We start from the raw sequence: 815,065 nt of genomic DNA, 5'->3' as shown, positions 1-815,065 counted from the left end.
GGTGCCCCACTCTATTTAAGTTATATGAAATGACCGCTAATTTTACCTGTTGATAAGTCAGATCACCAGCAATTGATCACAGATCCAGTGAATAAGATCCAAGTTATTCACAATAAATAGTGCAAAACTGGATGGATCCACACATCTTGCCCCTACTTTACTCACACAACGATCCACTTATGCCCGGATCCTTGCTAGTTATCCCCAAATCGAGAATACGATCTGGTTATGGTTAATAACATCTGGTTATTTATTCTATTGAGCATTTTCCCAGTAACATCCAACCCTATAAATATAAGGAGTTACCAAATGAATAACTGGATTAAGGCTGCAATTGCGGCTATCGCACTCTCTGCTGCTACTGTTCAAGCCGCGACTGAAGTTAAAGTCGGCATGTCTGGTCGCTACTTCCCATTTACGTTCGTTAAACAAGACCAACTACAAGGTTTTGAAGTGGATTTATGGGATGAGATCGGTAAACGTAATGACTATAGCGTTGAATACGTAACGGCAAACTTCTCTGGTCTGTTTGGTCTTCTTGAAACGGGTCGAATCGATACCATTTCAAACCAAATTACAATAACGGATGCACGTAAAGCGAAATACCTATTCGCAGACCCTTACGTAGTAGACGGCGCACAAATTGCCGTTCGTAAAGGTAATGACAGCATTAAAGGTATCGAAGACCTAGATGGTAAGACGGTTGCGGTAAACCTTGGCTCAAACTTTGAGCAACTGCTGCGCAGCTACGACAAAGAAGGCAAAATCAATGTCAAAACCTACGATACCGGTATTGAACATGATGTCGCTCTTGGTCGTGCCGACGCATTCGTAATGGATCGCCTATCAGCACTAGAGCTTATCAAGAAGACTGGTCTACCATTACAGCTAGCAGGACAACCATTCGAGACAATCGAAAATGCTTGGCCTTTCGTAAACAATGACAACGGTCAAAAACTGCAAGCAGAAGTAAACGAAGCATTAGCAGCAATGCGCGCAGATGGTACGCTAGAAAGTATCTCTCAGAAATGGTTTGGTGCGGACATTACTCAGAAGTAACGACTCACTTTCCCATTTAAGGCCCACTGCTTTACACAGCGGTGGGCTTTTTGCTTTTGTGCACTGATTAAAAAGCCTGATATAACAGTATTTCCAAACAATACTTCCAATAAAAATATGAGATAGATTATGGGATTTGACTTTAATTACATGCTAGGTCTGTTGCCAATACTGCTGAAGTATTTAGGCACCACTATGGAGATGGCAATCTGGGGCTTATTTTTCGCCCTAATTCTATCTTTGATACTGGCGAACATTCGTGTATTCAAAATCCCAGTACTCGACCAGCTTAGCCAGCTGTATATTAGCTTCTTCCGAGGCACGCCACTGCTGGTGCAACTGTTTCTTCTATACTATGGCCTACCACAAGTGTTTCCGTGGATGGTTGGACTTGATGCGTTTGGCGCCGCGGTTATCGGCTTAACCTTACACTTTGCTGCTTACATGGCTGAAAGTATTCGTGCCGCGATTATCGGTATCGATCGTAGCCAAATGGAAGCAAGCCTATCAGTCGGTATGACAACCAGCCAAGCCATGCGTCGAGTGATCTTGCCGCAAGCGACACGTGTGGCACTGCCTTCTTTAATGAACTATTTCATCGACATGATTAAGTCGACTTCACTTGCATTCACCCTAGGTGTAGCCGAAATCATGGCTAAAGCTCAGATGGAAGCTTCTTCAAGTTTCCGCTTCTTCGAAGCTTTTTTAGCAGTCGCGCTGATTTACTGGGGCGTGGTGGTTATCCTCACTCGTATTCAAATTTGGGCCGAAGTGAAACTGAATAAGGCGTATGTACGATGATCAAATTACAAAATATCCACAAGCAGTTTGGTGACACCGAAGTATTGAAAGGGATCGACCTCGAAATCAAGCAAGGTGAGATAATTGTCATCATAGGTTCAAGTGGTACGGGTAAGTCTACCCTGCTGCGTTGTGTGAATTTTCTAGAGCAAGCCGATCAAGGTACGATTTCAATTGATGATATCAAGGTTGATACTCAGAAACACACTAAAGCAGAGGTGCTTGCACTGCGCCGTAAGACCGGTTTTGTGTTCCAAAACTATGCACTGTTCGCTCACCAAACGGCAAGGCAGAATATTGCCGAAGGTTTGATTACCGTTCGTGGTTGGAAAAAGCAGCAAGCTCATGAAAAAGCACAACAAATACTCGATGATATTGGCCTAGGAGAAAAAACAGATAGCTATCCAGCAGCGCTCTCTGGTGGCCAGCAGCAGCGTGTTGGTATTGGCCGTGCGATGGCTCTACAACCAGAGCTTTTATTGTTTGATGAGCCTACTTCAGCGCTCGATCCTGAGTGGGTTGGCGAAGTGCTTAACTTAATGAAAAAACTGGCAAATCAGCATCAAACCATGCTGGTGGTTACCCATGAAATGCAGTTCGCTAGAGAGGTCGCAGACCGAGTGATCTTCATGGCTGATGGTCACATTGTCGAACAGGGATCTCCACAGGATATTTTTGGTAATCCACAGGATCCTAAATTAAAGAAATTCTTAAATAAGGTCGGGATCGAATAAGGATCCTTGTGATTTTAGTTATTCTACGTATAATCCCCCGACCGGAATTTTAGTTAACCCAATCATTGACACTTTTTGTGACAGTGATTACAATTCCGCCTCTTTGTTGAGAGGCGTCGGTTTTCCTTTCTTATATAAAGAAGAGAAAAAATGCCCACGCCGGGTTTAACAAAAACCTAAAACTACTGATCAGTAAGGTAATTACAATGAAACGCACTTTTCAACCTACAGTTCTAAAGCGTAAGCGTACTCACGGTTTCCGTGCTCGCATGGCTACTAAGAACGGTCGCGCAACAATCAATGCACGTCGTGCAAAAGGCCGTAAGCGTCTTTCTAAGTAATCTTTGATTATTTTGAATAAGCTAGCCTTCGGTCGGGAGTTACGCTTGTTAACTCCCGAACATTATCAGAATGTCTTCAAGCAAGCTCATCGAGCAGGCTCCCCTCATTTCACCATCATTGCCCGAAATAACTCTCTTTCAAATCCTCGCCTTGGATTAGCTGTTCCGAAAAAGCAGATTAAAACCGCCGTGGGTCGTAACCGATTCAAGCGTCTTACTCGTGAAAGCTTTCGTAACACTCAACACAAACTTCCTAACAAAGATTTTGTTGTAATCGCTAAGAAGAGCGCGCAAGATTTAAGCAATGAAGAAATGTTCAAGCTACTCGACAAATTATGGCTTCGCCTGTCTCGCCCTTCGCGTGGATAGCGCTAATACCCATCTATTTTTATAGATGGTTTATTAGTCCACTCATCGGCCCACGCTGCCGATTTACTCCAACCTGCTCTTTATATGCGATAGAAGCGTTGAAAGCTCACGGTTTTGTAAAAGGGTGTTGGTTATCAGGCAAACGTCTATTAAAATGCCATCCTTTGAACGAAGGGGGCTTTGACCCCGTTCCACCAGTCCAAAAACAAGACAGAGATAAATAACGATGGATTCTCAACGTAATATCCTGTTAATCGCATTGGCTTTGGTTTCTTTCCTACTGTTCCAACAATGGAACGTAGCTCAGAACCCAGCTCCACAAGCGATTGAGCAGGCACAATCTGGCAGCACCCTACCAGCGCCATCTTATGCAGATGACTTAGACCCAGCTCCGGGCCAACAAGTCGCTTCTGCAAAAACTATCACAGTAACAACTGATGTACTGACTCTGTCAATTGATACGGTTGGTGGTGATGTCGTTCAAGCAAACCTAAATGATTACTCTGCTGAGTTTGATTCTGAAGATACGTTTGTTCTTCTTAAGAACGAACCTGGTCACCAATTTATCGCGCAAAGCGGTCTAGTTGGCCCTCAAGGTATCGATTTAAGCAGCACTAACCGCCCTAGCTACTCGGTTTCAGCAGACAGCTTCACGCTTGCTGATGGTCAGGATGAACTACGCATCCCGATGACTTACCAAGCGAACGGCCTTGATTACACGAAAACATTCGTCCTTAAGCGTGGCAGCTACGCAATGGATGTTGAATACGATGTAGTCAACAACTCTGGTACTAACGCGACATTCGGCATGTACGCTCACCTACGTCAAAATGTTATGGATGACGGCGGTAGCTTAACAATGCCAACTTACCGTGGTGGTGCTTACTCTACGGAAGATACGCGTTACAAAAAATACAGCTTCGACGACATGCAAGATCGCAACCTGTCTCTTAACCTAGCCAATGGTCAAGGTTGGGCAGCGATGATTCAGCACTACTTTGCAAGTGCATGGATCCCACGCGACGAAGCAGGCAGCAACCTTTACACTCGTGTAATCGGTAACCTTGGCGACATTGGTGTTCGCATGCCGAACAAAACCATCGCTACTGGCGACGAAGCAAGCTTTAAAGCAACGCTTTGGGTTGGTCCTAAACTTCAAGACCAAATGGCTGCTGTAGCACCAAACCTAGACCTAGTAGTTGACTACGGTTGGTTATGGTTCATTGCTAAACCACTTCATACTCTGCTTTCGTTCATTCAAGGCATCGTTGTGAACTGGGGTCTAGCAATCATCTGTCTAACGTTTATCGTTCGTGGTGCTATGTACCCACTAACGAAAGCTCAGTACACGTCTATGGCGAAAATGCGTATGCTTCAGCCTAAGCTGACTGCAATGCGTGAGCGTATTGGCGACGACCGTCAACGTATGAGCCAAGAAATGATGGAGCTGTACAAGAAAGAGAAAGTAAACCCACTTGGTGGCTGTTTACCTATCATCTTGCAAATGCCTATCTTCATTTCGCTATACTGGGCACTAATGGAATCTGTTGAACTGCGTCACTCACCGTTCTTCGGTTGGATTACTGACCTTTCAGCACAAGACCCATACTACATCTTGCCACTTCTGATGGGTGCTTCAATGTTCCTAATCCAGAAGATGAGCCCAACAACTGTAACGGATCCAATGCAGCAGAAGATCATGACCTTTATGCCGGTTATGTTTACATTCTTCTTCCTGTTCTTCCCTTCAGGTCTGGTTCTTTACTGGCTAGTATCGAACATCGTAACTCTGATTCAGCAAACGCTTATCTACCGCGCGCTGGAAAAGAAAGGCTTACATTCTAAGTAAGTTCGATAATAGAAAGAGATAAAGAAAGGCGACCAAAAGGTCGCCTTTTTGTTTTTAGCTGATTACAATTCAGCTAATTGATTAATCGTGAACGCCCCTTTTTGGCTCTCACATGCTAGCAGGCACAACTATGACTACAGATACGATTGTTGCTCAAGCGACCGCGCCCGGCCGTGGTGGCGTCGGTATTATCCGCGTTTCCGGCCCATTGGCGACTCAGGTTGCCCTAGAAGTAACAGGAAAAACACTCAAGCCTCGCTACGCTGAGTACCTACCGTTTAAATCTGACGATGGCATCGAACTCGATCAAGGCATCGCGCTTTACTTCCCTAACCCGCACTCGTTTACTGGCGAAGACGTATTAGAGTTGCAAGGCCACGGCGGCCCAGTGGTTATGGATATGCTAATCAAACGCATCCTAGCCATTTCAGGCGTACGTGCAGCGCGTCCAGGTGAGTTTTCAGAACGTGCCTTTTTGAACGATAAGATGGATTTAACTCAAGCCGAAGCGATTGCTGACTTAATTGATGCCAGCTCAGAAGAAGCAGCAAAATCGGCGCTTCAATCGCTACAAGGCGAATTCTCTAAACGCATTAATACGCTTGTAGATTCTCTTATTTACTTAAGAATCTACGTTGAAGCAGCGATCGATTTCCCAGAAGAAGAAATTGATTTTCTTGCTGACGGTAAAGTCAGTACTGACTTACAGGCTATCATCGATAACCTCGAGGCTGTACGCCAAGAAGCGAATCAAGGTGCGATCATGCGTGAAGGCATGAAGGTCGTGATTGCAGGTCGCCCAAATGCCGGTAAATCGAGCCTATTGAATGCGCTGTCTGGCAAAGAATCTGCGATTGTGACCGATATTGCCGGCACCACACGTGATGTATTGCGTGAACATATCCATATTGACGGTATGCCACTGCACATTATCGATACCGCAGGTCTGCGTGATGCCTCTGATGAAGTAGAAAAAATCGGTATTGAACGCGCTTGGGAAGAAATTGCTCAGGCAGACCGAGTTTTATTTATGGTTGATGGCACGACAACAGACGCAACAGACCCGAAAGATATCTGGCCAGATTTCGTTGATCGTCTACCAGACAACATCGGAATGACGGTAATTCGTAATAAAGCGGATCAAACCAGTGAAGAGTTAGGCATTTGTCATGTTAACGATCCAACCCTGATTCGCTTATCAGCAAAAACAGGCCAAGGTGTCGACGCTCTGCGTAGCCATCTCAAGGATTGCATGGGCTTTGCTGGTGGTCATGAAGGTGGCTTTATGGCGCGCCGCCGCCACTTGGATGCACTAGAACGCGCATCGGAACACCTTGATATTGGGCAACAGCAGCTTGAAGGCTACATGGCCGGAGAGATATTAGCAGAAGAGCTTCGTATCACCCAACAGCACCTCAATGAGATCACAGGCGAGTTCAGTTCCGATGATCTTTTAGGTCGAATCTTCTCTTCATTCTGTATCGGTAAATAACATAAAGGCTGGCTTACGCTGGCCTTTTCTTTTGTAAGGACAGCTTAATGATCCACATTATTACAGGCAGCACCTTAGGTGGCGCTGAATACGTTGGCGATCACCTTAACGATCTTCTAGAGGCTCAAGGGCACGAGATAGAACTTCATAATCAGCCTGAATACAATAATATTCCTCAGCAAGATACTTGGTTAGTGGTGACATCAACACATGGTGCGGGCGATTTTCCTGATAATATCCAACCGTTGATCAACGCATTGACTCAAGAATCTCCAGATTTAAGTGCTATTCGTTATGCTGTTATCGCACTTGGTGATTCAAGTTACGATACCTTCTGTTCTGCGGGAAAATCAGTCCACAGCCAACTGAAAAAACTCGGTGCACAGCCTATTTCAGACTGCTTTACCATCGATGTATTGGAAACTCCGGTACCTGAGGATGCAGCTGAAGAGTGGTTTAACGATCATAGTGACCAGTTCTAGTCCCTCAATTTCCCCAAAAAGCGGCTTATGCCGCTTTTTTTGTCTCTGAATATCGTGATTGTGAATAACTTTTTTGAAAAAAATTTGAAAATTAAAGCAAAAACCTCAATTTTCTCTGTGGATAAGATCATACATATACGGTGATTAACCTATAGTTATCCAAATAACAACTTTCAAGCCAATTATCCCCTGTGAATAAGTAGCCATTTTGATCCCAGCTAATCCTCATCATGATCAAAGTTAGATCACATGCTTTGATCCAAAAAAGATCTATGATCTTGTTGATCATTTTTGACTTATCCACAGACACCCTCGATCCTAATAATAGATATAATAAAAGATCTCTATAAAGATCTTATCTATATTAATTAAAAACAGCTTTATCGAAAAATCCCAAAAACGTTTTCTCAAGCTATGAAAACAGGTAGAATATCGCTCCTTTTTATCAATCTAGAAAACGTTTGAATACCCGAGGTCGGTTCATGCTTTATCACGAAAAATTTGACGTCATCGTTGTTGGTGGTGGCCATGCAGGAACGGAAGCCGCACTCGCATCTGCACGTACTGGTCAAAGTACGTTACTACTCACTCATAATATCGATACGTTGGGACAAATGTCTTGCAACCCTGCTATTGGCGGGATCGGTAAGGGCCACTTGGTAAAAGAGGTCGATGCAATGGGTGGATTAATGGCGCAAGCTATTGATCATGCAGGTATTCAGTTCAGAACATTAAACGCATCAAAAGGTCCTGCGGTACGTGCAACTCGTGCACAAGCTGACCGCGCGCTTTACAAAGCCTTTGTTCGAAATGTTCTTGAAAACACGCCAAACCTAACTCTGTTTCAACAATCGGTTGATGACTTGATCGTTGAACAGGATCAAGTGGTGGGTGTTGTTACACAGATGGGCCTTAAGTTCCGCGCTAACGCTGTGGTACTGACGGTCGGTACATTTCTAGGTGGAAAGATCCATATTGGTATGGAAAGTTCTTCAGGTGGTCGTGCTGGTGATCCACCATCGATCGCACTGGCTGACCGTCTTCGTGATCTTCCATTCCGAGTTGATCGCCTGAAAACGGGTACACCTCCTCGTATCGATGCACGTAGCGTTGATTTTTCAGAGTTAGAGGTTCAGCACGGTGATAACCCAACACCTGTATTCTCGTTCATGGGTAGCCGAGCTCAACAGCCTCGCCAAATTCCATGCTACATCACGCATACCAACGAAAATACGCATGACGTTATTCGCGCCAATCTCGATCGCAGCCCAATGTACGCAGGCGTGATTGAAGGTATTGGCCCGCGCTACTGTCCATCGATTGAAGACAAAGTGATGCGTTTTGCTGACAAGAACAGTCACCAGATTTTCATTGAACCTGAAGGTTTGACGACCCATGAGCTATACCCGAATGGTATCTCTACAAGTCTGCCATTTGATGTTCAGGTAAAAATCGTTCACTCAATGAAAGGTTTTGAAAATGCTCATATCGTCCGCCCAGGCTATGCGATCGAGTATGATTTCTTTGATCCTCGAGACCTTAAGCTGACTTACGAAACGAAGTTTATTAAGGGTCTATTCTTTGCCGGTCAAATCAACGGTACCACTGGTTACGAAGAAGCGGCTGCACAAGGCTTGATGGCCGGTCTGAATGCAAGTTTGTTTACGCAAGGCAAGGAAGGCTGGAGCCCGCGTCGTGACCAAGCTTACATGGGCGTTCTTATTGATGACTTGTCGACGATGGGTACCAAAGAACCTTACCGTATGTTCACGTCTCGTGCGGAATACCGTTTGTTACTTCGTGAAGACAACGCTGATATCCGCTTGACTGAGAAGTCGCGTGAGCTTGGCTTGGTGGATGATGCTCGTTGGGCTCGATTCAACGAGAAAGTAGAAAATATGGAGAAGGAACGTCAACGTCTAAAAGAAACGTGGATTAATCCCAAATCTGAAGATGTTGATCAACTGAACCAAATTCTAAAAACACCTATGTCTCGTGAAGCAAGCGGTGAAGATCTTCTTCGTCGCCCTGAAATGACTTATTCACAGCTAACGGCATTGGATCGTTTTGGTCCGGCATTGGAAGATCAACAAGCATCCGAGCAAGTTGAGATCCAAGTGAAGTACGATGGTTATATCCAGCGTCAACAAGACGAAATTGAAAAATCACTGCGTCATGAAAATACCAAATTGCCTGCTGATATCGATTACAGCAAGGTGAAAGGACTTTCTAACGAAGTGGTTCTTAAACTAACGACTGCTAAGCCTGACTCAATTGGTATTGCTTCTCGAATTTCAGGTATTACGCCTGCAGCAATCTCAATTCTGTTGGTTTATTTGAAAAAACACGGCCTGCTGAAAAAAGGTGAGGAAGCATCATGAGCGCATTACGCGAAAAACTGGATCACCTGATTGGCCAGACTGAACTTGAAGTATCTGAAAAGCAACGTGGCCAATTGGTTGGCTACGTTGAGTTACTGAACAAGTGGAACAAGGCTTACAACTTAACGTCAGTTCGTGACCCGCAAGAAATGATGGTGAAACATATCTTAGATAGCATTATTGTTAGCACTCACTTACAAGGCAAGCGCTTTATTGATGTAGGTACAGGCCCTGGTCTTCCTGGGATTCCGCTCTCAATCATGAACCCTGACTGCGAGTTTTACTTGCTCGATAGCCTAGGTAAGCGTATTCGTTTTATTAAACAAGTGATTCATGAATTGGGTATCGACAACGTGGTACCGGTTCAAAGTCGTGTTGAAGAGTTTCAACCCGAAGAAAAGTTTGATGCCGTGCTCAGTCGCGCATTTGCGTCAATGACAGACATGGTAGAGTGGTGTCACCATTTACCTAAAGAGCAATCCGGTGTATTTTTGGCTCTTAAGGGACAACATCCTAGAGACGAAATCGACCTGTTACCTGAATGGTGTTCAGTGACAGACATTAAAGCTTTGCAAGTGCCAGAGCTTGATGGAGAGCGTCATCTAGTTACTTTATCGCGTCAGGGATAATCAGCGAGGCCATAGTGGGTAAAATCGTAGCAATTGCCAACCAGAAGGGCGGCGTAGGAAAAACAACAACTTGCATTAATTTGGCAGCATCAATGGCGGCAACAAAACGCAAGATATTGGTTGTTGACCTCGATCCTCAAGGTAATGCCACTATGGCGAGCGGTGTCGACAAGTATCAAGTTGAAGCAACTGCTTACGATTTGCTGGTTGAAGACACCCCATTTGATGAGGTAGTTTGCCGAAGTACATCTGGCAATTATGACCTCATCGCCGCAAACGGTGATGTGACTGCGGCAGAAATCAAGTTAATGGAAGTATTTGCTCGTGAAGTTCGTTTAAAAAACGCACTCGAATCCATTCGCGACAACTATGATTTCATCTTTATTGATTGCCCACCTTCATTAAACCTTCTTACAATCAACGCGATGGCTGCGGCCGATTCCGTATTGGTTCCTATGCAATGTGAATATTTTGCTTTGGAAGGTTTGACTGCGTTGATGGATACCATCAGTAAGCTCGCTGCGGTAGTAAACGAGAATCTGAAGATCGAAGGTCTTCTTCGTACAATGTATGATCCTCGTAACCGCTTATCGAATGAAGTCTCTGATCAACTCAAAAAACACTTCGGTAGCAAAGTTTACCGAACTGTGATCCCTCGAAATGTACGTTTGGCAGAAGCGCCGAGTCATGGCAAGCCAGCAATGTACTACGACAAGTATTCCGCAGGTGCTAAGGCATATCTTGCTCTTGCAGGCGAAATGTTGCGTCGTGAAGAAGTCCCAGTATAGGTCTAACCAAAGGAATTCGCTCAATGTCTAAGCGTGGTTTAGGAAAAGGGTTAGATGCATTGCTTGCAACTAGCTCATTGGCTCGTGAAAAACAACAAGTTGCTTCTCATAGTCAGGCTTTGTCTGCAGAAGGTGAGTTCACAGAGATTGCTATCGGTAGCTTGAAGCCAGGTGTATATCAACCGCGTAAGGATATGGCGCCAGAAGCGCTAGAAGAGCTGGCCGCATCTATTCAATCTCAAGGTATTATCCAACCTATCGTCGTGCGTCCTTTAGCGTATGGTCAATATGAGATTATCGCTGGTGAGCGCCGTTGGAGAGCTGCTCGTCAAGCTGGCTTAAAACAGGTGCCGTGCTTGGTCAAGAAGGTTGAAGACAAAGCTGCGATTGCGATGGCATTGATTGAGAACATTCAGCGTGAAGACTTGAATGTTATCGAAGAAGCACAAGCGCTAGAGCGCTTACAGAACGAATTCGAGCTGACACATCAACAAGTCGCCGAAGTGATCGGTAAATCGAGAGCAACGGTTAGTAACTTATTACGTCTAAATCAGCTAGAAAATGAAGTAAAAGGTTTAGTTTCCAATAAACAACTGGAAATGGGTCATGCTCGAGCATTGCTTGCGCTTGAAGGTGATACCCAGATTGAAGCAGCAAACACTGCGGCAACCAAAAAAATGACCGTGCGTCAAACTGAGCTGCTTGTCAAAAAGTGCTTAAAACCAGACGTTGAACCAGAATCGAAGCCTGAAGACACAGAAGCTATCGAACTTTCACGAAGACTCACGGAAAAATTGCAAGCAAACGTTTCAGTTACTCGTTCTGTTAGCGGTAAGTCAAAAGTGACGATTACTCTTGATGAGCCTCACAAATTAGAGCAACTTATTGCTAAACTAGAGTACTAAATGAGATAATTGATTTAGGTCAATTATGTAATAAACAAGTAATTTCGTACAAAAGTTGTCGGTTTGTATGCAAAAATGTAAAAGATTGCTGCATTGTGATTGCAATCAATTTGGCTGAACGTATAATTTTCGCCAATTTCTCAGCACGCTTATAAGCGAGTGGTAAAGTGGGCTTAAAGAGGAACGAATACATGGTAGCGGCGTTAGCAAGACCAGGACGAGTGCTTGCAAAGCAAATGTTATTGATCGAGCTTAGCGCGGTTATATTAGTGGCGATAGGGTTAGGTTTAGCTGTTAATCCTGATTGGGGTTTTGCTGCATTAATCGGTGGCGGTATTTTTGTCATCGCGAATGTGGTTTTTTGTGTGTGTGCTTTCCTATTTTGTGGAGCTCGTGCAACTAAGTTAGTTGCGGCGTCGTTCTATGCTGGCGAAGTGCTCAAAATCTTAATCACAGTTTTACTATTCTCTATTGTCTACATGTATATGCAGGTGGAATTAATTCCCCTCAAACTGACCTATTTACTGGTTCTAGGTATTAATATCTTTGCGCCAGTGCTTTTCATTAACAATAAAAAATAGGATGAGTTATGGCTGCGCCAACAGCATCCGGATACATTGAACACCATTTACAAAACCTTTCTTTAGCTAAGTTTGGTCTTGTAGAGGAAACAAGTTTCTGGAACGTACATATAGACAGTCTGTTTTTTTCTGTGCTGACAGGGGTGTTATTCCTTTGGGTTTTTCGCTCAGTCGCTAAGAAAGCAACAGTAGGTGTACCTGGTAAGCTTCAGTGTTTTGTTGAAATGGTAGTGGAATTCGTTGGCGACAACGTTAAAGAAACTTTCCATGGCCGCAATCCTCTGGTAGCTCCATTAGCACTGACTATATTCTGCTGGATTATCATAATGAACTTGATGGACTTAGTGCCTATCGATTTCTTACCGTATCCTGCAGAGCATTGGCTAGGTATCCCTTACTTGAAAGTGGTTCCTACAGCTGATGTAAATATAACAATGGCAATGGCTTTAGGTGTTTTTGCTCTGATGATCTACTACAGCATCAAAGTAAAAGGCTTAGGCGGATTTGCTAAAGAATTGGCACTGCATCCATTTAATCACCCAATCATGATTCCATTTAACTTGGTACTTGAGGTAATTTCGCTATTAGCGAAGCCACTATCTCTAGGTATGCGTTTATTTGGTAATATGTTTGCGGGTGAGGTGGTGTTTATTCTTATCGCGGCAATGCTACCGTGGTACTTACAATGGGTAGGTGCACTACCTTGGGCTATCTTCCATATCTTGGTTATTTTGATTCAAGCGTTTGTTTTCATGATGTTGACAATCGTTTACCTATCAATGGCCCATGAAGATAGTGATCACTAAAAAAATTTTTAAGCTTTATTCTAACTATTAATGTTAATCGGAGAACGTAAATGGAAACTGTACTAAGTTTTTCAGCAATCGCTGTTGCTATCATTGTTGGTCTTTGTGCCGTAGGTACTGCAATTGGTTTTGCTATTCTTGGTGGTAAATTCCTAGAAGGCGCTGCGCGTCAACCTGAAATGGCTCCAATGCTACAAGTTAAGATGTTCATCATCGCTGGTCTACTGGATGCTGTTCCAATGATCGGTATCGTAATCGCACTACTATTCACGTTTGCTAACCCATTTGTAAGTCAGCTAGCAGGCTAATTAACTCTTAATAGTTAATTAAATTTTTGTAGTTGATTCTTAACGAGGAGTAGCTGTTGTGAATATGAACGCAACTCTGTTAGGTCAAGCAATTGCTTTTTCGCTGTTTGTTTGGTTCTGCATGAAATATGTATGGCCACCAATCATGCAAGCAATTGAAGAACGTCAGAAGAAAATTGCTGACGGTCTTGTAGCCGCTGAACGCGCTGCTAAAGACTTGAACCTGGCACAAGCCAACGCTTCTGAGCAAATGAAGGAAGCGAAGCGCACTGCAACTGAGGTTATTGATCAGGCAAACAAACGTAAAGCTCAAATTATTGATGAAGCTCGCGAAGAGGCTCAGGCAGAACGCCAGAAGATCCTAACGCAAGCTGAAGCTGAAATTGAAGCTGAACGCACACGTGCCCGTGATGACCTGCGCAAACAAGTCGCAACTCTGGCTATAGCTGGTGCTGAGAAAATCCTTGAGCGTACAATCGATAAAGATGTACACAATGATCTTCTTAACAACATTACTGCAAAACTTTAAAGCAAGGGGCTGTATATGTCTGATTTGACTACAATCGCACGCCCCTATGCTAAAGCAGCGTTTGACTTTGCGGTAGATAAAGGTGAGCTAGACCAATGGGGTCAAATGCTTACTTTTGCTGCCGAAGTGGCACAAAATGATGATGTTCATAATTTATTAAGCAGTTCAATGACTGCTGAAAAGTTAGCTGAAATATTCATTGTAATTTGTGGCGAACAATTTGATGAATTCGGCCAGAACTTAATTAAAGTGATGGCAGAGAATGGTCGTTTAATGGCCTTTCCTGATGTTTGTAAACAGTTCTTATTGCTTAAACAAGAGCACGAGAAAGAAATCGACGTTGACGTTACTTCAGCGGTTGAACTTTCTGAAGAACAGCGCACAAGCATCATCAGCAAATTGGAACTGCGCCTAGCGCGCAAAGTTCAGCTGAATTGCAGTATAGATGAGACTCTACTTAGTGGAGTTATTATTCGAGCCGGAGACCTAGTCATCGATAACTCAGCGCGCAGTCGTTTAGACCGCCTGAGCGATGCATTGCAGTCTTAATGGGGATTGGAGCATGCAACTTAATTCCACTGAAATTAGCGATCTAATTAAACAACGTATTGAATCTTTCGACGTTGTTAGTGAAGCTCGCAATGAAGGTACTATCGTTTCTGTAAGCGATGGCATTCTTAGCATCCACGGCCTAGCGGACGTGATGCAAGGTGAAATGATCGAACTACCGGGTGGCCGTTACGCGCTAGCACTAAACTTGAACCGTGATTCGGTTGGTGCTGTTGTAATGGGCCCGTATGCTGACCTACAGGAAGGCATGAAAGTTACAGGTACTGGTCGTATTCTTGAAGTACCAGTAGGTCCTGAAATGCTTGGTCGTGTTGTAAACACGCTAGGTGAGCCAATTGATGGTAAAGGTCCTATCGAAGCGAAACTAACTTCGCCTGTAGAAATTATCGCACCAGGTGTAATCGACCGTAAATCGGTAGATCAACCTGTTCAAACTGGTTACAAGTCAGTTGACTCAATGATCCCTATCGGTCGTGGTCAACGTGAACTAGTAATCGGTGACCGTCAGACTGGTAAAACAGCAATGGCGATCGATGCGATTATCAACCAGAAAGACTCTGGTATTTTCTCTATCTACGTAGCTATCGGCCAAAAAGCGTCGACTATTGCTAACGTAGTTCGCAAACTAGAAGAGCACGGCGCACTGGCTAACACTGTTGTTGTTGTTGCATCTGCTTCTGAATCTGCTGCGCTGCAATACCTTGCACCGTATGCTGGTTGTGCGATGGGTGAATACTTCCGTGATCGCGGCGAAGATGCACTGATTGTTTATGATGATCTATCTAAGCAAGCGGTAGCTTACCGTCAAATTTCACTACTACTTAAGCGTCCACCTGGCCGTGAAGCGTTCCCTGGTGATGTTTTCTACCTTCACTCTCGTCTACTAGAGCGTGCTGCTCGTGTAAGCGAAGCATACGTAGAAAAGTTCACTAACGGTGAAGTGACAGGCAAGACTGGTTCTTTAACTGCTCTTCCTATCATCGAAACGCAAGCTGGTGACGTATCTGCATTCGTACCAACGAACGTAATCTCGATTACTGATGGTCAGATCTTCCTACAAACTGAACTATTCAACGCGGGCGTACGTCCAGCTGTTGACCCTGGTATCTCAGTTTCTCGTGTAGGTGGTTCGGCGCAGACTAAAATCATCAAGAAGCTATCTGGCGGTATCCGTACTGCTCTAGCTCAATACCGTGAACTTGCAGCATTTGCACAGTTCTCATCGGATCTTGATGAAGCGACCAAAAAGCAACTAGACCACGGTCAAAAAGTTACAGAACTGATGAAGCAGAAACAATATGCTCCTATGTCTGTATTTGACCAAGCTCTAGTAATCTTCGCTGCAGAGCGTGGATACCTTCAAGACGTAGAACTGTCAAAAGTTCTAGATTTTGAAGCTGCTTTACTGTCGTTTGCTCGTGGTCAATACGCTGATCTAGCAACACAGATCGACGCAACGGGTGCTTTCAACAAAGAAATCGAAGCTGAGCTGAAGAAGCTTGTTGACGATTTCAAGGCAACCCAGACCTGGTAATTGGTAGGTGGTCTTAGGGCCACCTCATACCATTAACGGAGAGTAACGATGGCCGGCGCAAAAGAGATACGTAATAAAATCGGTAGTGTTAAAAGCACACAGAAGATTACGAAAGCAATGGAAATGGTAGCAGCTTCGAAAATGCGTCGTTCTCAAGACGCAATGGAAGCTACTCGTCCATATGCAGAAACAATGCGTAAAGTGATCGGTCATTTGGCTAATGGTAGCCTCGAGTATAAGCATCCTTATCTTGAGGAACGTGAAGCCAAACGTGTTGGTTACATCATCGTTTCTACAGACCGTGGTCTTTGTGGTGGTTTGAACATTAACTTGTTCAAAAAAGCTATGAACGACATGAAAGATTGGTCTGAGAAAGGTGCTGATGTAGAGCTTGCAATTGTAGGTTCTAAAGCAACAGCATTTTTCAATAACAGCGGCGCGAAAGTAGCAGCTCAAGTTTCTGGTCTGGGCGATCGTCCAAGCCTTGAAGACTTGATTGGCTCTGTAAGCGTTATGCTGAAGAAATATGATGAAGGTGAATTGGATCGCCTGTTCGTAGTGTTTAACAGATTTGAAAACACTATGGTTCAAGAACCAACGATCGATCAATTACTTCCTTTGCCTAAATCAGACAGCGAAGAAATGAAACGCAGTCATTCTTGGGACTACATTTATGAGCCCGAGCCAAAACCACTACTAGATGCACTATTAGTTCGATACGTCGAATCTCAAGTGTATCAAGGTGTGGTCGAGAATCTTGCTTGTGAGCAAGCAGCTCGAATGATTGCAATGAAATCAGCAACAGATAACGCTGGTGACATTATTGATGACTTAGAACTTGTGTATAACAAAGCCCGTCAATCGGCGATTACACAAGAACTTTCTGAGATAGTTTCAGGCGCAGCTGCGGTTTAAGCTTAGGTAAAACTAAATAGTTAGAGGATTAACGATGGCTACAGGTAAGATCGTACAGATCATTGGTGCGGTAGTCGACGTAGAGTTCCCACAGGGCGAAGTACCTCGTGTATACGATGCTCTGAATGTTAATGAAGTGACAGAACGTCTAGTTCTTGAAGTTCAGCAACAACTTGGCGGTGGCGTAGTACGCGCAATCGTAATGGGTAGCTCTGATGGTTTACGTCGTGGTTTGACAGTTGAAAATACTGGCGCTCCAATCTCGGTACCAGTAGGTACTAAGACACTTGGTCGTATCATGAACGTCCTAGGTGACGCAATTGATGAGTGTGGTGAAATCGGTGCTGAAGAGCATTACGCAATTCACCGCGAAGCTCCAAGCTACGAAGAGCAGTCTAACGAGACTTCTCTTCTAGAAACTGGTGTTAAAGTAATCGACTTGATTTGTCCATTCGCTAAGGGTGGTAAAATAGGTCTATTCGGTGGTGCTGGTGTAGGTAAGACCGTTAACATGATGGAACTTATCAACAACATCGCACTTCAACACTCAGGCCTATCTGTATTTGCAGGTGTAGGTGAGCGTACTCGTGAAGGTAACGATTTCTACTTTGAGATGCAGGAAGCAGGTGTTGTAAACATCGAAAACCCTGAAGAATCAAAAGTAGCGATGGTTTACGGTCAGATGAACGAGCCACCAGGTAACCGTCTACGTGTTGCACTGACTGGTCTAACAATGGCAGAACGCTTCCGTGACGAAGGTCGTGACGTTCTACTGTTCGTTGATAACATCTACCGTTACACACTAGCAGGTACTGAAGTATCAGCACTTCTAGGTCGTATGCCTTCTGCGGTAGGTTACCAACCTACGCTAGCTGAAGAAATGGGTGTTCTACAAGAGCGTATCACGTCAACTAAAGCTGGTTCTATCACGTCTGTACAGGCGGTATATGTACCTGCGGATGACTTGACTGACCCGTCTCCAGCAACAACGTTCGCTCACTTAGATGCAACGGTAGTACTTAACCGTAATATCGCATCTATGGGTCTATACCCAGCGATCGACCCGCTAGATTCTACTTCACGTCAACTGGATCCATTGGTAGTTGGACAAGAGCACTACGACATCGCTCGTGGCGTTCAGTCTACTCTTCAGCGCTATAAAGAGCTGAAAGATATCATTGCTATCCTAGGTATGGATGAGCTATCTGAAGAAGATAAGCAAGTTGTATCTCGTGCTCGTAAGATTGAGAAGTTCCTAACTCAGCCTTACCACGTAGCGGAAGTATTTACAGGTGACCCAGGCGTTTACGTACCTCTTAAAGAGACTCTACGTGGCTTCCAAGGTCTTCTATCTGGTGAATACGATGACATTCCAGAGCAAGCGTTCATGTACTGTGGTGCAATTGACGAAGCTATTGAGAATGCTAAGAAGCTATAAGGCTAACTAGGAGGCGATATGGCAGCAATAACCTTTCACCTAGACGTTGTAAGTGCAGAGAAACAAATTTTCTCAGGCCTTGTTGAGACGTTTCAGGTGACCGGTAGTGAGGGTGAGCTTGGTATTTTCCATGGTCACACTCCACTGCTGACCGCTATCAAGCCTGGTATGGTGCGTATTGTTAAGCAGCACGGCCACGAAGAAATTATTTATGTTTCTGGTGGTATGGTAGAAGTTCAACCTGGTACAGCGACTGTACTGGCTGATACGGCTATCCGTGGTGAAGAACTAGACGCAGCAAAGGCGGAAGAAGCTAAACGCAAGGCTGTGGAGAATATCCAAAATCAGCATGGCGACATAGACTTCGCACAAGCGGCCGGTGAACTGGCTAAAGCCATTGCTCAGTTACGAGTTATCGAACTGACAAAACAGCGTCGTTAATCTTTTATAAGATTACTGACTCTGAGATAAAGGCGACCTAAGGGTCGCCTTTTTGCATTTTTAGGTTATCCCGCCCTGAAATGTGTTTACACATTGAGGACTAATGATGACCCTTTTACGTATCAGTACTGGTTAAATAGCTATTACAATTTAATTTGTTAACTAAAAACGGTTACAATATCGGCTTAATAAAAATAATGTTGGATAGGTTTACAATGAAGTTTAGTGCGGTAATTCTCGCAGCGGGCAAAGGCACTCGCATGTATTCAAACACACCAAAGGTTCTGCACACGCTTGCAGGTAAGCCAATGGTGAAGCATGTTATCGATACATGTAATGGTCTTGGTGCTCAAAACATCAACTTGGTTTACGGTCACGGTGGTGATCAGATGAAGGCTACTTTAGCTGAAGAATCGGTAAACTGGGCACTGCAAGCTGAGCAGTTGGGTACTGGCCACGCTGTGGATCAGGCATCTGCACATTTCGCTGATGATGAAAAAGTACTAGTGCTATACGGTGATGTTCCATTGATTTCACCTCAAACCATTGAAAACCTATTAGACGCTCAACCAAATGGTGGCATCGCGCTACTTACGGTCGTGTTAGACAACCCAATGGGCTACGGTCGCATTATTCGTCGTAATGGTCCTGTTGTCGCTATCGTTGAACAAAAAGACGCAACGGATGAGCAGAAGCTTATCAAAGAGATCAACACTGGCGTTATGGTGGCGACTGGTGGCGATCTGAAGCGTTGGTTGTCTGGCTTAAGCAACGATAACGCACAAGGTGAATACTACCTGACTGACGTTATTGCAGCGGCTCACGATGAAGGTCGTGCTGTAGAAGCTGTACACCCAGTAAGCCCAATTGAAGTTGAAGGCGTGAACGACCGCTCTCAACTGGCTCGTTTAGAGCGCGCTTACCAAGCAGAGCAAGCCGACAAACTATTGAAGCAAGGCGTTATGCTACGCGACCCAAGCCGCTTTGATCTACGCGGTGAATTGCAGTGCGGTATGGATGTTGAGATTGATACTAACGTTATCATTGAAGGTAGCGTAAGCATTGGCGACAACGTGGTTATCGGCACCGGTTGTGTATTGAAAGACTGTGAGATCGATGACAACACCATCGTGCGTCCATACAGTGTAATTGAAGGTGCAACGGTCGGTGAAGACTGTACAGTTGGTCCTTTCACTCGTCTACGTCCTGGTGCTGACATGCGTAATAACTCGCACGTTGGTAACTTTGTCGAAATGAAGAATACTCGCCTTGGTGAAGGCTCTAAAGCGAATCACCTTACTTACCTAGGTGATGCTGAGATCGGTCAACGTGTAAATGTGGGTGCGGGTGCGATTACTTGTAACTACGACGGTGCGAACAAATTTAAGACCATCATTGGCGATGACGTATTCGTTGGCTCAGATAGTCAATTAATTGCTCCAGTTACTATTGGTAATGGCGCTACCGTTGGTGCTGGCTCTACAGTAACTCGTGATGTTTCTGAAAATGAGTTAGTTATCAGCCGTGCTAAAGAACGTAAGATTGCTGATTGGAAACGTCCAACTAAGAAGTAAGTACTAATGTCCAAAAGATATTCTGATACAAGCCAGTCGCAATGCTACTGGCTGCTTTCTAAATAACTTTAGATATAAAAAAAGAGCGAGATTACTCGCTCTTTTTTGTTTTCGTTAAACGAGAAACTAGTCTTGTTTATCGTCAGCAACTACTCGAGAGTTATCCGGTGTTGCGAAGTGTTCAGAAAGCTCTTTATTCGAAACAATATAGCCAACCCACAGTGCACCTAAACAAATTACTACCGCGATACCTGTTGCGCTTAGTGCTTGGCTTGCCATTGCTGCAACCAATGCACTTGCTAGGCCACTAATACTGATTTGCAGGCTGTTTTGTAAGCCAGCCGCTGTCGCAGGGCTCTGTTTCGCGCTTGATAGAGCACGGTTTACTACGATTGGGTAAAGTGCGCCATTCGCTACGGCAATTAGACAGAAAGGTGCCAGTAGAGGCCAGATTGAAGTCAGTTCCCATTGTGATGCAATGAAAATTAGTAATGCGGCAACACTAAACAAACCAATAAGATTTCTTAGTACGACACCATCGCCATACTTCTTCACAGCCTGTTTACCGAAGTAACCACCCGCCATAAATGCAATGGTTTGTGGGATAAAGCTCAAGCCGATATCTTTTGCTTCATAACCCAGTTGGGCCATGATCTCTGGCATACCGGTTAGGTAAGCGAAGAACGCTGCTGACGCTGAAGCAAACATCAACACATTACCCATGTAAGGCTTTGAATGAAGCAGTGCTTTGATATCGGTTTTGATCGACGTTTGTTTTACTTCTGGCGCTTCTTTTGGTTGAGCCATGGTCGTTGCGATCAACAATGCGCCCATTAGCGTCAGTGTGATAAAGATACTGTGCCAACCAAAGCTGTCTGCTAGCAACACACCCAGTTGCGGTGCTAATGCTGGAGATAGTGCTACTAGAGGCATGATAGTCGCAAAAATTTGCTGGCTGCTGCTTTGAGAGTAACGCTTAATAACCATTGCTTGCCAGATTACCGCAGGCGCACACACACCGATCGCTTGAATGAAGCGCAGCGTTAGTAGGTGCCATACTTCGGTACTGAATGCTAAGCCGAATGAAGCTGCAGTAAAGATAACAAGACCAACCGCTAGCGTATTACGGTGACCATACTTGTCACTCGCCAGACCCCAAAGAAGCTGACCCATTGCCATACCACCAAGGAATACGGTTAGAGACAGAGCAATCTGCTCTGGACCAGTTGCAAAATCGACTTCCATTGCCTTAAATGCAGGAAGGTACATATCGGTCGCAATAAAGCCAAGCATGGAAAGAACTGCAAGGTAGACCAATTGAAATTTAGAGATATTCATAAGATGCCATTAAGCTAAAGGTAGTGATGTTTTTATCATCAAAAAAATTGTTAGATACTCAGGAGTAAGAACCCCTGTTTATTTATGCTGACATTCTATTTTTCAGAGCTGATAAAATAAAACGCTAAAATATGTAGTTATCAATCAAAAAATTTGAAGGCTTATGTTCTCTAAATCCTCGTTAGAAATGCTTGATACCGTTGCTCGCTTGGGCAGCTTCACTGCGGCTGCAGAGCAATTGCACAAAGTGCCATCGGCGATCAGCTATGGGGTTAGGCAGGTAGAGCAAGAGCTTGATGTTCTACTTTTCAGACGCTTACCAAGAAAAGTAGAGCTGACGCCTGCTGGGGAGTTGTTTATTGAAGAGGCTCGTCAACTGCTGAGACAGATGGAAGAACTCAGTGCACAAACTCGCCGAGCTGCGCGTGGTTGGAAGAAAACCTTACGTCTAACCCTTGATAACGTGGTTAAGCTCGACAAGATGAAGCCTATGATTGAAGAGTTTTATCAAACCTTTGAGTTCGCTGAGCTGCAGATCAACATGGAAGTGTTTAATGGTTCTTGGGAAGCCATTGCACAGGGTAGGGCCGATGTCGTCATTGGCGCCACTTCGGCGATTCCGGTTGGCGGTGACTTTGAAGTTAAGGATATGGGGCGGTTAGATTGGGCATTTGTAATGTCACCCAGTCATCCGTGTGTGCGAGAGCAAAACCTTAATGAAGCCTTTGTTAGCCAGTATCCTGCGATCTGCTTGGATGATACCTCTAGCGTACTGCCAAAGCGTCACACTGGCCATTATGCGAGTCAGAGACGTCTTCTATTACCTAATTGGTACAGTGCGATAGAGTGCCTCAAGAATGGTGTTGGGGTGGGTTACATGCCAAGGCATATTGCCGCGCCTATTATCGAACAAGGCTTGCTGGTGGAAAAAATATTACCAGAGCCTAGCCCACAGAGTCACTGTTGTTTGGTGTGGCGAAAAGACGATAACCATAAATTGATCGAATGGATGGTTAAATATCTAGGATCAAGTGAACAGCTTCACCAAGATTGGTTAGATCATCGTAAAGCACTTTAATGATCTATTTGAAATAAGATCGTGTGAGGTTTATCGGAAACGCTCAAATAAAAAGAGCGAGTTAATACTCGCTCTTTTTGGTTCGATAGCTTAACTCTTAAGACAAGAAGAACTTGTAGGAAGGGTTGTCTGTTTCATCTTTGCACTGGTAGCCAAGTTCTTCTAAGTGTGTAGAGAACTGAGCTAAATCGTCATCACCGAGCTCGAAGCCACACAGCACACGACCGTAGTCGGCACCGTGGTTACGATAGTTGAACAGGCTGATATTCCAGTGAGTACCTAAGGTATCAAGGAATTTAATCAATGCACCTGGGTATTCTGGGAACTCAAAGCTGTATAGGCGTTCTTTCAGAGGTTTCGATGGTTTACCGCCAATCATGTAGCGAATGTGCAGTTTTGCCATCTCATCATCTGAGAGATCGACAACCGGGTAGCCGCCTTCACGTAGGTCATTGATGATGTGCTCGAGCTCTTCTTGTCCACCTTGTAGACGTACACCAACGAAGATATTCGCCAGGCTTTCGTCGTTGTGGCGGTAGTTAAACTCAGTCACCGCTCGACCACCAATAATGTTACAGAACTCTAGGAACGCACCTTGTCGCTCTGGAATCGTCACTGCAAGTAGACCTTCTCGCTTCTCACCCAATTCACAACGTTCAGAGACATAACGCAGACCGTGGAAGTTGGTGTTCGCACCAGACAGTACCGTTGCTAGTTGCTTATTTTGCAGTTGGTTTTGTTCTGCAAACTTCTTCAAGCCAGCCAGAGCAAGCGCTCCTGAAGGCTCTGCAATTGCACGGGTATCTTCAAAGATGTCCTTTACCGCAGAGCAAATTTCATCGCTGGAGACGGTAATATGACCATCAATGTACTGTTGGCAAAGACGGAAGGTTTCTTCACCAATGCGTTTAACCGCAACACCATCAGCAAACATGCTGACCTGATCCAGTACCACTGGTTCACCCGCATCCAGTGCTGCTTTCAAGCAAGCCGAGTCTTCAGGCTCTACCGCAATCACTTTAATCTCTGGCATCAGCTGTTTGATTAGCACTGCAACACCAGCGGCTAAGCCACCACCACCAACCGGTACAAAGATATAATCCATGTGACCGTTTTGCTGCAGCATCTCCATGCCCATCGTACCTTGCCCTGCAATCACGAGTGGGTGATCAAAAGGAGGAACAAAGGTGAAGCCATGTTCAGCTGATAGGCGTTCCGCTTCCGCTTTTGCTTCATCGAAATTACTGCCGTGCAGAACCACTTTGCCGCCAAACCCGCGTACCGCATCTACTTTGATATCCGGCGTCGTTTTAGGCATCACGATCGTGGTTTGAATACCCAGCTTAGAGCCAGATAACGCCATTCCTTGTGCGTGATTCCCTGCGGATGCTGCGATAACACCGGCTGCTTTCTGTTGTTCAGAAAGGCTTGAAACCATGTTGTAAGCACCGCGCAGCTTAAACGAGTGTACCGGCTGACGGTCTTCTCGTTTTAGCTGAACCTGATTACCGATACGAGCGCTTAAGCGTGGCATATCTTGCAGAGGTGTCACGATTGCCGCTTCGTAAACCGGCGCTCTCAGGATCTGGCGCAGATAATCTGCGCCACTTTGTTTTTTGGGGCTGGAGGTGTCATCACTCATAGTTAGCCCTCAAGCTTAGACTTATCACGCACAGCGCCTTTGTCGGCGCTGGTCGCCATACTTGCGTAAGCTTTCAGTGCGAAAGACACTTCACGTTGACGGTTTTCTGGTTTCCAGCCTAGAGCATCTTGCTTAACACGACGCGCTTCTAGTTCTGCTTCTGGAACATCAAGCGTGATTGAGCGGCTAGGGATATCGATAGTGATGATATCGCCTGTGTTCACTAGACCAATTACACCACCGCTTGCTGCTTCTGGAGAAGCGTGACCGATAGACAGACCTGATGTACCACCAGAGAAACGACCATCGGTTAGAAGAGCACAAGACTTGCCTAGACCCATCGATTTTAGGTAAGTCGTTGGGTAGAGCATTTCTTGCATACCCGGGCCGCCTTTAGGACCTTCGTAACGAATGACAACCACTTCGCCTGCTTTTACTTTACCCGCTAAGATGCCTTCTACTGCCGTATCTTGGCTTTCGAATACGATTGCAGGACCTTGGAATTTAAGGTTTTCTTCATCAACACCCGCAGTCTTAACGATACAACCATCAACCGCGATGTTACCTGAAAGTACCGCTAGGCCACCTTCTTGGCTGAATGCGTTTTCTTTGGTACGAATACAACCTTCTTTGCGGTCGTCATCTAGACGATCCCAACGGCAATCTTGTGAGAAGGCTTTGGTGGTACGGATGCCTGCAGGACCTGCACGGAAGAACTTAAGCACGGCTTCGTCTTCTGTTTGCATGATGTCGTATTGAGCGAGCTGCTCTTGCATGCTTAAGCCAAGTACGGTGCGAGTTTGATTATTCAGTAGACCAGCACGATCAAGCTCACCTAGGATGGCCATTACGCCACCAGCACGGTGAACGTCTTCCATGTGGTATTTAGGTGTTGAAGGTGCCACTTTACATAGGTGTGGAACACGGCGAGACATCGCATCGATATCATCCATATCGAAATCAATGTCGCCTTCTTGAGCGGCCGCTAAAAGGTGAAGTACTGTGTTACTTGAGCCGCCCATTGCGATATCAAGCGCCATCGCATTATCAAAGGCTGCGCGATTTGCGATGTTGCGTGGCAGTGCTGATTCGTCGTCTTGCTCGTAGTAGCGCTTGGTTAGATCAACGATGCGCTTACCGGCATTGATGAACAGTTCTTCACGGTCTGCGTGCGTCGCTAGCATAGAACCGTTACCAGGCTGAGATAGGCCAAGTGCTTCTGTTAGACAGTTCATGGAGTTAGCTGTGAACATACCTGAACATGAACCACATGTTGGACATGCAGAACGTTCTACTTGCTCACTTTGCTCATCTGAAATCGTTGGATCGGCACCTTGGATCATTGCATCAACAAGGTCGAGCTTGATGATTTGATCTGAAAGCTTGGTTTTACCTGCTTCCATTGGGCCGCCTGATACAAAGATCACTGGGATGTTAAGGCGCATTGCAGCCATCATCATTCCCGGAGTGATTTTGTCACAGTTAGAGATACACACCATTGCGTCCGCACAGTGTGCATTGACCATGTATTCTACTGAGTCTGCAATAAGCTCACGTGATGGCAGTGAGTACAGCATGCCGCCGTGGCCCATTGCGATACCATCATCGACTGCGATGGTGTTGAATTCTTTAGCGATACCGCCCGCTTTCTCTATTTCACCCGCAACCAGCTGACCCATATCTTTAAGGTGAACGTGGCCTGGAACAAATTGAGTGAAAGAGTTTACAACCGCGATGATCGGCTTACCGAAGTCATCGTCTTTTACGCCAGTTGCACGCCATAAAGCGCGCGCACCAGCCATGTTGCGTCCGTGGGTTGTCGTTGCTGAACGATAGATTGGCATTGTTTAAATCCTTATAAAATATTTGGCTGTTGCTTACTTATTTGTTTGTGTTTGGCTTGCTGACGCATGGTCTGCTGGATAAACGTAGTCTAACCAGCCCCACTTATCTTCAGTGGTTCCATTGAATAAACCAAAGTAAGCTGCTTGAACTTTTTCAGTGATAGGACCGCGTTTGCCTTCACCTACTGTAATTTTGTCTACACTGCGAACCGGAACGATCTCTGCAGCTGTGCCTGTCATGAATACTTCATCGGCAAGGTATAGCGCTTCACGAGCAATGTTCTCTTCACGGATTTCGTAACCCATGTCTTTTGCTAGTGTCATGATTGAATCACGGGTGATGCCCGGTAGAATCGCGCTGGTTGCTGGTGGCGTTGATAACACACCGTTACGAATCACAAAGATGTTCTCGCCAGCACCTTCTGAAAGGTAACCATCGACGCTCAGTGCGATACCTTCATCGTAACCATGACGACGAGCTTCACCACCAACCAGTAATGAAGATAGGTAGTTACCACCAGCTTTCGCAGCGGTAGGGATAGTATTTGGAGCGGCACGATTCCAGCTTGAAATCATCGCATCTACACCATTCTCTAGCGCTTCTTCACCTAGGTAAGAACCCCAAGGGAACGCAGCGATGATCAGATCCATCTCAGTATTTTCTGGCGGACACACACCCAAACCAACATTACCTACAAAGCCCAGTGGACGTATGTACGCAGACTGTAGCTTATTTTGGCGTAGCGTTTCGCGAGTCGCTTCCATAATTTCTTCCTCAGTAAAAGGAATAGGAAAGCGGTAGATTTTTGCTGAGTCTTTTAGGCGTCTTGCATGCTCTGGGTGACGGAAGATTACCGGCCCTTTTGGCGTGTTGTAACAACGAACGCCTTCAAACACAGAAGTACCGTAGTGCATTGCGTGAGTCAGGACGTGAACGTTCGCCTCTGCCCAAGGAACCATTTCACCGTTAAACCAAATATAGTCTGCTGTTTTAGCTGTCATGTTTGCGGTTCCTTATGCGTTTATCTTTTGCTGTAAGTTGTTATTTGGCAATTCATTACGACTGATAGAGATAACGTCAACGGAACGTACATCCCACAGCTTTTCGATTTGGTTTACCAAAAAAGAGATTGGACGGTCACTGTCGACAATGATCTCTACACTCGCCACTTTGCTTTCGTGGTTTTGAGTGCCCGCGACTTGCTTAACAATGAAGCCACGGTGACGAATAACACGAAGAACACGCTCTAGTAGTACTGGCTTATCATCGGCTTTGATGTCTAATAGGTATCTTTTCATGTTATGTGTTCTCCAACATCTCACTGTTTGAAGCACCTGGCGGTACTAGTGGCCATACGTTTTCTTCTTCATCGATAAGAACATGAAGTAGGTAAGCGGTTTTGCTTTCTAGCATCTCTTTCAATGCTGGCTCTACTTCTTCTTTACGCGTGATGGTTTTGCCCGGGATATCAAATGCTTTCGCGAGCATGACGAAATCAGGGTTGTCATCCAAGATGGTTTCACTGTGTCGGCCATCAAAGAACAGAGATTGCCATTGGCGAACCATGCCCAAGCGAGAGTTATTCAGAAGCACCATCTTCACTGGGATCTGACGACGCTTTAGCGTGCCAAGCTCTTGTATGTTCATCATGAATGAACCATCACCAGAGATAAGAATCGATTGGTCATCAGGACGGCCAACCGATGCACCCATAGCAGCTGGTAAACCAAAGCCCATAGTGCCTAAACCGGCTGAGGTGATGAAGTTTTGTGGATCGCGAGGCTGAATGTGCTGAGCGGCCCACATCTGATGTTGGCCAACATCCGTCGAAATGATAGAGCTTGCTGGCATCATGTCTGATAGCTGCTTTAGTAGTAGTGGAGCAAAGATCAGATCACCAGGGTGGTCGTAGCGCCACTTGAATGAGCTACGAAGGCCTTCTGAGTGGTGAACCCAAGATGAGATGTCTTGGCTCAGTTCTAGTTGAGGCAGGATCTTGTTGATGTCACCACGAATTGGCGCATCAGCAAGGCGCAGTTTACTGAACTCTGCCGCATCGATATCGATATGGATAACTTTTGCGTGAGGAGCAAAAGTATCAAGCTTGCCTGTTACTCGGTCATCAAAACGAGCGCCAACAACAATCAACAGGTCACTTTCTTGAACCACTAGGTTAGCGGCTTTAGTGCCGTGCATACCAAGCATGCCAAGGTAGTGCGGGTCGTCACGCTCGATAGTGCCTAAGCCTTTCAGTGTGCTTACGGCCGGCATTGGGTTAAGGCGTAAAAACTCGCGAACTGCATCGGTTGCTTTCGCCAGTTGAACGCCACCACCTACGTATAAAACAGGGCGAGTCGCTTGAGACAAGAAGTACTGAGCTTGTTCAATAGCATCCGTTGTCACAACAGGAATAGCTGGTGGTGTAAATTCAGGAAGAATTTTTACAGGGGATTCGGCTAGTTGAACATCTTTAGCGATATCGACAATAACCGGACCGGGACGCCCTGCTTTTGCAACGATAAATGCTTCAGCTAATGTTGGTGCAAGATCTTCAATATCGGTAACGAGGTAGCTGTGTTTAGTACATGACAGAGACATACCAATCACATCCATTTCTTGGAATGCATCGGTACCGATGTGGGAGCTAGCAACTTGACCTGTGATAGCGACGAGTGGGATGGAGTCCATAAAAGCATCAGCAAGACCAGTTACTAGGTTAGTCGCGCCTGGGCCTGAGGTTGCCATACAAACAGCCACGTCTTGTGTTGCACGCGCCATACCAATGGCAGCCATTGCAGCACCTTGTTCATGGCGACAAAGGATGTGTTCAACACCGCCGTCATAAAGTGCATCGTAGATTGGCATGATGGCACCACCTGGGTAACCAAATACGGTCTCAATGCCTTGTTGCTTGAGTGCGGATACGACTAGTTCTGCGCCTTTCATCGTAATCCCTCCGTATTACCTTTATTTTGGTCATTGTTTCCGTTGTCTTTGCACATCTTGTGCTCCCATTCTTCCTGTAAATCGGCAAGGCCGAAAATAATAAAAATTATAAAAATCGAATCGCTAAATTAGAAAAAACCCCCGGACTTTTCAGTGCGGGGGTTTTTTCTAATTCGTGGTTACTTTCTTCCCACTCGCCCCCGCGCAGTCTTAATAATGACTACGATAATCAGGTTAATCAGTGCGTAAATGCGAGCGTTAAAAATCATAATATTCGAGGTTTCTCGTTTATTGTCTTCAGTAAAAGTCTACATCTCTAGTGTTATCACACAAATCTGCAGTATGACAAGGAAAATGTCATTCTTTTTTCACATTAAAACACCATTCCACCAAGCTATATAACAACCTTATCGCTTTGGTGAGCAACGAATACCCAGAGCGAATACTTTTAAATCAAAGACAAAGGAAAGTTATGGGACTCGCGATAATTCACAGTCGGGCTAGTGTGGGAGTAGAGGCACCAGAAGTGACTGTTGAAGTGCATATAAGCAACGGTATGCCTGGGTTTACATTGGTGGGGCTACCTGAAACGACGGTCAAGGAATCTAAAGATCGAGTCAGGAGTGCCATCATCAATTCTCGCTTTGAATTTCCATCGAAAAGGATCACGGTCAACCTCGCGCCTGCTGATTTACCCAAGGAGGGAGGACGCTTCGATCTGCCAATCGCGCTTGGGATTTTGGTGGCGTCAGATCAACTTCCGACATCAAAAATAGCTCAACATGAATTTATCGGTGAGTTGGCATTGTCAGGAGAATTGCGCTCGGTAAAGGGCGTTCTGCCTGCGACTTTAGCCGCCGATAGTGTCGAACGATACTTAGTGGTTCCACACCACAATGGTGATCAGGCGGCCTTAGTCGGCAAGGGGGCCCATAAATCAGCGCAAACCTTGCTAGAGGTTTGTGCAGATATGTGTGGCCAGGCTCAGCTTGGTCTATATCGAACCGAACATCATCATGTCGATGTGTCTGATAATCGTGACTTACAAGATATTATTGGCCAGCAGCAAGGTAAGCGAGCACTGGAGATCGCCGCAGCAGGCAACCATAACCTACTTTTTCTCGGCCCGCCTGGAACTGGGAAAACCATGTTGGCTTCTCGATTGCGCGATTTGTTGCCTGAAATGAGTGACGACGAGGCGATGGAAACCGCTTCGGTAGCCTCTTTAACGCAACAAGAGATCAATCAATACAACTGGAAACAACGACCTTTCCGTTCCCCACACCATTCGAGTTCGATGGCAGCATTGGTCGGTGGTGGCTCGATACCTCGCCCCGGTGAGATATCTTTGGCGCATAATGGCTTATTGTTTCTTGATGAGATGCCAGAGTTTGAGCGTAAGGTACTTGATTCACTGCGAGAGCCGCTAGAGTCGGGTGAAATCATTATCTCCCGTGTCGCGGGTAAGACGCGTTTTCCGGCGCGCTTTCAATTAGTCGGTGCGCTTAACCCAAGCCCAACAGGATATTACGAGGGCAATCAAGCTCGAGCGAACCCGCAAATTATCCTGCGTTACCTCAACCGCTTATCTGGGCCATTGTTGGATAGATTCGATATGTCATTAGAGATCCCACTACTCCCAAAAGGTATGCTAGCCGAAGGAGGCGATCGTGGAGAAACCACTCAAGTCGTGAAGCAACGAGTTAAACAAGCGCGTCAGTTGATGTTATCTCGAAACCATAAGTCGAACGCACTGTTAGGTAGTCGAGAAATTGAAAAGTATTGCCCATTGCGACGTGAAGATGCGGAGTTTCTCGAGACCGCACTGCATCGATTGGGTTTATCGATCCGTGCCTATCATCGCATTATTAAGGTAGCGCGAACCATTGCAGACCTTGACGGTAATGAGCAGATTGAAAAGAAGCACTTATCAGAGGCACTTGGCTACCGAGCGATGGATCGACTGTTGAAACAACTCACGGCTCAAGCGGTGTAGTCATGCCAATCGTAGTAAATAACGGGTCACTTATTTACTGTGATTGGTATACAAACAAGAAAGCCTGCTTTTTACGCAGGCTTTCGTTGTTATGAACTAATGGCTATGAGCAAGCAGTGATGCCTAACTAGAACTTGTAGTTTAGGCCGACTGAGACGATGTATTGCGATTCATCGTAGAAGGTTATATTCGAGTCGCTGGTGCCATAACCCGCAAGAGAAACAAACGACCAGTTTTCCCAATCCATAAATCGGTCATATTCATACGCGGCAAACAGGTTGATGTTGTCATCACTGCGTTTTTTGTCGTAGATCGGGTTGCTGGCATCGTAAGAACGTTGGTTGTAGCCCGCCGTTAGTGCGTATTGATGGCGACCCATGCCACCAAATAAGCTGACTTCACCACCAAATTGGTCGTAAGACTCAGCGTTACCGTCGGCATCTCTTGTTTGATAAATGATCGATGGGATAAGCATCATGGTGCGACTCAATGGAACGCGGTATTGGCCTTTCAGGTAGAAAGTTTCGGCATCACGCTGTAGAACTTCTTCAACTCGATCATCTTTCACCTCTTTAGTCGCATAGGCCATGTCTAGCGAGAATGCAGAACCTGCGATGCTACTTAATTTCAAACGAAAGGCATTGCCGGTTTCATCGGTTTTGCTTCGAGCAACGCCTTCTGCGTATGGATTCGCCCAAGTTTCACCTGACATAATGGTTGGCAGGAGTGATGCGTCGATAGTCATGCCAGACTCTAGTTGGTATTTATAACCAACCTCCAGCACGACAGTACCGGTTGCCACATCATCACGAGCGGTACCAGTGTACACCTGGTGATTTAGCTTTTCACCAAAGGTGTAAGCGACACTGCCTAAAGGTGCGACAAGAAATGAGCTTTCAGATGAGGCTTTCTGTTTATTTGACGAGAGGGTGCTATCAGCATCGGTATTAAAATTTGAGGAGGAAGAGGTTACCCCGGTATTGATAGAGATTTCACCACTGAAACCTTGTTCGTCTGCAAGTTTGGCAAAGGCTGGCGAAGTAACAACGCTTAATGCGAGAAGTGTGATTTTTATTTTCATTTAAGGGCTCCTTGCCCACCGGTTCTTAGGACGGGTTATTAATACCAGTAAAGCTCTGAGTTTTATGGCTGATTATTTATCAATGATGATTTTTGAACTAGGAAAAAAAAGGAAGCCGAAGCTTCCTTTAATCATTACCTTACTTCTTTAACAAGAAGTTAACCAGCTCGAAGTACTCATCGAGAGAGTTAATACCTTGAGCGTCAATCAGGTAGCGGTTGTTTACTACAACAGCTGGAACGCCTGACAAGCCGCTGTCTTTGAATGCTTTGTCGAAGCGACGAACCATCGAATCTACTGCAAAGCCGTTGTATGCCGCATCGAATTTCTTAGCATCAACGCCTTCATCTAGGAAGATTTGACGCAGTTCTGCTTCATCGCGTGGTGGCTTGTTCATGGTGTGGATGCGGTTAAACATCACTGGCACCATTTTATCTTCAATTTTCAGTGCAATCATGGTCGCGTAAGCTTTGCTCATTGGCAGGCCCATGTTGCCACCCATGAATGAAACATGGTTCTTCTGTAGCTTAGCGTCTTTAGGTAGCTGTTGTTTTAGCTGCTGGATGATTGGCTCAAAGCTATTACAGTGTGGGCAGTAAAAAGAGAAGAACTCTGTCACCATTGGTTTTTTTGATGCTTCTAGATCGAGAACTTTGTAGTGTTCACCTTCGTTAAATTTCGCAGCGTGAGCTGAAAGGCTCAACATGATCAATGAGAAAAATGCGAATAGCTTTTTCATTTATCCAATCTCCATTATGTTTGAATTTTTATCTAGTTGTATGTTGCGATTGCTGTTACCACTGAGGCATTAACGAAAGTGGTGGCTCTTGCAGGGTAGCAATTTGCTCTTTACAAGCAAGTACTTGTTGCTCCCAATATTTCGGATCATTAAACCACGGGAAGGCCAAAGGAAACGCCGGATCGTGCCATCGTTTCGCCAACCATGCCATGTAATGCACCATACGTAGACCGCGCAGAGGTTCGATTAGTTTCAGTTGCGCGGTATTAAAATCGCAAAACTCTTGATAACTCTCTAGCAGAATATCCAGTTGCATCATTTTATCTTGGCGTTCGCCGTTAAGCAGCATCCACAGATCTTGAACAGCAGGACCATTACGCGCGTCATCAAGATCGACGAACATTGGCCCGTCGCGCCACAAGATATTGCCCGGGTGACAGTCGCCATGGAGACGAATGTTGTCAATGTTACTCGGCCACTGGCTCTCTAGTTCTTTGATCAGAAGGTCGACGTCATTGAAGAACGCGTTCTCTAGGTGCGTTGGGATAAACTGAGAGTTCTCTAGAATCTTACGTGGCTGATAAAGGTATTCATCTAAGCTGATGGTCGGGCGATGCTGAAATGTTCTTCCAGCACTGGCTTTATGAATACGACCAAGGAAGCGTCCAACGCCTTCCAATTGATCTAGATTGTCGACTTCATATTGCCTGCCACCGACGCTTTCAAACAGTGCAAATAGATAGCCTTGATATTCATGCAAGGTTGCGCCGTTGATTCGCATAGGTGGAGCAACCGGTAACTCTTGTTCGATCAGCTCTAACGCGAAGTCGTGCTCTTCTTGGATCTGTGCGGTGTTCCAACGCTGCGGACGATAAAACTTAACGACGTAGCGTTTACGGTCTTCATCGGTGAATTGATACACCCGGTTTTCGTAGCTGTTGAGAGCGAGAAGCCCGGATTCAGCACGAACTCCAATGCTCTCCAGTGCGTACCACATGAAGTCAGGAGTCAGGTTATCAAAGTTAAAGGCTTGCATCGTCATAGAATAAAAAAGGCTCATTACTGAGCCTTTTTCCATTTATTGGGGTGTTATACCAAGCACTAAGGTGGCTGGTATCAGAGCTTCTTGATAAAGCGGCTTTCGACTTCCATCGTAAACTCTTCATTATCCGAGAGTATAAACTGAATTGTCGAAACTGGTGAGCTCAGTTTTTCTGGATCGACGCCTAAGCTGATAGGAAGGTTTAAAACCTCACCTGGGTCTACGGTAATCGTTTGTTTACCGTACCAGATAGAATCTGGTAGCCCGCTGACATCAAGCTTGTACTCTTGCTCTTGCTGAGTTTTGTTGATGACTTTCAAGTTGTAAGTATTTTCGACAAGCCCTTGGCTATTGATTCTAAATAGCTGGTTTCTATCTCGTAGAACACTTAAGCCTGCAGGATCAACACTCGCTATCTGTGCGAAGAACAAACCCAGCATGACGATCAATATAGCGCCATAACCTAGCAGCTTAGGACGCATCACCTTAGTTGTGTGACCATCGAGCCTGTGCTCGGTGGTGTAGTTGATCAGGCCTTTGTCATAACCCATACGTTCCATGGTGTTGTCGCAGGCATCAATACACGCGCCACAGTTAATACACTCGTATTGTAGGCCGTCACGGATATCGATACCCGTTGGGCACACTTGAACACATAAATTACAGTCAATACAGTCGCCTAGACCAAGTTCTTTTGGATCGGCTTTACGAGAGCGAGGGCCGCGGCTTTCACCTCGTTTAGTGTCGTAACCCACGATGAAGGTATCTTTATCGAACATTGCCGATTGGAAACGCGCGTAAGGACACATGTGCAGACAAACAATAGAACGCATCCACCCGGCATTCGCATAAGTACACCCAGCAAAGAACAATACCCAAAACACCGGCCAGAAAGTCGAGTTCAAGGTAAAGAAGCCAACCACCAGCTCTTTGATTGGGATGAAATAACCGACAAAGGTTAAGCCCGTCGCAATCGCAATCGCCCACCACGCGATGTGTTTGATGGTTTTTCTGAGAATTAAATTGCTCGTCAGTTTGCCCGAGTCTTGTTTTCTTCGCTTATTGGCAGCACCTTCCAGTTTCTCTTCGAACCAGATGTACATAAAGGTCCAGACGGTTTGCGGGCATAAATAACCACACCAGACTCGCCCTAAGAAGGTGGTTATGAAGAATAAGCCAAACGCAGCAATCATAAATAGGATGGCGAGTAGGGTCAGATCTTGTGGGTATAGGGTTGTACCAAAGAAGTTGAACTGTTGGCTGCCGATATCGAGCAAGATCGCTTGTCGCTCGCCAAATGGGATCCATGGGATAAGCGCAAAAAGTAAAAGTAAGAACCAACCGCCGTAACGACGAAGTTGTTGGAATTTACCTTTGCTTTCTCGAACATAGATTCGGTTACTTGGGTTAAATCGATCTCCATTACCTTTATGTGTTTTTGGGTTAAAGGTTTTAGGAGTCACATCTTTGATGTCGATTTTATCCTGACTCATGGACTATCCTTTTTGTGGCTTGTTTGCCCGGTTAAGTCGGGCATGACGACATTACTTGAAAGTATGGTTTAGAGAACCTGTAGAAATTGAGCTTGGTGCATTTGTTGGTATCGCACTCACTCTTATTATTTTAGAAGATTCTTATGGATGGCGATTATAACGACAATCTTGTTCTCATTTCTTTAACGCTATCAACCTTTAACAACAAAAGTCATAACAGTTGTGACGAAAAAATAGCGAACAGAAACAAAAAAGCGACCGAGTGGTCGCTTTTCGAAATTGATTGTTTTATTTATACGGCCATTGAGTTCTAACCAAATAGGCAATTAAAGAAGGCCACGCGCTTTTAGAATTGCCGTTTTGAAATCATCTTCTTGGTCTTTTTTAAGACCTGGGATCATTTCATCTTTTTCGCTGTTACGCATTTTTAGATGGTAGATAAGAACATCGTCAGTCAGCTCTTCAAGCTTGCCTTGATAGCCAGCTTCGTTTGATAGCTTAATGATGAACTCTAATAGGTTAAGCTCTTGATCTTTCTGCCACTCAGGCTCCATCAGTTCAAGCAGTTCTTCAATGCGGTGACACTTCATACTTTACTTCTCCACAAATTTTATAATGATTTGTGGTTAAGGTATCAAATCGGGTAGGGAATACCAATGTGTAAAGGCATTTCAAGATGGGACCGGGCAAGAAAAAAGCGCAGTAAAAACTGCGCTTTTCGTTAAGCGGCTTTAATTACTTTTGTTGCAGTCGGTGCTAATAAAGCAGTCTTCTGAACGAGAGTCATTGTAGGAGCCAATTTCTTAGCCGTTGGAGCAGCAACAAAGCCACTACGACGACGCATCGCACTACGGTTGGTGTGCGAGAACCTGACAGCTGTTGGGCGCATTAATTTACCTAACGGTCAGGCATATCCATTGCCAATCTAATGGCCTGACTTATCATGAGCTTCGCTTCAATTACTTGAAGAGTCACTCGTCTGGCTTTCGCCAATCCGAAAAATAAATCAGGATAATGATATGCATGCATATCAAGGCTTAGATTATCACTATCTAAGTTATCGATCGACGCCTGAGTGATAATTAAACGATATTAGAGCTAAAATAGTGTGAGCAGTATATTTGAGTTTGAACCTCTTTCAGGCTTAAGATGATGCTTTAAAGGAGGTGCATATGTCGTTCTTAAAGAAAACGTTAGCTAGTTTTGGTATTGGATCTGCCAAGGTGGATTCTGTATTGCAACAGGAAGTGCTTTACCCAGGCAAGAAGGCGAGCATTATTGTGCATGTCTATGGTGGCGCTCAGCCACAAGAAATCGACAACATTGATCTCAACTTGTGCTGTCGTTACGTCAAAGAAGTCACCATGAACTCGCAAAGGCAAGAGGGCGGTCATAAACGCCGAATGCATCAGACGTACTCGTTGGCTAAATGGAGCCTGCCGTATGCCTTTGTGATTCAGCCGGGAGAAACCCGTGACTTTGAATGTGAGTTTGATGTACCGCTGAATACACCCGTCACGATTGGTGATTCAAAGGTGTGGCTGGAAACCGGGTTGGACATTGCGATGGCGATTGACCCATCGGATAAAGATACCTTAACGGTTCGTCCTGATGCACTCCTCGATGGCATCTTTAACGAACTTGAAGCTCAAGGGCTGCGGATACGCCAAGTGGAATGTGAAGCGGTGGATGGCTTTGAACTGCCGTTTGTCCAAGAGTTTGAGTTCGTTCCTACTACTGGCCCTTATCATGGTCGCTGGCGTGAGCTTGAGGTTGTTGCTCATCGTGGTGAGACAGAACTTAAGTTGTGGTTTGAGATAGACCGCAATCGCGATGGCGCAAAAGGCATGTTGGCGAGTTTGCTGGGAATTGGTCAGCTACAGCGCCAATTGAGTGTCCCGCTTGATACCTCACCAGAAGACGCCGGTAAGATGGTGGTCGAGTATTTAGAAAGCGCATCTTAGCTGAATCGAGCATTTTATAAGTCATTTTGTCATAAAAATTTAAGCTTACACGTGTAAGCTTAATGTGTAATACTGGGTCAATCGAACATTTACTCTAGTAGGATACTCATGTCTGCATCATCAGCCAGCGAATACAGTGACATAGAAGAACGCGCTAATGCGATAACCCATGGTTTGGGCGTCGTACTTGGCGTAGTGGGCCTGATCCTGTTACTGATTCGTGCGTTTGATTACCAAGCCGATATGCTTACTGTTGCCAGTATGGCGGTGTATGGCAGCAGTATTATTCTGCTCTTTCTTGCTTCCACGTTGTACCACTCGATCACCACTGAGAAAACCAAGCGCTTACTCAAAACGCTCGATCACTGTGCGATTTATTTGTTGATTGCGGGCAGTTACACGCCGTTTCTCTTGGTGGGCTTAAGAACCCCATTAGCGATGGGCTTGATGGCGGTGATCTGGGGAATTGCGCTGGTGGGCATCATCATGAAGATTGCCTTTGTATACCGATTCAAGCGCTTATCGTTATTCATTTACTTAGCGATGGGTTGGCTATCTTTGATTGTTGTTTATCAATTAGCGATGAACATCGATATAGGTGGTTTGGTGTTACTGGCGGTTGGCGGGGTGATTTACTCGCTGGGTGTGATTTTCTATGTGGCAAAACGCATCCCTTATAACCATGCCATCTGGCACCTGTTTGTGTTGGCGGGCTGCGCTTGCCATTTCTTCGCTATCTATCTGTTCGTGACACCAGTTTAGCGGGCAACGACTTCGATAATCTCGGCTTTAATCTGATATTCAGGGTGCTCTGCTAGGTCGAGTTCTATCAACTTACCTTCTTCAGCTGTCTTTGGTCGCAGGTAAGTGTCGGCCATTCGTTTGATTGATTTCCAGACTGCGACTTCTTGTTGTGCCAGTAGCTCACCTTCTGCGGTAAATACGCTGATGTTAAGTGATACAAAAATGACAGCTTGAGTGCCTTGGTTGGTGATGGCTGTCGGAATGATAAGCTCGCCACCTTCATAGCGGCTCGCGCCTAATACGACATCGACTCCTGATTGAGACAGTTGCAAGCTTGGCTTTTTACTATTAACCACAATCGTAGTACCACGCGTACTCGTTGCTACTGGGACAGCGACAACGGGTACTGCTGCGACTGGCGCCGTCGCTACCGCTGAAGTTATCTCTGTCGTTGTTGTTTCTTCTGTTTTATTTTCTGCCACATACAGCCAAGTAAAATCGTCTTTTAGTAACACTTGCTTGCCATCAGGCAATGTGACCATTTGATCAGCAAAGGCAGAGCTTACGAATACTGAGTTTGCGAGCAATGCGCTAGCGAGAAGTACGTATGATTTCATCTGTGTTTCCTTAAATATTCGCGTAATTAGCGTCGCCAAAAGGCAGGGAAAAATAGAACAATTAGCGTCAGTATCTCAAGTCGGCCCATCAACATACCTAAACTTAATAACCATTTAGCGGCGTCTGGCAGTGGTGCAAAGTTACCCGTTGGACCGATCACGTTACCCATGCCTGGGCCCACGTTGGCAACGGCTGTGATAGCGCCAGATATACTGGTTACAGGATCAAGCCCCATCGCGCTCAAGCCGCCTGCAATTAAGATAATCGTGATAAAGAACATCAAACCAAATGCCACGAGTGAACGCACAATATCGTCATTCACAGGTCGCTGATTGTAGCGTTGAACAAACACGCCCGATGGGTGAATTAGCTTCATCATTTGTTTGTGGAGCATGGTCATCGCGATCTGGAAACGGAATATTTTAATACCGCCAGAGGTTGAACCCGAGCAAGCTCCCGCCATCATTAGGAATGCAAACAAGGTCGTTGGCAGTGCACCCCACGCGGTGAAGTCTTCTAAGCCAAAACCGGTTGTGGTGACGACTGATACGATGTTGAACATCGAAACACGCATCGCATCCATAACAGTGTAGCCATCTCTAACCACCAACCATGTTGATATTACGGCGCTGGTGACCAAGAACAGGTATGTAAAACCTCTCACTTGCGCGTCTTTGTAGAGGATTGAGAGTTTTCGGCCTCGCAGTGCGCTAACAAACAATAAGAACGGCAGTCCACCAAGGAACATGAACAGTGTTCCCACCCAGTGAGCACTGTTGGAGAAGTGGTTCATCGATCCATCTGAGGTTGAGTAACCCCCCGTCGACAGTGTTGTGAACGCGTGATTGATCGCGTCAAAGATACCCATGCCTGCAAACAAATAGCTAATGATGCATAAACCAGTCAGAACCAGATAAACCGCTACGATGTTCTTCGCGACGGTTTTTGCTCGTGGGCTGCTTTTATCTGACCAATCGGATGATTCGGTTTGGAACAGGCGCATACCACCAACGTTGAGCATTGGTAGAACTGCTACCGCCATCACGATAAAGCCGATGCCGCCTAACCATTGCAGTATAGAACGCCACAACAGAATGCTTGGTGCCATGCTATCTAAGCCGCTTAATACGGTTGAGCCTGTCGTGGTGATACCTGACATGGTTTCGAAGTAGGCGTCAGTGAAGCTGATGTGGTTAATGAAGACAAATGGCAGGGCGGCAAAGGCGCTGGCAATTGTCCAAACCAAAGAGGTGATAAGGAACATGTCCCGCACCCCAAGTCGGAACTTAGCGGAGCGGCCCAAGCTCAAGCAGATGAACGCCACAATGTGCGTGATCACTACCGATTGACCAAACTCGAGGAAGCCACCGGTGCCAGTAAAAAAGGCAACCAATGTGGGGATGTACATGAAAAGGGCGAGTTTTGATAACACTAACCCTATCACTAATAATATCGGACGAAAGTTGACCATAGCTTAATAGACCATAGCTTTAATTGATTACAGCTTTGTGCCGGAGCGTCCTTCTCACAAAAAGAAAGTTGCGAGAAGAAGCTTACGAGAACAAGGCTATAAGAAGAACGGGCTCGGTTGGAATAGAGACTCAACATCAGGTACGTATTTCTTGTCCACTAGGAACATCACTACGTGGTCATCCTGTTCGATTACGGTTCTATCGTGCGCGATAAGCACCTCTTCTCCGCGAACAATCGCACCAATAGTAGTGCCCGGTGGCAGTTTGATGTCGCCAATCGCTCGGCCAACGACTTTAGAGGTGGTCTCGTCACCGTGAGCAATGGCTTCAATCGCCTCTGCAGCGCCGCGACGTAGAGAGGATACGTTAACAATATCAGCACGACGAACGTGAGTAAGCAGCGCAGAAATCGTCGCTTGCTGTGGAGAGATCGCAATATCAATCACGCCACCTTGAACAAGGTCGACATAAGCGCCACGCTGAATCAGCACCATTACTTTCTTGGCACCCATTCGCTTCGCCAGCATCGCTGACATGATGTTGGTTTCATCTTCATTGGTTAGAGCGATGAACACATCAACTTGATCGATGTTCTCTTCGGTCAGCAGTTCTTGGTCGGCAGCATCACCACAGAATACGATGGTGTTTTCTAATTCTTCAGATAGCTTCTCGGCGCGAGTGTAGCTGCGCTCGATAAGCTTGATGCTGTAGCTTTGCTCAAGGCGTTTTGCCAAGCTTGCACCAATGTTACCACCGCCAACAATCATGATGCGACGATACGGTTTCTCTAGACGCTGAAGCTCACTCATTACTGAGCGGATATGATTACTCGCTGCCACAAAGAAAACCTCATCATCGGCTTCAATGATGGTAGTACCTTGTGGGCGAATAGGGCGACCTTGACGGAAGATAGCGGCAACACGAGTATCAATGTGCGGCATGTGCTCACGCAAAGCAGACAGTGCGTTACCGACCAGTGGGCCACCGTAGTAGGCTTTTACCGCTACTAGGCTAACTTTCTGTTCAGCAAAGCTCACAACCTGCAATGCACCTGGATATTGAATCAGGCGCTCGATGTAGCTGGTGACGAGTTCTTCTGGGGCAATTAAATGATCAACTGGAATCGCCCCTGATTTGAAGAGTGCTTCTTTCTCTTCTAAATACTGTGGAGAGCGGATTCGGGCAATTCGGTTTGGCGTATTAAACAGAGAGAAGGCAACCTGACATGCGGCCATGTTGGTTTCATCCATGTTGGTTACGGCAACCAACATGTCGGCATCTTGCGCGCCCGCTTCACGTAGTGTGTTCGGGTGGCTGGCATAACCGTTTACAACCCTAAGGTCGTATTTGTCCTGAAGTTCACGAAGTCGGTCGGCATTACGGTCGACGATCGTGATGTCATTGTTTTCACCCACTAGGTTTTCAGCAAGGGTACCGCCAACTTGTCCAGCACCTAGAATAATGATCTTCATAGCCTTTCTCTTATTTTTTGCCGTTGTAATTCTAGTGATCTCTTTTCGCTTTGATAATGCACTAGAAAGAAACAGCGGCTAAGAAATAAATTCTTAGCCGCTGTTAGTTGTTATGCCTGTTTTACTAGAACTGCGTAGTAGAAGCCATCCATATCTTCTTCACCAGGTAGTATTTGACGACCCGGTTTTTCGATATCAGACCCAACCAGCGTTGCGTTCTCGGTACGCTCTAAGAATGCTTTCACTTGCAGCACGTTTTCTTGCGGCGTGATAGAACATGTCGCATAAACCATGGTGCCGCCTTCTTTTAGCTGGCGCCACATTGCATCCAAGATCTCGCTTTGCAGCTCTGCTAGTGCATCAATATCAGATGCACGGCGTAGCCACTTAATGTCAGGGTGACGGCGGATTACACCCGTCGCTGAACACGGAGCATCAAGTAGGATGCGGTCAAACTGACTGCCTGTCCACCACTCTTCAGGGTAGCGAGCATCACCACAGATTACGTCGGCACGCAGTTGTAGGCGTTCAAGGTTATCGTAAACGCGGTCTAGGCGTTTAATATCACTGTCGATTGCAACCACTTCAGTGTCTTGAGTATGTTCAAGAATGTGTGCAGTTTTACCACCAGGTGCTGCGCAGCAATCTAGGATTAGCTCACCATTTTTTGGTGTTAGGAAATCAACGGACAACTGAGCTGCAGCATCTTGTACCGATACCCAGCCTCTGTCGAAGCCAGGAAGCAAAGTAACGTCACAAGGTGAGGCTAATTTTATGGCATCAGCTGCTTCAGGGTGCAGTGTGTATTCAATGTTTTCGTTTTTAAGCAGTTCAACATACTCGTCACGAGTGTGGTGTTGGCGGTTTACGCGCAGCCACATTGGTGCCTTGTTATTGTTTGCTTCAACCAATTGCTCCCACTGATCTGGGTAGCTCTCTTGAAGCATTTTTAGAATCCAGCTTGGATGGCTGTATTTACCAGCATTGTGGCTAACGGCTTTCTCGTCTAGTTCTTCTTGATCGCGCAGATAGCTGCGAAGTACGGCATTGATCAAACCACTCAGGCTTGGGCCGCGCAGTGTTTTGGTTGCTTCAACTGTTTCAGCAACGGCGGCATGCGAAGGAATTCGCATAAAGCCCAACTGATAAATGCCTACTAAGATCAGGTGATGGAAGACGCGCTTTTTACCTTTAAGCGAGTTTTCCATCAGTTCGTTAGCGATTGACTCTAAGCGAGGCAGGTAACGAAGTGCGCCGTAGCAAATCTCTTGCAGTAGAGCATGGTCTCGCGGACGGATCGTTTTTTGAGCCGCAGGGAGAGCGTGTGAAAGAGAGTGGCCTTTATCGACAACTTGGAATAGGACATTTGCAGCAGCAGCGCGAACATTCATGAGGGGTACCGAATATTTATTTGAATACATGAGGGCATCTCTGCCCTCGTAAAGGTTTTCTAAACTGTGTTTTTATAAGCTACACATTTCTAAGTTCATATTGAGTAGCTTTAAAGCGGTTAAGAAAGTTGAGTACCAACTTCAAACCAGCTTGCACGTGAGTTCAAGATGTCTTGAACTGACATGGCTTTTTTACCTGGAACTTGCAGTTGTTCCAAAACCAGTACTTTGTCGCCAGTCGCAACATAGATACCCGTTTTATCTGCTTTGATGATTGAACCAGTTGGCGCAGACGTTGATTCTTGGTCAACACGTGTCTGCCAAACTTTAATGCTTTTTTCATCATTAGAGCTGCTATCAACAACCGCAAAGTGGCTCATTGGCCATGGATTGAAAGCGCGCACACAACGTTCGATGTGTTCTGCACTGTCATTCCAATCAATTTTAGCTTCGTCTTTGCTCAGTTTCTTCGCGTAGTTAGCAAGTTCGTCATCTTGCTTTTCAGCAACGGCTTTACCAGAAGCGATGTCAGCTAAACATTCAACAAGAGCATCAGGGCCAAGGCCAGCTAACTTCTCGTACATTGACGCACTCGTATCTGTCGCTTCGATTGGCAGCGTTGCGATGCTTAGCATATCACCGGTATCTAGGCCGATATCCATCTGCATGATCGTCACGCCTGTCTCTTTATCACCCGCCCAGATAGAGCGTTGAATCGGAGCAGCGCCACGCCAGCGTGGCAGGATTGAACCATGCACGTTGATACAACCTAAGCGAGGTGTATCTAATACAGCTTGTGGAAGAAGCAAGCCGTAAGCGACAACAACCATGATGTCAGCATTCAAATCTGCTAGCTCTTGCTTAGCTTCATCTGACTTGAAATTTTCTGGTTGGTAAACCGGAATATTGTTTTCAAGTGCGATGTTTTTTACTGGGCTCGCTGTCAGTTTTTTACCGCGGCCTGCTGGACGATCTGGCTGTGTGTAAACAGCAATAACTTCATGCTCCGAAGACAACAACGCCGCCAAATGACGGGCGGCGAAATCCGGAGTACCTGCGAAGACAATTCTTAAAGATTGACTCAAGGTAGACTTCCTTCTTAATTTAGTAATAGCAGCGGTTATTAACCTTGTTTCTCGTTGAAACGTTTAATCTTCGCTAGCTTATCTTGAATACGTTTGCGCTTTAGTGGCGATAGGTAATCAACAAACAACTTGCCTTCTAGGTGGTCAAGTTCGTGCTGAACACAGATAGCCAGAAGATCGTCAGCGTCGAATGTGAATTCGTTGCCTTCACGGTCTAATGCTTTAACCGTTACTTCTGCAGCGCGAGGGACTAGAGCTCGAGCGCCTGGTACAGATAGACAGCCTTCTTCGATACCATCTTCGCCACGTTTGTCGGTAATTTCAGGGTTGATCAGAACCATAGGCTCGTCACGTGTTTCTGAAATATCGATAACAACGATGCGCTGGTGGAAATCTACTTGCGTTGCAGCAAGGCCGATACCTTCTTCGTCGTACATGGTTTCAATCATGTCATCAACGAACTTTTGAATCTCTGGGGTAACTTCTTTTACCGGTTTCGCCACGGTACGTAGACGATCATCTGGTAATGTTAATACTTGTAATACAGACATATACACTCGAAATATTGAACTGTGCCGAAACAGCTTAAACCTTGTTGGCTCAATTCTAGACATTTTAGAGGTCAAATGACAGCATCCTGAAGTTAATTCTCTAATCAGATGTCATATATTCAGACCAAGGAACCTAGGTCATGCGTCATTTTTCTCCCACTTTTTCTCTTATTTGTGCCTCGCTTTCGTTCGTCGTTATGGCTGAAAATAGTGAGCAACCTTTAACCATTAAACAAGGCGCACCCGAGGCGTATGTGGTGGTTAAGGGGGATACCTTATGGGATATCTCCGCGATGTATCTCGATAGCCCTTGGTTGTGGCCAAGGCTATGGCAGGTAAACCCTGAAATAGAAAACCCTCACCTTATTTACCCCGGAGATAAATTGTCTCTGGTTTGGATTAATGGCGAGCCTGTGTTGAGCCTCAAACCCGTCATAAAGCTAAGCCCTAAGATTCGTGTATCAGAGAAGAAAGCAGTACCTACCGTGAATGAGGGGCTTGTTCTACCGTATCTACAATCTGATCGCTTGGTTGAACAGCAAGATATTCAATCGGCGCAACGAGTATTGGGGACGAGTGATGGCAAGCGTTTCTTATCAGGTGAAGACCGATTGTTTATTTCTGGGAACCAGCAGCATCAAAAATGGGGTATCTACCGTGCCGTCGAGACTTATCAAAGGCAACAACCTCAAGCGAGTATTACCTCTTTGCGTTTGGTCGCCACGGCGCGCTTGAAAGAGGTGGATGCTGAGTTCAGTAGTTTACAGATAGAGACTCAACTGCAAGAGGTGTTACTTAATGACCTCGTGTTACCTGAACTTGGCGTTGATCAGGTGAAGCTCTCAACCACATTTTATCCAGCGCCTAGTGCTGCGGGGCAGTTTGCTAATATCTTGGGTTCATTAGATGGCAGCCAATACAGTGCAAAGAATCAAGTGGTCGTTATTAATAAAGGCTCACAGGACAATCTTCGCCAAGGCTCTATGTTTACCCTCAGTGAAAGCGGCGCTGTGGTGTTTGGTAAGCAAGGTGAATACAGCTACAAAGAGTCTGCAGCGAGCGATAAGGTGCAGCTGCCAAGTACCTCACTTGGTAGTTTGATGGTCATTCGTCCTTATGAGTATTTTAGCTTGGCCTTGATCACTCAGAGCTCAAAACCGGTTAGTAATGATATTCTGGCGGTATCACCTTTGGATCTGGCTTTGAAGGAAGAAGCTAAGGGCACCGAGTGAATGAGCAACAACTGAGTGCTTGGTTAACTCTAAGTTTTGTTCCGCAATTGGGTGGCAAGCGCCTTTCTCGACTGCTGAGTATTGATTCTCCTTTGAATATTGTTGGTTACTCAAGTCAGCAACTGCAAGCGCTTGGTTTGTCTGCCAAGCAAATTGCCTATCTAAGAGAGCAAGCCCCAAGAGAAGTGGAGGCTTGCCTAGAGTGGCAAGCAAGACAACCCAACCATCACATCATTACCCCGAATTGCTCGCATTATCCCAAATTGCTGAATGAGACCGCCTCCGCGCCAAGCGTGCTTTTCGTTAAAGGTCACGTTGAAAAACTGATTGAGCCTCAAATCGCTATGGTCGGCAGTCGCAATGCCAGTCTCGAAGGGTTGCAAACCGCGAAGTCCTTCGCCAAAGAGTTCGTCCAAAACGGTTTGATTGTCACCAGTGGCTTAGCACTCGGTATCGATGGCTATGCTCATGATGGTGCTCTAGATAAAGGAGGGGAAACTTTTGCTGTATTGGGTTCTGGATTGGATTCCATTTATCCTGCGCGACACAGAAATTTAGCCGATAGGATCTGTGAAAATGGTGCGTTGATTTCAGAGTTTCGCCCAAGTGCCAAACCACGACCTGAACATTTCCCTCGCCGTAACCGTATTATAAGTGGGTTATCGCTCGGAACCTTGGTGGTTGAAGCGGCTGAGAAGAGTGGTTCTTTGATTACAGCTCGCTATGCCATGGAGCAAGGCCGAGAGGTGTTTGCGCTTCCTGGCTCTATTCATAACCCAACCAGCCGTGGCGGTAATAGCTTAATCAAAGCTGGAGCATGCTTGGTACAGAGTGCACAAGATGTTCTGATTGAAATAAAGAGTCTGTTAGACTGGTCTATCGATCAGCAACCCAGCTTGTTCGAACCTACGCCCAGTATGGGGGAAAATGAACAATTGCCATTTCCACAGCTGTTAGCTAACGTAGGGTTAGAGGCGACACCCGTTGATATTTTGGCACAGAGAACCCATATACCTGTGCATGAGGTCATGATGCAGCTTTTAGAGCTTGAGCTCTCAGGGCATGTTGTTGCAGTTTCCGGTGGCTATATTCGAAAGGGGAGAGGCTAAGCTATGATGATGGACATACTGATGTACTTGTTTGAAACCTACATCCATAGCGATTCTGAATTGCAGGTGGATCAAGATGAGCTGGAAGATGAGCTTCTTCGAGCAGGGTTTCACCAAGATGATATTTATAAGGCCCTCCATTGGTTAGAAGATCTTGCGGCATTGCAAGATACTGAGAATCAAGCGGCGATTACTATGTGTTCCAATACCTCGATGCGTATTTATACCAGTCGAGAGATTTCACGTATTAATATGGAGTGCCGAGGTTTCTTATTGTTCCTTGAACAGATCAACGTACTCACGACAGAGATTCGTGAAATGGTGATTGATCGTGTGATGGGGCTTGAGACGAGCGAATTTGAATTGGATGATCTGAAATGGATTATCTTAATGGTGCTATTTAATGTGCCGGGTAATGAAAGTGCTTACACGCAAATGGAAGAGCTGTTGTACACCAAAGAGCAAGGTATATTGCATTAATACAGGCTTGTCATGAGTAGTAAGATTGATAATCAGCTTTTTTCGGCACATGAACATGCATTAGAGCATGAACCATGTCCACAGTGTGGTGGAGAGCTTCAGCTTCGCCATGGTAAGCACGGCCCATTTTTAGGCTGTAAGCAGTATCCTAGCTGTGATTACATCAAGCCTCTGCATCAGAACGATGGCCACGTAGTGAAAGAGCTGGGTGTACCGTGTCCTAAATGCCAAAACGAATTGGTATTAAGGCAAGGTCGCTTTGGTATGTTCATTGGTTGTAGTAGCTACCCAACGTGTAATCACATCGAATCTTTGGACCAACCAAAAGAACAACCTGAAGAGCAGCCACTTGTTGCTTGTCCTGAGTGTGGCAGAGGCCATTTGGTTGAGCGTAAATCTCGCTATGGCAAAACCTTCTATGCGTGCGATAACTACCCTAAGTGTAAGTTCGCCGTTAATCAGCCACCTGTTATAGGTCGTTGTGAAGAGTGTCAGTTCCCGCTGTTGCTGGAGAAGAAAACGGCCAGTGGCACTAAGAAGCAATGTGCTGATCGCAAGTGTCATCACATTCAATCTCAATAACTTGATGTTATAGACAAAAAACGGCGCTCAATGAGCGCCGTTTCTATATCCAATAAACGTTCTATATTCATCAAGCAATGTAGATTTACTTCATCTGCTCAGCAAATTCATGCACAGCAGGGTAGGCTTGCTTATCGAGAATGTCTGCCAGTGAGCATAGCGCTCTTTGCAGCTCTGCGTTGTAGTCAGCGCTCACGTTAATGTGGCCCATCTTACGACCTGCACGCTTCTCTTTACCATACCAATGAACATGACAACCACCTTGAGCAAGAATTGCTTCAGGTAGGGTATCTTCACCAAGGATGTTGATCATTGCGGTTGGACGAATCAGCTTAGTGCTGCCTAATGGCATCCCACATACGGCACGTAGATGGTTCTCAAACTGACAAGTTTCAGCGCCTTGTTGTGTCCAGTGGCCAGAGTTATGAACACGTGGTGCAATCTCATTCACCAGCAGTGAACCTTGAACATCAAAGAACTCTAGCGCGAGTACGCCAACGTAATCTAAGCGTTCAGCAATGGCAGTGAACATGGCTTTCGCTTGCTCTTGCAGTTCAATGTCATCAATCGCTGTCGATAAGCTCAACACGCCATCGGTGTGAACATTTTCAGCCAGTGGGTACACTTGAATCTCGCCATTGGTACCACGAGCACCAACCAGTGATACTTCGCGGTCAAACGGAACAAACTCTTCAGCCACAATGGCTTGGTTGTCTGTTGCGGCAATGCACTCGGCCATTTCTGTCCAAGTCGCGTCAACATTGTCTAATGTCTTTAAGCGCCATTGACCTTTGCCATCGTAACCACCAAGTGTACTCTTCAATACCATTGGTAAGCCAACGTGAGCGATCGCAATGTCAAAGTCTTCGCGAGAGTTAATCACGTAGTATTTGGCATTTTTCACATTTGCTTCGTCTAACAGGGCTTTTTCAAGACGACGGTCACCGCCGGCTTTAATTGCTTCTGTTGTCGGTAAGAACTTACCGCTGCGCTCACATACCTCAAGAACATCGTGAGGGATATGTTCGAATTCAGCGGTAATGACGTCCGCACGCTCAATCGCATTGTCTAAGCCGCTGCCTAGAATCGCTTGCGTTAATGGGTGAACAATATTTTTGCTGCCAACATCAAAAGCAGAAATTTCAATATTCAGCGGCGCCCCAGCTAGGGACATCATGCGAGCAAGTTGGCCCGCGCCTAACACAAGAACATGCATGGGAATTAGTCCTCTGCAGGGTTTGGATTAGCCAGAACCGTTTCTGTTTGCTCAGAGCGGAAAGCTTCTACTTTTGCCATCACTTCTTCATTGTGAGTACCAATGATTTGGGCTGCTAGGATACCAGCATTGGCAGCGCCAGCTTCACCTATAGCCAAAGTACCTACCGCAATGCCTTTTGGCATCTGTACGATAGAAAGCAGAGAATCCATGCCCTTCAGTGCTTTAGACTGAACAGGAACACCTAAAACAGGTACGCTTGTGAAAGCTGCAGCCATGCCCGGAAGGTGAGCTGCACCGCCAGCACCAGCAATAATCACTTTAATACCGCGCTCTTTCGCACTGGTTGCGTAGTCTGCTAGCAACTGAGGTGTGCGGTGAGCAGAAACCACTTTTGTTTCGTACGCCACGCCAAACTGATCCAACATTTCTGCAGCTAGCTTCATTGTTGGCCAATCAGATTTAGAACCCATGATAATACCGACAGTCATCTCAAACTCCTTCAGGTACGATTTAATTAGTGATTAGATATTTTGCGCGCATTATACGGGTAAAATTGCTTAAGGAAAACGTTTGCGTCAGTCTAAGTTGTTAATTGATACATTTTATAAACAAATAGCTTTAGTCACAGTGAATGATAATTTGTACACTTAGCGAGTTCGATAACAGAATTAATGAGGCAACCCTTGGATAACTTTCAACATACTTTGCAGGCATTACAACAAGGTGAAGTCATTGCTTACCCGACTGAAGGCGTTTTTGGGGTCGGTTGTGATCCCGATAATCCACAAGCCATTAAGAAATTGCTCGATTTAAAACAGCGGCCGATGGAGAAAGGGTTGATCCTAATTGCTGCGAGTTACGAGCAGTTACTGCCCTATATTGACGAAAGCCAGTTGACGGAAGCGCAGTTAGCGACCGTAAAAGCAACATGGCCGGGACCAGTGACTTGGATAATGCCAACCAGCAGTAAAGTAACTGACTGGGTCAGTGGCCAATTTGAATCCATCGCGGTGCGAGTGACGGATCACCCTTTAGTTCAAAGAATGTGTAATGAATTCGGTAAGCCGTTAACCTCGACCAGTGCTAACCTGACAGGTGAACCGCCTTGTATGACGACTGAAGAAGTTCAACAGCAACTTGGCCAACATTTGGTGGCTATTTTAGAAGGTCAAACGGGTGGTCGTGAGAAGCCAAGCGAAATTAGAGATGCAAAAACGTCGAAAATATTAAGACAGGGTTAAACCCTGCAGAGGAAGAAAGATGTCAGCAATTGATAAAGAAGCAGTAAAACAGTTTTTACTGAGCCTACAAGATTCGATTTGCCAGCAGCTTGAGCAAGCTGATGGTACTGCACTGTTTGAAGAGGATGCATGGGAGCGTGAACCTGGCGAGCGCCTTGGTGGCGGTGGTCGAACTCGTGTGATGACCAACGGTGCGGTATTTGAACAAGGTGGGGTTAACTTCTCTCACGTAGCGGGTAAGGCGATGCCAGCCTCAGCCACCGCTCATCGCCCTGAATTAGCCGGACGCAAGTTTGAGGCGATGGGGGTATCATTAGTTATCCACCCTAAAAACCCATATATCCCTACCTCACACGCGAACGTTCGATTCTTCATAGCAGAAAAAGAAGGGGAAGACCCGATTTGGTGGTTTGGTGGTGGTTTTGACTTAACGCCATTTTATCCTGTCGACGAAGACTGCCAATCTTGGCATCAAACAGCCAAAGATCTTTGTGCGCCATTTGGTGATGATGTTTATCAAGAGCACAAAGAATGGTGTGATAAGTACTTCTATCTGCCTCACCGAGACGAAACACGTGGTGTGGGTGGTCTGTTCTTTGATGATCTTAACGAGTGGGGCTTTGAAAAGAGCTTTGCTTATATGCAGGCGGTCGGTGAAGGTTTTGCAGCCGCATACTTACCAATTGTAGAACGACGCAAAGAGACGCCTTATGGTGAGCGCGAGCGTGATTTCCAACTTTATCGTCGTGGTCGCTATGTTGAATTTAACTTAGTGTATGACCGTGGCACCCTATTTGGTCTACAAAGCGGTGGTCGTACAGAGTCTATATTGATGTCGATGCCGCCATTGGCTCGCTGGGAATACCGCTACGAACCACAAGCGGGTTCACCAGAAGCTCTGCTTTATAGCGACTACCTAAAGCCTCGAGTTTGGTAGTTCTTCCTTCCTTATAGGGATAGTGATAGGGTCATCTATATAGATGACCCTTTTTTATTTCTGTTAGGTAAGGATATGACACAGCAAGTAGATCGTTATGCCGTTTTCGGTAACCCTATTGGGCAAAGCAAATCGCCATTCATTCACACATTATTTGCTCGCCAAACCAGCCAACAACTTACCTATACAGCATTACAGCCAGAGCATGGTGAATTTATCACTGCTGCCAAAGCCTTTTTCAGCGAAGGTGGTCGAGGATGTAACGTAACAGCACCTTTTAAAGAAGATGCCTATCAGTTTGCTAATCGCCTAACTGAGAGGGCTGAACTGGCCGGTGCCGTAAATACCCTTAAGAAGTTAGATGATGGAGAGATCATTGGTGATAACACCGATGGTGAGGGTTTAGTTCAAGACCTACTTCAACATCAAGTCACGCTAAAAGGAGCACGTGTTCTTCTTCTTGGCGCTGGTGGTGCTGCGAGAGGAGTGATTCAACCTCTTCTCGACCAAAAGCCAAAACAGCTGGTGGTCGCTAATCGAACTAGCTCCAAGGCAGAACTATTGGCTGAGATGTTTTCGTCGCATGGCAACATCAAGGGGATGGGGTTAAGTGATGTAAGTGATGGCTTTGATGTCATTATTAACTCGACTTCGTCTGGTCTAAGCGGGCAGCTTCCTGAAGTGTCTGATGCTATTTTCAATTCTACTAGCGCCGTTTATGACATGGTTTATGGATCGGGAACCACAGTATTCAATCAATGGGCATTAGATAATAGTGTTCATGCTGCTTATGATGGTTTGGGTATGTTGGTGGGGCAGGCAGCAGAGAGTTTTATGCTTTGGCGTGGTCTTCGTCCGGGAACAAAACAGATTTTAAGAGAACTACGTAAAAACCTAGAGATGTAATGAGGTATTTATAAAAAATGAATCAATCAATCCTATTTCCTGATATCCAAGATTGGGATGAAGAAAATCAATCAATCATATTCCCAGCACAGCAGTCTGGCGCACTAATTGAGTGTGTTATGTCTATTGAAGAGCTGTCTCGATTGGCAGGTAAAGATATAGAAGAAGGCGATCAAGCTTTAGTTATCTTTTCAGAGTTACGTTTTGATATTGAAGAACTAGCTGAAGAGTTAATAGAAGAAGAGGAGTATGACTCCTCTAATCGGATTCAAATCAAAATGCTTTAGACTGGCAGCACAGAGTCTAGATAGTCGTTTTTATTCTGAACATAGTTGTCAGCTGACTTCTGTAAAAAGGCACGCTCTTTATCATTTAATGGGCGTGCTTGTTTTACTGGGCTTCCTACATATAGATAACCGCTTTCAAGTACCTTATTAGGTGGAACCAAGCTACCAGCACCAATCATCACTTCTTCTTTAATAATCACGCCATCAAGCACGATAGCTCCCATGCCAACAAGTACGCGATCTTCAATAGTACAGCCATGCAGCATTACTTTATGTCCGATAGTGACATCATTACCTATTAGTAGAGGATAACCTTCAGGGTTGTCAGCATTCTTATGGGTGACGTGCAAAATGCTGCCGTCTTGGATATTCGTTCTATCTCCAATATGAATGTGGTTCACATCTCCTCGAGCTGCAACCAAAGGCCACACGCTAGAGTCGTCACCGATTTTGATATCACCAACCAGTACCGAACTTGTATCTATATAGACACCTTGTCCAATCTGAGGGGATATTCCTTTATAACTGCGTATTGAACTCATAAGTCCTCCTTTATATAGGTACCTTAAGCCCTTAATTAAGGGGAATACTAGTGATAATGAGGTGTTTTGAACAAAAAACGCTCGAACAATCAAAAAAGTAAGAAAAACTTCAAAAAGGGCTTGCCAGTGTGATCGAAATCTCTATAATGCGACCTCGTTGAAACGGGAAGGCTTCGTAAGAAACCAAAACGAATCAGCAGGTCAAATTAGCCAAGCTAAGCGCTTGAAAAAAGTTTTGAAAATAGTGGTTGACACTAAAACTTAAATCGCTAAAATGGCCGTCCGATTTGAGCGAAGCTCAAAAAGGAAAAGCTCTTTAACAATTTAAACCTATCAATCTGTGTGGGCACTCGTTGATGAATATCAAAACGTTATTACTTAGGTAATAGCAGTTACTTCGGTAACGAAATTGATTTCAATGAACTGAGTGACCAATACGTTTAACGACTTTCTCTTGTAGAAAGAAATTATTCGGCACAGTCAATTCATTACCATTCTGTTGGAATGGTAATAGCTTTAAAATTACATAGTAGTTTTGAAGTCAGTATTCGTTGAGTCACAAAATCTTAAATTGAAGAGTTTGATCATGGCTCAGATTGAACGCTGGCGGCAGGCCTAACACATGCAAGTCGAGCGGAAACGACACTAACAATCCTTCGGGTGCGTTAATGGGCGTCGAGCGGCGGACGGGTGAGTAATGCCTAGGAAATTGCCTTGGTGTGGGGGATAACCATTGGAAACGATGGCTAATACCGCATAATGCCTACGGGCCAAAGAGGGGGACCTTCGGGCCTCTCGCGTCAAGATATGCCTAGGTGGGATTAGCTAGTTGGTGAGGTAATGGCTCACCAAGGCGACGATCCCTAGCTGGTCTGAGAGGATGATCAGCCACACTGGAACTGAGACACGGTCCAGACTCCTACGGGAGGCAGCAGTGGGGAATATTGCACAATGGGCGAAAGCCTGATGCAGCCATGCCGCGTGTATGAAGAAGGCCTTCGGGTTGTAAAGTACTTTCAGTTGTGAGGAAGGGTGTGTAGTTAATAGCTGCACATCTTGACGTTAGCAACAGAAGAAGCACCGGCTAACTCCGTGCCAGCAGCCGCGGTAATACGGAGGGTGCGAGCGTTAATCGGAATTACTGGGCGTAAAGCGCATGCAGGTGGTTCATTAAGTCAGATGTGAAAGCCCGGGGCTCAACCTCGGAACTGCATTTGAAACTGGTGAACTAGAGTGCTGTAGAGGGGGGTAGAATTTCAGGTGTAGCGGTGAAATGCGTAGAGATCTGAAGGAATACCAGTGGCGAAGGCGGCCCCCTGGACAGACACTGACACTCAGATGCGAAAGCGTGGGGAGCAAACAGGATTAGATACCCTGGTAGTCCACGCCGTAAACGATGTCTACTTGGAGGTTGTGGCCTTGAGCCGTGGCTTTCGGAGCTAACGCGTTAAGTAGACCGCCTGGGGAGTACGGTCGCAAGATTAAAACTCAAATGAATTGACGGGGGCCCGCACAAGCGGTGGAGCATGTGGTTTAATTCGATGCAACGCGAAGAACCTTACCTACTCTTGACATCCAGAGAAGCCAGCGGAGACGCAGGTGTGCCTTCGGGAGCTCTGAGACAGGTGCTGCATGGCTGTCGTCAGCTCGTGTTGTGAAATGTTGGGTTAAGTCCCGCAACGAGCGCAACCCTTATCCTTGTTTGCCAGCGAGTAATGTCGGGAACTCCAGGGAGACTGCCGGTGATAAACCGGAGGAAGGTGGGGACGACGTCAAGTCATCATGGCCCTTACGAGTAGGGCTACACACGTGCTACAATGGCGCATACAGAGGGCAGCAAGCTAGCGATAGTGAGCGAATCCCAAAAAGTGCGTCGTAGTCCGGATTGGAGTCTGCAACTCGACTCCATGAAGTCGGAATCGCTAGTAATCGTGAATCAGAATGTCACGGTGAATACGTTCCCGGGCCTTGTACACACCGCCCGTCACACCATGGGAGTGGGCTGCAAAAGAAGTGGGTAGTTTAACCTTTCGGGGAGGACGCTCACCACTTTGTGGTTCATGACTGGGGTGAAGTCGTAACAAGGTAGCCCTAGGGGAACCTGGGGCTGGATCACCTCCTTATACGAAGATACTTACGATGAGTGTCCACACAGATTGATTAGGTTTAGAAAAGTAAAGAGACGAAGAACTCCCAAGTTCTTCAATATCCAGTGTCCCGTTCGTCTAGAGGCCTAGGACACCGCCCTTTCACGGCGGTAACAGGGGTTCGACTCCCCTACGGGATACCATTGGGTCGTTAGCTCAGTTGGTAGAGCAGTTGACTTTTAATCAATTGGTCGCAGGTTCGAATCCTGCACGACCCACCATTCTTTCTCCGCGAAGGAATTAAAACTATCGTGGGCGATTAGCTCAGTTGGGAGAGCACCTGCCTTACAAGCAGGGGGTCACTGGTTCGAGCCCGGTATCGCCCACCATTCTCTAAAAATTCTTGGTTATATTCATATCCAAACCACTTCTTTTGTCGTTGGTTGGTATGTTTGACCCTGAGAGTCTTTAGAAAATGTGAATTTTAGAACACTGGTTCTTAAAGTCTCATGCTCTTTAACAATTTGGAAAGCTGACTGATTTGATTACTTACGAGTAATTCAAATCAAATTTAAAAGTTCTCAATGTTTATCTTTCATTAGATAAACACAACAAACACATTCAAGTGTCTTGTATTCGAATCAAATTTATTTGATTCACAATTGAGTCCGGCAAACAGTCATTGAGAATTAACCCTTCTTAATGACAACCAAAAACCTTGGTTAGTTGCCATACGCTAAGACCCTTTCGGGTTGTATGGTTAAGTGACTAAGCGTACACGGTGGATGCCTTGGCAGTCAGAGGCGATGAAAGGCGTAATAACTTGCGATAAGCCCAGATTAGGTAGTAATAACCTTTTGAGTCTGGGATTCCTGAATGGGGAAACCCACTTGCATAAGCAAGTATCCTGTTGTGAATACATAGCAACAGGAGGCAAACCGGGGGAACTGAAACATCTAAGTACCCCGAGGAAGAGAAATCAACCGAGATTCCGAAAGTAGCGGCGAGCGAAATTGGATTAGCCCTTAAGCTTTTAATGAGACAGACGAAGGCTCTGGAAAGTGCCGCAGTAAAGGGTGATAGCCCCGTAGTCGACATCTCATAATCAGTGAAAACGAGTAGGGCGGGACACGTGATATCCTGTCTGAATATGGGGGGACCATCCTCCAAGGCTAAATACTACTGACTGACCGATAGTGAACCAGTACCGTGAGGGAAAGGCGAAAAGAACCCCTGTGAGGGGAGTGAAATAGAACCTGAAACCGTGTACGTACAAGCAGTAGGAGCACCTTCGTGGTGTGACTGCGTACCTTTTGTATAATGGGTCAGCGACTTAATTTTAGTAGCAAGGTTAACCGTTTAGGGGAGCCGTAGGGAAACCGAGTCTTAACTGGGCGTACAGTTGCTAGGATTAGACCCGAAACCAGGTGATCTAGCCATGGGCAGGTTGAAGGTTGAGTAACATCAACTGGAGGACCGAACCGACTAATGTTGAAAAATTAGCGGATGACTTGTGGCTAGGGGTGAAAGGCCAATCAAACCTGGAGATAGCTGGTTCTCCCCGAAAGCTATTTAGGTAGCGCCTCGGACGAATACTACTGGGGGTAGAGCACTGTTAAGGCTAGGGGGTCATCCCGACTTACCAACCCTTTGCAAACTCCGAATACCAGTAAGTACTATCCGGGAGACACACGGCGGGTGCTAACGTCCGTCGTGGAGAGGGAAACAACCCAGACCGCCAGCTAAGGTCCCAAAGTATAGCTAAGTGGGAAACGATGTGGGAAGGCTCAGACAGCCAGGATGTTGGCTTAGAAGCAGCCATCATTTAAAGAAAGCGTAATAGCTCACTGGTCGAGTCGGCCTGCGCGGAAGATGTAACGGGGCTAAGCTATACACCGAAGCTGCGGCTACGTACCTTAGGGTATGTGGGGTAGGGGAGCGTTCTGTAAGCCGTTGAAGGTGGTCTGTAAGGGCTGCTGGAGGTATCAGAAGTGCGAATGCTGACATGAGTAACGATAAAGGGAGTGAAAAACTCCCTCGCCGGAAGACCAAGGGTTCCTGTCCAACGTTAATCGGGGCAGGGTAAGTCGACTCCTAAGGCGAGGCCGAAAGGCGTAGTCGATGGGAAACGGGTTAATATTCCCGTACTTCTTACAATTGCGATGGGGGGACGGAGAAGGCTAGGTGGGCCTGGCGACGGTTGTCCAGGTTCAAGTACGTAGGCGGAAAGTTTAGGTAAATCCGGACTTTCTTAACGCTGAGATACGATGTCGAGCTACTACGGTAGTGAAGTCATTGATGCCATGCTTCCAGGAAAAGCCTCTAAGCTTCAGATTGTAAGGAATCGTACCCCAAACCGACACAGGTGGTCGGGTAGAGAATACCAAGGCGCTTGAGAGAACTCGGGTGAAGGAACTAGGCAAAATGGTACCGTAACTTCGGGAGAAGGTACGCTCTTATCAGTGAAGTCCCTTGCGGATGGAGCAGACGAGAGTCGCAGATACCAGGTGGCTGCAACTGTTTATTAAAAACACAGCACTGTGCAAAATCGTAAGATGACGTATACGGTGTGACGCCTGCCCGGTGCCGGAAGGTTAATTGATGGGGTTAGTCTTCGGACGAAGCTCTTGATCGAAGCCCCGGTAAACGGCGGCCGTAACTATAACGGTCCTAAGGTAGCGAAATTCCTTGTCGGGTAAGTTCCGACCTGCACGAATGGCGTAATGATGGCCACGCTGTCTCCACCCGAGACTCAGTGAAATTGAAATCGCTGTGAAGATGCAGTGTACCCGCGGCTAGACGGAAAGACCCCGTGAACCTTTACTACAGCTTGGCACTGAACATTGAACCTACATGTGTAGGATAGGTGGGAGACTATGAAATTGCGTCGCTAGATGTGATGGAGTCGTCCTTGAAATACCACCCTTGTAGTTTTGATGTTCTAACGTTGGTCCCTGAATCGGGATTACGGACAGTGCCTGGTGGGTAGTTTGACTGGGGCGGTCTCCTCCCAAAGAGTAACGGAGGAGCACGAAGGTGGGCTAAACACGGTTGGACATCGTGTGGTTAGTGCAATGGCATAAGCCCGCTTGACTGCGAGAATGACAATTCGAGCAGGTGCGAAAGCAGGTCATAGTGATCCGGTGGTTCTGAATGGAAGGGCCATCGCTCAACGGATAAAAGGTACTCCGGGGATAACAGGCTGATACCGCCCAAGAGTTCATATCGACGGCGGTGTTTGGCACCTCGATGTCGGCTCATCACATCCTGGGGCTGAAGTCGGTCCCAAGGGTATGGCTGTTCGCCATTTAAAGTGGTACGCGAGCTGGGTTTAGAACGTCGTGAGACAGTTCGGTCCCTATCTGCCGTGGGCGTTGGAAAATTGAAAGGGGCTGCTCCTAGTACGAGAGGACCGGAGTGGACGAACCTCTGGTGTTCGGGTTGTCATGCCAATGGCATTGCCCGGTAGCTAAGTTCGGAATCGATAACCGCTGAAAGCATCTAAGCGGGAAGCGAGCCTTGAGATGAGTTTTCCCTGGCACTATAAGTGTCCTAAAGGGTTGTCGTAGACTACGACGTTGATAGGCAGGGTGTGTAAGTGCTGCGAGGCATTGAGCTAACCTGTACTAATTGCCCGTGAGGCTTAACCATACAACACCCAAGGGGTTTTGTGGACTCAGATGTACCAGACCTTGAATGAGTTTGAAGAGAAATACTTTTAGATAAGCTTTCCGAATTTTAAAATTTGCTTGGCGACCATAGCATTGTGGACCCACCTGATTCCATGCCGAACTCAGAAGTGAAACACAATAGCGCCGATGGTAGTGTGGGGTTTCCCCATGTGAGAGTAGGACATCGCCAGGCTTTAAATTAAATCTTTAGGTTGACCGACCTGGAGATATGGACGCTCACTTAGTGAGTTGACCACTGCGGAGTGGTAGTTCAGTTGGTTAGAATACCGGCCTGTCACGCCGGGGGTCGCGGGTTCGAGTCCCGTCCACTCCGCCACTTATTCGATAACCTCGCCTAGTGCGAGGTTTTTTCGAATCTGACGTAGTAAAAAGTTTTAGGGGTGTAGCTCCAATTGGCAGAGCAGCGGATTCCAAATCCGCGTGTTGGGAGTTCGAATCTCTCCACCCCTGCCATATTTAAGGCTCTAGCAGAAATGCTAGAGCCTTTTTGCTTTCTGAATCTAATATATACGCCATTAGCAAAGTAGCGGATTCTCCGACTTACCAAAATAGAGCTTGTTGGGAGTCGAAACCTCCACCCTGCCATATCAATGCCTCAGCAGAAGTTCTGTTTTTTCACTTTATATTTGTTCGATTTTTAGTCGACAATTCCTGCTTTTAATAAAACCTAGCCTTAAAAGTGTAAGTGCTTACTTATCCCAGCCTCTTTTATAAACAATCAACAGCACAATCCCCACTTCTTTATGAGAATTATTCTCAATATTTTGTTACATTTTGGTCGTTATTACTAAAAGGCAACAAATATGGATATCTCCCGTCGTAAGTTTATTCAATCATCTCTCGCTATATCAGCACTCACTGTACTGCCCGCTTGCTCAATTAAACGGTTGGTTGATGAACAAGGAAAGTATGTTTACGACCTAACGGCAGAGCCTTCAACCGCTGAACTAGTAACGGGATTTGAGACTAATATTCTAGGCTTTAATGGCCAGATTCCAGCGCCAACGATTCGATGTCGACAGGGTGAAAAGGTCACGATCCGCTTTACGAATAAGCTATCAGAGCCGACGACTATTCATTGGCATGGTTTAAGAATTCCTATCGAAATGGATGGGGTTCCCTTCTTAAGTCAGCCACCAATCATGCCAGGTGAAACATTCATTTATGAGTTTACGCCGCCAGATGCCGGTACGTTTTGGTATCACCCACACATGAATAGCGTGAAGCAGCTTGGTATGGGCTTAGTTGGTCTTATTATCGTAGAAGAGAGCAATCCAGTACGGTTCGATGAAGAACACGCATTGATGCTTAAGCATTGGCACATCGACAAGCAGGGTCAATGGAAAGATTTAATGATCCCACGACTCAGTGCTCGTATGGGCACTCCTGGGGAGTGGAGTAGTGTTAATGGAGTCCATGAACCCGTATATCAGTTGAAGCAGTATGCAGCGACTAGACTGCGTATTGCTAATGTCGATAATACGATCACTTACCCTATTGCTGTCGAAGGGGCTGAAGCATGGGTTATAGCCATCGATGGTAATCCTGTAAAAACGCCTTATAAACTGACTCAACATAAAATTGGTCCGGGTATGCGTGTTGATATCGGACTGATCGCTCCTAAAGCTGGTGAGCGAGTTAACGTTCTCCATATGAAGGGGCGTTTCCCATTTTCTTTGTGTGAATTTGAAGTCGTAGATTCAGCATTTGCTCAAGGACGTTCGTTGCCATTACTACCATTGAATCCAGTGCCCAACCTAGATCTTGCTAATGCTGAAGAGATCGACTTTTTATTTGAATGGGAAGGGGCTGTTTCTCCAGTATCCAAAGATGGAAAATCGATGCCTAAGTTTTGGCTAACAAATAAAAGAGCATGGGAAGGAATGAGCAAAGACAATATTCCTGAACCGTTGGCGACTTTAGAGTTGGGTAAGACTTACATATTCGATCTTAAGAACGTCACTCAATATCATCACCCGATTCATATTCATGGTCATACATTTACTGTATTGGAACTTGATGGTAAAAAAATTGAAGAGCCTTTCCATACCGATACAGTGTTACTTGGAAAAAATGGCCGAGCTAAAGCTGCATTTGTTGCAGACAACCCAGGACGCTGGATGTACCACTGTCATGTAATTGAGCACATGAAAACAGGATTGATGGGATATATTGAAGTTAAGTGACACCTGTAACGTTTAATATTTGCGCATGCATTCTTAGTTTCTACCCTCGCTTTTATCGACGGTAAAGCTAGAATATAGGGACTATTGTTTGGGAGGATTCATGAGTCAGTTATCTATTTTAGGTTTTATTGCCATTGGTGGCGCATTTGGTGCTTGTTCGCGTTATTTGATTTCAGAGTTATGTGTGGTGATGCTAGGACGTGGTTTCCCTTACGGTACACTGACAGTTAACGTAATTGGCTCTTTAATTATGGGTTTGCTCATCGCAGCGTTTGAGAATGAGATGGTTGCGACAGAACCATGGAGGCAGATCATCGGTCTTGGTTTCCTTGGAGCATTGACTACATTTTCTACATTTTCGATGGATAACGTGCTTCTTATGCAGCAGGGTGCTTTCTTTAAGATGGGACTCAATGTGCTACTCAACGTGGTTCTCAGCATCTCAGCAGCATGGATCGGCTTCCAACTTTTGATAAAGTCTTAAAACTTTCTTACGATTTGTTAACAACTCGGCTTGGTTTATCCAAGCCGTTTTTATATACTCGATCGAACTTGTCGGAGTGCCATATGGCTGAGACCGTTAACTCGGGATCCGTTGAACCTGATCAGGCTAATACCTGCGAAGGGAACAAGAGTAGATATCTAACTAGAATCCTTCTAGAGATCTATCTCCAGATCACAACTGTATTTTCTTGTTGTGATCCCTCTTGTAGCATCAAATCCGTCAAGCATTTTTATCCCTATAAATAATGGCTAAAAGCCAAGGAAAAATGCTATGTCGAGTCGTAAACAAGCAAGACTGGAAGCGAAGAATTTCATTGATTCTTTATCCGTACAACCTTACCCAAATTCGAAAAAGGCTTACATCCAAGGATCTCGAGAGGACATTCAAGTCCCTGTACGAGAAATATCACTCGCTGATAGCCTAGTTGGTGGCAGCAAAAAAGAGCCTGTATTCGAACCTAATGCACCCATTCAAGTTTACGATACCTCCGGTGTTTACACAGATCCTACACACGAAATAGACCTGTATAGCGGTCTTCCTAAGTTGCGAGAGCAATGGATTGAAGAGCGTGGTGATACGGAACTGTTAGACGATGTAAGCTCTGTTTACACCAAAGAACGTTTACAAGATGAAACCCTAGACGACCTTCGCTACGGCAACCTACCTAGAATTCGTCGCGCGACTGGCGATCAATGTGTTACTCAGCTGCACTATGCTCGTCAGGGGATTATTACTCCTGAGATGGAGTACATTGCGATACGTGAGAACATGGGACGTCAGAAATTCGCTGATGAGCAGCTGAACCACCAACACCCTGGCCATAACTTTGGCGCAAACCTGCCGAAAGAGATCACCCCTGAGTTCGTACGTAAAGAAGTCGCTGAAGGCCGAGCTATCATCCCGTCGAACATCAACCACCCAGAATCAGAACCGATGATTATTGGTCGTAACTTCTTAGTGAAGGTCAACGCTAATATCGGTAACTCTTCAGTAAGCTCTTCGATTGAAGAAGAAGTTGAGAAGCTAGTTTGGTCAACTCGTTGGGGGGGCGATACCGTAATGGACCTCTCAACTGGCCGTAATATCCACGAGACTCGCGAGTGGATTCTGCGTAACAGTCCAGTGCCGATTGGTACGGTTCCTATGTATCAAGCGCTTGAAAAAGTGAATGGCGTAGCCGAAGACCTTAACTGGGAAGTGATGCGTGATACCTTGATTGAACAAGCAGAGCAGGGTGTTGATTACTTCACTATCCATGCTGGTTTGTTGCTTCGCTACGTTCCGATGACGGCTAAACGTGTGACCGGTATTGTTTCTCGTGGTGGTTCTATTATCGCGAAATGGTGTCTTGCTCATCACCAAGAAAGTTTCCTTTATACCCACTTCCGAGAGATCTGTGAGATCTGTGCGAAGTACGATGTTGCACTGTCATTGGGTGACGGCCTACGTCCTGGTTCTATTGCAGATGCCAATGATGAGGCTCAGTTCTCGGAGTTACGTACTCTAGGTGAGTTGACTAAAGTAGCTTGGGAATATGATGTTCAGGTGATCATTGAAGGCCCTGGACATGTGCCAATGCACTTAATCAAAGAGAACATGGACGAGCAGTTAGAACACTGCCATGAAGCGCCTTTCTATACTTTAGGTCCACTGACGACAGATATTGCCCCTGGTTACGATCATATTACTTCAGGTATTGGTGCTGCCATGATTGGTTGGTACGGCTGTGCGATGCTCTGTTATGTCACCCCTAAAGAGCACCTAGGCTTACCAAACAAAGAAGATGTGAAGACTGGCCTGATTACTTACAAGCTAGCAGCACACGCAGCGGACCTCGCTAAAGGACATCCGGGCGCACAAATCCGAGATAATGCATTATCAAAGGCACGTTTTGAATTCCGTTGGGAAGACCAATTTAATCTAGCTTTAGATCCTGAAACCGCGCGTTCTTTCCATGATGAAACTCTGCCACAAGAGTCGGGCAAGGTTGCTCACTTCTGCTCAATGTGTGGACCTAAATTCTGCTCGATGAAGATTTCTCAAGAAGTTCGAGAGTATGCGAAAGACACCGAACAAGTAGCTGCGGATCAGGCTATCGAGATTAAGATGCTGGATAACCCGTTGGAAGGGATGCGTCAAAAATCACAAGAGTTCCGTGATACTGGCTCTGAACTTTACCACCCTGCAGTCGGTGCAAAAGAAGCTCAATTAGAGGAATAATGACAGTGGAGATTCTCATCCCATCTCAAAATATTGAGTTAACGGGAGAGGTGCAGAACTGTCTATTGGTTGCTAAGCGACAAGGCTTAGCAACCGGTGCAGTTGAGTTGGGTGTAAGCCCAACTCAATACTTCTCTATCGTTGATTCTCAGCAGGCGTTATCTATTGGCTTCGCTCATGATGTTGATTCATTGGCGAAGTGTCAGCTAGCGGAATTGAACCATGTTGTTGATTACAGTAATTCAGCCGCGCTAACTGACGTTTGTGATGCCTTTACACAAACTCCGAATACCATTTATATCGGTGTCTTAGATGATTCAGTTGTACTTGATATCTGGTCACATTTGGATACTAATCGTGCTATCAAGAGTGAAACTACAGCTCATCAGGAGTTAGATAATCGCGGCCACTTTGCTTGGTTACTTACTTTGTTGGCGCTGGAATTACCATTAGAAGACGCACTGGTTTTAGCTCGCGCAGCGTCCAATGTTTCACGTGGAACATGGCCAGCACATTACCAAAACTTTCCAATTCCAGTTCTGGAAGATGAGCGACTGGATATTAGTGTTGGTTGGGCGCACCAAGGAACATCACTTTCGTTCCCTGAATTGATTAAGAGTAGCTTAGGGTTATACCCAGTGGTTGACAATGTCGAGTGGATCGAAAGGTTGCTCAAGCTTGGCATCAACACTGTTCAACTACGTATTAAAAACCCGCAGCAAGCGGACTTAGAACAACAAATCGAACGATCAATCGACCTTGGTCGAGAGCATAACGCTCAAGTTTTTATCAACGATTATTGGCAGCTTGCACTCAAGCATGGTGCTTTTGGTGTTCATTTAGGGCAAGAGGATATTGAAGAATCAAACCTCTCACAGTTGAGCCAAGCGGGTATAAAGATCGGTCTCTCGACTCATGGCTATTACGAGTTGCTGCGCATTGTTCAAATCAACCCAAGCTATATTGCGCTGGGGCATATCTTCCCAACAACAACTAAACAGATGCCATCGAAGCCTCAAGGTTTAGTTCGTTTATCTCTGTATCAACAGCTGATTGATACTATCCCATACACAGAACAACTCACCGGTTATCCGACGGTTGCTATTGGCGGTATTGATCAATCGACAGCTGGGCAGGTGTGGGAGTGTGGGGTGTCGAGTTTAGCGGTGGTACGTGCGATTACATTGGCGGAAGACCCACAAAAAGTGATCGAATTTTTCGAAAAACTGATGGCGTCTAAACCTCCAGCTCTCAAAGAAGAGGTTATGCAGGAGCCTAGCTATGCTGAGTGACTTTGAATTTATTCGTTATCAACGACAAATTGCGTTACCTGAAGTCGGTGAACAAGGACAACGAAACCTATTAAATAGCCATGTGTTAGTGATTGGTTGTGGTGGCTTAGGTAATGCTGCGGCTCTTTACCTTGCAGCTTCTGGTGTTGGAAAGATCGTGTTGGTTGATGATGACTGTGTGGATTCATCTAACCTGCAACGACAGGTCGCGTTCAAAGAAATTCAGTTAGGTTCGCCTAAAGTCGAAGCTTTGAAGCAACAACTGAGCGAGCTCAATAGTCGTAGCCAAGTTAGAACCATCAATCAGCGAATGAGTGACAGTCAGCTTGAACTTGAAGTGATGCTCGCTGATTTAGTGTTGGATTGTACTGACAACTTTGAGTCACGCCAACAGGTTAACCAAGCATGCTTCGGTAGCAATACACCTTTGATTTCCGGTTCTGCAATTGGTTGGAAAGGCCAGTTTATTGTCTTTGATTATCAGAATCGGAAAGGGTGCTATCACTGTTTGTTTCCGTTCAGTCATCATCCACAAACGACTCGTTGTAGTGATAGCGGCATCATAGGCCCGGTTGTTGGCACTATAGGTAACCTTCAAGCTTTGGCTGCTATTCAACGCTTAACTCGTGGTGAGTTTCAGGTAGCAACACACCAGCTCAAACTGTTCGATGGCCAAGCGATGAATTGGCAAAACTTAATGGTCACTCAAGATAGTGAATGTCCCGTGTGCAGTGCGTCTGCAGTTAAGCATTTAGAAGAAGAAATCCAATGAGTCATATAACGATCTCGATAAACGAGCAACCAGAACAGGTCGCGCACTTATCGTCTCTCGCGGACATTATCCAGGCTCTGTCACTACCTGATCTGGGTTGTGTCTTTGCAATCAATAATGCGGTTGTCCCACGAAGTCAGTGGCAAAAAACTGTCGTCAATGAAGGCGACGCTATTTCTCTTTTCCAAGCTATAGCAGGAGGCTAACCATGTTAACTATCGCTGATAAAACGTTTCAATCGCGACTCTTCACAGGAACCGGCAAGTTCGCAAACAAGCATTTGATGGCGAGTGCTATTGAAGCTTCAGGTTCGCAACTGGCAACCATGGCGTTGAAGAGAGTCGATATTCGCTCTGAGCAAGACGACATTTTACAACCAATCATTGATGCTGGCGTGAACTTGCTACCGAATACCTCTGGGGCGAAGAGTGCAAAAGATGCCGTCTTTGCTGCGCATTTGGCTCGTGAAGCGCTAGGCACAAACTGGCTTAAACTGGAAATTCACCCAGATCCAAAGTACTTGATGCCAGACCCAATTGAGACGCTTAAAGCTTCTGAGCAACTGGTTAAAGATGGTTTTGTTGTGTTGCCTTACTGCCATGCCGATCCAGTATTGTGTAAACGCTTGGAAGAGGTGGGTTGCGCTGCAGTTATGCCGCTGGGTGCGCCGATTGGTTCAAATAAGGGTATTGCGTCTGCAGACTTCTTAGAGATCATTATCGACCAAGCGAATGTCCCTGTGATTGTTGATGCGGGCATTGGTGCACCATCTCATGCTGCTCGTGCAATGGAAATGGGCGCAGACGCTGTGTTAGTGAATACGGCTATAGCTGCGTCGCAACAGCCTGTTGATATGGCGATTGCTTTTAAGTTGGCGGTTGAGGCGGGTCGAATGGCTTACCTTGCTGGACTTGCAGGAAAAGTATCTCACGCGGTTGCTTCGAGCCCGTTAACTTCATTCCTAGACGAGTAGTATTGCTATGACGTTTGTTGAACGATTTAAACAGCTCAACTGGGATGACATTGGTATGTCTATCTTCAGTAAAACGGCAGCGGATGTTGAACGTGCTCTGAGTAAACCCAAACGTGACTTAGAAGACTTTAAGGCTCTGATCTCTCCGGCGGCAGAACCTTACTTAGAGCAGATGGCACAACAATCGTTGGCGTTAACTCGCAAGCGGTTTGGCAATACGATGTCGCTTTATATTCCTTTGTACCTCTCGAATCTATGCGCTAATGCGTGCACGTATTGTGGCTTCTCAATGGAGAACCGTATCAAGCGCCGCACGCTTACTTTGGATGAAATTGATGCCGAAAGTGCGGCTATTAAAAAGATGAAGTTCGATAGCGTTTTGTTGGTTACCGGTGAACATGAAACTAAGGTCGGGATGAATTACTTTCGACAGGTGTTGCCGAATATAAAAAAGCAATTTAACTACCTTGCGATGGAAGTGCAGCCGCTGGATCAAAATGATTACGCAGAGCTTAAAACTCTCGGCCTAGATGCTGTTATGGTTTACCAAGAGACTTATCAGCCAAGAACTTACGCTGAGCACCATCTACGTGGCAACAAAATGGATTTTGAGTATCGTCTTGAAACCCCCGATCGCTTGGCAAAGGCGGGAATCGATAAGATCGGTATTGGTGCCCTGATTGGTTTGGAGGATTGGAGAACCGACTGCTTCTTTGTTGCTGCTCACTTAGATTACCTCGAGCGTACTTATTGGCAGACTCGCTATTCAATTTCATTCCCACGTCTTCGTCCGTGTGAGGGGGGAGACTCTAGTGGAGGTTTGCAACCTAAGTCGATTATGAGTGATAAGCAGTTGGTACAACTTATCTGTGCTTATCGACTATTAAACCCTGAGGTCGAGTTGTCTCTATCTACTCGTGAGTCTGCAACCTTCCGCGACAATGTGTTGCCATTGGGAATCACCAGTATGTCGGCGGCTTCTAAAACCCAGCCTGGTGGTTATGCTTCGGGTGAGGAAGAGCTTGAGCAGTTTGAGATCAGTGACGAGAGAAGTGCGGCAGATGTTGAGTCGATGATTCGTCAGCGTGGTTTCGACCCAGTGTGGCGTGATTGGCACAGTGCCTATTCTGGTTAATCAATGTTTGGTTTATGTTCCACGTGAAACATCAATAATGTGAAATCGACAAACAAAAACGGCTACCTAAGGGTAGCCGTCTTAATATCTAACTGAGCCAACTAATTTTGGTTCAGTTATCTGTCTAGCAAGGCATTAAGCGTGAGCAAGTGGTGTTGTTGATTGGCGTAGCCATTCCAGCGTATCACCTTCAACTAATGGGCTAACATCGTTCCATACTTTCTGATGGTAGTCGTTCAGCCACGCCAGTTCAGGTCGTGTTAGCAAATCAACATTGATGTTGCGCTTATCGATAGGGCAACGTGTTAGCGATTCAAACGTCAATACTGCGAAGTCACCTTGAGTTGGCAGTTCAACAACCAGTTCTAGGTTCTCGATACGGATACCAAATTCATCAGCACGGTAGTAACCCGGCTCGTTTGATAACACCATACCTTCAACAAGAGGTACGTCGATCAGCTTCTTAGAGATGCTTTGCGGTCCTTCATGAACACTTAGGAAGTGACCCACACCATGGCCAGTACCGTGGTCGTAATCGAAGCCTTCTGCCCAAAGGTGCTGACGCGCTAGGATATCCAGTTGGAAACCACGAGTGCCTTGTGGGAAACGAGCTCGTGCTATGCCGATATGACCTTTCAGTGCGAGAGTGAACTGCTGAATCATTTCGTCACTTGGTTGGCCAATCGCGATAGTACGAGTGATGTCGGTTGTACCATCTAGATACTGGCCACCTGAATCGACTAGGTACAGAGTATTCAGTTCTAGCTGACCTGGTTCAGGTTGGTTCTCATGGTTGTAGTGACACATAGCTGCGTTACCACCTGCAGCTGAAATCGTGTCAAAACTTAGATCCATCAGTGTTGGGTCTTGTTCACGGAATGATTGTACTTTGTCAGCCAATACTGCTTCGTTGTGTAGATTACCTTGTGCGACTTCCGCATCAATCCAAGACAAGAATTTGGCCATCGCAACACCATCACGAATGTGACACGCTTTCATGCCCGCGATTTCAGTTGCGTTTTTAGCGGCCTTTGGCATTAGGCATGGGTCTGCTGCTTCAATGATATGAGCGCCAGCGTTTTGTAGAACAAGCGTGTACCAAGCATTGCTCGTGCCTGAATCGACAGACACATTGTTACCTTCTAGAGACTGAAGGCGCGCTTCAAGCTCTGATGGGTGAGAAACGCGAATACCATTACCCACGTGTGCTTCAAAGCCCGCCGGGATGCGTGCTGGGTCTAGGAAGAAGTCGACGCTTTCATCGGTGTGGATGATCGCGTTGGATAACACAACAGGTAGGCGAGATACGTCTAAACCACGAATGTTAAGCAACCAACAGATTGAGTCTAGCTCGGTAAGGATAGCGGCGTCCGCACCTTTTGCTTTTAGCAAGCCAGCAATCTCAGCGCGCTTACTCTCGCTTGATTGACCAACGGCGTCTGTTGCCATTAGGCGAACATCAGACACGACAGGCTCAGGGCGATCAGACCAAAGTTCATCAATTGGATTAGAAGAGAGTGTCGTTAGCTCAACTTTCTCTGCCAGTTTTGCTTGTGCGCCTTTCAACCAAGCTGCGGTGTGCATGCGTGGGTCGAATGCAACCTTACTGCCTTGTGGCAATGAATTTATGATCCAATCTAAAGCCGGTTCTTCAATAAGGTGGCGATACTCAAATAACTCTGCTGGTACTTGCTTACGAACCTGAACGGTGTAGCGACCATCAACAAAAATAGCAGCAGTTTCACGAGTAATAACAGCGGCACCTGCAGAGCCAGTGAAACCTGTTAACCAGTGAAGTCGCTCGTTATGAGCTGGAACGTATTCACCTAGATATTCGTCTTCATGTGGAATGATAACGGCATCTAGGTTGTTTGTTTCGAGCCAAGCTCGAACCGCAGTAACGCGTCCCGCAGTGATATTGTGCATCTGTGTTTATCCTTATTGTTAGGGTCCTTGTTAGCACTCACTGTAGATATACATGTGAGGGGACTTATTAGGTCAATAAGCTAGCGCTTTTGTTCGTTTGCTGCAAACGCTGTACGCCATTTTTATCTAAGGTGCAGAGTTTTTTCTTTGATGATATCTCGTAGCCAAGTTAACGCTGGGTCGTTTTCTCTGTCACGGTGCCAAAACAGAGTGTATGCCATCGGCGGGAATTCCATCGGTAAAGGGACAACCACTAAGTCGAGTTGTTTAGCGACGAGGTAAGTAAAGTGGCTTGGTGCGGTAAACACAAAGTCGGTATAGGTACACAAGCTTGCTGCACTATTGAAGTCTGGAACAGAAATAGCGATATCTCGCTGATGACCAAGATCAGCCAGTTTGTAGTCGAGCAGCCATCGATCGTTCCCATCACATCTTACTTGTACATGACGCTGCGCAAGGTAGGTTCCCAAATCCCATTTACCACTTAGAGCAGGGTGGTTACGCCTTAATACACACATCTGTGCATCACGGTAGATCTCTTGTTCGCAGATGTCGTCTGGCGGCAGCATGGTTAAGCGCGCGTCGTTGATGTCGATGTCTTTGCCTGTGAGTCCGATATCTAACTCACCAAGCTGTAGCTTCTTAAAGGTTTGTTCGGTCCACGCATGGGTGTTGATATTAACCTTAGGTGCTTGTCGAAATATCGCCGGTAAGAAGTGAGGAAGAATCAGCGGGTAAACACTCTCAACGGCAGCAATGTGAAAGCTGTGGTCGCTATTGTTGGGAATGAATGTCTCAGGTTGAGTGAGAACATCAAGTTGGTTGATCAACGTTTCTAACCGAGGCTTTAGGAAAACAGCTTTCGGTGTTGGTCGTAGGCCATGAGCACTTCGTGTGAAAAGGGGGTCATTAAATTGTTCACGAAGCTTGGCTAGCGACTTACTCACAGCCGATTGGCTCAAGCATAATCGATGTGCGGTGCGAGTGACACTCAGCTCTTCCATCAGCACCTGTAAGCAAACCAATAGATTGAGGTCGAGGCGTGATAGTTTCTCGATATTCATGTGAGTTTCCTATTTGGAATAATGCTAATGAGTATATGCCATTTTTGTTCATATCTTTAGTTGGTTATTATGCACCTAAATTAACTCATTCGGAGAATCTTGTGCCTTCTAACGCGCTTCCAACCCCTAGTAAACTGCAGGTTGCTTTATTGGCAATGCTGGTTCTATTTAGCCCTCTGGCTATAGATATTTATCTTCCAGCTCTGCCACAAATTTCAACAGCGTTTCACGTGGAACACGCACTAGCACAAGATACGATTACTTGGTTTTTATTCGCCATGGGTGTCGGGCAATTATTTGCAGGCCCTTTGGCTGATAAGTTAGGACGTCGAACCGTTGCATTGGGAGGTGTTAGTATCTATGCATTGAGTGCTTGCTTGGCGTGGGCAGCTCAATCGATTGATATGATGCTAATAGCTCGGCTGCTACAAGGCTTAGGAGCTTGTGCGACTTCTGTAGCAGCCTTTGCGACGGTTCGCGATCTATTTGGCCCGGAGAAAAGTGGCCGTATGATCAGTTACCTCAATGGTGCAATTTGCTTTATTCCTGCACTAGCACCGATTCTGGGTGCTTGGTTAACTCAACAGTTTGGCTGGCGCTCGAACTTTAGCTTTATGGCTGTGTTCGCTGTCGTGGTTGGCACCATTCTGTTTTTCCAAATGAAAGAGTCTAATCCGGCTACAGAAAAGGTCGCGGTGTTCAAACTTGAGCGTTACTGGTCGGTATTGAAAACACCATCATTCATCTTCCATGCAACCTTATGCTTGATGGCGATGGCGGTCATTCTTGCTTACGTTACCTCTGCACCTGTTGTGCTGATGGAAAACCTAGGTTTGACGATGAATGAGTTTACGTTCTGGTTTGGTATCAACGCGGTTATCAACATCACGGCGGCATTCACTGCGCCGAAGTTTATGGACCGTTTTGGTACTTACAAAGCATTGGTTGTCGGTATTTCAACGCTTGGCTTAGCGGGTGTGGTTATGTTGGTGCTTGCTGAGCATGCTAGCGCGATCGCATTCATGCTGCCGATTTTTCTATCTTCAGTTGGCTTCGCTTGGATTCTTGGTGCTGCAGCCGGTAAGGCACTTGAACCTTTTGGTGACCGTGCGGGTACCGCAGCTGCGTTGCTTGGCTTGTTCCAAATGAGCGGTTCTGGACTGCTTGTTGGTACGATGCAACGTCTTGATTTAACGTCTCAAGTGATGATTGCGCTGCAAATGTTCCTTATTGTTCCTGCATTGTTAGTGCTTGCGAGCAAAGCGGGTAAGTCATGGCACACGACGTTTGCTAAGGCATAAGTCTCAAGGATGACAAAATATACAAATGGCGGTTTGCGAAACGTTAAAACATGGTATATTTGTCACTCATTGAAACGTTAGTCCCCAACGGAAAATACTGTAATGTCATTAACAACCTACGAAATGGCGCGCATCTTAGAACAAATGGAAGATGCACCTGAAAAGGTCATGTTTGGTAAATTGCTTAAAGAGCTAGGAAACCAAAGTGAAGAGCGTATTCGCAGTGCGGCAAAACAAGTTCCAATTGATACTTTGCGAGATATCATTTACCAATTTCAACGCGTGGTTGAATCTCGTAAAGGTGAACAAGTTCAGCTACTAGCAAAAGAGCTAGCCGAGCAAGGTATCTCTGCTGAAGAGCTACAAGCTTTTCTAAACAAGTAGTTTATTCCAGATAAAAAGAAACCACTCAATTGAGTGGTTTTTTGCGTTTTGGACCTATGTAAATTTAGAGACCATGGAAAAGAGGTTTAGTTTTTGAACTGCGCTTTTAAGATTCTATCAAGTGAAAATGGTCCAGCTCCCCATACCACGACGATAAGAATCATTAATCCCCAAAGCTGATGATCATAGAAGCCTTGTGCCCACAATACAGGGTATGACACGACGGCCATGATATTGAAAACGAACAGCACTGCAGCCATTGGTCGGGTTAACAAGCCAAGCGCTAAGAATACCGGCAGAATCAATTCAGCTGCGGTACCCATGTAAGCGGCCAATTCCCAAGGCAAAATAGGCACTTGGTATTCCAATTCAAACAAGTAAAGGGTGCTATCCCAAGTGGCTATTTTGGTGAGTCCTGAATTAAAGAAGACCCACGCCACCCATAGGCGACAAAACAGAAGTAGTACGGGAACAAAAAGTGCCTGTGATTTCTCAATCAAACTGTCGTATTGAGCCATCATGCTCGTGACTGTGTTGTTATCCATATTATGTCTCCAATTCGGCATTGATTGAAAAGCCTGAGATGACGTTCAGTGTCATGACAGTATTCAGATGTTGTAGTAGTAAAGGGTCTATCGCTGAGAGCGTTTGACCCGATTGTAATTCGGTTAATAGTTGGTGGCTTTCTTGCGTCAAACGATGGCTCTCAATCTGTGAATTTTCCGCTCGGATTAACACCCCAAATTCAGGTTGGTTGATGTCTAACCCATCGAGTTGTTGCTGATAGATAGCCTGCTCAAGCGCGATAATCGTATAGCTAGAATTAATTAGCGTTATTGAATCTTTGAGATGAAAGACTAAAGCGCCTTGTTGTTCTTGCGGTACATCAGCTAAACGAGAAAGAGGACGTTGGTCGACATGTGATTCTGAAACGCATCTCACCAAGCTATCTTTTCGCCATTCATACAAAGCTACTTCAGCGAGATAAGGTGCAGCCTCGATAACAGCAGGAAAGGCTTGGATAGTTTGTTCAAAGTGTTCACCGTAACCACTGACGTCACCAGAGGTTGATGGATAACTTAAGACATGTAGACGAGCCATTTGTTGGAAGCACTCTTCACCAACCAACATTTCAGTCAGTGGATACGTAGCAGCCAGTACTTCACTCAAGCTAATCACAAAGTTATTTCGGTAGATCTGGATGCGCTGTTCATCGGAAAAGTGGTCGCTCACTATGTCGCAGTGCTCACCATTGTTTTGATAGCGTAGGGCGTTAGCAAGCTCCGATTGCACATTAGCTAAAGAGTGGCTCATGATGCGCGACTCCTTTGGTTGAACTTGTCGTGTTGATACAAAATATCACTGGCTTTGGCCGCTTCAGCCAATAAAATTTGTGGCTCTGGGATATCTAAATCCCACTCTATCAAGGTATGGCGCGAACCATGTTGTTCTATCCATTGCGTGTAGAGTTGCCACACTTCGTCACAGACAGGCTTGCTGTGGGTGTCTATCCAGATCTCACCTTGTTCGAGTTTCTTTTTGGTAAAACCTGCCAAGTGAATCTCTTCCACTTTGTCTGCTGGTATTCCATTGAGATACTCTTCACAGCTGAAACCGTGATTAAAAGATGAGACAAAAATATTATTGAAATCGAGCAGTAGTCGACACTCGGTACGCTTTTGTACCTCGGCTAAAAATTCCCACTCTGGGATGGTTGAATGTTTGAAGGCAAGGTAGCTCGATGGATTTTCAATCAGCATAGGGCGTTGCAGGCCGTCTTGAACCTCGATGACATTGCGGCAGAAGACTTCTAACGCCTCTTCGGTATAAGGCAGCGGTAACAAGTCATTGAAGTAGTGACCGCCTGTCTGACTCCAGCTGAGATGATCAGAAACCAAGAAGGGCTCGATATCATCAATCAGGTCTTTTAACTGCATCAGATGATGTTGATTGATGCGCTCAACAGAACCTAGCGACAATCCAACGCCGTGACAACTGATGCTGTGTGCGTGACGAATCTCTCTCAGTTGTTGACGTTGCGGTGATTTCGCTAAAAAGTAGTTCTCGCTGTGCACCTCTAACCAACTCACTAAAGCTGGGTTTTGGCTAAAGAAGTCCAAGTGCGGTGTTCTAAGGCCAACCCCTGTATTGGGGTGAAGAGTTTGAGTCACAACGATTCTCCTAATAGGAAGTGGAGGTGAGCTGGATATCAGCTCACCATACTTATCAGCTCAATTATGATGATTGAGTGTTACCACCTGATAATTTGCCACACAGTCCTTTAGGAACGACCACGAATGCATCGGATTGGTTGTCTTCTTTGGCTGTACCCGCACATGAACTTGTTTTGGTTGCACAATCATTTTGGCCAGCTTTTGCAACGCCGTAGCATTTCTCTTTTGCTGCTGCTTCCGCAGGTGCTGATGTAAGAACTGCACCGCCGAACGCTAGTACACTTGTGATTGCAGCTGTAACAGCAAGATTAGAATTTTTCATAGTCATTCCCTCTAGGACTTAATAGTATTTTTATATCGCAGGTTAATAAGTTGTTAACTTGCTTACTAAAAAGGATAGGAAGAACTCGGAAATAATTTCACTGCATTATAAAAAATATCAATATTAATGATGTGTTAGCTATTAAGTTGCTGATTATATGATGTTATTTTTTGATTATATTTTCTTCTTATTATCCTAAACGCAGCCTAGTGTTTAGGTTATAATCAGCTTTTATGTATAAATACCCAGTAGTGAGCATGTCCAATGATAGATCCTTCGCTTTTACTCGATGGCCTAAACGATAAACAACGTGAGGCGGTCGCAGCACCTTTAGAAAACCTACTTATTCTGGCAGGTGCTGGCAGTGGTAAAACGCGAGTGTTGGTGCATCGCATCGCTTGGCTGCAAAGCGTAGAGCAAGCATCGCCGTTCTCTATCATGTCGGTTACCTTCACCAACAAAGCGGCAGCAGAGATGCGTGGTCGTATTGAAGAGTTGATGATGGGTAGCTCGTCAGGCATGTGGAACGGTACCTTCCACGGTATTTGTCACCGCATCCTTCGTGCTCACTACCTAGATGCAAAACTGCCAGAAGATTTCCAGATCATTGATTCAGATGATCAGATTCGTTTGCTACGCCGCTTAATCAAGGCGCAAAACCTTGATGAAAAGCAGTGGCCTGCAAAACAAGCTTCTTGGTGGATCAATGGCAAGAAAGACGAAGGGCTACGCCCAAGTCACATTGATGCCTACCATGATCCAATAACTCAAACGTGGTTAAAAATCTACTCTGCTTACCAAGAAGCCTGTGACCGTGCTGGCTTGGTCGACTTTGCGGAAATCTTATTGAGATCGCATGAACTATTGCGCGATAAGAAACACATCCGCGAGCACTACCAAGCTCGCTTCAAGCATATCCTTGTCGACGAATTTCAAGATACCAACAACATCCAGTACGCTTGGCTGCGCATGATGGCTGGCCCGGATTGTCGCGTGATGATCGTAGGCGATGATGACCAATCTATCTATGGCTGGCGTGGCGCGAAGATCGAAAATATTCAGAAGTTCTTGGATGAATTCCCAGGCGCTTCAACGGTTCGACTCGAACAGAACTACCGTTCAACCAAAACCATTCTGCAGGCATCTAACGAGCTTATCTCGAATAATACCGAGCGTATGGGTAAAGAGTTATGGACCGACGGCAACGATGGCGAGCCAATCTCTGTGTATTCGGCTTACAACGAGCTCGATGAAGCGCGTTTCACAGTCAGCAAAATCAAAGAGTGGCAAGAGAAAGGCGGTGCGCTAGAAGATACCGCGATGCTGTATCGTAATAACGCCCAATCTCGTGTTCTTGAAGAAGCTTTGATTCAAGGTGGCCTGCCTTACCGAATCTATGGCGGCATGCGATTCTTCGAGCGTCAAGAAATCAGAGATGCCTTGAGCTACCTGCGCTTAATGAGTAACCGCAGCAATGATGCGGCATTCGAACGTGTCGTCAATACGCCGACTCGTGGCTTGGGCGATAAAACGTTAGAAACGATTCGTCTTGCAGCGCGTGATCGTGGTGCAACCATGTGGGAAGCCAGTGTTGCTCTGATAGAAGAACAAGTGTTACCAGGCCGTGCTGCGGGTGCTTTGAGCCGCTTTATTGAACTTATCAATGCGCTTGAAGATGACACCATAGAACTGAGGCTTCATGAGCAAACCGACCACGTGATCAAATCGTCGGGCTTGTTTGCGATGTACGAGCAAGAGAAGGGCGAGAAGTCGAAGGCACGTATTGAGAACTTGGAAGAATTAGTAACGGCAACGCGTCAGTTTGAAAAACCAGAAGAAGCGGATGAAATGAGCATGCTAACAGCATTCTTAACTCATGCGGCTTTGGAAGCGGGTGAAGGCCAAGCTGATGAGTTTGATGATGCGGTTCAGCTCATGACCCTGCACAGTGCCAAAGGCCTAGAGTTCCCAATGGTATTCATGGTGGGTGTGGAAGAAGGTATGTTCCCAAGCCAGATGTCTGCAGAAGAAGCAGGGCGCTTAGAAGAAGAGCGTCGTCTGTGTTACGTCGGCATGACCCGTGCGATGGAGAAGCTCTACATCACTTACGCTGAAATGCGTCGTTTGTACGGTCAAGACAAGTATCACAAGCCATCTCGTTTTATTCGTGAGCTACCAGAGACATGTCTGGATGAAGTGCGTATGAAAGCGCAAGTGAGTCGCCCTGCAAGCAGTGGTCGCTTTAGCCAAACCGCCGTGAAAGAGAACTTCAATGAAACAGGCTTTAGTTTGGGCTCTCGCGTTAAACACCCTAAGTTTGGTGAAGGTACCATCATCAACTTCGAAGGAAGTGGCCCACAAAGCCGAGTTCAAGTTGCGTTCAATGGTGAAGGCATCAAGTGGTTAGTAACGGCTTACGCTCGATTAGAGCAGCTTTAATCTGCTACTTCGGCATCTAAAAATCGTTCATTATTAAAAACTAAAAGAGCAGCCAATGGCTGCTCTTTTTATTGCTTTGTACCGACCTAAATTAGGTTAATACAAGCTGAAGACATTGCTGCCTCAAAGTGAGACTTACAGTGCTGCAAGTGCCGCTTCGTAGTTTGGTTCTTCAGTGATCTCTGCAACCAGCTCGCTGTGTGTTACCACACCTTTTTCATCAACAACGACAACTGCGCGTGTTGTTAGGCCTGATAGTGGGCCTTCAGCGATCGCTACGCCGTAGTCTGATGCGAATGCAGGAGAACGGAAAGTTGAGGCGTGTTGAACGCCTTCAATGCCTTCTAGTTCGCAGAAGCGACCCGCAGCAAACGGTAGGTCAGCAGAAATACATACAACAACCGTGTTCTCAAGCTCTGCCGCTTTTGCGTTGAACGTGCGTACGCTCGTTGCACAAGTGGCTGTGTCGATGCTTGGGAAGATGTTTAGAACTACTTTCTTGCCTTCAAGAGAAGCAAGAGTCAGTTCAGAAAGATCGCCTGCAGTCAGTGCAAAGCTTGGTGACTTTTCACCTGTTTGTGGGAATGTGCCCGTTAGCGGTACAGCAGCGCCTTTGAAGGTAACGTGTGACATGAATTTGTCCTTAGTTTAATTATGGTTATGAAACTAGTTGAGCCTAGTTCGACTTACGTTACTCGGAAGTGGTTAAGAAGTGAATGCTTTAAATGTCAGAATTGTAATCAAAGGTCTTTGATTTATTTGTTTGAGAGGGGAATAAATGAAACGACAGATAAAGAAAAACCCCGAGAGCTTGCGCTCATCGGGGTCTATAGTCTTACTCGCAGCAATCCGGCTACTAAGTGTGCTCCATGCATCAAATCCATGATAGTGTGCTGTTATCCTTCAGCGTATTCCTTTCGTCGCCTTCCTAGCGGTGTCCTTGATCTTATCCTGATCTGCCAACAATCCTCGTTAGCGCGCGTCACTTGTTCCTTGAGCGGTGTCCTTTACATCATCCTGATGTTCAGTCCTTTCCTCGTCCAGAGGTGTCCATTGTCTTTCCTTAGTAGCAACCATCCTAGTTACTATTGCGTCCATTCAATGTCCATTTCGCTATCCATGCCGATTATTCATCCTGAGTAATCGAATCTTCATCCTGAAGATAACCAAGTCCTTGGCGTTTCCTGTTCCGTGTCAGCATCCTTCCGACACCATTCATATTACCGATTCCTTATTTATCAGCAATGGTGCATAAGCGAATTTCTATATAATTATTTGAATGATAAATGTACGTATATTTTAATTTCAATTGGTTACGGCGTTATTGTGACTGATTTCGTCATTAAATATCGATATTTACTCACTGCCTTGTGAGAGATCTCGCACAAGGCAGTGAGTAAAAAGGGAGGGTTATTTCCTACTGACCAATGGCTGCACCTTCACGACGAGGGTCTGCAGCACCTTCTAAGCCGTCTTTTGTGATACGAATCGCGTGTAAACCGGAGTTAAGATCGCGAACGTTGACCTCAAATCCCATCTTTTCTAGCTCAGGTTTGAAGCTTTCCGCCGATGTTCCTTTTTCCAAATCTAAGGTACCGAAACGGTTTAGGAAGTGTGGTTGGTTGATCGCTTGTTGAATATCCATGTCCCATTGGGTATGCGCAATGATCGCTTGTGCCACATAACCTATGATACGGCTGCCACCGGGAGAGCCAATCGCCATGTAAGGTTTATCGTCTTGCATGATGATAGTGGGTGCCATTGAAGAACGTGGACGCTTACCCGGCTCAAGTCGGTTAGCGATAGGCTTACCATCGTTGTGGGTCTTGAATGAGAAGTCGGTCAGTTCGTTATTGAGTAGGAAGCCTCTCACCATCAAACGTGAGCCAAAGGCATTCTCAATGGTGGTGGTCATCGAAACGACATTGCCATCGCTATCGACGATATTGAAGTGGCTGGTGGACGGCAATTCAATAGAAACATCTTGGCTTCGCAGCATGGCGTGATCCCATGGTGGGGTGCCTGATGGCGCACTGTCTAATGCCTTACCTACGGTAATTAGCTGAGCACGTTCCTGCAAATAGTCAGTATTCACTAACCCTTGGGTTGGCATCGGTACGTAATCTTGATCTGCCATGTACATACCACGGTCTGAAAAGGCTAGGCGAGAAGCGTCTGCTAACACTTGCCAAGACTTTGCGTCGTTTGGTCCCCATGATTTAAGATCAAACTGCTCGGTCATCGCTAAGATCTGCCCAACGGTTAATGCGCCTGAACTCGGTGGGCCCATTCCGCACACTTGGTAGCTTTCATAAGCAGAACAAACCGGGTCGCGCTGCTTGATCGAATAAGCGTCGAAATCTTTCTGTGCCAATACGCCAGGGTTGCCTTTCGCGGTTTGCACGGTATTGATTATGTCGGTAGAGATCTCACCTTGGTAAAAGGCCTTAGCACCGTTCTTAGAAATAGCGTTTAACGTTGCCGCGTACTCTGGGTTCTTAAGTTGCGTGCCAGCGGCTTTCGGGCTGCCATCAGCATTGAAGAAGTAGGCTTTGGTAGTGGCAAAGCGGCTTAGTCGCTCTTGGTCATTCTCAATCAAGGTGGCTAAGCGTGGGCTGATGGTAAAACCTTTTTCAGCCAGTTGAGCAATGGGCTTAATCAGTGATGCCCATTCGAGCTTGCCGTACTTCTGGTGAGTGTCCCACAGTAATTGCACCGTGCCTGGCGTGCCAACAGAACGACCGCCAACCACGGCATCATAGAATTTAAGCGGTTGGCCGTTTTCGTCTTGGAATAGACGTGGTGTGGCATCAAGTGGTGCAGTTTCACGGCCATCGTAGGTTTTGAGTTGCTTGTCCTTGCCATCAAAATAAACAAGGAACGCGCCGCCCCCAATACCTGAAGACTGAGGTTCCACTAAGCCAAGCATAAGCTGCACAGCAACCATGGCGTCTATCGCGTTACCACCACGAGCAAGTACATCAGCACCGGCTTGTGTGGCAAGAGGGTTGGCCGCGGTGACCATCCAATCGTTGGCTTTAACGAGCTGTTTGGTTTCTAAACCACTACTTTGTTCGGGTGCGACGGAATCGGCAGCTTGATTTGCCCAACTGACGTGAGAGGCAAAAAGTAGGGTAGAAGTGGCGAGGGTTGTTAGTTTTGTTTTCCACTGCATGATCTTCTCCTTTTAATATGCAGAGCTAGATTGGCAGTGGAAAGATGAGATAGCCAGAGTGTTGTTAACGAATTGTAATCTTGATTCGAATTTAAGCGATTAAACCGGACAGCGACTGCCAAAGAATACTCACGCCAATAAGGCTGAATACCACGCCACATAAGCCATCGATGTATACCGTTGCTTCGCTGAGTTTCTTTTGCAATGCCTTAGTCGAAAGCATCCACGCCAGTAGTGAGAACCAAAACAGAGACAGACCAAATAGGATGATAAGCGCAAAGCCTTTACCTGACAGAGACATGTCGGCAGGCACTAGGCTCGACATCAAGCTGATAAAGAACACCAAAGCCTTTGGGTTGAGAATATTGGTCGCAAACCCTTTCGAAAATGCCTGACGCTTATTGGTCAGAATCAGATCGTTGGAATTGACGGTATCGGCATCATCATCGTGGTTCTGAATGATTTGCCAGGTTGCTTTAAGTGCTCCGTAACCTAAGTACAGTAAGTAGCTACCGCCGGCTAGTTGGATAATGGCAAATAATGTGGGTTGTTGGTGGACTAGGTAACTGATTCCCGTCAGGCTCAGCAATGAGTGCAGCAAGATCCCGCAAGATAAACCAAGCGCAATGTACAAGCCTGTCTGGCGTCCGTGACGCGTCGCATTTTGCACGACTAACGCAAAATCAGGGCCGGGGCTCATCAAAGCGATGAAGTGGATAGAGGCTAGGGTGATCAGTATGGTGACTTCGTTCATCGTCAGTTCTCAATAACGTGGCCGCTATTTTTAAATAAGTAATCGTATTGAGCGTAGCTTACCGTGATTTGAAATCGAGCAATTGTAAATTATCAACACTTAGTTGATTTGTGAGGGTGGTACGCCGAACGTGGTTTTGAAAGCCTTAGAGAAGTGTGCTTGATCATAGAAGCCTACTTGGTGCGCGACCTTGGTACCACATATCCCAGACTTAATCAGACGCATGCTCTGTTCCATACGTAAACGGCTCAGCCATGCATAAGGCGTAATGCCCATTCTGTTTTTAAAATGGCGTTGGAATTGAGTCGTGGTTAAACCACACAACTCAGACAGTTGTTCTAATCGCACTGGTTGATCCAAATTCGCCATCAAATAGTCTTTTAGCGTATCAATCGATTGATTACCCAGTTTGATGTCGCTTTTCGATCCAAATTTCGCATAACGATCGACAATCGTCGAGAATCCTTCAAAAGGTAAGCAATCTTGAGCGAGTTGGCTGATGTTTTGATGGATTAACAGGCCATGTAAGTTACGTAATTGTGAAAATGCAGCTTGATCGGAGAGGATCAACTCAGAAAAGCCTAATGTGTGACCATTTTTCTTGGGATCGGCAAGATCTTGAAACCATTGGGGAGAAACGGCAAATACACTGACTTGATAACCCGAATCGAGTTTGGAGTGCCCATCATGCAGCTCATCGGGTGGCATGATAACAACTTGGCCAGCACCAACATTATGGCTCGTCCCTTTATAGACGAATTTCTGCTGTCCTCGGGTAATTAAACCAATGTGAAAGTCCAAATGATAGTGGCGCTGAAAAGCAAACTCTTGGTATTGAGCTTGGATCAGGCTGATATCTTCTGTTGGGGTAGAGTAATAGTGGACTTTATCCATGGTACAAAAAAGCTTGGTCAAATAGTCATCAATTCAACCAAGCTTATCTTCGTATTAAGGGATTGTCTTGTAAAAAACGATCAGTGTTACTGCTTAGCGCGTTTGTTCTTTCTGTTGTTACGCAGACCGTCAAAGCTGAATATCACCAACGCTCCCCAAATAAAGGCGAAGGTAATCGCTTTGTCACTGGTAAACGCTTCGCCATAAATCAGCACCGCTAACAAGAACATTAAGCTTGGTCCAATGTACTGGAAGAAGCCGAGGGTCGATAGCTTCAAGCGTGTTGCAGCGCCAGTAAAGCACAGCAGTGGAATGGTGGTAATAACACCAGCCGCAACCAATAATAGATTGAGTTGCATCGGGTTCATTGAGAAGTCCGAGGTTGGGCTATCAGCAATAAACAGTAGGTACGTTGCTGCGAAAGGCAACATAACCAAGGTTTCGATGAACAAACCGGTTTGCGCTTCTAAGCTCACCTTTTTACGCAGTAAGCCATAAAAACCGAAGCTAAAGGCTAGGGCAATGGCGACGATCGGCACTGAACCGAAGGCAATTAATTGGATTAATACGCCAATCGCAGCAAGAGCCACTGCAAACCATTGCAGCTTACGTAAGCGTTCGCCGAGGAAGAGCATCCCGAGCAACACGTTAATCAGTGGGTTGATGTAATACCCCAAGCTGGCATCAAGCATGTGATTGGAATTCACCGCCCAAATAAAAATAAGCCAGTTAGCGCCCACCAAAATAGACGTCGCCACCAAATAGAGCATTTTTGGTTTCGAGGTCAGGGTGTCGTGGACTTTACGCCAGCTGCGGCCAATGTGCAGTAAGAAAGCGAGTAGGAAAAAGGACCATACTACACGGTGGCTAAGGATCTCTAACGGGGAAACATCACTTAAAGATTTGAAATATATAGGGGCGATCCCCCACATGGTGTAGGCGCCGACGGCAAGCAAAACTCCCTGGCGCGTACGTTGTTGTTCTTCCTGTGTCATGCATCTTTCTCTAGCACAGAGTGCTTATTAATAAGATTTATAAGAGAGTTGGTCAGTATAGGAGCGATAACCCTTTTCACCTAACAATTTGCGGTTTAATTCGCCAGCGTTCCCCTCTACAATGTGCGACTTGCTTGCCGAAGATGCTTGCTGATTTCATACCTCGATTAGGAACCATAATGACCGCCACTCTGATTGCTGAGCAAATACCAACTCCCGCGAATGATGCGCAAACCATCTTGCAAGATGTGTTCGGCTATCAAAGCTTTCGCGATGGTCAGCAAGAGGTCATTGATTTGGCCGTTGAGGGCAAAGACAGCTTGGTGATTATGCCAACCGGTGGCGGTAAATCCCTGTGTTACCAAATCCCGGCTTTGGTTCGTGAAGGGCTGACTCTGGTTATCTCACCGCTGATTTCGTTGATGAAAGACCAGGTTGATCAGCTGAAAGCTAACGGTGTCGCGGCAGAGTGCATTAACTCGTCGATGCCGCGAGAGAACCTGATCTCGGTCTTTAATCGTATGAACTCAGGTCAGCTGAAAATGGTGTATGTCTCGCCAGAGCGCGTGTTGATGCGTGACTTTATCGAGCGTCTACAAGGCTTACCGCTTTCGATGATTGCGGTCGATGAAGCGCACTGTATCTCTCAGTGGGGACACGATTTCCGCCCTGAATATGCATCATTAGGTCAGCTTAAACAGTATTTCCCACATGTACCTTACATGGCGCTAACGGCAACCGCTGATGATGCGACGCGCAAAGATATTATCTCTCGTTTGCAGTTGGTGGATCCGCATACGCATTTAGGTAGCTTCGATCGCCCTAATATTCGTTACAACTTGGTTGAGAAGCATAAGCCCGTGTCACAGGTGGTTCGCTACCTAGAAACACAGAAAGGCAATTGCGGCATCATCTACTGTGGTAGCCGCAAGAAAGTGGAGATGGTGACCGAGAAGCTGTGCAATAACGGTATTCGCGCTGCGGGTTACCATGCTGGCATGGATACCGACGAACGTGCTTACGTTCAAGAAGCTTTCCAGCGTGATGATATTCAGATCGTGGTAGCGACTGTGGCGTTTGGTATGGGCATCAATAAACCCAACGTGCGCTTTGTGGTGCACTTTGATATTCCACGCAATATCGAATCTTACTATCAAGAGACAGGCCGTGCAGGTCGTGATGGCTTGCCTGCTGAAGCGATGATGTTGTTTGACCCAGCGGATATGGGTTGGCTGCGTCGCATGCTGGATGAGAAAGAAGAAGGTCCACAGAAACAAGTCGAGATGCACAAGCTGAACGCGATGAGTGCCTTTGCCGAAGCGCAAACGTGTCGTCGTCAGGTTCTGTTGAACTACTTTGGCGAATATCGCGAGAAGCAATGTGGCAACTGCGATATCTGTCTCGACCCACCTAAGCATTTTGATGCGACCCAAGAGGCACAGAAGGCGTTGTCTTGTGTGTATCGTGTCAATCAGTCGTTTGGTATGGGCTACGTGGTCGAAGTGATGCGCGGTATGCAGAACATTCGTGTCCGTGATAATGGCCACGATAAACTGTCTACCTACGGTATTGGCCGTGACCATAGCCACGATTACTGGATCAGTATCTTCCGTCAGCTGATTCACAAGGGCTTGTTGTTCCAGAACATCACTCGTAACTCGACGTTACAGTTAACCGAAGAAGCACGTCCGTTACTGCGCGGAGAGATGTCTTTGGAGCTGGCTGTGCCTCGTTTAGATACAGCAGTGCGTAATGCGAAGTCCGATAAACTGAGCAGTAAGAACTACGATAAGAAGCTGTTTGCCAAACTGCGTAAGCTGCGTAAGTCGATTGCTGATGAAGATGGCTTGCCACCATACGTGGTATTCAGTGATGCGACGCTGATTGATATGGCTGAAATCCTACCCACATCTTATGGCGAAATGCTGGCTGTGAATGGTGTCGGTCAACGCAAACTCGATAAGTACGCTGATCCATTCTTAGATTTGATTCAAGAACACATCACCACACACGGCTAATTGGCTGATTGCTAGTTTTCAGAAGCGTTTAGCTTATAAGAACGGTTAGTTCATAGAAAAAGAATAAGGTTGATAGGGACATGACAACACCAACAGAATTTGGCTTAAGAGAATATTTGGCTGAGGAAGGACGTTTATTGATTACGTCTCCAAGTTTTGATTTTGATTCTTATGAAGTGCTAGGTGAAAAGCTGGTGGCGTTGCTGTCAGCTTCTGTTGTTGAAAAACAATGGGACGCTGACATGCACTCTTGGTTGATTGATTTTGAAGACTGTCGAATGTTCTTAAAGTCTGAGCATTACAGCGAATCAATTTGGTTTGAGTCGTTAAACGCTGAAGAAAGCCGAGAAGAGTTCGATTATCTCGCGACGCTTTTCAAGCGTGGCTTCTAACTTCAAGCATGGTTTCTAACGTTTAGCATAGCTTCTAAAAATATCGCTTTAAAAAACAGATCTTCTAGTGTCATTCACTAATTAAAGTGAGGATAAACGTTTGCGTTTGTTCTCACCATTGCAGCCAATATTGATTAATGTATAATCGCCCGCCGCTCAATAGAGCAAATTATAGAAACATTTTTAATTCACATTATTGGTAAGAGCTTTCTTAGTTTATTTGAAGAAATGACTCGATTTGGGTTCCCTCACCCCCAAACCAAACTAAAAAGGTACAGCATGAGTAACTTTACCCCTGCGCAACAGCGCAAAGCCCTAGCACTATTAGTTTTGTTCCATTTGGTGATTATTGCGTCAAGCAACTATCTGGTTCAGCTACCTTTTACCGTCTTCGGTATGCACACCACTTGGGGTGCTTTCACTTTCCCGTTTATCTTCCTAGCGACCGATCTCACAGTACGCATTTTTGGCGCGCAGCTTGCTCGTAAAATCATTTTCTTAGTGATGTTGCCTGCACTGGCCGTTTCTTATTTATTGTCTGTTGTGTTCTTTGAAGGTTCATTCCAAGGCTTTAGTCAACTAGGCGAGTTCAACCTGTTTGTAGCACGCATCGCAGCGGCAAGCTTCATGGCTTATTTGCTCGGTCAGATTTTGGATGTGCATGTGTTCAACCGCTTACGCCAAATGAAGCAATGGTGGGTTGCGCCAACGTGTTCGACACTTTTTGGTAATGCCATTGATACCATCGCGTTCTTTGCGATTGCCTTCTACCAAAGCCCAGATCCATTCATGGCTGAGCACTGGACTGAGATTGCGTTGGTTGATTACGGATTCAAACTCATCATTAGCTTAGGTTTGTTCGTGCCTATGTACGGTGTGCTTCTTAATTACGTGGTTAAGAAGTTAACCGCAGTGAACCCTGATTTTAAAGCGACAGGTGTTAACGCTTAAGTTTGAGATTTGTAACGCAAAGCATTAATGCAGCGATAAGAAAAAGCCCAAGTTAGTCTACTAACTTGGGCTTTTTTAATTTCTAGCATCAGATACTAATATCAGAGGCATTCAATATTCAATGGCCAGCCAATATCGGTTTGTCTATTCGACTCGATCTCTAGCTCAGCAGCTGTCAGCGGATTGTCTGCTAGCCATTGCTTAGAAAGCGTCAAGGTCAGGTTGTTACCATCAGTTGCAAGCTTAAAATCAGGCTCTAGCGCTGGATTGCGACGGTGGGTCAGCAAAATAGCTAAACGCAGAATTCGTAAAATACGCTTGCTGCTGGTGCCTGAGATTGCATGTTGCTCTGGCAATGAGGTTAACTGTTCACGGTAGCGACGAGTTAACTCACCCAAGTAGTGCTTTTGCGCTCGAGTAAAGCCTGGCAGGTCTAAGTTCTGCAGTAGGTAAGCGCTGTGCTCGCCGCCTTTTTTGAAATCGATGGTTAAACCAATCTCATGAAGCTTAGCTGCGGTTTGCAATAGCACGCCAGCTTGAGGCTCTGAAACCCACTCTTCGGCGCCCGCTTGCTCTAACAGAGTTTGTGCGACTACAGCAACTTGTTCACCGTAGCTTACGTCCATTTGATAGCGTGATTGCACGCTCTTGACGGTACGCGCTCGAATATCTTCTTGGCGAAGTTCATCCACCATCTCGTAGGCTAGGCCTTCACGGAGTGCACCGCCTGCGAGTGTCATTGAATCAATTTCAAGTAGCTCAAAAATAGCGATAAGAATAGAAAGGCCACTTGGGAACACTAATGCACGCTCTAGTGTTAATCCTTCTATTTCTAGCTCTTCCAAGCGCTCGGTAATCATGGCTTGTTTCTGTAGACGCTTAAGCTTGGCATGAGTAATGACTTCATCCATGCCTTGCGCCAACATGATTTCTTGCAGTGCTTGAACGGTACCACTGGCACCAACACACACATCCCATCCAATATCCGTGTAGCTATCTAGAATAGGAGCCAACATAGACTTAGCCGCTTCAATGGCATTGTTAAAGTTGGTTGCGGTTAATTGGCGATCTTTAAAGTGGCGCTCAAGCCAGGTAACACAGCCCATCTTCAGGCTAGTTAGTGCTTTCGCTGAGAAGCCTTCACCTATGATCATTTCGGTGCTTGCGCCACCAATATCAACCACTAGTCGGCGGCCGCTGCCACCAGAAGTGTGTGCTACGCCTTTATAGATAGTCGCAGCTTCTTCTTCACCAGAGATAACATTGATGTCGTAACCAAGGATCTGGTTCGCTTTCTCTAGAAATATATCCACATTGATAGCGGTACGTAGGGTCGCTGTACCCACAATGCGGATATTTTCTTTCGGAATATCTTGCAGTCGCTCTGCAAAGAGACTCAAACAGTCCCAGCCGCGCTGCATAGCTTCTGTACTAAGCGCATTATTTTCATTTAAGCCTGCTGCTAAACGCACTTTACGCTTAATCTTAGCCATGGTTTGTACGCTGCCATCGATGTGACGCACAACGAGCATATGAAAACTGTTCGACCCGAGGTCGATTGCAGCATAAAGCGGGGGTGAAACTGTTTGACTCATAAGCGACTAAGCTTCCTTGTTATGACGCGGTTGGCGTGGGCGACGGTTCTGGTTTGGTTTACGGTTACCGTTGCGTGGGCCATTGTTGTTCGAGCGGCGTTGTTGCGGGTTACGTGTACGTAAGCGCATCGGTGCTGGCAGATCTTCTAGTAGTGCAGAAGCATCGTAGTCAGACATTGGGATAGCATGCTCAATGTATTCTTCGATTGGTGGCAAGTTGATTGCGTAATCTTCACAAGCAAAGCTGATCGAGTGACCGCTTTCACCAGCACGACCTGTACGACCGATACGGTGAACGTAATCTTCGCAATCATCAGGTAGGTCGAAGTTGAATACGTGTGTTACTTGAGGAATGTGTAGGCCACGAGCTGCAACATCAGTTGCGACAAGAAGGTCAACATCACCTTTGGTGAACTGCTCAAGAATCTTTTCACGTTTTTTCTGAGGAACATCACCCGTTAGCAGGCCTACACGGTGACCATCGGCAGCCAAGTGGCCCCAAACTGATTCACATTTGTGCTTCGTGTTAGCGAAGATGATTGCGCGATCTGGCCATTCTTCTTCGATTAACGTTTGTAGAAGAGCCATCTTATGTTCGTTAGAAGGGTAGAACAGCTCTTCTTGAATGCGGTGACCTGTTTTACGCTCAGGCTCAACAACCACGTGCTCTGGGTTGTGCATGTGCTCGAACGCTAGCTCTTGTACGCGGTAAGACAGCGTCGCAGAGAACAGCATGTTCAGGCGATCTTTTGGCTCAGGCATACGGCGGAACAAGAAGCGAATGTCTTTAATAAAGCCCAGATCAAACATGCGATCGGCTTCATCAAGCACAACAGCTTGAATGTGGTTAAGGTTAAATACCTTTTGCTTGTAGAAATCGATGATACGGCCAGTCGTACCAATTAAGATATCTGCGCCTTCTTCGATCTTACCTAGCTGCTTGTCGTAGCTTTCGCCACCGTAAGCGAGTGCTGCTTTGATACCCGTGCTTTCAACCAGAGAGTCAGCATCGTTGTAGATCTGAATCGCGAGTTCACGCGTTGGTGCCATAATAATTGCACGTGGCTGGTTAGGCTTACGTCCTTCATGCTCAGGTGTTTTTAGCAGGTGGTTAAAAGTAGCAGTTAGAAACGCAAGCGTTTTACCAGTACCCGTTTGGGCCTGGCCTGCAATGTCTTGGCCGGTGAGCAGTACCGGGAGCGCCAAGGCTTGGATAGGGGTACAATAATCGAACCCTTTTTTCTCCAATCCTTCAATGACTTGAGGAAGTAAATCCAAGTCGGCGAACTTTTGCTCTGTGATATGCGTCTTTTTCATTGCTATAGAATATCAGCTTAAGCTTGCAATACGAAAGTAAATACATTCCAATAGGGCATCTATTTACTGGTTATCATCCAACCAGTTCTAAAAAATACATTGGAGTGGAAGATGAGTGATAAGATTTTGCAGCTAACTGATGACGGTTTTGATAACGATGTAATCAATGCTGCAGGCCCTGTTCTTGTTGATTTTTGGGCAGAATGGTGTGGTCCATGTAAAATGATTGCGCCGATTCTTGATGAAATCGCAAACGAGTACGAAGGCAAGCTCACAATCGGTAAATTAAATATCGACCAAAATGCTGGAACTCCACCAAAATTTGGTATTCGTGGCATTCCAACGCTGCTTCTTTTCAAAGATGGCGGCGTAGCAGCAACTAAAGTTGGTGCATTGTCTAAAACTCAACTTAAAGAGTTCCTAGACGCCAACCTTTAATTAGGTGAGCCTTTGAAAAGAAACCGCGCAGTTAACAAATGCGCGGTTTTGTTTTTTCTAAGCTATGGACTACTCTTAGTTTTAGTGCTAATTTATCGCACGTTAATTGAACGAATTTCTCTTCTTGGTCGATCCTGTGACCAACTCCTTCTTAACTTAAGAAAACAGATCCTATTTTGACTAAACAAACTTCCACCACTATGAATCTTACTGAACTGAAGAACAGACCTGTGTCTGAACTTGTTAAACTTAGCGAAAGCCTAGGTCTTGAAAATCAAGCTCGCCTAAGAAAACAAGACATTATCTTCTCCATCCTTAAAGCGCATGCAAAAAGTGGTGAAGACATCTTTGGTGATGGTGTTCTAGAAATTCTTCAAGACGGTTTTGGTTTCCTGCGTAGCGGCGACAGTTCGTACCTTGCTGGGCCAGATGATATTTACGTATCACCAAGCCAGATTCGTCGTTTTAACCTTCGCACCGGTGACTCGATTGGCGGTAAAATCCGCCCACCTAAAGATGGCGAACGTTACTTTGCACTGCTTAAAGTAAACACGGTTAACTACGACAAGCCAGACAACGCTCGTAACAAAATCCTTTTTGAAAACCTGACTCCTCTTCACGCCAACGAACGTATGGTGATGGAAGCGGGTAATGGTGCGACTGAAGATATCACAGCTCGAATTCTTGACCTTGCTTCACCTATAGGTAAAGGTCAGCGTGGTCTGATTGTTGCTCCGCCTAAAGCAGGTAAAACAATGCTTCTGCAAAATATTGCACAAAGCATTGCACGCAACCATCCTGAGTGTGAACTAATGGTTCTACTTATCGATGAGCGTCCAGAAGAAGTAACAGAAATGCAGCGCCTAGTTAAAGGCGAAGTAATCGCATCGACTTTCGATGAGCCAGCATCTCGCCACGTACAAGTAGCAGAAATGGTAATCGAGAAGGCGAAGCGTCTTGTTGAACACAAGAAAGATGTGGTTATCCTACTGGACTCAATCACTCGTCTAGCTCGTGCTTACAACACTGTTATTCCTTCATCAGGTAAAGTTCTTACTGGTGGTGTTGATGCGAATGCTCTACATCGTCCAAAGCGTTTCTTCGGTGCGGCACGTAACGTAGAAGAAGGCGGTAGCTTAACTATCATCGCAACAGCACTGGTTGATACTGGTTCTAAGATGGATGAAGTAATCTACGAAGAATTCAAAGGTACAGGTAACATGGAACTGCACCTTAACCGTAAGATTGCTGAAAAGCGCGTATTCCCAGCGATTGATTTCAACCGCTCTGGTACTCGTCGTGAAGAGCTTCTTACTAAGAGCGATGAATTACAGAAGATGTGGATCCTGCGTAAGATTGTTCACCCTATGGGCGAAACTGATGCAATGGAATTCCTTATCGACAAGTTAGCAATGACTAAAACGAACGATGAGTTCTTTGACGCAATGCGTCGTCAGTAATTTTGATTAGCTGATAGTTATTAATAAGCGCTGCCTTCGGGTGGCGCTTTTTATTTGCATTTTATAGCGACAGCTTGCAGAATGAGCAAAAGTGTTAAAAGGAAGTTAAAATGCAACATGGACTGTTGTCATCATTACTCCTGTCTACTTCACTGTTACTTTCCCCGGTTGGCATGAGCTATGCCACCGAGATGTCTCCACTTACAGTAGAGTCTTGGCTTGAGAATGATCAAGTAAAACTGAAAACTGCTGAATTACTCGAGCTTGTCGTGCGTGACGAAGTCAATTCGCTACGTTTTGCGCTTGAGCGTCTGACATTTCCCCAACAAGAAGTGGCTCGTTACCAACTCTTGAAGAAGCTCGAACAGCAAAAAATTGTACTCACCCCCAAGATGTCTATCTTTATTGAGCAGCAACTCGCTATCACGCCAACTTACCAAGTTTTAGAGCGTGGCGATGGTTATGAGTTTACGGTACCTGCCTTTAATTACCCTTCGATTGCCAACCGGCTCATCAAACAGTGGCGCCAAGACCAGAAGACGCTGGTGTTTGTGTTAGATGCAGAGAAACAAGAACTCGACCTAAAAGAGTGGTTATCTGGATCTGATCATCAAGTTCAAACACGAGAAGCATTGTTAATCAGAGAGCTAGACAGTTTGTCTCCTGAAGCGGTTGATTATCTGACTAAGCAACTCACGGCCTCCTCTATTGTTAGCTGGCTACCTTCTACTGAGGTGGTGGTTCGATTAGCGCAAGTGAGCGAAGACCCAGAGGTCTACAAGATTCTATGGCGAATGAAGGCCGATTATCATAGCCAAGCTGAGCTAGTCCGCCTTGCTGAAACCAAACAAGCGTTCGCACTTGAACAAGTAATGGCTGCGACTAAGAATCCTCGTTTGAAAGATGAAGCGATTACTTTGCTTACCAAGGTTAACCCGCTATCAGAAGAGGTGAAGGAGTTTCTTGTCTCTAGGATGGCGATTGCCGATGAAGCGCCATTAGTCGCCCGTGAATTAGCCAAACAGGGTCATACGCGATGGTTGCAAGATCTTGTGAATGATAACCCTCAGGTGAAGAGCTCTTTGATCGAGCAAGCATTACCGTAAAGTGGATTTTGCCTCTCAATAACCACACTAAAAAGGGGGATCTCAGCTTCACCCTTTTTGATATACTGAGCGCAGAATAATCAGCATGTAGAAGTCCTATGAGTTTTAAAGATTTACGTGATTTTATCGACCATCTTGAAAGTATTGGTCAGTTGAAACGCATTTCTCACCCAGTCGATCCAGACTATGAAATGACCGAGATTAGCGACCGTACTCTACGTGCTGGTGGCCCGGCTCTTTTGTTTGAAAACCCAATAGGCTATGACATGCCTGTTTTAACCAATCTATTTGGTACACCTAATCGTGTGGCTATTGGTATGGGTCGTCAGGAAGTGAAAGAACTGCGTGAAGTGGGTAAGTTGTTAGCTTACCTAAAGGAACCTGAGCCACCAAAAGGCTTTAAAGATGCTCTTGATAAACTGCCGGTGTTTAAGCAAGTCTTAAATATGCCAGCTAAACGTCTTCGTAAAGCGGCATGCCAACAAGTGATATGGCAGGGTGATGACGTCGACCTTGATAAAATTCCCGTGATGAGCTGTTGGGCCGACGATGTCGCGCCGTTGCTAACATGGGGATTAACGGTTACTCGCGGCCCTAATAAGAAACGCCAAAACTTAGGCATCTATCGCCAGCAAAAAATCGGCAAGAATAAGGTCATTATGCGTTGGTTAGCCCACCGTGGTGGAGCGCTTGATCTGCGTGATTGGATGGAAACTAACCCAGGTAAACCATTCCCAGTTTCTGTAGCGTTTGGAGCCGATCCTGCCACCATTCTTGGTGCGGTTACGCCAGTGCCGGATACTTTATCGGAATACGCGTTTGCAGGCTTACTACGCGGTAGTAAAACTGAGGTTGTTAAATCAATCAGCAATGATTTAGACGTTCCTGCAAGTGCGGAAATCGTGATGGAAGGTTACATCGACCCGAATGAGTTCGCGGACGAAGGGCCTTACGGAGATCATACTGGTTACTACAACGAGAAAGAAAAGCACCATGTGTTCACTATTACTCATGTAACCATGCGCGAAAACCCTATCTACCACAGCACCTATACTGGCCGTCCACCTGATGAGCCTGCGGTATTGGGTGTTGCGCTCAATGAAGTGTTTGTTCCTATTCTTCAAAAGCAGTTTCCAGAGATTGAAGACTTCTATCTACCGCCTGAAGGTTGTTCATACCGAATGGCTGTAGTGACCATGAAGAAGCAATACCCAGGTCACGCTAAGCGAGTGATGATGGGTGTATGGTCTTTCTTACGCCAATTCATGTACACCAAGTTTGTATTGGTGTGCGATGAAGATGTGAATGCACGAGACTGGTCTCAAGTGACCGCTGCTATGTGTGAACATATGGATCCGTCACGCGATAGCCTGATGATAGAGAACACGCCGATCGATTCATTGGATTTTGCATCACCTGTGGTTGGGTTAGGTTCTAAGATGGGCCTAGACATCACTAAGAAGTGGGATGCAGAGTTAGCACTATCGCCAGATGTCGAATCAGCACCTGTAAATAGTGAACATATAGAGGGCAGCTTAGCTGAGTTAACCAAGACTCAACCTGAAATTATTGATATTCACCTGCAAAACGATAATGCCAACATGGTTGTGGTGTCTATTGATAAGCAAGCTGCAGGTAATGGTAAGAAAATCATGGAAGCTGTTTGGTCTCAATTTGATGAGAACAAGTTTGTTATCGTGTGTGACGGCGATGTCAACGTGAGTGATTGGAATGACATTATTTGGGCGGTGACCACAAGAATGGATCCGGCCAGAGATACGTTGTTCCTACAGAATGAAACAGGACACTCAAAAATGGGTCTAGATGCGACCAATAAGTGGGAAGGCGAATGCCTGCGTGAGTGGGGTGTTCCAATCACAAAAGATCCTGATGTCGTTAAAAAGATTGATAGCATCTGGGAACAGCTAGGAATTTCATGAGCTACCAAGTAGTCTTATACCCAGAAAACATCAGTTTTACCGTAGAAAAAGGGCAAACGGTCTTGGATGCTGCGCTCAACAGCGATATCTATTTCCCAAACCGTTGCCAAGTCGGCGCATGCGCGATGTGTATGTGCAGAAAATTAGAAGGGCAAGTGAGTTACCATCTTGAACCCATGCTTACAGAGAAAGAGCAGCAACAAGGTTGGATTTTTGCTTGCCAAGCATTTGCAGAAAGTAATTTAGTTCTAACCTTTGCCGATTAAGGGTTAGTAAGAGGAAGAACATGACTATTAAATGTAAAGTGAAGTCTATCGAGCCTTTGGCTTGCAATACTTACCAAATCCTACTTCACCCAGAAACACCGGTCGCTTTTAAAGCGGGCCAATATCTGATGGTTGAAATGGGCGAGAAAGATAAGCGTCCATTTTCGATTGCAAGCAGCCCTTGTCGCCATGAAGGCGAGCTTGAGTTACACATTGGTGCAGCTGAGCACAATGCTTACGCTTCAGAAGTCGTTGAGGCAATGAAGAAAGCGCAAGCTGAAGGTGGCGATATAGCTATTGATGCTCCGCACGGTGATGCGTGGGTTAAAGAAGAAAGCGATCGTCCTCTGTTACTCATTGCTGGTGGTACTGGCTTTAGCTACGTGCGCTCTATTCTCGATCACTGCATCGCGCAGAACAGTAAAAAAGAGATTCATCTATACTGGGGCGCAAAAGATGAGTGTCAGCTGTATGCGAAAGAAGAGCTTGTCGACATTGCAGCAAAACACAGCAATGTACATTTTGTACCAGTAGTAGAAGAAGCGCCTGAAGTTTGGCACGGTCAAACGGGTAATGTACTTGAAGCAATCACGCAAAGTTTCGAATCATTAGCTGATTTCGATATCTACATTGCGGGTCGTTTCGAAATGGCAGGTGCCGCAAGAGACTTGTTTACTCAGAATAAAGAAGCAAAGCGTGACCATATGTACGCAGATGCTTACGCATTTATCTAAGAATTCTTTTGGATTTTGAGCGAAAAGAGAGCAGAAATGTTCTCTTTTTTCTGTTTAGGTGAACTATTAGGCAGTTAACCCCTATTTATTCATTTTTTATGAAAAAGTAGTTGCTAAGCTGAGTGGGTTCCCTATAATGCGACACCACTGAGACGGCAGACGCCACAAGGCTTCAGCAACAATCAGTCAGACGGAAAGCGACAAAAAATTAATTTTCAAAAAGTGTTTGACACTGAATGTTAATTCGCTAGAATGGCCGTCCACTTAGAGAGGCTCCTTACTTAAAAAGGAACGCTCAACAAGTGAAGCTCTTTAACAATTTAAACCTATCAATCTGTGTGGGCACTCGTTGATGAATATCAAAACGTTTTATCCTTTGGATAAAACAGTTACTTCGGTAACAAAATTGATTTCAATGAACTGAGTGACCAATACGTTTAACTACTTGTAGTTATTCGGCACAGTCAATTCATTACCATTCTGTTGGAATGGTAATAGCTTTAGAATTACATGTTCATCAATCTTTTTCGAAAGAGCGAATGAATATTAGTTTTGAAGTCAGTATTCGTTGAGTCACAAAATCTTAAATTGAAGAGTTTGATCATGGCTCAGATTGAACGCTGGCGGCAGGCCTAACACATGCAAGTCGAGCGGAAACGACACTAACAATCCTTCGGGTGCGTTAATGGGCGTCGAGCGGCGGACGGGTGAGTAATGCCTAGGAAATTGCCTTGATGTGGGGGATAACCATTGGAAACGATGGCTAATACCGCATAATGCCTACGGGCCAAAGAGGGGGACCTTCGGGCCTCTCGCGTCAAGATATGCCTAGGTGGGATTAGCTAGTTGGTGAGGTAATGGCTCACCAAGGCGACGATCCCTAGCTGGTCTGAGAGGATGATCAGCCACACTGGAACTGAGACACGGTCCAGACTCCTACGGGAGGCAGCAGTGGGGAATATTGCACAATGGGCGAAAGCCTGATGCAGCCATGCCGCGTGTATGAAGAAGGCCTTCGGGTTGTAAAGTACTTTCAGTTGTGAGGAAGGGTGTGTAGTTAATAGCTGCGCATCTTGACGTTAGCAACAGAAGAAGCACCGGCTAACTCCGTGCCAGCAGCCGCGGTAATACGGAGGGTGCGAGCGTTAATCGGAATTACTGGGCGTAAAGCGCATGCAGGTGGTTCATTAAGTCAGATGTGAAAGCCCGGGGCTCAACCTCGGAACTGCATTTGAAACTGGTGAACTAGAGTGCTGTAGAGGGGGGTAGAATTTCAGGTGTAGCGGTGAAATGCGTAGAGATCTGAAGGAATACCAGTGGCGAAGGCGGCCCCCTGGACAGACACTGACACTCAGATGCGAAAGCGTGGGGAGCAAACAGGATTAGATACCCTGGTAGTCCACGCCGTAAACGATGTCTACTTGGAGGTTGTGGCCTTGAGCCGTGGCTTTCGGAGCTAACGCGTTAAGTAGACCGCCTGGGGAGTACGGTCGCAAGATTAAAACTCAAATGAATTGACGGGGGCCCGCACAAGCGGTGGAGCATGTGGTTTAATTCGATGCAACGCGAAGAACCTTACCTACTCTTGACATCCAGAGAAGCCAGCGGAGACGCAGGTGTGCCTTCGGGAACTCTGAGACAGGTGCTGCATGGCTGTCGTCAGCTCGTGTTGTGAAATGTTGGGTTAAGTCCCGCAACGAGCGCAACCCTTATCCTTGTTTGCCAGCGAGTAATGTCGGGAACTCCAGGGAGACTGCCGGTGATAAACCGGAGGAAGGTGGGGACGACGTCAAGTCATCATGGCCCTTACGAGTAGGGCTACACACGTGCTACAATGGCGCATACAGAGGGCAGCAAGCTAGCGATAGTGAGCGAATCCCAAAAAGTGCGTCGTAGTCCGGATTGGAGTCTGCAACTCGACTCCATGAAGTCGGAATCGCTAGTAATCGTGAATCAGAATGTCACGGTGAATACGTTCCCGGGCCTTGTACACACCGCCCGTCACACCATGGGAGTGGGCTGCAAAAGAAGTGGGTAGTTTAACCTTTCGGGGAGGACGCTCACCACTTTGTGGTTCATGACTGGGGTGAAGTCGTAACAAGGTAGCCCTAGGGGAACCTGGGGCTGGATCACCTCCTTATACGAAGATACTTACGATGAGTGTCCACACAGATTGATGGTTTAGATTTAGTTAAAGCCAGAGCTTTAATTAATAACGTAAGTTATTGATTAAAGCTTTTTGCTTTATGCTCTTTAACAATTTGGAAAGCTGACTGATTTGATTACTTACGAGTAATTCAAATCAAATTTAAAAGTTCTCAATGTTTATCTGCTCTTATTCAATAAGAACGGTATAAACACAACAAACACATTCAAGTGTCTTGTATTCGAATCAAACTTTAGTTTGATTCACAATTGAGTCCGGCAAACAGTCATCAAGAATTAACCCTTCTTGATGACAACCAAAAACCTTGGTTAGTTGCCATACGCTAAGACCCTTTCGGGTTGTATGGTTAAGTGACTAAGCGTACACGGTGGATGCCTTGGCAGTCAGAGGCGATGAAAGGCGTAATAACTTGCGATAAGCCCAGATTAGGTAGTAATAACCTTTTGAGTCTGGGATTCCTGAATGGGGAAACCCACTTGCATAAGCAAGTATCCTGTTGTGAATACATAGCAACAGGAGGCAAACCGGGGGAACTGAAACATCTAAGTACCCCGAGGAAGAGAAATCAACCGAGATTCCGAAAGTAGCGGCGAGCGAAATTGGATTAGCCCTTAAGCTTTTAATGATGCAGGTGAAGAGTCTGGAAAGTCTCGCAATAAAGGGTGATAGCCCCGTAACCGACACATCATAATCAGTGAAAACGAGTAGGGCGGGACACGTGATATCCTGTCTGAATATGGGGGGACCATCCTCCAAGGCTAAATACTACTGACTGACCGATAGTGAACCAGTACCGTGAGGGAAAGGCGAAAAGAACCCCTGTGAGGGGAGTGAAATAGAACCTGAAACCGTGTACGTACAAGCAGTAGGAGCACCTTCGTGGTGTGACTGCGTACCTTTTGTATAATGGGTCAGCGACTTAATTTTAGTAGCAAGGTTAACCGTTTAGGGGAGCCGTAGGGAAACCGAGTCTTAACTGGGCGTACAGTTGCTAGGATTAGACCCGAAACCAGGTGATCTAGCCATGGGCAGGTTGAAGGTTGAGTAACATCAACTGGAGGACCGAACCGACTAATGTTGAAAAATTAGCGGATGACTTGTGGCTAGGGGTGAAAGGCCAATCAAACCTGGAGATAGCTGGTTCTCCCCGAAAGCTATTTAGGTAGCGCCTCGGACGAATACTACTGGGGGTAGAGCACTGTTAAGGCTAGGGGGTCATCCCGACTTACCAACCCTTTGCAAACTCCGAATACCAGTAAGTACTATCCGGGAGACACACGGCGGGTGCTAACGTCCGTCGTGGAGAGGGAAACAACCCAGACCGCCAGCTAAGGTCCCAAAGTATAGCTAAGTGGGAAACGATGTGGGAAGGCTCAGACAGCCAGGATGTTGGCTTAGAAGCAGCCATCATTTAAAGAAAGCGTAATAGCTCACTGGTCGAGTCGGCCTGCGCGGAAGATGTAACGGGGCTAAGCTATACACCGAAGCTGCGGCTACGTACCTTAGGGTATGTGGGGTAGGGGAGCGTTCTGTAAGCCGTTGAAGGTGGTCTGTAAGGGCTGCTGGAGGTATCAGAAGTGCGAATGCTGACATGAGTAACGATAAAGGGAGTGAAAAACTCCCTCGCCGGAAGACCAAGGGTTCCTGTCCAACGTTAATCGGGGCAGGGTAAGTCGACTCCTAAGGCGAGGCCGAAAGGCGTAGTCGATGGGAAACGGGTTAATATTCCCGTACTTCTTACAATTGCGATGGGGGGACGGAGAAGGCTAGGTGGGCCTGGCGACGGTTGTCCAGGTTCAAGTATGTAGGCGGGTGGTTTAGGTAAATCCGGACCACTACTAACGCTGAGATACGATGTCGAGCTACTACGGTAGTGAAGTCATTGATGCCATGCTTCCAGGAAAAGCCTCTAAGCTTCAGATTGTAAGGAATCGTACCCCAAACCGACACAGGTGGTCGGGTAGAGAATACCAAGGCGCTTGAGAGAACTCGGGTGAAGGAACTAGGCAAAATGGTACCGTAACTTCGGGAGAAGGTACGCTCTTATCAGTGAAGTCCCTTGCGGATGGAGCAGACGAGAGTCGCAGATACCAGGTGGCTGCAACTGTTTATTAAAAACACAGCACTGTGCAAAATCGTAAGATGACGTATACGGTGTGACGCCTGCCCGGTGCCGGAAGGTTAATTGATGGGGTTAGACTTCGGTCGAAGCTCTTGATCGAAGCCCCGGTAAACGGCGGCCGTAACTATAACGGTCCTAAGGTAGCGAAATTCCTTGTCGGGTAAGTTCCGACCTGCACGAATGGCGTAATGATGGCCACGCTGTCTCCACCCGAGACTCAGTGAAATTGAAATCGCTGTGAAGATGCAGTGTACCCGCGGCTAGACGGAAAGACCCCGTGAACCTTTACTACAGCTTGGCACTGAACATTGAACCTACATGTGTAGGATAGGTGGGAGACTATGAAATTGCGTCGCTAGATGTGATGGAGTCGTCCTTGAAATACCACCCTTGTAGTTTTGATGTTCTAACGTTGGTCCCTGAATCGGGATTACGGACAGTGCCTGGTGGGTAGTTTGACTGGGGCGGTCTCCTCCCAAAGAGTAACGGAGGAGCACGAAGGTGGGCTAAACACGGTTGGACATCGTGTGGTTAGTGCAATGGCATAAGCCCGCTTGACTGCGAGAATGACAATTCGAGCAGGTGCGAAAGCAGGTCATAGTGATCCGGTGGTTCTGAATGGAAGGGCCATCGCTCAACGGATAAAAGGTACTCCGGGGATAACAGGCTGATACCGCCCAAGAGTTCATATCGACGGCGGTGTTTGGCACCTCGATGTCGGCTCATCACATCCTGGGGCTGAAGTCGGTCCCAAGGGTATGGCTGTTCGCCATTTAAAGTGGTACGCGAGCTGGGTTTAGAACGTCGTGAGACAGTTCGGTCCCTATCTGCCGTGGGCGTTGGAAAATTGAAAGGGGCTGCTCCTAGTACGAGAGGACCGGAGTGGACGAACCTCTGGTGTTCGGGTTGTCATGCCAATGGCATTGCCCGGTAGCTAAGTTCGGAATCGATAACCGCTGAAAGCATCTAAGCGGGAAGCGAGCCTTGAGATGAGTTTTCCCTGGCACTATAAGTGTCCTAAAGGGTTGTCGTAGACTACGACGTTGATAGGCAGGGTGTGTAAGTGCTGCGAGGCATTGAGCTAACCTGTACTAATTGCCCGTGAGGCTTAACCATACAACACCCAAGGGGTTTTGTGGACTCAGAAGTACCAGACCTTGAATGCGTTTGAAGAGAAATAACTTTTAGATAAGCTTTCCGAATTTTAAAATTTGCTTGGCGACCATAGCATTGTGGACCCACCTGATTCCATGCCGAACTCAGAAGTGAAACACAATAGCGCCGATGGTAGTGTGGGGTTTCCCCATGTGAGAGTAGGACATCGCCAGGCTTTAAATTCGACTTTGTCTATTTAATAGACAAGTCACCATAGAGTTCTAAGTTTCTTAGAGTTTTATGTTGACTTTCAAAGTGGAAAGCGTATTATACGCGTCCTGCTTAAGTGCTAAGGCACTGAAAGCAAAGCTCTTTAACAATTTAAACCTATCAATCTGTGTGGGCACTCGTTGATGAATATCAAAACGTTTTATCCTTTGGATAAAACAGTTACTTCGGTAACAAAATTGATTTCAATGAACTGAGTGACCAATACAAAGTTAAGTTTACTTAATTTTGGCACAGTCAATTCATTACCATTCTGTTGGAATGGTAATAGCTTTAGAATTACATGTTCATGTTTACATGAATATTAGTTTTGAAGTCAGTATTCGTTGAGTCACAAAATCTTAAATTGAAGAGTTTGATCATGGCTCAGATTGAACGCTGGCGGCAGGCCTAACACATGCAAGTCGAGCGGAAACGACACTAACAATCCTTCGGGTGCGTTAATGGGCGTCGAGCGGCGGACGGGTGAGTAATGCCTAGGAAATTGCCTTGATGTGGGGGATAACCATTGGAAACGATGGCTAATACCGCATAATGCCTACGGGCCAAAGAGGGGGACCTTCGGGCCTCTCGCGTCAAGATATGCCTAGGTGGGATTAGCTAGTTGGTGAGGTAATGGCTCACCAAGGCGACGATCCCTAGCTGGTCTGAGAGGATGATCAGCCACACTGGAACTGAGACACGGTCCAGACTCCTACGGGAGGCAGCAGTGGGGAATATTGCACAATGGGCGAAAGCCTGATGCAGCCATGCCGCGTGTATGAAGAAGGCCTTCGGGTTGTAAAGTACTTTCAGTTGTGAGGAAGGGTGTGTAGTTAATAGCTGCGCATCTTGACGTTAGCAACAGAAGAAGCACCGGCTAACTCCGTGCCAGCAGCCGCGGTAATACGGAGGGTGCGAGCGTTAATCGGAATTACTGGGCGTAAAGCGCATGCAGGTGGTTCATTAAGTCAGATGTGAAAGCCCGGGGCTCAACCTCGGAACTGCATTTGAAACTGGTGAACTAGAGTGCTGTAGAGGGGGGTAGAATTTCAGGTGTAGCGGTGAAATGCGTAGAGATCTGAAGGAATACCAGTGGCGAAGGCGGCCCCCTGGACAGACACTGACACTCAGATGCGAAAGCGTGGGGAGCAAACAGGATTAGATACCCTGGTAGTCCACGCCGTAAACGATGTCTACTTGGAGGTTGTGGCCTTGAGCCGTGGCTTTCGGAGCTAACGCGTTAAGTAGACCGCCTGGGGAGTACGGTCGCAAGATTAAAACTCAAATGAATTGACGGGGGCCCGCACAAGCGGTGGAGCATGTGGTTTAATTCGATGCAACGCGAAGAACCTTACCTACTCTTGACATCCAGAGAAGCCAGCGGAGACGCAGGTGTGCCTTCGGGAACTCTGAGACAGGTGCTGCATGGCTGTCGTCAGCTCGTGTTGTGAAATGTTGGGTTAAGTCCCGCAACGAGCGCAACCCTTATCCTTGTTTGCCAGCGAGTAATGTCGGGAACTCCAGGGAGACTGCCGGTGATAAACCGGAGGAAGGTGGGGACGACGTCAAGTCATCATGGCCCTTACGAGTAGGGCTACACACGTGCTACAATGGCGCATACAGAGGGCAGCAAGCTAGCGATAGTGAGCGAATCCCAAAAAGTGCGTCGTAGTCCGGATTGGAGTCTGCAACTCGACTCCATGAAGTCGGAATCGCTAGTAATCGTGAATCAGAATGTCACGGTGAATACGTTCCCGGGCCTTGTACACACCGCCCGTCACACCATGGGAGTGGGCTGCAAAAGAAGTGGGTAGTTTAACCTTTCGGGGAGGACGCTCACCACTTTGTGGTTCATGACTGGGGTGAAGTCGTAACAAGGTAGCCCTAGGGGAACCTGGGGCTGGATCACCTCCTTATACGAAGATATTTACGATGAGTGTCCACACAGATTGATTAGGTTTAGAAAGTAAAAGAGACGATATTGGGTCTGTAGCTCAGCTGGTTAGAGCGCTCGCCTGATAAGCGGGAGGTCGGTGGTTCGAGTCCACTCAGACCCACCAATATCGACTAGATACAAAGATGGGGCTATAGCTCAGCTGGGAGAGCGCCTGCCTTGCACGCAGGAGGTCTGCGGTTCGATCCCGCATAGCTCCACCATCTTTAAGTGTTTTTATCTGAAAATATTTAAAAATGGTTTCGAAAGAAATCTAGCTCTTTAACAATTTGGAAAGCTGACTGATTTGATTACTTACGAGTAATTCAATCAAATTTAAAAGTTCTCAATGTTTATCTTTCATTAGATAAACACAACAAACACATTCAAGTGTCTTGTATTCGAATCAATGTTTACATTGATTCACAATTGAGTCCGGCAAACAGTCATCAAGAATTAACCCTTCTTGATGACAACCAAAAACCTTGGTTAGTTGCCATACACTAAGACCCTTTCGGGTTGTATGGTTAAGTGACTAAGCGTACACGGTGGATGCCTTGGCAGTCAGAGGCGATGAAAGGCGTAATAACTTGCGATAAGCCCAGATTAGGTAGTAATAACCTTTTGAGTCTGGGATTCCTGAATGGGGAAACCCACTTACATAAGTAAGTATCCTGTTGTGAATACATAGCAACAGGAGGCAAACCGGGGGAACTGAAACATCTAAGTACCCCGAGGAAGAGAAATCAACCGAGATTCCGAAAGTAGCGGCGAGCGAAATTGGATTAGCCCTTAAGCTTTTAATGATGCAGGTGAAGAGTCTGGAAAGTCTCGCAGTAAAGGGTGATAGCCCCGTAACCGACACATCATAATCAGTGAAAACGAGTAGGGCGGGACACGTGATATCCTGTCTGAATATGGGGGGACCATCCTCCAAGGCTAAATACTACTGACTGACCGATAGTGAACCAGTACCGTGAGGGAAAGGCGAAAAGAACCCCTGTGAGGGGAGTGAAATAGAACCTGAAACCGTGTACGTACAAGCAGTAGGAGCACCTTCGTGGTGTGACTGCGTACCTTTTGTATAATGGGTCAGCGACTTAATTTTAGTAGCAAGGTTAACCGTTTAGGGGAGCCGTAGGGAAACCGAGTCTTAACTGGGCGTACAGTTGCTAGGATTAGACCCGAAACCAGGTGATCTAGCCATGGGCAGGTTGAAGGTTGAGTAACATCAACTGGAGGACCGAACCGACTAATGTTGAAAAATTAGCGGATGACTTGTGGCTAGGGGTGAAAGGCCAATCAAACCTGGAGATAGCTGGTTCTCCCCGAAAGCTATTTAGGTAGCGCCTCGGACGAATACTACTGGGGGTAGAGCACTGTTAAGGCTAGGGGGTCATCCCGACTTACCAACCCTTTGCAAACTCCGAATACCAGTAAGTACTATCCGGGAGACACACGGCGGGTGCTAACGTCCGTCGTGGAGAGGGAAACAACCCAGACCGCCAGCTAAGGTCCCAAAGTATAGCTAAGTGGGAAACGATGTGGGAAGGCTCAGACAGCCAGGATGTTGGCTTAGAAGCAGCCATCATTTAAAGAAAGCGTAATAGCTCACTGGTCGAGTCGGCCTGCGCGGAAGATGTAACGGGGCTAAGCTATACACCGAAGCTGCGGCTACGTACCTTAGGGTATGTGGGGTAGGGGAGCGTTCTGTAAGCCGTTGAAGGTGGTCTGTAAGGGCTGCTGGAGGTATCAGAAGTGCGAATGCTGACATGAGTAACGATAAAGGGAGTGAAAAACTCCCTCGCCGGAAGACCAAGGGTTCCTGTCCAACGTTAATCGGGGCAGGGTAAGTCGACTCCTAAGGCGAGGCCGAAAGGCGTAGTCGATGGGAAACGGGTTAATATTCCCGTACTTCTTACAATTGCGATGGGGGGACGGAGAAGGCTAGGTGGGCCTGGCGACGGTTGTCCAGGTTCAAGTATGTAGGCGGGTGGTTTAGGTAAATCCGGACCACTACTAACGCTGAGATACGATGTCGAGCTACTACGGTAGTGAAGTCATTGATGCCATGCTTCCAGGAAAAGCCTCTAAGCTTCAGATTGTAAGGAATCGTACCCCAAACCGACACAGGTGGTCGGGTAGAGAATACCAAGGCGCTTGAGAGAACTCGGGTGAAGGAACTAGGCAAAATGGTACCGTAACTTCGGGAGAAGGTACGCTCTTATCAGTGAAGTCCCTTGCGGATGGAGCAGACGAGAGTCGCAGATACCAGGTGGCTGCAACTGTTTATTAAAAACACAGCACTGTGCAAAATCGTAAGATGACGTATACGGTGTGACGCCTGCCCGGTGCCGGAAGGTTAATTGATGGGGTTAGACTTCGGTCGAAGCTCTTGATCGAAGCCCCGGTAAACGGCGGCCGTAACTATAACGGTCCTAAGGTAGCGAAATTCCTTGTCGGGTAAGTTCCGACCTGCACGAATGGCGTAATGATGGCCACGCTGTCTCCACCCGAGACTCAGTGAAATTGAAATCGCTGTGAAGATGCAGTGTACCCGCGGCTAGACGGAAAGACCCCGTGAACCTTTACTACAGCTTGGCACTGAACATTGAACCTACATGTGTAGGATAGGTGGGAGACTATGAAATTGCGTCGCTAGATGTGATGGAGTCGTCCTTGAAATACCACCCTTGTAGTTTTGATGTTCTAACGTTGGTCCCTGAATCGGGATTACGGACAGTGCCTGGTGGGTAGTTTGACTGGGGCGGTCTCCTCCCAAAGAGTAACGGAGGAGCACGAAGGTGGGCTAAACACGGTTGGACATCGTGTGGTTAGTGCAATGGCATAAGCCCGCTTGACTGCGAGAATGACAATTCGAGCAGGTGCGAAAGCAGGTCATAGTGATCCGGTGGTTCTGAATGGAAGGGCCATCGCTCAACGGATAAAAGGTACTCCGGGGATAACAGGCTGATACCGCCCAAGAGTTCATATCGACGGCGGTGTTTGGCACCTCGATGTCGGCTCATCACATCCTGGGGCTGAAGTCGGTCCCAAGGGTATGGCTGTTCGCCATTTAAAGTGGTACGCGAGCTGGGTTTAGAACGTCGTGAGACAGTTCGGTCCCTATCTGCCGTGGGCGTTGGAAAATTGAAAGGGGCTGCTCCTAGTACGAGAGGACCGGAGTGGACGAACCTCTGGTGTTCGGGTTGTCATGCCAATGGCATTGCCCGGTAGCTAAGTTCGGAATCGATAACCGCTGAAAGCATCTAAGCGGGAAGCGAGCCTTGAGATGAGTTTTCCCTGGCACTATAAGTGTCCTAAAGGGTTGTCGTAGACTACGACGTTGATAGGCAGGGTGTGTAAGTGCTGCGAGGCATTGAGCTAACCTGTACTAATTGCCCGTGAGGCTTAACCATACAACACCCAAGGGGTTTTGTGGACTCAGATGTACCAGACCTTGAATGAGTTTGAAGAGAAATACTTTTAGATAAGCTTTCCGAATTTTAAAATTTGCTTGGCGACCATAGCATTGTGGACCCACCTGATTCCATGCCGAACTCAGAAGTGAAACACAATAGCGCCGATGGTAGTGTGGGGTTTCCCCATGTGAGAGTAGGACATCGCCAGGCTTTAAATTAAATCTTTAGGTTGACCGACCTGGAGATATGGACGCTCACTTAGTGAGTTGACCACTGCGGAGTGGTAGTTCAGTTGGTTAGAATACCGGCCTGTCACGCCGGGGGTCGCGGGTTCGAGTCCCGTCCACTCCGCCACTTATTAGAAAAGCCCTGCTAGAAATAGCAGGGCTTTTTTACATCTCAAGAAAGGTGTTTTGCCCTTCGGCCGAATGAGCCCTGCAAAGGGGTTGCCTGAAGTCCGCAACCCGGCCATTCCGCTACTTATTAGAAAGCCTAGTCTGACGACTAGGCTTTCGTCGTTTCTGGGGTATGTGTTTTAACTCTTGGCTTTGGCTTCCGTAAAAGGTTGTTTTGGCTAGTAATCGTTGAATCGACGATTGATTAGAAAGCTGTGCTAGCAATAGCAGGGCTTTGTGTTTATGGGCTCTAACATGACAAATTATTTTTAATCAATAAGTTAGTAGGGGGGGGCTAAATAGCTGTGGCTTCTTAATTACTTCTGCTGAGCGCGCTTTAAACTTCGGAGTTTTTCTGTGTCTCAGAATTGATTTCGTCTAGAGTCTGAAACTCCGCTGCTATACATTCACTTCTTCAATCTTAAACCAATAGGTTGGTTACGGAGGTAGGCCGGATTTACGAGCTCCAATACTTGGAGGTACATTACTGAAGTGTAATTTTCATCTAATGATTCCAGTTGCTAAACCCACTCTAATCTAGAGTTAATCTCTATCAAATGACAACTATTGCGAAATGTCTTTTCTTTCGGTACAAATCCAACCAAGTTATCTGATCATTATTCCTTCCAAAATCTATATAAAGGTTGTCAGTCAGCTCAAATGGATTCTAAACAGCTTGTTTTATAGTTTGCTAAAACTACATACGGATAGATCTAACGTATCCCTTAGGGTTTTTTAGGAAACCTTGCGGGGGATTTCATGAAGATTTAACCTCATGACTTAAAATCAGTTCTTATAAAGCATTAATAGCATTTGAAAACCCATGATCAAGATGTGTGACTTATGGATTGTTCCAAACTAGGTAGGTCTTATTAAAAATGGAAGGTGCTTCGGTCAGCAATAAGCGGGGTGTGGAGAATGGATTTGGATTGAACACCTTTACCATCGTCCCTAGTGTTTGCTTATTCGTACTGAGCAAGTTACTTAAGGTAAACAGTAGATACAAAAAAGCCGATGCTAGGCATCGGCTTCATGTTAGTTGTATCCGTTTAAGCTGGTTGAACGAGAGCGAGTGCCTTACGAGATACTTCGTGCGCTGCCTTCGTTAAGTTTTGCTTTTCTAGTGCATCAGATAGGTATCCGTAATCTGATACGTTTGAGCGAAGTGCTAGTGCTTTCTCGAAGTGGGTTTGTGCTTCTGCCCACTTCTGTTCTCTTAAGTAGAACTGAGCCAATGCGCTGTGTGCTTCGGCATTGCCACCATCTTTACTGATGGCGCGCTCTAGCATCACAACGACTGGGTGGTGATCGGCAAGGTTAAGCTCTGGAAGCAACATGTAGAGCTCATTTGAACCACTCTTCGCAATGTTCTCTTTGATCACAGTGAAGGCTTCTGAGTCAGCTTTACGAGCGATCAGTTGCTTCACAAAGCAGGAAACAAGGTGAGAGCTTTGTTTCTGCTTTCTTGAAAGCTTGTTCCAATGGCTGATTAAACCTTCGCTACCTTGCTGCTGTGCCACATCGTGAAGCAAGCCGCATTGTGCTTTTTGTTCTAACTCAACTTGCTCATCAGCCGTAAGAAGCTTGTTTTTAGCTAGCTTAGGCGTTAACTCTAGTAATGGCTGCCAGAGTTTAAGCTGCATGTAGGTGGCTTTTAATAGGCCAAGTACAGCAGTGTTATTAGGATATGTACCTTTTAAGGTCGAAAGTGTGTCGAATGCGGCTTCGTAGTTCGACTCACTGATCTGTTGTTTTGCTTTAGTTAGCTCAACGGCCAGTAGAGAGTCCTCTTGTTGGCTAGCAAGCTCGATGTACTTATCACGCTCACTCGTATTACCTTGTTCATGAGCAGCTTGAGAAGCGACTAAATAACAAAGCAGAGGCATGTCGTGATGATTAGCCCAACGAGTTACTTTCCTCTCTGCGCCTTTCCAATCACCTTCAAGAAGCTTGATGATGCCTTCATTGGTATAACGACGAGAGCGTTTTAGTTTACGAACACTGAACCAGTTCCAAGTCGTTGAGCTTGCGTACATAAGCTTTTTGAATAGGTACTCCAAGCCGAATAGAGCAGCTAGAAGAGCAATGACAAATATAACCAGTGTTGTCACACTCATCTCAATGGTCTTATTTGCTATCGAGATCAGGACATAACCTTGTTGACCTGAGAACTGGGTACCGACAACTAATCCGGCACCTAGAACGAGAAAAAGAAAAATCCAGCGAATCATTATTTCTCCTCCGTGGTCATAACTGTCACTTCACGACGTAGGCGCTCGCGTATAACATCTGACAACTCATTTTGAGACTCAAGTTTTACAAGGTATTTCACTGAGATATTCTGCTCACTTAACTGTTTAATCGCCTTCTCAAATTCAATCACTGAGTTGTTATCTTGGTTTAGGTACGCTTTCGACCACTCACTAGCGGTATTAAGTGCTGCACTGTAGACATCACCTTGCTCTTTGTAGACAGCGCGAATTGCGGTCTCTAATTTGCCCTTAATATTCTCACGTAGGTAGAAGTGTTGCTCAGGAGAGAGTAGAGGGATGACTTCACCATCACGACTACGGAAGGTGATGAAGTTTTCTGAGAAGTCTTTCATCGACGTCATCAGGTTGTTCTGCCAATCATTAATATCTTTCGATACCGCTTTTTTCTCAACAACTGCAGCTTCTGGAAGAATTGCATTGGCAAGCGGTAGCGTATCGACTTGCTGTTGTAGGCTTGTGATGCGTAAAACTAAGCCATCGCGGTCGATAAGAGGGATAGTGCGAAGCTTAGTAATGTCATTGGTCATTGATTGGCGCAGTGATACTAAGCTTGGGTCATTTAGTGCGGCGATACGTTGATCGGCGCTTTCCATTAGTTTGGTTGCGCTAACGGCATCATGCTCAAGGAACAATTTACGACCTGCTAGTTTTACTAGGTAATCGGCTTCAGCAAGCAACCAGTCATTTGGTCGACGGCCTTTAACGTCAGCTACTGCTAACTGCAGGCTTTGAATACTCTTTTGTTGCTGGGATTGTACGACCTGAGTTTTCTCCACTGCGTGAGAAGCTTCTTGGATAGTCTCTTGCTTGATGGTTTGCAGGTCTTTATTTACTGCAGATTGGGTATTTTGCAGTTGTGTTTGAAGAGCAGCGATTTGAGTTGAGTACTCAGCGCTCTTTTGCTGCATTTGAAATGCGATGCCGCCACTGAAAATAATAGAAATAGCGATCGCAATAGCGCCTAGTTTGACACCGCGCTTACCTTGCTTTTCTGCTTTCTCGATTTGTTCTTTATGCTCAGCTTGAGGCTGTTCACTTTGAACCGTATTTGACGCAGAGGCATCAAGTTTTTTTTCAGGCTGTTTTGTCTCTGTAGATTCAGCTTTTTCGTTTTCAACAACTACTGGCTGAGTGTCTTGTTTCTTTTCAGGTTCAATATGCTCATCATTTTTTTTGCTTGTCATGCTTATTTCCTGTTTCTAGCTAGGGCCGGAGAGCAGCCAGTAATATTTGGTTCGTAGCACTGTGAGTATTGGTCACGTTCGAGAAACCGAGTTGTTGTGCTCGTTCTACTATGCGCTGGCTTGGGACAAATAGTTGTCTCGTTGAAAGCCAAGCCAAATACTCATCAGGGGTAATTGAGCAGAGATACTCCAATTGTTCCTGACTAGTGATGACAACTTTGGACGTTTTTTTGTTTATCCATGTTTGATAGATATTGTGATCGTTAATGGGAATATATTCTCTACGGTAGGTCTCACAATAGGAGACTTGCGCACCTCGATTGAGTAAAGAATCTCTAATGAGCTCACGCCCACCATTTCCACGCAGTATCAAAATGGATTTATTATCTACGCCATTAAGTTCAGTAAGTTTGAGAAGATGCTCACTATCACTCACTTGGGGATAGTTTACTTTTTGTTTACTAACTTTGCTTAAAACGTGCGCAGTTTTTTGACCAACGCCAAGATAAAGCGGCGAAGTTGGCCAAATAGATGAAGTTTTCGAAAGGATGTTTTGGGCAGCGGTCACAGCGTGGTGACTGACTGCAATAATGATATCGCTGTTATTAAGCTGGGTGCTTAAATCCGATGAGTGTGGATTATCAACGATACGAATAAGCGGATGATGGATTGCTTGAATCCCTTCATCCGCTAGTTGTTGGCAAAGCGATTGTCCCTCTGAGCCGGGACGTGTCACCAACACTGTCATGATTATTCTTGGTCAGCGTAGAGCTTGGTTAAGATTTCTCTCGCGCCATCATCCAGCAATTGATTTGCCAGAGTAACGCCAAGCGCTTCTGCATCTTTGCGAAGGCCAGAGATCTCACCACGAACCATTTTAGAACCATCTGGTTCGCCTACTAATGCACGTAGCCAGATATTATCGCCATCTAATGATGAGTAGCTGCCGATAGGAACCTGACAACCACCTTCTAGGGTAAGGTTCATTGCACGTTCGCACAGTACACGATCAGCCGTGTCTTTATGATTCAGTGGTTCAAGGAGTTTTATCAGACGCTCGTCATCAAGGCGACACTCAATACCAACAGCGCCTTGGCCAACAGCAGGGAGAGACTGCTCTGGTTCGATGAAGCTACGAATACGCTCTTCTAGCTCTAGACGTTTAAGACCTGCAGCAGCGAGTACGATCGCATCGTATTGACCATCGTCGAGTTTACCTAGACGAGTACCAACATTGCCGCGCAGTTCTTTGATGATGAGATCTGGGCGGTATTCTAGCAACTGACATTGACGACGCAGGCTACATGTACCCACGACAGCACCTTGTGGTAGCTCGTCGATGTTGTTGTAAGTGTTTGAAACAAAAGCATCACGAGGGTCTTCACGTTCACAGATAGTTACTAGACCTAGACCTTCAGGGAAGTCGACCGGTACATCTTTCATTGAGTGAACGGCTAGGTCAGCACGACCTTCTAGCATGGCGACTTCGAGTTCTTTAACGAACAACCCTTTACCACCCACTTTAGCCAGCGGGGTATCTAGGATGATGTCACCTTTGGTCACCATAGTTACCAACTCAACCTCTAAACCAGGGTGAGCAGCTTGCAGCGCATCCCTTACAAAGTATGCCTGCCAAAGGGCAAGAGGGCTTTTTCTGGTCGCGATACGGATTGGTGCTGAATTTGTCATGGTGTTTCCGATATAGGTTCTGTAATAGGCTAATCCTACCATTGTGAGGCGAAAATTCTTACTGTTTGATCATTCCATGCTTTGATAGCTGAGGGATTTTCATGAGTTCACCAAAATAGTGTGATTGGTATCTCATTTGAAACATGGGCTATTATTAGAAATAGGTAATAAAGAGGACACTACGGCGCCGTGAGTTTAACTTTTTGTCATCAAGGCATTGGCCAGTATGACAGGTTCCTTTGCTTTACCATTAAGGGTAAAAGTGTTAAATTGATCACGTTTTGTTGCTCCTTTCGTTCAGTAACTAAACAGAAGTGCATTTAATCTCAAACCAAGGACTTACCTTGCAGGCTTACACTCAGACTTTGATTCAACGATTAGACAATCTTAATCAGCAGCGCATTGATCGTGCGTTGGCGTTGATGAATGTCCAAGGCCAGCGAGTTTTCAACCTTATTCCTGCACTACTTCACTTCAATCATCCCATGATGCCTGGTTATTATGACCAACAAGTTCCTTTTGGAATTCGTAGCTTCACGCCTAATGAATTCCAAAAGCAATTTGTCTCTGATACCGAATTAACGCTGGGTGGAAAACTCACCGAGGCTGCTGAACCGGCAATCCTGGGCTTGTACACCATGGGCAGTACTTCTTCTATTGGCCAAAGCACTTCAAGTGATCTCGATATCTGGGTGTGTGTTTCTCCGGATATGGATGGCGCATCTCGCGACAGCCTGACCAACAAATGTTTGTTGATTACCGACTGGGCTGAAACCTTAGGGGTTGAAGCTAACTTCTTCTTGATGGATGAACAGCGTTTCCGCTCAAACCATTCTGAAGAGATGACCGGTGATAACTGTGGTTCTTCACAGCACTTATTACTGCTTGATGAGTTCTATCGCTCTGCCGTTCGTTTGGCTGGCCAGCGTTTGTTGTGGCAAATAATTCCGCCAGAAATGGAAGAGTGTTACGACGAGTATGTCCAAGGCCTGTGTCAGGATGGTTATCTTGATTGCTCGCAGTGGATCGATTTCGGCAAGCTGAACCGCATCCCTGCTGAAGAGTACTTTGGTTCAAACCTATGGCAGCTCTATAAGAGTATCGACTCACCGTATAAATCGGTTTTGAAGGCGATCCTGTTAGAAGCTTATTCATGGGAATACCCAAACACCCAACTGCTGAGTATTGATACCAAGCGTCGCTTCTTCGCGGATGAACCGGATCTGTATGGCATGGATAGCTACTATCTGATGCTCGAGAAGGTAACGCGCTATCTAGAACGCATTAACGACCACACTCGATTGGACTTGGTGAGACGCTGTTTCTACCTTAAGACCCACGAGAAGTTGTCACGAGATGCGGGCATTGGTTCTGTTGCGTGGCGTCGTGAAGCCTTAACTGAGATGACTAAGTCTTGGAATTGGGGACATGAAACCATTGCTGAGCTCGATAACCGCCGTAACTGGAAGGTAGAGCAAGTTAAAGTGGTACACCATGCATTACTTGATGCCTTGATGCTGAGCTACCGCAATCTGATTCAATTTGCGCGTCGTAACGACATCACTTCGGCAATCAGCCCACAAGATATCAGTATCTTGGCTCGTAAGCTTTACGCTGCGTTTGAAGTGTTGCCGGGTAAAGTGACACTACTGAACCCACAAATCTCTCCTGATCTTCATGAACCAGACTTGAGCTTCATCGAAGTTCGTCAGGGTCAGTCGAATAAAGCCGGTTGGTACTTGTATAAGCAGCCACTGGTAGCGCATCGTATTCTTGGTCAGCCTTCTCTGGAACACCATGAGTACTTGAGTAAGTTGGTTGCTTGGTCGTTTTTTAATGGCTTGATTACCGAGTCGACGCGTTTGCACTCTGTGGTACGTGACGCTCAGATTGATATCGATAAGTTCTACCAAATGGTGAGCGACCTGCGTAATACCTTCTCTTTACGTAAGCGCCGCCCGAGTATGCAAGCACTGGCGAGCCCGTGTGAAATAAGCCAACTGGCGATGTTCATCAATTTTGAAAGTGACCCAACTTCTGAATTAAGTGGTCGTGCGTTGAAGGTTGATCTTAAGAACGCCGATATCTTCAGTTTTGGTGAAGAGGGTAAGAGTTTAGTCGGCAGTGTTGATCTGGTTTATCGTAACTCTTGGCATGAAGTACGTACGCTTCATTTCCAAGGTGATACTGCAATGCTCGACGCGTTGAAGACGGTACTTGGTAAAATGCACCAAGATGCTTTACCGCCAGAATCGGTCGATGTGTTCTGTTACAGCAAAAACCTGCGTGGTGTGATGCGTAATATGGTGTATCAACTGCTTGCTGAGTGTATCGACTTACGATTGAAACCGATTGAGCCGGAGAAGCGCCGCCGCTTCAAGGCTATTCGTCTGGCAAACAAGATGTTTGGCCTGTTCTTTGAACGTCGTGGCGTTTCGGTGCAGATGCTGGAAAACTCGGTCGATTTCTATCGTAGTATCTCGACGAATAAGCTGAAGGGCTCACCTTTACTGATGCTCGATAAAGAGCAAGAGTATCAGTTACCAGAAGTGGTTGATGGTTTTGCGAGTGAAGGTTTAATTCAGTTTTTCTTTGAGGATACCGACAAAGGTTTCAATATTTATGTATTGGACGAGTCGAATCAAGTTGAGGTGTATCACCAATACAGCGGTGAAAAAGATGAGATGATCGCGAGCGTGAATTCTTTCTACACTTCAGTAAAAGATGAGTCGAAGGTGTCATCTAAGTTGATTAATTTCAATCTACCTCAGTACTACCAAATTGTTCATCCTGAAGAAGGTAACTCTTACGTGGTGCCTTACCGTAATGATGCGACTTTAGCTTCTCGGAGCTCAAAGATAGTCAACATCTAGGCTTATTCTCGATAATTGATATTAAGAAAGGAGTGATTGATTCACTCCTTTTTGTTTTTTACCAATAATTAGATCCAATTGATCTCTTCATCTGCGTGTTTTTCGCATTCTTCTTTGACCATCTCAAACAATTCCATACCCGTCTTTGAGCATGTCCATTTGTCATCAACTAGCTTGAAGTGAAAACCACCAGATTTAGACGCTAACCAGATTTCTTTCATTGGTTCTTGGCGGTTGATAATGATTTGGCTGCGGTTCTCAAACTCCAGCGTCATTACGTTACCAGTCACTTCGTAATCAATATCTGCCTCTGATTCATCGATAGCTTCTTCGATGTTTTGCATCTGTATATCGACCAGTTGATGAAATTCAGTCTCGTTCATCCTTTCTATCCTATTGCTTTTCCTGAGTGTGGTGCGATTATAGGGGGCATTGAGTTAATAATCACGATATGCAAAATGAAAAAATTAATTACCGCTCTGTTTATGGTGTCCGTTATTGGACTTTCTGGTTGTGGTCAAACGGGTCCTTTGTACGATCCTGATGAAGTTCAGCAGACTGAACAATCACAATAAGTGAAAACACGCAGAAATCGTTATTTATAAGGGATAAGAACTTTGGATTACTTCAACTATCAGGAAGATGGCCAGCTTTGGGCTGAGGACGTCGCACTTTCACAACTAGCAGAGCAATATGGTACTCCGTTGTACGTATATTCTCGTGCAACATTAGAACGCCACTGGAATGCGTTTGATTCATCGGTTGGTGAGCATCCACACTTGGTGTGTTATGCCGTTAAAGCTAACTCGAACCTTGGCGTGTTGAATACTTTGGCTCGCTTGGGCTCTGGCTTCGACATCGTTTCTGGCGGTGAGCTAGAGCGTGTAGTTGCTGCCGGTGGCGATCCAGCAAAAGTTGTTTTCTCTGGTGTCGGCAAAACAGCCGCTGAAATGAAGCGTGCGCTTGAGTTGAACATAAAATGTTTTAACGTAGAGTCTGAGCCAGAATTGGAGCGACTGAATAAAGTGGCTGGTGAGCTTGGTGTTAAAGCGCCGATTTCACTGCGTATTAACCCAGATGTTGATGCGAACACTCACCCTTACATTTCTACGGGTCTGCGTGATAACAAATTCGGCATTGCCTTCGACCGTGCTCCTGCAGTTTATGCGTTTGCAAAAACACTCGATAACTTGTCTATCCATGGTATTGATTGCCACATCGGTTCTCAGTTAACGGATATCGAACCTTTCATCGATGCCACTGACCGCCTGCTTGCACTGATTGACCAACTACGTGCGAATGACATCAACATCAAACACCTTGATGTAGGTGGCGGTTTGGGCGTGGTTTACCGAGATGAATTACCACCACAACCTTCAGATTACGCGAAGGCTTTGTTGGCTCGTTTAGACAATCATTCTGATCTAGAGTTGATTTTCGAGCCTGGAAGAGCGATTGCTGCGAACGCTGGTGTATTATTAACGAAAGTTGAGTTCCTGAAGCCAACAGAGCATAAAAACTTTGCCATCATCGATGCGGCAATGAACGATCTAATGCGCCCGGCACTTTACCAAGCTTGGCAGGATATTGTGCCAGTGAGCCCGCGTCAGGGTGAAGCGGTGACTTACGACTTGGTTGGCCCTATCTGTGAGACGGGTGACTTCCTAGGTAAAGACCGTGACCTTGTTCTTGAAGAAGGCGACCTACTGGCCGTTCGTTCTGCTGGTGCTTATGGCTTCGCTATGTCATCTAACTACAACACTCGTTCGCGTGCGGCTGAAGTGATGGTTGATGGCGATAAAACTCACTTGGTTCGTCAGCGTGAAGAGCTTACGAGTCTGTGGGAACTTGAAAACATTCTTCCGGAGTAATTTTAAGCGTTATGCACTTCCACTTTTCTAAAATGCATGGTTTGGGCAATGATTTCATGGTCGTGGACTGCATTACTCAAAATATTTTCTTTTCTCCAGATTTGATCCGTCGTTTGGCGGATCGTCACACTGGTGTGGGCTTTGATCAGCTACTTGTGGTCGAGGCTCCCTATGATCCAGAAACCGACTTCCATTACCGCATATTCAATGCGGATGGCAGTGAGGTGGAGCAGTGTGGTAATGGTGCGCGTTGTTTTGCTCGATTTGTTCGCATGAAAGGCTTAACGAATAAGTACAGCATCAACGTGAGCACCAAGAAAGGTAAAATGGTTCTCAAGATTGAAGACAATGACCAGATCACTGTCAACATGGGCATTCCTGAGTTTGAACCTGGCAAAATCCCATTCAAGGCAAAGCAGCCTGAGAAGACGTATATCTTAAGAACGGATGTACATACCTTGTTCTGTGGTGCCGTAAGCATGGGTAACCCGCATGTGGTTACCGTTGTTGATGATGTCGATACTGCAGATGTGGAGACCTTAGGTCCGCTTCTTGAATCACATGAACGTTTCCCTGAGCGTGTTAATGCTGGCTTTATGCAAGTGATTAACCGTGAAGAAGTTCGCTTACGTGTTTATGAACGCGGTGCGGGTGAAACTCAGGCGTGTGGTAGCGGTGCATGTGGTGCAGTTGCGGTTGGTATCAATCAAGGCTTGCTGGCTGAGAACGTGAAAGTTCGTCTACCTGGTGGTGATTTGCAGATTAGTTGGCAAGGTCCGGGTAAACCTCTGTTTATGACTGGCCCGGCAACCCATGTGTTTGATGGTCAGCTTTCTTGCTAATAAACATTCATAACCAATAGATTCATAAAAATAAAGGATAGGTTTTGTCTTACGTTCAAGCCGACGCACTCACCGCAGAAGTGGTCGCGGAATATTTACGTGATAACCCAGATTTTTTCCAAGACAGGAAAGGTTTGGTTGATCGCCTTGCTATCAATAACTTTGAGCAGGGCGCTGTATCTCTGGTGGAAGTTCAGCTTAAACGCCAACGCCATCGAATCGAAGAGCTAGAGGAAGAGATCACTGGCTTGATGTCGTTGGCAGCGAATAACGATAAAACCTTCTATGAATTTATGGATCTGCAAGCTCACGTGCTGAAATGCAGTGACTTTATGCAGGTTATCAAGGCTGTTGAACAAAAAGCGTTAGATTTAGGGTTGAAAGCTCATGTACGAATTCTCTCGCAACCTGGCTTTTATACGCTGAGTGAAGAGCGCTATTCGAAGTTTTCGCTCAACCACTTCAATGGTAAAGATGCTTATCTAGGACGCTTGAGAAAAGCTGACAGACACGATTTGTTTGGTGATTTCCAAGTTCCAGAGCTAGGCTCTTATGTAGTACTACCACTTGCTAAGCAGTCTCCGTTGGGTTTGCTTGCCTTTTCTAGTGAAGATGGCGGACATTTCCAACCTCATATGGATACGCTATTTTTACGCCATTTAGCACTTGTTGTGTCTCATTTGGCGGACACCTTACCTTGGCAGATAAATAATGAGCCTAGAGCCCAAAATACCTCTTCCTAACAGCCTTCAAAAGCCACTTTCTCGCTTCTATGAATATCTCAGAAGCGAGAAGGGACTCAGCCTGCACACCCAACGTAATTACAAACAACAACTTGAAACTATGGCTTCTCATTTGGTCACACTTGGACTGAAAGATTGGGGCCAAGTAGACGCGGCGTGGGTAAGACAACTTGCCAGTAAAGGCATGCGTGAAGGAATGAAAGCGAGCAGTATTGCGACGCGCTTATCTTCATTACGCAGCTTCTTTGATTTCCTTGTGTTACGTGGCGAAATGACCGCAAACCCAGCCAAAGGGGTTTCTGCACCTCGCAAACAACGTCCTTTACCTAAAAATCTCGATGTCGATGAAGTCGGACAGTTGCTTGACGTGAATGAAGACGACCCATTATCGATTCGTGATCGAGCGATGATGGAGGTGATGTATGGTGCAGGTTTACGTCTCGCTGAACTGGTTGGCATCAATCTTAAAGATGTGCTGGGCCGGCAAGGCGAAATCCGAGTGATTGGTAAGGGCGACAAAGAACGCAAAGCACCGTTTTCAGGACTGGCTAAAGAGTGGGTCGATAAATGGCTCAAAGTGCGCGGTGATCTTGCTTCTCCGGGAGAAAAGGCCCTGTTTGTGTCCAAGTTAGGGACCCGGATCTCTCATCGCAGTGTGCAAAAGCGCATGGAAGAGTGGGGTAAGAAGCAATCCGTCGCGAGTCATATTAGCCCGCATAAACTGCGTCACTCCTTTGCAACGCACGTGCTTGAATCGAGCCAGAATCTTCGTGCTGTCCAAGAGTTGTTGGGGCACGAAAACATCTCGACAACCCAAATTTATACTCACTTGGACTTCCAGCACTTAGCTCAAGCGTACGATCAGGCTCACCCTCGAGCACGTAAGAAGAATAAAGATTAGATTAAAGGTTTTACTATGCGAATTTATCGAGGGTTGAAGCCCATCAAAGCCATGACCTTTGACTTGGATGACACCCTGTATGACAACTGGCCTGTGATCATGAAGGTAGAAAAAGAGATGGCGCAGTGGCTTTACCAAAAGCACCCGGTGTCGGCTTCTTTATCGCTTGAAGAGTGGCAGGGCATTAAGCAGCAAGTCGCCTCTGAAAACCCAGCTTTAAAGCATGATGTTACCGTTTGGCGTGAAACACAGATTAAGAGTGGCTTACTGCAGTTGGGCTACTCTCAGCAGCAAGCTGAACAGGCGGCTCGTGAGGGGATAGAACATGCTTTGTGGTTGCGCAATCAAGTCGATGTCCCTCAAGAAACGCATCGAGTGATGGCAGAACTTAGCCAACGCATTCCTCTGGTTGCGATTACCAATGGCAATGTCGATCCACATAAAATTGGTTTAGGGCAGTATTTTCAACTAATCCTTAAAGCTGGCCCAAACGGTAGAGCAAAACCTTACCCAGATATGTTTGATAAAGCGCAACAATACTTAGATGTTGATGCCATCAACATTCTTCATGTCGGCGATCACCTTAGAACGGATGTTTACGGAGCTAAGCAAAATGGCTTCCAAGCATGCTGGTTTAATGACACTGGTTCCAATTTATACCACTCTCCGAAGGCGAGCGTGCTTCCTGATGTTGAAATAGACCAACTTAGCGATCTTATGCGACTAATTTAATGGCTCAGTAAGCTTATTGTGTCGCATTTATGATAGTGAATTGTTACATTAGTCGCCTATAAAAGCCTGATTAGGCTAGGATAATTGGCGACTACTTTTTAGCGATTCATTTCAGTCATAGCAGTGGTTGTAGGTTATTACTTCACTCGATTTTGAACAAGGGTTGGCATGCAAACATTTACATTTCTCGCAAATACTGAGGCGTTATTTAGATCTCAATTTGATCAGCGAGAATGGTGTGACAGCAAACAGTACCTTATTCAAATTTTCTCTGCTCAATCTTCAGATCTAGCTCGTCAAATCGCGAGTGTTGCCCTCAATCGTTTAAGCAATGCGACGCTAATCGGTCAGAGTGCTCGTCATGTTATCTGTGACAACTGTCTTGAGAGTACATGTACTTTAGTCATCATTAGTGAGTTTAATGAAACCCGTTTAACCTCCGCGGTTCAGCCGTTTACTGGCAACCCAAATCAAGACAGCCAAGATCTCGCTTCTCAACTGGGCCTTACAGAAGACACCAAAACGGTTATCAGCTTGTGTGATCAGGTTGAAGGGCGTGATTACCCTATCTATAGCGCTTTTGAGAATTTACCTTACGCCTTGCCGATTGCAGGTGGACTGTGTCATGAGAATGAGTTTGGCCGTTGGGTTATGTATAACGAGCAAACCTACCAGCATGCCTGTGTTGCTGTGGCTCTGACTAACCCAAGATTGAAGGTTTGGTCGGATGCGTACTCTGAGTGGAACCCGATTGGGATGAAACTGCGAGTCACACATGCGGTCGGAAATCGCTTATACGCGTTGAATGACAAGCCGGCGATTGAAGTATTCAAACATTACCTTGCGGATGGCAAAGACCTTCCTTTTAGCCAACTGATGAGCTTTCCACTTTATCGAGAACTTGGCAGAAAGAAGGGTATTTCAACACCTCTACGCATTAATGATGATGGCAGTATCGAGTTTGATAGCCCTTGGCATGTCGGTGAAGAGGCGCAGTTTTGTTATAATCACCCCTCTTTGACCGCGGAAAAGGTGCGTCACGGTGCCGAGATGCTAGCCATGCATCAGCCTGAATCGGTGATCATCTATAACTGTGTATCTCGACTTGAGTTTATCGACAGTAAACTTGAGCTTAAGCCATTTGAAGGGATAGTGAATACATGTGGTGCCTACTGCATGGGTGAGCTATACCGCAATGAAGACCGCCAAGAGATACTACACCACAGCCTGACTTATATCGCTATGCGCGAGTCTGACGAGGTTAAAGAGTTTCGTTGTGAAGATTTTCAGTGTAGCTCAACAGTGTCGCCATTGCTTAACTTGGTCAGAAATGCAGTGGCTGATCTCGACAGTATGAACACGCAGATGGAGAAAAAACTTCATCAACAGGCGCGTCGTTTAACCGAAAGCTACCGTATTGATTCTCGCACCGGGCTACCCAACCGTATCGTATTAAAAGAGCGCCTCAATACGATTCTCTTCAGTGAGCACTTACTGACGTTAAAGCTGACTAATTTCCATCAAGTTAACGAGAAGTATGGTTACCAAGTGGGTGACCAGTTGTTACTTGATTTATCTAATCATTTTGTCGAGCGATTACACCTTAGTGTGGCTAAGGAAGCTCAGGTGAAAGTAGAGCTGTTCAGCATTGGTGTCGGCGAATGGGCGATCATTTTTAACGCCAATGTTGGCTGCGATAAGATAGAGCAACGTTTCGTTGAGTTTGCTGACGATATTGAGCACATCAATTTTGAGCCGTATGGCTTGGCTGATATTGATTATCTGTCAGTTTCTCTGTGTGGCGGCTTCGCTAGTCGTTGCGACTTCCTAACTGATAGTGGTGATGAGATCTTATTGAAAGCGATCGAAGCTCGACGTTATGGGGTCAGGAATAACACTCACATCACCAATGCTAAAGACATTCAGGTGAGTGAAGAAGATCGTAAAGAGCAACTCGGCTGGCTGAGCTGTGTAAGTCGTGCGATTTTAGATCAGAACATCATCACTTATTCCCAGCCAATTGTGGCGTCCGGTACTCACGAAATGATTGGCCAAGAGTGCCTGGTCAGAATCATGGAGTCAGACGGTACCATTGTGCCACCAGGTAAGTTCTTGCCTATCATTGCCGACACGCACCTTTACACTCGCCTCAGCCGACACATGATTAAGAACACCATTGGTTATATGGCGGATAAGCAAAGCTCATTTTCTATCAATCTATCCCCACAAGATTTGTTGAGCGACAAGACGCTTGAGGTACTCGAGACCGCCATCAGTGCTATGAACGATCCCACTCGACTTGGCCTAGAGGTTCTTGAGTCTGAGCAGATTAAAGATTACGGTCGTATGATTGAGGTGTGTGATCACTTCCGTGCTCTTGGGGCGAGAATCATTGTTGATGACTTTGGGTCTGGCTATTCCAATATTGATGAGATCATTAAGCTTGAGCCGCAGATTATCAAGCTCGACGGTAGTCTGATTCGCAACATCGACAAAGACCAAAAGCAAAGAAATATCGCCTCTCAGCTGGTTCGCTTATGTCAGGTGTTTAATGCGCAAACCGTCGCTGAATTTGTCCATAACCAACAGGTTTGTGAGATAGCAGAGCAAATGGGTGTCGATTATCTGCAAGGTTATTACTTTGGTGAGCCTAAGCGACTGTTTTAGTTGTTAAAGCTTTCCGTATCCTATTGTGACTTGCTTTAAAAAGTGTTCTGCCGCTATTGGTGACTGTTTTGGGTGGAATCAATGATGTCTAACTAACGTCACATTATTTATAAGACGATCGTAAGTATTCCGTGCAAGCCTTATCTATAATAAGCACAATAACCAATCATTAACGTAACGATTAATGTGAATATGCAATCGACCTCTCTCCTGATACAAGATATAGAGCAAACCCAGCGTGAATTGCAAAAGATAGATTTTCATCAACATGAAGACCTACTGATTCAGGTGTTTTCTTCTTTCGAGAAAGGTTCGGTTTTGGCTGCCTGCCAAGTGATTCAAGCGACTTTCCCTAATGCTAGGCTGATTGGCTGTAGTGCAAACCACTACATCAGCCAAGGTGTCATCCTGCATCAAGGTCTCTATCTTATTGTCACTCGCTTCGATGCGACCTCTTATACTTGTGGCGTTGTCGAATACAGCAATCAACCACTCTTAGATAGTCAATCGATGTGGCAGCAGCTTGAGTGCAATACCAATACTCAAAGTATCATCTGTTTCGCCGATCGTTTGCAGATAAACAACCGCGACTTATTTTCAGCGTTTGAACAATCGAGATATTCATTACCGATCTGCGGAGGTGCATCGACCATCACAGATAATGGGCGATGGGTAATGCTAGACGGCATTTGCTATGAGAATGCTTATGTGATGTTGGCGTTGCACAGTGTCGAGCTCGCAACCACCAAGGGTTATTACACCGAGTGGAACCCTATTGGCCGCACCTTCCGTGTTACTGGTGCTCAAGATAACCGGTTAGCTGAATTGGATGGTATGCCTGTTCGCGATCTTTATAATCGCTACCTTGCTGATGGCCTCGAAGTACCTTTCGAGCAACTGCATAATTTCCCCTTGATGGTCGGCGACCCGAAAGAGCAAAACATTCACTTGCCACTCAAGGTGAGAGAATGTGGAGAGATAGAATTTAGTGGTCATTTTCAGATTGGTGATGAGGTCAGGTTTTGTTACGACCATCCTTCACTGACCTTGGAGCAGGTCCGACTCGGTGTACAACAGATTGCCTCTCATAAACCGGAGCAGTTTTTTATCTACAACTGCACCTCCCGTATCGATTTTATTGATGGTAACCAAGAAGTAGAGGTCTTCCAGACGCTCGCAGACACCTATGGAGTGTACTGCATGGGAGAACTCTATCAAGATCGTGGCCAACAACGAATCCTGCATCATAGCCTCACTTATCTCGCGCTTAGAGAAGGTGAAGGCAAGGCTGTACAGCCATTAGAGACACAACCCACGACCAACATATCGCCTCTGTTTTCATTGATTCGAAATGCACTGCTTGATGTTGATGACATGAACAATAGCATGGCGAGTAAGATTCAGCAGCAAGCGACCGCATTGACGGCGAGCTACCGAATTGATCGTCGCACTGGGTTACCCAATAGAAGTGTACTGCGTGAGAAGCTGTCACAAATGAGCTCTGACAGTCATTTGTTGGCTTTGAAGGTCACCACATTTGGTCAAATCAATGAGAAGTATGGTTATCGAGTAGGTGACAAACTTCTGCATGATCTGAGTGAGTACTTTCAGAAAGCACTGTGGCAGTTTTTTGATGAGGGTTGCCAGCTCTACAGTATTGGTATTGGTGAGTGGGCGGTGGTGTTTGATAGTTGGGCCAGCCAAGAACACATTCATCATCGTTTCTCTGAATTTTCAGATCAAACCGAGCATGTTAATTTTGAGCCGATGGGGCTACCCGATATCGATTATCTTTCGGTTTCGGTCTGCGCAGGTGTCGCGAGTCGTCGCGATTTCCCTACGACCTCCATTGATGATTTATTACTGAAAGCGATTGAAGCTCGACGCAGCGCGGTGAGTCAGAATAAACATCTGGTGAGTGCCAAGGCGTTAATCCAATTAGAGAAGCATCGCCAAGAACAACTCGGTTGGCTATCGTGTGTCAGCCGCGCGGTGCTCAACCAAAATATTGTTGCTTGCTCGCAACCTATTGTATCGGCGCATAGCCATCAGGTAGAAAGTTATGAGTGCTTAGTTCGAATTGAAGAGGATGGTCAGTTGATTGCGCCGGGTAAGTTCTTGCCAATCATTGAAGGAACTCATCTCTATACGCGTTTAAGTCGCCAAATGATAACGCGTACCTTTGATTTTATGAGTCAGCGAACCGATTCGTTCTCAATTAACTTAGCACCACAAGATTTCAACAATGAGAAAACCATTCTTCACCTTGAACAAGCCATCAAAAAAATCAGTCACCCACAGCGTATTGGCTTAGAGGTGTTAGAAACGGAACAAATTCAGGATTACGGTCGCTTGATCGAGGTGTGTAATCACTTCCGAGATCTTGGTGTGAATATTATTGTCGATGACTTTGGTTCAGGCTATTCGAACATTGATGAGATCTTGAAACTGGAACCACAAGTGATAAAGCTTGATGGCAGTTTAATTCGCAATATCGATAAGGATAAAAAGCAACGCAAGATAGCGCAACAGCTGGTGAGCTTATGTCAGATTCTGAATGCTAAGACGGTGGCTGAATTTGTTCATAACGAACAGGTGTGTCGAATCGCAGAGGATATGGGTGTCGATTACCTGCAGGGTTACTACTTCGGCCAACCTCAGCGCTTATTCTGATAGGGAGAGTAAAATCTCTTTTCAGCGAACAGCCAGCGTGTGCGTTTCACGTGAAACACTAAATGGTTCAATAGATTAAAGTACGATGTGAAAAGGGTGAGCTTACGGCTCACCCTTTTTGTTTTTAGTATCTGTCCCGCCCTGAAATGTGCTTATTGCCTTCCTACGCTCCTGCTTGATCTATTTGAGAGCGTGGCCACATTTGTCGGCGTGGAATACTTTTAGATACTGTTGGTAGTAGTCATCAATCAGTTTGGCAGGTTCGCTTTCACCTAAAGACTTGAGTAACTCAATGCCCACTTCGCAAGTACACAGATGGCCCCTGTCTTGATTGCGGCGCAAGGTGTAAGAGGATTCGCTGGTGATGTCGAGGTGAACTTGTGGGACAGCTTGTAACCACGAGCTCTTGTTAAGCATCTTCTTCGCTTCTTGCCATGTGCCATCCAAGATGATGAATAACGGCTTACGATTCTGGGCTTGGGTCATTACAGCTTGCTGGCACTCAATGCTTTTACTACTCGGGAATAAAAGAAACGGTTGTCGTGTTTCATCTTCAAGCAGTGCCATTAGCTCAGCTGGTGGTGTTTTCCTTTGCCATATCAAGGACTGACACTGCTCAAGGGATTGCTCAAGCAACTTTCCGGTGTTGGTGTCTCGCGAAAGCTCATTCTCATGAGTCAGTAGTACAAGATCGGTTTGGCTTTCAACTGTAGGTATTAGATGACAAACGCACTGGTGAGTGAAGCCACAACCATGGCAAGCTTGTTGGTTACTCATCTTTACAGCTTAACTCCACTTTGTGTAGGTGATACACCATCAGCAAACAAAACCACATCGCTGATATCAGCATCATCTGCAATTGGAGCAACACTTGGGTTGAGTGGGTAGCTCACACCAGAGTATGACAATGTGTGTTTCGCAGGTGTTGCACCGCCGCCGCTGACATTGAAGATCAGATCTTGCCAACCGTGGTTTTGTGATTTACCTAAGCGTATGTCGCCCTTAACCAATGTCACTCGACTATTGAAGCGCCAGTTATCTTGATGATTTTCAAAAATAAGCAGTGTACAGCCACCAGAGCCACACCAATCGAGCAGGGCAAACAGTTCTTCCTTACCATCGCCATTTAAGTCGTAGGTTAACCAGCGGTACTTGGTATCGTCAGGTGAGCTGTTGTTGATCTTAAAATACTCACGGATCGCTTGGTCGACTTTTTGATCAAGTTGATCACTGGAGTTCACCTGCTTTGCGGTTAGATCAACGTTAGCGGTGGTGTTGACTTGCGCTTGTGCATTCTTAGCTTCGAATAGCACCAGACCGCCATTGGCAATCGGGTAGACAACGTTGCCCACTTTCTCTTTTTCAGCGACCAGCTTGCCGTTATCGAGCGTGAAGATGCGCTCGGAGATTAAATACTGTTGCTGGTGGCGAGTCATAACCACTTGTACCTGATTTTGGTTCAGTTGCTGCCAGAAGCCTTGTTCAACAATAGAGGGGTCTCCATTGCTGTACGAGTATGTCGTAATGGCGCTGTGGTCATCGTTGAGCTCAAGGTTGATAGAGAATCCAGTGTTCTGCGTTGAGCTAGCGAAGTAGAGTCCGCTCCAGTCCAATGTTGGATCTTGGTTAGAGACCGTTGCACAGCCATTATAGTTACTGTCATTGAGGTTAAGCTTGGCATGCCATCCATAGATAGAATCGCTCATGCCGTCGCTGCAACTCTCTTTTGTAAGGTTGAGTTTGCCTTGCGCTGCTTTACCTTCTAATTGGTAATCACGACTGCTTGGTGTGGTGCGGCTTGATTCAATATCGAGGATCTGTGGCTGCTCGCCCATCTTAGTGTATTTGAGCTGGTCCTTATCGAAGTTTGCTGACCAGAAAGGTTCATTGCCGAATACACGTGTTGAACGCAGGGGTTGGTCACAACGATCAGGGTTTTCTGCGGTGAGGATATTCACTTGATCAACCACGAAACGTGCCGTGAAATCTGCGTTATACCCTGTTTGGCTCGGTACGGTTAGATGACCAATCAGCTCGCCGTATAAGGCTTGGTAAGGTCTCGTTGAGAGCCCTTGAGCTTCTAATGCGAGTTCTGGCGTTAAATCTAACCAGTATTGTTGTTGGCTACCGCAAGGTGTGAAGGTTCGGCTTTCATGGCCAACCACCACCTGGCCACGCATGATGAAGGTTTGCGGTTGAATGCTTAGTGGCTCATCCAAGGTTGCTGGTGGTAGTTCTGGCTTTTGGGGGGAATCTGGTGCTGTGACACAGCCTTGTAGAGCGAATGCGACTAGCCATGTCACTGGGTTTTTCATTACCTTCATGTTATATCTTCCTCGGAGCAACCGTTAATTGGATTTATTATGGCATATTGGTTATTTAAAACAGAACCTGACACCTTCTCTATTCAGACTCTGAGAGTACAAAAAACCTCTTGTTGGGAGGGTGTACGCAACTATCAGGCTCGAAACATGATGCGCGATGACGTTAAGCTTGGAGATCTGGTGATGATATACCATTCATCATGCAAAAAAGTTGGCGTAGCAGGGATCGCTAAGGTAACCAGAGAAGCCTATCCAGATCATTTTCAATTCGACCCAGAAAGTGATTACTATGATGCTAAATCTTCGCCAGAGAATTCGCGTTGGATAATGGTTGATGTCGAATTTGTGCGAGTGACTGAGCGCTTAATTCCTTTGGCAACGCTTAAAGCGATGCCTGAGCTAGCAGAAATGCCGTTGGTTAAACGGGGCAATCGCTTATCCATCATGCCAGTTACAGAGCAAGAGTGGCAGGCGATCTTAAGCAAAGAAGTGCTAGGTTCTCGTTAGCGTTAGAGAGAGCTTTTTACGTAAGGTTCAAAAAAGGCAGCCATTGGCTGCCTTTTTATTTATTCAGATCTCTTCGACGAGATTAGAGCAGGTGCTTTTCTAGGTAGTGAGCAACGGCGTCGTCTGCGCTGCTGCCAATCACTTCATTGTCTGGCAAAGCTTTAAATACTTTCTCATGCGATGTACCCATCACTAAGCCTTTGCCTGCCATAGCCAGCATCTCGGCATCGTTCATTCCGTCACCAAAGGCAATACAGTTATCCAGTGTCAGGTTGAGTGACTTCGCAACAGCGTCTAAGGCATGGCCTTTAGAAACTTCAGCGGCCATTACTTCTAAACACCAAGGCGTTGAAAAGGCGATGTTCAGCTTGTCGCCAAAAGTATCTCTTAGCTTTTGTTCAAACGTGACGAGATATTCGTGGTCCTGTTCTGGGTGAGTGAAAAAGACTTTCGCAATACCTTCGCTTGGTGCATTTTCTGCTTCAAAGCGCTTGTAGCTAAAGCCAGACTCACTGTGGAATTTTGCCAGCATTTCGTCTTCACGATCCAGTAGCCAATCTTCATTCTGGTACATGTGAATAAAGAGATTTGGATCTTGGCGAACAATATCGATAACAGGTTGAACGAGTTCCTGAGGCACGTTCTGGCTATACATCAGTTGATCGTTCTGGTCATGCACGCGTGCACCGTTTGAAGTGATCATGTACGCCGGAATACCTGCGATCTGACGAATACCCGCCACATCGACGTGGTGACGACCCGTAGCGAAGATAAAGGTATAACCTTGGTCGTGTAATTTCTTAAGTGTTAGCTTGGTAAAGTCGCTTAGCTGATGGTTGGGAGCCAAAAGCGTACCATCTAAATCAGAAGCAACAATTTTCACGGAATCTTTTAGTGCAGGAATACTCATTTAACCCTCATTGCAAAAATGCTTAACCAATATCGACGCTAGCCAACGCTAGAATCGTTTTAACTACAATATCTCTAGGTAGAAATTGTATGCCAATTTCATGCAAGAAAAGAGGGCAAAGCTCACTTACTTCTCTTCCTCTTTAGCACTTATGTTCTTGGTCGGTTACTCAGCTTATTCGCTTATTCGCTTATTAGTTTATTAGCTCTAGGCAAAAAACTGATTGATAGCATTCAGTGTTTGATTGCGATATTCGTCTTTCTCAAACAGCACCTCATGCTTAGACCCTTCAATGGCCTTAAACTGGCAGGCTGAGTTGGTTTTCCTCAGTTTATTGATGAACTTCACTTGAGCGCTGTTGCTGACAATCTTCTCTTCTCCAGCTTGAATCAATAACAGTGGGATCTTGATTTGACGAGTTTGTTGTATCGCCTGCTTCGCTGCCATTAACCCTTGCCATACCCAGCGAGTGCTTGGTCCGCCAACCTGCAAAGAAGGGGACCCGTCATACAAGCAACGGAACCAGTGATAGCGTACCTTGCTGTGGCTGAGTAAGTTATTTTCGAAGGGCTTAGAGTAGTACGCTTGCTGCCCCGGGGCATAAGTCGGCTTAGCATAGAAAGCGGTGAGTACTTGCCCAACAACCATCGCGATGGGCTTGAAGTACCATTCAGTCTTAATCCCAAACATCGGAGCGCACAGAGTAACTTTGTCAAACGGGTGATCGGGGTGAGTTTGTAGATAGCGAGTAGCTATGGTGCTGCCCATTGAATGTGCCAGTAGGTAGCGATTGGAGTATCGGCTTAGGTCAAAACTGGCAATGACGTCAGACATGTCTGAGGCGTAATCATCAAACTCATGAATGTGACCAATGTCAGAGTCTGTTACCATACGTTCCGACTGGCCTTGACCTTGGTGGTCAAATGAATAAACGTCATAGCCTTGCTGATAAAAATCATAAAAGAGTTCTTGGTATTTCAAGCAACACTCAATGCGGCCATTTGAAATAACAATGGCTTTGGTGTGCATTGGTGAGGTTAGGCTACACCAGTACAGCTTCTTTTTACCTGATGATGTGACATACCCATCTTTACGTTGTTGCCAAAGGGCAGGGATCGGGTGTTTAATCGCTTGCTCGAACTCAGGTTCTTGCGTGTACGAAAATGGGGCGGCACTGTGGTTTTCCATGGGAAATTACCTGAACTGATGCATGTGAGAGCTTTATCGCTACTAATGTTGTTAGATTAAAGAACTAGTAAGGAAATGCAAATGGATACTCATGTTTGGCTTGCTTATGTCGTCACGGCGATATTGTTTAGTTTGGCTCCGGGCTCAGGTACCGTTAACTCAATCAGCAATGGGCTAAGTTATGGCACCAAGAAGTCACTTGCGTCGATCGCCGGCTTACAGCTCGGTCTTGCATTCCACATCATGCTGGTGGGTGCAGGTATTGGTGCTCTGGTGGCTCAATCTGCGTTGGCGTTCACCATCATCAAATGGGTAGGTGTGGTTTACCTTGTGTGGTTGGGTATTCAAAAATGGCGTGATAATTCTAGCTTGGTGGCTTCAGAAGAAAGCTCAACGCTATCGAGTGGTAAGCTGCTTAGAAATGCCGTGCTTATCAATCTAACTAACCCAAAATCTATCGTGTTTTTGGTGGCTCTGTTTCCTCAATTTATCGATCCTACACAACCGCAAGCACCGCAGTTATTAGTGTTAGGAGTTACAACAGTATTCATTGATAGTGTTGTTATGTTGGGCTACACCTCATTAGCTTCACAAATGGGACGTTTTATTCGTTCTGATCGTATAATGGGTAAGATAAATAAAATATTTGGTGGTATGTTCATGGGTTGCGGTGCCTTGCTTGCTGCCGCTAAAGCTTAGTAAAGCAATACAGTTATAGATAAATCAATAGAGTTATAGATAAATGACCGCTACCTACGTTGCTCGACAACCTATCTTAAACCGTAACAAGAACACGCTTGGTTATGAGCTGTTGTTTCGCGACGGAGAAAGGAATGCCTACCCAGCGCATATTGAGTCTAATCGAGCAACGTACCGTCTGATTGTTGAGAACTTCTTATCGGTTGGGCATAACCCTTCGATTCCATCTTCGCGCTGTTTTATTAATTTCCCTCATCAAAGCTTGATTCGTCGGCTTCCTTTAGGCTTGCCGAAAGACAAGGTTGTGGTCGAGATTCTTGAAACCTGCCAACCGACGGATGAGCTGTTAGAGGCGGTCAAAGAGCTCTATCAAGCGGGGTACATGATTGCCCTAGATGACTTTACCTCTACGCCAGAATGGGAACGATTCCTTAAATACACGCATATTGTTAAGCTCGATATCATGCAAATGGGCTTGGATGAAGCGTGTGATTTGGTAAGAGCTCATCAAGGGAAGAAGTTTAGCTTTCTGGCTGAACGAGTCGAAACTGAACAAGAGTTTAAGCAAGCGAAAGAGGCGGGTTTTAAGTTCTTCCAAGGGTACTTCTTCAGCAAACCTGAAATCATCAAGACCAAGTACATTAGCCCTGAGCAAGTAATTGCGATGGAGCTGTTCCAAGAAGTGTGTAAGCCGGAAGTCAACTTCCAACGTGTCGAAAGCATCGTCGCGAAAGATGTCGCCTTATCGTATAAGTTACTGCGTTTTGTGAATACCATGTCACCTCGCCTTGAGGTCACCATCTCTTCGTTCCGCCAGGCTTTGGTTTATCTGGGGCAAGAGAAGCTGAAAATGTTTGTCTCGTTGGCAGTGGCGTCTTATGTCTCTGATAAAAAGCCAAAAGAGCTATATGGCTTATCGCTTCAGCGAGCTCAGTTCTGCCAACGTATGTCTCGTTATCAGGCATTTGAAGGGCATGCCGAGCAAGCCTTTATGATTGGTTTGTTCTCGTTGCTTGATGCGCTGCTCGACTTGTCGTTAGAGAATTTAGTTGAGCAACTGCCTTTGTGTAAAAGTATCAAGGTGGCTCTGTTACGTAGAGAAGGGCCATATGGAACCTTGCTGGCCCTTGAAGAGAGCTTTGAACATGCCGATTGGCAGCAGATGGATGAGCACTGTGCTCATTTAGGATTGAGTGTGGAACAGGTTAAAACTGAGCTCACCGAAGCTCGACGCTGGAGTCATAACGTAACCAATCAGCTCTGATTTATCTTCGTTAAACTTTTATGACAATTATAACGCACGCCTTGACGTGCGTTTTTTTACACCTATCATATATGCATATCCATATATGAGTATGTAGTTATGCTTCCTCACCAATTTTTTAAATTACTGTCCGATGAAACGCGAGTGCGTTGCTTAATGTTGATAGTTCGCAATGAGTGCTTATCGGTTGGTGAGTTGACTCAGGCATTGCAAGAAAGTCAGCCAAAGGTTTCACGCCATCTTGCGCAGTTGCGTTCAAACGGCATTTTGACTGATGTTCGCCAGGGGCAGTGGGTGTTTTACCGCCTGTCACAAGATTTACCAGGTTGGATGCTAAAGTTAATTGACGACCTTATCGCATCGAACTGTTTGAAAACTGAATACCAGCAAGATATTGAGCGCTTAGAAGCCATGACTTCACGCCCTCAATGTTGCGTTTAAATACATTAAAACTTATTGCGAAATAGTTGGAGTTGCAGCTAGGCGACAAGTGAACTTATCCCTATGAGCATAGATGTCCTATGTGATTAGGGTAAGTGAACGCAGTCAACAACGCTGCGGCTTCAAATATGAAAGCAATTAACTGAGAGAACAGAAAATGACAGTCAAAGTAGGTATTAATGGTTTTGGTCGTATCGGCCGTCTAGCACTTCGCGCAGCTTTCGATTGGGAAGAGCTAGAGTTTGTTCAAATTAACGATGTTGCTGGCGACACAGCAACATTGGCTCACCTTCTTGAGTTTGATTCGGTTCAAGGTCGTTGGAATCACGAAGTGGCTGTTGAAGGCGATGAGATGATCATCAACGGTCAACGCATCAAAACCACAAAAGAGCGCGACATTGATGCGATCGATTGGTCTGGTTGTGATGTGGTTATCGAAGCGACAGGTGTTCACCGTAAGACCTCTTTCCTAAACAAATACCTAGAGCAAGGTGTGAAGCGCGTTGTGGTATCGGCTCCTGTGAAAGAAGAAGGCATCGCAAACATTGTTGTCGGTGTGAACGACAATATCTTCGATCCTGCGGTACATAAAATCGTAACGGCAGCGTCTTGTACAACGAACTGTCTCGCGCCAGTGGTTAAGGTGATCAACGAGAAGCTTGGTATCGAGAACGCAGCTTTCACCACTATTCATGATCTAACTAACACGCAAACGATTCTTGATGCGCCCCACAAAGACTTACGCCGTGCACGAGCATGTGGCATGAGCCTTATCCCAACAACAACGGGCAGCGCTAAGGCGATTGTTGAGATCTTCCCAGAGCTTGAAAACCGTATCAACGGCCACGCGGTTCGTGTACCACTAGCGAATGCTTCTCTGACAGACATCATCTTCGAAGTGAAGCAAGACACCACAGCAGAAGAAGTCAATGCGATGCTGAAAGAAGCGTCTGAGAATGAACTGAAAGGCATTCTTGGCTTTGAAGAGCGTCCACTGGTTTCTATCGATTACAAAGGCGACCAACGCTCAACAATCGTGGATGCACTATCAACGATGTTGGTAGGTAAGCGCATGGTTAAGATCTACGCTTGGTATGACAACGAGATGGGCTACGCGACACGTACCGCTGAGCTGGTTCGCACAGTCGGGTTAGCATAAGCCTGCGTACTTAAGAAATAGTAGAATCTGGAGATTACACAATGACACATCCAACATGGCAACTAGACCTAGAGCAAGGTGCGCTAGTGCTTACTCCGTGCCCAGGCACTAAAGACGCTGATCTAGATGCATCATTAATACAACTGAGAGCACAAGGCGTTGAAGCTATCGTGACAGCACTTGATGACCATGAGCTTGCAAGTAAAGACGTGGCGGCACTTGGAGAAAAAACACGTGTGCTAGGCATGCAATGGTTCCAGATCGAAATTGAAGACGACTGTGCACCGGGTGCTGATTTTGCTGCGAAATGGCAAGCGGCTAGCCCTGCGTTGCATCAAGTGGTTGATAACGGCGGCAAGGTAGCAATGCACTGTATGGGCGGTTCTGGCCGCACTGGCTTGCTGGCTGCACACCTGCTGTTAGAGAAGAGCTGGGACATGAGAAAGATTGTTCAAGAGGTGCAGGCACTGCGTCCGGGCGCATTTACTAAGCCCATTCAGGTTGAATACATTAATGGCGTAGCGAACAGCTAATAAGCCATTGTTGTTATACAAGGAGCTTTTGATATCTGGAGTGTTGAACTCATCATGATCCAAAAGCTCTTTTTGTTTAGATTGCAGAGATAGCGTTATGTTTTCAAATCTAAGTAAGAGCGTTCGCCAATACATGTTGGTGACTTTCAACTACTGGAACTTCACCATTACTGATGGTGCACTTCGTATGCTGGTGGTTCTGTATTTTTACGACCTTGGCTACAGTTCACTAGAAATCGCCTCACTGTTCCTTTTCTATGAATTCTTTGGTGTGGTGACCAACCTAATCGGTGGCTGGTTAGGGGCGCGTCTTGGGCTCAATAAGACCATGAACATCGGGTTAGGGATGCAAGTCGTCGCCTTGGGTATGCTCGCGGTGCCAAGCGCAATGTTGACTATTCCTTGGGTCATGGCGGCGCAGGCGTTGTCTGGTATTGCTAAAGACCTCAATAAGATGAGTGCCAAGAGCTCAATCAAAACCTTGGTTCCGGATGAGCAGCAAGGTGCACTTTATAAGTGGATTGCAATTCTGACCGGATCTAAGAATGCACTGAAAGGTGCTGGGTTCTTTATCGGTGGCTTACTGCTTTCGACGATTGGTTTCCAATACGCAGTGCTAGCGATGGCTGTTGTGCTGACATTGGTGTTCATTGGCAGTTTGGTGAGCTTAGAAGCGGACATGGGCAAAGCGAAAACCAAACCTAAGTTTAAACAAATCTTCTCTAAGTCTGAATCCATCAATATCTTGTCGGCTGCGCGTATGTTCCTGTTTGGTGCTCGTGATGTGTGGTTTGTGATTGCTTTGCCGATTTACCTCGGCAGTGTGTTTGGTTGGGATCACTCATGGGTGGGTGGTTTCTTAGCAGCTTGGACAATTGCTTATGGCTTTGTACAGGGCATAGCGCCGAAGATTACCGGTAAAGCCCAAGGCAAGGTGCCTGATGGACATGCAGCGCTATTATGGGCGGGTGCGTTGGCTATCGTGACTGCCTGTATTGCCTATGCGGTGCAAATTGGCTGGCAACCCGAGTTCGTTATTATCGGTGGCTTGATGGTGTTTGGTGCCATCTTTGCGGTGAACTCATCGCTGCACTCATATTTGATTGTGAGTTATGCGAAAGGCGATGGCGTTTCTCTTGATGTCGGTTTCTATTACATGGCAAACGCGATGGGTCGCTTGATTGGCACGATATTGTCGGGCTTGGTATTCCAAATGGCCGGTTTGTCTGCGTGTCTGTGGGTATCTTTTGCGTTCTTAGCGATAACGACGGTGATCTCTCTGCGTTTACCTAAAGTGCCGCAAATCTCAGCAGCATAAGCTTCAGCCGCACGAACTAAATTCACACGAACTAAATTCACACGAGCTAAATTCGCGATAAGCCTCTCCTTTAACACTAAGCTGACTTGGTATTTATTCCGGTCAGCTTTTTTATTGCTATAGTAGAATGATTGAATATTAATCAGGCATTTACATGAAGCAGCGAATTCTCTTTTTTGATTTAGCACGATGTGTCGCGGCCATAGCAGTTATCGCGATTCATGTTTTGGCGCCTTATCGGAATGAATTAGGCACCATTCCTTTCGGTGAGTGGCTGACCGCCATTACGGTGAACGGTTTCAGTCGTTGGGCGGTGCCGGTGTTCATCTTGATTACTGGTGCTCTGATGCTGAGTGATCAGCGCCCGTTTGACGCCAAGTACTACCTCAAGCGTCGTCTGGGTAAGGTGCTGATCCCTTTCATTGTCTGGTCGCTTTTCTATACCTACCTATCGGGTTGGTCTGCGATGGGCTTTGATGCTGACGTTAGTTGGGATGTGCTACTCAATAGCTATCATCACTATACCTACTATCACCTTGGCTTCTTTTATTACTTTATCCCACTCTACTTTGTTATTCCGTTCTTGCAGATCATGGTCAGAAAGTACGGTGATAGATCTGTCTATGCCTTTACGGCGGTATGGTTGTTCACTACGTTATTGTTCTTATTGAAAATCGATGGCCCTTGGAGTCACGAATTGTGGTTGTACACCGGTTACTTACCATTGGGTTACTTGCTGTATAAGATTGTGCCACTTAACAAGATGACAGTTGGCGTGAGTGTGTTACTGGGTGGGCTAGCGTTACTAACCACGGTTTACATGGTGGTTGATGCAAGCTTGGTGGCAGAAGAGTACACGGTAGGGCGCTGGCTATCTTACAAAACGTTGAATACCGTATTAGCAGCGAGCATGGTGTTCATGGTATGTCGTTATTATGGTGAAGGCTTGTCTGAGAAGAGCAATCAAGTGGTTGGTTTTATCAGTAAGCACAGCTTAGGTATTTACCTGCTGCACCCGATTTTCTTATGGCCAATGAAAGAGTTCGGTTGGTACCAAGGACACCCTGCTTGGGTTATTCCATTATGGATCGTGATCAGCGGAGCAGGCGCGTTATGGATGAGCTGGTTGGTCTCTAAGTCAGAGAGAACGCGTTGGTTATTGCCTTAGCGGTGGGTGCTAAGGCTTTCTGATGGATTGCTTAGAAGAGAAAGTTGAGGCGGCTAGGGTTAGCGCTTCAACGCAAAGTGTAAGAACTTATCGCCTTGGTAGGTTAAGGTTCCTTTGTCGCCAGGGTTAAGGGCGTGGAAGTAGTGGATGCCGACTTGGAATTCTCGCTTCGGACCAACCACACCACGTTGAACGTAAATCCAGTACTCTTGATCTTCTTGGCCAGGTTCTGCGTCAGGAAGGTCGATGGATTGTTTGTCTAACACCGTGACATTCACTTTCTTTTCTGGCGCATTTTCACCTTGCGAGTGTTTTCGATAGAAACCAATAAATACCCAAGCCGCTAGACCAGCAAGTGCAAAGATGGCAAAAAAGAGTGAATTAGGCATATAACCTCCATGTAGTCGTGATGGTTATTCTAGTCTTTCAAGCAATAGGGATATGTGTTTAAAGCTGTTATTCGTGAACTGTTGTAAGCCAAGCTGATTATTTTTCGGCAGACATCACATTTAGTGGCTTGTTTGGGATAAAGCATTGTTATTTATTGTCTCTTTCTCACGTAAATATCAGTAAATTTGTATAAAAATAAGGGAATGCTCGACTAGAATTATAGTGTGGAGTGGGAGGGCCAAGATGACCGATATTGAAAAAGTGGTGACAAGAACTCGCAATATAGAGAAGTTATTGAGGCTTCAATATCATGCCGAAGGCGAAGGATTGCATGAGCTTGTAACAAGCTGTGAAGAAAGGCTACCGCACGATATGGTGAGCAAGCTGCGTTATATCGCAACGTGTCGTAATAAGGTAGTCAATGAACATGAGGCTAAGTTGGAAGACCAACATAAGTTCATCATGATGTGTAACGACTGTGAGAAGGAGCTGACTCCACGTAGTGGTCGCTTTATCTGGCGAGTTGCGATCTTACTGATGATGGCAATGACTTTAGCAGCCGCGGGTTTCTATTATGCGAACTGGGATGTGCTAACACTGCATCTGTTTTCGAAGTGAAAAAATTGAACAAAAAAAGGGACGCTCATGGCGTCCCTTTTTTTATTTGTAACTTGCTTAGTACATCATCGGTAGTGTCATTAGACCTACAACTACCGCGATCATTACAAGTCCTTGTCTTTGCGAAGATGAAATCATAACACTACTCCTAAAATTGGTTGTCTCTCGCTATGTTTTAAAGAATAGCACTACTTATAGGTTTAGATCAAGAATTACTTTCGAAAGCTTTAAAAGTAGTAGAAAACTATTAGTTTTTGGCTTGTTTGGGTGTGTTTAACTGTGTCTTTTGGTGTGTTCTTATTTTATACGTTGTGCTTCATGTTTATCCGTTTTTGATTTAAGTTATTGTTTTATAATGGTCATTTTGTGTAATTTATATTGTTAAAGGTTGTTAAACTGTATTAATAGGGGTTGGTGGTTTCTGGCTTTGATTTTGTTCTGTTTTAAATTTTTCGGATTGGTTTTTGTGGGAATTTTTACAGAGGACTTGAAAAAACCTGACAAAGTTGGGTTTTAAGAAAGCAAGCCACTTACTTTGTAAGTCTAGAGTGATTTGGTGTTTCCATTCCCCTATTAATTCTGGATTTGTTTGTTTAAGTCATTGTTATAATTTATCTTAATTGCAGTGTTTTTAAATTTTCAAGTGTGGTATTTGATGATATATGGGGGTTTTATAAGGAGTCTATAGGTTAGAAGTGACTAAAATTCAAGTCTGGACGCTCTAATGCCAATTTAAATAAGTTTGTCGACGAATCGCTCTAGTTTTAAAAGAATAGCCATAGTCATCATAGTCATCATAGTAATTGTTACGACTTCAATCTAAAGAGGCTCTTTTTAGTGGAAGCGTAATCAAGATCCAATTTTGAGGGGCTTAGGCTTTACATCAACACTCGTGTGCCTAGACTGGCGACGTTTTAAAGCAATAGGGCAATGGGTATGTGGAGTTGGTTAGCGGTTTCTTTATCTGGTATCGGAGCGATAGCAGGGACGAAACATGGACATATCGGTCAGGCCTTAGTGTACAAGGTGTTTACCTTTGTTTTGTTGGCGGTAGTGGCGGTCACTCAATCGATCGTTGCTGAATATACTTATTGGATTGTCGCTGGCTTAGCTATCTCGGCTGTGGCTGATGTTCTACATACGGTGACTCAAAAACGACCACTTCATTTTGTCTGTTTTTTATTGGCTCAACTTTGTTATAGCAAGGCATTTTGGTTACAGCTCTCAGGAGAGATGGTTTGGTGGTTGTTTGCATTATTGTTGGCTGCCTGCGTTGTCGCTTTCTTCTTACTTCTTCCGCGCCTAGATAGATTGGTTTTTCCCGTGGTCATTATGGGCATTGTGCTTATCCAGCTGGCTTGGGCCTCTGGTGAGGTTTGGTTGCTTGAGCCTCAGCTATCACACGCGGTTGGTTTTGCTGGCTGTAGCGTGCTGCTGCTTTCTGCACTGGCGTATGCTCTCAATTGCTATCGTAGTCCAATCAAGGGCGCTTATCTTTGGGTGACGGGCAGTTACTTTCTCGCGCACGCTCTCATTGTTGCTTCCCTTACCATTTAGGGTAGAGCTAGCTTAATTCTGAGCTACATCAAGGCAGCTAAGATGAAAGTAGGTACTCTACGTCTACTTCATTAAACATGAGATAGAGTTATGACTACCGAAATTCATGCACACAACGTTTTAAACCTACTGAGTGAAAAGCCCCTGACTCGTGAAGAGTTGACGCAAGAGCTCGCTCAAACATATGGTGCAGAAACTCGCTTCCATACGTGTAAGCTAAATGGTCTGGATTTGGATGGCCTGCTGAAATTTTTTCTGAAGATGGAAAAGGTCGTGGTTGTTGATGACAAACTTTGCACCAATCGCGAACGTGTGTGTAACCACTAATCTCGAGTAACAACTGGTTTTTTGAGCCTTTTGACTTTTATATAAGATGAGTGGATGCGATGTTTTCGGCTCCACTCTTTAAATTATCTCTTCTAGCTTTCTATCTGCTCTCGCAAAATTCCCGTCTAATTACGTAAGTTAATCCTTTTATTACTGCGTTCGAAAATCAATGTTGAGGCTGCTATACTCCGCGCACTTACGCTTTTCGAGACAAACTTATGGAAATTTTATCTGCAGCGACCATGCTGTTTCTTATTATGGATCCGCTTGGCAATCTACCAATCGTGCTCTCTATCCTTAAGCATATTGATCCGAAGCGTCGCCGTATTGTTCTTGTTCGTGAACTGATGTTTGCGCTGATTATCCTGCTGTTGTTCTTGTTTGCCGGTCAAAGCATCATGAACTTCCTGCACGTGCAGCCTGAAACCTTGAGCATTTCTGGCGGTATTATTCTGTTCATCATCGCGATTAAGATGATTTTCCCAAGTGCGGGCAGTATTACCGGCCTAGCGGCGGGTGAAGAACCGTTTATCGTGCCGATGGCGATCCCTATGATTGCAGGCCCGTCGGTGATTGCTGCATTGATTCTGTTGTCGACACAGCACCCTGACAACATGTTAGAGCTTTCAGGTGCAGTGATGCTGGCTTGGGGCGCGACCTTCTTTATTCTGATGTTTAATGGTTTCTTCCTGCGAGTGCTGGGTGAGCGAGGCCTTAAAGCCATCGAACGCTTGATGGGCTTGTTGTTGGTTATGTTGTCGACGCAAATGTTCCTAGATGGTGTAAAAGGCTACATGGGCTAACATCAGTATCATTGCTGAATAAAAAAAACGCCGCTCAAATGAGCGGCGTTTTTGTATCTGAGCTTAAGTTTTATTACATCATGTGTTTGCGTCTGATATCGAGGAGAGCAAAGACTCCGAAAATCAATATTGACCACTTCTCCCAACGTGACATTTCGATCTTATCGCCAAAAGCACCGATGAAAATCAGCATCTGCAGGCCGTGCATGAAGAACAAGAATGCTGTCATGATATAAAGCGCAATCGCAGCATTACCTGGGAATGGGTAGAAAATATTTACGATTAAGATAAACCAAACAAAGGCGATGGCTACTTTTGCTAGTGGAAGTAAGAACTTCATTCAATAACTCCTATTCTTCAGTGGTTCGATTAAACAGTCGGTAGCTAGACTGGCCAGTGGTCTTATCGCGATGCAATTCCCAGTTCTCTGGCATAGCCTCAAGCTGCAGCTCTTTTTCTGTCTCTACGTAAATGATGGCGTTGTCTGCCAACCAGCCATTGCTCTCAAGCAGTTGTACAGTTTCTGCAAGTAAGCCTTTACGAAATGGTGGATCTAGGAAAACCATATCGTAAGGAGTACCTGGCTTCTTAAGGAAAGAGATAGCATCAGTATTCACGACACTGATGTTGTCTGCTTTGAGCTCTTTCGCGTTATCAGAAAGCTGTTTGGCTGCCTTTTGATTCATTTCGAGCAGTGTCACCATTTTTGCTTGGCGAGAAGCTGCTTCAAAACCTAGACCGCCAGAACCGGCAAATACATCCAAGCAAGTTGAATGTGGGATATCTTGAGCCACCCAGTTAAAGAGTGTCTCTTTTACTCGGTCAATGGTTGGGCGTAATCCTTCTAAATCATGAACAGGCAGCTTTCTACCTCTCCATGAGCCACTAATAATTCGAACAAAGCCTCCGGATGGCTTTTTTTGTGATGTGTTTTGCTGGCGACGTCTTACCATAGATTTTTTGACCGCTAATAAAGTGATACTATACCGAGCCCAATTTAAGTGGGTTCGAGTATTAAATAAATTTGCAATGACAAAGTGTATCAAGCTAAAAGCAAACTTATCACTGCTTTGTCATTTTTCTTTACTATTCGTTTGTACAAGCTTGTATTGTATAACAATAGCAAAGAGTCGACGTGTATTAAGTCAATACAGCTAATTAGTAGATCTAGGAAACTCCTCTGATGACGGAAAAAAAGAAGCGCGGATTATTATCGTGGCTTGGTTTTGGTGACGAAGAACAAAGCCCAAAAACTCAGAATGAAGCGAACGTAGAAAACGTTGAAGATCAAACTGAAGTTGAATCACAAGTCGAGGTTGAACAAGCCGAGTCTGAACTAGAGGTAACTACGCCAGTTGAATCTAAGCCAGTTGATTCAGAGCAAGCGCTTGAAGACATTCAGCAAGAGCAGCAGCCTGTCGTAGCAGAAGCAGAAGCAGAAGCAGAAGCAGAAGCAGAACAGGAAGAAGTTGCTGTTCCTCAAGCTCAGGTTGAAGAAGTTCAAGATAAGCCGACAGAAAGTTTCTTTGCGCGCCTTAAGCGTAGCCTTAGCCGCACTAAAGCAAACATCGGTGCTGGCTTCTTTGGCTTGTTCAAGGGTAAACAAATCGATGAAGATCTGTTTGAAGAACTAGAAGAGCAACTTCTGATTGCAGACGTGGGTATGAATACCACGGTTAAGATCATTGAAAATCTGACAGAAAAAGCATCTCGTAATGACCTAAAAGACGGTGAAGCTCTATATGGTCTGCTCAAAGAAGAGATGGCAGATATCTTAAGCCAAGTGGAACAGCCACTGGTTGTTGATACGACTAAAACACCTTACGTTATTTTAATGGTGGGTGTGAACGGTGTCGGTAAGACAACCACCATCGGTAAGCTGGCTAAACAATTCCAAAGTGAAGGCAAGAAAGTGATGTTGGCGGCGGGTGATACCTTCCGTGCGGCAGCAGTTGAACAACTTCAGGTTTGGGGCCAACGTAATAATGTTCCAGTGATTGCTCAGCACACAGGTGCCGATAGCGCATCTGTTATCTACGATGCGATTGAAGCGGCGAAAGCGCGTGGCGTTGATGTTGTGATTGCTGATACTGCAGGTCGTTTGCAGAACAAGAGCAACTTGATGGAAGAGCTGCGTAAGATTGTTCGTGTAATGAAGAAAATTGATGACTCTGCACCGCACGAAATCATGTTAACGCTCGATGCAGGTACCGGTCAGAATGCTATCAGTCAAGCGAAGCTGTTCAGTGACGTGGCACCAGTAACGGGTATTACGCTCACTAAGCTAGATGGTACGGCGAAAGGCGGCGTGATTTTCTCAATTGCTGACCAGTTCCAGATTCCAATCCGCTACATTGGTGTGGGTGAAGGCATTGATGACCTGCGTCCATTTGAGTCTAAAGACTTTATTGAAGCACTATTTAGCCGCGAAGAGTAACGCGAGTAGCAAAGTGGTTTATCCTTAACCTGCTACCGTTTTAAATTTGATATGAGTGATCGTAAGAGGAATTTTCGGTGATCAAATTTCAGCAAGTGAGCAAAGCCTACCGAGGCGGACGACAAGCGCTCCAAAAAGTGGACTTTCACCTTAAACGTGGAGAGATGGCTTTTTTGGGTGGGCACTCTGGCGCTGGTAAAAGTACCTTGCTGAAGTTGATCTGCGCCATCGAGCGTCCAACTGACGGACGTGTTTGGTTTAACGATCACGATATCACTCGTATTCCAGCTAAAGACATTCCCTTCTTACGTCGTAACATCGGGATTGTCTTTCAAGACCATCGCCTACTGATGGATCGCTCTATCTTTGATAACGTCGCACTGCCTATGCGTATTGAATCTATTTCTGAAAATGAAATAAAACGCCGAGTCAGTGCTGCGTTGGATAAAACCGGCTTACTAGACAAAGCCCGTTGTTTGCCAAGCCAGCTTTCTGGTGGTGAGCAGCAACGCGTGGGTATCGCTCGCGCTGTGGTTAACCGTCCAACTCTGCTTTTAGCGGATGAGCCGACCGGTAACCTCGATCCTGAATTATCTAACCGTGTATTACGTTTGTTTGAAGAGTTCAACCGCGCGGGTGTTACGATCATCCTAGCGACGCACGATATCGGGTTAGTGAACACTCGCCCTCAGTACCGTCATCTTGAGTTAAACCAAGGCTTTTTGAGTGAGGTTGAAGACTATGGCCGCGAATAAGCGCATCAAGAAACCTCAATCCAATCGAGCAGCAAACCGGGCTTCAAGCGACGGTTTCTTTGTTGTTCATTGGAAGCAAGCTAAGTCATCGTTCTCGCAAATGTGGCAACGTCCGTTGGGCAACTTGTTGACCCTTGCGGTGATCTCAATGGCTTTGGCGATGCCAGCTTGTTTGTACCTACTGGGTAAGAATGTTGGTGAAGTGGCTCAAGATGTCACCAGCCCGTCACAAATAAGTGCTTATGTAGAGGATGGCATTCCTGAGCCGAGAGTAATGGTGCTTAAGGATGAAATTGAAAGTTGGGATCAAGTCGAACTGGTGGAATACATTTCACCGCAACAAGGGCTTGCGGATCTAAGCCAGTATTCTGGTTTTGAAGATGCCCTGACTATCCTAGATGATTATTCGTTGCCAGGTGTGTTGGTGATTACGCCAAGCGTGCACAGTGATGTCTTAATCAAAGAATTAGCAAGCAACGTTAAAAAGCAAGAGCTAGTGACCGATGTTCGTTTAGACGAAGATTGGTTAGCTCGATTAGATGCGATCAAAGCATTAGCAGCGGTAATCGTGATTACTCTAACGGTATTGATGTTGGGCGCGGTATTTTTGATTATTGGCAATACATTACGCTTTAATGTGTTGGCGCATAAAGACGAGATTCAAACCATGAAGCTGATTGGTGCCACCGACAGCTACATTCTTCGACCATACCTTTATGCTGGGATGTGGTTTGGCGTTTTAGGTTCGATTAGTGCTTGGGTTATGACGGCATTGATTACCGTTTTGCTCAACAGTGCAGTGGATGATTTGGCTCAGCTTTATGATAGCCATTTCCGCTTAATTGGCCTGAGTTGGGATGAGTCTTTATTACTTTTGATCGTCGGAACCCTGCTTGGTAGTGTGGCTGCGAAGCTTTCTGCACAGCGTCACCTAAAAGAAATTGAACCAGTTTAGGTGAATAGAGTCATATTTATACGAAAAATAGGCAGTTCTTAACCAGTTTTTGCCTTGTATAGACGAATTGATTATGCATAATTACTTCCCCCTCCTTGAAACCTGTTCATTTTAGGTTCAAGATTGTCGGGTTTTAATAGATGTATTACTCCAGATCAGAGATTGATGAGGAACCGAATGGCAAACCAAGCGTATCAAATGGCTTTAGTCACACAAGATAGTTTAGATAGCTATATCCGCTCAGCGAACAGCTACCCTATGCTGACTCCTGAAGAGGAACGTGGACTTGCAGAGCGATTACATTACAAAGGTGAGATCGACGCTGCGAAAGGCTTGATCCTTTCCCACCTAAGATTCGTGGTACACGTTGCAAGAGGATATTCTGGCTACGGGTTACCAATGGCTGATCTTGTCCAAGAAGGTAACATCGGCTTGATGAAGGCTGTTAAGCGCTTCAATCCAGAAGTTGGTGTTCGTCTAGTCTCTTTTGCTGTTCACTGGATCAAAGCTGAGATTCATGAGTACGTTTTGCGTAACTGGCGTATCGTTAAGATCGCAACAACGAAAGCACAACGTAAATTGTTCTTTAACCTTCGTAAGTCTAAAAAGCGTTTAGGTTGGTTCAATAACGGCGAAGTTGAGACGGTTGCACGTGAGTTGGGTGTTGAGCCTTCAGAAGTTCGTGAGATGGAATCACGCTTAGCGGCACAAGACGCTACGTTTGAAGCCCCGATGGATGACGATGACGGGGGTTCTGCTTACACGGCTCCAGTTTACTACCTAGAAGACAAAGCATCAGACGTTGCTGAAACGGTTGAAGCGGCGAACTGGGAATCACACACCAACAATCGCCTAGGACTCGCATTGAAGAGCTTAGACGAACGCAGCCAGCACATTGTGCGCTCACGTTGGTTAGATGATAATAAGTCGACACTGCAAGACTTAGCGGATACCTACAGCATTTCTGCAGAGCGTGTTCGCCAGTTAGAAAAGAATGCGATGAAGAAATTGAAACAAGCCGTTGGCGATTTCTAATAGCATCTAGCATCTAGCTTCTATCTAATAGTAGAGCTAACAAATAGCTGAATTTTGAAAAGGCCGAGATCGAGAGATCTCGGCCTTTTTGTTTTGGATCGATTTCTCAATTTTTGCGATCGAAATTTGCAAAGTGATTTTGTGGATAACTCTGTGAGAAGTTTATTCGTCAGCTGTCTAAAAGCAGGGTGTAGTAAGGCTTTGAAGGGGTTTTTCGAGTGGGGATATGTTTCAGTTAACCCACAGTTAGATCAGGATCATTACTACATGTTGTGGATCCATTTTAAAAAAAGCACTTTATTCACGCAATTCACAGGTTTATCCACAAATGGTGTAAAAGTGATCGCTGGTGGATAACCTTATTAAGTGGATGTGATTGTTAGCCTTGGGATAGGTTACAATGGCAGCAAAGTAAATCAGTATAAAAGAGAAAGTCATGGACCAGTTTAAACATATTGATGTTAAAGGTGCTCAAGCCCTTATTGAACAAGGCGAAGCTCGACTTGTCGATATACGTGACCCGCAGTCTTTTGCGGTAGCTCACTCAAAAACCGCTTACCATCTTACTAACGATACCATGGTGTCGTTCATGGATGAGGTGGAGTTCGAACAGCCAATCTTAGTGATGTGTTATCACGGTATTAGTAGCCAAGGTGCGGCACAATATTTAGTGAACCAAGGCTTTGAAGAGGTATATAGTGTTGATGGTGGATTTGAAGCTTGGCATCGTGCTGAACTTCCAGTGATCGCGGGTTAATAGCCTTTATCACTTGAACCGCTTCAAGCATCTCTCATAGCATGAATAGGAAGTAACAATGATTAGATTGATGGTGTTAGACAATCCACGTCTTGCTCAAGCGTTTATTGATTATATGGCCTCTCGTCAGATCCCTATTCAGATGTCACCTGAGGGAGAAGGGCGTTTTGCTCTTTGGCTTCTTGAGGGTCAATATCAGGTTGAAACCGAGGCCGAGCTCAATCGTTTCCTGTCGGAACCCAATCATAAGCGCTATCAAGCAGCATCTTGGGACATGGCAGAGACAAGAAAGAGCAACTTTCATTATCACACGCCAAGTTTTATGGGCATGATAAAAGCCAAAGCGGGCCCCGTGACACTCAGCCTGATGTTGGTGTGTGTGGTGATTTTTGCACTGCAGCAAGTCGGTTTTGGTCAAGCTATTTTCAACGCCCTACATTTCCCTGCGGTTGACGGACAACAATGGCAATTGTGGCGTTGGTTAAGCCATGCTGTTCTGCACTTCTCTGTTATGCATATCGCATTTAATATTTTGTGGTGGTGGCAGTTAGGTGGGGATATTGAGAAAAAACTAGGTAGCCTCAAGCTACTTCAGATCTTTGCTGTCTCTTCTGCGCTTTCAGGTGCTGGGCAGTATTGGGTTGAAGGGGCGAATTTCGGTGGTTTGTCTGGTGTTGTGTATGCCTTGGTTGGCTATCTATGGGTGGTGGGTGCAAAAGCCCCTCAGCTTGGCTTAGGCATTCCAAGACAGATCGTCGGCTTTATGTTGGTGTGGCTAGTGCTTGGTTACATGCAACCGTTCATGGCCATTGCAAACACCGCTCATTTGGCTGGCCTAGCCGCTGGTGTCATTATTGGTTGGATTGATGCTATGAAAGCACCGAGTTCAGCACGAAGCGAGTAGATGCTTTTTGGCAGTAGCTAAATAATAGAGACAAAAAAGCGGCCAGATGAGCCGCTTTTTTATTTGGATTCGTTTTTACATCATTATTACTGATAAAGGTATTTGGTAAACAGTAGGTCAGCAATGAGGGTTTTGCCTGTTTCAGGAAGCAATACCTTGTTGAGATGTTCAACTAAGGTTTTTCTTAAATCTTCACGACCAGATAGAGACTTAATGGTTTCTTCGTTTTGTTTACCGAGCAATTCAATCACCGCATCACGAATCAGTGGTTGGTGGTGCTCAATGGCTGCCAAGTCGTTACTATTCGCAACCATAATATCGAGGCGAACCTGAATGTAGCCCAGTTTTTTACCTTTAGTGTAAAAATTGGTGGTCAGGTCAGGCTCTAGCGTGAAGTAGGCTAGTTTGGGTGCCGATTCCTCTTCAGCGAAACTTGATGCTGAAAAGAGTAGGGTAATCGCAAGAAATATTTGGGCTACATAACGTTTGTGCATATTTGTGACTTTTCTTTAGTTTATTCGCGATATTCGAAACGCATTAGTCTTGTTACAATGAGCGGTCTAAATCTAAATACGTTTACAATTCGAAGAACGCTTTAATTTTGTTCGAAAGTTGAAGCTTTATTGTACGTGTAAAGTCACCTATTGAATACTAGTATGAATCAGCCAATATCGCTGTATCTTAATTCGTTAATGAATGTAGATTGGCAAAGTACAGAAACATTTGATTTTCCTAATAAAATCACCAGAGAGTGGCTTTTGGAGCAAGGTTCTCTTTCCCGCAAGTTGGGCAAGAGCTGTCAGCACCTGTCTGTTGAGTTGCTTCATAATCAAGTTGTAGAGCGCTCAATGCTACAACAGGACGAGGAACTTCTTTTATCATCGTTTGATTGCTTACTGCGTAAAGTGATTTTGAAGGGTGATGATGAGCCGTGGGTGTTAGGGCGAACCTTGATTCCTCGAGTCACATTAGAGGATCATCAGCACTCTGACCTTTCTCAACAAGGTAATGTCCCACTTGGTTTAACCGTGTTCAGCGCTGAGAACGTGGAGCGAGATGCGCTGCAAGTCGGTTGGGTTATCGCTGGCGATGAGCGACTGCTCGCGCGTCGTTCTCGATTATGGATGAACCATAAACCGATGCTTGTGGCAGAACTATTTTTGCCAACATCACCCATTTACTCTAAGGAGAGTGTGTAAATGTTTGCCACCAAAGCGAAGGCGTATTGGCAATTAACGCGAATGAATCGCCCGATTGGTACTCTATTACTCCTTTGGCCGACCTTATGGTCTCTGATTATCGCCGCGAAAGGCATGCCTGATTTTGATGTCTTGGTTGTTTTCGTACTTGGCGTGATATTGATGCGTTCAGCTGGCTGTGTGATCAATGATTTTGCTGACCGTAAAGTGGATGGCCATGTAAAACGAACCAAGCAGCGCCCATTACCTTCAGGTTTGGTTTCCAGTAAGGAAGCTATTCTGCTCTTTTTAGTGCTAGCCATGGTTTCATTCTTACTGGTGCTAACCATGAATCCGCTGACGATTAAGCTTTCTGTTATCGGTGTTGGCTTAGCCTTCATTTATCCTTTTATGAAGCGTTTTACGCACCTTCCACAGTTGTTCCTCGGCTTAGCGTTTAGTTGGGCTATCCCAATGGCTTGGGCGGCGCAAACTAATGAGCTACCTAATGTGGTCTGGTTTATTTTCATTATCAATGCGCTGTGGACGATTGCCTACGACACGCAATATGCAATGGTTGACCGAGATGATGACTTAAAAATTGGCATCAAATCGACGGCTATTCTATTTGGTCGTTTCGACAAGCTCATTGTTGGCTTCTTACAGCTAGTAACACTGGCGATGCTAATAGCGTTAGGCATGCATTACCAATTAGGAGATACCTTTTATTGGGCACTGCTGGTTGCGGGGGGCTTGTTTGTGTATCAACAACATCTGATGCGCCACCGTGATCGAGACTTATGTTTCCAAGCTTTCCTAAACAACAATTATGTTGGAATGGCAGTGACAGCAGGTTTATTCATTACCTTCTGGTAAGCACGAGTTTTTTGCTAAACGAACGCTCAATAAAAAGGCACCCAATGGGTGCCTTTTTTGATCGTGTTCAGTCTAGTGATTAAAGCAATTGCTAACCAAGCGATTACTCTGCTTGGTGGATACTCTCTTGAATCGTCAGACGGACCTCTGGGTAAAGCATTGAGTAAAGAAGCTTAGCGAATTGCTGAGTCTTTTCTAAATCGCAGTTACCATCGTTATCCAAATATTGCTGCTGTTTCAAAGTTGCGAACATCGACGCAAACACGCCTTTATCGAAGAACTCTGGTGCATTAATGCCTTGTAGGCGTCCCAGTCGCTGTGCGATGTCTTGGCTCTTCTGCTCAAGATCAGATTTATCCAAATCAGGGTTTTCTGCCAATAGGTTCAAAGCAATAGAGTAGCGCTGTAGCGTTTCTGAAATCGTACGGCCTAACAGCATCAGTGCTTGGCTGTTTGACTGGTTGATGGTGACTTGGTTGTCCGACACCACAAGCATACCTTGGCCAACGAGCTCTTCAATGATGTTCGCTACCACGCTTTCAAGCTGATCTTCGTCGTAGCTTAAGAATAACTCTTTCTTCAAGAACGGGTAGATAGCAGCAACGTTCTCTTGAATTGCGTCAATGGTTAGGCCGTGCTGACGAATTGTCATCTGAGCAATTAACGATGGTAGAGCAAACAAATGAATGATGTTATTACGGTAGTAGGTCATCAGAATTGACTGGTGACGGTCTAGCGAAATGATGTCGCCCATTGAGTCTGATTCAATTAGGAACTTGTTCAGCGATTCAGCGTGTTTTACCAGATCTTCAGCGCTGTCTTTTGGTACCGTAAATGTATCAGAGTAAGGTACGTTCTTAAGCAGAGACAGGTAACAGTTGATCTGATAAACCAAAGAATCACGAGACAATGCACGCTGTCTTGAAGCCAGTAACGCCGTTGCACAAAGTGTTAGTGCGTTGGTCGCTGCTGCATCGTTAATGTGCGTCATCATTTTGGTTGCCAGGTCATTGACCACTGGACTCATCCATTGTGGCTTGCTGGTTCCCATTGGATCGATATCTTTAGTCCACTCTGGAGCGTGCTCGTTCAGATATTGGTTAAGCTGAATCGGCTCACCAAAGTTGACGTAGCCTTTACCAAAATTGCGCAGTTTACGGAGCGTACGAATCACTAGGCTCGCATTTTCTTTTTCTTTGCGCTTACCACGAAGTTCTTTTGCGTAGGTCGCCACTTCCATTACGTGCTCATAGCCAATGTACACAGGTACTAACGTCACTGGACGGTTCATGCCGCGCAGCATAGCCTGAATAGTCATCGCCAACATGCCGGTTTTAGCTTGTAGCAGGCGACCTGTACGAGAGCGACCACCTTCACTGAAATACTCGACCGAGTAACCTTTGGCGAACAATTCCGCCAGATATTCACGGAAAATAGTCGAGTACAGCTTGTTGCCTTTGAAGCTACGACGAATAAAGAACGCACCACCATGACGGAAAATAGGACCGGCAGGGAAGAAGTTCAGATTGATACCCGCAGCGATATGCGGTGGCACCATGCCTTCGTGGTAAAGCACGTAAGAAAGCAGTAAGTAATCCATGTGACTGCGATGACAAGGCACATAAACAATCTCGTGACCATCTTGAGCCAGCTTACGAACGGTTGAAGCGTTGCTGATATGCAGGCCTTGATACAACTTATTCCACAACCAACCAAGAATCTTCTCACCGCGTTTGATTAGCGAGTAAGAGAAGTTCGCAGCAATCTCGTCCATGATGTCTTGAGCTTCTTTGCTCGCTTTCTCGATCGAGATGTTCTTTGCTTGTGCTTCATCTTCAATCGCTTTCTTGATCGCTTCAGATTTTAGTAGGCGGTCAAACAGAGCTTGGCGACTTGGCAGGTTAGGACCTGATGCCGCCAATTTTTGGCGAGAAAAGTGAATACGTGCCACGCGCGCCAGTTTGTGTGCGATGGTATTGTCGGTGCCGTGTGAGTTAGCCATGTAACGTAGAGAAACCACAGGACTAAAGCGAACCAAGCAGTCACGACCTGCCAGTAATACCGCTTTTGATTTCTCTAAGCCGTTCATTGCTTGTAGGTAAGGTTTCTGGTTATTCTCTTTACCAGGCTTACGCCCCCACAATACAGTGGCAGGGATAACTTGAACGTCAAGATCAGAGTCTTCAGCATGCAGTGAAAGCAGCTCAGAGAAGACTTCAATTGATGAGCTTGGTACATAATCATCGTCTTGCAGTAGAGTTTTGCGAGAAGAGATAAAAACGTAGCGTTGCAGTGATTTGCCATTGATTTCAAGCTTGCTCAACGGATCAGGTAACCCTAATTCAAGTGCATGTTTTTGCAATGTAAGAATGTCTACACTTGAGCGAAACGGTAAGGCGTATACAATCGGTTTGCTCAAATCAATGTTCAAATCCTCAACAGGGTTTGAAGGAATTGATGTGCCCTTTACCAATACGGATAAAGGTAGCTTCATTAATGAACGTGAAAAAGATTGTCCAGAAGACATATAGGTTCACTGCCTCAATAGTTATTTCAATGTGCTCAAGCGTATCTCTATTTCTATGATGAAAAGGATAAATCCTGTGAGTGAAATAGGGATAAGCCTAGGCGTAAATTTAATCGATGCAAGAATACCAGAAACTGGTCTAACCTTTTAATGGAAATAGTCATATTGCCGTTAAGTTTGTGGAAAATCATTCATCGACTGATTGAGTATAGGGTTAAAAATGACCAAAAAATCAAACACCGGATTCAAACGTATCGTGAAAGCGGCGGGCTTTTCATGGCAAGGCATCACGAGCTCGTTTAAAAACGAGGCGGCATTTCGACAAGAAGTCTTCATGGCCGCAGTGCTTATTCCGTTGGCGTTTTACTTAGATGTAAGCCAAGTTGAGAGAATCTTGATGATTTCAGCAGTCGTGTTGGTGATGGTTGTCGAGTTGATCAATACCGCGATTGAAGCGGTCGTTGACCGAATCGGTAGTGAACATCATGAGCTTTCTGGGATGGCGAAAGATGTTGGCTCAGCTGCAGTTTTTATCTGTTTAGTATTAGCGGGTTACGTGTGGCTAGAGATCTTGTTTTTGTAATTCGCTAAAAATGAACTAAAAACAACCAATTGCTTTGCTTTTGTTCAGTTACTGGATATACTCACAGTCAACTGTATAAAAAGACAGGTGAATCATGAAGCCGTTAACGCCCCGCCAGCAACAAGTTTTTGACCTTATCAAAAGTAAGATCGAAGATTTCGGTATGCCACCGACACGTGCAGAAATCGCGCGCGAACTTGGCTTCCGTTCTGCTAATGCTGCAGAAGAACATTTAAAAGCTCTTGCTCGTAAAGAAGCGATTGAGATTATCCCGGGTGCGTCTCGTGGTATTCGTATTTTGCTTGAAGATGCAGCGAATGAAGAGCAAGGTTTACCACTAATCGGTCAGGTTGCCGCTGGTGAGCCTATTTTGGCTCAAGAGCATGTAGAAATGCATTATCAAGTTGATCCAGGCATGTTTAAACCACAAGCTGACTTCTTACTTCGTGTAAATGGCGAAAGTATGAAAGACATCGGTATTATGGACGGTGATCTATTAGCTGTTCATAAAACACAAGATGTCCGCGATGGTCAGGTTGTCGTGGCTCGTGTCGATGATGATGTAACGGTAAAACGCCTAGAACGTAAAGGTTCAACGGTGCTGTTACACGCTGAAAATGAAGAGTTTTCTCCAATCCATGTCGATCTAGAATCTCAACACTTGTCTATTGAAGGGCTGGCTGTTGGTATTATTCGTAACACGGACTGGATGTAGTCATTACAAGCAGCTTATTGATATTTATTCTCAATAACTTGTTATTGTAATTGATATTCATTATCATCTTCTTTGTCGAGATACAAGGAAGATGATGATGCCAAACCCAACCAAACCTCAAATGAAGCCGCTTGTTCGTAAGCCGCGCTCCTCTGATCAAAAGGCTTCTTCTGATCGAGGGTCTGCACATCAAGAATTTCAAGTTCCGACCAATCTCGTTCAACACCTTTGGTTTCGCAGTCGCGAAAGTCTTGCCGATGATGGTTTAGTTTATGACCCTATTGCAGCTCAAGCCTGCAAGCGTTGCCAACTAGCACCGGAATGTCTTACCGGTGAACTCGACCAACAACAACTTCTCTACGCAACATTGACTCAGCTTTGCGATTCTCAGGTACAGCAGTTTTTATCTCATAACCCAGATGCTTGGATCATTAATGTTGGTGCCGGGCTTGATACGCGTTTCTACCGTTTAGATAATGGCCGTTGTCATTGGGTTGAATTGGATGTCACAGAGAACTTAGTTTGGCGCCAACGCTTGTTCCACAAAAATGAACGCTATCGTTTGGAGTGTGGCTCGGTTGACGATCTAACGTGGCTCGATGAATTGAACATTCCAGAGCAAGCCTCAGTGATGGTGGTGTGTGAACACGCTCTGCTTGATTGCAACGAACAGCAGACGGCACATTTTATTCAGTCTCTCAGTCGTTATTTTACTCATGCCCACGCCTGCTTAGTATTGGCTGGAGATAAGAGCTCAAGTACGTTGGGGCAAAAGCTAGGATCTGGTGAATATGCTCACGGGTTGTCTTCACCAATAGACAGTGTTCTTAATTGGTTGCCATGGGCGCAATGGGTTAAGTCATTTTCACCATTAGAGCAGCAATGTAATCGTTGGAAGTTGTGGCAACGATTATTGTGTAAAATTTCTCAGCTTAAAAAGCGTTTAACTCCTCAATTAGTACTCGTTAAATGGTAGCGCTAGCTTCTTCTATCAACAGATAGTTTGGAAAAAGCTAACCAATATACAAAGTACACAACATAGTGAAAGCACACTCACTAGGTTAAACTATCGCCTCTAATCAAAGAGGTGATCGTGAAGCTATTTAATCCCCAAACTATTTTTCAAACGCTATCCAATCAGGCGATGCACAAAAAAGTGTTGTTGCTCGCGATCCCGATGGTTCTTTCCAATATTACGGTTCCTCTACTGGGTTTAGTCGATGCTGCGGTTATCGGTCACTTAGAGCATTCTTGGTATTTAGGTGGTGTCGCTTTGGGTGGCACTATGATCAGCGTGACCTTTTGGTTGCTTGGTTTCCTACGAATGTCGACGACTGGACTGGCCGCGCAATCTTATGGGGCGAACGATGGCAAGCAACTTGGTTTAGTCTTTGTGCAAGGCGTGACCATGGCACTAGGGTTTGCTGGTGTCTTTTTGCTATTGCATAGCTTTGTTGCGGATGCGGTTTTCTCATTGAGCAGTGCCAGCGATCAAGTCAAACATTATGGCCTGCAGTACTTCTCTATCCGTGCCTGGAGTGCGCCTGCTGCCCTAACTAACTTTGTAATTTTAGGTTGGTTGCTCGGAACCCAAAATGCTAAAGCGCCAATGTGGATGGTGATTATCACTAATATCACCAACATCGTTTTGGATATCGTTTTTGTGATTGGCCTTGGATGGCAAGTTGAAGGTGCGGCATTGGCATCGGTGATAGCAGATTATGCCGGGCTAACGTTTGGCTTGGTTTGTGTTTATCGAATCTGGACAAAGAAGCAGTTACCATCGCCATGGGATCTGCTTAAGAAAACCAGCCAAGGTTTGAGTCGTTTCGTGAAACTGAATCGCGATATCTTTCTGCGCTCGCTTTGTCTGCAAGCGACTTTCACTTTTATGACCTTCCAAGGTGCAAGCTTTGGTGATGATGTGGTGGCGGCCAATGCGGTATTGATGAGCTTCTTGATGATCATCTCTTATGGGATGGATGGTTTTGCTTATGCAATGGAAGCTATGGTCGGAAAGGCGATTGGCGCGAGAGATAAAGAAGAGTTAAATCAGTCTTTGATTGGCACTTTCTTCTGGAGCTTCAATATTTGTTTGGTACTGACCATAGCGTTCGCGATTGTTGGGTCTAGTTTGATTAATATGATTACTACAATTCCAGAGGTTAAGAGTCAGGCTGAGGTATATCTGCCATGGCTGATTGCGATGCCGCTAGTTTCTATGTGGTGCTTCTTGCTAGACGGTATTTTCGTGGGCGCTACCAAAGGCAAAGATATGCGTAACAGTATGTTTGTGGCCACCTGCAGTTTCTTTGCGATTTTCTACTTAGCATCAGGTTTAGAGAACCATGCGCTGTGGCTAGCAATGTTGAGCTTTATGGCAATGCGCGGCATTGGTCTTGGTGTTCTATTTATCTCTCAGTGGAAGAAAGGTGAGTTTCTCGCTTAGCTTAGCTTAGATAGATTAGATAGATTAGATAGATTAGTTCAGGGAGCGAAAAAGAGAAGCTGTGCAGGTAAAGTGGCATTTGGAACATCATGAACTAATTGCTAGCATGACTATATAATTCAGTAGTTTAAATAAAAACAGCAAGCTCATGGCTTGCTGTTTATGTATTTGGCCTACAGGTGGTCAAATAGTCCTATTGGTTCTTTGTTTAGAACAAACGGTTAAGTCCGTTCAGCGCTGCGACGCGATAAGCTTCGGCCATTGTTGGATAGTTGAAGGTCGTATTCACAAAGTACTCGATGGTATTTGCTTCGCCTTTCTGTTCCATGATTGCCTGACCGATGTGGATGATCTCAGCAGCACGCTCACCAAACACGTGGATACCTAAAATCTCTTTAGTTTCACGATGGAAAAGTATCTTCAAGCTACCAATATCTTTACCTGCGATTTGAGCACGAGCTAAGTGCTTGAATGAAGATCGTCCCACTTCATAAGGTACTTTAGCCGCGGTAAGCTCTTGTTCTGTTTTTCCGACAGAGCTGATCTCAGGAATAGTATAGATACCTGTTGGGATGTCTTCGATAAGGTGTCGTTCTGCTTCACCTTTCACCACGGCTTGAGCCACGAATCGACCTTGGTCATAAGCAGCACTTGCTAGGCTAGGATAACCAATCACATCACCAACAGCGTAAACATGTTCAACACTGGTTTGGTAGTTGCTGTTGACTGATACTTGTCCTCGAGAGTCCGCTTCTAAGCCAACGGCACCAAGATTCAACTTGTCAGTATTACCCGTTCGGCCATTGGCATACAGTAGACAGTCGGCACGCATTTTCTTACCAGACTCTAAGTGAATGATCACGCCATCGTCAGTACCTTCAATTTTCTCAAAGGTTTCATCGTTACGAATAACAACGCCGCTGTTCCAGAAGTGATAAGACAGAGCATCCGAGGTTTCATTGTCTAAGAATGACAACAGGCGATCGCGAGTATTAATAAGATCGGTTTTAACGCCTAAACCACGGAAGATTGAAGCGTATTCACAACCAATAACGCCAGCACCATAGATGATGATGTGTTGAGGGTCGTGTTTAAGAGAAAGAATCGAGTCGCTGTCGTAGATACGTTCATGCAGAAAGTCGACGTTGTCTGGCTGATAAGGGCGAGAACCTGTTGCGATAACAAATTTGTCTGCGCTGTAATGTTCTTCAGTACCATCGCTCTGCATGACAGAGATGGTGTTGGTATCGATAAAACGCGCAGTACCAAACACTAATGTGCACTGGTTACGGTCGTAGAAGCCTTGACGCAATCGAGTCTGTTTGTCGATGACTGACTTAGCATGCCCCAGAATGTTGGAGAACGTTGAGTGAATGCTTTTATTATTCTGACAAAACAGCGGGTTGCTATTGAATTCAATGATGCGGCTTACTGCATGACGTAGCGCTTTTGAAGGAATCGTTCCCCAGTGGGTGCAACCACCACCAACGCTGCTCTCTTTTTCAATGATTGCAACGTTCAACCCGGCTTTGGTTAATCCCATCGCTGCCCCTTCTCCTCCGGGGCCACTACCAATTACGATTACATCAAAGTGGTTGGAGTGCGGCATAGATATCTTCCTTGTTATATTTGATTAACATTGCTTTAGCGAGATTTTAACTGATTCTGTTCTTGGGTACATGAAAAGGGCATCAGAGAGTCGGTGGGATCACGCAGTGTTATCGAAAAAATAATATTTGGTATGTCGTATGTCTCCAAATGACAGTGTGGATATTGAAATTTTTTCTTCGAACGTATTTACTTCGGTACGTGAACAAAGAGGTGTGTTTAGTGTCTTATATAACCAGAGTGCCTTATATAAATATGTGATTCGCGTTATATTGAACAGAGTATTAGGCATGCCTGTTTAGGCTGTAAAAGAAGAGTTTGATAAAGTATGAAACCAATGGGCATTCGCGCGCAGCAAAAAGAAAAAACTCGTCGCAGCTTAATCGACGCAGCATTTAGCCAGCTCAGTGCCGATCGTAGCTTTTCCAACCTAAGCTTGAGAGAAGTTGCTCGTGAGGCTGGAATAGCGCCGACTTCCTTTTATCGTCATTTCAAAGACATGGATGAGCTTGGCTTAACCATGGTTGATGAAGGTGGCTTACTGTTGCGTCAGCTAATGCGTCAAGCTAGGCAACGCATAGTAAAAGAAGGCAGTGTGATTCGTACCTCGGTTGAAACCTTTATGGAGTTCATTGAAAGCAGCCCAAACGTATTCAGACTGTTATTGCGAGAGCGCTCAGGAACCTCTTTTGAGTTTCGTGCTGCGGTAGCTCGTGAGATACAGCACTTCTCTGCTGAGTTAACCGAATATTTGATAACGACTGGCATGACACGAGATGAAGCTTTTACTCAAGCTGAAGCCTCCGTCATTTTGGTCTTCAACTCAGGGGCAGAAGCATTAGATTTAGATCGACGTCAGCGAGATGAATTGGCTGATCGCTTGATCATGCAATTGCGAATGATGGCCAAAGGTGCTTTTTGGTATCGTAAAGAACGTGAACGTAACCGATTAAAAGGCGGGATTGAATAATGTCGAATGAAAAAAATACTGTAAACCGTGGTTCTGAAAGAAAGACACTCGTACTTGCTGTTGTTGCAGGTGTGTGTGGTGATGCACTGTTATCTTGGGTAACAATGAGCGAAGTGGGCTTCTCTATTTTCCCACTGATTGCGTTAGTTTTGGCTGTACAAGCGCTTTACCAAGAATACCTCACGAATCCAGTATCTGAAGATATTCCATTAGTGGGTTTAGCTTGTTTCTTTGTAGGTGCATTTGGCCACTCGGCTTTTGTGAAAGCACAACACCCTGATGCAGGTTCAAACTTCTTTGCGATTATTGTCGCTATGCTGCTACTCGCTTGGGTAGGTAAGAAGCTAGGCTTTATCGGTAAAACCGCTTAAACCAACGTATAAATAAAAAAACGAGCCAATTGGCTCGTTTTTTTGTATCTGCTGTGCGACCTAGAGAGCGATATTTACGCTTTACGCTCAAGGAATACACCGGCTTCCATGTGGTGCGTGTAAGGGAACTGGTCAAATAGAGCAAAACGAGTGATGTCGTGTGTTTCGCTTAGGATGTCTAGGTTCTCTTTCAATGTCTCAGGGTTACAAGAGATGTACATGATACGCTCGTAGCCTTGCACCATCTTACAAGTATCAACATCCATACCTGAGCGCGGTGGATCAACAAAGATAGTGTTGCAGTTGTAGCTCTTCAGATCGATGTTCGCCTGTTGCAGACGGCGGAATTCACGCTTACCTTCCATTGCTACGGTAAAATCTTCCGCAGACATACGAATGATCTGAACATTATCAATCTTGTTCGCCGCAATGTTGTACTGAGCAGATTCAACAGATGGCTTCGCTAGTTCAGTTGCTAGTACACGCTCAAAGTTTTGTGCCAGTGCTAATGAGAAATTACCGTTACCACAGTAAAGTTCTAGCAAGTCACCTTTGCTGTCTTGAGTACAGTCGACAGCCCATTCCAGCATTTTCTCTGCTACTTTACCGTTTGGTTGAGTAAAGCTGTTTTCTACTTGTTGGTAGATGTAGCTGTCACCATTCACGTCTAGCTTTTCTATTACGTAGTCGCGGTCTAGTACGATTTTCATCTTACGCGCACGGCCAATCAGGTTTAGGTTAAAACCTTCATCGTTCAATTGCTGTTTTAGCGCTTTAGCATCTTGAATCCATTGCTCACCCAACTGACGGTGGTAAAGCAGTGACACCAAAATCTCGCCGCTTAGTGTAGAAAGGAAATCTACTTGGAATAGCTTGTGGCGTAGAGAGTGGTTCTCTTTCATTGCATCTGTTAGTAGAGGCATTAAGTCGTTGATAAGACGGCTAGCTGCTGGAAACTGGTCTACACGGTATTTTTCTTTGGTCTCTTGATTGAACATGACGTAATACATATCGTCACCTTCATGCCACACACGAAATTCAGCACGCATGCGGTAGTGTTGTTCTGGAGATTCATACACTTCCAACTCAGGCACATCGTATTGTGAGAACATTTCAGTAAGACGCTCAGTCTTTTCTGCTAGTTGTTCTTGGTAGCGTTGCGGGTTTACATCTAAATTCGCCATTGTTATGCCTTTTTGCTGTCGTGCTTTTAAATCAAGAGCGCAGATTTTATTCAATCACAGGCGCTTGTCCAGTGTTGAGAGCCATTCAATGTAAATCGAGCATGAAAACTATAGCTTATAACTATCTTAGACTAGACAAATGATTCATAGGTTAATACTATCTCCCGCAAGCTGGTGCCATTTGGATGTATAGATGGCTGAAGAGGGAATCTGGTGTGAATCCAGAACTGACGCGCAGCGGTAAAAGAGAACGAATATTCATAAGACACTGCAAATAGCTTTTTGTGGGAAGTCGAATATTAGGTAACCATAAGGTTGTGCTCTTGAGTCCGAATACCTGCCAGTAGCTAAACCATACAATGTGGTTTGGTAGGAATTTACGCGATTTAGGATCACAACATGAACAAATCCCTTTTAGCGGTTGCTGTAGCATCGCTGCTTTCACCTATCTCCAATTTACACGCCCAAGAAGCATCTACTGACGAAACCATGGTAGTAACGGCTAACCGTTTTGAGCAGTCTGCCACTGCGACATTAACTGATGTTGAAGTTGTTACTCGCCAAGATTTTCAAAGAACACAAGCTAAAACAATCCCAGAGGTGTTGAGAAGATTAACAGGGATCCAGATTACTCAAAATGGTGGTAGAGGACAGCTCGCTTCTATATTTGTTCGCGGAACAAGTTCTGATCAAGTCCTCGTTTTAGTTGATGGTGTTCGTTTTGCTCGTGCAGCAAAAGGTGCAGTAGATTTCAACCAGATCCCATTGAGTTATGTTCAGAGAATCGAGTATGTACGAGGAGCTAGAGCTTCTTTATACGGTTCTGAAGCAATTGGTGGTGTAATCAACATTATTACGATTGCTCGTGCGACGGATGAGTCAACAACATTGAGTGCTGGTTTGGGTAGCTTAGATTATCAAGAACTTAGTCTAGCATCCGGCGTTGCGACTTCTGAAAATGGTCAGTTAAACCTTGCTATTAGCCATGAGAGCGATGAAGGCTACAATGTTAAGCCCGTACCTGGCTTAAATGATGGCGACCGCCATGGCTTTGAAACGTTGAATGGTTTGATTGGTTATACTCATAAGTTGAATGAACAATTCAGTGTATTTGGTAATGTTCGTGCTTATGAGAATATTTACCAATATGACAATACATATAGTACACGTAGCTATATGGAGTCTGAAAAAGACGATTTATCAGTGTCTATTGGTGGTACTTATCAAGGCAGCCAATTACACTCTGAGATGCAAGCAACAGTACAAAGCCAAGATTCTTGGAATTATCAATTTGGTGAAAGCAAAACTTCTGGAACTCAAGACGAATTAGAACAAAACAATGTTCAGTGGGTCAATAGCTATAAATTGAACAAGAATGTTGTGTTAGCTGGTGGCGTTGATTGGCGCGATGAGTCATATGTAGATAAGAATGCGAATAAAACATTCGACCGTTCTAACTTGGCAGTATTCGGCCTATCTTCAGTCACTGTTGATTCTGCAACTTTAGAAGCAAGTGCAAGAGTCGATGACAATGAAGAATTTGGTACAGAAACGACATATAACGTCGGGGCTGGTTATCAATTTATTCCAGAATTTGGTATGAAAGCTTCATACGGTACAGCTTTTAAAGCTCCAAACCTTTACCAACAGTATGATCCGTCTTACGGAACTCAAGATCTTAAGCCAGAAGAGTCTGATGCGATTGAGGTGGGCTTCTATGGTCTAGTGAAAGACGTATATTGGACATTAACTGGATACGATTACAAGATCACCAATCTAATCGATTACCACCCAACAACATATAAGTACATCAACGTTGACGGTGAGACGCATATTCAAGGTGTAGAGCTGACTGCCGAGTTTGATACGGGCATTGTGCAACACCAGTTGAGTGCTGATTATAAAGATGCAGAAGGTGATGATGGTAAACAGCTGCAGCGACGAGCAAAAGAACTGTATAAGTGGAATGCATTGGTGGCATTTGACGTTGTCGATTGGTCTATAAGCTATCAATATGTAGGTAAGCGACCTGATGTTGATTACGGGACATGGCCATATAGTGATGTAACTCTCCCATCTTATTCATTGGTTGACACTGCTGTTAGCTATTATGCTAATGAGAACACTACGATCAGTGCTCGTGTTGATAACTTACTTGATGAAGACTACGAAACGGCTTTAGGGTACCCAGCCGCAGAGCGTGCTTACTACTTGAACGTAGCTTACCAATTCTAATTTACACCTAAACCGCCTCCGGGCGGTTTTTTCTTATTGGGTATATCAATGAAAAAGAAAGTCGTCATAAGTTGGTCGTCAGGTAAAGACTCGACATTAACGCTAGAGCGTCTACTTGAAAGCTCCGAATATGAAGTTGTCGCTCTATACACGACATATGTTGGAGATGAAGTTCCTTTCCAAGTGACTCCCATTGATGTGGTTGCCATGCAGGCGCAATTAGTCGGTTTGCCACTCATCACGATTGAGCTCCCGGAAGTGTTTCCTAGTAATGAGATTTATCAAAGTACCATTGTCTCCGCACTTAAAGGTTCTGGCTTATCAATCGATGCGGTCGCGTTTGGAGACATGTTTTGTAATGGCATTGCCGATTATCGAAGAAGCTATATAGAACCCACTGGTTGGGAGTGTGTGTTCCCTCTCATGGGAGAGAGCAGTCAGGCACTTGCGAGTGAAATAATAGACAGAGGAATCGAAACCTTTCTCGTCACGGTCGATAGCGATGCATTAGACATGAGCTATTGCGGGAAAAAATACACGCTTGAACTAATAGACAGTTTACCGAGTCATGTCGATCCATGTGGCGAAGATGGTGAGTTCCATACCTTAGTGATGTCAGCGCCATGCTTTAAAGGTAAGCTCAAGATAGATCTAGAAAATGTAGAGCAAGGTGAGCGCTTTGTTCATCAACGTTATCAAGCTTGCATTATATAGAGTGAGGATTGGCGAAAACTAAGCGAAGGAGTATCATTGCAGCGAAACTTATTATAGGTAATCGTTGTGTCGGATAGTCTACAAAAAAATATATTGGTCTTTGATTCTGGAGTGGGTGGCCTATCTGTATATAAGGAGATAAGCCAGTTACTACCGAATCATAACTATACTTATGTATTCGATAACGAGGCTTACCCATACGGTGAACTCGATCAACAAGTTCTTGTCCGCAGAGTCCAAAGTATCGTCGCTAGCTTTGTGGCTAGCCACGCTATTGATATCGTAGTAATAGCCTGCAATACCGCAAGTACGATTGTCTTACCTACACTGCGTGCTAATAATCTAATCCCAATTGTTGGCGTTGTTCCGGCAATCAAACCTGCATCCCTACTGGCCAATAAAGCGGTGGGTCTTATTGCTACTCCCGCAACGATTACTCGTGAATACACACACGAGCTCATCAAAAACTTCTCGAGTAATAAAAGAGTCGAACTGTTAGGTTCTACTCGGCTGGTGGATATGGCCGAAGATAAACTCAGGGGGGAGACGATTGACCTTGAAGAGCTGCAACTCATCCTTCAACCGATGATCAATACAATTGATGTAGCCGTTTTAGGATGCACACATTTCCCGCTGATAAAATCAGAGATTCAACAAGTCTTAGGTAAGAGTGTTTTATTGATTGATTCTGGTAAAGCGATTGCGAAGCGAGTTCAAGATTTATTGGATTTGGAAAGTAGTGATAAAGAAGTGGGAGTGCGTGAGGTTTTTTGTAGTGCACTTCCTAAGAAAGAAAGTGCACTAAATAGCATGTTAAAGCAGTTAGGATTTAGCTCAGTTCAGCTTCGTCCGTTTCTGGATGTTTAGGATCATTTGCAACTCGCACTTTTAAAGTTCGTTGCATGTAATCTTTATCGTTAAGTTCTGAAATAGCATGATTCACATCATTGCTAGCCATTACAACAAATCCAAAGCCTCTTCTTTTACCAGTACGTTTGTCTTTCATTAAGCGTACTGCAAATACCTCACCATACTCTGAGAATAATTCACGTACGTGTGACTCATTCGCTTTGTATGGAAGGTTACCTACATAAAGTGTTTTTGTTGATGCCTTAGGTTCTGAATCTGATTTTGAGTCGGTGCTTGAAAAGTTAACAACAAAAGCGGAAGTCAAGACACCAAGGATAAAGGTAATTGCAGGCGATATATCTACCTGAGAGAAAACAATGCCACCTAGAACAGCTAGTGCGACAATTAACAACATCGATTTTTTTGAGTTCATATCGGAATACTACATATTAATAAACGAAATAGACGCATCTACTCTTAACAAAATAGATACATGAATCTTACGTTCATGGTTTCCATTTTGCCAATGTATTGCTGTGATACGTCTCAAATGTTTAGTTTTTATTCGAAAAATGCGGATCTGGTGGCTTTTTAGGCGAACGAAACTTTTATTCAAAAAAGCCCTTGTGCTCTATGTCGATCTCTCTATAATGCCGCCTCACCGACACGGAGTGAGACGAAAGTCACACAGCGAAATCGGTAGAGAAAAAGGAGTTGAAAATAACCCTTGACTCTCTAAGTGGTGCAGGTATAGTACGCACCCCTAGCGACTGAGATGTAAATCACAAAACGCTAGCGCTCTTTAACAATTTAAACCTATCAATCTGTGTGGGCACTCGTTGATGAATATCAAAACGTTTTATCCTTTGGATAAAACAGTTACTTCGGTAACAAAATTGATTTCAATGAACTGAGTGACCAATACGTTTAACTACTTGTAGTTATTCGGCACAGTCAATTCATTACCATTCTGTTGGAATGGTAATAGCTTTAGAATTACATGTTCATCAATCTTTTTCGAAAGAGCGAATGAATATTAGTTTTGAAGTCAGTATTCGTTGAGTCACAAAATCTTAAATTGAAGAGTTTGATCATGGCTCAGATTGAACGCTGGCGGCAGGCCTAACACATGCAAGTCGAGCGGAAACGACACTAACAATCCTTCGGGTGCGTTAATGGGCGTCGAGCGGCGGACGGGTGAGTAATGCCTAGGAAATTGCCTTGATGTGGGGGATAACCATTGGAAACGATGGCTAATACCGCATAATGCCTACGGGCCAAAGAGGGGGACCTTCGGGCCTCTCGCGTCAAGATATGCCTAGGTGGGATTAGCTAGTTGGTGAGGTAATGGCTCACCAAGGCGACGATCCCTAGCTGGTCTGAGAGGATGATCAGCCACACTGGAACTGAGACACGGTCCAGACTCCTACGGGAGGCAGCAGTGGGGAATATTGCACAATGGGCGAAAGCCTGATGCAGCCATGCCGCGTGTATGAAGAAGGCCTTCGGGTTGTAAAGTACTTTCAGTTGTGAGGAAGGGTGTGTAGTTAATAGCTGCGCATCTTGACGTTAGCAACAGAAGAAGCACCGGCTAACTCCGTGCCAGCAGCCGCGGTAATACGGAGGGTGCGAGCGTTAATCGGAATTACTGGGCGTAAAGCGCATGCAGGTGGTTCATTAAGTCAGATGTGAAAGCCCGGGGCTCAACCTCGGAACTGCATTTGAAACTGGTGAACTAGAGTGCTGTAGAGGGGGGTAGAATTTCAGGTGTAGCGGTGAAATGCGTAGAGATCTGAAGGAATACCAGTGGCGAAGGCGGCCCCCTGGACAGACACTGACACTCAGATGCGAAAGCGTGGGGAGCAAACAGGATTAGATACCCTGGTAGTCCACGCCGTAAACGATGTCTACTTGGAGGTTGTGGCCTTGAGCCGTGGCTTTCGGAGCTAACGCGTTAAGTAGACCGCCTGGGGAGTACGGTCGCAAGATTAAAACTCAAATGAATTGACGGGGGCCCGCACAAGCGGTGGAGCATGTGGTTTAATTCGATGCAACGCGAAGAACCTTACCTACTCTTGACATCCAGAGAAGCCAGCGGAGACGCAGGTGTGCCTTCGGGAGCTCTGAGACAGGTGCTGCATGGCTGTCGTCAGCTCGTGTTGTGAAATGTTGGGTTAAGTCCCGCAACGAGCGCAACCCTTATCCTTGTTTGCCAGCGAGTAATGTCGGGAACTCCAGGGAGACTGCCGGTGATAAACCGGAGGAAGGTGGGGACGACGTCAAGTCATCATGGCCCTTACGAGTAGGGCTACACACGTGCTACAATGGCGCATACAGAGGGCAGCAAGCTAGCGATAGTGAGCGAATCCCAAAAAGTGCGTCGTAGTCCGGATTGGAGTCTGCAACTCGACTCCATGAAGTCGGAATCGCTAGTAATCGTGAATCAGAATGTCACGGTGAATACGTTCCCGGGCCTTGTACACACCGCCCGTCACACCATGGGAGTGGGCTGCAAAAGAAGTGGGTAGTTTAACCTTTCGGGGAGGACGCTCACCACTTTGTGGTTCATGACTGGGGTGAAGTCGTAACAAGGTAGCCCTAGGGGAACCTGGGGCTGGATCACCTCCTTATACGAAGATACTTACGATGAGTGTCCACACAGATTGATGGTTTAGATTTAGTTAAAGCCAGAGCTTTAATTAATAACGTAAGTTATTGATTAAAGCTTTTTGCTTTATGCTCTTTAACAATTTGGAAAGCTGACTGATTGATTACTTACGAGTAATTCAATCAAATTTAAAAGTTCTCAATGTTTATCTTTCATTAGATAAACACAACAAACACATTCAAGTGTCTTGTATTCGAATCAAATTTATTTGATTCACAATTGAGTCCGGCAAACAGTTATCAAGAATTAACCCTTCTTGATGACAACCAAAAACCTTGGTTAGTTGCCATACGCTTATTTGTCTTCACTTTTTAAGGTGAAAACAAATAGAAACCCTTTCGGGTTGTATGGTTAAGTGACTAAGCGTACACGGTGGATGCCTTGGCAGTCAGAGGCGATGAAAGGCGTAATAACTTGCGATAAGCCCAGATTAGGTAGTAATAACCTTTTGAGTCTGGGATTCCTGAATGGGGAAACCCACTTGCATAAGCAAGTATCCTGTTGTGAATACATAGCAACAGGAGGCAAACCGGGGGAACTGAAACATCTAAGTACCCCGAGGAAGAGAAATCAACCGAGATTCCGAAAGTAGCGGCGAGCGAAATTGGATTAGCCCTTAAGCTTTTAATGAGACAGACGAAGGCTCTGGAAAGTGCCGCAGTAAAGGGTGATAGCCCCGTAGTCGACATCTCATAATCAGTGAAAACGAGTAGGGCGGGACACGTGATATCCTGTCTGAATATGGGGGGACCATCCTCCAAGGCTAAATACTACTGACTGACCGATAGTGAACCAGTACCGTGAGGGAAAGGCGAAAAGAACCCCTGTGAGGGGAGTGAAATAGAACCTGAAACCGTGTACGTACAAGCAGTAGGAGCACCTTCGTGGTGTGACTGCGTACCTTTTGTATAATGGGTCAGCGACTTAATTTTAGTAGCAAGGTTAACCGTTTAGGGGAGCCGTAGGGAAACCGAGTCTTAACTGGGCGTACAGTTGCTAGGATTAGACCCGAAACCAGGTGATCTAGCCATGGGCAGGTTGAAGGTTGAGTAACATCAACTGGAGGACCGAACCGACTAATGTTGAAAAATTAGCGGATGACTTGTGGCTAGGGGTGAAAGGCCAATCAAACCTGGAGATAGCTGGTTCTCCCCGAAAGCTATTTAGGTAGCGCCTCGGACGAATACTACTGGGGGTAGAGCACTGTTAAGGCTAGGGGGTCATCCCGACTTACCAACCCTTTGCAAACTCCGAATACCAGTAAGTACTATCCGGGAGACACACGGCGGGTGCTAACGTCCGTCGTGGAGAGGGAAACAACCCAGACCGCCAGCTAAGGTCCCAAAGTATAGCTAAGTGGGAAACGATGTGGGAAGGCTCAGACAGCCAGGATGTTGGCTTAGAAGCAGCCATCATTTAAAGAAAGCGTAATAGCTCACTGGTCGAGTCGGCCTGCGCGGAAGATGTAACGGGGCTAAGCTATACACCGAAGCTGCGGCTACGTACCTTAGGGTGTGTGGGGTAGGGGAGCGTTCTGTAAGCCGTTGAAGGTGTGCTGTAAGGCATGCTGGAGGTATCAGAAGTGCGAATGCTGACATGAGTAACGATAAAGGGAGTGAAAAACTCCCTCGCCGGAAGACCAAGGGTTCCTGTCCAACGTTAATCGGGGCAGGGTAAGTCGACTCCTAAGGCGAGGCCGAAAGGCGTAGTCGATGGGAAACGGGTTAATATTCCCGTACTTCTTACAATTGCGATGGGGGGACGGAGAAGGCTAGGTGGGCCTGGCGACGGTTGTCCAGGTTCAAGTACGTAGGCGGAAAGTTTAGGTAAATCCGGACTTTTATTAACGCTGAGATACGATGTCGAGCTACTACGGTAGTGAAGTCATTGATGCCATGCTTCCAGGAAAAGCCTCTAAGCTTCAGATTGTAAGGAATCGTACCCCAAACCGACACAGGTGGTCGGGTAGAGAATACCAAGGCGCTTGAGAGAACTCGGGTGAAGGAACTAGGCAAAATGGTACCGTAACTTCGGGAGAAGGTACGCTCTTATCAGTGAAGTCCCTTGCGGATGGAGCAGACGAGAGTCGCAGATACCAGGTGGCTGCAACTGTTTATTAAAAACACAGCACTGTGCAAAATCGTAAGATGACGTATACGGTGTGACGCCTGCCCGGTGCCGGAAGGTTAATTGATGGGGTTAGACTTCGGTCGAAGCTCTTGATCGAAGCCCCGGTAAACGGCGGCCGTAACTATAACGGTCCTAAGGTAGCGAAATTCCTTGTCGGGTAAGTTCCGACCTGCACGAATGGCGTAATGATGGCCACGCTGTCTCCACCCGAGACTCAGTGAAATTGAAATCGCTGTGAAGATGCAGTGTACCCGCGGCTAGACGGAAAGACCCCGTGAACCTTTACTACAGCTTGGCACTGAACATTGAACCTACATGTGTAGGATAGGTGGGAGACTATGAAATTGCGTCGCTAGATGTGATGGAGTCGTCCTTGAAATACCACCCTTGTAGTTTTGATGTTCTAACGTTGGTCCCTGAATCGGGATTACGGACAGTGCCTGGTGGGTAGTTTGACTGGGGCGGTCTCCTCCCAAAGAGTAACGGAGGAGCACGAAGGTGGGCTAAACACGGTTGGACATCGTGTGGTTAGTGCAATGGCATAAGCCCGCTTGACTGCGAGAATGACAATTCGAGCAGGTGCGAAAGCAGGTCATAGTGATCCGGTGGTTCTGAATGGAAGGGCCATCGCTCAACGGATAAAAGGTACTCCGGGGATAACAGGCTGATACCGCCCAAGAGTTCATATCGACGGCGGTGTTTGGCACCTCGATGTCGGCTCATCACATCCTGGGGCTGAAGTCGGTCCCAAGGGTATGGCTGTTCGCCATTTAAAGTGGTACGCGAGCTGGGTTTAGAACGTCGTGAGACAGTTCGGTCCCTATCTGCCGTGGGCGTTGGAAAATTGAAAGGGGCTGCTCCTAGTACGAGAGGACCGGAGTGGACGAACCTCTGGTGTTCGGGTTGTCATGCCAATGGCATTGCCCGGTAGCTAAGTTCGGAATCGATAACCGCTGAAAGCATCTAAGCGGGAAGCGAGCCTTGAGATGAGTTTTCCCTGGCACTATAAGTGTCCTAAAGGGTTGTCGTAGACTACGACGTTGATAGGCAGGGTGTGTAAGTGCTGCGAGGCATTGAGCTAACCTGTACTAATTGCCCGTGAGGCTTAACCATACAACACCCAAGGGGTTTTGTGGACTCAGAAGTACCAGACCTTGAATGCGTTTGAAGAGAAATAACTTTTAGATAAGCTTTCCGAATTTTAAAATTTGCTTGGCGACCATAGCATTGTGGACCCACCTGATTCCATGCCGAACTCAGAAGTGAAACACAATAGCGCCGATGGTAGTGTGGGGTTTCCCCATGTGAGAGTAGGACATCGCCAGGCTTTAAATTCGACTTTGTCTATTTAATAGACAAGTCACCATAGAGTTCTAAGTTTCTTAGAGTTTTATGTTGACTTTCAAAGTGGAAAGCGTATTATACGCGTCCTGCTTAAGTGCTAAGGCACTGAAAGCAAAGCTCTTTAACAATTTAAACCTATCAATCTGTGTGGGCACTCGTTGATGAATATCAAAACGTTTTATCCTTTGGATAAAACAGTTACTTCGGTAACAAATTGATTTCAATGAACTGAGTGACCAATACGTTTAACGACTTTCTCTTGTAGAAAGAAATTATTCGGCACAGTCAATTCATTATCATTCTGTTGGAATGGTAATAGCTTTAAAATTACACTCTTTATTTATAAAGAATAGTTTTGAAGTCAGTATTCGTTGAGTCACAAAATCTTAAATTGAAGAGTTTGATCATGGCTCAGATTGAACGCTGGCGGCAGGCCTAACACATGCAAGTCGAGCGGAAACGACAACATTGAATCTTCGGAGGATTTGTTGGGCGTCGAGCGGCGGACGGGTGAGTAATGCCTAGGAAATTGCCTTGATGTGGGGGATAACCATTGGAAACGATGGCTAATACCGCATAATGCCTACGGGCCAAAGAGGGGGATCTTCGGACCTCTCGCGTCAAGATATGCCTAGGTGGGATTAGCTAGTTGGTGAGGTAATGGCTCACCAAGGCGACGATCCCTAGCTGGTCTGAGAGGATGATCAGCCACACTGGAACTGAGACACGGTCCAGACTCCTACGGGAGGCAGCAGTGGGGAATATTGCACAATGGGCGAAAGCCTGATGCAGCCATGCCGCGTGTATGAAGAAGGCCTTCGGGTTGTAAAGTACTTTCAGTTGTGAGGAAGGGTGTGTAGTTAATAGCTGCGCATCTTGACGTTAGCAACAGAAGAAGCACCGGCTAACTCCGTGCCAGCAGCCGCGGTAATACGGAGGGTGCGAGCGTTAATCGGAATTACTGGGCGTAAAGCGCATGCAGGTGGTTCATTAAGTCAGATGTGAAAGCCCGGGGCTCAACCTCGGAACTGCATTTGAAACTGGTGAACTAGAGTGCTGTAGAGGGGGGTAGAATTTCAGGTGTAGCGGTGAAATGCGTAGAGATCTGAAGGAATACCAGTGGCGAAGGCGGCCCCCTGGACAGACACTGACACTCAGATGCGAAAGCGTGGGGAGCAAACAGGATTAGATACCCTGGTAGTCCACGCCGTAAACGATGTCTACTTGGAGGTTGTGGCCTTGAGCCGTGGCTTTCGGAGCTAACGCGTTAAGTAGACCGCCTGGGGAGTACGGTCGCAAGATTAAAACTCAAATGAATTGACGGGGGCCCGCACAAGCGGTGGAGCATGTGGTTTAATTCGATGCAACGCGAAGAACCTTACCTACTCTTGACATCCAGAGAAGCCAGCGGAGACGCAGGTGTGCCTTCGGGAGCTCTGAGACAGGTGCTGCATGGCTGTCGTCAGCTCGTGTTGTGAAATGTTGGGTTAAGTCCCGCAACGAGCGCAACCCTTATCCTTGTTTGCCAGCGAGTAATGTCGGGAACTCCAGGGAGACTGCCGGTGATAAACCGGAGGAAGGTGGGGACGACGTCAAGTCATCATGGCCCTTACGAGTAGGGCTACACACGTGCTACAATGGCGCATACAGAGGGCAGCAAGCTAGCGATAGTGAGCGAATCCCAAAAAGTGCGTCGTAGTCCGGATTGGAGTCTGCAACTCGACTCCATGAAGTCGGAATCGCTAGTAATCGTGAATCAGAATGTCACGGTGAATACGTTCCCGGGCCTTGTACACACCGCCCGTCACACCATGGGAGTGGGCTGCAAAAGAAGTGGGTAGTTTAACCTTTCGGGGAGGACGCTCACCACTTTGTGGTTCATGACTGGGGTGAAGTCGTAACAAGGTAGCCCTAGGGGAACCTGGGGCTGGATCACCTCCTTATACGAAGATACTTACGATGAGTGTCCACACAGATTGATGGTTTAGATTTAGTTAAAGCCAGAGCTTTAATTAATAACGTAAGTTATTGATTAAAGCTTTTTGCTTTATGCTCTTTAACAATTTGGAAAGCTGACTGATTGATTACTTACGAGTAATTCAATCAAATTTAAAAGTTCTCAATGTTTATCTTTCATTAGATAAACACAACAAACACATTCAAGTGTCTTGTATTCGAATGATCAGAAATGATTGTTCATTTTTTGATTCTACTTTTTTTAAAAGTGGAAACAAAAAGTAAATTGAGTCCGGCAAACAGTCATCAAGAATTAACCCTTCTTGATGACAACCAAAAACCTTGGTTAGTTGCCATACGCTAAGACCCTTTCGGGTTGTATGGTTAAGTGACTAAGCGTACACGGTGGATGCCTTGGCAGTCAGAGGCGATGAAAGGCGTAATAACTTGCGATAAGCCCAGATTAGGTAGTAATAACCTTTTGAGTCTGGGATTCCTGAATGGGGAAACCCACTTGCATAAGCAAGTATCCTGTTGTGAATACATAGCAACAGGAGGCAAACCGGGGGAACTGAAACATCTAAGTACCCCGAGGAAGAGAAATCAACCGAGATTCCGAAAGTAGCGGCGAGCGAAATTGGATTAGCCCTTAAGCTTTTAATGAGACAGACGAAGGCTCTGGAAAGTGCCGCAGTAAAGGGTGATAGCCCCGTAGTCGACATCTCATAATCAGTGAAAACGAGTAGGGCGGGACACGTGATATCCTGTCTGAATATGGGGGGACCATCCTCCAAGGCTAAATACTACTGACTGACCGATAGTGAACCAGTACCGTGAGGGAAAGGCGAAAAGAACCCCTGTGAGGGGAGTGAAATAGAACCTGAAACCGTGTACGTACAAGCAGTAGGAGCACCTTCGTGGTGTGACTGCGTACCTTTTGTATAATGGGTCAGCGACTTAATTTTAGTAGCAAGGTTAACCGTTTAGGGGAGCCGTAGGGAAACCGAGTCTTAACTGGGCGTACAGTTGCTAGGATTAGACCCGAAACCAGGTGATCTAGCCATGGGCAGGTTGAAGGTTGAGTAACATCAACTGGAGGACCGAACCGACTAATGTTGAAAAATTAGCGGATGACTTGTGGCTAGGGGTGAAAGGCCAATCAAACCTGGAGATAGCTGGTTCTCCCCGAAAGCTATTTAGGTAGCGCCTCGGACGAATACTACTGGGGGTAGAGCACTGTTAAGGCTAGGGGGTCATCCCGACTTACCAACCCTTTGCAAACTCCGAATACCAGTAAGTACTATCCGGGAGACACACGGCGGGTGCTAACGTCCGTCGTGGAGAGGGAAACAACCCAGACCGCCAGCTAAGGTCCCAAAGTATAGCTAAGTGGGAAACGATGTGGGAAGGCTCAGACAGCCAGGATGTTGGCTTAGAAGCAGCCATCATTTAAAGAAAGCGTAATAGCTCACTGGTCGAGTCGGCCTGCGCGGAAGATGTAACGGGGCTAAGCTATACACCGAAGCTGCGGCTACGTACCTTAGGGTATGTGGGGTAGGGGAGCGTTCTGTAAGCCGTTGAAGGTGTGCTGTAAGGCATGCTGGAGGTATCAGAAGTGCGAATGCTGACATGAGTAACGATAAAGGGAGTGAAAAACTCCCTCGCCGGAAGACCAAGGGTTCCTGTCCAACGTTAATCGGGGCAGGGTAAGTCGACTCCTAAGGCGAGGCCGAAAGGCGTAGTCGATGGGAAACGGGTTAATATTCCCGTACTTCTTACAATTGCGATGGGGGGACGGAGAAGGCTAGGTGGGCCTGGCGACGGTTGTCCAGGTTCAAGTATGTAGGCGGGTGGTTTAGGTAAATCCGGACCACTACTAACGCTGAGATACGATGTCGAGCTACTACGGTAGTGAAGTCATTGATGCCATGCTTCCAGGAAAAGCCTCTAAGCTTCAGATTGTAAGGAATCGTACCCCAAACCGACACAGGTGGTCGGGTAGAGAATACCAAGGCGCTTGAGAGAACTCGGGTGAAGGAACTAGGCAAAATGGTACCGTAACTTCGGGAGAAGGTACGCTCTTATCAGTGAAGTCCCTTGCGGATGGAGCAGACGAGAGTCGCAGATACCAGGTGGCTGCAACTGTTTATTAAAAACACAGCACTGTGCAAAATCGTAAGATGACGTATACGGTGTGACGCCTGCCCGGTGCCGGAAGGTTAATTGATGGGGTTAGACTTCGGTCGAAGCTCTTGATCGAAGCCCCGGTAAACGGCGGCCGTAACTATAACGGTCCTAAGGTAGCGAAATTCCTTGTCGGGTAAGTTCCGACCTGCACGAATGGCGTAATGATGGCCACGCTGTCTCCACCCGAGACTCAGTGAAATTGAAATCGCTGTGAAGATGCAGTGTACCCGCGGCTAGACGGAAAGACCCCGTGAACCTTTACTACAGCTTGGCACTGAACATTGAACCTACATGTGTAGGATAGGTGGGAGACTATGAAATTGCGTCGCTAGATGTGATGGAGTCGTCCTTGAAATACCACCCTTGTAGTTTTGATGTTCTAACGTTGGTCCCTGAATCGGGATTACGGACAGTGCCTGGTGGGTAGTTTGACTGGGGCGGTCTCCTCCCAAAGAGTAACGGAGGAGCACGAAGGTGGGCTAAACACGGTTGGACATCGTGTGGTTAGTGCAATGGCATAAGCCCGCTTGACTGCGAGAATGACAATTCGAGCAGGTGCGAAAGCAGGTCATAGTGATCCGGTGGTTCTGAATGGAAGGGCCATCGCTCAACGGATAAAAGGTACTCCGGGGATAACAGGCTGATACCGCCCAAGAGTTCATATCGACGGCGGTGTTTGGCACCTCGATGTCGGCTCATCACATCCTGGGGCTGAAGTCGGTCCCAAGGGTATGGCTGTTCGCCATTTAAAGTGGTACGCGAGCTGGGTTTAGAACGTCGTGAGACAGTTCGGTCCCTATCTGCCGTGGGCGTTGGAAAATTGAAAGGGGCTGCTCCTAGTACGAGAGGACCGGAGTGGACGAACCTCTGGTGTTCGGGTTGTCATGCCAATGGCATTGCCCGGTAGCTAAGTTCGGAATCGATAACCGCTGAAAGCATCTAAGCGGGAAGCGAGCCTTGAGATGAGTTTTCCCTGGCACTATAAGTGCCCTAAAGGGTTGTCGTAGACTACGACGTTGATAGGCAGGGTGTGTAAGTGCTGCGAGGCATTGAGCTAACCTGTACTAATTGCCCGTGAGGCTTAACCATACAACACCCAAGGGGTTTTGTGGACTCAGATGTACCAGACCTTGAATGCGTTTGAAGAGAAATACTTTTAGATAAGCTTTCCGAATTTTAAAATTTGCTTGGCGACCATAGCATTGTGGACCCACCTGATTCCATGCCGAACTCAGAAGTGAAACACAATAGCGCCGATGGTAGTGTGGGGTTTCCCCATGTGAGAGTAGGACATCGCCAGGCTTTAATTTCGACTTTGTCTAGTTTCTAGACAAGTCACCATAGAGTTCTAAGTTTTCTTAGTATTTTATGTTGACTTTCAAAGTGGAAAGCGTATTATACGCGTCCTGCTTAAGTGCTAAGGCACTGAAAGCAAAGCTCTTTAACAATTTAAACCTATCAATCTGTGTGGGCACTCGTTGATGAATATCAAAACGTTTTATCCTTTGGATAAAACAGTTACTTCGGTAACAAAATTGATTTCAATGAACTGAGTGACCAATACAAAGTTAAGTTTACTTAATTTTGGCACAGTCAATTCATTACCATTCTGTTGGAATGGTAATAGCTTTAGAATTACATGTTCATGTTTACATGAATATTAGTTTTGAAGTCAGTATTCGTTGAGTCACAAAATCTTAAATTGAAGAGTTTGATCATGGCTCAGATTGAACGCTGGCGGCAGGCCTAACACATGCAAGTCGAGCGGAAACGACACTAACAATCCTTCGGGTGCGTTAATGGGCGTCGAGCGGCGGACGGGTGAGTAATGCCTAGGAAATTGCCTTGATGTGGGGGATAACCATTGGAAACGATGGCTAATACCGCATAATGCCTACGGGCCAAAGAGGGGGATCTTCGGACCTCTCGCGTCAAGATATGCCTAGGTGGGATTAGCTAGTTGGTGAGGTAATGGCTCACCAAGGCGACGATCCCTAGCTGGTCTGAGAGGATGATCAGCCACACTGGAACTGAGACACGGTCCAGACTCCTACGGGAGGCAGCAGTGGGGAATATTGCACAATGGGCGAAAGCCTGATGCAGCCATGCCGCGTGTATGAAGAAGGCCTTCGGGTTGTAAAGTACTTTCAGTTGTGAGGAAGGGTGTGTAGTTAATAGCTGCGCATCTTGACGTTAGCAACAGAAGAAGCACCGGCTAACTCCGTGCCAGCAGCCGCGGTAATACGGAGGGTGCGAGCGTTAATCGGAATTACTGGGCGTAAAGCGCATGCAGGTGGTTCATTAAGTCAGATGTGAAAGCCCGGGGCTCAACCTCGGAACTGCATTTGAAACTGGTGAACTAGAGTGCTGTAGAGGGGGGTAGAATTTCAGGTGTAGCGGTGAAATGCGTAGAGATCTGAAGGAATACCAGTGGCGAAGGCGGCCCCCTGGACAGACACTGACACTCAGATGCGAAAGCGTGGGGAGCAAACAGGATTAGATACCCTGGTAGTCCACGCCGTAAACGATGTCTACTTGGAGGTTGTGGCCTTGAGCCGTGGCTTTCGGAGCTAACGCGTTAAGTAGACCGCCTGGGGAGTACGGTCGCAAGATTAAAACTCAAATGAATTGACGGGGGCCCGCACAAGCGGTGGAGCATGTGGTTTAATTCGATGCAACGCGAAGAACCTTACCTACTCTTGACATCCAGAGAAGCCAGCGGAGACGCAGGTGTGCCTTCGGGAACTCTGAGACAGGTGCTGCATGGCTGTCGTCAGCTCGTGTTGTGAAATGTTGGGTTAAGTCCCGCAACGAGCGCAACCCTTATCCTTGTTTGCCAGCGAGTAATGTCGGGAACTCCAGGGAGACTGCCGGTGATAAACCGGAGGAAGGTGGGGACGACGTCAAGTCATCATGGCCCTTACGAGTAGGGCTACACACGTGCTACAATGGCGCATACAGAGGGCAGCAAGCTAGCGATAGTGAGCGAATCCCAAAAAGTGCGTCGTAGTCCGGATTGGAGTCTGCAACTCGACTCCATGAAGTCGGAATCGCTAGTAATCGTGAATCAGAATGTCACGGTGAATACGTTCCCGGGCCTTGTACACACCGCCCGTCACACCATGGGAGTGGGCTGCAAAAGAAGTGGGTAGTTTAACCTTTCGGGGAGGACGCTCACCACTTTGTGGTTCATGACTGGGGTGAAGTCGTAACAAGGTAGCCCTAGGGGAACCTGGGGCTGGATCACCTCCTTATACGAAGATATTTACGATGAGTGTCCACACAGATTGATTAGGTTTAGAAAGTAAAAGAGACGATATTGGGTCTGTAGCTCAGCTGGTTAGAGCGCTCGCCTGATAAGCGGGAGGTCGGTGGTTCGAGTCCACTCAGACCCACCAATATCGACTAGATACAAAGATGGGGCTATAGCTCAGCTGGGAGAGCGCCTGCCTTGCACGCAGGAGGTCTGCGGTTCGATCCCGCATAGCTCCACCATCTTTAAGTGTTTTTATCTGAAAATATTTAAAAATGGTTTCGAAAGAAATCTAGCTCTTTAACAATTTGGAAAGCTGACTGATTTGATTACTTACGAGTAATTCAATCAAATTTAAAAGTTCTCAATGTTTATCTTTCATTAGATAAACACAACAAACACATTCAAGTGTCTTGTATTCGAATCAATGTTTACATTGATTCACAATTGAGTCCGGCAAACAGTCATCAAGAATTAACCCTTCTTGATGACAACCAAAAACCTTGGTTAGTTGCCATACACTAAGACCCTTTCGGGTTGTATGGTTAAGTGACTAAGCGTACACGGTGGATGCCTTGGCAGTCAGAGGCGATGAAAGGCGTAATAACTTGCGATAAGCCCAGATTAGGTAGTAATAACCTTTTGAGTCTGGGATTCCTGAATGGGGAAACCCACTTACATAAGTAAGTATCCTGTTGTGAATACATAGCAACAGGAGGCAAACCGGGGGAACTGAAACATCTAAGTACCCCGAGGAAGAGAAATCAACCGAGATTCCGAAAGTAGCGGCGAGCGAAATTGGATTAGCCCTTAAGCTTTTAATGATGCAGGTGAAGAGTCTGGAAAGTCTCGCAGTAAAGGGTGATAGCCCCGTAACCGACACATCATAATCAGTGAAAACGAGTAGGGCGGGACACGTGATATCCTGTCTGAATATGGGGGGACCATCCTCCAAGGCTAAATACTACTGACTGACCGATAGTGAACCAGTACCGTGAGGGAAAGGCGAAAAGAACCCCTGTGAGGGGAGTGAAATAGAACCTGAAACCGTGTACGTACAAGCAGTAGGAGCACCTTCGTGGTGTGACTGCGTACCTTTTGTATAATGGGTCAGCGACTTAATTTTAGTAGCAAGGTTAACCGTTTAGGGGAGCCGTAGGGAAACCGAGTCTTAACTGGGCGTACAGTTGCTAGGATTAGACCCGAAACCAGGTGATCTAGCCATGGGCAGGTTGAAGGTTGAGTAACATCAACTGGAGGACCGAACCGACTAATGTTGAAAAATTAGCGGATGACTTGTGGCTAGGGGTGAAAGGCCAATCAAACCTGGAGATAGCTGGTTCTCCCCGAAAGCTATTTAGGTAGCGCCTCGGACGAATACTACTGGGGGTAGAGCACTGTTAAGGCTAGGGGGTCATCCCGACTTACCAACCCTTTGCAAACTCCGAATACCAGTAAGTACTATCCGGGAGACACACGGCGGGTGCTAACGTCCGTCGTGGAGAGGGAAACAACCCAGACCGCCAGCTAAGGTCCCAAAGTATAGCTAAGTGGGAAACGATGTGGGAAGGCTCAGACAGCCAGGATGTTGGCTTAGAAGCAGCCATCATTTAAAGAAAGCGTAATAGCTCACTGGTCGAGTCGGCCTGCGCGGAAGATGTAACGGGGCTAAGCTATACACCGAAGCTGCGGCTACGTACCTTAGGGTATGTGGGGTAGGGGAGCGTTCTGTAAGCCGTTGAAGGTGTGCTGTAAGGCATGCTGGAGGTATCAGAAGTGCGAATGCTGACATGAGTAACGATAAAGGGAGTGAAAAACTCCCTCGCCGGAAGACCAAGGGTTCCTGTCCAACGTTAATCGGGGCAGGGTAAGTCGACTCCTAAGGCGAGGCCGAAAGGCGTAGTCGATGGGAAACGGGTTAATATTCCCGTACTTCTTACAATTGCGATGGGGGGACGGAGAAGGCTAGGTGGGCCTGGCGACGGTTGTCCAGGTTCAAGTATGTAGGCGGGTGGTTTAGGTAAATCCGGACCACTACTAACGCTGAGATACGATGTCGAGCTACTACGGTAGTGAAGTCATTGATGCCATGCTTCCAGGAAAAGCCTCTAAGCTTCAGATTGTAAGGAATCGTACCCCAAACCGACACAGGTGGTCGGGTAGAGAATACCAAGGCGCTTGAGAGAACTCGGGTGAAGGAACTAGGCAAAATGGTACCGTAACTTCGGGAGAAGGTACGCTCTTATCAGTGAAGTCCCTTGCGGATGGAGCAGACGAGAGTCGCAGATACCAGGTGGCTGCAACTGTTTATTAAAAACACAGCACTGTGCAAAATCGTAAGATGACGTATACGGTGTGACGCCTGCCCGGTGCCGGAAGGTTAATTGATGGGGTTAGACTTCGGTCGAAGCTCTTGATCGAAGCCCCGGTAAACGGCGGCCGTAACTATAACGGTCCTAAGGTAGCGAAATTCCTTGTCGGGTAAGTTCCGACCTGCACGAATGGCGTAATGATGGCCACGCTGTCTCCACCCGAGACTCAGTGAAATTGAAATCGCTGTGAAGATGCAGTGTACCCGCGGCTAGACGGAAAGACCCCGTGAACCTTTACTACAGCTTGGCACTGAACATTGAACCTACATGTGTAGGATAGGTGGGAGACTATGAAATTGCGTCGCTAGATGTGATGGAGTCGTCCTTGAAATACCACCCTTGTAGTTTTGATGTTCTAACGTTGGTCCCTGAATCGGGATTACGGACAGTGCCTGGTGGGTAGTTTGACTGGGGCGGTCTCCTCCCAAAGAGTAACGGAGGAGCACGAAGGTGGGCTAAACACGGTTGGACATCGTGTGGTTAGTGCAATGGCATAAGCCCGCTTGACTGCGAGAATGACAATTCGAGCAGGTGCGAAAGCAGGTCATAGTGATCCGGTGGTTCTGAATGGAAGGGCCATCGCTCAACGGATAAAAGGTACTCCGGGGATAACAGGCTGATACCGCCCAAGAGTTCATATCGACGGCGGTGTTTGGCACCTCGATGTCGGCTCATCACATCCTGGGGCTGAAGTCGGTCCCAAGGGTATGGCTGTTCGCCATTTAAAGTGGTACGCGAGCTGGGTTTAGAACGTCGTGAGACAGTTCGGTCCCTATCTGCCGTGGGCGTTGGAAAATTGAAAGGGGCTGCTCCTAGTACGAGAGGACCGGAGTGGACGAACCTCTGGTGTTCGGGTTGTCATGCCAATGGCATTGCCCGGTAGCTAAGTTCGGAATCGATAACCGCTGAAAGCATCTAAGCGGGAAGCGAGCCTTGAGATGAGTTTTCCCTGGCACTATAAGTGTCCTAAAGGGTTGTCGTAGACTACGACGTTGATAGGCAGGGTGTGTAAGTGCTGCGAGGCATTGAGCTAACCTGTACTAATTGCCCGTGAGGCTTAACCATACAACACCCAAGGGGTTTTGTGGACTCAGATGTACCAGACCTTGAATGAGTTTGAAGAGAAATAACTTTTAAATCAGTTTTCCGAATTTTAAAATTTGCTTGGCGACCATAGCATTGTGGACCCACCTGATTCCATGCCGAACTCAGAAGTGAAACACAATAGCGCCGATGGTAGTGTGGGGTTTCCCCATGTGAGAGTAGGACATCGCCAGGCTTTAATTTCGACTTTGTCTATTTAATAGACAAGTCACCATAGAGTTCTAAGTTTCTTAGAGTTTTATGTTGACTTTCAAAGTGGAAAGCGTATTATACGCGTCCTGCTTAAGTGCTAAGGCACTGAAAGCAAAGCTCTTTAACAATTTAAACCTATCAATCTGTGTGGGCACTCGTTGATGAATATCAAAACGTTTTATCCTTTGGATAAAACAGTTACTTCGGTAACAAAATTGATTTCAATGAACTGAGTGACCAATACAAAGTTAAGTTTACTTAATTTTGGCACAGTCAATTCATTACCATTCTGTTGGAATGGTAATAGCTTTAGAATTACATGTTCATGTTTACATGAATATTAGTTTTGAAGTCAGTATTCGTTGAGTCACAAAATCTTAAATTGAAGAGTTTGATCATGGCTCAGATTGAACGCTGGCGGCAGGCCTAACACATGCAAGTCGAGCGGAAACGACACTAACAATCCTTCGGGTGCGTTAATGGGCGTCGAGCGGCGGACGGGTGAGTAATGCCTAGGAAATTGCCTTGATGTGGGGGATAACCATTGGAAACGATGGCTAATACCGCATAATGCCTACGGGCCAAAGAGGGGGATCTTCGGACCTCTCGCGTCAAGATATGCCTAGGTGGGATTAGCTAGTTGGTGAGGTAATGGCTCACCAAGGCGACGATCCCTAGCTGGTCTGAGAGGATGATCAGCCACACTGGAACTGAGACACGGTCCAGACTCCTACGGGAGGCAGCAGTGGGGAATATTGCACAATGGGCGAAAGCCTGATGCAGCCATGCCGCGTGTATGAAGAAGGCCTTCGGGTTGTAAAGTACTTTCAGTTGTGAGGAAGGGTGTGTAGTTAATAGCTGCGCATCTTGACGTTAGCAACAGAAGAAGCACCGGCTAACTCCGTGCCAGCAGCCGCGGTAATACGGAGGGTGCGAGCGTTAATCGGAATTACTGGGCGTAAAGCGCATGCAGGTGGTTCATTAAGTCAGATGTGAAAGCCCGGGGCTCAACCTCGGAACTGCATTTGAAACTGGTGAACTAGAGTGCTGTAGAGGGGGGTAGAATTTCAGGTGTAGCGGTGAAATGCGTAGAGATCTGAAGGAATACCAGTGGCGAAGGCGGCCCCCTGGACAGACACTGACACTCAGATGCGAAAGCGTGGGGAGCAAACAGGATTAGATACCCTGGTAGTCCACGCCGTAAACGATGTCTACTTGGAGGTTGTGGCCTTGAGCCGTGGCTTTCGGAGCTAACGCGTTAAGTAGACCGCCTGGGGAGTACGGTCGCAAGATTAAAACTCAAATGAATTGACGGGGGCCCGCACAAGCGGTGGAGCATGTGGTTTAATTCGATGCAACGCGAAGAACCTTACCTACTCTTGACATCCAGAGAAGCCAGCGGAGACGCAGGTGTGCCTTCGGGAACTCTGAGACAGGTGCTGCATGGCTGTCGTCAGCTCGTGTTGTGAAATGTTGGGTTAAGTCCCGCAACGAGCGCAACCCTTATCCTTGTTTGCCAGCGAGTAATGTCGGGAACTCCAGGGAGACTGCCGGTGATAAACCGGAGGAAGGTGGGGACGACGTCAAGTCATCATGGCCCTTACGAGTAGGGCTACACACGTGCTACAATGGCGCATACAGAGGGCAGCAAGCTAGCGATAGTGAGCGAATCCCAAAAAGTGCGTCGTAGTCCGGATTGGAGTCTGCAACTCGACTCCATGAAGTCGGAATCGCTAGTAATCGTGAATCAGAATGTCACGGTGAATACGTTCCCGGGCCTTGTACACACCGCCCGTCACACCATGGGAGTGGGCTGCAAAAGAAGTGGGTAGTTTAACCTTTCGGGGAGGACGCTCACCACTTTGTGGTTCATGACTGGGGTGAAGTCGTAACAAGGTAGCCCTAGGGGAACCTGGGGCTGGATCACCTCCTTATACGAAGATACTTACGATGAGTGTCCACACAGATTGATTAGGTTTAGAAAAGTAAAGAGACGAAGAACTCCCAAGTTCTTCAATATCCAGTGTCCCGTTCGTCTAGAGGCCTAGGACACCGCCCTTTCACGGCGGTAACAGGGGTTCGACTCCCCTACGGGATACCATTGGGTCGTTAGCTCAGTTGGTAGAGCAGTTGACTTTTAATCAATTGGTCGCAGGTTCGAATCCTGCACGACCCACCATTCTTTCTCCGCGAAGGAATTAAAACTATCGTGGGCGATTAGCTCAGTTGGGAGAGCACCTGCCTTACAAGCAGGGGGTCACTGGTTCGAGCCCGGTATCGCCCACCATTCTCTAAAAATTCTTGGTTATATTCATATCCAAACCACTTCTTTTGTCGTTGGTTGGTATGTTTGACCCTGAGAGTCTTTAGAAAATGTGAATTTTAGAACACTGGTTCTTAAAGTCTCATGCTCTTTAACAATTTGGAAAGCTGACTGATTGATTACTTACGAGTAATTCAATCAAATTTAAAAGTTCTCAATGTTTATCTTTCATTAGATAAACACAACAAACACATTCAAGTGTCTTGTATTCGAATCAAATTTATTTGATTCACAATTGAGTCCGGCAAACAGTCATCAAGAATTAACCCTTCTTGATAACAACCAAAAACCTTGGTTAGTTGCCATACGCTTATTTGTCTTCACTTTTTAAAGTGAAAGCAAATAGAAACCCTTTCGGGTTGTATGGTTAAGTGACTAAGCGTACACGGTGGATGCCTTGGCAGTCAGAGGCGATGAAAGGCGTAATAACTTGCGATAAGCCCAGATTAGGTAGTAATAACCTTTTGAGTCTGGGATTCCTGAATGGGGAAACCCACTTGCATAAGCAAGTATCCTGTTGTGAATACATAGCAACAGGAGGCAAACCGGGGGAACTGAAACATCTAAGTACCCCGAGGAAGAGAAATCAACCGAGATTCCGAAAGTAGCGGCGAGCGAAATTGGATTAGCCCTTAAGCTTTTAATGAGACAGACGAAGGCTCTGGAAAGTGCCGCAGTAAAGGGTGATAGCCCCGTAGTCGACATCTCATAATCAGTGAAAACGAGTAGGGCGGGACACGTGATATCCTGTCTGAATATGGGGGGACCATCCTCCAAGGCTAAATACTACTGACTGACCGATAGTGAACCAGTACCGTGAGGGAAAGGCGAAAAGAACCCCTGTGAGGGGAGTGAAATAGAACCTGAAACCGTGTACGTACAAGCAGTAGGAGCACCTTCGTGGTGTGACTGCGTACCTTTTGTATAATGGGTCAGCGACTTAATTTTAGTAGCAAGGTTAACCGTTTAGGGGAGCCGTAGGGAAACCGAGTCTTAACTGGGCGTACAGTTGCTAGGATTAGACCCGAAACCAGGTGATCTAGCCATGGGCAGGTTGAAGGTTGAGTAACATCAACTGGAGGACCGAACCGACTAATGTTGAAAAATTAGCGGATGACTTGTGGCTAGGGGTGAAAGGCCAATCAAACCTGGAGATAGCTGGTTCTCCCCGAAAGCTATTTAGGTAGCGCCTCGGACGAATACTACTGGGGGTAGAGCACTGTTAAGGCTAGGGGGTCATCCCGACTTACCAACCCTTTGCAAACTCCGAATACCAGTAAGTACTATCCGGGAGACACACGGCGGGTGCTAACGTCCGTCGTGGAGAGGGAAACAACCCAGACCGCCAGCTAAGGTCCCAAAGTATAGCTAAGTGGGAAACGATGTGGGAAGGCTCAGACAGCCAGGATGTTGGCTTAGAAGCAGCCATCATTTAAAGAAAGCGTAATAGCTCACTGGTCGAGTCGGCCTGCGCGGAAGATGTAACGGGGCTAAGCTATACACCGAAGCTGCGGCTACGTACCTTAGGGTATGTGGGGTAGGGGAGCGTTCTGTAAGCCGTTGAAGGTGGTCTGTAAGGGCTGCTGGAGGTATCAGAAGTGCGAATGCTGACATGAGTAACGATAAAGGGAGTGAAAAACTCCCTCGCCGGAAGACCAAGGGTTCCTGTCCAACGTTAATCGGGGCAGGGTAAGTCGACTCCTAAGGCGAGGCCGAAAGGCGTAGTCGATGGGAAACGGGTTAATATTCCCGTACTTCTTACAATTGCGATGGGGGGACGGAGAAGGCTAGGTGGGCCTGGCGACGGTTGTCCAGGTTCAAGTATGTAGGCGGGTGGTTTAGGTAAATCCGGACCACTACTAACGTTGAGATACGATGTCGAGCTACTACGGTAGTGAAGTCATTGATGCCATGCTTCCAGGAAAAGCCTCTAAGCTTCAGATTGTAAGGAATCGTACCCCAAACCGACACAGGTGGTCGGGTAGAGAATACCAAGGCGCTTGAGAGAACTCGGGTGAAGGAACTAGGCAAAATGGTACCGTAACTTCGGGAGAAGGTACGCTCTTATCAGTGAAGTCCCTTGCGGATGGAGCAGACGAGAGTCGCAGATACCAGGTGGCTGCAACTGTTTATTAAAAACACAGCACTGTGCAAAATCGTAAGATGACGTATACGGTGTGACGCCTGCCCGGTGCCGGAAGGTTAATTGATGGGGTTAGACTTCGGTCGAAGCTCTTGATCGAAGCCCCGGTAAACGGCGGCCGTAACTATAACGGTCCTAAGGTAGCGAAATTCCTTGTCGGGTAAGTTCCGACCTGCACGAATGGCGTAATGATGGCCACGCTGTCTCCACCCGAGACTCAGTGAAATTGAAATCGCTGTGAAGATGCAGTGTACCCGCGGCTAGACGGAAAGACCCCGTGAACCTTTACTACAGCTTGGCACTGAACATTGAACCTACATGTGTAGGATAGGTGGGAGACTATGAAACCGCGTCGCTAGATGTGGTGGAGTCGTCCTTGAAATACCACCCTTGTAGTTTTGATGTTCTAACGTTGGTCCCTGAATCGGGATTACGGACAGTGCCTGGTGGGTAGTTTGACTGGGGCGGTCTCCTCCCAAAGAGTAACGGAGGAGCACGAAGGTGGGCTAAACACGGTTGGACATCGTGTGGTTAGTGCAATGGCATAAGCCCGCTTGACTGCGAGAATGACAATTCGAGCAGGTGCGAAAGCAGGTCATAGTGATCCGGTGGTTCTGAATGGAAGGGCCATCGCTCAACGGATAAAAGGTACTCCGGGGATAACAGGCTGATACCGCCCAAGAGTTCATATCGACGGCGGTGTTTGGCACCTCGATGTCGGCTCATCACATCCTGGGGCTGAAGTCGGTCCCAAGGGTATGGCTGTTCGCCATTTAAAGTGGTACGCGAGCTGGGTTTAGAACGTCGTGAGACAGTTCGGTCCCTATCTGCCGTGGGCGTTGGAAAATTGAAAGGGGCTGCTCCTAGTACGAGAGGACCGGAGTGGACGAACCTCTGGTGTTCGGGTTGTCATGCCAATGGCATTGCCCGGTAGCTAAGTTCGGAATCGATAACCGCTGAAAGCATCTAAGCGGGAAGCGAGCCTTGAGATGAGTTTTCCCTGGCACTATAAGTGTCCTAAAGGGTTGTCGTAGACTACGACGTTGATAGGCAGGGTGTGTAAGTGCTGCGAGGCATTGAGCTAACCTGTACTAATTGCCCGTGAGGCTTAACCATACAACACCCAAGGGGTTTTGTGGACTCAGAAGTACCAGACCTTGAATGCGTTTGAAGAGAAATAACTTTTAGATAAGCTTTCCGAATTTTAAAATTTGCTTGGCGACCATAGCATTGTGGACCCACCTGATTCCATGCCGAACTCAGAAGTGAAACACAATAGCGCCGATGGTAGTGTGGGGTTTCCCCATGTGAGAGTAGGACATCGCCAGGCTTTAAATTAAATCTTTAGGTTGACCGACCTGGAGATATGGACGCTCACTTAGTGAGTTGACCACTGCGGAGTGGTAGTTCAGTTGGTTAGAATACCGGCCTGTCACGCCGGGGGTCGCGGGTTCGAGTCCCGTCCACTCCGCCACTTATTAAAAAAGCCCTGCTAGAAATAGCAGGGCTTTTTTACATCTCAAGAAAAGTGTTTTGCCCTTCGGTCGAATGAGTCCCACAAAGGGATTGCCTGAAGTCCGCAACCCCGTCCATTCCGCTACTTATCAGAAAGCCTAGTCTGACGACTAGGCTTTCGTCGTTTCTGGCGTATGTGTTTTGGAGTTTGGCTGCAGATCATTATCACTACCTATGAGGTATCTCTCTCGGCGTCGGGAGGTGCAGTTTGGTTCTTAAATCTGACGAATCGAAATAGTTCTTTCTAACTATTTTTTAGCTAAGCCAAGTAGAACTGAGCATCAAATTAGACTAATCTGAGCACAAGTGAGCTATCACGCTAGTTCCTCGTTGTAAGGAGTGGCGATTAGGATATAGAAAGTAATTGTCGATTGAGTTGGTATCTTACTTGGTTGTTATTTGTGTCTGATAGCCTTAATTATTAGGCTGACTAGAAAGGTAGATACTTGGAGATTTAGGCGTTGGCATTAGTCTTGAGTAAATAGAGAAATTACAACAAACAAACTTATCTCGCAGATACAAAAACGCCTAGCGTTTGCTAGGCGTTGATAAATAATGTTTCTAATACATCGACTACAATATTTGTTTAAGGACTCTATCGGCTTTGACACGAGTGATCTTACGAATCAACTTCTGAACCTCCATCGGATAGCTCTCAATCTTGTCCAATTGCTTATAAGTGCAGATTAGCTGTGTGTGTTGAACAATATTATCAACCTCAGCTTGGAATTTATCCGTTAGATGATGATAGTTATCTTGGATGAATATGCCATTTTCTAAGTCCAACTTCCATGCGCGTGGGTTTAGGTTATTACCTGTGAGTAGCATGTAGCGTTTATCAACCCAAATGCCCTTCAAATGGAAGCTGTTGGAATCGTGTTGCCAAAGTCGGATAGACAGGTTACGACTTGCTATATTCGCTTCATTTGCCTTCGCAAATCGACGCAGGTTCAATTCGTATAAGTAAGGCAAGCCACCAATCGTTTTAAACTCTTCCTCTGGTGAGATAAAGAAGTCATTGGCTGTCTTATCGCCGACAACAATCGTTACCTTTACGCCACGCTTAAGTGCTCTCTTCACTTCTTTCGCTAGGCTAGGCGGAAAATTGAAATATGGCGTACAAATGAAAATTTCATCTTTAGCTTGAGCAACCAGTTGGTTAATTCCCTGATTTAGGCGGTTACGTCTCTTACCTATACCAACTAAAGGAGTTACGGCCACTTGTTCTGCGGAGACATCTTGAGAGTCGAACTTGTATTGAGAGCGTGCTAACGATGCTCTGAATTGACGGATTGCTGGCTTTAACTCTTTAGTTAGCGGTTTGTTCTTATCAGCAAGATCATAAACAGCGATGTCTGAGATCATTTGTTCTTGGACATAGGAGAACATTGAGTCAGCAAGTGTTGCGTTGTTTAAAACATGGTAGCGATCGAAACGGTAACGATCATGATAACTTAAATAGATATTGTTAAGGCTTGCACCGCTGTATATCACGCTGTCATCGACGATAAAGCCTTTTAAGTGCAATACGCCAAAGACTTCTTTGCCGCGAACTGGAATGCCATAAACAGGTACAGAGTGCTGATATTTTTCCGCAAACTCTTTATACATGGCTGCATTGCCTTCAGAAGACTCCGCGCCAATCAATCCACGTTGAGCTCTGTGCCAATCGACACACACACTCACATCTAATTCTGGATTCTTTTGCTTTGCTTCATATAAGGCAGTTAGGATCTCACGGCCAGCCTCATCATCTTCAAGATACAAAGCGACTAAACTAATACGAGTTGTTGCGCGAGATATCTCATCAAGTAAGCGAGCTCTAAACTCTTGCGCTGATAGTAGTACTTCAAACTTGTCAGGATTCTGCGCTATGGTTGGCAACTGTATGAATGGATTCCTACTGGCAATCATATTGACTGTTTTACCTTAAAAATATGCAAAATTGCGAACCTTTAATTTTACCAAAGGGATAGCATCAAATACTAGATAATCGAGGCATTCTCTAACAATTTTGCTGATAATGCATAGGAATGAGATCTTTTCCGCTATTCGAATAGCGCTCGTACAAAACTCTTAGGCCATTAGGAAGATCTGTCGGGTCTACTTGCATGAACTTGTGTCGAGAGTAAAAGTTGGTGAGATGAGCATAAGCAAAGCAATAATCGCTTGCTGTTAGCGTATGTTTCACACAATAGTCCATAAGCAGAGAGCCTAATTGCTTACCACGATGTTGTTTTGATATCGCCATACCAGTAAGTAAGCGATTATCTTCAATGGTGCGAAAACGCACGACACCACAAAGCTCGTTATCTAGTAATAACGAATAGATCAGTTCACTCTTGTTCGCTTTTCCCGTTGGATAATGTTCCTTATAGAAACGTTTAACTAGGGGAACCTTTACTGGGTCTAATTGAGTAATGATGACATTGTTCATTCAGTCACTGCGCCATTGGTTTATCTGCTGTAGAATGATGGCAGTGTAAGTTAATTGAATATCGCCATGCAATTCCATCTCAATGCTAGTTTAAAAAATGTTCATACTTTTTCTATCGATCAGACCTGTGATGCGTTGGTTGAAGTAACTACGATCGACGAACTGATTTCGGTTTATAGGAATCCTAAATGGTCAACTTCACCTAAGTTAATTCTGGGTAAGGGCAGCAATATGCTTTTTACCAAGCATTTCGCTGGTTTGATCATTGTCAATAAATTAGCTGGGATTGAGATGACCGAGACGGACCGTCATCACCTTCTGCATGTGAGTGGTGGTGAGGATTGGCCAAGCTTGGTTGAGTGGAGTGTTGATAAAGGTCTGGGTGGTCTAGAAAACCTCGCAATGATACCTGGTTGTTCAGGTTCTGCTCCTATTCAGAATATTGGTGCGTATGGTGTTGAACTGCAAGACGTATGCGAATATGTTGATATTCTGTATCTGGATACTTATACAGTTAAGCGGTTAAGCAAAGAGGAATGTCTCTTTGGCTACCGAGATTCTATTTTTAAGCACGCTCTCTATGGCAAAGCGATTGTTGTTGCGATTGGTTTGACCCTACCTAAAGAGTGGAAACCATGTAATCACTATGGTCCGTTAAAAAGCCTACTGGCTGAAACTCTCTCACCTCGTACTATATTTGATGAAGTATGCGCTATCCGTTCAAGTAAGTTGCCAGATCCTAGAGTCCAAGGCAATGCGGGTAGCTTCTTCAAAAACCCTGTGATCACCAAAGATCATTTTGATCGGCTGTCTGCGTTATACCCAAACATTGTCGGTTATGAGAATAACGACATGATCAAAGTCGCCGCTGGGTGGCTCATTGATCAATGCCAGTTTAAAGGTGTGATTGAAGGTGGTGCTCAAATTCATCCAAATCAAGCTTTGGTTATCATCAATTATGATGAAGCGTCTGCTACGGATATCCTCAGACTTGCAGCGCGAGTACGTCAAGCTGTCCTAGACAAGTTCGACATATTATTGGAACACGAAGTTCGCTTCATGGGTCAAGACAGTGAGACAAACTTAGACAAGGCTTTGGAGGCCATGGCATGAGAGAACACAGTACCAAGCTTGCGCTATTGAGATGCCTTGCTGACGGTGAGTTTCATTCTGGGGAAGATCTGGGTGAAGTGATGGGTGTGTCGAGAGCGGCTATCAGTAAGCATATTAAAGGTATCCAAGAGTGGGGTTTGGATATCTATCGAGTGCAAGGTAAGGGATATAAGTTAGCCAGTCGTTTGGATATGCTCGATCAGGAGAGGTTGTCTGCTGTCAGCAGTGACGCTTCTCTGGAGTTGATTCCAATCATAGGTTCAACAAACCAACACCTGTTAGAGCGTACCAGCACCCTTGAGTCAGGTTCGGTCTGTATTGCTGAATATCAAGCTGCAGGTCGTGGACGTCGTGGAAGAGATTGGGTATCGCCATTTGGTGCCAATCTATACCTTTCAATGTACTGGAGACTCGATGCCGGTATGGCTGCCGCTATGGGGCTGAGTCTTGTGGTTGGTGTCGCCGTTGTCGAGGCGTTGGAGGATATGGGAGTTGAAGGCGTTAAACTAAAGTGGCCGAACGACCTTTATCATAATGATAAGAAGCTCGCAGGCATCTTGGTAGAGCTGTCAGGGCAATCTGGTGGCGCTGCTCATATTGTGATTGGTTTGGGACTAAACCTGTCCATGGACCCGACAACATCAGGTATTGGTCAGCCGTGGACCTCTCTCAAAGAAGTGTGTGATGGGAAAGTGCCAGATCGTAATGATTTAGCTCAGGCTTTGATTAATGCTTGGGACAAATCACTCGTCGACTATGAGTTGAAAGGGATGTCGAATTTTGTCGAACGCTGGAATCGTTTAGATAACTTCTTAGGTCGCAACGTTAGACTGATCATTGGACCTAGAGAAATAGAAGGTGTTGTACAGGGTATCGATGAACAAGGTGCCGTGTTACTCAAAACTGAGAACGGTGTTGAGAGTTATATCGGTGGAGAGATATCCCTAAGAAAAGGGGACTAAGAGGTTACTACTTTCTTAGTAACACTTCCTCAACCATATGATCAGCGCCTTTGCGTAAAATCAGGTGAGCCCTTTCTCTGGTCGGAAGGATATTCTGCTCTAGGTTTAAACCATTGATTGATTGCCAAATACCTTCTGCTTTTTCCTTAGCGGCTAGATCTGATAATTTAGTGTAGTGCCCGAAGTATGACCCTGGTTTAGCGAAGGCACCTTCACGAAACTTCATAAAACGATTTACATACCATTGTTGAATTTGAGCGCTTTCAGCATCGACATATAATGAGAAGTCGAGGAAGTCTGAAATAAAGACTCTATGAGGCTCATGTGGGTAATTCATACCGCTTTGTAGAACGTTGAGTCCTTCAATAATAAGCACATCTGGTAAGTCGACCTCTTTTACTTCATTGGTAATGTTGTAGGTGAGGTGAGAGTACACAGGTGCTGTCACATTACGCTTGCATGCCTTCACGTCTGATACAAAATTGACTAGCGCTTTAATATCATAAGACTCAGGGAACCCTTTTTTACTCATTAAGCCTTTTTCTTCCAGTATTTCATTGGGGTATAAGAAGCCATCTGTCGTAACCAGTTCAACTTTAGGATGGTTTTCCCAACGAGATAGCAACGCTTTCAGTAGACGAGCTGTTGTACTTTTCCCTACCGCAACACTGCCAGCGATACCAATAATGAATGGTGGCGCAGTTTCTTTCTTATCCAGAAATTGATGGAGCACTGAGTTTCTATTTTGTCGAGCAGCCACATAGAGGTTCAACAGGCGCGATAACGGTAGATAAATCTCTACGGCTTCTTCCATTGTCAGCTTTTCATTGATGCCTTGAAGCTCTTTCAAATCGCTCTCAGAAAGTGTCATTGGAACTAAATTCCTTAGTTCAGACCACTGCGCGCGGTCAAATGACATAAATGGGCTCATACAAAACTCTATAGTGGATAACAAAACAAGTGCATGGAAAATACATCAAGCGATAGATAAATTAAATATCTTCCTTTACTAGATGCGGATTAAAGGCAGAAACCTTGAGCTAAATAACCGTATATAGGAATTTGATAAGAGAATTTTACACTTTTTTGCAATTTACTATTGCAAGGTGGAAAATCATTCAATAAAATGCGCCCCACTTGTGCCGACTTAGCTCAGTAGGTAGAGCAACTGACTTGTAATCAGTAGGTCACCAGTTCGACTCCGGTAGTCGGCACCACTTTCTCCCTTCTATTTATAGAGAGCGAGAGAAAGATCAAAATTTGGAGGGGTTCCCGAGTGGCCAAAGGGAGCAGACTGTAAATCTGCCGGCACTGCCTTCGATGGTTCGAATCCGTCTCCCTCCACCATATTCTAAAGGTTAAATAGCTCAAAAGAGTTACGTGTTGCGTGCATCGTATAATGGCTATTACCTCAGCCTTCCAAGCTGATGATGCGGGTTCGATTCCCGCTGCACGCTCCAACTCATTTTTGTGTGCTGATATAGCTCAGTCGGTAGAGCGCACCCTTGGTAAGGGTGAGGCCCCCAGTTCGACTCTGGGTATTAGCACCAGTCTAAAGCTTCTTCTCCTTTAATAAAAAAAACCATTTTTTTTGGTTGCGTGGTCTTATTTTAAGCCACCTAATCCGTACCTAGAGGGACACCCCATGTCTAAAGAAAAATTTGAACGTACGAAACCGCACGTAAACGTTGGTACTATCGGCCACGTTGACCACGGTAAAACAACTCTAACTGCTGCTATCTGTACTACACTTGCAAAAGTGTACGGCGGTGTTGCTAAAGATTTCGCATCTATCGATAACGCTCCAGAAGAGCGCGAGCGCGGTATCACAATCGCAACTTCTCACGTTGAGTACGATACTCCTGAACGTCACTACGCACACGTAGACTGTCCTGGACACGCCGATTATGTTAAAAACATGATCACTGGTGCTGCTCAAATGGACGGCGGTATCCTAGTTGTTGCTGCTACAGATGGCCCTATGCCACAAACTCGTGAGCACATCCTACTTGGTCGTCAAGTTGGTATCCCTTACATCATCGTATTCATGAACAAATGTGACATGGTTGATGACGAAGAGCTACTTGAGCTAGTAGAAATGGAAGTACGTGAACTTCTTTCTGAGTACGAGTACCCAGGAGACGACCTTCCAGTAATTCAAGGTTCTGCACTTGGCGCTCTAAACGGCGAAAAGCAGTGGGAAGACAAGATTGTTGAGCTTGCAGAAGCACTAGATTCTTACATTCCACTTCCAGAGCGTGCTGTTGACCTACCGTTCCTACTTCCTATTGAAGATGTATTCTCAATCCAAGGTCGTGGTACTGTTGTTACTGGTCGTATCGAGCGCGGTATCCTACGTGTAGGTGACGAAGTAGAAATCGTTGGTATCAAAGAAACTACTCTTACTACTTGTACTGGTGTTGAAATGTTCCGTAAGCTGCTTGACGAAGGTCGTGCAGGTGAGAACGTTGGTGCACTTCTACGTGGTACTAAGCGTGATGACGTTGAACGTGGCCAAGTACTTTCTGCTAAAGGTTCAATCAACCCACACACTAAGTTTGAGTCTGAAGTATACGTACTTTCTAAAGACGAAGGCGGCCGTCACACTCCTTTCTTCAAAGGTTACCGTCCACAGTTCTACTTCCGTACAACTGACGTAACAGGCGATATCACTCTACCAGAAGGCGTAGAAATGGTAATGCCAGGTGACAACGTTCAAATGACTGTTGAGCTAATCGCTCCAATCGCAATGGACGAAGGTCTACGTTTCGCAATCCGCGAAGGTGGCCGTACAGTTGGTGCTGGTGTTGTAGCTAAAATCTTTGCATAAGATTTGACGAACCACTAGTAAAAAGGGCATCATTTGATGCCCTTTTTCTTCGCTGAAAAAAGAGTTGGATGTTTTGGCATCAATTTTAGCTCTTAGCAAAGAATTAAACGGTCTTTTTGACTAAAATGACTGTTAGATGTGTTGTTTTGCAACGCAAAGGAATGTGCCCTGCAACAGCGGGGTTATTGTCGTCTATATTTAAGACTTATCACAGGTTGGTTTTATGAAAGCAAACGCTGAAACTCCTGATAGCTCAGGTGCAGCAGATACAATGAAGTGGGTAGTCGCTTTTGTACTGTTGGCTGCTGCTGTTGTGGGTAATTACCTGTATGGTGAATTGTCTGTTGTAATTCGCGCTGCAGGTGTAGTTGTGCTGATTGCTGCCGCACTAGGCGTTGCAGCAACAACAGTTAAAGGTAAAGCTGCGATCGATTTTGCAAAAGAATCTCGTATGGAGATTCGTAAAGTTGTTTGGCCTACTCGCCAAGAAACTATGCAAACTACATTGATCGTTTTAGCTGTATGTATTGTTATGTCTCTAGTGCTTTGGGGAATTGACGGCATTATGGTCCGTTTAGTTTCTCTAGCGACTGGGGTGTAGAGGGTTCTGATTCATGAGTGAAGCTCCAAAAAAACGTTGGTATGTAGTTCAAGCCTTTTCTGGCTATGAAGGTCGTGTATCTCAATCGCTACGCGAACATATTAAAATGCACGACATGGAAGAGTTCTTTGGTGACGTTTTAGTACCTACTGAAGAAGTAGTGGAAATGCGTGCAGGTCAACGCCGTAAAAGCGAACGTAAGTTCTTCCCTGGCTACGTATTAGTGCAAATGATCATGAATGATGAATCATGGCACTTAGTGCGCAGTATCCCTCGTGTTATGGGCTTCATTGGTGGTACCTCTGATCGTCCTGCACCAATCACTGACAAAGAAGCTGATGCTATCTTGAACCGTCTAGAGAAAGCGAGCGAGTCTCCACGTCCTAAGACAATGTTCGAAGCGGGTGAAGTGGTTCGTGTGAACGATGGTCCGTTTGCTGATTTCAACGGTACAGTTGAAGAAGTAGATTACGAGAAAAGCCGCATTAAGGTATCTGTATCGATCTTTGGTCGTGCAACACCGGTTGAGCTTGAATTTGGTCAAGTTGAAAAGCTAGACTAAAACTCTAATCTTTGAACAAGCTGTGGATAAATACTTCATAAGTTGTTCAAAATAAAAGAGTATAAAAAACCACCTTTTTAGGGTTGTTAAAGGCGCGAATTATGATTATAATTTCGCGCCTTTTTGCTTCTATCGAAGTAAGAAAGAGTTAATTGAAATTAAGGGGAGCTTGCCTTTAGGCTAGCGCATGTACCCAAAAATTAGGAAATATCATGGCTAAGAAAGTTGAAGCTTATATCAAACTGCAAGTTGCAGCTGGTATGGCAAACCCAAGTCCACCGGTTGGTCCTGCTCTAGGTCAACACGGCGTGAACATCATGGAATTCTGTAAAGCGTTCAACGCAAAAACAGAATCTGTTGAGAAAGGTCTACCTACTCCAGTAGTTATTACTGTTTACAACGACCGTTCTTTCACGTTCGTAACTAAGACTCCACCTGCTGCTGTTCTTCTTAAGAAAGCTGCTGGCGTTAAGTCTGGTTCAGGTCGTCCAAACACTGAGAAAGTTGGTACTGTAACTGACGCTCAAGTTCAGGAAATCGCAGAAACTAAAGCTGCTGATATGACTGGTGCTGACATCGAAGCAATGAAGCGTTCTATTGCTGGTACTGCTCGTTCAATGGGCCTAGTGGTAGAGGGATAAGATCATGGCAAAACTTACTAAGCGTATGCGCGTAATCCGCGACAAAGTTGAAGTAACTAAAGAATACGAAATCAACGAAGCTGTTGCTCTTCTTAAAGAACTAGCGACTGCTAAATTCGTTGAGTCTGTAGATGTTGCTGTTAACCTAGGCATCGATGCTCGTAAATCTGACCAAAACGTACGTGGCGCAACTGTGCTACCTCACGGTACTGGCCGTGAAATCCGCGTTGCTGTGTTCACTCAAGGTGCAAACGCAGAAGCAGCTAAAGCAGCTGGCGCAGATATCGTTGGTATGGAAGATCTTGCTGAGCAAGTGAAAAAAGGTGTAATGGACTTTGACGTTGTTGTTGCTTCTCCTGATGCAATGCGCGTTGTTGGTCAACTAGGTACAATCCTAGGTCCACGCGGTCTAATGCCAAACCCTAAAGTTGGTACTGTAACTCCTAACGTTGCTGAAGCGGTTAAGAACGCTAAAGCTGGTCAGGTTCGTTACCGTAACGACAAGAACGGTATCATCCACACTACTATCGGCAAAGCGTCTTTCGAAGCTAACCAGCTTCAAGAGAACCTAGAAGCACTTCTAGTTGCTCTTAAGAAAGCTAAGCCTTCTTCAGCGAAAGGTACTTTCCTGAAGAAAGTAAGCATCTCTACTACGATGGGTGCTGGTGTTACTGTTGATCAAGCTAGTCTTGACACTCAAGCAAACTAATTTGCTTTGGCGCAGATTTAGTGTATACTTCTGCGCCTAATATTTGTGGTTGGGTGGTTTTTGAAGCAATTCATAACTGTCTATCCCAAGACCGTAGGCGCTGAACCTTTTAAGGTGAAGCTTAATAAAACCTACGTAGGCGATGTTGTCGTTTGAAATGAATTTATTCATTTTTGAATAACATCGTAAACGCTCAATGTATTTTATATTGAGTGCTGTAATCACAACCAGAGGTTAATCCAAATGGCTTTAAATCTTCAAGACAAAAAAGCAATTGTTGCTGAAGTCAACGAAGCAGCCAGTGGTGCACTTTCTGCAGTTGTAGCTGACTCTCGTGGCGTTACTGTTGGCGCGATGACTTCTCTACGTAAACAAGCTCGCGAAGCGGGTGTTTACATGAGAGTTGTTCGTAACACACTAGCACGCCGTGCAGTAGAAGGTACTGAGTATGAGTGTCTACAAGACACATTTACTGGTCCTAGCCTACTTGCGTTCTCTAACGAGCACCCTGGTGCTGCAGCGCGTCTTTTCAAAGACTTCGCTAAAGAGAACAAAACATTCGAGATCAAAGCTGCTGCATTTGAAGGCGCAGTTACTGATGCTGATGTACTAGCGACACTACCAACTTACGACGAAGCTATCGCACGCCTAATGATGTGCATGAAAGAAGCTTCTGCTGGCAAGCTGGTTCGTACTATCGCTGCTGTTCGCGACCAAAAAGAAGAAGCTGCGGCATAAGCCTTGCTTTTCACTGGTTGCTATTTAAACTTATTGTTGACTTAAAAGAGAATTGTTATGTCTATTACTAACGAGCAAATCCTAGACGCAGTTGCAGAAATGTCTGTAATGCAAGTTGTTGAGCTTATCGAAGCTATGGAAGAAAAATTCGGTGTTACTGCTGCTGCTGCAGTTGTAGCTGGTGGTGCTTCTGCTGAAGCTGCTGCTGAGCAAACTGAATTCGACGTTATCCTTACTGCTGCTGGCGCTAACAAAGTACAAGTTATCAAAGCTGTACGTGGCGCAACTGGCCTAGGTCTTAAAGAAGCTAAAGGTCTTGTAGACTCAGCTCCTGCAGCGCTTAAAGAAGGCGTTGACAAAGCTGAAGCTGAAGCTCTTAAAGCACAGCTAGAAGAAGTTGGCGCTTCTGTTGAAATCAAGTAATTATTACTTAATTTCCTAGCCGCAAGGCTATTGGCTGGTGGTTTATTAACCACCGGCCTTTTTGCGCTGTAGGGCTATGACTAATTTCCCGCTGTTTAACCGTCATAATCTGAGCAAAAAAACAGTCATTTTTTCGAAATGATTGTTCAACTACAGTAAACAGCTGTTTGTCACCGCCCCCTCTGAAGAGTGTTTTGGGTGGTTTGGGTCACTTATCAGCGAGCTGAGGAACCCCATGGTTTACTCTTATACCGAGAAAAAGCGCATCCGTAAGGATTTTGGTACTCGTCCACAAGTTTTGGACATTCCATACCTGTTATCGATCCAGCTTGATTCTTTCGATAAATTCATCGAACAGGATCCAGAAGGTCAATACGGTCTTGAAGCTGCTTTCCGTTCTGTATTTCCAATTCAGAGCTACAACGGCAATTCTGAGCTGCAATACGTTAGCTACCGTCTTGGTGAGCCAGTTTTTGACGTTAAAGAATGTCAAATCCGCGGTGTAACTTACTCAAAGCCACTACGCGTAAAACTACGTCTAGTTATCTTTGATCGAGACGCACCAGCAGGCACTGTAAAAGACATTAAAGAACAAGAAGTCTACATGGGCGAAATTCCGCTTATGACAGACAATGGTACTTTCGTAATTAATGGTACCGAGAGGGTTATCGTATCCCAGCTGCACCGAAGCCCAGGCGTGTTCTTCGACAGTGATAAGGGTAAGACCCACTCATCAGGTAAAGTTCTTTATAACGCACGTGTAATTCCTTACCGTGGCTCATGGTTAGACTTTGAGTTCGATCCTAAGGATAACTTATTCGTACGTATCGACCGTCGTCGTAAGCTACCAGCATCGATTATTCTTCGTGCACTTGGTAAATCGACTGAAGAGATCCTAGATCTGTTCTTCGACAAGGTGAACTTCGAAGTTAAAGACCAAACTCTACTTATGGAGTTGGTTCCTGATCGTCTACGTGGTGAAACTGCGTCATTCGACATCGAATCAAACGGTAAAACTTACGTTGAGACTGGTCGTCGTGTTACTGCTCGCCATATCCGTCAACTTGAAAAAGATGGCGTTGAGCACATCGAAGTACCAGTAGAGTACATCGTTGAAAAGATTGCTGCGAAAGATTACATCAACGAAGCAACTGGCGAGATCATCGTTGGCGCAAACCAAGAGATTAGCCTAGAAGCACTTGCTAACCTGTCTCAAGCAGGTCACAAGACTCTAGAAGTGCTGTTCACGAATGACCTAGACCATGGTCCATTCATGTCAGACACTCTACGTGCGGATAGCACAGTAGATCGCATCTCTGCATTGGTAGAAATCTACCGCATGATGCGCCCTGGCGAGCCACCAACGAAAGAAGCTGCAGAATCATTGTTCGAAAGCCTATTCTTCTCTGAAGATCGTTACGACCTATCAACTGTAGGCCGTATGAAATTCAACAGCTCTATCGAGCGTGAAGAAGAAGAAGAGCGCGGTACTCTGGATGAATCAGACATCATCGAAGTGATGAAGAAACTGATCGGCATCCGTAACGGTATTGGTGAAGTGGACGATATCGACCACCTTGGCAACCGTCGTATCCGTTCTGTAGGTGAAATGGCAGAAAACCAATTCCGTGTTGGTCTAGTTCGTGTAGAACGTGCCGTTAAAGAGCGCCTAAGCCTTGGTGACCTTGATGCAATCATGCCTCAAGATCTTATCAACGCTAAGCCGATCTCTGCTGCAGTTAAAGAATTCTTTGGCTCTTCACAGCTTTCACAGTTTATGGACCAAAACAACCCATTGTCAGAAGTTACGCACAAACGTCGTATCTCTGCTTTAGGTCCTGGTGGTCTTACTCGTGAGCGCGCAGGCTTCGAAGTACGTGACGTTCACGTAACTCACTACGGTCGTCTATGTCCGATCGAAACGCCTGAAGGTCCAAACATCGGTCTAATTAACTCGCTATCTGCGTTTGCACGTTGTAACGATTACGGTTTCCTAGAAACTCCGTACCGTCGTGTAGTAGATGGTGTAGTAACAGAAGAAGTTGATTACCTGTCTGCAATCCAGGAAGGTCAATTCGTAATCGCGCAAGCAAACACTATTCTTACAGAAGAAGGTACGTTTGCAGATGAGCTAATCACAGCTCGTCAAAAAGGTGAATCTGGTCTTCACCCACGCGAGCACGTTGACTACATGGACGTTGCGACAAACCAAGTAGTATCTATCGCTGCTTCGCTTATCCCGTTCCTAGAACACGATGATGCGAACCGTGCATTGATGGGTGCCAACATGCAACGTCAAGCGGTACCAACACTTAGAGCTGATAAGCCTCTAGTAGGTACTGGTATTGAACGTAACATCGCAGTTGACTCTGGTGTTACAGCGGTTGCTAAACGTGGTGGTCAAGTTCAGTCTGTAGACGCTTCTCGTATCGTAGTTAAGGTTAACGAAGATGAATTGGTACCTGGCGAAGCTGGTATCGATATCTACAACCTAACTAAGTACACGCGTTCGAACCAAAACACATGTATTAACCAACGTCCAACTGTACTTCCTGGTGAACCAGTTGCACGCGGTGATGTTCTTGCTGATGGTCCTTCAACTGACCTTGGTGAACTTGCTCTTGGCCAAAACATGCGTATCGCATTTATGCCTTGGAACGGTTACAACTTCGAAGACTCGATCTTAGTATCTGAGCGCGTAGTTCAAGAAGACCGTTTCACGACAATCCACATTCAAGAACTATCTTGTGTGGCTCGTGATACTAAGCTGGGTTCTGAAGAGATCACAGCTGATATTCCAAACGTAGGTGAGTCTGCTCTGTCTAAACTAGACGAGTCAGGTATCGTTTACATTGGTGCTGAAGTTAAGGGTGGCGACATCCTAGTTGGTAAAGTAACCCCTAAAGGTGAAACTCAACTGACTCCTGAAGAGAAGCTACTACGTGCTATCTTCGGTGAGAAAGCATCTGATGTTAAAGATACTTCTCTACGTGTACCAAACTCTGTTTCGGGTACTATCATCGATGTACAAGTCTTCACTCGCGATGGCGTAGAGAAAGACAAACGTGCACTTGAAATCGAACAGATGCAGCTTAAAGAAGCTAAGAAAGATCTAACTGAAGAGTTCCAAATTCTTGAGGGTGGTCTTCTTAACCGTGTTAAAGCTGTACTTCTGTCTGGTGGTTACTCTGAAGCTAAGCTTGATACTATCGGTCGTAAGCAATGGCTAGAGCAAGTTCTAGAAGACGATGCGCTACAAACACAGCTTGAGCAACTTGCTGAGCAGTGGGATGAGCTAAAAGCAGACTTCGATAAGAAGTTTGAAACTAAGCGTCGTAAAATCACTCAAGGTGATGATCTAGCGCCTGGCGTTCTTAAGATTGTTAAAGTTTACCTAGCGGTTAAACGTCGTATCCAGCCTGGTGATAAGATGGCCGGTCGTCACGGTAACAAAGGTGTAATCTCTAAGATTAACCCTGTTGAAGACATGCCATACGATGAGAAAGGTCAGCCTGTAGACATCGTACTTAACCCGCTGGGTGTACCATCGCGTATGAACATCGGTCAGATCCTAGAAGTTCACTTAGGTTTGGCTGCGAAAGGTATCGGTGACAAGATCAACCAAATGGTTAAGGAACAACAAGAACTGCATAAGTTCCGTGAGTTCCTACAGAAGGTTTATGATCTTGGTGATACTCGTCAGAAAGTTGATATTGCTGAACTGTCTGATGATCAAGTTCGTACACTGATTAAGAACCTACGTGGCGGTCTACCGATTGCTACTCCTGTGTTCGACGGTGCTTCTGAGTCTCTAATCAAAGAACTACTTAAACTGGGTGATCTGCCAGAATCTGGTCAGCTTAAACTGTTTGATGGTCGTACTGGTGATTCGTTTGAGCGTCCTGTAACTGTTGGTTACATGTACATGCTGAAACTGAACCACTTGGTTGATGACAAGATGCATGCTCGTTCAACTGGTTCTTACAGCCTAGTAACTCAGCAACCACTTGGTGGTAAAGCTCAGTTCGGTGGTCAGCGTTTCGGTGAGATGGAAGTATGGGCACTAGAAGCATACGGTGCTGCATATACTCTACAAGAAATGCTAACAGTTAAGTCGGATGACGTTAACGGCCGTACTAAGATGTATAAGAACATCGTAGATGGCAACCATAGCATGGAACCTGGCATGCCAGAGTCGTTCAACGTACTGTTGAAAGAGATTCGCTCGCTAGGTATCAACATCGAGCTAGAAGACGAAGAGTAATCCCTCTTTTTTATAAAGAAGATTGGATTACTTGGTAAAGGGGGCTCACTTTAGTCGGTGAGCTCCTTTAACTCCTTACAGGAGCTGAACGTGAAAGACTTATTAAACTTTCTAAAAGCACAGCATAAGACCGAAGAATTTGATGCAATCAAAATCGGTCTATCTTCACCAGACACGATCCGTTCGTGGTCTTTTGGTGAAGTTAAAAAGCCAGAAACAATTAACTATCGTACGTTCAAACCTGAACGTGATGGTCTGTTCTGTGCACGTATTTTTGGTCCAGTTAAAGACTACGAATGTCTTTGTGGCAAATACAAGCGCCTGAAGCACCGTGGTGTTATCTGTGAGAAGTGTGGCGTTGAAGTTACACAAACTAAAGTTCGTCGTGACCGTATGGGCCACATCGAGCTTGCTTCACCAGTTGCTCACATCTGGTTCCTAAAATCACTACCGTCTCGTATCGGTCTACTAATGGATATCCCTCTGCGTGATATCGAACGTGTTCTTTACTTCGAAATGTACGTAGTAACTGAACCGGGTATGACTGATCTAGAAAAATCTCAGATGCTTACTGAAGAAGAGTACCTGGATCGTCTAGAAGAGTGGGGTGACGAATTCACTGCTAAGATGGGTGCTGAAGCGATCAAAGATCTGCTTTCAACAATGGACCTTCATCAAGAAGTGGAAGAAATGCGCGAAGAGTTGGAAACAACTAACTCTGAAACTAAGCGTAAGAAAGTTACTAAGCGTTTGAAGCTAGTTGAAGCGTTCATCTCGTCAGGCAACAAGCCTGAGTGGATGATCCTAACTGTACTTCCAGTGCTACCGCCAGATCTTCGTCCTCTAGTTCCTCTAGATGGCGGTCGTTTTGCGACTTCAGATCTGAACGACCTTTACCGTCGTGTGATCAACCGTAACAACCGTTTGAAGCGTCTTCTAGAGCTAGCGGCTCCAGACATCATCGTACGTAACGAAAAGCGTATGTTGCAAGAGTCTGTTGATGCCCTTCTAGATAACGGTCGTCGCGGCCGTGCGATCACGGGTTCTAACAAGCGTCCTCTGAAATCTCTTGCTGATATGATCAAGGGTAAACAAGGTCGTTTCCGTCAGAACCTTCTAGGTAAACGTGTAGACTACTCTGGCCGTTCTGTAATCACAGTAGGTCCATACCTTCGTCTACATCAGTGTGGTCTTCCTAAGAAGATGGCACTTGAGCTATTTAAGCCGTTCATCTACAGCAAGCTAGAGACTCGTGGCATGGCTACGACAATCAAAGCTGCTAAGAAAATGGTAGAGCGCGAAGAAGCGATCGTTTGGGATATCCTAGACGAAGTTATCCGTGAACACCCAGTACTGCTTAACCGTGCACCTACACTTCACCGTCTAGGTATCCAAGCGTTTGAACCAGTACTAATCGAAGGTAAAGCGATTCAGCTTCACCCACTAGTGTGTGCGGCATACAACGCCGACTTCGATGGTGACCAAATGGCTGTACACGTGCCTCTAACTCTAGAAGCACAGCTTGAAGCTCGTACCCTAATGATGTCGACGAATAACATTCTGTCGCCAGCATCAGGTGATCCGATCATCGTACCTTCTCAGGACGTTGTATTGGGTCTTTACTACATGACACGTGACAAGATCAACGTGAAAGGTGAAGGTATGTACCTTGCTGGCCCTGCTGAGGCTGAAAAGGCATACCGTACTAAGACTGCTGAGCTACATGCTCGCGTTAAAGTACGTATCACTGAAACAGTAGTAGACGAAGACGGCAATAGCACAACGAATACTGGCCTAGTAGATACGACTGTAGGTCGTGCAATGCTATGGCAGATCGTTCCTAAAGGCCTTCCGTACAGCATCGTTAACCAAAAGTTAGGTAAGAAGCAGATCTCTACTCTTCTTAACGAGTGTTACCGTAAGCTTGGTCTAAAAGATACAGTAGTATTTGCTGACCAAATCATGTACGCAGGTTTCGCATACGCGGCACTTTCTGGTGTTTCTGTAGGTATCAACGATATGGTTGTTCCTCAAGCGAAATACGACGAGATTGAATCTGCTGAAGAAGAAGTTCGCGAAATCCAAGAGCAATTCCAATCTGGTCTTGTTACTGCGGGTGAGCGTTACAACAAAGTTATCGATATCTGGGCATCTACGAATGACCGCGTTGCGAAAGCAATGATGGATAACCTGTCTTCTGAAACAGTTATTAACCGTGACGGCGAAGAAGAACAGCAAGAATCGTTCAACAGCATCTACATGATGGCCGACTCGGGCGCACGTGGTTCTGCAGCTCAGATTCGTCAGCTAGCAGGTATGCGTGGTCTGATGGCGCGTCCAGATGGTTCAATCATCGAAACGCCGATCACTGCGAACTTTAAAGAAGGTCTAAACGTCCTTCAGTACTTTATCTCAACGCACGGTGCTCGTAAGGGTCTTGCGGATACAGCACTGAAAACAGCAAACTCGGGTTACCTAACTCGTCGTCTAGTAGACGTTGCTCAAGACGTTGTAGTACACGAGCATGACTGTGGCACGCATGAAGGTATCGACATGATGCCTCACATCGAAGGTGGTGACGTTAAAGTTGCACTTTCTGAGCTTGCTCTTGGTCGTGTTGTTGCTGAAGATGTTCTTAAGCCTGGTACTGAAGATGTACTGATTCCACGTAATACTCTGATTGATGAGAAGTGGTGTCAAATCATGGAAGACAACTCAGTAGATAGCATGAAAGTGCGCTCTGTTGTTACCTGTGATGCAGACTTCGGTTGTTGTGCACAGTGTTACGGTCGTGACCTAGCACGTGGTCACCTAGTGAACCAAGGTGAAGCAGTTGGTGTTATCGCTGCACAATCTATCGGTGAACCGGGTACACAGCTAACGATGCGTACGTTCCACATCGGTGGTGCGGCATCTACTGCAGCAGCAGAGAACAGCATCCAAGCTAAGACAACTGGTACTGTGAAGCTTCACAATGCTAAGTTCGTAATTAACAAAGATAAGAAACTGGTTATCACTTCTCGTGCATCTGAGATGACGATTATTGATGAATTCGGCCGTACGAAAGAGAAGCACAAACTTCCTTACGGTTCGATGCTAACCAAAGGCGACAACGCAGCAGTTACTGCTGGTGAAGTTGTAGCTAACTGGGAAGCGCATACCATGCCAATCATCACTGAAGTGGCAGGTCGTATCCAATTCGTAGATATGATCGATGGTATTACAGTTTCTCGTAACACTGACGATCTAACGGGTCTTTCTTCAAGTGAAGTTACAGACGCAGCAGCTCGCCCAGCAGCAGGTAAAGATATGCGTCCAGCTATCAAACTTGTTGATGAGCAAGGTAACGACGTAATGATCCCTGGTACTGATATGCCAGCTCACTACTTCCTACCTGGCAAAGCGATTGTAAACATCGAAGATGGCGCTGAAGTTGGCATTGGTGACACACTATCTCGTATCCCTCAAAAATCGAGCGGAAACAAAGATATCACCGGTGGTCTACCACGCGTAGCTGACCTATTCGAAGCTCGTAAGCCTAAAGAGCCTGCGATCCTTGCTGAGCACACAGGTACTGTGTCTTTCGGTAAAGAAACGAAAGGTAAGCGTCGTCTAGTAATCACTCGTGAAGGCGGTGACGCTTACGAAGAGATGATTCCTAAGCATCGTCAATTGAACGTGTTCGAAGGTGAGAAGATTGAACGTGGTGATGTAATCGCCGACGGTCCTGAAACTCCACACGATATCCTGCGTCTACGTGGTATCCACGCAGTAACTCAGTACATCGCGAACGAAGTTCAAGAAGTTTACCGCTTACAAGGCGTAAAGATTAACGATAAGCACATTGAGACTATCGTTCGTCAAATGCTACGTAAGTGTACAATCACTCATTCTGGTGACTCTCCGTTCCTACCTGGCGAACAAGTTGAGTACCACAATGTTAAGATTGCTAACCGTAAGCTAGAAGCTGAAGGTAAAGAACTAGTACGTTTCGAACGTGATCTACTAGGTATTACTAAAGCATCTCTTGCAACTGAGTCATTCATCTCAGCTGCATCGTTCCAAGAAACGACTCGCGTACTAACAGAAGCTGCGGTTTCTGGTAAGCGTGATGACCTTCGCGGTCTGAAAGAGAACGTAATTGTTGGTCGTCTGATCCCAGCTGGTACTGGTTTCGCATACCACCAAGAGCGTCAAAAGCAACGTGAAGAAGAGCAAGAAGGTCCTTCAGCTGAACAAGCTACTGACAATCTAGCAGCACTTCTAAACGCTGGTTTCTCTTCAGAAGAGTAAGCTCTACGAGTAGTCTCTAAGAGATAAGAAAAGGCACCTTCGGGTGCCTTTTTTGTATCTGGCGTATAGGTGTTTAACGAGAGGCTTATAGATTAGAAGTTGGTAGGTATGCTTGTCGATTGCTTGGCTGGTGGACGTAGTCGATAGTACTTTCTCGAAGGCAGCTTGCGTGTTTACAGGGAGGCGCTGAGGATGAAACCGGTGAGAAGTGTTACGTCGGGTTATCGCAAAACATCAGACTAGGGACGAACCGATAGGCTCTGGTAAAAGAGTTGGATGTGTTAGGTAACGCTACAGACAAAACAAAAAGCTTGCACAGAGGCAAGCTTAGAAGATGTTAAGCCATTAAGCTCCTGGTGGAACCGCTAGGCTGTCGGCAATTTGTTGTATCAGCTGGTCTTCAACCGCAAACCTAGCCTCAAGAATCTCACCTATAAGTGACAGCTCACTATCAAAGCTTTCTAATGTATCACTAGCTTCAATGGCGGCGTACTTATCGGTGAAGTTGAGCAGAGGGTCCGTGGTAAGGACGATATGACCATAAGACTGGTTGATTTCGTCTGTTGCTTTGAAGCCAGTAGACTGCCATTTGTCCATCACCATGTCATAGATTTTGAAATGACCTTCGGAGATGTAATCAACAAGGTGTTGGCTGAATTTTTGGAGTTCTTCTGGAGAAGGCAGTTCGGTGATTGCCGTTGCTTTCGACGATGAAGGCTGTAGAGCGGCAAGCTTACAATACTCAACGATTAGAGACTGTCGAGTTTCGAGCCAATGATCGATGACCTCATTAGAGCCACCCCATTGTTCTTGTATTTGTTTGAATTTATTTAGCATGACCATGTCCTCATGATCTGATCACAACCTTGTGATCATGGTAATTGCCTAAGCAAGGTCCGTTTATTGGTAACTACTAAAAGTAATAGCTTGAAATATTCTCTGCTACAACTCTAGTATGAAATTAGATTGCCAGTAAAATGAACGAACTGCAAGCAATGAGGCATAGGGATGTTAAAAAAAAGTGATAACAAAATGACAGAGCAAGCTTATTGGTGCGTCGTTTCAGGTAGTGATATTTGGGTTAATAATGATCAGTTTCCTTATGGCTCAGCAGAGGAGCTAGGGCTGAGTGTCGAGCATGCAATCTGTATTGGTCAGCATCAAGGTCGTAAGGTGTATTGGCTCAACGACTGTGATGTTGAGAGTGAGTTGACCATGATAAACCTACGTGAGTTATTACACTGGCCTGAATCGAGTTTTCTGACAGCAAGCAAAGCTATCCAGTATGGGCACATGACGCAAAGTATGCGTTTTTGTCCTCAGTGTGGCGGTCGTAATCACCTCAATCATAATCAGGTGGCGATGCAATGCGGAGATTGCCGAACGCTTCATTATCCTCGTATCTTCCCGTGCATCATTGTCGCTGTACGTAACGACAACAAGATATTGCTTGCACAGCACCCAAGGCATAAAACTGGTATGTATACCGTGATAGCGGGCTTCCTAGAGGTCGGAGAAACCTTAGAGCAGTGTGTGGCAAGAGAAGTCAAAGAGGAAACTGGTATCGATGTTGCTAATATTCGTTACTTTGGCAGCCAGCCATGGGCGTTTCCGTCGAGTATGATGATGGCCTTTCTGGCTGACTATGCTGGTGGAACGCTTAAACCAGATTATAGTGAATTGTCGGATGCCCAATGGTTTGATGTAACAAGCCTGCCTGATGTTGCACCAGTAGGAACGATTGCGAGACAATTGATTGAGAAAACTGTGGGTGACGTGGCGAAAGATGATGTGACGGAGCAGACGATAGAGTACTAATTTACCTATGATAGTATTTGGCCTATAGGTGGTCAAAAGCTAAAAAAAACCCTCCACAAGTGGAGGGGGTAAGTAAGATGTCGTTATGAGATGCTGAGTAGTGACTACTCAGATGTTATAATTGTAATTTTCGCTAGCGAACAAATTTTTAACATGCGCCTGCAATTGGGTGCAAATTAAGCATTGATTTAAAAGTTAATAACTTGATCTAGGTTGCAAAGCACACAGCTTTTACCCCTCAATCAGTGTTAGAATACTTGCCATCAAAACTAGACAAGATTGAATTGGAATTGAACGGAATGACCGAATTAAAAAATGATCGCTATTTACGCGCACTTTTAAAGCAGCCTGTTGATTGCACTCCAGTATGGATGATGCGCCAAGCGGGTCGCTATCTTCCTGAATACAAAGCAACGCGCGCTGAAGCGGGCGATTTCATGTCTTTGTGCAAGAACGCGGAACTAGCATCAGAAGTAACACTTCAGCCTTTGCGTCGTTTCCCGCTTGATGCGGCAATCTTGTTCTCTGACATCCTAACTATCCCAGATGCAATGGGTTTAGGTTTGTACTTCGAAACAGGTGAAGGCCCTAAATTTGAGCGTCCGATTACTTGTAAAGCTGACGTAGAGAAGATTGGCCTACCTGATCCAGAAGGTGAGCTTCAATACGTAATGAACGCTGTTCGTCAGATCCGTAAAGATCTGAAAGGCGAAGTACCACTGATTGGTTTCTCTGGTAGCCCTTGGACATTGGCGACTTACATGGTTGAAGGCAGCAGCTCGAAGGCATTTACTAAAATCAAGAAGATGATGTATGCAGAGCCACAAACGCTGCACTTACTTCTCGATAAGCTTGCTGACACTGTTATTGAATACCTGAACGCGCAAATTAAAGCGGGTGCTCAATCGGTAATGGTATTCGATACATGGGGTGGTGTACTTACTCCGCGTGACTACAACCTGTTCTCACTGCAGTACATGCACAAAATTGTCGATGGCCTAATCCGTGAAAACGAAGGTCGCCGTGTACCGGTTACTCTGTTCACTAAGAACGGTGGCATGTGGCTAGAATCTATCGCAGCGACAGGCTGTGATGCAGTTGGCCTAGACTGGACAATCAATATTGCTGATGCAAAAGCACGTATTGGCGATAAAGTGGCTCTACAAGGCAACATGGATCCATCAGTACTTTACGCACAACCTGAGCGTATTCGTGAAGAAGTCGGCACTATCCTTGAAGGTTTTGGTGACGGCGGTACTGGCCACGTATTTAACCTTGGCCATGGTATTCACCTAGATGTGCCACCAGAAAATGCTGGTGTATTTGTGGACGCAGTTCATGACCTATCTAAGCCATACCACAAGTAATTCAGTATGTGTTTTTAGAAAAAGCGCTGTCGAGAAATCGGCAGCGCTTTTTTATTATCTTTTTATCCGCACCCAATATCGGCTTGATCATCATTGATGTGCAGCTAATTAGGCATTTGGATCATGGTAGGCCAAATGCTCCGAGATGTGCTTTTGGATGTAAGGAATAACGTCACTTTCAAACCAAGGGTTCTTCTTGAGCCAGATATTATTGCGTGACGAAGGGTGAGGTAGAGGCAAAAACTCAGGCGCCCACCTTTGCCAATCACGCACGGTTTCTGTCAGCGTGCTGGTGGTTTTGTTTGTAAGGTAATGGTTTTGTGCGTACTGACCAATCAGCAGTGTCATTTGGACGTTAGGCAGTGATTGCAGCACTTTGTTATGCCAAAGCTCCGCACACTCTTTACGTGGTGGGAGATCGCCACTCTTTCCCTTTCCCGGATAACAAAGTCCCATAGGAACAATCGCGACTTTTTGTTCGTCATAAAACGTATCGCTATCTATCCCTAACCATTCTCTTAATCGTTCGCCACTGGCATCATTCCAAGGGATCGATGACTCATGAACCTTGATGCCGGGTGCTTGCCCAATGATAAGCAAGCGCGCGTTTGGATGCGCTTGAATCACCGGGTTAGCACCGTGTGATAGGTGAGGCTCACAAGCTCGGCATTGTCGAATCTCTTTGAGTAACGGTGAGGGCATCAGTAACCTTTATCAAAATCGATGACATGGTTAAGTTTAAAGCCATCTCGCCACTGTTGGTAATTCTCGGCGAAGAGCTCTACCACCTGCCTTGGCTCACTCAGCGCTGCAATGTGCGGGGTGATGGTCACTTGCGGCAATGTCCAGAAAGGGTGTTCCTGCGAGAGGGGCTCACTTTCAAACACATCCAAGAAAGCGTGCTCAACCCATTTATTCTTAATCGCAAGCAGCAAGGCTTTGTTATCTAAGCTCTCTCCTCTGCCAACATTAAAGAGCAGCACATTCGAGCAGTAACTTAAGGTCGTTTGATTGAGTAATTGATAGGTTTCAGCTGTTGATGGCAAGGTGTTGACCACAATATCCGCTTGCTTAAGGGCAGCCTCTATCTCATTGATGTGGAAAATGTCTTTAAAGGTCTCTTGCTTTGATGGGATGCCGGTACGGTTGACTCCAATGGTATGAATACCAAAGGCAGCTGCGGTTTTCGCTAAATGACTTCCGATTGAACCTGTCCCTAAAATCACCATGGTTTTGTCAGTTAGGCTAGTATATAGCTGTGGTTGCCAGCTTCGTTGTGCTTGTTGCTGGTGGTAATGAGTGAAATGTCTAAAGTGGCTGATTGTGTAACCCAATACGTATTCGGCAATGGCAGGGCCGAAGATGCCTTTGACGTTAGTCAACGTGTAGTCCTGACGTAAATTCGGTTGGGTTAATTTGTTGATCCCTGCATAGGTACTTTGCACCCAATCCAGATGCTTAAACTCATCAAGACGCTCTGCGATCAGCGGAGGAGAGGCCAAGACGATCTCCGCTAACTCGGGGTTTGAGGTGATTTCTAGGTCAGGTAAATCTCGGTTTACAATCAGTTGCGTGTAAGTATCGTCATGCTCGGTAAGAATATAGAGCTTATTCGTAAAATTGTTCATCGGCCTACCTTTTCCATCCTAGGTTTATCAAGTACACTTTCGCTGTCTTTTTCTGCAATTATTGAGTGACTATGCTTCAGAATCCACTGCAGGTTCGTCTAGAAAAGTTAGAACCTTGGCAACAAATTACCTTTATGGCGTGTCTATGTGAGCGTATGTACCCTAACTATGCCATGTTTTGTGAGAATACAGAATTTGCGGAAGCTCGAATCTATCGTGATGTTTTGGATAGCATTTGGGAGATCCTAACCGTTAAAACGGCAAAGGTGAATTTTGAGCGTCAACTTGAGAAAGTCGAAGAGCTATTCCCAAGTGGAGATGATTTTGATTTTTACGGTGTTTACCCTGCGATGGACGCGTGCCAAGGCTTGGCAACGTTAATTCATGGCTTACTTGATCGTGAACATCTGCTTGAAACTGTCATTAAAGTGAGTCAACAATCGGTGAAGACGGTTGCTGAGCTTGAGTTTGCTCAAGGCGCTGAAGAAGTGACAAACGAAAATCAGAAAGAAAACGAAGCGGTGTGTGAAGAGTGGGACGTTCAGTGGGCCATCTTCCGACCTCTACGTGAAACGACTGAGCGTGACCTAGATCTGATCAAAGATCTACGCCACGAACTGCGTGAAGACCCAGTAAGTAATATTGGTGTAGCGTTATAATTCGCTATCGCACCAAAGTACGAATAAAAACAAAGGCTCCCTAGGGAGCCTTTGTTGTATCTGACGGTATCAAATTGAGATTAAGCGTCTTTTTTGTCTTCTTTTTGAACCTTGTCTTCATCCGCTGACTTTGAGTCTGAGGTGTCGTTGTCTGTTAGAGTTTTTTCCTCTAGCTCGTCCTCTTCATCGCGGTTTTCGATAACACCGTGTGTTTCTTTCCATTGTTCCCAACGTTGAAATGCCAGTTCTTGCATGTCAGTTGTCTTATCTGCCTCGTCGACGATCTCTTCGCCCACTAGGTGCTCAAAGATATCTTCTAGGGTGATGATGCCCTGAATCGTACCGTACTCGTCAACCACTAAAGAAAGCTGCAGGCGGTTTGCCATCATTTGGTCAAAGGCTTTAGCCAAGCCCATATTGTTCAGCAACACGTGGATAGGGCGCATTACTTCACCCAGAGCTTTCTCGCCACAACCCGCTTGTTGTAATCTAAACAGCTCCAGACGGTGTACAAAACCAATGATGTTGTCAGTTTGCTCGCTGTAAACCAATGGGCGCGAGAATGGTGTGTCTTTGTGTTGCTCTAGGAACGTATTCACGCTCATTTCGGCATCGACGCGGAATACAACAGGGCGCGGCGTCATTACTTGAGTCACGGGCACATCTTGAATGCCTAATAGGTTGCTCAGAATTTTTGATTCGCCTTCAGCAAACTCACCACTCTCTTTTGCCAAAATAGCCATTGCGGACAGCTCATCACGCATTTTTGGTGCTTGGTGGCCACGAGCAAGACGTTTGGTGATCTGTTCTGAGAACCAGACAAACGGTGTTAGAAAGAAAACCATCCAGCGAAGTACGTTTGATGATGCTGGAGCAAGTTGGCGCCAGTAGGTTGCACCAATGGTTTTTGGAACAATCTCAGACAAAACCAAAATACCCAAAGTCAGTACGGCAGAGAATACACCTAACCATTGGCTACCAAAAACCACAGCCGCTTGTGCACCTGCCGTCGCAGCACCGATTGTGTGCGCGATGGTGTTGAGCGTTAAAATTGACGCGAGCGGGCGGTCAATGTCTGTTTTCAGTTTGTCTAAAGACTCTGCTGCAGGGTGCCCATTTTGTTTTAGTTGAGCAATATAGCTCGGACTAATACTCAAAAGTACAGCTTCTAAAACAGAACAAATGAAAGAAACTCCAATAGCAATGGAGACGTAAATAGTTAGCAGCAGCATGTTTGCCCTTAAATTAAATTGTACGCTTTAGCAGCGATTCAGCGTGGATTATAGAGATAAAGTAGTGGCTAGGTCATCATTAATTTGCCTCTCAGCCCCTTTTAAACAAGGGCTTGCTCAATAAAATCAGTAACAAATTGTGAGTTATTACTCATATTATGGCTAAAACTACGGCATTAGAGCTAAAGATCGACGACAAACCTTTGCCAGATGGGGCATTTATGTTTTAGAGTAAATTGAATTCAAAAATACAAAGAAGGGAAACCTAAAATGAACAAGACTCAATTAATCGACTTTATTGCTGAAAAAGCGGACCTTTCTAAAGCACAAGCTAAAGCTGCTCTAGAAGCGACTCTTGGCGGTGTTACAGATGCTCTTAAAGATGGCGATCAAGTTCAGCTAATTGGTTTTGGTACTTTTAAAGTAAACCACCGTGCAGCTCGCACTGGTCGTAACCCAAAAACTGGTGATGAGATCCAAATCGCTGCTGCAAATGTTCCAGCATTTGTTGCAGGTAAAGCGCTGAAAGATTCAGTGAAATAATCTAAACTGTACCGAGGTAGTCGTATTCCACCTCGGTACAGGTTTTTATGAAAAAAGCATTTCTTCTCGTTTCACTATTATCTACATTCCTCATTGGCTGTTCATCAACCAGCCCCAGCAAAAACCTAGAGCAATTTGAAACTCACACCGGCGGCCAAGTCATGGGCGACGCGACAAGTTTCTACTGGGTCACCAACAAGCTAACACAACCTCATACTTCTGCTGACTATGTCACCATGGGCGATTACGGCTGGTACAAAACTGACTATGTTTGGTCGGAAGATGTGCTTCGTGAATTTGTACGTGAAGGTGAGCTACGCGATGATTCACTGGCGTTGGTTCCATATCGTGTACATGTGCGCTTTAATCAGTCTGGTGAGGCTGTGTATCAACAGTATCGTATTGGTAAAAAAGTATTACCGTTACAGTCGGTTCAACTCGACAGATATAAACAGGAAGCGACATCCGTACTCGATGTTACCGAGAAGCAAAATGATGAAGGGTTAGAACTTTTGCAGGGCTATTGGAATGGCAAAACGTTTCAGACTTGTTCTGGTAAACAGTTTGATGACTTTGAGTTCAACCAAACATTGCCTAATTTTGTGATTAACCGTTTATCGTCTGTAGAGAGCTATGGTGCTTTTGTCGGTAAAGCGTCTTTGAGAAAATTGTCGGTTGCTGAGTTTTTGATATTGGCAGATGAAAATCATGAGTGTGTATCAAGGCCCTCATTGCTGAAAGAATAGAGATCGCTTGAACAGTATCAGAGCATTTGGCCTACTATAGGCTAAGTGCTTATTTGTCTGTACAGGTACGAATAAGCAATAAAAAGGCGCCTATCGAGGCGCCTTTTCTTTTTATTCAGTTGCAGTCATTCAGTTACTGCCATTTGAATCTAGCGAATGATACTGATTACTGCTCTTGCTCGCGCGCAATCGCACGGTAACCAATGTCATTGCGGTGGAACATACCATTCCAGCTAACTTGCTTAGTTAACGCGTAAGCGCGCTCTTGAGCCTCAGAAACCGTATTGCCCAGTGCTGTTGCACAAAGTACACGACCGCCGTTTGTCACCACATCGCCAGCTTCGTTATTTGTCGTACCTGCATGGAAAACCTTTTGGCCTTCAACTTCGCTTGTTGGTAGTGAAATAACGTCACCTTTTGCGTAGTCAGCAGGGTAACCACCAGCCGCAAGAACAACACCGATAGAAGCGCGTGGATCCCACTTCGATTCTGCTTCGTCGAGCTTCTCGTCGATAGCCATTAGGCAAAGTTCAACAAGGTCTGACTCCATACGCATCATGATAGGTTGCGTTTCTGGATCGCCGAAGCGGCAGTTGTATTCGATAACTTTAGGTGTGCCGTCAGCATCGATCATTAGGCCAGCGTAAAGGAAACCTGTGTAAGGTGCGCCTTCCGCGTCCATGCCACGTACCGTTGGGTAGATAACTTCTTCAAGGATACGGTTGTGGATTTCTGGAGTTACAACCGGCGCAGGAGAGTAAGCACCCATGCCGCCCGTGTTAGGCCCTGTGTCTTTGTCGCCAACACGTTTGTGATCTTGGCTGGTGGCCATAGGAAGTACGCTAGAACCGTCAACCATTACGATGAAGCTTGCTTCTTCGCCTTCAAGGAACTCTTCGATAACCACGCGGCTGCCAGCTTCGCCAAAGGCGTTGCCCGCTAGCATGTCTTTGATTGCGTCTTCTGCTTCTTCAAGGGTCATCGCAACGATAACTCCTTTACCCGCAGCAAGACCGTCAGCTTTCACTACGATTGGAGCACCTTGCTCGCGAACGTAAGCGATAGCTGGCTCAATCTCAGTGAAGTTTGAGTAGTAACCTGTTGGGATCTCATGACGAGCTAGGAAGTCTTTAGTGAATGCTTTAGAGCCTTCAAGCTGTGCTGCGGCTTGAGTAGGGCCAAAGATTGGCAAACCTACTTCGCGGAATGCATCAACCACACCGATAACCAATGGTGCTTCAGGGCCCACGATAGTCAGTTCGATTTTCTTCTCTTGAGCAAACGCGACTAAACCAGCGATGTCTTCAACGCCAATCTTTACGTTTTCAAGTTTAGGCTCTAGCGCAGTGCCTGCGTTGCCTGGAGCAATGAATACTGTTTCAACGTTTGGGTTTTGTGCCGCTTTCCAACCCAAAGCATGTTCTCTACCGCCAGCACCGATGATTAATACGTTCATGTTTCAATCCTTAAGTCTTTAATTCTTAAAAGCCCCTCAAAATTGAGAGGCTCGATAGCTACTAATTGTTTAGGTGAACTAAATATTAGTGGCGGAAGTGACGCATGCCAGTAAAGATCATCGCCATGCCGTGTTCGTCTGCTGCTGCGATAACTTCGTCATCACGCATAGAGCCACCCGGTTGGATAACACACTTGATACCCGCTTCAGCTGCCGCGTCGATACCGTCACGGAATGGGAAGAATGCATCTGATGCCATTGCACATCCTTCAACAACCAAACCTTCGTCAGCAGCTTTGATGCCTGCGATTTTCGCAGAGTAAACGCGGCTCATTTGGCCAGCGCCGACACCAATCGTCATGTCGCCTTTCGAATAAACGATAGCGTTAGATTTAACGTACTTCGCTACTTTCCAGCAGAATAACGCATCTTTCAGCTCTTCAGCGGTTGGTTGACGCTTAGAAACTACTTTCAGGTCGTCTTCTGACACCATGCCTTGGTCGCGATCTTGAACTAATAGGCCGCCGTTAACGCGTTTCACGTCAAAACCTGTTGTCTTAGTTGTCCACTCACCACACTCAAGCAGGCGAAGGTTTTTCTTAGCCGCTACGATTGCTACTGCTTCAGCAGAAACAGATGGTGCAATGATAACTTCAACGAATTGACGCTCAGTGATAGCTGTTGCTGTTGCCGCGTCTAGTTCACGGTTGAATGCGATGATGCCGCCAAATGCAGACGTTGGGTCTGTTTTGAATGCGCGGTCGTAAGCTTCTAGGATATCTGTACCTAATGCTACACCACATGGGTTAGCGTGCTTAACGATCACACATGCTGGCTCGTTGAACTCTTTCACACACTCAAGCGCTGCGTCAGTGTCAGCGATGTTGTTGTAAGAAAGGGCTTTACCTTGAATTTGGCGAGCAGTCGATACTGATGCTTCTTCAGGGTTCGCTTCAACGTAGAATGCTGCTGCTTGGTGGCTGTTCTCACCGTAGCGCATGTCTTGCTTCTTCTCGAACTGTTGGTTGAACGTGCGAGGGAACTTACTCTCTTCATCGCCTTCCTTGTTCGCGCCGTAGCTAGGAACCATAGTGCCGAAGTAGTTAGCGATCATGCCGTCGTAAGAAGCCGTGTGCTCAAATGCCGCGATAGCGAGGTCGAAGCGAGTCTCTAGGGTTAGAGATTGCTCGTTAGCGTCCATTTCAGTGACAACGCGCTCGTAGTCGTGTGCGTTTACAACGATCGTTACGTCTTTGTGGTTTTTCGCTGCAGAGCGAACCATTGTAGGGCCACCGATGTCGATGTTCTCAACAGCGTCAGCAAGGGTACAATCTTCTTTAGCAACGGTTTCTGCGAATGGGTATAGGTTTACAACAACCATATCGATAGGGTTGATACCGTGAGTTTCCATCACGTCATCATCTTGGCCACGACGGCCTAGAACACCACCATGAACTTTAGGGTGCAGAGTCTTAACACGGCCATCCATCATTTCTGGGAAACCAGTGTAGTCAGATACTTCTGTAACAGAGATGCCTTTTTCAGCAAGCAGGCGAGCAGTGCCACCGGTAGATAGGATATCTACACCACGGTTAGCAAGAGCTTGTGCAAATTCAACGATACCAGTTTTGTCTGATACGCTGATGAGAGCGCGGCGAATTGGACGAGCGTTATTCATGCTTCCATCTTCCTCAAATTCATGGGGTTAAAATAAAGATATTTGCCAAAAAAGAACTTGTTTCTATCTTCTTAGCGTGGATTATCTTAGATACCAGTAAGAGATAAAATATTGGCCAGTTTTGGTAAAGACCTTTTGGGTTAGTCTTATGATTAAGCTATAAGATAACCAACTCCAAATTTGATGGCGCAGATTCTAACTAATTTATTACAAAAAAGCTCGCGCAATCGTTTGGCATCTCAAAATTAATTATGAAAAGTGCCATTTCAGCCTGAAAAGTAACGATAAGGTTAATTGTGGAATGGACGGAACAGTAGGAAAAAACATGTTTCAGATAGGTGAATTAGCGAAACGATGTGGTGTGACAGCCGATACCTTACGATTTTATGAGAAGAATAACCTGATTGCGCCAGCCAGTCGCAGTGAGTCGGGTTATCGTCTATATGATGAAAATAACCAGAAACAGGTGACGTTTATTCTCAAATCTAAAGCGTTGGGACTGAGTCTGGACGAGATTAAAGAATTGCTTGAGATTCGTCTCGAAGCCACACAGCACAGTTGCGCCGAAGTGAAATCAATTACCTCAGCAAAACTAGAGATGATCGATGAGAAGATTTCCGAGTTAACCAAGATTCGCACGGCGCTTAAAAAGATTAATGATGCGTGTTGTGGCCACGTAGACGACGATGCAAGCCATTGTTCTATTCTGGCAGCCTTGGATTCAGCAAACGTTGATAAAGAGCGCTGCTGTCGCACTGGAGAGTAATCAGCCACCTATTACGGTTCGACAAGCCAAAAAAAAGCCAAACTCAAAAAATGAGCTTGGCTTTCCATTCAATAAATTACGAAAGAACGATTAGTTCATGCCGTATTTTTTAAGTTTCTTGCGAAGAGTACCGCGGTTAATACCCATCATGGTTGCTGCGCGAGTTTGGTTACCGCGAGTGTACTGCATGATAGTGTCTAGTAGTGGCTGTTCAACTTCAGCTAATACTAATTCGTATAACTCGCTGACTTCTTGACCGTTTAATTGAGCAAGGTAATTTTTCAATGATGCTTTAACTGAGTCACGTAGTGGTTTCTGCGTGATTTGGTCTTGTGATGTAACTGTAGTTACTGTCAATGCTTCTGAAGTCAGATTTTGTTCGAACATATTCGGTCTAGCTCTTCTCGTAATTATGGTGCAACGTTATCAAAAAAACCTTCTAGCGCTTCAAGCTGCAGATCACCTGCTTCGAATGCGTTGAAGGTACGGCGAAACTCACTCGCTTGTTCATGTTCTTTTAGGTACCAACCCACATGCTTACGAGCAATTCGGGGGCCTAAAAACTCGCCATAAAACTCATGTAGAGCGTTCACATGACCAAGCATGATGTCTTTCACTTCCGAAATCGGGAGCGGGTCCATCGTGGTGCCGTTTTCCAAATAGTGTAGGATTTCGTTAAAAATCCAAGGACGTCCTTGGGCAGGTCGACCTATCATTAAAGCATCAGCACCGGTGTACTCCAGCACAAACTTCGCTTTTTCCGGGCTATCGATATCACCGTTAGCGATAACCGGAATAGATACTGCTTGTTTCGCTGCTTTAATGTGTTTGTACTCTGCCTCACCTTTGTACATACAAGCGCGAGTTCTCCCATGAAGGGCAAGAGCTTGTATGCCGCAGTCTTCGGCTATTTTCGCGATTTGAACACAGTTTCTGTTGTCTGTGTCCCAGCCTGTGCGCGTTTTCAACGTTACTGGAACGTCGACAGCATTTACCACCGCTTTCAGAATGTCTTCAATGAGTTCTGGATGCTGCAGTAGGGCTGAGCCCGCAAGCTTCTTATTCACTTTTTTGGCTGGACACCCCATGTTGATATCGATGATTTGCGCACCGTTATCGACATTAAATTGAGCAGCCTCGGCCATAAGCTGTGGATCTGCACCAGCGATTTGTACTGAACGAATGCCCGATTCGCCTTCATGTACCATACGCTGCTGAGACTTTGACGTTTTCCAAACTTTAGGATTGGAGGACATCATTTCACTGACTGCCATCCCCGCACCGTAACGAAGACACAACTCACGGAATGGTCTATCCGTTACGCCAGCCATAGGAGCGACGATTAGATTGTTCTTAAGTTGATAATTTCCGATTTTCAAAAATGTCATCACAGTTCTGTACCAGCAAGGGCGCGCATTTTACGCATTTTTTCGCTGCGTGAAAAGACTAATATTTGAGCATTTACAATTTGTTTTTGTAATTTGTTTAAATTTCAGTCAATTAGCGCTCAAAGTCTTACCTAGCCTTGCTTCTGACCTGAGATTCGACACCATTCTTGTTGTTCAATGATCGGATCAATGTGAAGCTCATCACGATAATAAGTCGCAACATCTTCCGCTTGTGTATCTAAAACACCCGACATCGCAAGTACACCATTTGGCTTAATTAGGCCTTTGATGATGCCTGAAAGGTCGCGTAATGGACCTGCAAGGATGTTGGCAACAACAACGTCAGCTAGCAAACCTTCCGGTTGATCTTGTGGTAGGAACACCTCTAGCTGCTCAGCAACACCATTGCGTTGTGCGTTGTCTTTTGAAGCAAGCAGAGCTTGAGGATCAATGTCGATCCCGATAACTTTTTCCGCGCCTAGTTTGATCGCAGCGATAGCTAAGATGCCTGAGCCACAACCGAAGTCGATCACGGTTTTGCCTGTCAGGTCTAAGCCTTCAAGCCACTCAAGACACAATGCTGTTGTTGGGTGAGTACCTGTACCAAATGCAAGACCAGGGTCTAGCATTACGTTTACAGCGTCAGGTTCAGGGATATCGCGCCAGCTCGGGCAGATCCATAAACGCTCACCAAACTTCATTGGGTGGAAGTTGTCCATCCATTCACGTTCCCAATCCTTGTCTTCAATTTGCTCTACTTTATGAGCAAAGTCTGCAGGGAACATGTTGCTTGCTTTAATCTGCGCTAGAACGACACCAGTATCAGTCTCAGCGTCGTAAAGCGCGAGAATGTCAGTATCACCCCAAAGGCGAGTTTCACCCGGCAGAGGCTCAAATACAGGGGTATCTTGTGCATCCAGGAAAGTTACGGAAAGAGCACCAGTCTCTTCCATTAACATGTCGCCGATTTGTTCGGCATTTTCATTGGTCGCATTAAGCTTGATTTGAATCCAAGGCATGGCTGCATCTTCTATATGAGAAAAATTGGATGGGGAGTCTAGCAGAAAATATGAGCAAATTCATCAAAACCCCACGCATTATCATGGGGATTTTAGCTTGCCTTTTCCGGAGCACTAAAAACAAAAATGCTCACCGAAGTGAGCATTTTTTAGTGTTCTATAGCGAACTCATTACGGAAGGCTAGCTTCTATTGTAGACCAAGCTTCTTCTCAAGATAGTGGATGTTTGCACCACCGTGTTGGAAGTTTTCGTCGTTCATAATAGCCAATTGAAGTTCAGTATTAACGTTAATACCTTCAACAATCATCTCACCCAATGCGTTCTTCATACGAGCGATAGCGACATCACGGTTTTCACCGTAAGTGATCAGCTTACCAATCATTGAATCGTAGTGTGGTGGTACTGTGTAGCCAGTATAGATGTGAGATTCCCAACGAACACCCATACCACCTGGAGCATGGAAGCGCGTGATCTTACCTGGAGATGGTAGGAAACGAACTGGATCTTCCGCGTTGATACGACATTCGATTGAGTGGCCGCGCAGCTTAATATCATCCTGTGTGAATGATAGAGGCTGACCAGCAGCAATGCGAAGTTGCTCTTTCACTAGGTCGATACCCGTTACCATTTCAGTAATCGTGTGCTCAACCTGGATACGAGTGTTCATTTCGATGAAGTAGAACTCACCGTTCTCGTATAGGAATTCAAATGTACCTGCGCCGCGGTAACCAATCTCAAGACATGCACGAGTACAACGGTCACCGATGTACTTACGCATCTCTTCAGTGATACCTGGTGCTGGCGCTTCTTCCACAACTTTCTGGTGACGACGCTGCATTGAACAGTCACGCTCACCTAGGTGGATAGCATTGCCTTGGCCATCTGCAAGCACTTGTACTTCAATGTGACGTGGGTTTTCTAGGAATTTTTCCATGTAAACCATGTCGTTATTGAAACATGCTTTTGCTTCAGCACGAGTCATTGCGATAGCTTCTGTTAGTTCTTTTTCAGTACGAACAACACGCATACCACGACCGCCGCCGCCGCCAGATGCCTTGATGATTACAGGGAAACCAATGCGCTTAGCGTGCGCTTTGTTTTTCACTTCATCATCATCAAGAGGGCCGTCAGAGCCCGGTACACAAGGTACGCCAGCTTTCTTCATTGACGTGATAGCTGACACTTTGTCACCCATCATGCGAATGGTTTCAGCTTTAGGGCCAACGAAGATAAAACCACTGCGCTCTACCTGTTCTGCAAAATCTGCATTTTCAGATAGGAAGCCGTAGCCAGGGTGGATAGCGACTGCACCCGTTACTTCAGCAGCGCTGATGATACGAGGGATGTTTAGGTAGCTATCGATACCACGAGCTGGACCGATACAAATGGTTTCGTCTGCAAGCAGTACGTGCTTAAGATCGCGGTCAGCTGTTGAGTGAACAGCTACTGTTTTGATGCCAAGCTCTTTACATGCTCGCAGAATACGCAGTGCAATTTCACCACGGTTCGCGATTACTAATTTATCTAACATAATGAGTGCTCTCTATTATTCGATAATTACTAGAGCTTGGTCGAATTCTACTGGTTGACCGTCTTCAACTAGGATAGCCGTTACAACACCAGATTTATCAGCTTCGATTTGGTTCATCATTTTCATTGCTTCAACGATACATAGCGTTTCGCCAGCAGTTACAGATTGACCAACCTTAACGAATGGTTTTGCATCTGGGCTTGGAGCGCCGTAGAAAGTACCAACCATTGGAGAAAGAACTTGGTGACCAGCTGGAACTGCAGGAGCTGCTGCTTCTGCTGCTACAGGTGCCGCCGCAGGTGCTGCCGCTACAGGAGCTGGAGCCGCTGCATATTGAATCGGTGCTGCAGATACAGGGCTGTTACGACTGATTCGTACTGACTCTTCACCTTCAGAGATTTCTAGCTCAGAAATACCAGACTCTTCAACCAATTCGATTAGCTTTTTGATTTTGCGAATATCCATTGTTTCTTTCTCTTTATCTGTTGATTGAACTTACTCTTTGACTGAGTAGGTTAGTAATAGTTCGTTGTTTTTATTTACTTTGCGTTGAGCTTGTTGAGCGCAGCCGTCAAAGCAAATTGATAACCTTGGGCACCTAAGCCACAAATCACACCTTCTGCTTTATCAGATAGGTAAGAGTGGTGACGGAATGGTTCACGTGCGTGAACATTCGATAGGTGAACCTCAATAAATGGGATAGCAACACCAAGTAGTGCATCACGCAACGCCACACTGGTGTGTGTAAAGGCCGCTGGGTTGATAATAATGAAATCAACATTTTGATAAGCACTATGGATAGCTTCAATCAGTTCATACTCACGATTTGACTGTAAGTGAGACAGCTCAACATCTTGTGTTTTCGCTTGCTCGGTCAATGAGCTAATAATCTGGTCAAGTGTTTGAGAACCGTAGTGTGCAGGCTCTCTAAGGCCTAACAGGTTAAGGTTTGGGCCATTTAAAACTAGAATGCGAAACTTTGTAGACATTGTGGGGCTATCTTCCTTTATCGTGTTTACGAATGTGAATGTTGCCATTTTATTGAAAATTTGGGGTTAATTTCCAGTAAGAAAAACCCAAATTTAAAAATTAGAACCAGATTATAGCTAATTCAGCGCAAATCGCAGCAATTTACTGGTCTAATCTCCTATAAGTACAGCATGGAATTGTTATCAACTTAACAAAAAACCACGATTGCTTTAATTTTATCGAAGATATTTGAGATCAAGATCGGCCATAAAAAAACCGCCACATAGGTGACGGTTTCATTATGGTCTGTTTTAAACAGTGATTAGCTAATGTGATGGGTTGCTTATGCCAGTTCAGCTTTCTCTGCAATCAGTTTATCAACCACACTTGGGTCGGCCAGCGTCGAGGTATCACCTAGGTTTCCAGTATCGCCGGTGGCAATTTTACGCAGGATACGACGCATGATCTTACCCGAACGAGTTTTTGGCAGAGAGTCTGTCCAATGCAGGACATCTGGCGTTGCGATAGGACCAATCTCTTTACGTACCCAGTCTTTCACTTCTTTATGAAGCTCTGCAGTTGGGAACTCACCATCATTCAACGTGATGTAAGCGTAAATGGCTTGGCCTTTAATATCATGAGGAATACCGACAATAGCGGCCTCAGCAATCTTATCAAACGCCACTAGAGCGGATTCAATCTCAGCGGTACCCATACGGTGACCTGATACGTTAAGCACGTCATCCACACGGCCCGTAATCCAGTAATAACCGTCTTCATCACGACGAGCACCATCACTCGTAAAGTACATGCCTTTAAAGGTTGAGAAGTAAGTCTGTTCAAAACGGTCATGATCGCCATGTACGGTACGCATTTGGCCTGGCCAAGAGTCAAGAATCACAAGGTTGCCGTCTGTTGCACCCTCAATGATGTTACCCATGTTATCAACCAGCGCGGGCTGTACACCGAAGAATGGGCGAGTCGCTGACCCCGGTTTTAGGTCTGTTGCGCCCGGCAGTGGTGAGATTAAGATACCGCCCGTTTCTGTTTGCCACCATGTATCGACAATCGGAGACTGCTCATTACCAATTGTTTTGTAATACCACTCCCACGCTTCAGGGTTGATAGGCTCACCTACCGAACCCATGACTCTTAGGCTGTCACGAGAAGTACCTTCAACCGCTTCATTGCCTTTTGCCATTAGGGCACGAATCGCCGTTGGTGCAGTATAAAGAATATTAACTTGATGCTTATCGACCACTTCACTCATGCGGCTTGTGTTCGGGTAATTCGGCACGCCTTCAAACAGAATGGTTTTTGCACCATTGGCAAGTGGACCGTAGACAAGGTAAGTGTGACCAGTAATCCAGCCCACATCTGCTGTACACCAGAAGGTTTCGCCTTCTTGGTAGTCGAATACGTATTTGAAGGTCATGGCTGCATAAACAAGGTAGCCACCTGTGGTGTGCATAACACCTTTCGGTTTACCTGTAGAGCCTGACGTATAAAGGATGAATAGTGGGTCTTCTGCGTTCATCTCTTCTGGTGGGCAATCTGCCGATACATTTGCGATAGCATCATGCCACCACACATCGCGGTGTTCGTGCCAAGCAACATCACCGCCGGTGCGTTTGAATACAACAACCTTCTCGATGTTCTTCACTTCAGGGTTAGTCAGTGCTTCATCGACGTTTTTCTTCAGTGGAACAGCACGGCCGCCACGCACGCCTTCATCGGCAGTGATAACGACTTTAGAATTTGAATCGATAATACGACCAGACAGAGCTTCTGGTGAGAAACCACCAAATACGACTGTGTGAACCGCACCGATACGGGTACATGCCAGCATGGCTACTGCAGCTTCTGGTACCATTGGCATGTATAAACAAACCACATCACCTTTGCGTACACCTTGCTCTTTTAGAGCATTTGAAAACAGGCACACTTCTTTGTGTAGTTCATTAAAAGTTAGCGTTTTGTCATCAGCCGGGTCATCGCCTTCCCAGATAATCGCGACTTCATCACCGCGCTCAGCAAGGTGGCGGTCGATACAGTTGGCTGAAACGTTAAGCGTGCCATCTTCAAACCAGCGAATGTCAATGTGGCCAGGGTCGAAAGAGGTGTTTTTTACCTGTGTGAAAGGCTTAATCCAATCAACGATTTTTCCGTGTTCACCCCAAAAGCCTTCAGGGTCAGAAACAGATTGCTGGTACATGGCTAGGTAAGTGTCATTATCCGCGTGTGTGGTTGATTTAATATTTTCTTTTACCGGATAAACGTGGGCTTCACTCATTGCATCTCTCCTTGTGCCTACATTCCTAATGAACTGGCAACTTCCTTTGTGTTCAGTTTCTAGGTCTATTACAGAACCGTCGTTGTGCTATCACTCTCGGCTAGGACGGCGATTTCCACAATTAGACTTTAGGATGAGACGCCGCTTTTCACTTAAAAAATAGCGAGTTAAGTTCATTTTTGAGAGATTGCTCTCTATGTGGAAAGGCAGTAGTTGAATTAGGTATACGAAGAGTTGAAGCGCGGTAAGTCGCCGTGCTTTAGGCGAACAAAAATCAGCGCAGCGGAGATAGCATCTTGTAATGCATCATGTTTATTGACCGGGATAGGTAAATCGAGCTGACGACAGATGGCATCGATACTGAGGTCAAAATAGGCATTGGGTAGCTGCCTTTCGAGTTTGTCTTGGTAGAGCTGGCTCACTTCGACTAATCGGTTAGGCAGTGGAAATCCCAGCTGTTTTAAACAGGCACGGTCGAGAATCTTTTTATCATAGCGGATGTGATAGCCGACTAAAGGACGATTTCCGATGAAGTTCAGTAGCTCAATTAGAGCTTGTTTCTCTTCTATACCGTGCTTTAGATCTTGATGGCGAATGCGGTGGATTTTGATGGAATTACAATCGAGTGACTGAGGGGCTCTGAGTCGAACTTCAAAAGGTTGGCTGGTAATGATTCGGTTACCGATGATCTTTGTCGCGGCAATAGTGACTAATTCCGCCTGATTAGGGTCGAGGCTGGTGGTTTCACAATCGAGCGATACATATTCATTATGCGTAGGCGTAGCAAACAGAGGCTGATAATGAGAGCCTTTGAGCTTGTGATGCCAGTAATAACGAACCAATCTATTCATCGTTCAGCCGCCTAATCTCTTATCTGATAGTGGTAACCTAGCCATTGCTTGAATTTCTTCACCACATGTAGGCTATGACGAAGCAGATCTCTGTCTGCTCGCTCCATCAGTTTGACGTTGATCTTGTTGCTGCTGTGCTGCTGAGAAAGCCTTTGGGCTAAGCGCCACTTAAAGAATTGTTTGAGAGCTTCACTGAGATTGTCTGCGGTGCTTTGCTCTAATACCTTCTTGCTGACCAGCTGCTCAATGCGTTCGAAGGTGTTGTTGACCGTGACACCATGCTCAAGACAGAGCGCTCTCACACCATGCACAATAGGGAAAATGCCGCCTTGTTTGATATCGAGCCCTGATTTGGATTTTTTTACATTACCAAACAGGGTGAGGGGAACCGAGAAGTTCAGAGCAGGGCGGCAGAATTCAGTCAGAATCAATTCCTGTCCGAGCATCAAATCACTGAGGTGTTGTTTTACTGGTTTTAATAACTCTCTGTTACCCGCAACGGCGTGTGCATCCGCCATGATAGCAATATCCATCACGGTGTCTGGCGTGGCTTTTTTTACCCAACGGGTGAGCGTTTGTTTCCACTCTTTTTCTGAATGTACCCATTTCGGGTTGTTGACCATCACATTGCCCGGGCACAGTGGATAGCCCAATTGCTGCAGTGTGTGGGTGAGATCGTTCATGGCACTTTGGCATTGATGCCACTCCAAGCCATCTTGAATTATTAGCGCGTTGTCTTGATCGGTTTTGAGAATTTGTTCTCCACGGCCTTCGGAACCCAACACGATTAGGCAGCAATGATTATGCAGTGCAGGTGGGATCACCAACTCAAAAGCCTTCTCTATGATCTGTTCATTAACCGCAGAAATCAGCTCCATGATAAAGCGTGTGCGAATCCCGTTACTGAGCAAGCTCTCGACCAGTTGACGCTGTTTGTTAGAAGCCATTGCCAATTCTTCAACGCTGGTGGCGCGAGCAATACGCAAAGTGAGAACGTGAGAGTGAGTGGAGAATGCACTGAGGATCTGTGTCATATCCACCATGCCAACCGCATTTAGACCATCACAAACCATCAACCTTTTTACCCGATTTCTGGTCATGGTAATCATGGCGTTAAATAAGAAGTCGCCTTGATTTACGTGCATCACCGGAAACGTAGCGATCTTGCCGACGGGCGAATCCAGTGGGAAATTATCGAGCATCACAGCATGTAATAAATTGGTTCGAGTGACGATTCCATACGATAAGGAACATGATGATCCAAAAGCTTTTGGATCATCATGTTCCAAATAAACAAGAGCTGAGTCCAACCCTCGTTCTTTAAGGGTTTGAGTAACTTGGTTGATAGGTTGGTTCGGTTCAAGTATCAGTGGTGGGTGATAGATAGAGTCATCCACTTTGGTCAATATGAACTCGGCTAGATTCTGCTGTTGTTGGGCGGCTTCGATCAGTGCTTTACGTGTTGATAGGTTACTATCAAAGTAGGCGGCGAATTGGCCATTGGCGTGGTAAAGCTCGAGAAAAATATCAGTGGGCAGCAGATAACTTAATGTATCTTCGAGCGCGATATATTGGTGTTTGGTGTGAGGTTCAAATTGGCTGCGCACATCAAAAATATCGTCATTGGCATAGTGTGCGTAAATCTCGCCATCACTGCTCGCACGCTCTTCAACCGCTCCTTTGATCAAAATGTGCAGGTGTCGGCTCGGCCTATCGGCTTCCAGTATTACTTCTTGAGAGCGGTAATACACCACGTCTAATGAAGAGCGCAGCTTCAACTGTTCGGTGTCGGACAGGCTATCGAAGGGTGGGTGCTGCATATTAAATTTGTCAGGCATAAGCATCACAAGAAGAAATGGGAGTCTTTAATCAGTCTGACAAAATACCAGCGAAGCTCCAGACGACTTTAGTCTAAATGAGAGTATGGGTATTGATGAGCCTGAGATATCTCGTTGAAATGCGATATCCAAGTAAATTGAATATAGGAATAGCATCCCAGTAATAATTCCCTTTTTCATCGTATGCGAGATAGGCATAATTGGTGCTGCCTTTTTCCGCACACTTTATAGGTTATTTATGTTTAGCCCTTCACCCTATGGCTGGATCTCTCAGTATTTTCTTGGTTTCTTTTTTGCGTATGGCGTGTACTTGCCATTTTGGGCGTTGTGGTTTGAAGACCAAGGCGTGTCTGCTGGTGATATTGGTGTATTGATTGGTATCGGCTTTGCGACGCGTTGTGTGGCCAACCTAGTGATTACGCCACGTATCCATAAAGTTGAACACTTGATGCCAGCTTTACGCTGTTTGAGTTTCGCCGCGCTGTTGTTTGTAGGCTTCCACTTTTTCACGGGTGGCAGTTTTATACTGATGTTGCTGGCAACGGTACTGTTTAACCTGTGTTGTGGGCCGATTATTCCTCTTTCTGACGCAATGGCTAACCATTACAGTCGTCTTAAGATGCTCGACTACGGCCGAACTCGCCTATGGGGTTCGGTTGCTTTTATCGCGGGTTCAACCGTGGTTGGTTATCTAGTGGCTGAATTCGGCACTGACATGATTTTGTATACTGCGCTTGCCGGTGTGTTGTTGTCGTTGATTCTTGCGATGAGAAATCCCAATGTGATGCCAGTAACACAATCTGAGCAACAAGCGGTGCGACCAAAACTAGGTGAGTTACTGCGCGAGTCATCAGTGGTGAAATTTTTAGCCTTGATGGCACTGTTGCAAGGTAGCCATGCGGCTTACTACAGCTTTAGTGCAATTTATTGGAAAGAAGCCGGTCACTCAGAAGCGATCATCGGTTATTTGTGGAGCCTTGGTGTTGTCGCTGAGGTGGCCGTATTTGCGTTAAGTAAGCGCTTATTCTCTGGTTGGTCACTGCGTACTCTGTTCGTAGTAGCGGCAATTGGGGTGATGGCTCGTTGGGGTATTACCGCTTCTACCACAGCGATTTTCGCACTGGTTATGGTGCAACTGCTGCATGGTGTGACGTTTGCTATGGCACACATCGCAGCGATTCAATACATCCAATCTGAAGAACAGAACAAGATGGTTGCGCTACAAGCTCTCTATAATGCGATTCCATTGGGTGCATTTATCGCACTAATGACCACCTTAAGTGGTTGGGGATATGAGCTTTGGGGTGCGAATATTTTCTGGGGTATGGCCGCAATGGGAGCACTTGCCTTGTTTATTAAGGTCGATGAAAGAAGCTCAGTGGTTGAGGTTAATCAAACAGCCTCAGCTCAATCTGATGCTCAGAATTAAAGCCTAAAGCACAGAATTTAAGCGATGCGATTGAGTTAAACACACTTCCCTAGTTAAATGAAACCTCTCCCTTATGGAGAGGTTTTTTTATGGATGAAAAAGGGTTTTTAATGCAAGGATGGATAGTAATTCCAGTCTCTTTAGCCTATTTGGGCGTGTTGTTTTTGATCGCTTGGTATGGAGACAGGCAAGTTCGTTGGCTATCACGCTGGCGTCCATGGATATATAGCCTTTCTATTGCGGTGTATTGTACTTCTTGGACCTTCTATGGAACGGTCGGGCAGGCCAGTAACAATCCTTGGTCATTCTTACCCATCTACCTCGCCCCTATTTTAGTTTTCACGTTGGGGTGGCGGATCTTAGCTCGGCTGATCCTTATCGCGAAGCGTGAACACATCACCTCTATTGCCGACTTTATCGCGGCTCGTTATGGAAAATCTCAAGGCTTAGCGGTGGCGGTGACCATTATCGCTGTGGTTGGCATTCTTCCTTATATCGCCCTGCAATTGCGCGGTATTACCATGGGCTTAGATATTGTTGCGCCAAACCTAGCCACTGATTTTGGTTATCAGGACTATCACGTCTCTTGGTTTGTGGTCGGTGCATTGGCCATTTTTACGATGTTGTTTGGCACGCGACACATCGATAACACTGAACACCACCGTGGCATGATGATGGCTGTAGCGTTTGAATCCATCGTTAAGCTCGCGGCATTTTTGATTGTTGGCTTGTTCATCATGTACCTTGCGGTGAGCAGTGACAAAATTGACTTACTTGATGTGGCGGCTTCCACCTACGAATCGCCGAATATTCCGACCTTAATTATTCATACCGTTTTAACCATGTTGGCGATTGTCTGTCTGCCGCGCCAATTCCACACCATGGTGGTTGAGAACGAACGTCCTCAAGATCTGCATACTGCTCGCTGGCTGTTTCCGCTTTACCTGATTTTGATGGGACTGTTCGTGCTGCCAATTGCTTGGGCAGGACAAGGGTTGCTCACTGACATGCCGGCTGATACTTACGTTATCAGTGTGCCAATGGCAGAAGGTGCTAATCACATTGCTTTGTTAGCATTCCTCGGAGGTACTTCGGCGGCGAGTGGCATGGTGATTGTATCGACCATCGCATTAGCGATCATGGTTTCGAATGATTTAGTGATGCCATTGCTGCTGCGCCGTATGCGTCTAACCCAAAGAACACATCGACATTTTTCTGGCCTGTTACTGGTGATTCGACGCGGGTTAATTTTGCTGCTGTTACTTGGTGCTTGGTTGTTTTATCAGGCCCTCGATACTATCCATTCATTGTCGGCTATTGGCTTTCTTTCTTTTGCTGCGATTGCTCAGTTCGCTCCTGCATTAATTGGTGGATTGTACTGGCGTCCCGGAAACCGTAAGGGTGTTTATGTCGGTTTGCTTGTCGGTTCGGTGATCTGGCTGATTACCCTGATGAGTCAAACCAGCATGCTAGCGGGCGATAGCGAAAGTAACTTACTGCTGTGGATTATCACGCCGCCAGAACTGCTGAGAAGTTGGGATGTTAGCAGCTCAAATTGGGGCATAGTGCTGAGTATTTTACTCAATACCTTGTGCTATGCCGTGGTCTCGATGACGACCAGACCAAGCCTAAGTGAGCGCTTACAATCGGCAGCATTTGTTGGTACACCACTGCCTGAAAATGAGAACATCAGTCTCTATCAGAACCGTGTGACAGTCGCAGAATTAGAGATGTTGGCATCGCGTTTTGTGGGTCGAAAGCGAGCGAAAAGCGCCTTACACAGCTATTGGCAACAACACGGCCAGCCGTTACTTCCTAATCAACAAGCACCTGCAAGCCTGATTAGACACGCAGAGCGCGTGCTTGCTGGGGTGTTTGGTGCTTCGTCTGCTAAGTTAGTACTCACTTCTGCTTTACAAGGCAGAAACATGCAGCTTGAAGAGGTTGCGACTATCGTTGATGAAGCCTCTGAGCTGTACGACTTCAGTCGTGGTTTACTGCAAGGTGCGATTGAACATATTGGCCAAGGTATTGCAGTAATCGACAAACAAATGAGGCTGGTGGCGTGGAATCAACGTTACTTAGAACTGTTTGAGTTCCCTGCTGGCTTGATTCAGGTTGGTCGACCCATTTCAGATGTGATTCGCCATAATGCTGAGCAAGGTTTGTGTGGTCCTGGCGACCCGGAAGATCACGTACGCCGCCGTGTTTATCACCTTGAACAAGGCACCCGACATACTTCTTCTCGTATTCGTCCTGATGGTCGAGTGATTGAAGTGCAAGGTAACCCGATGCCAAGCGGTGGCTTTGTGATGAGCTTTACCGACATCACGGTATTCAGACAAGCAGAGCAAGCGCTAAAAGATGCCAATGAAAGCTTGGAATCGAGAGTGCATGAGCGTACTCAAGAGCTAGAAAAACTGAATCATCGCTTGGTAAAGGCGACGCAAATCTCTGACCAAGAATCACAATCCAAGAGTCGTTTTCTTGCGGCTGTGAGTCACGATTTGATGCAGCCATTAAATGCTGCTCGCTTGTTTGCTTCTTCGTTATCTGAGGTCGCCAAAGAACAAGAGGTCAAACAGCTTTCTTCTCATATCGAAAGCGCGCTTGGTGCGGCTGAAGATCTGATTGGTGATTTATTGGATATCTCGCGCTTGGAATCCGGCAAGTTAGAAACCAACATTCATGCGATTGCCGTGCATGATGTACTAACCAATTTGAATGCGGAATTTAGCGCTTTAGCGATACAACAAAAAATCCAGTTTCAAATGATCCCGTCGTCATTGTTCATTCATTCTGATCCTAAGTTATTAAGACGTGTGATTCAGAACTTTTTAACTAATGCGTTTCGCTATAACCCTGAAGGAAAAGTGGTCCTCGGTGCGAGACGAGTAAATGGTCAGGTTCGAATCGATGTGTGGGATAACGGAACCGGTATCGATGAAGACAAGCAACAAGAGATCTTCGAAGAATTTACTCGTGGTAGCCAAGTGCGTGCTGATCAGGGATTAGGGCTAGGATTAGCCATCTCCAAAGGTATTGCCCATGTGCTTGGTCATCAAATATCGATGCGTTCATGGCCGGGTCAAGGCAGTGTCTTTTCCATCACCTTAGCGAGAGCTGAAAAGGTGGCTCCGGTTGTGCAAGCTTCAGCGCCAATGGCGACCAGCGACATCGAGCATCTGAAAATACTGTGTGTCGACAATGAGCGAGAAATTTTGGTCGGTATGGAGAACTTGATAGGACGATGGGGCTGTGAGGTTAAGACCGCCGTTGATCTAGTTGAAAGCTTGAAGTGTCTCGATGATGGTTGGCAACCGGATGTGATTTTCTCTGATTATCGTTTGGATAATGGTCGAACTGGACTCGAAGTCCTGCAGCAGTGTCGTTTACGTCTTGGGGACTCTTTTGAAGGGGTCATCATCAGTGCTGATAGAACCGATGACATGCTGGCAGCGATAAAAGCCAATAGCTTCAGCTTTATCGCTAAACCCGTCAAGCCGCTAAAACTCAGAGCGGTCTTAAATCGGGTGAGCTAATTAATGAACGGATGTAGAAAAGGCCTCGGATGAGGCCTTTTTTGTTTCAGTAAGGATTGTTAATGCCTATTCGCTTTTTAACTAACTAGATAGATAACTAGCTAACCAGCAATTCCACCCTGCGTCAGTGTGGTTGGATCAAGAAGCTTGCTGAGTTCTTCTCGGCTAAGGTCGGTTTCTCTTTCCGCAACATCAAGAATCGGTAAGCCTTCTTTGTAGGCCTTCTTGGCAATATCCGCCGCTTTGAAGTAACCAATTACAGGGTTTAGGGCTGTCACGAGAATTGGGTTCTTTGACAGCGCCAAGTCGAGATTGTCTTGGCGCACGGTGAAGGTAGCTATTGCTTTATCAGCCAGTGCGACTGAGCTGTTTGCTAACAACTCTATGCTTTCTAGAACGTTATGAGCAATAACCGGCAGCATCACATTCAATTGGAAGTTACCCGATTGGCCAGCAATCGTGATCGTGGTGTCATTACCAATCACTTGCGCCGCCGCCATGGCTGCAGCCTCTGGAATCACAGGGTTGACCTTTCCTGGCATGATAGACGAGCCCGGTTGCAGCGCTTGTAACTCAATTTCCCCTAAGCCAGCCAACGGACCTGAGTTCATCCAGCGAAGATCGTTTGAGATCTTGAGGATCGCAACTGCTGCAGTTTTAAGCTGACCAGAAAACGCAACGATCGCGTCTTGACTACTGAGGTTAAAAAAGAAGTTTTCACTGGAGGTAAAACGGGTCTTTGTCGATTGAGACAGGTTGCTTGCAAACTTATCGGCAAAGCGTGGGTCGGCATTGATCCCCGTACCTACCGCTGTGCCACCTTGAGCAAGCGCCTTGATTGCTGGCAAGCTGCTTTCAATGGCTTGCTTAGCGTGTTCAATCTGGAACTTCCAACCACCAAGCTCTTGAGCAAAGGTAATCGGCATCGCATCCATTAGGTGAGTACGACCTGTTTTTACTACCTCAGCAAGCTCTTGTTGTTTAACGGTAAGTGCTGCAGAAAGGTGAGTTAATGCAGGCAACAATTTGTTTTCTGTCATCAAAGCAACGCTCACTTGGATCGCCGTTGGCACGACATCGTTACTGCTTTGACCCATGTTGACGTGATCATTGGGGTTCACGTCGCCTTGCAGGCTTCTTGAAGCGAGTGTGGCAATGACTTCATTGGCATTCATGTTGGAGCTGGTGCCAGAACCCGTTTGGTAAACATCAATAGGGAATTGCTCGAGGTGTTTACCTTCAATGATCTCTTGGCTGGCTTCGGCAATTGCGTTCGCAATATCACCTTCTAATAAGCCTAATTGAGCGTTGGTATCGGCGGCGGCTTGCTTAATTAACGCCAGTGCTTGAATAAAGCTGGTTGGCATCTTGTGCGAACTAAACGCGAAGTTATCCGCGGCACGTTGAGTTTGTGCCTGGTATAGCGCATCGGCAGGGACTTTAACTTCGCCCATGCTGTCTTTCTCAATCCGAAATTCTTGGGTCATGTTCTATCCTTGTTAGCCAAGTGGGGCTTGGACTTGTTGTAGTGTCTGGCTGATATTCAAAAAACGCGCTTGGCCGTGCGGTTGCTGGCGGTAGTGGCGTTTTAAATAAAATAGTGGAGAGTGAATAGAGTCTAGGCAGATATGACGAAAGGCGAAACTGTGGTCAGGAGACTCAATCGCTTCAATTAAATGAAAGAAAACTTGGCGCAGGTACAGTTCACACAACAAGATATTTTCTTGAGCGGCATGCTTTTCATAGTAAGCCGACAGCGTGAGTGCGCATTCGATATAGTCTCGAATCACAAACGGTTCGTTACCTTGAACTTGCTCTAATGAAGCAAAGCGATCCTGTGCTTTGTAAAATCTTGAATAGAGAACCTGCTGCTCTTTCATCATCATTTGCATCTCTTTAATGGATGTTAATGATAATTATTATCAAATGAAAGTTTAAAAACAACCCTTTCTTTAGTCTTTTTATAAAATATCAGGGAAAAAGAAAAAGCCGATACATAAAGTATCGGCTTTCTTGAGTCAGTACCTAATCCCTACAATGTAAGTACTGATTCATTTTCTAAGTGCTTCTTATCCTAGTCACTAAGTCGCGAGCTTCTTAGTGGTCGTGAGCTTCACCAGCACCTTTAGGATAACGGATAGACTCAACCATCTCTTGTACATCTTCAGGAACTTCAGCGGTCACTTTGTTCACTGCAATTGATACTACAAAGTTTAGACACATACCTAGCGTACCGATGCCTTCTGGGCTGATACCAAACCACCAATTTTCCGGTGTGCTTGCTGCTGGGTTAATGAACTTGAAGTAGATGATGTAGCTTGCTGTGAAGGCAATACCTGACAACATACCTGCAATAGCGCCTTCCTTGTTCATCTTCTTGTAGAAGATACCTAGGATGATGGCAGGGAAGAAGGATGCTGCGGCTAAGCCGAAGGCAAACGCTACTACCTGAGCTACGAAACCTGGTGGATTAATACCTAAGTAACCAGCACCGACAATCGCGACCATCGCTGCCAAACGAGCGGCTAATAGCTCCTGCTTGTCGGTCATGTTTGGTCTAAAGCCTTTCTTCAACAAGTCATGTGAAATCGACGTTGAGATTACCAGTAGTAGACCCGCGGCTGTTGATAGTGCGGCTGCTAGGCCACCAGCTGCAAGTAGTGCTACAACCCAGTTTGGTAGTTTTGCTAGCTCTGGAGAAGCCAGTACGATGATGTCACGGTTAATCTTCATCTCGTTGCGTTCGTCGCCCGAGTAGAACATTTTGCCATCGCCGTTCTTATCTTCCCAACCAACTAGGCCTGTGCTTTCCCAGTTTTTGTACCAGCTTGGTGCGTCTGCTGCTGCGACACCTTGCATGTCCGGGCCGTTAATCGTTTCGATCATGTTTACACGAGCGAAGGCTGCAACGCCTGGCGCTGTTGTGTATAGCAATGAGATGAACAGTAGTGCCCAACCCGCTGAGATACGAGCATCACGTACTTTTGGTACCGTGAAGAAACGAATGATTACGTGTGGAAGACCGGCAGTACCTACCATTAGAGCTGCACAGATGAAGAATACATCTACCATGCTCTTGTTACCTTCGGTATAGGCGGTAAATCCGAGCTCTTCGGTTAGTCCATCCAGTTTATCAAGTAAGTATACATCTGTACCTGATAGCGTTGAGCCCATACCAACTTGTGGAAGTGGGTTACCTGTCATCATGATTGAGGTAAAGATTGCTGGAACAAGGAAGGCGAAAATGAGGACACAGAATTGAGCTACCTGCGTATAAGTGATGCCTTTCATGCCACCAAGCACTGCGTAGAAGAACACAATACCCATACCAATGATGATGCCTAGGTTAATATCAACTTCTAGGAAACGAGAGAATACAACGCCAACACCACGCATCTGGCCTGCAACGTACGTAAATGATACGAAGATTGCACAGAATACCGCTACCATACGTGCTGTTTTCGAGTAGTAACGTTCACCGATGAAATCAGGAACCGTAAACTGACCGAACTTACGTAGGTAAGGTGCTAAACATAGCGCAAGTAGTACATAACCACCTGTCCAACCCATTAGGTAAACCGCACCGTCGTAACCAACGAATGAGATGATACCAGCCATTGAGATGAATGATGCTGCCGACATCCAGTCAGCGGCTGTTGCCATGCCGTTTGCTACTGGGTGTACGCCGCCGCCAGCAACGTAGAATTCACTCGTTGTTCCAGCACGAGCCCAGATTGCGATGCCGATATAGACTGCGAAAGTAATACCGACGAGAATAAACGTCCAAGTTTGAATATCCATGTTCTAGCCTCTAGTCTTCCTGTACGTTGTATTTTTTGTCCAGCTTATTCATGCGAACAACGTAAATAAATATCAACGCCACGAAGGTATAAATTGAACCTTGTTGAGCGAACCAAAAACCTAGCTTAAACCCGCCAAATTGAATGGTATTTAGGACATCCACAAATAAGATGCCAGCGCCATAAGACACCACAAACCAGACAGCGAGTAGTGTTCCCATTATTCCCAAGTTTTCCTTCCAGTAGGCTTGAGCATGTTCCGTAGATTCGAACGCCATTGCCTTCTCCTTTAATTCCGTTTTCGTAGAAACCGTTTTGTGAAACCGTTTTTGTAAAATAGCGTGTTAACGTAATGTTACGATTTAGAATGTAGCAAGGATAAGTCAAGGGATCTGTGCAACTTTAGTCGGGACGCTATTAGCGCTAATGTCCTGAAATATGGGAGCTAGGAGACAGAACCATAGAAAAACGTGATGTTGCAATGATGTTAAATTAGCCAAAGGTCTAACAAAAAGAGATGAATTAGACTGCGAGTCATAAAATTTAACAACTAAATGACCGAGAAACGGTATTTAGTCCTGCTTATGACACGAAGCGAAACATAAGTTTGTTATAGTAACTACGGCACTTTCACCGACCGTGCCTTGCTAAACGGCAGAAGATCAACAAGCTAGTGGCAAAAGAACAACAGGCTTAAAGCTCGAATTTTATTCTTTGGGGGAACGAATTGGACGCAATAACCATTAACCACTTATTTTTGACTGGTGCCGTACTCATCGCCATCAGTGTACTTTTCTCACAAGTGTCCTCTCGATTGGGCGTTCCGATTCTTTTAATCTTTTTGTTCGTTGGTATGTTGGCGGGCGAAGATGGCCCCGGTGGCATTAATTTCAATGATTACTCGCTGACTTATTTGGTGAGTAACCTTGCGCTTGCCGTGATCCTGCTTGATGGTGGTATGCGAACTAAGGTCGCGAGCTTCAAGGTTGCGTTTTGGCCATCGCTCTCGCTGGCGACGATAGGTGTCGCGTGTACTGCCACTCTTACTGGTTTGATGGCCGCGTGGCTATTCGATTTATCATTGATGCAGGGTATCTTGGTTGGCGCGATTGTCGGCTCGACCGATGCGGCTGCGGTATTTTCTCTGCTGAAAGGGCAGAGCCTCAATGAGCGTGTTGGCTCAACCCTAGAGATCGAATCGGGTACCAACGACCCAATGGCGGTGTTCCTGACGGTGACCTTAATTGCGCTTCTGGGCACGCCTGATGCTGAAATGGGGATGAACTTTCTACTGAAAAGCTTTGCGATGCAGTTTGGTATCGGTACCCTTGTTGGTATTGGTGGAGGTTGGGTTCTATGGAGTCTAATTAACCGAGTGCAACTGGCGGATGGCCTTTACTCTATTTTGGTGCTCAGTGGTGGTGTGGCGCTGTTTGCGTTCTCTAACATGCTGGGCGGCAGCGGTATCTTATCGATCTACCTTGTAGGCCTGTTCATTGGTAATCGTCCGACGCGCTCTCGACACTCTATTCTTAATGTTCTTGATGGTATGACGTGGCTAAGCCAGATCGTGATGTTCTTGGTATTGGGCTTATTGGTGACGCCATCAACGTTGATGGACATTGCTCTGCCTGCGCTAGCGCTGGCCTTCGGTATGATTTTGTTTGCTCGTCCGCTGTCGGTTTGGTTGGGTTTACTGCCGTTCAGAAGCTTTACCACCAAAGAACGTTGGTTTGTTTCTTGGGTAGGTTTACGTGGTGCAGTTCCGATCATTTTGGCGGTTTTCCCGATGATGGCTGGCCTGCCAAATGCTCAGCTGTATTTCAATATCGCCTTCTTCGTGGTTATGGTTTCGTTGATTGTTCAAGGCGGCAGCTTAATGAAAGTCGCAAGACTCGCTAAAGTGACTCTACCGCCAACGCCAACACCGATTTCTCGTACCGGTATCGAGATTTATCCGACCAGTGAATGGGAGATGTTTGTCTACAAGCTGAAAGAGGAAAAGTGGTGTGTCGGTGAACCGCTCAAGCGTTTATCGATGCCTGAAGGGACGCGCATTACCGCACTGTTTCGACAAGATGCCTTGCTTCACCCATCGGGCAGTACCATATTAGAGGCGAACGATATTCTCTGTGTGCTTGGTCAAGATAAAGATCTAGATAGCCTAAGTGAGCTGTTCAGTGAGGCACCTTTGGCAGAAGAAGCCGCTCGATTCTTCGGTGACTTCTTCTTAGATGTTGGGTTATCGGTCGCTGCGGTAAGCGATTGTTATGGTATTGAACTGGGCTCGGAAGAAGAGCGAGAAATGACGCTAAAACAATTGGTTGATCAAGAGCTTGGGGCACACCCGGTATTAGGCGACAGCTTTATGTGGCATGACATTACTTGGGTGGTTGCAGAGATAGATGATCATAAAGTCGTCAGGTTGGGTTTATGTTTACCAAAGACGACTTTAGAAGAGGATATAAGCGAAGTTTAGTTGTGGACTTCTTGTAGCAAGATAACCGCCTGAGTTCGGTTTTTCACATCCAGTTTACGGAAGATGGCTGTCATATGTGCCTTGATAGTCGCTTCCGAAACATTCAATTCATAGGCGATTTGCTTGTTTAGCAGGCCGTCTGAAAGCATCCCTAACACCTTGTATTGCTGGGGCGTCAGTGTGGAAAGCTTTTCCGCAAGGTCGCTACAGGCTGCATTGTTGGTGATAAGGCCTTCAGGAAAGAACGGGTCGCCATTCAGCACTTGATTCAGTGCACTCACCAATTCACGCATATCACTCGACTTAGGAATGAAGCCAAAGGCACCGTGGCTCTTCACTTGAGTGACAACGCTGGCATCCTCGCTGGCTGAGATCACCACAATCGGTAAATCTGGATATTCAGCACGTAGTTGAATTAAGCCCGACATCCCGTTTGCTCCCGGCATTTTAAGGTCGAGAAGTAACAGGTCCGGTTCATCTTCTTTTTTTAGTAGAGTCAGTAAGGCATCGAGAGAATCAGCCTCAAGCAGGTTCGCACCGCTGATAGCCATATGAACTGACTGAAACAGGGCGTTGCGAAAGAGAGGGTGGTCATCAGCAATGATGATGGTATAGGTCGAGTCCATGACGTTCATACTTTTAACAATTTAGTTAATATTTATTATCATCCTGATTGAGTATGTGGACAATATTTATGCATTAAAAGTCTGAACCATATCGACTTTTATCCCCAGAATAAGAAAGCGTTACTCTGAATAGCAAAAAAGCCGCACTGCCATCTCGTTATGGAGGGGCGGTGCGGCTTTCGTTTAGGCGGATATTCCGGTGAATATTGCCGTTATAGCTGGTGGTTTTGCATATGTTTCAAGAATACATCGGCAGGCATAAAGCCCGTCACACGAGCATTTGGAACATGGTTACCCTCGCCATCCCAGAACTCAATTGTTGGTAAGCCGAGTACCTGTAATTGTTTAAGCAGTTCAATATCTTGAGGCATGTTTCTCGTTACGTCAGCCTGAAGCAGGACGAAATCAGAAAGCTTGTTCTCAACATCTGCTTGGTGGAAGGTGTACTTCTCAAACTCTTTACATGCCACACACCAATCGGCGTAGAAATCGAGCATCACTGGCTTACCGAGTTTCTTGGCTTCGATGAGCTGGATTTCTAACTCTTCAACCGTGTTGACGCGTGCAAATTGGATTTGTTGCTCAACCACCACGCTCTTTTCTGCGAACCAGTAATTTAGCGCAGGTTGAGCTGATGCGAACAGGCCAAGCATCGCGATGATACCTACAGCGCTCTGTTTCCAACCACCGAATGGCAGTGCATTCTTGCTGTGGTAAAGCCAACCAAAGGCGATGAACCCAAGACCAGACCAAAGTACCGTTGCCCACAATTCAGGAATAATTCGCTCTAGCAGGAAGATAGGCGCTGCCAGCAAGATAAAGCCGAATACGATCTTCACCTTGTCCATCCAGCTGCCTGCTTTTGGTAGTAGCTTATTACCAAACACCGCAACCAAAATCAGCGGAATACCCATACCCATCGCTAACGCATACAGAGCGATCGCTCCGGTTAATAGGTCGCCACTTTGAGCCACATACAATAACGCGCCTGACAGTGGCGCTGTGGTACAAGGTGAACACACCAAGCCAGAGATAGCGCCCATTGCGAACACGCCCAAGGTATTACCACCTTGTTGTTTGTTGCTTTGGTTATTAAGCCAAGTTTGGATACTGCTTGGCAGTTGTAGGTTATAAACGCCGAACATCGACATCGCCAACGTCACGAACAGAACACTCAGCGCGATTAATACGTAAGGGTGTTGCATCGCAGCTTGGAACTGCATGCCAGCTGAAGCAACCACTAAACCTAATAAGGTGTAGGTCAGCGCCATGCCTTGCACGTAGATGAAGGACAGCATCAGCGCACGACCTTGGCTGAGCTTACCGCCACCTAGCACAATACCCGTTAGAATCGGATACATAGGCAGGACACACGGCGTAAAGGCCAAGCCAACACCGAGTGCGAGGAATAATAATGGCGTCCACCAACTGTCACCCAGCTTATCGGCTAAGCCTGCTTCTTTTGAAACGGGAGCATTGGTTTGTTGAGTGGTATTGCTTGCTGCGTCAGCGGTAGGAGAAGAGGCTTGTACTGAATTGTCAGCTTCACCAGCTGCATCAGAAGAACCTTGTAAAGCACCACTGTTTTGCACATCACTGCTTTTCATATCCCCAGAACTCGTCGCAGTAAACGGTTCAATGTCGATTACTCGGATCTCTGGTGGGTAACAGAAACCAGCATCTGCACAGCCTTGATACTTAACGATCAGCTGTGAGCCATCTTGGTAACTCTGTAGAGGAACTTGCACGAATAACGGCTGAGTATAAATGCTCACCTCACCGAAGAATTCATCTTGGTGTGGTTGGCCATTTTCCATTTCAACATTGCCGATAGTGAGATTTTGGCCAGTGAACGAGAGGCTATGTTGATAGAGGTAGTAGCCCTCTTTTACTTGCCAGTCGAGAAGGACCTTGCCGTCTTGCTGGTAGTAATTGAAAGGGAAAGCTTGGTCTACAGGGACAAAACCGTTGTTATTGCCTCCGAAGCTTGGCTCGGCGTTGTCGTTTCCAAAAAGCGCCCACGCAGGCTGGGTGAACAGGGAAACACAAACAAAAAGTAATGTGGCAAGTCGTCGCATACTATTTAGTCATCAAAATGGAGTTGAAGGTATCTTAACTCAATCAGACCGTAATAGTTTGTGATTAGTTTCATCGGTAGACAAATATCCCCTAAGGCGGGTGGGCTATTTTCTGGGGCAGTCGAGAGAGTGTCAGTCGCTCAACATGAGTTGTCAGCTTTTGCCAATAAGACATTTAAGCCACTCCTAAGCGTGCTCTTACTACTTGTTCGCAAGCATCTATATTCGTGGTGTCTTTCGGAATAATTAACACAGTGTCATTGCCGCCAACCGTACCGATAATCTCGGTATGTGGGTCGATATCAACCAATCTTGCGACCAACTGTGCGCAACCTGGGTTTGTTTTTACGATCACCATTGCTTGGTTGTGAGTAATTAATTCGATTTGTGATGAGATTGACGCATCGACACGTACCGGTGCGCTTTCTACGGTGATGCAGTAAACCTTTTTACCACAGGCGTTCTGAATTTTGACAACACCGAGTTGTGACAAAATGCGAGACACAGTCGACTGGCTAATACCTGTATAGCCAATGTCGACGAGTTTCTCTCGCAGCTGGTTCTGGGTTGAGAAGCTTTGCTGTTGTAGTAAGCGTTTGCACGCTGCAGTCAGTGTTTTATCTTCAGCTGAATACAAGCAACCGTGCTCAGTGATTTGGTTCATGAACAACTCCTTTAAGGCCAACATGTGGATATCGCTTGTCCATAGCGCAGAACGCACTCCCAAAGCCGTAGAGTACGATTGTTAATTAGGGCTTACCGATGAATCCCGAAATTAATAGGAAGGGTATGCGTGATGTATGATCTTCTATTCATTTAGTCTACCACTAAAGAATAGTTATCTTTTTGAAGGCGATCACCAAACAAAATTCTGGTCATTTGCTTTTTTTGTGGAATTTTATTCTTTTGGTAAGTGGATATTTATTCCGGGTTAGGAATAAATATCCATGTAGTTTGAGTGGTTTCTTTTACGAAGGTAAGAGCGCTAAGGGCTAGCGGATTTCACTCATGATCTCGCGAGAGAATACTTTTTCACAATAGTGACATTTTAGTTGTACGTTTTCGTGTTTTAGCTGCACTTTAAAGTTACTTTCAACGGGTTCACCGTGCGAAATACAGTTGCTATTCGGGCAAGTGTACACACTGGTGATTTGGTCTGGCAGCACAAGTGTCAGCTTGTTAACGACCTTGTACTCCTCAATCTGATTCACCGTTGCCTGCGGCGCATACAGAGCCAATTGGTTGGCTTGTTCCTTAGTCAGAAAGATGTTCTCAATCTTGATGAGGTCTTTATTGCCGAGCGCAGATGATGGCAGATTTAATCCCATGGTGATGCGTTGTTCTGTTTTGTGTAGCTTAAACAGTTTAAGGATTTTGATACCAAGATGAGCAGGGATGTGGTCAATCACGCTGCCGTTACGGATCGCTTCTACTTGTAGCTGAGTTTGTTTAACCATGACTGTTTCTCCTGCTTATAAAGTGTCGTTAAGAACTAGGGCCAATAGAGCTTCGCGAGCGTATACACCGTTTTCAGCTTGTTCGAAGTAGTAAGCGTGTGGCGTTTTATCTACGTCGGTTGTGATTTCGTCGACACGTGGTAATGGGTGAAGCACTTTCATGTTTTGGCGTGCCTCTTTCAAGGTATCGGCGGTTAGAATGTAAGCCGACTTCATGTGCGCGTATTCTGACGCATCAAAGCGCTCTTTCTGTACGCGAGTCATGTATAGAACATCCAGCTCAGGCACCACTTCTTCAATGCTGCTGTGGGTACTGTATTGGATCCCCATCTCTTCCAATTCTTCACAGATGTAATCAGGCATCGCTAACACTTCTGGCGCGATAAAGAAGAAACGCACGTTATTGAATTTTGATAGTGCTTGCGTCAATGAGTGTACGGTGCGGCCATATTTTAGGTCGCCGACGAACGCCACATTAAGGTTATCGAGCGTGCCTTGCGTTTCGTAAATCGAGAACAGATCCAATAAGGTTTGCGTTGGGTGTTGGTTGGCACCGTCGCCACCATTCACAATTGGCACACCGTTAGAAAATTCAGAAGCCAAACGTGCTGCGCCCTCTTGTGGGTGACGCATCACAAAAGCATCAACGTAAGAAGAAATAACCTGCACCGAATCGGCAAGTGTTTCGCCTTTTTTCGCTAGCGATGTGTTACCGCCATTATCAAAGCCGATGACGGTGCCGCCAAGGCGTTGAACTGCGGTTTCAAATGAAAGGCGAGTACGAGTTGAAGGCTCAAAGAAGCAGCTCGCAACGACTTTATTTTTCAGCAGCTCAGGGTTTGGTTCAGCCTTGAGCCTTGCTGCAGTATCGACGATAAGCTCCAGTTCATCACGAGATAGCTCTGGAATGGAGATGATGTGCTTGTTAAATAACGAATGCGCCATAACGGGTCTTCCTTCTATGCATACAGTCAAATTGCGGATAAAAAAAAGCCCCCTAAAAATAGGAGGCTTCGAAACGATCAATAGAGAAAAATAAAAATGACACCAACGCCACTTTAGGGCGTGTTGGTTGACAATCATGTGCGACAAAATTGCGGTTCATTTTTTGCTCTCTTAAGACAAATTGCGGAGGATTATACTCAGATAAAAACGCCATGCAATACTTTCTGTAAAGTATTCATTTAATGGATTTTTATGCGAAATAACATCCATTTTGCTCTCCCATTTAAGCCTTTGTTGGAACTGAGAGTTGCAGGCTTTTTCAGGAAATAATCTCTTCAACCACATGAAAAAAAATGCGAGTTTTATTCAAGGTCAAGATCCCAAGAACGCCACCCGCATTTCCCTGTCATTGCACTTAACTTATCAACGTACTTCGAACAAGTGAGTGCTTAGCTTCTTAATTTTTTACTTCTTAACTGCTTAATTTCTTAATTGCTTAGCTGCCTAATGTCGCAACCATTACTGCTTTGATGGTGTGCATGCGGTTTTCTGCTTCATCGAACACGATAGAGTATTCAGACTCAACCACTTCATCTGTTACTTCAACGCCGTCTTTTAGCTGTGGATATTCAGAAGCAAGTTGTTTACCTACTGTTGTATCTTCACCGTGGAAAGCAGGTAGGCAGTGCATGAATTTCACATGTGGGTTGCCCGTTGCTTTGATCATGTCCATGTTGACTTGGTAAGGCATCATTAGATTGATACGCTCAGCCCACGCTTCTTTCGCTTCGCCCATTGATACCCAAACATCGGTGTATAGGAAGTCACAACCTTGCACGCCTTCTTGAACATCTTCTGTTAGTGTAATTTTGCCGCCAGTGTGCTCTGCAATCTCACGACACTCAGCTAATAGCTCTTCTTGTGGCCAGAATTGTTTTGGAGCAACAAGGCGAATATCCATACCCATTTTCGCAGCGCCAACCATTAGAGAGTTACCCATGTTGTTGCGAGCATCACCTAGGTAAGCAAACTTGATTTCATGCAGTTGCTTGCCACGGCCGTATTCCGTCATAGTTAGGAAGTCAGCTAGGATTTGTGTTGGGTGGAATTCGTCAGTCAGGCCATTCCACACAGGAACGCCAGCGTAAGCGCCTAGCTCTTCAACGATTTCTTGACCAAAGCCGCGGTATTCGATGCCATCGTACATACGGCCTAGAACGCGAGCGGTATCTTTCATTGATTCTTTGTGGCCAATTTGAGAGCCAGATGGGCCTAAGTAAGAAACTCGAGCACCTTGGTCGAATGCCGCTACTTCGAATGCACAGCGAGTACGAGTTGAGGTTTTCTCAAAGATAAGCGCAATGTTTTTGCCAGTCAGTGTTGGCTGTTCGTAACCGTTGTACTTCGCTTTTTTTAGCTCCATAGAAAGATCTAACAAGTGTTGAATTTCGCGTGGAGTGAAATCTAGTAGTTTTAGGAAGTTACGATTGCGTAGGTTAAAAGCCATGATGTATTCCTTCTTAGATTTAGGCGCTTCCTTGTTACAGGGAAATAAAATTCAAGAAAGCGCGATTCAATTTTTAAGTTAAAGTTGTTCGGTTTTGTTTGTTTCGTTTAATTCTGTTTTCGCAAGCTTTAAAAGCTCTCAAGACTTAAGGTATAAGATTCTCAAGCTTTAAGTTTTTCAAGATGATAAAGCTCACGAATGCGTTAACCTTTGGTGATATTGGTGCCCGCTTGGCCTTGCAGTATTTGCAAACCATCTTCGAGTGCGCCGATACCAACGACTTTGCCGCCTTGCTGAATGAACTCGCACGATGCTTCAATTTTTGGCCCCATTGAGCCTGCATCGAATTGGAATTGCGCCAGTTCACTTGGTGTGGTGCTACGTAGTGCGTGTTGAGTCGGTTTGCCCCAATCAAGGTAAACAGCGTCCGCATCGGTCAAAATAAGCAGCGCATCCGCATCCAATTGTTTCGCTAAGAAAGCTGCAGACATGTCTTTGTCGATAACTGCTTCAACACCGACTAATTTGCCATTTTCTTTTTTCACTGGGATGCCACCACCGCCAGTACAAATTACGAGGTGACCAGCATCGATAAGTTGAGTGATTGCTTCGTGTTCAACAATGCCGGTAGGTCGTGGGCTTGGCACTACTCGACGGAAGTGTTGGCCGTCTGGTTTTACGATCCAGTGGAATTTCTCCGCTAACTCACGCGCTTCTGCTTCTTCGTAGATCGGGCCAATTGGCTTGGTTGGATCGGCGAATGCAGGATCATTTGGATCAACGGTCATTTGCGTCAACATGCATGAGATGTTGCGGTCAGGCAGGTAGTTTTTGAACTCTTGCATCAGCATGTAGCCGATCATGCCTTGAGTCTCACTGCCCAATACATCCAATGGATACGGGTTTACTTTTTTGTACTCCAAACCTTGTAGAGCAAGTAAGCCAACTTGTGGTCCATTGCCGTGCACTAGAACCACGTTGTACACTTTCGCGATTTCAGAGATAGTTTTAACAGCAGTTTCAATATTACGGCGTTGAACATCGGCTTCTAACGGTTCACCGCGACGAAGTAGGGCGTTCCCACCGAGTGCAACAACAACAGTTTGCTTAGTCATAATTGTGTTCTCTCATTTTGGCCAAGCTGAGATTATTCAAGATTGTTCAACTTGGCCGTTTTCGTCTTAGTGATTAGATACCATCACGCTCAATTGGACAGCTCATGCAGCGTGCGCCACCGCGACCGCGACCAAGCTCATCTCCAGGGATTGGAAGAACCGTGATGCCTGCTTTGTCGTATTTTTCGTTGGTGTATGTGTTGCCTTCGTAGCCAATAACAACGCCAGGTTTAACGGTAAGAACGTTGTTCGCATCGTTCCACTGTTCGCGTTCTGCATGGAAATTGTCGCCACCGGTTGTGATGAGATTTAGCTTGTCTACGCCAAGTGCTTTTTCGATAGCTGTTACGAAGTAGCCTTCTTCTTTCACTTTCACAGCGCCTGATTCATCGCCAGTTAGGTTCCAGCACTGCACGTCTTTACTTACCACTTCAGGGTAAACAGAGAACGTATCTTCGTTCATGTGAGTCATCACGGTGTCTAAGTGCATGCAAGAACGGTGTTTCGGTAGTTGCATTGCGATAACTTGTGTCGCTTGACCGTGTTTGAATAGGCTAGACGCTAAGTGCTCAACACCTTGTGCTGTTGTACGCTCAGACATACCGATAAGTACCGCGCCACGGCCAAGAACAAGAACGTCACCACCTTCGATCGTTGAGTTGTCGTAGTTGATGTTTTCTTCATCGCCGAAGTATTTAATGAAGTCTTCGCCTGCGAATGTTGGGTGCCAGCGGTAAATAGCGCGAACGTGGTTTGTTTCACGTTGACGAGCAGGTTTTGCCATCGGGTTGATAGATACGCCACCGTATACCCAGCAAGATGTGTCGCGTGTAAATAGGTGGTTTGGTAGAGGCTCGATAATGAAGTCAGTTGGTGCGTGCATGCCTTGCATCATTGAAGATGATTTCATTGGCATCTCAGCGTAAGACAAACCGCCCGTTAGAATTTTTGCTAGCTCTAGGTTTGGTAAGTCGCCCAAGTAGCAGCGCACATCATTGGCGAATGTTTTACCCAAACGGTAATCAGATACTTGGCAGCTTAGTAGCCAATCTTTCGCTTCTGACACCGCTAGTGTGTCGGCTAGCAAGTCAGTAAGAAGAAGAACCTCAACACCTTGATCACGTAGCGTTTGAGTAAATGCGTCATGCTCTTTACCTGCACGCTCAACAGCCAGTACGTCATCAAACAGCAAATCGTGACAGTTAGAGGGTGTTAGGTGAGTCAGTGCGCGTCTTGGACGGTGAACTAGAACGCGGCGTAATTGACCTATTTCAGAACCTACATAGAACTTACTCATGATCGTCTCTCTCTTATATATTTGAATTACTTTTATTGCTAAGAGTAATTATTTATTTTCAGTTGAGAAGAATGAATTATTTTATTCATATCTCTTGTCTGGAATTAATATTACGCCTGCTAGTCAGGTATTCTTAGAGATCTATCACAAATCGTTTTTTATCCCGCAGCCCTTTAAAATCAAGGGTTTTAACAAACTTTATGCACTTTCAACTATTGTCAGCCTTTTCTAAATAGTTAACTCCTTGGGAATATTATGCATGCTTTTTTCATTCACCTAGCTAGAATCCAATTTGTGAGGGATTATATGCAAAATGGTTTTATTGATAATAATGAGCTTAGATTGGAAGTATGCAATGTTAGTATTTATATATTTAATTTTGTACGTAAAATTAATTATTCTTTAACAATTTAAATGCGAATAAAGCTATTGTGGTCACACTTTATAATTGGGCTTTTTAAGCCAGTTTTCTATAAAAATCACTACTGTTTCCTCTTTGGTTATTACAGAGTTAATTACTTTAAATATAATTAACGCTAATAAATGACTAAATATTTTTATAAATATAAGAGCGAAGAATAGTTGGCGCTTTATTAGCTTTAACCTTGATGTTTAAACGTTGGCTTACTCTTTGTCGCAAGTGGTTTTTGCTTGTTTAAGCTTTGCTACTGAGATAGGTCATAGAGAGGCGTTAAATGAAGCGTGTGCAGCTCGTGAGGTTGTTTTGGTGAGCGGGTTGGAGTTGGATTCGATAGCGATAGCGATAAAAAAAGCCGCTAAGAAAGCGGCTTTGGATGAGAACGGAGTGAAGTGCTTTAAGTTAGATAAGCGCACCAATACTTAGTACAACGATGCAGAACACCATCAAGATACCGATTAATGGCATTACCCATTTAACCCAGCGCACGTAAGGGACGCGAGCAATCGCCAAGCCACCCATTACTACCGCAGAGGTCGGTGTGATTAAGTTCACCAAGCCAGAAGCGGATTGGTAAGCGGTGATAACAAGGTCACGACCTACGCCAGCAAAATCGGCCAACGGAGCCATGATTGGCATAGTCAGCACCGCTAACCCTGACGTTGATGGTACTAAGAATGACAATAGAATCTCTAAGAAGAACATTACGTTAATAAAGATAACTGAAGAAAGCCCCGTCACCATTTGTTCTGCAGAGAACAGAATCGTATCGGTGATCATACCGCGGTCCATCACGACCACGATACCACGCGCGATACCTATGATAAGCGCTACACCAAGTAGGTCGCGGGCACCATCAATGAAGCTAGTCGTAAACTCTTCTTCGCTCATGCGAGCCACAATACCGACAATGATTGTCGCTGCTAGGAACATCGCTGAGATCTCTGCCATCCACCAGCCAGCAACCGATACACCGTAAATCATCACAGCGAAAGAGCCACCGAAAATAGTGAGGATTAATTTACGCGTTGTGGTGAAATCAAGTTTTTCGTCGCTCGCGTTACCAAGGAAGTGCGCTTTGTTCTCTTCGTATTTGTCGTAGACAATCGAAGTTGTTGGGTCAGCTTGAACCATTCTTGCGTAACGCATGACGTAGGCAACACAAATTATCCAACCAATAACGAGCATGGCAATACGCAGCACGATACCGTCAGTAAATGGGATACCAGAGGCGTTGGCAGCGATCACGGTTGCGAATGGGTTAATCGTTGACCCTAGCACCCCAATCCCTGCGCCAAGCAGTACGGTCGCAGCGGCAACAAGAGGGTCAAAGCGAGCGGCCATCATTACAGGTACTAGCAGCGTATAGAATGGCAGTGATTCTTCCGCCATGCCGTAGACGGTACCGCCAGCAGCAAACAATGCCATCAGTATCGGTATCATCAACTCTTCTCGCCCTTCTAAGCGGGCGGTGACACGTTCGATACCGGCATCAATAGCGCCAGTTTTGGTTACTAGCCCTAAGAAGCCACCAATGATTAAGATGAACAGCGAAACGTCGATTGCTGCAGCTTCATAGCTATTGTGGTCGTAGAAACCGTCAATGGGCGCGAGTAGTACGTCAATCACACCTTGAGGGTTACCTTCTACGGCTTGATAGGTTCCGGTTACGGGAACTTCTCGACCTAGCTCTTCATTCATTGCTCGGTCGTATTGGCCTGCTGGAACAACCCAGGTAAGCAGGGCTACGAATGCAATTAGAATAAATAGAATGGTGTAGGCAGAAGGGAATTTAAAGTTGGCAAAGAAGCCGCCCTTTTTTTTCTCGCTTGGTATCGTCTGAGTCGTCATGGCTATCTCCTTACATCATCCTAAATAGAATTGACGTGAATTAGCGACTAATGTTTATAGATTGTAAATACAGTGATATTTATAAATCATTCAACGATATGAAATTATTGCCCTTATAGAGCGGTCATCTATATGACGTTGCCGACTTTAAATATAAGTATCTTTATATTTATATATCCAAATGAATTAAGATTTAATTTAACTGCGGTTATTTTATTCCTTACGCCGCCATTTAATTTTGGTATTGTTCACAAAAATAGTGACCAATGAATAGGCTGAAAAACGTTAGAAAAAGAGCAAGGTTTTTTGGTTAGTTAGCTTGGATTAATATTCGATGTAAATTAGATAGAAACAAGGGGTGGTTGCGTTGGCAGGCATTGTTAATGAATGGCGTGAATATTCTTGGAATTTTATTCAAACGTTATTTTTGTTCGGGTTTTTAAGTTTATAATGTTTATTTGATACGTATCAAATAAACACATTGTTCAGAAAAGAAAAAAGGAAGCCGAAGCTTCCTTTTAGGTTTGGTTTTTCAGCGAGTGTTAGATAAATAGACCGCCGAATGCGAAGCCGAGTGCTACCGCTGTACTGATTGTTGCCACACCAGGAATGAAGAATGGGTGGTTAAATACGTACTTACCAATACGCGTTGAACCTGTGTCATCCATCTCAACCGCTGCCAGTAGCGTAGGGTAAGTTGGAAGTACGAACAGTGCACTTACCGCAGCAAAAGAAGCTACGGCTGTTAGTGGTGCTACGCCAATCGCTAGAGCTGCAGGCATCAGTGCAACCGTTGTTGCACCTTGAGAGTAAAGCAGCATAGAAGCGAAGAACAGAACAAGAGCCAGCATCCATGGGTAGTCAGCCAGTAGAGCACCAGCAACGTCTTTGATTTCAGCAACGTGTGCATTCACAAACGTTGAACCTAACCAAGCCACACCCAGTACACAAACACACGCTGTCATACCTGAACGGAATGTTGGAGCCGAAGAAATCTTCGCTGCATCAATCTTAGTGAACATCACGATTGCCGCTGCTGCTGCCAGCATCACAGACATGATCGCTTCGTTACGGCCCAGTGCTGGGTTTTCAATTAGGCCAACAGAGCTAGAGATAGCGGCTGCGTAGCAAACAACAAAACCAATCGCCGCAAGGAAGATGTAAGTCGCTTTCTTCGCTGTTGGTAGAATTTCGCGTTTCTCTTCTGTTGCTAGCTTGATTAGACCTTTCTCTAGACGTTCTTGGTAAATTGGATCGTCTTTCAGTTCACTGCCCATGTAGTTCGCGACAACCGCACCAACCATACAAGCGATGAAGGTTGTTGGAATACAAACCATCAATAGCGTTAGGTAATCGACACCAAAGGGTGCAAGCATCGCTGCGAAAGCCACAACTGCTGCCGAAATAGGCGAAGCTGTGATCGCAATTTGAGAGGCTACAACTGCGATAGACAGTGGACGAGAAGGACGAACACCTTGGCCTTTTGCTACTTCTGCAATAACAGGCAGCGTAGAGAATGCTGTGTGACCAGTACCCGCCATTAGTGTCATTACAAAGGTCACAATCGGCGCGTAAAAGGTGATGCGTTCAGGGTGTTTACGCAAGAAGTTTTCTGCAATTTGTACCAACCAGTCCATACCGCCAGCAACCTGCATTGCTGCAATTGCGGTGATAACCGACATGATGATCAAAATTACATCGACCGGGATAAAAGATTGGCTTGTTGGAACACCAAGAATTAATGAAAGGGCAATAACACCAGCACCACCGGCAAAACCAATACCGATACCGCCAATTCTGGCCCCCAAAAAGATAAAGAGCAGGACGACAAATAGTTCTACTGCAATCATAAGTAACACCTCATTTTAGATTTTATTATGTGAACATTCGCCACTGGAATGTTCACATAATAGTTCTATGGTTTAGGTCTAATTAAGCAAAAACGCAACTAACGGAAATCCACAAGAACAGCAGGGTTAACCGTATTGGAGCCTAAAAAAGGGCTCCGTTTGGAGCCCTTTCTCGCTACCGTTATTCGTAGCGTTTAGCTTTATACTGAGGATGCATCAGATTTTCAACAGAGAAAATGTCATCAAGTTCTTCTTCGCTCAATAAACCGCGCTCTAGAACCACATCACGAACACTCTTACCTGTTTCAGCACAAATCTTACCTACAATGTCACCCTCGTGGTGGCCAATGTATGGGTTTAGGTAAGTAACGATACCGATAGAGTTAAATACGTGAGATTCACATACTTCTTTGTTCACAGTAATGCCGTCTACACACTTGTCGCGTAGGTTCACACATGCGTTTGTTAGGATGTCTAAAGACTCAAACATGCTTTGTGCGATAACAGGTTCCATTACGTTCAATTGAAGCTGACCGCCTTCTGCTGCGAAAGAAACTGTGTTGTCGTTACCTAAAACTTTAAAGCAAACTTGGTTTACTACTTCAGGTACAACTGGGTTTACTTTAGCAGGCATGATTGAAGAACCCGCTTGCAGTTCAGGTAGGTTTAGCTCGTTGAAGCCAGTACGTGGACCTGAAGAAAGAAGACGTAAGTCGTTACAGATCTTAGACAGTTTAACCGCTAGACGTTTAAGTGCACCGTGCGTCATTACGTATGCGCCACAGTCAGACGTTGCTTCGATAAGATCTTCAGCCGCTACACATTCTAGGCCAGTTACTTCTGCTAGGTGCTTAACTGCTAGGCCTTGGTAACCCGGTGCTGCGTTCAGACCAGTACCGATAGCCGTTGCGCCTAGGTTAACTTCAAGCAGTAGTTTTGAAGTGTATTCTAGGTTTTTGATTTCTTCGTTGATGGTTACAGCCCAAGCGTGGAACTCTTGGCCAACCGTCATAGGCACAGCATCTTGAAGTTGTGTACGACCCATCTTCAGGATTGTGTTGAATTCTTGGCTCTTAAGCTCGAATGCACCTTTTAGGTATTCGATAGCATCGATCAGTTTACGAACGCTGTTGTAAACAGAGATACGGAAACCAGTTGGGTAAGCACAGTTTGTAGATTGGCTGCGGTTTACATGGTCATTTGGGTTGATGAACTCGTATTGGCCTTTTTCTTTGCCCATAAGTTCAAGTGCCACGTTCGCCACAACTTCGTTCGCGTTCATGTTTACAGAAGTACCAGCACCACCTTGGAAAACGTCCGATGGGAACTGATCCATGCACTTACCAGTGTCTAGAATGAGGTCACAAGCTTCGATGATGTATTTAGCCACTTCGCTTGGAATTACACCTAACTCTTTGTTTGCTAAAGCCGCTGCTTTCTTTGTCATCACCATACCGCGAACGAATTCAGGTACATCTGAGATCGTTACATTTGAGATGTTGAAGTTTTCAACTGCGCGTAGAGTGTGAATGCCGTAGTAAGCATCAGCCGGAACATGACGTTGACCTAGTAGATCTTCTTCGAGACGAGTAGCTTGAGGAGCTTCAACTTGAGCTTCTGATAGATTAGCCATAACAGGATCCTTAGAGAATTATTCTGATTATATAGTTAGTTATTAGCCTATTCTGTGTGCAAATACTCCGTTCGCTAGAATATTGGGCTGATAAATCCGTCCTGACTTATGTGGCACATGATACTGTACTTAGCGCATAAAAATATTAAGTTGATCACCTTTTTCGTTTTTGTTTCGTCAATATTTAGCAAACTTATTCCGGGTCAATAAACACGCTTATTTACAGGATAAATTTGAGATTGGTAGGGCTTTCAGCGTAAACTGGACGTAACAAAGGAGGGCGTGTGTTTCCTATCTTATTATTACTCTTTATCTTCGTACCCATCATTGAGATTGGGCTATTTATTCAAGTTGGTGGCTTCTTAGGATTGTGGCCAACTATCGCGTTGGTTTTGATCACTGCATTTGTGGGTGCATCGCTGGTTCGTAGCCAAGGCATTCAGACACTTATGTCTGTTCAAGGTCGGTTGCAACAAGGCGAAATGCCAGCACAACAGATTCTTGAAGGCGTGATGCTTGCTGTTGCAGGCGTATTGCTGCTGACTCCGGGCTTTATGACGGACGCACTCGGTATGTTGGTATTGTTACCAGCACCAAGAGCGATAATTGCTAAGAAAATGATGGAAAAAATGGTGGTGACCAATATGTCTGGTGGTTTCCATGCGGGTGGACAAGCTGGTTTTGGCCAGAGCCCATTTGGACAAGACCCATTCAATTCTGGTCCATCTGACCAATCAAAAGACGGCAACACCTTTGAGGGTGAGTTTGAGAAGAAAGACGACGACAACGATCGTAACCGCTTAAATTAATGGTTTCTCTCTTTATATAGAGAGACAAACAGGAAAGGCTCTTACCTTTATCCTTCGCAAGAAAGAGATAATGGTAAGAGCCTTTTTTATTGCATGTTACCTGCTATTTACGATTGCTAGCAGGAACAGATAACAGGCCGTGTGAACAGTTATTTACTGAGATTAATTTACTGAGATTGGGTTATACCGCGCCTTCAAAACCCATTTGTCGCCAAGCTTCGAACGCAATAATGGCCACTGCGTTAGACAGGTTCAAGCTACGTGCTTCTGGCATCATTGGAATACGAATGCGTTGCTCCATTGGCATGCTTTCGATGAACTCAGCAGGCAGACCGCGAGACTCTGGGCCAAACATCAGTACATCACCTTGTTGGAATTTCGCATCAACGTGGTGGCCAGTGGTCTTGGTCGTACAAGCAAAGATACGGTAGTCACCCTCACGTTCATTCTCTAGATACTCAAGGAAGGCTTCTAGATTCTTGTGACGCTTTACTCGTGCGAGGTCGTGATAATCTAAACCCGCACGACGAACTTTCTTCTCTTCGAAATCAAAACCAAGCGGCTCGATAAGGTGCAGGTTTGCGCCGCAGTTAGCTGATAGGCGGATGATGTTACCCGTATTGGGCGCGATTTCTGGTTCATATAGAGCGATATCAAACATGTTGGTTCACAAGAATAATCAAAGATAGCCAGAGTATACGGTGGCAAGCTGAGTGAGTACAGTTCGCCACCCTCAGCTTAGGCCTGGTTCGCTAGTGCCTGCGCGTAGTTTTCAGATACCGCATTCCAATTCACTACGTTCCACCATGCATTGATGTAATCAGGACGACGGTTTTGGTAGCTGATGTAGTAGGCGTGTTCCCAAACATCGAGTGCAAGGATGGGCTCGCCATTACTGGCAACCGTATCCATCCACGGATTGTCTTGGTTCGAAGTCGAGATGATCTTCAGTTGTCCTTCTTCAACCACTAGCCAAGCGAAGCCTGAACCAAAGGTATTGATTGCCGCTTGAGCGAACTGATCTTGGAATGTCTCGAAATCTCCGAAAGTACTTTTGATAGCCTCGCCAAGCTCGCCCGTGGGTTCACCACCACCGTCTTGCGACATGCAGTTCCAATACAAGATGTGGTTGTAGTAACCGCCACCATTGTTACGAACCGCTGGGCTGTGCTGAGAAATGTTAGCGAAGATCTCGGTCAGAGACTGTTGCTCTAGCTCGCTGCCAGAAATAGCCGCAACAAACTTATCGTAGTAGGTTCTATGGTGCTTGCTGTAATGCATTTCCATCGTCTTAGCATCAATGTAAGGTTCTAGGGCGTCGTAAGCGTAGGGTAAAGTAGGGAAAGTGTGTGACATGGTAAATCCTCCTTAATTAGAGGATTTACCATGATGATAATAACAATCATTATCAACTGTGATCTTTGTGGGGGTATTATACCGGCAAGATTGGTAGGGTGATTTCGAGTTGTAATCCACCGAGCTGGCTACGGCTTGCAGTGATGGTTCCGCTGTGTTGGCGAATCGCACTTTCTGTAATGGTGAGGCCAAGCCCTGTGCCACCTGAATTACGATCGCGTGCCGTTGAAACTCGGTAGAAAGGTCTGAAGATAGAATCCAGTTCATCCTCCGGTACACCATCACCGTTGTCATTGACGCAAATCGTCAGCTGATCTTGGACAACATGGAATTGCACATCGACTTGGTCTTTACCGTAGTAGATAGCATTGCGCGTAATATTGTCTAAGGCACTCATCAGCAGCTTAGGATTACCTGAAATAGAACGTTCTGGGATCTCTGAAAACGTCAGTAATTTACCCATCTGTTCAGCTTCAAACTCTGCATCTTTTAAGATCTCTTCCCATAAGCTCGAGATAGGTTGCACCTCGCGAGTGATGTGGCTGTCGACCTGCATACGAGACAGCGTCAGTAGCTCACTGATCATTTGTTCCAAACGCTGCGCTTCGGTATCAATACGTTCTAATTCTTGGCTCTCACCTTGCTTACGAATTGCCAGTGCATTGGCCATACGTAGACGAGTCAATGGCGAGCGCAGTTCGTGTGAGATATCAGAAAGTAGTCGCTGTTGCCCTGAAATCATCTGGTTTACCGCTTCCACCATTTGGTTAAAGCTTTCACCCGCTTGTCTGAATTCTGAGGTGCCTTTTTCAAGTTGAGGGTCGACCTCAAACTGACCTTTTGCTACACGTTGCGCTGCGCGTTCAAGCCTGCGAGCCGGTTGGCTCAATGCCCAAGCTAACCAAAGCAAGAGCGGGGTGCTTGCTAGCATTACCGCGAGCAACAGCTGTAAAGGTCTATCAAACAGTCGTAGCAAAAATGGCGGTGGTTGGTTCCACTTTACTCCGGCATACATCAGTAATTCTTCACCAGCGAGTGTGATAGGTACTGGCCCTGCCACCATGTAGTGTCCGTATAGTTTCTGTTTTGGTACTTCAGGGTTATCAATCGAGGTAACAAAGTTGCGAATCGCCTTAAGTTTATAGTCCGAATGTCTTTTCGACGTAAGGACAGCACCTTCAAGGTCGGTTAAATAGATGCGAGCTCGAGAATCCTTGCGGCTACGTGGTGCCTCAAGTTGGAAAACAATTTTGCCTAGATTAGGTTCTTTGGCGTAGCGTTTCTCTGTGATTTTAGCGATACGCTCCAATTTATTTAGATGATCCGCGGGCACATCACGTGCTACACGTGGATCTAAATGAGGAAGTGATAGCACCGACAAAAGCACCAGTAACATGGTGAACCAAAAGATAGCAAAGATACGTCCATATAAGCTGGTGATTTTAGGGATACGCATTAATCTTCCTCTACCAATAAGTAGCCACGGCCTCGTAAGGTTTTGATGCGAGATTTGCCGTCGCTGCGCTCAGGAATCTTTTTACGCAGATTGGAGATGTGCATATCAATTGCGCGGTCAAACGCCGCAAGCCTTTTTCCTAACACATCTAAGCTCAATGCTTCTTTGGTGATCACTTGCCCTGGATTTTGGATAAGGTGACTCAGTAGTGCGAACTCGGTTGTGGTGAGGTCGATAATCTGTCCATTACAGTAAGCCTCTTGTTTGCCAGGGAATACTTCGATGTCTTGGTATTGAATGGTGTCGCTGGCTGATTTAGGCGCGGTGTTAGTCTGTGTTCGACGTAAGATGGCACGAATACGAGCGAGCAGTTCTCGGTCACTGAACGGCTTTGGCAAGTAATCATCTGCACCAAGTTCAAGGCCAATAACACGGTCGATCTCTTCGCCTTTGGCAGTCAGCATCAATACTGGTGTTTCCCAATTTTCTCTCAGTTTCTTTAGCGTTTCCATACCGTTAAGGCGCGGCATCATCACATCCAAAAGAATCAGATCAATCTCATCATTGATAGCGTCAAGTCCCGCATAGCCATCATTGGCTTCTGAAACAGTGAAGCCCTCAAAGCTCAGAATGTCTTTAAGTAAACTGGTTAACTCGGTGTCGTCATCAATAAGAAGAATGTTCGCCATTGGGAAGCCTTAATTGGTTATTTCACTTTAATAATACTGCTAATTATTCGTCAACTTTCACTCTTTACGATTCTTTACGCTTTCTAAACGTCGCTTTACGAGGGAAAGACTAATCTATATCTAAGCGCTGAGAAACAGACGCAACACATGACTTATTATACCGAATTGAGGCAACAATTATGAAAATGACTAAGAAACTTGTACTAGCAGCTGCGGCACTTCCACTAATGTTAGGTACAGCAAGCGCATTCGCATATGGCGGCGGCGATAAAGGCGACCACAAAGGCATGCACGGTAAATGTGGCGGCTTCGATAAGAAAGTGATGCGTCAACTAGACCTGACGGATGCTCAAAAAACAGAACTAAAAGAGATGCGCGAAGCGAACCGCGCTGAGATGAAAGCAAAACACTCAGGCAACAAAGCAGATAAAATGGCGCAAATGAAAGCGCATCACGAGAAAGTTCAAGATCTAGTTCTCGCGGATACTTTTGATGAAGCTGCAGCAAACGACCTAGCAAGCCAAATGGTTGAGAAGCAAACAGAGCGTCGCGTAGCAATGCTTAAGAAGCAACACCAAATGATGAGCGTACTGACACCTGAGCAAAAGACTCAGCTGAAAGAAATCCAACAAGAGCGCATGGCGAAGTGTGCTGACAAAATGGAAAAACGCATGAACAAAGACAAGTAATTCATGGCTTGAGAAAGCTGAATTGATTGAAAGTGTTTAGAAAGAAGCGGCCTAGTGCCGCTTTTTTGATCTTTAAAAATGAATGTATTACATCATGGCTGTCATATTCAATCGGTTGTTTGCGGGTTATACTTTGTGCTATCAGTCACTTTATAGCCAATTTATGAAACAAGAATACGCACGTTTAGTTACGCTCGCCGCTTGGGCTGCCACCATCATTGCCTCCATATTATTGGTTGTGAAGGTTGCTGCGTGGTGGGTGACAGGTTCAGTCAGTTTATTAGCTTCTGTGGTCGATTCGCTGTTGGATATCGCCGCTTCTGTCGTCAACCTAGTGGTGGTTCGCTACTCTCTTCAGCCTGCCGATAAAGAACATACCTTTGGTCATGGTAAGGCAGAATCTCTTGCTGCATTAGCACAAGCGATGTTTATTTCCGGTTCCGCTTGTTTCCTTATTCTTAATGGTATTGAGCGTTTCTTCCGACCGCATGAGCTGAACTCTCCTGAAATTGGTATTTATGTCAGCTTGTTCGCGATCGTAATGACCTTTGGTTTGGTTCGATTCCAAAAACATGTTGTCAGCAAAACGGGCAGCCAAGCGATAGCCGCCGATTCACTGCATTATCAATCCGACCTTTATATGAATGCAGCGATCATGCTCGCGCTAGCACTGAGCTGGTTTGGCATTGGTCAAGCGGACTCGGTATTCGCGATTGGTATCGGTATCTACATTCTTTACAGTGCCTACCAAATGGCAACAGAAGCCATTCAATCTTTGCTTGATAGAAAGCTGCCAGATGAAGAATTAAAACAGATAAAAGAGACATCGCTGAGTGTGGAAGGTGTGCTTGGCGTGCATCAACTAAGAACGCGTCGTTCAGGGCCTGTTCGGTTCATTCAATTGCATTTAGAACTCGAAGATAATATCCCACTTATTGAAGCGCACCGCATTTCTGACGAAGTAGAAGACAAGCTTATCTCCGTTTTCCCTGATGCTGATGTATTAATTCATCAAGACCCGTATTCGGTCGTATTTGGACCTGAGAAGCAGCAGAAATTTCACTCATGGTAAGCGAGCTAAAAAAGGGTTGGCAAATGGTAAGTAGGTGGCTTTTGAACTAAAGTGAGTAAAAATTACTAATTCTTCGGTGATTCAAAAATCACCTTAGTAACAATTAATGTTGATTCTGATGTGAATCAACAAAGTTACTGAGTAAAACTGTAATACTCTTACAGAAGTAGAAATGTTACATAATTTTACGCGATTTAAGTGCTATTCCTGTTGAGGAAATGTAACATAACGCACAAATATAGATTTAAAATCTTGTTGATATACAATCAGCAAGAATAAGAATTGAATAATAGATTCCCAAAAATCGAGGGTGAGCATGATTAAGAAGATCGGTGTTTTGACCAGTGGTGGTGACGCTCCAGGCATGAACGCAGCAGTTCGTGGTGTAGTTCGTACTGCGCTATCAGTTGGCATTGAAGTTTACGGTATTTACGATGGCTACCAAGGCCTTGTTGAAGACCGTATCGAAAAGCTTGACCGTTCAAGCGTATCTGACGTGATCAACCGTGGTGGTACTTTCTTAGGTTCTGCACGTTTCCCTGAGTTCAAAGACGTTGCTGTTCGTGAGAAAGGCATCGAGAACCTTAAGAAGCACGGTATCGAAGCACTAGTTGTTATCGGTGGTGACGGTTCTTACATGGGTGCTAAGAAACTGACTGAGATGGGTTACCCATGTATCGGTCTTCCAGGCACAATCGATAACGATATCGCGGGTACTGACTACACAATCGGCTACCTAACAGCGCTTAACACTGTTATTGATTCAATCGACCGTCTACGTGACACGTCTTCTTCTCACCAACGTATTTCTATTGTTGAAATCATGGGCCGTCACTGTGGTGACCTTACGCTTATGTCAGCAATCGCGGGTGGCTGTGAGTACATCATCACACCTGAGACTGGCCTAGATAAAGATCAGCTTATCAGCAATATCCAAGATGGTATTGCGAAAGGTAAGAAGCACGCAATCATCGCTCTAACTGAGTTAATGATGGATGCGAATGAACTAGCGAAAGAAATCGAAGCTTCAACAGGTCGTGAAACTCGTGCAACGGTTCTTGGTCACATCCAACGTGGTGGTCGCCCGACTGCATTTGACCGTGTACTGGCTTCTCGCATGGGTAACTACGCTGTTCACCTTCTTCAAGAAGGCCACGGTGGTCGTTGTGTTGGTATCGAGAAAGAAGCGCTTGTTCACCACGACATCATCGACTGTATCGAGAACATGCAGAACCCAGACCGTTCTGAGCTGTTCCGCGTTGCAGAAGAGTTGTTCTAAACCACGCTTAGCATTTGCTTAAAAGTATTAAAAATCGCTGATTTATCAGCGGTTTTTTTGTGCCTGTTGTTTTGAAACCAAATTTCAGGCAATAAAAAAGGCCAACCTAAGTTGACCTTTCATTTAATCTAAACGGTGACGTTTAAATTAAGCTTTTGCTTCAGCTGCTGCTTTAGCGATAGCTGCGAAGCTTTTCGCGTCTAGCGCTGCGCCGCCAACTAGAGCACCGTCGATGTCTGGTTGTGCGAAGTAAGCTGCTGCGTTTTCTGGCTTAACAGAACCGCCGTATTGGATAACAACTTTCTTAGCAACGTCTTCAGATTTCTCTGCGATGTGTGCACGGATTTGAGCGTGGATGCGTTGTGCATCTTCAGCTGTAGCTGCTTTACCAGTACCGATAGCCCAGATTGGTTCGTAAGCGATGATAGCGCCTTCAAGAGCTTCAACACCTTGAGTGTTGATAACAGCGTCAAGTTGACGAGCACATACAGCAACAGTTTCGCCTGCTTCGTTTTGTGCATCAGACTCACCGATACAAAGAACTGGAGTTAGGCCGTTCTCTTTTAGGAATGCGAATTTCTTAGCAACGAATTCGTCAGACTCAGCGTGGTATTCACGACGCTCAGAGTGACCGATGATGATGTGAGATGCGCCGAACTCTTTAAGCATTGCTGGAGACATGTCGCCAGTGAATGCACCGCTGTTGTTTAGGTCAGAGTTTTGAGCACCTAGGATGATCGCGCTGCCCGCTTCAGTAAGCGTACGCTCAGCAAGATCAACGAAAAGTGCTGGTGGAGCAACTGCTACGTCTACGCCTGTTACGCCTTCAAGTTCAGCGTTAAGACCGTTTAGTAGATCAACAACCATTTCTTTGCTGCCGTTTAGTTTCCAGTTACCCATAACTACAGGATGACGCATAGGAATATCTCCAAAGTATTTAAATAAATCGAATGTAAAAAAGTAAACTTTATTACGAAATAATATAACAGAATAATATCAACAGATCATGACTGTGGTCATGACTTTCTTGGATCTTACTCAATGGTCAGAGTAGATTTTGAGCATATATCAGTGATCCGGCAGACAGAATAATAGCTAACTTCTCGGATTTTTCATCGTTAGTTGCTATTAAGGGACAAACGATTGCGTTAACAATAGGAAGTAATAATGCCGAATCTAGTTCTAGAGTACTCAAATTCAGTGGATGAGCGAGTGAATATCCAAGGTTTACTGGAAGACCTTCATCAAGTTACATTAAACTGTGGTTTGTTTGATGTACCTTCTGTGAAGTCTCGTTCACTGCGCTGTCATAACTGGTTGGTCGGTGATGAAGAGGACAATGTGGATTTTGTTCATATTAGCTTTGAGTTACTTTCAGGACGTACCGAAGAACAGAAAAGAGAATTGTCGCGTTTGTTGATGCAAACCTTACAAGAACAGGCAAGCCATATCCGTAGCCTAACGGTCAACATACGAGATATGGATAAAAGTTGCTTTCAGAAAGTGATGAACTAGCTAAAAAGAATCAACTAACTAAAAGTGATTAACTGACTATTTGCTGCTAACTTTTTGGTAGCGTATTAATTTTTTGAGTATTTAAGATGTCGATGAAAGATTTACTGCTCTCTTTCAAGGGGAGAATTGGTCGTAAGACTTACTGGATTTGGAATGTTTTCTACTATGTAGCGATTACTGGTTTTGCTTCCGGTATTTCTGTTCTGTTCCCTGCATATTCCTATATCCTGCTACCAATCTTCCTACTGTTGCTGGTTATCCCAGATCTTGCAATTACCGCTAAACGCTGGCACGACCGCAATAAGTCGAACTACTGGCTGTTGTTGAACGTGCCACTCGTGCTTGGGCGTTTGGCTTCGCCAATGGTAGCAACGACAACAGAGTCGGTATCGCCAGTTCACATGGCAGCAACGGTTGCAGCATTAGTATGTGGTTTATGGATTTTGATTGAATGTGGATTGCTCAAGGGAACTGAAGGCCGTAATGATTACGGTGACGACCCAGTGTAAAGATTGAATGATTGAGAAATAAGAAGGGAGCATTGTGCTCCCTTTTTTTTAAGGCGTTTTTCTTTGAATAGGTTTTTGTCGCTAGTCCATTTCAACGGTTAGTACATTTAAACAGCTAGTACATTTTTGGCTCTGTATTTGGCCTGAAAGGCACGACATTTTCAGGCAGAGATTCTTCAAAATCGCAGCGGCCTTTGAGTGCATCTTGGAATTTACAGACCTGACAGCGCAGCTCTTGCATCAGAACAACATTAGCGTGATGTGGATTCTTGCAGCGGCTGACGACTAAATCGATATGACTTTGTTGAGCGCGAAGCCTGTTTTGCATGGTCTCTGAGGCTGAGCAAATCATCTGTTCGCACATCTCGTGTTTGAATTGATCGAATGCTTTCGGATCGCTTTTCGCGAGTTGGACCAGTTCATCAAAAGGGGGCAGTTTTTGATTGGGCTGTGGATGTGCCATGATTCCTTCCTTAGCATTAAGCATGTTTCATATGCTTTAAGCTTAAGAAAGAAATTTGTACAAATTTTAATCTATTGGTGTTTTCTCAATATTGAGACAGGATCAGTAACTTGGCGTTAGGGTATAAGTACAACGACGCTCGCCAGTAATGATGTGTTCAGTGCGGCTCACATGACATTCATCTTTGAGTAATTCTTTGAAAACATTGAGCTCAGATTGGCACAGGCTAGGGCAGCGAGTTGCAGCTTTGCAGATAGGGCAGTGGTTCTCGATCAAGATGTAGTGATCGTCATGCTCTTGAAGTTCAGCCATGTAGCCTTCGTCTTCACGCAGCTGGGTGAGTTTTTTAAGCTTGCTGCTCAGCGATTCACAATCAGACAGCGCGGTTTGATATTGCTTAAGGGTGTGTTGTTCGCGCTCGGCCGCAACCTTAGCTAACCCCTCTTTACCAAACAGGTTCTCGACAGCATCGATCACTTGAATGGTGAGTTCACCGTGTCGATCTGAAAATTGACCATGGCCTTGTTGAGTCAGGGACCAGTGGCGAGTCGGGCGACCCACTTTTACTTTAACATCATGAAACGCAAGAATACCGTCATCTTCCAGACTTTGCAGATGTTGCCTTGCACCCATTGTCGTCATGCCAAATTCTTCTGACAACTGTTTCGCGGTTACCGCGCCTTGACGCTTAATGGTCTGTAAGATTTTGTCGCTTGTTTTCATACTATCTCTACCTCATGAACCTTACTATTATGAGGCAAGGTGTTTATAAAGCAAACCATTTACTATGGTGCAGGTGAAATGCACAGATTATTGATGACCAATAAAACAAAAGGCTGATACTTGGTATCAGCCTTCGAATGTTCTGCTTGAGCGAGTTTAGGTCTATAGGATGTGACCGATTACTTCTGGGTCTTTACGCTCTAGGTAATGGATAGATTTGATGCGGCGAATCGTACGGCAGCGACCACGGATAAGCAGTGTTTCTGTGGTTGCGATATTACCTGTACGTGTGATGCCCTCTAGAAGGTCACCCTTAGTAATGCCGGTTGCTGAGAATACAACGTTGTCGCTACGAGCCATGTCTTCCATCTTCAACACGATACCCGCTGTTACGCCCATTTCAGCACAACGCTCTAGTTCAAGCTCACCGTGCTTGCGGTTCTCTTCTGTATCACCTTTTACTTCATGGCGAGGAAGCAGACGAGCGTGCATGTCGCCGTCGAGTGCGCGAATAACCGCAGCCGAAACCACGCCTTCAGGCGCGCCGCCGATGCAGTACATTACGTCGACTTCGCTGTCTGGCATGCACGTGAGGATAGAAGCTGCAACATCACCGTCTGGCACTGCGAATACACGAACGCCCATCGCCTGCATGTCGGCAATCACTTGATCATGGCGTGGCTTAGCCAGTGTCGTTACTACCAGTGTATCGAGTGTTTTACCTAGTGCTTTCGCAATGTTTTCTAGGTTTTCTGTCAGCGGCAGTTCTAGGTCAATCACGCCTTTTGCGCCAGGACCAACAACCAATTTTTCCATGTACATGTCAGGTGCTTTTAGGAAGCTACCTTTTTCGCCTGCAGCCAAGACAGCCAATGCATTTGATTGACCCATTGCTGTCATGCGTGTCCCTTCAATTGGGTCAACGGCGATATCTACTGCATCACCGCCAATACCGACGTTTTCACCGATGTATAGCATAGGTGCATCATCGATCTCACCTTCGCCGATAACGATCTCGCCGCTAATTTCGGTTTTGTTCAGTAGGCTACGCATTACTTCTACAGCAGCGCCATCTGCAGCGTTTTTATCGCCGCGGCCAAGCCACTTGTAACCAGCTAGTGCTGCACCTTCAGTGACACGAGAGAATGACATTGCTAAATCGCGTTTCATGCGGACTCCAAAATTTTCAAAAGGGGAATAGAAATTTCGCGGCGAATTTTACCATATCCCAAAGGAAACGTTTGCCTTTTTGTTTTTTGGGGATTGCTCTTGATCAATTTGCGGGTGAAAACAGGTAATATTCATCAAAATAATCAGTCTGTTGTCGCGGTAGTAATAATTCACGTCAATATTCGGTAAAAAGCGCTGTTTTTTTCATCGAATGGCGCAAAATATCGAATATATTGAGTGTTTATCCTTGCTCTGCTGAGTAGAATGGGGAAATAAGTGGAGTAGACCTTCACCATCAAACGGATAACTTAAAGGTAGGCCAGAATGTCTTTTGAAGTACTAGAGCAGCTAGAAGCAAAAATTCAAACAGCAGTAGATACAATTGCACTTCTTCAAATGGAAGTGGAAGAGCTTAAAGAAGAGAAACAAGCACTAGCAACAGAAGCTGGTGAGCTTAAAGAAAGCCGTCACGAGCTAGAGCAAAAAACTCAGCAAATGCAGGAAGAGCATTCAGCGTGGCAAGATCGCATCCGTAACCTTCTTGGTAAAATGGATGACGTAGAGTAATTGACTCTTCAGATTTAAAAAAACGCCCGCTACTGAGTAGCGGGCGTTTTTGTTTGTATTCTTATGCTTCGTGTTCTTATGGTTTGTTTTATTATTTGAAGCTGAGTGAGAGTTACTCGATCTCTTCTTCTTCAACATCCAGATCAAGTTCTACATCTAAAGGCTCTGCCGAAAGAATAATGCCGGTGTTGTCAGCGTAGAGGTAATCTTCCGGTAAGAAGGTTACGCTGCCAAAGTTGACCGGTACGTCCAATTCGCCGACACCTTCTTGGCTCGCACCAACAGGGATAGAAGCCAAAGCCTGAATACCAATGTTCATGTCTTCTAGCTCATCGACTTCACGAACGCAGCCGTAAACCACAATACCTTCCCACTCATTGTCTTCGGCAAGTAGGGCAATCTCAGCATCGATCAGCGCTTTGCGTAGTGAGCCGCCACCATCGATTAACAACACACGTCCCAAGCCATCTTGCTCTAATACGGAGCGAATTAAAGCATTGTCTTCAAAACACTTTAATGTCGTGATCTGTCCTGCGAAGGATGCACGTCCACCGAAGTTGCTGAACATGGGCTCCACGACATCAACTTGATCCAAATATATGTCGCACAGTGCTGAAGTGTTGTATTCCATTAGTATACCTTTTGAACAATGAGCTTACTTTGAGTATATCGGTGCTTGATCCCTTTGCAATGATTAGTCTCATTTAACTCAATAGAGTTTGAGCTACGACAACCCCTGCAAACAATAGGTTAGTGACCAGTGAGCATTTCACAATCACCGGCATCATTGGTGCAATCTGCGCTGGTTTTTCGGTTTCCCAAACGGCCTTGCCATGCTTATAAACAATAATAATGCTCAGTAAAAACGGCAGGCTGATCCAGACTGGCTTTTCTTGAATCAGTAGGTAGATAGCGAAAGATGCAAGGGCGAGCCCAAGCAGTGCAAAATGATAGTGTTTGGCTTTGCGTTGCCCTAGGCGAACCGCCATGGTGCGCTTACCACATTCGCTGTCGTTCTCGATATCACGCATGTTGTTGATGTTGAGTACCGCAACCGCCATTAATCCACAGCCTAAAGCCGGAAGAAATAGGCTTGGCTCAACATGACCAGTGTGTAGGAAGTATGTGCCTGAAACGCCTAACAAACCGAAGAAGATAAATACCGATAAGTCGCCAAGGCCAATATAACCATAAGGTTTATTGCCCACGGTGTAAGCGATGGCAGCCATTATGGCTAATACGCCTAACGCGATGAAAGATAAGATGCTTTCAATCGAGGTTAAGGCATGAAAAATAAGAATCAGCCCAGCGAGCATGGTAAACACGATGTTGAGGATGATCGCTTGTTTCATGGTTTTCGCGGTCACCGCGCCGGATTGCATTGCGCGTGTTGGCCCCAGACGGTTTTCGTTGTCGGTGCCTTTTACTGCGTCGCCATAGTCATTGGCTAGGTTCGACAGAATTTGTAATAAGGTAGCAGTTAAAAAAGCCAGTAGGGCTATTGATAGAGAAAACTGACCGCCGGCGAATGCTAAACTACTTCCTGTAAGAATAGAGACAAGTGCGAGAGGCAGAGTTTTTGGTCGTGCGGCATCAAGCCAAATCAGTAGAGATTGTTTCATCGTAGGTCTAATTCTTTGTAAGTCTTCGTTTCAAACTGTGTTTTGAGTATACGCCCATTTTTCGGGTAATAAAAAGCCCACTCGAAAGTGGGCCTTGAATTCGCTTATTAGCTGCTATTTCTTTGAGATAGAGCAATAAGTTGGAGTTTTGTGTGCTACAGGATGAAGCGACTTAGGTCTTCGTCTTCCACGAGCTCACCAAGCTTAGATATTACATAAGCTTCATCAATCAGCAATTTACTGCCTGCTCGGTCTGTTGCGTCGAATGAAATCTCATCCATTAGGCGCTCCATGACGGTGTGCAGACGACGCGCACCGATGTTTTCAGTAGTTTCGTTCACACGCCATGCTGCGTCAGCAATTTGGTTGATACCATCTTCAGTGAACTCAATGCCGACATCTTCTGTTTTCATCAGGGCAATGTACTGTTCTGTCAGTGACGCCTTTGGTTCAGTAAGAATACGTTTGAAGTCATGTGCTGATAGTGCTTCAAGTTCTACACGGATTGGTAGACGACCTTGTAGTTCAGGGATCAGGTCTGATGGCTTAGCCACTTGGAATGCGCCTGAAGTGATAAACAAGATGTGGTCAGTTTTAACCATGCCGTGCTTCGTTGATACTGTGCTGCCTTCGATTAGAGGCAGTAGGTCGCGCTGAACACCTTCACGAGATACGTCTGGGCCTGAGCTGTCGCCACGCTTACAGATTTTGTCGATCTCATCGATGAATACGATGCCGTTGTTTTCAGCGTTGAAGATCGCGCTCTCTTTTAGCTCTTCTTGGTTCACAAGCTTCGCAGCTTCTTCTTCCGTCAGTGCTTTGAATGCGTCTTTGATTTTCATCTTACGTTTTTTCTTGGTGTCGCCCGCTAGGTTTTGGAACATGCCTTGCAGCTGGTTGGTCATCTCTTCCATACCCGGAGGTGACATGATTTCAACGCCCATTTGCGGTGCGGCTACATCAACTTCGATCTCTTTGTCGTCTAGCTTACCTTCACGCAGTTTCTTGCGGAAAATCTGACGCGTGTTTGAAGATGTGGTGTCTTCCGTTGATTGCTCGTTCTGACCCCAAGCATCACGTGCTGGTGGTAGAAGGGCATCAAGAATGCGTTCTTCAGCTTGTTCTTCAGCGCGGTACTGTACTTTTTCCATCGCTTGTTGGTGCGTCATCTTGATCGCAACGTCCGTTAGATCACGGATGATGGTCTCAACTTCTTTACCAACGTAGCCAACTTCGGTGAACTTAGTCGCTTCTACCTTGATGAATGGCGCATTAGCGAGTTTCGCTAGACGGCGAGCAATTTCAGTTTTACCCACACCCGTTGGGCCAATCATCAGGATGTTTTTTGGCGAAACTTCAACACGCAGGCTTTCTTCAAGCTGCATACGACGCCAGCGGTTACGTAGAGCGATAGCCACTGAACGCTTAGCGTTGTCTTGGCCGATAATGTGGCGATTGAGTTCGTGAACAATTTCGCGAGGAGTCATCTCAGACATGGTTTTTCCTTAATTCTTTAATCACTGTTGAATACAACGTTATTGATGGAAGCGGTCGTTACTCTGGCTTTGGCAGCTCAACGGTGCTTTCTAGTTCTTCAATAGTGTGGTGATGGTTGGTGAATACACAGATATCGCCAGCTATGTTCAGCGACTTTTCTGCGATTTCACGCGCATCTAAATCAGTATTTTCTAATAGTGCAGTCGCTGCTGCTTGAGCGAAGTTACCGCCCGAACCGATCGCAATCAGGTCGTTCTCTGGTTGAACGACGTCACCGTTACCAGTAATGATCAGCGAAGCGGTTTCATCCGCGACTGCTAGCAGTGCTTCTAATTTACGTAGAGCACGGTCGCTACGCCAATCCTTCGCCAGCTCAACGGCAGCTTTGGTTAGGTGGCCTTGGTGCATTTGCAGCTTGCTTTCAAATTTTTCGAATAGCGTGAAAGCATCTGCCGTACCGCCAGCAAAACCTGCCAGTACTTTATTGTTGTATAGGCGACGTACTTTACGGGCATTGCCCTTCATTACAGTATTGCCTAGAGATACTTGTCCATCACCCGCGATGACGACTTTATTATTACGACGTACAGATACAATGGTAGTCACGAGTAGGGCCTCTTAATATTTCTTATCTTTGGGTATAAAAAGTATATGAGGATGGTGCTCGGATAATTCAAGGAAGGGCGAGTGATGTCGCGCAACTTATCGGCGGAAGTTGTAAGGAAAACTGACTAAAGGGAGTAAATAAAAGAAAACCTCCACAATGGGAGGCTTTCGGAGTTTGGTTTTCGGCTTTTGCTAAGATTAAGGCTGCGACTATCGCTAAATCTAATCGGTGTCTTTCCAAATAGCGCAAGGTTCGATTTTCGCCCGTTGCAGCTTATGGCGATCTCGCTCTGCATCTCGCTTCAATTTGTATGGCCCTAGAACCACACGGTACCAGCTACTGCCGTCTTTTTTACGGATTTCACTCGAGATACCTTGGAACGCAATATCTAACTTGCGCGTTTCTGCCTGTGCTGACGTTTTGTAAGCGCCACACTGCATCACGTAAGGGATCTTAGAGATCTCTTGTTCTTTGGCTTTAACTTCAATCTCGCGGCTTGGCAGCGTTTCAACGTAGTCCCACTTCTCTTCAGGAGGTGGTGGAATCACTTTCGCTGGTTTTGGCTTAGGTTTTGGTTTGGTTACCACTGGAGTTGGCGGCTCAGGATCATTACTCAATAAGTAAAGTCCATAACCAAAACCACCGGCAAGGAGGATCGCCAAAAGACCACTGCGCCAAGGTTTACGGCGAGGGGCTTGTTTCTTGGTCGGTTTTTTCGTGCCACGACCGCGCTTTACATAATCTCTATTAGCCACAAGACAATTCAATAGTTGCTGATTCTGTCCTCATGGTAATCCAGATTGCGCGAGGATAATAGTGCAGAAATGGAAGCGGCACATCAAAATGTGCCGCAGATTTATAAGGGTATTTCTGAGGGTTACATTCGAGGTGGTGCGGTGCTGCCTCTAACGACTAATTTAGCTTCAAGCAGACGCGAACCTGCTTGCACATCGTTGCCCTTCAATAGGTCAAGCATCATCAACATCGCTTGGCGTCCAATCTCATAACGAGGCTGAGAAATAGTGGTTAGTGGTGGATCGCAGTATTGAGCGAATTGGATGTCATCAAAGCCAACAATCGATAGGTCTTGAGGAACACGTAAACCTAGCTTCTTCGCTTCTTGAATCGCACCAATCGCCATCGCATCGTTATGACAGAAGATCGCTGTAGGTTGTTCAGGAAGTGCAAGTAATTGACGAACCGCTTGCGCACCCGCTTCAAAGGTGAAATCGCCCACCGTGCTGTAAGCTGGGTTCATTGATACTCCAGCGCGGCGCAATGCTTGTTGGTAGCCTTGTTGACGGAACTTACACAGGGTTGCAGTCGTTGGTCCAGAGATCTGAGCGATGCGCTTATGACCTAACTGAGCGAGGTAATTCACGGCTTCAAATGCAGAGGTTAGGTTGTCGATGTGAACCGTTGGCAGTTCAAGCTCAGGTGCGAATTCACACGCCATAACCATTGGCGGTAAGTTCTTTTGCTCAGGCTTACTGACATCAAATGGATGATCAGTGCCAAGCAGTAGCATACCGTCTGCTTGTTTTGTGAAGACCAAGTTAACAAATGAAGACTCACGCTTCTTTTGTTGACCACTGTCACCCAGTAGAACGAGGTAGTCATTCTCTACAGCGGCATCTTCGATACCACGAATGATTTCGGCGAAGTAAGGGTCACAGATGTCAGGAACGATAGTAATGATGGTTTTTGATTCGTTGCGACGTAAATTTCTAGCTAATGTATTGGGTGAGTATCCAGCTTCAAGTACTGCTGTCTCAACTCGTTTACGAGTCGAAACCGAGACTTTTTCAGGGTTCATCAATGCACGTGATACTGTTGCCGTTGAGACGCCTGCTAGCTGGGCAACATCCTTCATTGTCGCCATAAATTAAACCCTCTTTTAAGTTCCTTTGTCGCCTAAGTATTTAAGGCGTGAATAATTAATACAATCGGATAGATATTATGAAAGTGTTGCTAACACTTTTTTTATTGCAATATTTTATTCGTTTCATCCGTGTAAAGTTACGGCTAGATTAACAAAAATCACATGACTAGTGTGAGGTTGCTCACGAGAAATATGAAATATTTGTGAACAAACTTATCATTAGTTTTAACCCAAGTAGGTTTAGCTCAAATCTTGCGGCTCAATATCGAGTGACCAACGGACTTTTTTCGCAGCAGGTAACATATTAATTGCCGGCTTCGCACTCATTAATAACTTCTGCATTAACGAACGAGTCTGAGTTTGTAGAATCAACTGCCAGCGTGATTTGCCCGCTCGCTTGGCCAGTGGCGCTGGGGTGGGGCCTAGAACCATGCAATATTGGTCAAACAAGGGGTGCGATTCTAATGTATGACGAACCTGACGCAAGAACTCTTCCACCAAATGTGTGTCATTGGCTTCCGCTCTAAATAGAGTCATAAAGGTATAAGGTGGCAGCATCGCTTGTTTACGCTCGGCCAATGCGGTTTGGGCAAAGTGGTTATAGTCTTTGTGCAGCAACGCTTGTAACAAGCCATGTTCTGGATGGTGAGTTTGTAAGATAACCTCACCCGGCTTACTGGCACGGCCTGCTCGACCGGCGACTTGAGTAAACAGTTGCGCCAACCGTTCAGAGGCGCGGAAGTCACTACTATATAAAGAGGCGTCCACATCCAATAACGCCACAAGTGTCACGTCAGGAAAGTGGTGGCCTTTAGCAAGCATCTGTGTACCGATAAGAATTTGGTATTCACCTTTACGAATCGACTCGAGCGCACTTTCTAAGCTGCCTTTGCGGCGGGTGCTGTCTCGGTCAATACGAATGGTTTTGTATTCAGGGAATAGCTGACCAAGTTGAGCCTCTAGCTGTTCGGTACCAACACCCACCGTCACTAAGTTCGCTGAACCACAGCCTTGGCAATTGTGCACGATATGCTGCTGAGAACCACAGTGGTGACAGCGCATCTCATTGCTGTACTGGTGATAGGTGTAGTAGGCATCACAACGCTTACATTCCGCTGTCCAACCACAATCGTGACACATCAATGCGGGAGAGAACCCACGGCGGTTGAGAAACAACATCACTTGGTTGCCCGCTTTGAGGTGTCTTTGCATTTCAGCAATCAACGACGCAGACAAGCCACTTTCTAGATATTCACCCTTCACATCCAACACTTTATTGGTGGTCGGCAGCGCGACACCCGCACGTGAGGTCAGGGTGAGGTAACTGTATTTACCGATCTGAGCGTTGTGCAGCGTTTCAAAGGCCGGAGTCGCCGAGCCTAACACAACCGGAATCTGCGCTTTATGAGCACGCATGATCGCGACATCACGAGCGTGGTAGCGTAGGCTATCTTGCTGCTTATAAGAGGCGTCGTGCTCTTCATCGACAATGATAATTCCCAGATCAGCGAACGGCGTGAACAGAGCCGAGCGCGTACCAATCACAATGCCCGCTATTTTGTCACGTGCTGATAACCAAGCATTCAATCGTTCAGAATCGTTTAATCCAGAGTGAATCACCTCAACAGGCACATTAAAACGACGCTTAAAGCGATTAATCGTTTGTGGAGTGAGGCCTATTTCCGGTACCAAGACTAATGCTTGTTTACCTTGCTTGAGAATCGGCTTGATCATATTGAGGTAGACTTCGGTTTTACCTGAGCCGGTAACCCCCTCTAGCAAGAAGCAACTAAAATCGGTTTGGCTATTTACTGTCGCAATCGCGATCGCTTGTTCAGCATTGAGCTTCGGCTTGTCTTGTTCGTTTTCAAGTTCAACTGGCCATGGCTGGCGCTTTGGCTTTTTCTCTACCGACTCAATCCAACCTTTCTCTTCCAACGTTTTAAGCACTGCGCTGCCTACTTCCTCGTCAATGAATTCTTGATGAGGAACAGGGCCGTGCTCAAGCATGTGCATCACTTTGGCTTGCTTAACCGCACGACCAAAGCCTTGCATCAGTTGATCTCTGCCTGATGGGGTCAATTGCCACTCAACCAGCGTTGCGAAGTCGGCAGCTTTGCCTTTTCGTAAAGCGCTTGGTAGAGCATTAGCCAAGGTTTCACCCAGTGGATACTGATAGAACTGGCTGCACCATACCAAGAGTGAGTAGACCGATTCTGGCCAAACAGGTTGGTTGTCTAATAAGGCTTTAATGGGCTTGAGCTTGTCTAGATCGAATTCAGATTCGTTAACCAGAGCTGTAACAATACCTGTTAAGGTTTGTCGTCCAAAAGGCACAGAGACTCGTCCACCAATAATCGGGAATAGGTGGTTAGGAATCTTGTAATCGAACTGCTTGTCTAGTGGAACAGGCAGTGCCACGCGGGCAATCATTGGACGCATAAAGGGACAGCTTTATCTGAGTTGACGAGAGCGAACAGTCTAATGGATAAGGGCGTTAAATTCGAGGAGCAGTTTGGATGAGAGTATCGAGTTAACGCAGGAAGATAACGAGAGCCCGAAATCTCAGGCCGACAAAGGAAATAAAAGAGGCTATTGGTGAAAAATGTATCAAATCAGTTGATCCTGCCTTATAGATTCATTACTATACTGCGCCTTAAAGGTATGGCTTTATCGCAGTTTAGTGATGCAGCGGTGTCTTTATTTTATTTTTTAACTACGTGTGGTGTACGGCTTAGAATCGTATAGCGACACGGCCTACTTGAGGTTATCCCATGAAAACTGGTATCCACCCAGAATACAAAGCAGTTTCTGCAACTTGTTCTTGCGGCAACACATTTGAGTTCAACTCAACGCTTGCAAAAGAATCTATCCACCTAGACGTATGTGACAAATGTCACCCATTCTACACTGGTAAGCAACGTATCGTAGATACTGGCGGCCGTGTTGATCGCTTCAACAAGCGTTTCGGTGCTCTTTCTAGCAAGAAGTAATTCTCGCTATTTAGACATAAAAAGGACACTTCGGTGTCCTTTTTTGTTGCCTGAAATTTAAGAAAATGCTGAATCATATTCAACCATCAACTTCTCGAAAACGACAGGCAAACCGCTTGAGTTTTGTTTCATAACTTACACCCAATACTCCATTCTCGAAATCCGCTCGAAAGTTCAACAAGCGACAGTAATTTCAACTGCTCACTGGTCTTATTAGTAGTGAAATCTCGTTTTTTAATGAGACAGAGGCTTTAACCACCTAGGAACTTTGAAGTACATCTATTAACATGAACAAGATCCCCCAAATAATAATATCCTAGGAACCTACACCTATGTCTGAAGACAGCCGCCAAGATCAATCCTCTCAAGCGTTATCGCCTCAAGAACAATTCCGTCAGCAAGCTCTTGATTACCATGAGTTCCCAATTCCAGGCAAAATAGCCGTAGCACTGACGAAGCCTGCAAATTCTGCAGAAGACCTAGCACTTGCATACAGCCCAGGCGTGGCTGAGCCTGTTCGCGAGATCGCACAGAACGTTGATAACGTTTATAAGTACACAGGTAAAGGCAACATGGTTGCAGTTATCTCTAACGGTACAGCGATTCTTGGCCTAGGTAACCTTGGCCCTATTGCTTCTAAACCTGTTATGGAAGGTAAAGCGCTATTGTTTAAGCGTTTTGCTGGTTTAGATTCTATCGATATTGAAGTAAAACACCGCACAATCGATGAGTTCGTTGATACGGTTGCGAATATCGCAGATACATTCGGTGGTATTAATCTAGAAGACATCAAAGCACCTGACTGTTTTGAGATTGAGCGTCGCCTGATTGAGCGTTGTGATGTCCCTGTTTTTCACGATGACCAACACGGTACAGCGATTGTAACGGCTGCAGGTATGCTGAACGCGATTGAGCTTCAAGGTAAGAAGCTTGAAGAGTGTAAGATCGTTTGTTTAGGTGCTGGCGCAGCGGCGGTTGCTTGTATGGAACTGCTGATCAAGTGTGGCGCTCAGCGTGAGAAGATTTACATGCTTGACCGTAAAGGTGTAATCCACACTCGTCGTGAAGACCTGAATGAATACAAAGCGCTATTCGCAAATAACACGGACAAGCGCACGCTTGAAGATGTTATCGAAGGCGCTGACTTGTTCTTGGGCGTATCAGGTCCTAACCTGCTACCAGCTAAAGCACTCACGCTGATGGCTGATAAGCCTGTTGTGTTTGCATGTTCAAACCCAGATCCAGAGATCAAGCCAGAGCTTGCTCATGAAGTTCGTTCTGACCTTATCATGGGTACAGGCCGTAGCGATTACCCGAACCAAGTAAACAACGTACTTTGTTTCCCATTCATTTTCCGTGGTGCGCTTGATGTGCGTGCGAGCGAAATCAATGATGAGATGAAGCTGGCTGCGGTTAAAGCGATTCGTGAACTAGCGAAAGAAGAAGTTCCGGCTGAAGTACTCGCCGCTGCAGGTGAGACTGCACTGGAGTTTGGTAAAGGCTACATCATTCCTAAGCCAATGGACCCACGTCTACTTCCTCGCGTAGCAAAAGCGGTTGCAGTAGCGGCCGTTGAATCTGGCGTAGCTCGTATTGAGATGCCTGCTAACTATATGGCTTAATGCTTTAATAATTTAATAGCTTAATAGCTTAATAGCTTAATAGCTTAATAGCTGTTGCTCTATTGAGCGAAAAAGAATAATAAAAAACCGACTCATAGGAGTCGGTTTTTTTTATGTCTATCATTCACAGAGCAGCTACCGATAACGTAGTGGGTGATGTGACAAATAAGGTTCAGCTATAGCGAATCAATATTGAAGGCAGTGACTGAGTTGTTTTTATTCTTCGTCAAACGCTTCGAATTCGATACCCATCTCTGTCATCAGCTTTTTCACTTCAGTCGGGATGTCGTCTGGACGGTCTTTACGGAGATCTTCATCCGTTGGCAGTGGTTGGCCTGTGTACGCATGTAGAAAGGCTTCGCACAGTAGCTCACTGTTTGTTGCATGGCGTAGGTTATTAATCTGGCGGCGAGTGCGCTCGTCAGTAAGAACCTTTAACACTTTTAGAGGGATAGAAACTGTAATTTTTTTTACTTGTTCGCTTTTCTTTCCATGCTCAGCATATGGGCTTATGTATTCACCATTCCAGTCGGCCATTGCGTACCTTCATCACTTTAGTTGTTAGAATAAATTAATAGTGGTGATTTTAGCGGGATTTACTGCCATAAGCAAAGACATATAGACGTCCAGAAGTGTTGACGTCTCACGTTTATGAAAGTAAAGTGAATAACATATATCTAACACAGCCGCAGAATGCCGACAAGCCGCTGTGATTCTCAGACGCAAAACTTGTAAGGAAGCACCTATGAGCAGCCGGAAGCCAGCAACAATCGCAGTACGTACTGGTATCGAGTCAGACACGCAACACCATGCCGTTGTCCCACCTATTTATCTTTCGACTAACTATGGGTTTCCCGCTTTTGGTGAAGTGCCAAAGTACGATTACACCCGTTCTGGTAACCCAAATCGTGGTTTATTAGAAACGGCATTGTTTGAGCTTGAGTCTGGCAAAGGTGCAGTGGTGACTAACTGCGGTACTTCGGCGCTTAACTTATGGGTTTCGGCTTTCTTAGGTGGCGATGATCTTATTATCGCTCCGCACGACTGCTACGGCGGTACTTACCGCCTGTTTAATACCCGCTCGTTAAAAGGTGACTTCAAAGTTTTGTTCGTTGATCAATCGGATCAAGCAGCGTTGGATGCGGCGATCGCGCTCAAGCCAAAGTTGATCTTAATAGAAACGCCATCGAACCCGTTGGTTCGTGTGGTTGATATTGCAGAGACTTGCCGTAAAGCGAAAGAGGTTGGTGCTCTGGTTGCTGTCGATAACACGTTTTTGACGCCGGTGTTCCAAAAGCCTTTAGAGCTGGGTGCTGATTTTGTTATCCACTCAACCACCAAATACATCAACGGACACTCAGATGTTATTGGTGGCGTTGTCGTGACGAAAACTGAAGAGCACGCTGAAGAGCTTGCATGGTGGGGCAACTGTATTGGTGCGACCGGCACACCATTTGATAGTTACATGACTCTACGTGGTATTCGTACGCTAGGTGCACGTATGCGTGTTCACGAAGAGAGTTCACGTGAAATTCTGACAGCGCTGCAACAACAAGATCTGGTGGGCACTATTTACCACCCAAGCCTTCCTGAACACCCAGGTCACGAGATCGCGAAGAAACAGCAGTTGGGCTTTGGTTCCATGCTGAGCTTTGAGTTTGCGGGCTCTTTTGAAGCGCTTAAATATTTTGTCGATAAGTTAGAGCTATTTTCTTTGGCTGAATCACTGGGTGGTGTTGAAAGCCTGATTTGTCACCCTGCGTCGATGACTCACCGTGCGATGGGCGAAGAAGCATTGGCAGAAGCGGGTGTTTCTCAACAATTACTGCGCCTTTCTGTTGGCCTTGAAGATGCGGAAGACCTAATCGACGATCTCAAGCAAGCGTTTGAAAAAACACAACGCTTTATCGCTGAAGGGGAGGCTTAATAATGGCAACCTTTCGCCAGCTACATAAATTTGGTGGCAGCAGTTTAGCGAACCCTGAATGTTACCAACGCGTGGTCAACATTCTTAGAGAATATTCATCAGCGACGGATTTGGTGGTGGTATCGGCCGCAGGTAAAACAACCAACCGCTTAATTGAGTTTGTCGAAGCGCTCGACAAAGATGGTCGTATTGCTCATGAATGCCTGCAAACCCTTCGTCAGTTTCAACTTGAACTGATTGAGGCTCTGCTTGAAGGTGAAGCCGCCTCGCAACTAACGGCAACCATCCAACAAGAATTTACCGCTTTGGGTGAGCTAACGGCTCCCTTGAGTGAAGCACAAAAAGCACAAGTACTGGGTCATGGTGAGGTTTGGTCTTCACGTTTGTTGGCGACGTTGTTGTGCCAGCATGACTTACAAGCAGTTGCTCAAGATGCACGTGCCTTTTTACGTGCAGAAGCGGGTGCTCAACCTGAAGTTGACCGCGCACGCTCTTATCCTCTGATTAAAGAAGCCTTGGCGCAGCATGCACATTGTCGCGTGGTAATTACTGGCTTTATGGCTCAGAACTGCGAAGGCGAAACGGTGCTGCTTGGGCGTAACGGTTCGGATTACTCTGCAACTGTTATTGGTGCTCTAGCTGAAGTTGAACGCGTGACAATCTGGAGTGATGTGGCGGGCGTATACAGCGCAGATCCTCGTTTGGTTTCGGATGCGTGTTTATTACCTCTGCTTCGCCTTGATGAAGCCAGTGAATTAGCTCGTCTTGCGGCTCCAGTGCTACACAGTCGAACGCTACAGCCTGTCGCTCAAAGTGCCATGGATCTCAGCTTGCGCTGCAGCTACCAGCCGGAGGCGGGCTCTACACAGATAGAGCGAGTACTGGCATCGGGGCGCGGTGCAAAAATTATTACCTCTTTGGATGAAGTTCTTATCGTGCAACTGACCTTTGGTCACGGCCATGATTTCGACCGTCTGGAGAGTGAAGTCCTTGAAGGGCTTAAGCGTGCTCAATTAGAGCCGCTTGCTTATGAATTAGAACCCGATCAACACTGCTTGCGCCTTGCTTACACGGAAGAGATCGCTGGTGGTGCATTAGAATATCTACAAGACCACGCGATTGAAGCTGAGATTAAACTGAAAGAAGGTTTTTCTCTGATTGCTGCAGTGGGGGCGGGTGTGACTAAGAACCCGAACCATTGCTACGGTTTCTACCAACAGCTCAAGAGCTCGCCAGTAGAGTTCATCTCAGAAGCGAACTCAGGCTTAAGCTTGGTGGCCGTGATTCGTAAGAGTGAAACATCAAGCCTAGTGAAAGGCATTCATTCTCAACTGTTCCAAGCTCAGAAGCGTGTTGCGATTGCCTTGTGTGGTAAGGGCAATATTGGCTCAAGTTGGTTAAGCCTGTTTTCAGAGCAAAAAGCGGAACTTGAAAAGCGTCGTGGGATGAACTTTGAATTGGTTGCGGTGGTTGATAGCCAAACCTATTGGTTCGACGATCAAGGCATTGATGCGACTTCAGTTGGTAAACGTTTTGATGATGAAGCGATTGCCAACAATGGTAACGACTGGCTAGAGCGTTTAGGTTCTATTCAGGGTTACGATGAAGCGGTAATACTCGATGTAACTGCAAGCCCTGTGCTTGCTGCAAAATACCTACAAATTGCACAACAAGGTATCCACCTGATCTCGGCTAACAAGGTGGCAGGATCTGCATCGAGCGAGTATTACCATCAGGTACAAGATGCTTTCGCTAAGATCAGCCGCCACTGGCTGTACAACGCGACAGTGGGTGCTGGTTTACCTATCAACCACACTGTGCGAGACCTGCGTGAGAGCGGTGACGATATCATTGCGTTATCAGGCATCTTCTCTGGCACTCTATCTTGGTTGTTCCAACAGTTTGATGGCACGGTGCCGTTCAGCGAGTTAGTCGACTTAGCGTGGCAACAAGGCCTGACTGAACCGGACCCGCGTGCTGACCTTGATGGTTCAGACGTCATGCGTAAGCTGGTGATTCTGGCGCGTGAATCCGGTTTGGATATCGAACCTGAAAACGTAAAAGTGGAATCGCTCGTACCTGCAGAGCTGCAAGATCTATCAGTGGATGACTTCTTCGATAAAGCTTCTGTTCTAAGCGAAGAGTTAGCTGAGCGTTTAGAGAAAGCGCACTCTCAACAGAAAGTTCTGCGTTACGTAGCGCGTTTGGAGAAGAATGGTAAAGCAACCGTAGGCGTTGAAGCACTGTCTAAAGAGCACGCTCTGGCGAACTTGTTGCCTTGCGATAATATCTTTGCGATTGAGAGTAAATGGTACAAAGATAATCCATTAGTTATCCGTGGCCCGGGTGCAGGTCGTGAAGTAACAGCGGGCGCAATTCAATCTGATCTAAACAGAATGTCGAGTCTGTTTTGATACTTAGAGCGGTTGGCTTAATAGTCAGAGCGATTGGTTGAATAGTCAGATCAATTGGTTTAATACTCAAATTAATTGGTTTAGTACGTAAATAGCATACTATTCACTAAGATAAATAAGGCTGAAAGCACGATGTGTTTGTCAGCCTTTTTTCTACATTATTTCTGCTTTGCGACCCATCTAACGACTTGAGTTTTACTCACGATCTACTTGAGAAAAATTCATAATGGATCTGTTGACATTAAATCGTATTCAATACATTCTACAGACATATAGACGTCTAAACGTCGTTTAAGGATTTGAGTTTTAGTGGTTGCTTTTGCCACAGGGAGAGTAAGATGGGATACACACACGCTAGTCATATCGACGCTTTAAATCAGAATATCGCTGAGCTTTCTGACAACATCAATGTGTCATTTGAGTTTTTTCCACCAAGCAGTGAGAAGATGGAAGAGACCTTGTGGAACTCTGTTCACCGTCTTAAAACACTTCAACCAAAATTTGTATCGGTAACTTACGGTGCAAACTCGGGTGAACGTGACCGTACCCACTCAATCATTAAAGAAATTAAGAACCAAACTGGCCTAGTGGCAGCACCACACCTAACATGTATTGATGCGAGCCGCGAAGAGCTGATTCAAATTGCCGACGACTACTGGGCAAATGGCATTGAAAGTATTGTTGCGTTGCGTGGTGACATTCCAGCAGGCGGCGGTGCGCCAGAGATGTACGCATCTGATCTAGTCGAGCTACTTAAATCTCGCCACGATTTTGATATCTCAGTAGCGGCATTCCCTGAGGTTCACCCTGAAGCAAAAAGCGCTCAATCTGATCTTATTAACCTAAAGCGTAAAGTGGATGCGGGCGCGAACCGTGCTATTACGCAATTCTTCTTCGATGTAGAAAGCTACCTACGTTTCCGTGACCGTTGTGTAGCGGCAGGTGTGGATGTTGAGATTGTACCGGGTATCTTGCCAGTATCTAACTTCAAGCAAGCGTCTCGTTTCGCTGCGATGAATAACGTAAAAGTACCGGGCTGGATGGCGAAGCAATTCGAAGGCTTGGATGATGATCCAACGACCCGCCAGTTAGTCGGTGCGAGCCAAGCGATCGATATGGTTCGTACGCTGAGCCGTGAAGGTGTGAAAGACTTCCACTTCTACACGCTAAACCGTGCAGAAATGACCTACGCACTTTGCCATACTCTAGGTGTTCGCCCACAAGTTGCTGCGCTGTAATTAAGCTTCAGCCTTGTTAAAGCGCTATTTGCTGTAAATCTCAAGTCCGATAGATACAAAAAAGGCTTGGACTCTAAGAGTTCAAGCCTTTTGCTTTTCTAGCGTCTAGCTTAACTTAAGCAAGAGCACCAAGTTCAAGCAGTACTTCGTCCGCCCAAACAATCCATGCTTCACGGATAAGTAGGTTACGACGAAGCGTTAAACGCTCAAGGCGTGCTTGCTTGTCTAGTGTAGATGGCGTTGCGTAGTAAGCCGCTTCGATTTCTTTGTAGTGAGAAACCAGTTTTCGAGACTCTTCAACTAGCTCAGCAAGTTGTACACGGTAAGCGTCAGCAGGTTGTACAGCACAAGCCATTAGCTTAGCTGAGAACTCGTCACGAACGGTTGGGTGTGCAGTTGGTTGTTCAAACCATTCACCTAGCGCGCTGCGGCCTGCGTCAGTGATAGAGTAAACTTTACGATCAGGTTTGCCTTCTTGAGGCTCAAGCACGCAAGTTACCTGGTCGTTCTGAGCCATTTTATTTAGCTCGCGGTAAACTTGTTGGTGGCTAGCTTTCCAGAAGTAACCAATGCTTGAGGAGAATTCTTTTGTGATATCGTAACCAGTAGCATCGCGTGTACTTAAAACGGTTAGAATTACGTGTGGTAATGACATGTCTGAAATCCAAATGGTAAACAGTAAACAAATACTTAGACAACAAGTGTGCTTCTAATGGCACGTTATATTGGTTATGTCTAAGTAGCACCAACTCGGCGGTTGGTTATGTCACCTTACAAAGCCGTTTATCACCTAGGTTGACCAGTTTATAGGTCAAGTTGCTGCAGATTATTTTGTTGGAGTGTTTCCGCAGCGGAGCAGTAGTATATCTAAATAATAAGCATAAAGTAGAATACATGGACAAAATAACCCAAAAAACTGACAAAATACTTACTAGTGGTTATCTGGTGAAATAAAAAGGCCGCACATGGCGACCTTTTGTTCTTTTTTTAGATGTAAATGCTGATTAGGTTATAGTAGGAATCACTAATTAACCAGTGTTTCGCATACCTGCTGCAATACCTGCAATCGTCACCATTAGTGCTTCTTCTAGCTCTGCTGGTGGTGTTTCACACTTACGAGTACGGTAAAGTAGTTCTGCTTGAAGCATGTTTAGTGGCTCAACATAGATGTTACGTAGGCGAATTGATTCAAGTCCCCACGGGTCGCTTTGCATCAAGTTTTCGTTGTTCTCGACATTCAGTACAGCTTTGATGTCTTTCTGCAGTTGATCACGCAGTAGTTCACCCAGTGGCAGCAGTTCTTTATCAACAAGGCGTTGATCGTAGTACTTAGCGATTTCCATGTTGCACTTCGAGTACACCATTTCCAACATACCTAGACGAGTAGAGAAGAATGGCCATTCACGACACATTTCTTCCAGTAGCGCTTGATGGCCTTGATCTACGGAGTATTGGATTGCTTCACCTGCACCTAACCATGCTGGAAGTACCAAACGGTTTTGGCTCCAAGAGAAGATCCATGGAATCGCACGTAAGCTTTCTACGCCACCGTTCGGGTTACGCTTCGCAGGGCGAGAACCAAGGGGCAATTTGCCGAGCTCTAGCTCTGGCGTAGCTTGACGGAAGTAAGGTACAAATTTCTCTTCGCCACGAACTACGTTGCGGTAAGCCTCACAAGAAACTTGAGAAAGCACTTCCATTAGGTCGCGCCACTCTTGCTTTGGTTCTGGTGGCGGCAGAAGGTTCGCTTCTAAAATCGCACTTGCGTATAGGTTGAAACTGTTTACGGCAACATCTGGCAAGCCAAGTTTAAAGCGGATCATTTCGCCTTGCTCTGTCACACGTAAGCCGCCTTTTAAACTCTTAGGTGGTTGAGAAAGAAGTGCAGCATGCGCAGGAGCACCACCACGACCAACTGTACCGCCACGACCGTGGAATAGAGTCAGTTCAATGCCTTCTTCTTCACAAACCTTAACCAGCTTGTCCATCGCGTCGTATTGCGCCCAACCTGCAGACATTACGCCGGCATCTTTTGCTGAGTCAGAGTATCCGATCATCACCATTTGGTGGTTCTGGATAAAGCCACGGTACAAATCGATGCTCATTAGCTGTTTCATTACTGCTTCTGAGTTGTTCAAGTCGTCCAGCGTTTCGAACAATGGACATACGTCCATGCGGTACGGGCAACCACATTCTTGCAGCAGCAAGTGAACAGCCAGCACATCCGATGCTGTACGAGCCATAGAAATTACGTAAGCACCAAAGGCTTCGCGAGGTTGAGCAGCAACGACCTTACAGGTGTCTAAAACCTCTTTGACCTGTTCAGATGGCTCCCAGTCGCGCGGTAGCAGTGGGCGTTTTGAGCTTAATTCATTGGTTAAGAAAGCAACCTTGTCTTGTTCGCTCCACTGGTCGTAATCGCCAATGCCTAAGTAGCGAGTCAGTTCAGATAGGACATCTGAGTGACGTGTACTTTCTTGACGAACATCGAGACGAACTAAATGCACACCGAATGCTTTCAGGCGACGTAGGGTATCAAGCAGAGAACCATCTGCGATTACGCCCATGCCACATTCGTGCAGCGATTGGTAACACGCGTAAAGTGGTGTCCAAAGTTGGTCGATGTTCTGCAGTGTTTCTTTCTTCGGTACTTCAGCATCATGCAGTTTTGCGTCAAGCACTTCTAGCGTGTTGTTCAGCAGAGTGCGTAGGCTCTTAAGGATTGCACGGTAAGCTTCGTGCTCATCGCCAGCCAATTCACGAACGGCATCATTACACTTCGTCATCGACAGTTCGGTAATCAGCTCGTTCACGTCACCTAGGTACAGATCAGCGGCTTTCCAGCGAGATAGGCGCAGTACTTCTTTGGTGATGGTGTGCGTTACGAATGGGTTACCATCGCGGTCGCCACCCATCCAAGATGAGAAGTGAACTGGGCGTGCATCGATTGGTAGGCCTTCACCAAGGTAACCTTTTAGTCGGCCATCCATATCACGTAGGAAATCAGGCACGGCTTCCCATAGAGAGTTTTCTACAACCGCAAAGCCCCACTTAGCTTCATCAAGTGGTGTCGGGCGTTGCTGACGAATCACATCAGAGTGCCAACCTTGAGCGATAAGCTGCTCTAGACGACGTTCTGTTTTCACGCGTTCTTTGTGTGATAGGTCGCTTAATTCTAATTTAGACAGACACTCGTTGATCTTAACCAGCTTGTTGATCATGGTTCGACGAGTGATTTCTGTTGGGTGAGCGGTCAAAACGAGTTCAATGTTCAGGTCGCGAACGGCTTGAGCCGCGTCTAGCTTGCTGATGTCATTTTGATTTAGTTTAGAAAATAGAGATTGCAGCACGTCTGGTTCGCAAACATGCTCCTCACAGTGGCGAGAGATGGTGTGGTATTGCTCTGCCATGTTGGTGAGGTTGAGAAATTGGTTAAATGCACGAGCAACAGGAGTGAGTTGTTCGTTCGGCAGGTTTTTGATTTCTTCAACTAGGCTGTCACGGTCAGCTTTGTTGCCTGCGCGGGCGGATTTGGAAAGTTTACGGATAGTCTCCACTTTCTCTAAGATAACGTCACCATGTGCATCTTGGATTGTGTTACCTAGCAAGCGTCCCAGCATGCTTACGTTACTCTTGAGAGCGGCGTATTTCTCGTTCATTGTCATCCTGCCTCGTAAAAAAATTACATCCATTGTTCCTTGTTAAGTACACAATCTAGCGAAAAGTGCTGTATCTAGTCAAATAAAGCATTCTAAGTTTGCAATTATTAGGTTTAAAAATGCGGGAGAAGTAAATTTTTCAAAACTTAGAGAAAAAGTGAAATTTAATTACAAGATCAGGCTGTGTCAGGGATAACAGAATAAAAGCCACCTTTTTGGGTGGCTTATATACGAAAATATTGGAAGGGAAGTAATAACTAGAAACAATATTTACGGATCGATTTACTCAGAACATCAATTGTTGGGTCAATAAAATCGAAGCTTAAGAACTCATCCGGTTGGTGAGCTTGGTCAATTGAGCCTGGACCTAACACCAAGGTTGGACATAACTCTTGAAGGAAAGGTGCTTCAGTACAGTAGTTCACGGTTTGAGATTCAGTTTCACACACCGATTCCATTCCACCGATAAATGGATGATCGTGCTGACACTCGTAACCCGGAATAGGTTCGTGTAGTGGAGTAATCTCAATTCTGCCCGGCCATTTTGCTTCTACTTCTTTAAGTGCGCTACGCAGCATGTTATCCAAGCCATCTAAGCTGATACCCGGTAAAGGACGAACATCATAGTGCAGTTCACAACACCCACAGATACGGTTAGCGCTGTCGCCACCGTGAATATGACCAAGGTTTAGAGTAGGGCTTGGAATTGCAAAACCCGGGTGGTGGTACTCCTTGACTAACTTGTCACGCAGCTGCATTAAAGCAAACAGCACTTCATGCATGATCTCGATGGCGTTGACGCCTAATGCAGGATCAGAAGAGTGGCCTGACTTACCCGTGACTCGAACAGCATTAGCGACATGGCCTTTATGACCGCGAATCGGCACGAGGCTGGTTGGCTCACCAATGATGCAGTAGTCCGGTTTAAACGGTGCATTTTCAGTGAAATGACGTGCACCCAGCATGGTGGTTTCTTCGTCACAGGTTGCTAATACATAAAGCGGCTTGGTTTGCTTGCTCCAATCCATCTTCTTCGCGGCTTCATAAACGAAGGCAAAAAAGCCTTTCATATCGGCGGTGCCCAATCCGTAAAAGCGGTTGTTGTGTTCTGTCAGTGCGTGAGGGTCGAAGTTCCAACGTCCTTCATCGAATGGCACGGTGTCGCTGTGTCCTGCAAGCAGTAAGCCCCCTTCGCCAGAACCCATCTTTGCGACCATATTATGCTTGCCGGGTTCGACCTCTACCACCTCAACACTAAAGCCTACGTCTTTAAACCATTGAGCCATTTTTTCGATCACTTTCTCGTTGCCATGATCCCAGCTTGGATCGGTCGAGCTAATGGAGTCGGTGGAAATCAGGCCTTTATAGACCTCAAGAAAACTCGGTAATTGCATAATAACTTCACTTCTACTATTGACAGGAAAACCATAAGTCGGTAAAACACATATTAAATCATATTTAATGCATAAGAAATCAAATAAAGCTAAAAATTAAGTATGAATAGTCAAATTTGAAATGTAACTTACCTCAAGAATGGATGTGTTGAGATGTTGAAAACCACGATCATTGGCGCAAGCGGCTATACCGGAGCAGAACTGGCTCTAATGATAAACAGACACCCTGAGCTCACGCTATCAGGTTTATATGTCTCAGCCAATAGTGTAGACGCAGGTAAACCTATTGCGGCACTGCACGGTAAGTTAGCTGGCTTGATTGATATGCCAGTACAGCCATTAACGAATCCAGAAGAAGTGGCAAAGCAGTCTGATGTGATTTTCTTAGCCACTGCACACGAGGTAAGTCACGACCTAGCGCCAATCTTTCTAGAGAACGATTGCCAAGTGTTCGACCTATCGGGTGCCTTTAGAGTTAAAGGCGAAAACTTCTATCAAGAGTTTTACGGTTTTGAACATCAACACGAACAATGGCTAGACAAAGCGGCTTACGGTTTAGCTGAATGGAACGAACAAGAAATTAAAGAAGCTCAGCTTGTCGCAGTAGCGGGTTGTTACCCAACCGCATCACAACTGGCGATTAAGCCTTTGGTTGAAGCAAAGCTACTTGATACAAACCAATGGCCAGTGATTAACGCGACCAGTGGTGTCACTGGAGCAGGCCGCAAGGCGAGTATGGTCAACAGCTTCTGCGAAGTAAGCCTGCAAGCTTATGGTGTATTCAACCATCGTCATCAACCTGAAATGGCTGCACATCTAGGATGTGATGTGATTTTCACCCCGCACCTAGGCAACTTTAAGCGTGGCATTTTAGCGACCATTACCATGAAACTAGCTGACGGTGTGACAGAACAACAGATACAAGAAGCCTTCGAGCAAGCTTATCAAGGTAAACCAGCTGTGAGATTACTCGAAGAAACATTGCCAAGAATTCAAGATGTAGAACAAACACCTTTCTGCGACTTAGGTTGGAAGGTACAAGGTCAGCACATCATCGTTGTTTCAGCGATTGATAACTTATTAAAGGGTGCATCTAGTCAAGCGATGCAGTGTTTGAATTTACGTTATGGTTTTGCACCATTAACTGCGTTAGTGTAAGGAAATCTAGATATGAGCCTTAATAATCAACCATTAATCATAAAGTTAGGTGGCGCTGCGCTATCTTGTGGTGAAACACTTAGCAAGTTATTTGGTGCGATTTCAGCTTACCAACAGCAGGCACAGCGACCAATCGTGATTGTTCACGGCGGTGGTTACCTTGTTGATGATTTGATGAATAAGTTGAACCTTGAAACCGTTAAGAAAGAAGGGCTACGTGTTACTCCTTATGATCAGATTCCTTTGATCGCTGGTGCGCTAGCGGGCACGGCCAACAAATTGCTTCAAGGTCAGGCGATTAAAGACGGCATCAACGCTGTTGGTTTGAGCCTAGCTGATGGTGGTCTATGTAAAGTCAGCGAGCTGAATCCTGAATTGGGTGCAGTAGGTAACGCTGAGCCGGGCGACTCAACCGTCCTGCAAGCCATTCTTAATGCTGGAGCACTGCCAATCATTAGCTCGATTGGTTTGACTGAGCAAGGCCAACTGATGAACGTCAATGCAGACCAAGCTGCTGTAGCTGTAGCTGGCGCGCTTGATGCTGAACTGGTACTGCTTTCTGATGTCAGTGGTGTATTGGATGGTAAAGGCCACCTGATTCCAAGCCTTAATCAGCAACAAGCCGATGACCTTATTAAAGGTAAAGTGATTACCGATGGCATGATCGTGAAAGTACAAGCTGCACTAGAAGCGGCTAATGACCTCGGACGACCAATTGAAGTTGCAACCTGGCGATACCCAGACAAGCTGACACAACTTTTTGCAGGTAAGAGCATAGGAACACAGTTTTTACCTCAGTAGACCTCACTACGAGTTACTACTAAAGAATTTAGATAAATAAATTAAATATATAATTATTAAAGTGATTTCCAACGCTGACCGCCATGTGCAGTATGGAAACTAGGAGAAAGAAAATGAGCAAAGTTAACGTAAAGAAAGTTGTAGTAGCCTACTCTGGCGGTCTAGACACATCAGTAATCATCCCATGGTTGAAAGAGAACTATGACTGCGAAGTTATCGCATTTGTTGCTGATGTAGGCCAAGGCGATGAAGAGCTGATTGGAATCGAAGAGAAAGCAAAAGCTTCTGGTGCGTCTGAGTGTTACATCGCTGACCTTAAAGAAGAGATGGTGGCAGATTACATCTACCCAACGCTTAAAACAGGTGCTTACTACGAAGGTAAATACTTGTTAGGGACTTCAATGGCTCGTCCAATCATTGCGAAAGCTCAGGTTGAAGTTGCACGTAAAGTAGGTGCAGACGCTCTATGTCACGGCTGTACAGGTAAGGGTAATGACCAAGTTCGTTTTGAAGGTGCATTTGCTGCACTAGCACCAGACCTACACGTAATTGCGCCTTGGCGTGAATGGGATCTAGTAAGTCGTGAAGAGTGTCTAGATTACCTAGCAGAGCGTAACATCCCTTGTACGGCTTCTCTTACCAAGATTTACTCGCGTGATGCAAACGCATGGCATATCTCTACAGAAGGTGGTGTTCTAGAAAACACATGGAACGCACCGGATGAAGATTGCTGGGCTTGGACTGTAGACCCAGAGCAAGCGCCAAACGAATCTGAAACAGTGACGCTTAAAGTTGAAAAAGGTGAAGTGGTTGCGGTTGATGGCGAAACAATGACGCCATACAACGCGCTGGTTTACCTAAACGAGAAGGGTGCTAAACACGGTGTTGGTCGTATCGATATCGTAGAAAACCGTCTTGTTGGCATGAAGTCTCGTGGTTGTTACGAAACTCCAGGTGGCACAATCATGATGGAAGCACTACGTGCAGTAGAGCAATTGGTTCTTGATAAAGCGGCATTCGAATTCCGTGAAGAGCTGGGTGTTAAGGCTTCTCACCTTGTATATGACGGCCGTTGGTTCACTCCGCTATGTAAGTCAATTCTTGCAGCAACAGATGAGTTAGCACAAGACGTGAATGGTGAAGTGGTTATCAAACTTTACAAAGGCCATGCAACGGTGACTCAGAAGCGTTCTGACAACAGCCTGTACTCAGAAGAGTTTGCAACCTTTGGTGAAGATGAAGTATACGACCAAAGCCACGCTGAAGGCTTCATCCGTCTTTACTCGCTATCAAGCCGTATCCGTGCTCTGAATAGCCAAAAGTAATCCGAACAATGAGTTAGTGAGCTAGCCTTTAGCGAAGGGTTGAAGGCCAGTAAACAGACATCATTATGCAAAGCCCATTTACTATTGATTAGTGAGTGGGCTTTTTGCTTGCTGTTTGTTTAATAAATCAGCTTCGGTTTTTACTGTCGAATGGCATATAATTCGCGCTCCAAGCTGAAAATAATCAATGGAATGAACCTCTGGTGAATAAATATGTGAAAATAATGAATTAATACTTTATTTTCATTTTGAATTGCCGTAAGTTTAAACCATCAGAAAAATACTGAATCTTAATCAGAATTATCATTTGCAAAAACAGTGAGCACTGTGCAATTAGGAGATACACAATGGCATTATGGGGCGGTAGATTTACCCAAGCAGCAGACACCCGGTTCAAAGATTTTAACGATTCTCTTCGTTTTGATTACCGATTGGCTGAGCAAGACATTGTGGGCTCTATTGCCTGGTCAAAGGCTCTACAATCGGTCAACGTTCTAACAGAAGAAGAACAGCAAAGACTAGAGCTTGCACTGAACGAGCTAAAACTCGAAGTGATGGAAGACCCTGAACAGATCTTGCGTTCTGATGCAGAAGATATTCACAGCTGGGTTGAGCAACAACTTATCGGCAAAGTCGGTGATTTGGGCAAAAAACTGCATACTGGCCGTTCTCGTAATGACCAAGTAGCGACTGACCTTAAACTATGGTGTCGTCAACAAGGTAATCAACTGCTGTTAGCGCTTGATCGTCTGCAAAGCCAAATGGTGAATGTTGCTTCTCAGCATCAAGAAACCGTGCTTCCTGGCTACACTCACTTGCAACGTGCTCAGCCGGTAACTTTTGCTCACTGGTGCTTGGCTTACGTTGAAATGCTTGAGCGTGATTATTCTCGTTTGAATGATGCGATTAAGCGTCTAGATACATGTCCGCTGGGTTCTGGTGCCCTTGCAGGAACCGCTTACCCGATGGACCGTGAAGAGTTAGCTCACAACTTAGGCTTCCGCCGTGCAACGCGCAACTCTCTAGATTCAGTCTCTGACCGTGATCATGTGATGGAGCTGATGTCGATCGCTTCTATTTCAATGCTTCACCTTTCACGTCTTGCAGAAGATATGATTTTCTACAACTCAGGTGAATCGAACTTCATCGAGTTAGCGGATACCGTGACGTCAGGTTCATCTCTGATGCCACAAAAGAAAAACCCTGATGCGCTCGAACTTATCCGTGGCAAAACTGGCCGTGTTTATGGTTCATTAGCCGCAATGATGATGACAGTGAAAGCCCTGCCTTTGGCGTACAACAAAGACATGCAAGAAGATAAAGAAGGTCTGTTCGACGCTTTAGACACTTGGAATGATTGTATGGAAATGGCTGCTCTTTGTTTTGACGGTATTAAAGTGAACGGCGAACGTACACTTGAAGCAGCGAAACAAGGCTACGCGAACTCAACTGAGCTGGCTGATTACCTAGTAGCGAAAGGCATTCCTTTCCGTGAAGCTCACCATATTGTTGGTGTGACGGTAGTGGCGGCGATTGCTAAAGGCTGTGCATTAGAAGAGTTAACCATCGCAGAGATGAAAGAGTTCTCTGAGGTGATTGAAGAGGATGTGTATGACATCCTGACCATTGAATCGTGTCTTGAAAAACGTAGCGCGCTAGGCGGTGTATCACCACAGCAAGTGGCTTACGCGGTTGACCAAGCTGAGAAGCGTTTATCACAGCGTGACACTTCCATCGTGAAGGTTCGTCCTGCTCGTCTGACGGATATTGAAGCGTTGGAAGGCATGGTGGCCTACTGGGCGAACATGGGTGAAAACCTACCTCGTTCTCGTAATGAACTGGTGCGTGATATTGGCTCGTTTGCTGTCGCAGAACATCATGGTGAGGTGACAGGTTGCGCCTCACTCTATGTGTATGATTCTGGTTTAGCGGAGATTCGCTCGCTCGGTGTTGAGGCTGGGTGGCAAGGTCAAGGGCAGGGTACAGCGATTGTGCAGCACTTGGTTGATAAAGCACGACAAATGGCCATTAAGAAGGTGTTTGTACTGACTCGTACTCCAGAGTTCTTTATGAAGCATGACTTCTTACCGACATCAAAATCTCTGCTGCCTGAGAAGGTGCTGAAAGATTGTGACCAGTGCCCTCGTCAACATGCATGTGATGAAGTGGCCTTGGAAGTGAACTTGGTAGAGCAGATCATCGCTAAGGTTAATGTTGCATAAAGCATTGATTTTATAGCCCCTAAAAAAAAGATCAAAAAATTGATCTTTTTTGGGAACAAATTAAGAAAAGTCCGGTCTATTAAAGTACCACTGCTTTTTCTTAGAATTTTCTAAGAAAGCCCTAGAATCGATTGGTTCTGGGGCTTTTTTCTATCTGCTGTTTGGGAAATGATGATGACTTGCTAAGTCGGGTCATTTTATTGGGTATCTAGCCTTTATTACTTATCTAGCAAAGTCTCTCTGTTAACGCTTTTTGTTCCTTAAAGGCAGCACCACAAACTTCATTATCCAATGTAACGACAGCAAACCACTGAATGCGAAAGCAGCCATCATCAAAGCGATGGCATTGATGGTTTTTGGGTCTTCTTTGAAAAACAACCACCATACTCCCCAACTTAAAATCGACAACACCATCAGCTGATTCATACAGCGCTGACAGCGGCCGAGTTTGTTACGGGTTTTTTCACTTTTATTGCAATGAATGCATGTCATCTTGGGTTTGATTCGCGTTATGCTTGTTGCCTTGATAATAACACGTCACAAGATATTGGATCACGGTGACACAGAGAGAGAAAGTCGATGATTGAGCGCCAAGAAACCAAACAACGCATGAGCCGTATTGTTAAACACAACGGCACTATCTACCTATGTGGCCAAGTGTGTGCTGATGCAACAAAAGACATCACTGAGCAAACACAAACTATGCTGGATAAAGTGGAAGCGCTACTTGAGCAAGCGGGTAGCGACAAAGAACACATGCTGTCAGCAACGATTTACTTGAAAGACATGAAAGACTTCCAAGAAATGAACGCAGTTTGGGATGCATGGGTACCAGAAGGTCACGCTCCAGCTCGCGCATGTGTGACTGGCGACATGGCTCGCGAAGCGCTACTTGTTGAGATCTCTGTGATTGCTGCTGAGAAGTAATCGCTAAGTCTTTAGCGACAAGTAATGGCTTCAAGAGATTCCAGATACCTCGTCCCTCGGTTCTGGAATGACGGTTAAGTTTTGGTTTAACTGATGCGTCACTTTGGTCTGCTTCAGCTTAGATGCGTATTAAAAAGCATCGTTATACTGGTTAGCTTCGGATTGACGGTATAGGAAAATTATCGTCATTCCCGAAAGCGACGAAGGAGCGTAATCGGGAATCTATTATTTGCTCGTGGCCAAAAACAAAAAGGAAAGCCAATGGCTTTCCTTTTTAGTACCTAGTCTCTGTTAATAGACCAAACTGCTAGTTTTGCAACGACCTGAGATTAACAACCAGGGCCACAATCTAGACAGTGTTTCACCATCTCTGGACCAAGGTGCAGTTTCGCATTCAGGTCACGTAGCGCTGTTCGTACACCTTCTTCAATTACTGGGTGGTAAAATGGCATATCCAACATTTCAGAAACCGTCATCTTTTTCTGGTGTGCCCATGCGAGTAAGTGAGCCAAATGTTCTGCGTTTGGTCCCATCATCTCAGCACCAAGGAAACGGCCTGTACCTTGCTCGCCGTAAACGTGCAGAATACCTTTGTTGCGTAGCATCACTCGTGAACGACCTTGGTTCTCGAAAGACACTTCACCTGTTGCGAAACAGCCACAGGTGCCTAAGCGGGTTATGATCTCTTTGTAGGTTTCACCCACCATCGCGATTTGTGGGTCAGAGAATACCGCAGAGATTTTAGAGCGGCGTAAGCCTGCGCGAATCTCAGGGAAGCGACCTGCATTATCACCCGCAATACGTGCTTGGTCTGCTGCTTCATGCAGTAGAGGCAGTTGGTTGCTTGCATCTCCGGCAATAAATACTGATGGCAGTGATGTTTGTAGCGTGTAGTGGTCGGCAATTGGAACACCACGCTCATCAAGCTCAAGAGAGGTATTCTCTAGGCCAAGCTTATCAGTGTTAGGACGACGGCCTGTTGCTGCCAGTACGTATTCAACGACGTTAGTTTCTAGTTCACCTTGCTTATTGATGAACTGGATTTCGACGCGATCTTCACCTGATTCTGTGGTAATACGCTTCATGCTTTCGATTTTCACGTCAGCATCAAGGTAGAACTCTTCATTGAAGGCTTTATCTGCATACGCCATGATTTCTGGGTCGGTTACTGGGCCAACTTGACCACCCAAACCGAACAGTTTGGTCTTCACACCTAAGCGATGCAGTGACTGACCAAGCTCAAGACCAATCACACCAGGGCCAAATACTGCGACTGATTCCGGTAAATCATCCCAGCTGAACACGTCGTCGTTAATGATCAGGCGGTCACCAAGCTCATTCCAAACTGCCGGATATGCAGGGCGAGAGCCGGTCGCGATAACAATACGCTTAGCGGTGACAACCGTGTGGTCATCGATTTGTAGCGTGTTGTCGTCTAAGAACTTTGCGTAGCCAGAAATCTTGTCTTGCTCTGGGATTTCATCAACACCTTCTAAAACAAAACCAACAAAACGGTCACGTTCAAACTTCACTCGGTCCATCACTTCACGGCCGTTAATCACGATATCACCTTGTGGGTGAACGCCAAAAGCCGGAGCTTTCTCGATTTGGTGTACGCTTTCAGCTGCTGCAATAAGCAGTTTAGATGGCATACAACCAACACGAGCACAGGTTGTACCGTAAGGGCCGCCTTCAATCATCACGACACTGTCAGTGTGTGCTTTTGCAGCGCGGTAAGAACCTAGACCTGCTGTACCGCCCCCGATAACTGCTACATCTACATTGACTTGTTTCATAATAATTTTCTCGCAATGGCTAAATTTAGTGTGAACGAACCCCTCCAACTCTGGTGGTTTTTTGAGAGTCAGGATTGCGGGTCAGTTTTGTGATTCTGTTTTATTAGGTTTAGCTTGTGACTCTTAGGTTTGCGAGCTACGAGCTATATTCTTTTCCAAAGCTCAGATAAGAGTGGTTTGGAATAGCTAACCCACAAGAGGGTGGGTTAGCTGGTATTACTAAGCTATTTAATTACTAAGCGTTTATTAGCGACTAAGTGATTAACCTAGGAAAGTTTCTAGTTCTTCGCTACCACCGATGTGTTTGCCACCGATGAATACTTGAGGAACGGTAGTGCGACCAGAGATTGCACGTAGGCTTACTGTTGTTGCGTCTTTACCTAGAACCACTTCTTCGTAGTTTAGACCTTTGTCGATTAGGTTCTGCTTTGCTTTCATACAGAAAGGACAGCCTGGCTTAGTGAATACTGTGATTGACTCTTGCTCTTTGTGTTCAGGAGCAAGGTAGTTAAGCATAGTATCAGCATCAGAAACCTTGAACGGGTCGCCTGGTACGTCTTCTTCGATGAACATTTTTTCTACCACGCCGTTTTTAACCAGCATGCTGTAGCGCCATGAACGTTTGCCAAAGCCGATGTCGTTTTTCTCAACTAGCATACCCATGCCGTCTGTGAAGTCGCCGTTGCCATCTGGGATGAATGTGATTTTTTCAGCTTCTTGGTCTGCTTTCCATGCGTTCATTACGAACGTGTCGTTTACAGAAACACAAAGGATGTCATCAACGCCGTTTTCTTTGAATACAGAGTGCAGCTCGTTGTAACGAGGTAGGTGGCTTGAAGAACATGTTGGTGTAAACGCACCTGGTAGGCTGAATACGATAACTGTCTTGTCTTTGAATAGCTCTTCCGTCGTTACGTTAACCCATGCATCACCTTGGCGAGTTGGGAATGTTACTTGAGGGATTAATTGACCTTCTTTAGATGCAAACATATTGATTTCCTTAAATAGTATTTTAATTTTGTTCTATCAGAGCTTAACGTTTTTCTGTGCTCTGTTTCGTTTCGTTGAGCCCATTATTAGATAAATCCTTTGATAGCTCTAATCGTTTGATGTTATGGTTTTGATAGGTAAATTCTATCAAGAGCATTTTTCTTTTAAATGTTTCTATTAAAACCCTTGTTCTTATTAAAACCTGAGGTAAGAGACTGAGCATGAACATTCGTGACTTTGAATACTTGGTGGCGCTCGCTGAGCACAAACATTTTCGAAAAGCAGCAGAAGCGTGCTTTGTAAGTCAGCCGACATTGAGCGGTCAAATACGCAAACTGGAAGATGAAATTGGACTTCAGTTAACCGAGCGTAGCCCAAGGAAGGTAATATTTACAGAATCAGGTTTACAACTTGTTGAGCAAGCCAAGCGCATTCTCAACGAGGTAAAGACGTTTAAAGATATGGCAAGTGGACACGGTGAAGCGATGACGGGGCCGATGCATATTGGTTTTATCCCGACCGTTGGCCCGTACATTTTGCCTAAGATCATTCCTTATCTAAAAGAGAGTTTCCCCGATCTTGAGCTTTACCTGCACGAAGCGCAGACACATCAGTTAGTGAGCCAGTTAGAAGATGGCAAACTTGATTGCTTGGTGCTGGCTGCGGTAGATGAAACGGCGGCGTTCAAAGAGATTGATGTCTATGACGAGCCATTAAGCGTTGCCGTACCGTGTGATCATGAATGGGCACAGCAGGATGCTGTCGATATGCTGCAGTTAAATGGACAAACCGTACTTGCACTGGGCGATGGTCATTGCTTACGAGACCAAGCCTTGGGCTTCTGTTTTGCTGCGGGTGCAAAAGATGATGAACGCTTTAAAGCGACCAGCTTAGAAACGCTGCGTAACATGGTAGCGGCAGGGGCGGGTATTACCTTGTTACCTCAGTTATCGGTTCCAAAGGAAAAACAGAAAGATGGCGTGTGTTACGTGCCAGCGGTGAATCCAACACCTTCACGTCGCATTGTTGTTGCCTACCGACCGGGCTCTCCGCTAAAGGGGCGTTTTGAGCAACTGGCTGAGGCTATCCGAACTCAATTGGAAAAAGCGGCTTAGCACTCGAGTTTAGAGTTGAGTTCGTTCAGATGTAGATATAAAAAAAGGGTTGATATGAATTCATATCAACCCTTTTTTGTTGGTTCATCTTACTAGGTTCAACAAACCCTAGCTAGAACAGCTCTTCTACTGCTTCGCCTGATGACGTTGAGTAGATGTCATCATTGAAACGTTCAGTGATGTACTCAGTTGGCTCTGTGCCTTTCTCGAAGTACTCGAACATCGATGAGCTATCGAACTTGTTAGTCAGTAAGCCAGTTTCACGGTCGATACGAACACGAACGATGTTCTCCGGAATCTCTTTACGTTCAGCAGGAACGCCCGCTAACGCAGTACCCATGAAATCAACCCATGCAGGTTCTGCTGTTTTAGCGCCCGCTTCGGCACCGGTAATTTGGCTCTTGCCAAGGTTAGAGTTCGCTTTAGTTCGACCTAGGTTACGGTTGTGGTTATCAAAACCAACCCATACCGTTGCCACCATGCCAGGGCCGTAGCCGCTGTACCATGTATCTTTCGAGTCATTGGTTGTACCGGTTTTACCGCCAATGTCACGACGCTTCAACGGCTGAGCTCGCCAACCTGTACCATTCCAACCTGTGCCAGCACTCCAGTCACCGCCGCCCCAGATGTTGCTGTACATCATTTCGCGAACAAGGAATGCGTTTTGCTCAGAGATGACTTGAGGCGCGTATTGCACTTTGGCATCCACATCTTGCTCTGCAAACTCATCGGCCATTGGGTCTGTGGCAACCTTATGATCGCAATTGTCCTTACAAACCACTTTTGGTGTTGCTTCGAATTCAGTCTCACCAAATGGCGTTTCAATGCGGCTGATGTAGAAAGGTTCAACGTAGTAGCCGCCATTAGCGAATACTGAGTAACCTTGAGCTACCTTCATTGGCGTTAAGCTACCCGCACCTAGAGCAATGGTTTCAGAGCGAGGTACTTCGTCAATATCAAAACCAAAACGAGTTAGGTAGTTACGAGTATCATCTAAGCCAACTTCACGCAGCACACGCACAGCCATTACGTTTTTAGATTGAGCTAAGCCAATACGTAAACGCGTAGGACCCACGTAGGTCGGTGGTGAGTTCTTTGGTCGCCATGCGGTACCTTGGCTCTTATCCCATTGATTGATAGGTGCATCGTTGATCAGTGATGCCAACGTTAGGCCTTTATCAATGGCCGCTGAGTAGATAAATGGTTTGATACCAGAACCCACCTGACGAATAGATTGCGTCGCACGGTTGAATTTGTTGTGAACAAAGTTAAAGCCACCCACCATCGACAATACTGCGCCGTTGTTCGGGTTCATTGCAACAAAGGCAGTATTCGCATTGGGTACTTGGCTTAGTCGCCATTCAACAGGTGTTTCTGACTTCGCCTCTGCTGACTCTTCTGTCGGTTCTTCAGATACTTCGTCTCCTGTAATTGCTTCATGGCGAACCCAAACTTGCTCACCAACAGCAAGAATCTCTTTCGCTTGAGAGGGGGCTGGTCCTTGGCGATTATCCGTTAGGAATTTACGTGCCCAGTTCATGCCTTGCCACTCAATAGTGCCTTCGCCTTGGTTTTTAACCCAAACTTGAGCGCTTTTTGAATCAACCGCGGTAACAACAGCAGGGACTAAGTCACCATAGGTTGGTTGAGACTTAAGGTGTTTAACGATTTGTTCCTGATCCCAAGCTGATTGAGCCGTCTGCCACAATACTTTTTCTGCACCACGGTAGCCGTGACGCTCATCGTAGCCAAGTAGGTTCTTAATCGCCGCTTGGTTCGCTGCTTTTTGCAGTTTCGAATCAACGGTCGTGTAAACCTTCATGCCTGATGTATAAGCAGCTTCGCCATAGCGTTCAACCATCCACGCACGTGCTACTTCAGCAACATACGGCGCGCTCAGTTCAATCTCTGCACCGTGGTATTTCGATATCAATGTCTCGCTACGAGCTTCATCGAACTCTGCTTGAGTGATGTATTTCTCGTCTAACATACGACGTAATACCACGTTACGACGGTGAGTCGCGCGCTCAATCGAATAGATAGGGTTCATCGTGGACGGTGCTTTTGGCATACCCGCCAGCGTAGCAATTTCACTCAGGGTGAGCTCGGGGAGATCCTTTCCGAAATAAACACGCGCTGCCGCGCCAAAACCGTACGAGCGGTGACCAAGGAAGATCTTATTTACATAAAGTTCCATGATCTCTTCTTTGCTAAGCAGTTGCTCGATATGGATTGCAATGAAGATCTCTTTGATCTTACGCATGATCTTTTTCTCATTAGATAAGAAGAAGTTACGCGCAAGCTGCTGAGTAATGGTACTCGCCCCTTGTTTGGCTGAACCCGACATAGCAACGACGAGCGCTGCACGGGTGATACCGATTGGGTCAATACCTGGGTGTTCGTAAAAACGGCTATCTTCGGTGGCAATCAGAGCTTCAACTAAGTGGCGAGGAATCTCGTCATAAGTCACTGGGTTGCGACGCTTTTCGCCAAATTGAGAGATCAACTTACCGTCTTGACTGAAGACTTGCATTGGCGTTTGGAGCTTCACGTCACGCAAAGTGGCAACATCAGGCAACTCTGGTTTTACGTAATAATAAAACCCAAAAATTGTACTGACTCCAAGAATCATGCAAATCAATGTAAATATGAATAATCGCTTTATGAACTTCACCGGATAATCCCTGATTAGTTAAGGCTGATAAGCAGCAAACCCTTGTACTCTAGGCTAAAAACTTAGCTTTCGTTTATTAACGCTTATTTAACTAATAATCACAACCCCTAGATAATCAACGAAATGCTTGGCACTTCAGGAGCTAGGTCACATGGGTTCATCATTAATTACAGGTATAGATATAAATCATCACAGCATCAAAGCCGTGGTACTAAAACCCGTGGGGGAGTTGTATGCCCTAGTGGGATACAAAGAGCTGCCGATTTCGGACGACATTTTTACAGCTAACCATACTTTGGAGTATCAGAAAACTGTTAAGAAACTTAAAGAACTTAGGAAAGGTCTGCCTTTTGGCTGTTGCAACGTCGCTATTTCAGTACCTGATAACACGGTGATCAGCAAAGTACTGCAAATAGAAAGTGAGTTAGAAGATAGAGAAAAAGAGTTTTCGATCTATCAAACCTTTGCTCATCAATCTCCCTTTCCGATAGAGGAGCTGAGTTTAGATTTTGTAAAGCTAGAAGACAAACGATTTGGTAAAGGTTCGACAAGCAGTTACCAGGTATACGCCACACGTAAAGAAGTGGTGGATAGCCGAGCGGATGCTTTGACCAAAGCTGGTTTTAAACCTGTGGTGGTAGACACGCAGGCGCATGGACTGCTTAACATCTGGCAAATGGCATCGCGCCTATACCCCGAAAAGAAAAACTGGCTGCTGGTGGATGTGGGAATCGACCAAACGTCGCTAGGCCTTATTCCACAAGGTTTGGCACCGTTTTATAAAGATATCGCTTTTGGTACCAAAGATCTTCGCAGCAGTGGTGCTGCAAGTGATATCGAGAGTGTGTTCGCCACCACTGAAGATACACATCAATTTATTGTTAATTTGATTGAGAAGCTCAAGCGTCAATTACAGCTCTATTCATCAGGAAATGCACAGCAACCTATCTCAGGGATCTGGCTGATGGGCGAGGGCGCCAGCATTCCTATGGTAACCGAAGAGCTAGAACGTCAATTTCAGTTGAGTTGCGAGTCACTGAACCCTTTGTCTCTATTTGAGAATAAGGTGGCGAAGCGACGTCGATTACCAACGAACTGGCAACATTTTGGTATTGCGGCGGGTATGGCGATGAGTGGACTCAAGTGGCAGGGAGAAAAGCATGTTGCATCAAATTAACCTGCTGCCGTGGCGTGATGAGATTCGCGCTCAGCACAAGAAGCGCTTTATTCATCTTATCATTCTTGGTGTCATCATCGCTTTTGCAGGGCAATGGGCGGTTGGTCACTATTTTTACGACCAACAAGCCAAGCAGCAAGCACGTCTTAGTTACCTCAATCGATATATTGCCGAGCTCGACCGACAAATTCAGTCATTAAAGGTCGCGGAGCAGGAGCATAAAGCGATTCTGACCAGGCTTGATGTAGTCGAATCATTGCAGCTTGGTCGCAACAAGACCACCGACTTTATGAACCTGATGCCGAAGCTTATTCCTGAGGGTGTGTATGTCGACAAAATAAAGATGAATGGTCAGGAGATTGAAATGTCGGGCATCAGCGACAGCACCGCTCGTCTTGCTACCATGTTGGACAATCTAGAGCGTTCTGATTCTCTGGAAGGGGTCGAGATGCACTCCATCGTTCATAACCGCAAGCGCTTCAATAAAGAGTTTCAGACCTTCAAGGTCTCTTTTGTGTTTAGCCCTGTTTCTTTAGAAAACACAACCGCAGAGGGCACAACTGCGAACATAAAAGAGAAGGGGGCGAATCATGGCTAACTTTCAAAATAGGATTAGTTGGCAAAATAGGATGAGCTTGCAAGATCTTGATGTTGATGAGATCACCGAATGGCCGTTACTGCCTCAAGTACTGGTGATTCTAGTGTTGGTCATACTTATTCAAGGAGTGGGTACTTGGTTGTATGTGCTGCCTTTGGACGATGAGCTACAGCAGATGAGGCAACAAGAGCAGACCTTAAAAGCGACCTTGAGAATAAAGGCCAATAAGGTTGCGGCCTTACCTAAGCTTCAGAGCCAGCTGGATGAGCTAACTAGCCGTTATGACTATCTATTGGAGCAATTGCCCGTTCAAAAAGAGCTAGCCAGTATGTTGGCCTCTGTGAACGAGCTTGGATTGGATAATAAGCTGACATTTACGCGAATTGACTGGGGGCAGAAACAGAACAAAGAGTTTCTCTATCGTTTACCGCTCAACATCGAGCTGACGGGTGACTACCACGAGATTGGTGATTTCTCTGCGGCCATTGCTAAGCTGCCGCGCATCATCAGCTTTGATGACGTGAATTGGCAGCGAGTCAGTCAAGAAAGTAGCACGCTGCACTTCAGGGTTCGAGCTTATACCTACCAATTTAAATCGGAGGTCAATGATGAAACCCAATAGCGTGTTTTATTCAACATTACTATTGCTTGTGCTCACGGGCTGTAAAGCGAATGAAGATTCGTTAGAAGACTTTGTAGTGCAAGTTGAGGCCAAAGCGAGAAAAGAGGTGGAACAACTGGTTCCTGCGACTGAATTTTTGGCCGCTACTTATCAGCGCCGAGCCTTTCGTCCTCCGTTTGAACTGCCTAAAGAAGCCATCGTGCAAAATCAGCCTTTAGTTAAGAAAGACTGTTGGCAACCTAGCACGCGTTCTCGTAATGGGAAATTAGAGAAGTACCCGTTGAGTAAGCTTCGTTTAAGAGGCGTCATGGGAAGCGGAACAAGTGTGTTTGGGTTAGTGCAAACACCCAAAGGGAACGTGGTAAACGTCAAAAAAGGTCAGTTTATCGGCTTAAACAATGGCCGAGTTACTAAAGTGACGAGCCAGTACGTTCAGATTAATGAAACTCTTCCAGATGGCTTAGGTTGTTGGCATAAGCGCAACGTTAGACTGGCTCTGAAGTAAACCAATGTCACATGATGTGGATATGAGATGTAAATATGATTAAAGGAATAAGTGGATTAGTGAGCAAGGCTCTACAAGGTTTTGCTGTGTCTGTGATGTTGGTCTTTAGTGTGCTCAGTCACGCCGAGAGCTTACCTAATCAATTGGAGAATATTGATTTTAGGGTAAACAAAGATAAAGACGCCGTCATTATTATTGAGCTGGCAACCAGCACCGCTGTGGTGGATGTTCAACGTGCTCAGGAAGGGTTAAGTATCGAATTACTCAATACTCAAGTTAATGACGATAAGCTTTATCTTTTGGATGTGAAGGATTTCGCGACCCTAGTTGAAGGTATTGAAGTATATAAAGAGACGCCCAGCACACGACTGTTGGCGACGATCGCTGGTGACTATCAGTATGAATATAACCTAAAAGGTCGTTTCATAGAGGTGGTGATCAGCAAGCCTGTTATCAATGAAGCGACCAAAGAGAAAAGCGTTTTAGAAAAAGAGGGCAAACTGATATCGATTAACTTCCAAGATATCCCGGTACGAAATGTCCTGCAGCTGATTGCTGACTACAACGATTTCAATCTCGTCGTGTCTGACTCGGTAGCTGGTAACCTAACTTTACGTTTAGATGGCGTACCTTGGCAGCAAGTTCTCGACATTATCTTGCAAGTTAAAGGACTAGATAAGCGCGTTGATGGAAATGTTATTTTGGTGGCGCCAAAAGCAGAACTCGATCTTCGAGAGCAACAAGCGTTAGAGAAATCTCGCTTGGAAGAGGAGTTAGGAGAGCTTAAGTCGGAAATCATCAAGATTAATTTTGCTAAAGCCACCGACATTGCCGACATGATTGGCGGTGAAGGGGCGGTGAGCATGTTGTCCGATCGTGGTTCGATTACCATTGATGAACGCACCAATTCCCTATTGATTCGTGAACTGGAAGAAAACATTGCCGTGATACGAGGCATCATTGATTCTTTGGACATCCCCGTGAAGCAAGTCCAGATTGAGGCGCGCATCGTAACCGTTACCGAGGGTAACCTTGATGAGTTAGGAGTGCGTTGGGGTGTTTCTTCCACCAACGGTAGCTTCAAAGTTGGCGGCTCGATAGAGGGCAACCACCCATCGCAAATTACGCCGTATGACGATAATGGTGGGAATAGTGCGATTGACGATTTCCTCAACGTTAATCTAGGGGCGACATCACCTAATGCATCAAGCATTGCGTTTCAGGTGGCCAAACTGGGTTCAGATACCTTGCTTGATCTTGAATTGTCGGCATTACAACAAGAGTCAAAAGCTGAGATTATTTCAAGCCCACGTTTAATCACTACCAATAAAAAGCCCGCTTATATTGAGCAAGGTACTGAAATTCCTTATTTAGAGTCGTCTTCAAGTGGTGCTACTTCGGTCGCATTTAAGAAAGCAGTGTTGAGTCTTAAGGTGACACCACAAATCACGCCCGACAATCGTTTGGTATTGGATTTAAGCGTGACGCAAGATAGGCCAGGGCAAGTAGTAAAAACGGGAACGGGTGAGGCTGTTGCCATTGATACTCAACGAATAGGTACGCAAGTGCTTGTTAATAATGGTGAAACGGTCGTGCTTGGCGGGATATTTCAGCACAGTGTGAGCAGTACAGTGGACAAAGTTCCTCTGTTAGGAGACCTGCCAGTTTTGGGTGCATTATTCCGTCGTAGCTATGAAAATGTGGGTAAAAGTGAACTACTTATTTTTGTTACACCCAAAGTTGTGATTCAGTAATGAACAATTAGATTAAAAATAAAGTTGCATTAGTGGCACCTAACCTTGATAATTTCGGGTCTTATCACGAATTATCTGTGAGGAATCGGTGCCACGGGCCTTTTAATTTCAGTACTTGTACTGACCTACCTTGTGGCGATGTCATTGAATTAACGTTGTAAATTACTGCTAAAAACATGGCTGAGAAACGCAATATTTTTCTTGTTGGCCCAATGGGCGCCGGCAAAAGTACAATTGGTAGACACCTAGCTTCCCAACTTCATATGGAGTTTCTAGACTCTGACACTGTGATCGAAGAGCGCACTGGCGCAGACATCGCATGGGTTTTTGATGTTGAGGGCGAAGATGGTTTCCGTAAGCGCGAAGAATCTGTAATCAACGATCTGACAGAAGAACAAGGTATTGTTCTTGCGACAGGCGGTGGTTCAGTGCTGAGCAAAGAAAACCGTAACCGTCTATCTGCACGAGGCATTGTTGTATACCTAGAAACAACAATTGAAAAGCAACTTGCTCGCACTAACCGCGACAAGAAACGCCCTCTACTTCAAACAGACAACCCGCGTGATGTGCTAGAAGATCTAGCTGTATCTCGCAACGCACTATACGACGAAGTGGCGGACTACACAGTTCGTACCGACGATCAAAGTGCAAAAGTGGTAGCCAACCAGATCGTAAAAATGCTAGAAGAACGTTAAGTTCATTTTTTCGGAGAGCAAACCCATGGAACGGATTACGGTCAATCTAGCTGAGCGTAGCTACCCTATCTCTATTGGCGCCGGGTTATTTGAAGACCCGGCGTACCTTTCTTTTTTATCAGGCAAACAGAAAGTTGTTGTTATCAGTAATGTGACAGTAGCGCCTCTTTATGCCGATAAAATTTTATCGTTGTTGGATCAAGTAGGCTGTCAAACTTCTCTTTTAGAGTTGCCAGACGGTGAGCAATACAAAACACTTGAAACGTTCAACTCAGTGATGAGCTACATGCTTGAAGGAAATTACAGCCGCGATGTGGTGGTGATTGCTTTGGGTGGTGGTGTTATCGGTGATTTGGTCGGTTTTGCTGCCTCTTGCTACCAGCGCGGTATTGATTTCATTCAAATCCCGACGACCCTTCTTTCTCAAGTGGACTCCTCTGTAGGTGGTAAAACTGCAGTGAACCATCCTCTTGGCAAGAATATGATCGGCGCTTTTTACCAACCAAAATCTGTCATCATCGATACTAACTGCCTATCAACGCTTCCTGAGCGTGAGTTCGCAGCGGGCATTGCTGAGGTGATCAAATACGGCATCATTTACGATGAAGTCTTCTTTGATTGGTTGGAACAGAATCTAGAGAAACTTTATCAACTTGATGAAGATGCACTGATTACCGCGATTGCTCGTTGTTGTGCAATTAAGGCTGAAGTGGTTGCTATAGATGAAAAAGAGTCAGGAATCAGAGCGTTATTGAACCTAGGTCATACATTTGGTCATGCGATCGAAGCAGAACTAGGCTATGGTAATTGGCTACATGGTGAAGCTGTGTCGTCAGGCACTGTAATGGCAGCGAAAACCGCTCAATTACAGGGACTGATCTCTCAGCAGCAACTTGAGCGAATTATTTCTATACTCAAGAATGCGAAACTGCCAATCCATACGCCAGAAAGCATGTCTTTTGAAGACTTTATAAAGCACATGATGCGTGATAAAAAAGTGCTGTCTGGTCAGTTACGTTTGGTATTACCAACAAGTATTGGTACCGCTGAAGTGGTCGCTGATGTGCCTCAAGACATCATTAAACAAGCGATTGATTTCTGCCGTACTCTTTAAATTTGGTTGTGAGGTTGCCTAGCTAAACTCTAGGCAGCTGAAGCGTTTTACTGATCGATCTTATCAGTAGGGATCCCCAATGAGTTTGGCTCATGAATTAAGAGTATTAGAGTTAGAGTCTCAAGTTGAGCTGCTAGAGCGCTTACAGCTTTTGACTAACTTTGGTTCAAACCTTGTAACGGTTGCGGGCAAAGCTGGCTCTGGCCGATCTTGGTTGGCTCAACGTTATCTTGAGGCGTGGTCGACAGAAAAAAATCAGTGCTTACTGCTTTGTCACCCAAGCCAAGACGATCAACAACGTCGCGCGCTTATTCTTAGCCAAATTGTTTCTGATCCCCTGTTTAATCAACATGATTCTTTATCAGATAGCCTCGCAAGGCTACTGGATGGAGAGTCGTGTAATGTGGTTATCGTTGTAGATGATGCCCATCGATTGTCTGAGCTATTGGTATCCGAATTATGGATGTTGGTACTTGAAGCTCAATCAAACCCTCAATGGACGATTAATATCGTTCTCTTCTCGGAAATTGGCCATCTAGACACGCTACTAACACGTCTTAGTTACGGGCAACCACACAAGCCTATCGACCTCGAAATCGATGATCTTTCTCAACCAGAAGCGGAACATTTCTTTGAATCCCTAGTGATTCGATATGTTGATGATGAGTCTGAAACTCGCGTGCGACGTGCGTTTAATAAAGCGCAACCTTTGCCCGGCGAGTTAATGGCTTTAGGAGAATTGAAAGTGGAAAAAAGGATTATTATTCGCTCAATTATTGGCTCACCCATCAATATCGCGATTGTGGTGGCGTTGTTGTTGGTTTTAATTGGTGGTGGCTATTGGTGGATGTTCAGTCAACCAACCCCTGACGATAAAGCGCAATCACTTATCGCTCCCATCGAACAAACCGCTATCCCAACGTTTGAAGTGGAAAGTGGTACCGAGCAAGCCGGAGTCGACGGATCTTCAGATTCTGAAGCCGAAGCTGACATGAGCTATCAAGGTGCTGACGATGACAGTTCATCTTTACCACCGGTTGTGGTGGAAGGTACAGCCAGTGTTGGCGAGGTGAAACAAGAGCAGCAACGTGTGGTGATTACTTCTGATGTGGTTGATGCCTTGCTTGATGACAAGCCGAAAAGTGCCGATACCAGTGCGATTGATGCTGCCGTAGAAGAAAACACAGGTGCCGCGGTTAGCGCGCAACCTGATGCGGCGAAAAACGAGTCACAAGCTTCAGTTGATGAAGATACTGACCTAACGGAATCAACACCGCCGACGAAAAAGATCACCTTCTCATTTGCTCGCGAAGAGTTACAAGCTATCTCGCCACGCGCTTATACCTTACAGTTGAGCGCGATGACGTCATTAGAAGATGTTCAGTCTTTTATTGAAGAATATGACGTCGAGGACAAGGTTCGTATTTACCCAACACTTCGCAATGACACTAAGTGGTTTATTATCACTTATCAAGATTATCCAACGATTCAAGTCGCGCGAGATGCCGTAAGTGCGTTATCAAAACCACTTCAGCAGTTGGAACCTTGGGCAAAATCGATGAATCAAGTGCATCGAGAGATAGAACGTGCGAAATAACCCTGAGCTTAGCCTCAAAATATGTTACATTCCGCAGCCTTATTTTTGAGTTGATAGATAGAGCAGTAAATGAAAAAGCAGCGTGCCTTTCTAAAATGGGCTGGTGGTAAATATGGCCTAGTTGAAGACATCCAACGTCACCTGCCACCTGCTCGTAAATTGGTAGAACCGTTTGTCGGTGCCGGCTCAGTATTTCTGAATACTGATTTTGAACAGTACCTGCTTGCAGATATCAATCCCGATCTTATCAACCTATACAATCTACTTAAAACCGATCCTGAAACCTATATCACTGAAGCGAAGCGTTGGTTCTGTCCGGAGAATAACCGTAGAGAGGTGTTCTTAGATGTTCGCGCTGAGTTCAATGGTACAGATAACGTCATGTATCGCTCGTTAGCTTTCTTGTACATGAACCGATTTGGCTTCAATGGCCTGTGTCGTTACAACAAGAAAGGCGGTTTTAACGTTCCATTTGGTTCTTATAAAAAACCTTACTTTCCAGAAGCTGAGTTGGAGTTTTTTGCTGAGAAAGCGAAGAAAGCGACGTTTGTTTGTGAAGGGTATAGCGAGACTTTTAGCCGCGCCCGTAAAGGCTGTGTGGTTTATTGTGATCCTCCTTATGCGCCATTGTCTAGTACCGCTAACTTTACCTCTTATGCGGGTAATGGCTTCAGCTTAGATGATCAAGCGGCCTTGGCTGATGTTGCAGAAAGAGCGGCAATGGAACGAGGGATCCCTGTCTTGATTTCAAACCATGATACGACCTTAACGCGCCGTTTATATCATGGTGCGGAACTCAACGTGGTCAAGGTTAAGCGCACCATTAGCCGTAATGGCGCAGGGCGTAATAAAGTTGATGAGTTACTGGCACTTTTTCATAAAGAGAAAAACCAGCAACACGCTTCAACAGAATTGTAGTCGTCACCATAACCCTCGAACTCATTAAATTGAGTGACCAACGGGTACTTTCATAAACTAATCTTTCGAACTGCTAGAATCTGCTTAGGTGCTTAGGTAGAATTGCACACCAAATAGTCTTGGGATTGAGTCTTGTATTCGTGTACGAGATGTCACAAGGCGGTGATATTCGCAATTTACTCACTCTTAAGAGGTTTGGTATGAAAGATTTTCTAATCGCTCCATCGATTTTGTCTGCAGATTTTGCTCGTCTTGGTGAAGACGTAGAAAAAGTACTCGCAGCCGGTGCCGACGTTGTGCACTTCGATGTGATGGATAACCACTACGTACCTAACCTGACTTTTGGTGCACCGATCTGTAAAGCGTTGCGCGACTACGGCATCACAGCTCCTATCGATGTTCACCTAATGGTTAAGCCAGTAGACAGCATCGTACCTGAGTTTGCTAAAGCCGGCGCATCAATGATTACCTTCCACGTTGAAGCGTCTGAGCACGTTGACCGTACTCTACAGCTAATCAAAGAACACGGCTGTAAAGCGGGTGTCGTACTTAACCCAGCAACGCCACTTTCTTGCCTTGATTACATCTTAGATAAAGTAGATATGATTCTACTAATGTCTGTGAACCCTGGCTTTGGCGGTCAATCTTTCATTCCTCACACACTCGATAAGCTGCGCGCTGTTCGTAAACTTATTGATGAATCAGGCCGTGATATCCGCCTTGAGATTGATGGCGGCGTGAAGGTAGATAATATCCGTGAAATCGCAGAAGCGGGCGCAGACATGTTTGTTGCAGGTTCCGCTATCTTCAATCAACCAGATTACAAAGAAGTGATTGATGAGATGCGTGCAGAGCTTGCAAAAGTAAACGCATAATCGTAAAACTACAGATAGATTGAATATTAAGGGGCTAATTGGCCCCTTTTTTACGTCTTGGAGCTCAACTCATAAGACGAACATAATAAATAGGAAAGTAAGATGTCATTAAGCTCAATAAAACTGATTGCCTTTGATTTGGATGGAACCTTGTTAGATAGCGTGCCTGATTTGGCTGTCGCCGCTGACCAAGCTTGTCAGGAACTGGGTTTTTCTTCAGTAAGCGAAGAACAAGTTCGCGACTATGTGGGTAATGGTGCTGATGTTCTTATTGGACGTTCATTGAGCCGCAATCTTACGGTTGATCCAAGCCTTGAGCCTGATCTTTTGAAGAAAGCGCGTATCCTGTTTGATGATTTCTACGAGCAGGGCGGCCATAAGCTGAGTCACCTTTATCCATCGGTTAAAGAGACGTTAGCTGAGCTAGACAAAGCGGGCTTCACCATGGCGCTTGTCACCAACAAGCCTTCGAAATTTGTACCAGATGTTCTGGCGCAGCACGGTATCGATAAGTACTTTGTTGATGTGTTGGGTGGCGACTCTTTCCCAGAGAAAAAGCCGAACCCAGTGGCGCTGAACTGGTTGCTGGAAAAGCATAATGTGAAGGCTGAAGAGATGCTGATGGTAGGCGATTCAAGCAACGACATCAAAGCGGCTAAGAACGCAGGCTGCCACTCGTTTGGTCTAACTTACGGCTATAACCACGGTGAGCCGATTTCAGTATCAAACCCTGACTATGTCGCAGACAACATTGCGCAATTACTAGATGTCGTTCTAGTTTCAGCATAAAGCGGACAAAAGTTAGCTAACCTACTAGCAAAATACTTATCAATGAGTACACTGGATGAGCCGTACAGAAGAGCTGTGCGGCTTTTCTATTTTAAAGTTAAGAAGCTAAGCTTTTCAGATACTACGTTAAGAAACTAAGTTAACGAGCTTAGCGAACAAGCAAAGGAATTAAAACCATGAGCAAGCCCATCGTATTGAGTGGTGTTCAACCATCTGGTGAACTAAGTATCGGTAACTACTTGGGTGCTCTACGTCAATGGCAACAGATGCAAGATGATTACGATTGCCAATACTGCGTTGTAGACCTTCACGCAATTACGGTTCGCCAAGATCCGAAAGCACTGCATGAAGCGACTCTAGACGCATTAGCAATCTGTCTTGCTGTCGGTGTTGATCCAAAGAAGAGCACGCTATTTGTTCAGTCACACGTACCAGAGCATGCTCAACTTGGTTGGCTTCTTAACTGTTACACACAAATGGGTGAACTGAGCCGTATGACTCAGTTTAAAGATAAGTCTGCACGTCACTCAAATGACGTAAACGTAGGCCTATACGACTACCCAGTGTTGATGGCTGCAGATATCCTGCTTTACGGTGCTCACCAAGTGCCAGTAGGTAGCGACCAGAAACAACATCTAGAGCTAGCGCGTGATATCGCCAATCGCTTTAACAATATCTACGGTCCTGAAACGCCAATCTTCCAAGTACCAGAACCTTACATTCCAACAGTGAATGCACGTGTGATGAGTCTGCAAGATGCGACTAAGAAGATGTCTAAGTCGGATGACAACCGTAAGAACGTGATTACTCTGTTAGAAGAGCCGAAGTCGATCATCAAGAAGATCAACAAAGCGCAGACTGACGCAGAAACACCACCACGTATTGCCCATGATTGGGAAAACAAAGCGGGTATCTCTAACCTAATGGGTTTGTACTCTGCAGCGACGGGGAAAACGTTTGAAGAGATCGAAGCGCAATACCAAGGCGTTGAGATGTACGGTCCGTTCAAGAAAGATGTAGGCGCAGCATTGGTTGAGATGCTTGAGCCAATCCAAGCTGAATACCATCGTATCCGTGCTGACCGTGCTTATATGGATGCAGTAATGAAAGCGGGTGCAGAAAAAGCCTCTGAGCGCGCTGCCGTGACACTAAAAAAAGCATACGAAGCAGTCGGTTTTGTTACTCGCCCGTAGGGTGAGCTAAAGCCACTCGTTTCAGAATTTAAGCCCAAAGTAGACGCTGTTTACTTTGGGCTTTTTAGTACCAGTTTCATTTACTCCCCAGTAAATCTCTTGTTTGAATTGATGATTTAAGCATTATCTCGCTAACATATTCATAATATTAATGCTGTGCAGACGATCCTATTCCCTCTCCTTAGGGTTTATAAAATCTTGCTTATTTCTATTTATGTTGGAAATACATAACGTGCCAAACAATTGATGATCATTAAGTGATAAGTTCCTCATTTTCTTGCTAACTGACTTATTCCTTTCATAAATAAACCTGATAGTTACCACAAAATACATGACTGCCAATAGACGGCAGTAACTATAAATCGATGAACTCAGGTGAAACGGATGGCTCTTTTACACAAACCTTCATTGCTAGCAGTGGCAATTGGTAGCTTGCTAACAGCAAGTGCACACGCTGATTTGTTTATTTCACAATATGTGGAAGGCGGCAGCTACAACAAAGCGGTTGAGATTGCTAATAACGGCGATAGCAGCATGAATTTAGATGGTTACTCGCTGGCGAAGTCTGCGAATGGCAACGGCTCATGGGGCGCCACTTTACCTTTAGATGGCCACGTTTTAGCGCCTGGTGAGGTACTTGTTGTCGCTCATACGAGTGCGAGTGATGAGATTAAAGCCGTCGCTGACATTCTCAACGCGTCGATTGCTAACCATAACGGTGACGACCCGCTGGCTATCTTGAATTCAGATAACTCGGTACACGATATTGTTGGTTTGATGGGTGATGTGGATTGGGGTAAAGATGTTACTTTGGTTCGAGCGACACAAACTCCTTCGGCAACATTCGATGCTTCACAGTGGGTGTCGTTACCAAAAGACAGCATTGAAGGCTTAGGTTCATTAGACAGTGTTGAACTGCCAGAAGCGTTCACTTGTACACAAGATGGCTCTGACCCAGTATTCACAACCATTCAAGAGATCCAAGGCGAGGGTGCAACATCACCGTTCATTGATGGCTATCCGTACATCACGGACGATGAGTACTTCGTTAAAGGTGTTGTGAGTGCGGTGACAACGGGCATAACCAAAGGTTTCTACCTGCAAGCACTTGAGGATGACTTCAATTCAAGTACTTCTGAAGGTCTATTTATCCACACGAATCAATCGAGCTCAGAACTGGCTGCGGGCGACGTAGTGTGTGTGAAAGGTAAGGTTCAAGAATACTACAGCCATACTCAGCTTAAAGTTGAAAACAACCAATGGCTAAAACAGGGCGAACAACAAGCACCTGAAGCAACGGCGATAGAAGCGCTAGACAGTGATGAGAACTTCGCTGCAACGCTTGAACGCTACGAAGGCATGTTGGTGAAAACGACCGAAGCGCTTGATATGCGTGTGACTCGTACCTTTGGTTATGACTACTCAGGTCGTCGTAACAACATGGTACTGGCACATGAGCGTATTAACATGCAGCCGAACCAGCTTTTCGCAGCAGGTTCTGAAGACGCGAAACAACAAACGGAAGATAACGCAGACCGTCGTCTTTTCGTTGAAACCGATCAAAAAGCGGGTGACGGGCAGGTTCCTTTCTATCCAGACTTCGGCCGTACCGATATTGATCAAGATGGTTCAACAGAAGACTACATTCGTATTGATGACACCATTGTTGGTCTAGAAGGCGTACTTACCTACAGCTACGGTGAGTACCGCTTAGTGACAACTAACCAGATCTCGGCTGAAAACTTCGTTCGTAACGATCCGCGTACCGACAAACCAGACATGGATGAAGGCGACCTTCGCATCGCGACTTTCAATGTTTTGAACTACTTCAACTCTCCATTTGGCGGTGACGTAAACCAACACGGCAACAACCGTGGTGCGAACACCATCACCGAGTTTGAGATGCAGCAAGAGAAGATAGTGAACGCGATTCTTCGCTTAGATGCAGACATCATTGGTTTGATGGAAATTGAGAACAACGGCTTTGGTGAAGGCTCAGCCATTCACCAGCTTGTTAACCAACTGAATGATCGCATTGAGCGTAAGAAAGACCGCTATACCTTTGTAGCTGTCGATTCGAACGAAGATGGCGTGACCGACGAGATGGACTCGATTGGTACCGACGTTATTACAACAGGCGTTATCTACCGCAAGAAAGTAGTTAAGCTTAAAGACAGCCGTGTTATCGCGATGCCAAGCCAACAAGCACCAGAAGTGTTAGACGATTCTGGCAAGGTGATTGAAGACGGTAAGAACTACCAACGTGACTCATTGGCGCCAACCTTTAAAGTTAAAGGCACTAAAGAGAAACTCACCGTTGCGATTAACCACTTTAAATCGAAAGGTTCTAAGTGTTGGGAAGATGCTGCACCGGTCGAGCAGGGCGGTCAAGGTGGCGTTGACGCCGATAAGCAAGGCTCATGTGAGAACTTCCGTGTGGCTGCAGCAGTTGCTCTGGGTGAAGCGCTAGACGGCATCAAAGGCCATAAAGTGATTCTGGGGGATATGAACTCGTACGGCATGGAAGATCCAATGCTGGTGCTTACGGATTACTCTGAAGAGAAATACGGTAAACAAATCAAAGCGGCGCGTAACACTTACATTGACGGCGTCGAGCAGTTTGGTGATAACGGTGCGGTGATTACTAAGAACTACGGCTACATTAATGCTGTGGCTCAAAAGCACCCAGACAGCTGGAGCTACTCATACAATGATGAAGTTGGTGCCTTGGATCATTTGTTGATCAGTGACAGCCTGAAAGATAGGGTTGTCGATGCGACCGATTGGCACATCAATGGTGGTGAGTCGACGTTGTTTGACTACAACGAAGAGTTCAAAGGTGACCTACCTAAGTACCAAGATCACTTCCGTTCATCGGATCATGATCCTGCTGTTCTTGAACTGCGAGTAGGCGGTTCATTTGGCTTCGGTGCTCTGATGTCACTATTTGGTTTAGCAATGTGGCGTCGTCGCAAGTAGCTCAATCACAAATAGATTGGCTTGCTATACAAGCAAGCCAATTCAGATAACTTAAGGCTATCTGTAAACAATTAAGGTCAACTTAGGTTGGCCTTAATTATTGGCGAAATGCAGTTTCCACTTGCCTTTCGCCATGGGTATTGCACAATACCGCCCCTATATCTCCCAATCATTTAGTATTTAGCAAACGATTTCGACCCATGTTACTTATCATCGATAACTACGACTCTTTTACCTATAACTTGTATCAGTATTTCTGTGAGTTAGGGGTCACTGTAAAAGTTGTTCGCAACGATGAGATTGATATTGTCGGTATTGAAGCGCTGAATCCTAGCCATCTAGTTATCTCGCCAGGTCCTTGTACGCCTGATGATGCGGGAATCTCTCTGCAAGTCATTGAACACTTCGTGGGTAAACTGCCGATCTTAGGTGTGTGTCTTGGTCATCAAGCCATCGCTCAAGTGTTTGGTGGTGAAGTAGTACGAGCCAGACAAGTGATGCACGGTAAAACCTCTCCAATACGCCACAATGGTAAGAGCGTTTTTCAAGGGCTTAATAACCCTCTGACTGTGACACGTTACCATTCCCTAGTGGTGAAAAATGGCACGCTTCCTGACTGCTTTGAACTGACGTCTTGGACGGAATTTGAAGATGGCAGCATGGATGAGATCATGGGGTATCAACACAAAACCTTGCCGATTGATGCGGTGCAATTTCACCCTGAGTCGATTAAAACAGAGCAAGGACACCAGCTTCTCGCTAACTTCTTAGCGCGTTGAGTGTTTAAATTTGACCCTTTCTCCGTCTAAATAAGCCAGTTAAACCTGTTAGCCCATTCGTTAAGCGTTTAAATTCGGGCGCTACGCGTCTCTTACTCCTCTGACGCTGATCACTTTTTATAACATTTCTCCCTCTTAAGGCTAAGTTTTTAGCCTATGCAAAATTATTCGCCTTATTTCGTCTCGAACCCAATATACCGCAATGCCAGTAAGGCTTTGCCGTTGCAGGTTATACGTTTAGGTAAAAAAAGCTTCATAAAACAGATTAATTGATGCATAAATAGTCACAGGTAGTGACGTTTAGCTGGTTGTTAGGGATAGCTAAAGAATAATCTACTATTGAAAACGTTAATTAAATGTAAATATAATGCTGCAGCGGGATTATGGCGAGAGAAAATATCTTTGTCTCACTTATGAACCAGTACGCTTATTTGCGAAGCTTGCGGTATCGAAAAGGAATGTACGATGACAGTGGAAAAAAAAGTAGAACGTAGTCTGTTTAATGAGGTGATGGTGCCTTGTTATAACCCAATGGAAATGATCCCGGTAAAAGGGCAAGGCGCACGCGTTTGGGAGCAACAAGGCCGAGAATATATCGACTTTGCTGGTGGTATCGCTGTGAGCTGTTTGGGTCACTGTCACCCAGCAATGGTTAACGCAGTTACTGAGCAAGCAAACAAGATTTGGCATTTAAGTAATGTCATGACCAACGAACCTGCATTGCGTCTAGCGAAGAAGCTAACCGACGTATGTTTTGCAGAAAAAGTATTCTTTGCCAACTCTGGTGCAGAAGCGAACGAAGCTGCATTGAAGCTAGCTCGTCGTTGGGCTGCGGATGTTCACGGTCCTGAGAAATCTGAAATCATTGCATTCAAACAAGGTTTCCACGGTCGCACTTTCTTTACCGTAACGGTGGGTGGTCAAGAGGCTTACTCTGATGGCTTCGGTCCTAAACCGGGCGATGTAACTCACCTGCCTTACAACGATATTGCCGCGCTAGAAGCGCACATCTCAGATCGCACATGTGCAATCATGATGGAACCTCTGCAAGGCGAGGGCGGTATCATATCTCCAACATCTGAGTTCGTGAACACGGTTCGTGAACTGTGTGACAAACACAATGCGCTGCTTATCTTTGATGAAGTGCAAACAGGTAATGGCCGTACGGGTAACTTTTACGCTTACCAAGGCCTAGGTGTGACACCTGATATCCTAAGTACAGCGAAATCACTAGGTGGCGGTTTCCCAATCGGCGCAATGCTAACGACCACCGAACTCGCGACACACCTAAAAGTCGGTACACACGGTTCTACTTACGGCGGCAACCCACTGGCGTGTGCCGTTGCTGAAGCGGTTGTTGATGTCGTTAGCCAACCTGAAACGCTAGCTGGCGTGAAAGAACGTGAAGCAATGTTCCGTGATGGTTTAGCTAAGATTAACGACAAATACCAAATATTCAGTGAAGTTCGCGGTAAAGGCTTATTGCTAGGTGCTGCACTTAATGAAGCATGGCAAGGTCGTGCTCGTGATGTATTAGTAGCAGCAGGCGAACAAGGCTTGATGGTACTGGTTGCGGGTGCAAACGTGGTTCGTTTCACGCCATCATTGGTTATCACTACACAAGAAATTGAAGAAGGTTTATCAAAACTAGACAAAGCAATCGCTACGCTAGTTTAGCCTGAGCGGCGTCATAGGAATGATCGCCATTAGAGCGATCCCATGACGTACTGCTAAAGGCCCAAGATTCTCGTTTTGGGCCTGTTTTGCATCTGGAGGGAATATTGATGCTAGTTGTTCGCCCAATAAAATTATCTGATTACGATGCGTTGCATACCTGCGCGGTTGAATCTGGTCACGGATTCACATCTCTTCCGGTTAACGAAGAACTGTTAACCAACCGTATTACTCACTCTGAATACAGCTTTGCTAAACAAGATGTGACTGAACCCGGCGACGAAGGCTACCTAATGGTTGGCTTCGATACCGAAACCGGAGAAGTCGCGGGTACCACAGGCATCGAAGCCTCAATTGGCTGGGATGTTCCGTTTTACTCTTACCACATCAGCAAAGTGGTTCACTCATCGCAGAAGCTTGGCGTTAATAACGTCGTGAAGCTACTTACTTTCGGCAATAACTACACCGGATGCAGTGAAATCTGCACACTGTTCTTACGTCCTGCTTTCCGTGGTGGATTGAATGGTCGTTTGATGTCTAAGTGTCGCTTCTTGATCATGTCAGAACACCCAGAGCGTTTCTCGAAAACGATTTTTGCTGAGATGCGTGGCGTATCAGATGCAGAAGGTAACTCTCCTTTCTGGAAATGGCTGCAAGAGCATTTCTTCTCGATTGATTTTACGCTCGCTGATTATCTAACGGGTATTGGTAAGAAAGGCTTCATTGCTGACCTAATGCCGAAGTTACCTATCTATGTGAACCTACTGAGCAAAGAAGCTCAGGCAGTAATTGGAGTGGTTCATGACAATACGCGCCCTGCACTTAAGTTGCTGGAACGTGAAGGTTTCACCAACCGTGGCTATGTCGACATCTTTGATGGGGGCCCAACGGTTGAGTGTGATCTAAGAAATATCGAATCAGTGCGTCATGCGATTCGAGCTCAAGTGACAATTGCAGAGCATTCAAGCTCTAAAGACTTCCTAATTGGTAATACCTCGTTTGAGAACTTCCGCGCAGTAGCCGCGAAAGGCGCGTATGACCAAGCTAGCGACACAGTGATTTTATCATCTGAAGTAGCAAGCGCTCTTGAAGTAAAAGAAGGCGAATTCGTTCGCATGTTGGCTCAATAAGAGCGGCGATTATCTGTCGAAGATTTTAAGGATAGAAGTATGACTCAGTGGATAGCAGGACAGTGGGTGGCAGGTCAAGGCGACGCCATGACATCAGTAAGCCCATATAATAATGAAGTCGTGTGGCAAGGCGATAGTGCAACTCCAGCACAGGTTGAATCTGCAGTAGCAGCGGCGCGTGACGCTTTCTTAGTATGGAAAAAGATGAGCTTTGCAGAGCGCGAAGCGATCGTGTTGAACTTTGCTGAGAAGGTAAAAGAGAACAGCGAAGAAATTGCACAGATTATTGCAAAAGAGACGGGTAAACCGATTTGGGAAACTCGCACTGAAGCGGGTGCGATGGCGGGTAAAATCGCTATCTCTATTCGTGCTTACCACGAACGTACGGGTGAAGCTTCACGTGAAGCCGCAGGCAACCAAATCGTACTGCGTCATCGCCCATTAGGCGTAATGGCGGTATTTGGTCCTTACAACTTCCCTGGTCACCTACCTAACGGTCATATTGTTCCGGCACTGCTATCGGGTAATACCGTGGTATTTAAGCCGTCAGAGCAGACACCTTGGACGGGTGAGTTTGCGATGAAGCTATGGCAAGAAGCTGGCCTTCCTGCTGGCGTGATTAACCTAGTGCAAGGCGCTAAAGAGACAGGTATCGCACTGGCTGATGCTAAAGGCCTTGATGGCGTGCTATTCACAGGTAGTGCGAATACTGGTCATATCCTTCACCGTCAATTCGCAGGTCAACCGGGCAAGATGTTAGCGCTAGAGATGGGCGGCAACAACCCTATGGTGATCACTGACCAATTTGGTGATGCTGACGCGACGGTTTATACCATCATTCAATCGGCTTTCATCAGTGCGGGTCAACGTTGTACATGTGCACGTCGCTTGTATGTGCCTGTTGGAGAGAAGGGCGATCAACTGCTGGACAAGCTCGTGGCTGCGACCTTGAAGATTCGTGTCGATCAGCCATTCGCTGAGCCTGCACCATTCATGGGGCCACAAATTTCTGAAGCTGCGGCTAAATTCATTCTGGACGCGCAAGCTAATCTGCAATCGTTAGGTGGTGTAAGCCTAGTCGAAGCAAAGGCGGGTGAAGCGGCGTTTGTTTCTCCGGGTATTATTGATGCAACCAACATTGCTGAATTACCAGATGAAGAGTACTTCGGTCCATTGCTGCAAGTAGTTCGTTACCAATCGCTAGAGCAAGCGGTTGAATTGGCTAATGACACGCGCTTTGGTTTGTCTGCAGGCCTAGTTTCAACAGACGATTCTGAATGGGAATACTTCGTTGACCATATCCGTGCAGGTATTGTTAACCGTAACCGCCAGCTAACAGGCGCAAGTGGTGATGCACCATTTGGTGGCCCAGGTGCTTCAGGCAACCTACGCCCAAGTGCTTACTACGCGGCTGACTACTGTGCTTACCCTATGGCATCAATGGAAGGTGGTGAAACTCAACTGCCAGCGACATTTAGCCCAGGTATTGAGCTTTAGTTTAAGCTCTTAAGCTATAAGTTCATGAATCATAAGCTTATGAGCTCTAGGTTCATGAATAACAGATTCATTCGTTAATTGTGTAATGAGGAAGCGGTGTTATCGCTTCCTTTTTCCATCACGTCCGACACCTAGATTGGGCGGTAGATAATAATAGAACAAGTATGTCACAGGCTGATGGCTGCTGACCCTGTGTCCAGCCTCTCCCTCTCTAATCCAAATTACTAGCTTGCTAGAACCTCTGACAAGGAGTCACCATGACGCCCGATCTACTCTTTAAATCACTATGGGACGATTACATTCACAGGCTTTGCCCATCGGCTGAGAAAGTTCATCATCTGCTTAAAGAAGACGAAGCCCTGATTAATGATCATATTGCACTGCGTACTTTCAATGTTGCACCGCTGGGCATTGAAACACTGGCCAAGCCTTTTCTTGAGCTAGGTTATAAAGCGTGTGGCGATTACTTGTTTGAAAGCAAGAAACTAGTGGCTAAGCACTATGAGCACCCAGACCCAAACCAACCGAAAGTGTTCATTAGTGAGTTGAAGGTAGAAGAGTGTTCAAGTGACTTACAACAGATCGTTGCTAAGTTGGTTGAGCAAGTGGACGTAAGCAAGCTTCAAGGCCATGAGTTCTTGTTTGGTGGTCGCCTTTGGGATCTGAGTTTCGCGGATTTCCAAGTGCTAGCAAAAGAGAGTGAATACGCGTCTTGGCTAGCGGCTCATGGTTACGGTGCCAACCACTTTACGGTGAGTGTGAACCAGCTTAATGAGTTCGATGAAGTACAGACTGTGAATGACTATTTGAGTGATTCAGGTTTCACTATCAATGCATCTGGCGGTCAGGTTAAAGGCTCTCCAGAGGTCTTATTAGAGCAATCATCTACAATGGCAGACAAAGTGCCAGTTTCATTTGTTGAAGGCAATGAGGTGATTCCTGGTGGCTTCTACGAGTTCGCTAAGCGTTATGCGATGGCGAATGGTGAGATTTATACAGGATTTGTTGCAGCATCGGCTGACAAGATCTTTGAGAGCACCAACGGTTAAAGAAAGATACGAGCACGGGCTTTACCCTAAAGATGCGGGTACGCTTCGCTTTGAGAGTGTTTGCGCTTGGACGCGGGAGGTGCTCCATTCGCATCTCGCATCTGCTCTCTAGATCTTTAGAAAACAAAAAAGCCACCAAATTTGCATTTGGTGGCTTTCAAATTTTTGGCTCAGTTAATCGAGATTAACGAGTGCCGTATACCACGATAGTTTTACCGTGTGCAGAAATTAGGTTCTGCTCTTCTAGCATCTTCAAGATACGACCTACTGTCTCACGAGAACAACCAACAATCTGGCCAATCTCTTGACGAGTGATCTTGATTTGCATGCCGTCAGGGTGAGTCATTGCATCTGGCTGTTTCGCTAGGTTAAGTAGCGTTTGAGCGATACGACCTGTTACGTCAAGGAACGCTAAGTCACCAACCTTTTGGCTAGTTACTTGTAGACGGTTTGCCATTTGCGCTGAAAGGCGCATTAGGATATCTGGGTTCACTTGGATAAGTTGACGGAATTTCTTGAAAGAAATTTCAGCTACTTCACAAGGAGATTTTGCACGAACCCATGCAGTACGCTCTTGGTCTTCTTCGAAGAGGCCAAGTTCACCAATGAAGTCACCTTGGTTTAGGTAAGAAAGAATCATTTCCTTACCTTCTTCGTCTTTGATAAGAACTGCCACAGAACCTTTAACGATGTAGTACAAGGTTTCTGCCTTTTCACCAGCATGAATCAAAGTACTTTTTGAAGGGTACTTATGAATATGACAGTGTGAAAGGAACCACTCTAATGTTGGATCGGTTTGGGGTTTACCTAGAACCATAATATCTTACTTCCTCTGCAGGGTATGCTTGCCGCTTTCCGTATTTTAGCTAAGCCTGGATTGACTTGTAGGATAAGAGCACTCGTTGAGCGCTGCAAGCTATCTTGTGTTTCGTTTAAGAATAGTATCCTTTTTCAGGTACTATTTCTTGATTTTAATCGTGACCAAGCTACGATTTTTTACGCAAAATTGTGCACATGATCACGGTATGAAAAGTAATCAACCAGAATGGTGTCTTGTTAACCTATTTTTCCGGTTTCGATGAGCTGTTGTAGGATGGGCCTTACAATGAGCTCCATAGCAAAACTCATCTTGCCGCCTGGCACCACAAGCGTGTTGTGGCGTGACATAAATGAGCCATCTATCATAGCTAGAAGGTAGGGGAAATCGACGTTTTTGATGCCACGCAAACGTATAACCACGAAGCTTTCGTCTAAACTTGGAATCCCTTTAGCGTTCAGTGGATTCGATGTATCTACGGTTGGAACACGCTGAAAGTTGATGTGAGTACGCGAAAATTGTGGGGTGATGTAATTAAGGTAATCATCCATTGAGCGAACAATGGAATCCATTACTGCTTCGCGTGAGTGCCCACGATCGCGTGTGTCACGAACGAATTTTTGGATCCACTCAAGGTTGACGATTGGCACCATACCGATCAGCAAGTCGACGTGCTGTGAGACATTGATGTCGCCATCTACCACGCCACCATGAAGACCTTCGTAGAACATCACATCGGAATTTTCTGGGATCTCTTGCCATGGCGTAAAGGTGCCTGGCATTTGATTGTAAGGCACGGCTTCATCGAAGGTATGTAGGTAACTACGGACTTTACCCGTGCCTTCATTACCGTATTGACGGAAGAACTCTTCTAATGCGCCAAAATCGTTGGCTTGTGGACCAAAGTAGCTGATGTGCTTACCTTGCTCGCGAGCCTTACGGATCTCGACATCCATCTCTGGTCGAGTGAAGCGATGGAAACTATCCCCTTCAACCCAAGCGGCCTTCACGTCCATCATATTGAACATTTTTCGGAAGGCTTCTGAGGTGGTGGTGGTGCCGGCTCCTGATGAACCCGTCACCGCAATAATTGGATGTTTAGCGGACATGACAACCCTTGTCTTTTGAGTAACTTACTTGTTAGCAATCGTTTACCACTATAACACGGCTCCTTTATGAGCGCAGCTTAGAAGCGTTTTGTGACTTGAATATCAACGGTTTCATGCAGCTCAGAAAACACGATGCTGACTTCCTTTGAGGCTAATTGATGTTTCACTTGATCAATCTTGTTTTGCAGTGAAACCTCTACGTCGCCGTAGTCTGTGCCTTCACGCAGCACGAATTCTTTAATGAGGTTTTCCAGTGTTTCTGGCGCAATGTCTTGCCATGGGATGATCATAAATACTTCTCTCTTTTATGTTCATAAATAGGTTTATTGATGTGTTGATTACTGTGTCTAGTGACGTCTACTACTCAGTCCTTAAAAAAGGCTCGGTCATTATGCCGAATCTTGGATACTTTCATAGTAAGCAGGCAACGCTTCTTCTAACCAAAACCTTGGTTTGAGCGTGCTACCGGTAATGAACCCCACATGGCCGCCTTTTTGAAACAGGCGATAGTCGATGTTGTCAGGCAACACGAACTTTGGAATTACGTCGTCTGTCATAAACGGATCGTCTTTGGCATGGATGATCTGAGTCGGTAGTTTAATCTTATTAAGTTTTGGAAGCGCTGAGCACTGAGCATAGTAGTCCTGAGCATTCTTGAACCCGTGCAGAGGCGCAGTAATCCGTTCATCAAACTCATACAGCTTGTCTATCTTCTTAATGGTTTCGGCGGTGATATCGAGCTTTTCTTGCAACAGCTTAATCTTTTTCAAGGCATTCGATTTGAGAGAGTTGAGCAGGTACTTTTTATAGAGCTTAGAGAAACCTCGCTCAATACGACTAGAGCAACAAGCCAGATCAAAAGGTGCAGAGACAATCGTCGCCGCCGACAGCAATGGGTCGTCCGCGTACTCAGCCAAATAGTTCGCCAGCATGTTACCGCCCAAAGAGATACCAACCGCTACCTTAGGGTTATTGGGAAACTGGGCGTGTAGATGTCTTAGGAAAAAGCGCGCATCTTCGACTTCACCTGAATGGTAAGCGCGAGCCAAGCGATTGGGCTTTCCGCTGCAGCCTCTAAAGTGCATCATTACTGATAGCCAGCCATCTTTAGCAAAGGCATTCATCAGTCCGTTGGCATAAGGGCTTTCAAAGCTTCCCTCTAAGCCATGGAATAGAACGAATATCGGCTTGTTACTTCGAGCCTCATTACTTGGGGTGTCACCCTCTGGCGATTCGCTCCAAGCAAGATCGAGAAAGTCACCGTCGGGTGTTTCTAAGGTTTGCCATTGAGGGTCAAACAATGCCTGCTTTCTAATAAATCGTGGCACTAAGGTTTGTAAGTGCGGATTAGATAAACCAGCGGCTGCGGTAAATATTGTCATAAAAACAGTCCATGCTTCTTTTATGGGCTTTGATAAAGTGTTGAGCTTTTAGCGAAACGCCCACGTTTTTATTTGAGCTTGGTTGATTCTCGGTATAAGCGCAAGGGTTTCACTGATACGGGTTACAAAAATAGGATGTAGGTAACTGGTTGAATATTGTCGAGATTGAGCTTCAAACATATTGCCAGTCATGCGCGCCACTCCCGTGTGAAAACGAAGAGCGATACTACCAAGGTAAGCTTGGATCTTGATTGAAGATTAGAGAAAGGAAACGCGTTAGGGTTGGGGTGCTGGTTCAGAAAAAGCGTCGTAGAGGTTTTCTGCCCCTAATAAACGACAGTATTGAAAAGCGAGTGGTGATTGCTGGTTAGCCGTAAGCTGAAGAGAATTAATGCAGTCGACGAGATCAGATTGCTGTTGCTTCTCTAACTGCAGTTCAAATTGGAGAGCTTCACGGTAGAGGGAATCGACGACTTGAGGTTTGAGGTGCTTACGCAGCTCTCGATAGCTATGAAGCAGGGTTTCAGAGCGGCTTAAGCACTGTTGTACCTTGTGCCACTCTTCTTCGGCAAAAGACAATTGCTGCTCATCGAGCCATTTGAGAAGCAGCAGTAGATTGACGTTGCCGTGGAACTGGTTTTGCAAAGCTAGGCACGCATCCTTTACACCGCGCACACTGTAATACTGAAGGCTAAATTGCCATAGTCGTTCCAGTGTTAGTGATATTGGTGCGTGCTCTGGGCTCATAAGCTATCCATATCCTGTTCCATCTGCTCAAGCTCTTCTTGAGTGGACATCCAATCCATTTCAACTTCTTCTAGCTGTGACTTACTGCTCGCTTGGAGAGCGAGTACTTTATTCAGTTTAGCCTTATTTTCAGCTTCATACAGTGAAGTGTCGGATAATTCTTGCTCAGCTTCTTCGAGAGATAGCGTTAACTTATCCATCTGCTTTTCAAATTGAGTCAGCTTTTTACGAAGTGGTGCCGTCAGTTTACGGAACTCGGCTTCTTTACGTTTCTGCTCTTTTTTCGCTGCTGCACTGTTGGCTCCGTCTTTTGCTGGTGCCAATGCTTGTGCTTCTTTGCGCTCAACTTTCTGCTGTTCGGTTAGCCACTTGTAGTAATCGCTTAAGTCACCATCAAACGGTGCCACCTGACGGTCGTGCACAAGGTATAAATCATCAGTAGTCGCACGAAGTAGGTAGCGGTCGTGCGATACGATAACCATCGCGCCTTCAAACGTTTGTAGGGCGAAGGTCAACGCCTGACGCATGTCGAGATCCAAGTGGTTGGTTGGTTCATCGAGTAACAACAGGTTCGGCTTTTGCCATACCAGTAGCGCTAATACTAAACGCGCTTTTTCACCACCCGAGAATGGCGCCACCTTGTCGAGTGCTTTTTCACCTTGGAAGCCAAAGCTACCTAGGTAGTCACGCAGTTGTTGCTCGGTGTGTTTCGGCGCAATTTGCATCATGTGCTGAAGTGGCGTTTCTTCTGGGTGCAACGTCTCCAATTGATGCTGAGCGAAGTAACCCATCTTAACGCCTTGCGAATAGCTCAGCTCACCGCCTTGCTGTTTCAGTTCACCTGAAAGCAGCTTGATTAGCGTTGATTTACCAGCACCATTTCGACCAAGCAGACCAATTCGGCTGCCGGGTACTAGATTAAGGCGAATCTTCTCTAGAATCAGATTGTCATCATAGCCCGCTGATACTTCATCCATCATCATGATTGGATTTGGTAGCGCGTCTGGCTCTCTAAACTCAAAGCTGAATGGATTATCAAACTGAGCGGGCAGCACTTGTTCCATTTTCTCTAGTGCTTTAATACGGCTTTGCGCTTGGCGAGCCTTTGATGCTTTGTAGCGGAAACGGTCAATGTAGCTCTGCATGTGAGACATTTGTTTCTGCTGCTTTTGGAACATTGCCTGCTGCAGGATTAACTTTTGTGCTCGTTGAGTTTCAAACGATGAGTAGTTACCGGTGTATTCATTGAGCTGCTGGTTTTCAACATGCACGATGCGGTTGACGATAGGATCTAAGAAGTCTCTATCGTGCGAGATAAGAACCAGTGTGCCTGGGTAGTTTTGTAACCAACGCTCTAGCCACATTACTGCGTCTAAATCCAAGTGGTTGGTAGGCTCATCGAGTAGCAGTAAGTCACTGCGACATAGAAGGGCTTGCGCTAAGTTCAAACGCATACGCCAACCACCCGAGAACTGGGTTAGGTTCCATGTCATTTGCTCTTGGCGAAAGCCTAGGCCATCCAATAACTCGGCAGCACGTGCTTTGATGCTGTAACCACCAATGGTTTCAACCTTGCCGTGGATCTCTGCGACTAATGTGCCGTTGTCGGCTTGTTCCGCTTTCTCTAGTTGATCTTCAAGGCCACGGTATTCACGGTCGCCATCAATCACGTATTCAATGGCTGTTCTTTCTAATGCTGGTGTTTCTTGAGCAACCCAAGCCATTTCCCAATGAGCTGGTTTACTGAACGAGCCTGCATCAATAGACAGTTCATCCTTGATTAGGGCGAACAGCGTAGATTTACCACAGCCGTTTTTACCAACCAAACCGATCTTGTCGCCAGGATGAAAAGTCGCAGATGCTTGGTCGAGGAGTGGCTTACCACCGCGGAGCAATTGAATATCAGAGAAAGTAATCATAATTGAAATAGCATAGAAATTAGAGGTGAACAGACGCCTGCATAGTAGGCTGAAACCAGATAAAAGTCGATCACAATGCAATTTGCGTTATGATGCCAATAACATATTAATAACTTTTGCTTAAATTCTTGTGGCCTTGCCACCGTTTAGCCCTCAAAGGAATGTTTCAAAGGAATGAGTACTACTCCCTCGACAGACAAAGCCGTGCCAAAGGTGTTAATAATCTACGCACACCCAGAGCCACACACCTCTATTGCTAATCAAATGATGGTTAAAAAGGTCGAGTCGCTCGGTCATGTCAAAATTCACGATCTCTACGCCATCTACCCAGACTTCTTTATCGATGTGCCTTATGAGCATGACTTACTCCTAGAGTACGATGTGATTGTGTTCCAGCATCCTCTGTTTATGTATTCCTGTCCTTCGTTATTGAAGGAGTGGTTTGATCGTGTGTTAGGAAAAGGATTTGCATTCGGTGAGCAGAGTGCGCTTAAAGGCAAACACTGGCGCAGCGTTATTACTACCGGTGGTAAAGAAGAGGCGTTTGGCGCCGCAGGCTATAATAAATATCCATTACAAGAGATCTTGCAACCATTCGAGTTAACCGCTGCTTTGTGTCAGATGCACTGGATATCCCCCTTAGTTTTACACTGGGCGAGAAATGTTTCGGATATGACGCTTTACCAACACGCAGAAGCGTATCGAAATTGGCTGCGAGACCCGCTACAAGATATAGGAGCGAATGATGGCTCTGACTAATGATTTTCTACAAAGTAGCGTTATATTTTTAGCGGCTGCTGTGGTTGCGGTTCCTATCGCGCAGCGAGCTGGCTTAGGTTCAGTACTCGGCTATCTATTAGCTGGCGTGGCGATTGGCCCGTGGGGGCTTGGTTTAATCAGTGATGTAGAGGCGATTCTACACTTCTCCGAATTTGGGGTGGTGCTGCTGCTTTTCTTGATTGGCTTAGAGCTTAACCCTAAAAAACTGTGGCAGATGAGGGCGCCTATTCTCGGACTCGGTGGTGCGCAAGTGCTGATCACCACCTTGATTATTACCGCCATCGCCTGTTTGTTCGGATTAACATGGCAAACCAGCCTCGTGATAGGTATGGGCTTGGCGCTGTCTTCCACTGCGATTGCCTTGCGTGTTATTGAAGAGCGAGAGCTTGGCGGAAAAGAAGCGGGGCAATCCGGCTTTGCAGTACTACTTTTCCAAGATATAGCAGTAATCCCTATGTTGGCGATGCTGCCTTTGCTCGCTGGTAATACGGGCGGCAGTTGGGCTGACATGTTGTGGATGCTAGGTGGTGTCATTGGCTTGCTTGTCGGTGGTCACTTCTTGTTGAGACCACTATTCCGATATGTAGTCATGAGCGGTGTGCGTGAGTTATTCACAGTTGCGGCGCTGTTATTGGTGATTGGTATTGCCGTCATCATGCAGCAGATTGGTTTGTCGATGGCACTCGGTACTTTCTTGGCGGGCGTACTTCTGGCTGAAAGTGAATATCGACATGAGCTTGAAATCGCCATAGACCCATTTAAAGGGTTACTGCTCGGCCTGTTCTTTATTTCGGTGGGTATGGCGGTGAACTTAGGTTTACTGGCAGAAAGTCCATTCGCAATATTGATCGCGGTGTCGTCTCTGGTCGTATTGAAAGGATTGGTGTTGTATGCGCTGGCTCGTATCTTCGGTACTCAAACTAAAGCGCGTAGCCGTATGGCGATGATTCTGAGCCAAGGTGGTGAATTCGCTTTCGTTATTTTTACCGCAGCGAGTGCACAAGGCATCCTAAGTGGTGACCAAGTGTCGTTCTTACTGGTTGTTGTGAGCCTTTCTATGGTGACCACGCCATTGATGCTTAAGCTGCAAGATCGTTTCTTTGCTCGTCAACTCAATCAAATCAGTGAAAGCGCAATGTCTTCGGATGTGGTTGATCGCAGCCCTCGAGTGATTATTGCGGGCTTTGGTCGTTTCGGTCAGATCATTGGGCGTCTAATGTATGCCAACAAGATTCGTATCACCGTTCTTGAAAGTGATGCCAGCCAAATCCATATCCTTAGAAAATTCGGCTACAAGGTATTCTACGGTGACTCAACTCACCTTGAACTATTACGAGCTGCGGGAGCGGATAAGGCTGAAGCCATTGTGCTGTGTACCGATTCTCCCGATGAAATCATGAAGACCGTCGATTTGTGTAAGCAGCATTTCCCGCAGTTGAAGATCTTAGCGCGTGCTCGAAGCCGTGTTGAAGCGTATCAATTACTTAACCATGGTGTGAGCAACTATTCTCGTGAAACTTTCCTTGGGGCTCTAGATTTAGGTCGTCAAACATTGACTGAACTTGGTATGCATCCATATAAAGCGAAGCGAGCAGAAGCACATTTTAGGAAATTGGATAATGGTATGCTCAAAGAGTTGCTTCCTCAGCATAGCGAAGATGCCGAGTTAGCTCAGAGAGCGAAAGAAGCTCGTAAAGAGCTTGAAGAGATCTTTGGACATGAGATGGAAAATGATCACCAATCTAGAAACTATTGGCAATAGCCTGAGCTTAGAACTTAGAACTAATCGCTTGAGCTTAGCTCTATAGTTGTTCTTAAAAACTGTAACTTAAAGAATCAATCTAATAATAAACGCGGTCTCTGCTTAGTCTCGAATAGAGCATGTGGGAAGAACTGCGAATCCAGAGTAGTAAAGGATATGAACGTGAAACAGAAAAAACGCTTTATTGCAGGGGCGAGCTGCCCAAGCTGCAAGACTCAAGACACACTCCGCTGGTGGGTTGAAAATAATATCGAGCTGGTGGAATGCGTCGATTGTGACTTCACTGAGCAGCGTAAACCGAAAACTGTAGAGAAATCTGAACACGCGAATCAAGAAATGATCGGTATTTTTAAGCCAGAATGATTGAGTTTCGTTAATTGATCCCCATAATATCCCGGTACAGAATTTTTCCTAAGCTCAACTGTTCGAGCTTAGTCCAAACCTCCTTGGAGCTCTCATGAAAATTGAAAAGAACGTAGTAGTTAGTGTTGCATATCAAGTGAAACTTGAAGATGGCGTAGTAGTTGACCAATCAACTGCAGAAGCTCCACTAGATTACCTTCACGGTCACAACAACCTAATTACAGGTCTTGAAAAAGAGCTTGAAGGCAAAGTAGCTGGCGACAAGTTCTCAGCAACGGTTACTCCAGAAGACGCTTACGGCGAGCACAACGATGACTTAGTTCAACGTGTTCCTGCAGACGTATTCCAAGGTGTTGAACAAATCGAAGTTGGCATGCGTTTCCTAGCGGATACTGACCAAGGTCCAATCCCAGTTGAAGTTACTGAAGTAGATGGCGACGAAGTTGTTGTTGATGGTAACCACATGCTAGCTGGCCAAACTCTAACGTTTGACGTTGAAGTTGTAGCCGTTCGTGAAGCGACTGAAGAAGAAGTTCAACACGGTCACGTACACCAAGAAGGCGGCTGTGGTAGCCACGGTCACGACCATGATCATGACCACGAAGGCGGTTGCTGTGGTGGCGAAGGCCATGACCACGCTGAAGAGAAAAAAGACGGCTGCTGCGGCGGCGGTAGCTGTGGTTCTCACTAATACCGAATTAGCGGTTTAGTTTAAGAATACTGAAAGCCTCCCTTGCGGAGGCTTTCTTCGTTTAGAAGTCTCGCTTTTTGAGCTGGCTTTTAATCTAGTGCAAATCTAAGTGTCCGCAAATCTAAGCATTCGTAAAAAGTTTGGTTTTCGCTATCAGACATCAAACCTTGGATGTGGTATTGATAGCACAACATTTTAAGACGACGTCAGTGGAGAGTTCGCATGTCACAGCCTTTTTCAATTGCCATTCATGGTGGTGCAGGAACTATCTTGCGAGAGCAAATGAGCGATGAATTAAAAACGGGTATTACCGAGGCTCTGGAGAAGTCGGTTTTGGCTGGCTATCAAGTGTTGCAATCGGGTGGAGATGCGCTGGATGCAGTGGTTGCGTCAGTCAAGGTGATGGAAGACAGCCCGCACTTTAATGCCGGTAAAGGCTCGGTTCTGACTCATGACGAATTTGTTGAGATGGATGCTTCTGTGATGCACGGTCGCGAAATGGATGCGGGTGCTATTGCAGGTGTCCGCCATATCAAAAATCCAATTGAACTTGCGCGTGATGTGATGCTTAAAAGCGACCATGTGCTGCTGATTGGTGAAGGCGCAGAGAAGTTTGCGTTTGAGCATGAGTATATCTTCACCGAGCAAGATTACTTCTTTACTGAGCGTCGTTATGACCAACTTCAGTCGATGAAAGAGAAAGGCATCTTTGCTTTGTCTGAAGCAAAATACGATGAGCAACAAGCTCAAAAATATCCAGATGATAAAAAGTACGGCACGGTTGGCGCAGTAGCATTAGACCAGGCCGGTAACTTAGCTGCAGCGACCAGTACCGGTGGCGTAACCAATAAAAAATACGGTCGTGTGGGAGATTCTCCAATCATCGGTGCAGGCACTGTTGCTGAAAATGGCAACGTGGCCGTATCAACGACAGGTATGGGTGAGTTCTTCCTTAGAAAGATGGTCGCCAGTGATGTGGCGGCAAGAATGCGTTATCTCAAGGAAGATGTGCATACGGCTTGTGAACACATCATTCAAGGTGAACTGAAAACCATGGGTGGCGAAGGCGGCTTGATTGCTATCGATGGCCAAGGTGATATTCACTTCGGTATGAACAGTTCAGGAATGTATCGCGCGAGTGTTGATACTAACGGCTGCGTGGAAGTGAAGATTTATGCCGATGACTAAGCTTATATTGGTTTAACTAGCTTTGGTTGAATTAGCGCAGACTAAACAAACAAAAGGGCGACAGATAAGAATCTGTCGCCCTTTTAGTTTGCATATTTCTAGTGATACACGTCACTAGAATCAATTCGTCATTTTGAACGGCGCTTAATAGTGTGGAGGTGGCGTCTCTTCTGATGCGTCAGCGAGGTTTGAGCCATCCATATTTTTCACTTTACCCACCACGAACTTCATTTGATCTTGCATTCTCGTGATCAACATCTGTTGTTGGCTAAGCGCTTCATTAAGTTCTTCAATGGTTTGTTCTTGGAAAGCCAACTGACATTCTAGGTCATTCACGCGGCTTTCTAGTTGTTCAATTCGCTTTTCTGTCATCGTTCTTAATCCACATTCCAAGCTTGGGCGATGCCCGCAGAGGTGCCCGATATCACACGGTTCTTTTCATCAAAGGCTGCATCATACACTACCGCACGGGGAGGGCGAGCATCTTTTAATGGCTCGGCATCGTGACGAGAAATGCGTTTTCCATCTTGAGTATTCCATACACTCACTTGGCTGGATGGTGTACCCGTCACCAACATACTGCCGTCGTCAGAAAAGCGAGCACTAGAGAATATCAGCTGTCGAGACCAGCTCTGCAATTGCGCTTGAGGTTCACCTGTTTCTAGATCCCAAATCATCGCTTGGTTGCCGCCATCGGAAGTAAAAGCCAATTCTCCATCCCGTTGTAGTGCAACTCGTACTACTCTTTGTTCATGCTCGAAGGTACGTAACACCAAGCCTGATTCGGTATCCCAAAGGTAAGCTTTGTAGTCGTTGCCGCCTGATAATGCGTAGCGGCCATTAGAAGAGAGGGAGACTGAATTAACTTTTTCTCGGTGAGCAAGGAACTCAAGACGGCGTCCGGTGACTAAGTCCACATAGATAGCTTTGCCATTAGACAGGCCAAGTAAGACTTTTTCACCATTGCTGGATATATCGACATCACGAATTAGGCCATCGGAAATAGACCAAAGCCCTTCAGCTTGAGTCCAAGATAAGTCCCAAACGGCGAAATTCATCTGGCTGGCGGTAATGGCGAAGCGGCCGTTGTCCGAGATGCGGATACGCGATACTTGGTTTTCTGATTGATCTTGCGGGCCGAGCTGAGCGAGCTCTTTGTTTTGGTCTAAGTCCCAGAGAAGTAAGTGTTTTTGCTGAGAGTAGAGCAGGGCGAAGCGTCCATCTCTGCTTAGGGCAAAGCTGGTGGCACCATTGGGTTCAATTTCCCAACGTTGCTCATCATCTTGAAAGAAAAAGCAACCATTTAACAAGGTGATGACAATCGTACATAGCAATGAGTGGAAAAATATTCGCATCACATCTAATAATCCGGTTTGTGTCGAAAGACATATGACTAGTATATTGTTATAACTAACGTATTCACACCAATCTAATCATTAGATTTGTGCACAATAACCAATGGCTTGGCCATTAATTGGAGAATTCAATGAAATCAGTTTTAAAAGTATCACTGCTTGCCGCAACGGTTATGCTAGCAGTTGGTTGTCAGAAAGAAGAACCAAAGGCAGAAGCTCCACAGGTAGAAGAAGCTAAAGTTGCAGCAGTAAACTTTAAAACAGAAGATGACAAAGCGGCATACGCAATCGGTGTATCTTTCGCGAACTACCTAAGCACAAGCATTGATAAGCCAAGCGAGCTAGGCATTAACCTAGACAAAGATATGGTTCTTCAAGGTATCGAAGACGTATTCGCAGAGAAAACAGCACTTAACGAAGAAGAAACTCGTGCAGCTCTAGAAGCTCTAGACAAGCGTGTTGCTGAAACAATGCAAGCACAAGCGGCAGAAAAATCTGCAGAAGTGAAGAAAGCCGGTGATGATTTCCGCGCTGAGTTCGCTAAAACTGAAGGCGTTAAGCAAACTGAATCTGGTCTACTTTACCAAGTAATGACGGCTGGTGAAGGTGCTTCTCCAAAAGACACTGATACCGTTCAAGTACACTACAAAGGTACGCTAACAGACGGTACTCAGTTCGACAGCTCTTACGATCGTGGCGAACCAGCAACATTCCCACTAAACCGCGTAATCCCAGGCTGGACTGAAGGCGTACAACTGATGCAAGTTGGTTCTAAGTACAAGTTCGTTATCCCGCCAGAGCTAGCATACGGTGAGCAAGACACACCGACTATCCCTGCTAACTCAACGCTAGTATTCGAAGTTGAACTACTTAAAATTGATAACGCTGAAGCGGCTCCTGCTCAGTAATATCAGCTAAAAGTTTTATTCTAAAATACGTTGATTGAATAAAAAGCCTAACTTTGAGTTAGGCTTTTTTTATGATTTGAAGGTGAGTATTTGATTTTTAAACTTGTTCTAAATCACTAGTTGCAATGTTAGCTAGGTGTGCAATTAAAATTTTCTGATAAACTTACATAAATTTGTTGATTTTTCACACGAAGGTAAGGAATAAGTGACTACTACAGAAACAGTCAATGCAGATGTGTTACTTGAAATGGAATCAGTCCACGTTATGCCATTCAGTGAACACGATAAAATCATTCTAAGATCTTATGAGGCCGTGGTTGACGGTATTGCGAGTCTTATCGGTCCGTTTTGTGAAATCGTTTTACACTCTTTAGAAGACCTCAATACTTCTGCGATTAAAATTGCCAACGGCGAAAATACAGGTCGTCAGGTTGGTTCGCCGATCACCGATCTCGCATTGAAGATGCTGAAAGATATTGAAGGTTCTAAACGTAACTTCTCACGTTCATACTTTACTCGCGCTAAAGGCGGAGTATTGATGAAGTCGATCACGGTTGCGATCCGCAATGGTGAAGACCGAGTGATTGGTTTGTTGTGTATTAACGTAAACTTAGATGCGCCATTCTCACAAGTACTGCAATCTTTCATGCCTACGCAAGATGCGGACGAAGCAGCATCATCAGTCAACTTTGCGAGTGATGTGGAAGAGCTTGTCGACCAGACGGTTGAACGCACCATTGAAGAAATTAATGCCGACAAATCAGTATCGAACAATACTAAGAACCGTCAAATCGTGATGGAGCTTTACGACAAAGGTATTTTCGATATTAAAGACGCGATTAACCGTGTTGCTGAGCGATTGAACATCTCTAAGCACACCGTATACCTATACATCCGACAACGTAAAACAGAGGATGAAGAGGGTTGTTAAGCTATACACTTTTAGTGAATGGACCAGTCTACGGTTCACAGTCGGCAAGAAGTGCTTACCAGTTTGCAGTGGCTCTTATTAATCAGGGCCACAAACTTCACAGTGTATTCTTCTATCAAGATGGCGTCAGTAATGGCTCTGACCTTACCGTACCTGCTAATGATGAATTCGACTTGGCTTCCGCTTGGCAAAAACTGGCGGATGAGAACAATGTTAGCCTTGAAACGTGTGTTGCTGCTGCGCTTAGACGCGGAGTGATCAGCACGGATGAAGCAACGCAACATCAATTGAGTGCATCTAACTTGGCGGCTGGGTTTACCCAAGCTGGGTTAGGGAGCTTATCTGAAGCACTTTTGACGCAAGATAGGGTTGTACAGTTTTGAGTAAATTGGCTTTTGTATTTAACACTTTTCCTCATACGACGGCAGCGGGCAGAGAAGGGCTAGACGCATTGCTAGCGGCTTCAGCCTATAGTGAAGACATTACCGTGTTCTTTGTCGGTAATGGCGTTACACAGCTTCTCAAGGCTCAACAGCCTGATGAATCCCTATCACGTGACTATATTTCTGCATTCAAGCTTATGGACCTCTACGACATCGAGCAAGTTTACGTGTGTCAACATAGCCTCAAGCAGTTTGGTCTCTCGACCGATAACTTACTGATCGATGTGACTGCGCTAGAAGTGAATGAGTTGACGCAGAAGTTAGCTCAGCGCCAAAAAATACTGACTTTCTAGGGAACGTTATGCTTCATATTGTAAAATCAGTAGACAAACTCAAGCTTGCATTGGCGTACTCGCAACAAAAGGATCACATCCTTTTGGTTGAAGATGCGGTGTATGTTTGCCTTCCAAATCATGAGTTATTCAATCAAATCTCAACCGTTGAACATGTGTCGGTATTAAAAACAGATCTCGATAGCCGAGGTTTACAACAACTTGCTTCAAGCACTCTGGATCAAGTGGACTTCGACGGATTCGTCAAACTAACCGTTTTGAACGACAAATCAGTAACTTGGTAGCTGCGTTTTATCAGTATGGTTAAAAAAAGACCATCCTGAGCTCTAGACGGCTAAAAAAGATCTGTATATTTCTTGACACACATCCCACTGCTGAATAGAATTTTGCGTCCCTATTTACACTATGTGTAATAGGGCTAGATTTTTCATCAAGCTTACTTTCAAGTAAATCAGGAGCTAGTTAATGGCAACTATTAACCAGTTGGTACGTACTCCTCGTGTAAAGCAGGTTGTTAAAAGCAACGTGCCTGCACTAGAAGCGTGCCCACAAAAACGTGGTGTATGTACTCGCGTATATACTACTACTCCAAAAAAACCGAACTCAGCACTACGTAAAGTATGTCGTGTTCGTCTAACTAACGGCTTTGAAGTTACTTCATACATCGGCGGCGAAGGTCATAACCTTCAAGAACACAGTGTTGTTCTTATCCGTGGTGGTCGTGTTAAAGATTTACCAGGTGTGCGTTACCACACTGTTCGCGGTGCACTTGACTGTGCAGGCGTTAACGACCGTAAGAAAGGTCGTTCTAAGTATGGTGTGAAACGTCCTAAGTCTTAATGCGTCTTTTTTAAAAAGAAAGCGTTAAGTAAGGCCAAACACTATTTATTTATTATTCTGAAAAGTTTTGGAAAAAACCTGAAGAAGACAACGGAGAAATTCCATGCCACGTCGTCGCGTAATAGGCCAGCGTAAGATCCTTCCAGATCCTAAGTTCAAATCTGAACTGCTGGCAAAATTCGTTAACATCCTTATGGTTGACGGAAAAAAATCTACTGCAGAGAAGATTGTTTACACTGCACTAGAAACTATGGCTGAGAAATCTGGTAAAGATCACTTAGCTGTATTTGAAGAAGCTCTTGAAAATGTTCGCCCAGCGGTAGAAGTTAAATCTCGCCGTGTGGGTGGTTCAACTTACCAAGTACCTGTAGAAGTTCGTCCGGTTCGCCGTAACGCTCTTGCTATGCGTTGGGTAGTTGAAGCTGCGCGTAAGCGTGGTGAAAAATCTATGGCTCAACGCCTAGCTGCTGAAATGCTAGACGCGTCTGAGAACAAAGGTACTGCGGTTAAGAAACGTGAAGACGTTCACCGCATGGCTGACGCAAACAAAGCGTTCGCACATTACCGCTGGTAATACCTTTTTAGTGCTGCAAGGTTCCTTGCAGCACTTCTTTAGTTCCTATGCTTATGCTAGGAACTATTGCTATTTCTAGGGCAAGCACTTTTTAGCGAAGCATCGCTTTTAACGCATAATCTAGACATAGCAATAGTCCCTAAGTCTCTAATAAGAGGATTCAACCGTGGCTCGTAAAACTCCTATAGAGCAATACCGTAATATCGGTATCGTTGCTCACGTAGATGCAGGTAAAACAACCACAAGTGAACGTATTCTGTTCTATACCGGTCTTTCTCACAAAATCGGCGAAGTTCACGATGGTGCAGCAACCATGGACTGGATGGAGCAAGAGCAAGAGCGCGGTATTACGATCACTTCAGCAGCAACGACTACGTTTTGGCGTGGTATGGAAGCTCAGTTCTCGGACCACCGTATCAACATCATCGACACTCCTGGACACGTTGACTTCACAATCGAAGTAGAGCGTTCTCTGCGTGTACTTGATGGTGCAGTTGTTGTGTTCTGTGGCTCATCTGGTGTTGAACCTCAGTCAGAGACAGTATGGCGTCAAGCTGATAAGTACCAAGTTCCGCGTATGGTTTTCGTTAACAAAATGGACCGTACAGGCGCAGATTTCTTGCGCGTAGTTGAACAGATCAAGGACCGCCTAGGCGCAACTCCTGTTCCAATTCAACTGAACATTGGTGCTGAAGAAAACTTCCAAGGTGTTGTCGATCTTATCAAGATGAAGGCAATTAACTGGAACGACGCTGACCAGGGCATGACTTTCACGTACGAAGATATTCCTGCTGACATGCAAGAAATGGCTGAAGAATATCGTACTGAACTTGTTGAAGCTGCTGCGGAAGCAAATGAAGATCTGATGGATAAGTACCTTGAAGAAGGTGAGTTAACAGAAGCTGAAATCAAGCAAGGTCTTCGTATTCGTACCCTTAATAATGAAATCGTACTTGCCACTTGTGGTAGTGCATTCAAAAACAAAGGTGTACAAGCTGTTCTAGATGCAGTGGTTGATTTCCTTCCTTCTCCAGTCGATGTACCAGCAATTAAAGGTGTTGATGACGACGAGAATGAAATTGAGCGTCACGCGGACGACAAAGAACCGTTCTCAGCGCTAGCATTTAAAATTGCAACAGACCCATTTGTTGGTACTTTAACTTTCATCCGTGTTTACTCTGGAGTTGTTGAAAGCGGTAAAACAGCTTACAACTCTGTGAAGAAACAACGTGAACGTTTAGGGCGCATTGTTCAAATGCACTCAAACAAACGTGAAGAAGTAAAAGAAGTACGAGCAGGTGACATCGCAGCCATTATCGGCCTTAAAGATGTTACTACTGGTGAAACTCTATGTGATCAGAACCATAAAATCGTTCTTGAGCGTATGGAATTCCCAGATCCAGTTATTCAGATCGTTGTAGAGCCTCGCTCTCAAGCTGATCAAGATAAAATGACTATCGCTCTAGGTAAACTAGCAGCAGAAGACCCATCATTCCGCGTTGATATGGATGCGGAAACTGGCCAGACACTAATTTCTGGTATGGGCGAACTACACTTAGATATCATCGTTGACCGTATGAAGCGTGAATTTAACGTCAACTGCAACGTTGGTAACCCGCAAGTAGCTTATCGTGAAACGATTCGCGGTACTGCGAAAGCGGAAGGTAAATTTATCCGTGAGCATGGTGGTAAAGGTCAGTACGGTCACGTGTGGCTAAAACTTGAACCATCAGAAGCTGGCGAAGGCTTTGTCTTCGTTGATGAAATTGCCAACGGTATCGTACCTAAAGAGTTTATCGCTTCAGTCGCTAAAGGCATTGAAGAGCAGATGAACAATGGTGTACTTGCTGGCTATCCAGTTTTGGATATCAAAGCTACACTATATGATGGTTCTTACCATGAAGTAGATTCAAGTGAGATGGCGTTTACAATCGCTGCCTCTATGGCTTTCAGATCGGGTGCACTTGAAGCGCAACCGGTTCTGCTTGAGCCTATGATGAAAGTTGAAGTAACTACTCCAGAAGACTGGATGGGTGATGTTGTTGGCGATATTAACCGTCGTCGCGGCATCATCGAAGGTATGGACGAGGGGACAGCTGGCCTGAAGATAATTCGTGCACAAGTTCCGTTGTCTGTCATGTTCGGTTACGCAACTGATTTACGTTCTGCGACACAAGGCCGTGCTTCTTACTCTATGGAGTTTAGTGAGTACGCTGAAGTGCCTAACAATGTTGCAAAAGCAATCATTGCAGAGCGTGGTTAAACAAAAGGGACGCATTTTTTTCATTTTTTGAAAGATCAATGCGTCCAAATATTGCACTAACGAGAGTTGGCGCATAAAATAGCAATTTCTGGCGCGTCTCGCTCAATAATGAACGTGGCGAATCATAACTAGGAAGGAACACGATTGTGTCTAAAGAAAAATTTGAACGTACGAAACCGCACGTAAACGTTGGTACTATCGGCCACGTTGACCACGGTAAAACAACTCTAACTGCTGCTATCTGTACTACACTTGCAAAAGTGTACGGCGGTGTTGCTAAAGATTTCGCATCTATCGATAACGCTCCAGAAGAGCGCGAGCGCGGTATCACAATCGCAACTTCTCACGTTGAGTACGATACTCCTGAACGTCACTACGCACACGTAGACTGTCCTGGACACGCCGATTATGTTAAAAACATGATCACTGGTGCTGCTCAAATGGACGGCGGTATCCTAGTTGTTGCTGCTACAGATGGCCCTATGCCACAAACACGTGAGCACATCCTACTTGGTCGTCAAGTTGGTATCCCTTACATCATCGTATTCATGAACAAATGTGACATGGTTGATGACGAAGAGCTACTTGAGCTAGTAGAAATGGAAGTACGTGAACTTCTTTCTGAGTACGAGTACCCAGGAGACGACCTTCCAGTAATTCAAGGTTCTGCACTTGGCGCTCTAAACGGCGAAAAGCAGTGGGAAGACAAGATTGTTGAGCTTGCAGAAGCACTAGATTCTTACATTCCACTTCCAGAGCGTGCTGTTGACCTACCGTTCCTACTTCCTATTGAAGATGTATTCTCAATCCAAGGTCGTGGTACTGTTGTTACTGGTCGTATCGAGCGCGGTATCCTACGTGTAGGTGACGAAGTAGAAATCGTTGGTATCAAAGAAACTACTCTTACTACTTGTACTGGTGTTGAAATGTTCCGTAAGCTGCTTGACGAAGGTCGTGCAGGTGAGAACGTTGGTGCACTTCTACGTGGTACTAAGCGTGATGACGTTGAACGTGGCCAAGTACTTTCTGCTAAAGGTTCAATCAACCCACACACTAAGTTTGAGTCTGAAGTATACGTACTTTCTAAAGACGAAGGCGGCCGTCACACTCCTTTCTTCAAGGGTTACCGTCCACAGTTCTACTTCCGTACAACTGACGTAACAGGCGATATCACTCTACCAGAAGGCGTAGAAATGGTAATGCCAGGTGACAACGTTCAAATGACTGTTGAGCTAATCGCTCCAATCGCAATGGACGAAGGTCTACGTTTCGCAATCCGCGAAGGTGGCCGTACAGTTGGTGCTGGTGTTGTAGCTAAAATCTTCGCTTAATAGCATTTAGATTTTTGCACACTCTTCATTAGAAGAGCACGCATCTGAAAAGGGAAGCTTCGGCTTCCCTTTTGTTATTTATAGAGAAACATTCCTTTACCGCGCAATACTCCATACCTCCCCAAGTTCCTTTTTCAATATATTCCGATTATTTTCCCAACACTACTTGCATACTAAAACGTGATCTGTATAATGCATCGCACTGGCTAACGCCGGTTTGTGAACCAATGAGCACTGAGGAGTAGGTCTTACCTAGTAATGTATACTCAGCTTATGTTCGCGGTTAATAAAAATAGTAAACTTCGTGTTTACTTCAAAAGTTAACTGACAATGCGTCCTGATTTTGGATGCTACGGTTTCACATAAATCAATCGGCATTCTCTCGTTCTTTCGAGCTTGAGTGGCGATATTGTTTGTGTAATTTTTAATAATTGGAGCTCTGTCTCATGCAGAACCAACGTATTCGTATCCGCCTTAAAGCGTTTGATTACAAGCTAATCGATGCTTCAACTGCGGAAATCGTTGAAACAGCAAAACGTACTGGCGCACAGGTTCGTGGTCCTATTCCACTTCCTACTCGTAAAGAGCGTTTCACTGTTCTTACCTCTCCACACGTCAACAAAGATGCACGTGACCAGTACGAAATTCGTACTCACAAGCGTTTGATCGACATCGTTGAGCCAACAGATAAAACTGTTGATGCTCTAATGCGTCTTGATCTTGCAGCTGGCGTTGATGTTCAAATCAGCCTAGGTTAAGGGAGATAAGAATAATGATTGGTCTAGTCGGACGTAAAGTGGGTATGACCCGCGTATTTACTGAAGAAGGCGTTTCTATCCCAGTAACTGTTGTTGAGGTTGAAGCGAACCGTATTTCTCAAGTTAAAACTCTTGAGACAGACGGCTACGCAGCAATCCAAGTAACTACTGGTGCTAAGAAAGCTAACCGTGTAACTAAACCTGAAGCTGGTCACTTCGCGAAAGCGGGTGTAGAAGCAGGTCGCGGTCTTTGGGAATTCCGTTTAGAAAACGGCGAAGAGTTTGAAGTTGGCGCTGAGCTAAACGTAGAACTTTTCAACGAAATTAAAAAAGTAGACGTTACTGGTACATCTAAAGGTAAAGGCTTCCAAGGCGCTATCAAGCGTTGGAATTTCTCTACTCAAGATATGACTCACGGTAACTCTTTGTCTCACCGCGCACCGGGTTCAATTGGCCAATGTCAAACTCCAGGCCGCGTGTTTAAAGGCAAGAAAATGGCAGGTCACATGGGAGCTGAGCGTGTAACGACTCAAAACCTAGAGATCGTACGTGTTGACGCTGAGCGCAATCTACTCCTTATTAAAGGTGCAGTACCAGGCTCAACAGGCGGTAACGTGATCGTAAAACCTGCTGTTAAAGCATAACGTCTAGGAGTAAGTAATGGAATTGATGGTTAAAGGTGCTGATGCACTAACTGTTTCCGAGACTACTTTCGGACGTGACTTTAACGAAGCTCTAGTACACCAAGTAGTTGTTGCATATGCAGCAGGTGCTCGTCAAGGTACTCGTGCTCAAAAGACTCGTTCTGAAGTATCAGGCGGCGGTGCTAAGCCATGGCGCCAAAAAGGTACTGGCCGTGCACGTGCTGGTACAATTCGTAGCCCAATCTGGCGTACAGGTGGTGTTACTTTTGCTGCGAAACCACAAGATCACAGCCAAAAAGTAAACAAAAAAATGTACCGCGGTGCTATGAAGAGCATTCTGTCTGAGTTGATTCGTCAAGAGCGTCTAATCGTTGTTGATAACTTCTCTGTAGAAGCACCAAAAACAAAAGAACTTGTAGCTAAGCTTAAAGAGCTTGAGCTAAACGACGTTCTGATTGTGACTGGCGAAGTAGATGAAAATCTATTCTTAGCTGCTCGTAACCTATACAAAGTAGATGCACGTGATGTTGCTGGTGTTGATCCAGTATCACTAATCGCTTTCGACAAGGTTCTGATGACTGCTGACGCAGTTAAGCAAGTTGAGGAGATGCTAGCATGATCACTGAAGAGCGTATCTTAAAAGTTCTACGTGCTCCGCACATCTCTGAAAAAGCAACTATGGCAGCTGAGAAAGCGAACACTATCGTTTTCAAAGTAGCTAAAGATGCAACTAAGAAAGAGATCAAAGCAGCTGTAGAAAAGCTATTTGAAGTTGAAGTTAAGTCTGTAAATACTCTTGTATTAAAGGGTAAGACCAAACGTCAAGGTATGCGTGAAGGCCGTCGTTCAGACGTTAAGAAAGCCTACGTTACTTTGAAAGAAGGTCAAGATCTTGACTTCGTTGGCGGCGCGGAATAACAGGAGTAGTAAAAATGGCTATTGTTAAATGTAAGCCGACTTCCCCTGGTCGTCGTCACGTCGTTAAAGTTGTTAACGCTGACCTGCACAAGGGTAAGCCATACGCACCACTTTTAGAGAAAAACTCTAAGAACGGTGGTCGTAACAACAACGGTCGTATTACAGTACGTCACATCGGTGGTGGTCATAAACACCATTACCGTCTGATTGACTTCAAACGTACTAAAGATGGCATCCCAGCGAAAGTTGAGCGTCTAGAATACGATCCAAACCGTAGTGCTAACATCGCTCTAGTTCTGTACGCAGACGGTGAGCGTCGTTACATCATTGCACCTAAAGGTGTTAACGCAGGCGACCAGATTCAATCTGGCGTAGATGCTGCAATCAAAGCAGGTAACACTCTGCCGATGCGCAACATCCCAGTAGGTTCTACTGTACACTGTGTTGAACTTAAGCCTGGTAAAGGTGCACAACTAGCTCGTTCGGCTGGTGCTTATGCTCAAATCATCGCTCGCGATGGTGCATACGTAACTATCCGTCTACGTTCTGGTGAAATGCGCAAAGTACTTTCTGAAGGTCGTGCAACGATCGGTGAAGTTGGTAACTCTGAGCATATGCTACGTGAACTTGGTAAAGCTGGTGCTTCACGCTGGCGCGGCGTACGTCCAACCGTACGTGGTGTAGTAATGAACCCGGTGGATCACCCACATGGTGGTGGTGAAGGCCGCACATCTGGTGGTCGTCACCCAGTATCTCCTTGGGGCGTTCCTACTAAGGGCTTCAAGACTCGTAAGAATAAGCGCACTGACAAGTACATCGTACGTCGTCGCACTAAATAATTTATAAAGAGGAATCGCCATGCCACGTTCTCTCAAGAAAGGTCCTTTTATTGACCTACACTTGCTGAAGAAGGTAGAGAAAGCGGTGGAAAGCGGAGACAAAAAGCCTATTAAGACTTGGTCCCGTCGCTCAATGATCATCCCAACAATGATTGGTTTGACCATCGCTGTCCATAATGGTCGTCAGCACGTCCCTGTTTTCGTTACCGAAGAAATGATCGGTCACAAACTAGGCGAATTTGCACCAACTCGTACTTATCGCGGTCATGCTGCAGATAAGAAAGCTAAGAAGAAATAAGGAGTAGATGATGGAAGCTTTAGCTAAACATAACTTTGCTCGTATTTCTCCACAGAAAGCTCGCTTAGTTGCAGACCAAATTCGCGGTAAGTCGGTAGACCAGGCTCTAGAAATTCTAACTTTCAGCAACAAAAAAGCTGCTGTTTTAGTTAAGAAAGTTCTTGAGTCAGCTATCGCTAACGCGGAACATAACGAAGGTGCAGATATCGACGATCTAAATGTCGCTAAAATCTTCGTAGATGAGGGCCCTATCATGAAGCGTATTATGCCTCGTGCTAAAGGCCGTGCGGATCGTATCTTGAAGCGTTCAAGCCACATCACTATTGTTGTAGCAGATCGCTAAAGACTAGGAGAGTAAGCAATGGGTCAGAAAGTACATCCTAATGGTATTCGTCTTGGCATCGTCAAGCCTTGGAATGCTACATGGTTTGCTAATACCAACGAATTCGCTGACAACCTAGACGGCGACTTCAAGGTACGTCAGTTCCTTACCAAGGAACTACAAAAAGCATCATTATCTCGTATCGTTATCGAGCGTCCAGCGAAGAGCATCCGTGTGACTATTCACACAGCTCGTCCTGGCGTTGTTATCGGTAAGAAAGGTGAAGACGTAGAGAAGCTACGCGCAGCTGTAGCTAAAATCGCAGGTGTACCAGCGCAAATTAACATCGCTGAAGTACGTAAGCCTGAGCTAGATGGTCAGCTTGTAGCTGATAGCATCGCGTCTCAACTAGAGCGTCGTGTTATGTTCCGTCGTGCAATGAAGCGTGCGGTACAAAATGCTATGCGTCTAGGCGCTAAAGGCATCAAAGTACAAGTAGGCGGCCGTCTTGGCGGTGCTGAAATCGCACGTTCAGAGTGGTACCGTGAAGGCCGTGTGCCTCTACACACTCTACGTGCAGACATTGATTACGCAACTTCTTCGGCTCACACTCAATACGGTGTGATCGGCATTAAAGTTTGGATCTTCAAAGGTGAGATTCTAGGCGGTATGCCAGCTGCTAACGCAGTAGAGCCAAAAGGCGATAAGCCTAAGAAGCAGCGTAAAGGCCGTAAGTAAGGAGTCGAACGATGCTACAACCAAAACGTACTAAGTTCCGCAAGGTTATGACTGGTCGTAACCGTGGTCTAGCTAAAGGTACTGAAGTAAGCTTCGGCGAATTCGGTCTTAAAGCTGTTGGCCGTGGTCGTCTGACTGCACGTCAAATCGAAGCGGCACGTCGTGCTATGACACGTCACATTAAGCGTCAAGGTCAAATCTGGATCCGTGTTTTCCCAGACAAACCAATTACTGAAAAGCCTCTTGAAGTTCGTCAAGGTAAAGGTAAAGGTTCAGTTGCGTACTGGGTTGCTCAAATCCAACCAGGCAAAGTTATGTACGAGATGAATGGCGTACCTGAAGAGTTGGCACGTGAAGCGTTCCGCCTAGCGGCGCGTAAACTGCCTGTTAAAACTACTTTTGTAACTAAGCAGGTGATGTGATGAAAGCACAAGATCTACGCGAAAAGAACGTTGAAGAGCTTAACGCTGAGCTATTGAATTTGCTACGTGAACAGTTCAACTTGCGCATGCAAGCTGCAACTGGTCAACTTCAGCAAACTCATACTCTAAAAGCTGTACGCCGTGACATCGCACGTGTGAAAACTGTTTTGACTGAAAAGGCAGGCGCATAATGAGCGAAACTAACCGCATCCAGCAAGGCCGTGTAGTAAGTGACAAGATGGACAAGTCTATCGTTGTTGCTATTGAGCGTACTGTAAAACACCCAATTTACGGTAAGTTCATCAAACGCACGACTAAAGTACACGCACACGACGAAGACAACACTTGTGGCCTAGGCGACAAAGTTGAAATCGCTGAGTGTCGTCCTCTGTCTAAGACTAAGTCTTGGACATTGGTTAAAGTTCTAGAAAAAGCGAAGATTTAATCTTTGTAATTCTATAACTTATAAGCGGCTCCAAATTATTTTTTGGAGCCGCTTGTTTTTTGTCTACCCAATTTAAAAAAAGGGTGGTACAATTCGCGTCCCTTTTAAAGAGGCAGCCCGACCCGAGAGGGTCTAGTTTTAATATTTAGCGGAGCACTAACAATGATCCAGATGCAAAGTACACTTGACGCAGCAGATAACTCTGGCGCGCGCAAGGTAATGTGTATTAAGGTTCTGGGTGGCTCTCACCGCCGTTATGCACATATCGGTGACGTCATCAAGGTTACAGTGAAGGAAGCGATTCCTCGCGGTAAAGTAAAGAAAGGTGATGTTCTGAAGGCGGTAGTAGTGCGCACCCGTAAAGGCGTTCGTCGCCCAGACGGTTCTGTCATTCGCTTCGACAGTAATGCTTGTGTATTGTTAAATGACACTACTGAGCAACCAGTCGGCACACGTATCTTTGGTCCTGTGACTCGTGAACTTCGTAACGCGAAATTCATGAAGATTGTATCACTTGCACCTGAAGTTCTGTAAGGAGCGGCAACATGGCAGCTAAAATCCGTCGTAACGACGAAGTAATCATTCTTGCTGGTAAAGATAAAGGCAAGAAAGGTAAAGTAACTAAGGTTCTGACAACTGGTAAAGTTGTTGTTGAAGGCATCAATCTTGTTAAAAAACACCAAAAGCCGGTTCCGGCTCTAGGTCAACAAGGTGGCATCGTTGAACAAGAAGCAGCTATTGATGCTTCTAACGTTGCAGTCTTTAACGCGGCTACTGGTAAAGCAGACCGTATCGGTTTCCGTATCGAAGATGGCAAGAAAGTTCGTTTCTTCAAATCTAACGGCGAAACTGTTTCTAACTAATTAGAAGTAATTTGGAGTTCTACTATGGCGAAACTGCATGATTACTACAAGTCGTCTGTAGTCGCTGAGCTTACCAAAGAGTTCAGCTACACAAGCGTCATGCAAGTCCCTAGGATTGAGAAAATCACCCTAAACATGGGCGTTGGTGAAGCAATCAACGATAAGAAACTGCTAGAAAACGCAGCATCTGATATGGCAACGATCTCTGGTCAAAAGCCACTTATCACGAAAGCGCGTAAATCTGTAGCTGGTTTCAAAATTCGTGAAGGCTACCCAATTGGTTGTAAAGTAACCTTGCGTGGTGAGCGCATGTGGGAATTTTTAGAGCGTTTAATCTCTATCGCACTTCCACGTGTACGTGATTTCCGTGGTGTTAGCGCTAAGTCTTTTGACGGACGCGGTAACTACAGCATGGGCGTTCGCGAGCAAATCATCTTTCCGGAAATCGACTACGATAAAGTCGATCGTGTCCGCGGTCTTGATATTACTATCACGACATCTGCGGGATCCGATGAGGAAGGCCGAGCTCTGCTGGCTGCCTTTAACTTCCCATTCCGTAAGTAAGGGTAGGGTTACTGTTATGGCTAAACAATCAATGAAAGCACGTGAAGCTAAACGTGCAAAACTAGTAGTTAAGTTCGCTGAAAAGCGTTCTGCGCTAAAAGTTATCATTAGCGATGTAAACGCATCTGAAGAAGATCGTTGGAATGCGGTTCTTAAACTGCAATCTCTTCCACGTGATTCAAGTGCATCACGTCAGCGCAACCGTTGCAACCAAACTGGTCGTCCACACGGTTACCTACGTAAATTCGGTCTAAGCCGCATTAAGGTTCGTGAAGCTTGCATGAAAGGCGAGATTCCGGGTCTTCGTAAGGCTAGCTGGTAATTGCCACTTAATCATTTGGAGTAAATCTTATGAGCATGCAAGATCCGATTTCGGATATGCTGACCCGAGTTCGTAACGGTCAGGCAGCAAATAAAGTTGCTGTAAAAATGCCTTCTTCAAAGCTTAAAGTTGCAATTGCTGCATTACTTAAAGCTGAAGGTTACATCGTAGACTTCGCTGTTGACAGCGAAGTAAAACCTGAGCTAGAAGTTACTCTTAAGTACTTCCAAGCTAAACCTGTAATCGAGCAAATCAAGCGTGTATCACGTCCTGGTCTAAGAGTTTATAAAAATAAAGACTCTTTACCTACAGTGATGGGTGGTCTTGGTATTGCAGTTGTTTCTACTTCCAAGGGTCTGATGTCTGACCGTGCTGCTCGCAAAGCAGGTCTTGGCGGTGAAATCATCTGTTACGTAGCTTAAGGAGTAGATTATGTCTCGTGTTGCTAAAGCACCTGTCGCTATTCCAGCTGGCGTAGAGGTGAAACTAAACGGCCAAGAAGTTACTGTAAAAGGTAGCAAAGGTGAGCTTACTCGCGTTCTTAACAGCGCCGTAGTTATTGCACAGGAAGAAAACAACCTAACTTTCGGTCCGAAAGAAGGTGTTACTAACGCATGGGCACAGGCTGGTACAGCTCGCGCTCTAGTTAATAACATGGTTGTGGGTGTTACTCAGGGCTTCGTTAAGAAGTTAACTCTTAAAGGTGTTGGTTACCGTGCTGCTATCAAAGGCAACTCTGTAGGTCTAACACTAGGCTTTTCTCACCCAGTAGAGCACGCTCTACCTGAAGGTATTAAAGCTGAGTGCCCTAGCCAAACTGAGATCATTATTACTGGTTGCGATAAGCAAGTAGTAGGTCAAGTTGCGGCTGACATTCGTTCTTACCGTGCTCCTGAACCTTATAAAGGTAAAGGTGTTCGTTACGCAGATGAAAATGTGCGTACTAAAGAAGCTAAGAAGAAGTAAGGTATCACTATGGATAAGAAAGCATCTCGCATCCGTCGTGCTACACGTGCACGTCGTAAGATTGCAGAACTTGGCGCAACTCGCTTGGTAGTACACCGTACTCCTCGCCATGTTTACGCTCAAGTTATCTCGGCAAACGGCTCTGAGGTTATCGCAGCTGCTTCTACTGTAGAAAAAGCGATCCGTGAGCAAGTTAAGAACACTAGTAACGTTGATGCAGCTAAAGCAGTTGGTAAAGCTGTTGCTGAGCGCGCTCTTGAAAAAGGCGTAGCTACAGTTGCATTTGATCGTTCTGGTTTCCAATACCACGGTCGAGTAGCGGCGCTAGCAGATTCTGCTCGCGAAGCTGGTCTGAAATTCTAAGGTAGGGTTGGAAGATGGCTAAAGAACAACAACAAGCTAATGATTTGCAAGAAAAGCTGATCGCTGTTAACCGTGTATCTAAGACGGTTAAAGGTGGTCGAATCATGAGCTTCACTGCACTAACAGTAGTTGGTGACGGTAATGGTCGTGTAGGTTTCGGTTACGGCAAAGCTCGTGAAGTACCTGCTGCGATTCAAAAAGCAATGGAAAAAGCGCGTCGTAACATGGTTACTGTTGCGCTTAACGAAGGCACTCTTCACCACCCGGTGAAAGGTCGTCATTCGGGCTCTAAAGTTTACATGCAGCCAGCTGCTGAAGGTACAGGTGTTATTGCCGGTGGTGCAATGCGTGCCGTACTTGAAGTTGCAGGCGTACATAACGTACTTTCTAAAGCATACGGTTCAACGAACCCAATCAACGTTGTTCGCGCAACGATTGGTGCTCTAGTAGACGTTAAGTCACCAGAAATGGTTGCTGCTAAACGTGGTCTAACTGTTGAATCTATTTCGGAGTAAGAACACGATGGCAACTATTAAAGTAACTCAAACTAAAAGCTCAATTGGTCGCCTACCTAAGCACAAAGCGTGTCTTAAAGGTCTAGGTCTTCGTCGCATCAACCATACAGTAGAACTTGAAGATACACCGTGCGTACGCGGTATGATCAACAAGGTTTACTACATGGTTAAGATTGAGGAGTAATCAGAATGCGTTTGAATACTCTATCACCGGCTGCTGGCTCTAAACCTTCTAAGAAGCGTGTAGGTCGTGGTATCGGTTCTGGCCTTGGTAAAACAGGTGGCCGCGGTCACAAAGGTCAAAAGTCACGTTCTGGCGGCTCTGTTCGTCCAGGTTTTGAAGGCGGTCAAATGCCTCTAAAACAACGTCTACCTAAATTCGGTTTCACTTCTCGTAAGAGCCTAGTGTCTGCTGAAGTTCGTCTAGCTGAGCTAGCGAAAGTAACAGGTGACGTAGTTGATCTTAACAGCCTTAAAGCTGCTAACGTTATCACTAAGAACATCGAGTTTGTTAAGATCGTTCTTTCTGGTGACCTAAGCAAAGCTGTGACTGTTAAAGGTCTACGCGTGACTAAAGGCGCTAAAGCTGCAATCGAAGCTGCAGGCGGTAAAATCGAGGAATAATCTCGAGGAACGAGGTACAGATGGCTAAGAAACCAGGAAAAGATTTTCGTAGTGCTCAAAGCGGCTTAAGTGAACTAAAGTCGCGCTTATTATTCGTAATTGGTGCACTTTTAGTATTCCGAGCCGGCTCTTTTGTGCCGATCCCTGGTATTGACGCAGCTGTACTTGCCGATTTGTTCGATCAGCAAAAAGGTACCATCGTAGAAATGTTTAACATGTTCTCCGGTGGTGCTCTTGAGCGTGCATCTATATTAGCATTGGGTATCATGCCGTACATTTCGGCATCGATCGTAGTCCAATTGCTAACTGTAGTTCATCCAGCGTTAGCGGAACTCAAGAAAGAGGGTGAAGCAGGCCGTCGTAAGATAAGCCAATATACACGCTACGGCACGCTTGTACTTGCAACATTCCAAGCTATTGGTATCGCAACAGGCTTACCAAACATGGTCGACAATCTGGTTGTTATCAACCAAACCATGTTTACGCTTATTGCTACCGTGAGTTTAGTAACTGGTACCATGTTTTTGATGTGGTTAGGTGAACAAATCACTGAGCGAGGAATCGGTAATGGTATTTCCATTCTGATTTTTGCAGGTATTGTTGCTGGATTGCCTTCTGCAATCGGTCAAACAATCGAGCAAGCGCGTCAAGGTGAATTGCATGTGCTTCTTCTGTTGTTTATCGCGGTATTGTCTTTTGCTGTAATTTACTTCGTGGTTTTCATGGAGCGTGGTCAACGTCGTATCGTCGTTAACTATGCGAAGCGTCAACAAGGTCGTAAAGTGTTTGCAGCACAAAGTTCTCATTTGCCACTTAAGATTAATATGGCAGGTGTTATACCAGCGATTTTTGCATCAAGTATTATTTTGTTCCCAGGAACATTAGCGCAGTGGTTTGGTCAAAATGGTGAAAGCAGCGCGTTCGGTTGGTTAACTGACGTGTCATTAGCTCTTAGCCCAGGTCAACCGTTGTATGTAATGCTTTATGCAGCAGCTATAATCTTCTTCTGTTTCTTCTATACAGCGTTGGTGTTTAACCCACGTGAAACAGCTGATAACTTGAAGAAGTCTGGTGCATTCGTACCCGGTATCCGCCCAGGTGAGCAGACAGCGAAATATATCGATAAAGTGATGACTAGACTAACCCTTGCGGGCGCTCTATACATTACTTTTATATGTCTGATTCCTGAGTTCATGATGGTCGCGTGGAACGTTCGTTTCTACTTTGGCGGCACTTCCCTACTAATCGTAGTGGTTGTTATCATGGATTTCATGGCACAGGTACAGACTCATCTGATGTCACAACAGTATGATTCTGTGTTAAAGAAAGCGAATCTGAAAGGTTACGGCCGTTAATTCGGTAGTAATTATTTCGATTCCATTTACGGAGTTTAGCAATGAAAGTTCGTGCTTCCGTTAAAAAAATCTGCCGTAACTGTAAAGTTATCAAGCGTAACGGTGTCGTTCGCGTGATTTGCAGTGAGCCAAAGCATAAGCAACGCCAAGGCTAATCAGCAGAAATTTTTACTTGAAATACTAGGTAGAGTCGAGTATATTCCTCGGCCTACCTTTTGCGTGCAAAAGAAGTAGTATGCCGCAGCGTATCCATAACGGGCTTTGCTGCGGATAATTCTTTTATGAACCCCCTTAGGAGTGAATAATGGCCCGTATAGCCGGCATTAACATTCCTGATCATAAGCATTCTGTAATTGCACTTACTGCAATCTACGGTATTGGTAAAACTCGCTCTCAAGCTATTCTAGCTGAAGTGGGTATTGCTGAAGATGCTAAGATCAGTGAACTAACTGAAGAGCAGATCGATCAACTGCGTGATGGTGTAGCTAAATACACTGTAGAAGGTGATCTACGTCGTGAAGTATCGATGAACATCAAGCGTCTTATGGACCTTGGCTGTTACCGCGGTCTTCGTCATCGTCGCAGTCTACCACTACGTGGACAGCGTACTAAAACCAACGCTCGCACCCGTAAGGGTCCGCGCAAGCCGATCAAGAAATAGTCGGATAAGGTAGAGTACAATGGCAAAACAACCAACTCGCGCGCGTAAGCGCGTACGCAAGCAAGTAGCTGATGGCGTAGCGCACATTCATGCTTCTTTCAACAACACAATCGTAACTATCACTGACCGCCAAGGCAACGCTCTTGCATGGGCTACAGCAGGTGGTTCAGGTTTCCGTGGTTCTCGTAAATCTACTCCGTTCGCAGCACAAGTTGCAGCTGAGCGTTGTGGTGAAATGGCTAAAGAATATGGCCTAAAGAACTTGGAAGTTATGGTTAAGGGTCCAGGTCCAGGTCGCGAATCTACTGTTCGTGCACTGAACGCTGCTGGTTTCCGTATCACTAACATTGTTGATGCGACACCAATCCCTCATAACGGTTGTCGTCCACCTAAGAAACGTCGCGTTTAAGTTTCGTTTCTAGGAATATTGGAGAAAGATCATGGCAAGATATTTGGGTCCTAAGCTGAAGCTTAGCCGTCGCGAAGGTACTGACTTATTCCTTAAGTCTGGTGTCCGTGCGATCGATACCAAGTGTAAAATTGATAACGCACCAGGTGTACACGGCGCTCGTCGCGGTCGTCTATCTGAGTATGGCGTTCAGCTTCGTGAGAAGCAAAAAGTTCGTCGTATCTACGGCGTTCTAGAAAAACAATTCCGCAACTACTACAAAGAAGCTGCACGTCTTAAAGGCAACACAGGTGCAAACCTGCTTCAGCTTCTTGAAGGTCGTCTTGATAACGTAGTTTACCGTATGGGTTTTGGCGCTACTCGTGCTGAATCTCGTCAACTAGTTAGCCACAAGTCTGTTCTAGTTAACGGTAAAGTTGTAAACGTTCCTTCTTTCAAAGTAGCGGCTAACGACGTTGTTTCTATCCGCGAGAAAGCTAAACAGCAATCTCGTATTAAAGCGGCTCTAGAAGTTGCTGAACAACGTGAAAAGCCAACTTGGATTGAAGTAGATGCTAGCAAAATGGAAGGTACATTCAAGCGTATGCCTGAGCGTTCTGACCTATCAGCTGACATCAATGAACACTTGATCGTCGAACTTTACTCTAAGTAAGGTTAAAAAAAGAGAGGACACAATGCAGGGTTCTGTAACAGAATTTCTTAAGCCGCGTCTTGTTGACATTGAACAGATCAATACGACACACGCGAAAGTAACTCTTGAGCCATTAGAGCGCGGTTTCGGCCACACTCTAGGTAATGCTCTTCGCCGCATTCTTCTATCTTCTATGCCGGGTTGTGCCGTAACAGAAGTTGAAATTGAAGGTGTGCTACACGAATACAGCACTAAAGAAGGCGTTCAGGAAGATATCCTGGAAATCCTTCTAAACCTTAAAGGTTTAGCTGTACGCGTTGCTGAAGGCAAAGATGAAGTGTTTATTACACTGAACAAATCAGGCTCAGGCCCTGTTGTTGCAGGTGACATCACCCACGATGGTGATGTAGAGATCGCTAACCCTGAGCACGTAATTTGTCACCTAACGGATGACAATGCTGAGATCGCTATGCGTATCAAAGTAGAACGTGGTCGTGGTTACGTTCCAGCTTCAGCTCGTATCCATACTGAAGAAGATGAGCGTCCTATCGGTCGTCTATTAGTTGACGCTACTTACAGCCCGGTTGATAAAATCGCCTATGCTGTAGAAGCGGCACGTGTAGAACAACGTACTGATTTAGACAAGCTTGTTATCGATATGGAAACGAACGGTACTCTAGAACCTGAGGAAGCAATCCGTCGTGCAGCTACTATTTTAGCTGAACAACTGGATGCGTTCGTAGATCTTCGTGATGTACGTGTACCTGAGGAGAAGGAAGAGAAGCCAGAATTCGATCCTATCCTACTACGTCCTGTAGACGATCTTGAACTAACAGTTCGCTCTGCTAACTGTTTGAAAGCAGAAGCGATTCACTACATCGGTGATCTTGTACAGCGCACTGAGGTTGAGCTACTTAAAACGCCAAACCTTGGTAAGAAATCTCTTACAGAGATTAAAGATGTGCTTGCTTCACGTGGTCTTTCTCTAGGCATGCGCCTAGAAAACTGGCCACCAGCGTCAATCGCTGAAGATTAATCGAAAAGTTAGAAGGATTAGGTCATGCGCCATCGTAAAAGTGGTCGTCAACTCAACCGCAACAGCAGTCATCGCAAAGCGATGTTCAGCAACATGGCTAGCTCTCTTGTTCGTCACGAAGTTATTAAAACTACCGTGCCTAAAGCAAAAGAACTACGTCGCGTAATTGAGCCATTGATTACCCTAGCTAAGACAGACAGTGTTGCTAACCGTCGTCTTGCATTTGCTCGCACTCGTGATAACGAAGTTGTGGCAAAACTATTTAATGAACTAGGCCCGCGTTTCGCGGCTCGCCAAGGTGGTTACACTCGCATTCTTAAATGTGGTTTCCGTACTGGTGATAAAGCTCCAATGGCTTACATTGAGCTTGTAGACCGCCCAGCTGCTGAAGAAGCTGCTGAGTAATCTAGACTAGATTCTTAATACAAAAAGCCGAGCATTAGCTCGGCTTTTTTTGTTTCTATCGAATTGAAAAATTGCACCACGATGTTTGGCATTTTTGCTTGCTTGCTTGCTTGCCTGCTCTGCTCTATTTTTCAAAAATATCTCGTATCTCGTATCTCGTATCTCGTATCTCAAATATCTTTTCTTCCACGCACAAAAAAGAGCACCGAAGTGCCCTTACAATATTCTTCAACTAATCGCTAATCGCTAATCGCTAATCGCTAATCGCGATGGCCTACTGCCAAATAGCCGCAAGTGAATCCATAAGGCCACTCGTTGCACCTTGTGATTGAAGTGCCTGAAGAATGATGGGTGCAAATGTCGTAACCATTGACGAATCCATACCTAACCCAGCAAACGCACTTTCAACAGCACCTTGTGAGCTTAGAACTGATGTTAAGCCAGTCGATTCAAGTGAAGACATTCCAGGAATGAGTGATGCGAGTTCTTTATTGTCCGCAGTGCCAAGCGAATTTTGTGCAAGTGCTAGCATTGAACCGATACCGCCAATCGCTTGATCGCTTGTTACAGATGCTTGGTCAGCAACGGTATCAGCAAGTGGTGTTGTTTCGTTTTGTTGAGACCACATATTTACAGCTGCCATCAGGGCAGTTTGTGATAGTTGGGAATAGTTGGTATCTGATGTTGAACCGGTTTGTTCAGAGTCGCTAGTGCTAGCGCAAGAGACTACAGCAAGGCTGCTGAGCATAGTGATGAGTATTTTCTTCATTATTCTTCCTTAAGTAATAAAGTAATCGACCTATTCACTATAAACGAAAAACGGCGATGTAGTCACATCGCCGTTGGATTATTTTAATTTTATTTGCCTATAGTATTTTGTTTTACTAAAGGTTTTTATAAAAATTAAAGGATAGCTAGAAGTTCTACTTCAAATACTAGAGCTGCAAATGGTGGAATTGCAGCACCTGCGCCGCGCTCACCGTATGCTAGATCTTGAGGGATGTATAGCTTCCACTTAGAGCCAACAGGCATCATTTGTAGAGCTTGTACCCAACCTTGAATTACGCCAGTTACTGGGAATTCAGCAGGTTGACCGCGAGATACAGAGCTGTCGAAAACAGTACCGTCAGTTAGTTCACCGTGGTAGTGAACACGTACTTGCTTGTCTGCAGTAGGGATTTCGCCAGTACCTTCAGTTAGTACTTCGTACTGAAGACCAGACTCAAGAACTGTTACTTCTGAACGAAGAGCGTTGTCAGTTAGGAAAGCTTCGCCGTCAGCAGCAGCTGCTTTAGCTAGTTCTTGACGTGCAGCTTCACCACGAGTGTGTAGCTCTTGTAGTGCGTTGTTGATTTCGTCAACTTCGATAGCTGGCATGTCACCAACTAGAGCTGTTGCGATACCAGCAGCGATTGCGTCTACGTTTAGGCCTTCAAGACCAGAACCAGCAAGTTGTTGGCCCATTTGTAGACCGATACCGTAGCTAGCTTTTTGCTCTACAGTTTCAAATTTTACTTCAGACATGAAAAGTCACTCTTTTTGTCAGTACGAAAAGGGTAAGAATACCAGTATTAGCAGCCTGAATAAACGGCTAGCCCCTGATCACTTACGCTTTACCGTGTCCAAATCACAGCTATGTCAATTTTCTTGCTTTGGTCTCTGTTGTAGCGGAAAGATCTATACTGTTGGTACTTTGGTTTTTATACTGTAGTTATTCAATGTATAGGACGCAGTGGCATGAATCGTCGTCAAAAGAAAAAACAGAAAGTAGACCACTTAGCAGAGTTCAAGGATCGACTGAATCAGGTCAAAGATAAATTAAGTTCGATCGATATCAAGAAAATGAAAACCTCAACCGTGCAGGCCTGGGGATCATTGCCAAAATTACACCAGAGACTATTGATGGTGATTTCTCCGATCGTATTGATCTTACTTTTTGTGCCGCTACCAGAACCTAAAGTAGACGCAGCTCCAGCAACATCGCGCGTCGAGCTTGAGATAAACACGGTTGGCTTAAGCGAACAGCTAAATGCCAAGAGCAGTTCATCAGAACCGAGTAACAACAATTGGCAAGAGTATCTTGTGAAGCAAGGGGATACGTTAGCGCAGGTTTTTCGAAATAACGACTTACCGTTGTCTGACTTGAACGCGCTAGTGCGTATTGAAGGGGCAGACAAACCACTTAGTCAGATTCGTAAAGGCCAGCTAGTTCGATTTAAACTCGCCGAGACCGGGAAACTAGACATTCTTCAGCTAGAAAAAGGCAACACTTCGGTGATGTTTTTCCGATTGTCAGACGGTGGCTTTGGCCGTAGTAAATAGCTCAATACTAAGCCTGCGTTAAAGCGCTTCGTCAGATACAGACAGTCGATAGAAAAGAGCTAATGATTAGCTCTTTTTTTTGGTCGCTTGAAAGGTGCAAGCGGTAAGATGATGAGCATAATTCCGATAAAGGTTAACGTATCTGGAATCTCATCAAACCATATCGCGCCTATTATTGCGACAAACACTAAGCCTGAGTATTCAGCCAAGGCAATTTGACTAGAGTGTGCTTTTTGGTAGGCAGCGACCGCAAGTCCGTTGTAGCTTAAAATGAGCGTCGCACTTAATGCTATGTATCCTAAATGCTCCACAGACACCGGCTGCCAGTATAAGAAGCACAGTACTAATGAGGCTGGAATAGAGCATAACGTTGTCCACCACAGCGTAGTAACCACCGTTTGCTCACTAGGAAGCTTTCTTACCAATACATTGAATAGTGCGAGGGTGAGTGCTGTACCCAAAGCAAACAGCGCTGCCCAATGAAATTGTGATGGCCTCAAGACAATCAATGCACCAATAAAACCGATAGTGGTGGCGATAACCTTGCCAAGTGCCGGTTGCTCTTTGAGTAGAAACATAGAGAGAGGTAACATCAACAGGGGCGCGACGTAAAATACTGCGTTGGCGGTAGCTAAAGAAAGGTGGGTGATCGCGACGACCATACATCCGCTGCCGATTAGGATCAGTTGTCCTCGAATAAAGGTCACTTTAGCTTGTTGTAAGCGTCGTTGTTCTTTTTTCTGCTGTAGCCACAAAGGGGTGATGATGAGCAGAGATATCAACTGTCGGAAAAAAATATACTGTAAGGGCGGTACTTCGCCATTCAATAGTTTTACCGCTACGTCGGAAAGCGAGGCAAACAAGTTACCTGCAACCAACAATAGAATACCGACAGTGATATTCGTCATTACTTTTCTAATCTCATGTCTACATGCGGAATATCGTCTTCCAGATACATCTCAGAGATAGTTTCGAACCCGTGGCTCGCATAGAAGTTTTCTAGGTGTTGTTGCGCGCCAATATCGATGGTCTTGTTCGGCCAAAGAGACTCACAGCGTGTTAACGCTTCTTTGATCAATTGATGACCCAAGCCATCACCTCTTGCCGATTGCTTGGTCGCCACTCGGCCGATGCTCGTGTTGTCGTAAGAGGTGCCGGGTGGTAACAAACGTGCACACGCCACTAGCTCTGCATCAGCATAGCCAAGCAAGTGTTCAACACCTGCGAGTGTATCTTTACCATCGAGCTCTGGATAAGGGCAATTTTGCTCAACGACGAACACATCTACTCGTAATTTAAGTAGTTGATAAAGCTGTTGTGTTGAAAGTTCAGAGAAGGGAATTGAGTGCCAAGTGATCATGTTTACATCCAGAGGTTATCGATGCTCTGAATGTACTATGTGCGATGATTGTTGGCATTAACTATTGTTAATTCGACCTTTAATTCTGCTCAGGCTGATGGCGGTTATTCCTAGATAGGCCGCAATTTGATTGTCGTTCAAGCGCTGCTCAAGGTCGGGGTAATGTTCGCAGAAAAGCTGATAGCGTTGCTCTGGAGTATAGAGCAGCATAAAGCGTTCTTTGTTTTCCTTATGCATCAGCTGAGTTTCTAACAGCTTTAAATACAAAGGGTTATTTGCTGCACGCCACTCAATAACCGCATTCATTGGCAGTTCTAACATAGTAATTGGTGTGAGTGTTTCTAGTAGGTAAGGGGACGCTTGGTTCTTTATCAAACTCTCAAAGCCGATGATCCAGTCTTGTTCCCAGTAGAATTCTTTGCTGTATTGCTTACCGTCATTAGTGAGATAACAAGCGTGGCATAAGCCTTCAAGTACAAAGTAGATTGAACTCGCCATCTCACCTTGATTGATCAGGATGTGTCGGGTTGGCAGCTCAAGCGGCTTCGCGACAGCTAATAGAGATTCAACCTGACTCTCAGAGAAGTCAAAGCTTTGTAGTTGTTTGATAAAAGAGGTGTGCATGAAAATAACCTAACCCAAATAAGTGTCGAAATCATCGCACTTATTTGAGTATAGGTACAGAGCAGGCTAAATCAGCGTCGAGCGTGCTGTTCTAGATAATCTTGAGCGAGGTCTCTGCCCATGTATTTGCCTAGGGTTTTCAATGGTACTTTCTTAAGATTAACCACAATCAAGCCATCCAAGGCATCATTAAAAGATGGATCGACGTTAAAGCACACAAGTTTACCGTTCATCCCTAAGTATTGGCGTAGCAGTACCGGTAGGCCTTTCCCTTGCTCCATACGAGCCAACACTTTAGAAAGTAGAGGGACACTCGCCAATGACGATAGCAGGTGATTCTGCCAGAACACATTATTACTGGTATTGAGTGGTGACGAAGGAGAAACCAGGTTCGCCTTTTGTTCATCGTAATGGTGTATGGATAGGGTAGTCGCAATCAACAGACGCGCATTGTGGCTGTAATCATTACTGATACTGACTGGGCCGAATAGATGGGTATATTGGGGGTGACGGTACACAAAAGCCGCGATGCCTTTCCATAATAGCAACAGTGAGTTAAGGCTCTTCTGATAAGGCTTACTCACTACGGAGCGCCCAAGTTCAATACTGTTATCTAGGGTGTCAATGAACTCTTGATTGTAGTTAAACAGGCTACGAGAGTAGAGCTTATCAAGCCCGTGCTCAGCGATGAGCTTGTCGACCATACCAAGTCGGTATGAACCCACTAATTCAGCCTTAGCTTTGTTCCATACAAACAGTTGATGGTAGTAAAGGTCATACTCATCTAAATCACAGGCAAGCCCGCTGCCTTCTCCGACTTCTCGGAAACTCTCTTCTCTAACTCGACCAATTTCGCGCATTAAGTTAGGAATAGATTGGCTTGGCGTACAGTAGACCTCGAAGTCTCCTTGCTCAAGTAACTTCATCTCTTCAGGAAGAGAATCGACCTCTATTGCCAACACTTCTGGTGGAATAGGCGCAATCACTTGGGTGTCAAAAGAGGGCGCGTGGATTGGCGTATTCGGGCTATCTTGTTGACTCATTAGGTAGGTATTGAGTCGTAGGTAGTTGACGATATCCATCTCTTTTTCAAACGATTTGATCTCTGAATACGGAATCGAAGAGCCAATCGAGATAGAGATAGTCGTCGCCTGTTTATTAAGAAGTTCACGGCCAAGTAAAGCCGTTCTCAGTAGTGGGTGAACACGGCCCGCTTGGTAGAAAAGCTCACTGTTCTTGCCATTGATAAAGATAGGCACCGTGGTGGCTTGGTGACGCTTAACAAACTTTGCGACTGATTTGCTCCACTCGATGTCTGTTAGTGTCTTGGCCCCTTTACGGTAACTCGATACTTCGCCAGCAGGGAACACAATCAAGAGTCCACCGTCTGCTAAATGACGATTGGCATCTCGAATAGCTTTAGCATTGGTGCGTTTCGATTCTTTACTGTTAAAGACATCGACCCCAATGAAAAGATCATCCAGTTCAGGCAGTCGCTTGAGCAATTCATTGGCCAACACCTTCACATCCTTCCTTACCGATCCTACGAGATCAGCAAGGATCACGCCTTCAATCGCACCAAGCGGGTGGTTAGCCACAATGACTACTGGCCCTTGTTCGGGAATATTATCAGTGGCGCCTGCTGAAACGGAATAGTCGATATTCAATGCTGACAAGGTGTGATGCATGAATTCAAAGCTAGATAACTCATCAGGTCTATCTTGATAGAGCTTATCTAGCTTAGATAGCCCAGTTGCCCACTCGACAACAGACTCACCTAAACCAAAAGGCGTGTAACGTGGTAAACGAAAAGGACTATCAATCATAATGAAGCTACCTTATTGACTAAAGTTGTTTAGGAAACCGTCTTGATTCTTGAAATCTTTTACACTTAAAAATGCACCGCAAAGCCAGACTAGGCATGCCATGCCAAACAGTAATCCGCCGTCATAACCGACAATTTCACCCGCTGCGTTAAACTCAGGCATTTGAATACCGAGCGGCGTAAACAGATGGAAAAATATCGCGCCACTCATAATCCCCACACTCATGATGGCGCCCAGGCCATGCCAACGAGTAAACAACAAAATGGCCGCAATCAATTCAGCGAACCCAATCAAGTAGCCGCCAAATGAACCGAACCAACTTAAGCCAGACCATGTCGCCAAGGTGCCAAAGATATGCTCAGTCTCGTATGAGCCTGTGAACTTAAAAAACAGCGACTGAACAAATACGAAAGCGATAAATGCCGCAGGAATATGTTTAGCTGGAGTGAATGTCATGGTTATTCCCTTATTTGATCAGTTGCGGCCAAATGGTGTCGGCTTTTTGAATATGTTGTGCTTGGTCTTGTTCCCAACGCTGTTTAATCTCTTGGTCGTAGTTGAGGTAAAGCTTGTTATCAACAATTGTCCATTGATTCGGGTCTCCGGGTGCAAAGTCACTTTTTGCTGAAACAGCCCAAGCGCAATAACCACCATATTGAGGGGCATATTTTTCAGGATTATTAACAAATAAAGTCAGATTCTTTTCAGAAGAGAAATACCAGTCCGCGCCTTTGTACTCGGTGCTGAATTTTTTACTGCCTTCGATGGGCTTACCTGAAGTGAAATAAGCCACAGTATCGTAGCCATCGAGCGCCTTACTGCTAAAGAATCCTGTGTAGATTTCATCGGCGGCAAATACGTATGGGCTAACAAGTAGCATGACCATGGTTAATAGTTTTCTCATGATGGACTCCTATAGATTGATTACGGGTGATAAATCGAAGGTAAAGCGCTGTTGATTTATCTGGCATGGCTTAATGGGTTCACAAGGCGAGCCGGGTGCGTAAAACATCGAGGCTTGGCCGTGTAGATTGCGTAAGTGTGTAAAGCTCACGGTGTGCGCGTCTTCACGATGCATACAGGTCGCTAAATGAGGCTGTTCGCTGTGATGGTGAGAGTGAAATTGAAGTAAGTTCTGCTGATTCTTACCTGTTGTCATAAGCTGATCGTATTTTGCTTGTCGGTAGGCTTGCACTCGCTCTAAATCAACACCGGATGAGAACAGCGGAGAATCGGTGTCGACGATGTGCTGTTGAATACCATCCCACATGTAGGCGATAACCAAACCATTGTTCTGAGTTAAATTCGGCGCGAAAGCCAACAAGGTAAATGGAGCAAAAGTGTGTAGGTCGAGCTGATGAAATGCTTCAGAGAGCTGACTGATGTTACGACTCGATGACAGATTCTTGAGTAACAAACCACGGCTGACTAAAGGTCCAACAGGTACTATGCCTTGATAGTTATTGAGTAGGCATAACGAAAGCCCGAACTCATTGATACTGATCCAGCTACCACCGCCAGTTGGGTCGAGTGGCATGATGATATCGACACCGTTGACTCGATACTGTTTAGGCGGCATCGCTAGTGCTCGCGTCTTTTGTTCGTCACGGTTAAAAAAGACCTGATAACCATTTTCTTCAAGCAGCCAAGATACTGAACACATGATTATTGCTCCCTCAGATAGCTGCTGGTGGTTGGGGCATAACCAAAGGTATTGCATGTTTCGACATCAAGAAAGGTCGTGATCACCTTGATCATCGCATAGTGATGATTGGCATGAAGAGCAGCAAAGGTGACCTCTCTTTCTAACGTAGAAGGCAGGCTGGCGAATACTTGTGTATCCATTGAAACTTCGGTTTGGATCATGATAGGCGCTTCGAGATCTCTGCGGTCTAATCGTTCAAGCCAGTTGATCACATAATGGATCTCTTTTACTGCAATTGAGCGGTCGTATTCGACGGGATGACCACGACGGCGAGTGTTGTAATCAACGGTCGCATTCTCTTTTAAAATTAAAGCGTGAAAAAGATCGAGTGTATGACGAGTATGCTCACCAATAGAGCTTGTGACGTGCGGTTTTGCTCGTGTTAGATAGTCGCTGTCAGATATCGCTAACAAAAACTCTAGACCCTGATTCAATATCTCTACCGCTCCTTTGATACTAGGAGAGAAAGAAGTGAGGGCGCTCGGTTGGGCTATGGAGTTCATTCATGGTCCTCGTACAAAATTAGTCAGTGGTCGGATATTGTTGAACAAGACGTCGCTCTTCTTGCCACGCAGCGAATAAGCTCTTGAAAGAAGGAGTCTTATGGCCTCGTTGTTTTTGCTGAGCGCCAATATCAAAAAGAATGCGGTATTGCAGAAGTAGCGTCGAAAATATCTCTCGCAGCGGTGTGTTGCGATCCCAGATATGCCCAGCCTCACTGCTTGCGCCATTGACCTCAAGGATCGTGAAATCCTCGCCGTTCATTAGGCTGTGCATGTCTTTAAACTTGACGTCGAGTCGGCCAAAATGAAAACCATCGAAGTCATCGAATATCTCGTCTAAACGTTCAGTTAAAGCCTGAGTGATATATTGATTGCCATCTCGGAAGATGCAGCCACGGCTATGGCTGCCTGCAAACGCGAGTTGGAACTCTTCGCCCTCTGCGAGCACTTGATCCAATTTATCTTGATGTCTTGGCAGATAGAGGTGACTGAGCTGCCCTGCACGCGGGCTATTTTCAATTAACTGTTTGAGTGTTGACTTGCCATCACCCATCACCATTGGCGCATATTTGAGTGTGATCGAGATGATCTCGCCTTGCTTTTTGTTTGGGTAACGAACATAGAAAACGCCAGCTTCTGCCTGATAAGGCGCCTTTTCTTGCAGTAGAAAGCGAGCGTTATTTGGGAAAGATTCAACATATTGCTCAAGTTGATCTTGTGTGTTGATCAGCTTAACGCCAACACCTCGACAACCAAGATCAGGTTTAGCCACAATCGGGAAATCAAGATCGGATTGTATGAGTGCGCTGCGTGCATCTTCAGCTTGTTTCTTACCGCTGAGATCCGTTTTGGTGAGGGTGATAAACGGAGAGATCCAACGCTGACTTGAAGATCCGGCAAGGCTTAATATCTCGTGTTTTGATTCGCCTACCATACCGCTTAACTTGATGCTTGGGTTGGCGATGAGCGGCAGTGCCCAGTCAAAGTGCCGTAACCCTTGCATCAGGCTTTGAATCACCACTGGCGTGTAGAAGAACCAAGTTGGAAGAAACTCATAAGGAGAGACGCTGCGCACTGTATCTTTTTCAAGCAAAGGCATGCCTGCATTGATTTGATGTGCGGGAATGATGCGAATATCTTGCGGTGAACTCATGATAATCCTCTAGAGTAGGTTCTATTCATTAATCGATTGCCGATAAACAGCAAAGCGATGGCACACGGGATGATGATCCATTGATATTCAGAGGCTTGCAGCCACGCTGATGTCCCTAAATAGTAGATGGCAGAGAAGACAATGCCAGTCCAGAGCGCAGTGGCACTAATCACGGCAAACAAGAAAGTAGACAGTGGGATGGCGAAAAAGCCACTTAAGGTAAACCCGACGGTGCGAAGCCCTGGAATAAAGCGGATAACAAAAAGGCTGCTGAATGCGTTCTGACGTAATTTGGTACGAAGCGAACGAAAGTATTTATTCGTGAGGGCTTTATATCGAACACCTCGGAAGTAACGTCCTGACTTCCCTAAGTAATAAAGACCGAGATCACCCGTGGCAATACCGATGAAAATAGCAAGCAGCGCATATTGAGGAAGTATTAGACCTTGAGTCGCGATACCTGCCGCCGTAACAATCGCAAGATCTTCAAGCAGGTAAGAAAGCGCGATGATGCCAAGCATCAGCCATAGCAGCGACTCCTCCCCTGAATGTAACCATGCTTGAATGCTCTCGACGGTGCTCATCAAATGTCCTTATCTATCCTATAGATGAATGGCTTAATGACCATTCATTGAGTGTAGTAAATTAAATAGACAGGAGGAGCAGAGAAAAACTTACAGCTGATTAGCGTTTTTTTGTGTTGGATTCATTCAATTAGTGGTTTGAGTCGTGCTGTTTGACTGCTGTTTGACTGCTGTTTTGAAGCTAAAGGCGTGGCATTTGGATACGGGTTTAACGAGAATTTGTCGTTCGAAAATTAGGGCTTTGGACTGAACATTTAGAAGAAAAGAAAAAGGCTGAGTCGTTAAACTCAGCCTTTCAGAATGTTAACTATCTATGGATTACTCAAGCAATCTATTTAGTTAGGTCAATCTGGTAAACAGCAAAACCAACATCGTCAGTCGCAACACGTTTCATCGGGTATTGACCCTTCTCTTTGATGAACTCTGCTGCTTTGTCGCTTGGAGATGTTTCAAAGCGGATATCTAGCTTGTTATCCGTTTTGATTGGTGCAAATGACCAATTGTTATCTGCGCTTGGGCTCACTTGACCTTGCTCTTTGCTTACGCGAGAGATGTAGTTTGCAAGAACAGTACGGTTCTCATCTGGTGCATCAAATGCGATGAAGTCTTCACCTGTGCCTGGGAACTTAGCGCTGTATGCACGGTAGTTGTTGGTTGCGATCAGGAAGTCTTGCTTCATGTCGATTGGCTTACCTTGGTAAGTTAGGCCAACAATACGCTGTGAGTCAGGGTTAACGACTTTACAGTTTGCATCGTATTTCGCAGGTTGAGTTACGTCGATTTGGTAATCAACACCGTCGATAACATCGAAGTTGTAAGTGCGGAAGTTATCCCACTCGATCAACTGTTGTGGTGCTGTTGAGTTAACATCAACTTGGTTGAATTGACCAGCAGAACACTCAAGCCACTCTTTTACTTCGTGACCTGTTACCTTCATCGCAACTAGTGTGTTCGGGTAAAGGTATAAGTCAGCTGCGTTACGGAATGTCAGTTGACCAGATTCAACTTCAGTGAAGTTCGCTGGATCATTCTTACGGCCACCGGCTTTGAATGGTGCAGCTGCTGAAAGCACTGGCGTACCATCTAGGTCAGGGTCACCTTGGATGAACTGTTCAACGTAATCTTTCTGTGCAAGGTTAACGATTTGAACTGTTGGATCGTCTTGTACTAGAGACAAGAAGCTGTACATCACATCGTCTGCTTTACCAATCGGTTGGTTAACAAACTCACGAGTACCAGCGTGGTCTTTTTCTAATGCTGTTACGATACCTTCATCAGCTGCAGCAAGAGATTTCTTCTCGATTTTGTCGTAGATAGGGCGCGCTTCTGATTGGCCTTTAACAACTTCCCACTTACCGTCTTTTTGTGCAAGTGTTAGATCCATAACACCAACGTGGCTACCCCAACGACCAGGCATTACCGCCGCAACGCCGTTCATTGTGCCAGTTTCGTTGTCGATGCCTTGAATGTCATCAAAACCTTTACCTGGGAACACTGCGTGAGAGTGGCCGAATGCGATCGCATCAATGCCGTCTACTTCAGATAGGTAGAAAGTTGAGTTCTCTTCGCCATTTTTGTACGGGTCAGTTGATACGCCTGAGTGAGGGATAGCAACGATAACTTCAGCGCCTTCCGCTTTCATTTGAGGCACTAACTCGTTAGCCGTCTCAATGATATCGCGAGCGATCACTTTACCTTCAAGGTTCTTCTTATCCCACGTCATGATTTGCGGTGGAACAAAACCGATGTAACCCACTTTTACTTCGTGCTCTACGCCAGCAGTATCTTTGAACGTGTGCGTCTTGATGATGTAAGGCGTGAAGTAGTGTTCTTTGGTTTCTGCGTCGTAAACGTTAGCACTGATGTACGGGAAATCAGCGTCGTTGATCGATTCTTCTAGGAACTCAAGACCGTAGTTGAATTCGTGGTTACCTAGGTTTGCAGCGTCGTAGCTTAGTTGGTTCATAGCTTTGTATGCAGGGTGAACTTCGCCCGCTTCGATGCCTTTGTCTGCCATGTAGTCACCCATTGGGCTACCTTGCAGCAAGTCACCGTTATCAACTAATACGCTGTTGGTTACTTCGCTTTGAGCTTCTTTTACTAGAGTTGCAGTACGTGCTAAGCCAATTTTTTTCGATGGCTTGTCTTTGTAGTAGTCGTAATCCATTAGGTTGGTATGGATATCCGTCGTTTCTACGACACGTAATTTAATCACTTCATCGGTATCTGGTGTTGTTGTGCAGCCTGCTAAAGTCAAACCAAGACCCGCAAGTACAGCTAATGACAAAGGTTTCATTGCAACTTTCATTTTGTAGCTCCAAAGTGGATAGTAGAAAATTCGTTGCGTAATGTAACAAAACCGAATGAAACAATGATTACAACGAATGTTAATTCGTGACTTAGATCGATTACTTTATGGTGTTCTGCAAGACGCCTCCCAAAGCTGCTCAATCGATGCGCAACTGATATCGATAATATTAGTCCATTCATTTCACCTGCTTATCGGTAAATCCAATCCCTTATCAGCTTTTCGAATAAAAAATGAAATTTTAGAATTTCCAGTAATATGAGAGGCTCGTCATAATGCCTATATCAAGGACGTATCAGGCAGATGAATAGCAAGGATAGCTCAAAACGAAGCTTCTGTTTTCTTCTAGTGCCAATACTCCCATTCACTCAAGTGGATGAGTTAAATCCCTTGCTTGGCAAGACCAAGTAATGAATTGCTCGTAACGCGAGCCTTAAAGGAAGCACTGAAATGGACCAAGAACGTTTAACCCACCTAAAACAGCTCGAAGCGGAAAGTATTCATATTATCCGTGAAGTAGCGGCTGAGTTTGATAACCCAGTGATGATGTACTCCATCGGAAAAGATTCTTCTGTGATGCTTCATTTAGCTCGCAAAGCGTTTTATCCAGGCAAGATTCCATTCCCGCTATTGCATGTAGATACGGATTGGAAATTCCGCGAGATGATTGAGTTTCGTGATCGTACGGCTAAAAAGTACGGCTTCGACCTTTTAGTACATAAGAACCCAGAAGGTATTGAGATGGGTTGTAGCCCATTTGTACATGGTTCTTCGAAGCACACTGACATCATGAAAACACAGGGCCTTAAGCAGGCGTTAAACAAGTATGGGTTCGATGCGGCTTTTGGTGGTGCGCGTCGTGATGAAGAAAAATCTCGTGCGAAAGAACGTGTTTATTCTTTCCGCGATAAGAACCATACGTGGGATCCAAAAAACCAGCGTCCAGAGCTTTGGCACACCTACAACGGTCAGGTTAATAAGGGCGAAAGCATTCGTGTCTTCCCACTATCTAACTGGACTGAGCTTGATATCTGGCAATACATCTACCTAGAGAGCATCGATATTGTTCCACTTTACCTTTCAGACAAACGCCCTGTGGTTGAGCGTGATGGCATGCTGATCATGGTTGATGATGACCGTATGGAGCTGCAAGAAGGTGAAGTGATTGAAGAGAAAAGCGTTCGTTTTCGTACTTTAGGCTGTTACCCATTAACCGGAGCGGTTGAATCTGAGGCGAATACGCTAACAGGCATTATTGAAGAGATGCTGGTGGCGACGTCTAGTGAGCGTCAAGGTCGAGCGATTGATCATGATCAGTCGGGCTCTATGGAGCTGAAAAAGCGCCAAGGTTATTTCTAAGAATCTAAGGAAAGAAAAATGAATAGTGCAGTAGAAGCCGAATTGGCTGAACTAGGGATTGAAGGTTATCTAAGTCAGCATCAGCATAAATCTATGCTTAGATTTTTAACTTGTGGCTCGGTAGATGACGGTAAAAGTACGTTAATCGGTCGCTTGCTCCATGATACAAAACAGATTTATGAAGATCAGCTAGCAGCGGTTCACTCTGATAGCCAACGAGTGGGTACCACAGGTGAGAAGCCTGATTTAGCACTGCTTGTTGATGGCTTGCAGGCTGAGCGTGAGCAAGGGATTACTATCGATGTGGCTTATCGTTACTTCTCGACTCAAAAGCGTAAATTCATTATTGCTGATACCCCAGGGCATGAGCAGTACACGCGCAACATGGCAACCGGCGCTTCAACGTGTGATCTAGCGGTGATCTTAATTGATGCTCGTAAGGGCGTTCTGGATCAAACACGTCGTCACTCGTTTATTTCTAACCTGCTTGGTTTGAAGCACTTCATCGTCGCAGTCAACAAAATGGATCTCGTCGAGTACTCGCAAGATCGTTTTGAAGAGATTCGCGATCAGTATCTAGAGTTTGCTGAAAACCTAGAAGGCGAAACTAACATTCAAATTCTGCCGGTTTCCGCGCTTGAAGGCATTAACGTTGCAGCGCCAAGTAAAGAGCTTGCATGGTTTGAAGGTCCATCTCTATTAGAAGTGTTAGAGAACGTCGACATTGACCAAAAACGTTCTGCGGGCGAATTCCGTTTCCCTGTGCAGTATGTCAATCGTCCTAACTTAGATTTCCGTGGCTTTGCCGGCACCGTGGCTTCTGGTCGTGTCAGCGTGGGTGATGAAATCAAGGCGTTGCCTTCAGGTAAAACCTCTAAGGTGGCAAGCATTGTGACTTTTGATGGTGAACTTGAATCAGCACAAGCGGGCTTGGCAGTAACACTGACTCTTGAAGATGAAATCGATATCAGCCGTGGTGATTTGATTGTGCTGGAAAATGCTCAAATTGAATCAACTAACCATGTATTGGCTGACATCGTATGGATGACAGAGCAACCACTGCAACCGGGCAAAGCCTACGACATCAAAATCGCAGGCAAGAAAACCGTCGGTCAGGTTGAAACGGTTCGTCACCAATATGACATCAACAACTTGTCGACTTACGCTGTTGATGAGTTGCCACTGAATGGTATTGGTTTGTGTGAATGGTCATTGAACGAGACTGTCGCGCTGGATAAATACCGTGAGAGTGCCGATACCGGTGGTTTCATTGTTATCGACCGCCTAACTAACGTGACGGTTGGTGCTGGTTTGATTCGAGACCGTTTGGACTCTGTTGAACAGCAAGTCGGTAACTTCTCTGCATTTGAACTTGAGTTCAACGCATTGGTACGCAAGCACTTCCCTCATTGGGATGCCAAAGATCTAAGCCAATTACTGAAGTCATAAACGACTAAGTAACAGCTTATTGAATCAGGCGGAAACCCATCGTTTCCGCCATAAAGGACGGGTATATGTGGCAACAAGGATTTGTATTAGCGATTTTGCTCGGCATCATTACTTGCCTGCTCGTTACCCGTATTAAGCCAAGCTTTATCTTTGCTGGCGCGGCGTTTATTGCTTTTATGGCTGGCATGATCGATTTGTCGAGCTTAGCCAATAACTTCACTAACTCCTCGTTACTGACTTTAATTCTTCTTATCCTCGCATCAAGTGCGTTGGAGAAAACTCGCTTAATCAGTTGGGTTAGCCGAAATATCTCTGAAGGTAGGCTAGGTACCGTGGTTGCGAAGTTGGGTATTTCCACAGCGTTACTTTCTTCTTTTACTAATAACACGGCGGTGGTTGTTTCTTTGATCGGGGCGATCAAACGTAATCAACAGCATGCGCCATCTAAACTGCTAATCCCTTTGTCATACGCTGCCATCTTAGGTGGAACGCTGACATTGATCGGCACCTCTACCAACTTGATCATCAATAGCTTTGTTGAAGATGCGGGTTTGCCAAGTTTAAACTTTTTCACACCGACCTTGATCGGTTTAGCGGTGTTGGTCGGTGGTGTGTTGATCCTTATTCCGCTGAGTTACTTCCTACCAAGCTACGATGATGGATCTCAAGATGATCTGCCTTACTTTTTAGAAGCAAGAGTGGAACCTGGTTCTCCTTTAGTTGGCCGCAGCGTTAGCGAGAATAACCTCAGAGCATTGAGAAAACTGTTCTTGGCGGAAGTGATTCGAGACGGTAAAACAACCGCGTCTATTGACCCTGATTTTATTCTTCAAGCTCGTGATCGACTACTGTTTTGTGGTGATGTCGAGAGTGTTGCGACACTGCAAGAGATCCAAGGGCTAACTCTGTTTGGTCAGCACCACCTGAACGGCCAGAGCTTTGTTGAGGTCGTAGTCAGTTCGTCTGCAAGTTTCTGTAATAAAACCCTCAAAACCAGCCAGTTCAGAGATCGCTTCGATGCGGTTGTGGTTGCCATTCGTCGTGGTCATGAACGCCTTGAAGGTGGCCTTGGAAACATCACATTAACCGCTGGCGATACCTTGATTTTGGTTCCAGGAAAACGTTTTGAAGAACAGCGTCAACAACACAATAAAGAGTTTGTGTTGATGAACGACCTAGACTCAAGCGCTAAGCTTGATGCCGATAAATCGACGTTTGTGTTGCTCGGTTTTGCCAGTGTGATTGGGTTATCGCTCGCTGATGTAGTCCCGATTATTAAAGGGCTGGCGGGATTTTTATTATTGCTGGTGGCATTTGGTGTAGTACAACTTGGTGAGCTTCGCCGCCGCTTCCCCGTCGATATTGTCGTGATCGTTGGTTCGGCACTCTCTATTGCTCAACTGATGATTTCATCTGGGTTGTCTGAGCGAATGGGGCTGATGTTTATGGAGGCCTTTAATGGCTGGGGCGTGTTTGGAGCGCTAGTCGCGACCTATTTCATGACGCTGGTCCTGACTGAGTTGGTGACCAATAATGCGGCAGCGGCACTCTCATTTCCCATTGGCTACAGCATGGCCGTCGGCTATGGCGTCGATCCAATGCCGTTTATTATGGCGGTTCTGTTTGGTGCCAGTGCCAGTTTTATTTCGCCATACGGCTACCAAACCAACTTACTTGTTTATAGCGTAGGTAATTACCACCTTACGGATTATCTGCGCATCGGCATCCCAATCTCGATTGTTTATTCGGGTTTGGTGCTGACCCTAATTCCTTATTTTTTCCCATTTTAATGCTGTTTATTTAAAGGACTAATTATGACCGCAGTACTCAAACCAAAAGATGAGAATGTTGTGTGGCATCAACACTCGATTGATAAAACATTCCGCTCTGATCTGAAATCACAAAAGCCAGCCGTGCTCTGGTTCACGGGATTATCTGGTTCTGGGAAGTCGACAGTCGCTGGAGCATTAGAAAATCGCTTGGCACAGCTTGGTTACCATACTTACCTATTGGATGGCGATAATGTGCGTCATGGGTTATGTAGCGACCTTGGCTTCTCTGAGCAGGATCGCCGAGAGAATATCCGTCGTATTGGTGAACTCGCTAAGCTGATGGCAGATGCGGGCTTAATTGTGTTGTCTGCTTTTATTTCCCCACATCAAGCTGAAAGACAGTTAGTGCGAGACTTGCTACCTGAAGGCGAGTTTTTAGAGGTGTTTGTGAACACGCCACTTGAGGTTTGTGAGCAGCGTGATCCTAAAGGCCTGTATAAGAAAGCACGTGCTGGAGAGATCCCGAACTTCACTGGTATTAGTTCAGCTTACGAAGCGCCTCAGAACCCTGAGATTAATTTACCCGCAGGTGAGAAGACACTCGATGAATTGGTCGAGCTGTGTATTGATGCGTTAGAGAAGCGTAATATTTTAGCCAATTGAGATCGTTGGTATGATTAAGGCTGAGCACTTACTTATCTATTGATTTATGACTGATAAGTCGTGCAGCCTTGGTTTACCGAGACAAGAAACCTATCCTCTAGATTCTCTTTATTCCTTTCAATACACTCCACTTTTACACCGTCTATTTTTTGCACCGTCGAGTGTCTAGACGGTGTAATTTACGCTGCTTTTAACTTCTGTCTGAACCGTGAATTTCTGGCTCAATAGCGCAATCAGTTGGTCGTAATATTGCGTGTTTGGCTTGTTGCCAAGCAAGGTACAAAGCTCATTGCCTGTTGGGCTGAATCGATAGTAAACCAGCTTCACGCCTTTTGATAACGGTGCCAGTGACATGCCCTTACCTTGATAAGTTAGGTGTAGAGCTGGGTCGAAATCAATCTCTCCAGATTCTAATTCTGTTCCTAGAATAATCCCGAGTTCAATCAAGTGGAGCAAACTAGAGTAGGGCAGGTTGTGTCCACCAAGGTTGATGGTGTTGGTGGTGTCCCTTTTGCCAAAGCTGAAGATTCCAGCATGGGATTTAAAGCCGAGTAATAGTTTCCTGCTGTTATCACTACCAAAGCTACAACCCAGTGACGCGGCTCTTTGCAGGGTGAGCGCTTCTTTTGGTGTCATGTCTTTTAAGATCTGAAGCGCCTTCATTGACGTCGAGCCTGGGTTGGTGACTTCTCGTTTCAGTACTTGAGCCCATAGCCTCTGCATCGATGTATTGTGGATCTCTTGTGCCATATCGAAGAAGCGGTATAGCCAGTCCTGATCAGGGTCTCCAGCCGCTTCATCCTTACATGAAGAGTGTGCCAACTTTAGAATTTGTTCTAGGTTCTTTTGGCGAAGCTCTCTACGTTTTTTCTCTCGTAATAGTGCCCGTTCGATAAGCGTACTCTCAGCTTTATCGTTTGGCGTTGTACTATGACTAATTAAGGAATCGAGGCCGAAGCTTTGTGCGATGTGCAGCACTCTGCTTGCACTGTCGGTAATATGAGGCTTTTTCTCATGCTTTTGCTGTGTATCGCTAGCATGCTCAATGATCACTGGCTGTTTAGTTTCTGACATAAGAGTACCGTTAGGAGACGACTTAACTGTCTAAAATGTAACTCTTTATCTTATTGGTGGCTAGATTTTGCGTGCAGAGTTGAAGGTTTCAACAAAATTTTACTTTTGCTAATGATAATAAAATGTTAAATTTGTTGTAATTCTCAAGGAGGAGTTATGAATCAAGTCAATGATAACAAGCTGAAGAAACAGCTTAGTATAGGGTTATTACTCGCCACTTATGTCGCTGTTCTAGCGTACTTATCTAATTACATCGCGTAATTTAGAATAAAACAATCGTTATTAAACTGTTATTGAATGATTTCGCTCGTTCAGTGACGGCAGCTCATCCTTGAGCCACCCTTCTAATGACTACATGTCGTCATATTCTTCAATCGCAGTACCTTCAATAAGATAACCAGTTTGCGCCAAGTCATGGCTTATTGACTCGGTTTTCAGCGTACCCACTAAATAGATCACATCCCATAACTGTTGTATTGGTGCACCTTTAGGGAACTTCACGTAGATGATTTGGTTTGGTGGTGGCGGTGGCACGTGAATACATGCGCCAAAGTACGGTACCAGCAGAAACTCAGTGATCATGTTCTCATCGCCTTCTAATGGAATCACAAAGCCAGGAATCTTGACTGTGCTGCCATTCAGCTCTGGGCGAACAGCGCCAAGTGTCGATTGTTGAGGTTTGTCCATACTGTCGTGGTTAACCATCGGCATGCCAAATGAGTCGAGTTGTGCTCGCTCTGACTCTGGAATCAAGTCAATCCAATCGAGTGTTAATACCGATTCGTCAGTCTGAGTGGTTTCAGCGTGAGCTGTGCTGACAAATGGGAACATAAGTAACCCAAGTATCAGTAGGAATTTGCGTTGCATCGTAGGTTCCTATTTTAGATTCGAATAGTCATGCCATCAGACAATGACTGACGGTAAGCCCTGAAAGCGGGAATAAAGCCGATAATGATTCCGGCAACTTGCACCAAAATAAGCAGTTTCCACTCATGAGGTGTGATTGCGGATATCGATATGTTGATACCATAACTTTGTTGCACAATAGGAGCAACTACTGCGATCAGGGCAAACAACACGGCAACACCCAATGTGATACCGAGGAAGGTTAGGGCACTTGCTTCACTGATCAGTAAACCAAACACATGACGAGGCCTTGCTCCCATCGCGCGCAGAATAGCCATCTCTCGACGTCTTTCTTGCAAGCTAGTGAGTAGACTACTCAGCATCCCTAACAGTCCCGCGATTACAACAAACCCTGAAACAATCAGTAGTGCTTGTTCTGCTACTGCCATCATTCCCCATAATTCGTGAAGCGCAATGCCTGGCATAATGGCGCTCAAAGGTTCTTGGCGGTAGTTATTGATCTCTCGTTGCAGTGCAAAGGTTTGGATCTTCGACTTAAGGCCAACCATCATCGCGGTAATCTGCTTCGGTTGGAAGTCACGTTGCTTTAGCGCTTCAGCATTCGGTGTGTGCCCGAGGTTAGCCCCCGATTCCCAACCAACGTGAATCGCTTCAATGGCCTCTAACGAAACATGCACCGTTTTATCTACTGGTGTGCCGGTTGGCGCGAGTATTCCGACAATGGTGAAGGGCAGGTTGTCGTGGCGACTGAAGGCGACATCACTGATACCGTGCGCCAGAATGATGTGATCACCAATCTTGTAATCTAACTTCTTCGCGACATCGGCACCAATCACGACATCAAATAGCTGATTGAACTCTTTGCCTTGCTGAAAAGTAAGTGGTTGCTTACTTCCATAGCGATAATTCTCGAAGTAGCTATGGTTCGTGCCCATTACGCGGAAGCCTTTATGTGAGTCACCCAATGAGATTGGGATCGCCCACTTTACAGCGTTGTGCTGGCTAAATTCTTCATAGCTTTTCCAGTCGATGTTGTTGGTCGCATTACCGATTCTAAATACGGAATAAAGCAGCAGGTTTACCTGACCAGAGCGGCCACCGACGATAAGGTCAGTACCTGAAATCGTATTCGCAAAGCTGCTCTTAGCTTCGGTTCTTACACGTTCCACACCGAGTAATAGAATGACTGACACCGCCACAGTGAGAATAGTTAGAATGGCTGTGGTTTTACGGTTGAGTACGCTTTTTAAGGCTAAGTGAGTAATTACTTTCATACGACAACCTTAGCTTGGTTAACGGTTTTTAAATCTATGGTTCGAGTGAACAGTTTTTCTAATGTTGGATCGTGACTAACAAAGATCAGGGTAGAACCCGCCTGATTCGCTTGTTCTAGCAACAGTTCGATAAAGGCTTCTCGGTTGTCATGATCCAGAGCCGATGTCGGTTCGTCGGCAATAATGATTTTGGGTTGGCCGATCAAAGCACGAGCGGCAGCAACACGTTGTTGTTGACCAATACTCAACTCGGTAACGGGCTTGTCCATTAGAGCTTGAGGTAGCTTTAATCTGAGCAACAACTCTTGAGCGGTTGCTTGCAGGCTGTTCTGACTTTCAGTGACTTGCTGCTTACGAATCTTAGAAAACTGACAAGGAAGCGTCACGTTGTCGATGACTGACAAGTAAGGAAGCAGGTTAAATTGTTGGAATATATAACCAATATGATCGGCTCTGAATTTGTCTCTCTGGCGAGGTGTTAGCTGTGTGAGATCTTGGCCAAGGATAGATACTTCGCCTTGTTCAGCTTGGTTGATTCCGGTCAGTAACCCTAACAATGTTGATTTCCCGCAACCACTAGGCCCTTTGATGAAAAGGTGCTCTTGGGCTTGGATATGCAGTGAGGGGATCTCTAGCGTTGGGGGCAACTCAGGCTTCCAACGAAAGCTGATATTTTCGAGTTTGACGACAAGTGATGAACTGTCAGAAGACATATTAGCTCCAATAATTAAAGCGGTGTATCTACTGGACAGTTATTCGAATAATAAATTCCCAGAGCACACCGATTTGTACAGCCAAGTAAGTGAATACTTACTTGGCTGCTTATCTACGTTTAATTCAATCTAATACTGATTAGAATCGAAAACTAATACGATCTGCGTTAAGCACTTCTTGAATTTGAGCGCTGTCAGTTAGCAGGTTTACCGTCATTGATTTTGTGTTGCTGAACTTAGAGAACCATTGAGTGCTCACCGTATCTAGCTTCGCAATGTCTGAACATTGGTAGTGATACTCAACCGTGAATTCACCGTGGCCACCTTCTGAATGGTCATGGCCTTCGTGGTCATCATGACCGTGTTCTGCATGGTCATGGCCTTCGTGGTCGTCATGATCGTGTTCCGCGTGGTCATGGTCTTTGTGGTCGTCATGATCGTGCTCAGCGTGGTCATGGCCTTCGTGGTCGTCATGTTCGCCTTCCGCGTGGTCATGGCCTTCGTGGTCGTCATGTTCGCCTTCAGCGTGGTCATGGCCTTCATGGTCATCATGATCGTCTTCTAGGGTGTTCGTCACTGACTTGAACTTCAAAGTACAGCTTGCATTGTTGAAACCAAATAGTTCTTCTGGCTTGTTCAGTTGCGCGATAGCTTGTTCAAACACTTTCTTTTGCTCGGCAGTTTCTGGAGCATGTTCAAAGCCAACCACATCAGCGCCGGGAGCTGTTACTTCAACAAGCAGCTCTTGCCCATCTTGAGCGATGTTCACTTCAACTTTACCGTGCACGTGTGCTTCGTGAGAGCGGAATTCTTCGTTAGCTAGAACATTCGTTGAGACAGTCATGCCGATAACAACGGCTAAAATAGTAGGTTTCATGTTTTTTTCCTGAATAAAGGTTAATTAAAAAGTAGTGGTAATTAAGCGATATTTACAGGAGGTGAACGTGCTAAATAAGCGAAATACAGGCGCTGTAACGAAATTACTGACTCTGTAATAGTGGCTGTAAATTCTGAATGGAACTCTGGAACTTGTGGCAGTGAGTGCGCAGTAATGAACTGATTTATCGAAAACAGCTCACAGTGATGCGAAGTGTGGTGATCGGGGTCAATATCCACCATATGTGTTGCCGCTAACACGCTTAACATGAGCATCAGCCCAAGCAAGAAGCCTGTTTTGCGTTTCACATTGTTAGGTGTGTTTTGCCACATGAGTATGATTAACCACAGAATTAAAAAAGGATACTGTTATAATATAACAATATCCTTTGGTCAGGTCTCGAAAAAGACGCGAATATCTTATTAAAGGCTCGCTTTAATCAACTCAATGACTTGAGTGACTTCTGATTCGTTTAATGCCCCTTCTTTAACAAACAAGATTTTACCTTGCTTGTCTTGAACGATAATCGCAGAGCTTTCTTCTTTTAAAGCCCATGATGACGCTACCGTGCCGTCTTCATCTAGCACCATAGAAGACCATGGAAATTCTTCTTTGCTACTTTCTGCTGACGATTTAACAAAAGACCCAGTACCCCAAATCGCATCATCTTGGTTGATGATGGTCGTGGTTTGGTAGCTGTCTTCTGAGAATTTAGATGCTGTAATGGCTGCCATCAGTGGTGCGTTGAGCTCTTTCGAGCTGCTACGGCCTGCAATAGCTTGAACGACGCGAACTTTACCTAGAAGATCATTGGTTGCCCAAGCTTGATATCCGGTATTTCCGTCGTTTAGTACGATTTCACCATAGTTGCTAACATCGACAGCAGGTAGAGTTGTACCTACAGATAGGTTGTGAGCATTGGCGAAGAGTGGAGAGGCTGCGGCTAAAAAAGCCAGTAGAGTTTTGTTTTTCATTATATTTTTGTTCCGCTTATTGGTTTGCTCTGGAAGTATAATATGAAATTTGAAAAATGCCTCTTTAACTTTTTTATCGTACGACGTAGAAATAAGTTGCAGGCTTGTTACCAAAAGGTATAATGCATCAATATCGAGATGAACAATAGATTATCTTGCTGTTTGCTAAAGGAATTAGCGATTGAATGTGCTTTGAATACGTTAGTGTTTAGGTACGTGACTGTAGTACTCAAATGGAATTGAGGTTGTATTATGTTAAGAAAATTTTCTACTTACCGTCCACATCAGGTGGCACGTTTCGTTAAAGTCCTATTCAAAGGCCAGTTTGCTATTGAGGGTATCGGAGAGTTTCGCTTCGACCAAGGCAAAGTGCTTCTTCCTGAAGTTTCAGACAAACAAAAGCTCACTATTTTTAAAGAAGTTAACGGCACGATTGCTGCGCTGCCGGTGTAACTGACTGTTATAGATTGGCATTGCGTAAAATAGATTTCCAATGAAAAAGGGCTTCCTAGCGGATAATGCCGTTCGGATAAGCATTACTGCTTGAACCTAAACGGATATTTGGCTGGAACAAAGAGGACTGAACGTGGAAACGTTCGGTCCTTTCTTTTATCTGGAAGAATGAAGTGACTCAGACTTTCTCTCATCCTTTTAAGTTTGACTGGTAGGGTTCCGTCTGGACTTAAAGCTAACCAACGTAACTGAGCATCTATAAGGTTAATTGCAGCAGTAAAGCTTACCCTAGTCGCTCGAACCCCGGCTTCTGAAGCTATCTTAACCATCTCTAATCGCACTAAGTTATAGGCAAGTAATACGCCCCAAAGCTCTTGCTTCACACCGGCAGAAAAACGACTTCGTAAAGTGACGTGACTTTGCAGTTGAGTCTGTTTAATTTCACCATAACCCTCTTCAATCTCCCAGCGTTGCCAATAAACACGCAGCAGGCTTTCTAGCGAGTATTTGCTAGGGTCTGTAAGTGAAGTAATAAAACCTTTTATCTCACCTTTTGGCTCTTGATATAGGACTAATCTGGCTTCCCAACGTGCGGGTAAATTCGGATTCTGCCGTTGAGCTTGAGGAGAGATAGGCATTGAAATGAGCATGTCGTTTTCCGCATATTTCTCCAACACTTCATAGCGTAGTTTACGTTTTGCAGGCATTAACCAGTGAGTATTTTCCGCACTCTCTTGCCACGACAACAAAAGGTCTGCCGAGAAATAACAACGATCAAGTAAGGTCAATGAGTGTGCGGGGATATCATTGAATAGGCGCTTAGCTAAGGTCGTTTCACCGACATGACAACCATCAAAAGCCGCCCCCATAATCATTCGTGTTTCTGTTGACATCAAAGCGACTAAACGAAGTTGAGGGTAAGGTTTCAATTTTTTAGAGATGAACCCAAATTCTTCAGCGTTCTCTGTGGAATCTTGACATCTAAATGTTGTTCCATCCACAGCAAGTACATTAAGTTCTAAGTCTCTGTCTTGTTGAAGGATATCTCCGTGCCAAGCCTTCACCGTTGTGTTAAATAGAGCTGCTAATGGGCTCTCATCTAGACGTCGACGTGAATCAGTTAGGACACTAGGTGCGACACGAGACCAACTATCTTCAGGTTTAGGCTGAAGCGCAATGTCTAATGAACTGCATACCTCTTTGATAGACATGTTGCGTTGCAACCCCATCCAAATAACTAACCAGACAGCTTGCTGCGCGGGAAGTCGGCGTCGTCTTATGCTCGCTTTATTTGTTTCAAGAAGAGCTTGTTCTATCCACTCAATCTGAATAGCGTCGACGACAGATTCATAATTATCGGCATCTTCAATGGTCTCGTGTGCCATTGCTAATTCTTGTTCAAGCATAAAAAATCCCCATCAACATTGTTGATGAGGATTATCTTCTAACTGCAGGATCGTTCAAGTCTTCTTAAACGATCGGCATTACTTCCTAGCGGAGCCCTTTTTTAATGGATGTTGTTCTAGTTTGTATGCCTAACACACATTATTGCGGAGGGAAGCACACACCCGTACCACCCAACCCACAGTAACCGTTAGGATTTTTGGCTAGGTATTGTTGGTGGTAGGTTTCTGCGAAAAAATATTTTCCAGCAGGCAGAACTTCCGTCGTGATCTCGTTGCCTAATGATTCAGTCATTGCTCGTTGATATTCACGTTTAGAGTGCTCGGCGACGGCTTGTTGCTGTTCGCTGAATGTGTATATCGCGGAGCGGTACTGAGTCCCTAAGTCGTTGCCTTGGCGCATACCTTGGGTTGGGTTATGGCGCTCCCAAAAGGTCTCAAGTATTCGAGCTAAAGATGTTTGTTCGCTATCAAAAATGACACGAACGACTTCGGTATGACCGGTTTGTCCGCTGCATACCTGCTCATAAGTGGGATTGACTGTGTATCCACCAGCGTAGCCAACGGATGTGGAAATAACACCATCAAGTTGCCAAAACAAACGCTCAGCTCCCCAAAAGCATCCCATACCAAGTAGGACTTCTTGTTGGGAACCCATAGGAGCATCGAGCAAGTCAGTTTGATTGACAAAATGGCGCTCAGTGATTCGGATTGGGTCTGCATTTCCCGGTAATGCGGTTGCTGCGGAAACCAGTTGTTGTTTGTTTAGCATGTTATATTCCTTTTCGCATACGTTTACCGCTTAAGTTAACATTAGATCCAGGTTCATATTAACGGCTGGTTCATATTGATTAAGTCTTTAAATTAGACCGTGTTATTCCAAGATTTATTACAGACTCAATGTCTTTTTAGCGGTATTATTTCTTTTCATTTATTAACGTATTGATAACTTCTTCACCAATTAAGCATGATAAGAAAAACTTTACCAGTTCTGATTGGCACTCTATTGTCATCGACGCTCGCTTTCGCTGATGTTTCCCTTGAAATTAAAGGGCTTAATGGAGCGCTTGAGGATAATGTTGATGCTTATCTGAGTGCGATTCCTGAAGAAGAGTACTCGGTTTCATTAAGGTTCCAATCTCGCTTGGAGTCTATGATAAAAGAAGCCCTGAATGCGTTAGGTTACTACCACCCTAATATCACATTTTCTCACCCCGAAGATGATACCGAAATGACCGTTACGGTTGAGCCGGGAGAGCCTGTTGTTATTTATACCTCAGATATCGTTCTGACTGGTGAAGCCAAAGATGATCCTGACTTTTTGGTTTTAATAGCTAGGAGTAAGCTGTCTAAAGGTTCGATTCTGAATCATGGCAATTATGATTCTTTGAAATCATCGATCCGCAACCTTGGATTAGCGAAAGGCTACTTCGATGGGGCGTATGATCTTAGCAAGCTAGAAGTCGCTCCTGAATTAAACCGCGCTTATGTCCGCCTTCATTATAACAGTGGCATCCGCTATCACTTTGGCACAACCACTGTGACGGGCAGTCAAATTGAAGATGACAAAGTGCAATCTCTCAAGCCGTTTGAAGATGGTGAACCTTACTCAATTACCAAAGTCGGCGAGTACAACCAAAACCTGTCCAATACGGATTGGTTCTCCTCGGTATTTGTTGAACCAGATTTAAGTCAGTTAGGCGAAGGCCGAGAAATCCCGATGAAGGTTAGCCTTGCTCCGCAAGCGCGTAACCAAATCGAAACAGGTATCGGTGTATCAACAGACTTGGGCGTGAAAGGCACTCTCAAATGGAAAAAACCTTGGGTTAACGAGAAAGGTCATAGCTTCAATAGTAGTTTGTCGATCTCCAAGCCCGAGCAGACGATTACCGCGGCTTATAAAATCCCATTGGATGACGTGCTTAATGACTACTATCAAATTAAGTACGGTATGAAGAACTTGGATAACCGAGATACCAAAAGTTTGGAGTCAAACCTCGCCTTAGAAAGGTACTGGCGCCTAGATAACGGCTGGCAACGCACGGTGTTCATTCGATACTTGGTCGAAAACTATGAACAAGGTTTACAAGATGACTTGGCACAGTTTGTTTTGCCGGGTTTCTCTTTCTCACGAACTCGAACGCGAGGTGGTTCGATGCCGATGTGGGGCGATAAACAAACCATTATGTTTGAAGCGGCCGATGATACCTTGTTATCCGAAACTAAGGTTGTTCGTTTTCAAGGCCAAACCGCTTGGATTCGAAGCATTGGCGATAACCACCGAGGCCTAACTCGGCTTCAATTTGGCGGTAACTTTGCCGACGAGTTTGAGAAGCTGTCTCCTTCCCTAAGATTCTTTGCCGGTGGTGATAACAGCATTCGTGGTTACGGTTATGAGTCGATCTCTCCTCGCGATAAAAGTGGTGCATTAACGGGTGCGAAATTCATGGCAACCAGCTCGTTTGAATACCAATACCGCTTGGTTGGAAACTGGTGGGGCGCAGCATTCTACGATATTGGTGATGCATTTAATGACAAACCAGAGTGGAAGCACGGCACCGGTGTTGGGGTGCGTTGGGCGTCCCCCGTTGGTCCAGTGAGTCTAGATTTTGCTTGGGGCCTAGATGCAGCAAAAGGTGATGAGTTCCAGTTACACTTTAGTTTAGGGCCAGAATTATGATCAAAGTGATGGGCAAATTCATCAAGTGGACGTCGATCTCATTGACGTCTATTTTGCTGTTGTTGATAGCCCTGCTCGGTTTTGTTTTGTTCACTAACCCGGGGTTGAACACTGTGCTGTGGGGCGCTGAAAAAGCATTACCACAACTTAAAGTGGAAAGTACTAAAGGAGCCCTGTTCCCAAGCTTTACGCTTAATAAGGTTCAGTTTAAAGATGACAGCCTGCATATCGACACCAAGGTTCAAAAGCTGAACTTGGCTATTAACCCTCGTTGTTTGCTTGATCCTAAGCTGTGTGTTGATCGTTTAGCGATTCAAGGGTTGGACTTCGCATTTACTGAACTGCCTCCACCCTCTACAGAAGAAGTAGAACCGACTCCGCCCCTAACATCAGTGAAAACACCATTACCAATAGTGATCAATCGCATCGCTTTATCTGATATCAAACTGAATATCTTGGGTCATGAAATCGAATGGGGTTTGTTCTCAACCGCTCTGAGCATGCAGGGTGAAACGCTGACGGTTTCGCCAACCTTGTTCAATGACCTAAAAATTAAGCTTGCTGAATCGACAGAAGAACCGCAAACAGAAATTGTAGAACCAGAGGCTGCCACTAAAACGGCTATCGAGTTACCTGAAGTCTTAATTCCTTTGCAGGTTGTACTTGAGCGTTTTGACCTAAACCGTTTCACCTTAGAACAAGAAGCGCCAATTATTGTCAACCACCTTGGCCTTGAAGCTACGGCGGGTAAGCACACGGTAGATGTTTCCACTCTAGAGCTTGATATGCCCCAAGCAAGTGCGAATTTAGCGACGAAGGTTGAGCTCAAGGGGGGATATCCGCTAGAACTTTCTTTGGATGCGTTAGTGAAAGAAACCGACCTTGCTGGTCAGAAATTATCACTAAAAGCACAAGGAAGCGTGGCTAAGCTGCACTTAGATTCTCAGTTTTCTGAGCTGATTGAGGCAAAGCTATCTGGGGATATTCAACCCTTAGAGCCTACTCTACCATTTGACCTTCTTTTAGAGGGCGGACAAGCGCAGTGGCCTCTTACCGGAAAAAGCGATTACCAAGCGACAATTGAGCAATTCAAAGCTAATGGCTCACTAGATGGTTTCAATGTTCTACTTAAAGGTGAGGCCGATGGTAAGAAAATCCCTGAGTTAGCCATCGATCTGCAGGGTAAAGGCACGACGGAACAGATTGAGTTCGAGCGTCTAAAGCTGAATACATTAGGTGGTGAGTTGAATGGTGTGGTCAAAGCTAACTGGAAGAGTCTCGTTAACTGGCAAGCTGATGTAACACTTAAAGACATTCAGCCGGGCCTGCAATGGCCAGAAGCCGAGGGTAACATTAGCGGAAGCATCGTCACCTCGGGTGAGTTGACGGAAGCGGGCGGTTGGGCGATTGAATTGCCTAAACTGGATATTGAAGGGATCTTGCGAGAGTACCCTCTGGATATCGAAGGTCAGTTGTCAGCGTCGGATCGCAGCGCGAGCGGTGAACCAAAGCTGAAAACCAGCGGTTTGAGCTTGGCTCATGGTGTTAACTCGATTAAGGCACAGGGGCAACTTGATAAGCAATGGGACATGGGCGTTGAGATCTTCTTCCCTGAGCTTGCAAAAAGTAGTCCTGAGCTGAAAGGTAGAGTGATCGGTAACATCCAACTTAGCGGCCCAACGAAAGAGCCTGAAGTTGATCTCGCTTTAAATGTTGATAAGGTCGATTGGAATAACGAAGCAACACTAGAATCCTTGTCGCTTAATGGCTCTGTGATCCCTCTTCCATTACCTGAGGCTCAAGCCGATCTTGTACTCAAAGCTAAGAACTTAACCTATCAAGATCAAAGCGTGGAAAGCATTGATCTCACGGTCAGTGGTGGCGAGAAGAAACACACAGTGACACTTGATGTGATATCCGACATCGTGTCGACAAGTTTGGCCATCTCTGGTGAGTTGATTCAAAAGCCTTCTATTATTTGGGATGGGTCGTTAGACCGCGTCAAAATAACCACTCAGCAAGGCCCTTGGGTATTAGATCAACCTGTCGCGATAAAGGCGGATGTCGATAAACAGTTTGCCGATGTTCAAGCGCACTGTTGGAAACAATCTGGTTCGAGTGTGTGTTTGGACGAAGACGTTCGTGTCGGAAAATCGGGTGAGGCCAAGGTGGCCATCAATCAATTTGATTTCGAGCAGATTAAAGCCTTTGTGCCAAAAGAGACGCAATTACAGGGCTTAGTCAATGCGACTGCCCATGCTAAGTGGTCTGAACAAGGTGAGCCGGAGGTTACGGTAAGCGTTGATATGCCGAAAGGTCAGGTTGTTCAACAAGTTGGCGAGCCAATCACACTGGGTTGGGAAAGTATTGCATTGAATGCCCAGCTGAAAGATAACAAACTGGATGCCGATTTTAAGTTGGATGTGTCTGATAATGGTGACCTGTCTGGTACGGTGTCGTTACCGGATATTCTTGCCGAAGACAAAATGGTCGATGCCGCAATTAAGCTGACTACGTTCCACCTCGATTTCTTGCAACCAATCCTAGGTGAGTACAGCCTATTGAAAGCCGACCTTGAGAGTGATCTTCAAGTTAAAGGATCTTTGATGCACCCTCAAGTTTTTGGTCAGTTCTCGGTTGATGGTATTCAAGTCAAAGGCGACGTTACGCCTGTTGATGTGAAAGATGGCCGCATCGACCTCGATTTTGATGGTTATAGTGCAAAACTGGATGCGAATGTAGAAACGCCTGACGGTCATCTTGATATTGAGGGAACCGGGGATTGGCAAGATCTTAAAGCATGGCACTCTAACGTTAGAGTTTTTGCCGATGAGTTGATGGTTGATATCCCGCCGATGGTCAAGGTTAAGGTCGTACCTGATATGACTATTGATGTCACGCCCGAGCTGGCAAAAATTACGGGTGACATAGCACTACCATGGGGACGAATTGTGGTAGAAGACTTACCACCGTCAGCGGTTGGTGTGTCTTCCGATCAGGTTATATTGAACAAAGATCTTGAGCCTGAAAGTGAAGATGCGATCCCATTCAATGTGATGACCAATATTAATATCTCCATTGGTGATGACTTTAAATTGTCTGCCTTCGGTCTTGAAGGCGACTTGGTTGGTAAGCTCAATGTAGCTCAAAAAGACCAAGGCCCATTCATCACTGGTGAAGTGAATATCGTCGATGGTACTTACCAATCATTCGGGCAAGACCTCTTGATCGAAGAGGGTAAAATTCTAATGAATGGTCCACCGGATCAGCCATATGTAGCCATCAACGCGATTCGTAATCCTGACAATACTCAGGACGATGTGACCGCCGGCATTCGAGTGACGGGCCCAGCGACTGAGCCGACCATCGAGATTTACTCTGATCCAGCGATGCCGCAAGCCAATGCGCTGTCTTATATTTTGCGTGGCCAAGATATTGATGGCGAGTCGAGCGGTTCGATGACAACAACCTTGATCGGTTTGAGTTTGGCGAAGAGTGGTAAGGTTGTTGGCGAAATCGGTGAAGCCTTTGGTGTACAAGATTTACAACTGGATACAGCAGGCTCTGGGGATGACTCACAAGTAACGGTAAGTGGCTACATTCTGCCTGGTTTACAGGTGAAGTATGGTGTGGGTATCTTTAACTCGTTAGGCGAGTTTACCGTTCGTTATCGATTGATGCAGGATCTCTACGTTGAGGCTGTATCGGGTCTAGACAGTGCTGTGGATCTTCTCTATCAGTTTGAATTCGAGTAACACTTTAAGCGGTGATTGATTAGCGGATGACGAATGCTAGGGAGTGAGCATGCAGCACCTCGTTTTTGTTTATGGAACATTGAGAAAAGACCAATCGAACCACCACTATTTAAAACCGTGTGAGTGTTTAGGAAGGTTTGACACACCTGAGGAATACGCACTTTTTGATTTAGTTGCGTATCCGGCGATGATTTTCGGAAAGAAAAGTGTCGCTGGCGAGGTCTATATCATTAACGACGAAATTTTGGAGTCGCTCGATCGGCTAGAAGATGTTCCTGTTGAGTATCGTCGCGAGCAAATAGAGACTATATTTGGATTAGCATGGGTATATTTGTATCAGCTTGATCTAACAGCTAATAAAGAAATACTTTCGGGTGACTGGTGTAAGCGGAATAACCCGCTCTAGTGAGTGAACTAATGAAAGCATTCTGACGTAATAGCTAACAGTCTCAATGTACAGGCTAGTCTTTTTTCCATCAGGAGGAAATCATGAAATATCTATTATTGGTGCTATCAGTAATGTTATTCGGTTGTGCGCAAATTCCACCACCAACATCATCGAATGCTACTGATTGGCAGAGCTTTGGCGAAGAAATGGCGATGAAAGGCAAAACGAAGCAGACTGAAGCAAGCTTGGCTGAAGCTGCGTCTTCACCATCAATTGATGCCGATTTGTATGCCGCTTATGGGCAAGGTTATGAAGTCGGAAAAACTCAGTATTGTTCTCAAAACCCAAGAGCGTTAGGGCGTCGAGGTGAGACTTACCTTGGGATTTGCGATGACGTTGATAAATGGTTCCGTTTCAACTTTGAACGGGGGGCTGAATCGAAGTATCAGGTTCGATAATCCGGTAAACAATCACTTAGTGAGCACTAAAAAGCCAGCATATAAATGCTGGCTTTTTTAGTGACGTTATTTTGAGAAATAAGCGAGAGAATTAGTCTCGGTTAAGCTCAAGAAACTCTTCTACTTTGCGAACCATGTCTGTTGAGCCAACAAAGAAAGGTACACGTTGGTGTAACTCAGTTGGTTTGATGTCCATGATACGTTGAGCACCGTCTGAAGCGATACCACCCGCTTGTTCCATAAGGAAAGCAATTGGGTTGCACTCGTAAAGTAAACGCAGTTTACCTTGAGGGTGGCTTTGTGTGCTTGGGTATAAGTAGATGCCGCCTTTCAGCAGGTTACGGTGGAAATCTGATACTAGAGAACCGATGTAACGAGAGGTGTAAGGGCGGTTATCACTCGGCTCATCTTCTTGGCAGTACTTGATGTACTTTTTAACACCGGTAGGGAAGCGGAAGTAGTTACCTTCGTTGATCGAGTAGATCTTACCTTCATCAGGGATCATCATGTTTTCATGAGATAGACAGAAGGTACCCAGTGATGGGTCGTAGGTGAAACCATTTACGCCAGCACCTGTTGTGTAAACAAGCATGGTTGAAGAACCGTAAATTACGTAACCAGCTGCGACTTGTTTGTGTCCAGGTTGTAGGAAATCTTCTTGTGTTGGTGGGGTACCAATCGGTGACACTCGGCGGTAGATAGAGAAAATCGTACCAACCGATACATTCACATCGATGTTTGAAGAACCATCAAGTGGATCCATCAGAACAACGTATTTTGCGTTTTTGTTGAGCTCTTTATTGAAGGCAACAGCTTCGTCTTCTTCTTCACTTGCAACGCCACAAACTTGGTCACGAGCTTCTAGAGCCGCTTTAAATTTGTCGTTCGCGTAAAGGTCTAGCTTTTGTTGCTCTTCACCTTGAACGTTGTCTGTACCAACAGCGCCAGTAATGTCGACAAGACCTGCTTTGTTGATTTCACGGTTAACAATTTTTGCAGCAAGACGAATTGATGACAAAAGGGATGATAGATCACCACTTGCATGGGGGAAATCATTTTGTTTTGCAACAATGAACTCACCAAGGGTGCGCATCTCAGACATGTTATTTCCTTAAACTTCTCTCAATATTAGGGGGGATTTGAGCACTGTAGATTAGGCCTCTTGAGTGGGCTTTATTCATCTAGACGCTTACCTAAATTCTAAAGGTTAGATCTTTTTTATGGTAATGAACTAAGCGACACAGATCTCACTTACTATGTCGACTAAATTTGTTTTGCATTGCTGCTCGCTTTTAATCGCCATTTAATGATAATGAGTGCAAGTAGTTTGATTTAGACATGGCTCATTTAGCCAAGCGTTTGGAAGCAATATATGCATATTCACATCTTAGGAATTTGTGGCACCTTCATGGGTGGTGCCGCGGTATTGGCTCGTCAATTAGGTCACAAGGTTACGGGTAGTGACGCGAATGTTTACCCTCCAATGAGCACTTTGTTGGAATCGCAAGGGATTGAAATTATTGAAGGGTTCGACCCTAGTCAATTAGAGCCAAGGCCTGATCTCGTGGTTATCGGTAATGCCATGAGCCGTGGTAACCCGTGTGTTGAGTATGTATTGGATAATAACCTTAGATACACATCAGGCCCGCAATGGTTGCAAGAATTTCTACTGCATGACCGTTGGGTTCTTGCAGTCTCGGGAACGCATGGCAAGACTACTACATCAAGCATGTTGGCTTGGATCTTGGAAGACTGTGGCTATGCACCGGGCTTCTTAGTTGGTGGTGTGTTGGGTAACTTTGGTATATCTGCTCGCCTTGGTGAAAGCATGTTCTTCGTGGTTGAAGCCGACGAATACGATAGTGCTTTTTTCGATAAACGATCTAAGTTCGTTCATTACCACCCAAGAACCTTGGTCATGAATAATCTTGAGTTCGATCATGCGGATATCTTTGATGATCTTGAAGCGATCAAGCGACAGTTTCATCATTTGGTTCGCACTGTGCCAAGTAATGGTCGTATTTTTTCACCGAAGCAAGATACGGCTATTGAAGATGTTCTTTCTCGTGGGTGTTGGAGTGAGACTGAATCGAGCGGCGAACTTGGCGATTGGGATGCCAAGAAACTGGTTAAAGATGGCTCCAAATTTGAGGTCTATTTCCAAGACGAATGTGTTGGAACCGTAGACTGGGATTTGGTTGGCGATCATAACGTAAGTAATGCCTTGATGGCGATTGCGGCGGCAAGACATGTTGGTGTTACACCCGACTTAGGATGTGAATCACTGGCGGCGTTCATTAATACCAAGCGTCGCTTAGAGTTCAAAGGTGAGGTAGTAGGTGTTTCTGTTTATGACGATTTTGCTCATCATCCTACAGCGATTGAACTTACTCTGGGTGGCTTACGTAATAAGGTAGATACGAAAAAAATCATTGCCGTTTTAGAGCCTCGTTCTGCCACCATGAAGCGTGGTGTGCATAAAGAAACCTTGGCTGATTCTCTTAAACAGGCGGATTCTACCTACTTATTCCAACCAGATAACATTGATTGGTCTGTACAAGATGTTGCCGATGCGTGCCATCAACCCGCACATGTAAGTGATGACATGGATACATTCGTTGCTAGAATTGTCTCAGAGGCACAAGCGGGCGACCAAATCTTGGTAATGAGCAATGGTGGCTTTGGTGGTATTCACCAGAAACTGTTGGATGCGTTGGCACTCAAAGGCTAACTGATCCACGATCTTATATTTTGAAGTAATTGAGAACATGACAAAACACGATAAAGCTATAACCCTCGCTTTCACTGGCGCATCAGGTGCGCCTTATGGCCTGCGTTTACTTGAATGCCTTTTGGCGGCGGATTATCAGGTCTATTTACTGATATCGTCGGCTGCGCGAGTGGTGTTGGCGACCGAGCATGAACTTAAGTTACCTGCAGGACCCGATGCAGCGAAACAAGCTTTGGTTAAACACCTTGGGTGTGACCCCGAAAAGCTGGTGGTGTGTGGCAAAGATGATTGGTTCTCACCGGTTGCCTCTGGCTCTGCAGCGCCGAAGCAGATGGTCGTTTGTCCATGTTCAGCGGGAAGCTTGGCTTCAATTGCTCATGGCTTATCGGATAATCTGATTGAGCGTGCTGCAGATGTGGTCATGAAAGAACGAGGCCAACTGTTGTTGGTGGTTCGTGAGACGCCATTCTCGACGCTGCACTTAGAGAACATGCATAAGCTATCGACTATGGGCGTGACGATCATGCCTGCCGCTCCGGGGTTTTATCATCAACCTAAGTCGATTGAAGATCTGGTCGATTTTATGGTGGCGCGCATTTTGGACCATCTTGGCATCGAGCAAGGTTTAGTGCCACGTTGGGGTTACGATCAACGTAATTGATCCAAACTTGATAGCTTATTGTTAAAATTCGAATTACAATTCTGAACACTCATCGGGGAGCGAACCATTCAAATAATGAATGCGAGCTGAGATCAAGCAAGTGCTTGGGACCCGTAAACCTGAACCAGATAATGCTGGCGTAGGAATTGAGTTAGGAACAACTTCTACCGTTCTCCTCCCTCAAACCTGTGCCGCTCAGACCATGGAGAGCGTCCAGTGAAATTTACATTAACAACTCTTGCTGTTACTACAGCCATCTCTTTTTCTGCCTTTGCTGCAGACAATACCCTAACGGTTTATACCTATGACTCTTTTGCTGCGGATTGGGGCCCTCGTCCTGCCGTTGAAAAAGCATTTGAAGAAAAGTGTGGCTGCGATGTGAACTTTGTCGCGCTAGAAGATGGCGTATCTATTCTGAACCGCTTACGTCTTGAAGGTGGTAACAGCAAAGCTGATATCGTGTTAGGCCTAGATAACAATCTGATGGCTGAAGCGAAAGCGACGGGCTTATTGGCTGAGCACAATGTTGATACGTCTTCAGTGACACTTCCTAACGGCTGGGACGACAGCACCTTTGTTCCTTATGATTTTGGTTACTTTGCGTTTATCTATAACAAAGAGAAACTAGCAAACCCACCTAAGAGCTTGAAAGAACTGGTTGAGCAGCGTGACGACCTCAAGGTTATTTACCAAGACCCACGTACATCTACGCCGGGTCAAGGCATGATGCTATGGATGAAGTCAGTATACGGTGATGAAGCGACAGCAGCTTGGAAGAAACTTGCTCAGAAGACGGTTACGGTTACTAAAGGTTGGTCTGAAGCTTACTCTATGTTCTTAAAGGGGGAGTCGGACTTAGTCTTGTCTTACACAACATCTCCTGCTTACCACATCATTGCAGAAAGTGATTCTAAGTATGCAGCTGCAAGCTTTGAAGAAGGTCATTACACTCAAGTGGAAGTGGCTGCGAAAGTTAAAGGCAGCAAAAATGAAAAACTGGCCGATGAGTTTATGGCGTTTATCTTAAGTGATGAATTCCAATCGGCGATGCCAACTGGCAACTGGATGTACCCAGTGACGGGTATCGAGCTACCCAAAGGGTTCGAGCAGTTAACAGTACCGCAGAAAGCTCTGAGTTTTACGCCTGAAGAAATCGCTGCTAAGCGTAAGCCATGGATTCGTGAATGGCAGAGTGCACTTACTTTTTAAAGGATTAGCTTTCTAGCTTAACTTTCTAAAGATGAGTTTCCTAAAGCTCAGCTTTCTAACTTTCTGTATTTAAAGGTTCGTTCGATATTAACTGAGTGAACCACTTACGGTAAAAAATCAATTTATGATAAAGAAAACACCTAAGGTCGGGATCTGGGTTGCGATACTCATTACCGCCTTTGTGGTTTCAGCAGTTGGGGCATTGCTTAGCAATGCCCCTTCTCTTGATATCAGCCAAGTATGGTCCGATCCTTACTATTGGCACGTAACGAAATTCAGTTTTTATCAAGCGACACTCTCAACTGTGCTGAGTGTTGGCTTTGCTATACCTATTGCTCATGCTTTGTGTCGCAGGCAATTTTTTGGGCGAGCTCTGTTGTTAAGGCTGTTCGCGTCGACCTTGGTTTTGCCTGTGTTAGTCGGTGTGTTTGGTTTGCTTGCAATTTATGGCAACAGTGGTTGGTTAGCTAAATTTCTGGCGAACTTCGATATTGAATTACCATTCTCCATCTATGGATTGAATGGCATTTTGCTCGCACATGTCTTTTTTAATCTGCCCTATGCCAGCCGTTTACTTTTACAAGCTTTAGATACCGTGCCTGCCGAGCAGCACAAGCTGTGTGCTCATTTGGGTATGAGTCATTGGAATAAATTTAAATGGGTCGAATGGCCGCGATTGAGACAACAACTGCCTCATGTATGTGGCTTAGTCTTCATGTTGTGCTTTACTAGCTTTGCTACCGTGATGGCGCTAGGTGGAGGTCCGAAATCGACCACTATCGAACTCGCTATTTATCAAGCGATTAAATTCGACTTTGACTTACAGGCTGGTGCCTTGCTCGCGATATGGCAAATGCTGCTGTGTGGAGTGCTCGCGGTGAGTATTCAGCGCCTGTCGAAACCTATTTCAGTGACGGCCAGTCAGTTGTCGGAAGAGAAATATTTGGTTAAGGACTGCTGGTGGTCAAAAGCTTGGGATAGCTTTTGGATCATAGTAGTCTCAATGCTGGTATTGCCGCCATTAGCCATGGTTATCGTCAGTGGTATTAACTCACAAGCACTAACTGTGCTCAGCAGCGAACCGTTTTGGGCTGCGCTAATGACCTCAGTTAAAGTTGCGTCCTTAGCAAGTGTTATTGCCGTCGGTATTGGTATTGCGATACTGCTGACCAGTCGTGCATGGCGTTTGCAGAACAAGAACTTTAGAGCCGATAAAATCGAGCTGATTGGTACCATTATCTTAGTGACACCAGGGTTAGTGATCAGTACGGGACTCTTCTTATTACTGCGTTCATTTACCGATGTATTTAGCTTAGCTTTCTTTATTGTGATTGCAGTAAATAGCTTAATGGCACTGCCTTATGTGATCAAAACCTTAGCCCAACCTATGTTGCATTTATCTCAACAGTATCAATACGTGTGTGCAAGCTTGGGAATGACAGGTTTCACACGTTTTAGGCTGGTGGAGTGGCGCGCACTACGTAAACCAATGGCGCAAGCCTTTTCTATTAGCTTTATGCTGGCGATGGGGGACTTGAGTGCCATTGCCTTGTTTGGTAGCCAAGATTTTAGAACGCTGCCTTTGTATCTATTCCAATTGTTAGGCAGCTATCAAATGGAAGCCGCCGCGGTGGTTTCTGTGAGTTTACTGCTGCTGAGTGTGGGCAGTTTTAGCTTAATAGAATTTTTATTTACTCGAAGCTCAAACCCTAATGCTAAAGAGTTAAGGAACCGATGATGTTAGTGATGAAAGAGGTGGACTACCACTATCACCGAGAGTTGTTTCGCTTTGATTTCCAAGCTGAGCAGGGCGACATTGTCGCGTTGATGGGGCCGAGTGGCGCTGGTAAATCAACGTTGTTGGCGCTAGTTGCGGGATTCATAGAGCCTACATCGGGTGAGATATCAGTGGCAGGACAATCGCTTATTGGTAAAGAAGCGCACCAACGTCCATTGGCGATGTTGTTCCAAGAACACAATCTTTTTGCCCATCTCACCGTACGTGAAAATATTGGTTTAGGGCTGCATCCAGGATTAAAGCTTACAGCAACCCAAAAGCTCAAAGTTGAGCAAGCAGCCGCACAAGTAGGTGTTGCAGAGTATTTAGATAGATTGCCTGAGCATTTATCGGGTGGCCAGCGCCAGCGTGTCGCGTTAGCCCGCTGTTTTGTTCAGCCTCATGATATCTGGTTGCTTGATGAACCTTTCTCTGCGCTTGATCCTTTGCTGCGCGAGGAGATGCTTAGCTTAGTGAAGCGATTAGCGGCAGAACGAAATATTACGGTATTGATGGTGACGCACCATTTAGGTGATGCACGCAGTATCGCGAATAAGTTTATTTTTGTGGCGCTAGGTAAGGTGTTGGTTGAAGACTCGATAGAGGTACTGACCGCTACTCATCCACAGCAAGAATTAAGTTCGTTTGTTAAAGCGGGTGAGTGACGACTGAGTATTGGTCTTGTGGGCTTTGACATTGAGTAAGTCGAAAAAAAAAGACCTAGCATGTGCTAGTAATGCCAGTCAGTTAAGCTGACTGGCATTTTTTCTATTCGTTGCATATTTCTTAGGTTTCAGTTTCACCCAACGAGGATAACTTCTATCTTCTCTTCGAGGTGGTAGGATAAACATCGATATTTGCTGTAGTAGTACTTCATAGTGTTTGGGTAGTTTCCCAGGACTCGTTAAAGGTAAAGCTGCAAAGTATTGAGTCACAGCCATGGCACTACTCGTAAAGCTTAATTGATTCGGCCAGACGCTATCTAACTTGCTCGCTGCCTTTGTCATAACCTGCCTTATAAGGTTATAGGCTAACAAAATCCCCCAGAGCTCCTGTTTGACCATATCTGGGCGCTTACTTCGCAATGTATACTCACTATCAAGCAAGGTTTGCTTCATTTCCCTATAACCTAATTCGATTTCCCAACGGTAGCGATAGAGCTCTACAATGTCTTCACCAGGAAAGTGCAACCCATCACGCATTGATGTAAGCACCTGATATTTCTTTCCTTTGATAATTTTCGACACTAACCGTGCTTCTATTATCTCAGGGAGGTCACTGAATTTCTTTCTTGCTTGAGGTGTCGTTTTTATAGCAACGATAGCGTCACTCTGGCTATATTTATGAACGACTTCATACTGAAAGTCCTTTCTCACAGGGAGCATCCAATGTCTTTCTTGGCCTACTTTATTCCAGCGATTAAGTAGCCCTAGAGAGTAATATCCTTTGTCAAAAATAGTCAGAGAATGATCGGGGGTTTGTTCAATGAGTTCTTCTGCAAGGCGCATTTCGTTGGTTCGATAGTCAGAGAATGCACTATCGATTATCTGATGACTCGTAAGCTCCATCAGACAAACCATACGTACCTTAGGGTAAATATTTTCAGCTGATTGATTGCGCTGTGCTTTAAACTCTTGATGATTTTCAGGTGTATCTGTCGTTCTCCAAACGACACCATCGACGGATAGAAGGTTTAGTCCACACCAAGTTTCGAAGTTAGACGATTGATAGCTATGCGCTGCCATCTTCTTAAAGACTTGCTTAACACCTTCTTCGCCCAATCTCTGTCTCGCCTGAACAACAGCGCTTGGGGCAACAAAACGTTGTTTGTCTGGCAGGACAATATCGAGTTGATTAGCTATATCCCAAACAGATTGTTGTCGAAAAAGACTCATTCCTACAACGGACCAAAGTACAGCCTCTAAAGGTAAACGCCTTCTTCTCACCGTTGCGACCCCCGCTTGTTCGAAGCCTTGCTGAATAAGGTCTGGGCTAAGAATGTCAGAATATCTATCAAAGTGATGAAAGGTGTTACATGATCGAAAAGTATTCGCAAGTTGGCTTTCTAAAGACATAAAAAATCCGATATTAGTTTCCTAATATCGGATTTTGAAGCCTTTTGAGGATCGGTCAAATGATCTCACAAATTTCTTAACTGATCGGCATTACTAGCATGTGCTAGGTCTTTTATTATCTTTCTGAGCAAAGGGAGACTAAGATTAGTCGCCTTGCTTTAGCTCTTTTAAGATTTGGAAGATCTCGCGAGAAGACTTCGCTGGCTTGTTTGCTGATTTCTCTTTGTTAGCTTGGCGAGCTAGCTGACGAAGACGTTGACGGTCTGCTTCAGGGTACATTTCCATAACGTCAGAAATGGCAGCATCGCCTTCTGCAACAACGCGGTCACGCAGTTGTTCTAGTTTGTGTAGTTCAACTGTTGCTTGAGAGTGTTTGTTGCGAATTTTATCTAAAGCCGCTTGAATTGGCTCTGGATCTACATTGCGCATTACTTTACCAATGTATTGAAGCTGACGGCGCTTTGCTTCATTTTTAAAGCGTTGTGCATCTTTAATCGCTTGTGCCAGGTCTTCAGACAAAGGGAACTTATCAAGAATAGAAGGCTTTAGTTCAACAAGCTCTTCTCCCAGCTTTTGCAGGGCATCCATGTCCGTTTTCATTTCTGTCTTACTTACCCAGATGATTTCTTCTTCTGGTTCCCATGGGGCTTTTTGGTTTTTGCGAGCCATCTTTTCTGCCTATGTCACTATCTCAAACGAATATATTGCCTATTTTAGCAAGAATCTTGGGGAGAAAGCGAAATTCTTGTTATCCTACCTAATATTGACCTAAAAAATTAGAATAGATATGGATGTAAAACAGCAAGTCGCCCAGCAAAGAGTTGAGCTAGAAGCCGCAGTAGCTAAAGCGTTGGATATGGCATCAGTGAGTGCAGACGCAGCTGAGGTCGCTATTACTAAGTCAACGGGTTTAAGTGTTTCAACACGTATGTGTGAAGTGGAAAACGTTGAATTTAATAGTGATGGTGCTCTAGGTATTACTGTTTACCGCGGCCAGAAAAAAGGCAGCGCATCCACATCTGATCTAAGTGAAAAGGCGATTGCTCAAACTGTCGCTGCTGCATTGGATATTGCTCAATACACCTCTGAAGATCCGTTTGCAGGTCCAGCCGCAAAAGAATACATGGTGAAAGAAATTCCAGATTTGGATCTTTTTCATCCTGATGAACCAAATCCTGACTATGCCGCTGAGATAGCGATTGCTGCTGAGAGACAAGCGTTAGCTTATAGCGACAAGATCAAACAAAGTGATGGCGCAAGCTATGACAGCCATTATGGCGTTAAGGTTTATGGTAATAGTCACGGTTTACTCGCGAGCTACGCCTCAAGTCGCCATAGCACGAGCTGTTGTGTGATTGGTCAAGGCGCTAACGGTGAAATGGAACGAGACTACAGCTACACAGTTGCACGCCATCGTGATGAGCTATGGACACCTGAACGTGTCGGTCAAGAAGCTGCAGAAAAGACTGTCAGCCGTTTGGATGCTAAAAAGCTACCAACAGGCCAATACCCAATTATGTTCGCTAACGATGTCGCTACAGGCCTCATTGGTCACCTTGTGATGGCGATTAGTGGTGGCAACCTTTACCGTAAATCATCTTTCTTGTTAGATCACTTAGGTCAGAAAATTCTACCTGATTGGTTCAATATCTCAGAGCGTCCACATCTCTTACGTGGTTTGGCTTCGAGCCCATTTGATAGTGAAGGTGTTTACACTCAAGACCGTGAAATCATCACCGATGGTGTGTTAGCAACTTACCTACTAACCAGCTACGCTGCACGTAAAATGGATATGACACCAACAGGCCATGCTGGTGGTATTCATAACTGGTTCGTTAACTCGACCGGACAAAATTTTGAGCAGATGCTAAAAGAACTCGGCACTGGTTTTCTTGTTACTGAAGTCATGGGGCAAGGCGTGAATACCGTTACTGGCGATTACTCTCGTGGCGCTGCGGGTTTCTGGGTTGAAAACGGAGAGATCCAATACCCAGTATCGGAAGTGACGATCGCGGGCAATCTCAAAGATATGTTCACTCAGATTGTAGCGGTAGGTAACGACGTTGAAACTCGTTCGCAAATTCAAACCGGTTCTATCTTGCTTGAGTCGATGAAAGTCGCAGGCGAGTAATTCAATTAAAGCTAATCTGATGAATTAAAAAGGGAGCTGATAGCTCCCTTTTTGTTTTTCGCCAAAAGTTGGCTATCTGTTCATGTTCGCTAGATCAGTATGGTCGCTAAGCCTAAGAACACCGATAGGCCAATTACATCGGTCACCGTGGTGAGAGCCATACCGCCTGCAAGGGCAGGGTCGATATTCATCTTCTTCAGCATCACAGGAATGGTTACACCGGCAATACCCGCGACAATCAAGTTTGTCATCATCGCTGCTGAGATGATACCTCCTAAGATCCAATTGCCTTTCCAAGCAACCACTATACCGCCAATGATAACGGCCCATAGAATGCCGTTAAGGAAGCCGATAGAGGCTTCTTTGAGTAGTAGTTCGCGTTTGTTACTGTCACCAATGTGACCAAGCGCTAAACCACGAATCACTAGAGCGACGGTTTGGTTACCTGCAACACCACCCATGGACGGTACGATAGTCATCAAAACGGCAATCGCGGCCATCTCATTCAGTGTGGCCTCAAACATATTAGACACAGACGCTGCCGCGAGTGCTGCTAAAACGTTTGCGCCTAGCCATACACTACGACGACGAGCGGATTTTACGACCGGTGCGAAGGTATCTTCGTCATCGTCCATACCCGCCATACTCATCATTGAGTGCTCGGCATCTTCACGGATAACATCAACCACATCATCGATCGTGATACGACCTACAAGGTGTTGATTTACATCGACAACAGGAGCTGACACCCAGTTACGACGTTCGAACAGGCTGGCGATATCAGAGGCACTGGTTTCAACGGCGATCGCTTCGTCGGCATCTTCCATCACTTCTGAAACAGACACATCAGGCTGGGTTGTAATCAGTGTGCTGAGCGATAGGTTACCAATGAGGCGTTCGTCGTCATCGATAACATATAACGCATCGGTAGCGTCAGGTAATTCACCACGCATACGTAAATAACGCAGTACGACCTCAACATCGACATCACCGCGGATCGTGATTACGTCGGTGTTCATTAACGCACCCGCTGAATCTTCTGGGTACGAAAGGGCGGTTTCTACTAATGCACGATCGACAGAGTCCATTTGGGAAAGGACTTCTCGAGAAACATCGTCGGGCAGGCTTCGAAGTACGTACGCGACGTCATCGGTTTCCATACCTTCGGTTGCTTCTGCCAAGGTTTCTGGTGCCATTTTTGACACAAGAGCATCTTTGACGTCTTCGTTTAGCTCATCAAGAATTTCACCGTAGTCTTCTGGATCGGTGAGTTGCCAGAGTACGTCACGACTTTTGCGAGGGGAGGCTTCTAAAAGGTGTGCAATATCCTCAGGTTCCATATCCTGAAGTTGTCGGCGTACGTGAACAAATCGGCCGTTTTCTAGGGCTTCGCTGACTTCTTGGAGGGTTTGGTGAGCTTGGTCGAATTCTAATTGCTCTGCCATATTTTCCTCCTATCTCATTATTCTAACAATGCTTGGAATAGTAACTTAATTCTGGGGCTTATTTAAATCATTAACTTAGGTAGAACTAAGAATTAATATTGGTTGATGCGTGGTTTGAGTTTTAGATGTTGTGAGTGAAGCGTTTTTGCTACTCGCCCTCATCAAACCGGTCTTCAATTAGGTGACAAACGGCATCAAGCGCTTGCTGAGAATCGGTGCCTGCGGCTTGGATGGTGATGTGTTGCCCTTGCGCCGACTCCAGCATAAGTAGCCCCATTACACTGTCTGCTGTTGCCGTTTTATCTTCTTCACTATGGATAGTGATGGTTGCATCAAAGCTTTGTGCAAGCTCAACCAATTTTACGGCTGCTCTAGCGTGAAGACCCAAGCGATTTTGGATCAGTACAGTTCGAGTTAATTCCATGGTTAGCCCTGTTGGTGCTTCTCTAGGGAGGCGTGTCTGATTTGAACTTGATGGCCAAGTTGTTCGAAGTATTCACCAATTTTCTGAGTTAGGTAAACCGAGCGGTGTTTACCGCCAGTACAACCAATCGCGACCGTTAGATAACTGCGATTATTCTTCTCTAACATTGGCAACCACTGCTCAACAAAGCCTTGAATTTGCTGCTTGAGTTCAAGAACTTCTGAGTGTTTTTCAAGAAAAGAGTGAATGGGTGCGTCAAGACCCGTTAATGGTCGTAGTGCTGGTTCCCAGTGAGGGTTTGGCAAAAAGCGAACATCAAACACATAGTCAGCATCACTTGGTAGTCCGTATTTGAAACCGAAAGATTGAAAGACAATGATCAGCTCTTGCTTCTCTTTGCCTTCAACTTTAAATCGAACCTTTTCGCTCAATTCGTAGAGGTTGCAGTCACTGCTGTCAATCACAATGCTGGCTTGTTCTGCGAGAGGTGTTAGGAGTGTCTTTTCTAAATCAATCGCTTGCTCAAGAGATAACTTTTCTTGGCCGATCGATAAAGGGTGGATTCTGCGTGTTTCGCTGTAGCGTTTGAGTAGCGTTTGCTTACTTGCGTCTAGGAACAAAACGTTCACATCAATATCAGTGGCGGCTTCTAGTTGTTCTAGTGTCTCTGTAACTAACTGCGGTTCTTTCGGTAGGTTGCGAATATCAATGCTAACAGCGACGTTTTGATTGATCTCGCGTACCGATTCGACGAAGTCGCTTAGCAGGTTTACTGGAAGATTATCCACACAGTAATACCCCAAGTCTTCAAGGACTCGTAACGCAACACTTTTACCGGCCCCAGATTGGCCACTCACAACGATTAATCGCATGTTATTGCTCGCAAGTTGGCACTTGGATCATGATGTCGTAAAGCTCTTGATCGCTTTGAGCATTACGCAACTGTTTAAGAGTCTGCTTGTCGTTAAGTCGTTCTGCCATACATGAAAGGGTTTTTAGATGCTCCTTGCACTGTTCACTTGGAACAAGCAGGGCAAATAGTAGGTCGACAGGACGATTATCAATCGCATCAAATTCGATTGGGTCTTGGCATTGCAGTAATACAGCTATCGCTTTATCACTGACATTCATACGAGCATGAGGAATAGCGATGCCATTACCAATACCAGTACTGCCCATTTTTTCACGGCTCAACATGCACTCAAACAGTTCTGTTGAATCTTGACCACAGCTTTCTGCAGCGATCTGACTGATGAGCTCAAGGGCTCTTTTTTTGCTTGTGCATTGGACTGCACTTTTGGTGCAGTCCAATGAAAGTACTTCGCTTAATTGCATGTTAGTGACTACTTAGCTTTTCTTTGTGCTTGTTGAGTTGGCGGACGAGTTTATCAACCAATGAATCAATTGCGGCATACATGCTTTCATCAGTTGCTGTCGCATGGATTTCCCCCTGATTTATATGCAGGGTAGCTTCCGCGATTTGATTGATTTTCTCAACTTTTAAAACAACCTGAACGCTATTGATATGATCAAAGAAGCGCTCAAGTTTGTCGAATTTAGTGCGAACATAGTCTTGCATTGAATCGGTAAGATCAACGTGATGGCCTTGAATATTGATTTGCATAGACTTTCCTTTTCAGTTGGTTGCCAGGTTATAACCAAATTAATAGTTAACTAAATAGCTAACTAAATTAGCTTATAGCAGGCGTTTACGCTGACTCGATGGGGCAATGCCCAGAGACTCACGGTATTTCGCTATGGTACGTCTAGCTACCTGAATTCCTTGGTCAGCCAGTAAAGCAGCAATCTTACTATCACTTAGAGGCTTCGCGGTATTTTCCGCTGCGACAAGCTTCTTAATCAGTGCGCGAATTGCTGTAGATGAACATTCACCGCCATTGTCAGTGCTGACATGGCTTGAGAAAAAGTATTTGAGTTCGAAGATGCCACGTGGCGTGTGCATGAATTTTTGAGTCGTCACACGAGAGATCGTGGATTCGTGCATATCAACGGCTAACGCAACATCATTCAGAACCATTGGCTTCATCGCTTCTTCGCCATGTTCGAAGAAATCACGCTGATGTTCAACAATGCATCGCGCAACTTTGAGTAGCGTCTCATTTCGGCTTTCTAAGCTTTTGATTAGCCATTTTGCTTCTTGCAAATTTGAGCGAATGAATTGGTTGTCTGCACTGCTGCCCTTGCTACCAAGAGCGGCATATTGCTGATTTACTTTCAGCTTAGGGACACTATCAGGGTTAATGGTGACTAACCACTTTCCAAGATCTTTGAACACCGTTACGTCTGGAACTACATATTCAGTTTCGTCCGGTGTAATCTTACTGCCAGGTCGAGGATCCAGTTGCTGAATCAGTTGCAGAACCTCACGTAGTTCCGCTTCTTTTAGCTTGGTTTCTTTGATGACTAATTTGTAATCGCGGTTACCGAGTTGGTCGATGTGGCTAGTAAGTACTAACTTAGCTTCGTTAAGCCAAGGGGTATCCTGGGGAAAGGTTGCCAGTTGCAGTAACAAGCAATCTTGTAGGTTCACTGAACCGACACCCAGCGGGTCAAACTGCTGAACTCGTTTGCGGACGGCTTCAATCTCATCAAGCTCTACTTCTTCGCTATCGAAGTTTTCAAGGATATCTTCACAAGATACGGTGAGGTAGCCATAGTCATCAATGGCATCAATCAGCGCGAAAGCAATGCTTCGGTCAGTTTCAGAGAATGGTGTTAGGTCGAGTTGCCAAAGTAGGTAGTCGTGTAGGCTTTGAGTCGTTTCGCCTTGATAAACAGGCATGTCGTCATCAATCGCAATACCAGTGTTACCTGTGTTTGCGCTGTAGACATCTTCCCAAGTTGTGTCGATCTCTAGTTCGTTGCCAATTTCTGATTTTTCGATTAAATCTGAGCTATCAGGTAAATCTTGCTCTGTGGCTTCAACTGTTTCTTTCTCGTCACTGCTAGGTTTCTCTTCCGATGTAGGCGTATCTTCATTGCCTTCTTCGACATCGAGTAGTGGATTAGATTCAAGTGCTTCTTGAATCTCTTGCTGCAAATCTAAAGTAGACAGTTGCAACAAACGAATCGCTTGCTGCAATTGAGGAGTCATTGCTAACTGTTGGCCTAGCTTAAGTTGTAATGAGGGTTTCATTCAGTGTGACTTACCTAGTTATTATTCTTAGAACTCTCGATACTCTCTATATAATCATAGACGGAATTGTTCGCCTAGATAAACTTGTTTAACTTGTTCGTTATTGAGAACATCTTCAGGAGTACCCTCAGCGATCAGGTGTCCTTGGCTTACGATGTAAGCTTTTTCACACACATCTAATGTTTCACGAACGTTGTGATCGGTAATCAAAACGCCCAATCCGCGATCACGTAGGTGAACAATGATTTTCTTGATATCGATAACTGAGATCGGGTCAACACCGGCAAACGGTTCATCCAGCAGAATGAATTGCGGGTTTGCTGCTAGAGCTCGAGCAATCTCCACACGACGACGCTCACCACCTGACAGAGCCATACCATTACTGGTGCGGATATGTTGGATGTGGAACTCTTCTAGAAGGTCTTCCAGCTTATCTTGGCGCTGTTCGTTAGTCATTTCATCACGGGTTTGTAAAACGGCCATGATGTTGTTCTCAACAGACAACTTACGGAAAATCGATGCTTCTTGCGGTAGGTAACCGATACCAAGACGAGAACGACTGTGCATTGGCAAGATACTGATGTCTCGGTCATCAATGCTGATGGTACCTTCATCACGCGCAACCAGACCAACAATCATATAGAAAGATGTGGTTTTACCTGCACCGTTAGGTCCAAGCAGACCGACGATCTGGCCTGACTCTACCTGCAAGCTTACATCGGTAACAACTTTGCGCTTGCTGTAGGTTTTCGCTAGGTTTTTTGCTTTAAGAACAGCCATCGTTACTTATTCACTTCCGTTGGTTGTAAAACCGTTGACACTCGTTTGTTTTCACCACTGTCGGCGACTAATTTTTGAGAGCCGATCTGGTAGGTGATCTTAGAGCCACGAATGATGCTGCCATCTTGAGATAGCATTGCATTCTTAGTCATGATCAATTTGTCGGCAACAAGCTGGTAATGTAAGTCGTCAGCTTCACCGTAGAGTGTCTTCCCGTCGTCAGTCAGTTGAGAGAAGGTCGCTGGCTTACCGAAGCCTTGAATTTCTTCAATCTCACCGTTTACGGCGTTGCGGGTAACAATAACCTTATCGGCATTGATATTGATGCTGCCTTGCTTAAGGTTTACATCACCAAGGAAAGTCACTTGGTTACTTTTCATATCCAATTGCTGGCTGTCTGAGTCAATGTAGACAGGTTGCTCGCTATCCGAAGAAAGGGCATAGACATTAGGCGCCGCAAGGGTCAAAGCGAATAAACTAAGGTGTAAGAGTTTCATATCTACCTTGAACAGAATTAAAGAGGGTTGCATTGTTGGTACCGAAGTTACCTTTCATTGCTTGTCCCTCAGTTTCAAAAAATGTACCGATCATATGGACCGGAGTCTCTGAATAAAAATCTCGGCTAGGCAGCTCAACAACCATTTTATCTGTGGTCATTGTATCGAAGCTAGCTTCTGGCAACAGGTTCTTTGCCACGACGTTGTCATAAAACGTGACAACTTGATTCTCATCCATAATCGCGCGATCAGCGGTGACTTGCCATTCAATCGTGTGCCCTTCTCGGAATACCGAAAGAACCGGGTTTTGAAAGTGCGTATCGCCAACCACTGAGTAGTGCTCTAAATACGTCGATTCAACCTGATAGCTACGAATACCGCTTTCGTCATAGCTAATGTTGTTTAGACTTTTGCCACTAAACGCGGGCAGCTCCAAATTTGGAGCCACTTGTATCGTTGATGTTTGCTCTTTGTCGTACAAGTAATAGGTCGACCAAGAGGCAATAAATATGAGTATTAAATAGATAATACGAGTAAAACTCATATGCTTAAACCTTTATGCACGTCGAGTTCATTTCTTGCTTGTAAAATAAGGTCGCAAACTTCACGTACCGCACCGTGACCACCATTAATGGTGGTCACGTAATTTGCACGCTTTGCAAGTAGTGGATGACCATCTGCAACACATACTTTCAAGCCAACTTTTTCCATCACAGGCCAGTCGATCAGATCGTCTCCGATGTAGCCCGTATTTTCAGGATTCACTGAAAGTTTATCGCAAATATCTTGGTATGCCTTAACTTTATCATCCTGACCTTGGTAAATAAGCTTAATACCGAGAGCGGTCATTCGATTCTCAACAATTTGAGATTTACGGCCAGTGATGATTGCAATTTCGATACCGGCGTTCATCAGTGACTTAATGCCATAGCCATCACGAGTGTGGAAGGTTTTCAGTTCTTCACCGTTGTTGCCCATGTAGATGCGACCGTCTGAGAATACGCCATCGACATCGCAAATAAGCAATTTGATCTCTTTTGCTACGGCAAACACTTCTGAATCTACCGTGCCGTATAGAGTTTCGACTGTCTGTGTCATTACATTACTCCTGCTTTCAGTAAGTCATGCATGTTTAACGCTCCGACTAGTTTGCCTTCATGGCACAGCATTAGGCCATTGATGCTCTTAGCTTGCATCAAGTTCAAACCCTCAACCGCGAGCATGTTTGGTTCTGCTACCGTCGGATTTAGCGTCATCACGTCGCCGATCTGCGTGTCATGAATATCGATGCGCTTGTCTAGGATACGGCGCAAATCACCATCAGTAAAAATACCGGCCATTAGACCGTCTTCACTCACGACTGCCGTCATCCCCAAGCCTTTTTGAGATATCTCCAAAAGAGCATCTCGTACCAATGCTTCCGGTGCTACCACTGGGAGTGCATCGCCCGTATGCATGATATCTTCAAGCTTCAATAATAGTTGTCGACCCAAAGCGCCGCCAGGGTGGGACAAAGCAAAATCTTGCGCAGTAAAGCCTCTGGCTTGTAAAAGTGCGACGGCTAATGCATCACCCATCACCAAGGTAGCCGTTGTACTGGTTGTTGGCGCAAGCCCTAATGGACACGCTTCTTCTGGTACTGATATTTGTAAATGAATATCAGACAAAGTCGCCATGTTTGATGCTGGCTTACCTGTCATGCTGATAATCTTGATGTTCAAACGCTTCAATACCGGGAATAAGCTTAGGATTTCACCTGATTCGCCAGAGTTGGATATTGCTATCACAACATCGCCAGCCCCGATCATTCCTAAGTCACCGTGCGCAGCCTCCCCGGGGTGTACGAAGAAAGCGGATGTCCCAGTACTTGCTAGTGTTGCTGCTATTTTTTTGCCGATGTGGCCAGATTTTCCCATGCCCATCACAACCACTTTTCCTTTGTTGTTCAGGATAAGGTCGCAAGCTTTGCAAAAGTCATCATTAAAATATTGGTCCAATTGAGTAAGACCTGCAACTTCGGTTTCCAAAACTTGCTTTGCAACACTGCGATAATCGAATGACTGAGACATTAAATACTCCAAGTACGGGAAGTTAAATCAATAATTAAGCTGACATGTTCATAAGTAGGTAAGCTTGGTAGGCCACGAATGTCACTATTAACACACCGCCTTCAATACGATTCACACTACGTGATTTACCTAGTGCCATTACAACAAGAAGTAGCGATACACCTAGCATTACCCAGAAATCACGACCCATCGCAAACTCGCTCAAGACTGAAGGGTTGAGGATGCCAGGGATACCCATAACAGCAAGGATGTTGAATACGTTCGAGCCAATGATATTACCCACTGCCATATCATCCTCACCCTTCATTACGCCAGCAAGTGATGCTGCTAGCTCAGGCAGGCTTGTACCAACGGCAATAATGGTTAAACCAATAACAAGGTCGCTCATGCCAAAGAATTTCGCGATAACAACCGCGTTATCAACCAACATGTTGGCAGCTAGAGGCAGAATAATCAGACCAACTACCACCCACATTGCGGCTTTAGGGTTGCTCACGCCTTCAGGAACTTCAGATTCTTGTTCTTCAAGGAAGGCATCGCCGTTCTTTTTCTCACTGCGGCTGATTTGCAGCATCGCGAATAAGAATGCGGCAAAAAGAACAAACAATAATACGCCTTCGTAGAACCCTAAATGGTTGTCCCACAGCAAAGCGCCCGCTAGTAGAGTGACACCAATCATCAATGGTAGTTCACGGCGAATCACACCAGAGCTAATTGATAGCGGTTTGATAAGCGCTGTAATACCCAAAATCAGTGCGATGTTGGCGATGTTTGAACCGAGAACGTTACCTACAGCCGTATCTGTTTTTCCATCAAGAGCAGCTGTTGCTGAAACCATCATTTCAGGAGCCGAAGACCCCATTGCTAGAATCGTCATACCGATAACTAATGGTGAGATACCAAAGTTGCGAGCAAGAGCAGCGGCGCCGTAAACCAGCTTATCTGCACTCCACACCAAAAAACCTAGACCGATAATAAGAAACGCAATCGCTTCAAGCATGATGATTCCTAAAAAATTAATAAAAAACGGAGAATTAACCGCTAATTTTGACCTGTTGCTAGATAAAAGGGAAGTCACTCGGCAAATTAATTACCAGTTAGCAGGCAAGAAAGAGAGCTCAATAGATAATTTTCTAATGCTTTCAAATCCCTGTATAGATTCCTGTTTAATATGAATTAATTGAACAGTGCTTTTAATTCTAAAGTAGACTCATTATTATTGCAGCCATAATTGGCGTATTTTAAAGCAAGGAAACAACAAAAATATGTTGAACACTGAGCTTGTGAAAGTTAAGAACCTCAGCTTCTCACGCGGTGAGCGCGTTATCTTTGATGACATCAGTTTAGAGGTGCCTCAAGGCAAAATAACCGCAATTATGGGCCCGTCAGGGATCGGTAAAACGACCTTGCTGCGTTTGATTGGCGGACAATTACCGCCAGATGAGGGCGAAATTTGGTTTGATGGCGACAATATCCCTGCATTATCACGTCGTAAGCTATATCAAGCCCGCAAGAAAATGAGCATGCTTTTCCAATCGGGTGCACTTTTTACTGATCTTAATGTCTTTGATAATGTGGCGTTTCCGCTGCGAGAGCACACTGAACTTAATGAAAAATTCATTCGTACCATCGTATTACTAAAGCTTGAAGCGGTAGGGTTACGAGGTGCTGCGCAATTGATGCCGAGTGAATTGTCTGGTGGGATGGCGAGACGTGCTGCGTTGGCTCGTGCGATCGCATTGGATCCTGAACTCATCATGTACGATGAACCATTTGTTGGCCAAGACCCGATAACTATGGGCGTCTTGGTTGAGCTGATCCGTAATCTCAATCAAGCTTTGGGCTTAACCTCTATTGTCGTTTCTCACGATGTGCCTGAGGTGATGAGTATTGCCGATTGGGTTTATCTGATGGCTGATGGAAAAATCATTGCTGCTGGTGCGCCTGATGAGTTGTACAACAACAGCGATCCGAGAGTGCAGCAATTTTTGCAAGGTGACGCGGATGGCCCTGTGCCGTTTAGATTTCCTGCGAAGAGCTTAAAAGAGGATTTGTTTTAATATGATTGTTAAAGCTATTGCGGGTGTCGGTAAGCGAACACTTGCGATCTGTGAGTCATTTGGTCGAGCAAGCCTGATGTTATCTGGGGCTTTGTTTGGCATCCCGAGACTAAAGAATTTCCCTTTATTCGTTAAACAACTTTATAGCGTTGGTGTTCAGTCATTGGCTATCATTTTAGTTTCGGGTTTGTTTATTGGCATGGTGCTCAGCCTGCAGGGCTATGTCGTGTTAATCGACTACGGTGCTGAAGGTAACCTTGGTCAAATGGTCGCGCTTTCACTGTTACGTGAGTTGGGCCCAGTGGTGACTGCGTTATTGTTTGCAGGCCGCGCAGGTTCAGCATTAACGGCTGAGATCGGCTTAATGAAAGCAACCGAACAGATCTCTAGCCTTGAAATGATGGCCGTCGATCCTCTCAAACGCATTATTGCGCCACGCCTTTGGGCCGGGCTTATCTCAATGCCACTGCTCGCTATGATCTTTATGGCGGTCGGGATTTGGGGGGCTCAGTTAGTTGGTGTCGATTGGAAGGGCATTGACCACGGCAGTTTCTGGTCTGCGATGCAGTCTTCCGTTGAGCTAGGTCGAGATATTGGTAACAGCACGATCAAATGTATGGTCTTTGCTATCACAGTAACTTGGATCGCACTTTTTAATGGTTATGATGCGGTACCGACCTCAGAAGGTATTAGTCAGGCAACCACACGCACTGTAGTGCACTCTTCTCTAGCGGTATTAGGGCTAGATTTTGTTCTTACCGCATTGATGTTTGGGAATTAATCATGCAACAAACTCGAAAATTAGAATTATGGGTCGGCACCTTTGCTATTGTCGGAATTTGCGCAATCTTAATCATGATCTTTCAAGTCGCTGACGTAAAAGGCTTAGGTTCGAACCATACTTACAATCTAAAAGCGACCTTTGACAACATTGGTAGCCTAAAAGTTCGCTCTCCAGTGAAGGTGGGTGGCGTCGTTGTCGGTCGAGTTAAAAGTATTGAGCTTGGTACCGAGAGTTACCTTCCTGTCGTTGAATTATCTATTGATGCGAAGTACTCACAATTTCCAGATACCTCTAGTGCTCAAATCTTAACGTCTGGCTTAATCGGTGAGCAGTACATCAGTCTGGTTCCTGGCTTCATTTTTGATGATGAAGAGATGTTGGTTGATGGTGATTCTATTGAAGACACCAAGTCAGCATTGGTACTAGAAGATTTGATTGGTCAAGTGCTGTATAGCGTTGGTGGCTCTGATGACAGCGAAGCTAAGGAATAAGATGATGTTGAAAACTATTAGTCATTTAAAAGATATTAGTCATTTAAAAGCTATCGGTTACTTGAAATCAATGTTTATGGTAGCAATGGCTTCACTTGTTTCTGCTCAGGTTTTTGCTGCCGAATCGATTGATCGCACTCAGCCTTATCAGATGATGACGCAAGTTGCTGAAGTGGCATTTGATCGTTTGAAGAGTGAGCAAGAGAATATCCAGCAAGATCCTGAGTTATTGAAGGTCATTGTGGAAGATGAATTGATGCCTTATGTGAACGCGCAATATGCGGCACTTAAGTTGTTAGGACCTAACCTAAAAGGGGCGGACAGAAAAGACGTACGTGTATTTATCGATGCGTTCCGTAAATACCTCGTTTCTTCTTACGCTCAAGTACTGACTCAGTACTCGGATCAGACGATTGAATTTGGTCCAGAACCAAAAATCAAAGCAGATAGCCGTATTACCAGTATTAAGGTTAGTATCATAGATACGCCGCGACCAAACATTAAGCTTGAATTTAAGCTACGCAAAGACAAGAAGTCAGGCGAGTGGAAGGCGTTTGATATGGTTGCTGAAGGTATTAGCCTGTTATCGAGCAAGCAATCAGAGTGGAATACTAAAATTCGTCAAGAAGGCATTTTACAAGTTGCCGATGAATTAGAGAAACTTGCAGCACAACCGATTCGTTTTGAGAGTAATAAATAATGAGCCACTCTCAATGGCAAGCACTAAGCTCTAAAGAGTATCAGCTGCTCGGTGACATAGACCGAGACAGTGTCCCTGCAATCTGGCGTATATTGGAAAAGTGGCAAACGACGGAATCGAGCGTTGAAATTGACCTTAGCCATATAAATCGAGTCGATTCAGCAGGAATGGTGATGCTAATTCACTTATTAGAGCATGCAAAAAATCAAAACTGTCATATAATGCTCAGTTTCGTGCCAGAACAATTACGAACGTTGTTCCAATTGAGCAATATCCAGCCAATGATGGCAGAACACATAAAAAATTAGGCAGGAGCTATTTGTGGACAGCACAAAAGTACAAGAATTATTAGCAGCGGCACTGAACCTTCAGGAGATTTTCGTGAAGGGTGAAGGCAGTCATTACGAAGTTGTTGCGGTTGATGCATGTTTTGACGGCATGAATCGAGTTAAGAAGCAGCAACTAATCTACGGCCCACTAATGGAATACATTCAACGCAATGACATCCATGCTCTTTCTATTAAGGCTTTCACGCCAGAAGAGTGGGAACGTGATAAGAAACTGATGTCACTTTAAGGTTTATGATGGAAAAGTTTCGAGTTATTGGATCGGATAAGCCGTTAAGCGGTGAAGTGACGATCTCAGGCGCAAAAAATGCAGCGCTACCTATTTTATTCGCATCAATCCTTGCTGAAGAGCCGGTTGAAGTGAGTAATGTTCCTCACCTACGTGACATCGATACTACGATGGAATTGCTTAAGCGTTTAGGCGCAAAAGTATCACGTAACGGTAGTGTTCATGTTGATGGCAGCGAAATTAATGAATTTTGTGCGCCTTACGATTTAGTAAAAACAATGCGTGCTTCTATTTGGGCTTTAGGTCCTCTAGTCGCTCGTTTTGGTGAAGGCCAAGTGTCACTTCCTGGTGGTTGTGCAATTGGCGCTCGACCTGTTGATTTACATATCCATGGCCTAGAGCAACTAGGTGCGACCATTAAGTTGGAAGATGGTTATGTAAAAGCAAGTGTTGACGGCCGTTTGAAAGGCGCGCACATCGTGATGGATAAAGTAAGTGTGGGTGCCACCATTACTATCATGTGTGCAGCAACGCTAGCGGAAGGTACAACTGTATTAGATAACTCAGCGCGTGAGCCTGAGATTGTTGATACGGCTGATTTCTTAAACAAACTAGGTGCTAAGATTACTGGCGCAGGTACAGACACGATTACTATCGAAGGCGTTGAGCGTCTTGGTGGTGGTCATCACTCTGTGGTTGCTGACCGTATCGAAACGGGTACGTTCCTTGTTGCTGCTGCTGTTTCTGGCGGTAAAGTGGTTTGTCGCAACACCAACGCTCATCTTCTTGAAGCTGCATTAGCGAAGCTTGAAGAAGCGGGTGCGAAGGTTGAAACGGGCGAAGACTGGATCAGCCTTGATATGACAGATCGTGAGCTGAAAGCGGTGAAAATCGTAACAGCACCTCACCCAGGTTTCCCAACCGACATGCAAGCACAGTTTACTCTGCTCAACATGATGGCGAAGGGCAGTGGTGTTATCACTGAGACTATCTTTGAAAACCGCTTTATGCACATTCCTGAGTTACAGCGAATGGGTGCAAAAGCGGAAATCGAAGGCAACACGGCTATCTGTGGTGAAACTGAGAAGTTAAGCGGCGCTCAAGTAATGGCAACGGATCTTCGCGCATCTGCGAGTCTTGTTATTGCAGGCTGTATTGCTCAAGGTGAAACCATTGTTGACCGTATTTATCACATCGATCGTGGCTACGATAAGATTGAAGATAAATTGTCAGCTTTAGGCGCAAACATTACACGATTTAGTGAGTCGAACTAACTTAGGTTAGTGGATTCATGAATCAGTAAGATGAAAACATAAAAGTCGGAACCTTGGTTTCGGCTTTTTTATAGTTGTATTTACCGCAAGTGAATCTATTGCCATTTTGTGTGAATAGATGAATCACCTTGGCGGTTGTGAGGAGCAAAATGATAGCAATATTACGTATTTTCGCAGTGGCGATATTTGCGATTCTTATGTTTGTGTTTGGTTGTGGCTATTGTCTATTAAGCCCACGTAACCCGAAACACGTATTTACCTTTGGCCGTTATTTCGGTCGCATGTCGAAAATCTTTGGCATGAAGTTAGAGCTTCGCATCCCGGAAGATGCTTACTCTCGTGGCCAGCATGTTTATGTTGCAAACCACCAAAACAGCTGGGATCTATTTACGATTTCATCAGCGGTAACACCTAAAGTCGTGACTGTTGGTAAGAAAAGCCTAGCGTGGATGCCTCTTTTTGGGCAGTTGTACTGGTTGACGGGGAATATCCTAATTGACCGAGCTAACCGCAGCAAAGCGGTAGGTACGATCGATCAAGTGGTTACTAGTCTAAAAGAGAGTGATGTTTCAGTATGGATGTTCCCTGAGGGGACTCGTTCTCGTGGCCGTGGTTTGTTGCCATTTAAAACGGGTGCTTTCCATGCTGCGATTGGCGCTGGCTTACCTATTATTCCTATCGTGTGCAGCTCAACAGGTGGCGTGAAGCTGAACCGTTGGAACAATGGTCATGTGATTGTTGAAATGCTGCCACCAATCAGCACTGAAGATTACGATAAGTCTAATGTTCGTCAACTGGCTAACCTAGCTCGTGAGCAGATGGCTGCGAAGCTTGAAGAGTTAGACAAAGAAGTGGTTGAGCTTAATAAGAAGTAATCATCTAAGCGAAACGATGAACAATAAAAAAGGTTGCCAATTGGGCAACCTTTTTTGTATCTGATAAACGTTCAGCGTTATGCCAACTTGTTTACTAGAAACCGTTTATTCTATAGATAAAAACCTATTTGCGAACCGCAATAGCTTCGATCTCGATACCTACATCTTTTGGTAGACGAGCTACCTCAACACATGAACGTGCAGGGTAGTTTGCAACACCGTGCTCATCAAAGAACTTACCGTAAACTTCGTTTACTGTGCCGAAGTCGTTTAGGTCTTTAACGAATACCGTTAGTTTTACGATGTCTTTTACAGTCAGGCCAGAAGCTTCAACAACCGCTTGAACGTTGTCTAGAGATTGGCGAGCTTGCTCTGCGATATCAGCAGATACTTCACCAGTTGCTGGGTTTACTGGGATTTGACCAGAAGTCAGAACCATATTGCCAAGGTCAACACCTTGTACGTATGGGCCGATTGCAGCTGGAGCAGATTCTGTGTGAAGTACTTTAGTCATTGGTTATTCCGTCAGTTATTGGATAAAAAGCAATTTTTAGTGTGCCTTCAAACTCAGGATAGGTAAAGCGCAAAATACCCCGCATAGGCGAGGTATTGAATAGTTTTTGCGTTCGATCGGCGCTGCCGTATGACGTTATCTTTCTGTCACGATCTCACGAGAGAATACTTTTTCGCAGTACTTACACTTCAATCGAATATCTTCTTTCTTTTCAAAGATCTTAAAGCTGCTTTCTACGGGCTCATTGTGAGTAATACAGTTGGTGTTTGGACACTCAAACACATCGTTGATTTGCTCAGGAAGTTCTAGTGGTAGCTTCTTAACCACTTCGTAATCTTCGATTTGGTTTACCGTTGCGTGAGGTGCGTAAAGTGCTAACTTGCTCGCCTGTTCTTCCGTGATAAAAACATTCTCTATCTTGAGTAAGTCTTTGCCGCCTAGAGCAGAAGATGGCAGGTTTAGGCCAATCGTTACGCGCTGATTTGAGTTATGCATGTCGAACAGTTTGAGTACCTTGATCCCGATGTTGGCTGGGATATGGTCGATAACCGTTCCGTTCTTGATTGCTTCAACTTTTAATTGAGTCTCTTTAGACATGATATCTCTCCTCTACAGCGTTTCGTTAAGAACAAGGGCTAGCAGTGCTTCGCGTGCGTAAACACCGTTCTCTGCTTGCTGGAAGTAGTAAGCGTAAGGTGTTTTATCGACATCGACAGTAATTTCATCAACACGAGGAAGAGGGTGAAGAACCTTTAGGTTATCACGTGCATTTTCCAGCATTGGAGCCGTCAGGATGTACGCTGATTTGATGTGCGCGTATTCCGATTCATCGAAGCGCTCTTTTTGAACTCGAGTCATGTACAAGACATCAAGCTCTGGAATGACATCTTCCATGTCTGTCAGCAGTTGATACTTGATACCCGCCTCATCAAGTTCTTCGCAAATGTAGTCTGGCATCGCCAGTGCTTCAGGTGCCACGAAGTAGAAACAGATGTTATCGAACTTCGCTAGCGCTTGAGTCAACGAGTGAACCGTACGGCCGTACTTAAGGTCACCAACGAATGCAACGTTGAGGTTGTCTAGGCGGCCTTGTGTCTCAGCGATAGAGAATAGGTCTAATAGCGTTTGTGTAGGGTGTTGGTTTGCGCCGTCACCTGCGTTAATAACCGGTACACCGTTAGAAAACTCAGAAGCCAGACGCGCAGCACCTTCTTGAGGATGACGCATTACGTAAGCATCAACGTATGAAGAGATAACCTGTACCGAGTCCGCTAGCGTTTCGCCTTTCTTCGCCAGTGAAGTGTTACCACCACTGTCGAAACCAATCACATCACCACCGATGCGTTGAATAGCCGTTTCAAAAGAGAGACGAGTTCGCGTTGAAGGTTCGAAGAAGCAGCTGGCAACAACTTTGTTCTTGATGAGTTCTGGGTTTGGTTCAGCCTTTAGCTGACCTGCCGTTTGAACAATTAATTCTAGCTCTTCACGAGAAAGCTCTGGAATTGAGATGATGTGCTTTTGATAGAGCGAATTCGCCATGATCTTCTTCCCCACAATAATGTATTGGCCATAAAAAAGCCCCCCATAATGGGAGGCTTTAAAAAAATGCTGAAAAGCAGAATAGACGGCCTGGCAAGCATGATAGCTTGCGAGCAATATTTGGTGTTTTCACAATTTTATTATGTGTTTTCACAATATCATTATGTTTTATCACAACATTGCTTGGCGTCATTTTCACTACTCTCAGACAAATTGCCGAGAATTATACGCTTTCAATTTGTGAGCGCAAGCGATTACATCAAGCTTTTGTTTACTTTCAGTATTCGCTATTGGCCCAGAGTCGCAACCATTACCGCTTTGATGGTATGCATGCGATTCTCTGCTTCATCAAATACAATTGAGTAATCAGACTCAAAGACTTCATCTGTTACTTCCAAACCGTTCATTCCATATTTGTCTGCGACTTGTTGGCCGATTATGGTTTCATTGTTGTGGAAAGCAGGTAGGCAATGCATGAACTTCACTTGAGGGTTACCAGTAAGCTTTATGACATCCATATTCACTTGGTAAGGTGTCATTACAGCCACACGTTCGTCCCAAGCTTCTGGTGCTTCACCCATAGAAACCCAAACATCGGTGTAAAGGAAATCACAGCCTTTCACGCCTTCGGCAACGTCTTCTGTTAGTGTGATTTTTGCACCTGTAGTTTGTGCAATAGCTTGGCACTCTTCGACAAGGTGCTCTTCTGGCCAGAACGCTTTAGGCGCGACAAGGCGAATATCCATGCCCATTTTTGCTGCACCTACTAGCAGAGAATTACCCATGTTGTTACGTGCATCGCCTAGGTAAGCAAAACTGATTTGATGCAGATATTTACCGCGACCATGCTCAAGCATAGTGAGGAAATCAGCCAAGATCTGAGTAGGGTGGAACTCATCGGTTAAGCCATTCCAAACCGGTACACCGGCATAAGCGCCTAAGTCTTCGACAATGCTTTGGCCAAACCCTCGGTATTCAATGCCATCGTACATGCGACCTAATACACGCGCCGTATCTTTCATTGATTCTTTCTGACCAATCTGAGAACCAGAAGGGCCTAAATAAGAGACTTGAGCCCCTTGATCAAAAGCAGCTACCTCAAAGGCACATCGAGTTCGAGTGGATGCTTTTTCAAAGATCAAAGCGATGTTTTTACCGTTAAGCTTTTTCTGCTCTGTACCTGCATACTTAGCTTTTTTAAGGTCGGCAGATAGGTCGAGTAAAAACTGAATCTCTTTAGGAGTAAAGTCGAGAAGTTTTAGAAAGTTACGATTGCGAAGATTAAAGGCCATCTCTCGCTCCTTGCGTATATAGAATCAATGAAGAACTCAGTTAAACATAAAAATGCTATATTTGTGAATATTTATTTTATTAATTTGATAAAAAAGGCCAGTACAATGGTACTGGCCTAGATAAGTTAGCGTGTTCGCTTTATCGAGTTTTGTGGCTTAGATACCGTCTCTTTCGATAGGACAACTCATACAGCGAGCGCCACCTCGGCCACGACCTAGCTCATTGCCCGGAATTGTCAGAACTTCGATACCTGCTTTGTCGTATTTCTCATTGGTGTAAACATTACGCTCATAACCGATAACCGTACCCGGTTTCACCGTCAGTACGTTGTTAGCGTCATTCCACTGTTCACGTTCAGCTTCGTAGTTATCACCACCGGTTGTGATGATCTTCAGTTGATCGAGGTCCAGTGCGCCTTCAATCGCTGTTAGGTAGTTTTCAGCTTTCTCTACTCGCATTTCGCCATTTTCTTTCGGCGTTAAGCGCCAAGTATCTAGGTCTTTACGAACGATCTCTGGATAGACTGAGAATGTGTCGATATCCATGTGCGTCATTACTGTATCAAGATGCATACAAGAGCGGTGCTTTGGTAAATCAATCGCAATCACTTCGGTTGCTTGACCGGATTTGAATAAACTAGCGGCTAGGTTTTCAACACCTTGTGGCTTAGTACGCTCTGAAATACCGATAAGCACGGCACCTTTACCGATAACCAGAACATCTCCACCTTCAATATTCGCATTGTCATAGTGAAGATCTTCATCACCGAAATACTTAATGAAATCTTGGCCGGCGAATACAGGGTGCCAGCGGTATATCGCTCGCAAGTGATTCGTTTCTCGTTGGCGAGCAGGCATCATCATAGGGTTGAGAGAGACGCCTCCATAAACCCAGCAAGAAGTGTCACGGGTAAATAGATGGTTAGGTAGCGGCTCAATAACGAAATCAAGTGGGCGGTGCATCTTCGGTAGCATTGAAGAAGATTTAATAGGAAGCTCAGAGTAGGCTAAACCACCAAGTAGGATCGTAGCCAAGTGCTCATTGTTCATTTGAGCAAGGTACTCTCTTAAATCACGTGCGAATGTAGGGCCGTAACGGAAGTCTGAGATTTGAGTATTAAGCAGCCACTCACGAGCTTGAGCCACAGCGAGTGTCTCAACCAGTAGGTCATGCAGTAATAACACTTCAACGTCTTGGTTACGAAGTGTCGTCGCAAAGGCATCGTGTTCTTCACCTGCGGCTTCTACTGCAAGTACATCATCAAAGAGTAACTCATGACAGTTAGAAGGGGTGAGGTGGGTGAGTGCCCTTTCAGGTCGATTTAGGAGAACTCGTCTTAATTGACCGACTTCGGAGCCAACGTACAGCTTACTCATTTTGCATCCTTACTATTAATCCAGCGTCTATTTATGACAAGCTTGTTCGTAATATGCAAGTTTTGAAAATTGTGTAAAGGTTGTGTTATTTCTCAATTGTTGGTTTTTAATGCTAATTAATTGAAAATTAGTAATATTAAAATCCAATTGAAAGACTCAATGCTAGAACAAACTTTTTGCGGTTCTATGCTCAAATTTCAGTAACTCGATAATCCATTTTGCTTGGTGAACATGATTTTTCATTCAAAATTTATGCAATTATCGATTCTAAAATGAGTTCTTATGCACCAATGAAGTGATCGTCAGTATGCATTTGATATGACTAACCACTCAGTTTTAGAGAAGTAAGGCGAAAAGTAACAATAAAAATGAAATGCTAAAACACACGTTAGTTAATGATATGTTGAAAATTTGTTTCTGTGATTTTGATTTCACTTTTTAATTGATATCCCCTCTGTTATCTAGCGATAAACTTACTCTTCTATACCTGATCTAGGTGGCTTTTTTAGGCGATCCATGCCATATTTCGTGGCAATCAAATTTGATCTTTTCATAGTCAACACTCTGGAGCAGACACATGTCTCACGAAGATGAATATCTATCAGTAGCGGAATTAATTGAATTTCAAAAAGGAGAGACTCGCGACATCATTGAAGCACTAATCGAAGATGGTAGCGATCCTGAAGCTCTATACGATATCGAGCATCACCTTTTTGCTGAAGATTTCGCAGTACTTGAGAAAGCCGTTGTTGAAGCATTCAAAATGGGCTTTGAAGTGCTTGAAGCTGAAGAGACAGAAGACGAAGATGGCAACAAGCTACTTTGTTGTGATGCAACGATGCAGTGTACTCTGAACGCAGAAGCGATTGATGAGCAAGTTGAGAAGCTTGTAAATCTTGCAGAGAAGTTTGACATTATCTACGACGGTTGGGGCACTTACTACGAAGGTGAAGATGCTATCTACCCAGACGAAGATGATGAAGACGAAGAGTAATTTCTTCCCAGTTTTAAAGAATGCCAGCCTTGAGCTGGCATTTTTTTATCCTCAGAAAAATAAATGTCTTTATATGCATTCATTCATTATAATGCGGTAAAAATTGATCTAGCTCAAGGAATGCTATGCGATTACCTCTCGATGGTCTTTGGCAAATATCGCCACTGACGGACCTCTCTATTCCACAAGATGACATTACTTTTCCGGCTCCGTTAAGTTCAAAGCTTCCTGATAGCTTGAGTGAAAGTGAAATCGCAGAGCAAGAGTGGCACCTGATGCATGACATCGAAGTGGATGATGCGATGTTGGCGTGCCCGTTTGTTGAGTTAGTAATGGCAGGTGTTGATTACTTTGCGGAAGTTCGACTCAATGGTGTGGCTGTGTTTGATTGTGATGGTAGCCAAGTCGAATATCGTAAAGATATTCGACCTTACATGCAGTCTGGTCGCAACCGTTTTGAGATTCTTTTCCTTGAAGAAGAGGAGAGCTTATTGCTTGAAGAGGATATGGGTGAGTCAGTCTCTTCATCGGCTGTCGCTAAATCGGATTCTCGTATCGGAATCTGGCAAGCGCCATATCTGCAGTTCGTTCGTCACGTCAAGCTTGAGCAAGTTGTGACAGAGCAGATCTGGCATTACGGTGGTGGTTGTGAGTTCAAAGTGGATGTTATCTATCAAACGCTAAAGCCGGGGCTAATATCGGCATCAATCAAGTTTAATGGTATGACATTGGTGATGCCGATAGATGTGCGAGCAGAACATACGGGTGTTGTTTTCCAGGTTGAGGCGCCGATCATTTTTGATATTGAGAATCCTAACCCTAAACATTTATACTCGTTAGAAGTGGTACTTGATGGCCAGGAAGAGAGCTCTTTTGTCGCCTTGAATCCAGCTTCTTGCGTCAGTAATTTTTTGCGTAGTTAGCGGTTATTTAATTAGCCCGTTACGTAAGGAATCAATTCGCTCACTTGCTTGTCATCTGATGAACTGCCGACGCCAACCCTATTTCAAAACACATTATAGCGTTTTGGCCATGACAACCTCACAAGCGTCATGGCCTGTTTCTCCCCAAGCTGAATCAAGGTGTTCAAAGCCCAATTTTTCGTAAAGTTTAATGGCGGCATTAAGGCATTCGGTCGTTTCTAGATACATATGTTGATAACCCAGTTCCTTAGCTTTCTCCATCGACATATTAACCAGCTTCTTCGCTAAGCCTTTGCCTCTTGTTTCTGGTAAGAAGTACATCTTTTGCAGTTCACAGACCTCTGGCATACCTGCTAATGGTGCAAATCCGCCACCACCGACAACCTTTCCATCAAGTTCAATTACCCAATACTGAGATCTTTCATTGTTATAAACGCTGAACATGTCTTCTAAGGTGGGATCTGCCACACCATAACCTTTATCTTCAGTTAGCCCATTCTCATAAGATACTTGGCGAATCACATTGGCCACTACGGTGTTGTCCTGCGGCTGTAGGGGACGAACCACCACATCACTAGAAGCGTAGCTTTGTTGTAGTGCTTTAAGGAAATGCTCCATTCCCCCCGAAACTTGTTGAGTTTCCGCTTCCGTTAAACGCTCAAGTACCGAGTCATAAAATTGATTCTGTTGACTGTGAAGTTGGGCAAGAGTGTTTATCCCTTGCTCTGTTACTGAAGCAACAACACTGCGCTTATCGTTGGGGTGTGGCGAGGTTTGAATTAACGAGTTCTTCGCTAGATTGTTGACTGCTCTACTGGCGTTGGACTTATCAATATTGAGCTTATCCGCTAATTGGTTCACGGTTAATGGCTGCTGTTCTAGTTCGATTAGTGTATGAGCTTGAATCGGAGGTAGGGCAATATCACCACAATCTTTGTCGAGCATTCCAAGCTGTCGAACGAGCTGACGTGATAATTCTCTAAGCTGTGCTGAAGTCATGTTGCCTCTTAATATGGTTGCGATGTACAACTATAATTTAATTGCGAATCGCAACTATGTCAATGGGGTTATTGTAGGAAGGGGGGAATAAATTAGAGATCAAAGGGTTAATGTTGATAGTTCGCTCTCTTTTTATATTAATTATCAATTGATCAGAATGATGTGTTTCTATATTTTTACGTTGTTGATGTGCACGCAGATGTACATGGTTGTTTTTAAAACGTCAAATGGAATAGAGAAATGGAAACAAAACAGTTAGAAACTAGGGTGAATTTTAAGGGAAAGGGTAACGAATATTTTGGTATTTGGATCGTTAATATCCTTTTATCCGTCATCACATTGGGTATTTACTCGGCTTGGGCAAAAGTTCGAAATAAACGTTACTTTTATGGGAATACATTTATTGGCAGTGATAGCTTTGAATATCATGGTAAGCCTATACAAATATTGAAAGGGCGAATCATTGCGTTGATTTGTGTAGTCGCTTGGGGAGTCAGTAATCAATTTTCTCCTCAGGTTGCATTGGTTTTATTACTGGTTTTCTTTGCATTGTTACCATTGTTATCTCGCAGTAATGCTCGTTTTGATTCTGCAATGACAAGCTTTCGAAATGTTCACTTCTCTTTCCATGGTACTGTTTCCGGAGCCTACTGGGCAATTCTTGGGCGCGGTCTTGTTGTGGGTGTCGGCGTATTTACGGCAATCATGGCAATAATATTTACTATGCAAATGAACATGATTGCTGGTGGCATCGCCATTTTAATATCCATACCTTCTTATGTTTATTTACAATCCTGGCTACTTGCCGGTATCGCCAATTATTTTTCTAATGGTTATCGCTATGGCGATCGTCAGTTTAAAGCTGATTACCAAGATGGCTTTTATTTCAAAGTATACTTAACCAGTATGATTGCATGGCTGGTTGTCTCTATTGTTGCCGTATTGGCTTTCTTCAGTGCCGTTGGCTTCAACATGATCAACAACCCTGAGTCGTTATCCGAAATCGCTAACAACGGAAGTTTGACTTCTATGATGGTTGCTTATTACTTTGCTTTCATTGTTATGAGTATTGCGATTGCTGCTTACATTCAAGTAAAAATTAGAAATTATACCTTCTCTAAATTAGTGCTTGAAGGAAAAGAAAATGAGGCCGATTCAACGTTAAGTTTTGCTTCGACATTAACGATAAAAAGCTACATGTTTTTAGTATTGACTAACTTCTTACTTCAAGTGATTACCCTCGGGTTAGCTAGACCATGGGTGATGGTAAGAACGATGAACTACTTGTCGGAGAATACGTATGTTCAAGGTAACTTAGATTTACTAGTAGCAAACGACCAACCGTCTGATGTGGAATCGGCTATTTCTGATGAAATAGCTCAAGCGTTTAATGTTGATCTTGGTATTGGCTAAATGATCTCTGGTGTTGCACACCCGCCTCGTAGTTCTGAACGCTGCGAGGCCATTTTAGATATCTCTCACCCTGATAAACTACTCCTGAGTGTGGATGGGGATGGTTCTATTGTTTCTGCATATTTTGAACGTGTTGAAATTATGCGAGGTGTTGGATCCGCTCCAACAAAGCTCAAATTCCCCGATGGATGGCAATTTATCACGGAGGCAAGTGATGAATTGGACACCTATTTGAGAGACAGAGGTAAACATAATTTCTTAGGTAAATTAGAGAAGAACATCACGGCTATCTTAGTTAGTAGTATTGTTCTTATGTTACTTACTATTTCTATGTTCACTCATGGGATCCCGTGGTTAACTCATCAAATAGTCACTTATCTACCTGATTCGGTGCCTAGGCTGGTTGAAAATCAGGTTTTAGAGTCTTTAGATGAACAGTTCTTTGAGAGCTCCACTCTGTCGGAAGAACGACAGCGCCACATTCGACAGCGCTTTGAAAGACAGCTGCAAAAAATGAGTATTGAAGGCGATGTACAGTTGGTTTTTCGTTCTTCAGAGCTTGGCGCCAATGCTTTTGCGCTGAGTGCTGGGACAATCATCGTATTAGATGATCTCGTTAGATTGACTACAACGGAAGAGCAACTAGACAGTATCTTGTTACATGAATTAGGACATGTTCAGCACCAGCATGTAATGAAGGTATTGGTTCGATCAAGTTTGTTATCAGTAACTGTAGCGGCTTTGACTGGTGAAAGCTCTGGGATCATTGATAACCTTACTGGTCTTGGTGTGTTTGTTGCAAATAATGGTCAATCACAAGATGCAGAGCGAGAAGCGGATTCATTTGCTTCCTATTCGATGATCGAGCTGCATGGTTCTAATCAAGCTATGATTGAGATGTTTGAATTGTTAGGACAAGATTCTGATGGACATGCTGAACTACCCACATGGCTCAGTTCTCATCCTGAACTGGGTGAACGGATTGAATCATTGAGGGACGTACATTAGCTGTTTAGTGAAAAAGGTTAGTGTTAATTCTTAATTCATTGTTATCTAATTGTAATTTATATTAATCAAACAATTAGCACCGAATTTTAGACAATAAAAAGGGCAGATTATTATCTGCCCTTTTTATTACTTAAAAACTATCGCATGGATTATAAAGCTGCGATAGTCGCTTTTTGCTCTTCTAGCTTAACAAGAGTTTCTTGGTAGCCTTCAAGCTTTTCACGCTCTTTCGCGATAACCGCTTCTGGTGCTTTAGCAACAAAACCTTCGTTACCTAGCTTGCCTTCGATACGCTTAATCTCACCGTGAGTCTTCGCTACTTCTTTATCTAGACGAGCAAGCTCAGCATCTTTGTCGATAAGACCCGCCATTGGGATCATCAGCTCAGATTTGCCAACCAGTTTGGTTGCACAAGCTGGAGTTGCTTCGCCGTCTGCTAGAACTTTAATATCGTCTAGTTTAGCTAGAGAAGTAAGAACGATCTTATTTGCTTCGATACGAGCTGCATCTTTCTCATCAGCGACTTTGATCATTACTTCTAAGCCTTGGCTTGGGGCAATGTCGTATTCCGCACGTAGGTTACGGATAGCAGTGATGAAAGTTTTAACCCACTCGATGTCGTCAACGATCTCAGCATTGAAGTTAGCTTCATTAAACTGAGGAAGCGCTTGAGTCATGATAGTTCTTTCTTCTGCATCAGGGCCTTCAACGCCGTCTACTAGCGGCTTAACGCTTTGCCAGATAGATTCAGTGATGTAAGGAAGAACAGGGTGAGCAAGACGTAGAGTCTTCTCAAGAACTGTAATAAGCGTGTAACGAGTCGCTTGTTGTTGAGCTTCAGACCCTTTCCAAAGAACAGGTTTAGTTAGCTCTAGGTACCAGTCACAGAATTGGTTCCAGATGAATTCGTAAAGCGTGTTTGCCGCCATGTCTAGACGGTAGTTGTCTAGGTGAGCGTTAAACTCTTTCGCAGCAACTTCAAACTGAGATTCAATCCACTTATCAGCTAGAGAGAATTCCATGTTTGCACGGTCTTCAACAGACAGTGACATGCCACAATCGTGCTCTTCTGTATTCATCAGTACGTAACGGCTTGCGTTCCATAGCTTGTTACAGAAGTTACGGTAACCTTCAAGACGCTTCATGTCCCAGTTGATGTCACGGCCAGTTGAAGCCATAGCAGCAAGAGTGAAACGTAACGCATCAGTACCGTATGGTTCGATACCATCTTCGAAAGTTTTACGTGTAGCTTTTTCGATCTTAGCAGCCAGTTTAGGTTGCATCATGTTGCCACAACGCTTCTCTACTAGCTCTTCAAGGCCGATGCCGTCAATCATATCGATTGGGTCAAGTACGTTACCTTTCGACTTAGACATCTTGTCGCCGTTTTCATCACGGATAAGACCCGTCATGTAAACTGTTTTGAAAGGTACTTGAGCTTTGCCATCTTCGTCTTTCACGAAGTGCATAGTCATCATGATCATACGAGCAACCCAGAAGAAGATAATATCAAAACCAGATACTAGTACTTCTGATGGGTGGAATGTTTTCATTGCTTCAGTCTCTTCAGGCCAGCCTTGTGTGCCGAACGTCCAAAGTGCAGAAGAGAACCATGTATCAAGAACGTCGTTGTCTTGCTTAAGAACAATTACCGGTGAAAGGTTGTTCTTTTCACGAACTTCTTCTTCAGTGCGACCTACGTAAACTTTACCATCGTTGTCGTACCATGCTGGGATACGGTGACCCCACCAAAGTTGACGAGAGATACACCAATCTTGCACGTCACGCATCCACGCGAAGTACATATTTTCGTACTGCTTAGGTACGAATTGGATCTCACCATCTTCAACGGCTTTAACAGCAGGAGCAGCAAGAGGCGCTGTACGCACGTACCATTGGTCAGTCAGCATTGGTTCGATAACCACGCCACCACGGTCACCGTAAGGAACGGTTAGATCGTGATCTTTAATTTCTTCAAGTAGGTCTAGCTCTTCAAATTCCGCAACCGTTGCACGACGAGCAGCAAAGCGCTCCATACCTTGGTATTTAGCAGGAAGCTCTGTTGAATACACATCGCTCTCTTCACCGTTAGTTGTGAAGATTTCAGCCGCATCACGGATATCACCGTTGAACGTTAGGATGTTGATCATTGGTAGGCTATGGCGCTTGCCCACTTCGTAATCGTTAAAGTCATGAGCTGGCGTGATTTTCACACAACCCGTTCCTTTATCCATGTCAGCGTGCTCATCACCTACGATAGGGATAAGACGATTTACGATAGGAAGCAGGATTTCTTTACCGATAAGATCTTTGTAGCGAGGATCTTCTGGGTTAACCGCAACGCCGGTATCACCAAGCATGGTTTCAGGGCGTGTAGTAGCAACGACGATGTAGTCTTTGCCATCAGCCGTTTTAACACCGTTCGCTAATGGGTAGCGGAAGTGCCACATGAAACCTTTTTTGTCTTTATTTTCAACTTCAAGATCAGAAATTGCCGTGTGCAGTTTAGGATCCCAGTTTACTAGACGCTTACCACGGTAGATTAGGTCTTCTTCGTATAGACGAACAAACACTTCTTGAGTCGCAGCCGATAGGCCGTCATCCATAGTGAATCGCTCACGATCCCAATCTACAGAAGCACCAAGACGACGAAGTTGTTGAGTGATCGTGCCACCTGATTCGCCTTTCCATTCCCAGATCTTGTCGATGAAAGCTTCACGGCCGTAGTCGTGTTTTGTTTTGCCTTCTTCAGCGGCGATCTTACGCTCAACAACCATTTGAGTGGCGATACCAGCGTGGTCAGTACCCACTTGCCAAAGAGTATTTTTGCCTTTCATACGTTGAGCACGGATAAGCGTATCCATGATCGTATCTTGGAACGCGTGACCCATGTGTAGGCTGCCAGTGACGTTCGGTGGCGGGATCATGATGCTGTACGCTTCTTTTGATGTGTCACCGTGTGGCTTAAAGTAGCCTTTCTCTTCCCAAGTCTTATACAGAGCTTGTTCGATTGATGTTGGGTTGTATGTCTTTTCCATAGTGCTCTTATAACGGATACTGTGAATGGTTAATCGTGGTCAAACTTCATAAGTGAAGCTTCTTGAATCTAAATCCAAAGATAGCTTTAACTATGAGGTTTGACTATGGATGTTGAATCTCGATAGTTTGTAGCTGATATCCAGCCTGACGGTAAATTTTATACCTTTCTCGAGCGAGTTGCTTAGCTTTTTCTTCGCAAGGAACGAAGTCTATCACCTGAGCAAAGGCGTTCGCAAAGGTTGTATTATTATCGGCCAGATTTATTACCAGTTGGCGATTCCAATTATGTTTTACGCCTTGATAGCCAATTTCGATATTGGTTGAATACTTTGGGCCTTCGCCAACTAAGTTATGTGCAATAAATTCATTGGGTTCGACCTGCCAGAAAACCTCAGCGATACGTTCGGCATGTTCTTTGTCATTGCAGTTGAGATAAAGTTTAGCGCCTTGTTTAGCAAAGTGCTGAGCAAGAAACAACACATAGCGAGCAAAACCATCTTCGCTGGCTTGCGGGCTGTCTGAAGGCACAATGTAAAACGTGGCAGTCTGCATACTTAACACTCAAAACTTGAACTGAAAATCGTGGATATCAATATTACTTGGTTAACAGGGTCTAACAAATAGCGCTTATTAAAAAAGGGCCCGTAGGCCCTTTTCATTATTTTGAAGATTGCTCTTCAGTCTCTTGGCCGCTGCGGTTCAATAAGAATTGGACTAGCATTGAGACAGGACGACCTGTCGAGCCTTTCGCTGCACCTGACTTCCACGCAGTACCTGCACTGTCGATGTGAGCCCAGTGGTACTTCTTAGTGAATTTAGACAGGAAACAACCTGCGGTGATAGTACCGCCAGGGCGGCCACCGATGTTTGCCATATCAGCAAACGGACTGTTCAGCTGCTCATGGTACTCGTCTGCCATAGGTAGACGCCATGCGCGGTCACTTGCTTGCTCTGAAGCATTAACAAGTTCATGAGACAGTGGGTTGTGGTTAGATAGAACGCCACTGATGTGGTGACCTAGAGCGATAACACATGCACCAGTTAGCGTAGCAACATCGACAACACAATCTGGTTCAAAGCGCTCAACGTAAGTTAGGGCATCACATAGAACCAAGCGACCTTCTGCATCAGTATTTAATACTTCAACGGTTTGGCCTGACATGGTTGTTAGAATGTCACCTGGGCGGTAAGCATTGCTACCAGGCATGTTTTCACAGCCCGCAAGGATACCTACAACGTTGATTGGCAAGTTAAGTTTCGCTAGTGCTTTCATTGTGCCGAATACAGATGCAGCACCACACATGTCGTACTTCATCTCATCCATGCCTTCACCAGGCTTAAGCGAGATACCGCCTGAATCGAAAGTAAGACCTTTACCGACTAGAACGATAGGTTTTGCATTTGGGTCAGCAGCGCCTTTGTATTCCATGATAGACATCATAGATTCGTTCTTAGAGCCACGGCCTACAGCTAAGTATGAAGTCATACCCAGCTTTTCCATCTCTTCTTCACCGATGATCTTAGTCTTTACTGTCTCATAATCGTCAGCTAAACGACGAGCTTGAGAAGCTAGGTAAGCAGGGTTTGCGATGTTTGGTGGCATGTTGCCAAGATCTTTAGATGCTTTCACACCTGAAGCAATAGCAAGACCATGAGAAATCGCTTTTTCGCCAAGGCTTAGCTCGCGACGAGTTGGTACGTTGAATACCAATTTACGCAATGGACGACGAGTCTCTGGTTTGTTGCTCTTAAATTGGTCGAATGTGTAAAGACCATCTTTAGTCGCTTCTACCGCTTGACGAACTTTCCAGTAAGTGTCGCGACCTTTAACGTGAAGTTCTGTAAGGAAACATACTGCTTCCATAGAACCTGTTTCGTTTAGTGTGCTGATGGTTTTTTGGATAATTTCTTTGTATTGACGCTCGCCTAGCTCACGTTCTTTACCACAGCCTACCAGTAGAACACGTTCTGAAAGCACACCAGGTACTTGATGCAGTAGCAGCATCTGGCCAGGTTTACCCTCTAGATCACCGCGACGAAGCAGTGAACTAATGTAGCCATCGCTAATCTTATCTAATTGCTCGGCTACTGGAGAAAGGCGGCGCGGTTCGAATACACCGACAACGATACATGCGCTGCGCTGTTTCTCTGGGCTGCCACTTTTTACACTGAACTCCATGCGTACTCCTACATCCTGAAGACAAATCGAACTAAATGTTAGATAATGGGTTCTTACTTGTTGGATCCTATAATGGAACTAACCTTAAAGAAGAACGCTAACACTTAGCTAAAAATTTAAAAAAATAAAAGGTTCAACGGGAAATTATAGTGATTCAATCAAAAAAACAAGTTTTGTATAGGTAATTTGAGCGTGATTATTGTTAGATATTTGATCCGCGAGACAATCAAGAGCCAATTTGCGATCTTTTTTGTTCTCTTTCTCGTGTTTCTCAGCCAAAAATTCATCAGTGTTTTAGCGGACGCCTCTGATGGTGATATTCCTGCGAGCCTCATATTGTCGATTGTTGGTCTAAATATGCCAGCGATGGGTTTATTGATGCTTCCACTCAGTATCTATATTGGTATTTTGCTTACTTTTGGCCGTCTTTACGCTGAAAGTGAAATAGTCGTAATGAACGCTACGGGTATTGGTAATAAATTCCTTATCCAATCTGCGCTTTATTTGGCTTTGATAACCGCATCAGTTGCCGCTTTCAACTCATTTTGGTTATCTCCTTGGTCGCAAGACAAAGTTGAGCAAATGTATGAAGAAGTGGCTGCAGAAAATAGCGTTGATTTACTTCCGAAAGGTAAGTTTGAAGGTACGCCGGATGGTTCTTCTGTCGTTTTCATTGATGATATCGACGGTAATAAGTTAGAAAATGTGTTCGTTGCTCAAATGCGCCCACGTGATTCGGTATTACCCAGTGTGATGTTTTCTAAGTCGGGTGATGTCAAAGAACTGAGCGATGGTCGCCAAGTCATCGTTATGTATGACGGCACTCGCCATGAAGGGGTTCCGACACGTCTCGATTATATGGTGACGCACTTTGAAGAGTACGAAGGTTTAATTGGTCAGCGTGAAGTTGAGAAGAAAGGTCGAGATTGGGAAGCTATTCCTACACTCGAACTGATTGGTAATCCAGAAAAAAGTGCGAAAGCGGAATTACAGTGGCGAATTTCATTGGTACTTTGTATTCCATTGTTGACCATGCTTGTTGTGCCACTGTCTGCGGTGAACCCTCGACAGGGTCGTTTCGCTAAAATTGGTCCAGCCATTCTAATTTATCTAACCTATTTCTTAGCAATCAGTGCAACCAAATCTTCGATTGAAGAAGGGAGTATCCCTGCGGTAGTCGGCATGTGGCCAATTAATGCGTTATTGTTATTTGTCGCAATTGGTGCAAACTTTATGGATAGCGTGCCAGTAAGGCGTTTGAAAGAAAAATTCAAGAATAAAAGGTTAGCTTAAGCCGTGTTTAAGATTCTCGATTTATATATAGGCAGAACCATCATCGCAACGACGTCTCTGGTATTGGTGACGTTTGTTGGTCTCTCTGGGATTATCAAGTACGTAGAGCAGTTGAGAAAAGTTGGTCGTGGTACCTATGATCTACTACAAGCGCTGTATTTCGTTCTATTGAGTGTCCCTCGTGATATCGAAATGTTCTTTCCAATGGCTGCATTACTTGGTGCATTGATTGGACTGGGTATGCTTGCGGCGAGTTCCGAACTGGTGGTAATGCAGGCTGCGGGTTTCTCTAAGTTAGATATTGGCCTATCGGTACTCAAAACCGCTATTCCATTAATGATCGTGGTGACTCTTCTTGGTCAGTGGGGAGCCCCTCAAGCACAGAAGATGGCTCGTGACTTAAGAACTATATCGATTGCTGGTGGTAATATTATCTCTACCCAAAGTGGGGTATGGGCACGTGATGCCAATGACTTCATCTTCATTGTCAAAATCGATGATCAGAAGTTATATGGTATGAATATGTGGCGCTTTGATGAGAACAAGGTTCTGAAAACAGCTATATACTCAAAAGAAGTCGATTACGTTGGCAACAATGTTTGGACTATGAACGATGTCGAGATCACATCTTTCGAAAATGAGCTTCAGATTACCAAAGAAAGCTTACCAACTTATACTTGGGAAACATCACTCGCTCCGGATAAGCTTGCGATCGTAACGGTTAAACCAGAAGAGCTGTCTTTAAGTGGGTTGTACGATTATGTTTCCTACCTAAAAGCCTCGGAGCAAGATGCATCACGCTATGAACTCGCCTTATGGAGAAAGATAACTCAGCCGATTTCGATAGCGGTCATGATGTTGATGGCATTGTCGTTTATCTTTGGTCCATTACGAAGTGTGACTATGGGAGCTAGGATTCTTTCGGGGGTTATTGCAGGTTTTACCTTCTATATATCCAGTGAGTTCTTTGGTCCGGTCAGTTTGGTTTATCAAATACCACCGGCCTTTGGTGCGCTAGCCCCTAGCGTGGTATTCCTCGGAATTGCCATAATGCTCTTGAGGCGGAAACTGTAAATAGAAAAAAGGAAGGCATAACGCCTTCCTTTTTTGATCTTGACTGTAGCAAGTTTAATCGCGTTATCGTGCTTGTGGTAGCACTACTACTTCGGTCTTCGCCCAGATGTCGTGAAAGCCACGCTTTTGAGGGTCGAATGGAACACATAAGTTTGCTAATCCAAATCCTGAAGTACCTAAGCGAATCAGAGCTTGGGTTACAGTAATAGCGGAGCCATCTTTGTTTTGAATGCGCAGTTTCCAAGCTCGCATGCCTAGCGTTTGACCTGCTTTTGTCCAAAAGAACACAAAGAAGTACACCCAAACTACGACTAAGTAAAAGGTATATGCAGGGCTCCAAATCGGGTGGTTGCTCAAGAAGTCACTAACATCGGCATAACCGCTATGGTTAAAAACGCCAAGTGCCATGAGCGCATGCAGCAGAGCGACAATGACGCCAGCCGCCAGCATCTCAATAGCGATTACGATAAGGGCGTCATAGAACAAGGCACCAAATCGGCGCATTACTCCTGCTGGTGGCATTGTGTTTGTTGATGTCATGGTGTTATTACTTCTTCAAAAATTTAGGCGTCAGAATATAGTCTAAGGCTTGGCGTGAAAAGAGACATGACGCACAGCTTATGACTTAGTGGCGAAATTATCGGCAAACACACATGAATTCAAGTTTTTATACTTGCCACATCAGTTCGCATACGTATAATGCCAGACATCGAAAGGGCAACGCCCCAAGATAATGCCGGTATGGTGAAATTGGTATACACGACGGATTCAAAATCCGTTGCCTTCGGGCGTGGCGGTTCAAGTCCGCCTACCGGTACCATATTTAGATAAAGCCCTGATCAGAAATGGTCGGGGCTTTGTTGTATCTGGAGAACAGAAAAGCCGACCTTTATTTTAACGGAAGAAACGCTTTTTTAATCAGTTAGATCTTGTTGTTTCATTCCTAAACCACACCGTTTCCCTCCATAATTCGATTCCTTAATAAATTAATCATCTTAAATCATGGTGTTACCTACCATTCTCTCTTCTATTGTCTATGTTTAAAGGAATAATAGAGGAGAGATATATGCTGACAGTAACCCCTTACTTGTTTTTTGATGGCCGTTGTAACGAAGCGTTGGATTTTTATCATAAATGTTTTGGCGGTGTAGTTTTATCGAAACAACTTTTTAGTGATGCGCCACAAGTAATAGAGGGAGCTCAACCTGATTGGATTATGCATGCTGAGTTTGAAGCGTTTGGTATGAAGCTGATGATGTCTGATGGTGTTAAAGCGAAAGAGCTCGAAGGTAACAACCTTGCACTCTCGCTTGTTATTGAGGATACCGCGACTCAAGAGCAAATCTTTGAAAATCTGAAGCAAGGTGGGCGAATAATGACACCTTTAGCGGATACGTTTTGGGGAGCTCGGTTTGGCAAAGTGGAAGATAAGTTCGGCATACGTTGGATGGTGCACTGTGATTCTTTAAGTTGAACCTGTGAAATTGGATAGTGAAATTGCTGCTCGGTTTTATTAGAATTATAAATAGAGATTATTGATCAATATTATATATAAAAATGGGCAGCATAAAGATTACCGTAGATCGCATTCAGCCCGGTCTACATGTACGACTCCCAGTAAAATGGAATGAACACCCATTTCTACTTAACAGCTTTAAAATCAAAGATGACGCTCAAGTACAAGTAATTCGACATCTTGGGATTAAGCACGTCTATATAAATCCGAACCAAAGCGACACATCACCTTTACCCGCTAATCATGTGAGTGAACAAGACCTTGATACTGATTTACAAGTAAGTCTTGAAGCGGAAAGAATGTGGAAAGATAAGCATGAGCGTATCGAAACTCTAAGCTCTTACCGTCGTAGGGTGAGTCATTGCGAGAAAGAGTTCGAACGTTCGCTTGCCCGAATGCGTTCTGTGATGACCAAAATCCGTAATCGCCCATTAGATGCGGTAGGGGAGGTTAAAGCTCTTGTTGATGATATTGTTGAAACGCTAGTGAGTGACGATAACGTAACCTTGCATCTCATGAATGCAAAAGCTGACTTTGAAGACATTTACTTCCATACATTAAATGTCTCTGTTGTTGCGTTAATGATTGGTAAAGCAAAAGGCTACAATACGCAACAGTTGAAAGACCTTTCATTTGCCGCGTTGTTTCACGATATAGGTAAAATAAAGATACCCGTAGCGATACTAAGAAAGCAGGCAGCTTTGACTGTGCCAGAGGCGAATTATCTCAAACTTCATACTAAGTATGGGGTAGATATAGTCACGGCTATTGAGGGTTTTCCTGACAGTGCGAAGAGAGTTATTGGTCAGCATCACGAAATGAATGACGGTTCGGGTTATCCAGAAGGCTTAACTGAAGATGGTATAGATGAGTTTGCAAAAATAGTCGCGGTAGCAAATGCATTTGATAACCTTTGCCACAGTAAAGCGCAATCCCAGCAGAAGATCCCTTACTTAGCACTCTCTCATTTATATAAGAACTGCAAACACCTATATAGTCAGGATAACTTGAGTCTGTTAGTCAAGTTTATGGGAGTCTACCCACCGGGCACTGTCGTGCAGCTTTCAAATGAATCAATTGGAATAGTGATTTCAGTTAATGCCAAACACATGCTTTACCCGAATGTACTGATCTATGATCCTAGCGTGCCAAGAACCCAAGCCCCGATCATTGACCTCTTTACTAAAGAGATAAAAATTGTCAATGCAGTTCATCCAAGTAAGTTACCGGAACAAGTTAGAGAATATCTAAACCCTAGGGCTCGTTTATCTTACTTTTTTGATAATGGTGAGTAGTTATCCACAGGGTGTTGTGGGTAATTTGTTCGAAACTTGGGTTGAAAGTGGTATAAACAAGCCCTTGGTTGAAATGTCTTCGCTTAACCTCTTTTTTCAATAAAAAACGCATTTAATGCTTGCCAATAAGAGCTGCATCTCTATAATGCCGCCTCACTGACACGGCAGACGCCACAAGGCTTCAGCGCAGAATGTTGGTAAGGCAACTAGCTTAAAGCGTTTAATCGTTCCTACTTTTTAAAAGTAGAAATTAATTCCCAATAAGTGTTTGACACTGAGAATTAAAACGCTAGAATGGCCGTCCACTTAGAGAGGCTCCTTACTTAAAAGGAACGCTCAACAAGTGAAGCTCTTTAACAATTTAAACCTATCAATCTGTGTGGGCACTCGTTGATGAATATCAAAACGTTTTATCCTTTGGATAAAACAGTTACTTCGGTAACAAACTTGATTTCAATGAACTGAGTGACCAATACAAAGTTAAGTTTACTTAATTTTGGCACAGTCAATTCATTATCATTCTGTTGGAATGGTAATAGCTTTAGAATTACATGTTCATCAATCTTTTTCGAAAGAGCGAATGAATATTAGTTTTGAAGTCAGTATTCGTTGAGTCACAAAATCTTAAATTGAAGAGTTTGATCATGGCTCAGATTGAACGCTGGCGGCAGGCCTAACACATGCAAGTCGAGCGGAAACGACACTAACAATCCTTCGGGTGCGTTAATGGGCGTCGAGCGGCGGACGGGTGAGTAATGCCTAGGAAATTGCCTTGATGTGGGGGATAACCATTGGAAACGATGGCTAATACCGCATAATGCCTACGGGCCAAAGAGGGGGATCTTCGGACCTCTCGCGTCAAGATATGCCTAGGTGGGATTAGCTAGTTGGTGAGGTAATGGCTCACCAAGGCGACGATCCCTAGCTGGTCTGAGAGGATGATCAGCCACACTGGAACTGAGACACGGTCCAGACTCCTACGGGAGGCAGCAGTGGGGAATATTGCACAATGGGCGAAAGCCTGATGCAGCCATGCCGCGTGTATGAAGAAGGCCTTCGGGTTGTAAAGTACTTTCAGTTGTGAGGAAGGGTGTGTAGTTAATAGCTGCATATCTTGACGTTAGCAACAGAAGAAGCACCGGCTAACTCCGTGCCAGCAGCCGCGGTAATACGGAGGGTGCGAGCGTTAATCGGAATTACTGGGCGTAAAGCGCATGCAGGTGGTTCATTAAGTCAGATGTGAAAGCCCGGGGCTCAACCTCGGAACTGCATTTGAAACTGGTGAACTAGAGTGCTGTAGAGGGGGGTAGAATTTCAGGTGTAGCGGTGAAATGCGTAGAGATCTGAAGGAATACCAGTGGCGAAGGCGGCCCCCTGGACAGACACTGACACTCAGATGCGAAAGCGTGGGGAGCAAACAGGATTAGATACCCTGGTAGTCCACGCCGTAAACGATGTCTACTTGGAGGTTGTGGCCTTGAGCCGTGGCTTTCGGAGCTAACGCGTTAAGTAGACCGCCTGGGGAGTACGGTCGCAAGATTAAAACTCAAATGAATTGACGGGGGCCCGCACAAGCGGTGGAGCATGTGGTTTAATTCGATGCAACGCGAAGAACCTTACCTACTCTTGACATCCAGAGAAGCCAGCGGAGACGCAGGTGTGCCTTCGGGAGCTCTGAGACAGGTGCTGCATGGCTGTCGTCAGCTCGTGTTGTGAAATGTTGGGTTAAGTCCCGCAACGAGCGCAACCCTTATCCTTGTTTGCCAGCGAGTAATGTCGGGAACTCCAGGGAGACTGCCGGTGATAAACCGGAGGAAGGTGGGGACGACGTCAAGTCATCATGGCCCTTACGAGTAGGGCTACACACGTGCTACAATGGCGCATACAGAGGGCAGCAAGCTAGCGATAGTGAGCGAATCCCAAAAAGTGCGTCGTAGTCCGGATTGGAGTCTGCAACTCGACTCCATGAAGTCGGAATCGCTAGTAATCGTGAATCAGAATGTCACGGTGAATACGTTCCCGGGCCTTGTACACACCGCCCGTCACACCATGGGAGTGGGCTGCAAAAGAAGTGGGTAGTTTAACCTTTCGGGGAGGACGCTCACCACTTTGTGGTTCATGACTGGGGTGAAGTCGTAACAAGGTAGCCCTAGGGGAACCTGGGGCTGGATCACCTCCTTATACGAAGATACTTACGATGAGTGTCCACACAGATTGATGGTTTAGATTTAGTTAAAGCCAGAGCTTTAATTAATAACGTAAGTTATTGATTAAAGCTTTTTGCTTTATGCTCTTTAACAATTTGGAAAGCTGACTGATTTGATTACTTACGAGTAATTCAAATCAAATTTAAAAGTTCTCAATGTTTATCTGCTCTTATTCAATAAGAACGGTATAAACACAACAAACACATTCAAGTGTCTTGTATTCGAATCAAACTTTAGTTTGATTCACAATTGAGTCCGGCAAACAGTCATCAAGAATTAACCCTTCTTGATGACAACCAAAAACCTTGGTTAGTTGCCATACGCTAAGACCCTTTCGGGTTGTATGGTTAAGTGACTAAGCGTACACGGTGGATGCCTTGGCAGTCAGAGGCGATGAAAGGCGTAATAACTTGCGATAAGCCCAGATTAGGTAGTAATAACCTTTTGAGTCTGGGATTCCTGAATGGGGAAACCCACTTGCATAAGCAAGTATCCTGTTGTGAATACATAGCAACAGGAGGCAAACCGGGGGAACTGAAACATCTAAGTACCCCGAGGAAGAGAAATCAACCGAGATTCCGAAAGTAGCGGCGAGCGAAATTGGATTAGCCCTTAAGCTTTTAATGATGCAGGTGAAGAGTCTGGAAAGTCTCGCAATAAAGGGTGATAGCCCCGTAACCGACACATCATAATCAGTGAAAACGAGTAGGGCGGGACACGTGATATCCTGTCTGAATATGGGGGGACCATCCTCCAAGGCTAAATACTACTGACTGACCGATAGTGAACCAGTACCGTGAGGGAAAGGCGAAAAGAACCCCTGTGAGGGGAGTGAAATAGAACCTGAAACCGTGTACGTACAAGCAGTAGGAGCACCTTCGTGGTGTGACTGCGTACCTTTTGTATAATGGGTCAGCGACTTAATTTTAGTAGCAAGGTTAACCGTTTAGGGGAGCCGTAGGGAAACCGAGTCTTAACTGGGCGTACAGTTGCTAGGATTAGACCCGAAACCAGGTGATCTAGCCATGGGCAGGTTGAAGGTTGAGTAACATCAACTGGAGGACCGAACCGACTAATGTTGAAAAATTAGCGGATGACTTGTGGCTAGGGGTGAAAGGCCAATCAAACCTGGAGATAGCTGGTTCTCCCCGAAAGCTATTTAGGTAGCGCCTCGGACGAATACTACTGGGGGTAGAGCACTGTTAAGGCTAGGGGGTCATCCCGACTTACCAACCCTTTGCAAACTCCGAATACCAGTAAGTACTATCCGGGAGACACACGGCGGGTGCTAACGTCCGTCGTGGAGAGGGAAACAACCCAGACCGCCAGCTAAGGTCCCAAAGTATAGCTAAGTGGGAAACGATGTGGGAAGGCTCAGACAGCCAGGATGTTGGCTTAGAAGCAGCCATCATTTAAAGAAAGCGTAATAGCTCACTGGTCGAGTCGGCCTGCGCGGAAGATGTAACGGGGCTAAGCTATACACCGAAGCTGCGGCTACGTACCTTAGGGTATGTGGGGTAGGGGAGCGTTCTGTAAGCCGTTGAAGGTGGTCTGTAAGGGCTGCTGGAGGTATCAGAAGTGCGAATGCTGACATGAGTAACGATAAAGGGAGTGAAAAACTCCCTCGCCGGAAGACCAAGGGTTCCTGTCCAACGTTAATCGGGGCAGGGTAAGTCGACTCCTAAGGCGAGGCCGAAAGGCGTAGTCGATGGGAAACGGGTTAATATTCCCGTACTTCTTACAATTGCGATGGGGGGACGGAGAAGGCTAGGTGGGCCTGGCGACGGTTGTCCAGGTTCAAGTATGTAGGCGGGTGGTTTAGGTAAATCCGGACCACTACTAACGCTGAGATACGATGTCGAGCTACTACGGTAGTGAAGTCATTGATGCCATGCTTCCAGGAAAAGCCTCTAAGCTTCAGATTGTAAGGAATCGTACCCCAAACCGACACAGGTGGTCGGGTAGAGAATACCAAGGCGCTTGAGAGAACTCGGGTGAAGGAACTAGGCAAAATGGTACCGTAACTTCGGGAGAAGGTACGCTCTTATCAGTGAAGTCCCTTGCGGATGGAGCAGACGAGAGTCGCAGATACCAGGTGGCTGCAACTGTTTATTAAAAACACAGCACTGTGCAAAATCGTAAGATGACGTATACGGTGTGACGCCTGCCCGGTGCCGGAAGGTTAATTGATGGGGTTAGACTTCGGTCGAAGCTCTTGATCGAAGCCCCGGTAAACGGCGGCCGTAACTATAACGGTCCTAAGGTAGCGAAATTCCTTGTCGGGTAAGTTCCGACCTGCACGAATGGCGTAATGATGGCCACGCTGTCTCCACCCGAGACTCAGTGAAATTGAAATCGCTGTGAAGATGCAGTGTACCCGCGGCTAGACGGAAAGACCCCGTGAACCTTTACTACAGCTTGGCACTGAACATTGAACCTACATGTGTAGGATAGGTGGGAGACTATGAAATTGCGTCGCTAGATGTGATGGAGTCGTCCTTGAAATACCACCCTTGTAGTTTTGATGTTCTAACGTTGGTCCCTGAATCGGGATTACGGACAGTGCCTGGTGGGTAGTTTGACTGGGGCGGTCTCCTCCCAAAGAGTAACGGAGGAGCACGAAGGTGGGCTAAACACGGTTGGACATCGTGTGGTTAGTGCAATGGCATAAGCCCGCTTGACTGCGAGAATGACAATTCGAGCAGGTGCGAAAGCAGGTCATAGTGATCCGGTGGTTCTGAATGGAAGGGCCATCGCTCAACGGATAAAAGGTACTCCGGGGATAACAGGCTGATACCGCCCAAGAGTTCATATCGACGGCGGTGTTTGGCACCTCGATGTCGGCTCATCACATCCTGGGGCTGAAGTCGGTCCCAAGGGTATGGCTGTTCGCCATTTAAAGTGGTACGCGAGCTGGGTTTAGAACGTCGTGAGACAGTTCGGTCCCTATCTGCCGTGGGCGTTGGAAAATTGAAAGGGGCTGCTCCTAGTACGAGAGGACCGGAGTGGACGAACCTCTGGTGTTCGGGTTGTCATGCCAATGGCATTGCCCGGTAGCTAAGTTCGGAATCGATAACCGCTGAAAGCATCTAAGCGGGAAGCGAGCCTTGAGATGAGTTTTCCCTGGCACTATAAGTGCCCTAAAGGGTTGTCGTAGACTACGACGTTGATAGGCAGGGTGTGTAAGTGCTGCGAGGCATTGAGCTAACCTGTACTAATTGCCCGTGAGGCTTAACCATACAACACCCAAGGGGTTTTGTGGACTCAGATGTACCAGACCTTGAATGCGTTTGAAGAGAAATACTTTTAGATAAGCTTTCCGAATTTTAAAATTTGCTTGGCGACCATAGCATTGTGGACCCACCTGATTCCATGCCGAACTCAGAAGTGAAACACAATAGCGCCGATGGTAGTGTGGGGTTTCCCCATGTGAGAGTAGGACATCGCCAGGCTTTAATTTCGACTTTGTCTAGTTTCTAGACAAGTCACCATAGAGTTCTAAGTTTTCTTAGTATTTTATGTTGACTTTCAAAGTGGAAAGCGTATTATACGCGTCCTGCTTAAGTGCTAAGGCACTGAAAGCAAAGCTCTTTAACAATTTAAACCTATCAATCTGTGTGGGCACTCGTTGATGAATATCAAAACGTTTTATCCTTTGGATAAAACAGTTACTTCGGTAACAAAATTGATTTCAATGAACTGAGTGACCAATACAAAGTTAAGTTTACTTAATTTTGGCACAGTCAATTCATTACCATTCTGTTGGAATGGTAATAGCTTTAGAATTACATGTTCATGTTTACATGAATATTAGTTTTGAAGTCAGTATTCGTTGAGTCACAAAATCTTAAATTGAAGAGTTTGATCATGGCTCAGATTGAACGCTGGCGGCAGGCCTAACACATGCAAGTCGAGCGGAAACGACACTAACAATCCTTCGGGTGCGTTAATGGGCGTCGAGCGGCGGACGGGTGAGTAATGCCTAGGAAATTGCCTTGATGTGGGGGATAACCATTGGAAACGATGGCTAATACCGCATAATGCCTACGGGCCAAAGAGGGGGATCTTCGGACCTCTCGCGTCAAGATATGCCTAGGTGGGATTAGCTAGTTGGTGAGGTAATGGCTCACCAAGGCGACGATCCCTAGCTGGTCTGAGAGGATGATCAGCCACACTGGAACTGAGACACGGTCCAGACTCCTACGGGAGGCAGCAGTGGGGAATATTGCACAATGGGCGAAAGCCTGATGCAGCCATGCCGCGTGTATGAAGAAGGCCTTCGGGTTGTAAAGTACTTTCAGTTGTGAGGAAGGGTGTGTAGTTAATAGCTGCGCATCTTGACGTTAGCAACAGAAGAAGCACCGGCTAACTCCGTGCCAGCAGCCGCGGTAATACGGAGGGTGCGAGCGTTAATCGGAATTACTGGGCGTAAAGCGCATGCAGGTGGTTCATTAAGTCAGATGTGAAAGCCCGGGGCTCAACCTCGGAACTGCATTTGAAACTGGTGAACTAGAGTGCTGTAGAGGGGGGTAGAATTTCAGGTGTAGCGGTGAAATGCGTAGAGATCTGAAGGAATACCAGTGGCGAAGGCGGCCCCCTGGACAGACACTGACACTCAGATGCGAAAGCGTGGGGAGCAAACAGGATTAGATACCCTGGTAGTCCACGCCGTAAACGATGTCTACTTGGAGGTTGTGGCCTTGAGCCGTGGCTTTCGGAGCTAACGCGTTAAGTAGACCGCCTGGGGAGTACGGTCGCAAGATTAAAACTCAAATGAATTGACGGGGGCCCGCACAAGCGGTGGAGCATGTGGTTTAATTCGATGCAACGCGAAGAACCTTACCTACTCTTGACATCCAGAGAAGCCAGCGGAGACGCAGGTGTGCCTTCGGGAACTCTGAGACAGGTGCTGCATGGCTGTCGTCAGCTCGTGTTGTGAAATGTTGGGTTAAGTCCCGCAACGAGCGCAACCCTTATCCTTGTTTGCCAGCGAGTAATGTCGGGAACTCCAGGGAGACTGCCGGTGATAAACCGGAGGAAGGTGGGGACGACGTCAAGTCATCATGGCCCTTACGAGTAGGGCTACACACGTGCTACAATGGCGCATACAGAGGGCAGCAAGCTAGCGATAGTGAGCGAATCCCAAAAAGTGCGTCGTAGTCCGGATTGGAGTCTGCAACTCGACTCCATGAAGTCGGAATCGCTAGTAATCGTGAATCAGAATGTCACGGTGAATACGTTCCCGGGCCTTGTACACACCGCCCGTCACACCATGGGAGTGGGCTGCAAAAGAAGTGGGTAGTTTAACCTTTCGGGGAGGACGCTCACCACTTTGTGGTTCATGACTGGGGTGAAGTCGTAACAAGGTAGCCCTAGGGGAACCTGGGGCTGGATCACCTCCTTATACGAAGATATTTACGATGAGTGTCCACACAGATTGATTAGGTTTAGAAAGTAAAAGAGACGATATTGGGTCTGTAGCTCAGCTGGTTAGAGCGCTCGCCTGATAAGCGGGAGGTCGGTGGTTCGAGTCCACTCAGACCCACCAATATCGACTAGATACAAAGATGGGGCTATAGCTCAGCTGGGAGAGCGCCTGCCTTGCACGCAGGAGGTCTGCGGTTCGATCCCGCATAGCTCCACCATCTTTAAGTGTTTTTATCTGAAAATATTTAAAAATGGTTTCGAAAGAAATCTAGCTCTTTAACAATTTGGAAAGCTGACTGATTTGATTACTTACGAGTAATTCAATCAAATTTAAAAGTTCTCAATGTTTATCTTTCATTAGATAAACACAACAAACACATTCAAGTGTCTTGTATTCGAATCAATGTTTACATTGATTCACAATTGAGTCCGGCAAACAGTCATCAAGAATTAACCCTTCTTGATGACAACCAAAAACCTTGGTTAGTTGCCATACACTAAGACCCTTTCGGGTTGTATGGTTAAGTGACTAAGCGTACACGGTGGATGCCTTGGCAGTCAGAGGCGATGAAAGGCGTAATAACTTGCGATAAGCCCAGATTAGGTAGTAATAACCTTTTGAGTCTGGGATTCCTGAATGGGGAAACCCACTTACATAAGTAAGTATCCTGTTGTGAATACATAGCAACAGGAGGCAAACCGGGGGAACTGAAACATCTAAGTACCCCGAGGAAGAGAAATCAACCGAGATTCCGAAAGTAGCGGCGAGCGAAATTGGATTAGCCCTTAAGCTTTTAATGATGCAGGTGAAGAGTCTGGAAAGTCTCGCAGTAAAGGGTGATAGCCCCGTAACCGACACATCATAATCAGTGAAAACGAGTAGGGCGGGACACGTGATATCCTGTCTGAATATGGGGGGACCATCCTCCAAGGCTAAATACTACTGACTGACCGATAGTGAACCAGTACCGTGAGGGAAAGGCGAAAAGAACCCCTGTGAGGGGAGTGAAATAGAACCTGAAACCGTGTACGTACAAGCAGTAGGAGCACCTTCGTGGTGTGACTGCGTACCTTTTGTATAATGGGTCAGCGACTTAATTTTAGTAGCAAGGTTAACCGTTTAGGGGAGCCGTAGGGAAACCGAGTCTTAACTGGGCGTACAGTTGCTAGGATTAGACCCGAAACCAGGTGATCTAGCCATGGGCAGGTTGAAGGTTGAGTAACATCAACTGGAGGACCGAACCGACTAATGTTGAAAAATTAGCGGATGACTTGTGGCTAGGGGTGAAAGGCCAATCAAACCTGGAGATAGCTGGTTCTCCCCGAAAGCTATTTAGGTAGCGCCTCGGACGAATACTACTGGGGGTAGAGCACTGTTAAGGCTAGGGGGTCATCCCGACTTACCAACCCTTTGCAAACTCCGAATACCAGTAAGTACTATCCGGGAGACACACGGCGGGTGCTAACGTCCGTCGTGGAGAGGGAAACAACCCAGACCGCCAGCTAAGGTCCCAAAGTATAGCTAAGTGGGAAACGATGTGGGAAGGCTCAGACAGCCAGGATGTTGGCTTAGAAGCAGCCATCATTTAAAGAAAGCGTAATAGCTCACTGGTCGAGTCGGCCTGCGCGGAAGATGTAACGGGGCTAAGCTATACACCGAAGCTGCGGCTACGTACCTTAGGGTATGTGGGGTAGGGGAGCGTTCTGTAAGCCGTTGAAGGTGTGCTGTAAGGCATGCTGGAGGTATCAGAAGTGCGAATGCTGACATGAGTAACGATAAAGGGAGTGAAAAACTCCCTCGCCGGAAGACCAAGGGTTCCTGTCCAACGTTAATCGGGGCAGGGTAAGTCGACTCCTAAGGCGAGGCCGAAAGGCGTAGTCGATGGGAAACGGGTTAATATTCCCGTACTTCTTACAATTGCGATGGGGGGACGGAGAAGGCTAGGTGGGCCTGGCGACGGTTGTCCAGGTTCAAGTACGTAGGCGGAAAGTTTAGGTAAATCCGGACTTTCTTAACGCTGAGATACGATGTCGAGCTACTACGGTAGTGAAGTCATTGATGCCATGCTTCCAGGAAAAGCCTCTAAGCTTCAGATTGTAAGGAATCGTACCCCAAACCGACACAGGTGGTCGGGTAGAGAATACCAAGGCGCTTGAGAGAACTCGGGTGAAGGAACTAGGCAAAATGGTACCGTAACTTCGGGAGAAGGTACGCTCTTATCAGTGAAGTCCCTTGCGGATGGAGCAGACGAGAGTCGCAGATACCAGGTGGCTGCAACTGTTTATTAAAAACACAGCACTGTGCAAAATCGTAAGATGACGTATACGGTGTGACGCCTGCCCGGTGCCGGAAGGTTAATTGATGGGGTTAGACTTCGGTCGAAGCTCTTGATCGAAGCCCCGGTAAACGGCGGCCGTAACTATAACGGTCCTAAGGTAGCGAAATTCCTTGTCGGGTAAGTTCCGACCTGCACGAATGGCGTAATGATGGCCACGCTGTCTCCACCCGAGACTCAGTGAAATTGAAATCGCTGTGAAGATGCAGTGTACCCGCGGCTAGACGGAAAGACCCCGTGAACCTTTACTACAGCTTGGCACTGAACATTGAACCTACATGTGTAGGATAGGTGGGAGACTATGAAATTGCGTCGCTAGATGTGATGGAGTCGTCCTTGAAATACCACCCTTGTAGTTTTGATGTTCTAACGTTGGTCCCTGAATCGGGATTACGGACAGTGCCTGGTGGGTAGTTTGACTGGGGCGGTCTCCTCCCAAAGAGTAACGGAGGAGCACGAAGGTGGGCTAAACACGGTTGGACATCGTGTGGTTAGTGCAATGGCATAAGCCCGCTTGACTGCGAGAATGACAATTCGAGCAGGTGCGAAAGCAGGTCATAGTGATCCGGTGGTTCTGAATGGAAGGGCCATCGCTCAACGGATAAAAGGTACTCCGGGGATAACAGGCTGATACCGCCCAAGAGTTCATATCGACGGCGGTGTTTGGCACCTCGATGTCGGCTCATCACATCCTGGGGCTGAAGTCGGTCCCAAGGGTATGGCTGTTCGCCATTTAAAGTGGTACGCGAGCTGGGTTTAGAACGTCGTGAGACAGTTCGGTCCCTATCTGCCGTGGGCGTTGGAAAATTGAAAGGGGCTGCTCCTAGTACGAGAGGACCGGAGTGGACGAACCTCTGGTGTTCGGGTTGTCATGCCAATGGCATTGCCCGGTAGCTAAGTTCGGAATCGATAACCGCTGAAAGCATCTAAGCGGGAAGCGAGCCTTGAGATGAGTTTTCCCTGGCACTATAAGTGTCCTAAAGGGTTGTCGTAGACTACGACGTTGATAGGCAGGGTGTGTAAGTGCTGCGAGGCATTGAGCTAACCTGTACTAATTGCCCGTGAGGCTTAACCATACAACACCCAAGGGGTTTTGTGGACTCAGAAGTACCAGACCTTGAATGAGTTTGAAGAGATATAACTTTTAAATCAGTTTTCCGAATTTTAAAATTTGCTTGGCGACCATAGCATTGTGGACCCACCTGATTCCATGCCGAACTCAGAAGTGAAACACAATAGCGCCGATGGTAGTGTGGGGTTTCCCCATGTGAGAGTAGGACATCGCCAGGCTCCAAATTTATTTTCACTTTTTAAAAGTGAAGACAAAAGTTTTCAGAATCGTTTTTAAACGACTCCTGAATTGCTGATATAGCTCAGCCCGGTAGAGCGCACCCTTGGTAAGGGTGAGGTCCCCAGTTCGAGTCTGGGTATCAGCACCACTATTTAGTTGATTTGATTAATCAAGTTGACAACAGAATTTGTTTGACGACCATAGCATTGTGGACCCACCTGATTCCATGCCGAACTCAGAAGTGAAACACAATAGCGCCGATGGTAGTGTGGGGTTTCCCCATGTGAGAGTAGGACATCGTCAGGCTTAAATTGCATTATGCTGAATAGACACTGCGGAGTGGTAGTTCAGTTGGTTAGAATACCGGCCTGTCACGCCGGGGGTCGCGGGTTCGAGTCCCGTCCACTCCGCCACTTATTTAGAAGCCTCGCTAGAAATAGCGGGGCTTTTTTACATCTAAATTATAGTGTTTCGCCCTTCCATCTAATGACTTCCACATAAGGTTTCCCGTAAACCATAACTCCTAGCCAACGCGTCCCCATTATTCCGTCACTTATCAGAAATCCCAATCCTACGACTAGAATCACATCATTTCTGATTCCAATTGTGGTTTGATACAAGAATGACTTCAAACGCACGCAGATCTTTAAGCTTACTAATCAAATACTCGAGCCATACGAGGTTGTAAGTTAGTCTAATGAGACTCAGCGCCCCAATTCAATACCTGAAACTATACAAGCATTACAACTCATCCTGCTTGCTCATTGTTTGGAGCCCTCCTCAAGTATTAGTTAATAGATCTTTGTCTAGGAAACCTGACTTCTGTTCTATCTGTGAATCTAGAGGATAGTTCTGGTGTGTAATTAGGACTCCATCATGGGGACTTCTGCTAAGAACGCTAGGGCCCTTAATGATTCGATTTCATGCTCTTGCTATGCATTAAACTTAAACCAATCTTAATTGTATTGAGCACCCTGTTTGAAGCATCTCAAAGGGGGAAAGCGGACTAGATTCAGTTTGAAGGTGAGAGTCGATAGGTTGAGCTCCCCAAGTGATGCTGGAAGGATATATAAGCTAAGAAATAGACTATCCCCCGATCCGTGCAGTGATGTTTATCCCCCAACTGATTGAGGTTCTCTGGTTCTAGGCACTGGTATCTTAGGATGTTTGCCGGTATTTCTTCGATTCTGATGTGCTTGTTGACCCGATATGAATTAGTTGTTTCACCGCTTTTACTCTGAACATATTGATTTCTTGCTGGTTAGTTCAAGCTATGTTTAAGTTATTACGACTAATATTAAGCTAAGAATTGTCATTTCTGTTGCTTGGTAGGAATAGAAAATTCCCCCAAATCATCGGCAGATAATTTTGTGATTATTTTAAAAATAGATAAAGCCTTAAAACCTAATGGGTCGAATTATGAAATTAAGCTTTAACTTTGAAGATGCGAGCCAGATCTTTGTAGGATCTTTTGCTTTGGCCGTGCCGATTTCTTTTTCTGAGGAAGCCTGGAAGTTAGGGGAGACTTTGCCCACAGCTAACTTGCTGTTGTTGTTTCTATTGTCTGCTGTATTCCTGGGCTTTTACACGTATGAGAGTGTATTTCAGAAAGATATTGTCGCTCGGTTGCCAGTGTTTATTTTCAGAATTGTTATTGCTTATGTGATGACTGCATTGGTTGTTGCTTTGGTGCTGACTTGTTTGGACAAGCTTCCTTTATTAAGCGATCCAATTGTATCTATCAAAAGGGTAATTGTTATTTCTATGCCAGCGTCTATGGGAGCGATTGTAGTGGATAGTTTCGATAAAGAGTGAGTCGTATGTCATTTCAATTTAAGCAACCAACAGAGCCTTTCTAGAGCTTATTTGAATTCATTATTTAGCTTTTAATTCCCGCCCCCATTACGACTAGAATTTCTCAGCAGAGCACCTCTATAGATAACGAAAGTAGCCCTTCGTGATGACTGGCTTCTTGCAAGAGTGACAAGTTTGTTCTTGTGATAGCTTGAGCGGAATTAAAGAGAAAAGTCTGATTGCTTTAGAAGAGCATTAAAAGTGTTGGTTTTCGAATTAAATGAGGTAGTAAAAGGTGAGTAGACTGGTATGGATGAGTTCGGATCTTTAAATGCAAAAAGGCCGCATCAATGATGCGGCCTTTTCTAATTGGCTCCCCTTGCAAGACTTGAACTTGCGACATACGGATTAACAGTCCGCCGTTCTACCAACTGAACTAAAGGGGAATTGATTGTTTAGTCTCTAATCAAGAGAATGGTGCCGACTACCGGAATCGAACTGGTGACCTACTGATTACAAGTCAGTTGCTCTACCTACTGAGCTAAGTCGGCATCATGAATCAAAAAGCTTATGCTTGATGATTAACTTGGCTCCCCTTGCAAGACTTGAACTTGCGACATACGGATTAACAGTCCGCCGTTCTACCAACTGAACTAAAGGGGAATTATTCTTAAAGCTTTAAAGAAATGGTGCCGACTACCGGAGTCGAACTGGTGACCTACTGATTACAAGTCAGTTGCTCTACCTACTGAGCTAAGTCGGCACATAATATTTCTTTGTGCTTTATTGTTGTTGTCTAGGACACCAACAAATAAATTGTGGTGCCCGGAGGCGGAATCGAACCACCGACACGAGGATTTTCAATCCTCTGCTCTACCGACTGAGCTATCCGGGCGACGAGGTGTATTAAACGTGTTTTCGCGTTCTGGGTCAACATTAAATTGCAAAAAAAGTATCGTTTGATGTTTTTCTATACTTAGTGGATTGTTTTTGTTCGTTTGGGGCTAAAAACCTAGGTCTAGCATGCTCTAAAAGATACTGAAACTACGGTTAACTGGACTGAATAGGCACCGAAACAAAAAAAGCACGTATGAAAACGTGCTTTTATATTTAAGAATTTACTCGAGAGTTTAGTGTTTTACTTCAAACCTATTAACCCAAGCTTCTAATTCGTTAGAAAGGGAGGTGAGAGTTTGAGTGCTGTTATGACTTTCTGTCACCACATTACTCAGTTGGTTGCCACTTTCTTCGATCATATTGATACGCTTCGAAATATCGTCACTCACCTGAGTCTGCTCAGCGGCGGCTGTCGCGATTTGATGACTCATCGATGAAATAGACTCTAATGCGATAACAATCTGTTGTAGAGCTTCAGAGGCATTCTGGGACTCTGTTACGGTGCTTTTACTGGTAGTCGCACACACTTCCATAGTTTTTATCGCGTTACGAGAGCCTTCTTGAAGGTTATTGATCATTAGCTGGATTTCTTTCGTGCTTGACTGTGTTCTACCTGCAAGGTTGCGAACTTCATCTGCTACAACGGCAAATCCGCGACCTTGTTCACCAGCACGCGCCGCTTCAATTGCCGCATTTAGCGCTAGAAGGTTAGTTTGTTCTGCAATATCACCGATGACGTCTAAGACCTTAACGATGTTATGTACATCGCTATCTAAGTTAGCGACGGCTTCACTTGCTGTGCCGAGTTGGCCTGCTAGACCTTGAATGTTATCTACGGTGTTGTGAATTAGGAGCTGAGTATGTTGGCTCTGTTTATCAGCTTCGTCAGTATTACGCGCAGTATCGCCCGCTGAATCAGCAACATTGTTGGCTGAAGAGGCCATTTCCGTCATAGCTGTCGCGATCATCTCAGTCGACTGTTGCTGAGTCTCGGTCAGCTGAGCGATAGAACCTGCACGATCTTCCACGCGCTGTAACTCACCTCTCAGTGCCAACATTGATGCATTGAGGTTTGAAACTAGCTCTGCTAACGACTTACTCATTTGTTGTACGGCGTGATAAATACTGCCGTTTATTGCCTGAGTTTCAAAAGAGGTTTGAATACGGCCTTCTGCGACGGCTTGTACCGCTTCTCTTACATCTTTAGGCTCGCCGCCAAGAAGTGCTAGCATTCGCTTAATAGATACAATTAGGCTTGATAAAATAAGGCCAGCAATCACGACACATAGAAACAATTGCCATTGAGCCGTTGACCAGAAACGTGCATTGACTTCATTGAAGCCGATACCTGTACCTACAACCCAACCCCAATGTGGAGTCTTCTCTGCAATAGACAGTTTTTCTTCAATCGTTCCGTCTGGAAGCTTTTGTGTCCAGGTGTACTCAATGATCTGGCCAGTACGATTGCCAAGTACTCGTTGAATGAGCTGGCCAACGCTATTTCCATCACCGTCTTTAAAATCATTAAAGCTGGTCCCGTGTAGTTGTGGATCCAGAGGTGTCGCAACAAACGTCATGTTTTCATCCGCAACATAGACGTATTCATTGTCTTTATAGATGTTGTTACGTAGTAGGCGAGTAGCAAGCTGTTTGGCCTGTTGTTCTTCTAGGGTGCCATCAACGGCCATTTTTTCGACTTCAGTAAGAATGCTGTATGCGCTCTTAAATAGCTCTGTCACACGAGCTTTGTTGTCCATGTTACTAGCGACTCTCAAGGTCCATAAACCAGTAGCAGTTAGCGCCAGCAGAGCGATCAAGATGATGCCCGATAATAAGTAAGCTTGCGTTTTTAATTTCATATTTTCCTGCGTAGCGATTAAATAATTAGTATTAGATATAATTCATCGAATCTTAATCTAAGTCGTGTAGGGCAGATATCAGAAAGATATCAAAACATGATGAAGATTAAATTTACGAAGCAAAAAAAGTAACGGGCCGACGTGTTGTTTATTTTTATGTGACGATACGCGGCTAAAGGTGTTTAATTTCAGAGATGGTTTAGTTTGTATCGATAGGGTTTGAACGAATTCAAGGATTGGTACTGTCGAGATAGGAAAGGGGATGCTTTAACTTTATGGGGGTGATCAGGGCTTGATGTTGAGCTGGCGGCAATACTGAATAGAGTTAGAGTTAGAGTTAGAGTTAGCTTTTGCTCAAACGAAAAAAAGCCAAGTCTTTCGACTTGGCTTTCTTGAATGTGGCTCCCCTTGCAAGACTTGAACTTGCGACATACGGATTAACAGTCCGCCGTTCTACCAACTGAACTAAAGGGGAATTACTTGTCTTAACATCAGGTCTATAAAGACCATTATTTGTTAAGTACCAAATAATGGTGCCTCGAGGCGGAATCGAACCACCGACACGCGGATTTTCAATCCGCTGCTCTACCGACTGAGCTATCGAGGCAAAAGAATGGTGCCGACTACCGGAGTCGAACTGGTGACCTACTGATTACAAGTCAGTTGCTCTACCTACTGAGCTAAGTCGGCACACTAAATTCTTTGCTTTAGAGAGTAAACTCTCTAATTAAAACCTCATATAAAATGAAGTTCTTTAAAATGGCTCCCCTTGCAAGACTTGAACTTGCGACATACGGATTAACAGTCCGCCGTTCTACCAACTGAACTAAAGGGGAATTACTTGTCTCAACATCAGGTCTATAAAGACCATTATTTGTTAAGTACCAAATAATGGTGCCTCGAGGCGGAATCGAACCACCGACACGCGGATTTTCAATCCGCTGCTCTACCGACTGAGCTATCGAGGCAAAAGAATGGTGCCGACTACCGGAGTCGAACTGGTGACCTACTGATTACAAGTCAGTTGCTCTACCTACTGAGCTAAGTCGGCACACTAAATTCTTTATGCTTTTGTTCGTGTTGCTACTCCCTGTTAAAGAGTAATGACACCAACAAATCAAATTGTGGTGCCCGGAGGCGGAATCGAACCACCGACACGAGGATTTTCAATCCTCTGCTCTACCGACTGAGCTATCCGGGCAACGGAGCGCTATTAAACGGATTTTCTGCATAACCGTCAACACCTTTTTTGAAAATAATTAAAAAAAACGTTCGTTAGTTGTTTTTTTATTCAAAAGTGAGGCTTACGTTTTACCTTGGTTAAAATCTTTCTTGAATTTTGTTACTTTTTCTAAGTATCGACGCGACTCTTTGTTTGGGTGTTTCTTTGTCAGCGCCCAGTAAGCTTGACTAGGTTGCAATGAATTTAAGTCACGCATTGCTCGCTTTCGGTCTTTGCTGAAGGTATTTAGTACCCCACCAGTGCCACCGTTGTATGCTGAGATCATGCTGTACTCAAGCGTTGTTGGGTGCTGCACGTCCTTCAAATAACGATTTTTAAGGATGTAAAAGTACGCAGTGCCAGCATCAATGTTGTTTTCTGGATTGAATAAGTACTCAGGACTTGGTTCTCCAGGTTTCTTTTTGACAAGCTTAAAGACATCTCGACCTGCGGTTTTTGGGACTACCTGCATAAGACCATAAGCGTTCGCCCAACTCACAGCGTATGGGTTAAAACTACTCTCTGTTTTGATGATCGCGTAAATCAAGTCTTCAGGGATGTCATAACGTTGGGATGCGCGACGAACGATATCGGCGTACTTATAGCTTCGTTTGCTGGCGTGATCGGCCACCATTGGGATTTCGACGTAGTAAGCTTTTTTAAAGTCGACTTCCTTGGTTTTTAAGTTATTAGCGATCAAGTAATCGGCAAACTTGTTCGCGCGCCATGTCCATTGGATTGGCTTCTTATCTTGATCAACGACTTGGTTATAAAGGAAAGGTTGACCTTCTAACTTGATGCTTTTGGAAGAGAATAGATCGACATTCGCAGGATCATCTGGCGTCAAAAGTGTCGTCATTATTGCATTTTTGAGGTGCTTTTTAGGATCCGTTGAGGAGACGGTTTCAACTGTGATCAGGCCTTGGCTAAAGTTTACTTCTGAACGACTCAAGTAATTATCTATGTATTTCACATAGTTACTCTTACCCGCCATCTTTACTTCACTGCTGCCCCAACGTTTTTGGATATTGCCAGAAAAGCTATTAATTAAAGAATCTAACGCCCCAGTGTCTTTTTCAAATTGACCGGGTAGCTCCGCTAAATTACTGACAAATCGGTTGGTTGGTTCGTAATTAACATCATAAATGCTTTCGACAAATTCACGACTGCAGCCAGTTAACAACATGGCTGTTAGGAAGTAACTTAGCTTTTTCATAGTTCCTCATACAAAAATGACATCGCAGCGTTAACCATGATGTCATTAAAATTTGCTTAAATAAATGTCTTATTCGCTTGGTGGAGTGTAGCCATCAATAACGACATCTTTACCTTCGAAAAGGAAGTTAACCATCTCAGTTTCAAGAAGTTTACGATGTTCAGGATCCATCATATTTAGCTTCTTCTCATTGATAAGCATGGTTTGCTTGCTTTGCCATTGCCCCCAAGCTTCTTTAGAGATGTTGTCAAAGATACGCTTACCTAAGTCACCTGGGTAAAGTTGAAAATCTAGGCCTTCAGCATCTTTTTGAAGGCGAGCACAAAATACAGTGCGGCTCATAGTGGTTCCTCTTATCGCGTTCGTTGATTCAAACGTCGTCGTTCAGTTCAAAGGGTAGGCTCTCAATAAGCTGCTTTACAGGAGCTGCTAGGCCAATTTCTTCCGGTTTTGATAAGTTATACCAGAGACCTTTAGTCCCTTCCATTATCAAATCTGGTTGTTTATCTAATTTTACTAATACAGGTGTGATATCTAAGTGGTAGTGGCTGAAAGTATGTCGAAACGCAATCATGGTCTTGATCGAATCGGTTTCGTTGTCTTTGATCGAACGAAGATCTAATTGATGTTCGATCTCTGCGTTTTCATTTTGAGGGAAACAGAACAGTCCTCCCCAGATACCAGACTGAGGGCGTTGTTCGAGCCATACTTGATTATCGTGGTACAGAATCACAAACCATGTTTCTTTTATTGGCTTTTCTTTCTTAGGCTTTTTGCCAGGGAAATCGAGCTGTCTATCGAGCTTCTTAGCCTCGCACATGCTTTCAATCGGGCACAACGTACATTTGGGCTTGCTACGAGTACAAACCATGGCACCCATATCCATCATGGCTTGATTGTACTTATCGACATCTTGATTGGGAGTGTGTGCTTCTGCGTGTTCCCAAAGCTGGTTCTCGACTTTCTTTTGCCCCGGCCAACCTTCTACTGCAAAGCTTCTCGCCAAGGTGCGCTTGACGTTGCCATCAAGAATCGCATGAGGGAGTTTATGCACAGAGGACAGCACTGCAGCGGCAGTAGAACGTCCAATACCCGGTAGCGCGTTCATTTCTTCGATAGAAAGCGGAAACTCACCACCGTATTGCTCAGCAACAATCTTGGCAGCCTTGTGCAAGTTACGAGCTCGCGCGTAATAGCCAAGCCCTGTCCATAAGTGAAGTACCTCGTCTTGCTCGGCGTTCGCTAGGTCAATAACCGTTGGGAAACGTTCTAAGAAGCGTTGGTAGTATGGAATCACCGTGGCGACTTGAGTCTGCTGAAGCATGATTTCAGATAGCCAAACGGTGTAGGCGGTTTTGTTTTGTTGCCAAGGTAATTCTTTACGCCCAAAGGCGTCATACCACTTTAATATGGCGGTTGCGAAAGGAGTCACGACATGCTCTATGCTTTGCTATTATTAGGAGTGAAATTGCACCACACTTACGGTTGGATGTAAAACAGACAAATTGTGTGGGAATTTATCCACGGAAAGACTTGCACCGGAGGCAATTCTTTGGATAATCCCCGCTTTGATTAATCAATGTGCAGGCAAAAATCAATGAGTGAAGTGACCACTAACGAATATACTGAAGACGGCAAACTGGTTCGTAAGATCCGTAGTTTTGTTCGCCGCGAAGGCCGCTTAACAAAAGGCCAAGAAAACGCGATGAACGAATGTTGGCCAACAATGGGTATCGACTACAATCCAGAACTTCTTAATTGGAAAGAAGTGTTTGGCAACGACAACCCTGTTGTACTAGAAATTGGCTTCGGTATGGGTGCATCACTGGTTGAAATGGCAAAGAATGCGCCTGAGAAAAACTTCTTAGGTATTGAAGTTCACAGCCCAGGTGTTGGTGCGTGTTTAGGTACAGCTCGCGATGCTGGCGTAACTAACTTGCGTGTAATGTGTCACGATGCAGTAGAAGTATTTGAACACATGATCCCAGATAGCAGCCTGCATACATTGCAACTGTTCTTCCCTGACCCATGGCACAAAGCTCGTCACCACAAACGTCGTATTGTTAAGGCTGAGTTTGCAGAGATGGTTCGCGGCAAGCTTCAACTTGATACTGGTATTTTCCACATGGCAACAGACTGGGAAAACTACGCAGAACATATGATTGAAGTGATGAACGTAGCTCCAGGTTTCGAGAATATCGCTGAAGATGGGGATTACATTCCTCGTCCAGACGAGCGTCCACTGACTAAGTTTGAAGCTCGTGGCCACCGTTTAGGTCATGGTGTTTGGGACATTAAGTTCAAGCGTACTAAGTAATTCTGAATCAAATTAAGTGAAGTTGAATCCGACTTAGGATTAAACCCTACACTTTATGGGATTGATAAAAGCCAACATTATTGTAGTGTTGGCTTTTTTTGTCCTTAGTCTTTTATCTAATTAGAAGTTTAAGGACAAAACTGAATGTCACACCCCTACAAAAATAACAATAAGAAGTAAGCTCACATGAAACCAACTCAAGCTATTTTAGCCGAGATTTTAGACGAAGTTCGTCCCTTAATTGGTCAGGGAAAGGTCGCTGACTATATTCCTGCATTGGCTCGCGTATCGAATCAGAAACTGGCGATTGCGGTATACACCAATGAAGGTGAAGTTATTCAAGCTGGCGATGCTGATGAAGCCTTTTCCGTGCAATCAATTTCGAAAGCTCTAAGCCTGACGCTAGCAATGGTGCTGTATAAGCCGGAAGAGATATGGCAGCGAGTAGGGAAGGAGCCTTCAGGACAAGCCTTTAACTCGATGATTCAGCTTGAGATGGAACACGGCATCCCTCGTAACCCGTTTATTAATGCTGGCGCGATTGTCGTTGCCGACTTATTACAAAGCCGTCTATCAGCGCCAAGACATCGTTTATTAGAATTTGTTCGTCAGCTATCAGGTGATACTCATATTGTGTATGACAAGGTTGTGGCGGCTTCTGAGATGATGCACAGCGATCGTAATGCTGCTATCGCTTATTTGATGCGTTCATTTGGTAATTTTGAGAACGATGTTATTCCCGTACTCAACAATTACTTTCATGCTTGTGCGCTTAAAATGACCTGTGTTGACTTGGCGAAGACCTTTAGCTATTTGGCAAACAAAGGTGTGTCGGTTCAGACCAAGAAAGAGATCATCACGCCAGTTCAAACCAAACAGCTGAATGCTTTGCTTGCGACATGTGGTTTGTACGATGGGGCGGGAGAGTTTGCCTATCGTGTTGGTATGCCGGGTAAATCGGGTGTTGGCGGTGGGATTATTGCGATTGTTCCTGGCGAAATGACGATCGCGGTGTGGTCTCCGGAACTGGACGCGTCGGGTAATTCACTAGCGGGAACTCAGGCTTTAGAATTGCTCTCAGAGCGTATTGGTCGCTCTATTTTTTAGAAGAAAGATGCGAGATGCGAGCACGGACTTCGTCCTATAGAGCGCTTCGCTTCGAGAAAGGTTCTTACAATAAAAAGGGTGACCCTAAAGCCAACCCTTATGCAATACTTCTCGAATCTCGCTCTATTCGTCTTCTTCTGCCATAAAGGCTTCAAGCAAATCGTTTAAGAAGAGTTTTCCTTTTTCAGTGATCTGCCAATGGCTGTCGGTTTCATTAAGATAACTGAGCTCTTTAGCCCATTCTATCGTTGGCTGAATCGAATTAAACTCTAACCCAGTCGTATCAATGAAGTCTTGTTTTGGACACGCTTCCATTAGCCTGAAGCGGTTCATGAAGAACTCAAAAGGGCGGTCCTCATTAGGTACTTCAAGTTCATCCGACAGATAGGGTTTCACCAGATTCTGATACGCTGCTAGGTAGCCTCTAGGGTGTTTAACCTTAGTGGTGCGAACAATACGTCCATCTGCAAAGCTCAGCTTGCCATGAGAGCCACAGCCAATACCTAGGTAGTCACCAAAGCGCCAGTAGTTGAGATTATGCTGACACTGATATCCCGGCTTACTGTAACCTGAAATTTCGTACTGTACATAACCTGCATCTGCGAGCTTCTTATGGCCTAAGTCGAAGATATCCCAAAGGTCATCATCGTCAGGCAGCTGTGGCGTTTTGTAATAGAACATGGTGTTAGGTTCTATTGTTAGCTGATACCAAGACAAATGTGGAGGGTCGAGCTCGATCGCTTTGTCTAAGTCAGCCAACGCTTGATCAATGCTTTGATCGGGTAAGCCGTGCATTAGATCTAGGTTGAAGCTATTTAATCCAATTTTATGTGCTAAGTGAGCTGCGTTGACCGCTTCATCTTGACCATGAATACGGCCAAGCCTTTCCAGTTTCTCTTGCTCAAAACTTTGTACACCAACTGAGATACGACTAATACCTGCCTTTTGGTAACCTGCAAAACGTTCAGCTTCTATGGTGCCCGGGTTGGCTTCCATGGTGATTTCTATTTCAGGTTTGAACGGGATGCGTTGTTCAATACCTTGCAGCAATCGACCTATTCCTTCTGGAGAAAATAGACTCGGCGTGCCGCCACCAATAAAGATCGAATGCAATGGGCGAGGTGCGCCATTGAGTTGGTATTTTTCGATATCAGTATCGAGATCCTCAAGCAGAGCATCTATATACTCTTTTTCAGGAATCTCGGCTTTTAGAGCGTGAGAGTTAAAATCACAATACGGACACTTTTGTACACACCATGGAATGTGGACATAGAGGCTGAGTGCGGGTGGTATTAGCGCTGCATTGTGCATTACAGAGCTTGCTCCTTGAGAGTCTTAAATAATGACGCGAGGGCTTTACCACGGTGTGACAGTTGCTTCTTACGTGACGATTCAAGTTCTGCTGAGGCGCAGTTATCTTCTGGTACAAAGAATACAGGATCGTAGCCAAAGCCATTCTCACCGTGTTCTTCAGTCAGAATGCGACCTTCCCATTTACCGTGACATACTAATGGAGTCGGATCGTTTTCGTGACGCATTAGTACCAATACACAGTGAAAACGAGCTGTGCGTTTTTCAACGTCGACACCTTGCATAGCATCTAACAGCTTTTCGATGTTTTGCTTATCAGTCGCCCCTTCACCTGAGTAACGCGCTGAGTAGATACCGGGTGCACCATTAAGGAAATCAACTTCTAAGCCAGAATCGTCAGCAATGGCTGGCAGCCCTGTTTCTTTCGCAGCGTGGCGAGCTTTGATGATGGCATTTTCAATGAAAGTTGTTCCCGTTTCTGCGACTTCTGAAACGTTAAATTCACTTTGCGCGACAACGTCGAAACCAAACTCAGACAGAATATCTGCCATCTCGCGAACTTTGCCTTGGTTGCCTGTGGCTAAAACAATCTTACTCATGGGGATGTGGCTCTAATAAGTTAATGACTAGAAAAGTGAGCTTTGAAGCTACTCTTCTATATAGAATTTTTGTGTGAAACGCAGTGGGCCTGTGCCTTTCAAACCTGCGTTAACATCAATATTAAAGGTGATGTTTTCTTCGTGAGTGATAGGGAACTCTGCAAGGTAATAAATCGCATCGCCTTCCTTTATTTCACGGAAGTTAAGCGTGCGAGTGTTACCTACTAGGTTCCGAGCTGTTCCCGTAATTTTAGCCGTTGTTGCAGGCTTTCCTAGAGAAGCGTTGTCTAGCACGCTGATATTTAGAATCGCTGAGTATCCGTTTCGTTTCAGCTTATATTGCTTAGCGACCTGCGCAGTTAAAAACGTGGAATTGAAAGCCGAGTAATGAACCTCGACATCCTTGATACTTTTAAACTGTCCTGCCGAGCTTGGTAGGGCAATCAGAGCGGTGAGTAGTGCTGTTATCCATAGACGCATAATGACTCCAATAAATAGCAAAAAGCCATCATAGGATGGCTTTGACTTCAGTTGGGATCTGGCTTGGTGAGCATATTCGAACTTGCTTATGCCGACCTAGCTCTCCCTTCTCTATCTTAATTTGCCCTTTAGCGACCTTAAATTGCTTGGCTAGGTATTTCGCTAAGTGAGCATTTGCTTTGCCATCAACCGGTGGTGCAGTAATGGCAATTTTCAGTTCCTCTCCGTGCAAGCCGACAATCTTGTCTCGGCTTGCTTTGGGTTGGATGTAGAGCCTAAGAAGAATATCGTTTTCTTCGGCCCAAACTGCTTTTGGCATTGTCAAAGTACCTGATGTTCGTACTTGAACTATAGCTGATACCAAATAGGACCGATCATGTCGCCCATTAAGAAGTTCGCAAATTGCAGAACAATGAACAGAACAAGCACACTTAGGTCGAAGCCACCCATATCAGGAAGGATACGGCGAATTGGCGTTAGCATTGGTTCTGTTAACTGATGGAATACGTATTCGATTGGGCTACGGCCTTGGCTAACCCAGCTCAGGATTGCACGGATCAGTAGAACCCAGAAAATTAACCCACCAGCTGCTTTGAGCAGAGATAGCGCGCCAAAGATCAGGAAGCTAATATCAAATACAGCCGCACCGCCAGAGATAATCAAGTTTAGAGCGACGAACTTAAGTACACACAGCACATAAGCGAAAACAACAGTCGCAAGGTCAAGGCTGCCTATTGATGGAATCACTCGGCGTAGTGGGGCAACAACCGGTTGTGTCGCTTTTACGATAAATTGTGAGAATGGGTTGTAGAAATCTGCACGTGATGCTTGTAGCCAGATACGCAAGATCACAACCATGATGTAAAGATCAAAAACGGTCGAGATCAGAAAGCTCATCGAATTCATATTGTTTCCTTTTTCGGATTTACTTGCCGCTAGGTATAACCCGAACGGCACAATGCTTTTGTACTGTAACGAGTATTAAAACAGTTTTTCCATCTCTTCAGCTCGAGCAACCGCCGCTTGCATGGCTTTCGCTACGATGTCTGATAGTTGATGGTCGTTAAACGTGCGCAATGCTTCTGCGGTCGTTCCGCCTTTTGAAGTCACTTGCTCGCGCAGTGTTGATAATTCAGTATTTGGATTTGCTACTACCATCTCTGCCGCGCCTAATGCAGATTGCTGCACTAATTTACGAGCGGTTTCTTGGTCAAAACCTTGGTTAATTGCTTCAGCTTGCATCGCCTCCATAAACAGGAAGAAGTAAGCCGGAGCACTCCCCGCCGCCGCAATGATGTTGTTGATACCAGACTCTTGTTCAACCCAGCTTACCTCACCTACGGCTTGCATTAGCTGAGAAGCGAACTCTTTATCGCCCTTACTAACCGTTGAGTCAGCATAAAGGCCGCTCATCCCTTTACCAAGTAGTGATGGCGTGTTTGGCATCACACGAACAAGGTTCAGCTGGCAGTTTAACATCTCATTGAGTCGATTCGCATTAATACCCGCGGCAATTGAGATAACCAGTTTGTTGCTGAAGTCGATATCTTGTAAGGGTTTACATACATCAGCCATCATTTGTGGCTTCACGGATAACACAACAACGTCTGCTTGTTCTGCTGCGGCAATATTATCGCTGGTGGTATTGATGCCGTACTCTTGCTCTAACGGCAGCCTTCTGGTGTCTGAAGGCGCTGTTGCAGTAATCTTTTGCGCTGGGTAACCACTCGCCACTAAGCCCGCTACAATCGAGCGAACCATATTTCCCGCCCCAATAAAGGCGATGTTCTTATGTTCCATATATAAAATCCTGAGCATGTCGCTGCGCGGTTAAAGCGAAGCGGTATCAATACTGTATTTTTCGTTGCTTGCTGTAGCTATTTCTTGCTGCTTGCCGTCGCTATTTTGCGTAATCACGAGCACCGAAAATAGCCGTTCCAATACGAACCATTGTGCTACCAGCCTCAACTGCCGCATCCATATCACCACTCATACCCATCGAAAGGGTATCTATGTTTGGATACTTCACGGCTAGCTTGCCTTTAAGCTCCGCCAGTTGAGAAAATGCATTAAGCTGAGATTGATAGTCAGATACGTTTGCAGGAATCGACATCAATCCTCTTAACGTGAGGTTAGGGAGCGACGAAATCAACTCTGCGAGTGCAAAAACTGTCTCTTCTGACGTTCCTGATTTCGAATTTTCACCACTGGTGTTCACTTGAATGAGTACTTGTAGAGGTGGAAGCTCGTTTGGTCGTTGATCATTAAGCCTTTGCGCGATTTTATCGCGATCGACAGAATGCACCCACTGGAAGCTTTCTGCGATAGGGCGGGTTTTATTGGATTGAATTGGACCAATAAAATGCCATTCTAAATTTAGGTTAGAATGTTGTTCTGAAAAGTGTTTTACTTTATCTACACCTTCTTGAACATAGTTTTCACCAAAGGCAACTTGGCCTCCGAGTGCGGCTTCTAGAATCGCATCAATAGGTTTAGTTTTACTGACGGCTAAAAGTTGCACGGACTCTGGAGCTCGTCCGCACTTTTGCTCAGCACTACGTATCTGTGAGGTGATTTGTTCGATATTTTGTTGAATACTACTCATAGCTGACTTTACTTAAGGGAAAATAAATGGATATCACTGAGTTACTAGATTTTAGTGTAAAGCATAACGCGTCAGATCTACATCTTTCTGCGGGTGTATCTCCAATGGTACGTATAGATGGTGAAGTAAGGAAGCTTGGAATACCAGCTTTGAGTCATGCTGATGTGCATCGTTTGGTTTTTGAGATCATGAGTGATTCACAACGCGGTGAATTTGAAGAAAAACTGGAAGTCGACTTCTCTTTTGAATTACCCAACGTTGGTCGTTTCCGTGTTAATGCTTTTAACCAATCTCGTGGCTGCTCTGCTGTGTTTCGTACCATTCCAGTAGAGATTCCTACCCTTGAACAGCTAGGGGCTCCTGAGATCTTTGAAAGAATATCTAATTATGAAAAAGGGCTAGTATTGGTCACAGGGCCGACTGGTTCAGGTAAGTCGACAACTTTGGCAGCGATGGTGGATTACGTTAACCGTAACCATAATAAGCATATATTGACGATTGAAGACCCGATCGAATTTGTTCATACCAACAACAAATGCCTAATCAACCAACGAGAAGTGCACCGCGACACTCACAGCTTCAAAGCTGCATTGCGTAGTGCGTTGCGTGAAGATCCCGACGTAATCCTTGTGGGTGAACTTCGTGACCAAGAGACGATTAGCTTAGCGCTAACCGCAGCAGAAACGGGTCACTTAGTTTTTGGTACTTTGCACACGAGCTCTGCGGCAAAAACCATAGACCGTATTATCGATGTATTCCCGGGTAGCGACAAAGACATGGTGCGTTCAATGCTATCTGAATCGTTACGTTCGGTGATTGCCCAAAAGCTGTTGAAGCGTGTCGGTGGCGGTCGTGTGGCTTGTCATGAAATCATGATGGCGACACCTGCGATCAGAAACTTGATCCGTGAAGATAAGGTCGCGCAGATGTATTCGATTATTCAAACGGGCGCGGCACATGGTATGCAGACCATGGAGCAAAATGCGAAGCAGTTGATGGCTCAAGGCCTGGTTGATTCAGAAGAGGTCGAGAAAAAGATCGAAATTGAAACCTCTATGTTTTAATCAAGGTGAACAAAATGGAATTGAATCAAATCCTTGAGGGGATGCTTTCTCAAAAGGCTTCGGATCTTTATATCACTGTCGATGCTCCAATCCTGTTTCGTGTGGATGGTGAACTTCGCCCTCAAGGAGATAAGCTGAATTCGGCTCAGGTCGCACAGTTGCTTGACGCGATGATGGATCAAGACCGACGTGATGAATATCAGCAAACGCGTGAGGCTAATTTTGCCATAGTGCGTGATTTTGGTCGTTTTCGTGTGAGTGCGTTTTTTCAGCGAGAGCTACCAGGAGCGGTCATTCGTCGTATCGAAACTAACATCCCAACCTTTGAGCAATTAAAGCTTCCTGATGTACTGCAAGACCTATCAATCGCAAAGCGTGGACTTGTGCTGGTGGTTGGTGCGACGGGCTCTGGTAAATCGACCTCAATGGCTGCAATGACGGGCTATCGCAATACCAACCGCTCGGGGCATATCTTGACGGTTGAAGACCCAATTGAATTCGTTCACGAACATAAAAAGTGCATCGTGACTCAGCGTGAGGTAGGGCTCGACACCGAGAGTTACGAAGTTGCACTTAAGAACTCGTTACGTCAAGCGCCAGATATGATCTTGATTGGCGAAATCCGTAGCCGTGAAACCATGGAATATGCGATGACCTTTGCTGAAACGGGTCACTTGTGTATGGCAACCTTACACGCCAATAACGCTAACCAAGCGTTAGAACGTATTCTCCACTTGGTGCCTAAAGAGCAGAAAGAACAGTTCTTGTTTGATTTGTCGATGAACCTGCGTGGTGTGGTCGCTCAGCAATTAATCCGAGATAAGAATGGCAGCGGTCGTCATGGTGTATTTGAGATTCTACTTAACAGCCCGCGAGTGTCTGACTTGATTCGTCGTGGTGAGTTGCATGAACTAAAAGCGACTATGGCTAAATCGAAAGAGATTGGTATGCAGACCTTTGACCAAGCGTTGTATGATTTAGTGATAGCAGGCAAAATCAGTGAAGAGGATGCGTTCCACAGTGCCGATTCTGCTAATGACTTGCGCTTAATGCTCAAAACCAGACGTGGTGATGACGACTACGGGACCGGGGCGTTGACTGGAGTGAAGATAGACATGGGTTAGATAGATGCTGAATACTGAACGCTAAAAAACCGCTGTGAAGGCGGTTTTTTTGGCTAGATAATTTAGTGGTTACCGTAACTATTGTTGTTACTAGAATATCCTCGTTCCTTCTCTAATTTGGTTTTTGTCGGATATTGTTCACCGGTATAGCCTGCTGAGCCTCCGTTCATAGAGCTGCATGCTGTGATTGCTAGAGAAGCGAAGACGACTAGAAAAATTTTCATATGAACTCCCACGTCCTTATTATGAATTGCACAAGCACTACGGCATGAAATTCGTGTGGGATCATAAATTAGCTCAAATGTTAATCGCTTAGTTTTAACTAAGAATATTGTGCTTCAAACCAGCTTTCTAAAATAACGACAGCTGATTGATTATCAACGTTGCCTTTACTTAGTGCTTTGTAGCCGCCCATTTCAAAAAGGTCAGCCCTTGCTTCTGTCGTAGAAAGTCTCTCATCATGCAATTCAACATCCATACCAAAGCGTCCTTTAAGACGGTTAGCGAACTTCTTCGCTCTGGGTGTAATGGTTGCTAGATCTTTACCGTGAAGATCGGTAGGCAGACCAACCACGATAAGATTCGGCTGCCACTCTTTGATTTGCTTCTCGATATCGTCCCAGTTGGGGATACCATCTTTGGCTTTAAAGGCTTTTAAAGGGCTTGCTGTACCTGTGATTTCTTGTCCTATCGCACTGCCGATACTTTTCGTACCGTAGTCAAATGCCATAATTGTTCGTGACATGGGGCTTCCAAATTAATCTGTGTTTGAGAGTTTATATACTGAGTCTGAGTCTGAGTCTGAGTTAGGCGTGACCAGCGTCAGCAGAAAGCTGAGCGGCATTAATACCTAACATCTGCACGGCGACTTTCCAGCGGTCTGAAATTGGCGTATCGAAGATGACCTTTGGATCAGCTTCTACGGTTAACCATGAGTTTTCAGTCAGTTCGGTTTCCAGTTGCCCAGGTTCCCACCCTGCATAACCAAGTGCGACTAGATAATTCATCGGTTCATCTTCTGTACCTAATACCATCAAGATATCTTTTGAGGTTGTCACCGATATTTGATCCGTCATGCTGATACTGGATTGATAGCTGCCTTTAGGTTTGTGCAAAATAAACCCACGATCTTCTGCGACCGGCCCACCATTCAATACAGGCTTATCAAGACTTGCTTGGTTGGGTTTTGGCTGATCAGAATCAACCTCAACTTGCTTAAGCATGCTACCGACAGTGACATCAATAGGGGCGTTGATCATCAAACCCATCGCGCCTTCGTCATTGTGCTCACAAAGGTAAATCACCGAATTTTGAAAGTATGGATCTTTCATTCCGGGCATAGCAACCAGAAAGTGGTTCGTTAAATTCATAGAGCCTCCTGCCAGTGTGTTCCCAGTAAAGGAAAAAGAGCGGCGTAAAGCCGCTCATTGTTCTTTGCCTAGATATTTCTGTGTTTTCGAATAGCTAAGACTTTCTTTAGTTTAGGCTATTTAGCGTTAACGCGACGCTCAATTGCATCCATTAATTTACCTGTAACTGAAATATCAAAAGCGGCTTCAATTTCACGGATACAAGTAGGGCTAGTGACGTTAATTTCAGTCAGCTTGTCGCCGATAACATCAAGCCCAACAAAGATTAAGCCTTTCTCTTTCAGTGCAGGAGCAACTGCTCTTGCGATAGCCCAGTCTGTTTCACTTAGCGGACGAGCTTCACCTGTACCGCCAGCAGCAAGGTTACCTCTAGTTTCCCCTTTTGCAGGAATACGAGCTAGACAGTAAGGCATTGGCTCACCATCAACCACAAGAATACGCTTATCACCATTGCTGATGTCTGGAACAAAAGTTTGCGCCATTGCGTAGTTCTGACCGTGGTTAGTCAGTGTTTCAATGATCACTGATACGTTTGGATCTCCCTCTTTCACTCGGAAGATAGACGCGCCGCCCATACCATCAAGTGGTTTTAGAATCACGTCACCGTGTTCTTCTCGGAACGCTTTAATTTTTTCAGCTTTACGAGTCACGATGGTGGTTGGTGTCAGTTCAGGGAACCAAGCCGTGAATAGCTTCTCGTTACAGTCACGTAAGCTTTGTGGCTTGTTTACGATCAGTGCGCCGTTCTCTTCAGCACGCTCAAGAATGTAAGTTGCGTAGATGTATTCTGTATCAAACGGAGGATCTTTACGCATCAGTACCGCATCTAAATCAGAGAGAGCGATAGTCTGTTCTGATTTGAATTCGTACCAGCCGTTTGGATCTTCTTTTAGTTCAACAACCTTAGTGTCAGCAATGGCTACGCCTTGATCTAAATGTAGATCATCCATTTCCATGTAATGGATTTCGTAACCGCGACGCTGAGCTTCAAGCATCATGGCAAAGCTAGAGTCTTTTTTGATGTTAATGGATGAAATTGGATCCATTACGATGCCAAGTTTGATCATTTTTTTCTCCTAGCCTAGATCGCCAAAACGGACTTGTAAGGCAGTAATTGCGGTTAGAGCTGCTGTCTCGGTACGAAGTACACGTGGGCCGAGTAGCGTCTCTTCAAATTTATATTGTTCTGTCATGCCTATTTCTTCAGCGGACAGTCCACCTTCAGGGCCAATCAATAGGCGCACCTTACTGATCGGCTCTGGAAGGGTATTGATTGAGTATTTAGCACGAGGATGCAGGTTTAGTTTTAACGCTTCGCTCGGTTCGCTGCACCACTCTTCAAGCTGCATGATTGGGCGAATAACTGGAACCGTATTACGGCCAGATTGTTCACATGCCGCGATAGCAATCTTTTGCCACTGCGCGAGCTTTTTCTCGAAGCGTTTAGTATCAAGCTTAACGCCACAGCGCTCTGAAATAAGAGGGGTAATGGTGTTCACACCAAGCTCAACCGATTTCTGAATCGTGAATTCCATTTTGTCGCCACGTGAAATCACTTGGCCTAAATGTAAGTCTAACGGAGATTCGCTGCTACGCTCGATACGTTCAGTAACATTAACTGTGACGTTCTTTTTTGATACTTCAGCAATTGTCGCTGGGAATTCAGCGCCACTGCCATCAAATAGAAGAACATCTTGACCTTCTTTCATACGAAGGACTCGACCAACATGACCCGCGGCATCTTCGCCTAAAGCGAGTGAACCTAACTGATGAATGCATTCTGGGTGATGGATACGAGGGATTCTCATGCTGGTAAACCTATAAATAGTGTCATTTGGGTATTTTGTCTCTGCCTAACATGGATGCTTTTAGTTGAAAAAACAAGGGTAGAACAAGAGTTTCAGGGGCAATTCTGAAACTCTTGTTTGAGATGGAGGCAATTGGAGATGTTGGTTGCCTGAGTCGTGTTATTTACAAGCAGGGAAAACAAATGGGTTGTGATTCCCCTGGATGGCATAGATTCGCTCATCACGGGTACATTCCCACTTATCGACAGGGAATTGCTTGTTCCACGCCATCATCAGGTTAGTCTGCTGCTTAGATAGCTTGAAACCATACTCTTGGCTCATATAAAGATAAGTACGCGCGATAGAACCTTTTGCTCTGTCGGGTGGCATCACTTTACGTTGTTTGAAGTTGACCTGCATTTCACACTGACCATAGCTCACGCCATCCATTCCATTCCACTGACTGAAATTGTAATTGGAGCGATCACCGTTAACCTCACCAATTGCCGGAGTTAGATTATGAAGGTCGGCTTCCATCGATTTAAATATTTTGTCATTGCGAGTGCAGTTCTTACGTCCGCCATCTTGCCAGCACTGACGCTGGTGGCCAAATTGCCAAGCTGGAACTACGTGTTCCCACTCAATGCGGGAAGCGCGCTTTTGCTGTTTTCTCACTTGATAACCACAGCCGTCGAGGTCGGGGATACCTTTCTTTTTGTCTTTCCAAGTAATGTCACAACCACAATAAAATGAAGTCGGATGATCGAGATAAATCTTCACTGCTTCTTTTTTAGCTTTAGAGAATGAGCTTGGTGGAGCGGCGAAAACGCTTTGAGTTACCAGTAGGCCAAATACTATTGATAAGTAGAAAGGCACCGATAGGCCAAATGCTTTTTGAGTGGTTTTTTGCATGGAAAAAGACTGATGAAAGTATGATAAACAACAGTCTAGCACTCAAATGTTAGTTCTCTCTATTACATTTATTCGCGTTACCTTGTGAGATTAAGATTTAGCTCAATTGAAGGCCGGTAAAAGCTAAGGTTTGCTGACATTGTTGGCAACGATACGTTGATTGGTTACGGATGACTTTGTTGTGTCTTCTAATCGACAGGGGATAAGTAGTGCAATCACAGCGGTACTCAAAGGTTTTTCCCTGAACTGAGGTGATCTCCAAGCTGTGGGTGGTTCTGGCCGGTACATTGAATACCTTTTCCATCACGTATTTCCACTCATTCCCGTGGGGCCTAACTCGTCCGAAGACCTGATGTGTGATCAGATGTGCGAGTTCATGAGGCACGACTTCGCTAATAAAGGCGTCTTCATTTTCGCTGAATAGTACTTGGTTGAGTTTTATCTCGTTTAACTGGAGGTAGGCTTTTCCCGCTGCCTTTCCTCTTAACTTGTAAGTGACGGTTGGGCATGGAAATTCACGAGAAAAGTGTTGATTAGCAATAGCTAGGCATTCGCCCAGTTTCTTATTTACTCGATGTTGTTGCGGGGTGTAAGACAAGCGTTGTTAACTCCAAAAAAAAGCCTCAGCGTTTAAGCTAAGGCCTCATCATAACATTGCTCATCGATCGTGAAACGATTTAAGCGTGATGTTTCTTTTTGATGACTTCGTGGTAAGCATGCCATGTTCCGTAACCAAGTAATGGCATCGTTACAATCATACCGACACCGTAGGTCGCGAAGCCGACTAAGATACCTGTACCAATGATACCAGCCCAAACGACCATCGCAGGGATGTTTGATTTAACAGCGTTGAAGCTAGTAAAAATGGCACTCATTACATCTACACGTCTTTCCATCATTAATGGAATCGAAAATGCTGAGATGCTAAATATCAGGCTAGCGATAACCAACCCAATCACTGAACCCGTAATCAGGAATGGTGCAAACTCGCTTAATGGTGCTCCTTGTACGGAAGGGTAGAGCGCATGCAATAACGCAGCAATCCGCATCCAAAAGATCATTGCCACCATTAACACAATCGCAAAGGCCCATTGGTGGGTGGAGTTGCGAGTAATTGCTTTCATTGAGTGGAACAAACTTGGGGAATGTCCTTTCTCTCTTTCCCAGCTTGCGTCATATAGGCCTAGAGCAAGAAAGGGTCCTATCAACATATAGACTATCAAGCTTGGCATGACGACTAGGTGTGTTCCTTGCCATTGGACTAGTTGCACGATGGCGATGGCCGCAGCCATGAAACACAATCCGTAAAATGCGCTGATTATTGGCATTTTCACTAAGTCATGCAGTGCAAGCGATAACCAGTGGAATGGGGCGGATATGCTTACTTGGTTACAAGGAATGGTGCGAGCGTAATCCTGATCGCTGACCTTGTGTTTCTTATCGTTTAGTTCGGATGGGTGCACGGTACGAGGCATAGATCCCCCTAGTTAAATAACGTCCTAGTTATAATTCCACAAGGCTCTGAAGTATCTCTTACGAGAGCGTTATGGTGTTGAGCTAAACTGCTCTTTGTCATCCCAGTTATTGTTCTTGCGTACATTTAACGAGCGTTATCAGACTGAATTAATTTGAGTTAAATGTGAGCTTGATCGCCTAGGAGTTACCTTAACTATTGTCAGTAGTGCTAGAAAACACAAATTATCAGCGGATTTTTATACTAAGTGGTTAACGGTAAAGAAGACTTGGACAGGGTGTTCTAGCGGGGGAAGGTTTGGTAAGTACATAAAAATAAAGCCCTTACTAAGAAGTAAGGGCTTTAAAGAAACAAATCGCAGTGGCTAAATTATTTTAGGCCAGCGAAGTCCGCAAGGATTGCTGCTTTGTCCGTCGCTTCCCAAGGGAACTCTTCGCGACCGAAGTGACCGTATGCAGCCGTCTTTTTGTAGATAGGCTGAAGAAGGTTCAGCATCTCTTGAAGACCGTATGGACGTAGGTCGAAGTTTTGACGAACTGCTTCAATGATGATTTCGTGAGCTACTTTCTCAGTACCAAACGTTTCAACCATGATAGATGTTGGATCCGCAACACCGATAGCGTAAGACAGTTGAATCTCACAACGGTCAGCCATGCCAGCAGCAACGATGTTTTTCGCAACGTAACGCGCTGCGTAAGCTGCAGAACGGTCAACTTTTGATGGATCTTTACCAGAGAATGCACCGCCACCGTGACGAGCTGCGCCGCCGTAGGTATCAACGATGATCTTACGACCTGTTAGACCACAGTCACCCATTGGGCCACCGATTACGAAACGGCCGGTTGGGTTGATGAAAAAGTTAGTGTCTTTATTGATCCACTCAGCAGGAAGTACTGGCTTGATGATCTCTTCCATTACCGCTTCACGTAGGTCAGGTGTTGTTACTGAATCACAGTGTTGAGTTGAAAGAACAACTGCGTCGATACCAACAATCTTACCTTGGTCGTATTGGAACGTAACTTGAGATTTCGCATCTGGACGAAGGAAGTCAAGCTTGCCGCTCTTACGTACTTCAGCTTGCTTCTTAACAAGAAGGTGAGAGTAAGTAATTGGAGCTGGCATTAGGATTGGTGTTTCGTTAGTCGCGTAACCAAACATGATACCTTGGTCGCCTGCGCCTTGATCTTTAGGATCGGCTTTATCAACACCTTGGTTGATGTCTGGAGACTGCTTACCAATTGTGTTTAGTACAGCACAAGAGTCTGCGTCAAAGCCCATATCAGAATGAACGTAACCAATTTCACGAACTGTTTCACGAGTGATTTCTTCGATATCAACCCATGCAGACGTTGTTACTTCACCGCCAACCATAACCATGCCGGTTTTAACGTAAGTCTCACAAGCAACACGTGCTTTTGGATCTTGTTCCAAGATGGCATCAAGAACAGCATCAGAGATTTGGTCTGCAATTTTATCTGGATGGCCTTCTGAAACAGATTCAGAAGTGAATAGGTGCTTAGCCATGAGAGCTCCACTTTTAGTTTAGTTTTTAGTTGCAAATAGTTAAATGCAAATAATTTTAGGCGTCGCAAGCTAGGAAGCGCCGCCATTAAATACAGTATATTTTGTAGGTGTTTCTACATCTAGACGGCTATTCTAAATTCCAGCGGTCGAATTACAAGCTCTTTTTTATGATATGTCATAACTAATCGTTTGCGTATCGGTCGAGATAACACATTGCTAAGTGATGTAAATGTTCGAAAATTGCGAAAAGTGACCGTTAAAATGCCAGTAAAACGTTTGCAGTCGCTAAAGTCGTTTGAGAGAATACCCGCGCTAATAAAAATGAAAACTTTAGCATCAATCTATTTTTTAAATCGCTTATGTACTCAGGAGCAGACATGCCTTCTCGTAAAGATCTAGCCAATGCAATTCGCGCACTTAGCATGGATGGCGTTCAACAAGCAAATTCAGGCCACCCTGGCGCACCTATGGGTATGGCTGACATCGCTGAAGTTCTTTGGCGTGGTCACTTGAACCACAACCCAGCAAACCCAGAGTGGGCTGACCGCGACCGTTTTATTCTGTCTAACGGGCATGGTTCAATGTTGATTTACTCTCTGCTTCATCTTGCAGGTTACGAGCTTTCAATTGAAGACCTTAAGAACTTCCGTCAACTGCACTCTAAGACTCCTGGTCACCCAGAGTACGGTTACGCTCCTGGTATCGAAACAACGACTGGTCCTCTAGGTCAAGGCATCACTAACGCTGTTGGTATGGCGATGGCTGAGAAAGCATTGGCTGCACAGTTCAACAAAGAAGGCCACGACATCGTCGATCACTTCACTTATGCATTCATGGGTGATGGTTGTCTGATGGAAGGTATCTCTCACGAAGCATGTTCTCTAGCAGGTACGCTAGGTCTTGGTAAGCTGGTTGCTTTCTGGGATGACAACGGCATCTCTATCGATGGCGAAGTTGAAGGTTGGTTCTCTGACGATACACCTAAGCGTTTTGAAGCTTACGGCTGGCACGTAATCTCGGCCGTTGATGGTCACGACTCTGATGCTATCAACGCGGCTATCGAAGCAGCTAAAGCGGATCCTCGTCCAACGCTTATCTGTACTAAAACTATTATCGGTTTTGGTTCTCCAAACAAAGCGGGTACGCACGACTGTCACGGTGCTCCACTAGGCGCTGATGAAATCACAGCAACTAAAGCAGCACTTGGTTGGGAACACGGTCCTTTCGAAATCCCGGTTGATATCGCAGCTGAGTGGAATGCGAAAGAAGCGGGCGCAGCGAAAGAAGCTGCTTGGAATGCTAAGTTTGACGCATACGCAGCCGCTCACCCAGAGCTAGCAGCAGAATTTAAACGTCGTACTAACGGCGAACTACCAGCTGAGTGGGAAGAAAAAGCAAACGCAATCATTGCTGATCTTCAAGCTAACCCAGCAAACATCGCATCACGTAAAGCATCTCAAAATGCTCTAGAAGCGTTCGGTGCTATGCTACCTGAATTCATGGGCGGCTCTGCTGACCTTGCGCCTTCTAATCTGACTATGTGGTCTGGCTCTAAGTCGCTTGAAGCAAATGACTTCTCTGGTAACTACATCCACTACGGTGTACGTGAATTCGGTATGACGGCTATCATGAACGGTATCGCTCTGCACGGTGGTTTCGTACCATACGGCGCAACGTTCCTAATGTTCATGGAATACGCGCGTAACGCAATGCGTATGGCTGCTCTGATGAAAATTCAGAACATCCAAGTTTACACGCACGATTCTATCGGCCTAGGCGAAGATGGTCCTACTCACCAACCGGTTGAACAGATCGCTTCTCTACGTCTGACTCCAAACATGAGCACATGGCGCCCATGTGACCAAGTTGAGTCTGCTGTTGCTTGGAAACTGGCAATCGAGCGTAAAGATGGTCCTTCTGCACTTATCTTCTCTCGTCAAAACCTTGCACAACAAGATCGTGACGCTGAGCAAGTAGCAAACATCGCAAAGGGTGGTTACATCCTGAAAGATTGTGCTGGCAAGCCAGAGCTAATCATCATTGCTACAGGTTCTGAAGTTGAGCTTGCTGTTGAAGCAGCAGCACAACTAACAGCTGAAGGTAAAGCAGTACGCGTAGTCTCTATGCCTGCAACTGACGCGTTTGATAAGCAAGACGCTGAATACCGTGAATCTGTACTTCCATCTGACGTAACAGCACGTATCGCTGTAGAAGCTGGCATCGCTGACTTCTGGTACAAGTACGTTGGTTTCGGTGGCAAGATCATCGGTATGACAACGTTCGGCGAATCTGCACCAGCGGGTGAGCTATTCAAGATGTTCGGTTTCACTACTGAAAATGTAGTAAACACAGCGAAAGAGCTTCTTGCTTAATCATTGACTGATGGCCTTGTGCTAACAGTTAAATGAAGGAAAAAACCGAGCGCTGAGTTCGGTTTTTTTGTATCTGGGGTTTGTTATCACTTAGACTAAGGCTTACAAGCAACAGATCAATCTGTCATAAGTAAGCTGAGTTATTCAAGTAATGCCTTTTAGGTAGGATTCAGTTATCATCTGTTGCACGAAATTTTGGTTAGATGTAAGGAACTATGCTAAAAGTCGCGATAAATGGATTTGGACGAATAGGGCGCAATATATTGCGCGCTGTCTATGAAAGTGGCAAAAGCCAACAAATCAAAGTAGTAGCGGTCAATGAGCTTGCTCAGCCTGACGCTATGGCTCACCTATTGCAGTACGACACCAGTCACGGCCGCTTCGGCAAGAAAATCTCAAACGATCAAGAGCACATCTATGTTCATCATGGCATTGGTGCTGAAGATAAAGGAGAGTTTGATACCATTCGTATCTTACACTTGGCTGATATTGAACTGCTGCCTTGGCGTGACCTTGAAGTCGATATTGTTCTCGATTGTACCGGTGTTTACGGTTGCCGAGATGACGGCTTAGCACACATCGCTGCTGGAGCGAAAAAGGTGCTGTTCTCGCATCCTGGTGCTAATGACCTTGATAACACCATTATCTATGGTGTGAATCACGAGACTATCGAAGCCGATCATCGAATCGTTTCCAATGGTTCATGTACCACCAATTGTATTGTCCCTATCATCAAGGTGCTTGATGATGCCTTTGGTATTGAGTCCGGCACGATTACGACCATTCACTCTTCTATGAATGACCAGCAAGTGATCGATGCGTACCACAGCGACCTACGTCGAACTCGAGCAGCAAGCCAATCCATCATTCCTGTCGATACCAAATTGCATAAAGGTATTGAAAGAATCTTCCCGAAATTTTCTAACAAATTTGAAGCTATATCTGTGCGTGTGCCGACGGTAAACGTCACTGCGATGGATTTAAGTGTCACAATTAATGCAAATGTGAAAGTTAATGACGTAAATCAAACCATTGTTAATGCATCCCAGTGTACATTACACAATATAGTTGACTATACTGAAGCGCCGCTCGTTTCCATCGACTTTAATCACGATCCCCATAGCGCAATTGTTGATGGTTCACAAACTCGAGTGAGCAACGGCCACTTAGTAAAAATGCTTGTGTGGTGTGACAATGAATGGGGCTTTGCGAACCGGATGCTGGATACGGTTCTTGCAATGCAAGCTTCTGAAGGCAAGAAGTAAGACCTAGAAGCAAATGTGTGGATTATTTATTTTTTAGCTTGAAATAAATGCTAAGTGTCCACATATTATGAGTAGTTAAAGAATTACCAGTTGAATAATTTATAGGCTTAGCAGGGTTGCTGAGTTTCCAAAACTTTATTTTTATTTAAATTTGAGAGGACAAATCATGTCTGTGATCAAGATGACTGACCTGGAACTTGCAGGTAAACGCGTATTCATCCGTGCTGACCTAAACGTACCAGTAAAAGACGGTAAAGTAACTTCAGATGCACGTATCCTTGCATCTCTACCAACTATCAAACTTTGCCTAGAAGCTGGCGCAAAAGTTATGGTTACTTCTCACCTTGGTCGTCCTACTGAAGGCGAATACAACGAAGAGTTCTCTCTAGCTCCTGTAGTTAACTACCTAAACGACGCACTAGACTGCGACGTTAAACTAGCGAAAGATTACGTAAATGGTCTTGAGCTAAACGCTGGTGAACTAACTGTTCTTGAAAACGTTCGCTTTAACAAAGGCGAGAAGAAGAACGAAGAAGCACTTTCTAAGCAATACGCTGCACTATGTGACATCTTCGTGATGGACGCATTCGGTACAGCTCACCGTGCTCAAGCTTCTACACACGGCGTTGGTACTTACGCTCCTGTAGCATGTGCTGGTCCTCTTCTAGCTGCTGAGCTTGAAGCTCTTGGTAAAGCAATGGACAACCCAGCTCGCCCACTAGTGGCTATCGTTGGTGGTTCTAAAGTTTCTACTAAACTAACTGTTCTAGAATCTCTTTCTAAAATCGCTGACCAACTTGTTGTTGGTGGTGGTATCGCGAACACGTTCATCGCTGCTGAAGGCCACAACGTAGGTAAGTCTCTATACGAAGCTGACCTAGTTGAAACTGCTAAGAAGCTAATGAAAGAGTGTGCTATCCCAGTAGCGACTGACGTTGCATGTGCTAAAGCATTCGACGAAAACGCAGAAGCTGAAATCAAGCACGTTTCTGAAGTTCAAGACGACGACATGATCTTCGACCTTGGCCCAGATTCAACTGCAGCTCTAGCTGAAATCATCGGCAACGCAAAAACAATTCTTTGGAACGGCCCTGTAGGCGTATTCGAATTCAAAAATTTCGAAGCGGGTACTGCTGGCATTTCTAAGGCAATCGCTGACTCTGAAGGTTTCTCAGTAGCAGGCGGTGGTGACACGCTAGCAGCTATCGACAAGTTCGGTATCAAAGCAGATGTTTCTTACATCTCTACTGGCGGCGGCGCTTTCCTTGAGTTTGTTGAAGGTAAAGTACTTCCTGCAGTAGCAATGCTTGAAGAGCGTGCTAAAGCATAATTGATTTAGAAAGGCGAGATGTGAATCTCGCCTTTTAACGTTTGCTGCATATCACACTTTTTTGCTAGAATGGCATAAGTTGTGAGCAAACGATTGCAAATTTTTAAACTTAAGTTTTTTAATCTTAAAACGATAGAATAAATAGGACTATTTCCATGTCTAAGATCTTCGATTTTGTAAAACCTGGTGTGATTTCTGGCGATGACGTACAGAAAGTATTTGAAGTAGCAAAAGCAAACAAATTTGCTCTTCCTGCAGTAAACGTAATCAACACTGATACTATCAACGCTGTTCTTGAAGCTGCTGCTAAAGCAAAAGCTCCAGTTGTTGTTCAGTTCTCTAACGGCGGTGCTGGTTTCTTCGCTGGTAAAGGCGTTAAACTTGAAGGTCAAGGCGCACAAATTCTTGGCGCTGTAGCTGGTGCAAAATACGTTCACGCAGTAGCAGAATCTTACGGTGTTCCAGTTATTCTTCATACTGACCACGCTGCTAAGAAACTTCTTCCATGGATCGACGGTCTACTAGACGCTGGTGAAGAGTTCTTCGCACAAACTGGTAAGCCACTATTCTCTTCTCACATGCTAGACCTTTCTGAAGAGTCTCTAGAAGAGAACATTGAAACATGTGCAGCTTACTTAGCTCGCATGGCTAAACTAAACATGACAATCGAGATCGAACTTGGTTGTACTGGTGGTGAAGAAGACGGCGTTGATAACTCTGATATGGACGCATCTGAGCTTTACACTTCTCCTGAAGATGTTGCATACGCATACGAGAAACTAAACGCAGTTAGCCCACGTTTCACTATCGCAGCTTCTTTCGGTAACGTACACGGTGTTTACCAAGCTGGTAACGTTGTACTTACTCCAACTATCCTGCGTGACTCTCAAGCATACTGTGCTGAGAAGTTTGGCATTGCAGCTGACGCTCTTAACTTCGTATTCCACGGTGGTTCTGGTTCTTCTGAAGCAGAAATCCAAGAGTCTATCGGTTACGGCGTTATCAAAATGAACATCGATACTGATACTCAGTGGGCTTCATGGGATGGCGTTCGTACTTACGAAGCTGAGAACCGTGATTTCCTACAAGGTCAAATCGGTAACCCAACTGGCGAAGCTGCTCCAAACAAGAAGTTCTACGATCCACGCGTATGGCTACGTGCTGGTCAGTCTTCAATGGTTACTCGTCTTGAGAAAGCATTCGCTGACCTTAACGCTGTAGACGTACTGTAATTCTTTGAATTAAGTACTCTTTAAGTTTTAAAAGCCCGCTCATTGAGCGGGTTTTTTTATGTCTGATAAAAACTTGTACTAAATATGTGAAAAACCTAGCGTGCGGTGAATAAATTTCGTAGTCTTTTAGTTATCGGTATTTGTGTTTATTGGTAAGTTTTATTAATTCAAAAGCTTACATAAATATGACTTTGCAATCTGTCAAAGATAGGATATCGTGCCGAAAAATTGAACTTGGTTCAGTTTATAAAAAAGGACTTGGCTTTAATTTACTTTTAACACAACGACTTAATATGAGTTATACGGTTTATTTTGTTGTTGGGTAAGTTTGGCTTAAGGCAGTTTAGCTCATAGCATATTATATAGAGGATGCACATTATGGCTGATAGTTCGACAGCGATTGAGACTCCACTTGTGGATGGTCTGTCTCACGCAGAACAGTGGTTAACAAATAACTCAGATCTGTTTATTCAATACGGTGTAAACATTATCTCAGCACTGATAATTCTATTTATTGGTAACCTTATTGTTAAAGCAGTAGCGAATAGCGTGTCTAAGGTTCTTCAGAAGAAGAAAATGGACCGAGCAGTTGTGGAGTTCGTCCATGGTTTAGTTCGTTACTTGTTGTTTGTTATCGTTTTAATTGCTGCACTTGGTCGTCTAGGCGTTCAAACTGCATCTGTGGTTGCTGTTATTGGTGCGGCTGGTTTGGCTGTTGGTCTTGCACTACAAGGCTCACTATCTAACTTTGCTGCGGGTGTACTTATCGTTGCATTCCGTCCATTCAAGTCTGGTGACTACGTGGAAATTGGTGGTGTAGCGGGTTCAGTAGATTCAATTCAGATCTTCCAAACCGTTCTAACAACACCAGACAACAAAATGGTTGTAGTACCTAACGGCAGCGTTATTGGTAGCCCAATTACTAACTACTCTCGTCATGATACGCGCCGTATTGATCTAATGATTGGTGTTTCTTACAACGCCGATCTTCAAAAGACAAAAGCGCTACTGACTAAGATCTGTGAATCTGATGAGCGTGTACTGAAAGAGCCTGGCGTTCAAGTTGGTGTTCACACACTAGCGGATTCTTCAGTTAACTTTGTTGTTCGTCCTTGGGTCAGCACTGCTGACTACTGGAATGTTTACTTCGACCTGATGCAAGCAATCAAAGAAGGCTTGGATAACGAAGGTATCGAAATCCCATTCCCGCAAGTGGATGTGCACATGAATAAAGTAGAAGCTTAATTTCTAGTTAGTTTTTCTAGCTATAAGCTTTTATAAGGAAAGGCGGATAACTTAGGTTATCCGCCTTTTTTTGATGAGTTAAGTCTGTGGATGACTCAATATGAACGGATTTAGCCGTACTGCTCAATGAGTCCATTGGCGAGTACAAGTGCAATAGTGAACATCATGGTTGCTACCGCGATATCGATGCCTTTCTTAACTTTGGGTTTCGATAGCGTTGGGCCTAGCTTTGCAGCGCCTAATGACAAAGAGTAAAACCACACGAATGAAGCTAAGATAGTCCCCATAGCAAAAGCTATTCTATCGTTGCCTTCAAACTGCCCGCCTATGGATCCAAGAATCACTACAGTATCTAAATAAAGATGCGGGTTTAATACGGTTACTGCCAATGCACCTAAAACAACGGTGCGCTTACCGCGAGCCAGTATCTCACCCTTTGATTCATCACTAATACGTGTTCTGAACGCACTGCGCAGTGATAATAAACCATAAACGGTTAGGAATGCGATACCACCCAGTGTCACTGAGGTGAGCAGTAATTCATTTTGCGACAGGATCGCTCCGCCACCAAAGATACCCAATGAAATGAACAAGGTATCGAGTAGGCTACAAATCGTCGCTGTGGTTAGGTGGTGATTGCGTTTAATCCCTTGATTTAAGACGTACGCGTTCTGAGCGCCAATAGGGATGATCATACTCGCCCCTAGACCAAAACCTTGTAATAAAACCCAAAAATTCATTTCAACCTCCACTTAATTAAAGATATTTACGTGCTATATGGCGAAGATACTCTGACACTTTAAATAAGTATAATTAATGATTTTAATCTATTATTAGAGTTGCTAATGTGGGCGGTAGTTAGGCCAAAAAGGAAGCAAGTTGATGCGTGGATTGGATTATAAATGGATAGAAGCACTCGATGCTGTGGTGAAACAACGCAGTTTTGAAAGGGCAGCCGAGCAGTTATATATCTCCCAGTCTGCGGTGTCTCAACGCATCAAACAACTGGAAAAATGGTTAGCACAGCCTGCTCTGGTAAGAGAGAGCCCACCAAGGCCAACACCAGCAGGAAAAAAACTGTTGGGTTTGTATCGTCGTGTTCGCTTGTTAGAGCATGAGCTTGTCCCAGAGTTGATGAACGAAGAGGGAGCTCAACCTCTTTCTCTGTCTATTGCGACCAATGCTGATAGCTTGGCGACATGGTTACTTCCTGCGTTATCTGATGTGATGAATTCACGTCAAGTTGAGTTGAACCTTGCGATTCATGGTGAATCAAGAACCATTGAGAAGATTAAAAGTGGTGAGGTTTCTGGGGCAATCAGCCTCGAACCTCAACCTATTCCGGGTTGCAGTGCGGACTATCTTGGAAGAATGGATTATGTGTGTGTGGCGAACCCTAGCTTCCATCAACGCTACTTCTCTGATGGAGTGAACTATTCGACACTAACCAAAGCCCCTGCGGTTTCGTACGACCAATACGATGATCTGCATAAGAAATTTTTGCATGATCATTTTAACGTCCCGAGAGATAGCGTGATCAATCATACTGTCGGTAGTTCAGAAGCATTTGTACGCTTGGCATTGTCGGGCGTTGCCTACTGTTTGATTCCTCGATTGCAGATTATCGAGGAGCTAGAGTCTGGTGCTTTGATTGATATTACGCCCGGCTTTTTATTGTCTTACCGAATCTATTGGCACCATTGGCAATTAGAAAGCGGGGTACTGAAAGAGATATCTCAAGCGATATTAAATTATGCCCACAGCCACTTACCTCAGTAAGCTGTTGGTTTTTGCAGCGTCAAAGTTGTGTTAGAAGTCCTGTCGCGGGATTGGTTATGTGACAAATTGCTATATGATAAAAGAACATTTGTTCAGCATAGGTCTACCTAATGAAGTTTGTACCAAAGATGTTAGCAACGTCTCTTACTCTTACTGCAGCATTGAGTGCTGTGAGTTTTCCATCATTGGCTGACTCGCCATCTTTTCCGCATATTTCAACGACAGGCTATGGTGAAGTGATCGCGACACCAGACATGGCGACATTTTCAGTTAGAGTCGTGGAATCGACGATGACTGCTGAGCAGGCTAAAAATACCGTTGATAAAGTGGTGACTGGCTTTCTAAATAAGCTACATCAAGCGGGTGTTGATGAGGCGAGTGTACACAGCTCTAACCTGTATTTATCTCCTCAATATCATTACCCGAAAAATGGTAAACCTGAACTGGTTGGTTACCGTGCGTCACGTAATGTGACCGTTCAAGTGAATGAGCTAGCCAACTTAAATGACTACATGGATATTGCCATCGGGCAGGGTATTAACCAGATCGATAATATCCAACTTCAGGTTCGTGACCAAGCTAAGTATCAGGAGCAAGCGCGCTTGGAGGCCATTAAAGATGCGACATCAAAAGCTAAATCATTAGCGAGCGGTTTTGAGCGCGAGTTAGGTGATGTCTGGCGCATAGATTACAACGCACAATCTTCTCAGCCTGTATTGATGCGTTCAATGGCAATGGATGCGAGAACCGAGTCGAATTCTTATGAAGATTCGACGATCACCATTCGTGATCGAGTGAATGTGATCTACCAACTAGAAGAGTAGTGAACATACCTCAGGAAGGGATTAGATCATCATGATCTATTTACCTACAGTAGACCAAATACTAAAAAGGCTCTCATTACGAGAGCCTTTTCTATTTTTACTTATGATCTAATTCGATGATTAGTGAAGTAAACGAGCACGAATGGTGCCTTCGATCTCTTTCAGTTTAAGCAGAGCTTCTTCTGAACGATTCGCTTCCACGTCGATAACCACATAACCCATATCTGCTGCAGTTTGTAAGTACTGACCTGCAATGTTAATCCCTTCCTCTGCGAAGATGGTGTTAATTTGAGTTAGGATACCCGGACGGTTCTCGTGAATGTGCAGCAGGCGAGAAGCACCTGTATGTAGTGGTAATGATACTTCAGGGAAGTTAACACTGGATAGCGTTGAGCCATTATCAGAGTATTTTGCAAGCTTACCTGCTACTTCAACACCGATGTTCTCTTGTGCTTCCTGAGTTGAACCACCCACGTGAGGCGTTAGGATCACGTTATCGAACTGCATCAATGGTGACTCAAATGGGTCAGCATTGGTTTTTGGTTCCGTTGGGAATACATCGATTGCTGCACCTGAAAGGTGACCAGAATCTAGGGCGCCGCACAGAGCTGGGATATCTACTACCGTGCCACGTGCTGCATTGATAAAGATAGAACCAGGCTTCATGCGCTCGAACTCTTCTTTACCCATCATGTTCTTCGTTTCATTGGTTTCAGGTACGTGCAAAGAGATCACGTCACACTTGTTCAGCAAGTCAGTCATAGTATGAACTTGAGTTGCGTTACCCAAAGACAGCTTGTTTTCGATATCGTAAAAGTAAACGCGCATACCAAGGTTTTCAGCAATAATACCTAGCTGAGTGCCAATGTGACCGTAGCCAATAATACCTAAACGCTTACCACGAGCTTCGTAAGAGTTGTCAGCACTCTTTTTCCAGATACCACGGTGAGCAAGAGCATTCTTCTCTGGGATACCGCGTAGTAGCAATAGAACTTGACCAAGAACCAACTCAGCAACGCTTCGAGTATTTGAGAACGGTGCATTGAATACAGGGATACCGCGTTTTGCTGCCGCTTGAAGGTTAACTTGGTTAGTACCAATACAGAAACAACCGACTGCAACTAGCTTTTCAGCTGCATCAATAACTTCTTGGGAGATGTTGGTGCGAGAACGGATACCAATGAAATGAGCATCTTTCACTGCTTCAAGAAGTTCATCTTCAGGTAGTGAGCCTTTATGGTACTCAATGTTTGTGTAACCAGCGGCTTGCAGTACTTCTACAGAAGAAGGGTGAAGACCCTCTAGAAGTAGAATTTTAATTTTTTCTTTTTCCAGTGAAACTTTGGCCATTGTTCTCGTCCTTAAAATGGAAAGGTTGGGCAAATGCGGCGCACGTGCTACAAAACGGCTAAAAGAGGAACTTATTCACCATTTTGTCAGGAGACAAACGTTTTCCCTGTGCGTCTTCTGAACAATAAAGTAACAAAAAAAAAATGTTTTGGGTAAGAAAATTACGGAATAAGACATAATTTTACGGGCGAAAAGCAAAAAAAACGGCGCCCTTGGGCACCGTATGTAATGAAGTAACAGAAAAACTCAATCTTCTATTATTTATTCTTCAATTTTTGCACCTTCAGGTGTGCCTGTGATAACCACATCAGCACCACGGTGAGCAAATAGACCAACCGTAACCACACCAGCGATACCGTTGATGATATCTTCTAATTGTTTCGGGTTTTCGATCGCCATGCCGTATACATCTAGGATCACGTTGCCATTATCGGTTGTGCAACCTTCGCGGTAAACTGGGTCACCACCAAGCTTTACTAGTTCACGTGCAACATATGAACGTGCCATCGGGATAACTTCAACAGGCAGTGGGAATTTACCCAACACATCAACGGCTTTAGTACCGTCAACAATACAAATAAACTTATCAGAGATAGCCGCTACGATTTTTTCACGAGTCAAAGCAGCACCGCCGCCTTTGATCATGTCGCGTGAACCGTTGATCTCATCTGCGCCATCAACATAGATGTCTAACTTGAATACGTCATTACACTCAAATACTTTGATTTCTAGCGCTTCTAGTTTTTCAGTAGAGGCTACAGAGCTTGAAACCGCACCTTTGATTTTTTCTTTCATTGTGCCTAGTGCGTCGATGAAGTGATTTACTGTAGAGCCAGTACCTACACCTACAATGCTGCCTTCTTCAACATATTGAAGTGCTGCCCAGCCAGCTGCTTTTTTCATTTCATCTTGAGTCATGCCATTCTCCTGAATAAGGTCTTGCGCTTTGAATTAATCGTTCGCGTATTGAAGTTAACGTTTGGATATCGAGGTTAACGTTTGCGGCGCGATTATAGCGCTTTAATGGCTGTTTTCCCATTGCCAAGTCTTACTCGGAGTCACGATTTTAGGTAACGGAATGTCCCACTCTTCAATCGGCAGTGTATCGACATGCTGGCAATCATGAGCTAAACCAATTGGCGTTGCGCCTTCACCAGTCTCAAACCATCGAGCCAAGGTACGATCGTAATATCCGCCGCCCATGCCTAAGCGATGCCCTTGAGAGTCAAAGCCCACTAATGGTGTGAGAATAAGATCGAGTTGTTGGCATGGTTTGACGAGTAATTGATTCATCTGAGGTTCAACGATTCCGTACTTATTCAAAACCGTCGGTGTGCTTAGCGAGTAGTGCAGAAACAGCAGGTGTCCGGCCGAGAAGGGGTGCAATACTGGTAAATAAGTTTGCTTGCCTTGCGCCCATAACCATTCAATTAAAGGCTGGGTATCGAGTTCGCCATCAATGGAAATATAGAGGGCGATATGTTGAGCTGACTGAATCTCATCAAGCTGAGAGCACTGCTTAACTAAGTCTATACCGGATTGAGTTTGTTGGTCGCCAGATAAGGCATTGCGTTTGATACGGATCTGTTTGCGAAATTCGCTGCGTGTGAGCGTCTTCATAAGAAGGGATACCCCAAAGTGCCGTTGAGAATAGATGGCCCTTGAACCAGCGAGTTCAAGGCGGATCAGCAATGATTACCGTAGGCTTCTCGGCGGACCGAGCATGCTCAATAGCACTCAAGTACTAACCCTTAGGGATTGCTTATCGGCTCGGGGACGTGAATCCTCTGACAAACACTCCAGGGTAAATTTTGTGTACGCTATTGCTGTCCGTGCTTAACTTTACTGAGGACATCTGAAAGCGATGTCGTGAGCTGTTCCATTCGCTCGGTCAGTGCGTTTTGTTCATCATTTGCTTCAAACTTCTTCGTTTGTAATTCATAGCAAATGTTCAGAGCTGCGATCGTTAGCAGCTTCACTTCATTGGTTACCTTAGTACGTTCAGCCATCTCTTTCAATCGATTATCAAGATCGGCCGCCGCTGCAATCAATGACTCTTCTTGCCCTGGGGGACAATTCACTCGAGTCAGTTTTCCTAATATTTCAACGTCTACCGCTTGATTACTCATGATGGATGAACTCTTTAACGCACTATTTAAGGCTGTTGCCCTTTATCATATTTTTACAAAGAAAAAGTGCAAGTACCGATGAGGAAGCAATCTCCTCTGAGGGAGAAACTATAGGTAAACCGCTATTAAGATTCAAGCTTTTCAGAGTGACTGTTTGTAAATGAGAGCTTGAGCACACAGTAATTCAGCAAATTGAACAATTGGTAGTCAGTCATCCTTCAATTGCTCAGGATCGATGCTTATCAGAATTGGGGTGAAGTGGTACGATTATACTATCGATATAAAGAATAACTGAGCGAGCTATCTGATGAGCGAAACTACTTTACCTGACTACCTAACGGTTGCGACTGAACTTCAATCGGCAAGCCTAGCCGTAAACCCTGCTGAGATGCATGGTTTATTAACGGGTATGTTAAGCGGAGGCTTAAACCTGGCAGATAAAAGCTGGCAACCACTGATCTTTGATTACACCAATGAAGGTATGGGCTGGCCAGATCGCGCATTAACGCTTGCGGAAGCAACGCTAAAAGTAACGACCAGCGAAATCACAGGTTCAGGCATGGAGCTGTCTATGTTGTTGCCGGACGAAGACGCAAGCGCAAGCCTGTTTGATCTTGCGGACGGTGTGTCTGATTGGATTAACCACTTCATTTCTGGCTTAGGCTTGGTTGGCGCTCAATTGAATAAAGCCTCTGACGGTACCAAAGAAGCTTTGGCTGATCTTGAAGAGATGGCAAAGCTGGGTATTGATGAAGAAGATGATATGGAAGAGCAGGCGCAGCTTCTAGAGCACGTTATTGAACACGTAAAAGCGTGTGCACTAACGATTCATGCTGAATTCGGTGCTCGCCCATCTGCAGATGCAGCTCCAACCATTCATTAATCCGCTTGTCGGTTTGAGGTTATAATGGCTCAGTATGATGTTGTAATTGCTGGTGGCGCAATGGCAGGGGCGACCTTAGCCCTTGCTCTGAATCACCTCAGTCAAGGTTCACTATCGATCGCGGTAGTAGAGCCTTATCAGGTTGATCATCAAGCTCACCCTGGTTTTGATTCTCGTTCGATCGCTTTGTCTTATGGCACGGTGCAGATCCTTGATTCTTTGCATTTGTGGCAATCTATCGCACCGGTAGCAACCCCGATTAAAGATATCCATGTATCGGATAGAGGGCATGCCGGAATGACGGACATCTACAGTGAAGAGCTTGCTGTTGATGCGCTTGGCTATGTGGTGGAGTTGGCGGATGTGGGTCGAATCTATCAGCAGAAGCTTGAATCCGAAGCTGCAATTACGATGTTTTGCCCTGAGTCTGTCAGTAAAGTCGAACGTGAAGAGTTGCAAACGACGATTGAACTGACAAGTGGGCAAACAGTAACAACTAAGTTATTGGTCGCTGCCGATGGCGCTATCTCAACCTGTTGCAAGCAACTCAATATCTCATTGAGTGAGCATGACTTTGAACAAGTTGCTGTGATTGCCAATATCGTGGCGAGCGAACCTCATCAAGGTCGAGCATTTGAGCGTTTTACTCATCATGGGCCAGTCGCTCTCTTACCGATGAGTGACAACCGTTTGTCGCTGGTTTGGTGTTTGTCACCGGAGCAAGCGCAAAAAGTGGTGACGCTAAACGACAACGAATTTCTTGAGCAGTTGCAGAGTGACTTTGGTTGGCGACTTGGCAGACTCGAGAAGGTAGGCAAGCGTGCCAGTTACCCACTGATTCTTCGTCATCGTCAGCAAAATATCTCTCATCGATTTGCGATTATTGGTAATGCCGCTCAAACGCTTCACCCAATTGCGGGACAAGGCTTTAATCTTGGCATTCGTGATGTGGCTTCCTTGGCGGAAGAGTTGTGTACCCAACTCGATGATGTTGGGCGTTACAATGGTCTTGTTAACTTTAGAAAACGTAGAGAACAAGATAGAGACACGACGATTACGCTGACATCAAGCCTAGTCCATTTATTCTCAAACGATTTTTTGACCGCTCGCATTGGGCGAAACCTTGGGTTAGCCGTAATTGATAACCTTCCACCACTTAAAGGTCCACTTTTGCGTCATACGCTTGGCCTAGTAGAAAGATAAGGTAGAAAAATAATGATGCAAAGTGTTGATATCGCGATTGTTGGTGGAGGCATGGTTGGCCTAGCGCTTGCTGCTGCGTTGAAAGACAGTGACCTAAGAATTGCCGTCATTGAAGGCAGGGCACCCAGTGAAGGGCTTAGCGAATTGCCTGATGTGCGTGTGTCGGCATTGAGCCGCTCTAGTGAAGTTATTCTTCGTAACTTAGGCGCATGGCAAGGCATTGAACAAAGACGTGCTGCACCTTACCAAGCGATGGAGGTGTGGGAACAAGATAGCTTTGCTCGTATTGAGTTTGACTCGACACGTTTGGCTCAGCCGAATCTCGGTCATATTGTTGAGAACCGTGTGATCCAATTAGCTTTGCTTGAGCAGGTTAAGAAGCAAGACAACGTTAGCCTATACATGCCTGCAATCTGCAAAACGATGGCGATTGGTGAAAGCGAAGCATGGCTAACGCTAGATAATGGCCAAGCACTGACCGCTAAGTTGGTTGTTGGAGCGGACGGCGCAAACTCTTGGGTTCGCAAACAACAAGATATCCCATTAACACATTGGGATTACGGACACAGCGCGATTGTCGCGAATATCAAGACCACAGAGCAACACCACAGCGTTGCTCGTCAGATATTCACACCACAAGGGCCATTGGCATTCCTACCAATGCAGCCAAGCCACATGAGCTCGATAGTTTGGTCTACGGAGCCTAATCGTGCTGAGAAGCTTGTATCCATGTCGGATGCTAATTTTAATAAGCAACTGACGGCTGAGTTCGACTCAAAACTTGGTTTATGTGAAGTGGTTGGTGAGCGTTTTGCCTTTCCATTACGTATGCGCTATGCACGTGACTTTGCTGTAGAGCGTGTCGCTTTGGTTGGTGATGCAGCTCATACGATTCACCCGTTAGCGGGGCAAGGGGTCAACTTAGGGCTATTAGATGCTGCAAGCTTAGCGCAAGAGCTGTTAACGCTATGGGCTGCTGGCGAAGACATTGGTACTAAACGTAACCTTCGTGGCTACGAGCGCTGGAGAAAAGCAGAGGCGGCTAAAATGATTGCGTCTATGCAGGGCTTTAAAGATCTGTTTGAAGGCGATAACCCAGCCAAGAAGCTGATTCGTGGTATCGGTATGAAGCTCGCGGGCCAATTACCGGGTGCGAAAGATGAGATCATGAAGCGAGCACTGGGTTTGTCAGGCAATCTTCCTGATCTAGCCAAGCGTCCAGTTACGCACCAATAATCGTGAATCAACAATCGCAAATCAATAGTCGCGCACGGGTGAGCCGTTGTTGATGGTCAGCAGCTAGAGCTGATTGCCATTGACTCAATCTGAACACGAAAAAAGGGTTGGCATTATGCCAACCCTTTTTGTTTTTAATTCTGTAGAGAATCAGGTCATGCGTATGCGCAGCGCAGTTTCATGATTTCACTATTTATTTCTTTTACCGTTTGAAAGTGACGCCTTTCTGCTCGGTCTGGCAGCACGAGTTTACCGTTATCAAACTCAAATTTTCCTACGCCGTAAATGTAGATTCGTCCTTTGAAAAGTCGACTTACATGTTTAGCAATCATACTCGGTGTATAGCGCTTAAACAGTCTCATTTTAATTATCCTTATATTTACCTAGCCTGCATATTATAGAAAAACTCCGAGATAATAATTGTGATAAGCATGGAGTAATATGCAGTAGAGTTGACGTGAATTAGATATTTGTGCTGTTCTAAGCACTTTCTTCAGTAAATATCTATTTTTACGTGAGCTCCTCCCCAAAATAATACTGAGTAGTGAACTGCTGTGAACTTTCCTGTCCGGTATTAAGCAGTGATAATGTTACAAGTATAAGAATAGGCGGGATTTTTTTGTTTGTGTAATCAAATTGTAAATTTTTGACAAAAAAAAGCCCGTCTAAAACGGGCGAATAGTCACAGATGCATTACACAAAAGTGGATACTGATGTTACTCAGTGGATTCACTTGTACTGATTTGCTTAAAAGCGAGTCAGTAAATCAACAATAACGTAAATTCTCCTTTATGACTACTTATGCTTTTATTTTGAGTAACTATTTATTATTGGTATGTTCTTCTTATGACGAACTTCACACTAAAAATGTATTCAATGAAAAGTTGTACTTAAGTTTGCGAACGATGACTCGATCGAAAAGGTCATCGACTGATGTCAGCAACGATTGGTGCGCAAAGGGCCATAAGATCATTGGGATCCAGCGCAACACCAGCCATTCGATCACCCGAGCTAATAGTAACCGTCGAGTTTTTTTGAATTGAAGGATCAAAAATGATCGGCATGTATCTCTTTAGAGCAAGAGGGCCAACACACCCAGCCTTAAAGCCTGTGATCGTTTCAACATCAGCGAGTGATACACAGGTCATTCGGCGGCAATTCAGTACCGAGCGTACTTTCTTGGGGTCGACAGAGCGATCACCAGCAGTACAGGCCAACGCATATTGGTTGCCCATATCCTTGAGCAGGATGCACTTGACCATTTGAGAGGCATCGATGCCTCGTTCTTGCGCTGTCTCTTCGATGCTGGTGGTTGGTTTGCTTTGCATCAGCAGGCGATAGTCCACCTGCTGTTGATCCAACCATTGTGTAATCAGTGTTTCCACGTGGTTACTCTTCGTCAAGGCTGTAAGGCAGTGGCAGAATGCTCCACACTTGGTCAGGTTGTGCTGTCAATCGAAGCTGAACATCGTCATCAAGGTTGTTTGGTAACACCATCAAACCCATCGCGTGGTTATTAGCAAATTGATAGACGTTTAATAGTCGGCCTGCACCACGCCAGTTCTCACCCACGCTACGTTCAAGTTCAATCGTATTCTCTAGAGAGAGTACATCTGAAGTTGTTCCAGAAACAATGCGCATCTCACGCTTGTTCATGCCACGGTACTTGGCACGAGCAACCGTTTCTTGACCTGTGTAGCAGCCCTTTGAAAAGCTGATGCCGCCAATCGCTTGTAGGTTAAGAGCTTGAGGGATGTGCTCGTTTTGCTCTGCTTTTGATAGGTTAGGCTGAGCATCAAGAATTTCATGATACTGCCAAAGCGCTTCTGATACTTTTTCAGCTGAGCTGCTTGATACCAAGGCTTCTGCTGCTTCTTGAGTAACAAGTAGAGCCCAACGGTTGTCTGAGACTTGAACGGCTGTACCACCAGAGATAGTACGCACTTTACCTTGGCCCTCTGCAATCGAATCAACGTATTGGTTCGCTGAAGTCCCCATGATTCCGATAACAACGTCAGACGTCTGCTCGATATCAATTTTAGAGAACACGGCGTATTTCTTGATTTCAACTAACTCGACTTCAATTGCCGATTTAGGCTGCATAAGAGCGTAACCACCATTGTGGTGGAACAAACGAAAGATACTCCAAACCTTTCCTTTCGCATCACAATGCGCGCCTAATGTAGAATCATCATTAGGAAGAGTGACGACATCGCACGTTACTTGACCTTGTAGGTACGACTTTTTGTCATCGCCTATCATGGTGATTGCGCTCCAGTCTGACACGTGTGTGATCATCAGTTCTGGAAGCGATTCATTTTGCGTATGAGCGAGCGGCTGAAATGTGTTTTTCCAATCCATTTTATCTTTCCTAAGAATTTTATTTGGCTCTATGTTAATCCGGTTCTGTTTCTTTGTCAGCCTAGGTTTTTTTGTGAGCTTAGATAGGGACTGTGACTCACATAGTAGTTGCAGAGCGTATGACTTGTTACACTCCGAGAAAGAAAAATTATAGGTGAGGATAGCCAATGTACACTGCAGAGCAGAAAGCACGAATTAAATGGGGTTGCCGTCGTGGCATGTTAGAACTTGATGTAGTCATCATGCCATTTTTTGAAGAGTGTTTTGATTCATTGCAAGAGCAGGAACAGCGTGAGTTTGTTTCTCTACTTGAGTGTGATGACCCAGATTTGTTTACTTGGGTTATGGGACATGGGCGCAGTGAAAATCTAGGCCATGCTTCAATGGTTGATAAAATTGTCGCGCACAACCTCAGCAAGGTTCGTTAAGCTTCAGCTTAAACCTTCAGTTTCCGCATTATTTGCAAAAGGCACTGTTTCTGGGTGCCTTTTGTTTTTCATTGTCTTTTCTTCTATCCCGCTCGTTGTTGCCCTCTATTGTTTAGCTCTAATGTTCAGTTTGTTTAAAACCAATCATGTAATCTTGAATACAGCACATGGATGCTTTGATTATAAAGAAGATGGCGAGATTCGACTCAATGACCAATCCTACACACTTAAGTCCGTTGATAAGATCTGGGCACATTTTTTCGTCAAACTAAAATTCGAATGTGGGCATTCGGTAATGCTTTGGCGTGATAGTTGTCGTGAGCGTGAATATCGCCACTTTCTGGTGAACTTACAACGATCGCACGAGGCAAATGAGAACGCGAGATAAAAGAAAAAGGAGCGCTAGGCTCCTTTTCGTTTGATTGCGTTTAGTTGATTAGCTAATAGCTTTCAAATAATGATTACGACTGGTTTCTCTCTGGCGTAAGAATCGTTGGGCCACTGTCTTTTGCAAGTTCTGGGTAATCCAACGTGTAGTGTAAGCCGCGGCTCTCTTTACGTTGCATCGCACAGCGAACCATTAGCTCAGCCACTTGTAGCAAGTTGCGCAGTTCTAATAGGTTGTTCGAAACCTTAAAGTAGCTGTAGTACTCATGAGTTTCTTGCTGCAGCATCTGAATACGGCGCATTGCACGTTCTAGACGTTTGTCCGTTCGAACAATACCCATGTAATCCCACATGAACAGTCTTAGCTCGTGCCAGTTGTGCTGAATGATCACTTCTTCATCACTGTTGGTGACTTGGCTTTCGTCCCATGCAGGGAGTTCAGCGCACAGTTGAGATTGGTCGATGTTTTCAACGATATCTTTTGCTGCTGCCCAAGCATACACAACACATTCAAGCAGTGAGTTTGACGCCATGCGGTTCGCACCGTGTAAGCCGGTGTAACTCACTTCACCAATCGCATATAAGTTAGTTAAGTCGGTTTGACCTTGCTTATTCACCATCACACCACCGCAGGTATAGTGCGCAGCCGGTACGATAGGGATCGGCTCTTTAGTCATATCAATCCCCAAATCCATCAAACGAGTATGGATCATTGGGAAATGCGTTGTGATGAATTCTTCAGGCTTGTGGCTGATATCAACATACATGCAGTCGGCACCTAGGCGCTTCATTTCGAAGTCAATCGCACGAGCAACCACATCTCGCGGAGCCAGTTCACCACGCTCGTCGAAGTCCTTCATGAAGCGAGAACCGTCTGGACGACGCAGGTAGGCACCTTCACCACGCAGTGCTTCCGTTAGCAAGAAGTTACGCGCTTCTGGGTGGAACAAGCAAGTTGGGTGGAACTGGTTGAACTCAAGGTTTGCTACTCGACAACCCGCACGCCAAGCGATAGCAATACCATCACCTGAAGATACATCTGGGTTAGAGGTGTATTGGTAAACCTTTGAAGCGCCGCCTGTAGCTAATACAACAAATTTAGCGCGCACGGTTTCAACGTGTTCTTGGTTACGGTTCCAAATGTAGGCACCGATAACTTTGTCTTTCGAACCACCAACCTTATCTTCTGTGATCAAATCTAGCGCGTTGTGGCGCTCGAAGATCTCGATGTTGGGGTGATTGTTGACGTTATCTTGCAGTGAGGTTTGCATTGCCATGCCAGTTGCATCGGCAGCGTGTAGAATTCGGCGGTGACTGTGGCCACCCTCACGAGTGAGGTGATATTTTGGTTGGCCTTCCGTGCTGTTCTCATCTTTATCAAATGGAACACCACCATCAATCAGCCATTGCACACACTCTTTAGCATTTTCAGCAATGAATTGAACTGTATCTTCTTCGCATAACCCAGCCCCAGCAATTTGAGTATCTTCTACATGAGACTCAATACTGTCCGACTCATCGAACACCGCGGCGATACCACCTTGTGCGTAATACGTCGATCCTTCGCTGCGTGGTCCTTTGCTTAATACAATTACTTTTGCATGTTCTGCTACACGTAAGGCTAATGACAAGCCTGCCGCACCACTTCCTACCACTAATACATCACACTGATGTTCACGGTTTGCGTTCATAAAACTTATTAAATCCCGGGCTATAGTCGAGTTGTCCACTCTCAATTGACGTTGTCTTGTTTTAGGAGTTTGGCTAAGACTGTTATAATCTCTCCAAAGTCACCCTAAAACGCTACACAAAATCAATGTACAGACAGCTATCTAGAAATATTTAATTGCTCAATACCATTGCTTTTGCTCAAGTTTCCCCAAATTGATAGGGATAGCTATTTTTATTACATCACATTGTGAAACAATAATGGCAAATAATTTTAAGAAAGTTGGAACTTTCGGTATTTGGCTTAGTCACAATAGTGCTCTTGTAGACGGTGGTGTCAATACTACATTTCGCATAATTAGTACCCATATCTGTGAAGGTAAGGGTTATAACAATAGGAGTACCCGCTCGAATGAACGAGCAGCTAACCGATCAAGTGTTGATTGAGCGAGTTCAGAGTGGAGATAAGCAGGCTTTTAACTTACTAGTGGTTAAGTACCAAAATAAAGTTTGCAATCTTATCTCTCGATACGTGAATAATTCCGGTGATGTACCTGATGTAGCACAAGAAGCTTTTATTAAAGCTTATCGCGCGATACCTAACTTTCGTGGCGAGAGTGCCTTCTATACATGGTTGTACCGAATTGCCGTGAACACCGCTAAAAATCATATCGTTGCCCAGAGCCGTAGGCCGCCAGCAACAGATGTAGATGCAGAAGATGCAGAATATTACGAAACAGGCAGCGCGTTAAAAGAAATATCGAACCCTGAGAACTTAACGCTGTCAAACGAATTGAAACAAGTTGTTTTTGGAGCGATTGAAGCGCTACCAGAAGACTTAAAAACTGCAATGACGTTGCGTGAGCTCGAAGGTTTGAGCTACGAAGAGATTGCAGAAGTAATGGATTGCCCTGTAGGAACCGTACGTTCGCGTATTTTCCGAGCTCGTGAAGCGGTGGAAAAGAAAATTAAGCCTCTTTTGCAACGCTAGAACTTGTAATAATTATGGTGAAAATAATGGCTGATAAAGAAAAGCTTTCGGCACTCATGGATGGTGAAACGATCGATAAAGCTCTCATTGTAGATCTCGAATCTGATCAAGAAAGCATGGATACCTGGCAGAGTTACCATCTAATTGGTGATGTTATGCGTGGGGATGCGCCAGAAACTCCAGAGTGGAACATTGCTAACAGTGTTGCGGCAGCGCTTGATAATGAGCCTGCACATAGTGTAATGCCGAACCTGCATCAAGTGCTTGTTGAACCAACTGTTGCTCCAATTGAAGAGCAGCCTAAACCTCAGCAAGCGAAGCGTCAGCTTCCTGCGTGGTTACAACAGTTTGGACAAGTTGCCGTGGCAGCGTGTGTCTCACTCGTCGTTGTACTAGGTGTTCAACAATATGGTGGCAGCGATCCTGCTGCGCCAGAGCAGTTGCCTGTACTCCAGACGATTCCATTTGCGGGTTCTGCGGAACCAGTAAGTTTAACGCGTGACTCTGTTGAAAAGCCAGCATCTGAAGCTAACTTGCAAGAGCAGCGTAAACGCGTTCATGCAATGCTAGAAGATTATGAGCTGCAGCTAAGATTAAACAGTGATGCATCGCCAATGCAAGATGCACATCTAGAATCGGACATTGAATGAAGAAAATCCTGGTCAGTGCACTGACACTGTTCAGCTTGATGTCTCCAACAGCCTTTGCAGAGGAACCCACTGCAAAGGCGTTGTTACATCAAATGAACGAGGCCAGTCAGCATCTAAATTACGAACTCTCCTATATTTTGATCAAGAAGAGCAGTATTGAACCTCTTGTTTATCGCCATGCGGTTAACGACGACCAACAACTTGCACACCTTGTTTACTTGAGCGGGCCTATCCGTGAAGTTATTCGACGTGGTGATGAAGTCAGTTATATTGAACCGGGCACAGAACCGTTTACCATTCAATCTGGCAGTATGGTTGCACCTGTTATTCCGATGATTAATCGAGATATTGACGCGCTCAACGACTATTACGATTTCGTTAAAGTTGGCCGTGCTCGTGAGGCTGGAAGTACTACGCAAGTATTGCGCGTGGTACCGAAAGATGGCCTTCGTTACTCTTACGTCGTTTGGGTAGATGAAAAAACGAGTCTTCCTTTACGTGCCGACCTGTTGGATCGTGATGGCGAAGTGCTTGAACAGTACCGTACTATCTCTTTCGTGGTGAACGATAAGATTGCTGAGGCAATGGGGGGCTTGAATAGCGCTCAACTGCCGAAAGTCTTATCACTGCCGGAAGGCTTAGTGAGTGAAACTAACTGGCAAGCCTCTTGGATTCCTGAAGGATTTAAGTCAAAAGAGCTTAGTCGTTATCCAATGGCTGCGACCGATAAAATGGTTGAAAGCCAACTTTTCAGTGATGGGTTGTTTAGCTTTTCAGTTTATATCGCCGATAAAGACGAACATTCATTGAAAGGGCAGTTGGTACGCCAAGGACGCAGAACCTTACACAGCTTAGTGATTGGTGACAAAGAGATCTCTGTGGTGGGTGATATTCCGCCAGCAACCGCCAAACGTATTGCGCAATCAGTTACGTTCAATAAACTGGTACCAGCGCAATGATGACGGCGCTGGCAACCGTTAGCTCGGTTGAACAAAGCGGTCAACAATACTTTGTTCAACTGAGCTGCGAACAACAAACCAGTTGCAGCAGCTGCTCATCTCAAAAAAGCTGCGGAACGGGTATTGTTACCAAGGCTGTTGGTAATAAATCCTTGTTTTGGCAGCTTAAAACCAAAAGTTTAGTTAAAGCCGGACAGATCGTGGAAATTGGCTTTCCAGAAAAAAGCCTACTGCAGTCTGCGGCTATTGTTTACCTCATTCCACTTTTCATGTTGATGATTGGTGCTGGTTTTGGACAACTCTTGTTGCAACCCTTACTCCAAGGGGGCGAGGGCATTGTTATCTTAAGCGCTGCTCTGTTTACTGCTGGTGGCATTGCCTTAGCGAAGCGGTTAGCCAAACCTATGGAAGACAAATCCAAGCAAGAAGTCGTCTTGATTCGAATCCTAGGCGAGCCTCTCGTCTAATTTATGATGCTTCTTGCCCTTAAATTGGGTAGAATCTGCCAACTTGATTGAAATGCCGCCACCAATGCTGACTGTAGATTGGACGCGTCGCGGCTTTCTTATTATCCCTATTCAAAGAGTTTAGTCACACCAAGCCTATGAAGCACATTCGTAATTTTTCGATTATCGCCCACATCGACCACGGTAAGTCGACCCTTTCTGACCGCTTAATCCAAGTTTGTGGAGGGTTAAGTGAACGTGAGATGGCAGCTCAAGTCCTCGATTCTATGGATATAGAACGCGAGCGTGGTATTACAATTAAAGCGCAGAGTGTGACTTTAGATTACAAAGCGAAAGATGGTGAAACTTACCAACTTAACTTTATCGACACTCCAGGACACGTAGATTTCTCTTACGAAGTATCTCGTTCTCTAGCCGCTTGTGAAGGCGCGCTATTGGTTGTAGATGCTGGTCAAGGTGTTGAAGCACAAACTCTAGCAAACTGTTACACCGCGATCGAAATGGAACTGGAAGTAGTGCCAATCTTGAACAAGATTGACTTACCTGCTGCTGAACCTGAGCGTGTTGCTGAAGAAATCGAAGAGATCGTTGGTATCGATGCGATGGAAGCGACGCGTTGTTCTGCAAAAACCGGTATCGGTGTTGATGACGTTCTTGAAAACATCGTAACAGCTATCCCACCACCGGAAGGTGATCCAGACGCGCCACTACAAGCGTTGATCATTGACTCTTGGTTCGATAACTACTTAGGCGTTGTTTCTTTGGTTCGTATCAAGAACGGTAAGCTGAAGAAGAACGACAAGATTAAAGTAATGTCGACAGACCAAGTTTGGGGGGTTGACCGTCTAGGTATCTTCACACCTAAGCAAATCGACACAACAGAGCTAAATACTGGCGAAGTTGGTTGGGTTGTTTGTGGTATTAAAGACATCCTTGGCGCACCTGTTGGTGATACGTTGACGCTTGCAAAAGGCGGTAGCACAGAACGTCTGCCTGGTTTCCAAAAAGTGAAGCCTCAGGTATACGCAGGTCTATTCCCAGTATCGTCTGATGACTACGAAAACTTCCGTGATGCACTAGGCAAATTAAGCCTGAACGATGCATCACTGTTCTACGAACCAGAAAGTTCAGCAGCACTTGGCTTTGGTTTCCGTTGTGGCTTCTTAGGAATGCTTCACATGGAGATCATCCAGGAGCGTTTAGAGCGTGAATACGACCTAGACCTAATCACAACGGCACCAACCGTAGTGTACGAAGTTGTAAAAACGGATGGCAGCATTCTTTACGTTGATAGCCCAGCTAAATTGCCTGCGACTAATGATGTAGAAGAAATTCGTGAGCCTATCGCTCGTTGTAATATCCTTGTACCGTCTGACTACTTAGGTAACGTAATTACCTTATGTGTAGAAAAACGTGGTGTTCAAGTTGATATGGTTTATCACGGTAAGCAAGTTGCTGTGACTTATGACCTACCAATGGCAGAAGTGGTTCTAGACTTCTTCGACCGTTTGAAATCAACATCTCGCGGCTATGCGTCACTGGATTACAACTTCCAACGTTTTGAAATGTCGAACATGGTTCGTGTAGACGTATTGCTTAATGGCGAAACGGTTGACGCACTGGCTATCATTACGCACAAAGACATTGCACAGTCTCGTGGTCGTCTATTGGTTGAGAAGATGAAAGAATTCATCCCTCGTCAAATGTTCGATATCGCGATTCAAGCAGCGATTGGTAACCACATCATTGCTCGTTCTACAGTGAAACAACTGCGTAAGAACGTAATCGCAAAATGTTACGGTGGTGATATCAGTCGTAAGAAGAAACTTCTTAAGAAACAAAAAGAAGGTAAGAAGCGTATGAAGCAGATCGGTAACGTTGAACTGCCTCAAGAAGCATTCTTAGCGATTCTTCATGTTGGTAAAGACTAACTTTATCCAGCATTAAACGAATAATTGAAAGTGAAAGAGTAGCTCGCTACTCTTTCACTTTCGTTATTTTTAAAGAAATGAAATTTAAGGGATATCAATGGCTAATACATTTTCGCTTATCTTAGTGATCGTAACTCTAGTGACCGGCATTGTATGGGCGTTGGAAAAGTTTGTGTGGGCGAAGAAGCGCCAACAAAAACTGGCTGACGTTGAAGCACAATCGAATGGCCTAGACGCTGCAACCAGCGCAAGAGTTACGGCTCAGCCTTGGTGGGTTGAGAACAGTGTGTCCATTTTCCCTGTAATTGCATTTGTTTTGGTTTTGCGTTCATTTATTTATGAACCGTTTCAAATCCCATCTGGTTCGATGATGCCAACACTATTGGTTGGTGATTTCATCTTAGTAGAGAAGTACGCATACGGTCTAAAAGACCCAGTATGGCGCACTCAACTGGTAGAAACTGGCAAACCAGAACGTGGTGATTCAATCGTATTCAAATACCCACCTCAGCCGAATATCGACTACATTAAGCGTGTTGTTGGTATGCCGGGTGATACCATTCGCTACAGCAGCAATAAAGAAGTCTGCATTCAAGCGAAGGGTGGCAGTAGCTGTAAACCAGTGAAGTTAAGTAACGTTGAAGAAAGCCAATTTATTCAAGATGGTGTGCCTCTGATTCAGCTGAATGAACAGCTGGGTGATGTGGAGCACCAAATTTTAGTTAACCCATTACGTCGTGATCGTGTTCAAGCATATCAACCTCGCAATGGTGTTAACGAGTGGATCGTTCCAGAAGGCCAATACTTTGTTATGGGTGATAACCGTGACAACAGTGCTGACAGCCGTTACTGGGGCTTTGTCCCTGAAGCAAACCTTGTTGGTAAGGCCGTTGCTATTTGGATCAGCTTCGAATTCGAACGCGGTTCAGACAGTGTACTTCCAACATGGATTCCTACTGGTGTGCGTTTTAATCGCATCGGTGGGATTCACTAATCGATCACATAACACATCGAGAGAGCATGAATTCTCCAATTGATAAACTAGAGAGAAAGATTGGCTATCAGTTTAATGATGCCGATCTTATCCATCTGGCGCTGACTCACCGCAGTGCCGCAGGTAAACATAACGAACGTCTTGAGTTTCTGGGCGATTCAATTTTAAGTTTTGTTATCGCTGATGATCTTTACCACCGTTTCCCTAAGGTAAACGAAGGTGATATGAGCCGCATGCGCGCAACATTAGTACGTGGTCATACATTGGCAGAGCTAGGTCGTGAATTCGAACTAGGAGATTACTTAAAATTAGGTCCAGGTGAGTTGAAGAGTGGCGGTTTCCGTCGTGATTCTATTCTAGCGGATGCGGTTGAAGCGATCATCGGCGCTGTCTATTTAGATAGTGATACCGAGGTTGTTCGCCGTATTATTTTAAGCTGGTACCAATCTCGCCTAGAGTCTATTCAGCCTGGTGTATCTCAAAAAGATCCAAAAACTCGCTTACAAGAGTTTTTGCAAGGTCGAAGAAATCCCCTGCCTGTTTACACAGTGACTAATATTAAAGGTGAAGCACACAACCAAGAGTTTACGGTTGAGTGTGAAGTGGCAGGTGTGGATAAACCTGTTATCGGTAAAGGCACTAGCCGCCGCAAGGCAGAACAAGCGGCTGCTGAAACAGCATTAGAGCAACTAAGCAATGTCTGATAACAATCAAGATTTCGATATCGATGCATTCTTTTCATCTGATAGCAAAAAAACGGGCCTACCGGAAAACCAACACTGTGGCTTCATCGCTATCGTGGGTCGACCAAACGTAGGTAAATCGACGCTTCTGAACCATATTCTGGGCCAGAAAATCTCGATCACATCACGTAAACCTCAGACGACACGCCACCGTATTATGGGCGTAGAAACTGAAGGTGATTACCAAGCGATCTACGTTGATACTCCTGGACTTCATATTGAAGAAAAGCGTGCAATCAACCGTTTGATGAACCGTGCGGCGAACAGCTCACTGAGCGATGTGAACCTAGTATTCTTCCTTGTTGACGGTACTCACTGGACTGACGACGATGAGATGGTACTGAACAAACTGAGAAAAACAGATTTCCCAGTTGTCCTTTGTATTAACAAAGTAGACAACGTTCAAGATCGTACCGACGTGATGCAACATATGATGGAAGTGTCTAAGAAGATGGACTTCCTTGATGTTGTGCCAATCTCGGCGAAGCAAGGTAAGAATATCGACGTACTGCGTAAGCACGTTCGTAACTCTTTACCAAAAGCGACGCACCACTTCCCTGAAGAGTACGTAACGGATCGCTCACAGCGCTTTATGGCCTCTGAAATCATCCGTGAAAAACTGATGCGATTCACAGGCGAAGAGCTACCTTATTCAGTAACGGTTGAAATCGAGCGTTTCGATTACAACCCTGATAACGATGGCTTCCACATCAATGCTTTGATTCTTGTTGAACGTACTGGTCAGAAGAAGATGGTGATTGGTAAAGCGGGCGAGAAGATCAAAACGATTGGTCGTGAAGCTCGTATCGACATGGAAGAACTGTTCGGTCGTAAGGTTTACCTAGAGACTTGGGTTAAAGTTAAGTCTGGTTGGGCTGATGATGAGCGTGCACTTCGCTCGTTAGGCTACATCGACGATCTATAATATATTGAACGTCACTTTCTGAGATTAAGAAAGTTGAACTGAATATAATTTCAAGAGAGAGTGCGAACTCTCTCTTTTTGTATCTGTAAGAAGGGTAAGTGATTGAGCGAAGGGTTACAGCGATGCTTTGTGTTGCACCGTCGACCATACAGTGAGTCGAGCCTGATTCTGGACGTCTTCAGTGAAGAGTACGGAAGGGTGACGTTGATGTCTAAAGGTGCAAGGAGTAAGCGTTCTAATTTGAAAGGTGCATTGCAACCTTTTACGCCTCTGCTGCTTAAGTGGTCTGGCAATGGTTCAATGAAAACGTTACGCCAAGCTGAACCGATCAGCTTGGGGCTTCCTCTTGCCGGTATTAATCTGTATTCCGCTATGTATGTCAATGAGCTAGTTGGCCGCGTGTTGATGGCCGAAGTGGCCATGCCTGCATTTTTTCACGACTATCTTCATGCTTTAACAGAACTCGCTCATAATGAGAACCCTGAGCCAGCGCTGCGTCGTTTTGAATTGGCTCTACTTTCCGCTATGGGGTATGGCGTCGACTTTTTGCATTGTGCTGGTACTGGTGAAGTGATCGATCCAAGTATGACTTATCGCTATCGAGAGCAGAAAGGTTTCATCGCTTCTGTACGTCGAGATAACCTGACATTTATGGGCGATGAACTTATCGCAATTAGTGAACGTAGGTTTATCACTAAAGAGCAGTTAAAAGCAGCAAAACGCTTTACACGCATAGCCTTAAAGCCGTATCTTGGCGGCAAACCATTAAAAAGTAGAGAGCTATTTATGCCAACAATAGCCCTCTCTAGAGCACGGAGTATTGGAAAATGAGCTCAATCCTTTTAGGCGTTAATATCGATCATATTGCTACACTACGTAATGCACGTGGTACTAAATACCCAGATCCAGTACACGCAGCTGAAATTGCTGAACGTGCGGGTGCTGATGGCATTACCATTCACCTGCGCGAAGATCGCCGTCATATTGTTGATCGCGATGTACGTATTCTTGCTGAGACAATCCAGACTCGCATGAACTTAGAGATGGCAGTGACGGACGAGATGGTTCAAATTGCACTCGATACTAATCCTGAGTTCGTTTGTCTGGTTCCAGAAAAGCGCGAAGAGTTGACGACGGAAGGCGGCTTGGACGTGGTTGGTCAACTTGAAAAGATCAAAGCAGCGACGGAAAAATTGTCGGCAGCGGGTATCAAAGTATCTCTGTTTATCGATGCAGATCGTGAGCAAATTGATGCAGCAAAAGCGTGTGGCGCACCGTTCATTGAGCTTCATACTGGTCATTACGCTGATGCGAAAACAGAAGAAGATCAGCAAGATGAGCTTAAAAAGATTGCTGCAGGCGCAAGCTACGCAGACGATCTTGGTATCACAGTGAATGCTGGTCATGGTCTGACTTATCACAACGTAGCGCCGATTGCGGCACTTCCTGAGATCTACGAGTTGAACATCGGTCACTCGATCATGGGACGCGCAGTCTTTGATGGTTTGAATAAAGCCGTTGCAGACATGAAAGCCGTGATGGAAACAGCACGCAACAACGCTTAGTTCTTTAACTCGTCATTAGTTTAGTAGTAAGCGTTAAGTGGTTAATCAGTAGAATCGATAAAGTTAATAGATAGAAGTTTGGTAGTAGGGTAAACATGGCTGTTGTTGGATTAGGTACAGATATCGCAGAAATCGAACGTGTTGAAAAGGCACTGTCACGAAGTGGCGATGCTTTTGCTCAGCGTATTTTGACCGACTCTGAGTTTGAAGTATTTCAGCAACTGAAGCAAAAAGGGCGTTACCTTGCAAAACGCTTTGCTGCAAAAGAAGCGGCATCTAAGGCGTTGGGCACGGGTATCGCGCTTGGTGTGACCTTTCACGATTTCGAGATTTCAAACGATGAGCATGGCAAGCCAGTTCTAAGCCTACATAAAAAGGCGCGTGAAATCGCAGAAGCGAGTGGTACAAAGTCGATTCATCTGACTATCTCAGATGAGCGCCATTATGCGGTGGCGACGGTACTACTCGAGTCGTAAATAGATTACCGTTACTTTATACCAATCGTAGTAAATAACTGTTCACCCTAGCTTGTTAAAAAACTCGATAACTTCGTTAGAATTTTTGATTGTAGAATAACTACTTATCGAAAAATCCTGCCTTGTTCTCAAGCTTTTTTCCTACGCTATTTTTGATCACTTACTTACTGTGATTGGTATTATATCTGGTGCTCTAGACACTAGACAGAAAAAAGCAGAGCTCATGAGCTCTGCTTTTTTATTGGCTGGTAAACCGTTTAACGAATATTTGTGAGTAAGAAATGTTCGCTAGGTCTTGGCTGGTTTCAAATAATGAATCGCGGTTGCTTGAACCTTATCTAATTCATCCTGAAGTTCAAAAAGTTCAGGTTCAATATCTTCAACGGAAGTGCCGGAACGCAGCTCTTTCTCTATCGTCGCACACACAGACTTCAGCCTTGGTACACCGCTGTATGAGCTGCTGCCATGCATCTTGTGGATGATGTGTGTCAGCGCTTCAACGGGGTAGTCACTGTCTTCTATCGCTTTCTCTGCGGCTTCATAAACCTCAGGAATGAAGTCGACTAGCATTTGCAGCATATCGCGTGCGAGGTCTTCTTTGTTGGCGGCTTGCTTCATAGCTGCTTGCCAATCAATGATGATATTCTTATGCACGCTAGCCTCAGAATCTGAAACTGAGCTATTGTCTACTTCCGCAGAGACTGCTGGGTGGGCGGGGTCTATTTTTTCAATGTGCTCAACCTCAGAGGTAGGGCTCCAATGAATCAGAACCTGCTGTAACACGTGCTCTTCAATCGGTTTGGTTAGGTAGTCATCCATGCCGGCTTCAAGCAGACGGTCACGTTCGCCAACCATCGCGTGTGCTGTGACGGCAATGACGGGGGTATTCGCATTATTCGCTAGCTCTTTTATATTCTTACAGGCCGTCACACCATCCATTTGCGGCATTTGGATATCCATGAAGATGATATCAAATGGGGTCTCCTTCGCCTTGTCTATGGCCTTCTGTCCGCTGGTGCAACTGATGACCGTCTCTACACGCTCTTTTAGTAGCGCGGTGATCAATTTAAGGTTTGCTGGGTTGTCGTCGACCGCCAATACAGTAAGCGGCAGCTTCTCTTCTGAGTGCGTTTCAATCGCTGGTGCAATCAAGGTTGGCGCTTGGTTAGATATGAGCGTTTGCAGCAATTTTTTGCGAGAGAGAGGTTTAGTGATGCATTGGACATCAACCTCTTTCATCAATTGTTCACCCAGTGCTAGCTCAGTACTCGGCGTACCAATAATTACGTTCTGAGCGATTTTCTTCGCGCCAATCGCCCAACCACTCACGGTATCAAATTGATACTCTTGGTTGGCGGCTAGGTTGAGTAGAACGTAGTCATATGAGGTCGACTCGTCAGGCATCACCGAACGATACGTTACCACCAAGCCTTCTTGGGTTAAGATTTGCTGGGTAATCGACGCCGCTTGCATGTTTGGCTCGATAAGCAGCAGCTGCTTGTCTTGCAGACACTGAGTCTCAATCAGCTCAGTCATCGGCATATCAGTCGTTGATAGTCTCAAAGTAAACCAGAAGGTTGAACCTTGGTGTAGGCGACTGGTTAGGCTGATCTCTCCGCCCATTTGGCTGACCAGTTTTTGGGTGATAACCAGACCTAGCCCCGTACCGCCATAACGACGAGAGATACTTGCGTCGGCTTGGCTGAAGGCTTGGAATAGCTGAGCTTGTTGACGCTCAGAGATACCAATACCTGTATCGCGAACCATGAATTGCAACTCGATGCTGTCTTCGCTTTGTGAACGAAGTTCAACACTGATATCAATGTTGCCACGTTCAGTAAACTTGATTGAGTTACCCACGAGGTTGGTTAGGATCTGCTGAATACGCAGCGGGTCACCAACAACGCCTGGTGGCACTTTCGGGTCTATCTTAAGTGTTAGCTCTAGGCCTTTCTCATGGGCGTTGGTCGCTTGAAGGTTCACAACCTCTTCAAGGCTGGCTTGGAACTCGAATGGGATGTTCTCGAGCGCTAATTTACCGGCTTCCAGTTTCGAGAAATCAAGAATGTCGTTGATGATGCTAAGTAGGTTATTTGCCGAACGTTCAATGGTTTGCAAGTAATCTGTTTGACTGGTCGATAGATGGGTCTTAAGCATTTGACGAGTAAAACCAATCACACCGTTAAGCGGTGTTCTCAATTCGTGAGACATGTTAGCTAAGAACTCTGATTTAACACGTGCCGCTTCTTGAGCGCGTTTTTTCGCAATGTCTAACTCAACGTTTTGAATCTCTAATTGCTCTAGGGTTTCACGCAGATCAGACGTAGCCTGGTCGATACTGTGCTGCATCTCGACGTGATATTCTGATAGCGATACCGCCATCGCGTTGATACCGTTTTTCAGTGAGTCTAGCTCACCGTGCATTTTGCCTTCGATACGTACATCGAGATGACCACGACGAATTCGGTCGACCATGTTTTTCATGTGTGTGATCGGTTGGGTTACGTCATGCATCAAGCGAAAAGCAAATACACCAGAAAGTCCCAGCCCCAAAATCAACACCAAGAAGGCAGAGAACACTTCTTGATACTGCTGCAATCGAAGTGACGACAAGTCTAACTCTATCGCAATATAGCCGATCGCTTGGTTGGCTTGAGACTGCCCATTGGCTGAGTTGATGTATTGACCTTCAGCGATGATGGGTGTCCGAAGAATCAGCGTATTATCGAGCAGGTTCGATGAGCTTAAATGCGGGATGGGTTTATCTTTCGGATAGGTCAGGCTTTCAAAATCAGGATGAAAGTTCGAGGTTACAAACAACTCATGACGTTCATCAAATACTGCGATACTGCGCACCAGCTTAGAATTCTTTCGGTGCGCATAGCTAATAAGCTGACGAACAGACTCTCGACTTTCGAGCTTCATGCCTGACTCACTAGCAATTGCCAGCGGTTCAATGATGCTAGTACCAGTATTAACCACTTGGCCCTCAAGGTCTTGATAGCGGTTAAATGAGAAAAATGCACTCAATAGCAACCCAATAATCAAGGTTGGAGCTAGAGTTAAGGTAATTACACGGGCTCTTAAGCCATATCTGGTCATGTTCTTTAATTACATCGAGGTCTGGATATGGGAAAATAACGCACACAATGGCGGTTAAGTGAACGGTAAGCTTAATCAAAGCCGTGACGTTCGACAATGATTCCAAGACATAATAGTGAGTCCTGGATACCAATTACTTATTAAAAGATACATTAGGCACAAGCAATGGCACGTTTTTTCCAACCAAAAAAGAAAACTCAACTCGAGACCAAGCATCAATCGGTTTTGGTTGAACGAATGGATCACAATGGCGCTGGCATCGCTTATCAGAAGAATAAACCTGTTTTCATTGATGGCGCATTGCCCAGTGAGCAGGTAGTTATTCAACTTACTGAGAGCAAAAGTAAGTTTTCGCGAGCAAAACTCATCAAATTACTTAAACCGAGTGAGCTGCGTTTAAAGCCATTCTGTAAGCACTTTAATCAGTGTGGTGGCTGTCACCTTCAACATCTTGGTTACGCTTCTCAGGTTGAGCATAAATCGCAATCTTTGACGCACCTGATGAGTCAATACCAAACGGCTAACACCGAAGTTGTTGAGCCGATTGTGGGTGATGAAACCGGTTATCGACGTCGCGCGCGTATCAGCCTGTTTGTTGATAAGAAGACACAGCAGCTTCAGTTCGGTTTCCGTAAGAAACAAAGTAAGCAGATTGAAAATATCACCGATTGTGCCGTGTTGGATCCTCGCCTTAATGTATTGCTGCCAAAACTGAAAAGTTTACTCAATACTTTCAGCAACCTTACGTCTTTAGGACACGTTGAATTGGTGTTGGGCGATACTGGCCCGGTGATGGTGCTGCGTCACCTTAAGCCTTTGGTTGAGAAAGATGAGCAAGCATTGATTGCACTCGCTAAAGCGGAAGGTGCCACGTTGTATACTATGCCTGAAACGGACAAGCTCGTTCGTTTAGTCGGTGATGCTCCAGTTTATAGCGAAACAGGCGTGACTTTACCTTTTGAGCCAAACCACTTTATCCAAGTTAACCAGAAAGTGAACCAGAAAATGGTTGCTCAAGCGATTGAGTGGCTAGAGCCTCAAGCCGATGAGCGAGTGCTCGACCTGTTTTGTGGCTTAGGGAACTTCAGTTTGCCTATTGCACAACAATCTGCGTTTGTAGTGGGTGTTGAAGGTGTTGATGAAATGGTTCAACAGGCCACATCTAACGCAACTTTAAATCAATTGAGTAATACAGAATTCTATCAAGCGAATCTTGAAGAAGAGCTATCTTCACAGCCTTGGGCAAAAGAAAGATTTGATAAAATCTTACTTGATCCAGCACGTGCTGGAGCGAGTGGGATCGTTGATCAAATTTCAGGGTTAGGAGCGAAGCGTGTGGTTTATGTTTCGTGTAATCCTGCTACTCTAGCTAGAGATTCAGAGAGCTTAGAAAAGCAAGGCTATCAATTAGCCAAGCTGGGTATGTTGGACATGTTCCCACACACCAGTCATCTAGAATCGATGGCTCTCTTTATCAAGGCTTAGAGGCCCTTAAACAAGGCTTAAAAATGAATCACAAAGGTGCAGGGAAGCCTGCGCTGATATCAATATGAGTCGAACTAACTTGGAATCAGTTAGTCATATTGAATTGGGTATAAAACATAATAACTAGGAAGGCATGATGGTTGCGGTACGAAGCGCACATTTAAACCCAAGCGAACAGTTTGAGCTAGATAATTGGATTGCGTCACTGAATCAAGACGCAAAAACCTCGAATAAACTGACCAAAGTTTATCGTCACTGTGAAGAGCTATTAAAAGATCATGAGCAAGGCGAACTCTTGCTTTGGCGTGGGCGCGAGATGATTGAAATCTTGGTCACCTTGTCTATGGATCGCGCAACTTTAGTGGCAGCGCAACTTTTCCCTGTCGTATCAAGCGGTGTTTTTGAGCGTGAAGCGTTTGAAGAAAGTTACGGAAAGGAAACCGTAAAGCTGATTGATGGCGTGGAAGAAATGGCGGCTTTGGGCCAGCTAAACGTCACCCTTGAAGGCAGTGCTGCCTCGGGTCAAGTCGATAATGTTCGACGAATGCTGCTTGCAATGGTGGATGACTTCCGCTGCGTCGTCATCAAACTAGCAGAGCGAATTTGTAATCTCATAGAAGTGAAAAAGGCCCCTGATGCTGTGCGCCGTGCGGCAGCAAAAGAGTGTGCCAACATTTATGCACCTCTAGCAAACCGTTTAGGTATTGGTCAGCTAAAGTGGGAAATTGAAGATTACGCTTTCCGCTACCAACAACCCGATATCTATAAGCAGATTGCTAAACAACTGTCTGAGCGCCGTATCGTGCGCGAACAATACATCACTGACTTTGTTGACGATTTAACGTCAGAAATGAATCGCTCAAGCATCAATGCTGAAGTTAGCGGTCGACCAAAACACATCTACAGTATTTGGCGTAAAATGCAGAAAAAAGGCTTAGAGTTTGATGAGCTTTTTGACGTGCGTGCGGTGCGTATTATCGCAGACCAACTGCAAGACTGTTATGCCGGTTTAGGTGTGGTTCACACCAAATATAAACACCTCCCAAGTGAATTTGATGACTATGTGGCGAACCCTAAACCCAATGGTTATCAATCGATTCATACCGTAGTTCTTGGCCCTGAAGGCAAGACCATTGAAATTCAGATCCGTACCAAGCAGATGCATGAAGACTCTGAATTAGGCGTTGCAGCGCACTGGAAGTACAAAGAAGGTGCTTCAAGCGGCGTACGCAGTGGCTACGATGAGAAAATCACCTGGCTTCGTAAGCTTATCGACTGGCAAGAAGAGATGTCGGATTCTGGTGAAATGCTGGATGAAGTGCGTAGCCAAGTCTTTGATGACCGTGTTTATGCCTTTACACCTCGTGGTGATGTGGTCGATTTACCAATGGGTGCAACACCGTTGGATTTTGCTTACCACATCCACTCGATGGTTGGACACCGTTGTATCGGTGCCAAAGTAGCAGGTCGAATCGTCCCGTTTACTCATAAGCTAGCGATGGGCGATCAAGTTGAGATCATCACTCAAAAAGAACCGAATCCATCACGTGATTGGTTAAACCCGACCACAGGCTTTGTTCACTCAAGTCGAGCTCGTGCAAAAATTAACGCCTGGTTCCGCGCTCAGAGTCGTGAGAAAAACCTTGAAGCCGGACGAGATATTCTTGAAGTCGAATTAGGCAGAGTCGGAGCGACGCTGAAAGATGCCGAGCAATACGCGCTGAAACGATTCAACGTCAATACTCCAGATGAACTATATGCGGGTATTGGTAGCGGCGATATGCGTATCAACCAAGTCGTTAATCACATCAATGCTTTGGTCAACAAGCCGACAGCGGAAGAAGAAGATAAAAAAGCGCTCGAAAAGTTGCTTGAGTCTGACAATAAGCCCGCTCATCAGAGTCGTCCGAAAAAGGATGCCGTCGTCGTTGAAGGTGTCGATAACCTAATGACCCACTTGGCTCGTTGTTGCCAGCCAATCCCAGGTGATGTGATCAAAGGTTACATAACTCAAGGTCGCGGTATTTCAGTGCACCGTAGCGATTGCGAACAGTTAAGTGAACTTAACCTACATGCACCCGAACGTATCATCGATACTGTGTGGGGCGATGGTTTTGTCGGCTCGTATATCTTAACGCTGCGTGTAGAGGCGTTAGAACGTACCGGCTTGTTGAAAGATATAACATCCCTGTTCTTAAACGAAAAAGTCAGTGTGACGACAATGAAGAGCCGTATTGACTATAAACGTCAGCTATCGGTGATGGATTTCGATTTGGAAGTGACCAATATTGAGATTCTGAGTCGAGTGACAAGTCGAGTAGAGCAAATCAAAGATGTCATGAGTGTAAAACGCCTCGGCTAACTTTCACGTTGCATTAGTCACTTTAACTGCGCTTTCTTGTTCCATCACATAGGCGAGCTATGCTCAGGAATCGTGAAAGCTTGTTGCCTTGTTAAAGTAACAACTGCGTAGTGAAAGATGTGTAATTTAGAGAATTAGACAGTATCAACAAAGGTGAGTGGTTTTGGCCACTCACCTTTTTTAGTTTTAGAAGACGTTATAAATTTAAAAATCAAAGACAGTGAATAGGAAGAAAACGATGAATCACCCGATTGAACAACTTGAACAGATTATGACTAAGCTGCGCGATCCAGAAGGTGGCTGTCCTTGGGATTTAAAACAAAATTTTGAAACAATTGTGCCGCATACTATCGAAGAGACCTACGAGGTGGTGGATGCGATTCACAACAAAGATTGGCCAAACCTACAAGAAGAGTTGGGTGACCTGTTGTTTCAGGTGATCTTCTACAGTCAATTAGCTAAAGAGCAGGGCTTGTTTGAGTTCTCTGATGTGGTCGACGGTATCAATGAGAAGCTGACGCGCCGTCATCCACACGTATTTTCTGATACAGAGTTTGCTAGTGATGAAGAAATTAATGCGAACTGGGAAGCTGAAAAAGCCAAAGAAAAAGCACAGGCAGGCAAAACTCAAGAAAGTATTCTAGACTCAATACCAAACTCTCTACCTGCACTTTCGCGTGCTACAAAGATTCAAAAGCAAGTCGCGAAGTTTGGCTTTGATTGGGACTCTATTGGTCCCGTCGCTGATAAGGTTTTAGAGGAAGTTGATGAGGTGCTAGAAGAAGCACTTCAAGTAACGCCAAACGAAGATTTAGTTGAAGAAGAACTGGGTGATTTGTTGTTTGCTACCGTCAATTTAGTGCGACATTTGGGTAAAAATCCAGAAACGGCTCTCAATAAAGCCAATCTGAAATTTTCACGCCGCTTTAAAGGTGTGGAACAAAAAGTTCGTCAGCAAGATAAAATTTTGACCGACTTTTCTCTACAACAGCTTGATTCCATGTGGGATGAAGTCAAAGTGGCGGAGAAAAGATCATCAAAGCTTTTATCATGAATTGATTTGAAGCAAAAAATAAAAAATTGCAGTGTGATAGATTTCACGTTGTGGCGATAAGGGGCTTCTGGTATATTTTCATCCCGTCCAGAAGTAATCCATTTCCCTCATTCAACCAATTTCAGGTTAAACATGACGACAAATTACATTTTTGTTACTGGCGGGGTTGTATCCTCTCTAGGTAAAGGTATTGCAGCAGCATCTCTTGCGGCTATTTTAGAAGCTCGTGGTCTTAAAGTGACTATGATGAAGCTTGACCCTTACATCAACGTTGATCCAGGCACTATGAGCCCGACTCAGCACGGTGAAGTGTTCGTTACGGAAGATGGCGCTGAAACTGACCTTGACCTTGGTCACTATGAGCGATTCATTCGCACCAAGATGACTAAGCGTAACAACTTCACAGCAGGTCGTGTTTATGCTGACGTTCTACGTAATGAACGTCGTGGTGACTACCTAGGTGCAACAATCCAGGTTATTCCACACATCACTAACTCTATCAAAGAACGTGTAATCTCTGGCGCTAAAGGCCACGATATCGCGCTTGTTGAAGTTGGTGGTACTGTAGGTGATATCGAATCTCTACCATTCATGGAAGCGATTCGTCAGTTAGCAGTAGAACTAGGCCGTGAACGCGCAATGTTCATGCACCTTACTCTAGTGCCATACCTAGCAGCTGCGGGTGAAGTGAAAACTAAGCCAACGCAACACTCTGTAAAAGAGCTACTGTCTATCGGTATTCAACCTGACATCCTAGTTTGTCGTTCAGATCGTGTTATCCCAGCAAACGAACGTAAGAAAATTGCTCTTTTCTGTAATGTACAAGAAAAAGCCGTTATCTCTATGAAAGACGTAGATTCAATCTACAAGATCCCACAATTAATCCGTGCTCAAGGCATTGATGATCTTGTATGTACGCGTTTCGGTATCAATGCACCAGAAGCTGATCTGTCTGAGTGGGAACAAGTAATTTACGAAGAAGCTAACCCAACGGGTGAAGTGACGATTGGTATGGTTGGTAAGTACATTGAACTGCCTGACGCATACAAATCAGTAAATGAAGCGCTGAAACACGCAGGCTTGAAAAACCGCCTAAGTGTCACAATTAAATATGTAGATTCACAAGATGTTGAGTCTAAAGGCACAGAAATTCTACAAGGCCTAGATGCAATCCTAGTTCCTGGTGGCTTTGGCGATCGTGGTGTTGAAGGTAAGATCCTTGCTGCACAATACGCTCGTGAAAACAAAGTACCTTACTTAGGTATCTGTCTAGGTATGCAAGTTGCTCTTATTGAGTACGCTCGTAACGTTGCGAAAATGGAAGGGGCACACTCTTCTGAATTCTGCAAAGAAACTAAATACCCTGTTGTTGGCCTAATCACTGAGTGGATTGACGGCGAAGGTAAAGTTGAAGAGCGTACTGAAAAATCTGACCTAGGCGGCACAATGCGTCTTGGTTCACAGCTTTGTCACCTAGCGAAAGGGACGAAAGCTTACGAATTATACGGTAGCGCGACGATCCATGAACGTCACCGTCACCGTTACGAAGTGAACAACAATCTTCGTCCACAAATTGAAAAAGCGGGCCTAAAAGTATCGGGTCTATCTGCGGACAAGAAACTGGTTGAAGTTATTGAGAACCCGAATCACCCATGGTTCGTTGCTGCTCAGTTCCACCCAGAGTTCACTTCAACACCTCGCGATGGTCACCCATTGTTTGCAGGTTTCGTTAAAGCGGCTGGCGAATTCCAGCGCGGCGAATTAGAAAAGTAAAAAGGAATCCAGGTAGCTGCGTAAGTTGTGCTGCTACCTTTAAATTTGACATTTATATATTCAACGAGAAGGAAACATTCAATGTCTAAGATCGTTAAAGTTCTAGGTCGTGAAATCATCGATTCACGTGGTAACCCAACTGTAGAAGCTGAAGTACACCTAGAAGGCGGTTTCGTAGGTATGGCTGCTGCTCCATCTGGCGCATCTACTGGTTCTCGCGAAGCTCTTGAGCTACGTGACGGCGACAAATCACGTTTCCTAGGTAAAGGTGTTCTTAAAGCAATTGAAGCTGTAAACGGCCCAATCGCTGACGCTCTAGTTGGTAAAGACGCTAAAGCACAAGCTGACGTTGACCAAGTTATGCTTGACCTAGACGGTACTGAGAACAAGTCTAAGTTTGGCGCTAACGCTATCCTTGCTGTTTCTCTAGCTAACGCAAAAGCTGCTGCTGCTGCTAAAGGCATGCCTCTATACGAGCACATTGCTGAGCTAAACGGTACTGCTGGTCAGTTCTCTATGCCTCTACCAATGATGAACATCATCAACGGTGGCGAGCACGCTGATAACAACGTTGACATCCAAGAGTTCATGATCCAACCAGTTGGCGCTAAAACTCTTAAAGAAGGTCTGCGTATCGGCGCTGAAGTATTCCACAACCTAGCTAAAGTTCTTAAGTCTAAAGGCTACAGCACTGCAGTTGGTGATGAAGGTGGTTTCGCTCCTAACCTTAAATCTAACGCTGAAGCTCTAGAAGTTATCGCAGAAGCTGTTGCAGCTGCTGGTTACGAACTAGGTAAAGACGTTACTCTTGCTATGGACTGTGCTGCATCTGAGTTCTTCGACAAAGAAGCTGGCATCTACAACATGAAGGGCGAAGGTAAAACTTTCACTTCTGAAGAGTTCAACCACTACCTAGCTGAACTAGCTAACAACTTCCCAATCGTTTCTATCGAAGACGGTCTTGACGAGTCAGATTGGGATGGCTTCAAGCACCAAACTGAACTTCTAGGCGACAAGCTTCAAATCGTTGGTGACGATCTTTTCGTTACAAACACTAAGATTCTTGCTGAAGGCATCGAGAAAGGCGTAGCTAACTCTATCCTTATCAAGTTCAACCAAATCGGTTCTCTAACAGAGACTCTAGCTGCTATCAAGATGGCTAAAGACGCTGGCTACACTGCAGTAATCTCTCACCGTTCTGGCGAAACTGAAGATGCAACTATCGCTGATCTAGCGGTAGGTACAGCTGCAGGTCAAATCAAAACTGGTTCTATGAGCCGTTCTGACCGTGTTGCTAAGTACAACCAACTTATCCGTATCGAAGAAGCTCTAGGTTCTAAAGCTCCTTACAACGGTCTTAAAGAAGTTAAAGGTCAATAATTCGTCCTATTTGGCACTGTAGCTGCGTTAACTGCAGAAGATTCACTAAGTCACATAGGAAACTATGCTCCATAGCTGAATCTTCTTTGTTGTCTTGCTACAGCACCAACTAGTTAGAATTATGCACTAATGCTTTTGAATGCCTCGCTTATGCGGGGCATTTTTTTATCTGTAGAAAATGACGGGAAGAAGCTCTAAGTTCTAAAGCTCCTCCTCGTTACATCTAAAGTTCGTCATTCCCTAGACTGACGAAGGAAGGAGTAGGGAATCTCATCACAGGTTTCGAACAACAATAATTCTCCGACTTATTGATTCCCTGACACCACATATCTCGCACCAATAAGCTCATTATGGTATATATGTGCCTTATTCTAGTTCCTTCTTTTTCAACCGGCGAAAGGTGTTATGCGAATTTTTGCTTTAGTACTGCTCATAGTGTTTGGCTGGCTACAACACACACTGTGGCTCGGTAAAAATGGTATTTCTGATTACTACGGTGTGAACAACGAAATCCAAGTTCAGCGGCAAGTAAATGAAAAGCTTCATCTTCGTAATGCTGAGATGTTTGCGGAAATTGACGATCTACGCCAAGGCTTAGACGCGATTGAAGAGCGCGCACGTCATGAGCTTGGAATGGTGAAAGAAGGCGAAACGTTTTATCGTATTATTGGTGAGGAATCTCATTAATGTCGAACCAACTTCAAAGCGTTATTGCAGTGGTACCCGCTGCGGGCGTTGGCAGCCGAATGAAGGCCGACCGTCCCAAGCAATATCTTCAAATTCACGGTAAAACGATTTTAGAGCACACCGTTGAGAAACTGTTGTCTCACCCTCAGGTGTCTAAAATCGTGGTAGCGGTCAGTGATGATGATCCTTATTACCCTGAATTACCGCTTAACCTTAATCCACAGGTGATCAGAGTGTCCGGCGGGACGGAACGAGCCGACTCGGTGCTTTCTGCTTTGGACTATATTGCCCAACAGCAACTCAGTGATTGGGTGATGGTGCATGATGCCGCTAGGCCTTGTATCCAATTGAGTGATATCGACAAACTGATCTCTGGTGCTATGACCCATGATGTTGGCGCGATTTTAGCGGCGCCTGTTCGCGATACAATGAAACGCGGTGCTCAAGGACAAATTGAACACACGGTCGATCGCGTCGATCTCTGGCATGCGCTTACCCCTCAGATGTTCCGATCTAAGCCTTTACGGAAAGTATTGAGTGAAGCCTTGCAACAAGGTGTTTCAATTACCGATGAAGCGTCTGCGTTTGAGTGGAAAGGTTTATCACCAGCACTGATTGCTGGGCGTTCAGATAATTTTAAGATTACTCAGCCTGAAGATTTGGCTTTGGCTGAGTTCTATTTAAGTCAGAATAAGGAATAATGATGATTCGTATTGGCCATGGCTTTGATGTACACAAATTTGGTGGTGAAGGCCCGGTAATTATTGGTGGCGTGAGTGTCCCTTATGAGCAGGGTCTTATCGCACACTCAGACGGTGATGTTGCCCTGCACGCATTATGCGATGCTTTACTGGGTTCAATTGCAGCGGGTGATATTGGTCGTCATTTCCCTGATACGGATGATGAATGGAAAGGCGCAGATAGCCGCGAATTACTTAAAGATGTTTACCGTCGAGTAAAAGAGCAAGGTTATGTGATTGGTAATGCGGATATTACTATCATGGCGCAAGCTCCAAAGATGGCTCCTCATATAGACTCTATGTGCCAAGCCATTGCTCAAGATTTAGAAACAAGCATTAGCAATGTGAATGTAAAAGCCACGACTACTGAGCGTTTAGGTTTTACAGGTCGCAAAGAGGGCATCGCATGTGAAGCGGTGGTCCTAATTACTAAAAGTGCGTAAGCACCAACACGAAAAGAACAGCATGTCAGATATTTTATCTTCATTGGCTTACCTAAACGGTAAACCAACTGCGAAAGCAAAACTAAAAGCAAAAGCCGAACACTTTGTCGTTAATGAAGACTTGGGTTTTGAGTTTACTGGTGAAGGCGAGCACCTAATGGTGCGTATTCGTAAAACTGGTGAGAACACGAGCTTCGTAGCAAACGAGCTGGCTAAAGCGTGTGGTGTTAAGTCGAAAGACGTGAGCTGGGCTGGTTTGAAAGACCGTCATGCTGTGACAGAACAGTGGTTGAGTGTGCATCTACCAAAAGGTGAACCTGACTTTTCTGCTTTTCTCGCACAATACCCAAGCATTGAGATCTTGGCGACAGCACGTCACAACAAAAAGTTACGTCCAGGCGATTTAATTGGCAACCAATTTGAGCTGACTTTGTCTGAAGTAACGGACTGCGATGATGTGGTAAAGCGTTTAGAAAAAGTTGCTCAGGTAGGCGTGCCAAATTACTTCGGTGCTCAGCGCTTCGGTAATGAAGGTAACAACTTATCTGAAGCTCGTCGTTGGGGTCGTGAAAACGTTCGCACGCGTAATCAAAATAAGCGCAGCTTGTACCTCTCTGCTGCTCGTTCTTGGATCTACAACTTAATCCTTTCTGACCGTATTGAGCAAGATGCGTTTGCGTCGGCATTGGTTGGCGATATCGTCGTTAAAGACGGCGCGCAATTAGCTGTGACGGCAGACAATATCGAAACGGTAAATCAAGATATCACGAACGGTTCTGCGTTTATTACCGTTGCTTTGGCTGGAGATAATGCGTTACCGACGACTGATGTGTCTCAAGCTCTAGAGCAGAAACACCTTGATGCTGAACCGGATCTAATGGCGCTTATTTGTGGTAATCGTATGCGCCATGATCGCCGTGAAGCTTCGTTGAAGCCGATGGGTTTAACTTGGGAAGTGAACGAAGATAATGTCACTCTTAAGTTCTCTCTCGATGCAGGTTGTTTCGCAACCGCTATTGTTCGTGAATTGGTTGAAGAAGTTCACGTAGAGAGAAGCTACGAGCAATAACGATTCTGCTTGGAGCGAAGTCACTTGATATCGGAAATTAAGTGACTTGGCATTGGAACAAAAGAAAGGATACAAGATGAAGATTTTACTCAGCAACGATGATGGTGTGCATGCTCAAGGTATTCATGAGCTGGCCAATGAATTACGTGATCTTGCTGAAATTATCATTGTTGCACCTGACCGTAATCGCTCGGGCGCTTCAAATTCATTAACTTTAGAACAGCCTTTACGTGTTCAAGAAATTACCGAAAATACATATTCGGTACAAGGAACACCGACCGACTGTGTACATTTTGCGTTAAATGAACTGTTAAAGAATGATATGCCTGATCTGGTATTAACGGGTATTAATCATGGTGCTAACTTGGGTGACGATGTGCTTTATTCAGGCACAGTGGCAGCTGCAATGGAAGGGCACTTTTTAGGCGTTCAATCGGTGGCGTTTTCTCTGGTGGGTAAAAAACATTTTAAGACAGCGGCGGCTATTGCTCGTCGTATCGTCGAACAACATTTAGTAAACCCAATCCCAACCAATCGACTGTTAAACGTCAATATCCCTGATTTAGCTTTAGAACAGTTGTCTGGTACTCAGGTTACACGCTTAGGTGCTCGTCATCATGCTGAAGATATGATTAAGCAAAAAGACCCACGAGGTCATGATATCTATTGGCTTGGTCCTCCGGGAAAAGAGCAAGATGCCGGCGAAGGCACGGATTTTTACGCTATCGAGCATGGCTTTGTATCGGTAACACCGTTACAAGTTGACCTGACTGCGCACGAGTCGTTGGGTGCGATGACAACATGGTTAGAGGAGAAGTAAGTGAGTAATCCGCATGCAGAGCGCTTAATTACTTTTCTGATTGAAAATGGCATTCAGGATCAAAAGGTTCTTGATGCTATTTATCAACTGCCGAGAGAGAGCTTTTTATCACAGGCGATGTATCATCAAGCTTATGATAATAATGCGCTTCCTATCGGACAGGGCCAGACGATTTCTCAGCCTTACATTGTTGCTAAGATGACAGAGTTGCTAGAATTACAGCAAGATAGCCGTGTTTTAGAAATCGGAACCGGCTCAGGTTATCAAACGGCGGTCTTGGCTCAACTGGTTGATCATGTGTATTCGGTTGAAAGAATTAAATCATTGCAATGGGATGCCAAGCGTCGTCTTAAACAGCTCGATTTCTACAATATTTCAACCAAGCACGGTGATGGCTGGCAAGGATGGTCTTCGAAAGCCCCTTTTGATGCGATTATCGTAACTGCTGCTGCAGAGTCGATTCCTCAAGCGCTTTTGCAACAGCTGAAAGATGGTGGTCGCTTATTGATTCCTGTCGGTGATGACGAACAGCAATTGTTGAAAATTGTTCGCCATGGTGACGAGTTTTTATCGAGTGTTATCGAGATGGTGAGATTTGTACCTCTCGTCCCTGGTGAGCTAGCTTAATAAAAGACTAATGGTGTAGATGGATAGAGAGTCGATGCGTTCGAAGTTGTTAAAAGGAAGTACTTTATTGCTTAGTTGTGCACTTGTTGGGTGTGCGGCGAATTCACCTGCGCCCGTTTCAAGCCTAAACAAGAATTACTCATCGATTGATCGTGGTAGTTATCGCGGCAGTTACTATGAAGTAAAAAAAGGCGACACCCTTTACTTCATTGCTTATGTCACCAATAAAGACGTTAAAGACCTCATCGGTTATAACAAACTCGCTGCTCCTTACACTATCCACCCGGGGCAGAAGCTTAAGTTGTGGCGCCCGAGTTACAATGCGCCAGCGTATGGTAAATCAACAGTAGCGGTTGCAGCCGTTGCGGCGCCTGTCGCGGCATCCACAACTTCATCTGCGGCAAGTAAACCGAAAACTACGCCACAGAAGAGTAAAAACTCTAAACCTGCTCCAGCTCAAACTACCACCAAAGTGGTGAAAAAAGATCCACCAAAGAAGGTTGAACAATCCAAATCAAAGGAGTATGTTGGTTCTAAAGGTAAACAGAATGTTACACCGTCCACCAAACCAACAAGTGATAAAGTATCCAAATGGTTATGGCCAACTAAAGGGAGAGTAATCAAGAATTTCTCTGTAGGCGAACAAGGAAATAAAGGCATCGACATAGCAGGACAGCGAGGTCAGCCAATAGTATCTACTGCAGGGGGAACGGTTGTTTATTCGGGTAATGCACTACGAGGCTACGGCAATCTAGTGATTGTGAAGCACAATGATAATTACTTAAGTGCATACGCGCATAACGACCGACTATTAGTATCTGAAGGGCAAAGTGTGAAACCAGGGCAGAAGATTGCAACTATGGGAAGCTCTGGAGCCAGCAGTGTTAGGCTGCACTTTGAGATTCGTTACCAAGGTAAATCGGTTAATCCAAAACGATATTTACCTTAAATACAATATGCAAAAATTACGTATTGTATGGAGTGACATAGTCATTTAGCGACATATCAAGTTGTGATGTCATGCTAATTTCGCCAGGGGGAGGCGTTATGAGTATAAGCAATGCAGTAACCAAAGAAGAGTTCGATCTTAACCAAGCAACCACGGAACCGGAAGCTCTTGGAAAAGCAAAACGAACAGTCAAAAAGAAAACCGAAGCGAAAGAAGAAGTTGAAGTTACGTCTAAAAGTTTAGATGCTACTCAGCTTTATCTAGGCGAAATCGGTTTCTCACCACTACTAACCGCTGAAGAAGAAGTGCTTTATGCACGACGAGCTCTACGCGGTGATGAAGCAGCACGTAAACGCATGATCGAAAGTAACCTGCGTTTAGTGGTAAAAATTTCACGTCGTTATAGTAACCGTGGTCTTGCACTTCTTGATCTTATTGAAGAAGGCAACCTAGGTTTGATTCGCGCCGTAGAGAAATTTGACCCAGAACGTGGTTTCCGCTTCTCAACTTACGCGACATGGTGGATTCGTCAAACCATTGAACGTGCGTTAATGAATCAGACTCGCACTATCCGTTTGCCAATCCATGTTGTGAAAGAGCTGAACATCTACCTGCGTACCGCAAGAGAGCTATCACAAAAACTTGATCATGAACCAACGGCGGAAGAAATTGCTTCTAAGTTAGATAAGCCTGTTGGTGATGTGAGCAAGATGCTTCGTCTAAACGAAAGAGTTAGCTCTGTTGATACGCCAATTGGTGGTGATGGTGAGAAAGCACTGTTGGATATTATTCCAGACATCAACAATTCAGATCCTGAGGTTTCAACTCAAGATAGCGATATCAAGAACTCGTTGATTTTCTGGCTTGATGAGCTGAATCCTAAGCAGAAAGAGGTGCTTGCACGTCGCTTTGGATTACTTGGCTATGAACCGTCAACATTAGAAGAAGTAGGACGTGAAATCAGCCTGACTCGTGAACGTGTTCGTCAAATCCAAGTTGAAGGTCTTCGCCGTCTACGTGAGATTCTTATCAAGCAAGGTCTGAATATGGAAAACCTGTTCAACGTAGAAAACGACTAATTGAACAAGTGATGCTTCTCTAATCTAAATAGAAGACAAATAAAAACGCTGACTTTAAGTCAGCGTTTTTTTGTTTGTGGCTTTGGTATTTCATGCCGTCTAATCAAAATCACAAACGGCAATAACAAGCTACTTGGAAAGAGACTAAAGCAACTTCTTCAAACGGTAGAGTTCTTCTAACGCTTGGCGAGGTGTCAGATCATCTGGATCAACATTTGCGAGTGCTTGTTCTACTTCACTCGGCTCAGGTATCAAGCTCAGTTGGTTGGCGATATCAACGCCACTTGGCTTTGATGTCGGAGAGTTGATACTCAATGCTTCTAGCTGAGTCAGTTTCGCACGTGCGTTTTTGATCACCGCTTTAGGTACGCCAGCCAATCCTGCAACCGCAAGGCCGTAAGATTTACTTGCTGCACCTTCTTGAACTGCGTGCATAAAGGCAATGCTGTCGCCATGTTCAACCGCATCTAAGTGTACGTTCGCTAAGGTTGGTATTTGGTTTGGTAGTTCAGTTAGCTCAAAGTAGTGCGTTGCAAACAGTGTCATCGCATTGATTTGATTAGCTAGCCATTCCGCACTTGCCCAAGCCAATGATAGGCCATCATAAGTGCTGGTACCACGACCGATTTCATCCATTAACACAAGGCTATTTGGTGTTGCGTTGTGCAGAATATTCGCGGTCTCTGTCATCTCAACCATGAAGGTTGAACGACCCGAAGCTAAATCATCCGATGCGCCAATACGCGTAAAGATACGGTCGATAGAGCCAATCGTCGCGCTTTCTGCTGGTACATAACAACCGATATGAGCCATCAGCGCAATGAGTGCGGTCTGACGCATGTAGGTCGACTTACCACCCATGTTTGGACCAGTGATGATCAGCATCTTACGTTGATCGTTGAGATCGATAGGGTTAGCAATGAAAGGTTCGTCCATCACTTGCTCAACAACGGGGTGACGACCCGCCTGAATTTGTACACCAGCAGACTCTGTCATTGTTGGACGACAGTAATCAAGGGTGTCTGCACGTTCAGCTAAGTTTTGTAGAACATCAAGCTGGGAGACTGAAGATGCAATGTTTTGTAGTCGCTCTAAATAAGGCAATAATAAATCAAACAACTCTTCCCACAACTGCTTCTCGATAGCTAGAGCTTTCGATTTAGAGCTGAGAACTTTGTCTTCATGCTCTTTCAGTTCAGGAATAATGTAACGTTCTGCATTTTTCAGCGTTTGGCGGCGAACATAGTGTGGTGGCACAAGATGGCTTTGTCCGCGGCTTACCTGAATGAAGAAACCGTGGACGTTGTTGTAGCCAACTTTAAGCGTGTCGATACCGTGACGTTCACGTTCTTCTTGTTCAAGCTTATCCAGAAACTCGGTTGCACCTGCAGCAAGGTCGCGCCATTCATCTAGCTCGGCGTTGTAGCCTTCTGCTATCACACCACCATCGCGGATAACCACGGGTGGGTTCTCTTTGATCGCACGCTCAAGCAGTTCAGATACTTCATCCACAGGCGAAGCATACTGAGCAAGCTGAGTTAGGTATGGGTGTTTAAGTTGCGTTAGCGTTTCAGCAAGCTCTGGTAGGTATTCCATTGCTTGGCGAAGTCGTGCCATATCACGAGGACGTGCGGAGCGAAGGGCAAGACGAGCAAGAATACGCTCGATATCACCGATCTGTTTCAGCGTTGGTTGTAACTCTGTAAATAGAGCCAGATCTTTCATTTCACCAATCGCATCTAAACGTTGGTCAAGAGCCGAAATATTACGCATGGGTTGATGTAACCAACGCTTAAGCATACGGCTACCCATAGCCGTCGCGGTGTGGTCAAGCACTTCAGATAGGGTGTTATCAGTGCCGCCACTAAGATTTTGGGTGATTTCTAAATTACGGCGAGTAGCCGCATCAAGGATCACGGAATGATCTTGCTTATCCATTGTGAGTGAACGGATATGCGGAAGGGCAGTACGTTGCGTATCTTTAACGTATTGGATCAGACAACCCGCAGCGCATAAACCTAGTTTTGCGCTTTCAACACCAAAGCCAACTAAGTCACGAGTACCAAATTGTTGATTCAGTTGCTGCTTCGCTGTATCTAATTCAAATTCCCATACCGGGCGACGGCGATTGCCATTACGACTTGCCATCAAATTTACAGGTTCGAAATCTTCAGGGAATAGCAGTTCACGTGGTGACGTTCTTTGTAGCTCTGCCGCCATTGCTTCTTCGGTTTCCGGCTCACATAGCTGGAATCGGCCAGAAGTAATATCAAGCGTCGCGTAGCCGAATTTACCATTGTGGTGGTAAATGGATGCAATCAGGTTATCAACACGCTCAGAAAGCAATGCTTCGTCGGTTACGGTTCCCGGAGTCACAATTCTTACGACAGCGCGATCAACCGGGCCCTTTGAAGTTGCTGGATTACCAATCTGCTCACAAATCGCTACGGACTCGCCCAACTGCACTAACTTCGCAAGGTAACCTTCAACGGCGTGGTATGGAACACCCGCCATAGGAATAGGCTCACCATTTGAAGAGCCACGTTTGGTTAGCGAAATATCGAGGAGTTGAGAGGCTTTTTTTGCATCATCGTAGAAAAGCTCGTAGAAATCTCCCATGCGGTAGAACAGCAAAATTTCTGGATTTTCTGCTTTTAGTTTTAGGTACTGCTGCATCATAGGAGTATGTTTTTGATCGGCTTTCACAGTTAACTTCTTTCGTTTATTTCTATTGCGGCTTAGGATACGTGAAAGCGTTTCGTGCGAAAAGCGACACATGCGAAAAGATGCAAATCCAAATGATATACATCTAGATAAGGGAAGCCAAAGATGCAGACGACTCAAGCTCTTAGTGAAAAACTCGGACACTTACTTGCGAAGTATAAACATGTATTAGTGACGGCTGAATCTTGCACTGGCGGTGGTGTTGCTAGCGCGGTAACGGATATCGCAGGGAGCTCCGCATGGTTTGACCGTGCTTTTGTGACCTACAGTAATGAAGCGAAACAAGAGATGATCGGTGTTCAGCTTGAAACCTTAGTTGAGTTTGGTGCTGTGAGTGAGCCAGTGGTTATAGAAATGGCTCACGGGGCGCTACAACATTCAAACGGCACTATTTCTGTGTCTATCAGCGGTATTGCTGGCCCGGGCGGCGGCACGGAAGATAAACCCGTAGGGACTGTGTGTTTTGCTTGGAAAGCAGTAAATGGGTGGAACAAAGTAGGAACGCATGTATTTACAGGCGATAGATCACAAGTACGCCAACAAGCTACGCACCATGCCCTACAAGTTATTTATGATTACCTATCAATGGAAGACAAGTAACATTTGTACAAATTATTTTCATACAGGTATAGACACTGTATGAATCAACAGTATAATAAAAGCCAATTAGTCACCCCTTGTGGGTTAGAAATAGATTCTAAGTCGCTTGTTGAGACAACCGATTATGTGGAGATAGAAATGGACGAGAATAAACAAAAAGCGTTAGCTGCAGCCCTTGGTCAGATTGAAAAGCAATTTGGTAAAGGTTCTATCATGCGTCTTGGTGATAACCGCACAATGGACGTAGAAACTATTTCTACAGGCTCTCTATCTCTAGATATCGCACTAGGTGCTGGTGGCTTACCGATGGGACGTATCGTTGAAGTTTACGGTCCAGAATCATCAGGTAAAACAACGCTAACGCTTGAGCTTATTGCTGCAGCGCAGAGAGTGGGTAAAACGTGTGCATTCGTGGATGCGGAACACGCACTTGACCCTATCTACGCTCAAAAGTTGGGTGTTGATATCGATGCTTTGCTTGTATCTCAACCTGATACCGGTGAACAAGCTCTAGAAATCTGTGATGCACTGGCTCGTTCAGGTGCTATCGATGTTCTTGTTATTGACTCGGTTGCTGCACTAACACCTAAAGCTGAGATCGAAGGCGAGATGGGCGATAGCCACATGGGTCTTCAAGCACGTATGCTTTCTCAAGCAATGCGTAAGCTGACAGGTAACCTTAAACAGTCTAACTGTATGGCTATCTTCATTAACCAAATTCGTATGAAAATTGGTGTAATGTTCGGTAACCCAGAAACAACAACCGGTGGTAATGCACTTAAGTTCTACGCATCTGTTCGTCTTGATATTCGCCGTACTGGTGCAATCAAAGATGGTGATGAAGTTGTTGGTAACGAGACTCGTATCAAGGTTGTTAAGAACAAGATTGCTGCACCATTCAAACAAGCTGAAACTCAAATCCTTTACGGTAAAGGCTTCAACCGCGAAGGTGAGCTTATCGATTTAGGTGTTAAGAATAAGCTAGTAGAGAAAGCGGGCGCTTGGTACAGCTACAAAGGCGACAAGATCGGCCAAGGTAAATCGAACTCTTGTAAGCACCTACGTGAAAACCCAGAGATCGCTCTGGAACTTGACACTAAGCTTCGTGAATTGCTACTGACTCCTGCTGTTCTTGAAGAGAAAGGCGCAGAGAAAGAAGAAGAAAACGAAGAGCTATAAGCTAATGGTTTATAGAGCGGGTGTTTGAAAGGAACATCCGCTTTGAAAGAATAGGAAGCCTCGCATATTTTATGCGGGGCTTTTTTTGTCAACGTATTTTAGGACGAGACAAAGTATCTGTCCCCATCCTTGCAGCGCCTTGCTAGATCTATTTGGTTGTTTGAGGTAGCTTGCCAATTTTTTGTTTGTTCCCTATCTGAGCTAGTGGAATATTCTTCATTTTATCGATTTCCAACTAAAATCCTGCCCAAGGGTGTCTTTTCTACAAGAAAACTAGTCGAAGCCTTAACCATGATCTACAATACGGCAAAATTCTAACTCGACTATTTTCAGGAAGAGCTGCATGTACATGAGCACTGATGAGGTTCGCAACGCGTTCCTTAAGTTCTTTGAGAGCAAAGAACACCAAATCGTAGACAGTTCATCGTTAGTTCCACATAACGATCCAACCCTGCTATTTACTAACGCAGGTATGAACCAATTCAAAGATTGCTTCTTAGGCGCCGAAAAACGCGCCTACACTCGAGCAACTACGGCTCAGCGTTGTGTACGTGCGGGTGGTAAACACAATGACCTTGAAAATGTAGGTTTCACGGCTCGTCACCATACATTCTTCGAAATGCTAGGTAACTTCAGCTTTGGTGATTACTTCAAAGAAGAAGCGATTGGGTTTGCTTGGGAATTCCTGACTGAAACATTAGGTCTGCCAAAAGATCGCCTGTTAGTAACGGTTTACGAGACAGATGACGAAGCATTCGAAATCTGGAACAAGAAAGTAGGCATCCCAGCTGACAAGATTGTTCGCATCGGTGACAAAGAAGGCGGCAAGAAGTTTGAATCTGATAACTTCTGGACAATGGGTGACACAGGTCCTTGTGGCCCATGTACTGAAATCTTCTACGATCACGGTGAGCACATCTGGGGCGGTCGTCCTGGTACACCTGAAGAAGATGGTGACCGTTTCATCGAGATTTGGAACAACGTATTCATGCAGTTCAACCGTCACGCTGACGGCACTATGGAACCGCTACCTAAACCAGCTGTAGATACTGGTATGGGTATTGAGCGTATCTCTGCAATCATGCAGGGCGTTCACTCTAACTACGAAATTGATGTATTCCAAAAGCTAATCAAAGCGACAGCAGAAGTGGTGGGTCACGACGACCTATCTAACCAATCGCTGCGCGTTATTTCTGACCACATCCGTTCTTGTTCATTCCTAATCGCTGATGGCGTAATGCCTTCAAACGAAGGTCGTGGCTACGTTCTACGTCGTATTATTCGTCGTGCAGTTCGTCACGGTAACAAGATTGGTGCACAAGGCGTGTTCTTCCACAAACTTGTGGGTGTACTGGCTGAAGTGATGGGCTCTGCAGCTGAAGAACTTAAGAAACAACAAGAGCTTGTTGAAAAAGTACTTCGCATCGAAGAAGAGAACTTTGGTCGCACGCTAGAGCGCGGCATGGTTATCCTAAACGACGCATTAGACGCACTTGAAGGCAAAGAGCTTGACGGTGAAACAGTATTCAAACTTTACGATACATACGGCTTCCCTGCTGACCTTACTAACGATGTAGCTCGTGAACGCGACTTTACTATCGATGAAGAAGGCTTTGAGAAGGCGATGGAAGCACAGCGTAAGCGTGCACGTGAAGCAGGCCAATTCGGTACTGATTACAACGCAACGATCAAAGTAGACACTAACACTGAATTCTGTGGTTACACAGGTACTGAAGGTGCGGGTGAAATTTCTGCGTTATTCGTTGACGGCGAAGAAGTATCTTCACTATCGGCTGGCGACAAAGCAATCATCATCCTCGAAGAGACACCGTTTTACGCTGAATCAGGCGGTCAATGTGGTGACGCTGGTACGCTAAGCACTGCGTCGGGTCTATTCAAAGTACAAGACACTCAGAAGCTAGGTAATGCATTTGCACACCACGGTGAGCTAGTTGAAGGTGTATTTGCTCAAGGCGATAAAGTAGAAGCTATTGTTGACGCTGAGCGTCGTGCTGCTATCTCACTAAACCACTCTGCAACTCACTTACTTCACTCTGCACTACGCGAAGTTCTAGGTGAGCACGTTGCACAAAAAGGTTCTTTAGTTAAGCCAGACAACCTACGTTTTGACTTTTCTAACCTTGAAGCGGTAACACCGGCACAGATTAAAGAAGTAGAGCGTTTGGTTAACGTACAAGTTCGTAAGAACCACGTGATTGAAACGAACATCATGGACATCGAGTCAGCGAAAGAGAAAGGTGCGATGGCACTGTTTGGCGAGAAGTACGATGATGAAGTTCGCGTTCTGTCTATGGGCGATTTCTCTACTGAGCTTTGTGGTGGTATCCACGCGAGCAACACGGGTGATATCGGTCTATTCAAGATCACTTCTGAAGGTGGCATCGCTGCTGGTATTCGTCGTATTGAAGCGGTAACGGGTGAAGCTGCTCTAGATGCAGTTGATGCTCAAGCTAACGCTTACGAAGAAAAACTGGTTGAATCGGCTAAGAAAGCGAAATCGCTAGAGAAAGAAATCCAACTACTTAAAGAAAAGATGGCTGCAGCTGAAGGTGCAAACATCATGGGTAAAGTGGAAGACATCTCAGGGACTAAAGTTCTGGTTGCTGCAATTGAAGGCGCAGACAACAAGAACCTACGTACTATGGTTGATAATGCTAAAAACCAAGTGGGTAGCGGCATCATCCTGATTGCGAACGTAGCAGACGGTAAAGTTGGCTTAATTGCTGGCGTAACTAAAGACCTTATCGGCAAAGTAAAAGCTGGTGACCTCGTTAAGATGGTTGCTGAGCAAATTGGCGGTAAAGGCGGCGGTCGTCCAGACATGGCTCAAGCGGGTGGTACAGATGTTGAAGCACTACCTGAAGCGCTTAAGTCAGTACGTATTTGGCTAGAAGAGCGTCTTTAAGCTTAAGTAATTGATACAAAAATGCCCAATCAACTGATTGGGCATCTTTTATTTTGCCTATTGGAAGAACGTCTGAAAAAGGTTTGATTGAGATTAACCAAGAAGTCTAATGGTAACGTTAGACTCCTTGGTTAATTTTTTATTGCTTCGCCATGACGCGGAGTATGTGTTTTTTTGTCATATATAGACATTGGTCTTGGGAAGGTGAGGAAGGGTGAAAATGCCTCTTATCGTGCAGAAATTTGGTGGAACGTCGGTGGGTTCAATAGAACGAATCCATCATGTAGCAGAAAAAATCATTGAAGCGAAAAATGAAGGGAACCAGATCCTGGTTGTCGTTTCTGCTATGTCAGGTGAAACAAATCGGTTGGTTAACTTAGCTTCACAAGTTGATAGCGTGCCAAATGCTAGAGAGTTGGATGTGCTGTTAACGGCTGGAGAACAAGTTTCCATGGCTTTGTTAGCGATGACGTTGCACAAGTTGGGTTATGAAGCGACATCGATGACTGGCTATCAAGCCAAGATACACACCGATTCTAATCATAATAATGCGATGATTGAGCGTATTGATACCGCTCCTATTAGAGCGCTGTTAGATGATGACCAGATTGTCATTGTTGCAGGTTTTCAAGGCGTTAACGCGAAAGGTGATATCACAACCTTAGGGCGAGGTGGTTCAGATACCACGGCCGTTGCATTAGCGGGCGCGCTTCAAGCTAAAGAGTGTCAGATCTATACCGACGTTGATGGCGTATATTCCTGCGACCCTAGAGTGGTTAAGCAATCTAAAAAATTAGATACCTTAGACTTTCCCTCTATGGAAGAAATGGCTCGCAGAGGCGCTAAGGTTTTGCACCTTCCATGTGTTCAGCATGCGTGGCGACACAATGTACCACTGAGAGTACTTTCGAGTTTTGAAGAAGGCGAGGGCACTCTCATCGCGGGTAATGATTGTTTGAATGATATTGCTGGAATAGCCATTCAAAGAGATATGGTTCGCATCGAGTGTTTGAATCAAGACTTACCGTCTCTCATGTCGCATTGCCAGTTGTTAGGGATCGAAGTCTGTAGTGTGATCGAGGAAACAGAACGGGCAGCGCTCATTATCAAACCGGACATAAGTGCTAAATTAAAACTAGTTTTTGCTGAAAAAATCCGTAATAGTGAATATGTTAGTTTGTTAACTGTGGTAGGAAGCCGAACGCAAGAAATTGTGGTCAGTTCACATGGATTGTTGTCTGAAGGCGAAATTGATGTACAACATCACTTATTGCAGCAGCAGTCTTTAACTTTGGTGATATCACCAACGCAAGTCGATATAGCTGCTAACATATTACACAATGCATACATCGTAGCGCGTGAAACACAGGGTTATCTTAAAAAAGAAGTGCATTTTGGTTAAATAAACTCAATCGATAGTTTACGAAAATATAACTTTTGTTGGATAATGCTCTCGTAGCTAGATAAATTTAGAGATTACTCAAGGAGCAAAGAATGCTAATTTTGACTCGCCGTGTTGGCGAAACACTGATGATTGGTGATGAAGTAACAGTTACTGTACTAGGCGTTAAAGGTAACCAAGTACGTATTGGTGTTAACGCACCTAAAGAAGTATCTGTTCACCGTGAAGAGATCTACATGCGCATTCAAGCTGAAAAAGGTAATGGTAACGTTGCATCTGGCAACTACTAATACTTTTGCGTAGAAGAGGGGCTAGCATTGTTGCTAGCCTTTTTTGATCTTGGGGTGCACATAATCACAACGTAGCAATAGGTTGATTCACTAGCTGGCTTAGTTATAGATGCTGGATGGAGTGCTTGATATAGAAAAGCCTCGCCACCAGAGTTAACTCTTATTGAAGCATCGTGAGATTTGTTTGCCATAGTTCAAGTTTTACTGACTTACCCTATGGCGAAATAGAGCATCCCGTAGTATGGTGCAATCAGCAGTGACACTTACTGCGAGATAAATTAGATAATTGTTTTCCGTTGTTAATTATTGCCAATCTTTCACCTTAATTTTTAAGGGAAAAAGCGCTAATTGGATGTTATAAGTTCAATTTGCAAGCGCTTTGATTAAATTGCAAACGGTTGAATGTTTTTGTCCGGTTTTTTTCAATAAAGTGTTTGACATATTTTCGGTAAAACGTAATATGTGCCTCCGCAAGACGGTGAGGTGGCCGAGAGGCCGAAGGCGCTCCCCTGCTAAGGGAGTATGTGGTTTATAGCCGCATCGAGGGTTCGAATCCCTCCCTCACCGCCATTTCTTGCACGTTTGAATTTGCAAGCAAACACAGAAGTAACAATGTGCGCCCTTAGCTCAGCTGGATAGAGTACCTGGCTACGAACCAGGCGGTCGGAGGTTCGAATCCTCCAGGGCGCACCATTCTTTAGATTACTTTGTTAAGAAGTAATGGATAAGAATAATGAATTAGGTGAGGTGGCCGAGTGGCCGAAGGCGCTCCCCTGCTAAGGGAGTATGTGGTTTGTAGCCGCATCGAGGGTTCGAATCCCTCCCTCACCGCCATTCATTACAGGCCTATGGCCTTTTTTTTGTTTCGTAGAAACAAGAATGTGATATATTTCACAACTTCTTCACTTGAAGATACCGTGCGCCCTTAGCTCAGCTGGATAGAGTACCTGGCTACGAACCAGGCGGTCGGAGGTTCGAATCCTCCAGGGCGCACCACTATTTAGGGTTTTCATTAATCCTGATGTTGAACGTTTAGTTTTGCTTTATTGCCTTAATTGAAAGCTTAATATCGAAACCGTTGCGCCCTTAGCTCAGCTGGATAGAGTACCTGGCTACGAACCAGGCGGTCGGAGGTTCGAATCCTCCAGGGCGCACCACTATTTAGGGTTTTCATTAATCCTGATGTTGAACGTTTAGTTTTGCTTTATAGTCTTAACTGCTTTATTGCCTTAACTAACAGCTTAATATCGAAACCGTTGCGCCCTTAGCTCAGCTGGATAGAGTACCTGGCTACGAACCAGGCGGTCGGAGGTTCGAATCCTCCAGGGCGCACCACTATTTAGGGTTTTCATTAATCCTGATGTTGAACGTTTAGTTTTGCTTTATTGCCTTAACTGCTTTATTGCTTTAACTAACAGCTTAATATCGAAACCGTTGCGCCCTTAGCTCAGCTGGATAGAGTACCTGGCTACGAACCAGGCGGTCGGAGGTTCGAATCCTCCAGGGCGCACCACTTTTAGGGTTTTCACTAATCCTGATGTTGAACGTTTAGTTTTGCTTTATTGCCTTAACTGCTTTATTGCTTTAACTAACAGCTTAATATCGAAACCGTTGCGCCCTTAGCTCAGCTGGATAGAGTACCTGGCTACGAACCAGGCGGTCGGAGGTTCGAATCCTCCAGGGCGCACCACTATTTAGGGTTTTCATTAATCCTGATGTTGAACGTTTAGTTTTGCTTTATTGCATTAGCTAAAAGCTTAATATCGAAACCGTTGCGCCCTTAGCTCAGCTGGATAGAGTACCTGGCTACGAACCAGGCGGTCGGAGGTTCGAATCCTCCAGGGCGCACCACTATTTAGGGTTTTTATTAACCCTGATGTTGAACGTTTAGTTTTGCTTTATAGTCTTAACTGCTTTATTGCCTTAGCTAAAAGCTTAATATCGAAACCGTTGCGCCCTTAGCTCAGCTGGATAGAGTACCTGGCTACGAACCAGGCGGTCGGAGGTTCGAATCCTCCAGGGCGCACCACCTTATTAAAGAAAGCCTCGTTTATACGAGGCTTTTTTTATGTCTGCTGCAAATTTGTTGCGATAATGTTAAATTTTGTCGTTATTTAACTTGTTGTATTTAAAGTAATTCTTGATTGCTTCTTTGTTATTCCACCTTTCTCATATCATTTCTAAGAAAAGCCCCGTTTAAGTCACAGTTTAAATATCTATAAATGACGTATTTGACAGATTTATGTGATCTGATAGGCGAATAATTAACCTTATGTGTGCGTTATCCGTAACAGAACCTTAAACAAAATTGACAAACTTTTACCAATCGAGATAATCCATGGGTCGGGATCACTATTCGCTGAAATCCTGCACGTATGTCAGGATGACGAAGAAAGGAAGCAACATGACTAATATTGGAAGCCTGCTAGGAGATGCGGCGACTCTAATGATAACGGGGATGTCCGTTGTCTTTATTTTCCTAACTATTCTAGTTTACCTCGTTCGGTTGATGTCAAAACTGGTACCAGAAGAAGTACCAGAGCCGATCGCAGCACCTAAAAAAATTAAAAAATCACAATCAAACCCTTCAGCTGTTAGTCCACAGGTAGTGGCAGCAATTTCGGCCGCGGTTCATCAATACCGTGCGTCTACTGCTAAGTAGCATTTAAAGGATTAAAAAGGAGTTTATGAGCATGTCTAAACCACTAGCTATCACAGATGTGGTACTTCGTGACGCGCACCAGTCACTATTTGCTACTCGTATGCGTATCGAAGATATGCTGCCAATTGCGGCAGAACTGGATAAAGTCGGTTACTGGTCTTTAGAGACTTGGGGCGGCGCAACGTTTGATTCGTGTATTCGTTTTCTAGGAGAAGATCCGTGGGAGCGTTTGCGTGAGCTGAAAAAAGCGATGCCAAACACACCAATGCAGATGCTACTGCGTGGTCAAAATTTATTGGGTTACCGTCACTACGCGGATGATGTAGTAGAGAAATTTGTTGAACGTGCCCATAAGAACGGCATGGACGTATTCCGTATTTTTGATGCGATGAATGACGTACGTAACTTTGAAACAGCAGTGAAAGCAACGATTGATGTTGGTGGTCACGCTCAAGGTACGTTGTCTTACACAACCAGTCCGGTTCACAACTCAGATACTTGGGTTGATTTGGCTAAACGCCTAGAGGATCTAGGCTGTCATTCACTATGTATCAAAGATATGTCAGGTTTATTAAAGCCGTATGAAGCGGAAGAGCTGATTACACGTATCAAATCATCGTGTGACGTTCCTCTAGCGTTGCATAGCCATGCGACAACAGGTCTATCGACAGCAACAGCGGTTAAAGCCGTTGAAGCGGGTATCGATATTCTAGACACCGCTATTTCTTCAATGAGCTGTACTTACGGTCACACGCCAACCGAAACGGTTGTTGCGATGTTAGAAGGTACAGAGCGTGATACCAATCTTAAGCTTGATCAGATTGAACCCATCGCGGCTTACTTCCGTGATGTACGTAAAAAGTACGCAAAATGGGAAGGTCAGTTAAAAGGTGTTGATTCACGTATCTTGATTGCTCAGGTTCCTGGCGGCATGTTAACCAACATGGAAGGTCAGCTTAAAGAGCAAGGCGCAGCCGATCGTATGGACGAAGTGCTCGAAGAGATCCCTCGTGTACGCAAAGAGCTGGGTTACATTCCTTTGGTAACACCTACTTCTCAGATTGTTGGTACTCAAGCGGTTATCAACGTTCTAACGGGGGAGCGCTACAAGACCATCACTAAAGAGACTGCTGGTCTACTGAAAGGTGAATATGGTCAAGCGCCTGCTGAGGTTGATGCTGAACTGCAAGCGAAAGTGTTAGATGGTGCAGAGCCAATCACGTGTCGTCCTGCTGATTTACTTAAGTCTGAAATGGATACGTTAACGACAGACCTTTTAGAAAAAGCGAAATCAGATGGTATTTCACTCGCTGAAGATACCGTTGATGATGTACTGACATACGCACTTTTCCCACAAGTCGGCCTTAAGTTCCTTAAGAACCGTCGTAACCCTGAAGCATTTGAACCTGCACCAACTGCAGAAACGGCAGCTCCTGTTGCGGCACCACAGCCTGTTGCTGGTAGCATTGAAAGCTACAGCGTGAAGGTTGATGGTCAAGTTTATGATGTTGAAGTCGGGCCACAAGGCGAACTCACATCAGTATCTCCATCAGCTAAGCCAGCACAAGGGGCTCAAGCTGCACCTGCAGCGGCTTCTGATGCAGAAGCAGTTCCAGCTCCATTAGCAGGCAACATCTTTAAAGTTATCGTTCAGCCAGGTGTTGAAGTGGCTGAAGGCGATGTGCTACTGATCTTGGAAGCGATGAAGATGGAAACGGAAGTTCGTGCTGCTCGTGGTGGTATCGTTCAGGAATTGAATGTTAAAGAAGGCGATGCAGTTACTGTAGGCGCTCCACTACTAAGCTTAGCGTAAGGGAGTACCATGGAAGGATTGATGACCTTATGGTCTGAAACAGGGATTGCTAACTTTGAGTTCGGCCAGATTTGTATGATGCTGGTCGGTTGCTTATTGTTGTTTTTGGCAATTCGTAAAGGGTTTGAACCGTTACTTTTATTACCGATTGGTTTTGGTGCTGTATTAGCAAATATTCCAAATGCTGGGTTTACTGATCCCGGTGGTTTGCTTTACTACGTTTACTACATTGGTATTGAAACGGGTATTTTCCCACTGCTGATCTTTATGGGTGTTGGTGCAATGACGGACTTCGGTGCGTTGATTGCTAACCCTAAAACGTTATGGCTAGGGGCTGCGGCTCAGTTTGGTATCTTCGCAACGCTATTTGGTGCGATCTTGCTGAACTATGTTCCAGGAATGGAATTCTCAATGGCAGATGCTTCGTCAATTGCGATCATTGGTGGTGCCGATGGCCCAACCGCGATCTTCTTGGCGAGTAAGTTATCTCCTGACCTACTAGGTGCCATTGCAGTTGCGGCTTACAGCTACATGGCTTTAGTTCCTATTATTCAGCCACCTATCATGAAAGCACTAACGACGCCGGAAGAACGCAAGATTAAGATGGCGCAGTTACGTCACGTTGGTAAAGCCGAGAAGATCCTTTTCCCGCTTGCTGTACTACTGATGACGATTCTGTTCCTACCTTCAGCAACACCTCTAGTAGGTATGTTCTGCTTGGGTAACTTAATGCGTGAAGCGGGTGTGGTTGATCGCCTTTCAAAAACAGCTCAAAACGAACTGATTAACGTCGTAACTATTTTCCTAGGCCTAGGTGTTGGTTCTAAGCTTCAAGCGGATACGTTCTTGAACTTAGAGACACTGGGTATTCTAGGTTTAGGTGCCGTGGCGTTCAGTATCGGTACGGCGGGTGGCGTATTAATGGCTAAGCTACTTAATCGTTTCTCTAAAGAAGACATCAACCCACTGATTGGCGCAGCTGGTGTATCAGCGGTTCCTATGGCGGCTCGTGTTGTAAACAAGGTTGGTCTTGAGGCAAACCCTCAAAACTTCTTGTTGATGCATGCGATGGGCCCGAACGTGGCAGGTGTACTTGGTAGTGCGGTTGCCGCAGGTATTCTATTAGCTCTCGTGGGCTAATGAACTGCTTGGTCATGTGTCGTTACGTTAATTGGTCGTCAATTTACGAATGAGCGGTTAACTTCGCCTTATTAAATGGTTTATAGTCAAAGGGATGCTTTCGCATCCCTTTCTTTTTTATCAATTAGGGTGTTTGCTCACTAGGGCTTTTATCAATCAAGGAAATGTGGAAATGGAAAACAAACAGATTGCGATTACTCAATTCGGCGGCGTCGAAAACCTCAGTATTCAAACCCGTGCTATTCCTGAGCCTAAGGCTGGAGAAGTCGTGGTTAAAGTTTCCTTTTCGGGCATTAATCCGATTGATGTTAAAACCCGTGCTGGTCTAGGTTGGGCTGCAGCACAGAACAAAGATAACCTGCCTTGGGTACCTGGTTATGACATTTCAGGGCAAATTGTCACGCTAGGCGAACAGGCAGAGCGTTTTACTGTTGGTGATAACGTAGCCGGCTTTATTGGCTTCCCATTGCAAGGTGGCGGTTACAGCCAATATGTGTGTGTCCCAGAAGCGACATTAAGCATGGTTCCTGATTCGGTGACTCTAGAAGCGGCCGCAGCATTACCACTAGCCAGCCAAACGGCAGCACAGGCACTCAACAAAGCTGAAGTGAAAGAGGGCGATCGCGTACTTATCTTAGCGGGTGCTGGCGGTGTTGGTCATCTAGCGGTTCAAATCGCCGTGGCGGCGAAAGCCGAGGTTTATACAACTTGTAGCGAAGCGAATCTTGATTACTTAGCAACGTTAGGCGCTCATGCGATTAACTATAAGTTTGCACCAGCATCGGAAAGAGTCTCTGATGTTGATGTGCTGATTGATTTGGTCGGTGGCGATACCGCTCTCGATGCATTGAAGTGTCTAAAAGATGGCGCAAGAGTGGTGACAGTCCCAACTTTATCTGCAGAATTGATCTGCGAAAAAGCAACATTATTAGGCTTTACTGCATCAGGCATGCTGGTTGAGCCAAACCCAGAGCAAATGGACACTATGCTGTACATGGTCAGTGTCGGATTGCTCAAAACAGAAATTCAAGGTATCTACCAGTTAGACGAAGCGCAGTCAGCTCATCTACAGGTTGAAACCGGACATACCAGAGGCAAGGTACTACTTAAAATGCAAGAAGGTTGATATGCAGTGCTAGAGTTTTTTAATTCTCTGTTTGAAAACATAGCGCTGTGGTTCTCTGACTCGGCGCTGTGGGTACTCTTTATTAGTGGCTTTTTGAGTGCCACATTATTGCCCGGGGGATCAGAAGCGAGCCTTGTGGCAGCCTTGAGCTTAGATCAATTCTCAACATCATCGATCATTCTTCTGGCGACACTCGGTAATACTTTGGGGGGCCTTACCAACTATTGGATTGGTTTGTGGTTGCCGAATCGAACTCAATCTGAAAAGCATGGTCATAAGGCTATGGCTTGGCTGAGCCGTTATGGTTACTGGACATTGTTATTCAGTTGGTTACCTATCATTGGTGATCCTTTATGTCTGGCTGCGGGTTGGCTGAGAATGAAATTTATCCCTAGCGTTATTTTGATAGCGATTGGCAAAGCCGCTCGCTACAGCTTACTTGCTGCTATCTACTTCGGTTTTTTCTAAGGAGAACCTATGAAAAAGGTTTTACTTGGTACATTTTCTCTTATCGCCATTGCTGGCTGTTCTTACAATGTACCTAGCTCAACACCCTTCTTTTCCTCGTTACCGGAAGGCGTCACTCTGTTAGAAGAGGTTAAGCCTTCTAAAGATAAAGTCGTGATTCCTTATGCGAAGTATCAGCTTGAAAACGGCTTGACCGTTATTCTTTCTCCTGATGATTCTGATCCACTTGTTCATGTTGATGTGACCTATCATGTGGGTTCTGCTCGTGAACAGATTGGCAAATCAGGCTTTGCTCACTTCTTTGAACACATGATGTTCCAAGGCTCAGAGAACGTCGGTGATCAACAGCACTTCAAGATTATCACCGAAGCGGGTGGTTCGTTAAATGGCACCACCAACCGTGACCGAACTAACTACTTTGAAACCGTTCCTTCTAACCAACTCGAAAAAATGTTGTGGTTAGAATCGGACAGAATGGGTTTCTTGTTAGATGCGGTTTCTCAAAAGAAATTTGAGGTGCAAAGAGGTACGGTTAAGAATGAGCGAGCGCAAAGCTACGAAAACCGCCCTTACGGCTTGATGTGGGAGCGCATGGGTGAAGCACTGTATCCAGAAGGTCACCCTTACTCGTGGCAACCAATCGGCTATGTTGAAGACTTAGATCGTGTTGATGTGAATGATCTTAAGGCATTTTTCTTACGTTGGTATGGCCCAAACAATGCCGTGTTAACGATCGGTGGTGATATCGACGTTGATGACACGCTAGAGTGGGTTAACAAGTACTTTGGCCCTATCCCTCAAGGACCTGAAGTTAAGGCGGCAGAGAAGCAACCTGCAGTGCTGACTGAAGACAAGTACATCACCTTAAAAGATAATATTCGTCAGCCGATGGTGCTAGTTGGATGGCCAACAACGTATCGTGGTGAAGAGACGCAGGCTTCATTGAATGCACTGTCCAACGTGTTAGGTTCTGGCACCAACAGTTACCTGTATCAAAACCTCGTAAAAACGCAAAAAGCGGTGAGTGCAGGATCTTTCCATGATTGTGCTGAGCTTGCATGTACCATGTATGTGTATGCGATGGGTAATTCAGGTGAAAAAGGTGATTTGACGGTTCTAAACAAAGAGCTGATGGATACCTTAGATCAATTCTCGAAAGAGGGCGTTGAACAAGCGCGTTTAGACCAGATCACTGGTATGGCAGAAGCGGATGCAGTTTTTGCACTGCAAAGTGTTAAAGGCAAGGTTTCGCAGCTCGCGTCTAACCAAACCTTCTATGGTCAGCCGGATCGCATTGAGTCACAACTCGATCAAATTCGAGCGGTTACTCCAGAAAGCGTAAGCAAGGCATACCAAGATTTCATCGAAGGCAAGCACAAGGTTACGTTGAGTGTGGTTCCTAAGAAAAAACTCGATTTAGCGGTTCGTGAGGCCACCTTTACCACACCTGTACGTACCCTTCCTGAATACAGCAAGGTGACGGAAGACCAACTGGATTTCAGAAAGGCGCCAAACACATTTGATCGCAGCGTGATGCCAGAAGTGAACTTTGGTGTTGAAGCGACCATGCCTGAGTTGTATCGCATGCACTTTGCGAACGGCACTGACTTGATTGGTACCGTGACCAGTGAAACGCCGACAGTACAGCTACAAATTCAACTGCCTGCAGGCGAACGCTATGTTCGTAAAGGGCAAGAAGGCTTAGCGAACCTAACGGCTTCGATGATGGAAGAGGGGTCGACTAAACGAACGGTTGAAGAACTACAGGCGACCTTAGATAAGCTTGGCAGTAGCGTTAGCATTGGCGCAGGTAGTTATACCACGGATATCTCGGTTTCAACGCTAGAGAAAAACCTGCCTCAAACCTTAGCGATCGTACAAGAGGTTTTGTTTGAGCCTAAGTTTGATGAGCAAGACTTCGAACGCGTGAAGAAGCAGATGCTTGAAGGTGTTGTTTATCAGCATCAACAACCAAGCTGGATGGCTTCTCAAGCCACACGTGAAGTTTTGTTTGGCAACAGCATCTTTGGTCGAGCGAGTGATGGTACTAAGGCCTCTTTAGAATCGTTAACCTTAGACGATGTAAAACTGTTTTACAGTCAGCACTATACTCCTGAGGGGGCTAATATTGTTATTGTAGGCGACATCTCGAAGAAAGAGGTCAGCAAGCAGCTTCAATTCTTCGAACAATGGCAAGGCGATGCGGCACCACTAACGCGTCCTCAGATCATCAAAGAGCTTTCAGGACAGCATCTGTATTTAGTTGATAAACCGGGTGCGCCGCAAAGTATTGTTCGTTTAGTGCGTAAAGGTTTACCTTTCGACGCGACTGGTGAGTTGTATTTGAGCCAGCTAGCCAACTTTAACTTAGCCGGTAACTTCAATAGCCGCATTAACCAAAACTTACGTGAAGACAAAGCGTACACTTACGGTGCTAGCGGTTATTTTGCAAGTACTCGAGAAACTGGTGCCGTGGTTTTTAGCGCCCAAGTAAGAGCAAATGCGACGGTTCCATCGATTCAAGAGTTTATCGCCGAGCTAAATGAATTTAGTCAGAGTGGATTAACTGACGAAGAGGTGAAATTTATGCGCCTTGCCGTCGGTCAACAAGATGCACTTAAATACGAAACGCCAAGTCAAAAGGCTGGATTGTTGAGTAATATTGTTGCATTGAGCCTTGATGAAGATTACCTACAACAGCGTAATCAGATAGTTGAAACGGTTTCAAAAGAGACCTTAAACGAGCTATCGAAGAAATGGTTTGACCCGAATGATTATCAAATAATTGTTGTTGGCGATGCGACTTCGCTTCGTCCTCAATTAGAAAAGTTAGATATTCCAATAGAAGAGCTTGAAATCATTCGTTAGAGTACACATTAAAGGGGGAGGGAATAGACTCTACTTTTCTCCTCCAACCTAATTTATGATAGTTCTAATCAGAACGATATAAGATAAGTGAACTGAATTTTGACTGATTTTGCTGCGCGACTAAAGCAAGTTGCAACCAACCCTAAGACCTTCTCTCAATTTGGTCGTGGTGTTGAAAGGGAAACGTTACGCTACACGGAAGATGGGCATCTTGCTACTGGGCCGCACCCTAAGGCTTTGGGATCTGCGTTGATGAACGGATGGGTAACGACCGATTTTTCCGAGTCGCTACTGGAGTTTATTACGCCTGTTTCTAACGACGTTCCGACTCTTTTGAATCAGTTGTCTGATATCCATCACTTCACACAAACCAAGTTAGATGGCGAAAAGATGTGGCCGCTTTCTATGCCTTGTTACGTAGGCAGTGAAGATTACATTCAGCTAGCGCAATACGGCACCTCTAACAACGGCAAAATGAAGACGCTATATCGTGAAGGCCTAAAGCGCCGTTACGGTAGCCTGATGCAGATTATTTCTGGTGTTCACTTCAACTTCTCTTTCCCAGAAAGTTTTTGGGATAGCCTGTTTGGAGAGCAAACAGAAGAAGCGCGTTGTGAAGCTAAGTCAGATGCGTACTTTAGTTTGATTCGTAATTATTACCGTTTTGGTTGGTTAATCCCATATTTCTTCGGTGCTTCACCTGCACTATGTCCTTCTTTCATCAAAGGAAGAGAGACAAAGTTACCTTTTGAAAAGATTGGCGAGACACTGTATCTGCCAAAAGCAACGGCACTTCGCCTGAGTGATCTTGGCTACACCAATAGTGCTCAAAGCGTATTAAAGATTGGCTTCAACAGCCTAGAGCAGTACCTTGAAGGTTTGAACCAAGCGATTCGCACGCCATCAGAAGAGTTTGCTGAGATTGGCACTAAGATTGATGGTGAATACCGTCAATTGAATAGTAACGTTCTTCAAATCGAGAACGAGCTTTATGCGCCAATTCGCCCTAAGCGCGTGGCGAAAAGTGGTGAAAAACCATCGGAAGCACTGGCTCGTGCTGGTGTTGAGTACATCGAGGTTCGTTCTTTGGACGTAAACCCATTCAGCTCAATTGGTATCAATGAGCAACAAGTTCGCTTCCTCGATCTATTCTTAACTTGGAGTGTTCTATCTGACTCTGCTGAGATGGATAACTGCGAACTTGAATGCTGGCGCGATAACTGGAACAAGGTGATCTTAGAAGGTCGTCAGGTTGGTTTAGAACTCAAGATTGGTTGTGATGGCGAGAGACTGTCTCTGCAAGATTGGGCTAAACGCGTATTCAAAGATCTTCGTGTTATTGCTGAGTTGATGGATGCTGAGCAAGGTGGTCGTGCATACCAAGAAACGTGCGATACGCTTGAAACTTGGATCGATAACCCAGAGCTGACCATTTCTGGCCAGTTGCTAGAAGAGACCAAAAAATTAGGTGGCTTGGGTAAAGTGGGTTGTGCGTTAGGAAAAACGTACGCTCAGCAACACAAAGCACACCAATATAAAGTTTACTCAGCTGAGTTGATGGAAGCGGAAGCTCAACGCTCTGTGATTGCTCAGCAACAAAGTGAAGAAGCAAGCACTCAAGATTTTGACAGCTTCTTAACGGATTATTTTTCGTATTTAAAAGCATAGCGAGACTTTGGTGGAAAGGAAGCAAGCCTTATTAGGCAAGCCTAAACGCGTAAGTGGAAAATGGTTGCCAGTAGTGACTGTTGGTGTTGTCTCTAGCCTATTGGTTGGATGTGCAACGCCACCGCCAAAGCAGCAAGATAACTTGTGTAGCATCTTCAGAGAACACCCGTCGTGGTATGAAGATGCTCTCGATATGCAAGAAGAGTGGGGCACGCCGATCAACGTAGCGATGGCTTTTGTGAAACAAGAGAGTAGCTATCGTCATGATGCACGCCCACCTAAAGATTACATTCTTGGCTTTATTCCGTGGGGACGCGTGAGTAGTGCTTACGGTTATGCACAAGCTCAAGATCCTGCTTGGGAAGACTTCCAAAAGGCGACCAATAACGGTGGATCAAGAACCAACTTTGATGATGCATTGATGTTCATCGGTTGGTACACCAGCGAGACGCGTCGTCAGCTTGGTATTTCACTATGGGATCCGTATAACCAGTATTTGGCTTATCATGAAGGTCGTGGTGGTTATAAGCGCAAGTCATACAATAGCAAACCATCATTGATTAAGGTGGCGCGCAAAGTCGAACAGCAAGCAAAAGATTATGGATGGCAGCTTAAACAGTGTCGTAAAGAACTAGAAGACAATAGAAGTTGGTTTTTCTAAAGCCAACCGTCACGGAGAAGAGCAATGCCTTTATTAGATAGTTTCACTGTTGATCACACGCGCATGAACGCACCTGCAGTTCGTGTAGCTAAAACAATGCAAACCCCAAAAGGGGATACCATCACTGTGTTTGACCTGCGTTTTACTGCGCCAAACAAAGACATCCTATCTGAGAAAGGTATCCATACTCTAGAGCACCTATACGCAGGATTTATGCGTAATCAATTGAACGGTTCGGATGTGGAGATCATTGATATTTCACCGATGGGCTGTCGTACTGGTTTCTACATGAGCCTAATTGGTACGCCTTCAGAGCAGCAAGTGGCAGACGGTTGGTTGGCTGCAATGCAAGATGTGCTGAAAGTTGAGAATCAAAATAAGATCCCTGAGCTGAACGAGTATCAATGTGGTACTGCGGCAATGCATTCTTTGGATGAAGCTAAAGATATCGCTAATGCGATAATTGCTGCTGGTATCTCTGTAAACAAAAATGATGAACTGGCATTGCCAGAGTCGATGCTTCAAGAGCTTAAGATCGACTAGTCATTGTTAGTTCACCTTGAATACGCTTTACTCTAGATACATTTCACTCTAGAGACAGAGCGAGTTAGATACTAAAAGGCCCGGTTCAATGAACCGGGCCTTTTTCGTCAACGTATTTTAGGACGAGACATATTTTAGGGCTTGGCAGTTGTCGCATGTGAGCTTGTGATTACTCACTTAGTTATCCCAGTCCAGCAAACCACTTTTATCCGTTAACAATCTGCGGGAACACTCGAACGAGCTTGATACGGTTCTCTTCGAGTTCAACAATTTCCATTGGATGACTCGCAACCTGAACACTCAGGTGACTTTCTGGAATGTCTTCAAGGTGTTCTAGTATTAAACCATTAAGTGTTCTTGGGCCGTTTGTAGGTAGTGTCCACTGCAAGCCTTTGTTTATGTCACGGATATTGGCGCTGCCTTCAATCAAGAAGCTGCCATCGCTTTGCGGTGTGATCTCTTCAGATAAGCTTGGTGCAATTGAGGTCGTAAACTCACCAACGATTTCTTCTAGAATATCTTCAAGGGTAACCAAGCCGTTGATATCGCCATACTCATCCACAATCAAACCGATGCGCTGTTTATTGCGCTGAAACTTAAGTAGTTGAATATTGAGTGGTGTCGCTTCAGGAATAAAGTAGATCTCATCCGCAGCACGCAGCAGTGTCTCTTTATTGAATTCGTTCTTTTCAAGCATCAAGCGGTAAGCTTCTCGTAACCTAAGCATACCAACCACTTCATCTATCTGGTCACGATATAACACAATACGACCATGAGGCGAGTGAGTTAATTGGCGAACGATAGATTTCCAGTCATCATTGATGTCGATGCCAGTGATTTCATTTCGAGGCACCATGATGTCGTTCACGGTCACGTGTTCTAAATCTAAAATAGACACCAACATATCTTGGTGGCGCTGAGGTATCAGGCTTCCCGCTTCATTTACCACGGTTCTCAGCTCTTCAGAGCTTAAGTGGTCGGTCGCATCGTGGCGGGCTTTGACGCCTAAGATACGAATAAAACCGTTGGTAATGAAGTTCACCAATATCACCAATGGTGACAGTACCTTCATCAGTATCATCAAAAGGATACTACTGGCGTAAGAGACACGTTCTGGAAACAGAGAAGCGATGGTTTTTGGGGTTACTTCGGCAAACACGAGGATCACGAGAGTCAGGACACCGGTAGCAATCGCTACGCCGATATCCCCGTAGATGCGCATACCAAGAATAGTCGCGATCGCAGATGCAAGAATGTTGACGAGATTGTTGCCGATGAGAATAAGGCCGATCAATCTGTCTGGGCGGTTCAGAAGTTTTTCTACGCGTTTGGCACCTTTATGACCCGTATTGGCCAAATGCTTTAAACGGTAGCGGTTCAAGGACATCATGCCCGTTTCGGAACCAGAGAAATAACCAGAAATTACAATGAGACACGCGAGTAGCGCAAATAAGATACCCGTTGATATGTCGTCCAAAACTATTCTTTTCCTATTTGTGTATCTTGATTAATTTATGACCGAACATGGTCGAGATGTCAATTGAATCTAACGGACTCAATATTTTAAAGGCAAGGTGTGTGAGACCTTGCCTTCATATTACAGACTAATTCAGGATGATTTCCTGAACGAAGCGGCTACCGAAGTAGGCTAGTGTGAGCATGCTGGCACCGGCAAGTGCGAACCAAGTGACTTTTTGTCCACGCCAACCTTTCTGATAGTGACCCCATAGAAGGATGGAGTAGATAACCCAAGCAATAAAAGACAATACAGCCTTGTGTGCTTTTCCTTGAGCAAACATATCTTGTACGAAGATAAGGCCTGTCAATAAAGTACCTGTTAATAAGCCATTACCGATCAGAATGATCTTGAAAAGCTGTCTTTCCACCATCATTAAAGGAGGTAGGTTCGGGTTTATCACTAACGCTTTTTTCTTTTTAAGTTTGTGATCTAGCCACGCAAGTTGCAGGGCGTATAGCGCACCGATAGTCAACGTCGCGTATGAGAACAAAGCCAAAGAGATGTGCAGTAGCAGCTTTGGATCATTCTCTAGATGTTTAATGAACGTGCTTGAAAGAAAAGTGGCCGCCATTAGATTTAGAGCAGCGAAGCTATAAACAACCGGCAAGATGAACCACAAACGGGTTTTGAGCATCGCACCGCTCATGACCAAAGAGATGATTAAACTGATCAATGAAGCAACGTTCAAGATACTGAGGTTTTGGCCACTGGCATTAAAAATTAAATCGCCAAGCAACCAAGCATGGAAAGCTAAAGCAAGTAATGCGCTGATAAACACCGTTTTTACGCGGATTCCTGTTTGGTGCACGAGACCTGGAATGATCGTGGAAATCGCCATTGTATAAAGAAAGGCTGCTGCGATCGCAATAAGACTGTCCATGGTATCCATTTAAATGATTACTAATTGGCGAATTATACCTCGCATCGCTCTTTGGGGCTATGGTGAACCTCATTCAATTCCAAGTGAATAATGTCTCACATCACAAGCGTGGATGATTAACGCTCTACAACGGGTATGACTCTAATCCGCGCTAATGTATACTCACAGTAATAGTCGCAGTTTTGAGCGAAGAGAAAACTATGTTTGATAATTTAACGGATCGTCTATCCAAAACGCTGAAGAACATCAGCGGTAAAGGTCGTCTGACCGAAGACAATATAAAAGAGACGCTGCGTGAAGTACGTATGGCGCTACTTGAAGCCGACGTTGCACTGCCCGTTGTCCGCGATTTTGTTAAGCGCGTAAAAGAAGGCGCTGTGGGTGTTGAGGTTTCTAAATCTCTAACACCTGGTCAAGAATTCATTAAGATCGTTCAAGCTGAACTTGAAGCGGTGATGGGTGAGTCTAACGAGGCTCTTGACCTAGCAGCACAGCCGCCAGCCGTTATTTTAATGGCAGGTCTACAAGGTGCGGGTAAAACCACATCGGTAGGTAAGCTATCTAAGCTCCTGACTGAGCGTGACAAGAAGAAAGTTTTGGTTGTGTCTGCCGACGTTTACCGTCCAGCGGCGATCAAACAGCTTGAAACGTTAGCAAGCGATGTTGGCGTCGACTTCTTCCCATCTTCAGCTGATCAAAAGCCTCTTGATATTGCAAACGCTGCAATCGACCATGCGAAGAAGAAATTCTACGACGTGCTAATTGTCGATACTGCTGGTCGTTTGGCTATCGATGAAGAGATGATGGGCGAGATCAAAGAGCTTCATACTGCCATTAAACCAGTAGAGACTCTGTTCGTTGTTGATGCAATGACTGGTCAAGATGCTGCGAACACTGCAAAAGCTTTTGGTGATACGCTACCACTAACCGGTGTTATCTTGACGAAAGTTGATGGTGATGCGCGAGGTGGTGCTGCACTGTCTGTTCGTCATATCACTGGCAAGCCGATTAAATTCTTAGGTGTTGGTGAAAAGACTGACGCACTAGAACCATTCCACCCAGATCGTGTTGCTTCTCGTATCTTAGGTATGGGCGACGTACTGTCTCTTATTGAAGACCTACAGAAAAACGTTGATACCGAGAAAGCAGAGAAACTGGCTAAGAAGTTCAAAGAGAAGAAAGGCTTTGACCTTGAAGACTTCCGTGAGCAGCTTGGTCAGATGAAAAACATGGGCGGCATGATGGGCATGATGGATAAGCTTCCAGGTATGTCTCAGCTACCAGACAACGTTAAAGATAAAGTTGATGACAAGATGTTCAAGCAAATGGAAGCGATCATCAACTCTATGACAATGAAAGAACGCCAGCGTCCAGACCTAATCAAAGGCTCACGCAAAAAGCGTATTGCTGCAGGTTCTGGTACGCAGGTACAAGATGTAAACCGTATGCTTAAACAGTTCACTCAAATGCAGAAGATGATGAAGAAAATGCAGAAAGGTGGAATGAAAGGCATGATGCGCAACATGCAAGGCATGATGGGCGGCGGTGGAGGTATGGGCGGAATGGGTGGTGGTTTTAACCCGTTTGGTCGATAATCTACAAATGTAAGCTTTAGCTACGTTACTTTTCATAGTGTTAGCCGTGTCACAGAAAGTGTCCGGTTGCTATGTTGGTGAAAAAATAGCTAAAGCCCTTGCATTGCACCGGAATAAGAGTAAAATTCCGGGGCTTTAATTTGGCACGAGACCCCAAGCTATTTACTTATACTTGGGGTTAATTATTTTATTAAGAAAGCAAAGAGGACGACATGGTAACCATTCGTTTGGCACGTCACGGTGCAAAGAAGCGCCCATTTTATCAAATCGTAGTTGCGGATAGCCGTAACTCTGTAACTGGCCGTTTCATCGAGAAAGTAGGTTTCTTTAACCCTACTGCTCAAGGTCAAGAAGAAGGTCTACGTCTAGACCTAGATCGTGTTAACCACTGGGTTGGTCAAGGCGCATCTCTATCTGATCGTGTAGCTAAGCTAGTTAAAGACGCTCAAAAAGCGGCTTAATTCTTTTTTAAAGAGAAATAGCTTATGTCGATGAAGGGTAAAGAAACGATGAGCGAGCAAAATAATAGAATTGTCATGGGTAAACTTGGGTCTACCTATGGTATTCGTGGCTGGCTTAAAGTGTTCTCCTACACAGACAATGCTGAAAGCATATTTGATTACAGCCCTTGGTATTTAAACCAAAAGGGTAAGTGGGTTGAGTACAAAGTTGAGAGCTGGAAACGTCATGGCCAAGGTTATGTATGTAAGCTAGCGGGATTAGATGTTCGTGAAGACGCGCAACTGATGACTAACTTTGAAATTGCTATTGACCCTGCTTCGTTACCTGAATTGTCAGAAGATGAATTCTACTGGCGCGAATTGTTCGGTATGCAAGTTTTTACCACTAAAGGTTACGACCTTGGTGAGGTCACTGACCTATTAGAAACTGGCTCGAACGATGTTCTAGTAATTAAAGCAAATCTTAAAGATGCTTTTGGCCAAAAGGAACGGTTAGTACCGTACCTTGAAGAGCAAGTGATCAAGAAAGTTGATCGCGAAGCTCGCCGGATCGAAGTTGACTGGGATCCTGGATTCTAACTCCAAATTACAGAGCGAGAGAACACATGTGGGTTGGCATTATTAGCCTGTTTCCTGAAATGTTCCGTTCTGTTACTGATTTTGGAGTAACAGGTCAAGCGGTTAAAAAAGGTCTTTTATCTATTGAGACATGGAATCCTCGCGATTTCACTCATGATAAACATCGCACTGTTGATGATAGACCTTACGGTGGTGGTCCTGGCATGTTAATGATGGTTCAGCCTTTGCGCGATGCTATCCAAACTGCCAAGCAAGCAGCACCGGGAAAGACGAAAGTAATCTATCTTTCACCTCAAGGTCGTAAACTCGACCAGAAAGGTGTTGAAGAGTTGGCAACAAACGAGAACTTGCTTCTTATTTGTGGTCGCTATGAAGGGGTAGATGAGCGCATTATTCAATCTGAAGTCGACGAAGAATGGTCGATTGGCGATTTTGTGATGACGGGTGGCGAACTGCCAGCCATGACGTTGATTGATTCAGTCTCTCGGTTTGTTCCGGGTGTACTTGGAGATTTCGCTTCAGCAGAAGAAGATTCTTTTGCAAATGGTTTGCTAGATTGTCCCCATTATACGCGCCCTGAGGTGCTAGACGATAAAGATGTACCATCGGTACTCAAGTCTGGAAACCATAAGGACATTCGTCGCTGGCGATTAAAACAATCGTTGGGCCGAACTTGGCTAAGAAGACCAGAGCTCCTGGAAAACCTAGCTCTGACTGACGAACAGGAACAATTACTGGCTGAATTCATTAAAGAGCAACGCTCTTAAAGAAAAGCAAGCAGTAACCTATTAAATTTAGTATCAGTTTATTCTAGGAATTTATACAAATGAGCAACATCATCAAGGCTCTTGAAGAAGAGCAACTAAAATCAGACCTTCCTAAGTTCGCACCAGGTGACACTGTTGTAGTTCAGGTTAAGGTAAAAGAAGGTGACCGTGAGCGTCTACAGGCTTTCGAAGGCGTTGTAATCGCTATTCGTAACCGTGGTCTACACTCTGCATTCACAGTTCGTAAGATCTCGAACGGTGAAGGCGTAGAGCGTGCGTTCCAAACTCACTCTCCAATGGTTGATAGCATCGAAGTTAAACGCCGTGGTGCAGTACGTCGTGCCAAGTTGTACTACCTACGTGAGCGTTCTGGTAAGTCAGCTCGTATTAAAGAGAAGCTTACTAAGAAGTAATTCTTTTTGCATTCTATCGATAAAAGCGGAGCCATTTGGCTCCGCTTTTTTGTGTCTGCTATTTAGAGCTGAGTAGGAAGAAGAGCCTCAATTTGCTCGTTCCTCGCACTTGAGGATGACGGACTAAAACGAAACTCACATTTAACCGTCATTCCCTAGACTGACGAAGGAAGGTGTAGGGAATCTCTATTCGTACCAAGCTATAGGCAATAAAAAAGGATTGACGTAAAACGCCAACCCTTCAAAATTTACTCGTTACTCGTTACTCGTTACTCGTTACTCGTTACTCGTTACTCGTTACTCGTTACTCGTTACTCGTTACTCGTTACTCGTTACTCGTTACTCGTTACTCGCTTAGTGCGGGTCTTCCGACCAACCATCGCTATCTGACATGTCTGGTGCGCCAGCAATGCTGTTCTCTTCGTCTGCCCATTCACCGAAATCAATCATCTGACATTGCTTACTGCAAAACGGGCGGTGTGGGCTTTGTTCGCCCCATTCAACGTCGGCATTACATTGAGGGCATTTAACGATGGTGATTTTTTTCGACATAGTGATTCTTAATTAGAGGGTATTGTAAGAAAGAGTTTAGGCTCGAGTGAAGGCTCAAGCCAAACTATAAAAGGAAATTAATTAGCTGCAGACAGCCAATTCAAATTCGATGTCTTGAGTACAGGCTTGTCCTGTTTCAAAGCTCATGAACTTAACGGCAAAACGGTTTTTATGCCCGGAGATCATCGGGTAGGCACCGTATTGCATTGGAATAGAAAGGCGAAGGATATTCGCTTCATCAGCATCGCTCTGGAAGAAGCCAGCGCGAGCAATTTGCTCTTTAAAGTGACCAGTCTCTCTAGTGAGCTTTAACCATAGTGTTAGCGCTTCATACAAAGGCTGTAGGCTATCCATCCAAGCTTTGGCATCTCGCATTCTCTTATCGAGAGGAAGATGCAGCCAATAGTGCAGTGCGGGTAAATCAAAGCAGCATGAGCCACCTGGTAAGTTAAAGCGTTGACGTATAGCACTCAAGAAGCGATCTTCTTTAAGTGACTGCCCAAAACGCTCCGCCTGCATCAGTTCACGATAGATGTTGCTAATATCGTTGAGTAATGAAGTCAGCATCTCTTGATCGACACCTTCAACATCTAACCAGCTTTTGTAGGTTACACGCTGCTTCTCAATATCTTTTGCGAGTTCACTCTTGAGTTGGATCTGTTCAAAGATTTCAATCAGATCAAAGATGGAACGGAAAAAGAGTTGATACTGTTGAGCATCGGAAAATGTAGAAGACAAGTGCAGCTGCCTCAAGAGTGATTCAACTCTTAAGTAGATGCGTGTTTTCTCATTTAGAGGATGTTCAAATTTGTGGGTGATCATCGAGCAAACCTTCATTCAACATTATTCTATTCTGACCCATCTACAGTACTGATTGCCAGATACTTTTGATGTAAATCTGTGATTTGAGGCAAAAGTTCTTGGTTTTTAGTATGGTTTTTAATCACGTCATCTGCAACTGCTAAGCGTTGTTCTCTTGAAGCCTGTGATTTTAAAATTGCTGTAACCTGTTCCTTAGAAACATTATCACGACTCATCGTACGCTCTATTTGCACTTCTGTTGGCACATCAACGATTAATACGCGATCGGCCATGCTTTGCATTTGGTTTTCAACCAATAGCGGTGCGACTAATAAACCATAAGGGGAGGTGACTTTAGACAGGTCACTGTCAATTTTGTTACGGATCATGGGGTGCAGCAGGTCATTGAGCCATTGTTTCTCTGTGGGATCCGAGAAGATTAACTCACGCAGCTTACTTCGGTTAAGTGATCCATCTTCAAGCAAGATCGTCTCACCAAAATGGTCGGTAATCTGCTTTAAGCCGTCACTGCCTACTGCGACGACTTCGCGTGCAACGATATCAGCATCGACAATATCAATATTAAAATGTTCATTGAAGAGGTTAGCAACCGTGGTTTTTCCACTGGCGATACCACCGCTTAATCCGATAATGATTGCCATGGTTAAATTCCTAGTACAGAAGTGAAATACCAGCCCATGATGTCGTTGCCCCACATCAAACTCACCCAACCCGCAATCGCAAGGTAAGGTCCAAATGGAAAGGCTTTATCTATACCTTGTTGTTTCAAGCGAAGTTGAATCAATCCGAAAACTAAGCCGACCAGTGAGGATAGAAGAATGATCATTGGGAGATGTTGCCAACCAAGCCAAGCGCCAAGCGCAGCTAGAAGTTTGAAGTCGCCGTAACCCATGCCTTCTTTGCCTGTTAACAGCTTGAACAGCCAATAGACCGACCAAAGTGCTAGGTAGCCTGCCATTGCGCCAATCACTGAATCTTGAAGCGATACAGGGCTGATATTAAACAGAGCTAACGCGATACCAGACCAAACTAAAGGCAAGGTAATTTGGTCAGGCAACAGCATAGTATCGAGATCGATAAAGGTTGCGGTAATCAATGCAAACGTGAAAAAAATCAAAGCAATGGCGTAGTAACTGAAACCAAAGTGGCTCGCGACTACGGTACAAAGTATCGCCGTAAGCAACTCGACCAATGGATAGCGAGCGCTAATTGGGTTAGCACAGCTATGGCACTTGCCTTTTAAGAACAGCCAACTTAATACTGGAATATTGTCGATGATTCTTAATTGGGTTTTACATTTCGGGCAGGTAGAACGAGGGATACTGAGATTGAACTTTCCCTCTGGCGCTGGAATTTTATATTGAGAGAAATACTCCGAGCACTCTTGTTGCCACTCTCGTTCCATCATTATCGGTAAACGGTGGATGACTACGTTGAGGAAGCTGCCGATAAGAAGGCTAAAAATGAAAGCTAATACGGGGAATAGCCAAGGATAGTAGTGAAATACTTCCATAGTGTCCTTTACCACTTAATCAAGGTGAGCAGAGGTTGGCTGCTCATGGGTGTTTAGTTGCTTTTTACTATCCTAACACACTCATAAGATTAAAGATCGGTAAGTACATCGCGACAACAAGTCCGCCAACTACGGTGCCTAAAAATACGATGATCAGTGGCTCTAGAATCTTACCTAGGTTATCGACGGTGTTGTCTACTTCGAACTCGTAAATGGAAGCGACTTTATTGAGCATATCATCAAGATTTCCGGACTCTTCACCAATCATCACCATCTGCAAAACCATCTCCGGGAAGGCATTGGTATTGCGCATTGCAATGTACATCGGCATGCCAGCAGCAGTCTCACGGTGAACCTCGATGATTGCCGATTCATAATGTAGATTACCCGCCGTTTTAGCCGTTGTTTTAAGGCTGGTTAAGATAGGAATCCCAGAACTAAAACTGGTTGATAGCGTTCGGCTGAACTTTGCAATTGATGCCTTAGTGATGACAGCACCCAAGATAGGGAAGCGTAAACCAAGACGACTGGTTGAAAGTCGAATCGAGTAAGATCGCTGACGCAGTTGCTGAAAAGACAGAATTAATAAAACAATACCGATCGCAGTATAAAAACTGTAGGCCTGCATCCAGTGGGAAAGATAAAGCACTTGCTGAGTGAACCAAGGTAAGTCTGCTCCGAAACCAGAAAACATCGATTCAAATTCCGGGATGACCATGGTTAGCATTAAGTAGGAAACGGTAAGGGCGACCGCTACAACCATTGCTGGGTAGATGAGAGCCTTTATAACCTTGGATTTTAGTTGCTCACTCTTTTCTCGATAGGTCGCCAAGCGTTCAAATACTTGTGCAAGGTTGCCGGAGAGTTCGCCTGTCGCGACCAAGTCGGTATAGAGATCATCAAAGTGGCGGCTTGCGGTTCGCATCGCTTTTGAGATTGGCGTGCCGGCTTCTACACCTTTGCAGATGTGCGATAAAATCGATTTCATTTCTGCTTTGCGGTGATTGTCTGACACTAACTTGATGGCTTGAACGATGGGCACACCAGTAGCCAACATGGTAGCCAGTTGGCGAGTCAAAATAGTGATATCTTTGGCTTTGACTCGATGGGTTAAACGAGTGATTGCTGAGATGCTTTTCTTTTTGATTTTCTTAATCTGAATATGCTGCTCTTTGAGCTTCTCTCGCACTTCTAATTCGGTGAGCGCTAAGCTCTGCCCTGATACTTTCTTGCCAGAACTATTGATTCCCTTCCAATGGTAGTTTTTTAGTTGTGATTGTTTGCTTTTACTACTCATTTTCGCTCCGTGAATTATAGGTATAGAACACGTTGTAGCTCTTGATAGCTGGTGGTGCCTTCAAGCAGTTTATCTAGTCCTGACTCTTGTAAAGTTCTCATGCCTTCCCGGCGCGCTAAGTTTTCAATGGCTAACGCGTTCGGTTTGTCAATCAGGCTGCTTTTTAGCTGCTCGCTAAACGGCATGACTTCATAAATACCGACTCGCCCTGAGTATCCCTGATTACACTCATTACACCCTTGTGAGTTGGCTTTGTAGATGATTTGGCTATTGGGAATAGAGTGGCGTAGAAATATATCAGGTGAGTCATCAGCGGCTTTACAGTGGTCGCACAATCGTCTTGCTAGTCGTTGGGCGATAATCAGGCTTAATGATGAAGCGAGGTTAAAAGGTTCTATCCCCATATGAGAGAGGCGAGTCACGGTTTCTGCTGCAGAATTGGTGTGCAGTGTCGAAAGCACTAAGTGGCCTGTTTGCGAGGCTTTGATCGCGATCTCTGCGGTTTCCAAATCACGGATCTCTCCGACCATCACCACATCAGGATCTTGTCGTAAAAATGATCGCAACGCTTCAGCGAAACCAAAGCCGATCTTAGGTGTCACTTGTACCTGATTGATGCCACACAGGTTAATTTCAACAGGATCTTCGGCTGTTGAGATGTTGCGTTCTGTAGTGTTAAGAACGCGAAGGCCAGTATAGAGAGAAACCGTTTTACCGCTGCCGGTTGGTCCGGTCATTAAGATCATCCCTTGTGGGCGTTTCAATGCATTAAGGTAGAGTGTTTTTTGATCCTCGCTGTAACCGAGCTTATCGATATCGAGATTGGCAGCGCTGCTATCTAAGAGACGCAGTACGATCTTTTCTCCCCATAATGTTGGCAGCGTCGATACACGCATATCAATCGCCAGTTCGTCGTTTAAACGTAATTTAATACGACCATCTTGAGGTAAGCGACGCTCGGCGATATCGAGTTTGGCGAGAATCTTCAAGCGCGCCGATAGACGACGACTTAAATGAGAGGCGGGCTGTTGAATTTCGACAAGGATCCCATCGCAACGTAGACGTACGCGGTAGTTTTCTTCATAAGGTTCGAAGTGGATATCCGATGCGCCTTTACGTGCTGCATCGACTAAAATCTGATTGATAAAGCGACTGACAGGGGAGTCATCTTGGCTGAGGTCTTCAATGGACGTTATCTCGTCGTCAGATATCTCAACAAGGTTGGCTAGCTCATCTTGGGTGATCTCTTTACGTTTCGAATCTTGCCCGGAAATAGAACGGCCATACAGCTTTCGTATTGCACCTTCTAGTTCAGAGTAGTTAGCGACAACCAATTCAATCTGTAATCCTGTCGCGAATCGAAAGTCGTCTTCAGCTTGTAAGTCGGTCGGATCAGCCGAGGCGAGCGTAAGAGTAGAACTAGAGACTGAAATCGGTATCGCACGATACTTAGTAATCAGTTCACGAAGTCCTAATTGTTCACACAGGGATTCGTAGTCAGTATTGGCTAATCGTACTAACGGTAAGCCGAAGATGGTTTTAATGTTGTTTGCTAAGGAATCGCCGCTGAAGAAATCCAGAACGAGCAAAGCTTCAGGTGTAGAAATACCCGAAGCTTGTACATGTTCCGCAACAGTTTGTTCTTGTGTCAGGCTAAGTAAGTCAGCCTGACGAAGAACGGTTGGGAGGTTGGTTAGCATTGACTCTAAGAACACCCTTCAAGTGTTACACCTGTATCATGGGTGCAACTCCATCCTGTAGTTTCTCTACTCAATTGGAGTTTTTTTCCAGAAAGAGCACCGTCATCGAAAGTGAAGCCTACAGATGCAGATACACTTGAATCTGGATTCAATGTAATTTCACCTAGTGAGCTAGCCCCAGAAACTGTGCCTAATTCAGCTAAATTTGCGATGGTACCGTTTTGTTGGAATGCCATTTCCGCAGGTGTTTGAAGAGCTTTTAAAGTGGCTAGGGCTGATGACACTTCGCTTTTTTGAACGTAGTCTTTATATGCAGGCACAGCTATCGCTGATAACACACCAATAATCGCCACCACAATCATCAATTCAATTAACGTAAAGCCTTTCTGATTTGTTCTTCTATTTTTGTTATTCATTGTTCTATTCCATTATTTAGTTTGTTTCAGCGCAAGCACTGGTTGATGGAAAGAATAGAAGTCGAGATGGGGAAGTGGAATGGTGTTCAGGTTTGGCCGCGAGTGGTTTCGTGTTTATTAGTGTGGTGTTTCATATGGCGCGCAAAATTATGCGACCAACTTAAATAAGTGATTGAAATATTGATAATTTAGGTAATAAAAAAGGCACTGTTATCAACAATGCCTTTGACGGAAATATATTTACTATTCAGTTGATTACGCTTTAAATCTCATGGATAGGTCCATCGCTTTTAGATGCTTAGTCAGTGCACCAACAGAGATGTAATCAACACCGGTTTCTGCGAACTCTGCGATAGTGTCTAATGTTACATTGCCTGAGTTCTCTAATGCTGCGCGGCCAGCATTGATTTTCACGGCTTCACGCATCATGTCTGTGGTGAAGTTGTCTAGCATGATGATGTCTGCGCCAGCGCTGATCGCTTGCTCTAGCTCTGCTAGGCTTTCTGTTTCTACTTCCACAGGTTTACCTGGGTTCAGCTCTTTTGCCGTCGAGATAGCTTTCTCAATGCCACCACAGGCGATGATGTGGTTTTCTTTGATTAGGTAAGCATCGAAAACGCCGATACGGTGGTTAAAACCGCCACCACAAGCGACAGCGTATTTTAGTGCGCTGCGAAGGCCCGGAATTGTTTTGCGAGTGTCTAACAGGCGGCATTCTGTGTGCTTAACTTTGTCTGCGTAGATCGCTGTTGTTGTCGCACAGCCAGATAGCGTTTGAATGAAGTTCATTGCATTACGCTCACCGGTTAATAGCGCACGTGCTGGGCCAGTTAAGCTACAAAGCGTTTGGTTTGGTTCAACCTTGTCGCCATCTTCTACGTTCCACTCGATAGTTACCTCACCGCCCAATTGCTTAAACACTTCATCAGCCCAAGCTTTACCACAGAACACACCGTGCTCACGGGTAATGATGGTAGCGCTGTTGATTGCGTCTGCTGGGATTAGACTTGCCGTAATATCAGCCGCTGGATCTAACGTTCCGCCTAGATCTTCTTTGATGGTCTCAGCCACTGAGCGAGTGATCTCGAGAGGCAGTTGCTCTTTTAAGTAGTCAAGGCGTTGGTGGCTGTTATGTGTGTTTTTCATCGCAAATCTAATCTTGAAAGGGAGTGGGAATGGAATGATACTCTTGCTTAACTTCAAATTAAAGAGGCTAGCGTGACTGCTCTATGGGTAAGGTCACATCTTATTGTGCTAGCAGAAAAGAAAGTGAGACCAAGATGACGATCAGCTTCAACGGATGGTATGACAACGCTCGGCATGTTCCTTCCCCGTATTTTGATGTTAGACCTAGCGTCTGCGATATCTCTCTGCTGGTGGTTCACAACATTAGTTTACCTCCGGGGCAATTTGGTGGACCTTACATCGAACAGTTTTTTACGGGCAAACTTGACCCAGAAGAACACCCGTTTTTTCAAGTGATTCACCAAATGGGTGTGTCTGCACACTGCTTGATTCGTCGTGATGGTGAGGTTGTGCAGTTTGTTTCGTTCCTTGATAGAGCTTGGCACGCTGGCCAGTCCAGCTTTGCCGGCCGTGAAAGGTGTAATGATTACTCGATTGGTATTGAACTGGAAGGCAGTGACTTTGTGGCTTACACCGAGCAGCAGTATCAAGCGCTTACCCAATTAACGGAAACACTGGTATCGAGCTTCCCTCAAATTACCACTGAACGAATCACAGGCCACCAATATATTGCGCCTCTGCGCAAAACCGATCCTGGCTTGGTTTTCGACTGGCAGAAATTTAAAGAAAAGCTCAAGGGCTAAGCCTCAACTTTAGATAGCCTTACTGCTGTTAGGCGTTCAATAGTCAACGCCTGGCATAATGACTTGTGAATTTTTGTTGTTGCTATGTAAAGAAAGTGGTGGAGAGGAGAGCATCAATAAATCGAGAGTGTGACGAGCTTATCAAACGCTAATTTATTAAAACTTATGAACAGAATTTCCATCCTAAATGTGCGCTTGGTTTGATTTTTAAACAAGTGGCACTAATCTTTCTGAAACAATTCATTTTTATCCTGAAACTTTCTAGCACGAAACCTCCCCAAAAGTATTACCCCTGTAAATGGTAAGACCAATTTAGTTGCTGTTTTAAATTTCATTTGTTAAATCATGGTTAATTCATGCTGTGTTCTATGATGCAGGTCAATTTTGCACTGGACAGTGGCGTTTTAATTATGTTAATTTCTGCCCAACTTAAAATTGGTATTACCAATTGTCAGCGAAGAAAAAGAAGAACAACAAACTATGGCTTATCAAAGGATTCGTCAGCCAAAACTCTCGGACGTTATCGAACAAGAGTTAGAAAGGTTGATAGTGGAAGGAACACTGGCTCCAGGGCAGCAGTTGCCGCCTGAGCGCGAACTAGCGAAACAGTTCGATGTGTCTCGTCCTTCAATCCGAGAAGCGATACAACGTTTAGAAGCAAAACGCTTGCTTACTCGCCGTCAAGGTGGAGGTACGTTTGTTAGCGAAAATATCTGGAAAAGCTTTTCAGATCCTTTGCTTAATTTGTTGTCGTCCCATTCTGAAACCCAACTAGACTTGTTGGAATCGCGTCATGCGATGGAAGGGATTTCGGCTTACTTTGCGGCATTACGTGGCACTGATGAAGACTTTGCTCGAATTCAAGCATGCCAAGAAAAAATTCACGGCGCGCAAGATAAGGGTGATATTGAAGCCGAATCTGCAGCAGTGATGGCTTTTCTTATTGCTTTAACAGAGGCAGCGCACAATGTGGTGTTATTACACATTGTTCGTAGTTTGGCTCCGTTACTCGAACAAAATGTCTTAGAAAATTTAAAGCTGTTGCATCGTCGTAAAGACGTTGTGGAGAAAGTGAGTATACATCGAGCTAACATTGTAGATGCGATCGTTTCAGGGCAGCCAGAACAGGCGCGTGAAATGTCACATTCTCATTTAGCTTACATCGAAGAAACATTGATGGATTTGACCAAAGAAGAATCGCGCCGCGAACGTTCTTTACGTCGAATTCAACAGGGTAAATAGCCGTAATACTTCGGCTATTTACGTGTTTAGTAGAATCCAACTAACAAAAAGGATAGATCGCCATGTCTGACATGAAGCATGACGTTGATGCTCTGGAAACTCAAGATTGGTTAGAAGCTCTTGAGTCAGTAGTACGTGAAGAAGGTGTAGAACGTGCACAGTTTTTACTAGAACAAGTTCTAGATAAAGCGCGTTTAGATGGTGTTGATATGGCTACAGGCATCAACACGAACTACATCAACACAATTCCAGCAGCACAAGAGCCAGCTTACCCTGGTGACGTAACTCTTGAGCGTCGTATTCGTTCGATTATTCGCTGGAACGCAATCATGATCGTATTGCGTGCTTCTAAGAAAGACCTAGACCTTGGTGGTCACATGGCTTCTTACCAGTCAGCTGCAGCGTTCTACGAAGTATGTTTCAACCACTTCTTCCGTGCTCCAAATGAGACGGACGGTGGCGATCTAGTTTATTACCAAGGTCACATCTCTCCAGGTATCTACTCTCGTGCATTCGTTGAAGGTCGTCTAACTGAAGAACAGCTAGATAACTTCCGTCAAGAAGTTGATGGTAAAGGTATTCCTTCTTACCCGCACCCGAAACTGATGCCTGAGTTCTGGCAGTTCCCAACAGTATCTATGGGTCTTGGTCCTATCTCTGCGATCTACCAAGCGCGCTTCCTTAAGTACCTTGACGGCCGTGGCCTGAAAGAAACTTCAGCGCAACGCGTATACGCGTTCCTAGGTGACGGTGAGATGGATGAGCCAGAATCACGTGGTGCGATCTCTTTCGCTGCGCGTGAGAAGCTAGACAACCTATGTTTCCTAATCAACTGTAACCTACAGCGTCTAGACGGCCCTGTAATGGGTAACGGCAGCATCATTCAAGAACTTGAAGGCCTATTCAAAGGCGCAGGTTGGAACGTTGTTAAAGTTATCTGGGGTAGCAACTGGGATTCTCTACTGGCTAAAGACACGACTGGTAAGCTTCTTCAATTAATGAACGAAACTATCGATGGTGACTACCAGACATTCAAATCTAAAGATGGCGCATACGTACGTGAGCACTTCTTTGGTAAGTACCCAGAAACAGCTGCACTAGTTGCAGACATGACTGATGACGAAATCTTCGCTCTTAAGCGTGGTGGTCACGATTCTTCTAAACTGTTTGCTGCATTCAACAATGCAAAAGAGACAAACGGTAAGCCAACGGTAATCCTAGCTAAAACTGTTAAAGGTTACGGCATGGGTGATGCAGCTGAAGGTAAGAACATTGCACACGGCGTTAAGAAAATGGACATGACTCATGTTCAACACCTACGTGATCGCCTAGGCCTAGAAGACATTCTTTCTGATGAGAAAATCACAGAACTTCCTTACCTGAAGTTAGAAGAAGGTACGCCTGAATACGAATACATGCACGCTCGTCGTAATGCTCTACACGGTTACACGCCTGCACGTCTTCCTAAGTTTACTCAAGAATTCAAGGTTCCTGAGCTAGACGCATTCGCACCTCTACTAGGTGAACAGAAGCGTGATATCTCTACAACTATGGCTTATGTACGTACGCTAAACATCCTTCTTAAAGATAAGAACATTGGTAAGAACATCGTTCCTATCATCTGTGATGAAGCTCGTACATTCGGTATGGAAGGTCTATTCCGTCAGGTTGGTATCTACAACCCACACGGTCAAGAATACACACCTGAAGACAAAGGCATCGTTTCTTACTACAAAGAAGCAACGTCTGGTCAAGTTCTTCAAGAAGGTATCAACGAACTAGGTTCTATGGCTTCATGGGTTGCTGCTGCAACTTCATACAGCACAAACGATCTACCGATGATCCCGTTCTACATCTACTACTCAATGTTCGGTTTCCAACGTATTGGCGACATGGCTTGGTTAGCAGGCGACCAACAAGCTCGTGGCTTCCTACTAGGTGCTACTGCAGGTCGTACAACACTGAATGGTGAAGGTCTACAGCACGAAGATGGTCACTCGCACATTCAAGCGAACACGATCCCTAACTGTATCTCTTACGACCCAACGTTTGCTTACGAGCTAGCGGTTATCATGCAAGACGGTATCCGTCGCATGTACGGTGAGAATCAAGAGAACGTTTACTACTACCTAACAGTAATGAACGAGAACTACGCAATGCCAGCAATGCCAGAAGGCGCTGAAGAAGGCATTCGTAAGGGTATCTACAAGCTTGAATCTCACGCTGGTGCTAAGGGCAAAGTTCAACTAATGAGCTCTGGTACTATCATGAACGAAGCGCGTAAAGCGGCTGAAATTCTAAGCGAAGAGTACGGCGTAGCCTCTGACGTATTCTCTGTAACGTCGTTCAACGAACTAACTCGTGACGGCCAAGCGGTAGAGCGTGACAACATGCTTCACCCAGAAGCTGAAGAGAAAGTACCGTACATCACGACTGTTCTTGGTAAAGAACCTGCAATCGCAGTGACTGACTACATGAAGAACTACGCTGAGCAAGTACGTGCGTACATGCCAACTGAGTCTTACAAAGTACTTGGTACAGATGGTTTCGGCCGTTCTGACAGCCGTGCAAACCTACGTCGTCACTTCGAAGTTAACGCTGGCTACATCGTAGTTGCAGCTCTAACTGAACTGGCTAAACGTGGTGATATCGAGAAATCAGTAGTTGCTGAAGCAATTGCTAAGTTCGATATCGACACTGAAAAAACTAACCCGCAATACGCATAAGACTGGCATTAAGGTAGGTAAATACAATGACAATCGAAATTAATGTACCAGACATCGGTGCTGACGAGGTTGAAGTAACTGAGATTCTTGTAAACGTTGGCGACAAGGTTGAAGAAGAGCAGTCACTGATCACTGTTGAAGGCGACAAAGCTTCAATGGAAGTTCCTGCGTCTCAAGCGGGTATCGTTAAAGAAATCAAGATTTCAGAAGGTGATTCTGTTTCTACTGGTTCTCTTATCATGATCTTCGAAGCGGAAGGTGCTGCAGCAGCACCGGCTGCGCCAGCAGTTGAAGCGGCGGCACCAGTTGCAGCTGCTCCTGCAGCAGCTGAGCTTAAAGAAGTTCACGTTCCTGATATCGGCGGTGATGAAGTTGAAGTAACTGAAATCATGGTAGCTATCGGTGACGCAGTAGAAGAAGAGCAATCTCTTCTTACTGTTGAAGGTGACAAGGCTTCAATGGAAGTACCTGCACCATTCGCTGGTATCGTTAAAGAAATCAAGATCGCTTCTGGTGATTCAGTATCTACTGGTTCTCTAGTAATGGTATTTGAAGTGGCAGGTTCTGGCGCACCAGTTGCAGCAGCTCCTGCTCCAGCGGCGGCACCAGTTGCAGCAGCTCCTGCTCCAGCGGCGGCACCAGTTGCAGCTGCTCCAGCAGCATCTGCTGAGAAAGAAGTGAACGTTCCTGATATCGGTGGCGACGAAGTAGAAGTTACTGAAATCATGGTAGCGGTTGGCGATACAGTAGAAGAAGAGCAATCTCTAATTACGGTTGAAGGCGACAAAGCTTCAATGGAAGTGCCTGCACCATTCGCTGGTACAGTAAAAGAGATCAAGATTGCAGCTGGTGACAAAGTGTCAACAGGCTCTTCAATAATGACTTTCGTTGTTGAAGGCGCAGCTCCAGTAGCAGTAGCGGCTCCAGCACAAGCAGCAGCTCCGGCAGCAGCACCTGCACCTAAAGCAGTAGCTCCAGCAGCTGGCGACTTCCAAGAGAACGGTGACTACGCGCACGCTTCTCCAGTTGTTCGTCGTCTTGCTCGCGAATTTGGCGTTAACCTTTCTAAGGTTAAAGGTACTGGTCGTAAGAGCCGTATCCTTAAAGAAGACGTTCAGTCTTACGTTAAAGATGCACTTAAGCGTCTAGAGTCTGGTGCTGCGGCATCTGGCAAAGGCGGCGACGGTTCTGCTCTTGGTCTACTACCATGGCCAAAAGTTGACTTCAGCAAGTTCGGCGAAACTGAAGTTCAGAAGCTTTCTAAGATTAAGAAGATCTCTGGCGCTAACCTGCACCGTAACTGGGTAATGATCCCTCACGTTACACAGTGGGACAACGCAGACATCACTGAGCTAGAAGCATTCCGTAAAGAACAGAACGCAATCGAAGCGAAGAAAGACACTGGCATGAAGATCACTCCACTTGTGTTCATCATGAAAGCTGTTGCTAAAGCGCTAGAAGCATTCCCGGCATTCAATTCGTCTCTTTCTGACGATGGCGAAAGCATCATTCTTAAGAAGTACGTAAACGTGGGTATCGCAGTTGATACACCAAACGGCCTAGTTGTTCCTGTTTTCAAAGACGTGAACAAGAAAGGTATTTACGAGCTATCTGAAGAACTAATGGTTGTTTCTAAGAAAGCACGCTCTGGTAAGCTAACAGCAGCAGACATGCAAGGCGGTTGTTTCACAATCTCTAGCCTTGGTGGTATTGGCGGTACTGCATTTACTCCAATCGTAAATGCTCCAGAAGTAGGTATCCTAGGTGTATCTAAGTCTGAGATTAAGCCAGTTTGGAATGGTAAAGAGTTCCAACCACGTCTACAGCTTCCACTGTCTCTATCATACGATCACCGCGTGATCGATGGTGCTGAAGGTGCACGCTTCATTACTTTCCTAAACAGCGCACTATCTGACATTCGTCGTCTAGTACTGTAATTGAGAAAGTAATTATTAAGGTGACTTTCGGGTCACCTTAATTCTTTATATAAAGACTATTTTTAGAGAACAGTTTCCGGCATTTCTCATAAACTGCGGGGGAATTGTTGTCTAGCTCACAGGCTAACTTAAAGCTACTTTCACACTGTTAACATCTCTGTAAAATGTTTCCTGTTTGAAAGCCCAATAATTTTAAGAACATCTACTCAGCCTGTTAGGGATAATGACTACAAGAGGTCACAATGAGCAAAGAAATTAAAGCCCAAGTTGTTGTACTTGGTTCAGGTCCTGCTGGCTACTCAGCGGCATTCCGTTGTGCGGATTTAGGTCTAGAAACAGTACTAGTTGAACGTTACAGCACTCTTGGTGGTGTATGTCTAAACGTTGGTTGTATTCCATCAAAAGCACTTCTTCACGTATCTAAAGTAATTGAAGAAGCAAAAGCGATGGCAGAGCACGGCGTTGTATTCGGCGAGCCACAAACGGACATCAACAAAGTTCGTATCTGGAAAGACAAAGTAGTTGATCAACTGACTGGCGGTCTTGGCGGTATGGCTAAGATGCGTAATGTTACTGTTGTTAACGGTTTCGGTAAGTTTACTGGTCCTAACAGCATCGAAGTTGTTGGCGAAGAAACGACAACAATTAACTTTGATAATGCAATCATTGCAGCGGGTTCTCGCCCAATCAAACTTCCGTTCATCCCACATGAAGACCCACGTATTTGGGATTCAACGGATGCACTAGAACTAAACGAAGTACCAGAAAAACTGCTTATCATGGGCGGCGGTATCATCGGTCTTGAGATGGGTACGGTTTACCACTCTCTAGGTTCTAAAGTTGAAGTTGTTGAGATGTTCGATCAAGTTATCCCTGCTGCGGATAAAGACATCGTTAAAGTCTTCACTAAACGCATCAAGAACAAGTTCAAGCTAATGCTTGAAACTAAAGTGACTGCTGTTGAAGCGAAAGAAGATGGTATCTACGTTTCAATGGAAGGCAAAAAAGCACCAGCTGAAGCTGAGCGCTACGATGCTGTTCTTGTTGCTATCGGTCGTGTTCCAAACGGTGCACTTATCGACGCTGAAAAAGCGGGTATCGAAGTTGATGAGCGTGGTTTCATCAATGTTGATAAGCAAATGCGTACTAACGTTCCTCACATCCACGCGATCGGTGACGTTGTTGGTCAACCAATGCTTGCTCACAAAGGTGTGCATGAAGGTCACGTAGCTGCTGAAGTTATCTCTGGTAAGAAGCACTACTTCGATCCTAAAGTAATCCCATCAATTGCGTACACTGAGCCAGAAGTTGCTTGGGTAGGTAAGACTGAGAAAGAAGCGAAAGCGGAAGGCCTGAACTACGAAGTTGCTACTTTCCCTTGGGCTGCTTCTGGTCGTGCAATCGCTTCTGACTGTGCAGACGGTATGACTAAGATGATCTTTGATAAAGATACTCATCGCGTAATCGGTGGTGCTGTTGTTGGTACTAACGGTGGTGAACTTCTTGGTGAAATCGGCCTAGCAATCGAAATGGGTTGTGATGCAGAAGATATCGCTCTTACTATCCACGCTCACCCAACTCTACACGAGTCTGTTGGTCTAGCTGCGGAAGTATTCGAAGGTTCAATCACTGACCTTCCAAACAAAAAAGCAGTAAAAAAGAAGAAGTAATTCTTTCTTAACGACTCGCTAATGTTTTTAAAAGCCGCTGATTCGTCAGCGGTTTTTTTATATCTGAAGTAAGGAATAGGAACGTTTCACTCCGAGATGCGAGTACGCTGCGCTTCGGGATGCGAAGAGCCATTCCATTCTACAAAAAAAGGGTTGACCGATTAGGCCAACCCTTAAATCATTTATCTCGAATCTACTTATAAATGCACAGCATGTTCAAGTAACTATCCGTTAAGCTTGAAAGCTCTTCTGGCGTTTCTACACGTTTCGCTTGAATGAACAGTGAGTAGCAAATGCCGTGGAATAGGTTCGCTAGATGTTTAGGGTCGTGATCGTCGCAAACTTCGCCGCGTTCGATCGCTTTACTAAACATGTTTTGTACTAACATTTGGTTAGTGCGGTTGGTGGTTACGAATAGAGGCCATACTTCATCACGAGTCGAAGCGCTCCATTCAAACCATACGTTCAACCAATGGCTATCGTGAGCCACTAACGTCACCATTTCAGTCGCAATATTATGTAGGTTTTGTTTTGCGTGAATATCCAGATCGATATTGTCTGAAAGGAAGTTAGAGAATTGGCGTACAACATGATTAAGCACTTCATCAACCAGATCTTCACGGGTAGGGAAGTAATTAAATACCGTTGCTACAGACACCTGAGCGATGTCTGCAATATCAGCGTGTCCACCACGACCAATACCGCGGCGAGAGAATACCTCAAGAGCGATTTCCATCAATTGAAGTTTTCTTTTTAAAGGTGAAAGCCTAGTTCTAGGTCTCTTAGATATTGAGTCCATTTTATTTTCCTTGCCAACGAAATTTTTATATTAATGATTTTATTATTATTTAAGCCAAGATGAGTGTAATGGTGCATATGCGAATGGTCAATCCTTTGAGCTTGTTTTATAGGCAGTTACATCAAACTAGATCCATAAAGCGTGATCAGGATTGATGTGAAAGGAAGCGAGTATTGGATAGGGCATCAGCGCACATTTAATTGAGAATCTCACAGTAAATTAGAACCATAAGGTGGTGTGGGTATTTGAGCAGTGCTAGACTTACCCACAAAATTGAGCGACACAACTGACGAAACTGTCAACATTCGTCGCAATCACCAAATAAAATGAGAGCAGTATGAAGCATACAGTTGAAGTCATGATCTCTGAGCAAGAAGTTCAGGATCGAGTGAACGTATTAGGCAAGCAGATCACGGAGCACTACAAAGGCAGTGAAGATCTCGTTTTAGTTGGCTTATTACGTGGATCTTTTGTCTTTATGGCGGATCTTGCTCGTGCTATCGATTTAACTCACCAAGTTGATTTCATGACCGCGTCTAGCTACGGCAACGGCATGGAAAGCTCACGTGACGTTCGTATTTTGAAAGACCTTGATGATGATATCCAAGGTAAAGATGTTCTGCTTGTAGAAGACATTATCGATACAGGTAACACACTGACTAAAGTGAAAGAGATTTTGAGCCTACGTGGCCCTAAATCTATCGAAATCTGTACGTTATTAGACAAGCCTTCTCGCCGCGAAGTGATTGTCGATACAAAGTGGATTGGTTTTGAGATTCCTGATGAGTTCGTTGTTGGTGTTGGTATCGACTACGCACAAAAATATCGTCACCTACCGTACATCGGTAAAGTAGTACCTCAAGAGTAATCACTGCTCTATGAAGAAAAACAAAAAAGGCTCGCACAATGCGAGCCTTTCTTATATCTATTCTTTACTATATCAACGGGTTAGACGTTAAGAATTAACCGAGGATTGGAGACGATAGGATTTTTTCAAGAGCTTCTAAGTGACTATTTTCTAACGTGTCATTACTTGAACAACGAACGCCAAGATCTTGTAGCTTGCCGTTACCAATACCATAAACTACACCGTGGATTTCAATATCTTGTCCACGTTCCCATGCGGTTTGCATGATGGTTGAGTTACCAAGGTTATAGACTTGCTCAGCAACGTTAATTTCGCACAACTTGTCACCCCATTGTTCACGGGGTAGAGATTCAATTTGCTTACGGTACTTAAGGTAGTTATCGCGAATGTGGAGTAGCCAGTTGTTGATAAGGCCAAGTTTAGGGTTATCAATCGCTGCATTAACACCACCACAGCCATAGTGACCGCATACAATGATGTGTTTAACTTTGAGTACGTCAACGGCGTATTGCACAACCGATAAGCAGTTGAGATCGGTATGAACCACTTGGTTTGCTACATTTCGATGAACAAACAGTTCGCCAGAATACAAACCAGTGAGACGCTCGGCCGGTACTCGGCTATCAGAGCAGCCAATCCATAGAAAGCCAGGGCTTTGCCCTTCTTCAAGCGTTGTAAAATACTCAGGTCTTTGAGAGCGAATTTCTTCAGACCATTTAGAGTTGTTTTCAAAAAGCTGTTTAATCTCTGGCATTTTGCGTCTTACATCCCTTCATTAAGAATTGTAACTATACACAATGTTACAAATTCAATCCCGTAAAAACTGCGTCAACACGTACTCATCTGACGTGTTCTAGTCGTTAAGATCATTAACTTAGCACAGAAACTATCATCTGGTTATAAGTCATGAATAATGTGATTGAATTAACACTTTCTGTCTGATTAACTCATTTGTTAAAGTGATAAGGTTTGTCATTTTCATCATCAGGAAGGTGTGTTTTGTTTGGAAGTCGTTTTGCGGATATCAGTCTCAAAGGAGACATGTTTGGCGGTGTCACCACAGCCATCATCTCATTGCCTTTAGCGTTGGCATTTGGTGTTGCGTCTGGTGCGGGCGCGGAAGCTGGCCTTTGGGGCGCCATCATGGTCGGTCTATTTGCGGCGTTGTTTGGCGGTTCGAGCAGTCTGATATCAGAACCTACCGGACCAATGACGGTGATCATGACAGCAGTGATGACAAGCATGGTGGCCAAGTACCCTGAAACCGGAATGGCAATGACCTTTACCGTGGTCATGATGGCGGGTGCTTTTCAGATATTACTTGGCACCTTAAAGCTCGGAAAATACGTTACTTTGATGCCATATAGCGTGATTTCTGGGTTTATGTCGGGTATCGGCGTTATTCTGATTATCTTGCAGCTATCACCATTGTTAGGACATGCGGCTCCATCTGGCGGGGTGATGGGCACGCTTTCCGCATTGCCTGATACGTTAGCCCATCTGAAAATAAGCGAACTGTTTCTAGGGGTATTAACACTCGGTATTTTGTTTGGTTTTCCGGCTAAATATCGTAAGTATGTGCCCGCTCAACTGGTTGCTTTGGTTGCTGTCACCCTTTTATCCGTCATTATTTTTGATATCGACTCTATCCGCCGTATCGGTGAGATCCCCGCGGGTTTGCCCTCTCTCGTTATTCCGACAATCAGTTCTGAACAATTTACGACCATGGTTATCGACGCCTTGGTGCTGGGTACGTTGGGTTGCATTGATACGCTTCTGACTGCGGTTATCGGAGATTCACTGACTCGTAAAGAACATGATTCAGATAAAGAACTTCGTGGCCAAGGCATCGCGAATATGATCTCTGGTCTGTTTGGTGCGCTACCTGGTGCGGGCGCAACCATGGGTACCGTAACCAATATTCAGGTGGGTGCTCGTTCTCCACTTTCTGGTGTTATTCGAGCTTTAGTTTTGGCATTGGTGGTATTGGTTGCTGGTGGCTTAACTGAACCTATCCCTATGGCGGTATTGGCTGGCATTGCGATGTATGTTGGTTTCAATATTCTTGACTGGAGCTTTATCCAGCGAGCACACAAAGTGAGTTATGCCGGCATGGGTGTAATGTACGGCGTGATGCTGTTGACTGTATTCGTGGACTTGATTATTGCTGTTGGTCTTGGTGTCTTTATATCGAACATCCTGATTATTGAAAGATTGAGCCGAGAGCAAGCAAGACAAGTTAAGGCGATCAGTGATGGTGATGATGAAGATGATATCCCATTGACCGATAGCGAACGTCAGTTACTGGATAGTGCCAATGGTAAAGTGCTGTTCTTTTACCTTTCTGGGCCGATGATCTTCAGTGTTTCAAAGGCGATTTCACGTCAGCACTCTAGTATCTCTGATTACGAAGTGATGATTCTAGATCTGACAGATGTGCCGATGATTGATGTGACGGTTGGGCTTGCATTAGAAAATGCGATTAAAGATGCATTGGATGCGCAGTGTGAAGTGTACTTGTTGTGTCCGAATGAGAATACTCGTCAGCAGCTAGAGAAATTCCACGTGCTTGATCTTGTGCCGGAATCTAACACTTACCGATTCAGGTATGAAGCTCTGACAGCTGCAACAAGCTATGTTGATAGAGATGAACATCAATTTGAGTCAGTTTAATTTTCAGTAATAATCTGACATGAATCAGTTATAGATGCCAAATCTAGTATTGGTGATTAATGCCGTTAAGTTATTAACTTAACGGCATTTTTATGTTTACTGAACTCTGAACTGGTCTTTACGTAGCTAATATTCTTGTTCGCTTTCGAAAGAAACCCTCACTCGGTATTTGTATTAATCGTTAATCAACGATAGACTTGTTTGCAAAATGGCCGAGTAAACAAGTTTGGGTTAGTTTTCTGCTAGCTCGTTTTAAGCATTACTCTCTTCCTCAAGCTCGGTCATCAACATCTTATCTATAGCAAATGGCAGTCTATCTCTATGTATGCATTAGAAATTGAGCAATTAAGAAAAACTTATGCAGGGGGCTTTGAGGCTCTTAAAGGCGTTAGTTTACAAGTAGAAAAAGGCGATTTTTACGCTCTGCTTGGTCCAAATGGCGCAGGTAAATCAACCACCATTGGTGTTATCTCTTCACTGGTTAACAAAACTTCAGGCAAGGTTAAAGTGTTCGGCTACGACATTGATACCGATCTGGAGTTGGCGAAACAGAACTTAGGTCTAGTGCCGCAAGAGTTTAACTTTAACCCGTTCGAAACCGTTGAGCAGATCGTGCTGCAACAAGCGGGTTATTACGGTGTGCCAAAAGCACTGGCGAAAGAGCGAGCGAAAAAATACTTATCTCAGCTCGATTTGTGGGAAAAGCGTGGCGAACGTGCACGTAACTTGTCTGGTGGTATGAAGCGTCGTTTGATGATCGCACGTGCACTGATGCATGAGCCTCATTTGTTGATTCTTGATGAGCCAACGGCGGGCGTTGATATTGAATTGCGCCGTTCAATGTGGGGGTTCCTGAAAGAGATCAATGAGAAGCAGGGTATTACCATTATCTTGACTACACACTACCTAGAAGAAGCGGAAATGTTGTGTCGTAACATTGGTATTATCAACCGTGGTGAGCTGATCGAGAATACAACAATGAAGTCGCTGCTGGGTAAGTTGAGTGCAGAGACCTTTATTCTTGATCTTGAAGAGGGCGTGACTGAACCTAAACTTGAAGGTGTGAATAGCCAAGTGATGGTTAATGGTTCGCTAGAAATCGAAATCGACAAGAACCTAGGTTTGAATACCATCTTTGCTCAATTGAGTGAACAGCAGGTGAAAGTCCTTTCTATGCGTAACAAAGCAAACCGTTTAGAAGAGCTATTTGTGAGTATTGTCCGTGAGGGGAGTAAATAATATGTACAGCCTATATTGGACCGCTTTCTGTAGCTTGTTGACCAAAGAGATCAATCGCTTTACTCGTATCTGGGTGCAAACGCTTGTCCCGCCAGCGATTACCATGACGCTGTATTTCATCATATTTGGCAACCTTATCGGTGCGCGTATTGGTGAAATGAACGGCTTTAGCTACATGGAATACATTGTTCCCGGCCTGATCATGATGTCGGTGATCACTAACTCATACTCCAACGTTGCTTCGTCGTTTTTTAGTGCCAAATTCCAGAAGAACATTGAAGAGTTGCTTGTCGCGCCAGTTCCTAACTACGTGATTATTGCTGGTTTCGTAATGGGCGGTGTGGTGCGTGGCTTGTTAGTGGGTACCATAGTCACATTCGTATCGCTTTTCTTTGTCGACCTGCAAGTTGACCATTGGGGCGTGATTATTGCGACAGTATTTCTAACGTCGGTTGTGTTCGCTCTGGGTGGCTTAATCAACGCTGTATTTGCACGCACGTTTGACGATATCTCTATTATCCCGACCTTTATCTTAACGCCGCTGACGTACCTTGGTGGTGTGTTCTACTCGATCAGTTTATTGCCTGAATTTTGGCAAGGTGTGTCGAAACTGAACCCAATTGTGTACATGGTTAATGCGTTCAGATATGGCTTCTTGGGCGTGTCTGATGTGGGTATTGTAACGTCGTTTGGTGTATTGGGTGTGTTTATCGTAGCGCTGTATGGCGTTGCACACTATCTAGTGACTAAGGGGATTGGCTTACGTAGTTAATAAATAGCGGATTAAGCTCTGAATGACAGACAAAGAAAAAGGTCGATATTACATCGACCTTTTTTATGTCTTGCGTTCAAGCTAGAGGCTGATTACTCCGCCGTTTCTTCTTTCACTTCTTCTTTAGTTTCCGTTACCAAATCGAGAACTTGGTTGTCGATAAGACGCGTCTTACCTAGGAAAGCTGACATCAGGATCACGGCTTGTGTGGATTCTGAAGTGATAGCTTGCAACGTCTTAGCATCGCAAATGAAGATTTCATCGGGTTGAAGATCGGCTGCACGAAGCTGGTCTGTCGCATCTTCAATAACAGATGCGTAGTCATCACGACCGCCACGAATTGCGCTGCTGACCCAACGCATAGTACGCGCTAGAACAGGAGCTCGTTGACGCTCGTCAATCGTTAGGTTGCTATTGCGAGAGCTCATTGCCAAGCCATCCATTTCACGAACGGTCGCTACGCCGACAACTTCAATGTCTAACGCTAAATCTGTTGTCATCTGGCGAATAACAGCAAGTTGCTGAAAGTCTTTCTCACCGAAGCATGCAAAGTTTGGCTGAACGATATTAAACAATTTAGTGACAATCGTTGATACGCCGCGGAAGTGACCTGGACGAGACGCGCCTTCAAGCATGTGAGATATGCCTGGAACTTCAACAAACGTCTGTTTATCTAATCCATCTGGGTACATGACTTCTGGTGTCGGTGTAAACACGAGCTCAACACCTTCGGCTGTTAACTTACTTAAATCAGCTTCTAACGTACGAGGGTAGTTGTTCAAGTCATCGGTACGATCAAACTGCATCGGGTTAACAAAGATGCTTACCACAACAATGTCCGCCAGTTCACGAGCTTTCTTGACCAGAGTCAGGTGACCTTCATGCAGGTTTCCCATTGTCGGGACAAAAGCAACCGTACGTCCATCACGCTTAAACTGTTTAATCTGCTCACGAAGAGCCGCTATTTCAGCAAAAGTTTGCATAGTTACTCCTAAGCGATTGTATGAGCATCATCAGGGAAACGTGCGCTCTCTACTTCTTCTTTGTATAGAGCGACGGCTTTACGCATATCACCTGTTTCAGCTAGGAAATTCTTAGAGAATTTCGGCATGTAGTTCGCAGAAATACCGAACATGTCATGCATAACCAGGATCTGACCATCGGTAACATTACCTGCGCCGATACCGATAACGGGTACGTCACAAGCTTCTGTAATTCGTTTTGCCAATGAAGCGGGTACACATTCAAGGAGAACGATTTGAGCACCTGCGTTTTGTAGTGCTAGAGCGTCAGCAACCATTTTGTCGGCTTGCTCGTCGTCACGACCTTGTACTTTGTAACCACCAAAAATGTTCACAGACTGAGGCGTTAAGCCTAAGTGTGCACATACTGGTACTGCACGCTCTGTTAGCATCTTCACAGTATCAACCAACCAGCTTCCGCCTTCGATTTTTACCATGTTCGCACCAGCACGCATCAATGTTGCTGCGCTCTCACAGGCTTGCTCTGGCGTTGCGTAGCTCATGAAAGGCATGTCAGCCATAAGAAGACAGTTTGGGCTACCTGCACGCACTGAGCGAGTATGGTAAGCAATGTCTTCAACGGTTACTGGTAATGTGTCGTTATGGCCTTGTAGAACCATACCCAGTGAGTCACCGACAAGTAGAACTGGCATTTCTTGGCTTTCGAATAACTGAGCAAAGCTCGCATCATAAGCTGTCGACGTCGCGAATTTACGGCCTTCACTTTTGCATTTGATCAGGTCGTTAATGGTTACTTTTTTCATTGGTTTTCCTTAATGCGCTTGGCTATTGTTGCCAAACATTGAGCCCGTTCTTATCAACTATTTTGAGTAGTTCTGTCAGCTCAGTCCCATCAGGGAGTTGTAAACTTGGTGCGATTTCAGCAAGCGGGTAAAGTACAAACTCTCGTTCTTTCATTCCGTAATGAGGAACGATTAAGCGCTCTGAATCGATCACCTCATTGCCGTATAACACAATGTCGAGATCCAAAGTTCTTGGCCCCCAACGCTCGTCTTTACGGACGCGCCCTTGCTCTAGCTCGATCTTTTGAGTGCAATCAAGCAGTTCAATTGGCGTTAATTCGGTTTGGATTGCTACTACCGCGTTGATGTAGTCAGGTTGGTTTTGCGGCCCCATTGGAGTGCTACTATATAGCTGAGAGGTCGCAATAAACGTTGATCGCGGTAGGCTTTTTAGCGTTTCGATAGCCAAGTTTGCTTGGCTAACTGGGTCGGCAAGGTTGCTGCCGACCGCAATATAAGCCGTTATCATTCGGACTGCTTACTCTTTTTGTTTCGGTAAGTCTTACGGCGACGATGGCCTGATTTTGATGGTGCTGCAACGTCGTTAGCCATCGCTTGGCGCATGTTGCGGCCTGCGGTCTGATAACGCTCCCACCATTTTGCTAGTTCTTTGGTTTCGCCACCCTCAATCTCGCCACGCATTTCTAAGAAGTCGTAACCAGCACGGAACTTATTCAGTTCCATAAGACGAACAGCACGTTTACCGTTACGACGAGGCAGTCGCAATTGCAGTTGCCAAACTTCACGAACGGTCGCTGTGTGACGACGAGGAATAGCAATAGACTTAACTTGCTGGTCAAGAATGATGTTGCTCGCTTCCATGATCGCATCGTAATGCGCCATACCCTGCTCAGCGACAAGCTTGTCTGCAAGCTTGTTCATTGGGTACCAAAGAATCGCTGCAAACATAAATGCAGGGTTTACTCGCTTGCCATCTTCGATGCGAAGGTCGGTTGAGTCGAGTACTAAGTCAAGCATCTGCTCTGTATGAGAGTCGTAACCTTCAGTGAAGTGCTCTGCAATTGCAGGGAACATCTGTTGGAACAGGTTGTATTCACGCATTAGGTGATAGGTTTCTAAACCGTGACCTGATTGAAGTAATTTCAGAGACTCTTCGTAAAGGCGCGCTGCTGGGATATCTTTTAGCAGGTGTGCCAGTTCTTCGATAGGGTCTGCTGTGTCTTCTTCAATATCGAAATCCAGTTTGGCGGCGAAACGCATTGCGCGAAGCATACGTACCGGGTCTTCACGGTAGCGAGTTTCTGGATCGCCAATTAAGCGGATCAGCTTGTCTTCTAAATCTTCCACACCACCCGCGTAATCGTGAATGCTGTAGTCTGCAATGTTGTAGTACATCGCATTAATAGTGAAGTCACGACGCTCTGCATCTTCATCAACATTGCCGTACACGTTATCGCGTAGCAACATGCCTTCATCAGATTGCGCAGAAACGTTTTTCGATGGCTCTTGGTGGTGGCCACGGAAAGTTGCCACTTCAATGATGTCACGACCAAACATGATATGTGCTAAGCGGAAACGGCGGCCGATAAGGCGACAGTTTCTGAAGAGGTTTTTGATTTGTTCTGGTGTTGCGTTGGTCGCAATATCAAAATCTTTTGGCTGTGAGCCTAATAAGATATCGCGAACACCACCACCGACTAGAAATGCGTCAAAACCCGCACCATTCAGGCGATATAGCACTTTTAGTGCGTTGTCGCTGATCTGCTTGCGTGAAATATTGTGCTCTTGACGAGTATATATATTCAGAGCTAATTCGTGGAATCCGCGTTGTTCGCTTGGGGTATTGTCGTTTGTATTCATTAGTTTAGAACAAAGTAGGTATCGCCAACTTTGTTTTTCTCTTAGTCCAAAGTGGTAGTGCAGAGTATAATTGCGGCTAATGATAGCTTAGCGCGAGCCATTTGAGAACATCGTCTGTTTAACCACTGCTGTTGGTTATGACATTTTTATGTGTCGTTTTTGCTATTTGCCGTTAGTTTTGAGTTAATCGCTGTGCTCTTTTTGTAAACTATCAGGTAACTGGCTGACGTTCCATTGCTGAGTTCCCCATAACAAAATCTCATCCATTGAAGCCTCACAGAGGGCATGCGGGATACCAAAACCTAAGAATCGCATAGCGTCGAGCAGCGTTGGTTTTGGGTTGTCGAGATCGATCGCGGTGGCATGGTTCTGTTTTGACAGTTTATTCCCCAAGCCATCGGTTGCCAATGGTAAGTGCAAGTAACTCACGGTTTTTTGCTTGAGTGTCTTATACAAACTGATTTGTCGACCTGTAGGCTCTATCAGGTCGGCGCCTCTTACGACTTCTGTTACCCCTTGATCGATGTCATCAAGGACAACCGCCAAGTTATAGGCAAACAATCCATCTCTGCGTTTGATAATAAAATCTTCTTCAGCCAATGCTTTAGGGATTTGAATCGTGCCGTGACGAACATCGTCAAAAGACTCGACTGGAAAGTCCATGCACAAGCGCACGGCTTGTTCGCCTGAATCAACCAAACCTGCGTTTCGGCAGTGACCATTATAAAACCCACCCAGAGACTTTATCTGCTTGCGTGTGCATTCACAGTAATAGGCTTGATTGTCAGCGACCCATTGATCGATTTGAGCTTGATACAAGCCATGACGCTGGCTTTGATAGACGACTTCACCATCCCAAAATAGATGGTAAGCCTCAAGCGTCTTAAGAATGAGGTCTGCAGCGCCGGCCATTTCTCTTGGTGGGTCGAGGTCTTCCATGCGAACTAACCATTGTCCTTGGTTAGATTTCGCTTGAAAGTAGCTACCAAGAGCAGCAACCAGTGATCCAAAATGAAGAGGACCTGACGGTGATGGTGCAAAGCGCCCGATATAATCCATAAGTGAAAAACCTAATCTTGATGGTACCGCAGTAGCCGATTCTTAAGACGTTTATCTATTGCTTTGGTTCGTTTAGTCATCGTATTAATACGTAAAAACAAGCTAAAGCTGTTGATTTGCTATCAAAATCTTGAAATATCCAGCTTGGATAACAAACAAAAAAGGGAGCCAAAGCTCCCTTTCTTTACATCCGCAAGAATTAACCTTGCATCTGTTTCTCTTTGATCTCTGCAAGTGTTTTACAGTCAATACAAAGGTCAGCAGTTGGACGAGCTTCAAGACGACGAATGCCAATCTCGACACCGCAAGAGTCACAGAAGCCGAAATCGTCTTCTTCGATCTTGTCTAGTGTCTTCTCAATTTTCTTGATAAGACGGCGCTCACGGTCACGGTTACGTAACTCTAGGCTGAATTCTTCTTCTTGAGAAGCTCGGTCAACTGGGTCTGGGAAATTTGCTGCTTCGTCCTGCATGTGGTGCACAGTACGATCAACTTCTTCCCTGAGCTGGTTGCGCCAAGCTGCTAAAATTTTTGTAAAATGTTCCGTTTGCTCAGGTGACATGTATTCTTCACCTGGTTTTGCTTGGTACGGTTCAACACCTGCGATGGCTAGGATGCCTAGCGCTTTTTTCTTAGATTCTGGCATACAGCATCTCCTATTTACACCTAGTCAACTGCAAAGCAGCTAATTTTAAGGCGGGTATCTATAGCAGAAAGAACGAATGGTGGCAAATACTCTTGCTCAAACTTGCAATCAATGTGAATAGTTCAGCATTTTTGCTTAGCTATTGATAAATTCAACAGCTTGTTTTAGTTGTATTTGAGTACTGCTGAGCTCTGCTTTATAGCAAAGCACTTCAACACCAGCGTCTTGTGCTTGTTTTAGTAATAACGAATATTTGGCGTCTATATGGTGTGCCGCAGACACTTTTTCAATACCTGAATGCAAAACAGTGAATAAAAGTACGGCTCTATTTCCAGATTCGACCATTTCTGTGAGTTCACGCAGATGTTTCTGGCCTCTGGTGGTGACCGCATCAGGGAAAAAGCCTTGCCCTTTGGTTGACGCTTGTTGTTTAGTTGATATTTGTTGCTTAGTGGACGTTTGTTGTTCATCGAGCAAAGTGACGCTTTTTACTTCGATATAGCAAGGTGGCTTTTCGTTATCTTCAAGCAGAATATCAATTCGACTATTCTCACTGCCATATTTCACTTCGGTTCGTAACGCGTTATAGCCTAAGAGTTCAACTATAGTATTATTTTCAATTGCTTCCACTGCCAACTGGTTTGCTCGCGCAGTATTTACACAAATACGGTGACCTTTGTCTGTTTCTGAGATCTCCCAGCTGTTTGGGTATTTTCTTTTTGCATTATCGGATGTTGAGTACCACACCGTATTGCCAGGGGTAGCACATCCCGTCATTGCTCCAGTGTTAGCGCAATGAATAGTACGTTCGCTGCCGTCTGGAAGTTGGATGTCAGTGAGAAAACGTTTATAGCGTTTAATAAGAGTCGCTGGCTCTAATGGAGGATTGAAGTGCATATTACTTATTTAGACAGGTAGGTTTTTATGTACAATGTTGCCAACATTACACCACAAGGTTCTCCCATTGCCACAACTGCCCATAGAAGCTGTGATGCCAGATCTGCTCGCTGGCGTAGAAACACATTCTCAACTTATTCTAAAGGCCGCTCCCGGTGCGGGTAAGTCAACGTTTTTCCCTCTGCAGTTGGTTAAAACCAATGCCGTTAAAGGGAAGATTATCATGCTCGAACCTAGGCGTTTGGCGGCAAGGAATATCGCAACTTACTTAGCCAGCCAATTGGGAGAAAAAGTGGGAGAGAGCATAGGTTTTAGAGTTCGTGGTGAATCTAAAACCAGCAGTGCGACTCGCTTGGAAATCGTCACCGAAGGGATTATGACGAGAATGATCCAAACCGACCCTGAATTGACTGGGGTTGATATGGTGATCTTTGATGAGTTTCATGAGCGCAGTATTCATGCAGATACCGCGCTGGCCTTTAGCTTAGAGATCCAAGAAGCACTGCGTGATGATCTAAAAGTGGTGGTGATGTCGGCAACCTTAGATCAACACGCGCTGCAAACTTTGTTGCCTGATGCCAAGTATGTTGAATCACAAGGGCGAACTTTCCCGGTTGACTTCCGTTATCAGCCATTAGGCTCGAATGAATATTTAGCCCCTAAGATGGCCAACGTGATTCGTTCTCTGATGGAGAAACAGTCAGGCTCACTTTTGGCTTTCTTGCCGGGTGTCTCGGCGATAAAACAAGTGGAATCTCAACTAGAACAACTCGCCAGCGATATCGATGTTTGTCCTTTGTACGGTCAGCTCTGCTTCCCTCAACAACAAAAAGCGATCGCGCCATCAGAGAAAGGGCGCCGAAAAGTAGTGTTAGCCACCAATATCGCGGAAACTTCTTTGACGATTGAGGGGATTCGCTTAGTTGTTGATTCGGGATTGGAGCGAGTAGCAAAGTTCGATCTTAAAACCGGCATTACCAAACTTGAGCAAGTAAAAATATCACAATCCTCAGCGGAACAAAGAGCGGGTCGTGCAGGGCGAATCGAAGAGGGCTTGTGTGTTCGCTTGTACAGTGAAACACAGTTGGTGCAACAACCATCCGTTCCAGAACCTGAAATACTTCATTCCGATCTCTCTTCGCTGGTGGCTGAATTGACGCAATGGGGAGCAAGCCGTGCCGATGAGCTTCATTGGTTAGATGTTCCGCCACAGGCATCGATTGAGCAAGCGACAGAACTGTTACAAGAGCTTGATTTATTAGATAGTAATGGGCAATTTACTCCAGTCGGAAAGCAAGCCCAGCGCTTAGGTATTGAGCCACGGGTCGCCAGTATGCTGATCAAAGCGCAGCAAAACAGCCAAGCCTTGTTGAATGTCGCAATTGTCGCTGCCGCTTTGCTCGAAGAACCTGAACGTAACGTGACGGATATTCAACACTCGTTGCATCGACTTAAGCAAAGAAAGCACTCGAAAAACAGTGTTGTGATGCAGCGAGCGAAAAGTCTCGCCAGCAAACTCAATCATCACCTGGATTTGTCACAAGTCGATGAATCATTGCTACCATTAGTGCTTTGCTTGGCCTTTCCAGACCGAATTGCCCAATCGAGAAGTGCGACTGGCTGTGCATTTCGTCTTGCCAATGGCCATGGAGCCGAAGTTCGTGATGATGATCCGCTGGCAAACAACGAATACATCGTGGTGATTGATTTGATGCGCACGGCAGGGCGAGCAAGTCAGATCTTTTTAGCGACACCGATTGATATAGTGCAGCTTGAGGCTTCATTCTCCGGTCTTTTTACACGCGAAGATTATGCAGATTGGGATGAAAAACGCGGTCGCCTGGTTGCTGAAGAAAGAGTATTACTGGGTAAGCTGATTATCAGTACTAAACCTTTGCCAGAGCCTGATTCCGATCAGATAAGCCAAGCGTTACTGAATTATATCGCTCGACGCGGACTTGAAAGTTTAAATTGGACGGCTTCTGCTAAACAGCTGGTTGAACGCGTGCGCTGTGCTGAGTTGTGGCTGCCTGAACAGCAATGGCCTCAAATGGATGAAGCGAGCTTATTGCAGCATCTTGATGAGTGGCTTTTACCTTATTTGAATGGTATCAAATCGGCAAAAGGACTGACGAGTATCTCGGTCGAGCAAGCATTGTCAGCTTATCTTGGCTGGCCTCTGAATCAAGAAATTGATCAATGGCTACCTACGAATTACCTGATGCCAACGGGCAGTAAGAAGTCGATTCGATACCAATATCTATCTGAGCCAATGATCTCTGTTCGAATGCAGGAAGTCTTTGGTGAGCAAGATTCACCCTTGATTGCCCAAGGGCGTAAAAAGGTGGTGCTTGAGTTGCTTTCTCCTGCGCAACGACCACTGCAAATTACTCAAGATTTAGCTGGCTTTTGGGCTGGCGCGTATAAAGATGTTCAAAAAGAAATGAAAGGCCGTTACCCCAAACATCCTTGGCCGGATGACCCTGCTAATCATGTAGCAACCACTAAAACTAAACGACAGTTGAACCGATGATGACCAAAATGTTAACGCCGAAAAAGGCACCACCTAAAAAAGCGCCAGCAAAGAAGTCACCAGCGACCAAAGCCAAGCCAAGAAAGCCTAGAGCAGCAGCGAAGAAAGGTAAGGCAAAGAAAACGGGCAACAGAGGTTGGCTGAAGATCCTATGGGGTATCGCTTGGAAGGTGGGTTTAGCAACGGCAGCTCTGTTGTTGTTCGTTGGGATCTATTTGGATTCGGTGGTTAAGCAGCGTTTTGAAGGTCAGCTTTTTGATCTGCCAACCGTTGTTTATGCTCGTGTATTGGATCTATCTCCGGGTACAGCCGTTAGTTTGGTACAAGTCAAAAATGAATTGGATGTGCTGAATTACCGTAAAGTGAATTCTCCTCGTCACCCTGGCGAATACTCTTCTTCCTCAACCAAGATTGAAATGATTCGCCGCCCGTTCGAGTTTGTCGATGGACCGGAAGCGGATCGTCATGTGATGCTGCATTTCAACGGTAACGAGTTAACTCGTATTCAGTCGCTAGAGAAGAAAGGCGACATGGGGTATCTGCGTGTTGAACCAAAAATGCTTGGCATGCTTGAAAAAAGTAGCGATGAGCAGCGTCTGTTCTTAAAACGTAATCAGTTCCCAGAGGTGATGGTTGATGCATTGCTGGCAACCGAAGACCGAAATTTCTATCAGCACGATGGGGTATCGCCACTGGCAATCGCTCGTGCGATGGTGGTCAATGTAAAAGCAGGGCGAACCGTACAAGGTGGTAGTACGTTGACGCAACAGTTGGCAAAAAACCTGTTCTTATCTAGCGAGCGCACATTATGGCGTAAGGTTCGCGAAGCCTATATTGCACTTATTTTGGATCATCGTTACAGCAAAGACCGCATCTTAGAAGCCTACTTAAACGAGGTTTATCTTGGGCAAAATGGTGGGCAAGCGATTCATGGCTTTGGATTAGCATCTCGCTTGTATTTCGGGCAACCGATTCAAGAACTCCGAATCGACCAACTAGCACTGCTGGTCGGTATGGTCAAAGGACCTTCGTATTACAACCCGGTTCGTTACCCTGAGCGAGCTAAGACTCGACGAGATTTGGTTCTACGTTTGCTGATGCAACAAGACATATTGACGCCGAAACAGTACGAAGAAGCCGCAAGCCGAGACTTGGATATTCAAGATAACCCACGCATTGCGAGCCGTCAGCCCGCTTACTTCCAGCAAGTCAATATTGAGCTTAAGAGATATGTCGGTGATCGATTTGAAGCACAGAAAGGCATTCGAGTATTTACCTCTCTGGATCCTGTTTCTCAAGACAAGCTAGAGAAGTCGATTGCTCGTAAGGTGCCGGATTTATCTAAAACGGCAGGTAACAAGCTAGAGGCTGCTGCTATTGCCGTGGATAGAAATACTGGTGAAATTCGTGCGATGGTCGGTGGTAAACGCACTGGCTACGATGGTTTCAATCGAGCCTTGAATGCGAGTCGTCCTATTGGTTCTTTGGTTAAACCAGCAATCTACTTAACCGCATTAGAGCAACCCCAGAAGTACACATTGGCGACAACCTTGATGGATACTCCACTAAGCTTGAAAGGCAGTAAAGGCAGCGTATGGAGCCCAAGAAACTTCGATCGCAAGTTTCGCGGAGAGGTGCCTTTGTATGTGGCGCTTTCTAAGTCTTACAACGTACCAACGGTTCGCTTGGGCATGCAGTTAGGTATTGATAGCGTGTCGGATACGATTGGAAAACTGGGTGTCGATAAAAACGAAATTCGCCCAGTGCCATCGATGTTTTTGGGTTCATTCTCATTGACCCCATTTCAGGTAGCGCAGATGTACCAAACGATTACCAACTCTGGCCGTATAGCACCTTTGTCTGCGCTTCGTTCAGTTGTTGATAACGATGGTGAGGTTTTATATCAGTCGATCCCTCGTGTATCACAAAGCGTTGACCAGCAAGCAGCTTGGTTGACAACTTATGCCATGAAACGTGGTGTGTCGGAAGGTACTGGACGTTTCCTACAAGGTCAGTTTGCATGGGCAGGATTAGCCGGTAAAACGGGTACCAGTAATGACAGCCGAGACAGTTGGTTCGTGGGTGTTGATGGTCGTGAAGTCACTACCATCTGGCTAGGACGCGATGATAATAAGCCGACTAAACTTACGGGCTCTAGTGGTGCGTTACGTGTCTATGCCGATTACTTGAAACATCGAACTCCAGAGCAGTTATTGTTGCCTTGGCCGAATGGCATTACGACGGCAAGTTTTACTCGGACTTCTGAAGGGGCTTTAGAGTTTGACTGTGACGGTAAGGTTAAACTGCCGGTTTGGGATGAGAATGGAAACATTAAAAAGGGTTGTGAAAGTCAACCAAAACAGTGGCTAAAAAAGCTTTTTCAATGGTAAAGTCGTAAAAGAAAAGAATAACAAGGATAGTTTAAAGAATGATTTCTCGTTGGATTGTGAGCGGCTTAGGCATTGTCGGTACTGTGATCAGTTTTCAGCTGTTTGCATCTACTGTAACACCGGTGGAGCAATCTCAGCAAGCTCATAAAAGACCAACCGTTGCTGTCGTGCTTGCTGGTGGAGGGGCCAAAGGAGCGGCTCATATTGGGGTGCTTAAAGCCTTAGAAGAGATGCAAATTCCGGTTGATTACATTACCGGTACCAGTATGGGCGCTTACGTTGGTGGTCTTTATGCGACAGGGATGAGCGCAGATGAGATCGAGAGCTTTATTTATACGGTGGATTGGAATCGTGGCTATCGCGATCGCGTTAACCGTAGTGATCGCCGTGTGCGTGACAAAGAGTATGAAGACCGTTATCAACTGAATACCGACCTCGGTTTAGGTTGGGGTGAAATCAAAGCCAGAAAAGGTGTGGTTCAAGGCCAGAATATGTTGCGTATTCTGCGTGAGACCACAGGTAACTTATCTCCACTCGATTCTTTCGACAACCTCGCTATTCCATATCGCTCTGTTGCAACTGACATTATCGATCTTGAAGAAGTGGTCATCGACCATGGTCATCTTGTTGATGCGATGATGGCGAGTATGTCGGTACCCGGTGCTCTTCCTCCTTATGAGGTTGATGGACGAATGCTGGTTGATGGTGGTGTCACCAATAACATGCCAGTGGATGTTGCTCGAGCAATGGGAGCCGACATCGTTATTGCCGTTGATATCAGTACTAACTACAAAAGCAAAGAAGACTTTACTAACTTTTTAGCCGCAGCAGACCAACTCTCTAATTACCTTGTTCAACGCAGTACTCAAGAGCAAGCCGCTACGTTAACAGACGATGATTTTTTCCTACGTCCTGATGTTGGGCAAATGGAGACCACAGAGTTCGATAAAATGCCGACGGCTTATCATGCAGGATACGAAGCAACAAGGCAGTATACGGATCAGCTCTCTAAGTTGTCGCTCTCGAATGCGGACTACCAACACTATATTGATGATAAACAGAAAGCTCGAAAGCAGCTCAAGCATGGTGATAAAACGGTGGTGGATAAGGTCGTTATCAATAATAACACCCACTATTCAGATAAGTTGATTGCCAATCGTTTGAACCTCGATTCTGGCAAAATCCTTAAAACCAGTGAAATTGAATCTCAGGTTAAAGACCTCTATGCGCTCGACCGTTTTGAATTGGTCACCTATGAATTTGGAAATGTAGACGGTGAAGATCAACTGCAGGTAGATGTAAATGAAAAATCATGGGGTCCTAATTACCTCAACTTTCGATTTTATCTTGAAGATGACTTTGCAACCGAGAGCCAATATTCAATTGGTATGTCGGCTAATTTTACGGATATTAACTCGCATGGCGCAGAGTTAAGAACGAATGTAGAAATGGGCACTGATAAGCTCATTGAGGCTGAGTTATATTCTCCTTTTTTCTCAAGCCAGAAGTTATTTACATCGGCATCACTTGTTTATAGCAATCAGAAGAGAAACTTACCCGCCAATATTGACGATATCGAAGAGCCCACTCTTGACGTAACTAAAGACTACTTACCAATGACTTATCAAGAGTATATTGGTGAACTGGCATTAGGTTACCAGCCAACATTGTGGCAAGAATTTAAAGTGGGGGCTCGATACACCGATGGTGATGTTGAGGTAGCCTCGTTACCGTCTTTAGGTAGCGGTGGATATACACGTATTGGTGGGTTTATGAGTTATCGATTGGATACCTTAGATAACTTCAGTTTGCCAACCAAAGGGTATTTCGTTGATCTGGAGTATCTCGTTTCCCATGATGATTTTGATAATGACTCTTCTCTTGCTGATTCTGAATTTAACTCTGAAAGCGATACGGTTTATGAGATTTCAGCTAATTTCATGGCGGCGCAGAGTATTGAAAAGCATACTTTAGTCGCAAAGTTCGATTTTGGTATGGTAGAGAGTAAAAATTCCGTGTTCCCTATTGATCCAAAGGAGCTTGGAGGCTTCTTAAATTTATCGGGAATACCAAGAAATAGTCTTATTGGGCAAAACTTGGCGTATGGCAGTTTAATTTATCGCTATAAATGGTTTGAAAATGATTTTGGCTTGTTTAAGTCACCGTTCTACGTGGGTGCGTCCATTGAGCATGGTGGTGTATGGTCGAATAATGATTTGAACATTGACGAAGCGCCAATGTTCACCGCTGGTTCGGTCTTTGCCGGAGTCGACTCCCCATTAGGGCCGATTATTTTGGCTTATGGTAGAACCGAAGATAATTACGACTCGGTCTACTTAATTATTGGAACGTCTTACAAATAAACATGCGTGGGATAGCTCTTTTTCCGACTAAATAGGCAAAAATCGTAGGACTTTCGTCTTAACTTGCTATGTTGGTCAAAATGATAAGATTTTAATTTAACGTTAAATTTGCTATTCTACCGCCCACAGTTTGGCCTCTATGATGCCGCTCATCAATACAAATTGAATGACAAAAATGGCAATGGAGAGCCAAGTTTCCAAGGATGTTCACTTCTTTATTTTACTAATAATTATGAAGATAAGAAGTGAACCGCAATGAGAGGAAAAAAGTCGTGCTTGAAGCCTACCGTAAACACGTCGAAGAACGTGCTGCCGAGGGAGTTGTTCCAAGACCACTAGATGCTGAGCAAGTCGCTGGCCTAGTTGAACTTCTAAAGAACCCACCTCAAGGTGAAGAAGAATACCTTCTTGACCTACTAGAAAACCGAATTCCACCAGGTGTAGATGAAGCTGCTTACGTTAAAGCGGGCTTCCTAACTGCTATCACTAAAGGTGAAGTTGAATCTCCACTAGTAAGCAAAGCAAAAGCTGCGGAACTACTTGGCACAATGCAAGGTGGTTACAACATCGAATCTCTAGTTTCTTTGCTGGATGATACAGAGCTTGCTCCTATCGCTGTTAAAGCGCTTTCTCATACTCTACTGATGTTTGACGCATTCTACGATGTAGAAGAAAAAGCAAAAGCAGGTAATGCTTCAGCACAACAAGTGCTTCAATCTTGGGCTGATGCTGAGTGGTTTACAGCTAAAGACAAAGTAGCGGAAAAAATTACCGTTAAAGTATTTAAAGTCACTGGTGAAACGAACACCGATGACTTATCTCCAGCGCCAGATGCATGGTCACGTCCTGATATCCCAGTACACGCAAAAGCGATGCTGAAGATGGAACGTGATGGTATTACTCCTGATGAGCAGGGTAACGTTGGTCCAATTACTCAAATTGAAGAAATGCAAAAAGACGGCATTCCACTGGCTTACGTTGGTGATGTTGTTGGTACTGGTTCTTCACGTAAATCAGCGACAAACTCAGTACTTTGGTTCATGGGTGAAGATATCCCATTCGTACCAAACAAGCGCACTGGCGGTGTTTGTCTTGGTGGTAAAATTGCTCCGATCTTCTACAACACAATGGAAGACTCAGGCGCGCTACCAATTGAGCTGAACGTACAAGACATGAACATGGGTGATGTGATTGATATCTATCCTTATGAAGGTGTTGTTCGTAAAGACGGTGCAGATATCTCAAGCTTTGAGCTAGGCAAAGTACTTCTAGATGAAGTACGTGCTGGTGGTCGTATTCCACTGATCATTGGTCGTGGCTTAACGGGTCGTGCTCGTGACGCTCTAGGCCTAGCTGAAACTGATTTGTTTGCTAAACCAATCGACCCTTCAGCTTCTGACAAAGGCTACACGCTAGCTCAGAAAATGGTAGGTAAAGCATGTGGCGTTGAAGGCGTACGTGCTGGTCAGTACTGTGAACCTAAAATGACAACAGTAGGCTCTCAAGATACTACGGGTCCTATGACGCGTGATGAGCTGAAAGATCTGGCTTGTCTTGGTTTCTCTGCGGATCTTGTGATGCAGTCTTTCTGTCACACATCTGCATACCCTAAACCAGTTGATGTAAACACTCACCATACGCTGCCTGATTTCATCATGAACCGTGCAGGTGTTTCACTTCGCCCGGGTGATGGTGTTATTCACTCATGGCTAAACCGTATGCTTCTGCCTGATACTGTTGGTACAGGTGGTGATTCGCATACTCGTTTCCCTCTAGGTATTTCGTTCCCAGCAGGTTCTGGCTTAGTAGCATTTGCTGCAGCAACAGGTGTTATGCCTCTTGATATGCCTGAATCAATCTTGGTTCGCTTTAAAGGTGAAATGCAGCCGGGTATCACGCTACGTGACCTTGTACATGCAATTCCTCTTTACGGTATCAAGCAAGGTCTACTGACCGTTGAAAAAGCCGGTAAGATCAATGAATTCTCTGGTCGTGTACTAGAGATTGAAGGTGTTGACCACCTGTCTGTTGAGCAAGCATTTGAACTTTCAGATGCATCTGCTGAGCGTTCTGCTGCGGGTTGTACCGTTAAGCTGTCTCAAGAGTCTATCGAAGAGTATCTGAACTCGAACGTCGTTATGCTTAAGTGGATGATTGCGGAAGGTTACGGTGATGTTCGTACTATCGAGCGTCGTATTACGGCAATGGAAGAGTGGCTAGCGAACCCTGAGTTGCTTGCTGCTGATTCAGATGCTGAATACGCTCATGTTATCGAGATTGATCTTGCTGACATTGACCAACCAATCCTATGTGCACCGAATGATCCAGATGATGCTCGTCTTCTTTCTGACGTTCAAGGTACTGAGATTCAAGAAGTGTTCATCGGTTCTTGTATGACGAACATCGGTCACTTCCGTGCTGCAGGTAAGATGCTTGAAGAGTTTAATGGCTCTTTGAATACTCGCCTATGGGTTGCTCCGCCAACTAAGATGGATAAAGACCAACTGACAGAAGAAGGCTACTACGGCATCTTCGGTCGTGCTGGGGTTCGTATTGAAACTCCGGGTTGTTCATTATGTATGGGTAACCAAGCTCGTGTTGCTGATGCTTCGACGGTTATGTCTACGTCTACTCGTAACTTCCCGAACCGTTTGGGTAATGGTGCGAACGTTTATCTAGCTTCTGCTGAGCTTTCTGCTGTTGGTGCGATTCTTGGTCGTATCCCAACTAAAGAAGAGTACTTAGCGTACGCTGAGAAGATTAATGCAACAGCTGCAGATACATACCGTTACCTGAATTTCCATAAAATGGGTCAGTACACGGAAAAAGCAGACACTGTTATCTTCCAAGAGCCCGCATAAGCACTTTATAGATAGTAAGTCAGTACTTACTGCATTGCGGTAACGTACTCACTGTTAATACAACGCCTTCTCTATACGAGAGGGCGTTTTTGTTTATGCGTGTTGCTGGTGGCTTGTTCTTAGTGATTTGTTATTGGTGGTTTAGTGCAGCATTCAACACACTCGATCTCTCGTAGACTTAGCTATATACTCTCGCCTCATTTTTGCTACTACCTATTTATTGAACCTTCTTTTTATTAGAGCTTTGGAGCCTTATGGAATTCGAATTTACTAGAAACACTCTAATGGGTGAATACTATGTGAAATGTAGCATGGGCCATGAGATTGTTGGCCGCTGGCTTCAAGAAGAGATCGGGAAAGATAAGCAGAAGCTGGATCATGTGATGGCGTTGATTGAACAATCTCGACAGGATCTGAGTAATGAAGTGACGCTGCTTGGCAAAGAGATCAGCCTTGCTATCAATGAAGATGACGTAACGATTCAGGAAAACGTGTTAGCGCATGAGCAAGAGATGGAAGAGGGCAGTGAATTCGACTTCTATAACTGTGAAAGCCAAGCAAGCTGTGGAATCGATGATTTCGAGCGACTTATCGAACGCTGGATGGACTTTCTAGGCTATTAAGGTCTAACTTTCTACTCGCTAGTTAGCCCCTATTATTGAGTAATCTAGAGCCTTGAAGGCTCGGTTGCCCAAAACTGGAGCAACAATAGCGCAACGCATTAAGATAGTGAAAAGGCCGCACCATATTGGTGCGGCCTTTTTCGTTTTTACAACCGTTTTAATTATATACTGTTTAAAAACAACATCTTAACTTTTTGGCACGCTACTTGGATTGTATTAAGAGAATTAACGGATTAAGTGAAGAATTTAAGGAACGAATATGAAATTAATAAATGCCATTGTTAAGCCATTCAAATTAGACGATGTACGCGAAGCGCTCTCTGATGTGGGTATTGAAGGTATGACAGTTTCTGAAGTGAAAGGTTTTGGTCGTCAGAAGGGACACACGGAATTGTATCGTGGTGCGGAGTATCAAGTTGATTTCCTACCAAAAGTGAAGCTAGAGATTGCTACCCAAGCTGAAAATGTTGATCGAGTTGTTGAAGCGATTAGCCAAGCGGCACACACCGGAAAAATCGGCGATGGCAAAATTTTTGTGTATGACCTAAGCCAAGCCGTACGAATTCGTACCGGTGAAATGGATGCTGAAGCACTTTAAAGAATTACAAGGACTGGAGACTTTAATATGGAACTTACAACAACAGTAATGGAACTACGTTACGCACTAGACACTTTTTTCTTCCTCATTTCAGGTGCGTTGGTCATGTGGATGGCAGCAGGCTTCGCAATGTTAGAAGCTGGTTTAGTTCGCTCAAAGAACACCACAGAAATTTTAACTAAGAACATCTGTTTGTACGCGATTGCTTGTACGACTTTCTTAGTGGTTGGCTACAACATTATGTACGTAGATAACGGTGAAGGTGGTTGGTTACCTTCATTTGGTACTTTAATCGGTACTCAAGGTGAAGGTGCAGACCACTCATTAGAATCAGATTTCTTTTTCCAAGTCGTATTTGTTGCAACAGCAATGTCGGTCGTTTCTGGCGCAGTTGCTGAGCGTATGAAGCTTTGGTCATTCCTTATCTTCTCTGTGGTACTAACAGCGTTTATTTACCCAATGGAAGGTTACTGGACTTGGGGTGGTGGTTTCCTATCAGAAGCTGGTTTCAGTGACTTTGCCGGTTCTGGTATTGTACACATGGCAGGCGCTTCAGCAGCATTAGCGGGTGTTCTATTACTGGGTGCTCGTAAAGGTAAATATGGTAAGAACGGTGAAATTTACCCGATTCCTGGTTCAAACATGCCACTTGCAACGTTAGGTACATTTATCCTTTGGTTCGGTTGGTTCGGTTTCAACGGTGGTTCTCAACTTATGGTTTCAGATTTTGAGAACGCAACAGCGGTTGGTCAAATTTTCCTGAACACTAACGCAGCAGCAGCAGCAGGTGCGATTGCAGCACTACTAGTATGTAAAACAACGTGGGGTAAAGCTGACTTAACAATGATTCTTAATGGCGCGTTAGCTGGTCTAGTAGCAATCACTGCAGACCCTCTATCACCATCTCCTCTATTTGCTGTCGCAATTGGTTCTGTATCTGGTGCACTTGTTGTGTTCAGTATCATTGCTCTAGACAAAGCTAAGATTGATGATCCAGTAGGTGCTATCTCGGTACACGGTGTATGTGGCTTCTTTGGTCTAATGGCTGTGCCACTAAGTAACGCTGATGCAACATTTGGTGCTCAACTATTGGGTGCTGCGGCAATCTTCGCATGGGTATTCGGTGCTAGCTTAGTTGTATGGGCTGTGCTTAAAGCGACAATTGGTATTCGTGTAACTGAAGATGAAGAACTTGAAGGTATGGACATGCACGATTGTGGTGTAGGCGCTTACCCTGAGTTTGTATCAGTAAAATAATCAGCAGTAACCTTTTGACCTGATAAACATCAGGCCATAAAAACAAAACCCTACAGCTCATGGTTGTGGGGTTTTGTTGTATTTATGGTCGAACATTGCAAGAGGGAATAAGGGGTAAACAGGTTTCATTTAAAGCGAAGACAAGGTGTTTGTTTGGAAATGCTTTGTTACAAATGTGAGGGTTTTAATGGTCTGAGTAGACGGATTTTTTGTCGCTCGTCATTGTAATTATGTTAATGATGAATATAATAACGCAACTGATAGACATTATCATTTCGATATAAAGGATTTTACAATGAAGAAACTGCTAACACTTTCAGCTCTAGCGTGTGGTGTAATTGCCCCGACAGCAATGGCTGCGGAAGAAGTAAACGTATACTCTTACCGTCAACCTTTCCTAGTTGAGCCAATGTTCAAGGAATTCACGAAAGAGACTGGCATTAAAGTAAACGTTAAGTTTGCTAAAAAAGGTTTAGCAGAGAAATTAGCTCAAGAGGGTGAATACAGCCCTGCGGATGTTGTCTTAACTGTAGATATCAGTCGTCTATCTGAGCTAACGAAACAAGATCTAGTTCAATCTGTCGAGAGTGATGTACTTGAAAAGAACATTCCAGCTCAGTACCAAGATTCTGCTAATGAGTGGTTTGCTCTAACAACTCGTACACGTAGTGTTTATTCTTCACGTGACCGTGTTGGTCGTCTAGGTGAAGAGTTCACTTATGCCGATCTAACTAAACCAGAATTCAAAGGCAAAATCTGTACTCGTAGCGGTAAGCACCCATACAATGTTTCTCTAGTATCTTCGATGATTGCTCATAAAGGTGAAGCTGAAACGAAAGAGTGGCTAGAAGGCGTAAAAGCAAACCTAGCGCGTAAGCCTCAAGGCAACGATCGTGCACAAGTTAAAGCGATTAAAGAAGGTCTATGTGATGTTGCTCTAGGTAACAGCTACTACCTAGGTAAGATGATTAATGATAAAGAGCAAAAAGCTTGGGCTGACTCTGTTTACATTAACTTCCCGAACCAAGAAACAACGGGTACTCACGTAAACATCTCTGGTATGGCTATGGCTAAATTCTCTCCAAACAAAGAGAACGCGGTTAAGCTAATGGAGTTCCTATCAGGCAATACTGCACAAGGCATGTATGCAGAAGTGAATTACGAATACCCAGTTAAAGCAGACGTTAAGCCTTCAGAGCTTGTTGCATCTTGGGGTGAGTTCAAAGCGGATACGATTTCTCTAGATGAAATTGCAGATCACCATGCTGCTGCAATCAAGCTATTAGACGAAGTTAAGTTCGATCTTTAATTTATTACTGTAGGCTTCGGCCCAAGTAAAATGACAACCTCAAGTCACCATTTTCGGTCACTTGGGGTTGTTTGTTTTTGGAAAATCACTTTTTGATACAAAGCTCGTCGTTGATCCCTTGAGTTATTAGCATCTCACCTTGAAGTCGTTACAGTATATGGGTATAAATAACCCCACCATTAAAAGGATATGAGATGTATTTGCAAATGCATTTGTGTTTCATTAAGCCTCGTTGTAGTTAGGCGATGAAAGAAAAGAATTATTTATGGAACACCAGTAGCGGCATTATTGCAGTATTGCTGGTTTTACCGATCTTAGCGATTTTTACGACGGCTGTTGGAGAAACAGATGAGCTATTTTCTCATCTGATGTCCACAGTGATGCCCACCTATGCTTACAATACGGTGGTTTTAGTCATAGGAACCATGTTCCTGTCTTTAGTTTTTGGTATTCCGTCTGCTTGGATTATGGCAATGTGCCGTGTGCCGGGTGAGCGTGTTTTACAGTGGGCACTGGTACTGCCATTAGCTATGCCAGGCTATATTGTCGGGTATATCTTTACCGATTGGTTCGACTTTGCAGGCCCTGTTCAAGTGCTACTGCGAGATCTGACTGGGTGGGGGCCCGGTGAGTATTGGTTCCCGGATATTAGAACCTTATCGGGTGCCATTATTGTTTTGTCCCTCGTTCTTTACCCGTATGTTTACTTGTTGTGCCGCGCGGCATTTATGGAGCAAAACGTCTCCTTATTGCAATCCGCTCGGTTGCTAAAATGTTCACCTTGGGAAAGCTTTCGTCGTATTTCTTTACCGCTTGTTCGTCCTTCTATGGCGGTAGGTCTATCGCTTGTCGCAATGGAAACCATCGGTGATTTTGGTACCGTGAGTTACTTTGCTGTCAACACCTTAACGACAGCGGTTTACGATACCTGGTTAGGTTACTCAAGTTTAACGGCTGCAGCGAAAATATCGGCAATTATGCTGGTTATCGTGATCCTACTGTTGAGTTCAGAGCGCTATAGCCGTCGTAAACAGAAACTGTTCCAGAATCAATTCAGCAGTCGTGAAGACTTTCGCTACGACTTGTCCGGTTGGAAAAAATGGTTGGCACTGTTCTGGTGTTGGGGATTAGTGTGCGTTGCATTCTTGTTTCCTCTCGGTCAGTTGATGATCTATGCCTACAAATACTTTGCGCAAAGCTGGACGCCTGAATTCAGAGAGTATGCGGTTAACAGCCTTTATGTGTCAGTAGTCGCGGCGATTATTGGCGTTATCATTGCGATGATTGTGAATTTTAATCAACGTGTTAGCCCAAGTAAGAAAAATCAGGCTTACATGCGTATTGCTTCGATGGGCTATGCCGTTCCTGGCACGGTGTTAGCGATTGGCGTGATGGTACCTGTGTTGTTTATGGATCACTTGGTCAATGACATCGCTAAAGTGATGGAGTGGGGACGACCTGGTTTGATCTTCTCTGGTTCCATGTTTGCGCTCATCTTTGCAATGGTCGTGCGTTTTTCAGCTGTTGCTATTGGCAGTATCGAAAGTAGCTTGAGTAAAGTATCTCCTTCATTGGATATGGCTTCTAAAACCATGGGTTGTAATACCAACCAGATGTTACGTCGTGTTCATTTACCTTTGATTAAACGCGGCGCGTTGATCGCAGGTTTACTGGTGTTTATCGAATCAATGAAAGAGCTAAATGCGGCATTGCTGTTACGCCCTTTCAATTTCGAAACATTGGCGACCTATGTTTATAACTATGCCTCAGATGAGCACCTAGAGTTGGCGGCAATGCCTGCTGTATTATTGGTGTTGGTGGGTTTAATTCCTCTGATCATCGTCAACCGTTCTTTGGAGCAGAAACACTAATGAGTTGTGCATTATCAATTAAAGATCTGACTTGTAAATATGAGTCGCAAACCATCTTGGAATCGCTCTCATTAGAAGTTGAGCATGGTGAAATTGTTTGTCTTCTTGGTGCCAGTGGCTGCGGAAAAACGACTTTGCTTAAGGCGGTTGCAGGGCTGCTTCCATTAAGTAGCGGAATCATGAGCTTGAACTGTCAAACCATTGATGATGGTGATAATTGGTTGCCACCAGAGCAACGAAACATCGGTATGATTTTCCAAGATTACGCCCTGTTTCCGCACCTGACGGTAAACCAGAATGTCGGTTTTGGCCTTAAAGATCTCTCTGATCAGCAAAAGAAAGAGAAAGTCCAAGAGATGTTGGAGCTGGTTCATTTAGATGAATTCGGTGACCGATACCCACATCAACTTTCTGGTGGTCAACAGCAGCGCGTAGCGATTGCTCGTTCTTTAGCATACAAGCCAGATTTATTGTTATTGGATGAACCTTTTTCAAATATCGATACTCAGGTTCGCCATGAGTTGATCTCTCAGATTCGTAAAATATTTAAGAAGCAGGGTGTGACGGCTATTTTTGTGACTCACAGTCGTGAAGAGGCGTTCGCGTTTGCAGATAAGATGGCAGTAATGAACCATGGTGTGATTGAACAGTATGGCTCGGCATCAGAATTGTACTTCCACCCATCAAGCAAGTTTGTGGCTGACTTCTTGGGTGGCGGTAGCTACTTGAATGCACAACGTATTTCAGATAATGAATTTGAAACAAGCTTAGGTTCGATCGAAGCGAAGGCGCAAACTGAAATAGAAGTTGGTGCTCAATGTGCGTTGTTGTTAAGGCCTCAACATATCGTAGCCACTCATGATGTGGATAGTAACCTATCTGTATTGGAGCAGCAGTTCATGGGTGACCATTGTCGCTATGTAATTGAAGCTAATGGTCAGAAGTTATTAGCGACTTCTTCAGAAGCTCTTGAAGTGGGCATGCCGGTAACCGTAAAAGTGGATACTAAAGGCGTATTAGCGTTTTAACGACGAGCCGCCAAAACAGTTTTGCAAAAAAATAAAACGCAGTCATAAAAAAGCCCAGCACTTAATCGAAAGTACTGGGCAAAAGCTCTTCATCTATAGGTTCTAACAAGGCAGTGATCTGTTAAATCCCATATAAAACTGCTGCACTCTATAAGCCTATAGAGAGAGGAAGTCTTTCACTTTTTGAAGAACATGTTCTGCAGTGTCTTTATCTTCCATTTCTGCGAAGATTCGTAGTAACGGCTCTGTTCCTGAGAAGCGAGCAATCACCCAGCCGCCATTTTTGAAGTACACCTTGGCACCATCTTCATAGCTGACTTTTTCAATTTCGTATTCAAATTCAGGCAGTTGCTTTTCGACGTAAATCTTGGTGTAGAGAGCTTCCTTCTCTGAAGGCTTAAACTTGCAATCCCCTTCAGCCGTATACGCATAACCATATTTAGAGTAGATCTCATCAAGCAGCTCTGAGAGCTTCTTACCTGTTACGCTGATCATCTCAACCAACAAGCTTGATGCGAACACGCCATCCTTGCCTTTGATGTGACCTCGAATGGTTAAACCGCCAGAGCTTTCACCGCCAATTAGTGAATCATCGGCTTCCATTTGAGAGCTGATATGCTTAAAGCCCACAGGAACCTCAAAGCTCTTCTCTCCGTGATCCGCTGCCACTTTATCTAGCAGATGCGTAGTTGCGATATTACGGACAACTGAACCTTTCCAGCCTTTGTATTCGAGCAAGTAGTAGTAAAGCAGCAGAAGTACTTCATTTGGATGGATGAAGTGACCTTTTTCATCGATGATGCCCAAACGATCGGCATCGCCATCAGTACCAATACCAATGTCATAACCTTCAGCGGCAACAAGGTGCTTTAAGCGATACAAAGTAGCGGCATTTGGAGATGGCATGAGGCCACCAAAATCTGGGTTTTTGCCATCGTTGATTACGTCGACATCACAGCGGGCACTAATTAGAACGGTTTGAAGTGCGTTTTTCGCCACACCAAACATCGGGTCAATCAGTACTTTTAGGTTGGCTTTCTTAATCGATTCGATATCAATTGCATTGATGATTGAGTCAACAAAGGCGTTCATCGGATTGATGATCTCAATTTCTTTGTCGTTTAATGCCTGTTCGAAATCTACTCGGATAACGTCTTCGCTAGTCAGTGTTGCTATCTGTTGTTCAATCTTCTCTGTGATGATCTCATCAGCATCTCGGCCACCTTCAATGAAAACCTTAATACCGTTGTAATCAGCAGGGTTGTGAGAAGCGGTAATACATGCCGAGTAGACACATCCCATCTCTTTCGCTTGGAACATCACGATAGGTGTTGGAACAAATTTGTCGATAAAGCTCACTTTGATGTTGTTGGCTGCTAATACTTCAGCAAACCAACACGCGGCTTTATCTGAAAGGAAGCGGCGGTCATAGCCGATCACAAATCCGTTCTTTGCCGCTCCTTCATTGTTGATGATGTTTGCCAGTGCTTGCGCTACTAAGCGTACGTTTTCTCTAGTGAACTCTTCACCAATAAACGCGCGCCAGCCACCTGTACCAAATTTAATCATTAGAAAATCCTTTTAGTATCACTGTCTCAAACCTGAAGGCTTGAGACAGGACCTGTTCGTCAAATTGAGTGACTAGCCTAGAACAACGACAACATCGTTCACGCTGCCTTCTGCTTGTACTGGAATTGCACCTTCAACCTGTTCACCGTTGATAGTGATAGAGGCAACACCTTTGCTTACCGCATTCGGGTTCTGCACTGTGATGTTGTAAGTTGCGCCACGCCATTGACGAGTTACTTCAAACTCAGGCCAATCAGTCGGAATACAAGGATCAACCGTTAATCCTTCAAAGCCAGTACGAACACCAAGAATGAAGTTGGTTACCGCAAAGTAAGCCCAACCAGAGGTGCCCGTTAACCAAGGGTGGTTTGCACGACCATGGTCTTGATGATCTTTACCCATGATGAACTGCACGTACGAGTATGGTTCTGCGTAACGCGTTTCAATCATGTCGTTTTGGTTGTACGGGTTAAGTGCGTCGTAGAATTTCATCGCACGGTCACCACGACCTAACTTAGCTTCGGCTACCCAAGCCCATGGGTTCGGGTGAGAGAAGATAGCGCCGTTCTCTTTAACGCCTTGGTAAACGCGAGTCACAAAGCCGATATCGTCGTTTGGTGTTGCGAATGAAGGAGAGTTTAGATGTAGGCCGTATTCAGAGAACAGGTTCTCATCGACAGCGTCCATCGCTTTCTCGCCACGCTCTTGAGATACCGCGCCAGATAGAACCGCTAGCGTGTTTGACTCAAGGTGAACTCGACCTTCAGCTTGTTGAGCGGTACCTATCTTGTCGCCATTTTTAGTCAGACCACGGATGTACCAGCCACCCTCGTCATCCCAAAGGTGCGTTTCACAAGCTTCGCGAACGTTCGCTGCCATTTCAGTGTATTTAGTAACGTCAGCATCGTTATTACGGAACTTAGCTAGGTCTAAGAATTCTTGTAGCGCCCAGAAGTGTAGGAATGAAACCATTGAAGACTCACCGCCACCAAGGTTCAAACAGTCATTCCAGTCTGCACGAAGGCCTTTACAGATACCGGTTTGACCAACGTATTCTGCAGAGAAATTCAGTGCGGCTTTCATATGCTCGTAAACCGTTGCCTCGCCACCGTCTGCGTATGGAATCACTTCATCAAAGAAATCGTGTTCACCGGTTTCCATCACATATTTGATGATGGTTGGTACGATCCATAAGTGATCATCAGAACAGGTATCATCAATGCCGTGGATCTTGTCGTCGTCTGACGGTGTTGGAACAACCGTTGGCGATTTTGAAGGTTCAACGTCAGCTTTCTCTGGATCGAACCAATCAGGATCGAACAAGTGTAGACCGTAGCCCGCTTTCACTTGGCCACGAAGCAGATCGATAATACGTTTTTTGGTCATTTGTGGGTTGGCATGAGGCACTGAGATGGCATCTTGCGCAGTATCACGGTAGCCAAGGCCAGTACGACCACCGACTTCAATGAATGATGCAAAGCGCGACCAAACCACACAGGTTTCCGCTTGGTATAGCGTCCACGTGTTGATCATGGTGTCTAAGCCTTCGTTTGGCGACTTAACTTGGAATTTATTGCAACGCTCGTCCCAATGGTCTTTGATTCCTTGGAAAGCCGCATCTATGTTAGCGGTATCTTGGTACTTCTCGCGTAGGCGTTCACCGTTGCCTTTACCGATACCTAATACATACGCAAAGCGAACTTCTTCACCCGGTTGAATCGTAAATTGCTTGTGCAGAGAACCACAATGGTTGTAACAGGTTTGAGCGCTGTTAGAACACTTGCCATTTTCAACCGCAATTGGGTTTGCTTCATCACGGTACATGCCAAGGAAGTTGTCACGCTGGCCATCGTAGCTGTCTGGTGAGAAAGTTGACGCTAGGTAGTAGAAGCCTTCAAAGTCGTTAGTGTTGTAGTACAAGTCGTATTCCAGAACACCTTCCTGGTAAGACGTGCCCGCAGAGTACAGAGACATCTGATGGTTCTGGTTATCTGATTGAATATGACTGAAAGAGAACTCAACAAATGAGAAAGTGCTGATGGTTCTTGGCTTGTCAGTGTTGTTCTTCAGCACGACATCCCAAACTTCCGCATCTTCACCTTTAGGAACGAATAGCGTTTTAGTTGCCGTAATACCGCTGTATTCACACTTGAATTTTGAGTATGACAGGCCGTGACGAACTTCGTAGTTCGCTTCATCTAGGCTTTTTGCCACTGGCTGCCAAGAGATAGACCAGTAATCACCTGTCTCATCATCACGCAGATAAACATAGTGTCCTGGACGGTCGAATGTACCGTTTGGACGGAACTTAGTAACACGGTTGTATTCCGGAGAATTGTAGAACGAGTAACCGCCCGCATTGTGCGAAATCACGGTACAAAACTTTTCAGTACCTAGGTAGTTGGTCCATGGTGCTGGTACATCAGGGCGAGTGATGACGTATTCGCGATTGTCGTTATCGAAATAGCCGTATTTCATTGTCATTTCCTTTTTAACAAACTGCATCTATGCAGCTAATTTTTAAATAGTGATGCTGAGTCTTATCTGACTGAACACCTTAATCAGGGTTAAGCTGACACTCGGTGTGAGTGTGCTTTGGTTTTGTTTTATTGAGCTTTCCAAGGGTTGCGATAGTCAACATTGAGTCTGTCGAGTAATGGCAGGTGACCCTTTAGGCGAGACAAGTAATCTAGCCAGTTTCGGTTGTTTTTATGTGTCCAACATCCTTCAGCTAAAGCGCTAATTCTTGGGAATACCATGTAATCCATACGCTTTTGATTGGTGACGATCTCACACCATAGAGCACACTGAATTCCGCGGATCCGCTTACGAATTGGGTCGGTGTCGGATATTTCAGCAAGCGCTTCGTAGGTATAAGCTTGTTCTAATGGGATTACGGCAGCCCAATCTACGCCCGGTTCTTCCGGTGCATAATCTTGGGTCATGTCGAGATAGGTAAATTGTGCTGGTTGCAGCACCACATCAAAACCTTGGCGAGCGCAGTTCACAGCGGCTTCTTCGCTGAGCCACGAGTAGATGATGGTTTCTTTACTGACTTTGTCGCCGTGTTGCGCTTCTTCCCAGCCCACCATGCGCTTGCCAAGTTGCTTGAGTTTGTTTTCGGCATAACGGAATAGGTGGCCTTGTAAGTCTTTGCTGTCTTGGTACTGGTGCTCTTTCATCAATGCTTGAGCAGCAGGGCTGTTGCTCCACACTCCTGGTGGTACTTCGTCTGCCCCCATGTGAATTAGTTCGCTAGGGAAGAGTTCAGCCACTTCTTCAATGACGGCATCTAGAAATTGGTAAGTACCCGGTAAACCTGGGTTTAGTACGTTGTCGTTGTAGTGCTGAATACTCTTGTATTGAGTGGTGTCGGCTTGCTCTACCAGCATGTCAGGCAGTGACTTAATCGCAGCGCGACAGTGTCCTGGGATATCGATCTCTGGGATCACTGTGATGCTGCGTTGCTCTGCATATTCAATCACTTCGCGAATCTGTTGTTGTGTGTAGAAGCCGCCATAGTTGTCAGCAATGTGGGTGTATTGCGGTTCTAATGCATGATCAGGACCTCGCCATGCACCGATTTCAGTTAGTTGAGGTAGGCTCTTTATCTCGATTCTCCAACCTTCATCATCGGTTAGGTGCCAATGAAAAACGTTGAACTTGTAGTGCGCCAGTTGATTGATTAAGCGCTTCACTTGCTCTACCGAGTGGAAGTGACGAGCGCAGTCCAACATCATGCCTCGGTATTTGAAACGAGGCTGATCGGCGATTTTGCAACATGGCACAGAGAAGTTCTCGGTATCCAGTTGTTGTACCAACTGAATTAAGCTTGCTACAGCGTGTGTGAAGCCCGATTGGCTACCTGATTCAACCATTATTTGTTGTGCCGTGACGGTGAGCTTGTACTCGGCTTCGTCTAACGTCGGGTTGCTGCGAAATAGAATGTCGCAACTTTCGTCTTTTGAAAGTTCAGTTGAAAGCTCATTCGAAAGAGATAGTTCAAAGGTAGAAAGCAATTCTTGCTGAAACCAAGAGATTGCCTTATCAGCAAGATGAGATTGAACCTCAATTCTGCAGTCGTTATTTAGCGCGAATCTACTTAGCGCGAAACTACCTTGCTGAAATTCGATCTGATTCGGCTGAGGAATCAATGCCACTTCAGCTGCGCTTACTTCAGGAATTTGATTGCGTTCACGGTATGGCGAAGCCAGTACAATGGGTGATATCGCGACAGGCAGTACCGATGTTTCTCCATCATGATGTGATTGGATAAAGGCATCATTCAAGCCATCCGAATAGAAACGGAATGGTGCACTTTGAATAATGAATTCAAGGTAGTAATGGTTATTGGCCTTTAACACTGGCGAACTTGGTTTGAACGAGCAATAGCTTCCAACTTGAGTCAGTTCACCTTGCGATAAACTCTCAGGAAGGATGAATCGGTCAAAGGCAAAATGCAGTGACCAATCTTGTACGTCAAGATCACTTAAGTTATGTACCGTAAGGCCAAATCGGCAGTTATTTTTTTGTTCAGAAAGAACAGCTAAGTCGATGCGATAATTCATATAACTTCCCTGCTAAGCCTGTTGATACAAGTTGTGTTGTGGTTTCCCGGCAAACATCAATGCGCCTTCAATAGCGTCGAATTGAGGTTTAACTATCCATTGTTGTACTGGTGGTGATAGCCAGTTGAGAATACGCTCAGCGATACTTCCCATTAAGCACACCTTGTCAGCGCCTTTTCGATGAAGTGCCAAGACAAACATTTCGATATCAGCCGCGGTTTGCTTGAGCATCTCGATAGCCAGTTCATCGCCTTCGTTAGCGAGTTGAAAAATCACTGGCGAGAATTGACCGTAATCCTTTGGAATCGCGCCTTTCGACCACTCCACAATGGCATCCGCATCATTATTAAAGTGATTTATGACATGTAGAGTCAGTGGGGTTTTGCTGCGAATACCGTCTTCTGCAAGCAAGACTTGTTGAATCAAACGTAAGCCCATCACTGCGCCGCCGCCTTGATCTGAAATCGGGAATTCACGACCGCCAACCACATGTTGCTCACCGTCTTTTAGGTAGATTCCACAAGAACCGGTGCCACCGATCATGATTGCACCGTCTTGGCCGTTGTGAGCACCAATACAAGCTCCATAAGCGTCGGTATTTAGCGTCACGCTTGCGAAAGGCTGTGGTTGAGCCATGAAGTCGAACCATGCTGATTTTTGCTCAGCGCCAGCCAGTGCTAGGCCAACATGCATATTTGAAAAATGGTCTGAGTTGAGTTGCCCTTGTTGTGCCGCTTTTGTGATGGCATCAACAATAGAGTTCATCGCAACATCCACGCCCAATAGGATGTTGGCACTGCCACTTTTCGCTTCACCAATCAGTTTGCCCTGGGCATCTCGAATTCGAGCTCGACAAGATGTACCGCCTCCATCAATACCTACGTAGTAAAGAGTCATGATTATTGCTCCTTACTTTGCGCGAGGAAGTTGAATTGCGCAGCCGTTGCCAATAGGAACCAAGCACCGTGAGGGATCCATTGTTCACCCCAGCGCCAGTTTTGAAGCATGTCGTCTTTCTGTGCTGGTGGGTTGAATGCGATGTCTTGTTCATCATCAAAGCCCGCCGTGATGCCGTTGCAGACACCACCTTTGGCATTGAAGAAACCAAGCTGTGGTAGGTAGTCTGGGTTGTTATGACCGTGACCATCAAGCATGCACATGTGGTAAGGATTCAATCCTAAAATCCAATCAAGGCTGTTTTGTGAAAGCTGGATTAAGCGCTTTTGAAGATCGGCATCTTGAATGTGTGGTTGCACTAAATACGCCATGGTCGCAATTGAGCCAAGACGCGCGTTTTCACCTTGCCACCAGTAACCTGTCTCGTTCTGTTGAGCGACGAAGAAGGCATCACGCTTATCACCATCGACAGACTTAACGTATTGTCTTGGGTAGCCAAATGGGTTGATGACTTTGTCGGTAATGTTGATTTCGAACTGGCAAGCTTGCTCAACAGCTGTACGGGCCTGTTCTTTTAATTCAGCATTGGTTTCGTTGTCGATGTATTCGCATAGCGCAATCACAGGAAGGCCAGCTTCTGCTGCATGAAAGTATGGGCGAGAGCCATCAGAATTTGCAGACCAGAAGTACTCAAAGGAATCATCCGATTGCTGACGAGAGAGCAAGCGACTAGCCCAAGTTCTTGCTTCTGATAGATATTGAGAATCTTGTGTCACTCGGTACAACTCATTGGCAGAGAGTAGGGCGCAATACTCATCGATGATGTTCTCTTCGCCATCGTTTAGGTATTGAAGGTTGTGTTCTTTAAGGTGCCAATAGCCTTTCACCGCTGTATCAAGGTAGGTTTTGCTAGAGTAACTACCAGAGGTTTCAAGCTCAGATGCAGCAGCCAGTGCTGCAATAGCTACGCCTGCACCTTGTCGGTAGCCCGCCTGTAAGTCCGTTGATTTATGACCCTCTTGAGTGGCATAAGCGCAGATGTCGCGCTGATTGATATCTTTGCTCCATTTGTCGAATACCGTCATATAGAAGTATCCGTCTGCGTCTTGCATACGCACTAAAAAGTCGGTACCGAACAGAGCCTCTTCCGTTAGACGAGTCATGGAGAATTTTGGGAAGTCTGGGTTATGGCTAGTCAAGCGTACGCTTTTTAGCATGTTCCAAACGACCATTGGAATTTGTTGTGGGTTGAGGTAATTGCCATAAGATAGGTGGCTAAAGTACTTGCTTACGTCACCCGATGCGTCGTACCAACCGCCATGGACATCGACGTATCTGTCAGTGCCCAGAATTTGTGCCTGTTGATCTTTCTTGTCGAAAGTACCGCCGCAACGTTGAGACTTAAAGTAATGAAGCACATCAGAAAACGTGTGGTTCATTAATAGGTTGCTACCAATCTCGAAGACTTCTGAACGCAGGTTGTCAAAGCGCACGTAGTAGCGACCAGGTTCAGCGAATAAACTGAAATCGATGGTGAAGAATTGCCCTTGATGCCAATTGGCTACGTAGCCTTGTTTAACCACATCAAAATTTCCGACAGTCATATGATTGTCTGCACAAACGAGTAAAGCCGTAGTGCTCGATAGACGAGCTTTCTTTGTTTGTAAGATAGCTTGCTTTGGGCCTGTGGATTCATAGCCAATATGGTTGGTCAATAACAGCATCAATATTCTCCGACAGTCCTAGTTTCTATTGGCTAGGTAATTGAATTTTTTGGACATAGATAGTTAGGGCCCGCAGACCCTAACTTGGTTTTATTGCTTAGCTTTCGTGTAGGTAACAACGTACAAAGTGGTTATCAGCTAACTGTGTAACCCCAGGCAGCTGTTCTTTACACTTGTCCATCGCGTGAGTACAACGGCCTGCAAATGGGCAACCTGCTGATACTGGTGTCCAAAGTGGGATCTCCCCTTTGTTACCTGCTAGTTGGTCGTGGATCGATTTCTTTGGATCTGGAACTGCCGAAACCAATAGCTGAGTGTAAGGGTGTTGAGGGTTAGCAATAACGTCATCGGTATCGCCCCATTCCACCATGTGTCCAACGTACATTACGGAAAGATCTTCAGCGATGTAACGAGCAGTTGCGATGTCGTGAGTGATATAAAGTAGAGACATTTGCTTCTCAAACTTCATCTCTTCCATTAGGTTCAAGACACCGGCTCGAATCGATACATCAAGCATTGAGGTTGGCTCATCTGCTAGAACAACTTCCGCACCTACCGCGATGTTACGTGCAAGGTTGACACGTTGACGCTGGCCACCTGAGAGTTGGTGAGGGTACTTTTCTGCCGTCGCTTGCGGTGGTACTAACCCCACTTGCTCTAGAAGATCGTATACACGTTCCTGTAACTCTCTCTTGTTGCCCGGAGATACTTTTTTGTGGATCAACAAAGGGCGAGCGATGTGGTGGAAGATGTTATGTGTTGGGTTCAGAGAACCAAACGGGTCTTGCCATACCATCTGCACGCCTTCACGGTAATGCATTAGATCTTTTCTGCTTGAGATCTCTTGGATGTCACGGCCTTTGTACTCGATCGTACCGCCTGATGGCGCATACATTTTTGCGATCATTTTTGCCGTTGTTGATTTGCCTGAGCCAGACTCACCAACCACCGCTAGGCCGCGGCTTTTGTACATTTTGAATGACACGTCGTTAATCGCACGCATCATCGGGGTTTGAATAGTGGTACTGCTTATTGGGAAGTCTTTTACGACGTTCTTACCTTCTACCAATAATTGACCGAAATCTTTGCTCATAATTGTCTCCAGAATCCTTGTTCGCTTTGCTTGCTTTTCGGCGGTCGAGTCGCCTTATTCGTTATCCACGCTGAGTCAGCGTGCAAGCTATAGCTTCCTTTGTACTATTGGGTCACCGTATAGGTGGCAGTTAGACAAGTGTCCCGGGTCGATAGAGCGCAGCTTGGTTGGCACCTTAGTACAAGCTTCATGTACACGGTCACAACGAGCTTGGAAACGACACCCTTCAGGAATCTCTAAGAGGTTCAGAGGGTTGCCCGGAATACCCGCTAGTTTTGTCTTTGGCCCTGTTAGTGGAGGGAAAGAACTACCCAGCCCCTTGGTGTAAGGGTGGTAAGGGTTTTCTAGAATATCTTGAGAGTTCGCGACCTCGATAAGCTCACCTGAGTACATGATGCCGATACGGTCAGAGAACTCGACCATCAATGACAAGTCATGGGTGATGAACAGAATTGAGAAACCAAACTCTTCTTTTAGTGCATAGATCTTTTGTAGAATTTCGCGTTGAACAACCACATCAAGCGCGGTCGTTGGCTCATCCATAATGATCAGCTTTGGATTCAATGCTAAAGCGATAGCAATAACTAAGCGTTGACGCATGCCGCCAGAGAATTGGTGAGGGTAGTCACTCAATCGGCTCGGGTGAATATCGACAATTTCAAGTAGACCTTCAGCACGTTGCTTAGCTTGTTCACGAGTCATGTTGGTGTGATGCATAATCACATCACAGAACTGTTCTTCCATTGGAAGTACAGGATTGAGTGCGTTCATTGCACTCTGGAATACCATCGACATCTCGCTCCAGCGGAACGCTTGCATACGTTCGTCACTGTATTCAAGGATGTTCTCACCATTGAAGATGACTTCACCACCACTGATGTAAGCGGGCGGCTTATGAAGACGCATAAGAGAGAAAGCAACGGTTGATTTACCACAGCCAGATTCACCAGCTAAGCCGAATACTTCACCCGGAGCGATGTCAAAACTTACGTTATTACACGCGCGAACATCGCCAGACTCTGTGATGTAATCCACGCATAAGTTACGGATTGAAATTAGTGGTTCAGACATGATTATTTATCTCCGCTCCAAAGTGCATTTTGTGGTGGTAGTTCTGGTTCACGTTCTTCTTTATCTTGAGCCGCTAGTTTTTTCCAACGCTTCATGCCTTTGTGAGAACGCAGTTGCGGGTTGGCAATTTCATCGACCGCGAAGTTAAGTAGAGCAAGGCCAGTTACAAGTAGTGTTAATGCGATACAAGGAGCCAACAGTTCCCACCAAGCGCCAATCAGCATTGATGAAGAGGTTTGAACGTTGTAAAGCATGATGCCCCAGCTGATTGTGTTCGGGTCACCAAGACCTAGGAACGAAATCGTAGCTTCCATCATGATTGCGTACATCACCGAACCGATGAAGCTCGCGCCAACGATAGAAATAAGGTTTGGAAGAATCTCTACGAAGATGATACGGAATGAAGATTCACCCAAAACTTCAGCGGCTTTTACAAATTCTTTTTCACGCAGTGCTAACGTTTGGGAACGAACAACACGCGCGCCCCAAGCCCAGGACATAAAGCCGATAACTAAGGTTATGGTGAGTGGCCCTGCCTCACCGATAAAGGCTGCAACTACGAACAGTAATGGGTATTGAGGAATAACCAGCATGATGTTCATTGCGGCTGTCAGAATGTCATCGACACGGCCGCCAAAGTAGCCTGCCGAAACACCGATAACCGTTGCGAGTAAACATACGGTAAGGCCCGCACCAAAACCTACAGCCAGAGATACACGTGCGCCGTATACCACTTGTGACCAAACGTCACGACCCATACGAGTTGTCCCCAGTACGTGATCTGCCTTTTTAGACATGATAAGTGTGCGGCGGTCGTCTGCTAGGTTTTGAGCAACCCAGCCGTCAGGGTTCGTTTGTGCAGACTTAACGACGAAGCCAGGGTATTCGTGTGGGTTACCTGTACGTTTGTCTGGTACATGTTTGGTGATCAATGGAGCCGCAATAGCACCAAGAATAAAAATACTTAGGATGATGACGCCGGTTAAGGCCATCGGGTTACGCCAAATGAGTTTTAGAATATCTTTCATGATTATTTACCACCCTTACGAAGACGAGGGTCAAGAACAACGTAAAGCATGTCTGCAACTAGGTTAAAGAACAGCATGAATAGCGTCATGATAAGCAGTTGGCCTTGCAATACTTGGTAGTCACGAGCGTTAATTGCGTTGAAAAGTACGCTACCAAGACCTGGGTAGTTAAAGATGATTTCGATAATTAACTGACCGCCGATTGCCATACCTAGAGACATCGAAAGCGCCGTCACACTTGGCAGCATCGCGTTACGAGCTGCGTAATTGAATACCACTCGGTTTTCGCTAAGTCCTTTGCCTTTCGCCATGGTGATGTAGTCTTCTGCGAGTAGGTTGATCATGTTGTTACGCATGTTTACTAGGAAGCCGCCAATTTGAACAATCGAAGCACATACCAGAGGTAAGAAAGCGTGGTAAGCAACGTCTTTGATGAATGCCCAACTTGTCCAGTCAGGTATCGTACCAGCGGTATAGGCGTAGCCAGTTGGGAACCACTTTAAACCAATTGCGAAGGTAAATAGCGCAAGCATGGCAATAACAACTTGAGGAACGGCTTGTAGAATAAGCATCCCTGGAGTAACAAAGGCATCGTATTTACTGCCACGTTTCCACGCTGCAAAAATACCTAGGATTGAGCCAATCGAGAAAGAAAGAATAACGGCAGTGCCTGCTAAGAATAGCGACCAACCGAATGCGCCACCTAACAGTGTATTTACTGAAAGTGGGTAGAATTGAATTGATGTACCAAGCTCCCAGCTTAGAATGTTCTTCATGTATGCGCCGTATTGAACCAGTAAGCCGCCATCAACGAAGCCTAATAGTTCTTTCATTGCCGCAATACGCTCAGGAGTAACTTGAACAGAAGCGTTCGCAAACATCATGGTAACTGGGTCACCAGGCATTGCTCTTGGAATAATAAAGTTTAACGTCGCTGCAACTAATAGCGCGACAAAATAAAATGACAAACGTCTTAAAAAATAACCCATAACTCACACCTTACTCACCCAGATTGTTTCCCTGTTTCTGGATTCAGGTCGCTCCTAGCGAAATTTGGAACGAAAAATCCCCTGACGACTAGCGCCATACTTTCAATTGATAGTGTGGGGATTTTTATAAGCGGCGTAAGAAGTTACGCCGCAAAGATTGAACGATTACTTATTTAACTGGTTTTAGGTCCAGTACATGAAGTAGACGCTCTGGAATACCAGCCCAAATGTTTGGACGGCCTTTTGGATTTTCTTCGTTCCACCAACCAGTGAAGCGAGTCGTGTTGTATTGGTACATGTAAGCACCAGACATCACTGGGATTGTCACTTGGTCTGCAGCGATGATTTGCTGGATACCGTGTGCAATATCTAGCTGCTCGTTCTTGTCAGCTGTTTTGTAGAAGCTGTTTAGAAGACCATCTAGCTTGTCGTTTTGGTAGAAGTGCATCGCGAAACGAGGCATACCATCACCAGATTGAAGTGATGAGTTGTAAGCACTGTTCCAGTACGTGTATGGATCCGCACCGTGGAAGTAGTTTGTGTATGCTACGTCGTATGTACCTTCAAGCATTGCTTGGTTGTAAACAGAGAAGTCAGGTGTACGAGCTTTCGCTTTAATACCGATTTCGTTTAGCTGTTCTACCGCTAGTTGAACTGTGTTGTTGAAGTCAGTCCAGCCGTTTGGCGATTGAATCATTAGTTCGAAAGACTTGCCTGATGGAGTATCAACAAAACCATCTTTGTTTACATCTTTGAAGCCAGCGTCAGCAAGAAGCTTCTTCGCGCCTTCAGCGTTGTAAGTGTTGAAGCCCTTGTACTTGTCGTGAGTTTTTTCATCAGACCAAGCTTCAAATGCGTAGCCAAGACCCGATGCGAAATCGTTCACAGTACCGCCACCGTAGAATGCGATATCGATGATAGTTTGACGGTCAAGAGCCATAGAGAAAGCACGACGGAATTCAACGTTGCTCAATGCTTCATGCTTCGCAGCATCAGGGTGCTTGAAGTTAACGATGAATGCCTGTGTACCTGCTGGCGGGTACCAGTAGTGGTGTTTAGGGCTAGCTGCAGCGTATGTACGATCGATATCTGGAACGAAAGAAGAAGTCCAGTCCATTTCACTGTTTACAACTTTACCTAGGAACTGGTCGTTGTTCGCAATTTGTGGAACACGTAGACAGTCAACATCTAGGTTGTCTGCATCCCAGTAGTTCGGGTTAGCACACTGGATGTATAGCTGAGCTGTAAACGTATCGATTTCTGTAAACGGACCAGAACCTACTGGGTTCTCATTGGTAAACGTTGATGGATCTTTCACGTCTTTCCAGATGTGCTTAGGTACTACTGGTACTTTAGCAATCTCGTAAGGTACGTTCGAGTTAGCTTCTGTTAGGCTGAACTTAACTTGGTAGTCGTTCAGTTTTTCTACAGAAGTTACCCAAGAGTTGATGCCAGATTGGTCAAGCTCTGGCTTCTCTTTTACAAGGTTGAAAGAAAAAACAACATCATCAGCAGAGAAAGTTTCTCCGTCAGACCATTTAACACCCTTACGAATGTCGAAAACTACGCTCATCAGGTCATCTGACATTGTGAAGTTTTCAGCTAGACGGAACACTGGAGTGTTACCATGCATTTCGTTAAATACTACTAGCGGCTCATAAAGGAAGTCGGTTGTAGTATGTAGGTTGGTAGCACCAAGGTACGGGTTAAAGTTACGTACGAATGTAGTGTACTCTTTCGGGTGAATAGTCAACTCACTGCGTTCTGCAGCTGTTGCTACTGATGCAAAACCTGTTGTAGCAGTTGCAATAATTGCTGTTGCTATTGCTGTTTTTTTTATATTGGCAAGCATAGCTGTTCCTTACTATTTGCTTTCATTTCACTAATGGATTGAATGTTATCTGTCGCTAAATTGTTTAGTAGATACACACTCTAGTTAAAGGCCTACCTCTTCTTCATTGCTCCAGATTCATCGTTGATTCTGAGAAGTGGTAAGAGTGGCCTGTAGGCCTTTGGCAGGAGTAAGAAAACACCTTATCGATGAATTAATCAAACTCGTTTCCCGTCAAAAACGTTAAAAAGACACAATCCCACGTCATTAACGTCAAAACGGGGTGCTTTGATGGTTTTTTGTGCGCAATTGTTAAGGTGATGTGACTCGCATTTGGTTTTGCTGCGTCGGTTAATTGTAAGTGGTCACTAACTGTATAGGCTTTTTATTATAAAGTCTTAGTCTGGAATGGTGTAATTGTAGATCTTGGTCACTTGCCGATTTTACGTTAAATTTCCCTAGAAAATTAAATCTGCCGTTCTGTTGTGACTCGCTTCTCAAACTGCAACAAAGAGTCAGAGGAATGTGAAATTCAGCCAAGAAAAAGCTTCCAAAGAGTGATTGAACTGATGATTGTTTAAGCTTGAGTAACGTGTCACTTTGCTTGTTTAATACAGTGAAATAAGTGTATCTGAATAGACGTTATTGTGCTTTGTTCGTGAATGATACTCATAAAAAAGCCCACGCTAGGTGGGCTCCATTATTTACAGTATCGTGATATTACTTCAGGGTTAGCTGGTCAGTAGTTTCTGCAGTTTATCTCTTAGCATCTCGATATGAGTTCTTTCTGGTGTTTGTTCTTTACAGTGCTCAAGAATGAATTCGATAGAGCTCAGTACCGTTCGCCAGCGAGGTGTTTTCGGTAGAGTTTCTACGCGTAGGTATTTGTCTAGCGTTCTAGTTTGCAGGGTACTACGGTCTAAGTAGACTCGCCACAAGCCACTCTTTTCTGCGAAAGCAAACTTAGTCTCCCCTGTAACCGACTCCCAGTAGATAATGGCATTGGTCATGACATCGACTAGTACTTCACGCATCAGCTCTTGTTTGTTTTTACCTTCACCGGTTGCCTTATCAGCAAGGCGAGTAAATTCACCGCCAAGCTCCTTCAGTTGTTGAAGCTTATCTTTGTCACCTTCAAAGGCGTAGCTTGAAAGTGCCTCAACCGCTGTTTCAAGGTTATTGACTCGGTTTGAGTTAACGCCACCACCGACATTGAAGATATACATGGTGTCGAGCCCTGAGCCTTCAGGTAGCTTAAGGATGTCACTTGGAATGCGCTGACGTGTGTCGTCTATATAGATATCAATATCACCACAGTAGTGAGCTTGTTCCACCTTCAGGTATTTAGGCGCGATGATCTCGTCGGCCATTGAGCGCTTGAGTTGTTCTTGCCCACGTCTAAATAGCTTAGCAGCCGCTTCGTTGGCGAAGCGAATACGTTGGTCATCACGAATACAGATGATGGCTTCAGGGGCTGACTCCAACTGCTCCAACAAGCGACCTTGAGTTTCTAGTAGGTTAGCTTCAACCATGGCCCTGTGTTTAAGTTCTAGTTGCAGCTGATCATTCTCAAGACGTCTTTGCTCAGCTTTGCTTGCTGATAGGTGCGCAGTAATTCGAGCCGCCAGTTCTTGTTTGTTGAAAGGCTTGGATAAATAGTCATTGGCACCCGCTTCGAAACCGCGAACCCGGTCTTCTGCTTGGTTTAGTGCAGTGAGCATAATGATTGGTAATTGTGCATGGTCATACTGTTTACGTAGCGCCTCACACACTTGATAGCCACTCATACCCGGCATCATAATATCGAGCAGAAGTAATTCTGGTTTCTCTTTTTCAATCAACTCGATGGTTTCAGGGCCGTCACATGCGGTACGTACTCGATAACCTTCCAATTTCAAGAAGCTGTCTAGCACGCGTAGGTTTACCGGCTCATCATCAGCAATTACTAACAGCGGGCCATTCGGGTCTTCACTGATAGCGCTATTTTCTTGCTGTGTGTTATCAATCAAATCAGGCGCTTGGAAGTGTGAGTAGCTCCCTGATTCATTGTAACTATCCAATTCTTCTTGAGTAGCTAAAGGTAATGTAAAGCTGAATGTAGTGCCAAGCATAGGTTGGCTACTTACGTACAGTGAGCCACCCATTAGCTCAATCAGCTGGCGACTAATGGACAATCCAAGTCCAGCACCTTGGCGATAGTTACTTGAGTCTTGTCCTGCTTGAATCAGTGGTTCAAAGATGTGTTCTAGGTACTCTGCTGGGATACCTTGGCCGGTATCGACAACTTGAACTCGAATATTGTCGTCGATAACACTCGCTGAGATAACAATCTTACCTTCGGATGTGTACTTGATGGCATTGCCGACCAAGTTATACATTACTTGTTCAAGGCGTTGTGGATCAGATGAGACTAAACCTAAGTCACTTGGCACTTGGTTAATAATACGGATCGGTTTGTTGCCTAACAGGTGATGAGATAACTCAAGCACTAAGCTGGTGGCAGCAGATAAATCAACAGCAGACTTCTTAATATCCAAGCTGCCATAGCGCATCTTGTGATAATCAAGCAGGTCATCAACCAGTGTAGCCAACCTCTGACCACTATTGATGATGATATCCAATTGGTACTTCTGGTTGGCAGGAATAGGGCCGTTAGCACCAGATATTAGCGCTTCAGCGATGCCAACCATGCCATGAAGTGGCGTTCTCAATTCATGTGAGGTGGTGGCTAAGAATTCATCTTTAAGTTTGTTCGCCAGTTGCAACTCTTCGTTTTGCTTTTGAATGGTCTTAAGGTTGTCCTCAAGCTCACCGTTTTGGCTCTTGATGAGCTGCATTTTTTCACGGATCGATCGCTGCATTCTTTCGAAGCTAACCGCGAGTCGACCTATTTCATCTTTGCGTTCGGTATTGATCATGGTTTCATCAAGATCACCAGCAGAGACTTTCTCGGCAGCCCATGTGAGCTTGAGGAGAGGGGAAGTGATGAAATTGGACAGATAATGCGATGCGACAAACACAAGAATGATCGCCGTTAGCATCACGATCACGAAGATCTTCTCTAACTGATGAATACGGGCAAACGCCTCTTTCTCTGGCAGCTCTACGACAAGAGCCCATGTTGCGTATTTCAGCTCAATTGGGGTATATGCTGCGATGATCGCTTGATCTTGAGTGTTGTTGAACGTACCAACGGCTGTTTCGCCAGCCAATGCTTTGTCGACAACGTCTAAGCTTAAATTAATCGACTCTTGCGAATGGGCGAGGCTGCGTGGCAGGTGATCATCACCCACAAGCAGTGTTTGAATATTTGAACTCTTGTTGAGATCCGCAATCAGCTTAGTAATCCCATTGATTGGCAGCCTAAACATGGCGTAACTGTGCAGGTAGCCTTGTTGAACAATAGGCGCACCTAACCAAGCCGTCTGCTTACCGTTCTCATCTTTAAAGTCAGAAACGATAACCGGCGTATAGTCCTCGTTGGATTTACGTTTGTCTTTTACGTCTTTTGCTAAGCGTTGAAAGGTAACGCCTAGGTTTGAATCTTTGTACTTACCTGTTAGCAAGTTAGTGCCGTAATCATCACGCTTAAAGATTGAGTAAGCGACGTTACCGTTAATGTCGACTAATAGAATGTCATCAAAGTCTGAACGCTTAAGCAATTCCTGATATGAGTTATGGTAGCGCTTGTGAAGCAGTCGATAACGTTCGCTGCCAATAAAGCTACTAGATTCTGGAAGAATCGATGTCTTGATTTGATCGCCTGAGCCTTGAATGTAACGCTGCTGCGCATTACTGCGCGCTTCGTCAATATCTAACCCTAAGCGTTGGAACGCATTGATTAAACCATAGAATCGCCCGCCACTGGCATTGGCAAGTTCTGAGCGAACAAAGCCCATCACTTGGGACTCTTGAGCTTGTAGGTAATCGACAATTTGCTGTTGCTTAGTATCACGGACTGAAACAAGGTGCGAAGTACTTTGTTCCTGAAGATCCTGACTGTGCGACTGGAGGAAAAATATCGCGATAAGTGTCACTGGGGTAATACTGAGGACAAGAAATGCCAGCATTAGGGTATTTTGAAGGCGCTTAAACTTCTGCTTACGATAGAATCTAAACATAAATTGGGTACTACTTTCCTTTGATGTACTGCTAAAAGGGGTGAAAACAAGTACAGAGAATAGAATTAACGGGTTCCAATTTAACGAAATTAACGAGTTTTTTTACTTTGACAAGTAAGTGGTATTTAAAGCGTGTGCAAAAGCTCATTTTTATAGAGTTTTGACAAAAATATGAACAGACAGCGCAGATAATGACCCTGCGCTGTGCTAGATAGGCTATTTGTTTGCGTGATAGATCGCGAATTTAGTAGTCTTATTTAGAGTCGCGCATTTTCCAAACGCTTGTTCAATAATTGGAACGTATTTTAAGAAACTGTTCGCAACAATAATCATCTCGCCAGAACGCTTCAAATGCTTAGGAGCCTGAGCAAGTAAGGTCTCAGTCGCGCTGTAGCTTGTATCCAAACCAGAATGGAATGGTGGATTACTGATGATGAATTGGTAGTCTTTTGACGTATCAGAATAGACATCAGAAGCAAACACATGACCTGTCAAACCATTCGCTTGCAAGGTGGCTTGACTCGACGCTACTGCGAAAGCGCTAATATCACACATTTCCAGCTCGATATCAGGGTTGCGAGATGCCATTACCGCGCCTAATACACCTGCACCACAACCGAAATCCAGTACCTTACCTTTCAGCTTTGGCAGAGTATCAAGTAGCAGTTGGCTACCTACATCAAATTGGCCGTGACTAAACACACCTGGAAGGCTTTTTACCGTCAGTGACTGCTCATCAATGTTAACCGTATAGGTTTTAAACCAGTCTTGCAGATTGAAGGCTTGTGGTTGCTCGAAGCATTGACCCCAGTAGAAAGAGCAACGACGTGCCGAATCGTATTTCACGACTTTACCGTAAGGAGCGAACATCTTCTCGATACTTTTAACACCAGAACGATTCTCGCCAACTACGACAATCTCGGTATCTTTACCTAGCTTGGCAAATAACATCGCCAACAGAAATTCCGCTTCCGCTTTAGCCTTTGGCCAGTACAGCATTACTAAGTCGGCTTTGGTTTCTTCGGTAAACTCCGCACCATAAAAACGTTGGATGGTGTTGCAGCCTTCTAATTGACGGTAGTAGCTGTAATTAGAGGTAAACACGGTGACTGATTCACAATGTTTCGCTAATTCAACAGGGAATAAGTCTTCTGCCTCACCTGCAACTAAAACATGTTTGCCTTCAAAGTAGGCGAGTTGGCGTTGAGCAATCTGGCTTGGGGCAATATAAGCTGACATAGGACACTCTATTGAATCGTTAGCAAAAAATGAGGGCGGATTTTCGCATAATCCGCCCAAAGCTTGAAGTGTTTAATACGGGTTCGCCAATCAAGTTGACGTCAAGTTCGTTAACTCTTGTCTTGCTGGTTTAAAAAGTCTTTAAACTCTTCATCGTAGATGTTGAATAGGACAATGGTAATCGCAAAGATTAGCGGGCCGTAGATAAGACCAATTAGGCCAAACAATTGAATACCACCTAACAGTGAGAAGAAGATCATCAAGGTATTCATGCCTGCACTGCCTTGCATCAGCAGCGGACGAAGCAGATTATCAATCGAACCAACAATCGCTACACAGTAAACCGTTAGGAAAATAGCCCACGTTGTATCGCCTGTTAGGAACAAGTAAGTCGCCGCAGGGATCCAGATTAGAGCGGTCCCTACAACTGGGATGAAAGAGGCAAAGCCCATCATGGTGCCCCAGAATAGGCCTGGGAAACCGGCAATCCACATACCTAAACCGCCCGCAAAACCTTGTGCTATTGCGGTTAAGAATGAACCCATTACAGCTGATTTCGATACTTGCTCAATCTCTGTTAGAAGCTTGTCTTCTTGACTACGAGATAGTGGCAGAATATGGCGAACCACACTGATGATTTTGTCGTGATCTCTTAATAAGAAGAACAGAACAAACAGCATCAAGAAGAAATCCATCAAGAAATTGGTCGCATCACCAAGGATTTTTGCACTGATACCAACCAGTTTTGAGCCAAAGCTGGTCGCAAATTCACCGACTTTCTGTGCGATGGCTTGAGGCTCAATGTTGTCGAAAGGCAAGTAGTTATTCACAAATGACAGCGCTTTGACCACTAATGGGTGTGCAAAAAGAGTCTGAATACCGCCGTGGGTCACCCATTGGTAGGTGTTCTGAGAGAACAGAGAACCTTGCTGAACAATTGCTGCGAATACTGCCAATAAAGGGATAACAATAATGAAAGTCAGAATCACACAAGACAGCAGAGATACGATATTTTCTTTATTCGGGAGCTTTTTTTCAAGCCACTCATGGATTGGGAACATCAATAGTGAAATGATAAAGGCCATCACGATTGAGTTGACGTACGGCTCTATAAGCAAGTAACAAGCATAAGCCGCCGCAAGTAGGGCGATGATGATCACCCAGTGGCTGGTATTGATTTTGAGTTTTTCTGACACGTTAATGGTCTCTATATTTGCGTTCTGAGTTTATAATGGCTGCAAAACAGAGAGTTAGCAATGAGGAGTTTTGATAATGGGATGCTGTAATAAAGATAAGAAATGCCAAGATGAAGAACAGCAAACAAAAAAAGAGATCCCTTGGTTCAGAATGTTCCTTGGCACCTTGATGTTGTTGGTTTTTCTTTTCTGGGAACGTTAGTCGCTTTTGGTTCAGCTTTAGCCTTAATCGAAGGGTAAATAAGCAGTCATATTTGTGGTCAGCGAGCGTGATGTATTAAAAAGGGCTGCATCTAATGCAGCCCTAAATTCAATCGGTTAGCGACTTATAAAGTGCTTTCGACTATTTGCTTTCAGCAGCAATGATCGCAAGAGAGCGATCAGCAGCTTCTAGTGTTGCATCCAGTTCTTTTGAACCATGAGCAAGAGAAGTAAAGCTTGCTTCGAATGCTGAAGGTGCAAGGTAAACACCGTGATCTAACATTAGGTGGAAGAAGCGCTTGAAGCGTTCGACATCACACTTAGTTACATCTTCGTAGCACGTCACAGTTTCTTGATCTGTGAAGAAGAAACCAAACATACCGCCAACTTGGTGGACTAGCATTGGAATGCCGTGCTTGTCTGCAAGTTGCTTGAAGCCTTTTGCCAACTGCTTAGTTTTTGAAGCTAGACGCTTTTCGTTGCCTTCTTCTCGTAGAAGGTTCAAACATGCGTAGCCAGCAGCCATTGCAACAGGGTTACCTGAAAGCGTACCCGCTTGGTAAACAGGGCCCGTTGGTGCGATGTATTGCATCACGTCTTTACGACCACCGAAAGCACCCACAGGCATTCCGCCGCCAATCACTTTACCAAGACACGTTAGGTCTGGCTTGATGTTGTAGTAAGCCTGAGCACAACCTTCAGCAACGCGGAAACCTGTCATTACTTCATCAAAGATTAGCAACGCACCTTCTTGGTCACAGATTTCACGTAGGCCTTCGTGGAAGCCTTCTACTGGGGGGATGCAGTTCATGTTACCCGCTACAGGCTCAACGATGATACAAGCGATCTCGCCTTTGTTTGCTGCGAAGATTTCACGTACTGAATCTAAATTGTTGAAGGTTGCTGTTAGCGTTAATTTCGCAAAATCAGCTGGTACGCCAGGAGAGCTTGGTTGACCTAAAGTCAGTGCGCCAGAACCTGCTTTTACCAGTAGGCTGTCTGCGTGACCGTGGTAACAGCCTTCAAACTTAAGAATTTTGTCACGACCAGTAAAGCCACGAGCAAGACGAATCGCACTCATTGTTGCTTCTGTACCTGAGCTCACCATACGTAGCTGTTCCATTGATGGAACCATCTCAGAGACAAGTTCAGCCATTTTGATTTCAGTTTCGGTTGGAGCACCGAAGCTAAGGCCGCGTTGCGCTGCATCAATGACAGCTTCACGGATAACTGCGTGGTTGTGACCAAGGATCATTGGGCCCCAAGAACCAACGTAATCGATATATGCTTTCCCATCAGCATCAAAAAGAAGTGGGCCGTCAGCTCTATCAACGAAGATTGGAGAACCACCTACACCGTTAAAAGCGCGCACTGGAGAGTTAACGCCACCTGGAATAGTTTGCTGTGCCTTTTGATACAGTTCTGCTGATTTGGTCATTGATATATCCTCTTTTGACTGTCGGACCAATTGGCACGCATTGTACCTATCCACAATCCAACTAGGAATGCTTTCGCCGATATAATCCCCCGAATCTGGTTGTTTTGTGTGGTTACACGTTTTAATTGTCAGATATGGGCGAGTTTACGACAGTAAAAGGAACGATCCTGTGGTGAATACTTGAACGTTTCAGTCAGGTATTAGATAATCACCAGAATATAAGAAAATACTCAACAACTATGGTCTCGAATTAGATTTGTATCATGTTGTTTTTGACACAGGTAAGAGAGGTTGTCGTGAGCGAAGTAAATATCCCATTGTCTTTTTCTGATGCAGCAGCTACACGCGTACAAACGCTAATTGCTGAAGAAGAAAACCCAGAACTAAAACTGCGTGTATACATTACAGGTGGCGGTTGTAGTGGTTTCCAATACGGCTTCACATTTGATGAAAAAGTAAATGATGGCGACACTACTATTGTAAACAGCGGTGTTACGCTGGTTGTTGACCCAATGAGCCTACAGTACTTAATGGGCGGCATGGTTGATTACACTGAAGGCCTAGAAGGCGCACGTTTCTTTGTGAACAACCCGAACGCGACAACAACATGTGGCTGTGGTGCATCATTTAGCGTCTAACGTGAACTGAAAGGTAGCTTGAACTGAGAGCTACATTAGAAATATTTTAAACGCTGAGCTCATGCTCGGCGTTTTTGTTTTTAAGAAATACATCATATAAAACAGACAGTAATTCGACCTATTCTAGCTATACACATTAAGAGGTATTTAGAGTGGGAATGTGTAATCTTTATTTCATCTACCTGGCTTATAGTAAACGCCATATTTTTTAAACTGTCGATAGAGTCCAACTTCGTTGGGTGTGGGTCTGTTAAGGTTACCGCAGTGCATCAGGATGTTGCATATGACAGTGTTAAGCTAATTAGCGCGCCTTAATAACATCGGACAAAAGGATTTGCTATGCCCACTCTATTTTCTAACTCTCCACTTTTTCAGAAACTGAAGCAGCCGTGGTTGGTTTCTCTGATGCTAGTTGTACTGTTGTCGATTTGGCTTGGTTTAGGAGTGGGGCAAGCGGAAGAGTCACCTGAAAAAAAAGCGACAGAAATTCCGTTGGCTAAGGTTTCCTTTCAAACATTTACTTCATCACCGACCTTTAAAACGATTGATCTCTATGGTCGAACGGCGCCCGATAGGCATGCTCGTTTGGGAGCAGAAGTTGCGGGCAAGGTTGTTAGATTGAACGTTGTAAAGGGCGATGCGGTTAAATTTGGACAAGCCATTGCCCAGATAGATAAAGGTGATTTAGAGATTCAACTAGAGCGAGCATCTGCGTTATATCGCTTGAAGCAGAAAGAATTCAAAGCGGCGCAATCTTTGAAGAAGAGAGGGCTGCAAGGTGAGATAGCTTATACCACCGCTGAGGCTTCATTAACGGAAGCAAAGGCCATGAAGCGCAATGCGGAACTGGCTTTAAAGAATACTGTGATTACTTCGCCTTTTTCGGGTGTGGTTCAAGATTTGATGGTGGAGCTTGGTGACTTTGTTGGGGTTGGCGATCCGGTCGCAGGCGTGATTGACCTCGATCCTTTGGTTATTGAGGCCGATGTCAGTGAGCGTCATATCCAACACTTGTTAGTCAATCAATCTGCTTTGGTTCGCTTGTTAGGGCGAGAAGAAGCGGAAGGCCGCTTACGCTATGTTTCTCGAATCTCTTCTGCTGCTACCAATACCTTCCCAATAGAGATTGAAATCGATAACTCCAAAGGCCTATTACCTGCAGGTGTCAGTGCAGAAGTAACACTCAACCTAGAAACGAGAGACGCTATCAAAGTGACACCAGCCATGTTGGCACTGGATGAGGCGGGTAATCTTGGGGTCAAAACTTTGGTTTCAATTGATGATTCACCAATCGTGAAATTCGTCGGCATTCAACTGGTGAAAGCTGAGCAAGATGGCGTGTGGCTCACGGGGTTAGGTCAGCGTGTCGATATCATCACGGTAGGGCAAGGTTTTGTTCGTGATGGTGATTCGGTGATTGCTGTTGAGCAAGGTGCTGAACTCTCTAACGTAACTGCAGAGTAGGAGATAGCCGATGTATTCAATTATTGATGCAGCCTTGTCTCGTGCTCGAACAATGCTCTCCCTTTTGGCGCTCATCTTAGTCGCAGGTGTGATTACCTATATCACGATACCCAAAGAATCGAGCCCAGATATCACCATTCCAATTATCTACGTTTCAGTCGGGCATCAAGGGATCTCGCCAACGGATTCAGAACGTTTATTGGTTCGACCTATTGAGCAAGAGCTTAGGTCAATCGAAGGCGTAAAAGAGATGACAGCAACCGCAGCAGAAGGGCACGCCTCTGTGGTGTTAGAGTTTAATGTTGGCGTCGATCTTACTAAAGCGATGGCTGATGTTCGTGACGCGGTTGATCTGGCTAAGCCCAAATTGCCAGAAGATAGCGATGAGCCGACTGTAAATGAAGTTACCCTCGCTTCTGAGCAGCCTGTGTTGTCAGTGGTTCTGTTTGGTACCGTGCCTGAGCGCACCATCGTACAAATCGCTCGAGAGCTCGGAGATAAACTCGAAAGCTATCGTCAGATCCTTGAAGTCGACATTGCAGGCGATCGCGATGACATAGTAGAAATCATCGTTGATCCATTATTGATGGAGAGTTACAGCCTAGATCAAGCGGATATCTATAACTTGATCGCTTTGAATAACCGAGTGGTGGCCGCAGGCTTTGTTGATACAGGCTACGGGCGTTTTTCGGTCAAAGTCCCTTCTGTGTTTAACTCCTTAAAAGACGTACTTGAGTTGCCAATCAAAGTTGATGGTAAACAGGTAGTAACCTTTGGCGATGTGGCTACGGTTCGCCGAGCGTTTCGAGATCCTGAAAGCTTTGCCCGTTTAGATGGCAAATCCGCGGTTGTCTTGGATATCAAGAAACGTGCGGGTGAAAACATCATTGAAACCGTTGAGCTAGTCAAAGCGGTAATGGCTGGTGCTCAGCAGCAAGCTGAATGGCCAAATAACCTATTGGTCAAATACACTTGGGATGAATCTAAAGATGTGAAGATCATGCTCAACGATCTTCAAAACAATATCTTATCCGCCATCATTTTAGTGGTGATCGTGATCATCGCGATTCTTGGTGTTCGAACCGCGCTATTGGTCGGAATTTCAATTCCTGGATCGTTCCTCACGGGATTGTTGGTGTTGTCTGTGTTTGGTCTAACCGTCAACATCGTGGTGCTGTTCTCGTTGATCATGGCGGTCGGGATGTTGGTTGATGGCGCGATTGTGGTGACCGAGTTTGCCGACAGGCGAATGCAAGAAGGTGAAGGGCGTAAAGCCGCTTACCGAGATGCAGCGAAACGGATGGCGTGGCCTATAACCGCATCCACAGCTACAACGTTAGCGGCATTTGCTCCGTTACTGTTTTGGCCGGATGTAACGGGCGAATTCATGAAGTTCCTGCCATTAACGTTGATTGCAACCTTAACCGCTTCATTGATTATGGCGTTGTTGTTTGTGCCTGTACTCGGTGGTTTGATTGGTAAACCTCAATACGTATCGCCCAAAAGCCAAGCGAGAATGGTGGCACTGCACAACGGTGATTTCTCACAGGCTACAGGCTTAACCAAAGCGTACTACCACACGTTGTCGATTGCGATTAAGCACCCCTTTAAGATTCTTTTCAGTGCGATATTACTTGCGGTTGCGGTTGGTTTTTCGTATTCAAAAGCGGGGCTAGGTGCAGAGTTCTTCCCAGAAGTTGATCCGCCATTCTTTAACGTCAAAGTTCGCTCTCATGGTGATCTATCAATCCAAGAGAAAGATGTCATCATGCGTGATATTGAACAGATGATGCTCAATCATGATGAGTTCGATACCGTTTATACGCGTACTGGTGGTGATGATCAGATTGGTTTGATATCGATCACCCCTGTGGATTGGCAATACCGTCGCAGTGTTAAGGCGATCATTGAAGAATTAAAGGTGCACACCGATCAATACGCAGGGGTCGAGATTGAATATAAGTTTCCAGATGCAGGGCCTCCCGTTGAGAATGACTTAGTGATTGAGCTGTCGGCAAGAACACCAGAGCAGCTTAATCAGGCTGCAAAAATTGTAAGAAACTGGGCGGATGGCAATCAGGCGCTGACCAATATAAGTGATACCGAGAGTAAAGATGGCATCGATTGGAAAGTGGATATTCGCAGAGATGATGCTGCGCGTTTTTCGGCTGATGCGACCTTGGTGGGTAATACGGTTCAATTCGTCACTAACGGGCTAAAGATTGGCGATTACCTCCCAGATGATTCTTCAGAAGAGGTCGATATCTTGGTGCGCTATCCAAGCGATAAAAGAGATATTGGGCGCTTTGACCAACTAAGAGTTAAAACACCAGCAGGCTTGGTGCCGATCACTAACTTTGCTCAGATTGTGCCAGACCATAAGCAGGACACGATAAAGCGTCTTGATGGTAAGCGTGTTGTGAACATCATGGCGGATATGGAAGAGGGTTATAACCTTGCACTCGAACTGCCAAAGATTGAGCAAGCGTTAAGTGAGTTAGGTTTACCAAGTAGTGTCGAGTTTCGTATTCGTGGTCAAAATGAAGAACAAGAAAACTCGTCAGCCTTCTTACAAAGTGCTTTCTTAGTTGCATTGGCGGTGATGGCTTTGATTTTGATTACTCAGTTCAATAGCTTCTATCAAGCGTTTTTGATTCTTAGTGCGGTGCTGTTCTCAACGGTTGGTGTGTTTGTTGGTTTGCTTATCTTCCAGCGTCCGTTTGGCATTGTGATGTCCGGTATTGGAGTGATAGCGCTGGCAGGAATTGTGGTAAACAACAATATTGTGCTGATTGATACCTATAACCAACTGATAAAACGCGGCTTGGACAAGCGAGATGCGATTCTCAGGACGGGTGTTCAGCGTTTAAGACCAGTAATGCTTACTACGGTTACCACCATTTTAGGTTTGATGCCGATGGTGTTAGAAATGAACATCGATCTGATTAATCAAAAGATAGAATTCGGAGCGCCGAGCACGCAGTGGTGGTCGCAACTCGCTACGGCAATTGCGGGAGGTTTGGCCTTTGCAACGGTACTAACCTTGGTCCTGACACCTTGTCTGTTGATGTTAGGGCGAGATAAGAAGCCCGATGTGCTCCCAAGCAGCGACGGTTAAAGATAAGTCCTAGTTCGATGGAAATAAAAAGAGCGCCTAGGTGGGCGCTCTTTTCGTTGGTTTATATGGCTATTAATCTAATTAGTCACTAGTAGCCTAATTAGTTGCTAGTAACTGGCCGTATCGCTCAAGGTTACTCAATCGAATTTCTGAATTCGCAATAAATGTTGCTTTTGCTTTACCTGTTAACGACTTAGATTGCGGTAATTTCACGGTACGCGCATTCTTATGTACGCCATTGACCAAGAATTCATAGTGTAAGTGCGGACCAGTAACACGACCTGTGCCACCCAAAGTACCAATGGTTTGGCCTTGTTTTACACGTTGGCCTGTTTTCACCATACGTCGCTTCATGTGCAGGTATTTGGTGATGTAGGTGTTGCTGTGTCGAATGAACACGTAGTTACCATTGAATTGGTTGTAACCCGACTTCTGGACAATACCGTCACCGGCTGCCCATATCGGCGTGCCAACAGGAGCTGCATAGTCGGTGCCTCGGTGAGCTCGAACCTTGCCTGTTACTGGGTGTTTTCTGTTAGGGTTAAAGTTCGATGTCACACGACGGAAATCAATCGGTGAGCGCAGGAAGGCTTTCTTCATTGCGCGACCGTTCTCATCGAAATAGTTGCCACTCTTATCATCCAATACCGCGGTAAATGAATCACCTTGGTTTTTGAATACGGCCGCCATAATCTTACCGCGACCAACAACTTCGCCTTCAACCACTTTCTCTTGGTACAAGATTTTGAAGCTGTCGTTGTTGCGAATATCTAACGCGAAGTCGATATCCCAACCGAATATACCCGCCAGTTCCATGATTTGGTTTGCAGTTAGGCCTGCATTGACGCCTGCATTCCAGAAGTTAGAAGTGATGTTGGCTTCGGCATAGTTGTACTGGTAGGCCACTTCTTTTTTGTCGAAACTTGATGAGAAAGAATCGCCAGACTTGGTGATCTTGAAGCTTTCAAACGCACTAAGTTGTCGTTTTAACTGAATAAGGTCGTTGTTTTCATCAAAACCAAACTGCAATACATCGCCAGGTCTTAGGTTAGACAGCTGCTTCTTAATATCATTATTGGTATTGAGTAGCGTGATCAGCAAGCGGTATGAGAGGCCAATACGTTCAAATAAGACAGAGGTGCTTTCGCCAGAACGAACGGTGTATTTCTCCCAATTAAGCACTGCCGTCGGCGGAGCGTCACTTGAACTAACAAGCGCGGATGCATTGATAGTCAGTGGGTAATGTTTCCCCACCACTAAAGCGCCCGTATCGTCACGTAAACTGCTGACATCGGGGAGTAAGAAGATCGCGACGAAAATTACGGCACTAAAAAATGCGATAAAAGCCCGGTGCAAAATAGGAAGGCGTGCAAAAATAGACAACATGTTCCGGTTCGTTCTGTAAATATTATGAAAATCGACGACGGAATAGTGTAACTGGTTTCAAAATACATCGCTATTCAAGTAAGATGTCTAATTATTATATTTTTGCCAAATCTGTGGGAGTGAACAAGAATGGCGAGTATTGAAGCTGCACTAGCCGAGATCAAACGTGGCGTAGAAGAACTGATTCCAGAAGACGAACTGATTGCTAAATTAAAAGAAGGTCGTCCTTTACGCATTAAGCTGGGTGCCGATCCAACTGCTCCAGATATCCACCTAGGCCATACGGTTATCTTTAACAAGCTTCGTGCTTTCCAAGAGCTTGGTCATGAAGTGACATTCCTTATTGGTGATTTCACTGCAATGGTTGGTGATCCATCAGGTAAGAACTCAACGCGTCCACCGCTAAGCCGTGAAGACGTATTGAAGAATGCTGAAACTTACAAAGAGCAAGTATTCAAGATTCTAGACCCTGCGAAAACGCAAATTCGTTTCAACTCCGAGTGGCTATCTGAGCTTGGCGCTGAAGGCATGATTCGTCTTGCTTCTAACCAAACTGTTGCTCGTATGCTTGAGCGTGATGACTTTAAAAAGCGTTACGCTGGTGGTCAACCGATCGCAATCCACGAATTCATGTACCCACTTCTTCAAGGTCACGACTCTGTTGCACTAGAGAGCGATGTTGAGCTTGGTGGTACTGACCAGAAGTTTAACCTTCTAATGGGTCGTGAACTGCAAAAAGCTGCAGGTCAAAAACCACAAGCGGTACTAATGATGCCACTACTTGTTGGTCTAGACGGTGTTAAGAAGATGTCTAAGTCTGCGCACAACTACATCGGTATCAGCGAAGCACCAAGCGAGATGTTTGGTAAGATCATGTCTATCTCTGACGATCTAATGTGGAGCTACTACGAGCTACTGTCTTTCCGTCCACTTGAAGAAGTTGCGGAACTGAAAGCTGGCGTTGATGCAGGTAAGAACCCGCGTGACGTTAAAGTTCTACTGGCTAAAGAGATCATTGCTCGTTTCCACAGTGAAGCCGATGCTGAAGCCGCTGAGCAAGAGTTCGTTAACCGTTTTGCTAAGAACCAAGTGCCAGATGAAATGCCTGAATTCGAATTCGAAGCAGGTCTACCAATCGCTAACGTTCTAAAAGAAGCAGGTCTTGTAAACTCTACTTCTGATGCGATGCGTATGATCAAGCAAGGCGCGGCTAAGCTTGAAGGCGAGAAGATTGAAGACAGCAGATTCGTACCTGAAGCAGGTACTGCAGTTTACCAAGTAGGTAAGCGTAAGTTTGCTCGTATTACTATTAAGTAATAACGCACATCAATAATTGAACAAAAGGCATCCACGGATGCCTTTTTTATTGACACAAAGTTGACGAAGTTTTTGAACGTGCATTGCTACACTGTGTGCGCTGTCATATTGACAGTAATTCTGGAGATTTTTATGAACAATACCGACCATCCTCCTAGTTTGAATGGAGAAGAATAACCTGTCTCGGTATTGATCTATAGTCCTGCCGTTCAGGTAGGGTATCTTTGTTTTTCCCCCTCATTCTTTTCCACACACTAGATTCTAACAAGTAGACACACCAGTAGCTTTCAGCTCTTGGTGCGCATAAATCTATAAATCTATAAATCTATAAATCTATAAATCTATGAATCTATAAACTTATGCTATTTGTTTTGATGGTCGTTACCTTTGCCAATCGGGAGATTCGCCATGACGGTAATGAACAACACTTTTTTATCTATCGAAGCTTTGTACACAGAGCAAGACATCCAAGCTGTATCTAATGCATTTCAACAGTATGGGCGTGAGCAACAAATTAACCTTTTAAACCGAATGCCACTTGAAGATGCGGTGTTAGTACTTGGGCAATGCTCTCTCAGTATTATTCAGACTTTACTTAGTGAGCTAGAAGAGCAGGGCTTTGAGAAGCGCTCTCGACATCTAGCTCACCAACTAGGGCTGATCTACTCAGAGGTTGAGCCTCAACAAGGTTACCTTTCAACTGGAGTGCTTAGCCATGTTAGGCAGCGTATCGGTTGGATTATTGCGTTAGCACTATTGGGAATCGTCTCAGGGCTTATCATTGCTCAGTATGAAGACATCCTCAGTCAGCTAGTACTTCTGGCGATCTATATGCCGGTGATCGCTGCTGCTGGGGGTAACACTGGAACACAAGCTGCGACTCTGGTCATCAGGGCCTTAGCCACAGGCGAGTTGAAGAAGCGCCAGTGGGCTAAGGTTCTTTGGAAAGAGTTTAGAGTCGCTATCTGTTTAGCACTTGCTATTGCCTTGGTGATGATTGGTCGTATCTTACTGTTCAGTGATAATCAATCTACAGGCGGTTACGACATTAATATGATTGCTTACGCGATTGCTGTCGCTCTGTTTATTCAAGTGACAATATCAACTGTACTTGGCGCTGGATTGCCGATTGTTGCTCGGTTATTCAAGTTAGATCCAGCGGTGCTGGTGAGCCCTGTTTTGGCTTCAGTAGTCGACATTTCAGGGATGTGGATTTACTTCACGGTAGTGAATTCATTTTTGGGTATTGCTTAACGCTTTTAAATAAAGACTCTGAAAATAAAAAGCACCGCCGAAGAAAAACATCTTAGGAAGAAAAATGGCGCTGAAGATCATACGATCTTCAGCGCCATTTTTTATTGTTTAATTAACAGCCTTTTACAAGTAAGCCGCTATTGATATTGACTCTGTATTTGACTGAACTCGACCACATCTTTGTAGAAAGCACGTTCAAACTGGGTGATTGGTGCTTCTACAGGTTTTTCTGGATCTTGCTCTTCCGGGAAGTAATCTCGGACAAACTGTACAAACAGAGAGTTTGGATTGCCCGCTTTGTCTAAACCAAAACCTGCCATGTTGTAGCTACCGTACAAAGACCCACTTTTCGCAATAATATTACCTTGGATGGGTGCTTTTCTCATGCTTTGACGGTATTTGAGCGTTCCATCAGTGCCAGATGTAGGCATTGCCTCGATTAAGTTTAGCTGCTGATCATTTTCCCAGATATAACGAAGCACCTGCGCCATCGTCTGCGACCTCATTCGGTTATTTCTAGATAGCCCTGAACCATCGACGAGCTGCGCTTTACTGAGGTCAATATTAGCCTTGGTCAGCAATATCTGCTTTATCGCTTCTGTGCCGTTATTGAAGCTGCCCGGTTGGACATAAAACGTTGCACCCAGTGTTTTGGTTAGGTTGTCTGCTATTAGATTGTCTGATTTCTTCAGCATGGTATCGAGCAGTTCGGGAAGCTTTTCAGAATGATGGCTCGCGACCAACGTGGTTTTGTTTGCTTTCGCTTTTTTACCAATAATCACATCGCCTTTAACTTGGATTTTCAGCTCTTTAAGCAGCGATGTCACGACTTGATAGGTATAAAGCTCGGGGTTTTGAATCGCAAACTTGAGTGGTAGTGGCTTCTTACGCTCTACTAAGCAACCAGAGAGCTTGTAAGCGTTGTCTGGAGTGGTAATGAGCTCTAAGTCGCATTGTGTCGCCTTCTGTCCTGATCGAGTTACGGTGGCTGCGGTGGTTGTCACGTCTATCGGATAGTGAGCGGGAATATAGACACGAGTGTTGCCGTTATCTTTTGTATAAATAGAGGCTTGTGCGCAGTTGCTGTCTAAGGTCATAGCACTCGAAGGCGCGCTGTAACAAACGCCTAAAATGTCCCAAGGCCACCCCACCGCTCGTTGATAGCCCGTATAAGCTGAGTTATCGAGATACAGGTTACCGTTAATGGTTTTAGATTGTGATTTAGCATATTGAGCTAAAAGCCTTTTTAGCTGCTCTCGTTGTAGCGTCGGGTCGCCACTAAATGAAATGATTGAGTCATTCCCAGAACGAGCAATACTGGTCGTGTAGTGAAAGTCATCCCCTAACTCCAATTTAGCCGCCAAAGCTGTCACCAGCTTCAAAGTACTGGCGGGTGGATAAAATCCATCGCTATTGGTATTCATTTGATTTGAATTACCACTCAGTGGTTGCAAGATTAAACTTGCGCCACTGCCATCGGGTAGTTTACTTAAAGGGGCGTAGGCGAAAGTGGTAAGTGAGTAGCTACTAAGTGATAAGCCACATAGAAGTAGGGTGGATAGAAGGCGCATAGAAGATTTCTTGGATGGCTGATGTTTTCAGTATACAGATATAAAAAACGCCCGCTAGATAGCGGGCGTTTTGATTCTCAATTAACTAATTAATCAATTAGATAATCAGAATTAGAAGTCGTAACGTAGACCTAGAGCGATTTCGTCTTCAGCTTGAGCAGAAGTTGCTTTGCCGTTAGAAGCTAGGTTTGTTGTACCGATCGTATCATTTTCAGAGATTAGGTTGAAATTGTACGAGATGTAAGTACGGAAGTTAGGCTTGAAGTAGTAAGTTGCATCGATTGCAACGTTATCTGCAGAAGTTTCACCGTCAGTTTCTGCATTGTTGTACGTTAGCGTGAATGCAGTTTTATCTAGTGTGTACGCAGTTGCGAATTCGTAACCTGTGTAGTCTACAGAATCGTTCTTGATTACACCTGTAGTCTGTTTTTCGCCATCAGTGAATACACCAGCGAAGTAGAAATCGCTCATGCGGTAAGATGCAGAAAGCATGTATTCGTTAGATTGATCTTGGTCTGCGTAACCAGCACCTAGCTTAACGCCAGAATCGCCGATTGCGTAGATAGCAGATAGAGAGTAGCCATCTTTACCGTTATCGCTGAACTCATCGTTAGCGTCAACATCACGGTCAGCGAAGCGGTAGCTTGCTTTTAAGCCTAGGTCTTGGAATTGACCTTTGTAAGAAAGCATGTTGTCTGAACGGTCAGCTACTGCGATTTTGTCTGCCGCTGAGTTACCGTGGTAAGACATGATATCGGTAAAGTCAGTGATAACGCCTAGCGCACCGTCGTTTTTACCGTAAGTTACTTCACCGAATGTACCGCCGATACCAGCGTATGTGTAACGGTTAGTGATGTCGCCGTCGTTGTTATCAGTAGAGCCGCCGTTTTCAGCAGTTGTGAATTCGCCTTCGTAGAAACCAACACCGTATAGGCCGTCTTGGATTTCAACTTTACCTAGGAAGTTAAGACGTACACGTGTTTTGTCTTCAGCTTTGCCATCTTTTAGAGATAGACGAGCTTCCGCACGACCACCGATCTCTAGAGAAGTGCCATTTGAGCTGTATACAGAAGTGCCGTCGATACCACCAGCTTGTTTGCCGTCCGCTGCCACTGCGTTAGTAGCAAGAGCTGCAGCCGATACAGCAAGCGCGATCATAGTCTTGTTCATGTTATTAATTCCTAATTACTGTCCATAGAAGTTTTATCAAGGATTTGAACCCTTTTGTGTATTGCCTGTATTAATCAGGCTTCATAATCATGATTAGAACAGAAGTCTGAAAAATGCCAGTGCAATCCATGGGTTACTTTTTACCTCTAAAGTTCCATAGTCAGTTAGTAAAATGATATAAAACTAAAAAATGAACACTGTTTTATTATATTTTCTATTGCTTAACTGTTTGTTTTAAAATGGTTTTTATAAAAGTGTGATCTGTGTTTATTTTGTTTGTTTTTTGTTTTTTTAGGTATTTATTTCTCAGCTTATTGATGGGGAGGTTATTATTCATTTTTGTGATGTCTGTAATTTAGACCTAGATAAAGCTTTTATAACGCAAAGTGGAATAAAGGTGATTTAGCCATAAAGTTTGTTTACACTAAGCCAAATCGTTTTGTTTCTATCACCCAATAACTATGTTGGGTGGATTTATGTTGGCCAAAGAAAGCTTTGGCATAGAGGTAAAAAATGGAAAAGGTTCCAATGACAGTGCGTGGCGCTCAGCAGCTACGTGACGAATTAGATCGCCTACTTAAGCTACGTCCTATTATTTCAGCAGCTATTGGTGAAGCTCGTGAACTCGGTGACTTGAAAGAGAATGCAGAGTACCACGCAGCTCGTGAAGAGCAGGGTATCTGTGAAGCTCAAATTCGAGATATCGAATACAAGCTATCGTTAGCTCAGATCATCGATGTAACGCAGATGGATAATACGGGTAAGATTATCTTTGGTACGACAGTGACTCTGATCGACGTTGATACGGATGAAGAATTCCGTTACCAAATCGTTTCTGAAGATGAAGCTGAAATCAAAACAGGCCGCATTTCGGTGAAATCACCAATTGCACGTGGTCTTATCGGTAAGATGGAAGGCGACGAAGTACTGATCTCTACCCCTGGTGGTGACAAGGACTTCGAAATCGACAAAGTAGAATATATCTAATTGAATTTTCTTTGTTTCTGATAAGTAAAAAGGTCGCTAATGCGACCTTTTTCGTTTCTCACGCTACACTAAAAGGTAAGCACAGTGGCTTTCTTATTGTGGAGCTAGCTTGATGTCAAACTAGCTTATTTGCGTGGAATCTCGATTTTACGTGCTTCTGACTGACGGAACAGTACTAGAACTTTACCGATAGTCTGTACTTTCTCAGCTTTAGATTCACGTACAATTGCATCGATAATCAGTTGCTTAGTCTCACGGTCTTCTGATGCAACTTTAATCTTGATCAGTTCGTGGTGGTCTAGAGCTAATTCGATTTCCGCTAGAACAGCTTCAGTAAGTCCATTTGCGCCCATTAGCACTACAGGTTTTAAACTGTGAGCTAGGCCCTTTAGATGCTGCTTTTGTTTGGTACTTAGGTTCATTACGCGGCCAATTTTATTTAGTATTAGGGTTGAAAAAACCTATTTTAACGCCATCTAAAGCTGAAGACTATAATTTATTCAGCAATTAGTACTTTCCTCCAATTTAGGTATCCAATGAGCAAACAGAAACACTCGGCCAGTTCAGGCCGTTGGTTGAAGGAACACTTCGACGACAAGTATGCAAATGAAGCAAGAAAAAGAGGCTATCGTTCGCGTGCTTATTTCAAAATGGAAGAGATTCAAACGAAAGATAAATTGCTGACTCCTGGGATGACCATTGTGGATTTGGGCGCAGCGCCTGGCGGTTGGTCTCAATATGCTGCTAAGATTATCGGAGACAACGGTCAAATCATTGCTTGTGACTTGCTACCTATGGATCCGATTGCTGGAGTGAGCTTTTTACAAGGTGATTTCCGCGAAGAAGCTGTGCTAGATGCCTTGTTGGAACGTATACAACCAAACATGGTTGATGTCGTGATGTCTGATATGGCACCTAATATAGCAGGCAACAATTCTGTGGATCAGCCGAGAGCTATGTATTTAGTTGAATTAGCTTTGGATATGTGTCGACAAGTTCTAGCTACCAATGGTAGTTTTGTTGTAAAAGTATTCCAAGGCGAAGGGTTTGACCAATATGTTAAGGACGTCCGTGAGATGTTTCAAACAGTCAAAGTGAGAAAACCCGACTCTTCTCGAGCTCGATCTCGTGAAGTGTTTATCGTAGCAACTGGTTACAAAGGTTAACGATTCTCTTCCAAGAGTGAGAGTTAACAACATGGCTACAGGTTACAAACTGTAGTACCCTACCTTTAATTACAATTAGTTATCGAGAGGCTTACACCTTGAGTGACATGGCAAAAAATTTAATTCTGTGGCTTGTTATCGCGGTAGTGTTGATGTCGGTATTCCAGAGCTTCGGCCCTGGGGAAAGTAACGGCAGAGCAGTAGATTACACCACGTTTGTACAGGAAGTTGGCCAAGGCCAGATTCAAGACGCACAGTTCAATAACAGCGAAATCACTTTCACACGTCGTGGTGGTGGCTCTAAGTATGTAACTTACATGCCTGTTTATGATCAAAAGCTACTTGATGACTTAATTAATCAAAACGTAAAAGTTCAGGGTACACCTCCTGAAGAGCAGAGCCTGCTTGGCACTATCTTCATCTCATGGTTCCCAATGATCTTACTGATTGGTGTGTGGATTTTCTTCATGCGTCAAATGCAAGGCGGCGGCGGCGGTAAAGGCGCGATGTCTTTTGGTAAGAGCAAAGCTCGAATGATGAGCGAAGAACAAATCAAAACGATGTTTGCTGATGTTGCTGGTTGTGACGAAGCAAAAGAAGACGTGAAAGAGCTTGTGGATTACCTTCGTGACCCAAGTCGCTTCCAAAAACTGGGTGGTAAGATCCCGACAGGTATCCTGTTGGTCGGTCCTCCTGGTACTGGTAAGACATTGCTTGCAAAAGCAATTGCTGGTGAAGCGAAAGTACCGTTCTTTACTATCTCAGGTTCTGATTTCGTTGAAATGTTTGTTGGTGTTGGTGCATCTCGTGTACGTGACATGTTCGAGCAAGCGAAGAAAGCAGCACCTTGTATCATCTTTATCGATGAAATCGATGCTGTAGGTCGTCAACGTGGCGCTGGTGTTGGTGGTGGTCACGATGAACGTGAGCAAACACTTAACCAAATGCTGGTTGAGATGGATGGTTTCGAAGGTAACGAAGGTATTATTGTTATCGCTGCGACTAACCGTCCCGACGTGCTAGACCCTGCATTACTTCGTCCTGGTCGTTTTGACCGTCAAGTTGTGGTAGGTCTACCTGATGTACGTGGTCGTGAACAGATTCTTAAAGTGCACATGCGTAAAGTTCCACTATCAGGTGATGTTGAACCATCTCTGATTGCTCGTGGTACTCCAGGTTTCTCTGGTGCAGATCTTGCAAACCTTGTGAACGAGGCGGCGCTATTTGCAGCTCGTGGTAACAAGCGCAATGTATCGATGGTTGAGTTTGAACTTGCGAAAGATAAGATCATGATGGGTGCAGAGCGCCGTTCAATGGTGATGTCTGAAGAAGTGAAAGAGTCAACAGCTTACCACGAAGCAGGCCACGCAATTGTTGGTCGTTTGGTACCTGAACACGATCCAGTGTACAAGGTGTCAATCATTCCACGTGGTCGTGCACTTGGTGTGACTATGTACCTACCTGAGCAAGATCGCGTAAGCATGTCTCGCCAGCACCTAGAGTCAATGATCTCTAGCTTGTACGGTGGTCGTCTTGCTGAAGAACTAATTTACGGTAAAGACAAGGTTTCGACTGGTGCGTCTAACGATATCGAACGTGCAACTGATATTGCTCGCAAGATGGTAACGCAGTGGGGTTTCTCTGAAAAACTAGGTCCTCTTCTATATGCTGAAGAAGAAGGCGAAGTTTTCCTAGGTCGTGGCATGAGCCAAGCGAAACATGTTTCCGACGATACAACTAGGTTAATCGATGAAGAAATTCGTATTCTTATCGACCGTAACTATGCTCGTGCGAAGCAGATTCTTGAAGAGAACATGGATCTCATGCACTCGATGAAAGATGCGCTGATGAAGTTTGAAACGATTGATGCAGGTCAGATTGATGACTTGATGGAACGTAAAGACGAGATTCGCGAGCCTGCTGGTTGGGGTGATCAAGCAAAAGCAGAACCTGCAAAGGAAGAAGCCAAGCCTGAAGCTGAAGCTAAATCAGAAGAACAAGCTAAAGTCGACCCAGAAGAATCGAAAGTTGAAGAAGTTAAATCTGAATCAGATGATACTCAAAACAAAGATTCTTAATCGCTAAGCTATAAATTAAAACCCTGAGTGCGCTCAGGGTTTTTCTGTTTATAGCCCAAGGTGTTTTTTACTCTTTAAGACCTGCCTTTCATGATATTAAAAGCAAATAATAAAACGCTCGTTTTAGACCGCCCACATGTAATGGGTATCCTCAATGTCACGCCTGATTCTTTCTCCGATGGCGGGAAATTCAACTCATTAGACAATGCATTGCTGCAAGCTGAACGAATGATTCAAGCCGGCGTTAGCATTATTGATATTGGTGGTGAATCGACTCGCCCTGGAGCTCCGGACGTTTCCTTAGAGGAAGAGATCGCTCGAGTTATTCCTGCAATTAAAGCGATTCGTGCCCAGTTTGATGTTTGGATTTCTATTGACACCAGCAAAGCGGAAGTGATGCGCCAAGCTGTTGAAGCTGGTGCTGATTTGATCAATGATGTACGCGCTTTACAAGAACCAGGTGCCCTACAAGCGGCCGCTGAGGCTAATGTTCCTGTTTGCTTGATGCACATGAAAGGCCAACCAAGAACTATGCAAGCTAGCCCAGTTTACGACGATGTTCTAACGGATGTTGAAGCATTCCTACAAGAAAGAGTGGAAGCTTGTGAGGCTGTAGGCATCTCAAAAGAACAGCTGATTCTGGATCCTGGTTTTGGTTTTGGTAAAACCATTGAACACAATTACCACCTATTAGCGCACCTTGAAAAATTTCATGCGCTTGGGTTGCCAGTTTTAGCTGGGATGTCGAGAAAATCGATGATCTTTAAGCTACTGGACAAGGCCCCAGTAGATTGCATGGTAGCCAGTGTCACTTGCGCGACTATCGCAGCAATGAAAGGCGCACAAATTATTCGCGTTCACGATGTTGAAGATACATTGGAAGCGATGAAGATAATCGAAGTGATGAATAACAATCACTAATAATAATTAAGGAAAATCAATATGTCTGATAAAAGACGTTACTTCGGCACAGATGGTGTACGTGGCAAAGTCGGCCAATACCCGATTACACCTGATTTTGTTCTGAAGCTTGGCTGGGCTGCAGGTCGTGTTCTTGCGAAGCAGGGCACCAAGAAAGTGATCATTGGTAAAGATACTCGTATCTCTGGCTATATGCTTGAGTCTGCGTTAGAAGCTGGCCTTGCTGCTGCGGGTCTTCAGGCTACGTTTACTGGCCCAATGCCAACGCCTGCCGTTGCTTACCTAACACAAACTTTCCGTGCTGAAGCTGGTATCGTTATCTCTGCGTCGCATAACCCTTTCTATGACAACGGCATTAAGTTCTTCTCTTCTGAAGGCACTAAATTGTCGGATGACATTGAGTTGGCTATCGAAGCTGAATTAGATAAAGATATCGAGTGCGTGGAATCTTCTGTATTGGGTAAAGCTGTACGTTTAAATGATGCAGCTGGCCGTTATATTGAATTTTGTAAAAGTACATTCCCACACAAAATGACGTTAGCGGGCATGAAAATTGTGGTGGATTGCGCACATGGTGCGACTTACCACATTGCGCCAGCGGTATTTAAAGAGTTGGGCGCTGAAGTGATTGCAATGGGTGTTGAGCCAAATGGTACTAACATCAACCACGAAGTGGGTGCGACAGATGTGCGTGCTCTGCAAGCTAAAGTACTTGAAGAAAAAGCAGCGTTAGGTCTAGGCTTTGATGGTGACGGTGACCGCATCATCATGGTTGATGAGCTAGGTAATAAGGTTGATGGTGACCAAATCGCTTACATCATTGCTCGTGATGCGTTGCGTCGTGGTGAGTTGAAAGGCGGCGTTGTTGGTACGCTAATGACGAACCTTGGTATGGAAAATGGCCTTAAGCAATTAGGTATTCCATTTGTACGTGCTGCTGTTGGTGACCGTTACGTCATGGAGCAACTTCTTGCTAAAGGCTGGAAGATCGGTGCAGAAAATTCGGGTCACGTTATCCTATTAGATAAAGTGACGACAGGTGATGCTATCGTTGCTGCCTTGCAAGTATTGGCTTCAGTTGTCGACAGTGAAATGACACTGAATGAACTTTCTCAAGGTATGACGTTATATCCTCAAGTTCTAGAAAACGTTCGTTTCAGCGGTGACTCAAATCCACTCGAAGCAGAAGCGGTGAAAGCGGCGGTTGTAGAAGTAGAAGCTGAGCTTGGCGAGAAAGGTCGTGTGCTATTACGTAAGTCTGGCACTGAGCCATTGCTGCGTGTCATGGTTGAAGGCGAAGATGCTGAGCTTGTTCAATCTTCAGCGCTTAAGATCGCTGATGCAGTAAAAGCAAACTGCTAATTTAACCTTTTACTTAACCGGCGCAACGAATAGCGCCTGTGATTAGAAGTGATTGAGTTATATCACGGTCAAAAGATATAGCGGTCAAGAGATATAACGGTCAAAAGATACGTAAATGAGTTTTGTGTCGCTTTTGACCTTTTTTTAACCATTCGCTTGGTAAAGGCTTATTTTTTAGCAAATTCCCCTTGTCAGCCATCGTCGCATTCGCTAGTATTGCTCGGCCTTCAGTTAGGAGGTCGCTAGCCTTGTTCTTAAAAATAGTTTTTTGAACGGCGCTGGCTCAACAATTAGGAACATAGGTGGAAAAATGTTTACAGTTCTACTTGTGATTTACCTGTTGGCAGCGCTTGGTGTAATTGGCCTAGTGTTGATTCAACAAGGTAAAGGCGCAGATATGGGAGCCTCTTTCGGTGCTGGCGCTTCAAACACTGTGTTTGGTGCTGGTGGCTCAGGAAATTTCCTTACCCGAATGACTGCAGTTTTTGCAACTACATTTTTTATCCTTAGCTTAGTGCTTGGTAATATGTCTACACATAAAACTGAGTCACAATGGATTGACCCGACTCAAGGTCAGGTAATTCAGCAAGCTGAAGATGCAGTGAGTGAAGTTCCGACGCAAGGCGACGAAATTCCACAATAAGCTGCAAAGATTTGATGCCGAGATGGTGAAATTGGTAGACACGCTAGCATGAGGTGCTAGTGCCTTAGGGTGTGAGGGTTCGAGTCCCTCTCTCGGCACCATGTTTACAAACTTGTAAAACATCTTGTTGGGCGTATAATGCTCACAAGTCGGACGCGGGATGGAGCAGTTTGGTAGCTCGTCGGGCTCATAACCCGAAGGTCGTCGGTTCAAATCCGGCTCCCGCAACCAATTTCAATGCTATTATATAGCTTGTATTGGTAGCAAGTTTGCACAGTGTGAACCTCACTGTGAGTTAAGTGTGATATCGAATGTGATGACACTTAACATATAAGGGTCCAGCAACAAAAACCCCGGCTTATACGGGGTTTTTTGTTATCTAAGCATTTGTAAATGCCTTTAGATGATAATGTTTGCTTGGAATTTAAATTGGGCTTTGAGCCCTTTTTTTGTTTCTGGAGTGGTTAAATGACTGGTTTAGAGAGACAACTTACTGAAATGCTTGACGCTCCAGTAGCAGCATCAGGTTATGAGTTAGTTGGATTAGAATTTATTCGTGCTGGTGAGCACTCAACGCTACGTATTTACATCGATTCACCAAATGGTATCAATGTAGATGATTGCTCTGAGGTTAGTCACCAAGTAAGTGCCGTAATGGACGTTGAAGATCCAATTTCAGTGGCTTATAACCTTGAAGTGTCTTCACCAGGTTTAGAGAGACCACTGTTCAAAGCAGAGCATTACCAACAATTTATTGGTCACGAGGTAAGCATCGTTTTGAAAATGGCTGTCGGCAACCGTCGTAAATGGAAAGGTGATATCCAATCTATCGAAGGCGAGACAGTGAAAGTATTGGTTGAAGGACAAGAAGAAGAATTCGTCCTGAGCAATATTGCGAAAGCTAACCTGATCCCTAAATTTTAGTTCTCCTAGAGAGAAGAGCTTAAGAGGCTAGATTAATGAACAAAGAAATTTTGGCGGTAGTAGAAGCTGTTTCAAATGAGAAAGCAGTTCCTCGTGAGCGTATTTTTGAAGCGCTTGAAATCGCGCTTGCAACGGCAACAAAAAAGAAAAGCGAATTAGAAATTGAAGTTCGTGTAGAAATTGACCGTAAAACGGGTAATTTCGAAACTTTCCGCCGTTGGGAAGCTGTTGAGGAAGTTGAATTCCCAACAAAAGAAATCTCTATTGAAGCTGCAAAGTACGATGATCCAGAGATCGAACTTGGCGGTTTCATTGAAGATGATATCGAATCAGTAACGTTTGACCGTATTACGACTCAAACGGCTAAGCAAGTTATCGTACAGAAAGTACGTGAAGCAGAACGTGCTCAAATCGTTGAACAGTTTATTGACAACGAAGGCGAGCTCGTAACTGGCGCAGTTAAGAAAGTTAACCGTGACACAGTTATTCTAGACCTAGGTAACAACGCTGAAGCGGTAATCCTTCGTGATGACCAACTTCCTCGTGAAAACTTCCGTCCAGGTGACCGTGTTCGTGGTCTTCTTTACGCAGTTAAACCAGAAGCTCGCGGTTTTCAGCTTTTCGTTACTCGTTCGAAGCCAGAAATGCTAGCTGAACTATTCCGCGTTGAAGTGCCTGAGATTGGTGAAGAGCTAATTGAACTTAAAGGTGCTGCACGTGACGCTGGTTCTCGTGCTAAAATCGCTGTGAAAACAAACGACAAACGTATTGACCCTGTTGGTGCGTGTGTTGGTATGCGTGGTGCACGTGTACAAGCTGTTTCTAATGATCTTGGCGGTGAGCGTATCGATATCGTTCTTTGGGATGATAACCCAGCTCAGTTCGTTATTAACGCAATGGCGCCTGCTGATGTTGCTTCAATCATCGTTGATGAAGATGCACACTCTATGGATATCGCTGTTGAAGCCGATAACCTGGCACAAGCGATTGGCCGTAGCGGTCAAAACGTACGTCTAGCTTCTCAACTAACGGGTTGGGAACTGAATGTAATGACTGTTGCTGATCTAGAGAAGAAGCACCAAGAAGAAGCAGTTGCTTCTATTGAAAACTTCATGAAGCACCTAGACATTGAAGAAGACTTTGCTCAAATGCTTGTTGAAGAAGGCTTCTCTACACTTGAAGAAGTGGCATACGTTCCTGTGAACGAGCTTCTTGAAGTAGACGGTCTAGACGAAGGTATCGTTGAAGAACTACGTAACCGCGCGAAAGACGCACTGACTACTCTAGCGCTAGCGAAAGAAGAGACTTTCGACGGTGTTGAGCCTGCTGAAGACTTACTTGCACTTGAAGGTCTTGAGCGTGAAATGGCTTACAAGCTAGCAGCAAAAGGCGTTGCGACATTGGAAGACCTAGCTGACCAAGGCGTTGATGAACTAGAAGGCATCGAAGACCTAACTGCAGAGCGAGCAGGCGAGCTGATTATGGCTGCGCGTAACATCTGTTGGTTCGGCGACGAAGAATAATTCAGCAAGGAGAGAAAGCGGTATGACACAATTAACAGTTAAAGCACTGAGTGAAGAGATTGGTACGCCAGTTGACCGCTTAATTGAACAACTTGCTGATGCAGGAATGAAGAAAGCAGGGTCGGATCAAGTGACTGATTCAGAGAAGCAAACATTGCTAACGCACCTTAAAAAGGAGCATGGCGATACTTCAGGCGAAACAGAACCGACTCGTTTAACTCTTCAACGCAAGACCCGCAGCACGCTAAGTGTTGCTGCTGGAGGCGGTAAGAGTAAGGATGTTCAAGTAGAGGTACGTAAAAAGCGTACTTACGTGAAGCGCAGCACTATTGAAGATGAAGCGAAACGTGAAGCTGAGGAAGTAGCTAATCGTGAAGCGGAAGAGAAAGCACAACGCGATGCTGAAGAGCAAGCGAAACGTGATGCTGCAGAGAAAGCACAGCGCGAAGCCGAAGAAAAAGTAACACGTGAAGCGGATGCAAAACGTGATTCTGAAGAGAAGGCTCAACGCGCACAAGCTGAAAAGGCTAAAAAAGACATGAATTCAAAAAATGCAGACGCTAACGCACAAGCGAAAAAAGAAGCGGATGAACTTAAAACTCGTCAAGAGCAAGAAGCAACTCGTAAAGCCGAAGCTGAAGCAGCTAAGCTTGTTGAGGAAGCTCGTAAGTTAGCAGAAGAAAACCAAGAACGTTGGTCTGAAGAAGAGAAGAAGAAGAAAGAGCAAGAGAAATCTGCGGATTACCATGTGACTACTTCTACTTATGCTCGTGAAGCAGAAGATGCGGCTGATAAAAAAGATGAGAAAGCTCCTCGTCGTCGCAAGAAGAAACCTGCTCCAGCAGCTCAACCTGGCAACAACCGTGGTGGTCGTAACCAACGTGGTCGTGGCGGTAAAGGTAAGCTTGCTAAACCAACTTCAATGCAGCAAGGCTTCGATAAGTCAGCAACTGTTGCTAAATCTGATGTTGCTATTGGCGAAACTATCGTTGTTTCTGAACTGGCTAGCAAAATGTCAGTTAAAGCAACTGAAGTTATCAAAGTAATGATGAAGATGGGCGCTATGGCGACTATCAACCAAGTGATCGACCAAGAAACAGCACAACTTGTTGCTGAAGAAATGGGCCACAAGGTTATCCTACGTAAAGAAAACGAACTAGAAGAAGCAGTGCTAGCTGACCGTGATAGCGATGCTGTCGCAGAAGGTCGTGCTCCTGTTGTTACTATCATGGGTCACGTTGACCACGGTAAAACTTCTACACTTGATTACATTCGTAAAGCACACGTTGCGTCTGGCGAAGCTGGCGGTATCACACAGCACATTGGTGCTTACCACGTAGATACTGACAACGGCATGATCACGTTCCTTGATACTCCTGGACACGCGGCGTTTACAGCTATGCGTGCTCGTGGTGCTCAAGCGACAGATATCGTTGTACTTGTTGTTGCCGCTGATGATGGCGTAATGCCACAAACAATCGAAGCTATCCAGCACGCGAAAGCGGCAGGTGTTCCTCTGATTGTTGCTGTGAACAAGATCGACAAAGAGGGTGCAAACCCAGACAACGTTAAGAATGAGCTAGCTCAATACGACGTTATCCCTGAAGAATGGGGCGGTGAGAACATCTTCGTTCACATCTCTGCAAAACAGGGTACAAACATCGATGGTCTTCTAGAAGCTATCCTTCTTCAGTCTGAAGTTCTTGAACTTACAGCAGTTAAAGAAGGCATGGCATCTGGTGTTGTTGTTGAATCTCGTCTTGATAAAGGCCGCGGTCCAGTTGCAACAGTACTAGTACAGTCTGGTACTCTTAACAAAGGCGATATCGTTCTTTGTGGTCAAGAGTACGGCCGTGTTCGTGCAATGCGCGATGAAAACGGTAAAGACATCGAAACTGCAGGTCCATCTATCCCTGTAGAAATTCTAGGTCTTTCTGGCGTTCCTGCTTCAGGTGATGAAGCAACGGTTGTACGCGATGAGCGTAAAGCGCGTGAAGTTGCGAACTACCGTCAAGGTAAATTCCGTGATGTTAAACTAGCTCGCCAACAAAAAGCGAAACTAGAGAACATGTTCGCGAACATGACGGCTGGTGAAGTTGCTGAACTTAACGTTGTACTTAAAGCTGACGTTCAAGGTTCTGTAGAAGCAATTGCTGACTCTCTACTGAAACTGTCAACTGACGAAGTTAAAGTGAACATCGTAGGTTCTGGTGTTGGTGGTATTACGGAAACTGATGCAACTCTTGCAGCCGCTTCTAACGCTATCATCCTTGGTTTCAACGTTCGTGCTGACGCAACTGCGCGTGGTACTGTTCAGAATGAAAACCTAGATCTACGTTACTACTCAATCATTTACCAACTGATCGACGAAGTGAAACAGGCGATGGGCGGTATGCTTGCTCCTGAATTCCGTCAAGAGATCATTGGTCTTGCTCAAGTTCGTGACGTATTTAAGTCGCCTAAACTTGGTGCAATCGCTGGTTGTATCGTTACTGAAGGTACGATTAAACGTAGCAGCCCAATCCGCGTACTTCGCGAAAACGTTGTTATCTACGAAGGTGAACTAGAGTCACTTCGTCGCTTTAAAGATGACGTTCAAGAAGTTAAAAATGGTTACGAGTGTGGTATCGGCGTTAAGAACTACAACGACGTTCGCGTTGGTGACCAGATCGAAGTATTCGAAATTGTTGAAGTTAAACGTACTCTAGACTAATTAGTCAGTACGACTCGACATATTGACTAAGGTTACTAACATTACCTGTAAAGGTAATAAGTAATCGGTTGTTGAATACACCATGGGGGGCTGGTAATTACCAAGCCCCCCATCTTTCTAAGTGAGAAAAGAAAATGTCAAAAGAATTTAGCCGCACACAACGTGTGTCTCAGCAGCTTCAAAAAGAGCTCGCACTTATCCTCCAACGTGAAGTTCGTGACTCACGCATTGGTATGGTAACTATTTCAGATGTAGAAGTGTCTCGTGACCTTGCATACGCAAAAGTGTTCGTGACTTTCCTATGTATCGGTGAGCAAACACCTGAATCATGTCTCGCTGCTCTTAAAGAGCATGAAGTGCCAGTTCGTATGGCTCTTGGCAAGCGTATTCGTCACCGTCTAACACCTGAAGTTCGTTTTACTTACGACAACACATTGGTAGAAGGCATGCGTATGTCTAACCTAGTAAGTGAAGTACTAAACGATGACAAGCGTAAGCAAGAAGAATCTGGCCGCACTGACGAAACTCAGTCTAAGGATGAAGAGTAATGGCTCGCCGTCGTAAAGGTCGCCCTATAAACGGGGTAATTCTGTTAGATAAGCCAACAGGCATTTCATCTAATGATGCACTGCAAAAAGTAAAGCGTATTTACTTTGCAGAGAAAGCAGGGCACACCGGTGCTCTGGATCCTCTTGCGACTGGCATGCTGCCAATTTGTCTTGGTGAAGCAACGAAGTTCTCTCAGTTTCTTCTTGATTCTGATAAGCGCTACGTTGTTGTCGCGAAGCTTGGTGAGCGTACCAACACCTCAGATTCTGATGGTGAAGTGGTTGAAACGCGTGAAATCAACGTGACTCAAGAGCAACTTGAACGCTGCATTGCAAGCTTCAAAGGTGAAACCGACCAGATTCCATCAATGTTCTCTGCATTGAAGTATCAAGGTAAGCCTTTGTATGAATATGCACGTGCAGGTATCGAGGTGCCTCGTGAGTCTCGCAAGATCACTGTGTATTCTATTGAGCTACTTCGCTTTGAAGGTGATGAAGTTGAGATGGAAGTGCATTGTTCTAAAGGTACTTACATCCGCACAATTACCGACGATCTTGGTGAAATGCTAGGTTGTGGTGCTCACGTGACAATGCTTCGTCGTACTGGTGTGGCAAAGTATCCGTATGAACGCATGGTTACGTTAGAGCAGCTGAACGAAATTTTAGAGCAAGCACAAGCGCAAGAAATTGCGCCTAAAGAGTTGCTTGATCCATTGTTAATGCCAATGGACACCGCTGTAGAAGACTTACCTGAAGTTAACTTGAATGCGGAACTGACTGATCTTGTTCAGCACGGTATGCCCGTTCAAGTCGCAGGCGCTCCTGCTGAAGGTACCGTTCGTATGACAAGCGGTGAAGAGAAGCTGTTTGTTGGCGTTGCTCAAATTGCTGAAGATGGCCGAGTTGCACCGAAGCGTTTGGTTGTTTTCAGAGATGAAGAGCCACAAGCGTAGCGCTTAAGTCGAATCAGATAGTAGCTGTTCGTGTTTAAAGCGATCAAATAATTCAGAAAGCGGGCTCTTAAATTAAGTGGCTCGCTTTTTTAGTTTTTAAGGTGTTCGATTGTTATTGCACCAATTCATAAACTTCCCTATAATCCTCGGCTCGCGTAGCGGCTGAATCAGAGATTGGCTGCTACAAATATAAACTTACTCTTATCAGGAGAGATTTATGTCTCTGAATGCAGAAACTAAAGCAGCAATCGTTGCAGAATACGCACAATCTGAAGGCGACACAGGTTCACCAGAAGTACAAGTAGCACTACTTACTGCTTCTATCAACCACCTACAAGGTCACTTCAAAGCGCACAAACACGATCACCACAGCCGTCGTGGTCTATTACGTATGGTTTCTAGCCGTCGTAAGCTTCTTGATTACTTGAAAGGCAAAAACCTTACTCGTTACCAAGACCTAATCAAGCGTCTAGGCCTACGTCGCTAATAGCGATGTCTGCAAAGACAGTTTGAAGAAAAGGAGCATTTATGCTCCTTTTTTTGTGCCTGTAAGAAAATGTTTGGCCGGATGCACAGAATATCATCTGGCTTTTTCTGATAGGAAATATCTCTCCTAATAAAAATAGTTTATACTACGCCCGCCTATGCGTTTTCAACGCTGGGCAATCAACCTCTCAAGACGTTACAGTCACAGATGTCGGCCAATAGGTCGCGACTATTCAAAGGCGGATTTGGTATTAATTCGGCGTATGAACTCATACAAAGAAGCATCATTCCCAAGTCTCTTTTCACTAGTCGCGATTGGTAATATCTTGAGTCAATCTTCACTTAATCTAAAGTCATGACTTTAGAGCTAAGGATATACAATGTTTGAAAAACCAGTTGTAAAATCGTTCCAGTACGGTAACCACACCGTTACTCTAGAAACGGGCGTAATGGCACGTCAAGCTACTGCTGCTGTAATGGCGACTATGGACGATACATCAGTATTCGTTTCTGTTGTTGCTAAGAAAGAAGCTGTTGCAGGCCAAGATTTCTTCCCTCTAACAGTTAACTACCAAGAGCGTACATACGCTGCGGGTAAAATCCCTGGTGGTTTCTTCAAGCGTGAAGGTCGTCCTTCTGAAGGCGAAACGCTAACAGCTCGTCTGATTGACCGTCCAATTCGTCCACTTTTCCCAAGTGCGTTTAAAAACGAAGTTCAAGTTATCGCTACGGTTGTTTCTATCAACCCTGACGTAAACCCAGACATGATCACTATGATCGCAACGTCTGCTGCGCTTGCTATCTCTGGTGCTCCATTCAATGGTCCTATCGGTGCTGCACGTGTTGGTCACATCGATGGCGAACTTGTTCTTAACCCATCAAATACTGAGCTTGAAAACTCTAAACTAGACCTAGTTGTGTCTGGTACAGAAGGCGCAGTACTTATGGTTGAATCTGAAGCAGATAACCTATCTGAAGAAGAAATGCTTTCAGCTGTTGTTTACGGTCACGACCAACAACAAGTTGTAATCAAAGCAATCAACGAGTTTGCTGCTGAAGTTGCAACTCCATCTTGGAACTGGGAAGCGCCAGCAGTTAACACTGAGCTTAAAGCTAAAGTTGCTGAGCAAGCTGAAACACGTCTATCTGACGCGTACCAGATCACTGAGAAAATGGCGCGTTACGAGCAAGTTGGAGCAATCAAGAGCGACACTGTTGAAGCTCTAATTGCACAAGACGAAAACCTAGATGAGCGCGAAATCCGCGGCATGCTTGGTTCTCTAGAGAAAAACGTAGTACGTAGCCGTATCATTGCTGGCAACCCACGTATCGATGGCCGTGAAAAAGACATGGTTCGTGCGCTAGACGTACGTACTGGTGTTCTTCCACGTACACACGGTTCTTCTCTATTCACTCGTGGTGAAACTCAAGCACTTGTTACTGCTACGCTTGGTACACAACGTGATGCACAAATCATCGACAGCCTAATGGGTGAGAAGAAAGACAACTTCCTTCTACACTACAACTTCCCTCCATACTGTGTAGGTGAGACTGGTTTCGTTGGTTCTCCTAAGCGTCGTGAAATTGGTCACGGTAAGCTTGCTAAACGTGGTATCCAAGCAGTAATGCCTTCTGTTGACGAATTCCCATACACAGTTCGTGTTGTATCGGAAATCACTGAATCTAACGGTTCTTCTTCAATGGCTTCTGTATGTGGTACATCTCTAGCACTTATGGATGCTGGTGTTCCAATCAAAGCTTCTGTTGCGGGTATCGCAATGGGTCTTGTTAAAGAAGGCGACGATTTCGTTGTTCTTTCTGACATCCTTGGCGACGAAGATCACCTAGGTGACATGGACTTTAAAGTAGCAGGTACTAACGCTGGTATCACTGCACTTCAAATGGACATCAAGATCGAAGGTATCACTAAAGAGATCATGCAAATTGCTCTTAACCAAGCGCAAGGTGCACGTAAGCACATCCTTTCTGTAATGGATGAAGCTATCTCTGGTGCTCGTGAAGACATCTCTGAATTCGCTCCACGCATCCACACAATGAAAATCAGCTCTGATAAGATCAAAGATGTTATCGGTAAAGGCGGCGCAGTTATCCGTGCTCTTTGTGAAGAAACAGGTACTACAATCGAAATCGAAGACGATGGCACAATCAAGATTGCTGCTACTGAAGGCGCAGCTGCTCAAGAAGCTATCCGTCGTATCGAAGAGATCACTGCTGAAGTTGAAGTTGGCCGCATTTACCAAGGTAAAGTTGCTCGTCTAGCTGACTTCGGTGCATTCGTTACTATCCTTCCAGGTAAAGATGGTCTAGTACACATCTCTCAAATCGCTGACAAGCGTGTTGAGAAAGTGTCTGACTACCTAACTGAAGGTCAAGAAGTACCAGTTAAGGTTCTTGAAATTGACCGTCAAGGCCGTGTACGTCTAAGCATGAAAGAAGCAGTTGAAACGCCAGCTGAAGGCGAAGCACCTGCTGCTGAGTAATTCTTAGCCTATTAATGGGATTATCGCTTTTTAGTGATTTCTAACCCATTGGTAAAAAAGCATGTTATAAAGGGGAGCATATCGCTCCCCTTTTTTATTGCGGTCATAACAGGAGTAATTATTTGTGAAATGGTTTCAAACCGCGAGTATGTGTTTACTGCTTGTACTAACTGGTTGTGCGACAACATCAGATAACACCTCACGTTGGGTTTATCCACCAATGGCTGTACCGCTTCAACCAAGTGTTCAGCAAGAAGTGCAAATAGCGCGCCTTAGTCAGTTATTACAACGCCCAGATTTGAACGATGAAGTTCGAGCTAAAATGTTGTTCGAGCGTGGTAATTATTACGACAGCGTTGGCCTGCGCGATTTAGCGCGTCTTGATTTCAATCAGTCTCTTTCATTGAACCCCGCTCAACCTGACATCTTCAACCTTTTGGGTGTTTACTTTACGCAAGTAGGGGAGTTTGATGCCGCTTATGAATCTTTTGATTCTACGTTAGAGCTTGATCCTGCAAACTCATATGCAGAAAGAAATCGCTCTATCGCACTCTACTATGGCGAGCGCTATGACTTAGCGAACGAAGAGATGATGAAGCACTACGCCGATGATCCTAGCGATCCGTTTCGCGCTCTGTGGCTTTACATCATTCAGCATGAACTCACGCCAGAACAAGCAAAGCTTGATCTTCAAAAGCGTTACGAGAGCCGTGACGAACAGTGGGGCTGGGTATTAGTTGCGATCATGCTTGACGATATTACCGAAGAGCAGGCATTCAAAGCTATTCTAACCGGGACTCGTGACAATACGCTCCTAGCTCAACGTCTGACGGAAACGTACTTCTACCTTGCCAAGCGTCACCACATGAATGGTGATTACGCGAATGCGATCTCTTTGTACAAGTTAGCGGTTTCTTTTAACGTGTATGAATACGTAGAACACCGCTACTCTTTCTTAGAGTTAAGCCGTATCTTCACTACGCTTAAAGCCGAGCATTTAGCGCAAGTTAAATTGGCTGAGGCCGAAGAAGAAGCTAACGCTAAGTAAGCGATACATTTTGATTCCGAAAAGCCGCTGCCTGTCAGCGGTTTTTTTATGCTCCTTTTTTATAAACAAGGGGGAGGGGCTCGTTTTTGATTGCATTTTATTTAAACAAGACTAAAATAGTTAGCCTTGCTAACTAAATGTAAATTCTGTGGTTGGAAATCTATGCTGGACCAAAATCTAGAAAAAATTGAACGCTTTGCTTCTAAGATATGGCGAACTCAAGTTAATGAAGATCCTATCTGCCAGTTGAGCTTCAATGAGTACGATTATTTGAAGGTCATTCAAGCATCGTTAGAGCCTATTCGACTAACAGACCTCGCTATTGAGATGCAGGTGACAAAACCTTCTGCGACGACTATGGTTCAAAGGCTAGAAAGAAAAGGTCTAGTTGAGCGCAAAGCGTCTCTTGAAGATGCGAGATCTAAGCTGGTGATTTTGACCCAAAAGGCTGAAGTCGGTTTGGAAGAAGAAAGTAAAATCTATCAGGTCATGGCACAGATACTGGAAAGTCGCTTGTCTGAGCAAGAATCCCACCAGCTGAACCTATTATTAAACAAGGCTTTGAAATAAATAATTTAGATATTTAGTTAGCCTTGTTAACTAGTTTTAAGAGTCATATCCCATTGATATGCGACTCACTGAAGAAAGTAGAGTAAGAAATGAGTAACTCAATTAGTCGTCAATTCTGGCGATACACAATTCCTACGGTAGCGGCCATGTTAGTTAATGGCCTTTACCAAGTGGTGGATGGTATTTTCATTGGCCGTTATGTAGGGGCCGATGGACTTGCGGGCATTAACGTCGCGTGGCCTGTTATTGGGTCGATCCTCGGTATTGGTATGCTTGTGGGAGTGGGCACGGGGGCCCTTGTCTCGATTCGCCAAGGAGAAAAAGACACCAAAGGCGCTAAGCAGATCTTAGCAACCGGTCTAACATTGTTGTTGGCGATAACCCCCATTGTTTCTGGATTGTTGTTTCTGTTTGCCGATAACTTCTTGCTTTGGCAGGGGGCTGAAGGGCGAGTGTATGAACTAGGCTTGCAATACTTACATATTCTGATTGGCGCTAGTGTCTTCACTTTAGGCTCTATCGCGATGCCGTTTTTACTGCGTAACGATGACAGTCCTAACTTGGCCACCATACTGATGATTGTCGGTGCGGTGATTAACATTGTATTGGATTACCTATTTATCGCGCAGCTTGGTTGGGAATTGAAAGGTGCAGCATTGGCAACCGCAATTGCTCAGTTTGTGGTAACGGGTTTGGGGTTGGCTTATTTTTTCTCACGTCGAGCAAACTTACGTTTACGTTGGAATGAACTGAGACTGAAGTTATCGGTGATTCCTGAAATCTTCGCCATTGGTACCTCGAGCTTCTTTATGTACGCTTATGGTTCGATGATGGTGGCGCTGCACAATGCCTTGTTCTCTCAATATGGCGACCAGCTGATGATTGGTGCTTACGCTATTTTGGGCTACATAGTGACGGTTTATTATCTCACAGCGGAAGGTATCGCCAACGGCATGCAACCATTAGTGAGCTACAACCATGGTGCGCGTAATCAAGCCAATATTCGTAAGTTACTTAAGATTGCGATGGTGAGTTCAGTATTGATCGGTGTTGCGTTTGTATTGCTGCTGAACGCATTCCCACGTGAGTTCGTTTCTGTGTTTAGTTCGGATGAACCTCAGCTAGTTGAGTACACAGTGTTGGGTATCCGACTGCACATGTTTGCACTGGCGCTTGATGGCTTCTTGGTGGTAGCGGGTGCTTACTATCAGGCGGTGAACAAAGGCAGTAAAGCGATGTTTGTGACGATAGGCAATATGCTTATCCAATTACCTTTCTTGTACATCATGCCTAAATTGTACGGTGTGCCGGGGATTTGGATTGCTTATCCATTGTCCAATATCGCGTTAAGCGTCGTCGTTATGATCATGCTCTACAAAGATGTAAAGAAGCTCGATGCTGCGCCGCTGGAAACCGCGACAGCGTAGGTCGTTTTTCTTGAACTGAATGAAAAAGGTCTAGCGAATGCTAGACCTTTTTTGTATCTGTTTCTGATTGATTCAACAAGAGGGGTTAGATGTTCTTAACTTCTAAACCTGCAAGTTGGTGCCAGTAACCGTTGCATTGACGGCTTTCAATGGTCATCGGTTTTTGGCCATGCTCATTGGCTTTGAAGTTGTTGAGCTCAGAGAAGGTATCAATACCTAACGGGCTCAAACGAACCACGTCGACCAAGTCATGCATGCTCGGCAAGTCATTGACTAGGTTGTAGCAGTAACCCGATTGGGTTTGGATGCCGTTAAGGTTAAAGACCGATTGACCTTCTTGGCTATCGACTTGTAAGCCTGTTGGGTATTTGATGCAGCAGGTTTCGCAATCGTCTTTGGCTTTGTTTTCAGCGCGAGCGGTAAAGCAGCGTGCTGAGTAAGCAAGCGGTAGGTAGCCGTGGCTAAACACTTCGACTTCGAACTTATTACGAATATTAAGCTCTTCGCACTGTGTCATTACGTTGCTTAGCCATTCGCGAGAAAGCTCAACAGGCATACACCAACGCGTCATACCTTGTTTCAAGAACAGGTTCAGAGTGCGTGCGTTGTAGGTGTTAACCGCCGGGCCAACCACAAAAGGCACTTTGCTTTCGCTTGCTAATTGAATCGCAGACACGTCGTTGGCTTCAATCGCAAAGTCACCGTTATCAATGTACTTCTTCATGATGTTGACTTCGCTTGGTGCTTCTAGCAATGCCATGGTGGAAAGTACGACTTGCTTGCCTGAAGCCGACAGCTCTTTGGCAATATCCATCCAGTGTTTTGCTTTCATCTCACGACGCTTTGAACACACGGCTTCACCTAGGTAGATGATATCAGCAGAGCTTGATTTCGCTTGCTCATAGAAGCTTTCAACGTCTTGTTTTGGCCAAAAATAAAGAAGAGGGCCTAATGCGTATTTCATTGAGTTCTCCATTTGGCTCTATTGCCATTTACGGTGATAAGCGCCAAGCGTGGTTTGTGTACCTTCAGATACATTCGCCAGTGTCGCATTCCAAGCTTGTTCCACTTGGTATTGTTCTGGGTTCGCTAAGTAACGGTCGATAGCTGCGCGCCAAGTACGAGTCACTTGCTCGACATAAGCAGGGCTACGCTGGCGACCTTCAATTTTCACTGAGGCAACGTTGGCAGCAAATAGCTCAGGCAGCATAGACAGCGTGTTGAGGCTAGTTGGCTCTTCAAGTGCGTGATAGCGTTTACGTTCACCATCGATCTCTGCTTCAAAGCGGCCTTTACACAGCGTTGGGTAACCCGCGTTTTCGCCAGCTACGTACTTGTCGATAAGAATCTCATTCAAGCGTGACTCTAGACCTGTTTCTGTTTCTTGCCAGCGTACATATTTCGCCGGAGAACAAGCGCCCACCGTGTTAGGGGATTCACCGGTCATGTATGAAGAGAGGTAACAACGACCTTCCGCCATGATACACAAGCTACCAAAAGCGAATACTTCAAGGTCAACGTCAGAAGTGATATTACGAGAAAGCTGTTTGACCTGATGAATCGACAATACACGCGGTAGCACGACTCGCTTAACATTGAAGTTTTTGTGGTAGAAGTCGATTGCAGCCGCATTGGTCGCAGAAGCTTGAACTGATAGGTGCAGTTCTAGATCTGGGTATCTATTTGCTGCGTATTCAAGAACCGCAATATCCGCGATGATCAGCGCATCAACACCTAGCGCTGCCGCGTTGTCTACGGCATTAGTCCAACGTTCGAAGCCATTTGGGTGAGCAAAAGTATTTAAGGCAACGTGAATTTTCTTGTTGCGGTCATGCACATATTGCACAGCACGATCGAGCTTTTTACCCGCGAAGTTAAGGCCTGCAAAGTGTCGGGCATTGGTATCGTCTTTGAATCCGATATAGACAGCATCCGCACCACAATCAATAGCGGTTTTCAAAGCAGGTAAGTTACCCGCTGGGCATAAGAGTTCCATTTGCTCACTACCAGTAGAATGAAATTGAAGCGAGTATTTTATGAAGAATTATGAATGACGGAATTGATGTAAGGCAGGTTTAGATGGATAAATCTGCTTTTACTCCGTTTGGGGTACTGACTAGTAAGGCTTTTGTTCTTTGGTGTGGCTTTTTACTGGGGGATAGTTGAATCGTGTACTAGTTCTTATGGCGACGATTTTGGGCAAACAGTTCTTCGACGTCTTGTTTCGGTTGTGGGCGATAAAAGTGGAAGCCTTGAATTGAACTGCAGTTGAGGTTAGAAAGCAGGGTCGCCTGTTCACTGGTTTCGACGCCTTCTGCCACTACAGTTAAATCGAGAGATTTACCCAGATTGATGATGTTTTCAATCACAGTGATTTGCTTTGGTAGCGTATCGATATCAGAGATGAAAGCACGGTCAATCTTAAGCTCATCAATTGGGAAGCGAGCCAAATAAGACAGAGAAGAGTAGCCCGTACCAAAATCATCGATAGATAAAGCAAAGCCGAGTTTCTTTATAGCGTTAAGCATTTGAAGTGTGTGTTCACTATCACTCATCACCGCGCTTTCTGTCAGTTCAAACGTAATAGCACTAGGGTCAAGCTCTGTTGAACGAAGTAACTTTTCAACGTAATCAATCAGTTTCGGGTTACCAAATTGCTCTGGAGACAAGTTGATAGCCACTCTACCAGGCAGGATACCTTGCATCTTCCAACGCTTAACCGTGGCAAATACTTCACGCATAACCACTCGGCCAAGTTGTTCAATAAGGCCAGCTCGTTCCGCTACTGGGATGAATGCCGCAGGACTGATGTAACCTTCAACTGGATGCTTCCAACGAACCAGTGCTTCTGCGCCGTTGATGGTGAAATCACGCGCGTTCACTTTCGGTTGATACCAAACTTCAAGTCCATTCTGTTGCAGTGCTTTTTGCAGCTCTATCTCCAACCACAATCGCATACGCGCTTCTTTGTTCATCTGTTCGTTGAACTTGATCAGGCGGTTACGTCCACGATCTTTCGCTTCATACATTGCGGTGTCTGCATTTTGCAGCAAGATACGTGCGTCTGTGCCATCTTGAGGAAAGCTCACGCTGCCAATCGAGCAGGCTAAGCGCTTACTAAAGTGGTGAAGATCGAAGGGTTGATTTATCAGGGAAATGATCTTTTCAGCGAGCATTTCAGGCGTTCGCTGATGTTCAGGTTCTGGCAGGATAATACCAAACTCATCCCCGCCTAAATGACCAATAACGGCCTGACGAGGCAGTAAACGTTTTAGGCGTGAAGCGACCTCTTTAATCACTTTATCGCCAATGTGATGACCTAGTGAATCATTGATATTCTTAAAGTTATCAATATCTAAGTAGAGCATCACAACTGGCGTATCGTTTTGAATGAACTGCTCAAGACGTTTGGTGAACCCAACTCGGTTGTAGAGCTTGGTCAGAGCATCGATGTAGGCATCTTCACTGTTTGCAGGCGTATACTGCTTTGTGGTCTCTTGTGCATCTTGGATAAGCACCAGCTGAGTGTTACTTCCAAGAATAGTGGTGGAGTCGATGTTGAGTTGAACCTTACGTTCAAAGCCGCATCGGGCACCCGTTAAGCAAACCAAACCAGACTCAGAAATAATAGAACTGAGGTTATTATTGAAGACTGTTTTGGTTTGTTCATCGATGAATAATCGTCCCAACTCTTCGCCAATTAACTCGGTGGTGGAGTTAAAGCCGAGCAAGCGTGCTGCTGCTGGGTTTGATGACAAGATGTAGTCACTTTCAACTAACAGTAATCCGTCAGGGAGTAGGTGAGATAGCTTGTGAAATTTCGCTTCGGATTCTTCTAAAGAACGTGCAAGTACTTGGTTTTCTGATGTGTCGAAGGCATGAAAGACAATGTAGTCGGTTTTGTTGCCATTCGTCAGCGGAGATAGGCTGAAATGAAGGCTGGTATCGAGGTCAGTTTCGTTGAGCGTGACTTCGGCCTCAATCGTTTCACCATTGAATGCACGCTCATAGTAAGGCTTAAGGTGTTGGTAGAATCGCTCACCTAATGTTTGGCGGTCATTCATGCCAGCAAGCTCGGTTTTACTCAAACCAGCAATATCGCAGTAACGCTCATTAACCATAAAATAGTTATGTTGGGCGTCAAGTACCGCAAAAAAGAACGGACTGTTTGCTGTTAGCTGGGTAAACCAATGTTGTAGTTGCTGGGGAGGCATCAAAGTACTACCAATTCTCCAAGAGCTTGAATATTCACTATCGATAAATATTTATTACTTTTTGTGTGGCTATCGATATTTACCTGTGAGTGCAGCGATCCGCTGTAATTCTCATGACCTGAGTTACTATAACTGTGATTTTCAGGATATTAAAGGTCGAGTATCAAACCGAAGTTAATTTGATACATAACAGTAACTGAGATTTCAACATCATCTATGATGCATTCCATATTATTGACAAAGTTACGGATAAGTCACGTGATAAACAAGATTCGCACTCAACTAGTTCAAAATGCCGCATCAATTTTGCGATCTCCAGTCCAGTTATTGCCTAAAACAGTACAAAAAAGAGCCTTATTGGAGGCGCTTAAGAATGTCTTTAAGGAAGCTTTAGAGGACGGTGACTTTGAATTCTTAGAAGACAAGTGGCTTAAAGTCTCAATAAAAGATATGGGGTTAAGTTGGTGTATTAGCTATCAAAATGAGCAACTAGTTGTAGCTGATAACGAGGTTGTTGAAGATGTAAGCTTTAGCGGAAACCTTAACGATCTTGTGCTGATTGCCGGACGTAAAGAAGACCCAGATACGCTTTTCTTTCAACGTAGACTGTCTATTGAGGGCGATACAGAGCTTGGTTTAGAAGTCAAAAACTTGATGGATAGCGTAGATTTAGACGTATTGCCGACTCCTATGAAAACTTTGTTAAATCAATTAGCTGATTTTGTGCAGAAGGGAGTACAATCCCCAGATACACAAAGTGAGGTAATGAATGCTTATTCGAACTGAAGCACCGGCAGATATACTTGTCATTGATCGTTTATTGAAATCTGTTTTTGAAACAGATGCAGAAGCTAATTTGGTTATGAGTTTGCGTGAGAATAGCCATTTAACGCTATCGCTGGTGGCTTGTTCTGATGAGGGCGAGGTGGTTGGTCACCTGATGTTTAGCCCTATCACTCTCCATGGTGACGATCATAACTGGCAGGGACTTGCGCCTCTTGCAGTGAAAGAAGAGTACCGCAATCAGGGTATTGCCAAATCACTGGTTGAAGACGCATTTTCTACATTGGTAGATTTCGGTTACCCAGCCTGTGTTGTGCTTGGTGATCCTGCTTACTACGGCCGCTTTGGTTTTAAGGCTGCGAGCGAGTTTGGCCTGAGTTGTGTTTGGGATGTACCTGAAGGTGCTTTCCAAGCGATTGAGTTGGTAGAGGGTGTGTTTGCTGGGCATTCTGGTGAGATTGCTTACAGCCCAGAGTTCAACGACTTATAAGCTGATTTACCATGTAATCCGATACAAACTGATTTAGTCTAAATAAAGGAGCTTGATGCTCCTTTATTTTTTGTTAGTATCAGCCCCAATGAGCTCCTTTTCAGTTCGCTCTAAGAAGAGCAATACCAACAAACCTAAGGTTACACCGCTAGATATGTCACAAACACACGCACAATACCTGCAAGAGATGGACATCAGCCAATGGGAGCTTAGTCACCCAGAGCGTTTGGTTGGCTACGAATCTGAATTGATTCCACTATCGAGCGACTGTAAGTTGCTACTGGTTTCGCCTGAAAAACCTCAGGAAGATCTCGCCGTGATGTTTGAACGCGTACTTAAAAGTATCAAGCTCGACTTATCTCAGGCTTTACACCTTCAACCACAACACTTGTCTGCTGTGGATTTAGGTTCGGTTGAATGGGTATGGTTTGCTGGTTGCGAATCTGCCCATGAACTGAAGGCAAAAACACTTCAATCTCCATTACTGTCTGACATTAACGGTAATAACCAACATCGCCGCGACTTATGGCAACAAATTTGTGCTTATGACTAATCAACTTTTACCCACTTCAGAACAACACCTAGACGCAATTTGGCAAATTGAGCAGACCGCGCATTCTCATCCTTGGTCTGAAAATATGATCCGTGATCTTAATAGTCGTGGAGGCAGCCACCGTGTTTTAGAAGTCGATGGAAAGGTTGTCGGCTATTTCTATGCTCAGAACATTGTCGGTGAGGTTACTTTGCTGACGATAGCGGTTGACCCTAAGCAGCAAGGTAAAGGTTACGGCAAGGCTTTGGTTGAGCACTTTCTCGATATGTGTGAACAAGCTGACGCGGAAAGTGCTTGGTTGGAAGTTCGCGAAAGTAATGTGAATGCTTTTAATCTTTACGAGAAGGCTGGCTTTAATGAAGTCGACCGCCGCCGTAACTATTACCCAACCAAGCAAGGCAACGAAGATGCGATCATTATGAGCTATCTTTTTATGTCGTTTAGTTAGGGCGTGTTACGTCTTTTAGCCGACTAGATAACTAACCACAGAATTAGCCACAAAATAGGGTGTAAACTGACCCTTTAGAAAGTGACTCGCTTTCTGTATAATCCGCACACAGAATTCAAGGGCAAGTATTATCTACTTGCCCTTTTTACGCTTTAGATCAGCAAAGGGCGACTATGTCTTTCCAACAAGAAGTGAGCAAACGTAGAACGTTTGCAATTATCTCTCACCCGGATGCGGGTAAAACCACGATTACTGAAAAAGTTCTTTTATTCGGAAACGCAATTCAAAAAGCGGGTACCGTAAAAGGTCGTGGCTCTAACCAGCACGCTAAATCTGACTGGATGGAGATGGAAAAAGAACGTGGTATTTCGGTAACCACGTCGGTAATGCAATTCCCATACAATGATTGCCTAGTAAACCTACTCGATACTCCAGGACACGAAGATTTCTCGGAAGATACGTACCGTACACTAACAGCGGTTGACTCTTGTTTGATGGTTATCGATGCTGCGAAAGGTGTCGAGGATCGTACTCGTAAATTGATGGAAGTAACGCGTCTACGTGATACTCCAATCGTAACGTTTATGAACAAACTTGACCGTGACGTTCGTGACCCAATGGAAGTGCTTGATGAAGTGGAAAGCGAGCTAGGTATGGCTTGTGCTCCAATCTCATGGCCAATCGGTTGTGGTAAAGAGTTTAAAGGTGTTTATCACATTCATCGTGATGAAACGATCTTGTACGAATCTGGCCATGGCCATGAGATCCAAGAAGTTCGCATCATTAAAGGTTTAGATAACCCTGAACTAGACGAGGCTGTTGGCGAAGATCTGGCGAGCAGTGTTCGTGAAGAGCTTGAATTGGTTATTGGCGCATGTCCTGAGTTTGATCTCGATTTGTTCCTTGCTGGTGAACTAACGCCTGTTTACTTCGGTACAGCATTGGGTAACTTTGGTGTTGACCACATGCTAGATGGTTTGACTAAGTGGGCTCCGGGTCCTCAAACTCGTCAAGCTAACGAGCGTGATGTTGAAGCGACAGAAGAGAAGTTCTCTGGCTTCGTCTTTAAGATCCAAGCAAACATGGATCCAAAGCACCGTGACCGTATCGCATTTATGCGTATCGTTTCGGGTACTTACAACCAAGGTATGAAGATGAATCATGTTCGCACTGGTAAGAACGTAAGTATTTCGGATGCGGTAACTTTCATGGCGGGTGACCGTGCGCGAGCTGAAAAAGCGTATGCTGGTGACATCATTGGCTTGCATAACCATGGCACAATCCAGATTGGTGATACCTTTACTCAAGGCGAAAGTTTGAAGTTCGCTGGTATTCCAAACTTCGCGCCTGAGCTATTCCGTCGTATTCGTCTACGCGATCCACTAAAGCAGAAGCAACTTCTAAAAGGTTTGGTTCAGCTTTCTGAAGAGGGCGCAGTACAAGTATTCCGTCCTATGCAGAACAACGACCTGATCGTTGGTGCGGTTGGTGTACTTCAGTTCGACGTGGTTGTAGCGCGCTTGAAAGCGGAATACAACGTAGAAGCTATCTACGAAGGTGTTAACGTTGCAACAGCTCGCTGGGTCGAATGTGATGACGCGAAGAAACTAGAAGAGTTCAAACGTAAGAACCAAGCTAACCTAGCGTTAGATGGTGGTGATAACCTGTCTTACATCGCACCTACAATGGTGAACTTGAACCTAGCTTCTGAACGTTTCCCTGACGTTCAGTTCCGAGCGACGCGCGAACACTAATTTCTCCGCGCTCTATTCGAGTTAAACAAAAACGTCTATTGTTCTGCAATAGGCGTTTTTTAATGCGTTTTATTTAAGGCTTAGAGGCTGAGGTTAGAGGCAATTATGTTCAGTTGGATAAAAGCTTGGATTAAGAAATACGATAAGTGGTGCGAGGAGCTTGGTTTAACACCTGAAAACAAGCGCAGTTGTGTTGCTTATCGTCGTGATCCCCAAGGGAAACAAACAGAGAGTAGGGAAGATGACACAGCAAATAAGTGACTTTCCGCTGTTTGATACTCATTGCCATGCGGATTTTGAGGCGTTTGAGCAAAATATTGTAATTGATCAGGGAGCTACACCTGATCAAAGTATTGATAGCTATCTTAAAGAAGCGAAACAAGCTCAAGTCGAGAAGATTCTTATTCCTTCTATTGGCCAAAGTAACTGGTCGAAGATCGATAAAATTGCTCAATCTTACCCTAATGTTTACTACGCCTTAGGTTTCCACCCTTACTTTTTAGAGCAAGCCAATGACGAGCAATTCTCACAGCTTCGCCAATTACTCTCATCAAAAAGCCGTCAATGCGTTGCGATAGGAGAGTGTGGTCTCGACTTTTTTGTCGATGTCGAGCGGGAGAAACAAGAACGCTTTTTCATCCAACAAATGGAGCTTGCGAAGGCATTTGAGCTGCCTTTGATCATCCATGAGAGGAAGTCTTATAACCGACTCATTGAACTATTAAAGCAGCACAAGTTCACTTTTGGTGGGTTGATTCACGGTTTTTCAGGGAGTGAACAGCAAGCTTTGGCGTGGATCAAGCTCGGTTTCTATATTGGTGTCGGTGGAACGATCACTTACCCCAGAGCACAAAAAACACGCACAACCATCGCAAAACTGCCTCTTGAATGCCTGGTATTAGAAACGGATGCACCGGATATGCCCATGTATGGAAACCAAGGAAATGTTAATCATTCCAAACATTTAGTTACGATCTTAAATGAACTATTTTTGCTTAGAAAAGAGCCAAAGCAATCGGTTGCAGCGCAAATTTGGCAAAATAGCCATCGCGCATTCGGTATATGTGAATAAAATCGAAGGTTTTTGTTTATCGTTTGCGTAAATTGCACTGAGCTTGTGATTTGGTTCACATTTGCGTGTGAATGGTACATGAATCTTGTACGAAAGTGTGAGGACGGCATTACTTTATTAGTGGTCGCATGAGTATAATTGCCTCCGCTTTATAGCCCCATTTTGTAACACGCCAATAAATAACTAATAAGGAAGTCATAAACTATGAGCCTGTTTATGAGCCTCGTCGGAATGGTTGCACTGATTGCAATCGCAGTACTACTATCCGACAACCGCAAAGCAATTAATATCAGAACAGTGGGTGGCGCTTTCGCTATCCAATTCGCACTTGGTGCATTCGTACTTTACATCCCTTGGGGTCGTGATCTACTTGCAGGTTTCTCTGCTGGTGTAGCAAACGTGATCGACTACGGTAAAGATGGTACTGGCTTCCTATTTGGTAGCCTTGTTAACTTTTCAGTTGACGGTATCGGTTTCATCTTTGCATTCCAAGTTCTACCAACACTAATCTTCTTCTCTGCTCTTATCTCTGTACTTTACTACATTGGTGCGATGCAAGTTGTAATCAAGGTTCTTGGTGGTGGTCTTCAGAAAGCTCTAGGTACTTCTCGCGCCGAGTCAATGTCTGCAGCAGCAAACATTTTCGTTGGTCAAACTGAAGCACCTTTAGTAGTTCGTCCATTTGTTCCTAAAATGACTAACTCTGAACTATTCGCAGTAATGTGTGGTGGTTTAGCATCTGTTGCTGGTGGTGTACTAGCGGGTTACGCATCTATGGGTGTTCCTCTAGAGTACCTTGTAGCAGCGTCATTCATGGCAGCACCTGGTGGTCTACTATTCGCTAAAATCATCAAGCCTGAAACTGATGAAGTTGACGAGAACCTAGGTTCAGACATCGACGGTGGCGACGACAAGCCTGCTAACGTTATCGATGCAGCTGCTGGCGGTGCGTCAGTTGGTCTACAACTAGCACTTAACGTTGGTGCAATGCTACTAGCATTCATCGGTCTAATCGCTCTTATCAACGGTATCCTAGGTGGCATCGGTGGTTGGTTCGGTATGGAAAACCTAACTCTAGAACTTCTTCTAGGTTGGATCTTCGCACCGTTAGCATTCATCATTGGTGTTCCATGGGAAGAAGCAACTATTGCTGGTTCTTTCATTGGTCAGAAGACAGTTGTTAACGAATTTGTTGCATACCTAAACTTCGTACCATACATCGGTGACAACGCTCAAATCGTTGAAGCGACTGGTCAAGTAATGTCTGTTAAGACTCAAGCAATTATCTCGTTCGCTCTATGTGGTTTCGCAAACCTTTCTTCAATTGCGATTCTTCTAGGTGGTCTAGGTGGTATTGCTCCAAACCGTCGTCACGACATCGCACGTATGGGTGTTAAAGCGGTTGTAGCTGGTACTCTATCTAACCTGATGGCAGCAACAATTGCTGGCTTCTTCCTGTCTTTCTAATCAGTTAGAAATCGATATATAGACGCCATAATAATATCGCCCCGTAGCAAGAAATTGCTGCGGGGCTTTTTTGTTTTTGGGCCTAGTGATTTTGAGCATTAGCATGAGTGAATGCTTGGAGTCGAAAATGGGTCTAGAATGTTTTTTTGAGATACAAACCGTTTGCGTTCTAAGGAGCACTACAATTTATTGATGGATACCTATAATGTATAAGCTTAAGGGACAGGATGTCTCTTGTTGGCAAGAAAGTAACTGCTTGGATTTATCTAAAGGTTATTCTTCTGGGATTAAGCCAAACTTAGCGATACGCTATAGATGTTAGACACAACATGACTGATTTGTTGTGCCATAGACCAAACTGGTACTGTGCGGTGACAAGGATTGCAATTGATAGCGAAAGTTATCAAGTCTTCAGGGAACCAAGTCCGTTCATTTGTGACTACTGAGCATTACTAAAATATCCATCTATACTGGATGGGTGGCGAAGTAGTTAACTATTTGAATATATTGATCGGAGATAGAAATGAGCGATTTAAAAGCAGCAGCTCTACGTGCACTTAAACTTATGGACCTAACGACGCTAAATGATGACGATACTACTGAAAAAGTAGTGGCGCTTTGTCATGACGCGAAGACTGCAGTTGGTAACACCGCTGCAATCTGTATTTACCCTCGCTTCATCCCAGCCGCTAAGAAGGCGTTGCGTGAGCAAGGTACTCCAGAAGTACGCATCGCGACTGTAACTAACTTCCCTCATGGTAATGACGACATCGAAATTGCTGTTGCAGAAACGAAAGCAGCGGTAGCGTACGGCGCAGACGAAGTTGACGTAGTATTCCCATACCGTGCTCTTATTGCTGGCAACGAAGAAGTTGGCTTTGAGCTAGTTAAGCAATGTAAAGCCGCTTGTGGTGACATCACGCTTAAAGTGATCATCGAAACTGGTGAGCTACAAGAAGAAGCACTGATCAAAAAAGCTTCTCAGATCTGTATCGAAGCAGGTGCAGACTTCATCAAAACTTCAACAGGTAAAGTGCCAGTAAACGCGACTCCTGAGTTCGCGCGCATGATGCTTGAAGTTATTCGTGACATGGGCGTGGCTAAAACTGTTGGTTTCAAACCAGCTGGTGGCGTACGTACAGCTGAAGATGCTCAAGCTTACCTAGCAATGGCTGATGAGCTACTAGGCGCTGAGTGGGCAGACAACATGCACTACCGTTTTGGTGCTTCAAGCCTACTGACTAACCTTCTTAATACATTAGAAGTGACAGACGAAACTGCTGATCCAGCAGCATACTAATTTACTCGTCATATTTGACGCCGCAGCGTTGTTGCCTGCGCAAGTTCCTCCTAATCACATAGAGCTTCTATGCTCATAGGAATGAACTTGCTGGCCGCCTAACTGCAACGCCAAATATTTAGAGTATTGATAACAATTAAGTCTGTTTGATGGAGTGACGTTAAGTCACTCCATATTACCTCTTTCCCTACACACCATACTCACTAGAGTTTGGGAGGCACTAATGTATCTACCTCAAGAAATTATTCGCAGAAAACGTGATAACGAAGTACTGACCACAGAAGAAATTAACTTTTTCATCCAAGGTGTCGCTAAAAACACGGTTTCTGAAGGCCAAATTGCCGCATTCGCAATGGCTATCTTTTTTAATGAAATGACGATGCCAGAACGTATCGCACTAACATGTGCAATGCGTGATTCAGGCATGGTGATTGACTGGAGCCACATGAACTTTGATGGCCCAATCGTTGATAAACACTCTACTGGTGGTGTTGGCGACGTAACCTCTCTGATGCTTGGCCCTATGGTGGCAGCATGTGGCGGTTTTGTTCCAATGATCTCTGGTCGCGGTTTAGGCCACACTGGCGGTACGCTAGACAAGCTAGAATCTATCCCTGGTTACAATATTACACCAACCAACGATGTGTTTGGTGCCGTAACCAAAGAAGCGGGCGTGGCTATCATCGGTCAAACCGGTGACCTAGCACCTGCTGACAAGCGTGTTTATGCGACTCGTGATATCACAGCAACAGTAGACAACATCTCACTGATCACCGCTTCAATCCTATCTAAGAAACTGGCCGCAGGTCTTGATTCTCTAGTAATGGACGTAAAAGTCGGTTCAGGCGCATTCATGCCAACGTATGAAGCATCTGAAGAGTTAGCAAAATCTATCGTTGCAGTAGCAAACGGTGCAGGCACTAAAACAACAGCAATCCTAACGGACATGAACCAAGTTCTGGCTTCTTCAGCGGGTAACGCAGTTGAAGTCCGTGAAGCGGTTCAATTCCTAACAGGCGAATACCGTAATCCACGTTTGTTGGAAATAACGCTAGCGTCGTGTGCGGAAATGTTGGTGCTGGGTAACCTAGCAAAAGATTCAGATGAAGCGCGTGAAAAACTGATGGCAGTACTGGATAACGGTAAAGCGGCAGAGTGCTTCGGTAAGATGGTAGCGGGCCTTGGTGGTCCAGTGGATTTCGTAACGAACTACGATAACTACCTAGAAAAAGCAGAAATTGTTAAACCAGTGTACGCACTTGAAAGCGGTGTAGTATCAGCGATGGATACGCGTGCCATTGGTATGGCTGTCGTTGGTATGGGCGGTGGTCGCCGTGTAGCAACAGACAGCATTGATTACGCAGTCGGTTTTGATAGCTTCATTCGCCTTGGCGAAGTAGCAAGCGACGATAAACCATTAGCAATGATTCATGCTCGCAATGAACAACAGTGGCAAGAAGCTGCGACGGCATTACAAAATGCAATCACTGTGGGCGGAGAATATACAGCAACGCCAGACGTTTACCGTCAGATTCGTTCTGAAGACGTGTAAATAACAGGTATCGGTATACCTCGTGTATACCGATAAACAGAGTTCTGGTGCAAAGAGCAATAAGTTGGTGAAGAAAATGAAAAGAGCATTTATTTTAGTTTTAGATTCATTCGGTATCGGTGAAACAGCGGATGCTGACACATTCGGCGATGTAGGTTCGGATACAATGGGTCACATTGCTGACCATTGTGATCAAGGCCTTGCAGACAACACGGATCGTAAAGGTCCACTAACGCTGCCAAACCTGTCTAAGCTTGGTTTAGCTATGGCTCACAAAGAGTCTACAGGTCGCTTTGCTCCAGGTATGGACGCAGACGCTGAGATCATTGGCGCTTACGGTCATGCTGCTGAGCTGTCTTCTGGTAAAGACACGCCATCAGGTCACTGGGAAATCGCAGGTGTACCGGTATTGTTTGACTGGGGCTACTTCACCGACAAAGAGAACAGCTTTCCAAAAGAACTGACTGATCGCATCCTTGAGCGTGCTGGTCTATCTGACTTCTTAGGTAACTGCCACTCATCGGGTACAGAAATCCTAGATAACCTAGGTGAAGAACACATGAAGACTGGCCTGCCAATCTTCTACACTTCTGCAGACTCTGTTTTCCAGATCGCTTGTCATGAAGAGACATTCGGTCTACAAAACCTATTAGATCTTTGTCAAATTGCTCGTGAAGAGCTAGCTGACTACAACATTGGTCGTGTTATCGCTCGTCCGTTTATTGGTGCTGGTAAAGGTCAATTCGAACGTACTGGTAACCGTCGTGACCTTTCTGTTGAGCCACCAGCGGCGACGGTACTTCAGAAACTGGTTGATGAGAAGGGCGGCAACGTTCACTCAATCGGTAAAATCTCTGACATCTACGCAGGTTGTGGTATCACTCAGAAAACCAAAGCAACAGGTATTCCAGCGCTATTTGAAGCAACTAAAGAAGCGATCACTGAAGCGGGCGACAACACTATCGTGTTCACTAACTTCGTTGATTTCGACTCAGCATACGGCCACCGTCGTGATGTTGCTGGTTACGCAGCTGCGCTTGAGTACTTTGATGGCCGCATCAATGAAATCATCGATATGATGAAAGAAGATGACGTGCTTATCCTAACTGCAGACCACGGTTGTGACCCAACATGGCCGGGTTCAGACCATACTCGTGAACATATCCCTGTGATTGTTTACGGTAACAAGGTTCCAGCAGGCTCTCTAGGCCGTCGTAATACCTTCGCTGATATCGGTCAAAGCTTAGCGTCATACTTTGGCACATCGCCAATGGGATACGGTACAAGCTTTCTGTAATGGTTAACTAAGAGAGAGGGAAACCTCTCTCTTCTTTTTTGTTTTGAGATTAAGGATATTTTCAATGGCTACTCCACATATTAATGCTGAAATGGGTGATTTCGCTGACGTAGTTCTAATGCCAGGCGATCCGCTACGTGCTAAATACATCGCTGAAACCTTCTTAGAAGAAGTGGTTCAGGTGTGTGATGTTCGTAATATGTTTGGTTACACGGGTACTTACAAAGGTCGTAAGGTTTCGGTTATGGGGCACGGTATGGGCATTCCATCTTGTTCTATTTACGCGACTGAGCTGATCAAAGACTTTGGTGTGAAAAAGATCATTCGTGTCGGCAGTTGTGGTGCAGTGAGTGAAGATATCAAAGTGCGTGATGTGGTGATTGGCATGGGCGCGTGTACTGACTCAAAAGTGAACCGTATTCGCTTTAAAGGTCATGACTTCGCGGCTATCGCAGATTACAAAATGGTGCGTGCGGCAGAAGATGCAGCAAAAGCGCGTGGTGTAGACGTAAAAGTGGGTAACCTGTTCTCGGCAGAGTTGTTCTACACGCCAGATCCAGAAATGTTTGAGGTGATGGATAAGTACGGCATTGTTGGCGTTGAGATGGAAGCAGCAGGTATCTACGGTGTGTGCGCTGAATACGGCGCAAAAGCTCTGACTATTTGTACTGTTTCTGATCACATCAAAACTGGTGAGCAAACCACATCAGATGAGCGTCAAACGACCTTCAACGACATGATGGTTATCGCACTAGACTCTGTGCTGCTTGGTGACCAAGAATAATCATTTATCTATAGTTTGATAAGCTAACAGATAACAAAAAGCCCCGTTGCTGCCTGAGCGTCGGGGCTTTTTATTGGTAATGATGTATTACTGAGCGCTATTTCTTGGATTCTGAAGGCTGTGTGATTTCAATCGAAATAATTCACCTTGCCTAATCCGAGGTTTTTATTTCGTGATTCCAAGAGCGCAAGTTTCCAAGATTCCAAGATTCCAAGATTCTATGACAAAGCTTATGAGTTTGCATTCTTAAGCAGCAAGTTCTCACCAGACTTTGTTTTTCTTCTACGAATGAGCATGACAAACAGCACGCCACTGACAAACCCCATCAACACCATGCCGATCATGTAGCGATCACTTTTACGATAATGGTGATCAGAAATCGCCGTCATCTTACCCGTTTCAAAGGTCACACGAATGAATCCAATGATCGCTTTCTCTGGAGAGTAGATAGGTTCAACTAATTGCTGTCTGCCGATACTTGCTGTTGAAAGTGGCGTATCTAAGCCTAGAACTTCGCGTACTGAGAGTGCTTTTTCACTCGAAGCCAGTCGAATCCCCTCTGCATCGTATATCGTGGTATCGAATACCAAGCGATCCTGAGACAGCTGATTGGTGAGATCAAGCAGTCGCTCTTGGTCTTGTTGTGTGATCGCTTTACTGGCAGAGAGCGATGCCTGAGAGATAAGCAATTTAGTCAGCGTTTCTAGCTGCTTTGCTTGGATCTTCTCGTTACCTTTACTGATCACGACTGTATTTTTAATCGTTACAACGAACATAGTAGCCAGCAAAATAAGGGCTAGCATTCGTAAAGCGTTACGTATTGAGAACAATGATTCATTCATGTTTCACGAAGCCTGAAATAAACAAATGTTATGATTAAGACATATTGAGACTTGCGTTTTCAAATTGCAATAGGTTAACGTTTAGCATAGTTAATTAGGAATCATACACATGGACGCTCAGAAATATCTGCCGATAAAAAGGCATACAACATTATTAACTCGACTCCCCGAGACTCGTTTCGCTTCTCAACTCGCTAAAGCCAAAGCCAACTGGATTGTATTCGGTGAGTATCTATCACCACAATCATTCGATGACATCGATTTTTTCACAGGCACTTACAACACCATTCTTGATACGTGGAAGGTAGGGCATTATGAAGTGGCTTTGATGTCAGGCAACCTAACACCAGCACACGAAGAAATCCTACAGGCCTTAAAGCTTGATTATGCTTGCCTTAGCGAGGTCCCAGACCTATCTAAGCCAGGTTTGATTGTAATGGATATGGATTCCACAGCGATTCAAATTGAATGTATCGATGAGATTGCAAAGCTAGCTGGAGTGGGGGGATTAGTCTCTGAAATCACAGAGCGAGCAATGCAAGGTGAGCTCGACTTTGAACAGAGCCTACGTCAACGAGTAGGCGCACTAAAAGGTGCGGATGAATCTATTTTGGAGCAAGTGCGTCAATCATTGCCATTCATGCCAGACTTGGTTGAGCTAGTGAATACTCTTAATAAGCTTGGTTGGAAGACGGCAATTGCTTCAGGTGGCTTTACTTACTTCTCTGACTATCTGAAAGATACGCTTGATCTTGACCACGCTCAGTCAAACACGCTTGAAATCATCAATGGTAAATTGACGGGTGAAGTCTTAGGCGATGTTGTTTCGGCGCAGACTAAAGCGGATATCTTGGTAGAGTTGGCTGAAGAGTACGAATTGGAACTGCATAACACTGTTGCCGTTGGTGATGGTGCTAATGACTTGGTTATGATGGGTTCTGCAGGTTTAGGCATCGCCTACCATGCGAAACCAAAAGTAGAGCAACAAGCTCAAACTGCTGTGCGTTATGCTGGCTTAGGTGGGGTGCTTTGTATCTTGTCGGGTGTGTTAGCTAAGCAGCAAAAAATCAGCTGGCAAGCGAAGCCTTAGTCATATTTAAGACGGTATAACGGATACAAAAAAGCAGGCGATGAGCCTGCTTTTTCTATTTGTGTCTCTGGAATATGGATGAACTGAGTTAGCGTGTCAGCTCCAATCGAATCAACACTTCATCGGTAATATCTTCTATCTCACCATAACCAATAAAAGCAGTGACCTCATTCTCTAGCTTCTTAGCTTGGTGCATGCTGATGCGTGAGAGCTCTTCTAAATCAGACTGGAATAAACTCGTTAGCGGATTAAAAATAGGTGCAGTAGTGACTCGTAGTACATACACGTCACCTAAATGCTGAGCTTTCTTGATGAATAAGATGCGTTCCTTTGCCGAGGCGAAGTCTTTGACCAACTTCGTGTGTACGGATTGGATCTTGTCGCCAAACTTAACCGCAGCAATATAGACATCATGGTGTTTAGGCTCAGCACCTTCAATTCTTTTCAGTGGTTCAGCCAACAGCGAGTTAGAGTGCCCTTTGAAAATAGGTTCGAGTGAGAACTTTTGGTTGTGGCCAAGCTTAGCTAGCAGTGCTAAGTGTTTATTCAGAGGGAAGTTTACGCCAATGATCTTACAACGCAGTGTTGAGCCCGGTTTATCAATGAATATTGGGTTGCTGACCATCTTGCTCAACAAAATGTTGTGTAGAGACTCGAGCAGAGAGTGTGTTGGCAGTATCTCTTTCTTCTTAATCAACTTGCTTTGGTTTTGATCGATAAGCCCATTGAGAAAGGCGATAGTACGCATTGTCTTCGTGTTCTCGGCGATAACCAACTGCACGTTGCGACCATTCGGGCTGACTCGAATCACGTGGTAAGGCACGGTGCTTAATGGCAGGTTTTTGTCGTAGAGCTGCAGTTCATTGAAGTTTACTAATACCGGGTCATTAATCTTGAGTACCATCGGATGCTCAAGAGCAATGCTGAGTCCACGTTTTGAAATATCTAAGGTATGTCCGTTAGCCGCGGCGCCATCTTGTGAGGTGAGCTGTAACGGTGACTTAAATTGATACCTCGGTTCTTTGCGACGAGTTTGAGAGTCGAAGTAGATACTTTGAATATTCCCCACTACAGAGCGCGGATGACGGAAGCGGTTCAGTTCACTGCTTGGAATGCGTGGTTTTTCACTCAATAGATAGTCAGCCGCACTTTCGTGATCGCCAATCTCTTGCAATATTCCACAATGCGTCAGTTGTGCTGAGCTTTGAGCTAACGTATCCGAGTGCTTGGCTAAGGCTTGTCGCTCGGTGTCTGAAAGTTCGAACACCGAGAACTTGAACGCCTTCCAGCTTTTTCGTTTACCACCGATGTGCCAGAACAACTGTCTTTGCTCTCGAGAGGCTTCAGGAAGCATCATTGAGTAGAACAAGGTCTTGTCTTGATGCTCATGAGTAAACGAGTAAATAACGTTACTGGTTCCCTTTACGCCAGGTTTAGCCAGCAAGTTCATTCGTTGTTCGTTGAACAGGGTACCCAGAGCCTGTTGGTTTCGCTCATCGTGCCAGTATTGCCACAGCGGATGGTTATTATCTGTAAGTAGAGCAAGCTTTAGTTCACTGCCGCTAAAGAAAAGAGGAAGATTACAGGTGTGCTTGAGATAGGTGTGTTCGATACCTCGAGTACGAGTTCGAATGATTCTATCTTGATTCTCATGGCTGGTTTTCTTGCTTGAGCTATTCAAAGACTCATCAAGCAAGCGGGCTACAATATTGTTATTACTTACCTTGATGGTTCTTAAGAATTTGACGGCGTTATTCTCGTAAGACTCATCAATGCCCAGAACGCGGAATTCGACCGCTTGGTAAACATCGTTTTCTAGCGACTTTTCGATAAGCTCTGTGAACTTAACGCTGATGATCTCACCGAGGTTGTACTTAAAGGCGCTCGGTACCTTGAATTTTGCACCCGACGGGGAAATATCAACCGTCACACCGTGTAGGCTTTGGCCTTTAGATGTGGTGATCTCAACCTGTGAGCTAATCTTGAGTCTGTTTTCTTGACGCTTTAAGTCATAACCGAGGTTAATGGCTTCCGCTTCATACGGGCTATTAGCGTTAGTGAGATCTTGATTATGCTGAGACGAGGTTTTAACGATATTACGAAGTGGCTGAGTTCGCGGAGTCATCACTAACTCCCACGCGCCCTCTGTATAGCCTTTAAACTTTTTAGTACCACGTTGATAGGCGTTCAAAGCAATATCATCAAGCCAGTGTTTACGACCATCTAACGTAAATTGACGACATTCAGTGTCAATACGTCCGCGTAAATCAATGCTCTTTGTGCACGGAGCCATGATACGATTCAGTTCCATTTTAACGAGCAATTTCAGAGACGGGGATTCACCTTCTGTCATTTGAGAAAGAAGGAAGTCGAAATCCTCAGCGTGGTAGGCTGGGATGAGTCGCTCTGCTACAGATAGAATTTCAGATTGCTGCATACTTTTCTTGTTAGAATGGACGGTACGTTTATGTTATCGACTAGTTTAAATCGATCTTTAAGTATAACTGGTATGACTGCAACTTTTATTTTCACCCGTACGGTCAAATAAGTCACAAATTGACAACATCATTGTGTAACTGAGTAAATTATTGAGGTTTTATGGCTAAGGCAAAACGAGCTTATGTGTGTAATGACTGTGGTGCTGACTTTCCACGTTGGCAGGGGCAATGCAATGCATGTGGTGCTTGGAACACGATTACCGAAGTTAGGTTAGCGGCTTCACCTCAAGTTGCGCGTAATGAACGACTCAGTGGTGGTTACGCGGGTGGGGCAACAGAATCGAGCGTTCAGACATTATCGGAAATTAACCTGCAAGAAGTCCCTCGCTTTAGCAGTGGTTTCAAAGAACTCGACCGCGTGCTCGGTGGTGGTGTCGTACCTGGCGCTGCAATTCTGATTGGTGGTAACCCTGGTGCCGGTAAATCAACGCTGTTATTGCAGACCATGTGTCAGCTCTCTTCTCAGTTGCCAACACTTTATGTCACTGGTGAAGAATCACTGCAACAAGTCGCGATGCGAGCTTCTCGACTCGGTTTACCGAAAGAACATCTCAAAATGCTCTCTGAAACCAATGTTGATAAGATCTGTCAGATTGCCGAAAAAGAGCAACCTAAAATCATGGTTATCGACTCAATCCAAGTTATGCATGTCGCTGATGTTCAATCGTCTCCGGGCAGTGTGGCGCAGGTGCGCGAATCGGCAACCGCATTAACGCGCTATGCGAAACAGAACAACGTTGCGGTGTTCTTAGTGGGACACGTAACTAAAGACGGCACATTAGCGGGGCCAAAAGTACTGGAACACATTATTGATTGCTCTGTGTTGTTGGATGGCGGAACGGATAGTCGTTTTAGAACCCTGCGTAGCCATAAAAATCGTTTTGGTGCCGTGAATGAGCTTGGTGTGTTTGCGATGACAGGCCAAGGACTAAAAGAAGTCAGCAACCCATCGGCTATTTTCTTGTCTCGCGGTGAAGAAGAAACCTCGGGCAGTTCGGTCATGGTTGTGTGGGAAGGGACACGTCCACTTCTTGTTGAAATCCAAGCGCTGGTGGACTATTCCCAGCTAGCTAATCCACGTCGTGTTGCTGTTGGTCTAGAACAAAATAGGCTTTCACTGTTATTAGCCGTGCTGCATAAACATGGCGGCTTACAAATGGCTGACCAAGATGTGTTTGTGAATGTCGTCGGTGGTGTTAAAGTAACCGAAACCAGTGCCGATCTCGCATTGGTGATGGCACTACTTTCTAGTTTCAGAGACCGCGCATTACCAAAAGATGTGGTGGTTTTTGGCGAAGTAGGCCTAGCGGGTGAGATTCGACCTGTACCGAGCGGGCAAGAGCGCTTAAATGAGGCATTTAAACATGGCTTTAAGAGAGCGATTGTTCCGGCGGCCAACATGCCAAAAGGGGGCATTCCAGGAATGCAGATCCATGGTGTGAAAAAATTATCAGAAGCAATTAATGCTTTTGATGAGTTGTAATTGAGCTCACTTCAGCTACTCTATACAGCAGAAATTCAGTCTAACTTAAACGCTATTTTCGCTTTAAGTTAGCACTAAACTTAACAATCATTTAGATTGTTTCTACAGATTGCCTTTTTCTATATGTTAGAAAAAGGCAAAGTTTTTTAGTCCCAAATGCATGCAAAGCTATCAGTCCTCACAGATTGTGATATACTCTGCGCGCATTTTATATCCTATTAACAGAGTAAGACAATGGCAGATTTATCGAAATACAGAAACATTGGTATTTTCGCGCACGTTGATGCGGGTAAAACAACTACCACTGAGCGTATCCTTAAGCTAACTGGTCAGATCCACAAGACTGGTGAAGTACATGATGGCGAATCAACTACTGACTTCATGGAACAGGAAGCTGAGCGCGGAATTACTATCCAATCAGCAGCTGTAAGCTGTTTCTGGAACGGTCACCGTCTAAACGTTATCGATACTCCTGGACACGTTGACTTCACAGTTGAAGTATACCGTTCTCTTAAAGTACTTGATGGCGGTATCGGTGTATTCTGTGGTTCTGGTGGTGTTGAACCACAATCAGAAACTAACTGGCGCTACGCTAACGAATCAGAAGTATCTCGTCTGATCTTCGTTAACAAACTAGACCGTATGGGTGCAGATTTCTACAACGTTGTTGACCAAGTTAAAAACGTTCTAGGTGCAACTCCTCTAGTTATGGTTCTACCAATCGGCCGCGAAGATGAATTCGTGGGTGTTGTAGACCTTCTAAGCCGTAAAGCATACGTTTGGGATGACACTGGTCTTCCTGAAAACTACGAAATTCTAGATGTTCCTGCGGACATGGTAGACGACGTAGAGCAATACCGTGAAGAGCTAATCGAAACTGCTGTAGAGCAAGACGATGACCTAATGGAAGCTTACATGGAAGGTGAAGAGCCTTCTATCGAAGACATCAAGCGTTGTATCCGTAAAGGTACTCGTGACCTAGCGTTCTTCCCAACTTACTGTGGTTCTGCATTCAAGAACAAGGGTGTTCAAATCATTCTTGACGCTGTTGTAGATTACCTACCTTCTCCAACTGAAGTTGATCCTCAACCTCTAATGGACGAGAACGGTGAAGAAACTGGCAACCACGCTATCGTTTCTACTGAAGAAACGTTTAAAGCGCTTGCATTCAAAATCATGGATGACCGTTTCGGTGCTCTAACTTTCGTTCGTATTTACTCTGGTAAATTGAACAAAGGCGACACGATTCTTAACTCATTCACAGGTAAAACTGAGCGTGTTGGCCGTATGGTTGAGATGCAAGCTGATGACCGTAACGAACTAACTAGCGCACAAGCTGGTGACATCATTGCGATCGTTGGTATGAAGAACGTGCAAACAGGTCACACTCTATGTGATCCTAAAGATCAAGTAACGCTTGAGCCAATGGTATTCCCAACTCCAGTAATCTCTATCGCTGTATCTCCAAAAGATAAAGGCGGTTCTGAGAAAATGGGTATCGCTATCGGTAAAATGGTTGCAGAAGATCCATCTTTCCAAGTTGAAACTGACGAAGAAACTGGCGAAACTATCCTGAAAGGTATGGGTGAGCTTCACCTAGACATCAAGGTAGATATCCTTAAGCGTACTTACGGCGTTGACCTAACAGTTGGTGCTCCTCAAGTTGCTTACCGTGAAACTATCACTCAAGCAATTGAAGATAGCTACACGCATAAGAAACAGTCTGGTGGTTCTGGTCAATTCGGTAAGATCGATTACCGTATCAAGCCTGGCGAACCTGGTTCTGGCTTTACGTTCTCTTCAAAAGTTGTTGGCGGTAACGTACCTAAAGAATTCTGGCCTGCTGTTGAGAAAGGCTTTGGTGGCATGATGGAAAACGGCGTACTAGCTGGCTTCCCTACGCTAGACGTTGAAGTTGAACTTTACGATGGTGGTTTCCACGCAGTCGATTCATCTGCAATCGCATTTGAAATCGCAGCGAAAGGTGCATTCCGTCAATCTATGCCTAAAGCTGGCGCGCAACTTCTTGAGCCAATCATGAACGTTGACGTATTTACTCCAGAAGATCACGTTGGTGATGTTATCGGTGACCTTAACCGTCGTCGTGGCATGATCAAAGATCAACAAGCTGGCGTAACTGGCGTTCGTATTAAAGCTGACGTACCACTTTCAGAAATGTTTGGTTACATCGGTCACCTACGTACAATTACTTCAGGCCGTGGCCAATTCTCTATGGAATTCGCACAGTACTCTCCATGTCCAATGAACGTGGCAGAAGAAGTAATCGCTAAAGTTAAAGCAGAAAAAGAAGCTGGTAAGTAATTAGCTCTTTTCTAAATTAACTAAAAAAGCCCCACAAGTGAAAGCTTGCGGGGCTTTTTGTTATCTTACTCTTGGAAGACGAAGACGAAGACGAAGACGAAGACTAAGACTAAGACTAAGACTAAGACTTAAGAGTTCTGTTTTAGCTCAATGTAAATCGACTCAACCTTCACTCGAGCCCAGTCTGTTTTACGCAAAAACTTTAAGCTAGATTTAATGCTTGGGTCTTTTTTAAAGCAGTTGATATTCACCATATAACTCAACTCTTCCCAACCGTAATGCTCAACCAATTCAGTCAGTAGCTTCTGCAGTGTTATGCCGTGAAGCGGGTTATTTTCTTGTGTCATGAGATGTTCTCGCCATTTATTTGAGCTCAGTATACCAGTTTCGCTTTATGAATTATCAGACCATTTAAGTTGGTAATCTGTCTCGATAATAGTTAGTTCTTCTCGACCTTTATTTCCAAATAACTGAACCTGACTTTGCATCCAAGCTTCAAAGCGTTTGATTTTCTCGCGATGAAAGTATCCAGCTGGCGCACATAGGAAGTAATTGTATTTGGGCTTAAGTGCGATGTTACCGATTCGAACGAGTTTCTTTTCCTGCAAATACCGATACACCAAACTGTGCTTCACAAGAGCAACGCCTTGTACGGATAATGCACCTTCTAAAACAAAATGCGAGCCATCAAATTGCAATGATGAGCGTCCAGCCTTCGCTCCAACAATGTCTAGCCATAGATTCCAATCCATATCTGGCCATCGATCTTCAATCAATTCAGCTTTATGCAGATCGTCAATGTCATGGATCCCATGCTTCTCTTGATAAATCGGGTGACAAACTGGGTAAACCACCTCGTCCATTAACCAACGAGACTCGATATTTGGGTAGTTACCGTGACCATACCGAACGCAGACATCGACATTAGAATCTTCAAACGTGACTAGCTTATTGGTCGGTTCAATCAGCATGGATAGGTCAGGGTGGCGATCGCGAAAGTCACCAATTCTAGGAACCAACCAATGTTGGGCAAATGATGGCACGGTTGAAATAGAAAGTTGAGTAGGGTTTGGGTCTTGGTTAATTCGCCTCACACCATCTTGAATGTGGGCAAAGCCTTTCTTAGCTTGCAGGTAAAGTACTTCACCTTCGTGAGTGAGTACTATTTTTCGGTGCTGGCGAATAAACAAGTCTGCACCTAACCACTCTTCAAGTTGGCGAACTTGTTGGCTGACGGCGGCTGCCGTGACAAACAGCTTTTCAGCCGCGAGTTTAAAACTGCCAGTTTCAGCTGCAGTGTAAAAGTAATAGATCCCTTGAAATGGTGGGGTTCGTTCTCTCACATTAGTTTTCCTTAACTGAATGTCAGTATCTATCGTTTGTCGATGTTGCTCTGTTGGTCGATTATTGACCATAACAAAGCGAAAGATCAACAGGAGAAAGGCTATGAATACGATCACAGCAACCGAAAATACCAACCATTCATTTTTGTCATCGTTATCAGTTAAGAAATTCTATTCTAACTTTGAGCGTTATCTTCAGAATCGTAGAACCAGAAAGCAGCTGTCTGAGTTACCAGAGTATTTATTGATAGATGTCGGGATTACGCAGGATCAAGTCGATCAAGAACTGAAGAAATCGTTTTGGGAGTGAGTCAGGGCAGCGTAGCTTTTACTCAAGGTGGATTTTATTTAACGCTGTTTTTACCCTACATAGTTTTTACTCAACATAGCTTTGTCGGCGTGGAAGAGTTACGTTGCGATTCTGTATTTAGTTATTGGGGAACTGTTTATTTCAGAAGCTGATAGGCAGAGCTAGTTCTCCAATACCTCGTTTACTTCTTCATGTAACCAATGAGTAAACGCAGTCACTCGCTCTTTTCTTGGAGAGCTAGGATCAAAGCAGAGATTGACCTGAACACCGGGTGTCATCCCAATATTGAATGGCTTAACGAGTAGGTTACGTTCGATAAAATCACCAGCCAAGCTATCTGTAGCAAGGCAGACCCCATGTCCAGCCATGACAGTCGTTAACCCCATATCGAAGGTACCTACTTCCATCCATTGCATTGTTTTGCCTTGAGTGGATATGTTGGCTTGTTTGAACCACTCTTCCCAAGGGAAGCATCCGCTATTAAATTGAATTAACCAACATTTGAGTAATTGTTCAGGTGACGTGAACTTTAAAGAGTTGGCCAGTTCAGGTGAACAAAAAGGATAGATGGGTTCGTTGATTAGCATCTCAAGACTCAAGCCTTCCTCAACACATAGGTCCTCGCCTTGCAGAATAGCCACATCAATCTCACCATGTTTTAAATTTGGGGTATCAGACGCTGTTAGCACCTTAATTGGAATCTCAGGGTGTTTGACTGAGAATTTCCAAAGCCTCGGCAGCAGCCAGCGGGAAGCAAATGAAGGAGGGCTGCTAACAACAAGAACGCCTTGAAGGGGCTCTGATTGGATCTTATTTAATCCTACGATTATCTCTTCGAACCCGTCCAAGACATGCTTAAAAAGGGTACGTCCTTCTTGTGTTAAGGCCATTACGCGTCCCTTACGAATAAAAAGCTTACATCCAAGCTGTTCTTCTAGCTGGCGGATCTTTTGGCTGACAGCAGCTTGGCTAACAAACAGTTCTTCTGCTGCCTTGCTGTAGCTGCTCAAGCGAGCTGCGACTTCGAAGTAACGAAGTCCGGAAAGGTGGCGCAGTCTATTGTCCATAACTTCTTCTTATAGTTCTTGTTAGGAATGGTTGTTCGCTTATCGAACAGGTTGTTTTCATAATAGCGACAAGTAAACAAGGAATACAAGAGAGATAAAATGAAAACAATAACCTGTTGGGTCGGCAGATTTGTTAATCAGATGCTTAAAGTTGATGATAAAACCAAGATGAGTAAGACGGCTAAATCGAGACAAGTTATTAGTTTGGAATCGCTTAGCAGTCGAATGAGGGAGGACATCGGTCTGGACAATGGGAGCAATGATGCGGCTGATTACACTAAATACCTATAAGTTGAGCTTACAAAAAAAGGAGCCGTACTGGCTCCTTCTCGATTTTGATTACTCTTCCCAAACTACCAATTTATCTTTCGGCCAGTTATGACCGACTTCATGGTATTTCTGCTCAAGGATATGTCGCTTTATCTTGAGAGTTGGAGTAAGAACACCATTATCGATGCTCCATGGTTCCTTAATCATCAGTACGCCTTTGATCTTCTCATGCGAAGCTAACTGTTCGTTCATTTTTTCAATGACGCGTTTGCTTGTTCTTTCGTAACGAGCCCGATCAAAATTAGGGAAGTCATGCGGTACCACGAGCAGGATAGGGCCAGGCAAGCCTAAGCCTATCAAACACATCATTTCTACACGACTGTACTCAAACAGTTTATTTTCGATGGGTACAGGAGCGACAAACTTGCCTTTCGCGGTTTTAAAGGTATCTTTCTTACGCCCACGAATCGTTAAATAGCCTTCGCTGTCAACATCACCAATATCACCCGTATGAAGCCAACCTTCTGAGTTAAAAGATTCTTGAGTTGCAATGTCATTTTTGTAATAACCAGAGAACATGCCTTTGCTTCGAACTAAAATCTCTTCGTCTTCTGCAATTTTGAGTTCGATGCCTGGACCAGCATTACCTACAGTGCCAATTTTGTCTGCTCTAAACGGGTGGTTAATCGTGCTGTAGGCGAAAGACTCAGTCATTCCCCAAGCTTCGGTAATGTGTAGGCCAACACTCTCATACCATGCAAGTAGAGCTGGTGATACCGGAGCTGAGCCACAGCCAAGAACGCGAGCTTGGTCTAACCCCAGACCATCAGCCAGTTTCTTCTTAATGAGGTTATTCACGAACGGAATTTTAAGTAAGAAGTTCAGTTTTTTCTGTGGAAGTTTATCTTGGATTCGTTGTTGGAATAGAGTCCATAAACGAGGAACTGAAATAAACAAAGTTGGACGATGCATTTTTACATCATCAATAAATGTGTCTAAAGATTCAGGGAAAGCAGTAACCACCCCACCCATCACTGAAGAACCAAAGATGTACACTCGTTCGGTTATATGGGCAAGCGGCAGGTAAGAAAACAGGCGATCGCCAGGTTGGATACCAATGTGATCGATTAACCTCTGAACTGACCATGTAAAGGCACCATACGTGAGCATTGCGCCTTTCGGTAACCCAGACGTACCCGAAGTATAAACAAGCGACATCAGCTTATCATCGTGATGCTGAGGTCTTTTGGTTGAGGGTTCATGTGTTTCGATAAGTTGCTCAAAAGTGTGCTGGCACTTAGCGGCAGTATCGTAGGGTAACGAGATACTAATTAGACTCGGATTATCATCGAGTACTTTTTGAGTGGCTTTAGGATCATCAAGCTTACCGGCAATTACAATTTTACTTTCACTGTGTTCAATACAGTATTGAATAGTGTCTGCCCCCGCTGTTGGAAAGATTGGGACGCTGACAAAATCTCCTAACATCATGGCAAGATCGCAGATAAACCACTCTGCACAATTTTTAGAAACGAGAGCGACCCGATCGCCGGGTTGGGCTCCGAGTCCTTCTAATGCTGACGCGAGTTTCAGCGCTTTGTCTGCCACTTCTTTAAAAGTAAACTCGACAAATTGGCGGTTAATTATTTGTTTTAAATAGACTTCATCTGGGCGTTCTTCTGCCCATTTTAAAATCATGTCATTGGGTGTAGAGAGAGCTGTTGCTTTTTCTTGGCTAAACTCGTTAGGCTGAATCATTGTCTAACTCCATGTTTTTCGCTAAGTTATTATTTTTTTGTTAAAATCATGTTAAATGTACCATGATTTTTTCTTTTAGGGAGTAAAATTAGCGTTTTCTGTTATCCGTGCAGGCACGTCTGTAACTTGCGGGGGTAACTCCAGTCTTTTTCTTAAAAATTCTCGAAAAATATGACACATCCTTGTATCCACATTGGTAAGAAATAACAGCTATTTTTGATTCGGTATCGGCTTCGATTAACTTTTTGGCTAACAGGATTCGTTTGTCGCACACAAAGTCTCTAAAACTTACCCCAAAGTGTAGATGAAACTTCTTAGAAAAGTAGGTTGTTGAACAATGACACTTTTCTGCGATTTCTGTTTCTCTGATTTCTTTGTTGATGTTGTCCATAACAAAGTTAACGACTTCAGAGGTAAACAACTTTGCAGGTAATTGATTGTTGTTGTTTGTATCTCGGTCGAGATCAAAATGAGGCTCGAAGATATGCTGTGTTTTACTCTTAAGTTCTTCGAATGTACTGGTCAGATGTTTACTGTTTGTTTCGATAATAAAGAATATATTCTTATGATTTCGAACGATATTAGGTAACGGGTCTGAGCAAATAAGAACTATTCTTTTATTTAGGTTCTCGCAAATAGCTAAAGCCATTGTAAGTAGTTGAAGTTTATCTGGCTTATTCAATATGAAAAACACTAACCTGACATCTAAGTTACTGATTATAGATATATCTTGTCCAAAGTTTTCAATAGGAAAGTAGTGACTTATTTTATTGATAATAACAGCGTTAAAGTCGCTATCCTTATCTGATAATAAAGGTGTTACTACTTTCATATAAATACCAACTCTATTTCATATTTAAATGTGGGTTTAAATTTAGCTAAATTACTATACGTAACAATTAGATTAGAAGTACCACAAAAAAGTGCAAGTGAATGGCAAAAAAATCCTAACCGAATATATCTCTCACCTCTAGATTTAGTTTACAGGTAAACAAAGCCTGATACGTAAATCAAGGAGAGGTTCTCATGGATAAGTTTTTGAATAATTGTAAAGAATTCATGAAAGATGAAGAAGGGTTGACTGTTATCGAGTACGTAATCGGTGCAGCATTATTAGTATTAGGTATGACAACCGTATTTTCTGGTTTAGGGAATACTCTGGCAGCCAAGCTGAATACAATCGTTGGTGGTTTATGATCGGAAAGGAGTGAGGCAGCAAAGAGGGCTTACTTCGGTTTCCTATATTATCGCTGCTGCCTTACTTGTTATTGCGATAGGGTTGGTTTTTTCTGGGATGGCAACAGCCTTACTTAGTAAAATCCAGAGCATTATTTTGAGTGTATGAATTAGATATATGATTAATGAGCCTTCAGTTTTTTGGGCATTGCTAATTGCAGTTTCGGTATACGATGTTGAGAAGCATCGTATACCAAACAAAATATTGATACTGTTTTTGTTTGTGTATTTCTTATCAATGTTTAACCGCAATTACACCTTTGATGCTTTTTTAATGTCCTTCGTTGGATTCGTGGTGTTTTTTTGTTTTGGATTACTCTTATATTTTGTAAGAGCTATGTCTGCAGGAGATGTGAAGCTATTAGGTATTGTGGGGATGTATCTTGGGTGGGGACAATTACTTGATGCGTCGTACTTTATCTTACTTTCTTCTGGAGTGATCGGGACTTTCTACCTGCTATATAACTTTTCCAACTCGAACAGTCTTAGCATTAAAGGCTATTTTGAAAATAAGCTGATCGTGCTTGGTGGAGTGGCACCAGTATTGGATGAAAGTGCGAGTTTACACGCTAGGTATTCAAATAAGGTGACGATGCCTTTTGCACCCTCTGTTGTCATGGGATTGGCGATGTATAGCTACTTTACTTAAATCTGTTGTTGGTTAGCTTCATGGAGAGGAATAATATATGGATATTATAGGGCGCACTGATCCAACAACTTTGAAGCCTCAAATTTCAGCCCCAGCCGTTCCTACATCTATTGATATGTTGGGTGTTCCTGAAGTTGTTATAGAAAACCTTGTGTTGAAGCACCTGTCAGCCTACCCCAAGTCGGATGTTTTAGAGCTTTCTAACTATTTATGTGTTGTGACACATATTGTTGAAAGTGCGTTGGCTGTGTTGAGAACAAAGTCATTGATTGAAGTTTTTCAACCAACCTCGAACCTTTCTCTCTCATCTGCATCTCATAGTCACGTCCGCTATTCCCTTTCTGAGAAGGGACTTGAAGAAGCTGATCTTGCCTTTAAACGTGATGCTTATTTAGGTCCCGCCCCCGTTTCACTTACTCAATATAGTGATGTGGTAAAGCTGCAGGATCTAAGAGCAGAGCTAGTGACTCGGCCACATGTCGAAGCTGCACTGAATGATGTATATGGTGTCGACAAAATGATTTCGGTATTGGGGCCAGCAATAAATTCGGGACGAGCTTTGTTGCTGTATGGGCATGCGGGGACTGGTAAAACATTTGTAGCGTCGCGCATTGTCAACGCGCTGCATACGTCGGTTTTCATTCCTTATGCCGTTTATGCATTAGGCAACATCATTAAGGTATTTTCCGCACAACATCATAAACCGTTGGATAGTAACGGCAGCGATCAGAGTATTTCCCTCAAAGATCAATACGACAAGCGTTGGCTTAATTGTGAAAGGCCGAATATTCAGGTGGGTGGAGAACTGACTATGGATATGCTTGAAGTTAATCATTCTGAGAACAGTCGTGTTTGGTTAGCGCCTGTACAAATGATGGCAAATAATGGGATTTTTATCATTGATGACCTGGGGCGTCAGCCCATGCCGGTGGATGCGCTTCTTAACCGTTGGATTGTTCCTATGGAGTACTCATTCGACTATTTGTCGTTGCCCAATGGTCAGCAGATAACGATGCCATTTGTTCTAACGCTCGCTTTTTCTACCAATCTAAATCCCAAGAAAATAAGCGACCCTGCCTTTTTACGTCGTTTAGGTTACAAGATTGAATTCAAACCACTTAACCAGCGAGATTATGAAGCTTTATGGATGAGCGTCGTCGCTGAAAAAGAGATGGAGCTTCAAGATGGTTTCTTTGAGCGTTTGTCTCAAATGCACACGCTTCTGAAGGTGCCACTTTTCCCTTGTTTACCGAAAGATCTCGTTGGTATAAGCAAAGACATTCTTTCGTTTGAGCAACTCCCACCTGTTATCACATTCGATATTCTTTCCATGGCATGGGAAGTCTATTTTACCTCTGATGGACACGAGGAAGAAAATAATGAATAAGAGCCAAGTTTTCCTACTATTTTTACTGTCCGTAGTATTTGGCTTAGCGGCCGTATTTTTTGCTAAGCAATGGATGGACAACCAAGTTCAGCCAACCGTTGAAGTTGAAACGGTCGAGCGTCACCCCGTTGTTGTGGCATCACAAGAAATTGAAGCTGGAACTGTTATAGAAGAGCAATTTTTAACGACCAAGCTGATTGAAGTTGATTGGATTCATGAAAACAACTATTCGGATAAAGCGGAGCTGATTGGCCAGGTTGTTGCGAATACTATCTATGCCGGAGAGGTGCTTCACAAGTTACGTTTTACTGTGCCAGGAGAAGGGTCAACATTGGCTGCTCTTATCCCTGAAAATAAACGTGCGGTAACGATACGTGTTGATGATGTTATTGGTGTGGCCGGTTTCTTATTACCTGGGAATAAGGTTGATATTCTCAATACCGTTTCTTACGGAAAAAACTCTGCAGCGACTCAAACGGTTCTTAAAGATATTAAGGTTTTGGCTGTCGACCAAACGGCTAAAACGAAAGAAAACAGTCCGATTATCGTGCGAGCGGTAACACTTGAGATGACGCCGAAAGAAGCGGAGAAACTTCTGACAGCTAAAAGCAAAGGCAGTATTCAGCTGACCTTGAGAAACCCACACGAAGTTGAGAAAAAAGTGGTTCGTCGATATGTGCCTAGACCAAGTGTCACCATTATCAAAGGTACAGAAACATCTAATGTGCGCGTCAAGGATTGAGGTGAGATATGAAAATATTATTAGCGTGTGTTTTGAGCCTGATTTGTTTTTCGACGGCCAGTGTTGCGGCATTGCAGACAGGAAAAACAGTCACGGTTCCACATCATAAATCTACGCATGTGGTGTTGTCGGGAAAAGCGGCGAAGGTTTCTCTTGGTGATCCTGAAGTCTTAGATATTGTAATTTTAAAATCAAATGAACTGTTTTTAATTGGTAAAAAATTAGGTGCGACAAACCTAATGGCTTGGGACTCTCGAGGTCAGTTGATTGAGTCTATTAACATCGAAGTTACTCATGATCTTAATAGCCTCAAAGCTAAATTATATGAGTTCCTTCCTGATGAAACTATCGAGGTGCACAGTGCGCAGAATCGTTTGTTGCTGAGTGGTCAGGTTAGTAACCAACAACAAATGAATGTGGCGATGCGAATTGCAGAAACCTATTCGTCAGGGCAGGCTGCTGACGAATCAAAAGAAAGCGGAAGTGAGCAAGCTGCAGCGACAGGTGTTATCAACCTAATGTCTATAGGTGGCGCGCAACAGGTTATGTTAGAGGTGACGGTTGCCGAGGTTCAAAGAAGCTTAGTGAGAAAGTTTGATGCGAACTTCCACTTTTTCCAAACCAGTGGGTCTGACTTTTCTTGGGGGGCGTCTTCTGTACCTGCCGGAGTATTAGGAGCTACGCCTATCTTCAATATTCCCACGTCGACGGACTACGGCATTTTAGGGTCTTTCATTGATAGTAATACTCTGTTTACTTTCGCACTGGACGTAGCAAAACAAAACGGGGTCGCTAAGGTATTGGCTGAACCTAACTTAACCGCATTAAGTGGTTCTAAGGCTGAGTTTTTAGCGGGTGGTGAATTTCCTATCCCTGTGCCAGACGAAGATGGCATTACCATTGAATACAAAGAATACGGTGTAGGGCTTAAATTTATACCAACGGTACTCAGTGACAAAAAAATCAATTTAAATCTAGCCGTTGATGTTAGTGAGATAGCCAATACCAGCTCATTGACCATTGATCCGGGTACCACAAATGCGACTTATTTTATCCCACCTATTACTCGACGTAGCGCGTCATCAACACTGGAGCTAGCCGACGGACAAACTATCGGTATTGCGGGGTTGTTGAGTGAGAATGTTAGGGACATCAGTAACAAGATGCCAGGTTTTGGAGATGTGCCGATTTTAGGTCAGCTTTTCAATAGCCAAGAATATGTGTCTGGTGAAACAGAGTTGGTCATTCTTGTTACGCCTCGACTCGCCAAACCGGTGGATAGAAGTAAAGTAACACTGCCAACTGATGCCTTTGTTGAGCCTAATGACTTGGAGTATTACTTATTGGGCCGAGGCGCTTACATAGCTGAACCGTCTGAATCTGATTCAGAGCAATCTCAAGCTTCACAGGATATATCACCGACCGATGGTGGTAGCGAAGGCTCATTTGGGCATGATTTATAAGGGGATAGATATGACTAAAATAATGATGATCTTTCTCGCAATGTTATTAGTTGGCTGTGCGAACGATGCTCGTTTAGGGCATTCGGTAGCACTAGTGAAAACAGAGCAAACGTATAACCCTAATGCTACCCAAGAGAATTTACTCGAAGTACCTGATGGTACAGGGGAGCGGATGCAGACTGGTTACGACAGATATGTTGGCAGAGGTGAAAACGAACTGTCCGGAAGTAGTAGCCAGATCTTAGAAGATTTTAACTAAATCTGGAGGTACTCATATGTTGTATCGAGTATCACAAAGCCCTAAAAAGCAACAAGGCTTAGTTGTGGTGATGATTACTGCTGCCTTGTTGGTTTTTCTAGCTGTCTCAGCGCTAGCTGTAGACATAAACCATATGGTTGTAAATAAAACGCGCTTACAAAATGCAGTTGATTCTGCAGCGCTGGCTGCCGCAACCATATTAGACAATAGCAAAGATAAAGACGCAGTAGACGCGGAAGTCGGTACGGCGCTCAATGCTATGGCGGCTTCAACAGGGAACCAAGAAATTGATTTTTCGACCGCTTCTATAAGCATTGATTATTCGAATGACCCACAGGATTTTACTGGCACGGCGACGTTCGGTGCAAGTGATGATGTTTATGTGCGAGTTCGCGTGGATGCACTAGAGATGGATGAATTTTTCATTCATATGTTTGGTCTTGATAAGGCAGTATCGGCAAGTGCCGTTGCTGGGCCAAGCTCTGGGCAAGAAGTAGTTAATAACGTTGTACCCATTGGTGTATGTATTGGTGATGGTACTTCGGATAACGATATTGATCCTGAAGATGGCTATCACGATGTGACAGGTGAAGAGATAGTTAATGTATTTGGATATGAAGTCGGAACGGTCCACGCATTGAAGGTGGGTGACAGTAGTTTGTCAGAAATGGGCAACGGTAATTATCATCTGTTGGATTTCGGTTCCGGTGGTAAAACCGTCAAAGAAGGTTTAGGTGGTAGTTATGACCAGCCAGTCAAAATTGGTGAAGATATCACGACCAAACCTGGTGGCACGGTTGGTCCCACTGGAGATGGTTTGAATACTCGTTTTGGTGAGTATGGTGGTGGCCTATCGGCATCCGATTACCCTTCAGATTATGTAACCACAGAACCTACCAATGAAATAACAATTGATGCCGGTACGGGAGAGATCGATTCTGACGGAAGTTATACCTATGCTCAATATGAGTCAGATACTAATGCCTGTATAGCAAGCGGTGGTTCTGGGTGCGCATCTAATGGTGTTGCTTGGCGAAGAATTTTGCCCATTCCTATGGTTGATTGTTCAGGTAAAAGTGGTGGTTCAACCGACTTTACCGTGAACAAAATTGGTTGTTTCTTCTTGTTGCAAAAAGCACCAACTAACAACTCAGGTACACCCGCCGTTTTTGGTGAGTTTATCCACTCTTGCAGCGTTGCTGGTGGATCTGGTAGTACAACGTCGACAACGGAAGGGACTTATAAGATTGTTCTGTATAAGGACCCCAATAGTGGGGAATCTTGATCATGAAACAATCTAATCAATTTCAACAGGGGTTTGCTGCCGTAGAGATGGTCATAGCGACTCCCGTTTTACTGTTTTTTCTAGTCTTAGTTCTAGAGCTTGGCAATATTCTTGTTCACTACAATGTGATATCGAAGTCAGTGCAAAATGGCGCTCGTTATGCGGTTAGTGAAGTGTATGGAACCATTGGTGGAACCATCGCACCGACGTCTGAAATTCAGAATGTCGTGGTCTATGGTCAGAACAGCGCGGGGACAGCTGTACTATCTTCATTGACGACATCGGATGTGACCGTAACCCCTCCTTCAGGCGATAGTTATGTACGAGTTAGTGTGACGTATGATTATGTTCCACTTTTCTTGTCTATTCCTTTTTCGAATGAGAGTTTTGCTGTTCCATTAAGTGTCACTTCGGTGATGAGGGTGCTGTGATGATAAGGCTTAAAAGACGAATTAAAGGGCTTGCCATTATTGAGTTTACTTTGGTCTCATCGCTAATTTTTCTACTGCTCTTTCTTATTCTAGCGTTGGGAGCCTATATATTTTCGCTGCAAATGGTTAGTGAAGCGACTAGGAAGGCGGCTCGGTTAGCGACGGTATGTTACGTCCTAGATAGAGACAATATTGCGGGAATGGTGGTGGATGATATTCCTCTTGTTGGATTTACTAATGCTAACTTAGAAGTGGCTTACTTAGACGCGAGCGGGGGAGAGGTTGCTTCTGATTTTGAAGCTAACTTTGGCAGCATTAAGTTTGTACGTGCTAGGGCGACGGGGTATGGCATTCAGTTAATCAGTAACCTAAGCTTTCTAGGAGTGAATGGATTTCTTGCTGCCCCTGCGTTTGAAACAATACTTCCAGCAGAAAGTTTGGGAGTGGTGAGGCCTGAAACTGAAACTAGCACAAATATATGGAATAGATGCCCATAAGTAGTTGTTTAAAAGGAGATAAATGTATGGGGGAAGCGATCAAAATAACGCCGAATGAAAACGATAAGGATATGGCGCGTTTAAGAACGAATCTAAAGGTTTGGTTAGTCTATAGCACTGACGGCTTTCATTCGCATATGAGTAAAGAACTAAAAAAATGCCGAAATGTTCATGTGACGTCGTTTTCTCTTGCGGCAATGAGTGAGGAATACCTAAAAAGTGCAGATGTCCCAGAGCTTATTTTCGTTGAAGCTAATGGGAATTGGGCGCAAAAAATGGTTGAGTTGCAAGGGTATGATTTGTCTTTAGAAGACAAGGATTTGTCTTTAGTTGTGCTTGGTGATGAAAGTGATAACGGATCACTAAAAATAGCACTTCGTTTAGGGGCATCAGATTTTTTGTCTCACAATGTGACTCTATCGGACTTACTTCCATTATTGAAGAAAACCGCTTCCGAAAAACTTGAGAACTCCAGTTACGGAGAGTTTATCTTGTTTTTGAATACCAAAGGAGGGATGGGGGCAACTACCTTGGCTTTAAATACTGCCATTGAGATGGCGACTCAACATCCTAATGAAGTTCTTTTACTTGATATCGATCTTCAGTTTGGCGTGATTCCAGACTATTTGAACATAGTTCCGACTTATAGCGTTTCTGATGCGATCAACAGCTCTAATGATTTGGATGAAATGTCTTTGGGCTCTTTGGTAAATAAACACGAATCAGGTCTCCATGTTCTAAGCTTTAAACATGAAAATAACGCTGATGATTTCGAGCAGGCTCAGAAAATTGGCAGATTACTTCCAATTCTGCGTCGTTTCTACCCTTATGTGATCATTGACCTGTCTAGAGGCTTAGATCACGTATTTGCATCAGCAATATCACCCGCGACTAAAGTACTTTTGGTTTTGCAACAGAGCTTAGTGTCAGTAAAAAACACAAGCCGACTAATTAAATCTCTGAAGTTTGAGTACGGCTTACAAAGTGACTCAATAGAGGTCATTCTCAACCGTTATGAAAAGCGACATTCAATTAAGTTGAAAGACATTGAGCAAGCAGTGGGTAACCACGACATACACCTTATGCCAAATGATTTTAAAGTCGCGCTAGAGAGTGCCAACTTAGGGCAGCCGTTAGTTCAGTCGAGAAAAAAAAGCTCTATTACTCGCTCTATCATCGACTTATCTCATGTTCTTTCACCACCGGAGCAGGAAGAGAAAGGGTGGCTGAAAAAGTTGTTTTCATAATGAGTTGATGAAAAGTAAACACGAGGGATTGTGATGTTCTTTAAACGAAAAAATGTAAATCCAGAGTTTGAAAAAAAAGTAGAACAGATTTCGCATGATTCAGAAGATGCCAATCCTGTTGAACGTTTATCAAGTGTTGAGACGTCCAGTAACTCTCGGACAGAAGCGAGCGTTGAAAAGGAGAAAGCGATCGATGAAGCTCGAAAAGTACTGGAGCAAGAATTATCAATCAAGCACTTCTTTCACAAGCAGTTGCTTGAAACGTTAGACTTAGGATTACTTTCTAGCTTGGAGAAAGAGCGCGCCAAGCTAGATTTGCATGAGGCTATCGTTCAGTTGATGGCTGATGATGGTAGTCATGCACTCAGCGCAGAAGGACGTAAACGGGTCATCAAACAGATAGAAGATGAAGTTTTTGGCCTTGGTCCGTTGGAGCCCTTATTAGCTGATCAAACTGTGTCGGATATATTGGTCAACGGCCCTAAAAGTGTTTACGTTGAGCGACGGGGTAAACTCGAAAAAACGCCCTATACTTTTCTTGATGATCGCCATTTAAGAAACATTATTGACCGTATCGTAAGTCAGGTTGGTCGTCGTATCGATGAAGCATCACCTATGGTAGATGCCCGCTTAGTTGATGGTTCCCGTGTTAATGCGATTATCCCTCCTCTCGCACTCGATGGCCCTTCAGTTTCGATCCGTCGTTTTGCTGTCGATCGTCTGACCATGGATAACTTAATTGGTTACGACTCAGTCTCGCCTCAGATGGCTAAATTTGTGGAGGCTGCCGTGAAAGGTGAGCTGAATATCTTGATTTCAGGAGGGACGGGGTCAGGGAAAACAACCACACTGAATATCTTTTCTGGTTTCATTCCGCGAGACCAACGAATTATTACCATAGAAGACTCGGCAGAATTACAACTGCAACAACCACATGTTATTCGTCTCGAAACCCGCCCTGCTAACCTAGAAGGGAAGGGAGAAATCAGCCAGCGCGAATTGGTTAAAAATACCTTGCGTATGCGACCAGACCGAATCGTGGTTGGGGAGGTGCGTGGTAGCGAAGCCGTTGACATGCTAGCGGCGATGAATACGGGTCATGATGGTTCACTGGCTACCATTCACGCGAATACCCCCCGTGATGCCTTGAGTCGTGTTGAAAACATGTTCTCGATGGCAGGGTGGAACATATCAACCAAAAACTTACGAGCTCAAATTGCTTCGGCTATCCACCTCGTCGTACAGATGGAGCGACAAGAAGATGGTAAGCGTCGTATGGTGAGTATCCAAGAGATCAACGGCATGGAAGGTGAGGTGATTACGATGTCGGAAATATTCCGTTTTCAGCGTAAAGGTATTGATGAAGACGGCAATATTATCGGTTATTTCACAGCAACGGGGGTTGTGCCTCAATACCATGACCAGTTAGTCAAACGTGGACTCGACCTGCCTTTCGAGCTCTTTAGTGAGACCAAAGGTTAAGGAGGGAATATGGATAATGTAAGCGTTTCATTAGCCCTATTATTTATCGCAGTACTTTTTATTTCACAGGCGTTGTTATTACCTGCTGCCGGTAAGAAAGCGAAACATAAAGAGTTGTCTCGCCGCTTAAAAGAAACGCAGCGTAATATCGATGCAGAGAGTTTGTCATTACTTAAGGAACACTATAACAAAGAGCTTTCTCCGCTGGATCGTAAGCTCATCGTTATTCCTTTCTTCGCTGGCTTGAAAAAAATGTTGGAACTTGCCGGTATGAAAGTGACGTTAAGCCGGTTCTTACTTGTTGTTTCTCTTTGCGCCGTAATACTCTCATTGATATCGATAATGACCAACCAAGTATGGTTCCTTACTGTCGCGGCATTCATTTTTGTTTGGGTTATCGCCTATCTATTTGTGCAAAATCGAGTGACCTACCGAATGGCTCGATTTGAAGAACAGCTTCCTGAGGCTTTAGATATTATTCGACGTGCATTACAAGCAGGACAACCCCTCGTTCAATCATTTAACGAGGTTGGCGAAGAACTTCCAGATCCAATCGGTGTTGAATTTAAAAATACCTATAACCTGCTTAATTATGGTTATGACTTACGTTTGGCGATTCTACAAATGACAGAACGAGTACCAACCGTCTCAATGTTGGCATTTTCTAGTGCTGTAATGTTGCAAAAAGAGACTGGGGGTAACCTCTCTGAGAATCTGCAAAAGGTATCTGAAGTACTTAGAGCACGTTTTAAACTGGAAAGGAAAGTCAGAACGCTCTCTGCTGAAAGTCGTTTATCAGCATGGATCTTAACGTTATCTCCTTTTGGTTTGTTTTTCGCATTAAGGGTCGCTAGTCCCGAGTATATCGAGCCACTCTATAAAGATCCCCGCGGCCTATCCATGGTGAGTGTCGGTATTGTTCTTTTGGCTATCGGAGCCTTGTGGATTAAAAAGATCATCAGCATAGAGATTTAACCTATGGAATTACTAAATATTGAAGTTTGGAAGCAGATGTTAGCAGACTTTGGGGTCAGCTCTCAGATGGTTATCTATTCGATGATTTTGCTTACAACAGTCTTGTTAACACTAACGCTTGGATTTCTTTTTTTAGGGGCTCGCTCTCCTTTGGACAAGAAACTGAGACAGATATCAGAAGACGGAGCTCCGACTGGCAGGAAACCATACGACTTCTCTAATACGTTAGAATCATTAAGTCCTTTTATAAGTAAAGGTAATAAAAAAGATAATGAAACCTACTCAGAAAAGTTGATGCATGCAGGGTTCCATGAGAAGAGTTCATTATCGGTTTTCTATGCGTTGAAGGTTTTATCTAGTTTGATAGGTATCGTCGCCGCTTTTATGGTTTATTACATAGCGCTGGGCGGAGAATACAATAAACTACTTATCATGACCTGTGTTTTTCTTGGTACATTCACACCGAATATTATTCTAAGTAAGCTACAAAAAGAGCGTCAGAAAAAAATAAGAAACGGCGTCCCTGATGCGCTTGATCTTCTTGTGGTATGTACTGAATCAGGGCTTGGTTTTAATGCGGCTCTTGGACGTGTTGCATCTGAACTGTATATCTCTCAGCCTGAACTTGCGGATGAACTAGAGACGGTGTTTGCTAAAATTCAAGCGGGTGTCACCATGCCTGATGCGCTTAGGCAGCTTATCGAACGAACCGGTTTAGTCGAATTAGAAGGCTTAGTTTCTTTGCTTTCTCATGCATCGAGAATGGGCGGAAGCTTAGCGCAAACGCTTCGTGACTATACTGAAGATTTTAGAGATAAGCGTCAGCAAGCCGCTGAAGAAATCGCGGCGAAAATACCGACTAAAATGTTATTCCCTATGTTGATATTTATTTGGCCTTGTTTTTTCATTGTCGCACTTGGCCCTGGACTCTTGATCGTAATGGACGCATTAAGTGCGCCGGGAGCAAGTTTATGATTTTATACAATAAGTTTCTTCTACTACTATTGCCATTTTTGCTACTTGGTTGTGCATCTTCTGATGAACCAACCAACCAATTTGATGCCGAATTGTATTCGGGTAAACCAATCGATAGTTTGACTAGTGATGATCCACCGCTAAACGAAAAAGAAGCAATTATGCGCGGTGACATTGCTCTACGAGACAACAATATAGACTTGGCGTTGTATGAATACATACGCTCTTTGTCTTTCCCTGAAAAAGAGTTTCACGATAAAACTCTGTTCACTATTGGCCAAATACATTCGTCTCGCGGTAACTATGCGTTGGCCGAGAAAGCTTACCTTGCAGCGCTAGATTTTAACCCCGCCCACACTGAAGTGCTGGAACAGTTAGGCGTTCTATACACCAAACAACGTCGTACAGATGAAGGACGAAGTTATTTCTTTAAAGCGATTAACTCAGACCAAGTTCGTTTAAAAAGCAGTGAAACTATCCAGAACTACCAAGCATTGAGCCAAAGTGAAGTGGCCAGTTTGAAGGTCGATAGTATGTCTCCTGCATTGGCTTATATGGGGATTGGTGTACTGGAAGATGTTGACGGGAAGCATCAGATTGCACAAGAGTACTTTAAAAAGTCACTGACGATAGATAAAAGTTCAGTCAAAGCTTTGTTGAATATGGGCTATTCTCATTACATGTACGGTAACTACAAAGAAGCCTATCAATACACGCGTTCAGCTTTAGAGTTGGATCCAAATAATGAAAAAGCTCAAAATAATCTGGCACTTATTTATTTAGCGTCTGGGGATATTAAAAAAGCAACCAACGTATTCATGAGGCATATGGAAGCTCCGGAGGCGTTGAATAATGTTGGTTATTTCCTAATATTACAAGGAAAGCCCGATCAGGCGGTTCCATATTTACAACAAGCTATCAATAAAAAATCATCTTACTATAAAGTGGCTAATGAAAACTTAAACAGAGCACTAGCGGAAGTGAGAGAGATGGAGCAATAGGGATTTGATTTTGGCTCAATGAAAAGGATATTCATATTGCCTAAAAGCGAAAGCTTTAATAAAGATATCATTGCAATTTCTGCTCTTTGGCTAGTTTGTGCCACAGTGATATTTTTTTATAAGTGGGAAAGCGTTTCAATACTCAACTTGAATGACAATGACGACTATATGCGTTTTGTTCAGTTTCAAGAGTGGATGAAGAACGGCCATTGGTATCTAGAGCCGATGAGCAACTTCAATGCCGCTGATGGTATTATTATTCATTGGTCTCGATTTCCTGACCTAATACTATCTTTAGTCGCTTTCCCATTGTTATTTATGGTTGATGACAGTATTGCGTATGCAATATCAATTTCTATTGTCCCATTGTTTTATTTGTTGTTTTACGCACTGTCATGTTTTTATTTATGTGAGCATTACTTTGGAGGTAAGTATCGCTTCATAAGCATGATGTTCGCTATTTCTTCCCCTTCAATTATTCATTTCTTACCCGGTTCTATTGATCATCACAATATTCAACTTATATTAGCAACACTGTTTCTGTCTTTAACACCTATTACTATTCATAATCTGAAGCAATCATGGCGTGTTTACGCTCAATCTGCTTTTCTGTCTTTATCGTTGTGGACAGGAATGGAGAATATATTGTTATTTATGGCTTTCTTTGTCACTTATACGGTTTATTGCAGCTTTTTTCATAACGGATGGTTTAGTTACATCTCCAAGCTATACGTAACTTGTACTGTTTTTTCTATTTTTGCTGTTTTATTAAATAGACCTTACGATGAGTTTTTTGCTTTAAAATATGATGAAATATCATTCATTCTCATTATTCTTTTTCTTAGTGGTTGGGTGTTTGTTAATATTTACAATCGATTGACTAATGATGACATGAGCTTAAATAAAAGAATGTTATTGTTTGTTTCCCTTGGTTTGTTGTGTTTGTTTCCTGTTGGGATTCTTTATCCCTCGCTGACCAGTGCTTTGTTTATTGATTACCCACCGATACTTAAGCTGTATTGGCTAGATCAGGTCACCGAGGCTAAATCTGTAGTTGATTACATAGCAATTAAAGGTTTCTTTTCTGTCGATAACTATGCTTTACTATTGGTACCCGCTATTTTATACCCAGTTTTAAGAATTAAAAATCACCACTGTACAGTACTTTATCTCATATTCATGTTTAATTTAGCTCTTGCGATATTTTGGCAGGTTAGAGTAATAAGGTTGTGCTTTGTTTTAGCTGCACCTTTTCAAGCATATTTTATTATTAAACTATCTGAATATGTCAGATCCACAATGTTAAAAATCATCATTATCTTTTCTGGATCTCCGTTATCGGTAGCATTTTTCATTATTGCATTGTCTCCAACAGGGGAAATTACCACTACCTTTGATGATGAATACAAGTCACCAAGTATCTTTAATGTCCTAAAAGATAACGGTATCAATTCACATACTATCCTTTCTGGAATAGAAACTGGCGCACCTGTATTAGCTAAAACGAACAACAGTATAATTGCTGCTCCTTATCATAGAAATATTGTGGGCAACCAATTTTTAATCGAAGTGATGTTAGAAGAGAACATGTTTCTGGCAAGAAAAAAAATAGTAGATAAAAAGATTGATTATATATTGATCGGTAATGACCCTCACTTATCTCTCCTCAAGAACTCTGGAAGCGAGGACTCTTTAGTTAGAAGGCTTCATGGGGATAATATTCCTGCTTGGTTAGACGTTACATACGATGGAATTGAGGATGGTTACCGAGTTTTTAAAGTAAGGAGTGAGTATGAATAAACAGAAAGTAGCAATATTACTCCCATGCTATAACGAAGCCGGAGCCATTGGCGAAACGGTTACCTCTTTTCAACAAGCCTTACCTGATGCATCCATTTATGTTTACGACAACAATTCAACCGACAACACGGTCAACGAGGCGTTACAAGCAGGGGCGATTGTGCGACATGAGCCTCGCCAAGGTAAAGGGGAAGTCGTGAGGCGGATGTTCTCTGATGTTGAGGCTGATGTTTATGTGATGGCTGATGGCGATGACACTTACGATGCGTCAGTGTGCCCGGTGTTGATCGAGCAATTAAATAATGAAAAGCTCGATATGATTATTGGAAGTCGCGAGCGCTCTTCTGGTGCATATCCTAAAGGACATATCCTTGGCAACAAGATGTTTTCATCACTGATTAACTTAGCATTCAATGCACAATTGAATGATGTATTTTCTGGCTATCGAATTATGAGCCATCGATTTGTCAAAACCGCACCTATCTTCAGCGATGGCTTCCAAATAGAAACAGAGCTCACCGTGCATGCGTTACACCATAATATGTCAATCAAAGAAGTCTCAACTCAATACCAATCTAGGCCGGAAGGGACTTCCAGTAAACTGAACACCTTGAGTGATGGCCTCAAGATCCTCAACTTTATCTTGTTCTTATTGAGAGATGTAAAACCAATGTTTTTCTTTGGCGTGCTCTCGATATTGCTTGGTCTTATTTCATTGAGCTTAGGTATTCCCGTTATTGTTGAATTCGTTGACACGGGTTTAGTGGCAAGGCTACCTACAGCTGTTTTGTCTAGCTCAATAGCTTTGATCGCTGTGATGTCTTTTTTCTGCGGTTTGATACTCGATAACGTATCACGAGGTAGGCGAGAGATGAGAATACTCTCTATTTTAAGATTTAAGGACGATAAATAATTAGGCCGAGGTTTTTGGCCAAGGGAGCTGCACTCGAGTGCTTGAAGTGTTAGGTGGAGTTGCAATTGTATAGTTGCTGCTGTGATGGCGATTTTGATTAAAGTAAGAAGTAGGCGACTAGCTCCCCTACCTCTTACTCTCAATTATTACTTAGATTGCGAGACCGGTAATCGCACCCAATAACATGAAGATCCCCACTAAACCTACAATCGGCATCTTCACGGTTTTCAATAGCCAAACACCAACAATGATCAGAGCGAAGTCTAAGCCGCTACTCACTGCACTTGTGAAGATGGGTTGGTATAGAGCCGCAAGTAATAAGCCGACTACAGCCGCATTCACACCTGTAAGCGCCCCAGCTACTAGAGGCTTACTCGCAATTGCCTGCCAGTTCTTCAGTACGCCCAGTAGCAATAAGAAGCCCGGTAAGAACACTGCAATTGTTGCGAGCAGTGCCCCTGTGATCGGTGCTGATGGCATTAATACATAACCTAGGTAAGTGGCTAACGTAAACATCGGGCCCGGTACGGCTTGCGCTGCGGCATAGCCTGTTAGGAAGGTATCTTGAGACAGTTGGTCACCAATGCCATTCTGTAACAATGGAAGAACCACGTGACCGCCACCGAATACCAAGCTGCCTGCTTGGTAGAACAAGCCAAATACTTCAATGCCTTGAGAGTAAGCACTGAATAGAGGCAGACCAACCAGTAAAGCAACGAAAATCACGAGTGGTGTTAACGATATCTTGTGCGTCGAAGGTGCTGTTTTTAATTCGTGTGAGGTTAAAAATTTGCTGCCAATGATTGCTGCAAATAGGAGCACTAAGACTTGAGGCCAGATCCCAGGAATCAAAAGTAGAACAATCGCGGTGATCACACACAGTGCTGTTGCTATCTTCGATTGGCAGAAGTTTTTGTACATGCCGAAAGTGGCGTCAGCTACAACCACGACCGCAAGTAACTTAAGCCCGTGGATGATTGAATTGAAAAGTGGTGCTTCCAATAACTGATTGCTGACTAACGCCAATATCAGCATCAGAATCACAGATGGGGAAGTGAAGCCGACAAATGCGGCAATCGCACCGGTTAAGCCACCTTTTTTATAACCAACCGCGAAGCCAACCTGACTTGAGCCTGGGCCCGGTAAAAATTGACTGAGGGCGACAATTTGCCCGTACTCTTCGTCGGATAACCAATTCAGTTTCTCAACAAAGGTTTTACGAAAGTAGCCAATGTGTGCTGCTGGCCCACCAAAGCTAATCCAGCCAAGCCAGAAAAAGGTTTTAAAAATTGAAAGCATGATCGATTCCAGATAAATGTTTAGCGTAATTTAGGCGGAGTTAGACTATGATTCAAATTAATTATTTTAATTATAACTATGAATAATATGGGATTGGTTTGTGGCTGATTTTAACTGGAAAGGAATTGACCTTAACTTATTGATTGCACTGCAAGCTCTGTATAAAACCAACAGTGTTAGTAAGGCGGCTGAACGTTGTTATGTCAGCCAATCAGCAATGAGTCATAGCTTACAAAGACTGAGAAAGCTGTTTGATGACCCTTTATTTGAACGAGTTGGCAGCAAGATGGAAGCGACCGACCGAGCGATTGAATTATCAAGCACCGTCGATGCCTTACTCAATACAATTCAGTCAGAAGTACTGCTGTCTAAATCGTTTGATGTAGCAACCTATAAAGGCACTTGGAAGATCGGACTTACCGATTATGCAGAGCAGATGTTCGCTCCAATGTTGTTTGATCTTATTAAGCAATCTTCGCCTTATTCTCAAGTGACGTTATTCAATGTCAATCGAAGCAACTATCAACAAGTGTTTGAAGACGCTAAGCTCGATATCGCGATCGGCAGTTTTGGTGAGGTACCAAAGCCTTATCGAACAAAGCATTTGTATACAGAGCAACATGTGTGTTTGTTCGATCAGTCGGTTTTATCTATTGAACAACCAATGTCTTTAGATCAGTTTGTATCTGTAGAACATGCATTGGTTTCTCCTGCGGGGGCTCTAAAAACGGGTGTTGATATTCGATTGGCTGAGCTAGGTTTCAGTCGAAAAATCGCTATATCTTCAAGTAACTTCTTGACAGTAAAACGATTAATTCGTGGTCGAGAGTTGTTGTGTATTGTTCCTCGGCTCGTGGCGCGTAATGATATTGATACCGAAGATACTTTACTGGCGGTGAAACCACCTATCGATGTTCCGGATTTTGATATACAGCTTGTCTATCGCAAGGCAAAGCATCTAGATGATAAAAATAAATTACTTAGAAAGTTGATTGCTAAAGCTATTTCATCTGTGATTAGTGAGTAAATTTATGAGCTGCGATTTGACGTTAATTTTGTCCAAATTATCCCTAAAAAAATCCGGTTAATTACCAGAACGTGACTATGCTTAATTTACGACTCAAAGCAGTCGTAAAGAATAGGCTTTTTGATTGACCTAAGTAAAAAAATGGTTATATCCTCATGATATAGCTTAAAAAACTACCAGGCTAAATGGACTTAGTTGGTCTTAAAGCGCTAGCTCCCCCTAGCGCTTTTTCTTTTATGTCGATTCTGGCAAAAGGGTTTGAATCCTTTTTAGCAGTTGCTCGATCTCTTGTTTTTCATAGTGAGCCGTCACCTTAGGTTGGCTGCTTTCTCTTGGGAGTAATGCAGTTTCGATATGGTGCTGCAGTAAAGCATCTTGTGAGTTGGCGTTGAGCTTCTCTGCAAGTACCACTGCTTGTCGGCCAATCGTGGTGAAGTCCTGCTTGATGGTGGTCAGCGGTGGATTAAAAAACGCACTGTCCTCGATGCCATCAAAGCCAACGACCGCAACCTTGTCAGGGACTGGAACCTGCAGTTCTTGCAGCGCGCGTAAAACCCCTAATGCCATCTGATCACTTGCCACTAACACGGCATCAAATACGGCTTGTTTAGCGACAGCTTCTCGAACACCAAGATAACCACTTTCTGCTTGCCAGTTTCCTTGATATTGATACTGCACCTTACTCTCTGCATCTGATAACGCGGCTAACCAACTTTGATGACGAATCTTTGAGGCACTGGATTCATTCGGGCCAGTGATCAGCAGGAAGTCCGTTCGTCCGCTTTCAAGTAGATGTTGAGCTGCCAGTTTTGCTCCTTCCGCATGATCACCGCAAACATAGTTCACTTGGCTGTTAGAGGGAACATCAATGAAGATAAGGTTGAGGTGCTGATATTGTTCCACTAACCATTCTGCATCGGCACTCTCTAAAGGCACATTCAGAATAATGCTGTCTACCTGTTGAGCCATCAATTCACGAATGGCCTCACGGGTGTTCGCGAGATTAGGCTCGGAAACAACAGAGAAAGCGACGCCATAACTCATATCATGAGCCTGCATTCGCACGCCATTGGCGATCATTGCTGCGCCATGCAGTGCCATATCGAGAGTGACTAAGCCAACGCTGGTGGACTTGGCTCGACTGAGCATTTGCGCACCTTTATTGGGTACATATCCCAGTTGCTTTATGGCGGCGTTAACCTTGTTGCGGGTGGATTCTGCGACGTCTTGTGAGCCATTGGTTACTCGAGATACCGTCTGGGTGGATACCCCTGCCAGTTTTGCTACGTCTTTGAAGGTGATACTCATCGGTCTGCCCATCGAATATTTTAGAGTGAAATAAGCCTACCGAAATTTACCAAACTAAACTCTGCTCACTTTCAAATAAATGTCTTTTAAAACATTAAAAATGTTTCCGGAAACAGTCGATCTTGTGCAAGTTTCTCGAATGTTAAAGCCAATTTACATCACGATTTTGTCGGTTTTGGATACTAATTTGGCGTGATGGGTTCACTATTATTTCTATATCATGTTTACGAAAACAATAGAGATTAGTAATGAACGAATTTATTCACTTAAAGAGTAAAAATCATAGTTTGATCATTAAATCAGGACGTGTTCCAGAGGTTTTGCATTGGGGGGCAAAGATCGCAAGTATTGATGAAGATCTTCTGCTTTCGACAGAAAGACCGATTTCTCAAGCTCGACTTGATGTGGATGTGCCACTTTCTCTTTGTCCTGAGTTAGGCAGTGGACACTTTAACGCTCCGGGTATTGAAGGTCATAGAGAAGGGCTTGATTGGGCTCCCGTCTTTAAGACCGTTCGTTACGATGCTCAAGATCAAGAGGCGTGTTTTTTCCTTGAAGACAAGGTTGCTCAACTGGATCTTAAGGTAGAGATCAAACTGGACTTCGAATCTGACGTCGTCCAAAAGCGTGTGACTGTCACCAATAAAGGCGACAAAAAATACTACTTGAACAAGCTTTCTTCAACGCTGCCATTGCCGAATCATGCTAACGAGCTTATGACGTTCCATGGTCGTTGGTGTCATGAGTTTCAAACGCAACGCCAACGCTTTGAACACGGTGGCTTCATGCAAGAGAACCGTCGTGGTCGCACATCTCACGAGAATTTCCCGGGGATGTTTGCAGGGACTCAAGGGTTCTCCGAGCAACATGGTTTGGTATGGGGATTTCATTTGGGCTGGAGCGGTAACCACCAAATGCGTGCAGATGTTCGCAGTGATGGTCGCCGCTTTGTTCAAGCTGGTGAGTTGTTGCTTGCAGGCGAATCCATTCTGGAACCTCAAGCAAGCTATCAAACACCTTGGCTGTTCGGCTGTTACAGCAACTCAGGTTTAAATGGCATCGCGCAACGCTTTCAACAATTTGTTCGCGACAACATTATTCAATTCCCAACCGATAAACCTCGTCCCGTTCACTTGAATACATGGGAAGGGATCTATTTTGATCACAAGCCTGACTACATCATGAAGATGGCAACGGAAGCGGGCGTAATGGGCGTTGAACGTTTCATTATTGATGATGGTTGGTTTGTGGGGCGTGATGGTGAACGTACCGCACTGGGCGACTGGTATTTGGATGAGGTGAAATATCCAAATGGCTTAGAGCCTGTAATTGAACATGTAAACCAACAGGGTATGGAGTTTGGCCTTTGGGTTGAACCAGAGATGGTAAGTCAAGATTCTAATCTTTATCGAAACCATCCGGATTGGGTGCTTGGTTTACAAGGGTATCATCAACCATCTGGTCGTTGGCAGTACGTGTTGGACCTACAAAATGAAGCATGTTTTAACTATTTGTATGAACGCCTCAATGCGCTTTTGACTCGATACAACATCACTTACCTTAAGTGGGACATGAACCGAGAGTTGGTTCAACCTGGGCATCAAGGTAAAGCTGCGGTGCATGGTCAAACTAAAGCGCTATACCGTCTTGTTGATGAGTTGAATCGAGCGCATCCAGAAGTCGAGATTGAATCTTGCTCTTCAGGTGGTGGTCGTATCGATTTTGAAATTCTAAAACGAACCCATCGTTTCTGGGCATCGGATTGTAATGATGCCTTAGAGCGCCAAGCCATTCAGAAAGGCATGAGTTACTTCTTCCCACCAGAGGTGATGGGGGCGCATATCGGCCCAGCAGAATGCCACTCAACCAACCGTCGTCACAGCATCAATATGCGTGGCGTAACCGCACTCATGGGGCACATGGGTGTTGAGCTTGACCCCGTTAAAGAGTCACCGGAAGAGAAACAAGCATTCTCACATTACATTTCACTGCATAAGCAATTTCGTCATGTTTTGCATTCTGGCCGTAGTTTCCGAATGGATCCTTCGGACAAAAATCAGAACATTTATGGCGTTGAAAATGACGATGAAATGCTGATTACCGTGTGCCAATTAGCGATGCCTGAATATGCTCTGCCTTCTCCACTTCGTATTAGCTGTGTGGAAGACAACGCGATGTATCAAGTGAAGTTAGTGGACATGCCAAAAACCAGTTTCCAGTTGATGAAACAGCGCCCCCAATGGCTCGACAAAACGTTGACCTTGAGTGGCGATAACCTCAAGGAAATTGGATTGACCTTACCGATTCTAGACCCAGAGTCAGCCTTGATTGTTCATCTGAAAAAGATATGAAGCGTTAACTCTGAGCTCCCCCTACAAATAAAATTCTAAATATAAAAATATAATCGGCAGCGAGGAATTGCTGCCGCAATAACTAAACTTAAGGAAAACAAAATGTCTATTACAGTTCTGCTGTCATTCTTGTTATTTACTGGTTTTGTTGTCGCGTTTACCTACAACAAAGTTAAAAATGACAAGAACACCTCACAAGACGGTTTCTTTCTCGGCGGAAGAAGCTTAACCGGTGGTTTGATTGCCAGCTCCCTAATTTTAACCAATTTAAGTGCGACTAGCTTTGTTGGCATGAGTGCACAAGCTTATACCCACAACATGAGTGTTATGGGTTGGGAAGTGGCGTCTGGTGTCACTTTAGTCATCATCGCTCTGATGCTGGTACCGCGTTACCTGAAGCAAGGGATAACGACGATTCCAGACTTCTTAGAGAGCCGTTACGACATGTCGGTGAAGAAGTTTGTGACGTTACTTTTCTTGTGCCAGTACGTCATCAATATCTTGCCAACCACACTTTATGCCGGTGCCGTTGTTTTGGGGGAGATCTTTGATGTTCAAGCTCTGCTAAATATTTCAGAGTTTAGTTCAATAGCCCTTATTTCGGCGACGATTGGTCTACTTGGCTTCTTTTACGCGATTTATGGCGGCCTAAAAGCGGTTGTGATTGCGGATACGATTAATGGCGTAGGCCTGATTGTTGGCGGCATGATGATCCCCGTGTTTGGTTTGATGGTGTTGGGCGAGGGCAGCTTTGGTGCTGGCTTGGATATTCTGCTTTATGCAGCGCCAGAGAAACTGCAATCGGTTGGTACAGAGACTGATCCACTGCCGTTCTCAACCTTGTTTACAGGTCTTCTACTTGTGAACCTATACTACTGGGGTACGGACCAATCAATCATTCAGCGTGCGTTGGGTGCTAAGAACTTAAAAGAAGGTCAGAAAGGGGTGATTCTTGCGGGGGCAATTAAGGTTATCTCTCCGCTGTTCCTAATTATTCCAGGCATCATTGCATTCCACATGTTTGGTGCAAATGCCGGTAACCCTGACACCATGTACACGCGCTTGGTAAACGAAGTGTTGCCTAAGCCGTTGGTTGGCTTCTTTGTCGCGGTTATGTTTGGTGCCATCCTAAGTACATTTAATGGTGTACTTAACAGTTCGACCACTCTATTTGCATTGAATGTCTACAAGCCTTTGTTTGGTCAAGGTAAAACCGATGAAGAGCTGGTGGGTAAAGGCCGTATCTTCGGCGTTGTGATCGCGATTATCTCTGTGTGCATTGCACCGTTCATCATGTATGCCCCTGAAGGTTTGTTCCAATACCTACAAATGGTAGCGGGCTTCTTCAGCGTGCCAATTTTTACGATTGTGTTTGTGGGTTATGTCTCTAAACGTGTACCTGCTGTGGCGGCTAAAGTTGCGCTGGTGGTGTTTGTAAGTTCATACGCTGCGATGCAGTTAGTGTTCAAAACACCTATTCACTTCTTACACCAATTGGCGATTCTGTTTGTTGTATGTACAGCGCTGATGTTCATCATTGGCTACTTTATGCCACGTGAAGATGATTACGTGATGCCTGTGAATGAAAACATTGATGTTACGCCTTGGGCGTTCCGTTTCGAAGCTTCGGCTATCATTCTCTACATGGTATTAGGTGCGTACGTGATGTTCTCTGATGTTGGTTTTGTATCTGATGATCCAACCATCATGCAAGTGTACGGTGTGTGTGGCATTGTGATGTTAGTCGGTATTTTTGGCCGATTAGCAAAGCGTAAGAAGGGCATTGAAGCTACGGTTTAATTACTTAAATTGGCTTTTAACTATCTGATATTATTTAATAGTTTATGGATTTTGAGTAAAAGGTTCACTATAGGCTAATTACTATAAAGTGAATAACAAAAAGCCGCGCTATGAACTGACCCCCAATAGTTGGACACCAATTATTGGGGGTCTTTTTATATCTAAATATTAACCGGAGATTGGACTCTCGATTACGCTAGGTCGTCTTTACCTTCGATAAGCGCATGGTGGCTAACTGAACCTGCAGTGCGTGCAGCTAAGTGTGGGGCATATTCCGCGTCATTAATGAAATCAACGGCAGCTTGCTTTGATGGCCACTCAATGATGACACGCAATGCAGGCTGCTCAGCGTTACCTTCTACGTTTTCGTGGCTAGCAGTGCGAGCTAGATATTGACCGCCATATTTTGTGACGAGTCTGGTTGCTGGTTCGATGTAATCAGCGATCCAAGCGTCAGTGGTTGGCGTAACTTCTAATACTGAGTAATAAGACATAATCTTGTTCTCCTATCATGCCAGTGGCTTTGTGCTTATTAGTAGCAGTGCGTGCTTAGCATTCGGTCATTAACGACATAGTTAACGAGTAAGGTAATAGTAGTGCGCTTTTGATGAGTTTATAACTAATGGAGGGCAACTCGGGTTATCTGAAAGTAACATTAGGTGGGGGCTGTCATTTTTAGTTAGGTACAAGTACCTTATTGAGTGTACCCAGAGTGTTTCTGGGCACAGTATTAACATGGGTTCTAACACATAGCTCGAGCGGTAATCAGCAAGGCTCTAAATGATCTACAAAGAAAAACGAGTCCATTTCTTCGCTCGCCAGCGACGAACCATGATCAATCCGCGGAACCATTCGTCCATCGCGATTGCCATCCAAGCACCAAATACGCCATAACCCCAATGCACACCAAGTAAATAGCTCATCGCAACGCCAATGCCCCACATACTGAGAATGCCCATTTTGATAGGGAACTTAATATCGCCTGCGGCTTTTAAGCAAGAAATGAAAATCAGATTAAATACGCGACCAGCTTCTAAAAGTATCGATCCTGCGATGAGTGCGGCAGTCAGTGCGATGATCTCTGGGTCTTGAGTGAATAAATCCAAAATCTCGAATCGGAAAATATAGACCACGCAGGTAATGGTGATAGAGGCGATGAAGCCTACTACAAAGTATCGTTGTACACGGTTGGCTATCTCATCTATCCAACCTTTACCAATGTAATAACCCGTTTGGATTTGGCTACCTTGGCCGATGGCTAAGGCAAAGGCAAAAGAGAGACGTGCGATGTTTTGTGCGTAAGTAAACGCGGCCAGTGAAGACGTTCCCATCTGAACCACAAAGAAGGTAATACTGATTTGCGCCATGTTGTAAGAGAGTACTTCTCCAGCATTCATAGAGCCGATCTTCATGATTTTTTGATAGATAGCTTTAGGCACAGATTTGAACTGTTTCATAGGTAGATCAATGCCTTTGTTTCTTACGACACCGATTAAGATCAATAAGCCGATCACTTGGCTAATGACTGTCGCCGTTGCAACCCCTTGTACGCCGTACACTGGCAAGCCGAAAGGTTGGTAAAGTGCGCAGTAGTTACCGAAGATGTTGATCACACCTGCAATCATGTTGATGACCATCGGTGATTTTGAATAGCCATGGCTGCGTAGAATCGTGGTGAGAACGACACCTATCGTGACATTAAAGGTGAGCGCGCCACTGATAAACAGATACTCTTGAGCGTACTGTTCGACTTGAGCTTCCAGTTGGTAGAGCGGAATAAAATATTCAGCACCAAGAACCGCAATCATACTGAGTAACACACCGGTAATAATGGCCAAGATAATGCTCGCCACGCCCACGTGAGCGCTCTCTTGAGTGCGAGAAGCACCGTTGTATTGTGCGATTAGGATGCCTGTACCACTGCTGACCATGGTTGAGACGATGATCAGAAAAAAGGATATCTGAGAGATAACACCAACGGCAGACACGGCTTTGTCTGAGTACCCCGATAACATGAATACATCACTGGTGTTAAGTGCGGTTCTTAGAAGAACTTCGATAAAAATTGGCCAGGTGAGCGCAACGATTCCCATGCGTTTATTTAGGGTGGAATCAGCATTAGGCATTTAGGTTTTCTCAAAAAAAGGTGGAGGCGACACTATAGTTTAGCCATTATTGAGTAAACGACTATCAAATTAATGTCCGGATAGCTATTAAGGGTAAATAAAGTTCGAATAAGCCTTCAGAGGCCAACATTTAGGTGTGAGTTATGAAACTTTTGAGAGATGTTTCATAACGTAAAGAGGAAGAAAGTGGAAGCGTTTAACTACTTCAAAGTGGCACAAGAAATGAGTTTGAAATGAAGCGGTAAAGCTAGCGACATCAAGCTAGCTCTACCGTTTTTAAAGCCTAGTTAATACGCTGACCTTCAGCATCAAATAGATGGCAATCTTTTGATGCGAAATTTAAATTGAGAGACTGATAGCGTGCGACTTCTTGATCCCCGGGTAGATGAACCTTGAAGCTATCAACACCACATGATTGGCCAAACATATAGGTACTGTTGCCCAATCGTTCTACCACTTCGCTCTGGAACTCAATCGTGATATCTGACTCGCCATTGATCTCCAAATGTTCTGGTCGAATACCAAGAGTCAATTTTTGTCCTTCGGCAAGGCCATCACTTGGCAATGGCAGAGTCATTTTATTAAGTCCATTGACGGTCAGTTGGGCATGAGTTTCTGAGGTGCTGTTCACGACACACGGTAAGAAGTTCATTTTCGGAGAGCCAATAAAGCCGGCCACAAACTCATTTTGTGGATAATGATACAGTTCGAGAGGTGAACCGACTTGTTCTACTCGACCATCTCTCAGTACTACGATCTTGTCAGCAAGCGTCATTGCTTCGACCTGATCGTGCGTGACATAAATCATGGTATTTTGCAGATCTTGGTGCAATTTGGCGATTTGTAAGCGCATATCGACACGAAGTTCAGCATCTAAGTTTGATAAAGGTTCGTCGAATAAGAACACTCTTGGGTTACGAACAATTGCTCGACCGATAGCAACACGCTGACGTTGTCCACCCGAAAGTTCTTTAGGTTTACGCTTCAATAAAGGATCTAGTTGAAGCGTTTTCGCTGCACTGGTGACTTGTTTCTCGACGACTTCTTTAGCAACACCGTTCATTTTCAGGCCAAAGCCCATGTTTTCTTCAACCGTCATATGCGGATAAAGGGCGTAGGACTGGAATACCATCGCGACACCACGCTCGGCAGGATCGACATCGTTAACCAGATCATCGCCAATATGGATCTCACCTTCAGTAATCTCTTCTAAGCCAGCAACTAAGCGTAAGAGAGTTGATTTACCACAACCAGACGGTCCAACGAATACTACGAATTCGCCGTTACTTATTTCTAGATCAACACCATGGATCGTTTGAACATCACCATATCGTTTGATGACCTGTTTTAAGCTGATATCAGCCATGCTCTCTCCTTGCTTCGTTGGACTGCATCTCTTTGCCTTTAAAACATACGCTTTCATCAGAAATTTGTTAGGTGCCTCGCATGATTTATTGATCGTGGTCATATAAATTTGGCGATCTATACTGATTTTTGTGGAAACGTTTACAAAAATAAAACATAACTGTGCGCAATGTTATCAATAAGCCTAATATTTGAACGTAATTACTATAAATGCTGCGTTGCTCGATTAAATTTAGAAACCTAGGTGGAAATTAATCAAATAGTAAATGAAGCTTTTAATACAAGGAATTTCGGGAAATGGAGCAATCTGTGAAAACGATATACCCAGAAAATCGCATCCCATCGGCGAAAAAGAAAAGGCGCATTAGTTCTAAGGTGTCGCCTTGGCTGTTTTTGGCGCCAGCCATCGCTATCTTCTCTCTTTATGTTATCTACCCCATCTTGGACAGTATCTGGCTGAGCTTCTTTGAGTGGGATGGGTTAGGCGAAAAAGAGTGGGTGGGGCTTGAGAACTATCGTGAGCTTTTTGACTCAGATGCTTTTTATACTTCGTTAACGAATAACTTCCTTTGGTTGATTTTCTTTATGCTTGCGCCACCGTGTGGCTTGGCGATTGCCCTTTTCTTAAACCAACAAGTGAAAGGCATTCGTGTCGTTAAATCCTTATTTTTCTTCCCCTTTGTTATCTCTCAAGTGGTGGTTGGTCTAGTGTTCTCCTGGTTCTATGACCCCTCATTTGGCCTTTTCAATATGGTATTGGGTGCCTTCGGTTTTGAGCCCGTTTCAATACTTGCTGATGAAGACTACGTCACCTATGGAATCATCGCTGCTGGTCTGTGGCCACAAATTTCTTACTGCATGATCTTGTATCTCACGGGGTTGAACAACCTCGACCCAGAGCAGTTGGAAGCGGCGCGACTGGATGGTGCAAAGAAGTGGCGCATGCTCTGGTATGTGGTGCTTCCTCAACTAAGACCGGCGACGTTTATTGCTGTGGTCGTGACCGTGATTGGTGCCCTCCGTTCTTTCGATTTAGTGGCAACCATGACGGCGGGTGGACCTTGGGGCAGCTCGACGGTACTGGCGTATCAAATGTATGAAGAGTCTATCTTTAATTATCGAATGGGTTACGGTGCGGCGGTTTCGGTGGTGCTGTTTCTGATTATGGATATCTATATCGCTTACTTCTTGTGGCGCATGTTAAGGAGTGAAAAATAATGTTTCCGCAACCAATTCAAAAAGCCGGTCGCTTTACTAATATCAGCTACCGAGTCGCGTTACCTATCTCGATCGTGATGTGGTTGTTACCGCTTATCGCCGTGATGATGACGTCGATTCGTTCGATGGATGACATCAACAAAGGTAATTACTGGGGCTGGCCGAGCGAGATTCAATTCATAGAGAACTACACCCAAGTTTTTACCTCGACCTCTATGGGGCAGTACCTAATCAATAGCTTGATCATCACACTGCCAGCGGTCGCAGGGGCTGTCGCTCTTTCGACTTTGGCTGGGTATGCCTTGGCGAAATACAACTTCAAAGCCAATGTGTGGATCTTTGCGATGTTTATCGCGGGCAACTTTGTTCCGTTCCAAATTTTGATGATTCCAGTGCGTGATTTAACCATTGGACTTGGCCTTTACGATACCCATTGGGCATTGATTTTCTTCCATATCGCTTTTCAAGCCGGATTTTGTACCTTGTTTATGCGTAACTTTATCGTCGGGATCCCAGATGCCTTGATCGAAGCGGCGCGTGTTGAAGGGGTGAGTGAATGGAAAATATTCTGGCATGTGGTGCTGCCTTTGGTTCGCCCTGCATTAGCTGCGCTAGCCGTGTTGGTGTTTACCTTTATTTGGAACGATTTCTTCTGGGCACTAGTACTGGTTCAGAGTGATGACGTTCGCCCTGTGACTGCGGGGTTGAGCTCACTTCAAGGCCAATGGCTGGCGTCTTGGCAGTTTATGTCGGCGGGTGCTGTAGTCGCGGCTATCCCACCGGTTGTGCTGTTTTTTACCATGCAAAAGCACTTTATCGCAGGTCTGACATTAGGTGCGACCAAAGGGTAAATAACGAGATAAGAATCGATACACGAATCTAGCAATAGCGACGGCTTTAGTCGTTATTGCTACCGACATCCCGAATGGATGAATCATTGAAGAGTAACTAAAACACGAACCACCCTACGAGACAAAACAATAAGAATTGGACTTAGAGAGCTTAGCTCCATAACAAGGACCTCAATATGAAATACGTGAAACATATCGCTGCCTCTGCAGTGCTCGCTGCCTCCATGTCTGCAACATCGTTTGCAGGCACCTTAGTCATCAACTCAGATGCTTCTGATCCAGCGCCAAAAGAGGCGTGGGGTGAGATCATTAACCGCTTTGAAAAAGAAAACCCAGATATTACGGTCAAGTACAACTTGTACGATCACGAGTCGTACAAAACAACGATTCGTAATTGGTTGGTCACTTCGCCGCCGGACGTGGTTTTTTGGTATGCGGGTAACCGAATGAAAGCCTTTGTTGACCGCGGCCTGTTTGAAGATGTTAGTGATATTTGGACTGACAACAACATGAAGCAAGACTTTGCGTCAGCCGCACCTGCAATGACGGTAAATGGCAAGCAATTTGGTGTGCCATACACGTATTACCAATGGGGTATCTACTACCGCAAAGACATTTTTGAACAGTATGGAATTGCTGAACCTAAAACATGGGATGATCTGAAATCGGCATCGGCAACGCTGAAAGAAAATGGTGTGGCACCGTTTGCGATTGGCACTAAGTACTTGTGGACCGCTGCAGGTTGGTTTGATTACATCAACATGCGTACTAACGGCTTGGATTTTCATATTCAGTTGATGGAAGGCAAGGTGCCTTATTCTGACGAACGTGTGAAGAAAACCTTCGCTAACTGGGCTGAGCTTGTTGAGCCTGGTTACTATCTAGAAAATCACGCCTCTTATTCTTGGCAAGAAGCTCAACCTTTCTTGTACAACGGTAAAGCGGCGATGTACCTGATGGGGAACTTCATTACGCCAAACTTCCCTGCTGAGTTAGATGGCAAGATGGATTTCTTCCAATTCCCTGTCATCGACCCAAGTATTCCGATGTCAGAAGACGCGCCAATGGATACGTTACACATTCCTTCTAAAGCAAAAAATAAGGAAGATGCGCGTAAGTTCTTAGAGTTTGTTGCTCGCGCTGAAAACCAACAGCTGATCAATGAGATGCTGTTGCAAATTCCGACCAACAATAAAGCCAAAGCCAAGTCAGATCCGTTCTTAGATAAAGGTGTAGCAATGCTCGCTTCTACCGATGGTACGGCTCAGTTCTATGACCGTGATACCGATCCTGCGATGGCCAAAGAGGGCATGAAAGGTTTCCAAGAGTTTATGGTTCACCCTGACCGAATCGAAAAAATCTTGAAGAAACTCGATAAGGTGAGCAAGCGTACCTTTAAGTAATATCTCAATAGCCGCAGCGGTTCAGGCTGCGGCTTTCTTTTGTCTCTCTAGGGATTATTGCCAGTGCTGATTCGTTAGTGTTCGTCATGTTTGAATGTTATGGAGCACTGAGTATCACTTGCAATGATTCACTTTGAACGGTTTATCGTAAGGAACACTCAATGAGAACTTTCTCTCAAATCATCTCTGCCCGTGAATGGGAAAACCAACACATCACTCATCATAACGTTGTTGAGGCTCATGCTCCTTTGAATGGTTACACCTCGTTGGCTGAGGCTGTGGGGAAGAACTCGTCACGCACCTTGTCTCTTAATGGGGTTTGGAAGTTTCAGCTGTTCGGTTCGCCTGAGTTGGTCTGCGAAGAGTTTGTCTCTGAACATTTTGATGATTCCTCGTGGAAGTCGATCGCAGTGCCAAGCAACTGGCAGATGCAAGGCTTTGATAAACCGATCTATACCAATGTGAAGTATCCTTTCGCTGATAACTCTCCCTTCGTCCCTAGCGATAATCCGACAGGGCTCTACCGAACGCATTTTAACTGCATGGAACCGGAGCTATTAGATACCCATAGGCTGACCTTTGATGGCGTGAATTCTGCATTTCATTTATGGTGCAACGGCAAGTGGGTTGGTTATTCGCAAGACAGTCGATTACCGGCTGAATTTGACCTGTCTGAATACTTACAAGCAGGCGAGAACACGCTAGCAGTCATGGTGCTGCGTTGGTCTGATGGTTCCTATCTTGAAGACCAAGATATGTGGTGGCTCAGCGGCATATTCCGTGATGTGACTTTATTGAGAAAGCCCAAGGTCGCCATTGAGGATGTTGGTATTGAGACTCAGCTAGATGCTTGCTATCGCGATGCGGTTTTAAATATTTCTACGAAAATAACCAAGCACAGCAATGATGTAGAAGGCTGCGATAAGCTGAGAACTGAACTTTATGATGCTCAAGGACAGTTGGTTTGTGAACCTCAAATCGTGGGCTTTGGTGAGCGAGTTGTGGATGAGAAAGGGCCTTGGTCTGAAGTCGCGGAACACCGCATTTCAGTGGTGAATCCGAACAAGTGGAGTGCCGAATCACCTTATCTGTATCGTTGTGTGGTGTCATTGCTCAATGAACATGATGAGCTTGTCGATTGTGAGGCTTACGATGTCGGATTTCGATGTGTTGAAATTACCGATAGTTTGCTCAAAGTTAACGGTAAGCCGTTGCTGATTCGTGGTGTGAATCGCCATGAACATCACCCTGAATTGGGTCACACCATGACTCGTGAAGGAATGATTCAAGACATCAAACTGCTCAAACAAAATAACTTCAATGCCGTTAGAACCGCTCATTATCCGAATCACCCATTGTGGTATGAATTGTGTGATGAGTATGGCCTGTATTTGGTTGATGAAGCGAATGTGGAAACCCATGGTCAGTTTCCGATGTGTCGACTGTCTAATGATTCGTCGTGGTTGAATGCGTACATGAGACGAATGACAAGGTTAGTGGAGCGCGATAAAAACCACGCCAGCGTGATCATTTGGTCGTTGGGTAATGAGTCGGGGATTGGTCGTAATCACCATGCGATGTATCAATGGGTGAAACAAACGGATCCAACACGTCCCGTTCAGTATGAAGGTGGCGGGGCAGATACAGCAGCGACCGATATCTTGTGCCCAATGTATGCGCGGGTTGATTGGGATTTACCTGTGGTTGAGAGTCAACCTGAAGTGACACCTCGCGTGGGTATTCGCAAAGCGATCGCTCTACCAAACGAGCAACGTCCTCTGATTCTCTGTGAGTACGCCCATGCAATGGGGAACAGTCTAGGTAGCTTTGATAAATACTGGCAGGCGTTTAGAGACAACCCAAGATTACAGGGCGGATTTATCTGGGATTGGGTCGATCAAGGGATCACCAAAACCGATTCGAGCGGCAAACAATATTGGGGCTATGGTGGTGATTTCGGCGACGAGATTAATGATCGCCAGTTCTGCATTAATGGTTTGGTATTCCCAGACAGAACGGTACATCCAACGCTGCATGAAGTGAAAAAGGCGCAACAGTTTTATCAGTTCAAGCTGGTGTCTGCATCACCACTGGTGATTGAAGTACACAGCGAACACCTATTTGTGACCAGCAGGGTTGAAACGTTGAATTGGACGGTTACCCAGAATGGTGTGGTCACGTGCGACGGTTGGATCGAATTGATGGTTGGTGCGGACGAGAGTGTCCAGATAGAGCTTAACGGTGTGACTATTCCTCATACGGCCAATGCGCTTAATTACCTTAATCTCGAAGTGGTATTAAATGCCAATACTGCGTGGGCGAATAAAGGCCATGTGACGGCGATTGAACAGCTTGCCTTACCCACTCAGCCGCAATTGATGTTGGATGCCAACCTATCTCAATTTCCACCGAAAGTGACTGAAACCGACGCGCTGCTGACGGTGAGTGGTGATGCTTATCAAGTAGAGTTTGACAGATTATCTGGGACACTAGAGAGCTGGAAAATCAAAGGCGTGGAACGGCTTGCTAGTGGTCTTCGAGATAACTTTTATCGCGCACCATTAGACAACGATATCGGTGTCAGTGAAGCAAACCGCGTCGACCCCAATTCATGGATAGCACGCTGGCAGGCGATGAGGTTAGATAGGCTCACTCCAGAGTGCATCGAATTTTCATCCATCACTCAGAAAAACGGGGTGACGGTGACAGCAATAATTGCCCACACAGTAGAAGGCCAGGTTCGTTTGTTGTCGACTTGGCGGTACCAATTATTTACCGATGGTGAGGTTAAGTTAGATGTGGATGTACAAGCGGCGAAAGGTTTGCCATCTCTGCCTCGAGTCGGTTTTGAGTTTGCTTTGAACCATGTGCCTGATGGGGTGGAATGGTTTGGTCGTGGGCCACACGAAAACTACCCAGATCGAAAAATGTCAGCCCATATGGGGCGATATCAGCAGAACATTGAACAAATGCATACCCCGTATATTTTCCCTTCTGATTGCGGCTTGCGTTGTGATGTTCGTGAGGCAAAAGTGGGCGTATTCGAATTGCAAGGAGACTTCCATTTCTCAGTCAGTCGATTTGGACAACAGCAATTGCAGCAGGCGAAGCATACTTGTGACTTAACCGAACAAGAACAGCTGTTTGTTTATGTCGATGGCTTCCATATGGGCGTCGGCGGCGACGACTCATGGACGCCAAGTGTCCATGATGAATACAAATTATTGAAAGAGCATTACCATTACCAGGTGCGCTTCTATTGTGGTGAGAACGGTTAAAGTACAGCGAATAGAGTATAGTAGGCCAAGTAGTCTAAATGTTTGTTTGTTCGATTATTTGGCTTCAGATATAAAAAAGGCACTCAACGTAATGCTGAGTGCCAAAGTCTGAAATTTATTGATCCGTTGTATCTTGTTAATCCGTTGTATCAATGAATCTCAGAGGACAGGTAAAAAGGTTCGATTTACTCTGCGTCAGTAAAGAAATCGTTGTAAAGCATGTACAGGTGAGCTGCACTCCAAGAGAAGTTTGGCGCGCCTTGTTGTTCACCGGTTAGTGGGTTGTAGTTTTCACGGATCGGACCGTCTTGTACCAAACCATCAGCGTGATCGAAGAATGAGCCTGCCATTTCAATCGCATCATCACGGTAGCCGTAGCTATCCATACCTTTTAGGCCGAAGTAGAATTGGTCGACCCATACACGTCCACGCCAGTAAATATCTGGGCCAAATGCAGGGCTAGAAAGCGCCGCTGTGCCTAGTGGAACGTATGTGTTGAACTCTTCCGTATCTTTCATCACCGTGACAACTGCATCAGCGTTAGCTTGAGTGGCAGCAGCATTGAACAATGGTGACCAACCTTCAGGGCCTTTGCCACGTTCTACAATCGGCTTACCCGCACAGCCATTCGCGAGTGGTTTGTCTTCAATACGAATATCGTAGAAGAAGTTAGTGCCTTCGTCGAACATACAGGTATTGATGTAGTTCGATAGGTGTTCTGCCTTTTCACGGAACTCTTTCGCTTCAGCGTCTTTACCAAGAATGTCAGCCATTTCTGCTAGGTACTTGTTATCGCTGTACATGTAGCTTGCTTGGTCGACAGACTCTTGCAGTAATGAGTAGCCCAATAGCGTGCCATCTTCAGCGCGGTTTTGAGCGAACTCAACATCCCAATCGCTGCGCTTGCCGCCATTCGCCACATACGCGTCTAGCTGATCTTTATCGATGAAACCAAATGCGGCTGCATCGTCACGACCTGACTCCCAAGACGCGGCCGTTTGAGCTGGGCTTTCGATGTAATCGTAGTTACCTTCAGCCACGACTTTATCGAGTGCTGCTTGGCCTACGACTGTCTCGTGTTTGTCACCACGAACCACAGTGAAGTACATTTCGCCTTCCGGTGTGTTGTGTGCTTTGTCGCGTGCTGCGCCGTACTCTGGAACACCGTTACCGTTGTTGTCACGGTTGCGTAGCCACCAATCATGGTATGCCACTAGCTTTGGATACATCTCTTCAAGCCAAGCTTCATCGCTGGTGGTCTTGTAGACTTCCATTACTGCCCATGCCGCTAGGCTTGGTTTGGTATTACGTTCATTCCAGTTGCCACCATCGCCGCCACGTTCTGGGCTTAGGTTGTAAGCAAGCAAATCTGGCACGTAACCTTCATCCCAAGGACGAACTGCATCGTCAGCCTGAATTTGGTAAGCGAACATCGCGCGGATGTTGTCTTTCGCTACATCTGGGTTGAAGTGAGCCATTGCGTAAGCTTGCTTCCATGTGTCCCACGGCCAAGTTTGGTTGCCCGAGAACCAACGCGCCGTCACGGATGGTGTGACTGAGTCAAACTCCATTGCACCTGCAGCGCCACGCCAGTTACCGTTCAGGGTTTCCATTGCTTTTACCGCAACACGTTCTTGTTCTGGCGTTGCGTTCGGGTTGGTTAAGCCCATCTCTAGGTAGCCTTCCCAACGCTCTGCTGATGCCGCTAAGAAATCGGTAGGGTTTGCCATGATCTTTTTGATTTCAGGCTGTTCCGCTTGTGCTTCTTCTGCCGTGAGAACATGCGAGTAAGTGGTGTAAATGGTGGCTGATGCTTCAATGTTTGCCGTTGAAGTAAATGTTAAACCATCTACTGTGGTTTGTGTTGGAATCGATTTGTGAACTTGGTACTCAGACTCACCTGAAGTCAGCAGATCCCAAGTTGAACGCACTTTACCAAAGGTGACCTTCAGGCCATCGTCGGTTGCGACGATTTGACGCTCATACTCAGGGTAAGTTTCAGCGATTGTTTTGTCGGTTTGTGCCACGCCTTCTTTCGCGTGGGTCTTTTCTAGCAGTTCACCATCCCACACCAATTCAACTGGGGAGTCGGTAGTGATTTTGGTTTCTAGCAGAGAGGTACGGTTTGAAGCAAAACGCATTGTCATCTCTACCGTTACATCGTCCGATTTTAGCGTCTGAACCAATGCGCCCGGTAAGCTGTATGCTTCCATGGTGAATACGACTTTTTTGCCATCTTTGAACACGCTTAGGCGGTCAAAGTTATCTGCCAGGAAGTTGATGTATTCTTCAGTAAGCAGCGCCGTTCCTGGGAAGCCGCCCATGCCTTCAGCAGTGTCTGGCAGCAAGTGACCATGCCATGCACCTAGGTCGAAAAATGGGTTGAAGCGCTGGTGGTCATCGAAGTCGTAGTCACGCATGTATTCTGGCGAACCAGTACGGTCAATAACGTTCTTAAATTCGTTAGCTTGCAGTTGCTCTGTGTCAGAGCCCGAGCCAGAGATTGAGTTTGATGTACAGCCAGTAACAACAAGTGCTGCGCCGATAGCGAGAGCTGCGAATGATTTATTCAGTTTCATGATCAATTCCTGTTATTACCAGTAGAAGTATTGCATTGCGAACACTTGCGCGTCGCCGATTTCAGTGTCGCTGCCTACGCCAAAGCGGCTATCGAAAGCAGTAGCAAATGCGCCGTTTCCGTATTCGTACCAAACGCCGGCATTGATGTAAGAGGTGATCTCTTTGTCGCCATTGTCACCGTCAAAGTTTGCGTAGTTGTAGGCTGCTGATAGGTAAACGCCTTGTGCGGCTTCATACCATGCACTGGTTTGAATACCTGATTCGCTACCGAAAGACTCTTGGTTGCCTTTGTCGGTATCGTGCCAAACACGAGTGGCGAAGTTTTTGTACTCAGCACCCAATAGCAATAGTTCACCGCCATCGTTGTTACGAACTTCACCGCCACCCATTAGGGTTAAGTCGTCGGTCAGATCGTATTGAAGGTAACCATTGACCATGGCGTTCTTATCTTTCCATTGGTCTGCGAAGCTGTCGTATTTACCGAAGTGAACAAGAGCATCGTCTTCCGAGAAGTCAGACTCTGGCGCGAAAGAAACGCTGTAGCGAAGCTTGCCTTCTAGGTTTTGAATCTTCACACCAAGGTGCACGTCTCGCGTGTTTGAGATCGCGTAGCCGTATTCAACCGTAGGGTCACCCCACCATTGAACGTCATCTAATGAAGAGTCCATACGACCAATCATGAATTCTGTTTTGTTATCGGTGCGGTAGCCAGCGTAAAAGCGGTTGAAACCACCTTCAAAGCCGCCCCAGCCGTGGCCCGTTGCCCAAGCATTGCCTTCGTCGTCGGCTTGTACTGTCCAGCCTTCCATATAAGCAAGACCAAACCAATTACCGTGCTCGATAGCCAAGCCAGCTTCAATGTAAGTACCGTCTGCGTAGCGGCCTTTATCATCACCTTTGAGTGCCACGTGACCACCAAGGCCAAGCTCACCATAAAAGTTTAATAGGGTTTCAGTTTCTGTCTGAGGAGGCTGAGTATCACTGTGGTTTGCTGCGGACTCTTCCGCGTGGGCAGTGGTACTTAAGGCAGCAAGAATACAGCTTGTAATAAGAGTGTTTTTAGTAAAACTACTTTTCATTTTAATCACTTCTGTGTCGGGGTTATAAATGAAGGTTCGCAAGCAGTTCTGACTTCTAATATGGGGTGCTCTTCAAGGCGTATTGGTCAGGTTACTTACGATCGCAAAACCAATATTAATGATAATTTTGATGTTTAAAATTAATTAAGTTTAAAAGTGTGATCTATTTTTAGTAAATATTTACTTTGTTTTTATTTTGACTTTCAGTTGAATTTGCAGAGGTATGGCTAGGGTTGTAAGTATTCGGGAGGTGAATTGTTTGATGGGTGGTTAGATTGTTGGTTCGAATGCTTTGATTCTTGAATGGCTTTGATTTAATCGAGATGGTTAGTGGATATGTACCGACAAATAAAAAGGCACTCACCAAATGCGAGTGCCTGAAGTTTAAATACGAGTGCCTGAAGTTTAAGTCAGAGTGCCTGAAGTTTAAGTCAGAGTGCAGGGAAAACTAAGCGTTCGCCGGTTCAGGTTTTGCCTCTAGTTTTTTCTCTTCTGGAGATAAGCTTTTTTCATATTTGCCGTACTTCCACCACGCGTAGCCAAGGAAGATAACAATCCCGCCCACGTTGTAGAAGATGATGGTCATGATGTCAGCACCTGTTGGGAAGGTTGACGCAAAGAAGCCAACAGTGAAAATGCCGATCAGAATCGAGACCACGGTAATGCCTGTCATACGTGAGCCCATTCTGAAATCACGAGGTAAGTGATCCAACTTCAAACGTAAATTAAGGTACGCGATCATGATGAATAGCGGTGGCAACATCGATGCTGCAGCTGTCATGTTGATAATGGTGCTCATCAGATCTTGAACCGTATCGGACGCCAGTGTCGGAATAAACATCAGTGGAATCACAATCAAGAACTGAATCCAAGCCGCACGTTCTGGAACGCCTTGTTTGTTTAGAGCGACCGTTTTCTCACCGAAGATACCTTTAGGGATTTCAGAGAAGAAAATCTTAACCGGAGTCGCTGTCCACATCAGTAGAGAGCCCAGCATCGCCGTGAATGAAACCACGCCCACAAAGCGATTCATTAGGATTTCAGACAACCCAAAGTGTCGTGCTAGCCCTTCGAATACCTGCACTGAGCCGCCAGTAAATTTAAGCTCTTCTCGCGACACAAATACGTTTGCTAGTACTGAACCCACCGAGTAAAGCGCACCAATGAAGATACCCGCGATGATGATTACTTTAACGAAAGACTTGTGACCGCCTTTGATGTCGTTAACGTAAACCGCTACCGATTCTGCACCGCCAGCCGCCATGAAGATCCAAGTGATTACGCCAAGGAATGCCCAGTTAAAGCTTGGTGTCATCGCTTCAATGGTGATTGGGTCTGCTGGCTCGATACCACCGATCAAAGCACCGCCAGACAACAAGATGTAAGACATTGTTAGCAACAACATAAGCGACGATGTTAGTGAGGTGATGGGGCCTAGTAGTTTCGCGCCATTGTTTGAAATGTGCGTAGCAATCGCAAACAAAATGGTACTGAGGATCGCCGTGGTGATTGGCGTGAATATGTACTCAAACCCTAAGAACGCATACGACGCATAAGCGATAATTCTAGGCAGCAGAGAGGTGAAGAAGAACAGATTAACAAACCAGTAGGTATAAGCCGAAATAAACGCCCAGCGGCCGCCTAGAGAGCTTTTAACCCAAGAATAAACGCCCGCTTCAGAGTTTTTATTCAGTGACACAAACTCTGCGACGATCAAACAAAAAGGCACAAAGTAAAAGATGGTGGCTAGAAAGAACATCGGTGCCGAGGAAAGGCCTATCTCGATGTTGTTGTTAATGATGTTGTTGAAGCTGTATACCGCCGCGAAGGTCATAGACAGTAGGGCAAACTTGCCTATCGTACTGCGTTTATTTTCGGACATGATGTTCTCCGGTGAATCACGTTGATGATCGTTATAACTTGGTCCTAGAGAGGGAGGCTCTAGGCCGCACTTTTATTGTTATGTTGGTTTGGCAAACACCCGCTTTGTTTTGTCAGGGTTGGCTCATTGTTGTTTTTATAGATTTACGAACGGACTTCTTAGCGCTTTTCTTTCTTGATTTTCAGTAAAGTTATTACCAAAACAAAGAGTTAAAGGTTAAGAGGTTCATCAAAGAGATTGTTTGTTTCATGAACGACGATTTGTAAGGCTTGTAGGGGCTTTTTGTCGTTTTTAAATATGAACTCGTTCGTCTCTTCAGCAAGAAGATTAAAGATTAAGCGGCGGGAAGTTAATCAAAATTGATCAAATATGTGACCTTGGGTAAGTAAATTTAGTTAATATTTTACCTTTGTTTTTGTTCGGGTTTCATTACGATTTAATTAACGTTTTTCGTGAAGTGAACCCTTGACGGAATGGCGTTTTTATTTTTGGGTGTTGGTTTTTAATTATCTGATTTAAAACAAAAAAAAGCGCCATGGTAGGCGCTTTTGAAATTGGTTCTAATGCTGCTAAGTATTACGATTGCTTAGCCGCTTCTAGCTTTGCATCTTTACCTGCTTGCTTCTTTTCAAAGCGAGAGATCCACCACCAAGCGATAGCTGAGAATACAGCCGTCATAAATACATTGACGAAGAACGCTTGCATTAGGTCTACGCCTGTTGGGAATGCTGATGCCGTCATGCTGACAACAAAGATACCGATAAGTACTGACACAACAGACATACCTTGAACTCGAGTACCCATGCGGAAGTCACGTGGTGTATCGTCATGTTTCAAGCGGAATACAAAGTACGCCACCATGATGAAGATAGGCGGTAACATTGCGGTACCTGCTGTTAGGTTGATTGCTGTGTTCATCATGTCTTGTACAGACTCAGAACCGAATCCGTTAACCACTAGCATTAGGAATACGAACGCAAACTGCCACCATGCTGCGCGTACTGGCACACCGTGTTCGTTAAGCTCAGTCGTCTTCTCACCGTAAACACCTTTAGGGATTTCAGAGAAGTGAATTTTTACTGGAGCTGCTGTCCACATCATCATTGAACCGAACATCGCAACGAATAGGATAATACCGACGAAGCGACCCGTTAGAGATTGTGAAATATCGAAGTAGTTCGCCATACCAGTAAAGATTTCAACCATACCGCCAGCATATGTTAGTTCATCACGCGCAACGAACACGTTCACTAACAGAGAACCGACTGCGTACATGATACCGATAGCGATACCCGCGCTGATGATCACCTTGATGAAAGACTTATGACCGCCCTTAACATCGTTTAGGTAAGCGGCTGCGGTTTCTGCACCGCCGGCTGCTTGGAAGATCCAACACATGATGCCTAACGTTGCCCAGTTGATGGTTGGCGTCATTGCTTCAAGCGTGATTGGCTCTACCGGTTCATGGTTACCACCGAGTGCCATCATCGCGCCGATAACGTAAACCGCGAACAGTGCAAATACGCCGTATGCCACGATCTCTGCAATCTTACCTAACCAGCTCGCGCCTTTAGTAGAGATGTGCGTTGCCGCCGCAAATAGACCAATTGAGATTGCTGATGTCACAATAGGAGAGAAGGCGTACTCGTAGCCAAGCATCGCGTAAGACGCGTATGCGATAACGTTGGGCAGCAATGATACAAACCAGAATAGGTTAACGAACCAATAGAGGAATGAACCTAAGTAGGCGGCTTTTGAACCTAAAGGTTGTTTAAGCCAGTCATACATGCCTGACTCAGAATTTTTATTTGCTGATACGAATTCTGCAATAATGAATACGAATGGAATGAAGTAAATAAGAGTCGCAAGCAAAAAGATAGGGGCTGAACTCAATCCTAATTCGATGTTGTTATTTACAATGTTGCGAACGTTAAATACCGCTGCAAATGTCATGGAGAGCAAGGCAAATTTACCTAACTTACCGCGTACAGATTCAGACATAGTGTCCTCCAAGGGTCACGTAATTATAGTCGTTATTTCTTTAGGCTTCCTTGTAGGGAGGAAGCGTAAAGGCGTTGTGCAGTGTGACTGAGCCTTGAACGGCAAGGCTCGGTACACACTGTGAATAGATCTTGTTGTTGCTTTCGTTTGTTTAGCTCTAGTTACTTATTAAGGAAGTAACCGTCTTCAATAGTCACTTTCAGCACCACTTTGCGTACTCGGTTATCACCGTGGAATCGGTAGGCTTTACTGTTATCAAATATCGCTACTTGACCTTCAATGAGTTCACGAGTTTCACCGTTACCCATTAGGTGTTCACGGTCAGTCTCATCGCTGTAAGCTTGGATTTGCTCTAGCTCTGACTTGGCTGCGAACTCGACGGTTTCACGACCTTCTAGGTAGTAATGCACGTCGAAGTAACGACGGTTGCCAGTAAAGTTTTCTGTGTTACGAGCCACGCCGTCTTCAATCATGTAAGCAAGTGAGTCACCAATGGAATACATCACGCCATCTTTGATGTTGCCGATGTTTTCAATCGCTTCTACACAGCGTTGCCATTTACGACCGTCGCGGTAAACGACTTTAAATTGCTCTAGGTTGTCTAAAACGATCATCGCTTATGCCTCGTTCTGTTGTGGTTGAGCTTTCGGTGTATTCGCCGTAAAAAACTCATCGCCAAAGTTGTGACTGATTAGGTGTTGCGCGTCGCAATCGCCTGCTTGGAATGGAATCAGAGTTAAGCCGTAGCGGAACTCATCCATGTAAACTCGGTAAGAGTCGAGCACTTCGCTGCCCCAAGAGTTCGAGCCTAAGCCCATCACTTGGTGGTCTAGGTTTAGCGTGATGTAACCGCTCTTCTCTAGCTCAATGGTGTGTTGTGCTTGATGCAGGTTTTGGTTGGTGTAGAACCATGCGCTGAAGTTGATTTCTTGCTGTGGTTTTACTGCAATACCATTACCCGCGCGGCTTGAAAGCGCAGCCCAACGAACGTGTTGGCGGTTGCCGTTGTTTTGTGGGAACGGGTAGTTCTCGAACATGTCAGCCACGGTTGATTGGTAAACATCAATCATGTTGGCTTGCTTGCTGTCTTGGTAGTTCTCTTCAGGACCGCGGCCGTAGTATTGAACTTGGTCGAAGTCACCGTTAATGCCCATGTCGAAACCAATCACTGGAATCACGTGAGGGTAATCACCGTAACGTTCGCCACTTAGCTCAACGTTCAGTTGACCTTCAGCACTGATTTGGTAGCGATATTCGCAACGCATGCCGAAATCAAATACCGGTGGAGCAATGATGCTGGTGGTGGTGATCTCAATCTTGCCGTTGTTCTCTTCCACGTTTAGCGTGCGGAAGTGCTCTTGCATGATTTGTAGATGCGCAGGCTCCCAGTAACCATCGTGCTCTTGCTTATGGTTATCGATCATTGGCTTGAAGAAGTTCAGCTTAGGCTCCGACTTAATCAGTTCTTCGCCATTGACTAACCATGACGTCAGCTTGCCGTTCACTTTCGAGAAGTTCAGTGCAAAGTTATGGCCTTTGATTACATAAGCGAGGCGATACTCTTCAACATTCAGTGCCGTTGCATTGTTGTTGGTGAAGGCGTCAAGCTGTGCTGTGTTCTCTTTCACTTGGAATTGGTAAACCGCAATGTCGTGGTTCGCTTCGCTGTATGAAGTACGAGAATCCTTACGAACAGTAAAGTTCACAAACACTTCACGCTCATCAAGCTCTGGCAAATTAAGCGTCAGTTCACGGCTAGAGTTCTCAGCCAGCTCTTCAACCTTGATATGCTGTACTGCAATGGTTTTACCCTCAGCGCGGATCTCCGCAGTGATGGTGTAGTCATCGATGTTTGAGAACCAAAGCTTGTTGTCTACTGTGAAGGTGCCCGTTTGTGCATCGAAATCGCGAAGCTTCACTGGGGCAATCACTTGCTTGTACTCTTTCAAGCCAGGGCCTGGAGTTTGGTCCGGGTAGATCAAACCGTCCATGCAGAAGTTGTAGTTGTTCGGGTAGTCACCATAGTCACCACCGTACTTATAGAACTCTGTGCCTGCTTCATCACGCGCCAGAATGCCGTGGTCACACCATTCCCAAACATAGTGACCTTGAATCGCGTCATGCTTGTAGAACACGTTTTGGTATTCAGTTAAACCGCCTGGGCCGTTACCCATTGCGTGTGCGTATTCACAGATGATGCGTGGTTTTTCGTGCGGGAATTCACCGAAGGCATTCATCAGTTGAGCACGTGAGTACATGGTTGAAATGATGTCGACCACTTCAGCATCACGGTCTTCTTCGTAGTGAACTAGACGGGTGTCATCAATCGCTTTTGCTGCATCGTACATAGAACGGATGTTGCAACCGTAGCCAGACTCGTTACCCAGTGACCACATGATGATAGAAGGGTGGTTCTTTTGAGCGTGAATATGACGTTCGATACGTTCAACAAACACCGCTTCCCATGCTGCATCGTTAGTGATGCGGCTTAGGTCGCCAACGTTCGCAAAACCGTGTGTTTCGACATCGGTTTCGCCCATCACGAATAGGCCGTAGATATCACACAATTCGTAGAAGCGTGGGTCGTTCGGGTAGTGCGCGGTACGTACTGAGTTGATGTTGTGTTGCTTCATCAGTACTAAATCTTTCTCTACGCGATCCATGCCGACAGCACGGCCTTTTAGGTGGTCGTTGTCGTGACGGTTCACACCGTGCAGCATCACGTACTTGTTGTTGATGTAGAACAGACCATCGCGAACTTTAATATCACGGAAACCAACGCGTTGTGGAATCACTTCCAGCACCTTGCCGTCAGCGTCTTTCAGCGTAAGCAACAGTTGGTATAGGTAAGGGTTTTCAGCGTTCCATTGAACAGGGTTAACCACATCAATAGAGAATTGAGTATCTACATTGCCACCAGTCTTATGATTAGGGACGGCTAAGCTATCTACAGAGCCTTGCGAGATAACTTGGCTGCCATCAAGCAATGCGTACTCAAGGGTTGCGTTTACCGCTGCTGCTAGGTTTTCTAGTTCCACTTTGCACGACAGAGTAGCGCTTTGGTAAGCGTCGTCGAAGTCAGTACGAACGGTAACGTCTTGAACGTGCAGCTGTTCTTTGCCCACTAGGTAAACGTCACGGAAGATACCGCCCGTCCACCACATGTCTTGGTCTTCAATGTAGGTTGAGTCGGCCCATTGCATCACGCGAATAGAAAGTAGGTTGTTGCCTGCTTTTACGTGGCTAGAGATATCGAACTCAGCGGTGAGGCGGCTGCCTTTGCTGAAACCCACGTACTCGCCGTTTACGTAAACTTCGAAGTAAGTTTCTACGCCATCAAATTTGATGATGGTTTGCTTATCGTCCCAGCTTTCGCCAAGGAAGAAAGAGCGTTGGTATGCACCGGTTGGGTTGTCTGATGGTACGAAAGGCACATCAATTGGGAATGGGAAACCTTCATCTGTGTATTGAAGATCGCCGTGGCCTTCCATTTGCCACATGTTTGGAACCGTAATGTGGCCCCAGTCGCTCATTTCTTGAGAGTAGAACTCTTCAGGAACCAATAGTGGATTGGTGAAATAGCTGAAATTCCATTGGCCACTCAATAGTTGGAAGTGGCTGCTAAGTTCACGCTGAAACGTTTTTGCATTCTTTTCTGATGCGTATGAGAAGAAATATGCACGCGGTGCCATACGGTTCTCATGTAAGTTCAGGAAGTTTTCCCAGTTGTTCACGTTGCCTCTCTCTCGGCCTAAATGCAATTTGCTGACCGACGTTCTTATGCGTAATTGGGTCGTAGTGAATACGAGTATTTTTGGACTGAGGTAATTATTAGTAAAACTTTTACTAAATGAAATTGGTGAAAACGTTTTACTTTAACTCCATCACGTTTTTTATGGTCTTTTTACAGTGCTGTGTGATCCACTTAAAAGAATGCTATTGGCTGTTTTATGAAGCAGGCTAAAGAGGCAGGTATGTGTATATAGGCGTATGTGATGGGCACAAAAAAGGCCACCTTCAACAAAGGTAGCCTTAGTTTATCTATTTGATATTTTTAACTATTTTGTCGTGTCACGCAGCTTTAATTTGCTTGGTACATAGACACGTAGTGGGATAGTACGGCCGTCGCGTACTTTCTCAATCAACAGGTTAACGCCTTGAATTCCCATTAGTTCAGAGTGAATACGAACAGTCGATAAAGATGGAAAGGTAAATTTAGCTGTTGGGATGTCATTTACACTGATCAGCGCAATATCTTCAGGAATGTTTAATCCGTGCTCATGAACGGCTCGTAAAACACCAATTGCGATGGAATCTGACGCAATAAACATGGCTTTAGGGTAGTCGCCAGTCGCTAGCATCTGTTTTGCAAGCTTATAACCTGAAGAGCTAGAGAAGTCTCCACGATAGATGTCTTGCTCGCTGACAACATTCTTAAGGCTACCGTATTCAGCAAAGGCGACTTCGCGAATATCAGGAGTGTTGACGTTATCTTGTCCGCCAATAAAACCAATGCGTTGATAGCCTTGGTTGATAAAGAAGTTGGTGATCTCTTTGCTGATCAAAGCCAGGTCGATATCGACAGAGTCATAAGGTTCAGAGTGATCAGTGAAATCGACATAACAGATATTATCGCTTAGCTTTTTGGCTTGTTCGATAACCTCCGGTGTCATTCTTCCCACCAACAATACACCAGTAATAGGCGCTGAATTTACGTGTATTTTACTTTCATAACAGTTGGTTAGTTTAACTTCCATCTTGTCACATTGGGTTTCAATCCCGTGGCGAATCGATAGATAGTAAGGGTCATTCACTTCAGCTTCTTGCTTGTAGTTATACAGCGCAAGGAAGTGATGATTTTGTTTTTTACTGCTAACGGCTTTTCGTGAGCTGCTGGTTTTGTATTCCAACTTCTCTGCAATTTCAAAGATACGCCTTTTGGTCTCTTCCTTGACGCTTAATGTTGGATCTTCATTGAGAACCCTTGAAACTGTAGCCAATGAAACATGTGCTTCAGTCGCGATATCTTTTAACGTTGCCATACTCACTTCCTGTTATTGGAACATTGCGCTGCTTTGAAATTGGTATTTAGTAAAAAAGCAATGCACCTCTTTATTCTACAGACCTATTGTAATCAAACTGGAAGTCATTGCATTAACTTTTAGTAAAATAAATGCTCAACTCCTCTATGATGTCTCAAATCTAACTATCTATAATTATCTTATTAAAATTCAATGGATTAGATGCATTTATTTATAGGTTCTTCCTATGTCACGTTCAGTAACAATGATATGAGTCAGTGTAAACGTTTACACTTCGTGGTTTTGATCACAGAATTATAGCCAAAATGGCTGCTACTATTTCTGGCATACGGTGCTACTGAGCTGAATGTCAGTTCGAGTTAGTCCAAGAATGACGACAAAGAGAGGTTGATTGTGAAAGTACTGGTTACGGGCGGCATGGGTTACATCGGAAGTCATACATGTATTCAAATGATACAGGCGGGTATGGAGCCAATCATTGTTGATAACCTTTGCAACAGCAAAGAGCTAGTACTGGAGCGAATCGAATCACTGACCGGTAAGCGACCAACTTTTTATCTTGGCGACATTCGTGATCAATCTTTTCTAGATAGCGTTTTTTCAGAAAACGATATCCAAGCTGTGATTCACTTTGCTGGCCTGAAAGCGGTTGGGGAGTCGGTGTCTAAGCCTTTGGAGTACTACGATAACAACGTCAATGGATCATTGGTGTTAGCTCGCAGCATGAAGAAAGCGGGTGTGAAGAGCATTGTATTTAGCTCTTCGGCTACCGTTTACGGTGATCCAGAAGTGGTGCCAATTACTGAAAGCTCTCCAACGGGTGCAACAACTAATCCTTATGGTCGCAGTAAGTACATGGTCGAAGAATGTTTGAGTGATTTGTTCAACGCTGAGAACGATTGGAGTGTGACATTATTGCGTTACTTCAACCCAGTTGGCGCCCATCCATCGGGCACTATGGGTGAAGACCCACAAGGTATCCCAAACAATCTGATGCCGTTTATTGCTCAAGTAGCGGTAGGTCGTCGCGACAAATTGGCTGTTTTTGGAAACGATTACCCAACAGTCGATGGCACAGGCGTTCGCGACTATATTCATGTTATAGATTTAGCTGACGGACACGTAGCCGCATTGAAAGCGGTTGGCGAGAAGGCGGGTTTACACATTTACAACCTAGGCACAGGTAAAGGTTCCAGTGTGCTTGAGATGGTTGAAGCCTTTGCACAAGCATCGGGTAAGCCTGTCCCTTATGAACTTTGTCCACGCCGCGCTGGTGATATTGCCGAATGTTGGGCAAGCACTGAAAAAGCAGAGCGCGAGTTAGGCTGGAAAGCGACTCGCAGTGTGATGGAGATGACGGCAGATACGTGGAATTGGCAGTCGAATAACCCGAACGGCTACTAGCCTGTGTAATTGAAGCTGCCTAGCTGCAACTCCAATTTCTTTGGGGAATGCAGATATGAGAAAAAGAGATTCCAGATATCTCGTCCCTCGATTCTGGAATGACGAATTTTAAAACTTCGATTTCTGAACGTCATTCCCTACAGCGAGGAACGAGCGTGATAGGGAATCTCCTTATAGAAGAATTATTCATCTTGGTGAATTGACCAAGACACAAAATTTGAGAGCAATCTAAACATGTCAAAAGTTGAATTTAACCCAGTAGACCACCCGCATCGTCGTTATAACCCATTAACGGGTCAGTGGATCTTGGTGTCACCACACCGCGCAAAACGCCCGTGGAGCGGCCAAGATGAAAAGCCATCGACTGCGCAGCTTCCAGCGTATGAGAAAGAGTGTTTCTTGTGCCCAACCAATACACGTATCTCGGGTGACGAAAACCCAGATTACGACGGCACTTACGTATTCAGTAACGATTTCGCGGCGTTGATGCCTGATTCACCAGACGCTCCAGAGTCTGAAAACCCTCTATTCAAGACTCAAGGTGTTCGCGGGTTGAGCCGTGTTATCTGTTTCTCTCCGGACCACAGCAAAACGCTGCCAGAGTTACCGGTCAATAAAATCCGTGGTGTGATTGATACCTGGAACGAGCAAATTGAAGAGCTAGGTAAAGATTACCTATGGGTTCAAGCCTTCGAAAACAAAGGCGAGACTATGGGCTGCTCTCAGCCACACCCACACGGTCAAATTTGGGCGAACAGCTTTCTGCCAAACGAGATTGAACGTAAAGAAAAGCTACTGAAAGAGTACTTCGACCAGCAAGGTTCGAATCTTTTAGTGGATTACGTTGAAGCTGAAATGAAAGATGGCTCTCGCACTGTGGTTGAAACTGAACATTGGATTGCCGTGGTGCCTTATTGGGCTGCGTGGCCATTTGAAACCATGTTGCTACCAAAAACACATATCCGCCGTATGAGTGAGCTGACTGACGAGCAGCGTGATGATTTAGCGCTTGCGATTAAGAAGCTGACCAGTCGTTACGACAACTTGTTCCAGTGTTCATTCCCATACTCAATGGGCTGGCACTATGCGCCGTTCTTCGAAGAAGGTACTGACATCGACCATTGGCAACTGCACGCGCTTTTCTACCCGCCACTGTTGCGCAGTGCTTCGGTTCGTAAATTCATGGTCGGCTACGAAATGTTGGCTGAGTCTCAGCGTGATTTAACCGCAGAACAAGCGGCGCAGCGTCTGCGTGATTTGAGTGACGTTCATTACAAAGAGCAGAAATAGCCTGTTTCGTTGATAGTAAAACTAATCGATAACTCGGTTACTAAATAAAAAGCGAGATTCCTGATATCTCGTCCCTCGATTCTGGAATGACGGTAGGTGAAAGGTCTATAAGTTAGGAGCTTAAGAGCTTAAGTTTTTAGGAGCTTAGGAGCTTAGGAGCTTAGGAGCTTAGGAGCTTAAGGTTTTAGAAGCTTAGACGCCGATGTTGTCATTCCCTACAGTGAGAGACGAACGAGGTAGGGGATCTAAAAGAATTAAAGTGGTGCCGTAAAGGGGCCATAACCAATTGAACAAAGAGTTTAACCAGAGAGTTTACTTATGTCTGACCTAATCCAAAACGTGAAAGCATCTTTTGAGCAAGTCCTTGGTTACCAAGCGACTCATATTATTCAAGCGCCAGGTCGTGTGAACCTGATTGGCGAGCATACCGACTACAACGATGGTTTTGTTCTACCGTGTGCCATTAACTACCAAACGGTAGTGGCAGCGGCTAAGCGTGACGACAACATCGTGCGCGTAGTATCAGTAGACTACGGTAATGCAGTGGATGAGTTCGACTTAACTCAAGAGATCACATTCCAACAAGATAAGATGTGGGCTAACTACATTCGTGGTGTGGTGAAGTGCTTAAAAGGTCGTGGTTTTGAATTTACAGGTGCAGACATCTCTGTAACGGGCAACGTGCCTCAAGGTGCAGGTTTAAGTTCTTCTGCGGCACTGGAAGTGGTCATCGGTCAGACATTCAAGGTGCTTTACAACCTAGAGATCAGCCAAGCCGAAGTAGCGCTTAATGGTCAGCAAGCCGAAAACGAATTTGTGGGCTGTAACTGCGGCATCATGGACCAAATGATCTCAGCTGAAGGTCGTGCAAATCATGCGATGCTTTTGGATTGTCGTAGCCTAGAAACTCAAGCGGTTTCAATGCCAGAAGATATGGCTGTGGTTATCATCAACTCAAACAAGAAACGTGGCTTGGTCGACAGCGAATACAACACGCGTCGTGAGCAGTGTGAAGAAGCGGCGCGCATCTTTGGTGTTCCGGCACTTCGTGATGTGACCATTGAGCAATTCAAAGCGAAAGAGTCTGAATTGGATGAAATGGTCGCGAAACGTGCCCGTCACGTGATCACTGAAAATGACCGTACCGTTGAAGCGGCTCAAGCTCTGCGTACTCATGATATGAAACGCATGGGCGAATTGATGGCAGAATCTCATGCTTCAATGCGAGACGATTTTGAAATCACAGTCAAAGAAGTCGACACCTTAGTTGAGCTGGTAAAACACGTGATTGGTGACCAAGGTGGCGTGCGTATGACTGGCGGTGGTTTCGGTGGTTGTATTGTGGCATTGGTTCCACCTGCATTGGTTGATGAAATCAAAACAACCGTTGAGCAGAAGTATCAAGTGGCGACGGGTCTAAAAGAATCTATTTATGTGTGCCAAGCGAAAGACGGAGCAGGCTTAGTTGAAGTAATCTAAACGCTTCGAGACTTAATATAGAGCTTACCAACTAAAAAGATCATGGTAGGCCAAACGCTAAAGCCTTTATTTCAGGTAGAGGCTTTTTACTGGCACTAGAAGGAATTTAGAATGACACAAGAGCAAAACCTGCATCAATCCATGACACAAACTCCAGCCTATGATGGCCAACCCGCTCAGTTAGTGACGCTATCAAATACGCATGGCATGCAAGTGACATTCATGGACATTGGTGCAACATGGTTGAGCTGTATCCTGCCAGTAAAGGGAAATAAAAGAGAGGTTTTGTTGGGTGTTAACTCAATGGAGAACTTCGATAAACAAGCCAGCTATATGGGTACAACTGTTGGTCGTTATGCTAACCGCATAGCCAATGGTCGTTTCAAAATTGATGGTCAGAACTACAAGCTGGAAACCAACCAAGCGGGCAATACTTTACATGGTGGTCCGAACGGTTTTGATAAACGTCGTTGGAATATTGCCGAGCAAACCGAAACGTCAGTGATGTTTACTCTTGAGTCTGCTGATGGCGACCAAGGATTCCCGGGGAATTTGAATGTGTCGGTGCGTTATGACATCACCGAAGACAATCGAGTTTCCATTAATTACTCTGCAACCACAGACAAGCCGACCGTAGTCAACCTAACGAATCATGCGTACTTCAATCTACTTGGTGCAGAAGCCGGCCACGATTGTTTGTCACACATTGTGAGCATCAACGCCAATCAGTTCTTACCGACCAACTCGGTAGGTATTCCATTAGGCAATCTTAAATCGGTGAAATCGACCAGCTTCGACTTCAATCAGCCTATGATGATCTCAGAGCGTTTGTTGGGTGATGAACAGCAGAAAGCAGCAAAGGGTTACGACCACTCTTTCCTATTGGCTGATGGCTGTAAGCGCACTCAATGCGCTGCGACCGTAACGTCACCGGACGCGCTAGTCTCACTAAAAGTATTTTCAACCAAACCTGCGATGCAGCTGTACACCGGAAACTGGCTTGGTGGTACACCAAACCGAAGTGGTGGCAGCTATGAAGACTACGCTGGTTTGGCGTTAGAAACCCAGTTCTTACCTGACTCTCCTAACCACCCAGAGTGGAAGCAGGACAGTTGTATTCTCAAGCCTGAACAAGAATATAACTACCGTACCTGTTACCAGTTTGAATTTTCGGGGGATTCTTCAAACTAGTACGCTCTAGCTCAAAACGGTTATGCCAATCGCTTTTGTTTGTGAATAGAACGATGTGAGTTATCGCGTTGTTCTTGGGGGATGAGCAAAAGTGGCGCTCAACAAGTGTGTGATTTATTAAGCGCGATTGTTGGGTATCAGAGTAAGGTAGGAAAGCCCTAACAGAAGCGATTCTGTTAGGGCTTTTTTTTGTTTATTGTTTGGTGAGTTGACCGGAGCTTAGATTTTCTCTACCGAATTACGGCGCACCAAAGTCGGAGAGAACATCATTGGCTCCGTTGAGGTGTTTTCACCTTTGGCTAAGTGCAACGCGAGTCGTGTCGCTTTCTCTGCCATCATCTGAATCGGGTAGCGAATGGTGGTTAGCTTTGGATGAACATAGCGTGCAATCAAGCCATCATCGAAACCTATGATCGACATTTTGTCCGGCGCTTGAATACCGTTTTCATCTAGGACAGACAAAGCACCTGCCGCCATGTAATCGTTGTACGCAACAATGCTAGTGATCGGCAGAGACTTGGTTAATAGGTTAGTCATGGCGTATTCACCACCTTCACTGGTGGGAGCTGAGTACTCAATATAGCTGTCAGATAACGCTATTTTGTAATCCGAGAGTGCTGACAAGTAACCTTGTACACGCTCATCGGCATCTTCAATGCTGTGCGATGAAGCGATACAGGCAATATTTTTATGACCATGACGGATCAGATATTCAGTCGCAAGATACGCGCCTTTCTTGTTGTCCAAGAAAATACAACGGTTGGCAATCTCAGCAATATAGCGATTGATCAGCACTAAGCCTTTGACTTCTTTTGCATAGGCAATCAGTTCTTCGTCTGTCAGGCCTTTTGAGTGGATCACTAAGGCGTCGCAACGGCTATTGATCAGTAACTCAATCGCTTGTCTTTCTTCTTCACGATCGTGTGAGCCATTACCGACGAGGATATGCTTTCCGTTCTCACGAGCGACATTATCGACAGCCTTAACCAGCGTGCCAAAAAAAGGATCGGAGATATCACCAACCAACACACCGACGGTATTGGTGCTCTGGCTTACCAGCGCACGAGCATTGGCATTCGGGCGATAGCCGAGTTTAGACATCGCTTTGGTGACGGATTCAATTGAGTTCGCACTTGCCTTCGGAGACTTATTTACGACTCGAGATACGGTTGCAACAGAAACACCAGCTTCCCTTGCGACATCTTTAATTGTTGCCATTTTTAACCTCTATACATTGCTGCATCTATTTAACACCGACAATGAGTGCAAGGCAACGAAACTCTCATTTTACTTCCAGTAATGAGATCTTTACCGCTTGTAATTATTAGGCTTAATGCTAGTGTAAACATTTACATTTTACTTAATTTTAGTAAATGCTTTAATGAGTGAAAATAAATCAATATAGGAAGTGAGAAATGGATACTGTCTCTTATGGTGACTTTGCTAAGTTAGAAATGCGTGTCGGTAAGATCATTGAGGTTGTGCGTCATGAAAACGCAGACAAGCTTTACATCGTGCAAGTGGATATCGGTGAGAAAACGCTACAAACGGTGACCAGCCTAGTGCCTTACTACACCGAAGAAGAGTTGATGGGTAAGCAGGTTGTTGTTTTGTGCAATCTAGCGAAGGCGAAGATGAGAGGCCACACTTCTGAGTGCATGTTGTTATGTGCCGAAACGGAAGATGAATCTGAAAGTGTATTGCTGACCCCGGAACGTGCGATGCCTGCAGGTATTCGTGTCGTTTAAGATCGCTTTAGGTTGGTGAGTCAATGTGTTCACCAACCTAAATCAACTAGCTGCGAACAGTCAGTATCAAGCCATCAATCACACTGTGGTGGTGATCTGAAACCCCAGCAAGATTGCCGTATTTAGGCTGGTTGCGATCATTTTCTAATGGGTGATGCCAACCTTGTGTGTGTTGAACAAAGTGCGCCGCAAAGCTTTCAGACACTTCTAAACATCCTGCTAATACCGTATCGACATAGGTTTGAACGATAGGGCTGTTTTCGCAAGGTGCTTCAATCTCGTCTTTGATGTAAACCCAGATCGATTGATCCTGTTTAAACTCATTTTGGCTTTCTATCTGAGAGGCCTTTAATTCGATTCGGTGATAACCACGCTCACGGCGATCAAACTCAGTCAGCGCAATATCATCCACCTCAAGTAAAACTCCATTCACTTGTCCCTCACCGAGATTCACGATCAAAGGTGACAAAACATAGCTGTCATCGATCTTACTCCAATGACGAACTAGGCCATGCACTATCGCAGGAATCGCTTGCCCTGTTTGACCTGTGAGTTGACGAGAAGAGGAGTTGATCAAGCTACCATAACCAAAAATATACATCGCGTTCCCTGTCTGTTCTTTTGTATTTGAGACTAGTCTTACTATATGTTTGGCTTCATCAAATGTCAGTAGTTTTTTATTTTACACTCTCATGAGTCTAAATGACTTTTATGGGGTGTGTTTAATTGACACTTTTTTGAAGCCTAAAGACTCCTTGTTACTTGTTTTTATTGGCTTTATACCTTTGGCGCGTTTCATGCATTACGTTAGGCAATATTGCAGTGATGATTACTGCATCATGAATTTGACTATGAAATAGCAATTCCCAGAAGCCACTCTTGGCTTGTTATCTGAAATGAGGAACGAGTTTGTTAAATATCACAGATAAAAGTGTAGAAGATGCGATTCCTGCATATCTTCGATTAGGTTTTAGACCTTTCTTCTTTTTAGGCAGTCTCTATGCTGTGATCGCGATTGTGGCTTGGGTCATCATGTTCCAAAACGGTCAGCCAGAAATGCTAAAAGTACCGGCGCTTTGGTGGCACGTACATGAAATGCTGTTTGGCTTTGCCATGGCGATTGTGGTCGGTTTTGTGTTAACTGCGGTGCAAACGTGGACGGGCGTCAATGGAACCAAACACTATCGATTAGCCGCACTGGTTGGTTTGTGGTTAGCACCTCGTATTCTGTTTTGGACCCCCGCACCGTTATGGCTGATCTCATCGGTTGAGGCGTTGTTCTTAATCTTCGCCGCTTACGAAATTGGTTTCCGAGTTGTTAAATCGAAAGGCTGGAAGAATCTATTTTTTGTGCCGCTGTTTATATTGGCTATCGTGGCGAACTTTGCTAGTTACGCAACCATTAAGGGCATGCCTCCATTCCCGTCGTCTGCGGTATGGCACGCAATGTTATGGTGGTTTACCTTGCTGCTATCAGTGATGGGTGGCCGAGTTATTCCATTCTTCACGGCACGTCGCTTTGATTTTGAAAAAGCACAACCACTAGTTTGGTTAGAATGGTTAGCGAATCTGCCTTTGGTTGGCTTATTTGTATTGAGCTTCTTCCCATTGACCTTTGCTCAAGTCGGCAATGAGTTGATGGTATTTGCTGGTGTGACTCAGTTGGTGCGCTTTATCCGCTGGAAGCCTTGGACTACGTTATCTGAACCCTTGGTGTGGTCGCTGCATGCGGCTTACCTATGCATCCCTTTAGGCTTGCTGCTACGTGGTTTATTAGACAACCCGTTCGCGAGCCACAACATGCTGCACTTGTTTGCGATTGGCGGTTTGAGTGGGTTAATTCTTGCGATGATTACGCGTGTGACAATGGGGCACACGGGTCGTGCAATCTATAAAGGGCCAAGTATGGCGTTAGCGTTCTCGGCTATTTTTATCGCGGCTTTGGTTCGCAGCGTAGGTGTGACTTTCTTCCCGGCGTATTTATTTGAGATGGTGAACATCAGCGCGGGTTTATGGACGTTAGCATTCGGGTTGTTTATCTGGAAGTTCGGCATGATGCTTTTAACACCAAGAGTGGATGGTCACCCAGGCTAAGCCTATTGATTCTCGAACCCATTTTGAAAGGGAAGCACTGAGCTTCCCTTTTTTGATCGCAGCAAAGCTCCATTCTCTTAGTGAGTATTCTCGGCAAGATATTGGCGCACTTGTGCAATGAGATCTTCTTTGGCGTGAGGCGAGATGAAACTCGCTGCGACAGCATTAATACTGAATTGCGCTAATTCGTTTTTCGTCAGTGGATGAGCATTGGCGACGGCGAGGAAGTTATCATTCATATAGCCGCCGAAGTAAGCCGGATCATCGGAATTGATGGTGACGCACAGCCCTTTTCTCAGCAACTCGACGATATTGTGTTCTTGCATGGTGTCGAAGACCTTTAGCTTGGTATTCGATAGCGGGCATACGGTCAGCGGTGTGCGTTTAGCGATTAGCTGTTCCATCAAGTCTTCATCTTCTACACAGCGAACGCCATGATCAATACGGGTGATGCCCAACAAGCTCAGCGCGTCACTAATATTTTGCGCAGGGCCTTCCTCTCCGGCGTGCGCGACGGTCAGGAACCCTTGGTTGATCGCCTCTTGGAATACATGCTTAAACTTCTCCGGCGGGTTTCCTTTTTCCGACGAATCCAGCCCGACGGCAATGATCTTATCTTTGTAGGGAAGGGCTTGTTGGAGTGTTTCAAAAGCGCTGTCTTCATCAAGATGGCGCAGAAAGCACATGATCAGCTGGCTGCTGATCCCTAGTTCTTGCTCGGCTTGATTCAAAGCTTGAGTAATCCCACTTGTGATGACTTCAAAGGCAATGCCACGTTCGGTGTGGGTTTGAGGGTCAAAAAAGATCTCAGTATGAACCACATTATCTTGTTGGCACTTGAGTAGATAAGCCCACGTCAGGTCATAGAAATCCTGTTCATGAATCAGTACGTTAGCGCCTTGATAATAGATATCGAGAAAAGACTGAAGATTGTGGAATTGGTACGCGTCTCTTACTTGGTTTGGGTTATCAAAGGGAATCGACACGTTATTGCGCTTGGCCAGTTGGAACATCAGCTCAGGTTCTAGCGTGCCTTCAATATGTAAATGCAGCTCAACCTTGGGTAAATGTTTGATGAAGCTATCCATAGCAACTCCTTAGCTATTTTAATTATGGGCGGAGTAGGCGAGACAGTAGAGTCTGTAAACCTGAGCCTGCAGGTTATCTCTTTCATTTATCTCTGTTTGAGCATAGTTCATTTCATTGTTGTCGATAAAACTGCACAGAAGTTGATGGTGAATCGAGAGTTACGAACCCATTGAAATCCGGCGCAAACGATTTGCAGCATGGGAGTGTGATCCGCTGCAAATATTTGCAGCAATATTCATTGATTTGTGCTCTAATACCGCGCTTACCAAGGGATGGTGTTAAAAGATGCTCACTTAGATGGAGTTATCAAAGTGACCGATCCCTTAATGATCTCCCTTAGGAAAAAATAGAACATGTCTAAGAACAAAAAATTTGATATCCGCCTTACAGAAAAACGCAACGGTTGGTGTGCAGAGATTACTCGTCAAGTAACATCTCGCAGCACAACAGTATCTAAGCGTGAGTCTGGTTTCGAAACTGAAGCTCTAGCACAAGAGTGGGCAGAGAAAGAGCTAGCATCTTTCATCTCAAACCAAGCAGAACGTAACGAGCGTAAATCAGAGCAGCGTAAAGAGCGTGACGAACTACGTCACACTAAAGAGCTTAAAGCTGAGCAAGCACGTGAAGCACGCGCAAAAGCTCGTGAAGAAGAGCAAGAAGACGCTGAGTAATCCAGTGCACAATTAATTTACAGGTCCCTTAATTTTAAGATAAGGGACAAGTAAAAAAAGCCCCGATATAGCTTTTCTCTTTCTAGTTAAAAGTTTATCGGGGCTTTTTCATTTGTGGCGTATTAGTCTGGATCACGTAACCACTCATGGCTGGTGGCTACGTATCTGATTCACTAATTACCCGAATCCGGTCCTTAGTTGTTTAGCGCTGTCAGCCAATCGTCTTCCGCGACTTCTTCAATGTAACTCTCTACAGACTGTCCCACTTCATCATCATCTTGCTTGAAGTAAGCAATGTGGAACACTGCGTCACCTTCGTTTACCAACGGTAGAGTTTGTTGACCAATCACGATACCGCCTTTAGTGGTGATTACTTGGCCTTCTTGGTGACCCAATGGAGAACTGATGTAAGCCAGGGTTTGTCCTGCTTCAACTTGTTCGCCAAGCCTTACCATATTACGCAAAATGCCGTCTGATTCAGCGCGGATCCAACTGGTCGATTTACTCAATACTGGCTCTGGTAACTTCTTACGGTTAGGGCGCAGCATGCCGATTTCTTTCATCACTTGATGTACGCCAAGGTAACCCGCACGAATCGCTAGGTGATCAAAACGCAGCGCTTCACCACCTTCGTAAGTTAATACAGGAATACCTAGTTTTTCCGCTTCGCTGCGCAATGAACCATCACGCAGTGGAGAATCTATGATCACGGGTGTTGCGAACGCTTTTGCGATGCGCAGTGTTTCAGGGTTCGACAGGTTTGCACGGATCTGTGGCAAGTTAGTACGGTGAATCGCACCCGTGTGAAGATCCAGAATGTAATCACAGTGCTTCGCTACGTTCTCAAAGAAGGTGTGAGCGATGCGTGATGTCAGTGATCCTTTCTCACTTCCAGGGAAGCAACGGTTCAGGTCACGACGGTCTGGTAGGTAACGAGACTTATGGATAAAACCAAATACGTTAACGATAGGCACAACAAGTAGTGTTCCTTTCAGTTTTTTTGGATCTATCGCATTGGTCAGTTGTCGTGCAATCTCAACACCGTTTAGTTCATCTCCGTGGATCGCCGCGTTTACCATCAGTGTTGGGCCCGCTTGGCGACCATGAATAATTTCAATCGGGATTGAAAGTGGAGAATGCGTGTAAAGCTGAGCCGCTTGCAGTTCAATCTCCATTCTCTGTCCTGGCTGAACAGTATAACCAAGTAATTCGAAGGGTTGATTAGGTTTTAGTCTTGCCATTTATGTTGTTCTCAACATGGTGATAATTCGTTAACACGGAATGTATCAATCGTTGATTTTTAGTACGAATCAATCGCTTTACGGTGACGACAAAACTTTTTTATGGAGGGGTTTCTTAATTGGTTTCTGTTTTTGATTTGGCTAGTTAGAAGGGGTTTAGAATTGTGAATTTCCTGACAATACATTGATTTAACGCTGATATTTATTGTTCGGTTGGTTGGTATTATCCATCGCCATTTTTTGGCGGCCAAATTCAAATATCGAGATCAAAATGAAAAAAACAATTTCAAAAGTTGTAGCACTAGCGGTGGTATCTGTTGCTCTATCTGGCTGTGTGGGTAGCAACGCAGTAACGGGTTACCTAATGAAGTTCAACATCAAGGCTGTTGACAACCGCTACGCTCGTGGTGGTTTGAACATACTACTTGCACCTGCGTACGGTCTAACGGTTGCTGCCGATTACCTAGTATTTAACTCACTAGAGTTCTGGACGGGTAGCAACCCACTAACAGGTGCTCCGCACATCTTTGATACTAAGACTGATACTTACCTTGATATCAACGATCAGCTTGATAAGTCACTGACTGAAGCGCCAGTAGGCCCGATCACGAGTGCCGATATGATTGAGAAAGGTCAAATGCAGCAGATCGACGAAAACACTATCCAAATGGACATCACTTACCAGTCTGGTGAGCGTGCGACGTTAATCGGTGTTCGTGATGGCGAGATGGTGACGTACTTCATCGACGGCGAAGTCGTAGCACAAACTTCAATTGATGAGCTAGAAAGCTACGCGGCTTCACGCGCTTAATTATTTAGTCACAAGTAGCAGTGACAAAGATTAGATACAAAAACAGGTACTCATGAGTACCTGTTTTATTTTGTTCTTAATAAACGATGTTTACTGAAAAGTGCTATTTATTGAAGAGCCCATTTATTGGAAACACCATTTACTGAAAAACACTAGCGAATCGATTTATGCTTTTTCTGGGATCGCAGCAAGTAATGCAACCATTTGGTTCCAGAACAGCTCAACTGTGTCGATCTTCACTTTCTCATCAGGAGAGTGTGGGAACTTGATCGTTGGGCCGAAAGAAACCATATCCATGTTCGGGTAAGGTTCTTTGAACAGACCACACTCAAGGCCAGCATGGATAACCATGATGTTTGGCTTGTGACCGTAGATACCTTCGTACATGTCGCGGAAGATATGCATGATCTCTGAATCTGCGTCTGGTTTCCAACCTGGGTAAGCACCAGAGAACGCGATGTTTGCGCCTGCTAGTTCAGCAACAGAGTGAAGCATACTTTCTACTTGGCTGCGACCAGAGTCGATAAGAGAACGGATCAAGCAAAGTACTGTGATTGAATCTTCTTCCGTTGTGATAACACCTACGTTTAGAGATGTTTCAACAACACCTTCAATCTCGTCACTCATACGAATCACGCCGTTTGGACATGCGTTAAGTGCCGCGATAAAGCGAGCTTGGTCTGCTGATGCTAGTGTGCCCATTTCAACTGAAGCTTCTTCATTGAAAGTCACGATGCTGTCTTCTACTTTACCTAGCTCTGTTGAAAGCAGCTCTGTGTAGTAGTTGTATAGTGAAGCCAGTTTTTCTTGGTTTGCCGCAGGAACAGCAACCGTTACGAAACCTTCACGAGGAATTGCGTTACGAAGGCTACCACCTTTGAATTCGACGATGCGAAGGTCTAGCTCTTTTGCGTGACCCGCTAGGAAGCGAGCAATCAGTTTGTTTGCGTTTGCACGACCGGTGTGGATGTCACAACCAGAGTGACCGCCTTTTAGGCCTTTTAGCGTTAGCTTGCGTGTTACGAAGTCAGCTGGAATCGCATTACGTGCAATTTCAAATGTCATTGCACCGTCGATACCGCCCGCACAACCCATGTACACTTCGCCTTCTTGCTCTGAGTCAGTATTAAGAAGGATATCGCCTTCTAACCAACCTGCTTCAAGACCAAACGCACCAGTCATGCCTGCTTCTTCATCTACAGTGAGTAGAACTTCGATAGGGCCGTGTTGGATTTCGTTTGAAGCAAGAACCGCTAGGCAAGAAGCCATACCCATGCCGTTATCAGCACCAAGCGTTGTGCCTTTTGCTGTAACCCATTCGCCATCGATGTATGGCTGGATTGGATCTTTTGTAAAGTCGTGATCAGTGTCTTCGTTCTTTTGTGGAACCATATCGATGTGAGCTTGTAGCACGACACCTTTTTTGTTTTCCATACCCGGCGTTGCTGGCTTTTTGATGAATACGTTGCCCGTTGGGTCGCGACGTACATCTAGGCCTTGCTCTGTTGCCCACGCAATGATGTATTGAGCAAGCTCCTCTTCATGTTTAGAAGGGTGCGGGATTGAACAAATTTTATCGAAAAACTGCCAAATAGGGGCAGGGGACAATTTACTGATCTCAGAATGGAATTCAGACACGGATGACTCCTTTTTTATTTGATAACCATATATTTAGGGTTTCTATAGGTAAAAACTTAGAATAAAAATCTAAAATATGGGTCTGTTTTGATGGCAACAGCATACCACTTGAGCGTTTTGACGAGTAGCGGTTATAAACCTCAAATACCTCAAATTTTGAAAGCGGTCTTGTCCATCTGATCATAATTAAGGGACTTGATGCTTATAAATGGCGCAAGCAAACGTTTGTTTAATTCCATTGTGTAATTAAATTACATAAATAAGTTTTCAAAATAACCAAAATTGACCAAAAGTGTGACGTATAGCAAAAAATACTTGTAATCTTTTTTCTTTAGAGTATATTAATAACCAACTTCTGAGATGAAGAGTAAATGCTCAAAGGATGAGTCCGTTTTATCGCCTCCAAGGAACCGAGAAATCAAATTCGTTTTTTATTGATTTATTAAGGTGATAGTTATGAAAGGTTTACCATCTGCAATGTTCTGGATTAACAGCTCTGTTTACACTAGCAACTTTGCATACCCTACAAGCTTTGGTTACTAATACCGTAAGCATGTAACTCGAACAGTTTTGTTCACCCCTATATATTGGAATTCTTTTACAGCCCTTTTGGTTGACAGATTCTACCGCCACTCAGTTTTGAGTGGCGTTTTTTTTGCCTGCTACTTTCCCAAACCGCTTTCGCTTGTCACTTTCTTTGCTGTTCTTAGTGGTTATTTTTTCAACGCCAAAATATCAATTTGCGTCTTATTACTGATTCTGTTGAAAAATACACAACTCTTGTGGGTTTAAATTGAGAATATGATGGCTACATTCTCAATGGAAATAACCGATGGTTGAAAAAATAACCAAGTAATATTATCGCCTTTATTTTGATTAAACCATTGTTTTTAATCATTATTCTTCTTGTTACTTCTCGTTTTTAATCGCTTTGTTTCATACGGCATTCTGATAAATATCGATTAGAGCCTTAATTCTATCTGGAATTTGTTATTTGATAACTTTATAATCCACAGCCAATCGTTTACGCAACCGTTTACTTTTTACCCTTATAGGATTCGATAATGTTCGAAAAGCTATTCAAACTCAGTGAAAATGGCACCAATGTGCGCACTGAAATCATCGCAGGTCTAACAACCTTCCTAACAATGGCTTACATCATTTTTGTAAACCCAATGATTCTAGCTGATGCTGGTATGGACCATGGCGCTGTATTTGTAGCAACCTGTTTAGCGGCTGCTATTGGCTGTTTCATCATGGGCTTTGTTGCTAACTACCCAATTGCTCAAGCTCCAGGCATGGGTTTGAACGCATTCTTTACCTACGCTGTTGTAATGGGTATGGGTTATACATGGCAAGTTGCTCTAGCAGCGGTTTTCGTATCAGGCGTGATCTTCATCTTCTTAAGTATCTTTAAGATTCGTGAATGGATTATCAACTCGATCCCTATGTCTCTGCGTGTTGGTATCTCTGCTGGTATCGGCCTTTTCCTAGCGTTTATCGCGCTTAGCAATGCAGGCATCGTTGTTTCTAACCCAGCGACTAAAGTTTCACTGGGTGACATTACCGCGATTGCTCCTATCTTAGGCGCGCTTGGTTTCTTTATTACTATTGCTCTTGTTCACCGTGGTGTGAAAGGCGCAGTAATGATCGCGATTCTCGCTATCACAGCGATTGGTATTGCGATCGGTGACGTTCAATACGGCGGCATCATGTCGACACCACCAAGCCTTGCACCTACATTCATGCAGCTTGATTTCTCTGCTGTATTTGAAATCGGTATGATTTCAGTTGTATTCGCATTCTTGTTCGTCGATTTGTTCGATACAGCGGGTACTCTGGTTGGTGTTGCAACGAAAGCAAACCTAATCAAAGAAGACGGTAAACTACCGCGCTTGAACAAAGCACTGCTTGCTGACTCTACAGCAACATCTATTGGTGCATTGCTAGGTACATCAAACACAACTTCTTATGTTGAGAGTGTTGCGGGTGTTGCTGAAGGCGGTCGTACCGGTCTAACTGCTGTTGTTGTTGGTATCTTATTCCTACTGGCTCTTTTCTTCTCGCCACTTGCAGGTATGATTCCGGCTTACGCAACATCAGGTGCACTTTTCTATGTAGCAATTCTGATGATGTCTGGCCTAGTTGGCATTGATTGGCGTGATCTTACGGAAGCCGCACCAGTCGTGGTAACATGTCTGCTTATGCCGCTGACGTACTCTATCGCTGAGGGTATCTCACTAGGTTTCATCGCTTACGCTGCAATTAAGCTGCTAAGTGGTAAAGGTCGCGACGTTTCACCTGCTGTGTGGGTAATGTCGGTTATCTTTATTCTTAAATACATTTTCGCTTAATCGTCTAGATTTCTGCTTAATCGCTGAAGAGGCTATGTTTGAAATAGCCTCTAATAACATGACAAAATTATTAGGTTTTATACTATGAGCAACAAATTCATTATCACTTGGGACAACATGCAGACTTACTGCCGTCAACTTGCTGAAAAGCAAATGCCAGCAGAGCAGTGGAAAGGCATCTGGGCGGTAAGCCGTGGTGGTTTGGTTCCTGGTGCAATCTTGGCTCGTGAGCTAGGTATTCGTCACGTAGATACGATTTGTATTTCTAGCTACGACCACGATCACCAGCGCGATATGACTGTAGTTAAAGCACCTGAAGGTGATGGTGAAGGCTTCTTAATCGTTGAAGATCTTGTTGATAGTGGTGACACTGCACGCAAGCTTCGCGAAATGTACCCTAAAGCGAAACTGATTGCTGTTTGTGCAAAACCATCTGGCGCACACTTATTAGACGAGTACATCGTGGATATCGCTCAAGACACATGGATTGAGCAACCTTGGGATACTAGCTTAAGCTTCATTGAGCCAGTAAATCGCAAGTCAAAATAAGCGTAAACTTAGTTTTTTGAGAAATGACCCTTTATAGGGTCATTTTTTTTTATATGATTAGTAACAACCATTTCTTATTAAGTATCCCAATGTCTGAATCAGAAGAAACGAGCTCGAACCTTTCGGAAACCTTGTTTGTAAAGCACAAGCAGGCCAAAGAGACCTCAATGCTTACTCGCTACATGCCAAGTTCAGAAGAACTGTTGGATAAAAAGCGTGAAGAGCAGAACTCATCTTGGTATCGAAACCTAAGACGTCTTCAGTGGGTATGGCAAGGCGTTAACCCAATTGAGCAAGAAGCGGTATTGGCTCGCATTGCGTCATCAGACAATTCACGCACGACTGATGAGTGGCTAGACACCGTGATGGGTTACCGCAGCGGTAACTGGGCATACGAGTGGACTAAGCTGGGCATGCAGCACCAAAATCGCTCGAATGAAAAGAGCGGCGAAGAGATGGCTGAAGAGTTGTTTTCAGCATCGTTGTGTTTCAGCATTGCGGGCTACCCACATCTAAAGAACGATAACCTTGCTGCTCAGGCACAGGTATTAGCGAATGCGGCGTATTCTGAAGCGATCAAACACACTAAATTGATCGTCAAACAAATCGAAGTGCCGTATCAAAACAAAAAGATTAAGGCGAACTTACATCTAACCAAAACAGACAAACCACAACCTGTCGTGATCGTGAGTGCAGGTTTAGATAGCCTGCAAACTGACATGTGGCGTTTGTTTAGAGATTACCTAGCACCGAAAAATATTGCGATGCTAACGATTGATATGCCCTCGATAGGGCACAGTTCGCACTGGCCACTAACCGAAGACTCTTCTTGCCTGCATCAAGCCGTGTTGAATGAACTGCCTAACATTCCATGGGTGGACCATCATAAAGTCGGTCTGTTTGGGTTCAGATTCGGTGGTAACGCGATGGTGAGGTTGTCCTTCCTTGAGCAACATAAACTCAAAGCCTGTATCTCTTTAGGGGCTCCGATCCACGATATCTTTGTTCATGCCGACAAACTAAAGCAGATGCCTAAGATGCACTTGGATGTATTGGCTTCGCGTCTTGGTAAAGGGGCGGTGGATATTAATAGCCTTTCTGGGCAACTGATGGCTTGGTCATTGAAGGTGCAAGGCTTGCTGGCTAACAGTAAAACCAGTGTTCCTATTTTGGCATTGGCTTTGGAAGGTGACCCTGTTTCACCGCATCTGGATAATCAACTGGTTGCTATTTACAGTGATTACGGCAAAGCGAAGAAAATCAAAACCAAATCAATTACACAGGGGTATGAGCAATCCCTCGAATTAGCGATAAAGTGGCTTGAGGATGAATTATTTAGATGACATTTCTCCGAAATTAGTTAAGCATGAAAAGTGTACAAAGTAAGTACCTGATACTCAGAGAAAATTTATAAAATCCAACTGCGTGCTTTCTACGTATTGCAGTCTGAGTAACGTCATTCTTAACATTGAAATGGAGATTCAATATGTCAGAAGTGACACAACAACCTACGCATTATCGCTTGTTAAACGTTTTAAAGGCTATTGGGCCTTACTTGAGGGAGCCGCAATCAGAAGATGGTCATTACATTTTTGATTGCTTGTCTGTGTGTGTGAACGATAAAAAGTCACCAGAAGAGCGTGAGTTCTGGGGCTGGTGGTTAGAGTTGGATAAGTCGGAAGAAGGATTCTCGGCGAAGTACAACACGGGTAAATACAACATTGATGGTAACTGGGATCCTTTGCCATTACCTAAAAAGGCGGTCGCTGAGGTGTCTCGAACTCAAGAAGCCTTTCACCAAAAGCTGGTTGACGAACTTCAAAAGAAATTTGAAATCGGCGTTCAGTTAGACGAAGAGTCTGTCGAATTCGTCTGATTTTGAAGGTTACTCTTCTCTATAAAGCAAAAAGGTGCGATTTCGCACCTTTTCTGCTTGTGAATTCCCCTGTTGATTGCTAAAACATCACCTCTTATTTGTTTTATTCATAAAAGACTTCATGACAACAAATCATCAAAGCGGGACAACAACACAGCGTAAAACTGTCGTTGTTAAACTGGGTACCAGTGTCTTAACTGGTGGAACATTGGCATTAGACCGCGCTCACATGGTTGAGCTGGTTCGTCAATGTGCTGAATTAAAAAAACAAGGCCACTCTGTGGTTATGGTTTCGTCTGGCGCAATTGCGGCCGGACGTGAGCACCTTGGTTACCCCGCACTTCCCAACTCAATGGCGAGCAAACAATTGCTTGCGGCAGTTGGGCAAAGTCAGTTGATTCAAGTTTGGGAGTCTTTGTTTGCTATCTATGGCCTTAAGATTGGCCAGATGCTACTGACTCGTGCTGATCTCGATGATCGCGAGCGTTTTCTGAATGCACGTGACACGATCAACGCGCTCGTTGAGCACGATATTATTCCGGTAGTAAACGAAAACGACGCAGTAGCCACCAATGAAATTAAAGTGGGCGACAACGATAACTTGTCGGCACTGGTTGGTATTTTATGTGGCGCTGATAAGCTTTTGTTACTCACTGACCAAAAAGGCCTGTTTACCGCAGACCCTCGTAAAGACCCAAATGCTGAGCTCATCAAAGAAGTAAAAACCATTGATGACACACTGCGTAAGATCGCAGGCGGAAGTGGTACTACGTTAGGTACTGGCGGCATGGCGACAAAACTGCAGGCAGCTGATATTGCTCGTCGTGCGGGTATTGAAGTGATTATTGCTGCGGGCAGTGCTGAAAATGTGGTGTTTGATTCATTGAGTGACAACCCACAAGGCACGCGTTTCTTGCCTTTAGCTGAAGCGCTTGAAAACCGTAAACGTTGGATTCTAGCAGGCCCAGCTTCTGCTGGTGACATCGTAGTCGACGATGGAGCGGTGAACGCAGTTAACACTAAAGGCAGTAGCTTGTTGGCGAAAGGGGTTGTTCGAGTTAAAGGCGAATTCTCTCGTGGTGAAGTCACCCAAGTCACAGACAGTAAAGGCAAAGTCATTGCGCGTGGTATCGCCAGTTATTCAAGCCAAGACCTAGCAAAAATTGCAGGCAAGCACAGTAAAGATATTGGCGACATTCTGGGATACGATTATGGGTCAGAAGTCATTCACCGTGACGACCTTGTTGTAATCCAAGAGTAGCTTGTGATGATAAGGCGAATCGCCTTTTTGCATCCAAAGACAGACAGAATTTAGGGAGAGTTAAACGTGGATTTAACTAACATGGGTATTGCAGCAAAAGACGCTGCTTTCCACCTAGCGACCGCATCTACGGCGCAAAAGAATAAAGCATTGGCGATCATCGCTGATGAGCTAGAAGCAAACGCTGCAACGATTTTAGAAGCGAACGCAAAAGACATCGAACTTGGCCGTGAAGCCGGTCTGACTGACGCACTGCTTGATCGTCTACTTCTCAACGAAGAGCGCTTAACCGGTATCGCTAATGATGTGCGTAACGTGATTAGCCTGAACGACCCTGTGGGCAGCGAAATGGACAGTAAGGTACTGGAAAACGGTATGTCACTGTCTCGCCGCCGTGTGCCACTTGGTGTGGTCGGTGTTATCTATGAAGCGCGTCCAAACGTAACTATCGATATTGCAGCACTGTGTCTGAAAACTGGTAACGCAAGCATTCTACGTGGTGGTAAAGAGACGTTCTTCTCGAACATGGAACTGGTTAAAGTTATCCAGTCTGCATTAGAGAAAGCTGAGCTTCCTGCCGCTTCTGTGCAGTACATCGAGAAGCCAGATCGTGAACTTGTGTCTCAACTGCTTAAACTGGATGACTACGTGGATATGATTATTCCTCGTGGCGGCGCTGGCTTACACAAGATGTGTAAAGAGAACAGCACCATTCCAGTGATCATTGGCGGTTTTGGTATCAGTCATATCTTTGTTGATGAAAGCGCTGATCTTGAGAAGTCTGTTGATGTGGTTGAAAACTCGAAAGTTCAACGCCCATCTGCATGTAACTCGCTAGATACATTACTAGTGCATGAAGCGGTTGCTGAGGCTTTCCTTGCTAAGCTGACACAGCGTTTAGCAGGCAAGGTTACCTTGGTTGCTGACATTAGCGCAAAATCTCTGATAGCAGGTTTTGAAGACCAACGTGATGCAGTTGAAGGCGACTTTGACACTGAATGGCTAAGCTACACGCTAGGCGTAAAAGTGGTAGCGGATGTGGCAGAAGCGATTGACCACATGCGTGTACACAACGCGAGTCACTCAGATGCTATCATGACCAACAGCCTAGAGAGCTCAGAGCGCTTTATTAACTCTGTCGGTTCTGCGGCGGTTTATGTGAATGCATCAACACGTTTTACTGATGGCGCACAGTTTGGTTTAGGCGCTGAAGTCGCAGTCTCAACCCAGAAGCTGCACGCTCGCGGCCCAATGGGCTTAGAAGAACTGACAAGCTACAAATGGGTAGGTAAAGCGAACTATTTGATTCGCGGTTAACGCTGGTCGTTAATTTTACTCCTCAGCTCATTTTTGAAATGGCGATCGAGTAGCAATAATCAATGAATCACCACACAAAAGGGCCTTAATTGGCCCTTTTTCTTTCCTAACGTTTGGCAATTCCGTTACACTGATATTCAATTATTTGGAGGTGATATGCATTGTCCTTTTTGTTCAGAGAACGACACTAAAGTAATCGATTCAAGACTGGTAGCCGATGGCCATCAGGTTCGTCGTCGCCGTCAATGCCTTGCATGTAGTGAACGTTTTACGACTTTCGAATCGGCAGAACTTGTGATGCCGAAAGTCATAAAGTCGAATGGAAACCGCGAACCATTTAATGAAGATAAAATGGTGGGTGGTGTACAGCGCGCCCTAGAAAAACGCCCAGTGAGTGCTGATGCGATTGAACTTGCGATCAGTACGATTAAGTCACAACTCCGTGCAACTGGTGAGCGTGAAGTACCAAGCGAGATGATTGGTAATCTTGTTATGGGTCAATTGAAAGAATTGGATAAAGTGGCGTACATTCGTTTTGCCTCTGTTTATCGCAGCTTTGAAGACATCCGAGAGTTTGGCGAAGAAATCGCTAAATTAGAGGATTAACGCCTCAGTCATGTCAAACTTTACTCCCCTAGATTTTCAAATGATGTCGCGTGCTATTCAGTTAGCAAAGCGCGGCATTTACACCACTGCCCCAAACCCGAATGTGGGTTGTGTCATTGTACAAACCGACGGTCAGATCGTTGGTGAAGGTTTTCATGCTAAAGCTGGCGAACCTCATGCTGAAGTGCACGCTATGCGAATGGCGGGCGACAAGGCAAAAGGCGCGACCGCTTATGTCACGCTAGAACCTTGTTCGCACTATGGTCGAACACCACCTTGTGCTGAAGGCTTGATTAAGGCTCAAGTTTCAAAAGTAATTTGTGCCATGCAAGACCCAAACCCGAAGGTCGCAGGCCGTGGTATCAAAATGCTACGCGACGCCGGCATTGAGGTTGAAATCGGTTTATTAGAGCAAGATGCTCTCGACTTGAACCCCGCATTTATCAAGCGTATGCAAACTGGCATGCCATTCGTTCAGTTAAAGATGGCGGCTAGCCTCGATGGGCAAACGGCATTGGAAAATGGTCAAAGCCAGTGGATCACATCGCCAGAAGCGCGTCGTGATGTTCAGAACTACCGAGCAAAATCAGGCGCTGTGCTATCAACTAGCCAGACGGTGATTGAAGACAACGCGTCGCTGAATGTTCGCTGGGCCGAATTGCCAAGCAGTACCAAAACAAATTACGTTGAAGACGAGCTGCGTCAGCCGATTCGCGTGATTCTTGATCGCCAAAATCAGCTGTATCCTGAGCTCAAGTTATTCCAGACTCCCACTTCGGTATTGAGAGTTGCTGAAACCTATGCTGATATTGAGGTCGGAACAACGGATGCTGGTCAGCTTGATTTACACGATTTGATGCGTCAATTGCCAGCGAACCATATCGATCATATTTGGGTCGAAGCGGGCGCGACATTGGCAAAAAGCTTGATTGAAGCACAGTTAGTGGATGAGCTAATCCTCTATTTAGCGCCTAAACTTATGGGCAGTGACGGACGAGGTTTAATGGGCGCATTAGGGCTCACTTCAATGTCTAATGTGATTGACCTAGAAATTAAAGATGTTCGACAGGTTGGCGTGGATATTCGCATCGTGGCTAAACCTATTATTGCTAAATCAATTGTTACGAAACCACAGTAGAAATAGTTACTCCAACTGCATACGTGTCGTTGACAACAAAAAGAGTTTTAAAATGTTTACAGGAATTGTAGAAGCCGTAGGTACATTGAGTGCAATCACTCCCCGCGGAGAAGACATCACCGTAACGGTTAATGTTGGTAATCTTGATATGGCTGACGTTAAGTTAGGCGACAGTATCGCGACCAATGGTGTGTGTTTGACGGTCGTTGAGTATAACGACCACAGCTACAGTGCAGACCTTTCGCTTGAGACCCTGAAAAAAACGGGTTTTGTGGATTACCAAGCTGGCGATAAGGTCAACCTAGAGAAAGCAATGCTACCGACCACGCGTTTCGGTGGTCATATCGTATCGGGTCACGTTGATGGTGTCGGTGAGATTGTTGAGCGTAACCAAGTTGGTCGTGCGATTGAGTTCTGGGTTGAAATGCCATCAGAGATCTCAAAGTACGTGGCTCAAAAAGGTTCAGTCACCGTAGATGGTATTAGCCTGACTGTGAATGATTTACGCAAGAATGCGTTTAAGCTGACGATCGTTCCTCACACCTCTTCAGAAACGACCATTGATCAATTCAATGTTGGTCGTAAAGTGAATCTAGAAGTCGATGTATTAGCGCGTTATATGGAGCGTCTACTGCAAGGCCAGCAGCAAGAGTCTGAGCCTGAATCTCGATTAACGATGGAATTCTTACAGCAGAATGGTTTTGCCTAATCGTTGGTACAAAGTGTGTTAAGCGAGACTTTGTAAAGCGAAGCAATATCATCAGGTTTAAATAGTGTCGGTTCTAGGAAGCAGAACCATTTCAAAGGATATAGAACAATGCCAATTAGTACTCCTCAAGAAATTATTGAAGACATTCGCCTAGGAAAAATGGTTATCCTGATGGATGATGAAGATCGCGAGAATGAAGGCGATCTGATCATGGCAGCAGAACATGTGACGCCAGAAGCGATTAACTTCATGGCGATGTATGGCCGTGGCTTAATCTGCCTAACGTTGACCAAAGAGCGTTCAAATCGCATGGGTCTAGCGCCTATGGTTCAAGACAACAATGCTCAATACACGACAAACTTTACGGTTTCAATTGAAGCTGCTGAGGGCGTAACAACGGGTATTTCTGCGTCAGACCGCGCTGTTACCGTTCAAGCGGCTGTGGCAAAAGATGCGAAAGCGGCTGACTTAGTTCAACCTGGTCATATCTTCCCACTGACAGCTCAAGAAGGTGGTGTTCTAACACGCGCAGGCCACACAGAAGCAGGTTGTGATTTAGCTCGTCTAGCAGGTTGTGAGCCAGCATCTGTTATCGTTGAGATCCTAAATGACGACGGCACCATGGCACGTCGCCCTGATCTTGAAGTCTTCGCTGAAAAACACGATATCAAATTAGGCACCATTGCTGACTTGATTGAATACCGCAACAACACAGAAACGACGATTGAACGCGTAGCACAATGTCATTTGCCAACAGAGTTTGGTGACTTTGAGCTTGTGACTTACCGTGACACGATTGATAACCAGATCCACTACGCGATGCAAAAAGGCGACCTGTCTGTAGGCGCTCCTCTAGTACGTGTTCACCTGCATGACACGTTTACCGATTTACTTCACTCAGACCGTGGTACAGAGCGTAGCTGGTCACTAGATAAAGCGATGAAGCGCATTGGCGATGAAGGCGGTGTGTTGGTTATTCTTGGCAACGAAGAGTCGTCTGATTCTTTGATTCACAAAGTGAAGACATTCGAAGCGCAAGACAAGAACGAGCAGCCAACCATGGCGAAGAAGCAAGGTACCTCGCGTCGTGTTGGTGTGGGTTCTCAGATTCTACAAGACCTAGGCGTGCACGATATGCGTCTGCTTTCTTCAAGCACCAAGCGTTACCACGCATTGGGTGGCTTTGGTCTTAACGTTGTTGAGTATGTTTGCGAGTAAGTCGATATATCTCTGTTTATAGCAACATAATTTACCGATGATTCCAGTAGCTCTTTTGGTGATTAGTTTTGCCAAAAGAGCAAAGTAGTTAAGCCCGATTCAAAACGTGTTAAATACACGAGCTTGACTACTGGTTGCTCCTATATGGTTGAGAGCCGTGCTGCGTTATCATCTTTACATCTCCGGTGTCTGTTCTTCTAAATTAGCATTAGATATTGCTCACAGTTTTGTGCTAGAATCCGGCGATTCTCACTTGATGAAAATAGTTAAAGGAAGGCTTATGAAAGTGATCGAGGGTGGCTTCCCAGCGCCAAATGCAAAAATTGCTATCGTTATTGCTCGTTTCAACAGTTTTATTAACGAAAGTTTACTTTCTGGTGCAATCGATACTTTAAAGCGTCATGGACAAGTAAGCGAAGACAACATCACTGTTGTTCGTTGCCCTGGTGCAGTAGAACTTCCACTTGTAGCGCAACGCGTTGCAAAAACAGGTAAGTTCGATGCGATTGTATCTCTTGGTACAGTAATCCGTGGCGGTACACCTCACTTTGACTATGTTTGTAGTGAATGTAATAAAGGTTTGGCACAAGTGTCTCTGGAATTTTCTCTTCCAGTAGCGTTTGGTGTTCTTACTGTTGATACGATCGATCAAGCTATTGAACGCGCAGGAACCAAGGCTGGTAATAAGGGTGCAGAAGCCGCACTTAGCGCACTTGAGATGATCAACGTTCTTTCTGAAATCGATTCCTAATGGGGGCCAGTGTGAAACCAGCCGCACGTCGTAACGCACGTCAATTTGCTCTACAAGCAATTTATTCTTGGCAAATTACTAAAGAAAATATTGCTACCGTTGAAGAACAGTTCTTATCTGGTGGTAAGTATGATGAAGAAGAGCATCATGCCGCAGAACCTGCTCTCGCTATGCCAGAAACAGACGTTGCATACTTCCGCGACTTACTAACTGGTGTTGCTCTTAGCCACATGGAACTTGATAGCAAGCTTCGTCCATTCGTATCTCGCCCTATGCAAGATCTGGATTTGATGGAACTAGCGCTTCTACGTTTAGCTATGTACGAGATGACTCGTCGCGAAGATGTACCATACAAAGTGGTTATCAACGAAGCTATCGAGCTTGCAAAAGTATTTGCAGCAGAAGACAGCCATAAGTTTGTTAACGGTGTGCTTGATAAAGCTGCACCACACGTTCGTAAGAAATAAGACGTTCGTATATTGAATCTAAAGGTCAGCTTTTATGCTGGCCTTTTTTGTAACTAAATTTCTGTAATATTAATAATACCAATCGTAGTAAATAACTGGTCACCCTAGCTTGCTAAAACGCTCGATAACTGCGTTAGAATTTTTGATTGTAGAATAACTACTTATCGAAAAATTCTGCCTTGTTCTCAAGCCTTTTCCCTACGCTAATTTTGATCATTTACTTACTGTGATTGGTATAATTACGGTGATTTGTATGAAGACTAAAGATAGGGCATGTGATGTCTGGCGAATTTAACCTGATTGAAAAATATTTTGTAAATCGACAACCACAACGTAAAGACGTACATCTGGCTGCGGGCGATGACTGCGCTTTAGTCAAAGCACCAAGTAATGTTGAGATAGCGATCAGCACCGACACCTTAGTTGCAGGCACACATTTCTTAGCAGAGGCTAACCCTGCTTGGGTGGCACACAAGGCTTTGGCTTCGAATATTAGCGACCTTGCTGCGATGGGTGCGACACCTGCTTGGGTTTCATTTGCGTTAACTATGCCAGAAGTTGATGAAGAATGGCTTGCTCCCTTCTGTGACTCCTTCTTCAAGCTCGCTGACTACTTTGGTATTCAGTTAATTGGCGGTGATACAACCAAAGGGCCCCTAAGTCTGACATTGACTGTACAAGGTTTTGTGCCAGAAGGTCGAGCACTGCGTAGAGATGGCGCTAAAGTGGGCGACTGGATTTACGTAACGGGTAACCTAGGTGATAGCAAAGCCGGCTTAGAAGTATTGCTTGATCCTGAACAGAACAAAGTCAAATCTTATGCTCTCGAGCTTGAAGAAAGACACTATATGAGCGTTCCTCGAGTATTGGCTGGTCAAGCGCTAGTGAACCTTGCTTCGTCTGCTATTGATATCTCTGACGGTGTTATTGCTGATTTAAAACATATCCTTAAGCGTTCTCAGGTTGGTGCGAGCATTGATGTGAGTACGCTGCCAATTTCTCCAGAACTACGCCAGTTCGCATCTGATATTGCTTCGGCTCAACAGTATGCGTTGACCAGTGGTGAAGAGTACGAACTGTGCTTTACTGTGCCGGAAGAGAATAAAGGCTCATTGGAAAGTGCTTTGTCACACACTGGAACAAAAGTCACCTGCATTGGCCAGATAAGACCTGTAGAATATTTTGAATTACACAATAATGGTGAACCACTGAGTTGGAACTTAACTGGTTACGATCACTTTAAGGTTAATTGATGACAAACCCACTTTCTGCAATCTCTCTTAAAAATCCTTGGCACTTATTGGCAACGGGTTTTGGTAGTGGCTTATCGCCGATTATTCCCGGCACCATGGGCACGCTTGCGTCGATCCCATTTTATCTATTGCTGGTTCAGTTACCTTTCCCTATTTATGTCATTCTTGTGGTTGTGAGCTGCATTATTGGTATCAAAATATGCCAAGTGACGTCTGATGACATGGGCGTGCACGATCACGGCTCTATTGTATGGGATGAGTTTGCGGGCTTTTGGATCACCATGGGCCTAGTGCCGTTGTTGGGTATTCCTGTTAATGATTGGAAATGGCTATTTGCTGGCTTTGTTCTGTTTCGTTTTTTCGATATGGTAAAGCCTTGGCCAATTGGTTGGTTAGACAAGCGAGTTCACGGCGGCTTAGGTATCATGATTGATGATATCGTGGCGGGTATTATGGCGGCGATTTCGCTGTATGCAGTGGCTCATTTTTCAGGTTGGCTCGTTTAAGAATCAATATCCAAAGCACTGACGATAATAGATCAAAACAAGGAATTACAATGTCTAAGAAGGTTTACTGCGTTGCTCAATTTCAGCCTAAAGAAGGCAAATTGAACGAGTTGTTTGAAGTGTTAAAGTCACTAGAGCCAAACACAATGCGTGAAGACGGTTGTATCCAATATACAGTGACTCGTCACATCAAGAGCCCATTTGCTGAAGGTGAGAGTTTCCCTATCGCATTCAATGAAATCTGGGCAGACAACGAAGCGTTTGAAGCGCATTGCCAACGTCGTGAGATTCAGCAATTCTTCCAAGAGCAGTGCGTTGAAGAGACAGGCTTGGTTGAGAACTTCAACGTTGCTATCTACTCTGACGAACCAGAGAACTATGACGCACCAGTACTTAAGCCTTGTTGCTAAGCAGGCTTAATTGCTAATAACTAACAGCTAAACAACGAATAGTTTATCAGTTAGCAGATACTAAAAAGGTTGACCCTAGGGCCAACCTTTTTTGTTTTGCAGCTTATGCTGTTTGCTTGTGAAAGCTATTTGGCAAGGTAGTCGGAGATAGACTTCTCAATACCTTTCGCATCTAAGCCAAGCTCTTCATGCAGCTCACCTTGAGTACCTTGAGCAATAAATTTGTCAGGTAGGCCAAGGTTTAAAACAGGCATCAGTAGTTTTTCTTGCATCAAGAACTCAATCACACCCGCGCCCGCACCACCTGCAATCGCGTTCTCTTCGATAGTCACGAGGACATCGTGGTCAGCAGCAAGTTGTTTGATCAGAGCTTCATCTAGCGGTTTCACAAAACGCATGTCTGCAACTGTCGCATTGATAGCGTCTGCGGTTTGAAGTGCACTTTCAAGGAAAGTGCCAAAGCTCAGGATAGCGACCTTCGAGCCATCTTTTGCTTTTGCACTTTCGCGAACGATACGACCTTTACCAATCTCAAGAGCGGTAAACTCACTTTGAATCTCAGTACCCATGCCATTACCGCGAGGGTAACGAACGGCACTTGGCCCCGTGTGCTGGTGACCGGTGTAAAGCATTTGGCGACATTCGTTTTCGTCGCTTGGTGCCATGATCACCATATTTGGAATGCAACGCATAAAGCTTAAGTCGAACGCACCTTGGTGTGTTTGACCATCGGCACCGACAAGACCTGCACGGTCAATAGCGAACATAACCGGTAGATCCATGATTGCCACATCGTGGATCAGTTGATCATAGCCACGTTGTAGGAAAGTCGAGTAGATAGCCACAATTGGCTTATCACCGGCAATCGCCATACCGGTTGCTAGAGTCACAGCATGCTGCTCAGCAATCGCTACGTCGAAGTATTGATCTGGATACTCTTTCGAGAAGCGCACCATACCAGAACCTTCACGCATTGCTGGCGTTATCGCCATTAGCTTAGGATCTTGAGCGGCCATATCACACAGGAAGTCGCCAAAAATCTTAGAGAAAGTTGGTTTAGAGCTGGTGCTCTTAGGCAGACTTGAATGTGCAGGATCGAACTTAGGTACGCCATGGTAGCCAATTGGATCTTTCTCAGCTGGCTCGTAGCCTTTGCCTTTCTTCGTCATGATATGCAGGAACTGAGGGCCTTTAAGATCTCTCATGTTCTTCAGCGTTTTAATCAGCTCATTGACATCGTGACCATCAATTGGACCAATGTAGTTAAAGCCTAACTCTTCAAACATGGTGCCGGGGACAACCATGCCTTTTAAATGTTCTTCTGTACGACGAACGAGCTCTTTAATCGGCGGAACACCTGATAGCACTTTCTTGCCACCCTCACGAATTGACGTGTAAAGACTGCCAGAAAGAACTTGAGCGAGGTGGTTGTTTAGAGCACCGACGTTTTCAGAGATCGACATTTCGTTATCGTTAAGGATAACCAGCATGTCATTGTGAATATCGCCCGCGTGGTTCATGGCTTCGAAGGCCATACCTGCGGTAATTGCGCCATCACCAATCACACTCACGACTTTACGGTTCTTACCTTCTTTCTTCGCACTGATCGCCATACCGAGTCCGGCGCTGATCGATGTTGAAGAGTGACCAACAGATAGGGTGTCGTATTCGCTCTCTTGACGCCATGGGAATGGGTGCAGTCCATCTTTTTGACGGATAGTCGACAAGCGGTCGCGACGACCCGTAAGAATCTTGTGTGGATAGGCTTGGTGGCCAACATCCCAAACCAATTGGTCAAAAGGCGTGTTGTACACATAGTGCAGAGCAACGGTTAGCTCTACTGTACCTAAGCCTGACGCTAAGTGACCACTTGACTGGCTCACCGAGTTAAGAAGATAGGTACGTAATTCATCACAAAGCTGTGTAAGCGTCTCTTTTGGAAGTAGACGCAAATCCTCTGGCTTATCAGCCAAAGCAAGAGTTGGGTACTTTGATATATCAAGAGTCATAGGTAATGCGCGCTTATTGTCTTAGTTCTTGCGCTCGATGACGTATCGGGCGAACTCTTCGAGTGACTGGGTATTGTATGGGATTGCAGCCAAAGCTTGAAGCGCTTCCTGTAGCAGAGTTTGCGCTTTTTCTTGAGCGCCCTCTAAACCTAACAAAGAAGGGTAGGTGCTTTTGTTCAAATCTTGGTCAGAGCCCTGTGGTTTACCCAAAGTTTCGGTATCGCTAATGATATCTAAAATATCATCCTGAACTTGGAAGGCTAACCCGATTGCATCGGCGTATTTATCTAATTGAGGCATCACTTCAAACGCTTTTTCGCCAGCAGCCAGAGCACCTAAACGAATCGCACTCTTCATTAGAGCGCCAGTCTTGTTACGGTGAACTTCTTCTAACTCTTCTAGCGTGACAGAGCGGTTTTCAGCTTCAATATCAAGCGCTTGTCCAATGCACATACCTTGTGCACCAGACGCTTCAGCTAGGCGTTGAATCATTCGAACGCGATTGCTTTCCCCGTCAGCACTTAATGTGCCTTCCGCAAGTATAGTAAACGCGAGAGTTTGTAGGGCATCGCCAGTTAAAATTGCCGTTGCTTCATCGTATTTGATGTGACAAGTCTGATGGCCACGACGAAGTTCATCGTCGTCCATTGCTGGAAGGTCGTCGTGAATCAGAGAATAGGCATGAATACATTCGATTGCAGAAGCTGGAGTGTCGAGTTCTTCAGCGGTACAGCCGAGCATTTCCCCTGTAATGTAGACAAGAAATGGACGTGCGCGTTTGCCGCCTAAAAGTAACCCATAACGCATCGCGTTGATAAGGTTCTGATTTTGGTGTGGCAGGCGATCAAGCCAAAGGTTCAGCTGCTCGTTATTACGTGCTTGATAAGACAATAAAGTCTCGATCATAGGGGATCTCATACAATTCGTTATTCTGGTTGTGGGTTAAAGTCACTAAGTTCTGCATTTTCATCATTTTGCAGTAAGATGCTAACACGCTGTTCAGCATCGTTTAGTTTACTTTGACCAGCACGAGCGAGGGAGATGCCTCGTTCGAACTTTTTCAGCGCATCATCTAAAGCTAGATCACCATTTTCTAGTTGATCAACCAAGCCATCAAGCTCTTCGATAGCCGCTTCAAAGCTCATATTTTCAGGTTTCTTAGTAGCCATAATAAATCTGCGTTTGGAAATATGAACGAACGTTACCCTAGGCCGCTGAGATGGTCAAATGTAACCAAGAAATTTTGCTAGAAAGTTCGTTTTTAAGGGGCTTGAACTCACTTTGGTTGAATAACCTTAGCTTTATCGAGTTTATGCGCTAAGGATAAGAGCAAAGTAAGCCAATAATTGTGATTCAAAAACGAAAAGTGTGATATTTAGGCCAAGAATTTACTAAAAGATCTTACAGTCTGGCCGATAAAAAGATTATCGTCGACGTAGAGCTACAAAAAAGCATGAGGAGTGCTCAGTGGATTTAGCAACCCTAATAGGTTTGATTGGTGGATTTGCCTTTGTAATCATGGCAATGATCCTAGGTGGAAGCCTCGGGATGTTCTATGACACGACATCCATTTTGATCGTGGTGGGTGGTTCAACGTTTGTTGTTCTAATGAAGTTCACCATGGGACAATTCTTTGGAGCAACCAAAATCGCTGGCAAAGCATTTATGTTTAAGGCCGATGAGCCTGAAGATCTTATCGCTAAAGTGGTAGAGATGGCGGATGCAGCACGTAAAGGTGGCTTCTTGGCACTTGAAGAAATGGAAATCAGCAACAGTTTCATGCAAAAGGGCATCGACCTATTGGTAGATGGCCATGATGGTGATGTGGTGCGTGCTGCACTGCAAAAAGACATCGCATTAACCACAGAGCGTCATGAGCAGGGCGCGAAAGTGTTCTCTGCATTTGGTGATGTTGCACCTGCGATGGGTATGATTGGTACCTTGGTTGGCTTGGTTGCCATGCTTTCTAACATGGATGACCCAAAAGCGATCGGCCCTGCGATGGCGGTTGCACTCTTGACTACGCTTTACGGTGCAATCCTTTCGAACATGGTGTTCTTCCCAATTGCGGACAAGCTTGCGCTGCGTCGTGACCAAGAGACACTAAACCGTCGTCTGGTGATGGATGGTGTATTAGCGATTCAAGATGGTCAGAACCCACGAGTTATCGATGGTTACCTCAAGAGCTACCTCAATGAAGGTAAGCGCACGATTGATGGTGAACCCGCGTAAGAGGAGTTGAAGATGGATGAAGAAAATCCATGTAAATGTCCTCCTCCGGGGTTACCTCAATGGATGGGGACATTTGCTGACTTGATGTCACTGCTGATGTGTTTCTTCGTACTGCTGCTCTCATTCTCTGAGATGGACGTACTGAAGTTCAAACAGATCGCTGGATCGATGAAATTTGCGTTTGGTGTACAAAACCGCTTGGAAGTGAAAGATATTCCTAAAGGGACTAGCATCATTGCGCAAGAGTTTCGCCCTGGTCGCCCAGAGCCGACTCCTATCGATGTGATCATGCAGCAGACTATTGATATTACGCAGCAAACGCTTGAGTTTCATGAAGGTGAATCTGAGCGTGCTGGCGGAACAATGCGTGACCAAGGCAAGATGACGGGAGGCAAGTCGCCAGAGGTCTCTACTCATGACAATCAAAACTCTGAGTCAGACCAACAGCAACAGCAAGCCGAAGCTCAATCGCAAGAGATGGAAACCTTGATGGAAAGCATCAAGAAGGCGTTGGAGCGAGAGATCGACCAAGGCGCGATTGAGGTTGAAAACCTTGGCCAGCAGATTGTTATTCGAATTCGTGAGAAAGGTGCGTTCCCATCGGGGTCTGCTTTCCTACAACCTAAGTTTCGACCATTGGTTAGACAGGTCGCTGAACTGGTAAAAGATGTACCGGGCATTGTCCGTATCTCTGGGCACACGGATAACCAGCGACTGGATTCAGAGCTTTATCGTTCTAATTGGGACTTATCATCGCAGCGTGCGGTGTCTGTGGCTCAAGAGATGGAAAAGGTACGTGGCTTCTCTCATCAACGCTTGAGAGTGCGCGGTATGGCCGATACAGAGCCTGTTGAACCCAATGATACTGAATGGCAGCGTAGCCTCAACCGCCGTGTTGAAATCAGCATAATGCAGGGTGAGCCGCTTTATAGTGATGAAGTGCCTGTTATTGGTCAGTAGTAGGCAGAGAGACAGCGATTAGTCTTCAGGTACACATACGTTAGTCAGCAGATAGCATCGAAAGCCCAACCTTATGATGAGGTTGGGCTTTTTGTTTTGTGGTCTTCAATGATGCTCTCAGTTGTATTTATGTCGTTTTGAAATCTGCTACTTTTAATAACAGGCAGTTTAATTATCGGGTTCAAGCAAGCACTCTTTTCCTTGCTTCACTTTCTCATGTATAATTCGCGCCCTTAGATTTAATATTGATCTATTATTGCTTCAATAACTATGTGAAATGACCTTTTACGTGGTGATGAACCTACTAAAATTTGTGAACCTTATTGGCGTGAAAGTACTATGAAATTTATTGTTAAGCCTCATCCGGAAATTTTTATTAAAAGTGAATCGGTGCGTAAGCGCTTCACAAAGATTCTAGAACGTAATATTCGTACTATTCTTCAGCGTCGTACTGAGTCTGTGGCTGTCTTCAACCGTCGTGACTACATCGAAGTGACGTCTGAGAGCGACAAATACTTTAAAGAAACACTCGAAGTATTGACGCAAACTCCGGGTATTCATCACTCCCTTGAAGTTCAGCAATCAGAGTTTAAAGACCTGCATCATATTTACGAGCAAGTTCTTGAGCGAAGCGGTGCTCTTATTGAAGGTAAGACTTTCTCTGTACGTGCTAAGCGTCGTGGTAAACATGACTTTACCTCTATTGAGCTAGAACGCTACGTAGGTGGTGGTTTAAACCAAGCGGTTGAATCAGCAAAAGTAAAACTGAAAAATCCAGATATTACCGTTAAAGTTGAAGTCGAGAACGAGAAGCTAAACCAAGTTATTGAACGTCATAAAGGCCTAGGTGGTTTCCCTCTTGGTACTCAAGAAGATCTGCTTAGCTTGATCTCTGGTGGCTTTGATTCTGGTGTTTCAAGCTACTTACACATCAAACGTGGTTCTAAAGTGCATTACTGCTTCTTCAATCTTGGTGGCCCTGCTCACGAGATTGGTGTTAAGCAAGTTTCTCACTATCTATGGGATAAATACGGTTCATCTGCAAAGGTGAAGTTTATCTCTATCGATTTTGAACCTGTAGTTGCAGAGATCCTTGAGAACGTTGAAGACGGCCAAATGGGCGTTGTTCTTAAGCGTATGTTCATGCGTGCTGGTGGTATGGTTGCAGAGCGTTTCGGTATCGAAGCCCTAGTAACCGGTGAAGCATTAGGTCAGGTTTCTAGCCAAACGCTAACTAACCTTCGCCACATTGACAACGTGACCGATACTTTGATCCTTCGTCCGCTTATTAACTGGGACAAAGAAGACATCATCGACCTGTCTCGTAAGATTGGCACTGAAGACTTTGCGAAAGTAATGCCTGAGTACTGTGGTGTTATTTCTAAGAAGCCAACAGTGAAAGCGAAGAAAGGCAAATTAGAAGCAGAAGAAGCTAAGTTTAACTTTGAAGTGCTGGAGCAAGTGATCGAGAACGCTCGAGTTATGGATATCCGTGACATCGAGAAAGAGAGCCAAGAGCAAGCGCCTGAAGTTGAACAAGTTCAAGCTGTTGCTGAGCACTCGATCGTTCTTGATATCCGTAGCCCAGACGAAGAAGACGAAAGCCCACTAGAGATCGATGGTGTTGAAATTAAACATATCCCGTTCTTCAAGCTTTCGACTCAGTTTGGCGACTTGGACCAAGCAAAAGAGTACTTGCTGTACTGTGATCGTGGTGTAATGAGCCGTCTACAGGCTCTTTATCTAAAAGAGCAAGGCTTCCATAACGTGAAGGTTTACCGCCCATAGTGGTATAGAGTAGCCGAATATTTTGCAAAGCCGTTTACTGAAAAGTAAGCGGCTTTTTTATTTTCTATTGTGATTGTTTTACAGTAGGCAGTAAGAGGCGCGAGTTTGTCGAGTTATCATCATGCTCTGTCTTGAGATTCTGAGATTGAAATGATGGGGTTTGAGTTGGCTTGTAGGTGACCGAAGAAGTGTGAGTACCTGAGGAACTCTGTTACTTTTTAGTGCTATTCAATGGTTGTATTTGTATGTGTTCAGTTGATTATTTGAGTGGGTGTCTGATTCTGTGATTAACGATGAAAAATAACAAAGATTAATTAGTACAGCTATTGATAAACTTATTGTTATTTTTCTTTGCACATAAAAAAACACCGCCCATAAGGCGGTGTAAACAAATTTGACAGACAGGTCAAAATAAATACAGGAAGTACATGTCTCGTTTCAGTATAGAACTGCAACAAAACATTTGGTAGAACTCTACCCAACTCGAAAAGAACGAGTTTGCAAACACAACATCGCAGGAGCTAAACCAATTGATTCTAGAGAGAATCAAGCCGTTCAGGCTAGCTGCTGCGGGATGAAATATAGAATTTCTCTGGCCGCTAGGCAATGGACAAATTATAATGTTTCAGATAAAAAAAACTAATGCTTATTTAGAGAGTACCTATGTCTCGTCGATTACCCCCATTAAACTCGCTAAGAGTGTTTGAAGCCGCTGCTCGACACTTGAGTTTTACGCGCGCTGCAGAAGAGTTGTTTGTTACTCAAGCTGCAGTCAGTCATCAGATTAAAGCGCTTGAAGAATTCTTGTCTTTGAAGTTATTTCGTCGAAGAAATCGCTCTTTGCTGCTGACTGAAGAAGGTCAGAGCTACTTCTTAGACATCAAAGATATTTTTACCTCACTGGCAGAAGCGACGGATAAAGTGCTTGAGCGAAGTGAGAAGGGCGCATTGACCATCAGCTTACCGCCAAGCTTTGCCATTCAATGGTTAGTGCCAAGGCTTGCAGACTTTAATCAGCAAGAACCTGATATCGACGTACGAATTAAAGCCGTTGATATGGATGAAGGCTCGCTGACCGATGACGTAGACGTAGCTATTTATTATGGTCGAGGCAATTGGTCGGGGCTTAGAGCCGATAAGCTTTATCAAGAATACTTGATCCCTCTTTGCTCACCTTCAGTGTTGCTTGGTACCAAACCATTAGAATCTCTAAGCGATTTGGCATGTCATACGCTATTACATGATACTTCTCGAAAGGATTGGAAGCAGTTCGCTAAGCAAAATGGCATCGATGGGGTAAACGTCAATCACGGTCCTATCTTTAGTCACTCAACCATGGTGTTGCAGGCAGCAGCTCACGGCCAAGGTATTGCACTGGGTAACAACGTGTTGGCGCAACCTGAAATCGAAGCGGGTCGTTTGATTGCGCCTTTTGACGAAGTGTTGGTGAGCAAGAATGCCTTCTATGTGGTTTGTCATGAGAAACAAGCCGATATGGGCCGTATCGCCACCTTCCGCGATTGGATGCTGGCGAAAGCGCAAAGTGAACAAGAGGATTTACTCGATGAATAACGTCATCATTGACGGTGAAGACAATCCAATCACCTTTATCTTTGCACATGGCGCTGGCGCAGGTATGGATCATGAATTCATGCAGTCGGTGGCAAAAGGGTTAGCCTTTAAAGGGATACGAGTGATTCGTTTTAATTTCCCTTATATGATTAAACGTGCTGAAGATGGCAAGCGTCGTCCACCTGACAGAGCCCCTAAGCTGCTTGATGCTTACCAAGACATCATTAAGCAGTGCGATGTCGATAAGCTTGTGATTGGCGGTAAATCGATGGGAGGGCGTATGGCGAGCCATTTGTCTGAAGTTGATAAGGTGGCAGCGATGGCCTGTTTAGGCTTTCCTTTCCACCCTCCAGGTAAACCAGAGAAGTACAAAGGTGAGCACTTAGCTGAGTTACAAAAGCCATGTCTTATTTTGCAGGGTGAGCGCGATACCTTTGGTAAGCGTGAAGAGTTTGCTGATTTCGACCTGTCGGATTCTATTCGTGTTGAATTTATCCCAGACGGTGACCACAGCTTTAAGCCTCGTAAGAGCTCTGGTTACACAGAGCTGCAGAATATTGCCTTGACCGTTGAGACTCTGTCAGTGTTTATCAAAGAGGTACTCAATGAGAAGTAAGTATTTACTCACGTTTGCGGGTATCTCTGGCGCGATTGCTGTGATGCTTGGTGCCTTCGCGGCTCATGGGTTGAAAGCTATTTTACCTGAATATCTGCTAGGCGTGTTTGAGACGGGTGTTCAGTATCAGTTTATCCATACTTTGGCGATATTGGCGTGTGGCGCTCTGCTGCAGATGAAACTTGGCGCTAAATCACAAAAATATTTTTTCATTGCGGCAATTTGCTTTATCATCGGCATCCTTTGTTTTAGTGGCAGCCTTTATGGCTTGGCACTGACAGGAATAAAATGGTTTGGCCCTATCACTCCGTTTGGTGGTCTACTATTTATCATTGGTTGGGGAGTCTTCTCCTTCGCTGCTTTGAATATAAAAGAGGTAACTCAGTGAAACACGTACTACTTTATTGTCGCTCTGGTTTTGAAAAAGAATGTGCTGGCGAAATTCAAGACAAGGCAACACAACTGGAAGTGTTTGGTTTTCCTCGCTTAAAGAACAATACAGGCTTTGTATTGTTTGAATGTTATCAAGCAGGCGAAGCCGATAAATTGGTTAAAGAGATCGACTTCCAATCGCTGATCTTTGCTCGTCAAATGATCGCGGTAGCGGTTGAAATCAAAGATCTGCCGACTGATGATCGTATCTCTCCAATTCTTGAGGCGCTTTCTGAGAAAGAAGGTTTCCCACGTTGTGGCGATATCCGTATTGAAACGCCAGACACCAATGAAGCGAAAGAGCTTTTGAAGTTCTGCCGTAAGTTTACCGTGCCAATGCGTCAAGCTATGCGTGGTAAAGGTCTGATGACAGCGAAAGACAATGTTAAGAAGCCTGTGCTTCACTTATGTTTTATCGCTCCGGGTCATTGCTTGGTCGGTTACTCTTACCCAACCAATAACTCACAGTTCTTTATGGGCATTCCTCGTTTGAAGTTCCCATCAGATGCGCCAAGCCGTTCTACATTGAAGCTAGAAGAAGCGTTCCACGTATTCATCCCTCGTGATGAGTGGGATGAGCGTCTTGCTCCAGGTATGTGGGGCGTAGATTTAGGCGCGTGTCCAGGTGGTTGGACTTACCAACTGGTTAAGCGTTCTATGTTCGTTCACTGTGTTGACAACGGCATGATGGCGGACAGCCTAATGGAAACGGGTCAAATCAAGCACCATATGGTAGATGGCTTTAAATTTGAACCTGACCGTAAGAACGTGACTTGGATTATCTGTGACATGGTTGAGAAGCCAGCTCGTGTTGCTCACTTAATGGGTGAGTGGATCATCAAAGGCTGGGCGAAAGAAGCACTGTTCAACCTTAAACTGCCAATGAAAGGCCGTTACGATGAAGTACTGCAGGATATCGAGAACCTTAAACAGTTTCTGATTGATAACAAAGTTAAATTCAAGATGCAGGCGAAGCACCTATACCACGATCGCGAAGAGATCACGGTTCATATTCAGTCGCTTTCGAATATCTCGCCGTACTAATTATTCACTTAAGTGAAAATTTAGTACTGTCAGTGACCAATAAAATGCTCCTTTAAGGGGCATTTTTTGTATCTGCTCATCGCATTATCGGGAGTTAAGAATGAGCTTCGTAGCGAATGTCTTGAAGATTGAAGCCCAAATCGATGTCGGTTTTGAGTGCTGAAACGAGCTTACATACGCGAGCCGATTCAATATGCTCATCGAATTTCTTACGATACTTTTTCGGTAAATCTTCAGCTAGGAATGCCGTTTCTATATCTGGATACGTTGTTAATATCTCTTTGGCCGCTTTTGGTCCAACTCCAGGAATCCCCGGTACTTGGCTTGAGCTAACGCCAGTTAATCCCCAGTAGTCAGCGAGTTGTTCCGGCTTTACACCGAACTCAGCTTCAATAAAGGGCTTGTCTAACCAGCGGTGTTGGAAGTAATCACGGATCTGTAGCGTTGGTGATAACAGTTGGCAATAGCCCTTATCGGTAGAGATTATTGTGACCTTTTCGCCGTGGTCTGCCACTTTCTTAGCGAGTGTTGCTACTAAGTCATCCGCTTCATCACCATCAGATAGCAGTGAATCAATCCCTAATTCCCACCAAGCTTGTTGGATAGCATCAAGGCCTTTCATTAATGGTTCAGGCATCGGCTTGCGGTTTTGCTTGTAGGCAGGAAGGACTTCAGCGCGCCAGCCTCGATCTTGTAAATGATGATCAAATACCGCAATGATATGGGTTGGCTTTGATTCTTTTAGGATGCGATTAAGAGTACGAGCAGTAGTGGTGATGGTTCTTGCAATATCGGTTGGGTCCGGCTGAACAGAGTGAACGCGTCGGATGAGATTCAAAGCATCGATAATAACAAGATGGATAGACATAAGTTTCCACTAAATAGGCAATAAATAAGGGGCTGCTAGCCCCTTATAGTAACGTATCACTTGGTGAGTTGAAACGTTGGCGACGTAAACGTCATGACTTGTTTAGCTTTATGCTTGTGGCCTGTTATCAGTCACTTGTCGTTATTCGCTGCTAGGCATAATTTTATAGCAAGGAACATAGTCAGTGCCACCCGGCAGTTTCATGCGATGTTGTTCAACAAAGTCATTCAGCAGTTGATCCATTTTGGTCATCAGCTCTTTGTCGCCATCAATCAGGAATGGGCCGTGTTTCTCTATCTCTAGAATACCTTCGGCTTTGACGTTACCGGCCACAATGCCAGAAAACGCTTTACGTAGATTAGCCGCAAGGCTTTCTGTTTTCTGGTCCATATGAAGATCAAGTGCCGCCATAGATTCATGTGTCGGATCGAAGGGCAGTTGGAACTCAGGCTCAATATGCAGTGACCAGTTATAGCTATAAGCATCGCCGGTCTCTTTACGGTGAGAACGTACATCTGGCATCGCTTGTTTCATGATTTTCGCTGCGCGTGCTGGATCATCAATCACGATTTCGTAGTGTTTCTGAGCCTCTTCCCCGAGGGTTTCACCGATGAACTTATCGATAGAGCGGAAGTAAGCTTCACTCTCTTTTGAACCCGTTAATACAATCGGCATGGGTTGGTCGACGTTATTTGGGTGCATCATGATCCCTAAGATATACAGCAACTCTTCAGCCGTACCGGGACCACCAGGGAAAATAATGATGCCATGCGCCATACGAACGAATGCCTCAAGACGCTTCTCGATATCTGGCATGATCACCAGTTCGTTCACTATCGGGTTTGGTGGCTCAGCTGCAATGATTGATGGTTCAGTCAACCCTAAGTAACGATGATCAGTATAGCGCTGCTTAGCGTGACCAATAGCCGCGCCTTTCATTGGTCCTTCCATTGCACCTGGTCCACAACCCGTACAGATGTTGAGTTCACGTAGGCCAAGTTCATTACCTACTTCACGAGTATATTGGTATTCAGTGGCGTTAATTGAGTGGCCACCCCAACACACGATCAGGTTAGGTTCGATGCCCGGCGTAAGTGCGCCTGCATTTCTCAAAATACCAAATACGAGGTTGGTAATATGAGTGGCATTAGTCAGGTTGAGCCTTTGGTTGTCTGCAAGATGCATGTTGACGTAGACAATGTCACGCAGCACTGAGAATAGGTGCTCTTGGATACCCTTGATGATTTCTCCATCGACAAAGGCATGCTCTGGTGGGTTGCTCAGTTCGAGCTTGATACCACGCTCACGTCGCACGACTTCAACATCAAACGATTGATACTTGTCGAGCAACTCTTTGGAGTTGTCGGTGTGGCTTCCCGAGTTAAGTACCGCTAACGTACAGTTACGATACAGTTGGTACAGATCACTAGATGCGGTTTTCTTAAGACGCTCAACTTCAAGTTGAGAGAGTAAATCCATGCTACCGGCAGGGCTGATATGAGTGATCATAGTGCCTCCTTGTTGAAAAGAGCAGGGGGACGTTGAAGTGACCCTCTGGCTCGAGAGTGAGAAGCAAACGTTGAAAGTGTTTGGTTAAAGGGGAGAGAGTTAACCAGACGAAACGGTTACGACAGCGTTGCTTAATGGATTATATAATCTTGCTTAACAGTCTATATGCAGGTGCTTAACAGTATATACATGGGTGCTTAATAGCAGATGTATAGATGCTTAAGAGCTAATATAAAATAAATTAAGAGCGTATATACAGCATTGCTTGCCAAGAATGCTTGTTAAGCGAATGTTAATCATTAGCTTAGCAAACATTGAGGGAAATGGTATGTGATAAGTATTTGAAAAAATGAAATAAATTAAATCTAAGGCTGACTTAGTTCCAAACAAGTTGGTTGGTACCGCGTTGCTTTGCTTTGTTTAGCGTCTTATTAAGTCTCTCTAATACTTCTTCAGGCGTATCAGACTCTTTAAACTGAGTACTTGCCGCACACAAGGTAATCGTGATTTGTTGGTCACGGAACTTAAAGGGTAGGCGGCTTACTTGAGCTTGGATGTTTTGAATCACCTGGTGGCAATATTCATCGGTTTGTTCTGGCAACAGCAAGACAAACTCTTCACCAGAAAAGCGAGCCACGGTATCGGTTGTGCCTGCTTCTTTAGTAATAGTTCTCGCGATGATTTTAAGTGCCTTATCACCCGCGGTATAACCAAAGCTGTCGTTGATGGCTTTGAAGTTGTCGATGTCGAGCAGCACTACACGTAGTGAGTGTTGTGCACGAATCCAACGGCGATACTCAAGCTCTAAGCGATCAGTAAAGGCGGTGCGATTGTAAACTTTAGTGAGCGGGTCAAGTAGCATACGCTGAGCCTGATCTTCTAAGCGCTTGCGGTAATCTTGGGTGACTTCATAGAGTGAATCTAACTGAGTCTTTCCATAACTCATTCTCTCTATTAGAGCTTGTTCTTTCTGTTCTGCGTGATTCAGTCTTTCTGAAAGAGAGGCGATTTCAGTGAGTAGCGGATTAATCGTTCGCTTTAAACTATCAATTTCCTTCGCTTTCTCTACAGAGCTCTGGCTCTTAGTGACAAGTTCACTTAACTCAGAGTTAAGGCCTTGGCGGTGCTCAAAGTAACTTTGGCTCTGATCGGCATTTTGGTCTGCCGTTTTGATACTGGAGGCCAGCGAGGAGTTTAGCTGATCGATAAATTGTTCAGACTTCTTACGCTCTAGGTTGGTGCCTTCAATTACCAGTTTGAGGATCTGAAGTGTCAGCTCAAGCAGATTTTGTGTGGAAACACCCAGTAGCAGTTTCGCTCGAATATCGGTAAGCAAATCACCCGATTCACCCTCGAAATCGAGTTCAGTGATCAGATGTTGTAATTCGTTTGATAGGTCGGAAAGGAGTTCTTGTTCCGGAGAATGCGTAACGTCGGCAAAATGAGTGCGTGAGTTATTCGCCATAATCTTAATGGCACGCTCATAAATACCGAGAAGTTTCATGGCATGGTCGACTTTCTGACTGCCATTGCATTCGGAGAAGCTAAGTAAGTTTCGTAGGTCGCGTTTAAGCTGCGCTGGAAGGCCTGTTATGCGTTGCAGCGTTTCCCCACTGTGCTTAATGCTATCGTCCAGATATCCGTTCTGTTTATCCATAGCCAACGTTTTCTGCTTAAGCATCCTTTCTAATACTGCCAGCTTTGGGATCATCGAGCTAATGTCTTTTTGCTTTTCTAGCTCTTCCCGAAGGGCAATGAGGTTTTCATCTAAATGGCTGTTACTGCCAACACATGCGTCACTTAAAGATGTGACGATACGCTTTAGAACTTTTTGTTCTCTAATAAATTTGAACGAGGTGTCTCTTTGCGTCAAACGGACCTGCTCCAACTGAAGTTTCAGCTGGTGGAGTTGCGCCTGAATGTCTTTTTCAAGAATGCCCATAGATGTATTAATTAGCGCCGCGTAGACCGAGCTCGATCATTTTGATGAAATTCCGTTGCATCGATAATAACAAAACTAAAAATAAGGTCACGGCTTGCCGCTCTTAACCGCTCGCAAATCAGTCATCTTTTAGCATTTTTTTGATGTTGTCCTCATTCTGGTATGACGATTGTATCTTTATTAACCCTTGATTAATCGCATGTTTACACGCTTCTCTTATGTTACCCGTTGCAAGGCTCGCTGCGGGCGCATTATCGATAGCCTTTAAGTATACCCATTGACTGCTGCGCTCTTTGAGACTGATCTCACGCGCTAGATTGGTCGACATCAATAACACATCGAGCAGTTCTTGGTCGTTAATTGCAGTGTAAGCACGTGGCAGGAACGGGTAGTCAGCGATGCCCATACGGACTGTTCGGTTGATGTTTCGCTCGGGTTCGAAGTCATTAACCCAAGATTGAATCTTTCTGAACAGGGCTTCAGGTGATAAATCACGGTCAGCGTTGGGCTCGATATAAAGCAGGTTCGCATCCGAGAAATGGTAGACACGAGCTGGGCCTTCAAGCTTAGATTTGAGGAATTCGCCAAAAGCATCTTCGAGTTCGAGACCTGCTTTGTAACCGTTCTGCGTGTACATATTACGTAGGAAAGGTAAGTCAATCATCACGAAGCGTAAACGGTCGTTGAGCGGTTCATGAATCAGTTCACCAAGCTGCCATTGCTCAAAGGTTTGGCTGGTTTGTTCCAAGGAATTTGAGAGTTTCGCATTCAGCATTCTTAGATTAGGAAGCTTAGAACGCGAATGCGTAAAGAGGTCGGTACGCAGTGAATCGACCTCTTTGGCTAAGGTTTGAATGAGGTAGCCTCGGCGCAGCACAAAGAAGAATAAGACAATGCTGAACAAGAATAGGGCAAACGAAATTTTTTGGAACTTACGATGTTCTAGTTTGTATTTCTCTAGCTCTTGCTCTTGGCCTGCATAGTGCAGGGTTTGTTCGGCAAACTCTTTTTGTTGGCGGAATGCGTCTTCCCCAACACGGTTGAGTTTTTGCTGCTCTAAAGAGACAAGGCTGTTGTATTGCTTGAGGTTTGCCAACGCTTGCTGTGGACGACCTGCCTGTTCATAACCCAAAGAGAGTAAATAGTATGAGCGTTGCGACAGGCGCATATTTTCTACCTGTCGCGAGATCTCAAGTGCACGAGTCGCATGCTTGATTACATCTTCGCTTTCTTGCAGGTGGTAAGCTAATCCTGCTGATAATAGCGCGGCACGACCTTCCAGTTTTGGAATGTCGGTGTACTCTAGTAGTTCAAGGGCCCGGGTTAAGTACTGCTCAGCTAGAGGGTAATTATAGAGGCGTAAGTAAGTTGCCGATAGACTTAGACGAATATCGATGACTTGGTGTATATCCCTGTCGGTACTTTCGTGATCAAGAACGTTGAAAAAGTGCACTAGGGCAAGGTTATATTTTCCTTGATAGAAGTACACATCACCCATCTTTTTAAGTACTTGAGCTAATATGGGGGAGTTTTCAAAATTATCATAAAAATCAGCAGCTTGAGAGAGGTGCTCTAATGCTTTATCTAACACCTGGCGCTCAAAGAAAAGTTGCGCAAGTAGGCGGTTAACCTTAGCCAAGCGTGAACTCAGATTGCCTTCTACTGATTTCCAATAGCCATACAGCAACTCAGATAACGCGTGATTGTACTCTTTGTGAGTCAGATAAAATTCACCGACCGTGATGTGGTAGTCGATGGTAACTTTTTCTGAGTAACGCTGATCGAGGTAGGTTTTCGCTTCTTGGTAGAACTTCTCGGCTTCGTCGACCTTATTGTCATAAGAGGCGATATCAGCTTTCAGCATGATCAAACGATAGGTAATACCTTCTGTTAAACGTAAGGTTTTATTCACCGATTCTAGGTTTGCTTCAATACTTGTCAGCTCTGCTGTTGCTGTGGCTGACTTTCTGTCACTCAGCCAAAGTAAGCGAACTTTTAGGATCTGAAGGTCCAGTTTTAAGTAATTAAGCTTATAGGTTTTTGCGAGTTCAGAGGCTTTGTCGATGTTTTTAATCGCAATACGAATGTTGCCTAGGTTGTATTCCGCCTTCGCTAAGATTTTGTAGGCATCGATGCTGCTGTTTGGCGTTCGAATAGAAGAGTCCGTCTCTTCGCGAGAAATCGCCGATGGGCTTTTCTCGCGTTGATCAGAAAGGACACGAAGCGTTAGGTAACTGTTGGCCATTTGTTTTGCTTGGCTTGGCTCGATCTCAACCAAGTTATTGGCTTCATTGAGTAGCGCCGACGAATAAACCGACGCATTGACCGATGTGCTTAAGCTTAAAATAAATAGACTAACAACGTATAACCAACGCATTTCAATGTCCCTTTAAAGATTTGGTAGGTTCAAATAAGTGTGGGTGGGTTCACGCCTGATTATTGGCGAGCCATACGCTTATTGTGGCTTGGTCTATCTTGCTCTGTTGAACGGTATGGATTGATATCCAGACCACCACGACGCGTGTAACGTGCAAACACGGTTAGCTTCGATGGCGCACAGTATTTCATGATGTCAGTGAAGATACGCTCAACACATTGTTCGTGGAATTCATTGTGCTCACGGAAAGAAACTAAATAGCGTAGCAGAGCTTCACGGTCAATTTGCTTACCAGAATATGCGATCTCAACGCTGCCCCAATCCGGTTGGTTGGTGATCAAGCAGTTCGACTTCAATAAGTGGCTATGCAGAGTTTCTTCTACTTCTTGCTCGTCAGCGGCACCTTCAAGCAGTGACGCTTCAAAATCGTAGCTGGTGATTTGGATGTCTTGATTGTCGATACAGTCACCTTCCATCGTCACGATTGGTTGGTTAGTGTAGTCGGTTACTGAGTTTACATTCACAATCACAGGTTCGCCTGCACATGCAGACAAATCTTGGGTCAGGCGCTCAGTGACTTGAGCCCAGTTTTCAAATTGAGTCTGGTTATAGCTGTTTAGGTACAGCTTGAAAGATTTTGATTCAATTAAATTTTGGCTGGTGGCTGGGATGAAAACTTCGCCCACCGCTACTTGTGGTAGGCCGTTGGTGTTTAGCCACGAAAGCTCGTACATCGTCCAAATATCATGACCAACAAAAGGCAGCTCGCCGTTTAGCGCAAGATCATCGCGATTAAGGCTACGAGGTACTGGCTGCAATAAACTTGCATCGTATTGGTTAGAGTACTCAGTTTTTTGGCCAAGGGTTAAACCCGCTAGCTCTTTTGCGTCAGAATATTTGCTCATACTTTCGTTTCAAATTCGATTAGAATGGGGTCGATTTTACTGAATCCCCATTACCCTGTCATTAAGTCATCGCTTAATCGGTGCTGAAAGGGCTCGGATTCTATTTATTATTTTGTGTTTAGGAGATTTTCATGACTCAACGTGCTCAAGACGCACTACTTTCTTTTAGTCAGCGATACGTTGACGCGTGGCAGCAGCAACACCAAAGCTTACCTCGTAATGAGGAGTTGGTGGACATCGTATCGCCATGCGTAGAAGAAAAGAGTGGCGATGTCGTGTTGTGGAAGCACTATCCACGTGAGCAATTTGCGGATTTCACCAACGTTGAAACCGGTATTGAGTTGACTCTGCATGAAGACATTAAGACTTTCTACGGTGCACAATTCAGCGCAGATATGAACGCGACCTTCGATGGTAACGAATTGACTCTGTTACAGATTTGGAGTGATGAAGACTTCGAATGTCTGCAAGAAAACATTTTAGGTCACTTAGTCACTCAGCGTCGTTTAAAGCTAAAACCAACGGTTTTCATTGCCGCGACCGATGCAGAGCTTGATGTTATCTCTATCTGTAATCTGACGGGTAACGTGATCCTAGAGCGCTTAGGCACCAAAAATCGTGATGTACTAGCCGAGACGTTGGCAGAATTTTTAGAAAAGCTACAACCAGCGGTATAAATAGATGTACGTACTAGAGCTTCAATTTGAGTGTTTTGATAACACAACGGTCAGCGCTGTCGATAAGGCAGTTAATGGCTTAATGGATGCACTTCGTTACAACGGACAAGTGTTAGGTCGTGAGTTTCCAATTGTGATGGGCGACGGCGAATTCTATGTTCGCGTTGTGTGCCCTGAGCAAGACAGCTTACACCCACGTAATCATTCAGATTTCGTAAAGGTCTGTTTTGAACGCTTATCAGCTGCGAGTTTATTAGCGCCTAAGATGCGTCTGCTTGGTCGAGATCTGAACTCAGAAGAAGTGGCAGAAGATGAAACGCCAAGTTGGCAGGTGCTATACACGACATTCGTGCATACCTGTTCGCCGCTGCGTAGTGGCGATAGCTTGTTGCCGATCCCTTTGTACCGCAACCCGCCAACCTTCAATGGTGACCATAAAGCCGTGTTGAAATGGCAGACAGAATGGCAAGCCTGTGATGAAGTACAAATGGGCGGTGGTTGTCGAGCTGAACATGCAACCTTAACCGAGATCAGTGATACCAAAAGCGTATTATTCAAACGCGGCTGGGGTTTAAGAGGGCGCATTGAGTACCTCACTAAGATCCCAACGTATTACTACTTATACCGTGTCGGTGGCATTAGCCTAAAAGCTGAAAAAGAGCGTAAATGCCCGCAATGTGATGGTGAATGGCTGCTTGATGCGCCTATTCACGATATTTTCTATTTCAAGTGTGATGACTGCCGATTGGTGTCAAACATCTCTTGGGATCACCTGAAGTAACCCTTCTGTGGTTATTTAAACGTCATATTTTAGATATCGGAGTATTACTTAAGTGCTCCGATATCGATTTCCCCTTTTATATTAATCGTTTACCATCCTGTTTTATTACTCGATTTCGCGACTCACAAGCTATCTTTTCCCAATCTTTATTCCCCCTAATTGTTAACTACTGTTCCCCCAAGTAGGTACAGAACGTGATATTTCCCTCTTTCTGTAGCTCCAACGTATTCATAGAAATAATCCAACACCCATCAACTTTTAGTTACCTCAATAGTTAGCCTGATCACAATAATCAATCAGTTCTCTTTCAATTTATATTCTTCTCAATATAAATGGGATCGATCCCATGGGAATGTTCCCATTTATAAAAACAACCTGATTCTAGATCTGAAAGGAATGGACGATGAAACTGTTACCTATTGCTGCTGCACTCTCTACTGCTTTACTTGCCCCTAATTTATACGCTGATGAAACCACGCCATTGGAGTTCAATGGTTACATGCGCGGAGGCGTTGGCCTGAGTAATGAAGGCGGCTCAAACAGCAAGTGGGAAGTGAGTAAAGTTGGCCGACTCGGCAACGAAAATGACCTGTATGGTGAGTTTGGTTTTAAGAAAGAGGTGTATGCAGAGGACGACGTTTCATTTTTAGTTGATTCCATGTTGTCGTACTGGCAAGGCCAAGATGAAAACGCGGCGGATAAAAGCGTGGATGTGGTGCAATTGAATGTTCAGGCGGTGGGGCTTTTTGAAGATAAGGACATTGGGATTTGGGCGGGTGAGCGCTACTACCAACGTCATGATGTGCACATCGTTGATAACTATTACTGGGATGTCAGTGGTATTGGTGCCGGTGTTGAACACATCAATATGGGCCCAGGTAAACTATCGGTAGCTTTGATTCAAGACACCGTTACGGGTGATGTATTTGATGGCAAAGAAACCACAGCCATGATTGCTGATATACGTTATGCGGGCATTCCATTGTGGAACAATGCGGATCTTGAGGTCGGTATTGATATGAACTTCGCCAATGAAAAGCAAGGTCAAACGGTGGATGCGGATGACAGTGTAATGCTAACCGCGAGCTTGAATCAAAACCTATCAGGCGGTTTCAACAAAACCATTCTACAGGTTGCTAACTCTGGTTATGCCGAGCAGATGACAACCTTTGGTACCGGTAAGGGGATCGTACGTGATGCAAGTAATAATGACGCCGAGGGCTTCCGATTGATTAACTGGGGCGTGCTTGCGATTGGCGAGAACATCGAGTTTGGCCACACTGTTCGTTATGCAGCATCAACCGGTGTTGGCGCCAATAATAGCGATGATGATTCTTTTAGTGCGGTCATTCGCCCGCTTTACAAGTGGGACAAGCGTATGCGTACCATTCTTGAAATTGGTGGCTTTGTTGAAACTATCGATAACAAAGATGGGGCGGGTGGTAAATTCACAATCGCTCAGGCTTGGGTTCCACAAGTGGGTTTCTGGTCTCGTCCTGAATTCCGTATCTTTGCTACTTATCTAAACGATGCTGAAAATGACAATGCCTTCGGTGAAGGTAAAAACAGTGAAATGAGCGTTGGTATGCAAGTGGAAGCTTGGTGGTAAGTCGAACTTTCTTGTAAATCCTAACCAATAAAAAAGGGGCTGACGCTATGTCAGCCCCTTCGGGTATTTATAGATTGCTGTAGTTTAGTTGATTACCAACCTTTAACTACGCCACCTTGGAAGATATCAGAAGCTGCTTTGTACACTTCTTCAGTTTGGTAAGCTTTTACGAAGTTCTGTACATTTTCAGCGTTTAGGTTATCTTCACGAGAAACGATTAGGTTTACGTATGGAGAATCTTTGTCTTCAACGAAGATACCGTCTTTTTGCGGAGTCAGGTTGATAGAGCTCGCGTAAGTTGTGTTGATGATAGACAGTGCAACATCATCAAGAGAGCGTGGCAGTTGTGCTGCGTCTAGTTCAACAATTGTTAGGTTCTTAGGGTTCTTAACGATGTCACGAACTGTTGCTAGAAGACCTGCACCTTCACGAAGCTCAAGAAGACCTTGTTGCTCAAGAAGAAGTAGAGAACGACCTAGGTTTGTTGGATCATTTGGTACCGCAATACGAGCACCGTCTTGGATTTCGTCTACAGATTTCACTTCTTTAGAGTAACCCGCAATTGGGTAAACAAACGTGTTGCCAGCAATAGTTAGCTTGTAACCACGGTCAGCCACTTGCTGATCTAGGTACGGTGCGTGTTGGAATGCGTTGATGTCGATAGAGCCGTCATCCAGTGCTGCGTTTGGTGTTACGTAATCTGTGAAAGTTACTAGTTCAACATCTAGGCCGTACTGCTCTTTTGCTACTTTAGCTGCAACTTCAGCAACTTGTGCTTCAGCACCTGCCATTACGCCAACTTTTACTTTAGAAGTGTCGACTTCTTTGTCACCACAACCTGCTAGTACTAGCGCTGATGCCGCTGCTGCGATAGTCAGTAAACCTTTAAGGTTAAATTTCATAATAATCTCCTTTTAATAACTCTATTTAATTTGGTTCAGATGACGTTACGTCTTTTAATAACTCGTTATTGATCAATAGCTTGGTATTAATGCATAACGCTGTCAGTTTTTATCTGTGGTCAACGCGGCGAACTAATGAATCACCGATTGATTGAATAATTTGTACCAGTACAATCAACATCACTACCGTCACAGCCATGATGGTCACATCATAACGGTGGAATCCGTAACGAATCGCGACATCACCTAGGCCACCACCACCAACAGTTCCTGCCATTGCTGAGTAGCTCACAAGCGTTACTAATGTAATCGTTACTGAGTTGATGATAGTCGGTAGCGCTTCAGGAAGCAGAACCTTATTGATGATTTGTGTTGGTGTTGCGCCCATTGATTGAGCTGCTTCCACTAGACCTGTTGGTACTTCTAGTAGTGCACTTTCGATAAGTCGAGCCACGAATGGGATAGCGCCAATCGTCAATGGAACAATCGCTGCTGTTGTACCAATGAAGGTACCAATCAGCATCTTAGTCAATGGGATAATCGCAACCATCAATACTAAGAAAGGCACTGAACGGCCCACGTTCACAACCGCACCGAGAATTTTGTTTAGCTTGGTGTTCTCTAACAGACCACCTTTTTTAGTCGTATGTAGAATCACGCCTAATGGGATACCGACAGCGAAGCCAACAATGCCCGCTACAGCAACCATGTAAAGGGTTTCGCCTGTTGCGCCTAATAGAAGGTTACCGTTAAGGCTGATCCAGTCAGCAATCTCGTTGAAACTAAAGGACATAGCCAAGTACCTCTACTTTTACATTGTTGTCGCGTAGGAATTGAATAGCAGCATTATCATCGGCTTCATTACCGAACAGTTCAGCAACCATCATGCCGAATTTAACGCCGCCAGCGTAATCCAGGTCTGAGCTTAAGATGCTGACATCGATGTTGAACTTACGTGCGATTTGCGTCATCAGCGGAGCATCGACCGTTGCGCCAGTAAACTCAAGGCGTACCAGCGGGTAGCTGCTGTTTACGCGAGTTTCTTGCAAGCGCGCTTGATAATCTTCAGGAATCGTAAGATCCAAGGTTGAGCGAATAAATTGATGTGCCAGTTCTGTCTTAGGGTGTGCAAAGATGTCACCGACAGTCCCTTTCTCTACCAATTCACCACCGCCAATGATCGCTACTTCGTGACAGATGCTTTTAACCACATCCATTTCATGAGTAATCAGTAGGATAGTGATACTCAACTTACGGTTGATTTCACGTAGTAGCTCAAGAATAGATTGAGTCGTTGCTGGATCTAGCGCACTGGTCGCTTCATCACATAGCAATACTTTTGGGTCTGACGCTAGCGCACGAGCAATTGCGACACGCTGCTTTTGACCACCACTTAAGTTCGCAGGGTAGGTATCACGCTTATCCGATAGACCAACAAGCTCAAGTAGTTCACTCACTTTCGCTTCAATCGCAGCTTTATCTCTACCAGCAAGCTCTAAAGGCAGTGCTACGTTGTTAAATACAGTACGAGAAGACAGCAGATTGAAGTGTTGGAAGATCATACCGATGTTACGACGAGCTTCGCTGAGTTCTGATTTGCTGAGTTTTGTCAGGTCAATACCGTCAACAATCACTTCACCTGAGGTCGGGGCTTCCAACATATTTACACAACGGATCAGGGTACTTTTGCCTGCACCTGAAGAGCCGATAACTCCAAAGATTTGACCTTGAGGTATGTGAAGGTTGATATCGATTAAGGCATTGATTTCTTTAGTGCCTTGATAAAAAACCTTGTTGACTTGATTCACTTTAATCATAGAGAAACCCGTGCAGGTGGAACAGAATAATATGTCGATAGCTCGCTCGATTTACAGACGATGCTATGGTGTTCTATGATCTAAGTCAATAGATATTTTTACGTCTAGACGGCTAAACGTCGATTGTGTTGCTAAGGTAGAAACAAATCGTTAACGAACGCAAAACTAAATAGATAGTGATGAAGCAAATAAAGCGTGTAATAATTAATGATTAATAGAGAGTTGATAGAGAACTGAATTTTGTCTAAACCTGCTGTTTTTTTAGATCGTGATGGTGTGATTAACGTTGATCATGGCTACGTACATGATGAGCATGACTTTGAATACATCGATGGTGTGTTTGAAGCGGCAAAAGCGTTTAAAGATATGGGCTATTTATTGGTACTTGTGACCAACCAATCTGGTATTGCTCGTGGCAAGTTTAGCGAAGATCGTTTTCTTTCTTTGACGCAGTGGATGGATTGGAACTTTGTCGATAATGGCGTTGAGTTAGATGGTATCTATTACTGTCCTCATCACCCTGAACACGGCATTGGCGACTACAAGCAAGATTGTGAATGTCGTAAGCCTAAACCTGGTATGTTCATTTCTGCGCGTGACTTTCTCAAAATTGATATGGCTAACTCGGTCATGATTGGCGATAAAGCTGAAGACATGATGGCCGCAGAAGCCGCTGGTGTTGGTACCAGAGTATTGGTGAGAACCGGTAAACCCGTGACTGAAAAGGGTGAGGCACTTGCCAGTGTAGTGCTAGATAGCATTAAAGATGTTCCAGCTTTCCTGAAAGGCTGATACATTTTCCTATCGTTAACAGGCTTACTTATTACGTGGGTTCTAACCAGTCAACTGGGGTGCTAACCCATAAATAAGATATCAGCGCCGTTAACTATATAAAGATGAGGAACGCAGTATGAAAGCATTGTTGGCAGCATCTCTATGTACGGTAGCGTTAGTCGGGTGTTCTCAATCCGCGGCGCCTGATGGTGCAGTCTCGGATGACCAATTCGTGACTTATCAATGTGAGTCTGACGCTTCATTTAAGGTCGCTTACCTTGGTAATGAAAAAGCGGTATTACGTTTGCCAGAGAATGAATATCGCCTAACTCAAATAGCGGCAGGTTCAGGAACGAAGTACATCTTAGATGATGGAACCTCTGAACTGATCAATAGCGTCACTTTACGCACTAAAGGTGACAACGCACGTCTAGAACTTGGTCGTGTCGTCTATAAAAATTGCCGAAAGTAAGTCATAGTTAACTTCTAGGATTTACAAACAGTTAAGTGAGGGGTTATGCCCTCGCTTTTTCCTCTCTTCCCTTTAACGTTAGACTTTTTATGAGCAAAAAACTCACTATTCTCGATATTGCTAAGCTGTCCGGTGTTGGTAAGTCAACTGTATCTCGCGTTCTGACCAATGATCCAAAAGTGAAACCTGAAACCCGTGAAAGGGTGGAAAGAGTAATTCAAGAATCTGGGTACTCGCCTTCAAAGTCTGCACAGTCTATGCGTGGTGGCAGTCAAAAAGTCATCGGCGTAATCATTTCTCGTCTGGACTCTCCTTCTGAAAACAAAGCGGTAAGTACGATGCTGGCCGAATTGTATCGAGCGGATTACGATGTGGTGATCATGGAAAGTCAGCTTGATAGAGAAAAAGCCAATGAGCATCTGCAGGTTCTCAAGCGTCGCAATGTAGACGGCATCATTGTATTCGGTTTTACTGACTGTGATATTCCTGCGATTGAAGCTTGGGAACACAAAGCGGTGGTGATTGCTCTGGATACCGAGAACGTGACGTCGATTAACTATGATAACCAACAGGTGATCAATAGTGCGTTAACGCATTTAGCAGATCAGGGGATCTCTGAGGTTGGCTTCATTGGCGTTGATCCTAGTGATAAATCAACCGGTGAACTGCGTCTTAAGGCTTATCTCGAGTGGTGTGAAAATACAGGTTCAATTGCGAACTATCGTACTGGTCAACTTCATCATGAAAGCGCTTATCAGTTGGTGGATGAGGTGCTTGCTCCTGCGACTCAAGCGATTGTCTGTGCAAGTGATACACTGGCTCTTGGCGTAATCAAACGTCTGCAAGAGTTACAACGTGAAGATGTGGTGGTGACTGGCGTTGGTGGCAATGATCTTCTCTCCTTCTTGTTCCCTCGAGTATTTAGCATTGATCCTGGATATCAATCTGCGGGGAAATTGGCCGCTAATCTATTGATCTCTCAGCTTTTAGGCAATGCAGAGATCTCTCATCACACTCAATCTCCTATTCTATAATCCACTCAATCAAGCGAAATTGAACCGCTTAGATTAAAATTAGAGTGTGATCTCTTTCAATTAATGGGACTGTTCCCATTTTAATTTATTATTCATGAAGGCATTATAATACCCGTGATTGGGAATGTTCCCATTAATCTAAATCGAGTGGTTATAGCTGCATGGTTTAGAAGAGTAATTGAATGAAACCAGGGTGGGGTAGTATGAGTAAGATAGCGAAGCAAGACGTTGCGCGCCTTATCGAGTTAGTCGGTGGCAAAGAGAATATTGCGAGTGTCAGCCATTGTCTAACTCGACTGCGTTTTGTATTGAACGATACGGAACAAGCGAACAAAGCAGAATTAGAGAAGCTTAAACTGGTAAAAGGCTGCTTTACGAACGCAGGTCAATTCCAAGTCGTGATTGGCACCGAGGTTGATGAGGTGTACGCACTTCTGATTGAGCAAACCGGTAAAGATGCATCATCAAAAGATGAGGCGAAGTTGGCTGCTCGTCAAAATATGAACTTCCTTGAGCGTGGTATCTCCCATTTAGCCGAAATTTTCGTACCACTGCTGCCTGCCATTATTACGGGTGGTTTGATTCTTGGTTTCCGTAATGTGATTGGCGACATTCGCATGTTCGACGGCAAAACCTTAGTTGAAATCAGCCAGTTCTGGGCAACCGTTCACTCTTTCTTATGGTTGATTGGCGAAGCTATTTTCTTCTTCTTACCGGTTGGTGTGTGTTGGGCAACGGTTAAGAAACTCGGCGGAACGCCAATTCTGGGTATCACACTCGGTGTGACCTTGGTTTCTCCACAGTTGATGAACGCTTACATGATAGGTAAATCGGTACCTGAGGTGTGGGACTTTGGTCTGTTCGTGATAGAGAAAGTCGGTTATCAGGCTCAGGTGATCCCTGCGATGTTAGCGGGTGTGGCTCTGGCCTTCATCGAGACCAACCTTAAGCGCATTGTTCCTTCTTATCTGTACCTGGTTGTCGTGCCATTTGTCTCGATCATCTTGTCTGTGATTCTAGCGCACGCCTTTATTGGCCCATTCGGTCGTATGTTAGGCGATGGTGTGGCATTCGCGGCTAAAGTGGCAATGACTGGTGACTTCGCGATTCTTGGTTCAGTGGTCTTTGGCTTCCTATACGCACCTTTGGTTATTACAGGTATTCACCACACAACCAACGCTGTGGATCTACAACTGATGCAAGACTTAGGTGGCACACCAATCTGGCCTTTGATTGCGCTATCAAACATTGCACAAGCTTCAGCGGTTGTCGGCATCATTATTTTGAGTAAGCGCGAAGGCGAACGAGACATCTCGGTACCAGCAGCAATCTCTGCTTACCTAGGTGTAACGGAACCTGCGATGTACGGCATCAACCTTAAATACAAATTCCCAATGCTGAGCGCAATGATCGGCAGTGCCGCAGCGGCTGCAATCTGTGGTAGTGCAGGTGTGATGGCGAATGGTATCGGTGTTGGTGGTTTGCCGGGTATCTTATCGATTCAACCTCAATATTGGTCGATTTACTTAGTCGCGATGTTGGTGGCGGTTGTACTGCCGATAACGCTGACATTGTTCTTCTATAAACGAGCACAGATGAAAGGCGAACTAGAAACCGCCAACGCGTAATGCATTTAGCAAGCGATGACTTCAAGTGAGTCATCGCTTTTTCTCTTATTTATAGCTTTTTCTTTTAGTTATAACGGCTATTCGACCATGTAAGCATGGTGATTTTTATTTTATATTTTCAGGTAAGTGAGTGTTAGAGATGGCGATGACTGAACATGATGAAAGCTGGTGGAAAACCGCAACCATCTATCAAATCTACCCAAAGAGCTTTTGTGACAGTAGCAGCAAAGGTACTGGCGATATCAAAGGGATCATTTCGAAACTGGATTACCTCAAACATTTGAGCGTGGATGCGATTTGGCTAACCCCAGTTTACGCGTCACCCATGATCGATAATGGTTACGATATCTCAGACTATTATGCGATTAACCCCCAATTCGGCACCATGGAAGACTTCGACCTACTGCTGTCTGAAGCGCATCAACGTGGCATTCGCATCGTGATGGATATCGTGGTAAACCATACCTCGACAGAGCATGCATGGTTTCAATCTGCTTTGGGCGATAAAAACAGCCCGTATCGCGATTACTATATCTGGAAAGATCCCGTAGATGGCCAAGCACCAACTAACTGGCAGTCTAAGTTCGGTGGTAATGCGTGGGAACTCGATGAGGCGACAGGGCAATACTTCCTACACTTATTCGCCAAAGAACAGGCCGACCTTAACTGGGAGAACCCGGTTGTACGCGAAGAAGTGAAAGACGTTATCAGCTTCTGGGCTGAGAAGGGCGTTGACGGTTTCCGCTTGGATGTGATCAACCTAATTTCGAAGCAACAAGATTTCCCTAACGATGATATCGGTGATGGTCGTCGTTTCTATACCGATGGTCCACGTGTGCACGAATATCTGAAAGAGATCAGTGAAGCGGTATTCCAGAAGTACGGCAGCGTGACAGTCGGCGAGATGTCTTCAACCACGTTGGAACATTGTCAGAAATACTCAAATATTGATAATAGCGAACTGTCGATGGTGTTTAACTTCCACCACCTTAAGGTTGATTACACCAATGGTGAGAAGTGGACCAATGCACCGTTTGATTTCTTACAGCTCAAGTCGATCTTCAATCACTGGCAAACCGGTTTGAACGGCAAAGGGTGGGGGGCGTTATTTTGGTGTAACCATGACCAACCAAGAGTCGTGAGCCGCTTGGGTAACGATCAACAATATCGTATTGAATCGGCCAAGATGCTGGCCGCGTCTGTACACATGATGCAAGGCACGCCTTATATCTATCAAGGTGAAGAGATTGGGATGACTAATCCAGGTTATACCGACATCAGCCAATATCGTGATGTAGAGAGCACCAATATGTACGACATCATGGTTAACCGTGATGGTGTAGCTCATCAAGATATGATGGCGATCTTGGCGCAGAAATCTCGTGATAACTCTCGTACACCAATGCAATGGAACAGTGAAACGTACGCTGGCTTTTCGCTATCACAGCCATGGCTAGATGTTGCGAATAACTACACTGAGATCAACGCTGAGCAAGCGCTCGAAGATAAAGACTCTGTTTTCTATTTCTACAAGAGCCTGATTGAGTTACGTAAAGAAGTGCCCGTGATTACTTATGGCAGCTATCAAGATTTATTGCCTGAGCACCCGTCGGTATTTGCGTACTCTCGTGAGAGTAAAAGCCAGACTTTGGTTTGTATTAATAACTACTATGGTGAAGCGTGTCAGGTTGAGTTACCTAATGAACTTGAGCTGGCTAAAGCGCAATTGCTATTGGGGAATTACCCTGATGATCAGTCGCCAGTTTCTGAATATACGATGACCTTACGACCATATGAAACAAGAATTCTCTTGATAGAGCAATAATACTCGTACCCCTATGCGAGTATAAGCTTTGAGCCTGAACTCTAGATGTTAGGCTCAAAGCTTTCTTCTAATTTAACATTGAAGTCTTATTCGATTGCTTAGCCTTTATTGACCGTAAATGAATCGAGAACCCACACTGTTTCGCTCAGTTGCGTGCCATTCTTTTCATCCCAGTCCATCATTTTCACAACGCCAAAGTTTGGGTTAAACCATGTCTCGGTATTGCTTTGAAATTCAGCTGAATCATACCCATCACAAACAACGTTGTAAGTGTTTTCAACTTTCAGGTACGCCGTTTCAATTTTCTTACCTCTAACCGTTACCGTTGAGCGCTGACCATTTTCAGAAACTTGTTGCTGCCAATGGAATTCACATTGTGTGTCTGACGGTCCTAAATCATCAATATCACCTTCATAAAAATCATCAAGCAAGGCTTCTAGTTGGCCAGTAGTAACCTCAAACGAAAGCCCGACTGAACTACTGCTGTGGCTAATATTTGGGCTTTTTTCTTTTACTGTACTGCCTGAGGATTTGAATACTGGGTTGGTCACTAAAAAGTCGACAGTCTCACCGTTGCTCAATTCTATATTGGCATCAACTGAGTTAACAAAGCCATCACTGCCTTTGTAAAACAGCTCACTGTCTGTCTCACTTTGCACCGTCACATCTGCAGCATAGAAGTCGTTGATACCGCTGTTTACCATGCTCTCTACCGTTGCCTTTAGCTTCTCTAGTTCAGCAACACCTTCAGTAGTGTTAGAGATAGCTAGCTTATCCAATTCCAACTGAATATTGGCCAACATCAGTTCAGAACTGATGTCTCGGTATGCAAGATCCAACACTGTGTTCTCTTCACCATCTTCTGATACTAGGTACGATAATAGTGTGATGTTCTTCGGTGCAAACTGAGAGTTGTTGATCGGGTAATCGAACTGAGTTGTACCAGTTGAGCCTGATGAAGAAGAGCCACCTCCACAGCCATATAAAGCAAAGAGAGAAGTCGCAAGCAGCGTCATAGATTTATTCATGTTGAGCATTCCTAATATAGTTGGCCTAGAGCGGCCTGTTGTTTTTAGGAATGCTATTGTTGAGAGGGTTAATAGGGCAAAAAACGAAGATACATAAGATCTTAATTTATGTTTAACTTATTGTTTTTAAGTGATTTATATTTATTCATTCGGGAAATTGATGGCCGACATTCGTGCAGTAGTTAAGCATTAGGTTTTCCCATTGCTTGATGATCAGTGGCTCATTGATGCTCAATTTTAGATTTTTCCAAGGCTGGAGACAGGTCGATTTCGACTCAGGTTTGGATAAGCGAGCAAACAACTCTTCTGAAGGAACCACTCGCAGTAACGCGACCAAGGATTCCATGTAGTTGAGGCGAAACTTATCCATATCCCCTTGCTTGTAAGCAATATGGGAAATCATCATATAGACCAGTGCGTTCTCGATGGTCGAGTTACCCGCCGTATTGGTAAGAAACTCTTTGGCAGTTTGCAGGTCTCTTAACTTGAAGTGGATAATTCCAAGCCAGAGTTTGAGCTCATCGGGAATCAACTTAAAGCGTGTTTGCACAAGGCTAGTGAAACTGATCAGTCGCTGGTGGTCAGTCTCAAAGAGCGCCATTTGTCGTGCAATCAATGTTGAAGTCATCACGTTGAGTGGCACGCTATCCAGCTTTAGCGTTTGTTCATTAAGTAAATGGTTTAGTTCTTTATCGCTGACAGACCATTCTGGTGATAGCGGAGCAGGTAGAGCAAAGTAGTTTGCCAGCTCTCTATTTATCTCCATCAAGTCTTCATTGAGGTTATCTAACTCTATTGAGTAGACCCCACGAAAGGCAAGCTTGCCCGAGCTTGGATAAATAAGGCTGACTTTAGCTGCAAGACGTGTATCGACCTCCTGATCCTTTAATTGAATATTGAGCAGGTAGTCACTGGTACGCATGTTTTTTGCGCCCGGAAAGAAAGGAGTGCTGTCTATTGGGTCAACGAAGTAACTCGGCGCATCTTGGTTGGCTAAATCGGTATAAGCGTATTCAATTTGCTGTTGGAGCAGTAGCGCTTTAACGGCTTTTCGGTGCGTTCTCGCATTATCACCAATGGCATCGATGCGGTTCAGTAATAGCTCGACCTTCGGAATCAGCCTCTGTGTGCGTTCTAGCTCGGAGGCTTGGTTTGACGAGTGCCAAAACATATAACCTAGAGTCGCGGTGCTTATCAGCAACACAACAGAGAATGACAGTAATAAGAGGTTAAGCGGCGACGTCTTTTGGCTGGCCTGGGGTGGCTCGGTTACTTCTGTAATTTCGATTGCTGTATTGGCCAGACTCACTGAGCTCGGATTGAGAAAGTATCCTTTGCGTGGATAGGTCACCAAGATCTTAGTAGCATCGCTTTCTGGTAGGTGCTTTTGCAATACAGAACGTAATGTACTGATTCTATTAGTGAGAACATTCTTTGAAATGAAGTTACTTTGCCAAACTGATTCGATGATCTGCTCAGCTGCGATAGGCTCACCCACGCTAGTAAGAAACAGTTCGAGTAATTCAATAGAACGAGGTTCTAAATCGATGACCTGCTCGTTGCTACTCAAGACACGTGTGACTGGGTTGAATTCTAAACCTTCAATAGAGATCGAGGTTTGAGTGTCTTTGGCGTTAGAGAGGTAATCTTGCATAAGAAAAGAGAGGGTAGCTTATAAAAGCTAAATACTAGCTGTTTTTGTTATGAAAAACAGCTAGTAATTCATTGATTGGATAACTGGTATTAAGACGCGTAATTCACCGAGTAACGAGTTGGCTTGTGGTTCATTGCTAATACGATGTTCAATACTGCGGTGCCCAATACCGAAACGGCAATTACCCAAGGCGATACGAAGAAGCAAGACGCAAACAGAATACAGGCATCAATGCCCATCTGAGTTTTACCTACAGAGATGCCATAGCGGTCTTGGATGAACAAACATAATACGTTGAAGCCACCCAAGCTTGAGCGGTGACGGAATAGGATTAACATACCTAAGCCCATTAATAAGCCACCGGCAACAGCACAGTAGATCTCGTTATGAACTTCTAGTGAGATAACGAGGTATAAATGATCGGCAAACACAGAAACTAACGCACCAGCAATTGCACTGCTAATGGCAAAGCTACGGCCAAATCGTTTCCACGCTAATAAATAGAATGGACAGTTGGCCACAAAGTACAAAATACCGAAGGTTACAGGTAAGAATTGACTCAAAAGCAGAGCCAAGCCAGTAGTACCACCGGTAAGCAGGTTCGCTGACTGTAAAAAGAAGACGCCTAACGCCACTAAAAACGTGCCAGTGAGAATAGCTACCCAATCTTCTTTACGTGAGTGTTTTTCCATCGTTTTAATAATTACCTAACCAATAAAGGCGTGCATAGTAGAGAAAAACCTTAGCTTTCGGTAGCTTGAGGGGTAAAATTAAGGTAAACCTATGTAATCTGCGTTTTACAGGGTGTAAAGCGTAAAATTGACAGTAAGCGTCATCTTTGGTTGGATAAGCTTAATAACCATGATGAATCTTATATGTGATTATGAAAAAACTGCATGATAAAATTGCAATTAGCTCTTTATGACCTAGATCAAATTATGTAGAATGCGTCACATCAAAACGGTGACGGAAACGTTTGCTTTCGGTCGTTGTGTGGTTTTTTTGAAACTTTCAGTACAATCTGAGTCAGGAGATACAGATGCTTAAGCGTGACATGAACATTGCTGATTACGATGCGGACCTATTCGCAGCTATCCAAGAAGAAACTCTTCGTCAGGAAGAGCACATCGAACTTATCGCTTCAGAAAACTACACAAGCCCACGTGTAATGGAAGCTCAAGGTTCTCAACTTACAAACAAATACGCTGAAGGCTACCCTGGTAAGCGTTACTACGGTGGTTGTGAGTTCGTAGATAAAGTTGAAACTCTAGCAATCGAACGTGCATGTGAACTGTTTGGCGCTCAATACGCGAACGTACAACCTCACTCAGGTTCTCAAGCAAACAACGCTGTATACATGGCACTACTGAATGCTGGCGATACTGTTCTAGGTATGAGCCTAGCCCACGGTGGTCACCTAACTCACGGTTCTCCGGTAAACTTCTCTGGTAAGCTTTACAACATAATCCCTTACGGTATCGATGAAGCAGGTCAAATCGATTACGAAGAGATGGAAGCGCTAGCTATCGAGCACAAACCTAAGATGATCATTGGTGGTTTCTCAGCTTACTCTCAAGTTTGTGATTGGGCGCGCATGCGTGAAATTGCTGACAAAGTAGGTGCTTACTTCTTCGTAGATATGGCTCACGTTGCCGGTCTAATCGCTGCAGGCGTTTACCCGAACCCAGTGCCACACGCTCACGTTGTAACAACTACAACGCACAAAACGCTTGCTGGTCCTCGTGGTGGTCTTATCCTTTCTAACGAAGGTGAAGATCTTTACAAAAAGCTAAACTCAGCAGTATTCCCTGGCGGCCAAGGCGGTCCTCTAATGCACGTTATCGCTGGTAAAGCAGTAGCGTTCAAAGAAGCTCTAGAGCCAGAATTCAAAGAATACCAAGCTCGCGTAGTTGCTAATGCAAAAGCAATGGTTGCTGAATTCCTAGCACGCGGTTACAACATCGTTTCAGGTTCTACAGAGAACCACCTGTTCCTAGTTGACCTAATCGACAAAGACATCACAGGTAAAGAAGCAGATGCAGCACTAGGTTCAGCTAACATCACAGTGAACAAGAACTCAGTACCAAACGATCCACGTAGCCCGTTCGTTACTTCAGGTATCCGTATCGGTTCTCCTTCTATCACTCGTCGTGGTTTCTCAGAATCTGACGCGAAAGAGCTAGCAGGTTGGATGTGTGACATCCTAGATAACATGGGTGATGAGTCTGTTATCGAAGCAACTAAAGCAAAAGTACTAGAGATCTGTAAGCGTCTACCGGTTTACGCTTAATTTTTCTTCGTAGTAATTTGAACTTCGTTGTCGAGCATGCTCACTTACATCCGTAAGCTCCGCGTGCTCTCCTAAAATTTCAAACGACTACTTTGAAAAGTACTTTTAAAGGGGCTCATTGAGTCCCTTTTTGTTTTAGGGAAAGGTGCTGAAAACTCCGCGCCTTTTCCTTGAACTAAATCTATTTGATTGAAACATACGATTTGAAGGGCTCCTGTATAGGGTAATGCCGATCAGTTAAGAAATTTGTGAGATCATTTGACCGATCCTCAAAAGGCTTCAAAATCCGATATTAGGAAACTAATATCGGATTTTTTATGTCTTTAGAAAGCCAACTTGCGAATACTTTTCGATCATGTAACACCTTTCATCACTTTGATAGATATTCTGACATTCTTAGCCCAGACCTTATTCAGCAAGGCTTCGAACAAGCGGGGGTCGCAACGGTGAGAAGAAGGCGTTTACCTTTAGAGGCTGTACTTTGGTCCGTTGTAGGAATGAGTCTTTTTCGACAACAATCTGTTTGGGATATAGCTAATCAACTCGATATTGTCCTGCCAGACAAACAACGTTTTGTTGCCCCAAGCGCTGTTGTTCAGGCGAGACAGAGATTGGGCGAAGAAGGTGTTAAGCAAGTCTTTAAGAAGATGGCAGCGCATAGCTATCAATCGTCTAACTTCGAAACTTGGTGTGGACTAAACCTTCTATCCGTCGATGGTGTCGTTTGGAGAACGACAGATACACCTGAAAATCATCAAGAGTTTAAAGCACAGCGCAATCAATCAGCTGAAAATATTTACCCTAAGGTACGTATGGTTTGTCTGATGGAGCTTACGAGTCATCAGATAATCGATAGTGCATTCTCTGACTATCGAACCAACGAAATGCGCCTTGCAGAAGAACTCATTGAACAAACCCCCGATCATTCTCTGACTATTTTTGACAAAGGATATTACTCTCTAGGGCTACTTAATCGCTGGAATAAAGTAGGCCAAGAAAGACATTGGATGCTCCCTGTGAGAAAGGACTTTCAGTATGAAGTCGTTCATAAATATAGCCAGAGTGACGCTATCGTTGCTATAAAAACGACACCTCAAGCAAGAAAGAAATTCAGTGACCTCCCTGAGATAATAGAAGCACGGTTAGTGTCGAAAATTATCAAAGGAAAGAAATATCAGGTGCTTACATCAATGCGTGATGGGTTGCACTTTCCTGGTGAAGACATTGTAGAGCTCTATCGCTACCGTTGGGAAATCGAATTAGGTTATAGGGAAATGAAGCAAACCTTGCTTGATAGTGAGTATACATTGCGAAGTAAGCGCCCAGATATGGTCAAACAGGAGCTCTGGGGGATTTTGTTAGCCTATAACCTTATAAGGCAGGTTATGACAAAGGCAGCGAGCAAGTTAGATAGCGTCTGGCCGAATCAATTAAGCTTTACGAGTAGTGCCATGGCTGTGACTCAATACTTTGCAGCTTTACCTTTAACGAGTCCTGGGAAACTACCCAAACACTATGAAGTACTACTACAGCAAATATCGATGTTTATCCTACCACCTCGAAGAGAAGATAGAAGTTATCCTCGTTGGGTGAAACTGAAACCTAAGAAATATGCAACGAATAGAAAAAATGCCAGTCAGCTTAACTGACTGGCATTACTCCTGTATAGGGGCCTTTTTTGTATTGGTCGGTATGAGCGTTGGGTTATCTGAGAATACAGAAAGGCAGGTACTAAAAAGGGCTGATGTTTGCACATCAACCCTTTGCTATTTGTTGGTATCGGTTTTACTTTTTGATGCTCAGTAAAGTACCTGACTTACATCTAAACGAGTAGTAGCTGCGGCTCTCGTTGAATTTGCCTAAGCCTTCACCATCGCAGTAGTCGATGTTGATATCACGCATTACTTCTAGTGTATCTTCGCTGTTCAAAGCGAATTTAGAACCATCAGAACAGACGATACGAATTCGCTCATCATGGCTTACTGAGTAGATATCGACTTCGGTATTACACAGCTCAAAAGAGGCTTCACGAAAGTTGTCTTGCTGTGTATTTGAAGCGCAACCTGCAGTCAGTGTTGCAGCGAAAACTGCCAAAAGTCCGAGTCTTTTCATTGTTAATCCTTCGCTATCATCAGATTGGGTGATGAGTTTTATATGCTATTTGAGGTAGCCTATACAACAATACGCTTCGGTTCAAGGAGCGTTCGTTGACTCTAAGATATAAAAGTATAGATGTAGACAGATAATTTATAACTGGTTAACTACATGTTTATCCAATACGTATCACCAATAAAAAAGACCAACACTGAGGCTTAATGCCGTTCGGATAAGCATTACTGCTTGAACCTAAACGGATATTTGGCTGGAACAAAGAGGACTGAACGTGGAAACGTTCGGTCCTTTCTTTTATCTGGAAGAATGAAGTGACTCAGACTTTCTCTCATCCTTTTAAGTTTGACTGGTAGGGTTCCGTCTGGACTTAAAGCTAACCAACGTAACTGAGCATCTATAAGGTTAATTGCAGCAGTAAAGCTTACCCTAGTCGCTCGAACCCCGGCTTCTGAAGCTATCTTAACCATCTCTAATCGCACTAAGTTATAGGCAAGTAATACGCCCCAAAGCTCTTGCTTCACACCGGCAGAAAAACGACTTCGTAAAGTGACGTGACTTTGCAGTTGAGTCTGTTTAATTTCACCATAACCCTCTTCAATCTCCCAGCGTTGCCAATAAACACGCAGCAGGCTTTCTAGCGAGTATTTGCTAGGGTCTGTAAGTGAAGTAATAAAACCTTTTATCTCACCTTTTGGCTCTTGATATAGGACTAATCTGGCTTCCCAACGTGCGGGTAAATTCGGATTCTGCCGTTGAGCTTGAGGAGAGATAGGCATTGAAATGAGCATGTCGTTTTCCGCATATTTCTCCAACACTTCATAGCGTAGTTTACGTTTTGCAGGCATTAACCAGTGAGTATTTTCCGCACTCTCTTGCCACGACAACAAAAGGTCTGCCGAGAAATAACAACGATCAAGTAAGGTCAATGAGTGTGCGGGGATATCATTGAATAGGCGCTTAGCTAAGGTCGTTTCACCGACATGACAACCATCAAAAGCCGCCCCCATAATCATTCGTGTTTCTGTTGACATCAAAGCGACTAAACGAAGTTGAGGGTAAGGTTTCAATTTTTTAGAGATGAACCCAAATTCTTCAGCGTTCTCTGTGGAATCTTGACATCTAAATGTTGTTCCATCCACAGCAAGTACATTAAGTTCTAAGTCTCTGTCTTGTTGAAGGATATCTCCGTGCCAAGCCTTCACCGTTGTGTTAAATAGAGCTGCTAATGGGCTCTCATCTAGACGTCGACGTGAATCAGTTAGGACACTAGGTGCGACACGAGACCAACTATCTTCAGGTTTAGGCTGAAGCGCAATGTCTAATGAACTGCATACCTCTTTGATAGACATGTTGCGTTGCAACCCCATCCAAATAACTAACCAGACAGCTTGCTGCGCGGGAAGTCGGCGTCGTCTTATGCTCGCTTTATTTGTTTCAAGAAGAGCTTGTTCTATCCACTCAATCTGAATAGCGTCGACGACAGATTCATAATTATCGGCATCTTCAATGGTCTCGTGTGCCATTGCTAATTCTTGTTCAAGCATAAAAAATCCCCATCAACATTGTTGATGAGGATTATCTTCTAACTGCAGGATCGTTCAAGTCTTCTTAAACGATCGGCATTAAACACTGAGGCTGGCCTTTCAAAATCAAGTTTGTTTTAAATGACTATCGAAACTGTTTGGCTTCTGGAAGAAACTCAAAACCAGCAGACGCAAGTTTTGCGATCAAGGCTGCTTTGTCGATTTCGTAGAAGTTGACTACTCGATCCAAATCACCGCCGAAGTCGTCACGGAGCTTCATGTTGACGATGCTCATCAACATCACAGAGTCCATCTTTTCAAAGTTAGCGAGGTTCATATTAGTCCTCGAAATCTGAGATCAGTAGGTTAGCTGCGGCAAATGCAGCACTATCTCTTGCTTCTTTAGGAAGAGACTCATCCGCAGCAAGGTCATTCAATGTTTTTACCGCGCAGGTGATCGCTTTAGGGATATAGCCTTGGTCGCCACTGCCAATTTGAGAATACAGTGCACGCACCAAATCACAACAATCGTATACTTTCATTTTTATACCTAACCAAATGATAACTGATCTCAATATACACATAGAGATAAGCAAAAACAAAGTGGATCTGATTAAGTTCAGAGTTAGTTTGTTCTTGCTCAATATCTCATTCTGTTAATGCTCAATGTATTACTTTGCTAGCTTGCCATTTGAGTCGTTCTTTACGAGTCGCTTAGTATCTAATGATTAGCCGGATATTTGTTGTTCAAGTTGATAAGTAACTTCATCAGCAAGGTTGAGTTGCTTAGCTAGTTCTTTGAGGTAAGCCTGCTCCATGAAGTTTTGCTCATCCGCTACAATCAAAGAGGCTAAATAAATCTCACTCGCTTGTTGAGGCGACGTTGCCAGTTGAGCGATTTCGCTTGGGTCGAGTGGCTTGTGAAGTTCTTCAGAGACCAATTTAGTCAGTTGATAGTCCGCACCCATATTTTCGACCGCTTGCTCGATCTTGGCCATTTCCTCCTCATCGACATGACCATCGGCTTTGGATGCAGCAATCATAGATCTTAGAATCAGCACACTATGGTTTGAGTCGTTCTCATCAAATTGAGCTTGTTCGACATTCGGTGTTTGGCCTTGTTTAGATTGATAGTCGTTATAGACCTTGTAAGCGAGTGCGCCAAGTGCCGCTGCACCACCAATACCAGCGGCTTTCTTACCCATTTTCTTGGTTTTCTTAGAGCCCATTAACGCACCTAACAGACCGCCGCCAACTGCGCCTGCACCGAAGGCGCCTAGTGTACTTTTACTGCTACTCTTGCCATTGCTGCCTTTAGAAAGGCCACTTAAACTTGAAGATCCTTGTGACAGTTTCTGAGTGCCTTGTTTAACGAGATCTGATTTAAGTGCTTGGTTCAGTAAGCTTTTGATATCCATCGATACCTCCAATGGTGAGCATGTCCAAAAAGTTGATGACACCAATATACGGATTTGAAGATGAACAGGGGATTAACTTACGTTATTTACTCTAGTGATAAATAGAAGGGAGTTTAAAGAGAAACGACAGGCACAAAAAAGGCCACCTAGTGGCAGCCTTTCAATATCTAACTAAATATTTATTAGCTAGCAAATAGGATTACTTAGCTAGTTGAGCCTTAAGGTGCTCGATAACCGTGTCCATAGCGATAGCTTCTTTATCACCAGTACGACGGTTTTTGTATTCGAAGTTACCTTCGTCCATGCTGCGATCGCCGATAACGATAGTGTGAGGGATGCCCACTAGCTCGATATCTTTAAACATTACACCTGGGCGCTCTTTACGGTCATCGAATAGTACTTCGATACCCATAGCTGTTAATTCAGCGTATAGCTTCTCAGCTGCTTCTTTAACGCGCTCAGATTTGTGCATGTTCATTGGTACGATAGCAACTTGGAACGGCGCTAGTGCGTCTGGCCAAGTGATACCGAATTTGTCGTGGTTTTGCTCGATAGCAGATGCAACAACACGTGAAACACCGATACCGTAACAACCCATTTCTAGGATTACGCTCTTACCATCAGGACCAAGCACGTTACAGTTCATTGCTTTAGAGTAAGTATTACCTAGTTGGAAGATGTGACCAACTTCGATACCGCGCTTAAGCTGGATAGTACCTTGACCACATGGGCTAAGGTCGCCTTCAACAACGTTACGTAGATCTTCAACTTGAGCAAGCTCAACGTCACGACCCCAGTTGATGCCGAAGTAGTGCTTACCGTCTACGTTTGCGCCAGCGCCGAAGTCACTCATTACTGCTACAGAGCGGTCAACGATGAATGGTAGCTCTAGACCAACAGGGCCAAGTGAACCAGGACCTGCACCAACAAGTGCGCGGATTTCTTCTTCAGAAGCCATCTCTAGCGGAGAAGCAACTTGTGGAAGGTTCTCTGCTTTCACTTCGTTCAGTTCGTGATCACCACGGATGATCAGTGCAATGATATTTGCTTCTACTTCATCAGATGCTTTAACGAATAGAGTCTTAACTGTCTTCTCGATTGCTAGACCGTGTTGTTCTACAAGCTCTGCGATGGTTTTTGCGTTTGGCGTATCAACAAGTTCCATCTCTTGAGTTGGCGCTGCCGCTTCAGTCGTTGGAGCTAGTGCTTCTGCTTTCTCGATGTTCGCTGCGTAATCAGACTCAGAAGAGAATGCGATTAGGTCTTCGCCGCTTTCAGCAAGAACGTGGAACTCTTGAGAGCCGCTGCCGCCGATTGCGCCAGAGTCTGCCAATACTGGACGGTACTCAAGGCCCATGCGGTCGAATGCTTTACAGTAAGCATCGTGCATCGCTTGGTAAGACTTTTCTAAGCCTTCTTTGTCGATATCAAAGCTGTACGCATCCATCATAGAGAATTCACGTGCACGCATTACGCCAAAACGAGGGCGGCGTTCATCGCGGAATTTAGTCTGGATTTGGTACAGATTTAGAGGAAGCTGTTTATAAGAGCTGATCTCGTTACGTACTAGGCTCGTTACCACTTCTTCTGCTGTTGGGCTAAGAACAAACGGACGAGAATGACGGTCTGTGAAACGAAGTAGCTCAGGACCCATCTTTTCAGAACGGCCAGTCTCTTCCCAAAGCTCAAACGGTTGAACTACGGGCATCAAGATTTCAACGGCACCTGCATTATCGATCTCTTGGCGAACGATATTTTCGACTTTACGCAATACACGTAGACCAGTAGGTAGCCAAGTATATAAACCTGAAGCTAGCTTACGGATCATACCTGCACGTAGCATCAGCTGGTGGCTGATAACTTCTGCGTCGTTTGGAGTCTCTTTCAGAGTAGAAAGAAGGTAGTTACTGGTACGCATTCTATGGTATCCGTTTCATCATTGATAAAAGAAAACTTGCTGCAGTTAGTGACGACAGCAAATCTGATATAGCCGTATATAATATCAGCCTATTTGGGATCTCAAAAGCGTTCAATGTCGGTAACATTGATGAAAAGCGTTTCGACAACGAATTTCACGTTAAGATCGAACAAATTTACCGCATATTCTTTACTGTCTGGCTTGTCTTTCTTATAGGCGGGTCGTGGATCTTGGCCTAACACTTCTTTGATCACCTGAATGATATGGCGCGCCTGTGGGTGACCAGACAGCTTACTTTGGGCTTGCTGCGAGAAGCTCACATCTAACACTTCAGGTTCATCGGCGGCAAACCCTCCTAGTGCATCGGGAATCGAATCCGAGTAGGGGATATAAGGCTTGATGTCGATGATAGGTGTGCTGTCAACGAGATCAACACTGCCTAAGTCCAACCAAGTTTGTCCCTTTTCTTGAGATACCCCTTTGAGTTCAACTGCAGACATGCCTATTCCATTCGGTCTGAATGTGGCACGAGACGCGAAGACACCAATACGTTCATTCCCGCCAAGGCGAGGTGGTCTCACTGTTGGTTTCCAGCCTGCTTCAAGGTTCTTATCGAACAAAAACAACAACCACACATGGCTAAATTGCTCAATATCTCGCACAGACTCAAGGCAGTTTGCTGCGTCAACCAACTTGACTCTTGAGGTGGATGTTGGCACCAATCTAGGCTGCCTGGGTACCGCGAACTTCTCTTTATAGGGAGACTCTATAAAGCCAATAGGTTCAATGGAGTACATGAGTGGACGTTCTCTAATTACGATCTATGGCGGAAAAATATCATAAAATCGCTTGTTTTTCTTTTGATAATAATTATCATTTGATATGTTATAACGTATCAATTTTAATATTTAGGGAAATACAATGAAACCGAATATCCACCCTGACTACCGCACAGTGGTGTTCCACGACACCAGTGTTGATGAGTACTTCTTGATTGGCTCAACGTTGAAAACAGAACGTACTATCGAATGGGAAGATGGCAATACTTACCCTTATTTCACGATTGAAGTGTCTGCAAAATCGCATCCTTTCTATACGGGTAAACAGAGAGTGCTACATAAAGAGGGACGTGTTGCTAACTTTACTCGTCGCTTTGGTCAATTAGGTAAGGGAGCGAAATAGAATGAAAGTTGTAAAATCACTTAAAAGTGCGAAAAGCCGTCATCCAGATTGCCAAATAGTAAAGCGCAGAGGCCGTCACTATGTCATCTGTAAATCCAACCCGAGATTCAAAGCGGTTCAAAAATAGTCAGTCAAATTGATGTGACACGAGTGTAAAAACGAGGGGAAAGTCAAACTTCATTCATTTGTCTGTTTTTCTTTTCCTTCGAGAGGAACCTTACAGAATATTGTGTGTTAAATTAGCGTATGCTGTGTTTTATTTTCAAATGAATCAATGAGTTATGTCGCCAGTTATTTTTTGTAGTGAATGTGTTTTTGTGAATTATAAATCTAGTTTTTGTATTTAATGTAGATTTATTTGCTAATTAATTGTTCTTATAGAGTTAAAAATAGTTATTTGTTACACATTTTGTAACATTTTGAATTTCTAATTGATAATTTTGTCGCGTACCCTTCGCTGGCAATTTGAACATTTTTGTCACAATTGCACAGGAATCACTACACAAGGAGGGAACAGATGAGTTCATCTGCTTCAATAAAAAACAACGCACCAAAGAAACCTATTTTCACTCGCTTTTTAGACAGCGTTGAATATTTGGGGAACCTTTTACCCCACCCAATCACTCTTTTTGCAATCTTCTGTGTCGCAATCCTAGTCTCTTCAGGAATTGCTGGTTACTTCGAAGTATCTGTAATGGATCCTCGCCCAGAAGGTGCTAGCGGTCGTGCTGCTGATGGCATGATCCACGTTGTAAGCCTGCTTAATGCTGAAGGCTTACAACTCATCGTAACGAATCTAGTTTCGAACTTTGTTGGCTTTGCGCCACTTGGTACTGTGCTTGTTGCAATGCTAGGTGTTGCGATAGCTGAACACTCAGGTCTATTATCTGCGGCAATGCGCGGCATGGTAATGGGCGCATCTCAGCGCATGGTTACTGTAACCGTGGTATTTGCCGGTATTATCTCTAACACGGCATCTGAGCTGGGTTACGTAGTTCTTATTCCTCTTGCAGCAATGCTTTTCCACTCATTGGGTCGTCACCCATTAGCAGGTCTAGCTGCAGCATTTGCTGGTGTATCTGGTGGTTATTCTGCAAACCTACTTATCGGTACGGTTGATCCACTGCTTTCTGGTATTACAGAAACAGCGGCACAAATGCTTGATCCTTCTTACTCTGTTGGCCCTGAATCAAACTGGTACTTCATGTTTGTTTCGACCTTCTTTATCTCGATTGCCGGTGCATTTGTAACAGAGAAGATTGTTGAACCTAAGCTGGGTAAATACAACGACGAAGACGCGTCTGAAGACCTTTCAAATGACTCAATGGGTAAGCTCAATGATACTGAGAAGAAAGGCCTTAAGTTTGCGGGTGTTGCAGTATTAATCGTCAGTGCGCTTTTAGCTTGGACTGTTGTTCCTGCTGATGGTGTTCTACGTTCAGAGGCGGGCACGATTTCAGGCTCTCCATTCCTGAAAAGTATCGTCGCGTTTATCTTTGTATTCTTTGCTATTCCTGGTTTTGTTTACGGTAAAGTTACCGGTTCAATGAAGAATGACCGTGATGTGATTAATGCAATGGCGACGTCTATGTCCTCAATGGGCATGTACATTGTTCTTGTCTTCTTTGCTGCACAGTTTGTTGCTTTCTTTAAGTGGACGAACTTTGGTCAAGTCGTTGCTGTAGGTGGCGCTAGCTTCTTACAAGATATTGGCTTAACGGGTCCAATGTTGTTCTTCGCATTTATCTTAATGTGTGGCTTCATTAACCTGATGATCGGTTCAGCGTCTGCACAGTGGGCAGTAACAGCACCAATCTTCGTTCCAATGCTAATGCTAGTAGGCTATGCACCAGAAACGATTCAAGCGGCTTACCGTATCGGTGATTCAACAACGAACATCATTACACCAATGATGAGCTATTTCGGTCTTATCCTTGCAGTAGCGACTCGTTACATGAAGAACCTAGGTATTGGTACACTGATTGCGACAATGCTACCTTACTCAATGGTATTCATGTTCGGTTGGAGTATCTTGTTCTACTTATGGGTATTCGTATTCGGTCTACCAGTAGGTCCAGGCGCTGCAACTTTCTACACGCCTTAGTTAACAGTGATGGGCGAACATTTCGATTCGCTTATTAACTGAATAAAAGATGGTATACCCAAGAGCCTGCATTGATGCAGGCTCTTTTTGTATGAGCCAGTAAACTTACAATCCTGCAAACCGATAGGTGACGCCAAACTCCAATGACCAGCCCAAATCTCGTTGGATTAAAGTACTGTCGCTATCATGATGAATAAGGTCTGCTCTCGCGATACCAATCCAAGTCGGCGTAAACTCGTAGAGTCCGATGAATCCGGCTTGATAGACAAGGGTTGACCCAGAATCAAACTGACTCAATCCTGAGGAAGAAGATTCGGCGCTGGAAATACTGTAAAGATGATTTGAGAGCTTTTTGTCTCGATAGTCGATTTCTATGTAAGGCGTAATAGTGAATGGTTGCGTCCAGGTTTCTAATGTTCTGCCTAAGTGAAGCTGAACTTCGTAGCCGTTATGTTCTGAAGTCACATCGTGTAAGTAGGTGAGGCGTGCCCCTACCGTTCCTAAAGTTATCCCCAGTTCTCCATTACCATCTCTGTCTTGAATGCCGTTAGGTAGGTCTACAAAAGTGTCTGACACCTCTGCAAAGCGCCAATTTCCAGATAACCCTACGTAAGGCAGCAGTTGCCAATTGGCTAAGCTACCATCGATAAAGCCTTTTGGACCTGAATAGAATAGGTTGGGTGTCGCGCCAAATTGAGGGGTACTTTTAGTCGAGAAAACACTTTCACCATAGGTGATGCTGCCTCCGATGATTCCGTATTCTTGATCAGCAAAGTGTTCATCGGCAAAGTCTTCATCAGCAAAAGAAAGTTGGGTGCTGCCAAAAACAATGGATAGCGAGAGGGCGATTCGACGAATCATAAGCAATACTCCGTTATTGTAATAAATATCAAGAACGGAGTATGTCGATTAAAATTTCATCTGGGCTACAACGATGTAAGAGACGACTTCTAAAGCTGTCGTCATTAGAAAGCTGTGGTTAGCGCTTTGCTAATAGGCGATCGAGGTGGTTTGCGAACTCACGACGGTCGGTTTGAGAAAGGGTGCTTGGTCCGCCAGTTTGAATACCACTTGAACGCATAGTATCCATAAAGTCACGAATGTTGAGACGCGCTTTAATAGTCTCTTTGGTGTAAAGCTCGCCGCGAGAGCTTAAAGCAAGCGCACCTTTGGTGATCACTTCGTCAGCCAGAGGAATGTCAGAGGTAATCACCAGATCGCCGGGTTCAGTGCGTTTTACGATTTCATCATCTGCAATATCAAATCCGCTTGGGACTTGAATTGAGTGAATGTTGTTACGCTTGGGAACGGGAACCAAATGGTTCGCGACAAAGGTACATTCGACCCCTGTGCGTTCAGCTGCGCGTACGATTGTTTCTCGGATAACCTTGGGACAAGCGTCCGCATCAACCCATATCTTCATAGTGTTCTATTTCTCTGTTAGCTTATTTATCGGTCAACTTATTGCTCAGTTGCCTTATTGACCAGTTAGCTTATTGTTCAGTTAACTTATTGTTTCGTTAACTTAGCTTCAAGCGTGGCAACGCGAGCGGTAAGTTCAAGGACTTGCTTTTCCAGTTGGCTAACACGATCAAGTGCCGGCTCTTCTTGTGTCGCGACTTCCACTTTAGGGACGCGATTCGCACTTTTCCAGCTCTTGATAGTTGTGATCAAAGCAGGCATCGGCACAGATGTGCTCATACGAGCTTTAACTAAAGCAACTGTCGGCTCTTTCCCTTGTGCTTGCAGTCCTTCAAGCACTGATTTCAACTCTTCAGACACATCTTTTGTCAGCATGTTGACCTCCATTTTTAGTCTTTGGTCATTTTACTCGCTCCGGTGAATGATAGCGAATCATAAAACCGCCCATAGCTTGTGAGAGATCTCTTACAAAGGCTGTGAGATAACACGAATACATCACTAGAGAGATTTAAGTGCATATGGTTAAACTGCTGAATTTTAATTGTTTTATATAATTAACAACTTTATTGAATTGAAAGTGTGATGCAAATCTATTGTCCAAAATCCTAAATCGCGTAAATTAAACCTTGTCGGAAGGATTCTGACACGGAACAGGAAAGCACCAAGGATTTGGTTATCTTCAGGATGAAGATTTGGTTACTTAGGATTGAGTAGTCAAGCATGGAGCGTAAGGACATTGTAGGGATACAGCCAGTTAACAGGAAGTTAGCTGCAACGGAATGACAATGGACACCTTTAGGATTTAAAGGGTTGGATTAGCATCAGGACGATGTAAAGGACACCGCTCACGGAACAAGTGATGTGCGCTAACTAGGATTGTTAGCTTTCAGGATGATTGGACACCGCTAGGACGGCGAAGTAAAGGAAAGAGCTGAAGGATTACAGCCACTATTATGGATGATGCATGGAGCATTTATTAGTAGCCGGACTGCTGCGAGTAAGACCCTAGCCCTGACACTTCGGTGTCGGGGCTTTTCTTTATCTGAGGCTTTTCTCTATCTAGGGCTCTTTTTAATTCAGGAGCTTTTATCTAAGAGCGCGACATCTGCTTTTCTGCTAATAGTCAACACAAGGAGTGTTTTATGACGATAGCAACCTCAAGAACGCTGTTGGTACCTTATACCGAACAGCTACAACACGACTTTATCAAGTTGAATTGCTGCCCCATTAATCGTGCTGAAATGAATGGGCCGCACTCTATTGCCTCTGCGAAGCTCTTATTTCAAGAGATACTGCAAGACAACGCCGGCTTCTGCCGCGCGATTATCCATAACCAAACCCGTGAATATCTTGGACATGTCTTTGTTTCATCAGAAGAGGGTCAGCATGAGCTTGGCTTTATTTTGGATAAAGAATTTTGGAATCAAGGTCTTGCTAGCGAAGTGCTAAAACCTTTCTTCAGTTTGGTGTGTTTTGAAGAGCACCTAACGAATGTTGTTGCGACAGTTAATGTCGGTCATAACCCATCGATTAAGTTACTCGAAAAGTTAGGCTTTGCATTTAAAGAGACCAAACAAGATCAGTTTGGCCCTTATCATGAATATCGTTATACCGAGTTTTGCGACGTTACATTCTATGAGGCTGTAGCTCAAACCGCATAGAGCGGAAGCCGACCATCGTCAGTTTTCCTTGGTACAGGTCATCACCCAATGCCGAAAACTCAAATTGGTACACAGTGTGCCAGCGCCAAATGGTGGTTAGCTCATGGCGCATCTTAAATTTATGACCACTGAAGGCAACGCTTAATAGTTGCAAGTCGAGCTCTTTACATTTTCTCGCAATGGCAGTTTTCGCAAGCTCTGATTGCCTGCGCTGCTGCCAAAAGAAAAAGCAAAAGAAGCACAGCATCAAAATAGCCAATAAGTTATCTATCATTTAATCCATACTTCCTTTTTATCTCTATTCCAATTGTCATTACAGCGTATTTCAACGAGCTATAGAGCAAACCAGTTCTTGGGTTAGTCGTCAGTCCGTTATTGAGACTTAGCCGCTTGTTGTAACTCAATCAATGCGTTGGCGAGCTCAGGTGATGGGTTCGAATTCAACAAGGGTAAAAATACCATTCTTAGTGTCGGAATCATCACTAAATCTGCAAATAACTGATTGAACAGGTTTTGATTGCCCGTTTGTGCGAGACGCAGCAAGAATTGCTCAGCAATAGCAGTGTCTTGTAGTGCGTGCCAACTGCGACCAGCTAAACCAATCAACACTTCTTGGTGGCTCAAGCGTGGACTAGCGAGAACTTGGTTAATGATGTTATTCGCGATCCCTTGTTCTGCACCGGAAAGGGCACGAACCAAAGCTGAAAGTAAGAACAAATCAGGCTCTTTACTAGCGATCTCATTCTCTGCAAGCTCTTGTAAGCGTTGCGCGAGTTTGTCATTGATTTGTGTGTGCTCAAGCGCACCTAACGTCGCGTATAGCGGTTCTGATGGCAGCTTATTGATGGCTTTGCGAATAGAGACACCGTTTTGTTGGCTGCCTAAACGCGCACACATATCAGTGATGCCTTGTAGTCCAACCGTTTTCCAGTTATCCCAACCAAGCTCACCCGTGAAGTAATGCTGAGCGTGCTCGTAATATTGGCTCGTCGCAAGGTCTAAACCTGCTCTTACTTGGCTATGAAATACAGCCATTTTGTCTTCAGAAGGCTTGAAGGTATAAGGGTTGTTTGACAGCTTTTGCTGTTGCTCTTCGCTGATATCGCCGTTCAAACGCGTGCCCATTGCTTCGATAACAAACTTAAGAAAATTACCCACATCACCTTGATGCAGTAGGCCTCTTTCGTCTAGTTTGAATTTTAGAAACCAGATCCAAGGTTGCTTGTGTTCGTTCCAGTAGCTAATCGCTAAGTGAGCTTGTTTCTGAAGTGGAAACGGGTATGGCTGTTTCCCCTGCTCAACATCAGAGAATAGGGTGTTGTCGATTTTCTGGATACGACGACCTAGGTCGTAGATGTCGTATTGGCAACCGCTATTCTTTAGCAACTGAGTGAGCGTGTGAATCGTTTCCATAGTAATAAAGCTCCTAACTTTCTTTCCTAAATAGATGGTACTCTATGCCCCAATTTCAAGGTCACTAGATAAATAACTTGGTGAAAAATGACAGCAGCCACAAAGTTACCTCTTTTACTTCAACAATTAGAACAACAAATGCGCCAATGTTCCCTATGGAGCGATGTTTCACCTTCGGATGAAGCTCTGGCGAGCGTTGAGCCTTTTGCGATTGACTCGCTACAGCCAGAAGAGTGGTTGCAGTGGATCTTTATCGTAAAGATCAACGCAATGATGGATGCCCAAATGAGCCTACCGAGAGGCTTTGCGATTCATCCTTATTTTGGTGAAGTATGGAAAAATGAGGCAGATAAAACCGAGCTGCTAGTGACGATTCTGAGCATTGATGAGGTATGTGCGTAATGTTAGAGATCATTTATCAAGATGAGTACTTTGTCGCGGTGAATAAGCCTGCGGGCATGCTGGTGCACCGCTCGTGGTTGGATAAACATGAGACACAATTTGTGATGCAAACACTGCGAGATCAAATTGGTCAGCACGTATTTCCACTGCACCGTTTAGATCGCCCAACATCCGGTGTATTGGTGTTTGCGCTTTCGAGTGAGGTAGCCTCTGAGGTGATGCCGATGTTCGCTAACCATGAGATGCAAAAAACCTATCATGCGATTGTTCGTGGTTGGATAGAAGATGGCGACACGCTCGATTATGCACTCAAGGTCGAGTTGGATAAGATCGCAGACAAGTTTGCAAAAGAAGATAAAGAACCACAAGAAGCTGTCACCGTTTACGAGCCGTTAGCGAAAGTCGAAGTGCCGTATTCAACAGGCCGTTTTCCTACCAGTCGTTATTGCTTAGTTGAGATGATGCCTAAGACAGGTCGTAAACATCAGCTGCGTCGTCACATGGCTCATCTAAGACATCCAATCGTTGGTGATACTTCACATGGTGATGGTAAGCACAACCGACTGTTCCGCGATGATTTAGATTCGCACCGTTTGTTGTTGCACGCTTCTGAGTTGCGTTTCATTCATCCTTTTACAAAGAAAGAATTAGTAATGAAGGCCAGCCTAGATGAAACGTGGTTAAGGTTGTTTGAAACCTTTGAGTGGGATACCAGCTTGGTGAATGCTGAAGCACGGTCGTCTAAGTAAAGACCAGGCGTCTAGTCAACATAGAAAATAGAATAAAAATAAAGGGCTGATAGTGATATCAGCCCTTGTTGTGTCTATGCAATCGTAGCGGTAAAACTAATGTTAGCTAGTCGCTCATCGCGGGATCATTTTAGCTTTTCTAGATCGGCTTCGATCTCTGCGATCTTACTTGATACAACCTTCTCTAAGTGGCGTAAGTCGGTAAGGATCTTCTGCTTCACATCGACCTCAGCGGTTGGCGTAGGTTTGGTGATCTTGTTGAGTTCATCAATCACAAGAGTGAGGTTGCGGTTAATCTCTGTCACTTCTTTGTATTGATTATTGCCGCCGCTAACAAGCACACTTTTTACTTGTCGTGGGTACTTAAACTTAACGCTTTTCGCGAACAGTTCACCTTTTTGCTTACGAAAGTAAATCTTCAGGATATCTTTATGAGCTTCTTGGCGAAGGGAGTAACGTTCAATCTGTTTAGGTTCGTGGATACCTAAGCCAGTGAGGTTTGGATACATAAGCGACCTCTAGGTTATGAATGTAATACTTTTATGTAATTGACTTGATCAATGTAGCAGCCTAACGACGAGCTAGATAGTTGATATCTGTGAATTGATTGTAAGTTGTGGGCAAGATCGCTCTCTATCTTTGCCCACACTTATTTGGCTATTAAAGCTGTTCCTAGAGCTAAACTTGTTTCCTAGTCATAACTTACTTCTAGCACTAAATTAGCTTTCTAAGGTGCGAGCTCTGAAACATGCTCAGTTAATCTTTCTCTTAGCGCTTGTTCCTGTTCTTCAGACAGTCTGCCTCCCGCGTCACTGGTCAGAATAAACAAATCTTCAGCTCTCTCACCTATGGTGGTGATTTTCGCACCGTGTAAGTTGATGTCTAATTCTGCAAAGGTTGCACCGACTTGAGCCAACAACCCCGGCGTATCAAGAGCTCTTAACTCCATCAAGGTGCGTTTCTTACTCTTGGTTGGTAGGAACTCAACTAAGGTTTTTACCTTGAAATGCTGTAAGTTACGTGGCGTACGACGAGTCTTAATCTTAGTTGGGCGGCCATCAGCCAGAACATGAGTTAGATGCTTAGCGACGGCTTTGTGTCTTGCTTCATCAATCGCTTCACCGTGCTGATCCAGTACGATAAAGGTATCCAAAACGTGGCCATCTTTACTGACCATGACTTGTGCGTCGTGAACGTTAAAGTTGCGTCTGTCGAGCTCGGCAACCACGGTCGCAAAAAGTGCAGCTTGGTCTTTACAGTAAACGAATACCTCTGTGCCGCCACGTGTCGCTTTTTGGCTGATAAGCACTAAAGGTTGACTCGGATCTTCTAAGCGAAGTAAGTGTTCACAGTGCCATGCGATTTGAGTGTGTGTATGACGCAAGAAATAGTCAGCTTTGAAACGCTGCCACAACACCTCAATCTCACGAGCCGTGAAGCCTTCTTTACGCAGCAGTGCAGATGCCATTTGCTGGTTATGACGAATACGGTCTCTGACATCGACCGGGTTTTCCAAGCCGCGGCGCAGTGCGCGCTGCGTAGAATGGAACAGTTCTGCGAGTAGGGTACGTTTCCAGCTGTTCCATAGTTCTGGGTTGGTTGCACAGATATCGGCTACTGTTAGGCACACCAGCAGTTCTAACGATTCTTCGTCGCGTACTTTCTTGGCGAACTCTGTGATTACGTCCGGATCGTAGATATCACGGCGTTGAGCGGTCACTGACATTAACAGGTGGTTTTGTACTAGCCACGCGACTTGTTTGGCTTCTGGCTTTGATAGCCCGTGTTCAATACAGAAAGAGTAAGCTTCAACAGCGCCAATTTCTGAGTGGTCTCCGCCGCGGCCTTTACCGATGTCGTGGAAGATAGCCGCCAGAATCAACAGCTCTTTCTTTTGAACTCGTGGATACACTTCACAACAGATAGGGTGCTTATCGTGGTTCTCGATTTGGCCAAAGCGGTTGATGTGTTTGAGTAGGCGAATACTGTGTTCATCCACGGTGTAAACATGAAACAGATCAAACTGCATTTGACCAACAATTTGGCTCCACTGTGGCAAATAGGCCGATAGCACGCCCAATTTGTGCATCAAACTAAAGGCTTTGTGCAGTGCATTTGGGTGGCGAACCAAATCCATGAACTTGTCACGAGCTTCAGGAATGGTATGTAAGAAGCGATTCAATCGGCGACGTGCGGTTCGCAGTTGGCGCAATGTTGGTGGGCTTACCCCTTCGATAGAAGAGTCATTCGCGATATGGATAAACATATCGAGAATCGTTTCTGGTCTTGCTTGGAATAGAGCCGGCTTACGCGCTTCGATTAATGAACCTCGACGTTGGAAGTCGTTGTCGAGAATCTCGGCTTCTTGTGTTTGACCGCCATTGATGATCGCTTGATCGAACAGCTTAAGCAGCATCTTATTGAGCTCGGCTACGCGACGAAGTGTTCGATAGAACTCTTTCATCATCATCTCTACGCCACGGTTGCCTTCACCACTGTAACCCAGGTGTTCCGCTACCTGAGCTTGATGGGCAAACGTGAGACGGTTGTCGTAACGGCGCAGTTCAATGTGCAGTGCAAAGCGAACACGCCATAAGAAATCTTGGCACTCGACCAACTCACGATATTCAGCATCGGTTAGAAAGCCGTATTTGCTCATCTCCAATAAAGACGTTGCACCAAAATGTCGACGCGCAACCCAGCTCAGGGTGTGGATGTCTCTGAGCCCTCCCGGAGTCGATTTGATGTCCGGTTCTAGATTATAGGTGGTGTCGTGGTAGCGAGCATGACGCTCTCTCTGTTCTTGAATCTTGGCTTTGTAGAAGGTCTCACTTGGCCAAAATGAATCAGAATGAATCTTTAGCTTAAGTTCTTGAAAGGTGTCTTCGCTGCCACACAGTAAGCGTGACTCTTGCAGGTTAGTGGCAACGGTTAAATCATCGGTGCCGATATCAAGACACTCTGCAATGGTACGCACCGCGTGGCCGACTTCGAGTTTCAAGTCCCAGAGTAGGGTAATGAATTGACTGACTTTTTCACCCAGTGCGGGTGGCAGTGTTTTTTGCGAGACAATGAGAATATCAATATCAGACAAAGGGTGTAGTTCACCACGGCCATAGCCTCCCACCGCAACAAGTGAAATATGAGGCAGTTTGTTGAATCCAAAATGCTCCCATAAACGATTGAGAAGCAAATCCATGTATTCGGAACGAAGCAGCACCAAATCGGTGACTGGATGATGATTCAGAAATTCATTTTTTTGATACTGCGTGAAGATTTCGAGCTGATTTTTTATTTCGCAGATTTCAATTTGTTCGTCATTGAACGTAAGGGGACATTGATAAGGCATAGTCTGCTATCCGTGCAAGCAAATGAGAATAGTAAACAATTTAACAGAAGCTGATGGAAAATCGAAATTGAGGGGATAAAAAAATATCCTCGACAGGCGAGGATATTTTTAAAAGTCTGAGGTATTCAGCTTGTTGAACTAAGCGTTCTTCATGATACGTGGGATCGTATCGTCGCTGCGTAGTGTTAGTACCTCACAACCAGTATCGGTCACAACTAGAGTGTGTTCCCACTGAGCGGAGTTCTTGCTGTCTGCTGTGTACACTGTCCAACTATCTTCGTCATCTAGACGACAGCCAAACTTACCCGCATTGATCATTGGCTCGATTGTGAAACACATGCCTGCTTTCAGTACGGTACGGTCACTGTTTTTGTAGTGAACGACTTGTGGATCTTCGTGGAACTCAGAACCAATACCGTGGCCACAGTAATCTTTTACAATAGAGAATTTAGCGCGTGGGTTGTTCTTGTTGTTTGTTTTGATGTACTTCTCAATAGCAGTACCGATTTGGCCAAGTTGAACACCTGGTTTAACCTGACGCATGCCTTCGTAAAGTGCTTCTTGAGCAACCATACACAGACGTTTGTTTGCTGGAGAAACTTCACCCACAAGGAACATCTTAGATGTGTCACCGTGGTAGCCTTGTGGACGAACACTTAGATCAGCATTTTCGTCATCAGGAACAATCACAGTGATATCAACGTTGAGAATGTCGCCATCTTTTAATACTGCAGGTTTGAATTGACCTGTGCTACCCGTCTCATCTTGTGATGCTGGAATACCGTGACACACGATGTGGTTGATAGACGTACAGATTGACTTAGGGAAACCGTGGTAATCAAGTGGTGCTGAGTATGCGCCTCTTTCTAGAGCGTACTCATGACAGATTTGGTTTAGCTCTTCTGTCGTTGTACCCACTTGGATGTGAGGTTCAATCATCTCTAGAATTTCTGAAGCCAGCTTGCCGGCAACGCGCATTTTTTCAATTTCTTCAGCAGTTTTAATTTTTACAGCCATTGCATATCTCTTAATTTGGTAGCACCTAAGTGTGCATATTGGGGCTATTCTATCAGTGCAGCATTTTAGCGCAACATTCCCATGTCCGCACAATGTTGGTGGATACTGCTCAGTCTGAGTAGATAATGTTCGGTTTAATGACGCAGACGCGATTTGAATAGGACACTATTTTATAGAGAAAATTCACCGCTAGGGATCAGTATAGCAGTCGCCATTTTTAGATTTTTTTCTAGCCATAGATAGACAAAATATGGTATAAAGCGCGCCGGACATCAGGACTGTTTTCTCCATTTGGCGAAACAAGCTTTGTGTCCACTAACTTATTTCTTTAAATCACACACATTCCGACACATGTTCCGGGGTGCCTCAACAACACAGATAACGGCTGAAAAGTGGTTAGTTGTTAGGGGTCGGATTCATGGGGAGTGTGGAGGCCTAACCCCATAGAGGATTTTAAAATGGCAACTGTATCAATGCGCGATATGCTTAAAGCTGGTGTTCACTTCGGTCACCAAACTCGTTACTGGAACCCAAAAATGAAGCCATTCATCTTTGGTGCTCGTAGCAAAGTTCATATCATCAACTTAGAAAAAACTGTACCAATGTTCAACGAAGCTCTAGCTGAAATTGCTAAAGTTGGCGAGAAGAAAGGTAAAGTTCTTTTTGTTGGTACTAAGCGTGCTGCATCTGAAGCTGTTAAAGAAGCTGCTATCAACAGCAACCAGTTCTACGTTAACAACCGCTGGTTAGGCGGTATGCTAACGAACTACAAAACTGTTCGTCAGTCTATCAAGCGTCTGAAAGAACTTGAAGCGCAAGCTCAAGACGGTACTTTCGACAAGCTTACTAAGAAAGAAGCTCTAATGCGTACTCGTGAAATGGAGAAGCTAGAGAAATCTCTTGGTGGTATCAAGAACATGGGCGGCCTTCCAGACGCTCTATTCGTTATCGATGCTGATCACGAACACATCGCAGTTAAAGAAGCAAACAACCTAGGTATCCCAGTTTACGCTGTAGTTGATACTAACTCTAACCCAGACGGTGTTGACTTCGTTATCCCTGGTAACGATGATGCAATCCGTGCAGTACAGCTTTACCTAAACGCTGCTGCAGACGCGGTTAAAGAAGGTCGTAACAAAGATGTTGCTGCTGTAGCTGCTGAAAAAGACGGTTTTGTAGAAGCTGAATAATAGCGGCTCTGAGCCATATTTAGTTCACATTAAGCGGTCATAATCGATGGCTTAAGAACTGAATACAGTCAATATCAGGGGCCAATTAATTAGGCCCCTGTTTTTTATCTTTTTTAGAATTTACTGAGGAATAGAGAATGGCAACTGTAACTGCAGCTCTAGTTAAAGAACTTCGTGAACGCACAGCTGCGGGCATGATGGAATGTAAAAAAGCGCTTGTTGCTGCTGAAGGCGACATCGAGCTAGCAATTGAAAACATGCGTAAGTCTGGCGCAGCGAAAGCAGCTAAAAAAGCTGGTAACGTTGCTGCTGAAGGCACAATCATCATTAAAGAAGACGCTGGCGTTGCTGCTCTTCTTGAAGTGAACTGCCAAACTGATTTCGTAGCTAAAGATGCAGGTTTCCTTGCATTCGCTAACGAAGTTGCTGAAGCTGCTCTAGCTGAACGTCTAGACATCGTTGCACTTCAAGCTAAATTTGAAGACGCACGTATCGCTCTAGTAACTAAGATCGGTGAGAACATCAGCATCCGTCGCGTTGAGCTTGTTGAAGGTGTTGCACTAGCTTCTTACCGTCACGGCGAGAAAATCGGTGTTGTTGTTGCTGGTGAAGGCGAAGCTGAAACGCTTAAGCACATCGCTATGCACGTTGCTGCTTCTAAGCCTGAGTACGTTAACCCATCTGACGTACCTGCAGACGTAGTAGAAAAAGAAAAAGCTGTTCAAGTTGAAATCGCTATGAACGAAGGCAAACCACAAGAGATCGCTGAGAAAATGGTTATCGGCCGTATGAAGAAATTCACGGGCGAAGTATCTCTTACTGGTCAAGCTTTCATCATGGAACCTAAGAAAACTGTTGCTGACATTCTTAAAGAGAAAGGCGCATCAGTTACTACCTTCGTTCGTTTAGAAGTTGGTGAAGGTATCGAGAAAGCGGCTGAAATGAGCTTCGCAGACGAAGTTGCAGCGGTACAACAAGGTTAATCCTTAGTGTATTGATTGAAAAAGACCGTGGCAAATGCTGCGGTCTTTTTATGAATAATGAATTATTTTTTGGCTGTTAGCTGTTATGAATGCAAACTGATCTCTTCAGTTTTTATCCATGACTGTTAATCATCAACTCTTTGGAAGGTAAACTCCATGACTACGAACCCTAAACCGGCGTATCAACGTATTCTGTTAAAACTTAGCGGCGAAGCACTACAAGGCGAAGAAGGTTTTGGTATTGACGCGACGGTCCTTGATCGTATGGCTCAAGAAGTAAAAGAATTGGTTGAACTAGGTGTTCAAGTAGGCGTTGTTATCGGTGGCGGTAACCTTTTCCGTGGTGCAGGCCTTGCTGAAGCAGGTATGAACCGCGTTGTTGGTGACCACATGGGTATGCTAGCAACGGTAATGAACGGCCTTGCAATGCGTGACGCTCTGCACCGTGCTTACGTAAATGCACGTGTAATGTCAGCTATCCCTCTTAAAGGTGTGTGTGACGACTACAACTGGGCAGATGCAATCAGCCAACTACGTCAAGGTCGTGTTGTGATCTTCTCAGCTGGTACTGGTAACCCATTCTTCACTACAGATTCTGCTGCGTGTCTACGTGGTATCGAAATTGAAGCTGACGTAGTTCTAAAAGCGACAAAGGTAGATGGCGTATTTACTGCTGACCCAGTAGCAAACCCAGACGCAGAGCTGTATGATACGTTGTCTTACAACACTATTCTTGAAAAAGAACTTAAAGTGATGGATTTGGCTGCATTTACGCTAGCACGTGATCACAAAATGCCAATCCGTGTATTTAACATGAATAAACCAGGCGCATTACGTCGCGTGGTTATGGGTGAAACTGAAGGTACATTAATCAGCGACGCTGACTAATTTTTCGGGCTTACTGAGGTGTTATGCTTTGGTAAGCTTATCCTTATCACTCCAAATAAAAAGCTTTCTTGAAGAAAGAACATAATCAAGGTGAAATTGTGATTAACGAAATCAAAAAAGACGCTCAAGAGCGTATGGATAAAAGTGTAGACGCACTTAAAAACAGCCTGCAAAAGATTCGTACAGGCCGTGCTCACCCAAGCCTACTGTCTGGTCTTACTGTAGAGTACTACGGTGCACCAACGCCTTTGGCTCAAGTTGCTAACGTTATTGCAGAAGATGCACGCACACTAGCAATTACAGTGTTTGATAAAACACTGACTCCTTTAGTTGAAAAAGCAATCCTGACATCTGACCTAGGTCTAAACCCTATGTCTGCTGGCACGGTTATTCGTGTACCACTTCCAGCGTTGACGGAAGAGCGTCGTAAAGACCTCGTTAAAATCGTTCGTGGTGAAGCTGAAGGTGGCCGTGTTGCTATCCGTAATATCCGTCGCGACGCGAATGGCGATCTAAAAGCACTTCTGAAAGACAAAGAAATCTCTGAAGATGAAGATCGTAGAGCACAAGACGAAATTCAAAAGCTAACTGATATTGCGGTTAAGAACGTAGATGAAGTTCTAGCAACTAAAGAAAAAGAGTTGATGGAAGTTTAATTTTCCATATTCTTTTCTTTCCGGAAAAACGCTGTACTCACGGTTCAGCGTTTTTTTATGCTACTCTGTTCGACTATTAGAATTTGATTCACTCTTTTATGCATAATTCTCAAGCGTTCACAGACTCTCTTCCTAAACACATTGCTATCATTATGGATGGTAATGGTCGCTGGGCAAAAGCTCAGGGCAAGCCTCGCGTCTTTGGTCATAAAAACGGTGTTCAAGCCGTTCGTAAAACCATCTCTTCATCTGCCAGACTTGGCATTAAGGCCGTTACACTTTTTGCGTTTAGTAGCGAGAACTGGCGTCGTCCTGAAGAAGAAGTCGGTATCTTGATGGAACTGTTTATTTCAGTGCTGTCGAGTGAAGTCAAAAAACTTCATAAAAATAATCTACAATTGCGTGTTATTGGTGATAAAAGTCGTTTCAATGATCGACTACAAAAGAAGATAGAAGAAGCAGAAGCTTTGACTAGCACCAATACGGGTATGGTTATTAATATTGCTGCTAACTATGGCGGCAAGTGGGATATCCAGCAGGCAATGACCTCAATTGCTCAACAGGTAAAGTCTGGCGATATTAATGTAGATGACATTGATGAAGCTATGATTACACAGCACCTGACTATGGCAGATATTCCTGAAGTTGACCTACTTATCCGCACCAGTGGCGAGTGCCGCATTAGTAACTTTATGCTTTGGCAATTGGCTTACGCCGAAATGTATTTCACTGAACAATTCTGGCCAGACTTTAATGAAGACAGCTTAGTAGAAGCTGTGACTTGGTTTGTAAACCGCGAGCGTCGTTTTGGATGCACTGGTGAGCAAATTAAAGCTCTGATGGACAGTTAATAAGGATTTTTTGGTTTGAAACAACGAATTATTACGGCGTTGATTTTAGCTCCCCTAGTTATTCTAGGTATTTTCGAGTTATCACTTCCCACGTTTATTCTTTCACTAGCAGTAATCTCGCTATTGGGCTTTTGGGAGTGGACTCAGTTTGTTGAAAGCAAATCGCGTTATTTAGCGCTGATTCCAACGGTTGTAGTCAGTGCTGCAAGTTTTGCTTTTATCCCTTTTGATGCATTTAGCCTTAATCATTTATCTAGCGCTCACTACACAATTCTAACGATTGGCTCTATTTGGTGGGTAATAGCAAGTGGTATGGCAGTGACTTATCCTAAGTCTATGCCCGCATGGAAAGATTCTTCTCTCCTTCGTCACGCATTTGGCGTGCTGACTCTGCTGCCATTTTTCTGGAGTGTGGTTATTCTGCGCGCTAACGGTATCGATGTTGATCCTTACCACGGTGCAAAATTGGTGATGTTTGTTTGTTTGCTCGTTTGGGCTGCTGACAGCGGTGCTTATTTTTCAGGAAAGAGTTTTGGTAAGCGTAAAATGGCACCGGCGGTAAGCCCTAATAAGACGATTGAAGGTCTTATTGGTGGCATTATTACAGCGGTGATCATAGCTTGGATTTTTGCTGACTTGTTTGATATCCAATTCACAAGTCCTTTTCACATGATTGTAATTACCCTTGTGACTGTCGTTATCTCTGTTCTTGGTGACCTTGTTGAAAGCATGTTTAAGCGTGTTTCCGGGGTGAAAGACAGCAGTAATCTGATTCCTGGTCATGGTGGTATACTTGATAGAATAGATAGCTTAACGGCTGCATTCCCTGTCTTTGCTCTGCTTTATTTAGCATTCTAATAATAAAGGGCAGTGATTCTGCCCTTTATTTCATTTCTACGGTCATATGTGATGCGAAATCTAACTATCCTTGGCGCTACCGGCTCAATTGGTGCAAGTACACTAAAAGTCGTTGAACAAAACCCAGATCTCTATTCGGTCGTGGCACTGGCTGCCGGGTCGAATGTCGAAAAGATGTTGGCGTTAGTTGAAAAGTGGCAACCAAGCTATATTGCTATGGCTTGCCCAGATGCTGCATCTCAGCTGACTGAAATGCTGTCCGCTAATTACCCTAACGTTACAGTACTTTCAGGCCCAGAAGGCATGTGTCAGGTTGCTTCTCTAGAGGAAGTGGACACGGTAATGGCTGCGATTGTGGGAGCAGCAGGCTTGCTTCCTACGATGGCTTCGGTTAAGGCTGGTAAGCGTATTTTGCTTGCTAATAAAGAAGCTTTAGTGATGTCAGGGCAGTTGTTTATAGACGCCGTGGAAAAGTACGGTGCTGAACTACTTCCTGTAGACAGTGAGCATAATGCTATCTTCCAATGCCTACCGCAAAATGTACAAACCCATCTAGGTCGTTGTAATCTGGAAGAGAACGGTATCAACCATATTCTCTTGACGGGTTCTGGTGGTCCTTTCCGCTATACGGATGTTGCTGAGTTAGAATCGGTAACACCGGCTCGCGCTATTGCACACCCTAACTGGTCTATGGGCCCTAAGATCTCTGTTGACTCTGCGACCATGATGAATAAAGGTCTTGAGTACATTGAAGCTAAGTGGCTATTTAATGCTTCTCAAGAACAGTTAAAAGTCATTATTCATCCTCAGTCTGTGATTCATTCAATGGTCCAGTACAAGGATGGCTCGGTACTTGCTCAAATGGGTGAACCCGATATGGCGACGCCAATCGCTTTGACGATGTCTTATCCTGAGCGTACAGAAGCTGGCGTTAAGCCTCTGGATTTCACCAAAGTGGGCGAGCTTACTTTTCTAGAACCCGATTTTAGCCGTTACCCATGTTTAAGATTAGCAATTGAAGCGTGTTACCTAGGGCAGCATGCAACAACAGCAATTAATGCTGCCAATGAAATTGCAGTCGATGCCTTTTTGAACAATCGGGTTAAGTTTACCGATATTGCTGTCATTAACGAGCATGTTATGAGCAAAGTATGTGAACAATATAGCTCTGAGGGCTTAGATAGCTTGGAAAGCCTTCTTGAGCTAGATACTATGTCTCGTCAAATAGCCATTCAATTTATTAAAGAGCAGCTAGCATGAGTGGAATTCTGTGGAACTTCGCATCTTTTATTGTAGCGCTTGGTATTCTGGTTGCTGTTCATGAGTTTGGACACTTCTGGGTTGCTCGTCGTTGTGGTGTGAAAGTAGAAAAATTCTCGATTGGTTTTGGTAAATCAATCTGGAGCAAGATCGGCCGTGATGGTACTGAATACAGCTTGTCAGTGATTCCGCTGGGCGGCTACGTTAAGATGCTCGATGGGCGTGTTGACGATCTTTCTGAAGAAGAGCAGCAATACGCTTTTGACAAGAAGCCATTGTGGAAACGCACGGCGATAGTCGGTGCAGGCCCAGCATTTAACTTTATCTTTGCGGTGTTTGCGTATTGGCTGGTATTTTTGATTGGCGTGCCTGCGGTTAAACCGGTGATCGGTGAGGTCACCCCGCAATCTATTGTTGCACAAGCCGGAATTGAAACTGGAATGGAACTTAAATCTATTTCAGGAATCAAAACCGCAGATTGGGAATCAGTCAATATGGGTTTGATATCACATATTGGTGACCAATCCATGACAGTAACGGTTTCTTCTCAAGACGATATTGGCTTTGAGCAACAGATGACATTGGATATTTCAGACTGGTCTTTCGACCCAGAAACTGAGTCTGCAATGACAACGCTTGGTTTTAGACCGTACTCTCCAGAGATATCAACAGTGCTTGCTCAAGTTATTGATGATGGCGCTGCATACTCTGCGGGGCTAGAAGCTGGTGACAAAATTGTTGAAATTAATGGGCAGCCAATTGAACAGTGGCAGTCGGTTGTTGAGTTGATTCGCTTGAACCCGATGAAATCCATGAACCTTATTGTACTGCGTAATGGTTTTGAACAGTCGTTGTCTATGACGCCAAAAAGTCGAGAGCTTTCTGATGGTTCAATAATCGGCTATGCGGGTATTGCTCCAGAAGTCGCAGAATGGCCAGAAGATTATCGCTTTGAGTTACAATTTGGTGTAATTGAGTCTGTAGGAAAAGCATTTGATAAAACAGGTCAAATCATTGGTTTGACGCTGACAATGCTCAAGAAGCTCATCGTTGGCGATGTCGGCTTAAACAACTTGAGTGGCCCGATTTCAATTGCTAAAGGCGCAGGTACAACCGCCGATTACGGTTTGGTTTACTTCTTAGGCTTTTTGGCTCTGATTAGTGTCAATTTGGGTATTATTAATTTGGTTCCGCTG

704 protein-coding genes, 47 tRNA genes, 28 rRNA genes, 1 other RNA gene and 3 riboswitches (1 of these 783 cut by a window edge) are annotated in these 815,065 nt (G+C 45.1%); of the genes, 481 read left to right on the top strand and 299 right to left on the bottom strand.

Going from position 1 to position 815,065, the window contains the following annotated elements; all coding sequences use genetic code 11:
* Positions 1-309: 309 nt before the first annotated feature.
* From AC3CIA_RS15925 to glmU, 23 genes are all read left to right on the top strand, one after another.
* Complete coding sequence (locus AC3CIA_RS15925; RefSeq protein ID WP_488518302.1) at positions 310-1,059, top strand: amino acid ABC transporter substrate-binding protein; 750 nt, start codon at positions 310-312, stop codon at positions 1,057-1,059.
* Between the two features lie 129 nt (positions 1,060-1,188).
* The gene (locus AC3CIA_RS15920; RefSeq protein ID WP_004735796.1) at positions 1,189-1,860 is read left to right on the top strand and encodes an amino acid ABC transporter permease; all 672 of its coding nucleotides are present in this window, start codon (positions 1,189-1,191) and stop codon (positions 1,858-1,860) included.
* Complete coding sequence (locus tag AC3CIA_RS15915; protein ID WP_004735798.1) at positions 1,857-2,594, top strand: amino acid ABC transporter ATP-binding protein; 738 nt, start codon at positions 1,857-1,859, stop codon at positions 2,592-2,594. The genes AC3CIA_RS15920 and AC3CIA_RS15915 overlap by 4 nt, the downstream gene beginning before the upstream one ends.
* Positions 2,595-2,800: 206 nt before the next feature.
* On the top strand, positions 2,801-2,935 hold the full coding sequence (gene rpmH, locus AC3CIA_RS15910) for a 50S ribosomal protein L34 (RefSeq protein ID WP_004735800.1): 135 nt from the start codon (positions 2,801-2,803) through the stop codon (positions 2,933-2,935).
* 45 nt (positions 2,936-2,980) lie between these two features.
* Complete coding sequence (gene rnpA / locus AC3CIA_RS15905; protein ID WP_017055478.1) at positions 2,981-3,304, top strand: ribonuclease P protein component; 324 nt, start codon at positions 2,981-2,983, stop codon at positions 3,302-3,304.
* Positions 3,271-3,528: a membrane protein insertion efficiency factor YidD gene (yidD, locus tag AC3CIA_RS15900; protein ID WP_004735802.1), complete on the top strand. Its 258-nt coding sequence runs from the start codon at positions 3,271-3,273 to the stop codon at positions 3,526-3,528. Before rnpA ends, yidD begins: the two co-directional genes overlap by 34 nt.
* A gap of 2 nt (positions 3,529-3,530) precedes the next feature.
* Positions 3,531-5,153: a membrane protein insertase YidC gene (gene yidC, locus AC3CIA_RS15895; protein WP_054548323.1), complete on the top strand. Its 1,623-nt coding sequence runs from the start codon at positions 3,531-3,533 to the stop codon at positions 5,151-5,153.
* 130 nt (positions 5,154-5,283) lie between these two features.
* Complete coding sequence (gene mnmE, locus AC3CIA_RS15890) at positions 5,284-6,645, top strand: tRNA uridine-5-carboxymethylaminomethyl(34) synthesis GTPase MnmE (RefSeq protein WP_004735804.1); 1,362 nt, start codon at positions 5,284-5,286, stop codon at positions 6,643-6,645.
* A 47-nt stretch (positions 6,646-6,692) separates the two neighbouring features.
* On the top strand, positions 6,693-7,127 hold the full coding sequence (gene mioC / locus AC3CIA_RS15885) for an FMN-binding protein MioC (RefSeq protein ID WP_488518301.1): 435 nt from the start codon (positions 6,693-6,695) through the stop codon (positions 7,125-7,127).
* Positions 7,128-7,609: 482 nt separating this feature from the next.
* On the top strand, positions 7,610-9,508 hold the full coding sequence (gene mnmG, locus AC3CIA_RS15880) for a tRNA uridine-5-carboxymethylaminomethyl(34) synthesis enzyme MnmG (protein ID WP_488518300.1): 1,899 nt from the start codon (positions 7,610-7,612) through the stop codon (positions 9,506-9,508).
* On the top strand, positions 9,505-10,137 hold the full coding sequence (rsmG, locus tag AC3CIA_RS15875) for a 16S rRNA (guanine(527)-N(7))-methyltransferase RsmG (RefSeq protein WP_017058801.1): 633 nt from the start codon (positions 9,505-9,507) through the stop codon (positions 10,135-10,137). The genes mnmG and rsmG overlap by 4 nt, the downstream gene beginning before the upstream one ends.
* 14 nt (positions 10,138-10,151) lie before the next feature.
* Positions 10,152-10,925 carry a ParA family protein gene (locus AC3CIA_RS15870; protein WP_017077301.1) on the top strand — a complete coding sequence of 258 codons (774 nt, stop codon included), beginning with the start codon at positions 10,152-10,154 and terminating at the stop codon, positions 10,923-10,925.
* A gap of 23 nt (positions 10,926-10,948) precedes the next feature.
* The gene (locus AC3CIA_RS15865) at positions 10,949-11,830 is read left to right on the top strand and encodes a ParB/RepB/Spo0J family partition protein (protein ID WP_474356030.1); all 882 of its coding nucleotides are present in this window, start codon (positions 10,949-10,951) and stop codon (positions 11,828-11,830) included.
* Between the two features lie 191 nt (positions 11,831-12,021).
* The gene (locus AC3CIA_RS15860) at positions 12,022-12,411 is read left to right on the top strand and encodes a F0F1 ATP synthase subunit I (protein ID WP_004735732.1); all 390 of its coding nucleotides are present in this window, start codon (positions 12,022-12,024) and stop codon (positions 12,409-12,411) included.
* An 8-nt stretch (positions 12,412-12,419) separates the two neighbouring features.
* Positions 12,420-13,217 (top strand): F0F1 ATP synthase subunit A, encoded by a 798-nt coding sequence (gene atpB, locus AC3CIA_RS15855; RefSeq protein ID WP_004735733.1) that lies wholly within the window; start codon positions 12,420-12,422, stop codon positions 13,215-13,217.
* A gap of 50 nt (positions 13,218-13,267) precedes the next feature.
* Positions 13,268-13,525, top strand: a complete 258-nt coding sequence (gene atpE / locus AC3CIA_RS15850; protein WP_004735734.1) for a F0F1 ATP synthase subunit C — start codon at positions 13,268-13,270, stop codon at positions 13,523-13,525.
* A gap of 58 nt (positions 13,526-13,583) precedes the next feature.
* Positions 13,584-14,054 (top strand): F0F1 ATP synthase subunit B, encoded by a 471-nt coding sequence (gene atpF, locus AC3CIA_RS15845; protein ID WP_017077303.1) that lies wholly within the window; start codon positions 13,584-13,586, stop codon positions 14,052-14,054.
* Between the two features lie 15 nt (positions 14,055-14,069).
* On the top strand, positions 14,070-14,603 hold the full coding sequence (gene atpH, locus AC3CIA_RS15840; RefSeq protein WP_004735736.1) for a F0F1 ATP synthase subunit delta: 534 nt from the start codon (positions 14,070-14,072) through the stop codon (positions 14,601-14,603).
* A gap of 13 nt (positions 14,604-14,616) precedes the next feature.
* A complete protein-coding gene (atpA, locus tag AC3CIA_RS15835; RefSeq protein ID WP_004735737.1) occupies positions 14,617-16,158 on the top strand; it encodes a F0F1 ATP synthase subunit alpha in 1,542 nt (513 codons plus the stop codon).
* Between the two features lie 48 nt (positions 16,159-16,206).
* Positions 16,207-17,073, top strand: a complete 867-nt coding sequence (atpG, locus tag AC3CIA_RS15830) for a F0F1 ATP synthase subunit gamma (protein WP_004735739.1) — start codon at positions 16,207-16,209, stop codon at positions 17,071-17,073.
* A 34-nt stretch (positions 17,074-17,107) separates the two neighbouring features.
* The gene (gene atpD, locus AC3CIA_RS15825; protein ID WP_017077305.1) at positions 17,108-18,511 is read left to right on the top strand and encodes a F0F1 ATP synthase subunit beta; all 1,404 of its coding nucleotides are present in this window, start codon (positions 17,108-17,110) and stop codon (positions 18,509-18,511) included.
* 18 nt (positions 18,512-18,529) lie between these two features.
* Positions 18,530-18,952, top strand: coding sequence for a F0F1 ATP synthase subunit epsilon (locus AC3CIA_RS15820; protein ID WP_004735742.1), 423 nt, complete (start codon positions 18,530-18,532; stop codon positions 18,950-18,952).
* A 215-nt stretch (positions 18,953-19,167) separates the two neighbouring features.
* Positions 19,168-20,526, top strand: a complete 1,359-nt coding sequence (gene glmU / locus AC3CIA_RS15815) for a bifunctional UDP-N-acetylglucosamine diphosphorylase/glucosamine-1-phosphate N-acetyltransferase GlmU (protein WP_488518299.1) — start codon at positions 19,168-19,170, stop codon at positions 20,524-20,526.
* 126 nt (positions 20,527-20,652) lie between these two features.
* On the opposite strand, the gene punC is transcribed toward glmU, so the two are convergent.
* Positions 20,653-21,864, bottom strand: coding sequence for a purine nucleoside transporter PunC (gene punC, locus AC3CIA_RS15810; protein WP_017090728.1), 1,212 nt, complete (start codon positions 21,862-21,864; stop codon positions 20,653-20,655).
* A 163-nt stretch (positions 21,865-22,027) separates the two neighbouring features.
* Here punC and punR point away from each other — a divergent pair, with 163 nt between their 5' ends.
* The gene (gene punR / locus AC3CIA_RS15805) at positions 22,028-22,942 is read left to right on the top strand and encodes a DNA-binding transcriptional activator PunR (protein ID WP_004735746.1); all 915 of its coding nucleotides are present in this window, start codon (positions 22,028-22,030) and stop codon (positions 22,940-22,942) included.
* Between the two features lie 97 nt (positions 22,943-23,039).
* Here the strand turns inward: punR and ilvA are convergent, their stop codons facing one another.
* The 5 genes from ilvA to ilvG are packed head-to-tail and all read right to left on the bottom strand — an operon-like array spanning position 23,040 to position 29,375.
* Complete coding sequence (ilvA, locus tag AC3CIA_RS15800) at positions 23,040-24,584, bottom strand: threonine ammonia-lyase, biosynthetic (protein WP_065205706.1); 1,545 nt, start codon at positions 24,582-24,584, stop codon at positions 23,040-23,042.
* Positions 24,585-24,586: 2 nt separating this feature from the next.
* Positions 24,587-26,428, bottom strand: a complete 1,842-nt coding sequence (ilvD, locus tag AC3CIA_RS15795; protein ID WP_054548317.1) for a dihydroxy-acid dehydratase — start codon at positions 26,426-26,428, stop codon at positions 24,587-24,589.
* A gap of 33 nt (positions 26,429-26,461) precedes the next feature.
* The gene (locus tag AC3CIA_RS15790; protein ID WP_017095708.1) at positions 26,462-27,430 is read right to left on the bottom strand and encodes a branched-chain amino acid transaminase; all 969 of its coding nucleotides are present in this window, start codon (positions 27,428-27,430) and stop codon (positions 26,462-26,464) included.
* A 12-nt stretch (positions 27,431-27,442) separates the two neighbouring features.
* Positions 27,443-27,727 (bottom strand): acetolactate synthase 2 small subunit, encoded by a 285-nt coding sequence (ilvM, locus tag AC3CIA_RS15785; protein ID WP_017077311.1) that lies wholly within the window; start codon positions 27,725-27,727, stop codon positions 27,443-27,445.
* Between the two features lies 1 nt (position 27,728).
* A complete protein-coding gene (gene ilvG, locus AC3CIA_RS15780; RefSeq protein WP_004735752.1) occupies positions 27,729-29,375 on the bottom strand; it encodes an acetolactate synthase 2 catalytic subunit in 1,647 nt (548 codons plus the stop codon).
* A 472-nt stretch (positions 29,376-29,847) separates the two neighbouring features.
* Between ilvG and AC3CIA_RS15775 the strand changes: the two genes are divergently transcribed.
* Positions 29,848-31,371 carry a YifB family Mg chelatase-like AAA ATPase gene (locus tag AC3CIA_RS15775; protein ID WP_488518298.1) on the top strand — a complete coding sequence of 508 codons (1,524 nt, stop codon included), beginning with the start codon at positions 29,848-29,850 and terminating at the stop codon, positions 31,369-31,371.
* A 127-nt stretch (positions 31,372-31,498) separates the two neighbouring features.
* On the opposite strand, the gene AC3CIA_RS15770 is transcribed toward AC3CIA_RS15775, so the two are convergent.
* The 6 genes from AC3CIA_RS15770 to AC3CIA_RS15745 all read right to left on the bottom strand — a co-directional run bounded on the left by AC3CIA_RS15770 (position 31,499) and on the right by AC3CIA_RS15745 (position 36,615).
* A complete protein-coding gene (locus tag AC3CIA_RS15770; RefSeq protein ID WP_054548313.1) occupies positions 31,499-32,452 on the bottom strand; it encodes a DUF2860 domain-containing protein in 954 nt (317 codons plus the stop codon).
* Positions 32,453-32,591: 139 nt separating this feature from the next.
* Complete coding sequence (locus AC3CIA_RS15765; protein WP_054548312.1) at positions 32,592-33,191, bottom strand: thiol:disulfide interchange protein DsbA/DsbL; 600 nt, start codon at positions 33,189-33,191, stop codon at positions 32,592-32,594.
* 55 nt (positions 33,192-33,246) lie between these two features.
* The gene (locus AC3CIA_RS15760; protein WP_004735756.1) at positions 33,247-34,233 is read right to left on the bottom strand and encodes a serine/threonine protein kinase; all 987 of its coding nucleotides are present in this window, start codon (positions 34,231-34,233) and stop codon (positions 33,247-33,249) included.
* A gap of 74 nt (positions 34,234-34,307) precedes the next feature.
* Positions 34,308-35,726 (bottom strand): cytochrome c oxidase accessory protein CcoG, encoded by a 1,419-nt coding sequence (ccoG, locus tag AC3CIA_RS15755; RefSeq protein WP_065205712.1) that lies wholly within the window; start codon positions 35,724-35,726, stop codon positions 34,308-34,310.
* A 326-nt stretch (positions 35,727-36,052) separates the two neighbouring features.
* Positions 36,053-36,316 carry a YihD family protein gene (locus tag AC3CIA_RS15750; protein ID WP_004735759.1) on the bottom strand — a complete coding sequence of 88 codons (264 nt, stop codon included), beginning with the start codon at positions 36,314-36,316 and terminating at the stop codon, positions 36,053-36,055.
* Positions 36,317-36,447: 131 nt separating this feature from the next.
* Complete coding sequence (locus AC3CIA_RS15745; protein ID WP_004735761.1) at positions 36,448-36,615, bottom strand: hypothetical protein; 168 nt, start codon at positions 36,613-36,615, stop codon at positions 36,448-36,450.
* Positions 36,616-36,898: 283 nt separating this feature from the next.
* On the opposite strand from AC3CIA_RS15745, the gene AC3CIA_RS15740 reads away from it, so the two are divergent.
* Together AC3CIA_RS15740 and trhA are read left to right on the top strand one after the other, a co-directional pair.
* Positions 36,899-37,690 carry a sporulation protein gene (locus AC3CIA_RS15740; protein WP_029405073.1) on the top strand — a complete coding sequence of 264 codons (792 nt, stop codon included), beginning with the start codon at positions 36,899-36,901 and terminating at the stop codon, positions 37,688-37,690.
* A 108-nt stretch (positions 37,691-37,798) separates the two neighbouring features.
* Complete coding sequence (gene trhA / locus AC3CIA_RS15735) at positions 37,799-38,452, top strand: PAQR family membrane homeostasis protein TrhA (RefSeq protein ID WP_004735763.1); 654 nt, start codon at positions 37,799-37,801, stop codon at positions 38,450-38,452.
* Here trhA and AC3CIA_RS15730 read toward each other — a convergent pair.
* The 6 genes from AC3CIA_RS15730 to def form a co-directional block, all read right to left on the bottom strand.
* A complete protein-coding gene (locus tag AC3CIA_RS15730) occupies positions 38,449-39,051 on the bottom strand; it encodes a DUF3157 family protein (protein WP_488518297.1) in 603 nt (200 codons plus the stop codon). The two genes, trhA and AC3CIA_RS15730, sit on opposite strands and share 4 nt — an antisense overlap.
* 26 nt (positions 39,052-39,077) lie before the next feature.
* Positions 39,078-40,523, bottom strand: coding sequence for a TrkH family potassium uptake protein (locus AC3CIA_RS15725; RefSeq protein WP_114634152.1), 1,446 nt, complete (start codon positions 40,521-40,523; stop codon positions 39,078-39,080).
* A 96-nt stretch (positions 40,524-40,619) separates the two neighbouring features.
* Positions 40,620-41,996: a Trk system potassium transporter TrkA gene (trkA, locus tag AC3CIA_RS15720; protein WP_004735766.1), complete on the bottom strand. Its 1,377-nt coding sequence runs from the start codon at positions 41,994-41,996 to the stop codon at positions 40,620-40,622.
* Positions 41,997-42,106: 110 nt separating this feature from the next.
* Positions 42,107-43,387: a 16S rRNA (cytosine(967)-C(5))-methyltransferase RsmB gene (gene rsmB, locus AC3CIA_RS15715; RefSeq protein WP_488518296.1), complete on the bottom strand. Its 1,281-nt coding sequence runs from the start codon at positions 43,385-43,387 to the stop codon at positions 42,107-42,109.
* Positions 43,388-43,506: 119 nt separating this feature from the next.
* On the bottom strand, positions 43,507-44,472 hold the full coding sequence (gene fmt, locus AC3CIA_RS15710; RefSeq protein WP_054548305.1) for a methionyl-tRNA formyltransferase: 966 nt from the start codon (positions 44,470-44,472) through the stop codon (positions 43,507-43,509).
* A 38-nt stretch (positions 44,473-44,510) separates the two neighbouring features.
* A complete protein-coding gene (gene def, locus AC3CIA_RS15705; RefSeq protein ID WP_004735769.1) occupies positions 44,511-45,023 on the bottom strand; it encodes a peptide deformylase in 513 nt (170 codons plus the stop codon).
* 140 nt (positions 45,024-45,163) lie between these two features.
* Here def and AC3CIA_RS15700 point away from each other — a divergent pair, with 140 nt between their 5' ends.
* From AC3CIA_RS15700 to AC3CIA_RS15685, 4 genes are read left to right on the top strand one after another with little or no spacing between them, the layout of a single operon-like run.
* Positions 45,164-46,255 carry a LysM peptidoglycan-binding domain-containing protein gene (locus AC3CIA_RS15700; RefSeq protein WP_473576530.1) on the top strand — a complete coding sequence of 364 codons (1,092 nt, stop codon included), beginning with the start codon at positions 45,164-45,166 and terminating at the stop codon, positions 46,253-46,255.
* On the top strand, positions 46,252-47,364 hold the full coding sequence (gene dprA, locus AC3CIA_RS15695) for a DNA-processing protein DprA (RefSeq protein WP_017077324.1): 1,113 nt from the start codon (positions 46,252-46,254) through the stop codon (positions 47,362-47,364). The genes AC3CIA_RS15700 and dprA overlap by 4 nt, the downstream gene beginning before the upstream one ends.
* Positions 47,365-47,367: 3 nt before the next feature.
* Positions 47,368-47,844 carry a DUF494 family protein gene (locus AC3CIA_RS15690; RefSeq protein ID WP_004735774.1) on the top strand — a complete coding sequence of 159 codons (477 nt, stop codon included), beginning with the start codon at positions 47,368-47,370 and terminating at the stop codon, positions 47,842-47,844.
* A gap of 12 nt (positions 47,845-47,856) precedes the next feature.
* Positions 47,857-48,426 carry a DNA topoisomerase family protein gene (locus AC3CIA_RS15685; protein WP_004735775.1) on the top strand — a complete coding sequence of 190 codons (570 nt, stop codon included), beginning with the start codon at positions 47,857-47,859 and terminating at the stop codon, positions 48,424-48,426.
* Between the two features lie 85 nt (positions 48,427-48,511).
* Here the strand turns inward: AC3CIA_RS15685 and AC3CIA_RS15680 are convergent, their stop codons facing one another.
* Together AC3CIA_RS15680 and purE are read right to left on the bottom strand one after the other, a co-directional pair.
* Positions 48,512-49,642, bottom strand: coding sequence for a 5-(carboxyamino)imidazole ribonucleotide synthase (locus tag AC3CIA_RS15680; protein WP_237291195.1), 1,131 nt, complete (start codon positions 49,640-49,642; stop codon positions 48,512-48,514).
* A 5-nt stretch (positions 49,643-49,647) separates the two neighbouring features.
* The gene (gene purE, locus AC3CIA_RS15675) at positions 49,648-50,133 is read right to left on the bottom strand and encodes a 5-(carboxyamino)imidazole ribonucleotide mutase (protein ID WP_004735777.1); all 486 of its coding nucleotides are present in this window, start codon (positions 50,131-50,133) and stop codon (positions 49,648-49,650) included.
* Between the two features lie 195 nt (positions 50,134-50,328).
* Here purE and tsaC point away from each other — a divergent pair, with 195 nt between their 5' ends.
* The 4 genes from tsaC to AC3CIA_RS15655 all read left to right on the top strand — a co-directional run bounded on the left by tsaC (position 50,329) and on the right by AC3CIA_RS15655 (position 53,016).
* On the top strand, positions 50,329-50,886 hold the full coding sequence (tsaC, locus tag AC3CIA_RS15670; protein WP_004735778.1) for an L-threonylcarbamoyladenylate synthase type 1 TsaC: 558 nt from the start codon (positions 50,329-50,331) through the stop codon (positions 50,884-50,886).
* Between the two features lie 19 nt (positions 50,887-50,905).
* Positions 50,906-51,823, top strand: a complete 918-nt coding sequence (gene hemF, locus AC3CIA_RS15665; RefSeq protein ID WP_054548300.1) for an oxygen-dependent coproporphyrinogen oxidase — start codon at positions 50,906-50,908, stop codon at positions 51,821-51,823.
* A 75-nt stretch (positions 51,824-51,898) separates the two neighbouring features.
* Positions 51,899-52,729 carry a shikimate dehydrogenase gene (gene aroE, locus AC3CIA_RS15660; RefSeq protein WP_054548299.1) on the top strand — a complete coding sequence of 277 codons (831 nt, stop codon included), beginning with the start codon at positions 51,899-51,901 and terminating at the stop codon, positions 52,727-52,729.
* A gap of 17 nt (positions 52,730-52,746) precedes the next feature.
* Entirely contained in the window at positions 52,747-53,016 is a 270-nt protein-coding gene (locus tag AC3CIA_RS15655) for a DUF1488 family protein (protein WP_054548298.1), read from the top strand.
* Here AC3CIA_RS15655 and AC3CIA_RS15650 read toward each other — a convergent pair.
* Positions 53,013-53,558, bottom strand: coding sequence for a gamma carbonic anhydrase family protein (locus AC3CIA_RS15650; RefSeq protein WP_171317182.1), 546 nt, complete (start codon positions 53,556-53,558; stop codon positions 53,013-53,015). The genes AC3CIA_RS15655 and AC3CIA_RS15650 overlap by 4 nt on opposite strands.
* 568 nt (positions 53,559-54,126) lie before the next feature.
* Between AC3CIA_RS15650 and AC3CIA_RS15645 the strand changes: the two genes are divergently transcribed.
* The 16 genes from AC3CIA_RS15645 to thiH all read left to right on the top strand — a co-directional run bounded on the left by AC3CIA_RS15645 (position 54,127) and on the right by thiH (position 68,420).
* Positions 54,127-55,681, top strand: a 16S ribosomal RNA gene (locus AC3CIA_RS15645).
* A gap of 91 nt (positions 55,682-55,772) precedes the next feature.
* Positions 55,773-55,848 (top strand) — tRNA-Glu (locus tag AC3CIA_RS15640).
* 2 nt (positions 55,849-55,850) lie between these two features.
* Positions 55,851-55,926: transfer RNA gene (locus tag AC3CIA_RS15635), tRNA-Lys, on the top strand.
* 32 nt (positions 55,927-55,958) lie between these two features.
* A tRNA-Val gene (locus AC3CIA_RS15630) sits at positions 55,959-56,034 on the top strand.
* A 369-nt stretch (positions 56,035-56,403) separates the two neighbouring features.
* Positions 56,404-59,296 (top strand): 23S ribosomal RNA (locus AC3CIA_RS15625).
* 97 nt (positions 59,297-59,393) lie between these two features.
* Positions 59,394-59,509, top strand: a 5S ribosomal RNA gene (rrf, locus tag AC3CIA_RS15620).
* The 16S, 23S and 5S rRNA genes sit together here with 5 tRNA genes alongside, the layout of an rRNA operon.
* 67 nt (positions 59,510-59,576) lie before the next feature.
* Positions 59,577-59,653: transfer RNA gene (locus AC3CIA_RS15615), tRNA-Asp, on the top strand.
* 60 nt (positions 59,654-59,713) lie between these two features.
* Positions 59,714-59,790: transfer RNA gene (locus AC3CIA_RS15610), tRNA-Trp, on the top strand.
* A gap of 350 nt (positions 59,791-60,140) precedes the next feature.
* Positions 60,141-61,523, top strand: a complete 1,383-nt coding sequence (locus AC3CIA_RS15605) for a multicopper oxidase family protein (RefSeq protein WP_054548400.1) — start codon at positions 60,141-60,143, stop codon at positions 61,521-61,523.
* Positions 61,524-61,623: 100 nt separating this feature from the next.
* Positions 61,624-62,007 carry a fluoride efflux transporter CrcB gene (gene crcB / locus AC3CIA_RS15600; RefSeq protein WP_488518295.1) on the top strand — a complete coding sequence of 128 codons (384 nt, stop codon included), beginning with the start codon at positions 61,624-61,626 and terminating at the stop codon, positions 62,005-62,007.
* A 62-nt stretch (positions 62,008-62,069) separates the two neighbouring features.
* Positions 62,070-62,168, top strand: a riboswitch (TPP riboswitch).
* A 130-nt stretch (positions 62,169-62,298) separates the two neighbouring features.
* Positions 62,299-64,248, top strand: a complete 1,950-nt coding sequence (gene thiC, locus AC3CIA_RS15595; RefSeq protein ID WP_171309458.1) for a phosphomethylpyrimidine synthase ThiC — start codon at positions 62,299-62,301, stop codon at positions 64,246-64,248.
* Positions 64,248-65,540: a thiamine phosphate synthase gene (locus tag AC3CIA_RS15590; protein ID WP_171309457.1), complete on the top strand. Its 1,293-nt coding sequence runs from the start codon at positions 64,248-64,250 to the stop codon at positions 65,538-65,540. The genes thiC and AC3CIA_RS15590 overlap by 1 nt, the downstream gene beginning before the upstream one ends.
* Positions 65,530-66,312, top strand: a complete 783-nt coding sequence (locus tag AC3CIA_RS15585; RefSeq protein WP_171309456.1) for a HesA/MoeB/ThiF family protein — start codon at positions 65,530-65,532, stop codon at positions 66,310-66,312. The genes AC3CIA_RS15590 and AC3CIA_RS15585 overlap by 11 nt, the downstream gene beginning before the upstream one ends.
* Positions 66,309-66,518, top strand: a complete 210-nt coding sequence (gene thiS / locus AC3CIA_RS15580) for a sulfur carrier protein ThiS (RefSeq protein WP_102553991.1) — start codon at positions 66,309-66,311, stop codon at positions 66,516-66,518. Before AC3CIA_RS15585 ends, thiS begins: the two co-directional genes overlap by 4 nt.
* A 2-nt stretch (positions 66,519-66,520) precedes the next feature.
* Positions 66,521-67,285: a thiazole synthase gene (locus tag AC3CIA_RS15575; RefSeq protein WP_488518294.1), complete on the top strand. Its 765-nt coding sequence runs from the start codon at positions 66,521-66,523 to the stop codon at positions 67,283-67,285.
* A gap of 7 nt (positions 67,286-67,292) precedes the next feature.
* The gene (thiH, locus tag AC3CIA_RS15570; protein WP_488518293.1) at positions 67,293-68,420 is read left to right on the top strand and encodes a 2-iminoacetate synthase ThiH; all 1,128 of its coding nucleotides are present in this window, start codon (positions 67,293-67,295) and stop codon (positions 68,418-68,420) included.
* Between the two features lie 135 nt (positions 68,421-68,555).
* Here the strand turns inward: thiH and AC3CIA_RS15565 are convergent, their stop codons facing one another.
* Positions 68,556-70,346 carry an aminopeptidase P family protein gene (locus tag AC3CIA_RS15565; protein ID WP_488518292.1) on the bottom strand — a complete coding sequence of 597 codons (1,791 nt, stop codon included), beginning with the start codon at positions 70,344-70,346 and terminating at the stop codon, positions 68,556-68,558.
* Between the two features lie 122 nt (positions 70,347-70,468).
* Entirely contained in the window at positions 70,469-71,410 is a 942-nt protein-coding gene (locus tag AC3CIA_RS15560; protein ID WP_004736656.1) for a LysR substrate-binding domain-containing protein, read from the bottom strand.
* A 101-nt stretch (positions 71,411-71,511) separates the two neighbouring features.
* On the opposite strand from AC3CIA_RS15560, the gene AC3CIA_RS15555 reads away from it, so the two are divergent.
* Together AC3CIA_RS15555 and tsrA are read left to right on the top strand one after the other, a co-directional pair.
* Positions 71,512-72,711, top strand: a complete 1,200-nt coding sequence (locus AC3CIA_RS15555) for a multidrug effflux MFS transporter (protein ID WP_029222012.1) — start codon at positions 71,512-71,514, stop codon at positions 72,709-72,711.
* Positions 72,712-72,813: 102 nt separating this feature from the next.
* Positions 72,814-73,095 carry an H-NS-like global regulator TsrA gene (gene tsrA, locus AC3CIA_RS15550; protein WP_004736654.1) on the top strand — a complete coding sequence of 94 codons (282 nt, stop codon included), beginning with the start codon at positions 72,814-72,816 and terminating at the stop codon, positions 73,093-73,095.
* Between the two features lie 86 nt (positions 73,096-73,181).
* On the opposite strand, the gene AC3CIA_RS15545 is transcribed toward tsrA, so the two are convergent.
* The 4 genes from AC3CIA_RS15545 to AC3CIA_RS15530 all read right to left on the bottom strand — a co-directional run bounded on the left by AC3CIA_RS15545 (position 73,182) and on the right by AC3CIA_RS15530 (position 75,591).
* Positions 73,182-73,640 (bottom strand): DoxX family protein, encoded by a 459-nt coding sequence (locus AC3CIA_RS15545; protein ID WP_488518291.1) that lies wholly within the window; start codon positions 73,638-73,640, stop codon positions 73,182-73,184.
* 1 nt (position 73,641) lies between these two features.
* A complete protein-coding gene (locus AC3CIA_RS15540; RefSeq protein WP_488518290.1) occupies positions 73,642-74,409 on the bottom strand; it encodes an HvfC/BufC N-terminal domain-containing protein in 768 nt (255 codons plus the stop codon).
* Entirely contained in the window at positions 74,406-75,266 is an 861-nt protein-coding gene (gene bufB, locus AC3CIA_RS15535; protein WP_488518289.1) for an MNIO family bufferin maturase, read from the bottom strand. Before bufB ends, AC3CIA_RS15540 begins: the two co-directional genes overlap by 4 nt.
* 64 nt (positions 75,267-75,330) lie before the next feature.
* Positions 75,331-75,591, bottom strand: a complete 261-nt coding sequence (locus tag AC3CIA_RS15530; protein WP_004736650.1) for a BufA1 family periplasmic bufferin-type metallophore — start codon at positions 75,589-75,591, stop codon at positions 75,331-75,333.
* A gap of 264 nt (positions 75,592-75,855) precedes the next feature.
* On the opposite strand from AC3CIA_RS15530, the gene uvrD reads away from it, so the two are divergent.
* Positions 75,856-78,030, top strand: a complete 2,175-nt coding sequence (gene uvrD / locus AC3CIA_RS15525; protein ID WP_009848185.1) for a DNA helicase II — start codon at positions 75,856-75,858, stop codon at positions 78,028-78,030.
* 135 nt (positions 78,031-78,165) lie between these two features.
* On the opposite strand, the gene tpx is transcribed toward uvrD, so the two are convergent.
* The 5 genes from tpx to rarD form a co-directional block, all read right to left on the bottom strand.
* Entirely contained in the window at positions 78,166-78,663 is a 498-nt protein-coding gene (tpx, locus tag AC3CIA_RS15520) for a thiol peroxidase (RefSeq protein WP_009848186.1), read from the bottom strand.
* A 784-nt stretch (positions 78,664-79,447) separates the two neighbouring features.
* Positions 79,448-81,205 (bottom strand): gamma-glutamyltransferase, encoded by a 1,758-nt coding sequence (gene ggt, locus AC3CIA_RS15515; protein ID WP_488518288.1) that lies wholly within the window; start codon positions 81,203-81,205, stop codon positions 79,448-79,450.
* Between the two features lie 91 nt (positions 81,206-81,296).
* A complete protein-coding gene (locus tag AC3CIA_RS15510) occupies positions 81,297-81,959 on the bottom strand; it encodes a LysE family translocator (protein ID WP_004736644.1) in 663 nt (220 codons plus the stop codon).
* Between the two features lie 99 nt (positions 81,960-82,058).
* Positions 82,059-82,853, bottom strand: coding sequence for a helix-turn-helix transcriptional regulator (locus AC3CIA_RS15505; RefSeq protein WP_017085656.1), 795 nt, complete (start codon positions 82,851-82,853; stop codon positions 82,059-82,061).
* 86 nt (positions 82,854-82,939) lie between these two features.
* Complete coding sequence (rarD, locus tag AC3CIA_RS15500; protein ID WP_488518287.1) at positions 82,940-83,848, bottom strand: EamA family transporter RarD; 909 nt, start codon at positions 83,846-83,848, stop codon at positions 82,940-82,942.
* A 179-nt stretch (positions 83,849-84,027) separates the two neighbouring features.
* Here rarD and recQ point away from each other — a divergent pair, with 179 nt between their 5' ends.
* The 3 genes from recQ to AC3CIA_RS15485 all read left to right on the top strand — a co-directional run bounded on the left by recQ (position 84,028) and on the right by AC3CIA_RS15485 (position 87,209).
* Entirely contained in the window at positions 84,028-85,866 is a 1,839-nt protein-coding gene (recQ, locus tag AC3CIA_RS15495; protein ID WP_065606632.1) for an ATP-dependent DNA helicase RecQ, read from the top strand.
* 80 nt (positions 85,867-85,946) lie between these two features.
* Positions 85,947-86,258 (top strand): DUF3630 family protein, encoded by a 312-nt coding sequence (locus AC3CIA_RS15490; protein ID WP_009848192.1) that lies wholly within the window; start codon positions 85,947-85,949, stop codon positions 86,256-86,258.
* Between the two features lie 279 nt (positions 86,259-86,537).
* Positions 86,538-87,209: a 7-cyano-7-deazaguanine/7-aminomethyl-7-deazaguanine transporter gene (locus AC3CIA_RS15485; protein WP_004736638.1), complete on the top strand. Its 672-nt coding sequence runs from the start codon at positions 86,538-86,540 to the stop codon at positions 87,207-87,209.
* Positions 87,210-87,310: 101 nt separating this feature from the next.
* Here the strand turns inward: AC3CIA_RS15485 and gppA are convergent, their stop codons facing one another.
* Together gppA and rhlB are read right to left on the bottom strand one after the other, a co-directional pair.
* The gene (gene gppA, locus AC3CIA_RS15480) at positions 87,311-88,804 is read right to left on the bottom strand and encodes a guanosine-5'-triphosphate,3'-diphosphate diphosphatase (protein ID WP_488518286.1); all 1,494 of its coding nucleotides are present in this window, start codon (positions 88,802-88,804) and stop codon (positions 87,311-87,313) included.
* A 6-nt stretch (positions 88,805-88,810) separates the two neighbouring features.
* Positions 88,811-90,121 carry an ATP-dependent RNA helicase RhlB gene (gene rhlB, locus AC3CIA_RS15475; protein ID WP_004736636.1) on the bottom strand — a complete coding sequence of 437 codons (1,311 nt, stop codon included), beginning with the start codon at positions 90,119-90,121 and terminating at the stop codon, positions 88,811-88,813.
* 111 nt (positions 90,122-90,232) lie between these two features.
* Between rhlB and trxA the strand changes: the two genes are divergently transcribed.
* The 15 genes from trxA (at position 90,233) to AC3CIA_RS15400 (ending at position 107,428) form a co-directional block, all read left to right on the top strand.
* Positions 90,233-90,559 carry a thioredoxin TrxA gene (trxA, locus tag AC3CIA_RS15470; protein ID WP_004736635.1) on the top strand — a complete coding sequence of 109 codons (327 nt, stop codon included), beginning with the start codon at positions 90,233-90,235 and terminating at the stop codon, positions 90,557-90,559.
* 200 nt (positions 90,560-90,759) lie between these two features.
* Positions 90,760-92,019, top strand: a complete 1,260-nt coding sequence (gene rho / locus AC3CIA_RS15465) for a transcription termination factor Rho (protein ID WP_029222011.1) — start codon at positions 90,760-90,762, stop codon at positions 92,017-92,019.
* Between the two features lie 110 nt (positions 92,020-92,129).
* The gene (locus tag AC3CIA_RS15460; RefSeq protein ID WP_488518285.1) at positions 92,130-93,125 is read left to right on the top strand and encodes a hypothetical protein; all 996 of its coding nucleotides are present in this window, start codon (positions 92,130-92,132) and stop codon (positions 93,123-93,125) included.
* Between the two features lie 98 nt (positions 93,126-93,223).
* On the top strand, positions 93,224-95,065 hold the full coding sequence (gene ubiD / locus AC3CIA_RS15455; RefSeq protein WP_017093290.1) for a 4-hydroxy-3-polyprenylbenzoate decarboxylase: 1,842 nt from the start codon (positions 93,224-93,226) through the stop codon (positions 95,063-95,065).
* A complete protein-coding gene (locus AC3CIA_RS15450) occupies positions 95,062-95,331 on the top strand; it encodes a 2Fe-2S iron-sulfur cluster-binding protein (RefSeq protein ID WP_017081534.1) in 270 nt (89 codons plus the stop codon). The genes ubiD and AC3CIA_RS15450 overlap by 4 nt, the downstream gene beginning before the upstream one ends.
* Positions 95,332-95,351: 20 nt before the next feature.
* The gene (gene fre / locus AC3CIA_RS15445) at positions 95,352-96,065 is read left to right on the top strand and encodes an NAD(P)H-flavin reductase (RefSeq protein ID WP_146454387.1); all 714 of its coding nucleotides are present in this window, start codon (positions 95,352-95,354) and stop codon (positions 96,063-96,065) included.
* Positions 96,066-96,650: 585 nt separating this feature from the next.
* Positions 96,651-98,205 (top strand): 16S ribosomal RNA (locus AC3CIA_RS15440).
* 371 nt (positions 98,206-98,576) lie between these two features.
* Positions 98,577-101,470, top strand: a 23S ribosomal RNA gene (locus tag AC3CIA_RS15435).
* A gap of 98 nt (positions 101,471-101,568) precedes the next feature.
* A 5S ribosomal RNA gene (gene rrf, locus AC3CIA_RS15430) occupies positions 101,569-101,684 on the top strand.
* A 396-nt stretch (positions 101,685-102,080) separates the two neighbouring features.
* Positions 102,081-103,635 (top strand): 16S ribosomal RNA (locus tag AC3CIA_RS15425).
* Positions 103,636-103,702: 67 nt separating this feature from the next.
* A tRNA-Ile gene (locus AC3CIA_RS15420) sits at positions 103,703-103,779 on the top strand.
* 21 nt (positions 103,780-103,800) lie between these two features.
* Positions 103,801-103,876, top strand: a tRNA-Ala gene (locus AC3CIA_RS15415).
* Between the two features lie 301 nt (positions 103,877-104,177).
* Positions 104,178-107,071 (top strand): 23S ribosomal RNA (locus AC3CIA_RS15410).
* Positions 107,072-107,168: 97 nt separating this feature from the next.
* A 5S ribosomal RNA gene (rrf, locus tag AC3CIA_RS15405) occupies positions 107,169-107,284 on the top strand.
* A 67-nt stretch (positions 107,285-107,351) separates the two neighbouring features.
* Positions 107,352-107,428: transfer RNA gene (locus AC3CIA_RS15400), tRNA-Asp, on the top strand.
* A 1,090-nt stretch (positions 107,429-108,518) separates the two neighbouring features.
* Here AC3CIA_RS15400 and AC3CIA_RS15395 read toward each other — a convergent pair.
* Genes AC3CIA_RS15395 through hemC form a run of 4 tightly spaced genes read right to left on the bottom strand, consistent with a single transcriptional unit; the run spans position 108,519 to position 112,615 of the window.
* Positions 108,519-109,700, bottom strand: coding sequence for a heme biosynthesis protein HemY (locus AC3CIA_RS15395; protein ID WP_065205720.1), 1,182 nt, complete (start codon positions 109,698-109,700; stop codon positions 108,519-108,521).
* Positions 109,700-110,926 carry a uroporphyrinogen-III C-methyltransferase gene (locus AC3CIA_RS15390; protein WP_488518284.1) on the bottom strand — a complete coding sequence of 409 codons (1,227 nt, stop codon included), beginning with the start codon at positions 110,924-110,926 and terminating at the stop codon, positions 109,700-109,702. Before AC3CIA_RS15390 ends, AC3CIA_RS15395 begins: the two co-directional genes overlap by 1 nt.
* A gap of 19 nt (positions 110,927-110,945) precedes the next feature.
* Positions 110,946-111,674, bottom strand: a complete 729-nt coding sequence (locus AC3CIA_RS15385; protein ID WP_054542664.1) for a uroporphyrinogen-III synthase — start codon at positions 111,672-111,674, stop codon at positions 110,946-110,948.
* 2 nt (positions 111,675-111,676) lie between these two features.
* Positions 111,677-112,615: a hydroxymethylbilane synthase gene (hemC, locus tag AC3CIA_RS15380; protein ID WP_488518283.1), complete on the bottom strand. Its 939-nt coding sequence runs from the start codon at positions 112,613-112,615 to the stop codon at positions 111,677-111,679.
* A 344-nt stretch (positions 112,616-112,959) separates the two neighbouring features.
* On the opposite strand from hemC, the gene AC3CIA_RS15375 reads away from it, so the two are divergent.
* Complete coding sequence (locus tag AC3CIA_RS15375) at positions 112,960-115,488, top strand: class I adenylate cyclase (protein ID WP_017084846.1); 2,529 nt, start codon at positions 112,960-112,962, stop codon at positions 115,486-115,488.
* A 68-nt stretch (positions 115,489-115,556) separates the two neighbouring features.
* Here the strand turns inward: AC3CIA_RS15375 and cyaY are convergent, their stop codons facing one another.
* A complete protein-coding gene (gene cyaY / locus AC3CIA_RS15370) occupies positions 115,557-115,871 on the bottom strand; it encodes an iron donor protein CyaY (RefSeq protein ID WP_146458265.1) in 315 nt (104 codons plus the stop codon).
* A 75-nt stretch (positions 115,872-115,946) separates the two neighbouring features.
* On the opposite strand from cyaY, the gene lptM reads away from it, so the two are divergent.
* The 8 genes from lptM (at position 115,947) to AC3CIA_RS15330 (ending at position 125,917) form a co-directional block, all read left to right on the top strand.
* Complete coding sequence (gene lptM / locus AC3CIA_RS15365) at positions 115,947-116,063, top strand: LPS translocon maturation chaperone LptM (RefSeq protein ID WP_407829960.1); 117 nt, start codon at positions 115,947-115,949, stop codon at positions 116,061-116,063.
* A gap of 42 nt (positions 116,064-116,105) precedes the next feature.
* Complete coding sequence (gene lysA, locus AC3CIA_RS15360) at positions 116,106-117,359, top strand: diaminopimelate decarboxylase (protein WP_009848209.1); 1,254 nt, start codon at positions 116,106-116,108, stop codon at positions 117,357-117,359.
* Positions 117,360-117,370: 11 nt separating this feature from the next.
* Positions 117,371-118,201, top strand: coding sequence for a diaminopimelate epimerase (gene dapF / locus AC3CIA_RS15355; protein WP_004736615.1), 831 nt, complete (start codon positions 117,371-117,373; stop codon positions 118,199-118,201).
* A 44-nt stretch (positions 118,202-118,245) separates the two neighbouring features.
* A complete protein-coding gene (locus AC3CIA_RS15350; protein ID WP_488518282.1) occupies positions 118,246-118,944 on the top strand; it encodes a DUF484 family protein in 699 nt (232 codons plus the stop codon).
* Positions 118,913-119,845, top strand: a complete 933-nt coding sequence (gene xerC, locus AC3CIA_RS15345; protein WP_114634116.1) for a tyrosine recombinase XerC — start codon at positions 118,913-118,915, stop codon at positions 119,843-119,845. Before AC3CIA_RS15350 ends, xerC begins: the two co-directional genes overlap by 32 nt.
* Positions 119,846-119,860: 15 nt before the next feature.
* Complete coding sequence (gene yigB / locus AC3CIA_RS15340) at positions 119,861-120,577, top strand: 5-amino-6-(5-phospho-D-ribitylamino)uracil phosphatase YigB (protein WP_488518281.1); 717 nt, start codon at positions 119,861-119,863, stop codon at positions 120,575-120,577.
* A 168-nt stretch (positions 120,578-120,745) separates the two neighbouring features.
* On the top strand, positions 120,746-123,244 hold the full coding sequence (locus AC3CIA_RS15335; protein WP_488518280.1) for a bifunctional diguanylate cyclase/phosphodiesterase: 2,499 nt from the start codon (positions 120,746-120,748) through the stop codon (positions 123,242-123,244).
* A 192-nt stretch (positions 123,245-123,436) separates the two neighbouring features.
* Positions 123,437-125,917 (top strand): bifunctional diguanylate cyclase/phosphodiesterase, encoded by a 2,481-nt coding sequence (locus AC3CIA_RS15330; protein ID WP_488518906.1) that lies wholly within the window; start codon positions 123,437-123,439, stop codon positions 125,915-125,917.
* A gap of 180 nt (positions 125,918-126,097) precedes the next feature.
* On the opposite strand, the gene AC3CIA_RS15325 is transcribed toward AC3CIA_RS15330, so the two are convergent.
* Together AC3CIA_RS15325 and AC3CIA_RS15320 are read right to left on the bottom strand one after the other, a co-directional pair.
* Positions 126,098-126,694, bottom strand: coding sequence for a tRNA-uridine aminocarboxypropyltransferase (locus AC3CIA_RS15325; protein WP_488518279.1), 597 nt, complete (start codon positions 126,692-126,694; stop codon positions 126,098-126,100).
* 2 nt (positions 126,695-126,696) lie between these two features.
* The gene (locus AC3CIA_RS15320; protein ID WP_488518278.1) at positions 126,697-128,241 is read right to left on the bottom strand and encodes a COG3650 family protein; all 1,545 of its coding nucleotides are present in this window, start codon (positions 128,239-128,241) and stop codon (positions 126,697-126,699) included.
* A 39-nt stretch (positions 128,242-128,280) separates the two neighbouring features.
* Here AC3CIA_RS15320 and AC3CIA_RS15315 point away from each other — a divergent pair, with 39 nt between their 5' ends.
* Positions 128,281-128,748 (top strand): EVE domain-containing protein, encoded by a 468-nt coding sequence (locus tag AC3CIA_RS15315; protein ID WP_054548351.1) that lies wholly within the window; start codon positions 128,281-128,283, stop codon positions 128,746-128,748.
* A gap of 82 nt (positions 128,749-128,830) precedes the next feature.
* Here AC3CIA_RS15315 and AC3CIA_RS15310 read toward each other — a convergent pair whose 3' ends face one another.
* Positions 128,831-129,658, bottom strand: coding sequence for a Cof-type HAD-IIB family hydrolase (locus AC3CIA_RS15310; RefSeq protein ID WP_114634112.1), 828 nt, complete (start codon positions 129,656-129,658; stop codon positions 128,831-128,833).
* A gap of 207 nt (positions 129,659-129,865) precedes the next feature.
* Positions 129,866-130,846 (bottom strand): alpha/beta fold hydrolase, encoded by a 981-nt coding sequence (locus AC3CIA_RS15305; protein WP_171309424.1) that lies wholly within the window; start codon positions 130,844-130,846, stop codon positions 129,866-129,868.
* 81 nt (positions 130,847-130,927) lie between these two features.
* Here AC3CIA_RS15305 and rhtB point away from each other — a divergent pair, with 81 nt between their 5' ends.
* The 7 genes from rhtB (at position 130,928) to AC3CIA_RS15270 (ending at position 137,428) form a co-directional block, all read left to right on the top strand.
* Positions 130,928-131,545 carry a homoserine/homoserine lactone efflux protein gene (gene rhtB, locus AC3CIA_RS15300; protein WP_474356061.1) on the top strand — a complete coding sequence of 206 codons (618 nt, stop codon included), beginning with the start codon at positions 130,928-130,930 and terminating at the stop codon, positions 131,543-131,545.
* Between the two features lie 43 nt (positions 131,546-131,588).
* Positions 131,589-132,809 carry an EAL and HDOD domain-containing protein gene (locus AC3CIA_RS15295; protein WP_004736603.1) on the top strand — a complete coding sequence of 407 codons (1,221 nt, stop codon included), beginning with the start codon at positions 131,589-131,591 and terminating at the stop codon, positions 132,807-132,809.
* A 99-nt stretch (positions 132,810-132,908) separates the two neighbouring features.
* Entirely contained in the window at positions 132,909-133,250 is a 342-nt protein-coding gene (locus AC3CIA_RS15290) for a metalloregulator ArsR/SmtB family transcription factor (protein ID WP_017104736.1), read from the top strand.
* A gap of 157 nt (positions 133,251-133,407) precedes the next feature.
* Positions 133,408-134,409 carry an ArsJ-associated glyceraldehyde-3-phosphate dehydrogenase gene (locus tag AC3CIA_RS15285; protein WP_102572240.1) on the top strand — a complete coding sequence of 334 codons (1,002 nt, stop codon included), beginning with the start codon at positions 133,408-133,410 and terminating at the stop codon, positions 134,407-134,409.
* Positions 134,410-134,450: 41 nt separating this feature from the next.
* Positions 134,451-134,942: a cyclin-dependent kinase inhibitor 3 family protein gene (locus tag AC3CIA_RS15280; RefSeq protein ID WP_488518277.1), complete on the top strand. Its 492-nt coding sequence runs from the start codon at positions 134,451-134,453 to the stop codon at positions 134,940-134,942.
* 97 nt (positions 134,943-135,039) lie between these two features.
* Positions 135,040-136,260, top strand: a complete 1,221-nt coding sequence (gene arsJ / locus AC3CIA_RS15275; protein ID WP_146458252.1) for an organoarsenical effux MFS transporter ArsJ — start codon at positions 135,040-135,042, stop codon at positions 136,258-136,260.
* Between the two features lie 154 nt (positions 136,261-136,414).
* Positions 136,415-137,428, top strand: a complete 1,014-nt coding sequence (locus tag AC3CIA_RS15270) for an acyltransferase (RefSeq protein ID WP_102502508.1) — start codon at positions 136,415-136,417, stop codon at positions 137,426-137,428.
* A 59-nt stretch (positions 137,429-137,487) separates the two neighbouring features.
* Here the strand turns inward: AC3CIA_RS15270 and AC3CIA_RS15265 are convergent, their stop codons facing one another.
* A complete protein-coding gene (locus tag AC3CIA_RS15265; protein ID WP_004736596.1) occupies positions 137,488-137,817 on the bottom strand; it encodes a DUF2500 domain-containing protein in 330 nt (109 codons plus the stop codon).
* A 244-nt stretch (positions 137,818-138,061) separates the two neighbouring features.
* On the opposite strand from AC3CIA_RS15265, the gene AC3CIA_RS15260 reads away from it, so the two are divergent.
* From AC3CIA_RS15260 to AC3CIA_RS15245, 4 genes are all read left to right on the top strand, one after another.
* Positions 138,062-138,436, top strand: coding sequence for a hypothetical protein (locus AC3CIA_RS15260; protein ID WP_004736595.1), 375 nt, complete (start codon positions 138,062-138,064; stop codon positions 138,434-138,436).
* Positions 138,437-139,372: 936 nt separating this feature from the next.
* On the top strand, positions 139,373-139,993 hold the full coding sequence (locus AC3CIA_RS15255) for a lysoplasmalogenase (protein ID WP_237300784.1): 621 nt from the start codon (positions 139,373-139,375) through the stop codon (positions 139,991-139,993).
* 90 nt (positions 139,994-140,083) lie between these two features.
* Positions 140,084-140,320, top strand: coding sequence for a YecH family metal-binding protein (locus AC3CIA_RS15250; protein WP_017084862.1), 237 nt, complete (start codon positions 140,084-140,086; stop codon positions 140,318-140,320).
* A 218-nt stretch (positions 140,321-140,538) separates the two neighbouring features.
* A complete protein-coding gene (locus tag AC3CIA_RS15245; RefSeq protein ID WP_009848232.1) occupies positions 140,539-141,123 on the top strand; it encodes a YhgN family NAAT transporter in 585 nt (194 codons plus the stop codon).
* A gap of 73 nt (positions 141,124-141,196) precedes the next feature.
* Here AC3CIA_RS15245 and AC3CIA_RS15240 read toward each other — a convergent pair whose 3' ends face one another.
* Positions 141,197-141,463: a DUF1145 domain-containing protein gene (locus AC3CIA_RS15240; RefSeq protein WP_004736590.1), complete on the bottom strand. Its 267-nt coding sequence runs from the start codon at positions 141,461-141,463 to the stop codon at positions 141,197-141,199.
* Positions 141,464-141,473: 10 nt separating this feature from the next.
* The gene (gene rsmD, locus AC3CIA_RS15235) at positions 141,474-142,076 is read right to left on the bottom strand and encodes a 16S rRNA (guanine(966)-N(2))-methyltransferase RsmD (RefSeq protein WP_016796095.1); all 603 of its coding nucleotides are present in this window, start codon (positions 142,074-142,076) and stop codon (positions 141,474-141,476) included.
* A gap of 230 nt (positions 142,077-142,306) precedes the next feature.
* Between rsmD and ftsY the strand changes: the two genes are divergently transcribed.
* From ftsY to glpG, 6 genes are all read left to right on the top strand, one after another.
* Positions 142,307-143,560 carry a signal recognition particle-docking protein FtsY gene (gene ftsY, locus AC3CIA_RS15230; protein WP_488518276.1) on the top strand — a complete coding sequence of 418 codons (1,254 nt, stop codon included), beginning with the start codon at positions 142,307-142,309 and terminating at the stop codon, positions 143,558-143,560.
* Between the two features lie 77 nt (positions 143,561-143,637).
* A complete protein-coding gene (ftsE, locus tag AC3CIA_RS15225) occupies positions 143,638-144,315 on the top strand; it encodes a cell division ATP-binding protein FtsE (RefSeq protein WP_004736585.1) in 678 nt (225 codons plus the stop codon).
* Positions 144,302-145,270 carry a permease-like cell division protein FtsX gene (ftsX, locus tag AC3CIA_RS15220; RefSeq protein ID WP_004736584.1) on the top strand — a complete coding sequence of 323 codons (969 nt, stop codon included), beginning with the start codon at positions 144,302-144,304 and terminating at the stop codon, positions 145,268-145,270. Before ftsE ends, ftsX begins: the two co-directional genes overlap by 14 nt.
* A 177-nt stretch (positions 145,271-145,447) precedes the next feature.
* Positions 145,448-146,305, top strand: a complete 858-nt coding sequence (gene rpoH, locus AC3CIA_RS15215) for an RNA polymerase sigma factor RpoH (protein ID WP_026012297.1) — start codon at positions 145,448-145,450, stop codon at positions 146,303-146,305.
* Between the two features lie 436 nt (positions 146,306-146,741).
* Positions 146,742-147,062: a thiosulfate sulfurtransferase GlpE gene (gene glpE, locus AC3CIA_RS15210; RefSeq protein ID WP_004736711.1), complete on the top strand. Its 321-nt coding sequence runs from the start codon at positions 146,742-146,744 to the stop codon at positions 147,060-147,062.
* Between the two features lie 58 nt (positions 147,063-147,120).
* On the top strand, positions 147,121-147,966 hold the full coding sequence (gene glpG, locus AC3CIA_RS15205) for a rhomboid family intramembrane serine protease GlpG (protein WP_017079821.1): 846 nt from the start codon (positions 147,121-147,123) through the stop codon (positions 147,964-147,966).
* An 86-nt stretch (positions 147,967-148,052) separates the two neighbouring features.
* Here glpG and AC3CIA_RS15200 read toward each other — a convergent pair whose 3' ends face one another.
* A complete protein-coding gene (locus tag AC3CIA_RS15200) occupies positions 148,053-148,460 on the bottom strand; it encodes a flagellar basal body-associated protein FliL (RefSeq protein WP_004736708.1) in 408 nt (135 codons plus the stop codon).
* A gap of 162 nt (positions 148,461-148,622) precedes the next feature.
* Between AC3CIA_RS15200 and AC3CIA_RS15195 the strand changes: the two genes are divergently transcribed.
* Together AC3CIA_RS15195 and ubiA are read left to right on the top strand one after the other, a co-directional pair.
* The gene (locus tag AC3CIA_RS15195; RefSeq protein ID WP_004736706.1) at positions 148,623-149,165 is read left to right on the top strand and encodes a chorismate lyase; all 543 of its coding nucleotides are present in this window, start codon (positions 148,623-148,625) and stop codon (positions 149,163-149,165) included.
* A complete protein-coding gene (ubiA, locus tag AC3CIA_RS15190) occupies positions 149,166-150,020 on the top strand; it encodes a 4-hydroxybenzoate octaprenyltransferase (RefSeq protein ID WP_065205735.1) in 855 nt (284 codons plus the stop codon). It abuts the gene before it with no gap.
* Between the two features lie 103 nt (positions 150,021-150,123).
* Here ubiA and plsB read toward each other — a convergent pair whose 3' ends face one another.
* Complete coding sequence (gene plsB, locus AC3CIA_RS15185; protein WP_171309414.1) at positions 150,124-152,547, bottom strand: glycerol-3-phosphate 1-O-acyltransferase PlsB; 2,424 nt, start codon at positions 152,545-152,547, stop codon at positions 150,124-150,126.
* Between the two features lie 220 nt (positions 152,548-152,767).
* Here plsB and AC3CIA_RS15180 point away from each other — a divergent pair, with 220 nt between their 5' ends.
* From AC3CIA_RS15180 to dinF, 4 genes are all read left to right on the top strand, one after another.
* Positions 152,768-153,130, top strand: a complete 363-nt coding sequence (locus AC3CIA_RS15180; RefSeq protein ID WP_004736703.1) for a diacylglycerol kinase — start codon at positions 152,768-152,770, stop codon at positions 153,128-153,130.
* A gap of 94 nt (positions 153,131-153,224) precedes the next feature.
* A complete protein-coding gene (gene lexA / locus AC3CIA_RS15175; protein WP_004736702.1) occupies positions 153,225-153,845 on the top strand; it encodes a transcriptional repressor LexA in 621 nt (206 codons plus the stop codon).
* 97 nt (positions 153,846-153,942) lie between these two features.
* A complete protein-coding gene (locus AC3CIA_RS15170) occupies positions 153,943-154,821 on the top strand; it encodes a class I SAM-dependent methyltransferase (RefSeq protein WP_065104271.1) in 879 nt (292 codons plus the stop codon).
* Between the two features lie 117 nt (positions 154,822-154,938).
* Positions 154,939-156,294 (top strand): MATE family efflux transporter DinF, encoded by a 1,356-nt coding sequence (gene dinF / locus AC3CIA_RS15165; protein ID WP_488518275.1) that lies wholly within the window; start codon positions 154,939-154,941, stop codon positions 156,292-156,294.
* Between the two features lie 208 nt (positions 156,295-156,502).
* On the opposite strand, the gene sthA is transcribed toward dinF, so the two are convergent.
* On the bottom strand, positions 156,503-157,903 hold the full coding sequence (gene sthA / locus AC3CIA_RS15160) for a Si-specific NAD(P)(+) transhydrogenase (RefSeq protein ID WP_004736699.1): 1,401 nt from the start codon (positions 157,901-157,903) through the stop codon (positions 156,503-156,505).
* A 327-nt stretch (positions 157,904-158,230) separates the two neighbouring features.
* On the opposite strand from sthA, the gene fabR reads away from it, so the two are divergent.
* Together fabR and AC3CIA_RS15150 are read left to right on the top strand one after the other, a co-directional pair.
* Positions 158,231-158,872: an HTH-type transcriptional repressor FabR gene (gene fabR / locus AC3CIA_RS15155; RefSeq protein ID WP_004736697.1), complete on the top strand. Its 642-nt coding sequence runs from the start codon at positions 158,231-158,233 to the stop codon at positions 158,870-158,872.
* Positions 158,872-159,243: a YijD family membrane protein gene (locus AC3CIA_RS15150; RefSeq protein WP_054548340.1), complete on the top strand. Its 372-nt coding sequence runs from the start codon at positions 158,872-158,874 to the stop codon at positions 159,241-159,243. Before fabR ends, AC3CIA_RS15150 begins: the two co-directional genes overlap by 1 nt.
* 74 nt (positions 159,244-159,317) lie before the next feature.
* Here AC3CIA_RS15150 and trmA read toward each other — a convergent pair whose 3' ends face one another.
* On the bottom strand, positions 159,318-160,427 hold the full coding sequence (gene trmA / locus AC3CIA_RS15145; protein WP_054548339.1) for a tRNA (uridine(54)-C5)-methyltransferase TrmA: 1,110 nt from the start codon (positions 160,425-160,427) through the stop codon (positions 159,318-159,320).
* Between the two features lie 155 nt (positions 160,428-160,582).
* A riboswitch (cobalamin riboswitch) is annotated at positions 160,583-160,786 on the top strand.
* A gap of 40 nt (positions 160,787-160,826) precedes the next feature.
* Between trmA and btuB the strand changes: the two genes are divergently transcribed.
* Genes btuB through murI form a run of 3 tightly spaced genes read left to right on the top strand, consistent with a single transcriptional unit; the run spans position 160,827 to position 164,243 of the window.
* Positions 160,827-162,662, top strand: coding sequence for a TonB-dependent vitamin B12 receptor (btuB, locus tag AC3CIA_RS15140; RefSeq protein ID WP_054548338.1), 1,836 nt, complete (start codon positions 160,827-160,829; stop codon positions 162,660-162,662).
* Positions 162,663-162,710: 48 nt separating this feature from the next.
* On the top strand, positions 162,711-163,376 hold the full coding sequence (locus AC3CIA_RS15135; RefSeq protein WP_488518274.1) for a Dph6-related ATP pyrophosphatase: 666 nt from the start codon (positions 162,711-162,713) through the stop codon (positions 163,374-163,376).
* A gap of 60 nt (positions 163,377-163,436) precedes the next feature.
* Complete coding sequence (gene murI / locus AC3CIA_RS15130) at positions 163,437-164,243, top strand: glutamate racemase (RefSeq protein WP_488518905.1); 807 nt, start codon at positions 163,437-163,439, stop codon at positions 164,241-164,243.
* On the opposite strand, the gene AC3CIA_RS15125 is transcribed toward murI, so the two are convergent.
* Positions 164,206-164,658 (bottom strand): RNA recognition motif domain-containing protein, encoded by a 453-nt coding sequence (locus tag AC3CIA_RS15125; protein ID WP_372287486.1) that lies wholly within the window; start codon positions 164,656-164,658, stop codon positions 164,206-164,208. The genes murI and AC3CIA_RS15125 overlap by 38 nt on opposite strands.
* 642 nt (positions 164,659-165,300) lie before the next feature.
* Here AC3CIA_RS15125 and AC3CIA_RS15120 point away from each other — a divergent pair.
* The 18 genes from AC3CIA_RS15120 (at position 165,301) to AC3CIA_RS15035 (ending at position 187,371) form a co-directional block, all read left to right on the top strand.
* Positions 165,301-166,855: ribosomal RNA gene (locus tag AC3CIA_RS15120) — 16S ribosomal RNA — on the top strand.
* Positions 166,856-167,242: 387 nt separating this feature from the next.
* Positions 167,243-170,136: ribosomal RNA gene (locus tag AC3CIA_RS15115) — 23S ribosomal RNA — on the top strand.
* Between the two features lie 98 nt (positions 170,137-170,234).
* Positions 170,235-170,350 (top strand): 5S ribosomal RNA (gene rrf, locus AC3CIA_RS15110).
* A 405-nt stretch (positions 170,351-170,755) separates the two neighbouring features.
* A 16S ribosomal RNA gene (locus tag AC3CIA_RS15105) occupies positions 170,756-172,310 on the top strand.
* A gap of 395 nt (positions 172,311-172,705) precedes the next feature.
* Positions 172,706-175,599: ribosomal RNA gene (locus AC3CIA_RS15100) — 23S ribosomal RNA — on the top strand.
* A 97-nt stretch (positions 175,600-175,696) separates the two neighbouring features.
* A 5S ribosomal RNA gene (gene rrf, locus AC3CIA_RS15095) occupies positions 175,697-175,812 on the top strand.
* 397 nt (positions 175,813-176,209) lie between these two features.
* Positions 176,210-177,764: ribosomal RNA gene (locus AC3CIA_RS15090) — 16S ribosomal RNA — on the top strand.
* A gap of 67 nt (positions 177,765-177,831) precedes the next feature.
* Positions 177,832-177,908 (top strand) — tRNA-Ile (locus tag AC3CIA_RS15085).
* A gap of 21 nt (positions 177,909-177,929) precedes the next feature.
* Positions 177,930-178,005: transfer RNA gene (locus tag AC3CIA_RS15080), tRNA-Ala, on the top strand.
* A 301-nt stretch (positions 178,006-178,306) separates the two neighbouring features.
* Positions 178,307-181,200 (top strand): 23S ribosomal RNA (locus AC3CIA_RS15075).
* A 98-nt stretch (positions 181,201-181,298) separates the two neighbouring features.
* Positions 181,299-181,414: ribosomal RNA gene (gene rrf, locus AC3CIA_RS15070) — 5S ribosomal RNA — on the top strand.
* 396 nt (positions 181,415-181,810) lie between these two features.
* Positions 181,811-183,365: ribosomal RNA gene (locus AC3CIA_RS15065) — 16S ribosomal RNA — on the top strand.
* Positions 183,366-183,456: 91 nt separating this feature from the next.
* Positions 183,457-183,532, top strand: a tRNA-Glu gene (locus AC3CIA_RS15060).
* A gap of 2 nt (positions 183,533-183,534) precedes the next feature.
* A tRNA-Lys gene (locus AC3CIA_RS15055) sits at positions 183,535-183,610 on the top strand.
* Between the two features lie 32 nt (positions 183,611-183,642).
* A tRNA-Val gene (locus tag AC3CIA_RS15050) sits at positions 183,643-183,718 on the top strand.
* Positions 183,719-184,119: 401 nt separating this feature from the next.
* Positions 184,120-187,013 (top strand): 23S ribosomal RNA (locus AC3CIA_RS15045).
* 98 nt (positions 187,014-187,111) lie between these two features.
* Positions 187,112-187,227, top strand: a 5S ribosomal RNA gene (gene rrf, locus AC3CIA_RS15040).
* A gap of 67 nt (positions 187,228-187,294) precedes the next feature.
* A tRNA-Asp gene (locus AC3CIA_RS15035) sits at positions 187,295-187,371 on the top strand.
* A 614-nt stretch (positions 187,372-187,985) separates the two neighbouring features.
* Here AC3CIA_RS15035 and pssA read toward each other — a convergent pair.
* Positions 187,986-189,326 (bottom strand): CDP-diacylglycerol--serine O-phosphatidyltransferase, encoded by a 1,341-nt coding sequence (gene pssA / locus AC3CIA_RS15030; RefSeq protein ID WP_237291009.1) that lies wholly within the window; start codon positions 189,324-189,326, stop codon positions 187,986-187,988.
* A 91-nt stretch (positions 189,327-189,417) separates the two neighbouring features.
* Positions 189,418-189,849 carry a GNAT family N-acetyltransferase gene (locus tag AC3CIA_RS15025; RefSeq protein WP_017083838.1) on the bottom strand — a complete coding sequence of 144 codons (432 nt, stop codon included), beginning with the start codon at positions 189,847-189,849 and terminating at the stop codon, positions 189,418-189,420.
* A gap of 66 nt (positions 189,850-189,915) precedes the next feature.
* Between AC3CIA_RS15025 and murB the strand changes: the two genes are divergently transcribed.
* Complete coding sequence (gene murB, locus AC3CIA_RS15020) at positions 189,916-190,962, top strand: UDP-N-acetylmuramate dehydrogenase (RefSeq protein ID WP_488518273.1); 1,047 nt, start codon at positions 189,916-189,918, stop codon at positions 190,960-190,962.
* The gene (gene birA, locus AC3CIA_RS15015; RefSeq protein WP_488518272.1) at positions 190,959-191,924 is read left to right on the top strand and encodes a bifunctional biotin--[acetyl-CoA-carboxylase] ligase/biotin operon repressor BirA; all 966 of its coding nucleotides are present in this window, start codon (positions 190,959-190,961) and stop codon (positions 191,922-191,924) included. Before murB ends, birA begins: the two co-directional genes overlap by 4 nt.
* Before the next feature lie 7 nt (positions 191,925-191,931).
* On the opposite strand, the gene coaA is transcribed toward birA, so the two are convergent.
* Complete coding sequence (gene coaA / locus AC3CIA_RS15010; protein ID WP_146458067.1) at positions 191,932-192,855, bottom strand: type I pantothenate kinase; 924 nt, start codon at positions 192,853-192,855, stop codon at positions 191,932-191,934.
* A 210-nt stretch (positions 192,856-193,065) separates the two neighbouring features.
* Between coaA and AC3CIA_RS15005 the strand changes: the two genes are divergently transcribed.
* From AC3CIA_RS15005 to rpoC, 13 genes are all read left to right on the top strand, one after another.
* Positions 193,066-193,141: transfer RNA gene (locus AC3CIA_RS15005), tRNA-Thr, on the top strand.
* A 45-nt stretch (positions 193,142-193,186) separates the two neighbouring features.
* Positions 193,187-193,271, top strand: a tRNA-Tyr gene (locus tag AC3CIA_RS15000).
* Between the two features lie 38 nt (positions 193,272-193,309).
* Positions 193,310-193,384, top strand: a tRNA-Gly gene (locus tag AC3CIA_RS14995).
* 14 nt (positions 193,385-193,398) lie between these two features.
* A tRNA-Thr gene (locus tag AC3CIA_RS14990) sits at positions 193,399-193,474 on the top strand.
* 95 nt (positions 193,475-193,569) lie between these two features.
* The gene (tuf, locus tag AC3CIA_RS14985; RefSeq protein WP_012604914.1) at positions 193,570-194,754 is read left to right on the top strand and encodes an elongation factor Tu; all 1,185 of its coding nucleotides are present in this window, start codon (positions 193,570-193,572) and stop codon (positions 194,752-194,754) included.
* Between the two features lie 223 nt (positions 194,755-194,977).
* Positions 194,978-195,355 carry a preprotein translocase subunit SecE gene (gene secE, locus AC3CIA_RS14980; protein ID WP_017073785.1) on the top strand — a complete coding sequence of 126 codons (378 nt, stop codon included), beginning with the start codon at positions 194,978-194,980 and terminating at the stop codon, positions 195,353-195,355.
* A gap of 13 nt (positions 195,356-195,368) precedes the next feature.
* A complete protein-coding gene (gene nusG / locus AC3CIA_RS14975; protein WP_012605006.1) occupies positions 195,369-195,917 on the top strand; it encodes a transcription termination/antitermination protein NusG in 549 nt (182 codons plus the stop codon).
* A gap of 212 nt (positions 195,918-196,129) precedes the next feature.
* Positions 196,130-196,558, top strand: coding sequence for a 50S ribosomal protein L11 (rplK, locus tag AC3CIA_RS14970; protein ID WP_010435555.1), 429 nt, complete (start codon positions 196,130-196,132; stop codon positions 196,556-196,558).
* A gap of 4 nt (positions 196,559-196,562) precedes the next feature.
* The gene (rplA, locus tag AC3CIA_RS14965; protein WP_017077557.1) at positions 196,563-197,267 is read left to right on the top strand and encodes a 50S ribosomal protein L1; all 705 of its coding nucleotides are present in this window, start codon (positions 196,563-196,565) and stop codon (positions 197,265-197,267) included.
* Between the two features lie 243 nt (positions 197,268-197,510).
* The gene (rplJ, locus tag AC3CIA_RS14960) at positions 197,511-198,005 is read left to right on the top strand and encodes a 50S ribosomal protein L10 (RefSeq protein ID WP_017077558.1); all 495 of its coding nucleotides are present in this window, start codon (positions 197,511-197,513) and stop codon (positions 198,003-198,005) included.
* Positions 198,006-198,062: 57 nt separating this feature from the next.
* Entirely contained in the window at positions 198,063-198,428 is a 366-nt protein-coding gene (gene rplL / locus AC3CIA_RS14955; RefSeq protein WP_054548256.1) for a 50S ribosomal protein L7/L12, read from the top strand.
* Positions 198,429-198,663: 235 nt separating this feature from the next.
* A complete protein-coding gene (rpoB, locus tag AC3CIA_RS14950; protein WP_029222057.1) occupies positions 198,664-202,692 on the top strand; it encodes a DNA-directed RNA polymerase subunit beta in 4,029 nt (1,342 codons plus the stop codon).
* 90 nt (positions 202,693-202,782) lie between these two features.
* A complete protein-coding gene (rpoC, locus tag AC3CIA_RS14945) occupies positions 202,783-206,985 on the top strand; it encodes a DNA-directed RNA polymerase subunit beta' (RefSeq protein WP_029222058.1) in 4,203 nt (1,400 codons plus the stop codon).
* A gap of 345 nt (positions 206,986-207,330) precedes the next feature.
* Here rpoC and AC3CIA_RS14940 read toward each other — a convergent pair whose 3' ends face one another.
* Complete coding sequence (locus AC3CIA_RS14940; protein ID WP_054548255.1) at positions 207,331-207,828, bottom strand: Rsd/AlgQ family anti-sigma factor; 498 nt, start codon at positions 207,826-207,828, stop codon at positions 207,331-207,333.
* Between the two features lie 165 nt (positions 207,829-207,993).
* Between AC3CIA_RS14940 and nudC the strand changes: the two genes are divergently transcribed.
* The gene (gene nudC, locus AC3CIA_RS14935) at positions 207,994-208,803 is read left to right on the top strand and encodes an NAD(+) diphosphatase (protein ID WP_146456959.1); all 810 of its coding nucleotides are present in this window, start codon (positions 207,994-207,996) and stop codon (positions 208,801-208,803) included.
* Positions 208,804-209,102: 299 nt separating this feature from the next.
* Entirely contained in the window at positions 209,103-210,170 is a 1,068-nt protein-coding gene (hemE, locus tag AC3CIA_RS14930; RefSeq protein ID WP_029223216.1) for a uroporphyrinogen decarboxylase, read from the top strand.
* 108 nt (positions 210,171-210,278) lie between these two features.
* Here the strand turns inward: hemE and AC3CIA_RS14925 are convergent, their stop codons facing one another.
* Both AC3CIA_RS14925 and AC3CIA_RS14920 read right to left on the bottom strand, forming a co-directional pair.
* Complete coding sequence (locus AC3CIA_RS14925; RefSeq protein WP_488518271.1) at positions 210,279-210,872, bottom strand: uracil-DNA glycosylase family protein; 594 nt, start codon at positions 210,870-210,872, stop codon at positions 210,279-210,281.
* Positions 210,872-211,798, bottom strand: coding sequence for a D-2-hydroxyacid dehydrogenase (locus AC3CIA_RS14920; RefSeq protein WP_488518270.1), 927 nt, complete (start codon positions 211,796-211,798; stop codon positions 210,872-210,874). The genes AC3CIA_RS14925 and AC3CIA_RS14920 overlap by 1 nt, the downstream gene beginning before the upstream one ends.
* 71 nt (positions 211,799-211,869) lie before the next feature.
* Between AC3CIA_RS14920 and AC3CIA_RS14915 the strand changes: the two genes are divergently transcribed.
* On the top strand, positions 211,870-212,457 hold the full coding sequence (locus tag AC3CIA_RS14915) for a YjaG family protein (RefSeq protein WP_054548251.1): 588 nt from the start codon (positions 211,870-211,872) through the stop codon (positions 212,455-212,457).
* 80 nt (positions 212,458-212,537) lie between these two features.
* On the opposite strand, the gene AC3CIA_RS14910 is transcribed toward AC3CIA_RS14915, so the two are convergent.
* Positions 212,538-213,689: a CNNM domain-containing protein gene (locus tag AC3CIA_RS14910; protein WP_017077566.1), complete on the bottom strand. Its 1,152-nt coding sequence runs from the start codon at positions 213,687-213,689 to the stop codon at positions 212,538-212,540.
* Positions 213,690-213,959: 270 nt separating this feature from the next.
* Between AC3CIA_RS14910 and hupA the strand changes: the two genes are divergently transcribed.
* Both hupA and AC3CIA_RS14900 read left to right on the top strand, forming a co-directional pair.
* The gene (gene hupA, locus AC3CIA_RS14905; protein WP_004729753.1) at positions 213,960-214,232 is read left to right on the top strand and encodes a nucleoid-associated protein HU-alpha; all 273 of its coding nucleotides are present in this window, start codon (positions 213,960-213,962) and stop codon (positions 214,230-214,232) included.
* A gap of 47 nt (positions 214,233-214,279) precedes the next feature.
* Positions 214,280-214,978, top strand: a complete 699-nt coding sequence (locus AC3CIA_RS14900) for a DUF1481 domain-containing protein (protein ID WP_054548250.1) — start codon at positions 214,280-214,282, stop codon at positions 214,976-214,978.
* A 166-nt stretch (positions 214,979-215,144) separates the two neighbouring features.
* On the opposite strand, the gene purD is transcribed toward AC3CIA_RS14900, so the two are convergent.
* Together purD and purH are read right to left on the bottom strand one after the other, a co-directional pair.
* Positions 215,145-216,434, bottom strand: a complete 1,290-nt coding sequence (gene purD, locus AC3CIA_RS14895; RefSeq protein ID WP_114634093.1) for a phosphoribosylamine--glycine ligase — start codon at positions 216,432-216,434, stop codon at positions 215,145-215,147.
* An 85-nt stretch (positions 216,435-216,519) separates the two neighbouring features.
* Positions 216,520-218,112 carry a bifunctional phosphoribosylaminoimidazolecarboxamide formyltransferase/IMP cyclohydrolase gene (gene purH / locus AC3CIA_RS14890; RefSeq protein WP_114634092.1) on the bottom strand — a complete coding sequence of 531 codons (1,593 nt, stop codon included), beginning with the start codon at positions 218,110-218,112 and terminating at the stop codon, positions 216,520-216,522.
* Positions 218,113-218,437: 325 nt separating this feature from the next.
* Here purH and zntR point away from each other — a divergent pair, with 325 nt between their 5' ends.
* Entirely contained in the window at positions 218,438-218,878 is a 441-nt protein-coding gene (gene zntR / locus AC3CIA_RS14885; protein WP_171308893.1) for a Zn(2+)-responsive transcriptional regulator, read from the top strand.
* Positions 218,879-218,968: 90 nt separating this feature from the next.
* Here the strand turns inward: zntR and fis are convergent, their stop codons facing one another.
* From fis to AC3CIA_RS14840, 9 genes are all read right to left on the bottom strand, one after another.
* Entirely contained in the window at positions 218,969-219,265 is a 297-nt protein-coding gene (gene fis / locus AC3CIA_RS14880; RefSeq protein ID WP_004729744.1) for a DNA-binding transcriptional regulator Fis, read from the bottom strand.
* Between the two features lie 23 nt (positions 219,266-219,288).
* The gene (dusB, locus tag AC3CIA_RS14875; protein WP_004729742.1) at positions 219,289-220,257 is read right to left on the bottom strand and encodes a tRNA dihydrouridine synthase DusB; all 969 of its coding nucleotides are present in this window, start codon (positions 220,255-220,257) and stop codon (positions 219,289-219,291) included.
* Between the two features lie 140 nt (positions 220,258-220,397).
* Positions 220,398-221,285, bottom strand: a complete 888-nt coding sequence (gene prmA / locus AC3CIA_RS14870) for a 50S ribosomal protein L11 methyltransferase (RefSeq protein ID WP_114634090.1) — start codon at positions 221,283-221,285, stop codon at positions 220,398-220,400.
* Positions 221,286-221,473: 188 nt separating this feature from the next.
* The gene (gene accC, locus AC3CIA_RS14865) at positions 221,474-222,817 is read right to left on the bottom strand and encodes an acetyl-CoA carboxylase biotin carboxylase subunit (protein WP_065207430.1); all 1,344 of its coding nucleotides are present in this window, start codon (positions 222,815-222,817) and stop codon (positions 221,474-221,476) included.
* 15 nt (positions 222,818-222,832) lie between these two features.
* The gene (accB, locus tag AC3CIA_RS14860; protein WP_017083823.1) at positions 222,833-223,282 is read right to left on the bottom strand and encodes an acetyl-CoA carboxylase biotin carboxyl carrier protein; all 450 of its coding nucleotides are present in this window, start codon (positions 223,280-223,282) and stop codon (positions 222,833-222,835) included.
* Positions 223,283-223,356: 74 nt separating this feature from the next.
* Entirely contained in the window at positions 223,357-223,806 is a 450-nt protein-coding gene (gene aroQ, locus AC3CIA_RS14855; protein ID WP_004729735.1) for a type II 3-dehydroquinate dehydratase, read from the bottom strand.
* Positions 223,807-224,129: 323 nt separating this feature from the next.
* Positions 224,130-226,079: an acetate--CoA ligase gene (acs, locus tag AC3CIA_RS14850; RefSeq protein WP_004729734.1), complete on the bottom strand. Its 1,950-nt coding sequence runs from the start codon at positions 226,077-226,079 to the stop codon at positions 224,130-224,132.
* Between the two features lie 218 nt (positions 226,080-226,297).
* Positions 226,298-226,930, bottom strand: coding sequence for a 3'-5' exonuclease (locus AC3CIA_RS14845; protein WP_237291019.1), 633 nt, complete (start codon positions 226,928-226,930; stop codon positions 226,298-226,300).
* 11 nt (positions 226,931-226,941) lie between these two features.
* Entirely contained in the window at positions 226,942-228,774 is a 1,833-nt protein-coding gene (locus AC3CIA_RS14840; protein WP_488518904.1) for a DUF294 nucleotidyltransferase-like domain-containing protein, read from the bottom strand.
* Between the two features lie 232 nt (positions 228,775-229,006).
* Between AC3CIA_RS14840 and AC3CIA_RS14835 the strand changes: the two genes are divergently transcribed.
* The gene (locus tag AC3CIA_RS14835) at positions 229,007-230,197 is read left to right on the top strand and encodes a 3-phenylpropionate MFS transporter (protein WP_017077574.1); all 1,191 of its coding nucleotides are present in this window, start codon (positions 229,007-229,009) and stop codon (positions 230,195-230,197) included.
* Positions 230,198-230,307: 110 nt separating this feature from the next.
* On the top strand, positions 230,308-233,739 hold the full coding sequence (locus tag AC3CIA_RS14830; RefSeq protein ID WP_241762564.1) for a hybrid sensor histidine kinase/response regulator: 3,432 nt from the start codon (positions 230,308-230,310) through the stop codon (positions 233,737-233,739).
* A 101-nt stretch (positions 233,740-233,840) separates the two neighbouring features.
* On the opposite strand, the gene AC3CIA_RS14825 is transcribed toward AC3CIA_RS14830, so the two are convergent.
* The 4 genes from AC3CIA_RS14825 to AC3CIA_RS14810 form a co-directional block, all read right to left on the bottom strand.
* Positions 233,841-235,226 (bottom strand): class II fumarate hydratase, encoded by a 1,386-nt coding sequence (locus AC3CIA_RS14825; RefSeq protein WP_488518269.1) that lies wholly within the window; start codon positions 235,224-235,226, stop codon positions 233,841-233,843.
* A gap of 12 nt (positions 235,227-235,238) precedes the next feature.
* The gene (locus tag AC3CIA_RS14820) at positions 235,239-235,625 is read right to left on the bottom strand and encodes a hypothetical protein (RefSeq protein ID WP_004729728.1); all 387 of its coding nucleotides are present in this window, start codon (positions 235,623-235,625) and stop codon (positions 235,239-235,241) included.
* Positions 235,626-235,836: 211 nt separating this feature from the next.
* The gene (locus AC3CIA_RS14815; RefSeq protein ID WP_054548240.1) at positions 235,837-237,540 is read right to left on the bottom strand and encodes a sodium:solute symporter family protein; all 1,704 of its coding nucleotides are present in this window, start codon (positions 237,538-237,540) and stop codon (positions 235,837-235,839) included.
* Positions 237,541-237,550: 10 nt separating this feature from the next.
* Positions 237,551-237,817: a DUF4212 domain-containing protein gene (locus tag AC3CIA_RS14810; protein ID WP_009844701.1), complete on the bottom strand. Its 267-nt coding sequence runs from the start codon at positions 237,815-237,817 to the stop codon at positions 237,551-237,553.
* Positions 237,818-238,266: 449 nt separating this feature from the next.
* On the opposite strand from AC3CIA_RS14810, the gene AC3CIA_RS14805 reads away from it, so the two are divergent.
* Positions 238,267-240,018: a potassium/proton antiporter gene (locus tag AC3CIA_RS14805; RefSeq protein ID WP_488518268.1), complete on the top strand. Its 1,752-nt coding sequence runs from the start codon at positions 238,267-238,269 to the stop codon at positions 240,016-240,018.
* Here the strand turns inward: AC3CIA_RS14805 and AC3CIA_RS14800 are convergent.
* The 8 genes from AC3CIA_RS14800 to arcA (AC3CIA_RS14765) form a co-directional block, all read right to left on the bottom strand.
* Positions 240,015-240,644, bottom strand: coding sequence for a response regulator transcription factor (locus AC3CIA_RS14800; protein ID WP_012604978.1), 630 nt, complete (start codon positions 240,642-240,644; stop codon positions 240,015-240,017). The two genes, AC3CIA_RS14805 and AC3CIA_RS14800, sit on opposite strands and share 4 nt — an antisense overlap.
* A gap of 212 nt (positions 240,645-240,856) precedes the next feature.
* Complete coding sequence (locus AC3CIA_RS14795) at positions 240,857-242,722, bottom strand: protein-disulfide reductase DsbD (RefSeq protein ID WP_017096529.1); 1,866 nt, start codon at positions 242,720-242,722, stop codon at positions 240,857-240,859.
* A 175-nt stretch (positions 242,723-242,897) separates the two neighbouring features.
* Positions 242,898-243,386 carry an arginine repressor gene (locus AC3CIA_RS14790; protein WP_009844705.1) on the bottom strand — a complete coding sequence of 163 codons (489 nt, stop codon included), beginning with the start codon at positions 243,384-243,386 and terminating at the stop codon, positions 242,898-242,900.
* Positions 243,387-243,714: 328 nt separating this feature from the next.
* Positions 243,715-244,179: an aspartate carbamoyltransferase regulatory subunit gene (gene pyrI / locus AC3CIA_RS14785; protein WP_065207424.1), complete on the bottom strand. Its 465-nt coding sequence runs from the start codon at positions 244,177-244,179 to the stop codon at positions 243,715-243,717.
* A 15-nt stretch (positions 244,180-244,194) separates the two neighbouring features.
* Positions 244,195-245,124, bottom strand: a complete 930-nt coding sequence (pyrB, locus tag AC3CIA_RS14780) for an aspartate carbamoyltransferase (RefSeq protein ID WP_086048588.1) — start codon at positions 245,122-245,124, stop codon at positions 244,195-244,197.
* A gap of 496 nt (positions 245,125-245,620) precedes the next feature.
* Positions 245,621-246,631: an ornithine carbamoyltransferase gene (argF, locus tag AC3CIA_RS14775; protein ID WP_086048589.1), complete on the bottom strand. Its 1,011-nt coding sequence runs from the start codon at positions 246,629-246,631 to the stop codon at positions 245,621-245,623.
* A gap of 203 nt (positions 246,632-246,834) precedes the next feature.
* On the bottom strand, positions 246,835-247,746 hold the full coding sequence (arcC, locus tag AC3CIA_RS14770; RefSeq protein ID WP_086048590.1) for a carbamate kinase: 912 nt from the start codon (positions 247,744-247,746) through the stop codon (positions 246,835-246,837).
* Between the two features lie 73 nt (positions 247,747-247,819).
* Positions 247,820-249,043: an arginine deiminase gene (gene arcA / locus AC3CIA_RS14765; protein WP_488518267.1), complete on the bottom strand. Its 1,224-nt coding sequence runs from the start codon at positions 249,041-249,043 to the stop codon at positions 247,820-247,822.
* A gap of 640 nt (positions 249,044-249,683) precedes the next feature.
* Between arcA (AC3CIA_RS14765) and AC3CIA_RS14760 the strand changes: the two genes are divergently transcribed.
* Positions 249,684-249,887 carry an arginine deiminase gene (locus AC3CIA_RS14760; protein ID WP_488518903.1) on the top strand — a complete coding sequence of 68 codons (204 nt, stop codon included), beginning with the start codon at positions 249,684-249,686 and terminating at the stop codon, positions 249,885-249,887.
* Here the strand turns inward: AC3CIA_RS14760 and AC3CIA_RS14755 are convergent.
* The 3 genes from AC3CIA_RS14755 to aspA all read right to left on the bottom strand — a co-directional run bounded on the left by AC3CIA_RS14755 (position 249,864) and on the right by aspA (position 254,795).
* Positions 249,864-251,312, bottom strand: a complete 1,449-nt coding sequence (locus AC3CIA_RS14755) for a YfcC family protein (RefSeq protein ID WP_054548235.1) — start codon at positions 251,310-251,312, stop codon at positions 249,864-249,866. The genes AC3CIA_RS14760 and AC3CIA_RS14755 overlap by 24 nt on opposite strands.
* Positions 251,313-251,854: 542 nt before the next feature.
* A complete protein-coding gene (locus AC3CIA_RS14750) occupies positions 251,855-253,162 on the bottom strand; it encodes an anaerobic C4-dicarboxylate transporter (protein WP_004729714.1) in 1,308 nt (435 codons plus the stop codon).
* A gap of 181 nt (positions 253,163-253,343) precedes the next feature.
* A complete protein-coding gene (gene aspA, locus AC3CIA_RS14745) occupies positions 253,344-254,795 on the bottom strand; it encodes an aspartate ammonia-lyase (RefSeq protein WP_017083812.1) in 1,452 nt (483 codons plus the stop codon).
* Positions 254,796-255,079: 284 nt separating this feature from the next.
* Between aspA and AC3CIA_RS14740 the strand changes: the two genes are divergently transcribed.
* Entirely contained in the window at positions 255,080-255,604 is a 525-nt protein-coding gene (locus AC3CIA_RS14740) for an FxsA family protein (RefSeq protein WP_488518266.1), read from the top strand.
* 181 nt (positions 255,605-255,785) lie between these two features.
* On the opposite strand, the gene AC3CIA_RS14735 is transcribed toward AC3CIA_RS14740, so the two are convergent.
* The 4 genes from AC3CIA_RS14735 to AC3CIA_RS14720 all read right to left on the bottom strand — a co-directional run bounded on the left by AC3CIA_RS14735 (position 255,786) and on the right by AC3CIA_RS14720 (position 259,105).
* Entirely contained in the window at positions 255,786-256,265 is a 480-nt protein-coding gene (locus AC3CIA_RS14735; protein WP_004729711.1) for a tRNA (cytidine(34)-2'-O)-methyltransferase, read from the bottom strand.
* Positions 256,266-256,342: 77 nt separating this feature from the next.
* Positions 256,343-256,960, bottom strand: a complete 618-nt coding sequence (locus AC3CIA_RS14730) for a superoxide dismutase (protein ID WP_488518265.1) — start codon at positions 256,958-256,960, stop codon at positions 256,343-256,345.
* Positions 256,961-257,036: 76 nt separating this feature from the next.
* Positions 257,037-258,416: an envelope stress sensor histidine kinase CpxA gene (gene cpxA, locus AC3CIA_RS14725; protein ID WP_102504177.1), complete on the bottom strand. Its 1,380-nt coding sequence runs from the start codon at positions 258,414-258,416 to the stop codon at positions 257,037-257,039.
* Positions 258,416-259,105, bottom strand: coding sequence for a response regulator (locus tag AC3CIA_RS14720; RefSeq protein WP_017080183.1), 690 nt, complete (start codon positions 259,103-259,105; stop codon positions 258,416-258,418). Before AC3CIA_RS14720 ends, cpxA begins: the two co-directional genes overlap by 1 nt.
* Before the next feature lie 179 nt (positions 259,106-259,284).
* Here AC3CIA_RS14720 and AC3CIA_RS14715 point away from each other — a divergent pair, with 179 nt between their 5' ends.
* From AC3CIA_RS14715 to pfkA, 3 genes are all read left to right on the top strand, one after another.
* The gene (locus tag AC3CIA_RS14715) at positions 259,285-259,794 is read left to right on the top strand and encodes a CpxP family protein (protein ID WP_065207420.1); all 510 of its coding nucleotides are present in this window, start codon (positions 259,285-259,287) and stop codon (positions 259,792-259,794) included.
* Positions 259,795-259,957: 163 nt separating this feature from the next.
* Entirely contained in the window at positions 259,958-260,866 is a 909-nt protein-coding gene (fieF, locus tag AC3CIA_RS14710) for a CDF family cation-efflux transporter FieF (protein WP_026012358.1), read from the top strand.
* A 316-nt stretch (positions 260,867-261,182) separates the two neighbouring features.
* Complete coding sequence (pfkA, locus tag AC3CIA_RS14705) at positions 261,183-262,145, top strand: 6-phosphofructokinase (RefSeq protein WP_004729705.1); 963 nt, start codon at positions 261,183-261,185, stop codon at positions 262,143-262,145.
* Between the two features lie 147 nt (positions 262,146-262,292).
* Here pfkA and tpiA read toward each other — a convergent pair whose 3' ends face one another.
* Positions 262,293-263,063: a triose-phosphate isomerase gene (gene tpiA, locus AC3CIA_RS14700; RefSeq protein WP_004729704.1), complete on the bottom strand. Its 771-nt coding sequence runs from the start codon at positions 263,061-263,063 to the stop codon at positions 262,293-262,295.
* A 249-nt stretch (positions 263,064-263,312) separates the two neighbouring features.
* Between tpiA and AC3CIA_RS14695 the strand changes: the two genes are divergently transcribed.
* Together AC3CIA_RS14695 and AC3CIA_RS14690 are read left to right on the top strand one after the other, a co-directional pair.
* Positions 263,313-263,660 (top strand): 5-carboxymethyl-2-hydroxymuconate Delta-isomerase, encoded by a 348-nt coding sequence (locus tag AC3CIA_RS14695; RefSeq protein WP_017077592.1) that lies wholly within the window; start codon positions 263,313-263,315, stop codon positions 263,658-263,660.
* Between the two features lie 86 nt (positions 263,661-263,746).
* Positions 263,747-264,169: a DUF805 domain-containing protein gene (locus tag AC3CIA_RS14690; protein WP_010435371.1), complete on the top strand. Its 423-nt coding sequence runs from the start codon at positions 263,747-263,749 to the stop codon at positions 264,167-264,169.
* A gap of 115 nt (positions 264,170-264,284) precedes the next feature.
* Here the strand turns inward: AC3CIA_RS14690 and AC3CIA_RS14685 are convergent, their stop codons facing one another.
* From AC3CIA_RS14685 to glpX, 3 genes are all read right to left on the bottom strand, one after another.
* The gene (locus AC3CIA_RS14685) at positions 264,285-264,632 is read right to left on the bottom strand and encodes a DUF3135 domain-containing protein (RefSeq protein ID WP_017077594.1); all 348 of its coding nucleotides are present in this window, start codon (positions 264,630-264,632) and stop codon (positions 264,285-264,287) included.
* Positions 264,633-264,734: 102 nt separating this feature from the next.
* On the bottom strand, positions 264,735-265,355 hold the full coding sequence (locus AC3CIA_RS14680; RefSeq protein ID WP_054548230.1) for a helix-turn-helix transcriptional regulator: 621 nt from the start codon (positions 265,353-265,355) through the stop codon (positions 264,735-264,737).
* 162 nt (positions 265,356-265,517) lie between these two features.
* Positions 265,518-266,525 carry a class II fructose-bisphosphatase gene (glpX, locus tag AC3CIA_RS14675; RefSeq protein ID WP_004729697.1) on the bottom strand — a complete coding sequence of 336 codons (1,008 nt, stop codon included), beginning with the start codon at positions 266,523-266,525 and terminating at the stop codon, positions 265,518-265,520.
* 324 nt (positions 266,526-266,849) lie between these two features.
* On the opposite strand from glpX, the gene zapB reads away from it, so the two are divergent.
* Positions 266,850-267,092 carry a cell division protein ZapB gene (zapB, locus tag AC3CIA_RS14670; protein WP_004729696.1) on the top strand — a complete coding sequence of 81 codons (243 nt, stop codon included), beginning with the start codon at positions 266,850-266,852 and terminating at the stop codon, positions 267,090-267,092.
* 112 nt (positions 267,093-267,204) lie between these two features.
* Here zapB and rraA read toward each other — a convergent pair whose 3' ends face one another.
* The 7 genes from rraA to priA form a co-directional block, all read right to left on the bottom strand.
* Positions 267,205-267,723 (bottom strand): ribonuclease E activity regulator RraA, encoded by a 519-nt coding sequence (rraA, locus tag AC3CIA_RS14665; protein ID WP_004729695.1) that lies wholly within the window; start codon positions 267,721-267,723, stop codon positions 267,205-267,207.
* A gap of 73 nt (positions 267,724-267,796) precedes the next feature.
* Positions 267,797-268,714 (bottom strand): 1,4-dihydroxy-2-naphthoate polyprenyltransferase, encoded by a 918-nt coding sequence (locus tag AC3CIA_RS14660; protein ID WP_017092186.1) that lies wholly within the window; start codon positions 268,712-268,714, stop codon positions 267,797-267,799.
* Between the two features lie 155 nt (positions 268,715-268,869).
* Positions 268,870-270,210 (bottom strand): ATP-dependent protease ATPase subunit HslU, encoded by a 1,341-nt coding sequence (gene hslU / locus AC3CIA_RS14655; protein WP_017077598.1) that lies wholly within the window; start codon positions 270,208-270,210, stop codon positions 268,870-268,872.
* A gap of 58 nt (positions 270,211-270,268) precedes the next feature.
* Complete coding sequence (gene hslV, locus AC3CIA_RS14650; protein ID WP_004729692.1) at positions 270,269-270,817, bottom strand: ATP-dependent protease subunit HslV; 549 nt, start codon at positions 270,815-270,817, stop codon at positions 270,269-270,271.
* A gap of 222 nt (positions 270,818-271,039) precedes the next feature.
* Positions 271,040-271,573: a cell division protein FtsN gene (gene ftsN / locus AC3CIA_RS14645; RefSeq protein ID WP_065207417.1), complete on the bottom strand. Its 534-nt coding sequence runs from the start codon at positions 271,571-271,573 to the stop codon at positions 271,040-271,042.
* Positions 271,574-271,695: 122 nt separating this feature from the next.
* Positions 271,696-272,700 carry a DNA-binding transcriptional regulator CytR gene (cytR, locus tag AC3CIA_RS14640; protein ID WP_004729690.1) on the bottom strand — a complete coding sequence of 335 codons (1,005 nt, stop codon included), beginning with the start codon at positions 272,698-272,700 and terminating at the stop codon, positions 271,696-271,698.
* Between the two features lie 240 nt (positions 272,701-272,940).
* A complete protein-coding gene (gene priA, locus AC3CIA_RS14635) occupies positions 272,941-275,142 on the bottom strand; it encodes a primosomal protein N' (RefSeq protein ID WP_488518264.1) in 2,202 nt (733 codons plus the stop codon).
* Between the two features lie 332 nt (positions 275,143-275,474).
* On the opposite strand from priA, the gene rpmE reads away from it, so the two are divergent.
* Positions 275,475-275,693: a 50S ribosomal protein L31 gene (gene rpmE / locus AC3CIA_RS14630; RefSeq protein ID WP_004729688.1), complete on the top strand. Its 219-nt coding sequence runs from the start codon at positions 275,475-275,477 to the stop codon at positions 275,691-275,693.
* Between the two features lie 332 nt (positions 275,694-276,025).
* Positions 276,026-277,315: a malic enzyme-like NAD(P)-binding protein gene (locus AC3CIA_RS14625; RefSeq protein WP_054548226.1), complete on the top strand. Its 1,290-nt coding sequence runs from the start codon at positions 276,026-276,028 to the stop codon at positions 277,313-277,315.
* A 216-nt stretch (positions 277,316-277,531) separates the two neighbouring features.
* On the opposite strand, the gene metJ is transcribed toward AC3CIA_RS14625, so the two are convergent.
* The gene (gene metJ, locus AC3CIA_RS14620; RefSeq protein WP_004729686.1) at positions 277,532-277,852 is read right to left on the bottom strand and encodes a met regulon transcriptional regulator MetJ; all 321 of its coding nucleotides are present in this window, start codon (positions 277,850-277,852) and stop codon (positions 277,532-277,534) included.
* 208 nt (positions 277,853-278,060) lie between these two features.
* Between metJ and AC3CIA_RS14615 the strand changes: the two genes are divergently transcribed.
* The 3 genes from AC3CIA_RS14615 to metF all read left to right on the top strand — a co-directional run bounded on the left by AC3CIA_RS14615 (position 278,061) and on the right by metF (position 282,894).
* Positions 278,061-279,242, top strand: coding sequence for an O-succinylhomoserine (thiol)-lyase (locus tag AC3CIA_RS14615; protein WP_029224093.1), 1,182 nt, complete (start codon positions 278,061-278,063; stop codon positions 279,240-279,242).
* 2 nt (positions 279,243-279,244) lie between these two features.
* The gene (locus tag AC3CIA_RS14610) at positions 279,245-281,656 is read left to right on the top strand and encodes a bifunctional aspartate kinase/homoserine dehydrogenase II (protein ID WP_102504181.1); all 2,412 of its coding nucleotides are present in this window, start codon (positions 279,245-279,247) and stop codon (positions 281,654-281,656) included.
* Between the two features lie 338 nt (positions 281,657-281,994).
* Positions 281,995-282,894 carry a methylenetetrahydrofolate reductase gene (metF, locus tag AC3CIA_RS14605; RefSeq protein WP_004729683.1) on the top strand — a complete coding sequence of 300 codons (900 nt, stop codon included), beginning with the start codon at positions 281,995-281,997 and terminating at the stop codon, positions 282,892-282,894.
* A gap of 115 nt (positions 282,895-283,009) precedes the next feature.
* Here the strand turns inward: metF and AC3CIA_RS14600 are convergent, their stop codons facing one another.
* From AC3CIA_RS14600 to argE, 3 genes are all read right to left on the bottom strand, one after another.
* The gene (locus AC3CIA_RS14600) at positions 283,010-283,549 is read right to left on the bottom strand and encodes a PadR family transcriptional regulator (protein WP_065207413.1); all 540 of its coding nucleotides are present in this window, start codon (positions 283,547-283,549) and stop codon (positions 283,010-283,012) included.
* A gap of 373 nt (positions 283,550-283,922) precedes the next feature.
* Positions 283,923-286,559, bottom strand: a complete 2,637-nt coding sequence (gene ppc, locus AC3CIA_RS14595) for a phosphoenolpyruvate carboxylase (RefSeq protein ID WP_488518263.1) — start codon at positions 286,557-286,559, stop codon at positions 283,923-283,925.
* Positions 286,560-286,810: 251 nt separating this feature from the next.
* Positions 286,811-287,947, bottom strand: coding sequence for an acetylornithine deacetylase (gene argE / locus AC3CIA_RS14590; protein ID WP_009848891.1), 1,137 nt, complete (start codon positions 287,945-287,947; stop codon positions 286,811-286,813).
* Between the two features lie 153 nt (positions 287,948-288,100).
* Between argE and argC the strand changes: the two genes are divergently transcribed.
* The 4 genes from argC (at position 288,101) to argH (ending at position 293,453) form a co-directional block, all read left to right on the top strand.
* Positions 288,101-289,105: an N-acetyl-gamma-glutamyl-phosphate reductase gene (argC, locus tag AC3CIA_RS14585; RefSeq protein WP_479263553.1), complete on the top strand. Its 1,005-nt coding sequence runs from the start codon at positions 288,101-288,103 to the stop codon at positions 289,103-289,105.
* Positions 289,106-289,117: 12 nt separating this feature from the next.
* Positions 289,118-289,906: an acetylglutamate kinase gene (gene argB / locus AC3CIA_RS14580; RefSeq protein WP_054548223.1), complete on the top strand. Its 789-nt coding sequence runs from the start codon at positions 289,118-289,120 to the stop codon at positions 289,904-289,906.
* Positions 289,907-290,019: 113 nt separating this feature from the next.
* Complete coding sequence (locus tag AC3CIA_RS14575; RefSeq protein WP_009848894.1) at positions 290,020-291,231, top strand: argininosuccinate synthase; 1,212 nt, start codon at positions 290,020-290,022, stop codon at positions 291,229-291,231.
* A 347-nt stretch (positions 291,232-291,578) separates the two neighbouring features.
* Entirely contained in the window at positions 291,579-293,453 is a 1,875-nt protein-coding gene (gene argH / locus AC3CIA_RS14570) for an argininosuccinate lyase (protein ID WP_004729676.1), read from the top strand.
* Between the two features lie 243 nt (positions 293,454-293,696).
* On the opposite strand, the gene AC3CIA_RS14565 is transcribed toward argH, so the two are convergent.
* Positions 293,697-293,945 (bottom strand): DUF3624 domain-containing protein, encoded by a 249-nt coding sequence (locus AC3CIA_RS14565; RefSeq protein WP_054548222.1) that lies wholly within the window; start codon positions 293,943-293,945, stop codon positions 293,697-293,699.
* A gap of 87 nt (positions 293,946-294,032) precedes the next feature.
* Here AC3CIA_RS14565 and AC3CIA_RS14560 point away from each other — a divergent pair, with 87 nt between their 5' ends.
* Complete coding sequence (locus AC3CIA_RS14560) at positions 294,033-294,380, top strand: RidA family protein (protein WP_004729674.1); 348 nt, start codon at positions 294,033-294,035, stop codon at positions 294,378-294,380.
* A 329-nt stretch (positions 294,381-294,709) separates the two neighbouring features.
* On the opposite strand, the gene AC3CIA_RS14555 is transcribed toward AC3CIA_RS14560, so the two are convergent.
* The 3 genes from AC3CIA_RS14555 to AC3CIA_RS14545 form a co-directional block, all read right to left on the bottom strand.
* Positions 294,710-296,176: a dihydrolipoyl dehydrogenase gene (locus tag AC3CIA_RS14555; protein WP_019821393.1), complete on the bottom strand. Its 1,467-nt coding sequence runs from the start codon at positions 296,174-296,176 to the stop codon at positions 294,710-294,712.
* 261 nt (positions 296,177-296,437) lie between these two features.
* Positions 296,438-297,166 carry a glutathione peroxidase gene (locus tag AC3CIA_RS14550; RefSeq protein WP_146456924.1) on the bottom strand — a complete coding sequence of 243 codons (729 nt, stop codon included), beginning with the start codon at positions 297,164-297,166 and terminating at the stop codon, positions 296,438-296,440.
* Between the two features lie 43 nt (positions 297,167-297,209).
* Positions 297,210-297,389 (bottom strand): hypothetical protein, encoded by a 180-nt coding sequence (locus AC3CIA_RS14545; protein ID WP_054548220.1) that lies wholly within the window; start codon positions 297,387-297,389, stop codon positions 297,210-297,212.
* Here AC3CIA_RS14545 and oxyR point away from each other — a divergent pair.
* Positions 297,388-298,281: a DNA-binding transcriptional regulator OxyR gene (oxyR, locus tag AC3CIA_RS14540; protein ID WP_019821390.1), complete on the top strand. Its 894-nt coding sequence runs from the start codon at positions 297,388-297,390 to the stop codon at positions 298,279-298,281. The two genes, AC3CIA_RS14545 and oxyR, sit on opposite strands and share 2 nt — an antisense overlap.
* A 112-nt stretch (positions 298,282-298,393) precedes the next feature.
* Here oxyR and AC3CIA_RS14535 read toward each other — a convergent pair whose 3' ends face one another.
* Entirely contained in the window at positions 298,394-300,955 is a 2,562-nt protein-coding gene (locus AC3CIA_RS14535; protein WP_019350879.1) for a penicillin-binding protein 1A, read from the bottom strand.
* A gap of 151 nt (positions 300,956-301,106) precedes the next feature.
* Between AC3CIA_RS14535 and pilM the strand changes: the two genes are divergently transcribed.
* The 18 genes from pilM to AC3CIA_RS14445 all read left to right on the top strand — a co-directional run bounded on the left by pilM (position 301,107) and on the right by AC3CIA_RS14445 (position 321,900).
* The gene (pilM, locus tag AC3CIA_RS14530; RefSeq protein WP_054548219.1) at positions 301,107-302,132 is read left to right on the top strand and encodes a type IV pilus assembly protein PilM; all 1,026 of its coding nucleotides are present in this window, start codon (positions 301,107-301,109) and stop codon (positions 302,130-302,132) included.
* Entirely contained in the window at positions 302,116-302,730 is a 615-nt protein-coding gene (locus AC3CIA_RS14525) for a PilN domain-containing protein (RefSeq protein ID WP_171308880.1), read from the top strand. The genes pilM and AC3CIA_RS14525 overlap by 17 nt, the downstream gene beginning before the upstream one ends.
* On the top strand, positions 302,723-303,352 hold the full coding sequence (locus AC3CIA_RS14520) for a type IV pilus inner membrane component PilO (RefSeq protein WP_054548217.1): 630 nt from the start codon (positions 302,723-302,725) through the stop codon (positions 303,350-303,352). Before AC3CIA_RS14525 ends, AC3CIA_RS14520 begins: the two co-directional genes overlap by 8 nt.
* Positions 303,336-303,857, top strand: a complete 522-nt coding sequence (locus AC3CIA_RS14515) for a pilus assembly protein PilP (protein ID WP_422641389.1) — start codon at positions 303,336-303,338, stop codon at positions 303,855-303,857. The genes AC3CIA_RS14520 and AC3CIA_RS14515 overlap by 17 nt, the downstream gene beginning before the upstream one ends.
* Before the next feature lie 35 nt (positions 303,858-303,892).
* The gene (locus AC3CIA_RS14510; protein WP_280533940.1) at positions 303,893-305,611 is read left to right on the top strand and encodes a type IV pilus secretin PilQ; all 1,719 of its coding nucleotides are present in this window, start codon (positions 303,893-303,895) and stop codon (positions 305,609-305,611) included.
* Between the two features lie 176 nt (positions 305,612-305,787).
* Entirely contained in the window at positions 305,788-306,306 is a 519-nt protein-coding gene (gene aroK / locus AC3CIA_RS14505) for a shikimate kinase AroK (protein WP_004729664.1), read from the top strand.
* 25 nt (positions 306,307-306,331) lie between these two features.
* The gene (gene aroB / locus AC3CIA_RS14500; RefSeq protein WP_171313147.1) at positions 306,332-307,420 is read left to right on the top strand and encodes a 3-dehydroquinate synthase; all 1,089 of its coding nucleotides are present in this window, start codon (positions 306,332-306,334) and stop codon (positions 307,418-307,420) included.
* 79 nt (positions 307,421-307,499) lie between these two features.
* Positions 307,500-309,017, top strand: coding sequence for an SPOR domain-containing protein (locus AC3CIA_RS14495; RefSeq protein WP_076648696.1), 1,518 nt, complete (start codon positions 307,500-307,502; stop codon positions 309,015-309,017).
* A 69-nt stretch (positions 309,018-309,086) separates the two neighbouring features.
* A complete protein-coding gene (locus AC3CIA_RS14490; RefSeq protein ID WP_004729661.1) occupies positions 309,087-309,935 on the top strand; it encodes a Dam family site-specific DNA-(adenine-N6)-methyltransferase in 849 nt (282 codons plus the stop codon).
* A 200-nt stretch (positions 309,936-310,135) separates the two neighbouring features.
* The gene (gene rpe, locus AC3CIA_RS14485) at positions 310,136-310,810 is read left to right on the top strand and encodes a ribulose-phosphate 3-epimerase (RefSeq protein WP_029222055.1); all 675 of its coding nucleotides are present in this window, start codon (positions 310,136-310,138) and stop codon (positions 310,808-310,810) included.
* Between the two features lie 102 nt (positions 310,811-310,912).
* On the top strand, positions 310,913-311,599 hold the full coding sequence (locus AC3CIA_RS14480; protein WP_054548214.1) for a phosphoglycolate phosphatase: 687 nt from the start codon (positions 310,913-310,915) through the stop codon (positions 311,597-311,599).
* A gap of 176 nt (positions 311,600-311,775) precedes the next feature.
* Complete coding sequence (gene trpS, locus AC3CIA_RS14475) at positions 311,776-312,792, top strand: tryptophan--tRNA ligase (RefSeq protein WP_004729658.1); 1,017 nt, start codon at positions 311,776-311,778, stop codon at positions 312,790-312,792.
* Positions 312,793-313,176: 384 nt separating this feature from the next.
* Positions 313,177-315,771: an ExeM/NucH family extracellular endonuclease gene (locus tag AC3CIA_RS14470; protein WP_488518262.1), complete on the top strand. Its 2,595-nt coding sequence runs from the start codon at positions 313,177-313,179 to the stop codon at positions 315,769-315,771.
* Positions 315,772-315,971: 200 nt separating this feature from the next.
* Positions 315,972-316,550: an aminodeoxychorismate/anthranilate synthase component II gene (locus AC3CIA_RS14465; RefSeq protein ID WP_004729656.1), complete on the top strand. Its 579-nt coding sequence runs from the start codon at positions 315,972-315,974 to the stop codon at positions 316,548-316,550.
* 465 nt (positions 316,551-317,015) lie between these two features.
* Positions 317,016-318,227 (top strand): aspartate aminotransferase family protein, encoded by a 1,212-nt coding sequence (locus tag AC3CIA_RS14460; protein ID WP_488518261.1) that lies wholly within the window; start codon positions 317,016-317,018, stop codon positions 318,225-318,227.
* A gap of 107 nt (positions 318,228-318,334) precedes the next feature.
* Entirely contained in the window at positions 318,335-319,354 is a 1,020-nt protein-coding gene (gene astA / locus AC3CIA_RS14455; RefSeq protein WP_065207399.1) for an arginine N-succinyltransferase, read from the top strand.
* A gap of 39 nt (positions 319,355-319,393) precedes the next feature.
* Positions 319,394-320,851: a succinylglutamate-semialdehyde dehydrogenase gene (astD, locus tag AC3CIA_RS14450; RefSeq protein WP_428783894.1), complete on the top strand. Its 1,458-nt coding sequence runs from the start codon at positions 319,394-319,396 to the stop codon at positions 320,849-320,851.
* Between the two features lie 257 nt (positions 320,852-321,108).
* On the top strand, positions 321,109-321,900 hold the full coding sequence (locus AC3CIA_RS14445; protein ID WP_171313450.1) for a DUF1338 domain-containing protein: 792 nt from the start codon (positions 321,109-321,111) through the stop codon (positions 321,898-321,900).
* A 184-nt stretch (positions 321,901-322,084) separates the two neighbouring features.
* Here AC3CIA_RS14445 and crp read toward each other — a convergent pair whose 3' ends face one another.
* From crp to AC3CIA_RS14415, 6 genes are all read right to left on the bottom strand, one after another.
* Positions 322,085-322,717: a cAMP-activated global transcriptional regulator CRP gene (gene crp / locus AC3CIA_RS14440; protein ID WP_004729651.1), complete on the bottom strand. Its 633-nt coding sequence runs from the start codon at positions 322,715-322,717 to the stop codon at positions 322,085-322,087.
* 239 nt (positions 322,718-322,956) lie between these two features.
* Positions 322,957-323,826, bottom strand: a complete 870-nt coding sequence (locus AC3CIA_RS14435; RefSeq protein ID WP_004729650.1) for a phosphoribulokinase — start codon at positions 323,824-323,826, stop codon at positions 322,957-322,959.
* 77 nt (positions 323,827-323,903) lie between these two features.
* Positions 323,904-324,116: a YheU family protein gene (locus AC3CIA_RS14430; RefSeq protein ID WP_004729649.1), complete on the bottom strand. Its 213-nt coding sequence runs from the start codon at positions 324,114-324,116 to the stop codon at positions 323,904-323,906.
* A gap of 99 nt (positions 324,117-324,215) precedes the next feature.
* Entirely contained in the window at positions 324,216-325,208 is a 993-nt protein-coding gene (locus AC3CIA_RS14425; RefSeq protein ID WP_249632098.1) for a hydrolase, read from the bottom strand.
* A 276-nt stretch (positions 325,209-325,484) separates the two neighbouring features.
* Positions 325,485-325,955 (bottom strand): TIGR02444 family protein, encoded by a 471-nt coding sequence (locus AC3CIA_RS14420; RefSeq protein WP_004729647.1) that lies wholly within the window; start codon positions 325,953-325,955, stop codon positions 325,485-325,487.
* A complete protein-coding gene (locus AC3CIA_RS14415) occupies positions 325,952-327,874 on the bottom strand; it encodes an ABC transporter ATP-binding protein (RefSeq protein ID WP_171316612.1) in 1,923 nt (640 codons plus the stop codon). Before AC3CIA_RS14415 ends, AC3CIA_RS14420 begins: the two co-directional genes overlap by 4 nt.
* Positions 327,875-328,048: 174 nt before the next feature.
* On the opposite strand from AC3CIA_RS14415, the gene kefG reads away from it, so the two are divergent.
* The 5 genes from kefG (at position 328,049) to AC3CIA_RS14390 (ending at position 332,658) form a co-directional block, all read left to right on the top strand.
* Positions 328,049-328,633 (top strand): glutathione-regulated potassium-efflux system ancillary protein KefG, encoded by a 585-nt coding sequence (gene kefG / locus AC3CIA_RS14410; RefSeq protein ID WP_054548209.1) that lies wholly within the window; start codon positions 328,049-328,051, stop codon positions 328,631-328,633.
* Positions 328,620-330,416 carry a glutathione-regulated potassium-efflux system protein KefB gene (gene kefB / locus AC3CIA_RS14405; protein ID WP_029224575.1) on the top strand — a complete coding sequence of 599 codons (1,797 nt, stop codon included), beginning with the start codon at positions 328,620-328,622 and terminating at the stop codon, positions 330,414-330,416. The genes kefG and kefB overlap by 14 nt, the downstream gene beginning before the upstream one ends.
* A 162-nt stretch (positions 330,417-330,578) precedes the next feature.
* Positions 330,579-330,779: a YheV family putative zinc ribbon protein gene (locus AC3CIA_RS14400; protein WP_086048637.1), complete on the top strand. Its 201-nt coding sequence runs from the start codon at positions 330,579-330,581 to the stop codon at positions 330,777-330,779.
* A 94-nt stretch (positions 330,780-330,873) separates the two neighbouring features.
* Positions 330,874-331,470, top strand: a complete 597-nt coding sequence (slyD, locus tag AC3CIA_RS14395; RefSeq protein WP_017083786.1) for a peptidylprolyl isomerase — start codon at positions 330,874-330,876, stop codon at positions 331,468-331,470.
* 222 nt (positions 331,471-331,692) lie between these two features.
* Positions 331,693-332,658 (top strand): isoaspartyl peptidase/L-asparaginase family protein, encoded by a 966-nt coding sequence (locus AC3CIA_RS14390; protein WP_065207394.1) that lies wholly within the window; start codon positions 331,693-331,695, stop codon positions 332,656-332,658.
* 144 nt (positions 332,659-332,802) lie between these two features.
* Here the strand turns inward: AC3CIA_RS14390 and AC3CIA_RS14385 are convergent, their stop codons facing one another.
* Positions 332,803-333,030 carry a SlyX family protein gene (locus AC3CIA_RS14385; RefSeq protein WP_004729640.1) on the bottom strand — a complete coding sequence of 76 codons (228 nt, stop codon included), beginning with the start codon at positions 333,028-333,030 and terminating at the stop codon, positions 332,803-332,805.
* Positions 333,031-333,035: 5 nt separating this feature from the next.
* On the bottom strand, positions 333,036-334,013 hold the full coding sequence (locus tag AC3CIA_RS14380; RefSeq protein ID WP_029222056.1) for a WD40 repeat domain-containing protein: 978 nt from the start codon (positions 334,011-334,013) through the stop codon (positions 333,036-333,038).
* Between the two features lie 131 nt (positions 334,014-334,144).
* On the opposite strand from AC3CIA_RS14380, the gene fkpA reads away from it, so the two are divergent.
* The 37 genes from fkpA (at position 334,145) to rplQ (ending at position 355,694) form a co-directional block, all read left to right on the top strand.
* Positions 334,145-334,921, top strand: coding sequence for an FKBP-type peptidyl-prolyl cis-trans isomerase (gene fkpA / locus AC3CIA_RS14375; RefSeq protein ID WP_004729852.1), 777 nt, complete (start codon positions 334,145-334,147; stop codon positions 334,919-334,921).
* Between the two features lie 205 nt (positions 334,922-335,126).
* A complete protein-coding gene (locus tag AC3CIA_RS14370) occupies positions 335,127-335,852 on the top strand; it encodes a helix-turn-helix transcriptional regulator (RefSeq protein WP_004729851.1) in 726 nt (241 codons plus the stop codon).
* On the top strand, positions 335,846-336,235 hold the full coding sequence (tusD, locus tag AC3CIA_RS14365; protein WP_488518260.1) for a sulfurtransferase complex subunit TusD: 390 nt from the start codon (positions 335,846-335,848) through the stop codon (positions 336,233-336,235). Before AC3CIA_RS14370 ends, tusD begins: the two co-directional genes overlap by 7 nt.
* Positions 336,232-336,588 carry a sulfurtransferase complex subunit TusC gene (gene tusC, locus AC3CIA_RS14360; RefSeq protein WP_488518259.1) on the top strand — a complete coding sequence of 119 codons (357 nt, stop codon included), beginning with the start codon at positions 336,232-336,234 and terminating at the stop codon, positions 336,586-336,588. The genes tusD and tusC overlap by 4 nt, the downstream gene beginning before the upstream one ends.
* A gap of 8 nt (positions 336,589-336,596) precedes the next feature.
* Positions 336,597-336,872, top strand: a complete 276-nt coding sequence (gene tusB / locus AC3CIA_RS14355; protein ID WP_017083779.1) for a sulfurtransferase complex subunit TusB — start codon at positions 336,597-336,599, stop codon at positions 336,870-336,872.
* Positions 336,873-337,053: 181 nt separating this feature from the next.
* Positions 337,054-337,428, top strand: a complete 375-nt coding sequence (gene rpsL, locus AC3CIA_RS14350) for a 30S ribosomal protein S12 (protein ID WP_012604917.1) — start codon at positions 337,054-337,056, stop codon at positions 337,426-337,428.
* 103 nt (positions 337,429-337,531) lie between these two features.
* Positions 337,532-338,002 carry a 30S ribosomal protein S7 gene (rpsG, locus tag AC3CIA_RS14345; protein ID WP_017073678.1) on the top strand — a complete coding sequence of 157 codons (471 nt, stop codon included), beginning with the start codon at positions 337,532-337,534 and terminating at the stop codon, positions 338,000-338,002.
* A gap of 166 nt (positions 338,003-338,168) precedes the next feature.
* Positions 338,169-340,265, top strand: a complete 2,097-nt coding sequence (gene fusA, locus AC3CIA_RS14340; RefSeq protein ID WP_237291043.1) for an elongation factor G — start codon at positions 338,169-338,171, stop codon at positions 340,263-340,265.
* Between the two features lie 146 nt (positions 340,266-340,411).
* On the top strand, positions 340,412-341,596 hold the full coding sequence (tuf, locus tag AC3CIA_RS14335) for an elongation factor Tu (protein ID WP_012604914.1): 1,185 nt from the start codon (positions 340,412-340,414) through the stop codon (positions 341,594-341,596).
* Between the two features lie 446 nt (positions 341,597-342,042).
* Positions 342,043-342,354 carry a 30S ribosomal protein S10 gene (gene rpsJ / locus AC3CIA_RS14330; RefSeq protein ID WP_004736761.1) on the top strand — a complete coding sequence of 104 codons (312 nt, stop codon included), beginning with the start codon at positions 342,043-342,045 and terminating at the stop codon, positions 342,352-342,354.
* 14 nt (positions 342,355-342,368) lie between these two features.
* Complete coding sequence (gene rplC, locus AC3CIA_RS14325; RefSeq protein ID WP_004736763.1) at positions 342,369-342,998, top strand: 50S ribosomal protein L3; 630 nt, start codon at positions 342,369-342,371, stop codon at positions 342,996-342,998.
* Between the two features lie 16 nt (positions 342,999-343,014).
* A complete protein-coding gene (rplD, locus tag AC3CIA_RS14320) occupies positions 343,015-343,617 on the top strand; it encodes a 50S ribosomal protein L4 (protein ID WP_004736764.1) in 603 nt (200 codons plus the stop codon).
* Complete coding sequence (gene rplW / locus AC3CIA_RS14315; RefSeq protein WP_004736765.1) at positions 343,614-343,916, top strand: 50S ribosomal protein L23; 303 nt, start codon at positions 343,614-343,616, stop codon at positions 343,914-343,916. The genes rplD and rplW overlap by 4 nt, the downstream gene beginning before the upstream one ends.
* 14 nt (positions 343,917-343,930) lie before the next feature.
* Complete coding sequence (gene rplB / locus AC3CIA_RS14310) at positions 343,931-344,755, top strand: 50S ribosomal protein L2 (RefSeq protein WP_017076297.1); 825 nt, start codon at positions 343,931-343,933, stop codon at positions 344,753-344,755.
* Positions 344,756-344,774: 19 nt separating this feature from the next.
* On the top strand, positions 344,775-345,053 hold the full coding sequence (gene rpsS / locus AC3CIA_RS14305) for a 30S ribosomal protein S19 (protein ID WP_004736729.1): 279 nt from the start codon (positions 344,775-344,777) through the stop codon (positions 345,051-345,053).
* 10 nt (positions 345,054-345,063) lie between these two features.
* Positions 345,064-345,396 (top strand): 50S ribosomal protein L22, encoded by a 333-nt coding sequence (gene rplV, locus AC3CIA_RS14300; RefSeq protein ID WP_004736732.1) that lies wholly within the window; start codon positions 345,064-345,066, stop codon positions 345,394-345,396.
* 18 nt (positions 345,397-345,414) lie between these two features.
* Positions 345,415-346,113 carry a 30S ribosomal protein S3 gene (rpsC, locus tag AC3CIA_RS14295; protein WP_004736734.1) on the top strand — a complete coding sequence of 233 codons (699 nt, stop codon included), beginning with the start codon at positions 345,415-345,417 and terminating at the stop codon, positions 346,111-346,113.
* Between the two features lie 11 nt (positions 346,114-346,124).
* A complete protein-coding gene (rplP, locus tag AC3CIA_RS14290) occupies positions 346,125-346,535 on the top strand; it encodes a 50S ribosomal protein L16 (protein WP_004736736.1) in 411 nt (136 codons plus the stop codon).
* Positions 346,535-346,726: a 50S ribosomal protein L29 gene (gene rpmC, locus AC3CIA_RS14285; RefSeq protein WP_004736737.1), complete on the top strand. Its 192-nt coding sequence runs from the start codon at positions 346,535-346,537 to the stop codon at positions 346,724-346,726. The genes rplP and rpmC overlap by 1 nt, the downstream gene beginning before the upstream one ends.
* A complete protein-coding gene (gene rpsQ / locus AC3CIA_RS14280; RefSeq protein ID WP_004736739.1) occupies positions 346,726-346,980 on the top strand; it encodes a 30S ribosomal protein S17 in 255 nt (84 codons plus the stop codon). The genes rpmC and rpsQ overlap by 1 nt, the downstream gene beginning before the upstream one ends.
* A gap of 162 nt (positions 346,981-347,142) precedes the next feature.
* A complete protein-coding gene (gene rplN, locus AC3CIA_RS14275) occupies positions 347,143-347,514 on the top strand; it encodes a 50S ribosomal protein L14 (protein ID WP_004736740.1) in 372 nt (123 codons plus the stop codon).
* 11 nt (positions 347,515-347,525) lie between these two features.
* Positions 347,526-347,843: a 50S ribosomal protein L24 gene (gene rplX / locus AC3CIA_RS14270; RefSeq protein ID WP_004736742.1), complete on the top strand. Its 318-nt coding sequence runs from the start codon at positions 347,526-347,528 to the stop codon at positions 347,841-347,843.
* Positions 347,844-347,867: 24 nt separating this feature from the next.
* Positions 347,868-348,407 carry a 50S ribosomal protein L5 gene (rplE, locus tag AC3CIA_RS14265; RefSeq protein WP_004736744.1) on the top strand — a complete coding sequence of 180 codons (540 nt, stop codon included), beginning with the start codon at positions 347,868-347,870 and terminating at the stop codon, positions 348,405-348,407.
* A 16-nt stretch (positions 348,408-348,423) separates the two neighbouring features.
* Entirely contained in the window at positions 348,424-348,729 is a 306-nt protein-coding gene (gene rpsN / locus AC3CIA_RS14260) for a 30S ribosomal protein S14 (protein ID WP_004736747.1), read from the top strand.
* 29 nt (positions 348,730-348,758) lie between these two features.
* Entirely contained in the window at positions 348,759-349,151 is a 393-nt protein-coding gene (rpsH, locus tag AC3CIA_RS14255) for a 30S ribosomal protein S8 (protein ID WP_004736749.1), read from the top strand.
* A gap of 10 nt (positions 349,152-349,161) precedes the next feature.
* Positions 349,162-349,695: a 50S ribosomal protein L6 gene (rplF, locus tag AC3CIA_RS14250; protein WP_004736750.1), complete on the top strand. Its 534-nt coding sequence runs from the start codon at positions 349,162-349,164 to the stop codon at positions 349,693-349,695.
* A gap of 9 nt (positions 349,696-349,704) precedes the next feature.
* Positions 349,705-350,058, top strand: a complete 354-nt coding sequence (gene rplR, locus AC3CIA_RS14245; protein ID WP_004736752.1) for a 50S ribosomal protein L18 — start codon at positions 349,705-349,707, stop codon at positions 350,056-350,058.
* Positions 350,059-350,072: 14 nt separating this feature from the next.
* Complete coding sequence (gene rpsE / locus AC3CIA_RS14240) at positions 350,073-350,573, top strand: 30S ribosomal protein S5 (protein ID WP_004736754.1); 501 nt, start codon at positions 350,073-350,075, stop codon at positions 350,571-350,573.
* Between the two features lie 7 nt (positions 350,574-350,580).
* Entirely contained in the window at positions 350,581-350,757 is a 177-nt protein-coding gene (gene rpmD / locus AC3CIA_RS14235) for a 50S ribosomal protein L30 (protein ID WP_004736756.1), read from the top strand.
* A 5-nt stretch (positions 350,758-350,762) separates the two neighbouring features.
* Complete coding sequence (rplO, locus tag AC3CIA_RS14230; protein WP_004736758.1) at positions 350,763-351,197, top strand: 50S ribosomal protein L15; 435 nt, start codon at positions 350,763-350,765, stop codon at positions 351,195-351,197.
* Between the two features lie 20 nt (positions 351,198-351,217).
* A complete protein-coding gene (gene secY, locus AC3CIA_RS14225; RefSeq protein ID WP_004736759.1) occupies positions 351,218-352,552 on the top strand; it encodes a preprotein translocase subunit SecY in 1,335 nt (444 codons plus the stop codon).
* Between the two features lie 41 nt (positions 352,553-352,593).
* Complete coding sequence (rpmJ, locus tag AC3CIA_RS14220) at positions 352,594-352,707, top strand: 50S ribosomal protein L36 (RefSeq protein ID WP_000868186.1); 114 nt, start codon at positions 352,594-352,596, stop codon at positions 352,705-352,707.
* 149 nt (positions 352,708-352,856) lie between these two features.
* On the top strand, positions 352,857-353,213 hold the full coding sequence (gene rpsM, locus AC3CIA_RS14215) for a 30S ribosomal protein S13 (protein ID WP_004738779.1): 357 nt from the start codon (positions 352,857-352,859) through the stop codon (positions 353,211-353,213).
* A 19-nt stretch (positions 353,214-353,232) separates the two neighbouring features.
* The gene (gene rpsK, locus AC3CIA_RS14210; protein WP_004738778.1) at positions 353,233-353,622 is read left to right on the top strand and encodes a 30S ribosomal protein S11; all 390 of its coding nucleotides are present in this window, start codon (positions 353,233-353,235) and stop codon (positions 353,620-353,622) included.
* A 31-nt stretch (positions 353,623-353,653) separates the two neighbouring features.
* Positions 353,654-354,274 (top strand): 30S ribosomal protein S4, encoded by a 621-nt coding sequence (rpsD, locus tag AC3CIA_RS14205; RefSeq protein WP_004729814.1) that lies wholly within the window; start codon positions 353,654-353,656, stop codon positions 354,272-354,274.
* Positions 354,275-354,296: 22 nt separating this feature from the next.
* Positions 354,297-355,289 carry a DNA-directed RNA polymerase subunit alpha gene (locus tag AC3CIA_RS14200; protein WP_004729813.1) on the top strand — a complete coding sequence of 331 codons (993 nt, stop codon included), beginning with the start codon at positions 354,297-354,299 and terminating at the stop codon, positions 355,287-355,289.
* 24 nt (positions 355,290-355,313) lie between these two features.
* Positions 355,314-355,694 (top strand): 50S ribosomal protein L17, encoded by a 381-nt coding sequence (gene rplQ, locus AC3CIA_RS14195; RefSeq protein WP_004729812.1) that lies wholly within the window; start codon positions 355,314-355,316, stop codon positions 355,692-355,694.
* Positions 355,695-355,968: 274 nt separating this feature from the next.
* Here the strand turns inward: rplQ and AC3CIA_RS14190 are convergent, their stop codons facing one another.
* Together AC3CIA_RS14190 and bamJ are read right to left on the bottom strand one after the other, a co-directional pair.
* Positions 355,969-356,463, bottom strand: coding sequence for a DUF2780 domain-containing protein (locus AC3CIA_RS14190; protein WP_114634056.1), 495 nt, complete (start codon positions 356,461-356,463; stop codon positions 355,969-355,971).
* A 134-nt stretch (positions 356,464-356,597) separates the two neighbouring features.
* Positions 356,598-357,218 (bottom strand): BamJ family beta-barrel-assembly machinery protein, encoded by a 621-nt coding sequence (gene bamJ / locus AC3CIA_RS14185; RefSeq protein ID WP_017078817.1) that lies wholly within the window; start codon positions 357,216-357,218, stop codon positions 356,598-356,600.
* Positions 357,219-357,431: 213 nt separating this feature from the next.
* Between bamJ and AC3CIA_RS14180 the strand changes: the two genes are divergently transcribed.
* On the top strand, positions 357,432-358,016 hold the full coding sequence (locus AC3CIA_RS14180) for a LysM-like peptidoglycan-binding domain-containing protein (protein WP_114634055.1): 585 nt from the start codon (positions 357,432-357,434) through the stop codon (positions 358,014-358,016).
* 59 nt (positions 358,017-358,075) lie between these two features.
* On the opposite strand, the gene AC3CIA_RS14175 is transcribed toward AC3CIA_RS14180, so the two are convergent.
* The 11 genes from AC3CIA_RS14175 to AC3CIA_RS14125 all read right to left on the bottom strand — a co-directional run bounded on the left by AC3CIA_RS14175 (position 358,076) and on the right by AC3CIA_RS14125 (position 368,079).
* On the bottom strand, positions 358,076-358,924 hold the full coding sequence (locus AC3CIA_RS14175) for a DMT family transporter (RefSeq protein ID WP_017096572.1): 849 nt from the start codon (positions 358,922-358,924) through the stop codon (positions 358,076-358,078).
* Positions 358,924-359,376 carry a GNAT family N-acetyltransferase gene (locus tag AC3CIA_RS14170; protein ID WP_114634053.1) on the bottom strand — a complete coding sequence of 151 codons (453 nt, stop codon included), beginning with the start codon at positions 359,374-359,376 and terminating at the stop codon, positions 358,924-358,926. Before AC3CIA_RS14170 ends, AC3CIA_RS14175 begins: the two co-directional genes overlap by 1 nt.
* Positions 359,377-359,433: 57 nt before the next feature.
* Complete coding sequence (locus tag AC3CIA_RS14165; RefSeq protein WP_114634052.1) at positions 359,434-360,000, bottom strand: Crp/Fnr family transcriptional regulator; 567 nt, start codon at positions 359,998-360,000, stop codon at positions 359,434-359,436.
* A gap of 71 nt (positions 360,001-360,071) precedes the next feature.
* Positions 360,072-361,826, bottom strand: a complete 1,755-nt coding sequence (locus tag AC3CIA_RS14160) for a bifunctional lysophospholipid acyltransferase family protein/GNAT family N-acetyltransferase (protein WP_488518258.1) — start codon at positions 361,824-361,826, stop codon at positions 360,072-360,074.
* A 12-nt stretch (positions 361,827-361,838) separates the two neighbouring features.
* A complete protein-coding gene (locus AC3CIA_RS14155; RefSeq protein WP_004735264.1) occupies positions 361,839-362,282 on the bottom strand; it encodes a hypothetical protein in 444 nt (147 codons plus the stop codon).
* 10 nt (positions 362,283-362,292) lie between these two features.
* Positions 362,293-362,730 (bottom strand): YHS domain-containing (seleno)protein, encoded by a 438-nt coding sequence (locus AC3CIA_RS14150; protein ID WP_017091043.1) that lies wholly within the window; start codon positions 362,728-362,730, stop codon positions 362,293-362,295.
* 9 nt (positions 362,731-362,739) lie between these two features.
* Positions 362,740-363,489: an NRDE family protein gene (locus AC3CIA_RS14145; protein WP_488518257.1), complete on the bottom strand. Its 750-nt coding sequence runs from the start codon at positions 363,487-363,489 to the stop codon at positions 362,740-362,742.
* Positions 363,490-363,491: 2 nt separating this feature from the next.
* Positions 363,492-364,034, bottom strand: coding sequence for a DinB family protein (locus AC3CIA_RS14140; RefSeq protein ID WP_054548266.1), 543 nt, complete (start codon positions 364,032-364,034; stop codon positions 363,492-363,494).
* Between the two features lie 19 nt (positions 364,035-364,053).
* Complete coding sequence (locus tag AC3CIA_RS14135; RefSeq protein ID WP_102535144.1) at positions 364,054-365,187, bottom strand: ATP-grasp domain-containing protein; 1,134 nt, start codon at positions 365,185-365,187, stop codon at positions 364,054-364,056.
* A complete protein-coding gene (locus AC3CIA_RS14130; RefSeq protein WP_171312988.1) occupies positions 365,184-365,771 on the bottom strand; it encodes a DedA family protein in 588 nt (195 codons plus the stop codon). Before AC3CIA_RS14130 ends, AC3CIA_RS14135 begins: the two co-directional genes overlap by 4 nt.
* Before the next feature lie 331 nt (positions 365,772-366,102).
* Positions 366,103-368,079 carry a bifunctional 2',3'-cyclic-nucleotide 2'-phosphodiesterase/3'-nucleotidase gene (locus AC3CIA_RS14125; protein WP_114634046.1) on the bottom strand — a complete coding sequence of 659 codons (1,977 nt, stop codon included), beginning with the start codon at positions 368,077-368,079 and terminating at the stop codon, positions 366,103-366,105.
* Positions 368,080-368,529: 450 nt separating this feature from the next.
* Between AC3CIA_RS14125 and cysD the strand changes: the two genes are divergently transcribed.
* The 4 genes from cysD (at position 368,530) to cysC (ending at position 373,322) form a co-directional block, all read left to right on the top strand.
* Positions 368,530-369,438 (top strand): sulfate adenylyltransferase subunit CysD, encoded by a 909-nt coding sequence (cysD, locus tag AC3CIA_RS14120; RefSeq protein ID WP_004735271.1) that lies wholly within the window; start codon positions 368,530-368,532, stop codon positions 369,436-369,438.
* 18 nt (positions 369,439-369,456) lie between these two features.
* Complete coding sequence (gene cysN / locus AC3CIA_RS14115) at positions 369,457-370,887, top strand: sulfate adenylyltransferase subunit CysN (RefSeq protein ID WP_017083766.1); 1,431 nt, start codon at positions 369,457-369,459, stop codon at positions 370,885-370,887.
* Between the two features lie 65 nt (positions 370,888-370,952).
* The gene (locus AC3CIA_RS14110; RefSeq protein WP_017080873.1) at positions 370,953-372,677 is read left to right on the top strand and encodes an SLC13 family permease; all 1,725 of its coding nucleotides are present in this window, start codon (positions 370,953-370,955) and stop codon (positions 372,675-372,677) included.
* 24 nt (positions 372,678-372,701) lie between these two features.
* Positions 372,702-373,322, top strand: a complete 621-nt coding sequence (cysC, locus tag AC3CIA_RS14105; protein WP_019825496.1) for an adenylyl-sulfate kinase — start codon at positions 372,702-372,704, stop codon at positions 373,320-373,322.
* Positions 373,323-373,487: 165 nt separating this feature from the next.
* Here cysC and AC3CIA_RS14100 read toward each other — a convergent pair whose 3' ends face one another.
* From AC3CIA_RS14100 to AC3CIA_RS14070, 7 genes are all read right to left on the bottom strand, one after another.
* Entirely contained in the window at positions 373,488-374,396 is a 909-nt protein-coding gene (locus AC3CIA_RS14100) for a TIGR03899 family protein (RefSeq protein WP_488518256.1), read from the bottom strand.
* 351 nt (positions 374,397-374,747) lie between these two features.
* Positions 374,748-375,263, bottom strand: a complete 516-nt coding sequence (locus AC3CIA_RS14095; protein WP_114634043.1) for a DUF3299 domain-containing protein — start codon at positions 375,261-375,263, stop codon at positions 374,748-374,750.
* A 14-nt stretch (positions 375,264-375,277) separates the two neighbouring features.
* Complete coding sequence (locus tag AC3CIA_RS14090; RefSeq protein ID WP_488518255.1) at positions 375,278-376,537, bottom strand: ABC transporter permease; 1,260 nt, start codon at positions 376,535-376,537, stop codon at positions 375,278-375,280.
* On the bottom strand, positions 376,534-377,250 hold the full coding sequence (locus AC3CIA_RS14085; protein WP_019824198.1) for an ABC transporter ATP-binding protein: 717 nt from the start codon (positions 377,248-377,250) through the stop codon (positions 376,534-376,536). Before AC3CIA_RS14085 ends, AC3CIA_RS14090 begins: the two co-directional genes overlap by 4 nt.
* A 139-nt stretch (positions 377,251-377,389) precedes the next feature.
* Entirely contained in the window at positions 377,390-378,127 is a 738-nt protein-coding gene (zrgA, locus tag AC3CIA_RS14080; protein ID WP_488518254.1) for a zinc uptake protein ZrgA, read from the bottom strand.
* 41 nt (positions 378,128-378,168) lie between these two features.
* Positions 378,169-378,459, bottom strand: a complete 291-nt coding sequence (locus AC3CIA_RS14075) for a DUF2607 family protein (protein ID WP_017078801.1) — start codon at positions 378,457-378,459, stop codon at positions 378,169-378,171.
* Between the two features lie 90 nt (positions 378,460-378,549).
* Positions 378,550-379,101, bottom strand: coding sequence for a YtfJ family protein (locus AC3CIA_RS14070; RefSeq protein WP_017078800.1), 552 nt, complete (start codon positions 379,099-379,101; stop codon positions 378,550-378,552).
* A 252-nt stretch (positions 379,102-379,353) separates the two neighbouring features.
* Between AC3CIA_RS14070 and AC3CIA_RS14065 the strand changes: the two genes are divergently transcribed.
* Positions 379,354-379,554, top strand: a complete 201-nt coding sequence (locus tag AC3CIA_RS14065; protein ID WP_004735283.1) for a DUF1107 family protein — start codon at positions 379,354-379,356, stop codon at positions 379,552-379,554.
* A gap of 83 nt (positions 379,555-379,637) precedes the next feature.
* Here the strand turns inward: AC3CIA_RS14065 and AC3CIA_RS14060 are convergent, their stop codons facing one another.
* Entirely contained in the window at positions 379,638-380,960 is a 1,323-nt protein-coding gene (locus AC3CIA_RS14060) for an IS4 family transposase (protein ID WP_488518169.1), read from the bottom strand.
* Between the two features lie 139 nt (positions 380,961-381,099).
* Positions 381,100-381,729, bottom strand: a complete 630-nt coding sequence (msrA, locus tag AC3CIA_RS14055; RefSeq protein WP_017092969.1) for a peptide-methionine (S)-S-oxide reductase MsrA — start codon at positions 381,727-381,729, stop codon at positions 381,100-381,102.
* Positions 381,730-381,924: 195 nt separating this feature from the next.
* Between msrA and tamA the strand changes: the two genes are divergently transcribed.
* The 4 genes from tamA (at position 381,925) to AC3CIA_RS14035 (ending at position 388,238) form a co-directional block, all read left to right on the top strand.
* The gene (gene tamA, locus AC3CIA_RS14050; RefSeq protein WP_488518253.1) at positions 381,925-383,637 is read left to right on the top strand and encodes an autotransporter assembly complex protein TamA; all 1,713 of its coding nucleotides are present in this window, start codon (positions 381,925-381,927) and stop codon (positions 383,635-383,637) included.
* Positions 383,634-387,392, top strand: a complete 3,759-nt coding sequence (gene tamB, locus AC3CIA_RS14045; RefSeq protein ID WP_488518252.1) for an autotransporter assembly complex protein TamB — start codon at positions 383,634-383,636, stop codon at positions 387,390-387,392. Before tamA ends, tamB begins: the two co-directional genes overlap by 4 nt.
* 49 nt (positions 387,393-387,441) lie before the next feature.
* A complete protein-coding gene (locus AC3CIA_RS14040) occupies positions 387,442-387,798 on the top strand; it encodes a gamma-glutamylcyclotransferase family protein (RefSeq protein ID WP_146456670.1) in 357 nt (118 codons plus the stop codon).
* A gap of 83 nt (positions 387,799-387,881) precedes the next feature.
* Positions 387,882-388,238, top strand: coding sequence for a DUF2799 domain-containing protein (locus tag AC3CIA_RS14035; protein ID WP_146456668.1), 357 nt, complete (start codon positions 387,882-387,884; stop codon positions 388,236-388,238).
* 91 nt (positions 388,239-388,329) lie between these two features.
* Here AC3CIA_RS14035 and fbp read toward each other — a convergent pair whose 3' ends face one another.
* Positions 388,330-389,340: a class 1 fructose-bisphosphatase gene (gene fbp / locus AC3CIA_RS14030; protein WP_065207457.1), complete on the bottom strand. Its 1,011-nt coding sequence runs from the start codon at positions 389,338-389,340 to the stop codon at positions 388,330-388,332.
* Positions 389,341-389,610: 270 nt separating this feature from the next.
* Here fbp and mpl point away from each other — a divergent pair, with 270 nt between their 5' ends.
* The 5 genes from mpl to thiQ all read left to right on the top strand — a co-directional run bounded on the left by mpl (position 389,611) and on the right by thiQ (position 395,281).
* On the top strand, positions 389,611-390,969 hold the full coding sequence (gene mpl, locus AC3CIA_RS14025) for a UDP-N-acetylmuramate:L-alanyl-gamma-D-glutamyl-meso-diaminopimelate ligase (protein WP_065207456.1): 1,359 nt from the start codon (positions 389,611-389,613) through the stop codon (positions 390,967-390,969).
* Between the two features lie 37 nt (positions 390,970-391,006).
* Positions 391,007-391,630, top strand: a complete 624-nt coding sequence (locus AC3CIA_RS14020; RefSeq protein WP_016787846.1) for a flavin prenyltransferase UbiX — start codon at positions 391,007-391,009, stop codon at positions 391,628-391,630.
* A gap of 43 nt (positions 391,631-391,673) precedes the next feature.
* Positions 391,674-391,793: riboswitch (TPP riboswitch) on the top strand.
* A 53-nt stretch (positions 391,794-391,846) separates the two neighbouring features.
* On the top strand, positions 391,847-392,839 hold the full coding sequence (gene thiB, locus AC3CIA_RS14015; protein WP_146456662.1) for a thiamine ABC transporter substrate binding subunit: 993 nt from the start codon (positions 391,847-391,849) through the stop codon (positions 392,837-392,839).
* 124 nt (positions 392,840-392,963) lie between these two features.
* Positions 392,964-394,577 carry a thiamine/thiamine pyrophosphate ABC transporter permease ThiP gene (gene thiP, locus AC3CIA_RS14010; RefSeq protein ID WP_065207454.1) on the top strand — a complete coding sequence of 538 codons (1,614 nt, stop codon included), beginning with the start codon at positions 392,964-392,966 and terminating at the stop codon, positions 394,575-394,577.
* Positions 394,577-395,281, top strand: a complete 705-nt coding sequence (gene thiQ / locus AC3CIA_RS14005; RefSeq protein ID WP_020477151.1) for a thiamine ABC transporter ATP-binding protein — start codon at positions 394,577-394,579, stop codon at positions 395,279-395,281. Before thiP ends, thiQ begins: the two co-directional genes overlap by 1 nt.
* Positions 395,282-395,359: 78 nt before the next feature.
* Here the strand turns inward: thiQ and AC3CIA_RS14000 are convergent, their stop codons facing one another.
* Entirely contained in the window at positions 395,360-396,691 is a 1,332-nt protein-coding gene (locus tag AC3CIA_RS14000; protein WP_488518170.1) for an IS4 family transposase, read from the bottom strand.
* A 144-nt stretch (positions 396,692-396,835) separates the two neighbouring features.
* Complete coding sequence (yjgA, locus tag AC3CIA_RS13995; RefSeq protein WP_017083748.1) at positions 396,836-397,360, bottom strand: ribosome biogenesis factor YjgA; 525 nt, start codon at positions 397,358-397,360, stop codon at positions 396,836-396,838.
* Positions 397,361-397,478: 118 nt separating this feature from the next.
* On the opposite strand from yjgA, the gene pmbA reads away from it, so the two are divergent.
* Positions 397,479-398,822 carry a metalloprotease PmbA gene (gene pmbA / locus AC3CIA_RS13990; protein ID WP_017073447.1) on the top strand — a complete coding sequence of 448 codons (1,344 nt, stop codon included), beginning with the start codon at positions 397,479-397,481 and terminating at the stop codon, positions 398,820-398,822.
* Between the two features lie 89 nt (positions 398,823-398,911).
* Here the strand turns inward: pmbA and mgtE are convergent, their stop codons facing one another.
* The 12 genes from mgtE to AC3CIA_RS13930 all read right to left on the bottom strand — a co-directional run bounded on the left by mgtE (position 398,912) and on the right by AC3CIA_RS13930 (position 408,194).
* Positions 398,912-400,267: a magnesium transporter gene (gene mgtE, locus AC3CIA_RS13985; RefSeq protein ID WP_004735298.1), complete on the bottom strand. Its 1,356-nt coding sequence runs from the start codon at positions 400,265-400,267 to the stop codon at positions 398,912-398,914.
* 148 nt (positions 400,268-400,415) lie between these two features.
* Positions 400,416-400,691 carry an HPr family phosphocarrier protein gene (locus AC3CIA_RS13980; RefSeq protein ID WP_004735299.1) on the bottom strand — a complete coding sequence of 92 codons (276 nt, stop codon included), beginning with the start codon at positions 400,689-400,691 and terminating at the stop codon, positions 400,416-400,418.
* Between the two features lie 2 nt (positions 400,692-400,693).
* Positions 400,694-401,563: an RNase adapter RapZ gene (gene rapZ, locus AC3CIA_RS13975; protein ID WP_004735300.1), complete on the bottom strand. Its 870-nt coding sequence runs from the start codon at positions 401,561-401,563 to the stop codon at positions 400,694-400,696.
* A 1-nt stretch (position 401,564) separates the two neighbouring features.
* On the bottom strand, positions 401,565-402,026 hold the full coding sequence (gene ptsN, locus AC3CIA_RS13970; RefSeq protein ID WP_004738707.1) for a PTS IIA-like nitrogen regulatory protein PtsN: 462 nt from the start codon (positions 402,024-402,026) through the stop codon (positions 401,565-401,567).
* A gap of 1 nt (position 402,027) precedes the next feature.
* Positions 402,028-402,315 carry a ribosome hibernation promoting factor gene (gene hpf, locus AC3CIA_RS13965; RefSeq protein WP_004735302.1) on the bottom strand — a complete coding sequence of 96 codons (288 nt, stop codon included), beginning with the start codon at positions 402,313-402,315 and terminating at the stop codon, positions 402,028-402,030.
* Positions 402,316-402,387: 72 nt separating this feature from the next.
* The gene (locus tag AC3CIA_RS13960; RefSeq protein ID WP_004735303.1) at positions 402,388-403,848 is read right to left on the bottom strand and encodes an RNA polymerase factor sigma-54; all 1,461 of its coding nucleotides are present in this window, start codon (positions 403,846-403,848) and stop codon (positions 402,388-402,390) included.
* A 54-nt stretch (positions 403,849-403,902) separates the two neighbouring features.
* Positions 403,903-404,628 carry an LPS export ABC transporter ATP-binding protein gene (gene lptB, locus AC3CIA_RS13955; protein ID WP_004735304.1) on the bottom strand — a complete coding sequence of 242 codons (726 nt, stop codon included), beginning with the start codon at positions 404,626-404,628 and terminating at the stop codon, positions 403,903-403,905.
* 2 nt (positions 404,629-404,630) lie between these two features.
* A complete protein-coding gene (gene lptA / locus AC3CIA_RS13950; RefSeq protein WP_004735305.1) occupies positions 404,631-405,125 on the bottom strand; it encodes a lipopolysaccharide transport periplasmic protein LptA in 495 nt (164 codons plus the stop codon).
* Positions 405,106-405,669 carry an LPS export ABC transporter periplasmic protein LptC gene (gene lptC, locus AC3CIA_RS13945; protein ID WP_004735306.1) on the bottom strand — a complete coding sequence of 188 codons (564 nt, stop codon included), beginning with the start codon at positions 405,667-405,669 and terminating at the stop codon, positions 405,106-405,108. Before lptC ends, lptA begins: the two co-directional genes overlap by 20 nt.
* Positions 405,666-406,223, bottom strand: coding sequence for a 3-deoxy-manno-octulosonate-8-phosphatase KdsC (kdsC, locus tag AC3CIA_RS13940; RefSeq protein ID WP_004735307.1), 558 nt, complete (start codon positions 406,221-406,223; stop codon positions 405,666-405,668). The genes lptC and kdsC overlap by 4 nt, the downstream gene beginning before the upstream one ends.
* The gene (locus AC3CIA_RS13935) at positions 406,223-407,194 is read right to left on the bottom strand and encodes a KpsF/GutQ family sugar-phosphate isomerase (protein ID WP_054548283.1); all 972 of its coding nucleotides are present in this window, start codon (positions 407,192-407,194) and stop codon (positions 406,223-406,225) included. Before AC3CIA_RS13935 ends, kdsC begins: the two co-directional genes overlap by 1 nt.
* A gap of 34 nt (positions 407,195-407,228) precedes the next feature.
* A complete protein-coding gene (locus tag AC3CIA_RS13930; protein ID WP_004735309.1) occupies positions 407,229-408,194 on the bottom strand; it encodes a calcium/sodium antiporter in 966 nt (321 codons plus the stop codon).
* 265 nt (positions 408,195-408,459) lie between these two features.
* Between AC3CIA_RS13930 and mlaF the strand changes: the two genes are divergently transcribed.
* The 8 genes from mlaF (at position 408,460) to AC3CIA_RS13890 (ending at position 413,954) form a co-directional block, all read left to right on the top strand.
* A complete protein-coding gene (gene mlaF, locus AC3CIA_RS13925; protein ID WP_004735311.1) occupies positions 408,460-409,254 on the top strand; it encodes a phospholipid ABC transporter ATP-binding protein MlaF in 795 nt (264 codons plus the stop codon).
* Between the two features lies 1 nt (position 409,255).
* The gene (gene mlaE / locus AC3CIA_RS13920; protein ID WP_054548284.1) at positions 409,256-410,035 is read left to right on the top strand and encodes a lipid asymmetry maintenance ABC transporter permease subunit MlaE; all 780 of its coding nucleotides are present in this window, start codon (positions 409,256-409,258) and stop codon (positions 410,033-410,035) included.
* A gap of 2 nt (positions 410,036-410,037) precedes the next feature.
* Positions 410,038-410,529: an outer membrane lipid asymmetry maintenance protein MlaD gene (mlaD, locus tag AC3CIA_RS13915; RefSeq protein ID WP_488518251.1), complete on the top strand. Its 492-nt coding sequence runs from the start codon at positions 410,038-410,040 to the stop codon at positions 410,527-410,529.
* A gap of 70 nt (positions 410,530-410,599) precedes the next feature.
* Positions 410,600-411,229, top strand: coding sequence for an ABC transporter substrate-binding protein (locus tag AC3CIA_RS13910; protein WP_488518902.1), 630 nt, complete (start codon positions 410,600-410,602; stop codon positions 411,227-411,229).
* The gene (locus tag AC3CIA_RS13905) at positions 411,229-411,537 is read left to right on the top strand and encodes an STAS domain-containing protein (RefSeq protein ID WP_004735315.1); all 309 of its coding nucleotides are present in this window, start codon (positions 411,229-411,231) and stop codon (positions 411,535-411,537) included. Before AC3CIA_RS13910 ends, AC3CIA_RS13905 begins: the two co-directional genes overlap by 1 nt.
* A gap of 13 nt (positions 411,538-411,550) precedes the next feature.
* Positions 411,551-411,805, top strand: coding sequence for a BolA family iron metabolism protein IbaG (gene ibaG, locus AC3CIA_RS13900; RefSeq protein WP_004735316.1), 255 nt, complete (start codon positions 411,551-411,553; stop codon positions 411,803-411,805).
* Positions 411,806-411,813: 8 nt separating this feature from the next.
* A complete protein-coding gene (murA, locus tag AC3CIA_RS13895) occupies positions 411,814-413,079 on the top strand; it encodes a UDP-N-acetylglucosamine 1-carboxyvinyltransferase (RefSeq protein WP_065207449.1) in 1,266 nt (421 codons plus the stop codon).
* 149 nt (positions 413,080-413,228) lie between these two features.
* Positions 413,229-413,954, top strand: a complete 726-nt coding sequence (locus tag AC3CIA_RS13890; RefSeq protein WP_004735318.1) for a 1-acylglycerol-3-phosphate O-acyltransferase — start codon at positions 413,229-413,231, stop codon at positions 413,952-413,954.
* A 124-nt stretch (positions 413,955-414,078) separates the two neighbouring features.
* On the opposite strand, the gene AC3CIA_RS13885 is transcribed toward AC3CIA_RS13890, so the two are convergent.
* The 5 genes from AC3CIA_RS13885 to arcA (AC3CIA_RS13865) form a co-directional block, all read right to left on the bottom strand.
* Positions 414,079-414,468 carry a RidA family protein gene (locus tag AC3CIA_RS13885; RefSeq protein WP_004735319.1) on the bottom strand — a complete coding sequence of 130 codons (390 nt, stop codon included), beginning with the start codon at positions 414,466-414,468 and terminating at the stop codon, positions 414,079-414,081.
* A 135-nt stretch (positions 414,469-414,603) separates the two neighbouring features.
* Positions 414,604-415,065 (bottom strand): aspartate carbamoyltransferase regulatory subunit, encoded by a 462-nt coding sequence (gene pyrI, locus AC3CIA_RS13880; protein WP_004735320.1) that lies wholly within the window; start codon positions 415,063-415,065, stop codon positions 414,604-414,606.
* 12 nt (positions 415,066-415,077) lie between these two features.
* Complete coding sequence (gene pyrB / locus AC3CIA_RS13875) at positions 415,078-416,007, bottom strand: aspartate carbamoyltransferase (protein ID WP_004735321.1); 930 nt, start codon at positions 416,005-416,007, stop codon at positions 415,078-415,080.
* A gap of 287 nt (positions 416,008-416,294) precedes the next feature.
* The gene (locus AC3CIA_RS13870; RefSeq protein ID WP_488518250.1) at positions 416,295-417,299 is read right to left on the bottom strand and encodes an ornithine carbamoyltransferase; all 1,005 of its coding nucleotides are present in this window, start codon (positions 417,297-417,299) and stop codon (positions 416,295-416,297) included.
* A 156-nt stretch (positions 417,300-417,455) separates the two neighbouring features.
* Positions 417,456-418,676 (bottom strand): arginine deiminase, encoded by a 1,221-nt coding sequence (gene arcA / locus AC3CIA_RS13865; protein ID WP_488518249.1) that lies wholly within the window; start codon positions 418,674-418,676, stop codon positions 417,456-417,458.
* A gap of 577 nt (positions 418,677-419,253) precedes the next feature.
* Between arcA (AC3CIA_RS13865) and rraB the strand changes: the two genes are divergently transcribed.
* Both rraB and AC3CIA_RS13855 read left to right on the top strand, forming a co-directional pair.
* Positions 419,254-419,670 carry a ribonuclease E inhibitor RraB gene (gene rraB / locus AC3CIA_RS13860; protein ID WP_004735324.1) on the top strand — a complete coding sequence of 139 codons (417 nt, stop codon included), beginning with the start codon at positions 419,254-419,256 and terminating at the stop codon, positions 419,668-419,670.
* Positions 419,671-419,795: 125 nt separating this feature from the next.
* Positions 419,796-420,593, top strand: coding sequence for a glycosyl hydrolase 2 galactose-binding domain-containing protein (locus tag AC3CIA_RS13855; RefSeq protein WP_114634035.1), 798 nt, complete (start codon positions 419,796-419,798; stop codon positions 420,591-420,593).
* A gap of 93 nt (positions 420,594-420,686) precedes the next feature.
* Here the strand turns inward: AC3CIA_RS13855 and AC3CIA_RS13850 are convergent, their stop codons facing one another.
* Entirely contained in the window at positions 420,687-421,592 is a 906-nt protein-coding gene (locus AC3CIA_RS13850) for a bifunctional helix-turn-helix transcriptional regulator/GNAT family N-acetyltransferase (RefSeq protein ID WP_488518248.1), read from the bottom strand.
* Positions 421,593-421,832: 240 nt separating this feature from the next.
* Here AC3CIA_RS13850 and AC3CIA_RS13845 point away from each other — a divergent pair, with 240 nt between their 5' ends.
* Together AC3CIA_RS13845 and AC3CIA_RS13840 are read left to right on the top strand one after the other, a co-directional pair.
* A complete protein-coding gene (locus AC3CIA_RS13845) occupies positions 421,833-423,005 on the top strand; it encodes a YjgN family protein (protein WP_488518247.1) in 1,173 nt (390 codons plus the stop codon).
* Positions 423,006-424,013: a M48 family metallopeptidase gene (locus AC3CIA_RS13840; RefSeq protein ID WP_488518246.1), complete on the top strand. Its 1,008-nt coding sequence runs from the start codon at positions 423,006-423,008 to the stop codon at positions 424,011-424,013.
* Between the two features lie 149 nt (positions 424,014-424,162).
* Here the strand turns inward: AC3CIA_RS13840 and AC3CIA_RS13835 are convergent, their stop codons facing one another.
* The 3 genes from AC3CIA_RS13835 to pepA form a co-directional block, all read right to left on the bottom strand.
* Entirely contained in the window at positions 424,163-427,051 is a 2,889-nt protein-coding gene (locus AC3CIA_RS13835; RefSeq protein WP_488518245.1) for a valine--tRNA ligase, read from the bottom strand.
* 103 nt (positions 427,052-427,154) lie between these two features.
* A complete protein-coding gene (locus tag AC3CIA_RS13830) occupies positions 427,155-427,604 on the bottom strand; it encodes a DNA polymerase III subunit chi (protein WP_054548291.1) in 450 nt (149 codons plus the stop codon).
* A 106-nt stretch (positions 427,605-427,710) separates the two neighbouring features.
* Positions 427,711-429,231 (bottom strand): leucyl aminopeptidase, encoded by a 1,521-nt coding sequence (gene pepA / locus AC3CIA_RS13825; protein ID WP_004735335.1) that lies wholly within the window; start codon positions 429,229-429,231, stop codon positions 427,711-427,713.
* A 192-nt stretch (positions 429,232-429,423) separates the two neighbouring features.
* On the opposite strand from pepA, the gene lptF reads away from it, so the two are divergent.
* On the top strand, positions 429,424-430,524 hold the full coding sequence (gene lptF / locus AC3CIA_RS13820) for an LPS export ABC transporter permease LptF (RefSeq protein WP_054548292.1): 1,101 nt from the start codon (positions 429,424-429,426) through the stop codon (positions 430,522-430,524).
* Positions 430,525-430,527: 3 nt separating this feature from the next.
* Positions 430,528-431,598 (top strand): LPS export ABC transporter permease LptG, encoded by a 1,071-nt coding sequence (gene lptG / locus AC3CIA_RS13815; RefSeq protein WP_488518244.1) that lies wholly within the window; start codon positions 430,528-430,530, stop codon positions 431,596-431,598.
* A 63-nt stretch (positions 431,599-431,661) separates the two neighbouring features.
* On the opposite strand, the gene AC3CIA_RS13810 is transcribed toward lptG, so the two are convergent.
* Complete coding sequence (locus AC3CIA_RS13810; protein ID WP_054548293.1) at positions 431,662-432,138, bottom strand: RDD family protein; 477 nt, start codon at positions 432,136-432,138, stop codon at positions 431,662-431,664.
* Positions 432,139-432,333: 195 nt separating this feature from the next.
* On the opposite strand from AC3CIA_RS13810, the gene AC3CIA_RS13805 reads away from it, so the two are divergent.
* From AC3CIA_RS13805 to AC3CIA_RS13735, 15 genes are all read left to right on the top strand, one after another.
* Positions 432,334-432,418: transfer RNA gene (locus AC3CIA_RS13805), tRNA-Leu, on the top strand.
* Between the two features lie 246 nt (positions 432,419-432,664).
* Entirely contained in the window at positions 432,665-433,072 is a 408-nt protein-coding gene (locus tag AC3CIA_RS13800) for a VOC family protein (protein ID WP_488518243.1), read from the top strand.
* An 83-nt stretch (positions 433,073-433,155) separates the two neighbouring features.
* On the top strand, positions 433,156-434,409 hold the full coding sequence (locus tag AC3CIA_RS13795) for a cyclic di-GMP phosphodiesterase (RefSeq protein WP_019350468.1): 1,254 nt from the start codon (positions 433,156-433,158) through the stop codon (positions 434,407-434,409).
* 626 nt (positions 434,410-435,035) lie between these two features.
* A 16S ribosomal RNA gene (locus tag AC3CIA_RS13790) occupies positions 435,036-436,590 on the top strand.
* A 371-nt stretch (positions 436,591-436,961) separates the two neighbouring features.
* Positions 436,962-439,855, top strand: a 23S ribosomal RNA gene (locus AC3CIA_RS13785).
* 97 nt (positions 439,856-439,952) lie between these two features.
* Positions 439,953-440,068 (top strand): 5S ribosomal RNA (rrf, locus tag AC3CIA_RS13780).
* A gap of 397 nt (positions 440,069-440,465) precedes the next feature.
* Positions 440,466-442,020 (top strand): 16S ribosomal RNA (locus AC3CIA_RS13775).
* A 67-nt stretch (positions 442,021-442,087) separates the two neighbouring features.
* A tRNA-Ile gene (locus AC3CIA_RS13770) sits at positions 442,088-442,164 on the top strand.
* 21 nt (positions 442,165-442,185) lie between these two features.
* Positions 442,186-442,261: transfer RNA gene (locus AC3CIA_RS13765), tRNA-Ala, on the top strand.
* A 301-nt stretch (positions 442,262-442,562) separates the two neighbouring features.
* Positions 442,563-445,455: ribosomal RNA gene (locus AC3CIA_RS13760) — 23S ribosomal RNA — on the top strand.
* A gap of 98 nt (positions 445,456-445,553) precedes the next feature.
* Positions 445,554-445,669: ribosomal RNA gene (rrf, locus tag AC3CIA_RS13755) — 5S ribosomal RNA — on the top strand.
* 72 nt (positions 445,670-445,741) lie between these two features.
* A tRNA-Thr gene (locus tag AC3CIA_RS13750) sits at positions 445,742-445,818 on the top strand.
* Positions 445,819-445,860: 42 nt separating this feature from the next.
* A 5S ribosomal RNA gene (gene rrf / locus AC3CIA_RS13745) occupies positions 445,861-445,976 on the top strand.
* A 30-nt stretch (positions 445,977-446,006) separates the two neighbouring features.
* A tRNA-Asp gene (locus tag AC3CIA_RS13740) sits at positions 446,007-446,083 on the top strand.
* Positions 446,084-447,089: 1,006 nt separating this feature from the next.
* Entirely contained in the window at positions 447,090-447,485 is a 396-nt protein-coding gene (locus AC3CIA_RS13735) for a DUF2391 family protein (RefSeq protein ID WP_017079303.1), read from the top strand.
* 349 nt (positions 447,486-447,834) lie between these two features.
* Here the strand turns inward: AC3CIA_RS13735 and AC3CIA_RS13730 are convergent.
* From AC3CIA_RS13730 to mutY, 16 genes are all read right to left on the bottom strand, one after another.
* Positions 447,835-447,910: transfer RNA gene (locus tag AC3CIA_RS13730), tRNA-Asn, on the bottom strand.
* A 29-nt stretch (positions 447,911-447,939) separates the two neighbouring features.
* Positions 447,940-448,015 (bottom strand) — tRNA-Thr (locus tag AC3CIA_RS13725).
* A gap of 36 nt (positions 448,016-448,051) precedes the next feature.
* Positions 448,052-448,127: transfer RNA gene (locus tag AC3CIA_RS13720), tRNA-Asn, on the bottom strand.
* 24 nt (positions 448,128-448,151) lie between these two features.
* Positions 448,152-448,227 (bottom strand) — tRNA-Thr (locus AC3CIA_RS13715).
* Positions 448,228-448,283: 56 nt separating this feature from the next.
* A tRNA-Phe gene (locus AC3CIA_RS13710) sits at positions 448,284-448,359 on the bottom strand.
* A 235-nt stretch (positions 448,360-448,594) separates the two neighbouring features.
* On the bottom strand, positions 448,595-450,220 hold the full coding sequence (locus AC3CIA_RS13705; RefSeq protein WP_488518242.1) for a methyl-accepting chemotaxis protein: 1,626 nt from the start codon (positions 450,218-450,220) through the stop codon (positions 448,595-448,597).
* A gap of 399 nt (positions 450,221-450,619) precedes the next feature.
* Positions 450,620-450,695 (bottom strand) — tRNA-Asn (locus AC3CIA_RS13700).
* Positions 450,696-450,751: 56 nt separating this feature from the next.
* Positions 450,752-450,827: transfer RNA gene (locus tag AC3CIA_RS13695), tRNA-Phe, on the bottom strand.
* Positions 450,828-450,834: 7 nt separating this feature from the next.
* A tRNA-Thr gene (locus AC3CIA_RS13690) sits at positions 450,835-450,910 on the bottom strand.
* A gap of 70 nt (positions 450,911-450,980) precedes the next feature.
* Positions 450,981-451,056: transfer RNA gene (locus AC3CIA_RS13685), tRNA-Asn, on the bottom strand.
* Between the two features lie 56 nt (positions 451,057-451,112).
* Positions 451,113-451,188: transfer RNA gene (locus AC3CIA_RS13680), tRNA-Phe, on the bottom strand.
* A gap of 7 nt (positions 451,189-451,195) precedes the next feature.
* A tRNA-Thr gene (locus tag AC3CIA_RS13675) sits at positions 451,196-451,271 on the bottom strand.
* 74 nt (positions 451,272-451,345) lie between these two features.
* Positions 451,346-451,421, bottom strand: a tRNA-Phe gene (locus tag AC3CIA_RS13670).
* A 103-nt stretch (positions 451,422-451,524) separates the two neighbouring features.
* Positions 451,525-452,658, bottom strand: coding sequence for a membrane-bound lytic murein transglycosylase MltC (mltC, locus tag AC3CIA_RS13665; RefSeq protein ID WP_017084369.1), 1,134 nt, complete (start codon positions 452,656-452,658; stop codon positions 451,525-451,527).
* 69 nt (positions 452,659-452,727) lie between these two features.
* Positions 452,728-453,000 carry an oxidative damage protection protein gene (locus tag AC3CIA_RS13660; RefSeq protein WP_004735465.1) on the bottom strand — a complete coding sequence of 91 codons (273 nt, stop codon included), beginning with the start codon at positions 452,998-453,000 and terminating at the stop codon, positions 452,728-452,730.
* Positions 453,001-453,028: 28 nt separating this feature from the next.
* Positions 453,029-454,090: an A/G-specific adenine glycosylase gene (gene mutY, locus AC3CIA_RS13655; RefSeq protein WP_102340774.1), complete on the bottom strand. Its 1,062-nt coding sequence runs from the start codon at positions 454,088-454,090 to the stop codon at positions 453,029-453,031.
* Between the two features lie 165 nt (positions 454,091-454,255).
* Here mutY and trmB point away from each other — a divergent pair, with 165 nt between their 5' ends.
* Both trmB and glsB read left to right on the top strand, forming a co-directional pair.
* Positions 454,256-454,975, top strand: a complete 720-nt coding sequence (gene trmB / locus AC3CIA_RS13650; RefSeq protein WP_004735468.1) for a tRNA (guanosine(46)-N7)-methyltransferase TrmB — start codon at positions 454,256-454,258, stop codon at positions 454,973-454,975.
* Between the two features lie 186 nt (positions 454,976-455,161).
* Entirely contained in the window at positions 455,162-456,082 is a 921-nt protein-coding gene (gene glsB / locus AC3CIA_RS13645; protein ID WP_009847707.1) for a glutaminase B, read from the top strand.
* A 123-nt stretch (positions 456,083-456,205) separates the two neighbouring features.
* On the opposite strand, the gene hemW is transcribed toward glsB, so the two are convergent.
* From hemW to AC3CIA_RS13610, 7 genes are all read right to left on the bottom strand, one after another.
* On the bottom strand, positions 456,206-457,393 hold the full coding sequence (hemW, locus tag AC3CIA_RS13640) for a radical SAM family heme chaperone HemW (protein WP_488518241.1): 1,188 nt from the start codon (positions 457,391-457,393) through the stop codon (positions 456,206-456,208).
* Entirely contained in the window at positions 457,393-457,992 is a 600-nt protein-coding gene (locus tag AC3CIA_RS13635) for an XTP/dITP diphosphatase (RefSeq protein WP_488518240.1), read from the bottom strand. The genes hemW and AC3CIA_RS13635 overlap by 1 nt, the downstream gene beginning before the upstream one ends.
* Positions 457,993-458,040: 48 nt before the next feature.
* A complete protein-coding gene (locus AC3CIA_RS13630) occupies positions 458,041-458,472 on the bottom strand; it encodes a DUF4426 domain-containing protein (protein WP_004735472.1) in 432 nt (143 codons plus the stop codon).
* A gap of 28 nt (positions 458,473-458,500) precedes the next feature.
* Positions 458,501-458,791, bottom strand: coding sequence for a DUF167 family protein YggU (yggU, locus tag AC3CIA_RS13625; protein ID WP_488518239.1), 291 nt, complete (start codon positions 458,789-458,791; stop codon positions 458,501-458,503).
* 29 nt (positions 458,792-458,820) lie between these two features.
* The gene (locus AC3CIA_RS13620) at positions 458,821-459,378 is read right to left on the bottom strand and encodes a YggT family protein (RefSeq protein WP_004735475.1); all 558 of its coding nucleotides are present in this window, start codon (positions 459,376-459,378) and stop codon (positions 458,821-458,823) included.
* Between the two features lie 75 nt (positions 459,379-459,453).
* Positions 459,454-460,272: a pyrroline-5-carboxylate reductase gene (proC, locus tag AC3CIA_RS13615; protein ID WP_017091305.1), complete on the bottom strand. Its 819-nt coding sequence runs from the start codon at positions 460,270-460,272 to the stop codon at positions 459,454-459,456.
* Positions 460,273-460,372: 100 nt separating this feature from the next.
* Entirely contained in the window at positions 460,373-461,077 is a 705-nt protein-coding gene (locus AC3CIA_RS13610) for a YggS family pyridoxal phosphate-dependent enzyme (RefSeq protein ID WP_488518238.1), read from the bottom strand.
* 26 nt (positions 461,078-461,103) lie between these two features.
* On the opposite strand from AC3CIA_RS13610, the gene AC3CIA_RS13605 reads away from it, so the two are divergent.
* Complete coding sequence (locus AC3CIA_RS13605; RefSeq protein WP_004735478.1) at positions 461,104-462,141, top strand: type IV pilus twitching motility protein PilT; 1,038 nt, start codon at positions 461,104-461,106, stop codon at positions 462,139-462,141.
* A gap of 14 nt (positions 462,142-462,155) precedes the next feature.
* The gene (locus AC3CIA_RS13600; RefSeq protein ID WP_488518237.1) at positions 462,156-463,265 is read left to right on the top strand and encodes a PilT/PilU family type 4a pilus ATPase; all 1,110 of its coding nucleotides are present in this window, start codon (positions 462,156-462,158) and stop codon (positions 463,263-463,265) included.
* 322 nt (positions 463,266-463,587) lie between these two features.
* Here AC3CIA_RS13600 and ruvX read toward each other — a convergent pair whose 3' ends face one another.
* From ruvX to metK, 8 genes are all read right to left on the bottom strand, one after another.
* Positions 463,588-464,010, bottom strand: coding sequence for a Holliday junction resolvase RuvX (gene ruvX, locus AC3CIA_RS13595; RefSeq protein ID WP_488518236.1), 423 nt, complete (start codon positions 464,008-464,010; stop codon positions 463,588-463,590).
* Between the two features lie 61 nt (positions 464,011-464,071).
* On the bottom strand, positions 464,072-464,635 hold the full coding sequence (locus tag AC3CIA_RS13590; RefSeq protein WP_017095267.1) for a YqgE/AlgH family protein: 564 nt from the start codon (positions 464,633-464,635) through the stop codon (positions 464,072-464,074).
* A 116-nt stretch (positions 464,636-464,751) separates the two neighbouring features.
* Positions 464,752-465,702, bottom strand: a complete 951-nt coding sequence (gene gshB / locus AC3CIA_RS13585) for a glutathione synthase (RefSeq protein WP_004735482.1) — start codon at positions 465,700-465,702, stop codon at positions 464,752-464,754.
* 9 nt (positions 465,703-465,711) lie between these two features.
* Positions 465,712-466,443: a 16S rRNA (uracil(1498)-N(3))-methyltransferase gene (gene rsmE / locus AC3CIA_RS13580; protein WP_054547451.1), complete on the bottom strand. Its 732-nt coding sequence runs from the start codon at positions 466,441-466,443 to the stop codon at positions 465,712-465,714.
* Positions 466,444-466,602: 159 nt separating this feature from the next.
* A complete protein-coding gene (locus AC3CIA_RS13575; RefSeq protein WP_054547452.1) occupies positions 466,603-467,334 on the bottom strand; it encodes an endonuclease in 732 nt (243 codons plus the stop codon).
* Between the two features lie 97 nt (positions 467,335-467,431).
* Positions 467,432-467,932, bottom strand: a complete 501-nt coding sequence (locus tag AC3CIA_RS13570) for a SprT family zinc-dependent metalloprotease (RefSeq protein WP_004735485.1) — start codon at positions 467,930-467,932, stop codon at positions 467,432-467,434.
* Positions 467,933-468,011: 79 nt separating this feature from the next.
* A complete protein-coding gene (locus AC3CIA_RS13565) occupies positions 468,012-468,809 on the bottom strand; it encodes a DUF2189 domain-containing protein (protein WP_054547453.1) in 798 nt (265 codons plus the stop codon).
* A 368-nt stretch (positions 468,810-469,177) separates the two neighbouring features.
* The gene (gene metK, locus AC3CIA_RS13560) at positions 469,178-470,332 is read right to left on the bottom strand and encodes a methionine adenosyltransferase (protein WP_004735487.1); all 1,155 of its coding nucleotides are present in this window, start codon (positions 470,330-470,332) and stop codon (positions 469,178-469,180) included.
* Between the two features lie 377 nt (positions 470,333-470,709).
* Here metK and tkt point away from each other — a divergent pair, with 377 nt between their 5' ends.
* The 5 genes from tkt (at position 470,710) to mscS (ending at position 477,776) form a co-directional block, all read left to right on the top strand.
* Positions 470,710-472,704 (top strand): transketolase, encoded by a 1,995-nt coding sequence (gene tkt / locus AC3CIA_RS13555; protein WP_371706787.1) that lies wholly within the window; start codon positions 470,710-470,712, stop codon positions 472,702-472,704.
* A 215-nt stretch (positions 472,705-472,919) separates the two neighbouring features.
* A complete protein-coding gene (epd, locus tag AC3CIA_RS13550) occupies positions 472,920-473,969 on the top strand; it encodes an erythrose-4-phosphate dehydrogenase (protein ID WP_146454360.1) in 1,050 nt (349 codons plus the stop codon).
* A gap of 166 nt (positions 473,970-474,135) precedes the next feature.
* A complete protein-coding gene (locus tag AC3CIA_RS13545) occupies positions 474,136-475,299 on the top strand; it encodes a phosphoglycerate kinase (protein WP_004735491.1) in 1,164 nt (387 codons plus the stop codon).
* A gap of 155 nt (positions 475,300-475,454) precedes the next feature.
* A complete protein-coding gene (fbaA, locus tag AC3CIA_RS13540) occupies positions 475,455-476,531 on the top strand; it encodes a class II fructose-bisphosphate aldolase (protein ID WP_004735492.1) in 1,077 nt (358 codons plus the stop codon).
* A gap of 378 nt (positions 476,532-476,909) precedes the next feature.
* On the top strand, positions 476,910-477,776 hold the full coding sequence (mscS, locus tag AC3CIA_RS13535) for a small-conductance mechanosensitive channel MscS (protein WP_065205680.1): 867 nt from the start codon (positions 476,910-476,912) through the stop codon (positions 477,774-477,776).
* Positions 477,777-477,886: 110 nt separating this feature from the next.
* On the opposite strand, the gene AC3CIA_RS13530 is transcribed toward mscS, so the two are convergent.
* Positions 477,887-478,516 (bottom strand): LysE/ArgO family amino acid transporter, encoded by a 630-nt coding sequence (locus AC3CIA_RS13530; RefSeq protein WP_146454356.1) that lies wholly within the window; start codon positions 478,514-478,516, stop codon positions 477,887-477,889.
* Between the two features lie 142 nt (positions 478,517-478,658).
* On the opposite strand from AC3CIA_RS13530, the gene AC3CIA_RS13525 reads away from it, so the two are divergent.
* Together AC3CIA_RS13525 and AC3CIA_RS13520 are read left to right on the top strand one after the other, a co-directional pair.
* Complete coding sequence (locus tag AC3CIA_RS13525; RefSeq protein WP_146454354.1) at positions 478,659-479,555, top strand: LysR family transcriptional regulator ArgP; 897 nt, start codon at positions 478,659-478,661, stop codon at positions 479,553-479,555.
* A 110-nt stretch (positions 479,556-479,665) separates the two neighbouring features.
* Positions 479,666-480,379, top strand: a complete 714-nt coding sequence (locus AC3CIA_RS13520; RefSeq protein WP_054547458.1) for an oxidative stress defense protein — start codon at positions 479,666-479,668, stop codon at positions 480,377-480,379.
* Positions 480,380-480,499: 120 nt separating this feature from the next.
* Here AC3CIA_RS13520 and serA read toward each other — a convergent pair whose 3' ends face one another.
* The 5 genes from serA to zapA all read right to left on the bottom strand — a co-directional run bounded on the left by serA (position 480,500) and on the right by zapA (position 483,858).
* Complete coding sequence (gene serA / locus AC3CIA_RS13515) at positions 480,500-481,729, bottom strand: phosphoglycerate dehydrogenase (RefSeq protein ID WP_017077788.1); 1,230 nt, start codon at positions 481,727-481,729, stop codon at positions 480,500-480,502.
* Between the two features lie 261 nt (positions 481,730-481,990).
* Positions 481,991-482,647 (bottom strand): ribose-5-phosphate isomerase RpiA, encoded by a 657-nt coding sequence (rpiA, locus tag AC3CIA_RS13510; protein WP_054547459.1) that lies wholly within the window; start codon positions 482,645-482,647, stop codon positions 481,991-481,993.
* Positions 482,648-482,749: 102 nt separating this feature from the next.
* Positions 482,750-483,349 (bottom strand): 5-formyltetrahydrofolate cyclo-ligase, encoded by a 600-nt coding sequence (locus AC3CIA_RS13505; RefSeq protein WP_108111742.1) that lies wholly within the window; start codon positions 483,347-483,349, stop codon positions 482,750-482,752.
* A 6-nt stretch (positions 483,350-483,355) separates the two neighbouring features.
* Positions 483,356-483,538: non-coding RNA, 6S RNA (ssrS, locus tag AC3CIA_RS13500), on the bottom strand.
* Between the two features lie 11 nt (positions 483,539-483,549).
* On the bottom strand, positions 483,550-483,858 hold the full coding sequence (gene zapA, locus AC3CIA_RS13495) for a cell division protein ZapA (protein ID WP_004735366.1): 309 nt from the start codon (positions 483,856-483,858) through the stop codon (positions 483,550-483,552).
* 307 nt (positions 483,859-484,165) lie between these two features.
* On the opposite strand from zapA, the gene AC3CIA_RS13490 reads away from it, so the two are divergent.
* From AC3CIA_RS13490 to AC3CIA_RS13480, 3 genes are read left to right on the top strand one after another with little or no spacing between them, the layout of a single operon-like run.
* Positions 484,166-484,741, top strand: a complete 576-nt coding sequence (locus AC3CIA_RS13490; RefSeq protein WP_171313212.1) for a YecA/YgfB family protein — start codon at positions 484,166-484,168, stop codon at positions 484,739-484,741.
* 24 nt (positions 484,742-484,765) lie between these two features.
* The gene (ubiH, locus tag AC3CIA_RS13485; protein ID WP_171317368.1) at positions 484,766-485,944 is read left to right on the top strand and encodes a 2-octaprenyl-6-methoxyphenyl hydroxylase; all 1,179 of its coding nucleotides are present in this window, start codon (positions 484,766-484,768) and stop codon (positions 485,942-485,944) included.
* A gap of 12 nt (positions 485,945-485,956) precedes the next feature.
* A complete protein-coding gene (locus AC3CIA_RS13480) occupies positions 485,957-487,180 on the top strand; it encodes an FAD-dependent 2-octaprenylphenol hydroxylase (RefSeq protein ID WP_488518235.1) in 1,224 nt (407 codons plus the stop codon).
* A 155-nt stretch (positions 487,181-487,335) separates the two neighbouring features.
* Here the strand turns inward: AC3CIA_RS13480 and AC3CIA_RS13475 are convergent, their stop codons facing one another.
* The 3 genes from AC3CIA_RS13475 to ygfZ form a co-directional block, all read right to left on the bottom strand.
* Positions 487,336-487,542 carry a DUF1107 domain-containing protein gene (locus AC3CIA_RS13475; RefSeq protein ID WP_004735370.1) on the bottom strand — a complete coding sequence of 69 codons (207 nt, stop codon included), beginning with the start codon at positions 487,540-487,542 and terminating at the stop codon, positions 487,336-487,338.
* Between the two features lie 561 nt (positions 487,543-488,103).
* Positions 488,104-488,565 carry an aminoacyl-tRNA deacylase gene (locus AC3CIA_RS13470; RefSeq protein ID WP_102463486.1) on the bottom strand — a complete coding sequence of 154 codons (462 nt, stop codon included), beginning with the start codon at positions 488,563-488,565 and terminating at the stop codon, positions 488,104-488,106.
* 4 nt (positions 488,566-488,569) lie between these two features.
* Positions 488,570-489,541: a tRNA-modifying protein YgfZ gene (gene ygfZ, locus AC3CIA_RS13465; RefSeq protein WP_488518234.1), complete on the bottom strand. Its 972-nt coding sequence runs from the start codon at positions 489,539-489,541 to the stop codon at positions 488,570-488,572.
* 167 nt (positions 489,542-489,708) lie between these two features.
* Between ygfZ and AC3CIA_RS13460 the strand changes: the two genes are divergently transcribed.
* Together AC3CIA_RS13460 and AC3CIA_RS13455 are read left to right on the top strand one after the other, a co-directional pair.
* Positions 489,709-489,969, top strand: coding sequence for an FAD assembly factor SdhE (locus tag AC3CIA_RS13460; RefSeq protein ID WP_004735374.1), 261 nt, complete (start codon positions 489,709-489,711; stop codon positions 489,967-489,969).
* On the top strand, positions 489,917-490,357 hold the full coding sequence (locus AC3CIA_RS13455; protein WP_488518233.1) for a protein YgfX: 441 nt from the start codon (positions 489,917-489,919) through the stop codon (positions 490,355-490,357). Before AC3CIA_RS13460 ends, AC3CIA_RS13455 begins: the two co-directional genes overlap by 53 nt.
* Before the next feature lie 73 nt (positions 490,358-490,430).
* Here the strand turns inward: AC3CIA_RS13455 and nadB are convergent, their stop codons facing one another.
* Positions 490,431-492,047: an L-aspartate oxidase gene (nadB, locus tag AC3CIA_RS13450; RefSeq protein ID WP_017084322.1), complete on the bottom strand. Its 1,617-nt coding sequence runs from the start codon at positions 492,045-492,047 to the stop codon at positions 490,431-490,433.
* 389 nt (positions 492,048-492,436) lie between these two features.
* On the opposite strand from nadB, the gene rpoE reads away from it, so the two are divergent.
* The 11 genes from rpoE (at position 492,437) to acpS (ending at position 501,725) form a co-directional block, all read left to right on the top strand.
* The gene (gene rpoE / locus AC3CIA_RS13445) at positions 492,437-493,015 is read left to right on the top strand and encodes an RNA polymerase sigma factor RpoE (RefSeq protein ID WP_004735377.1); all 579 of its coding nucleotides are present in this window, start codon (positions 492,437-492,439) and stop codon (positions 493,013-493,015) included.
* A gap of 26 nt (positions 493,016-493,041) precedes the next feature.
* Entirely contained in the window at positions 493,042-493,665 is a 624-nt protein-coding gene (locus AC3CIA_RS13440; protein WP_054547465.1) for a sigma-E factor negative regulatory protein, read from the top strand.
* On the top strand, positions 493,662-494,624 hold the full coding sequence (rseB, locus tag AC3CIA_RS13435; protein ID WP_488518232.1) for a sigma-E factor regulatory protein RseB: 963 nt from the start codon (positions 493,662-493,664) through the stop codon (positions 494,622-494,624). The genes AC3CIA_RS13440 and rseB overlap by 4 nt, the downstream gene beginning before the upstream one ends.
* Positions 494,621-495,091: a SoxR reducing system RseC family protein gene (locus tag AC3CIA_RS13430; RefSeq protein WP_017084321.1), complete on the top strand. Its 471-nt coding sequence runs from the start codon at positions 494,621-494,623 to the stop codon at positions 495,089-495,091. Before rseB ends, AC3CIA_RS13430 begins: the two co-directional genes overlap by 4 nt.
* Before the next feature lie 137 nt (positions 495,092-495,228).
* Complete coding sequence (gene lepA, locus AC3CIA_RS13425) at positions 495,229-497,022, top strand: translation elongation factor 4 (RefSeq protein WP_017084320.1); 1,794 nt, start codon at positions 495,229-495,231, stop codon at positions 497,020-497,022.
* A gap of 97 nt (positions 497,023-497,119) precedes the next feature.
* Positions 497,120-498,016: a signal peptidase I gene (lepB, locus tag AC3CIA_RS13420; protein ID WP_488518231.1), complete on the top strand. Its 897-nt coding sequence runs from the start codon at positions 497,120-497,122 to the stop codon at positions 498,014-498,016.
* Positions 498,017-498,042: 26 nt separating this feature from the next.
* On the top strand, positions 498,043-498,720 hold the full coding sequence (gene rnc, locus AC3CIA_RS13415) for a ribonuclease III (RefSeq protein ID WP_004735383.1): 678 nt from the start codon (positions 498,043-498,045) through the stop codon (positions 498,718-498,720).
* A complete protein-coding gene (era, locus tag AC3CIA_RS13410; protein ID WP_004735384.1) occupies positions 498,713-499,684 on the top strand; it encodes a GTPase Era in 972 nt (323 codons plus the stop codon). The genes rnc and era overlap by 8 nt, the downstream gene beginning before the upstream one ends.
* A gap of 102 nt (positions 499,685-499,786) precedes the next feature.
* Positions 499,787-500,515: a DNA repair protein RecO gene (gene recO / locus AC3CIA_RS13405; RefSeq protein WP_102571712.1), complete on the top strand. Its 729-nt coding sequence runs from the start codon at positions 499,787-499,789 to the stop codon at positions 500,513-500,515.
* On the top strand, positions 500,512-501,249 hold the full coding sequence (gene pdxJ / locus AC3CIA_RS13400) for a pyridoxine 5'-phosphate synthase (RefSeq protein ID WP_009847651.1): 738 nt from the start codon (positions 500,512-500,514) through the stop codon (positions 501,247-501,249). Before recO ends, pdxJ begins: the two co-directional genes overlap by 4 nt.
* Positions 501,250-501,344: 95 nt before the next feature.
* Entirely contained in the window at positions 501,345-501,725 is a 381-nt protein-coding gene (acpS, locus tag AC3CIA_RS13395) for a holo-ACP synthase (protein ID WP_017077798.1), read from the top strand.
* Between the two features lie 288 nt (positions 501,726-502,013).
* On the opposite strand, the gene barA is transcribed toward acpS, so the two are convergent.
* Positions 502,014-504,827: a two-component sensor histidine kinase BarA gene (gene barA, locus AC3CIA_RS13390; RefSeq protein WP_102492015.1), complete on the bottom strand. Its 2,814-nt coding sequence runs from the start codon at positions 504,825-504,827 to the stop codon at positions 502,014-502,016.
* 165 nt (positions 504,828-504,992) lie between these two features.
* On the opposite strand from barA, the gene rlmD reads away from it, so the two are divergent.
* The 13 genes from rlmD to rpoS all read left to right on the top strand — a co-directional run bounded on the left by rlmD (position 504,993) and on the right by rpoS (position 519,295).
* Positions 504,993-506,312, top strand: a complete 1,320-nt coding sequence (gene rlmD / locus AC3CIA_RS13385; RefSeq protein WP_146458199.1) for a 23S rRNA (uracil(1939)-C(5))-methyltransferase RlmD — start codon at positions 504,993-504,995, stop codon at positions 506,310-506,312.
* 136 nt (positions 506,313-506,448) lie between these two features.
* Complete coding sequence (relA, locus tag AC3CIA_RS13380) at positions 506,449-508,674, top strand: GTP diphosphokinase (protein ID WP_004735390.1); 2,226 nt, start codon at positions 506,449-506,451, stop codon at positions 508,672-508,674.
* A 238-nt stretch (positions 508,675-508,912) separates the two neighbouring features.
* Positions 508,913-509,728, top strand: a complete 816-nt coding sequence (gene mazG, locus AC3CIA_RS13375) for a nucleoside triphosphate pyrophosphohydrolase (protein ID WP_029222469.1) — start codon at positions 508,913-508,915, stop codon at positions 509,726-509,728.
* Positions 509,729-509,860: 132 nt separating this feature from the next.
* Entirely contained in the window at positions 509,861-511,501 is a 1,641-nt protein-coding gene (gene pyrG / locus AC3CIA_RS13370; protein WP_065606254.1) for a CTP synthase, read from the top strand.
* An 81-nt stretch (positions 511,502-511,582) separates the two neighbouring features.
* Positions 511,583-512,881, top strand: coding sequence for a phosphopyruvate hydratase (gene eno, locus AC3CIA_RS13365; protein WP_192889408.1), 1,299 nt, complete (start codon positions 511,583-511,585; stop codon positions 512,879-512,881).
* Between the two features lie 405 nt (positions 512,882-513,286).
* On the top strand, positions 513,287-513,568 hold the full coding sequence (gene ftsB, locus AC3CIA_RS13360) for a cell division protein FtsB (protein WP_114634009.1): 282 nt from the start codon (positions 513,287-513,289) through the stop codon (positions 513,566-513,568).
* Positions 513,568-514,269, top strand: coding sequence for a 2-C-methyl-D-erythritol 4-phosphate cytidylyltransferase (gene ispD / locus AC3CIA_RS13355; RefSeq protein WP_017090808.1), 702 nt, complete (start codon positions 513,568-513,570; stop codon positions 514,267-514,269). The genes ftsB and ispD overlap by 1 nt, the downstream gene beginning before the upstream one ends.
* 2 nt (positions 514,270-514,271) lie before the next feature.
* On the top strand, positions 514,272-514,751 hold the full coding sequence (gene ispF, locus AC3CIA_RS13350) for a 2-C-methyl-D-erythritol 2,4-cyclodiphosphate synthase (protein ID WP_004735397.1): 480 nt from the start codon (positions 514,272-514,274) through the stop codon (positions 514,749-514,751).
* Positions 514,752-514,773: 22 nt separating this feature from the next.
* A complete protein-coding gene (gene truD / locus AC3CIA_RS13345) occupies positions 514,774-515,820 on the top strand; it encodes a tRNA pseudouridine(13) synthase TruD (RefSeq protein ID WP_428784432.1) in 1,047 nt (348 codons plus the stop codon).
* A 76-nt stretch (positions 515,821-515,896) separates the two neighbouring features.
* Positions 515,897-516,640, top strand: a complete 744-nt coding sequence (gene surE, locus AC3CIA_RS13340; RefSeq protein WP_016795280.1) for a 5'/3'-nucleotidase SurE — start codon at positions 515,897-515,899, stop codon at positions 516,638-516,640.
* Positions 516,641-517,267 carry a protein-L-isoaspartate(D-aspartate) O-methyltransferase gene (locus AC3CIA_RS13335; RefSeq protein WP_004735402.1) on the top strand — a complete coding sequence of 209 codons (627 nt, stop codon included), beginning with the start codon at positions 516,641-516,643 and terminating at the stop codon, positions 517,265-517,267. It abuts the gene before it with no gap.
* 34 nt (positions 517,268-517,301) lie between these two features.
* Positions 517,302-518,216 carry a murein hydrolase activator NlpD gene (gene nlpD, locus AC3CIA_RS13330; RefSeq protein ID WP_029222472.1) on the top strand — a complete coding sequence of 305 codons (915 nt, stop codon included), beginning with the start codon at positions 517,302-517,304 and terminating at the stop codon, positions 518,214-518,216.
* 98 nt (positions 518,217-518,314) lie between these two features.
* Positions 518,315-519,295 carry an RNA polymerase sigma factor RpoS gene (rpoS, locus tag AC3CIA_RS13325; RefSeq protein WP_004735404.1) on the top strand — a complete coding sequence of 327 codons (981 nt, stop codon included), beginning with the start codon at positions 518,315-518,317 and terminating at the stop codon, positions 519,293-519,295.
* Between the two features lie 144 nt (positions 519,296-519,439).
* Here the strand turns inward: rpoS and mutS are convergent, their stop codons facing one another.
* Positions 519,440-522,001, bottom strand: a complete 2,562-nt coding sequence (mutS, locus tag AC3CIA_RS13320) for a DNA mismatch repair protein MutS (RefSeq protein ID WP_488518230.1) — start codon at positions 521,999-522,001, stop codon at positions 519,440-519,442.
* A gap of 123 nt (positions 522,002-522,124) precedes the next feature.
* Between mutS and pncC the strand changes: the two genes are divergently transcribed.
* The 24 genes from pncC to luxS all read left to right on the top strand — a co-directional run bounded on the left by pncC (position 522,125) and on the right by luxS (position 541,365).
* Positions 522,125-522,619 carry a nicotinamide-nucleotide amidase gene (gene pncC / locus AC3CIA_RS13315; RefSeq protein WP_114634004.1) on the top strand — a complete coding sequence of 165 codons (495 nt, stop codon included), beginning with the start codon at positions 522,125-522,127 and terminating at the stop codon, positions 522,617-522,619.
* Positions 522,620-522,757: 138 nt separating this feature from the next.
* Positions 522,758-523,798, top strand: a complete 1,041-nt coding sequence (gene recA, locus AC3CIA_RS13310) for a recombinase RecA (protein ID WP_004735435.1) — start codon at positions 522,758-522,760, stop codon at positions 523,796-523,798.
* A gap of 343 nt (positions 523,799-524,141) precedes the next feature.
* Entirely contained in the window at positions 524,142-526,724 is a 2,583-nt protein-coding gene (gene alaS / locus AC3CIA_RS13305) for an alanine--tRNA ligase (protein ID WP_488518229.1), read from the top strand.
* Positions 526,725-526,944: 220 nt separating this feature from the next.
* Positions 526,945-528,126, top strand: coding sequence for an aspartate kinase (locus tag AC3CIA_RS13300; protein ID WP_488518901.1), 1,182 nt, complete (start codon positions 526,945-526,947; stop codon positions 528,124-528,126).
* Between the two features lie 92 nt (positions 528,127-528,218).
* Positions 528,219-528,416 (top strand): carbon storage regulator CsrA, encoded by a 198-nt coding sequence (gene csrA, locus AC3CIA_RS13295; protein WP_004415691.1) that lies wholly within the window; start codon positions 528,219-528,221, stop codon positions 528,414-528,416.
* A 477-nt stretch (positions 528,417-528,893) separates the two neighbouring features.
* Positions 528,894-528,986, top strand: a tRNA-Ser gene (locus AC3CIA_RS13290).
* A gap of 46 nt (positions 528,987-529,032) precedes the next feature.
* Positions 529,033-529,109 (top strand) — tRNA-Arg (locus AC3CIA_RS13285).
* Positions 529,110-529,157: 48 nt separating this feature from the next.
* Positions 529,158-529,250 (top strand) — tRNA-Ser (locus AC3CIA_RS13280).
* Between the two features lie 85 nt (positions 529,251-529,335).
* Positions 529,336-529,412: transfer RNA gene (locus AC3CIA_RS13275), tRNA-Arg, on the top strand.
* A gap of 84 nt (positions 529,413-529,496) precedes the next feature.
* A tRNA-Arg gene (locus AC3CIA_RS13270) sits at positions 529,497-529,573 on the top strand.
* 101 nt (positions 529,574-529,674) lie between these two features.
* Positions 529,675-529,751, top strand: a tRNA-Arg gene (locus tag AC3CIA_RS13265).
* A gap of 101 nt (positions 529,752-529,852) precedes the next feature.
* Positions 529,853-529,929 (top strand) — tRNA-Arg (locus AC3CIA_RS13260).
* Between the two features lie 100 nt (positions 529,930-530,029).
* Positions 530,030-530,106: transfer RNA gene (locus AC3CIA_RS13255), tRNA-Arg, on the top strand.
* A gap of 84 nt (positions 530,107-530,190) precedes the next feature.
* Positions 530,191-530,267 (top strand) — tRNA-Arg (locus AC3CIA_RS13250).
* 101 nt (positions 530,268-530,368) lie between these two features.
* Positions 530,369-530,445 (top strand) — tRNA-Arg (locus tag AC3CIA_RS13245).
* 375 nt (positions 530,446-530,820) lie between these two features.
* Positions 530,821-531,078 (top strand): oxaloacetate decarboxylase subunit gamma, encoded by a 258-nt coding sequence (locus AC3CIA_RS13240; RefSeq protein ID WP_010435831.1) that lies wholly within the window; start codon positions 530,821-530,823, stop codon positions 531,076-531,078.
* Positions 531,079-531,109: 31 nt separating this feature from the next.
* Complete coding sequence (gene oadA, locus AC3CIA_RS13235; RefSeq protein WP_488518228.1) at positions 531,110-532,891, top strand: sodium-extruding oxaloacetate decarboxylase subunit alpha; 1,782 nt, start codon at positions 531,110-531,112, stop codon at positions 532,889-532,891.
* A 9-nt stretch (positions 532,892-532,900) separates the two neighbouring features.
* On the top strand, positions 532,901-534,031 hold the full coding sequence (locus tag AC3CIA_RS13230) for a sodium ion-translocating decarboxylase subunit beta (RefSeq protein ID WP_004735495.1): 1,131 nt from the start codon (positions 532,901-532,903) through the stop codon (positions 534,029-534,031).
* Positions 534,032-534,203: 172 nt separating this feature from the next.
* On the top strand, positions 534,204-535,157 hold the full coding sequence (locus tag AC3CIA_RS13225) for an NADP-dependent oxidoreductase (protein ID WP_488518227.1): 954 nt from the start codon (positions 534,204-534,206) through the stop codon (positions 535,155-535,157).
* Positions 535,158-535,163: 6 nt separating this feature from the next.
* On the top strand, positions 535,164-535,625 hold the full coding sequence (locus tag AC3CIA_RS13220; RefSeq protein WP_004735497.1) for a YqaA family protein: 462 nt from the start codon (positions 535,164-535,166) through the stop codon (positions 535,623-535,625).
* A gap of 9 nt (positions 535,626-535,634) precedes the next feature.
* Entirely contained in the window at positions 535,635-538,493 is a 2,859-nt protein-coding gene (locus tag AC3CIA_RS13215) for a M16 family metallopeptidase (protein WP_488518226.1), read from the top strand.
* Between the two features lie 99 nt (positions 538,494-538,592).
* Positions 538,593-540,161: a glutamate--cysteine ligase gene (gene gshA / locus AC3CIA_RS13210; protein ID WP_488518225.1), complete on the top strand. Its 1,569-nt coding sequence runs from the start codon at positions 538,593-538,595 to the stop codon at positions 540,159-540,161.
* 10 nt (positions 540,162-540,171) lie between these two features.
* Positions 540,172-540,822 carry a transglycosylase SLT domain-containing protein gene (locus tag AC3CIA_RS13205; RefSeq protein ID WP_488518224.1) on the top strand — a complete coding sequence of 217 codons (651 nt, stop codon included), beginning with the start codon at positions 540,172-540,174 and terminating at the stop codon, positions 540,820-540,822.
* A 24-nt stretch (positions 540,823-540,846) separates the two neighbouring features.
* Positions 540,847-541,365, top strand: a complete 519-nt coding sequence (gene luxS / locus AC3CIA_RS13200; RefSeq protein WP_017079953.1) for an S-ribosylhomocysteine lyase — start codon at positions 540,847-540,849, stop codon at positions 541,363-541,365.
* A gap of 205 nt (positions 541,366-541,570) precedes the next feature.
* Here the strand turns inward: luxS and AC3CIA_RS13195 are convergent, their stop codons facing one another.
* Both AC3CIA_RS13195 and AC3CIA_RS13190 read right to left on the bottom strand, forming a co-directional pair.
* Positions 541,571-542,842: an HlyC/CorC family transporter gene (locus tag AC3CIA_RS13195; protein WP_004735502.1), complete on the bottom strand. Its 1,272-nt coding sequence runs from the start codon at positions 542,840-542,842 to the stop codon at positions 541,571-541,573.
* Positions 542,843-542,969: 127 nt separating this feature from the next.
* Positions 542,970-543,764, bottom strand: coding sequence for a cytochrome C assembly family protein (locus AC3CIA_RS13190; protein ID WP_017079954.1), 795 nt, complete (start codon positions 543,762-543,764; stop codon positions 542,970-542,972).
* A 200-nt stretch (positions 543,765-543,964) separates the two neighbouring features.
* On the opposite strand from AC3CIA_RS13190, the gene ffh reads away from it, so the two are divergent.
* The 5 genes from ffh to rplS all read left to right on the top strand — a co-directional run bounded on the left by ffh (position 543,965) and on the right by rplS (position 547,579).
* Positions 543,965-545,359 (top strand): signal recognition particle protein, encoded by a 1,395-nt coding sequence (gene ffh, locus AC3CIA_RS13185; RefSeq protein ID WP_004735506.1) that lies wholly within the window; start codon positions 543,965-543,967, stop codon positions 545,357-545,359.
* A 212-nt stretch (positions 545,360-545,571) separates the two neighbouring features.
* Positions 545,572-545,820, top strand: coding sequence for a 30S ribosomal protein S16 (gene rpsP, locus AC3CIA_RS13180; RefSeq protein WP_004735508.1), 249 nt, complete (start codon positions 545,572-545,574; stop codon positions 545,818-545,820).
* Positions 545,821-545,844: 24 nt separating this feature from the next.
* Entirely contained in the window at positions 545,845-546,399 is a 555-nt protein-coding gene (gene rimM / locus AC3CIA_RS13175) for a ribosome maturation factor RimM (protein ID WP_004735510.1), read from the top strand.
* A 26-nt stretch (positions 546,400-546,425) separates the two neighbouring features.
* The gene (gene trmD, locus AC3CIA_RS13170) at positions 546,426-547,166 is read left to right on the top strand and encodes a tRNA (guanosine(37)-N1)-methyltransferase TrmD (protein ID WP_004735512.1); all 741 of its coding nucleotides are present in this window, start codon (positions 546,426-546,428) and stop codon (positions 547,164-547,166) included.
* Between the two features lie 59 nt (positions 547,167-547,225).
* Complete coding sequence (rplS, locus tag AC3CIA_RS13165) at positions 547,226-547,579, top strand: 50S ribosomal protein L19 (RefSeq protein WP_004735514.1); 354 nt, start codon at positions 547,226-547,228, stop codon at positions 547,577-547,579.
* 354 nt (positions 547,580-547,933) lie between these two features.
* On the opposite strand, the gene yacG is transcribed toward rplS, so the two are convergent.
* The 8 genes from yacG to nadC all read right to left on the bottom strand — a co-directional run bounded on the left by yacG (position 547,934) and on the right by nadC (position 555,025).
* Complete coding sequence (gene yacG / locus AC3CIA_RS13160) at positions 547,934-548,131, bottom strand: DNA gyrase inhibitor YacG (protein WP_004735515.1); 198 nt, start codon at positions 548,129-548,131, stop codon at positions 547,934-547,936.
* 81 nt (positions 548,132-548,212) lie between these two features.
* Positions 548,213-548,953 (bottom strand): cell division protein ZapD, encoded by a 741-nt coding sequence (gene zapD, locus AC3CIA_RS13155; RefSeq protein WP_017087400.1) that lies wholly within the window; start codon positions 548,951-548,953, stop codon positions 548,213-548,215.
* A 26-nt stretch (positions 548,954-548,979) separates the two neighbouring features.
* Positions 548,980-549,594, bottom strand: coding sequence for a dephospho-CoA kinase (gene coaE / locus AC3CIA_RS13150; RefSeq protein WP_488518223.1), 615 nt, complete (start codon positions 549,592-549,594; stop codon positions 548,980-548,982).
* Positions 549,595-549,596: 2 nt separating this feature from the next.
* Positions 549,597-550,466, bottom strand: coding sequence for a prepilin peptidase (locus AC3CIA_RS13145; protein WP_004735439.1), 870 nt, complete (start codon positions 550,464-550,466; stop codon positions 549,597-549,599).
* A 67-nt stretch (positions 550,467-550,533) separates the two neighbouring features.
* Positions 550,534-551,763: a type II secretion system F family protein gene (locus tag AC3CIA_RS13140; RefSeq protein WP_237291070.1), complete on the bottom strand. Its 1,230-nt coding sequence runs from the start codon at positions 551,761-551,763 to the stop codon at positions 550,534-550,536.
* 14 nt (positions 551,764-551,777) lie between these two features.
* Positions 551,778-553,463, bottom strand: coding sequence for a type IV-A pilus assembly ATPase PilB (pilB, locus tag AC3CIA_RS13135; RefSeq protein ID WP_488518222.1), 1,686 nt, complete (start codon positions 553,461-553,463; stop codon positions 551,778-551,780).
* A 5-nt stretch (positions 553,464-553,468) separates the two neighbouring features.
* Positions 553,469-553,879, bottom strand: coding sequence for a pilin (locus AC3CIA_RS13130; protein ID WP_488518221.1), 411 nt, complete (start codon positions 553,877-553,879; stop codon positions 553,469-553,471).
* 255 nt (positions 553,880-554,134) lie between these two features.
* Positions 554,135-555,025 (bottom strand): carboxylating nicotinate-nucleotide diphosphorylase, encoded by an 891-nt coding sequence (gene nadC, locus AC3CIA_RS13125; protein WP_017079961.1) that lies wholly within the window; start codon positions 555,023-555,025, stop codon positions 554,135-554,137.
* A gap of 83 nt (positions 555,026-555,108) precedes the next feature.
* Here nadC and ampD point away from each other — a divergent pair, with 83 nt between their 5' ends.
* From ampD to lpdA, 5 genes are all read left to right on the top strand, one after another.
* Positions 555,109-555,708, top strand: coding sequence for a 1,6-anhydro-N-acetylmuramyl-L-alanine amidase AmpD (gene ampD / locus AC3CIA_RS13120; protein ID WP_237291071.1), 600 nt, complete (start codon positions 555,109-555,111; stop codon positions 555,706-555,708).
* A gap of 480 nt (positions 555,709-556,188) precedes the next feature.
* The gene (gene pdhR, locus AC3CIA_RS13115; protein ID WP_004735446.1) at positions 556,189-556,950 is read left to right on the top strand and encodes a pyruvate dehydrogenase complex transcriptional repressor PdhR; all 762 of its coding nucleotides are present in this window, start codon (positions 556,189-556,191) and stop codon (positions 556,948-556,950) included.
* 62 nt (positions 556,951-557,012) lie between these two features.
* Positions 557,013-559,676 (top strand): pyruvate dehydrogenase (acetyl-transferring), homodimeric type, encoded by a 2,664-nt coding sequence (aceE, locus tag AC3CIA_RS13110; protein WP_076678245.1) that lies wholly within the window; start codon positions 557,013-557,015, stop codon positions 559,674-559,676.
* Between the two features lie 26 nt (positions 559,677-559,702).
* Positions 559,703-561,613, top strand: a complete 1,911-nt coding sequence (gene aceF, locus AC3CIA_RS13105; protein ID WP_488518220.1) for a pyruvate dehydrogenase complex dihydrolipoyllysine-residue acetyltransferase — start codon at positions 559,703-559,705, stop codon at positions 561,611-561,613.
* Between the two features lie 242 nt (positions 561,614-561,855).
* On the top strand, positions 561,856-563,283 hold the full coding sequence (gene lpdA, locus AC3CIA_RS13100; protein ID WP_004735450.1) for a dihydrolipoyl dehydrogenase: 1,428 nt from the start codon (positions 561,856-561,858) through the stop codon (positions 563,281-563,283).
* A gap of 193 nt (positions 563,284-563,476) precedes the next feature.
* Here lpdA and AC3CIA_RS13095 read toward each other — a convergent pair whose 3' ends face one another.
* Entirely contained in the window at positions 563,477-564,082 is a 606-nt protein-coding gene (locus AC3CIA_RS13095; protein WP_017079965.1) for a LuxR/HapR/OpaR family quorum-sensing transcriptional regulator, read from the bottom strand.
* Between the two features lie 337 nt (positions 564,083-564,419).
* On the opposite strand from AC3CIA_RS13095, the gene hpt reads away from it, so the two are divergent.
* Positions 564,420-564,950 (top strand): hypoxanthine phosphoribosyltransferase, encoded by a 531-nt coding sequence (gene hpt, locus AC3CIA_RS13090; protein ID WP_004735452.1) that lies wholly within the window; start codon positions 564,420-564,422, stop codon positions 564,948-564,950.
* Positions 564,951-565,044: 94 nt separating this feature from the next.
* Here the strand turns inward: hpt and can are convergent, their stop codons facing one another.
* Positions 565,045-565,704, bottom strand: coding sequence for a carbonate dehydratase (can, locus tag AC3CIA_RS13085; protein ID WP_372286196.1), 660 nt, complete (start codon positions 565,702-565,704; stop codon positions 565,045-565,047).
* 287 nt (positions 565,705-565,991) lie between these two features.
* Here can and AC3CIA_RS13080 point away from each other — a divergent pair, with 287 nt between their 5' ends.
* From AC3CIA_RS13080 to AC3CIA_RS13070, 3 genes are all read left to right on the top strand, one after another.
* Positions 565,992-567,623 carry a SulP family inorganic anion transporter gene (locus AC3CIA_RS13080; RefSeq protein WP_171308167.1) on the top strand — a complete coding sequence of 544 codons (1,632 nt, stop codon included), beginning with the start codon at positions 565,992-565,994 and terminating at the stop codon, positions 567,621-567,623.
* A gap of 321 nt (positions 567,624-567,944) precedes the next feature.
* Positions 567,945-568,862, top strand: coding sequence for an ABC transporter ATP-binding protein (locus AC3CIA_RS13075; protein ID WP_065606150.1), 918 nt, complete (start codon positions 567,945-567,947; stop codon positions 568,860-568,862).
* A 1-nt stretch (position 568,863) separates the two neighbouring features.
* The gene (locus AC3CIA_RS13070) at positions 568,864-569,634 is read left to right on the top strand and encodes an ABC transporter permease (RefSeq protein ID WP_004735456.1); all 771 of its coding nucleotides are present in this window, start codon (positions 568,864-568,866) and stop codon (positions 569,632-569,634) included.
* A 92-nt stretch (positions 569,635-569,726) separates the two neighbouring features.
* Here AC3CIA_RS13070 and panC read toward each other — a convergent pair whose 3' ends face one another.
* The 7 genes from panC to sfsA form a co-directional block, all read right to left on the bottom strand.
* Positions 569,727-570,617 (bottom strand): pantoate--beta-alanine ligase, encoded by an 891-nt coding sequence (gene panC, locus AC3CIA_RS13065; protein WP_065205139.1) that lies wholly within the window; start codon positions 570,615-570,617, stop codon positions 569,727-569,729.
* A gap of 8 nt (positions 570,618-570,625) precedes the next feature.
* Complete coding sequence (gene panB / locus AC3CIA_RS13060) at positions 570,626-571,420, bottom strand: 3-methyl-2-oxobutanoate hydroxymethyltransferase (protein WP_054547495.1); 795 nt, start codon at positions 571,418-571,420, stop codon at positions 570,626-570,628.
* A 22-nt stretch (positions 571,421-571,442) separates the two neighbouring features.
* On the bottom strand, positions 571,443-571,928 hold the full coding sequence (folK, locus tag AC3CIA_RS13055; RefSeq protein ID WP_004735459.1) for a 2-amino-4-hydroxy-6-hydroxymethyldihydropteridine diphosphokinase: 486 nt from the start codon (positions 571,926-571,928) through the stop codon (positions 571,443-571,445).
* Positions 571,925-573,280: a polynucleotide adenylyltransferase PcnB gene (gene pcnB, locus AC3CIA_RS13050; RefSeq protein ID WP_004735460.1), complete on the bottom strand. Its 1,356-nt coding sequence runs from the start codon at positions 573,278-573,280 to the stop codon at positions 571,925-571,927. Before pcnB ends, folK begins: the two co-directional genes overlap by 4 nt.
* A gap of 183 nt (positions 573,281-573,463) precedes the next feature.
* Positions 573,464-574,339: a tRNA glutamyl-Q(34) synthetase GluQRS gene (gene gluQRS / locus AC3CIA_RS13045; protein WP_171308147.1), complete on the bottom strand. Its 876-nt coding sequence runs from the start codon at positions 574,337-574,339 to the stop codon at positions 573,464-573,466.
* Positions 574,340-574,538: 199 nt separating this feature from the next.
* Positions 574,539-574,985, bottom strand: coding sequence for an RNA polymerase-binding protein DksA (gene dksA, locus AC3CIA_RS13040; RefSeq protein ID WP_017073117.1), 447 nt, complete (start codon positions 574,983-574,985; stop codon positions 574,539-574,541).
* A gap of 135 nt (positions 574,986-575,120) precedes the next feature.
* Complete coding sequence (sfsA, locus tag AC3CIA_RS13035; RefSeq protein ID WP_054547498.1) at positions 575,121-575,882, bottom strand: DNA/RNA nuclease SfsA; 762 nt, start codon at positions 575,880-575,882, stop codon at positions 575,121-575,123.
* Positions 575,883-575,976: 94 nt separating this feature from the next.
* Here sfsA and hrpB point away from each other — a divergent pair, with 94 nt between their 5' ends.
* From hrpB to AC3CIA_RS12985, 10 genes are all read left to right on the top strand, one after another.
* Positions 575,977-578,415, top strand: a complete 2,439-nt coding sequence (hrpB, locus tag AC3CIA_RS13030) for an ATP-dependent helicase HrpB (RefSeq protein ID WP_253656741.1) — start codon at positions 575,977-575,979, stop codon at positions 578,413-578,415.
* Positions 578,412-580,805: a penicillin-binding protein 1B gene (gene mrcB, locus AC3CIA_RS13025; protein ID WP_171308145.1), complete on the top strand. Its 2,394-nt coding sequence runs from the start codon at positions 578,412-578,414 to the stop codon at positions 580,803-580,805. The genes hrpB and mrcB overlap by 4 nt, the downstream gene beginning before the upstream one ends.
* A gap of 38 nt (positions 580,806-580,843) precedes the next feature.
* Complete coding sequence (locus tag AC3CIA_RS13020) at positions 580,844-583,168, top strand: patatin-like phospholipase family protein (RefSeq protein WP_054547501.1); 2,325 nt, start codon at positions 580,844-580,846, stop codon at positions 583,166-583,168.
* Between the two features lie 272 nt (positions 583,169-583,440).
* On the top strand, positions 583,441-586,029 hold the full coding sequence (acnB, locus tag AC3CIA_RS13015) for a bifunctional aconitate hydratase 2/2-methylisocitrate dehydratase (RefSeq protein WP_488518219.1): 2,589 nt from the start codon (positions 583,441-583,443) through the stop codon (positions 586,027-586,029).
* 254 nt (positions 586,030-586,283) lie between these two features.
* Entirely contained in the window at positions 586,284-586,652 is a 369-nt protein-coding gene (locus tag AC3CIA_RS13010; protein ID WP_017088701.1) for a YacL family protein, read from the top strand.
* Positions 586,653-586,911: 259 nt separating this feature from the next.
* On the top strand, positions 586,912-587,250 hold the full coding sequence (gene glnK / locus AC3CIA_RS13005) for a P-II family nitrogen regulator (protein ID WP_004738200.1): 339 nt from the start codon (positions 586,912-586,914) through the stop codon (positions 587,248-587,250).
* A gap of 27 nt (positions 587,251-587,277) precedes the next feature.
* Entirely contained in the window at positions 587,278-588,507 is a 1,230-nt protein-coding gene (locus AC3CIA_RS13000; protein ID WP_488518218.1) for an ammonium transporter, read from the top strand.
* A 295-nt stretch (positions 588,508-588,802) separates the two neighbouring features.
* Complete coding sequence (locus tag AC3CIA_RS12995; RefSeq protein WP_135457136.1) at positions 588,803-589,816, top strand: Fe(3+) ABC transporter substrate-binding protein; 1,014 nt, start codon at positions 588,803-588,805, stop codon at positions 589,814-589,816.
* A 245-nt stretch (positions 589,817-590,061) separates the two neighbouring features.
* The gene (locus AC3CIA_RS12990; protein ID WP_017084265.1) at positions 590,062-591,687 is read left to right on the top strand and encodes an ABC transporter permease; all 1,626 of its coding nucleotides are present in this window, start codon (positions 590,062-590,064) and stop codon (positions 591,685-591,687) included.
* Complete coding sequence (locus AC3CIA_RS12985; RefSeq protein WP_479300770.1) at positions 591,687-592,715, top strand: ABC transporter ATP-binding protein; 1,029 nt, start codon at positions 591,687-591,689, stop codon at positions 592,713-592,715. The genes AC3CIA_RS12990 and AC3CIA_RS12985 overlap by 1 nt, the downstream gene beginning before the upstream one ends.
* A gap of 156 nt (positions 592,716-592,871) precedes the next feature.
* On the opposite strand, the gene AC3CIA_RS12980 is transcribed toward AC3CIA_RS12985, so the two are convergent.
* The 14 genes from AC3CIA_RS12980 to hemL form a co-directional block, all read right to left on the bottom strand.
* Positions 592,872-594,284 carry a phosphoglucomutase/phosphomannomutase family protein gene (locus AC3CIA_RS12980; protein WP_488518217.1) on the bottom strand — a complete coding sequence of 471 codons (1,413 nt, stop codon included), beginning with the start codon at positions 594,282-594,284 and terminating at the stop codon, positions 592,872-592,874.
* 72 nt (positions 594,285-594,356) lie between these two features.
* Entirely contained in the window at positions 594,357-596,762 is a 2,406-nt protein-coding gene (locus tag AC3CIA_RS12975) for a glycoside hydrolase family 94 protein (protein WP_488518216.1), read from the bottom strand.
* 128 nt (positions 596,763-596,890) lie between these two features.
* Positions 596,891-598,852, bottom strand: coding sequence for a beta-N-acetylhexosaminidase (locus AC3CIA_RS12970; RefSeq protein WP_488518215.1), 1,962 nt, complete (start codon positions 598,850-598,852; stop codon positions 596,891-596,893).
* A 12-nt stretch (positions 598,853-598,864) separates the two neighbouring features.
* On the bottom strand, positions 598,865-599,749 hold the full coding sequence (locus AC3CIA_RS12965) for a glucosamine kinase nucleotide-binding domain-containing protein (protein WP_488518214.1): 885 nt from the start codon (positions 599,747-599,749) through the stop codon (positions 598,865-598,867).
* 2 nt (positions 599,750-599,751) lie between these two features.
* The gene (locus AC3CIA_RS12960; RefSeq protein ID WP_488518213.1) at positions 599,752-601,473 is read right to left on the bottom strand and encodes a glycoside hydrolase family 9 protein; all 1,722 of its coding nucleotides are present in this window, start codon (positions 601,471-601,473) and stop codon (positions 599,752-599,754) included.
* A 97-nt stretch (positions 601,474-601,570) separates the two neighbouring features.
* Entirely contained in the window at positions 601,571-602,566 is a 996-nt protein-coding gene (locus AC3CIA_RS12955; protein WP_102487635.1) for an ABC transporter ATP-binding protein, read from the bottom strand.
* 87 nt (positions 602,567-602,653) lie between these two features.
* Positions 602,654-603,637: an ABC transporter ATP-binding protein gene (locus tag AC3CIA_RS12950; RefSeq protein WP_004734530.1), complete on the bottom strand. Its 984-nt coding sequence runs from the start codon at positions 603,635-603,637 to the stop codon at positions 602,654-602,656.
* A gap of 2 nt (positions 603,638-603,639) precedes the next feature.
* Positions 603,640-604,665 (bottom strand): ABC transporter permease, encoded by a 1,026-nt coding sequence (locus tag AC3CIA_RS12945; RefSeq protein ID WP_004734531.1) that lies wholly within the window; start codon positions 604,663-604,665, stop codon positions 603,640-603,642.
* 2 nt (positions 604,666-604,667) lie between these two features.
* Positions 604,668-605,654, bottom strand: coding sequence for an ABC transporter permease (locus AC3CIA_RS12940; protein WP_237291083.1), 987 nt, complete (start codon positions 605,652-605,654; stop codon positions 604,668-604,670).
* 169 nt (positions 605,655-605,823) lie between these two features.
* Positions 605,824-607,506 (bottom strand): ABC transporter substrate-binding protein, encoded by a 1,683-nt coding sequence (locus AC3CIA_RS12935; protein ID WP_004734533.1) that lies wholly within the window; start codon positions 607,504-607,506, stop codon positions 605,824-605,826.
* A gap of 710 nt (positions 607,507-608,216) precedes the next feature.
* Positions 608,217-611,606: a response regulator gene (locus AC3CIA_RS12930; protein WP_171308135.1), complete on the bottom strand. Its 3,390-nt coding sequence runs from the start codon at positions 611,604-611,606 to the stop codon at positions 608,217-608,219.
* 216 nt (positions 611,607-611,822) lie between these two features.
* On the bottom strand, positions 611,823-612,845 hold the full coding sequence (gene rsmC / locus AC3CIA_RS12925) for a 16S rRNA (guanine(1207)-N(2))-methyltransferase RsmC (protein ID WP_054547510.1): 1,023 nt from the start codon (positions 612,843-612,845) through the stop codon (positions 611,823-611,825).
* A 110-nt stretch (positions 612,846-612,955) separates the two neighbouring features.
* Entirely contained in the window at positions 612,956-614,041 is a 1,086-nt protein-coding gene (locus tag AC3CIA_RS12920) for an AI-2E family transporter (protein WP_004734536.1), read from the bottom strand.
* Positions 614,042-614,384: 343 nt separating this feature from the next.
* Complete coding sequence (gene hemL, locus AC3CIA_RS12915) at positions 614,385-615,680, bottom strand: glutamate-1-semialdehyde 2,1-aminomutase (RefSeq protein ID WP_004734538.1); 1,296 nt, start codon at positions 615,678-615,680, stop codon at positions 614,385-614,387.
* A gap of 296 nt (positions 615,681-615,976) precedes the next feature.
* Here hemL and erpA point away from each other — a divergent pair, with 296 nt between their 5' ends.
* The 3 genes from erpA (at position 615,977) to AC3CIA_RS12900 (ending at position 620,900) form a co-directional block, all read left to right on the top strand.
* A complete protein-coding gene (gene erpA / locus AC3CIA_RS12910; RefSeq protein ID WP_004734539.1) occupies positions 615,977-616,318 on the top strand; it encodes an iron-sulfur cluster insertion protein ErpA in 342 nt (113 codons plus the stop codon).
* Positions 616,319-616,657: 339 nt separating this feature from the next.
* A complete protein-coding gene (locus AC3CIA_RS12905; protein WP_488518212.1) occupies positions 616,658-617,782 on the top strand; it encodes an efflux RND transporter periplasmic adaptor subunit in 1,125 nt (374 codons plus the stop codon).
* A gap of 10 nt (positions 617,783-617,792) precedes the next feature.
* Positions 617,793-620,900, top strand: coding sequence for an efflux RND transporter permease subunit (locus AC3CIA_RS12900; RefSeq protein ID WP_488518211.1), 3,108 nt, complete (start codon positions 617,793-617,795; stop codon positions 620,898-620,900).
* Between the two features lie 96 nt (positions 620,901-620,996).
* Here AC3CIA_RS12900 and shyC read toward each other — a convergent pair whose 3' ends face one another.
* Positions 620,997-622,286: a peptidoglycan DD-endopeptidase ShyC gene (shyC, locus tag AC3CIA_RS12895; RefSeq protein ID WP_065205121.1), complete on the bottom strand. Its 1,290-nt coding sequence runs from the start codon at positions 622,284-622,286 to the stop codon at positions 620,997-620,999.
* 129 nt (positions 622,287-622,415) lie between these two features.
* On the opposite strand from shyC, the gene tyrS reads away from it, so the two are divergent.
* Complete coding sequence (gene tyrS / locus AC3CIA_RS12890; RefSeq protein ID WP_017108750.1) at positions 622,416-623,603, top strand: tyrosine--tRNA ligase; 1,188 nt, start codon at positions 622,416-622,418, stop codon at positions 623,601-623,603.
* Between the two features lie 408 nt (positions 623,604-624,011).
* A complete protein-coding gene (locus AC3CIA_RS12885) occupies positions 624,012-624,857 on the top strand; it encodes a magnesium transporter (RefSeq protein WP_488518210.1) in 846 nt (281 codons plus the stop codon).
* Positions 624,858-624,994: 137 nt separating this feature from the next.
* On the opposite strand, the gene dacB is transcribed toward AC3CIA_RS12885, so the two are convergent.
* Positions 624,995-626,428 carry a serine-type D-Ala-D-Ala carboxypeptidase gene (dacB, locus tag AC3CIA_RS12880; RefSeq protein ID WP_488518209.1) on the bottom strand — a complete coding sequence of 478 codons (1,434 nt, stop codon included), beginning with the start codon at positions 626,426-626,428 and terminating at the stop codon, positions 624,995-624,997.
* A 111-nt stretch (positions 626,429-626,539) separates the two neighbouring features.
* A complete protein-coding gene (locus AC3CIA_RS12875) occupies positions 626,540-627,598 on the bottom strand; it encodes a porin (protein WP_488518208.1) in 1,059 nt (352 codons plus the stop codon).
* 513 nt (positions 627,599-628,111) lie between these two features.
* Between AC3CIA_RS12875 and greA the strand changes: the two genes are divergently transcribed.
* Complete coding sequence (greA, locus tag AC3CIA_RS12870; protein ID WP_065205118.1) at positions 628,112-628,585, top strand: transcription elongation factor GreA; 474 nt, start codon at positions 628,112-628,114, stop codon at positions 628,583-628,585.
* A gap of 125 nt (positions 628,586-628,710) precedes the next feature.
* Here greA and yhbY read toward each other — a convergent pair whose 3' ends face one another.
* Positions 628,711-629,007, bottom strand: coding sequence for a ribosome assembly RNA-binding protein YhbY (gene yhbY, locus AC3CIA_RS12865; protein ID WP_004734509.1), 297 nt, complete (start codon positions 629,005-629,007; stop codon positions 628,711-628,713).
* 114 nt (positions 629,008-629,121) lie between these two features.
* Here yhbY and rlmE point away from each other — a divergent pair, with 114 nt between their 5' ends.
* The 17 genes from rlmE (at position 629,122) to AC3CIA_RS12780 (ending at position 647,448) form a co-directional block, all read left to right on the top strand.
* Positions 629,122-629,751, top strand: coding sequence for a 23S rRNA (uridine(2552)-2'-O)-methyltransferase RlmE (rlmE, locus tag AC3CIA_RS12860; protein WP_488518207.1), 630 nt, complete (start codon positions 629,122-629,124; stop codon positions 629,749-629,751).
* A gap of 107 nt (positions 629,752-629,858) precedes the next feature.
* The gene (ftsH, locus tag AC3CIA_RS12855) at positions 629,859-631,829 is read left to right on the top strand and encodes an ATP-dependent zinc metalloprotease FtsH (protein ID WP_488518206.1); all 1,971 of its coding nucleotides are present in this window, start codon (positions 629,859-629,861) and stop codon (positions 631,827-631,829) included.
* Between the two features lie 90 nt (positions 631,830-631,919).
* Complete coding sequence (gene folP / locus AC3CIA_RS12850; RefSeq protein WP_488518205.1) at positions 631,920-632,750, top strand: dihydropteroate synthase; 831 nt, start codon at positions 631,920-631,922, stop codon at positions 632,748-632,750.
* 21 nt (positions 632,751-632,771) lie between these two features.
* Entirely contained in the window at positions 632,772-634,112 is a 1,341-nt protein-coding gene (gene glmM, locus AC3CIA_RS12845) for a phosphoglucosamine mutase (RefSeq protein ID WP_488518204.1), read from the top strand.
* 310 nt (positions 634,113-634,422) lie between these two features.
* Positions 634,423-634,755 (top strand): preprotein translocase subunit SecG, encoded by a 333-nt coding sequence (gene secG, locus AC3CIA_RS12840; protein ID WP_004734504.1) that lies wholly within the window; start codon positions 634,423-634,425, stop codon positions 634,753-634,755.
* 16 nt (positions 634,756-634,771) lie between these two features.
* Positions 634,772-634,856, top strand: a tRNA-Leu gene (locus AC3CIA_RS12835).
* Between the two features lie 53 nt (positions 634,857-634,909).
* A tRNA-Met gene (locus tag AC3CIA_RS12830) sits at positions 634,910-634,986 on the top strand.
* A gap of 237 nt (positions 634,987-635,223) precedes the next feature.
* On the top strand, positions 635,224-635,679 hold the full coding sequence (gene rimP / locus AC3CIA_RS12825; protein WP_004734501.1) for a ribosome maturation factor RimP: 456 nt from the start codon (positions 635,224-635,226) through the stop codon (positions 635,677-635,679).
* A 35-nt stretch (positions 635,680-635,714) separates the two neighbouring features.
* Positions 635,715-637,202: a transcription termination factor NusA gene (gene nusA, locus AC3CIA_RS12820; protein WP_004734499.1), complete on the top strand. Its 1,488-nt coding sequence runs from the start codon at positions 635,715-635,717 to the stop codon at positions 637,200-637,202.
* Between the two features lie 22 nt (positions 637,203-637,224).
* Positions 637,225-639,915: a translation initiation factor IF-2 gene (gene infB / locus AC3CIA_RS12815; RefSeq protein ID WP_488518203.1), complete on the top strand. Its 2,691-nt coding sequence runs from the start codon at positions 637,225-637,227 to the stop codon at positions 639,913-639,915.
* A gap of 134 nt (positions 639,916-640,049) precedes the next feature.
* Entirely contained in the window at positions 640,050-640,463 is a 414-nt protein-coding gene (gene rbfA / locus AC3CIA_RS12810) for a 30S ribosome-binding factor RbfA (protein ID WP_004734495.1), read from the top strand.
* Entirely contained in the window at positions 640,463-641,416 is a 954-nt protein-coding gene (gene truB, locus AC3CIA_RS12805) for a tRNA pseudouridine(55) synthase TruB (protein WP_004734494.1), read from the top strand. Before rbfA ends, truB begins: the two co-directional genes overlap by 1 nt.
* A 217-nt stretch (positions 641,417-641,633) precedes the next feature.
* On the top strand, positions 641,634-641,903 hold the full coding sequence (gene rpsO, locus AC3CIA_RS12800; RefSeq protein WP_004734493.1) for a 30S ribosomal protein S15: 270 nt from the start codon (positions 641,634-641,636) through the stop codon (positions 641,901-641,903).
* Positions 641,904-642,282: 379 nt separating this feature from the next.
* Positions 642,283-644,403 (top strand): polyribonucleotide nucleotidyltransferase, encoded by a 2,121-nt coding sequence (gene pnp / locus AC3CIA_RS12795; RefSeq protein WP_004734492.1) that lies wholly within the window; start codon positions 642,283-642,285, stop codon positions 644,401-644,403.
* 124 nt (positions 644,404-644,527) lie between these two features.
* Positions 644,528-645,451: a lipoprotein NlpI gene (nlpI, locus tag AC3CIA_RS12790; RefSeq protein WP_004734491.1), complete on the top strand. Its 924-nt coding sequence runs from the start codon at positions 644,528-644,530 to the stop codon at positions 645,449-645,451.
* A gap of 162 nt (positions 645,452-645,613) precedes the next feature.
* Complete coding sequence (locus tag AC3CIA_RS12785; protein WP_004734490.1) at positions 645,614-646,021, top strand: MarR family winged helix-turn-helix transcriptional regulator; 408 nt, start codon at positions 645,614-645,616, stop codon at positions 646,019-646,021.
* An 89-nt stretch (positions 646,022-646,110) separates the two neighbouring features.
* Entirely contained in the window at positions 646,111-647,448 is a 1,338-nt protein-coding gene (locus AC3CIA_RS12780) for an MATE family efflux transporter (protein ID WP_474356165.1), read from the top strand.
* 85 nt (positions 647,449-647,533) lie between these two features.
* Here AC3CIA_RS12780 and AC3CIA_RS12775 read toward each other — a convergent pair whose 3' ends face one another.
* From AC3CIA_RS12775 to AC3CIA_RS12765, 3 genes are all read right to left on the bottom strand, one after another.
* The gene (locus AC3CIA_RS12775) at positions 647,534-648,412 is read right to left on the bottom strand and encodes a U32 family peptidase (protein ID WP_016784925.1); all 879 of its coding nucleotides are present in this window, start codon (positions 648,410-648,412) and stop codon (positions 647,534-647,536) included.
* Between the two features lie 18 nt (positions 648,413-648,430).
* A complete protein-coding gene (ubiU, locus tag AC3CIA_RS12770) occupies positions 648,431-649,444 on the bottom strand; it encodes a ubiquinone anaerobic biosynthesis protein UbiU (RefSeq protein ID WP_473576131.1) in 1,014 nt (337 codons plus the stop codon).
* A gap of 178 nt (positions 649,445-649,622) precedes the next feature.
* Positions 649,623-651,662 (bottom strand): sensor domain-containing protein, encoded by a 2,040-nt coding sequence (locus AC3CIA_RS12765; protein WP_054547523.1) that lies wholly within the window; start codon positions 651,660-651,662, stop codon positions 649,623-649,625.
* 258 nt (positions 651,663-651,920) lie between these two features.
* Here AC3CIA_RS12765 and ubiT point away from each other — a divergent pair, with 258 nt between their 5' ends.
* The 12 genes from ubiT to deoD all read left to right on the top strand — a co-directional run bounded on the left by ubiT (position 651,921) and on the right by deoD (position 663,162).
* A complete protein-coding gene (ubiT, locus tag AC3CIA_RS12760; protein ID WP_004734485.1) occupies positions 651,921-652,448 on the top strand; it encodes a ubiquinone anaerobic biosynthesis accessory factor UbiT in 528 nt (175 codons plus the stop codon).
* Complete coding sequence (locus AC3CIA_RS12755) at positions 652,432-652,935, top strand: GNAT family N-acetyltransferase (protein WP_004734484.1); 504 nt, start codon at positions 652,432-652,434, stop codon at positions 652,933-652,935. Before ubiT ends, AC3CIA_RS12755 begins: the two co-directional genes overlap by 17 nt.
* Before the next feature lie 154 nt (positions 652,936-653,089).
* Positions 653,090-653,488 (top strand): DNA polymerase III subunit psi, encoded by a 399-nt coding sequence (locus tag AC3CIA_RS12750; protein ID WP_114634321.1) that lies wholly within the window; start codon positions 653,090-653,092, stop codon positions 653,486-653,488.
* On the top strand, positions 653,481-653,936 hold the full coding sequence (rimI, locus tag AC3CIA_RS12745; protein WP_029222735.1) for a ribosomal protein S18-alanine N-acetyltransferase: 456 nt from the start codon (positions 653,481-653,483) through the stop codon (positions 653,934-653,936). Before AC3CIA_RS12750 ends, rimI begins: the two co-directional genes overlap by 8 nt.
* 173 nt (positions 653,937-654,109) lie before the next feature.
* On the top strand, positions 654,110-655,690 hold the full coding sequence (gene prfC / locus AC3CIA_RS12740; protein ID WP_054547525.1) for a peptide chain release factor 3: 1,581 nt from the start codon (positions 654,110-654,112) through the stop codon (positions 655,688-655,690).
* Between the two features lie 105 nt (positions 655,691-655,795).
* Positions 655,796-655,951 carry a DUF5363 family protein gene (locus AC3CIA_RS12735; protein WP_157936365.1) on the top strand — a complete coding sequence of 52 codons (156 nt, stop codon included), beginning with the start codon at positions 655,796-655,798 and terminating at the stop codon, positions 655,949-655,951.
* Complete coding sequence (locus AC3CIA_RS12730) at positions 655,881-656,762, top strand: TatD family hydrolase (protein ID WP_488518202.1); 882 nt, start codon at positions 655,881-655,883, stop codon at positions 656,760-656,762. The genes AC3CIA_RS12735 and AC3CIA_RS12730 overlap by 71 nt, the downstream gene beginning before the upstream one ends.
* Positions 656,763-656,966: 204 nt before the next feature.
* Positions 656,967-658,229, top strand: coding sequence for a NupC/NupG family nucleoside CNT transporter (locus tag AC3CIA_RS12725; protein WP_004734478.1), 1,263 nt, complete (start codon positions 656,967-656,969; stop codon positions 658,227-658,229).
* A gap of 523 nt (positions 658,230-658,752) precedes the next feature.
* Complete coding sequence (gene deoC / locus AC3CIA_RS12720) at positions 658,753-659,529, top strand: deoxyribose-phosphate aldolase (protein ID WP_488518201.1); 777 nt, start codon at positions 658,753-658,755, stop codon at positions 659,527-659,529.
* A 223-nt stretch (positions 659,530-659,752) separates the two neighbouring features.
* Positions 659,753-661,081: a thymidine phosphorylase gene (gene deoA, locus AC3CIA_RS12715; RefSeq protein ID WP_026012373.1), complete on the top strand. Its 1,329-nt coding sequence runs from the start codon at positions 659,753-659,755 to the stop codon at positions 661,079-661,081.
* A 76-nt stretch (positions 661,082-661,157) separates the two neighbouring features.
* Entirely contained in the window at positions 661,158-662,378 is a 1,221-nt protein-coding gene (locus AC3CIA_RS12710; RefSeq protein WP_488518200.1) for a phosphopentomutase, read from the top strand.
* 64 nt (positions 662,379-662,442) lie between these two features.
* The gene (deoD, locus tag AC3CIA_RS12705) at positions 662,443-663,162 is read left to right on the top strand and encodes a purine-nucleoside phosphorylase (protein WP_004734474.1); all 720 of its coding nucleotides are present in this window, start codon (positions 662,443-662,445) and stop codon (positions 663,160-663,162) included.
* Between the two features lie 230 nt (positions 663,163-663,392).
* Here the strand turns inward: deoD and AC3CIA_RS12700 are convergent, their stop codons facing one another.
* Entirely contained in the window at positions 663,393-664,004 is a 612-nt protein-coding gene (locus tag AC3CIA_RS12700; RefSeq protein WP_017080011.1) for a YtjB family periplasmic protein, read from the bottom strand.
* 109 nt (positions 664,005-664,113) lie between these two features.
* Here AC3CIA_RS12700 and serB point away from each other — a divergent pair, with 109 nt between their 5' ends.
* Entirely contained in the window at positions 664,114-665,094 is a 981-nt protein-coding gene (gene serB, locus AC3CIA_RS12695) for a phosphoserine phosphatase (protein ID WP_488518199.1), read from the top strand.
* Positions 665,095-665,182: 88 nt separating this feature from the next.
* Here serB and AC3CIA_RS12690 read toward each other — a convergent pair whose 3' ends face one another.
* Positions 665,183-667,531, bottom strand: coding sequence for a PilZ domain-containing protein (locus tag AC3CIA_RS12690; protein WP_171308117.1), 2,349 nt, complete (start codon positions 667,529-667,531; stop codon positions 665,183-665,185).
* A 161-nt stretch (positions 667,532-667,692) separates the two neighbouring features.
* On the opposite strand from AC3CIA_RS12690, the gene radA reads away from it, so the two are divergent.
* Positions 667,693-669,075, top strand: coding sequence for a DNA repair protein RadA (radA, locus tag AC3CIA_RS12685; protein ID WP_054541846.1), 1,383 nt, complete (start codon positions 667,693-667,695; stop codon positions 669,073-669,075).
* 234 nt (positions 669,076-669,309) lie between these two features.
* Positions 669,310-671,397 (top strand): elongation factor G, encoded by a 2,088-nt coding sequence (gene fusA, locus AC3CIA_RS12680; RefSeq protein ID WP_004734469.1) that lies wholly within the window; start codon positions 669,310-669,312, stop codon positions 671,395-671,397.
* 128 nt (positions 671,398-671,525) lie between these two features.
* On the opposite strand, the gene AC3CIA_RS12675 is transcribed toward fusA (AC3CIA_RS12680), so the two are convergent.
* Both AC3CIA_RS12675 and AC3CIA_RS12670 read right to left on the bottom strand, forming a co-directional pair.
* On the bottom strand, positions 671,526-671,744 hold the full coding sequence (locus tag AC3CIA_RS12675; protein WP_054547529.1) for a VF530 family protein: 219 nt from the start codon (positions 671,742-671,744) through the stop codon (positions 671,526-671,528).
* A gap of 45 nt (positions 671,745-671,789) precedes the next feature.
* A complete protein-coding gene (locus tag AC3CIA_RS12670) occupies positions 671,790-672,740 on the bottom strand; it encodes a LysR substrate-binding domain-containing protein (protein WP_054547530.1) in 951 nt (316 codons plus the stop codon).
* A 103-nt stretch (positions 672,741-672,843) separates the two neighbouring features.
* Between AC3CIA_RS12670 and AC3CIA_RS12665 the strand changes: the two genes are divergently transcribed.
* On the top strand, positions 672,844-673,050 hold the full coding sequence (locus AC3CIA_RS12665) for a DUF1127 domain-containing protein (protein ID WP_054547531.1): 207 nt from the start codon (positions 672,844-672,846) through the stop codon (positions 673,048-673,050).
* A 161-nt stretch (positions 673,051-673,211) separates the two neighbouring features.
* On the opposite strand, the gene AC3CIA_RS12660 is transcribed toward AC3CIA_RS12665, so the two are convergent.
* The 3 genes from AC3CIA_RS12660 to AC3CIA_RS12650 form a co-directional block, all read right to left on the bottom strand.
* A complete protein-coding gene (locus tag AC3CIA_RS12660; protein ID WP_054547532.1) occupies positions 673,212-674,117 on the bottom strand; it encodes a LysR substrate-binding domain-containing protein in 906 nt (301 codons plus the stop codon).
* A gap of 339 nt (positions 674,118-674,456) precedes the next feature.
* Positions 674,457-676,145, bottom strand: coding sequence for an AMP-binding protein (locus AC3CIA_RS12655; protein WP_488518198.1), 1,689 nt, complete (start codon positions 676,143-676,145; stop codon positions 674,457-674,459).
* An 88-nt stretch (positions 676,146-676,233) separates the two neighbouring features.
* Entirely contained in the window at positions 676,234-676,977 is a 744-nt protein-coding gene (locus AC3CIA_RS12650) for an AraC family transcriptional regulator (protein ID WP_488518197.1), read from the bottom strand.
* Positions 676,978-677,171: 194 nt separating this feature from the next.
* Here AC3CIA_RS12650 and AC3CIA_RS12645 point away from each other — a divergent pair, with 194 nt between their 5' ends.
* The 16 genes from AC3CIA_RS12645 to AC3CIA_RS12570 all read left to right on the top strand — a co-directional run bounded on the left by AC3CIA_RS12645 (position 677,172) and on the right by AC3CIA_RS12570 (position 692,487).
* Positions 677,172-677,342 (top strand): Flp family type IVb pilin, encoded by a 171-nt coding sequence (locus AC3CIA_RS12645; protein ID WP_086715348.1) that lies wholly within the window; start codon positions 677,172-677,174, stop codon positions 677,340-677,342.
* 157 nt (positions 677,343-677,499) lie between these two features.
* Positions 677,500-678,030: a prepilin peptidase gene (locus tag AC3CIA_RS12640; RefSeq protein ID WP_372243620.1), complete on the top strand. Its 531-nt coding sequence runs from the start codon at positions 677,500-677,502 to the stop codon at positions 678,028-678,030.
* A gap of 37 nt (positions 678,031-678,067) precedes the next feature.
* Positions 678,068-679,417, top strand: a complete 1,350-nt coding sequence (locus AC3CIA_RS12635) for a P-loop NTPase family protein (RefSeq protein ID WP_249631998.1) — start codon at positions 678,068-678,070, stop codon at positions 679,415-679,417.
* On the top strand, positions 679,410-680,159 hold the full coding sequence (cpaB, locus tag AC3CIA_RS12630; RefSeq protein ID WP_065205093.1) for a Flp pilus assembly protein CpaB: 750 nt from the start codon (positions 679,410-679,412) through the stop codon (positions 680,157-680,159). Before AC3CIA_RS12635 ends, cpaB begins: the two co-directional genes overlap by 8 nt.
* 8 nt (positions 680,160-680,167) lie before the next feature.
* Positions 680,168-681,622 (top strand): type II and III secretion system protein family protein, encoded by a 1,455-nt coding sequence (locus tag AC3CIA_RS12625; RefSeq protein WP_488518196.1) that lies wholly within the window; start codon positions 680,168-680,170, stop codon positions 681,620-681,622.
* Positions 681,585-681,881 carry a hypothetical protein gene (locus AC3CIA_RS12620; RefSeq protein WP_017080025.1) on the top strand — a complete coding sequence of 99 codons (297 nt, stop codon included), beginning with the start codon at positions 681,585-681,587 and terminating at the stop codon, positions 681,879-681,881. The genes AC3CIA_RS12625 and AC3CIA_RS12620 overlap by 38 nt, the downstream gene beginning before the upstream one ends.
* Before the next feature lie 16 nt (positions 681,882-681,897).
* Entirely contained in the window at positions 681,898-683,166 is a 1,269-nt protein-coding gene (locus AC3CIA_RS12615) for a Tad domain-containing protein (protein ID WP_488518195.1), read from the top strand.
* Positions 683,167-683,168: 2 nt separating this feature from the next.
* On the top strand, positions 683,169-683,597 hold the full coding sequence (locus AC3CIA_RS12610; RefSeq protein ID WP_065205090.1) for a TadE/TadG family type IV pilus assembly protein: 429 nt from the start codon (positions 683,169-683,171) through the stop codon (positions 683,595-683,597).
* The gene (locus AC3CIA_RS12605) at positions 683,594-684,094 is read left to right on the top strand and encodes a TadE/TadG family type IV pilus assembly protein (RefSeq protein WP_065205089.1); all 501 of its coding nucleotides are present in this window, start codon (positions 683,594-683,596) and stop codon (positions 684,092-684,094) included. The genes AC3CIA_RS12610 and AC3CIA_RS12605 overlap by 4 nt, the downstream gene beginning before the upstream one ends.
* Before the next feature lie 26 nt (positions 684,095-684,120).
* Positions 684,121-685,341, top strand: a complete 1,221-nt coding sequence (locus AC3CIA_RS12600) for an AAA family ATPase (protein ID WP_065205088.1) — start codon at positions 684,121-684,123, stop codon at positions 685,339-685,341.
* Between the two features lie 33 nt (positions 685,342-685,374).
* On the top strand, positions 685,375-686,823 hold the full coding sequence (locus AC3CIA_RS12595) for a TadA family conjugal transfer-associated ATPase (RefSeq protein WP_029222298.1): 1,449 nt from the start codon (positions 685,375-685,377) through the stop codon (positions 686,821-686,823).
* A 9-nt stretch (positions 686,824-686,832) separates the two neighbouring features.
* Complete coding sequence (locus AC3CIA_RS12590; protein WP_017080030.1) at positions 686,833-687,798, top strand: type II secretion system F family protein; 966 nt, start codon at positions 686,833-686,835, stop codon at positions 687,796-687,798.
* A 3-nt stretch (positions 687,799-687,801) separates the two neighbouring features.
* On the top strand, positions 687,802-688,773 hold the full coding sequence (locus tag AC3CIA_RS12585; RefSeq protein ID WP_065205087.1) for a type II secretion system F family protein: 972 nt from the start codon (positions 687,802-687,804) through the stop codon (positions 688,771-688,773).
* Positions 688,770-689,774 (top strand): tetratricopeptide repeat protein, encoded by a 1,005-nt coding sequence (locus AC3CIA_RS12580; RefSeq protein ID WP_372222256.1) that lies wholly within the window; start codon positions 688,770-688,772, stop codon positions 689,772-689,774. Before AC3CIA_RS12585 ends, AC3CIA_RS12580 begins: the two co-directional genes overlap by 4 nt.
* Before the next feature lie 18 nt (positions 689,775-689,792).
* Positions 689,793-691,574, top strand: coding sequence for a hypothetical protein (locus tag AC3CIA_RS12575; protein WP_488518194.1), 1,782 nt, complete (start codon positions 689,793-689,795; stop codon positions 691,572-691,574).
* Entirely contained in the window at positions 691,567-692,487 is a 921-nt protein-coding gene (locus AC3CIA_RS12570; RefSeq protein ID WP_146454871.1) for a glycosyltransferase family 2 protein, read from the top strand. Before AC3CIA_RS12575 ends, AC3CIA_RS12570 begins: the two co-directional genes overlap by 8 nt.
* A gap of 150 nt (positions 692,488-692,637) precedes the next feature.
* Here AC3CIA_RS12570 and chrA read toward each other — a convergent pair whose 3' ends face one another.
* On the bottom strand, positions 692,638-693,786 hold the full coding sequence (gene chrA / locus AC3CIA_RS12565) for a chromate efflux transporter (protein ID WP_488518193.1): 1,149 nt from the start codon (positions 693,784-693,786) through the stop codon (positions 692,638-692,640).
* Positions 693,787-693,886: 100 nt separating this feature from the next.
* Between chrA and AC3CIA_RS12560 the strand changes: the two genes are divergently transcribed.
* The gene (locus AC3CIA_RS12560; RefSeq protein ID WP_488518192.1) at positions 693,887-694,813 is read left to right on the top strand and encodes a LysR family transcriptional regulator; all 927 of its coding nucleotides are present in this window, start codon (positions 693,887-693,889) and stop codon (positions 694,811-694,813) included.
* A 234-nt stretch (positions 694,814-695,047) separates the two neighbouring features.
* Here AC3CIA_RS12560 and AC3CIA_RS12555 read toward each other — a convergent pair whose 3' ends face one another.
* On the bottom strand, positions 695,048-696,121 hold the full coding sequence (locus tag AC3CIA_RS12555) for a LacI family DNA-binding transcriptional regulator (protein WP_488518191.1): 1,074 nt from the start codon (positions 696,119-696,121) through the stop codon (positions 695,048-695,050).
* A 248-nt stretch (positions 696,122-696,369) separates the two neighbouring features.
* Between AC3CIA_RS12555 and AC3CIA_RS12550 the strand changes: the two genes are divergently transcribed.
* Positions 696,370-698,472: an alpha-galactosidase gene (locus AC3CIA_RS12550; protein ID WP_372095158.1), complete on the top strand. Its 2,103-nt coding sequence runs from the start codon at positions 696,370-696,372 to the stop codon at positions 698,470-698,472.
* Positions 698,473-698,574: 102 nt separating this feature from the next.
* Positions 698,575-700,272: a solute:sodium symporter family transporter gene (locus AC3CIA_RS12545; protein WP_488518190.1), complete on the top strand. Its 1,698-nt coding sequence runs from the start codon at positions 698,575-698,577 to the stop codon at positions 700,270-700,272.
* Between the two features lie 191 nt (positions 700,273-700,463).
* On the opposite strand, the gene AC3CIA_RS12540 is transcribed toward AC3CIA_RS12545, so the two are convergent.
* The 3 genes from AC3CIA_RS12540 to AC3CIA_RS12530 all read right to left on the bottom strand — a co-directional run bounded on the left by AC3CIA_RS12540 (position 700,464) and on the right by AC3CIA_RS12530 (position 703,764).
* Positions 700,464-700,766, bottom strand: coding sequence for a DUF1330 domain-containing protein (locus tag AC3CIA_RS12540; RefSeq protein WP_004734439.1), 303 nt, complete (start codon positions 700,764-700,766; stop codon positions 700,464-700,466).
* A 291-nt stretch (positions 700,767-701,057) separates the two neighbouring features.
* On the bottom strand, positions 701,058-702,398 hold the full coding sequence (locus tag AC3CIA_RS12535) for an MATE family efflux transporter (protein ID WP_017089765.1): 1,341 nt from the start codon (positions 702,396-702,398) through the stop codon (positions 701,058-701,060).
* 283 nt (positions 702,399-702,681) lie between these two features.
* Entirely contained in the window at positions 702,682-703,764 is a 1,083-nt protein-coding gene (locus AC3CIA_RS12530; protein WP_488518189.1) for an ABC transporter ATP-binding protein, read from the bottom strand.
* Positions 703,765-704,060: 296 nt separating this feature from the next.
* Between AC3CIA_RS12530 and AC3CIA_RS12525 the strand changes: the two genes are divergently transcribed.
* From AC3CIA_RS12525 to AC3CIA_RS12510, 4 genes are all read left to right on the top strand, one after another.
* On the top strand, positions 704,061-704,981 hold the full coding sequence (locus AC3CIA_RS12525) for a carbohydrate ABC transporter permease (RefSeq protein ID WP_017095500.1): 921 nt from the start codon (positions 704,061-704,063) through the stop codon (positions 704,979-704,981).
* The gene (locus AC3CIA_RS12520; RefSeq protein ID WP_004734435.1) at positions 704,981-705,832 is read left to right on the top strand and encodes a carbohydrate ABC transporter permease; all 852 of its coding nucleotides are present in this window, start codon (positions 704,981-704,983) and stop codon (positions 705,830-705,832) included. The genes AC3CIA_RS12525 and AC3CIA_RS12520 overlap by 1 nt, the downstream gene beginning before the upstream one ends.
* A 176-nt stretch (positions 705,833-706,008) precedes the next feature.
* Positions 706,009-707,235: an ABC transporter substrate-binding protein gene (locus AC3CIA_RS12515; protein ID WP_004734434.1), complete on the top strand. Its 1,227-nt coding sequence runs from the start codon at positions 706,009-706,011 to the stop codon at positions 707,233-707,235.
* 161 nt (positions 707,236-707,396) lie between these two features.
* A complete protein-coding gene (locus tag AC3CIA_RS12510; protein WP_488518188.1) occupies positions 707,397-710,513 on the top strand; it encodes a beta-galactosidase in 3,117 nt (1,038 codons plus the stop codon).
* A gap of 185 nt (positions 710,514-710,698) precedes the next feature.
* On the opposite strand, the gene ygjK is transcribed toward AC3CIA_RS12510, so the two are convergent.
* The 7 genes from ygjK to ebgR form a co-directional block, all read right to left on the bottom strand.
* A complete protein-coding gene (gene ygjK / locus AC3CIA_RS12505) occupies positions 710,699-713,092 on the bottom strand; it encodes an alpha-glucosidase (protein ID WP_488518187.1) in 2,394 nt (797 codons plus the stop codon).
* A gap of 15 nt (positions 713,093-713,107) precedes the next feature.
* Complete coding sequence (gene ygjJ, locus AC3CIA_RS12500) at positions 713,108-714,172, bottom strand: protein YgjJ (RefSeq protein ID WP_488518186.1); 1,065 nt, start codon at positions 714,170-714,172, stop codon at positions 713,108-713,110.
* A gap of 448 nt (positions 714,173-714,620) precedes the next feature.
* Positions 714,621-716,054 carry an amino acid permease gene (locus AC3CIA_RS12495; RefSeq protein WP_017080740.1) on the bottom strand — a complete coding sequence of 478 codons (1,434 nt, stop codon included), beginning with the start codon at positions 716,052-716,054 and terminating at the stop codon, positions 714,621-714,623.
* A gap of 576 nt (positions 716,055-716,630) precedes the next feature.
* On the bottom strand, positions 716,631-718,055 hold the full coding sequence (locus AC3CIA_RS12490) for an amino acid permease (RefSeq protein WP_004734429.1): 1,425 nt from the start codon (positions 718,053-718,055) through the stop codon (positions 716,631-716,633).
* Positions 718,056-718,216: 161 nt separating this feature from the next.
* The gene (locus tag AC3CIA_RS12485; protein ID WP_017089759.1) at positions 718,217-718,669 is read right to left on the bottom strand and encodes a beta-galactosidase subunit beta; all 453 of its coding nucleotides are present in this window, start codon (positions 718,667-718,669) and stop codon (positions 718,217-718,219) included.
* Positions 718,670-718,672: 3 nt separating this feature from the next.
* The gene (gene ebgA, locus AC3CIA_RS12480) at positions 718,673-721,789 is read right to left on the bottom strand and encodes a beta-galactosidase subunit alpha (protein ID WP_488518185.1); all 3,117 of its coding nucleotides are present in this window, start codon (positions 721,787-721,789) and stop codon (positions 718,673-718,675) included.
* Between the two features lie 324 nt (positions 721,790-722,113).
* Positions 722,114-723,097 (bottom strand): transcriptional regulator EbgR, encoded by a 984-nt coding sequence (ebgR, locus tag AC3CIA_RS12475; protein ID WP_017060801.1) that lies wholly within the window; start codon positions 723,095-723,097, stop codon positions 722,114-722,116.
* Between the two features lie 393 nt (positions 723,098-723,490).
* Here ebgR and galE point away from each other — a divergent pair, with 393 nt between their 5' ends.
* The 4 genes from galE to galM all read left to right on the top strand — a co-directional run bounded on the left by galE (position 723,491) and on the right by galM (position 728,461).
* On the top strand, positions 723,491-724,501 hold the full coding sequence (galE, locus tag AC3CIA_RS12470; RefSeq protein WP_488518184.1) for a UDP-glucose 4-epimerase GalE: 1,011 nt from the start codon (positions 723,491-723,493) through the stop codon (positions 724,499-724,501).
* A gap of 234 nt (positions 724,502-724,735) precedes the next feature.
* Complete coding sequence (locus tag AC3CIA_RS12465) at positions 724,736-725,791, top strand: UDP-glucose--hexose-1-phosphate uridylyltransferase (protein WP_488518183.1); 1,056 nt, start codon at positions 724,736-724,738, stop codon at positions 725,789-725,791.
* A gap of 318 nt (positions 725,792-726,109) precedes the next feature.
* Positions 726,110-727,270 carry a galactokinase gene (galK, locus tag AC3CIA_RS12460; protein ID WP_372243599.1) on the top strand — a complete coding sequence of 387 codons (1,161 nt, stop codon included), beginning with the start codon at positions 726,110-726,112 and terminating at the stop codon, positions 727,268-727,270.
* 111 nt (positions 727,271-727,381) lie between these two features.
* Positions 727,382-728,461, top strand: a complete 1,080-nt coding sequence (galM, locus tag AC3CIA_RS12455; protein WP_488518182.1) for a galactose-1-epimerase — start codon at positions 727,382-727,384, stop codon at positions 728,459-728,461.
* A gap of 219 nt (positions 728,462-728,680) precedes the next feature.
* On the opposite strand, the gene AC3CIA_RS12450 is transcribed toward galM, so the two are convergent.
* The gene (locus AC3CIA_RS12450) at positions 728,681-729,679 is read right to left on the bottom strand and encodes a substrate-binding domain-containing protein (RefSeq protein WP_488518181.1); all 999 of its coding nucleotides are present in this window, start codon (positions 729,677-729,679) and stop codon (positions 728,681-728,683) included.
* A 197-nt stretch (positions 729,680-729,876) separates the two neighbouring features.
* Here AC3CIA_RS12450 and AC3CIA_RS12445 point away from each other — a divergent pair, with 197 nt between their 5' ends.
* The gene (locus tag AC3CIA_RS12445; protein ID WP_004734420.1) at positions 729,877-730,209 is read left to right on the top strand and encodes a tRNA-binding protein; all 333 of its coding nucleotides are present in this window, start codon (positions 729,877-729,879) and stop codon (positions 730,207-730,209) included.
* A 46-nt stretch (positions 730,210-730,255) separates the two neighbouring features.
* Here AC3CIA_RS12445 and AC3CIA_RS12440 read toward each other — a convergent pair whose 3' ends face one another.
* Entirely contained in the window at positions 730,256-730,810 is a 555-nt protein-coding gene (locus AC3CIA_RS12440; RefSeq protein ID WP_488518180.1) for a gamma-glutamylcyclotransferase family protein, read from the bottom strand.
* 308 nt (positions 730,811-731,118) lie between these two features.
* Between AC3CIA_RS12440 and AC3CIA_RS12435 the strand changes: the two genes are divergently transcribed.
* The gene (locus tag AC3CIA_RS12435) at positions 731,119-732,303 is read left to right on the top strand and encodes an NnrS family protein (protein ID WP_488518179.1); all 1,185 of its coding nucleotides are present in this window, start codon (positions 731,119-731,121) and stop codon (positions 732,301-732,303) included.
* Between the two features lie 77 nt (positions 732,304-732,380).
* Here the strand turns inward: AC3CIA_RS12435 and AC3CIA_RS12430 are convergent, their stop codons facing one another.
* Positions 732,381-733,391: an adenosine deaminase gene (locus tag AC3CIA_RS12430; protein ID WP_488518178.1), complete on the bottom strand. Its 1,011-nt coding sequence runs from the start codon at positions 733,389-733,391 to the stop codon at positions 732,381-732,383.
* Positions 733,392-733,745: 354 nt separating this feature from the next.
* Here AC3CIA_RS12430 and AC3CIA_RS12425 point away from each other — a divergent pair, with 354 nt between their 5' ends.
* Positions 733,746-734,063, top strand: coding sequence for a DUF3622 domain-containing protein (locus AC3CIA_RS12425; protein ID WP_004734416.1), 318 nt, complete (start codon positions 733,746-733,748; stop codon positions 734,061-734,063).
* A gap of 194 nt (positions 734,064-734,257) precedes the next feature.
* On the opposite strand, the gene AC3CIA_RS12420 is transcribed toward AC3CIA_RS12425, so the two are convergent.
* The gene (locus AC3CIA_RS12420; protein ID WP_004734415.1) at positions 734,258-735,304 is read right to left on the bottom strand and encodes a succinylglutamate desuccinylase/aspartoacylase family protein; all 1,047 of its coding nucleotides are present in this window, start codon (positions 735,302-735,304) and stop codon (positions 734,258-734,260) included.
* A gap of 271 nt (positions 735,305-735,575) precedes the next feature.
* Between AC3CIA_RS12420 and AC3CIA_RS12415 the strand changes: the two genes are divergently transcribed.
* Complete coding sequence (locus AC3CIA_RS12415) at positions 735,576-736,115, top strand: DUF3332 family protein (protein WP_065205066.1); 540 nt, start codon at positions 735,576-735,578, stop codon at positions 736,113-736,115.
* A gap of 165 nt (positions 736,116-736,280) precedes the next feature.
* On the opposite strand, the gene AC3CIA_RS12410 is transcribed toward AC3CIA_RS12415, so the two are convergent.
* Entirely contained in the window at positions 736,281-737,753 is a 1,473-nt protein-coding gene (locus tag AC3CIA_RS12410; protein ID WP_265970518.1) for an aminoacyl-histidine dipeptidase, read from the bottom strand.
* Positions 737,754-738,209: 456 nt separating this feature from the next.
* Here AC3CIA_RS12410 and vcdP point away from each other — a divergent pair, with 456 nt between their 5' ends.
* From vcdP to AC3CIA_RS12330, 16 genes are all read left to right on the top strand, one after another.
* Positions 738,210-738,296 (top strand): small protein VcdP, encoded by an 87-nt coding sequence (vcdP, locus tag AC3CIA_RS12405; protein WP_004734412.1) that lies wholly within the window; start codon positions 738,210-738,212, stop codon positions 738,294-738,296.
* A 521-nt stretch (positions 738,297-738,817) separates the two neighbouring features.
* Positions 738,818-740,107, top strand: a complete 1,290-nt coding sequence (locus tag AC3CIA_RS12400) for an NCS2 family permease (RefSeq protein ID WP_004734411.1) — start codon at positions 738,818-738,820, stop codon at positions 740,105-740,107.
* An 84-nt stretch (positions 740,108-740,191) separates the two neighbouring features.
* Positions 740,192-740,656, top strand: coding sequence for a xanthine phosphoribosyltransferase (gene gpt / locus AC3CIA_RS12395; RefSeq protein ID WP_017076234.1), 465 nt, complete (start codon positions 740,192-740,194; stop codon positions 740,654-740,656).
* An 89-nt stretch (positions 740,657-740,745) separates the two neighbouring features.
* Positions 740,746-741,999, top strand: a complete 1,254-nt coding sequence (gene frsA, locus AC3CIA_RS12390; protein WP_029222300.1) for an esterase FrsA — start codon at positions 740,746-740,748, stop codon at positions 741,997-741,999.
* A 143-nt stretch (positions 742,000-742,142) separates the two neighbouring features.
* Complete coding sequence (crl, locus tag AC3CIA_RS12385; protein WP_004734391.1) at positions 742,143-742,532, top strand: sigma factor-binding protein Crl; 390 nt, start codon at positions 742,143-742,145, stop codon at positions 742,530-742,532.
* A gap of 76 nt (positions 742,533-742,608) precedes the next feature.
* A complete protein-coding gene (gene proB, locus AC3CIA_RS12380) occupies positions 742,609-743,793 on the top strand; it encodes a glutamate 5-kinase (protein ID WP_017084187.1) in 1,185 nt (394 codons plus the stop codon).
* A gap of 66 nt (positions 743,794-743,859) precedes the next feature.
* Complete coding sequence (locus tag AC3CIA_RS12375) at positions 743,860-745,110, top strand: glutamate-5-semialdehyde dehydrogenase (RefSeq protein WP_488518177.1); 1,251 nt, start codon at positions 743,860-743,862, stop codon at positions 745,108-745,110.
* Positions 745,111-745,266: 156 nt separating this feature from the next.
* The gene (nrdR, locus tag AC3CIA_RS12370; protein WP_004734394.1) at positions 745,267-745,716 is read left to right on the top strand and encodes a transcriptional regulator NrdR; all 450 of its coding nucleotides are present in this window, start codon (positions 745,267-745,269) and stop codon (positions 745,714-745,716) included.
* Between the two features lie 10 nt (positions 745,717-745,726).
* Positions 745,727-746,854: a bifunctional diaminohydroxyphosphoribosylaminopyrimidine deaminase/5-amino-6-(5-phosphoribosylamino)uracil reductase RibD gene (gene ribD, locus AC3CIA_RS12365; protein ID WP_488518176.1), complete on the top strand. Its 1,128-nt coding sequence runs from the start codon at positions 745,727-745,729 to the stop codon at positions 746,852-746,854.
* Positions 746,855-746,906: 52 nt separating this feature from the next.
* Positions 746,907-747,563, top strand: a complete 657-nt coding sequence (locus AC3CIA_RS12360; protein ID WP_017095518.1) for a riboflavin synthase — start codon at positions 746,907-746,909, stop codon at positions 747,561-747,563.
* 108 nt (positions 747,564-747,671) lie between these two features.
* Positions 747,672-748,781, top strand: a complete 1,110-nt coding sequence (gene ribBA, locus AC3CIA_RS12355) for a bifunctional 3,4-dihydroxy-2-butanone-4-phosphate synthase/GTP cyclohydrolase II (protein WP_004734397.1) — start codon at positions 747,672-747,674, stop codon at positions 748,779-748,781.
* 280 nt (positions 748,782-749,061) lie between these two features.
* Positions 749,062-749,532, top strand: a complete 471-nt coding sequence (gene ribH, locus AC3CIA_RS12350) for a 6,7-dimethyl-8-ribityllumazine synthase (protein ID WP_004734398.1) — start codon at positions 749,062-749,064, stop codon at positions 749,530-749,532.
* The gene (gene nusB, locus AC3CIA_RS12345) at positions 749,532-749,999 is read left to right on the top strand and encodes a transcription antitermination factor NusB (RefSeq protein ID WP_004734399.1); all 468 of its coding nucleotides are present in this window, start codon (positions 749,532-749,534) and stop codon (positions 749,997-749,999) included. Before ribH ends, nusB begins: the two co-directional genes overlap by 1 nt.
* Positions 750,000-750,277: 278 nt before the next feature.
* A complete protein-coding gene (gene thiL, locus AC3CIA_RS12340) occupies positions 750,278-751,252 on the top strand; it encodes a thiamine-phosphate kinase (protein ID WP_114633930.1) in 975 nt (324 codons plus the stop codon).
* Positions 751,252-751,758, top strand: coding sequence for a phosphatidylglycerophosphatase A (gene pgpA / locus AC3CIA_RS12335; protein ID WP_029222303.1), 507 nt, complete (start codon positions 751,252-751,254; stop codon positions 751,756-751,758). The genes thiL and pgpA overlap by 1 nt, the downstream gene beginning before the upstream one ends.
* Positions 751,759-751,808: 50 nt before the next feature.
* The gene (locus AC3CIA_RS12330; RefSeq protein ID WP_065205060.1) at positions 751,809-752,168 is read left to right on the top strand and encodes a putative quinol monooxygenase; all 360 of its coding nucleotides are present in this window, start codon (positions 751,809-751,811) and stop codon (positions 752,166-752,168) included.
* A gap of 125 nt (positions 752,169-752,293) precedes the next feature.
* On the opposite strand, the gene dxs is transcribed toward AC3CIA_RS12330, so the two are convergent.
* The 3 genes from dxs to xseB are packed head-to-tail and all read right to left on the bottom strand — an operon-like array spanning position 752,294 to position 755,346.
* Complete coding sequence (gene dxs / locus AC3CIA_RS12325) at positions 752,294-754,177, bottom strand: 1-deoxy-D-xylulose-5-phosphate synthase (RefSeq protein ID WP_171311722.1); 1,884 nt, start codon at positions 754,175-754,177, stop codon at positions 752,294-752,296.
* 21 nt (positions 754,178-754,198) lie between these two features.
* On the bottom strand, positions 754,199-755,083 hold the full coding sequence (gene ispA, locus AC3CIA_RS12320) for a (2E,6E)-farnesyl diphosphate synthase (protein WP_004734404.1): 885 nt from the start codon (positions 755,081-755,083) through the stop codon (positions 754,199-754,201).
* A 20-nt stretch (positions 755,084-755,103) separates the two neighbouring features.
* A complete protein-coding gene (gene xseB / locus AC3CIA_RS12315; RefSeq protein WP_004734405.1) occupies positions 755,104-755,346 on the bottom strand; it encodes an exodeoxyribonuclease VII small subunit in 243 nt (80 codons plus the stop codon).
* A gap of 298 nt (positions 755,347-755,644) precedes the next feature.
* On the opposite strand from xseB, the gene pomA reads away from it, so the two are divergent.
* The 7 genes from pomA (at position 755,645) to rlmM (ending at position 762,821) form a co-directional block, all read left to right on the top strand.
* Positions 755,645-756,409, top strand: a complete 765-nt coding sequence (gene pomA / locus AC3CIA_RS12310) for a flagellar motor protein PomA (protein ID WP_004734406.1) — start codon at positions 755,645-755,647, stop codon at positions 756,407-756,409.
* A 12-nt stretch (positions 756,410-756,421) separates the two neighbouring features.
* On the top strand, positions 756,422-757,369 hold the full coding sequence (locus AC3CIA_RS12305) for a flagellar motor protein MotB (protein ID WP_004734407.1): 948 nt from the start codon (positions 756,422-756,424) through the stop codon (positions 757,367-757,369).
* A 339-nt stretch (positions 757,370-757,708) separates the two neighbouring features.
* Complete coding sequence (gene thiI, locus AC3CIA_RS12300) at positions 757,709-759,157, top strand: tRNA uracil 4-sulfurtransferase ThiI (RefSeq protein ID WP_065205057.1); 1,449 nt, start codon at positions 757,709-757,711, stop codon at positions 759,155-759,157.
* A 663-nt stretch (positions 759,158-759,820) separates the two neighbouring features.
* Complete coding sequence (locus tag AC3CIA_RS12295; RefSeq protein WP_017080068.1) at positions 759,821-760,729, top strand: transcriptional regulator GcvA; 909 nt, start codon at positions 759,821-759,823, stop codon at positions 760,727-760,729.
* Complete coding sequence (locus AC3CIA_RS12290) at positions 760,722-761,345, top strand: alpha/beta fold hydrolase (RefSeq protein WP_146454821.1); 624 nt, start codon at positions 760,722-760,724, stop codon at positions 761,343-761,345. The genes AC3CIA_RS12295 and AC3CIA_RS12290 overlap by 8 nt, the downstream gene beginning before the upstream one ends.
* Positions 761,335-761,733, top strand: a complete 399-nt coding sequence (locus tag AC3CIA_RS12285) for a DUF423 domain-containing protein (RefSeq protein ID WP_004734382.1) — start codon at positions 761,335-761,337, stop codon at positions 761,731-761,733. The genes AC3CIA_RS12290 and AC3CIA_RS12285 overlap by 11 nt, the downstream gene beginning before the upstream one ends.
* Positions 761,730-762,821, top strand: coding sequence for a 23S rRNA (cytidine(2498)-2'-O)-methyltransferase RlmM (rlmM, locus tag AC3CIA_RS12280; RefSeq protein ID WP_029225208.1), 1,092 nt, complete (start codon positions 761,730-761,732; stop codon positions 762,819-762,821). The genes AC3CIA_RS12285 and rlmM overlap by 4 nt, the downstream gene beginning before the upstream one ends.
* A gap of 94 nt (positions 762,822-762,915) precedes the next feature.
* On the opposite strand, the gene xni is transcribed toward rlmM, so the two are convergent.
* The 5 genes from xni to queF all read right to left on the bottom strand — a co-directional run bounded on the left by xni (position 762,916) and on the right by queF (position 770,422).
* On the bottom strand, positions 762,916-763,689 hold the full coding sequence (gene xni, locus AC3CIA_RS12275; RefSeq protein ID WP_065205054.1) for a flap endonuclease Xni: 774 nt from the start codon (positions 763,687-763,689) through the stop codon (positions 762,916-762,918).
* A gap of 141 nt (positions 763,690-763,830) precedes the next feature.
* Positions 763,831-765,198, bottom strand: a complete 1,368-nt coding sequence (ppnN, locus tag AC3CIA_RS12270; RefSeq protein WP_004734386.1) for a nucleotide 5'-monophosphate nucleosidase PpnN — start codon at positions 765,196-765,198, stop codon at positions 763,831-763,833.
* A 376-nt stretch (positions 765,199-765,574) separates the two neighbouring features.
* Positions 765,575-767,140, bottom strand: a complete 1,566-nt coding sequence (locus tag AC3CIA_RS12265; RefSeq protein ID WP_171329155.1) for a GGDEF domain-containing protein — start codon at positions 767,138-767,140, stop codon at positions 765,575-765,577.
* A 118-nt stretch (positions 767,141-767,258) separates the two neighbouring features.
* Complete coding sequence (locus tag AC3CIA_RS12260) at positions 767,259-769,517, bottom strand: tetratricopeptide repeat protein (protein WP_017080074.1); 2,259 nt, start codon at positions 769,515-769,517, stop codon at positions 767,259-767,261.
* Positions 769,518-769,576: 59 nt separating this feature from the next.
* A complete protein-coding gene (gene queF, locus AC3CIA_RS12255) occupies positions 769,577-770,422 on the bottom strand; it encodes an NADPH-dependent 7-cyano-7-deazaguanine reductase QueF (RefSeq protein ID WP_488518175.1) in 846 nt (281 codons plus the stop codon).
* 131 nt (positions 770,423-770,553) lie between these two features.
* Between queF and syd the strand changes: the two genes are divergently transcribed.
* The 3 genes from syd (at position 770,554) to AC3CIA_RS12240 (ending at position 773,489) form a co-directional block, all read left to right on the top strand.
* A complete protein-coding gene (syd, locus tag AC3CIA_RS12250; RefSeq protein WP_065205051.1) occupies positions 770,554-771,099 on the top strand; it encodes a SecY-interacting protein in 546 nt (181 codons plus the stop codon).
* Between the two features lie 4 nt (positions 771,100-771,103).
* Entirely contained in the window at positions 771,104-771,880 is a 777-nt protein-coding gene (locus AC3CIA_RS12245) for a Zn-ribbon-containing protein (protein ID WP_065205050.1), read from the top strand.
* A 403-nt stretch (positions 771,881-772,283) separates the two neighbouring features.
* Entirely contained in the window at positions 772,284-773,489 is a 1,206-nt protein-coding gene (locus AC3CIA_RS12240; RefSeq protein WP_488518174.1) for a carbohydrate porin, read from the top strand.
* A 92-nt stretch (positions 773,490-773,581) separates the two neighbouring features.
* Here the strand turns inward: AC3CIA_RS12240 and AC3CIA_RS12235 are convergent, their stop codons facing one another.
* The 3 genes from AC3CIA_RS12235 to metN all read right to left on the bottom strand — a co-directional run bounded on the left by AC3CIA_RS12235 (position 773,582) and on the right by metN (position 776,208).
* Positions 773,582-774,391, bottom strand: a complete 810-nt coding sequence (locus AC3CIA_RS12235) for a MetQ/NlpA family lipoprotein (protein ID WP_017106288.1) — start codon at positions 774,389-774,391, stop codon at positions 773,582-773,584.
* Positions 774,392-774,500: 109 nt separating this feature from the next.
* Positions 774,501-775,184, bottom strand: a complete 684-nt coding sequence (locus AC3CIA_RS12230; RefSeq protein WP_004734372.1) for a methionine ABC transporter permease — start codon at positions 775,182-775,184, stop codon at positions 774,501-774,503.
* Positions 775,174-776,208: a methionine ABC transporter ATP-binding protein MetN gene (gene metN / locus AC3CIA_RS12225; protein WP_139684084.1), complete on the bottom strand. Its 1,035-nt coding sequence runs from the start codon at positions 776,206-776,208 to the stop codon at positions 775,174-775,176. Before metN ends, AC3CIA_RS12230 begins: the two co-directional genes overlap by 11 nt.
* A 240-nt stretch (positions 776,209-776,448) precedes the next feature.
* Between metN and gmhB the strand changes: the two genes are divergently transcribed.
* From gmhB to treC, 5 genes are all read left to right on the top strand, one after another.
* Positions 776,449-777,000: a D-glycero-beta-D-manno-heptose 1,7-bisphosphate 7-phosphatase gene (gene gmhB / locus AC3CIA_RS12220; protein ID WP_004734374.1), complete on the top strand. Its 552-nt coding sequence runs from the start codon at positions 776,449-776,451 to the stop codon at positions 776,998-777,000.
* A 118-nt stretch (positions 777,001-777,118) separates the two neighbouring features.
* Positions 777,119-777,454 carry an MliC family protein gene (locus tag AC3CIA_RS12215; RefSeq protein WP_019824951.1) on the top strand — a complete coding sequence of 112 codons (336 nt, stop codon included), beginning with the start codon at positions 777,119-777,121 and terminating at the stop codon, positions 777,452-777,454.
* Positions 777,455-777,543: 89 nt separating this feature from the next.
* Positions 777,544-778,488 (top strand): trehalose operon repressor TreR, encoded by a 945-nt coding sequence (treR, locus tag AC3CIA_RS12210; protein ID WP_004734376.1) that lies wholly within the window; start codon positions 777,544-777,546, stop codon positions 778,486-778,488.
* Positions 778,489-778,691: 203 nt separating this feature from the next.
* Positions 778,692-780,116: a PTS trehalose transporter subunit IIBC gene (treB, locus tag AC3CIA_RS12205; protein WP_016791314.1), complete on the top strand. Its 1,425-nt coding sequence runs from the start codon at positions 778,692-778,694 to the stop codon at positions 780,114-780,116.
* A gap of 139 nt (positions 780,117-780,255) precedes the next feature.
* Positions 780,256-781,941, top strand: a complete 1,686-nt coding sequence (treC, locus tag AC3CIA_RS12200) for an alpha,alpha-phosphotrehalase (protein ID WP_488518173.1) — start codon at positions 780,256-780,258, stop codon at positions 781,939-781,941.
* A 98-nt stretch (positions 781,942-782,039) separates the two neighbouring features.
* Here the strand turns inward: treC and AC3CIA_RS12195 are convergent, their stop codons facing one another.
* The 3 genes from AC3CIA_RS12195 to AC3CIA_RS12185 all read right to left on the bottom strand — a co-directional run bounded on the left by AC3CIA_RS12195 (position 782,040) and on the right by AC3CIA_RS12185 (position 785,315).
* Positions 782,040-782,969, bottom strand: a complete 930-nt coding sequence (locus AC3CIA_RS12195) for a hypothetical protein (protein ID WP_488518172.1) — start codon at positions 782,967-782,969, stop codon at positions 782,040-782,042.
* Positions 782,970-783,114: 145 nt separating this feature from the next.
* Positions 783,115-784,623 (bottom strand): winged helix-turn-helix domain-containing protein, encoded by a 1,509-nt coding sequence (locus AC3CIA_RS12190; RefSeq protein ID WP_488518171.1) that lies wholly within the window; start codon positions 784,621-784,623, stop codon positions 783,115-783,117.
* An 89-nt stretch (positions 784,624-784,712) separates the two neighbouring features.
* The gene (locus AC3CIA_RS12185; RefSeq protein WP_016784986.1) at positions 784,713-785,315 is read right to left on the bottom strand and encodes a YitT family protein; all 603 of its coding nucleotides are present in this window, start codon (positions 785,313-785,315) and stop codon (positions 784,713-784,715) included.
* Positions 785,316-785,662: 347 nt separating this feature from the next.
* Here AC3CIA_RS12185 and glyA point away from each other — a divergent pair, with 347 nt between their 5' ends.
* Together glyA and AC3CIA_RS12175 are read left to right on the top strand one after the other, a co-directional pair.
* Positions 785,663-786,913, top strand: coding sequence for a serine hydroxymethyltransferase (glyA, locus tag AC3CIA_RS12180; protein ID WP_102516430.1), 1,251 nt, complete (start codon positions 785,663-785,665; stop codon positions 786,911-786,913).
* Between the two features lie 317 nt (positions 786,914-787,230).
* Positions 787,231-788,562 (top strand): IS4 family transposase, encoded by a 1,332-nt coding sequence (locus AC3CIA_RS12175; protein WP_488518170.1) that lies wholly within the window; start codon positions 787,231-787,233, stop codon positions 788,560-788,562.
* 136 nt (positions 788,563-788,698) lie between these two features.
* Here AC3CIA_RS12175 and AC3CIA_RS12170 read toward each other — a convergent pair whose 3' ends face one another.
* The 7 genes from AC3CIA_RS12170 to tsaA form a co-directional block, all read right to left on the bottom strand.
* On the bottom strand, positions 788,699-789,025 hold the full coding sequence (locus tag AC3CIA_RS12170) for a hypothetical protein (RefSeq protein WP_004736794.1): 327 nt from the start codon (positions 789,023-789,025) through the stop codon (positions 788,699-788,701).
* A gap of 221 nt (positions 789,026-789,246) precedes the next feature.
* Positions 789,247-790,569 carry an IS4 family transposase gene (locus AC3CIA_RS12165; RefSeq protein WP_488518169.1) on the bottom strand — a complete coding sequence of 441 codons (1,323 nt, stop codon included), beginning with the start codon at positions 790,567-790,569 and terminating at the stop codon, positions 789,247-789,249.
* A gap of 124 nt (positions 790,570-790,693) precedes the next feature.
* On the bottom strand, positions 790,694-790,885 hold the full coding sequence (locus tag AC3CIA_RS12160; RefSeq protein ID WP_004736793.1) for a DUF4250 domain-containing protein: 192 nt from the start codon (positions 790,883-790,885) through the stop codon (positions 790,694-790,696).
* Between the two features lies 1 nt (position 790,886).
* Positions 790,887-791,090 (bottom strand): YaeP family protein, encoded by a 204-nt coding sequence (locus AC3CIA_RS12155; protein ID WP_017072685.1) that lies wholly within the window; start codon positions 791,088-791,090, stop codon positions 790,887-790,889.
* A gap of 186 nt (positions 791,091-791,276) precedes the next feature.
* The gene (locus AC3CIA_RS12150) at positions 791,277-791,966 is read right to left on the bottom strand and encodes a tellurite resistance TerB family protein (protein WP_488518168.1); all 690 of its coding nucleotides are present in this window, start codon (positions 791,964-791,966) and stop codon (positions 791,277-791,279) included.
* A 199-nt stretch (positions 791,967-792,165) separates the two neighbouring features.
* Positions 792,166-793,884: a proline--tRNA ligase gene (locus tag AC3CIA_RS12145; protein WP_488518167.1), complete on the bottom strand. Its 1,719-nt coding sequence runs from the start codon at positions 793,882-793,884 to the stop codon at positions 792,166-792,168.
* A gap of 101 nt (positions 793,885-793,985) precedes the next feature.
* A complete protein-coding gene (gene tsaA / locus AC3CIA_RS12140) occupies positions 793,986-794,681 on the bottom strand; it encodes a tRNA (N6-threonylcarbamoyladenosine(37)-N6)-methyltransferase TrmO (RefSeq protein WP_488518166.1) in 696 nt (231 codons plus the stop codon).
* Positions 794,682-794,805: 124 nt separating this feature from the next.
* Here tsaA and AC3CIA_RS12135 point away from each other — a divergent pair, with 124 nt between their 5' ends.
* The 3 genes from AC3CIA_RS12135 (at position 794,806) to AC3CIA_RS12125 (ending at position 797,170) form a co-directional block, all read left to right on the top strand.
* A complete protein-coding gene (locus tag AC3CIA_RS12135) occupies positions 794,806-795,066 on the top strand; it encodes a type B 50S ribosomal protein L31 (RefSeq protein ID WP_004734366.1) in 261 nt (86 codons plus the stop codon).
* A 1-nt stretch (position 795,067) separates the two neighbouring features.
* Complete coding sequence (gene ykgO / locus AC3CIA_RS12130; RefSeq protein WP_010436457.1) at positions 795,068-795,193, top strand: type B 50S ribosomal protein L36; 126 nt, start codon at positions 795,068-795,070, stop codon at positions 795,191-795,193.
* A gap of 390 nt (positions 795,194-795,583) precedes the next feature.
* Positions 795,584-797,170 carry an AbgT family transporter gene (locus AC3CIA_RS12125; protein ID WP_146531999.1) on the top strand — a complete coding sequence of 529 codons (1,587 nt, stop codon included), beginning with the start codon at positions 795,584-795,586 and terminating at the stop codon, positions 797,168-797,170.
* A 105-nt stretch (positions 797,171-797,275) separates the two neighbouring features.
* On the opposite strand, the gene AC3CIA_RS12120 is transcribed toward AC3CIA_RS12125, so the two are convergent.
* The 3 genes from AC3CIA_RS12120 to AC3CIA_RS12110 form a co-directional block, all read right to left on the bottom strand.
* A complete protein-coding gene (locus tag AC3CIA_RS12120; RefSeq protein WP_065205036.1) occupies positions 797,276-798,031 on the bottom strand; it encodes a MipA/OmpV family protein in 756 nt (251 codons plus the stop codon).
* A 118-nt stretch (positions 798,032-798,149) separates the two neighbouring features.
* On the bottom strand, positions 798,150-798,593 hold the full coding sequence (locus tag AC3CIA_RS12115; protein ID WP_004734361.1) for a YaiI/YqxD family protein: 444 nt from the start codon (positions 798,591-798,593) through the stop codon (positions 798,150-798,152).
* 86 nt (positions 798,594-798,679) lie between these two features.
* Positions 798,680-798,967 carry a hypothetical protein gene (locus tag AC3CIA_RS12110; RefSeq protein WP_488518165.1) on the bottom strand — a complete coding sequence of 96 codons (288 nt, stop codon included), beginning with the start codon at positions 798,965-798,967 and terminating at the stop codon, positions 798,680-798,682.
* 767 nt (positions 798,968-799,734) lie between these two features.
* Between AC3CIA_RS12110 and AC3CIA_RS12105 the strand changes: the two genes are divergently transcribed.
* A complete protein-coding gene (locus tag AC3CIA_RS12105; protein ID WP_054547594.1) occupies positions 799,735-800,253 on the top strand; it encodes a GNAT family N-acetyltransferase in 519 nt (172 codons plus the stop codon).
* Here the strand turns inward: AC3CIA_RS12105 and AC3CIA_RS12100 are convergent.
* Positions 800,219-800,527 (bottom strand): DUF3301 domain-containing protein, encoded by a 309-nt coding sequence (locus AC3CIA_RS12100; protein ID WP_004734358.1) that lies wholly within the window; start codon positions 800,525-800,527, stop codon positions 800,219-800,221. The two genes, AC3CIA_RS12105 and AC3CIA_RS12100, sit on opposite strands and share 35 nt — an antisense overlap.
* A 98-nt stretch (positions 800,528-800,625) precedes the next feature.
* Positions 800,626-801,666: a DUF3549 family protein gene (locus tag AC3CIA_RS12095; protein WP_237299961.1), complete on the bottom strand. Its 1,041-nt coding sequence runs from the start codon at positions 801,664-801,666 to the stop codon at positions 800,626-800,628.
* Positions 801,667-801,753: 87 nt separating this feature from the next.
* On the opposite strand from AC3CIA_RS12095, the gene AC3CIA_RS12090 reads away from it, so the two are divergent.
* Both AC3CIA_RS12090 and truC read left to right on the top strand, forming a co-directional pair.
* Complete coding sequence (locus AC3CIA_RS12090) at positions 801,754-802,068, top strand: YqcC family protein (protein ID WP_102449914.1); 315 nt, start codon at positions 801,754-801,756, stop codon at positions 802,066-802,068.
* Positions 802,068-802,817, top strand: a complete 750-nt coding sequence (gene truC, locus AC3CIA_RS12085) for a tRNA pseudouridine(65) synthase TruC (protein WP_237299963.1) — start codon at positions 802,068-802,070, stop codon at positions 802,815-802,817. Before AC3CIA_RS12090 ends, truC begins: the two co-directional genes overlap by 1 nt.
* A 125-nt stretch (positions 802,818-802,942) precedes the next feature.
* On the opposite strand, the gene AC3CIA_RS12080 is transcribed toward truC, so the two are convergent.
* The 3 genes from AC3CIA_RS12080 to map all read right to left on the bottom strand — a co-directional run bounded on the left by AC3CIA_RS12080 (position 802,943) and on the right by map (position 807,183).
* The gene (locus AC3CIA_RS12080) at positions 802,943-803,326 is read right to left on the bottom strand and encodes a DUF3461 family protein (RefSeq protein WP_004734354.1); all 384 of its coding nucleotides are present in this window, start codon (positions 803,324-803,326) and stop codon (positions 802,943-802,945) included.
* Positions 803,327-803,544: 218 nt separating this feature from the next.
* A complete protein-coding gene (glnD, locus tag AC3CIA_RS12075) occupies positions 803,545-806,166 on the bottom strand; it encodes a bifunctional uridylyltransferase/uridylyl-removing protein GlnD (protein ID WP_065205032.1) in 2,622 nt (873 codons plus the stop codon).
* 138 nt (positions 806,167-806,304) lie between these two features.
* Positions 806,305-807,183 carry a type I methionyl aminopeptidase gene (map, locus tag AC3CIA_RS12070; protein ID WP_004734352.1) on the bottom strand — a complete coding sequence of 293 codons (879 nt, stop codon included), beginning with the start codon at positions 807,181-807,183 and terminating at the stop codon, positions 806,305-806,307.
* Between the two features lie 458 nt (positions 807,184-807,641).
* Between map and rpsB the strand changes: the two genes are divergently transcribed.
* The 8 genes from rpsB to rseP form a co-directional block, all read left to right on the top strand.
* Positions 807,642-808,373, top strand: coding sequence for a 30S ribosomal protein S2 (gene rpsB / locus AC3CIA_RS12065; protein ID WP_032500394.1), 732 nt, complete (start codon positions 807,642-807,644; stop codon positions 808,371-808,373).
* A gap of 137 nt (positions 808,374-808,510) precedes the next feature.
* The gene (tsf, locus tag AC3CIA_RS12060) at positions 808,511-809,356 is read left to right on the top strand and encodes a translation elongation factor Ts (protein WP_017084154.1); all 846 of its coding nucleotides are present in this window, start codon (positions 808,511-808,513) and stop codon (positions 809,354-809,356) included.
* 156 nt (positions 809,357-809,512) lie between these two features.
* A complete protein-coding gene (pyrH, locus tag AC3CIA_RS12055; protein ID WP_017072669.1) occupies positions 809,513-810,244 on the top strand; it encodes a UMP kinase in 732 nt (243 codons plus the stop codon).
* A gap of 98 nt (positions 810,245-810,342) precedes the next feature.
* Positions 810,343-810,900 carry a ribosome recycling factor gene (frr, locus tag AC3CIA_RS12050; protein ID WP_004734349.1) on the top strand — a complete coding sequence of 186 codons (558 nt, stop codon included), beginning with the start codon at positions 810,343-810,345 and terminating at the stop codon, positions 810,898-810,900.
* Positions 810,901-810,998: 98 nt separating this feature from the next.
* Positions 810,999-811,751: an undecaprenyl pyrophosphate synthase gene (uppS, locus tag AC3CIA_RS12045; protein WP_029222668.1), complete on the top strand. Its 753-nt coding sequence runs from the start codon at positions 810,999-811,001 to the stop codon at positions 811,749-811,751.
* A gap of 15 nt (positions 811,752-811,766) precedes the next feature.
* The gene (locus AC3CIA_RS12040) at positions 811,767-812,609 is read left to right on the top strand and encodes a phosphatidate cytidylyltransferase (protein WP_488518164.1); all 843 of its coding nucleotides are present in this window, start codon (positions 811,767-811,769) and stop codon (positions 812,607-812,609) included.
* Between the two features lie 51 nt (positions 812,610-812,660).
* Positions 812,661-813,869 (top strand): 1-deoxy-D-xylulose-5-phosphate reductoisomerase, encoded by a 1,209-nt coding sequence (gene ispC / locus AC3CIA_RS12035; protein ID WP_488518163.1) that lies wholly within the window; start codon positions 812,661-812,663, stop codon positions 813,867-813,869.
* Positions 813,866-815,065, top strand: partial view of a sigma E protease regulator RseP gene (gene rseP, locus AC3CIA_RS12030; protein ID WP_488518162.1) — the 5' portion only. Its footprint extends 159 nt past the window's final position; only the first 1,200 of its 1,359 coding nucleotides appear in the window; the start codon lies at positions 813,866-813,868; its stop codon lies off the right edge, out of view. Before ispC ends, rseP begins: the two co-directional genes overlap by 4 nt.

The sequence above is a fragment of the Vibrio sp. QJM3NY_27 genome, from assembly GCF_057785955.1.
This window is presented reverse-complemented; position numbering and strand designations above follow the sequence as displayed.

What these genes read in the sequence shown, in the direction of transcription:
- AC3CIA_RS14200 (WP_004729813.1), top strand. Translation starts at nt 354,297, where the DNA reads ATGCAGGGTTCTGTAACAGAATTTCTTAAGCCGCGTCTTGTTGACATT.
- zntR (WP_171308893.1), top strand. Translation starts at nt 218,438, where the DNA reads ATGTTTCAGATAGGTGAATTAGCGAAACGATGTGGTGTGACAGCCGAT.
- AC3CIA_RS12700 (WP_017080011.1), bottom strand. Translation starts at nt 664,004, where the DNA reads ATGAATGAATCATTGTTCTCAATACGTAACGCTTTACGAATGCTAGCC.
- treB (WP_016791314.1), top strand. Translation starts at nt 778,692, where the DNA reads ATGAGTAAGATAGCGAAGCAAGACGTTGCGCGCCTTATCGAGTTAGTC.
- rpsB (WP_032500394.1), top strand. Translation starts at nt 807,642, where the DNA reads ATGGCAACTGTATCAATGCGCGATATGCTTAAAGCTGGTGTTCACTTC.
- pnp (WP_004734492.1), top strand. Translation starts at nt 642,283, where the DNA reads ATGTTTGAAAAACCAGTTGTAAAATCGTTCCAGTACGGTAACCACACC.
- AC3CIA_RS13190 (WP_017079954.1), bottom strand. Translation starts at nt 543,764, where the DNA reads ATGGACAGTCTTATTGCGATCGCAGCAGCCTTTCTTTATACAATGGCG.
- slyD (WP_017083786.1), top strand. Translation starts at nt 330,874, where the DNA reads ATGAAAATTGAAAAGAACGTAGTAGTTAGTGTTGCATATCAAGTGAAA.
- AC3CIA_RS12525 (WP_017095500.1), top strand. Translation starts at nt 704,061, where the DNA reads ATGGAGCAATCTGTGAAAACGATATACCCAGAAAATCGCATCCCATCG.
- ubiU (WP_473576131.1), bottom strand. Translation starts at nt 649,444, where the DNA reads ATGGAACTCTTATGCCCAGCGGGTAACTTACCTGCTTTGAAAACCGCT.
- ilvM (WP_017077311.1), bottom strand. Translation starts at nt 27,727, where the DNA reads ATGAAAAGATACCTATTAGACATCAAAGCCGATGATAAGCCAGTACTA.
- AC3CIA_RS12150 (WP_488518168.1), bottom strand. Translation starts at nt 791,966, where the DNA reads ATGGATATCAAAAGCTTACTGAACCAAGCACTTAAATCAGATCTCGTT.
- AC3CIA_RS12645 (WP_086715348.1), top strand. Translation starts at nt 677,172, where the DNA reads ATGGATAAGTTTTTGAATAATTGTAAAGAATTCATGAAAGATGAAGAA.
- AC3CIA_RS14390 (WP_065207394.1), top strand. Translation starts at nt 331,693, where the DNA reads ATGTCACAGCCTTTTTCAATTGCCATTCATGGTGGTGCAGGAACTATC.
- rseB (WP_488518232.1), top strand. Translation starts at nt 493,662, where the DNA reads ATGAAGAAAATCCTGGTCAGTGCACTGACACTGTTCAGCTTGATGTCT.
- rbfA (WP_004734495.1), top strand. Translation starts at nt 640,050, where the DNA reads ATGTCAAAAGAATTTAGCCGCACACAACGTGTGTCTCAGCAGCTTCAA.
- xni (WP_065205054.1), bottom strand. Translation starts at nt 763,689, where the DNA reads ATGTCTATCCATCTTGTTATTATCGATGCTTTGAATCTCATCCGACGC.
- mnmG (WP_488518300.1), top strand. Translation starts at nt 7,610, where the DNA reads ATGCTTTATCACGAAAAATTTGACGTCATCGTTGTTGGTGGTGGCCAT.
- AC3CIA_RS14425 (WP_249632098.1), bottom strand. Translation starts at nt 325,208, where the DNA reads ATGACAATATTTACCGCAGCCGCTGGTTTATCTAATCCGCACTTACAA.
- AC3CIA_RS12095 (WP_237299961.1), bottom strand. Translation starts at nt 801,666, where the DNA reads ATGGAAACGATTCACACGCTCACTCAGTTGCTAAAGAATAGCGGTTGC.
- punC (WP_017090728.1), bottom strand. Translation starts at nt 21,864, where the DNA reads ATGAATATCTCTAAATTTCAATTGGTCTACCTTGCAGTTCTTTCCATG.
- AC3CIA_RS14820 (WP_004729728.1), bottom strand. Translation starts at nt 235,625, where the DNA reads ATGATGATGAAAGAGCAGCAGGTTCTCTATTCAAGATTTTACAAAGCA.
- xerC (WP_114634116.1), top strand. Translation starts at nt 118,913, where the DNA reads ATGAGCCTAGAGCCCAAAATACCTCTTCCTAACAGCCTTCAAAAGCCA.
- rpsC (WP_004736734.1), top strand. Translation starts at nt 345,415, where the DNA reads ATGGGTCAGAAAGTACATCCTAATGGTATTCGTCTTGGCATCGTCAAG.
- AC3CIA_RS13140 (WP_237291070.1), bottom strand. Translation starts at nt 551,763, where the DNA reads ATGAGTAGTAAAAGCAAACAATCACAACTAAAAAACTACCATTGGAAG.
- queF (WP_488518175.1), bottom strand. Translation starts at nt 770,422, where the DNA reads ATGAGCAAATATTCTGACGCAAAAGAGCTAGCGGGTTTAACCCTTGGC.
- AC3CIA_RS12905 (WP_488518212.1), top strand. Translation starts at nt 616,658, where the DNA reads ATGCCCACTCTATTTTCTAACTCTCCACTTTTTCAGAAACTGAAGCAG.
- nudC (WP_146456959.1), top strand. Translation starts at nt 207,994, where the DNA reads ATGTTAAAAAAAAGTGATAACAAAATGACAGAGCAAGCTTATTGGTGC.
- atpB (WP_004735733.1), top strand. Translation starts at nt 12,420, where the DNA reads ATGGCTGCGCCAACAGCATCCGGATACATTGAACACCATTTACAAAAC.
- xseB (WP_004734405.1), bottom strand. Translation starts at nt 755,346, where the DNA reads ATGGCTACTAAGAAACCTGAAAATATGAGCTTTGAAGCGGCTATCGAA.
- AC3CIA_RS14790 (WP_009844705.1), bottom strand. Translation starts at nt 243,386, where the DNA reads ATGAACCAAATCACTGAGCACGGTTGCTTGTATTCAGCTGAAGATAAA.
- AC3CIA_RS14380 (WP_029222056.1), bottom strand. Translation starts at nt 334,013, where the DNA reads ATGCGAATATTTTTCCACTCATTGCTATGTACGATTGTCATCACCTTG.
- yigB (WP_488518281.1), top strand. Translation starts at nt 119,861, where the DNA reads ATGCGAATTTATCGAGGGTTGAAGCCCATCAAAGCCATGACCTTTGAC.
- AC3CIA_RS14480 (WP_054548214.1), top strand. Translation starts at nt 310,913, where the DNA reads ATGTCATTAAGCTCAATAAAACTGATTGCCTTTGATTTGGATGGAACC.
- argB (WP_054548223.1), top strand. Translation starts at nt 289,118, where the DNA reads ATGAGCCTTAATAATCAACCATTAATCATAAAGTTAGGTGGCGCTGCG.
- cpxA (WP_102504177.1), bottom strand. Translation starts at nt 258,416, where the DNA reads ATGCGTATCCCTAAAATCACCAGCTTATATGGACGTATCTTTGCTATC.
- AC3CIA_RS15690 (WP_004735774.1), top strand. Translation starts at nt 47,368, where the DNA reads ATGATGATGGACATACTGATGTACTTGTTTGAAACCTACATCCATAGC.
- frsA (WP_029222300.1), top strand. Translation starts at nt 740,746, where the DNA reads ATGTCTGAATCAGAAGAAACGAGCTCGAACCTTTCGGAAACCTTGTTT.
- pepA (WP_004735335.1), bottom strand. Translation starts at nt 429,231, where the DNA reads ATGGAGTTCAGTGTAAAAAGTGGCAGCCCAGAGAAACAGCGCAGCGCA.
- ygfZ (WP_488518234.1), bottom strand. Translation starts at nt 489,541, where the DNA reads ATGGATTGGAAAAACACATTTCAGCCGCTCGCTCATACGCAAAATGAA.
- AC3CIA_RS12485 (WP_017089759.1), bottom strand. Translation starts at nt 718,669, where the DNA reads ATGATCGTTTTAGACAACCTAGAGCAATTTAAAGTCGTTTACCGCGAC.
- metF (WP_004729683.1), top strand. Translation starts at nt 281,995, where the DNA reads ATGGGATACACACACGCTAGTCATATCGACGCTTTAAATCAGAATATC.
- AC3CIA_RS15180 (WP_004736703.1), top strand. Translation starts at nt 152,768, where the DNA reads ATGACCAAAAAATCAAACACCGGATTCAAACGTATCGTGAAAGCGGCG.
- AC3CIA_RS13960 (WP_004735303.1), bottom strand. Translation starts at nt 403,848, where the DNA reads ATGAAACCCTCATTACAACTTAAGCTAGGCCAACAGTTAGCAATGACT.
- AC3CIA_RS13795 (WP_019350468.1), top strand. Translation starts at nt 433,156, where the DNA reads ATGGGCAGCATAAAGATTACCGTAGATCGCATTCAGCCCGGTCTACAT.
- truC (WP_237299963.1), top strand. Translation starts at nt 802,068, where the DNA reads ATGTTAGAGATCATTTATCAAGATGAGTACTTTGTCGCGGTGAATAAG.
- AC3CIA_RS12165 (WP_488518169.1), bottom strand. Translation starts at nt 790,569, where the DNA reads ATGCTTGAACAAGAATTAGCAATGGCACACGAGACCATTGAAGATGCC.
- ftsY (WP_488518276.1), top strand. Translation starts at nt 142,307, where the DNA reads ATGACGGAAAAAAAGAAGCGCGGATTATTATCGTGGCTTGGTTTTGGT.
- pcnB (WP_004735460.1), bottom strand. Translation starts at nt 573,280, where the DNA reads ATGAATACAAACGACAATACCCCAAGCGAACAACGCGGATTCCACGAA.
- AC3CIA_RS12245 (WP_065205050.1), top strand. Translation starts at nt 771,104, where the DNA reads ATGTACGTACTAGAGCTTCAATTTGAGTGTTTTGATAACACAACGGTC.
- ampD (WP_237291071.1), top strand. Translation starts at nt 555,109, where the DNA reads ATGGGTAAGGTCACATCTTATTGTGCTAGCAGAAAAGAAAGTGAGACC.
- argF (WP_086048589.1), bottom strand. Translation starts at nt 246,631, where the DNA reads ATGGCTTTTAACCTACGCAATCGTAACTTCCTAAAACTACTAGATTTC.
- hemE (WP_029223216.1), top strand. Translation starts at nt 209,103, where the DNA reads ATGACCGAATTAAAAAATGATCGCTATTTACGCGCACTTTTAAAGCAG.
- AC3CIA_RS14490 (WP_004729661.1), top strand. Translation starts at nt 309,087, where the DNA reads ATGAAAAAGCAGCGTGCCTTTCTAAAATGGGCTGGTGGTAAATATGGC.
- atpG (WP_004735739.1), top strand. Translation starts at nt 16,207, where the DNA reads ATGGCCGGCGCAAAAGAGATACGTAATAAAATCGGTAGTGTTAAAAGC.
- AC3CIA_RS15335 (WP_488518280.1), top strand. Translation starts at nt 120,746, where the DNA reads ATGCAAACATTTACATTTCTCGCAAATACTGAGGCGTTATTTAGATCT.
- rplB (WP_017076297.1), top strand. Translation starts at nt 343,931, where the DNA reads ATGGCTATTGTTAAATGTAAGCCGACTTCCCCTGGTCGTCGTCACGTC.
- AC3CIA_RS12540 (WP_004734439.1), bottom strand. Translation starts at nt 700,766, where the DNA reads ATGTCTTATTACTCAGTATTAGAAGTTACGCCAACCACTGACGCTTGG.
- rpsO (WP_004734493.1), top strand. Translation starts at nt 641,634, where the DNA reads ATGTCTCTGAATGCAGAAACTAAAGCAGCAATCGTTGCAGAATACGCA.
- rarD (WP_488518287.1), bottom strand. Translation starts at nt 83,848, where the DNA reads ATGACACAGGAAGAACAACAACGTACGCGCCAGGGAGTTTTGCTTGCC.
- kefB (WP_029224575.1), top strand. Translation starts at nt 328,620, where the DNA reads ATGGCTCTGACTAATGATTTTCTACAAAGTAGCGTTATATTTTTAGCG.
- AC3CIA_RS14940 (WP_054548255.1), bottom strand. Translation starts at nt 207,828, where the DNA reads ATGGTCATGCTAAATAAATTCAAACAAATACAAGAACAATGGGGTGGC.
- rpe (WP_029222055.1), top strand. Translation starts at nt 310,136, where the DNA reads ATGAAAGATTTTCTAATCGCTCCATCGATTTTGTCTGCAGATTTTGCT.
- AC3CIA_RS13130 (WP_488518221.1), bottom strand. Translation starts at nt 553,879, where the DNA reads ATGAATAACAAAAATAGAAGAACAAATCAGAAAGGCTTTACGTTAATT.
- AC3CIA_RS15680 (WP_237291195.1), bottom strand. Translation starts at nt 49,642, where the DNA reads ATGCATGTTCTTGTGTTAGGCGCGGGCCAACTTGCTCGCATGATGTCC.
- AC3CIA_RS14735 (WP_004729711.1), bottom strand. Translation starts at nt 256,265, where the DNA reads ATGTTTGATATCGCTCTATATGAACCAGAAATCGCGCCCAATACGGGT.
- AC3CIA_RS13890 (WP_004735318.1), top strand. Translation starts at nt 413,229, where the DNA reads ATGATAGCAATATTACGTATTTTCGCAGTGGCGATATTTGCGATTCTT.
- AC3CIA_RS12290 (WP_146454821.1), top strand. Translation starts at nt 760,722, where the DNA reads ATGAATAACGTCATCATTGACGGTGAAGACAATCCAATCACCTTTATC.
- rplR (WP_004736752.1), top strand. Translation starts at nt 349,705, where the DNA reads ATGGATAAGAAAGCATCTCGCATCCGTCGTGCTACACGTGCACGTCGT.
- AC3CIA_RS12160 (WP_004736793.1), bottom strand. Translation starts at nt 790,885, where the DNA reads ATGAACCTCGCTAACTTTGAAAAGATGGACTCTGTGATGTTGATGAGC.
- rraB (WP_004735324.1), top strand. Translation starts at nt 419,254, where the DNA reads ATGTCTCACGAAGATGAATATCTATCAGTAGCGGAATTAATTGAATTT.
- dxs (WP_171311722.1), bottom strand. Translation starts at nt 754,177, where the DNA reads ATGACTCTTGATATATCAAAGTACCCAACTCTTGCTTTGGCTGATAAG.
- ispD (WP_017090808.1), top strand. Translation starts at nt 513,568, where the DNA reads ATGTCGAACCAACTTCAAAGCGTTATTGCAGTGGTACCCGCTGCGGGC.
- btuB (WP_054548338.1), top strand. Translation starts at nt 160,827, where the DNA reads ATGAACAAATCCCTTTTAGCGGTTGCTGTAGCATCGCTGCTTTCACCT.
- metK (WP_004735487.1), bottom strand. Translation starts at nt 470,332, where the DNA reads ATGGCTAAGCACCTATTCACTTCTGAATCTGTTTCAGAAGGCCATCCA.
- pyrB (WP_004735321.1), bottom strand. Translation starts at nt 416,007, where the DNA reads ATGGCGAATTCGCTCTATCAAAAGCACATCATCTCAATTCCAGAGCTT.
- pilM (WP_054548219.1), top strand. Translation starts at nt 301,107, where the DNA reads ATGGGTTCATCATTAATTACAGGTATAGATATAAATCATCACAGCATC.
- AC3CIA_RS13240 (WP_010435831.1), top strand. Translation starts at nt 530,821, where the DNA reads ATGACTAATATTGGAAGCCTGCTAGGAGATGCGGCGACTCTAATGATA.
- AC3CIA_RS13300 (WP_488518901.1), top strand. Translation starts at nt 526,945, where the DNA reads ATGCCTCTTATCGTGCAGAAATTTGGTGGAACGTCGGTGGGTTCAATA.
- panB (WP_054547495.1), bottom strand. Translation starts at nt 571,420, where the DNA reads ATGAAAAAAGTAACCATTAACGACCTGATCAAATGCAAAAGTGAAGGC.
- AC3CIA_RS12260 (WP_017080074.1), bottom strand. Translation starts at nt 769,517, where the DNA reads ATGCGTTGGTTATACGTTGTTAGTCTATTTATTTTAAGCTTAAGCACA.
- mlaD (WP_488518251.1), top strand. Translation starts at nt 410,038, where the DNA reads ATGCAACAAACTCGAAAATTAGAATTATGGGTCGGCACCTTTGCTATT.
- gluQRS (WP_171308147.1), bottom strand. Translation starts at nt 574,339, where the DNA reads ATGGATTATATCGGGCGCTTTGCACCATCACCGTCAGGTCCTCTTCAT.
- acs (WP_004729734.1), bottom strand. Translation starts at nt 226,079, where the DNA reads ATGAGTGAAGCCCACGTTTATCCGGTAAAAGAAAATATTAAATCAACC.
- AC3CIA_RS12955 (WP_102487635.1), bottom strand. Translation starts at nt 602,566, where the DNA reads ATGAGCAAAGATTTCGGTCAATTATTGGTAGAAGGTAAGAACGTCGTA.
- fbaA (WP_004735492.1), top strand. Translation starts at nt 475,455, where the DNA reads ATGTCTAAGATCTTCGATTTTGTAAAACCTGGTGTGATTTCTGGCGAT.
- hemF (WP_054548300.1), top strand. Translation starts at nt 50,906, where the DNA reads ATGTCAGCAATTGATAAAGAAGCAGTAAAACAGTTTTTACTGAGCCTA.
- AC3CIA_RS12155 (WP_017072685.1), bottom strand. Translation starts at nt 791,090, where the DNA reads ATGAAAGTATACGATTGTTGTGATTTGGTGCGTGCACTGTATTCTCAA.
- AC3CIA_RS12690 (WP_171308117.1), bottom strand. Translation starts at nt 667,531, where the DNA reads ATGCAGCAATCTGAAATTCTATCTGTAGCAGAGCGACTCATCCCAGCC.
- ygjK (WP_488518187.1), bottom strand. Translation starts at nt 713,092, where the DNA reads ATGAAACTGAATAAATCATTCGCAGCTCTCGCTATCGGCGCAGCACTT.
- AC3CIA_RS14385 (WP_004729640.1), bottom strand. Translation starts at nt 333,030, where the DNA reads ATGACAGAAAAGCGAATTGAACAACTAGAAAGCCGCGTGAATGACCTA.
- AC3CIA_RS14565 (WP_054548222.1), bottom strand. Translation starts at nt 293,945, where the DNA reads ATGACATGCATTCATTGCAATAAAAGTGAAAAAACCCGTAACAAACTC.
- AC3CIA_RS14175 (WP_017096572.1), bottom strand. Translation starts at nt 358,924, where the DNA reads ATGACGAATATCACTGTCGGTATTCTATTGTTGGTTGCAGGTAACTTG.
- AC3CIA_RS12985 (WP_479300770.1), top strand. Translation starts at nt 591,687, where the DNA reads ATGAGTTGTGCATTATCAATTAAAGATCTGACTTGTAAATATGAGTCG.
- AC3CIA_RS12115 (WP_004734361.1), bottom strand. Translation starts at nt 798,593, where the DNA reads ATGAAGATATGGGTTGATGCGGACGCTTGTCCCAAGGTTATCCGAGAA.
- AC3CIA_RS15265 (WP_004736596.1), bottom strand. Translation starts at nt 137,817, where the DNA reads ATGCCTAATTCACTCTTTTTTGCCATCTTTGCACTTGCTGGTCTAGCG.
- AC3CIA_RS12515 (WP_004734434.1), top strand. Translation starts at nt 706,009, where the DNA reads ATGAAATACGTGAAACATATCGCTGCCTCTGCAGTGCTCGCTGCCTCC.
- fbp (WP_065207457.1), bottom strand. Translation starts at nt 389,340, where the DNA reads ATGTCTGAGATGCGCACCCTTGGTGAGTTCATTGTTGCAAAACAAAAT.
- tuf (WP_012604914.1), top strand. Translation starts at nt 193,570, where the DNA reads ATGTCTAAAGAAAAATTTGAACGTACGAAACCGCACGTAAACGTTGGT.
- metN (WP_139684084.1), bottom strand. Translation starts at nt 776,208, where the DNA reads ATGATTAAAGTGAATCAAGTCAACAAGGTTTTTTATCAAGGCACTAAA.
- pyrH (WP_017072669.1), top strand. Translation starts at nt 809,513, where the DNA reads ATGACTACGAACCCTAAACCGGCGTATCAACGTATTCTGTTAAAACTT.
- ubiH (WP_171317368.1), top strand. Translation starts at nt 484,766, where the DNA reads ATGGCTCAGTATGATGTTGTAATTGCTGGTGGCGCAATGGCAGGGGCG.
- ftsH (WP_488518206.1), top strand. Translation starts at nt 629,859, where the DNA reads ATGGCAAAAAATTTAATTCTGTGGCTTGTTATCGCGGTAGTGTTGATG.
- map (WP_004734352.1), bottom strand. Translation starts at nt 807,183, where the DNA reads ATGGCTGTAAAAATTAAAACTGCTGAAGAAATTGAAAAAATGCGCGTT.
- AC3CIA_RS14545 (WP_054548220.1), bottom strand. Translation starts at nt 297,389, where the DNA reads ATGCTCAGTCTCTTACCTCAGGTTTTAATAAGAACAAGGGTTTTAATA.
- AC3CIA_RS13070 (WP_004735456.1), top strand. Translation starts at nt 568,864, where the DNA reads ATGTACAGCCTATATTGGACCGCTTTCTGTAGCTTGTTGACCAAAGAG.
- coaE (WP_488518223.1), bottom strand. Translation starts at nt 549,594, where the DNA reads ATGGCAATCATTATCGGATTAAGCGGTGGTATCGCCAGTGGAAAAACC.
- purD (WP_114634093.1), bottom strand. Translation starts at nt 216,434, where the DNA reads ATGAACGTATTAATCATCGGTGCTGGCGGTAGAGAACATGCTTTGGGT.
- rplS (WP_004735514.1), top strand. Translation starts at nt 547,226, where the DNA reads ATGAGCAACATCATCAAGGCTCTTGAAGAAGAGCAACTAAAATCAGAC.
- AC3CIA_RS13810 (WP_054548293.1), bottom strand. Translation starts at nt 432,138, where the DNA reads ATGACATCAACAAACACAATGCCACCAGCAGGAGTAATGCGCCGATTT.
- thiC (WP_171309458.1), top strand. Translation starts at nt 62,299, where the DNA reads ATGTCGAGTCGTAAACAAGCAAGACTGGAAGCGAAGAATTTCATTGAT.
- thiQ (WP_020477151.1), top strand. Translation starts at nt 394,577, where the DNA reads ATGTTAGTGATGAAAGAGGTGGACTACCACTATCACCGAGAGTTGTTT.
- relA (WP_004735390.1), top strand. Translation starts at nt 506,449, where the DNA reads ATGGTTGCGGTACGAAGCGCACATTTAAACCCAAGCGAACAGTTTGAG.
- AC3CIA_RS15700 (WP_473576530.1), top strand. Translation starts at nt 45,164, where the DNA reads ATGCGTCATTTTTCTCCCACTTTTTCTCTTATTTGTGCCTCGCTTTCG.
- tpx (WP_009848186.1), bottom strand. Translation starts at nt 78,663, where the DNA reads ATGTCACACGTTACCTTCAAAGGCGCTGCTGTACCGCTAACGGGCACA.
- uvrD (WP_009848185.1), top strand. Translation starts at nt 75,856, where the DNA reads ATGATAGATCCTTCGCTTTTACTCGATGGCCTAAACGATAAACAACGT.
- trxA (WP_004736635.1), top strand. Translation starts at nt 90,233, where the DNA reads ATGAGTGATAAGATTTTGCAGCTAACTGATGACGGTTTTGATAACGAT.
- AC3CIA_RS14020 (WP_016787846.1), top strand. Translation starts at nt 391,007, where the DNA reads ATGACAAAACACGATAAAGCTATAACCCTCGCTTTCACTGGCGCATCA.
- AC3CIA_RS14915 (WP_054548251.1), top strand. Translation starts at nt 211,870, where the DNA reads ATGCTTCAGAATCCACTGCAGGTTCGTCTAGAAAAGTTAGAACCTTGG.
- AC3CIA_RS13475 (WP_004735370.1), bottom strand. Translation starts at nt 487,542, where the DNA reads ATGAGACTGTTTAAGCGCTATACACCGAGTATGATTGCTAAACATGTA.
- AC3CIA_RS13840 (WP_488518246.1), top strand. Translation starts at nt 423,006, where the DNA reads ATGATCTCTGGTGTTGCACACCCGCCTCGTAGTTCTGAACGCTGCGAG.
- pncC (WP_114634004.1), top strand. Translation starts at nt 522,125, where the DNA reads ATGCAGACGACTCAAGCTCTTAGTGAAAAACTCGGACACTTACTTGCG.
- AC3CIA_RS13455 (WP_488518233.1), top strand. Translation starts at nt 489,917, where the DNA reads ATGCTTCAATGGTTGATAAAATTGTCGCGCACAACCTCAGCAAGGTTC.
- def (WP_004735769.1), bottom strand. Translation starts at nt 45,023, where the DNA reads ATGTCTGTATTACAAGTATTAACATTACCAGATGATCGTCTACGTACC.
- rplC (WP_004736763.1), top strand. Translation starts at nt 342,369, where the DNA reads ATGATTGGTCTAGTCGGACGTAAAGTGGGTATGACCCGCGTATTTACT.
- glmM (WP_488518204.1), top strand. Translation starts at nt 632,772, where the DNA reads ATGTCTGATAAAAGACGTTACTTCGGCACAGATGGTGTACGTGGCAAA.
- AC3CIA_RS14165 (WP_114634052.1), bottom strand. Translation starts at nt 360,000, where the DNA reads ATGCACACCTCTTTTATCAAACAACTACAAAGCTTTGACTTCTCTGAG.
- AC3CIA_RS15200 (WP_004736708.1), bottom strand. Translation starts at nt 148,460, where the DNA reads ATGCACAAACGTTATGTAGCCCAAATATTTCTTGCGATTACCCTACTC.
- AC3CIA_RS15240 (WP_004736590.1), bottom strand. Translation starts at nt 141,463, where the DNA reads ATGAAGTTCTTACTTCCACTAGCAAAAGTAGCCATCGCCTTTGTTTGG.
- AC3CIA_RS12970 (WP_488518215.1), bottom strand. Translation starts at nt 598,852, where the DNA reads ATGAATTATCGCATCGACTTAGCTGTTCTTTCTGAACAAAAAAATAAC.
- AC3CIA_RS14495 (WP_076648696.1), top strand. Translation starts at nt 307,500, where the DNA reads ATGAGTTTGGCTCATGAATTAAGAGTATTAGAGTTAGAGTCTCAAGTT.
- punR (WP_004735746.1), top strand. Translation starts at nt 22,028, where the DNA reads ATGTTCTCTAAATCCTCGTTAGAAATGCTTGATACCGTTGCTCGCTTG.
- AC3CIA_RS12105 (WP_054547594.1), top strand. Translation starts at nt 799,735, where the DNA reads ATGACGATAGCAACCTCAAGAACGCTGTTGGTACCTTATACCGAACAG.
- AC3CIA_RS15320 (WP_488518278.1), bottom strand. Translation starts at nt 128,241, where the DNA reads ATGAAGGTAATGAAAAACCCAGTGACATGGCTAGTCGCATTCGCTCTA.
- dksA (WP_017073117.1), bottom strand. Translation starts at nt 574,985, where the DNA reads ATGCCAGAATCTAAGAAAAAAGCGCTAGGCATCCTAGCCATCGCAGGT.
- AC3CIA_RS15540 (WP_488518290.1), bottom strand. Translation starts at nt 74,409, where the DNA reads ATGAGCCACTCTTTAGCTAATGTGCAATCGGAGCTTGCTAACGCCCTA.
- AC3CIA_RS12080 (WP_004734354.1), bottom strand. Translation starts at nt 803,326, where the DNA reads ATGTATCCAAACCTCACTGGCTTAGGTATCCACGAACCTAAACAGATT.
- ubiA (WP_065205735.1), top strand. Translation starts at nt 149,166, where the DNA reads ATGTTTGCCACCAAAGCGAAGGCGTATTGGCAATTAACGCGAATGAAT.
- AC3CIA_RS12975 (WP_488518216.1), bottom strand. Translation starts at nt 596,762, where the DNA reads ATGAAATACGGCTATTTCGATAACGACAATCGCGAATACGTCATCACT.
- plsB (WP_171309414.1), bottom strand. Translation starts at nt 152,547, where the DNA reads ATGTCTTCTGGACAATCTTTTTCACGTTCATTAATGAAGCTACCTTTA.
- AC3CIA_RS15135 (WP_488518274.1), top strand. Translation starts at nt 162,711, where the DNA reads ATGAAAAAGAAAGTCGTCATAAGTTGGTCGTCAGGTAAAGACTCGACA.
- purE (WP_004735777.1), bottom strand. Translation starts at nt 50,133, where the DNA reads ATGACTGTCGGTATTATCATGGGTTCTAAATCTGATTGGCCAACAATG.
- zapB (WP_004729696.1), top strand. Translation starts at nt 266,850, where the DNA reads ATGTCTTTTGAAGTACTAGAGCAGCTAGAAGCAAAAATTCAAACAGCA.
- rplP (WP_004736736.1), top strand. Translation starts at nt 346,125, where the DNA reads ATGCTACAACCAAAACGTACTAAGTTCCGCAAGGTTATGACTGGTCGT.
- AC3CIA_RS14065 (WP_004735283.1), top strand. Translation starts at nt 379,354, where the DNA reads ATGTTAAGAAAATTTTCTACTTACCGTCCACATCAGGTGGCACGTTTC.
- tusB (WP_017083779.1), top strand. Translation starts at nt 336,597, where the DNA reads ATGCTTCATATTGTAAAATCAGTAGACAAACTCAAGCTTGCATTGGCG.
- AC3CIA_RS15295 (WP_004736603.1), top strand. Translation starts at nt 131,589, where the DNA reads ATGACCGCTACCTACGTTGCTCGACAACCTATCTTAAACCGTAACAAG.
- AC3CIA_RS15650 (WP_171317182.1), bottom strand. Translation starts at nt 53,558, where the DNA reads ATGAGTTCAATACGCAGTTATAAAGGAATATCCCCTCAGATTGGACAA.
- rplK (WP_010435555.1), top strand. Translation starts at nt 196,130, where the DNA reads ATGGCTAAGAAAGTTGAAGCTTATATCAAACTGCAAGTTGCAGCTGGT.
- AC3CIA_RS12230 (WP_004734372.1), bottom strand. Translation starts at nt 775,184, where the DNA reads ATGTCCTTTAGTTTCAACGAGATTGCTGACTGGATCAGCCTTAACGGT.
- ilvA (WP_065205706.1), bottom strand. Translation starts at nt 24,584, where the DNA reads ATGAGTGATGACACCTCCAGCCCCAAAAAACAAAGTGGCGCAGATTAT.
- AC3CIA_RS12780 (WP_474356165.1), top strand. Translation starts at nt 646,111, where the DNA reads ATGAGTAACTCAATTAGTCGTCAATTCTGGCGATACACAATTCCTACG.
- csrA (WP_004415691.1), top strand. Translation starts at nt 528,219, where the DNA reads ATGCTAATTTTGACTCGCCGTGTTGGCGAAACACTGATGATTGGTGAT.
- tamA (WP_488518253.1), top strand. Translation starts at nt 381,925, where the DNA reads ATGATAAGAAAAACTTTACCAGTTCTGATTGGCACTCTATTGTCATCG.
- rplQ (WP_004729812.1), top strand. Translation starts at nt 355,314, where the DNA reads ATGCGCCATCGTAAAAGTGGTCGTCAACTCAACCGCAACAGCAGTCAT.
- AC3CIA_RS13620 (WP_004735475.1), bottom strand. Translation starts at nt 459,378, where the DNA reads ATGAATTCGATGAGCTTTCTGATCTCGACCGTTTTTGATCTTTACATC.
- sfsA (WP_054547498.1), bottom strand. Translation starts at nt 575,882, where the DNA reads ATGCACTTCAATCCTCCATTAGAGCCAGCGACTCTTATTAAACGCTAT.
- rpmE (WP_004729688.1), top strand. Translation starts at nt 275,475, where the DNA reads ATGAAAACTGGTATCCACCCAGAATACAAAGCAGTTTCTGCAACTTGT.
- zapA (WP_004735366.1), bottom strand. Translation starts at nt 483,858, where the DNA reads ATGAGTAATCAAGCGGTAGACGTTGAAATATTAGGAAAACTGACTCGA.
- birA (WP_488518272.1), top strand. Translation starts at nt 190,959, where the DNA reads ATGAGAGAACACAGTACCAAGCTTGCGCTATTGAGATGCCTTGCTGAC.
- rsmB (WP_488518296.1), bottom strand. Translation starts at nt 43,387, where the DNA reads ATGAATGTTCGCGCTGCTGCTGCAAATGTCCTATTCCAAGTTGTCGAT.
- rapZ (WP_004735300.1), bottom strand. Translation starts at nt 401,563, where the DNA reads ATGCGATTAATCGTTGTGAGTGGCCAATCTGGGGCCGGTAAAAGTGTT.
- dapF (WP_004736615.1), top strand. Translation starts at nt 117,371, where the DNA reads ATGCACTTCCACTTTTCTAAAATGCATGGTTTGGGCAATGATTTCATG.
- galK (WP_372243599.1), top strand. Translation starts at nt 726,110, where the DNA reads ATGTCTGACCTAATCCAAAACGTGAAAGCATCTTTTGAGCAAGTCCTT.
- tamB (WP_488518252.1), top strand. Translation starts at nt 383,634, where the DNA reads ATGATCAAAGTGATGGGCAAATTCATCAAGTGGACGTCGATCTCATTG.
- ilvG (WP_004735752.1), bottom strand. Translation starts at nt 29,375, where the DNA reads ATGAAAGGCGCAGAACTAGTCGTATCCGCACTCAAGCAACAAGGCATT.
- murB (WP_488518273.1), top strand. Translation starts at nt 189,916, where the DNA reads ATGCAATTCCATCTCAATGCTAGTTTAAAAAATGTTCATACTTTTTCT.
- pgpA (WP_029222303.1), top strand. Translation starts at nt 751,252, where the DNA reads ATGACAAACCCACTTTCTGCAATCTCTCTTAAAAATCCTTGGCACTTA.
- AC3CIA_RS14680 (WP_054548230.1), bottom strand. Translation starts at nt 265,355, where the DNA reads ATGAAAACAAGCGACAAAATCTTACAGACCATTAAGCGTCAAGGCGCG.
- cyaY (WP_146458265.1), bottom strand. Translation starts at nt 115,871, where the DNA reads ATGAACGAGACTGAATTTCATCAACTGGTCGATATACAGATGCAAAAC.
- prfC (WP_054547525.1), top strand. Translation starts at nt 654,110, where the DNA reads ATGTCTTTCCAACAAGAAGTGAGCAAACGTAGAACGTTTGCAATTATC.
- AC3CIA_RS15770 (WP_054548313.1), bottom strand. Translation starts at nt 32,452, where the DNA reads ATGAAAATAAAAATCACACTTCTCGCATTAAGCGTTGTTACTTCGCCA.
- AC3CIA_RS12550 (WP_372095158.1), top strand. Translation starts at nt 696,370, where the DNA reads ATGAACGAATTTATTCACTTAAAGAGTAAAAATCATAGTTTGATCATT.
- AC3CIA_RS15545 (WP_488518291.1), bottom strand. Translation starts at nt 73,640, where the DNA reads ATGGATAACAACACAGTCACGAGCATGATGGCTCAATACGACAGTTTG.
- rimP (WP_004734501.1), top strand. Translation starts at nt 635,224, where the DNA reads ATGACTGGTTTAGAGAGACAACTTACTGAAATGCTTGACGCTCCAGTA.
- aceE (WP_076678245.1), top strand. Translation starts at nt 557,013, where the DNA reads ATGTCTGACATGAAGCATGACGTTGATGCTCTGGAAACTCAAGATTGG.
- tsaA (WP_488518166.1), bottom strand. Translation starts at nt 794,681, where the DNA reads ATGTACTCCATTGAACCTATTGGCTTTATAGAGTCTCCCTATAAAGAG.
- AC3CIA_RS13145 (WP_004735439.1), bottom strand. Translation starts at nt 550,466, where the DNA reads ATGGAAGTATTTCACTACTATCCTTGGCTATTCCCCGTATTAGCTTTC.
- priA (WP_488518264.1), bottom strand. Translation starts at nt 275,142, where the DNA reads ATGCGTCCAATGATTGCCCGCGTGGCACTGCCTGTTCCACTAGACAAG.
- AC3CIA_RS12545 (WP_488518190.1), top strand. Translation starts at nt 698,575, where the DNA reads ATGTCTATTACAGTTCTGCTGTCATTCTTGTTATTTACTGGTTTTGTT.
- glnK (WP_004738200.1), top strand. Translation starts at nt 586,912, where the DNA reads ATGAAATTAATAAATGCCATTGTTAAGCCATTCAAATTAGACGATGTA.
- AC3CIA_RS13225 (WP_488518227.1), top strand. Translation starts at nt 534,204, where the DNA reads ATGGAAAACAAACAGATTGCGATTACTCAATTCGGCGGCGTCGAAAAC.
- sthA (WP_004736699.1), bottom strand. Translation starts at nt 157,903, where the DNA reads ATGCCGCACTCCAACCACTTTGATGTAATCGTAATTGGTAGTGGCCCC.
- AC3CIA_RS14845 (WP_237291019.1), bottom strand. Translation starts at nt 226,930, where the DNA reads ATGAATAGATTGGTTCGTTATTACTGGCATCACAAGCTCAAAGGCTCT.
- AC3CIA_RS13095 (WP_017079965.1), bottom strand. Translation starts at nt 564,082, where the DNA reads ATGGACTCAATATCTAAGAGACCTAGAACTAGGCTTTCACCTTTAAAA.
- hpt (WP_004735452.1), top strand. Translation starts at nt 564,420, where the DNA reads ATGAAGCATACAGTTGAAGTCATGATCTCTGAGCAAGAAGTTCAGGAT.
- atpE (WP_004735734.1), top strand. Translation starts at nt 13,268, where the DNA reads ATGGAAACTGTACTAAGTTTTTCAGCAATCGCTGTTGCTATCATTGTT.
- trmB (WP_004735468.1), top strand. Translation starts at nt 454,256, where the DNA reads ATGAGTGAAGTGACCACTAACGAATATACTGAAGACGGCAAACTGGTT.
- ribD (WP_488518176.1), top strand. Translation starts at nt 745,727, where the DNA reads ATGTCAAACTTTACTCCCCTAGATTTTCAAATGATGTCGCGTGCTATT.
- pyrI (WP_004735320.1), bottom strand. Translation starts at nt 415,065, where the DNA reads ATGTCTAAAGAGACTCAATTAAAAGTTGAAGCAATCAAGAACGGAACG.
- AC3CIA_RS12430 (WP_488518178.1), bottom strand. Translation starts at nt 733,391, where the DNA reads ATGGATAGCTTCATCAAACATTTACCCAAGGTTGAGCTGCATTTACAT.
- nusA (WP_004734499.1), top strand. Translation starts at nt 635,715, where the DNA reads ATGAACAAAGAAATTTTGGCGGTAGTAGAAGCTGTTTCAAATGAGAAA.
- ggt (WP_488518288.1), bottom strand. Translation starts at nt 81,205, where the DNA reads ATGCAGTGGAAAACAAAACTAACAACCCTCGCCACTTCTACCCTACTT.
- yidC (WP_054548323.1), top strand. Translation starts at nt 3,531, where the DNA reads ATGGATTCTCAACGTAATATCCTGTTAATCGCATTGGCTTTGGTTTCT.
- trpS (WP_004729658.1), top strand. Translation starts at nt 311,776, where the DNA reads ATGAGCAAGCCCATCGTATTGAGTGGTGTTCAACCATCTGGTGAACTA.
- lepA (WP_017084320.1), top strand. Translation starts at nt 495,229, where the DNA reads ATGAAGCACATTCGTAATTTTTCGATTATCGCCCACATCGACCACGGT.
- radA (WP_054541846.1), top strand. Translation starts at nt 667,693, where the DNA reads ATGGCTAAGGCAAAACGAGCTTATGTGTGTAATGACTGTGGTGCTGAC.
- AC3CIA_RS14900 (WP_054548250.1), top strand. Translation starts at nt 214,280, where the DNA reads ATGAAAAAAGCATTTCTTCTCGTTTCACTATTATCTACATTCCTCATT.
- AC3CIA_RS14575 (WP_009848894.1), top strand. Translation starts at nt 290,020, where the DNA reads ATGAGCAAAGTTAACGTAAAGAAAGTTGTAGTAGCCTACTCTGGCGGT.
- trmD (WP_004735512.1), top strand. Translation starts at nt 546,426, where the DNA reads ATGTGGGTTGGCATTATTAGCCTGTTTCCTGAAATGTTCCGTTCTGTT.
- AC3CIA_RS12215 (WP_019824951.1), top strand. Translation starts at nt 777,119, where the DNA reads ATGAAAGCATTGTTGGCAGCATCTCTATGTACGGTAGCGTTAGTCGGG.
- AC3CIA_RS13630 (WP_004735472.1), bottom strand. Translation starts at nt 458,472, where the DNA reads ATGCGTCTATGGATAACAGCACTACTCACCGCTCTGATTGCCCTACCA.
- acpS (WP_017077798.1), top strand. Translation starts at nt 501,345, where the DNA reads ATGGCTGTTGTTGGATTAGGTACAGATATCGCAGAAATCGAACGTGTT.
- AC3CIA_RS15260 (WP_004736595.1), top strand. Translation starts at nt 138,062, where the DNA reads ATGACCGATATTGAAAAAGTGGTGACAAGAACTCGCAATATAGAGAAG.
- AC3CIA_RS15310 (WP_114634112.1), bottom strand. Translation starts at nt 129,658, where the DNA reads ATGAGTATTCCTGCACTAAAAGATTCCGTGAAAATTGTTGCTTCTGAT.
- vcdP (WP_004734412.1), top strand. Translation starts at nt 738,210, where the DNA reads ATGAAAGGTTTACCATCTGCAATGTTCTGGATTAACAGCTCTGTTTAC.
- oxyR (WP_019821390.1), top strand. Translation starts at nt 297,388, where the DNA reads ATGAACATTCGTGACTTTGAATACTTGGTGGCGCTCGCTGAGCACAAA.
- AC3CIA_RS12875 (WP_488518208.1), bottom strand. Translation starts at nt 627,598, where the DNA reads ATGAACAAGACTATGATCGCGCTTGCTGTATCGGCTGCAGCTCTTGCT.
- AC3CIA_RS12440 (WP_488518180.1), bottom strand. Translation starts at nt 730,810, where the DNA reads ATGTATATTTTTGGTTATGGTAGCTTGATCAACTCCTCTTCTCGTCAA.
- AC3CIA_RS15150 (WP_054548340.1), top strand. Translation starts at nt 158,872, where the DNA reads ATGTCGAATGAAAAAAATACTGTAAACCGTGGTTCTGAAAGAAAGACA.
- astA (WP_065207399.1), top strand. Translation starts at nt 318,335, where the DNA reads ATGCTAGTTGTTCGCCCAATAAAATTATCTGATTACGATGCGTTGCAT.
- lpdA (WP_004735450.1), top strand. Translation starts at nt 561,856, where the DNA reads ATGAGCAAAGAAATTAAAGCCCAAGTTGTTGTACTTGGTTCAGGTCCT.
- tyrS (WP_017108750.1), top strand. Translation starts at nt 622,416, where the DNA reads ATGGCGAGTATTGAAGCTGCACTAGCCGAGATCAAACGTGGCGTAGAA.
- secY (WP_004736759.1), top strand. Translation starts at nt 351,218, where the DNA reads ATGGCTAAGAAACCAGGAAAAGATTTTCGTAGTGCTCAAAGCGGCTTA.
- lptB (WP_004735304.1), bottom strand. Translation starts at nt 404,628, where the DNA reads ATGGCTGTTCTTAAAGCAAAAAACCTAGCGAAAACCTACAGCAAGCGC.
- AC3CIA_RS12185 (WP_016784986.1), bottom strand. Translation starts at nt 785,315, where the DNA reads ATGGAAAAACACTCACGTAAAGAAGATTGGGTAGCTATTCTCACTGGC.
- zapD (WP_017087400.1), bottom strand. Translation starts at nt 548,953, where the DNA reads ATGATCACCCACAAATTTGAACATCCTCTAAATGAGAAAACACGCATC.
- AC3CIA_RS13800 (WP_488518243.1), top strand. Translation starts at nt 432,665, where the DNA reads ATGCTGACAGTAACCCCTTACTTGTTTTTTGATGGCCGTTGTAACGAA.
- AC3CIA_RS14090 (WP_488518255.1), bottom strand. Translation starts at nt 376,537, where the DNA reads ATGAAAGTAATTACTCACTTAGCCTTAAAAAGCGTACTCAACCGTAAA.
- arcC (WP_086048590.1), bottom strand. Translation starts at nt 247,746, where the DNA reads ATGACTAAGCAAACTGTTGTTGTTGCACTCGGTGGGAACGCCCTACTT.
- ruvX (WP_488518236.1), bottom strand. Translation starts at nt 464,010, where the DNA reads ATGTCACGAACAATTATGGCATTTGACTACGGTACGAAAAGTATCGGC.
- AC3CIA_RS12900 (WP_488518211.1), top strand. Translation starts at nt 617,793, where the DNA reads ATGTATTCAATTATTGATGCAGCCTTGTCTCGTGCTCGAACAATGCTC.
- AC3CIA_RS12090 (WP_102449914.1), top strand. Translation starts at nt 801,754, where the DNA reads ATGACAGCAGCCACAAAGTTACCTCTTTTACTTCAACAATTAGAACAA.
- AC3CIA_RS13605 (WP_004735478.1), top strand. Translation starts at nt 461,104, where the DNA reads ATGGATATCACTGAGTTACTAGATTTTAGTGTAAAGCATAACGCGTCA.
- AC3CIA_RS14435 (WP_004729650.1), bottom strand. Translation starts at nt 323,826, where the DNA reads ATGTCCGCTAAACATCCAATTATTGCGGTGACGGGTTCATCAGGAGCC.
- rplE (WP_004736744.1), top strand. Translation starts at nt 347,868, where the DNA reads ATGGCGAAACTGCATGATTACTACAAGTCGTCTGTAGTCGCTGAGCTT.
- AC3CIA_RS14110 (WP_017080873.1), top strand. Translation starts at nt 370,953, where the DNA reads ATGTGGCAACAAGGATTTGTATTAGCGATTTTGCTCGGCATCATTACT.
- thiI (WP_065205057.1), top strand. Translation starts at nt 757,709, where the DNA reads ATGAAATTTATTGTTAAGCCTCATCCGGAAATTTTTATTAAAAGTGAA.
- AC3CIA_RS13230 (WP_004735495.1), top strand. Translation starts at nt 532,901, where the DNA reads ATGGAAGGATTGATGACCTTATGGTCTGAAACAGGGATTGCTAACTTT.
- astD (WP_428783894.1), top strand. Translation starts at nt 319,394, where the DNA reads ATGACTCAGTGGATAGCAGGACAGTGGGTGGCAGGTCAAGGCGACGCC.
- AC3CIA_RS13505 (WP_108111742.1), bottom strand. Translation starts at nt 483,349, where the DNA reads ATGAAGACGCTCACACGCAGCGAATTTCGCAAACAGATCCGTATCAAA.
- AC3CIA_RS14460 (WP_488518261.1), top strand. Translation starts at nt 317,016, where the DNA reads ATGACAGTGGAAAAAAAAGTAGAACGTAGTCTGTTTAATGAGGTGATG.
- crp (WP_004729651.1), bottom strand. Translation starts at nt 322,717, where the DNA reads ATGGTTCTAGGTAAACCCCAAACCGATCCAACATTAGAGTGGTTCCTT.
- AC3CIA_RS14520 (WP_054548217.1), top strand. Translation starts at nt 302,723, where the DNA reads ATGGCTAACTTTCAAAATAGGATTAGTTGGCAAAATAGGATGAGCTTG.
- hslU (WP_017077598.1), bottom strand. Translation starts at nt 270,210, where the DNA reads ATGTCTGAGATGACTCCTCGCGAAATTGTTCACGAACTCAATCGCCAC.
- AC3CIA_RS15490 (WP_009848192.1), top strand. Translation starts at nt 85,947, where the DNA reads ATGACAACACCAACAGAATTTGGCTTAAGAGAATATTTGGCTGAGGAA.
- mpl (WP_065207456.1), top strand. Translation starts at nt 389,611, where the DNA reads ATGCATATTCACATCTTAGGAATTTGTGGCACCTTCATGGGTGGTGCC.
- AC3CIA_RS13565 (WP_054547453.1), bottom strand. Translation starts at nt 468,809, where the DNA reads ATGCCTCGTACCGTGCACCCATCCGAACTAAACGATAAGAAACACAAG.
- arcA (WP_488518249.1), bottom strand. Translation starts at nt 418,676, where the DNA reads ATGAGTAAGCTGTACGTTGGCTCCGAAGTCGGTCAATTAAGACGAGTT.
- secG (WP_004734504.1), top strand. Translation starts at nt 634,423, where the DNA reads ATGTTTACAGTTCTACTTGTGATTTACCTGTTGGCAGCGCTTGGTGTA.
- AC3CIA_RS12885 (WP_488518210.1), top strand. Translation starts at nt 624,012, where the DNA reads ATGACGGTAATGAACAACACTTTTTTATCTATCGAAGCTTTGTACACA.
- atpA (WP_004735737.1), top strand. Translation starts at nt 14,617, where the DNA reads ATGCAACTTAATTCCACTGAAATTAGCGATCTAATTAAACAACGTATT.
- AC3CIA_RS12750 (WP_114634321.1), top strand. Translation starts at nt 653,090, where the DNA reads ATGTCACAAACACACGCACAATACCTGCAAGAGATGGACATCAGCCAA.
- AC3CIA_RS12940 (WP_237291083.1), bottom strand. Translation starts at nt 605,654, where the DNA reads ATGGGTTATTTTTTAAGACGTTTGTCATTTTATTTTGTCGCGCTATTA.
- AC3CIA_RS14060 (WP_488518169.1), bottom strand. Translation starts at nt 380,960, where the DNA reads ATGCTTGAACAAGAATTAGCAATGGCACACGAGACCATTGAAGATGCC.
- argC (WP_479263553.1), top strand. Translation starts at nt 288,101, where the DNA reads ATGTTGAAAACCACGATCATTGGCGCAAGCGGCTATACCGGAGCAGAA.
- murA (WP_065207449.1), top strand. Translation starts at nt 411,814, where the DNA reads ATGGAAAAGTTTCGAGTTATTGGATCGGATAAGCCGTTAAGCGGTGAA.
- rplA (WP_017077557.1), top strand. Translation starts at nt 196,563, where the DNA reads ATGGCAAAACTTACTAAGCGTATGCGCGTAATCCGCGACAAAGTTGAA.
- AC3CIA_RS14685 (WP_017077594.1), bottom strand. Translation starts at nt 264,632, where the DNA reads ATGGCACATCCACAGCCCAATCAAAAACTGCCCCCTTTTGATGAACTG.
- crl (WP_004734391.1), top strand. Translation starts at nt 742,143, where the DNA reads ATGTCAGAAGTGACACAACAACCTACGCATTATCGCTTGTTAAACGTT.
- recQ (WP_065606632.1), top strand. Translation starts at nt 84,028, where the DNA reads ATGACCGCCACTCTGATTGCTGAGCAAATACCAACTCCCGCGAATGAT.
- gpt (WP_017076234.1), top strand. Translation starts at nt 740,192, where the DNA reads ATGAGCAACAAATTCATTATCACTTGGGACAACATGCAGACTTACTGC.
- AC3CIA_RS14920 (WP_488518270.1), bottom strand. Translation starts at nt 211,798, where the DNA reads ATGAACAATTTTACGAATAAGCTCTATATTCTTACCGAGCATGACGAT.
- AC3CIA_RS12650 (WP_488518197.1), bottom strand. Translation starts at nt 676,977, where the DNA reads ATGAAAGTAGTAACACCTTTATTATCAGATAAGGATAGCGACTTTAAC.
- proC (WP_017091305.1), bottom strand. Translation starts at nt 460,272, where the DNA reads ATGGAACATAAGAACATCGCCTTTATTGGGGCGGGAAATATGGTTCGC.
- rnc (WP_004735383.1), top strand. Translation starts at nt 498,043, where the DNA reads ATGAATTCTCCAATTGATAAACTAGAGAGAAAGATTGGCTATCAGTTT.
- AC3CIA_RS15390 (WP_488518284.1), bottom strand. Translation starts at nt 110,926, where the DNA reads ATGACAAGCAAAAAAAATGATGAGCATATTGAACCTGAAAAGAAACAA.
- yjgA (WP_017083748.1), bottom strand. Translation starts at nt 397,360, where the DNA reads ATGGCTCGCAAAAACCAAAAAGCCCCATGGGAACCAGAAGAAGAAATC.
- argE (WP_009848891.1), bottom strand. Translation starts at nt 287,947, where the DNA reads ATGCAATTACCGAGTTTTCTTGAGGTCTATAAAGGCCTGATTTCCACC.
- rpoH (WP_026012297.1), top strand. Translation starts at nt 145,448, where the DNA reads ATGGCAAACCAAGCGTATCAAATGGCTTTAGTCACACAAGATAGTTTA.
- greA (WP_065205118.1), top strand. Translation starts at nt 628,112, where the DNA reads ATGGAAAAGGTTCCAATGACAGTGCGTGGCGCTCAGCAGCTACGTGAC.
- ptsN (WP_004738707.1), bottom strand. Translation starts at nt 402,026, where the DNA reads ATGCAATTAAGCGAAGTACTTTCATTGGACTGCACCAAAAGTGCAGTC.
- AC3CIA_RS15760 (WP_004735756.1), bottom strand. Translation starts at nt 34,233, where the DNA reads ATGACGATGCAAGCCTTTAACTTTGATAACCTGACTCCTGACTTCATG.
- rpsJ (WP_004736761.1), top strand. Translation starts at nt 342,043, where the DNA reads ATGCAGAACCAACGTATTCGTATCCGCCTTAAAGCGTTTGATTACAAG.
- mioC (WP_488518301.1), top strand. Translation starts at nt 6,693, where the DNA reads ATGATCCACATTATTACAGGCAGCACCTTAGGTGGCGCTGAATACGTT.
- AC3CIA_RS15820 (WP_004735742.1), top strand. Translation starts at nt 18,530, where the DNA reads ATGGCAGCAATAACCTTTCACCTAGACGTTGTAAGTGCAGAGAAACAA.
- AC3CIA_RS13000 (WP_488518218.1), top strand. Translation starts at nt 587,278, where the DNA reads ATGGAACTTACAACAACAGTAATGGAACTACGTTACGCACTAGACACT.
- thiS (WP_102553991.1), top strand. Translation starts at nt 66,309, where the DNA reads ATGAGTCATATAACGATCTCGATAAACGAGCAACCAGAACAGGTCGCG.
- cysN (WP_017083766.1), top strand. Translation starts at nt 369,457, where the DNA reads ATGAATAGTGCAGTAGAAGCCGAATTGGCTGAACTAGGGATTGAAGGT.
- rplF (WP_004736750.1), top strand. Translation starts at nt 349,162, where the DNA reads ATGTCTCGTGTTGCTAAAGCACCTGTCGCTATTCCAGCTGGCGTAGAG.
- AC3CIA_RS13905 (WP_004735315.1), top strand. Translation starts at nt 411,229, where the DNA reads ATGAGCCACTCTCAATGGCAAGCACTAAGCTCTAAAGAGTATCAGCTG.
- AC3CIA_RS15285 (WP_102572240.1), top strand. Translation starts at nt 133,408, where the DNA reads ATGACAGTCAAAGTAGGTATTAATGGTTTTGGTCGTATCGGCCGTCTA.
- AC3CIA_RS12665 (WP_054547531.1), top strand. Translation starts at nt 672,844, where the DNA reads ATGAATACGATCACAGCAACCGAAAATACCAACCATTCATTTTTGTCA.
- AC3CIA_RS12235 (WP_017106288.1), bottom strand. Translation starts at nt 774,391, where the DNA reads ATGAAATTTAACCTTAAAGGTTTACTGACTATCGCAGCAGCGGCATCA.
- cytR (WP_004729690.1), bottom strand. Translation starts at nt 272,700, where the DNA reads ATGGCGACAATGAAGGATGTTGCCCAGCTAGCAGGCGTCTCAACGGCA.
- AC3CIA_RS14470 (WP_488518262.1), top strand. Translation starts at nt 313,177, where the DNA reads ATGGCTCTTTTACACAAACCTTCATTGCTAGCAGTGGCAATTGGTAGC.
- rlmE (WP_488518207.1), top strand. Translation starts at nt 629,122, where the DNA reads ATGAGCAAACAGAAACACTCGGCCAGTTCAGGCCGTTGGTTGAAGGAA.
- AC3CIA_RS14035 (WP_146456668.1), top strand. Translation starts at nt 387,882, where the DNA reads ATGAAATATCTATTATTGGTGCTATCAGTAATGTTATTCGGTTGTGCG.
- mscS (WP_065205680.1), top strand. Translation starts at nt 476,910, where the DNA reads ATGGCTGATAGTTCGACAGCGATTGAGACTCCACTTGTGGATGGTCTG.
- AC3CIA_RS12465 (WP_488518183.1), top strand. Translation starts at nt 724,736, where the DNA reads ATGTCAAAAGTTGAATTTAACCCAGTAGACCACCCGCATCGTCGTTAT.
- msrA (WP_017092969.1), bottom strand. Translation starts at nt 381,729, where the DNA reads ATGCTAAACAAACAACAACTGGTTTCCGCAGCAACCGCATTACCGGGA.
- AC3CIA_RS13850 (WP_488518248.1), bottom strand. Translation starts at nt 421,592, where the DNA reads ATGACTTCAGCACAGCTTAGAGAATTATCACGTCAGCTCGTTCGACAG.
- ppc (WP_488518263.1), bottom strand. Translation starts at nt 286,559, where the DNA reads ATGACAATGAACGAGAAATACGCCGCTCTCAAGAGTAACGTAAGCATG.
- AC3CIA_RS14555 (WP_019821393.1), bottom strand. Translation starts at nt 296,176, where the DNA reads ATGAAACAAGTCAATGTAGATGTAGCAGTTATCGGGGGCGGTACAGCA.
- AC3CIA_RS14430 (WP_004729649.1), bottom strand. Translation starts at nt 324,116, where the DNA reads ATGATCATCCCATGGCAAGACATTGCGCCAGAAACACTGGAAAACCTC.
- barA (WP_102492015.1), bottom strand. Translation starts at nt 504,827, where the DNA reads ATGACCAGATATGGCTTAAGAGCCCGTGTAATTACCTTAACTCTAGCT.
- rpsH (WP_004736749.1), top strand. Translation starts at nt 348,759, where the DNA reads ATGAGCATGCAAGATCCGATTTCGGATATGCTGACCCGAGTTCGTAAC.
- rsmC (WP_054547510.1), bottom strand. Translation starts at nt 612,845, where the DNA reads ATGTCAGCTTATATTGCCCCAAGCCAGATTGCTCAACGCCAACTCGCC.
- lptC (WP_004735306.1), bottom strand. Translation starts at nt 405,669, where the DNA reads ATGAGTTTTACTCGTATTATCTATTTAATACTCATATTTATTGCCTCT.
- nusB (WP_004734399.1), top strand. Translation starts at nt 749,532, where the DNA reads ATGGGGGCCAGTGTGAAACCAGCCGCACGTCGTAACGCACGTCAATTT.
- cysC (WP_019825496.1), top strand. Translation starts at nt 372,702, where the DNA reads ATGACCGCAGTACTCAAACCAAAAGATGAGAATGTTGTGTGGCATCAA.
- nrdR (WP_004734394.1), top strand. Translation starts at nt 745,267, where the DNA reads ATGCATTGTCCTTTTTGTTCAGAGAACGACACTAAAGTAATCGATTCA.
- rimM (WP_004735510.1), top strand. Translation starts at nt 545,845, where the DNA reads ATGTCGATGAAGGGTAAAGAAACGATGAGCGAGCAAAATAATAGAATT.
- AC3CIA_RS12490 (WP_004734429.1), bottom strand. Translation starts at nt 718,055, where the DNA reads ATGTCTGAATCTGTACGCGGTAAGTTAGGTAAATTTGCCTTGCTCTCC.
- aroB (WP_171313147.1), top strand. Translation starts at nt 306,332, where the DNA reads ATGGAACGGATTACGGTCAATCTAGCTGAGCGTAGCTACCCTATCTCT.
- epd (WP_146454360.1), top strand. Translation starts at nt 472,920, where the DNA reads ATGCTAAAAGTCGCGATAAATGGATTTGGACGAATAGGGCGCAATATA.
- AC3CIA_RS12710 (WP_488518200.1), top strand. Translation starts at nt 661,158, where the DNA reads ATGAAAAGAGCATTTATTTTAGTTTTAGATTCATTCGGTATCGGTGAA.
- deoC (WP_488518201.1), top strand. Translation starts at nt 658,753, where the DNA reads ATGAGCGATTTAAAAGCAGCAGCTCTACGTGCACTTAAACTTATGGAC.
- trhA (WP_004735763.1), top strand. Translation starts at nt 37,799, where the DNA reads ATGTCTGCATCATCAGCCAGCGAATACAGTGACATAGAAGAACGCGCT.
- pdxJ (WP_009847651.1), top strand. Translation starts at nt 500,512, where the DNA reads ATGAGCTCAATCCTTTTAGGCGTTAATATCGATCATATTGCTACACTA.
- rplX (WP_004736742.1), top strand. Translation starts at nt 347,526, where the DNA reads ATGGCAGCTAAAATCCGTCGTAACGACGAAGTAATCATTCTTGCTGGT.
- AC3CIA_RS15745 (WP_004735761.1), bottom strand. Translation starts at nt 36,615, where the DNA reads ATGCGCCCAACAGCTGTCAGGTTCTCGCACACCAACCGTAGTGCGATG.
- lptA (WP_004735305.1), bottom strand. Translation starts at nt 405,125, where the DNA reads ATGAAACTCTTACACCTTAGTTTATTCGCTTTGACCCTTGCGGCGCCT.
- rplL (WP_054548256.1), top strand. Translation starts at nt 198,063, where the DNA reads ATGTCTATTACTAACGAGCAAATCCTAGACGCAGTTGCAGAAATGTCT.
- AC3CIA_RS14155 (WP_004735264.1), bottom strand. Translation starts at nt 362,282, where the DNA reads ATGACATTCACTCCAGCTAAACATATTCCTGCGGCATTTATCGCTTTC.
- pyrB (WP_086048588.1), bottom strand. Translation starts at nt 245,124, where the DNA reads ATGGCGCATTCGTTATTTAACAAGCACATCATCTCCATTCCAGAGCTA.
- aroE (WP_054548299.1), top strand. Translation starts at nt 51,899, where the DNA reads ATGACACAGCAAGTAGATCGTTATGCCGTTTTCGGTAACCCTATTGGG.
- ppnN (WP_004734386.1), bottom strand. Translation starts at nt 765,198, where the DNA reads ATGATCACTCATATCAGCCCTGCCGGTAGCATGGATTTACTCTCTCAA.
- AC3CIA_RS15915 (WP_004735798.1), top strand. Translation starts at nt 1,857, where the DNA reads ATGATCAAATTACAAAATATCCACAAGCAGTTTGGTGACACCGAAGTA.
- AC3CIA_RS12330 (WP_065205060.1), top strand. Translation starts at nt 751,809, where the DNA reads ATGTCTAAGAAGGTTTACTGCGTTGCTCAATTTCAGCCTAAAGAAGGC.
- AC3CIA_RS15530 (WP_004736650.1), bottom strand. Translation starts at nt 75,591, where the DNA reads ATGAAAAATTCTAATCTTGCTGTTACAGCTGCAATCACAAGTGTACTA.
- rsmG (WP_017058801.1), top strand. Translation starts at nt 9,505, where the DNA reads ATGAGCGCATTACGCGAAAAACTGGATCACCTGATTGGCCAGACTGAA.
- AC3CIA_RS12735 (WP_157936365.1), top strand. Translation starts at nt 655,796, where the DNA reads ATGTTCAGTTGGATAAAAGCTTGGATTAAGAAATACGATAAGTGGTGC.
- AC3CIA_RS14825 (WP_488518269.1), bottom strand. Translation starts at nt 235,226, where the DNA reads ATGACCCAAGAATTTCGGATTGAGAAAGACAGCATGGGCGAAGTTAAA.
- rpsK (WP_004738778.1), top strand. Translation starts at nt 353,233, where the DNA reads ATGGCAAAACAACCAACTCGCGCGCGTAAGCGCGTACGCAAGCAAGTA.
- galM (WP_488518182.1), top strand. Translation starts at nt 727,382, where the DNA reads ATGACACAAGAGCAAAACCTGCATCAATCCATGACACAAACTCCAGCC.
- AC3CIA_RS15325 (WP_488518279.1), bottom strand. Translation starts at nt 126,694, where the DNA reads ATGAGTAACCAACAAGCTTGCCATGGTTGTGGCTTCACTCACCAGTGC.
- treR (WP_004734376.1), top strand. Translation starts at nt 777,544, where the DNA reads ATGAGCAAAAAACTCACTATTCTCGATATTGCTAAGCTGTCCGGTGTT.
- pssA (WP_237291009.1), bottom strand. Translation starts at nt 189,326, where the DNA reads ATGATTGCCAGTAGGAATCCATTCATACAGTTGCCAACCATAGCGCAG.
- rpsG (WP_017073678.1), top strand. Translation starts at nt 337,532, where the DNA reads ATGCCACGTCGTCGCGTAATAGGCCAGCGTAAGATCCTTCCAGATCCT.
- AC3CIA_RS13855 (WP_114634035.1), top strand. Translation starts at nt 419,796, where the DNA reads ATGCGATTACCTCTCGATGGTCTTTGGCAAATATCGCCACTGACGGAC.
- AC3CIA_RS14070 (WP_017078800.1), bottom strand. Translation starts at nt 379,101, where the DNA reads ATGAAAAACAAAACTCTACTGGCTTTTTTAGCCGCAGCCTCTCCACTC.
- mazG (WP_029222469.1), top strand. Translation starts at nt 508,913, where the DNA reads ATGAATCACCCGATTGAACAACTTGAACAGATTATGACTAAGCTGCGC.
- hemL (WP_004734538.1), bottom strand. Translation starts at nt 615,680, where the DNA reads ATGACCAAATCAGCAGAACTGTATCAAAAGGCACAGCAAACTATTCCA.
- AC3CIA_RS14130 (WP_171312988.1), bottom strand. Translation starts at nt 365,771, where the DNA reads ATGAGCACCGTCGAGAGCATTCAAGCATGGTTACATTCAGGGGAGGAG.
- rpsE (WP_004736754.1), top strand. Translation starts at nt 350,073, where the DNA reads ATGGCTAAAGAACAACAACAAGCTAATGATTTGCAAGAAAAGCTGATC.
- AC3CIA_RS12765 (WP_054547523.1), bottom strand. Translation starts at nt 651,662, where the DNA reads ATGCCTCCCCAGCAACTACAACATTGGTTTACCCAGCTAACAGCAAAC.
- AC3CIA_RS13590 (WP_017095267.1), bottom strand. Translation starts at nt 464,635, where the DNA reads ATGAATTTAACGAACCACTTTCTGGTTGCTATGCCCGGAATGAAAGAT.
- AC3CIA_RS14150 (WP_017091043.1), bottom strand. Translation starts at nt 362,730, where the DNA reads ATGAGAAAACTATTAACCATGGTCATGCTACTTGTTAGCCCATACGTA.
- AC3CIA_RS13215 (WP_488518226.1), top strand. Translation starts at nt 535,635, where the DNA reads ATGAAAAAGGTTTTACTTGGTACATTTTCTCTTATCGCCATTGCTGGC.
- AC3CIA_RS14910 (WP_017077566.1), bottom strand. Translation starts at nt 213,689, where the DNA reads ATGCTGCTGCTAACTATTTACGTCTCCATTGCTATTGGAGTTTCTTTC.
- AC3CIA_RS13705 (WP_488518242.1), bottom strand. Translation starts at nt 450,220, where the DNA reads ATGAAATTAAAAACGCAAGCTTACTTATTATCGGGCATCATCTTGATC.
- yacG (WP_004735515.1), bottom strand. Translation starts at nt 548,131, where the DNA reads ATGTCGAAAAAAATCACCATCGTTAAATGCCCTCAATGTAATGCCGAC.
- AC3CIA_RS12265 (WP_171329155.1), bottom strand. Translation starts at nt 767,140, where the DNA reads ATGGGCATTCTTGAAAAAGACATTCAGGCGCAACTCCACCAGCTGAAA.
- AC3CIA_RS12655 (WP_488518198.1), bottom strand. Translation starts at nt 676,145, where the DNA reads ATGATTCAGCCTAACGAGTTTAGCCAAGAAAAAGCAACAGCTCTCTCT.
- cysD (WP_004735271.1), top strand. Translation starts at nt 368,530, where the DNA reads ATGGACCAAGAACGTTTAACCCACCTAAAACAGCTCGAAGCGGAAAGT.
- kdsC (WP_004735307.1), bottom strand. Translation starts at nt 406,223, where the DNA reads ATGACACAGACAGTCGAAACTCTATACGGCACGGTAGATTCAGAAGTG.
- AC3CIA_RS13910 (WP_488518902.1), top strand. Translation starts at nt 410,600, where the DNA reads ATGTTTATGGTAGCAATGGCTTCACTTGTTTCTGCTCAGGTTTTTGCT.
- AC3CIA_RS15655 (WP_054548298.1), top strand. Translation starts at nt 52,747, where the DNA reads ATGAATCAATCAATCCTATTTCCTGATATCCAAGATTGGGATGAAGAA.
- AC3CIA_RS15280 (WP_488518277.1), top strand. Translation starts at nt 134,451, where the DNA reads ATGACACATCCAACATGGCAACTAGACCTAGAGCAAGGTGCGCTAGTG.
- rhlB (WP_004736636.1), bottom strand. Translation starts at nt 90,121, where the DNA reads ATGAAAAAGACGCATATCACAGAGCAAAAGTTCGCCGACTTGGATTTA.
- AC3CIA_RS13430 (WP_017084321.1), top strand. Translation starts at nt 494,621, where the DNA reads ATGATGACGGCGCTGGCAACCGTTAGCTCGGTTGAACAAAGCGGTCAA.
- AC3CIA_RS12785 (WP_004734490.1), top strand. Translation starts at nt 645,614, where the DNA reads ATGCTGGACCAAAATCTAGAAAAAATTGAACGCTTTGCTTCTAAGATA.
- AC3CIA_RS12100 (WP_004734358.1), bottom strand. Translation starts at nt 800,527, where the DNA reads ATGATAGATAACTTATTGGCTATTTTGATGCTGTGCTTCTTTTGCTTT.
- rpmJ (WP_000868186.1), top strand. Translation starts at nt 352,594, where the DNA reads ATGAAAGTTCGTGCTTCCGTTAAAAAAATCTGCCGTAACTGTAAAGTT.
- AC3CIA_RS13600 (WP_488518237.1), top strand. Translation starts at nt 462,156, where the DNA reads ATGGAATTGAATCAAATCCTTGAGGGGATGCTTTCTCAAAAGGCTTCG.
- aspA (WP_017083812.1), bottom strand. Translation starts at nt 254,795, where the DNA reads ATGGCTAATCTATCAGAAGCTCAAGTTGAAGCTCCTCAAGCTACTCGT.
- rplO (WP_004736758.1), top strand. Translation starts at nt 350,763, where the DNA reads ATGCGTTTGAATACTCTATCACCGGCTGCTGGCTCTAAACCTTCTAAG.
- mlaE (WP_054548284.1), top strand. Translation starts at nt 409,256, where the DNA reads ATGATTGTTAAAGCTATTGCGGGTGTCGGTAAGCGAACACTTGCGATC.
- AC3CIA_RS14515 (WP_422641389.1), top strand. Translation starts at nt 303,336, where the DNA reads ATGATGAAACCCAATAGCGTGTTTTATTCAACATTACTATTGCTTGTG.
- rsmD (WP_016796095.1), bottom strand. Translation starts at nt 142,076, where the DNA reads ATGGTAAGACGTCGCCAGCAAAACACATCACAAAAAAAGCCATCCGGA.
- AC3CIA_RS15250 (WP_017084862.1), top strand. Translation starts at nt 140,084, where the DNA reads ATGACTACCGAAATTCATGCACACAACGTTTTAAACCTACTGAGTGAA.
- AC3CIA_RS15725 (WP_114634152.1), bottom strand. Translation starts at nt 40,523, where the DNA reads ATGGTCAACTTTCGTCCGATATTATTAGTGATAGGGTTAGTGTTATCA.
- hpf (WP_004735302.1), bottom strand. Translation starts at nt 402,315, where the DNA reads ATGCAAATCAATATTCAAGGCCATCACGTTGATCTTACCGATTCAATG.
- AC3CIA_RS14660 (WP_017092186.1), bottom strand. Translation starts at nt 268,714, where the DNA reads ATGAAACAATCTCTACTGATTTGGCTTGATGCCGCACGACCAAAAACT.
- AC3CIA_RS13520 (WP_054547458.1), top strand. Translation starts at nt 479,666, where the DNA reads ATGAAGTTTGTACCAAAGATGTTAGCAACGTCTCTTACTCTTACTGCA.
- AC3CIA_RS12775 (WP_016784925.1), bottom strand. Translation starts at nt 648,412, where the DNA reads ATGAAATACGCATTAGGCCCTCTTCTTTATTTTTGGCCAAAACAAGAC.
- glnD (WP_065205032.1), bottom strand. Translation starts at nt 806,166, where the DNA reads ATGCCTTATCAATGTCCCCTTACGTTCAATGACGAACAAATTGAAATC.
- AC3CIA_RS12725 (WP_004734478.1), top strand. Translation starts at nt 656,967, where the DNA reads ATGAGCCTGTTTATGAGCCTCGTCGGAATGGTTGCACTGATTGCAATC.
- AC3CIA_RS15925 (WP_488518302.1), top strand. Translation starts at nt 310, where the DNA reads ATGAATAACTGGATTAAGGCTGCAATTGCGGCTATCGCACTCTCTGCT.
- AC3CIA_RS14750 (WP_004729714.1), bottom strand. Translation starts at nt 253,162, where the DNA reads ATGATTGCAGTAGAACTATTTGTCGTCCTGCTCTTTATCTTTTTGGGG.
- lexA (WP_004736702.1), top strand. Translation starts at nt 153,225, where the DNA reads ATGAAGCCGTTAACGCCCCGCCAGCAACAAGTTTTTGACCTTATCAAA.
- AC3CIA_RS14835 (WP_017077574.1), top strand. Translation starts at nt 229,007, where the DNA reads ATGTTTAGCCCTTCACCCTATGGCTGGATCTCTCAGTATTTTCTTGGT.
- AC3CIA_RS13530 (WP_146454356.1), bottom strand. Translation starts at nt 478,516, where the DNA reads ATGAATTTTTGGGTTTTATTACAAGGTTTTGGTCTAGGGGCGAGTATG.
- AC3CIA_RS12930 (WP_171308135.1), bottom strand. Translation starts at nt 611,606, where the DNA reads ATGTTTAGATTCTATCGTAAGCAGAAGTTTAAGCGCCTTCAAAATACC.
- AC3CIA_RS12530 (WP_488518189.1), bottom strand. Translation starts at nt 703,764, where the DNA reads ATGGCTGATATCAGCTTAAAACAGGTCATCAAACGATATGGTGATGTT.
- AC3CIA_RS15590 (WP_171309457.1), top strand. Translation starts at nt 64,248, where the DNA reads ATGACAGTGGAGATTCTCATCCCATCTCAAAATATTGAGTTAACGGGA.
- surE (WP_016795280.1), top strand. Translation starts at nt 515,897, where the DNA reads ATGAAGATTTTACTCAGCAACGATGATGGTGTGCATGCTCAAGGTATT.
- AC3CIA_RS13735 (WP_017079303.1), top strand. Translation starts at nt 447,090, where the DNA reads ATGAAATTAAGCTTTAACTTTGAAGATGCGAGCCAGATCTTTGTAGGA.
- AC3CIA_RS14720 (WP_017080183.1), bottom strand. Translation starts at nt 259,105, where the DNA reads ATGGCGAACATTCTTCTTATTGATGACGACACCGAGTTAACCAGTTTA.
- AC3CIA_RS12450 (WP_488518181.1), bottom strand. Translation starts at nt 729,679, where the DNA reads ATGGCAACAATTAAAGATGTCGCAAGGGAAGCTGGTGTTTCTGTTGCA.
- AC3CIA_RS12945 (WP_004734531.1), bottom strand. Translation starts at nt 604,665, where the DNA reads ATGAAAGATATTCTAAAACTCATTTGGCGTAACCCGATGGCCTTAACC.
- luxS (WP_017079953.1), top strand. Translation starts at nt 540,847, where the DNA reads ATGCCTTTATTAGATAGTTTCACTGTTGATCACACGCGCATGAACGCA.
- AC3CIA_RS14445 (WP_171313450.1), top strand. Translation starts at nt 321,109, where the DNA reads ATGACGCCCGATCTACTCTTTAAATCACTATGGGACGATTACATTCAC.
- tsf (WP_017084154.1), top strand. Translation starts at nt 808,511, where the DNA reads ATGGCAACTGTAACTGCAGCTCTAGTTAAAGAACTTCGTGAACGCACA.
- fre (WP_146454387.1), top strand. Translation starts at nt 95,352, where the DNA reads ATGACTATTAAATGTAAAGTGAAGTCTATCGAGCCTTTGGCTTGCAAT.
- rhtB (WP_474356061.1), top strand. Translation starts at nt 130,928, where the DNA reads ATGGATACTCATGTTTGGCTTGCTTATGTCGTCACGGCGATATTGTTT.
- rpiA (WP_054547459.1), bottom strand. Translation starts at nt 482,647, where the DNA reads ATGACTCAAGATGAAATGAAAAAAGCAGCTGGCTGGGCAGCACTTCAA.
- AC3CIA_RS12510 (WP_488518188.1), top strand. Translation starts at nt 707,397, where the DNA reads ATGAGAACTTTCTCTCAAATCATCTCTGCCCGTGAATGGGAAAACCAA.
- AC3CIA_RS12990 (WP_017084265.1), top strand. Translation starts at nt 590,062, where the DNA reads ATGAAAGAAAAGAATTATTTATGGAACACCAGTAGCGGCATTATTGCA.
- chrA (WP_488518193.1), bottom strand. Translation starts at nt 693,786, where the DNA reads ATGCTTTCAATTTTTAAAACCTTTTTCTGGCTTGGCTGGATTAGCTTT.
- AC3CIA_RS12585 (WP_065205087.1), top strand. Translation starts at nt 687,802, where the DNA reads ATGGAATTACTAAATATTGAAGTTTGGAAGCAGATGTTAGCAGACTTT.
- lepB (WP_488518231.1), top strand. Translation starts at nt 497,120, where the DNA reads ATGGCTAATACATTTTCGCTTATCTTAGTGATCGTAACTCTAGTGACC.
- AC3CIA_RS12295 (WP_017080068.1), top strand. Translation starts at nt 759,821, where the DNA reads ATGTCTCGTCGATTACCCCCATTAAACTCGCTAAGAGTGTTTGAAGCC.
- pfkA (WP_004729705.1), top strand. Translation starts at nt 261,183, where the DNA reads ATGATTAAGAAGATCGGTGTTTTGACCAGTGGTGGTGACGCTCCAGGC.
- AC3CIA_RS12640 (WP_372243620.1), top strand. Translation starts at nt 677,500, where the DNA reads ATGATTAATGAGCCTTCAGTTTTTTGGGCATTGCTAATTGCAGTTTCG.
- AC3CIA_RS13935 (WP_054548283.1), bottom strand. Translation starts at nt 407,194, where the DNA reads ATGTCTCAGTCATTCGATTATCGCAGTGTTGCAAAGCAAGTTTTGGAA.
- rplJ (WP_017077558.1), top strand. Translation starts at nt 197,511, where the DNA reads ATGGCTTTAAATCTTCAAGACAAAAAAGCAATTGTTGCTGAAGTCAAC.
- AC3CIA_RS14815 (WP_054548240.1), bottom strand. Translation starts at nt 237,540, where the DNA reads ATGGATATTCAAACTTGGACGTTTATTCTCGTCGGTATTACTTTCGCA.
- yidD (WP_004735802.1), top strand. Translation starts at nt 3,271, where the DNA reads ATGGCTTCGCCTGTCTCGCCCTTCGCGTGGATAGCGCTAATACCCATC.
- rimI (WP_029222735.1), top strand. Translation starts at nt 653,481, where the DNA reads ATGACTAATCAACTTTTACCCACTTCAGAACAACACCTAGACGCAATT.
- AC3CIA_RS14755 (WP_054548235.1), bottom strand. Translation starts at nt 251,312, where the DNA reads ATGACGACTCAGACGATACCAAGCGAGAAAAAAAAGGGCGGCTTCTTT.
- gppA (WP_488518286.1), bottom strand. Translation starts at nt 88,804, where the DNA reads ATGAGTCAAACAGTTTCACCCCCGCTTTATGCTGCAATCGACCTCGGG.
- AC3CIA_RS15575 (WP_488518294.1), top strand. Translation starts at nt 66,521, where the DNA reads ATGTTAACTATCGCTGATAAAACGTTTCAATCGCGACTCTTCACAGGA.
- fis (WP_004729744.1), bottom strand. Translation starts at nt 219,265, where the DNA reads ATGTTCGAACAAAATCTGACTTCAGAAGCATTGACAGTAACTACAGTT.
- rpmH (WP_004735800.1), top strand. Translation starts at nt 2,801, where the DNA reads ATGAAACGCACTTTTCAACCTACAGTTCTAAAGCGTAAGCGTACTCAC.
- AC3CIA_RS12590 (WP_017080030.1), top strand. Translation starts at nt 686,833, where the DNA reads ATGGATAATGTAAGCGTTTCATTAGCCCTATTATTTATCGCAGTACTT.
- AC3CIA_RS14830 (WP_241762564.1), top strand. Translation starts at nt 230,308, where the DNA reads ATGCAAGGATGGATAGTAATTCCAGTCTCTTTAGCCTATTTGGGCGTG.
- AC3CIA_RS12495 (WP_017080740.1), bottom strand. Translation starts at nt 716,054, where the DNA reads ATGTCCGAAAATAAACGCAGTACGATAGGCAAGTTTGCCCTACTGTCT.
- AC3CIA_RS14420 (WP_004729647.1), bottom strand. Translation starts at nt 325,955, where the DNA reads ATGAGCCCAGAGCACGCACCAATATCACTAACACTGGAACGACTATGG.
- thiP (WP_065207454.1), top strand. Translation starts at nt 392,964, where the DNA reads ATGATAAAGAAAACACCTAAGGTCGGGATCTGGGTTGCGATACTCATT.
- eno (WP_192889408.1), top strand. Translation starts at nt 511,583, where the DNA reads ATGTCTAAGATCGTTAAAGTTCTAGGTCGTGAAATCATCGATTCACGT.
- rpmD (WP_004736756.1), top strand. Translation starts at nt 350,581, where the DNA reads ATGGCAACTATTAAAGTAACTCAAACTAAAAGCTCAATTGGTCGCCTA.
- rraA (WP_004729695.1), bottom strand. Translation starts at nt 267,723, where the DNA reads ATGGAATACAACACTTCAGCACTGTGCGACATATATTTGGATCAAGTT.
- arcA (WP_488518267.1), bottom strand. Translation starts at nt 249,043, where the DNA reads ATGAGTAAGTTCTATGTAGGTTCTGAAATAGGTCAATTACGCCGCGTT.
- aroQ (WP_004729735.1), bottom strand. Translation starts at nt 223,806, where the DNA reads ATGTCTACAAAGTTTCGCATTCTAGTTTTAAATGGCCCAAACCTTAAC.
- panC (WP_065205139.1), bottom strand. Translation starts at nt 570,617, where the DNA reads ATGCAAACTTTTGCTGAAATAGCGGCTCTTCGTGAGCAGATTAAACAG.
- tsrA (WP_004736654.1), top strand. Translation starts at nt 72,814, where the DNA reads ATGTCATTAACAACCTACGAAATGGCGCGCATCTTAGAACAAATGGAA.
- rpsD (WP_004729814.1), top strand. Translation starts at nt 353,654, where the DNA reads ATGGCAAGATATTTGGGTCCTAAGCTGAAGCTTAGCCGTCGCGAAGGT.
- AC3CIA_RS15290 (WP_017104736.1), top strand. Translation starts at nt 132,909, where the DNA reads ATGCTTCCTCACCAATTTTTTAAATTACTGTCCGATGAAACGCGAGTG.
- aceF (WP_488518220.1), top strand. Translation starts at nt 559,703, where the DNA reads ATGACAATCGAAATTAATGTACCAGACATCGGTGCTGACGAGGTTGAA.
- AC3CIA_RS12125 (WP_146531999.1), top strand. Translation starts at nt 795,584, where the DNA reads ATGAGTTCATCTGCTTCAATAAAAAACAACGCACCAAAGAAACCTATT.
- crcB (WP_488518295.1), top strand. Translation starts at nt 61,624, where the DNA reads ATGAGTCAGTTATCTATTTTAGGTTTTATTGCCATTGGTGGCGCATTT.
- pyrG (WP_065606254.1), top strand. Translation starts at nt 509,861, where the DNA reads ATGACGACAAATTACATTTTTGTTACTGGCGGGGTTGTATCCTCTCTA.
- AC3CIA_RS15775 (WP_488518298.1), top strand. Translation starts at nt 29,848, where the DNA reads ATGGGACTCGCGATAATTCACAGTCGGGCTAGTGTGGGAGTAGAGGCA.
- cpaB (WP_065205093.1), top strand. Translation starts at nt 679,410, where the DNA reads ATGAATAAGAGCCAAGTTTTCCTACTATTTTTACTGTCCGTAGTATTT.
- AC3CIA_RS12580 (WP_372222256.1), top strand. Translation starts at nt 688,770, where the DNA reads ATGATTTTATACAATAAGTTTCTTCTACTACTATTGCCATTTTTGCTA.
- AC3CIA_RS14170 (WP_114634053.1), bottom strand. Translation starts at nt 359,376, where the DNA reads ATGATCACTTGGCACTCAATTCCCTTCTCTGAACTTTCAACACAACAG.
- AC3CIA_RS12675 (WP_054547529.1), bottom strand. Translation starts at nt 671,744, where the DNA reads ATGACACAAGAAAATAACCCGCTTCACGGCATAACACTGCAGAAGCTA.
- AC3CIA_RS15510 (WP_004736644.1), bottom strand. Translation starts at nt 81,959, where the DNA reads ATGAACGAAGTCACCATACTGATCACCCTAGCCTCTATCCACTTCATC.
- AC3CIA_RS14550 (WP_146456924.1), bottom strand. Translation starts at nt 297,166, where the DNA reads ATGTTTGCATCTAAAGAAGGTCAATTAATCCCTCAAGTAACATTCCCA.
- tkt (WP_371706787.1), top strand. Translation starts at nt 470,710, where the DNA reads ATGCCTTCTCGTAAAGATCTAGCCAATGCAATTCGCGCACTTAGCATG.
- AC3CIA_RS12635 (WP_249631998.1), top strand. Translation starts at nt 678,068, where the DNA reads ATGGATATTATAGGGCGCACTGATCCAACAACTTTGAAGCCTCAAATT.
- AC3CIA_RS15315 (WP_054548351.1), top strand. Translation starts at nt 128,281, where the DNA reads ATGGCATATTGGTTATTTAAAACAGAACCTGACACCTTCTCTATTCAG.
- AC3CIA_RS13830 (WP_054548291.1), bottom strand. Translation starts at nt 427,604, where the DNA reads ATGCAGACTGCCACGTTTTACATTGTGCCTTCAGACAGCCCGCAAGCC.
- hrpB (WP_253656741.1), top strand. Translation starts at nt 575,977, where the DNA reads ATGCCAGATCTGCTCGCTGGCGTAGAAACACATTCTCAACTTATTCTA.
- AC3CIA_RS15305 (WP_171309424.1), bottom strand. Translation starts at nt 130,846, where the DNA reads ATGGAAAACCACAGTGCCGCCCCATTTTCGTACACGCAAGAACCTGAG.
- shyC (WP_065205121.1), bottom strand. Translation starts at nt 622,286, where the DNA reads ATGTTGTCTATTTTTGCACGCCTTCCTATTTTGCACCGGGCTTTTATC.
- AC3CIA_RS14510 (WP_280533940.1), top strand. Translation starts at nt 303,893, where the DNA reads ATGATTAAAGGAATAAGTGGATTAGTGAGCAAGGCTCTACAAGGTTTT.
- rpsS (WP_004736729.1), top strand. Translation starts at nt 344,775, where the DNA reads ATGCCACGTTCTCTCAAGAAAGGTCCTTTTATTGACCTACACTTGCTG.
- rpsQ (WP_004736739.1), top strand. Translation starts at nt 346,726, where the DNA reads ATGAGCGAAACTAACCGCATCCAGCAAGGCCGTGTAGTAAGTGACAAG.
- AC3CIA_RS15865 (WP_474356030.1), top strand. Translation starts at nt 10,949, where the DNA reads ATGTCTAAGCGTGGTTTAGGAAAAGGGTTAGATGCATTGCTTGCAACT.
- AC3CIA_RS13845 (WP_488518247.1), top strand. Translation starts at nt 421,833, where the DNA reads ATGGAAACAAAACAGTTAGAAACTAGGGTGAATTTTAAGGGAAAGGGT.
- rpoB (WP_029222057.1), top strand. Translation starts at nt 198,664, where the DNA reads ATGGTTTACTCTTATACCGAGAAAAAGCGCATCCGTAAGGATTTTGGT.
- AC3CIA_RS13635 (WP_488518240.1), bottom strand. Translation starts at nt 457,992, where the DNA reads ATGAGTAAGATTGTTTTAGCCACAGGCAACCAAGGCAAAGTTCGCGAG.
- AC3CIA_RS12445 (WP_004734420.1), top strand. Translation starts at nt 729,877, where the DNA reads ATGGATACTGTCTCTTATGGTGACTTTGCTAAGTTAGAAATGCGTGTC.
- kefG (WP_054548209.1), top strand. Translation starts at nt 328,049, where the DNA reads ATGAGTACTACTCCCTCGACAGACAAAGCCGTGCCAAAGGTGTTAATA.
- AC3CIA_RS15170 (WP_065104271.1), top strand. Translation starts at nt 153,943, where the DNA reads ATGCCAAACCCAACCAAACCTCAAATGAAGCCGCTTGTTCGTAAGCCG.
- AC3CIA_RS14810 (WP_009844701.1), bottom strand. Translation starts at nt 237,817, where the DNA reads ATGGCGTTCGAATCTACGGAACATGCTCAAGCCTACTGGAAGGAAAAC.
- zrgA (WP_488518254.1), bottom strand. Translation starts at nt 378,127, where the DNA reads ATGAAACCTACTATTTTAGCCGTTGTTATCGGCATGACTGTCTCAACG.
- dacB (WP_488518209.1), bottom strand. Translation starts at nt 626,428, where the DNA reads ATGCGCCTTCTATCCACCCTACTTCTATGTGGCTTATCACTTAGTAGC.
- oadA (WP_488518228.1), top strand. Translation starts at nt 531,110, where the DNA reads ATGTCTAAACCACTAGCTATCACAGATGTGGTACTTCGTGACGCGCAC.
- mgtE (WP_004735298.1), bottom strand. Translation starts at nt 400,267, where the DNA reads ATGGCAGAGCAATTAGAATTCGACCAAGCTCACCAAACCCTCCAAGAA.
- ygjJ (WP_488518186.1), bottom strand. Translation starts at nt 714,172, where the DNA reads ATGAAAAGTAGTTTTACTAAAAACACTCTTATTACAAGCTGTATTCTT.
- mnmE (WP_004735804.1), top strand. Translation starts at nt 5,284, where the DNA reads ATGACTACAGATACGATTGTTGCTCAAGCGACCGCGCCCGGCCGTGGT.
- AC3CIA_RS14795 (WP_017096529.1), bottom strand. Translation starts at nt 242,722, where the DNA reads ATGCGACGACTTGCCACATTACTTTTTGTTTGTGTTTCCCTGTTCACC.
- AC3CIA_RS14730 (WP_488518265.1), bottom strand. Translation starts at nt 256,960, where the DNA reads ATGTCACACACTTTCCCTACTTTACCCTACGCTTACGACGCCCTAGAA.
- AC3CIA_RS13610 (WP_488518238.1), bottom strand. Translation starts at nt 461,077, where the DNA reads ATGAGTAGTATTCAACAAAATATCGAACAAATCACCTCACAGATACGT.
- AC3CIA_RS15270 (WP_102502508.1), top strand. Translation starts at nt 136,415, where the DNA reads ATGAAGCAGCGAATTCTCTTTTTTGATTTAGCACGATGTGTCGCGGCC.
- AC3CIA_RS13835 (WP_488518245.1), bottom strand. Translation starts at nt 427,051, where the DNA reads ATGGAAAAGACATACAACCCAACATCAATCGAACAAGCTCTGTATAAG.
- AC3CIA_RS12965 (WP_488518214.1), bottom strand. Translation starts at nt 599,749, where the DNA reads ATGACTCTTTACTACGTAGGTATTGATGGAGGCGGTACATCTTGTCGA.
- yggU (WP_488518239.1), bottom strand. Translation starts at nt 458,791, where the DNA reads ATGCCAAAAGCAGTTTGGGCCGAAGAAAACGATATTCTTCTTAGGCTC.
- AC3CIA_RS15485 (WP_004736638.1), top strand. Translation starts at nt 86,538, where the DNA reads ATGAGTAACTTTACCCCTGCGCAACAGCGCAAAGCCCTAGCACTATTA.
- AC3CIA_RS13525 (WP_146454354.1), top strand. Translation starts at nt 478,659, where the DNA reads ATGCGTGGATTGGATTATAAATGGATAGAAGCACTCGATGCTGTGGTG.
- AC3CIA_RS12600 (WP_065205088.1), top strand. Translation starts at nt 684,121, where the DNA reads ATGGGGGAAGCGATCAAAATAACGCCGAATGAAAACGATAAGGATATG.
- infB (WP_488518203.1), top strand. Translation starts at nt 637,225, where the DNA reads ATGACACAATTAACAGTTAAAGCACTGAGTGAAGAGATTGGTACGCCA.
- rpsL (WP_012604917.1), top strand. Translation starts at nt 337,054, where the DNA reads ATGGCAACTATTAACCAGTTGGTACGTACTCCTCGTGTAAAGCAGGTT.
- AC3CIA_RS14000 (WP_488518170.1), bottom strand. Translation starts at nt 396,691, where the DNA reads ATGTCTTTAGAAAGCCAACTTGCGAATACTTTTCGATCATGTAACACC.
- AC3CIA_RS15460 (WP_488518285.1), top strand. Translation starts at nt 92,130, where the DNA reads ATGCAACATGGACTGTTGTCATCATTACTCCTGTCTACTTCACTGTTA.
- AC3CIA_RS14465 (WP_004729656.1), top strand. Translation starts at nt 315,972, where the DNA reads ATGTTACTTATCATCGATAACTACGACTCTTTTACCTATAACTTGTAT.
- AC3CIA_RS14180 (WP_114634055.1), top strand. Translation starts at nt 357,432, where the DNA reads ATGAATCGTCGTCAAAAGAAAAAACAGAAAGTAGACCACTTAGCAGAG.
- rplV (WP_004736732.1), top strand. Translation starts at nt 345,064, where the DNA reads ATGGAAGCTTTAGCTAAACATAACTTTGCTCGTATTTCTCCACAGAAA.
- glpX (WP_004729697.1), bottom strand. Translation starts at nt 266,525, where the DNA reads ATGAAACGCGATTTAGCAATGTCATTCTCTCGTGTCACTGAAGGTGCA.
- AC3CIA_RS12620 (WP_017080025.1), top strand. Translation starts at nt 681,585, where the DNA reads ATGGTGGTAGCGAAGGCTCATTTGGGCATGATTTATAAGGGGATAGAT.
- AC3CIA_RS15195 (WP_004736706.1), top strand. Translation starts at nt 148,623, where the DNA reads ATGAATCAGCCAATATCGCTGTATCTTAATTCGTTAATGAATGTAGAT.
- AC3CIA_RS13020 (WP_054547501.1), top strand. Translation starts at nt 580,844, where the DNA reads ATGATTTCTCGTTGGATTGTGAGCGGCTTAGGCATTGTCGGTACTGTG.
- rpoE (WP_004735377.1), top strand. Translation starts at nt 492,437, where the DNA reads ATGAACGAGCAGCTAACCGATCAAGTGTTGATTGAGCGAGTTCAGAGT.
- deoD (WP_004734474.1), top strand. Translation starts at nt 662,443, where the DNA reads ATGGCTACTCCACATATTAATGCTGAAATGGGTGATTTCGCTGACGTA.
- AC3CIA_RS12110 (WP_488518165.1), bottom strand. Translation starts at nt 798,967, where the DNA reads ATGCTGACAAAAGATGTGTCTGAAGAGTTGAAATCAGTGCTTGAAGGA.
- ilvD (WP_054548317.1), bottom strand. Translation starts at nt 26,428, where the DNA reads ATGCCAATCTATCGTTCAGCAACGACAACCCACGGACGCAACATGGCT.
- yhbY (WP_004734509.1), bottom strand. Translation starts at nt 629,007, where the DNA reads ATGAACCTAAGTACCAAACAAAAGCAGCATCTAAAGGGCCTAGCTCAC.
- AC3CIA_RS14715 (WP_065207420.1), top strand. Translation starts at nt 259,285, where the DNA reads ATGAAAATGACTAAGAAACTTGTACTAGCAGCTGCGGCACTTCCACTA.
- AC3CIA_RS15385 (WP_054542664.1), bottom strand. Translation starts at nt 111,674, where the DNA reads ATGACAGTGTTGGTGACACGTCCCGGCTCAGAGGGACAATCGCTTTGC.
- rplN (WP_004736740.1), top strand. Translation starts at nt 347,143, where the DNA reads ATGATCCAGATGCAAAGTACACTTGACGCAGCAGATAACTCTGGCGCG.
- rpsM (WP_004738779.1), top strand. Translation starts at nt 352,857, where the DNA reads ATGGCCCGTATAGCCGGCATTAACATTCCTGATCATAAGCATTCTGTA.
- AC3CIA_RS12555 (WP_488518191.1), bottom strand. Translation starts at nt 696,121, where the DNA reads ATGAGTATCACCTTCAAAGACGTAGCAAAACTGGCAGGGGTATCCACC.
- ftsB (WP_114634009.1), top strand. Translation starts at nt 513,287, where the DNA reads ATGCGAATTTTTGCTTTAGTACTGCTCATAGTGTTTGGCTGGCTACAA.
- folK (WP_004735459.1), bottom strand. Translation starts at nt 571,928, where the DNA reads ATGATAACGGCTTATATTGCGGTCGGCAGCAACCTTGCCGACCCAGTT.
- AC3CIA_RS12175 (WP_488518170.1), top strand. Translation starts at nt 787,231, where the DNA reads ATGTCTTTAGAAAGCCAACTTGCGAATACTTTTCGATCATGTAACACC.
- AC3CIA_RS15450 (WP_017081534.1), top strand. Translation starts at nt 95,062, where the DNA reads ATGAGCTACCAAGTAGTCTTATACCCAGAAAACATCAGTTTTACCGTA.
- fabR (WP_004736697.1), top strand. Translation starts at nt 158,231, where the DNA reads ATGAAACCAATGGGCATTCGCGCGCAGCAAAAAGAAAAAACTCGTCGC.
- AC3CIA_RS15730 (WP_488518297.1), bottom strand. Translation starts at nt 39,051, where the DNA reads ATGAAATCATACGTACTTCTCGCTAGCGCATTGCTCGCAAACTCAGTA.
- treC (WP_488518173.1), top strand. Translation starts at nt 780,256, where the DNA reads ATGGCGATGACTGAACATGATGAAAGCTGGTGGAAAACCGCAACCATC.
- uppS (WP_029222668.1), top strand. Translation starts at nt 810,999, where the DNA reads ATGCATAATTCTCAAGCGTTCACAGACTCTCTTCCTAAACACATTGCT.
- AC3CIA_RS13075 (WP_065606150.1), top strand. Translation starts at nt 567,945, where the DNA reads ATGTATGCATTAGAAATTGAGCAATTAAGAAAAACTTATGCAGGGGGC.
- AC3CIA_RS15765 (WP_054548312.1), bottom strand. Translation starts at nt 33,191, where the DNA reads ATGAAAAAGCTATTCGCATTTTTCTCATTGATCATGTTGAGCCTTTCA.
- AC3CIA_RS14525 (WP_171308880.1), top strand. Translation starts at nt 302,116, where the DNA reads ATGTTGCATCAAATTAACCTGCTGCCGTGGCGTGATGAGATTCGCGCT.
- rlmD (WP_146458199.1), top strand. Translation starts at nt 504,993, where the DNA reads ATGGCACGTTTTTTCCAACCAAAAAAGAAAACTCAACTCGAGACCAAG.
- tpiA (WP_004729704.1), bottom strand. Translation starts at nt 263,063, where the DNA reads ATGCGTCATCCTGTAGTTATGGGTAACTGGAAACTAAACGGCAGCAAA.
- AC3CIA_RS13575 (WP_054547452.1), bottom strand. Translation starts at nt 467,334, where the DNA reads ATGCAAAAAACCACTCAAAAAGCATTTGGCCTATCGGTGCCTTTCTAC.
- AC3CIA_RS15560 (WP_004736656.1), bottom strand. Translation starts at nt 71,410, where the DNA reads ATGAATATCGAGAAACTATCACGCCTCGACCTCAATCTATTGGTTTGC.
- thiL (WP_114633930.1), top strand. Translation starts at nt 750,278, where the DNA reads ATGTCTGGCGAATTTAACCTGATTGAAAAATATTTTGTAAATCGACAA.
- AC3CIA_RS14690 (WP_010435371.1), top strand. Translation starts at nt 263,747, where the DNA reads ATGTCGATGAAAGATTTACTGCTCTCTTTCAAGGGGAGAATTGGTCGT.
- ispC (WP_488518163.1), top strand. Translation starts at nt 812,661, where the DNA reads ATGCGAAATCTAACTATCCTTGGCGCTACCGGCTCAATTGGTGCAAGT.
- AC3CIA_RS14800 (WP_012604978.1), bottom strand. Translation starts at nt 240,644, where the DNA reads ATGGACTCGACCTATACCATCATCATTGCTGATGACCACCCTCTCTTT.
- folP (WP_488518205.1), top strand. Translation starts at nt 631,920, where the DNA reads ATGATATTAAAAGCAAATAATAAAACGCTCGTTTTAGACCGCCCACAT.
- AC3CIA_RS12425 (WP_004734416.1), top strand. Translation starts at nt 733,746, where the DNA reads ATGTCTAAGAACAAAAAATTTGATATCCGCCTTACAGAAAAACGCAAC.
- hemC (WP_488518283.1), bottom strand. Translation starts at nt 112,615, where the DNA reads ATGACAAATTCAGCACCAATCCGTATCGCGACCAGAAAAAGCCCTCTT.
- glsB (WP_009847707.1), top strand. Translation starts at nt 455,162, where the DNA reads ATGAAACCAACTCAAGCTATTTTAGCCGAGATTTTAGACGAAGTTCGT.
- fkpA (WP_004729852.1), top strand. Translation starts at nt 334,145, where the DNA reads ATGAAATCAGTTTTAAAAGTATCACTGCTTGCCGCAACGGTTATGCTA.
- AC3CIA_RS13885 (WP_004735319.1), bottom strand. Translation starts at nt 414,468, where the DNA reads ATGACTAAAGTACTTCACACAGAATCTGCTCCAGCTGCAATCGGCCCA.
- lptM (WP_407829960.1), top strand. Translation starts at nt 115,947, where the DNA reads ATGAAAAAATTAATTACCGCTCTGTTTATGGTGTCCGTTATTGGACTT.
- AC3CIA_RS13480 (WP_488518235.1), top strand. Translation starts at nt 485,957, where the DNA reads ATGATGCAAAGTGTTGATATCGCGATTGTTGGTGGAGGCATGGTTGGC.
- syd (WP_065205051.1), top strand. Translation starts at nt 770,554, where the DNA reads ATGACTCAACGTGCTCAAGACGCACTACTTTCTTTTAGTCAGCGATAC.
- AC3CIA_RS12615 (WP_488518195.1), top strand. Translation starts at nt 681,898, where the DNA reads ATGTTGTATCGAGTATCACAAAGCCCTAAAAAGCAACAAGGCTTAGTT.
- ccoG (WP_065205712.1), bottom strand. Translation starts at nt 35,726, where the DNA reads ATGAGTCAGGATAAAATCGACATCAAAGATGTGACTCCTAAAACCTTT.
- AC3CIA_RS14615 (WP_029224093.1), top strand. Translation starts at nt 278,061, where the DNA reads ATGAGCAGCCGGAAGCCAGCAACAATCGCAGTACGTACTGGTATCGAG.
- glyA (WP_102516430.1), top strand. Translation starts at nt 785,663, where the DNA reads ATGCTTAAGCGTGACATGAACATTGCTGATTACGATGCGGACCTATTC.
- AC3CIA_RS14095 (WP_114634043.1), bottom strand. Translation starts at nt 375,263, where the DNA reads ATGCAACGCAAATTCCTACTGATACTTGGGTTACTTATGTTCCCATTT.
- accB (WP_017083823.1), bottom strand. Translation starts at nt 223,282, where the DNA reads ATGGATATTCGCAAAATCAAAAAGCTAATCGAATTGGTTGAAGAGTCT.
- mltC (WP_017084369.1), bottom strand. Translation starts at nt 452,658, where the DNA reads ATGAAAAAGCTAAGTTACTTCCTAACAGCCATGTTGTTAACTGGCTGC.
- secE (WP_017073785.1), top strand. Translation starts at nt 194,978, where the DNA reads ATGAAAGCAAACGCTGAAACTCCTGATAGCTCAGGTGCAGCAGATACA.
- ubiD (WP_017093290.1), top strand. Translation starts at nt 93,224, where the DNA reads ATGAGTTTTAAAGATTTACGTGATTTTATCGACCATCTTGAAAGTATT.
- glpG (WP_017079821.1), top strand. Translation starts at nt 147,121, where the DNA reads ATGATTAGATTGATGGTGTTAGACAATCCACGTCTTGCTCAAGCGTTT.
- fusA (WP_004734469.1), top strand. Translation starts at nt 669,310, where the DNA reads ATGGCAGATTTATCGAAATACAGAAACATTGGTATTTTCGCGCACGTT.
- AC3CIA_RS12950 (WP_004734530.1), bottom strand. Translation starts at nt 603,637, where the DNA reads ATGTCTGAACCACTAATTTCAATCCGTAACTTATGCGTGGATTACATC.
- AC3CIA_RS14085 (WP_019824198.1), bottom strand. Translation starts at nt 377,250, where the DNA reads ATGTCTTCTGACAGTTCATCACTTGTCGTCAAACTCGAAAATATCAGC.
- AC3CIA_RS12285 (WP_004734382.1), top strand. Translation starts at nt 761,335, where the DNA reads ATGAGAAGTAAGTATTTACTCACGTTTGCGGGTATCTCTGGCGCGATT.
- AC3CIA_RS12360 (WP_017095518.1), top strand. Translation starts at nt 746,907, where the DNA reads ATGTTTACAGGAATTGTAGAAGCCGTAGGTACATTGAGTGCAATCACT.
- coaA (WP_146458067.1), bottom strand. Translation starts at nt 192,855, where the DNA reads ATGAGCCCATTTATGTCATTTGACCGCGCGCAGTGGTCTGAACTAAGG.
- AC3CIA_RS15245 (WP_009848232.1), top strand. Translation starts at nt 140,539, where the DNA reads ATGGAAATTTTATCTGCAGCGACCATGCTGTTTCTTATTATGGATCCG.
- ispF (WP_004735397.1), top strand. Translation starts at nt 514,272, where the DNA reads ATGATTCGTATTGGCCATGGCTTTGATGTACACAAATTTGGTGGTGAA.
- AC3CIA_RS13490 (WP_171313212.1), top strand. Translation starts at nt 484,166, where the DNA reads ATGAGCGAAACTACTTTACCTGACTACCTAACGGTTGCGACTGAACTT.
- AC3CIA_RS15330 (WP_488518906.1), top strand. Translation starts at nt 123,437, where the DNA reads ATGCAATCGACCTCTCTCCTGATACAAGATATAGAGCAAACCCAGCGT.
- AC3CIA_RS12190 (WP_488518171.1), bottom strand. Translation starts at nt 784,623, where the DNA reads ATGCAAGATTACCTCTCTAACGCCAAAGACACTCAAACCTCGATCTCT.
- AC3CIA_RS14145 (WP_488518257.1), bottom strand. Translation starts at nt 363,489, where the DNA reads ATGTGTTCAGTATCTTGGCTGCTTGAAGAAAATGGTTATCAGGTCTTT.
- AC3CIA_RS15740 (WP_029405073.1), top strand. Translation starts at nt 36,899, where the DNA reads ATGTCGTTCTTAAAGAAAACGTTAGCTAGTTTTGGTATTGGATCTGCC.
- AC3CIA_RS12415 (WP_065205066.1), top strand. Translation starts at nt 735,576, where the DNA reads ATGAAAAAAACAATTTCAAAAGTTGTAGCACTAGCGGTGGTATCTGTT.
- pilB (WP_488518222.1), bottom strand. Translation starts at nt 553,463, where the DNA reads ATGCTAACCAACCTCCCAACCGTTCTTCGTCAGGCTGACTTACTTAGC.
- AC3CIA_RS13010 (WP_017088701.1), top strand. Translation starts at nt 586,284, where the DNA reads ATGGAATTCGAATTTACTAGAAACACTCTAATGGGTGAATACTATGTG.
- rpsP (WP_004735508.1), top strand. Translation starts at nt 545,572, where the DNA reads ATGGTAACCATTCGTTTGGCACGTCACGGTGCAAAGAAGCGCCCATTT.
- ykgO (WP_010436457.1), top strand. Translation starts at nt 795,068, where the DNA reads ATGAAAGTTGTAAAATCACTTAAAAGTGCGAAAAGCCGTCATCCAGAT.
- AC3CIA_RS14190 (WP_114634056.1), bottom strand. Translation starts at nt 356,463, where the DNA reads ATGAAGAAAATACTCATCACTATGCTCAGCAGCCTTGCTGTAGTCTCT.
- atpD (WP_017077305.1), top strand. Translation starts at nt 17,108, where the DNA reads ATGGCTACAGGTAAGATCGTACAGATCATTGGTGCGGTAGTCGACGTA.
- bamJ (WP_017078817.1), bottom strand. Translation starts at nt 357,218, where the DNA reads ATGTCTGAAGTAAAATTTGAAACTGTAGAGCAAAAAGCTAGCTACGGT.
- AC3CIA_RS12660 (WP_054547532.1), bottom strand. Translation starts at nt 674,117, where the DNA reads ATGGACAATAGACTGCGCCACCTTTCCGGACTTCGTTACTTCGAAGTC.
- AC3CIA_RS13460 (WP_004735374.1), top strand. Translation starts at nt 489,709, where the DNA reads ATGTACACTGCAGAGCAGAAAGCACGAATTAAATGGGGTTGCCGTCGT.
- glpE (WP_004736711.1), top strand. Translation starts at nt 146,742, where the DNA reads ATGGACCAGTTTAAACATATTGATGTTAAAGGTGCTCAAGCCCTTATT.
- AC3CIA_RS14075 (WP_017078801.1), bottom strand. Translation starts at nt 378,459, where the DNA reads ATGTGGCAAAACACACCTAACAATGTGAAACGCAAAACAGGCTTCTTG.
- accC (WP_065207430.1), bottom strand. Translation starts at nt 222,817, where the DNA reads ATGTTAGATAAATTAGTAATCGCGAACCGTGGTGAAATTGCACTGCGT.
- rsmE (WP_054547451.1), bottom strand. Translation starts at nt 466,443, where the DNA reads ATGAGAATCCCTCGTATCCATCACCCAGAATGCATTCATCAGTTAGGT.
- AC3CIA_RS12570 (WP_146454871.1), top strand. Translation starts at nt 691,567, where the DNA reads ATGAATAAACAGAAAGTAGCAATATTACTCCCATGCTATAACGAAGCC.
- era (WP_004735384.1), top strand. Translation starts at nt 498,713, where the DNA reads ATGTCTGATAACAATCAAGATTTCGATATCGATGCATTCTTTTCATCT.
- AC3CIA_RS13980 (WP_004735299.1), bottom strand. Translation starts at nt 400,691, where the DNA reads ATGGAATTAACTCGAACTGTACTGATCCAAAATCGCTTGGGTCTTCAC.
- deoA (WP_026012373.1), top strand. Translation starts at nt 659,753, where the DNA reads ATGTATCTACCTCAAGAAATTATTCGCAGAAAACGTGATAACGAAGTA.
- AC3CIA_RS14140 (WP_054548266.1), bottom strand. Translation starts at nt 364,034, where the DNA reads ATGAACTCCATAGCCCAACCGAGCGCCCTCACTTCTTTCTCTCCTAGT.
- AC3CIA_RS12170 (WP_004736794.1), bottom strand. Translation starts at nt 789,025, where the DNA reads ATGAAAAGACTCGGACTTTTGGCAGTTTTCGCTGCAACACTGACTGCA.
- rpoS (WP_004735404.1), top strand. Translation starts at nt 518,315, where the DNA reads ATGAGTATAAGCAATGCAGTAACCAAAGAAGAGTTCGATCTTAACCAA.
- AC3CIA_RS12420 (WP_004734415.1), bottom strand. Translation starts at nt 735,304, where the DNA reads ATGGCAAGACTAAAACCTAATCAACCCTTCGAATTACTTGGTTATACT.
- serA (WP_017077788.1), bottom strand. Translation starts at nt 481,729, where the DNA reads ATGGCCAAAGTTTCACTGGAAAAAGAAAAAATTAAAATTCTACTTCTA.
- pyrI (WP_065207424.1), bottom strand. Translation starts at nt 244,179, where the DNA reads ATGGTTAAACAAACTCAGCTACAAGTAGAAGCGATCCGTAACGGCAGC.
- AC3CIA_RS14625 (WP_054548226.1), top strand. Translation starts at nt 276,026, where the DNA reads ATGTCTGAAGACAGCCGCCAAGATCAATCCTCTCAAGCGTTATCGCCT.
- truD (WP_428784432.1), top strand. Translation starts at nt 514,774, where the DNA reads ATGTCAGATATTTTATCTTCATTGGCTTACCTAAACGGTAAACCAACT.
- ebgR (WP_017060801.1), bottom strand. Translation starts at nt 723,097, where the DNA reads ATGGCAACGTTAAAAGATATCGCGACTGAAGCACATGTTTCATTGGCT.
- AC3CIA_RS13080 (WP_171308167.1), top strand. Translation starts at nt 565,992, where the DNA reads ATGTTTGGCGGTGTCACCACAGCCATCATCTCATTGCCTTTAGCGTTG.
- aroK (WP_004729664.1), top strand. Translation starts at nt 305,788, where the DNA reads ATGGCTGAGAAACGCAATATTTTTCTTGTTGGCCCAATGGGCGCCGGC.
- fieF (WP_026012358.1), top strand. Translation starts at nt 259,958, where the DNA reads ATGAAACAAGAATACGCACGTTTAGTTACGCTCGCCGCTTGGGCTGCC.
- AC3CIA_RS12195 (WP_488518172.1), bottom strand. Translation starts at nt 782,969, where the DNA reads ATGAATAAATCTATGACGCTGCTTGCGACTTCTCTCTTTGCTTTATAT.
- pmbA (WP_017073447.1), top strand. Translation starts at nt 397,479, where the DNA reads ATGGATGTAAAACAGCAAGTCGCCCAGCAAAGAGTTGAGCTAGAAGCC.
- atpH (WP_004735736.1), top strand. Translation starts at nt 14,070, where the DNA reads ATGTCTGATTTGACTACAATCGCACGCCCCTATGCTAAAGCAGCGTTT.
- AC3CIA_RS14135 (WP_102535144.1), bottom strand. Translation starts at nt 365,187, where the DNA reads ATGAGTTCACCGCAAGATATTCGCATCATTCCCGCACATCAAATCAAT.
- AC3CIA_RS12935 (WP_004734533.1), bottom strand. Translation starts at nt 607,506, where the DNA reads ATGCTTGCCAATATAAAAAAAACAGCAATAGCAACAGCAATTATTGCA.
- ffh (WP_004735506.1), top strand. Translation starts at nt 543,965, where the DNA reads ATGTTTGATAATTTAACGGATCGTCTATCCAAAACGCTGAAGAACATC.
- AC3CIA_RS15920 (WP_004735796.1), top strand. Translation starts at nt 1,189, where the DNA reads ATGGGATTTGACTTTAATTACATGCTAGGTCTGTTGCCAATACTGCTG.
- AC3CIA_RS15395 (WP_065205720.1), bottom strand. Translation starts at nt 109,700, where the DNA reads ATGATTCGCTGGATTTTTCTTTTTCTCGTTCTAGGTGCCGGATTAGTT.
- argH (WP_004729676.1), top strand. Translation starts at nt 291,579, where the DNA reads ATGGCATTATGGGGCGGTAGATTTACCCAAGCAGCAGACACCCGGTTC.
- AC3CIA_RS12980 (WP_488518217.1), bottom strand. Translation starts at nt 594,284, where the DNA reads ATGATTAAATTTGGTACAGGTGGCTGGCGCGCGTTTATTGGTGAAGAG.
- AC3CIA_RS14415 (WP_171316612.1), bottom strand. Translation starts at nt 327,874, where the DNA reads ATGATTACTTTCTCTGATATTCAATTGCTCCGCGGTGGTAAGCCACTC.
- AC3CIA_RS15505 (WP_017085656.1), bottom strand. Translation starts at nt 82,853, where the DNA reads ATGGATAAAGTCCACTATTACTCTACCCCAACAGAAGATATCAGCCTG.
- AC3CIA_RS12135 (WP_004734366.1), top strand. Translation starts at nt 794,806, where the DNA reads ATGAAACCGAATATCCACCCTGACTACCGCACAGTGGTGTTCCACGAC.
- AC3CIA_RS14610 (WP_102504181.1), top strand. Translation starts at nt 279,245, where the DNA reads ATGGCAACCTTTCGCCAGCTACATAAATTTGGTGGCAGCAGTTTAGCG.
- AC3CIA_RS14840 (WP_488518904.1), bottom strand. Translation starts at nt 228,774, where the DNA reads ATGCTTATGCCTGACAAATTTAATATGCAGCACCCACCCTTCGATAGC.
- AC3CIA_RS12400 (WP_004734411.1), top strand. Translation starts at nt 738,818, where the DNA reads ATGTTCGAAAAGCTATTCAAACTCAGTGAAAATGGCACCAATGTGCGC.
- AC3CIA_RS12120 (WP_065205036.1), bottom strand. Translation starts at nt 798,031, where the DNA reads ATGATTCGTCGAATCGCCCTCTCGCTATCCATTGTTTTTGGCAGCACC.
- AC3CIA_RS14600 (WP_065207413.1), bottom strand. Translation starts at nt 283,549, where the DNA reads ATGTCATTACCACACGTAATTCTAACCGTTTTAAGTACACGCGATGCT.
- purH (WP_114634092.1), bottom strand. Translation starts at nt 218,112, where the DNA reads ATGAATAACGCTCGTCCAATTCGCCGCGCTCTCATCAGCGTATCAGAC.
- AC3CIA_RS15565 (WP_488518292.1), bottom strand. Translation starts at nt 70,346, where the DNA reads ATGCACAATATCACTGCGGGACGCGTTACTGCGGTTCGAGCTTGGCTC.
- AC3CIA_RS12240 (WP_488518174.1), top strand. Translation starts at nt 772,284, where the DNA reads ATGAAACTGTTACCTATTGCTGCTGCACTCTCTACTGCTTTACTTGCC.
- AC3CIA_RS14925 (WP_488518271.1), bottom strand. Translation starts at nt 210,872, where the DNA reads ATGCCCTCACCGTTACTCAAAGAGATTCGACAATGCCGAGCTTGTGAG.
- AC3CIA_RS12610 (WP_065205090.1), top strand. Translation starts at nt 683,169, where the DNA reads ATGAAACAATCTAATCAATTTCAACAGGGGTTTGCTGCCGTAGAGATG.
- AC3CIA_RS12960 (WP_488518213.1), bottom strand. Translation starts at nt 601,473, where the DNA reads ATGCTGTTATTGACCAACCATATTGGCTATGAATCCACAGGCCCAAAG.
- hemW (WP_488518241.1), bottom strand. Translation starts at nt 457,393, where the DNA reads ATGCACAATGCAGCGCTAATACCACCCGCACTCAGCCTCTATGTCCAC.
- AC3CIA_RS15605 (WP_054548400.1), top strand. Translation starts at nt 60,141, where the DNA reads ATGGATATCTCCCGTCGTAAGTTTATTCAATCATCTCTCGCTATATCA.
- prmA (WP_114634090.1), bottom strand. Translation starts at nt 221,285, where the DNA reads ATGCCTTGGATTCAAATCAAGCTTAATGCGACCAATGAAAATGCCGAA.
- AC3CIA_RS15685 (WP_004735775.1), top strand. Translation starts at nt 47,857, where the DNA reads ATGAGTAGTAAGATTGATAATCAGCTTTTTTCGGCACATGAACATGCA.
- AC3CIA_RS12595 (WP_029222298.1), top strand. Translation starts at nt 685,375, where the DNA reads ATGTTCTTTAAACGAAAAAATGTAAATCCAGAGTTTGAAAAAAAAGTA.
- AC3CIA_RS13545 (WP_004735491.1), top strand. Translation starts at nt 474,136, where the DNA reads ATGTCTGTGATCAAGATGACTGACCTGGAACTTGCAGGTAAACGCGTA.
- AC3CIA_RS12305 (WP_004734407.1), top strand. Translation starts at nt 756,422, where the DNA reads ATGGATGAAGAAAATCCATGTAAATGTCCTCCTCCGGGGTTACCTCAA.
- mrcB (WP_171308145.1), top strand. Translation starts at nt 578,412, where the DNA reads ATGATGACCAAAATGTTAACGCCGAAAAAGGCACCACCTAAAAAAGCG.
- trmA (WP_054548339.1), bottom strand. Translation starts at nt 160,427, where the DNA reads ATGGCGAATTTAGATGTAAACCCGCAACGCTACCAAGAACAACTAGCA.
- glmU (WP_488518299.1), top strand. Translation starts at nt 19,168, where the DNA reads ATGAAGTTTAGTGCGGTAATTCTCGCAGCGGGCAAAGGCACTCGCATG.
- can (WP_372286196.1), bottom strand. Translation starts at nt 565,704, where the DNA reads ATGCCAGAGATTAAACAGCTTTTTGAAAACAACTCTAAATGGTCTGAA.
- AC3CIA_RS14040 (WP_146456670.1), top strand. Translation starts at nt 387,442, where the DNA reads ATGCAGCACCTCGTTTTTGTTTATGGAACATTGAGAAAAGACCAATCG.
- AC3CIA_RS13440 (WP_054547465.1), top strand. Translation starts at nt 493,042, where the DNA reads ATGGCTGATAAAGAAAAGCTTTCGGCACTCATGGATGGTGAAACGATC.
- metJ (WP_004729686.1), bottom strand. Translation starts at nt 277,852, where the DNA reads ATGGCCGACTGGAATGGTGAATACATAAGCCCATATGCTGAGCATGGA.
- alaS (WP_488518229.1), top strand. Translation starts at nt 524,142, where the DNA reads ATGTACATGAGCACTGATGAGGTTCGCAACGCGTTCCTTAAGTTCTTT.
- AC3CIA_RS12145 (WP_488518167.1), bottom strand. Translation starts at nt 793,884, where the DNA reads ATGCGTACCAGTAACTACCTTCTTTCTACTCTGAAAGAGACTCCAAAC.
- AC3CIA_RS12520 (WP_004734435.1), top strand. Translation starts at nt 704,981, where the DNA reads ATGTTTCCGCAACCAATTCAAAAAGCCGGTCGCTTTACTAATATCAGC.
- AC3CIA_RS12755 (WP_004734484.1), top strand. Translation starts at nt 652,432, where the DNA reads ATGCTTATTCGAACTGAAGCACCGGCAGATATACTTGTCATTGATCGT.
- AC3CIA_RS12535 (WP_017089765.1), bottom strand. Translation starts at nt 702,398, where the DNA reads ATGCCTAATGCTGATTCCACCCTAAATAAACGCATGGGAATCGTTGCG.
- truB (WP_004734494.1), top strand. Translation starts at nt 640,463, where the DNA reads ATGGCTCGCCGTCGTAAAGGTCGCCCTATAAACGGGGTAATTCTGTTA.
- AC3CIA_RS15585 (WP_171309456.1), top strand. Translation starts at nt 65,530, where the DNA reads ATGCTGAGTGACTTTGAATTTATTCGTTATCAACGACAAATTGCGTTA.
- AC3CIA_RS14160 (WP_488518258.1), bottom strand. Translation starts at nt 361,826, where the DNA reads ATGATTGATAGTCCTTTTCGTTTACCACGTTACACGCCTTTTGGTTTA.
- recA (WP_004735435.1), top strand. Translation starts at nt 522,758, where the DNA reads ATGGACGAGAATAAACAAAAAGCGTTAGCTGCAGCCCTTGGTCAGATT.
- rplW (WP_004736765.1), top strand. Translation starts at nt 343,614, where the DNA reads ATGATCACTGAAGAGCGTATCTTAAAAGTTCTACGTGCTCCGCACATC.
- AC3CIA_RS15790 (WP_017095708.1), bottom strand. Translation starts at nt 27,430, where the DNA reads ATGACAGCTAAAACAGCAGACTATATTTGGTTTAACGGTGAAATGGTT.
- AC3CIA_RS15255 (WP_237300784.1), top strand. Translation starts at nt 139,373, where the DNA reads ATGTGGAGTTGGTTAGCGGTTTCTTTATCTGGTATCGGAGCGATAGCA.
- AC3CIA_RS14695 (WP_017077592.1), top strand. Translation starts at nt 263,313, where the DNA reads ATGCCGAATCTAGTTCTAGAGTACTCAAATTCAGTGGATGAGCGAGTG.
- AC3CIA_RS14100 (WP_488518256.1), bottom strand. Translation starts at nt 374,396, where the DNA reads ATGTCAGAAACTAAACAGCCAGTGATCATTGAGCATGCTAGCGATACA.
- ispA (WP_004734404.1), bottom strand. Translation starts at nt 755,083, where the DNA reads ATGATCGAGACTTTATTGTCTTATCAAGCACGTAATAACGAGCAGCTG.
- AC3CIA_RS13660 (WP_004735465.1), bottom strand. Translation starts at nt 453,000, where the DNA reads ATGAGCCGCACTGTATTTTGTGCTCGCCTTCAAAAAGATGCTGAAGGC.
- nadC (WP_017079961.1), bottom strand. Translation starts at nt 555,025, where the DNA reads ATGAAAAACACACATAACAGCCACCAACGCCTTGACTACTTAAAAGAG.
- gshB (WP_004735482.1), bottom strand. Translation starts at nt 465,702, where the DNA reads ATGATCAAACTTGGCATCGTAATGGATCCAATTTCATCCATTAACATC.
- AC3CIA_RS13930 (WP_004735309.1), bottom strand. Translation starts at nt 408,194, where the DNA reads ATGCTTGAAGCGATTGCGTTTCTTATTATCGGTCTAGGTTTTTTGGTG.
- rplD (WP_004736764.1), top strand. Translation starts at nt 343,015, where the DNA reads ATGGAATTGATGGTTAAAGGTGCTGATGCACTAACTGTTTCCGAGACT.
- rpmC (WP_004736737.1), top strand. Translation starts at nt 346,535, where the DNA reads ATGAAAGCACAAGATCTACGCGAAAAGAACGTTGAAGAGCTTAACGCT.
- ribBA (WP_004734397.1), top strand. Translation starts at nt 747,672, where the DNA reads ATGCCAATTAGTACTCCTCAAGAAATTATTGAAGACATTCGCCTAGGA.
- AC3CIA_RS12625 (WP_488518196.1), top strand. Translation starts at nt 680,168, where the DNA reads ATGAAAATATTATTAGCGTGTGTTTTGAGCCTGATTTGTTTTTCGACG.
- nlpD (WP_029222472.1), top strand. Translation starts at nt 517,302, where the DNA reads ATGCGTTCGAAGTTGTTAAAAGGAAGTACTTTATTGCTTAGTTGTGCA.
- ftsX (WP_004736584.1), top strand. Translation starts at nt 144,302, where the DNA reads ATGGCCGCGAATAAGCGCATCAAGAAACCTCAATCCAATCGAGCAGCA.
- mlaF (WP_004735311.1), top strand. Translation starts at nt 408,460, where the DNA reads ATGTTGAACACTGAGCTTGTGAAAGTTAAGAACCTCAGCTTCTCACGC.
- rho (WP_029222011.1), top strand. Translation starts at nt 90,760, where the DNA reads ATGAATCTTACTGAACTGAAGAACAGACCTGTGTCTGAACTTGTTAAA.
- rpsN (WP_004736747.1), top strand. Translation starts at nt 348,424, where the DNA reads ATGGCTAAACAATCAATGAAAGCACGTGAAGCTAAACGTGCAAAACTA.
- pdhR (WP_004735446.1), top strand. Translation starts at nt 556,189, where the DNA reads ATGGCTTATCAAAGGATTCGTCAGCCAAAACTCTCGGACGTTATCGAA.
- serB (WP_488518199.1), top strand. Translation starts at nt 664,114, where the DNA reads ATGGACGCTCAGAAATATCTGCCGATAAAAAGGCATACAACATTATTA.
- arsJ (WP_146458252.1), top strand. Translation starts at nt 135,040, where the DNA reads ATGTTTTCAAATCTAAGTAAGAGCGTTCGCCAATACATGTTGGTGACT.
- AC3CIA_RS14560 (WP_004729674.1), top strand. Translation starts at nt 294,033, where the DNA reads ATGATTGAGCGCCAAGAAACCAAACAACGCATGAGCCGTATTGTTAAA.
- trkA (WP_004735766.1), bottom strand. Translation starts at nt 41,996, where the DNA reads ATGAAGATCATTATTCTAGGTGCTGGACAAGTTGGCGGTACCCTTGCT.
- ribH (WP_004734398.1), top strand. Translation starts at nt 749,062, where the DNA reads ATGAAAGTGATCGAGGGTGGCTTCCCAGCGCCAAATGCAAAAATTGCT.
- AC3CIA_RS15750 (WP_004735759.1), bottom strand. Translation starts at nt 36,316, where the DNA reads ATGAAGTGTCACCGCATTGAAGAACTGCTTGAACTGATGGAGCCTGAG.
- nusG (WP_012605006.1), top strand. Translation starts at nt 195,369, where the DNA reads ATGAGTGAAGCTCCAAAAAAACGTTGGTATGTAGTTCAAGCCTTTTCT.
- AC3CIA_RS14125 (WP_114634046.1), bottom strand. Translation starts at nt 368,079, where the DNA reads ATGAAAGTTGCAATGAAACCTTTGTCATTAGCTGTACTTGCGGGTCTT.
- AC3CIA_RS15125 (WP_372287486.1), bottom strand. Translation starts at nt 164,658, where the DNA reads ATGAACTCAAAAAAATCGATGTTGTTAATTGTCGCACTAGCTGTTCTA.
- AC3CIA_RS15860 (WP_004735732.1), top strand. Translation starts at nt 12,022, where the DNA reads ATGGTAGCGGCGTTAGCAAGACCAGGACGAGTGCTTGCAAAGCAAATG.
- nadB (WP_017084322.1), bottom strand. Translation starts at nt 492,047, where the DNA reads ATGAACGCAAACCGTGAACATCAGTGTGATGTATTAGTGGTAGGAAGT.
- AC3CIA_RS12575 (WP_488518194.1), top strand. Translation starts at nt 689,793, where the DNA reads ATGAAAAGGATATTCATATTGCCTAAAAGCGAAAGCTTTAATAAAGAT.
- hupA (WP_004729753.1), top strand. Translation starts at nt 213,960, where the DNA reads ATGAACAAGACTCAATTAATCGACTTTATTGCTGAAAAAGCGGACCTT.
- AC3CIA_RS13870 (WP_488518250.1), bottom strand. Translation starts at nt 417,299, where the DNA reads ATGGCCTTTAATCTTCGCAATCGTAACTTTCTAAAACTTCTCGACTTT.
- thiH (WP_488518293.1), top strand. Translation starts at nt 67,293, where the DNA reads ATGACGTTTGTTGAACGATTTAAACAGCTCAACTGGGATGACATTGGT.
- AC3CIA_RS12995 (WP_135457136.1), top strand. Translation starts at nt 588,803, where the DNA reads ATGAAGAAACTGCTAACACTTTCAGCTCTAGCGTGTGGTGTAATTGCC.
- AC3CIA_RS15025 (WP_017083838.1), bottom strand. Translation starts at nt 189,849, where the DNA reads ATGAACAATGTCATCATTACTCAATTAGACCCAGTAAAGGTTCCCCTA.